This window comes from Botrimarina colliarenosi, from assembly GCF_007859955.1.
Lineage (GTDB): Bacteria > Planctomycetota > Planctomycetia > Pirellulales > Lacipirellulaceae > Botrimarina > Botrimarina colliarenosi.
Genome location: NZ_SJPR01000002.1, coordinates 48,353 through 895,395 on the forward strand (window position 1 = coordinate 48,353; position 847,043 = coordinate 895,395).

General features: G+C 65.1%; 623 protein-coding genes, 5 tRNA genes and 2 pseudogenes. 318 read left to right on the forward strand and 312 right to left on the reverse strand.

Annotated elements, in window-relative coordinates:
- Positions 1-513: 513 nt before the first annotated feature.
- Together Pla108_RS08400 and Pla108_RS08405 are read left to right on the forward strand one after the other, a co-directional pair.
- Entirely contained in the window at positions 514-945 is a 432-nt protein-coding gene (locus tag Pla108_RS08400; RefSeq protein WP_146444499.1) for a hypothetical protein, read from the forward strand.
- Between the two features lie 297 nt (positions 946-1,242).
- Entirely contained in the window at positions 1,243-2,355 is a 1,113-nt protein-coding gene (locus Pla108_RS08405; protein ID WP_146444500.1) for a GNAT family N-acetyltransferase, read from the forward strand.
- Between the two features lie 132 nt (positions 2,356-2,487).
- Here Pla108_RS08405 and Pla108_RS08410 read toward each other — a convergent pair whose 3' ends face one another.
- Positions 2,488-4,692 (reverse strand): ATP-binding protein, encoded by a 2,205-nt coding sequence (locus Pla108_RS08410; protein ID WP_146444501.1) that lies wholly within the window; start codon positions 4,690-4,692, stop codon positions 2,488-2,490.
- A gap of 9 nt (positions 4,693-4,701) precedes the next feature.
- Positions 4,702-6,171, reverse strand: coding sequence for a sigma-54-dependent transcriptional regulator (locus Pla108_RS08415; RefSeq protein WP_146444502.1), 1,470 nt, complete (start codon positions 6,169-6,171; stop codon positions 4,702-4,704).
- A gap of 569 nt (positions 6,172-6,740) precedes the next feature.
- On the opposite strand from Pla108_RS08415, the gene Pla108_RS08420 reads away from it, so the two are divergent.
- The 3 genes from Pla108_RS08420 (at position 6,741) to Pla108_RS08430 (ending at position 10,914) form a co-directional block, all read left to right on the forward strand.
- Positions 6,741-8,372, forward strand: a complete 1,632-nt coding sequence (locus tag Pla108_RS08420) for an alginate export family protein (protein ID WP_197526392.1) — start codon at positions 6,741-6,743, stop codon at positions 8,370-8,372.
- A gap of 346 nt (positions 8,373-8,718) precedes the next feature.
- A complete protein-coding gene (nrfH, locus tag Pla108_RS08425; RefSeq protein ID WP_231934381.1) occupies positions 8,719-9,174 on the forward strand; it encodes a cytochrome c nitrite reductase small subunit in 456 nt (151 codons plus the stop codon).
- Between the two features lie 3 nt (positions 9,175-9,177).
- Entirely contained in the window at positions 9,178-10,914 is a 1,737-nt protein-coding gene (locus Pla108_RS08430; RefSeq protein ID WP_231934383.1) for an ammonia-forming cytochrome c nitrite reductase subunit c552, read from the forward strand.
- Positions 10,915-11,122: 208 nt separating this feature from the next.
- Here Pla108_RS08430 and Pla108_RS08435 read toward each other — a convergent pair whose 3' ends face one another.
- The 9 genes and pseudogenes from Pla108_RS08435 to Pla108_RS08475 all read right to left on the reverse strand — a co-directional run.
- Positions 11,123-12,676, reverse strand: a complete 1,554-nt coding sequence (locus Pla108_RS08435) for a sulfite reductase subunit alpha (RefSeq protein ID WP_146444505.1) — start codon at positions 12,674-12,676, stop codon at positions 11,123-11,125.
- Positions 12,677-12,812: 136 nt separating this feature from the next.
- On the reverse strand, positions 12,813-14,663 hold the full coding sequence (locus Pla108_RS08440; protein ID WP_146444506.1) for a NirA family protein: 1,851 nt from the start codon (positions 14,661-14,663) through the stop codon (positions 12,813-12,815).
- Entirely contained in the window at positions 14,660-16,918 is a 2,259-nt protein-coding gene (locus Pla108_RS08445) for a molybdopterin oxidoreductase family protein (protein ID WP_146444507.1), read from the reverse strand. Before Pla108_RS08445 ends, Pla108_RS08440 begins: the two co-directional genes overlap by 4 nt.
- On the reverse strand, positions 16,915-18,603 hold the full coding sequence (locus Pla108_RS08450; protein ID WP_146444508.1) for a DmsC/YnfH family molybdoenzyme membrane anchor subunit: 1,689 nt from the start codon (positions 18,601-18,603) through the stop codon (positions 16,915-16,917). Before Pla108_RS08450 ends, Pla108_RS08445 begins: the two co-directional genes overlap by 4 nt.
- Positions 18,604-18,618: 15 nt before the next feature.
- Positions 18,619-19,461: a hypothetical protein gene (locus Pla108_RS08455; protein WP_146444509.1), complete on the reverse strand. Its 843-nt coding sequence runs from the start codon at positions 19,459-19,461 to the stop codon at positions 18,619-18,621.
- Positions 19,462-19,559: 98 nt separating this feature from the next.
- Positions 19,560-20,513, reverse strand: coding sequence for an ABC transporter ATP-binding protein (locus Pla108_RS08460; RefSeq protein WP_146444510.1), 954 nt, complete (start codon positions 20,511-20,513; stop codon positions 19,560-19,562).
- Positions 20,514-20,570: 57 nt separating this feature from the next.
- Positions 20,571-21,428 (reverse strand): ABC transporter ATP-binding protein, encoded by an 858-nt coding sequence (locus tag Pla108_RS08465; RefSeq protein ID WP_146444511.1) that lies wholly within the window; start codon positions 21,426-21,428, stop codon positions 20,571-20,573.
- Positions 21,429-21,517: 89 nt separating this feature from the next.
- The gene (locus Pla108_RS21270) at positions 21,518-23,179 is read right to left on the reverse strand and encodes an ABC transporter permease (RefSeq protein ID WP_231934385.1); all 1,662 of its coding nucleotides are present in this window, start codon (positions 23,177-23,179) and stop codon (positions 21,518-21,520) included.
- Positions 23,180-23,273: 94 nt separating this feature from the next.
- Positions 23,274-24,548, reverse strand: a pseudogene (locus Pla108_RS08475) (CmpA/NrtA family ABC transporter substrate-binding protein); the annotation flags it as partial.
- A gap of 925 nt (positions 24,549-25,473) precedes the next feature.
- Here Pla108_RS08475 and Pla108_RS08480 point away from each other — a divergent pair.
- Positions 25,474-31,047: an ELWxxDGT repeat protein gene (locus tag Pla108_RS08480; RefSeq protein ID WP_146444513.1), complete on the forward strand. Its 5,574-nt coding sequence runs from the start codon at positions 25,474-25,476 to the stop codon at positions 31,045-31,047.
- A gap of 32 nt (positions 31,048-31,079) precedes the next feature.
- On the opposite strand, the gene Pla108_RS08485 is transcribed toward Pla108_RS08480, so the two are convergent.
- Positions 31,080-32,294 (reverse strand): BBP7 family outer membrane beta-barrel protein, encoded by a 1,215-nt coding sequence (locus tag Pla108_RS08485; RefSeq protein WP_197526393.1) that lies wholly within the window; start codon positions 32,292-32,294, stop codon positions 31,080-31,082.
- Positions 32,295-32,633: 339 nt separating this feature from the next.
- A complete protein-coding gene (locus tag Pla108_RS08490; RefSeq protein ID WP_197526394.1) occupies positions 32,634-35,867 on the reverse strand; it encodes an autotransporter-associated beta strand repeat-containing protein in 3,234 nt (1,077 codons plus the stop codon).
- A 458-nt stretch (positions 35,868-36,325) separates the two neighbouring features.
- Here Pla108_RS08490 and Pla108_RS08495 point away from each other — a divergent pair, with 458 nt between their 5' ends.
- Positions 36,326-39,562 (forward strand): alpha-L-rhamnosidase, encoded by a 3,237-nt coding sequence (locus Pla108_RS08495; protein WP_146444516.1) that lies wholly within the window; start codon positions 36,326-36,328, stop codon positions 39,560-39,562.
- Between the two features lie 95 nt (positions 39,563-39,657).
- Here Pla108_RS08495 and Pla108_RS08500 read toward each other — a convergent pair whose 3' ends face one another.
- The 3 genes from Pla108_RS08500 to Pla108_RS08510 all read right to left on the reverse strand — a co-directional run bounded on the left by Pla108_RS08500 (position 39,658) and on the right by Pla108_RS08510 (position 46,372).
- On the reverse strand, positions 39,658-40,326 hold the full coding sequence (locus Pla108_RS08500) for a hypothetical protein (protein ID WP_146444517.1): 669 nt from the start codon (positions 40,324-40,326) through the stop codon (positions 39,658-39,660).
- A complete protein-coding gene (xrt, locus tag Pla108_RS08505; protein ID WP_197526395.1) occupies positions 40,323-45,539 on the reverse strand; it encodes an exosortase in 5,217 nt (1,738 codons plus the stop codon). The genes Pla108_RS08500 and xrt overlap by 4 nt, the downstream gene beginning before the upstream one ends.
- 263 nt (positions 45,540-45,802) lie before the next feature.
- The gene (locus tag Pla108_RS08510) at positions 45,803-46,372 is read right to left on the reverse strand and encodes a hypothetical protein (protein WP_146444519.1); all 570 of its coding nucleotides are present in this window, start codon (positions 46,370-46,372) and stop codon (positions 45,803-45,805) included.
- 767 nt (positions 46,373-47,139) lie between these two features.
- Between Pla108_RS08510 and Pla108_RS08515 the strand changes: the two genes are divergently transcribed.
- From Pla108_RS08515 to Pla108_RS08600, 18 genes are all read left to right on the forward strand, one after another.
- On the forward strand, positions 47,140-47,757 hold the full coding sequence (locus Pla108_RS08515; protein WP_146444520.1) for a helix-turn-helix domain-containing protein: 618 nt from the start codon (positions 47,140-47,142) through the stop codon (positions 47,755-47,757).
- A 65-nt stretch (positions 47,758-47,822) separates the two neighbouring features.
- A complete protein-coding gene (locus Pla108_RS08520; protein ID WP_146444521.1) occupies positions 47,823-49,262 on the forward strand; it encodes an oligosaccharide flippase family protein in 1,440 nt (479 codons plus the stop codon).
- 77 nt (positions 49,263-49,339) lie between these two features.
- The gene (locus tag Pla108_RS08525; RefSeq protein ID WP_231934389.1) at positions 49,340-50,260 is read left to right on the forward strand and encodes a sulfotransferase domain-containing protein; all 921 of its coding nucleotides are present in this window, start codon (positions 49,340-49,342) and stop codon (positions 50,258-50,260) included.
- Positions 50,257-51,219 carry a sulfotransferase domain-containing protein gene (locus Pla108_RS08530; RefSeq protein ID WP_146444523.1) on the forward strand — a complete coding sequence of 321 codons (963 nt, stop codon included), beginning with the start codon at positions 50,257-50,259 and terminating at the stop codon, positions 51,217-51,219. Before Pla108_RS08525 ends, Pla108_RS08530 begins: the two co-directional genes overlap by 4 nt.
- A 7-nt stretch (positions 51,220-51,226) precedes the next feature.
- Complete coding sequence (locus Pla108_RS08535; protein WP_146444524.1) at positions 51,227-52,675, forward strand: hypothetical protein; 1,449 nt, start codon at positions 51,227-51,229, stop codon at positions 52,673-52,675.
- 2 nt (positions 52,676-52,677) lie between these two features.
- Complete coding sequence (locus Pla108_RS08540) at positions 52,678-54,060, forward strand: polysaccharide pyruvyl transferase family protein (RefSeq protein ID WP_146444525.1); 1,383 nt, start codon at positions 52,678-52,680, stop codon at positions 54,058-54,060.
- A 60-nt stretch (positions 54,061-54,120) separates the two neighbouring features.
- The gene (locus tag Pla108_RS08545) at positions 54,121-55,122 is read left to right on the forward strand and encodes a sulfotransferase family protein (RefSeq protein ID WP_146444526.1); all 1,002 of its coding nucleotides are present in this window, start codon (positions 54,121-54,123) and stop codon (positions 55,120-55,122) included.
- Between the two features lie 25 nt (positions 55,123-55,147).
- The gene (locus Pla108_RS08550; protein WP_146444527.1) at positions 55,148-56,068 is read left to right on the forward strand and encodes a sulfotransferase family protein; all 921 of its coding nucleotides are present in this window, start codon (positions 55,148-55,150) and stop codon (positions 56,066-56,068) included.
- Between the two features lie 7 nt (positions 56,069-56,075).
- A complete protein-coding gene (locus Pla108_RS08555; protein ID WP_146444528.1) occupies positions 56,076-57,110 on the forward strand; it encodes a glycosyltransferase family 2 protein in 1,035 nt (344 codons plus the stop codon).
- A gap of 57 nt (positions 57,111-57,167) precedes the next feature.
- Complete coding sequence (rfbF, locus tag Pla108_RS08560) at positions 57,168-57,962, forward strand: glucose-1-phosphate cytidylyltransferase (protein WP_146444529.1); 795 nt, start codon at positions 57,168-57,170, stop codon at positions 57,960-57,962.
- Between the two features lie 95 nt (positions 57,963-58,057).
- Positions 58,058-59,062 (forward strand): NAD-dependent epimerase/dehydratase family protein, encoded by a 1,005-nt coding sequence (locus Pla108_RS08565; protein WP_146444530.1) that lies wholly within the window; start codon positions 58,058-58,060, stop codon positions 59,060-59,062.
- A gap of 52 nt (positions 59,063-59,114) precedes the next feature.
- Positions 59,115-59,672 carry a dTDP-4-dehydrorhamnose 3,5-epimerase gene (gene rfbC, locus Pla108_RS08570; protein ID WP_146444531.1) on the forward strand — a complete coding sequence of 186 codons (558 nt, stop codon included), beginning with the start codon at positions 59,115-59,117 and terminating at the stop codon, positions 59,670-59,672.
- 43 nt (positions 59,673-59,715) lie between these two features.
- Positions 59,716-60,657 carry an NAD-dependent epimerase/dehydratase family protein gene (locus Pla108_RS08575; protein WP_146444532.1) on the forward strand — a complete coding sequence of 314 codons (942 nt, stop codon included), beginning with the start codon at positions 59,716-59,718 and terminating at the stop codon, positions 60,655-60,657.
- Positions 60,658-60,694: 37 nt separating this feature from the next.
- Entirely contained in the window at positions 60,695-61,306 is a 612-nt protein-coding gene (locus Pla108_RS21520; protein ID WP_146444533.1) for a serine O-acetyltransferase, read from the forward strand.
- On the forward strand, positions 61,303-62,376 hold the full coding sequence (locus Pla108_RS08585) for a glycosyltransferase family 2 protein (RefSeq protein ID WP_146444534.1): 1,074 nt from the start codon (positions 61,303-61,305) through the stop codon (positions 62,374-62,376). Before Pla108_RS21520 ends, Pla108_RS08585 begins: the two co-directional genes overlap by 4 nt.
- Positions 62,358-63,449, forward strand: coding sequence for a Gfo/Idh/MocA family protein (locus Pla108_RS08590; protein ID WP_146444535.1), 1,092 nt, complete (start codon positions 62,358-62,360; stop codon positions 63,447-63,449). Before Pla108_RS08585 ends, Pla108_RS08590 begins: the two co-directional genes overlap by 19 nt.
- Complete coding sequence (locus Pla108_RS08595) at positions 63,446-64,477, forward strand: NAD-dependent epimerase/dehydratase family protein (RefSeq protein ID WP_146444536.1); 1,032 nt, start codon at positions 63,446-63,448, stop codon at positions 64,475-64,477. Before Pla108_RS08590 ends, Pla108_RS08595 begins: the two co-directional genes overlap by 4 nt.
- Positions 64,474-65,715 (forward strand): glycosyltransferase, encoded by a 1,242-nt coding sequence (locus Pla108_RS08600; protein ID WP_146444537.1) that lies wholly within the window; start codon positions 64,474-64,476, stop codon positions 65,713-65,715. Before Pla108_RS08595 ends, Pla108_RS08600 begins: the two co-directional genes overlap by 4 nt.
- A 3-nt stretch (positions 65,716-65,718) precedes the next feature.
- On the opposite strand, the gene Pla108_RS08605 is transcribed toward Pla108_RS08600, so the two are convergent.
- Positions 65,719-66,990, reverse strand: a complete 1,272-nt coding sequence (locus Pla108_RS08605; RefSeq protein ID WP_197526397.1) for a glycosyltransferase family 2 protein — start codon at positions 66,988-66,990, stop codon at positions 65,719-65,721.
- A 41-nt stretch (positions 66,991-67,031) separates the two neighbouring features.
- Complete coding sequence (locus Pla108_RS08610; protein ID WP_146444539.1) at positions 67,032-69,281, reverse strand: hypothetical protein; 2,250 nt, start codon at positions 69,279-69,281, stop codon at positions 67,032-67,034.
- 469 nt (positions 69,282-69,750) lie between these two features.
- Here Pla108_RS08610 and Pla108_RS08615 point away from each other — a divergent pair, with 469 nt between their 5' ends.
- The 8 genes from Pla108_RS08615 (at position 69,751) to Pla108_RS08650 (ending at position 83,245) form a co-directional block, all read left to right on the forward strand.
- On the forward strand, positions 69,751-70,725 hold the full coding sequence (locus tag Pla108_RS08615) for a sugar transferase (protein ID WP_146444540.1): 975 nt from the start codon (positions 69,751-69,753) through the stop codon (positions 70,723-70,725).
- The gene (locus Pla108_RS08620; protein WP_197526398.1) at positions 70,725-71,627 is read left to right on the forward strand and encodes a WecB/TagA/CpsF family glycosyltransferase; all 903 of its coding nucleotides are present in this window, start codon (positions 70,725-70,727) and stop codon (positions 71,625-71,627) included. The genes Pla108_RS08615 and Pla108_RS08620 overlap by 1 nt, the downstream gene beginning before the upstream one ends.
- Positions 71,628-72,104: 477 nt before the next feature.
- Complete coding sequence (locus Pla108_RS08625; protein ID WP_197526399.1) at positions 72,105-73,169, forward strand: glycosyltransferase family 4 protein; 1,065 nt, start codon at positions 72,105-72,107, stop codon at positions 73,167-73,169.
- A gap of 7 nt (positions 73,170-73,176) precedes the next feature.
- Positions 73,177-74,382, forward strand: coding sequence for a glycosyltransferase (locus Pla108_RS08630; protein WP_146444542.1), 1,206 nt, complete (start codon positions 73,177-73,179; stop codon positions 74,380-74,382).
- Positions 74,379-75,302: a sulfotransferase family protein gene (locus Pla108_RS08635; RefSeq protein WP_146444543.1), complete on the forward strand. Its 924-nt coding sequence runs from the start codon at positions 74,379-74,381 to the stop codon at positions 75,300-75,302. The genes Pla108_RS08630 and Pla108_RS08635 overlap by 4 nt, the downstream gene beginning before the upstream one ends.
- Positions 75,299-76,234 (forward strand): DUF6473 family protein, encoded by a 936-nt coding sequence (locus Pla108_RS08640; RefSeq protein WP_146444544.1) that lies wholly within the window; start codon positions 75,299-75,301, stop codon positions 76,232-76,234. The genes Pla108_RS08635 and Pla108_RS08640 overlap by 4 nt, the downstream gene beginning before the upstream one ends.
- A 166-nt stretch (positions 76,235-76,400) precedes the next feature.
- The gene (locus Pla108_RS08645) at positions 76,401-82,376 is read left to right on the forward strand and encodes an Ig-like domain-containing protein (protein ID WP_197526400.1); all 5,976 of its coding nucleotides are present in this window, start codon (positions 76,401-76,403) and stop codon (positions 82,374-82,376) included.
- A gap of 170 nt (positions 82,377-82,546) precedes the next feature.
- A complete protein-coding gene (locus Pla108_RS08650; RefSeq protein WP_146444546.1) occupies positions 82,547-83,245 on the forward strand; it encodes a hypothetical protein in 699 nt (232 codons plus the stop codon).
- Positions 83,246-83,333: 88 nt separating this feature from the next.
- On the opposite strand, the gene Pla108_RS08655 is transcribed toward Pla108_RS08650, so the two are convergent.
- Together Pla108_RS08655 and Pla108_RS08660 are read right to left on the reverse strand one after the other, a co-directional pair.
- Positions 83,334-84,737: a choice-of-anchor tandem repeat GloVer-containing protein gene (locus Pla108_RS08655; protein ID WP_146444547.1), complete on the reverse strand. Its 1,404-nt coding sequence runs from the start codon at positions 84,735-84,737 to the stop codon at positions 83,334-83,336.
- A gap of 280 nt (positions 84,738-85,017) precedes the next feature.
- Entirely contained in the window at positions 85,018-85,461 is a 444-nt protein-coding gene (locus tag Pla108_RS08660) for a hypothetical protein (RefSeq protein WP_146444548.1), read from the reverse strand.
- 424 nt (positions 85,462-85,885) lie between these two features.
- On the opposite strand from Pla108_RS08660, the gene Pla108_RS08665 reads away from it, so the two are divergent.
- The 15 genes from Pla108_RS08665 to Pla108_RS08735 all read left to right on the forward strand — a co-directional run bounded on the left by Pla108_RS08665 (position 85,886) and on the right by Pla108_RS08735 (position 109,709).
- Entirely contained in the window at positions 85,886-86,950 is a 1,065-nt protein-coding gene (locus Pla108_RS08665; RefSeq protein ID WP_197526402.1) for a polysaccharide biosynthesis/export family protein, read from the forward strand.
- Between the two features lie 96 nt (positions 86,951-87,046).
- Positions 87,047-87,670, forward strand: a complete 624-nt coding sequence (locus Pla108_RS08670) for a hypothetical protein (RefSeq protein ID WP_146444550.1) — start codon at positions 87,047-87,049, stop codon at positions 87,668-87,670.
- A gap of 458 nt (positions 87,671-88,128) precedes the next feature.
- A complete protein-coding gene (locus Pla108_RS08675) occupies positions 88,129-91,509 on the forward strand; it encodes a protein kinase domain-containing protein (protein WP_146444551.1) in 3,381 nt (1,126 codons plus the stop codon).
- Positions 91,510-91,513: 4 nt separating this feature from the next.
- Positions 91,514-92,617, forward strand: coding sequence for an EAL domain-containing protein (locus Pla108_RS08680; RefSeq protein ID WP_197526403.1), 1,104 nt, complete (start codon positions 91,514-91,516; stop codon positions 92,615-92,617).
- A gap of 307 nt (positions 92,618-92,924) precedes the next feature.
- On the forward strand, positions 92,925-94,289 hold the full coding sequence (locus tag Pla108_RS08685) for a DUF1593 domain-containing protein (RefSeq protein ID WP_231934393.1): 1,365 nt from the start codon (positions 92,925-92,927) through the stop codon (positions 94,287-94,289).
- 85 nt (positions 94,290-94,374) lie between these two features.
- Positions 94,375-95,811 carry a DUF1593 domain-containing protein gene (locus tag Pla108_RS08690; protein WP_197526404.1) on the forward strand — a complete coding sequence of 479 codons (1,437 nt, stop codon included), beginning with the start codon at positions 94,375-94,377 and terminating at the stop codon, positions 95,809-95,811.
- Between the two features lie 305 nt (positions 95,812-96,116).
- A complete protein-coding gene (locus Pla108_RS08695) occupies positions 96,117-99,494 on the forward strand; it encodes a glycosyl hydrolase (protein WP_146444554.1) in 3,378 nt (1,125 codons plus the stop codon).
- A 220-nt stretch (positions 99,495-99,714) separates the two neighbouring features.
- Positions 99,715-100,266, forward strand: a complete 552-nt coding sequence (locus tag Pla108_RS08700; protein ID WP_146444555.1) for a sigma-70 family RNA polymerase sigma factor — start codon at positions 99,715-99,717, stop codon at positions 100,264-100,266.
- Positions 100,263-101,801, forward strand: coding sequence for a FecR domain-containing protein (locus Pla108_RS08705; protein WP_146444556.1), 1,539 nt, complete (start codon positions 100,263-100,265; stop codon positions 101,799-101,801). Before Pla108_RS08700 ends, Pla108_RS08705 begins: the two co-directional genes overlap by 4 nt.
- A gap of 254 nt (positions 101,802-102,055) precedes the next feature.
- A complete protein-coding gene (locus Pla108_RS08710) occupies positions 102,056-103,048 on the forward strand; it encodes a PEP-CTERM sorting domain-containing protein (protein WP_146444557.1) in 993 nt (330 codons plus the stop codon).
- A gap of 76 nt (positions 103,049-103,124) precedes the next feature.
- Complete coding sequence (locus Pla108_RS08715; RefSeq protein WP_146444558.1) at positions 103,125-104,957, forward strand: PEP-CTERM sorting domain-containing protein; 1,833 nt, start codon at positions 103,125-103,127, stop codon at positions 104,955-104,957.
- A gap of 62 nt (positions 104,958-105,019) precedes the next feature.
- On the forward strand, positions 105,020-105,790 hold the full coding sequence (locus Pla108_RS08720) for a hypothetical protein (protein ID WP_146444559.1): 771 nt from the start codon (positions 105,020-105,022) through the stop codon (positions 105,788-105,790).
- A gap of 87 nt (positions 105,791-105,877) precedes the next feature.
- The gene (locus Pla108_RS08725) at positions 105,878-106,867 is read left to right on the forward strand and encodes a DUF1559 domain-containing protein (protein ID WP_146445080.1); all 990 of its coding nucleotides are present in this window, start codon (positions 105,878-105,880) and stop codon (positions 106,865-106,867) included.
- Between the two features lie 59 nt (positions 106,868-106,926).
- Entirely contained in the window at positions 106,927-107,343 is a 417-nt protein-coding gene (locus Pla108_RS08730; RefSeq protein WP_146444560.1) for a hypothetical protein, read from the forward strand.
- The gene (locus Pla108_RS08735) at positions 107,340-109,709 is read left to right on the forward strand and encodes a BNR repeat-containing protein (RefSeq protein ID WP_146444561.1); all 2,370 of its coding nucleotides are present in this window, start codon (positions 107,340-107,342) and stop codon (positions 109,707-109,709) included. Before Pla108_RS08730 ends, Pla108_RS08735 begins: the two co-directional genes overlap by 4 nt.
- Here Pla108_RS08735 and Pla108_RS08740 read toward each other — a convergent pair.
- From Pla108_RS08740 to Pla108_RS08760, 6 genes and pseudogenes are all read right to left on the reverse strand, one after another.
- A complete protein-coding gene (locus tag Pla108_RS08740) occupies positions 109,706-111,163 on the reverse strand; it encodes a glucoamylase family protein (protein ID WP_146444562.1) in 1,458 nt (485 codons plus the stop codon). The two genes, Pla108_RS08735 and Pla108_RS08740, sit on opposite strands and share 4 nt — an antisense overlap.
- Before the next feature lie 132 nt (positions 111,164-111,295).
- A complete protein-coding gene (locus Pla108_RS08745) occupies positions 111,296-112,522 on the reverse strand; it encodes a DUF1559 domain-containing protein (protein ID WP_261342518.1) in 1,227 nt (408 codons plus the stop codon).
- Between the two features lie 58 nt (positions 112,523-112,580).
- A complete protein-coding gene (locus Pla108_RS08750; protein ID WP_146444563.1) occupies positions 112,581-114,029 on the reverse strand; it encodes a hypothetical protein in 1,449 nt (482 codons plus the stop codon).
- Between the two features lie 431 nt (positions 114,030-114,460).
- Positions 114,461-115,303 (reverse strand): LacI family DNA-binding transcriptional regulator, encoded by an 843-nt coding sequence (locus Pla108_RS08755; protein ID WP_231934396.1) that lies wholly within the window; start codon positions 115,301-115,303, stop codon positions 114,461-114,463.
- A gap of 30 nt (positions 115,304-115,333) precedes the next feature.
- Positions 115,334-115,648 (reverse strand): annotated as a pseudogene (locus Pla108_RS21610) (LacI family DNA-binding transcriptional regulator); the annotation flags it as partial.
- Positions 115,578-117,959 carry a glycoside hydrolase family 3 N-terminal domain-containing protein gene (locus Pla108_RS08760; RefSeq protein ID WP_197526406.1) on the reverse strand — a complete coding sequence of 794 codons (2,382 nt, stop codon included), beginning with the start codon at positions 117,957-117,959 and terminating at the stop codon, positions 115,578-115,580. The gene Pla108_RS08760 and the pseudogene Pla108_RS21610, both read right to left, overlap by 71 nt.
- A gap of 230 nt (positions 117,960-118,189) precedes the next feature.
- Between Pla108_RS08760 and Pla108_RS08765 the strand changes: the two genes are divergently transcribed.
- Positions 118,190-119,686: a PEP-CTERM sorting domain-containing protein gene (locus tag Pla108_RS08765; protein WP_197526407.1), complete on the forward strand. Its 1,497-nt coding sequence runs from the start codon at positions 118,190-118,192 to the stop codon at positions 119,684-119,686.
- Here the strand turns inward: Pla108_RS08765 and Pla108_RS08770 are convergent.
- The 7 genes from Pla108_RS08770 to Pla108_RS08800 all read right to left on the reverse strand — a co-directional run bounded on the left by Pla108_RS08770 (position 119,683) and on the right by Pla108_RS08800 (position 128,986).
- Positions 119,683-120,981: a TRAP transporter large permease gene (locus Pla108_RS08770; RefSeq protein WP_146444566.1), complete on the reverse strand. Its 1,299-nt coding sequence runs from the start codon at positions 120,979-120,981 to the stop codon at positions 119,683-119,685. The genes Pla108_RS08765 and Pla108_RS08770 overlap by 4 nt on opposite strands.
- 5 nt (positions 120,982-120,986) lie before the next feature.
- Positions 120,987-121,508 (reverse strand): TRAP transporter small permease, encoded by a 522-nt coding sequence (locus tag Pla108_RS08775; protein ID WP_146444567.1) that lies wholly within the window; start codon positions 121,506-121,508, stop codon positions 120,987-120,989.
- Positions 121,505-122,467, reverse strand: a complete 963-nt coding sequence (locus Pla108_RS08780) for a TRAP transporter substrate-binding protein (protein ID WP_231934397.1) — start codon at positions 122,465-122,467, stop codon at positions 121,505-121,507. The genes Pla108_RS08775 and Pla108_RS08780 overlap by 4 nt, the downstream gene beginning before the upstream one ends.
- Positions 122,468-122,693: 226 nt before the next feature.
- Positions 122,694-124,178, reverse strand: coding sequence for a right-handed parallel beta-helix repeat-containing protein (locus tag Pla108_RS08785; protein ID WP_146444568.1), 1,485 nt, complete (start codon positions 124,176-124,178; stop codon positions 122,694-122,696).
- Between the two features lie 38 nt (positions 124,179-124,216).
- Positions 124,217-125,755 carry a hypothetical protein gene (locus Pla108_RS08790; protein ID WP_146444569.1) on the reverse strand — a complete coding sequence of 513 codons (1,539 nt, stop codon included), beginning with the start codon at positions 125,753-125,755 and terminating at the stop codon, positions 124,217-124,219.
- Between the two features lie 20 nt (positions 125,756-125,775).
- The gene (locus Pla108_RS08795) at positions 125,776-128,160 is read right to left on the reverse strand and encodes a pectate lyase family protein (protein WP_146444570.1); all 2,385 of its coding nucleotides are present in this window, start codon (positions 128,158-128,160) and stop codon (positions 125,776-125,778) included.
- A 154-nt stretch (positions 128,161-128,314) separates the two neighbouring features.
- The gene (locus Pla108_RS08800; protein ID WP_197526408.1) at positions 128,315-128,986 is read right to left on the reverse strand and encodes a DNRLRE domain-containing protein; all 672 of its coding nucleotides are present in this window, start codon (positions 128,984-128,986) and stop codon (positions 128,315-128,317) included.
- A 664-nt stretch (positions 128,987-129,650) separates the two neighbouring features.
- Here Pla108_RS08800 and Pla108_RS08805 point away from each other — a divergent pair.
- The 6 genes from Pla108_RS08805 (at position 129,651) to Pla108_RS08830 (ending at position 137,106) form a co-directional block, all read left to right on the forward strand.
- Entirely contained in the window at positions 129,651-131,039 is a 1,389-nt protein-coding gene (locus tag Pla108_RS08805) for a hypothetical protein (RefSeq protein ID WP_197526409.1), read from the forward strand.
- Complete coding sequence (locus Pla108_RS08810; RefSeq protein WP_197526410.1) at positions 131,036-132,337, forward strand: tagaturonate epimerase family protein; 1,302 nt, start codon at positions 131,036-131,038, stop codon at positions 132,335-132,337. Before Pla108_RS08805 ends, Pla108_RS08810 begins: the two co-directional genes overlap by 4 nt.
- A 97-nt stretch (positions 132,338-132,434) precedes the next feature.
- Positions 132,435-133,394, forward strand: a complete 960-nt coding sequence (locus tag Pla108_RS08815) for a DUF1559 family PulG-like putative transporter (protein WP_146445086.1) — start codon at positions 132,435-132,437, stop codon at positions 133,392-133,394.
- 12 nt (positions 133,395-133,406) lie between these two features.
- Entirely contained in the window at positions 133,407-133,838 is a 432-nt protein-coding gene (locus tag Pla108_RS21615; protein ID WP_146444572.1) for a carboxypeptidase-like regulatory domain-containing protein, read from the forward strand.
- A 39-nt stretch (positions 133,839-133,877) separates the two neighbouring features.
- Positions 133,878-135,626 (forward strand): PEP-CTERM sorting domain-containing protein, encoded by a 1,749-nt coding sequence (locus Pla108_RS08825; RefSeq protein WP_146444573.1) that lies wholly within the window; start codon positions 133,878-133,880, stop codon positions 135,624-135,626.
- Positions 135,627-135,735: 109 nt separating this feature from the next.
- Entirely contained in the window at positions 135,736-137,106 is a 1,371-nt protein-coding gene (locus Pla108_RS08830; protein ID WP_146444574.1) for a glycoside hydrolase family 28 protein, read from the forward strand.
- Positions 137,107-137,109: 3 nt separating this feature from the next.
- Here Pla108_RS08830 and Pla108_RS08835 read toward each other — a convergent pair whose 3' ends face one another.
- On the reverse strand, positions 137,110-139,026 hold the full coding sequence (locus tag Pla108_RS08835; RefSeq protein WP_197526412.1) for a pectinesterase family protein: 1,917 nt from the start codon (positions 139,024-139,026) through the stop codon (positions 137,110-137,112).
- A gap of 248 nt (positions 139,027-139,274) precedes the next feature.
- Here Pla108_RS08835 and Pla108_RS08840 point away from each other — a divergent pair, with 248 nt between their 5' ends.
- Positions 139,275-140,429 (forward strand): AraC family transcriptional regulator, encoded by a 1,155-nt coding sequence (locus Pla108_RS08840; RefSeq protein ID WP_146444576.1) that lies wholly within the window; start codon positions 139,275-139,277, stop codon positions 140,427-140,429.
- Positions 140,430-140,448: 19 nt separating this feature from the next.
- Here Pla108_RS08840 and Pla108_RS08845 read toward each other — a convergent pair whose 3' ends face one another.
- The 6 genes from Pla108_RS08845 to Pla108_RS08870 all read right to left on the reverse strand — a co-directional run bounded on the left by Pla108_RS08845 (position 140,449) and on the right by Pla108_RS08870 (position 150,664).
- Positions 140,449-141,894 carry a DUF1501 domain-containing protein gene (locus Pla108_RS08845; RefSeq protein ID WP_146444577.1) on the reverse strand — a complete coding sequence of 482 codons (1,446 nt, stop codon included), beginning with the start codon at positions 141,892-141,894 and terminating at the stop codon, positions 140,449-140,451.
- Positions 141,895-141,917: 23 nt separating this feature from the next.
- Positions 141,918-144,956 (reverse strand): PSD1 and planctomycete cytochrome C domain-containing protein, encoded by a 3,039-nt coding sequence (locus Pla108_RS08850; RefSeq protein WP_231934399.1) that lies wholly within the window; start codon positions 144,954-144,956, stop codon positions 141,918-141,920.
- A gap of 122 nt (positions 144,957-145,078) precedes the next feature.
- Complete coding sequence (gene fucP, locus Pla108_RS08855) at positions 145,079-146,434, reverse strand: L-fucose:H+ symporter permease (protein ID WP_146444579.1); 1,356 nt, start codon at positions 146,432-146,434, stop codon at positions 145,079-145,081.
- Positions 146,435-146,499: 65 nt separating this feature from the next.
- Positions 146,500-147,267: a class II aldolase/adducin family protein gene (locus Pla108_RS08860; RefSeq protein WP_197526413.1), complete on the reverse strand. Its 768-nt coding sequence runs from the start codon at positions 147,265-147,267 to the stop codon at positions 146,500-146,502.
- A 45-nt stretch (positions 147,268-147,312) separates the two neighbouring features.
- Positions 147,313-148,914 (reverse strand): fucose isomerase, encoded by a 1,602-nt coding sequence (locus tag Pla108_RS08865; protein WP_231934401.1) that lies wholly within the window; start codon positions 148,912-148,914, stop codon positions 147,313-147,315.
- 169 nt (positions 148,915-149,083) lie between these two features.
- Complete coding sequence (locus Pla108_RS08870) at positions 149,084-150,664, reverse strand: glycoside hydrolase family 28 protein (RefSeq protein WP_146444582.1); 1,581 nt, start codon at positions 150,662-150,664, stop codon at positions 149,084-149,086.
- A 26-nt stretch (positions 150,665-150,690) separates the two neighbouring features.
- On the opposite strand from Pla108_RS08870, the gene Pla108_RS08875 reads away from it, so the two are divergent.
- Positions 150,691-151,575 carry a sugar phosphate isomerase/epimerase family protein gene (locus Pla108_RS08875; protein WP_146444583.1) on the forward strand — a complete coding sequence of 295 codons (885 nt, stop codon included), beginning with the start codon at positions 150,691-150,693 and terminating at the stop codon, positions 151,573-151,575.
- 20 nt (positions 151,576-151,595) lie between these two features.
- Here Pla108_RS08875 and Pla108_RS08880 read toward each other — a convergent pair whose 3' ends face one another.
- Genes Pla108_RS08880 through Pla108_RS08895 form a run of 4 tightly spaced genes read right to left on the reverse strand, consistent with a single transcriptional unit; the run spans position 151,596 to position 161,528 of the window.
- Positions 151,596-154,910 (reverse strand): glycoside hydrolase family 2 TIM barrel-domain containing protein, encoded by a 3,315-nt coding sequence (locus Pla108_RS08880; RefSeq protein ID WP_197526414.1) that lies wholly within the window; start codon positions 154,908-154,910, stop codon positions 151,596-151,598.
- 11 nt (positions 154,911-154,921) lie between these two features.
- Positions 154,922-157,327, reverse strand: a complete 2,406-nt coding sequence (locus Pla108_RS08885; RefSeq protein WP_146444584.1) for a glycoside hydrolase family 95 protein — start codon at positions 157,325-157,327, stop codon at positions 154,922-154,924.
- A 2-nt stretch (positions 157,328-157,329) separates the two neighbouring features.
- Positions 157,330-158,388, reverse strand: a complete 1,059-nt coding sequence (locus tag Pla108_RS08890; RefSeq protein ID WP_146444585.1) for a glycosylase — start codon at positions 158,386-158,388, stop codon at positions 157,330-157,332.
- Positions 158,385-161,528: a glycosyl hydrolase gene (locus Pla108_RS08895; RefSeq protein WP_197526415.1), complete on the reverse strand. Its 3,144-nt coding sequence runs from the start codon at positions 161,526-161,528 to the stop codon at positions 158,385-158,387. The genes Pla108_RS08890 and Pla108_RS08895 overlap by 4 nt, the downstream gene beginning before the upstream one ends.
- Positions 161,529-161,716: 188 nt before the next feature.
- Here Pla108_RS08895 and Pla108_RS08900 point away from each other — a divergent pair, with 188 nt between their 5' ends.
- The 9 genes from Pla108_RS08900 (at position 161,717) to Pla108_RS08940 (ending at position 179,484) form a co-directional block, all read left to right on the forward strand.
- On the forward strand, positions 161,717-164,152 hold the full coding sequence (locus Pla108_RS08900) for a glycoside hydrolase family 2 TIM barrel-domain containing protein (RefSeq protein WP_197526416.1): 2,436 nt from the start codon (positions 161,717-161,719) through the stop codon (positions 164,150-164,152).
- 53 nt (positions 164,153-164,205) lie between these two features.
- Positions 164,206-166,392 (forward strand): pectate lyase family protein, encoded by a 2,187-nt coding sequence (locus Pla108_RS08905; RefSeq protein WP_146444588.1) that lies wholly within the window; start codon positions 164,206-164,208, stop codon positions 166,390-166,392.
- 465 nt (positions 166,393-166,857) lie between these two features.
- Entirely contained in the window at positions 166,858-167,769 is a 912-nt protein-coding gene (locus tag Pla108_RS08910) for a PEP-CTERM sorting domain-containing protein (RefSeq protein ID WP_146444589.1), read from the forward strand.
- A gap of 238 nt (positions 167,770-168,007) precedes the next feature.
- Positions 168,008-171,097 carry a beta strand repeat-containing protein gene (locus Pla108_RS08915; protein WP_197526417.1) on the forward strand — a complete coding sequence of 1,030 codons (3,090 nt, stop codon included), beginning with the start codon at positions 168,008-168,010 and terminating at the stop codon, positions 171,095-171,097.
- Positions 171,098-171,100: 3 nt separating this feature from the next.
- Complete coding sequence (locus tag Pla108_RS08920) at positions 171,101-171,742, forward strand: DUF3826 domain-containing protein (protein ID WP_146444591.1); 642 nt, start codon at positions 171,101-171,103, stop codon at positions 171,740-171,742.
- Between the two features lie 45 nt (positions 171,743-171,787).
- Positions 171,788-173,437 (forward strand): pectate lyase family protein, encoded by a 1,650-nt coding sequence (locus Pla108_RS08925; protein ID WP_197526418.1) that lies wholly within the window; start codon positions 171,788-171,790, stop codon positions 173,435-173,437.
- The gene (locus tag Pla108_RS08930; RefSeq protein ID WP_146444592.1) at positions 173,409-175,010 is read left to right on the forward strand and encodes an MGH1-like glycoside hydrolase domain-containing protein; all 1,602 of its coding nucleotides are present in this window, start codon (positions 173,409-173,411) and stop codon (positions 175,008-175,010) included. The genes Pla108_RS08925 and Pla108_RS08930 overlap by 29 nt, the downstream gene beginning before the upstream one ends.
- Positions 175,007-177,367, forward strand: a complete 2,361-nt coding sequence (locus Pla108_RS08935; protein WP_146444593.1) for a glycoside hydrolase family 95 protein — start codon at positions 175,007-175,009, stop codon at positions 177,365-177,367. The genes Pla108_RS08930 and Pla108_RS08935 overlap by 4 nt, the downstream gene beginning before the upstream one ends.
- Before the next feature lie 59 nt (positions 177,368-177,426).
- Complete coding sequence (locus tag Pla108_RS08940) at positions 177,427-179,484, forward strand: glycoside hydrolase family 127 protein (protein WP_146444594.1); 2,058 nt, start codon at positions 177,427-177,429, stop codon at positions 179,482-179,484.
- Between the two features lies 1 nt (position 179,485).
- Here Pla108_RS08940 and Pla108_RS08945 read toward each other — a convergent pair whose 3' ends face one another.
- The 17 genes from Pla108_RS08945 to Pla108_RS09025 form a co-directional block, all read right to left on the reverse strand.
- On the reverse strand, positions 179,486-182,569 hold the full coding sequence (locus Pla108_RS08945; protein WP_146444595.1) for a DUF6298 domain-containing protein: 3,084 nt from the start codon (positions 182,567-182,569) through the stop codon (positions 179,486-179,488).
- Between the two features lie 29 nt (positions 182,570-182,598).
- Entirely contained in the window at positions 182,599-183,909 is a 1,311-nt protein-coding gene (locus Pla108_RS08950) for a bile acid:sodium symporter family protein (RefSeq protein WP_146444596.1), read from the reverse strand.
- Positions 183,906-184,559, reverse strand: coding sequence for an aspartate/glutamate racemase family protein (locus Pla108_RS08955; protein WP_146444597.1), 654 nt, complete (start codon positions 184,557-184,559; stop codon positions 183,906-183,908). Before Pla108_RS08955 ends, Pla108_RS08950 begins: the two co-directional genes overlap by 4 nt.
- Complete coding sequence (locus Pla108_RS08960; RefSeq protein WP_197526419.1) at positions 184,556-185,911, reverse strand: four-carbon acid sugar kinase family protein; 1,356 nt, start codon at positions 185,909-185,911, stop codon at positions 184,556-184,558. Before Pla108_RS08960 ends, Pla108_RS08955 begins: the two co-directional genes overlap by 4 nt.
- Positions 185,908-187,194 (reverse strand): ribulose-bisphosphate carboxylase large subunit family protein, encoded by a 1,287-nt coding sequence (locus tag Pla108_RS08965; RefSeq protein WP_146444599.1) that lies wholly within the window; start codon positions 187,192-187,194, stop codon positions 185,908-185,910. Before Pla108_RS08965 ends, Pla108_RS08960 begins: the two co-directional genes overlap by 4 nt.
- A complete protein-coding gene (locus Pla108_RS08970) occupies positions 187,191-188,177 on the reverse strand; it encodes an ABC transporter permease (protein WP_146444600.1) in 987 nt (328 codons plus the stop codon). The genes Pla108_RS08965 and Pla108_RS08970 overlap by 4 nt, the downstream gene beginning before the upstream one ends.
- Entirely contained in the window at positions 188,174-189,745 is a 1,572-nt protein-coding gene (locus Pla108_RS08975) for a sugar ABC transporter ATP-binding protein (RefSeq protein WP_146444601.1), read from the reverse strand. The genes Pla108_RS08970 and Pla108_RS08975 overlap by 4 nt, the downstream gene beginning before the upstream one ends.
- Entirely contained in the window at positions 189,742-190,365 is a 624-nt protein-coding gene (locus Pla108_RS08980) for a DUF2291 family protein (RefSeq protein ID WP_146444602.1), read from the reverse strand. The genes Pla108_RS08975 and Pla108_RS08980 overlap by 4 nt, the downstream gene beginning before the upstream one ends.
- Before the next feature lie 3 nt (positions 190,366-190,368).
- On the reverse strand, positions 190,369-191,364 hold the full coding sequence (locus Pla108_RS08985; protein ID WP_146444603.1) for a D-ribose ABC transporter substrate-binding protein: 996 nt from the start codon (positions 191,362-191,364) through the stop codon (positions 190,369-190,371).
- A 27-nt stretch (positions 191,365-191,391) separates the two neighbouring features.
- The gene (locus Pla108_RS08990) at positions 191,392-192,867 is read right to left on the reverse strand and encodes an FGGY family carbohydrate kinase (RefSeq protein ID WP_146444604.1); all 1,476 of its coding nucleotides are present in this window, start codon (positions 192,865-192,867) and stop codon (positions 191,392-191,394) included.
- Positions 192,864-193,880, reverse strand: coding sequence for a transketolase family protein (locus Pla108_RS08995; RefSeq protein ID WP_146444605.1), 1,017 nt, complete (start codon positions 193,878-193,880; stop codon positions 192,864-192,866). The genes Pla108_RS08990 and Pla108_RS08995 overlap by 4 nt, the downstream gene beginning before the upstream one ends.
- On the reverse strand, positions 193,877-194,728 hold the full coding sequence (locus Pla108_RS09000) for a transketolase (RefSeq protein WP_146444606.1): 852 nt from the start codon (positions 194,726-194,728) through the stop codon (positions 193,877-193,879). The genes Pla108_RS08995 and Pla108_RS09000 overlap by 4 nt, the downstream gene beginning before the upstream one ends.
- A complete protein-coding gene (locus tag Pla108_RS09005) occupies positions 194,725-196,167 on the reverse strand; it encodes an L-fucose/L-arabinose isomerase family protein (protein ID WP_146444607.1) in 1,443 nt (480 codons plus the stop codon). Before Pla108_RS09005 ends, Pla108_RS09000 begins: the two co-directional genes overlap by 4 nt.
- Positions 196,168-196,206: 39 nt before the next feature.
- Entirely contained in the window at positions 196,207-198,642 is a 2,436-nt protein-coding gene (locus tag Pla108_RS09010) for an alpha-L-fucosidase (RefSeq protein WP_197526420.1), read from the reverse strand.
- Positions 198,643-198,740: 98 nt separating this feature from the next.
- The gene (locus Pla108_RS09015) at positions 198,741-199,982 is read right to left on the reverse strand and encodes a DUF1559 family PulG-like putative transporter (protein WP_146444608.1); all 1,242 of its coding nucleotides are present in this window, start codon (positions 199,980-199,982) and stop codon (positions 198,741-198,743) included.
- On the reverse strand, positions 199,969-201,054 hold the full coding sequence (locus Pla108_RS09020; protein WP_146444609.1) for an AraC family transcriptional regulator: 1,086 nt from the start codon (positions 201,052-201,054) through the stop codon (positions 199,969-199,971). Before Pla108_RS09020 ends, Pla108_RS09015 begins: the two co-directional genes overlap by 14 nt.
- An 84-nt stretch (positions 201,055-201,138) precedes the next feature.
- A complete protein-coding gene (locus Pla108_RS09025; RefSeq protein ID WP_146444610.1) occupies positions 201,139-201,918 on the reverse strand; it encodes a GntR family transcriptional regulator in 780 nt (259 codons plus the stop codon).
- A 618-nt stretch (positions 201,919-202,536) separates the two neighbouring features.
- On the opposite strand from Pla108_RS09025, the gene Pla108_RS09030 reads away from it, so the two are divergent.
- The 7 genes from Pla108_RS09030 (at position 202,537) to Pla108_RS09060 (ending at position 213,273) form a co-directional block, all read left to right on the forward strand.
- Entirely contained in the window at positions 202,537-203,589 is a 1,053-nt protein-coding gene (locus tag Pla108_RS09030) for a sialidase family protein (RefSeq protein WP_231934402.1), read from the forward strand.
- Positions 203,586-205,142: a sodium:solute symporter gene (locus Pla108_RS09035; RefSeq protein WP_146444611.1), complete on the forward strand. Its 1,557-nt coding sequence runs from the start codon at positions 203,586-203,588 to the stop codon at positions 205,140-205,142. Before Pla108_RS09030 ends, Pla108_RS09035 begins: the two co-directional genes overlap by 4 nt.
- Before the next feature lie 40 nt (positions 205,143-205,182).
- Entirely contained in the window at positions 205,183-206,148 is a 966-nt protein-coding gene (locus Pla108_RS09040; protein ID WP_146444612.1) for a dihydrodipicolinate synthase family protein, read from the forward strand.
- A gap of 18 nt (positions 206,149-206,166) precedes the next feature.
- The gene (locus Pla108_RS09045; protein WP_146444613.1) at positions 206,167-207,219 is read left to right on the forward strand and encodes a DUF1559 family PulG-like putative transporter; all 1,053 of its coding nucleotides are present in this window, start codon (positions 206,167-206,169) and stop codon (positions 207,217-207,219) included.
- 86 nt (positions 207,220-207,305) lie between these two features.
- Positions 207,306-208,328 (forward strand): substrate-binding domain-containing protein, encoded by a 1,023-nt coding sequence (locus tag Pla108_RS09050; protein ID WP_146444614.1) that lies wholly within the window; start codon positions 207,306-207,308, stop codon positions 208,326-208,328.
- Positions 208,329-208,330: 2 nt separating this feature from the next.
- Positions 208,331-210,496, forward strand: a complete 2,166-nt coding sequence (locus tag Pla108_RS09055) for an alpha/beta hydrolase family protein (protein ID WP_197526421.1) — start codon at positions 208,331-208,333, stop codon at positions 210,494-210,496.
- Positions 210,497-210,555: 59 nt separating this feature from the next.
- Positions 210,556-213,273: a glycoside hydrolase family 78 protein gene (locus tag Pla108_RS09060; RefSeq protein WP_146444616.1), complete on the forward strand. Its 2,718-nt coding sequence runs from the start codon at positions 210,556-210,558 to the stop codon at positions 213,271-213,273.
- A 39-nt stretch (positions 213,274-213,312) separates the two neighbouring features.
- Here Pla108_RS09060 and Pla108_RS09065 read toward each other — a convergent pair whose 3' ends face one another.
- The gene (locus Pla108_RS09065) at positions 213,313-214,632 is read right to left on the reverse strand and encodes a carboxypeptidase-like regulatory domain-containing protein (RefSeq protein ID WP_197526422.1); all 1,320 of its coding nucleotides are present in this window, start codon (positions 214,630-214,632) and stop codon (positions 213,313-213,315) included.
- Between the two features lie 232 nt (positions 214,633-214,864).
- On the opposite strand from Pla108_RS09065, the gene Pla108_RS09070 reads away from it, so the two are divergent.
- The 4 genes from Pla108_RS09070 (at position 214,865) to Pla108_RS09085 (ending at position 220,340) form a co-directional block, all read left to right on the forward strand.
- Complete coding sequence (locus Pla108_RS09070; protein ID WP_146444618.1) at positions 214,865-215,821, forward strand: beta-propeller domain-containing protein; 957 nt, start codon at positions 214,865-214,867, stop codon at positions 215,819-215,821.
- 184 nt (positions 215,822-216,005) lie between these two features.
- Positions 216,006-217,211, forward strand: coding sequence for a RimK family alpha-L-glutamate ligase (locus Pla108_RS09075; RefSeq protein ID WP_146444619.1), 1,206 nt, complete (start codon positions 216,006-216,008; stop codon positions 217,209-217,211).
- 182 nt (positions 217,212-217,393) lie between these two features.
- Entirely contained in the window at positions 217,394-217,600 is a 207-nt protein-coding gene (locus Pla108_RS21620) for a hypothetical protein (RefSeq protein ID WP_390615640.1), read from the forward strand.
- A gap of 253 nt (positions 217,601-217,853) precedes the next feature.
- Positions 217,854-220,340, forward strand: coding sequence for a hypothetical protein (locus Pla108_RS09085; RefSeq protein ID WP_146444620.1), 2,487 nt, complete (start codon positions 217,854-217,856; stop codon positions 220,338-220,340).
- 594 nt (positions 220,341-220,934) lie between these two features.
- Here the strand turns inward: Pla108_RS09085 and Pla108_RS09090 are convergent.
- From Pla108_RS09090 to Pla108_RS09110, 5 genes are read right to left on the reverse strand one after another with little or no spacing between them, the layout of a single operon-like run.
- Positions 220,935-224,168: a family 78 glycoside hydrolase catalytic domain gene (locus Pla108_RS09090; RefSeq protein WP_146444621.1), complete on the reverse strand. Its 3,234-nt coding sequence runs from the start codon at positions 224,166-224,168 to the stop codon at positions 220,935-220,937.
- Between the two features lie 23 nt (positions 224,169-224,191).
- On the reverse strand, positions 224,192-225,916 hold the full coding sequence (locus Pla108_RS09095) for a sodium:solute symporter family protein (protein ID WP_146444622.1): 1,725 nt from the start codon (positions 225,914-225,916) through the stop codon (positions 224,192-224,194).
- Positions 225,917-225,937: 21 nt separating this feature from the next.
- Entirely contained in the window at positions 225,938-226,897 is a 960-nt protein-coding gene (locus Pla108_RS09100) for a DUF6807 family protein (RefSeq protein WP_197526423.1), read from the reverse strand.
- Between the two features lie 8 nt (positions 226,898-226,905).
- A complete protein-coding gene (locus Pla108_RS09105) occupies positions 226,906-228,180 on the reverse strand; it encodes a Gfo/Idh/MocA family protein (protein ID WP_146444624.1) in 1,275 nt (424 codons plus the stop codon).
- Entirely contained in the window at positions 228,177-229,088 is a 912-nt protein-coding gene (locus Pla108_RS09110) for an NAD(P)-dependent oxidoreductase (RefSeq protein ID WP_197526424.1), read from the reverse strand. Before Pla108_RS09110 ends, Pla108_RS09105 begins: the two co-directional genes overlap by 4 nt.
- A gap of 216 nt (positions 229,089-229,304) precedes the next feature.
- Here Pla108_RS09110 and Pla108_RS09115 point away from each other — a divergent pair, with 216 nt between their 5' ends.
- The 8 genes from Pla108_RS09115 to Pla108_RS09150 all read left to right on the forward strand — a co-directional run bounded on the left by Pla108_RS09115 (position 229,305) and on the right by Pla108_RS09150 (position 239,707).
- Entirely contained in the window at positions 229,305-230,228 is a 924-nt protein-coding gene (locus Pla108_RS09115) for a ThuA domain-containing protein (protein ID WP_146444626.1), read from the forward strand.
- 238 nt (positions 230,229-230,466) lie between these two features.
- Complete coding sequence (locus tag Pla108_RS09120; RefSeq protein ID WP_146444627.1) at positions 230,467-231,732, forward strand: tagaturonate epimerase family protein; 1,266 nt, start codon at positions 230,467-230,469, stop codon at positions 231,730-231,732.
- On the forward strand, positions 231,729-232,784 hold the full coding sequence (locus Pla108_RS09125) for an aldo/keto reductase (RefSeq protein ID WP_231934404.1): 1,056 nt from the start codon (positions 231,729-231,731) through the stop codon (positions 232,782-232,784). The genes Pla108_RS09120 and Pla108_RS09125 overlap by 4 nt, the downstream gene beginning before the upstream one ends.
- A 25-nt stretch (positions 232,785-232,809) precedes the next feature.
- Entirely contained in the window at positions 232,810-233,199 is a 390-nt protein-coding gene (locus Pla108_RS09130) for an RbsD/FucU domain-containing protein (protein ID WP_146444629.1), read from the forward strand.
- Positions 233,196-234,038, forward strand: coding sequence for an amidohydrolase family protein (locus Pla108_RS09135; protein ID WP_146444630.1), 843 nt, complete (start codon positions 233,196-233,198; stop codon positions 234,036-234,038). Before Pla108_RS09130 ends, Pla108_RS09135 begins: the two co-directional genes overlap by 4 nt.
- Positions 234,035-235,072 (forward strand): zinc-binding alcohol dehydrogenase family protein, encoded by a 1,038-nt coding sequence (locus Pla108_RS09140; protein ID WP_146444631.1) that lies wholly within the window; start codon positions 234,035-234,037, stop codon positions 235,070-235,072. Before Pla108_RS09135 ends, Pla108_RS09140 begins: the two co-directional genes overlap by 4 nt.
- A complete protein-coding gene (locus tag Pla108_RS09145; RefSeq protein ID WP_146444632.1) occupies positions 235,059-238,241 on the forward strand; it encodes a DUF1553 domain-containing protein in 3,183 nt (1,060 codons plus the stop codon). Before Pla108_RS09140 ends, Pla108_RS09145 begins: the two co-directional genes overlap by 14 nt.
- Positions 238,238-239,707: a DUF1501 domain-containing protein gene (locus tag Pla108_RS09150; protein ID WP_146444633.1), complete on the forward strand. Its 1,470-nt coding sequence runs from the start codon at positions 238,238-238,240 to the stop codon at positions 239,705-239,707. Before Pla108_RS09145 ends, Pla108_RS09150 begins: the two co-directional genes overlap by 4 nt.
- A 79-nt stretch (positions 239,708-239,786) precedes the next feature.
- Here the strand turns inward: Pla108_RS09150 and Pla108_RS09155 are convergent, their stop codons facing one another.
- Genes Pla108_RS09155 through Pla108_RS09170 form a run of 4 tightly spaced genes read right to left on the reverse strand, consistent with a single transcriptional unit; the run spans position 239,787 to position 246,740 of the window.
- Positions 239,787-242,636, reverse strand: a complete 2,850-nt coding sequence (locus Pla108_RS09155; RefSeq protein WP_146444634.1) for a hypothetical protein — start codon at positions 242,634-242,636, stop codon at positions 239,787-239,789.
- Positions 242,637-242,639: 3 nt separating this feature from the next.
- Positions 242,640-244,217: a M14-type cytosolic carboxypeptidase gene (locus Pla108_RS09160; RefSeq protein WP_197526425.1), complete on the reverse strand. Its 1,578-nt coding sequence runs from the start codon at positions 244,215-244,217 to the stop codon at positions 242,640-242,642.
- Between the two features lie 49 nt (positions 244,218-244,266).
- Positions 244,267-245,958 (reverse strand): gamma-glutamyltransferase family protein, encoded by a 1,692-nt coding sequence (locus Pla108_RS09165; RefSeq protein ID WP_146444636.1) that lies wholly within the window; start codon positions 245,956-245,958, stop codon positions 244,267-244,269.
- An 8-nt stretch (positions 245,959-245,966) separates the two neighbouring features.
- On the reverse strand, positions 245,967-246,740 hold the full coding sequence (locus tag Pla108_RS09170) for a hypothetical protein (RefSeq protein ID WP_146444637.1): 774 nt from the start codon (positions 246,738-246,740) through the stop codon (positions 245,967-245,969).
- A 628-nt stretch (positions 246,741-247,368) separates the two neighbouring features.
- Between Pla108_RS09170 and Pla108_RS09175 the strand changes: the two genes are divergently transcribed.
- From Pla108_RS09175 to Pla108_RS09190, 3 genes are all read left to right on the forward strand, one after another.
- Entirely contained in the window at positions 247,369-248,436 is a 1,068-nt protein-coding gene (locus Pla108_RS09175) for a DUF1559 domain-containing protein (protein ID WP_197526426.1), read from the forward strand.
- A 329-nt stretch (positions 248,437-248,765) separates the two neighbouring features.
- Positions 248,766-250,232: a sensor histidine kinase gene (locus Pla108_RS20940; RefSeq protein WP_197526427.1), complete on the forward strand. Its 1,467-nt coding sequence runs from the start codon at positions 248,766-248,768 to the stop codon at positions 250,230-250,232.
- On the forward strand, positions 250,225-251,625 hold the full coding sequence (locus Pla108_RS09190) for a sigma-54-dependent transcriptional regulator (protein WP_146444640.1): 1,401 nt from the start codon (positions 250,225-250,227) through the stop codon (positions 251,623-251,625). The genes Pla108_RS20940 and Pla108_RS09190 overlap by 8 nt, the downstream gene beginning before the upstream one ends.
- Positions 251,626-251,655: 30 nt before the next feature.
- On the opposite strand, the gene Pla108_RS09195 is transcribed toward Pla108_RS09190, so the two are convergent.
- From Pla108_RS09195 to Pla108_RS09210, 4 genes are read right to left on the reverse strand one after another with little or no spacing between them, the layout of a single operon-like run.
- On the reverse strand, positions 251,656-253,278 hold the full coding sequence (locus tag Pla108_RS09195; protein WP_146444641.1) for a hypothetical protein: 1,623 nt from the start codon (positions 253,276-253,278) through the stop codon (positions 251,656-251,658).
- Between the two features lie 35 nt (positions 253,279-253,313).
- Positions 253,314-254,228 carry a DUF1559 domain-containing protein gene (locus Pla108_RS09200; RefSeq protein WP_146444642.1) on the reverse strand — a complete coding sequence of 305 codons (915 nt, stop codon included), beginning with the start codon at positions 254,226-254,228 and terminating at the stop codon, positions 253,314-253,316.
- Positions 254,225-255,448: a hypothetical protein gene (locus Pla108_RS09205; protein ID WP_197526428.1), complete on the reverse strand. Its 1,224-nt coding sequence runs from the start codon at positions 255,446-255,448 to the stop codon at positions 254,225-254,227. The genes Pla108_RS09200 and Pla108_RS09205 overlap by 4 nt, the downstream gene beginning before the upstream one ends.
- Entirely contained in the window at positions 255,441-256,142 is a 702-nt protein-coding gene (locus tag Pla108_RS09210; RefSeq protein ID WP_146444644.1) for a hypothetical protein, read from the reverse strand. The genes Pla108_RS09205 and Pla108_RS09210 overlap by 8 nt, the downstream gene beginning before the upstream one ends.
- Positions 256,143-256,610: 468 nt before the next feature.
- Between Pla108_RS09210 and hemP the strand changes: the two genes are divergently transcribed.
- Complete coding sequence (gene hemP / locus Pla108_RS09215) at positions 256,611-256,820, forward strand: hemin uptake protein HemP (protein WP_197526429.1); 210 nt, start codon at positions 256,611-256,613, stop codon at positions 256,818-256,820.
- Between the two features lie 55 nt (positions 256,821-256,875).
- On the opposite strand, the gene Pla108_RS09220 is transcribed toward hemP, so the two are convergent.
- A complete protein-coding gene (locus Pla108_RS09220) occupies positions 256,876-257,802 on the reverse strand; it encodes an SHD1 domain-containing protein (protein WP_146444645.1) in 927 nt (308 codons plus the stop codon).
- Between the two features lie 153 nt (positions 257,803-257,955).
- Complete coding sequence (locus Pla108_RS09225) at positions 257,956-259,182, reverse strand: carbohydrate porin (RefSeq protein ID WP_146444646.1); 1,227 nt, start codon at positions 259,180-259,182, stop codon at positions 257,956-257,958.
- Between the two features lie 351 nt (positions 259,183-259,533).
- Between Pla108_RS09225 and Pla108_RS09230 the strand changes: the two genes are divergently transcribed.
- From Pla108_RS09230 to Pla108_RS09265, 8 genes are all read left to right on the forward strand, one after another.
- On the forward strand, positions 259,534-260,442 hold the full coding sequence (locus Pla108_RS09230; RefSeq protein WP_146444647.1) for a YybH family protein: 909 nt from the start codon (positions 259,534-259,536) through the stop codon (positions 260,440-260,442).
- 698 nt (positions 260,443-261,140) lie between these two features.
- Positions 261,141-262,265, forward strand: a complete 1,125-nt coding sequence (locus Pla108_RS09235; RefSeq protein WP_197526430.1) for a hypothetical protein — start codon at positions 261,141-261,143, stop codon at positions 262,263-262,265.
- A 6-nt stretch (positions 262,266-262,271) separates the two neighbouring features.
- Positions 262,272-262,901: an HdeD family acid-resistance protein gene (locus Pla108_RS09240; RefSeq protein WP_146444649.1), complete on the forward strand. Its 630-nt coding sequence runs from the start codon at positions 262,272-262,274 to the stop codon at positions 262,899-262,901.
- Positions 262,902-262,942: 41 nt separating this feature from the next.
- Positions 262,943-264,529, forward strand: a complete 1,587-nt coding sequence (locus tag Pla108_RS09245; protein ID WP_146444650.1) for an arylsulfatase — start codon at positions 262,943-262,945, stop codon at positions 264,527-264,529.
- 350 nt (positions 264,530-264,879) lie between these two features.
- The gene (locus tag Pla108_RS09250) at positions 264,880-265,863 is read left to right on the forward strand and encodes an HAD family hydrolase (protein WP_146444651.1); all 984 of its coding nucleotides are present in this window, start codon (positions 264,880-264,882) and stop codon (positions 265,861-265,863) included.
- 102 nt (positions 265,864-265,965) lie between these two features.
- Positions 265,966-266,301, forward strand: coding sequence for a DUF3302 domain-containing protein (locus tag Pla108_RS09255; protein ID WP_146445093.1), 336 nt, complete (start codon positions 265,966-265,968; stop codon positions 266,299-266,301).
- A gap of 172 nt (positions 266,302-266,473) precedes the next feature.
- Positions 266,474-267,601 carry an HlyD family secretion protein gene (locus Pla108_RS09260; RefSeq protein WP_146444652.1) on the forward strand — a complete coding sequence of 376 codons (1,128 nt, stop codon included), beginning with the start codon at positions 266,474-266,476 and terminating at the stop codon, positions 267,599-267,601.
- Between the two features lie 190 nt (positions 267,602-267,791).
- Positions 267,792-268,280, forward strand: coding sequence for an RrF2 family transcriptional regulator (locus Pla108_RS09265; RefSeq protein WP_146444653.1), 489 nt, complete (start codon positions 267,792-267,794; stop codon positions 268,278-268,280).
- A 43-nt stretch (positions 268,281-268,323) separates the two neighbouring features.
- Here Pla108_RS09265 and Pla108_RS09270 read toward each other — a convergent pair whose 3' ends face one another.
- Complete coding sequence (locus Pla108_RS09270; RefSeq protein WP_146444654.1) at positions 268,324-269,355, reverse strand: LacI family DNA-binding transcriptional regulator; 1,032 nt, start codon at positions 269,353-269,355, stop codon at positions 268,324-268,326.
- Positions 269,356-269,761: 406 nt separating this feature from the next.
- Between Pla108_RS09270 and Pla108_RS09275 the strand changes: the two genes are divergently transcribed.
- The 20 genes from Pla108_RS09275 to tssK all read left to right on the forward strand — a co-directional run bounded on the left by Pla108_RS09275 (position 269,762) and on the right by tssK (position 300,176).
- Positions 269,762-270,472 (forward strand): PEP-CTERM sorting domain-containing protein, encoded by a 711-nt coding sequence (locus tag Pla108_RS09275; RefSeq protein WP_146444655.1) that lies wholly within the window; start codon positions 269,762-269,764, stop codon positions 270,470-270,472.
- A gap of 103 nt (positions 270,473-270,575) precedes the next feature.
- Positions 270,576-271,730 (forward strand): hypothetical protein, encoded by a 1,155-nt coding sequence (locus Pla108_RS09280; protein ID WP_146444656.1) that lies wholly within the window; start codon positions 270,576-270,578, stop codon positions 271,728-271,730.
- A gap of 80 nt (positions 271,731-271,810) precedes the next feature.
- Positions 271,811-272,905 carry a DUF1559 family PulG-like putative transporter gene (locus Pla108_RS09285; RefSeq protein WP_146444657.1) on the forward strand — a complete coding sequence of 365 codons (1,095 nt, stop codon included), beginning with the start codon at positions 271,811-271,813 and terminating at the stop codon, positions 272,903-272,905.
- Positions 272,906-272,933: 28 nt separating this feature from the next.
- On the forward strand, positions 272,934-273,422 hold the full coding sequence (locus Pla108_RS09290; RefSeq protein WP_146444658.1) for a hypothetical protein: 489 nt from the start codon (positions 272,934-272,936) through the stop codon (positions 273,420-273,422).
- Positions 273,423-273,460: 38 nt separating this feature from the next.
- Positions 273,461-275,062: a family 16 glycosylhydrolase gene (locus tag Pla108_RS09295; RefSeq protein WP_197526431.1), complete on the forward strand. Its 1,602-nt coding sequence runs from the start codon at positions 273,461-273,463 to the stop codon at positions 275,060-275,062.
- Between the two features lie 81 nt (positions 275,063-275,143).
- On the forward strand, positions 275,144-277,024 hold the full coding sequence (locus tag Pla108_RS09300; protein WP_146444660.1) for a glycoside hydrolase family 3 protein: 1,881 nt from the start codon (positions 275,144-275,146) through the stop codon (positions 277,022-277,024).
- Positions 277,025-277,511: 487 nt separating this feature from the next.
- On the forward strand, positions 277,512-278,030 hold the full coding sequence (locus Pla108_RS09305; protein ID WP_146444661.1) for a sigma-70 family RNA polymerase sigma factor: 519 nt from the start codon (positions 277,512-277,514) through the stop codon (positions 278,028-278,030).
- An 81-nt stretch (positions 278,031-278,111) separates the two neighbouring features.
- Positions 278,112-279,878: a FecR domain-containing protein gene (locus tag Pla108_RS09310; protein ID WP_146444662.1), complete on the forward strand. Its 1,767-nt coding sequence runs from the start codon at positions 278,112-278,114 to the stop codon at positions 279,876-279,878.
- 184 nt (positions 279,879-280,062) lie between these two features.
- A complete protein-coding gene (locus tag Pla108_RS09315) occupies positions 280,063-280,833 on the forward strand; it encodes a pullulanase X25 domain-containing protein (RefSeq protein ID WP_146444663.1) in 771 nt (256 codons plus the stop codon).
- A gap of 177 nt (positions 280,834-281,010) precedes the next feature.
- Positions 281,011-282,030 (forward strand): pullulanase X25 domain-containing protein, encoded by a 1,020-nt coding sequence (locus Pla108_RS09320; RefSeq protein WP_146444664.1) that lies wholly within the window; start codon positions 281,011-281,013, stop codon positions 282,028-282,030.
- A gap of 88 nt (positions 282,031-282,118) precedes the next feature.
- Entirely contained in the window at positions 282,119-284,023 is a 1,905-nt protein-coding gene (locus Pla108_RS09325) for a hypothetical protein (RefSeq protein WP_146444665.1), read from the forward strand.
- Positions 284,024-284,168: 145 nt separating this feature from the next.
- Positions 284,169-285,179 (forward strand): DUF1559 family PulG-like putative transporter, encoded by a 1,011-nt coding sequence (locus Pla108_RS09330; protein WP_146444666.1) that lies wholly within the window; start codon positions 284,169-284,171, stop codon positions 285,177-285,179.
- A gap of 85 nt (positions 285,180-285,264) precedes the next feature.
- Positions 285,265-287,331, forward strand: coding sequence for a glycoside hydrolase family 97 protein (locus Pla108_RS09335; RefSeq protein ID WP_197526432.1), 2,067 nt, complete (start codon positions 285,265-285,267; stop codon positions 287,329-287,331).
- 81 nt (positions 287,332-287,412) lie between these two features.
- Positions 287,413-290,610, forward strand: a complete 3,198-nt coding sequence (locus tag Pla108_RS09340) for a dockerin type I domain-containing protein (protein WP_146444667.1) — start codon at positions 287,413-287,415, stop codon at positions 290,608-290,610.
- Between the two features lie 280 nt (positions 290,611-290,890).
- On the forward strand, positions 290,891-291,970 hold the full coding sequence (locus Pla108_RS09345; RefSeq protein WP_146444668.1) for a sugar kinase: 1,080 nt from the start codon (positions 290,891-290,893) through the stop codon (positions 291,968-291,970).
- A gap of 272 nt (positions 291,971-292,242) precedes the next feature.
- Complete coding sequence (locus tag Pla108_RS09350) at positions 292,243-292,695, forward strand: MarR family winged helix-turn-helix transcriptional regulator (protein WP_146444669.1); 453 nt, start codon at positions 292,243-292,245, stop codon at positions 292,693-292,695.
- Positions 292,692-293,990, forward strand: a complete 1,299-nt coding sequence (locus Pla108_RS09355) for an efflux RND transporter periplasmic adaptor subunit (protein WP_146444670.1) — start codon at positions 292,692-292,694, stop codon at positions 293,988-293,990. Before Pla108_RS09350 ends, Pla108_RS09355 begins: the two co-directional genes overlap by 4 nt.
- A 60-nt stretch (positions 293,991-294,050) precedes the next feature.
- Positions 294,051-297,542 carry an efflux RND transporter permease subunit gene (locus tag Pla108_RS09360; protein ID WP_146444671.1) on the forward strand — a complete coding sequence of 1,164 codons (3,492 nt, stop codon included), beginning with the start codon at positions 294,051-294,053 and terminating at the stop codon, positions 297,540-297,542.
- Positions 297,543-297,712: 170 nt separating this feature from the next.
- Positions 297,713-298,591, forward strand: coding sequence for a GGDEF domain-containing protein (locus Pla108_RS09365; protein ID WP_197526433.1), 879 nt, complete (start codon positions 297,713-297,715; stop codon positions 298,589-298,591).
- Positions 298,592-298,712: 121 nt separating this feature from the next.
- Positions 298,713-300,176, forward strand: a complete 1,464-nt coding sequence (gene tssK / locus Pla108_RS09370) for a type VI secretion system baseplate subunit TssK (protein WP_146444673.1) — start codon at positions 298,713-298,715, stop codon at positions 300,174-300,176.
- A gap of 155 nt (positions 300,177-300,331) precedes the next feature.
- Here the strand turns inward: tssK and Pla108_RS09375 are convergent.
- The 10 genes from Pla108_RS09375 to tssA all read right to left on the reverse strand — a co-directional run bounded on the left by Pla108_RS09375 (position 300,332) and on the right by tssA (position 309,648).
- Positions 300,332-301,107 (reverse strand): IS5 family transposase gene (locus tag Pla108_RS09375; RefSeq protein ID WP_146445095.1). Its coding sequence is split into 2 segments (ribosomal slippage): positions 300,332-300,801 and positions 300,801-301,107, totalling 777 coding nucleotides; the frame shifts between segments, so codons are not numbered across the junction.
- A gap of 368 nt (positions 301,108-301,475) precedes the next feature.
- A complete protein-coding gene (locus Pla108_RS20945) occupies positions 301,476-301,718 on the reverse strand; it encodes a hypothetical protein (RefSeq protein WP_197526434.1) in 243 nt (80 codons plus the stop codon).
- 243 nt (positions 301,719-301,961) lie between these two features.
- Entirely contained in the window at positions 301,962-303,086 is a 1,125-nt protein-coding gene (gene tssG, locus Pla108_RS09385) for a type VI secretion system baseplate subunit TssG (protein WP_146444674.1), read from the reverse strand.
- Positions 303,083-304,930, reverse strand: coding sequence for a type VI secretion system baseplate subunit TssF (tssF, locus tag Pla108_RS09390; RefSeq protein WP_146444675.1), 1,848 nt, complete (start codon positions 304,928-304,930; stop codon positions 303,083-303,085). The genes tssG and tssF overlap by 4 nt, the downstream gene beginning before the upstream one ends.
- Complete coding sequence (gene tssE / locus Pla108_RS09395) at positions 304,927-305,382, reverse strand: type VI secretion system baseplate subunit TssE (RefSeq protein WP_146444676.1); 456 nt, start codon at positions 305,380-305,382, stop codon at positions 304,927-304,929. The genes tssF and tssE overlap by 4 nt, the downstream gene beginning before the upstream one ends.
- A gap of 81 nt (positions 305,383-305,463) precedes the next feature.
- Positions 305,464-305,967: an Hcp family type VI secretion system effector gene (locus Pla108_RS09400; RefSeq protein WP_146444677.1), complete on the reverse strand. Its 504-nt coding sequence runs from the start codon at positions 305,965-305,967 to the stop codon at positions 305,464-305,466.
- Positions 305,968-306,021: 54 nt separating this feature from the next.
- Positions 306,022-306,435, reverse strand: a complete 414-nt coding sequence (locus tag Pla108_RS09405) for an eCIS core domain-containing protein (protein WP_146444678.1) — start codon at positions 306,433-306,435, stop codon at positions 306,022-306,024.
- 81 nt (positions 306,436-306,516) lie between these two features.
- Positions 306,517-307,986 (reverse strand): type VI secretion system contractile sheath large subunit, encoded by a 1,470-nt coding sequence (gene tssC / locus Pla108_RS09410; protein ID WP_146444679.1) that lies wholly within the window; start codon positions 307,984-307,986, stop codon positions 306,517-306,519.
- Between the two features lie 54 nt (positions 307,987-308,040).
- Entirely contained in the window at positions 308,041-308,547 is a 507-nt protein-coding gene (tssB, locus tag Pla108_RS09415) for a type VI secretion system contractile sheath small subunit (protein ID WP_146444680.1), read from the reverse strand.
- A 69-nt stretch (positions 308,548-308,616) separates the two neighbouring features.
- Positions 308,617-309,648 (reverse strand): type VI secretion system protein TssA, encoded by a 1,032-nt coding sequence (gene tssA, locus Pla108_RS09420; protein ID WP_146444681.1) that lies wholly within the window; start codon positions 309,646-309,648, stop codon positions 308,617-308,619.
- Between the two features lie 241 nt (positions 309,649-309,889).
- On the opposite strand from tssA, the gene Pla108_RS09425 reads away from it, so the two are divergent.
- Together Pla108_RS09425 and Pla108_RS09430 are read left to right on the forward strand one after the other, a co-directional pair.
- Positions 309,890-310,504 carry a DotU family type IV/VI secretion system protein gene (locus tag Pla108_RS09425; protein WP_146444682.1) on the forward strand — a complete coding sequence of 205 codons (615 nt, stop codon included), beginning with the start codon at positions 309,890-309,892 and terminating at the stop codon, positions 310,502-310,504.
- 60 nt (positions 310,505-310,564) lie between these two features.
- Complete coding sequence (locus Pla108_RS09430) at positions 310,565-312,097, forward strand: type VI secretion protein IcmF/TssM N-terminal domain-containing protein (RefSeq protein WP_146444683.1); 1,533 nt, start codon at positions 310,565-310,567, stop codon at positions 312,095-312,097.
- 6 nt (positions 312,098-312,103) lie between these two features.
- Here Pla108_RS09430 and Pla108_RS09435 read toward each other — a convergent pair whose 3' ends face one another.
- Positions 312,104-312,790, reverse strand: a complete 687-nt coding sequence (locus Pla108_RS09435; protein ID WP_231934405.1) for a hypothetical protein — start codon at positions 312,788-312,790, stop codon at positions 312,104-312,106.
- A gap of 392 nt (positions 312,791-313,182) precedes the next feature.
- On the opposite strand from Pla108_RS09435, the gene Pla108_RS09440 reads away from it, so the two are divergent.
- Positions 313,183-314,412 carry a hypothetical protein gene (locus Pla108_RS09440; RefSeq protein WP_146444685.1) on the forward strand — a complete coding sequence of 410 codons (1,230 nt, stop codon included), beginning with the start codon at positions 313,183-313,185 and terminating at the stop codon, positions 314,410-314,412.
- Here the strand turns inward: Pla108_RS09440 and Pla108_RS09445 are convergent.
- The 5 genes from Pla108_RS09445 to Pla108_RS09465 are packed head-to-tail and all read right to left on the reverse strand — an operon-like array spanning position 314,409 to position 319,231.
- Entirely contained in the window at positions 314,409-314,867 is a 459-nt protein-coding gene (locus Pla108_RS09445; protein WP_146444686.1) for a hypothetical protein, read from the reverse strand. The genes Pla108_RS09440 and Pla108_RS09445 overlap by 4 nt on opposite strands.
- Entirely contained in the window at positions 314,864-315,508 is a 645-nt protein-coding gene (locus tag Pla108_RS09450; protein WP_146444687.1) for a DUF6931 family protein, read from the reverse strand. Before Pla108_RS09450 ends, Pla108_RS09445 begins: the two co-directional genes overlap by 4 nt.
- 28 nt (positions 315,509-315,536) lie before the next feature.
- Positions 315,537-315,836 carry a PAAR domain-containing protein gene (locus tag Pla108_RS09455; protein WP_146444688.1) on the reverse strand — a complete coding sequence of 100 codons (300 nt, stop codon included), beginning with the start codon at positions 315,834-315,836 and terminating at the stop codon, positions 315,537-315,539.
- 33 nt (positions 315,837-315,869) lie between these two features.
- Complete coding sequence (locus tag Pla108_RS09460; protein WP_146444689.1) at positions 315,870-317,375, reverse strand: hypothetical protein; 1,506 nt, start codon at positions 317,373-317,375, stop codon at positions 315,870-315,872.
- Between the two features lie 35 nt (positions 317,376-317,410).
- Positions 317,411-319,231: a type VI secretion system Vgr family protein gene (locus Pla108_RS09465; protein ID WP_146444690.1), complete on the reverse strand. Its 1,821-nt coding sequence runs from the start codon at positions 319,229-319,231 to the stop codon at positions 317,411-317,413.
- Between the two features lie 262 nt (positions 319,232-319,493).
- On the opposite strand from Pla108_RS09465, the gene Pla108_RS20950 reads away from it, so the two are divergent.
- The 3 genes from Pla108_RS20950 to Pla108_RS09480 all read left to right on the forward strand — a co-directional run bounded on the left by Pla108_RS20950 (position 319,494) and on the right by Pla108_RS09480 (position 330,163).
- Positions 319,494-324,353 (forward strand): vWA domain-containing protein, encoded by a 4,860-nt coding sequence (locus Pla108_RS20950; RefSeq protein ID WP_197526435.1) that lies wholly within the window; start codon positions 319,494-319,496, stop codon positions 324,351-324,353.
- A complete protein-coding gene (locus Pla108_RS09475; protein ID WP_146444691.1) occupies positions 324,350-328,822 on the forward strand; it encodes a carboxypeptidase-like regulatory domain-containing protein in 4,473 nt (1,490 codons plus the stop codon). Before Pla108_RS20950 ends, Pla108_RS09475 begins: the two co-directional genes overlap by 4 nt.
- Positions 328,823-329,116: 294 nt before the next feature.
- Positions 329,117-330,163 carry a formylglycine-generating enzyme family protein gene (locus Pla108_RS09480; protein WP_146444692.1) on the forward strand — a complete coding sequence of 349 codons (1,047 nt, stop codon included), beginning with the start codon at positions 329,117-329,119 and terminating at the stop codon, positions 330,161-330,163.
- A 31-nt stretch (positions 330,164-330,194) separates the two neighbouring features.
- Here Pla108_RS09480 and Pla108_RS09485 read toward each other — a convergent pair whose 3' ends face one another.
- From Pla108_RS09485 to Pla108_RS09525, 9 genes are all read right to left on the reverse strand, one after another.
- The gene (locus Pla108_RS09485; RefSeq protein ID WP_146444693.1) at positions 330,195-330,686 is read right to left on the reverse strand and encodes a GNAT family N-acetyltransferase; all 492 of its coding nucleotides are present in this window, start codon (positions 330,684-330,686) and stop codon (positions 330,195-330,197) included.
- A complete protein-coding gene (locus Pla108_RS09490) occupies positions 330,673-332,067 on the reverse strand; it encodes a M90 family metallopeptidase (protein ID WP_146444694.1) in 1,395 nt (464 codons plus the stop codon). The genes Pla108_RS09485 and Pla108_RS09490 overlap by 14 nt, the downstream gene beginning before the upstream one ends.
- Before the next feature lie 119 nt (positions 332,068-332,186).
- A complete protein-coding gene (locus Pla108_RS09495) occupies positions 332,187-332,624 on the reverse strand; it encodes a nucleoside deaminase (protein WP_146444695.1) in 438 nt (145 codons plus the stop codon).
- A 153-nt stretch (positions 332,625-332,777) separates the two neighbouring features.
- Positions 332,778-334,346, reverse strand: coding sequence for a glycoside hydrolase family 32 protein (locus Pla108_RS09500; protein WP_146444696.1), 1,569 nt, complete (start codon positions 334,344-334,346; stop codon positions 332,778-332,780).
- A gap of 45 nt (positions 334,347-334,391) precedes the next feature.
- Positions 334,392-335,372 (reverse strand): glycoside hydrolase family 43 protein, encoded by a 981-nt coding sequence (locus Pla108_RS09505; RefSeq protein ID WP_146444697.1) that lies wholly within the window; start codon positions 335,370-335,372, stop codon positions 334,392-334,394.
- Between the two features lie 245 nt (positions 335,373-335,617).
- A complete protein-coding gene (locus Pla108_RS09510) occupies positions 335,618-336,052 on the reverse strand; it encodes an SRPBCC family protein (RefSeq protein ID WP_146444698.1) in 435 nt (144 codons plus the stop codon).
- A gap of 819 nt (positions 336,053-336,871) precedes the next feature.
- Entirely contained in the window at positions 336,872-337,606 is a 735-nt protein-coding gene (locus tag Pla108_RS09515) for a hypothetical protein (protein ID WP_146444699.1), read from the reverse strand.
- Positions 337,607-337,939: 333 nt separating this feature from the next.
- Positions 337,940-340,708 carry an aconitate hydratase AcnA gene (gene acnA / locus Pla108_RS09520; protein WP_146444700.1) on the reverse strand — a complete coding sequence of 923 codons (2,769 nt, stop codon included), beginning with the start codon at positions 340,706-340,708 and terminating at the stop codon, positions 337,940-337,942.
- A gap of 221 nt (positions 340,709-340,929) precedes the next feature.
- On the reverse strand, positions 340,930-341,685 hold the full coding sequence (locus Pla108_RS09525) for a hypothetical protein (protein WP_146444701.1): 756 nt from the start codon (positions 341,683-341,685) through the stop codon (positions 340,930-340,932).
- Between the two features lie 647 nt (positions 341,686-342,332).
- Between Pla108_RS09525 and Pla108_RS20955 the strand changes: the two genes are divergently transcribed.
- Complete coding sequence (locus tag Pla108_RS20955) at positions 342,333-342,476, forward strand: hypothetical protein (protein ID WP_197526436.1); 144 nt, start codon at positions 342,333-342,335, stop codon at positions 342,474-342,476.
- An 857-nt stretch (positions 342,477-343,333) separates the two neighbouring features.
- Here Pla108_RS20955 and Pla108_RS09535 read toward each other — a convergent pair.
- From Pla108_RS09535 to Pla108_RS09550, 4 genes are all read right to left on the reverse strand, one after another.
- Positions 343,334-344,086 carry a hypothetical protein gene (locus tag Pla108_RS09535; RefSeq protein WP_146444703.1) on the reverse strand — a complete coding sequence of 251 codons (753 nt, stop codon included), beginning with the start codon at positions 344,084-344,086 and terminating at the stop codon, positions 343,334-343,336.
- Between the two features lie 517 nt (positions 344,087-344,603).
- A complete protein-coding gene (locus tag Pla108_RS09540) occupies positions 344,604-346,160 on the reverse strand; it encodes a glycoside hydrolase family 3 protein (protein ID WP_146444704.1) in 1,557 nt (518 codons plus the stop codon).
- Complete coding sequence (locus tag Pla108_RS09545) at positions 346,157-347,467, reverse strand: MFS transporter (protein ID WP_197526437.1); 1,311 nt, start codon at positions 347,465-347,467, stop codon at positions 346,157-346,159. Before Pla108_RS09545 ends, Pla108_RS09540 begins: the two co-directional genes overlap by 4 nt.
- 77 nt (positions 347,468-347,544) lie before the next feature.
- Positions 347,545-349,101: a glycoside hydrolase family 10 protein gene (locus Pla108_RS09550; protein ID WP_146444705.1), complete on the reverse strand. Its 1,557-nt coding sequence runs from the start codon at positions 349,099-349,101 to the stop codon at positions 347,545-347,547.
- 224 nt (positions 349,102-349,325) lie between these two features.
- On the opposite strand from Pla108_RS09550, the gene Pla108_RS09555 reads away from it, so the two are divergent.
- The 9 genes from Pla108_RS09555 (at position 349,326) to Pla108_RS09595 (ending at position 360,999) form a co-directional block, all read left to right on the forward strand.
- The gene (locus Pla108_RS09555) at positions 349,326-351,353 is read left to right on the forward strand and encodes a family 10 glycosylhydrolase (RefSeq protein ID WP_146444706.1); all 2,028 of its coding nucleotides are present in this window, start codon (positions 349,326-349,328) and stop codon (positions 351,351-351,353) included.
- Between the two features lie 369 nt (positions 351,354-351,722).
- A complete protein-coding gene (locus Pla108_RS09560) occupies positions 351,723-353,093 on the forward strand; it encodes an ammonium transporter (RefSeq protein WP_146445097.1) in 1,371 nt (456 codons plus the stop codon).
- An 822-nt stretch (positions 353,094-353,915) separates the two neighbouring features.
- On the forward strand, positions 353,916-354,263 hold the full coding sequence (locus Pla108_RS09565) for a P-II family nitrogen regulator (RefSeq protein WP_146444707.1): 348 nt from the start codon (positions 353,916-353,918) through the stop codon (positions 354,261-354,263).
- A gap of 106 nt (positions 354,264-354,369) precedes the next feature.
- Positions 354,370-355,278 (forward strand): 16S rRNA (adenine(1518)-N(6)/adenine(1519)-N(6))-dimethyltransferase RsmA, encoded by a 909-nt coding sequence (rsmA, locus tag Pla108_RS09570; protein ID WP_146444708.1) that lies wholly within the window; start codon positions 354,370-354,372, stop codon positions 355,276-355,278.
- Between the two features lie 96 nt (positions 355,279-355,374).
- Positions 355,375-355,602, forward strand: coding sequence for a hypothetical protein (locus Pla108_RS09575; RefSeq protein WP_146444709.1), 228 nt, complete (start codon positions 355,375-355,377; stop codon positions 355,600-355,602).
- 272 nt (positions 355,603-355,874) lie between these two features.
- Complete coding sequence (gene hisB / locus Pla108_RS09580) at positions 355,875-356,462, forward strand: imidazoleglycerol-phosphate dehydratase HisB (protein WP_197526438.1); 588 nt, start codon at positions 355,875-355,877, stop codon at positions 356,460-356,462.
- Positions 356,463-356,668: 206 nt separating this feature from the next.
- Entirely contained in the window at positions 356,669-357,826 is a 1,158-nt protein-coding gene (locus tag Pla108_RS09585) for a DUF6807 domain-containing protein (RefSeq protein WP_197526439.1), read from the forward strand.
- Positions 357,827-357,874: 48 nt separating this feature from the next.
- Positions 357,875-359,329: a Gfo/Idh/MocA family protein gene (locus Pla108_RS09590; RefSeq protein ID WP_146444712.1), complete on the forward strand. Its 1,455-nt coding sequence runs from the start codon at positions 357,875-357,877 to the stop codon at positions 359,327-359,329.
- A gap of 281 nt (positions 359,330-359,610) precedes the next feature.
- Positions 359,611-360,999: a cytochrome c peroxidase gene (locus tag Pla108_RS09595; protein ID WP_146444713.1), complete on the forward strand. Its 1,389-nt coding sequence runs from the start codon at positions 359,611-359,613 to the stop codon at positions 360,997-360,999.
- 241 nt (positions 361,000-361,240) lie between these two features.
- Here Pla108_RS09595 and Pla108_RS09600 read toward each other — a convergent pair whose 3' ends face one another.
- Entirely contained in the window at positions 361,241-362,599 is a 1,359-nt protein-coding gene (locus tag Pla108_RS09600; RefSeq protein ID WP_197526440.1) for a hypothetical protein, read from the reverse strand.
- Positions 362,600-362,850: 251 nt separating this feature from the next.
- Between Pla108_RS09600 and Pla108_RS09605 the strand changes: the two genes are divergently transcribed.
- Positions 362,851-363,258, forward strand: a complete 408-nt coding sequence (locus Pla108_RS09605; protein WP_197526441.1) for a hypothetical protein — start codon at positions 362,851-362,853, stop codon at positions 363,256-363,258.
- A gap of 155 nt (positions 363,259-363,413) precedes the next feature.
- Here the strand turns inward: Pla108_RS09605 and Pla108_RS09615 are convergent, their stop codons facing one another.
- From Pla108_RS09615 to Pla108_RS09640, 6 genes are all read right to left on the reverse strand, one after another.
- Complete coding sequence (locus tag Pla108_RS09615; protein ID WP_146444715.1) at positions 363,414-364,028, reverse strand: inorganic pyrophosphatase; 615 nt, start codon at positions 364,026-364,028, stop codon at positions 363,414-363,416.
- Positions 364,029-364,116: 88 nt separating this feature from the next.
- On the reverse strand, positions 364,117-365,448 hold the full coding sequence (locus tag Pla108_RS09620; protein ID WP_146444716.1) for a 6-phosphofructokinase: 1,332 nt from the start codon (positions 365,446-365,448) through the stop codon (positions 364,117-364,119).
- A 534-nt stretch (positions 365,449-365,982) separates the two neighbouring features.
- Positions 365,983-367,329 carry an acetyl-CoA carboxylase biotin carboxylase subunit gene (accC, locus tag Pla108_RS09625; protein ID WP_146444717.1) on the reverse strand — a complete coding sequence of 449 codons (1,347 nt, stop codon included), beginning with the start codon at positions 367,327-367,329 and terminating at the stop codon, positions 365,983-365,985.
- An 82-nt stretch (positions 367,330-367,411) separates the two neighbouring features.
- Positions 367,412-367,909, reverse strand: a complete 498-nt coding sequence (gene accB / locus Pla108_RS09630; RefSeq protein ID WP_231934407.1) for an acetyl-CoA carboxylase biotin carboxyl carrier protein — start codon at positions 367,907-367,909, stop codon at positions 367,412-367,414.
- A 194-nt stretch (positions 367,910-368,103) separates the two neighbouring features.
- Complete coding sequence (locus Pla108_RS09635; RefSeq protein WP_146444718.1) at positions 368,104-369,192, reverse strand: M24 family metallopeptidase; 1,089 nt, start codon at positions 369,190-369,192, stop codon at positions 368,104-368,106.
- Between the two features lie 124 nt (positions 369,193-369,316).
- On the reverse strand, positions 369,317-370,618 hold the full coding sequence (locus tag Pla108_RS09640) for a hypothetical protein (RefSeq protein WP_146444719.1): 1,302 nt from the start codon (positions 370,616-370,618) through the stop codon (positions 369,317-369,319).
- A 433-nt stretch (positions 370,619-371,051) separates the two neighbouring features.
- Between Pla108_RS09640 and Pla108_RS09645 the strand changes: the two genes are divergently transcribed.
- Genes Pla108_RS09645 through Pla108_RS09655 form a run of 3 tightly spaced genes read left to right on the forward strand, consistent with a single transcriptional unit; the run spans position 371,052 to position 375,665 of the window.
- Positions 371,052-372,710, forward strand: coding sequence for a MotA/TolQ/ExbB proton channel family protein (locus tag Pla108_RS09645; protein ID WP_146444720.1), 1,659 nt, complete (start codon positions 371,052-371,054; stop codon positions 372,708-372,710).
- Positions 372,707-374,662: a hypothetical protein gene (locus Pla108_RS09650; RefSeq protein ID WP_146444721.1), complete on the forward strand. Its 1,956-nt coding sequence runs from the start codon at positions 372,707-372,709 to the stop codon at positions 374,660-374,662. Before Pla108_RS09645 ends, Pla108_RS09650 begins: the two co-directional genes overlap by 4 nt.
- On the forward strand, positions 374,646-375,665 hold the full coding sequence (locus Pla108_RS09655) for a hypothetical protein (protein WP_146444722.1): 1,020 nt from the start codon (positions 374,646-374,648) through the stop codon (positions 375,663-375,665). The genes Pla108_RS09650 and Pla108_RS09655 overlap by 17 nt, the downstream gene beginning before the upstream one ends.
- Here Pla108_RS09655 and Pla108_RS09660 read toward each other — a convergent pair.
- Positions 375,655-376,263 (reverse strand): signal peptidase II, encoded by a 609-nt coding sequence (locus Pla108_RS09660; RefSeq protein WP_146444723.1) that lies wholly within the window; start codon positions 376,261-376,263, stop codon positions 375,655-375,657. The genes Pla108_RS09655 and Pla108_RS09660 overlap by 11 nt on opposite strands.
- A 71-nt stretch (positions 376,264-376,334) precedes the next feature.
- The gene (locus Pla108_RS09665) at positions 376,335-376,688 is read right to left on the reverse strand and encodes a TraR/DksA family transcriptional regulator (RefSeq protein ID WP_146444724.1); all 354 of its coding nucleotides are present in this window, start codon (positions 376,686-376,688) and stop codon (positions 376,335-376,337) included.
- A 343-nt stretch (positions 376,689-377,031) separates the two neighbouring features.
- Between Pla108_RS09665 and thrC the strand changes: the two genes are divergently transcribed.
- Genes thrC through Pla108_RS09680 form a run of 3 tightly spaced genes read left to right on the forward strand, consistent with a single transcriptional unit; the run spans position 377,032 to position 382,399 of the window.
- Positions 377,032-378,444 carry a threonine synthase gene (gene thrC / locus Pla108_RS09670; RefSeq protein ID WP_146444725.1) on the forward strand — a complete coding sequence of 471 codons (1,413 nt, stop codon included), beginning with the start codon at positions 377,032-377,034 and terminating at the stop codon, positions 378,442-378,444.
- A 56-nt stretch (positions 378,445-378,500) separates the two neighbouring features.
- Complete coding sequence (locus tag Pla108_RS09675; RefSeq protein ID WP_146444726.1) at positions 378,501-380,903, forward strand: PSD1 and planctomycete cytochrome C domain-containing protein; 2,403 nt, start codon at positions 378,501-378,503, stop codon at positions 380,901-380,903.
- A gap of 38 nt (positions 380,904-380,941) precedes the next feature.
- Positions 380,942-382,399, forward strand: coding sequence for a DUF1501 domain-containing protein (locus tag Pla108_RS09680; protein WP_146444727.1), 1,458 nt, complete (start codon positions 380,942-380,944; stop codon positions 382,397-382,399).
- 39 nt (positions 382,400-382,438) lie between these two features.
- Here the strand turns inward: Pla108_RS09680 and Pla108_RS09685 are convergent, their stop codons facing one another.
- The 17 genes from Pla108_RS09685 to Pla108_RS09765 all read right to left on the reverse strand — a co-directional run bounded on the left by Pla108_RS09685 (position 382,439) and on the right by Pla108_RS09765 (position 412,157).
- Positions 382,439-384,949: a glycoside hydrolase family 127 protein gene (locus Pla108_RS09685; RefSeq protein WP_197526442.1), complete on the reverse strand. Its 2,511-nt coding sequence runs from the start codon at positions 384,947-384,949 to the stop codon at positions 382,439-382,441.
- A gap of 49 nt (positions 384,950-384,998) precedes the next feature.
- A complete protein-coding gene (locus tag Pla108_RS09690) occupies positions 384,999-386,981 on the reverse strand; it encodes a cellulase family glycosylhydrolase (protein ID WP_146444729.1) in 1,983 nt (660 codons plus the stop codon).
- A gap of 203 nt (positions 386,982-387,184) precedes the next feature.
- Complete coding sequence (locus tag Pla108_RS09695) at positions 387,185-388,588, reverse strand: glycoside hydrolase family 125 protein (RefSeq protein ID WP_146444730.1); 1,404 nt, start codon at positions 388,586-388,588, stop codon at positions 387,185-387,187.
- A 48-nt stretch (positions 388,589-388,636) separates the two neighbouring features.
- Positions 388,637-389,728: an ROK family protein gene (locus tag Pla108_RS09700; RefSeq protein WP_146444731.1), complete on the reverse strand. Its 1,092-nt coding sequence runs from the start codon at positions 389,726-389,728 to the stop codon at positions 388,637-388,639.
- Positions 389,725-391,179: a sugar MFS transporter gene (locus Pla108_RS09705; RefSeq protein WP_231934408.1), complete on the reverse strand. Its 1,455-nt coding sequence runs from the start codon at positions 391,177-391,179 to the stop codon at positions 389,725-389,727. The genes Pla108_RS09700 and Pla108_RS09705 overlap by 4 nt, the downstream gene beginning before the upstream one ends.
- A gap of 56 nt (positions 391,180-391,235) precedes the next feature.
- Complete coding sequence (locus Pla108_RS09710; RefSeq protein WP_197526443.1) at positions 391,236-393,458, reverse strand: GH92 family glycosyl hydrolase; 2,223 nt, start codon at positions 393,456-393,458, stop codon at positions 391,236-391,238.
- Between the two features lie 5 nt (positions 393,459-393,463).
- Positions 393,464-395,827, reverse strand: a complete 2,364-nt coding sequence (locus tag Pla108_RS09715; RefSeq protein ID WP_146444733.1) for a GH92 family glycosyl hydrolase — start codon at positions 395,825-395,827, stop codon at positions 393,464-393,466.
- Entirely contained in the window at positions 395,824-397,479 is a 1,656-nt protein-coding gene (locus tag Pla108_RS09720) for a hypothetical protein (RefSeq protein WP_146444734.1), read from the reverse strand. The genes Pla108_RS09715 and Pla108_RS09720 overlap by 4 nt, the downstream gene beginning before the upstream one ends.
- Positions 397,480-397,551: 72 nt before the next feature.
- Complete coding sequence (locus tag Pla108_RS09725; protein ID WP_146444735.1) at positions 397,552-398,502, reverse strand: PEP-CTERM sorting domain-containing protein; 951 nt, start codon at positions 398,500-398,502, stop codon at positions 397,552-397,554.
- A gap of 88 nt (positions 398,503-398,590) precedes the next feature.
- Positions 398,591-400,153 carry an alpha-L-arabinofuranosidase C-terminal domain-containing protein gene (locus Pla108_RS09730; protein ID WP_146444736.1) on the reverse strand — a complete coding sequence of 521 codons (1,563 nt, stop codon included), beginning with the start codon at positions 400,151-400,153 and terminating at the stop codon, positions 398,591-398,593.
- 14 nt (positions 400,154-400,167) lie between these two features.
- On the reverse strand, positions 400,168-402,792 hold the full coding sequence (locus tag Pla108_RS09735) for a glutaminase family protein (RefSeq protein WP_146444737.1): 2,625 nt from the start codon (positions 402,790-402,792) through the stop codon (positions 400,168-400,170).
- 71 nt (positions 402,793-402,863) lie between these two features.
- Positions 402,864-404,837: a PQQ-dependent sugar dehydrogenase gene (locus Pla108_RS09740; RefSeq protein WP_146444738.1), complete on the reverse strand. Its 1,974-nt coding sequence runs from the start codon at positions 404,835-404,837 to the stop codon at positions 402,864-402,866.
- 154 nt (positions 404,838-404,991) lie between these two features.
- A complete protein-coding gene (locus tag Pla108_RS09745; RefSeq protein ID WP_146444739.1) occupies positions 404,992-405,378 on the reverse strand; it encodes a hypothetical protein in 387 nt (128 codons plus the stop codon).
- Positions 405,379-405,423: 45 nt separating this feature from the next.
- Entirely contained in the window at positions 405,424-406,548 is a 1,125-nt protein-coding gene (locus Pla108_RS09750; RefSeq protein ID WP_146444740.1) for a DUF1559 domain-containing protein, read from the reverse strand.
- Between the two features lie 50 nt (positions 406,549-406,598).
- Positions 406,599-408,098 carry a LamG domain-containing protein gene (locus Pla108_RS09755; protein ID WP_146444741.1) on the reverse strand — a complete coding sequence of 500 codons (1,500 nt, stop codon included), beginning with the start codon at positions 408,096-408,098 and terminating at the stop codon, positions 406,599-406,601.
- A gap of 54 nt (positions 408,099-408,152) precedes the next feature.
- Positions 408,153-409,682: a LamG domain-containing protein gene (locus Pla108_RS09760; RefSeq protein WP_146445101.1), complete on the reverse strand. Its 1,530-nt coding sequence runs from the start codon at positions 409,680-409,682 to the stop codon at positions 408,153-408,155.
- 108 nt (positions 409,683-409,790) lie between these two features.
- Positions 409,791-412,157, reverse strand: a complete 2,367-nt coding sequence (locus tag Pla108_RS09765; protein ID WP_146444742.1) for a glycoside hydrolase family 2 protein — start codon at positions 412,155-412,157, stop codon at positions 409,791-409,793.
- A gap of 493 nt (positions 412,158-412,650) precedes the next feature.
- Between Pla108_RS09765 and Pla108_RS09770 the strand changes: the two genes are divergently transcribed.
- The 11 genes from Pla108_RS09770 to Pla108_RS09820 all read left to right on the forward strand — a co-directional run bounded on the left by Pla108_RS09770 (position 412,651) and on the right by Pla108_RS09820 (position 425,716).
- Entirely contained in the window at positions 412,651-413,256 is a 606-nt protein-coding gene (locus tag Pla108_RS09770; RefSeq protein WP_146444743.1) for a sigma-70 family RNA polymerase sigma factor, read from the forward strand.
- Complete coding sequence (locus Pla108_RS09775) at positions 413,253-415,067, forward strand: FecR domain-containing protein (protein ID WP_146444744.1); 1,815 nt, start codon at positions 413,253-413,255, stop codon at positions 415,065-415,067. Before Pla108_RS09770 ends, Pla108_RS09775 begins: the two co-directional genes overlap by 4 nt.
- 395 nt (positions 415,068-415,462) lie before the next feature.
- Positions 415,463-416,191 (forward strand): hypothetical protein, encoded by a 729-nt coding sequence (locus Pla108_RS09780; RefSeq protein ID WP_146444745.1) that lies wholly within the window; start codon positions 415,463-415,465, stop codon positions 416,189-416,191.
- 208 nt (positions 416,192-416,399) lie between these two features.
- Positions 416,400-416,807 (forward strand): hypothetical protein, encoded by a 408-nt coding sequence (locus tag Pla108_RS09785; RefSeq protein WP_146444746.1) that lies wholly within the window; start codon positions 416,400-416,402, stop codon positions 416,805-416,807.
- Between the two features lie 121 nt (positions 416,808-416,928).
- A complete protein-coding gene (locus Pla108_RS09790) occupies positions 416,929-417,780 on the forward strand; it encodes a DUF1559 family PulG-like putative transporter (RefSeq protein ID WP_146444747.1) in 852 nt (283 codons plus the stop codon).
- 51 nt (positions 417,781-417,831) lie between these two features.
- Positions 417,832-418,644: a hypothetical protein gene (locus Pla108_RS09795; RefSeq protein ID WP_146444748.1), complete on the forward strand. Its 813-nt coding sequence runs from the start codon at positions 417,832-417,834 to the stop codon at positions 418,642-418,644.
- A gap of 141 nt (positions 418,645-418,785) precedes the next feature.
- Positions 418,786-419,673: a hypothetical protein gene (locus tag Pla108_RS09800; protein ID WP_197526444.1), complete on the forward strand. Its 888-nt coding sequence runs from the start codon at positions 418,786-418,788 to the stop codon at positions 419,671-419,673.
- A 46-nt stretch (positions 419,674-419,719) separates the two neighbouring features.
- A complete protein-coding gene (locus tag Pla108_RS21625; RefSeq protein WP_146444750.1) occupies positions 419,720-420,157 on the forward strand; it encodes a DUF2946 family protein in 438 nt (145 codons plus the stop codon).
- Positions 420,158-420,297: 140 nt separating this feature from the next.
- Positions 420,298-421,185 (forward strand): all3515 family Zur-repressed PEP-CTERM protein, encoded by an 888-nt coding sequence (locus Pla108_RS09810; RefSeq protein WP_146444751.1) that lies wholly within the window; start codon positions 420,298-420,300, stop codon positions 421,183-421,185.
- A gap of 384 nt (positions 421,186-421,569) precedes the next feature.
- The gene (locus Pla108_RS20960) at positions 421,570-423,972 is read left to right on the forward strand and encodes a family 43 glycosylhydrolase (RefSeq protein WP_197526445.1); all 2,403 of its coding nucleotides are present in this window, start codon (positions 421,570-421,572) and stop codon (positions 423,970-423,972) included.
- Between the two features lie 73 nt (positions 423,973-424,045).
- A complete protein-coding gene (locus Pla108_RS09820) occupies positions 424,046-425,716 on the forward strand; it encodes a hypothetical protein (RefSeq protein ID WP_146444752.1) in 1,671 nt (556 codons plus the stop codon).
- Positions 425,717-425,799: 83 nt separating this feature from the next.
- On the opposite strand, the gene Pla108_RS09825 is transcribed toward Pla108_RS09820, so the two are convergent.
- A tRNA-Ser gene (locus tag Pla108_RS09825) sits at positions 425,800-425,881 on the reverse strand.
- A 373-nt stretch (positions 425,882-426,254) separates the two neighbouring features.
- Between Pla108_RS09825 and Pla108_RS09830 the strand changes: the two genes are divergently transcribed.
- The 6 genes from Pla108_RS09830 (at position 426,255) to Pla108_RS09855 (ending at position 432,192) form a co-directional block, all read left to right on the forward strand.
- Positions 426,255-426,575: a hypothetical protein gene (locus Pla108_RS09830; RefSeq protein WP_146444753.1), complete on the forward strand. Its 321-nt coding sequence runs from the start codon at positions 426,255-426,257 to the stop codon at positions 426,573-426,575.
- A 115-nt stretch (positions 426,576-426,690) separates the two neighbouring features.
- A complete protein-coding gene (locus Pla108_RS09835) occupies positions 426,691-427,071 on the forward strand; it encodes a DUF7670 domain-containing protein (protein ID WP_146444754.1) in 381 nt (126 codons plus the stop codon).
- 10 nt (positions 427,072-427,081) lie between these two features.
- A complete protein-coding gene (locus Pla108_RS09840) occupies positions 427,082-427,300 on the forward strand; it encodes a hypothetical protein (RefSeq protein WP_146444755.1) in 219 nt (72 codons plus the stop codon).
- Positions 427,297-429,534, forward strand: coding sequence for a hypothetical protein (locus tag Pla108_RS09845; RefSeq protein WP_146444756.1), 2,238 nt, complete (start codon positions 427,297-427,299; stop codon positions 429,532-429,534). Before Pla108_RS09840 ends, Pla108_RS09845 begins: the two co-directional genes overlap by 4 nt.
- A gap of 1 nt (position 429,535) precedes the next feature.
- Positions 429,536-430,561, forward strand: coding sequence for an ABC transporter ATP-binding protein (locus tag Pla108_RS09850; protein ID WP_146444757.1), 1,026 nt, complete (start codon positions 429,536-429,538; stop codon positions 430,559-430,561).
- A complete protein-coding gene (locus tag Pla108_RS09855) occupies positions 430,558-432,192 on the forward strand; it encodes an ABC transporter permease (protein ID WP_146444758.1) in 1,635 nt (544 codons plus the stop codon). Before Pla108_RS09850 ends, Pla108_RS09855 begins: the two co-directional genes overlap by 4 nt.
- A gap of 34 nt (positions 432,193-432,226) precedes the next feature.
- On the opposite strand, the gene Pla108_RS09860 is transcribed toward Pla108_RS09855, so the two are convergent.
- From Pla108_RS09860 to Pla108_RS09925, 14 genes are all read right to left on the reverse strand, one after another.
- On the reverse strand, positions 432,227-432,748 hold the full coding sequence (locus tag Pla108_RS09860) for a hypothetical protein (RefSeq protein ID WP_146444759.1): 522 nt from the start codon (positions 432,746-432,748) through the stop codon (positions 432,227-432,229).
- Between the two features lie 113 nt (positions 432,749-432,861).
- Positions 432,862-434,937, reverse strand: a complete 2,076-nt coding sequence (locus Pla108_RS09865) for a type II secretion system protein GspD (protein WP_197526446.1) — start codon at positions 434,935-434,937, stop codon at positions 432,862-432,864.
- 35 nt (positions 434,938-434,972) lie between these two features.
- Positions 434,973-435,599 (reverse strand): type 4a pilus biogenesis protein PilO, encoded by a 627-nt coding sequence (gene pilO / locus Pla108_RS09870; RefSeq protein ID WP_146444761.1) that lies wholly within the window; start codon positions 435,597-435,599, stop codon positions 434,973-434,975.
- Positions 435,596-437,146: a PilN domain-containing protein gene (locus Pla108_RS09875; RefSeq protein WP_146444762.1), complete on the reverse strand. Its 1,551-nt coding sequence runs from the start codon at positions 437,144-437,146 to the stop codon at positions 435,596-435,598. Before Pla108_RS09875 ends, pilO (Pla108_RS09870) begins: the two co-directional genes overlap by 4 nt.
- Positions 437,147-437,171: 25 nt before the next feature.
- Positions 437,172-437,558 (reverse strand): hypothetical protein, encoded by a 387-nt coding sequence (locus Pla108_RS09880; protein ID WP_146444763.1) that lies wholly within the window; start codon positions 437,556-437,558, stop codon positions 437,172-437,174.
- Positions 437,552-438,070 (reverse strand): PulJ/GspJ family protein, encoded by a 519-nt coding sequence (locus Pla108_RS09885; protein ID WP_146444764.1) that lies wholly within the window; start codon positions 438,068-438,070, stop codon positions 437,552-437,554. Before Pla108_RS09885 ends, Pla108_RS09880 begins: the two co-directional genes overlap by 7 nt.
- On the reverse strand, positions 438,071-438,550 hold the full coding sequence (locus tag Pla108_RS09890) for a type IV pilus modification PilV family protein (RefSeq protein WP_146444765.1): 480 nt from the start codon (positions 438,548-438,550) through the stop codon (positions 438,071-438,073).
- Between the two features lie 45 nt (positions 438,551-438,595).
- On the reverse strand, positions 438,596-439,090 hold the full coding sequence (locus tag Pla108_RS09895) for a pilus assembly FimT family protein (protein ID WP_146444766.1): 495 nt from the start codon (positions 439,088-439,090) through the stop codon (positions 438,596-438,598).
- 34 nt (positions 439,091-439,124) lie between these two features.
- Positions 439,125-439,442 (reverse strand): competence type IV pilus major pilin ComGC, encoded by a 318-nt coding sequence (locus Pla108_RS20965; protein ID WP_197526447.1) that lies wholly within the window; start codon positions 439,440-439,442, stop codon positions 439,125-439,127.
- A 196-nt stretch (positions 439,443-439,638) separates the two neighbouring features.
- Positions 439,639-439,995 carry a type IV pilin protein gene (locus tag Pla108_RS09905; RefSeq protein ID WP_146444768.1) on the reverse strand — a complete coding sequence of 119 codons (357 nt, stop codon included), beginning with the start codon at positions 439,993-439,995 and terminating at the stop codon, positions 439,639-439,641.
- Positions 439,992-441,104, reverse strand: coding sequence for a type II secretion system F family protein (locus Pla108_RS09910; protein ID WP_197526448.1), 1,113 nt, complete (start codon positions 441,102-441,104; stop codon positions 439,992-439,994). Before Pla108_RS09910 ends, Pla108_RS09905 begins: the two co-directional genes overlap by 4 nt.
- Before the next feature lie 48 nt (positions 441,105-441,152).
- Entirely contained in the window at positions 441,153-442,841 is a 1,689-nt protein-coding gene (locus Pla108_RS09915) for a GspE/PulE family protein (RefSeq protein WP_146444770.1), read from the reverse strand.
- A 45-nt stretch (positions 442,842-442,886) separates the two neighbouring features.
- A complete protein-coding gene (locus Pla108_RS09920) occupies positions 442,887-443,276 on the reverse strand; it encodes a response regulator transcription factor (RefSeq protein WP_146444771.1) in 390 nt (129 codons plus the stop codon).
- Between the two features lie 199 nt (positions 443,277-443,475).
- Positions 443,476-443,871: a CBS domain-containing protein gene (locus tag Pla108_RS09925; RefSeq protein WP_197526449.1), complete on the reverse strand. Its 396-nt coding sequence runs from the start codon at positions 443,869-443,871 to the stop codon at positions 443,476-443,478.
- A gap of 237 nt (positions 443,872-444,108) precedes the next feature.
- Here Pla108_RS09925 and Pla108_RS09930 point away from each other — a divergent pair, with 237 nt between their 5' ends.
- Positions 444,109-445,272 carry an ACP S-malonyltransferase gene (locus tag Pla108_RS09930; protein WP_146444773.1) on the forward strand — a complete coding sequence of 388 codons (1,164 nt, stop codon included), beginning with the start codon at positions 444,109-444,111 and terminating at the stop codon, positions 445,270-445,272.
- A gap of 8 nt (positions 445,273-445,280) precedes the next feature.
- Here Pla108_RS09930 and Pla108_RS09935 read toward each other — a convergent pair whose 3' ends face one another.
- Complete coding sequence (locus Pla108_RS09935) at positions 445,281-446,951, reverse strand: outer membrane protein assembly factor BamB family protein (protein ID WP_146444774.1); 1,671 nt, start codon at positions 446,949-446,951, stop codon at positions 445,281-445,283.
- A 103-nt stretch (positions 446,952-447,054) separates the two neighbouring features.
- Here Pla108_RS09935 and Pla108_RS09940 point away from each other — a divergent pair, with 103 nt between their 5' ends.
- From Pla108_RS09940 to Pla108_RS09950, 3 genes are all read left to right on the forward strand, one after another.
- Positions 447,055-448,518: an anthranilate synthase component I family protein gene (locus tag Pla108_RS09940; protein WP_146444775.1), complete on the forward strand. Its 1,464-nt coding sequence runs from the start codon at positions 447,055-447,057 to the stop codon at positions 448,516-448,518.
- Complete coding sequence (locus Pla108_RS09945; RefSeq protein ID WP_146444776.1) at positions 448,515-449,102, forward strand: anthranilate synthase component II; 588 nt, start codon at positions 448,515-448,517, stop codon at positions 449,100-449,102. The genes Pla108_RS09940 and Pla108_RS09945 overlap by 4 nt, the downstream gene beginning before the upstream one ends.
- A 255-nt stretch (positions 449,103-449,357) precedes the next feature.
- Positions 449,358-450,548, forward strand: coding sequence for a hypothetical protein (locus tag Pla108_RS09950; RefSeq protein WP_146444777.1), 1,191 nt, complete (start codon positions 449,358-449,360; stop codon positions 450,546-450,548).
- Positions 450,549-450,642: 94 nt separating this feature from the next.
- Here Pla108_RS09950 and Pla108_RS09955 read toward each other — a convergent pair whose 3' ends face one another.
- The gene (locus Pla108_RS09955) at positions 450,643-454,188 is read right to left on the reverse strand and encodes a mechanosensitive ion channel domain-containing protein (RefSeq protein WP_146444778.1); all 3,546 of its coding nucleotides are present in this window, start codon (positions 454,186-454,188) and stop codon (positions 450,643-450,645) included.
- A 252-nt stretch (positions 454,189-454,440) separates the two neighbouring features.
- Here Pla108_RS09955 and Pla108_RS09960 point away from each other — a divergent pair, with 252 nt between their 5' ends.
- Positions 454,441-456,249: an ATP-binding cassette domain-containing protein gene (locus Pla108_RS09960; RefSeq protein WP_146444779.1), complete on the forward strand. Its 1,809-nt coding sequence runs from the start codon at positions 454,441-454,443 to the stop codon at positions 456,247-456,249.
- Positions 456,250-456,416: 167 nt separating this feature from the next.
- Here Pla108_RS09960 and Pla108_RS09965 read toward each other — a convergent pair whose 3' ends face one another.
- The 3 genes from Pla108_RS09965 to xdhC form a co-directional block, all read right to left on the reverse strand.
- Complete coding sequence (locus Pla108_RS09965) at positions 456,417-457,277, reverse strand: CHAD domain-containing protein (RefSeq protein WP_146444780.1); 861 nt, start codon at positions 457,275-457,277, stop codon at positions 456,417-456,419.
- Positions 457,278-457,303: 26 nt separating this feature from the next.
- Positions 457,304-457,663: a cupin domain-containing protein gene (locus Pla108_RS09970; RefSeq protein WP_146444781.1), complete on the reverse strand. Its 360-nt coding sequence runs from the start codon at positions 457,661-457,663 to the stop codon at positions 457,304-457,306.
- A 108-nt stretch (positions 457,664-457,771) separates the two neighbouring features.
- On the reverse strand, positions 457,772-458,539 hold the full coding sequence (xdhC, locus tag Pla108_RS09975) for a xanthine dehydrogenase accessory protein XdhC (protein WP_146444782.1): 768 nt from the start codon (positions 458,537-458,539) through the stop codon (positions 457,772-457,774).
- Between the two features lie 179 nt (positions 458,540-458,718).
- Between xdhC and Pla108_RS09980 the strand changes: the two genes are divergently transcribed.
- Positions 458,719-459,852 (forward strand): hypothetical protein, encoded by a 1,134-nt coding sequence (locus Pla108_RS09980; RefSeq protein ID WP_146444783.1) that lies wholly within the window; start codon positions 458,719-458,721, stop codon positions 459,850-459,852.
- Between the two features lie 179 nt (positions 459,853-460,031).
- Positions 460,032-460,640 carry a hypothetical protein gene (locus Pla108_RS09985; protein ID WP_146444784.1) on the forward strand — a complete coding sequence of 203 codons (609 nt, stop codon included), beginning with the start codon at positions 460,032-460,034 and terminating at the stop codon, positions 460,638-460,640.
- Positions 460,641-461,033: 393 nt separating this feature from the next.
- On the opposite strand, the gene Pla108_RS09990 is transcribed toward Pla108_RS09985, so the two are convergent.
- The 4 genes from Pla108_RS09990 to Pla108_RS10005 form a co-directional block, all read right to left on the reverse strand.
- Positions 461,034-462,050 (reverse strand): IS110 family transposase, encoded by a 1,017-nt coding sequence (locus tag Pla108_RS09990; protein ID WP_146444785.1) that lies wholly within the window; start codon positions 462,048-462,050, stop codon positions 461,034-461,036.
- 279 nt (positions 462,051-462,329) lie between these two features.
- On the reverse strand, positions 462,330-462,776 hold the full coding sequence (locus Pla108_RS09995) for an ankyrin repeat domain-containing protein (RefSeq protein ID WP_146444786.1): 447 nt from the start codon (positions 462,774-462,776) through the stop codon (positions 462,330-462,332).
- 3 nt (positions 462,777-462,779) lie between these two features.
- Positions 462,780-465,161, reverse strand: coding sequence for a xanthine dehydrogenase molybdopterin binding subunit (xdhB, locus tag Pla108_RS10000; protein ID WP_146444787.1), 2,382 nt, complete (start codon positions 465,159-465,161; stop codon positions 462,780-462,782).
- A gap of 117 nt (positions 465,162-465,278) precedes the next feature.
- Positions 465,279-466,793 carry a xanthine dehydrogenase small subunit gene (locus Pla108_RS10005; RefSeq protein WP_146444788.1) on the reverse strand — a complete coding sequence of 505 codons (1,515 nt, stop codon included), beginning with the start codon at positions 466,791-466,793 and terminating at the stop codon, positions 465,279-465,281.
- A 119-nt stretch (positions 466,794-466,912) separates the two neighbouring features.
- On the opposite strand from Pla108_RS10005, the gene Pla108_RS10010 reads away from it, so the two are divergent.
- The 4 genes from Pla108_RS10010 (at position 466,913) to Pla108_RS10025 (ending at position 472,711) form a co-directional block, all read left to right on the forward strand.
- A complete protein-coding gene (locus Pla108_RS10010; RefSeq protein WP_197526450.1) occupies positions 466,913-468,190 on the forward strand; it encodes an allantoate amidohydrolase in 1,278 nt (425 codons plus the stop codon).
- Positions 468,187-468,942 (forward strand): (S)-ureidoglycine aminohydrolase, encoded by a 756-nt coding sequence (gene allE / locus Pla108_RS10015; protein ID WP_146444789.1) that lies wholly within the window; start codon positions 468,187-468,189, stop codon positions 468,940-468,942. Before Pla108_RS10010 ends, allE begins: the two co-directional genes overlap by 4 nt.
- A gap of 163 nt (positions 468,943-469,105) precedes the next feature.
- Entirely contained in the window at positions 469,106-470,359 is a 1,254-nt protein-coding gene (locus Pla108_RS10020; RefSeq protein WP_197526451.1) for a M20 family metallo-hydrolase, read from the forward strand.
- 453 nt (positions 470,360-470,812) lie between these two features.
- On the forward strand, positions 470,813-472,711 hold the full coding sequence (locus tag Pla108_RS10025) for a HEAT repeat domain-containing protein (protein ID WP_146444790.1): 1,899 nt from the start codon (positions 470,813-470,815) through the stop codon (positions 472,709-472,711).
- A 143-nt stretch (positions 472,712-472,854) separates the two neighbouring features.
- Here the strand turns inward: Pla108_RS10025 and pucL are convergent, their stop codons facing one another.
- Positions 472,855-473,718 (reverse strand): factor-independent urate hydroxylase, encoded by an 864-nt coding sequence (pucL, locus tag Pla108_RS10030; RefSeq protein ID WP_146444791.1) that lies wholly within the window; start codon positions 473,716-473,718, stop codon positions 472,855-472,857.
- Between the two features lie 81 nt (positions 473,719-473,799).
- Here pucL and allB point away from each other — a divergent pair, with 81 nt between their 5' ends.
- From allB to Pla108_RS10065, 7 genes are all read left to right on the forward strand, one after another.
- Entirely contained in the window at positions 473,800-475,089 is a 1,290-nt protein-coding gene (gene allB, locus Pla108_RS10035) for an allantoinase AllB (protein WP_146444792.1), read from the forward strand.
- Positions 475,086-475,598 carry a 2-oxo-4-hydroxy-4-carboxy-5-ureidoimidazoline decarboxylase gene (gene uraD, locus Pla108_RS10040; protein WP_146444793.1) on the forward strand — a complete coding sequence of 171 codons (513 nt, stop codon included), beginning with the start codon at positions 475,086-475,088 and terminating at the stop codon, positions 475,596-475,598. The genes allB and uraD overlap by 4 nt, the downstream gene beginning before the upstream one ends.
- Positions 475,599-475,703: 105 nt before the next feature.
- Positions 475,704-476,045, forward strand: a complete 342-nt coding sequence (gene uraH, locus Pla108_RS10045) for a hydroxyisourate hydrolase (protein WP_146444794.1) — start codon at positions 475,704-475,706, stop codon at positions 476,043-476,045.
- 124 nt (positions 476,046-476,169) lie between these two features.
- Positions 476,170-477,267, forward strand: a complete 1,098-nt coding sequence (locus tag Pla108_RS10050; RefSeq protein WP_146444795.1) for a pyridoxal-phosphate-dependent aminotransferase family protein — start codon at positions 476,170-476,172, stop codon at positions 477,265-477,267.
- A 73-nt stretch (positions 477,268-477,340) separates the two neighbouring features.
- On the forward strand, positions 477,341-478,741 hold the full coding sequence (hydA, locus tag Pla108_RS10055; RefSeq protein ID WP_146444796.1) for a dihydropyrimidinase: 1,401 nt from the start codon (positions 477,341-477,343) through the stop codon (positions 478,739-478,741).
- A gap of 304 nt (positions 478,742-479,045) precedes the next feature.
- Positions 479,046-479,465 (forward strand): hypothetical protein, encoded by a 420-nt coding sequence (locus Pla108_RS10060; RefSeq protein WP_146444797.1) that lies wholly within the window; start codon positions 479,046-479,048, stop codon positions 479,463-479,465.
- Positions 479,466-479,602: 137 nt separating this feature from the next.
- Entirely contained in the window at positions 479,603-480,364 is a 762-nt protein-coding gene (locus Pla108_RS10065) for a hypothetical protein (RefSeq protein ID WP_146444798.1), read from the forward strand.
- Between the two features lie 250 nt (positions 480,365-480,614).
- On the opposite strand, the gene Pla108_RS10070 is transcribed toward Pla108_RS10065, so the two are convergent.
- Positions 480,615-482,873: a serine/threonine-protein kinase gene (locus Pla108_RS10070; protein ID WP_146444799.1), complete on the reverse strand. Its 2,259-nt coding sequence runs from the start codon at positions 482,871-482,873 to the stop codon at positions 480,615-480,617.
- A gap of 146 nt (positions 482,874-483,019) precedes the next feature.
- Between Pla108_RS10070 and Pla108_RS10075 the strand changes: the two genes are divergently transcribed.
- The gene (locus Pla108_RS10075; protein ID WP_146444800.1) at positions 483,020-483,607 is read left to right on the forward strand and encodes a Uma2 family endonuclease; all 588 of its coding nucleotides are present in this window, start codon (positions 483,020-483,022) and stop codon (positions 483,605-483,607) included.
- 164 nt (positions 483,608-483,771) lie between these two features.
- Here Pla108_RS10075 and coaD read toward each other — a convergent pair whose 3' ends face one another.
- Both coaD and Pla108_RS10085 read right to left on the reverse strand, forming a co-directional pair.
- A complete protein-coding gene (gene coaD, locus Pla108_RS10080; protein WP_146444801.1) occupies positions 483,772-484,266 on the reverse strand; it encodes a pantetheine-phosphate adenylyltransferase in 495 nt (164 codons plus the stop codon).
- Between the two features lie 100 nt (positions 484,267-484,366).
- Positions 484,367-485,530: an aminotransferase class V-fold PLP-dependent enzyme gene (locus tag Pla108_RS10085; RefSeq protein ID WP_231934411.1), complete on the reverse strand. Its 1,164-nt coding sequence runs from the start codon at positions 485,528-485,530 to the stop codon at positions 484,367-484,369.
- A gap of 116 nt (positions 485,531-485,646) precedes the next feature.
- Between Pla108_RS10085 and Pla108_RS10090 the strand changes: the two genes are divergently transcribed.
- The 6 genes from Pla108_RS10090 (at position 485,647) to truA (ending at position 492,282) form a co-directional block, all read left to right on the forward strand.
- Entirely contained in the window at positions 485,647-486,870 is a 1,224-nt protein-coding gene (locus Pla108_RS10090; RefSeq protein WP_197526452.1) for a protein-L-isoaspartate(D-aspartate) O-methyltransferase, read from the forward strand.
- 187 nt (positions 486,871-487,057) lie between these two features.
- Entirely contained in the window at positions 487,058-488,167 is a 1,110-nt protein-coding gene (locus Pla108_RS10095) for a TIGR03000 domain-containing protein (RefSeq protein WP_146444803.1), read from the forward strand.
- A gap of 287 nt (positions 488,168-488,454) precedes the next feature.
- Entirely contained in the window at positions 488,455-489,150 is a 696-nt protein-coding gene (locus Pla108_RS10100; RefSeq protein ID WP_146444804.1) for a hypothetical protein, read from the forward strand.
- Complete coding sequence (locus Pla108_RS10105) at positions 489,147-490,154, forward strand: HTTM domain-containing protein (RefSeq protein WP_146444805.1); 1,008 nt, start codon at positions 489,147-489,149, stop codon at positions 490,152-490,154. Before Pla108_RS10100 ends, Pla108_RS10105 begins: the two co-directional genes overlap by 4 nt.
- Before the next feature lie 324 nt (positions 490,155-490,478).
- Positions 490,479-491,492 carry an aspartate-semialdehyde dehydrogenase gene (locus Pla108_RS10110; RefSeq protein WP_146444806.1) on the forward strand — a complete coding sequence of 338 codons (1,014 nt, stop codon included), beginning with the start codon at positions 490,479-490,481 and terminating at the stop codon, positions 491,490-491,492.
- A 4-nt stretch (positions 491,493-491,496) separates the two neighbouring features.
- The gene (truA, locus tag Pla108_RS10115) at positions 491,497-492,282 is read left to right on the forward strand and encodes a tRNA pseudouridine(38-40) synthase TruA (RefSeq protein WP_197526453.1); all 786 of its coding nucleotides are present in this window, start codon (positions 491,497-491,499) and stop codon (positions 492,280-492,282) included.
- Between the two features lie 372 nt (positions 492,283-492,654).
- On the opposite strand, the gene Pla108_RS10120 is transcribed toward truA, so the two are convergent.
- Entirely contained in the window at positions 492,655-493,140 is a 486-nt protein-coding gene (locus tag Pla108_RS10120; RefSeq protein WP_146444808.1) for a transposase, read from the reverse strand.
- 320 nt (positions 493,141-493,460) lie between these two features.
- Here Pla108_RS10120 and Pla108_RS10125 point away from each other — a divergent pair, with 320 nt between their 5' ends.
- The 8 genes from Pla108_RS10125 to Pla108_RS10155 all read left to right on the forward strand — a co-directional run bounded on the left by Pla108_RS10125 (position 493,461) and on the right by Pla108_RS10155 (position 499,962).
- Positions 493,461-493,772: a hypothetical protein gene (locus tag Pla108_RS10125; protein WP_146444809.1), complete on the forward strand. Its 312-nt coding sequence runs from the start codon at positions 493,461-493,463 to the stop codon at positions 493,770-493,772.
- Positions 493,773-494,333: 561 nt separating this feature from the next.
- Positions 494,334-495,332: an SUMF1/EgtB/PvdO family nonheme iron enzyme gene (locus tag Pla108_RS10130; RefSeq protein WP_146444810.1), complete on the forward strand. Its 999-nt coding sequence runs from the start codon at positions 494,334-494,336 to the stop codon at positions 495,330-495,332.
- Between the two features lie 86 nt (positions 495,333-495,418).
- Positions 495,419-495,787 carry a four helix bundle protein gene (locus Pla108_RS10135; RefSeq protein ID WP_146444811.1) on the forward strand — a complete coding sequence of 123 codons (369 nt, stop codon included), beginning with the start codon at positions 495,419-495,421 and terminating at the stop codon, positions 495,785-495,787.
- Positions 495,788-495,802: 15 nt separating this feature from the next.
- A complete protein-coding gene (locus tag Pla108_RS20970) occupies positions 495,803-496,087 on the forward strand; it encodes a hypothetical protein (protein WP_197526454.1) in 285 nt (94 codons plus the stop codon).
- 104 nt (positions 496,088-496,191) lie between these two features.
- On the forward strand, positions 496,192-497,079 hold the full coding sequence (locus Pla108_RS10140; RefSeq protein ID WP_146444812.1) for a serine/threonine protein kinase: 888 nt from the start codon (positions 496,192-496,194) through the stop codon (positions 497,077-497,079).
- 137 nt (positions 497,080-497,216) lie between these two features.
- Complete coding sequence (locus tag Pla108_RS10145) at positions 497,217-498,185, forward strand: acetyl-CoA carboxylase carboxyltransferase subunit alpha (RefSeq protein WP_146444813.1); 969 nt, start codon at positions 497,217-497,219, stop codon at positions 498,183-498,185.
- A 581-nt stretch (positions 498,186-498,766) separates the two neighbouring features.
- Complete coding sequence (locus Pla108_RS10150; protein ID WP_146444814.1) at positions 498,767-499,354, forward strand: hypothetical protein; 588 nt, start codon at positions 498,767-498,769, stop codon at positions 499,352-499,354.
- A 116-nt stretch (positions 499,355-499,470) separates the two neighbouring features.
- Positions 499,471-499,962 carry a GNAT family N-acetyltransferase gene (locus Pla108_RS10155; RefSeq protein ID WP_146444815.1) on the forward strand — a complete coding sequence of 164 codons (492 nt, stop codon included), beginning with the start codon at positions 499,471-499,473 and terminating at the stop codon, positions 499,960-499,962.
- Between the two features lie 101 nt (positions 499,963-500,063).
- On the opposite strand, the gene Pla108_RS10160 is transcribed toward Pla108_RS10155, so the two are convergent.
- Positions 500,064-500,993, reverse strand: a complete 930-nt coding sequence (locus tag Pla108_RS10160) for a nucleoside hydrolase (RefSeq protein WP_146444816.1) — start codon at positions 500,991-500,993, stop codon at positions 500,064-500,066.
- A 133-nt stretch (positions 500,994-501,126) separates the two neighbouring features.
- Here Pla108_RS10160 and trpD point away from each other — a divergent pair, with 133 nt between their 5' ends.
- Entirely contained in the window at positions 501,127-502,152 is a 1,026-nt protein-coding gene (trpD, locus tag Pla108_RS10165; RefSeq protein WP_146444817.1) for an anthranilate phosphoribosyltransferase, read from the forward strand.
- 151 nt (positions 502,153-502,303) lie between these two features.
- On the forward strand, positions 502,304-502,525 hold the full coding sequence (locus tag Pla108_RS10170; protein WP_146444818.1) for a hypothetical protein: 222 nt from the start codon (positions 502,304-502,306) through the stop codon (positions 502,523-502,525).
- An 11-nt stretch (positions 502,526-502,536) separates the two neighbouring features.
- On the opposite strand, the gene Pla108_RS10175 is transcribed toward Pla108_RS10170, so the two are convergent.
- The 11 genes from Pla108_RS10175 to Pla108_RS10225 form a co-directional block, all read right to left on the reverse strand.
- The gene (locus tag Pla108_RS10175) at positions 502,537-504,207 is read right to left on the reverse strand and encodes a DUF1559 family PulG-like putative transporter (RefSeq protein WP_197526455.1); all 1,671 of its coding nucleotides are present in this window, start codon (positions 504,205-504,207) and stop codon (positions 502,537-502,539) included.
- 108 nt (positions 504,208-504,315) lie between these two features.
- On the reverse strand, positions 504,316-505,662 hold the full coding sequence (locus Pla108_RS10180) for a DUF1552 domain-containing protein (protein WP_146444820.1): 1,347 nt from the start codon (positions 505,660-505,662) through the stop codon (positions 504,316-504,318).
- A 25-nt stretch (positions 505,663-505,687) separates the two neighbouring features.
- Entirely contained in the window at positions 505,688-508,033 is a 2,346-nt protein-coding gene (locus Pla108_RS10185) for a DUF1592 domain-containing protein (protein WP_146444821.1), read from the reverse strand.
- Between the two features lie 143 nt (positions 508,034-508,176).
- Positions 508,177-508,797, reverse strand: a complete 621-nt coding sequence (locus Pla108_RS10190) for a nitroreductase family protein (protein WP_146444822.1) — start codon at positions 508,795-508,797, stop codon at positions 508,177-508,179.
- Positions 508,798-508,996: 199 nt separating this feature from the next.
- The gene (locus Pla108_RS10195; RefSeq protein WP_146444823.1) at positions 508,997-510,481 is read right to left on the reverse strand and encodes a magnesium chelatase; all 1,485 of its coding nucleotides are present in this window, start codon (positions 510,479-510,481) and stop codon (positions 508,997-508,999) included.
- Positions 510,482-510,630: 149 nt separating this feature from the next.
- Positions 510,631-512,094: a Gfo/Idh/MocA family protein gene (locus Pla108_RS10200; protein ID WP_146444824.1), complete on the reverse strand. Its 1,464-nt coding sequence runs from the start codon at positions 512,092-512,094 to the stop codon at positions 510,631-510,633.
- A 218-nt stretch (positions 512,095-512,312) separates the two neighbouring features.
- Positions 512,313-513,893 (reverse strand): TolC family protein, encoded by a 1,581-nt coding sequence (locus Pla108_RS10205; RefSeq protein ID WP_146444825.1) that lies wholly within the window; start codon positions 513,891-513,893, stop codon positions 512,313-512,315.
- A 242-nt stretch (positions 513,894-514,135) separates the two neighbouring features.
- Positions 514,136-515,560 (reverse strand): HlyD family secretion protein, encoded by a 1,425-nt coding sequence (locus tag Pla108_RS10210; protein ID WP_197526456.1) that lies wholly within the window; start codon positions 515,558-515,560, stop codon positions 514,136-514,138.
- Positions 515,561-515,619: 59 nt separating this feature from the next.
- On the reverse strand, positions 515,620-517,764 hold the full coding sequence (locus tag Pla108_RS10215; RefSeq protein WP_146444827.1) for a peptidase domain-containing ABC transporter: 2,145 nt from the start codon (positions 517,762-517,764) through the stop codon (positions 515,620-515,622).
- 463 nt (positions 517,765-518,227) lie between these two features.
- Positions 518,228-519,340, reverse strand: coding sequence for an aldose epimerase family protein (locus Pla108_RS10220; protein WP_146444828.1), 1,113 nt, complete (start codon positions 519,338-519,340; stop codon positions 518,228-518,230).
- Positions 519,341-519,444: 104 nt separating this feature from the next.
- The gene (locus tag Pla108_RS10225; RefSeq protein WP_231934413.1) at positions 519,445-519,882 is read right to left on the reverse strand and encodes a thiol-disulfide oxidoreductase DCC family protein; all 438 of its coding nucleotides are present in this window, start codon (positions 519,880-519,882) and stop codon (positions 519,445-519,447) included.
- Positions 519,883-520,019: 137 nt separating this feature from the next.
- On the opposite strand from Pla108_RS10225, the gene Pla108_RS10230 reads away from it, so the two are divergent.
- From Pla108_RS10230 to Pla108_RS10245, 4 genes are all read left to right on the forward strand, one after another.
- Positions 520,020-520,093: transfer RNA gene (locus Pla108_RS10230), tRNA-Arg, on the forward strand.
- A 244-nt stretch (positions 520,094-520,337) separates the two neighbouring features.
- Positions 520,338-521,723 (forward strand): phosphoglycerate kinase, encoded by a 1,386-nt coding sequence (gene pgk / locus Pla108_RS10235; RefSeq protein WP_146444829.1) that lies wholly within the window; start codon positions 520,338-520,340, stop codon positions 521,721-521,723.
- 386 nt (positions 521,724-522,109) lie between these two features.
- On the forward strand, positions 522,110-522,916 hold the full coding sequence (locus Pla108_RS10240) for a hypothetical protein (protein ID WP_146444830.1): 807 nt from the start codon (positions 522,110-522,112) through the stop codon (positions 522,914-522,916).
- Between the two features lie 201 nt (positions 522,917-523,117).
- Positions 523,118-523,831: a YqjF family protein gene (locus Pla108_RS10245; protein ID WP_146444831.1), complete on the forward strand. Its 714-nt coding sequence runs from the start codon at positions 523,118-523,120 to the stop codon at positions 523,829-523,831.
- Between the two features lie 293 nt (positions 523,832-524,124).
- Here the strand turns inward: Pla108_RS10245 and Pla108_RS10250 are convergent, their stop codons facing one another.
- Together Pla108_RS10250 and Pla108_RS10255 are read right to left on the reverse strand one after the other, a co-directional pair.
- Positions 524,125-524,346, reverse strand: coding sequence for an RNA-binding S4 domain-containing protein (locus Pla108_RS10250; protein ID WP_146444832.1), 222 nt, complete (start codon positions 524,344-524,346; stop codon positions 524,125-524,127).
- A 209-nt stretch (positions 524,347-524,555) separates the two neighbouring features.
- Complete coding sequence (locus Pla108_RS10255) at positions 524,556-525,338, reverse strand: CvpA family protein (protein WP_146444833.1); 783 nt, start codon at positions 525,336-525,338, stop codon at positions 524,556-524,558.
- A 232-nt stretch (positions 525,339-525,570) separates the two neighbouring features.
- Between Pla108_RS10255 and Pla108_RS10260 the strand changes: the two genes are divergently transcribed.
- A complete protein-coding gene (locus tag Pla108_RS10260; protein ID WP_146444834.1) occupies positions 525,571-526,572 on the forward strand; it encodes a metal-dependent hydrolase in 1,002 nt (333 codons plus the stop codon).
- Here Pla108_RS10260 and dtd read toward each other — a convergent pair.
- On the reverse strand, positions 526,562-527,017 hold the full coding sequence (gene dtd, locus Pla108_RS10265) for a D-aminoacyl-tRNA deacylase (RefSeq protein WP_146444835.1): 456 nt from the start codon (positions 527,015-527,017) through the stop codon (positions 526,562-526,564). The genes Pla108_RS10260 and dtd overlap by 11 nt on opposite strands.
- A 179-nt stretch (positions 527,018-527,196) precedes the next feature.
- On the opposite strand from dtd, the gene Pla108_RS10270 reads away from it, so the two are divergent.
- Positions 527,197-528,114: a ZIP family metal transporter gene (locus tag Pla108_RS10270; protein ID WP_197526457.1), complete on the forward strand. Its 918-nt coding sequence runs from the start codon at positions 527,197-527,199 to the stop codon at positions 528,112-528,114.
- Here Pla108_RS10270 and Pla108_RS10275 read toward each other — a convergent pair.
- Positions 528,111-528,293 (reverse strand): hypothetical protein, encoded by a 183-nt coding sequence (locus Pla108_RS10275; protein WP_146444837.1) that lies wholly within the window; start codon positions 528,291-528,293, stop codon positions 528,111-528,113. The two genes, Pla108_RS10270 and Pla108_RS10275, sit on opposite strands and share 4 nt — an antisense overlap.
- 191 nt (positions 528,294-528,484) lie before the next feature.
- Entirely contained in the window at positions 528,485-529,594 is a 1,110-nt protein-coding gene (locus Pla108_RS10280; protein WP_197526458.1) for a toxin-antitoxin system YwqK family antitoxin, read from the reverse strand.
- 187 nt (positions 529,595-529,781) lie between these two features.
- Here Pla108_RS10280 and pdxA point away from each other — a divergent pair, with 187 nt between their 5' ends.
- The 4 genes from pdxA (at position 529,782) to Pla108_RS10300 (ending at position 533,157) form a co-directional block, all read left to right on the forward strand.
- Positions 529,782-530,846 carry a 4-hydroxythreonine-4-phosphate dehydrogenase PdxA gene (pdxA, locus tag Pla108_RS10285; protein ID WP_146444839.1) on the forward strand — a complete coding sequence of 355 codons (1,065 nt, stop codon included), beginning with the start codon at positions 529,782-529,784 and terminating at the stop codon, positions 530,844-530,846.
- A 69-nt stretch (positions 530,847-530,915) separates the two neighbouring features.
- A complete protein-coding gene (locus Pla108_RS10290) occupies positions 530,916-531,557 on the forward strand; it encodes a histidine phosphatase family protein (RefSeq protein WP_197526459.1) in 642 nt (213 codons plus the stop codon).
- A complete protein-coding gene (locus Pla108_RS10295; RefSeq protein ID WP_146444841.1) occupies positions 531,554-532,384 on the forward strand; it encodes a substrate-binding domain-containing protein in 831 nt (276 codons plus the stop codon). Before Pla108_RS10290 ends, Pla108_RS10295 begins: the two co-directional genes overlap by 4 nt.
- Before the next feature lie 68 nt (positions 532,385-532,452).
- Positions 532,453-533,157: an ABC transporter ATP-binding protein gene (locus Pla108_RS10300; RefSeq protein WP_146444842.1), complete on the forward strand. Its 705-nt coding sequence runs from the start codon at positions 532,453-532,455 to the stop codon at positions 533,155-533,157.
- On the opposite strand, the gene Pla108_RS10305 is transcribed toward Pla108_RS10300, so the two are convergent.
- From Pla108_RS10305 to Pla108_RS10315, 3 genes are all read right to left on the reverse strand, one after another.
- Positions 533,119-533,961, reverse strand: coding sequence for an ABC transporter permease (locus Pla108_RS10305; RefSeq protein WP_197526460.1), 843 nt, complete (start codon positions 533,959-533,961; stop codon positions 533,119-533,121). The two genes, Pla108_RS10300 and Pla108_RS10305, sit on opposite strands and share 39 nt — an antisense overlap.
- Before the next feature lie 104 nt (positions 533,962-534,065).
- Positions 534,066-535,484: a sensor histidine kinase gene (locus tag Pla108_RS10310; RefSeq protein WP_146444843.1), complete on the reverse strand. Its 1,419-nt coding sequence runs from the start codon at positions 535,482-535,484 to the stop codon at positions 534,066-534,068.
- Positions 535,484-536,215, reverse strand: a complete 732-nt coding sequence (locus tag Pla108_RS10315; protein ID WP_146444844.1) for a winged helix-turn-helix domain-containing protein — start codon at positions 536,213-536,215, stop codon at positions 535,484-535,486. Before Pla108_RS10315 ends, Pla108_RS10310 begins: the two co-directional genes overlap by 1 nt.
- A 299-nt stretch (positions 536,216-536,514) precedes the next feature.
- Between Pla108_RS10315 and Pla108_RS10320 the strand changes: the two genes are divergently transcribed.
- The 4 genes from Pla108_RS10320 to Pla108_RS10335 are packed head-to-tail and all read left to right on the forward strand — an operon-like array spanning position 536,515 to position 544,397.
- A complete protein-coding gene (locus Pla108_RS10320; RefSeq protein WP_197526461.1) occupies positions 536,515-539,544 on the forward strand; it encodes a DUF2309 domain-containing protein in 3,030 nt (1,009 codons plus the stop codon).
- Positions 539,541-540,938: a proton-conducting transporter transmembrane domain-containing protein gene (locus Pla108_RS10325; RefSeq protein ID WP_146444846.1), complete on the forward strand. Its 1,398-nt coding sequence runs from the start codon at positions 539,541-539,543 to the stop codon at positions 540,936-540,938. Before Pla108_RS10320 ends, Pla108_RS10325 begins: the two co-directional genes overlap by 4 nt.
- Positions 540,935-542,407 carry a proton-conducting transporter transmembrane domain-containing protein gene (locus Pla108_RS10330; protein ID WP_146444847.1) on the forward strand — a complete coding sequence of 491 codons (1,473 nt, stop codon included), beginning with the start codon at positions 540,935-540,937 and terminating at the stop codon, positions 542,405-542,407. Before Pla108_RS10325 ends, Pla108_RS10330 begins: the two co-directional genes overlap by 4 nt.
- Positions 542,400-544,397 (forward strand): SulP family inorganic anion transporter, encoded by a 1,998-nt coding sequence (locus Pla108_RS10335; RefSeq protein WP_231934415.1) that lies wholly within the window; start codon positions 542,400-542,402, stop codon positions 544,395-544,397. Before Pla108_RS10330 ends, Pla108_RS10335 begins: the two co-directional genes overlap by 8 nt.
- On the opposite strand, the gene Pla108_RS10340 is transcribed toward Pla108_RS10335, so the two are convergent.
- The 18 genes from Pla108_RS10340 to Pla108_RS10425 all read right to left on the reverse strand — a co-directional run bounded on the left by Pla108_RS10340 (position 544,398) and on the right by Pla108_RS10425 (position 565,992).
- Entirely contained in the window at positions 544,398-545,603 is a 1,206-nt protein-coding gene (locus Pla108_RS10340; RefSeq protein ID WP_146444849.1) for a glycosyltransferase family 4 protein, read from the reverse strand.
- Positions 545,596-546,783, reverse strand: coding sequence for a glycosyltransferase family 4 protein (locus Pla108_RS10345; RefSeq protein WP_146444850.1), 1,188 nt, complete (start codon positions 546,781-546,783; stop codon positions 545,596-545,598). Before Pla108_RS10345 ends, Pla108_RS10340 begins: the two co-directional genes overlap by 8 nt.
- Positions 546,767-547,969, reverse strand: coding sequence for a glycosyltransferase family 4 protein (locus Pla108_RS10350; RefSeq protein WP_146444851.1), 1,203 nt, complete (start codon positions 547,967-547,969; stop codon positions 546,767-546,769). Before Pla108_RS10350 ends, Pla108_RS10345 begins: the two co-directional genes overlap by 17 nt.
- 98 nt (positions 547,970-548,067) lie before the next feature.
- Entirely contained in the window at positions 548,068-548,772 is a 705-nt protein-coding gene (locus Pla108_RS10355) for an FkbM family methyltransferase (protein WP_197526462.1), read from the reverse strand.
- Positions 548,769-550,271, reverse strand: coding sequence for a hypothetical protein (locus tag Pla108_RS10360; protein WP_146444853.1), 1,503 nt, complete (start codon positions 550,269-550,271; stop codon positions 548,769-548,771). The genes Pla108_RS10355 and Pla108_RS10360 overlap by 4 nt, the downstream gene beginning before the upstream one ends.
- On the reverse strand, positions 550,268-551,266 hold the full coding sequence (locus Pla108_RS10365; protein WP_197526463.1) for a glycosyltransferase family 2 protein: 999 nt from the start codon (positions 551,264-551,266) through the stop codon (positions 550,268-550,270). The genes Pla108_RS10360 and Pla108_RS10365 overlap by 4 nt, the downstream gene beginning before the upstream one ends.
- On the reverse strand, positions 551,263-552,162 hold the full coding sequence (locus Pla108_RS10370) for a glycosyltransferase family 2 protein (RefSeq protein ID WP_146444855.1): 900 nt from the start codon (positions 552,160-552,162) through the stop codon (positions 551,263-551,265). The genes Pla108_RS10365 and Pla108_RS10370 overlap by 4 nt, the downstream gene beginning before the upstream one ends.
- Positions 552,163-552,164: 2 nt before the next feature.
- Complete coding sequence (locus Pla108_RS10375) at positions 552,165-553,529, reverse strand: glycosyltransferase family 4 protein (RefSeq protein ID WP_146444856.1); 1,365 nt, start codon at positions 553,527-553,529, stop codon at positions 552,165-552,167.
- Positions 553,526-554,455 carry a glycosyltransferase family 2 protein gene (locus Pla108_RS10380; RefSeq protein ID WP_146444857.1) on the reverse strand — a complete coding sequence of 310 codons (930 nt, stop codon included), beginning with the start codon at positions 554,453-554,455 and terminating at the stop codon, positions 553,526-553,528. The genes Pla108_RS10375 and Pla108_RS10380 overlap by 4 nt, the downstream gene beginning before the upstream one ends.
- Positions 554,456-554,533: 78 nt before the next feature.
- Entirely contained in the window at positions 554,534-555,412 is an 879-nt protein-coding gene (locus Pla108_RS10385; protein WP_146444858.1) for a glycosyltransferase family 2 protein, read from the reverse strand.
- 31 nt (positions 555,413-555,443) lie between these two features.
- Positions 555,444-556,274, reverse strand: a complete 831-nt coding sequence (locus Pla108_RS10390) for a sulfotransferase domain-containing protein (RefSeq protein WP_197526464.1) — start codon at positions 556,272-556,274, stop codon at positions 555,444-555,446.
- Positions 556,275-556,287: 13 nt separating this feature from the next.
- Positions 556,288-557,532, reverse strand: coding sequence for an ABC transporter ATP-binding protein (locus tag Pla108_RS10395; protein WP_231934417.1), 1,245 nt, complete (start codon positions 557,530-557,532; stop codon positions 556,288-556,290).
- Positions 557,522-558,409 carry a sulfotransferase gene (locus Pla108_RS21305; protein WP_231934441.1) on the reverse strand — a complete coding sequence of 296 codons (888 nt, stop codon included), beginning with the start codon at positions 558,407-558,409 and terminating at the stop codon, positions 557,522-557,524. Before Pla108_RS21305 ends, Pla108_RS10395 begins: the two co-directional genes overlap by 11 nt.
- 376 nt (positions 558,410-558,785) lie before the next feature.
- Positions 558,786-559,703 carry an ABC transporter permease gene (locus Pla108_RS10405; RefSeq protein ID WP_146444862.1) on the reverse strand — a complete coding sequence of 306 codons (918 nt, stop codon included), beginning with the start codon at positions 559,701-559,703 and terminating at the stop codon, positions 558,786-558,788.
- A gap of 137 nt (positions 559,704-559,840) precedes the next feature.
- Entirely contained in the window at positions 559,841-562,636 is a 2,796-nt protein-coding gene (locus Pla108_RS10410) for a glycosyltransferase (RefSeq protein ID WP_146444863.1), read from the reverse strand.
- Between the two features lie 379 nt (positions 562,637-563,015).
- Positions 563,016-564,119, reverse strand: a complete 1,104-nt coding sequence (locus tag Pla108_RS10415) for a type III polyketide synthase (protein WP_146444864.1) — start codon at positions 564,117-564,119, stop codon at positions 563,016-563,018.
- A complete protein-coding gene (locus tag Pla108_RS10420; protein WP_197526465.1) occupies positions 564,116-565,300 on the reverse strand; it encodes an NAD(P)/FAD-dependent oxidoreductase in 1,185 nt (394 codons plus the stop codon). The genes Pla108_RS10415 and Pla108_RS10420 overlap by 4 nt, the downstream gene beginning before the upstream one ends.
- Complete coding sequence (locus Pla108_RS10425) at positions 565,297-565,992, reverse strand: methyltransferase domain-containing protein (protein ID WP_197526466.1); 696 nt, start codon at positions 565,990-565,992, stop codon at positions 565,297-565,299. Before Pla108_RS10425 ends, Pla108_RS10420 begins: the two co-directional genes overlap by 4 nt.
- Positions 565,993-566,335: 343 nt before the next feature.
- Between Pla108_RS10425 and Pla108_RS10430 the strand changes: the two genes are divergently transcribed.
- Positions 566,336-567,169 carry a class I SAM-dependent methyltransferase gene (locus Pla108_RS10430; protein ID WP_146444867.1) on the forward strand — a complete coding sequence of 278 codons (834 nt, stop codon included), beginning with the start codon at positions 566,336-566,338 and terminating at the stop codon, positions 567,167-567,169.
- A 467-nt stretch (positions 567,170-567,636) separates the two neighbouring features.
- Here the strand turns inward: Pla108_RS10430 and Pla108_RS10435 are convergent, their stop codons facing one another.
- On the reverse strand, positions 567,637-570,105 hold the full coding sequence (locus Pla108_RS10435; RefSeq protein WP_146444868.1) for a hypothetical protein: 2,469 nt from the start codon (positions 570,103-570,105) through the stop codon (positions 567,637-567,639).
- 256 nt (positions 570,106-570,361) lie between these two features.
- On the opposite strand from Pla108_RS10435, the gene Pla108_RS10440 reads away from it, so the two are divergent.
- Positions 570,362-571,894 (forward strand): sigma-54-dependent transcriptional regulator, encoded by a 1,533-nt coding sequence (locus Pla108_RS10440; RefSeq protein WP_146444869.1) that lies wholly within the window; start codon positions 570,362-570,364, stop codon positions 571,892-571,894.
- Between the two features lie 67 nt (positions 571,895-571,961).
- Here the strand turns inward: Pla108_RS10440 and Pla108_RS10445 are convergent, their stop codons facing one another.
- From Pla108_RS10445 to Pla108_RS10545, 21 genes are all read right to left on the reverse strand, one after another.
- The gene (locus tag Pla108_RS10445; protein ID WP_146444870.1) at positions 571,962-572,837 is read right to left on the reverse strand and encodes a DUF1559 domain-containing protein; all 876 of its coding nucleotides are present in this window, start codon (positions 572,835-572,837) and stop codon (positions 571,962-571,964) included.
- Between the two features lie 5 nt (positions 572,838-572,842).
- Complete coding sequence (locus Pla108_RS10450; protein WP_146444871.1) at positions 572,843-573,244, reverse strand: hypothetical protein; 402 nt, start codon at positions 573,242-573,244, stop codon at positions 572,843-572,845.
- The gene (locus tag Pla108_RS10455) at positions 573,241-573,765 is read right to left on the reverse strand and encodes a hypothetical protein (protein ID WP_146444872.1); all 525 of its coding nucleotides are present in this window, start codon (positions 573,763-573,765) and stop codon (positions 573,241-573,243) included. The genes Pla108_RS10450 and Pla108_RS10455 overlap by 4 nt, the downstream gene beginning before the upstream one ends.
- The gene (locus tag Pla108_RS10460; protein WP_197526467.1) at positions 573,762-574,169 is read right to left on the reverse strand and encodes a hypothetical protein; all 408 of its coding nucleotides are present in this window, start codon (positions 574,167-574,169) and stop codon (positions 573,762-573,764) included. The genes Pla108_RS10455 and Pla108_RS10460 overlap by 4 nt, the downstream gene beginning before the upstream one ends.
- Positions 574,170-574,177: 8 nt before the next feature.
- Positions 574,178-575,335 carry a type II secretion system F family protein gene (locus tag Pla108_RS10465; protein WP_146444874.1) on the reverse strand — a complete coding sequence of 386 codons (1,158 nt, stop codon included), beginning with the start codon at positions 575,333-575,335 and terminating at the stop codon, positions 574,178-574,180.
- Between the two features lie 3 nt (positions 575,336-575,338).
- Positions 575,339-576,490, reverse strand: coding sequence for a type II secretion system F family protein (locus Pla108_RS10470; protein WP_146444875.1), 1,152 nt, complete (start codon positions 576,488-576,490; stop codon positions 575,339-575,341).
- 10 nt (positions 576,491-576,500) lie between these two features.
- The gene (locus tag Pla108_RS10475; protein WP_197526468.1) at positions 576,501-577,307 is read right to left on the reverse strand and encodes a hypothetical protein; all 807 of its coding nucleotides are present in this window, start codon (positions 577,305-577,307) and stop codon (positions 576,501-576,503) included.
- 45 nt (positions 577,308-577,352) lie between these two features.
- Positions 577,353-577,808 carry a hypothetical protein gene (locus Pla108_RS10480; RefSeq protein WP_146444877.1) on the reverse strand — a complete coding sequence of 152 codons (456 nt, stop codon included), beginning with the start codon at positions 577,806-577,808 and terminating at the stop codon, positions 577,353-577,355.
- Positions 577,805-578,398 (reverse strand): RNA polymerase sigma factor, encoded by a 594-nt coding sequence (locus Pla108_RS10485; protein ID WP_146444878.1) that lies wholly within the window; start codon positions 578,396-578,398, stop codon positions 577,805-577,807. The genes Pla108_RS10480 and Pla108_RS10485 overlap by 4 nt, the downstream gene beginning before the upstream one ends.
- 254 nt (positions 578,399-578,652) lie before the next feature.
- Entirely contained in the window at positions 578,653-579,264 is a 612-nt protein-coding gene (locus Pla108_RS10490; RefSeq protein WP_146444879.1) for a riboflavin synthase, read from the reverse strand.
- Between the two features lie 86 nt (positions 579,265-579,350).
- Positions 579,351-580,823: a glucose-6-phosphate dehydrogenase gene (gene zwf / locus Pla108_RS10495; RefSeq protein WP_146444880.1), complete on the reverse strand. Its 1,473-nt coding sequence runs from the start codon at positions 580,821-580,823 to the stop codon at positions 579,351-579,353.
- Positions 580,824-580,866: 43 nt separating this feature from the next.
- Complete coding sequence (locus Pla108_RS10500) at positions 580,867-581,103, reverse strand: type II toxin-antitoxin system HicA family toxin (RefSeq protein ID WP_146444881.1); 237 nt, start codon at positions 581,101-581,103, stop codon at positions 580,867-580,869.
- On the reverse strand, positions 581,103-581,306 hold the full coding sequence (locus Pla108_RS10505) for a type II toxin-antitoxin system HicB family antitoxin (RefSeq protein ID WP_146444882.1): 204 nt from the start codon (positions 581,304-581,306) through the stop codon (positions 581,103-581,105). Before Pla108_RS10505 ends, Pla108_RS10500 begins: the two co-directional genes overlap by 1 nt.
- Positions 581,307-581,378: 72 nt before the next feature.
- Positions 581,379-582,275 carry a GIY-YIG nuclease family protein gene (locus Pla108_RS10510; RefSeq protein WP_146444883.1) on the reverse strand — a complete coding sequence of 299 codons (897 nt, stop codon included), beginning with the start codon at positions 582,273-582,275 and terminating at the stop codon, positions 581,379-581,381.
- An 84-nt stretch (positions 582,276-582,359) separates the two neighbouring features.
- Positions 582,360-583,805 carry a decarboxylating NADP(+)-dependent phosphogluconate dehydrogenase gene (gene gnd / locus Pla108_RS10515; protein WP_146444884.1) on the reverse strand — a complete coding sequence of 482 codons (1,446 nt, stop codon included), beginning with the start codon at positions 583,803-583,805 and terminating at the stop codon, positions 582,360-582,362.
- Positions 583,806-584,053: 248 nt separating this feature from the next.
- Positions 584,054-585,880 carry a matrixin family metalloprotease gene (locus Pla108_RS10520; RefSeq protein WP_146444885.1) on the reverse strand — a complete coding sequence of 609 codons (1,827 nt, stop codon included), beginning with the start codon at positions 585,878-585,880 and terminating at the stop codon, positions 584,054-584,056.
- Between the two features lie 97 nt (positions 585,881-585,977).
- Positions 585,978-587,144: a response regulator gene (locus Pla108_RS10525; protein ID WP_146444886.1), complete on the reverse strand. Its 1,167-nt coding sequence runs from the start codon at positions 587,142-587,144 to the stop codon at positions 585,978-585,980.
- A gap of 132 nt (positions 587,145-587,276) precedes the next feature.
- On the reverse strand, positions 587,277-589,553 hold the full coding sequence (locus Pla108_RS10530) for an ATP-binding protein (RefSeq protein ID WP_197526469.1): 2,277 nt from the start codon (positions 589,551-589,553) through the stop codon (positions 587,277-587,279).
- A 253-nt stretch (positions 589,554-589,806) separates the two neighbouring features.
- Positions 589,807-590,664: a glycosyltransferase family 2 protein gene (locus tag Pla108_RS10535; protein ID WP_146444888.1), complete on the reverse strand. Its 858-nt coding sequence runs from the start codon at positions 590,662-590,664 to the stop codon at positions 589,807-589,809.
- The gene (waaF, locus tag Pla108_RS10540; protein WP_146444889.1) at positions 590,661-591,716 is read right to left on the reverse strand and encodes a lipopolysaccharide heptosyltransferase II; all 1,056 of its coding nucleotides are present in this window, start codon (positions 591,714-591,716) and stop codon (positions 590,661-590,663) included. The genes Pla108_RS10535 and waaF overlap by 4 nt, the downstream gene beginning before the upstream one ends.
- Positions 591,717-591,938: 222 nt before the next feature.
- Positions 591,939-592,577, reverse strand: a complete 639-nt coding sequence (locus Pla108_RS10545) for an HAD family hydrolase (RefSeq protein WP_146444890.1) — start codon at positions 592,575-592,577, stop codon at positions 591,939-591,941.
- A gap of 249 nt (positions 592,578-592,826) precedes the next feature.
- Between Pla108_RS10545 and ilvD the strand changes: the two genes are divergently transcribed.
- Positions 592,827-594,527, forward strand: a complete 1,701-nt coding sequence (ilvD, locus tag Pla108_RS10550) for a dihydroxy-acid dehydratase (RefSeq protein WP_146444891.1) — start codon at positions 592,827-592,829, stop codon at positions 594,525-594,527.
- Between the two features lie 276 nt (positions 594,528-594,803).
- Here ilvD and Pla108_RS10555 read toward each other — a convergent pair whose 3' ends face one another.
- Positions 594,804-595,682: a hypothetical protein gene (locus Pla108_RS10555; protein ID WP_146444892.1), complete on the reverse strand. Its 879-nt coding sequence runs from the start codon at positions 595,680-595,682 to the stop codon at positions 594,804-594,806.
- Positions 595,683-596,443: 761 nt separating this feature from the next.
- Between Pla108_RS10555 and Pla108_RS10560 the strand changes: the two genes are divergently transcribed.
- Positions 596,444-597,835: a DNA cytosine methyltransferase gene (locus Pla108_RS10560; RefSeq protein WP_146444893.1), complete on the forward strand. Its 1,392-nt coding sequence runs from the start codon at positions 596,444-596,446 to the stop codon at positions 597,833-597,835.
- Between the two features lie 47 nt (positions 597,836-597,882).
- Here Pla108_RS10560 and Pla108_RS10565 read toward each other — a convergent pair whose 3' ends face one another.
- From Pla108_RS10565 to Pla108_RS10580, 4 genes are all read right to left on the reverse strand, one after another.
- A complete protein-coding gene (locus tag Pla108_RS10565; protein ID WP_146444894.1) occupies positions 597,883-598,206 on the reverse strand; it encodes a hypothetical protein in 324 nt (107 codons plus the stop codon).
- Positions 598,207-598,589: 383 nt separating this feature from the next.
- Positions 598,590-599,876, reverse strand: a complete 1,287-nt coding sequence (locus Pla108_RS10570) for a DegT/DnrJ/EryC1/StrS family aminotransferase (protein ID WP_146444895.1) — start codon at positions 599,874-599,876, stop codon at positions 598,590-598,592.
- 365 nt (positions 599,877-600,241) lie between these two features.
- The gene (locus Pla108_RS10575; protein WP_146444896.1) at positions 600,242-602,446 is read right to left on the reverse strand and encodes an FdhF/YdeP family oxidoreductase; all 2,205 of its coding nucleotides are present in this window, start codon (positions 602,444-602,446) and stop codon (positions 600,242-600,244) included.
- Positions 602,447-602,745: 299 nt separating this feature from the next.
- Positions 602,746-603,879, reverse strand: a complete 1,134-nt coding sequence (locus Pla108_RS10580) for an SAM-dependent methyltransferase (protein WP_146444897.1) — start codon at positions 603,877-603,879, stop codon at positions 602,746-602,748.
- Positions 603,880-604,012: 133 nt separating this feature from the next.
- On the opposite strand from Pla108_RS10580, the gene msrB reads away from it, so the two are divergent.
- Positions 604,013-604,399 carry a peptide-methionine (R)-S-oxide reductase MsrB gene (gene msrB, locus Pla108_RS10585; RefSeq protein WP_146444898.1) on the forward strand — a complete coding sequence of 129 codons (387 nt, stop codon included), beginning with the start codon at positions 604,013-604,015 and terminating at the stop codon, positions 604,397-604,399.
- 44 nt (positions 604,400-604,443) lie between these two features.
- Here msrB and Pla108_RS10590 read toward each other — a convergent pair whose 3' ends face one another.
- Together Pla108_RS10590 and Pla108_RS10595 are read right to left on the reverse strand one after the other, a co-directional pair.
- Positions 604,444-605,130 carry a PilZ domain-containing protein gene (locus Pla108_RS10590; RefSeq protein WP_146444899.1) on the reverse strand — a complete coding sequence of 229 codons (687 nt, stop codon included), beginning with the start codon at positions 605,128-605,130 and terminating at the stop codon, positions 604,444-604,446.
- Between the two features lie 278 nt (positions 605,131-605,408).
- A complete protein-coding gene (locus Pla108_RS10595; RefSeq protein ID WP_146444900.1) occupies positions 605,409-607,703 on the reverse strand; it encodes an ATP-dependent helicase in 2,295 nt (764 codons plus the stop codon).
- Between the two features lie 262 nt (positions 607,704-607,965).
- Here Pla108_RS10595 and Pla108_RS10600 point away from each other — a divergent pair, with 262 nt between their 5' ends.
- From Pla108_RS10600 to Pla108_RS10630, 7 genes are all read left to right on the forward strand, one after another.
- Positions 607,966-608,265 carry a DNA-directed RNA polymerase subunit alpha C-terminal domain-containing protein gene (locus Pla108_RS10600; RefSeq protein ID WP_146444901.1) on the forward strand — a complete coding sequence of 100 codons (300 nt, stop codon included), beginning with the start codon at positions 607,966-607,968 and terminating at the stop codon, positions 608,263-608,265.
- Between the two features lie 111 nt (positions 608,266-608,376).
- Entirely contained in the window at positions 608,377-609,729 is a 1,353-nt protein-coding gene (locus Pla108_RS10605) for a DUF3592 domain-containing protein (protein ID WP_146444902.1), read from the forward strand.
- Positions 609,726-610,163 carry a hypothetical protein gene (locus Pla108_RS10610; protein WP_146444903.1) on the forward strand — a complete coding sequence of 146 codons (438 nt, stop codon included), beginning with the start codon at positions 609,726-609,728 and terminating at the stop codon, positions 610,161-610,163. The genes Pla108_RS10605 and Pla108_RS10610 overlap by 4 nt, the downstream gene beginning before the upstream one ends.
- A complete protein-coding gene (locus Pla108_RS10615; RefSeq protein ID WP_146444904.1) occupies positions 610,160-610,894 on the forward strand; it encodes a hypothetical protein in 735 nt (244 codons plus the stop codon). The genes Pla108_RS10610 and Pla108_RS10615 overlap by 4 nt, the downstream gene beginning before the upstream one ends.
- A 181-nt stretch (positions 610,895-611,075) precedes the next feature.
- Positions 611,076-612,017 (forward strand): hypothetical protein, encoded by a 942-nt coding sequence (locus tag Pla108_RS10620; protein ID WP_197526470.1) that lies wholly within the window; start codon positions 611,076-611,078, stop codon positions 612,015-612,017.
- A 130-nt stretch (positions 612,018-612,147) separates the two neighbouring features.
- Positions 612,148-613,413, forward strand: coding sequence for a hypothetical protein (locus Pla108_RS10625; RefSeq protein ID WP_146444906.1), 1,266 nt, complete (start codon positions 612,148-612,150; stop codon positions 613,411-613,413).
- 41 nt (positions 613,414-613,454) lie between these two features.
- Positions 613,455-614,456, forward strand: a complete 1,002-nt coding sequence (locus tag Pla108_RS10630; protein ID WP_146444907.1) for a DUF6268 family outer membrane beta-barrel protein — start codon at positions 613,455-613,457, stop codon at positions 614,454-614,456.
- Positions 614,457-615,997: 1,541 nt separating this feature from the next.
- Here Pla108_RS10630 and Pla108_RS10635 read toward each other — a convergent pair.
- The 4 genes from Pla108_RS10635 to Pla108_RS10650 all read right to left on the reverse strand — a co-directional run bounded on the left by Pla108_RS10635 (position 615,998) and on the right by Pla108_RS10650 (position 619,872).
- Positions 615,998-617,230 carry a type III PLP-dependent enzyme gene (locus Pla108_RS10635; RefSeq protein WP_146444908.1) on the reverse strand — a complete coding sequence of 411 codons (1,233 nt, stop codon included), beginning with the start codon at positions 617,228-617,230 and terminating at the stop codon, positions 615,998-616,000.
- 373 nt (positions 617,231-617,603) lie between these two features.
- Positions 617,604-618,563, reverse strand: a complete 960-nt coding sequence (locus Pla108_RS10640) for a GNAT family N-acetyltransferase (RefSeq protein ID WP_146444909.1) — start codon at positions 618,561-618,563, stop codon at positions 617,604-617,606.
- Positions 618,564-618,610: 47 nt separating this feature from the next.
- Positions 618,611-618,934, reverse strand: a complete 324-nt coding sequence (locus Pla108_RS10645) for a Rieske (2Fe-2S) protein (protein WP_146444910.1) — start codon at positions 618,932-618,934, stop codon at positions 618,611-618,613.
- A 2-nt stretch (positions 618,935-618,936) separates the two neighbouring features.
- On the reverse strand, positions 618,937-619,872 hold the full coding sequence (locus Pla108_RS10650) for a lysophospholipid acyltransferase family protein (protein WP_146444911.1): 936 nt from the start codon (positions 619,870-619,872) through the stop codon (positions 618,937-618,939).
- 156 nt (positions 619,873-620,028) lie between these two features.
- On the opposite strand from Pla108_RS10650, the gene Pla108_RS10655 reads away from it, so the two are divergent.
- Positions 620,029-620,565, forward strand: coding sequence for a chemotaxis protein CheX (locus Pla108_RS10655; RefSeq protein ID WP_146444912.1), 537 nt, complete (start codon positions 620,029-620,031; stop codon positions 620,563-620,565).
- A 58-nt stretch (positions 620,566-620,623) separates the two neighbouring features.
- Here Pla108_RS10655 and ndk read toward each other — a convergent pair whose 3' ends face one another.
- Entirely contained in the window at positions 620,624-621,085 is a 462-nt protein-coding gene (ndk, locus tag Pla108_RS10660; RefSeq protein WP_146444913.1) for a nucleoside-diphosphate kinase, read from the reverse strand.
- 246 nt (positions 621,086-621,331) lie between these two features.
- Here ndk and Pla108_RS10665 point away from each other — a divergent pair, with 246 nt between their 5' ends.
- The 5 genes from Pla108_RS10665 (at position 621,332) to Pla108_RS10685 (ending at position 629,232) form a co-directional block, all read left to right on the forward strand.
- Positions 621,332-622,111, forward strand: a complete 780-nt coding sequence (locus tag Pla108_RS10665) for a hypothetical protein (RefSeq protein ID WP_146444914.1) — start codon at positions 621,332-621,334, stop codon at positions 622,109-622,111.
- A 60-nt stretch (positions 622,112-622,171) separates the two neighbouring features.
- The gene (locus tag Pla108_RS10670) at positions 622,172-624,145 is read left to right on the forward strand and encodes a preprotein translocase subunit SecA (RefSeq protein ID WP_146444915.1); all 1,974 of its coding nucleotides are present in this window, start codon (positions 622,172-622,174) and stop codon (positions 624,143-624,145) included.
- A 158-nt stretch (positions 624,146-624,303) separates the two neighbouring features.
- Positions 624,304-626,058, forward strand: coding sequence for a PTS sugar transporter subunit IIA (locus Pla108_RS10675; RefSeq protein ID WP_146444916.1), 1,755 nt, complete (start codon positions 624,304-624,306; stop codon positions 626,056-626,058).
- A gap of 48 nt (positions 626,059-626,106) precedes the next feature.
- A complete protein-coding gene (locus Pla108_RS10680) occupies positions 626,107-626,469 on the forward strand; it encodes a hypothetical protein (protein ID WP_146444917.1) in 363 nt (120 codons plus the stop codon).
- Between the two features lie 192 nt (positions 626,470-626,661).
- Positions 626,662-629,232, forward strand: coding sequence for a hypothetical protein (locus Pla108_RS10685; protein ID WP_146444918.1), 2,571 nt, complete (start codon positions 626,662-626,664; stop codon positions 629,230-629,232).
- A gap of 10 nt (positions 629,233-629,242) precedes the next feature.
- On the opposite strand, the gene Pla108_RS10690 is transcribed toward Pla108_RS10685, so the two are convergent.
- From Pla108_RS10690 to Pla108_RS10705, 4 genes are all read right to left on the reverse strand, one after another.
- On the reverse strand, positions 629,243-630,100 hold the full coding sequence (locus Pla108_RS10690; protein WP_146444919.1) for a hypothetical protein: 858 nt from the start codon (positions 630,098-630,100) through the stop codon (positions 629,243-629,245).
- Between the two features lie 107 nt (positions 630,101-630,207).
- Positions 630,208-631,359, reverse strand: coding sequence for a flavodoxin/ferredoxin-dependent (E)-4-hydroxy-3-methylbut-2-enyl-diphosphate synthase (locus Pla108_RS10695; RefSeq protein ID WP_146444920.1), 1,152 nt, complete (start codon positions 631,357-631,359; stop codon positions 630,208-630,210).
- Between the two features lie 104 nt (positions 631,360-631,463).
- Entirely contained in the window at positions 631,464-632,168 is a 705-nt protein-coding gene (locus Pla108_RS10700) for a YggS family pyridoxal phosphate-dependent enzyme (protein ID WP_146444921.1), read from the reverse strand.
- A gap of 16 nt (positions 632,169-632,184) precedes the next feature.
- Entirely contained in the window at positions 632,185-634,050 is a 1,866-nt protein-coding gene (locus tag Pla108_RS10705) for a hypothetical protein (protein WP_197526471.1), read from the reverse strand.
- A gap of 73 nt (positions 634,051-634,123) precedes the next feature.
- On the opposite strand from Pla108_RS10705, the gene Pla108_RS10710 reads away from it, so the two are divergent.
- From Pla108_RS10710 to aroA, 3 genes are read left to right on the forward strand one after another with little or no spacing between them, the layout of a single operon-like run.
- Positions 634,124-636,043 (forward strand): YdjY domain-containing protein, encoded by a 1,920-nt coding sequence (locus tag Pla108_RS10710; protein ID WP_146444923.1) that lies wholly within the window; start codon positions 634,124-634,126, stop codon positions 636,041-636,043.
- A 49-nt stretch (positions 636,044-636,092) separates the two neighbouring features.
- Positions 636,093-637,361 carry an outer membrane protein assembly factor BamB family protein gene (locus tag Pla108_RS10715; protein WP_146444924.1) on the forward strand — a complete coding sequence of 423 codons (1,269 nt, stop codon included), beginning with the start codon at positions 636,093-636,095 and terminating at the stop codon, positions 637,359-637,361.
- 30 nt (positions 637,362-637,391) lie between these two features.
- Positions 637,392-638,699: a 3-phosphoshikimate 1-carboxyvinyltransferase gene (aroA, locus tag Pla108_RS10720; protein ID WP_146444925.1), complete on the forward strand. Its 1,308-nt coding sequence runs from the start codon at positions 637,392-637,394 to the stop codon at positions 638,697-638,699.
- A 217-nt stretch (positions 638,700-638,916) separates the two neighbouring features.
- On the opposite strand, the gene Pla108_RS10725 is transcribed toward aroA, so the two are convergent.
- Positions 638,917-639,165, reverse strand: coding sequence for a response regulator (locus Pla108_RS10725; RefSeq protein WP_146444926.1), 249 nt, complete (start codon positions 639,163-639,165; stop codon positions 638,917-638,919).
- A gap of 311 nt (positions 639,166-639,476) precedes the next feature.
- On the opposite strand from Pla108_RS10725, the gene Pla108_RS10730 reads away from it, so the two are divergent.
- The 9 genes from Pla108_RS10730 to Pla108_RS10770 all read left to right on the forward strand — a co-directional run bounded on the left by Pla108_RS10730 (position 639,477) and on the right by Pla108_RS10770 (position 651,273).
- Positions 639,477-640,451 (forward strand): hypothetical protein, encoded by a 975-nt coding sequence (locus tag Pla108_RS10730; RefSeq protein WP_146444927.1) that lies wholly within the window; start codon positions 639,477-639,479, stop codon positions 640,449-640,451.
- Entirely contained in the window at positions 640,448-641,248 is an 801-nt protein-coding gene (locus Pla108_RS10735; RefSeq protein ID WP_146444928.1) for an ABC transporter ATP-binding protein, read from the forward strand. Before Pla108_RS10730 ends, Pla108_RS10735 begins: the two co-directional genes overlap by 4 nt.
- Complete coding sequence (locus Pla108_RS10740) at positions 641,245-643,059, forward strand: putative ABC transporter permease subunit (RefSeq protein WP_146444929.1); 1,815 nt, start codon at positions 641,245-641,247, stop codon at positions 643,057-643,059. The genes Pla108_RS10735 and Pla108_RS10740 overlap by 4 nt, the downstream gene beginning before the upstream one ends.
- Before the next feature lie 120 nt (positions 643,060-643,179).
- Positions 643,180-644,040, forward strand: a complete 861-nt coding sequence (locus tag Pla108_RS10745) for a menaquinone biosynthetic enzyme MqnA/MqnD family protein (protein WP_146444930.1) — start codon at positions 643,180-643,182, stop codon at positions 644,038-644,040.
- Entirely contained in the window at positions 644,037-645,194 is a 1,158-nt protein-coding gene (gene mqnC / locus Pla108_RS10750) for a cyclic dehypoxanthinyl futalosine synthase (RefSeq protein WP_146444931.1), read from the forward strand. The genes Pla108_RS10745 and mqnC overlap by 4 nt, the downstream gene beginning before the upstream one ends.
- A gap of 168 nt (positions 645,195-645,362) precedes the next feature.
- The gene (locus Pla108_RS10755; RefSeq protein ID WP_146445107.1) at positions 645,363-646,112 is read left to right on the forward strand and encodes an ATP-binding cassette domain-containing protein; all 750 of its coding nucleotides are present in this window, start codon (positions 645,363-645,365) and stop codon (positions 646,110-646,112) included.
- A 347-nt stretch (positions 646,113-646,459) separates the two neighbouring features.
- Positions 646,460-648,676, forward strand: a complete 2,217-nt coding sequence (locus Pla108_RS10760) for an ABC transporter permease subunit/CPBP intramembrane protease (RefSeq protein ID WP_146444932.1) — start codon at positions 646,460-646,462, stop codon at positions 648,674-648,676.
- A gap of 250 nt (positions 648,677-648,926) precedes the next feature.
- Positions 648,927-650,318, forward strand: coding sequence for an amidohydrolase family protein (locus Pla108_RS10765; RefSeq protein WP_146444933.1), 1,392 nt, complete (start codon positions 648,927-648,929; stop codon positions 650,316-650,318).
- 55 nt (positions 650,319-650,373) lie between these two features.
- The gene (locus Pla108_RS10770) at positions 650,374-651,273 is read left to right on the forward strand and encodes a glycoside hydrolase family 16 protein (protein WP_146444934.1); all 900 of its coding nucleotides are present in this window, start codon (positions 650,374-650,376) and stop codon (positions 651,271-651,273) included.
- 13 nt (positions 651,274-651,286) lie between these two features.
- Here the strand turns inward: Pla108_RS10770 and Pla108_RS10775 are convergent, their stop codons facing one another.
- Positions 651,287-652,159, reverse strand: a complete 873-nt coding sequence (locus Pla108_RS10775) for a ceramidase domain-containing protein (RefSeq protein WP_146444935.1) — start codon at positions 652,157-652,159, stop codon at positions 651,287-651,289.
- 179 nt (positions 652,160-652,338) lie between these two features.
- Between Pla108_RS10775 and tkt the strand changes: the two genes are divergently transcribed.
- Together tkt and Pla108_RS10785 are read left to right on the forward strand one after the other, a co-directional pair.
- Complete coding sequence (gene tkt / locus Pla108_RS10780; protein ID WP_146444936.1) at positions 652,339-654,375, forward strand: transketolase; 2,037 nt, start codon at positions 652,339-652,341, stop codon at positions 654,373-654,375.
- Positions 654,372-655,997, forward strand: coding sequence for a hypothetical protein (locus Pla108_RS10785; protein WP_146444937.1), 1,626 nt, complete (start codon positions 654,372-654,374; stop codon positions 655,995-655,997). The genes tkt and Pla108_RS10785 overlap by 4 nt, the downstream gene beginning before the upstream one ends.
- 240 nt (positions 655,998-656,237) lie before the next feature.
- Here Pla108_RS10785 and Pla108_RS10790 read toward each other — a convergent pair whose 3' ends face one another.
- From Pla108_RS10790 to Pla108_RS10805, 4 genes are all read right to left on the reverse strand, one after another.
- Positions 656,238-658,004 carry a serine/threonine-protein kinase gene (locus Pla108_RS10790; RefSeq protein ID WP_231934418.1) on the reverse strand — a complete coding sequence of 589 codons (1,767 nt, stop codon included), beginning with the start codon at positions 658,002-658,004 and terminating at the stop codon, positions 656,238-656,240.
- Positions 657,955-658,602: an ECF-type sigma factor gene (locus Pla108_RS10795; RefSeq protein ID WP_146444938.1), complete on the reverse strand. Its 648-nt coding sequence runs from the start codon at positions 658,600-658,602 to the stop codon at positions 657,955-657,957. The genes Pla108_RS10790 and Pla108_RS10795 overlap by 50 nt, the downstream gene beginning before the upstream one ends.
- A 279-nt stretch (positions 658,603-658,881) precedes the next feature.
- A complete protein-coding gene (locus Pla108_RS10800) occupies positions 658,882-659,952 on the reverse strand; it encodes a hypothetical protein (RefSeq protein ID WP_146444939.1) in 1,071 nt (356 codons plus the stop codon).
- Positions 659,953-660,604: 652 nt separating this feature from the next.
- Complete coding sequence (locus Pla108_RS10805) at positions 660,605-661,627, reverse strand: Gfo/Idh/MocA family protein (protein ID WP_146444940.1); 1,023 nt, start codon at positions 661,625-661,627, stop codon at positions 660,605-660,607.
- Positions 661,628-661,764: 137 nt separating this feature from the next.
- On the opposite strand from Pla108_RS10805, the gene Pla108_RS10810 reads away from it, so the two are divergent.
- On the forward strand, positions 661,765-662,466 hold the full coding sequence (locus tag Pla108_RS10810) for a TIGR04283 family arsenosugar biosynthesis glycosyltransferase (RefSeq protein ID WP_146444941.1): 702 nt from the start codon (positions 661,765-661,767) through the stop codon (positions 662,464-662,466).
- Between the two features lie 73 nt (positions 662,467-662,539).
- Here Pla108_RS10810 and Pla108_RS10815 read toward each other — a convergent pair whose 3' ends face one another.
- From Pla108_RS10815 to Pla108_RS10825, 3 genes are all read right to left on the reverse strand, one after another.
- Entirely contained in the window at positions 662,540-663,121 is a 582-nt protein-coding gene (locus Pla108_RS10815) for a hypothetical protein (protein ID WP_146444942.1), read from the reverse strand.
- A 63-nt stretch (positions 663,122-663,184) separates the two neighbouring features.
- The gene (locus Pla108_RS10820; protein ID WP_146444943.1) at positions 663,185-664,438 is read right to left on the reverse strand and encodes a formylglycine-generating enzyme family protein; all 1,254 of its coding nucleotides are present in this window, start codon (positions 664,436-664,438) and stop codon (positions 663,185-663,187) included.
- Between the two features lie 43 nt (positions 664,439-664,481).
- Complete coding sequence (locus Pla108_RS10825) at positions 664,482-665,105, reverse strand: Maf family protein (RefSeq protein WP_146444944.1); 624 nt, start codon at positions 665,103-665,105, stop codon at positions 664,482-664,484.
- A gap of 119 nt (positions 665,106-665,224) precedes the next feature.
- On the opposite strand from Pla108_RS10825, the gene Pla108_RS10830 reads away from it, so the two are divergent.
- The gene (locus tag Pla108_RS10830; RefSeq protein WP_231934419.1) at positions 665,225-665,929 is read left to right on the forward strand and encodes an RluA family pseudouridine synthase; all 705 of its coding nucleotides are present in this window, start codon (positions 665,225-665,227) and stop codon (positions 665,927-665,929) included.
- Positions 665,930-666,016: 87 nt separating this feature from the next.
- Positions 666,017-667,396: a serine/threonine-protein kinase gene (locus Pla108_RS10835; protein ID WP_146444945.1), complete on the forward strand. Its 1,380-nt coding sequence runs from the start codon at positions 666,017-666,019 to the stop codon at positions 667,394-667,396.
- On the opposite strand, the gene Pla108_RS10840 is transcribed toward Pla108_RS10835, so the two are convergent.
- The 8 genes from Pla108_RS10840 to Pla108_RS10875 all read right to left on the reverse strand — a co-directional run bounded on the left by Pla108_RS10840 (position 667,367) and on the right by Pla108_RS10875 (position 678,591).
- Positions 667,367-668,761 (reverse strand): hypothetical protein, encoded by a 1,395-nt coding sequence (locus Pla108_RS10840; RefSeq protein WP_146444946.1) that lies wholly within the window; start codon positions 668,759-668,761, stop codon positions 667,367-667,369. The two genes, Pla108_RS10835 and Pla108_RS10840, sit on opposite strands and share 30 nt — an antisense overlap.
- Entirely contained in the window at positions 668,758-671,040 is a 2,283-nt protein-coding gene (locus Pla108_RS10845) for an ABC transporter substrate-binding protein (RefSeq protein ID WP_197526472.1), read from the reverse strand. The genes Pla108_RS10840 and Pla108_RS10845 overlap by 4 nt, the downstream gene beginning before the upstream one ends.
- On the reverse strand, positions 671,037-674,276 hold the full coding sequence (locus Pla108_RS10850; protein WP_146444948.1) for an outer membrane protein assembly factor BamB family protein: 3,240 nt from the start codon (positions 674,274-674,276) through the stop codon (positions 671,037-671,039). Before Pla108_RS10850 ends, Pla108_RS10845 begins: the two co-directional genes overlap by 4 nt.
- A gap of 62 nt (positions 674,277-674,338) precedes the next feature.
- A complete protein-coding gene (locus Pla108_RS10855) occupies positions 674,339-674,869 on the reverse strand; it encodes an ExbD/TolR family protein (protein ID WP_146444949.1) in 531 nt (176 codons plus the stop codon).
- An 11-nt stretch (positions 674,870-674,880) separates the two neighbouring features.
- A complete protein-coding gene (locus Pla108_RS10860; RefSeq protein ID WP_146444950.1) occupies positions 674,881-675,360 on the reverse strand; it encodes an ExbD/TolR family protein in 480 nt (159 codons plus the stop codon).
- 60 nt (positions 675,361-675,420) lie between these two features.
- Positions 675,421-676,047 carry a MotA/TolQ/ExbB proton channel family protein gene (locus Pla108_RS10865; RefSeq protein ID WP_146444951.1) on the reverse strand — a complete coding sequence of 209 codons (627 nt, stop codon included), beginning with the start codon at positions 676,045-676,047 and terminating at the stop codon, positions 675,421-675,423.
- A gap of 56 nt (positions 676,048-676,103) precedes the next feature.
- Positions 676,104-676,973 (reverse strand): hypothetical protein, encoded by an 870-nt coding sequence (locus tag Pla108_RS10870; RefSeq protein WP_146444952.1) that lies wholly within the window; start codon positions 676,971-676,973, stop codon positions 676,104-676,106.
- Positions 676,963-678,591 (reverse strand): hypothetical protein, encoded by a 1,629-nt coding sequence (locus Pla108_RS10875; protein WP_146444953.1) that lies wholly within the window; start codon positions 678,589-678,591, stop codon positions 676,963-676,965. Before Pla108_RS10875 ends, Pla108_RS10870 begins: the two co-directional genes overlap by 11 nt.
- A 361-nt stretch (positions 678,592-678,952) precedes the next feature.
- Here Pla108_RS10875 and Pla108_RS10880 point away from each other — a divergent pair.
- A tRNA-Ile gene (locus Pla108_RS10880) sits at positions 678,953-679,026 on the forward strand.
- A 187-nt stretch (positions 679,027-679,213) separates the two neighbouring features.
- On the opposite strand, the gene Pla108_RS10885 is transcribed toward Pla108_RS10880, so the two are convergent.
- The 5 genes from Pla108_RS10885 to Pla108_RS10905 form a co-directional block, all read right to left on the reverse strand.
- On the reverse strand, positions 679,214-681,142 hold the full coding sequence (locus Pla108_RS10885; RefSeq protein ID WP_146444954.1) for a lamin tail domain-containing protein: 1,929 nt from the start codon (positions 681,140-681,142) through the stop codon (positions 679,214-679,216).
- A gap of 29 nt (positions 681,143-681,171) precedes the next feature.
- On the reverse strand, positions 681,172-681,504 hold the full coding sequence (locus Pla108_RS10890; RefSeq protein WP_146444955.1) for a hypothetical protein: 333 nt from the start codon (positions 681,502-681,504) through the stop codon (positions 681,172-681,174).
- A gap of 91 nt (positions 681,505-681,595) precedes the next feature.
- Positions 681,596-682,558 (reverse strand): DUF1559 family PulG-like putative transporter, encoded by a 963-nt coding sequence (locus Pla108_RS10895; protein WP_146444956.1) that lies wholly within the window; start codon positions 682,556-682,558, stop codon positions 681,596-681,598.
- A 76-nt stretch (positions 682,559-682,634) separates the two neighbouring features.
- On the reverse strand, positions 682,635-685,166 hold the full coding sequence (locus tag Pla108_RS10900; RefSeq protein ID WP_146444957.1) for a hypothetical protein: 2,532 nt from the start codon (positions 685,164-685,166) through the stop codon (positions 682,635-682,637).
- A 223-nt stretch (positions 685,167-685,389) separates the two neighbouring features.
- Positions 685,390-686,739, reverse strand: a complete 1,350-nt coding sequence (locus Pla108_RS10905) for a DUF5690 family protein (RefSeq protein WP_146444958.1) — start codon at positions 686,737-686,739, stop codon at positions 685,390-685,392.
- Positions 686,740-686,880: 141 nt separating this feature from the next.
- On the opposite strand from Pla108_RS10905, the gene Pla108_RS10910 reads away from it, so the two are divergent.
- Complete coding sequence (locus Pla108_RS10910) at positions 686,881-687,984, forward strand: zinc-binding dehydrogenase (protein WP_146444959.1); 1,104 nt, start codon at positions 686,881-686,883, stop codon at positions 687,982-687,984.
- Between the two features lie 62 nt (positions 687,985-688,046).
- Here Pla108_RS10910 and Pla108_RS10915 read toward each other — a convergent pair.
- Positions 688,047-688,119 (reverse strand) — tRNA-Ala (locus Pla108_RS10915).
- Positions 688,120-688,325: 206 nt separating this feature from the next.
- Here Pla108_RS10915 and Pla108_RS10920 point away from each other — a divergent pair.
- From Pla108_RS10920 to Pla108_RS10935, 4 genes are read left to right on the forward strand one after another with little or no spacing between them, the layout of a single operon-like run.
- Entirely contained in the window at positions 688,326-688,790 is a 465-nt protein-coding gene (locus Pla108_RS10920; protein WP_197526473.1) for a GspH/FimT family pseudopilin, read from the forward strand.
- A complete protein-coding gene (locus Pla108_RS10925; RefSeq protein WP_146444961.1) occupies positions 688,787-689,857 on the forward strand; it encodes a prepilin-type N-terminal cleavage/methylation domain-containing protein in 1,071 nt (356 codons plus the stop codon). The genes Pla108_RS10920 and Pla108_RS10925 overlap by 4 nt, the downstream gene beginning before the upstream one ends.
- Positions 689,854-690,486, forward strand: a complete 633-nt coding sequence (locus Pla108_RS10930; RefSeq protein ID WP_146444962.1) for a type II secretion system protein — start codon at positions 689,854-689,856, stop codon at positions 690,484-690,486. Before Pla108_RS10925 ends, Pla108_RS10930 begins: the two co-directional genes overlap by 4 nt.
- Positions 690,483-691,706: a hypothetical protein gene (locus tag Pla108_RS10935; protein ID WP_146444963.1), complete on the forward strand. Its 1,224-nt coding sequence runs from the start codon at positions 690,483-690,485 to the stop codon at positions 691,704-691,706. Before Pla108_RS10930 ends, Pla108_RS10935 begins: the two co-directional genes overlap by 4 nt.
- Positions 691,707-691,902: 196 nt before the next feature.
- Here Pla108_RS10935 and Pla108_RS10940 read toward each other — a convergent pair whose 3' ends face one another.
- Positions 691,903-693,516, reverse strand: coding sequence for an HD-GYP domain-containing protein (locus Pla108_RS10940; protein WP_146444964.1), 1,614 nt, complete (start codon positions 693,514-693,516; stop codon positions 691,903-691,905).
- Positions 693,517-693,809: 293 nt separating this feature from the next.
- Between Pla108_RS10940 and Pla108_RS21455 the strand changes: the two genes are divergently transcribed.
- The 14 genes from Pla108_RS21455 (at position 693,810) to Pla108_RS11010 (ending at position 707,084) form a co-directional block, all read left to right on the forward strand.
- Positions 693,810-694,229 carry a type II secretion system protein gene (locus Pla108_RS21455; RefSeq protein ID WP_197526474.1) on the forward strand — a complete coding sequence of 140 codons (420 nt, stop codon included), beginning with the start codon at positions 693,810-693,812 and terminating at the stop codon, positions 694,227-694,229.
- Between the two features lie 31 nt (positions 694,230-694,260).
- Positions 694,261-694,647 (forward strand): response regulator, encoded by a 387-nt coding sequence (locus Pla108_RS10950; RefSeq protein WP_146444966.1) that lies wholly within the window; start codon positions 694,261-694,263, stop codon positions 694,645-694,647.
- Positions 694,648-694,694: 47 nt separating this feature from the next.
- The gene (locus Pla108_RS10955) at positions 694,695-696,503 is read left to right on the forward strand and encodes a sensor histidine kinase (protein WP_146444967.1); all 1,809 of its coding nucleotides are present in this window, start codon (positions 694,695-694,697) and stop codon (positions 696,501-696,503) included.
- Positions 696,504-696,514: 11 nt separating this feature from the next.
- A complete protein-coding gene (locus Pla108_RS10960; protein WP_146444968.1) occupies positions 696,515-696,850 on the forward strand; it encodes an STAS domain-containing protein in 336 nt (111 codons plus the stop codon).
- Complete coding sequence (locus Pla108_RS10965) at positions 696,847-698,664, forward strand: GspE/PulE family protein (protein WP_146444969.1); 1,818 nt, start codon at positions 696,847-696,849, stop codon at positions 698,662-698,664. The genes Pla108_RS10960 and Pla108_RS10965 overlap by 4 nt, the downstream gene beginning before the upstream one ends.
- A gap of 30 nt (positions 698,665-698,694) precedes the next feature.
- Entirely contained in the window at positions 698,695-699,828 is a 1,134-nt protein-coding gene (locus tag Pla108_RS10970; RefSeq protein WP_146444970.1) for a type II secretion system F family protein, read from the forward strand.
- A 71-nt stretch (positions 699,829-699,899) separates the two neighbouring features.
- On the forward strand, positions 699,900-700,874 hold the full coding sequence (locus tag Pla108_RS10975) for a hypothetical protein (RefSeq protein WP_146444971.1): 975 nt from the start codon (positions 699,900-699,902) through the stop codon (positions 700,872-700,874).
- Positions 700,871-701,458 carry a hypothetical protein gene (locus Pla108_RS10980; RefSeq protein ID WP_146444972.1) on the forward strand — a complete coding sequence of 196 codons (588 nt, stop codon included), beginning with the start codon at positions 700,871-700,873 and terminating at the stop codon, positions 701,456-701,458. Before Pla108_RS10975 ends, Pla108_RS10980 begins: the two co-directional genes overlap by 4 nt.
- Before the next feature lie 150 nt (positions 701,459-701,608).
- A complete protein-coding gene (pilO, locus tag Pla108_RS10985) occupies positions 701,609-702,085 on the forward strand; it encodes a type 4a pilus biogenesis protein PilO (RefSeq protein ID WP_197526475.1) in 477 nt (158 codons plus the stop codon).
- 23 nt (positions 702,086-702,108) lie between these two features.
- Complete coding sequence (locus tag Pla108_RS10990) at positions 702,109-702,645, forward strand: hypothetical protein (protein WP_197526476.1); 537 nt, start codon at positions 702,109-702,111, stop codon at positions 702,643-702,645.
- On the forward strand, positions 702,638-704,449 hold the full coding sequence (locus Pla108_RS10995; protein ID WP_146444975.1) for a type II secretion system protein GspD: 1,812 nt from the start codon (positions 702,638-702,640) through the stop codon (positions 704,447-704,449). The genes Pla108_RS10990 and Pla108_RS10995 overlap by 8 nt, the downstream gene beginning before the upstream one ends.
- A 51-nt stretch (positions 704,450-704,500) precedes the next feature.
- Positions 704,501-704,680, forward strand: coding sequence for a hypothetical protein (locus Pla108_RS11000; protein ID WP_146444976.1), 180 nt, complete (start codon positions 704,501-704,503; stop codon positions 704,678-704,680).
- 33 nt (positions 704,681-704,713) lie between these two features.
- Entirely contained in the window at positions 704,714-705,577 is an 864-nt protein-coding gene (locus Pla108_RS11005) for a class I SAM-dependent methyltransferase (protein ID WP_146444977.1), read from the forward strand.
- Between the two features lie 7 nt (positions 705,578-705,584).
- Complete coding sequence (locus Pla108_RS11010; protein ID WP_146444978.1) at positions 705,585-707,084, forward strand: glycosyltransferase family 39 protein; 1,500 nt, start codon at positions 705,585-705,587, stop codon at positions 707,082-707,084.
- Positions 707,085-707,093: 9 nt separating this feature from the next.
- Here Pla108_RS11010 and Pla108_RS11015 read toward each other — a convergent pair whose 3' ends face one another.
- From Pla108_RS11015 to Pla108_RS11050, 8 genes are all read right to left on the reverse strand, one after another.
- On the reverse strand, positions 707,094-707,318 hold the full coding sequence (locus tag Pla108_RS11015) for a (Na+)-NQR maturation NqrM (protein WP_146444979.1): 225 nt from the start codon (positions 707,316-707,318) through the stop codon (positions 707,094-707,096).
- Positions 707,315-708,400, reverse strand: a complete 1,086-nt coding sequence (locus Pla108_RS11020) for an FAD:protein FMN transferase (RefSeq protein WP_231934420.1) — start codon at positions 708,398-708,400, stop codon at positions 707,315-707,317. The genes Pla108_RS11015 and Pla108_RS11020 overlap by 4 nt, the downstream gene beginning before the upstream one ends.
- A 27-nt stretch (positions 708,401-708,427) precedes the next feature.
- Positions 708,428-709,660 carry an NADH:ubiquinone reductase (Na(+)-transporting) subunit F gene (gene nqrF / locus Pla108_RS11025; protein ID WP_146444980.1) on the reverse strand — a complete coding sequence of 411 codons (1,233 nt, stop codon included), beginning with the start codon at positions 709,658-709,660 and terminating at the stop codon, positions 708,428-708,430.
- A gap of 119 nt (positions 709,661-709,779) precedes the next feature.
- The gene (gene nqrE / locus Pla108_RS11030) at positions 709,780-710,388 is read right to left on the reverse strand and encodes an NADH:ubiquinone reductase (Na(+)-transporting) subunit E (RefSeq protein WP_146444981.1); all 609 of its coding nucleotides are present in this window, start codon (positions 710,386-710,388) and stop codon (positions 709,780-709,782) included.
- A gap of 72 nt (positions 710,389-710,460) precedes the next feature.
- Positions 710,461-711,087, reverse strand: coding sequence for an NADH:ubiquinone reductase (Na(+)-transporting) subunit D (locus Pla108_RS11035; RefSeq protein ID WP_146444982.1), 627 nt, complete (start codon positions 711,085-711,087; stop codon positions 710,461-710,463).
- 71 nt (positions 711,088-711,158) lie between these two features.
- Positions 711,159-711,974: a Na(+)-translocating NADH-quinone reductase subunit C gene (locus Pla108_RS11040; protein ID WP_197526477.1), complete on the reverse strand. Its 816-nt coding sequence runs from the start codon at positions 711,972-711,974 to the stop codon at positions 711,159-711,161.
- Complete coding sequence (locus tag Pla108_RS11045) at positions 711,961-713,241, reverse strand: NADH:ubiquinone reductase (Na(+)-transporting) subunit B (RefSeq protein WP_146444983.1); 1,281 nt, start codon at positions 713,239-713,241, stop codon at positions 711,961-711,963. Before Pla108_RS11045 ends, Pla108_RS11040 begins: the two co-directional genes overlap by 14 nt.
- A 116-nt stretch (positions 713,242-713,357) precedes the next feature.
- On the reverse strand, positions 713,358-714,737 hold the full coding sequence (locus Pla108_RS11050) for a Na(+)-translocating NADH-quinone reductase subunit A (RefSeq protein ID WP_146444984.1): 1,380 nt from the start codon (positions 714,735-714,737) through the stop codon (positions 713,358-713,360).
- 406 nt (positions 714,738-715,143) lie between these two features.
- Here Pla108_RS11050 and sucC point away from each other — a divergent pair, with 406 nt between their 5' ends.
- From sucC to Pla108_RS11075, 5 genes are all read left to right on the forward strand, one after another.
- Positions 715,144-716,331, forward strand: a complete 1,188-nt coding sequence (gene sucC / locus Pla108_RS11055) for an ADP-forming succinate--CoA ligase subunit beta (RefSeq protein WP_146444985.1) — start codon at positions 715,144-715,146, stop codon at positions 716,329-716,331.
- Positions 716,332-716,443: 112 nt separating this feature from the next.
- Positions 716,444-717,331, forward strand: coding sequence for a succinate--CoA ligase subunit alpha (gene sucD / locus Pla108_RS11060; protein WP_146444986.1), 888 nt, complete (start codon positions 716,444-716,446; stop codon positions 717,329-717,331).
- Between the two features lie 120 nt (positions 717,332-717,451).
- Positions 717,452-718,279, forward strand: a complete 828-nt coding sequence (locus Pla108_RS11065; RefSeq protein WP_197526478.1) for a DUF4349 domain-containing protein — start codon at positions 717,452-717,454, stop codon at positions 718,277-718,279.
- A 105-nt stretch (positions 718,280-718,384) separates the two neighbouring features.
- A complete protein-coding gene (locus Pla108_RS11070; RefSeq protein WP_197526479.1) occupies positions 718,385-719,266 on the forward strand; it encodes a hypothetical protein in 882 nt (293 codons plus the stop codon).
- Between the two features lie 405 nt (positions 719,267-719,671).
- Entirely contained in the window at positions 719,672-720,376 is a 705-nt protein-coding gene (locus Pla108_RS11075) for a DM13 domain-containing protein (protein WP_146444989.1), read from the forward strand.
- A 44-nt stretch (positions 720,377-720,420) separates the two neighbouring features.
- Here the strand turns inward: Pla108_RS11075 and Pla108_RS11080 are convergent, their stop codons facing one another.
- Positions 720,421-721,080: a DUF4328 domain-containing protein gene (locus Pla108_RS11080; protein WP_146444990.1), complete on the reverse strand. Its 660-nt coding sequence runs from the start codon at positions 721,078-721,080 to the stop codon at positions 720,421-720,423.
- 310 nt (positions 721,081-721,390) lie between these two features.
- On the opposite strand from Pla108_RS11080, the gene Pla108_RS11085 reads away from it, so the two are divergent.
- Entirely contained in the window at positions 721,391-722,017 is a 627-nt protein-coding gene (locus Pla108_RS11085; protein WP_146444991.1) for a hypothetical protein, read from the forward strand.
- A gap of 25 nt (positions 722,018-722,042) precedes the next feature.
- Here the strand turns inward: Pla108_RS11085 and Pla108_RS11090 are convergent, their stop codons facing one another.
- From Pla108_RS11090 to Pla108_RS11115, 6 genes are all read right to left on the reverse strand, one after another.
- On the reverse strand, positions 722,043-723,461 hold the full coding sequence (locus tag Pla108_RS11090; RefSeq protein WP_146444992.1) for an OprO/OprP family phosphate-selective porin: 1,419 nt from the start codon (positions 723,459-723,461) through the stop codon (positions 722,043-722,045).
- Between the two features lie 186 nt (positions 723,462-723,647).
- Positions 723,648-725,096 carry a sodium:solute symporter family protein gene (locus tag Pla108_RS11095; protein WP_146444993.1) on the reverse strand — a complete coding sequence of 483 codons (1,449 nt, stop codon included), beginning with the start codon at positions 725,094-725,096 and terminating at the stop codon, positions 723,648-723,650.
- A 113-nt stretch (positions 725,097-725,209) separates the two neighbouring features.
- The gene (locus Pla108_RS11100; protein WP_146444994.1) at positions 725,210-726,922 is read right to left on the reverse strand and encodes a J domain-containing protein; all 1,713 of its coding nucleotides are present in this window, start codon (positions 726,920-726,922) and stop codon (positions 725,210-725,212) included.
- Positions 726,923-726,930: 8 nt separating this feature from the next.
- Positions 726,931-727,665 (reverse strand): hypothetical protein, encoded by a 735-nt coding sequence (locus Pla108_RS11105; RefSeq protein ID WP_146444995.1) that lies wholly within the window; start codon positions 727,663-727,665, stop codon positions 726,931-726,933.
- 10 nt (positions 727,666-727,675) lie between these two features.
- Positions 727,676-729,397, reverse strand: a complete 1,722-nt coding sequence (locus Pla108_RS11110) for an Hsp70 family protein (RefSeq protein WP_146444996.1) — start codon at positions 729,395-729,397, stop codon at positions 727,676-727,678.
- A gap of 87 nt (positions 729,398-729,484) precedes the next feature.
- Entirely contained in the window at positions 729,485-729,970 is a 486-nt protein-coding gene (locus Pla108_RS11115) for a DinB family protein (protein WP_146444997.1), read from the reverse strand.
- Positions 729,971-730,068: 98 nt separating this feature from the next.
- Between Pla108_RS11115 and Pla108_RS11120 the strand changes: the two genes are divergently transcribed.
- The 3 genes from Pla108_RS11120 (at position 730,069) to Pla108_RS11130 (ending at position 732,321) form a co-directional block, all read left to right on the forward strand.
- Positions 730,069-730,425 (forward strand): hypothetical protein, encoded by a 357-nt coding sequence (locus tag Pla108_RS11120; RefSeq protein ID WP_146444998.1) that lies wholly within the window; start codon positions 730,069-730,071, stop codon positions 730,423-730,425.
- 114 nt (positions 730,426-730,539) lie between these two features.
- Positions 730,540-731,658, forward strand: a complete 1,119-nt coding sequence (locus Pla108_RS11125; RefSeq protein ID WP_231934421.1) for a glycosyltransferase family 9 protein — start codon at positions 730,540-730,542, stop codon at positions 731,656-731,658.
- 30 nt (positions 731,659-731,688) lie between these two features.
- Positions 731,689-732,321 (forward strand): 2OG-Fe(II) oxygenase, encoded by a 633-nt coding sequence (locus tag Pla108_RS11130; protein ID WP_146444999.1) that lies wholly within the window; start codon positions 731,689-731,691, stop codon positions 732,319-732,321.
- 131 nt (positions 732,322-732,452) lie between these two features.
- Here the strand turns inward: Pla108_RS11130 and Pla108_RS11135 are convergent, their stop codons facing one another.
- The gene (locus Pla108_RS11135) at positions 732,453-733,763 is read right to left on the reverse strand and encodes a DUF1598 domain-containing protein (protein WP_197526480.1); all 1,311 of its coding nucleotides are present in this window, start codon (positions 733,761-733,763) and stop codon (positions 732,453-732,455) included.
- A gap of 418 nt (positions 733,764-734,181) precedes the next feature.
- On the opposite strand from Pla108_RS11135, the gene Pla108_RS11140 reads away from it, so the two are divergent.
- On the forward strand, positions 734,182-736,323 hold the full coding sequence (locus Pla108_RS11140; RefSeq protein ID WP_146445001.1) for a sigma 54-interacting transcriptional regulator: 2,142 nt from the start codon (positions 734,182-734,184) through the stop codon (positions 736,321-736,323).
- Positions 736,324-736,389: 66 nt separating this feature from the next.
- On the opposite strand, the gene Pla108_RS11145 is transcribed toward Pla108_RS11140, so the two are convergent.
- The 3 genes from Pla108_RS11145 to mntR all read right to left on the reverse strand — a co-directional run bounded on the left by Pla108_RS11145 (position 736,390) and on the right by mntR (position 739,789).
- A complete protein-coding gene (locus Pla108_RS11145; RefSeq protein ID WP_146445002.1) occupies positions 736,390-737,409 on the reverse strand; it encodes a class I SAM-dependent methyltransferase in 1,020 nt (339 codons plus the stop codon).
- Between the two features lie 16 nt (positions 737,410-737,425).
- Entirely contained in the window at positions 737,426-739,129 is a 1,704-nt protein-coding gene (locus Pla108_RS11150; protein ID WP_146445003.1) for a lamin tail domain-containing protein, read from the reverse strand.
- 207 nt (positions 739,130-739,336) lie between these two features.
- The gene (gene mntR, locus Pla108_RS11155; protein ID WP_146445004.1) at positions 739,337-739,789 is read right to left on the reverse strand and encodes a manganese-binding transcriptional regulator MntR; all 453 of its coding nucleotides are present in this window, start codon (positions 739,787-739,789) and stop codon (positions 739,337-739,339) included.
- Between the two features lie 146 nt (positions 739,790-739,935).
- Here mntR and Pla108_RS11160 point away from each other — a divergent pair, with 146 nt between their 5' ends.
- Genes Pla108_RS11160 through Pla108_RS11175 form a run of 4 tightly spaced genes read left to right on the forward strand, consistent with a single transcriptional unit; the run spans position 739,936 to position 744,495 of the window.
- Entirely contained in the window at positions 739,936-740,973 is a 1,038-nt protein-coding gene (locus Pla108_RS11160) for a metal ABC transporter solute-binding protein, Zn/Mn family (protein ID WP_146445005.1), read from the forward strand.
- Positions 740,970-741,779 (forward strand): metal ABC transporter ATP-binding protein, encoded by an 810-nt coding sequence (locus Pla108_RS11165; RefSeq protein ID WP_146445006.1) that lies wholly within the window; start codon positions 740,970-740,972, stop codon positions 741,777-741,779. The genes Pla108_RS11160 and Pla108_RS11165 overlap by 4 nt, the downstream gene beginning before the upstream one ends.
- The gene (locus tag Pla108_RS11170) at positions 741,776-743,155 is read left to right on the forward strand and encodes a metal ABC transporter permease (RefSeq protein ID WP_231934422.1); all 1,380 of its coding nucleotides are present in this window, start codon (positions 741,776-741,778) and stop codon (positions 743,153-743,155) included. Before Pla108_RS11165 ends, Pla108_RS11170 begins: the two co-directional genes overlap by 4 nt.
- Positions 743,152-744,495 (forward strand): metal ABC transporter permease, encoded by a 1,344-nt coding sequence (locus Pla108_RS11175; RefSeq protein WP_146445007.1) that lies wholly within the window; start codon positions 743,152-743,154, stop codon positions 744,493-744,495. Before Pla108_RS11170 ends, Pla108_RS11175 begins: the two co-directional genes overlap by 4 nt.
- A 269-nt stretch (positions 744,496-744,764) precedes the next feature.
- On the opposite strand, the gene Pla108_RS11180 is transcribed toward Pla108_RS11175, so the two are convergent.
- The 3 genes from Pla108_RS11180 to Pla108_RS11190 all read right to left on the reverse strand — a co-directional run bounded on the left by Pla108_RS11180 (position 744,765) and on the right by Pla108_RS11190 (position 746,914).
- Complete coding sequence (locus Pla108_RS11180) at positions 744,765-745,289, reverse strand: hypothetical protein (protein WP_146445008.1); 525 nt, start codon at positions 745,287-745,289, stop codon at positions 744,765-744,767.
- Between the two features lie 259 nt (positions 745,290-745,548).
- Positions 745,549-745,905 (reverse strand): baeRF12 domain-containing protein, encoded by a 357-nt coding sequence (locus tag Pla108_RS11185; protein WP_197526481.1) that lies wholly within the window; start codon positions 745,903-745,905, stop codon positions 745,549-745,551.
- A gap of 232 nt (positions 745,906-746,137) precedes the next feature.
- Complete coding sequence (locus Pla108_RS11190) at positions 746,138-746,914, reverse strand: FkbM family methyltransferase (RefSeq protein ID WP_146445009.1); 777 nt, start codon at positions 746,912-746,914, stop codon at positions 746,138-746,140.
- A 302-nt stretch (positions 746,915-747,216) separates the two neighbouring features.
- Here Pla108_RS11190 and Pla108_RS11195 point away from each other — a divergent pair, with 302 nt between their 5' ends.
- Together Pla108_RS11195 and Pla108_RS11200 are read left to right on the forward strand one after the other, a co-directional pair.
- Complete coding sequence (locus Pla108_RS11195; RefSeq protein ID WP_146445010.1) at positions 747,217-747,870, forward strand: hypothetical protein; 654 nt, start codon at positions 747,217-747,219, stop codon at positions 747,868-747,870.
- Between the two features lie 452 nt (positions 747,871-748,322).
- Positions 748,323-748,910, forward strand: a complete 588-nt coding sequence (locus Pla108_RS11200; RefSeq protein ID WP_146445011.1) for a GAF domain-containing protein — start codon at positions 748,323-748,325, stop codon at positions 748,908-748,910.
- Between the two features lie 305 nt (positions 748,911-749,215).
- Here Pla108_RS11200 and Pla108_RS11205 read toward each other — a convergent pair whose 3' ends face one another.
- From Pla108_RS11205 to Pla108_RS11220, 4 genes are all read right to left on the reverse strand, one after another.
- Entirely contained in the window at positions 749,216-750,601 is a 1,386-nt protein-coding gene (locus tag Pla108_RS11205) for a beta-ketoacyl-[acyl-carrier-protein] synthase family protein (protein WP_146445012.1), read from the reverse strand.
- 236 nt (positions 750,602-750,837) lie between these two features.
- Positions 750,838-752,376 carry a hypothetical protein gene (locus Pla108_RS11210; RefSeq protein ID WP_146445013.1) on the reverse strand — a complete coding sequence of 513 codons (1,539 nt, stop codon included), beginning with the start codon at positions 752,374-752,376 and terminating at the stop codon, positions 750,838-750,840.
- Entirely contained in the window at positions 752,373-753,404 is a 1,032-nt protein-coding gene (locus Pla108_RS11215) for a glycosyltransferase family 2 protein (protein ID WP_146445014.1), read from the reverse strand. Before Pla108_RS11215 ends, Pla108_RS11210 begins: the two co-directional genes overlap by 4 nt.
- Positions 753,401-754,369 (reverse strand): lysylphosphatidylglycerol synthase domain-containing protein, encoded by a 969-nt coding sequence (locus Pla108_RS11220; protein WP_197526482.1) that lies wholly within the window; start codon positions 754,367-754,369, stop codon positions 753,401-753,403. Before Pla108_RS11220 ends, Pla108_RS11215 begins: the two co-directional genes overlap by 4 nt.
- A 167-nt stretch (positions 754,370-754,536) precedes the next feature.
- Here Pla108_RS11220 and Pla108_RS11225 point away from each other — a divergent pair, with 167 nt between their 5' ends.
- Positions 754,537-755,910: an AI-2E family transporter gene (locus Pla108_RS11225; RefSeq protein WP_146445016.1), complete on the forward strand. Its 1,374-nt coding sequence runs from the start codon at positions 754,537-754,539 to the stop codon at positions 755,908-755,910.
- Positions 755,911-756,162: 252 nt separating this feature from the next.
- On the opposite strand, the gene Pla108_RS11230 is transcribed toward Pla108_RS11225, so the two are convergent.
- Positions 756,163-757,683, reverse strand: coding sequence for a multicopper oxidase family protein (locus Pla108_RS11230; protein ID WP_146445017.1), 1,521 nt, complete (start codon positions 757,681-757,683; stop codon positions 756,163-756,165).
- A 37-nt stretch (positions 757,684-757,720) separates the two neighbouring features.
- A complete protein-coding gene (locus tag Pla108_RS11235) occupies positions 757,721-759,148 on the reverse strand; it encodes a TolC family protein (RefSeq protein WP_146445018.1) in 1,428 nt (475 codons plus the stop codon).
- Between the two features lie 225 nt (positions 759,149-759,373).
- Here Pla108_RS11235 and Pla108_RS20975 point away from each other — a divergent pair, with 225 nt between their 5' ends.
- Positions 759,374-759,523 carry a hypothetical protein gene (locus tag Pla108_RS20975; RefSeq protein ID WP_197526483.1) on the forward strand — a complete coding sequence of 50 codons (150 nt, stop codon included), beginning with the start codon at positions 759,374-759,376 and terminating at the stop codon, positions 759,521-759,523.
- 462 nt (positions 759,524-759,985) lie between these two features.
- Here the strand turns inward: Pla108_RS20975 and Pla108_RS11240 are convergent, their stop codons facing one another.
- Entirely contained in the window at positions 759,986-760,840 is an 855-nt protein-coding gene (locus Pla108_RS11240; RefSeq protein WP_146445019.1) for a helix-turn-helix transcriptional regulator, read from the reverse strand.
- A gap of 280 nt (positions 760,841-761,120) precedes the next feature.
- On the opposite strand from Pla108_RS11240, the gene Pla108_RS11245 reads away from it, so the two are divergent.
- The 3 genes from Pla108_RS11245 to Pla108_RS11255 all read left to right on the forward strand — a co-directional run bounded on the left by Pla108_RS11245 (position 761,121) and on the right by Pla108_RS11255 (position 764,370).
- Positions 761,121-762,092 (forward strand): dihydrodipicolinate synthase family protein, encoded by a 972-nt coding sequence (locus tag Pla108_RS11245; RefSeq protein WP_146445020.1) that lies wholly within the window; start codon positions 761,121-761,123, stop codon positions 762,090-762,092.
- A gap of 116 nt (positions 762,093-762,208) precedes the next feature.
- Positions 762,209-763,630 carry an oxidoreductase gene (locus Pla108_RS11250; protein ID WP_146445021.1) on the forward strand — a complete coding sequence of 474 codons (1,422 nt, stop codon included), beginning with the start codon at positions 762,209-762,211 and terminating at the stop codon, positions 763,628-763,630.
- Positions 763,631-763,728: 98 nt separating this feature from the next.
- A complete protein-coding gene (locus tag Pla108_RS11255) occupies positions 763,729-764,370 on the forward strand; it encodes a hypothetical protein (protein ID WP_231934429.1) in 642 nt (213 codons plus the stop codon).
- Positions 764,371-764,385: 15 nt separating this feature from the next.
- Here the strand turns inward: Pla108_RS11255 and Pla108_RS11260 are convergent, their stop codons facing one another.
- Positions 764,386-766,425, reverse strand: a complete 2,040-nt coding sequence (locus Pla108_RS11260; RefSeq protein ID WP_146445022.1) for a sodium:solute symporter family transporter — start codon at positions 766,423-766,425, stop codon at positions 764,386-764,388.
- 227 nt (positions 766,426-766,652) lie between these two features.
- Here Pla108_RS11260 and Pla108_RS11265 point away from each other — a divergent pair, with 227 nt between their 5' ends.
- The 3 genes from Pla108_RS11265 (at position 766,653) to Pla108_RS11275 (ending at position 772,621) form a co-directional block, all read left to right on the forward strand.
- Positions 766,653-769,832 (forward strand): glycoside hydrolase family 2 TIM barrel-domain containing protein, encoded by a 3,180-nt coding sequence (locus tag Pla108_RS11265; protein WP_146445023.1) that lies wholly within the window; start codon positions 766,653-766,655, stop codon positions 769,830-769,832.
- Positions 769,833-769,974: 142 nt separating this feature from the next.
- Positions 769,975-771,162 carry a galactokinase gene (gene galK / locus Pla108_RS11270; RefSeq protein WP_146445024.1) on the forward strand — a complete coding sequence of 396 codons (1,188 nt, stop codon included), beginning with the start codon at positions 769,975-769,977 and terminating at the stop codon, positions 771,160-771,162.
- Between the two features lie 229 nt (positions 771,163-771,391).
- Positions 771,392-772,621, forward strand: coding sequence for an amidohydrolase family protein (locus Pla108_RS11275; RefSeq protein WP_146445025.1), 1,230 nt, complete (start codon positions 771,392-771,394; stop codon positions 772,619-772,621).
- Between the two features lie 167 nt (positions 772,622-772,788).
- On the opposite strand, the gene Pla108_RS11280 is transcribed toward Pla108_RS11275, so the two are convergent.
- Both Pla108_RS11280 and Pla108_RS11285 read right to left on the reverse strand, forming a co-directional pair.
- The gene (locus Pla108_RS11280; RefSeq protein ID WP_231934430.1) at positions 772,789-773,493 is read right to left on the reverse strand and encodes a hypothetical protein; all 705 of its coding nucleotides are present in this window, start codon (positions 773,491-773,493) and stop codon (positions 772,789-772,791) included.
- An 838-nt stretch (positions 773,494-774,331) separates the two neighbouring features.
- The gene (locus Pla108_RS11285) at positions 774,332-775,108 is read right to left on the reverse strand and encodes a DeoR/GlpR family DNA-binding transcription regulator (protein WP_146445027.1); all 777 of its coding nucleotides are present in this window, start codon (positions 775,106-775,108) and stop codon (positions 774,332-774,334) included.
- 138 nt (positions 775,109-775,246) lie between these two features.
- On the opposite strand from Pla108_RS11285, the gene Pla108_RS11290 reads away from it, so the two are divergent.
- The 5 genes from Pla108_RS11290 to Pla108_RS11310 all read left to right on the forward strand — a co-directional run bounded on the left by Pla108_RS11290 (position 775,247) and on the right by Pla108_RS11310 (position 782,200).
- A complete protein-coding gene (locus Pla108_RS11290; RefSeq protein WP_146445028.1) occupies positions 775,247-777,427 on the forward strand; it encodes a bifunctional rhamnulose-1-phosphate aldolase/short-chain dehydrogenase in 2,181 nt (726 codons plus the stop codon).
- A 57-nt stretch (positions 777,428-777,484) separates the two neighbouring features.
- On the forward strand, positions 777,485-778,999 hold the full coding sequence (locus Pla108_RS11295; protein WP_146445029.1) for a rhamnulokinase: 1,515 nt from the start codon (positions 777,485-777,487) through the stop codon (positions 778,997-778,999).
- A gap of 105 nt (positions 779,000-779,104) precedes the next feature.
- The gene (locus Pla108_RS11300; RefSeq protein ID WP_231934431.1) at positions 779,105-780,367 is read left to right on the forward strand and encodes an L-rhamnose isomerase; all 1,263 of its coding nucleotides are present in this window, start codon (positions 779,105-779,107) and stop codon (positions 780,365-780,367) included.
- A 207-nt stretch (positions 780,368-780,574) separates the two neighbouring features.
- Positions 780,575-781,996, forward strand: coding sequence for a purine-cytosine permease family protein (locus tag Pla108_RS11305; RefSeq protein ID WP_146445031.1), 1,422 nt, complete (start codon positions 780,575-780,577; stop codon positions 781,994-781,996).
- Between the two features lie 12 nt (positions 781,997-782,008).
- Positions 782,009-782,200, forward strand: coding sequence for a hypothetical protein (locus Pla108_RS11310; RefSeq protein WP_146445032.1), 192 nt, complete (start codon positions 782,009-782,011; stop codon positions 782,198-782,200).
- A gap of 108 nt (positions 782,201-782,308) precedes the next feature.
- On the opposite strand, the gene Pla108_RS11315 is transcribed toward Pla108_RS11310, so the two are convergent.
- Positions 782,309-783,547, reverse strand: coding sequence for a DUF2088 domain-containing protein (locus Pla108_RS11315; protein ID WP_146445033.1), 1,239 nt, complete (start codon positions 783,545-783,547; stop codon positions 782,309-782,311).
- 313 nt (positions 783,548-783,860) lie between these two features.
- Between Pla108_RS11315 and Pla108_RS11320 the strand changes: the two genes are divergently transcribed.
- From Pla108_RS11320 to Pla108_RS11340, 5 genes are all read left to right on the forward strand, one after another.
- On the forward strand, positions 783,861-784,763 hold the full coding sequence (locus tag Pla108_RS11320; RefSeq protein ID WP_231934432.1) for a DUF1559 family PulG-like putative transporter: 903 nt from the start codon (positions 783,861-783,863) through the stop codon (positions 784,761-784,763).
- 11 nt (positions 784,764-784,774) lie between these two features.
- A complete protein-coding gene (locus Pla108_RS11325) occupies positions 784,775-785,161 on the forward strand; it encodes a BlaI/MecI/CopY family transcriptional regulator (protein WP_197526485.1) in 387 nt (128 codons plus the stop codon).
- A complete protein-coding gene (locus tag Pla108_RS11330; RefSeq protein WP_146445034.1) occupies positions 785,158-786,255 on the forward strand; it encodes a M56 family metallopeptidase in 1,098 nt (365 codons plus the stop codon). Before Pla108_RS11325 ends, Pla108_RS11330 begins: the two co-directional genes overlap by 4 nt.
- A 124-nt stretch (positions 786,256-786,379) precedes the next feature.
- The gene (locus Pla108_RS11335; protein WP_146445035.1) at positions 786,380-788,815 is read left to right on the forward strand and encodes a glycosyltransferase; all 2,436 of its coding nucleotides are present in this window, start codon (positions 786,380-786,382) and stop codon (positions 788,813-788,815) included.
- A 56-nt stretch (positions 788,816-788,871) separates the two neighbouring features.
- The gene (locus tag Pla108_RS11340) at positions 788,872-791,385 is read left to right on the forward strand and encodes a DUF3656 domain-containing U32 family peptidase (RefSeq protein WP_146445036.1); all 2,514 of its coding nucleotides are present in this window, start codon (positions 788,872-788,874) and stop codon (positions 791,383-791,385) included.
- A 920-nt stretch (positions 791,386-792,305) separates the two neighbouring features.
- Here the strand turns inward: Pla108_RS11340 and Pla108_RS11345 are convergent.
- Positions 792,306-793,826 carry a CoA-acylating methylmalonate-semialdehyde dehydrogenase gene (locus Pla108_RS11345; protein ID WP_146445037.1) on the reverse strand — a complete coding sequence of 507 codons (1,521 nt, stop codon included), beginning with the start codon at positions 793,824-793,826 and terminating at the stop codon, positions 792,306-792,308.
- Between the two features lie 239 nt (positions 793,827-794,065).
- Between Pla108_RS11345 and Pla108_RS11350 the strand changes: the two genes are divergently transcribed.
- The 5 genes from Pla108_RS11350 to preA all read left to right on the forward strand — a co-directional run bounded on the left by Pla108_RS11350 (position 794,066) and on the right by preA (position 799,969).
- A complete protein-coding gene (locus Pla108_RS11350; RefSeq protein ID WP_146445038.1) occupies positions 794,066-794,938 on the forward strand; it encodes a nitrilase-related carbon-nitrogen hydrolase in 873 nt (290 codons plus the stop codon).
- A 124-nt stretch (positions 794,939-795,062) separates the two neighbouring features.
- Complete coding sequence (locus tag Pla108_RS11355) at positions 795,063-795,476, forward strand: HesB/IscA family protein (protein WP_197526487.1); 414 nt, start codon at positions 795,063-795,065, stop codon at positions 795,474-795,476.
- A 154-nt stretch (positions 795,477-795,630) separates the two neighbouring features.
- A complete protein-coding gene (locus tag Pla108_RS11360; RefSeq protein ID WP_146445040.1) occupies positions 795,631-797,097 on the forward strand; it encodes a uracil-xanthine permease family protein in 1,467 nt (488 codons plus the stop codon).
- Positions 797,098-797,332: 235 nt separating this feature from the next.
- Positions 797,333-798,673, forward strand: coding sequence for an aspartate aminotransferase family protein (locus Pla108_RS11365; protein WP_146445041.1), 1,341 nt, complete (start codon positions 797,333-797,335; stop codon positions 798,671-798,673).
- Positions 798,674-798,838: 165 nt separating this feature from the next.
- Positions 798,839-799,969: an NAD-dependent dihydropyrimidine dehydrogenase subunit PreA gene (preA, locus tag Pla108_RS11370; protein WP_146445042.1), complete on the forward strand. Its 1,131-nt coding sequence runs from the start codon at positions 798,839-798,841 to the stop codon at positions 799,967-799,969.
- Positions 799,970-800,271: 302 nt separating this feature from the next.
- On the opposite strand, the gene Pla108_RS11375 is transcribed toward preA, so the two are convergent.
- Entirely contained in the window at positions 800,272-801,804 is a 1,533-nt protein-coding gene (locus Pla108_RS11375) for a serine hydrolase domain-containing protein (protein ID WP_146445043.1), read from the reverse strand.
- Positions 801,805-802,002: 198 nt separating this feature from the next.
- Here Pla108_RS11375 and Pla108_RS11380 point away from each other — a divergent pair, with 198 nt between their 5' ends.
- From Pla108_RS11380 to Pla108_RS11400, 5 genes are all read left to right on the forward strand, one after another.
- Positions 802,003-802,869 (forward strand): hypothetical protein, encoded by an 867-nt coding sequence (locus Pla108_RS11380; RefSeq protein WP_146445044.1) that lies wholly within the window; start codon positions 802,003-802,005, stop codon positions 802,867-802,869.
- 199 nt (positions 802,870-803,068) lie between these two features.
- Positions 803,069-804,271, forward strand: coding sequence for a S1 family peptidase (locus Pla108_RS11385; RefSeq protein ID WP_146445045.1), 1,203 nt, complete (start codon positions 803,069-803,071; stop codon positions 804,269-804,271).
- A gap of 373 nt (positions 804,272-804,644) precedes the next feature.
- Complete coding sequence (locus Pla108_RS11390; protein ID WP_146445046.1) at positions 804,645-805,106, forward strand: hypothetical protein; 462 nt, start codon at positions 804,645-804,647, stop codon at positions 805,104-805,106.
- A 276-nt stretch (positions 805,107-805,382) separates the two neighbouring features.
- On the forward strand, positions 805,383-806,135 hold the full coding sequence (locus Pla108_RS11395) for a hypothetical protein (protein WP_146445047.1): 753 nt from the start codon (positions 805,383-805,385) through the stop codon (positions 806,133-806,135).
- A 371-nt stretch (positions 806,136-806,506) separates the two neighbouring features.
- Positions 806,507-808,282, forward strand: a complete 1,776-nt coding sequence (locus Pla108_RS11400; RefSeq protein ID WP_197526488.1) for a trypsin-like serine protease — start codon at positions 806,507-806,509, stop codon at positions 808,280-808,282.
- Positions 808,283-808,286: 4 nt separating this feature from the next.
- Here the strand turns inward: Pla108_RS11400 and Pla108_RS11405 are convergent, their stop codons facing one another.
- The 7 genes from Pla108_RS11405 to moaA form a co-directional block, all read right to left on the reverse strand.
- A complete protein-coding gene (locus tag Pla108_RS11405) occupies positions 808,287-808,898 on the reverse strand; it encodes an RNA polymerase sigma factor (RefSeq protein ID WP_146445049.1) in 612 nt (203 codons plus the stop codon).
- Positions 808,899-809,211: 313 nt separating this feature from the next.
- Positions 809,212-809,967, reverse strand: a complete 756-nt coding sequence (locus Pla108_RS11410) for an SDR family NAD(P)-dependent oxidoreductase (RefSeq protein ID WP_146445050.1) — start codon at positions 809,965-809,967, stop codon at positions 809,212-809,214.
- 238 nt (positions 809,968-810,205) lie between these two features.
- Positions 810,206-811,633, reverse strand: a complete 1,428-nt coding sequence (locus Pla108_RS11415; RefSeq protein ID WP_146445051.1) for a DUF1501 domain-containing protein — start codon at positions 811,631-811,633, stop codon at positions 810,206-810,208.
- 171 nt (positions 811,634-811,804) lie between these two features.
- Positions 811,805-814,231 (reverse strand): PSD1 and planctomycete cytochrome C domain-containing protein, encoded by a 2,427-nt coding sequence (locus Pla108_RS11420; protein WP_146445052.1) that lies wholly within the window; start codon positions 814,229-814,231, stop codon positions 811,805-811,807.
- Positions 814,232-814,296: 65 nt separating this feature from the next.
- Entirely contained in the window at positions 814,297-814,710 is a 414-nt protein-coding gene (locus tag Pla108_RS11425; RefSeq protein WP_197526489.1) for a molybdopterin synthase catalytic subunit, read from the reverse strand.
- Positions 814,711-814,714: 4 nt separating this feature from the next.
- Entirely contained in the window at positions 814,715-814,963 is a 249-nt protein-coding gene (locus tag Pla108_RS11430; protein ID WP_146445054.1) for a MoaD/ThiS family protein, read from the reverse strand.
- Positions 814,964-815,082: 119 nt separating this feature from the next.
- Positions 815,083-816,078 carry a GTP 3',8-cyclase MoaA gene (gene moaA, locus Pla108_RS11435; protein ID WP_146445055.1) on the reverse strand — a complete coding sequence of 332 codons (996 nt, stop codon included), beginning with the start codon at positions 816,076-816,078 and terminating at the stop codon, positions 815,083-815,085.
- Between the two features lie 90 nt (positions 816,079-816,168).
- Between moaA and mobA the strand changes: the two genes are divergently transcribed.
- Positions 816,169-816,756, forward strand: a complete 588-nt coding sequence (mobA, locus tag Pla108_RS11440) for a molybdenum cofactor guanylyltransferase (protein WP_146445056.1) — start codon at positions 816,169-816,171, stop codon at positions 816,754-816,756.
- A gap of 82 nt (positions 816,757-816,838) precedes the next feature.
- Here the strand turns inward: mobA and Pla108_RS11445 are convergent, their stop codons facing one another.
- The 4 genes from Pla108_RS11445 to Pla108_RS11460 all read right to left on the reverse strand — a co-directional run bounded on the left by Pla108_RS11445 (position 816,839) and on the right by Pla108_RS11460 (position 825,513).
- Positions 816,839-819,196: a c-type cytochrome domain-containing protein gene (locus Pla108_RS11445; protein WP_146445057.1), complete on the reverse strand. Its 2,358-nt coding sequence runs from the start codon at positions 819,194-819,196 to the stop codon at positions 816,839-816,841.
- Positions 819,197-819,375: 179 nt separating this feature from the next.
- On the reverse strand, positions 819,376-821,832 hold the full coding sequence (locus tag Pla108_RS11450; protein WP_231934435.1) for a DUF1549 domain-containing protein: 2,457 nt from the start codon (positions 821,830-821,832) through the stop codon (positions 819,376-819,378).
- A complete protein-coding gene (locus Pla108_RS11455; protein WP_146445058.1) occupies positions 821,829-824,159 on the reverse strand; it encodes a COG1470 family protein in 2,331 nt (776 codons plus the stop codon). The genes Pla108_RS11450 and Pla108_RS11455 overlap by 4 nt, the downstream gene beginning before the upstream one ends.
- Before the next feature lie 49 nt (positions 824,160-824,208).
- Positions 824,209-825,513: a DUF1501 domain-containing protein gene (locus Pla108_RS11460; protein WP_146445059.1), complete on the reverse strand. Its 1,305-nt coding sequence runs from the start codon at positions 825,511-825,513 to the stop codon at positions 824,209-824,211.
- Between the two features lie 405 nt (positions 825,514-825,918).
- On the opposite strand from Pla108_RS11460, the gene Pla108_RS11465 reads away from it, so the two are divergent.
- From Pla108_RS11465 to Pla108_RS11500, 8 genes are all read left to right on the forward strand, one after another.
- Positions 825,919-827,379, forward strand: coding sequence for a circularly permuted type 2 ATP-grasp protein (locus Pla108_RS11465; RefSeq protein ID WP_146445060.1), 1,461 nt, complete (start codon positions 825,919-825,921; stop codon positions 827,377-827,379).
- Positions 827,380-827,423: 44 nt separating this feature from the next.
- Positions 827,424-828,416, forward strand: a complete 993-nt coding sequence (locus Pla108_RS11470) for an alpha-E domain-containing protein (protein WP_146445061.1) — start codon at positions 827,424-827,426, stop codon at positions 828,414-828,416.
- A gap of 70 nt (positions 828,417-828,486) precedes the next feature.
- Positions 828,487-831,966: a transglutaminase family protein gene (locus tag Pla108_RS11475; RefSeq protein WP_146445062.1), complete on the forward strand. Its 3,480-nt coding sequence runs from the start codon at positions 828,487-828,489 to the stop codon at positions 831,964-831,966.
- Positions 831,966-834,533 carry a circularly permuted type 2 ATP-grasp protein gene (locus tag Pla108_RS11480; RefSeq protein WP_146445063.1) on the forward strand — a complete coding sequence of 856 codons (2,568 nt, stop codon included), beginning with the start codon at positions 831,966-831,968 and terminating at the stop codon, positions 834,531-834,533. The genes Pla108_RS11475 and Pla108_RS11480 overlap by 1 nt, the downstream gene beginning before the upstream one ends.
- Positions 834,534-834,563: 30 nt before the next feature.
- Positions 834,564-835,442, forward strand: coding sequence for a transglutaminase family protein (locus Pla108_RS11485; RefSeq protein WP_146445064.1), 879 nt, complete (start codon positions 834,564-834,566; stop codon positions 835,440-835,442).
- A gap of 80 nt (positions 835,443-835,522) precedes the next feature.
- The gene (locus Pla108_RS11490) at positions 835,523-836,383 is read left to right on the forward strand and encodes a carbon-nitrogen hydrolase (RefSeq protein WP_146445065.1); all 861 of its coding nucleotides are present in this window, start codon (positions 835,523-835,525) and stop codon (positions 836,381-836,383) included.
- A 43-nt stretch (positions 836,384-836,426) separates the two neighbouring features.
- Entirely contained in the window at positions 836,427-837,719 is a 1,293-nt protein-coding gene (locus tag Pla108_RS11495; RefSeq protein ID WP_146445066.1) for an aspartate aminotransferase family protein, read from the forward strand.
- Between the two features lie 85 nt (positions 837,720-837,804).
- On the forward strand, positions 837,805-839,136 hold the full coding sequence (locus Pla108_RS11500; protein WP_146445067.1) for an aspartate aminotransferase family protein: 1,332 nt from the start codon (positions 837,805-837,807) through the stop codon (positions 839,134-839,136).
- Positions 839,137-839,178: 42 nt separating this feature from the next.
- Here Pla108_RS11500 and Pla108_RS11505 read toward each other — a convergent pair whose 3' ends face one another.
- A complete protein-coding gene (locus Pla108_RS11505; RefSeq protein ID WP_197526491.1) occupies positions 839,179-840,036 on the reverse strand; it encodes a universal stress protein in 858 nt (285 codons plus the stop codon).
- Positions 840,037-840,388: 352 nt separating this feature from the next.
- Between Pla108_RS11505 and Pla108_RS11510 the strand changes: the two genes are divergently transcribed.
- The gene (locus Pla108_RS11510; RefSeq protein ID WP_146445069.1) at positions 840,389-841,474 is read left to right on the forward strand and encodes a beta-galactosidase; all 1,086 of its coding nucleotides are present in this window, start codon (positions 840,389-840,391) and stop codon (positions 841,472-841,474) included.
- Between the two features lie 4 nt (positions 841,475-841,478).
- Here Pla108_RS11510 and Pla108_RS11515 read toward each other — a convergent pair whose 3' ends face one another.
- Positions 841,479-843,062: a SpoIID/LytB domain-containing protein gene (locus Pla108_RS11515; RefSeq protein WP_197526492.1), complete on the reverse strand. Its 1,584-nt coding sequence runs from the start codon at positions 843,060-843,062 to the stop codon at positions 841,479-841,481.
- Between the two features lie 385 nt (positions 843,063-843,447).
- On the opposite strand from Pla108_RS11515, the gene Pla108_RS11520 reads away from it, so the two are divergent.
- Positions 843,448-843,533: transfer RNA gene (locus tag Pla108_RS11520), tRNA-Leu, on the forward strand.
- A 65-nt stretch (positions 843,534-843,598) separates the two neighbouring features.
- Here the strand turns inward: Pla108_RS11520 and Pla108_RS11525 are convergent.
- Together Pla108_RS11525 and Pla108_RS11530 are read right to left on the reverse strand one after the other, a co-directional pair.
- Positions 843,599-844,783: a tyrosine-type recombinase/integrase gene (locus Pla108_RS11525; RefSeq protein WP_197526493.1), complete on the reverse strand. Its 1,185-nt coding sequence runs from the start codon at positions 844,781-844,783 to the stop codon at positions 843,599-843,601.
- Positions 844,784-845,343: 560 nt separating this feature from the next.
- On the reverse strand, positions 845,344-845,565 hold the full coding sequence (locus tag Pla108_RS11530; RefSeq protein WP_146445072.1) for a helix-turn-helix domain-containing protein: 222 nt from the start codon (positions 845,563-845,565) through the stop codon (positions 845,344-845,346).
- Positions 845,566-845,765: 200 nt separating this feature from the next.
- Between Pla108_RS11530 and Pla108_RS11535 the strand changes: the two genes are divergently transcribed.
- On the forward strand, positions 845,766-846,014 hold the full coding sequence (locus tag Pla108_RS11535) for a hypothetical protein (protein ID WP_146445073.1): 249 nt from the start codon (positions 845,766-845,768) through the stop codon (positions 846,012-846,014).
- Between the two features lie 10 nt (positions 846,015-846,024).
- Positions 846,025-846,738: a S1/P1 nuclease gene (locus Pla108_RS11540; RefSeq protein ID WP_146445074.1), complete on the forward strand. Its 714-nt coding sequence runs from the start codon at positions 846,025-846,027 to the stop codon at positions 846,736-846,738.
- Positions 846,739-847,043: the final 305 nt, after the last annotated feature.

Here is an 847,043-nt window from a genome sequence, read left to right on the forward strand (position 1 = left end):
CATCTACGCCTCCTGCTACACTCGACATCGGTCGCCTCCTGGCCTTGGTAGGGGTTCGAATCTCACAACTCGATTCCTACCAAGCCGGGGCGGCCTCTCATATGTGCGCAACTATCCGGACGTTATCTGTGTCGTTGGCAAGAACCAGGAATGCTCGGTTGATGCGCTCACGCAGAGGCGACGGTCACGGACTCGCCTAATGATTTTGTGCGTTCTGGTTCTTAAACGCTCGAGGCCGCTTCAGGGCCATTTCTTGCGCCGCCTAGATCGCTACTGTGTACGACGGGTTCACTTCGGCACTGCCGATAGCGATCTTTGCCATTGCCGCAGAGCACCAGATCGAGGGCGTGAAGAGAGTGTCCGATGATGACGCTTGGAGCGATGCCGCGTAGCACCAACGGGCCACGGTAGAGAAATGTGGCGTCGAGCCCCCCTTTGTAAGCTAGCGTTGCGCATCCGGTCCGCTTAGGCAGACTAGCACGTGAAAGTCTCGTCACCGCCGCAGCGACTCTCATGCCCGCCGCCCATTTTCTGCGAGCGTTCACCGTCCCCCTCGGCTTCGGCGCGATATCGGCGTTGAATTGGTCGGTCGATCCTTACGATCAGTACGGCGAGCATGGCCGGCCGCCTCTAACCCTCACCGCCCGCGGCGATAAATCCCTGGGCGTCTCCCAGGCGAGTCCAGCTACTGACGGGCTTGTCATGGGGTCGTCGCGAGTCCTCCTGCTGTCGCGCGCGCAACTGGAGGCGGTAACGGGCGTCGGGTTCTACAATGCCGGCGTTTACTACGGCCGCACCGAAGACTTCTTGGCGCTGGCGCGACGTTTTGAGACGACGCGTGCACGAGCGCCTCGAGTGCTTGTTATCGGCCTCGACATCGACGCGTTTGCCGACCAGATTGGCCCCGACTCCGAGCTGATCCGCACGGCTGCTTTGCGGCGCTAGACACCCGAATGCATCACGCTCAACGACCGGTTGCAGCCAGCAAGGGAACTCTTGTCGTGGCATCAAACTACCGGCGCGCTCAAGCTTCTCTACGCAGCCGTGCTGTTGTCGATAGCTTGGGTTGCACCCAATGCGTGGCGATTCGACTTCAGGGGTGGATCGCTTAGCGGCGTCGCCGCTGCTCTGGTGTTCGTTGTTTGTGTGCTGCGTTGCGACTCGGCTAGCCCCTCCCTCTACTTCCGCTTTTGACTTGCCGACTCAGTGCCTGTCCGAATTCCGCGATTCTGACTATCCCCCATGAATCATCGCAACCTACGGATAGCGACGTACTCCTCGCTCAAGGCGAGTTTAAGGGAAGGGTGGAATCGGCTAGCCGGCCCCAACGTCTTCCGGAGGTTTGAGTGGGCGAAGTGCTGGCTCGACACTTTTGGCTCCGGCTGCGAACCGCACATCGCGGCCATCCATACCGAATCGGGCGAACTGGTTGGGCTGGCCGCGTTCTGCTTACGACCGATGAGTGCGTCGACCCGCGCGCTGGAGGTTATCGGAGGTGGCAAGGCCTGCGGTGACGACCTCTCGATCCTCGCGGCCGAGGGCTGGACGGAGGCGGTTGGCCAACTAATCGCCGATTGGTTGATCGACGACCGTGCTGCGGGACGCTGGGACGAGATGTGGCTTTCGGGCGTCACCGATGGCGATCAAAGCGTCGCCGTCCTCTTCGATCATCTGAAAAAGTCGTCACTCGGAATGCTGCGAGTAATCGATCAATCGCGATGGGTGTGCCGGCTGCCTTCAAGCCTTGACGGGTACTTCCTGGGCCTCGGCAAGAGCTCACGTCGCCTCGCTCGCCACGTCTTGAAACGGCTCGACGGCGACCCGCAAACGTATACGCTTGAGATTGCTTATGACGAGGCGACCCGAAAAGAGCGTCTTGCCGAAACCGAGCGGTTGCACGAGCTCCGCTGGGAATCGTTGGAAGGGGGCGGGTGCTTCTCGCACCGGCACTTTGCGCCGTTCATTGACAGCGTCACCGGTCAGTGGCTGAGCGAAGGGTTGCTGCGACTCGCCGTCTTGAAAATCGACGGGGAACCAGCGGCCGCGGCGATTGGCGTTCTTTGTAAGGGAGTGCTGTCGATCTATCTCACCGGGCGTGACCCGCGTTTCGACACCCTCCATGCCGGCTGGATGCTCAACTTCTCCTTGGTGCGGATGGCGATCGAGGCGGGCGCCCACACCCTCGACATGCTCCGTGGTGACGAGGACTACAAGCACCGTCTAGGAGGCCGCCCAATACCGCAGGCAAGCTACTTTATGCCAGGTCACGGATTGCGGAATCAAATTCGCGGTCTCTCCTACTCTAGTTGCGAGAAGCTCCGTCAGTGGCGTCGGCAGCTACGTTCACCGATCTAACGGAAGTCAGCGACGGCGGAAACACCGTAATCGCCGCCCTTGCGACCGTCCCGGTTCGAACCATAGCGACCCCGCAACATCCATCGACGTTGTCACTCGAAGCACCTGCTAAAAGCACTGCTCGGCGGGGCCTCAATTCTTCGATGGCATTGAGGCGCTCGCCCGTAATTTCGACAACAGATCGTCGAACTCGGACCAGATATCTGCCGGCAACACGCTTAATTCGGTATCGTGCCGCGACGCTGCGGACTCTAGCTTTTGCACAGAATTGAGCAGTTCGGCCGCGTCGAAGTACGGCAGTTGGCCGAGAAGTTTGTGCGACAGCACACCGGTCTTTCCACGGTCACCGGCGTCGACGGCAACCTTCAGTTCGTGAATGAGAGCTGGCGCCGTTGCGAGGAAGACTTCGGTGAGTTCGGCGAGTAAGTCGGGATCTATATCCTCGATCCGGCGGATACCTGCCGCTTGAAAGGTGAAGTCGTCGAGCGTCGCAAGCAGAACCTCTCGGCGTATCGGCTTCGTCAAATAAGCGTCGAACGTCAATGCGTGAGACGACGCGATGGTGGGTTCGGCGTAGGCCGTCAGGCAGACCATCGGGGGCGGACCTTCACCCGCCGCAAGCGAAATCTTCCGAAGATGATTGGCGGTCTCTGCGCCATCAATCCCGGGCAGTTGAAGGTCGATGATGACGGCGTCGAACCGGTCGAGCATGTAAGCCTCGCAGGCGGACTCGCCATCGTCGGTCAGTGTGACTCGATGCCCCGCCTTCTCCAAAGACTTCCGCAGCAGGACCTGGTTCACCTCTGTGTCTTCAACGACCAGAAGGTTGAGAGGTCGGGATGGCGAACTGGGGTTCTGACTAGGCGAACGGATGACTTTCGCGGGCGCAATTGGCAGGGTCACTGCGAAGGTCACACGGGTGCCGTGATTGAGCTCGCTCTTCAGTTGGATTTCGCCCCCCATGGCGTCGATGATGCGGCGACAGATGGCGAGCCCCAATCCCGCACCGCCACTCCGCGAACCGTCAGCGGTTTCGACCTGGGTAAATGTCTCGAAGATTCGTTCTCGATCCACTTCGGCAATCCCGATCCCCGAGTCAATGACTTCATACGTCAGTCGGAACGAATGCGTGTCGATGGGCGTCCCGCTGCAACGGATTTCAACTCCACCCCGGGCGGTCGCTTTGATCGCATTGCTGGTGAGGTTGAGCAGTACCTGGACGAGTCGCTCTTGGTCGCCGAGCAGAAGGGGTGGCGGGACTTCGGGTTCAATTGATTGGAGCGTGATCTGATTGTCTTCGGCAGCCCGGCTCATCAGTCGAATCGTTCGCGAGACCGGTGAGAGCGGGTCGAAGGTGTCGATCTTTAGCGTCAACCGATCGGCGTCAATTCTCGCGATATCGATGAGGTCGTTTAGTAGACCAAGCAAACACTCGCCGGCCTCCTCGACGATCGCTAGGTAGTTGTCTCGTTCCACGCTGTCGTCGGTTCCTCGGGCGAGCTCCGTCATGCCCAGGACAGCGGTCATCGGGGTGCGTAACTCGTGGCTCACATTCGCCAAGAATCGGGTCTTCGCCGTGCTCGCCCGCTCGGCCTGCTCCTTTGCGGCTTGCAGACGCTGCGACAGGGAAGCGAGCCGTTCGACGGTCCGCTCGATCCGGTTGACCGCCGGCCGGAAGACGATCAGGCCCTCTGCCAAGAGAACGAGAAGGGTCAACGCGAGGATCGCGTACTCGAGCCGGCGTAGTTGGGAGACTCGCCGCTCCGCCTCCGCGACAAACTGGGTGACGATGGCGTCCATCCCCGACAGGAACTCGCGTTCGTGCTCTTGGATCGTGGCGACCGCGGCTGACCTCGCCAAGGTGTCCGAGTCGCCGATCAGTTCTTCGGCGGCCTCCCGCATCAAGTTGTAGTGCGGTTCAATCTTGGCGAAGAGTCGCTCGATCTCGGCGCTCGAATTACCGGGGAGGCCAACCGACTTGTCGCCGTGCTGCAAGGCGAGATGACTGTCAGACCACTCTCCCAGCGTTTCGGATAACTCTTCTTGCGTGTGGGGGTCGTCCGCGAACGCGGACATCGTTAAGTCTCGTGAGTCGATGCGGAGGGCCGCCTTGGCGAGCCGCTGGCTGAGCATCCGTTGACGGCCGGCGACATTGATCACACGGGAGTCACTCTCTCCGGCGCCGAGTTGCCATTGGATGAGCCACTGGGCCCCCAGAGAAAGAAGGGCGACGGTGCTCAGCGCCAGAATGTAGAGCCGCGTTAGTCGACGGCCTGCATTCGTGACCACCGAATCGCTCTCGGACGCTGCGCCATCGCTGAAATTCGGCACGCTCACCTGGTGGGATCACTCTTCGCGGGGTTTAGCAGTCATGCCGTGGAGCCGGAGTTTCTTCCGCAGACTCGCCCGGGTGATCCCCAGAGAGCGGGCGGCCTGCGCCTGGTTGCCGCGCGTGTAGCGAAGGATACGCATAAAGAGATTGCGTTCGGTCTCGGCAATCGCATCCGCGTAAAGCGTGTCCGAGCCGGCTTCGACGCGCATATCGACGAACGACGCCCAATCGGTGACGTACCGCGACGCTCCAGGCCTCTCTGCGGTTGGCACCGCCGATTGGCCCGATACGGCTTGGAGTAGCTCGTTGGGCAGAAGGATGTTTCCCTTTTGCTCGATCAACGCGCGCTTCAACACACTTTCCAGCTCGTCAATATTCCCGGGCCAGAGGTGCGAAGCGAGGGCCTGCATCGCTTCGTCGGAAACATGCGGGTCTTTTACACCGAAGGCAGCGGCGATTGGCTGCAGCTTCTTCACGCTGCATTCAACCAACAGGCGCAGGTCACCGTGGCGTTGGCGCACCGGCGGTAACGCAATGACAAACGACGAGAGCGTGTAGTAGAAGTCGGAACGAAACTCGCCGGCGCGAGCCTTGATCTCGAGGTCTTCGGTAGTGATCGCGATCAACCGGCAGCTAAAGGGGCGGCGATGCCCGTCCCCGGACTCGTAGTAGCCGTCGCGGACCGCGCTGAGCAGTTTCGCTTGTAACCCGAGCGAGGCGGCGCCGATCTCTTGAAGGACGAGCGTACCAGAGGCCGCCTCCGCGGCCCGCCCGCCCCCCGAGTCGTCGGGCGTCTCCACCCTGCCGAACAATTCTTCGTCGAGCCGGCGTTCGCTCATTCCCCGGCAGTGAACCTTGACGAAGGGACCCATCGCGCGGTGGCTATGGGCGTGGATCTCGCGGGCGACCGACTCCTTGCCGGTCCCGTGCTCTCCGCTGATGAGCACGGCGATCTCTTGGCGGGCGACTTTGCCGATCGACTTGAAGACCGTTTGCATCGCGGAGCAGTCGCCGATGAGTCCCGCCGGTTGAGACGGAATCGCCGGGCCTGGAAGCGGCGGCCAGATCGCCTTCTCGACGCCGGCTGCGACTTTCGCCCGCTCCAAGGTGACGGTTCTCAACGCCAACGCCCGCTCGATCTGCAGCCGCAACTTGGGAGGGTCGAGTGGCTTGGGAAGATAGTCGAACGCACAGAGCTTCATCGCTTCGATCGCCGCCCCCCCGGTGCCGCGTGCGGTCACAAACAGGATCGGCACGTTGGGCGCCAGGAGGTGGATCTCTGACAGGGCCCCGAGCCCCAGGCCGTCGGGAAGGACGTTGTCGAGGATGACGACATCGGGCCGACGTTCGGTAACCGCGGCGATGCCAGTGGCCCCGTCCCCCGCCGTGAAGAGGCGGTGACGGAGTCCTTCTAGGGCTCGGCGAACAACTACCGAGACGAGAGGATCGTCGTCGATGACGAGGACGACGGGACCGTCCGGCATCGTTACTTGAGATGTAACATCAGCTACCACGGACGCTTCTTATTGTCGTTGGCTTGCGATTCGGGGGAGGTCGGTGAGCGTCTACGGCCCGTGCAGTCGATGCGTGCAACTCCCGCGCCTCCCCGACAAGTCGAGCACACTTTGGATGCCCGGATCCCTAAAACGGAGGGCTTTAGTAGCCTCCGTAAGAATATCCGATGGCGTGACGCCGCCGGCAAGTGAGTCCGCTGCTCGGTTTTTAGGCGGTTATCGCGAGGAAAACGCCTCGGAGGGTGCAATCGACGCTGGATGACCTGGTGGCTTCGTTTTTACCACACCATAACCCATTGTGCGGTAAATACTTATGGCGATGTGAAGCCATTCCGGCGGAAGTGCTTTTGGTAAGTACGTGTCCTCCTATACGTCGAAGAGGGGTAAGGCGGGCAAGAGGCGGGATTTGCGTGACGTCACACGCTAATGCCTCGTCGCAGCCAAGTATGTGGCCCCCATTTGGCGAGACAACCCGCGCGTGGCGCCAAGGACCCGGTGCCTTCCCTCCAGGCTCATGGACACGAAGAGCGAGAACAACGATGCGAGTAATCTTATGTACCGCTCTGGGAACGGCCCTCGCTTTTAGCTGGGGCGCCACCGGGGCGGATGCTCAAGAGAGCCTCTTCATGCCGAACGGCTATGGAGTCTCTTCTCCCGCCGTGATGACCCATTCCGAGAGTGACTCGGAATGGGTGTCGTTCTGCTGCGAAGCCGAAGAGCCTGCCTGTGATTGCCCCTCCTGTGACGCGAGCGCCGATGGGTGTGGTGACGAGATCGGTTGTGGCAGTGGAGTCGGTTGCGGTTGCCCCGCCTGTGTCGCCGCTAAAAAAGGGGCGGCGAAGGGCAACCGCTGCGCTCAGTCGCACGCCGGTGTCTTCTACGCCAACGACTTTAGCTACTTGAAGGACCCCAAGTACCAAGGCTGCTGCCTCGGCGACGGTCTAAAGCTAATGCCTGTCGGCAACTGCGGCCGCTTCGGGACGCTAGACATTGGTGGTCAGTACCGGCTGCGGTACCACCACGAGCGGGGCATGGGCCGGTCTTCGACGACCGCTCCTCCTAATCAGGGTTTCCTCGACACCGACAACGATTTTCTGTTGTCGCGACTTCGCTTGTACGGCAACTGGAAAGTAAATGACAACGTTCGCGTCTTTGTCGAAGGGATCGCCGCCGACGTGTCGGCGAATGACACCTACAACCCACGGGCGATCGACGAGAACTACGCCGATCTTCTCAACGCCTTCTTCGATGCCAAGCTGACCGACGAGTTCACGCTTCGAGTCGGACGGCAAGAGCTTCTCTTCGGCGCCCAACGGACCGTCTCACCGCTCGACTGGGCGAACACCCGTCGGACCTTCGAGGGTATCCGCGGCCTCTACAAGAGCGGTGACTGGACGATCGACGGCTTCTACACCAATTTCGTGCCCGTCGTGCCGGACAAGTTCGACGAGGCCGACTACGACCAGTCGTTCTACGGCGTTTACTCGACCTACGCAGGCTACGAGAAGGCGACGTTCGACTTCTACTACCTCGGCTACGACAACCAGACCGTCGGCGCTCCGGTGGCGACCGACTTCTCGCTGCACACGTTCGGTTCGCGAGTCTGGGGAACCGCAGGCGACGGGTGGCTCTACGAGGTTGAAGGCGCGTACCAGGGCGGGCGGCAGAGCGGTCTGGGCCTCGACCAGAGCGCCGGCTTCATCACCACCGGCCTTGGCCACAAGCTCGACAACATGGCTTGGGACCCGACGTTGTGGTTCTACTTCGATTACGCCTCCGGCGACCACGGTGACGGCTCGTACAACCGCTATAACCAACTGTTCCCGCTGGCCCACAAGTATCTTGGCTTTATCGACGCGGCGGCGCGTTCGAACATTATCTCGCCGAACGTGCTGCTGACCATGAAGCCGCAGGCGAAGTGGGACCTGCTCATGTGGTACTACTACCTCGGCACCGACTCGGCGACGGACGTTGTTCCTGGCGTCGGCTTCGCCGGAGCGCAGAACACGACCAGCACCGACTTTGGCAATGAACTTGACCTTATCGCCAAGTACAGCATGACGGCGCGTTCGAATATCCTGTTTGGCTGCAGCCATCTGTGGGCGGGTAGCAAGATTATCGGAACGACTGACCCCGACTTCTTCTACACGCAGTGGGAACTCAACTTCTGAGATTGCAGCCAGGCTTCTACGGGGATTGTTGGATCCCCCTTCGCTCTGCAAACGCGGGTCCGTTCTCTTCGAGGGCGGCCCGCGTTTTTTTGACGCGGCTCCCTCGTATTGCGAGGTGGGCAGCAAGCTTCCCGCAAAACGAGCGGAATGTGACCAAGGACGCTCGACATCGCCACCTGCCTTGCTACATTCGGAACGTCTAATCGAAGTTGGCTGAACCGATCGTACAAGCCGGTCTAACAAGACTGTCTTGTACGCCTTTTCTTGCTTTTTTGAAGGCGCTCAATTGGGTCTCTTCACGTCTGAACATCGTCGTGGTGACGCCCCTGCATGGTTGGGGCCGCTAGTGATAGCAGCGTCGTTCGGTGTGCTGGGGGGGCTGGGCGTCTTCACGTTCGGTTACGGCCAAGGGTACGCCTACCTCGGCAATAACCCGCAGACGTGCGCCAATTGCCACGTGATGCAGGACTCGTACGACTCCTGGCAAAAGTCGAGCCACCACGCCGTAGCGGTCTGCAACGATTGTCACGCGCCACACGACTTGGTGGGCAAGTACCTGACAAAGGCGGACAACGGCTTCTTCCACTCGCTCGCGTTTACGACGGGCGACTTCAAGGACCCGATCCAGATCAAGGCCCGGAACAGTCGGGTCGTTCAACACGCCTGCCTGGATTGCCACCAAGAGCTCGTCAACCACATGCTCCCCGTGGAATCGGGGGGTGAGATGCTTTCTTGCGTCCACTGCCACGCCAGCGTAGGCCATGCCCAATCGGTCGCGCCACGCCGTTACGAAGGATACTGATTGATGCTACGGACCCGAAGCACCGTGACGTCCCCGATGTGGGTACGACATCGCCAAAATGACCGTCTAGGCGGCGTCGCCTTGCTGGCGTTAGCCTTCGTAGTCGCCGCGATCGGCACGGCCCTTGTCGCCTGGGTCCTGGTGACGATCTATAGCCGCAAGCAGGAGGCCCGGCAGCCGTTTGTCCGGGTCGCCGAGATCAACGAGATCTCGGTCGATCCCGAACCTTGGGGGCTTAACTGGCCGAACCAGTACGATGGCTGGAAGTCGACCGCAGGGGATAAGTTTTACGGCGGTTCGAGCGCGATGCCCCAGTCGAAGCTTGAGAAGCAGCCGTGGCTCAAACGTCTGTACGCCGGCTACGCCTTCAGCATTGACTACCGCGAGGCCCGCGGTCATGCCTACATGCTTTATGATCAGGGGGTGACCGAAAGGGTCACAAAGAAGCCCCAGTCGGGAGCGTGCTTGCATTGCCATGGCTCGACGACGGTCATGTACCGCAAGGTTGGTCTTGAGGCGATGGGCAAAGAGGCGACCGACGAGGTGCTGGCGGCCCACTTCAACAAGGAAGCGGTTCAGCGTGGCTTCGAGGAAGTTAGCACCTTGAGCTACGCCGAAGTGCTCGGCCTCTTGAAGGCGACGCCCGACGGCACGCCGGGTGAAGAGACGCCCGTCTTTCCGCCCGCTCCGACTAAGGAGATGGCCGGCGCGCCTCTCCCCGAGGGACACCCTGCAACCGGAGGCGGCGAAGCTCACCCGGTCACCTGTATCGATTGCCACAACCCGCAAACGATGGCGATCCGCATCACCCGACCCGGGTTCATTAACGGCATCGCGGCGTTGGCCGATGGCGACGCGCCCGTCGCGCACCTGCCGAGCGTCGAGCGGTGGCGCCGCGGCGACCGCACGCAGCCCTACGACCCCAACACCGACGCCACGCGGCAAGAGCTGCGATCGTTTGTCTGCGGCCAGTGCCACGTCGAGTACTACTGCGCCAACAAGATGACGCTGACCTTCCCCTGGAAGAACGGCCTGAAGATGGAGGATCTTGAGCGCACCTGGGACGAGACGACATTTCCGGACGGTTCGGCCTTCTACGACTACACGCACGGCGAGACGGGAGCGAATGTCTATAAAGCGCAGCACCCCGAGTTTGAGCTCTGGAGCCAGGGAGTCCACGCCCGCAACGGCGTCAGCTGCGCCGACTGCCATATGCCGTACCAGCGTGTCGGCGCGGCCAAGGTGAGCAACCACCATGTCCGCTCACCGCTAGAGAACCTCAACGCCGCCTGCCAGAACTGCCATCACATCAGTGAGAGCCAGCTCAAGGAACGTGTTGAAACAATCCAATCAACGAACCTCGCTTTGCTTGAGCGCGCGGCCGGGGCGATGACGGACATGCTCGACGCGATCCTCGAAGCCAAGGCCGCTGGCGCAGACGCGGAATCGTTGCAGCCAGCGCTGGACCTACAACGCAAGGCGATGTGGCGTCTTGACTATATCAGTAGCGAGAACTCGCGAGGCTTCCACGCCCCGCAAGAGGCGGCCCGGATCCTTGGCGAATCGATCGATTACAGCCGACAGGCAGAAGCGACGGCCCTCCGAATCCGGGCCCCCGCAGCGCCCGACATCGAAGGGATCCCCATCGAGCCGATCCAGGGGGTGACGCCCGACAAGGTGATTGCCGAAGAACAACGCGCACCAGCGCCGTCGTCTCTCGGAGACGAGAACGCCGGCTGACTCTTCGGACGTAGGTCTCACCCCGAAACAACCCCACGCTGTCAGACCGATAAGTCGATGCAAGGCCCGCGTGTCGCTAGAGCGACTTTTTGTGGGCGTAGCGCTTTAAGTCGCCGGCGAGGCGAGCTTGACAAGACGCCGAAGCAGGCAGAACGCCGACATGCTGGGGTCGACGACAACGGCCCGCGGATTAGCGAGAAGAGCGTTGCTAGTACACGTCGCGAGCGTAACGGCCTGTCTCCTTCAGCTTATCAATGTACGCTTTCACCTCACTCGCGTTCTTGCCGCCGTGCCTTTCAATTACGTCGTGCAGCGCGCTATCGACGTCGGTGGCCATTCGTTTGGCGTCGCCGCAGACATAGAACGAGGCGCCCCCTTCGAGCCATTCCCAGAGCTCGGCGCCCGCCTCGCGCATGCGATCCTGGACATAGATCTTCTCTTCTTGGTCACGGCTGAAAGCGGTACTGAGATTGGTCAGGAGGCCGGACGATTGCATCGCGGACAACTCATCTTTGTAGATGAAATCACACGCCTCGTGCTGGTCGCCGAAGAAGAGCCAGTTCATCCCCGTCGCGCCGGTCGCCTGGCGTTCTTCGAGGAACGCCCGGAAGGGGGCGATCCCCGTGCCGGGGCCGACCATGATCATCGGAGACCCACCGTTCGCAGGTACGCTGAAGCCGTGCGAAGGCTGGACAAAGACCCGCACCTTGGAGCCCGCCGACATGCGGTCAGCAAACATCGTCGAGGCGACCCCTTTGTAGAGGCGGTCTCCAGCTCGCGTGGTCGCCTTGCCAACCGTGAGATGGACCTCCCCCGGGTGCGCCTTCAGCGAGCTGGCGATTGAGTAAAGCCGCGGCGCCATCTCCGTGAGGCAGGCGACAAAGTCATCGGCCGTGATCGTTGCCGAAGGGGCTCTCCGCAGGACGTCGAGCACGTCGAGCGTGTCTAACTCGTCGGCGTCGATTAACGACGCAGTCGCCAATTCCTCGTCCGGGTCCGTCGCCGACGCGGCGAGCAATTCAAGCAACTCGTCCGACGCGTCACGGAGATTGAACTCATCGATCAGCCGCTTGCCGAGCGCGGCGTCGCCAGCCAGCCCGAGTTGCCCGAGGATCTCCTCCACCAACTCGGGGCAGTTTGTCGGGTAGACGCCCAGCGAGTCGCCCGCCTCGTAAGTGAGCCCGCTCTCCCCAAGGTCGATGACGACATGCGAAGTGTGCTTGGACGATCCGTCGCCGTTGAGGTTGTAGCCCGCCTTAAGCACGGCCTCGTAGGGATTCGATCGGCCGTACCCTGTCGGCTTGGCGGCGATGGCGCCATTCACGCCCGACCCGTTTGCGGAAGGCTGCCCGGCAGGTTCTTCCTTGAGCAGCCGCTTGAGCGTCTTGGCGGTTTCTTTCCCGCCCGGCGAGCAGAGTGTAAGATTCTTCTCCTCTCCCGCGGCGATCGCCTCGGAGTAGGACTTGCAGACATAGCCGCAGGCGCCGCAATCGAGCTGCGCCATCGCGGCCATCAGTCGCCGCTTAACCGGCTTTCCGTCCGCCAGCGCGAGCCGATCGTCGATCGGCAGTCCGGGGTCGTGCCACGGAAAGTCTTCCTCCGCTTCGGCCGGCGCCGGCAACGTCGCCACGCCACCATCGCCGCTCGGCGCCGCTGCCGCGCCGCCGGGGTGAACCCCGGTCCATCCGGCTAGAAAACCGTTGAGCCAGGCGCGCTGTTCGGCGTTGAAGGGCGCCGATTCAGGGATGATTGATACACTCATGGTGGGAATTGGCTTTCACCACGACGGCCGCATCGCGATTCGGCGTCAAGCGGCGGAATGCCCTTCAGGCGTAGGCAGGGAATTGGGAAGACAAATCGGGGCTTGCTTCGTCGTGTGGCTGTGGTGAGTCGTTGAGCTAGGCGGTGACGGGCGTGCCGAGGCACATTGCCCGCAGCACATCGGTCTCGACGCGTCGCGTAAAATCGACGAACGCCTCGGCGGGCGACTCGCGGTTGTCGAGGTACGCCTGCAACAGCCCCGCGACACGGGCCGGTACGTCGCGGAACGCCACGCCGTTGTACAACTCTCGGCCGATGCCCTGCCGCTCGCCGTAGCCGCCGCCGACGAAGAGGTGGTAACCCTCGACCGTTTCGTCGGGGTTGTCGGGGTCCTCGACGTTGGCGGCGATCAGGCCGATATCGCCGATGTAGTGCTGGGCGCACGAATGGTGGCACCCCGTCAGGTGGATGTTGACCGGGACGTCGAGCTCGAGACGCTCTTCGACGTAGTCCGCGATCGCCATCGCGTTCGCCTTGGTCGGCGCGCCAGCGTACTTGCATCCCGCCGATCCTGTGCAAGCGATGAGCCCTGCGCGGACGCTAGTCGCCCGCCACTCGAGCCCGATCGCTTCGATTTCCGCAGTAACGGCGGCGACCGAATCGTCGGGTACGTTGGTGACCAGCAGGTTCTGCCAGACGGTCAGCCGGAGGTCGCCATCGCCGAACTTCTCCGAGATTGAAGCGAGGCTTCGCATCTGATCACTCGTGATCCGCCCCACGGGAAGGACAACGCCGACATAGTTGAGTCCCGGTTGCTTCTGCGGGTGGACACCAACGTGGCCTTGCCGGTTGTCGGACGAACGGGCCTCGACCGCGTCGAGCGGCGCTTTGGTCAGTTCACGCCCCAAGTCCTTCTCAACCTCGGCGACGAACTTGTCGAATCCCCAGCTGTCCAGGACGTATTTGAGTCGCGCCTTGTTGCGATTGGTCCGGTCGCCGTTACGGATGAACACCCTCACGACAGCGGCGGCGACCTCGACGGTCTCCTCTGGCTTCAGCAGGACGCCCGTGGGCTTGGCGAAGTCCTTGTGCCCCGTAATGCCACCGAGGGTGAACTGAAAGTAGACCCCCTCACGTAGCGACTCGGACACGAACTCGGATTTAAGACGGACGGCGGTGAACCCGACGTCGTTGGTGTCTTCGAGCGCCGCGATCGACCCGCCACCGTCAAAGGCGATGTTGAACTTCCGCGGCAAGCCGTAGAGCTCACGGTGGTTGATTAGGTAGTAGTGCATCTCCCTAGCGAGCGAGAGCGTGTCGATCAATTCCGTTGGATCGAGACCACTGAGGGGGCTCGCCGTCACGTTGCGGATGTTGTCCGACCCGGCGCCGAAGTTGATGATCGCTAGATCACGCAATCCGGTGAGGACGTTGAGGGACTCCCTGGCGGGGATCTCGCGCAGCTGGAGGTTGGCCCGCGTTGTGACGTCGGCGTAGCCTCCGGCCGAGCGGTCGGCGAGGTCCGCAAGCCCGCGAAGCTGCCACGAGCGGATCGCCCCGCCAGGGAACCGCAGCCGACACATGTACGAGTCCTGCGCGGGAGCAACATAGAACAGTCCGTGATACTTGGTGAGGAAGACATCGGTTCCCTTGGGGAACTCGTCGGCTGCGGCGCGAGCCCGCAACTCGTCCCACATGTCGCGGGGGTTTTTGTCACGCTTCGCCTTCTCCTCGGCGACAAGCTTTCCGCCGGCGGCGACTTGCTCGTCCTGCGCGGCGTGGTGCGCCGCCATCGGGTCGTAGGGCAGAAGGCCACCCGCCGGCTGCAGCGCGCCGACGACAACGGTGTCGTCCAACGCCCCGCCACTGTTCGACAGGACCGGGAGGCCGCGCACCTTACGAGAGACGTCGGCGCCGAGGGCAAAGCCTTGCAGATAGTTCTGCTGCTCGCGCGAGAAGCCGCCGTCGCCGTCATTCGATTCGCTCATAGTTCTGACTCCAACGCCTCAAGCTTTACGGCGCAGTCCTTGTAGCTCGGTTGGTGTGAGTAAGGGTCGAAATGCGCCAGCGTCAGCCGGTTGGTCGCTTCGTAATGCATCGGGATAAACACTTGGCCGGGCTGAACGGTGGGCGTCAGGAAAGCAGTCGCCGTAAGCTTGCCGCGGCGCGAAGCGACCGAGACTTGGCTGTGCTGTTGGATCCCCTCTCGACGGGCGTCGTCGGGGTGGACCTCGACGTAGATACTTTGCGGGTAGAGCTTCCGTAGAACCGCCGACTTGCCGGTGCGGGTCTGGGTGTGCCATTGCGACGCGGCGCCGCGGCCCGTCAGTAGCAGGTAGGGGTAGCTCTTGTCGGGCTCCTCGGGCATCGCCCGGGTCTCTTCCCAGATGAACTTGGCGCGGCCGTCTTCGTGGTAAAAACGGCCGTCTTCGAAGAGGCGGCGTTGTTGATCGACTTCGGCGGCCGGCTCGACGCAAGGCCACTGGGCGCCGCCGGCGTGGTCGATCGAGGCGTAGTCTCCCATCCCGGTGAGATCGCACGGCCGGCCCCGCGAAAGGTCTTGCATCACGCCGAAAGCCGCTTCGGGTGACGACCAACGCTGGAACATCTCGCCGCAGTCCCAGTAGTCGGCTACAAGACGGAAGATCGAGAAGTCCGGCAACGCTTCGCCCGGTGGTCGGCGGACTTTTTTGACGACACCAAAGCGTCTCTCGCTGTTGATAAAGGTCCCTTCCTTCTCGCCCCAGCCGGCCGCGGGAAGGACGAGGTCGGCTTGCTGAGCCGTTTCGGTCGTGTGGTACATGTCCTGTACGACTAGGAAGTCGAGCTTCGACAGCAACTCACGGGCGTCTTCCTGGTGGATCCACGAATGCGACGTGTTGGTGCAGATAACCCATAACCCCTTGATCGCCCCGGTGCGGATGCCTTCGATGATCTGGTGGTAGGGCCAGCTATCGACGGTCGGGATCGATTCGACGGGGATGTCGAGGACCTCGGCGACTTCTTGGCGATGTTCGGCGTTCTTGAAGTCGCGGCCCGCGTAGAGGCCTGTTGTGTTGCTGAAGATCCGTGAGCCCATCGCATTGCACTGGCCCGTGATGCTGTTGGCGCCGGCGCCAGGCCTGCCCAGGTTGCCGGTCATCAGCGCTAGGTTGATCAGGCTCTGGGCGATGCGGGTCCCCTCGTAATTTTGGTTAACCCCCATCGTCCACCAGAACGAGACCCGCTTGCCTTCGTGGATCGTGCGGGCAACCTGTTCGATGGTCTCGACGGGGACGCCCGACGCCTCCGCCGCTCGCTCCGGCGTGTAGGCGTGAACGAACTCGGCAAACTCTTCGTAGCGGTCGGTGCTCTCTTCGATGTACTCGCGGTCGATCCAGCCCTCGCGCACCAGGATGTGGGCTAACGCGTAGAAGAACGACAGGTCGCTCTTCGGCTTGATGGGCAGGTGGAGTGTGGCCGCCATCGCCGTTTCGGTCCGCCGCGGATCAACGACGATGATCGCGGGCGCATGCGGGTTGCGGCAGACGCGTTCCCACATGATTGGGTGAGCCACGCACAGGTTCGAGCCAACCAGGAAGATAACGTCCGACTCTTCAAAGTCTTGGTAAGTGAAGGGAGGAGCGTCGAAGCCGAACGACTCTTTATAGGCGGTCGCAGCGGTAGCCATGCACTGGCGGGTGTTGCCATCGCCGTGGACCATCCCCATGCCGAACTTCGTCAGCGCCCCGAGCAGGGCCATTTCTTCGGTGACGAGTTGGCCTGTGCTGAGGAACGCTACCGACTCCGGCCCGTGCTCGCGGCCGATCTTTTGGAACCGGTCCCGCATGGTGGTCATCGCCCGGTCCCAAGAAACGGGCGCCAGATCGCCCGTTGCGGTACGCAGAAGGGGTGTCGTCGCGCGGTCGTCGGCGTCGAGCACCGAAAGCGCCTCCCACCCTTTAGGGCAGGCCATGCCGAGGTTGACCGGGTACTCGGTGGTCGGCGTCAGGTTGATCGCCTCTCCGTCCTTGAGATGGATGCGTAGGCTGCAACCGGTCGAGCAGTAGCCGCAGACCATGTCGGTCGTCGCATCGGGCTTGAGCCTCGACGGCACCTGCCCCAGACCAAACCGGCCGGGCTCGCGTAAGAGCTCCCGCGTCAGGACTCCATTTTTCTGGTGGACGATGTTCAAGAGTTGCCCAAGTAGGCCCTGCTTCTCAGAGGGCGACTCCGCTCCCGGCTGCTTCGTTACAGTGCTCATCGTGTCGGCATCCCTCCCGGCATCCGCAGAGGGACGACCGTGCTGAAGTAGAGCCAACGTTCCACGAACTCGCCGGCCAAGAGGGCGGTGGCGCCAAGCGGCGCGAAGAGCGGCGGCAAAACTCCCAGTCCCGCGATTAGCAAGGACGCCACGCCGGCGGCTCCGACTGCGAAGCGAGCGACGGTAACCGGCTTCAGGGCGCCGAGTTGCAAGCGCGCCGTCAGGCGGAGATCGCCTTCGTGGTCAAGACGGTGCGCTAGCAGGCTGGCCTCGTAGGCAAGCTTGGCCCCTGCCACGATGACCGCCAACCACGCCAACGCGCTCGCCGAACCTCCGGCGATTCCAATGGTCGCGGAGGCCGCAGCCAGTCCAAGGACAAGGGCTGTCCCAGCGAATTTTAGTAGCGAGCGACTACCGAGCCAGAAGGTACGGCCGGTAAAGATATAAATCTTGGCCGAGCAGTAGACAGCCACCGCGCCGGCGACGATGGCCAAGGCTTCCACCGGCGTCCGCAGTGCGACGGGGACCAGCTTTTCGATGAGTTTCGAAACGAACTCGGGCATCCAGGGTTCGACATAGGGCAAGGTCGCAAACACCGCGGCGCCGATTGAAAACGCGGCGTAGACGCCGAACATGATCGCCTCGCGGCTAAGCCAAGAGTGCCGCCAACCAAGGACCGCCCGGAACGCCAAGTGGGGTCGGCCCAAGTGGAGCGGCGCCACGGCGAGGCCCGCCTGACCGGCGAGCATGCCCAGCACGATCGCCGCATCGGCCCCAACGCCCCCGCCCAGCCAACGGACAACTGACCCGACGGCGACCGCACCAACCGAGAACTGTGTCAAAGTGAGCATCGCCACGAGCGGGGCGTGGGCGTGTTGGGGCTCGGCGAAGCCGGCGTCGGCGCCCGCAACGTTCGTCGGAAGTCCGCGCTTGGTTCGGTAGACCGTCGTGGGGTTGGTGAGCTGGGACGGCGGCGAATCGGGCAGGAACAGCCCGCGATCGGTGCGTGCGACGGTCTCGGCGACATCAACCACGGTAATGCGGATTGCCCCGTTGGGGCACGCCTGGACACAAGCGGGCGCCTCGCCCGCGGCCAGTCGGCCGTGGCACATGTCGCACTTTCGGACAATGCCTTTCGATTTGCTGTACTGCGGAACCTCGTACGGGCACGCCATGGTGCAGTACTGGCAGCCGAAGCACTGGTCGTCGAGATGACGGACGATCCCCGTGACGGGGTCTTTTTCGTAGGCGTTGGTTGGGCAACCGGCGAGGCAACCGGGATCAACACAGTGGTGACACGCCGTGGTGACATGCTGGAGGACCGGGAGTCCTCCCGACGTCCCTCCCAACGAGGAACCCTCGCCGTAGAGCTGGCCAACGTTCCGCCAGGTTTCGGTGGGTTCGAGGCCGTTGAGGTGGTGGCACGCGCTGACACACGCTTTGCAGCCGCTGCAGGCGTCGAGATCGACATCGAAGGCGTACTGCTCGCCTTGATCAGGCAGTCCTGCAGGGATGAGGTCACGGTAATACTTGGACTGCGCGGGAGGGGCGCCCTCATCGTGCAACTTGGCGAAACGCTCGACCGCTGTCATCTCCCGCGAATCGTCTAGCAACGCGCGTAGCAGCCCTGCCGGGCCGTCGCCCTCGGGTCGTTGCAGTTCGGCTTTGGCGGCGATCGCCGTCATGCTGATTCGCGTCTGCTAAAGATAGAGATTGACGCTGGCGACCAGGTCGGCGCCGATAAACACGGGCAGCCCAACCCCCTGTTCAAAGCCGTACTCGGCGAAGCAGTCGCCGCGCGGGAACTCTTTGCCCAGCAGGTCGTGGGTCGCGTAGGGGGCGCTGTCGCGAAACACGCGGCCGGCAAGGCCTTCACCGTGGCGGAGGGAAAGACGCCGGCTCACCGACGCCAGCGCCGTGTAGGGGCCGTAGTCGGCCGAAACGATGCGGAGTTGATTCGTCGTCAGGTCACGGGCCCAGACTTCCATCGCCTTGGCGATGGGCGTCTGCTTTGTATTGAGGAGGAGCAAGACCGCATCGAGCTCGGGGGGACGCCCCATAAAAGGAATCCCCACCGCCGAGGTGAGCTGTTCCGTCCGGGCGGCCGCGACGCGGATAAAGTGCTTCGAGTCTTGCAACGCCCCCAGTACGCGCGGGAACCGATCGTCCCAGACACGGCCTGGCAGGCCTGCCCGGCGAGGAAACTTCACGTACTTTGTGATTTGCTCTAACCGATCGAGTCCCGCGTACAGGTTCTCGGCCAGACCGAGCTCGCCCCGTTCGTTGCGGCGCCAAACCTCGCAGGCGCCGCGGAAGTCGCCCCCCGTGTCGCAGCGGAATGTGGTCACGCCACGGCAGACTTCCCCCTGCATCGACGGGACCGCCACGGTGGCGATGTCTCCCTCGCGTTCGATTGTCGGCGTTCCCTCGGCCCCGGCACGCCCGACGGCCCCCTCGCCGAGGTGGAAAATCCCCTCGCCACAACAGTGCGCAACGAGCCGCTGTCCCGACTCATCCCGTCGGTAAACAGCTATCGATCGCACTAAACTGCGTCCGGCGACTTCCATACCTGCGACGGCTAAAGGCATATCTGCGACAGCAATAGAGAGATTGAAGGAAGGTTGTGGTGTGGGCGTCTCGCTCACGCGCCCGAGCCAATCAATTGGTTCTCGGCCTCGGTGGGTTCGGCGAGGGTGTACGCGGGGAACTCGTGGTGCGTGGCGCTCATCGCCTCGACCATGTGCATCGTGTCGTCCCAGTTCGACGTATCGGGGTCCTTCGGCTTGGCGCCGCCGTGGTCTTGTTCTTCGAGGAATGACACAAGCGCGCCACGGAGGTCGTAGTACATCGGGTGCTCAAGCACGGCCGCCCGGTTGCGGGGCCTCTCGAACGGGAGGTCGAGCACCTGCCCAACCCGGGCGTTGGGGCCGCTAGTCATCATGCAGACGCGGTCGGACATGTAGATCGCTTCATCGACGTCGTGCGTAATGATCATGGTGGTGATCCGCTCGCGGTCGAGGATCCGCAGGATCACGTCTTGCAGGTCCATCCGCGTCAGCGAATCGAGACGCCCGAAAGGCTCGTCCAGAAGTAGCACACGCGGCTTGAGGGCAATCGCTCGGGCGATGCCAACCCGCTGCTGCATTCCGCCCGACATCTCACGGGGGAACTTGTGAAACGAATCGGACAACCCAACCGCCGCAAGATAGTGCTCGGCGATCTCGCGACGCTGCCGCTTCGTGCCGTGCTGGTAGACGCGGTCCACGCCGAGAAGGACGTTCTCCAGCGACGTCATCCAAGGCAATAAACACGGCGACTGGAAGACGACGGCGCGGTCGGGCCCCGGTCCCGCGATCTCTCGGCCGGCGACGGCGATATTCCCGCCGGAGATCTCATTGAGGCCAGCGAGCATCGTCAGCACGGTGCTCTTGCCGCAACCGGAGTGGCCAATGACGCTGACGACCTCCCCCTTCTGCAGGACGAGGTTGAAACCATCGACGACGCGCACCGCCTCACCGTAGGGGTTGGGGTAAGCCTTGACGAGATTGTAGATCTCGACGTAACGCCGGTCGGTTGGTGAGAGGCTTTCGGCCATAAGGCTCTGATGTTGATCCGTATAATTCTTCCCTCCCCGGACAGGGTGGGAGTTTCGTTACGCCATCGCCATACGGGCTCCCGGAATGACCGGGTCCAGATCGGGCAGCGGCAACTCGCTCGTCGAAGAAAGCACTTTCGCCTTGGCGTTGAGCCGCAGCAGGTATTTGGTCACTTCGTTGCGGAGGTGTTTGAACTCCTCGTTAAAGTTCAACGTCGCCCGCTCACGCGGCCGATCGAGCGTCACGACGAACTCCTGGCCGAACGCCGCGGCGGGACCGGTCGTTAGCGGCACAATGCGGTCCGCCATGATGACCGCTTCGTCGACGTCGTTAGTGATCATCACCACGGTGCGGCGGTCTTCCTCCCAGATGCGGATGATCTCGTCCTGCAGTACCGACCGCGTCAGCGCGTCGAGCGCCGAGAGCGGCTCATCCAACAGCAGCACCTCAGGCTTCATCGCCAGCGTGCGGGCCAGGCTGAGCCGTTGCCGCATGCCACCGGACAATTCACCGGGGAGTTTCCACTCCGACCCGGCGAGGTTCACCATCGCGATGTAGTGCCGGCAGTAGTCGCGACGCTCCCCGGCGGCCATCTCGGGAAAGACCTGTTTGACCGCCAGTTCGATGTTGCCGTAGACGCTCAACCACGGCAGCAGCGAGTAGTTCTGGAACATGATCCCCTTGTCGGGGCCGGGCTCCCGGATCGGCTTTCCCGCCATCCGGACCTCCCCCGAGTCAGGCTTCTCCAGCCCGGCCAGGAGCGATATCAACGTGCTCTTGCCGCTGCCGGAGAATCCGATCACGGCGACAAACTCGTTGCGCGCGACCTGCAGCGAGGCGTTCTTCAACACCTCGTACCGATTCGATACGGGGCCGAAGCCAAACGAGACGTTGTCAAGTTCGAGGTAAGGCATGTAAGGGGTTGGTTGTCAGCGTCTAGTCGGTAACAGGAAGGCGTTGTGGCAGGTTCGCAGATTGTTGACCGTCAATGCTTACCGCTAGCTCAAATCGCAGTTGGAGCGCCGTCAAAGCTGACCAAGCGTTGGAAGACGATCATCAAGCGGTCAAGGAGCAACCCAATAGCGCCGACGACGAAGACCACGACCATCATCTTGGCGAACGAGTCACTGGCGCCGTTATTGAACTGATCCCAGACGAACTTCCCCAAACCCTCGCTTGAGCTGAGCAGCTCGGCGGCGATCAGCACCATCCAGCCCACGCCCAGCGAGATCCGCAGCCCCGCGAACACCAGCGGCAGCGAAGACGGCAGCACGATCTTGAACAGTCGGTCCCAGAACCCCAGACGCAGCACCCGAGCCACGTTGATATGGTCCTTATCGACCGACGCGACACCGAACGCGGTGTTGACCAAAGTCGCCCACAACGAGCAGAGCGCTACGGTGATCGCCGAAGCGATGAACGCGGGGTTGATCTTGTACTCGCCCAGCCACGGCAGATTCCACATCCACTGCGTCAACCAGTGCTTGTCGGGGTCGGGGATGAACCCGCCGACAACAATCAGCGCCACTGGCAGCCAAACGATGGGAGAAACCGGTTTGAAGATGGCGATGAACGGCGTCATCGCCGCCATAAAGGTTTTTGACAACCCACACAGCACCCCGAGCGGGATCGCAATCGCTGACCCGATGAAAAATCCGACAAAGACGCACAGCACGCTCCGCGCCACCTGGTACGGCAGCGTCGCCGGCTTGGCGTAACCCGACTCTTCAATCGTTGCGATTCGGTCTTCGTCGCGGACGACCTTGACGGCGGCCTTGTAGAGGCCGGCCGCATCGGCAGCGTAGAGGTTCTGCTTGTCCTCAGCGAGCGTCGCCTCGGACTCGGCGACTTTGGTGTAGCGATTGTCGTCGGTCAGTTGGTCACGCATCTTGCCAAGGTACTGACGCTCTTCGGCGATCGCGGTCTGCTGCGTTAGCGCCTGCATCAAGCCCGGGTCCTTCTGGCCACGGAGCGTAGAAATTTCCGACTTGAGGTCGCGTAGCCGCTCTCTTTCCATGTCCGTCAGCTTGCGATGCTCACGGACCATTGCGACATAGGCGTCCTTGGTCGCCTTGTCACCTGCCGCGGCTTTCGAGGCGGCGGTCTCGAGCTCCGCGGTGCGGTCGGCCTGCCGACTCTTGAGCTGGGCGGCGAGCGAGTCGTACTCCTTCTGAAGGGGAGCTACCCGCTCTTCGGTCCGCGATTTGGCCGCCAACTTCGCTTCGGCAACGGCGGTGTTCGCCTCTTGCTCGAGCGGCTTGATCTCATTGAGGCGGGCTTCGACGCGGGCCAACTCGGACTCACGCTTCGTCCCGTCGAGATTGAAGGCCTGCTGCTTGTCGCTTTCGCGGTTGTGGAACTGGAGGATGGACTGGGCCGATCGCCATGTCTCGGCCGGATTAGGAAGCTTCCCCGACTTGGTCTGCACCTGATCGGAGACGGCAAACCACAGGGCGATAAAGGCGGCAACCGCCAGCATCGGTGCGACGATGAACTGAGCGATCTGCTTGAGCTGCTTCTCCGGTTCCTCACCGTAACAGAGCCGGACCACCGGCGACAGAAAGTTCATGCCCGCTACGTCGATCGCCTTCACCGTGCGGTGCTTGCCGGCCGCCACCGCCGCGGCGATTAGCGCGCCGAGCACAACGAATCCGATCCAAAGCATAACTAGTCCTGTTATTCTCGTTTGGTAGCCGCCGATGGCCGCGGTTGAAGCACTTGGTGGGTCGCCCTATGCGCTGCGGCGGTCTCCCCAGCACTCAATCCTTATTGCCGATCTTGTGCGAGTTGAGGTACTCGATCGGCTTCTTGCCGTCGTAGCTGATCCCGTCGATGAACGCGTCGGTCGGCGGCTTGTAGCCGTCCGTGTCGAGAGGGACTTCGGACTCGTCGAGAAAGCCCTCGTCGATCAGCAATTGAGCCGCTTCGAGGTAAATCTCGGGCTTGTAGATCTCGCGGGCCGTCTCGTCGTACCATTCGGCAGGCTTCGCCTCGGGGATCTGGCCCCAGCGACGCATCTGCGTCAAGAACCAGACGCCGTCGGAGTACCACGGGTACGTGCAATCGTGCTTGAAGAAGACGTTGAAGTCCGGCATCTCGACCTTGTCGGTCTTCTGGAAGTAGAAGTAGCCCGTCATCGAGTTCTTGATCACGTCGTAGTCAGCGCCCACGTAGTCGGGCCGTGAGAGGATGCGGGCTGCTTCCTCACGATTGACGAGCTTGCCGCTGGCGTCCGTCTTGTCGAGCCATTTGCCCGCCTTGATCAGCGCCTTGACGACGGCGATGTGCGTCTGGGGGTTCTCGTCAGACCACGACTTGGTGACGCCAAAAACCTTCTCGGGGTTGTTCTTCCAAATCTCATAGTTGGTGACGACCGGCACGCCGATCCCTTTCGAGACCGCCTGCTGATTCCACGGCTCGCCGACGCAGTAGCCCTGGATGTTGCCCGACTCGAGCGTGGCGGGCATCATCGGCGGCGGCGTCACCGACAGCTCGACTTCGGCGTCGGTCCGGCCGCCGATATCGGCCTTGGTGTACATGCCGGGGTGGATTCCAGCCGCGGCGAGCCAGTATCGCAGCTCGTAATTGTGCGTGCTGACGGGGAAAACCATCCCCATCTGCAGTTTTTCGCCCTCGTCCAGTTTCTCCTCAACCACCGGCTTGAGAGCGTCGGCGGTAATGGGGTGCGGGGGCGTGGGGCTCTGCAGCGCCGAGTCGTTCTCCTGCATCTGCTCCCAGACGGCGTTCGAAACGGTGATCCCGTTGCCATTGAGGTCCATCGTGAACGCCGTGATCACGTGGGCCTTGGTGCCGAAGCCGATAGTCGCGGCGATTGGCTGACCGCTCAACATATGGGCGCCGTCAAGTTCGCCACTGATCACGTTATCGAGAAGCGTCTTCCAGTTGGGCTGAGCGATGACCTCAACCTGGAGCCCCTCATCCTCGAAGAAGCCTTTCTCCTTAGCGATCACGATTGGTGCGCAGTCAGTCAGCTTGATGAAGCCGAACTTCAGGGCGTCTTTCTCAACATCGAGAGGCTCGGTCTCTTGGGCTCTAGACGCGCCTGGAGCGGCCGCTACAGCCCCCAACAGGACCAAACGAAGACAAATCGTGCCTAACGAGAATCGAGGTGCAGATCGCATCAAATTGAGCGGGGCAGGGGGAGGTCTGTGGCGGGGCGGCGCATCGCGGGTCAATTCCCTCTCCCCGTTTGCAACCTTTGCACCAAAGCAACCGAGTGAGCAAAGAATCGCCACCTATGGATTCGGAAAGGCCAACTCCTCCTCGTCATGGATCGAAGAGAGGTCCGATGAGAGCGATGGGCGTCTGTGGGCTGCGTGACAGCTGGGCAGGTCTGCTTACATACAAAGCAGGGGTGCTCCTCGCCCGAGCTGCTGCTAGGTTTCTCGCCATCCGAGAAAAGGCGGAAGAGGCGAAGCCGTGTTCTCGCCCTGTTGGCGAGCGCCCTCGATGCGTTACGGAACGGCCGCCTCAGCGCCGGGAGGCGCCGGGGAGAGGTGGGGATCCGTTCGAGACGACAAGGCGCTCGGACTTTTCGGGCGTTCCCGAGCCGCCCGCGAACATGCCACGGGATTACCGGCGAGAGACCAAGGCTTCCGTCTAAAAACTGGAGTCCTTGGTGGGTTACGCGTTCATTTTGCTGAGAAAACCGGCCAAGTAAGAAGGGACTGCTGACGCGGCCTCGGAACGGCCTGGACCTTGGCAGCGGGGGCGATTCTTCGTCCGCCGACTGGAACAGTCGGCGTAATCCGGCGTAATCCCGAGGGGGGGTGGGATCGTTCCGACTATCTACTCCCCAAAAACAGTGGCCGATCAGCCGATCTCGGGCGTTAACCCGCGCCTCTGAATAGGCTGGAAGGTGGAAACCCGCGGTTGGCGACCGCCTAGCGGCTCGGCAAAGGCCACGGAACAGAGACACACAGGCAAGCGACACCACCGATGCGAAAAAGCAGAAAGCGACAAAAGCCGGCGCGCCGTCAGCGGAACCTGAGGGCAGGTTTCCAGCAGCTCGAATCACGCCAGGTCCTCTCGGCGACCGCGGTGGCGATCGACGTCAACCCGTACGGGGCGGCCGCCCCGGCGGAGCTGACCGTTGTCGGCGATCTGATGTACTTCTCCGCGACCGACGGTAGCAACGGCCGCGAGCTGTGGGTAACCGACGGGACGTCCCTCGGGACGCGCTTGGTGAAGGACATCGCGCCGGGCTCGGCGGCGTCGACTCCCACCGATCTGGTAGCGATCGGCACGTCGCTCTACTTCATCGCCACCGACGGAACGAACGGACGCGAGCTCTGGAAAACCGACGGGACCGAGGCCGGAACCGTCATGGTCCGGGACCTCACCCCCACCAACGCTACCGCATCGTCGGTTGATAACCTGATTGCGGTGGGCAATACGCTCTACTTCACGGCGAACGATGGGACCAACGGCGTCGAGCTCTGGAAGTCCGACGGCACCAGCAACGGCACCACGCAAGTCAAGAACATCGCCGCGGCGGCGGGCGCGTCGTCGACTCCGGGAAATCTCACCGAAGTGAACGGCGTCCTCTACTTCTCAGCGACGGATGGCGTCAACGGTCGCGAGTTGTGGAAGTCCGACGGGACCGCGAGCGGGACGGTCATGGTGAAGGACATCAATACGGGGACGACCACCACCACTAGTGGAACCACCACAACGGAGACGCCACGGTCCTCTTCGCCCGGCCTGATGACCGTCGTCGGGAATACGCTCTACTTTGTGGCGATCGACTCGGTTCACGGGGCCGAGCTCTGGAAGACCGACGGCACCGCCGGCGGAACGGTCCGTCTTACCGACCTCTACGCGGGCACGACGAACTCATTCGGGGCGGGTGACCAACTCACCGCCGTTGGCAATACGCTCTTCTTCAGCGCCAACGACGGCGTCCACGGCACCGAGCTTTGGAAGCTCGACACCGCGACATCGAGCACTCCGACGCTGGTCAAAGACATCGAGCCCGGCGCCGAAGGCAACCTGAACGACTTCTCGGGTTTCACCGCGTACAACGGCAAGCTCTACTTCTCGGCTAGCGACGACGTGAGCGGCAAGGAGCTTTGGGTCTCGGACGGGACGTCCGTGGGGACGATCCGCCTCGTCGACATCAATCCGGGCGTCCACAAGGACGACGACGACGCGGATGTCGCCAATGACTCTTACCCCTATTACTTCACGGAAGTGGGCGGGCTGCTCTATTTCTCAGCCTTCACCGACGCCACGGATCGTGAGCTGTGGCGCACCGACGGGACGGCTGCCGGGACGCAGCTGGTCACCGACGCCCACTTTGGGACGAAGGCTTCGAACCCCACGAATTTCGTGGAGTTCAATGGCGGGATCTACTACACCGCCCTCGACGCGTCGGGTCAGAGCGAGCTACACACCCTGGTGAATGCGGACAATTTCCGGCTCACCGTGTCAATCAACGGCGGCGCCATAGAGATTCCGGACCTGCTGGGCGTCGAGTCGGATGGCTCGAACGGGGCGTACTACACGCTGACGGACGACGGCTTGGTGTTCCTTGGGGGAACCGGCCAGACGCTTGGCGGCTTCTTCGATATGTGGCGCACCGACGCGGGCGAGGCGGGCGAGAACGCCGAAGCGTTCCTCACGTCGACCCGCCTGATGGGCTCCGTCGCTGACGGCACGCACACGGTGCAGATGTTCGTCAATGGCCACCTCGTCGACGAGTTCGGCGACTACGTTTTGCAGGATGGCGACGACGTGGTGCTGGCCTACACGTCCAACCCCATCGTGTCGATTGTCACCAACTATGGCGGCATCGTCATCGAGCTCTTTGAGAACGAGACGCCCGGCACGGTCGACAACTTCCTCACCTACATCAACGACGGCGATTACCTCAACTCGTTTTTCCACAGGTCCGTAGAAGACTTTGTGATTCAGGGTGGCGGCTTCACCACCAGCTCAACGGCGTTTACGAACACGAGTCAGTTCAGCCCGGTCACCTCCAACGGGCAGATCGATAACGAACCTGGCATTTCGAACCTCCGCGGCACCCTCGCGATGGCGAAGATTGCCGGCCAACCAGACAGCGCTACCAGCCAGTTCTTCGTCAACCTGAAAGACAACAGCAGTTTGCTCGACCCGGCAGACAAGAACGCCTTCACCGTCTTCGGCCGTGTTCTCTCAATGCAGACGGTCGACGACATCGCAGGATTGCAGATTAACGACGTTGATGGAGCCACCAACAGCGCGTTTGGCGAGGTGCCTCAAGGCGCGAATGGCGAGTTGGTGGTCGTCAGTGCGATCGAGGGCCTCGGCAGTCTGACCGGCGCCAAGTTCCTCGACCTCGATGGCGACGGCAGCTTTAACAACTCCGATGTCGCCCAGAGCGGCGTGGTCGTCTTCATCGACCAGAACAACAACGGCTCTTTCGACGCCGGCGAGCTTTCGACGACCACCGACGCCAACGGCCGCTATCACTTGCAGGTGACGCCCGGCGCCTACACGGTGCGGGCCGAGTTGTCGTCCGGCGTCGTGACGACGCAGGCGGGCTACTCCGTCAACGTCGAGATCGGCCGCGAGATCGCCAACCTCAACTTCGGCGAGCAGTTCCTCGGCGCGCCGACGGGGGTCGATCTCGTCGACGTTAGCGACACCGGCTCCAGCGATAGCGACGACCTGACGAGCTTCAACAACGCCACGGCGGGATCGAAGTTAACGTTCAGCGTGACCGGCGTCACCGCTGGCTCCGAGGTGCGCCTCTACGCCGGCAGCGTCTTGATCGGGACCGCGACTGCCTCGAGCAATCAGGTTCTCATCACGACCGATGGGGCGACCACGCTGAGCGACGGTCTGCACGCCATCACCGCGACGGTTTCTCTCTCGGGATTCGAGAGTGATCCCTCGGCAGCGCTCAATGTGACGATCGACTCGACGACGCCTGGCGGCGTCACGACAGCCCTTCCTGACGAAGCACGGGTCGGCCAAGAATTGTCCGTCGATCTCGACAGCCCCGACGAGGGCATGGCCGGCGTCCTCTATTCGCTGGTCGGCGCCCCGGCGGGCATGACAATCGACGCGGGCACCGGCGAACTGACTTGGACCGCCACTACCGAGCAAACGGGTCCGCTGCAGTTCGATGTCGTCGTCACGGACGCGGCGGGCAACGCGTCGACGAGGACCTTCGAGCTCACGACCCTCGGCGTGATCGCGGCCCGAGCCGACGACTACGAGGTTGACGAGGACGCCTCGCTGAGCGTTGACGCCGCGAATGGCGTGCTGCAGAACGATGGCGACGGCTCGATCGACGGCCTCACCGTGACAGTTGTCGATCAGCCGGCTCACGGTACGGTCACCCTCAACGCCGACGGCTCGTTCACCTACACGCCTGAGGCAAACTACTTCGGCGCCGACTCGTTTACCTACCGCTCGACCGACGGGACCGACGTCTCGAACGTCGCCAAGGTGACGATCGCCGTGAACGCGTTGCAGGACGCGCCGGAGCCGGTCGTCGACAGCTACACCCTCAACGAAGACGAACCGCTGGCGGTCACGCCGGCGAATGGCGTCTTGGCGAACGACGTCGACGTCGACGGCGACACGCTCACCGCGACCGTCGTCACGGGGCCGACGCATGGGACGCTCACCTTCAACGCGGACGGCTCCTTCGTCTACACGCCAGCCGCCAATTACTTCGGCCCCGACTCGTTCACCTACTCCGTTACCGACGGGGTGACCGTTTCCGACCCGGTAACCGTGTCGCTGACCGTCAATTCGGTCAACGACAACCCCACCGTCACCGACGACACCTACACCGTTAGCGAAGACGGCACGCTCACCGTCGCGGTCGGTGAAGGCGTGCTCGCCAACGATTCTGACATCGATAGCACGGTGCTCGGCGTCACGGTCGTCACCGGCCCCGCCAAGGGCACGCTGACGCTGAACGCGGACGGGTCGTTCACCTACACGCCGAACGCTGACTTCTTTGGCACAGACACGTTCACCTATCGGACGTCGGACGGGGCGGGGGGCATGAACGATGGCCAGGTGACAATCAATGTCACCGGCACGCCCGATTCGCCAGTGGCGGTCGACGACAGCTTCGACGCCCCTAACGATGGGACGCCGACGACGCTCAACGTACTTGCCAACGACACCGATCCCGACGGCACGTCGTCGCACAAGATCACCTCCGTGACGACCGGCTCGCTTGGCGGGACGATTGTGATCAGCGCCGACGGCCGTTCGCTGAAGTACACGGCGCCCCTCGAGGGGGTCGGCAACGACGTTTTCACCTACACGATGGAGGACGGAGACGGGCTCACCTCGACGGCGTCGGTGGTGGTCAATGTCTACGATGCGGGTAGCGTGACGATCAGCGGCTTTGTGTATGTCGACACCGACAACGACGGCGTCCGCGAAACCGGCGAGATCGGCATCCCCGGCGTGCTCGTGACGCTCACCGGCGTCGATGTCCGCGGCTACTCGGTCTCACGGTCGATGCTCACCGGCAACGACGGCAGCTACTCGTTCACCGAGCTTTCATCAGGCACGTACAAGATCGTCGAGAGCCAGCCTGCGGCCCACTCGGACGGCAAGGACGTGACGACTGTCGCCGGGGCTGCGCTCACCAACGACACGATCAGCAACCTCGTCGTCAGCGGCAATAGCGTGTTCACCGAGAACAACTTCGGCGAGACGCCGCTCTCCTCGAGCTATATCACGCTGGCTTGGTTCCTCGCCTCAGCGCCCTCGCCACAGGAGATGTTCCGCAAGGTCGTGGCCGACGCCGAGGAACAGGCCGGCCACACCGAACTGGCCGCAACCATCCGCTCAGGCGGTAGCGCCAGCCAAACAAACACGTCGCCAACCGCGGCCATCGACGCCTACATGGCGACCGAAGACACGACGCTCACGGTGACGGCCGCCAATGGCGTCCTCGCCAACGACTCGGACGCCGAGGACGACACGCTGACCGCTGCGGTGACCCAGTCACCCACCCACGGAACGCTGTCGCTGGCTTCCGATGGCTCGCTGACCTATACCCCGACGGCGAACTACACGGGGCAAGACACGTTCAGCTACAAAGCGAAGGATGACGAGTTCTCGTCGCCCGCGGTCGTGGTGACCATCACCGTGGCGAACACCAACGACGCTCCCGTCGCTGCCAACGACACCTACCCGGCGACCGCCGGCGCGCCGTTGGTGATCGCCGAAGGTGAAGGCGTCCTTGCCAACGACACGGACATCGATGGCGATACGCTGGCGGCGACGATCGTAACGCAGCCCACCAACGGCACCGTGTTGCTTGGCTCCAGCGGCCAGTTTACCTACGTCCCCAACGCGGGGTTCACCGGTCAGGACTCGTTCACCTACCGGGTCGCTGACCCGAGCGCCGCGACGGCCACAGCGACCGTGGCGATCCAGGTTGCAGCGAGCACTACTACTAGCGGCAGCCAGTCGGCGACGATGGCCTTCGTGCTCGACGCCTTCGATGCGGCGTTTGAGGAGAGCGAGGACTGGAGCCTGGCGTTGTAACTTAGCGCCGTCGTTTAGCCCGGCGCCTTCTTTTAGAAGGTCGCTTCGAGGCCGAGGCTAAGGCCCTGGGCCCAGTAGCCCGACGAGGCGCCGGGGAAGGTCGGCGTCGCCGATCCCGTCAGCGAGCCGCCGCTGAACTGGGTCGGATTCACGTTCGTGTCAATCTGGTCGGCGGCGCGGAAGACATTGCTCAACGCCATGTAGGTGTAGCCCACCGAGAGGACGGCCCGCTCGCTCAGCTTTCGCTTGAGCTTCACGCCGACTTCGTACGACGCGCCGAAGCGGCTGTCGCTGTAATCGCCGATGTTGGTCGGCTGCGCCAGCAAACCACCGGCGGTCGTGGTCGCCGCGTTGCCGGTGTCGGTGACGGTCGTCGATCCGTCGATGCTTGAGCGTCGCTGCACGCCACCCAGGGCGAAGCCGATCGAAGACTCGAGCGACCAGCAGGGGCTCATTTCATTGTTGAACCGAATGCCAAAGAGGCCACCGTTGAAGGTGTTCCTCGTGGCGAAGCGATCGTAGGAGTCGATCGTCGACCCGGCGCTCGCGCCGGCCAAGGAAAGCATGCTCTGCGACGCAAGCAACGTGTCGGACAGTTCCTGATAGCGGTAGCCCACGACAAAGTCGCAACGGCCCCCGCAGTGCTGGGAAATATTGAACAGGTACGTTACGTCGAGCGCCTGGAACTGGGTCTCGGCGTCGAGCTGCAGTGATCCACTGGTCGCGCCCGGAAAGACAACCGACAGCGCATCCTCGGCCGAGGTGCTCGAGTTGAAGATCGGTCGCGACAGCACGGCGTAGTCGGCGTCCGAGGCAGAGAAGCCTTCGCTCTCGTCCTCCAGGCGGAGATAGCTGACCTCGATACCCCGCGTCTGGCAGCTGTCGACCCACGTCCCCAGTCGGACCCGCCCGCCAAAGCGGGAGTCCTCCAAGAGCCGGTCGCCGCCACCGAAGAGGACCTCGGTGTCGGCGTCGCCCAAGACACCGCGGCCTGTGGTCGAGCCGGTCGTCACCAGAGGGGGCGTATCGACGCCTTTGGTCCACCAAATCAGCGAGTCAACCTCGACCCAGCAAGCCCGACCGCAGCAGTCGCAGGCGCCACCGCAGGACGAGACGATATCGCAGCAGCCAGCTCCCATCGTCTCGTCGCTGTAATCGTCGGACGGCTCCGACAGGTAATCATCCACATGGTGGGCGGCTGTCATCCCTGGAGACGGCTGCGCCGACGCGAGTCCGGTGAGGGACATCCAGGCTGCTGCTAGCAGCCTTGCCGCCGAGGTCGCGTGCTGAGATGGGTTCATAGTCGATAGCGGTGAGCGATTGAAACGGGTCGAGAGTCAAGGCCTGCTTTCGTCAATCGTCACATCCGCCTCGAATCCTCAAACCTATTACGACCGTTAATTCTTGCCCGTTTTCTCAATTGCTAGCGTTGCGCATCGCGGCTTTTTCGGCGCGGGGCGTCGGCTAGGCGAAGAGACCGCCGCCCCCATACGCACTGCCGGCGCCAGCAACAGTGGCTTCATTGCCAGCTAGCTTGATAACGCTACGCCCGCCAAGCGGAGGCGGGAGACTTTGAAGCCTGTCGCCTAGCGGCGGCGGGCGGTGAGAAGGAGGCCTAAAGCCCCTAGAAGCAAACCGCTCGGTTCCGGCGTAGCCGTCGCCGAGCTGGCGGAGACGGCTGTGGCGCCATAGTTTGCCTTCCACACGAGGTAGTCCTCTTGATCGACTCCGTTCAGGCCATCGCCAGCATTGCCGATCGAAGTCTCGTCGGCGGAGCCTAGGTTGTCGCGCCAGACGGTGTAGTCAGCGGCGTCCACGAATCCGTCGCCGTTGAAATCTCCAAGCACCCCTTCGGTGAAATTGGATAGCGAGACGAGGTCCGTTAGGCCTTCGTAGTTCACGATGAAGGACCCGCGGCCGTCTTCGGTGGCGATCCGCGCTCCAGACGCCACATTTCCAAATTGATTGGCCAAGGAGCCCGCCTCGAGGATTTCGAACACGTCACTCGCTTGCGGCGTGAAGCCTTCCGCTAGCGAGAGCGAGAGGTCGCCGCCCAGCGTCGCCGCGCCGGTGACCACGAGCTTGTTGAGCGCGTCGCCACCGGCGATCTCAACTTCAAGCAGAGCCCCTGCGGAGAGGTTAAAGTCGCCTTCGACGGTAAGCACCGAATCAACGCCGCCGGAAAGAACCGTCTCCAACTGTTCAGCGGTAAGATTGGAGTCGGACAAGACGAAGCCATCGATGATCGTGCCGACTTCGCGGCCGTAGATCGCGAAAGTCTGTAAGCCGCTATTCAGGAAGTAATCGATGCCGGCGTTGAGCGGCGATACGACCCCGTTGAGGGCAGCGAGGCTCGGCGAGACGCGGTTCCAAACCGCCTCGTCGCCCGGGTTGGCGTAGGTCTGCACCTCTTCGAAGTTGGACGTGGTTGCAACCAAAGTGCTAGCTGTGTCGGAGGTCCAAAAGCTGTTGTTGCCACCCGGGGCCGTTGACGGATCGCCCGCCAGTGGCGAATTACTCGGCTCGGAGGTCTTGGCGAACAAGTACCAAGTCTTCGATTCGGGGATGACGATCCCGGTCGAAGCGACACCGCTTGCGCTGGGGGCCGCTAGGCTCTCGGTCGAGACTAGCACAATGCCGCCGCCGTTGAGGTCGGCGCCATCGTAAGAGCCCCCCGCGCCGGCGCCGTGAATGGCGTTGTTGAAGAGGGCCCAGTCACTGCCCAAAGCAAGGTCTTCCGCTTGAATCCCGATGGCGCCCGTGTCGGTTTGGACCCCCGTCCTCCCCTGGGGACGCACCACCGAGCCCGCGCCTGCAGCGACGCTACCCATCACTTTCCCGCTCCCACCTAGCGACTTGCCTGTGGTGAGGATGAGACCGCCGGAGACCGCGGAGACGTCAAGCGTGGTCCCTTCGGCCAAGTCAACGCCGCTTGATTGGCCAAGACCGCTGCCTTGGACGATGAGCTTGCCTCCCTCAATCGCGGTGGCGCCCGTGTAGCTATTGGCGCCGGAGAGAGTGAGGCTGCCGTCTCCTTGCTTCATGAGGCCGCCGCTACCCGAGACGGGCCCGGTGATAGATCCGGAGTAGCCAGCGGTATCAATGGTTGCCCCGCCGGCGCCGAGCACGGTTGCGACCGTCACCTGGGGGGAATCGGCGGCGCGAAGCGCGCCTCCGTTCATGTAAAGCAAACCTGTGCCGCCGCCACTAGCGATGGTACCGGTCTGCAAGACGCCGCCGGCCTCCACTGAGACCACGCTTGATTGGCCAGGCGAACTCACGAGGACGCGGCCCGCTGTCGCGGCGCCGCCGCTGATCGTCAACGAACCGTTCGCGGTCACCGTGTCGAAGACGTCGAGCGTTCCGCCGCTGACGTTCAGCGTCCCGTTGACGGCCAGACGCCTCGCGAAGGCGTGGCCACTGACATGGCTGACAGCACCGGTGGTGACAGCGACGTCGCCCAGTGTCGGCGCCCCGCCGGTCCAGACGCCGCCCGACGTCCAAGTCCCACCCGATGAGGTTTTGGTAGAGCCATCGGCGCCCAGCTCATTGACGTACTCTTCGAGCCGCGTGTAGCCGGCCGCGTTGACCCCCTTCCAATCGGCCGCGTTCGCTGGATTGAGGCCGTGAGCAGACTCCCAGTTGTCTGCCATGCCATCGTTGTCAGTGTCGGCGAGTCGGGCGCGGGTGTTCAGGTAGCTGGGGTCCACTCCGTAACCGGGGAACAGATCGGTGTCGCGTAGGATCACGCCGCCCAGCGTGCCGTAGCTGGCGACTTCCTGCATCAGACGGGTATCGACGGCGTCACGGATGATGGAGGGCCCGGCATTCTCCATCACATAGGCCACCGCCTGCTGCGCCGTCATCGTTGCAGTGGTCGGGAAAGCGTGTCGTGTCGCGACGACATCCGCGCCCGGATAGTTGGTGTTGAGTGATCCGTCGAGCACCCCGTCGCGGTCCGAATCGACCCAGTTGTCGTTAGCGTAGATATGGAAGGAACTCGTGCCGCTAGAGAATGGCGAACCGCCATCTACGGGGCCTTCGATAAAGTAATTGCCTTCGACGTTCGCGTACGACGTGCCCGACGTGTCGCCCATGATGTACCCGGCCGACTCGTAGCCGTAGACGACGTTGTTGATAAACTCGTTCTCGTTACGCACCTTCGGGTTACGGGTCACGTTGTCGGCGTAAAGGCTCTTGATCACACTGACGCTGCCCCCGTCGCCGGGCGTCATCAGGCCGCCGGTGCTGTGACCGACCCGATCGAGCCCCTGGGCGATGATCGAATTCTGGATCGTGATGTTATCAATGACGTAACCGCTGTCGGGGTTGATGTCGAACGTGCCATCGACGCCCCAGGTGATCGACATGTGGTCGAAGATCATATTCGAGCCGCGGGCGATACTCGCGGCGTCGGTGCGGACGCCCGGGTCGCCCTTGCGAACAGCAAAGTGTCGGCTGATCAAGTTATGGGAGTTGGTGAAGCTGATCCGATCGTTGTAGATGGTGAACCCGCCGGGCGCGGTTTGGCCGGCGATGGTGATGTTGCTCGCAACGGTCACGACCGACTCGATATTGGCGATCCCGCCCACATCGAAGACGACGAATCGGTTCGACTGGCTGACCGCGTCGCGGAACGACCCGGGCCCCGCGTCGTTGAGGTTCGTGACGTGATAGACACTGGCGGCCGCGAGGTTCGTTCGCGCCCCCGTGGTGTACCGGCCAAAGCCCTCCGCCTCGGGGAAGGCCAGGAGCTGCGCGACAGCCCCCGATGGTATTACCAGGGTTGCCAGTGCGGCGCAGGCGAGTGCTCGATTCAATGCCCGATCCATTGGCGCTGAGCCGTTGAGATGAAGTGCGGGAGTCCGCAGGGGTCGTAAAGGCGGACGGCCAAGGGCGTATCCGTAGGGAGGAGAATCGCCGCGACAGAATCACAGCGACGCAGACCCTTTAGGATAGCCACTGGGCTGATTGGGCGTCAAAGCAACCGTTCGCAACGCGCCGTGAGGGCGTAAGGAAGGGAAGTTTTCGTTTTCGGATGGTTTCTGCGGATTCCGTCCGTGAGGGACCGAGACTGGCACGGGTGAATCGCCGAAGTGATTCCTGAAGATCGTTTCTGCCCTTCGCTCACTTTGCGGGCCTTCAAGGGGAACGATCTGAGCATTCCGCCGCGAGCGTACGAGGGGAACATCACCAACCAGGGGCCTGTTGGTATCATCTTGGTGTTCGCTACGGACTTCTCCCGATTGATTGACCCCCGCCGAGAGTTAAGAGCCCGATGCCTCGACTTGTTCTCAGAAACTGCACGACAGCGATTCTCGTCTTCTGCGCGGCGGGAGTTTCGGCTTCGGCTGCGATCGCTCAAGAGGGATTGCTCGAGGCCGACAGGCTGCGGTGCGAGTACCGCAACGAACCGCTAGGGGTCGACTCTGCGAGTCCTAAGTTGAGCTGGATTGTCGTGTCGGAGACGCCGGGCCAGTTCCAGACGGCCTACCAAGTGCAGGTCGCTTCGAGCCCGCAGAAGTTACGCAATAGCGAAGCGGATCTGTGGGACTCCGGTAAGACTCCCGGTGGGTCGACTTACGATGTGACCTACGAAGGGGCCACTTTGGCGTCGCACCAGCGGTGCTACTGGCGGGTGCGTACGTGGGATGTTGACGGCCTTCAAGGGCCTTGGAGCGATCCCGCCGAATGGTCGATGGGGGTCCTGGACCCGAGCGAATGGGAGGGGGAGTGGATTGGCTACGACGCGTTGCGCCACTTGAACTCCGACCCCCCGACGATCGACCTGGAAGACGCGCAATGGGTCGGTCTCCCCGAAGACGTCGATCATGGCGCCCCTGCCGGAGCGACGCGTCTCTTTGAGCGGACGTGGACTCTGCCCGCGACCGGCCGGATCGAGCGAGCCCAGCTAATGGTCTGCGCCGACGATCAGGCGACCGTCCTGCTGAACGGCTACGAGGTCGCCAGCGTTAGCTCGCTCGGCAATCCAACCGTTGAGAGTGTCGCCCCCTATCTGGAAGGAGGGCCGAACACGTTACGGGTATTGACTCGCAATGGCGATCAAGGGCCCACGGGTTTAGCAGTGAAGCTGCGCGTGACCACGGAAGAGGGCACAGAACATGTCCTCGTGACCGACGGCGAATGGCGGTGCGTAGCCGACGGAGACGAGCCGTGGAAGAACCGCTCGCTTGACAAGGCGCCCCAGGCCGCTGTGGTCACCGCGTACGGCAATCCCCCTTACGGTCGCCATGTCGTTCGACGCGACGTTTCGGCGCCACCGAGCTATCTGCGGGGAGAATTCAAGATCAACAAGCCAGTCCGCCGTGCGACGGTCTACCTCGCGGCGTTGGGCTTGGCCGACCTTACGCTCAACGGACAACGGGTCAACACGGATTACTTCTCATCGGGGTGGACCGACTACCGCAAGCGGGTCTACTACCGCGCCTACGACGTGACAGAAGCGGTCCTGCAAGGCGAGAACGCCTGGGGCGCCGTCTTGGCCGACGGCTGGTACTCGGGACACATCGCCTGGGGCGCCGCACGAGACATCTACGGCAAGAAGCCGCGCTTCCGCGCGATGCTCAGGGCCGAATACGACGACGGATCGACCGAGGTCTTTTCGACCGACCGCGATTGGATCGCCACCGACGGTCCCGTACAGGTGGCCGATTTCCTGGTTGGCGAGGAGTACGACGCCCGCAAAGAGGCGCCGGGTTGGGACCGCCCTGACGGCTCTCCGGTGAGACTGGCGTCGGCGGATGTCGGCGCGGAATACAAGCCAGTGATCGAATGGCACCCCGGCCCGCCCGTTGTTGAGGTTGCTGAATTCCCCGCGGAGTCGGTCGATGAGCCCGCCCCCGGTGTCTATGTCTACGACGTTGGCCAGAACATGGCGGGCGTCGCCCGGATCAAGGTCCAGGGCCGTAAGGGGCAGCGGATCCAGATCCGCTTCGCCGAGAGGACCAACCCCGACGGTTCGATCTACACCACCAACCTCCGGCTTGCCCGCGCGACGGACGTCTATACCTGTAAGGGTGACGGCGTCGAAGAGTGGCAACCGCGCCAGACCTTCCACGGATTCCAGTACGTCGAGCTGACCGGAATCGACGAGCCGCTGCCGCTCGATCAAGTGACGGCCGTTGCGTTGTCAAGCGACACGCCGGACGCCAGCGAATTCGAATGCTCGGACGAGAAACTGAATCGCTTGTACAAGAACATCCTCTGGACGCAGCGTTCCAACTTCATCGACGTGCCGACCGACTGTCCGCAGCGCGACGAGCGGCTCGGGTGGACCGGGGACGCCCAGGTCTATGTGATGACCGCTTGCCTGACCGCCGATACGCAGGCCTTCTTCCGGAAATGGCTGGTCGATCTCGCCGATGCTCAGCGAGATGACGGGCAATTCCCCAAGGTCGCGCCCGTTGTGCGCGGCCAAGACGATGGCGGCCCGGCCTGGGCCGACGCCGGCGTCATCTGCCCGTGGGAGGTCTACTGGGCCTATGGCGACATCGAACTCCTCCGGCGGCAGTACCCGTCGATGGTCCGCTTTGTCGAGTTCTGCCGCGAACGCTCGCGCGATGGAGTTCTGCCTCCTGACCAGTACCACGCCTTTGGCGACTGGCTCGATGTGAACGCCCCCACGCCCAAAGAGGTCATCTACACGGCCTACTACGCTCGCTCGGTCGACCTACTGCGTCGCAGCGCCGAAGTCCTTGGCGAAACAACCGACGCGGCGAAGTACGCCGATCTGTTCGACCGCATCCGGGCCGCTTTTGTTGAGGAGTACGTCTCGGACGAGGGCGAGGTGCGTGGCGACACCCAGACCGGGTACGTGCTTGCCATCTCTTACGGCCTGCTCGATGGCCCGTTGCGCGAGAAGGCCGCCAAGAAGCTGGTTCAAAACATCGAGGCACGCGGCTGGAAGCTATCCACGGGCTTTATCGGCACCAAAGACCTGATGCTGACGCTCAGCCAGATCGGTAGGCATGACGTAGCGCTGCGCCTCTTGCATCAAACAGAGTACCCCGGCTGGCTCTTTTCCATCGCTCACGGGGCCACGAGCATCTGGGAGCGGTGGGACGGTTGGACTCCTGAGCATGGCTTTCAGAACCCCGGCATGAACTCGTTCGCACATTATTCGTTTGGAGCCGTCTACGGGTGGATGGCCCAAAACCTCGGCGGCATCCATGCCGTGTCGCCAGGTTACGCCGACGTGCTTATCGAGCCGACCTTTGATCCGCAGCTCGATTGGTGTCGGGTCGAGTACGACAGCGTCCGCGGCCCGATCCGTACCGAATGGAACACGACCAAGGGTGAGCGGTCATACAGCATCACCATTCCCGCCAACACGCAGGCGACCCTTCGCCTACGAAACGTCGAAGGGTCGGCATTGCGGCAGAAGGGAGAACCTGTCGCCACGACGCGGGCGACAAGCACCGCCGCCGGCATCGACGCCACCGAGATCGACCTCTCGCCAGGGCGTCACAAGTTCACCATCATCGAAGGTGAATGAGAGGCCTTCAGGGGATCCGCTGCTGAGATCGCCGGTCGGTTTCTTCGGGGAGACTTCTGGCGTCCCAACTTCTCGCCGCCGGCGGCCCGGAGAGGCTACGGGGCTTGGTTGGCACCGATCGCGACATCCTCAGCGAAGCTCGCGACGAAGCCGCTAAGAAAGCTCCTAATGTCCTCGATAACAACTTGCTCCGTCTCGTCACCGAGCCGATTGGCGAGGACCTGAACTTTGTAGAGGGCAGGGGAAGACCCGTAGGCGATCCGGGGGAAGTCAGGGGCGCCCCATTCTCCGCCTACGCTGTGCCCGTAGGCCACGAAGAACCGTTCGGTGTCGTGGGCTCGGGACGGCTTGTAGCTGAGGAGCGCGAATTCATTGATGGCGTCTTTGTACGGTATGGCTAGCAACTTCGCCGGAGCGACTTGTTCGTGAGCGCGGTTCGCGTAACAGACCGTCGGCGGATGCCGCACGAGAGGGCCGGGTTGCCCGACCATCAACAAGAGTTGAAGCCGGCGGCCCGTCTCGGCGTTCTCGAACCAGCGATTGAGGTGATTGACGAGGCCGAGTTCGCGGCTAACAAACGAGGTGAGCGGTGTGCCATCTTCGAGGGCATGCCACGGGCCCAAGCTTTCGTCGAGACGATCGATCGACCCGCCCGCTGCGGACAGGTCGACGGGCGCCCCCCACCGGTGAAGATAGTTGCCATGCACCACAGCGGCGGCGACGGTCAGCCCGACGGCCACGACGATACTCAACAGGCCCTTCATCGGGAGTCTCCGGCAGCGAGTTTCTCTTCGGGCGTCTGGGTAGGTTGCGAGGCGGCGACTTGCCGCGTTGCTTGGGTCGAAGCTTTCCGTTTGAATGCCTCGACAAACCGACGCTCGCGGGGCAGGAGGGTGCGGCGTTCTACACCGGCGCCGAGGGCTCGCTCGAACGCAAGCAAGGCCTCGGCGTAGCGGCCGGCTCCGTCGAGGGCCATGGCGCGGTGCAGCTGAATCGTCGGGTCGCCGATAATTTCGGCCTGCGGAAGCGAGTCGATGATCTCAATCGCCTCAAGCGGTTTACCGGCCGTGAGACGTAACCACGCGCGGGTGTCTTCGCGCCCCGTCAGGCCGTAGCCCCGCTCGGCCGCGCGATCGAGCCATTTTTGTGATTCGCCGTTCCCTCGTGAGGTGGAAGCGGAGGCGACCGCCAGATTGTTGTAGACCTCGGCTCGGGCCGGATCGATGCGCACCGTCTGCTCGTAAGCTTGCTGCGACCGCGCATCAGCCCCCATAACCAGGTAGTAGTCGCCCGATGCCTGCAAGACATCGGCGATGTCGGGATTCAGCGACACGATCTGATCGATCAGTCGCTCGTTTTCCAGCAGTTGATTGTTGGCGTCGTGGACCAGGATGGCGTTGCACGCGGCGGTCGCGACACGATCGACTGAAATCCCCGAAGGGGGCGCTTTGACAATCTCCAAGACGGACTCCGGAGTCTGCTCTTGGATGGTTGTCAAAAGCAGTTCCGTGAAGCGGGCTAGCGTGACATCTTCCTTGGATTGAGTGATCAATTCTTCCAGCAACCCGACCGCAGGGTTGCCCTCCGCAGGGTCGGCGTCCTCTCGACGGAACTTCTGCTCACGTAGCTTCCATCGCAACCATTCAGCGGGAGAGCTAGAAGCCAGCGTGTTGTAGACGTTGTCGGCCCGTTCGGTGAAGGCGGTGTCACCTGTTGTTAAGCAATGCCGCTGCCAGAATTCAAGGAAGGCGACACACTCGCTCGGTGACGCGTCCGACCGGTCGGTTAGCGATTCGAGGAGCGTCAACGCCGAGGAAAAGTCGCCGCGCGATTCGAGCAGCTGTGACAGCAGTAGTTGGCTTGTCCGGGGAGGATTCAAGCCGGCTTCGAGTAGAGTGATCGCTTCGGCGATGTCGTCGGGTTTGCCCCGCTCTCGCAGCAGGCGGGCACGGGTTAGGCGGAGGGCTTCTTGGTCGATAGGGACGTCTCCCACCGAGTCCGAGTCGAGCAATCCCAGGCCCTCGACCGCCGAGCCGCCACTCGTCGCCAAGGCCTGGGCGAGCGCGAGCTTGGCGGCTGGGGAATCCTGGTCGTGCACGACCGCTTCCCTCGCGATTCTCTCAGCAAGGAAGGGGGAGACGCCTAAGAAAAACCGCGCGGCTTGCGTGTAGAACGTCGTAGCGATTGCCGGGGCATTGGCGGCGTTCCGCAGAGTATTGACGCCGTCGAGATACCTAACAGCCGCTGCGTTGGAATGGCCCTCTGCCTCAAGGGACTGCGCGAGCACGAAGCGGCGAGTTAGATCGTCGAGCGGCGCGTCGGTTTGCAGATCGTCGACCCAACGCACGACGTTTTCCTGAGAACGCTCGCCACCGACCCCGAGTAGGACGGCTGCCTTCCAAGTCGAGTACGACCGCGGGTCCAAGCGGACCGCATCACGGAGGGACGCTATCGCTTCTTCGCGGAGTTCGGCCCCATCATTGCTGTCCATCGAATCGGCGATGAGAAGGATCCGCGCCAGTCGGAGCTTCGCGTCAGCAGAATTCGGCGCCCGCTCAACAAACTCTCGGGCGACCTGGATCAAGCGGTCGGTCGACTCCGTCTCGATTGTCAGGGCGGCCGCACGATCGAACAATCGTGGCGAGGCGGCAAGCAGTTCTCTTAGTTCGCTCAGAAACGAGGTCGCCTCGTCAAAGCGTCCTTGTTTGACGAACGACTCTAGCAGTCGGTCTGCTACCAGCGGAGTCCGTTTGCCGTGGTCCCAGGCCGACAGGTACTGCTCGGCGGCGGCGGCCGTATTCTCGAGCCGTCGTTCGACTTCACCTTGCAGGAAATGGGCTTCCGACCAGTCGGGGCGCCGAGTCAAAAGCTGTTGGGCGACCCGCGCGGCGCTACGCAGCGCTTCGTCGTTACGTGCGTTGGCAGCGGCCAGATAACGTTGAGCGCCATAGAGACGCCAATAGACGCCGGCTTCTCCTTCGAGGGCCAGCAGCTGCCGCTCTAACTGAGCAACTTGAGGCCAGTCCTCCGCCGCCGCCGCGAGTTCGGCCATCGCCTGGATAGGACGCACCTGACGCGGCGCCAGCTCGGCGGCGGTCTTCAAAGCCTGCATGGCCGCTGCTCGGTCGTCTCTCCGCAATTCGATATCGGCCAGCGTGAGCCAGGACTCGGTGTCGTTACCTCCCTCTTGCGTCAGGCCGTTGAGGTCTCGCTGAATTTCTTCCGCGGCTTCGTCGAGTCGACCCGCTTTTGCTAAGAGACGGCAGAGGAAGCGGCGGGGCTCGCGATCCTCGGGATAGCGGAGGACATACTGCCGTGCCGCCTCGATCGCTTCGTCGTACTCTCCCGCCTGCAGCCGGAGCAACGCCAAGCCGCGCCATAGCACGCCGCTTTCCGGCGTCTCATTCAACGCTTGTTCAAGTGACGCCACCGCGGGAGCGGCGCCCTCTTTCGCCGCGACGATGTCCGCTAAGAGCAAGGCGCCGGTCGCTAAATCAAGGCCCGCCTGTTGCGCTTCTTGCAAACGAGACTCTAGGTCGCTCCACCTTGTACTAGGCGTCGCCGCGAGAGCGCGTTCGCGGATCGCGATGCTCAGTTCTTGTCCGATGCGGGTTGGGTTGGTCGGCGATGTCTTTCGCAGTTGGCTGTAGATCGATTGGGCGAGCCGCAAGTCGCCGACCAAAGCCGCCGAGTTGGCGAGAACTTCCGCCGTCTCGTCCGATAGGGCGTTCAGTTTTGACGCGCTGAGAAGCGTCTGAACCGCCGTATCATGCCAACCCGATGCGGCCGCTAAGCGGCCGAATCGCTCAAGGGCTTGGCCTAGCAGGGCCGTTGACGCCTGCCCGTCCGGATCGGACTGCGCCCGCGAGATGATGGCGCGAGCGTGAGCCAGTGCGTCTTCGACACCGTCTCGCCGTCCGATGATCTCGTTGTCGACGAGGTCGATCGCGAGGCGGACTTCGGTGCGGAATTCGACAGGGATCTGCTTCAAGACATCGTTCAGAGTCGCGATGGTGGCTTCCGCCGAATCGAATTGACCGAGTTTGGCGCGCAGCATAGCGAGACGCATCGCCAGCGTGATCTCAATCCCCGGCCGCGCCGCGAGCCCTTGCTCGAGTACCTCGCAGGCCTCTTCCAGTTGCTCTTCGGAGCGGGCTAGCAGGTTCGCGAGGGCCAAGTAACTGCGGAAGTCATTCGGCGAAGCGTCGATCGCCTGCCAATATAATCTGGCGGCCTCAACCTGGTCGCTGGCGGAGATCGCCTTCTCGGCTGCAATGAGGTAGACCTCGACGCCGCCGTCTTCCGGATGCTTCCCCGCCTCGGCGAGGGCCCTGCCGAGATCGGCCTCGGCCTGCTCGCGTAGAGAATCCCTGAGGTTCACGTCGGTCATTCGCTCGGCCCGTCGAAGGGCGTACTCGTACCGAGCCAGCCATGCCCGGGGGTCGTCCGGACGTTGTTGGGTGAGGTGCGTCAGCAACCGGTCCGCTTCTGCGGCGATCGGGTCCTCCGCCGACGGCGCCATTCTCGCCTCGAGGTGAGCGATGACAGCCTGGACGTGTCGCAAGGGCGGCTCGTCGAGTTCGGCGCTGACGAGGATTGCTGAATAGTCGTCGTGCCCGAGCGCTGGCCAGTCGTCACCGCGCCGCGCCGACTCCAAGGCAGCGTCCGCCCGAAGCCGTATCACTTCGTTCCTAGCTGTTGGGTCCGAAGTTCGCCTGAGGAGTTGAGCGCCGATCGCCAAAGTCTTATCGAATCGTTCGGCGTCATATGCCGCTTTTGCGGCCTTGATTCCTAGCGAGAGATTGTCGCCGTCTAAGCGGTAAGCCTGTTCGTACCAGGCGAAAGCGCGTCGTCTGCCTACGAGGGATTGAGAATACCGCTGTTCGGCTTCACCGATCTGCGTCAGAAGGGAAACATCGTCGGGGCGGAGTTGAAGGGCTCGCTTGAAGTAGTCGATCGCCTCAATCCATTCGGATTCCTCGGCAAAAGACGTGGCCGTGCGAGTTAGTTCACTGACGATGGCGTTCCGCTGTCGGCTTGCCCACGGGAAGAGGGCTAGGAGAAGAACGATTGCGGAGACGCCGACCGGCGCCCACCAAAGAAGTGAGAACGAGCCCTCGCCTGACGCGTAGGACTGGATTGACTGCAATCCCCACCGGACAAGCAGCAACGCCCCAAACGCGACCGGGATCACAAGAAGTCCCGCGTAATCGTGCCCGAGCTGCCCGGCGACCTTTCCCGTAAACTGGAGATGTAGCAGGGCGAGCGAAACGATTCGCAAGACGTTCGTCAGGACGGCAATGGGAAGCGTTGCGAGAAGCAAAATCGCCGCTTGCCACGCCGGCGGCCGGGAATAGGCCACCACGCAGACCGCCAGGGCGGCGATGCCATAAAACATTCTCAGCCCGCTGCAGGCCTGCTCGACATCAAGCTGATGTTCGTTCAGAAGAATTGTCGCCCCTTCAGCGACTGCCGGTTCGCCGAGCACTCGTAGCACGCCGCTACTAAGCGTCGCGCCCAGGGAGCGGAGCGGCGCCCCCATGACGTTCTCCATTGAGGCTGGGAGCGGCGCAGCGAAGCAAAGCAGCAGTAGCGCCGGCGCCGACCAGACGAGAGTCCGCCAGCCAAAGACGATCCACGTCGCTGCGGCGATCCAAACGGGGAATGACCACGCGTCGAGTTCGGGGAGGTAAACGCGACCCGCGAAGAGTCGCAAACCCGCGGCAACCGCGAACAGCCATAAGGCTGCTGGTGAGGTGCGCCAATTTTCGGCCGGAGGGCCGTCGGCGCGGGTCGTCCATAGCAGTAGGACGACCAGGGGGATTATTAAGAAGCCATGCGAATAATCCGCATTGGATGACCAAGCATCAACGACTCCGTGGAGTGTTGGCCAGTACGCCCAACAGCCTAACCCGATCAGAGCGGCGAAGAGAGCGGCACGTCGAGCGAGGGTTGCCTTGAACGTAGCGGGCGCCACTGAAATCGTCGGGAAAAAGGGCGTTCTCAACGCGGGACTCAACCCTCCAGCCTAACTAGCTTGGCGGGGAACACCAACGATTCGGAACGAGCCTGAATCGGTGTTCGACGATTCGGCCACGGAGCGGTAAGTCGAATGATCGGCAAAAAAAACGAGGCCGGCTTGCGCGAGCGCAGCCGACCTCGATATTCTCAGCAGTTATTCGACCTTGTGGAGAATAAGCGATCAGGTTGGATCGCCCTCTCGCCGAGTCTCGGATTGGTTTATCGACGGCGGCCGCGACCGAAGGTGACGACCCCACCGATCGACAGAACTGACCAAACCGCAGCGGAGGCAATCTCGGGGACCGCCGTGGCCTCAACGAAGACTCGGATCGGATCGACACCCTGGCCACCCACTTTGCCATTGACGGTGAGGCTTTGGCCGTTGAGGGTGACGGTATCGGAACTTTCGATTCCGCCAGCCGGGGCGCCGGCCTCGAAACCATTCCCGTTGAGTGTCTGACGACCCGATTGCAGCGAACTAACGTCGGTTTGTAGGCCGATAACGGGCCCATCAATATTGAAGTTCGCGTAGAAAGGCGACGGCGACAGGCTGCTGAAGTCGTCGATCTTGATCAGGTAGGAATCAAACCTGAGACCCGGCTGGATCGACGTTTGACCGGAGGGGCTCGAGTCGAGAGCGAGACTGCCGGAGGTCAGACGCCCGGTCCCTTCGTAGATGACCGTTACGTTGGCGTTTGACGAGCTGCACAGCAGATCGACACCTGCCCAGCAGCTCGACGAGCCAAACAAGCCGATGACGGTGGCTAGAAGTAGCGTTGAACGTGCCATGCCAGTCAATTCTGTGGTTCGCGTGATGCCTGAAAACAAAACTGGGCCTGAAGACAGACTGGGAAGGTCGAACGAACCCCCCTGACGGCTTGCGTTCGTTCCGCGCAGCCTACCGCTGCGGGCGAGAGTAACAGCATTGGGCGTGCCGTGGAAGCATATTTTTCTTCCTTATCGGCAAATTCTGCTTGCGCTTCGCAACGGGAACCTGTTTTTCAGCCCTTCTCAGCGACCGGACGGCCTTTCGACATCTTCTCACTTTGATAAAGTTGCGTGGAGTTGCCCGGTACGCGGGCAATCCTTGCCCGAGTCGCGAGCGGCGGCGACATCTTCTGGCGGCCGCTCTCGACGGTTTCAGTCCACTGGACCGTCATGGTGGGCCTCGATGCGTCATTTTTAATGACTTCTCATTTGGTCGCTTCGGATTCAGCGTCACGACTCGGCTCGATGCGCGATCGCGAATTGACGAATTCTTCGCTATTCGTACGCGATTCAATTACCATGTCGCTCGGCTCGGCCACGCTAGAGAGAGAAATGGAGCGTGGTTGGGCCGCCCTTCCCATCGACAGGCTCAACGTCGCTTCGCGGCGCCCCGCCCCCTGGTCGCGCCGAACAATCTCTAACTATTCGTCGCTCGCGCAATCGCAGGCGGCGCGTAAGGCATGACGACTACAGCAACCGACATGACCTCCATCACGCTCGTGATAATGGAGGATCCCGCAGGGCGTCAGGTGACGATTGCGCAGCTAACAGACCGAGGAAGCCACTGTGTGGCGATCACCACGGCGTCGGAACTCAATCGATGGCTGATGCAACCTTCGAAGCAGGCAAACGTGAAGGTCGTCGTGATGGATGTCTGCTTCGACGGGGTTGATGCCAAGGTGATCTACGACGGCGCCGGTCCAAGCCTCCACGGCGCCCCGGTCGTGCTCGCAACGAATGGAACCCCCGACCAACTCGCCCAGGCCGTCCGCGGTCTGCGGACTTTCGCCACCGACATCCTGATCGATCCGAATGACGACGGTGATATCGATGCAATCATGGCCGCTGCCGGCACGGCGCCACGGAGGTCGTTCTCGTGCCAGGCCTCGCTCGGTAAGGCCGTGCATCAGCTTTCGTCCGAGGGCGACAACGCGGTCCGACATGTCGACGGTCAATTGGATTGGGGGCCGGTTCAGCAGAACGAAAGACGTTTGATTATCGAGGCTCTCGAGCAGACCGGCGGTCACGTCTGTCGGGCCGCGAAGTTGCTACGGCTGGGACAGGCGACCGTCTACAGGAAGATTCAACGCTATAAGATAAGCCGTGCGTCGAGTCATCACGCGTTGCGAAACGGTCGTCACGCCCCAGTTGCTGCTTCTGAGAGCCGATCTCCCTCCGCCGGCTGAAGGTCGCTCTTGCCCGCTGCCGCACCGCCATTGAACGCGATATCGCTGCCCGCCTCACTGTCCGCATGAAGTCCACCCGTCGCGCCGCCAGAGCATCCGGCTTTCTCGCCAGTTCGCTCGCCATTGTCTCGGTGTGCCGCTTTTTGCGGAACGTCGTACTGGCGCGGATGCTACTTCCGGAGGACTTCGGCATCGGCGCGACATTCACGCTGAGCCTCACGTTCTTCGAGTTGCTGACCGAACTCGGACCAGCGAAGCAACTGATCCAGGCCCGGCATGGGGCCCGCGCGGCATGGATGGGGGTCGCCCACTTGGTGCTGGCGGCGCGTGGCGTGCTGATTGCGGCCATCCTGTTCCTAGCATCGGGAACGATCGCCGGTTGGTTCGGGGTCCCCGACGCCCGTAGCGCCTTTCAGTTTCTCGCGTTGGCCCCGCTGATGCGTGGATTCGAGCACTGCGATGTTTGCCGCTTCCAAAGGCATCTACGTTTCAGCCAGTTGGCTTGGGTGGAGGCGGCGCCGGCGGTGCTGAGCTTGTTGCTGGCGCCACTCGCGGCGACCGTGTATCCGGACTACCGGGCCTTCCTCGCAGTAACTCTCGTATGGGCCTTCGCGAGGCTAATCGTATCCCATGTGGTGGCGTCGCGTCCGTATCGCCTGCGTTATCAACCCGAGGTCTTGCGGCGATTCCTCAGCTTCGGCTGGCCGTTGCTAGGCAACAGCCTGCTTCTGTTCTTGATCCTTCATGGCGAGCGACTGCTGGTCGCCACGCGTTTTGACTTAGCGACACTCGGCGCATACTCCGTCGCGTTAGGGCTCGGCTTTGCACCGACGATGATGTTCGCCAAGCTCCATAGCTCGGTCGCTTTGCCGGTATTCTCACGGTCCCGTGTGGATCGGGCCGCCTTCCGCCGCGCCGTCGCGGGTTCGTCGCAGATCGTCTGCTTGGTTGCCGGGCTGGTGGCGATTGCCTTTGTCGTCGCCGGCAGTTGGTTGGTGGGCGCATGCTACGGCAAGGCCTACCTGGTTTCGCAGCAGGTCATCCCGTGGATTGGGCTGATGTGTGCGATGCGAGTAGTGCGGTGCACTCCCTCAATGATGTCCATCGCGTTGGGGGACACGCAGATTCCGTTGCTATCAAACATTGCTCGCGTGACGTTCTTTGGCGTCGGCGCCCTGTTTGTCTCGATGGGGAACGATGTTGCTTGGGTTCCCGCAAGCGGATTTCTCGGCGAGTTGATGGCTTATCTCGTGTCGCTGATGCTACTGCGGAAACGCCATCACGCCCCCGTGGGGGAAAGTCTCGGCTGCCTGCTACGGGTTGCTAGTGTGGTGGCGATCGTGGTGGGAGCCAAAGCGAGCGGCGTGGTGTCGAGCGTCCCCGACCCTGCGCTAGCCGCCATTGGGGGAGTCGCGCTGTTTGGCTTCGCGATGCTTCAATGGGAGACCCTCCGTACGGCAATTCAGTCCGTCCTATTCCAGCGGAAGGGGCTGCCGTCAACGTGATGTGTTCCTCGATCGACGCCCATGGAAAAGCCGGTACCGGCGTTGATTCGTCAACGCCGGACGACGCCTTCGCTCCCGTGCGTACAGCCAACGGCGGACGATTGCCCGATTTCGTCATCGTCGGCTCTCCCAAGTGCGGCACGACGACGCTCTATCAGCACCTGCAGCGGCATCCCGACGTTTTCATGTCGACGCCGAAAGAGCCCAGCTTCTTCAGCAGGGACGAAAGATATCGGAACGGCCTGGAATCGTACTGCGAGTTGTTCGCCGGAGCGGCCGATCACCAGCGTTGCGGGGAGGCGTCGACAACCTACACGCGGTGGCCAACCTTTCCCAATACGGTTGACCGTCTGGCCGATGCGGCTCCGCACGTGAAGCTCTTGTACCTCGTCCGCAACCCGGTTGACCGACTGTACTCGTTCTACGCCCATCGGATGCGTGAGCGGGCGACGATGGACATGGACACCTTTCTCGACGCGACTCCCGAGGCGTTGCATTCGGGAATGTACATGTCGCAAATTGAGCAATTACTGCGGCGATTCCCTCGAGAGCAACTTTGCGTCCTACTTCTGGAGGACCTGATTCGCGATACGCCGAAGACGCTAGAGCAAGTGGCGCGTTTCCTGGGACTTCCGCAATTCGATTTTGGACCCGCCGGCCGACTAGTCGCGAACCGAGGCGACGGGCATCACGCGGCGACGCAGAAAGTGACCGCAATCCTCCGAACAATCAAGCGAACGCCCCTGGTGGGTCACGCAGCACGCCTAGCGCCCGCTGCAGCGAAGAAGCGCGTCTTCCGGTGGTTGCAAGAAGGGCCCGTTGGACGCCACCTCAAGACGCGTCACAACCGTCAGCTAACCCCAATGAGTCCGGCGCTGCGCCGACGACTATTCTCACTTCTCGAAGAAGATTTGGCGGCTTTTGAGTCCTTCTTGGGACGCGACTTATCACACTGGAACGAGACGCAACGCCCCAAGGTAGAGGAGCAGCCAACGTGAACGCCGACATGATCGCCGCCCCCTCCGCCGCTAAGCCGGATCCTCGCAACGGTTCCTCTCACGACAGCGCAACGCAGCCGCGTGACCCCGACTTTATCATCATCGGGGCGATGAAGGCGGGGACGACGACGCTCTACGAGTGTTTCCGACGGCACCCGAGCTTGATGATGTCCGAGCCGAAAGAACCCAATTACTTCAGTATCGACGAGGTCTACAACCACGGGCGAGATTGGTACCGCAATCTGTTCAGCGGCGCCGCTGCGGGTCAGCTTTGCGGCGAGGCGTCGGCGTCCTATACGCGGTACCCGCGATTTCCGGAAACGGCGCAACGACTCGCGTTTGATCTGCCAAATGTAAAGCTGATCTACATCCTCCGCAATCCGGTTGAACGTTTCTACTCAAACTACGTTTTTGACACCGCGTTCGGCGGGCCTCGGACGCTTCACGAGACTTTCGAGCAACGCCCTTACGTGCTGGAAACGAGTCGGTATATCCACCAGATCCGCCACTACTTGCAGTACGTCCCCGCCGCCAATCTTCACTGCCTACTCCTGGAGGACCTGCAGAGCGACGCCGATGCGGCGTTGGGCCGGTTGACGTCGTTCTTAGGCGTTGCGCCGTTCGAGCCGGGCTTTAAGATTGAGCGCGCCTTCCATCGCGGTCAGCCACAGGCCGCGCGGATGGGCAATCGTCTCCTAGCCGTGGCGCGGAAGGCGCCTGGCGCCAAGTTGGCCGCACGTTTCTTGGCGCCGGAGACCCGTCAAGCGATCCGGCAGGCGTTTCGGAGCTCACTTCCGGAGAGTTCTCTGGGGAAGTGGGTCGTTAGACGTCAGCTAGCTCAGGCCGAACCGCTCAGCGACGCCATTCGCCGCCAACTCCATGACGAACTCGACGGATCGACGAGGGAACTCGAGTCGTTCTTAGGTCGCGACCTTTCGCACTGGTGTTGGAAGGCTTGAGAGTCCGATGAGCCCAACTGTCAACATCGCCCTCTTCGGGATTGTTCCGCTAGCCGTTGTGCTTTGCGGTTCACTATCGGCGCGTGCTGGGATTTTGTCGACGCTGCTTTGTGGATGGCTCTTCCTGCCGATCGCCAAGTTGTCAATCGTGGGAATCCCCGACTACGACAAGTTGGTGGCGACCAACCTGGCGATCCTGCTGGGCTGCGTCCTTTTCCACTCGGGGCCTTTGCTGGCGCTGCGTCCGAAGTGGTGCGACTTGCCTCTCGCCCTGTGGTGTTTGGCGCCGAGTCTCTCATCGCTGGCGAACGACCTCGGCGCGTACGACGCTCTTTCGGTTGGCGTCCGGCAAGTCCTGGTGTGGGCGATACCCTACGTCGTTGGACGCGCCTACTTCGGCAGCAACATCGGGATGCGCGACCTGGCGACAGCGCTCATTGTCGGCGGACTGGTTTACGTCCCGTTCTGCCTTGCCGAGGTGCGCCTCAGCCCGCAGTTGCACAATATGGTTTACGGTTATCAGCAGAACCAGTTTTGGCGCAACATCCGTTTCGATGGCTTCCGGCCCATCGTCTTTATGCAGAGTGGTTTGATGGTCGGCACCTGGATGGCGGCCTCCTCGGTGGTCGCCATCTGGTCGTGGGTCACCGGACGCACACGCGTGATGTCATTGTCGTGGCCGCTGGTTTGCGTGACGCTCGTGGTGACCACAGTCCTTTGCAAAGCGCTCTACGCGATCTTGCTGATGCTTGTCGCCGTGGGCCTGTTGGCGGTGCTTCGCAAGGTGCGAACGACCGTCCCGTTGGTGCTGTTGCTCTTGAGCGTGCCGACCTACATGATCTTGCGGACGACGCAGGCGGTGCGTGCGGATTCGGTTTCGACATTCGCCGTTCCGCTGTTTGGAGCTGATCGGGCGCAGTCACTCGAAGCCCGTCTGCTGCAAGAAGACGCTTTGCAGAAGCACGTCGAGGACCGCCTTGCCTTTGGCTGGGGTGGGTGGAGACGGTCGTGGCCGAAGGACCCCTACACGGGCGATTTTGAGCTGCGCGGTCTCGACGGGCTTTGGACCATCGTCCTCGGAGAGAATGGCTGCTACGGGCTCTTTACGCTCTTCCTCTTCCTGCTAACGCCGGTGGCGTTGATGCTGGCCCGCTTCGATGCGAATGAGCTGAACCGAGATGACTACGGCGCCGCGGCGGCCCTCTCCGTCTCGTTGCTGCTGTTCGCGTGCGACTGCCTTTTGAATGGGATGCTCAACCCGTTCTATCTGGTGATCGCCGGCGGTCTCGCCGCACTGCAGCCTCAGACGGAGCCGGCCGTTGCCTCTGCAGATGCCGCTACCATCGCGCCGCCGCGACAGCTCGTGCGTTCTCTTCGGTGGAGTCGCCCGACTCTGCCACACTTGGTTGATGCGTCGGATCGCCGCCGCAGTCCCGGCTCGGAGACCTCGGCGTAAGCATGTCATTTATCACGGACACCATCGCGGGAAGCCGCCGAACGCGGGCCCCACGTGTCGCCGTGCTCGGGGCGACTCTGGGCACGGGGAATATGGGCGTCGACGCCCTCGGGGCGGCGACGGTGCAGGAGCTCGTTGCGCTCGATCAAGGGGTCGAGATCCTGTACCAATCGTGGGTCAATGAGCCGATTGAGATCGGCTTCGGCGGGCAATCGCACCGTTGCGAACCGTTGGTGATCCGCCGACGACCCAACCTGTTGCGGCAAAACTCCGTTGAGCAGTTGCGACGGGTCGCTCGACTGCAAAAGCGGTTCGGCCCCGTCAGTTCGCAAATGGCTGCTTTCCTCCCTGCTTGGCGCCGATTGCGTAGCTGCGACTTGGTACTCGACATCTCGGCGGGGGATTCGTTCGCGGATACTTACGGAGAACGTATCTTCTGGTACCAATCCCAGATCAAGCTGATGTGCCTGGATGCGGGCGTACCGCTGGTGCTGCTGCCACAGACCATTGGTCCGTTCAATCTCGAATCGAGTCGCCGCACGGCGGCCGATATTCTCCGTCGCGCCTTGCTCGTCGCGACTCGCGAGGCCGCTGGGGTCGATGAGATCCTGCAGCTATGTGGGCCGCATTCTCCGCCACACGTGGTTGAGTCTCCCGACGTCGCTTTTGTCCTCGAGCCTTCGGCGACTCCCTTGCCGGCCAGAGCGGAGGCCCAGGTGGAAGGAAAAGTCGGCCCCCTGATCGCCGTGAATGTCAGCGGGCTACTCTTCGCGAAAGGTGACCAGTTCGACCTCGTGACGGACTACCCCGATCTCATGGTCCGGCTGCTGCGTTGGGCGCTGTCGCAACCTCAGAGCCGTGTTCTGTTGGTTCCCCATGTGGTGCCGACGGGTGGCGGCGCGAAGGGGTCACCGACCCAAGACACAACGGATAATAGCGCCTGCGAAGCGCTGCTGCGGCGACTCGAACCGCATGAAGTCGAGCGGATCGACATCCTGGCCGGCGCCGACGACCCCGCCAAAGCAAAGTACGCGATGGCAGAAAGCGACTTCTTCGTCGGCGCGAGGATGCATGCGTTCATTGGCGCAGTGTCGCTGGCGACGCCCGGGGCGTTACTCGCTTACAGCAAGAAGGCCGCCGGCACTGCGGGGATGGCGGGATTCGCCGACACGGTCGTCGACCTGCGAAGTCTCGCGGCTGACGGGGTGATCGCGGCTGTCGATCGACTGTACGTCAATCGCTCGTCTCTGCGGGAACGTTTGTTAAGAGATGTGGCCGGACTGAAGAGACGGGTGAGGCGATTCTTCCAGGAGGAACTGTCGCCATTGATCTCATCGACCGTATCCGAAAACGAGAGAAGCCCGCCCAAAAAGTCGGTTCTATAGTTTTTCCGTCGCTGTGGCCTCTTCGGTGGCGTCCAAACGACGCGTTATAAATCTACTGCAATGCACGCAACGACATTCGCCAATAATAAGAGATCCCTGCACGGGGCTTCGGACGCGTCCCAATCCGAGACGACGCCGACGTTTATCGTTGGCTCGGTCCGGTCCGGGACTACGCTCCTGCGGTTGATGCTTGATCACCATCCGGAGATCGCTTTCCATTTCGAGTTCGAGTTCGCCGTCGATTGTATCGGTCCCGAGGGGCATTTGCCGTCGATCAACGACTACCACAAATACCTCCGCCAAGACCGGGTCTTCCTTCTCAGCGGCGGACAGATCGACCCGGACCTCGACTACACCGACTTGGTGCAATCTTTCCTTGACCAACGCCGCGAACGGGCAGGGAAGCAGGTAGTCGGCGCCACTGTGCACCACGGCTTTGAGAAGCTGCCCTACGTCTGGCCGGAGGCCCGCTACATCCACCTCTCGCGCGACGGCCGTGACGTCGCGCGGTCGTGCATCGCCATGGGATGGGCGGGCAACATGTACTGCGCGGCGGACCGCTGGGTCGAAGCAGAGAAAGAGTGGCGACGTATGGCCGAGCGCCTTCCCGCCAATCGTAAGCTGGAAGTCCGCTACGAGGACCTTATCGAGCGGCCCGAAGAGACGCTGACCGCAATCTGTCGGTTCATGGGCGTCGAGTTCTCGCCGCTTATCTACCAGTACGCCGAACACAGCACCTACGACTTGCCCGACCCGAAGCTGCTCGGACAGTGGCGAAGAAAGATTAGCGAACGCGAATTGCAACTGGCCGAGGCGCGGATGGGCGACATGCTCGTCGAGCGCGGCTATCCGCTAAGTGGTTTGCCCCTAATCACCGTCGGACGGTCCGAAGAGCGGCGTTTGCGCTGGGAGGACTGGCGGGCTCGATCGCGGTTCCGGCGGAACCGCTACGGCGCCAGCTTGTTCGCTACCGACTTCCTGGCTCGCCGTCTTGGGATCCGTCCGTTGGCGGAGTGGTGCAAGCGCCGGACCGACGCCATCGACAATCGGCACCTGCGATGATCAGACCTAGCCCCTTGTATTTTCAATGAGCACCGCCGCCAGCGCCGTCTCGACACGGGCGATGCCGACAGCCGACCTTCGGCTGCCGGGAATGCTCGTCATTGGCGCTATGAAGGCGTCGACGACGGCTTTTTACGAGCTGTTGACACGGCACCCGGGCGTCTGGATGCCGAGCGTCAAGGAACCGCATTACTTCACTGCTAAGGACTACGGCGAGGACGGCGCTCTGCGTCGTTACGCCGCGTTGTTTCAGGACGCCCCGCAAGGCGTGCTCTTGGGCGAAGCATCGACCGGCTACTCAAAGTTGCCCGACCTTGGGCCGACGCCGCAACGTGTCCGCGAAACGCTCGGCGCCCCCCGCCTCATCTACCTAGTGCGTGATCCGGTTGACCGAATCGTCAGCAACTTTCGGCACTCGCATCTCGCTGGGCACTACCAAAACGGTCTGAGCCTTACTGAGGCGGTCCAATGCGATCCAATTCTGGTTACGGCAAGTCTCTACGCCCGCCAGATCCGGGCCTACCACGACGAATTCGGCGCTGAGGGGCTGCTGGTGCTCACGACGGACGAACTGCACGGCGATCCCCGTGCCGCGATGAGCCGTGTCGAGTCGTTCCTTGGTTTGCCGCCGTTGCGATCTCTCCAAGCGGACTGGCCCGAAGAAATGCCTCGCGCCAATTCGCAACGCGATCTCTCCCAGAGCGTTGCGGCGGGGCGTTTGGCCCCCGAGCCGTTGCGGCGATTGACGCGTCGCCTCTTGCCGAGCGCTGCCGTGCGAGCTCTGAAACGGTTGGTCCCCGTCTCGAAGTCGAGTCACCCTATTGCCCCGCACGAAATCCTTCTGCTGCAATCGTTGGTTCAGGACGACCTTGCCGACTTGCGTGGGTTGCTAGGAGAGCGGATCGACCGGTGGCCGAGCGTCGCTCGGATGGAGGCCGCCGGTTAGGCTCGCTATGCGTCTCTTGCTCGTGCTGGTGAACTACAACGGCAGCGGTCTCACGATCGACTGTCTGCGGTCGCTTGCCCCGGAACTGGCGAAGCTGCCCGGCGTGCGGGTCGCTGTGTGCGACAACGGCTCGGAGGCCGGCGAGGTCGAGCGATTGGCGGACGCCGTCGTTGAACTGGGTCTTTCGGACCGCGTCGACCTCCGCGCGGTGCGATGCAACCAAGGCTTCACTGGCGGCAACAACGTCTTGATCCGCGAGGCGCTCGCGTCGTCGACGCCGCCGGACGCTGTTATGCTGCTCAACAACGACACCCTGGTCTGCCCCGGTGCGATCGTCGAGTTAGTCCGATTTCTCGAATCCCATCCCGATGTAGGGCTTTGCGGCAGCCGGCTTGAACACCCCGACGGCGAGTCGCAGCGGGCCGCTCGGCGATTCATCACGGCGGCAAGCGAGTTCGAAGCCTACGCTCGGATCGGAGTCATTTCGCGGTTGCTTTCGAGTTGGCTGGTCGCGCCTCCCGAGTCGGGTTCGTCGATTCCGTCCCGGTGTGGATGGATTCCGGGCGCCGCACTGGTTGTTCGGACCGAGGTGCTCCGCACGGTGGGTCTGCTCGACGAGGGGCTCTACACGTACTTCGACGACGTCGATTACTGCTTTCGGGCGAGGCGGGCCGGCTGGCCGACTTGGTACGTGCCGACCAGCCGGATCGTGCACTTGGTGGGGAAAACGACCCACATCACCGAGGCCCAAACCCGGCCGCGGCGGCGCCCTGCCTACTGGTTTGCGGCCCGCCGCCGGTACTTTTTGACAAACTTCAGCGCCCCCTACGCGGCCATGGCCGACCTTGCCGCGATAGCCGGTCTCGTGCTGCACAAGACGCGGGTGTTCGTCCAAAGACGCCCCGACCCCGACCCGCCGATGCTGCTGCGTGACCTGGCCCGGCACAGCGTGCTGGTGACCGGTTTCCGCCGCCGGCCGGTCGATAACCCCCTCACTGGAGCCCCGGTCGTCTCTTCGGCCGAGCAAGTTACGGTCTGTTAGACTGATGAATCTTGACGCCTCCCTCACCGCCTCTGCCCCCCCGCCGTTCTGACCTCGATGCTTAACCCTAGCGAAGTCCCCGTCTTCTTGCTGTGCGGAGGTTTCGGTACGCGCTTTCGTGAGCAGACGGAGTTCCGTCCGAAGCCAATGATCGAGATCGGCAACCGGCCGATCGTCTGGCACATCATGCAGAGCTACGCGCGGCACGGCTTCAAGAAGTTCATTCTCTGCCTCGGCTACCGGGCCGAGGTTGTCAAAGACTATTTCCTTCACTATGCACAGCGCAACAGCGACTTCACCGTTGGGCTCTGTGACGGAGCGGTGACCACCCACTCGATCGATCACGCCGAGGACTGGACCGTTACGCTCGCCGACACGGGCGAAGGGACCATGACCGGGGGTCGTGTCGCCCGCGCCGCGGAGCGCTATCTGGGCGACGCCGAGCATTTCGCCGTCTCGTATGGTGACGGCGTCACCGACGCCGACCTGACGGCCGAACTTGAGTTCCACCGCGAACACGGACGGATTGGGACGGTGCTCGGCGTCAATCCGCCTTCGCGATTCGGGGAGATTCAACTCGCCGGTGACCGTGTTGAGCGGTTCGAAGAAAAGCCCGAGTTCACAGACACCTGGATCAACGGCGGCTACTTCTTCTTTCGACGCAACTTTCTCGAGTACTTGAAGCAAGACGAGGCATGCGTCCTGGAACGCGAGCCCCTTGTGCAACTCGCCGCCGACGATCAGATGAGCCTTTTCCGGCACCACGGCTTCTGGCAGTGCATGGACACCCAGCGAGACCATGACGGACTCAATAAGATGTGGATGGAAGGCAAGGCGCCATGGGCGAAGTAGCCCCCTCACGATGCGAGCGCACGCTGAGATAACGAACATTCACGAAGAGCCAAACCGAGTCATCAACTAGATTCTCTCCTAAAGACTTCCCTCGAATGAACCTCTTTGTCACCGGCCATCGCGGCTACATCGGCGCCCACCTCGTCGAGCTTCTCAAATCCGCCGGCCACCAGGTTACGGGTTGCGATCTGAATCTATTCGAGGGCTGCGAGTGGGGGCCCATCGTCACGCCGGACATCGAGCTCACTAAAGACGTTCGCGACCTGACCGAGTACGACCTTGAGGGGCACGATGCGGTCTGCCACCTCGCCGCGATCAGCAATGATCCGATGGGTGATCTCGACCCGGAGCTCACCCTCTCCGTGAACCGTGACGCGTCGATCGCGGTTGCGAAGCTCGCCAAGCGGGCAGGCGTTGGACGGTACCTCTTCTCGGGTTCGTGCAGTGTCTATGGCAAAGGCGAGAAGCTTGACCTGGAAGAGACCGACGGACTCAACCCTCTGACGGCTTACGCCCAGAGCAAGATCGAAACGGAGCGTGACGTATCGCCGCTCGCCGACGACGGGTTCAGCCCCGTCTATCTGCGCAACGCCACCGCCTATGGCCACTCGCCAATGCTTCGAATCGACTTGGTGGTCAATAACCTGTTGGGCTCCGCCTTGTCGTACAACGAAATCCGGATCAAGAGTGACGGCTCGCCTTGGCGGCCGCTGATCCACTGCCGGGACATCGCTCGGGCTTTCGTCGCCATGGCGGAGGCGCCTCGCGAGGTGGTCCACAACCAGGCGATCAACATCGGCGGCAATAGCGAGAACTATCAGGTTCGCGACGTTGGCGACATGGTGCAGCGATTGTTGCCCGACGCAACCGTCGCTTACACGGGCGAGGTGGGCGAGGACCCGCGTAATTATCGCGTCAAGTTTGACAAGCTCAATCGGCTTCTGCCCGACTTCCAGCTCGAGTACAACCTCGAGCGAGGGATGGAAGAGCTCCATCGCCAGATGGTCGATAAAGGGTTTAATCGGGCTGATTTTGAGGGTGATCGTTATGTCCGACTACGCACCCTTAGCGGCCGGCTGCAAAAACTTGCGGCCGCCTGAGACCCGACCTAAAGTAAGTGTTTTCCAGGCTTCTACGATTCCAAGCGACGCCATGATCTTCAACAAGACACCGCTCGAAGGGGCGTACCTGCTCGATCTCGAGAAGCGGGGTGACGACCGCGGTTTCTTCGCCCGCGTCTATTGCGAAGGCGAGTTTGCCGAGCACGGCCTGCCGACCCACTACGTGCAGGTCAACAACTCGCTGAGCGCCGACAAGGGGACGCTCCGTGGAATGCATTACCAGCTTGAACCGCACGCCGAAACGAAATTGGTCCGTTGCGTCCGCGGCGCGTTGTGGGATTGCCTGCTCGACCTGCGTCCCGAGTCAGCAACGTTCGGCAAGTGGTATGGCGCCGAGCTGTCGGCAGAGAACCGGCGGATGATGGTCGTCCCAAAGGGCTTCGCCCACGGCTTCATCACCCTGACGGACGACGCCGAAGCGTTCTACCTCGTCGACGAGGCGTACGCTCCGACGCACGAGCGGGGGATTCGTTGGAATGACCCGGCGTTCGGCATCGAATGGCCGATCGAGCCGGTCGTGCTCTCGGACAAGGACGCCAATCAGCGAGACTTTGACCACGAATATCACCTCCAACCCGCCGCCGTCTAGCGAGCCGAACCCGGAAGGACCTTCCGGCGATTTGGAGGACACTATGCGAGTTTTGCTAACCGGCGCCAGTTCCTTCACCGGCTACTGGTTCGCGCGCTCGCTCAGTGAGGCCGGCCACCAAGTGGTGGCGACCTTCACCGCGGACGGGCCAAAAGACTACCATGATCCGCTCCGTGCGCTGCGCGTTCAAGAGGCGATCGGTCACTGCGACCCGCTCTGGGGAGTACGATTTGGAGACGACCGTTACCTGACTGCCTTACGCCAGGATGAGTATGACGTAGTCGCCTGTCACGGCGCATACGTGGCGGACTACCGTAGCCCGGCGTTCGATTTCGCGGCGGCGCTGGCCAGCAACACGCACCGGCTCGCTGATGTCATGGATGCGATCGCCAGCCGCGAAGGAACACGCGTGTTGCTCACTGGCAGCGTGTTTGAAGGAGGCGAAGGCGCCGGCTCGGACGGATTGCCTCACTTCTCCCCCTACGGTCTATCCAAGGCGTTGACCTCGCAGGCGTTCGAGTTTTACTGTCAGAGTCGGAACGTCCCTCTCGGCAAGTTCGTGATCCCGAACCCCTTCGGGCCGTTTGAGGAGGCGCGTTTCACCGCTTACTTGGTCCGGACTTGGCTGGCTGGAGACACGCCGAGCGTCCGTACGCCCGACTACGTCCGCGACAACATCCACGCCGCTGCGCTGGCTCGCGCCTACGTCGGATTCGCCGAATCGTTCGGAGCGGCTTCGTTCGAACGGTACGCACCGAGCGGATACGTTGAGACCCAAGGGAAGTTCGCCCGTCGCTTTGCCGCTGCGATGGCGCCCCGTCTTGGGGTCGAGTGCGCCGTCGAGACCTGCCAGCAAACCGAATTCAGCGAACCTCTGGTGCGGACCAACACCGATGACGCGGCGCGTTTCGGCGCCATCGACGAGTCGCAGGCGTGGGACGAACTCGCGGCCTACTACCTCCGATCGCTTGCGGGCGTCGTTTAGTCCGCCGCGCTCCACTACTCGACGTACTGGCGATTTGATGCCCCCTCACCCCCCAAGCGACCGCGGCGGCGCCAACCAGAATCCCGCTGGCGTGGGCTTCTGGTCCTTGGTGCGTGAGGACCTGCGGACGCATGACGGCAAGTTGCTTGAGCAAGGTTTCTGGGCGCTGGCGGTCCATCGCTTCGGTAATTGGCGGATGGGGGTCCGCCCCAAGTTGTTGCGGGCTCCTTTCTCGATCGCTTACAAGCTCGCGTACCGCTTCGTCGAATGGACCTGCGGCGTGAGCCTGCCCTACACGGTCCGCGTGGGGCGGCGCGTACGCCTCTGGCACCACGGCGGCATGATCTTGCATGCGGACTCAGTCGGCGATGACGTCCAGATCCGTCAAAACACGACGTTTGGCGTCGTCCGGAGTGACCACAACTTCGAGTTACCCACCATCGCGGCTGGCGCCGACATCGGGGCCGGGGCCTGTGTGCTAGGGGCGATCCGCATCGGCGAGCGGGCCGTCATTGGCGCCAACGCGGTGGTGCTGGTTGACGTTCCCGACGACGGCGTCGCGGTGGGCGTTCCGGCAAAGGTCATCAAGGTCCGTCATCGAAATCCTGAATTGTCCGACGCCTCGGCCGTTGAAGAGGCGGGAGTATGACGACGGCCTCAATCGACACCGGCATGAAGCTCGGCGTCGTTGCGATCGGACGCAACGAGGGCGAGCGACTCCGTCGCTGCCTCGAATCGCTCCGGTCACTTAACGCGCCGGTCGTCTATGTCGATTCGGACTCGACAGATGGTAGCCAGGAGATGGCGGGCTCATCCGGCGTGACGGTTCTTACGCTCGATCCGGCGCGACCTTTCAACGCGGCCCGCGCTCGTGGCGAAGGGTTCGAACGGCTCCTAGCGGTCGCCCCGGAAACCGACTACGTGTTCTTTATTGACGGCGACTGCGAGACCGCACCGGGTTGGTGCGGGCAAGCAGTAGCGACACTAGAGAAAGATCCGCGTCTCGCAGCCGTTTGCGGCCGACGCCGGGAGCGATTCCCCCAAGCGTCGGCATTCAACCTTCTCTGTGACTACGAGTGGGACACGGCCGTAGGTGAGTGCGGCTCGGTAGGGGGCGATTCGGTTTGGCGGGTCTCTGCCTATCGAGACGCGGGCGGCTTTGATCCTACAGTGGCTGCCGGCGAGGAGCCTGAGCTCTGTCATCGGGCCCGCGCGGCCGGTTGGTCGCTCCGTCGGATCGACGCCGAGATGACGATTCACGACGCCGACTTGCATCATTTCAGGCCGTGGCTGAGACGCCAATTGCGCACCGGCTACAACGGCGCCGATGTCGAGTCGCGATTTGGCATTCGGGTCTTCGATCGCCTGTTACGGGGGGCCGTCTTCTGGGCGGTGGGCTACCCGGTCGGCGCGGTGGCGGCCGTCGCATTGGCTGCGTTTGCTGGTGGCATAAGCGCCGCCGTCGCCGTTGCTACCACAGCGTTATTAGGGATCGTCCTCCAAACAGGCCGAATCGCCAGCGGGATAACGGGGCGGCCGTGGCGAGACCGATGTCGTCTTGCGGGTCTGATGATGATCGCTAAGCCGCCGATCGCGGCGGGGTGGCTTTGGTGGGCGATCGACCAGTTACGAGGCAAGCGACCCCGACTCATCGAGTACAAGCCCGCCGTTAGGCCGACCGCCAGCCAAGAGGAGCCGCCATGTTACGCGCCGCGGTGATCGGAGCCGGCCACATCGCCAAGCAACACCTCGCCGCCATTGACGCCGCGCCAGGCGTCGAGGCGGTCGGCGTCTGCGATTTGTCGGCGGCGTTGGCCGAACTAACCGCCGAGCGGTTCGGCGTCACGGCTTGGGAAACCGACTTTCGGCGCCTGCTCGCTGACTGCCGTCCCGACGCGGTCCACATTACGACGCCCGCCGCAACGCATCTCGCCATCGCCAAGGAGTGTCTCGAAGCGGGCTCGCATGTCTTCGTTGAGAAGCCAATCGCGACCAGTCTGGAGGACCTCGAACGTCTCGCCGCGGTCGCCGAGTCGAGTGGTCGTTGGCTTGTCGAGGATCACAACTACTTATTCAACGACGACGTCCAGCAACTCCTGAGACTTCATCGAGAGGGCCGTTTCGGCGACGTGCTGCATGTCGAGGTGCAAGTCGACCTGCCCCTGTTCGCGCCCGGGAGCCGATTTGTTGACCGCCACGCCCCGCATCCAGCGATGCGAGAGCCCCTCGGCGCCGTTAGCGACTTCCTCACCCATCTCAGCTACCTCGCGAACGCCTTTGTCGGTCCGATCCGCTCGGCATCGTGCCAATGTCGGCGTGATAGTCCCGTTGCAACGGGGGCGATTTCCGAGTTCAAAGCCCTTGTCGACGCCGCCTTTGGCACCGCCCTGCTCGGCGTTTCGACGGGTGGAGAGATTGACCGTTTCCGAATTCGGGTCGATGGATCACGGCTCAGCGCCGAGGTTAACCTCTTCGAAGTCGGCGCCATCTTGACTCGGACCCGAGGGGGTCCGAAACCACTCATACCGATCCGCAACATGGTCGGCCGTGGCTTCAGCGAGCTACGGAACGCCCGGCGTAGCCTGAGCCGCAAGCTAAGCGGTGGGCCCGGGCCGTACGAGGGGCTCTGGCGTTTGGTCGCTGAGTTCTACGCCCGATGCGACCGTGGCGAAGCTCCTCCCGTTAGCCTCGACGCTATACGCGAGGTCGGCCGCTGGGTCGATGTAATCACGCATGCGGCTTGCGACAACGCCACCGTGAGTGAGCGTCAACCCGAGGCGGTCGGTCCATGAACGTCCTCATCACCGGCGCAAGCGGCTTCCTCGGACGCTCCGTCACCGCAGCTATTGTCGCACGGGGTCACTCCGTTATCGCTCTCGTTCGTGACCCTGAGCGGGCGTCAACGGTTCTGCCTTCGAGCGTTCGGCTCGTGGAGGGCGATCTCCGGGTGCCGCGATCGCTGGCCGGTGCGCTTGACGGGGTCGACGCGGTGATCCACCTCGCGGCTTGTGTCGTTGGAGACGACGACGAACAGCTGGCCAGCTCGGTCGTCGGCGCCGAAAATCTGCTGGCGGCTATGGACGCCGGCGGAGTCCGGCGGCTCATTTACTGCGGAACGCTCTCTGTCTATGACTGGCGACGCGCAAAGTCTCCGCTCGACGAGGAGTCGCCACTGGAATCAGATCTCTATACGCGGGACGGATACGCGATCTCGAAGACTTGGCAAGAGAGGATCGTACGGCGATGGGCCGACGCGAAGGGGACGCAACTAACGGTGCTGCGACCCGGCTTCGTATGGGGCGCCGGCAACGAAGAGACGTCGGGAGTCGGGCAGCCGATTGGGCCGCTCCGGATTGTCTTCGGAGGCGCGCGCCCCTTGCCGCTAACCTATGTCGAAAACTGTGCGGCGGCGTTCGCAGAAGTGCTCGATTCGACTATGACCATCGGACAGACCTACAACGTGATCGACGCCGCGAGGGTGACGGCATGGCGTCACGAAGGTCGGTACTTGCGTAACACCGCCGCGAAGGGATGGCGGATCTACGTCCCCTACCTGGCCGGCTTGACCACGGCGCGCGTCGCAACGTGGTTTAGTCGGGCTCTTTACCGTGGCCGCGGAAAACTACCGGGAATTCTCACGCCTTGCCGGTACCGGGCCCGCTTCCGTCCCCTCCGCTTCAACGCCGACAAACTTCGCGAAGCGATCGGGGCATTCGAAGCCTTCGATTACGACGAGGCGTGGCGGCACTGTCGGCTGGCGCCCGTTGGTGTCGCGACGCCGACTGCCGATACGGTTGTTGGCGAAGGGGTGACGGCGTGACCCGGCCGTTGCGAGTCGCCTACCTAACCGGCATGTTCGGACGCCCCAGCGACACGTTCATTCGCCAAGAGGTGAATGAATTGCGTGGTTTGGGCGTGGAGGTTCATACGTTCTCGGTCCGTCGTCCCGATGCGGGACCATCGCCCGACGCCGATGTTTTCACGCACCGAAGCGCGACGACCTATCTCGTCGAAGCGGGCCCGCTACGATTGCTCGGCTCGGCGATTAAGGCGTTACTCGCTAAGCCGCTCCCCATACTGCGAACCGGACGACTCGCTTTACGGACGCGTGCGCCGGGACTAGGGGGCGTTGCTCGGCAGCTCATTTGTACGGTCGAAGCGATCCGCCTTGCGGAGCAGATTGGAAAGCTTGACATCGACCTGCTGCACAACCATATCGGTGAGAACTCGGCGACCGTTGCAATGCTCGCCGCCGAACTGACGGGGAAGCCTTTCAGCCTGACGATCCACGGTCCGGGCGTTTTCTATTCCGCCGGCTCGTGGGCGCTTGGTGAAAAACTACGGCGGGCGGCGTTCACGGCGTGCATCAGTGACTTCTGCCGCAGCCAGTGCATGGTCTTCGCCCCTCCGGAAGCTTGGGACCGATTGCACGTCGTTCGGTGCGCTGTGGGGGGCGACTACTTGGCGGCCATTGAGGAGTCCCACTCCGACCCGTTGCCGCAAATCCCCACCTTTGTCTGCGTCGGGCGGCTGTGTGCTGAGAAAGCCCAGCGGTTGCTCGTCGAGGCGGCGGGCCGTCTGGTGAATGAGGGCCGATCGCTGCGTATCGTCTTGGTCGGCGACGGCCCCGAGCGCGAGGCGATTAGTGCCGCGATCGAGTCGGCGGGTCTGGAGAAGAGCGTCGAAGTCCGCGGCTGGATGCCCAGCAGGGAAATCGCTGCATTGGTCCGTCAGTCGCTCGCGGTCGTCTCATGCAGCTTTGCGGAGGGATTGCCCATTGTTCTCATGGAAGCTTTCGCAGCTCGTCGCGCCGTCGTCGCCACGCATGTCGGCGCGAACTACGAGCTCGTTGAGAACGAAAAATCCGGCTGGCTGATCCCCCCCGCGAATGTCGACGCCCTGGCGGACGCCCTGCGGGCGGTGCTCGACGCCTCGAGCGAGCAACTCGCTTCCTACGGCGAAGAAGGCGCTCGCCGCGTCACCGAGCGACACCACCCGCGGCGCCAGGCCGAACTTCTCCTAGCTCTCATGCAAGACGCCGCAAGTCGCGGCAGGTGACGATCAGCCCGAGGTCTTCCTCGAAGGGGCACCTTCTTTGGCGTTCACACGCTCGGTAGCGTAGTGGGGCGCGGGCGCCGTGGCGCCGGAATCGCGTGCGGTTCGCACCCACGCCTGTTCTCGCTTCTTGGCGAAGCTTGCGTAGAGCGGCGCCTTCCGCAAGGCATAACCTGGGACCGCGAGCAGCGTCTTACCGGGCAACACCTGGCGGCCGTAGCGCAGCCAACTCGCCCCCAGCCCGACCGTCGCGAAAAGAACGGCCGAGGCAAGAATTGCCAAGGGGACGACCGTGCCCCCAAGCGCGACCAGTGCCGAACTGGCCATTAGCGCCAACGCCATCACGCCAACCAACAGGCTTAGCGGTGGGACACTCAGCTCAAGCAACAAGGCCAGCACGCTGGGTCGTCCACTCCGCAGGAAAGCACTGGCCAGGCGGGGCGCCTCGGAAAGGATCACGGCGAGGTGACCATGCTCCCAACGCGTCCGCTGTGTCGTTACGGCGGCCTCTCTGGCGGGAAGCCGCGACACGACTTGGGCGTCCATCTGGGGCAGGGGAGGGCGCCCCGCGATAGTGAGATCAACCGCAAACCGCATGTCCTCGACGATGTGCCCCTCGGGATGCGGAACCGACTGCAGCACGTCCCAGGGGAACGCCATCCCCGAGCCAGTCAGTAGGCACGGCAACCCGAGCATGCCGAGCCCCCGTGGCCGGACAAAGTTCTTTACCAGGACGGCGAACTCGGAGACCCGCCCGGCGGCAGGGCGATCGGCTTCGCTGGGCGACTCCATTAGGTAGGCCGCCTGCACCGGCCGTTGCTTGGCTTTCGCCAGCCGTGCAATCACGCCGATTGCCCCGGGAGTCGCGACGCAGTCCGCATCAATACACACCACTACATCGGGCGGTGAAGATCGCAGACGCTCAAACGCGTGCCGGAGGGCGTAACCTTTGCCACGCTCGTTCGTGCTGTTCCGCACTAAGACTTCGGCGCCATGTGATTGGGCGACCTCAGCGGTTGCGTCGGAGCAGTTGTCGGCGACCACGATTACCCGGTCGCCTTCCCCGAGCTGGGGGCGAATCGATGCAAGTGTTTGCGGGATCTGGGGCGCCTCGTTGTGGGCTGGCACAACGACGGCGACGCACGGTCGATCGCCCGAAGGGCCTCCCGACTTCACCGATCGATACAGCGCCGCAAGCAAGCACTCAGCGCCGAGTACGTAAGCTGGAGTCGCCACCAGGGCAGCCGAGCCGGTCAGAATCGCGTCGATCGGCGTCATCACGCGGTGTTCGCTTTAGGGGAGGCATGGCGTGACGACCGTCAGCTAACCAGTCCAATGATGGGCGCCTGGGTGTCTCTTAAGTCGGCGACTGCTTCCCAAACGGCGCCGCCCTTGCGGACCCGCTTCGATGTGGTCAGCACCAGCGCGTCAGCCTGCGAGGCGAGCAGTTGAAGGTCGGTGGCGGACCCTATGCCGGGGCCGTTGACCAATACCATCGAGTATCGGTCACAGCATTCCTCGATCAACCTCATCAACGTGCTTGAGGCCATTGCCTCGCGGGGCAGAGCGCGGGAGCCGCAGAGAATGGCGTCGATCCCACGAATGCCGGTCGGTTGAATCAGCTCGGAGAGTTCTTGGCACTCGGCCGCGAGGTACTCTCCCAGCCCATTCATCTCTGACGCCTTTGCGAGGCGGGTCTTGCCAGAGGGCTTCTCGTCGGCGTCGATGGGGGCCCTCCAACTGGCCGCCCATTCTGACGGAACCGTATTGATTAGCAGGACGCGTTCTTCCCGCTCGGCGAGGCACTCGGCGATGCCGCCCATCAGCGGCATCGCCGAGACACGCGGGTCGAGCGAGCTAAAGACGATCGTTGCGCCCCGATTAGTCCGCCGGCAGCACTGCTGGATCCGCAGCGTAAAGTGGCGGAGCTCTTCGATCGTCGCCGGCCGCAAGTCGTTGAGGCCGGTGTGGCTGTTGCGAATGCGCTGCGAACCGGTGACCAAATGCTCGGAAACGAGCGGAAGGCCCACCGATTGGGCAAACTGCTCGTCGGCGGTGGGACACTGATTCAGCCACTCGGCGAAGACAATCGGCGCGCAGAGCCCCATCGTGCAGAGGGCGAACGCCAACGCCCCGATCTTCAGGTTGTTCGATGAAACGGCGGTCGTCTGGGGCCCCGCCGGAACCGAGATGGTCCACTCGTTGATCCGACACTTTTCGAGTTGGCGCATGTTGGCTTGCTGCAGCGCGACGGCCTGCTCGTGGGCTTCGGCGTCGTGGAGCGCCGCCTCGGATTCTTCGAGTCGGGACGCGTCGAAGTCGGCGAATGGCGCACCGCTGCCTTGCGACTCCTGTTGCAAAGCGCCCAGGCGATCCTCCAGCACGTCGATCTGGTTTGCGCTCGGATAGAGTCGCAGCTGTAGCGTCTCCTGCATCCGTTCGATGCTGCTTAGCTTCTCCTGGATGGCTTCGCCTTGCTCCCGGTAGGAGGCGAGTGTCACGTCGTGAGCGGCCGTCGTGCCGTCAACCGTACTCCGACCTAGGGTCGCGACGCTCTTGCTGAGGAGGGCCGTCAGCTCGGCGTGCCAGTCTTTCAGTCCCCCATCGCCGACCCGGCCCATGTTGTCGAGGTCGTTGATCGACTGGTCGATGTCACGGTAGGATTCGGAGCCTTCGGCGTACATATCGCGTGCGGACTCAAGGCTCTGATAGGTGTCGTCGAGGAGTTTCGCCGCCGTCTGTTGCTCGAGCGAGACAAGCGACTTGCGGACCTCTTCGCCTTTCTCGTCGAGGGCGGCCAACTGCTGCTCAATGCTAGATCGCTGCGCCTTCTCTTCATCGACTTCGTAGCGAGTCTTGGAGGCCGTCTCCATCAAGCCGACATAGAAGTCCTCCGTGTAGCCACCCGACTCGAATATCTTCTCGTGATGCTGACGGCGGAGAGACTCGAATCGCGTCCGGGCCAAATCGACATTGCTCTTCGCTTCGAGCAGCGCCAGTTCGACGTGTTGAAGGTGTTCCCGAAGCGTCGCCCGGCGTTCGGAGGCGATGTACTCAATAAACTCACTTAACAGGTCGTTCAGCATGCCGGAAGCAGCCTCCGGGTCCGACCACGACAGCTCGACATTGATGAGGCTCGAATTCCGCGTCAGCTCGACGAGAAGCAGTTCTGAGAACGTTGTCGCTGGCATCTCGATGCCGCGCTTGTCGAGGACCTTCTGAACAACGTTGACGGAGGTCAATAGCTCGGAGCAAGTCTTGGGAGCAAGCGGCTCAAAAATCGTCGGCCCCGGAACGCCTGGCAAACCACGATAGATGACCGACGCACGGGCCTTCGAACTGACCTCTCCGAATCGCTCGGAGGCTTGGTAGGCGACAAATCCACTAAGTGCGAGCACCGGTGCGAGAAGCCACCAGTACTTCCGACAGACGGCAGGCAGAAGTTGGCCGCCCCCCTTCTGCGATGTTTCCGGAGCCCGGTAAACCATCGGGTCGCTAGGCAGACTTGTGTAGCCATTCACCACAGCCGAATTCGCCGGCGATGGATCGACGTAACCAATTCGGCTCACGGAAGCATCCTCGACGGCGGATCGTCCTGGGCAGGACGGAGCCAGGGGGGCGGAGTGGCGGTCTCACACTAAGACGGGACGCTACGAGTCTAATTGCGCGAAGCGACGTCGGCAACGATCGCGAGTACCCCGCACCGGCTAGAATCTGCATCCGATGTCGAGCAATCCCTTATCAGATTGATAAAGAAGCCGTCGGCAGAGAAACGACGCAGCGTGGGAGCTGTCGCAACGGGCGATCCCACACGCCGCCGCTAGGCGCGACGGTTTCGACTGATTCAAGCCAGTCGAACAGCTAAACGCCGTTCTCATCATCTTCTAGGTGCGCCGTCGTTCGCGTCTGCGCAGCCAACTTCTGCGATTGCCTACGTAAATCACTTGCAATCGTTACGACTTGCGGGGAAACTCCTTGCGGAACTTGAGCAGCGCAAGGCAAAGCGTAAGAACGACACCATGACAGTTGAGGAACGTAATGCATCGCGAAAACCTGGGGAGTTCGCGTGACGTTTCGCCGGTTGACTTGGGCCTTCTGACTGCGACAAGGCGAGAAGCGGTGGGCTCAATCCGGCGTTTGGCGGCGGAAGACGCCCGGCTGGGTCTTGAGCGTGAGCGCCGCAGGGTCCTGTTCGTCTCGGCGCCGAGTCAATCGCCACGTCTGCGATACGCAAATTATTTCTACCACGCGACGTCGCCAACTCAGAACGCGTCGCCCGTCATCGGGGGACGTGAGTTTGGCGATTCATCGACCGTGCTCCGTTCGCTCTTGTTTCCGGGGATGCTGCCCGACGGCGACGCGATAGCGCTCGAGACGCCGGCTCAGAGAGTCGCTCTAGCAGACTCGGTTTGGTACGAGTTTGCTAAGCGTGCGATGGACTTCCTGCTCAGTCTCGCTTTGATCGTTCTGATATCGCCGGTCTTGTTGGCCGCTGCCTTGGCGATCAAGTTGACGAGCCGCGGTCCTGCTATCTACGCGCACAAACGCGTCGGAAAGGACGGTGAGCAGTTCACCTGTTTGAAGTTCCGCACCATGGTCGTCGATGCCGAAGACCGGAAGGCGGAGATCGCCCACTTGAACGTCCACAGCGACTCGAGGACTTTCAAGATTCCCAATGATCCCCGGGTAACGCGAATCGGGTTCTGGATGCGGCGGCTAAGCATCGATGAGTTGCCGCAACTGTTCAATGTCTTAGTAGGCGACATGAGCCTGGTGGGGCCGCGACCACCGTTACCGAGTGAGGTCCGGCTGTATTCGCGTCACGACTGGTTGCGTATGCAAGTGAAGCCTGGCATCACGTGCATCTGGCAGGTGTCTGGCCGTAGTCGGCTCGCGTTCCCTGAGCAGGTAGAGCTCGACATCGAGTACATTGAAACGCGTAGTCTCTTGCTTGATCTGAAGTTGCTGGTGAAGACCGTTCCCGCGGTGCTTGGATTGGACGGGGCGTACTAGTGATCGCAGTCGCCTCCACCAAGCCGATCCCCGTGCAGCGGACCGTCCTGTTCAACACCAGGATCGACTGCGTGACGCTCGACCAAGCGGTCGATCAGATCTTCGATTGGATCGGGGAGTACCGTCGAGCCGACGAAATGGAACTCCCGGCAAACCGCTACGTCTTGACGCCCAATGTGGATCATGTCGTCCGTCTACAGCCCAATCGCAAGCGGAATCGGTCCGAGTTCAGCCGAGCCTACGATGGCGCCTCGTTGGTCGTTGCCGATGGCTGGCCGATCGTTGCGGCGTCGAGACTGTTTGGACCCTCGCTGCCAGAACGTGTCGCCGGGTCGGACCTGACGCCGGCTCTGCTCAGCGAGGCGGCCGATCGAGGCGGTCTTCGTCTCTTTCTGCTTGGCGGAATGCCGGGGGTCCCCGAACTTGCCGCTCGGCGGATAGCCGAGCAATGGCCGCAGGTGGAGGTGGTGGGAATCGAAAGCCCGCGACATGGTTTTGAGCAAGACGAGCAAGAAAACGATCGGCTTTGCCGAGTGATTTCTGCTGCTCGACCAGACTTATTGATCGTCGGGCTGGGGTCGCCAAAGCAAGAGCTTTGGCTTCACCGATACTACGACCGACTCGATGCAGCGGTCGCCATCGGAGCCGGCGCCACGATTGACTTCCTCGCCGGCGCCCAGATTCGCGCCCCGAAATGGGTCCAGCGAATCGGAATGGAATGGGCGCACCGAGCGTTGAGTGATCCGAAGCGGCTCGGGGCGAGGTACGCCCGGGGGCTGTTTAAGTTTCCGCTATTGTGTGCCGCTGAACTATTGAACTGCCGGCGCAGATCGATTGTCCGAGTGGACGGTACGGACCAGGACGTCGGTGAAAGGCTTCGGCCTCTCCGGGGCAAGGCGTAGTTCCGAAGCGACTGGCCGTCGGACGCCGCGGAGAAAGGGTACGAGCAGCGCGCCTTTCTAGGCGAGGGCGAGACGCTGGGGAACAGTTCAACCCACGACCCGGCGGCGCGTCTCACCAATGCCATCGACCGGCAGCGACAAAGAAATTGCAAGGATTCAACTAGTGACTCGGGCCGACCCGGTCATCATACTCGCGTCAACGAAGTTGGCCTCTCTGCCCACCTCGCTGACGCAGACGACTTGATAGAGACACGGAAGGATCGATCCTCGGATTACTCTGGCATGAGCCCTCCCTCCTCTGCGAACAGTCGTGTCGTGCAACTTTTGTCCGACACGGAAGCGGCGCCCCCGATCGTCGGTCAGCGTTCCAGGCCGGTGGTTGGCGTACTTACGAATCGCGATCTCCAAAGTCCTTGGGCGAGTACGCACCACTATGCGGCCGCCGCACTTCGCCGAGGCGGCGCCGACGTTAGGCATGTGGCTGGCTCCTTCGTGCGGGGCGCCAATTCCAAGGGTCTGATAGGAGCGATCAACCGTCGCGTTTTCGGCGTCCGCCCGACGTTTGATGTCGAAGCCTACCGAGCCGAGATTGAGAGAGACCTGACTTCAACGAAGTTTGATGTCTTGATCGCGCTGCACTCGTCTTCCGTCGTTTCAGCCATTGAAAGCTCGCCGCTACCCATCATCTACGTTACGGATGCGACAGCCGACCTGCTGCAAAGCTATTATCCGAATCGAATCGATCTTTCGGAAGCTGAGCTGCGTGCTATCCACGAGAGCGAGCGGAGAATGATCGCACGGGCGGACCGCATCTGCGTGCCGACCGATTGGGTGGCTGAGTCGGTCCTAAATCGTTACCAGGCCGAAACGCAGAAGGTCTCAATTGCCGAGTGGGGAGCGAACCTCCCCGCTTTCCCCGAACCGAACCCAACCTCGCTGCCCAAGGAAGGCGAGCCGTTGGAACTGCTGCTCGTAGGGCTCGATTGGCGTCGCAAGGGCGCGGATATCGCGGTCCGCACAGCGGACGTCCTGAACGCGGCCGGCATCGAAACTCGACTAACGGTAGTCGGCGCCAAGCTGCCACCCGACCTGCAGCGCCCGTACGTTCGGGTGCTCGGTCAGTTAAGCCGAATGTCTCGCAGTGAAGCGAAGCAGCTCGACGGACTTTTGCGCCGGACCACGCTATTGATCCATCCCGCAAGAGCCGAATGCTACGGACACGTGCTGTGCGAGGCGATGGCGTTTGGGGCGCCCGTTGTGGCGACCGATACAGGGGGGATCTCTCAGTGCGTCAAGCATGGACAGACGGGTATGCTGCTCCCTCCCGGATCTACGCCAGAGGAATTCGCCGAGAGCATCCTTTCGATCGTTTCTGATGGGTCACGCTACGCTGCAATGCGGCATGCGGCGGCAGCCGATTTTAGGGCTCGACTCAACTGGGATCGGTGGGCCGATCGCCTCTTAGACCTCGTCGCGGAAGTCGTTGACGTTCCACGCCAGGTTGAAGGATGCGGCGCGGAATCGACGGCGGTCGAACGTTAGCAGCACGATGAGAGTTCTCGTCTTCGAACCAAAGTTTGTCGGGCACTTCATTGGCTTTGCTCTGGCGGCGTGTCGCGCTTTCGTTGAGGTGGGTTGCGAGGTCACGCTAGCGCTGTCTCGTGACGCCCGGGGCAGCGAAGCCGCGTCGGTCAAGCTGCGGGACGTCCCCAAGGGCGTTCAGATCGACTACACGCTGGAAGTCCCCAAGGTCTATCGAAAATGGACCAACGCGCGACTCGAGTCGTCAGCGCTAGAGCAAGAGTTGGCTATCAGAGACCCCGATTGGATCGTTGCGCCGAGCGCCGACTTTTTGGCGCCGGGGCTCTTGCTGAATCGGCGGCTCCGCCAGCGAGTCGCCCGGTTGAAGGGCGCCGACTTCATCTTGCACAACTGCCGTCAAACCTACCCGCGCCCCGCGTTCCGCGAGCGTCCCGAGTTGTGGCTCGATCGATTGACGCTGAATCTCTTAGCTGGAATTCGCCTGCACACCGTCGACGAGTACGCACTGTCGGGGGACGCGGCGGGGAGAATGGCCGTCCTCGGACAACCCGTTCGCTTCCTGCCGCACTTTTTTGATAGACGAGCCGACCGCGTCGAGAAGTCGGAAGCTCGGCATCGACTAGGCCTCAACCAGGATGCTTGGTGGATCGGCTCAGCGGGCGACTTGGGACGACGCAAGGGGACTGAGTTGCTGATTGAAAGCTTTGCCGCAGTCGCTCGATCAACCGACGCGAACCTTGCGCTGTTTGGCTGCCTTTCAGAGAGTTCGCGGGACGCGATCAGAAAGGTCCCCCACTTGGTCGAAGCGGGCCGGATCGTGTTCCACGACCGCTTCGTGTCCGACTCTGAGTTTAGCGACTTCTTTCCGGCGATGGACGCGGTCTGGGTTGGCTATCCACGCCAAGTCGGCATGTCGAGCACGCTGCTATTCGCTGCGGACGCGATGAAGCCGGTGATTGCGATCGACTATGGAGGGGTTGGGTGGACCGTCCGCAAGTACCATCTCGGCGTCGTTTGCCGCGCGGACCGAGAGTCGGTGGTCTCGCAAATCAGATCGCTATCGACGCAGAAGCCGACTCGTGTCAACGACGAGGGCGTCAAACAGTTCCTAGAGACCAATTCGACGCCAAACTTCAATTGGGCCATCACGGCGGGCGTTCGGGCGGCGGACGCATCCTTGGATTCATCCATCACGACGAGGGTGATTGAATGACGCCTGACTCGCTGCGTAGCCCCAACTTTTTCCTTGTCGGCGCCGCGAAGAGCGGTACCACGGCGCTCGCTAAACACCTTGCTGGACACCCTGACGTCTTCGTCTCCAAGCCGAAGGAACCAAATTACTACGCCTTCCATGAAGGGGAACGCCCCTCCTGCAAAGGTCCCATCGATGAGAAGCGTCTTTACGACGTCTTGCTGAAGTACTCCGTAACCGAAAAGAGGGCTTACCAGTCTCTCTTTGCCGACGCGGGAGAGGCGACCGCTGTTGGCGAGGCTTCGGTAAGGTACCTGTACGAACCGTTTACGGCGGCTCGGATCGCGTCCGACCATCCCGACGCACGGGTGCTTATCATCCTGCGCGATCCGGTGGAGAGGATGCACTCACACTACCATATGAATCTGCACAAGGGCGTCGAACCCTTGGCCTTTGAGCGGGCCTTGAAAGCGGAAGACGACCGCGTCGCGGCGGGATGGGGGTGGGACTGGCACTACCGCCGAGTGGGCATGTACGCAGAACAAGTACGTCGGTTTGTCAATCAATTTGGCGAGGACCAAGTGCTCACCGTCTTCCACCGAGACCTTGCTGGCGAGCCGCTGGCCGTGTGGCGATTGGTCTGCGAGCATCTGAGGGTTAGCGCCGAATTTACTCCCGAGTTCCAGCAGAAGGTGTTGGTGGGACGGACCCCCCGCTCTCGACTGCTAAAACGATTAGTCTGGGACGACGGATTCGTGAAGTCGATGGCGCGTGCGTTGGTCCCTTCCGCCCTCCGCGATTGCGTTGCCAAGAGAGTCAACGCGGCCAACGTTGGCCGCGTCACCCCGCTCACGGTAGACGCCAAGAATAGACTGAGTCGTTTGTTCTCGGAAGACAAGCGAGAGCTAGAAGAAGTTCTCGGCAGGAGGGCGCCGTGGTGAGCGAGCATCTCTCGAACTACTCGGCGCGGGACTACGAAGTCGTCGATTACCAGACTTACGAACTTCCCGGATCGAGTCTGACTTTCCGCGGCCCCCCCCAAGAGCTGATCGACGGAGAGTACATCACTTGTCTTGGGGCCGCGCAGACCTTCGGCTGTTTCTGTGAGGAACCGTATCCTGCGCTGCTTGCCGAGCAGCTTGCCACCCCCGTGTTGAACCTTGGCTACGGTGGAGCGGGGCCTCGATTTTTCGCTCGACAACCGGCACTCCTGGAGATTGTGAACCGTGGTCGTCTCACGATCGTCCAGGTGATGTCGGGAAGAAGCGAAGATAACTCTCTTTTCGAGAGCCGCGGTCTTGAGAAGCTGACGCGGCGTCGTGACGGGAGGGAGATGGCGGCGGATGACGCGTGGCGCTCGGTCCTTGAACTTGACTATTGGTGGAAACTCGCTCCCATGGCGCGAGAATCGGCCCGCCGTTGGTGCCGTCGGCTAGCACAACCCCGCGTTCGACGTCTCGCTGCCGAGAACCTCGCCAACTACGTTGCCAGCTTCGACCGGCTCCTCGACCAGATCGAGACCCCCGTCGTCTTGCTCTGGTTTTCGCGACGGGAGCCGGCGTACGACCCGGGTTGCGAGAGCGTCGAGGCGCTCTTCGGTGCGTTTCCACAGTTGGTTGATCGCCCGACGGTCGATCACCTTGCCGCCCGGGTGGACGCCTACGTCGAGTGTGTCACCGAGCGCGGCATGCCGCAAACTCTGCTGAGCCGCTTTGACGGCAGTCCGGTCGAAATCGATCTCACCGTCGACCGAGCCGATTTTCGGGGCCGCGTATGGCGACAGAACAACTACTACCCGTCGCCCGAGATGCAGCAGGACGCCGCGATGGCGCTGTCCACCGCCATTGGCGGACTCGGCTTATCAAAACGATAACCGGTCTGAATTCCTCGGCGTACGGCCGGCATCCACCCCACATGACAAACGTTTCACATGCCTTGAACGGCCATGTACGATCGTAGGGCCAGAGTCGGGTCACCCGGCTCCTCGAAGCGGCCCACCTGATTCTGCCCACCTCGATTTGCCTCTCGGATGCTTAATGGTGAAAGAGCGATCTCCGTCGAAGCGCCCCAGCTTCTATCCGAGCGTCTCCGAATGGTTCAAGTCACGATTGATCCCGAGCGGGTCCCTCGAAGCGGCGCCGCGACGTCGCGGACGAGACTCTGGCAGGCTGTCGTTCGAGCCACTAGAGCTGCGCGCAATGCTGGCGGGCGACGCGCCGTTCCTCCCCGTCTTCCAGCTTGAGACCGTAACGGGCGTCGTCTCCGACCCGACAAGCGGTCACGTCTCGCTCTGGCAGGATCTCTCGGGGAACAGCAACGATCTGATCGGCACGGGTGAGTCGCAACCGACGCTCGGCTCGGTTCTGACACCGACCGGCCAGCCGGCGGTTCAGTTCGACGGCTTGGATGATCGTCTCATCCGCGCTCTGGACGACGGGCCGATCACAGGTCTGCCGGAGAGCAACGACGCTCGGACTCTCTTCTTGGTGGCCCAGTTCCATGACGCGGACGCGGCAGGCGGCGCTAGTTACGGCCGCTTCGGCAACTACAAGGCCTTCGGCGCCGGCGTGGATGGTCCCGGCGCGACGGAAGGAGATATCAGCCTCCAAGTATGGGGCCAAGGCAACGACTTGGTCTCCGCCGAGTCGGCCTACGGAGCCGCTGGGACGAACGGTTGGGTCGTCATCTCGGTTGTGCACAACAACGACGGCGCTAACCCGGCCGACAACGGTTACTTGTACGTCGACGGTCAGTTGGTCGAATCGTGGGATCAGCAACTCGACACCAAGCTCAATGTGACGACGTTGCTCCACGGCAAGGCGAAGTCGCGGATCGTCCTGGGCGAAGAGATTCGCGAACTCGGACACATCCAGATGGACGTCGCCGCGTGGCTGGTCTACGACGACGCGCTCGATCCGACCCAACGTGGGCAGGTCGAAGACTATCTCACCAACGTTTATCTGCATCCACTCGATCAGCCGCCAGTCACCGCTGACGACTCTTACTCGATTGCGAACGGCGCGATGCTGTCGTTGAACGTGCTCGTGAACGACACCGACATCGAGGGTTCGATTGATCCCACCACGGTGCAGATCGTCGACGCACCGACTCATGCAACCGTCTCGATCAATCCTACGACGGGAGTGATCAGTTATTCTCACAATGGCGGAGGCCAGCCCGATAGCTTTACCTACACGGTGCGCGATGTAGCGGGCAATCTGTCCAACCCGGCGACCGTCGCGATCTCGATTAGTGGCATGGACCAACCGCCGGTCGCGATTGATGACCGTATCCGGCTCGACGACGGGGCGACCATCGCAATCAGCCCGCTCGTCAACGATGGCGACGCCGATGGAACGATCGATGTCTCGACCGTAACCGTCACCAAATCGCCGACGCACGCGGCTTTGTTCTCTTATGACGCTCAGACGGGTAGTTTTACTTACCAGCACGATGGGAGCGGATTGCCCGACAGTTTCGAGTATCAGGTCCGCGACAACAGCGGCGTGCTGTCGAACGTTGCGGCTGTCTCGGTCGCTGTGAACTCCCACCCGCTTTCATTAGCGGGGTTCGCGGAGAACACCGTCTTTACGGGCTCGCAGGGAGTCTTTCTGCCGGTCGCAATCGATTTCTTGCCGGACGGAAGGTTGCTCATCCTGCAGAAGGACGGCGTCATCTTGATCGCCGACCCAAATAGCCGAACCAAGTCGGTCTATGCGACGCTAACCAACATTAATATCGACGGCGAACGCGGCTTGCTGGAGATCGCGGTCGATCCCGACTTCGATCCCGACTCCCCCGGCGAGGACCACATCTACCTCTATTACACGCCGTCGTCGCCGCAGCGGGCCCGGATCGCACGGTTCACGCACCAAGAGAACGCCGGTGGTCTGACGAGCACACTCGATACCGCGAGCGAATTTGTCGTCTGGCAGGACACCGATGGATACATCGCGTGCTGTCACTACGGCGGTGGGCTCGACTTTGGGCCAGACGGCAAACTCTGGCTGACGTCGTCCGATAAGTTCACGGCGCCAAACCCGGGCGAGGGGGGGTCGAACACCAATTTGCCGCAGGACCTAACCAAGGCGGGGGGCAAGATTATCCGCGTGAATCCCGACGGCACAGCGCCGGACGGAACGGACGGGTGGCCCGCGAATCCCTTCGTTGATCCGGCCGACGACGACCCCGACTTGCCCGGCAATCAGCAATACCACGACTTCATCTGGGCGTATGGCCTCCGGAACCCGTTCCGCGCAAGCTGGGACCTCGAGACGGGCCGCTTCTTCATGGGCGAGGTTGGCGGCAACGTGCAGTCGTTCTCGTATGAGGATGTGCATGTTGCGACGCTGGACGACGCCGGCGCCAACTTCGGATGGCCCAACTACGAAGGGCCGGGGCTGCTTGCCTACGGCGAGCCGGCCGTCCACTCAACGCCCATCTATAGCTACGCCCACAACAACGCCGGCGCCTCGCTGACGGGCGGCGAGGTCTATCGCGGCAGCCAGTTTCCGGCCGAATGGCAGGGCGTCTACTTCTTCGGAGACTTCACCCGCGACACGATCCGGTACTTGACCTTCGACTCGGTCGGGAACGTTACGGGCGATTTCGACTTCAAGCCGACCACCCAAATCCCCGGCGACGCCGACCAGATTGTCTCGATCACGGTCGCGCCCGACGGCGCCCTCTATTACGCCCTGATCGACGGCCGAATCCGCCGGACGACGTACACAGGCGGGAACTCGGCGCCATCCATTGGCTCGGCGTCCGCCGACGTGTTGGCGGGGCCGTCGCCTTTGACCGTTACATTCTCGGCGTCGGTCAGCGACCCAAATGGCGACCCGCTGACTTACGTCTGGCAATTCGGCGACGGACAATCGGCTACCGGCGCGGTCGTCTCGGGGCGTGCCGATATCGTCCATACCTTCACATCGGACGCCATCTTTACCGCGTCGCTTGAAGTCACGGACGGACTATCGACGGTTTACTCGGCCCCCATAACTATCCGGGTTGGACAAGACAACGTTCCGCCGGTGATCGAAACGTTCACCGCGGCTCCGACTTTTGGAACGAGTCCTCTTGACGTGACGTTCGCGGCAAGTTTCTCGGACCTTGAGGGCGACGACCTCACCTACGAGATCCTCTACGGCGACGGCCAAACCAGTGGGGTGCTGCCGGTTCCGGAGAACGGCCAGGTGAGCCTGACTCGCACCTACAGCGAGGATGGGTCGTTCAACGCCCGTGTCCGAGTCAGCGATGGCGTTGAGACAGTGACTTCGGCCACGGCGCCAATCTCGGTGGGTCAAACGCAGTTGCCGCCAGTGACGCAAGGCCTTGTTGTCTTGCTCGAGTCCGACATCAAGCTCTCGGTGAGCCAAGGAGATATTGTCGCCGCCTGGCTCGATGGCTCAGGGAGCGGCAACAACCTCGACGCGTTCGGCGACCCACGCCTTGTTTTCAATGCGACCCCCGGCGGCCAGCCCGCCATCGTCTTTGACGGCGATGGCGACAAGCTCGAACGACTCGCGACGGAGCAATTGAACAACCTGCCGGGCGGGTCCTCGGACCGAACCATCTTCACGGTCGTTCAGTACGTCGATATGCAAGGGGTGACTGCCGGTGTCGTCTACGGCCGAGATGGCGCCAACCGGGCCTTCGGCTTGACCGCCAACGGCAGCGGAAACCTGACGGTTCAAGGCTATGGGCTGGCGAACGATTTTGTCTCGGGCACGGCGGGAGTCGGTGCGGGATGGCTCACGCAGTCGGTCGTTGTTTCGGGCGGCACGGCGTCGCAGTACAAAGACGGCGCCCTGCTCGGGACGTTCAACCACACCTACAACACCGTCCTCACCGCTAATGATTCGCGGATCGTAATCGGTGAAGAGATCGGCGGGCTCGGGTACAGCCAGATGGCGATCGGCGCGATGCTGGTCTATGACCGAGCGCTGACTCCGTCGGAGCGAGCCGCGGTCGAGGGGTACCTGAATGCCAAGTACTTCATCGGCAACTCGCCCCCCGTCGCCAGGAACGATAGTGGTCTGGTTGCCACCGGCGCCGCGGTCTCGATTGACCTGTTAGCGAACGACAGCGACTCCGATGGCGTTCTGAATCCATCGACCGTCCAGGTCGTCACGGCGCCGGCCCACGGAACGGTGACGGTCGATCCACTGACAGGTATCGCAACGTACCAGCACGATGGCGGTTCGGCGGTCAACGATACGTTTACGTACCGAGTCAACGACGAGGTCGGGATCCCCTCGGGGACGGCGACCGTATCGATCACGATCGTTCCGGGCACGCAGACCGCCGAGAACCAGGCAGTGGTCCGCTGGCACGGCGATTACTATCAGTATCTTTGGAACTCGGCCTACCCCGGGGGGGCGCCGAAAGAGATCCTGGAGAACCGTTGGTTGCGAGGCGGACCGGCGGCCGGGTCGCAACTCTCGCAGCAAGACTTGGATCTCGATAACGATGGTTCGTTCGACGACAGCGTTGTCTATTTCGACTTCAGTCTCAGCGAGCCACTCAACCCGCTCTCGACGACCAGCAAGCCGGGCGGCAACGTCTACCACGACGACATGCCGAGTGCGACGTTCTACGGGGGGCTTAGCGCGAGCTACTACAACTACGAGACCGACCGCGTCCAACAGGCGTTTATCGAGAACGACGGCGCCGGCGGCGCGCTGGACGACGTCGGCTACCCAAGCCCCTACACCGGGCCCGAGTATGCCGGCTTACAAGCCTACGTCGATCAGGTGCAGAACGACGACGGCCGCTACAAAAAAACGCACGTCGGCCCGCAAGAAGACTTCGCGATCAACCTCTATCGGCCCGACCTGCCGCACCCGTTGGACCCGAGCGACAATCCGTCTGACAACTTGGTGACCTTTGCCGCCGCGTTCCTCTGGAAGAAGGAAGACTTCCTTGCGGGCGGCGCCTCGCAGCGGGTGTCGCTCGATGGTGATTCGTCGTTCTCGTTCGAGTCGACGCGGTGGTGGGATAACGTTGGCGAGGCGCGCTGGATTCTCCAAGATCAGACGGGCCAGCTCTACATCAGCGAGTACTTCGTCTCGGGCCAACAGGACAACTGGGGGCACACCAACGAGTTCGTCAATCCGTTGGGCTCGCGCTGGGCGGAATACAACGTGGCCGGGTCGGACCTTGCTTTCGACTCGAACGCAGCAAGTTGGATTGACCCCGTTGCCGCGGGCTTGTTCAGCGATATCCAGGCGGTTGGCGTCTTCATCGCCCAGCCGACGCCATCGAACCAACTCACCAAGTTTTCCCTCGATGAGATCACCTTCAACGCCGTTGTCGGCGAGGCCGCTGAGACAACGGGCGAAGTCCCAGTCACCAGTGGTCTAGTGGTTGACCTGAACGCGGGCGCGGGGGTCGTCACGGGCAGCAGCGGCGGAGTAACCGGTTGGCTTGATTCATCGGGCAATGGCAACGACCTCCAATCGGCGGTTGGCGAGGGTGAACTGGTATCGGGGGCCACGCCGTCGGGTCTCGATGCGATCCACTTGGACGCCGGCGAGGGTCTCTTCCGGGATGGTTCGGTCGACGCCCTCAACGGCGCGCCGCTGGGGGCGGCCGACCGTACGTTGTTCTTTGTCGTTCAGTACACGGGGGCGACATCGTTCGGCGGCCTGAGCTACGGTTCGGCGACGGACGGATTTGGGCTTGGCGTGACGAGCGCCGGCTCGCAGGCTCTGCTGGCTGGGTCCAATGTCATCACAACGGGCGCCCCGGGCGTGACGGCCGGCTGGCTAATTCAGTCGGTCGTCGTAAGCCAAAATGGCTACAAGCTTTACAGCGATGGTGTCCTGATCGAGCAGGGGGTAGAGCTTCTTAATACCTCCGCAGAGCAGCTTGCCATTGGGGCTTCGCTTGACGGGGTCGGGGGAGCGGGGCTCGACGTCGCGTCGGCGCTCGTCTTCGATCGGGCCCTCAGCGAGATGGAACGCCAAGAGATGCAGGCCTATTTGCACAACCGGTTCCTGTCGCCCTCCTAGCCGTTAGGCGGACGGGCGCCAGCAATACAGGGTGAAATCACCCCATTACCCCCGATTCATTGACATTTGCCTGTCGGACCAAGAGAATACGCCAGTCGTACTGCGGTCAGGAACAGGCTGCGGTAGCGCCACATGCTCGTCGACTTGCTCATACACCTGGAGATGTTCTCATGGGACGGATGTCCATCGGCGGATCTTTTCTAGCGGCTTTGGTGGCACTCGGCTCGGCCGCGCAGGGCGAGATGATCGAGGCCCGAATCACGACCGGAATCGACCCCGGTCAGTTCTTTTCCGCGGCGTCGGGTTTCGTTAACGGCGCTTCGACACACACCAACACGATTTCGTTCTCCGATGGGTTGGTGCAAGCCGACTTCACATTGACGGCCGCGGCGTTCGGCCCCGGCGGCGTTCCGGCGAGCCTCAACGTTGCAAACGCGGCGGGCGTGAACACCCTCGGGGTTAGCGGCAACAGCCAGGTCGAAACGGGTGAATCAATCAAGTTTACTTACGACTCGGTGACCTACACCATCGTCGGCGTTCCGCCAGCGGGCTTAACGGTCGATCCATCGACGTTCACCGCGTCGGTCAGTTCGATCGCCTTGGCCGCCTTTGAAGTTGGGACCGACACGTTCACCTACATGGGCATCGGCTCAGGTGGAGCCACAGGGGACGACACCGGCGTGCTCACCCTGAGTCCCACGGTGATTACGCCTGGTGACATGTCGACGATCACCGGCGACAGCGGCTCCTTCCGAGTGCTCTACCTCAGCAACAGTGTCGGTTACGGCTTGCGTCCGGTTCCCGAACCGACGACCGCCGCCTTGGCGACGCTTGTCACGTTCGGGCTGATTGGTTGCCGCCGCCGCTAGAGCGACGCGACGCCGTCAAGAACACGATCGCGGCAGCAAGACAATCGTGCATGAGAGGGCCGGCCTTGAGAGGCCGGCCCTTCGTTTTTCACGCGCGGCGGCGTTCTAGGGCCCCGACGAGGCCCACCTGTAGCAAGACGATCGCCAGGGGTTCGGGCACGGCGATCGTCGTTCCGACCGACTGGCCGTAGTTGGCGGTCCAGACCGTGTAATCGCCTGCATCGACGGCCCCGCTGAAATCGCCGTCGGCCCTCAAGTCACGTGACGAGTTCAACGTGTCACGCCAGACGGTGTAGTCAGCGGCGTCCACGGCGCCGTCTCCGTTGTAGTCGCCACGCAGGGCGCCGGGGACGAGCGAGAAAACGACGCCGGCATTGGCGCCCCCTCCTGTCGATGTGACGCCGTAGAGCCGATCGCCGTCGTAGCTCAATCCCGCGCCGGGGGTGCTGCCATCGACGCCACTGAAAGCGTGTTCGATTCGGCGCTGCGATCCGTCCTCGTTGATCGAGAACACGACGCCGCTGTCAGACGGGCCGCCTGACTGGGCCACACCGTAGAGGCGGCCATCGACCACCGTGAGCGACCCCTGGGGCGTGGCTCCGTCCTCGGCGCCGCCAGAGAAATCGTAGATCCGCTCGTACCCCTCGCCGTCGAGGCCGAAACGGAAGACAGCGCCGAGCCCGTCGGCGCCCCCTTCTTGCGTCACGCCATAAAGCCAGCCGTTGTGATTCAGGAGGGACCCCACCGGGGTCTGGGCGTCGTCACTGAATCCAAAGCCATGCATGACTGAAAACGCCGGGGTCGCGCCGTTGAGCGTCAGGCGATAGAGAATTCCTCCCTCGAACGCGCCGCCGAAAGAGGCGACCCCCCAGAGGGCGTCATCAACCAGCGTCGGGGCGGCGGCGAGCTCTTCTCCCTCGGAGCCGTTGCCCGCCAAGGAGTGCAGGAGGGTGAAGCCAGAGCCGTCCGGCGCAATCGAATAGAGCGCGCCCTCGGTCTGGGTCGAACCAAAGAGTGCCGATCCGAATAGGGCGCCACCTGACGAGACGAGGCTGCCCACAGGGGCCACCGCCGGTGCGACATCCATGTCAAACTCGTGGACGAGCGAATAGCCGGCGCCGTTCAGACCAATCCGATATATCACCCCGTCGAACGCGGCGCCGCCGAACTGGGTGGTCCCATAGAGTTGTGAGCCAACCACGGTGGGCGATCCGGCGGGAAGGCTCCCTTGCCCAAGCGGGTCGCTAACCGCGTCAAAATCGTGGAGCTTCGTAAACAAGCCGCCGCTCAGATCAAGGCGAAAAAGGACCCCTGTCCCGGAGTTGCCCCCCTCGGACGTGACCCCATAGAGGACGCCGGAATCGAGCACGGGGACATCAAGGGGGGCGCGGCCGCCAAGCGTTCCGTCAAACTCATGGAACAGGGTCACCGCTCCAAACGCCGACGCCGAGACGGCGAGCCATGCCGCGATGAAGCAACGAAGTCGGATCATCGTCTAAGGAGTTTACCTTCGGCCGGCGCTGTACCGATCGAGTCGCTGTGACAAGCGACGTCACGACCCAAGAAACAGCCCCTTCGCATGGAGGACACAGCCTCTTCAGACTAGCCGGACCGTCGCTCGGGGGCAACGAAAAGTCGAGGACAACGCCCCCATGTTGCGCCTTATGCGGATCGGGTTTGAGCCCCGTTCTTACGACCCGCGTCGGGGCGTTGTAGCCAGAGGGGGTGAGACCCAAAGCAAACTGCCGGTGCGGTTGACCGCTCCGCCGGTGTTACCGCGGAGGCTGCCGCCGCGAATCCCAACGAAAGAAGTAGTGCGAGGTGTCGCGGTAGACGCTATTGGGCGCGGCTTGACGATACCACGCCGACTGTCCCGTGGGTCTCGGCTCGTCGTCGGCGCGAGCCGATCGGAGCGAATCGATCTCGCTCGCTTGTAGCGACAAGACCTCCGCCTGTCCCTGCGTGATCGCAGCCTGGCGTTGCTGGGGGCGGATGACGCCATAGTAGCTCGAGACCAAACCGGCCGAGTCGTTGGTCAGCGCCAAGTAGCGGCTCGTCGTCGGGGTGGCAGGGACGTAGCGGGGGACAGTAGTCCGGCGTGACGAGGCCGGCCGCTGGGCTTCCACGATCCCCGGGATGAAGAGCCCGATGGCGACTAGGGCCAAGGTGGGGGCGGCCAACGCCGGGGCGCCAACGCAGCGTCGAATGGCTTTCACGCGAGGCTCCCTGCTATCGAGTTACGGGGCAGACGACACGGTGTTAAAGGGCGCCGTTTGCACCGATTGGCCGGTCGAGGCGGCGCCGGCACCCTCTCCGATTATACCGTCCGGCGGGGCGCGCCGCGGGGCGGGTTCCACCGCCTGAACCGAATGATCGGCTGCGAAGCCTACCGGACTCGCCCCGGGTCGATCGATTCCCCCGCTTCACGCTTCCGGTTCTGCCGGCGGTGAGGGTTCTTCGGCTTGTGCCGCAGCGGACATTAGAAATTGCTCGTGCGGAGTGTAGTCCTTCTAAGAGCTGCCGGGTTGGCGCCGATACTCCGCTAAGAAGCGATTGTGCTCCCGCTACGATCAGCACATTCGAAGTACGCCTCTGCCTTGGGTGACGTCTATCACCATGACATCGATACGAACGAAAGCCTTGTGCCTCGCCTTGCTGTTGCCCCTTGGGTCAACAGGATGTCAGTACAAGAAACCTTTCTCGGCCGACCCGGGGCCGGCGATCGCCTATCGACTGCCGCCGCGCGAGCTGCGGAAGACTTCGCTTCCGCCGTACATCATCGAGCCACCCGATGTGCTGACGATCGATGCGGTCAGCCTCGTGCCCGTAAGTCCGTACTTGCTCCGTCCGCTCGACGTCGTGCAAGTCAGCGCCACCGGCTTGCCCGAGGAGTTGCCCCTCCCCGGCGACGGTCGGTTTCAGGTCGGCATGGACGGGACACTCGTTCTTGGCGGCGGGTACGACATGGTGACGCAGGGTGACGCCCGCGTTTACTCTCCGCTGCATGTTGCGGGGATGCCCCTTCCCGCGGTGCGTGACGCCGTGCAGAAGCGGCTTGAGCAGATCGCTCGCAAGCCGGACGTTTGGATGACGCTCGCTCAGATCGCGCCACAACAGGGCGTCGCTGGAGAGCACCTCGTCGCCCCGGACGGCACGATCAATCTTGGCGCCTACGGACAGGTCCGCGTCGTCGGGCTTACCCTCAGCGAGGCGAAGGCGGCGGTCGAGTCGCAATTATCGACACGCTTCGAGCGTCCCGAAGTCGCCATCGATGTCTACGGGTACAACAGTAAGGTTTATTACGTCGTGACCCAGGGCGCAGGACTCGGCGACCAGATCGTCCCGTTCCCGGTCACCGGCAACGAGACGGCGCTCGACGCGATCAGCCAAGTGCAGGGATTGACCGGTAGCTCGTCGACACGGATGTGGATTGCCCGCCCCGGCAAAAACTCGTGCGGCGGCGACCAGATCCTGCCCGTCGACTGGCTCAGTATTACGCAACGCGGCGACACCACGACAAACTACCAGTTGTTGCCCGGCGATCGCATGTTCATCGCGGAAGACAAACTGGTGGCTTTCGACACCGGTATTGCGAAGCTGATCTCGCCGGTTGAACGCGTCCTCGGTGTGACGCTGCTTGGCACCCAGACGGCCAAGCAGATCCGATTCTTCAACAACCCGAACGCTCGGTCGGGCGGATTCTAACCGCTCGGCAAAGCCCGGCGCCCGCGCCGCTGCATTGTGGCTCCGCTTTATTCTCCACCTAACCGCGATCTGGCACTTACAGGCATCGAGCGACGTATGAACCGCTTTCATTCCGTCACGACTACCGTGCTCGCCATTTCGCTGACGGCGGTCACCGGCTGCAAGATGTGCAAGTCCAACACGTGCTGCCCGACAGACGCACGACGAATGGTGCTCTCGTGCGCCGGTGAGGAAGCCGTGCGTCAGGGGCCTTGCGGACCGGACGCATCGTACTATGGCTACCAGTCCACCTGCTGGGAGTCGTGGCCCAGCAATTGGGAAGAGCACGAGCGTCAGCGTTGCTACGAATGCCAAACCTGTGAGACCGAAGCGCATCTCGCCACACCGACACCGGCTGCGAACTACGAAGAGAGCGTGTTTGGGCCGACGACGTCTCCGCTGATCTTGCCGAGGAAGTCGGAGGCGCCTGTTGAGGCGCCGTCAATCGAGATGGTCATGCCGGCCCCGCAGGCGGCAATCAAGCAGCCGGCTAAGCCGAAGCAGCTTCCTCCCGTCGAAACGCGGATCTGCCCGCTCTTCGAGTCCCCGACACCAAGCCCGGCAGCGATGGTCGCCAAGACGCCGGAAGCCGGGTCGCAGCCTTCGTCTTCGAAGGCGGTTGCGATGAGCGAGTACTCCCTCATTCTTGAGGCCTTTAACCCGCCGGCGCCCGCGCGCTAGCTTCCTGAGGCGAGTCGACGAGACTCTGTGCAGGAACCTCGCGGGTCACCACGGGCGATACGGTCGGAAATACCGCTGCAACCGGGCGGGCGGCTTGAATTCGCCCGGTCTCGATGGGGTCTGATATCAGGGGACCGTGGGCGGCGACATACGGTTGACGGGCGCCAAATTCCCCGTCCCGCCGGTCTCACGTGTCGACAAAAGCTCTCACTATCAGGACGCCGTGTCCCGAAAACACCGGGGGCCGGGATCATCTTGCCGTAGGTGAGCCAAGCTATCGGCTGCTCCGGCAACTCGGAGTCGGGTCGTATGGAACGGCGTACCTCGGCGTTGATACCGAGAAGGGGGAGCCGCTCGAGGTCCGCCGGTTGTTTCCGACGCTTTCGGACCGACAGCGACAATCCCTCGAAACGCGGACCCGCTTAATCGGCATTCTACGCCACGGGTCAATCCGACGCGTGCGTTTGTTTGACGCGAGGGGCGCTGAGCCCGCGTTGGTCCTCGACCACGGCGGCGACCAAACGTTCGCTGACAGGGCGGGTGGCGAGAAGTGCGTTGCGACTCCGACTGAGATCCTCGGTCTGTTATTGGAGGTCGCCGACGCCGTCGCCGAGGCGCACCACTTCGGGCTAACTCACGGCGCCCTACGCAGCGACACGATTGGCGTCGTTGACGGCGCGCCCCGGCTCGAATTCACCGGCTTCGCCGTCGCCACAGAGGCCGCCGATGCTGAGCTGGGAACGCACGAGTCCAAAGCGGCAGACGCGTGCGCGTTCGCCGAGCTGATTGCCTGGGCGCTTGAGCGAGCTGGTGTCGAAGAGTTCTGCCGTGACGCGTCGCACCGCGAGGCGGCCCGGTTGCGGCAGCTAATCGCTCGTCAGTTGGCGCCGACCGGCGATCAGCCACCGATCGCTCTTTACGCAGAATGCCTGCGTTCGATCGTCGCTCCCGAAGGGGTCACCGAGGCTCGCCAGGCAGCCGAAAATACAGCTGAGATCCCTCGCGTCCCTGTTGATGTGCTCGATAGCGACACGACGTCGGAGATGCCGCCGTCACTCGCTTCCTCCGACGGAACGCATGAAGTCGATCTCTCCAGGCCAGCGTCGCTGATAGTTGGCCGGAATCGTGAACCCGTCGTGGGAGATCGACTCGGTCGCTTCCAGATTGAGCGTAAGCTCGGCGAGGGGGGGATGGGCGCCGTCTTTAAAGCGATTGACCTCGGCTCGGGCGAGCCAGTGGCAGTCAAAGTGCTTAGCCAATCCGCAATGCTACGCGGTAACGCCGTCCGGCGCTTCGCGAAAGAGGCCCGGCTCCTCGCGTCACTAAACAACCCCCACATCACGAACCTAATCGAGGTCAGTGAGGAGGAGGGGCTGCATTTCATCGCCTTGGAGTACGTCGACGGCATCGATGTCGGACAGGTGCTGCGGAACCAGGGCCGACTCAAGGAGCGGGCCGCGCTCTCGATCGCTGCCGACGTGGCCCTTGCGCTGGTTGACGCCCATCGGCGGGAGATCGTTCATCGCGACATTAAGCCCGAGAACATCCTGCTGGTCGGATGCAAAGGCGGGGACAAGATTGGCGACCCGCCTCCCCGCGCCAAGCTAGCCGACTTTGGCATCGCCCGGCACATCGATCAGTCAGAGTCGCTCGCCGTCACGCAGGCGGGAGCTCTGCTCGGGACACCCAAGTACATGTCGCCGGAGCAGTGCCGGGGACGAGGAGACGTCGCGCCACAATCGGACGTTTATTCCTTGGGCGTCACGCTCTTCGAACTTCTGGCTGGCGAGGCGCCGTTTGTCGCCGATGACCCGATGGCGCTCGCCGGCAAGCACTGCTTCGACGCGCCCCCTGCGCTACGAAAGCTCGTCTCCGACCTGAGTGAGCCAACCGCCGAGCTGGTAGCCAAGTGCCTCGCGAAACGTCCGGAGGATCGTTTTGCCGACGCCGATGCTGTCTTAAAAGCGATCGATCGTTTGCTGCGTGGCGAGCCAACGCACGCGGCTCAACGGCCGCTTTTGCCGTCGCACGACGCGTCACGTGTGATCGGATCGACAATGACTTGGCGGATGGAATCGTCCGCCGACTCCCTCTGGCCTTACGTTTCGAACACCGAGCGACTGAATCGCGCGATTGGGCTGCCGCCCGTCGAGTACCGCACCGTCAACGACCCCCAGCTAGGAGTACGCCGCTTCGCTACGATCCGGATCGCGGGGTTCGCGATGTCTTGGGAAGAGCACCCGTTCGAGTGGGTCGAGGGGCGCCGCATGAGCGTCTTCCGCGAGTTCTCGGGAGGACCCTTTCAGTGGTTCATCAGCACCGTCGAACTCGTCCCCGACGCCGAAAGCGGCTGTGAGCTGCGCCACACCATCAACATCCTGCCACGCAACGCCATCGGGAGATTGATTGCGCGCGTCGAGACAGGATCGAAGTGCCGTCGCTCGCTCGACAAAGTCTATCGCCGGATCGATGAGACCCTGGCCGCCCAGAAGTGTGGTGTTCTCAGCGACGCCTTCGAGGCGACGCCACGGCTTAAGAGGCGCCAGCAAGAACGATTGGTGATCGGCGAGCAGGCCCTGGTCACCGAGGGGGTTCCTCGCAGTTTGGCTGAGACGCTCGTCCGCTTCCTGCGCGAGGCGCCGGACCAAGAGGTCGCCAAGATCCGTCCGGTCCGACTTGCACGTCAACTTGGCGTCAATGAGGACGAACTCCTCGACACCTGCTTACGGTCGGTGTCGCAGGGGCTGCTCACCCTGCAGTGGGACCTACTCTGTCCGACTTGCCGCGTCGCGGCGGACGCCCAATCCTCGTTACGAGAAATCAAGTCCCACACGCATTGTGAAGCGTGCGACCTTGACTTCAAGTCGGACGTCTCCGGAGCGATCGAATTGGTCTTCCGAGCCCATTCGGAAGTCCGCGACGTTTCCGTCGGCCTGTACTGTATCGGCGGGCCGTGGCACGCGCCGCACGTTGTGATGCAACTCCGCCTCGAGCCGGGCGAACGTGTCGAAACCGAGCTTGCTCTCACGCCGGGCGATTACGTGTTGCGGGGGCCGCGTCTGACGCAGGCCTATTCGATTCGGGTCGCATCCACGGGGGCGCCAAGCTGCCAAGAGTTTGTCCTCAAGGAGGGAGGCGAGCTTGACCGGACTTACGTCCTCCGTGCGGGGGGGCAGTCTCTCTCGTTTGAGAACACCCACCCTTCACAGCAATTGGTGCGGCTGGAACGTACGATTCCCCGTGACGATGTCTACACCGCCGCGCGGGCGTCGGCGACGCCGAGGTTCCGCGAGCTCTTTCCTGCCGAAGTGCTTGAGTCTGGCAGGCTGGTTGCAGCCGAGCAAGTGACCATGCTCACCGCCTCGATTCCTTCGATTGACGAACTCTACAACTCGCGAGGCGACGCCGAAGCGTATTCACTCGTTGAGCGGCACCTCTCCGAGTGTGGGGCTTCGATCCGTAGCCACGGTGGAGAGGTGGTGAAGGTGATTGGCGAGACCATCGTGGCGTCGTTCAACAACGCGCGTCGCGCTGTCGAGGCGGCTTTCGACCTCGCCACTCGCCGCGATGGCGAGCGGCTCACGCTAGCGGTTGGCGTCCATCGGGGACCCGCCCTGGTGACCACCGCCAACGATCGTCTCGACTACTTCGGGGCGACCGCTCGGCAAGCGACGGCACTTCCCTCCGTAGCGGGCGAAGGGATTGCGCTGACGGAAGCGGTTCTTGCCGAGCCCGAAGTCGCTGGTTGGTTGGCCGGCGAGGGCCGGGTGGGAAAGGTGCGGATAATCGACCTGCCTGGTAAATCGGGGCAAGTTATTCAGTTCTATGAGAGTGCGTAACGCGATGACAACGACAGCCCACAAGATTACTTGCATCGGCTACTGGACGTTAACCGAGTGTCGGGACGACGGCGCGGCGGGTCAGAGCCTGTCGATCCCTCCGGATCCAACCCTCATCGGCCGGACCGCCGAAACGCCGATCACACTCGGTTGCTCAAGCGTGTCGAAGCGACACGCGGTGATCGGCATGGAGTTCGGACGGCCTGTTCTGACCGACCTCGAAAGCACCAACGGGACGTACGTCAACGGCCGCCCGGCGAACCAGACGCCGCTAGCCGACGGGGATGTCGTCCAGTTTGCGTCAAAGGTGTTCCGGGTCGGCAAGCCGGGGACGGCCGAGATGGGGGCGACGGCGGAGGGAGGTTCGTTCTCGTTTGCGGCCGCGTTGTTGCAATTTGAGGAGCTGATGACAGGCGCGGGCGTGGCGCCGCACTTCCAACCGATCGTACGCCTGCCCGACGGTCAGATCGATGGCTACGAGCTGCTGGCCCGCAGCAACTTGGAGGAACTGCGGAGCCCGGCGTCGATGTTCTCGACAGCGGCCCGCCTTGGGCAAGAGTGCGCTCTCAGCGAGCTGATGCGTCGCGAGGGGGTCCGTGACGCCCTGCGACTCGCCGACTGCGGCAATCTGTTCGTGAACACGCATCCCAAGGAAATCATTCAAGACCGGTTCCTTGCGTCGCTGGTGGAACTGCGTGAACTCGCGCCACTGCTACCGATCACGATTGAGGTGCATGAGTCGGCGATCACTGATAGCGAAAGCATGCAACAGTTCCGGCAAGTCCTGAACGGTCTCTCGATGCAGCTCGCCTACGATGACTTCGGCGCCGGGCAGGCGCGGCTTGATGAGCTCAGCGACGCGCCCCCCGATTGTCTGAAATTCGACATCAAACTCATTCGCGAGCTCGACAAGGCGACCAGTGCGCGGCACGGGATGGTCACGACGCTTGTCTCGATGACCCGCGAACTGGGCGTGACGCCGCTGGCCGAAGGGGTTGAGACCCTGGAAGAGGCTCAGGCCTGCTATGAGGTCGGATTTGAACTGGCGCAAGGCTACTTCTTTGGACGTCCGAGCGCTGCGACCCTGCTCAGCAAACCGTCGCGATGAGGTCGCTCTCACATCGTGTCTCGGAGCCGGTATCCGTCTGGGTTCGAGCCGCCGCCCCGCGAGGCTTTCGCCGAGAAAAGGCTTGTCCCTTAAAAGTGGCCTCGGTTTGAGACGCCGCCACGTCGCCGCCATGGTCGAGAATCTGCGTGTTTAGCACCGTCAAGAAGATCGCTAGACCCCGTCAGCCGGGGCCCAACCCGAAGACGTAGAGAAGCGGAGGTGCGACCGCCGTGTTAACGTAGCAGTTGGCGGAAATATCAGCCGCCTGGAAGCTGCATGCCGGTTGCTACTCATCAGGGATCTCTCGATGCCGACTGCCCCTCACGCGGCTAGTCTATCGCCGTCTCGTCAACGTTTTCGCGTCGGTGCGCTGTGCGCCGTATTCGCTTCCGTCGTCGCAATGGCGACGGCCGACGACGGAGCTTTGAGCGGAGTTCGACATCGCCTCGTCGTGTCTTCTGATATCGGCGGCACCGACCCCGATGACATCCAGTCGATGGTCCACCTGCTGGTCTACGCCGACCTCTTCGATATCGAGGGGCTTGTGTCGTCGCCTTACGGTCCCGGACGCAAGCATCACATCGGATCGGTTATCGACGCCTACCAGCTCGACTACCCGAATCTTCGATCTTACGCCAAGAATTATCCCTGTCCTGAAGCTCTGCGAGACCTCTGCAAGCAAGGGGCAATCGAATCCGCCGGTCAGTCCGGGGTCGGCGCACCGACGGAAGGCTCGGAGTGGATCATTGAGTGCGCACGGCGCGACGATCCTCGTCCACTTCAGGTGCTTGTTTGGGGTGGGATGGAAGATTTGGCGCAAGCACTCCACGATGCGCCCGACATCCTGCCGAAGCTGAGGGTCTACTTTATCGGGGGGCCCAATAAGAAGTGGAGCGTCAACGCCTATAACTACGTCCAGAGCGATCACCCGACGCTCTGGATGATCGAGGCAAACGCCACTTATCGTGGCTGGTTTGTTGGTGGCGATCCGACGGGTGAGTGGAGCAATAGCGGCTTTGTACGCCAGAATGTCGCAGCGCATGGCGCGCTGGGGGAGACGTTTGTTCGGGCCAAGGCGGATCTGAAAATGGGGGACACCCCGTCGGTCGCACGACTGCTTCGGGGCGATTCGAACGACCCCACTGAGCCAAGCTGGGGCGGCGCGTACGCGCCAATCTGGGACGGTCGCAAGACTCTCTTCAATCGGCTCACGACCGAACGCGACGAAGCCGAGGTCTTTGGGGTGGTTGAGTTCGCATTGCCGACACCCGAGGGGTATTCCTCCAGCAACACCGCCGAGATGTTTTTCGATCGCGGGCAGCCGGCGTCGGTAGGGGTGAACGAGGGCGCCCACCTTCGTTTCCGCTTCTCGCCGCGCGACGCAAAGGTCTGGCCCTACTTGATCAAGAGCGACTTTACCGGACTCGATGGCCAGATAGGCAAGTTCGTTGCAACGCCTCCGCCTGTAGAGCGATCGAGCAAACCCTCCCGTACCCATCCCCACTGGTGGATCGACGACCCCAACCCTGAGCTAGCGGAGGGCGTGCATCCTGGCGCCAGGACCGTCAGTCGTTGGCGTAGAGATTTCCTCCGTGATTTCGCCGCGAGGATGGATCGCTGTCAAAGTCTCAAGGACGGTAAGGCAACGTCCAGTCGGCCATCCCTCCCTTGATAACGCTTCTCGACGTCACAACGCACGCAAGCGTTGTCAATCGTTGCCCGCACTCTCCAACTCTCCTCGCTAGGTTCTGACACCGATGAAATTGTCATCAACGGCTCGCCTACTCGCCGTCGCGTTCCTGGCACTAGCAGCGAGTGCTGAAGCCAACGAAACGAAACGCCGCGTCTTCGTTCTCACCGATATTGAGAACGAGCCCGACGACGCGCAGTCGCTTGTACGTTTTCTCACCTACGCCAATCAGTTCGACATCGAGGGCCTTGTTGCGACGACCTCGATCCATCAGCAATCAAAGACGGCCGCCTGGCGGATAAGAGAGATTGTCGAGGCCTACGGACAGGTGCAGAAGAATCTCTTGCGGCACGAGCCCGGGTTCCCGACCGAGGAACGACTCCTCTCGGTCGTTTGCGAAGGAAGCCCCGACTACGGGATGAACGCCGTGGGGGAAGGAAACGACTCGACCGGTTCGCGGTTGCTTATCAAAGCGGTCGATCGCGACGACCCGCGGCCCCTCTGGGTTCCGGTGTGGGGCGGTCCCAATGTCCTCGCTCAGGCGCTCTGGAAAGTGCAGGCAACCCGGTCTCCCGAAGCGTTGGCCAATTTCGTCTCGAAACTTCGCGTCTACACGATCTCTGATCAGGACGACAGCGGACCATGGATCCGTAAGACCTTCCCGGACCTGTTCTATATCGCCAGCCCCGGGAAGCACGCCGGGGGCGCCTACCACTACGCGACCTGGAGCGGCATCAGCGGCGACAAGTTCCACGGGAGATTCAGCGGCGCCGACTTCAGCCTTGTTAACAACGATTGGCTTGACCGAAATATCCGCAAGAACAAGGGGCCCCTCGGCGCCCAGCACCCGCATACCGAGTTCTTGATGGAAGGCGACACGCCGAGCTTCCTCGGCCTCGTCCAAAATGGCCTCAACCGTCCCGAGCATCCCAACTGGGGTGGCTGGGGAGGGCGGTACGAGCTCTACACGCCGCGGACGCAGAAATGGTTCCAAGAGCCTGAGACTCGGCCGCTTTGGACGGACGCGGTTGACGAGGTGCTCGGCGTCGACGGAAACTGGCACACCAGCAACCATGCGACTATTTGGCGGTGGCGGTCGGCCTATCAAAACGACTTTGCGGCCCGGATCGACTGGTCGACTAAGTCGTACGACGAGGCGAATCATCCGCCGGTCGCCCGACTCGCCCACGCCGACCGAATCGCGGCTAAGCAAGGCGACACGATCACGCTTAGCGCCGTCGGCACGAGCGACCCGGACGGCGACGACCTCGCCTACGAGTGGTTCTATTACGGCGAAGTCGGGGACTTCACGACCTCTAGCGGAGGAACCGGGCAACCGCTCGAGATCAAGAATCACGATAAGCCGGAGGCGTCGTTCACCGTGCCCGATGGACGCGTCATGCCTCCCGGCACGGGCGACATGCACGTCATCCTCGCCGTTACGGATGACGGCGCTCCGCCGTTGACCCGCTATCGACGCGTGATCGTCACGGTCGGCCAATAAGCCAGCCGTGGCCGTGCATTAGAACCCCTGACGCAGGACGGCAGCGGATTGGATAAGTCGGAGCCGTGGCGTCGACGGACGGGGGCGTTCTGGGGGGATTTTCGGCGATTTCTCCTAAGATCGCCGGCCGGCGGTACATTGACTTGGCAGAGGAACCTCCTCGAATGGCCATAGTCCCGCATGCTGGGCGATCAGCGGGCTCGATCCTCCCTGCTTTTCCAGGAGGTTCGTGGCCGGACCCGCTCCGCTGATTGTTCTTGGGCCGATCGATCCTGGCCTGCTTCTTGTTCCAACTCATCGTTTCGATGTCTCGTCTTCTTCGCCTTCGTCTCGTCCTGCTCGCAGCTGGATTTCTCGGCAGCGCGTCGCCGCGATTCGCCGGCGCCGAAGGGTTTGACTTTCAGCTGATCCGCCCCGAGTTGGCGATTTCGTCCGAGGCGTCGATGGACCTCGACGCCGGGTGGCGCGAGCCACCGGTGATGGCCCGTACCCGTTGTTGGTGGTGGTGGCTCAACGGCAACGTCACCAAGTCGAGCATCACCCGCGACCTGGAAGAAATGAAGCGGCAGGGGCTTGGCGGCGCCAACATCATTGATGCGGGTGGCGCCGAGCAACGGGGCAACCGGCCTGTTCCTCACGGGCCCGACTTCGGGTCGACGGCCTGGCGTGAACTGTTCGTCCACGCCTTGCAGGAGGCGGACCGTCTCGGGCTGGAAATCGGCTTCAATATCCAGAGCGGCTGGAACCTGGGCGGGCCTACCGTGACGCCCGAGCAGGCGTCCAAAAAGCTCACGTGGACCACCGCGACCGTGCGAGGGGGGCGGAGAGAGACCCTCAAAATGGAGGCCCCTGCCGCACTGGGAGGGTTCTACGAAGACATCGCCCTCCTAGCGATTCCGGTGTCCACAAGCCGTCCCGACGAGCAGGCGATTAGAGTCTCAGTCGATTCGGCTCAGCCGGAGTTTCCGCCCGATGCAGTCCTCGACGGCGACCCCGCAACCTACTGGGTCTCTGGCACCTACGATCGGGGCGAGGGACCTAGCCTGTCGCAGCCACACCGTATGGAGTTTGAATTTGCGACGCCGGTTAAGCTGTCGCGGATCACGATCCAGCCACGACCGGGCTACGGTCCGAAACGGGGGTGGGTGCAGGCCAGCGATCACCCCAACCGTTGGCGCGTCGTCGGCCGCTGGTCGGCTAGAGATCCCGACGAGAAGGTGGAAGTCCTCCTCGAACCGACGGCTGCGAACCGTTACCGGCTCGTTCTTGTGGACGCCTTTGACCCCCGTAGCCCCGCCGCCCCACGCAACGTGCAGGTCAGTGAGGTCCAGTTCTTCGACGGAGACGTCGCGTTGCACCGCACGTCGTCGGGGCTCGCGATGATCGACAATTTCCGCCAGAAGGCCTATCACGACTATCCCGGCGCCTTCACCGCGACAAAAGCCGATCATCTGCTCGCGGTAGGCGAGGCAGACGCGTCGGAACGGACGCTCGCGGTTGGCGAAGCGATCGACCTGACCGACCGATTGCGGCCGGATGGATCGCTCGATTGGAAGGCGCCCGACGGGGTGTGGACCCTTCTTCGGATCGGCTACACGCTCTCGGGATCCAAGGTGTCAACGCACAGTGACGGTTGGGATGGCTGGGCGATCGACTATCTCGACCGCGACGCCTTCGCGCCATATTGGAACGCGGTCGTTGGCCCGCTGCTAGAAGCGGCGGGGCCGAGCGTCGGACGCTCGCTCAAGTACCTGCACACCGACAGTTGGGAACTCGGCCCCATCAACTGGACGCCAAAGATGCTTACGGCGTTTCATGAACGGCGCGGCTACGACATGCGACCCTATCTTCCGGCTCTCGCGGGCTATGTCGTTGGTGGCCGGGAGCAATCCAATCGGTTCCTCAACGACTTCCGCCGCACGCTCGCCGACCTGATAGCCGACGGGAAATACGCCGCCTTCCGTGAATTTGCGCATGCGGAAGGTCTCGGGATCCATCCCGAGTCGGGCGGTCCGCACGCCGCCCCGATCGACGCTTTGCAATGCCTGGGCCGCAACGACATCCCGATGGGCGAGTTTTGGGCCCGGTCGCAAACCCACCGGGTGAACGACTACGAGCGACTCTTCGTCAAGCAGTCCGCTTCGGCGGCCCACACGTACGGCCGTCGCCTCGTGCTTGCCGAGGCGTTCACCTCGATTGGGCCGCAATGGGAGAAGGACCCTTCCATGCTCAAGCCGGTGTTCGATCGCGCCGCTTGCGAGGGGCTCAACTTGGTGATGCTTCACACGTTCGCGGCATCGCCGAAGGAGATGGGACTGCCTGGCCAAGCCTACTTCGCGGGCACGCACATCAATCCCAACACGACGTGGTGGGACCAAGCCGACGCGTTTTTTGCGTACATGAATCGTTCGCAGTTCCTGCTTCAGCAGGGGGTGCCGGTGGCCGACGTGCTGCACTTTTACGGCGAGAATGTGCCGGGCTTCGTCCGTCTTAAGAACGACAACCCGGCCGGCGACCTCACCGGCTACGACTACGACGTCATCAACGCCGAAGCGTTGCTCGCCCGCGTTACCGTGGAAGACGGGCGATTGCTGCTTCCCGAAGGAACACGCTACGAAGTCCTCTCGCTCCCGGGGGGCCCTGCCTACGGTCTCGCGGTGCTGCGACGCCTCAATGAACTCGTTGAGGCGGGCGCCACCATCGTTGGGCCGCGTCCGTCCGGTCCGATGGGGCTGCTTTCCGAGGCCGACCAGCAAGAGTTCGACCGCCTCGTCAGCAAGCTCTGGACCGCTGATGGCCCGATTCGAACCATCGCGCCACGCGACGCGCTCCTGGAGGCCGGCGTCGCCACCGATTTTGACGACTCGCCGCCGAGCGGAGCCAAAGCAGGCCCCATTCTCGACTACTTCCACCGCCGTACGGATGATTCCGACATCTACTTCGTCGTCAATCGAGCCGTGGAGCCGGTCACGGCTGAGTGCCGGTTCCGCGTGGCGGGGCGTGTCCCTGAGATTTGGGACCCTCTCACCGGTCAGACCACCTCGGCTCGGACCTTCAAGATTGACAAGTTGGCTACCCGTGTTCCGCTATCGCTGTCTCCTGAGCAGGCGGTTTTTGTTGTCTTCCGTGGCCCGCCGACGGAGAAGTCCAGCGGCGATGAGGGACCCAACTTACCTGCCCCCGAGGCGGTTGCGCCGGTGGAGGTTGCTTGGAGCGTTCATTTCGACCCGGCCCATGGCGGCCCGAATGAGGCGGTCGTGATGGCCGAGCTCCGCGACTGGACCCTATCTGACGACTCAACGGTTCGATTTTACAGCGGGTCGGCTCTCTACGAGGCGGATTGGGAACTGTCGGCCGCCGACTTGGCTGATTTGAACGGACGACGCTCGTGGCTCGACCTGGGATCGGTCAAGAATCTAGCGTCGGTGCGGCTGAATGGCCACGAGTGCGGCGTCGCCTGGACGCCCCCGTACCGGGTGGAGACAACCGGCCATCTCCAGACGCGGAACCGTCTCGAAATTGAGGTCGTTAACCTCTGGCCCAACCGTCTGATTGGCGACTCGGCGTTGCCCGAGTCGGAGCGGATCACCCGAACCAACATCACGAAGTTCGGCCCGGATTCGCCCCTGCTCCCGTCGGGTCTGCTCGGGCCCGTTAAGCTGCTCAGCGATCCCTCACGCTGAGATCGTGCGTGCGTAACCGCTTGTCTAAGAGGGAGTTAGCGAGGCGATGGCCAACTGGTCAGGCTTTTTCTCGCTTTCGGGCTGAGGTGGGCCGTCCGCCGGACATTTCCCTTACTGAAGCCTCCTCTACCGTTGACGAAGCCGTTCTTCACCTAGCGATTCAGCGAATTAGCAAGCGTTCCCGTTAGTCTGGGAAAGCTGACTCAGCCGACTTGTTTGCATGGGCACAGACAACAACGAGATCGGTGACGCCGAACGTCGCACCCGATTCGTCGAGCTACTGAACGAGAGCCAAAGCCGGCTCTTCGGATTCCTGTACGCCCACGTCCTGAACATGGCGGATGCCGAAGACCTCAATCAACAAGTGGCGATGGTGCTATGGACCAAGTTCGACCAGTTCGAGCCGGGGACCGATTTCGGCGCTTGGGCGATGCGGGTAGCCGACTTCACGATCAAGAATTTCCTGCGGGGTAAGCGTCGGAGCAAGGTTTGCTTCAGCGACGAAGTCATGCAAAGGATCGTTGACCATCACGTGACCACCCCGGCCGAACAGGTTGCCCGTCGGAACGTGGCGTTGCGAGGGTGCCTGCAAAAGATCAAGCCGGACGATCGCAGCCTTCTGGAAAAGTGCTACGGGACGAGCGCGTCGATAAAGGAAATCGCCCGCGGGGAAGGCCGCTCGGCGGGCGCTGTTTATACCGCACTCAACCGTATTCGCCGGGCCCTGCTCGCCTGCATCCAGCGTAGCACCGGCGCGGAGGCCACGGTATGAGCAATCACGCCAACAACGCACGCGTCAACGAATTGATCGACTCCGCTCTCGCCGATGCGATGAGCGAGGCGGGACGGAAGGAACTGGAGCAGTTGCTGCTTGACAGCGACGAAGCCCTAGCGATTTATGCCCAACGCTGCCAATTCGAGACGGCGTTGCACTTCGAGATCCGCTCGGCGGCCGCGATGAAACGGGTCGACGCCGCTATCGCCGGCTTAGCAACTCCTCACACGACGACCGCCCATGAGACGGCGTTGTCGCAGGATGGTCTGCCTGCATCCTCTGCCGACGAACTACGCCGACGGGAGGAACGCGATCAAGGCCGTCGATTTCGCCGAACGGCCTCCTACCTGATCGCCGCGACACTACTAACAGGGTTCGGCCTCTGGTTTGCCCAACACCGCACCGCGATCGCAGCCGAGCGGCAGCCTCAGCCGATTGCGAGGCTCGAGGCGTTGGACAATGCCGAATGGTTTGGCGAGCAGTTGGCGGTCGGGCATCGGTTTGTCGAGGGGGAGTCGGTCTATCTCGCAAGAGGTTCGGCCCGGATCAGTATGGCCAGCGGGGCGGAGGTGCAGCTCCGAGCGCCTTGCTTCGTCTCGCTCGAAGACGCCATGCTCGTATGCTTGGAGGAAGGCGATCTAACCGCCCAGGTTGCGGATTGGGCCCACGGTTTTACCGTCGATACCGCCGCCCTGCGGGTCGTGGATCTAGGAACCAAGTTCGCGGTTTCAACCAACAATCTTGGCGTCGCTGAAGCCCACGTACTCGACGGCCGGGTGCGGGTTCTTCCGACAGTAAGTAATCCTGATTCGCCAAGAAGCCTGCTGCTCTCCGGCGGTGAGGCGTTGCGTATCCAGAGCGACTCGCGTGTCTCGACAAAATTGGTGGCTGACCGGGATCGGTTCAATGTCGAACTGAGTGACTTGCCCCCGTACAAGCCGATCCCCCTCGCGAACACCGGCAAGGGCCTTGATCTCGGAGATGAAGACCCGCATTGGCGCGTCGTTGCTGGGCCCGGTCAATCGCCCAGCGATTTCCGCCCGCAGTACGCGGTCACGTGTAACGCCGACGATCGTTACCTGGGGAATGATCCCGAGCACTCCCAATGGATCTCGCTATCCAACCCAGTCCGTCCCGGCGTGCCCGCGAATTCAGAGTTCACCTTCCAAACCCGCTTTGACCTGACCGGTTACGACCTCCGTTCGATTGTCTTGTGCGCGCAGGTGATTGCCGACAACGGCGTCAAGGCGGTACGCATCAATGGGCAAGCCGTCCCGTTTGATAGCTGGTTCCTCAACGAAAAGGGTCAGGTGTTCAATCGATTCCACGTGATCAACATCGCTGAAGGCCTCAAGCAAGGCGACAACCTCGTTGAGTTCGACGTCAGAAACGGCGTCGATCACTACGAAAGCAACGACAACCCGCTGGCCTTGCGGGTCGAGTGGTGCGCCTATGGCCGGCCAAGCTCAAACCCTTATGGGGCGGGCCAGCCGCTAGCGGATTCTCCCGACTTCGCTTCACCGTCTAGTTAGGACTTCGGATCGCTCCCGCTCACTTCACCCTTGTTGAAAGTACAAAGCGGAGAGGAAAGGGCGACAATTTGTCGTCAGGCCTCCCCATAGGACTCATCAAATAACTTCACGTGCCCCGGCTTAAGGTTGCGTGCGGGTCCGACACGCTCCGTCGATTCGCGAACGTTAGCTGCCGGCGAAGCGACACTCCTCCAATCTCACTTCAAATCTGTCAGGCGAAATCCGCCGAACGTCACGCCAAGGAACGTCCCACTATGAAAAATTCTCGTCTGTTTCGCGTAATCCTCAGTCGAGTCGCGGCCGCCACCGTCGTCGGTGTTTTCTCGCTTGGCTCCGGGGCTGCCGCCCAGGAGACGCTGTACGCCGACTCATTCTCCGGCACCGGCCCGCTGAACGGCGTCCTCGTTGAATCGGGAGGGCTGCAGAATGGCTCGGTCGCCTGGGGTGCCAGTTCCGCGTTCAACGCCGATGGCACGATCAATGGAGCCGACGAAGGGGGCGCCTACCTGCCGTTTCAGCCGCTCGTCAACTCGGTCTACACGCTCTCGATGAACGTGACGAACACGACCGATCGGTGGATCGCGCTGGGCTTCACTCGGGACGCGATCGGCGCACCCGGGGCCAGCGACCTGAACGACCGGATGTCGAACGAGACCGAGGGCATCGCTTGGATGCTGTACCGCAACAATGGCGCCGCGAACGCCGTCGAGTCGTTTGCCGGTCTGCGCACCTTAGGGGGACTCGCGCTCGATACGACAGGCCTCGATTTTAATGCGAACAACGAGCTGGAGATTCAGATCGACACCACCGGTGACGGCTCGAGCTTCACCGCCGACTGGCGCATCAATGGGGCGTCGCTCCGCAACGAGGTTGTGAACATCCCGGTGACTGACATCAACTTCGTCGGGCTTTCTTTCGACAATGCGACCACAGGCGTGCCGACCTTCGATAACTTCTTGCTGACAGGCCCGCTGACGCTGTTCGGTGACGTCGATGGCGACGGGGATGTCGACGGCGTCGATTTCGGCTTTATCCGCGACAACCTGTTCCTCGCCGGCGCCCTCCGTACGCAGGGCGACCTTACCGGTGACGGAACCGTTGACTTCGCTGACTACCGGCAATGGAAGGACGCCGCCGGCCCCGCCCTGGCGAGCCAGTTCACGTTCTCCGTTCCTGAGCCCGCTTCGGTTTTGCTGATGGTTCTGGTTGGCCTTGGGTCCGTTGGAGGATCGCGTCGGCGTGCGTGAACGCTCGACGCAACGTGTGACGCACCCGCGGATAACCCGACTCAGCACACTCAGCAAAACCAAAGGGCGAATCGCCATGAAGTACCTACTACCCGCCGCCGCTCTGGCGTCGCTGCTGGCCGCAGGGCCCGCCGCGATCGCGCAGCCGGCCGGCTCCTTGCTTTCGATATGGAATCTCGGAGGCGACGGCTCCGGCGCCGGCGACTGGAACACCGCTTCCAACTGGAATCCCGCGTCGGTTCCGGACGTTATCAATGAAGATTCCGCCGTCATCAACGGCGGCGGCGTCGCAACCGTCGCGGGGGTTTCCCCGACCGCGGGCGGTCTTGTCCTCGGCCAGAACGCGGGCGAGTCCGGGACTTTGCGAGTGACGGGTGGGTCGATCGTCTTCGCAGAGGATGTGAATTTCCCGGCGGATGGCAGTCTCCGAGTCGGCCAAGGGGGAACCGGAACACTCGAAGTCACGGGCGGTTCGCTCACCGCACTGAGCCTGTCTTCGGCGGGTGAGGCCGGAAGTCTAATCAATCTGTCCGGGACAGCCACCGTGAACGCCGGCAGTGCGTCGCTCGCCCGCACCACGCGGGTAACCGGACCGGATGTGCAATTCGCGACCACTAACTCGCTGTCGTTGACCGGTACGCATAACCTGATCGCCGACATCACCGGCCCAAGTCATTCAACCATCGATGTAGGCGCGACGGCGACGCTCGGCGGCGCGCTCAGTGTTGAGTTCAATGGTTACATGCCGTCCATCAGCGACACGTGGAACCTGTTTTCGGCGTCGACGGTGAGCGGCGCTTTTAGCGCGATCAACGTCGCCGGCGCCACGTTTGGAGCGGGCCAGGCTTTGAATGTTCGCTCGGTTCCCAGTGGCGGCGACACCCTTGTGCAGTTGTTCCTCGAGCAGCAACTCGTCTTGCAAGTGGATCGGGCGACAGGCGTCGTTTCGATCACCAACCCGGGCAGCACCGGCGTGGTTCTCGACGGCTACTCGGTCCGGTCGCCCAACGGCTCTCTGTCGCAGGGTGGTTGGAATCCGCTCGCGAGCCAGATCGGTTCGGGTTGGACCGAGGCCAATCCCTCCGCCTCCGCGCTGAACGAGATCATCAACGGCTCGAACGCAACGACCATTGGCGGCGGGGTCTCGTTCAACCTCGGCGGCGTCTACAACCCGGCCGCTCCGACCGAGTTTGGCGCGCCGTCGGAAGACTTGACCTTCCAATACACGGCGCCCGGGAGTGGAAACATAACCGCCACGGTCAGCTACACCGGGGCGGGGGTGATCAACGATCTGGTCCTCTATGTCGATCCCTCCACGGGACAAGCGACCCTGCGGAATGCGTCGCCCTTCAACGTGGCGATTGAGGCCTACACCATCACCTCCGAGTCCAGCGCACTCGACACAGCGGCGTGGACAAGCCTCGATGATGCGGGCGTCGAAGGGGGAGCTTGGGTCGAGGCGAACCCGTCCGCCGCACGCGTTTCGGAACTCATGGACAGCGGGATAACCGAGCTCGGTGTGCACCGGTCGTTCGATCTGGGGGGGCTTGTCAACGGTGGAGCCGAGGACCTGGTGTTCCAGTACCTCTTGGCAGGCGAGGCGGCCGCCCGTACCGGTGTCGTCGTCTACGAAGCGGCCCCGGCGCAGGTGCTCCTTCCAGGTGACTACAACGATGACGGCACGGTCAACGCTGCCGACTACACCGTCTGGCGCGACGCGCTCGGCACGGCCACGACGCTACCCGGCGACACCTCCCCAGGCGGCGTGGCGGCGGTGGACTACACGGTGTGGGCTAGCAACTACGGCGCGACCGCGGCCTTGTCGGTCGCCGTTCCTGAGCCGGGCGCGCTGGCGGGAATCCTCGCGGGTCTGCTGCTGGCAAGTGGACGTCGTCGCTCAAGGGCGTAGAGGGGCTGAGGATCTTTTAAACGGTTCTGCGATTCTTTCTTTTCACTTCTGGAGTAGTTCTGATGAGACACCTTCGATTGGCAAGCCTCGTGGCGACGCTTGCCGCCGCCGCTTCTTCCGCTCCGGCCGCGACGCTGCTATCCGAGTCGTTCGCGGGCGCCGGCGGCGCGCTCAATGGCACGACGGACGACACCGCGGGTGTCGCGTGGCAGTCCGGCCCGGCTTTCCTCGACGACGGCACGATCAACCGTGTCGTTGCTGGTGGAGCGAACGGAGAAGCCGCTTTCCTCCCCTTCGTTCCCGCTCCCGGCAACATCTACTCCCTCTCGGCGACCGTCGCCAACTCGCAGGGCTCGTGGGTCGCTCTCGGCTTCATGCCGGCGCTCCCGTCGGGTGGCGACTGGACCGTCACGGACTTTAGCGTCCGTCACTCGAACAACGGGGCCCACGCTTGGATCCTCACTCGCGCCAGCGGCGGCAACGATCAGGAAGCATTCAATGGCCCCGGGACCGCGAACGGCGCCTTCGGTGGCGATATCGCCGACCCGAACTCGCCTGTTGATATCGGGATTGTGCTGAATACGGCCGATCCCACTTGGACGGCGGAATACTTCTTCAACGGCGCGTCGCAAGGCGTCTTCAACCTTGCCGCGACGGCAAACACCGGCATCGCCGGCATTGGACTGAGCCGCGACCGAAACGACGCGGCGGGCCCCGGCGCCTCGGTCAGCAACCTTGTCCTCACCGGAGTCACCGCCGTTCCCGAACCGGCTGCTGCGGGTCTGGCAGCCCTCGCATTGGCGGCCGTGGCGGCCGTTCGGCGTAAGGACTGACGACAGAAAAGCTTTGGCGCCCCGCCGGTGGTGCTTCTCTGCCGGCGGGGCGTTTCTTCTAATCTCTAGCGACGGAATAGCAATAGCATGTCACGCAAGCCCTCGGCCTTTACGCTCGTCGAGCTTCTGGTGGTCATTGCGATCATCGGGGTGCTGGTCGCCTTGCTGCTGCCAGCGGTCCAAGCGGCCCGCGAGTCGGCCCGCCGCATGCAGTGCGTGAACCAGATGAAGCAGTTTGGACTGGCGTTCCTCGGCTATGAGGACACCGCGGGTTCGTTCCCAGCGGGCCGTCAGGGTTGCGACAACAACCTCGTCGCTAAGGAATGCCAGAATCTTGGTAAGGGCCTCGGAGGCGGCGACATGGGCAAGAGTGGGGCCAGCGCCTTCCTGCCGACGCTTCCCTACTTGGAAGAACAGCAGCTGTTCGACCTCTGGCACATCGATGACGTCGCCATTTGGTACGTCGACCCCTCCAACAATTGGTACCGCAATCCCGATGTCGAGCGGGCGCTCGCACAGAGTGTGGAGCTTTTCAATTGCCCGAGTGACAACTCTGAGCCGTACGCGCTCTACAAGCATCACGTGCCGACCAGCGGCCGCGCCGACATCCCCGTGAGGGCGGGGAGCTACGGGCTCTCGATGGGGCCGATCGGTCCGACGACGCCCTTTCCCGGCAACGACGTGAAGTTCGACAACACCGGCATGTTCGTCTACGGCCGCCGCTTCCGCATCCCTGAGATCACCGACGGCCTTAGCAAGACGTTCTTCACCGGCGAGACGAAGAATGGCCACGACCCGAACAGCTCGAGCATTTACTCCAACGGCAACCGCTGCAATCTCATGCGATCAACCTATTTGCCGTTGAACTACCCGGTCGATGTCGGGGCGGTTGTCCAAAACGCCGCCGAAGCGGGTGGCCCCGGCGGTTTCACCAATTGTACGTTCTCAAGTCCGCATCCCGGTGGAGGGAACTTCCAGTTTGGGGATGGGCACGTGTCATTCCTCACCGACGCCATGTCGGATGAGCTGTATCAGGCGATCTCGACGCGCAGTCAGGGCGAGGTCATCGTCGAGTAGGCCGACCTCCGCGGGGCGTTCTCGCGGCGAGACAGCGAACTGTACCGAGAAGAGCAAGAATGCAACGGACACTCTACGCACCGGCGCTGCTACTGCTACTGGCCTGCGGCTGCGGAGACGGTCGCCCAACGCGGGCGCCGGTCGCTGGCCAAGTGCTCATCGATGGCCAGCCCGTCCCTTTCGGGATGGTCAAGTTTGTCCAGCCAGAGACGCGAGCGGCGAGCGGGCGCCTCGACTCTGAGGGCCGATTCACGTTGTCTTGCTTCGAGAAGAACGACGGCGCCATCCCCGGCGTTCACAAGGTGTCGATTACCGCCACCGAGGGCATCAACGAGCGGACCACCCGTTGGCACGCTCCCAAGAAGTACGCGAACGAAAACACCTCAGGGATCGAGATCACCATTGACGGCGCGACGGACGACCTCGTCATCGACCTAACCTGGGACGGCAAAGGGCCGTTTATCGAAAAGCAATGAATCGAAGCATCACCTTGGAACGCCGCCCACTTCTTGTTGATAGTTGCAAACGTCTCGGCCTCGTCTTCGTGTTGGGCCTCATAGCGATCCCTTCCGCCGCCGTTGATGTCTCGATCGTACCAATCGGTGGCGCGTTCGCTGCGAACAGCATGAACCATGTCGCGTTCCGTCAGAACTCGTTGAAGACGATCGGCGATCAGCAGTTCGCCGCTTACTACGACGACAACGGCTTGGTGACGGTCGCCCGTCGGACGCACGGCTCCGCGCAGTGGGACGAGTTCAGCACCATCTATACGGACAACAACTCGGGCCTCACCGATGACCACAACGTCATCGCCTTCGGCGTCGACGGCGACGGCTACATGCACCTGTCATGGGGCATGCACAACGACGATCTGCGCTACATCAAATCGACGCAGCCGGTGACTGGCGCCGCGCCGATCGCCTTTGGCGCGGAGATTGACATGGTCGCCCCGCTAGACGAGGGGCTCGTCACCTACCCTCAGTTCTACGACCTACCGGGCGGAGACTTGCTTTTCATGTACCGGACCGGCGGCTCGGGGAACGGTGACACGCAGGTCAACCGCTACGACAACGCCACGGCTTCGTGGAGCGCCCTGCACCGACCGCTTTTCGATGGCAGCATCGCCGGAGACGGGCTGCCTAGCGTGAACAACTACCCGAACACGCTCGCGTTCGACTCGCAGGGCGCCATCCACTTCTCGTGGACGGTGCGCGACACCCCCGACTTTCAAACCAACAAGAATCTCTACTACGCCAAGAGCACCGACAACGGCGCCACTTGGCAGCGGAGCGATGGGTCTTTTTACCCGCTCCCCTTCGGAGAGATTCATTCAGAAATTGCCGTTGCGATCCCCGAGCAGAGCTCGCTGATCAACCAGGCGTCGATGACGACCGACGCCAACGATCTTCCGGTGATGGCCACCTGGTGGGCGCCCGGTGCGCAGCAGGGAAACCACACACGCCAGTACATGCTTGTTTACAACGACGGGACCGATTGGCAGACCTCCCAGATCACCAACCGGGCGCCGGAGCCGAAGCAAGGGGCCTCGACCGTTCGCGACCTAGCCCGGCCGATCGTGGTCGTCGATGACGAAGACCGCGTGATTGTCGCCATGCGGTACGACGAGCGTGGCGACGTCATCACAATCGCCCACAGCGAGGACCGCGTGAACTGGGACTTCGTCGACCTTTCGACCGAGGGCCTCGGGACGTACGAGCCGAACTACGATGTCGATCTTTGGAAACGCGAAAACAAACTGCACCTGCTCTACCAACCGGTCGGACTCGGGCAAGCGAACTCGACGCTTTCCGTCCTCGAGTGGGACGCCCGGGCCTATTTCGCTGGCCTGAACGCACCCAAGCTCTCCCTCAGCGTGGATCGCTCTTCGGGGAGGGTGACGATCGTCAACGCTTCCGACGCAGCGGTCGAAGCGGATTCCTTCTTGGTGTCGTCCCCGTCAGGCCAGCTCGACCCTGCGGGGTGGATCGGGCTGTCGGACCAGGGCGTCACCGGTTGGCAAACGGAGACCGCGGGCCCGACACAATTGAGTGAGCAGGGGCCGACCGCCCTGTCGTTCCCCGCCGGCGCGTCGGTCGGCATCGGCTCTCCCTACGCGAACGGAGTTGCCTTCGGGGTCGACGGACCGGAGGACCTGACGTTCACCTACTCGGCCGGAGAGGGCGAACCCGTCACCGCCACGGTCAAGTACGTCGGTGAGTCGTCGAACAATCTCACCCTCTTCGTCAACGCAGCGACCGGAGCCGCGCGGCTAGAGAATACGTCGGCCTTCTCGGTCGCGATCGACGGATACCGGATTGTCTCCGACTCGGCGGGTCTGCGCCCCAGCCAATGGGTGAGTCTCGCCAACGCCGCCGGCGGTGATTGGGAGGAAGCGAATCCTTCCCCCAACTCGCTCGCCGAGTTGCTACCCAACGGCGAACTGTCTCTCGTCGGAGACGACGGGTTTGATTTGGGCGCTCCCTTCGATCCGACGGCCCAGCAAGACTTGATCTTCGAGTATCTCGTGGTGGGCGAGTCGACACCGAGACGGGGCGTCGTCCGATACCAGTCGCTCACCGCGACGCTGGAAGGCGACTACAACGCGGATGGCATCGTCGATGCGGCCGACTACACGGTTTGGCGTGATCAGTTGGATCAGTTCGCCACGCTGCCGGGCGACGTCACGCCAGGCCTGGTCAGTCTCGACGACTACGCACGGTGGCGCGACAACTTTGGCGCTACGCTAGCGCCGAACGTCGCCGGGGTTCCCGAGCCGGTCGGCATCGTGGGCCTTGTCGTCGCCGTATTGCTTCAGTCGATGCGGCGAGGCCACCCGCTCTAGTTTGCCCCGCGTTCTACCTTGGCAGCTCGGCCTGTCGTGGCGGCCCCTCTTGGCGGCTCGCCGTCGAGCCAGCCACCGCGGAATCCGGCCCGTTCAAGGCCTACCCGCAGGTAGGGGCTCCGCTTCATGAGGTCCCAAACAAAGCCGGTACGGCAGTTCTCCGCCATCAAGAGAAGGGGCCCCTGGTCGATGCCCAGATAATCCGTGTCGAACCAGCCCTTCTCGGGATCTACAACGCCACGCTGTAGCGCGACGTTGGCATAGCGAAAACTCGGGTTGAACGCGTCACGAAACCCATACTTGCCGTAGAGCCGGTCGCCGTAACGCTCCCGCATGGTCCGCATCGCGGCGAGGCACTCGTCCGGAGCGAAGGGAAGCGAACCACCGGCTGCGGTCGGAGCGATGGTGCCGTCGTCAATGACCCCGTCCGCGCTGGCGCCTCGCGCCAGGTAGGTGTGAAACCGACGCTTGTCGCCTCGATAAACCTGCTCGACATTGGCGGGACCGTCGCACGCCGTGAGGCCCCAGACATCTGCGTCGTAATCGCGCCAGCCGTTTGGGTTCGCGATCGCGTAGCGTCGTTGAGCGAGCGTCGCACGACGGGAGTTCTCGAAGTAGTCGAGGCCTCGCGCCCGCAGGTAATCGTCGCTGACGCCCCGCAAGTCCACCCAACACGCCGTGTACTGGTGGCCGAAGAGGGGGGAGAAATTGACGTGCTCGGAACCTAAGAACTCGGCCCACTCGTAGGTCGATGTGAACGCGTCCCAGGCGGCGGGCTTGATCGGGTGCGTCGGCGATCCCAGCGCCAGCGCGTAGAGGAACATCGCCTCGTTGTAGCCCCGGTAATCGGCGCCGCCGAAACCGCCCGCTTCGGGCTTCCACCCCATCGCCAGCAGCGGCGGGCGTGGCTGCATCCAATCCCATTCGACACGGCGATAGAGGTCGTCGGCCAGCTCACGGATAGCGGGCTCCGGAGCGGCGTCGCCGTCGTAGTACTCACGGGCCGCGAGCACGCCCAGCATCAATAGCGCCGTGTCGATGCTCGACAGCTCACACGTCCGCCACCTTCTGCCGGACTTCATGTCAAGGAAGTGGTAGTAGAAGCCACGCCACCCCGTCGAGTCGCTAGGGTCCTGGCTCTGAGCCGATTCACGGAAGAAGCGGAGCGTCGTCATGGTCCGCTCGGCCGCGTCTTCCCGACTCACCCAGCCGCGTTCGACGCCGACGGTGTAGGCGGTCAAACCGAAGCCAACGGCGGCGATGCTCGACGGCGAGGGGCTCGGCCAACGGTCCGGTGTCAGGCCGTTGTCCTGCGGGGTGGTCTCCCAAAAGAACTGGAAGGTGCGCCGCTCGAGGTCGTCGAGGAAGAGGTCCACGGCGCGGGCTGGAGTGGGTCCCACCAGGCAAGCAATCAGTACAAAGGCGGCGGGGAGGCCCCGGCGAAGGCTTCGCATACTTAACTACAGATGTCGATTTGAAGATTCGGAGGCGCTACCAAATGAGAGAGGGAGCGGACCAAACCCGCTCCCTCTCTCACCACCCCGCAGAAACGCATTTTCGCTTGGAATGAGGCAAAGATCCGATACTTACAAACCACTGATTGTCTCGCCATCGTGACGATGGCCCAATCGATTGAAGTTCTCGACATCAATATCGAACGATAAGAATTGGACCGACCCGTCAGCAAAAACGGCGTTGATTCCCCCCGAGTGCGCCGATCCCAGGAACCAGTCACCGGCATTGTCACAAGCGTTCGTTGGACCAAATAAGTTGGTTAGCTGAGCGTCCCGAGAGACACTGCTTTGATCCGACTTGCCAGGAGGCGACGAAATGTCGTTATCAGAGCGGGGAGCAAACAGAGTCGTCCGCATGTTATTGCAGTCCCAGCCGTCCGCCCATCCGCGGTCGTCGCCCGCGTTTATACTTTCTGACATGCCTTCAGGCTGGTAGCCTACACCGTCCCGCAACTCTTGCGGCACCCACTTTTCGGCGATCAGCATCGTCTTGCTCGATCCGTCAGTGATTTTGGCGAACGTCATTTTCATGCCGAATCCTGAGCGCTCTCCGCTCGGCGGGTTCGGCAAGTAGTCGGTCCTTTGGATGACGCCACGGAACTGAACGTGTTGTTCTTGAGGTCTCGCCTTCAAGCCGTTCACCTGAGGGGCCGAGGGCACGCCTCCGCCACAGGGAGCACATCCCTGGGTTGATTGCATCAATCGATTGAGCGGCGAGGGGTTTAGCGGGCTGGCGAGCATCGCATCCATATCGCTCGCGCTGGCCATTTCGGATCGTGCCGGCGCCGCCGAGACGCCGGCGTAGTCAATCAGGCTGATTCCCGAAGAAACGCCGACGGTCACGCCGCGTCTAGAAGGACAGTTGTACAACGAGATCGGATACTTCGAGAGCTGTGAAGATTGCACGATGCCCGATAACGAGTTTTCCTCGAGATAGGGGAGCAGCTGGTAGAACGCGCAAAGCCCTTGCTCCTGCGGTCCGTTCGGTGGGCCTTGGCGCAAGTTGGCGGTTGGTTGTGAGAATGTGTCCGCCAAAAAGTTTTCAATCAAGACCCCCGCGCTGGTGCCCCCCGTCGGGAACTGGTTGTAACTGTCGTAGAAGTTCTGGGCGGCCAGCCCGATGTTCTTCAGATTGTTCTTGCACTGCGTCCGCCGCGCCGCCTCTCGGGCGGCCTGTACGGCGGGTAGGAGTAGGGCGACCAAAATACCGATGATGGCGATTACCACCAACAACTCGACCAGGGTAAAGCCAAGACGTCTGGATAAGTTTTCGGATTGATTTTCCATAGTCATCGCCATTTCTCTTTGGAGTGCTCCTGCCCGGGTGGGCACCGAGTGACAAGTAACTCAATCACACTCAGTTCGTCCGCCGCGTTGAGGCGGCAAGCAGGGCCAGAACAACGAGCAGACCCGCCGCAGGCTCGGGGATGGTGGTCGCTAAGCCTGGCGCCGATGTGGCGCCGTAGTTGTTCGCCCACAGCGTGTACCCAGCCGGGCTGCTATCGGGAGATCCCCCGTCGCGCCACACGGTGTAGTCAGCGGCGTCCACCACGTTGTCGCCGTTGTAATCGCCCGGCAGACCGGTCGCCGCGACCATCAGCGAGAAGTCGTCCCAGAACGCCGACTGTTGACCAGATTCGGCCGCAGCGAAGTTGCTAATGATCCCCGAGACCCGGACATCCGTCGTGCCAGTTGGAGCGGTACCCGTGACCGAGTGCGTAGTCCAGCTATTGGCCGCGGCAGTTTTTCCGTCATCACGAAGGTCGAGAACGACCGAGTCGATCAACCCGCCTTCGGAATCTAGGAACGCCAACTCAATCACGGTCTTGTTCTCGTCGGTCAGGCTCTCATCACCGACAAATGCGGGCTCCCAACGAGCCCCAGCGCTGAAGGTGTACGCCGTGCCTGGCGTGCCTGCGACGGTTTGACTGACGGTCCCCGAGCCGCCCGCCGCAAGCGGCAAGTACGGGCTGATCCAGATGCCGTTAGAGCCACCTGTGTCAGGGTTGTTGGCGAAACCCGCCCCGCGAATGATGTCCGTCGAGGTGTCGGGATTCTCAACAAAGTCAAAGTACTCTGAGAGGATCTCTTCGGCGGTCGGTGGAACCGGCGGCAAGATATTGAGGTTCGGGTTCATCAGTAGCTCCATCGTCGGAGCGTCCGATGTCGTCAGCGAGAAATTGTCAACGAACGCCGACTGCTGTCCCGTATTCACGTTGTTTCTTGTCATGCTGAGGCCTTGCGCCCGGACTCGCACCGACGCGGCGCCGGCCGGCGCGACCCCGACGATGGGAGCCACTTCGGGGTTGCCGTTGGTGCCCGAGTAGCCCAGGCCGTTGATCAACTCAAGCGTCAAGTCGCGGATCATCGGTGAGCCAATCACGGCACCACCTGAATCGAGGAAGGCCATCTCGAATTCGGTCCGGAAGCCAGGTTCCTCCATGCCACCCAAGTAGTTCGCCTCGAACAGGGCGTCGCCGGTGAAGGTGTAGGTCTGGCCCGGTGCTGCGGCCACCGTCTGCGAAAGAATCGCGTCAACGGGTCCCACGGGGGTCGCCCCTTCGGTGGTGCCGACGAAGGGCCGGAACCAGAGGCCGCGATGGTTAGTATCGATATTGAGGGGATCGATCGGGTTGTCGGCGACGCCGCCCAGCAGCGCCGCCGAGTTGACCAGCATCGATGGATTAGCCGTCACATACTCAAGCAGTGTCCAGGACGGAACTTCGGGGCCTGCGGCGACCGGCGGCACTTCGAATCCACCCGAAGTCAGCAACTCAATCGCCGAAGCTCCCTGGGTAGATCCCAAGACCGCCAAGCCTAGGAGAGAACACGCAAAAATTCGCCATGGGATCGACATGAGAAGCTTTCCTTTAGAGGTGGCCAACCAGCAGAGAAGTCAATTCGAGGATAAGTGACTCCAATCGCAACAAGCTGCGCAACGGAAGTGCGTCTGTGCTATTGGAAGTCGAGCGAGAAACCGCTTCGCGGAGACTCACCGTGCAGTAACTTGCCCCGGTGGGCTTTACGCCTAACGGGGCGATGAAAAGTAGATGCTGATAAGTAGGGTGTCCGCGATGCTCCGGCCCCCGACATACGACGGGTCGCTGCACCAAGGACCGCTCACACGCAGTAAATCACGTCTTGCAGACCTTTGCAAGCGCTTTCAGTGTGGTTTTTCGACCCTGTTTTGGCAAACTCGCAGCGCCCGGGCAGCGTTCACGCAGGCCGCGAACGCGTCTACAGCGTGCCGCAAGACTCGCGCACCACGAGGCGGGTGGGCAGAGTTACCCGCGTCGAGGGACGATCTGGCTCGGCCAAACGCTGGCAAAGCAGCTCGATCGCCTTGGAGCCCATTTCGGCCATCGGCACGTGGACGGTCGTAAGCCGGGGGCGGGTCAGCTGGGCGATCCGGGTATCGTCGAACCCGACGACTCGGAGGTCGTCAGGAACGGCGAGGGTGGCGGCGATCGCCGCATCCACCACGCCGGCCGCCATTTCATCGTTGGCGGCGAAGACGGTCACGCCCGAGGCGGCCCAATCGCGGACCCGTTCGGAGGCGAAATCGAAGGCGGTCTCGTAGCTGTAGTCGAGGTGGGCGATGTCATCCGGATCGGGCCGAATTCCGACCTCAGCGAGCACCTTACGGTAGGCGTTCAACCGGTCGATCGTGTCGAGGTTGGTCTCGTGGCCGCCGAGAAAAACGATACGCCCGCGTGGGTTCGACGACACCAAATAGCGGACCAAGGCCTCGGCGCCGTTGTGGTGATCGATCGTGACCGTGTCGTGCTTCGCGCCCTGGATGTCCCCGTCAAGCACCACGAGTGGCGTCGACGAATTCGCCAGGGTCCGGCGGATCAAGGAACTCATCTCGGTGACCATGACGACAATGCCATCGACAAGGCCTTGGGCGCCAACGACCGACAACACGTCCTGCCCATCGTCGTCGGCGCTGACGGACGAAACGAGCAAATGAAAGCCCAACTCGCGTGTCTTGAGATTCGCCCCCCGGATGATTTCCGAATAGAACTCGCCGTGCAGGTCGGGCAGAACCAAGCCGAGGACGTTGCTCTTGCGGAGCATCAAACCCCGCGCGAAGACGTTGGGACGGTACCCAAGCTCCGCGATTGCGGCCTCAACTCTTTTGCAGGTCTCGGCGTTGACAATGTTCCGACGGTTGAGAACGCGCGAAACGGTACTAATCGAGACGTTAGCCTTTTTCGCAACGTCTTCGATCGACGCGGCCATCGGCGGGCGGGGCTGAAGGATCCCGCGTCTGGAAGGCGGGACGGGAGCGGGAGTTATCGGCGTCGCTAGCGTAGCCCGCGATTGGCCGTACAGCAACGCGGTTGTCGACTTAGCGACTCGAGGGCCGCCTCGTCGGAGCTTCGGCGGTCGACGCCGATTCGGTGAGTTGGAGCGTCGCATCGAGCGGGACCGAAGAGTTTCCCCCCACACCAAGGCGAAACTCGCCCGGCTCCAGAACGAGGGTCCCGTCGTTGTCGTAGTAGGCGAGATCGTCTGTCGAGAGGGCGAATTCGAGTGTCTCGCTCTCGCCCGGCTCCAGCCGGCCCCGGCGGAACGCCTTCAGCTCTCGTACCGGGCGGACGATGCTCGCGGTGACGTCCTGGACATAGAGCTGGGCGACCTCTTCCGCCACGACGCTTCCGGTGTTCGTTAGCGATACGCGGACTCCCACCGTCTGTCCCGGCCGGAGGGAAGGTGTACTCAGTTCAACGGCGCCGTAGGAAAAGGTCGTGTAGGACAGCCCAAATCCGAACGGGTAAAGGGGGAACGGGTCGACGTCCAGGTAATGCGAGCGGTACTTCTGCAGCTCGGGGAAATCATCGCGGCCCGACCCGAGCAAGGCTCGGGTTTCAGGCAACGCCGGGCGCCCCGTGCTGGGGTGGTTGTAGTAGAGCGGGCTCTGCCCGACCTGCTTGGGGAACGTCACCGGTAGCTTGCCGCTGGGCGATTCGACTCCCAGTAGGAGGTCCGCAATGGCGGGGCCACCCATCGTGCCGGGGTGCCACGCGTACAGCACCGCGTCCGCGACGGCAGTCTCGTCGCCAATCGTGAGGGGCCGGCCGGCAAGCACGACGAGGACCACCGGTGTCCCGGTTTGCTCAACGGCCCGGACCAGTTCACGTTGTGAACCGGGCAGTCGGAGGTTGGCGCGACTGCGGGCCTCACCGCTGAGATTCCACCCCTCGCCGACACAGACAACCGCGACATCGGCCTCCGCGGCGGCGTCGCGAGCGGCCTCGATGCCAGCATCCGACTCGTCAATGCTCGATGCCGCCCCGGCCGAATAGGCGACCTCTATTTCTGGGCCAAGCGCCTGCTTCAATGCGCTGAGCACGGTAACCGCCTCGTCGGGATTGCCGTCCAGCATCCAGCAGCCGAGCTGATCGCGAGCGGCGTCGGCGAGCGGGCCGATAACAGCGACTCGCTTGAGTTCACTCGGCGTGAGCGGGAGCGTCTGCGCCTCATTCTTGAGGAGGACACAGCTTTCTCTCGCGAGTTGGCGGGCCGTTTCGCGCGGGCTCGCCTGCGACCCCGCCGGGCGCGGTTGCTCATCACGCGGCATCGCGAAGCGGAGTTTGACACGCAGAACCCTAAGCACGGCGTCGTCGAGAGCCGCGGTGCTGACAGCTCCCGACTCAATGAGATCGACGAGATTCTCCCGATAGGTTGTCGTCGCCATCTCCATATCAAGACCGGCCGTGAACGCGAGCCGGGCCGCTTCGCGGTGGTCCGCGGCGTAACCGTGATCGATCATTTCGACGACAGAGCCCCAATCGCTTACGACCAGTCCATCGAAGCCCCAACCTTCCTTCAGCGTTTCGGTTATCAGTTGGTAGTGGCCGGTCGCGGGAACGCCGTTGACGGTGCTGAAACCGGTCATAAAGGTCGCGCAGCCCACGTCTACTGCCGTATGGAAGGGGGGCAAAATGACGTTGTTCAGCTCGCTGATCGAGACCTCGGCCCGGTTGTAATCACGCCCCCCTTCGGTCAGACCGTAGCCGGCAAAGTGCTTCGCGCAGGCCGCGATCCCCTCGTAAACGGTGGCGCCGTCCGACCCCTCGGCGGGTTGCTGGTAGCCTTCAATCATGGCTGCGGCGACGGCCGATCCGAGCACTGGGTCCTCGCCGGCCGACTCGGCGACCCGGCCCCAGCGGGCGTCGCGGCCGACGTCGATCATCGGCGCGAAAGTCCAATTGACCCCTTTCGCCGACGCCTCGTCGGCGGCGATGGAGGCGGCTGCTTTGATCAGATCGGGGTCCCAGCTGGCCGCTTGGCCGAGGGGGATCGGGAAGACCATTTCGAAGCCGTGGATCACGTCGCGGGGCGTCAGCAGCGGCAAGCCGAGACGCGACTCCTCAATAGCTATCCGCTTCGCTCGTCGGGTTTGCTCGGGGCTGCCGGTGTAGAACAGCGAGCCAATCCTGCCCGCCCGCAGGTCTTTTACCGTCTCTTCGGGGAGGTCGGCGCCGAAGACCGCGACTTGGCAAAGCTGTCCGATCTTCTCACGGAGGCTCATTTCGGCGAGCACCCGCTGTGCGATTTTGTCGACCGTGCCCGATGTCAGGTCCATGCTGACTGCGGGGAGTGCTTCTGGCTCGATCAGCGGGTCGGCGGTCTCCCCCTCGGTGGTTTCGACCTCCGGGTTGATCGCCGCGGCGTCTTCTCCGCTGGCGATCGCCGTGTACCAGCCCAAGGCGAGGACGATCCCCACGGACGCAAGGCATCGAGGCGCGAGGCGCGATCGCCGGGGGGCGTGGTGGCTCATGGTGGTGAAAAGCGGATTTGGAGAGAGATGAGGAGCTTCCATGGTTAGCATATGACCTCAACGCCACGTCGACTGCAAGCGTTTTCATGCCTTGCTATGATGGGGTTTCTCATCTTCTGCCTCGTCACAGCCTCGTCACAGCCTCTTCGAGCCCCGCTCGTCCCACCGGGACCATCATGCCGCAACACCATGGCGCCCTGCTCGGATTCCCTCTCGTCGTCGTGGCGATCTTAGGCGCCAAGGCTCCGGCTCAGGACTTGGCGGCTTTCCGTACTGACCAGATCGCACGGCTGCAAAACTACGTCCTCGACGCCATTCAGCCGTCGGGGCTGGTCCGCGACTCGCTCGTGCTCAACCCGGCAGCGAGCAGCTTCCACCCCGCCACCCCCGACGCGGCCGGCTTCGCACTGGTTTCGCTCGCCGCTTTCGACCAGCTGGGAACGCTCCCCAACGCCGGGCAGAAAGTGGTCGATATCCTCCGGGCTTATAACGGGCTGACCCCCGGCGTCACGCCGCTGCGGTCGCCCAACGGGCATTACCTGCATTTCCTCGACATCAACACGGGCGGCGATCCCCCCGGTTGGGACGACAGCTACAGCCCGATCGGTTCGGCTCTTGTGGTCGCCGGCGCCCAGTTCGCCCGAAATCATTTCGCCATGGCGGGGTCGCCGTTGGCGGGTGAGATTGATGCGCTAACGCAGACGCTAACCGAATCGATCGATTTCAACGCGGCGATCCACCCCAGCCGCGATGGCCGGGTGTGGCTCGACATGACCAGTTCGGGTGGCGGGGCAGGGGGCGCCGTCCGGCCTTGGAACGAGTACCAGCTTGTTGTCAGCCTGGCGCTCCGACAACAAGGCAACAACGACCGCGCCGTTGCGGTCCGCCGGCAATGGCTCAACGCCCAGCTCGCGCCGAAGCAGAGCTACCAAGGGATCGTGACCGCAACGGACAGTCCGAGCGGTTTCGCTCCCGCCTTCTGGACGCAGCAGGCGCAATTCTTCAACGGCGATTTTCGAAACGACCCCAAGTTCCAGACGCTGCTAACAAACCAACAGCGGGCCGACCGTCAGTACTCGGCGCAAGTGCTCGAGGAAGCCTATCGCTACGGACTGACCGCCGGCGTCAGTCCGGACGGCTACTACGCCGACCGGATTCTCGACCACCCGGGCGAAGTCTTCTCTCCCGAGGCGGTCGCCGCCTGGGGCGATATCGAGACGCTCCTCGACTTTGCCGCCGACCAGCCGCCGGCGTCCGACCCCCGCTATCGGTACGGCTTGGTGAGGGTCTCCGACGCGCAGCCTGGTTGGGTCCCCAACGACGCAGGGCTCGTTGATCACCTGTTCCTGTTGTTTGGGCTGGTCGAAAGCCTGGAACCCTCATTCTTCGCCGAACGCGTCTTTGCTCCTTTGGCCGCCGGCGACTTTAATTTCGACGGCTCGGTCGATGCGGCCGACTACACCGTGTGGCGAGATTCGGTCGGAACGACGAGCAACATGGCTGCCGACGCCGACCTGGATGGCGATGTCGATGTCGTCGACCGCCTTCTCTGGGCCACGAATTACGGCGCTGGATTCGGCGTGGCGACAACCCGCAGCGTCCCCGAACCGGGCGGCTTGATCTTGGTCACTATTGGCCTCGTATGGGCGTCAGCCGGTCGACGTAATCGCTAGTCAATCAGATGCAGCACGCGCGGTAGCCAGAGGGACAAGGCCGGGATAAATGTAACCGCGATCAGTGCGGCGAGCATCGCCGCAAAGAACGGCAGCATCGGACGTACGACCTGCGAGATCGGCACTTGCCCGACGCCGCAGCCGATAAAGAGGCACGTGCCCACCGGTGGGGTGCAGAGTCCGATGCAGAGGTTCACGATGATCATCACACCGAAGTGGACCGGGTGCATGCCCAACTCGGTCGCGACGGGCAAGAAGATCGGCGTAAAGATGAGCACCGCGGGCGTCATATCCATGAACGTGCCGACAACGAGCAACAGCGCGTTCATCGTCAGGAGGATGATGACGGGATTCTCCGATAGGCCGAGCATCGCGTCGCTTACGGACTGAGGGATCCCCTGAATCGTCATCACCCAACTCATGGCTTGACTGGCGCCGATCAGCAGAAAGATCACGGCGGTCGTCGAGGCCGAACGGACGCAGAGCCGCGGCAGATCGGTCAGCTTGATCTCGCGGTAAAAAACGACCGTGAGCACCAGGGCGTACAGCACAGCGATTGCCGAGGCCTCGGTGGGGGAGAAAACGCCTCCCAAGATGCCGCCCAGGACGATCATCACAAGGAACATCGTCGGCGCCGCTTGCAGCGCGGAGGCGGCGATGCTCGGACCGCGCTCGTCCCCCTCGGCCGCGATGGCGGAAGCCGGCGTCGTGAGGCGGCACGCGACCATGATCGCCAAACCAATCAACACGCCCGGCAGGACGCCCGCCAAGAAGATCGCTGCGACCGACACGCCCCCCGCCACCAGGGCGTAGACGATCATGATATTGCTGGGGGGGATCACCAGCCCCGTGGTGGCCGCCGTCGTGGTGACCGCCACGCTGTAGGGGCGGCCGTACCCCTTACGCACCATCTCTGGGATCAGCATGCCGCCGACGCTCGAGACCGCCGCCGTGGCGGACCCGGAGATCGCGCCGAAGAGCATGCAAGTGATCGTCGTCACATATGACAACGCGCCGCGGCGGGGCCCCACGACGGCGGACGCCAAGGCGACCAGCCGTCTCGCCATGCCCCCTTCGCCCATGAGCGCGCCGGCGAGCACGAAGAATGGGATCGCCAGCAGCGGAAAGCTCGCGATCCCGGTGCTCAGCCGTTGGGCCACGGTGTAGCACGCCGGCGTTTCCGCCAGCGAGGCGAGCGTCAGCAGCGCCGAGATCCCGAGTGCGACAGCGATCGGAGCGCCGAGCACCAAGAGCACGCCGAAAGCAACAACTAGAATCGCGGTTTGAGGGTCCACTACGTTTAGGCCACCGCTTCGGGATCGTTGGGATCGACATTCGCCAGGAGTCGGACAATCCGCTCGACCCCGAACAGGATCATCCCGAGTCCGCTGATCGGGACCGCCGCGTAGACCCACCCCATGCGAAGTCCGATTGCGGCGGTCGTTTGCCCCGAGCGGAGCGTCTCGACCATCAGGACCAAGCCGCCGTAGACGAGCACCGAGGCGGCGAAGGCGATCACGGTCATCTCGACCGTCAGGCCGATCAGGCGACGGGCGTCGGGGTGCATCCGACTAGCGAAATAATCGACCCCGAGGTTCTCGCCGCGCGCCGAGGCGGCCGCCGCGCCGAGCATCGTCAGCCACACCAGCAGCAGCCGCGCCGACTCCTCGGTCCACCAGCTCGCGGCGCCGAGGGCGAAACGTGTAAAGACTCCCCAGGCGACGATCAGCACCAGGATCGCCAAGATCGATCCGGCCGCGGCGTCGAGCATTCGCTCGACCACCCGCGCCAATCGGAATAGCGGCGTGGTTGGCTTGTTCATTCGGTCTCCCGGACGCGGGCCATGAGCGCGCCCACGGCGGTGCCGTCGTACGAGTCGTGCATCGGCGCCACGCGCTCGGCAAAGCTCTTCGTGTCGGGATAATGCAGGTGGACGCCCGCCTCTTCAACCGCCTTCAGTGATTCCTCGGTGCGGACGCGCCACGCCTCACGTTCCCATTCGGACGACTCTTTCGCCGCCTGCCGGAGCCACGCTTGCTGCTCGGGATCGAGACGCTCCCACCAAGAGCGGCTGATCAGCAGCAGGTCCGGCACCCGGGTGTGCTCGTCGAGCGAGTACTCTTTGCAGACCTCGAAGTGGCGGCTGGTCCAGAAGCTCGGCGGGTTGTTCTCCGCCCCATCGACGAGGCCTTGCTGCAAGCCGGTGTAGAGCTCTCCAAAGGTGAGCGGCGTCGGCGACCCACCGAGCGCCTCCACCATCCGCATGGCGGTTTGGCTGTTCTGCACCCGAAGCTTCAGGCCGCGAAGATCGTCTGGCTGCAGGATGGGGGTCGACTTGGTGTAGAAGCTGCGTGCGCCGGCGTCGTACCAACAAAGCCCCATCATGCCACTGTCGTCGCCCGAGACGAGCAGCTCATCGCCGATCGGTCCGTTCAAGACGTTCCAGAACTGCTCCTCGCTGCGGAACACGTAAGGCACGCCGAAGATCGCCATTTCCGGGATAAAGCTCTCGAGCGGGCCGGTCGACGTCTTCGTCATGGCCAAGGCGCCGCGTTGCAGTAACTCGATGCACTCCGTTTCACTCCCCAGCTGTCCGTTGGGGGCGATCCGCATGCGGACGGCGCCGTCGGAGAGCTCTTCCAGTCGCTCGGCCATTCGCTCCATCGCCAAGTGGACGGGATGGCCGGTGTCGAGGCTGTGCCCCAACTTCAGGACGACCGTGTCGCTCTTCCCGGAGGTATGCCGGCTCCGCTCAATCAGGGCGTAGGCGCAGGTCGTCAACAGGCAGCCAATCAGGACTCCGGCTGAAAGGATTGAGGACGTTTTGGACAGGCTCGAATCGGGCAACGGATGTCCTCGAAGAGCATTGAAGTTGTGCGGGTTCAAACCCGCGGGTGATTCTCGTAAACGCTAACCGCCACGCCGTCGGCTATCAATGGCTTTGCCGCGTCGCGACTTGGATGACCGAAAACTCTGTTCGACTCCACAACCTTGGCGCCGCCCGCGGCTAGCGCCGTCGGCTCACTAGCGGGGACGCAGCGCCGATGACGAGCAGCAGGCTAAGGGGCTCGGGGATCGCGACGCTCGACACGACGCCTTCTCCGTAGTGCGTCGCCCAAACGTCGTAGTCCGCCATCGTGAAGCCGGCGCCAAAGCCGTCGCGCCAGACGGTGTAGTCGCCCGCGTTGACGACCCCGTCGGAGTTGTAGTCGCCGAGGATGCCGGTCTCAAAAGCGCCGAGATCGGGCGCCAAACCCGAGAAGGGCAGACCGATGTTCTTGCCGGCGTCGATCAGGTTGCTGTCCGGCGCGAGCCGCAGGAAATCACTAACCGGTAGGCTGCCATCGGCCTGGCGTGGCCCGCGGGCGATCGTGTCGTCGAGCGACAGAAAGTCGGCCGCATTGACCGAAATGCCGTTCCACGTGTTCGATTCGCTGGTGACCCCCGACTGAAACGTGTCGGACTGACTCCCTTGCAGGGAGACGTTGTTGGTTAGCAAGTGCTTGTTAACGGTCTCGGACGCCGTCTCGTCGAATTGCCAGTTGCGGCCCGAGTCGTAGACCGTCGAGTGTTTGACGAACACCCCAAAACCGTTGCCGTTGACGTCGATACCCCGGACCTGGTTGTCCCAGGCCAGGACGCGATTGAGCGTGTGGGGCCCGGCGTCTTGGCCAAGCTTGTAACCGTTGCCGTCGCCATTGAAATTTCCGGCGGTGAGGTCGCCGTCTTCCAACGCGTCGGCGTCAAAGAACCGCGGGATCAGTTTGCCGTTGTCAAACGCCCATGAGTCTTCGACGGTGACGGCGCCAGCGATGCTCTCCCACATGTCCCAGCCGTCGTCGGCGTTGCCCCAGGCGCGGGCGCCACGAACCACATTCCCAGGCCCCAGGTCGGTGAACTTGATGGCGAAGCCGTCGGCGTTCTCGCCATTGTTGGAGGGGTCGTAGTTCTCGTAAGAGTCCGTATTCAGGATCAGGTTGTGGGAGGCGGAGCCACTCAGTTGCGTGCCCGAGTCGCCGTTCCAGCGGGTGACCATTCGCTCGTACGTGCCGTGGCTGGCGCCGCTCCAGATGCCGTTGTCGCGGGCGTTCTCGATGGTCAAGCCACGGAGGTGGACCCAGTCGGCGCCGTCATCTACCTGGATGCCCCGGCCGCTCGACTGGCCCCAGAGGCTGTTGGACATCGACGAGAAGTCGAGCACGGGCGTCTCGTCACCGTAGGCCCAGATGCGGAGGGGGGCGGTCTCCGTCCCCCCTTCATTGCCGCGGATCTGGATGCGGCTGCTTAGCGAGTAGGTCCCGCCGCGGACGTAGAGCGTGTCGCCCGGATCGATCTGGTCGATTGCGTAGTCAAACGTGGCCCACGCCGAGCCGATGCCGCCATTTCCGCCGTTGCTCCCTGTCGGTGAGATGTAGTATTCGGCGGCCCACGCCGAGCCCATCGAAGCGAGCACGATACTCGCTAGCGTCAAGCTAACTCTTCGAAGCGTCATCGGTTTGCCTTCTCGTTCCGTGTGTATCGCAAAGGACGCTAATACGCGTCGCGTTGGTGCGTGATCATGTCGAGGTAGACCTCAAGATTCGTCAGGCCAACGGCGCCGTCGTTCTCTCGCAGGGTCAGGCCGTTGCGGTCCTCGGGATCGTTGGGGTCGAGGCCGTGGGACCTCTCGAAGGCGTCCGCCATTCCGTCGCCATCGCAGTCGAAGCCGGCGGGGCGATGAACCTCAGGGAGGTCGTTAACGCCGGGGAGCACGCCGTCGCCGCCGCGATACACTTCTTGTGAGTCGATCACCTTGCCAGAGCGCGTTTCGAGCGAATCGATGACCCGCTGATCAATCGCGTCACGCCACAGCGAAGCGCCGACGGATGCGGCGACTACTGCGTAGGCAGCCGGCGCCTTGAGGATGGTGCTGTCGGGGACGGACGCTAGGAACCCGAGCGGTTCGCCTTCGCTGCGGACCACGTCGTCGTCGTCCAGCCCATCGAAGCCGACCGCGATTTGCTCGTCGGTCTCGTAGAGAACGCCATTATGGCCAGCGTCTTGGTCGCGGTCGTAGCAATTGCCGCGTTGGTAGATTTGAGTTGGCGACTGCGGACCGCCACCACCACGGAAGAAGTACTTAGACGCCTTCATCGGCCCCGCGACGTAGTAGTTGCCGACGAGGTTGACCCGCGCTCCGCCCAGGTTATTTCGGTGGGTCGCCTGTTCGCTCCAGTCGTAGACAACACAGTTGACGATGTTGACGTCGGTCTGCAGCCGGTCCGCCTCCGCAAGGCCGGGCCGGAGGAATTGCTGGCCGCCCATCGACGGGTTTCGCGCCCGGTTATGGGCCCAGAGATCGCCGTAGAGGGTGTAACCGCCGCGGTTTGCCTGCTGGTCCTGGGGGGTGACCATCCCGCGAACCAAGCTGCCGTAACCGTGCGCGCCCTTGGCATGGTAGGAACGATCAAGCGCCTCGGCGACGATCGAGTGCTGGACGGTCACGTCGCGGGCGTTGGTGATCGACAGCGTTTCGTCCATGCCCCACGACGTTGAGACGTGGTCGAGGATGACCCGCTCGGAGCCGCCGCCGATCTGGATCGCGTTGGCGCTGGAGGCGTCGAGGTCCCCGGCGCCGGCGGGGTTCTTGTCGGTCCGGTTGCGGGCGTTCAGATCGCCGCAACGGACCCGGAGATGCCGGATGACAACATCCTTCGCCCGCGACACCTCGAACGGGTAGCCGAAGAGCGTGACGCCTCCGGGGGAAGTCTGTCCTGCGATGGTGAGGTTGTTCTTCTTGACCTCGAGTGGCTGCTTTAGACGGATCACGCCGGCGACATCGAACACGACGGTCCGCGGGCCGGTGGCTGAGCGAATCGCGTGTCGCAGGCTGCCTTCGATCTTCGGTTCGTCCGATCTAGTCGAGTAATCGGCAAGCGACGTAACGTGGTAGACATCGCCACCCCGCCCACCGACCGACGCAGCGCCCTGGCCCACCGCGCCGGGGAAGGCGAGCGGCTGCTCGGCGGCGCTTGGCGTCCCTACCAAGAGGAGGGCGTATCCAAGCCAGCGGTTTGATAGAAACTTCACGGCGGTCCTTTGTTGCTGGCCTAGACGGGTTCGCGATAAGAACGCCGTAATGTGGACAGGAGGCCCATCAGCACGGCTCCCACGAGCGCTGCGGGCTCGGGGACCGACGTCCCCGGGTTAGCAGCGGCCGTGGCCCCGTAGTTGGCCGCCCAGAGGTAGTAGTCTTGCGCCGAGTAGACGGAACCGAGCCCGTCGCGCCAGACGGTGTAGTCGGCCGCATCGACGGCGCCGTCGCCGTTGAAGTCACCGGCGAGCCCAACGGCTACCCAGACGCTGTCGCCGACCGTGACGGCGCTAAAGCCGGCTGTGATCGATGAGAAGTCACCAACAACTTCGTCGGCCGTCAGCACCTTCCAGGCGCCCGCCGTCGGCGCGAAACCGTCCCGCAGCGTCACCTCGAGCGCGCCGCCGAGCGTCGCGGTTCCGGTGACAGTCACGGCGTCTTGCATCGCGGCTGCGAGTTCGATCTCCAGGGCTCCGGTGCTTAAAGACAGATCGCCATCGATGTCCAGGCCGCCGATCCCCAAGCCGGGCGACAGTTTGCCGCCGGCGACGGTCAAGTCGAACCCAACCGCCTCGGTGACGAGCTCTCCGCCGGTGAATGACAGCGTCCCGCCGATTCCCTTCGTCAGCGAGGGGGCGACGAGTAGTCCGCCGGTGATCGACAAATCGGCAACCGCGCCGTCGACGTCCCCGATGACGACCCCTTCGGCGGTGTCGAGCCAACCGTTGCTGATGGTGAGCGACGCGTCGTCACCGGGCGCCCCGCCGATCTTCAGCAGCCCCGCATGCTGCCCGACCGCGTCAACGACGACGTCGGCGTTGCGGATGATCGCCAAATCGTGCCGCGACGGTTGCCACAGGCTGCCCGCGGTCACCCCCCCGTCGTCCGTCCGCCAGTTCTCGATGCGGGCGAATCGGGTTCCGGCGTCCCCCGTGAAGACGATCGGCGCCGACGCCGGGAACTCCCCCCGCTCGTTGATGAACTCGATGAGGTTGATGTAGCCGTCGGTGTCGAAGTCTAAATTCCAGTCGGCCGCCGAATTGGGGTTGAGGCCGTGGGCGATCTCCCAGGCGTCGGGCATCGCGTCGCCGTCGGTGTCGTAACCGGCCGGGTGATACGAGGCCGTGGCGCCGTTCACCATCGCTAGTTCGGCAGGGAGCGGAGCGTCCGGCTGGGGGCCGTTCGCCGGCGCCGTGTTGTTCACGAGGTTACTGATAATCCGTTGGTCGATCGCGTCGCGGCCCCATGCCGAGTTGCCCGCATGAGCGACGATCGACCGATAGGCGTCGAGCGCCGACTGTGTCGTCACGGGAGCCGTCGCGACCGGCGTCGCCCGCTGCGTCAGCGTCGACTGCGGCGACGTGGTTTGCAGCTGGAACATGTTCCAGCCCGTGTCGGCGCCGTTGGGTTCGCCCGAGGGATTCAAGGCCCGATCGGAGTCGATGAAGTTGCCCGACTGGTACGCTTCGACATCGGTATTCTTGTCGATTATGAACGCCTTCGTGGCGTTGCTAGCTGACCAGGGGCCCGCAACCAGGTAATTGCCGACGTAGTTGACATCGACGTGCTCGGTCTCGCTCTCACTGCTGCCGCCTGCGTAGGTGGCGCGACCCCCCCAGTTGTAAACGACGTTGTTGCGGACATCGGCTGTCAGCAGCGACTCGTTGTAGGTGCCCAAACGGGGCTGACGGCTCTCATTGTTTGCGTAGAGGTTGTGGTGGATCGATACCGAGGCGTCGCTCCGCGTGCGAGCAAGCGTGCCATACGAGTGCGAGCCCCCCGTCGCATCGGCGATCAGCGAGTACTGCACCGTGATGTTGGTGTTATTGTTGGCGATCGAGAGGTTCTCGTCCTCGGCCCACGTGGCGGTGACGTGGTCAAGGATCATGTTGGTGCCGACATTCGTGGGCGTCGCTGAATTACCGCCGGCGAAAGTGATTGCGTCCGACCCGTTGCCGGTCCCTTTCCGGAACGTCATGTAGCGCAACACAATGTTCGAGTTGTCGTAATTGTTGCTGTGGGTGATCTGGACCGTGTCCCCGGTCAGCGTCACCTCGCCGGGGGCGGTCTGGCCGGCGATGTAGTAATTCGACAGGTTCTTAATGTCGAGGCTGTCGCTGGTGAGCTGGATCGTTCCGGCGACATCGAAGACGATGATCCGGTTCGAGGTTTTCTCCTTGAAGGCGTCGCGGAAAGAGCCAGCCCCGGAGTCGTTGAGGTTAGTGACGTGGTAGACGGTGGCGTCCGAGAACCAACCCGCGGCGGGCGCCGTTCCAGTGAAAGAGCCGCCAAAGCCCTCGGCCCCTGGGAAGAAGGGGACCTGCCCGATGACCGAGCTGGATGCGGTCGCTAGCAGGACGCCTAAGGCGAGGCGGACATGTTGCATCAGTTGGAATCGCATGGCGCCAAAACGGCTCGGAGACGAAGGGCCCAGGACGGCAAAGGGAGGAAAGCCCGGCCGCTCTGGGGAAAGTGCGGAATAGAAGAAGGGCCGACCGGCGTCCTCGGAAGACGCCAATCGGCCCAGGCTTACAGCGCTTTGGAAGCCGGATGTATCAGCGACGCCGACGCAGCAAAGCAGCGGCCCCAGCCAGAGCGATGACGGCGGCGGTGGGCTCAGGAACGGCTTCAAAGGTCAGCGTGGCGCCCGGGCCTGATTCCTTCGGCCAGAAACGCGCCTGGTTGCTGCTGGTCGCCTCATTGCTGCGGAGGATCAGGAACGTCACTTCGCCGTTCGTGTCGGCGTTCAGGAACGCGTCTAACGCGGCGCTCGAGAACGAGTAGGGGTCGTTGAGGACCTGCGGACCATACGGCTGATCAGCGACCAAGAGCGTCAGATTGGCGACGTCGAGGTCTTGCACCTCGTCAAACGAAGACATCGCAGCGGTTTCAGCCGTCGGGTCAATGCCATCGGGAAGAAGGCCGGGCGCGTTGTTGTAGGTTACCGTCGTTTCATCCCAGAGAGTCTCGTCAGGGTCGGTTTCATTGAGGCCGTAGAGCTTCAGGCCGTTGCCCGTACCGCCGTCGCTGCGCTGCCAGAACAAGTTCAACGAAACATTCGAGACGCCCGAAGGAAGGCCGGTCGTCGGGAAACGCAGCAGGATGATGTCGTTGTCGTCCGCGTCGATATCGGTGCGCGCGTTCATCTGATCGTTGCCGTTACGATTGCTGTCCGCACCGTCTTCACGGACCCAGGTGTCGTCGGCAACGTTGATCGTCGCCGCCATTGTCGATGCGCTCAGACCGCCAAGAGCGGCAATCACTGCGGCGTGAAGAAGAAGTTGGCGATTCGATGTTGTGGGCCACCACGGCTGCCATTTCATGAGATGCACTCCCCCGCTTTTAGGCGGTACTTTCGAGGACGACGACGGGTGAAAAGTGATGACCGTCCCAGTGGGCGTCGCGCCCCGCCCGGGAGGGACGGTTTCGAGAGGGGCTGCGTCTTTCCACCCAGGGTGGCGAGACGCGGCGTCTCGAGAGGAAAAGGAGCTAGAAATCCCGCTGAATCACGGGAGATCAGCTCTTACGCTAGCCCCCGGGAGACAGGGACTCAATGACCCTAGCTTGCAGAGCCAGGGGGGATTTACGCATGGCGACACTCCCAACGGGCAGGGTCAAAGCGCACTCTTCGGCCGCCGCTTCAGGTTGCAGTTCATTGCCGCCGGGTGCTGCGTTATTGCTGCCCCGCTTTGCAATCAGCGCGCGTGACCGGGGCCGCCGATGCCGGATATCATAGAGCCATCTTCACGGAGACTGTCTCCCCTCGTCTAATCCGGTTGTTCAATTCTTTACTAGGTGCAATCGCCAAGTTCATTCGCCACGCCGTCGTGGCGGGCTTTGAACCGGCGACCGGCCCTTGGCTTTTGTCAGCCTGGCCGATCTTTCTCCCGCTTGCTTTCGACTGCTATGGCGACCTTGGGTCAAAATCTCTCGTCTATTACGTCGAACGGCGCTGCGGCTAACGACGCCGTTGCTCGCACGGGAGCCGTCGCTGCGATCGTACGCGACGCGGTGCTCACCCAGCCTGTCTGGGACATGCACACCCACCTCTACCCGCCGACGTTCGGCACGCCAAGCCAATCGGCTGGCCAGCCCAGCGACCCGAACGGGTTGCTCCTCTGGGGCGTCGATGAGCTGCTGACCTACCACTATCTCGTCGCCGAGACGTTCCGGGTCGTCCCAAACGCGGAGCTCTCTTATGCGACCTTTTGGTCGATGAGCAAGCAGGACCAAGCCGACCACATCTGGCGGCAATTGTTCCTGGAGCGGAGCCCCGTCAGCGAGGCGTGCCGCGGTGTTTTGACAACGCTAGCTGCCCTCGGGCTTGACCCGGGCGAGCGCGACCTGGGCCGCTACCGCCGCTGGTTCGCCGAGCAAGAGCCGAGCAAGCACATCGATCGGGTGATGGAGCTGTCGGGCGTGTCGCGGATCACCATGACCAACGCCGTCTTCGACGATAACGAACGCCTGCGTTGGCTGGAGAATCCACAGGTCGCCGCCGACTCCCGCTTCGCCGGCGTGCTCCGCTTCGATCCGCTGGTGCGAGACTGGCCCGCCGCCGCCGCGATGCTGTCGCGTTGGGGGTACCCGGCGACCGAGAGCCTCGACGAGCCCAGCGTGCAGAACGCCCGCCGCTTCCTCAACGATTGGATCGACCGCGTCTCGGCCATCTACTGCGCCGTCAGCCTGCCGCCGACGTTCCGCTACGAGTCGCCCGAAGACGGCACTTATAGCAGCCGCGTGCTCAGCGAAGTCGTCCTCCCAGTTCTGGCAGAGCGTGGCCTGCCGTTCGCGATGATGATCGGCTCCCAGCTGCAGGTGAACCCCTCGCTGCGTGACGCGGGCGACATGGTCGGCATGTCCGACGTCAACAGCGTCACTCGACTAGCGAACGACTTCCCGGACAACCGCTTCTTCTGCACGATGCTAGCGCGGGAGAACCAACACGCCCTCGCCGTTGCGGCCCGCAAGTTCGGCAACCTGATGGTCTTCGGCTGCTGGTGGTTCCTTAACAACCCGTCGTTGGTGGACGAGATCACACGGATGCGGGTCGAATTGCTTGGGCTCAGCTTCATCCCGCAGCACTCCGACGCGCGGGTCCTCGAGCAGTTGGTCTACAAATGGAGTCATAGCCGGCAGATCATCGCCGACGTCTTGATCGACAAGTACGCCGACATCGAACGGACCGGCTGGCGTGTCAGCGAAAAAGAGATCCGCCGCGACGTCCGGCTCTTGTTCGAAGGCAACTTCTCCCGCTTTGTCGAGGCGCCCGCGCCGTGAGCATTTCCCTTCCCTCGACCGGCGTCGGGCCGGCTCTCGTCCAGCCGGGCCTCCTAGGAATCGAGCCGAGCTTCGGCTTCGGTGACCGTTTAGGCTTCGCGACGCCGGGTCACCTATTGGCGTTGCAAGAAGCGGGCGGAGCGATCCGGGGAATCTTCGCCCAGCAATCGATCCGCGAGATGACGCGGACGAATCGGACCGCCACCGAGGTCATGGCCGCCGCGTCCGACGCGCTCTCGGCGGCCGGTTTCTCCGATCCGTGGGGCGCCGACGCCGACCACCTCAAGACGCAAGACGACGTCCGCCAGACGATGGCGGCCGGCTTCGTCTTCTTCACGCTCGACCCGTCCGGGGATGTCGACCAGCAGGCCGACAACTACGCCCCCGCCGAACTCGCCACCCGCTTTGAGGCGTGCAAGCCCTTCACCCCCTGGCTCGACGCCTACCGCGGCAAGACGGTGCGGTTTGCCTCGGGAGAGATCGTCTTCGACGAGCCCACGCTCGCCCGCGCGGCCGTGAAGTACGGCAAGGCGATTCAGACGACCATCGCGTTGGGGCGTTTCGTCCAAGAGGAAGCGGCTCGGCTCAGCAAGCCGTGCGAGTTGGAGCTCAGTGTCGACGAGACCGAGCAACCGACGACCCCCGCCGAACACTACCTGATCGCCGACCAACTCCGCGCCGCGGGCGTGCGGCTCGTCAGCCTCGCTCCCCGGTTCGAAGGGGACTTTGAGAAAGGGGTCGACTACAAGGGCGACATCAAGTCGCTCGAGCGGTCGCTGCGTTTCCACGCCGAGATCGCCGCGGAGATGGGCCCCTACAAGCTGTCGCTGCATTCGGGTTCGGACAAGATCTCGATGTACCGGCTGCTGTCGCGGGCGACCGAGGGGCGCTTCCACGTCAAGACCGCCGGCACGAGCTACCTCGAGGCGTTGCGCGTCGTCGCCCGCTGCGACGACGAGCTCTTCCGGCGAATCATCGATTTCTCCCGCGGATGCTACGACCGCGACAAAGCCACCTACCACGTGAGCGCGACGCTCGCCGACGCGCCGCCGCAAGCGGAGGTCGCCGATCCGGTCGAGCTCGAGCGGCAGTACCTCGAGCGTTGGGAGGACGTTCCGGCGGGCGCCGGCTTCACCGCCCCCGGGCGGCAGATCTTGCATTGCACTTTTGGATCGGTCATGACCGATCCGGAGCTTGGCGCGGCCGTCAAGGACGTGCTGCTAGGCAACCACTCTTCTTATTCGGAGGTCCTTCGGGACCATTTCGTGCGACATCTCGACCCGCTCCGCGAGGGCTAGTCATCGACTTGATGAGCCGAGCCGGATTGCGCACGACGAACGCTGAATTCTTTTCGCTGACAACTTATCTCGACAGGCGAGTCAGGAGACGCAGATCATGCGGCTTACTTGCTGGAACTCCCGCACGCAGCGGACGAGCGGTTTCACTCTCGTGGAACTGCTGGTTGTGATTGCGATCATTGGGATCTTGGTGGCCCTCCTTCTACCGGCCGTGCAAGCGGCGCGAGAGGCGGCCCGACGCACGCAGTGTATTAATCAGATTAAGCAGATCTCGCTAGCGATCCACAATCACCACGATGTGCGACGCGAGTTGCCTCCATCACGGATTAACGATGGGCAAGCGACCTGGCTTTGGCTAATCCTTCCGCAGATGGAAGAGCAAGCGCTATTTGACATGTGGGATTTTTCGAAGGGCGACTTCTACGATCTCCCGGACTCGGTGCGATTTCAGGTGCTCCCTAGCATCGTCTGTCCGTCACAGATTCACGATTCACTAACCATTGAGGTAATGCCCGGCGACACGCACTCGCACTCCCAGTCTACCTACGCCGGTGTGATCACCGACTACAGCCCGTCGGCGATCTCAACCTGTGTGTCACTGACTTCGAGTTCGACGGAAAATGCCAAACGCGCGGATGGAGCGATCGTTCCTGGAGATTTCGACCGCTCGGGAGGGAATTTTCCCCGGACGATTCCCCGCTATTGGTCAAGGACTTCCTTCGCCAAGTTAACTGACGGCACGTCCCTGACGCTAATGGTTGGGCACGCGAGCAAGAAGGAGTCCGAGGCGAAGCATGCCTTCGGCGGAGACGTGGAGCCCGGCATACGCGCAGGTGAGTTGGCCCCGTTCTCGAAGGGGCCGGACGAAAGCGGATTCGGCGGACCCCATCCGGGTGTCGTGCTCATGGGAATGTGCGACGGCCAGGTCCGTCCCGTAAAGCTCGATATCGACCCTGCCGTTGTCGATCGGATGGTCACACGGTCTGGTGACGACTATTACGACGAAGATCAGCCGGCTTCGGGGTCGTGCGCCCCGGTCATCGTGAATCCTTTTTGACAAGCCCTCACAATGAAGTCACGGATAGATCATCGGTCCCCACTGTCTTTGCTCGTGTCGGCCAGTTGCCTCCTGCTGGTCGCTGGCTGCGACGGACCCGCGCGGGTAAAGGTGTCGGGCCGAGTTTCCCGCACTGACGGCGCCCCAGTCGCCAGCGCTCGCGTCCTATTTCGATCGCAGGAAACGGGTAGTTCCGCGAATGGTATAACCAACGCCGAAGGGCACTACGAGTTGGGGGGGCTAAAAAAGGGAGACGGGGTGCCCCCGGGGCGCTACCAAGTCGCCATCAACGAGAGTCGCGGCGGCTGGGACAACCCGAAGCCTCGGACAATCAACGCCGTCTACGAAAGCCCGACGACATCGGGACTTGAATGTGTCGTCGAAGCGTCCGCCCGGTCGCAGGTCTACGACCTTGAGCTAAAGCCTCCTAGCAAGACCAAGTGAAAGCTGTACTTATCTCACTGCAACCTCGGAGTTTCTGCGATGTCCTCTTCTGCTAGTCACTTCTTAAGGCTTTTAACCGCATCCGTCGCGATATCCGCAACCCACGGCGCTTTGGCCGCCGTCAACTTTGTCGGAACGCCGAGCCCCGCCGCCAACGGAGACTTTAACAATGATGGCGTCGTTGATTCGGCAGACTACACCGTCTGGCGAGACAACGATGGCGGCAGTACCGCTTTGCCGAACGACAACGGATTAGGGACGCCGATCGGGGGCGGCCACTACTCACTCTGGAGTGGTAATTACGGGGCGGTAGGCGGCACCGGCTCCACTCTTGCGTTTGAGAACCCGCTGAATTGGGACCCCTCCAATTTTGATCCGGTACCTGTGGCTGGTGTCGAATCAACCCCTCCCGGACGTGATTCCATCTGGTTTATCGACGGCAACTCTGAAGACATCACCGTCGTCCTTACCGATGAGCGAACAGGTGAGAACGGAACGGAGCAGATGGGGACTTTTGCGTTTGGCGGCGAGTCCGGCACTGACGACTTCAACGCAAAGACGACAGTAATCTTCAACAACAGCGTGACACTGACGGCGATCGAGCGCAATTCGAGTGGCGAGCCAACCGGTACGGTGAGCGGCACCCGTCCCATACGGCTCGGCCGAGAAAACATCAATCCAATCGGCACCCTTGCCGGAGGCACCACAGAGACTGCGCCGTGGGCGATTCTCAAGCAGACGCACGGAACCCTGCAGTACGTACCTGAAGTTCCGGCCAACAATGCGACAATTGATTTCTCTCGAGACAAACCCAACTCGGCAGGTGCTCTCTACGAGATTAGTGGCGACGCGGTTCTGAATTTACACGGCGCGATTCGTCTCGGTGATCGCGATAACGGTGGATCCCGCACCACACCTGGCGCTATCTTCCGCACCCGAGGCTCGGACGCCACGGTCAATGTCGAAGACTACTGGAATGAGAGCCGTCTCGGGCTTTGGGACCACGACAACGACATCACTTCTGATAATCCGTTGGGAGTTACCCGCATGAATCTGGGCAAATTCGTTACGGAGTTCGTCCTCGACGCGAACGGAGCTTCAACGGTTGTCGTGAACGACGAGCTACGCCTCGGCCGCTCAGAAGACCTCGAAGGGAACCGTGAGTTTGGTTATGCGTTCCTAAGAATCAAGCTTTCCGAGCCGACGACCGCCGGTTCCGGAGCCGTTGGTTCTGGTGACGAGATCGTCCTGTTCCAAGCCGATCGTATCACGTCGGCGATTGATGTCGACAACGACCCGCAAGTGGAGAGCGGTGAGATTGAGGCAGGGCGATTCTTTGATCCCGATCGGGCTGGATTCAATTCTGGCGGCACCGCGATGTTGCCGCACGCCGGTCTTTGGGAAGGTTCCAAAGTACGTGCCGACTACGCTGGTGCTGCCTACGAGTGGACGATCAATTACTTCGACTCAGACGACGATAGCATCGTTGTCGACGCGGTAACGTTAAGCGACTTGGTCGTAACGGGAACGCCAGGCGATTTGAGTGGCAACGGCGTCCTCGGGGCCGAAGATCGGTCGTTGCTAGTGAGCATGATTGCTTCCCCACCGAGTATTGCGATCGCCACGGCTCAAAACCTCTTCGACCTCAATGCAGACGATGCCGTTGACGCCATGGACTTGGCCGCGTTTGACGCGAACTTCGGGATGCCGGCTGTTGCTGTACCCGAGCCGGGCGCCTTGGCCCTCCTGCTGCTGGCCGGGGCCGCCATTGCGGCCTGTCGTCGCTAGTTGAACGACTGTCAGTCGCCTGACTAACGGTCCGGCGGCAGCCCTTGGGGTGGGGGCTGCCGCCGTTTTTTTGCTAACTTGATTACATTGCTCTGCTCAGGAACTTCCCATGTCGCTGTGTCGTCGCCTTGTCGCGATCTCCTTGCCGTCGTCCATCCCGATGTGGTTGCTAGGGCTCTGGCTCGTTTCGGCGCCTTGTTGCCTCGGCGCCCCGGGGTGGGACGACGTCCCGGCGATCTTGGCCTCGATTGTCGAGCCAACCTTCGCCGACCGCGACTTTGCGGTGACGGACTACGGCGCCAAGGAAGGGAGCAAGACCGACTGTCGCCAGGCGATCGCCGACGCCATCAAAGCGTGCCACGACGCGGGGGGGGGCCGGGTCGTCGTGCCATCAGGCGAATGGTTCTGCCGAGGGCCGGTTCACTTGCTGTCGAACGTGAACCTCCATCTCGCCGAGGGCGCTACGCTGCAGTTCAGCAACAAGGCCGAGGACTTTCTGCCGGCGGTCCTGACGCGGTTTGAGGGGACCGAGGTGATGACCTACTCGCCCCCGATCTATGCGCTCGACCAGCACGACATCGCCGTCACCGGGAAGGGCACGATCGACGGCGGCGCCGACGACGATCACTGGTGGGAGTGGAAGCAGAGCGGCTCGAAGGACATCAAGCGGCTCGGCGCGATGGCCGAGGCGGGCGTCCCGCCGGCAGAACGCCAGTTCGGCGGGACCCAGCTGCGCGTCAACTTCGTGCAGCCCTACCGCTGCGAGCGGGTGCTGATCGAAGGGATCACGGTCCACCGATCTCCCATGTGGTGTCTCAACCCGGTGCTCTGCAAGAGCGTCACGGTCCGCGGCGTGACGGTCGATAGCCACGGGCCGAACAACGATGGCTGCAATCCCGAGGCGTGCAGCGGTGTGCTGATCGAGAAGTGCTTCTTCGACACCGGCGACGACTGCATCGCGATCAAGTCGGGCCGCAACGCCGACGGCCGCCGCGTCGGCCGGCCGAGCGAGAACATCGTCGTCCGTGGTTGCACGATGCGTGACGGCCACGGCGGCGTCGTCCTCGGCAGCGAGATGTCTGGCGGCATTGAGAACGTCTTCGTCGAGGACTGCGACATGGACTCGCCCCACCTCGAGCGGGCGATCCGGCTGAAGAGCAACTCGATGCGTGGCGGCTACCTCCGCAACATGCAAGTCCGGAATATCAGAGTGGGCGAGGTGAGCGACGCCGTCTTCCGGGTCAACCTTGTTTACAGCGAGCCCGAGTCGGGCCCTTACCCGCCCGCAGTGAGCGACGTCGTCCTCGAGAACATCACCGCCGAGAAGTGCAAACGCCCGATGCACCTCGTCGGGCTCCCCGAGTCGCCGATCCGCGGCCTCACGGTTCGGAATTGTCGATTTGGCGGCGCGAAGCAGCCCAGCCTGATCGAGCACGTCGAATCGCTCACGCTCGAGAACTACACGCAGCCGGAAGACTGACCGTTAAGGCCGCTCACGCAGGGCGTCCGTCTCGACCATCGGGGCGAGCTCTGGGCAGACGTCCCGCAAGTCCTTGGCCACGATGGCCGCGACGCGGCGGGCGCCCGCCGGCGTGAAGTGCGTCCGGTCGCCGACGGGCTGCATCCAGTCGCTCGAGCTCTCTCCGAGCCGGTCGAACAGCTCGCGGGTCAAGCGGTTCAAGTCGATGGCCGGAACGCCGACTTCCGCGGCGACAGCGAGCGCCGCCTCGGCGTAGGGCCGGTTGCCACCGTCGGCCGTGACGACGCCCTGATCGGTGTAGAAGCGGCGTGTGGTCGGCGTCACCAAGATCGGCGTGGCGCCCGCCGCACGGGCGTCGGCGACGTAACGGCGGAGGTTCTCGCGGTAGTCACCACCGACGGCGGGGTCGGTTTCACGCTCGGGGCCTTTGCCCGGGTTGTCGTTGTGGCCGAACTGGATGAACACGTAGTCCGGCTTGGTCTGCAGCCCGGCGTCCCAGTGGCCTTCGGCTCGAAAGCTCTTTGAGCTCCGCCCACCGCGGGCGAAGTTCGCGACGACAACACGGTCGTCGAACATCCGCGGCAGCGCCCGACCCCAGCCCTGACTCGGGCTGGTGGCGGGATAGTCCGCCACCGTCGAGTCACCGACAAGCAAGATCGTAACGGTCTTGCGAGGACGAGACTTCGGCAGTTCTTGCGACCTGACGAAGCGGGGTTCGAGCGATGCAACAAGCCCATAGATCGCCTGCGGATCGCCAGGATCGAGGGTTTGGGGAGGTGATTCGATGGATCCGCCGCGATAGACGAGACGACGCGACCCGGCGCCACTTGCGTAAGCCGCAACGGTCGCGTCGGCGCGCTGGACAACCGACTCCGCCCCCCCAGCGACGGGCTCGCTGAAGTCGACATGGACCTCATCGTCGGCGGTCTCGACACCGACCACCGCGGGCGCCGCGGTGCTCTCCGGGTCCCAGTCGTTGGCAAAGGTCCACGCGGCGTCGATCGTGCCGGCGTCCGGCGCGCCGGCGGCGGTCGCCAGGTTGTCGCGGTGCCAGGCATAATCGCCGCCCTTCCGGTGGCAATTGTCGAAGTACTTCCGTTCGTAGGGCGCCCGGTCGACACCGGGCGGCAGGTCCTTGACCGTCAGGATCGGCTTGTCGGCCAAGTTCTCGCCGAACTCGCAGTCGAGCAGATAGAACTGCGCAGGGTAGTGGTTGCGGCCGAGCCAGAACTGCTCCACACCGTCGAACCGGCAGCCCCGCAGGACGAACTTCATGTCGGGGTCCATGTGGCCGTCGTGCCAGATCGCGGCGCTGGTGGTGGGGCACTCGAAGTAGCAATCGCGGGCGTAGCACCAACCCCGCGGGCAGACGAAATCGACCCCACCCCGGAAGCGGCAACTCCGGTGGTAATAGCGCCCGAACGGCGTGTTCCAGAGCGAGAGCGTATCGCCCCCTTCGCTGAGGACGTCGCAATCGCGGAGGATCATCCTGTCGGGCTGGCCATAGACGGCGAAGGCGTGTTCGCGGCTGGTCTGGGTGTTCTCGATGGTGAGGTTCTCGACGACGAGGTCTTTTCCAAAGACGTTGAGCACCGCGGGTCCCGCCGCGTCGTACCGGCGGTCGTACTCGGACCGGGGCGCGTTGTAGGCGAGACGCGTCCCCTGGCGACTCTCGCCCCGCAGCGTGACGCCGTCTTGGTCGATCCGAACCTTTTCGCCATAGAAGCCGTCGGCGATTTCGATGACGACCCGCTCGGTGGTGTCGGCGGGAAGGGTGTCGATCGCCGCCTGGATCGTGGGGAACACGCCGGGCTTGGTGGAACCGGCCTCCACTCGCAGGGTTCGCGGGGCCCCCGCCGCCGGCCCCTGGGCGATCCCAACAAGCGTCAGCGCCAAGGCAATTCTAAGTGATTTCGACATATTTCCCATTGAGAAGGGGGTGGCGCCGGCCCGCGATGGGGGCTCCACGCCAGCGGAAGAAGGGGGCTTCGCGACGAGTGGGGATTTGGGTCTTTGAGCGCCCGTAGATATCCTAGGAAACCGCTATTCTAGCCACGGCGGACGCAAAGGCCGGTTCCGATCTTGCAAACCTCAGCGCCAATGTCGCAAGAAGCCTTACGCTACGCGTCACTTACAGTCAGCGCGATCCTTTTCACTTACGGTCGCTCGTGAGCGGTAGACAACAGATTGCCCTGGCGTTCCCTCGGGGGGCGCATCAAGAAACGTTCATCCACGGCGTCTTCCGCTACGCGGCGGAGCAAGGCCTCAATTGGTCGTATACGATCGCGCCCGAGGCGCTCGCCCTCTCGGTCCTCGATCTCGTCGATTGGCCGGGGGACGGGATCCTGGCGGCCCTCAACACGCTGGAAGAGAGCGAGTACGCCGCCGCGATGTCGCCCCCGGTGGTGAACATCTCGAGCGCCCTGCCGGTCTCGTCGGTGCCGCGGTCGATGGTCGACAACGTCGCGGTCGGCCGGATCGCGGCGGACCACCTCGTGACGCGCGGCCTGCGGAACTTCGCCTTCTACGGCCTTAAGGACATCGAGTACTCCAAGCGACGCTGGGTAGGATTCACCGAGCGGCTCGCCGAGTCGGGGTTCACCGCGACGAAGCACCTGGCGACCGCGACCTTCGGTTTCCGAGGCAAGGTCTGGCTCCGGCAGAACCAGCAGCTGACCGCGTGGCTCAAGACGCTCGAAATGCCGTGCGGCGTTTTTGCGGTGTCCGACTACCGCGCCCGGCACATCCTCGACGCCTGCCACCAAGTCGGCCTCGAGACCCCCCAGCAGGTCGCCGTGCTCGGGGTCGATAACGAGCACGTGATCTGCGAGCACATCACTCCCACGCTCAGCAGCGTCGCCCGCAACGACACGCTCGAAGGGTACCGCGCGGCCGATCTCCTCAATCGTTGCATGCGTGGCGAGACGCCGCCCGAGGGCGACGAGCTGGTACAGCCGCTCGAGGTCGTCTCGCGCGAGTCGACCTCCGCCTTTGCCGTCGGCGATCCCCGGCTTCGCAAGGCGCTGGAGTACCTGCTCGACAACATGACCGACCCGGTCACCGTCGAAGAGCTCGCCGAGCATGTCGACGTGTCGCGGCGGTGGCTGGAGTACGCCTTCCGCGACGCGTTGGGCGAAACCCCCTACCAGTACCTCCAGCGGCAACGACTCATCCGCGCGAAGCACTTGCTGACCGAGGAACGCGACGCCAAGGTCTATCGGATCGCCCAACGGTCGGGCTTCTCGTCGGTGAAGCAGCTCTCGACCGCGTTCCAAAAGGCGTTCGGCCTGACGCCCGGTGAGTATCGCAAGCTGCACGACTGAGGGCGCTCGCCGCTGGCGCTTAAGCGAGCAGGTCGTGCATGACGTTGCCGTGGACGTCGGTGAGCCGGTAATCGCGCCCCTGGAACCGGTAAGTCAGCCGCTCGTGGTCGAAACCGAGCAGGTGCAGCAGGGTCGCGTGCAAGTCGTGCACGTGGACGGGGTTTTCGGCGACGTTGAATCCGAGGTCATCGGTCGAGCCGTAGACGAGGCCCGGCTTGACGCCGCCCCCCGCCATCCACATGGTGAAGGCGTTGGGGTGATGGTCGCGGCCGTCGTCGCCCCCTTCGACCATCGGCGTGCGGCCGAACTCACCGCACCAGATGACGAGGGTGTCGTCGAGCAAGCCGCGCTGCTTCAGATCGGCCACGAGCGCGGCGCATCCTTGGTCGGTATCGCGACAGTTCTGGACGAGGTCCTTCTTGAGGTCGCCGTGCTGGTCCCACGACTCATGGAAGAGTTGGACAAAACGGACGCCACGCTCGACAAGCCGCCTCGCCAGCAAGCAATTCTTGGCGAAGGACGCCTCGCCCGGCTTGACGCCGTAGAGATCGAGCACGTGCTGTGGTTCGGACTCGATCCCAACCGCCTCGGGCGCGCTCGACTGCATCCGGTACGCCATCTCGTAGGAGTTGATCCGGGTGGCGATCTCGGGGTCGCCCATCACGTCGAGATTCTGCTGGTTGAGCGTGTTCACGGCGTCGATCGACGCCCGCTGCAGGGCAGGCGTCACACCGTCAGGGTTCGAAAGATACAGCACCGGGTCGCCAACGGTCCGGAACTCGACGCCGGTGTGGACGGTGGGCAGAAAGCCGGAACCCCAGTTGGCGGCGCCGGCGCTGGGGCCCTTCTTGCCCGAGTTGAAGACCACGAACGCCGGCAGGTCGCACGACTCGCTCCCAAGTCCATAGGTCGTCCAGGCGCCGAACGACGGCCGACCGAACTGCTGCGAGCCGGTCTGCATCAGCAGCTGCGCGGGGGCGTGGTTGAAGGCGTCGGTGGTCGCGGATCGGACAAGGCAGAGGTCGTCGATGACCTTGGCGGTGTGCGGCAACAGCTCCGAAACCTCCAAGCCGTTCGCGCCGGCGGGGGCAAACTTGAACCGCGGCCCGAGCAGCTTCGAGCTCGGGTTGATGAACGCAGAGCGGTACCCCTTCAGCAACTCGGCCGGGGGGAGGGTGCCGTCGAGTCGCTGAAGCGTGGGCTTGTGATCCCACATCTCGAACTGACTCGGCCCGCCCCCCATGAAGAGCAGGATGACGTTCTTGGCCCGCGGCGTGTGATGCGGACGTTTCGGCGCTAGCGGATCGGCGGAAGAAGCGGCGAGGGCCTCGCCGCCGAGCAACGTCTGAAGCGCCGCCGCCCCGAGTCCCACCCCGCACTGCTGCAAGAACCAACGCCGATTAACCGCGGCGGGGTCGCCCGTCGCGGGGGTGTAGCGGCCACAGGGGTAGGGGTTTGTCGCCATGCTCTCGTTGGGCTTTGCCGACGTCATTGCCGGGTGATGGTCTCGTCAAGATTTAGCAGGCATCTCGCCACCAGCGTCCACGCCGCCAGCTCTTCGGAATGCTCTTCGGCGCCGGACACGGCCGCTGCATCGACCGTTCCTGCGGCGATCTCGCTGCGGACCGATCGCAAGTACTCGCCGAGCGTCGTCGCTTCGGCGGCGGTCGGCGGCCGGCTCACCGCCAGAACGAACGCGCGCTCGATCCTCGACTCGTCGGACTCGTCGGCCGCGATCAAGCGCGACGCCATTGCCTGGGCGCACTCGACGAACTGTTGCTCGTTGAGCAGCGTCAACGCCTGAACCGGTGTGTTCGATCGCGAGCGACGCACGCACGCCGCTGCGCCGGTCGGGGCGTCGAAGACCTGCAGGGTGGGGTAGGGGGTCGAACGGTACTTCTGCACATAAAGGCTGCGACGGTACCGTTGGGCGTCCTTGGAGAGGTTCCACGGCTTGGGGCCGTAGCTCGCCGGGGGCAGGAAGAGGAACCGCGGCGCCGGGGGATAAACAGCCGGTCCGCCGATGGCCGGGTCGAGCAGGCCGCTCGCCGCCAGGGCGATGTCGCGCACCGACTCGGCGTCGACCCGCAGCCGCGACGCCCGGGCCAGCAGCCGGTTGTTCGGGTCCCTCTCGCGGTGTTTCGGGGTCATCCGCGAGGCTTGGCGGTAGGTGGCCGAGGTGACGATCAAGCGGTGAAGATGCTTGGGCTTCCAGCCGGAGTCCATGAACTCGACCGCCAGCCAATCGAGCAACTGGGGGTGCGACGGCGGCGGCGACTGAGAGCCGAGGTCCTCGGGCGTCTCGACCAACCCCGTCCCGAAGTAAGCCTGCCACACCCGGTTGACCAGCGCGCGGGCGGTGGTTGGCGAGTCGCGCGACGCGAGCCAGCGGGCGAGCGTAAGCCGCGTCGCCGGAGCGCCCTCGGGAGTCGGGTGGAGGAAGGCGGGCGTGTGCGGTTCGATAACCTGACCGAGGGTGAGGAAGTTACCCCGCTCGAGCAGGTGCGTGACCCGCGCCTCATCACGCTCGAGTGTTACGCACTGGAGTGTCCCCTCCGGGAAGCCGTCGAGCCGCTCGGCGATTGCCCGATTGGCTTCAACCCATTCGCTGCGGGTGGTTCGCCAGTAGTCAAAGACGCGGCCCCACTCCGACTCGCTCCAGCTCTCGGGCGAGCGACCGATGATTTCCCGAACCTCGCGAGGTAGGGGGTCGGCCTCCGGCTCCGGAGTCTTCGTGAGAGAGAATCGGTAGCGGCCCGCAATATTGGTATGGTTGTCGTTGGGGTTCCAGCCGCCATGGTCCTGCTTGAGTCGGAAAGTGAGCGTCCCCCCCGGTTCGACCGCGATGGGTTCCGACAAGACGAACACCGCTTTGTGGTCCCGGTTGCGCGTCGCGGGGCTGCCGTTGGTGTGCCAGCCGGTGGTGAGGTCCTCGTCGATGGCGTACTCGATCGGCCCCAGACGCCGTTCGTCCTCTTCTTTGGTCGTGTCAATGAAGGGGAACTCCATCGGCTGGTCGGGCGGGTCGATGTCGCTCGAGGCCGACACTAGCTTTAGTTGGGTGCGTTGACCGTCCGGCGCCGTGTAGAAGCAGCGGAACTCAGTGAGGGCGTGTGTCCCGTAGATGGACCGCCCCGGCCCGCCGCGCGGCAGAGTGGGGTGGGTGAGGAACTCAACACGGACCGCCGAGTAGGAGCCGGCGGCGGGCTTGGTAGCCATGTCGGCTGTGAGTGGCGAGCCCGAGAACCCGCGGGACAGCACGGATAAGTCGTCGAGGTAGTCGAATTTTTCCCCCGTGAAGTTCTCACGTTCGACGCGGACCGGCGTCCAATCGACCTCGGTGGCGCGCACGCTCTGGGCCCACGCCACGAGCTCGTTGCGCCAATCGGACGCCGAGGACTTCAGGTCCGCTTTGATCGACGCGACGTCGCGTTCGATCTGCTCGATCTCACGTAGCTCTGCATCGGTGTAGACGGCGATCGTCGCTTCGTGGCAGTTGTTGAGGTAGGCGAACAGCCCGTAGTACTCGTCGTGCGAGATCGGGTCGTACTTGTGAGTGTGGCACTGCGCGCACTGCGTTGTGATGCCGAGCACCGCTTTGCCGATCGCGTCGACGCGGTCAAAGAGCCCCTCGATGCGGAACTGCTCGGGATCGGCGCCCCCCTCTTCATTGACCATCGAGTTGCGAAGGAACCCGGTCGCCACGAGCTCGTCCTGCCCGGCGCCGGGCAGCAGGTCGCCGGCCACCTGCTCGATGAGGAACTCGTCGTACGGCTTGTCCATGTTCAGGGCGTCGACTACCCAGTCGCGGTAGAACCAGTTCGTCCGCTGTTTGTCTTTCTCGTAGCCGTCGGAGTCGGCGTAGCGCGCCGCGTCGAGCCACTTCTGTCCCCAGCGTTCGCCGTAGTGGGGCGAGACGAGCAAGCGCTCGACCAGCCGCTCGTAGGCGTCGGGCCGCCGGTCGGCGAGGAAGGCGTCGCGCTCGGCGAGCGTCGGCGGCAGGCCGGTAAGGTCGAGCGTCACCCGGCGGAGCAGCGTCTGTCGGTCGGCGGACGGTGATGGCGACAAGCCGGTCTCATCGAGCCGACGCAGGACAAAGGCGTCGATCGGGTTATCGTCCCAGCCGGCGGGCGCCGATTCGGAAACCTCGGGAACAGCGGGTCGCTGCGGCGCTGTGAACGCCCAATGACCCGTCCACGGGGCGCCTTCGTCGACCCAGCGGCGGAGCCGCTCGATCTCCGCCGGCGACAGCGACTTGTTCGAGTCGGGCGGCGGCATCTGCTCGTACTCGTCGGTCGACAAGATCCGTCGGACAAGTTCGCTCTCGGCAGAATCGCCGGGCGTCACCGCGGCGTAACCCCCGAGGTCGGCGGTCGCGCTCTCACGGCTGTCGAGCCGCAGGTCGGTCGCCCGGCTCGACTCGTCGGGGCCGTGGCAGAGGAAGCAATTGTCCGAAAGGATTGGCCGGATATCGCGGTCGAAGACCAGCGGTTCGTCGGCGCGCAGCGTGAGCGGGAGCGAGGCCAAGAGCGTCGCTAGACCCAACCGTATCAGCAACCCACGTACCACGCCGTCACCAACCCTCAGGGATTTGGAGTCTCAAGCCGATACCTCCATTCTTGCACGGAGCGGGCTTGGCGACCAATCAATCAGGGCCCGGATTGGGACGCGTGCGAGAGGGCTTCGTCGCGGTTGGCCGAACTCCAGTAGCCATAAATCCCGATGACGACGAAGCAGATAAAAGGCAGCACAAAGGACGCTCGCGTCGCCGATAGCGTCATCGAGCCGATTGAGAACGCCGAGCCGTCCATGATGGCCGCCTGCAGGGGGGGCATCACGCAGCCGCCGCCGATCGCACAGATGAGGCCGGCCGAGCCGAGTTTGGCGTCGTCTCCCAGCCCTCGCAGAGCGATGCCGTAGATGGTTGGGAACATCAGCGACATACACGCTGACACGCCCATCAGGCTGTAAAGTCCCGCCATGCCTTGCAGGAAGATGGCGCCGAGCACCAGTACCCCGCCGCCGACAGCCAACCCGCCTAGCAAACTTCCGGGACGGAAGAACTTCAGGAGGTAAGTACAGACAAACCGGCTCGAAACAAAAATGACCATCGCGAAAATGTTGTAGCGTTGCGCCTCGCCTGCGGTCATGTCGAGTTCGTTCATCCCGTACTGGATGATGAAGGTCCAGCACATAATCTGGGCGCCGACGTAAAAGGCCTGAGCAACGACGCCTCCCAAATAGTGCGTGTTTCTAAAGAGGCGGCCGACTTGCGCCGCCAATCGACCGTCCCCGATTTCGTAAGTTTCGCCGGCCGGTAGCTTCGTGACCGCAAACGCAACGAGAGCGACCACCACCACCACGCCAAGCACGACGTAGGGGCCGACGATGACGCCGAGGTCGCTCTGTTGGATCGTTTGGAACGCCGCCGGGTCTGACTCGGCCAAGGCGCGGCGGGTCTCTTCCGTCGCCGGGTCGAGCTTCGCCAGGATGAGGTCCTTCGCGACAAACATCCCCATGAGGGAGCCCATCGGATTAAAGGCTTGTGCGAAGTTGAGCCGCCGCGGCGCGTTGTGCTCGGGCCCCATCGCCAGGATGTAAGGGTTGGCGGTCGTTTCTAGGAACGCCAACCCGCTCGTCATGATGAAGTAGGCCGCCAGGAACGCGGCGAACATCATCGAGTTCCCCGCCGGGACAAACAGCAGGCATCCGGTTGCGTAGAGGGCGAGCCCCATCAGCACGCCGCTCTTGTATCCGAACTGGCGGATAAACAGCGCGGCCGGGATCGCCATCACGCAGTAGCCACCATAGAACGCGGCTTGCACCAGCGAGCTTTCAAAATTGTTCAGCAGCAAGACGTTCTTGAACGCTGCGACCATCGGGTTGGTTATGTCGTTCGCAAAGCCCCACAGCGCGAACAACGACGTCACCAGCACGAACGGCAACAAATACTCGGGCGGGATGACCGGCGACTTGGTCGGCGGGGCGGAATCGGCTTCGGTCATCGAGATCGGCGTTGTTGAAAAAGAGGAGAAGATGAGGGCGGAGCGATCGGTGGCGGCTAGGCCGGTCAGCCGTTGTCCATGACGCGTTGTCGGTGGTGCTCGTCGGGACGCGTATGGATGCGGTCGATATCGATCGCGTCCATCCCGTGCGGCCCGCCGAAAGCCGCTGTGCCGGCCAGGATCCGGGCCGCTTTGACGGCCATCTGGGTGATCGCCTTCACCTGGCGGGCCGACGACCCGAGCGCTACGAAGCCGTGATTGCGGAGGTAGATCGTCTTGGGCGCCTCGCCCCACTTATTGAGGTACTCCGCCAGTGACCGCAGCAGCTTCTTGCCCAGTTCCACGCCCGGGTCGACGTAGGGGACCTGTAGCGACCGTGGCCCGCAGACGACCACCTGGTCCGGAAACAGGCGGTGGCTGAGGGCTTGTTCGAAATCGTTGGAGCAGACGATCGCGTTGATCGCCACGGGGTGCCCGTGGCCAATGAACGAGACGCCTGGCAGCCCGAGGCAAATGGCGTGCAGCGGCGTTTCGACCGACGGCACGCCGGGGTGATTCAGATCGACCTTCGCCGCGGTGAGGCGCTCGCGGACCTCGGCGTCGGGGATCGAATCGGCCTCGACCATCTTGAGGATCTCCTGGCTGCGGACCTCCACGAAGCCGCCGGCCTCGATGGCGCCGAGTTCGCCGCCACTCGCCTTCACCAAGAAGGTTTCGTCGCTGAGCTTCGCCGAGGTGTTCCCCTCGCCGAGGATCGTGCAGTCACGCTCCGGCGCGCCGAGCCAGCGCGAGAGTTCGACGAGCTCGTTGAGGGTCTGATTGCGGTCGATCACGGTCACTCCTGATATACCGCGGCGGCGCGGTGAGTCGTTCTAAAATCAATTCCAACTAGCGCCGTCTTTTCGCGTTCCGCAGAGGGCGACCTCCATCCCCATCGCGGCGGCCATCGCCGCCTTGGCGAGGGCCGCCTTGTCCGCGTCTTCGGCCGAGTTAGCGTAGACGATCTGGATGTGGTTCGCCTTGTGGCGGGCCATCATCTGGTCACGCGACACGCCGTAGGTGACGGCGTGTTGGATCGGCCATTGCGGGGTCGTCTCGCGCCAGCGGCGTTCCGTCTCCTCGATCGGCAGGCTGATCGCCTCGGCGCGGCCAATATCCATTTTGAGGCGGTCGTCTTCGACGAAAACCCGTGACCAGACGATCTCGCCCGGCTTGCTGATTCCCTTGATCGTGCCGCCGCCGTTGGGGAAGTACATCGCCGGCTGGCGGACGCTGGTGACGCCGCCCCAGCCGCCGATGAGGTGCTCCGGGGGGACGCTGCCGCTGATCTCGAAGACCCAGACGAACTCGTCGGTCGTACCCGATTGGTCACGATCGCCCCAGCGGAGGTCGTGGAGCGTGTTCTCGACCGGTTGGCCCATCGCCTTGTGAAGCCGGTACGTCATCAGCCCGTCGAGCCCGGCGCACTCATCGACCTCGTTGAAGTGCGGGATCGGTTCACCCGCGTAAAGGACGCGTGAGCCGTCCCGGCTGGTGACCGGCGGTCGTTTGGCGTTGTTGAGGGTTCCTTCAACCAGGTCGCTGGCGGGCATCAGGTCCTTGAGGCCCTGCTGGTACTGGATGCCGATGCAGTCGCAGCCGAAGTCGTCGGCGATCCGCACCGCGGCGACATACATCTTGCACTGCAGGTGGACTTGGGCGTCGGTGAGGTGCTCTTCGTGGACCGGGCCCGTGTCAAACTTGGCGCCGTGGTCTTCCATCCAGCGGCGGACCGCGGCCGCCTCTTCATCGCTAACCTGCGTCGCCTCGTAGTATAGGGCCGACTGACTAAGGCGCTCTTTGAACACGCCGGTCGGGTTCAGTAGGTGGTCGGGAAGAATGGCGTTGAACATCCCCATGCACCCTTCGTCGAAGACGCCCATGATCGCCTTGTCGCGACGGAACTCGGCGGCAAGCGCCTCGCCCAACTCGCGTTCGGCGGCGGGCGCCATTTCGGCGGTGAACGGCGTGACGTGATCGACGGCATGGCTCACCTTACCGGTGGTCAGCCACTCCTGCAGTTTCGCGCGGAACTCGTCCGAGCCAAAGTCGTCCGCCCAGAGCGTCGAGTACGCGACGCCCGCCTTAGTGAGCGAGCCGTTGAGGTTCAGCATGCCGACCAGGCCGGGCCACGTGCCGGACCAGTTCGCGAGGGTGAGAATCGGGCCGCGGTGCGTCAAAAGGCCGTGGAGCAAATGGTGCGAGTACTGCCACACCGCCTCGGCGACGATGAGCGGGGCCTCGGGGTCGAGCGTCCGGAAGACCTCAAGGCCTTCGCGTTGCGAACCGATAAAGCCGTGCTTCTCGGCTTCCTTGTAGGGGTGGGCGCGCTCAACCGTCCAGCCGAGGCCGGTGACCGCCGCGCCGATCGACTGTTCCATCGCGTGCTGCGCAGCCCAACAGTTCTGGTTGGCGGTCAGGCGGAGATCGCCGTTCGCCATCAAGTAGACGTGATTGGCCGCTAGGCTTTGGGGCTTTGTGGCGATTGGTAGGGAGTAAGCCGACATCAGAGACCAGAAGTAAGAAAGTAAACGGCTTGCGGCAAGGCGAAGGCAAAGAATGCCCATCGTAACGAGTTTCGACGCCGCGGCGAGGCGGCCTTGGCGCCTTCTATTCCGACACGCCTTGCGCCGAAGAACGCTCAATCGACACGCCATCAATTTGGGGCGGCTCGCACGCGTCGCCACTTCTCTCGACGGATAACGCCTCCCCACCGGGAGAGTCAATCGTCGACGCAGCGATGCGGACGCCCCGGGTGTCAAGCAACCTCAGCGTTGGGTCCTGGGGTTGAAAGCGAGAGTCGCGAACTATTAAGCCATCGACATCCGCCAGGCTCATAAACCCCTTGCTGGCGATGTCGAGACGCTCCAAGACGACCTCGGTCGCCGGGCTCTCGGGTATGCCTTTGATCCTCACCGCCTCACCCCCCGCTTCGCCGACAAGGTCACGGAGGGTGACGCCGCGGTAGTGGGGGGTCGCCGCGTTGACGGCGCGTTTCGGCAGCCGCTCGCCGAGTTCGCCGACGTACAACGGCGAGCCGATCATGTCGAAGAAGACCGCGTGGCTCTTCGACCGCAGGCGGACCCGCTCCACCAGCAGATTGTCGCCGCCGCCGCCGCGGGGGCGGCGCGTCTTGAAGTAGGCGGCGTAGCTGACGCCATCGAAAAGGCAATCGTGGACCCAGACATTGCGGACGCCGCCGGCCGTCTCGCTGCCGGTCGTGAAGCCGCCGTACCCCGCTTCGGCAAAGCAATTGCGGACGACGACGTTCTCGGCGGGTCGGCCGACCCGCATGCCGTCTTCGTTGCGACCCGATTTGACCGCGTAGCAGTCGTCGCCCGTGTTGGTCGAGCAGTACTCAATCAGGACGTTGCGGCTGGAGTCGACATTGACGCCGTCGCCGTTGACGACGCCGAGGCTATCGACCGTCACGCCACGGATCACAACACGGTCGCAGTAGATCGGCACGAGATTCCACATCGGCCCATTGCGGAGCGTGACTCCTTCAACCAACACGTCGCGGCACGAAACCGGGCAGATGAAGTAGGGCCGGAAGTAGTGGCGTCCCTCCTGGCCATCAAAGACGCGGCTCTCGATCGGTGAGTCGGGGTCAACGATATCGTCCGAGAGACCCTTCCGCGCCTCGCGTACCGGCCCCTCATCGGGCCCGACAAGTGTTCCTTTGCCGGTGAGGCCGATCCGTTCTTGGTCATAGGCGTACACAAGCCCGCCAAGCCCCATCATCTCGAGTCCCTCGCAGCGAGTGAAGACCGGCGGCAGATAAGCTTCGATTTGACCTGAGAAACGCACCACCGCGTCCTCTTCGAGGTGCAATTCGACGCCACTCCGCAGCTCGAGGCGTCCTGTTGTCCACTCGCCGGGGGGCACGACGACGCGGCCCCCGCCTGCCGCCGCGAGGCGGTCAATCGCCGGCTGGATGGCGCCGTCTCGCGGCGGCGATTCCAGTGTCAGAGTCTTGTCGGCGAACACCGGCCGTATTAGTTCCGGCATCGCGAACGGCGCGTTGATCGGCTCGATCTGGGCCGGCATCGCGGCGGGGCCGACGTCGCCGCGTTCGAGATTCCATGCCCTTGCCGGCGCCGCGGCGGCGAGGAGGGCAAGCAGGCCCCCTATCCGGACAACGAGCGCTGAGGCGGGGTTCGATTCGCTTATTCTCACTTGAGGACTCATTCGATCTCTTATCCAACGGGGCTTTGATGCGACGTCGCGACTTTCTCCAATCGACGGCAGCCGGCTTGGCGGCGTTGGCGGTCCGTCCAACGCTCGCGGCGGTCCCGGTTGCACCGCGTTATCAAGTTGGCGTCTGCGATTGGATGATTCTGAAGCGGCAGAAACTGGGCGCCTTCGGCCTGGCCGAGGAGATCGGCGCCGACGGGGTCGAGGTCGATATGGGTTCGCTCGGCGGGCGCGACACCTTCGAGAACGCGTTGGCCGACCCGGCGGTGCGCGAGCGGTTCTTGCAAGAGTCGGCCGACCGCGGCGTCGCCATCTGTTCGCTCGCCATGTCGGGGTTCTACGCCCAGTCGTTCGCCGAACGGCCGACCGTACCGCGGATGGTCGGCGATTGCCTGACCACCATGAAAGCGATGGGGGTGCGGGTGGCGTTCTTGCCGCTGGGCGTGCTCGGCGACTTGGTGAAGCGCCCCGAGTTGCGGCCGGCTATCGTTGATCGCCTGAAGCGTTTTGGGCCCGAGGCCGAAGCGGCCGGATTGGTGATCGGTATTGAGACCGCCCTCGACGCGGCGGCTGAGGTCGAATTGCTCGACGAGGTCGGCTCGGCAGGCGTCCGCAGCTACTTTAACTTCGCCAACGCCTTGCAGGCCGGGCGCGACCTCCACCAAGAGCTGCGAACGCTCGGCGCCGACCGCATCTGCCAGATCCACGCCTCGGACGAAGACCGGGTGTGGCTGGAGAATAACGACCGGATCGACCTGCCCGCCGTCAAGCAGACGCTCGACGCCATGGATTGGTCGGGCTGGTTGGTGGTCGAACGCTCGCGCGACGCCAGCGACGCCCGCAACGTCCGGGGCAACTTTGGCGCAAACGTCGCGTACTTGAAGCGGGTTTTTCAGACGGGCTGATTCCGTTGGCAGATGGACGTTCATGGGGCGGGTCGCTCCCGCGCAACGACTCCAGGATCGTCTCCTGTCGCGAGTGGGCTGATCGTGAACCGCAACGTGACCGGCTCGGGAAGCACCGCGTACTTCGTGAGGACGCCCGGGCCGCAGCTGCTGTTGCCGAGCCCGCATTGGGCGGCGTCGATCGACAGGTACGTTTCGGCGCGCGGTCGGAGGTCGACCCAGCGTCGGGCAGTGGCCAGGTCGTTCGCGGTATAGGGCAACGCGGAGAACGCAAAAGGCTCGCCCTCCGCGCGGAAGACGACGCCGGCGCCCTGCTCGCTTTTCAACGCGATCCAGCGGACGTCCTGCCGAGACCCGGTCTCTTGGGGACGGGGGTAGGGGGTGGCTTGCGTCGCTAGGGCGCCGTTCCAGCGCCCCAAGTCGGCGGCGTCTTTACGATCGGGGTAGTTCTCGAAGGGGCCACGACCGAACCACTCGACCTCGGTCATGCCCGGCGCTATCGCCGCAATCAGGCCCAGGCGGGGTATTGGCGGCAGCTCACCCGACGGTTCGATTCGGTGTGTCGTTTCGATCGAACCGTCACCGCGCACCGTCCACTCTGATTTGACCGCGATGCGGCCACGCTGGGTGATGGCTTCCGCCGTGGTTTCGATGCGGACGACTCCAACGCGAACCCGAGCGACCGTGACCTCGCCAGGATCGAACCGGAGAGCGTCGATTCCGGCGTTGCGCCACTCCTTCGCGAGCCAAGACCCGAACCCACGGTCGTTGTCGGTGGGGGCCCGAAAGACTTGCAATTGGAAGCCGTCAGATAGCACTTCGCGCTGATCGTAGCGCAACGACGTAAGCGTGGCGGTCTGGCGACTGAAGGTCGCTTCGAAACGCTCATTACCGAGGACAACTTGCCTTGTGCCCTCGCTAACTTGGATCGACGGAACGGTCTTCCCGATGGAAGCCGGGCTCTCAGATTCCCCGGGGAGAGGGAACTGTGCCCACGCGACCTCGTGGCCCTGGGGGGCCCAATCGCATTGCGTTCGTAGTTGTAGCGCGACGCGCAGCCAGCGTTCTCCAGGGGCTTCACTGGCGGGGAGCTCCACCACCAGTCGCTCCACACCGCCCGGAAGCGTTGAGATCGACGCCGCTTCGCCGGACGCGACCGTGACGCCATCGGCTTGCAAGGTCCAGACGACCTCAAGGTCGGAGAGATCGGTGTGGCTGCGTCGATTCTTTACTCGCAGGGCCGCTTGCCAACGGTCGGTAGCCGTCTGTGAAACGCCCGCTAGCTCAATCGCTACCGGCTGGTACGCCTTTTTGACGGCGTGGTACTTGGCAGTCAGCGACCGGTCGGCCATGACAACACCATTCAGGCAGAAGGCGCCATGGTTGGGCGTGTCTCCGAACGCACCGCCGTAACCAAAGTACGGCTTTCCTTCCGCGGTCCCCGCGACGAGCGCCTGGTCGGCCCAGTCCCAGATGAAGCCGCCGAGCAGCCGGTCACGGGACCGCATCTCCGCGACATACTCGGGCAGATTTCCCATCGAGTTCCCCATGGCGTGGGCGAACTCGCTCGCTAAGACGGGACGGTTGTCGCCGATCGCGTCGAGGCGGTCCGCGATGTCGAGCAGCCGCTCCCAGCGGGCGTTCTCGGGCCGTTCGGCGGCGGCGGGGTCCTCGGGCAAGTCGGGGTGGAGGTACTCTTCGCTGACACGTGGGTAGAAGCGGCTGACGAAATCGACCAGCGCGGGATCGGGGTCGCCTTGAGCGCCCTCGTAGTGAACCGGCCGAGTGGGGTCGGCCTCGTGGACCCATGCGGCGCAGGCGGCAAAGTTTGGCCCCCAGCCCGACTCGTTGCCGAGCGACCAGCCGATCACCGACGGGTGGTTCGTGTCACGCTCGACAAGCCGGACGACCCGGTCAAGAAACGCGGCCGCCCAGGACGGCTCATGGGCCAGCTTGCCGCGGAGGCCGTGTGTTTCGAGGTCGGCCTCGTCGAGGACGTAAAGGCCCAGCCGATCGCACAGCTCGTACCAGCGTGGATCGTTGGGGTAGTGCGCCGTGCGGACCGCATTGATGTTGGCCCGCTTCATCAGCTCAAGGTCCTGACGCATCGACGCAAGCGACACCGTATGCCCCGTCACGGGGTCGTGTTCGTGGCGGTTCACGCCCCAGAGTTTTACAGGGCGCCCGTTAACGAGGAGTCGGCCGCCCCGCACTTCGAACTCACGAAAGCCAACGTCGCAGCCGACCGACTCGACGGCGTCGCCGTGTGGATCGACGAGCGACAGCACCAAGCGGTAGAGGTTGGGCGTCTCGGCCGTCCATTTGGTGGGGTTAGCGATTGGGGTGGCCAGCCACCCAAACGGGCCCGTACCGCGTTGCGGCGTCCGCTCGACCAGCACGCCCGCGTCCTGACGGCGATTGAGAATCGGTTCGGCGTCGTGCTCCAGCGGCGCGGCGAGCGCGGGCTTTCCGTCCTGGTGGAACAATTCGGCCCGCACGGTCCAGCCTGCGAGGGTCGCGTCGCCGATCGCGTCGAGTTGGACGTCGATCGCAAGCTCCGCGTCGCGGTAGTCGGCGTCGAGATTCGTCCGCACGGCGAAGTCGGCGATCCGCGCCGGGGGCGTCGCGTACAGGACCACCTCGCGGTGGATGCCGCTGAGCCGCCACATGTCTTGGTCTTCGAGATAGCTGCCGTCGGAATAGCGGTAGACTCGAACCGCAAGGCGATTCGCGCCGGGGCGGAGGCGGTCGGTAACCTCGAACTCGGCCGGCGAGCGGCTCCCCTGGCTGTAGCCGACCGGTTCGCCATTGAGCCAGACTTCGAAGGCGCCTTCGACGCCGGCGAAGTGGAGGAACATACGGCGGCCGTCCCACTCGGTGGGGAGGTCGAACGTGCGGAGGTAACTGCCGACAGGGTTGCGCTCTTTGGACACGGTCCAGTCAGAGGGCGGCTCGCTTGTCACCTGCGGCGGATCGATACGGAACGGGTAGCCCGAGCTTTTGTAGATCGGAGTGCCGTAGCCGTGCGTCTGCCAGTTGGACGGAACGGGGAGCGTCTTCCAGGCGCCGGCGTCAAACCCCGTTTGCCAAAAGTCCTGCGGCGCCGCGCTGGGGGCCGGCGCCCAAGCGAACTGCCAATCGCCGTCGAGCGACTTCACCCAAGGCGAAGCGGACCGGTCGCCGACGCGCGCGGCGGCGACCGAGTCGAACGGCCAGAACGTCGCCCGCGCGGCTAGGCGGTTGCGCTGCAGCACCTGCTCGTTCTCCCAATCGGGCGAGTCGGCACACAACGGCGCGGCGAGCAGCAGAACAGCGGCGGTGAGGATGCGCAGCATGCGTCGTTTGATTAATCCATCGGGACAGTCGTCGGCACGCCTAGCGGAAGCGCAACGGTAACAAGGCGATCGCCAATGCGGACGTTGGCGGCGGGCGCCCAATGGCTGGTAAGCGTCGCGGACTTCAACCGGCCCTCGGTCCAAGCAAGGTCCACCTCAACGCCGCCCCGCGCGCGGAGGCCCTTCACCTCGCCCTCACGCCACGAGGTCGGCAGCGCCGGCAACAGCGTGAGGCTCGTGGCCGATTCTCCGTCCGGCAGGTCGTACTTACTTTGCACAAGCATTTCGGCGACGGCGGCCGTTGCGCCGAAATTGCCGTCGATCTGGAATGGCGGGTGCGCCACCAGCAGGTTCGGGTAGACGCCGCCGGCCCAGCGTTCGTACTCGATTCCCTTCGCGTTGGTCGGGCGTAGCAGCCGTTGGAGTAGCCGCAACGTGTGGTCGCCGTCTCCCAACCGGGCCCAGAGGCACGCCTTGTAGGCGATGGCCCACCCGGTTCCGCCGTCGCCGCGTCCTTCGAGCGAGCGGCGCGCTGCCTCGGCGAAGTCGGGCGTCTCATAGCGGTCGATCTCGAAGCCCGGATAGAGGCCCCAAAGATGCGAAACGTGCCGGTGCGTCGGATCGGCCTCTTGCCGCTCGCGGAGCCACTCCATCACCCGGCCATCCGCGCCGATCTGTGTCGGTGCGAGTCGGTCCCGCTTGTCGGCGAGTTCCGCAACGAGGGGGTCGTCGTTGCCAAGCAGTTCGGCCGAGACGATCACCGCATCGAACAAGTAGCGGAGCAGCTGCTGGTCCATCGCCGGCCCCATCGCGGTGTGGACCGATTTGCCCTGATCGTCAAGAAAGGCGTTTTCGGGCGAATTCGATGGTGCCGTGACGAGCCAGCCGTGCTCGGGCTCTTCGATCAACATGTCGGCGTAGAACGCCGCCGACCCGCGGAGCATCGGGTAGATGCGGGCCAGGTACTGTTTGTCGCCCGTGAAGAGGTAGTGGTCCCAGACGCCCTGGCACATCCAAGCAGAGCAGGTGGGGGTCGAACCCCAGCTCGCCGACTCGCCGGGTGACGTGAATCCCCAAGGGTTCAGCAACAAGTGGGCGACCCAGCCCCGCGAGTCGTAGTACGCCTTGGCGGTCCGATGGCCCGGTTCGACGAGCGACTCGACCAAGGCGACGAACGGTTCGAAGAGGTCGCCCAACGCGCACGGGTCGGCGGGCCAGTAGTTCATCTGGATGTTGACGTTCGCATGCCAGTCGGCGTTCCACGGGGTGTCCAACTTCTCAGCCCAGATGCCCTGCAAGTTGGCGGGGAAACCGTCGGGACGCGACGAACCGATCAGCAGGTAACGCCCATAATCGAACAGCGTGGCGACTAGGTCGGCGTTGGCCGGCGTGACCGGGTCGAGTCGCTGGGCGAGCGGGGCGTCGCCAGTGGGCGCCGATCCGTCATCGACGCGGAGCGTGACACGTCCAAAGCGGGCCCGGTGCGCCGCGAGATGGCGGTCGAGGAGCTCTTGGTGCGTGCGGCCACGCGCTTTGGCGAGCTCGTCAGCCGCGGCGGTCCGGGCGTCGGCAATCCGGCGACTGGCGAACGACTGGATGTCGGTAGCGGACGTCACCAAGAGGACGACTTCATCGGCGTCACGAACAGTGAGCTTGTCGGCGATGACAGCGACTCGACCGTCGGACGCCACGGCGGCGAGTCGGGCCGCGTAGCGGACCCCTTGGTCACCGCCGCGGCCATCTTCAAGCTGCCCGTGCATCTCGAGCATGTCGGCGCCGTGGGCGACGACCGTCGCGCGCTCCGGCCGCTTCAGTTCGGCTGCGAGCGAGACCTTCCCGGGCTGGTCCGCGGTAAACCGGACGACGATCGCTTCGTCGGGCGCCGAGACGAACGTCTCGCGGCGGAAGCGGATGCCACCGATCTCGTATTCAACCGTCGCGACCGCTTCGGCGAGTTTGAGTTCACGGCCGTAGCCGTCTATCGCTTCTTCATCGTGACGTACGTGAATTCTCAAATCGCCGAGCGTCTGGTAGCAGCCGTAAGGGACGCTCTTGCCGTGGCCGAGGCCCGAGCCGGCGCCGGCGCAGGTGAAGGTACGATTGACTAAGGCCTCGGCCGCCCGGTTCTCGCCCGCCAGCAGCAGGCGGCGGATCTCGGGGAGCGAGTCCGACGCGTTAGGTCGGTCGGCGTCCTGCGGCGAGCCGGACCACATGCCCGACTCGTTGAGGACAATCCGTTCGTCCGCAACGCCGCCGAAAACCATCGCCCCTAGGCGCCCGTTGCCGAGGACGCACGACTCGGTGAAGCGTTCTGCCGGGGCGTCGAAGCGCAGGACGCGTCCCTCCTCGGCCTCGGCCGGGAGGACTGCCGCAAAAAAAGCGATGGCGAGCGCGCCCGCCATTCGATTGCTCAACATTCTCACTTAGCACTCAGCTCCTCGGAGGTCGCCAGCGCGATGGCGCGTACGCCTTCTCCGACCGAACAGTAAAAGTGGTAGACGACGCCATTATGCTTGATCATCCACGGCTTGTGGGCGAACGTCTCGTCGAACGCTTCGGTCGGCTCGATCAGGTGGGGGCCTTCCCACTTCGTCCAGTGCATCAAGTCACGCGACACGGCAAACGTGTCAAACGCCCGGGGCTTCCAGCCGGCGCCGAAGTAAGGCATCACCCAGAGATCGTCCATGCGGATCAACTGAGGGTCGCCCGAGATTCCCTTGCCGTTGTCGATGACGGGCCCTTCGCCGTCGCGCCGCCAGTGAACTAGGTCGTCCGACACGGCGACGCCGATCCGCTCGACCCAGCCCCCCTTCTGCTTGCCGTTGTAGAACATCACGAAGGGCGCCCCGAGCGATTCGGCCGGGTCGCGGAAGATATGGCTCTTGTAGAGGGTCGCCCGCTCAAAGTCGCGGGCGTCGTCGTCGCCCGGCCGCATGACGGGGTTCTCGACAAGACGGTTCCACTCGCCGGCGTGGGTCGGGTCTTCTGACCACGCCATGCCGATCGACAGCGGGTCGGTCTCGTACCCCTGCTTGTCGCCGCCGAAGTACGACATCCAGTACTTGCCGTCGTGCTGGGAGAGCTCGTAAGAGCCCCCCCAAGCCGGGTCCATCAAGGCGATGCTGCCGTCCGCCTGCCAGCGATCCCATCCCTCCTCGCGAAAGCCGAGCGTCGTCCCGACCACCTCCCAGTGGAGCAAGTCGTCGCTCACCGCGAGACGCGTCTCGTAGCCGACGAGCTCCTTAATGCTCACAAACACCATCCACCAGCGGCCGTTGTGTCGGAAGACATTGGGGCAATCGTAGTACTCGCCCTCTCCCGGCGTCAGGACGCGACCCACTTTGTGCGGCGTCTGCAATTCGTCGTAGACGCGTTGCATCGTGGCGTCGTCAATCACCGCCTCTTCCGCCAGCAGGCCTTCCGCCAACACGGGAGTCACGATCAACAGCGAGCAGGCAATGAAGAGAGATCGGATCATGGCTCGGGGGTTTCGATAAGGAGTCGCACGGGCCCAAACAGGCCCAGCGGAGCAGGGGCGCTCTTCGATAGCCTGACGGGCGCCGAGGTCCAGGTGACGCGTTCCGCCTCCGGCTTAGCGAGGTCGGCGACCAAGGCGTTCTTCCAAACACTGGGGGTGGTGACCGATAGTTCGTTGTCGCCGACACGGAGGGCGTCGGTCACGTCAACACGCCACGGCGCGGTCCATGCGACGCCGCAATCGACCCCGTTCAGGCGGACTGCCGCCAAGGCGCTAGCCCGTCCCACGTCGAGCCAAGCACGGCTCCCCTCGGGGGGAAGATCGCCCAGCCGAAAGTCGGTCGCATAGATCGCTTCACCGACGAAATCCGCGAAGTCGGGCGTCTCAGCCAGGTCACGAAGCGAGTCAATCGTCCGTGCGTCCCGTTTCGGCCCGACGAGCGCGTTGAGCGATAGCGACCAGCTGCCGTTGATTGGCTTTAACTCCGTTAGCGGCCCCGTGCGGTCGGCATTGGACTGCTGGCGGATGACAAACAGCAAGGATTGTCCCGCCGCAAAGTCGGCTAAGCATTCGGTTCGAGCGCCTGCCGAGTAAGCGATCCGTCGCCGAAGCCCCGTGTTGGGGTCCCAAACTTCCATCGCCGAGCCCGTCGCTCGGAACGAGAGACGCACCCCGCGGGATTCGTCCCGCTGGTTGGAAACGAAGTAGGCATCCCATCCGTCGCCCGCGCGATGTGTCCAGGCGAAGCCCTCGGCAGGCCCGCCCTGGTCATCGCTGGCCCGGAAGTCACGCGCGACGCCTCGGCTGGCGAGGTCGGGCTCGGTCCAAGCAGGGGCGCCCGCGTCTAGTACGAGCGCATATCGCTTGGTGACCGCCGAGCCGGCGTGGTTAGCGATCGAGTCGTACTTGTAGCCACGCAGCGGGTCAGTCCACGCCTCGGAGTCCGGGAGGTTGGCCGAGGCCCGCACGCCGGCCGGCATCTCGCGCTGGGGTTGCCCCTCGTTGGCGAGCCGCTGACGCTGGCGGTCGACAGCCTCTTTCCCCATCAGTCCCGGCGCCCGATCGACGAGCTTGTCCGGCGTTAGCGCCCGGCGGGGATAATCGTCGCCCGTCGAGACGGCGATATCGACGACCGGCTCGCCCGCCTGCAGCACCGCCTGACAGCGGGCCAGGTACTCGACCCAGCCCCGCGCGCCGGCGATCCACGGCTGGTCTCGCTGGAAGTAGAGTCCGACGCCGCCGAGCGTCTGGCCCGGCTTCCGGTCGAGCCAAGGATTGTGGGTCCAGACATGAAACACGAGGCGGTTCACGCCTTCGGCAAGGACGCGGTCCCCGAGCGGCTTGAGCGAGGCGGGCGTTTCGTCCCAGCCGATCCGCAGCTGGGTGAACGCCTCGGCCTGCACGACCTGTTTGCCGTAGCGATGGGCGGCGCTGATCGCGTCGCGGAGGTCGGTGGGTTTGTCGTGCGTCGGGCTGTTCAGCCAAAACTCCCCCATCGGGGCGTCGAGATAAGCGAAGTGCCGCATCCCGTCGCCCGGCATCGTCGGCGCGGTGCATTCGCCGGTAAATCGCAACCCTTCTTCATCGGCGATCTGACGGAGCCCGCCATAGAATCGCTCGGCGACTAAGTCAGCAATCGTTGCCCTGACGTTCCACAGGAACCGCTCCGAGGCGCCGGCCGACTCGATTGGTAAGCCCGCCATTGCTGGCAGCCAACGCTTGAGATCCTCGCCATGACGTTGGGCAAACTCGGCCGCGAAGTCGGGGGTCCAGTTCTGGGCGCCGCACTCCCAGCTATCGAGGTGGAGCGTCCCGAGCACGCGCCGCATCGCGGTGTCGCCAATCTCGTCGGCAATCTGGCGGCGGGCTTCACCAAACCAATGGTCGTACTGGAGGCGGACAGCCCGATCCGAGAGCTTGTCGCATTCGAGTCCGATGCCGCCTCCCGCCGTGGCGTTGCGTTTGCCGGTCGACGTGTGACCGAACCGCATCACCAGCCATTCCCCGGGCGGCGCGTCCCAGTTCAAACGGCCCGCGGCGTCGACATGACGAGAAACGTCAATGACTTTCGCGACCGGCGTGCAGAGGCGCTCGGGCGCCTGGGACGCCGTCGTTGGCGGGCTCTTTCGCCAGACCGAACCATTCTTGCCCCGGTGTTGATGGAGGCATGCCTCGCTCGACAAGACAATCGACTGCACCTTCAAAACCGCGGCCCACTTGGCGGAGTCGAGGTCCTCGCCGCCCGGCTCGCTGCCGACTGGCGTCCACGAGAACCGGAACGACCGGGCCGTTGTTTCCGACAGGGCGTGCGTCACGGGGCGGCCCTCGTCCTGCCAGCCGTGCCGCGGCGCGTCGAGCTGGGCGACCATTCGCCAGTCGACGCCATCGTCACTCGCTTCAATAAGCAGCCGCTGGCACTGGTAGTTCGACCCGTCGGGCGTCACCGTCACCGAGCGGGCGGTGAAGGGCTCGTCGAAGTCGTAGCGAATCCAGCACGGCCGATCCGAGCGGTAGCGCTTCGCATTGTCGGCGCGAGCGAGGCGATCGGCGTCGGGCTCGTTATCGCTGGTCGCGACCTTTGGCTTGCTCGTTGAGGTGTCGATCCCGTAGCCAGCGGGGCAGGGGAGGGCGAGCGTGGCGATGTCTCGGTAGTAGTCTTCGTGCGTCTCGGGCTGCGGCAAGTCGAGGCGCCGCCCCGCGCCGCCAGTGACCCGCGTTTGGCTCCAAACCAGCTGCTGCATCGACAACTCGGGGGTGACCCAAGGACCCCCGGCGGTCGCGAAGCCGTCGCACAGGTGCATACCGAGACGCAAACCAAGGCGGTCCGCCTCACGGGCCGCATGCCGCACCATCCGCCAGAAACGTGGCGACAACTGCGTCGCGGGCGGCTCGAACGCGGGCGGGTCGTCGGGGCCCTGGATCGGCATCAAGTAGGCGCCGCCGAGGCCCGCCTCGCGCATCGCTTCGAGATCCGCGGTGATCCCTTCGGCGCTGACGCGACCCTTGAGCCAGTACCAAAAGACCCACGGGCGGGCGTCCTCAGGCGGAGAATCGAAGCGGCGTTCGAGCTCGCTGATCGATTGCGCAGGGGTCGCGATACCGATCGCACTGGGAACGCAGGCAGCGAGTAGCGAAAGCAATCGAAGGGCTCGTGATCGATGGTTTCGCAAGCGGATGCCTTCGTGAGAACGCACGGTAGTAAACATTCCATCGTAACCCCTGCCGCGGAGCCGTTCGGAGAGGCGCCGTCCTGATACGGGCCCTGTTTTGCGTCGCCTGCTGGTTGCCGATAGGGGGCGTTGCTGTGTTGAATCAAGGCATGCGCAGCATGAGAGGGACACTCTTCGCGATCTCGATGACTCTCGCCGCGGTAGCGGTCGCGGACGATCGGCGCTTGATCGATGCCGATTGGCGTTTCCACCACGGCGACGCGCCCGGCGCGGAAGCGGTTGACTTCGACGACACTTCGTGGCGGGAGGTCGATCTGCCCCACGACGCGGGGATCGCGAAGGAGCCGGCGGCCGACGCCCCCTCCGGGGGGGCGGGCGGGTATCACGATAGCGGCGTCGTCTGGTACCGACGGACACTCCGCCTCGAAGCATCCAAAACGCGTCCCCACCCGCCCGGCGCCGTCCTCCGGCTTGAGTTTGATGGCGCCTACCAAGACACCCAGGTCTGGCTCAACGGCGAGCCGCTCGGGAAACACGTTTACGGCTATACGCCCTTCGACTTCGACATCACCGATCGGTTCCGTTTCAATAAGCCGAACGTTGTCGCTGTACGAGTCGATAACTCGGCGCAGCCCAATTGCCGTTGGTACAGCGGGACGGGACTGTATCGCCATGTTTGGCTACGGGTTGGAAGCCAGGTCGCCGTTGCGCCAGGCAGCCTCTGGACCCACACCGAGCGGCTCGACGCCGATGCCGCCACGCTCAAGGTGGCGTTCGATGTCCAAAATGTCGCCGGCGAGCCGGTCGATGTCGTGGCCCGCGTCGCGCTCCACGATCCGGACGGCGGCGTTGTTGCCGAGACCGAGCAACCCCTAGTGGCGTCGGCCGACGGCCCAAACAACGTCGCCGTTACGCTCGACGCTGCGTCACCCCGTCCGTGGTCGATCGAGACGCCAACCCTCTACGACCTGCGGGTGGAGCTCTTCTCCGTCAACCCCTATGGCGAGCGGCGGCTGATCGACGAGCAATCGCAGCGCTGCGGACTGCGGACGCTTGAGACGGATTTGAGCCGCGGGCTGCTGCTCAATGGCGAGCCCGTCAAGCTGTTTGGCGGGAATGTCCACCACGACCATGGGCCTTTGGGCGCCGCGTCGTTTGACGACGCCGAACGCCGGCGCGTGCGGCTCTTGAAGGCGGCCGGCTTCAACGCGATCCGCACGTCGCACAACCCGCCCGCCGAAGCCTTCCTCGACGCCTGTGATGAACTCGGCATGCTCGTCCTCGACGAGGCTTTTGACGGCTGGCGCAAGCACAAAACGCCCCACGACTACGGCAGCCACTTCGACGCCGACTGGCGTGACGACCTCGCCGCCTTCGTCCGTCGCGACCGGCGTCACCCGTCGGTCTTCGCCTGGAGCATCGGCAACGAGATGTTCGAGCGGGGCGATCCGGAGACGCCGTCTCTTGCCAAAGAGATGGCCGCCTTGGTCCGTTCGCTCAATCCCACCCGGCCGGTCATGCTCGGCGTCAACGGACTCGGCGAACGCCCCTACAGCGATCTCGATCCCCTGTTCGAGGCGGTCGACATCGCGGGCTACAACTACGAACCGCCGACGATGGCGGCCGACCATGCCCGCAAGCCGAGCCGTCTAATGATCGCGACCGAGTCGTACCCCGCCGCGGCGGTAGAGAGCTGGCGCGTGGTCACGAAGCACCCCCGCGTGCTCGGCGACTTCGTCTGGTCGGCGATCGACTACCTGGGCGAAGGGGGGCTCGGCCGCCCCTTCCTGCCGGGCGAGACCCCTAAAAAGCCGTGGGAAGCGGACCAATTCCCCTACCGGGGCGCCGTCTGCGGCGACCTCGACCTGTTGGGCCATCGCAAGCCCGTCTCGCACCACCGCAACATCGTCTGGGAGCGGGGCGAAACGCTGAGCATGGCGGTCGTCGACCCGGCGGCGCCCGCCTGGGGGCTCACCCCCTGGTCGATGGAGCCGGCCGCGTCGCATTGGAACTGGAACGTCGAGCCTGGCGCGCCGGTGCGCGTGCAGATCACCAGCCGCTGGCCGCGGGTCCGCTGCGAGCTGAACGGTCGTCTGATCGGCGAAGCAGCCACGGGCCCCGCCAACGACTTTGCCGCGGAACTCCAAGTCCCGTACGAACCGGGCGATCTGGTCACCATCGGCCTCGACGCCGAGGGCGTCGAACAAGAGACGGTTCGGCTCCGAACGGCCGGACCCGCCGATCGGCTGACCATGGTGGCCGATCGCAAGACGACCGACGCCGACAAGCAACGGCTTGTCTTTCTCGACATCGAGATCGTCGATGAGGAGGGCAAGCTACAGCCGTCAGACGACCGCGTCGTCCATATCGCCGTCGATGGTCCGGCCGTTCTGCAAGGCGTCGGCAGCGCCGATCTGACCAGTGGTGAAGCCTACTCGGGCGACTCTTTCACCACCTCGGCGGGGCGGGTGCAGGCCGTGGTGCGTAGCCAAGGCAAGCCCGGCGACGTTCAGGTGACGGCGTCGGCGGACGGTTTGGAATCGGCCGTCGTCAAGCTGACTTTTGGCCGACCGTCTCCGGCCGCCCCTCGCTGAATTGTTGGAATGACCACGGCGCCTGTCGGCGTCTCTCATCTAAGAAAACCCCTATGAAAATCGCTTTCTTTGCCGCCGCTTCCCTCTCCCTGCTCGTGGCCGATGCCCAAGCCGCGACGCCGCCGCGCTTCGACCTCAGCGCCGCCACCGGTCGTCGCGACGCCGAAACCCGCGGGTGGCCCGAGTGGGAGATCGGCTCGGAGGCCGAGGCAACGCGTACGGTCGGCGACGTGACCGTCACGCTCCGCGGCGTCGGCGCCCCGCTCGAGGGTTTTCTCCATAAGCCGCGGCTCGCCGACGGCGCGACGCTCGCCAGCGACGGCGTTCATTGTGCTGGCGACGCGATCGAGATCGTGCTTAGCGGGCTTCCGCCCGGCCGGCACAGCCTGGCGACTTTCCACAACCAACAAAGTGGCGAACCGGCGACCCAGCGACTAGCCGGACCCGGCTCGGCCGCTGAAGCGTCGCCATCGATTGACGCCGACGATGACGCCAAGATGCCCGCTGCCTACGTCGAGTTCAGCAGCACGGCGGGCCAGCCCGTCACGCTCCGCCTGACCGCGCCGGAGAGGTCGATCGTGCTGAACGCTATTGAGATCGATCGTCCCGATCCGGCTCTGCGAGCAGCCAAGCCGCAGCCGGCCGACGGCGAGGGTCACGTCGACGGCGAGTCGGGGCAGGTGACGCTCGCCTGGAGGCCGGTGGATGGCGCCAAGGCGTACCGCGTCTACCTAGCGAAGAGCCGCAATGCCGCCGACGCGGTGAGCCAGGCCGAGTCGGCCTCGTTCCAGGGTGACGGATTTCATGGAGAGAGGTCCGAGCCCACCGCGACGGTGTCGGTCGCTGCGAAAGACAGCCTGCAGCACTACGCATGGCGGGTCGATGCGGTGCTAGCGGGCGACGAAGTCATTCAAGGCGACGTCTGGACGTTCCGCGTCCGTCATCTCGCCTTTCCCGGCGCCGAGGGGTACGGCCGCTTCGCCCGGGGCGGCCGCGGCGGGCGCGTGCTGCACGTCACTAATCTCGACGACTCGGGTCCGGGGAGCCTCCGCGCCGCGGTTGAGGCCGACGGGCCACGGACCGTGGTCTTCGATGTCGCGGGCCGGATCGTGCTGGAAAGCCGGCTGATCATCCGTAACGACGCGCTCACGATTGCCGGTCAGACCGCCCCCGGTGAGGGCGTCTGCGTCTCGAACTACAACCTCGGGGCGCTGGGCGCCAACGACCTCGTCCTGCGGTATCTCCGCGTCCGACCCGGCGACACGTCGGGCAAGACGCTCGACGGGATGGGGCTAGCGAGCTGCGACAACGCCATCGTCGATCACTGCTCAATCAGCTGGACCCAAGACGAGTCCTTCAGCTCGCGCGGCGCCAAGAATATCACGCTACAGCGGACGCTGATCTCCGAAGCGCTGAATATTGCCGGCCACAAGAAGTACGCGAAAGGGAAGTCGCACGGCTTCGCCGCGAGCATCGGCGGCGACATCGGCAGCTTCCACCACAACCTGCTGGCGCACTGTGCGGGCCGCAACTGGAGCCTCGCCGGCGGAACCAACCAGGCGAATCGCCACGCCGGGCGTCTCGACCTACGGAACAACGTGGTCTTCAACTGGGAGCACCGCACCACCGATGGCGGCGCCAAGCAGGTGCAGTTCGTCAACAACTACTACAAGCCCGGCCCCGCGACCCGGGTGTTCCATGTCCTGAAGCCAGAACGGGAGTGGACACACGTCTTTGGTCCGCAAGATTACTACGCCGAGGGGAACGTCATGGAAGGGCGGTACGGCCCCGCCGACGACCGCTACGCCGGGGTCGTTGAGCCGAAAGGCGAGCCGTTGTCGACGTTCTTTTCCGACGAGCCGTTTTTCCCGTCGCACGTCTCCACCGAGTCGGCCGACGTCGCGTATGAGGATGTCCTGGCCGACGTCGGCTGCAACGTTCCGTCGCTCGACGCCCATGACCAGCGGGTCCTCCAAGAGGTCCGCACCGGGAAGACAACCTACAAGGGGAGCGTCAGCGGGTTGCCCGGACTGCCCGACTCACAGGAGGACGTCGGCGGCTGGGACGACTACCCCGAAGTCCACCGCTCGGCCGACTGGGACGCCGACGGCGATGGCTTGCCGGGCGAGTGGGAGTCCGCCCACGGGTTGGACCCCGCCGATCCGGGCGACGCCGCCACCGACCCGGATGGAGACGGCTACACCAACCTTGAGGACTATTTGAACCATATTGCGAACTGACGGAAGAATCGCTGGGTGGTCGCCTCGGCACCCGCTCGGTCCACGCCATGGGTGGCGGACGTGAGCGAAGCACGGCTCGGAGGTTGGCTCTCAGCCGGTTTCCACCGGGTTGCTCACGCCAGCATCCGCCGGGAGTGCTAGCGGGCCTGATTCGAGACACCGCGGCGGGATTCCTCGTCCGAAGCGCGATCCAGCTCGTCGCATCTGCTTGCTGGCGAAGCATTTAGGGCGCGAGCACGCTGTCTTAAAATAGGGCTGTCAAACCGCGCAGAATCGAGACCGTGCCAGTTAGAGTGGGGGGTGTTCCGGTGAGTTTTCCGGATCAAGCAAGCGAGTGGCTCCTTCGAACTCGGAGCGGTCTGCACTAGACTGGCTCTGCCGGATCGTGCGAGTCGCTCCTCGCAGTACGGCGGTCTTGTCACCATAAAGTCCTGTTCACGTCTTTCTTTTTTGCGGAGTGACCTCATGAGTTGCACACGTTTGTTCTCCCTCCTCTTCGCGGGAGCGCTCTGCGCCACCGCCACGGCCGCCCCGGTTTGGGTGCCGACCAACTACGGCAACGGCGCCGACGCCGAAGTCCGTGAGTCAGCTTTCGATCAGAACCGCGGCAGTAGCACCGAGATCGCCTCGCGCATTAAGAATGCCGCCCCCGCCGGTGACGGCGCCGACGGTAGCGACCGCAACAGCCTGATCTACGTTAAGATCGATCTTACCGACCACATCATGCCGGACGACGGCAAGACAGCGTTCCGGATGACCTACCGGAACAGCAACCTCAACTCGTCGCGCGTCGCCGACTACATCACTCCGAACTCGAACTTCCGCACCGGGCTCGCTTTCTACGGCCTCGACACCACCCTGACGTGGGACGAGAGCACGATTACGTACGCCAACGCCCCCGGAATCGACTTCCCCGGCGACGCGAACATCGGAACCCGTGACCTCAACTCGAGCCTGACGTTCCTCGGGACCCAGACGTTCGAGCCGATGGGCACGCAGAACCACCTCCCGATCGGTGGCGCGTTGACCTTCGCTAGCGCCAACCTCGACACCTACGTCTCGAACGCGATCGCGGGTGGCGCGACCGAAGTCACGATCGTCGCCCACACGCTGCACGATGGCAGCCCGTTCTTCGCCCAGTTCAATAACTGGATCAACTTCAACTACCTGTTCAATCCGAAGGAACAGGTGACTCTCAACGGCGACAGCTACGACGCCGGCGACGGCAACGGCAACATCGGCAACCTCTTCGGCACCGACAACAGCACCGGGGCGTTCTCGCCGTCGCTGCTGTTGGTCCAGGTTCCTGAGCCGACGACCGCCGTTCTGAGCCTCGTTGCGTTGGCCGGTTTTGCCGGCGCCCGTCGCCGCAGCTAGTCCACCGGTATTTCGACGGACTCACGCTCTGATAATCGCCCGGGGCCCCCACTTTGCTGAAGTGGGGGCCCCGGTTTTTTTGCGCCCGACGACTTGTCTTGAAATGAGCCCGCCAAGACCCGTCGAGGAATCGCCGGCGTGGATAGAATTAATGGCATAGGGACGTTCTCTGCAAGACGTTCTCAGCGGAGTCCCCTTCTCACAAAGCTCTTCGAGCATGCAATCAGGCAAACCCCCCATGAATCAGCGCCGACTTCTGTTCGTCTTTGCGGTAATCGGTGGATGTCTGGCGACCGCGGCGGCGCCGGCACAGATCCTCGAGTCCGACTGGAACGCCGCGTTGACCGGCGCGCAGTCTTGGCAGGTCAACGCCAACTGGAGCACGCCGGCATTCCCGGATGATCCGGGGCGGGTCGATTCAAACATGGTGGTAATTTCCGACGTGGTTGGGGCCAACCTCTCGGTCGCCCTGGGCGGCAATCTCAACCTAGATGTCGGCGCTACCGACGTGACAGTCGCGGGCCTGCGCCTCGGCGGAACCGCCGGCGCCGTGACGACGACGGTTTCGGCGCAACCGGGTGGGCGGCTGGTCTTTGAGAATAATGAAAGTAACGACAACACCGACCCAGACAATGTCATCCCGGCCTACAACTTCGGCCGCCCGCTCATCGTTAGTGATGGCGTTCCCGGATCGACGAACATCATCTCGGCGCCCATCTACTTCACGGAGCCTGTCGATGTCGGCTCATACGGTGATCGAACCACCAAGAACGACTTGCTGATCAGCGGACCAATCACCTTTGGCGGCACGGAAGCTGGCGCTAGCCTCAACATGGAGGCGGCCGGCCGCACGCTGACGCTCACGAGCGATATGGTGGTCGATGACGTCTTCACCGCGGCAGAAAGCAATCCGATCGACTTCGCTTTCAACTCGAGCACTGAATCGAAGGGAACCCTATTACTCGAAGGCGTCATCTCGGGGACGGGCAGTCTCCAAATTGGCCCGCGTCCCGGTTCTTCGTCGAGCAGTTCGGCGGTTATCAGTCGAGCCAACACCTTTACTGGCGGCTTCCGTCAAGGAAAGGTGACCCTCACAGTCGCAAATGACGCTGCCTTCGGAACCGGGACGGTCAGGCAGATCACCGCAACGAATTCGCTTGGCACCAACCTCGTATCTGACAACGACAATCGCGTGATCGCCAACAACATGCAGTTGGCACAGTATGTGACGATTAAGGGCGAGCACAGCCTGACTTGGGCGGGCGATGTAGCCCAGACGAACGCACGGGGTTGGATCAACCTCTTGCCGGAGGGCAAAACGTTCTTCCTCACCGGCACCCAGTACGCCGACGATCAGACCCCGCCCGATACGGGCGCCATCCCCGGCAGCGACACGCAGTACTTCTTTGACGGCTCGGGCAAAACGGTTGTCACCGGTGCGCTCCGTGACCACGCCGACGGCGAAGCGGTGCAGCGTTCGTTCGGCAAGCGGGGCACCGGCGCCGTCTATCTTCAGGGGAGTGTCCAGGGGACGCCGAATCTCAGCTCGTACAGCGGCTTTACGTATATCCAGGGGGGGAATCTCCACCTCGCGGGCGTAGCCGAGCTTGGGCAGACGATCGCGCTGAAGTCGACCGGCGGAGCCATCGGCCTTGATAACGGCACGGTTACCGGTCCGGACAGCGCTTCCTTCCTGCAACGCTTCAACAGCCGAGCGCAAGCGCCGTTGACGCTGCAAGGCGACCTGAAGCGGACCGACGACTTCGCCTCCGGTGGCTTGATGCTTACGGCGTCGGAGTCGGCGACCAACCTCAACTTCACCACCGGCAACCTCGCCAACGCGGCCGACATGTCGGTCGCCGCTCCCGAGCAGGGCATGACTTACACCGGGACAATCACCCCCGCCAACGCGACGTATCGTCTCGGCGGCGGCGCCGGCGTGATCACCCTGCCGAACGCGAATCAGCTGACCGGGGCGAACTCTCTGGTCGTGATGAACGGCCACGACTTTGAAGATCGTCAAGGTCTCGGCGGCGTGCGGATCACGGCGACGAATAACTACACCGGCGGCACCCGCATCCAAGGCCGGTCGATGAACACCAACCAAGACGCCGCTGCGGTGGATGGCGGCGTGCCAGCGGGTGGGCAGTACAACGGCAGCACCTTGACCGTGACCTCGCTCGCGAATGGTGGCGTGGCGAGCGGCATCGGGTCATCTAGCAGTGCTGCGGCCAACCTGCACCTGCAGGGAGGCACGCTCCGGTACGAAGGCGCCGCGACGACGACCGACCGCCTCTTCACAATCGGCACCCGCGGCGCCACCCTCGACGCATCGGGATCGGGGGCGCTCGTCTTCAGCAACGCTGGGGCATTAACGATCGACACCGCCGAGGCGAGGTCGGGCGTGACAAGCGGCCCCGCCTTCGGCTTCGAAACGGGGACCACGCCTGCGAGTACATCCGTTGCCTACAACATTGCCGATACGAGCGATCTCGTCCCCGGTATGCAGATCGCTGGCAACTTTTTGACGGAGAGTGCGAGCGACGACGACATGACGATCACGATCACGGGGATCCAGAGTCCGACGCGTGTCCAGTTCAGCGATCCCCTCGGGCCGTTCGTCAACTTCGGCGCCACGCCCTCGACATTGACGTTTATCGACGTCGCACGGACGTTCACGCTGACCGGCAGCAACACCGGCAACAACGTGCTCAAGCCGATCATCGCCGACTCGCCGACCAACGTCGTTAACCTCGACAAGACCGGCGCCGGCAAGTGGATCCTCCAGGGGGCCAACACCTACACCGGTGATACAACGATCGAGAGCGGCGTGCTGAGCATCACCAACTCGTTCCTCGCCGACGCGGCCGACGTTTCGATCGACGCGGGCGCAATCTTCGACCTGAGCTTTGCTGGCACCGACACGATCGGGGCTCTGTTTCTCGACGGCGCGTCGAAGCCGATGGGGACCTACGGCGCCATCGGTTCGGGGGCTCAGTTCGAGACCTCGTTCCTCACCGGCACCGGCTTGCTCGGCGTGACCGCCGTTGTCGATAGCCTCGTTACGGGCGACTACAACAACGACGGGATCGTCAACGCGGCGGACTACACCGTCTGGCGTGACAATGAAGGCGCCGCCGCCGGCACGCTGCCGAACGACTTGACCGGCGGCACGATCGGCCCCGCGCAGTACACGCAGTGGAAGGACAACTACGGCTCGACGACCCCGGCCGCGGCCGCTCTCAGCGCTGCGGTTCCTGAGCCGACCGCCCTGCTACTGGCGACCCTCACGGCCTTGGCGGCGTCTTGCCGCCGTCGGGGGGCTTGATCGATGTGGTCTTCGACTTATCGAAGGGTCGGGTTGGTCGGTCTGATGGGCGCCGCGGCGTGGCTTTGCTGCGACTCGCGCCCGGCAGCGGCCGACACTCCGACGCCTGAGGACGCCTATCGACAGACCGTCGTTAGTCGAGCCAGTCGCATCGTCGAGGCGTTGGAACTGACTAACGACGCGCAGCGTGAGCGGGTCGTGACGCTAATCGCCGACCATTACGTCGCCCTGCATGACGCCCATGCGGAGCGTGACGCGGCGATCGAGTCGGGCGCCTCGGATAAGCAGGCGGCGCGGGACGCCTGCTCGCTAGTCATCGTCGAACGCCATCGACATTTTGTCGCGGCGTTGTCCGCCGAGTTGCCCGCCGAAGGCGTCGAACGCGTCAAGGACGGGATGACCTACGGCGTCGTGCCGATCACCTACGCGGCCTACCAGCGGCTTCTGCCGGGCCTTTCCCCCGAGTTGAAGCGGATGATCCTCGCGAACCTGCTCGAAGCGCGCGAGTACGCGATGGACGGCGGCTCGTCGAAGGAGAAGCACGGCTGGTTCGGCAAGTACAAGGGCCGTATCAACAATCGCCTGTCGGCGGCGGGTTACGACCTGAAGCAAGCCGAACACGATCTGGCGGCTCGGACGGAGTAGCCGCCCGAGCGGCTCGCGCCTCGCATAATCCTTTTGGAGATCGCTGTGTCAATCCGTTTGCTTTCGGCCGTCTTAGTCGCGTCGTTCCTTGCCGAGGCGTCCGGGCAGTACCCGACCGTTCCGAAAGACGTCGCGTCGGAGAGCCAACGCCGTTTGCAAGAAGTGTTCAAGCGATCGGACGCGGCGTGGGCCGAAGCGCAGCCGGCGATCGAGGCCGCCTCGAAGGAAGGGAAGCCCTTCCTACCCGGCGCCAAGCGACCTGAGGACTTGCCGCAGGCGGAGATCCCCGCGTTCCCCGGCGCCCAGGGGGGAGGCATGTACTCGTTCGGCGGCCGCGGCGGGAAGGTCTTCGTCGTCACGACGCTCGCCGACGACGGGCCGGGCAGCTTCCGCGAGGCCCTCGAGGCTGGCGGGCCGCGCATCGTTGTCTTCAACGTCGCGGGAATCATCGAGCTCAAAAGCCGGCTGATCGTCCGCGCGCCGTACCTCACCATTAATGGCGCGACCGCCCCCGGCGACGGCGTCTGTATCGCTGGCGACACGGTTGAACTGGAAACCCACGACGTGGTGATCCGCCACCTCCGCTTTCGCCGCGGAGCGACTTGGGTCGGCGACCGCAACGACGCGCTGGGCGGCAACCCGGTTGGCAATATCATGCTCGACCATGTGTCGGCGAGCTGGGGCCTCGACGAGAACCTCTCGATGTACCGGCACATGTACCAGCCGCCCGACGGAGGGCCCGATCAGAAGCTGCCGACGGTCAACATCACTATCCAAAACTCGATCTTCAGCGAAGGCCTCGATACCTACAACCACGCCTTCGGCAGCACACTCGGCGGCTATAACAGCACGTTCCACCACAACCTCTGGGCGTGCAACTCGGGCCGCAACCCGAGCGTCGGCATGATCTATGACTTCACTTTCGTGAACAACGTGCTCTACAACTGGCGTCACCGCACGGTCGATGGCGGCGACCATCGTAGCTTCTACACGCTGATCAACAACTACTACAAACCGGGCCCCGCCACCCCGAAGGGCGAGAGGATCAGCCACCGCCTGATCAAGCCGGAGCAGCGTCGGACGCCGTACTACGTCCTCGACTACGGCAAGGTCTACGTCGCCGGCAACGTGGTCGAAGGGAACGACCGCGTAACGGCCGACAATTGGGACGGTGGTGTCCAGGTCGACGTCCCCCAGCCGCGTGAGCCCTTGAAGAAAGGCTCGCGCGTCCCGAGCGAGGCGGAGGTGATCGCCGAAGTCCGTTCAGACACGCCTTACCCGCACTCTTACCTCGAGATTCAGATCGCGGAAGACGCCTACGAGACCGTTCTAGAGAACGCCGGCGCCACGCTGCCACGCCGCGACGCGGTCGACGAACGTCTGGTGGAAATGGTCCGCACCGGTACGGTCACCTACGAAGAAGGCAAAGGGATCATCACCGACATCGCGCAGGTGGGGGGGTATCCTGAGTATGATGGAGAGCCCTACGCCGACGCCGACTCGGATGGCATGCCCGACGATTGGGAGGCCTCCAACGGCCTGAACCCGAACGACGCCTCGGACGCCGCCGGCGACCTCAACGGCGACGGCTACACGAACGTCGAAGACTTCTTGAACGGCCTCGACCCGACCGCCCCCCGCAAGAATTGGGACGCCCCCCACACCTATGTCGACTTGTTCTGGCAAAGCTTCTGAGCTTGCGAAGGGCGTCGTCGGCGTAGCGTCGATCGTTCTGTTGGGGATGGCTTGCGGCGCGCCGTTGCTCGCTGCGCCACCGGCCTTGCCGCTTGACCACGGCGCGTGGTTCGCAGAGCGTTTCGCGGCGGCGGACGACGAGGCCGTCGTCAACCTCGTCCCGAACTCACAGGCGGCCGCTTGGCTGGCTGAGGAGGCGCCGCGGTTCGATTGCCCCTCGACCCGCCTGGTCGAGACGTACTACTTCCGCTGGTGGAGCTATCGGAAGCACATTAAGGCGACGCCCGACGGCCGCGTCCTGACCGAGTTTATCACGCCGGTCAGTCACGCCGGCGCTTTCAACACGATCGCCTGCGCGATTGGCCACCACGTCGCCGAGGGCCGTTGGCTACGCGACCGCGGCCTGCTCGACGAGTACCTCCGCTTCTGGTTCCGTAAGGGATCGGGCGAGGGGGGCGTTCAGCCGCACCTGCATAAGTTCAGCGGCTGGATCGCCGCGGCCATCGACCAGCGACGTCGCGTCAGCGGTGACGACACGTTGGCGTTTGAGTTGCTCGACGACTTGGTCGCGGACTACGAGCGTTGGGAAGTTGAACGCCAGCTGCCCAGCGGCCTCTTCTGGCAACGCGACGTCAGCGACGGCATGGAGGAATCGATCAGCGGCGGCCGCCGCGTGCAGAACATCCGGCCGACGATCAACTCGTACCAGGTCGGCAACGCCCGGGCGATCGCCGCGATCGCCCGCGACGCGGGGCGGTTCGACTTGGCGGACGAGTACGAACAGAAGGCGCTAGTCCTCGCCGAGGAGTCGGTCGCGGCGATGTGGGACGTCGAAGCCAAGTTCTTTAAGGTCCGTCTCGAATCAGGCGCGCTCACCGACGCCCGCGAGGCGATTGGCTATATCCCCTGGCTCTACGGCGTCGCCCGACCCGAGCATGCCGAGGCGTGGCGCCAGATCAAAGACCACGACGGATTCTGGGCGCCCGCCGGGCTCACGACCGCCGAGCGACGGCACCCGTCGTTCCGGACCCACGGCGTTGGCACGTGCGAGTGGGACGGCGCCGTCTGGCCGTTCGCCTCCTGCCAAACGCTCGGCGCGTTGGCCAACGTTCTCCGCGGACCCGCTCAACCGTGGGTGACGCGCCGCGACTACCTCGAGCAACTGCTCCGCTACGCCGAGTCGCATCAGCAGAGCGGCGTCCCCTACCTTGGCGAGTACCTCGACGAGGTGACCGGCGAATGGCTCATCACGGGGCCAAAAGAACGCCGGAGCCGCTACTACAACCACTCGACGTTTTGCGACCTCGTGATCTCGGGGCTCGCCGGTGTCGTCCCGCAGCCTGACGACACGGTCGTGATTGATCCTCTACTTCCCACCGACACGTGGGATTGGTTCTGCCTCGACGGCGTTCCCTATCATGGGCGGACGCTGACCGTTATTTGGGACCGCAACGGGACCCGCTACGGACTCGGCGCCGGTCTGTCGGTCATGGCAGACGGAAAGGTGCTGGCCTCCGCGCCGGGGCTAACCCGGCTCACGGCGTCACTCCCCAAGACCCAAGAACAACCATGAAGTGGTTCTCGCTCGCAATCGCCTTGGTCACCAGTGTCGGCTCGGCAGAGCCGGGGCGTTGGGCCCTCCAATACGACACGCCGGCCGAGAAGTGGGTCGAAGCCCTCCCGGTGGGCAACGGCCGGATGGGGGCGATGGTCTTCGGCGGCGTCGCCGAAGAGCGGTTGCAACTCAACGAGGACTCCGTCTGGACCGGCGGTCCGCACGACTACGCCCACCCTGGCGCGCACGAGCATCTCGCAGAGATCCGCCGGCTGCTCTTCGCCGGCCAGCAACGCGAGGCCGAGGACCTGGCGACGCGTGAGTTCATGTCGCTGCCGATGCGGCAGCAGTTCTACCAACCGATGGCGGACCTGCGCCTCAAGTTCGAGGGAACGCCGGTCGCTGACGTGACGGATTATAGCCGGTCGCTCGACTTGAGCGAGGCGGCGACGTCGACCTCCTTCTCCGTTGAGGGGCTACGGCATCGCCGAACGGTTTACGCGAGTTTCCCCGACCAAGTGATTGTCGTCGAACTCGAGGTCGATCAGCCGGGACAATTGGACTTTGTCGCAACCCTCTCAACGCCACACGATCGTCACGAGGTGGCGGAAATCGATGCGGCGACGCTTCAGTTGACGGGGCTCGTGAACGACGCCGAAATCGGATCCGGCGACGTCGCCGAAGGGCAGGTGCGGTTCGCAGTCGCTTTGCGTGGCGTCGCGACCGACGGGGAATGCCGCGTCGCCGAAGGGGCCTTGCGAGTTACAGGCGCCACGAAGGCGACTCTGCTGCTGTCGGCGGCGACGAATGTCGCGAGCTACAAAGACATCTCGGCCGACGCCAGCGCGCGGGCCATGGCGGATCTTGAAGCCGCCTCGCGCCGAACACCGACGGCGATCCGTCAGCGACACACCGAGGACTATCGCGACCTCTTTGATCGGGTGACGTTCTCGCTCGGCGAGCCCGACGCCGGCGTCGCCGACTTGGCGACCGACGACCGGCTGGTCGCCGCGAAGGAGCGGCCCGACCCCGATCTGGCCGCGTTGGTGTTCCACTACGGCCGCTACCTGATGATCGCGTCGAGCCGTCCCGGCGGACAACCGGCCAACCTGCAAGGGCTCTGGAACCAAGACCTCTCCCCCGCCTGGGGAAGCAAGTACACGACCAACATCAACGCGGAGATGAACTACTGGCTCACCGAGCCGTGCAATCTCGGCGAGAGCAACGAGCCGTTGTTCGACGCCATCCAAGAGGTTGCCGAAGCCGGCGCTGTGGTCGCCCGTGAGCACTACGCGGCGCCTGGTTGGGTGCTGCACCACAACACCGACCGCTGGCGCGGGGCCGCGCCGATCAACGCAGCGGACCATGGCATCTGGCCGTCGGGCGGGGCGTGGCTCTGTCAGCACCTCTGGCTTCACTATCTCACCGGCGGCGACGAAGAGTTCCTCCGTTCCACGGCCTATCCCCTCATGAAAGGCGCTGCGGAGTTCTTCGCCGCCTACCTCGTCGAAGACCCCCGCAACGAGAACGGCTGGCTCATCAGCGGGCCGAGCAATTCGCCCGAGCAGGGGGGCCTCGTGATGGGTCCGACCATGGATCACCAGATCGTCCGCGACCTGTTCGCCAACACTATCGAAGCGGCGGAGCGATTGGGAGTCGACGAGGACTTCCGCCGCCAATTGGCCGAACTGCGGGCCCGGATCGCCCCCAACCAGGTCGGTCAGCACGGCCAGTTGCAAGAATGGCTCGAGGATCGCGACGACCCTAATAACAAGCACCGGCACGTCTCGCACCTCTGGGGCCTCTACCCGGGCGACGAAATCACACCCGATACCCAAGACGTGTTCGCCGCCGCTCGCCGCTCGCTCGAGATGCGCGGCGACGGCGGAACCGGCTGGTCCCGCGCCTGGAAGGTCAACTTCTGGGCCCGCCTTCGCGATGGCGATCACGCCTACCGCGTTCTCGATGGCCTGATGACCCTCACTGGTTCCCCCAAGTCGTCTCACAACGGGGGCGGGCTCTACGCCAACCTCTTCGACGCCCACCCGCCGTTCCAGATCGACGGCAACTTCGGCGCGACGGCGGGCGTCTGCGAGATGCTGGTGCAATCGCATCGACGGACCGCCGACAGCGAGCGACTGATCGAGTTGCTGCCGGCGCTGCCGACCGCCTGGCCCGAGGGGAAGGTTGCAGGGCTGCAGACCCGCGACGGATTCGAAGTCGATCTCGAATGGCGTGATGGCGAACTGACGACCTGCCGAGTCGAGTCGCTACGGGGCAAACCAGCAACAATTGTCTTGGGAGATCGGCGCCAATCGCTCCGACTCGATGCGGGTGAGACCCTCTCCCTCGACCGCCAATTGAAGCCTCTCTGACCTGGCTTGCACGTCGAGGGAGCGTGGCGTCACCGATACCAAAGCTGAGGAAACTTGCGATGAGCGTCCGCCCGCTGCTTGTGATGGTGCTCGCGACGCTGCCGACGGCAGTCGCCACGGCCGAGCCGTTAGCCGTCGCCGACACGTCCGTGAGCCCCCACGCGGCGGTCCGTCCCGTCGGGGTGGACGAGGTGCATTGGACCGACGGCTTCTGGGCCGATCGGCTGCGGGTCTGCCGTGACGTCTCGATCCCCGCGATGGGGGAGTTGATGCGGGACTCGCGGTACAAGCCGTTCTACGAGCACTTCCTGATCGCGGCGGGCGAGGCCGAAGGCGATTATCACGGCGCCGCCTGGAACGATGGCGACTACTACAAATGGATTGAGGCGGCCTGCAGCTCGCTCGCCGTCGAGCCGAACGCCGAACTCCAGGCGACCGTCGACGAAGCGGTCCGGGCCGTCGTCGCCGCCCAACGGGCCGACGGCTACCTCCACACACCGGTACTGATCCGCCAACGGAACGGCGACAAGACAGCACAGCCGTTCTCTGACCGCCATGACTTTGAGGTCTACAACCTGGGCCACCTGATGACGGCCGGCTGTGTCCGCTATCGGGTCAGCGGCAAACGCGACCTGCTCGCCGCCGCGGAGCGGGCCGCCCAGTTTCTCGAAGCCGCCTTCGCCGAGCCGACTCCCGCGATGGCGCGGCAGGCGGTCTGCCCTTCGCACTACATGGGACTGATTGAGCTGTATCGCACGACGCGAAACGAGCGCTACCTGCGGCTCGCCCAGCACGTGATCGGCTTGCGGAACCTGGCCGCCGGTGTGGCTGGCGGCGGTGGCGACGACAATCAAGACCGGATCCCTTTCGTCGACCAGCGCGAGGCGGTCGGCCACGCCGTACGGGCCAACTACCTCTACGCCGGGGCGGCCGACCTCTACCTCGAGACGGGCGACCCCGCGCTCGTCGAGCCGCTCGAGGCGGTTTGGCGGAACGTCACCCAGAAGAAGCTCTACGTGACCGGCGCCTGCGGCGCGCTGTTCGACGGCGCTTCGCCCGACGGCGCGATCGACCAGAGCGAGATCACCCGGATCCACCAGGCGTATGGCCGCAATTACCAGCTCCCGAGCGAGGTCGCTCACAACGAGACCTGCGCCGCCCTCGGGGCCGTGTTCTGGAACTGGCGCCGCTTCCTCGCCACCGGCGAAGCCCGGCATCTCGACTGGATCGAACTGGCGATGCACAACGCGGTGCTGGCGGGCGTCAGTCTCGAAGGGGCCGATTACTTTTACACCAACCCGCTACGCGTCACCGACCCGGCGCCGACCGAACTGCGTTGGTCACGCACCCGCGAGCCGTTCATTGTCTCGTTCTGCTGCCCGCCGAACGTGGTCCGCACTGTCGCCCAGCTCGGCGGTTACGCCTACAGCAAATCGCCCGGCGCCCTGTGGGTGAATCTCTACGGGGCGAACACGCTCGAGACGGACATCGACGGCGAGACCCTCCGCCTGCGCCAAGAGACCGAGTACCCGTGGGAAGGGCAGATTCGCTTCGTCATTGAAGAGGCGCCGAAGAAGCCCGTCGCGTTGCGTTTCCGCGTCCCGAACTGGGCGGGGGGAAAGATCGACGTCCAAGGCCCGACGCATCGATACAAGCTCGGCGAGAAGCCAGCGCCGACCCGTGTTCACAACGAAAAGGGCTTTCATGAGATCAAGACGGCGTGGCGTTCCGGAGATGTCCTGACGGTCACGCTGCCGATGCCCGTCGTGCCACTTGAGTCACACCCGCTGGTGGAAGAGACGCGGAATCAAATCGCCGTGAAGCGTGGGCCGATCGTTTACTGCCTTGAGTCGATCGACCTTCCCGATGGCGTCCAGCTAGAGCAGGTGGGACTCGACGTCGACGCCGCATTCCGCGTCCTTCCCGCCGACGAGAGCTTGCACGGGGCGAGGGCGATCGAAGCCGATCTTTCGGTCAGCGCCGCCTCCCCATGGCGGACGCTCTATCGTCCCGCGACAGGAGGGGACGAGTTGTCGATCAAGGCGCGGCTTATCCCGTATTACGCCTGGGGCAACCGGGGCCCGTCGGAAATGACCGTCTGGCTGCCGCGCCGGTGAGTCACTCGCTCGGCGTGACCCAGGCGACGCGTTGGGCCATCGTCAGGGTGTTGCCGGCGGCGACCGTCACCTCGCCGGTGACTTGGCCCGAGGCGGGATCGATCCAGCGGACCCGGCTCGGCGTCCGGATCGGCAGCGTCGTCCCTTCCTCGATTGCGTAGCAGAGTTCAAGCCCTTCGCCGTCGGCAAGTCGCATCAGGGCGTCCCCCTCGGACCAAGTGGGGGCCATCGTTACCAACGAACGCTTCAGTTCAACGGATAGCTTCGGCACGTTGGCTAGTGAGCCGCCCCCCATCAGCACCGCCCACCCGTCCCGCGGCGTGCGGTAGGAGTGGTCGGCGTAGAAAGTGACCGGCTTGGTGGGGAAGGCCTCACGGTACTCGCGCACCGAGCGGGCGACCGACGCAAAGTCGCCCGAGCTAACGCTGCTAACCCGCTGGTGCTGTCGGGGCGCCATGTTGGCGCCGCCGGGCGGGGCGTAGAGCTTGCCGTTACGGGCGTAGGACCAGTAGCGGATGTCGATCACGTCGATCGCGTCACGCCGCACAGGATCGGCTAGCAAGGCGTCCTGGACATCCTTGGGTGCGCTGATCGCCACGAGAGCAGGGGCGTCGGTCGCATCGCGTCGCGAGTCGACCGTGTCGAGCCAGAACTGCGTAAACTCAAGCGGGCCGGTGTACTCGGCGCTGGTCATCTGCAAGACGTTAGAACGGTCGGCAAAGCTATCAACGCATTGATTCAGATAGCCACGGTGCAGTTCACGTAGCTTCGCGTTGGCGGGGTCGTAGAACTGATGGGCGATGAAGATTCGTTTGTCGCCGACGTACGGCGGAGGCTCCGAGAACGGCGTCGCGTTGACGTTGTTCACCGAACGCCAAGGGCAATCGGCCCAGTGGCCGCCCGCCTCGAGGATGTTGTGTTGAAAATAGCACTGGTGCATGAAGACGAGCCCGCGCTGGTCGCAGAGCTCGGTGAAATCGCGTAAACGGTCCCAGTACCAGGCGTTGAACTTGGTTAGGTCGTAGCGGCTGAGGCCGTCCCACGCCCGACCCTCGCCGCTGCGAGCGAAGGGCTGTTCGAAGAACGGCGGCGCCACCGCGCCCGTCGCGCGGCGCACCATCAGGTGGTCGTCGCGACGTCGGTCGTACCAGAGGCCGTAGTGGTGGTCGTAGGCGACCGTCCCAGCCCTGCCCATTCCGTCGGCGACATCGACAAGCTCGTCCGTAAGACCGGTTCCGTAACGCCCGGGAGCGTACCGAGAAATGGAAGGGCCGAACTCTGGGGCGTCGTTGGGGCGGATCACGCCACGCCACCATGTCGGATTCATTGTCCCGCCCGTGGCGACTTGCCCGTCGATGGTGATCCAGCCGTTGACGATTTTCATCGGGTGGCTTGCTGGCGTCGCTTCCTGAGAAGGGAGGGCGCCGACGACTCGGTCGAAGCCGAGCCCGGCCGGGGTAGAGGGGGTGGAGGGGCTCGTCGAGTCCTTGAGCCGCTCGTCGATCAAGTCGCGCAGCGTCTTGGCCGGGGCGTTTGACATCCCGACAAATCCCACCGCTTCGCGTACCGAGGGGCGTGTCGACGCGATCGGGTCGAGCAGGAAGGGACCGACTCGCTCCGCGGCGGCTTCGCCAAGGCGCTCGGCGACCTGGGCCTTGAACAGGCTGATCGGTTTGTAGAAATCGCTGAGCCCGTGGAATTCGCCATCGCCGACCGGCTGCGCCCAAAAGGCGAGGGCCCAGTTCTGCGCCGTCGGCGGCGAGAAGCAATGCAGCTGCGCCGCTTGGCACTGCCACGCGACACAGTTGGCTGCCGACCAGCCGGCGCCGGGCGGGTCGAGCCACCGATTGACCAGCGCCAGATTGCCGCCGTCGATCCGCACATTGTCGTAGAGCACGCCCGAGGCCCAACTCTCTAGCGGGCCGCTGTCGCCATGCGTGTTCGAGGCGTAGCAGTTCACAAACGCGTTGGGCCCGGCTGCGCAGTGGCCAACCGAGAAATCGTGCAACCCCTCTTCAGCCCAGCAGCGCAGGAAGAGCGTTTGCTGGCCTTGCGTGAAGAAGGAGTGTCGGCGGTAGCCGCCCAGCTCAGAGACCGGGGCCAGCGACAGGCAATCCTCGACGGTCGCCCCACGTACACCTTCACGGAGCAACACCGCGCCGCCTGCAAAACCCACGAACCGTGTCCGCAAGACCCACAAGTCTTGGGCGTCATTCGCGACCACGCCGTACCAGCTGTGCTCTTCGTCGAGCGGGTTCTCGCTGGTTGTCTTGCTGACCAGCGTGAGGTCCTGGACGCCGACTTCGCGGAGCCGCTTGTTGGCGGTCACCTTGGCGACCGCCCCGCCGCCAAACCGCTTGTCGAGCGATGTCGTCAGCGGCGCGTCGAGGGTGATCGTGCCGCCCTCCACCGCGACCACCCGCCGCTCCCAGCGGATATCGGTCCGGCCGGCGCGCCAGCCGACGCCGTCGGTTTTTGCCCCCAAGGCGGCGATCCACGCCTCGGTCGAAGGCCGCGTCACCACGACGGCGTCGCCGTCTTTCAGGCCGTGCTCGGCGTCGAGGACCAGATCAACGGCTCCGACCGGCACGTAGTCGTCGGTGACGGGGATTGGTTCGGCCGTCGCTAACCGCAAGGAGGTAGCCGGCTCGATACGAATCAGCGGCCGTCGGCCTTCTCCGGTCGCGACAAGCCTCGTGCGGTCAGCGCCGGCGCCCTGTAGGACGACGCCGCTGGCCGTGATCTGCAGCTGGCCAGCGACATCGTGCGTTCCTTCCGCTAGGAGCACAGCGCCCCGAAGCCCAGCCTCATCGACAGGCAGCGTGCTGACATAGTCGATCGCCGCCTGAATCCGCCGGCCGTTGTCGCCTTCGATCACATTGACTACCACCCGCACTGGCGTCACGGGGATCGCCCGGTCGGCGCCGGCGTAGCCGCAAGACGAGAAGTCTGGGACGCGATCGCCCCGTTCGTTCGGCTCGTAAACGAGCTTGCCGTGCGGCCCCGCATGGACAGGCGGCGACGCGCCGCGGGCGGCGCCGCTCAGGAGCAGGGCGATCAGCAGCGTGCGGGTAAGAAGAGGCATATCTCGATTCTAGCTAAGCGAGGTTGGGGCTAGGCGAGGGTGGGGTCGGGCGTCCGCACCGAGTCGGGGAGCGGTCGCCGCCGCCAGTAATTCGCCAGCAGCGAGCCCGACACGTTCATCCAGGCTATAAAGATCGCCGCCGGCAGGCCGAGGGTGCCGAGTTTGCCCATCTCGACGGCGAGACCGGTGGCCATGCCGCCGTTCTGCATGCCGACCTCGAACGCCACGGTCCGCGCCGACTGGGCGTCGAGGCCCAGGCCGCGACTCATCCAGTACCCCAGCAAGTACCCGAGCAAATTATGCAGCGCCGCCGCCACCACCAGGGCGACGCCGACGGCGATGAGGTTGTCACGCCCCTCGGCAGTTGTCATGCCGGTCACATAAATAATGCCCGCCATCGCCACGGCCGGCATGGCGTCGCCGAGCCGCGGTAGCAGGCTGACCGCAATATGGTAGAACGCTCCAAAAGTGACGCCGCCGAGGATCCACGCGGCCAACTCGGTTGCGAACGCTGTGTCGGCGTCTTCGACGACGAGCGCCCCGCTCAGAAGCACGCCTGACAGAATTGCCCCAACAGCGGCGACCATCCACGTCACCGCTTTGCCGCGTGGCCCCGCGTGCAGCAGGTAGTCGTGGACGAGGGCGGCCCCGGTCGGGACGATCACGATCTTGACGATGCCCGCCATCATCTTCAGGAAGCTGAGGTCGATCGTCGTCCCCTCTAGCAGCGACGACGCGAGCGTTTGCATCCAGAACGGCGTCACAATCGGCGCCAACAGTGTCGCGACGGCCGTCAGCGTGATCGACAACGCCAGGTTCGCGCGGCCGATGTAGGCCATCACGTTCGAAGCCAACCCGCTCGAACATGAGCCGATCAGCACCATCCCGGCGGCGATCTCGGGCGGCAACCGGAAGGCGATCGCCAACCCGTACCCAACCAACGGCATGATCGTGAATTGGCATAGCAAGCCGATCGCGACCGGCAGCGGGGTGCGGATGACGCCGGCGAAATCGCGCAGCCCCATTTGGGTCCCCATGCCGAACATGACCGCCTGAACCAGCAACAACAGCAAGGTCTTATAGGCGGCGGTCCCCGGCGCGAAAGGCTGGAAGACCTGCGGAGTGACCATCGCAGCGACGACCGCCGTGACGATCCAAGCGGTGAAGGTCAGACTCCGCAGCGCGGGAAGTGTGCTGAGGCCGCACGACAGCGCCGCGAGTCCAACGACCAACGCTACCCAGGCGGGTTCAGCGCCGGAGGCAAGCATCCCCGCTGCACACGCCGCCAGGGCGACGCCCACGGCGACGGCTCCGACTCTAGAAAACTGCGGATCGTTCACGCCAGCGTCGCGAGATGAGAGATAGCGAGCTCGGGGCTCGAAAGAATTGGTGTGGCGAGGACGCTCGCGTCGAGCTGCCCCACCACCCGCGCCATCGAGGCCTGGGCGAGGACGACCACGTCACACTCGGCGGCCAACTGGGTGAGCGCCTCGGCCACCATGGCGTCGTGCCGGGCGGCGTCGCCCGACATCAGCGCCTCGAACGCCCCCTCGCAGAGCCGGTCGATGAGCGTGATCGGCTTGCCCGCCTTCTCGGCGCGGCGGCGGATCAGGTCGGCGGTCGGGTCGAGTGTGGTGGACAGCGTCGCGGCGACGCCGATCGTCTTGCCAAGCCGCACCGCCTCGTCGGCCATCGGCTGATCGACCCGCAGCACGGGGACGTCGACCAGAGCGGCGGCGCGCTCGACCGCGACGCCAATCGAAGAGCACGTGACGAGGATCTGGTCGGCGCCCGCTGCGGCGGCCGACTCGACCTGCCCCGCCACCCTTCGCGTTACGCCAGGCGTCAACTCGCCGGTACGGATCACTTCTTGGATGAGGCTATCGTCGGCGATGTTGAAGGTGTCGACGCCGGGCAAGAGCCGGGCGCAGAGCTCCGCAAAGACCGGGACGAGCGTCGCCGAAGTGTGGATCAGTCCAAGACGTTTCATAGCGTGACGGGCAAGTTCGACCGCGAGGTCAGGGATACGAAGAGATCGGGACGGCCGACTTGGCCCCCCTTGAACACAAAAGCGGCGCCATCCACCAGCGGATCGGCGGAACGGACTTCGCAAAGCGGAGCCCCGGCGGTAAGCGGCGCCGTCATCGTCAGGGACTCGATGCCGAGCGCCCGCGCCGTGTAACTCGAGGTGTCGCCCCCCATGACGACGGTCAAGCCGATCGGCAGCTGTTGGCGGCACGCCCGATAGACACGCCCAAAAGCCTTCCCCAAGCGGGCTGCGTCGAGCCGTGACCCAGCGCTCGCAACGGACGTCTTGTGAGTCGTGACGACGAGCCCCGGCGTTCTCGCCGACGCCCGTATCGCGGCGGTGATCACCTCGTCGACGTACGACTCCCAAGTCGCCTCGGCGAGGCGATCCGGCTGGAGGGTCGCCACCGTCAGGCCCGCCTGCTCGGCGACGTGGATCTGCTCAAGCGAGACCGGCGAGCAACTCCCCGAGAGGACCAGCAGCCGGCCCTCCGACGGGGCGGCGGGCGAGGGACGCTTCCTGCGCTGAGGCCATACCGAGGTCAGCGCCGATTCGATCGCCGACGACCCCACCGAGAAGAGCGGCCGGGTTGGCGAACCGAGCGGATTGATCGCCGCACCGATCCGTTTGAGGTGCTCGGCGGTCAGGCAGTCGAACAGCAGCACTTCGGCGGTTTGCTTCGCGACGCCGTTGGCGAGTCGCTCGGCGGCGCCTTGTTCAGGCCCATCGAGCAGCCGGACGTCGATTAGGCCGATCGAACGGGAGGTCTGGCGACTCAATTGGACGCGCAGGTCGGCCTCGTCGGCCGGGGTGACCGGGTGTCGGCTCATCGAGGGGTGGCGGTCGAGCCGGTACGCCTCGGTCTCGGCGCCGATGCCAACGCCGGCGAAGAGGTTGCCGAAGACACACCAACGACCGAGATGCGGGGCGCCCACCACCAACGGGATGAAGGGGCCGTCGAAGAGACCCGCCGCCACGTCAATCACACGGCCGATGCTGCCAATCGCCGGCGAGGAGTCGAACGTCGAACAGACCTTGTAGTGGACATGCGGCGCGCCGAGGTCGCGCAACTTTTCTAGCGCGGGGCCGACTTCATCCGCAAGCTCCTCAGTTGGCAGACTGCGCGAACGGCCGGCGACGCCGATGGCCTCGGCGCCGGGGTAGTCGGCGAGCGCCCTTGCGGACGGCGCTTCTAAGAACAGCACGGTCGGCACGCCGGCCGACTCGAGTTGCTCCAACGCGTCGGTCGCCCCGGTGAAGTCGTCGGCGTAGTACGCCAATCGAAGCGGCGGCTTTTGGGCGGTCTGGATCACCGGGTCCCTCCCGCGACGAGCCGCTTGGACTCTTCGTCGCCGAATCGCTCGACCGACTGTCGAAACTCGGCGTTGGCGGCGGCGGTCTCGATCAGCGTCCCCCCGTCGGCCGCGGCGGCCCACGCTTGCTGCAGGGCGACGACGCCCGCAGCCGGTCCGCCCGGGTGCGCCATCACGCCCCCGCCCGCCATGTAGAGCAGGTCGACCGTCTTCGTGCGGCGGTAGGTTTCGAAGGCTTGGCCCCCCCACTGGCCCGACGAGACGACCGGTAGGACGGGGCGCGTCGCGCCGAGCGGCTCGAGGCACGACGCGATCGATCGGACCACCGAGTCGTCCGGTTCCCAGAACTTGTTCGCGATCCCGTTCACGTGGAGTTGATCGACCCCGGCCAGCCGCCAGAGTTTCTGGTAGGCGGGAAACTCAACGCCCAAGTAGGGGTGTCGCGTCAGCATGCCCCAACCGTTGCGGTGCCCGTGGATCGCCAGCTCGCCGTGCTCGCAAAGCCGTTTAACCGCCGTCAGGCCGACGCTGTTGAGGCTAACCATCGCGCACGTGCCGCCGGCGGCGGCGATTTTATCGTAGTGCCGCAGCATAACGTCGAGGTCGCCGCTCACGTTGAACGCCACCATCACTCGCTTGCCGGTCCGCTCGGCGTGGTCGTTCACGAGCCGCATCACCGCGTCGACGCGTTCGTTGAACGGCGAGTGCGGCGGGTCGGCCATCAGCTCATCGTCTTTGACGAAATCGATACCCGCAGCGATCAGCGGTGAGACCAACTCGGCGGTCTCGTCAGGCGAGAGGCCGACGCTCGGCTTGATGATCGTCCCGATCATCGGACGGTCGTGAACGCCGGTCAGCGCTCGGCAGCCTTCCACCCCGCGTCGTGGCCCGGTGAACGCTTCGAGGAGCGACGCGGGCGCCTCGAAGTCAAGGAGCTTCAGTCCCGTGAAGGCCTTCAGTTCGAACAGGTTGCCTTCGAGCGTTGAAACGATTGTCGGCAGGTTGGAGCCGAAGTTTTCGGTCGACCAAGAGACGGTGATCTCGCCGCGCTGAAAGCGTTCGCCCGCGACCCCCCCCGGCAGGCTGGGCGACTCGACGGTCTCGTGGGGCGTTACGTGTTCGACCCGGGCGGCGAAACGCCGCTTGAGCTCTTCGCTCTCGCCCGGGACGGCGACGAAGGTGCCCGACGATTGCTCCCCCGCGAGCGTGGCGGCGGCCTGCTCGAGCGACAGCGGGGTTTCGACCCGGTACGTGGCCTGGAGGCGTTCGGTGGTATGGGTCATTCGCTGGCCCCCCCGGTACGAGTCGCCCGGTCAATCGCGACGGCCGCCAGGATGACGGCGCCCTTGATCACCTGCTGCCAGAACGGTGACACCTCCATCAGCACTAACCCGTTGTTCAGAACGCCAATGATGAGACACCCCAGCACCGCCCCGAAAACCGAGCCCCGCCCGCCCGACAACGAGGCGCCCCCGATAACGACCGCCGCAATCGAGTCCAATTCGTAGGCGATCCCGGCGTTGGGGGTCGCCGAGTCCAGTCGGGCCGCCACCAACACGCCCGCCATCCCCGCCAATCCGCCACACAGAGTGTAAGCGAGAAACTTCACCCTGCCGACATCGACACCACTTAGTTTAGCAGCCCGCTCTGACCCGCCGACGGCATAAAGATGCAGACCGAACGGCGTCCGCCGCGTCACCACCGCGAAGACCAGCACCAGCCCGGCGACCACCCAGGCCGGCGTCGGCAACCCAAGGAACCGGCCCGATCCGAGGGCGCCGAACGTCTCCCCCAGACCGGTGATCGGATGCCCGCCCGTCCAGAGCATGGTCAGCCCGCGGGCGATGCTCAGCATGCCAAGCGTCGCGACAAACGGCGGCAGGCCGAATCGGGTGATCGCCGTCCCGTTGAACGCCCCGCAGAGCAGTCCCACAACGATCCCTACCGCCACGGCGCCGGCGGCGGTGAACTCAAGGTGGGAGCCAATCGCGGCGATGTCGACGCCGTTCTTCAACATCCCCGCGGCCACAGCGCCCGACAGGGCGAGGACCGAGCCGACCGACAGATCGATCCCGCCCGCGACGATGACCAGTGTCATCCCGATCGACAGGCAAAGATTCACCGAGATCTGCCGCAGGACATTGACGCCGTTGTCGGGGGTCCAGAACGAGTCGGTCGCCAACGACAAGCCGATGACAAGCACCACCAGGGCGGCGATCGCTTGCAGCTTGGCGGCGCGGGCGCCGAGGCTTGGACGGTCGGTCATGCGATCCTCCGCCGACTCGTGTCAGGAAACGCGGCGGTGAGAAGCTGCTGCTCGTCCGCAGCGCCACGGGCGAACTCCGCCGTCAAACGTCCTTCGCACATGACCAGGACCCGATCCGCCATCGCTAGCACCTCGGGCGCCTCGGACGAGACGACCAGCACCGCGAGACCGTCGTCGGCGAGCTCGCGGATCAGTTGGTACACCTCGTGCTTGGCGCCGACATCGATCCCGCGCGTCGGCTCGTCGAGCAGCAAGACCTTCGGTTGGGTCGCTAGCTGTTTGGCGAGCACCACCTTCTGCTGATTGCCGCCGCTTAGCAGACGGACCGGCTGTCGCAGCGATGGCGTGCGGAGGCGGAGACGATCCGCGAACGACTGGGTCAACCTCCGCCGGGCCGGTTCGTCGATAAGCCCGAATCGACAGAACCGGTCGAGGCACGCTAGCGTGACGTTCTCGGTGACGTCGCCGCCCAAAATGAGACCCGCCCCTTTACGATCCTCGGGCGTCAGCGCGAGGCCGGCTCGGTAGGCGTCCAGCGGCGAACGGATCGCGACCTCGACCCCGTCGATCGCGATCAGGCCGCTCGTGTGTTGGGGATGGACGCCGAAGATCGCTTCGAGCAGCTCGGTGCGACCCGCCCCCATCAAGCCGAACAGGCCGACAACCTCGCCACGGCCGACGACGAAGCTGCATCGATCGACCCGCCGGGCGGAGTCCTTCGACGCGCGGCGGAGCGTCAGGTTACGCACCGAGAGGACGGTCTCACGCCGCTGCGTCGCCGTCGCCGCCGGGCTGACCGGGGCGTCGCGGCCGATCATGTGGCGGATCAGCTCGGGCCGCGAGAGACCGGCGAAGGGCCGTTCGCAGACGAAGCTCCCGTCGCGGAACACCGTAACGTCGTCGGCGATCTCGTCGAGTTCATCGAATCGGTGGGTGATGTAGGCCAGAGCCACCCCCTCGGCTTTGAGCTGGCCGATGAGCCGGAAGAGCGTCTCGGTCTCTTGCGCGGTGAGGGCGGACGTCGGTTCGTCGAGGATCAACACGCGCGACCGCTGCGAGAGGGCCTTGCCGATCTCAATGACCTGTTGCGTCGCGACCGATAACTCGCCGACCTTCTGATTGGGTTCGATCCGCAGGCCGACACGCTCGAGGATCGCGCCGGCTTCACGCCGCATCCGGCCGCGATCGACCAGCCCTAGGGTTCCGCGTGGCTCGCGGCCGAGGAACAGGTTTTCCGCGACACTCAGGTTGTCGGCCAGGTTGAGCTCTTGGTGGATAATCGCGATCCCCGCCTGTTGCGACTCCAGCGGGGTGCGGAACTGAACCGCGGCGCCGTCGAGAAGCACCTCGCCCTCGTCGGGGGCGAACACCCCGGCGAGGATATTCATCAAGGTCGACTTGCCGGCGCCGTTCTCCCCCATCAAGGCGTTGAGACGCCCGGGGCGTAGCTGGATGCCGGCGCCGTCCAGCGCGCGGACGCCGGGGAACGTCTTCACGATCCCGCGCGCCTCGAGCAAAGGCGCCGAGGAAACGACGGCCGGCGGCGGCGTTGGCGATGCGTCCGTCACGGAACCTCCACCAGGACCGGTGAGAGCTCGAGCGGCCCCCGCCAGCGGGCCGGGCTCGAGACCTTCGCACACCCCGCGAAACGGAGCGTCTCGCCAACCTGGGCGTCAACGAGTAGCACCACGGCCCGCTCTTCGGCCAGCCGGTTGATCTCGTTAGCCAGGTCGTTGCCGTCGCGAGACGTGGGGGGCCGCGGCTCGGCGCCGGCGCCGACCGCGTCGCGGATGGTCGAACCGAAAACGGGGCCGGTCCGCAGCAAGACCACGCCCGCTGGCGTCAATCGAAGGAGCACCCCGGCGGTGGTCTTATCGACGACCTTGCCGCGTCCTTGGATGAAGAGATCAAAGCCCTTGCCGACCCCCTTGCGGATACCGAACCGCTCGCCCGCTTCGGCGGGGTCGTCGGCCATCGCCGTCGCGACGAGCGCCGCGTCATCCGCGCCGGCGATCGCTGCTCCAAGCCGATCGGTCCAGAACGCTGTCGCCGCGACGGCGGCGTCGTACCCTTCCGCCTGCGCCGGGTTGGACCCGCCCAAGGGGACGAGGCGTACGAGCGGGAAGAAATAGAGCGCTGTGCCGATCACCGCGAGGGCGACAAGCCGCGTGGCGAGGTGACCACTCATCGACTACTCCTTCGAACCGTAGGCGGCGTAGTCTTCGATGTTGTCACGGGTCACTAGCTCCACCGCCACCGGCGTCTTCTGGACGAAGTCGCGGCGACCCTTGATCCACTCATCAGCAAACTCGGCGGCTTGCCGCGCCATGGTCTTTGGGAATTGCATCGCCGTCGCGACAATTTTTCCGGCGCGGATTGAATCGATCACGTCGGCCGCCCCATCGAAACCGAAGACCTTGATCTGGTCGGCTAAGCCGGCGGTGTTCACGGCCTGGAACGCTCCCATCGCCATAGCGTCGTTGCCGCAGAAGATCGCGTCGATGTCGGGGTTCGATTGGAGGATCGACTCGGTCACCTCGAGCGCCTTGGAGCGATCAAAGTTAGCCGTCTGTTGCGCGACCATCTCGAGCCCGGGGAAGCGATCCACCACGTTATGGAACCCGTCGGAGCGATTGCCCGTGTTATTATCGCCGCTAAGGCCGAGCAGCTCGACGTATTTGCCCTCCTCGCCGACGGTCTCGACGAAGTACTGGCCGAGCTCGACGCAGCCGGCGTAATTGTCCGAAAGGATTTGCGCGACTGCGGCGTCATCGGCGTTGATCTCTCGATCGATACAGAAGACCGGCACGCCCCGCTCCTTAGCTTTACGGACCGCCGCGACCGATCCGTCCGCGTCGGTCGCGTTCAGCAGCACCGCGTCGTAGCCGGCGGCGAGCAGGTTGTCGAAGTGCGAAGCCTCCATCGCCGGGTCGTTCTGCGAATCGAAGATGACCGCTTCGTGGCCGAGCTCTTCGGCCCGCGCCTTTGCCGTTTCGGCCAGGACGACGAACCAAGGGTTGTTGAGCGTCGAAACCACGACCGCGACGCGGCCCTTGCCGTCGGAGGGCTTCTTTGCCGTGGAGGCGTCGGCGCTGTCTTCTTGGTTGCAGCCGGCCGAGAAGGCCGCGAACAGTCCGAGCAAGAGGGCAGGCACGCCGTGTGGCCAAGCGAGGGGGCGAGTGCTCATAGAAAGCGGATAGAGAGGAGGTAAGGACTAAAGGACCCGCGCGACGGCTCGACGCCATCCTGCGAGCAAATCGTGCGATTGGGACGCCGGAATCGCCGGCATGAATTGACGGCAGGGACGGGGCAGCTCACGGAGGTCGTCGAGCGAAGCGACCCAGCCGAGCCCGAGCTTGCCCGCCAGAGCGGCGCCGATCGCCGAGAGGTTTGATTCCTCGGTCGCATTCAACTCGCAGCCGGCGTAGTCGGCGACGAGTTGCATCAGCAGCCCGTTCCTGGTGGGACCGCCGTCGACTTGAAGCGCGCGTGGCTCGACGCCACTCGATGAGAGCGAGGCGAGCACGTCGGCGACTTGGTAAGCGATCGATTCGAGCGCCGCCCGGACGACGTGCGCGCGATTGGTGAAGCCCGACATGCCGATAAGGGCGGCGCGGGCGTCGGCGTTCCAGTAGGGGGCGCCCATGCCCGAGAAGGCCGGCACTAGATAAACGCCTTCGGAACTCTCAACGGACGACGCCAACGGCTCGACCTCGTCGAACGTCGCGATCAGGCCCAGCTGGTCCTTCAGCCAAGACAAGGTCGCCGCCGAGTAATTGATGAGCCCCTCCCACGCATAGGTCGACCTGCCATCAACTACCCAAGCGAGCGCCGTGATGGCGCCCTGCGGGGGCGAGCGGAACTCATGCCCGATGTTCAGCAAGACCGACGTGCCGCTGCCGAACGTCGCCTTGACGTCGCCGGGGGCGTAGCAACGCTGGGCAAAGAGCGACGCCTGCGAATCGCCCATGACGCCACAAATCGGAACGGCGCACGGCAACGCCCCGCCAAGGTCGGTTTCGCCGAAATTGGCCGAGCTCTCACGAATCTCCGGGAGGCACTCGATGGGCGTCTCGAAAAGCTCGCATAACGCCGGGTCCCAACGCCGCTGCGTGACGTCCATGAGCAGCGTGCGGCTGGCGTTGGTCGCATCCGTGGCGAACGTCCGCCCGCCGGTGAGCCGATGGACTAGATAGCAGTCAACCGTGCCGACGCAGGCAACGCCGCGGCGGATAGCGCCGGCAATGACGTCGCGTTGCCGTAACGTCCAGGTGATCTTTGGTCCGGAAAAGTACGAGTCGATACGAAGACCTGTCTTGGCGGCGACCAGACCCTCGCCCCCGGCGTCACGCAGCTCCTGGCAGATCGCGTCACCGCGGCGGCACTGCCACACGACCGCGTTGTCGAGCGGCTCTCCCGATTGCCGATCGAAGACAACAAAAGTCTCACGCTGGTTGGTGATCGCCACGCCACCGACCTCGGCGAGCTTGTCGCGGTTCCGTTCGCAAAGCGTCTTCGTCGTCTGGACGACGTTGTTCCAGATCTCGGCGGCGTCGTGTTCGACCCAACCGGGCTGCGGATAGTGCTGCCGATGGTCGGCGGAGCAAGCGTCGATAACCTGGCCATGGGCATCAACGAGCAGCGCTTTGGTCGCCGAGGTGCTCTGGTCGATGGCGATCTGATAGCTCACAACGCCACCCCGGCCGCGTCGAGAGCGCGGCTCGCCCGGTCGGCGAGCCCTTCCATCGAGAGCCCGTACCGGCGGAAGATGTCGGCTTGGCTCCCGGTGTAGGTGTCTTCGTCGGGAATCGCTGTCGCCCGGAAGACCGGCGTGACTCCCGACCCCAGCAGCAACGCGGCGACCGCGTCGCCGAGGCCGCCGTGGACAGAGTGCTCTTCCGCGGTGACGACCGCCCGACAGCCGCGGCAGGCGGCGAGGATCGCCGTTTCGTCGAGCGGCTTGACGCACGGGACGCTCAGCACGGTCGTTTCGACGCCTTGCTCGGCCAGCCGGTCGGCGGCGAGCAGGCAGTGGATGACCGTCTCGCCGGTCGCGATGAAGGCGACGTCGTCGCCCTGCCGGAGGAGGGAGGCGTCACGCGGGTCGTTCGGCGCCGGCGCACTCGCCAGGTCGTAGAGCGGCGCTTTGCCGAAACGCAGGTAGACCGGCCGGTCGTGGTGCGCCGCCCATCGGACGGCTGTCTGCGCCTCGCGGTTGTCGGCGGGGGCGACGACGGTCACGTTGTGGATCGCCCGCAGCGCCGCGAAGTCGTGCAGCGAGTGGTGCGTGCTCCCCAAGGCGCCGTAGCTGACGCCGGCGCTGATCCCGACGAGCGTGACCGGCATGTCGGAATAGCAGACGTCGTTTTTGATCTGTTCGAGCGAGCGGGTCGCCAAGAAGCAAGCGGGTGAGACGGCGAACACGGTCTTGCCGGCCGACGCGAGCCCCGCCGAGACGCCGATGAGGTTTTGTTCCGCGATGCCGACCTCGACGATCTGCCGCGGCAGCGCGTCGCCGAAAGGCTTGAGCTTGCCCGAGCCGCGAGAGTCGCTCGTGACGGCCAGGACGTTGTGGTCCGGCGTGGCGATCTCGAGCAGCGTGTCGGCGAACACCTCGAGGTTGGCCCGGCCGAGCCGCAGGCCCAGGCGCTTGGCCCGCGCGACGGCTTCTTCGGAGTAGAGGCTGGGAGCGGGGGCGCTCATGATCGGGCCTCCGTGAGTCCGGCCGTGGCGGCGTCAAGTTCGGCCAGGGCGGATTTGTACTCGGCCTCGCTGGGCACGCCGTGGTGCCATTTCACGACGCCTTCCATGAAGGAGACGCCCCGGCCCTTGGTGGTGTTGGCGATCACGCAAGTCGGCTTTCCCGTCACGGCAGGCCCCGAGAACGCCTCGGTAATCGCGGCCAGATCATGGCCGTCGATCGAGACGACGCCCCAGCCGAAGCTTGCGAACTTTTCATCGAGCGGGGCGTTGCTACAGACGTCGCGCGTGGCGCCGGTGATCTGCAGCGTGTTGTGGTCGATGATCGCCGTCAGGTTGTCGAGCGCGTAGTGCGATGCGCACATGGCGGCTTCCCAGTTGGACCCCTCCGCGAGTTCGCCGTCGCCCAGCAACGTGAAAACGCGGTACGACGCTTGGTCGAGCTTGCCGGCCATCGCCATTCCGACCGAAATCGACAAGCCATGACCCAGCCCGCCGGTGTTCATCTCGATGCCGGGGACTTTGCGGGTGGGGTGACCGACAAACGGCGACCCGCCGCAGCAGAGGGTGTCGAGCCCCTCGGGGGGGAAGAACCCCCGCTCGGCGAGCACCACGTAGAGCGCTTCGACCGAGTGGCCCTTGCTCTGAACGTAGCGGTCACGATCGGGATGCCGCGCGGTCTCTGGCGTGACGTTGAGGACGCGGTTGTAGAGAACGTTAAGAATGTCGATGCACGAAAGGCTGCCGCCGGTGTGGCCGGCGCCGGCGTGCTTGATGATCCGCAATAAATCGCGTCGGTACGCGACACTCTTACGCCGCAGATCGTCGTCGGAAAGGGCAGGGGAGGTCACTCGGCCGGCCCTCCGTGGTAGTAGGTTTCCCAACCGAGGTAGGTCTCGAAGGCCTCGGCCAAGATCGCCGCGGAGTGCGACATTGTCATCACGACGTGATGCTCAAAGCCTTGTCGACAGACGTGCTTCAGCAGCCCTTGCAGGTTCGGCACCTGGGCGACGGCGCGCGTGCCGAAGGTGTTGAGGGCGTCGTCGGTCAGCTGCCCCTCACCGACGTAGGCGCGGATGCGGCCGTCGCAGTCGGCGGTTGTGAGGCGGCCATACGTCAGCGGCCCGGCGGGCGTGCGTCCTTCGAGGGCGCCGTAGGTGTTCTGCTCGCCGAGCGTGCTGCCGAGAATCGGCGCGGTGGCGATCTTGATGTCGGGCAGGAAGCTCTTCGCCCAGTTACCGCAGTGGAAGAGGGCGCACTTGTCGTCGTCGTCGCCGTAGTTGTTGTTCCAGTCGACCAGGGCGGCGGGAGAGTCGGCGGCGAGCTGCATCGCGTACATCGCCAACGTGCCGGTGACGTCCACCTCGCAGGCGCTCGGCATGAACCGTTCGCTCATCATGCTCATCAGCGTGCAGACATTGCAGCCGAGGTTCTGCTGGACCGAGGTCCAACACTGGATGGCGGTGGCGTCGAGCGAGTTCTCGGCCATCCAGTCGGCGAGCACCACGCCCATCCGCGCCATCTGCACGACCTTGTCGTCCGGCACGCCGGGCGACGGGGCGTAGCCGCGGATCTCGTCCAGCTTGGCGACGACTCGCGGGTCGTCCGCGGCGAGCTTGTTCGCCGACGCGATGATCTCAGAGAGGTCGACCGTCGTGACGCCGATGCCGTTCCGCTCGAGGATCTTCTCGCTGTAGCGGACCGTGTTGAACGCTCCCGGCCGGGCGCCGACGGCCCCGAGGCGGACGCCCCGCAACCCGTTCACGACGCGGCACACGCCGAGGAACCGCTGGAGGTCCGATCGGAAGCTCTCCGAGGTGGGAAGGCTGACATGTCGCGTCGTCAGCGAGAACGGGATCCCCGCCTGGTTCAGGTTGTTGCAGACCGAGATCTTGCCGCAGAAGGCGTCGCGTCGCCGCGAGACGCCGAGCTGGTTGAGGTCGTCGGGATAGCCCTGCACCAACACGGGGACGTTGAGGCCCGCCATCTTGAGCGTGTCGGCGACTCCCTTCTCGTCGCCGAAGTTCGGGAGACAAACCAGCACGCCATCGATCCGGTCGCGGTTCGCCTTGAACAGGTCCGCGCAGCGACGCGCCTCGGCGTGAGTTTCGACGCCGCCGAGCTTGGAGTCGGCGTCGGAGAGCCAAAGCGGCGTGACGCCGGCGTCGCCCAAGACTTTGGCGAGATCGGCCCGCGCCTCGGTGACGAGTTGGTCCGGGAAGAAATCGCGGTTACCAACAATCACGCCGAGCGTGGGGCCTGCGCCCGACTTGTTTCCGTGTGCCGACATAAGGGAGCTAAGGGACCGGTTGGGGAGACGGGGTTGGGGCTAGTTCAGTCCGATGACTTCAATGGCGTGCGCAAAGTCGGTCGGCGGGACTTGGGGGAGTTCGACCGCCAGGCCGCTCTCGGTCTGGCGCCACGCCACCTCGTCATCGAAGCCGAGTAACCGGACCGAGGTGATCTCACCGGCGGCGGTCCCAAACGATTCGATCAGCAAGCGTCCGTCCTCCGGCCAAGCCAAGGCGACGCCGTAGACCTTACCGTCGCGCGCGGTGAACCGCAGGTCCTGCGAAGTGAATTCGGGCCGCTTGCCGTCGGTGAACGAGCCCGCCTTCTCGCGCGTCGGGCCTTCGCCGAAATGCTTCCAAGGCCGCGTGCCGTAAATAGCGTCGCCGTTCACAGCGAGCCAGCCGCCGATCTCTCGGAGCATCTGCTGCTCGGGCTCGGGGATCGTGCCGTCGGCCTTCGGTCCGATGTTCAGCAGCAGCACGCCGTTCTTGCTGACCACATCGATGAGGTCGTCAATAATCTCGCCGCTTTGCTTGTATTCGTGATCGGCGACGTAGCCCCAAGAGTTCTTCGACACCGACGTGCAAGTCTGCCAAAGCTGTGGCTGGGTCGCGCCGAACTTGCCGCGCTCGACGTCGAGAACGCCCGTCCCCCGCGGGAAGGAGTGGCCTTCCCACTCTTTGAAGTTGATCGCCGGCTCGTAGCCCGCTTCGGCGGCCGAGTTGTAGTAGTAGGCCGCAAACCGCTGGAGATACGGCTGGAATACCGGCTGACAGATCCACCAGTCGAAGTAGACGACGCGCGGCTGGAACTTGTCGACCATCTCACAAGAGCGCAGCAGCCAGTCGTCGAGGAACGCTTTGCTCGGCGGCTCGGACTGGTTCTCCGCGACTCGCTTGTCGTGCGCCGGTCCGTACAGCGTGGCGTTGCGGGAGTCCTGCACGTCGGACTCGAACTTCCGACCCGGCCCGAAGAACCACCAGTTCTCGGCCCGGTGAGACGAGGCGCCGACCACAATCCCCTCATCGCGGCACGCGGCCGCAAGGTCGCCCAGGACATCGCGGCGGGGACCCTTTTTGGCGGCGGTCCACTCGGTCAGCTCGCTGTCGAACATCGGGAAGCCGTCGTGGTGCTCCGCCACGGGGACGACGTAGCGCACCCCGGCCTCGCGGAACAGCGCCGCCCACGCCGAGGGATCGAACTTCTCGGCTTTGAATTGCGGGATGAAGTCCTTGTAGCCGAACTCGGCGGCGGGCCCGTAGTTCGCCAAGTGGTGCTCGTACTCTTTCGAGCCCTCGACATACATGTTCCGCGGGTACCACTCGCTGCCGAAGGCGGGCACCGAGTAAGCCCCCCAGTGGATGAAGAGGCCAAACTTTGCGTCGGCGTACCAAGCGGGGGTCGCAAACTGGCGGAGGGATTCCCAGTCGGGTTGGAACGGGCCGGCCGCGGCGACCCGGTCGATTTCCGCTAGACGGCCGGCAATCTCACCCTCCGACAGGGGAGAGACGAACGGCTGCCCGATCCCCGGCGCCTGTTCGCCCCCAACACGCAGGAGGTAGTCGAGCTCCTTTTGCGTGACCTTGAGAACAGTCCCGTGCTTGTGGCCCTTTGGGAAAGAGGCCTTGGCGGCGTGGAACTCCCGAAAGTCAGTTGTGGCGAGGGCGCCGTACTGCTTCTCGCCGTAGGCGTCGAAGTAGAGAAGCCACTCGTCACCGACCCGAGCGACCGTCGGCCCTTCGGTCTTGAAGCCGGTTAGCGGCTCCGAGAAGTTCCGCCACGGGCCGGTCGGCGAATCCCCCTCGGCTGTCCGCAGGGCGAGCACCTTGCGGGTGTTATCCTTCACGACGAGGCGATAGGCGGGCCCGCCCTCTTCCTCGGTGGGGACAATCACCGAGTCGATCACGCTAAAGCCCGGTTCGCAGAAGAGCTTTGCCGGCGTGAACTCGACGAAATCTCGCGTCGCGGTGTAGTACAGCCGCTGGTTGTTGTGGTGCGGCTCGAGATGATCTGGGAAACGGCCCGGGATGGTCGACGCCCAGACAATCAAGAAGCGGTCACGCGGGGCGTCGTAAGAAATCTCGGGCGCCCAAACATTGACCGTCGTTGGCTCGTGCTCCATGACCGGCACGAAGCGCTGCGGCGACCAGTGCACCAAGTCGTCCGAGTGGGCGTATCCAAAACCCTGGTCACCACGCCAAGCGGTGGTCCAAACGAGGTGGAACACCCCGTCGGGCCCCCGTGCGAGGCTCGGGTCGCGCATCAACTTGCCGGCGCCCGCCCACGGTTTCAAAAAGACGCCGGGGACGCGACTCCACTCAAGACCGTCACGACTCCACACGAATCGAAGCCCCGCGTCGGCGGGCTCTTCGAAGGACGTGAAGAGGAAGACCTCGTCGTCATCCCCGGCACAACACTGGCACGCGAGTACGCCAATGATAGCAAGAGCTGTAACGAGAACACTGCCTCTCATCGGGGTCGTTATTGAATGACACAATGATAGTGACACATTATGGCCGCCGTGATGTGACCAGCCAGTCTTGTGATATTCGCCGCTGCATGCCAGGACGACTACGGATTGACGTCGCCACCCTCACGACTGCCATAGCTATCCCAAACACTCTTGTCGATATCGAGCGAATAGGAATGGACCGAACCGTCGCAAAGCGACGCCTGCACAACCCCCGGGTGGGCCGAACCGGCGCAGGTCTTGCAGTCGCCCCACAACTGCTTGTTGTAGGGCTGAACAGCGGCTGTCTTGTCGTAATCCGAGTCTTGCTGCGGAGGCTGACCAAATCCACGGGCAACGTCGACATCGTAGCCGTGGAAGCAGGTGTTGTCGTCTCCGTCATGCTGGCCCGTTTCATAAAGAGGCTCGGGCAAAAACTTCTCAACGGCGAGTGCCGTCTTTGAAGTTCCGTCGGTTATCTGCGCCATTCGAGCGCCCCAGCGTTTGCCAACAATCCCTCCCTTGTCGACTGGTTCCAGTCCCCCGCAGACGGGATAATTCTGATAGCAGATCAGCTCGGGTCCCCGATCGGTGCCAACACTGCCACCGCCGTTAAAGCCGTAGTCCGACTTGGCGTAGAGATTGTTGTCGGTTCGTGAGGCGTTGTGGGTTGTATTCTTCGGATCGCCAGCAGGATCGCCAGTTACGGTGGAGGCTGGGTAGACGTCGACCCCGCGTCGGCTTGGGCAGATGAAAGACTTGATCGGACTGGCAATCAGAGTCCGCAAGGCGTCTTTCTTAGGCGTGTTCTCGGCGAAGATGAAATTGCCGAGCCCCGACCCGATCTGCTGAACGGCCGTCTCTTCAATGAACGGAGCAATCTGAAAGAGCGGGCCGCCGGGCTGCTTTTCGCCGACACCCCAATCAGGATCGCCTACCCAGAAGAAACCCCAACCGCCGTACGGCAACGTCCGATGAGAGCTCTCGTAGTTGAGAGCTGCCAAGGACATCTGCTTGATATTGTTCTTACACTGGTTGCGACGGGCCGCCTCGCGCGCCGCTTGCACGGCGGGTAGCAGCAGCGCCACGAGGATGCCGATGATGGCGATCACCACGAGAAGCTCGACAAGCGTAAAGCCGAAGCGCCGCTTGCGTCGCTGGAGTGGACAACGGAGATCCGTACTAGGCATCTTCAGCGTTCCCATGTTAGTGGCCTTCGAGAGTTCGTCGGCACAGAGATTTCTAAGTTCATAATAGCTTTCGGCACGCGATTCGCCCTCGAATCGCCCGCCCCGTTTCAAGACAACCGCCGCCCGAACGCTCGCTTCAACGGCGACCGATCGAACGACGTCAATCGATTTCACGTTCCACCAGATTGCGCTTGGCCGCTTCGCGGTACTCGCTCGGCGGCATTCCTTCGTTCTGCAGGAAGGCGAGCCGCAACCGTTCGCGACTCGGGAATCCCGCCAAGTACGCAACCGCCTTGACCGGCGAATCGGTCTCGGCGAGCAGCCGCTTGGCGCGGCTGAGCCGGCAGGCGTTGATTTCGTCGAGCACCGTCCGGCCAAGCGACTCGGAGAATTTCCGGTCGAGCGTCCGCCGGGTTACCGGCAGTTGCTTAGCGACGTCGCTCACGCCCAACGGTGGGCTGTGCTGGTGGTTCCAGATGATCTCGAGCGCTTGCTTAACGATGTCGTCCTCAATCGGCTGCTCATTCATCCCTGATGCGTTCATGACGATGAGGTCCTCCGTCGAGACGGGTACGTCGGCTGCCTGCCGAATCGATTCGTTAACCACTTGATTCACTAACGGGCCGACCCCGACGCCGCGCGCCGAAGCTCGCTTGAGAATCGCCTCGGAGAGGCCGTCGAAGGCGTTCACCAAGCGATCGGCTCCGGCGAGGCCGAACACCGGATTCGCCGGCGTGATCTCCGCGAGCGCGAGTCGCTTCCGTAGGGCGCCGCCCTGGAGCGAAACCCAGCGCTCGTCCCACCCGCCGCCCGCCAACGGTCGATACCGGTGCCAAACGCCCGGGAACAGAAACAAAAGCACGTCGCCAACCAGCCGAACGCGTCCGGTTTCTTCCGACTCGAACTCGCCGGCGGCGTTGGTCAGCAGGATGATTTGATGCTCCGGCAGGATGCGGCCTGCCCGCCAATCGAAGCTGTAGAGCTTCGGGTGGCCGCATCGCGGGCTTCCCTCCCCGGGTCCGAGCTTCGCACGCCCCACCCCGAGCAGCCGACTCGTGCGGGGGGGCAGCGCGGCGTCCTCCGGCAGGTACCGGAAAAAACTCTTGCCGAGGGGTAGCGGCTTCAATCGGGGCAGCGACGGTCGCGCCGGGCTGGCGACGCCAAAGACGCCGGTGCTGGCTGACCGCAGCAGCGGGCTAACGCCCTTACTGCGTCCGATCGATACCTCCGGGTAGGTCGTGAGCATGTTAGAAGCGATGAGAAGTCAAGGTGAAGAGAGAGAAGTTTCGCGCCACGGATGGGGCTTGCCATCCGCACCCGTTCAGGCGGCTTAAGGTGTGGCGGTCAGTCGATCTCGATCCAAGTCTTGTCGAACGAAATCGGGCAGATTGATCGTTCCCAGCGTGACGGGGTCACGTCGCTCGCGTTGCCTCAGCGACTGCTCCCGCCAGGAACGGATGTGTTCAACGATGAGGCGTTGCGCTTCGGCGCCGTCGCGGCGGACGAGGGCGTCGAGAATGCCTTTGTGACCCGCGTTGGCGGTCCGGATGCGTTGCACCGAGTAGAGGTTGCCGCATTTGGCGTTGAACGTCGACGCGATGCTGCGGGTGTTCTCGGTCATCTCCATCAGGCGGCGATTGCCCGTCGAGGCGATGATGAGCATATGGAACGCGATGTCGGCGGAGAGAAACTTGCTGAGCGACTCCCCTTCGACCAGCTCCACCGACGCCGACTCGGCCTTAGCCATCTCGTCTTCGATGGTCTGGTGCAGATGGGCCAGTTCGGCCAGCGCGTCGGTCGAGATCCGTTCGGCCGCTTTCATCGCGGCCATCCCTTCGAGCGCCTCGCGGATCTCGAACAGTTCGATCAACTCGGTGGTCGAAAACTGACGGACAATGGTCCCGTAACGGGGGACTTGCTCAACCAGCCCCTCATGGGCCAGGCGTCGCAGCGCCTCGCCGATCGGGGTGCGGCTGATGCCGAGTTCCTTGGCGAGCGAGGCCTCGGAAACGACCTGACCCGGCACGAGCATGCCGCTCGTGATCTTGTCGCGGAGGCTAAAATAGGCCTGGCTCGTGCGATTCGGACGCTTGTGCAGAGTTGACGACATGCCAGCACACAGTTGGAAGAGACTGAGCGGCCGAGCGGCGCCCTTACAGGCAGCGTCCCGGAGCCGTTTGAGAGCAGAAGACGAAAGTCGCGGATAAGTCGATCGGAAGAGAGTCGCAGCCAAGAAGAACTACTGGAATTCCAGTGGCCTCTCAGTAGATTGTGCGACCCCCCCTAGGTTGAGTCAACGCAAAGGCAGGGCGTTCGATCGCAAAGCGAGGTCGTTTCAACGCAACGCCCTCCCGCGGCGCCACCAACAGGAACCCTCGGCGCTGCCGCTCCCGGTCGATCCGGCGGCGCGGTGGCGATTGAGGCGTCCAAGGTCCGGGTCCAAGGTCCGGGTTAGAGAAGCCAAATCGACTCGCATAGGGCGACTGTCTCAAAGAGGGGCCGGCTGCCTTACGCGGAGCGGTTGAAGACCCGAATATGCTGAAGGGATCGCCCGTTTCCCTTTCACGACGCATTTGCCTTTCACGACTAGAAGTCCGCCTTGTTATCCGCCTTGTTGGAGTCGGTCCGCTTGCGAACGCCGCGGTTTGTCAGCGTCCGTTGTCGGCGACGTCGCGGTACGTCTTATCGACTGCAATGCGCTCTGATCGCTGCGGCTGGATCGATCTGCGTGGCCGGGCAAGGCGCCAGCGGGCCGGTGATTCGCAGCGAGTTCATCAATCCCGACGCGCCGTACCCTTCGTGCCACGCTTCGACCCTGGCGGAGACCGACGATGGCGTCGTCGCCGCGTGGTTTGGCGGAACGCACGAGAGGCATCCCGACGTCGGGATCTGGGTCGCTCGATGCGTCGAGGGCGTGTGGCAGGCGCCGGTCGAGGTCGCTAATGGGGTCGTCGAAGGGGAACGCGAGCCGACCTGGAATCCGGTGTTGTTTCAGCCGAGTTCCGGCCCGCTGTTGCTCTTCTACAAGGTCGGGCCGACGCCCCAGAGCTGGTGGGGCATGCTGACCACGTCGGCCGACGGCGGCCGCACTTGGTCGACGCCCCGTCGCTTACCCGACGGTGTGATCGGGCCGGTCAAGAACAAGCCGATTGAGCTTGCTAACGGCGATCTGCTCTGCCCCTCGAGCACCGAAGACCACGGCTGGCGCGTCCACTTCGAACGCACCAACGACCTCGGCAAGACCTGGCGAGTCGGCGATCCGGTCAACGACCCCGATGCGATCCGGGCGATCCAGCCGAGCCTCCTCCGCCACGGCGACCGGCGGCTCCAAGCGATCGGCCGCACTCAGAAGAGCGGCCTTTTCCAAGTGTGGTCGGAGGACCTCGGCAGAACCTGGGGCGAGATGACAACCACCGGGCTGCCCAACCCCAACTCGGGAACCGACGCGGTCACGCTCGCCGATGGCCGCCAGCTCCTGGTCTACAACCACAGCACGCGTGACCACGGCCCGCATCCGAAGACCAAGGGCCGCAGCCCGCTCAATGTCTCGGTCTCCGACGACGGCGTCGCCTGGGAGGCGGCCTTGGTGCTCGAGAACGACTACGAGCACCCGGCCGGGTACGCCTATCCCGCCGTGATTCAAACCAGCGACGGACTGGTCCACATCACCTACACGTGGCGCCGTGAGCAGATTAAGCACGTCGTGATTGACCCCGATCGGTTGACGACCCGGCCAATTGTCGATGCGCAGTGGCCCAGCGAGACGGGGAACGTCGAATGACACTCCGCACCGTCGACGCGGTTGTCATTGCGGCTTACTTGGTCGGCGTGGTCGGTCTGGGCTGCTGGTTCGTCCGTAGCAGCCGTACGACGCAAGGCTTCATGGTCGCCGCGGGCCGGCTGCCGGGATGGGTGGTCGGGCTCTCGATCCTCGGGACTTACTTATCGAGCACGACGTTTCTCTTCGTGCCCGGTAAGGCGTATGCGACGAACTGGAACGCCTTCGCGTTTAGCCTGTCGTTGCCCCTGGCGGCGTGGATCGCGACGCGTTGGTTCGTCCCCTTCCATCGCAACTGCGGTTCCGTATCCGCCTACGACCACCTCGAAGAGCGGTTCGGCCCCTGGGCACGCACCTACGGCGTGGCGTGCTATCTGCTGACGCAGCTCGCCCGCGTTGGGGCGGTCCTGTTTGGCGTCTCGCTGATCATGGCGACGCTGACCGGGTGGTCGCAGGCGACGATCATCATTACAGCGGGCGTCCTCGTGACGCTCTACACCGCGATGGGCGGCATCGAAGCGGTCATCTGGACCGACGTCGTCCAGTCGGTGGTGCTCTCGGTCGGCGCCGTGACGCTCCTCGTGCTGCTGGTGTTGGGCATGCCCGAGGGGCCAAGCCAAGCCTGGCGGATCGCGACCGCCGACGACAAGCTCTCGCTCGGCGGCTTCGCGTTCGATTTCACCCGCTCCACTTTCTGGGTGCCGTTGCTGTACGGGTTGTTCGAGAACCTGAAGAACTTTGGGATCGATCAGAGCTACGTCCAGCGCTACCACACGGCGGCCACTGAACGGCAGGCAGAGAATAGCGTCTGGATCGGGGCGCTCCTTTACTTGCCACTCTCGGCGGTGTTCTTCGCGATCGGCACCCTCTGCTACACCTACTACCAGGCCCACCCGTCGATGCTGCTCGAGGTGCAGGTGGCCGCGGCCGAACGGCTGGGAGAAGCGGCGTCTGCCGTCGCGCCGAGCGACCTGACCGCCGCCCAGGTGGGCGACAGCGTGCTGCCGCACTTCATCGTGCACGGGTTGCCGACGGGGGCGACCGGCCTGATCATCGCCGCGATCTTCGCGGCCGCGATGAGCAGCATCGACACGTCTCTCAACAGCGCGGCGACCGTCACGCTGCTCGACCTCTACAAGCGGCGCCTCCGCCCCGACGTGGGGGAACGTGAGTCGATGATCGTCCTCTACGCGACGACCGCGCTGATGGGCGCCGTGGGCGTCGGCGTGGCATTGGCGATGATCGGCGTTAACAGCGCGCTCGACACTTGGTGGAAGCTCTCAGGGATCTTCGCCGGCGGGCTCTTGGGGCTGTTTCTGCTGGGTGTCCTCGCCAAGCGAGCCAAACGGCCCGCCGCCCTGTGTGGGGTGATCATCGGCGTGCTGGTCATCCTGTGGATGTCGCTGCCCGACCTCATCCAGCAGTACACGGCGGCGCCGGCTTGGGTGCTGAGCCCCCTTCACGCCCATATGACGATTGTCGTCGGCACCCTAACAGTCTTCCTGGTCGGGGTCGCTGTTTCTCGTGTGAGTTCCTTCATCGCGGCAAAGCCGTAATTGAATCCGCCGCGAACCGCTTTCCTGTAGGCTTGCTTTTATGTCGCTACCGCAGAACATCCCGCTGCGTGGCATCGTCCCGCCACTCGTGACGCCGCTTACTCCCTCCGAGGAGCTCGATCGACCGGCCCTCGAGCGGTTGATCGAGAAAGTCCTCGGCGCGGGGGTCCACGGGCTTTTCGTGCTCGGCACCACCGGCGAGGGGCCTTCGCTCAGCTACGAGGTCCGTCTCGCGATGGTCGAGGCGGCTTGCCAGATCACCGCGGGCCGGGTTCCGGTCTTGGTCGGCGTCACCGACACCTCGTTGGCCGAGTCGATCAACCTGTCGCGGCGGGTCGCCGACGCCGGGGCGGACGCCGTCGTCTTTGCCCCGCCGTGCTATTTCCCGATCGACCAGGCCGACCTCGTCACCGCGGTCCGGCGGTTAGCGGCCGAGTCGCCGCTGCCGGTGATGCTTTACAACATGCCCGCGTTGACGAAGATCGCCATCAAGCCGGAAACGCTCCGCGCGCTGCTCGACGAGCCGACGCTGCTCGGCCTCAAGGACAGCTCGGGGGACCTCGCCTACTTCCGCCAGGCCCGCGGCGTGATCAACGAGCGACCCGATTGGACTCTGCTCGCGGGGCCCGAGCACCTGCTGGCCGAGACGATTTCGATCGGCGGCGACGGCGGCGTCTGCGGCGGCGCGAACGTTTTCCCCGAGCTCTTCGTCCAACTCTTCGACGCCGCTACGGGTGGCGTCACCGACGAGGTTCAACGTCTGCAGAAGCAGGTCGAGCGTTTGGGCGAACTGTACCGGCTGGGCTCCAATCCGGCCGTGGCGGTAATCCAGGGGGTCAAAGCGGCGCTCGCGGAACTCGGCGTCTGCGACGCGAGGCTCGTCTCGCCGGTCGCCGCGCTCGACGCAACGAACACCGAAGCGGTCGCACGGATCGTCCGCGGAGTCATCGACCTGCAGAAGGCTCCCGTCGCAACGTCGGTGTCGGGGTCGTCCTTTTCTTCCTAGCACGGTTCGGGGGAGCCCATGCCACCAGACGCCGCCACCCGCCGTTCGGCGCCCTACCGGCTGTCACGTTTCGCCGCGTTCACGCTGGTCGAGCTGCTGGTGGTGATCGCGATCATCGGCGTCCTCGTTGCGTTGCTCTTGCCCGCCGTGCAGGCGGCCCGCGAGGCGGGGCGGCGCACGCAGTGCGTCAATCACCTGAAGCAGATGGCCCTGGCGGCGATGAACCACGTCGCCGACCACGGGCACTATCCCACCGGGGGATGGGGGTACCGCTGGGTAGGGGATGCCGATTCGGGCTACGGGGGCAATCAACCAGGCAGCTGGGCCTACAACTTGCTGGCGTACACCGACAATCAGCCGCTACGTGACCTGGGACACGGCGTGGTGTCCAATTACGTCCTTGGCCTCGAGGCGTCGCTTGAGAGCCGCGCCGAGATGGTCCAGCTGGTGACAACCGCCTTGCCGCTATTCAATTGCCCTTCGAAGCGCCCCCTCACGACCCACCTGCTGGTTGATTCGACGTTCCCGGTGCTCGCGTTCAACGCTCAGGATTGTGAGGTGGGCAGCTGCTATGTCGCCCGCAGCGATTACCGCGCCTGTGCCGGCAACCGCAGCCGGGCCGACAATGTCGGACCCGCGCCGGGCACGATCAAGCCTTTCCTCGAAGGGCCCGTCCCCACGTCGTACAACGGCGTCATCTACCGCCGCAGCGAAGTCTCGGTCGCCCACGTGACCGACGGAACTTCCCACACCGTGCTCGCGGGCGAGAAAGCGCTGCACCCCAACAACTACCTGACGGGGACCGATTCATCCGACGACCAATCGCTCTACACCGGTCATGACCAAGACAACTCGGGCAACACCGGCGAAGGCGGTGCGATCACCATTGCGCAGCCTTACCCGCCGGTGAAAGATGGTTCGGCCGACAAGTCGGTCCATCGATTCCGATTCGGCGCGGCGCACCCCACCACTTTCCAGATGGCTTTCTGCGACGGTTCGGCGCACACTTACGGTTACGACGTTGATCCCGATGTGTTCGCCCTGCTTGGAGGCCGTAACGACGGCGACTGAGTGACCGCGTCTCGTCGGCGGATCGGCCAAGGACCGCCTTGCTCGCAGAGGCGGTCACCCTTTTCTCGACTAAACGGCGGTTCCAAATGTTTAGCAGCAAGGCGTTCTGGGCCCTGACCACGATCGCGATCGCGGCGGTGCTGCTCTATCGCTCGACGGTCGAATGGACCGATCCCAAGCGGCCTTCGCCCGAGAGCATCGCGTTCATAACGGGCGGTGAGGGTCCCTACTGGCAAGCAGCGATCGACGGCGCGACCGCCGCCGCCGACGAGCGTGGCATCCGCCTCGTCGTCCACCAGCCGAAGAACTCCGAGGATGTCGCCGAACAGATGCAGATCTTGTCGGTGGTCAGCAGCTCGGACGTCGGCGCCGTGGCGATCAGCCCCGTGGAGCCCGAGCGCCAGGCGCCGCTGATCACGCAGATTGGCGTCACCAAACCGATCGTCACGTTCGACTCCGACGCCGCAAAATCAGGCCGGCATGGCTACATCGGCACGAGCAACTTCAGCGCCGGGCTGGTCGCCGGCACCCTCGTCAAATCGGCCATCCCGGAGGGGGGCGAGATCGCCGTCCTAATGGCCAACAAGACCAAGGAGAACTTGATCGAACGCCAAGGGGGGATCCGCACCCGCATCGCCGAGTCTCCCAATCCCGAGGAGTCGCCCACCGACCGCCGTTACAAGATCCTCGGCTTCTTCACCGACGAGGGGGATGACGCGGCCTGCGAGAAACAGATTCGCGACCTCGTCGACGGACACCCGGACCTTGCGTGCGTCGTCACGCTCAACTCGCGGCAAGGCCCGGTCGTCATGCGAACGCTTGAGGACTTGGGAGCGACCGAGCGCGTCAAGCTGATCGCTTTCGACACGTCCGACGCGATCCTCGACGGCATCGAAGCCGGCACGGTTTACGCCGCGGTGGCCCAGGACCCGTACAAGTACGGCTACGAGGCGATCAGCATGCTCGACTCGCTATGTCGCGGCGACGAGCGGCAGCTGCCGATGGTGGGACGCGGCGCCGTCCACTTCAGTGTCGAACCGCTCCGCCAAGGCGACGTCGAGGCGTTCCGCAAACGCACCGAATCCCGCCATCCCGTCTCGAAGGGGTGAACGTGGCCTTCGTCTGGAATTGTCGCCAGCGGGCTTGGCGTTTGGTGCTCGGCGGCGTTGTCGTAGCCCTCATCGCCACCGGCGGGGCAGCCGCCATCGCCGACGCCGATCCGCGCCTTGAGGGGCTGATCAACTTGCGGACCGATCGGTTCCCCTTCGATCCCCCGGTGACGCCGGAGGCCTGGGCCGATCGGGCGAAAGAAGTCCGCCGGCAGGTCCAGGTCGCGGGCGGGCTCTGGCCGATGCCGCAACGCCCAGCGCCGCACGCCGTGATTGGACGGCCGGTGAAGCGGGACGGCTACACGATCGAGTCGGTTTCGCTTGAGAGCTACCCGGGTTTGGTTGTCACCGGAAGCCTGTACCGCCCTGCCGGCGACGCGACCGAGCTGCGGCCGGGCGTCCTCTGTCCCCACGGGCATTGGGGCGGCGGTCGTTTCCACGCCTGGGGCGACGACGAATTGGCGAGGCAACTCGCCAGCGGCGCCGAGCGATTCGAGCGGGGTGGCCGCCACCCGTTGCAAGCCCGCTGTGTACAGCTGGCGCGGATGGGCTGCGTTGTGTTCCTCTACGACATGCTCGGCTACGGCGACAGCCGGCAGTTTTCGCTTGAGGCGATACACGGACCCCGTGAGAGCACCATCCTCAAAGAAGCCAACGCCTGGGGTTTCTACAGCGCCCAGGCAGAACTCCGCATACAGGGGCCGCTCGGCGTGCAGACTTACAACTCGCTCTGCGCGCTCGACTGGCTCGAGTCGCTTCCCTACGTCGATCCCGAGCGCCTCGCCGTCACCGGCGGCAGCAGCGGCGCCACGCAGACGCTGATGCTGTGCGCCGTCGACGACCGCCCGGCCGTGGCGTTCCCCGTGGTGATGGTCTCAACCGCGATGCAGGGGGGCTGTGGCTGTGAGAACGCCTGCTGCCTGCGGATCGGTACCTCGAACGTCGAGTTCGCCGCCCTGATGGCGCCCAAGCCGCTCGGCATGGCGTCGGCCGACGACTGGACCCGCCACACCGCCGAGGACGGGTACCCGGAACTGCAACGTCTCTACACGATGCTCGGCGTCCCCGACCACGTGACGCACGCTTCGCTGATCCAGTTCCCTCACAACTACAACTACGCCAGCCGCGCGGCGATGTACCCGTGGCTCGACCGCTGGCTCGGACTCGACGCGGGTGACCGAGTCGTTGAGACCGACTACAAGCCGGTCACGCCCGACGAGGTCCGGACGACGCCGAGCATCGCCGACGCCGATGTCGATCGCGGGCACGAGATCGAATTGATGCGCGTGATGGCCGCCCAGTCGGAAGCCCTCCTGGAAGGCCTGACGCCGCACGACGCGACGTCGCTAGCCGAGTACCGCGACGTGGTTGGCGGCGCCTTCGAGGTCCTTCTCTGCGGCGCCGAGCAGGCGATGGCGGACGCGGAAGTCGTCGGCGAGCTAGCCGATTCCGACGGCGCGACGCCCCTGCGGATCGCCAATCGTCATGCCGGGGTCGAGTTGCCGGCGATCGCCCGTTTGCCGGTCGGTGCGACGACGGTGGTCGTCATCACGTCCGCAGCGGGCAAAGCGGCGGCCGATCCCTCCAGCGAACTGGCCGCATCGCTCCTCGCTCGCGGCGTCGGCGTGCTGGGCGTCGACCTCTTTGCCCAAGGCGACCTCGCGCCCGACGACGGACCGCTGACCCAGATGCCGGCCAACCCCGATCCGAAGCCGATCGCGTCGCTCACGTACGGCTATAACCCCACCGCGGTGGCGCACCGGGCGGGCGACTTGCTCGCAACGCTCGCCGTCGCCAAGCGGCTGCGTCCCGGTATCGAGAGGGTGGGGCTTGTCGCCGACGCGTCGTCGGCGCCTTACGCGATTGCCGCCCTCGCCTTGGCTGGCGACGCGGTCGACGCCGCGGCGGTCGACATCGGCGGCTTCCGCTTTACGGACGTCGCCGAGTGGCGTGACTCCCGCTTCCTGCCCGGCGCCGTAAAATATGGCGATGTTCCGGGCCTGCTGGCGCTCGGCGCCCCGCGGCCGACGGTGCTCGTCGATGGCGACGCCGATCACGCGCTCGCCGCCGAAGCTTACGAAGCCTCCGGCACGCCTGACCATCTCGGCGCCGCCGCTACGCTGCCTGCGGCGGTTGGCAAGCTCCTGAAATCGCTCGGCACGCCCTGACGCGAATCGACACCCCGCGACTTGGCCATCTCGCAACTCTTCCCCCTTGAATCGACCCTATGTTCGTGTTGCGTCTCTGTCTGTCCGCCCTCTGGTGCGGTCTTGCTCTGTGCCCGGCGATCGCCTTCGCTGAGGGCGGGCGGGTCGTCGACCTACGCTGCGAGTTCGCCGTCGGCCCGCTCGGGGTCGATACACCAACGCCGCGGCTCTCGTGGCGGCTCGAGTCCGACCGACGCGGCGCTAAGCAGACGGCTTACGAAGTCGAGGCCATGCAGAGCGCCAAGCCGGGATCCGACGCCGGCGACGTTTGGACCCAAGGGAAGGTCGATGGCGCGACCGCGTCGCTGATCATGCAGCCATTCGTCCCGCTTCGTTCCTCACAATCGGTTTGGTGGCGAGTACGGGCCTGGGACGAAGAGGGCGAGCCGACCGCTTGGAGCGAACCCGCCGAGTTCACGATGGGCGTGCTGGAGCCCGACGACTGGTCGGCGGAGTGGATCGTCGCCCCGTGGCAGACCGAGTCGGTCCTGATGCGGAAAGGGTTCGCGGTGAAGCCCGGCCTCAAGCGGGCGATCGCCCACGTCTGCGGGCTCGGGCAGTTCGAGATGAGCCTCAACGGGCGAAAGTCGGGCGACGGCCTCCTGGCCCCCGGGTGGACCAAGTACAACCGCACGTGTCTCTACGAAACGCACGACATCACGAGCCTGCTCAGCGATGGCGACAACGCTGTCGGCCTCATCCTCGGCGATGGCATGCACCACACCGAACGCCGCAACCGTTTTAGTAAGTTCCAGGGCACGTTTGGTCCACAGCGCGCGATCGTGCAGATTGAACTCGAGTACGAGGACGGGACCACCGAGCGGGTTGTCAGCGATCCGACGTGGCGCGTCGATCCGGGGCCGATCACGTTCAATGACATCTTCGGCGGCGAGGACTACGACGCTCGCAGATTACCGGCAGACTGGGACGAGGCGGGCTTTGACGACTCGGCGTGGGGCCACGCCGTTGAGCTAGTGCGTCCCGGCGGCAAGCTCCGCGGCATGACCGCCTCGGCGCCGTCGATCGCCGCCATCGAGACCCTCCCCGCTAAAGAGATTAGCCGTTCGAGTGACTCGCGCAGCGTCCTCGACTTCGGCCAGAACGCGTCGTTCATGCCGCGCGTCACCGTGCGCGGGCCGGCGGGCAGCACCGTGCGCCTCACCCACGCCGAGGTTCTTGACGACGAGGGGCAGATCGACCGCGGCACCTGCGGCGGCAACCGCGGCCCCGCTTACTGGCAGTACACAAAGGCGACCGACGGCGAAGAGACCTGGTTCCCCAAGTTCTTCTATGCGGGCTGCCGTTACTTGCAGGCGGATCTGATCCCGGCGGGGCAGGGGGGCGCGCTGCCGGAGCTCGTCTCGGTTGACGGCGTCGTGGTCCACACCACCGCTGCGCCGGCGGGCGACTTTGCTTGCTCCAACGACCTCCTGAACCGCATCCGCACGCTGGTCCGCTGGGCGCAACGCTCGAACCTCGTGTCGGTCCTCACCGACTGCCCCCACCGTGAGAAGCTCGGCTGGCTCGAGCAGTACCATCTCAACGGGCCGGGCGTCCGCTACGAGTTCGACGCGCACCGCTTGTTCATCAAGGGGATGTGTGACATGGCCGACTCGCAGATCGCGTCGGGCCTCGTGCCGAACATCGCGCCGGAGTACGTCGAGTTCCCCGGCACGTTCCGCGCGGCGTCCGAATGGGGATCGGCCGTCATCCTCGTCCCGTGGCAGCACTACCAAGCGACCGGCGACACGAGTCTGTTCGCGGACTATTACCCGACGATGCAGCGCTACCTCGAGTATCTCACGTCGCAGGCGACCGACTCGATCGTCGAAGAGGGCCTCGGCGATTGGTACGACCTGGGCCCCGCCGACCGTCCTGGCCACGCCCAGTTGACGCCGCCACCGGTCACCGCGACCGCGTTTTACTACGAGAGCGCGAAGACATTGGCGCAGATCGCCAAGCTGCTCGACAAGCCCGAGGACGCCGCCAAACACCAAGAGCTCGCCGAGACCATCCGCGACGCGTGGCGGGCCAAGTTCCGCAACGACGACGGCACGTACGCCACCGGCTCGCAATGCTCCAACGCCATCGCCCTGATGATGGGCCTTGCCGAAGAGCGCGACCGCGACGCGGCGCTCGCCGCCCTCGTGAAGGACGTCCGCGACCGGGGCGACGCGATGACCGCTGGCGACGTCGGCTTCCGCTACCTGCTGCAGGCGCTAGCCGACGGGGGCCACTCCGACGTGATCTACGACATGATCAACCAGTCCGAGCGGCCCGGTTACGGCTACCAACTCGCCCACGGCGCCACGGCCCTCACCGAGGCGTGGGACGCCAACCATCACGCCTCGCACAACCACTTCATGCTGGGGCACATCACGGAGTGGTTCTACAAGGACCTCGTCGGCATCGAGAGCGACCCGTCCGCCCCCGGCTACGAGAAGATCGTCATCCGCCCCAACCCCGTGGGCGACCTCGCCTGGGCCGAAGCAACCCACGACACGGTCCGAGGCCCGATCCACGTCCGCTGGGACCGCAAGGGAGACGCCTTCAAGCTAGCGGTAAAAATCCCTGCGAACACGACGGCAACGGTGCACGTGCCCGCCGCCAAGCACCAGACCATCACCGAATCAGCGCAGCCGGTGGCGGAAGCCACCGGAGTCGCGTTGTTAGAACGCGACGAAGAACGAGCCATCTACCGAATCGAGTCGGGGGCGTACGAATTCGCGGCCGAGTGACTCGCGGCAAGGCAAGCGGTTCATCGAGCTTCGTGTCGGTCACTCGCCCTCGACTGGCGCGAACTCCTCCTCGTTAAACTCGCCGGCCGCCATCGAGAGTTCTTCCACGAGGAACTTGACGCAGAAGGGCGAAATCCCCCGTCCGAACTGGGGGTGGTTGCCGCGGGCGACGATCACCGCGCCCTCGCTCAGTGGCGGGCAACGCTGGGCGCTCATCGGCAGTTCGCCGAGTTCTTTGATGTCGGCGAAGCGTACCTCGGGCTCCGCAAGCTGATAGAAGATCGGCGCATGGGAGTTGCCGATCGTGACGGCGCCGTCTTTCACACCGAGATAGAGGTGGGCCTCCTTCGCGAAGCGCTGGAACGACGCCGAGGAGTAGATCGTCTCGTCCAGCGGGATTCGGGACGAGTCAACAACGCGTTCGATCGTCCCGGTTTCGACGCCCGGCCCCTCGAATATATCCGACCCCTCGGCGCTAATGACATACGACAACTTTAGGCGGCGAGGCCGGAAGACAGAGAGATCGCAGGCGATCTCCTTTTTCTCGGTGTCACGGATCGAGACCCGCGACGACCCGCCGACGAAGCCCCGCTTGCGGACCGAGAGGTTGACGACTTCCAACCCAAACCCCTCCAACTGGTAGAAGCCGTCGGCGTCGCTGTGCGTACGCCGAGCGTCGGCCGACACCAGCGCGCCCTCGACCGGGACGCCGGCGCCGTCGCGGACGTAACCGGTGAGGGTCACCGTCCCGTCGGCCTTCACTTTTTGCAAGACGATCCGGCCCAGGTTGGCGATCTTGCCCGGCACAAGGGTCACGCTCCGGTTAATGACCGCATAGGGAGGTCCCGGGTCGATCTCGAGGCGACGCACGCCGTCTTCACGCTCCCTGACGCTCTCGAAGTGCAGCCACGGCGCGTCGGCGGTCGCCCTTTGGCCCCCTGAGTAGCCAAGCCCTCGGTAGCAGCGAATGTCAATGTTCTCAGGATGGGACGCCGGCTCCCCGAGACCGGTGTCGAGGTACAAGACAATCGCCGCCTCGCGCGTGTCCGCCCCTTTCTGCTTTAACCGTTCCTCCGTCTTCTCGATCAACGCCTGCAACACCTCTTCGTACGCGGGGGGCGGCGGGATGATCAACGTCTGGTCGTCGGGCGGGACGGCGGGGGCGAACTCGATCCGCGTTATGAGGTTCAACGCGACGACGCTGTCGTCGCCTCCCACGACATGCAACCGGATGACGCCATTCACGTACTCCGTGACCTCACCCCGGAGGGTGCGCCCGTCGGCCAAGTAGATCACGTCCGCCGTTGCGCCTGTCGCGAGCAGCAGGACCAAGAAACCATAGGCGAGCCGGAACGACATTGGGCGAGTCTCCATTTCGTGGCGAACCAATTTCCGCTCCCCATCCTACCAAGCGTCCGACCGCCGAGTCGGCGCCTGACGCCAGGTTCCTTACTGGGCCGTTCGACGCACCTTAGTCTCCAGTCTCGATCGCCCCGGGCCCCCGCCCCCGGCAGGTTCAACCGGGGAGGCGACGGATTCCGCCAAAGACACTCTGAGTCCACACCAAACTTTACTAACAAGCACGACCGCCATGCGAACGGATCTTTGTTTCTACGCCGTCGCCGCCGCCGCGGTGCTGACTCCAATCGCCCACGCCGCGTCGCCCGCCGCTCCCGGCCGCCCTCTCCTTGCGGCCGACGCGAGCGCGGGACGCATCGCCCTGCTTGCGGCCGACGGCGCAATTGAGTGGGAGCACCCGATTGGGGCGATCCACGACTTGCAGTTGCTCCCGAACGGGAACGTGCTGTTCCAGACGTCGTGGACGCGGATCGTTGAGATCGACCCGGCTACCGGCGACGTCGTCTGGGAATACGACTCGGCCTCGTCGAATGGCAATTCGGGCAAGCGGGTCGAGGTCCACTCGTTTCAGCGGCTGCCGAATGGCGACACGATGATCGCCGAGTCGGGGCCCGCCCGGCTGATCGAGGTCGGCCCCCGGGGCGAACTCCGGCGGCAGATCCCCCTAAAAGTCGATCACCCCGACCCCCACCACGACACCCGGCTGGCGCGGCGCCTCCCCAATGGCCACTACCTCGTCGCGCACGAAGGGGATGGCGCGGTGCGAGAGTACGACGCGCAAGGCGCCGTGGTATGGGAGTATGCGGTCCCCCTGTTCGGCAAGGCGCCGCGCGGTGGGCACGACGCCTCGGCATGGGGCGCCGCCGTCTTCGCCGCCGAGCGGCTCCCGAACGGCAACACGCTGATCGCCACCGGCAACGGTCACAGCGTTCTCGAAGTGACCCCCGAGAAGGAGATTGTCTGGCGGCTCAAACAGGACGACCTGCCCGGGATCACGCTCGCCTGGGTCACGACGCTCCAGCCACTGCCCAACGGCAACCTCATCCTGGGCAACTGCCACGCCGGCGCCGACAACCCGCAGATCATCGAGGTCACCCGCGACAAGCAAGTCGTCTGGCAGTTCAAGGACTTTGAGCGCTTCGGTGACGCGCTATCGAACTCGTACGCGCCAGCGGCGGAAGACGAATGAGCTTCGCGACGCGGCCATCCGCTCGCCCGCTTGCCGTCGCGGAGGTCTTCGCGAACGCTGGCGCGCCTTCGCAGCGGGGCGCGCCCCGCAAGCACGGAAGTCTCACTCAGCTAACGGCGAACCCCTATGATACAACGGTGTTTGATGATCGAAGAAAGAACCATCTACGTGAAGGAATCGACCGATGAAGTTAGGAATCCTTTCCACGGCGCCGAAGTGCTACAGCACCGCCCGGCTCCGCCAAGCGGCCGAAGAGCGCGGACACAACGTCAAGGTCCTCAACACGCTGCGTTTCGCCATTGACCTCGAAGCGGGCGAGCCGGACCTCTACTTCCGGTCGAAGGAACTCAGCGACTACGACGCCATCATCCCGCGCATCGGGGCGTCGATCACCTACTTCGGTACGGCCGTCGTCCGCCAATTCGAGCAGATGGACGTCTACACGCCCAATACGGCGAACGGCATTTCGAACTCCCGCGACAAGCTCCGCTCGATGCAAATCCTCAGCCGGCACGAGATCGGCATCCCCTACTCGACCTTTGTTCGCGACCGGGCCGACGTGATGCCAGCCATCATGCGGACCGGTGGCGCTCCGATCATCATCAAGATCCTCGAAGGCACCCAAGGCGTAGGCGTCATCCTCGCCGAGACGACGAAGGTGGCCGAGGCGATCATCGAGACCCTCCAAACCGCCAAGCAGAACGTCCTCATCCAGCGCTTCGTGAAGGAGAGCAAGGGGAAGGACATCCGGGCGTTTGTCGTCGGCGACCGCGTCATCGCGGCGATGCGGCGCGTCGCTCAGGGCGACGAGTACCGCAGCAACGTCCACCGAGGGGGTAACACCGAAGCGATCACCCTCGATCCGGCCTACGAGGAAACCGCCGTCCGCGCGGCCCAGATCATGGGCCTCCGCGTGGCGGGGGTCGACATGCTTGAAGGCGCCAACGGCCCGCAGATCATGGAGGTCAACTCGTCGCCCGGGCTTGAGGGGATCGAGGGGGCGACCGGCCTCGACATCGCCGGCGCCATCGTTGACTACTGCGCCAATCAAGTGAACTTCCCCGAGATCGACCTGCGACAACGGCTCACCGTCTCGAAGGGCTACGGGGTCGCCGACGTCGTGATCCCCGAGGGCTCCGAGTACGTCGGACAGACGATCATCGATTCCGGGCTACGCAGCAAAGACGTCGTGGTGCTCAATCTCCATCGCGGGACCAGTGTGATCTCGAATCCGAAGGACTCCCGGGTTCTTGAGCCGGGCGACAAGCTGCTCTGCTACGGCAAACTCGAATCGATGCGCGACTTGGTCCCCGCGAAGGAACAGAAGAAGCGGCGTCTCAAAGTGAAGAACCTCCGCCCCGCGGCGGTCGAGAACCGGGAGAAGCCGTGATGCCGCATTAGTAAGACCAAGACCAGCGGCTAGGGCGAGATGCAGCCGGGCTCGGCACTCTCGACTTCGATCGTCGTCTTGCAGAGCTTTCCGGTAGCGACTTTTCGATCCTGGCGCCTCTCTGGCGTGGCAAGCAACCAGGGCCAACCGTCTGCATCACCGCGGCGGTTCATGGCGATCAGATCAACAGCGCCGGCGCCATCCGCCGGCTGATCCGAGAGAAGCCCTTCGAATTGGTCGCGGGGACCCTCGTGCTGGTCCCGGTCGTCAATCTTCTCGGCTTTGAAAGGCACACCCGTTATCTGCCGGGGGGGAAGCCTCACGAGCCGGTTTGCCGTTCGTTCTTTGATCACATCAACAAGTACTTTGACTACGGGATCGCTTTGTAAGCAGCAGAATGACGGCGTCGCTGCGTTCGACCTTCGGTCTGAGGGGTTCGACCGCAGCGCGGCTGTCGTTCGCTTCCTCGACCGTCACGCCTCACACGGAGAGATTCCTTGCTCGACCGAGGCCGTCGCCGGCTGCCAGGCGGGGTGACCAACGAATTGGTTCGACAGGCTACAGACCCCCTGCCATAATCTCGGTCGGGACCATGCCGCATGCCGCGCTGAGATTGAACTCGGTCGCTCTTTTCAGGTACTCATGTTCCGCGTTTTCCTGACCGCTGCTGGGCTCGCGTTGCTCGCGGGTATTGCCGAGGCGCAAACCATTATCGATGTGCCGCCGGCTGTGGCGCCCACGTCGATCGGCGCCGACACGGTGCTGAATCTCTTCGACGGCGGCGAGTTGCCTGCCGACTTCCAGGCGAACGCCGGGAGCATCGTCAACATCGCGGGTGGCGTCGTCGGCCCGCGCTTCGACGCCAACGACATGAGCGTCGTGAACATTTCGGGCGGCAGGGTTGGACCCTTCGTTGCGAGAGATGGGAGCACTGTCAATATTTCGGGTGGCACTTTTGCCGACTTTGGTTTCTTTACCGAGAACCTCAGCAACGTCACCTTCGCTGGCGGCGACTTCCGGATCGACGACCAATTGATTGCCGGACTCGGCGGTCCGGGATCGACGACGCCGCTGACCATCCCGGGCGACGCCATCTCCGGCGTCACCTTCAGCGGCACGTTGGCGGATGGGACCCCGTTCGCGTTCTCTCGTCAGGAGTCGGGATCGCGGCTTGGGGGCATGCTCACGCTCCGGGCCGTAGGGCTCCCCGCCATCGGGCCCGCCGTCATCACCGCCTCGACCGACACGATCCCGCTGGGCATCCGGTCCGGGCAGACGATGGTCGTCGATGACGGCGGCGTCTTGCCGGCTGACTTCAACGCGGGGTGGGGCAGCACCGTCGAGATCCGCGAAGGGGGCGTTGTCGGCCGCAACCTCGAAGCGACGGGGGCGACCATCAACATGACGGGGGGCGAGAGCCTCGGCGACCTGGAGGTGTTCTACGGCGGCGTGTTGAACATGAGCGGCGGCGTGCTCAATCCCAGCAACGACATCTTCTCGGGAGGCGTCGCTAACATCTCAGGAGGAATGGTCCCGCAGATCTATGTGTGGCGCGACGCGGAACTCCACCTCTCGGGCGACACGCTGGTGAGCCAAGTCAATTTAGCGCCCGGTTCGACGCTGACCATCGATGGCGACGTGTTCCTTCCCACCCTGCGCTTCTTCCGATCGGCGCCTCCTGGCGTCACCACGACGTTGGAAGTCCACGGTGGGTATCTCAACATGCCTTCGAGTGGTCTTAACAGCGTCGACTTGCTGGTTACCGGCGGAAGGATCAATGACTTGGAAATGGGCTTCAATTCGCAGCTACGGATGACGGGCGGTGAAGCCTACAGCCTCACCGTCGCAGATGGCGGCGCCACGACCATCACCGGAGGCATGTTCGACCGCGGATTTGATGCGAAGTCCGGCAGCTATGTCGAAGTGTCTGGCGGCATGATTGGCGCCCGCGGCGGATTCCTGGGCGAATCGTACATCCGCAGCAACGCCGTCGCCAATATCTCCGACGGCGCCTTTGGCGGGCGTTTGATCGCATATAGCGGCGCTCAGGCGACCATCACCGGCGGGACATTTGCGGAGGGGCTCACCGTGCAGGCGGGCGCCACGGTCTCGATCGCCAACGCGACGATATGGTCGAGCTTGACCACCGCGGCGGGAACGAACGTATCGATCGTGAACACTTCGATGGGCGAACGCTCACTCCTCAACGACGCTAACATCGCGCTGGCGGGGCAAGATGTCGGGGTCGATCTAGAAGCCAACAACGTTGATTGGACGATGGTCGGAGGGGCGATCTTAGACAGCCCGTACTTTGGAGGCGGCTCAACCGTTTCGCTTAGAGGCGTTGCGATGGGCGCCGAAGCGGTGTTCGATAACTCCGACCTGACCATCGAAGGCGGGTCGATTGGTCGGGGCCTTACGGTCCGAGGGCCGACCAGTGGCTATGTCTACCAGACGCTCCTGAAGGACGCGACCGTGGATGATTTCGCGCTTATTAGCCGCGTCAAACTTTCGATCGACGACGGTTCGTACGGCTACGCTACGTCGTTAAGCGAGTTGCGAGCGGGCAGCACCATCCGCGACGCGTCCTTCGGCGACAACACGACGATCACCGGTCCGGTGGAGATCATTGGCGGCAGCTTCGGTGACAATTTCCAGCTCAACACGGGCGCCACTCACGACAGCGAAATCATCATCGACGGAGGTTCGATGGGCCTCAGTGCGCGGATCGAGGGTAAGCTGACGTTGGTCGACGGCTCGATCGGAAGCGGTCTCCGCGTCTCCCGAAGTTCAAGCGTAGTCACTGTCGCCGGCGGCGCCGATCGTTTCGACAGCGCTATCGTCACGCTCACGCTCTTCGACGGCCTGCTCGGCGACTACAACACCGACGGCGTCGTCGATGCGAGCGACTACACCGCCTGGCGAGACACCTTGGGCGATACCGTCGTGCCCGGCGCCGGAGCGGACCACGATTTCAGCGGCGTGATCGACCAGGGTGATTACTACGTATGGCGAAGCCACTACGGCAGCAGCCAGTCAGCGCCCGAATCTGTCCCGGAGTCGACCTCGATCGCCCTGACCGTCTTGATGTCACTCGCCACCGGCCTGCTCCACCACCGGCACGGATGAGCGACCGTCATCCGCGACGTCCTGAGATTTGACCCAATCTCGGCGGCAGTTGGCCTGTTTTGACCGCCCGGCCAAGAACTCGATACCTTTGGCTTCTGGGTCGATGAGCCGATCTGGGCGCCGCCGCTCGACGCGACCGAACGTCTCGCCGAGTCGATGGCGCGGCTCTCCAGGCCGTTCACCTCGATGGAGCGGCGTTGGGACGCGGTGGTCGACAAGCACCGCAACGAGTTCACGCAAGTGCGAGAGATCGAGCTCGGCCGGGCGTCGATCCGGCTGCCGCAGGGTCGGTTTTTCGTCGCCGTCACCGAGCAGAAGAATTTCGACAGGATCGCCGAAACCGTGCCCGACAGCGTGCTGACCCGGCGTTTGTCATCGAGTACGCGAACCAGCCCGGCGTCTTGCACAAGGCCGGCCACTTCAACGAGGTGGGCGGCGTCATGCCTATCGAGAATTGAGCGGCATGCCGCGGCGGGTCAACTCGAATTGGCCACATGCGTGAAACCGAATTGTTGGAACGACCTCGCCGACAGGTCGGGGCCGGCTGCTAACAAAAACCAAATCGGAATCGTGCCATTCACGGAGAAAACGCTTCTATTGGCCGGTGATCCGGAACTCGTAGGCGCCGCTCGCGACCTCAACGCCGACCCGGCCGCCAAGGATGCGAGCGGCGCCGATTCCGTCCGCCTTGCCGAGCGGCGCTCCACCTTCGGTAACGGCCGACGCGTCGGCGGTCGGTAGGTGAACGTCCGCCGTCGTTCCGGGCGGAACGACGATCCGCCAAGCGATCGCCCCGTTGTCGCGGCGCCATTCGCTCTTGATCTGGCCGTACGGCGAGCGGTACGACGCCCGCGCTCCATCAAGGCCTTCGACCATCTGCGGCCGCATCTCGATGCGGCGGAAGCCGGGTTGGGCGGGGGCGATTCCCGCGAGGTCCTCGTAGAGCCAGGTCACCAGGTCGCCGATCAGCATGACGTGGTTGCCGGAGTTCATCGCGGGGTCGGCCGTGTCGCCGTTCCAGAGCTCCCAGATCGTGGTCGCTCCTTGCGAAGCCATGTAACCCCAGCTTGGGTACGCCTCGCGCGACGCGATCGCAAAGGCCAAGTCGGGACGGCCGATGTCGGTGAGCGTCCTGCAGAGGAACTGTCCACCGACGAGGCCGGTGGCGATAGCGCCGCCGTCGCGCTCGGCGACGTGGCGGGCGAGAGTCGCCGCCAGCATCTCCCGCTGGCCCTGCGGCGGAAGACCGAACGCCAACGGCATCACCGAAGACGATTGTGTGCCGTTGGAGTATTGCGCGGCGTCGGCGTTGTAGTAGGTCGTATTGATCGCCTCTCGCAACCGGTCGGCCATCTCGGCAAAACGCGACTGGTCAGCGCTGTGGCCGAGCATCGAGGCGTATTGCTCCATCCGCTTCAGGTCGTAGTAGAAGAACATCGACGCCAGCAGCGTGGTGTCGGTGATCCGCTCTGGGTCGAGCGAGTGGATTAGCTCGGGCGACTCGGGCGGGACGCACCAGTCGCCATACGAATCCCGGTCGATCAGGCCGTCGTCTCGGAGATACCCCGCCATGTGATCGATCCACCGGGCGTTGCTCTCGTACTGTTTTTCGATCGGTCGGCGGTCGCCGTACTGGTCGTTGAGGATTTCGGGGAGCAAGATCGCCGTGCTTGGCCAGACGACGTTGTCGCTGAAACGCGGCCAGTGGATCGGCGCGATGTCGGGGAGGCTGCCGTTCTCCCTCTGCGAGTCGCGGATGTCGGTCAGCCACTTCTCGTAGAAGGCGGCCACGTTGTAGACGTAGCTTTCGCTGCGGGCCGTTTCGAGGCGGTCACCCAACCAGCCCTGTCGTTCGTCGCGCTGCGGGCAGTCGAGCGGCGTGGTGCGGTAGTTGCCGCGGAAACCCCAGACGGCGTTCCGGTAAACCTGGTTGACGACCTCATTAGAACACGCAAACTCGCCGACCGGCTCCATGTCGTCGTGGACGACGCGGCCCTCGATGGCGTCGAGAGTCGGCTCGCCGGGGTAACCGGTCACCTCGACGTAGCGGAAGCCGTGGAGCGTGAACTGTGGCTCCCAGACCTCTTCGCCGCCCCCTCGCAGGGTGTAACGGTCGGTCGCCTTGGCGCCACGCAGGTTCTCGAGATAGAGCTCGCCGTCGTCGGTCAGCCGCTCGGCGTGCCGCAGCCGGACAGTGGCGCCGGCCGGGCCGCTCACCTTGAGTCGGCACCAACCGACCATGTTTTGGCCCAGATCGTAGATGTAGACGCCCGGCGACGGCTCCGTAACGGTTTTTGCCGCGAGCGTCTGAGTGACACGCATCGGCGCGATCGGCTCGGCCTCGATCCGCTTCGAGGGCCGGTCGAGCTGTTCGACTTGCTCCCAACTGGCGTCGTCGTAGCCGGCGTCGGTCCAGCCGTCGAGCTCGCGGCGGGCGTCGTACTCCTCGCCGTCGTACTCGTTGTTGGCGACAATCGGTCCGTCGTCGGTCATCCGCCATGCGGTGTCGCTCGTGACGACCGACACCGAGCCGTCCTCGTGCTCGATAGTGAGCCTTAGCAGCAGCATCGGCGATCCGTACGTTGGCATACCGGCGTAGACTTCGCTGCGCATTGCGTAGAAGCGGCCGTTGCCGAGGGTGCAGCCGAGCACGTTGTCGCCCACTCGCAGCGAGTCGGTCACGTCGCGCGTGATGTAGTACGACCGCTCGGGGTACTGTGACATGGCGGGCGACAGCACCTGATCGCCGACCCGTTTGCCATTGGCGAAGAGCTCGGAGCAGCCCAAGCCGCACAACGAGACCGTCGCCCGGCGGACGGGCTTGTCGAGAGTGAACTGCTTCCGCAGGTAGCGCGCCGGCAAACGGCGTGACTCGGCGTGGCGGACCGGGCCCCAGGGATCGGCGCCAACTTCCGCGAGCTCGTCGGCAGCGACCCAGTCGGAGTCGACGAAGTCGGGTTCGATCCAGTCCGCCGTCTCTTCGTCACTAGCAAGCCAGCTGGCGTCGGACATCACGACAAGCGGCTCGGCGTCGACGAAATCGACCTTGAGCCACGCGACCATCGCGGCGGGAACGTTCGACGTGCTTCGCTTCGCCGGCGTCGCCGCGATCACGTTCTTGCCTTCTCGCAAGAGGTGCGTCAGGTCGAGTTCTTTCGCCGACGAGTGGCCGCTCCGGGAGCCGAGCTTGCGGCCATTCAGATAGATATCGACATGATCGACCGCCGCCATCCGCAGCACGGCGTGCTCGATCGCCTTGCCGGCTGGCAGGGTGAACGCTCGCCGCAGGTAGCACTGTGATTTTTTCGTGGCCCGATCGGTGGTGTTATCGGGGAACCAGATCCACTGGGCGTCGCTGAGGTTCTCAACCCGTTCGGGGACCGCCTTGCCGATCCATTTGGCCTCCCACTCGTTGCCGTCCAACACACCCATGATCCAGTCAGCCGGTTCGCTCCAGGCGGACGGCTTGCCCTGCCGATCCCAGACGCGCACGGTCCAGTAGAGTCGCTCATGGCTGTGTAGTTCGCGTCCTGCGTAGGGGACGAGGACGCTCTCGATCGACTCCCGCTTGCCGCTGTCCCAGGCGTCGGCTTTGCCTTCGGCGAGCTGCTCGGGAGTCGTTGCGACCAACACTTGGTAGGCCGTCTGGCGATCGCCCCGTTCGTCGGAGCCTAGCGTCCACGACAGGCGGGGCTGCAAGACGTCAACGCAGTGGGGCGACAGCAAGTGCTCACAGTGGAGCGACTCGACTTGGATCGCGTCTGCCGACGTGGCGAAGCCGAACGCGATCAGTAGGACCAGCGGACGAGACAGGCGTGAGAAAAGCATGCAAACTCCGTGAGAACCGCGGCTCAACCAATGATCGCCAAAAAACCGCCAACCAACGCCGCCACCATCACCCAACCGGCAAGGAACCCCGCGACCGAGACGGCCGAGGGGACCGGGACTTCGAGTCCGGCCCCCTGGATCAGCATCCGCCGCGACGGGGCGGCGACGCCGACCGGCATCGTGCAGGGCGCCTCGACGACCTCGCCCGCCTGGACGGGGGTCCGCGTCAGGTCGTAGAAGCGCTGGAGCTTCTCCGCCCGGGTGCGCGGCGTGACCAGACTCACCAAGACACAACCCAACACGCCGGCCGACAGATAGGCGACACTCGTCCATGCGTCCCCCACGGAGGCGGCGCCGTCCGATGCGACCGACACCACACCCATCGACCTGAGCAACGGGAATCCGGCGAGCCACGTCGCGACGGCCGGCAGTGTCGCCAGCAACCACACGGCCATCGCGGCCAGGGTGCCGGCCCAGGCGCCGGCCGGCGTCGCGCGGCGCCAGAAGAGGCCGATCCAGAAGGCGATACCAACCAGCGGGGCGATCTTCAGCCAGATGTTCAACGCGTCGATGACACTCGGCACCCAGAACGCGAACCAGACGCCGACCGCGACGATCGCCGCGGCGGTCAGGCGCCCGACGCCGACGTAGTGTGTGTCGGGGCGGTTGGGGCGGAGCGGGCGGTAGAGGTTCTCGGTGACGAGCGCGGCGCCGCTGATCATGATCGCGTCGCACGAGCTCATGATCGAAGCCAGCAGGCACGCCAGGAAGATCCCCAGCAGGCCTGGGAAGATGCCGGGCAAGAACGCCCGTGCGACTTCGCCATAGAGGTGGTCGGGTTCGACCGTCGCGAGGTCGATGTTCTGGTTGAGGTACCAGGCGACTGCCGCAAGCGAAGTAATGCTCCAGGCGATGGTGCAGATCCGCTTGACGATGTTGCCGACCATGAAGCCGACGCGGCCGTCCATCTCGGTCCGGCCGGCGCCGCAGACGCCCATGATAAACGGCTGAGCGACGATCCCGACGAGCAGCTGGATCGAGTACATGATGACGAAAAACGTGTTGATCTTCGTCGGCGCCAAGAGCGAGAGCATCTGCGGGTTGTGGGCGCCGACAGTCTCTCGGACTCCTTCGAGACCGCCCGTCGCCTGCAGCACGAACGGCAGCAGCAGGAACGAGAACAGGACCGTCATCAGCCCTTGCACAAAGTCGGTCACCACCGCGGCGCCGAGGCCGCCCGCCATGCCGTAAATCAGGAACAGCGCGGTCGTGATCAAGATCGCCACGTTCGCGTCGATCGCGCCGGCGGTGCACGAGTCGATCATCGCGCCGGCGCCCTTGAGCAGCAGGCCAATCTTCACCGCCATGCCGACCACGCCGACGACTGCGAACAGCACGCCGACGCTGCGGTCGTAGCGGAGCTCGTAGACATCGGCGGTGGTGGTCGCCCGCAGCCGGCGGAAGATCGGCGCCAGCAGCCAGTAGAACGGCGTCGCCGGCAGCCAGACCCACTGCCACCAGATCGCCGAGAGGCCGTCGGTCAGGGTCTTCGAGGCGACCGTCACCGCTTGGTCGGAGGAGGTTCCTGTCCCGAAGGCGAAGGTGATCATCATCGCCTTGCCGAAACGGCGCGGCATGAAGAAGTCGCTCGACGACTTCACACGGCGGGCCGTCCAGGCGCCGAGCAGCGTGATGCCGATCAGGTAGAGCGGCAGCACCGCCCAGTCGATCGGTTGCATTCCCTTCATACGTCGTGAGTCCTGCGATCCTTAGCGTTCGCTGCTGACGTACTCTTGGTAAGCCTGGTCGAGCTGCCCGTCGGTCGGCGTCGTTCCCGAATGCCCCACCACGGCGTAGCGGAGACGCAGGCTCTCGCCCGGCCGGACCGTGACCCGGCTCGCGGGCCTCGCCTTGAAGGCGGCGATCCCAAACGGGTTGGCGCAGACGAAGCCGTAATCGCGGGCGTGCATCCGCGAAGCCCGGAAGTTGCCCGAATGGCAGAAGATCGCCACCCCGGCGGGCTCACCCTCGAGGCGCCCCCTGTAGTCGAGCCATTGCGTCGGTGTGCCCCAGATCTGCGCCGAACCGCGGCGCCCCCCATCGGCGGCGATCTCGCCCGTGCCAGTCGGCGCCGGATTGGGGCCTCCCGCCTCGACACGCAGGGGCGTCGCGAGCCGGACCCCCAGGCCCATCTCTTCTTGATCGCCGAACGTGAAAGCCTTGTCTCCGAAGAACGTCGTGTCGTAGGTGACGACGATCCCCAGCGGAGTACGCCGCAACGTGTGTCGGGTGAGGCTCTGGCAGACGAGGGCGCCGTCCGCGTCGAGGTAGCGTTCTTCGGTCGCGAAGGACAGCACGCCCTCCTCCGACTCGGCCGGCTGGATGAAGCGATCGTGCTTCACCGTGGCGTCGAGCCGCCAGAAGTCGGCCCCGTTGATGTCGCCAAACGCCATCCAGACCCCGGGGTGGAAGTCGGGGTGGTCCATGCGGTCTTCGCCGGCAACGGGCGGATGACTCCGCGTCACCTGAACGCCGGCGGGCGAACGGAGCCGGGTGAAGTAGGGACGCGAGATCGTCTCGTCGGCGTAGACGTACTCGACGACCGCAACGCCGCCCAAGGAGAACGCCAAGGTCCCCGGGGACTCCGCTACCGACCAATCGTCGGCGCGGGCGCCCGACGCAAGAGTCAGCAGAACGACCGCTAAACCAGCGACGTGAGTTGGAAACAAGAACGTGCTCACAGACCGTCAGGGACCGCCCAGTGCCCCCCCTCGTGGTAGCGACGGGTCAAGAGCTTCGCCGCGCCGTCGTTGCTGATAACCGACTCGGATTCCGGATCGAAGCTGAACGAAGAACCAGAGCGGATCGCCGCGTTAGCGAGGTGGATCGGCCCCACGCTGAGGTGCGCCTCGTGCAGCGGGGCGTTGAGTGGCGTCCCCTTACGGATGGCGTCGACAAAGTTATCCAAATGGGCGAACCCCGTCTCACGGCCGAAACGACTCTCCTCGATCGGCTCGTTGCGGGGGCCGACGATCCGCAGCTTGCCCCGCTTACTGAGGAACATCTGCCCTTCGGTCCCGTAGAACTCGACCCCCGAGTCACAGTTCACCGGGTAATTGGTCGACCAGAGCCGCATCTCGAAGATGAGCTGCTTCGGCTTCGCGGCGTCGGCCGCGTACTCGAAGACGCAGGTCGCCGTGTCGGGGCACTGCTGGTCGTCGTTGGCGTGGTACTTGCCGCCCACGGCGACAACTTTTGTCGGCAGCGTGTCGACGCCGAGCCCCCAGCGGGCGTAGTCGATTTCATGGGCGCCGTCGTTGCCGATGTCGCCGGTGCCGAAGTTCCACCACCAGTGCCAGTCCGAGTGGAGGCGGTTCGACTGGTACGGGAGCCACTCGGCCGGCCCGACCCACAGGTCGTAGTCGAGACCCGGGGGGGGCGCCGACGGCGTTTTGTGACCGATGGTCCCCCGGTCCTGGATGTTCCACGCTTTCGCCACCAGCACATCGCCAATGACGCCGTCGTGCAGCCTAGCGATCGCGTCGCGGATCGCCGGCCGTGACCGCGACTGGGTGCCGTGCTGGACGACAACGCCGCTTCGCTCCGCTGCTTGCAGCAGCAACTGGCTCTCACGGAAGTTGTGCGAGCAAGGCTTCTCGACGTAAACATGCTTGCCCGCTTGGCAGGCAAGGATCGCGGCGGGGGCGTGCCAGTGGTCGGGCGTGGCGACGACCACCGCGTCGATCGTGGGATCATCCAGCAAGCGGCGGAAATCGCTCACCGCGTTCGCCGGCGTGACGCCGCACGCCTCGGCGGTCTCGGCGAGCCGCTGCGCGTCGGGATCGCAGACCGCCGCGACACGGCCGTGGTAGGCGCGGCCGCGGACGCCACAGCCGATCAGCCCGATCCGGACGCTCTCAGCCGGCGCGTTCGCACGAGCGCGTCCCGCGACGCCGGCGGCGATCGCCGCGCCGCTGCCGATCAAGAATATCCGACGGGTTGGCTTGCTCATGCTTCCTCAACAGGGGTTCCAGCCTCAACGGGGGTTCCGGCTTCGTTCAGCACGCGGTAGATGGCGCTGTTGTCGAGGTCGCCCCACCCGAGGGCCTCGCCGCGCTCGAGCATTTCGAGGTGCACCTTCGAAAAGGGGAGCGTCAGACCGTTGCGGTCGGCTTCCTCAAGGATGATTCGGACATCCTTGGCGTGCTGCCCTAGCTTGGCTTGGGTCGTGTAGTCACCGGCGACCATCTTCGCCCCTTTGGTGTCCATGACGCCCGAGTAGGCGTTGCACTGCCGGAGGACGTCGAGCGTCTTCGCCGGGCCGAGGCCGATCCGCGATGCGAAGGCGAGCCCTTCGGCGAGGGCCGCCCGGTTGAGCCCGAGGATCAAGTTGTTAACCAGCTTGAAGCGGGCGGCGGCGCCCCAGGCCCCGACGTGGTGCGACGCCGCCACCATCGCATCGAGCACCGGTTGAGCGCGCCGCAGCACGTCGGCCTCGCCGCCGATGAAGGCAATCGCTTTCCCTTGGCGGGTCTGGTCGCTTGAAGCGGCGATCGGCGCCTCGAGGTAGCTCACGCCGAACGAGCCAAGCCACGCGCCGAGTTCGACCGCGTCGGCCGGGCCCGCCGTCGTCGCATCGATCACACACTGCCCCGGCCGGAAAGACCCCGACAGCTGCTGCAAGGTCTCGCGAACGATCGCGGCGTTGTACAGACAGACCACGACCGTCTCGCACTCGGCGAATGGGTTGTCCGACCAGACGGCGCCCCGGCCGATCAACTCGTCGGCCTTTTCACGTGTCCGATTGAAGCAACGGACCGTCTTGCCCGCTTCCAGCAAGCGTTCGCAAAGGGCCGATCCGAGCAGCCCAAGTCCCACGATCCCGACGGTTCCGGCGACGCCTTCTACGGAGTTCGACAAGGCGTTTTGGGAGGGGCGGGAGGGGACGAGTTGGCGTGTGGCGCAGAGGATCGCCAGAATGATTATCCCCTCCGAGGGACGCCTGCGGTACCGCCGCTGTCGCAAAACGAGGCTCGCAAAGAAGGTTTATCCGGCCGGCTCGCTAAGTGGGTACATTGGGGTGGTGACGGCCCATCGATTTCTTTTCTCTGAACGGCTCTGCAAGGACCCCCCGTGATGACGACGCGATTACGCCTCGCACGAAAGACCGCACTCCTGTTCGCGTCGCTCCTCCCCGCGATCCCGCTGGGTGCGGAGGAAGCCTCGTTCCGGATGCCGGAGTACGGAGAAGCGTCCCCTCCCGCGGCGGTCGCGGCGGGTGTCGTGGAGGCCCTTCACGCCGGCGCCGACAGCGAAGCCTTGGCGGCGGACCTGGCCGGCGACACCCTCAAGGTGCTGTTGGTGTCGGGCGAAAAAGACCACGGTCCGGGCGAGCACGATTACCCCGCGTGGCGCGAGGTCTGGGCCCGCTTGCTCGACGAGGCGCCCGGCACGGAAGTCGACGTCGCTTACACGTTCCCGACCGGCGAGCAACTCGCGTGGGCCGACGTGGCGGTCTTTTACCAACGGGGTCGTTGGGACGACGAACGCGCCGAGGCGATCGACCAGTTCCTCGCCCGCGGCGGCGGACTGGTCTACCTCCACTGGGCGGTCGACGGTCGCGGCGGCGAGGCGGCGATGGCCCAGCGAATCGGTCTCGCTGCGAAAGGGGGCGGCGGCATCCGCTACCGCCACGGGGCGATGGATGTCGATTTCGCGCCGGGCGGCGGACACCCCATCACCCGCAACCTGCAGCGCGCCCTGTGGTACGACGAGGCGTACTGGCGCCTGACCGGCGATCCGGCGAGGCTCAATCTGCTAGGCGTCTCGGTCGAAGACGACGCGCCGCAGCCGCAATTCTGGACCATGGACTCGGGTTCGGGACGGGTCTTTGTCTCGATTCCCGGGCACTTCGCCTGGACCTTTGACGACCCCGTCTTTCGGACGGTGATCCTCCGGGGCATCGCCTGGGCGGGGGGCCGCTGCGTTGATCGCTTCAATAACTTGGCGACGCTTGACGCCCGCATCGCCGAACCTCAGCCGCACGATGTGTCCCACTGACATTGAGGCCGACGAGGATGAGCGGAAATCGAACGGGGCCGAAAAGAGGGCCCGAGATCGGTTGGCCAATAACGCTTTAGGCGTCGATGATGTCCAGCGGGCCGGTCGCGCTCGGTGGCGCCGCAAGGATCGCGACGGATTTTTCTCACACTCACGCATCGTCCAAATCGCGCATGCATCGTACGGCCAAGGGCCGCTTGGCGGTGCGGCGTTGATTGATGAGTAGGATGGACTGACTATGAGCACACCTCGACCGACCACGCTTGGCGTCGGAGCCTCCTTCGGATTCGGTGACCGGATCGGTCTCGCGACGCCCGGCCATCTCGCCGCCTTACGACAGGCGGGGAAGGGGATCGCCCCAATCTTCGCGCAGCAGTCGATCCGCGAGATGACCCGCACCAGCCGCACGCCCGAGGGCGTGATGGGGGACGCCATGGACGCGTTAGCCGACGCCCACTGGACCCAGCCGCACGGCGCCGACGCCGACCATCTCAAGACCGAGGCGGATATCGACGCGACGGCAGACGCTGGTTTCACGTTCTTTACGCTCGACCCGTCGGGCGACGTCGATCAAAAGGCGGACGACTACGACGCCGCGACCGTCGCGGCGAAAGCCGGCAAGCTGGGCGAGGCGGGGCGCTGGATCGGGGACTATGTCGGACGCCGCGTCGCCCTGCCGACCGGGATGGAGCTCGTCTTCGGCGAACTCGACGTGCAACGGGCCGCCGTCAAGTACGGGAAGGCGATCGACACCGCCGTGCGGCTTGGGCTGTACGCCGCCAAGGTGCAGACCGCTGCGGAGCGGCCCTTCGAGATCGAGTTGAGCGTTGACGAAACCGATCAGCCGACCACCCTCGTCGAGCACTACATCGTCGCCGACCAGTGTCTCGCCGGCGGGATCAAGCTGGTGTCGTTGGCGCCGCGCTTCATTGGCGAAATGGAGAAGGGCGTCGACTATATCGGCGATGTCTCACAGCTCGAGAAGTCGCTGGCCGACCACGCCGCGATCGCCAACGCGTTGGGGCCTTACAAGCTGAGCCTCCACTCCGGATCGGACAAGCTCTCGATGTATCCGGCGCTCGCGAGGGCGACCGACGGGCGCTTCCACGTGAAGACCGCGGGGACCTCGTACCTGGAAGCCGTCCGCGTCGCCGCCCTCGAAGAGCCCGAGCTGTTCCGAGACCTGATCCGCTTCTCGCGCGAACGCTACGAGACCGATCGCGCCACCTATCACGTGCACGCCACGCTGGCGTCGGCGCCCGAGCCCAGCCCGCAGGTTGCCGACCAGACGCTGCAAGACGAGTACCTCGAGCGTTGGGAGACCGTCGACACGGGCAGGGGCTTCACCAAGGCGGGTCGCCAGATCCTCCACTGCACGTTTGGTTCGGTCCTGACCGACCCCGCCCTCGGCGCTTCGCTCCGCCAATGCTTGGAAGCGAACCAGGCAACCTATACGGCCGTTCTGGCGGAGCATTTCTCACGCCACCTCGAGGCCCTGCGGTGACGCTTCCTCCGGCACAACCCGATTCGACCGAGGCGTCCGCCGAGAGGGCGCCACTCAGTCTGCCGCGGGTCGTGTTCGGCTCGAGCGCCCTGGGTAATCTCTACGAGGTGGTCCCTGACGAGCGCAAACTCGCGATTGTCAGGGCTTGGCTCGACGAGGGGGGCGACTCGGTCGTTATCGACTCGGCGGGCAAGTACGGCGCCGGCATGGCGCTCGAGAAGCTAGGCGAGTGCTTGCGGGAACTGGGGGCGTCTCCCGAGCGTGTGACAATCGGCAACAAGCTCGGCTGGTGCCGTATTCCGATCCGCGGCAGTGAGCCGACGTTCGAGCCGGGCGCCTGGGCCGGGCTCACCCACGACGCCGAACAGCGGATCAGCCGCGAAGGGATCCTCGACTGCTGGCGGCAGGGGGTCGAACTGCTGGGCGAACCCTACGTGCCCCGCCTGCTGTCGGTCCACGACCCCGACGAGTTTCTTGCCGCGGGTGACCCCACCGAGCGCTGGCAAGACTTGCTCGGCGCCTACGAGTCGCTGAGCGATCTCCGCGACCGTCTGCCAGACAGCACGCTTGGCGTCGGCTCAAAGGACTGGCGCGTCGCGAAGCGGATCGCCGAAGCGGTGCGACTCGATTGGGTGATGCTCGCTAATTGCGTGACCCTCTACTCCCACCCTACCGGCGTCCTGGAGTTCATTGGGCAGCTCGCGGCGCAGGGGATCGCGGTGGTCAACTCGGGAGTCTTCAACGCCGGTTTTCTGGTGGGGGGCCGGTACTTCGACTACCGCGTGCCGTCGCCGACCGCCAACGCCGAGCTGTTCCGCTGGCGCGAGACGTTCAACCAACTCTGCACTGAGCACCAGGTGCGTCCCGCCCACGTGTGTGTCCAGTTCGGGCTCTCGCCCGCGGGCGTCGAGTCGGTCGCCTTGAACACCGCTCATCCGGGCCGCGTCGCCGAGAACCTCGAGATCGCCGCGCAGCCGTTGCCGTTGTCTTTTTGGTCTGCCGCTAAGGAAAATGGTTTGATCGACCCGGCCTACCCTCATCTTGGCGTCTGATCCCACCGCTAATACGCCCCCCTTCATGCTCAAAACCGGCCTCCTCAATCCGCAGCTCGCCTCGCTGCTACGCCGCGTGCGGCACACCAATACCGTTGTCGTGGCGGACCGTGGTTTCCCGTCGTGGCCCGGCCTCGAGACGATTGACCTGAGCCTCGTCGATGGCGTGCCGACCATCCTGCAAGTCGTCGCGGCGTTGACGGCCGAGTTCCAGTTCGGCGTGGGCTGGATGGCGGCGGAGTTTCTTGAGCACAACGACGCCCCCACGCGAGACGCCTTCGCAGCGGCGCTAGGCGGCATCCCGATCCACCACGAGCCTCACGTCGACTTTAAGAAGCGGGTTCCCAACGCGGTCGGCTTGATCCGCACCGGCGACACGACCCAGTACGCCAACCTGATCTTGGAGTCGGCATGATCCTCGACGCCCACCATCACGTGTGGCGCTATCGGCCGGAGGATTACGGCTGGATCGGGCCCGGTATGGAGTCGCTCGCTAGAGATTTCGAGGTGAAGGACCTCGCCGCCATCGCCGGCCCGCTCGGGGTGAGCGGTTCGGTCGTCGTCCAGGCGCGGCAGTCGATCGAAGAGACCGAGTGGCTGATCGAACTCGCGGGCCAGAGCGACTTCGTCCGCGGCGTCGTCGGCTGGGCGCCGTTGGCCAACCCATCGGTGGGAGAGTTGCTCGACAAGTGGTCCGATGATTCAAAGCTGTGCGGCGTGCGCCACGTCGTGCAGGACGAGCCCGACGAGGGTTTTTTGGCGCGCGACGACTTTAATCGGGGCGTCGCCGAGGTGGTCCGGCGCGGCCTCACCTACGACGTGCTGATCTTCGCCCAACAGTTGCCAGCGGCCATCCAGTTCGTCGATAGCCACCCCGAGGGAAGGCTGGTCCTCGACCACCTCGGCAAGCCGCCTGTCAAAGCGGGACAGATCGAACCGTGGCGTTACCAGCTTGAGGAGTTAGCGGAGCGGCCGAACGTCGCGTGCAAGCTCTCGGGCCTCGTCACCGAAGCGGACTGGAAGGCGTGGACGCCCGACTCGATCCGGCCTTACCTGGACGCGGCGCTCGAAGCCTTCGGACCCGACCGGCTGATGTTCGGATCGGACTGGCCCGTCTGCCTCTTGGCCACGTCGTACGAACGCTGGGTCGAGGTGATCCAGGACTGGGCCGGGCGTCTCTCGCCGAACGAGCAGGCGTCGTTCTTCCACAGCGCAGCGACCCGATCGTATCAATTGCCAGGAGCGTCCGCATGAAAGCTCTGCAGATCACCGAGCCGGGCCAGGTTCGACTCACCGGCGTTCCCGAGATCACGCCCGCTAGTGGCGAGGTCCTGCTGCAGATCCGAACGGTGGGCTACTGCGGCACCGACCTCAGCACGTTTCGCGGCCGCAACCCCCTGGTCACCTATCCGCGGATACCGGGGCACGAGGTCGCGGCGGTGGTGGCGGCGCTCGGCGAGGGCGTCGACGGTTGGGCGATCGGCGACGAGGTTTTGGTCTTCCCCTACACCGAATGCGGCGTTTGCTCGTCTTGTTTGGCGGGCCGGCCCAACTGCTGCAAGCACAATCAAACCCTCGGCGTCCAGCGCGAAGGGCTGCTGACCGAGTACGCCGCCGTCCCCGCGGGCAAACTGCTGCGTGGCGACGGCCTCTCGTCGCGGGAACTGGCGCTGGTGGAACCGCTAACGGTCGGCGCGCACGCCGTCGCCCGCGGGCAGGTCGCCGCCGGCGAGACCGTGGCGGTCTTTGGCTGCGGCGCGATTGGGCTCGGCGCGGTCGCCGCCGCCGCATTCGCCGGCGCCAGGGTGATTGCGATCGATATCGACGACCGCAAGCTTGCGATCGCCCGGGCGTGTGGCGCCGCCGAGTGTGTCAACTCGCAAAACACAGACGTCGCCAACGCCCTGGCGGAACTAACCGAAGGACACGGCCCCGCCGTCGTGATTGAAGCGGTCGGCCTCCCCGCCACGTTCCGCGCAGCGGTCGACCTGGTGGCCTTCGCCGGACGCGTCGTCTACATCGGATACGCCAGCCAGCCGGTCGAGTACGAGACGAAGTGGTTCGTCATGAAGGAGATCGACATCCGCGGATCTCGGAACGCGTTGAAGGCGGACTTCGAACGGGTGATCGCCATGCTGCAGCAAGGACGCGTCCCGACCGATCAGATCGTCACCCAAGAGGTGTCGCTCGAGGAGGCCCCCGATGCCCTGCGGCAATGGAGCGATCGCCCCGGCGACGTCACCAAGGTGCATGTCCGGCTCAGCGGAGGTCGCGATGCCGCCATCTGACGTCACTCCGCCAGCAGGCGCGAAGCCGCGGAAACCGTCCGTCGGCGTCCTCCGGGGCTTGGTCTTTGGACTCGCCCTCTGCGGGGCGTCTCTCGTTACGGCGGCCGAGACGGGCGACCTGCCGGGCGACGCGCGGCTGATCCTCTCCGACCGCTGCTTCAAGTGCCACGGCCCCGACGCCGGAAGCCGCGAGGCGGATCTGCGGCTCGACACGGCCGAGGGCGCCGCCGACGCGGTCGCTTCGGGCGAGTTGCTGCGGCGCGTGATGAGCGACGACGAGTACGAGGTGATGCCGCCGCCGGATTCTAAGATCGAACTCTCGCCGGCCGAGAAAGCGACGCTTGTGAAATGGGTCGCCTCCGGTGCGACCTACCGCCAGCACTGGGCCTTCGAGGACTTGCCGTCGCGCGTCGAGGCGCCCGACAGCGGTCCCTCCGAGTGGCCACGGGGTGAGATCGACCGATTTGTGCTCGCGCGGCTTCACGCCGCCGGCTTCGAGCCGTCGCCCGAAGCCAAGCCGGCGGCTTGGTTTCGACGCGTTTGCTTCGACCTGACTGGGCTCCCTCCAACAGCCGCCCAACTCGACGAGTTCCGTGCGTCATTGACCCGACTGGGCGAGAAGGCTTACGGAGAGACGGTCGACCGCCTGCTCGCGAAGCCAGCCTACGGTGAGCAGATGGCGGTCGCGTGGCTCGACGCGGCGCGTTACGCCGACTCCTACGGTTACCAATCGGACAAGCTCAATACGCAATGGCCCTACCGCGACTGGGTCGTGCGGGCCTTCAACGAGAATCTCCCCTACGACGACTTCCTCATCTGGCAGTTGGCAGGCGATCTGCTCCCCAACGCCACGCGCGACCAGCGCCTGGCGACCGCGTTCAATCGGCTGCACCGGCTGAACAACGAGGGGGGCGCCGTCTTCGAGGAGTGGCGGATCGAGAATGTCTCGGACCGCGTCCACACCTACGGAACGGCCGTGCTCGGCCTGACGATGGAGTGCTGCCGCTGCCACGACCACAAGTACGACCCGATCTCGCAACGCGACTACTTTGCGCTGTCGGCGTTTTTCAACTCGATTGACGAGAGCGGGCTCTACGACCGCACCGAAAAAGTCCCCGCCCCTTCGATGCTGCTCCCGACTGCAAGCCAAGAGCAAGAACTCAACGACGCCGAAGCCGCAATGGTGGACGCCGAGGTCGCCCAATCCGCAGCCATCGAGAGCGCTCGCGAGCGCTACCGCACTTGGCGAATCCAGGCGGCCGACGACTTGTCGCTCCCGAATCGGACGATGGCGATGCGGTTCGATGGTGATTTTGCCGTTGAGGGAGAGCAGCCCGATGAATTGAAAGCGGCTGTTTCGACAAACAACCGCGAGCCGACCGACGGGCTCTCATTCGTCGATAGCGCCGGTCGACAAGCGGTCGCCTTCGACGGCGAACGCGGCGTCAACATCACCGGCGTTCCGGACCTCGACCGGTGGACGCCGTTCACGTTCGCGATGACGCTACGCGACAAGCTCCGCACGAACCACCAAGCCGTCCTCGCCCACCAAACCCAGGGGACCGACGCCGGCTACAACGGCTGGGACCTGACGATCGAAGCGGGCCATGTCGCTTCGCGGATGTACCGAGTCTGGCCGGGCAACGCCATCGGCGTTCGTTCGGTCGAGCCGATCCCCCAGAGTGAATGGGTCCACGTGACGGCGACCTACGACGGTTCGTCGCAGGCTGCCGGGCTACGGCTGTTCCTGAATGGTCGCGAGCTAGCCGTCACCGTCGTCCGCGATGGCCTAAAGAAGAAGACCAACGGCGTCGTCGGCCATCGGCGTTCATTGGTCGTGGGACAGCGTTTCCGCGACCGTGGCTTCGAAGGGGGACTCGTCGATGACGTGGCATTGTTCCAGCGCGCCCTGAGCGAGACCGAAGTGCGATCGCTAGCGACGGACGCCCCGCTGGAGCCGAGTTTCGAGTACTTCTGCTCCGCGATCGACCCGGCCTGTCGCCGTGCGTCTGCCGAGTTGACGGAGGCTCGCCAGCGATTCGTTCTCGGTGAAGAGACGGTCCAAGAAGTCCCGGTGATGGAGGAAATGGACGAGCCGCGGCCGGCTTACGTTCTCGCTCGGGGGCAGTACGACTCACCCAAGAACGATGAGACGCTGGTCGAGCGAGGCGCCTTCGCCTCGATCCTGCCTCCCTTCCCCGAGTCCGAGCCGCTGGACCGCCTTGGGCTCGCTCGCTGGACCGTAAGCGACGATCACCCGCTCACGGCTCGGGTCGCGGTCAATCGGCTCTGGGCCAATTTCTTTGGCGCCGGGTTGGTGACGACCCCCGAGAACTTCGGCTCGCAAGGGGCGTTACCGACGGACCAGTCGCTGCTCGATTGGCTGGCCCGCGACTTCGTCGATCACGGCTGGGACATGAAGCGTCTCTGTCGAAAGATCGTCCTCTCAGCCGCCTACCGCCAATCGTCCTACAGCACGCCCGAGCTGATCGCCGCCGACCCGAAGAACGCGCTGCTCACCCGGGGCCCCGCCTTCCGGCTCAGCGCCGAGCAGATCCGTGACGCCGCGTTGAGCGCTTCGGGCCTCTTGAACACGGCGCGCGGCGGTCCGCCGATCTCCCCGTACCAACCGGGCGGCGATCTGTGGAAAGAGTCGAACGCGATGTCGCCCCCCTACGAGCAGTCGGTCGGCAAGGCGCTCTACCGCCGCTCGCTCTACTCGGTCTGGAAGCGGACGGCCCCCCTCCCCAACATGCTGGCCTTCGACGCCGGGTCGCGCGAGACGTGCGTCGTCGCGCGGTCGCGTACGAACACGCCCTTGCAAGCGCTCGTTCTCTTGAACGACGTTCAGTTCATCGAAGCGTGCCGGGCGCTCGCCACGCGAGCGTTCCAAGACCACCCCAGCGACAGCCTCGGCGAGCGGGGACGGATCGCCTCGTGCTTCACGGCGTTCACCGGAAGGGCGCCGACCGACGACGAAGCGGCGCTGCTCGCGCGGCTCCAGGAGCAGGAGTTGGCGTACTACCGGTCGCACCCGGGCGAGGCGGCGAAGCTGCTGCGACTCGGCGACCTGCCGGTTCGCGAAGGCGAAGACCCCGCCGAACTCGCGGCCATGACGATTGTCTGCCAAGCGATTCTGAACCTCGACGCCACGGTCTGGAGACGATGAAGCATCACCAACACCGGACCGACCCCCGCGACGCGGTCGAGCACCATCTCGCGATCAATCGGCGTCATTTCCTTGGACGCGCGGCAGCAGGGCTCGGCGCGCTGGCGCTCGCGGCGATGGAGGGCCGGGCGGGCGCAGCCGCGTCGCCCCCGACTCTCGCGGGATTGAGCGGTTTGCACCACGCGCCCAAGGCGCGGCGCGTCATCTACTTGTTTCAGTCCGGCGGCCCTTCGCAGCACGACTTGTTCGATTACAAGCCGCGTCTCAACGCGATGCACGGTCAAGAGTTGCCCGCCTCGGTGCGGGGTGAGCAACGCCTTACCGGTATGTCGGCCAACCAGTCGTCGCTTCCGCTGGCGGGTTCGCCGTTCAAGTTCTCGCGGCACGGCGAGTCGGGGGCGTGGCTCAGCGACCTGCTCCCCTACCACCGTGACATCGTCGACGACGTCTGCTTCATCAAGTCGATGCACACCGAGGCGATCAACCACGACCCGGCGATCACGATGTTCCAGACCGGATCACAGATCGCGGGCAGGCCGTCGCTGGGCGCTTGGCTGTCGTACGGGATCGGCTCGGAGAACGAGGACCTGCCGGCGTTCATCGTGCTGGCTTCGGCGGGGCAGGGGGGGCAGCCCCTCTACGCCCGGCTGTGGGGGTCGGGCTTTCTCGATTCGAAACACCAGGGCGTCCGTTTCCGATCGGGCAAGGACCCCGTGCTCTACCTGTCGAACCCCGACGGCGTTTGCGGTTCGCGGCGGCGTGAGCAACTCGACGTCATCAACGACCTCAACCGGCTGCAGCGCGAGGCCGAGGGCGACCCGGAGATCGACTCTCGCATCGCCCAGTACGAGATGGCGTTCCGCATGCAAACCAGCGTGCCGGGCGTCACCGACCTGTCCGACGAGCCCGAATCGACCTTCGAACTCTACGGCGAAGACGCCCGCCAGCCCGGGACGTTCGCCGCCAACTGCCTGCTGGCGCGGCGACTGGCCGAACGCGATGTCCGCTTCGTGCAGCTGTACCACCAAGGTTGGGACCAGCACGACAACTTGCCCAAGGACATCCGCGGCCAGGCAAAGGAGACCGACCAGGCGTCGGCCGCCCTGGTGAAGGACCTCAAGCAACGCGGCCTGCTCGACGACACCCTCGTCATCTGGGGGGGTGAGTTCGGCCGCACGGCGTACTCACAGGGGCTGCTCACCGCCGACAACTACGGCCGCGACCACCACCCGCGCTGCTTCACGACCTGGATGGCCGGCGGCGGCGTCCAAGCGGGCGTCACCCACGGCGAGACCGACGACTTCGGCTACAACCTCGTCCGCGACGGCGTCCATGTGCACGACCTCAACGCGACGACGCTCCACCTCCTGGGCATCGACCACGAGCGGTTGACGTACTTCTACCAAGGCCGCCACTTCCGACTCACCGATGTCCACGGTGAGGTGGTGAAGTCGATCCTGACGTAAGCGGGGCTTGGTTCGGCGGCGTCGCGTCCTTGGTCGTTGAACTACCCGGTTGTTGAACGTAGCGGGGCGCCACCCGAGGCTAGCGCCTGCGGCTCAGGGTGTGAGACGCGGCGACGCCCCAGGCTACGGCGATCGTCAGCAGCGTGGTCGGTTCGGGGATGGCGGCGGCGTTCGACGCCGACGTCGCCCCGTAGTTGGCGCTCCAGACGAAGTAGTCGGCTGTGTTGACGGCCCCGTCGAGGTTGCCGTCGGCCGCCCCGCCGCCGTCACGCCAGAGGGTGTAGTCGGCGGCGTCCACCTTGCCGTCGCTGTTGTAGTCGCCACGCAGCGGGGTGGTGACGTAGGTCGCCGCTACGGTGACGACCGCCCCAGTGGCCACGTCGCGGTACTGGAGCGTAAGGTCCTCCGCACCGCCAGCGTAGACCTGACCAAGAGCCATCAACTCGCCGGCGACCAACTCGGAGTCGCCGAGCAAGAACGACTCGGCGAGAACGGTGGGGCCTGAGCCCCCCGCTTCGGTCCACGTTTGGCCGGCGCCGGCGCCGACGGCGTCCGCCTTCTGGTCGGTGAGGCTCACCCACGGGGCCGTGCTCAACCGGCCCGAGTCGCTGGCGATCCGGTACGAATCGAAGCGGACCGCGCTGTCGGTCGGGTTAATAATCGAAACGCCGCCGGTCAATGAATTGACCTCGAGAATCAGGGTGGTCGGCGCCACCTCTCCGAGCGGGTTGGTGTCGGTAAGATAGATGCGATCGATATCAAAGAACTCCCCGTCGCCTGCGAAGCTGTCGCTCACCGCAAAGCGAATCGAGTTGGCGTCACGCCCGGGGGCGATGCTACCTGTGCCGAGCGGCGTGAACCCCGAAGCGCCGTCTCGGTAGTAAACGGAGTAGCTATCGACGCCATCGGTCACGTCGACTTCCAACGCGACTGTAAACGGCGTTGCGCGGCTGGTTGTAAGCGCATAGGCGCCGGCGATGTTGCTGCTACCGCTTCCCGCCGTGCTGCCAATCAATTGGATATCACCAGTGCTCGTCCGTTCGATCTGGAACTGGCCGGAAAGGGTGCTCCCCGACGGAGGGTCGTTGTCGTTATTCAAGAATCCGAAACGGATCTGCTCAAGATTGGCAGGGTCGAAGTTCGCCGGGTTCACGGTGTCGGTGTTGAACGACCAGCCGGCGATGTCAACGACCAGCCACGCCTTGCCCGTCGTGATATTCGTGATGTCGAGGTAGTTTGACTCGAGCGAGGTGGTTGAGTTGCCAACCCGAAGTTGGCCGACGCCGGTGGTCGCCGTGTCGGTGAGGTCGGGATCGACCACCCACGAGTTGCCGGACCCGGCCGAGTTGGTCGTTCCGTCAAGCGTTGTTCCCAGTGATTCATTGAACAAGAAGTCCTCGAGAATCGCCGCCGAGGAAGGGGCCGAGACCGACGCCAACGCGACGCCAACGAACAAAGCAGCGAGTGTCAGGGGGCGCATCGGAGTCGGTCCAGCAGAAGGTGAGGCGGGCACGGAAGAACGTCGGCGGCGTGTGAGCGTGAACAGGACGCCAGCCACGGCGAGGCCGAGCGAGGTCGGCTCAGGAATCGAGGCGACCATCAGCGCGAACGATCCCACGCCGTTCGCGTTCTCATAGAGGCTCTTGAATTGCCCGAAGTCGAGCAGGCTGTTCTGACCGTCGCCGTCGAGGTCGCCGGCTAGCACCTGGGCGGCGGCCGTTAAGCCGGCGAGGCTCGTCTCGGCGTTGGCGGCTAACAAGACATAGTCGGAGACATTGATGACGCCGTCGGTGTTGAGGTCGCCGAACTCATAACGACCGGCGCCGCCAACGAACGTGACGTCGACCGAGCGGGTCGCGCCGCCGGTGAGCAGCAGCTCCATTGAGAGGTCCTCGAACGGGCTCGCTAGCCAGGCGCCCGTGGGGGTACTCAGCGAGACGGTCCCGCCGCTTGTGAGCGATTGCGAGGCGAAGGTCTCGCCCAACTCCGAGGCGGTGCTCGTCGTCACCGAGGCGCCGATCGGGTCCCAACCGGCCGGGTTGAGGCTGCCGCCGTTGGACTGGATCGTGTACCCCTCCCAGCCCGTGACCGTGGCGCCAGACGTGTTCCGTAGCGTCATCCCGCCGGTCGTCCGGTCGACTTCGAGCGTCAGCAGATCGCTGAACGGAGACGTATCGCTTACCGCGAGGCGGTCGATTGAGAACACCTCGTCGGTGAAGTCGGGGTAGTCAAAGCTGCCGTCGCCGAAGTTGTTGTTGGCGACCATGCGGATCGAGTTGGCGTCGCGACCCGGGCTGGAGAGCCCCCGGCCTAGCACGCGCGTCGCATTCGAGCCGTCTTTGTAGTAGACGGCGTAGGTGTCGGAGTCTTTGTCGAACTTCAGCGACAGCGTGAACGGCCCCGACTGGATCGTCGACACGACATCGGAAGCGGGCAGGTTCGTCGAGCCAGAACCGATGGCGAGCCCCGACACGACGATCTCGCCCGTCGTGGTGTCGCGTTCGATCCGGGCCTCGGCCGTGACGGTCGAGCCGAAGTCCGCGTCGTCGTCGTTCAGGAAGCTGATCCGGAACTGCTCGGGGTCGGCGGCGATGAAGTTGACGAAGTTCCACTCTGACATGCGCACGGTGTACCAGACCGAGCCGGAGGTGACGTTGGCGATCTGCAGGTAGTTCGTGTCGACGTCGCCCGAAGGCTTGACGATGTTGTAGGAACCGCCGCGGACGTCCGAGGGCGCCATGCCGGCGTCTTCCACCCAGAGGTTACCGGGGTTGGCCGCGTTCGTGGCCTCGCCGAGCAAGGTCTCGCTCGCGTCGTTGAACTCGAAAGACTCGAGATCGATGGCGCGCGCCGTCGTGGTCGCCAGCACGAGCAGGGCCACGGACGCGGTCAACCGCCCCCAATCAAGAATCCGGTGGTGGCAGAGCATGGGTTATTCTCCGGGTGGACTATTTGAAAGGGCCGAAACGGCGGGCGCCGCGCCGCGAGGAGGGATCGCAGTCAACACAGCAATCATGACTGCTGCGCCCGAAAATGTAACCGGTTCTGGGACGCCGGCGGCGAGGGCCGCGAAGGCCGCTGCGCCGTGCAGGGCGACGTAGCGTGACTTGAACCGGACGAAGTCGAGGATCGAGTTGAGGCCGTCGCCGTCGAGGTCGCCCGCGGCGTAAGCGTCGATCGGGGCGAGCCCCGAGAGGTCGGTTTCAGCGTTCGCCAGCAAGATCTGGAAGTCGGCCGCGTCGAGGTCGCCGTCGAAATCGAGGTCGCCGTCCGAGACCAGCGTGTCCCACCACGACAGGCCGAAGTTCTCGCCGAGGGCGAGGAAGCGGTCGGAGTTCTCGCCCGGCAGGAACTGCGTCTCGAACGTGAACGAGACGTCGGCGCCGAGCTCGTCACGGCCGAACTTCGCCGCGGTGAAATCGACCAGCGACGCCCCTTGCGTGACGAGCTGCGGCTCTCGATCCAGGACCGCCTGCCAGAAGGGGTCGCTCGACATCGAGCCGAAGAGATAGCCGAAGTGGTACGGCGCCTCCGACTTGTTGACGGTCGAGTGGAAGTCGACGAGGTAGTCGACGTTGCCGCCCGTGTCGAACCGCATCGACTGGCCGATCGTGCGGATGTCGGTCTGGCCGTTGTAGATCGAGGCCGAGTCCCAGACGCGGTTCGGGTCGACCCCTTGCTCTTGCACCGTCGTGCGGTTCATTCCCGCGTAGCGGCCGTCGGGATTCGCCAGGGGGTAGACGTAGAAGTCAGCCCGTTGGCGGAGCTGCGCCGCCCGCAGGTCGTCGCTTACGAGGAAGTCGACGAGCCCCTCAAGGGTCCAATTGCCGAGCGTCTCGTTGGCATGGGTGCCGCCCAACAAGACAATCTTTTCCTTCGGTGCGGCCGAGGTCGCGTCGGTGACCCGGAAGCCATAGAGGTTTTGTCTCGGGATCGTCCGGCCGATGTCATCGACGCCGCCGGGGGACCGGCCGATAACCAGGCTGCCGGCGCCGCTCGCGAGCGGCGTCACAAACGGCGAGGCGCCCCACGAGTCGACTTTGGCCTCGACCCGCGATGTCGGGTAGGGGACTCCGTAAGCGACGTAGACCTGGTCTTGCGTAAACGGCGTGTTGTTCGAGAACGTGTAGCGGTCGAGCGATGACTGCAGTTGGTTGTTATCGAAGAACGACCAGTTCTCTTGGTCGTAGCTGTAGACCATCGAATGGCCGACCAGGTTGTTCGACCCGGTTGTGAAGTCGTCGCCGATCCGGAACTGGACCGTCTGGCCCGCAACGCCCGAAGCGCGGAAGTTGATCCACTTCCAGTTGCCCGCATTGAAATTGTCGCGGCCGACGAGCGTCACGACCGAGCCGCTGACCGAGCTGGGGACCCCATTATCGTCGCAGGCGTTGGAGGCGAACAGGCAGAGCGAGCCGCTGTCGAAATCGGCGTCGAGGGTGATCGCCGCGTACGCCTCCCCAGCGAGCAAGGCGCCGACGAACATCGTCGCTAGAGTGAGGCGTCGCATCGGCGGGGGAGGCCAGGGGGGAGAGAGTGGAGTCGCGATAGCGGTTTGATCAGTCGCCATCGGCGTCGTTGGTGCGGCGGGTGTCGGCGACCGCTTCGAGGCCGGTAGGCGTCCAACGGACCGCGCTGCCGCCGCCGAAGTAGTGCCCGTCGGCGGCGTGGCGAGCCACACGGTAGCCGAGGGATTCGAGCTGGGGCCCGAGTTCTGCCGCCGAACCCGCTTCGAGATCGATCAGGTTGGGCGGCTCGTTGCTGGAGACTGCCCGCACGACATGGAACCGGGAGCGATCGAAGGTGGTGCGGAGCGGCGTCCCCAGTTGGAGATGGTCGATCAACAGTTGGATCATCGTGGTAGGGATGCGCTGCCCCCCCGGGATGCCCATCGCGAGGACCGGCTGTCCGTCGCGGGTGGCGATCACGGGGGCGATGGTGCTCCGCTCCCGTTTGCCCGGCGCGACGTAGTTGACCCCCTCGGGGCTGCGTGTCGAAAAATTGCTCATGCTGTTGTTGAAGAGCACGCCAACGCCGGGCGCCACGACGCCGGCGCCCATGTGGTAGCTGAGCGATTGCGTCAGGCAGACGACGTTCCCGGCCCGGTCGGCGACGATCAGGTGCGTCGTGCTCGCCTGCGGGGTGTCGTCGGCCGTGACGCCACCGGGAGAGATATCGGGGACGGCGGGCGACGCCGGGTTCAGCTGATCCGCCGCGGCCCGTGCGGCGTCGGCGCCCTCGGTCGAGACGAGCCACGCGGCGTCGTCATCGGCGGCTTCGGAGTCGGCAATGGTCCGACTGATCGCCGGGTAAAGGACCAACAACGCCCTACCCACTAGATCAATGTAGGACGCATTACGTTCGGCGCAGGCCTGGAGCCCCGCGACCCCTTCCAGCGCTCGGAGGGTCGCCAAGACGGTGGTTCCTCCCGTGAGGGGCGGCGGCGAGGTCGCCAGGCGATAGCCTTCCCAGTCGGCCACGAGCGGCGACCCCTGACGGACCTCGTAGTTCTTAAGGTCCCCGAGCGTCATCGGCGATCCGCCCGCTTGGCAGGCGTCGACCATCTGCTCGGCGATTGGCCCTTCGTAGAACGCCCTTGGCCCCCCCTGCGCGATCTCACGGAGGGTGGCCGCCAGCGCCGGGTAGCGCATCAAGGCCCCGACCGGCGGGGTCTCGCCGTCGGCCAAGAACATCGCCGCCGCCTCGGAGTCGCGACGCAAGAGGTTCCGTTTAGGCCGCATCAACGAGTACATCGGGGGCGAGACGACGACCCCGTCGCCGGCCAGCTCTGCAGCAGGGAGGACCAACTCGCCCCAGGGGCGTGAGCCCCATTGGCGGTGGGCCTCGCCAAGACAGGCGACGAGCCCCGGGATCGCCACCGCCCGGTAGCCGTAATAGCGGTCTTGGCGCCGGAGCTTGGCGAACGCGTCGGCGTCGAGGCCGGCGGGCGCTTGGCACATCGCCTCGAGCGAGTAGACCTTGCCCGTCGCCGCTTCGCGATAGAGCAGCATCGCCTTGCCGCCGATCCCCGAGCCGTAAGGCTCGGCAACGCCCAAGGCGAGCGAAGTCGCGACCGCCGCATCGACAACGTTGCCGCCGGCGCGGAGCACCGCGACGCCGATTCTCGTCGAGTCGGGATGGCCGCTGGTGACCGCGTAGTCACGGCAAACGGCGGTCAACTCGGCCGTGGCGGCGGAGACGCAGATCCCCACCGCCACCGCGACCGAGAAGCCTATTAGAACGAACCGCATAGCGATATTTACCGATCCGACGTACGGCGAGCGACGCCAGCCATCGCTACGGCGATCGTCAAGAGAGCGGCCGCGGCCGGCTCCGGAACAAGCGCGTAAGCGATGCGATCCACCAGGAGCGAGTCGTTCGAGAAGTCCTCGTTCAGCACGAAGCGGAGTGATTGGACCCCTCGAGACGGGTCGAGACTACCGGTTCCCAGCGACGTGAAACTTGAGCCGTCATCGGTCGAATAGAATAACTCCATTGATTGAGCGTCGAGGTCAGCGACGAGAATCGTCAGCATGTCGCCGCTGCTGCCCAGCGAGATACTCGGCGTGTCGGAGGAGCCTGTGCCGACGGCATTACCGAACAGGGAAACCGTTGTTGCACTGTCACGCCTGAAATTGTTCTCAGCGGTGACGAAGGTTGAAGCGGTTGACGCGTTGTCCCTCATCAGGGACACACGGAATTCCTCGTCCTGGCTCGGGTCGTAGATCGACTCATCGAAGGCCCAAGCGACGTCGAAAAGGAGGTATAGCTTACCGGACGTGATATTCCCTACATCGAGATAGGACGCCCCTTGCTCGGTGTTCGCTTTCCCCGACCCGTCGTATTTGCCAGCGCCGTCCGTCACAGCGTCGTTGAAGTCTGCATCGACGCCGAGCTTGTTCAGGGGATCTACCGCATTGGCGGCGTCTTCGAGCTTGGTGCCGGCCGTGTCATCGAACCGGAAGTCGGCGATCAAGGTCGCCGCATTGAAGTCGTCGAGAATGCTTGCCGAAGCGGGCGCGACGGTCGCCATCACGATCGCAAGGCCGCCGAAGACGCGGCCCCAAGAGGCCCGAGCGCAAGTGGCCCTAGCGCTAGTGGCCAGAGAGGATTGGGAATCAGCATCTGCACGCATGAGACGGCTCCAAGGTGAAACTCGTGAGGCGGGGAGCACCCGGCGCTAAGCATTGAGAACGCTAAGCACCAAGTCGTTTTTGCACGAAAAAGCCACAAAAAAAGCACGCGAAGCCACAAAAAAAGCGGAGTCTCCCCAGGCGGGCTACTTCAGCCCGTTTACTGTAGGGAACGACTCCGCCTGCTTCTCTCTTCTTTTCCAACCACCGCTTTGCCACGCCTGCCGGTAACCCTCGCGGGCCCGCATTCCGTCGGGGTGACCCGCCGACTATAGCCAGCGCCGGCGGTTAGAAGGAAGCGCTTTTGCGTGATTTTATCCACCCCGCTGGCGCCTCTTCACAACGTGAGAACGACGGACGAGGCTCTTGCTCTCCTGAGGTTCCGGCAAAATTCTCTTGTCGATCGAGACGCCCCTTCACTAGAATCGGCACCCGAGAGAAGCAGGCGAATCCCGCTCCCACGACCGAAGCCACTGGCTTGGGGCGTTGAGGGTGCGGCCAGTGTACCTCCCTCTGGAGTGTCTTTCGGTGCTCGTACCCGCCTCGCCCGGCTCGTCGCGTCGCTCCCGCCGGGCCGCTTTCACGCTCGTAGAACTGCTGGTGGTGATCGCCATCATCGGCATCCTGGTCGCCCTGCTGCTGCCAGCGGTCCAGGCCGCCCGCGAGGCGGCGCGGCGCACCGAGTGCACCAACAACATTCGGCAATCGGGTTTGGCGCTGCTCAATTACGAGTCGTCACAGCGGAAGCTCCCCTTTGGCGCGACCCAGCGCTACGGGATCAATCCTCAGACGAACCAGCTCTACACGGGCGACCCAACGATGTTCAGTTGGATCTCGACGCTGATGCCTTACGTCGAAGAGGCGTCGCTCTACGCAAATGTCGATTGGTCAGTCCCACTCGGAGCGCGGAACGATAGTGGCGACACGTCCCACCACCTCAAGTTCGAAACTTACCTCTGCCCATCGAGCGATGAGGTCGGCATCGTCAATAACTGGTACGGCGCGCGGGGTAACTACGCGGCTAACGCCGGAATCGGCTTCGTCTGGATGAACGACCCGTCACCAGAGCAGAACTGCGGCTTCGGATCGCAGTTTGGGTGCACCCCGCACCCTTTCTCTTCGCAAGACGGCAATGACGTCAACTGGCCCCGGCGCAACCCCGAGCACCCCGACTCGTCGTTGATGAGGTACGGCACATTCCAGGTCAACCGGGGCCGGAGGATGGGCGAGTTCATCGACGGCACCTCGAAGACAGCCGCCGTTTGCGAAGTGCGGACCGTCGAGGGAACCGATACGCGGGGAACCCTCCATTTCGGCGCCGCTGCGATGTACATGCATGACTACGTCCCGAATGACGACGCTTCCGATTGGACCCGATACTGCATCGAGAACGATTTTGCTCCCTGCCGATCCACCGAAGTGACCGGAGGCCAGTGGCGTGGCCAGTGGCGCCAGTTCGCCCGCAGCGCTCACCCGGGGGGCGTCAACCTCCTCGCCGTCGATGGCAGCGTGCGGTTTGTCCCCGACGATGTCGACGAGAACATCTGGAAGGCGTACGCCACCCCCAACGGCACGGAAGTCTTCGGCAACCTCTAGCGCCTCGTCAAATCTGAATGCGAGGATGAGCCGTTCGGGCGCTAGCCCCGGTTGCACAACCAAGAACCGTGGCAATCGCCAAAACGGCTGATAGCGCCCCCCAATTAACTTAGACAAGTGACCCAAGAGGGGCAGCTTGGCTCGTTCGGGCGTGGTCGATCGCTGTTGCTAGGCTCGTGCAACGGCGGGTGTCACCCGCGGACGATTCTTGATCGCTTCGACCGCCAGGTCGGAACTGCGGCGGATTTTCGGTAGAATGACGCGACGGACCGCTGCTTAGCCGGTCCGATTGCCGACGTCTCGGCGCCGATCATTCTGCGGAGCGACTGTTGCGAGTACCGATCCGGTTGCAGCTGATGGGGCCGCTGTTAGTCGTCGCGGCGGCGAGCCTCGGCGTCGTCGCATTGGTTTATGCCCGGATCGCCACGACCGAGACGCGGGCGCGGATGGAGCGGCAGGCGCGGGGCGTCGCGGAGGTGCTCAGCCGGAGCAGTTTTCCGCTGACCGACGCCGTCCTCTCGCAGATGGCGGGCCTCGCCGGCGCCGAGTTCCTGCTGGCCGACAGGGCAGGGGACCGCGTCGCCAGCAGCGGGCCGCGCGCCGACGCGGTGCTCGGGTCGGTCCGCCAGACCCCGATCGTCACGGCGCCGGCCGACGTCGACCTGCGGCGTAGCGTGCGGTCTCCTGCGGAGGTCTTTTTTCATTCCGCCTTGAGGGTGAGTCGTCCGACCGCCGACGGCGACTGGCGGACCTTGCACCTGCTCGTTCCCAAGGCCGACTACGACGCGGCGTGGCGGGACGCCTTCGTCCCGCCGCTTGTAGTAGGCGTCGCCGCCGCGGGGGCGATCGCCGCCGTCACCCTCGTGGCGACCGGCAGGATTAGCCGCCTCATGGCCCAGATCGGCGCGGAGGTCAACCGGCTGGCGGACGGCGACTTCCGACCGGTGCATGTCCCGCAGCTCGACGACGAGTCGCGTGACTTGGCCCTGGCGGTGAATCGCGCGGCGAGCCGACTCACCGACTACGAAGCGAAGGTGCGACAGACCGAACGGCTCCGCACGCTCGCGACGCTCGGCGCCGGGATGGCCCACGAAGTCCGCAACGCGGCGACCGGCTGCCGGATGGCGATCGACCTGCACGCCGGCGAATGCCCCGCGTCGCCCGCCGGTGTGGCCGGCGGCGTGGCCGGCGGCGTGGCCAGCGGCCTGGAAAGCCTCGACATCGCCAGGAAACAGCTGCGTCTCATCGAGGGACGGCTGAAGCAGTTCCTCAGCGTCGGCAAGACGACCTCGCCCGAACCGCCCCGGATCGTCGATCTGAATCAGGTCGTCCGCGAAGCGCTCGAGCTCACCGGCGCGACGACCGAGCATGCGGGGGTCGCTGTCCCGACCGACCTGCCGACCACGCCTTGCCCCGTCCTCGGGGTCGCCGAAGAACTGACCCACTCGGTGGTCAACCTGCTGCTGAACGCGAGCGAAGCGGCGTCGCGGCGCCGGGCTCTGGAGGGCACGCCGTCGCGGGTCTGTGTAAGATTGGTGCGGCTCGCTGATACGGTCGAGTTGACGGTCACCGATTCGGGCAGCGGACCCGACCGGGCTGTCGCCGACCGGATTTTTGACCCCTTCGTCTCGGAAAAGCCCGAGGGGGTCGGCCTAGGCCTTGCCGTCGTTCAGTCGGCGGTCGAGGCTAGTGGGGGGAACGTCGCTTGGGACCGGATCGGCGACGAGACCCGCTTTGTGGTGCGACTACCCGCTGCAACCGACCCGGCCGCCATCGAGGAATCTCTGCGTGGCTAACGTCTTAATCATTGACGACGAGCAGGCAATCTGCTGGGGGATTTCGCGTCTCTGCCAAACGCTCGGCCACGAGGCGAGAACCGCCGCCTCGGCCGAAGCGGGCCTGCAGGTCGCGGCCGATTGGCGCCCCGACCTGGTTCTGCTCGATGTCCGCCTGCCGGGGATCGACGGCATCACCGCCATCGCTTCGTTCCGCGACCGGATTGGCGCCGTGCCGATCGTGATCGTCACCGCCTTTGGCGACATGACGACCGCCGCCCGGGCGGTCCAGAGCGACGCGTTTGACTACCTGCTGAAGCCCTTCGGCACGGCCGAGGTGCAGGCCGTCATCGAGAGGGCGCTGAAGCCAGAACTGGAGCCCCCGCAAGAGTTGGTCGAAGCCCGCGTCCCCGAACGCCAAGAACTGCTTGGCGATTCGGCGGCGATGCAGGCGCTCTTCAAACGGGTGGCGCTCGCCGCCGCGTCGGACGCCAGCATCTTGCTGCAGGGCGAGAGCGGTTGCGGCAAGGAGCTCGTCGCCCGCGCGATCCACCGTCACAGCGCCCGACGCGAAGGCCGCTACGTGGCGGTCAACGTCGCTGCGTTGAGCGACTCGCTCGCGGAGTCCGAGCTGTTTGGGCATCGCGATGGCGCGTTCACCGGCGCGACGCGGACCCGCCCGGGCCTGCTCATGCAAGCGGACGGCGGGACCCTCTTCCTCGACGAGGTCGCCGAGATCCCGCTCGCGCTGCAGGTCAAACTACTCCGCGTGCTCGAAGAGGGCGAAGTCTTGCCGGTCGGTGGCGACGCGCCGGTGGCGACCCGTTTCCGGGTCGTGGCCGCGACGCATCAGGACCTGCCCCAGTGCGTCGCCGAGGGCCGCTTCCGACACGATCTGTACTATCGGCTCTGCGCTTTTGAGATCAACGTCCCGCCACTGCGCGAGCGGACGGGCGACCTCCCGATCTTAGCGGCTCACTTTATGGCCCTCGCCGGCAAGGCGACCCCGCGACTCTCGGCGGCGGCGCTCGCCGAGTTGCAGTCTCGGCACTGGCCAGGGAACGTCCGTGAGCTCCGTAACGCGATTGAGCACGCCTGCGTGCTGGCCCGGTCGGGAGTGATCGAACCGGAGCACCTCCCCGCTCCACAGCGACTGACGCCCGGAGGCGAGACCCAGGCGGCTTCGTCCGCAACGCGCTTGGCGACCGCCGCGGCGCAGCGGGCCGACGAACTGCTCAACGACCCGACGAACATCGCCGCTGTCTACGATCGCATGGTGTCCGAAGTCGAGCGACCGCTCCTTGAGCGGGCGATGTCTCGATTCGACAACGAGTGCGCGCCGGCCGCGAAGGTGCTCGGCATGCATCGCACAACGCTTAAACGCAAACTCGATGAGCATCACCTGTCGGGCTGAAGGGGAGCCACGACGGTTCTCGTATTGCGGCTAAGGCGTCTTTGCGGCTTGGGGAGTGATCCGCTCGGTCGTTGCGAGGTGGCCCTGATCGGGTGAGACCCCCGCAACCAGCAGCAACGCCCCTTGCGAGTCGGGCACGAGTTGATGGAAGAAACGTTTGGTGACGCTCTCACCAGCTTTTTCCCACGCCGTGCGGTCTTCGTTGAGTCGGTAGACGAAACCGTCCATGCCGCTGGCGTAGAGGTCGCCGTCGAGGTTCCACGCCGACAGGCCGAACCCGTGGAACGGCTTGCCGGGGTACTCGGGGCCATCGGACCAGGACTCGGCGTCCGGGTCGTAGAAGTAGACTTTCTTCGAGAGGTCTTGGTCATCGGTCATGCCACAGAGGGCGGCGATTTGCCCCCCGATATGGCTGACGGCCAGCGCGCGGCGTTTGAACGGCGGCTCGGGCAGTTCTCGCCACGCGGCGCCGGGCACATCGAGGTCGAAAGCCAACGCGCCGGCTTGCCATTCTCCCTGGTTGTCGCCGGTCAGTCGCCAGCCCCCCACGACGTAGAGCGTGCCATCGACGACAACCGCGTTGTGGGAAGACCGCCCCGCGGGGAGCGGCGGCATGTCGGTCCAGGTCTCGCTGGCGGGATCGTAAGCCGCGAAGTCGGCGACCGAGTGGAGGTCTTCCTCTTCGCCCGACGCGTTCCGCGCGTCGAGCCCGCCCACCCGGTAGAGCTTGCCGCCATGCGTCACCAGGGGCAGCCCCTGCAACGGCCGGCCCATCGGCAGCTCTTCCCAATCGCCTGTCCCGTCGAGCCGCGCCCGGCGGAAGTGCGACGAGAGGTTCTCGCGCGAGTGATCGTGGGCCTGACCGACGTGGCCGCTGTAAACATAAACCCAGCCATCGCAAGCTGCGGCGCCAAAGCTCGAGACCGCCTCGGGCAGGGCGGGCAGCGCCGAGACCTTCGCCGCCGCCTCTTGGTGATAATTGAAAGTGGCGGTCAAGTAGTGAGTCGCCGACGTGTAGGGCTCGCCATCGACTTCGCCACGGTCGTTCTTGTCGACGTGCATCAGGGACAAACCGTTGAGTCCCTCCGCGACCTCGTCGAGCGGGAACCTAGCCACGCCCGCCTTGTCGGTCTTGCTCGTTAGCTTGTCCTTCGCGTCGCCCCTTTCGTGAGTCAGCGTGATCGTCGCGCCGGCAAGCGGCGCCGACTCCCAAACGGCCGAGACGACTAACTCGTCGCCCTCCGAGTCGAGTTGCAGCTGTAGCGCCCCGTCGGCGGGCTCGTCGGGCCAGGCCGAAGGGTTATCCGCCGGCAGGTGCTGCACGTAGTACAGCAACTTCGTGCCGTGGTAGCAGCCGTACTCAATCGTCGTCTGCAAGCGCCCCCGGGGCTCGATCGGGTCCTCGCTTTCGAGGCCGACAAAGCCGTCCTCTTCGATCGTCGCCATCTCTAGGCGCTTCTTGGGGGCGTCGATGCCGGTCTGCCACACCTCGGCGGCGGAGACCGCTTCGGGCAGGTGGTACTCGCGGTCCGAGAGGCTCTCGCCGAAGAACAGCCGCGGGTGGGAGTCCTCGGTGACATAAAGCCAGGGGCAATGGGCGCTGGCGACCGACGCCATCGCAGCCAGAATCGGCAGAGGTAGGGAACGAATCATCCGAATCAAAACCTGTGAGGGAGAGTTGGAGCGTTTTAGAGGGAGGCCGGCGTGTCGGCGGCGGCGCGGGTCACCAGCGCGCGGCGGACCTCACGGTCGGTCGCGGTTTCGAGGAAGCGGACCGAGCCGTCGAGCAGCACGAAGTTGACCCCGCCGGGGTGATCGCTGCGGAACGTGCGGGGCGAGGTCGGCGCGACAAGCCGCTCGCTGTTGTTGTAAAGATCGATCTCGGTGTCGAGGCCCATGTGGCCCCAGCCCTGGATCCAATACCCCTGGGCCCACGCGAAAGCGCCGACGCCCAACGATCCCCCCCCGACCGTGGCGACGGGCAGCTGGCTCTCGAAGGCGTAGTTGATCTCACCCGCTAGCAACGTTTTGGAGGTTCCGTCACTGATGTGCTGCAGGCCGAGACGATAATTGTCACCCAAGTTGAGCGATGTGAACGCGCCATCGGGAAGCTTATCGGCGGCGTTCTCGTCGTCGGAGTGCTTCTGGTACTCCGAGCGGGTCGAGATCAGGTAGCTGCCGTAACCGTACGGTGCGCCGCCCTGCGTCTCGGTGAGGGTCGGCGGCGCCATCGACGGGCAAAGGTACGCCTCGATCGTCCCGGTCGTCGTCGGCAGATTGACCGGATCGTGAATCGGTCGGTCGAGGTCGTACGTGGCGTAGAGCGAGCCCTCCTCGAGGAACGGAAGCAGCAACACCAGGGCGCTGCCCCGATGCTCGTACTTCGTGCCCACCTTCGGCGGCGGGAGGTGACCCGTTGTGTCGTGGTAGTTGAGCGTCGCGACGCCGACTTGTCGGAGGTTGCTGCGGCACATACACCGCCGGGCCGTTTCGCGAGCGGCCTGCACCGCGGGCAGGAGCAACGCGACCAGGATCCCGATGATCGCGATGACGACTAGCAGCTCGACGAGGGTGAAACCGCGTCGGACGGAAGGTGAATTCATTCCATTGACTCCCACTTCGAGGAAACTCGTATTGCCGGCGCGTAAAACCCCAGGAGCGTGAAGCCGATGAACCCGAGCGCCAGGTTGCTCGGCTCAGGGACCGCCGTGGCGAGCGGCGCCGCGGGAAGAGCGTCACGCCAGACCGTATAGTCGGCGGCGTCGATGACGCCGTCCGCGTTGCCATCCGACCCGGTCCCCGCGACATCGACTGTGAGCCCATAGCTCGCGGACCAGGCGTCGTAGTCCGCCGGCTCGACGACACCGTTGCCGTCGTAGTCACCGGCGATCGGCAAGATCGCGTAGTCGATCGTCAGCGTCGGCGCCTCCGCCCCGGTGAAGACGCCGGCGGCTTCCTTCGTGTACCAAACGGGGTAGGCGCTGCCGCCCGCCCCCTGCTGGCCGGCGGCGTGAGCCGACGAAAGGAAGAAGCCCAGGGACCCTGCCGCCAGCGATTGCTGGAGGTAATCCAGGGCGCCAGGCTGCGTGAGATCGACGTCAAACGTGACGACCGTGTTGTCAGCGATCGCCTCGCCCTCGGCGACGCCGGGGTCGCCGATCGACCACGGCGTCGCGGCAAACGGATCGGTCTCGTTCCCCGGGGCAGTAGCGCTGAAGCCCCCGGTCAGGTTGTTGGAGACGTCAACGAGATGGCTCTCGTCGTCGCCAATCGCCGGGTAGACGACATAGCCGACGCCCGAGGCGTAGGCGTTTGTCGACTCGCTGAAACGGACGCCCGACTGGTCGGGCCCCAACGCAAAGCCGTCAAAACCGCCGCGGAAGCCGACGCCAAAGAGCTCGAACGGCTTCTGCGAAGTCACGCCGCCACCGACCGCCTCGGCGACCAGCGCCTCGGGCGTGATCGGCTGGCTGCCGTAGGGCAGGGCCGAGCCGCTCGACGCCTTGAGCTGCACCGTCACCGTGACGGACTGGATTGCGTAGCGTCTCGCATCGAGCAGGGGCGTAATCGAGTCGTCGGTCTCGAACGCGAGCAGCATTGAGCCGAGACGCGTCGGCCCCGTTTGCGAGCCCCGGCCGAACTCGGCGGTCTCGCTATCAAAGCCCAGCCCGCCAAAGGTCGGTGCCTCGGCCCTGAAACCGCCGCCGAAACCGTTGGTGTAGGACCAACTATCGATGGCGGGTTCGGACCACGTCGCCGTCTCGGCGACGCCGACGCCGGTCCAAAGCAGCAAGGACGTTAGACCGATTGATTGCCTAAACATCATGTCCCCCTTGGCGACGGCCGAAACCGCAAGCCATCGCGTAGCAGAGAACCATGGCGAAGCTCGAGGGCTCGGGCGTCGCGATCGCGGTGTCGGGAGCAAAGCCGGTCGGCGACCAGAGCGTGTCGATGACGAAGAGTCCCAGGGAGGTCGGATTGCCGCCGACGGCGGTTGCTATCGAGAAGGTCTCTGTGGCGCTGTTGCCGGGCAATTCGTAACGAACGAATAACTGCCCCGATCCGATGGCGTTGGTCGTCTGCAAGACCTGCGTCGGCGCGACACCGTCGATCGGGCCGAACTCGATGTCAGCCCCCCAGCCGCCGAAAAGCGTGGTCGCCTGAACGAGGACCGTGGTGAAGCCGGAGCCGGGGACGCCATCCGTTGCGAAAGTCACGTCCTCAGCGACCGAGCCGCCGCCCGAGTAATAGTTCAGCGAACCGGACTGGTGGTCCTCGCCGTTGGTGGTGACGAATGAACCCGCTCCCGTACCGACGTCAGGAGTGGTGTCATTGAGAACCGTATCGCCGGGCGAGCCGAAGACGTCCCAGCCGAGGTAAGTCGTGTTTCCCTCGCCGCGGAACGAAGGAGTAAAAACGTCGCTGGCAGCCGCCAGGTCGAAGGTCGCTCCAGAGGCCGTGGTGGCGACGGCGACGCAGAAAGTGGTAGTCAGGAAGCTGATGATGTGTTGTTTCATTATTCTTTCCATCAAGCGTCACTTGTGTGACGCGGTTGCGAATTGTGTGGACAGCCGGGAGACGCTTCTCCGGCTGGCATAAAGGCGGGACGCGCCGAGGGGCGCGGGACGGTCCCCACGGGGACCCGAGTCAATTTCGATGCGGCGTAAGGCTCCTATGTGGGTCGAGCGAGCTAGGACAGGGTCGCCAACAGCCCGATCAAGGGCAGAGGACGACGACTTCCGTTAGCTGGCTTGGACCCTCTCCGGAAAGAAACCGGAGCGGCCTTGGCTGGCAGGGAGAGCGATTTGCCTTCGTTAAAAGCAAATCAACCTGTTGCGACTGAGTCGCAGGAGCGTTACTTTAGCGGACCTGCCGATTAACGCAAGGGGCGGTTGCGAAAAAAACGCCTCACCCCCGGCCTCACTCGCTATTACGCGGGCGGCCGTGAATTGCGAGCCTTCTAATTGAGGCCTGCTGCCGAGCTGATGTCAGAAAAACCAACCCCCGTCGATCCAAACGCCCGCCACGAGGCAATCCTCGTCCGCATGGGGGGCTGCCCGACTTCTGCGGCGATAACCCGCACGGTGAGTTCGGCCGACCTCTTCGGCAGCGCAAAGACCGTGCTGATCCAGCACGCGGGCGAGCAGTACCGGCTAATCGTCACAAAGAACGACAAGCTGCTGCTGCAGAAGTGAAAGCGGAGCACGGCGGGTTGGTCCGAGCCGCCGTGAACTGGGCTCAGCAACTGGCTCAGCGGCTTACGCGACGCACCGGCCCGGCGACGTATCCGGGGTTCCTGGAAATCGCCGCGGCGGTCGCCTGACGACTATCGCGGCCTGGGACGACGACCCACAGTGGCGATCCCGCGACCCCACGGCCCGGGTAGAGCGTCACTTCCCATAGCGACGTGACGCCCGTGTCGACCGCTTGCATCGCGAGCTGCAGACGCGCCACCTGTTGGGTCACCTGCCGGTCTTGTTGCTGGGCCGCCGCAAGAGCGCGGAGATCTTCGGACAGGCTCGCCCGTCCCTCGTAGTCGTCTTGGGCGGCGACCCAACGCTCCCAGCCGGGCTGCAGCACTTGCAGGTCCTCGTCACGGAGCAGAAAGAACGGGATGGCGTACTCGTCGCCGCTGGGCAGTTCGAGGATGACCCCTTCGCAGCGATAGGTCGAAGGCCGGCCCTTAGTGTGCGTCAGCCACGATTCAAGCGACGCCTTGTCGTCGAGCGGCTTCTCCTCGAAGTGGCCGACGACCCGTGGCACGATCTTCTGATAGACGTCGGGCAGATTGTCGAAGACGCGGTCATTGACATAGACCTTGCCCCGCCGCCGCTGCACCGTGACATCTTTGATCACGTAGTCGACGACGTTGCCGAGAATGGTCAGACCGCCGCGCGTGGTCCAGGTTTGCTGCTGGTCGGCGATCCCTTGCGCGGCCCGCTTGGCCTCTTCCGACGCCAAGTACTGCTGGTCGGCTGCGGAGAGCTGCTCGACATCGATTGAGACGAGGTGATGATCGGCGCGCTGGAGCACGACGGCGCCGTCGCCTAACGCCACAAGTTCGGCGTCGACCGTGTAACGGCCAGAGCTGTCGGACCAGGTGCGGGCCTCGCTCCGATCGACGCCTAGCAGGGCGACAAGAGCGACCGAGAGGACGATTTGAAGGCGTGCCGTCATTGCGTGTCGGAAACGGGGAGGGGGGGACGAGTTCGTCACGCCTTTGGTCAAGGGCGCGACCTCCAGACGACTCGTATCCTACTCGCCGGAATGGGCCATTGCGACAACGCCATGGCGATAAAGCCGTCGGCCCACGCCGCGGTTGGGCTGCGATCAGAGCCGCATCACGGCCCGCAAACCGAGCACCAACGCCGTATCGACATTCTCACGAGCCGGGACGACAACCTGCAGGTCGGGCGTCACATTGAGCCACGGCGTCGCCTGCCAGTTGTAGAAGAGCTCAACTCCGTGACCGTCGCCGATCGGGCCGAGTAGCGTTTCGAGAACCGGCCCGATCTCGTCGCTCGACCCGGCCACATACCATCCCGCCCCGAAGGTGTCGGCCTCGTGACCCTTCGTGGGGTTGTGACCGCCTAAACCGAAGCTCAGGAACCAAGACAGCGGGTTGGCGTCTTGGTCCGCGATTCCCGCACGCCCGAAGAAGCCCCAACCGCGCGTCGCATCGCAAGGATCGACGTACAGATACTGGTCCATATTCCAGTAGAGCGACCACGAACCGCTCGTCTCGTTGATTGGCACGTTCGGCAGCACGACACGGGGGTCTTGCCCCAGAGAGACATAGTCTCGGTTGTTCCAGGTGCCGGCGAAGAGCTGATGCCCCGGCATATCGTAGAACTCAGTCGGCAGCCGCAACTCGGCCGACATCGCAACGCCCTCTGCGAACAGCTCGTCAAAGCCCGCGGTGGACGCGGTGTCGGTCGGGTTGAGGACGGTGTAGGTGAAAACCGGCTCTCCGCCCTCTCCGAGCACCGCGAAGCCGCAGCCGAGCGTCGAGTAGGGGATCGTCCGTAGCGCGATCGGGTTAGCGACGAAGCCGACATTCGAAAACTGGGTCTTTCCGCGGCCGTGAGCGAAGTCGTTCACGTCACCGTCGAGCGTGTCGAGCTTGCCGAAGAACACGGCGAAGCGTTCCGAAAAGGCCTGGGTGAACAAGAAATTGGTGATCAGCAGATCATCATTGTCACGGGCTGGCAGGTCGGCCAGGACGGCGACTGGCAGGAAGGCGCCCGTGTCGCCGTTGACGTTCTCACCATAGCGGTGCTCGGCACGCACCTTCAAGAAGAGGCCTTCCTGGACGCCGAGCTTGCCGAAATCGACATTGGTGACGTAGTCCCCATGCCCGCCGTACTTGAATTGCTGCTCTAAACCGCCGGAAGCGACCCCTTGGTAGAAGTGAGCCACGTCGAGGTCGAAGGTTACGCCGTGCTCGGCCAGACAGGAGCGATTCCCCCACCAATCGCCGGTGAGCTGATCCGTCGCCCCCGCCGCGGTGCAGACGAACCCAGCGAACGCCGCGGCAATTCGTGTTAGAAACCGCATCCGTCCGGCTCCCTGCGCAAAAAAGTAAGTTACCCTTTCGATGGTCAATCGGCCTCTTCAACCCGCCGAATCCCGGATGGCGCCCCGAAACGTTAGAGACGGAACCCTCGTCAAACTCGACGATCCGTTTCGACACGCCTTCGAACGTTAAAATGCGAAGCAATAAGCGGTATTTTGTTGACAGCTGGATCGCGGCGCCCAAAAACTACAGGTCGACCAGCCTGATCCATCCTGCCGCGCAGTGACGATCCCGCTGTGACTCCAGTTGGCGCCCGGTAGGTTTCGGAGTGCCATCACCTGCTCTTCACAATTCAACCCGGTCGTGCGGCAGAAGCCGCTGAGGGGAACTAGATGCGACTCTCGATTCTTGGGCTGCTGGTTGTGGGGGTGGCGGCGCCATGCCTCGCGGCTGACAGCGATCCCGCTGACGAGGTTAAGGGACGCTTTGCGGCCTACTTGGACGCCTTCAACGCGGGCGAAGCCGACCAAGTCGCCAAGTTTTGGTCCTCTGACGCCGTCTGCGTCGACGAAGGGACCGGCGAGCGGACCGAAGGCCAAGCCGCGATCACCGAAGGGTTCAAAACCTTCTTCGCCGGCGCAGCAGACGCCCGCCTGACCGGTGGGGTGAGCGAGGTGCGGTTGGTTCGGCCCGATGTGGCGATCGCCGAGGGCGTCGTCACGCTCTTCGTCCCGGGCGCCGAACCGACGCCGTCGTCCTTCACCGCGGTGCTGGTGAAGGAGTCGGGCGACTGGCTCATCGAGAGTTCACGAGAACGCGACCTGCCCAGCGCGGCGACGCCAGCCGATGCGCTCGAAGAGTTGGCCTGGCTGGTGGGCGATTGGCGGGACGACACCGAAGGGGTCGACGTCCAGACCACCGTCCGTTGGTCGGCGAACCAAGCCTTCTTGCTCCGCTCCTTTCAGGCCGACTACGGCGAAGGTGAATCGTTCGGAGGGACCCAGGTGATCGGCTGGGACCCCCGCTCTAAGCAATACCGCACTTGGACGTTCAACTCGGACGGCTCGTTCGGCGAGGGGGCGGTCTCGCGCAACGGCGACGCTTGGCTCATCAAGATGACGCACGTCGGCAGCGACGGCAGCGTCTCGGCAGGGACGCAGGTCCTGACACAAGTCGGCGCCGACACGATGCGGGTCGAGAAGATCGGCCAGACCGTCGATGGCGTCCCGGTCCCGAACGGCGACCCGGTGACGGTGGTGCGTATCGCTCCCGACGCTTCGGCCGAAGGAGCGGGGCAATGAACTGTCTTCGTTTTGCGGTCCTGCTGACGGCGGTCTTCGCCTGGACATCTAGCGCCGACGCGGTCGGTATGCGTGGTGGTGGGGGCGGGGGACGCATGGGGGGAGGCGGCGGGGCGCGGATGGGGGGCGGCGGAGCGCGCCCAAACATCAGCGCTCCCCGGCCGGCCCCGCGTCCCAACATCAGCGCGCCGCGACCGGCGCCGCGGCCGAATATCAGCCGGCCCGCTCCGACGCCGAACTTCAACCGTCCGACGCAGCGGCCGAACGTGAACATGCCGTCGGCCCGGCCCGGTGGCGGGCTGAAGCCCAACCTTCCGTCAACGGCAGGCCGTGTGCCGCCGAACTTGGGTTCGCGACCCGGAGGAACGCCTTCACTCGCTGGCCGACCGACAACGCGGCCGAGCGTCAGCTTGCCGACGGGTCCGTCGCGGCCTGGAACCAACCGCCCGAACCTCGGAGGCGGTAAGCTGCCCGGTGGCGCGAGACCTCCCGTCGCTGGCCTTCCCAATCGCCCAACCGTTCCCGGGGCTCGCCCTGGAACGGGCCCCGGCGTCGGCAATCGGCCCGGCGCCAACCGACCCGGGGGCGGCCCCGCACTAGCCGGTCGCCCCGGCGGCTCAGCGGGCGGATCACGGCCCACGCCCGGCAACGTGAAGGATTTTCTTGGTCTTGATAAGCCCCTCCGACCTGATGGGGGAGTGGCGACGACCCTCCCAGCACGGCCCGGCCAAACTCAGCGACCCGGCGGCGCAGGTCGCCCGGGGCTCGGTGATCGTCCGGGGCGTCCTGTCACCCTCCCTGGCGATCTGAATCGGCCCGGCGCACGCCCGGGAGGGGATCGACCGGGCCTAGCCGGCCGACCGGGTCGGCCCGATGGACGGCCTGGCGGGAGACCTGACGCCCGACCCGACTTCGGCAATCGTTGGGAGGGCAACAACGTCATCAATCGCCGGCCAAGCTGGGTCAACCTCAACAACAGCACCAACGTCAACCTGCATAACCGCTGGGACAACGCCTTCAGCCGACCCGGCTGGCAGACCCCCAGCCGCGGGCGCCTCGGGTACTGGAACGGCTGGGCCGACGGCGTGCGGCACAATTGGGGCCACTACCACCATCACCACGGTTGGTTCAACGCCGGCTGGTGGGGCGGCCACCCCTCTGGTGTGTGCGGCTGGCACTACGGCTACGCCCGCCGCAACTACGGCTGGAACTACTGGTGGACCGTCCCCGTCTGGGGAGCCGTGAGCAACTGGTTCACCTGGTCGGCGCCGCAGAACGCGTGGTCCGAGCCGGTCTATTACGACTACGGAACCGACGGCAACGTCGTCTACGAAGACAACCGCGTCTACATCGGCGGGACCGAGGTGGCGACTGCCGACGAGTTTGCGATGAGCGCGATGGACCTCGCCACCGTCGAGCCTCCGGCGAGTGAAGAGGAGGCCGCCGATGCGGAATGGATGCCCCTTGGCACGTTCGCCGTCTCGACCGACCAACGCGACACCGAACCGAGCCTCACGGTTCAACTCGCTGTCAATCGAGAAGGGGTCGTCGCCGGGACGCTCTACAACATCGAGACCGATGAGGCCCAGTCGCTCCAGGGGGCGGTCGATCGCGAGACACAGCGCGTGGCGATCCGCATCGGCGAGAGCGAAACCCTCGTCGCCGAAACGGGTCTCTACAACCTGACCCAAAACGAGGCGCCAGTGCTGGTTCACTTCGGCGCCGACAAGACGGAGAACTACCTGCTGGTCCGTCTCGACGCCCCCGACGACGATTCGGAAGCGACCGCCGATGGGGACGATCCCCCCGCCCCCACGAACTGAGTCTGTATGGCTGACGCTCTCTCAACCGCTGCGACGCCCCCCACCGGGGGTCTGACGCCCAACGAACGTGACGCCGTCATCGCGATCGCGGAGCTCTGGTGGATCCCGTTGGTGCGGGGCATGATGCTGGTCGCGCTGGGCGGCTATGCGTTGCTCACGCCGGGCGTCACCGTGATGGCTTACGCCTTTGTGATCGGCGCCTTCGTCCTCGCGGATGGCGTGCTAGCCGTTCTGGCAGGCGTTCTTGGATGGGTCGCGTCGCGCTGGTGGGCCCTCCTGCGTGGCGTGATCTGTATCGTCGCGGGTCTTTTCGTGTTAGCCCATCCCGCCTTCGTCGGCGTGATCGCCGTGACGACGCTCGTCATCTTGCTCGCGATCCAGTCGATCGTCGGCGGCGTGCTCGAGATCATCGCCGCGGTCCAAGAGCGAAAGCAGATTGAGGGCGAGTGGTGGCTGATCCTCGGCGGGCTGCTGTCGATCGTCTTCGGCGCGATCCTGCTCTCGGCGCCGCTCCTATCGGGTGGTCTCTTGGTGCAGGTCCTCGGCGTCTTCGCGATGATTGCCGGGTCGGTTCTCATCGTCGCGTCGTTCCGCCTGCGGTCGTTCGGCAAACGACAAGAAGCTCTTAGCGCGTAATTTTGTAACGAGAAACCCTTTTGAACCCGGAGAACTACTCCATGGCATCGCAACTCTCAACGCGACGGCTAGCCCTACAGTTGGGCTTGCTGTCGACCGCCCTCTACACGGCTGCGGCCGTCGCCGCCGACAAGCCGAACGTCCTGGTCATCTGGGGCGACGACATCGGCACGTGGAATATCAGCCACAACAGCCGCGGGATGATGGGCTACATGACGCCCAACATCGACCGCATCGCTAAGGAAGGCGTGTCGTTCACCGACTACTACGGCCAGCAGAGCTGCACAGCGGGCCGCGCGGCGTTCATCGCCGGCAACGTGCCGGTCCGCACCGGCATGACGAAGGTCGGCATGCCCGGCGCCGAGGAGGGCTGGCAAGAGACCGACGCCACCATGGCGGCCGTCATGAAGAGCCAGGGCTACGCGACCGGCCAGTTCGGCAAGAACCACCAGGGCGATCGTGACGAGCACCTCCCGACCAACCACGGCTTCGACGAGTTCTTCGGCAACCTCTACCACCTCAACGCCGAAGAAGAGCCGGAGAACGAGGACTACCCGGGCGACATGAAGCTCGCCAACGGGAAGACCTTCGAGGAGCAGTACGGCCCCCGTGGCGTGATCCACTCTTGGGCTCAAGAGGATGGCACGCAGAAGATCGAGGACACCGGCGCGCTCACCAAGAAGCGGATGGAAACGATCGACGACGAGACCATCAAGGAAGCCAAGCGGTTCATCAAAGAGCAGCACGAAGCCGGCAAGCCCTTCTTCTGCTGGTGGAACGGCACCCGGATGCACTTCCGGACGCACGTGAAAGAAGAACACCGCGGTATTTCGGGCGAGTCGGGCGACGAGTACCACGACGGCATGGTCGAGCACGATATGCACGTCGGTGAGTTGCTCGACCTACTCGACGAGCTCGGCATCGCCGACGACACGATTGTCCAGTACTCGACCGACAACGGCCCGCACTACAACACGTGGCCCGACGCCGGCACGACTCCCTTCCGCGGCGAGAAGAACTCCAACTGGGAGGGCGCCTATCGCGTTCCGGCGTTCATCCGCTGGCCCGGCAAGTTCCAAGAGGGCGTGACGCTCAATGGCATCGTCGCCCACGAGGATTGGCTGCCGACGTTCGCCGCCGCAGCAGGCGCGCCGGACATCAAGGAGAAGCTCGCCGAAGGGACCGAGCTGATCGGCCGCAAGTACCGCAACATGATCGATGGCTACAACCAATTGGCGTACCTGAAGGGCGAGACCGACGAGTCGCCCCGTAAGGAGTTCATGTACGTGAACGACGAAGGGCAGATCGTCGCCATCCGATACGACGCCTGGAAGGCGGTCTTCTTAGCCAACCGTGGCGTTCAGCTCGGCGTGTGGCAAGAGCCGTTTATCCCGCTGCGGATCCCCTATCTCTTCAACCTGCGTCGCGACCCCTTCGAGAAGGCGCAAGTCAACTCCAACACCTACTGGGATTGGTACCTCAGTCGCGCCTATGTCTTGCTGCCGATGCAGGACATCGCCGCCAAGTTCCTCAAGTCGATGGTCGAGTACCCGCCGAGCCAGACCCCCGGCTCGTTCAACCTCGACAAAGTGATCGAGCAGATCAAGAGCGGGGTCGGCTCGAAGTAAATTGGCTAATAACCCGGGCCGCCGACTCGCACGAGTCGGCGGCCCTTTTTTATGCACCTGAATAAGCGGTTCGGTCATGAGTTGGCGCGCCTTCGCCGTGATGTTTATGGCGGCTCTGACGACAAGCGAATCGGACGGGGGCGACGGTCCGGCGTCCCCGCCGCCTTTACGGCGAGCGAGACCCTCGACATCGGCCGCGATCTTGGGTCGTGCGTGTCGCCGGCTTGTTCGGAGCGGTCGCCCTTCCCCTTTAGTGGCGCCATTCAAGAGGTTCGCGTCGAGCTAACAGGCCTCAACCAATGAGCCGACGGCCCCGTCAGTAAGCCGATCCCCCCCAACCAACCCGACTTATGCGAATCCTACTTATCGCCGCCCTATTCAGCTGCTCGACCACGGCCCTTGCGGCGGACCCCCTGCCTAGTTGGAACGACGGTGACACCAAAGCGGCGATTCTCGACTTCGTTGAGGCCGTAACAACGGAGGGCGGCCCCGGCTTCGTGCCGATCGCCGAGCGGATCGCCACCTTCGACAACGATGGCTGCCTTTGGGCCGAGCAGCCGGCGTACTTCCAACTCGCCTTCTCGATCGATCGCGTTAAGGCGTTGGCGGACGACCATCCCGAGTGGAAGACGACCGAGCCGTTCAAGAGTGTGCTCGCCGACGACCTGAAAGCCGTGGCGGGCCAGGGCATGAAGGCGGTCGCCCAGATCGCCATGGTCGCCCACGCCGACATGACCGCCGACGAGTTCGAAGCCTCCGCGCGCGATTGGCTGAATACGGCGGTTCACCCGAAGCTCGGCCGCCGGTACGTCGACTGCGTCTACCAGCCCCAGCTCGAACTCCTCAGCTACCTTCGCGCCAACGGATTCAAGACCTTCATCGTCTCGGGAGGCGGCATCGATTTCCTGCGGGTCTTCGCCGAGGAGGCGTACGGCATCCCGCCCGAGCAGGTGGTCGGCACCAGTATCAAGGCGACCTACGAGCTGCGTGACGGCGTGCCCGTTATCATCAAGCAACCCGAACTCGACTTTGTTGACGACAAGGCGGGCAAGCCCGTTGGCATCTATCAGCATATTGGTCGTCGACCGCTCCTGGCCTGCGGCAACTCGGACGGCGACCTGCAGATGCTACAGTACACGACGATTCCGAGGAACGAGGAGGACGACACGCCCCGGCTGGGCATCCTCCTTCATCACACGGACGCCGACCGCGAGTTCGCCTACGACCGCGAATCGTCTGTCGGCCGCCTTGACGTCGCCCTGGATGAGGCCTCATCGCGCGGCTGGATCGTCATTGACATGGCGCAAGATTGGGCGACCATCTTCCCCGAATAGTGGTTATAGAACGGTAGAGCGCCGGAGTCGATTCATCAGTTCTTGGTGTCGGACTGACGGTTTCTCTCGTCGCTATTCTCAAGCGAAAAAGTAAAAGTGACCATGGTCATCGCTTCCGGCTACGCGTTCGCGTCGCTCGGCCCGTTCATCAGCGGGATCGCATTGGTGGCGATGCTCGTCTTCGCGTTGGCAGGTCTTGCCGTTTTGCTGTATTTGGCCGACTTGCCCGGGCGCATCGCTGCCGGCCGAGGGCATCCGCAGGCGGCGGCGGTGCGGGTGGCCGGCTGGCTTGGCTTACCGACCGGAGTCCTGTGGGTGCTGGCGATGGTTTGGGCCTACGCCGGATCGACGGCCAGAGGAGACTCGAACCGGCAACTCAACGAGCTCGAGGCCGCAGTAACCCGCCTCGAGAACTCTCACGCAGGAGGCCGCGCATGATCCCGGCAATCTTGACCTGTGTGTTCGTCGCTTGGCTCTACCGGTCCCTCAATCCAACAGAATCCTCGGCGGTGAACCCGGCAACGGCGGACTCCTGCAACCAACGACTCGCCCAGCTGACCGAGCGCGTCAACGCGATCGCCTCGTCGGAACAAAGAAGGGGGCGATCGTCATGATGTGGATCCTTGCGGGACTTTACTGTCTCGCTATCTGGCTCGTCTTTGCAAAGTGGCGACTGCTCCGGCTGTCGCTGCCGCTCGCGATTGTCCTTGGCTCGGTCGGTCCGGCCTTGATTGTCGCGCTGCTGTTCTGCGCCCAGTACTACCACCCCTTTACGTCCCAGGCGATTGTCCTGCAGAAGACGGTTCCCATCGTGCCGCAGGTGCAGCAACGGGTCCGCGTCACCAAGATCGTCGCCGCTCCCAACGAACCCCTGAAGGCGGGCGACACGCTCTTCGAGCTCGATCGCGCTCCGCTCGAGAACGCGGTCGAGCGGCTCTCGGCCGCCGTGGCCGAGGCCGAGCAGGCGGTGAAGGTCGCCGAGTCGTCGATCGACACGGCCGACGCGGCGGTCACCCGCGCCAAAGCGGACCTCGCCTTTATGGTGAAAGAGCGCGACCGAGACTCCAAGCTGGTGGAGTCTCAGACCATCACTCAGGAGGAGTACGACCTCACCCTGACACGCTATCAACAGGCGTCGACAGCTCTCGACCAAGCGAACGCCGCACAACGTCAGGCGGTGCTGGGCGTGGAGCTCTCAAAAGCGAAGCTAGCCCAAAGCCGGTCGGCATTGAAGGACGCCGATTACGACCTGAAACAAGCTGTTGTCGTCGCTCCCGCTGACGGATTCGTCACCAATGTCCAGCTGCTGCCAGGGACCATGGTGGGGGGCGTCGGCGGGGGGTCCGTCATGACCTTTATTAAGCACTCGGAAGACGACGAGGCAGGGATCGTCGTCGCGATGCTCGATCAAAAGAACTTCTTACTCGTCGAGCCGGGCCAGTACGCCGAGGTTGCTCTCAAGCTCTATCCGGGCCGAATCCTGACCGGCAGGGTGATCGGCGTCATCGACGTCTCCGGGTCGGGACAGTTGCTTGCAACCGGCCAACTTCCCGACGACATCGCCACGGGCCCGCCGACGCGCTTCGCCGCGAAAATCCAGCTCGACGAGGCCGCCTCGCTGCGGCTCCCCGGGGGTGCGAGGGGCTGCGCCGCCGTCTATACGCAGCATGTCCAGGTGGCCGGGATCCCCGTGATGTTCGTCACTCGAGCGCAGAGCTGGTTGAATTACCTGTGGTGACCATATGGCGGCGCGATGCTCGCTACCGGCGGACTTTCGGATCGATAATGGGTAGGCGCCCTCCTGCACAAGAAGATAGGCTTGTCTGCTTGCCTCTCGGGAGGTGGTCGAACAGGGCAAGGGCCCAGGGCTCGCTTGCCTTCGTTCGTATCGACTCCATAGAACCGTTATTAGCAAGCTAGTTCCAGCGATGCTCGTTTCTCAGACCGCCGAGTACGCCCTCCGAGCCGTCGTTTGGCTGGCTCAGAATCCGGGAGCGCCTCAGACTTCGCAACAACTCACCGACGGCACACGCGTGTCGGCGAGCTATTTGCCGAAGGTGCTGCAACCTCTGGGGCGGGCCGGTATTATCGATAGCCAACGCGGCATCAACGGCGGTTACTCGCTCGCCCGCGATCCCGAAGGGCTTTCGGTCCTCGAGATCATCAACTGCGTCGACCCCATCCAGCGCATCACAAGCTGTCCGCTGAACCTGCAGACCCATGCGGCCGGTTTGTGCCCGTTGCACCGACTCCTCGACGACGCGATGGCCGACGTCGAACAGCGATACGGCGCCATGATGATCGGCGAACTCCTGCGCCGGGATACCGGTCTCAAACCGTTGTGCGAATCGACGCCTGCCGTCCTCTCGATCGCACCGCTCGCGTCGAATTCGAGCGAAGCAAAGCAACCGAGATGACCGGTCGGACTCGGATGCGGTAAGAGGTCGCGTCCGCCTCGCGTTAGTTCTTGTGGCGAGGGCCACGAATCACGGGTTTGATTTCACTCGGCGCCGGCCCCGTGGTGTCACCAACATCGAGCCACGCCTCGTAAGTGCGGTCGTCACGGTTGCGGGGGTCTTTCGCCGCCGCCACTGCGAGTTGGAAAGCGGTCCGTCCTAGCGACCGGGAATCTTGCCGGACCGCCGTCATCCGTGGCCAGACCGTCGAAGTCTGGTCGTCGTCATCGAATCCGACCAGCGACAGGTCGCTTCCGAGGCGGAGCCCGAGGTCGTGGCACTCGATCATGGCGCCGACCGCAACGAGCGGGTCCGCAATGAAGACCGCGGTAGGTCGATCGGACGCGCTAACCAAATTGCGGAGCAGTTGCCGGCCGTCGGCGCGGTGCGGCGGCAACCGCTTGACGAGTCGGTCGTCGAGGAGGCCGTGGGTGCTGAGCACCTCGCGGTAAGCGCGGAGGCGGTCGAGGTGATCGCCGTCATCTCGTTCGCAAGAGGCGAAGGCGATCCTCGTGTGACCGAGCGCGATGAGGTGCTCCATCGCCTCGCGACTCGCGGGGGTCGAATCGGCGTAGACGAAGCGTAGGGCGGGGCATTCGAAGTGATCGCCGAGGACCACCACGGGCACGCCTTCCTCGGCCATGCGGAGCAACTCGGGGCGCTGTTCGGCGGTGTTCCTTGCGATCAACGCGGCGACCCCCTTGCGGTCGCAGAATTGCTGCAACGACTCGCCGCCCGCGCGGTCGCGTCCGAGGTCGAGCAAGCAGAGGTCGAACTCGGTCTCGCTCATGGCCTCGGCCATGCCATCGAGGCACGCCGCGTCGTACGGGCCGGCGAGGCTCCAGCGACCGGTGTAGACCAAACCGATGGTCTGGTTCCGAGTACGCCGCACCGCCGGTCGGTACGCGCAATCGTCAACCGCCTTGAGGACATTGCGGCGAAGCGTCGGGTCGACGTTGTCGGCGCCGTTCATAACCCGCGAGACGGTAGCAATCGAAACGCCGGCGGTTTTCGCCACTTCGCGGATAGAAGCCATTGAGAGATCCTGCGCCGTGTAACTGTTTCTCTTATCATGCCCCGGCGGCGGGGGATGTCAAGTAAGATCGGCCAAGTAGATTGCGGCGATTTCTCCATCAACCGCGCGTTCAAGCAGCAAGCAAATCCCGCAAATCAATACAATCGGCTTGACAGGCGGTCGGCTCCGATTAACATCGAGTAACAGTTATCGGTGCGTTCACGGGCTCGCCCGCCGACCGCTTCGGAGCTCGCCGGCTGTCGTGGCGGCCCTACTGTCTATTCAGCTGCTCTCATCACACGGCTTTTTCTCGACGATTCTCTCGACGATTTATCTATTCCTGGCGGTTCCTGGCGGCGACGGGCTGAATTGGCGACGGGCTGAATCCTCGCCCCCTGCGCTCGCTCTCTTCGACGGAGGTGATCTTGTGATTCGCACCCTGGTAGCTCTGACCTTGTTTGCCGCTGCGCCGTGGGCGCAGGGCGCGACCGTCACGGTCGCCGACTCAACCGGCCCCTGGCAGGGCTACATGAACGTCTCCGAGCTGCCCGAGAACGGCGGTGGATTCGTGTTCGGAAACTCGTGGGGCGTCCCTGACCTCGTGGCGAACTTCGACGACGGCGCCGGCACGCTGGCTCTCTCGCCCAACACGATCGGCGACGTTAACGAGTTCTGGTACCAGAACACCACCGGCACGGCGGCCGATCCGACCAATCCCGGCGGCCCGGGCCAACGCGGGAACAAGGTCATGGAAGCGAACCTGTACATTGAGGTCGGCGACGACTCGCTGGCTGGACAGACCGTAACGTTCGAGGGGACCGTCCTCTCCAACACCTACACCGCTGCCCACAGCGCGTCGATCTTCATCCGTGACTTCGCCCCGGACTACAGCAGTTCGAACGACATCTTCGTGCCGGTGTCTCCCGGGCCGTTCAGCGTTAGCCTCGTGACCGATCCCGGCCTCGGGCGGCACGTGCAGTATGGCTTCCAGAGCAAAGGCGAGAATGTCTGGGTTACCGACACCGCGCCGTTCGGCAGCGTCGTCATCGGCACCGTCGGCGTCGTTCCCGAGCCAACGACAGCCGCGATTGTCGGCATGCTGGGCCTCGCTGGCTTTGCCACGAAGCGGCGTCGCTGATTGATACTCGGGGTTTCGCCGGGCCGGGTGGGGCCCGGCGAGACCTCCCTATTCTCATCCCCTTGTCACAACGTCTCCACTTGAGCAACTAGGAACGATCGCAATGGCCATTAAACGCACCTTGCAACGGCTACTTACGTTGGCGTGCGCCGTTTCCCCCGGCCTGGCTCTTGGGGCCGAGGCGTACCCCGTCTTCACCGACCCCAACTCCGATGGGCTGGGATTCGGCGTAACCGACGCCTTCGTCTACGGCGGCTACGGCATCGACGTGGGAGGACCGTTTGCGGTCTACAACCAAAACTTTAGCGGCCCTTGCTGCCACGGCGGTGGGATCTCGGTGCCCGTCTCGAACGGCGAGAACGAAATCAATATGTCATTGGACGGACCGACCAACGGCGACCTAAACGAAGACATCCCCAACACAACGCCGGCCAACAGCATCTTCTCGACGATCGGCAACCCCAGCGGCAAACTCGAGAACGGCAACGTCCTCCGCTTCTCCGCCTGGTTTAAGTCGGACCCTTTGAACCCCATCGTCGTCGACCCGCAGATCCAGCCGGTCCTCAAGTTTGAGATCTGGAAGGAAGCCCTCAGCACCAACGCCGATACGAATGGCGGGCAGATCCAACCCACCTACGGCGACAAGATCTTCGACCAAGAACAGCACGGCGGCGCTCTGCAGATCCCCGTGGTCGATCGAGCCCAGTGGATTGATTTCAACGGGGATGGACAGGTGATCGACGGCGCCGCCGCTGGCGATGGCCGGGTCTCGCAGCTCAGCACCGAGGAGTGGACCCTCGTCGAGACGACCTACACGATCAACGACTTCGACTGGATCGGTATCGGCGATGATATCTACACCGTCGAGGACGTCGAAGAGGTCCGCGCGGTGATGTTCCTAGGCGACTTTGCCGGAAATGACCTGACGGGCGATGGCGACGGCGGAAACCTTCTGGTCGACAACCTCTTGGTTGAAGTCTTCCGCAACGCGGCGTCGGTAACAGCGAACCTGAACCCCGTGCCGGATAACGAGACTCTTGTGGGGGACTACAATTCCGACGGCTTCGTCAACGCAGCCGACTACACCACATGGCGCGATGGCGACTCGCCCGACAGCAGCCAAGCGGGCTATGACGCGTGGGCTGCTAACTATGGCGCCAGCGCCGCGACGTCGCTCGCGGTGCCCGAACCGGTGGCCGCTTCGATGGCGGCCCTGGGGCTGGCGGTTGTCGCCGGTCGGCGTCGGTCGAATCGGTAGCGGGGTGGGAGCGGGCGGCGCCCCCCGTCTTGGCGCCGCCCGCTTGCTTTTTTCATTTCCTCTTCTCCCAGCGCAATCCCATGCCTTTACCGCGAAGCAATCGCCGAACTGGCTTCACCTTGGTCGAGCTCTTGGTGGTGATCGCCATTATTGGCATCTTGGTCGCGTTGCTCCTGCCCGCGGTTCAGGCCGCCCGCGAAGCGGCTCGCCGCGCTGCTTGCACCAACGGGATGAAGAACCTCGCGCTAGCGGTGCTCAATCACCACGACGTGAACGGGCACTTCCCGATCAGCGGTGGTTATTTCGACCCCGGCGCCGAGGAGCCTAACGTCACCGCCGCAGTGGCGGCAGGAAATCCGATGAACGGCGCCGGCTGGATTGTGCGTTTACTCCCGCAGATCGAAGAGCAATCGCTCTATGATCGGTTCCAAGCGGGCGGCGCATTCGAGGGCCAGTTCCGCAGCGCCATCTGTCGATCGCCTCGGCCCAATTTCGGTATGGGCTCGATGGTAAATGGTATTTCGGTTCCTGAACTCGCTCAGACGCGGCTGGCGATCCTGTCCTGCCCCAGCGATGATTACACGAAGCAACTGAGCAGCACTCAATGGCAGTGGCAGGGGTGTGATGTCGCCACCACCAACTACAAGGGCGTTCTCGGGGACACTTGGGCTAACCAAAGCGCCGGGAGCGTCTTCAATAACGACGGATCTCAATTCCCTAGCGGGATGCACACTCGCAACCGCCTTGGCGTTTCGGTCAGTCCGGCCGCGCTGACGCCGGACGATCGCGACTGCCATCGTGGCACGCGCTGCAACGGCATTTTTTACCGGGACACCTGGGTCAAACCGGTGACTCTAGCAAAGGTCACCGACGGCACGTCGAAGACCGTCTTAATTGGCGAAGACCTGCCCGAATACAACGACCACTCGGCTGCGTACTATTCCAATGGCGATTGGTCGTCATGCAACACGCCGCTCAACTACGGGTTGACCCGCGCGGATGTCGAGACCTTCCGGGCCGACTTTTGGGACGCCCAGGGATTCCGCAGCCGCCACCCAGGCGGCGCTCAGTTTGCTCGTGTCGATGGGTCCGTCGCGTTCGTGTCCGACTCCGTTGACAACGATTACTACCGGACGAGTTGCACACGCGACGGCGGCGAAGCGGTTTCTCCGTAGGCAACATAGGTCAGCTAGGATCATAAAAATGAAGCGTCTCTCAGTTGCCGATGGAGTCATTCTTTCGGTTCGAGGGTTTCACACCACTTGGCGACTGCTCACGCTCGGGGTGACGATCGTCGCCGCGACCGGGTGTGGAGGCTCCGCCGCCAAGTTAAGTGGAACGGTGTCGCTAGACGGTGAGACGATCCAAGCGCAAGACGGCTTCCGTGGCACCGTCATGTTTGAACCGACCTCGGACGGCGGCGCCCCTGCCACTGGGGTTGTCGACGAGAGCGGCCACTACGAGGCGATGACAGGAGCTGAACGGGGGCTTATGCCCGGCGATTACGCGGTGGCGGTGAGCATCGTCAAAGTCACCCCTCCCCGTAGCGAAGGAGAGATGCCATCAGCGCAGCGCATCTCGCCGATGTCTTACAGCAGCTCACGCACTTCGGGCCTTTCGGTGTCGGTGCGAGCTGGTTCGAACAATTACGACATCGCAATTGATACCGAACAAGGGAAGAACGAAGGGTGAAATACTCAACTTCAGAGTCCGCGGCAGCGAGTCAGATGGTGATTCGTTCGGCTTTTCTGCTGGCGCTCATTGGTCTGTCGCCAGTCCAATCGATCGCCGCCGATTCGCCTGGCTGGGATCTGGTCTGGAGCGATGACTTCGACACGATTGACACCCAGCGGTGGGAGCGGGTGTTCAGCACCCAGCCCACCAATAACTCGTTGCAAGCTTACCTGCCGAACCAGCTAGCCGCCGTGGACGGCAACCTCGTCATCACGGCGACCGACACCCCTTACCAAAACCTTCCCTACCGCTCGGGGCAGGTCATTAGCAAGGCGGAGCAACGCTACGGCCGCTGGGAGGTCCGCGCGGACTTGCCGACCTCGCAGGGCAACTGGCCGGCGATCTGGCTGCTGCCCGACGTGTCGAAGGTCAATTGGCCCAGCGGCGGCGAGATCGACATCATGGAGAACCGCGGCAATCAGCCGACGCTCACCAGCAGCGCATTCCACTACGGAACCAACCCGCCCTATCAACACAACTTCGTCTACGACGAACAGCGGACGTCGAACGTCGGACAGATTGTCGACTTCCACAGCGGCTTTCACACCTACGCGGTCGACTGGACCCCGGACTACCTGCGTTTTTATGTCGACGGCGTGAATTACTACACCGTGCACGACGCGGACGTCGGCGGGTTCCTCTCGCAGAACACCCAGCCGATGCAGCTGGTGATTAATAACGCGATCGGCGGCGATTTTCTTCCCAACCCCGATGCGACGTCCGTTTGGCCGCAGCAAATGCTCATTGACTGGGTCCGCGTCTACGAAGCCTCGGAGGGGCCGGCCCAGTACGAGTTCGTGAACGGTGGCTTCGAGGACAATGGCGGCACGCTCGCCGGGTGGTCGGTCTTCGGCAACGACTTGCTCGATAACCCGAACGTTTCGACAAGCGGCGTCGAGACGCTCGGCGGCGCCGCGGCGCTCAAGGTCTTCGGTCCCTACAACGGGACCAGCTACGCGGGTGTCACGCAGGGGATCACCGTTGAGGGGGGGGCTTCGGTCACGGCGTCGCTCTCGGCGATGGTCCGCTCGGCCGACCCTCTGCTCGGTGGCAATGAGGCGTTTCTCAAGATCGAGTTTTACGACGCGTTTGGCGCCAAGTACGGCACTCAACAACTGCTCGACGAGCAGCAAGTGGTCATCGCCAACAACCAGACCGCTACCGACGCTTGGCAGACGCAGCAGCTCGAGGCCGTCGCACCCGAGGGGGCGGTCGAGGCGAGACTGGCGATCGTCTTCCACCAACCCGCCCGCGACGCCGGCTCGGTCTACCTCGACGGGGTGGCGTTCGGCGTGACCCCCACCGTCGCCCAAGGCGACTTCAATGGCGACGGGGTCGTCGATGCGGCCGACTACACCGTCTGGCGAGACACCAACAACGCGACCGGTCCCGCGCTCGCTGCCGACGCCAATGGGGACGGCCGCGTCGACGCGTTGGACCTCGAACGTTGGCGTGAAGGCTACGGCGCCAAGGCGCCAGGGGCGGCGTCGTCGGCCTCGGTCCCCGAGCCATCGTCGGCGGTTGCGGTTATGATCTCTGGGCTGACGCTTGCGGGGTCGCGAGGAATCGCCCCGGCCCGAACGCCGGCCGCCCGCTGAGGGATCGCAAACGGCCTTCCCCAATCGCAGCGATGAATCCAACCCGTGATGAGCTCAAACGACTCTGTGAATAGCCCAAGCATGCGACACACCGACCGACGCCGCCGCTGGATCTCCCTTGTCGCCATCGTGGCGGCGTTCGCCGCTTGCGCCGCACACGGTGTCGCCAAGCCGAACGCGTCGCCGAGTTCGATCGACTATCGGTCGTTCGACGAGGTCGTGACGCCAATCCTCGGGCGAATGACGCTCGCCGAGAAGGTCGGCCAGATGACGCAAGTCGACCTGGCTGGCCTGTCGGATGTCGATGAAGTCCGCACGCTGGCGCTCGGCTCGGTCCTCAGTGGCGGAAACTCCGATCCCGAGAAAGGCAACTCCCGCGAAGCCTGGGCGGCGACTTACGAGTCCTGCCAGCAGAAGGCGGTCGCCAGCCGGCTTGGCGTGCCAATCCTCTACGGCGTCGACGCGGTCCACGGACACAACAACGTGCTTGGTGCTGTCATCTTCCCGCACAACATCGGCCTTGGCTGCGCGAACGACGCCGACTTGGTGGAACGGATTGGACGCGTCACCGCGTTAGAAGTTCGGGCGACTGGCACCCAGTGGGATTTCGCCCCCTGCATCGCCGCCGCGCGAGACGACCGGTGGGGACGCACTTACGAGAGCTACTCCGAAGACCCCGCCCGCATTGCCCCGCTCGGCGCGGCAATGGTCCGCGGCCTGCAAGGGGACGATCTCCGCTTGCCGACGAGCGTGCTGGCGTGCGCCAAACACTTTGTCGGTGACGGCGGGACATCGGCCGAAATCAAGAAGTCCCGTTTCACCGGCCAGGTCGGGCTGACGCTCGACCAGGGCGACACCCGCTGCGACGAAGCGACCCTCCGCCGGCTGCATGTGGCGCAGTACCCGGCGTCGATCGCTGCGGGGGTGGGGACCATCATGCCGTCTTACAGCAGCTGGAACGGCGAGAAATGCACGAGCCACACATGGCTTCTCACGGACCTGCTGAAGAACGAACTCGGATTCGATGGCTTCTTGATTTCCGATTACGACGCCATCGATCAGTGCCACGACGACTACAAGACCGCGATTGGGCTCGCCATTAACGCCGGCATCGATATGGCGATGGTGTCGAAGCGGCACCACGAGTACCTCGAGTTGTTGACCGAACTTGTCGAGGAGGGCGAGGTGCCGATGGCCCGTATCGACGACGCCGTACGACGCATCCTCCGGGTGAAAGCCGCAATGGGTCTACTCGACTCGGACTACCAACCGGGCGTTGACGCCCAGGCCGGGGCGGAGTTTGGCTCTTCCAACCGACGCGACCTGGCGCGCGAAGCGGTCCAGAAGTCGCTGGTCTTACTCAAGAACACCGGGATCGCCCCCCTGCGGCCCGACGCCGGCCGCGTCCACGTCGCTGGCGCCAAGGCGGACGACCTCGGCGTTCAGTGCGGCGGCTGGACGATCGATTGGCAGGGCCAGCCTGGTGACGTGACGACCGGAGGAACGACGCTGCTGCAGGGCGTCCGAGACGTGGCGTCCGAGGCGGAGGTCACCTTCGACGCCGACGGCGCCAACGCCGCGGGGGCCGACTATGCCATCGTCGTCGTTGGGGAACCTCCCTACGCCGAGGGGTTTGGTGACGACGCCGATCTCGAACTCCCGGCGGAAGACCTGGCGGTGATCCGGCGGGTGCGTGAAGCGGGCGTGCCAATGGTCCTGGTGGTGCTTTCCGGCCGGCCGGTGGTCCTGGATGAAGCGACCGTCGATGGCGCCGACGCGATCGTCGCCGCTTGGCTACCCGGCACCGAAGGGGCCGGCGTCGCCGATGTTCTGTTCGGGCAGACCAAGCCGACCGGCACGCTCTCGTTCACCTGGCCGCGATCGGCCGCCCAGCACCCGATCAACGAGGGCGACGAGAGCTATGACCCGTTCTTCCCGTACGGCCACGGCCTGACCTACTGATGGTCCTTGAAGCGGATGGTCCTTGAAGCGGATGGTGCTTGAAGCGGATGGTCCTTGAAGCGGATGGTCCTTGAAGCGGATGGTCCTTGAAGGCCTTCGGCGGACCGTCGCTGCCGATCGCTGGATCGGGTCCCCTAGCGATCTCGCACACGCCGCCTAAGACGAGCCCCTGAGACGACGAGTCGGGGCCCGATGTCTCTCTGATGGGCCAAAGGCGACCACGACGACATCTTACGGCGGCCTATGGCCATCTTGCTGCTGGTTTTGCTCTCGGCGCGAGTGGCGGCCGCTCGCGGCAGCCGTAAGCCCTTACCCTGCAGGCACTTGCGGCTCGACAGGCCCCGCAGTCGACAATCGCCGCCGCGTCTTTGCCTCTCCAATCCGGCATTTTGGTGGGGATTGTCGTACCAATTCGGCCCTTTCGCGTGCTGATATAGGTGGCGACGCGATTTCTAGTCAGTTCCGATTGCTTCTCCTCTCTTCGCTTATGGAAAGTCGTCGAAACGATTTCGCCCGCACGTTCGCCAAGAATCAGAGTTGGCTCTACGCCTACCTGGTGACCCTACTGGGGAACGTAGCGGACGCCGACGAGGTGTTTCAGGAAGTCTGTGTGGTGCTGTGGAGCGATTACGAGACCTTCGACCCCGAAACCAACTTCAAACGCTGGGCAAGCGTCATTGCCCGCAACCGCGTGCTCGGGTTCCGGACGAAGCAACAACGAGAAGCAAGACGGCTATCCGATGTCGCGATTGAACTGCTTGCTGAAGAGGCGGTCGAGAGAGCCGAGTTGCTCGAAGAACGCCGCGTGGCGTTGCACGGGTGTCTCGACAAGCTGTCGACGACCGATCGACAGCTCGTTGCGAAGTGCTACGGGGACGCGAATCGTTCGTTCCTCAACGTCGCCGAGCAACTTGGGCGACCTGTGAACACGGTTTACAAGGCTCTGCAACGGGTGCGGAGGTCCTTGCGAGAGTGCGTGGATCGACAGGTCAACGCGCAGCTCTGAGGCGTCGCGGACGCATCATTTTTTTGGAAGGGTAGGGCGGGATCGCCCCCCACGCCGCAAGACGCGGACGGATCGTTACAAATGCCACAAGACCAGCCACTCCACGATCTCGTCGACGCGCTCAGCGATCGCTCGATCAATGACGAGCAGATCACGGAGCTAAATCGACGCCTCGAGACCGATCCCGATTGCCGGCGTGGCTACTTGAACTTGATGCGGATCGAGGCGGAACTCGGCGCGCTGCACCAGCCGCTCGCATCGTTGTCATTCGATGACGGAACCGCCCTGGTCGATCAAGCCAGGCGACCGCCCGCGCCGAAGTCGGCCTTCAGCCACACGAATCGGTCGACCCGCTTCCTACAGATGATGGGAGCGTTGGCCGCTTCGGTCGCGATTACCGCCGTTTGCTCGTCGTGGATCACGTACGAAGGAGTGAAGGGTAAGGGGCCGCTGGCGTCGCTACTGACTGACCCCCACTCTGATAGTTCGGCGCCGACGACCGTCGCCCGCGTGGCGGCGACTCGCAACTGTCGCTGGAGTGGCGACTCGTCGGAGTTGGGCTTCGGCGCGGACGTGACGGGGGGTCAGCTCCTCGAATTAGAAACCGGGTTTGCAGAACTCACGTTCGCCGGAGGGGCACGCGTCGTACTTGAAGGTCCCGCCGCCTTCCGTATCGCCGACGCCGACACCATACAACTCTACAGCGGCCGCATCGCCGCGGCGATCCCGACCGAAACGGTTGGCTTTTCGGTCCGCACTCCCCGGCTGGTTATCGCCGAATCGGGGGCCCAGTACGGAGTGGTCGCCGGACTGCATGGCGCTGACGAGGTCCACGTCTTTGAAGGCGCCGTCGAGGCCAAGGCGGTCGACGGACAGGGCCATGTCATGGGGGTCGTCAATCTAGCCTCGCTCGAAGCGGCCCGGTTCCGGACGACCAACCACCGGTTCGCCCGCCTCGCCGCCGATGACGAAGGGTTCGTCCGAAGCCTCGAGACCCGCACGGGCCCCGGCGAAGGGCTGTTGGCGTTCGACAACTTCGCCTACCCGACCGGCCCGGTCGCGTGGCAGAACGGCGGCTTCGGATGGGTAGGCCCCTGGGCCGACCTCGAAGCCTCGCCCAGCGAGATGAGCGGCGCCGCCCCCAGCAACGGCGTCGTTCGCGGCAGCATCACCGCCGGCGACTTGGTCGCGCTCGGCAATCGCTTCGTTCAGAGCGGCAACGCCAATCGTGTCCGCCGTGTCCTGAGCACGAGCCTCGGCGGCGTCTTCGACGCGGCGGGCCTCGTCGAGAACATCGATGGCCTCCGGCTTATCGGCCGCAATAGCTCAACCGTTTACATCAGCTTCCTGCAGCGTGTGTCGAAGACCGACGACGTCTATTACGGATTCGAACTGCACCGCGGCGACGGCAACTTCAACCGCGTGCTCTGCATCGGCAACGGCGCCGATGGAAACGGCTACGGCGTTTCGACCAGCTTCAAGATCGGAGCGGAAAAGCACTTCGAGTCGCTCGGCGACGAGAACGAGGCGGTGAACTTTTTTGTCGTCAGAATCGACTTCGGCCAGGACGATCACGACACGGCGACGGTCTACCGCAATCCGATCTCTCTCCAAGACGAATCGAGTTGCGTAGCAACCGCAAAGTTGCAGGGGATGTTCGCCTTCGACCGGGTCAGTCTGGGGAACTTCGAGGGTTCAAAGCTGCACGAGGTTGATGAAGTCCGCATCGGCACCGACTTCCGCGCTGTAACCGCGCGGAACGTTGCTAGTTGGAGCGATTCGGAAGACGGCGGGCTTGCCGACGCAGGGCCAAATTATTGGCCGCTCCCGCTGTTGAGTTTAAGATGAAATATTCCCCACCTCGTTGAGATCGACCTGAGCGAAATCTCGACGCGGCGCCATCAACCGGTCCTTAACGGGACGGACGGCTCTTCAATCTGACTTTTCACTACGGCGATTTAGCGTTCCCCACGGCTGGGTGTTGTTAACTGTGGGAGCGGTTCGCGCCATTCACCTTTGGAGTTTGAGACTCATGAAGTGCTTCTCGTTTACCTGCCGAGCGCTCGTGGCGACGGTCACGCTCGTCGCGTCGAAGTCGGCGATGGCGGCTCTCGTTGTTGTCGGCGCCCTACAAACCGAACAAGGCGATTCCGCCGACTGGGACCCGCCCAACAGTTCCCTAGTGATGACCGATAACGGGGGTGGCTTGCACTCCGTTACAGCAAATAACCTAGGCGACGGAACCCTCTACGAGTTCAAGGTTCTCGACGATGAGGGCTCGGCGCCGGCGAACTGGGGCGACCCCGAAGTCGTCAATGTAAACACGATGGCGTACGGCGACGCCGACGGATCGGTTGACATCAGTGTCAACACGAGCCTGACCAACGGCAACGGCGGCGCCGTCACCTGGGTCAACTCGGACGGCATCCCGCTGCAGGTCGTGGGCAACTTCATGGTGGCTGCTGGCGGCGCCGGCGACTGGAACCCTTCCGATCCCTCCTTCGCGATGACGAGTCAAGGGAGCGGGTACTACACCTTCGATGCGATCATCTCGACCCCCGGCAGCTATGAGTTCAAAGCGACCGACGGGACCGGTTGGGATCGACAGGTCGGCACGGACGGGTTCGGCACCAACGCCTCCTCGTTCTTGTTCGCGACAACGATGGCCGACGAAGCGATCACAATGTTCATCGACGTGGCGGCTGGCCAGGTCGGCGTCGTCTCGGTCCCCGAGCCGACAAGCGTCGCTATCTTCAGCCTGATTTTTTCTGGCTTGGCGATTGCACGTCCGACGCGGGTTTGATCGCAGCGAGTTGATAGAAGGACGCCGGCGCCCCAGTCGGGGCGCCGGCATCTTTCAAACGAGACACAGTTGGGCAGCCGCTGGGCCTGAGGCTAACGCAGCTTTTCTGCGGGGTGGATGAGTCAGTGCGGTGGTTGGAGCAGATTAGCGTTCACCAATTCAGACGGAGTACTTTTCATGTTGACCCGATCATTCTTTACGACAGCCGCCCTCGCAGCCGGTGTTCTCTTCACGGCGGTTGACGAGACGCAGGCTCTGGACCTATATGCCCCCGGTGGCTACACGCTCACAGCAGGGCTCGGCGCCGACTGGACTCCGGCGACCGCACCGATGCTGACGGAGTCGTCGCCCGGCTCTGGCATCTATGAACTCGACTTCGATCTTGATTACGCCACCAACGGCAACCTGTCGGGGACGAGCTATGGATTCAAGATTCTGAGTAACGTCAACGGCGGCGCCGTCGAGTGGAGCGATGTCCAACTCACACCGAATGACGCCTGGTTCGTCGCCGACGCGGACGGGCAAATGACGATCCGTATCAACACCAATGCCGCGATCGATGACGGCTACTTCCCCAACACCAACCGGGTCGCCATCCTCGACGACGTCTCGACTTGGACCGCTATCGGCAACTTCCAGACGCAACTCGGAAGCGCCACCGACTACAACAACGCGTTTGCCGGCACGGAGATGTTGCTAACTTCGCCGGGCGTCTACTCGTTGACGACGACGATCCCGACAGCCGGGGCCTACAACTGGCGGGCCGTCAACACCGGCACCTTCGACGGCGTCGGTACGGACGGGCGTTGGAACAACGCGGCCAATCTATCGTTCAACACCTTCGAGAACGATCAAGAGATCACGCTAGAGATCAACACGAACATCGGCGGCATTCGTTACCTCACCGAGGCGGTCCTCGCCGGTGACACCGACAACAACGGCGTCGTCGAGTTCGCCGACTTCGAGCCGATCCGCGACAACTTCTTGACCGCGACGAGCCTCCGCTCGATGGGAGACCTCGACTTCAGCGGCTTTGTCGACATCCGTGACTTCCGTGAATGGAAGAACGCGATTAACAGCCCCGCACTCGTCGCCCAGGCCCTTGCGCAGTTGCAGGCCGTCCCCGAGCCGACCGCCATCCTCATGGCGGGTGTCGCCGTGGCCCTCGTCGGCGGCACGCGCCGCCGCGTTGGCTGAGGCCTTGTCCGGTCCTGTTATTCGAGCCGCGGCCGACCGAACCGTTGGCCGCCTCGACAACCGCTCATCCTAGAAGGCGACCTCTCCTATGAATCGATATCTCTATCCGGCGGCAGCCACAGCCCTGGTGGCTGTGCTAGCCGCCACACCACCGGCCAACGCCCAGAATCGCTGGTCAGCGACGGCGGTAAATAACAACTGGAACGATGACGACAACTGGGACACCGAGTTCTTCCCGGATCCCACGTTTGATACTTCGGCGATTGTCGGATCGACCGTCTCTGGCGCCGCTCTGTCGGCAAACGTCACGGTGAACGGCAGCTTCACTTCTCCAACCGTGCTGATCGCCAACGGCGCCGGCACGTCCGCGACGATCACGATTGGCGCAGGGAATGGCTTAACGACGGTTTCCGACCCTGGTTTCACCGAAGGCGACTTCCTGATTGGCCAGGGCGGCGGGCTTGGCGTTGTCAATGTCGCCGGCACGCTGAACGTGGCCCGTTCACTCGAAACGCAAACCGGTGGCGCTTTCGACAGCACCTTGTCGCTATCGGGCTCAGCGAACGTGGCGGCGGGGTACGCCTTCTTTGATCGTCAGCTGCGAGTGGTCGGTCCTAATGTCTCGTTCACGACAAACAGCGATAACCCAGCCACGAATAGCAGTGTGATCCTCGGGGCCGGTGGCGTTCACACATGGGAGTTCGGCGTAGCCGGCCCCTCAAAATTGAACGTCAACGGCAATCTCGATCTCGGCGGGACGCTCGCGATCGTGACGCCTGGCTACACGCCAACCGTGGGGGCGAAGTGGACGATCGCGGATTCAATTGCGATCGATTCGCAGGACGGAACGCCGTCCGGCTTTAGCTTTGTCGACGTCTCGGGCGTTCCCAACTTGTCGCCTGGAACCTCGTTCAAAGTCCGCACCGGTGCGACCGGCTCGATCGGCGTTCTCACCGAGGTCGAAGTGATCCAAGAGCCTGTGCTGACCGTCAATCGCCAGACGGGTGAGGTGACGTTGAAGAACTTCAGCAGCGCCGCTTCGACCGTTGCGTTCGACGCCTACACGGTCCGCTCGAACCTCGGCGCCCTGGCGCCCGCGGCCCTCAATGGGTTGGACGCCAAAGCGACGTCGGGAAACACCTGGGTTGCCGCGAATCCCAATGTGAATGGGATCGGCGAACTCAACCCGACGACCTCGCTGTCGCTTAGCGCCAGTCAATCGATCGCGCTTGGAAATATCTTTGCCCCGTCGGCGCCCGCCGCCTTTGGTGAGGAGAACGAGGACGTCTCGTTTGACTACGGCACTCCCGACGGCCAGCTGGTCAATGTGCCCGTCGTCTACGAAGGGATGCCGAACAACACGCTCGTCTTGAACGTAAATCCATCGACTGGTGCGTCGCAGTTGCTCAACCCCTCTGGCTTTGACGTCGGCATCGACTCCTACGTGATTTCGTCGGCTTCGGGCTCGTTGAGCACGGCGAATTGGTCCAGCTTCGACGATCAGAATCTGGAGGGCGCGAACCAGTGGTTTGAGGCGAACTCCGGCTCGACACAGCTGGCCGAATTGCTCGTCGAAGGGGCCACCGCGATGACCGCCAATCAGAGCGTCGTTTACGGCATTGGCTCGCCGTGGCTCGTGGGCGGAGAGCGGGACCTGGTTTTCCAGTTCGCGCTGGCGGGAGAGGAGACGCTCCGCACCGGCAAGGTGGTTTACGGCTCGCTGGTCTCGGCGGTCGCTCTGCCGGGTGACTACAACGGCGACAACATCGTCGACGCCGCCGACTACACCGTCTGGCGCGACGCCAACGGCACGTCGGCGACGCTGCCCAACGACCCCACGCCGGGCACGGTCGGCGCAAGCGATTACACCGTCTGGGCGTCGAACTACGGCGCAGCGCTCGCGCCAGCAAACGCATCGGCCGTTCCCGAGCCGACGGCTGTCGCGCTCGTCGCGGCTCTTATCCTTGGCTCGGCGGCGCGCCGTCGCGGCTGAGGCAGCGGACCGATCTCCCGGCGGCCGGCGACGGCGGCAGGCCGTCGGGAGTTCCCCGCTGACGACAACGATCCATTGGTCTCACTGGCGGCGCCGGGGCGGCGTTACGCTCTCGCGTCTCATCAGGTTAAAGGAGGAACTCCCTGTGTCCCGTCGAAACGGCTTTACGCTGGTCGAACTGCTGGTCGTGATCGCCATCATCGGCATCTTGGTGGCGCTGCTGCTGCCGGCGGTCCAGGCTGCCCGCGAGGCGGCCCGTCGAACGCAGTGCAAAAGCCAGATGCGGCAGATGGCGATCGCGAGCCTGAATCACCACGACGTGGTAGGCCACATGCCGACTTCCGGATGGGGTTGGCGTTGGCAACCCGACGCCAGCGCCGGCTACGGGCCCGATCAGCCGGGCGGTTGGACCTTCAATATCCTCCCGTTTATTGAGGAACAGAGCCTCCGCGATGCGGCCACTCCCACCGGCGACCGGACCGAAGACGAGGCCCGAATGCTCCGCCTCGTCCAGTCAACAGTCCCGGTCTACAACTGCCCGAGCCGTCGGGAGCCCACCCTGTATGAGTTCTCCAACGGGGTGAAGCCGACCTTGGCCGAGAATCTCACCACGTGCCGATCGGGATCGTGCAGTGTCGCGCGAACCGACTACGCCGGCAACGGCGGCAACGCCCGCGTCGCGGGGGCGAGCATTAATGACCAGGGACCGCAATCAAAAAGCGCCGCCGCGACTTTCAGCAGCTGGATCCCAAAAGAGCAGTTGAACGGCGTGATGTACCAGCGGAGCGTCGTCCGGATCGCACAGATCACCGACGGGACCAGCAAGACGGCGCTCCTCGGCGAGAAGTACGTCAGCCCTGATAACTACGCCAACGGCGGCAGCGATGGCGACGACCAGAACATCTTTGTCGGCCACGACTGGGACAACCTCCGCTTCACCGGATTCCCAACCGGGACGAACCGGGTCATCAAGCCGCAGAGCGACAAAGCCGGGCTTTACCTCGTGAACGACGGCAAGCCGGCGTTCGGCGCCGCTCATCCCGGGTCCATGAACATGGCGTTCTGCGACGGCTCGGTCCAAACGATCACCTTCGATATCGACGACGCGGTCTTCTACTTCTACGGCGGCCGCGGAGACGACGGCACGCCCTACTGAGACGTCTAAACAATGGCGCCCCTCTAAAAAGGATGCGTTGTCGTCGAGCTCGTTCACCTTTCTCTTTCTTGCGGCTGTGCCCCTGATGTATCGCTTCACCCTCCTCGGCTGCGGACTCTCTCTGCTGCTCTCGTCGATGACGGCGAGCGGACGTGAGGCCGTTGCGACGGCCCTAACGGTCGCCTCGCCAAGCGGCGCGAACATCGTCCACTTTGCGGTCGAAGAGGGTCGACCGACCTACTCGGTTACGCGAAACGGGGCCGACCTGATCGGCGCCTCGCGGATGGGGATGGAGTTGGCCGACGGCGTTTCGCTGGCGGAGCGGTTCGAACTGATCGACTCGCAAGCCGCTTCGGCCGATGCGACGTGGTCCCAGCCGTGGGGCGAGGTCCACAAGGTTCGCGACCACCACAACGAGTTGCGAGTCGAGCTGAAGCAGCCGGGCGATGGCGGCCTGCGGCTCGTGATCGTCTTCCGGGCGTTCGACGACGGGGTCGCCTTCCGCTATGAGATCCCTGAGCAGCCGGGCCTCAAGAAGGTGGTCATCACCAACGAAGTCACCGAGTTCGCCCTCGCCGGCGACTGGCCCGCTTGGTGGATCCCCGCCTACGACGAAAACCGCTACGAGTACGTCTACTCGCACACCCCGGTGAGCGAATTCCGCGTCGTTCACACGCCGGTCACGATGCAGGCGGGCGAGCGGACCTTCGTCAGCTTCCACGAGGCCGCGCTCGTCGATTACAGCAGCATGGCGCTCCGGCACGTGGGCGACCACAAGTTGAAGGCGGACCTGTTCCCCTGGTCGGACGGCGTCCTGGTCCGCGGCGAGGCGCCGATGAAGTCGCCTTGGCGGACGATTCAGATCGCCGACACGCCGTCGGGGCTGGTGGATTCGACAATGATCCTCAATCTCAACGAGCCGTCGAAAATCGCCGACACGTCGTGGATCGAACCCGGCAAGTATGTCGGCGTCTGGTGGGAGATGCACGTCAATCGCGCGACCTGGGGCTCTGGCGAGCGTCACGGCGCCACGACCGAGAATGTCAAACGCTACATCGACTTCGCCGCCAAGTACGGCTTCAAGGGCGTGCTCGTCGAAGGCTGGAACCAGGGTTGGGACGGCGATTGGATCCAGAACGGCAAGCTGTTCAGCTTCACCAAGTCCTACCCCGACTTCGATATCGCAGAGCTTTCGCGCTACGGCGCCGAACGCGGCGTGTCGCTAATCGGTCACCACGAGACGGCTGGCGCCATCCCGAACTACGAGAGCCAGATGGAAGACGCGTTCGCTCTCTACGAGCGGCTCGGCGTCAAAACGGTGAAGACCGGCTACGTGATGTTCGGAGAGGGCGAAGAGCGGATCGACGAGAACGGCGAGGAGGTCTACGAGTGGAGCCACGGCCAGTACATGGTCCAGCACCACCAACGCGTCATCGAGACCGCCGCGAAGCACCACGTGATGATCGTCGCCCACGAAGCGATCAAAGACACCGGCTTACGCCGCACGTGGCCCAACTTCATGAGTCGCGAGTGCGCCCGCGGCCAAGAGTACAACGCCTGGAGCGGCGACAGCCGCAACCCGCCCGAGCACGAAGCGATCCTCACGTACACCCGGATGCTCTCCGGCCCGATGGACTACACGCCCGGCGTGTTTGATATCGGGCTCGAGTCGGGCGTCGATCGCGACAACGACCGGATCCCCAGCACGCTGGCGAAACAGCTCGCTTTGTACGTCGTGCTTTACGCCCCCATGCAGATGGCCTGCGACCTTCCCGCCGCCTACGAGTCGCAGTTGGACGCCTTCCAGTTCATCCGCGACGTCCCGACCGACTGGGAGAAGACCGTGGCGATCGACGGCGTCATCGGTGACTACGTCGTGACCGCACGGAAGCAGCGGGGCGCCGAGGATTGGTTCCTCGGGGCTATCAGCGACGAGGAGGCACGCACTCTCGAAGTCCCGCTGGCGTTCCTTGACCCCGGCCGCAAGTACGAAGCGCAGATCTATCGCGACGCCGACGACGCCGACTGGCTAAGAAATCCAACCGCGTACGAAGTGGTCCGAGAAGAAGTCGATTCGGACGCCGTTTTCACGATCAAGCTCGCCCCGGGCGGCGGCCAAGCGGTGCGGTTCAAGCCGCTTGATGAACACTGAGACAGCCGCGTTCGACGTAGAGAGACCCTTCCGCCGTGCGACGTTGAGCTTTCCCCCTTCGATTCGCTGACCTTGAGATTGATGACTTTTCTCCTTCACATGCCGTCGTGGCCCCGCCATGCCGCCTTACTCGCCGCCTTGGCGGGGGTGTTGTCGGCGGGACCCCTTGCGCGGGCCCAGAGCGTTTCGTCACCCGCCATCTTGCAGGTTTTCGAGGCCCGCTGGGACCTCGTCGAAGAGCGGATGGCCGACATCCACGCCGTAGGCTATGGCCGCCTGTGGGTGCCACCCCCATCGAAAGCGGGCGGCGGGACGTCGTCCGTCGGCTACGACATGTTCGACCGCTTCGACTTGGGCTCAGCGCGTGACGAAACCCGTTACGGAACCGACAGTTCCTTCCGCGCAATGATCGACGCCTCGCACAAGGCGGGCGTCGGCGTGAACCCCGACCTGATCTGGAATCACAACTCATTCGAAGACCGCAACAACGCCAGCTTCGTCGCTCAGGGCGGTTACCCCGGCTTCGCGGTGACCCTGCCTAGCGACATCAACGGCGACTTTCATGACCCGTCCGCTTCGGGCGACATCCAGGGGCGTATCAGCGGCCTCAACGATATCGCCCAGGAAAAGGACTACCTCTTCATCCGGCACCCGACGCAGGCCGGCAACCCCGCCAATCTTCCAGCAGGGACGGTCTACAACAAGCCCGATCCCAACAACGCGCGGTACTATCCCGACCAGGGCCTGGGCGGGACGAACGTCATCGACGGTCGCGGCAACCCAACCACCCTCTACAACTTCAACGCCGACAACCCCCTCGCGGGAGACCCCGTCCTTGAGAACTCGGTCGATCTGCTAATGCGGAACGTCCGCTGGATGATCCAGGAGTACGACATCGATGGCTTCCGTATGGATGCGATCAAGCACTTCGAGAGTCAGTACCTGCAGGACTTCGACACGGCTTCCTACCTGGCGAAACGAGAGCCGCTGCTCGACGGCAGCCCGAACCACGTCTACTCGTTTGGCGAAGCGTTCGATGGCAACAAGGGATTCTTGCAGTCGTTCGTCCGCCGCAACATCAACGACAGCAATCCCGGGACGGTCAGCGGCAACCGCGACGCCCTCGATTTCTCGCTCTTCTTCGCGCTACGGGACAACCTGACGAGCAACGGCTTCGCCAACAACTGGCATACGATCCGCAACGCGCCGCTCGACACGAATGACGACGGCCTGATGAACGGCAGCCAGGGAGTTGCGTTCGTCCAAAGCCACGATAGCGGCGGCCCCGCCTTGGGGAACGTCGCCTACGCCTACACGCTGATGCTGCCGGGCGAGTCGATTGTCTATATGAACGCCGACGCCATCCCCGGCGACGCCTTCCCTCAGCCGGGCCGTAACGACGCCCTCGGCGGGTTCTTCGGGGACGCAATCACCAAGCTCGTCGACATCCGCAGCACGCACGGCCGTGGCGACTTCCAAGAACGCTGGCTCGACGACGCCTTCAACCCGAGTGGGTTCTCGAACGTTTACGTCTACGAACGCCTGAACTCCGCCATCGTCGGCCTCAACAGCCGCAACGACAGCGCCACCCTGACGCGGAACGGCGTGCAAACCAGCTTCGCCCCGGGCACGGTGCTCGTCGAACTCACCGGCAACGCCGCCAGCGCTGTCGTCGACCCGGGCGGGACGATTCCCGACACGGTGCTGGTCAACGGCAGCGGACAGATCGATATCAGCATCCCCGGCAACCAAGGCCACGGCCGCGGCTATGTTGTCTACGGTGTCGCCGGCCCGCAAGGGTCGCTCAGCGTCGGCGGTTCTGGCGTCCTTGAAGGGACCACTCCCACCAGCGCGAATTACGGATCGGTCCGCACCACCGACATCGAGGTCGTCAACACACCGACGTTCAACGTGCGTCTCGACACCATGCCGGTGTCGCTCAAGAACCCAACGGGCGTCGGCATGGTGCGTGATTTCCACGCCGACGGCGACACCGCGATCTTGATGATCGACGGCGGCATCGATCTCAACGGCAATGGTTCGGTCGACAACGTGACGCCCGGGAGCGTTGCGTACGGCTTCGAGGAGTTCGCAACCACCCGCACGCCTGGGTACGTCTGGGATGGATCGCAGAACGTTGGCGCCGGCGCCGGCGTCTACGAACAAACGATCGACGCGACCCAACTGAGCGAAGGACGTCACTACGTGACCGCCCGCGCCTTCCGGCACCGCGACGCCGCCACCGGCGGCGATGGCGGGCCGGCCGTCTACACCGACTTCCGCAAAACGATCTATGTCGACTTGCTCCCCCCCGACTCAACCGTCGAGAGCTTCGCCCCCTACGGCGCCAGCCCCAACGACCGCGACCTCGTCATCCGCTCGGTCGATCAGACGGCCGACAAGGTGCACGTCTACCTCGATCTGCCGGCGACGACCTCCGACGAAGATATTCTGGCGATGGTGGACGCCAACCAAAACCAAACCGGCTACTACGACCGTGACGAGTTTGTCTACGGCGTCACGGGAGTCACCAACGGTAACCACACGGTCACAATCGTCACCATCGAAGAGACGGGGACGCTCAACATCCAGCGCGAGGTTGGCCTGTTCACCGACACGACCATTGGCCGGGGTTTCGGCGACCTCAATTTTGACGGCACGATCAACGCGGCTGACCTGACCGGTCCGGTTGGTTTTGAACAGCTGCTTTATTCGCAGAACACCTCGTTCAATGCGGCCGCCGACATCAACGGCGACGGCCTGGTCGACAACGTCGACCTGCTGATGCTTCCTTCCTTCGTTCTGTCGGGCGCCACCGACACACGGGTGCCCGACCGGCTCGAGCAGATGCTGCTGCGCCGCGGCGACGTCAACGAAGACGACGCCACCACCACCGCCGACCTGCTGGCGATCGGCGATGGCCTTGGCGGATCGGATTGGCTGCTCGATCTGGACGGCAATGGAGTTGTCGAATTGGCGGACGCCGAGGTGCTGGTGACGCAACTCGCGCTAACTTCAGCCGGCGACTTTAATCTTGATGGCGTCGTCGATGCGGCGGACTACACCGTCTGGCGAGACAACCAGGGCCCCGGACTGCTGGGAGACGCCGACTTCGACGGCGACGCGGATGAAGCCGACCTCGCCCTCTGGCATAACGCCTACGGGGACGTCCGGACGCAGCTCGCCCTGAGCCCGGCAAGCTTGGCGGTTCCGGAACCCGGCGGGCTGCTGCTGGCCTGCCTCGCCGCCGGATTGATCGCGGGTCGCCGGCGCCCTTGATTGGTGCGGGAGATCCCGACTCATCCGGCTGGTCTCTCGGGGGCGAGTTCCGCAATTTGGCGACCAAACCCGCAATCGGACCCTCGAATGGGGGCCGCCATCTCGACGGGGGGGCCGTCTTGGCTTATCACGGGCATCTAACGCCATTCGGTTAGGCAGCAGCTTGACCGTTACCCCGGCCGTACTCCTCGTCGCCGTTGTGATCATCGCTACTAGCGAGGGCGGAGTCGGCGGGTCACTCCCGTAATTTCCTCAACTCAGCAGCTGGCTCAGAACCTCTATGTTGCCGATCCGCACCGACGCCTGTGACCTCGATTTCCTCGCTCTGGGGGCGTTGGTCCACCGCTTGGACCCGGGGCAAACGCCGTTTCGCGCCGCGCGGTCGTTCGACATCCACGTCTCGGGCGGCGAGTACAACTGCGCCGCCAACCTGGCGAGCTGCTTCGGCCAGCGGACCGGCATCGCCGCGGCGATGGTCGACAACCCGGTCGGTGAATTGATCGAACGACAAGTCCGCGAACGGGGCGTCAAGTCGTTCTACAAAAACTTCGAACACGACGGCGTCCGCGGGCCCAATATGGCGACCGTCTACAGCGACCGCGGCTGTGGCGTCCGGGCGCCGGTCGTCTTCTACAACCGCTCGAACGAGGCCGGCGCGCTGCTCAAGCCGGGCGACTTCGATTGGGCGTCGATCTTCGGCGCCGGTTGCAAGTGGTTCCACTCGGGTGGCATCTTCGCGGCGATCGGCTCGCAAACGGCCGACTTGATCGTCGAAGGGATGCAGGCCGCCAAGGCGTCTGGCACGATCACGTCGTTCGACCTCAACTACCGGGCCAAGCTCTGGAAGACGCTCGAAGGGGGCGAAGCGAAAGGCCTAGAGATGATGCGGAAGATCGCCGCGAACGTCGACGTGCTGATCGGCAACGAAGAAGACCTGCAAAAGGGCTTGGGCCTCGAGGGCCAAGACGTCGAGCATAAATCGACGCTCGACCCCCACGCGTTCTTCGGCATGATCGAACAGGTCAAGTCGGCCTACCCCAACGTGAAAGCGGTCGCGACGACCCTGCGGGAGGTCAAGACAACCAACCGCCACAACTGGGGCGCCGTGCTCTGGATTGAGGGAGAGCGCTATGTGAGCCCGACCATGGAACTCGACGTGCTCTGTCGCATCGGCGGCGGAGACGGCTTCGCGTCGGGGCTCATCTATGGGCTGCTCAACGGTCTCGACCCCGAGCAAGCGCTGCGGCTCGGCTGGGCGCACGGCGCGCTGCTGACGACCTTCGCCGGCGACGTCTCGCAGGCGTCGCTCGCTGAGGTGGAAGCCCTCGCTTCGGGCGGCTCGGCCCGCGTGCAGCGGTAGGGGGAGGGCGGTCCCGCCCGTACTCGCGACCCTGGACAGCCCGCCGACCGCGCCGTGGCCCAGTCGTCACGCCTTCTTTCTCGAAGGCTGTGTCGGAAGGCGTTTGCCAACTACCGCGTCGTGGCGGGGCACGTCGGCGACCTCACGATCCTGGCCTGGGGGCGGCTTGCGACATCCTTGGAGTGAAAAGAATCCGCGTAGCCGTTGTTGGTAGATAGTTACTACAATAACTATGTTGCTGGCAATTATCCCACGAGCGGGGAGCGTACCGCGTGCTGCACTACGACTTCGAGGCGAGCGTCGGCTACTGGCTCGTCAACGCCCATCAGGCCTACATGCGGGCGTTTCAACAAGCGTTGGCGCCCCACGGGATCACGTTCCGTCAGGCCCAGGTGCTCGGCTGTCTCGCCGCCCGGGGACCTCAGTCGCAGCGGGACCTTGCCGATAACCTGCTGATCGAGCCCCCCAATTTGGTGGGAGTGATCGATCGCATGGAGTCGGCCGGTCTGGTGGAGCGGCGTCCCTGTGACGATGACCGGCGCAAGAAGCTCATTCACCCCCTCCCGGCCGCGATCGAGCAGTGGCGGAAGATTGCGGATTGTGGTCGGGCGATTCGCGAGCGCGCCGTTGAAGGCCTCACGGTCCAACAGCGGGAGCAACTCCACGAGATGCTCGCCCATATCCAAGAGAACCTTACGGTTCCCACCCTGGTCGGTTCACCATGAAGCTTGTTCAAGCCCCCCTCCAATCGTTGCGACGGAGTCTCTTTACGATCTCCTCGGTCGCCTTGCTGACTTCGCTCTCGGTGGCCCAGCCCCCCGGGGCGCCGCCGCCAGCCGTGATCGTCGCCGAGGTGACCGAGCAGACGGTCGCCGCTTCACAGCAATTTGTTGGTACGGTTGAGCCCCTCCGGCGGGCGACCATCGGCAGCGCCGTGGATGGGCGGGTGGTCCAATTTCCGGTCAACGAGGGCGACCGCGTCGAGGCGGGTCAGACGCTCGCCCAGCTACTCACCGACACGATCACGCTTGAGCTGCTTGCCGCGAAGGGTGAGCTAGAGCTCCGCCGCCAACGCCTGGCGCTGTTGAAGAATGGGTCGCTGCCTGCCGAGGTCGCCCAGTCGCGAGCCCGAATGGCGGCGACCGACGCCCGCCGCGAGTTCGCCCGCGCCCGACGCGACCGCACCGAACGCGTCTATCGCGATCAAGGCGTCATCAGTGACGACGAGCGCGAGGAGATGATCGCCACCGCGGCCGAAGCAGAGCAGGCCTTTCTCGAGGCCGAGGCAGCGCACCAGCTGGCGATCGACGGGCCGCGTATCGAGCTGATCGCCCAGGCGCAGGCGGAGGTCGCCATCCAAGAGGCCGTCGTCGAGCGGCTCAGCGATCAGATCGCCAAACACACCATCATCTCGCGCTTCGCCGGCTACGTCGTCGCCGAGCACACTGAGGAAGGCCAGTGGGTCAACCGTGGCGACGCCGTAGCCGACGTCGTGGCGGTCGACCAGGTCTATATCGTCGCGCAGGTCGTCGAGCAGAGCATCCCGTTCATCACGCCGGGGACCGAAGTGACGGTGGAGATTCCTTCGGTACGCGATCGACTCTTCGAAGGCCGGGTCTCTGAAATCATCCCGCAGGGGGACGCCCGCTCGCGGACCTTCCCGGTCAAGATTGTCGTCAACAACGAGATCTCCGCGGCCGGACCTCTCCTCAAGCCAGGGATGTACGCCCGGGTGTCGCTGCCGGTCGGCGCCGAACAGCGGGCGACCCTCGCCCCTAAGGACGCCGTCGTGCTCGGCGGCAATCGCCCCGTTGTTTTCGTCGTCGATGGCGCCGCCGCAGCCGGGTCACAGGGGACGGTCCGACCGGTGCCCGTCGAACTCGGCGTCGCAGTGGGCACGCTCATCCAACTGAAGGGCGACCTCAAGCCGGGTCAAATCGTGGTCGTTGAGGGCAACGAGCGTCTACGCCCTGGCCAGCCGGTCCGCGTCGGGCGAGTGGCCGAGCCAAGTGCGGGGTGATCGCACTGCGATCGCCGAACTGATTCTCTATTTCTTCTTTAACTCAAGCCGAAGCTGGCGATGAATCTCGTCGACTCGTTCATCCGCAACCCGGTCAAGGTGGCCGTTGGCGTCCTCCTCGTGTCGCTGTTCGGCGCCGTGGCGCTTCTGCGGATGCCGATGCAGCTCACGCCCGAGGTGCAAACCCCCACGATAACGATCACAACGGCTTGGCCCGGCGCGAGCCCGCAAGAAGTGGAGCGCGAGATCACGGTCGAGCAAGAAGAGCAACTCAAAGGCGTGGAGGGGGCGCGGAAACTCACGAGCGAGAGCGCCGACTCGCAAAGCACGATCACAATCGAGTTCAATGTCGGCGAGGACATGGACCAGGCGTTGCTCAAGGTCAACAGCCGCCTCCAGCAGGTCCGCGAGTACCCGGCGGACGCCGACCAGCCTGTCATCGTGACGGCCAACTCGTCCAGCCGCCCGATCGCTTGGTTCATCCTCGGCCCGGCGCCCCCCTCGACGGCGGTGCTCGACGAGTTCGCTGCGCAACACCCGGCGCTCCGCGAAGAAGTGCAGCGTATCGCGGCGACCGAGAACGTCGGCCTGCGACTCCTGCGGATCCGTCGACTCGCCCAGGCGCACCCCGAAGCGGCTGTGCTGAAGCCCGCCCGCGATGGCGAGATTCCCAAGATGATGCGATTCGCCGAGGACGAGATCGAGGCCCGCTACGAGCGTGTCTCGGGCGTTTCGCAGTCCAACGTCCTGGGTGGCCTTGAGGACGAGCTGCAGGTGCTGGTTGACCCTGAAAAGCTCGCGGCGCGTCAGCTGACGCTGACCCAGGTGCGGGACGTCCTTCGGGGCCAAAACAAAGACACGTCGGCTGGCGATTTTTCCGAGGCCAAGCGGCGCTGGGTCGTCCGCACGCTCAATGAGTTCCGCTCGCCCGACCAGGTCGAGAACCAACTGCTGGCGGTCCGCGATGGCGCGCCGGTCTACGTGCGAGACGTCGCCAAGGTGCGCCTTGGATACAAGAAGCCGGCCGGATTGGTCCGTCGGTTCGGCGAGTCCTGTATTGCCGTGAACTGCATCCGGGAGACCGGCGCCAATGTTCTCGACGTCATGGAAGGGCTGAAGGAGCAAACCGACCAGATCAACGAGCAGATTCTCGCCCCGCGTGGCTTGCTACTAACCCAAGTCTACGACGAGACCGATTACATCAACTCGTCGGTGACGCTCGTCCAGAACAACATCTTCATCGGCGGCGCCCTGACGATGCTGGTGTTGATGGGCTTTCTGCACTTTGGCTACCGCACCTTGGTGCTCGGGCCGGCGATCCTCGTGACAGCGATCGCGGCGGCCTACCTGTCGCCTTGGTGGTTCGCGCTGAGTCTGGCGCTGATTCTCTTCTCGGGATTCTGGTTCGCACGCGGCGCCCTGGTTGTCGGCCTGGCCATCCCAACGAGCATCATTGGGACCTTCCTCGTGCTCGGGATCCTGGGCCGGTCGCTCAACGTGATCAGTCTCGCCGGCCTCGCGTTTGCGGTCGGCATGCTCGTCGACAACGCCGTCGTCGTTCTCGAAAACATCTATCGACGCCGAGCGCTCGGCGAGTCGCCCCTCGTCGCGTCGACACGGGGCGCTCAAGAGGTTTGGGGCGCCGTCGTTTCATCGACACTGACGACCATCGCGGTCTTCCTCCCCGTGGTCTTCGTCGAGGAGCAGGCGGGCCAGCTGTTCCGTGATATCGCGTTGGCGATCAGCGCCGCGGTGGGTCTCTCGTTGTTGGTTTCGGTCATCGTTATCCCCACCGCGTCCGCGAGGCTGCTCAAGCAGGACCCGCACGAGGGCGACGCCCCCAAAGAATCGAGCCTCGCGGGCGTCAACCGCGCAGGCGCCACCTTCACCAACGGAATTGTTGGCCTCAACGCCTGGATCCAGCGCGGCGTCATCCGTCGCTTAGCGACTGTAGCCGTGCTGGTAGGCGTCGCGGCGGGCGGATGCTATCTGCTGTGGCCGCGCGTCGAGTACCTCCCTACCGGCAACCGGAATTTGGTCTTCGGCATCGTCCTGCCGCCGCCCGGCTACAACATCGACCAGCTGATGTCGCTCGGCCAGACCGTCGAGAACGAGCTCAAGCCGTACTGGGACGTCGACGCGTCGACCGACCTCGCAGCGATGGACGGACCGGCGATCGAGGATTTCTTCTTCGTCGTCCGAGGCCGGAGCGTCTTTATGGGCGTCCGCGCGAAAGACCCGCTCCGTTCTGGCGAGCTCGTGCCGATCGTTTCGCGAGTCGGAGCGAAGCTTCCCGGCGCCTTTGCGGTCGCTAAGCAATCGAGCCTCTTCGAGGATGGCCTGACGGCGGGTCGTACCGTTGATATCGAGATCACCGGTCCCGATATCGAACGCCTGGTAGAGCTTGGACGGGTCGCCATGGGCGCCGTCGCCCAGAGCATCCCGGGCGCCCAGGCCCGCCCGGCGCCAAGCCTTGACCTCTCGAGCCCGGAGGTTCACGTCCGGCCCAAGCTGCTGCAAGCGGCCGAGACCCAGATGAACGCCACCGACATCGGTTTTGCCGTCGATGCGCTCGTCGATGGCGCCTACGTCGGTGACTATTTTCTGGAGGGCAAGAAGATCGACCTCACCGTGATCGGCGAGAACCGCTTCGCCGACCGCACCCAGAAGATCGGCGCGGCTCCCGTCGCCACACCGCTGGGACAGTTAGTGCCGCTTACCGCACTGGCCGACATCACCCTCGCGAGCGGGCCCGAGCAGATCAACCACCGTGAACGGGTGCGGGCGATCACCATTGAAGTCTCGCCACCGCCCGAAGTGGCGCTCGAGGACGCGATGGCGATCATCCAGCAGAACGTCGTGCCCGCGATGACGGCGACGGGACTGCTTGAAGGGCCTTACGCCATCGGTCTGGCGGGAACCGCCGACAAGCTGCGTGAGACCTGGGACTCGCTCCGCTTCAACGTGATGCTGGCCCTCCTGATTACGTACCTGCTCATGGCGGCCCTCTTCGAGTCGTGGCTCTATCCGCTGGTGATCATCCTTACGGTGCCGTTGGGTGCGGTCGGTGGTGTCCTCGGCCTCTGGCTGTTGAACCAGTTTGTCATCCAGCCGCTCGATGTGCTGACGATGCTCGGCTTTGTCGTGCTGATCGGCACCGTGGTGAATAATCCGATTCTCATCGTCCACCAATCGCTGAACCTGATCCGCGACGAGGGTTATGCTCCGCGCGAAGCCGTCCTCGAGAGCGTGCGGACCCGCGTACGACCGATCTTCATGACGACAACAACAACGCTGCTTGGCTTGGCGCCTCTGGTGCTTTTTCCGGGCGCCGGCAGCGAGCTCTACCGCGGGCTCGGCAGTGTGGTGTTGGGGGGGCTCTTGGTCTCGACGGCGTTCACGCTTGTTTTGGCTCCGACGCTCTTCACGCTCATGCTCGACGCCAAGGCCGCCATCTTTGGCCGCGAGACCCTCTTCGGCCAGGAGCAGGCAGCCACCGACGGGTCGGCCCCCGAGGCCGATGAACCGGCGGCGGCGCGCTTAGCCGTCTGACAATGGAGGCTGTCCGTCAGGTCACGGTCACTACGCCGGGATCGAGCCCCGCGGCGCGGAGGACTCGTCGGCATTTGCGGATCGATCCAGCCGCGTCGCTGGGGAGTGCTACGCTTGCGCCGCCCCCCCTGCGCGCCACGCGGCAGGGGCTCCCAAGCAGGACAACCGGCATGACCGCAACCCCGACCACTTTTCGACCCAATGCCCTCCGGTCACTCGGGGAGCGTCTGCAAAAGACCCCCCGGCTGTCGATCGCCGTGGCGATGGCCCTCTCTACCCTCATTGCCTGGGCCGATTACGCGACCGGCGATGAGTTCCCGCTACTGATGTGCTACCTGCCGCCGGTCATGCTTGTCGGCTGGGTGTCCCACCTCGGCGTCGGCGCGGCCCTGGCGACCATGTGCTGCACCGGCTGGCTGGCGGACGACCTGCTCGGGCTTGGCGAGGAAAAGCTAACCGGCGCCGAAGTCTATACCGCCATCAGTCACGTTATGTGTTTCGCGATTGTCATCGGAACCCTGCATCGGCTTAAGCAGGCGTTCGAGACGGAACGCCGGATGGCGCGGACCGATGGGCTGACGGGCCTTCTCAACGCCAAGGCGTTCCGTGATCGAGCCGAGGAAGAAGTCTCGCGTTCCGATCGTACCGGCCGCGCCGTTTCGGTGGCTTTCATCGATTGCGACAACTTCAAGACCGTCAACGACACACTCGGCCATCTCGAAGGAGACCGGCTCCTGAAGGCGATCGCCCAGCAGATCAGTAAGTGTGTCCGCGACATCGACACGCCTGCCCGGATGGGGGGTGACGAGTTCGCTATCCTGCTTCCCGAGACGTCCGAAGCGGAAGCCAGCGTCGTTGTCGAACGACTCCGCCAGGCCCTCTCCGAGAGGATGCAACAGGATGACTGGCCCGTCACGTTCAGCATCGGAGTCGCCGTCTATGCGTCGACCCCCGACTCGGTCGACGAGCTGCTGCGCGCGGCCGACACCTTGATGTACGAGGTGAAGCGGTCGCAGAAAGACGCCGTCCTGTTGCGCCTCGTGGCTTGAAAAGTCGGCCCGATCACTACAGGCCGGACAATCGGCTGTCTCAACTTAGATTCGCCCATTTGGCTAGCCGGCATCGATAACAGAGCCTGGACCCTTCCCCGTCTTTCGGCGTTGACGCGATATGAGCGACCTTCCCATTCACTGGCACGAGGGGATGTTTCTTACCCCCCAGCATTTCCAGGCCGCCGACCGGTGGCAGGACCGGGCCCGCGCGCTCGGCGCCCGCTGGGACCATCACTACAACTGGGGCGTCCGCTCGATCGAGATCGACGCCGACGCCCTCGCCAATCATCGCTTGGTGATCCGGTCACTCGAAGCGCGCTTGCCCGATGGGTCGTCGCTCGCATTCCCGGAAGACGGCGTGTTGCCGGTGCTCGATCTCCGAGAAGGCCTGCGTCGGGACGCCACGGTGCGGGTCGAGTTAGCGCTGCCGCTCGAGAATCCGGTCCGCCCCAGCGTGACCGACACGCCCACCGACGTCGCGGCACGCCACCTGGTTGAGATCCGTGAGTCAGCCGACCACAACACGGGGAACAACCCCCAGTCGATCCAGGTCCTTCGCCCGAACGCCCGCCTGCTGACCTCCGATCAAGAGGCGGCGGGATACCAGACCCTTCCGTTGCTGCAGGTGCGTCGTTCGGACTCCGCCAGCGGCTGCCCCGAGATCGACGCGGAGTACATTCCCCCGCTGCTGGCTTGCGACGCTTGGGCGCCGCTCCAGGTCGGCGTCGTCTTGCGACTGCTCGAGCGACTCGAGAAGAAGGCCACCGTGCTCGCCAACCAAGCGGCCTCGCGTGGCCTCGACTTCGACAGCGCCGGTCAGGGAGAGCGGCTGCTTCTCGAGCAACTCCGCACGCTCAACGAAGGGATCGCCGTCCTTTCGATCGACGCGGCCGCCCAGGGCGTGGCGCCGCTGGTGGTGTACCGGGAGTTGGCGCGGATCACCGGTCGCCTTTCGGCGTTCACCCGTGAGATGAAGTATCGGGCGCTGCCCGCCTACGATCACGACGACCTGGCAGGCTGCTTCCTCGCGGCGCGGCGGGAGATCGAGTCGCTGCTTTCGGCGGTCATCGAGCCCAGCTACCAGGAACGCCCGTTCGTGCCGGAAAAATCGCTGCTACGGGTGGAGCTCGATCCGTCATGGATCGAAGCCGGCCAGCGACTGTATGTCGGCGTGCAGACCTCTCTCAGCGAGGACGAGACCGAGCACCTGCTAGCGAGCGGCAATCACGTCAAGTTCGGCAGCGCCCTGCGCGCCGAAGACCTCTTCCTGCTGGGAGAGACCGGCCTCGCCCCCCGCAAGGTCATCCACCCGCCCCGCGCGCTCCCGCTGCGTCGCGGCATGGCTTACTACGAGCTGGCCACCGACTCGTCGCCGACAGAATGGCGCGAAGTAGAGCGGACACTCTCGCTAGCGGCGAGGCTAGGCGAGCATATGCTGGTCGACTCGCTTGGCGACCGCAACGAAGTCGTCGTTCGCTACGAGGGCAAGACCACCACGCTGCGGATGTCGCTGTTCGCTGTCCGCCAGGCCGCCAGTACAGCCGACACGCCGGTCACCGCGAACGCGTTAGCGACGGTCTGAACAAGCCGCCGCGAACGTGTGGACTCTCAGTTCAACGACGACCGCAACACAGGGCACACGCGAATCCTTCGACCATCTCAGGAGAGAAGCCTCTGCCCCGGTGGAGGCCGTGTGTCCAATGTGGATAGGGTCTAAGTAACTATCCCAGAAGTGCCTTATCCGGTCAGTTGTCGTAACCTTCGGTACCAGAGCAGGAGGCAGCCGAGTTGGAAGAGGGCGAGGTAGTTCTCGGCGTGCTTCTCGTTGCGGACCAAGAGGCCGCGGCACTTGCTGAGCCAGGCGAAGGTTCGCTCGACGACCCAGCGTCGGTTCTTGCGCCTTCGTGGCTTGGGGTTGCCTGGCCGCTGGATCGGTTCGATGCGAGGTTCGTATCCGAACTCCTCCGCGACTCGGCGAGCGGCCGGCGTGTCGTAGCCTTTGTCGAGGCAGAGCCGCTCGGTCGAATCGGGACGCTCGACGACCACCATGTGGAGCAGGTCCTCCAGACACTTCGAGTCGTGCCAGTTGGCCGGCGAGGTCATCGCGGCGAGCGGGCCCCCTTGGCCGTCAACGAGCAGGCTCTTCTTCGTGCCGTTCTTCGCCCGATCCGTCGGGTTCGGACCGACATCGCCCCCCCAAAGCGGGCTTTGCCCAGCATCGCGTCGGCCGCCTGCCAGTCCCACTCGACGCCCCCCAGCTCGTCGCAACGCTCCACCAGTGTCGCCCACACCTTCTCCCAAACGCCGTCTTCTCGCCACCGCTGGAACCAGCGGTGGTTGCTCGAATCGCTCCCCAGCTCCGGCGGCATGCGGTTCCATTGGCAGCCGCTCCGCATGCGGAACACGACCGCGTTGAAGACCTGCCGGAAATCGACCCGCGGCCGACCGGTAAGCTTGGCAGGATACGCTTCAATCAAGATCGGCTCGACAATCGCCCACAACGTATCGTCCACTTCCCAGATCGTCTCCAGCGACGCCGCTACGGCCATCTCGCACCTCCATGGTTCGGGTTGCGAGAACCTCTACGAACTTCGCTCTACCCCGCCAAGACCAGTTCTGGGATAGTTACTAAGTCAGCGCCGTAGAGCACTGCTGGATTGCGTAAGGGGGCGGGCAACGAATGCACGCCATAAGAGAGTAGGAGAGACCATTAGTCCGCTCCCACCAGCCTGCTCTAATAGCGCCGAATCCTCATGCCGATCGATCGATTCATACCGAGCCGTTCGTAAAAGGGTTGCACCTCGGGATCGCACTGAAGATAAATCATATAGAGTCCCTCTAGTTGCTGAAGAATCTGCATCATCAGCTGTGTGCCGATGCCTCACCCTTGGTAAGAAGGCAGCACCTCCAGTAACGGGATGCAAGCCGAGATGACTCCGTCACTCGTCGCTGTCACGAAACCGATGGCGCGGTCGGACTCAGAATCGACCGCGACGACCACGTTAGAGCTTCCGTGAAGCAGCGCGAGGAGCGTCTCGGGCGTGGGAGGCGTGGGCCAGCCAACGAGGAAGCCTTCAAGCTGTTCGCGCCGAAGCGATTTCGGCGACTCAAGATACTTGATCAAGCATGCCTCGACTTAACAGGTGAACGAAGGACCAAATCCGCATTCTAGCGAATACTCGAAACGGCTTCTAAGACGATGAAACGACCGCGAGTTGGCGTAATGCATCTCATCCGCTTTGCGGATCGAAGAAAACGCAGGACCCCGCGCGGCGCCCTTGAGATCGGTCGCCGTTCGACCCGTCGCCTGCCCGCCGGAGGCACGGGTTGAGACACGGCCACGAGGGAAAGCCGGCGCCATCTCTCGTTAGGAGAGCGTAGTCGCTTCGATCGGCTCAAAAATCGGTTCGTCGCCGTCGCGGTCGCTCGCGCGGCTGCCGAGCCAAGCGTCCCAACCGAGGCGGGCGGGGCCGCTCGTCGTGGCTTGTAGCCGGGGGACCTCGGGGCGCTTCAAGATGAGTTGCACGTCGTAGTCGAGCTCGGGTCCGAGCAGCAGACGCGTCAGCTGACACAGCAGCTGGAAGCGTCGTCGCTGCTTGCCGGGCGTTGGGTCGGGGAGGAACTGCTCGAAACGATGGCGGTCGAGTGGCCCGACGACAACGCGGACTCGGCTCTGCCGATCCCAGACCTGCGAGCCCAATACAGCATCGACGCCAAGTTGATTCGCTTGCCCCGCGCCGCCGAGGCGGGTCTGGTCGGCGGGCTCCAGCTTCAGCCATTGGCCGCGGAACGATTCGATCCGGACGGGGGCCTGGAAGTAGTCCGAGAGCGTCGCCGCGATCTGGGACGCCGGCCGTTGACGCCTCGCAAGGACGCCGGCGTGGCGGGCCAACGCCGCATCGGGGATGCGGTCTAGCAGCCACTCGTCGCTAGCGTCGCGCACCAGCAGACGGCCTCCGAGGGCGGGCATCCCCGTCCCGCCAAGGCTTTGCAGCGCCGTGGTGAAGCGATCGGGCTCGGCGTCGGACGACTCGCCCGTGGCGACGCCGCGGTCGATCCGGCGGCCGGCCTTGGCTCGGAAGAGTTGTCCGATGTACCGGTTGCTGAAGAGGTCGTACCACGCGTGCAACGTCCGCCTGGCGGCGCCGCGGAGGCGACGCTCCATCTGGACGAGCTGTTCAGTGTAGTGGCGAGGAAGTACGCCACTGGGGCCGGTGAGCCCCATGAACCCCACGACCATCTCGGCCGGTCGGCCCGGCGCCGCGGGCTCGATCGACTCAATCTCACTGGTCGAGAAGGCGGTCGAGGCCGGCGTCCTGAAGCGGACCGCACGCCCCTTGGCGCCGCTGTCCGGCGATTGCTGGTCGGCGATCTTCTCCAGCAGCCCCACGGCCTGGTAGAAGTCGAACTTCCCCGGCTCGGTGAAGAGCTTCTCAGCGACCGACGCCTTGACCGCGTGAGGGGTGGCCGGTTTAGAGAGCTTGGTGGTCATAGCAGCTGCACGCTCCCGCTACGCGGCGGCCAGGTCTTGACGACACCGGACTGCTTCGTTGTGAGGGTCAATCGCGTGAAGGAGTTGACCGTCGCGTACTCGGCGAAGAACCGTTCCGCCACCGCGCCAAACAGGTAGGCGCCGACGCCGCGAAAACCCGCCTCGTCGAGGGTGAGCTCCATCGCGACGCCACGGCAAAAGCCGCCGTCGCGCGGGCCCCCGATCCGACAAGTCGTCCGCCGCGAGGCAAGCGACACGACGCCGTCGATCATCTCGCTGTTGAGAATCGCTCGGCGACGATCGGCATTCCGGTCGGCGAAGTCATAGAGACGCAAGATTTCTTGAAAAGCATCCGCCGCGAAGCGCTCATCCGAGAGCGACAGGTGGTTGAGCGAGAGGTGTGACACCAATCGCCAGTAGGCGTCCTTCCCAAGCGGTGGCCGCATCGGCGCCGTTGGCTGTCGTAGGCAGTGCACCGAGCGGATCGGCAGGGCGGCGTCGCTCTTAAGCAAGAGCCCCTCGGGCCCGCCGGCGAGTCGCGTCGGCAACTCGCGGTTGGTGCAGGTGGCGTAGACCGTGAGCGTCTCGTCCGCGGGGGCATGCGGGTCGAAGTCGTTATCGGCGACGCGGAGCCACAGATCGCTGCCGGGATCGTCGTAGCGGTCTGACGGCCGGCGCCTTGTATGCCAGAACGCCCGCGCCGCGTCATCGTTGGACCACGAGTTTTCATGATTCAGACCGTAGAGCGGCGTGAGCGCCCGCGTCTTTTGCGTCGTGACGCCGACGACGCGATCAACCGAATAGACCTCTGCCGACTCTCGATTCTGTGCGTCGGCGAGGATCGGGTACTCGGTGCGCGTGTGCGTCAGTCGGATCGGCTCGCAGACCTTGTCAAAGAGGTTGACGATCGGCGTGCATCCCAAGCGGAACGTCTCGCGATCGACCTCGTTGGCGAGTCGTTCGTCCGCCTCACGCAGTGAGACCACCAACTCGATCTCACGGCCCGCCTCGGGCAAGGCGTCAGCGAGTCCCGTCACATCGACGAACGCGAATTTCTGCGGGAAGGCGAACAGCTCCGTCAGCAGCCGGTAGCCGACGTTGGAAGTAGCCGGGTAGGGCAGGATCCCTTCGTCTTCCTCGAATCCAACCGGGAGAATCGAATTTGCAGGCAACGTCGCGAGCAACCGGCCGGGCGCCGCGTCGGCGTCAACAACGTCGATGCGCAAGGCGTTTTCCAGCAGGTGCTGGTAGAGCGACGCCATCAGGGCGTCGTCGCCGTGGAGGTGCAGCCGCAACCGGTCGAGCGACAGGTCACTGAGCATCATGTCGGCGTGCGCCCGCAGCCGCAGGTGCACCCGCGCTACGGTGGCCGGGGGCGCGGTGGTTTTGGAATCGAAGGGGGGCAGTTCAACCCGAGCGTCGGTCACCGTGATCGGCCACAGCGTCGTCTCGTAGCTCGTGCGATAGCGACACGCCACGCCGTCGACGGTTGGCGTCCTCAGGCCGCTACCGCGGGGCACCACCGATCCGCCCGGCTCGGGGCTTGCCGGGTCGGGCTTGAACTGGGCGATTGCCATCGAAGGAACCGGCGCCAGGTAGTGCGGATACAGCGTCGCCAGCAGGCCGTCGGTGATCTCGGGGAACTCATCGTCGAGCTTCTTCTCAACGCGAGCGCCTAGCAAAGCGCAGGCCTCGATCATCCGCTCGACGTGCGGGTCCCGACTACGACCGCCATCCAACAGCAGTTGATCCGCCGCGGCGGGATACTGACGCGCGAACTCCTCCGCTTCGTGGCGGAGGAAGTGCAGTTCGCGTTCGTAGTAGGGGTAGAGCGTCTTGCTCATGATCGCTCCGCGGTGACCTGGGTTCGTCCGCTTGAGGTGCGCACCCGCAACGCCAGTGAGAGCGGGCCGGCGCCGCCGAGACTGGCGTCGATCCGCAGCAAGCCGTCCGACCCCGGGGCCTGCGGGTTCAGCACCCGAACGCGGACGTCGGTGAGACGCGGCTCGTGGGTCCGGATGACGTGTTCAATCTGCTTGGCGGTCGCCAATCGCTTTTCGTACGACGAGATCGCCATCGACTGTGGCGCCGGGGCGCCGTAAGTCAACACCGACGTAGCGAGTTCGGCGTGCTGAGCAAGTTCGTCGTCGGGTGCGACCGCGCACGTGTTCAGCAACGCCTCCAGATCGTCGACGAGCCGCTCGACCCGCATCGGTTGCGGACGATCCACGCCGTGGCAGGCGTCGACCAATCGATCGAGCAGCGACGGCGAGGCGGCGAGGGGGCGAGGGCTCATAGGGGGCGCTGTTCATAAAACGAGACGGGCCGAGGCCGCGCCAAGGCGGCCGCGGCCCGTCGATTGGCTTCAAGACCCGGTTCAGATGGTCTTGTTCTCTTCCAGGTTCCAGCCGGCCTTGACCGGCGTGTCGAGGGCGCCCTTGTCTTTCTGGGGGCGGTACTCGTAGCTGATCTTGGCGAAGGCCAGCGTGACGGTGTCCATCGGCAACGACGTGCCCGAACCGCCGCCCGTGTTGTAGGACGAGACCAGGACTTCCTCGAGCTTGATCGAGTAGAAGTCCTCTTGCTCGCCACCCGCCTTACGGGCCACGAGGGTCGCTTCCTTGATGTGCTCGCCCTTGGCGCACGAGAGGAACAGCTTCGGCGACGCCTTACAGGCGTACATCGTGAAGGTCAGGTCCTGCATGTTGACCTTGCCGCTGCCGCCGCCCGACGTGAACGGGATGCTCACGGGCTGCGACTCACCCCAGTTAAAGCCGAGGATCTGGATCTCTTTGCCGTGCTTGGAGTCCTTCGACTCTCCCTCGATTCCATCGATCTTCAGGAAGTAGTCGATCGATCCGTGTTGGCTTTTGCCGGCCATATTATGTCTCCGTAGTTAATTAAAGGTTGTTTCTTATGCGATCGGGCCAGCTGGCTAACCCTGCGCTAGTTCTTCTTCTTCTTCTGCAACCATCTGCAGCGGCTCTTCTTCCGCCATGAGCTGCATCGTCAGCAGACGCCCCATCATGTCGGCCTCGCGTTCGAGACCGTTGTCGTCGTTGATAGGGACGTACGCCTTCATTTGCATCGTCGCACTGACACGGCCTTGAGCCTGCTGAACAACGTGCCAAGCCTCGTGCGGCAGGTGCTTCTCTTGCCCGGGGGCGATGTGGATATCGTTCCCCTGGGCGAACGCGTGGGCTTGGAGCTGCGCAGGTTTATCGCTGTTGCGATGAACCCTCACATTGTCCAAGCTCATGCCCGACATGTTCTCAATCCCGGACTTCAGCTTGTCTGGCAGTCCGGTCGTAATTGGCAAGCGGCTTCCAGGATTCACGGTCGCGGACATCGCGTTCCCCCGTGGTTAGAGATGAAGGGAAGTCACCCGTCGCGGCGAATTAGCCGCCGCGACGGGCTCTCTTCCAAGCGGTTAGCCCTTCTTGGGAACCTCGGCGACCAATCGCATCGAAGCGCTGAGCGTCTCGAGCTGGAAGTGCGGACGCAACCAGGCGACCGCCTCGTACCAGCCCGGCTTGCCGGCGACTTCGCGGACCTCGACGGTGGCGTCCGAGAGCGGGCACTTGGCCTTGGTCTCGTCGCCGGCCATCGACGGGTCGCAGATGTAGTTGGCGATCCAGTCGTTCAGCCACTTCTCGCACTGGTTGGCCTCGAGCATCGAGCCGACCTTGTCGCGGGCCATCACCTTCAGGTAGTGGGCGAAGCGCGAGACGCAGAGCAGGAAGTTGATCTTCGTCGACAGGTCGGCGTTAGCCGTCGCGGAGTCGTCGAAGTACGTCTTCTGCTTCTGAGCCGACTGCGCGCCCATGAACACCGCAAAGTCGGTGTTCTTCGCGTGCAGCAGCGGTAGGAAGCCGAGCGTCGACAGCTCGAATTCACGCCGGTCCGAGATCGCGATCTCGGTCGGGCACTTCATCGCGACGTCGCCGTCGTCGGTATTGAACGTGTGGACCGGCAGGTTCTCGACCTTACCGCCACCCTCGACACCACGGACCTTGGCGAACCAGCCGTACTTGCTGAACGCGTCGGTAACGCGGACCGCGTACGCCCAGGCGGCGTTCATCCACAAGTACTTGCTGTGGTCACGGCCGTCGACGAACTCCTCAAAGTCAAACTCCTCGACGCTCTTGAAGTCCTTGCCGTAAGGCAGGCGACCCAAGACGCGGGGCAGACAGAGCGAAACGTAACGCGAATCTTCCGAGTCGCGGAACGAACGCCACGAGGTGTGCGCCGCCGACTCGAAGATCTTCGCCAAGTCACGCGGGTTGGGCAGCTCGGTGAAGCTGGTCAAGTTCAAAAGCGCCGGCGAAGCGGCCGTAATGAACGGCGCGTGGGCGCCGGCCGCCACGTTCGAGATCATCTTCAGGAGGTTGATGTCCTCCGGGTGACGGCTGAACTCGAAGTCGCCAACCAGCAGGCCGTAAGGCTCGCCGCCAAGTTGGCCGTACTCTTCCTCATAGACCTTCTTGAACAGCGCGCTCTGGTCGAACTCGACCGCGGACTCGAGGTCCTTCAGCAGCTCGCGCTTGGTGACGTTCAAGACGCGGATCTTGAGGGTCGTTCCGGTCTCTGACTCGTGAACAAGGTAGTGCAGACCGCGCCAGCTCCCCTCGAGCTTCTGGAACTTCGGGTCGTGCATCACCTCGTTCAGCTGGGCCGAGATCTTCTCGTCGATCTTGCCGATCCAGTGGTTGATCTCGGCGGCGGCGTCCTTGCTGGTCACCTGGTCGTCGGTGACGATGTGGCTGAGGAACTCCTGAAGGTAGTCCTTCTGGTGCTCCAGTTCGGTGTCGTCGAGCGCGCGGGAGTTCTCCAGCAGTTGCTCGAGCACGCTGAGCTCTTCGAGCTCAGTGGTTTCTTTAGTGGCTTCGGCGGTCGCCATTTTGACGGTCTCCGTTTGAATGGAAAGGTGTTCGGATGGAGGAAAGGCGGGGCGTCACTCGGACTTGCCGCCGCCCAACTCGTCGGCGAGCGACTTGGCGGACTCGGGATTGGTAAGCACCTCGTGCAGCAGGTCGGCGTACTTGTCGTTGCCTTCCATCGTGCTGAGGAGCTGACGCAGCTTGTGGCGGGCCTCCAACAGGCTGTTGAGGGCCGGGACCTGCTTCGCGACGTTCTGGGGCTCGAAGTCGGTGATGTCCTCGAACTTCAGCTCGACCGACAGGTTGGTGTCTTCGTCCGTCAGGCGGTTCGGGACGCTCATCACCAGACGGGGCTCCGTCTTCGACAGCACTTCATTGAAGTTGTCGCGGTCGATCGGAACGAGCTTGCGCTCCTTGAGCGGCAGGGGCGTCTCTTCCTGGTCGCCGCCCAGGTCCGAGAGCACGCCGACAACCATCGGCAGCTCTTTCTGCTCGAGGGCGCCGTTGGTCTCGACGTCGTAAGTGATTTGCACGCGCGGGCGACGGACCCGGTCCAGCGTGTGTTGAAGGCTTTCGCTCATCGTTCGACTTCCTCAGTAGTAGGTTCGTTAGAAGGGCCCGATACGGACGGGGCTTTAGTCAATGGCCACTTAGGCCAACACGGCGGTTCCGTCCGGTTCGGCTATCCCAAACTCACGGTTCATCTCCGAGAGCGCCGACGGCTCACGGATCACTTGCTCCATCAGACGCGGGAACGGCAGGCGGCCGAGCCGGACCGCCCGCTTGATCAAGTAGGGCACGGGGCTGTGAGGCTCCATGGCCCGCAGCTGGTTCGCGGTGCTGTCTAGCAACGCGTAGAGCCGGTCTCGGGCCGGATCGCCCGGCTCCGCAACGCCCTCCGACATCGCAGCACCAGCAATCTCATTGGCCACAACTGGCGCGACGCCGATTCGATCGAGTTCGGCGCCGAGCAGACCGACGAGATCGACGATCGCACTGCGCAACGTCAGCAGAGCCGGCGCCGCTTCGCCAATCCGTTCCTCAAGCGCCGCCCGCAGCCGGTCAAGACACGCCAGCGCGTTCGACGCGTTGGCGTGCTGGGTGCGGAAGCGATCGGTAGCGGTGTTCTCGCGGACTTTATCGATAAAATCCGCGTCATCATCGGAGCGGGCCGAGCGGAGCTTGGTCCATTCGGTGTAGCTCAACGCCACGTCCCCTTCGCCAAGCAATGGGAGCGTGCGGAGTAAGTTGGGGAAGCAGACGCCCCGGTCGGGGTCGTCCAGCAGGTTGGCTAGCGGCGTGCCGCGGGTCTCGGCGACGTCGTCCCCCTCAAGCGGAGTGACGCGATCCCAGCAGGACTCGGCGAGCTCGGCCAGCAGTTCGAAGCCCCTCGCCAACCCCGCCAGCCCTTCAACGCGGGTCCAAGCCTCGGCGAGATGGCAGCCCGTCCGGAGGTCCTTCGCGGTCTTCGTTAGCGACTCCTCGCAGAGCCGCACGACTCCGGGCCAGTCCGCCTTCTTCAGAACGGCCGGCCGAGTGGCGTCGTCGAACGAGTCGGCCGACTCTTCGCGCCGCAGCTCACGCAGAGCCGGAGCCAAGGTCATTGCGAAGTGCGTAGCGTCTCCCGCGGGGGAATCCCCTGGAATTGGCTCGAGCAGCACGTCGCAGTTGGTCGGGGCCATTGCAATCGGTGAAACGGAGTTTGAGCTGCGAGCTTTCGCAGCGGTCGCCCTAGCGAGGGCGTGTTCGAATGTAGGTTGCTCCGGATGGCCGTCTCGACGTGATGGGAAATTCCTGGTGGTTCTGTGCACGAACGCCGGCGCGCTCCGTGTGGCCTAGTCTTAGAGGCGACGCCCCGAGACCGGCGCCAACGCGGTTGCGAGGGCGCAACCCGCACAACCCGCGTCACCAGACCTTCCAGCTATGCCCATCTCGAACACTGACCCGCTCTACCGGGGGATCGATTACGCCCTCCGCTTGCGCGAGGCCATCGAGCGGGGAGAGACGCGTGACCTGCAGCGCGAACAAGCGGCGCTAACGAACTTCGCTCTAGGAGTCCCCGCCGGCGACGCCGCTGGTCCTTGCCGTGGAGCGCGGTACGCCTTTGTCTGCTGGGTCGATGAGCTGTTCACCTGCCAATCCCGTTGGTCGGACGCATGGAACCGGCAGAAACTCGAGTCGAACCTGTACGGCGCAAACGACCGGGCGAGCGAATTCTGGCGCCAGGCGAAGCTCGCCGACGCCCTGCCGACCGACGAGACCTTGGCGGCGTACTTCTTGTGCGTCGCCCTCGGCTTTCGCGGAGAACTCCGTCACGAGCCGCAGGCGTTGTTGGCGTGGGTTGAAAAGACACGGAGCCGGGTGGCGCGTGGCGAAGCGGCGCCCGGAGCGTCGAGCCGTTCGACCCGGCGACCGCAGCGTGCTCGCCGACTGCCGGGGTCGGTCCGGGCGCAGCGATTTGTGACCGTCGCCACCGTGGCGACAACCTGTCTTCTGCCGCTGGCCGCCTTCGCAGTGGTCCGACGCTTCCTCGGATAAGTATTCACACGTGGCCGCGAAGGGCATCCTTCCGCCGGCGCGTCCTGAGCTGAGCCGCCCATGATTGCTCTCCTGAAGAAAGCGAGCCTCCAGGTCTTCAAAGCCTCGGTGAAGCCGCAGGCGGCGGGCCCCCTGGGAAAGGTCTTGCACCTTGGCCTGATCGCGGCGGTGCTGTTTGGACTCTGGCGTCTCAATCTGGCGTTGGGACTCGACCGGGTCGTTCACGCGCCGTCTCCGTACTTGCGCGAGTTCTGGCTGCCGCTGCTTTTCGTTCTCGCCTACCTGCTCACGGTGGTCTTGCTGGCGACATGGAAGGCGTTCAACGAACCAACCGCTGGGTCGCCCTTCCCTGATCTCGACGCCGCTTGGCGCAACGCCTCGGGGGCGATGCTTCGTTGGGGCGTCGGACTGGCTGACAAGCCGCTCGTCCTCGTGATTGGCCAACCCGCTAGCTACGAGAACGACCTCTTAGCCACCCTGAGCATCACGCCGACGTTCGGACCGACTCCGGCGACGTCCGACGCGCCGTTGCGTGTCCTTGCTGACGACCGCGCCGTCTACCTGGTTTGCCACGAGGCCTCCCTGCTGTCAACGTGCACCGAACGACTGATTCAACGACGGGCGGCCCGCCGAGGCCGTCGCAGCACGGCAGCACCGGTCGAAGCGACAATCCCCGCGGCATTGCGTGTTCTCCCAAACGGCGAATCTGGCGGCGCCTCCGTGTTAGTCGAAGACCGCCGAACCGCGGAACATGGATCGCCTTCGGATAGGGCCGAGTCCTTCGCCCCCTTCGATGACATCGCGGGGTCCCCGCTTGCCGGACGTCCTCTGCTTTCTGACGACGACATGGCGCGCGACGCCGGGCGCCTGGGTCATCTGTTGCAACTCATCGCTCGCGACCGCGAATCGGCCTTGCCGATCGACGCCGTCGCCGCGGTCTTCCCTTGCGACGCCTTGGGTGACATCGCTCACGACGACGCCATCGCCGACGCCTTGCGACAGGACCTCGCGATCCTCGGCGACGCAGGCGTCCGCTGCCCCGTCGCCGCGATTGGCTTCGACTTGCAGCACGTCGATGGCGCGGGTCGGTTGCTTCATGCGCTGCCGGCGGATCGCAAGTCGCGATGCTATGGCGCGACGCTGCCCGTTGATCGCCTCGATTCGGAGACGGCTCTGCAAGATGCGATCGCCTGGGTCACCGAGTCGATGACCCCGACCCTCTGCCGCCGGCTCTTCGAGTTCGAGGAGGGCGACGCCGAGGAGCAAGCCGACAACGCCGCGCTGCATCGCTTTCAGAGCGAGGTCAGCCGGCGGGGAGCTTCCTTGACCAAAGTGCTATCGCGCGGTCTCGAGGGCGAAGACGATCAGCCATGGCCTTGTGTCGGCGCGTACTTGTTGGCGACCGGCGATCCCCAGGGCGGGAGTCAGGCGTTTGGCGGCGGCGTGGTCGACACGTTGATCGACGAGTCGCCGCGGGCTCGCTGGACCCCTAGCGCCATCGCCGCCGATCTGCGGCTGCAACGTCTGGTGACGGCCGGCTACGCCACGGTCGCCGCCGCGGCGGGAATCGTGGTGATCGCCCTGGTTTGGTGACCCGCGTCAGCGGTCAGCGGATCGCCACAGGTCAAGCAAACCCACCGACTCCGGCGGCGAATCGACTTGTGGCGTGAGTTGTCTTGTTGCGACGTCGTCAGCGGAAGCGGGCGAGTTGTAACCGACTTGCACCGCAGCGTTGTCGTCGCCTACGGAACCAAGCGGCGCCTCGGGGGGCGTCGTCGGGGCCGAGGTCGCCCCGCACTGCTCGCACCTCTGTAGCGCAATCAGGGCCGCTTGCCGGACCGCCGAACACCGCTCGGCCGGATTGCCGTCTTCGTCCGAGCTGGTGACGCAGATCGTCAACGCCTTCACCGTGGCCGGCGAACAGCAGCAGCCAGTCGCCAAGGCGCGGGCCGCTTCGAGCCGGACACACTGATCGCGGTCGGCGCGGAGTGACGCAATCAGCGCCGCCTCGGCCTCGGGATAGTACCGACAATCGAGGCCCGCCAAGAAGGCGACCGCTTCGCGGCGGATCTTGGCTTGCGCCTTTTCCGCTTTGATCTGCGCCGCCGCGGCGACACCGGGTGGCGGTGGCGGCGGCGGTTTGGGCGTCGCCCCGGGCGCCATCCCGGCCGGTTTGGTCGCGTGCAGCTCGACCGCCGCGGCGAAGTGATTGTCGTTGGGCGACGGGATAATCCCGCCGGTCAGCTTACTGATCGGCTTCACCGCGTTCGCCAGAAACCTACCCACGTTGGAAGTGCGGCAATACAGATGGGTCCGACGCCCGAGCCAAGCCACGTTGGCGCAAAACCCCCTCGGCTCTTCGGCGGCAATCACCGGGCCACCTGGAATCTCAGCCCTAGCCACCTGCTGGCCTGCTGGCGCCAGCAACGCCACCAAAGCGACGGCGCATGCCCCCTTCCACCGCGGTAAGGGGCGGCAGAGCAAGTTTCGCGGCCGAATTGCTGGGTCTGGCATGCAGAGACCACAGTCAGGGCTCAGGTCGTGACGATCAGAAAAACAGAATTGGTCGTTCACCCTTCTGTAGTTCGGCCAATGAAGCCCCCTCTCCCGACCAAAACAACCGTCACGACGACGAGAGCGACATGAAGCCGCCCCGCCGCCGCACGACCTTTTGGTTGATGGCACTGCCCGCCGCGACAGCAATGCTTGCGTGGAATAGCAGTGAGAGGGCGGGCGCACAGCCGACGCCCCTGCGGCTACCGAGCCTCATTCAGACGACGCCCGCCGACGCGCCGGCACGCTCCGAACCGTTGCCGCTCCCTCGACCGATGCGGCTGCCGCTGCCCGTCGAGATGCAGCCGATCGGGGCGCCCCCCCTCGAAGTCACCGAGCCACTCCTGCCCGAACCTGTCGAGCCGCTGGCGCCTTTCCCGAACGAGACGCTCAGCGTGACGAGCGTCGGCTTCTGTGAGTTTTGCGGAGAGACCTGCGGAGCCGGCGCCTGCTGCGGCGATTGCGATTCGGCTGGACGCTGGGGGCGCTTTGGGAGGGCGGTGTACCGGGGGCTCTGCTGCCCCGACCCGTGCTACGATCCGCAGTGGCGGCCGCTCGCCGACGCGGCGTTCGTCACCGCTGCGGTCCGTCCGCAGAACCAGCAGCGGTTCCGTTGGGACTTCGCCGAGGACCTTCAGCGGCCCGACCGGGCCGAGTACTTCTGGGCCCGAAACGACGGCTCGGGCAAAGGGCCGAACGTGCAACCTCGGTCAGTCGACTATGACGAGCTACGGCACTACACGGAGGTCGCCCATGGCTCCTTCGGGGCGTGGTTCGAGTACAGCTACCGGTCGCTCGACTTTGGTGGCCTGCACGAGGCCGGCTTTGGCGACATGACGGTCGGCACGAAGACGCTGTTGTTCGACACGCAACTTGTCCAAGTAGCGTTCCAATTCCAGACCCACATCCCCCAAGGCAGCCCCGGCAAAGGCCTTGGCGTGGGGCATACGTCCCTTGAGCCCGGGCTGATCTTCGGCTTGAACCTGTCGAATGATTCGTATGTCCAGGCCGAGTTCAACGAGTGGATCCCGTTGGGGGGCGACTCGATCTATCAGGGGGCGATTTTCCGTTACAACGTCGCCTACAACCGGGTGCTCGCCCGTCCGCACCCCTGCGTGCCGCTCTTGGGTGTTATCGAGATGAACGGCTGGCGGTTTCAAGACGGCGCCTATACCGACCCACTGACCACGCCCAACTTCAACCAAGCAAGCGGTGAATCGTACCTGCACGGCGCCGCCGGTCTGCGGCTGTTCTTTTGCGACCGGGCCGATTTTGGCGTCAGCTACTCGACGCCGATCACGAGCGATGGCTGGGCCGAAACCCAGGTTCGCTCGGAACTGCGTTTCCGCTATTAGACGGAAGCTTCAACAGGAGCCGCCTCGGACGGCGTCCAGTTCCAATCGTCCAAGAGCCCTACGTTCTGATTGACTGAGGCAGTGGCTTCGCCCTGGCATTGGCGTGCAAGAAGCTCCTTAGCCAAAAGAGAGCCGAGGAGGGGGTCCACCGGCGGCTCGGGCGCCGCTGCGGCGGGCTTGTCCGCTTTTCTGGTCGCCGCCTCTTTCTTCTGCTGAATCGCCGCCTTGTTGGCGGCCGCCATCTGAGCAGCGAGAGTCTTCTTTGCCGCGAGTTGCTCGGCGGCAGACTGATGCCCCAACGCCAGATTGGCGACGCAGGTCTCGTTCGCTACGGTGAGGCGCGCCAGTTCCGAGCGGAGACGCGGGTCCATCGGGCCGTGCTGGGCCGCCTTCAACTCTTGTCGAAGGCCATTCAACGATTCGAGCACCGTTGCAATCACGTTGGGTGCGGTCATTGGGAGGCCTCTTGAGGGGGCGAGGTTTTTCTAAACGGGGCGTATGGCCAAAGGTTGGCGCCGCCAAGGATTTCCGCCGCCATTCTCAGCGACTGCCGCAGCGTCCTGTGGCGGACCGGCGCCGAGGGGTTAGCGGCGGCCATCAGCACGGCGTTCGCCGCCGCTTTTGCCGAGACACCCGCGGGCGGCGGCACTTCCGGCTGACCCGGCAGCGAGATGCTCCCTTCCGACCAAAAGGCGGCCGTCGCGCTGGCGCCCGCCGCGGTTGCGTATCCCGCGGCCTCGGCCGCGACGCCCGCTGCGCGGCGATTCTCTTCGTTGGGAGCGATTACCCAAGCTACCGCGGCGTCGATGGCGGCGTTGTGCGCGACGACGGCGTCGTCGTTGGAGCGGAGCGAACGCCACACGCAAAGCGAACCCCACCAAACGGCGCGGCGTGGCCCCAACCAAGCGGCGACAAACCGGATCGCTTCTTCTTGGCGGTCGTCATCGACCAGCCGCGCGAAATAGGCCTGCGCCGACTCGCTGGCGTCGGGCGGTGTAGGCCAGGGCCCCGCGTGCTGCGCCGCGCAGCAGACATCGCTGGCGTCGGGACCGGGGTCCTGACTCGACGTGGCGGCGGGCATTCTTGCGGTGAGCATAGGGGTTGGGTTCCGAGACGTCGTCTCTCTATCCGATCAAGACGGTTGGGGCGCCAAGCACAATGCTCCCGCCGTGGGCGGTTGTGTCGCCCATCCGGGCCGCGGGCTTACCGCCAACCAGCACGGTGGTGCTCCCCATCGCCACGCTGTCGGGCGGGCCGACGCAGACCGCCATGTCACCGACGACCGACGCCGGCATCATGGCGATCAAGACCGTTGGCGCCCCCGGGCCCGTGATCGGACCACCGACGTGCGGGATCGGCGGCACGCCGGGCGTCACCATCGGGCAGACGTGGAGGTCGGTCAGTCTTGCAGCGGGCGCGCCCATTGGATTGTCGCTCCTTACTTCGATTGAATCGCGTTAGTTGATCATCGTGACGGCGCCCTTGACCGTCGTTTGGCCCGATCCCTGGACCGAGACCATCGTCCCCTTGGCCTCGAAGTTCATGTCGGCTTGATGCGAGACGTTCATCCCCTTCGTGGTTTGGCCCGACTGGTCGACCGCCACGCTGTTCGATCCGCAACTCATCGTGACGCCCGAGGTCGTCAGTTCTAGGCACGGCCCGCCACCGGCGCCGACCGAGAGCTTGATCCCGGTGCTGGTCATCGTGATCACCGTACCCGACCCTTCCGCGCCGACGCTCAGCGTGATCCCGTCGGGATTCATAACCGCTTTGCTCCCCGATTCGCCGCCGGTGGTGAGCGTGATCGCGCCTTGGTCGCCGGTGGTGATATCGACTTGGCCGGTGTCGCCCGATCGCCGGATCTGCACCGCGGCCGGGCCGCAGACAACGGTCGCCTGACCGGTCGAGTTGATCGCGACGACGCCGTTGTCGCTGCCCTCGGCGCCCTGCGCGTCGAGGTGGATCAGCGACGCGTCCGTGTCCGACTCATCGGTCGCCCGCGCGCGGAGTGAGATGTGTCGGGCGCCGGTCGCCACCAGCCCGTCATAGCATTGGTAGACGTCGGCCGAGTCGGTTCCGAACTCTAAGTCGTCGGTGTTGGCGTCAGGTTCGGAGTCCGGGTCTCCGGCGTCGTCCGATGAGCCGGCGTCGTCGTCGCCGCCCTCCGCCTCGCCGGCATTCTCCGCGTCGTCGACCGACGTGTCTTCTGAACCCGCGTCCGACTGCTCGGCGGCTTGATCGGTCTGGCCCGCCGTGGCGAGCGCGGTCCCTTGCTCGGTTACCTTCGAGGCGACACCGAGGACGAGGGACGCGTAATCGGCGCCCAACGCGTCGACCTGTGTGTTGAGGCTGCTCGCTTCGGATTGCTTCTCAACGCCCGCGTCGCACTCGCCGGTCGCCTTCTCGAACTCGATCAGCAGATTCAGCAGCATGCCGCTGACGCCCCGGGGACCGAGCGTCCGGACCAGGTTCTCCCACGCGACAGGATCGTCCTTATGCTTACGCCAACCAAGCATCGTCAGCGCCGTCGCCGCGGTGACGATGCCGCCGACGAAATGGGTCCGGGGATTGGCGGCGTCGAAAGTCTGCGAGGCGCGGCGGTTGATCTCGGCGCCGTGATGGATCGATAACGCCGGGCCGTAATGGAGCGAACGACCCGATCCGAATAGGCCCGACCAATCCCCCATCGGGGCGAGGAGGTCCTGCGCCTGCTGCAACGTCCCGTTGTCGATCCACCCGGACGGGTCGAGCGTCAGCGACATGGAGCCGCCGGTGACGACCTCGCTGGTCGATCCCATCGGGAACCCGCTGACGATCGACGCGCTGTGCCCCAACGTCACGTCGATCGACGCTTCGTAGCGCTTCGCGAGCCAAGACTTGGCCCAATTCTTTGTGACCGACGCCTGCTGCGCGAACAAGTTCGCCAGCTTGGGCAGGTCGGCGTCGGCGGGGTCTTCGGCCATGGAAAGTTGGATCGCGTTGCGCTACGGGAGGGACTCTACTTTGGGGAGCCGAACAGCGAGCCACACATGCTCACCGAGCTGCCGTAGACGTAGCTGTGCTCGCTCTGCTCGTTGATGTCGAGGCGGTGCGCTTCGGAATGGAGGCTAAGGTGCTCGTTGTTGATGTCGTCGTGGAAGGTGACGCCGTTGAACTCGTTCTTGGGGTTCCCTTGGATGCTGCACGAGGTGACCCCCGTGATGGCTTGCTGCACAGGCATCTTCATTGGCGGAAGATTCTTCGCGTTGTAGACGCTGCCGACGATCACCGGCCGGTCGGGATCGCCGTACTCGAAGGCGACGAGCACCTCGTGGCCGTGCCGCGGCCAGAAGAAGGCGCCCCAGCCGGCGCCCGCCCAGAACTGCGACACCCGCACCCAGCACGACCGCCCGGTTGGTCCGACCGATCCCGCCGGCGGCTCGCCCTCAGCCGGGGCCTCCGGACGACGGTCCCAGGGGAACCAAACCTTGACCCGGCCATACTTGTCGTAGAGCTGTGACTTGAGCTTCGTCGGGTCCGCCTCATTCGCGGTTACGTCGGCGACGACCATCGCGGATTGAACGCCGTTCACAACCGGCTTGCCGGAACGCCTCGGCGACCGGTAGGGCAAGCCGCTCGGCTGACAGTTGAACTCGTTGCTGTAGTCGAGGGAGGCTTGTTCACGCGAGAAGGCGCCTCCGCCGACCAACGCTTGGTGGGCCACCCGGGTGACCAAGAAGTCGGCATCGGCGTTGAAGTGCTCCCCCAGCGTGAAGACGCCACCCGGTGACAGCGCGAGCGCGTTGCTCTGGGCGTCGATCCGGAGGGCCGCCATCGCCAGCAAATCGCTCTGAAGCGAAGCCTCCGACTTTCCGTCGGGGACGACATTCTTGATCGGGCTCTGTTCAAACTCTGCCGGATCGGGGTCTTGCTCCTTCGTCCCGACACTGTCGTAACGAGCCGCGTAGCCGCCCGGGAACTGAAAGATCGGCAGCGCCTTCTTATCGGGCGGGAAGGCGTGCGTGACTTTCCCAACTTGAATCGTGGCCGGAATGTCGCTCGCCATCGCCGACGCGTCTCGATTGGCGTCGTAAGGCGCTCGCGGGAGTTGGAAGTGCGGGTCGAGACACTCAACGTGCGACGTCGTGAGCCGTTGCGTCTTGATCCAGCTTTTCACCGCGGGGGTGTTGCAGACTCCCCCTTCCAGCGTCCGGTACTCGAGCGGCGAAATGTCCGGAATCGCGGGGAGCTTTGTCGAATCGTCGCAGAGAACCAGGGTGTGGCTCCCTTCGGCATGCTTGAAGTAATAGAAGAGGCCGGCCTCTTCCATCAAGCGACTGACAAAGTTGAGGTCGGACTCGCCGTACTGCACCCGAAAATTGTGCGGCTGCCTGCTGTCCGCATGGAGATACGACTTCTCCGGCTTCAGATCGGTCAGCATCGCATCGACGATGTCGTCGATCTTCTTGTCTTGAAAGATCCGGAAGTCATTCCTCATTCTCAGCCGCACCAAAGCCGGTTCGAGCACGGCTTCGTAGTACGTGAAATTGTCGTCCTGTCCGGTCTGGCTGAGCGATGTGACGATGCCGTTCCAGACGCGGGTCGATTGACCTGGCAAGTCGACGGTAACGGTGACTGACCCGCCGAGCAGCTTGGCGAAGTCGACGTTGTCCGACTCGGCCATGAGCGAGAGCTCGAAGCGAAACGGCTCCGAAAGGCCCTCGGTTCCCTTGAACGACTTGACCGCCAGCGGCGTCGATAGCGGCGTCGTAACCCGGACGGGCCGACTCTTGGCGCCGACGGCGAAGTCGTCCGAATCGCTGGCTTCGCTGTCGGCCATGGTGCTTGTGACTGGGGTTTACAGGGGTGGACTCCCTGTTCGTGTCGGCAGTCGCTTGGCGGCAGCTGTCGCCGAACGGCCCATCCGGAAAGGAAAGCTACGAAAGCCGCGCCGAACAGGCGGACCCTGCGGCGTGGACCGACGGTAGCGATTGCCGGGGCGGGGCCGCGTGTCGCTTTTTCGCGACACCGCTGAGAGGAAGCTAGGTTTTGGCGGCGCATCGGCGCCCAACCGCGTGCTCTCACTCCCCGAAAGCCCTCGCATGTCGCGACAGAACGAACCGGTTCCGACGGCGCCGCATCGCGCGGCAGGAGGCCGCTGCGCCGCTATTGAACGGGCGATCCGACGGCGTCGCATCCGGACTCTCTTGGGGGGACTGGGGGCCGCTGTCCTGCTGCTTGCCGTCGTTTGGATGGCGGCCCTTTTGCGCCCCGCCCGAGGCGTGGCGTTGGTCACCGTCGGCGCCGACTACGCGACGAACCTCACGGTTCGGCACAATGCGTCGGGCTGGGGCTCGTTGCAGCGGCTCTGCCAATTACTGAGCGAGACACCCTCATCGACCCTGACTCGTCCTGTCGAATCGCCCCTCGCTGCCGAGCACGCCTTCTCCTGGAAGGACGCGGTCTCCGAACTCAACGGCACGGCGGCGATCCTGGTCGTTTCCCTCCACGGCGGCGCGGACTCCGAGGGACCTTTCCTCCTCCGAACCGACTGCACGCCTGCGGCTGGCAAATCGGCCCGCCTCGACGTCGCGACGCTCCTTGAAGAGCTCCGCAAGTTGCCCGAGACGCAATCCAAGATCGTCTTTTTTGAGGCGACGGCCACGACCGGCGAATGGCGCTATGGCGAGTCTGAGAATCGTTTCGTCGAAGGACTCCGGAAGCTAGAGAACGAGATCGCCGCGATTCCCGGGCTGGTTGTCGTCTCGGCATCCGACTCGGGTCAGATCGCTTACAACGCCGTGGACGGGCGCCGGACAATCTTCCTCGAAGCCCTCGCCAGCGGCCTGGGTGGCGCCGCCACGGACACCAACAACGATGGCCGAATCGACGGAGCTGAACTCGCGAGCCACCTCAGCCAAGAGGTGTCCCAACAAGCCGCCCGGGTATGGGGCGCCGAGCAGACGCCGGTGATCTTGCCCCAAGGCGAAAGAGGGCTCGAGCGAGCGGCGCAGATCGAGGTCGCCTACGCCACGCCGGCGACGGCCGCCAGTCCGGACCAACCTCGGCCTCTACCGCGTGATGAAATCGGAGCGATGTGGAAGGAAGCCTCGGCGCTCGCCTCGGCGCTCTCCCACCCCGAATCCGAAGCGACCCTCCTCTGGTGTTGCTTCCGTCGCCTGCTGATCCGGCACGAACAACTCCTCGCCGCCGGCGCCGAGACGCGGGCGACCGCCTCCCTGTTGCAAGACCTGCAGTCACAGCTACGCCGCCAAGCCCTCGCGACCCAAGTCGCCGACGACCCGATTGAACCGTCCCGCGTCGCGCCCGACACCGCTGCGGCCGACCTCGAGGACGCGGCGTTCGCAGCGCTCTGGTCGGCGCATCCCGACTCGCTTCCCACGGCCATCACCAAAGCGATGGCGACGGTCCCAGAAAACCAACGACCTCGCTGGCGTCGTCGCTTCTTCGACCGCGCGATCGCCCGAGTGCTCGACGACTCCAGCGGCCAGATCGCCAAGGGGAGTGAGCTGATCACGGCCCTGCGAGACCCCCTGCGACCCCTACCGAGCGACGCCCACCTCGTCACGATTCTCGCGTCGCGCTGGGCTGGCGATGCCGGACTGGCGCCGATGAGCGACGCGATTCGACTCGCCATCACGACCCGTCGTTTATCGGAGTCGACCCTCCTGGGCGACGAAGCCTACGACTCGTCGCTCACACCGCAGGCCCTCGCTTGGCTCGGCGACCGGCTGCTCACCGCCGACGCCGAGCGGCTCCGAGGAGAGGACCTGCTGTTGATCGGACAGGATCACCGGAGCGACGCGGTCGCTCACTTAACCGAAGCCAAGCGGCAGTACACCCGACTCCAAGACGAGGCGGCCGCCTTGCGACGCGGTTTGACGGCGCGTGACACCGCTCTTGATCTTGCCCCCTTTTACGCCGATGTGATCGCCTCGATCGGGCCGGTCTCTGCGAAGTCGGACAAGGCTCTCGACTCGCTGACCGAATCGGTAGAAGCGGTCCTCAATACGGCGCATCGACTCTCCGATCTGCTGCTCCCTGCTCTCGAAGTTCAGCAAGCTCCTGGGGAGCTTCCGCAGACGATTGACCGGGCTGCACAGAAGGTTGAACAAGCCGTCGCGATGATGCAGGCTCGGTTCGGCCAATGGCGTGCCCGGCTAATGGACTTGTCCGACCCCGACGCCCGGCGACAGCGTTCGTTCGCCCTGTTAACGCCCGACTTGCCGGTTGGCGAGCGTTTGCGGCTGCTGTCGGCCCCCGCAGCGGTCTTGTCGTCGGCCCGCGAGATGGCGTCGGCTAATCGGCAAGAAAGCGCCCTCGACGCCAACCGACGACGCGGGCGGCTTGCCGTCGCCCTAGTTGGTAAGCGGCTGCTCGAGAAGTACACCGCCGAACCGGCCGCCTATGAGCGCGCGGTCGCCACGGTACGGTCGACCGACGCCGACGGGGTGGTTGCGGACTGCGCCTTGGCCTATTGGAAATGCTTGGACGCGTCGAAACAAGTTCTGCGTAAGGCCGCCGCAAGCGGCTTTCCTGACGAGCCGAGGTCACCTCTTATCGAGGCAGCCGACGCCCTCCGTCGGCTTGCGACGGGCGACTCGACAACGACGTTTCCGACGCCACTCGACCGGGTCCAAGACTGCCTGCGTTATGACCTCTGCCGCTGGCGGGCGAAGCGATCTATCCGGAGTTACTGGTCCGACTGCCAGCCGGGAGCGCAACCCCGCTTCCAAGAGGTGGCCAATGCTTACCTCGACGAAGCGGAACGGCTCGTGCCAGGACGTGACGCGGTCCGTCGTCTGCGTTCTCTCGCTTCGTCGCCAAGCACCCTCAAGCTTTTGGCGCCCGCGATGGTCCCGATCGTATCGGGCGTGTCACCCGAGACCTCGGTTGCATTCACTGGCCAACCGACGGCCTTGGGAATCGCGGGTGGTGGCGTCGCAGCGGTGTCCGTCGCATCGCTTAGCGACCTGACGACCGTGGGACTCGCCGCCGGCGATCGGCTTGCCGCGACACTCTCGACAAAGCCCAACCCAACGGGCCCGGCCATCGCGTTCCTCGCCGGCCGAGACGCCCCCGCGGGGGATCGTGCGCTCCAAATGGAAGCTTGGTTCCGGGGGGGCCGTTTCCCGGCAGCCGTCACGCTGCAGAACTACAAGACGCCGAGCGTCGCCGCCGAAGAAGCGCCACGCCCCTGGGGAGCGGGCGTCGCGATCATCGATCAGCGAGACGACAGCCAACCGTTCTCACCGGGCGCCATCGCACTGGTCGTCGATGCGTCTGGCAGTATGGGCCCGGGGGACGACCGCAACTCTAAGTACCGCCAGGCAATCTCGACGGTCCAAACCTTACTCAGCGACGCGCCGGCCGGCCTGCAGGTGAGCGTCTGGGTCTTCGGCCAAGCGGTCGGCGCCCAGAAGACGACCGATCAACCCGAAGCGACGATCCAACAGGTGCTGGCGCCGGTGCGTTGGAACCCCGCTGACCCGAACCAGCTCAGTCGCCTCATCGATCGGCTCAGTCCCCCGCAGGTCGAACCCTGGAACGAGTCGCCGCTTACCCGTGCCGTGCTGCTCGCCAGCCGTGACGTCCGAGGCGCAGCGGGTTACAAGGCGGTGATTGCGATCACCGATGGCGTTGACAATCGCTTTGAACGCGACGCCTTCGCCAATCCGGGCGGCAAGCCGATCGGCGACGTTGTCGGGGCCGAGTTGTCCGGGTCGGGAGTCGCCCTTCATTTGATCGGCTACCGCGTCGCCGGCGCCGAGCAAGCCGTGGTTAAGCGGCAGTTCGCGTTCCTTAGTCGGCTGACGCCGGTCGGGCATTGGTGGCAGGCCGACGAGACGGCAAGCCTAGAACGCGCGTTGCGATCGGCCCTCCGTTCTAACCTCGTTGCGTCAAACGAAGGGGGCTCGGCCCCGCTCGTCACCGTGACGCCCGCGGGCCGTCCACTCGCCTGGTCGGGGACACCGCTCCCCAACGGTTTGTACGACCTGCCGACAACGACACCCGCCGCAGCGGGTCAGCAAGCCTTACTCGACGGGGGCGATCTGCTCTTGCTGCGGGCTCGTGAGACCGCGCTAGGGGTCCAGTTCTCGCCGGTTTGCTACTCGAAAACCAACCATCCGACGCGGCCCGCGATTGAAACCGCCGGCTGGCGAACGGCCCTACTGAGCGACCGGCAGTTGCCAAACGGCGATCGCTGCTCGCTCATAACCGTCGAAAGACAGATGTCTTCCGACGAGGATCTCCCCACGCCGCTCCGCGTCGCGCGTCCCGCCGAACTTTGGATCGAACGTGCCAACCGCGCCGCACCGTCGATCACGTGGCGTCGCGTCGACGGGTATCCGGCTCCGTGCTGGGAGGTGATCGGCCGTGGAGAACAAGAGTCGAACGGCGACCTTGTCGTGTGGTGGAATGACACGCCCTCCCCCTCGACAGGCGTACTAAGACCCAATGGAGCTCTCAACGGGCTCGCCGCGTTGATCGGGCAGGAAGTCAACGTTGACGGCACGACGGCGACGATCCGCCAGATCGCTCTGCAACCTCGTCGCGTTCCCAATGCGAAGGGGGCGATTACCGAGCAGAATTGCCTCGTTATTGAAATGGAAAGTCCTGAACGGGTCACGATTGGCCTGCGGGGTTACACCCCCGCTGGGGAGCGCCAAGAGTGGTACGACGAAGTCGGCGTCTCGGTCGCCACTTTCTGGCCGTTGACCGCCGAGGCCTTGTCGGGCGCAGTAACCGGGCTCAACGTCACATCGATAGCCTCGGCGAAGCTCCGCGCCGAAGCGGCAGGGCGGATCGCCCGCTTCGACCGGCTCCCCCCTCCGTCGTCGAGTGACCAGCGTCCGACGCCCGCCGTCGGCTGGTTTGATCCTGTTGAAGCCAGCTTGCCGCAACACGACGCCCGGCGCACCACTCGGAGTTCGCGATGAATCGGTCGGTTGACTGGCGAACCGTCTCGCGCCGCGCGATCGCCCCGGCGATCGCCGCGCTGAGCCTCGTCGGCGTTATCGCTGCGGTCGCCTCTTGGGTCCGACCGGTCCCCACGAGGGCCTTCGTCTCTTGCTGGACTGAGCATGGCGCCTCGCCCTTGTTGATTGGCCACCTCGCGGCGGCCAACGACCGCGCCGCCTTCCGTAGTATGACGGGATTCGCGTTCGAAGATGTCTCTCTGCGGTCCGCGACGGCCTCGACCTTGGAGCAAGCACAGCCATTCCAAGCCGCGAGGCCTCGTATCGTCTACATCCAAGCCGCCGTGACCCGGGGCCCCGACGGCGCGGCTGTCCTCATCACCGACCAGTTTGACCACCTCACCGGCGCGGGAGGCGCGTCGCTCGATCAGTTGCTGGATCGCCTCGACGCCGAAGCAATCCCCACCCTACTCGTCCTCGATCTATCCTGGCGGCTCCAGGATGGCCAAGCGGGGCTGATTCCCTGTGGCGTTGACGGGCTCGTCCACGATCGACTCCGTAAGCGGCCGCTAGCGAACGTCCTGACACTCGTCAGTTGTTCAACGGGCGAGACACCGACGAACCTCTCCTGCGTTGGTCGCAGCACTTTCGGTTACTTCTTTCAGAACGGGCTCGCGGGCGCCGCCGACGGGTTTGGCGGCGGCGTCAACGACGGCCGAATCACCGCCCGCGAGGTCAGCGAGTACGCCGCCCACCGGGTGGCCTCCTGGACGCGCACGCGTGAAGCCACGCAGCAGACTCCGGTCCTCTACGGCGGGGCGGACGATTTCCTGCTCGCCGGGCATCAATGCCCCACACTCGAAGTCTTAGAGACGCCAACACCGCCAGAGATCCCCGAATGGTTGCTCGAAGCTTGGAGACAGCGACAGCGTTGGGCGGAAGGCCCGGAGCAAGTTAACGTCCCGCGTCTGGTCAAACGCTATGAAGCGGCCCTACTCCTCGCCGAGCAGCGTTGGCGAGAAGGTGTCGAGGGGGATCAGATACTCGAGCAGTTCACGGCCGACACCCGGCCAATCGTCGGAGAGATCCGCAGCGCTCAAGAATCGCTGCCGAAGGCGCCAAGCCTCTTCCTGGCGACGGTAGCGCCGGCCGAGGCGCCTCTCGAACTGGCGTGGCAGACGCGTTTCGCGTCGACTGACCCCGCCGCTTCTGCGGCGTTTGCCAAAGCGGTTGGCGACGCGGCCTACGAAGCCCTTGCGCAGTCGGGCGTCGCCGCGGTCGCCGACGCGGGAGCTTCAATGCCAGCGGCCCTGACGGCAGTCGCAGACGAACTAGCACGCCGCTCGGCAACGCCCCGCTATGTCGAAGACGCCGCGGTTAGGAAACTGGCCAAGGTCAGCAAAGAACGCTCGGACGCGTCCCCCGCGGTGCTCGGGGCCTTTTTCAGGACCATGCGACTCCGTGTCGAGACGCTTGCCAACTCCGAGGCGGTAGATCAGCTCTCACCGTGGACCGTCGCGGGTGACAACGCTTATCGCACAGCCTGGGCCGCATTGCTGTCCCCCGGCTACGCCACGGTCGACGACGCCATGCGTTACAACGCCGAGGCCGACACCGCCTACCGCCGCGCGCTGACGCATCAGCAAGTCAGGCGCCGGGCCGAAGCCGCCGTTCGGCACGCCCAGTCGACGCTTCCTTTGCTGGGCCCCATGATCCGGCTCTCGACCGACAAGCTGGCGCTATGGCGGCGAGGTGTCGCCACGACCGTTGAACTCGCCGCCGCCATCAACCCCGTTGCATCAGCGGAGTTGTCACTTGGTAACGGGGGCGTCTCGATCGACCGATCGTCGGTGGAAATGCTAACGATTCGGCTCGAAGAACTTCTCAGAAACTTAACAACTCCCTTCACGGGCGGCGCCGTCGCCGAGACCGCAAAACAGGTGCAATCGGGCGACCACAAGTCAAGAGCGTTGGCTGAAGCAATGCTGCTGACACCCCTTCTTTCGGCCGAAGACCGCGCTTGCCTGCTTGGAGCGATCCCCTCCCGCTCGGCAACCGATACCGCCGAATTGCTAGCCTTCGATCGGGAAAGCCGGGGAACGACTGCGGTTTCGGGTATGCCGCTACCGAGTATCGACACCACGCTGCAAGAAGAGGCCGTTACCGAAGTCGCCCTGACGCAAGGGGTCCTCCGACTACTCGGCTGTGGATGGACAACGGTCAATTCGAAAGGCGAAGAGCCCGGCTTTATTCGCCTGGCAAGTCTGCGGGCGTCCCTGACCGCCGCCTATAACCAAGACTTCCGGGCGCGCCCGCTCGTCGAGAAGACGTCGGCGTGCCGGGTGCTCCGTTGCCACCCGTTCCGGAGCCTTCTGGACAAGCCAGGCGCCTCGCCAACGCTGCTATTAGCCGGTCAACGAGAGCAGAATTGGGCGAGCCTCAGCGCGAAGCGACTCGCCGACGAGGCCGCGGACCTTGGCGGCGACGGATTCCTCGCTGACGCGGCGCGCCGGCTCGATCCGGAGGCGACTCCTCCGCCCGCCAGGATCACCGTCACCGACGCGGGCGACTCCGAATCGCTGACGCTCGACAGCCTGTCTCGTCAGCAACCCGAAGCGCTGTTCCAGTTGGGCGTCAAGCATGCTAACGCGAACGCGGTCGAGGTTGCGGTTCTGCAGCCCGCGGCGTGCCTAGCGATTGAAACCGAGCAGGCCGCGACCGATGGAGGAAGTGAGGTGACGCTGCGGCTTCGCCTCCATCCTTCCTGCACGGTGTCGCAGCAGCTCGCCACCCAGGGAGTGTTGCTGAGCGTCCGCTGCGGCGACTCGGTCATGCTCAAGCGGATCGCAACGCCGGCGATCGCGGACGTTCCTCCGGTCGAGCTCTTTGTTGAGATCGGCGGCCAACGGCTCCCATGGGCGACGCGGATCGATCTCCCCGCCTTGCCGAAGCCGTCGACGATGCGATTGCTGGCGATCAATCACACAACGCAGGCAGTTGATCTCGACGCCCAGATTGAACTCGGCGGAGCCTTGAATGGGGCCTGCCGGCTCGAGCCGCAAGTCGAAACCGTGATTCCCTTGAAGGGCGTTGCCCCTCCTGCGCCGGCTCCCTCGTGGACGGCTGTGCCCGAGCTCGAAGTGACGCTCAAGCAAGGCGACGACGAACTGTTCCATTCGGTCGCGACGCTCGGCGTTGCTGACCCGGCTTCATTCGTCCGGGTGCGCGACGCCAGGGTCGCCGTGGACGCCGACGCCTCGTCGCGGCTAAAGATCGTGATGGAGCGGTTGGATGGCGCGCCCGACGCGCTCGAAGTTGCTTGGTCGATTGAGGACCTCGGCGGCGGAGCAAGTCACGCGCCGCGAGCCGGAGAGCTCGCTTCCACCTTGACGGCAAAAAATCCGGCAGCTGCTTTCGGAGCCCTCCTGCCCACCGACCCAACGGCCCCCGAGCCGCTGCGGATGGTGGCCGCGATCAACGGGGTGACCGGTGCTCTCGACTGGCGTAGCGGAGGCCCGCTGACAGCCGGCGACACTCTGTTATCCCCGGCGGATCGTCCGGTGATCCGCCTCTCGGCTCCCGCGCTCGTCCGATCGGGGGAACCGCTCGTCGCTACGGTCGATGTCGTTGGGGCGCCGGAGGGCGCGACGCTCGAAGTCGCCGTGGCGCCACTCGGGGCTTCGGTCGCCGGGACGGTAAGCCAACGCCACGAGACAACCCGTCGCCACTCGGTCGAAACGACTGGTCAACCCGTCGCCGGCGCCATCGTCTTGCAGACATCGATCGGCGCCTGGACTGATTCGTTCGCGACAACTGGTCAAGCGGGGCGACGGCGGGTCGTCGCGACTGTTATCGATCGCCAAGGTAATATCCTTGGCTACGAAACCACCGATGTCACGATTGACGCGACGCCCCCCTCGCGTATCGATCTGCGAGCCGTACAAGACGTCGTCGCCGGGACCGTCGGTGAATATCACATCGAAGCCGAAGACGATCTCTCCGGTGTGCAAGCGGTCCGTCTCTATGTCGGCGAGCCGGGACCCGATGGCGCGCCGCCAGCCGGTGTCAAAGCGGTGGCGGCCTCGCCCAGCGCCGACGACGCGGGCGTTTGGATTGCGAAGCTACCGGCTCCCGCCACTCCTACCTTCTTTCTGTCGGCCGAGGCGACCAACGGTGTCGGTCTCAGCCGCACCACGACCGAGCGCTTAGTAACGACGAGCGCCGACCAAGCCGCCGTTGGCAAGGTAACCGGCGCCGTTCTCGAAGGCCAATTGCCTCAGCCCGGCCTCGTCGTCGAGCTACGAGACCTGAAGCAACAGCCGGTCGCGAGCACCAAAACAGAGCAGGGGGGGGTCTTTCACTTCGAGAGCGTCAAACCTGGCAAGTACCTCGTCTGGGCGGTCAAGACCGCGTCGCAGCGTGTCGGCGTCGCAACGGTCGACGTGCCAGCCGGCGGCGAGACCCGCGCCGACTTGAGTTTGAGCCTCTAGAGTCGGCCGCCATTGGCAGGCCGCAATCCTGCCGCCATGGCCAAGCCGTCTCGCAGCGCTTCGGCCCGTCGCCCACTGACGCCAGGGTGACGATCGTGTACTGCAGCGGGGAAGGTGGTTGAGCATGCGCCGTTTCTCCCACCGTATGCGGCAACGCAGGGCCATTGCGTGGGGCGACAGCAAGAAAGTGTGTGGTAAAGTAGGTGAGGCAGACTCGCCCCCGCTGTGGCGTGACGGACGCCACGACGTTCGCCCTCAGCGCAGTCCGATTCCCTCTCTCCTCCCGTCTCGCTGATGTCCCGTTTCCTGCTTGCCATCATTGCAATCGCCTCGCCGCTAGCCGCCCTTTGCCGGGCTGCTGACGACGCTCCCGAGGGCCCTGCCCCCGAGGGAATGGTTTGGATCCCCGGCGGCGAGTTCTCCATGGGGAGCGACTTCCGCCTCGCGCGCCCCGATGAGCAGCCGATTCACCGGGTGCGGGTCGATGGATTCTGGATGGATCGGACCGAGGTCACCAACGCCCAGTTCCGTGAGTTCGTCGAGGCGACCGGCTATGTCACCGTCGCCGAGAAGGCGCCAGACGTCGAAGAGATCATGGCGCAGCTGCCTCCCGGAACGCCACCGCCGAAGGAAGAAGACCTTGTCGCGGCGTCGCTGGTCTTTACGCCAACCCGCGGGCCGGTGCCACTTAACAACGTTGGCGCCTGGTGGCGATGGGAGCCCGGCGCGAACTGGAAACATCCCGAAGGACCCGACAGCACGCTCGAAGGCCGGGACGACTACCCGGTTGTGCAGGTCGCTTGGTACGACGCGGTTGCGTATTGCAAATGGGCCGGCAAACGCCTGCCGACCGAGGCGGAGTGGGAGCGCGCCGCCCGCGGCGGCATTGAAGGCGCGCCCTTCGTTTGGGGGGACGCCCCCCTCTCGGACGACGAGCCCCAGGTCAACATCTGGCAAGGGTCCTTCCCCTACAAGAACACCAAACGGGATGGTTACATGACGGCGGCCCCGGTCGGGACCTACCCGCCCAACGGCTTCGGTTTGGTCGATATGGGGGGCAATGTATGGGAGTGGACCGCCGACTGGTTCCACCGCGACGCCTACTCACTGCTCGAAAGGCAACTCGGCGAGGGCGTTGTCGCCGTCAACCCGCAGGGACCCGCGAAGAGTTTCGATCCCAGTCAGCCCTACACGCCGCAGCGATCGACGCGCGGCGGTTCGTTTCTCTGTAGCGATTCGTACTGCAGCAGCTACCGCCCGTCGGCACGGATGGGCTGCAGTCCTGACACGGGGCTATCACACACCGGCTTCCGCTGCGTGAAGTCCGCCAAGTCCAACTGACGCCGCCTTCGCGCTCGTCCAGAGGATCGGTTCAGAGAATCTTCTGATAGCTGCACATATTGAGCCAGCGTCCAAACTTCCAACCGACCTCTTTGAGCGTCCCCGCCAGTTCATAGCCGGCCGACTCGTGCAGTCGACGGCTGGCGACGTTCTCCGCGTCGATGAGGCCGACCATCGTATGGACGCCGGCGCCGCGGGCGCGCGACTCGATCGCTTCGAGCAGGACCCGCCCGAGCCCCTTGCCGCGATGGTCAGCCGCCACATGTAGTGAGTGCTCGACCGTGAAGCGGTAACCCGGCTTCTTGTTGAAATCGCCGTACGACGCGAAGCCCATGACGCTGACGCTTTCGTCGATGGCGACGATCACGGGAAAGCCCTTCGCGCGTTTCACCTCGAACCAATCGGCCGTCTCCCGATCGGTGGCGGGCGCCTCGTCGTAGATGGCGGTCGTGGTCGCCACCACGTCGTTGACGATCGCTTGGATCGCCGCCAGGTGCGAGGCGTCGGCGTCAATCAGCTGCATCGGTCGCCTCCTCCTCGGGTTCGGCGGCCAGCCAATCGGCCAAGGCGAAGTGTCGCTGAGCGGATTTGCTGTCGCCCATCTGTTCGTAAACACACGCCAGCCAGTAGTGGGCTTCGCCCCATTGCCGGTCGAGTAGCACGAGCCGCCGCAGGGACTTCTTTGCCTCGCGGAGTCGCCCCGCTTGGAACGCCAGCGTGCCACAGAAGAACAAGGCGTCGAGGCTGTCGCGATCGAGCCGGAGCGCCGTCTGGGCGTGACGTTCGGCGGCGTCCCGGTCGTCCAACTCGATGAGAGCCTCGGCCGCGGCGGCGTGCGCTAGCGCGTGCTCTGGGTCGGCGGCGATCGCCTGGCGGGCGTCTTCTAACGCACTCTCCCAGTCGTGCAATTCAATCTTGGCGGCGGCCCGTAGGGTCAACGTTTCGGCGTCATGGGGCTCTAACTCGAGGGCGCGGCTGAACGCCTCGACCGCGGCGTGAGCCTCGCCGGCCGCCAAGAGCTGCTGCCCCTCCGCAAATTCCACGTCGGCGCCCTCTAGGCCGAGGCCGCTCAGATCAACTTGCAACGGCGCCTCACTCGGCGGGGCCGCGCGACGACGCGGCGCCAGACGCGGCAACCATTCCGAGGGGTCCTGCCGGTAAAAGTCCGCCATGAGTCCGAACAGCTCCGCGTGGCGCCCCTGCATCTCATGGGGCCGCTCGAAGAAGCACTCGGTGGCGACCGCGAAAAACTCCGCCTTGCTCGTCGCGCCGTATTGGTCGAGCAGCGTCAGTTCACCGCGTCGGGACTGGGCTACCAGCCGGTCGTACTCTCGGCCGACGACGCCTGGCCAGTGCCGCGCCGCCTCACCGGTGACCATCGGCACGCCGTCGGTTTCGCCGTCGAGACCGTCCACATAATGGGCAAACTCGTGCAGCACGAGGTTGTGCCCGCGGCCCGGCCGACGGGCGCTCCGCAGCACGTCGGGCCATGATAGTACGATCGGCCCCCGCCGCCACGCCTCGCCGAGCCGGCCCGATCCTTGGCTGTCGGCGTGCTCGCCGCCCAACAGGTCGAGCCACCCGCTCCCTTCAGATCGCTGCGCTTGGTACGCGCCCGGGTAGAGGACAATCGACGGCAGATCGGGGTACGTGTAGCGGTCGTCGTAGCCGAGTGTCAGCAGTGCCGCGACGCCCGCCACGGTGACACGCATCTCGTCGGTCACCGCGAGTCCGCCAGCGCCCTCCCAGTTACGCTCGCCGACCATCCGCGAAACGACTTCGGTGTGCCGCTCCCGCCACTCGACTGGCAAGAAGCCGGTCTGCCAGACGTTGCGTGCGAGCACGGCCGCTTGGTCGGCGACCACAATTGGCGGGGCAGAGCGGCGGCGGAACCAAGAGAGCATCGGATCACTACCCGGGAGGACGCAAAGGCAACGGGAAAGGAAATAAGCCGCGTAGCCCCCCTCAATTCCGGAACGGGGGTGGGGCCAACGGAGGGGAGGAACCCGGCAAGCCTCCCCCGTCACACGCCAATATCCTCGTTCCACAACTCGGGCCGCGCCGCGATGAACTCTTCCATCAGCCGCACACACTCCGGGTCGTCGACGATTTGTAGATCGACGCCACGGCTACGGACATACGCCTCGGGGCCTTGGAAGGTGCGGTTCTCGCCCACGATGATCCGGGGGATTTTGTAGAGCAGCGACGCCCCGCTGCACATGTCGCACGGCGAAAGGGTGCTGTAGAGCGTGGCCCGCTGGTAATCGGCCCCCGTCAGCCGGCCGGCGTTCTCGAGGGCGTCCATCTCGGCGTGCAAGACGGCGCTCCCCTGTTGGACGCGGCGGTTGTGCCCTCGGCCGACGATCTTGCCGTCGATCACCACGACCGATCCGATCGGGATCCCCCCTTCGGCGAGCCCGAGCTTGGCTTCCTCAATCGCGGCGGCGAGAAACGGGTCCATGGGATCACCAGCAAGGGGAGGAAGGAAGGGCTCAGCGGCGTGTGCGGCGACGCCGACACGAATCATCGCGAATCGCAGCCGCACCACCAAGGGCGGAACACCGCCTCCCCGCGAAAGCGGCTCTCGTCTCAAACGCCGCGGAAGAGCGTCGCCCTATCGTTCGGTCAGCGCCGAGCGTAGCGGCCAAGCGGTGAAGCGGTGGACCTCGGCGCCGGGCGCGTCGAGACGGACGCCGTCGCTCTCGGGGCCGGGAAAGACAAGCGTCGTTAGCACCGCGACGCCATCCTGAGCGAAGACCTCCACCGACGATCGATCGACAACCACTCGCAAGCGCAAACGCCCCTCGTCGAGGGCGATCGGCGCCGGGTAGACGCCGGCGAAGGCATCGTGAAACTCGTCGAAACCCGCGTCGCGGCGGTCGACCGACAGCGTCTCGTCGACCGGGTCGTAGACGAGCCGGGTCGTCTCGTCGGGGCCTTCCAAGACATGGAGCACCAGCGGCCTGCCCGCATCGGGCGTCACCTCAAGCACGATATCGAGTTGCTTGCCTCGGACGGCGGCGTTGGTGCCATCTACCGCGTCCTCCCGCAACGACTCCAGTTCGCGGACGGGCGCCTGGGCGAGACGCAATCCGCTCCCCGTTTCGCGGAGGGTCAGCGACCGGGGGATCGTCATCGCGCTACGCCAGGGAGAGGTCGGCGTGCCGTTGGTCTGGAGGTTGGTCATCCACCCGATCCACACCCGACGGCCGTCTTCCGCCGGGAGGTCCGACCAAGTGACCGGGGCGTAGAAGTCGCGGCCGTAGTCGACCTGCTGCGATCGCCGCTGGGGGTCGTCACAGGTGAATTGATTGCCGTCGAACCGCCCCACGAAGTACTCGTTGCCCGATCCGCCGCCGACGCCGCCACCGCCGAAGTCCGCCTCGAGCACCCACCGCGTCTCGTCGGTCGCCTCGCCGCGGCTGTCGACGATCGGCAGCTCGAACAGGTCGGGACACTCCCAGTTCGATTTCCCTTCGACACCGGCCGGGCCGAACTCGCTCAGCAGCCGCCACTCGTTGAGATCGGGCGAGCCGTACAACTGCACCCGCTTCGCCGCCGACAGCGCGACGACCATCACCCACTTCTCCGTCGGGGCGTGCCAGAAGACCTTCGGGTCACGGAACTCGGCGATATCGAGGTCGATCACGGGGTTGCCAGCGTGCTTCGTCCAGGTCCGCCCCGCGTCGGTCGAGTAGGCGAGCGACTGCGACTGGTTCCCCGGCCGGTGCGACGTGTAGACCGCCACCAGCGGCGGATTCTCGGCCGTCCCGAAGCCCGACGTGTTGCGGTGATCGACGACACAACTGCCGGAGAAGATCATCTCGTCCCCCTCTTCCCAGAGGGCGATCGGCAACGGCTCCCAATGCATCAGGTCGCGGCTCACCGCGTGGCCCCAGCTCATGTGGCCCCAGTCGATGCCCAAAGGGTTGTGCTGGTAGAAGAGGTGGTACTCGCCGCGGTAGAAGACGAGCCCGTTGGGGTCGTTCATCCAGTTCCGCTCGGGCGTGAAGTGCACGCGCGGACGCCAAGGCTCGCGCAGGTACTCGTCCGACGAGCGATACGCCTGCAGCTTCGCCAACTCCCCCTGCGCGAGTTCTTGCGTCGTCTGGGCTGGCGACGCGGCGGCCGTCACCACCCCGACGAGGACCAACAGCCATCGCCGACCACCGAAGGGCTTCATGTTGCGTCTCAACGAGGGTTGCGGAGGGAGGGCGAGCGGCGCTGGCTACTTCTTCAGTTCCCAGCCGACGTGCTCGTCGTCCGTCACGAAGACCGTCCCATGACGCGGATGCTTGGCCGGGTGGACGATCGACGCCGTCTCGTCCCGCCACTCGGTGAGGTCCCGCGACGACGCCATCGAGTAGTGTCGGGCGCCGTAGCTGTCCCAGTACAGCAGCCACTCGCCGTTCCAGCGCACCAGCGAAGGCCCCTCCGCCGCGTCGCGGCCGCTGATCGCTGTCCCCGGGCCAACCAGCGGCTCGGTCGAATCGCCAAAGCTCTCCGGGCCAATCTCGGCGGGGCTGAACGCCAGGCGGATGTTCTTGCCACCCCGTTCGGGGCTGACTTCTTTCTTGAGCGCCATCACCCAGCGGTCGCCCTCGTCGTCCCACGCCACGTGGGCGTCGATGACGCTCCAGCCCGGGTCTTGGTAAATCGGCTGCGGGTCGGTGAACGTCTCGAAGTCGGTCGTCGCCGTGTAGAACATCCGGTGGTCGCCGCCATGCTTGTCGTCGCTGCCGTCGCCGTCCTCGAACTCCGACGGCAAGGTCGACGACCAGACGATCTTGAAATCGCCCGCCACGTGGTCGCGAAAAATCTCGGGCGCCCAAACGTTGTTGGGCTGCTCGGCGCCGTCGGCGAACGGCTGGATCCGCTGCGGGTCGGACCACGTCTTTAGGTCAGGCGAGTTGGCGTAGCCGTACCAACGGCCGACCCAATTCGAAGTCCAGACCATGTGGTAAAGGCCGTCGTGCCAGACGATCGACGGGTCGCGGGTCAGGTGCTGGCCGTCGCTCCACTGGGGGGGCGTGAAGATCGGCTTGCCGTCGTTGACGGGAGAGAACGTGCGGCCGTCGTCGCTCCAAGCGAGGAAGACGCCGTTCTCGCCGTTGCTGTCGAAGTACGGAAACAACAGCACCGGCTCGGCCTCGGCAGCGACCGTGGCCAGGGCGAGGGACAAAGCCAACAGCAGTCGAGTCGGACGCATCCGTTAGTCTCCGGAGTCGGGGAACGAAGCCCCCATAATAATCACCCGGGCGGGCGCCTGCCGATGGCCCGGCAAGACGGAGGAACCACGAAGGCGCGAAGGCCACAAAGAGAAAAAAACTTGTGGGAGGGGTCTCCGACCCCGATGACGGCCGGCTGGCCTTTTGATCTCTCGCTACGAAAGCTCTTCCAGGGGCTCGCCCCCCTGGCTACGCGCCGCCGCCCCTCCGGGGCTGTTGCCCACGACTACCCGTCCAGCGACCGGCGGAGCGCGGCGCAGCCGGCCCGCATCAGCGGGGCGACGACCTCCGCGCGGCTGTCGGGGAGGAGGTCGCTGTACCAGACGAACTTGCACGCGTCGTCGCTGACGGCGACGACCTGCATCGAGGCGGCGTGGTAGTCGAACATGTCGCCGAGCACGGTGTAGGCGATCCGCTGGCGCTGGTCGTCGATCGCGACGATCCGCTCCCTGACGACCATGCCGTTGGCGAAGGTGACCGTCCGCAAATCGCCCTCGCCGCCGTTCCCCTCGACGCCGTCGCCCTCGCTGCCTTGCCTCTCGATATGGCAGTCGGTCAACACGCCGGCGAACAGCTCATGCGTCTTCGAGATGTCCCGCAGCGCGTGCCACACCTTCGAGGCGGGCTGGTTGAGGAGGGTCTCTTGGTAGAGGGACGCCATGGCATTGGTCGAGTGGAAAGTGAGAAGTTATCCAACCAACCTTATAGCCCCGGAGGGGCGAAAGCGCGTAGCCAGGGGCGCCAGCCCCTGGACGCTCGTTGGCTCAAGCCACCAAGCCCCGGCGGGGCGACAGCAACTCATTCTGCCGACCTGCTGTCGCCCCTCCGGGGCTCCCTCTTGCTTGCCACGCTAGTCCAGGGGCTGGCGCCCCTGGCTACGCGCTGCCGCCCCTCCGGGGCTTTTGCCAACCAAGAGGGGCAGCCGGGGTCGCAGCGTAGCGGCGCCCCAGCAAATCACGGCAAGACGCTTTATCCCACTTCGCTGGGGGCTGAGGCTATCGCCTTCGACGCTGGGGCCGCTCCGACAAACACGCGACAACAGCTTAAAGTTGTGTGCCACTGCTGGCTTGCCCAGCAGTAGGCGCCGGGTACCCGCTTCGCACTGCTGGACGACCCAGCAGTGCCACCCGCCGGATAAGAAGAGGGGAACCACGACGGGCACGAAGGACACGAAGGACACGACGAAGAAAAGCCCCGGAGGGGCGACAGCGCCTAGCCAGGGGCGCGAGCCCCTGGAACACGGTGGCAAGCAAACGCAGAAGCCCCGGAGGGGGCGACAGCGGCGCGGCGTCGGCGCGTGCTGTCGCCCCTCCGGGGCTTACATCTCCTGCGCGGACAAGGTCCAGGGGCTCGCGCCCCTGGCTACGCGCTTTCGCCCCTGCCGGGGCTTCTTGACTGCCGGCTGGGGTGGCTGGGGACGACGCGAAGCGGCGCCCCCATTGAATCACCTAGACGGCGTCAACTTGCTAATCGCTGGGGGCTACGGCTGACGCTTTCGAACGCAGGCCACGAGCACGGCATTTCCAAGCCTACTTCTAGACAAGCACGATAGTGCAATTAGGCAGATGGCTCCTGAAATAGCTGCCGGTTCTGGTATCAAGGGCGTGTACTCGAATTGCACATTGTCAAAGCGTACTGCAGCAGAAAAGCTATTATTCGCAAATCCAAACCACAAGCCGTTAGTCAACGTCATGCCCGGAAGCGGGAAGCCTTGACTGATTCCACCAAGGCTGGCTGGCACGTTGTCGATATTTGCGGAGACCGCTCCATCGATGCACTGGAGTTGCCAATGCTTCCACCCACTGTCACCTACAGTCGATCCTAATATTTGGTAGCCAGCAGGGCCGCTTGGAACGACATTTCCATACTTGGCCATAGAAACGCCAACCGTCGCCTGTGCATCCAGCTGCAACAACTGAACGTCTGCTTCAAACAACCAGTTGATTGAGCCGATGGCGTCATCGGGTAATGCGAAGAACCAACCAAACGCGTTGTTGCCTTGGCTGAGGAGATACTTTCCGTCGGTCCCGGCAGTAGAGAGAATCTGATGTGAGACATTGCCCGGCTGCCTGGGGTCTTCGATCCAGCCGTCCGAAACTGGCAAGGATCCGCTCTCGAAGTCCAGCTCAATCGGCGCCGCTTGGCCGACGCTGCACGCAAATAGTGCCAGCAGCATCGAATTTAGGATGTAAGGGCTAGCTACTGTTCCAGACATGGGCAACTCCATTTTCAGATCGTGAGAACTGCAACCTAACACTGTGCCTGAGGACTGAAGAGCTACAACCGTTCTACCGCACACTGCTTCAATGTGTTGGTTATTCTCTGAAATATTAATATGCAGATGCTCGTGGGCCTTTCCCACTAATTGACTATCACCCCTTCAACAGCTTACGCCGGGCGCCACTGGCGTTCCGCCTGTGAGATGTGCCGTTTGAGCGCGTACCCACGTCGCACTGGCGGCACGCCAGTGGCACACAACTCGATCCACCTTCGCGGCGATTCGCGAAGATTCGCGGTTCCCTCCCCGCGTCCTCCGCGGACTCCGCGGTTACCCCTTCAACAGCTTCCGCAACACAAACGCCAAAATCCCGCCGTGGCGGTAGTAGTCCAGCTCGACCGGCGTGTCGATCCGCACCTTCATGTTGAAGGTCTTGTCGCCGGCTTTGACGGCAATCGTCTGCAGCGGCTTGAGGTCGTCCGACAGGTCGGGAATATCAAAGATCTCTTCGCCGGTGAGGCCGAGCGACTGGTAGGTGACGCCCGGCTCGAACTCCAGCGGCAAGACGCCCATCATCACGAGGTTGCTGCGGTGGATCCGCTCAAAGCTCGTCGCCAGGACGGCCCGCACGCCCAGCAGGAACGTCCCCTTGGCGGCCCAGTCGCGGCTGCTGCCCGTGCCGTACTCGGCGCCGGCTAAGACGACCAGCGGCGTGCCGTCGGCCTGGTACTTCATGGCCGCGTCGTAGATCGGCATGACTTCCCCCGTGGGGAGGTACTTCGTGACGCCCCCCTCGGTGCCCGGCGCCAGGTGGTTGCGGATCCGGATATTCGCAAAGGTGCCGCGGGTCATGATACGGTCGTTGCCGCGGCGGGCGCCGTAGCTGTTGAAGTCGCGTGGCTCGACGCCGGCGTCCATGAGGAAGCGGCCGGCCGGCGAGTCCTTGGCGATCGCCCCGGCGGGGCTGATGTGGTCGGTCGTCGTCGAGTCGCCGAGCACCGCCATGCAGCGGGCGCCGGTGATCGGCTCGATCGGCTTCACCTCGGGCGTAATCGACTGGAGGAACGGCGGCTCCTGCACGTAGGTGCTCGACGCGTTCCATTCGAACAACTCGCCCTCGCTGGTGGCGATGGCGTTCCACATCGGGTTCTTGTTCCAGACGTCGTCGTACTGCTCCTGGAACATCTCGGGCAGGACGCACGCCTTGACGACGGCCTGGACCTCTTCGTTGGTCGGCCAGATGTCCTCGAGGAAGACCTGATTGCCGTGGTCGGCCCCGCCGGCGATGGGGGTGGTGTGGAAGTCGATGTCGACGGTGCCGGCCAGGGCGTAGGCGACCACCAGCGGCGGGCTGGCTAGGTAGTTGGCCTTCACGTCGGGGTTGATGCGGCCCTCGAAGTTCCGGTTGCCCGACAGCACGCCGGCGACGACCAGGTCGTGCTCGCGGATCGCCTCGGAGATGGGAGTCGGCAGGGGGCCGCTGTTGCCGATGCAGGTCGTGCAGCCGTAGCCGACGGTGTAGAAGCCGACCTTGGCGAGCTCGTCGTCGAGGCCGCTCTTGGCGTAGTAGTCGGTGACGACGCGGCTGCCGGGGGCGATTGAGGTCTTGACCCACGGCTTGGCGGTGAGGCCGGCCTCGGCCGCCTTCTTGGCCAGCAGGCCCGCGGCGATCATCACGCTGGGGTTCGACGTGTTGGTGCAGCTGGTGATCGCGGCAATGACGACCGAGCCGTGCTCGACCGTGAAGTTCTGGCCGGCGTTGGTGACGTGGACGCCTTCGAAGCCGGGGTCAGAAATCGCCGGCGAGGCGACGGCCGCGCCGGACGGGTCGGCGACGCCGCCCCCCTCGCCCTCCCAGCGGCCGGCGGGGGCGCCCTGCGACTTCTCGTAGACGTGCGACAGGTCGGTCTCCCACTGCGGCTTCATCGACGTCAGCGGGATGCGGTCCTGCGGACGCTTCGGTCCGGCGAGCGACGGCACAACGTCGCCGAGGTCGAGCTCGACCACCTTCGTAAAGCTCGGCTCGGGCGCGCGGTCGCTGTGGAACAGGAGGTTCTCTTTGCAGTACCGCTCGACGAGGGAGACCTCGTCAGCGGTGCGGCCGGTCTGGCGGAGGTAATCGAGCGTGACGTCGTCGACGGGGAAGAAGCCCATCGTGGCGCCGTACTCGGGGCTCATGTTGGCGATGGTGGCCCGGTCCGCCAGCGACATATGCGACACGCCGGAGCCGAAGAACTCGACGAACTTGCCGACGACCTTCTGCTTGCGGAGGATCTCGGTGACCATCAGCACCAGGTCGGTGGCGGTCGCTCCGGCGGGGAGCTTGCCGGTGAGCTTCATGCCGACCACCTCGGGGGTGAGCATGTAGATCGGCTGACCGAGCATGACGCCTTCGGCCTCAATGCCGCCGACGCCCCAGCCGACGACGCCGAGCCCGTCGATCATCGTGGTGTGGCTGTCGGTCCCCACCAGCGAGTCGGGCAGCGCGACGGGGCCCTTCTGGTCCTCACGGATGAAGACGCACTTGGCGAGGTACTCGAGGTTCACCTGGTGGACGATGCCGGTGCCGGGCGGCACGACGCGGAAGTTGTCGAAGGCCTTCTGGCCCCAGCGGAGGAACTCGTAACGCTCGCCGTTGCGCTCGAACTCGCGCTCGATGTTGTGCAACAAGGCCATGTCGCCCAGGTACTCGTCGACCTGCACCGAGTGGTCGATCACCAAGTCGACGGGGACCAGCGGGTTGATCTTGCCCGGGTCGCCGCCGAGGCGTTGCATGGCGGAGCGCATCGCGGCAAGGTCGACGACGCACGGCACCCCCGTGAAGTCCTGCAAAACGACGCGCGCCGGGGTGAACGGAACCTCGACCGGCGCCGTCCCTTTGGTGTCGGCCCAGGAGGCGAGGTTTTTGACGTCGTCCTCACTGACGACGTAGCCGTCGCAATTCCGCAGGACCGATTCGAGCAGCACCCGGATCGAGTAGGGGAGGGCGCCGACGTTCGTGAGGCCGGCGTCCTCGAGCTTCGAGAGCCGATAGATCCCGAGCTCGCCCTGCGGAGCCGAAAAAGTGTCACGGGCGGAGAACGGATCGAACGTGGCCATGGCAGAATTCAGCTAGCGGGTGACGGAGAGACGGTAAGGCCTGTGATCGTAGCAAATTGCGCCGAGCGAAGGGAGCGTGTGCCGGCCAAGCCCGCCTGCGCCGTCGATCCCAATAGCGAGCCGGGAAGCGTCAGCTGATTAGCGGCCCGAAAACAACAAACCGCCCCGCCGAGGATTCTCGGCGGGGCGGTTTGTTGTTTTCGTACGACTCGAGGAATCGATCAGGCGATCGCTTCGGCGTCGCGGCGACGGCGGGCGACCGTCATGCCCAGGGCCGAAGCGAGCAGCGTGCCGAAAAGGACGGCTGATGGCTCCGGAATTGCCGACAACTGGTGAAACACACCGACGTAGGAGATGTCGGGGTCGTACTCGCCCAGCGGGAAAAGCCCGTCCTTCGAAGCGCCGTAGCCTATTGGAAGTTGGTAACCGGCCGTTTGCGTGTTCGCCGGGACCGACTCGACGAATCCCTCGCCACCGCCAAACGTGTAGTCGGTCACACCGACCGTCTGCACAAGGTTTGCGATCATGATCGCATCAATGCCCTGGCCGGAGCTGAGTCCAAAGCTCGTGAGGTCAAACGCAGTGGCGAGTTGAAAACCTTCCTGAGCGTCCCAGATCTCGTAACGGAAATCGGTGAACGTGGCGGAACCGGTCTGACGAACCGCAACGGCGTACGCCTCGGGTTGGTTGGCGTCACCCTGTTCGTACACGACGATGTCGTTTCCCGCCTCGTTCTTCAGTTGCAGGCCCGCGCCGAACGTGAGCGTGATAACGTCGCGGTTGTCGAACGACCCGACGGTCGCCCGCCTGGCACCAGACCCTCCCGCGACAAGACGGCCAAACGTGACCGCTTGCTCCGCAGGGGTCGTGAACGTGCCGCTCGGAAAACTGGCGCTGTTAGTGCCGACAAACGAGCCAGTTGCCGAAGTGAAAGCGTTGTCCGTGTCGGTCGTGTATCCCGCGACGGTAACAAGCACCGCCGACGCGGGATTTCCAATTAGACACGCAATTACAAGCAGGACGGCACGTGTCACCATGGTGATCTGCTTTGGAGAGTAGTTTGCGCCACTAAAGACAGAATAATACGGTCAGACAGCCATTTCGCCCCGGCCGTCTCTTGGCGTATTTGACGTGGCGAACCCACCCGTCGTCAAGGAAAAAACGGCCCGTTACCCCAAAAAGCGCTCGAGGTGTTTATTGACTAAAGCCTAGCGCCTGTTTGAATTCGGCAGGAGTGAGCCGTATTACTGAAGCTCTGGAAAAAAGAACTTTCGCGAGCGGCGAATGGATCGCACGTGGCCATGTCACAAAAGGGCGGAGGGCGGACAAGTGAGACGGCTTGAGATCGTTGCAAGTTGCGCCAAGCGACGGGGACGCGTGCCGCCCTAGACCGCTACGGGCGTCGATTCCAGCAACGTGCCGGGTAGCGTCGAGTCGCGGAGCGCAATGGGCGCCTCGATTTCTCCGGGAGTTGACGCTCTGCGGCTCGCTGCCCCCCCCCCCGCTAAAAATGAGGATGACGCGAGGCACAATACCTTAAGAAATCCGCCACGGCAATCGCGAGACCGCCTCTGCTAGCCTACAGCACAATTACCCACTAACCATGCCCGCCAGGAAAACGCCGGTGCTACGTTCCTCCTATGTGGTTGTGTCGATTCTGCTCGTCTCTACGGCGTACAGCGCGCCCTATCTGGTCGACTTCAGTGGGGCGGTGACGGCCGTCGATCAAGCGGCGCCGCCTTCGTACTGGATCGGTGAAAGGGTCTAGGGGCGTTTCGTCTACGATCCTGACGCGCCAACAGCGCTCTATCGCTCGGTTCGTTCTCAGGTCCGAGACAGCGAATTGCCGGCTAACGGTGACCCATCGCAGTACACCGGCTTCGGGCCCTCATCGGATCACTCGACCGTGATCTCGCAAGTTTTCCGCGGTGGATCCGTTGTTGTCGGTAGCGAAAGTGGCTCCATCGTGGCCGACGAAGCTATCGATCTCCTCTGGATAGGGAGCGTCGAATCCACGGTAGCGTACGCCAATGGGAATCCATCCCTGATGATTGGCAACAACGGCCGGTTGGCGAACCTGTGGGCAGGTGAAACGATCGCCCCCACGACCCTGCAAACCATCTCGGGTCCGCCGGTTCCGGGCCTCCAAATCGACTTCGGAAAAGCCGAACCGGAGATTGTCTGGGAAGATGGTTCGCCCTCAGCCACCTTAAGAAGCCTGGCTCCTGTGACGGACCTCCCCATTGTGAGCGGGGCATTTCTATTCGGCGATCTGGCTGATATTGGATGGTCCAGACCAGCGCAGGCGGCGTTCTCAGTCGATAGCGTCCGAGTGGTAGCGATTCCCGAACCTCGAACGGTTGCTGGCCTTGCAGCATCCCTACTCGCACTTGGACGGCGACGGCAACACTCACCTCCTAGGGACGGAAGCATCGAGTGACCCCGTCTCATCGGAACGTCTTGAAAGGCGACTAACGCTCAAGCGTGAGCCGATTCCTGCTGAACCCATGTGCGGCTACCGTTAACGTAGCCTCCTCACGACGGGTGCGTCCAATACAAAAACCCCGCAGCGTCGAGGACGCCGCGGGGTTTCGAGAGTTCTTAGCGAAGCCGCAATAAAGCGGTTCAGCCTTCGGTCGATTCCGACCGACGGCGGTAGACCAAGCCGAAGCCGGCAGTCATGAGCGAGCCGATCAAAACCGGCGACGCTTCGGGGACCGTGGCGACGATGATGCTGGTCTGGCCGACGATTTCGCCGATCGACGTGAAAGCCGTCAGCGAGAGCTCGTAGGTGCCGTTAACGGTCGGATCGAAGCTTGAAACGTTGTTCCAAAACTCGTAGCTCTGCGAGTTTTGGGTCACGTTGTTAGCGGCGGCGAGCGCCGGCGTCGTGGCGAAGTCGCCGACGGTGTCGGTAGCCGACGTCGTTGAATTGTCGCCGTAGCTGTTGTCAACGGTGAAGCCGTCGAGCGGGTGGCTGAGGGGACGAATCGGGTCGAACTTCGGACCCGCAATGGCGCCACCGGCAGGGTTGAAGTCCAGCTGCAAGACGTAGAAATAGTCGTCGAGCTTCGCCCCGCCCGACCCGGTCAGATCGGTGTTGATCGAGTACTCAAAGTTCCAGTTCGGAGTCTCCGAAGTGATCCACGAGCTCGAACCGCTCGCGGCGCCTGACTGAAACGTATAGACGTTGTTCGAGCTCAGGTTGAACTGGTTTTGCGGCGTCGGGAACCGCACCTTCGCACGCAAGGCGAGCTCGAGGCCGATGCTTGAATTGGTATCAATCGTCCAGCCGCCATTGGCATTCCCGCTACCGAAAATCACGCCAGGAGTGACATCGTCGTTGTACGACAGCGTCGCCTGACTCGTGCAAGTCATCGACAGAAGACCACCAAGACAGGCCAACCGTACGAAATTCATTTTCATGGCGATTCTGGAAGCATGTTGGGGCAAAGTTGGCGATTTGCGTCGCCTAGCAGCACGCTCGTGTGAGCACGCTGGCAGCAAGTTAATCCCCTGGCGGGCCGTCTGTCTACGGAAAACCACTTGAATCTTCATTTTTAGCCCGAAAGTCGCCAAAATGGGTGCTCTTTACCCAAACCTCCTAGAGGTATCGGCCCAATACCGACCCCTCCTTTCCGAGTTGGCGGCGCCTCGGGAGGCGTCCTTTGGCTCCGAGATGCCCTTAGAACGGTGCATCACCGGGCCGCGGTGGGGGAATCGTTTGACCCTGAACGGGGTTGTACCGCCGTTTGGAAACAAATCGACGACGCGCGTCGTTTCGCCTCGACGTGCATCTGGTCGCCGTAGAGCGATCAGGCTTGCCAACTCGTGACGCCGATCGACTTGCGATGGCTCGGGAGCGACGCCGGCCAGCGATAGGCGGCGCTGATGCCTATGCCTTGACAAGAGCCGCCGCGAGCGCCCGCTGACTGGACGGAACATCGCTGTGGGTGACCAGACGGACGGCCGCATTTGGGTAGCCTTCCAAGGCATTTTCAACGCCTAAACAGGCGACCACCACCGGGCGCGCTTCCAACAATTGCCGGATCAGTCGGTCCTGCTCGGGCGCCAAACCGAAGGCATGCCAGGCCGCCGGCTTGACGATCATCGCCACCAGGAGGGGGGCGTCGGCGGGAACGCCAGACAGGATGTCGGCGGCCAGAGTCGTGTCGACCTCGGGGCCTGTCTCGAAGTAGCGGATCGCCGCAAAACGGCCCCGCAGCGCGGCGGCAAGGGGCTGTTCGGACGGATCGGTCGGGCGGTGGTGTGGTTTGAGAACCAAGCAGGTGAGATTCTTGGTCGGATCGAGGGGCAAGGCGCCGGGCGCTGCCGAGACGACGCGGGTCGCCGCAGAGGCAATCTTCTCCGAGACGGCCTCGGTGGCGGCGAGGTCGTCGGCCGTCGGCTCAACGACTTCGGGTCGCGACGCGGCCCGGCCCTTGAGCCCCCAGACACGGTCAAACGCCTCGTCAACGCGTTCGATCGTCAGCCGCCCGTCATCGATTGCCGCCATCAGCGCCACGACGACACCAGCCGGGTCGGCCACATCGAGCAGAAAATCGACGCCGGCGTTCAGGGCCGCCAGGCAGAGTGCTCCCTCGCTGTCGAAACGGTCACGAACGCCCGCCATCAGCAGGCTGTCGCTGCAGACGACGCCTTTGAAGCCCATCTCGCCCCGAAGTAAATCGACAAGGATGGGCCGCGACAGCGTCGCGGGCGTCCCGCTGGCGTCGAGGGCGGGGTACTCGACGTGGGCGGTCATCAAGAGCGAGACTCCCGCGTCGATGGCGGCCTGGAAGGGGACCAATTCGCGACGGTGCAGCGTTTCGAGGCTCGCCTCGACACGTGGCATCGCGTCGTGCGAGTCCTGGTGGGTGTCGCCGTGGCCGGGGAAATGCTTGGCGGTCGCCATCAGGCCGGCGGCTTCGCATGACTGGACGTACGCGGCAACCAGCTCCGCGGCTCGGACGGTGTCGTCACCGAAAGCGCGGGTTGCGATGATCGGGTTTCGCGGGTCGCTGTTCACGTCGGCGACCGGGCCGAAAATGATGTCGATCCCTGCGGCGTGCGCCTCGGTGGCGGTGGTGCGGCAGAACTCGGCGACGGCCGCCTCGGCGTCGGGCAGATCGACGAACGCCCGCTGATGCGGGAAGACCGTCAGCCCCGCCACCTGCTGGCCGGCGCCCCGCTCGATGTCGCTCGCGACCAGCAGCCGCTGGGGGCTAATCGCCTGCAGCCGCTGGAGCGTCGCCCGCGTCTCGGGCCAGACGCCGTTAAACAACAAGAGCCCGCCGACGGGGCACTCCTTGAGCAGTTCGGCGACGCGCTGCTCGTCCTCATGCACCCGCCGAATCGGTGGCAGGTTGGAGCCAATCCGCACCATCAAGAGTTGGGCGAGGCGCTCACGGAGGTCGGTCGGCGGAAGCAGGGACGTTTCGGCGACGCTCATTCGGTCTCTTCTACGTTGGGCAGCGGCAGCAGCGACGTGACGATCAGGCTGGGGATCATTGACAGCGTGACCCACACGAAGAACCAGTCGTAACCGAGCAGCTCTTGGACCCGTCCGCAGAACATGCCCGGGATCATCATGCCCAAGGCCATGAAACCGGTACAGATCGCGTAGTGGGCGGTTTGATGCTCTCCGCGCGAGAAGTAGAGCATGTAAAGCATGTAAGCCGAGAACCCGAGGCCGTAGCCGAGTTGCTCCACAGCGATCACCGCCCCGACCGCCCAGGGGCTGGCCGGCTGGGCGAAGGCGAGCCAGGCGTACAAGGCGTTGGGCAGATTAATCGCCAGGGCCATCGGGAAGATCCAACGCTCCAGGCCGTCGCGCGCCAGGATCAAGCCGCCAAGGATGCCTCCCAGCGTCAGGAGCGAGACGCCGATCGTCCCGTCGAGCCAACCGAGCTGCATCGTCGCGAGCCCAATACCCCCTTCCTCCCGGGCGTCGATGAGGAAAGGCGCTTTGAGCTTGGCGAGCTGCGCCTCGGAAAAGCGGTACAGCAGCATGTAGGCCACCGCCCAAACGATGTGCGGCTTCCTAAAGAACGAGACGAACACCTCGACGAAGCCATCAAGGGCCTGGCCGAACGACCCGACCGTCGGGCGAGGCGACGCCTTCGGCCGCGGCAAGAAAAAGAAGTGGTAGACGGCGAAGCCGGCGTACAGCAACGCGGCGGCCGTAAACGCCCACGACCAGGCGTCGGCGCGGGAGTAGAGGGACTCGCCTTCGGCATTGGGGTCGCCCAAGTAGCCGGCCAGCATCACCAGGAGGCCCGACCCGGCGATCGTCGCCAGCCGATAGAAGGAACTCCTGATCCCCACAAACCACGCTTGGTCACGCGCCGACATGGTGCTCATGTAGAAGCCATCGGCCGCGATGTCATGAGTCGCGGAGCCGATCGCCATCACCCAGAAGCAGGCCAACGTCGCGACGAAGAAGCTCTGGCTCGGTGCGTAGTAGGCGACCCCCGCCATCGCGGCGGCGATCACCCCCTGCATCATCACGACCCATCCACGCTGCGTGCCAAACAGATCAACGAGTGGGCTCCACAGTGGTTTGATCGTCCACGGCAGATAGAGAAGGCTCGTGTAGAGGGCGATCTGTGTGTTGGAGATCCCCAGTTCCTTGTACATGACCGTCGCGACCATCATGACGACGATCAGCGGCAGCCCCTCGGCAAAATACAGCGTAGGGATCCACGACCACGCCGCCAGGCGGGTGGATGACGCAGGCTTTTCGACGGGGTCATTCAAGGGTCGCACCGCGGAGCACACGGAAGGAGCGGAGGTGGCAAGACGGGCTCGGCGTCAACGACTCTCCCCACCGTGAATTATTCGACGACCACAACGGTCGGTTCGCTGAGCCGGCCGAACCGGTCCACTGCCGAGACGGCGATCGCGTCGGTTGGCTTACCCCCGGCGCCCGGACGGACACGGACCGACTCGATCTGGCCGCCAAAAACGCCCGTCGTCCAGTGACCTCCACTGCGTTTCTGCAACACCCACCGCGTTGGCGGGCCGGATTCCAGCGACAACGCGAATTGCGGCGGCCCCTCGCCTTCGAGCCGTGTCACGGTCGGCGCCGACAGAACAGGCTCGTCACCGGCAAGCCAAGCGCTGTCGGGGGGGATCGCCCCGTCGGTGTAGACGGTCTTTTTCAGCTGGTCAGAGACGTCCGCCCAGTTCTTTTGGAGGGCCTTGATACTGAAGTGGATATGGCCCGTTGCGCCCGGCTGGTCCCGAGTCGCGATGATCTGATCGATCACCTCTTTCGGCAGATACTTGGGGGGGTCGCCCGCGACCCGCGACGTGTAGAGTCCGGGCCAGAGGTTGCGGCCGGTGGGGTTTTGCTCGGCCCACCAAGCGAGCAAGGTCGTGAAGCTCTGCGCCTTTTGATCGATGGCCCAGTAGAGCTGCGGCGAGAGGTAATCGACCCAGCCCTCGCGGAACCACAGCCGGGCGTCGGCGTACAGCTTGTCGTACTGGTCAAAGCCCTGGATTCCCTCCGGAACTCCGGGCCGCCAGATGCCGAAGGGGCTGACCCCCAACCGCACGTGCGACTTGGTTTCGTGGATTTTTCCGGCGAGGTCACGGATGAACCGGTTGACGTTGTCGCGGCGCCAGTCGTTGCGGCTGAGCCGCTCCGTCTCGGGCGTCGCGTCACAGTAAACCTTCCAGCTGGCGTCGTCCGGGAAGGGGATCTCGACCTGTTTCTTCTCCCCGTCGCCGTCTTCGAGCGCGTCGCTGATCGGGTAGGGATAGAAGTAGTCGTCGAAATGGATCGCATCAACGTCGTAGCGGCGCACGACATCGAGCATCACGTCCTGCGAATGTTCCGACGCCTCGGCCGACCCCGGATCGAGCCAGCGATAGGCGCCGTACTGCGGGGCGATTTCGGGCCGCCGCACCGCGATGTGGGTCGTGTCGAGCGGGCCTTTCGCCGAGGGGTGGGTCGCCCGATAAGGGTTGAACCACGCGTGCAATTCGAGGCCGCGGGCGTGGGCCTGCTCGCAGGCCCAGGTGAGCGGATCGAAACCGTCGGCGGGCGGCTGGCCCTGCTTGCCGGTGAGGAACTCGCTCCAGGGCTCGAGCTCCGAAGCATAAAGGGCGTCGCAAGCCGGGCGGACCTGGAGCACGATGGCGTTGAGCTTCAGGTCGACGCACAAGTCGAGAAGGTCCGCCAGCTCGGACTTCAATTCGGCGTTCGAGAGGCCGGGACGGCTCGGCCAGTCGATGTTGGCGACCGTCGCGATCCAGGCGGCGCGGAACTCACGCTGAACGGCCGGCGGCTCGACTTTCGGCGCCTCGTCGGCGTGGCTCACGGCTGGAAACGCCGCAACGGCGCCGACAATCAGTAACGCCAAACGGCTGGCTGGGCGGAGCTTCATCTTCGGCTGTGTTCCGGGGGATTCGAGTCCGGCGGTTCCGACGCGCGGAAGTCAGCAGCGTAGCCGATCACCGGTTCGCCGGGGAGGATTCGGCGCAATTGCGTCTCGCCAACGCGCAAGCGGGGATCGGTTCCTCTTCATCGGCCGTTATAAGGGGGGTGGGACGCTCTGTCTCTTCGGGAACTAAAGCTGAACCAGGAGGCGCCCCGCGCCACCCTATATTTATGCGATCCTTCTCTCTCACCGCGGTCGTCCCGGCTACGGCCTTGCTGCTAGTGGCGACGGCCGCCGCGATTTCTCCCGCCCACGCCGACGAATCGTTCGGCGATTGGCGGGGGCTGTGGATCAACCGCTTCGAGTACAACCCGAACAGCGTCGCGTCGATCCAGTCGCGGATCGAGAATGCGGCGGCGATGGGCATTACGGACGTCCTGTGGCAGGTCCGTGGGCAAGCCGACGCCCTCTACGACAGCGGCTTCGAGACCCCTGCGCAGAGCTGGAACCAAACGATCGACCCCCTCCAGGTGGCGATCGACACCGCTCACGCCAACGGGGTGCGGCTACACGCCTGGCTCAACACGATGCCGGTTTGGAACGGCACGACGGCGCCCCAGGACCCCAACCACGTCTTCTACAACACCGACCCCAGCTTCCGTGTGACGGATATCAACGGCAATCTCGAGCCGATCGACGGCGGCTACGTCAAAATCAACCACGTGCTCCCCGAGGTGCAGCAGCACCTCAACAATGTCGTTAGCGACTTAGCGACCAACTACGACCTCGACGGCGTCCACCTCGACTACATCCGCTGGCTCGGCCCCGGCGCGGGGTCGTCGGAGGGTTTCAGGCCCGACTGGAACTACCTGCCGCACGACGACGACGCCCACGCCCTCTACCTGCAACAGACCGGTCTCGACGCCACCGACGGATCGACTTTCGCCAAGCGCGAGGCGTACCGCACTTGGGTGGAGGGGCGCATCACCGACCTGGTCACGACGGTCGGTCAGACGGTGAACGCGATCGAGTCGGACTCGGGCCGCACGATCAAGCTCTCCGCCGCTGTCTGGAACAACCCCACGACCGCCAGCAACCAGTACCTGCAGGACTACCGGACGTGGCTCGAGCAGGACCTGCTCGACGTCGCCATCCCGATGGTCTACCTCAGCGAGAACAACCGGTACTTGATGGACGGCTTCCTCGACGACATCTTCGCCACGCCAACCAACACAGACGTCTCGATCGGCCTGGGGACCTACCTCCACACCAACTCGGGAGGGGGCGTCGACGAAACGATCACGCAGATGCAGCAGGTCTACGATGACGGGCGCGCGGCGAGTCTCACCTATTACGGCTACGGCTCGCTGCTCGACGGGAGCACGCTCAGCTCGCAGCGACGCGACGCGGTGGTCGATTGGTACGCCGGTCTCCCCAGCCCTGTCGAGCCGCCCCGGGCGGCCCTTGCCGCGGGATCGGTCGTGATCGACGGCTTCGACACCGCCGGTGACAACGGTTACTTCGACAGCAACATCGACACCGCATTCCAAACGACCGGACTGAATCCCGGTTCTTCGGCGGCGCAGACATCCGACGTGGGGCACTACAGCGAGGGGTCACAGCGGCTGAGCATCGACGCCGATGGCGCCTGGACGATTCGGCATCTGTCGGGCGGGGCGGACCCGGCCGGCAACGCTCCGATTGTCACCGAGGGCTTCGTTGGCTTCTGGCTCAAGACCGAGACGCCCGGCATCTCGGTCCAGATCGCCCTGGACGACCCCGTCTCGGCCGACCGTGGCGTCCCGCAGCAGCTGATCGCCGACGGGCAGTGGCGGCTGTACGAATGGGACCTTGAGGACGACAGCCAATGGCTCGGTTGGGTCAACGGCGACGGCGCGATCACGGGTCCGACGGCGACGATCGACTCGATCTTCTTCACCGGCGAGGGCGACGCCGAGGTTTACCTCGACACGGTCGCCTACAACAGCGAGGGGTCGCTCTTCGCCCCCGTGGTCGCCGGGGACTACGACGGCGACGGCGTCGTCAGCCCGAGCGACTACCTCGTCTGGCGCAATAGCTATGGCCGCGCCGGCAGCGGTCACGCCGCCGACGGCAACGAGGATGGCGTCGTCGACGCCGCCGACTACTCGACCTGGCGCGACGCCTTGGCCGGCCCTGCCAACGCGGTTCCGGAGCCTTGCACGGCGCTGATCGGTGTCATCGCGATCGGGATGGTCATCGCAATTCGGCGTGCGTAGTCCGGGCAGTCTGGGTCGTTTCGCGGTGCTGCCTCCCTAGGCGGCGTCTGCGTGCGGTTGGGGCAGCCCCCCAGGCAGGTGGCGTCGCTATCACCGCCGCCGTCATTTTTTCGATTGCCCTAAAGTTCTTGCGCACAAGCGTTTGCGCAGTTGCGAGGTTCCGCAACGCAGGCAATCTGGCACGCCGCATGCACTGCCGCGTCGTGCAGCTGCGTGGGTAGCTGCTCGCCGCCCCCGGCGTAGGTGGAACGGGAACGTTGGGGAAGGCGGCCTTCGAAAGTCCTTCTGTGTGACCTATTGAGGATCCAAATGACGCTTGCTCTCCAGCGGCGGAGCTGGGCGGTGATGTTGCTCGCCCTTTTCGCCACCATGGCCGGCCCGGCCGGTCTTGCGTACGCCCAAGAAGAAGCTGAAGCACCCGCCGCCGTGGCGGAAGAGACGGCCGAGGCGCCGGCCGAAGAGCCCGCTGCCGAGGAAGAGGCAGCCGCAGAAGAGCCCGCCGAAGACCTGGGCGTCGGTTACGCCTTCGACAACGCGGTGCTCTTCCTGTGTGCGGTGCTCGTGTTCTTTATGCAGGCCGGATTCGCGATGGTCGAAGCGGGCTTCAACTCGTCGAAGAACGCCGTGAACATCATCTTCAAGAACGCCATGGACATCTGCGTCGGTGTGCTGCTGTTCTTCGTTCTCGGCTTCGGGCTGATGTATCCCGACTTGTACACGGGCGCGACCTTCGCCAAAGAAGGCGTTCTCGGCTTCGGCGGCTTCGGGCTGGACAATTACGAATCCGCTTCTGACCGCACGTTCTCTCCAGAGACCGATTGGCTGTTCCAGGCCGTTTTCGCCGCGACTGCCGCGACGATCGTCTCGGGCGCCGTTGCGGGCCGTATGAAGGTGTCGGGTTACCTAATCTACAGCGCGATCCTAACTGGGTTGGTGTACCCGATTAGCGGTTACTGGAAATGGGGTGGTGGTTTCCTCGCCGAATGGGGCTTCCAAGACTTCGCCGGTTCGGCGGTGGTCCACGGTGTGGGTGGCTTCGCCGGGTTGGCGGGGGCACTGGTGCTTGGACCGCGGATCGGCCGCTACGTCGATGGCAAGAGCATCCCGATGCCAGGCCACAACATCCCGCTGGCGGGACTTGGCGTATTCATCCTGTGGTTCGGCTGGTACGGCTTCAACCCGGGCAGCATGCTCGCCTTCCAGGGCACTGGCGATATGGATGGCACGATGCACTGTGCGATCACGACTACACTGGCGGCTGGCGCTGGCGGCTTGGTGGCGACGATCCTCAGCTGGATCATGTTCGGCAAGCCCGACCTGTCGATGGGCCTCAACGGCATCCTGGCCGGTTTGGTGAGTATCACCGCCTGCTGCGATTGCATGGGGACCTGGCAAGCGATTCTGGTCGGCGCCATCGGCGGCGCTCTTGTGATCGCCGGCATCATGCTGCTGGACAAGCTCAAGATCGACGACCCCGTCGGGGCATGGCCAGTCCATGGGCTCTGTGGACTCTGGGGCTGTATTGCTATCGGCGTCCTGCCGAACGATTACTTGACCAATGGTGACACTACGTTCGCTGTTCAAGCGGGCGCCGCGTTGATCATCTGTGCCTGGGCGTTCGTCACGATGCTGGTGCTGTTCACGATTCTTAAGGGCGCCGGTCTGCTCCGGGTCTCGCCTGAGGAAGAGCAGCAGGGTCTCGACATCAGCGAGCACGGCATGGCGGCTTACACGCACTGATCGTCGCGATTGGAAGATTATCGACCGCCCGCTTGCGGGTGGTGTGAAGAGCTAAGGGATTACGTCTCGGCCCGGGGTGGTTACCGCCTGGCCGCCTCGGGCTGAGACGTCCCATTGCGGAGAAGTTGACAGTAATCAGGAGTCCGTAGTCAGCAGTAGAAACGGCCATGCCGCAACGACTGACTACTGATCGCTGATTACTGCTGACTGACGAAACCAACCAATGTCTCCGGCCCGGCGGGGTTACCGCCTGGCTCTGCCGGGTCCGGAGGCATTTTTTAATCGAGGCTGGCAACGATGTTTGCTTGGCTGAGGGGCTCTTTTTCCTGCTTTGCTGAGGGCTCCTTTTACTGCCTTGCTGAGGGCTCCTTTTACTGCCTTGCTGAGGGCTCCACTTTTACTGCCTTGCTGAGGGCTCCACTTTTTGTTGCTTTGCTGAGGGCTCCATTCGCCGCGGCCTACTACCGACCAACCAGCGCCCGACGGGGCGGGTGCGAGTTACCGCCTGGCTCGCGTCCGCCCCGGGCGTTTTTACTGCGACCGCTTATGCCGCCGCCCCCACGCCCGTAACCGGCGTCGGGGCCGCCGTCCAGAAGGACGCCCCATATGGCTTGGGCGGGCTGTCCGCCTAGTCCGTCCAAGCCGGGGTGTCTTTTTCGGGTGGCTCGGGCGCCTGCCTGGGTCGTGGGTGGGGATACGACGGTCGGCGAGGGGCTGACTTGGCCCCCGTTCTGGGGTAGGCCTTCACCGAGTACGATGGCAGTTTCCGTTTCCTGCCGGCAGCGATTCGCTGCGCCACGTCGTCCTCCCCTGCCTCTCTGAATGAAACTCATCATCGCGATCGTCCAGCCCAGCAAGCTGGAAGACGTCAAAGCCGCTCTGGCGGAGGTCGAGGTCGTCCGCCTGACGATCCTCGACGTACAAGGTTTCGGCCGCCAGAAGGGCCACACCGAGCAGTACCGTGGCACCGAGATCACGGTCAACCTGCTCCGCAAGGTGCAGCTGCAGATCGCCGTGAATGAGGAGTTCGTTGAGCCAACGATCAACGCCATCATTGCCGGGGGCCGCACAGGCGACGCAGGCGAGATCGGCGACGGCAAGATCTTTGTCCTCCCGATGGACGACTGCATCCGCATCCGCACCGGCGAGCGTGGCTCCGAAGCGATCTGAGCGAGCGATAGCTTTCGACGGTCCGCTGTTCGCCGAGGGGCCGATGGCGCCGCCGCTGAGATCGCCTCGCCAATGACCCCTACAGCTAACTGCGAAGAGCCCTTCGATGGCGGAACGTCAAACCAAGTCCTACCTGATGCACAAGCTGCGGGAGATCGGCGTCGAGCCGAACTCCCGACATGGGCAGAACTTCCTCATCGACCTCAACCTGGTCGAACTGATCGCCAGGTCGGCCGACCTGGGGCCGCGTGACGTGGTGCTCGAGATCGGCACCGGCACCGGCTCGCTGACCGAGCTGATGGCGCCCCAGGCGAGTCATGTCATCACCGTCGAGATCGACGCCAACCTCTACGAGTTGGCGAGCGAGCGACTCTTGCGGTTCGACAACGTGACGCAATTGCAGGTCGACGCGCTCCGCAACAAGGGGAGCTTCGCCCCAGAAGTGCTGGAGGCGGTGGGTGACGCGTTACGCGGCACGCCCGACTCGCGGCTGAAGCTCGTGGCGAATCTGCCTTACAACGTGGCGACTCCCATCCTCTCTAACCTGTTGCTGTGCGATTACACGCCCCATTCGATGGTGGCGACGATCCAGAAGGAGCTCGCCGACCGGATCGTCGCTGAGCCGTGGAGCAAGGACTACGGCGCGCTCTCGATCTGGATGCAGAGCCAAGCGACCACCGAGATCGTCCGCGTCATGTCACCGAAGGTCTTTTGGCCGGCGCCGAAAGTCGAGTCGGCGATCGTGAAGATCGTGGTCGACCCCGAGCGGCGGGCGGCGATCCCCGACCTGAAGTACTTCCAGCAGATCGTCCGGGCCTTGTTCCTCCACCGCCGCAAGTTCTTGCGAGCAAATGTCACCTCGGCGATGAAACGCCACCTGACAAAGGAGCAAGTCGACGCCGTGCTGGACGAAATGGAGTTCGCCGACGACGCTCGGACCGAGCAGATCGACATCGCCACCATGCAGACCTTCACCGAGAAGCTCCGGCAATTGGCGCCCGATTGGACCCTCTGAGCCGGCGGCGCCTCGATCTGCCCTGGCAGTGTCTTGGCGAGCCTCGTTTTTAGCCGTAGGCTGTCACCACCTTCTGACTGCACGGAGACCGGCGCCATGGCGTTCATCGAAATGACGGGCAAAACGCTCGACAAGCTGCTTGTTGAAGACGAACTGCACCACGACGACCTCGTCGCCGCGGGCGTCACGGAATCGACGATCGTCCGCGTCAACCGTGAGGGAGACATCGAGGTTCGCCGCCCGCATGGGTGGGAAGTCGTCGGCGGGCTGATCGGTGAGTTCAGCGACCGGATCCATGCCGAAACCGGCCTCGATTGGGCCTAGGGCGCGGCGGGGACGTCGGCCGCACAGGGCCGCCGCTTACGCACTTACGGCAGCGCCACCCTCCTGACCGGTCAAACCGCAACCGGAAGCCGACCCGGTTTGCGGCGGGAATGGGTCCTGGAAGGCGAAACGCCCCTCAACAGCGGGTATCCTTAACCGGCCCTCTCGCACGGGTACCACGCTAAATGGGCCCCACGCTAAATGGGCCCCACGCTAGATGGGCCCCTCGCCATGCAGGCCGCCCAGCCCCGCCGTCCCGGAAGCCAGCCAACGTGCCGCGTACCGCCCAGATCGTCCGAACGACCCGTGAGACCGACATCCGCCTCGAGCTCGAGCTCGATGGCGAGGGACGCTCCGACTTGGCCTCGGGCGTTGGTTTTCTCGATCATATGCTCGAGCTGCTGGCGAAGCACGCTTGTCTCGATCTCAAGGTCGTGGCGACGGGCGACCTGCAAGTCGACCAGCATCACACCGTCGAGGACATCGGCATTTGCCTCGGGCTAGCGGTCCGCGACGCTCTGGGGGACAAGTCGGGCATCCGCCGCTACGGGTCGATGACCCTGCCGATGGACGAAACGCTCGTCACGGCCGCCATCGACCTGGGAGGCCGCTACGCCTTTGAGTGGCGATTGGCGATCCCCACTGAGAAGATCGGCGAGTTTGACAGCGAGCTTGTCGAGCACTTCTGGCAATCGTTCGCCGCCAACGCGGCCGCCAACCTGCACGTGGTGCTTCACCATGGCCGGAACAGCCACCACATCGCCGAGGCGGTCTTTAAGGCGTGCGGGCGGGCAATCCGCGAGGCTTCTGAGATCGACCCCCGGATGAAAGGGGCGCCGAGCACGAAGGGCTCGTTGTAACGGCCCCAAAAAGCGTTGTGCTCCCGGTCAGTGGGGACTCAAAACGTAGCCTTTTTGCGTCCGTAGGAGCCCGCTTTTCGCTGCACCGCCATGTGTTTTCGGTAATAATGGCGACTGTCCGAGTTTCCACTATGGGAGCGGGAAGACCGACTGCGACGGTCTCAAACTCTCTTCTCATCACAGCTTCTCACTCCTGCCCGGTAGTTATGGCATATTTGCGGCTTGCCGCGGGATTGATCGGTTTTTTCCCGGCGGTTGCGCTGGTCGCCGCTGAAGGGAACGTTTCGCTGCCGCTTGGGCAGATCGAGTCGACGGCCGGAATCCAGGACACGGACGCGCCGCCAGCGGCCTGCTGCACGCTGCCGGGTCGGTTTGCGGTTGCCGCCGCCGCTGCGAATTCGACTCGGGTCACCATCGAACCGACCGAAACGGGCCAGCGCGTGCTGATCGCGGGCCATCTGTTTGCGGAGTACGTCGCTGATACGGGTCGGCTGCCGGCGGTCTGGCCGATCATCGGTCCGAGTGGCCACGAGATGACGCGTAGTTGGCCCCTGGGGCCGCGGAAGGCCGACGAGATGGTCGACCACCCGCACCACGAGTCGCTCTGGTTCTCGCACGGCGGCGTCAATGGCCACGACTTCTGGCAGGGGGGCAAGCTCGAGCCGCCCCAGCGCCCCCATATCGTTCATACCGGATACCTCCGGAGCGAGGCGACCGACGCCGGAGTGGCGGTGATCGAGACCACCAACGACTGGCGCGCCGATGGCAAGACGGTGCTGACCGACGTCCGATCGCTCGCTTTCGGTCTGCTGGAAGACGCCCCGGACTCGCCCCGCTACATCGACTTCACCATCCGCTTGCAGGCGTCCGAGGGCCCGGCGACGTTCGCCGACACGAAAGAGGGGACCTTCGGCGTCCGGGTTCCTGGCGCGATGAAAGTCGACGCCCAACTCGACGGCGAGATCCTCAGCAGCAGCGGACTCCGGGACGCCGACGCCTGGGGACAACCGGCCGACTGGGTCGATTACCACGGCCCCCTGGCTCGCGCGGAAGACGAGGCAACGGAACCGCCGATGGGAGGCATTACGATCCTGAGCCACCCCGAGTCGTTCCGTCCCACGTGCCGTTGGCATGTCCGGACCTATGGCCTCTTTGCGGCCAACCCTTTCGGCGCCGCCCATTTTCCGCCGGGCGAGCCGCAACAGGGAGCGGTGACGCTCGCCGCCGGAGATTCGCTCACGCTCCGCTATCGCGTTATCTTTTACGCGCAGAGCGCGAGCGCCGACACCATCCGTGGCTGGCGCCAAGACTTCGCCGCCACGCCCCTCGACCAGAACACGGCCCCCAAGGCCGCCTCCCGCTGATCTGATTCTTTATCCGCACAACATCCGCTCATCGAGCCGAGGCCAAGAATGCCAATCCTCCGTCGTGACTTCCTCTCCGGCGCCGCCGCTGTGGCTGGATTCACCCTGTCGGGCGTGCACGCCTTCGGCGCCGCCGGCAAGCGTGCGTCCGATATCCGCGTCGGTGTGGTCGGGGTCCGCAGCCGCGGGCGCGAGCATTTGAACTCACTCGGCAAGAACGCCGTCGTCATCTGCGATGTCGACCGTGACATCCTCGACAAGACGACCCGTGAGCACGCCGAACGCACCGGCGTCGAGGCGGCCAAGTACGTCGACTACCGCGAGATGCTCGAACGGGCTGATATCGACGCGGTATCGATCGCCACGCCCAACCACACGCACTGCCTGATTGCGATCGCCGCCATCGAGGCGGGCAAGGACGTCTATTGTGAGAAGCCGATCTCGCACGACGTCTGGGAGGGCCGTCAACTCGTCGCCGCCACCCGCAAGCACAACCGCATCGTGCAGTGCGGCACGCAGTCACGCTCCAGCAAGAGCCTGATGGACGCCGTCGCCTGGGTTCAGGGGGGCGCCCTCGGCAAGATCGAGTACGCCCTGGGCACGTGCTACAAGCCGCGGCCCTCGATTGGCAAGCTCGACACGCCGCTTGAGATCCCTTCGCAGCTCGACTACGACCTGTGGTGCGGGCCGCGTGAAAAGCTTGAGCTCTACCGGCCGCAGGTTCACTACGACTGGCACTGGGATTTCAACACCGGCAACGGTGATATGGGAAACCAAGGCATCCATCAGATGGACATCGCCCGCTGGTTCCTCGGCGAAGACCGCCTCGCTCCGCGCGTCCTCAGCATCGGCGGACGTCTCGGTTACGACGACGCCGGCGACACGCCCAACACGCAGGTCGCCTACTTCGACTACGAAGCGGCGCCGTTGATCTTTGAGACGCGCGGCCTGCCACGGTCGAAGGCCGGTCAGTCGAGCTGGGGACGTTCGATGGATCGCTACCGCGATGCGGGCGTCGCCGTGATCATCCAGTGCGAGGGCGGGCATGTGCTCGTCCCGAGCTACACCGAAGCGATCGCCTACGACAACACGGGCGCCGAAGTGAAGCACTGGCGTGGCGGGGCGAACCATCACACCAACTGGCTAAAGGCCATTGAGGCGGGCGACCGCTCGCTGCTCAATGCCGAAATTCAAGAGGGGCATCTCTCGAGCTCGCTCTGCCACGTCGGCGGCGCATCGCACCAGTTGGGCGAACGCGTTGTCGCCAACGACATTGCGGCCAAGATCGCCAGCATGCCGCTCCTGAGCGCGTCGTTTGACCGGATGGCCTCGCACCTGCGGGCGAACGACGTCGATATCGACCACGACGAGGAATCGTTGACGCTGGGCAAGTGGCTCGAGATCGACGGCGAGACCGAACGGTTCGTTGGTTCCGACGAGGCCGACAAGCTCTTCCGCTGCCCGAGCCGTGAAGAGTTCAAGGTCCCCGACCTGGGCGCCTGAGCGTTCGATTAGGTCCGTCAATCCTCTGTCAATCAAACCGCCCCGGCCCAATCAGGCCGGGGCGGTTTTTCTTGCGCCCCTTGGTCAGAAATCGCTCGCCGAAGCAGCGCGAAGCCTTGCAATAAAGTTCGTGGCGTCCACGCCCCTCGGGCGATCAGCACGCGGCGAGCTTTCTTAGTATTCCGGGCGGCGCCGCGGTCCGTCTCGAGGGTTTGGCAGTGTAAAGACGGGGGATTGCGACTCCGCCACGGACACCGCTTGCGTCGGCTACAGGAGCATTCATGAACGTCGCCCACCGACAGCGTGTGGGGCTTTGCGCCTTGGTCCTGGCGGTCTGCTGCGGCACGGCGCCCGCCGCTCAGGCAGCGGGAATCGGCTCACCAGCGCTTTCTGCGATCCCGGCCGACTACGTCAGCTACGCGGTCGATGAGTTGCCGAGACACTTCACGACGCCCCCACTCAACAACCTCTTTGACAACACGCCCGCCAGCAATCCGATCAGCAACGCCGGCGCCGAGCTAGGGCGCGTTCTTTTCTATGACGCGCGACTAAGCCACAACAACAGCACGGCCTGTGCAAGTTGCCACACCCAAGAAACCGGATTCAGCGACCCGGAGGAACTCAGCACTGGCTTCGAAGGGGGCCAGACCGGCCGGCACTCGATGAGTCTTACCAACGCCCGCTGGTACGCCAGCGGCAGGTTCTTCTGGGACGAGAGGGCAGCCACCCTGGAGGAACAAGTGCTCGCCCCTATCCAAGACGCCGTCGAGATGGGATCGGACCTGGCCGACCTGGTTAATGAGCTCGCCGCGACCGACTTCTACCCCGTCCTCTTCGAACGGGCCTTCGGCGACACGGACGTGACGAGAGAGCGGATGAGCCAGGCGCTCGCGCAGTTCGTCCGCTCGATGGCGAGCTACCAGGCGCCGTACGACCGAGCGGTCGAGGCCGGCACGGCGGGGACGCCCGACTTCGCGGCGGTCGAGGGGATCGACAACCCCACCCGGGCGGCCCAGGGGCACGCCCTGTTCCAAAGAACCTGTGCCGGCTGTCATCGGACCGACGCCCAGGTCGCCAACAACACCTTCAACATCGGCCTCGACGCCGAGACCGTCGACGAGGGCGCCGGGGACGGTGAGTTCAAAGTCCCCTCGCTGCGGAACATCGCGGTGCGTGGCCGCTACATGCACGACGGGCGGTTCCAATCACTCGAAGAGGTGATCGAGCACTACTCGAGCGGGATCCAAGCCAACCCCGATCTCGACCCGGGCCTCCCCGCGGGCGGCTTCCGCTTCAACGCCGGCGAGAAGGCGGCGCTACTGGTGTTCTTGCAAACGCTCACCGACACCGAGTTCCTGATGTCGCAGCTCTTCTCGAACCCCCTGGTGGCGCTCGCCGGGGACTACGACGGCAGCGGTGTCGTGGACGACAAGGATTACACCGCCTGGCGCGCCGCTTACGGACTAACAGCCGACGGTGTCAGCGGCCCGCTTGCCGCGGACGGCAATGGCGATGGCGTCGTCGATGCGGCCGACTACGGGGTCTGGCGAGACAACTTTGGCGCGAGCTGGGAAGACCTCACCACGGCGCTTTCCCAGGCCGTGCCGGAGCCAGCGGCTGTAACGTTGCTGGGGCTGGCTCTGGCGTGGCCGACCCGGCGACGCCGTTAACATCGAGCGTTCGGCTACGCGGCGTGGATTGACCGAATGACTAGCGCCTTGTCGAAGCTAGAAAATAGGGGTTTGCTCCACTTGCCGTTTTGGCGCTAGCCACGGCTCTTGGTGATTCAACCGGGGCTAGCGCCCAATCGGCTCATCCTAGGATTCAGCTTTGACAAGGCGCTAGTCTTGTGACCACTTCATTTGGAGACTCTCCGGGAATCCAAGTCGGAGGCCGTCGCCCGGTCGTCGGTTACTCGGCTTTCATCGCCGGATCATCCAGGTCGAGGCGGTAGAGAACCTGGTTGTAGTTGTAACGCGGGGTCGGCTCGGCGTGGTCTACGAACTGCGTGGTGTAGGTCCCCTCGAACAGCACAACGGGTGAGTCGGCGGGCGTCAGTTCGGGGTGCAACCGTGGGTTGTAGAACGTTTGGTTGTTGTGGGTGACGACCTTAACCGCGGCGCCCCACGGGCCGAGGGGCGAGTCGCTCTGGGCGTACCAGATCTCTCCCAACGGCGAAGACCCACCGAACTGCGTAAACACAGCGATCCACTTTTTCCGAAAGGCGTTCCAGGCGATCGACCCGCGATGGGGCGTGACCGGCTCTCCGCCGCCGGCCGGTGCGACAGTCGGCTGCGGTTCGAGAGTTCGCCAAGCAGCCGGGTCCTCCCACGCCTCGAAGGTCGGCGCGCATTGGAGTCGCGGGAAGGGGTCGCCAAAGAGCAGCCACTCGCTTCCCTCGTCGTCGATCCAACGGGTGGCGTGCCCTTCCGGCAGCGCGGGCGCCTGGGGATCTTCCTCCGAATGCTTCCAGAGAACGCAGTGGCGGATGAAGTGCTGCTGCTCGTCGTCCCAAACGCACAGACCGGTCTCGTACGCGGCCAGCGGGGGGCGAATCTTTGTGTAAACGGCCACCAGTCTCTGCTCGCCCGACTTGTCGGGGAGGCTGACGAGGCCGCTCAGCCAAGTCGGTCCCGATCCCGGCATCTCCGCGACCACCCGCGGCTTGCCAGAGCGGTCACGGAAATAGTCGTACCACAGACGGATCGGGGGCTCCAACGAGCGGAGTGGATGCGCGCCGGTCGTTGCGCCGAGCATGTGGAACAGGCCGAGCGGGTAGCCAGCAAGGGTGGTGTCTCCCCATAGCCAGTAGAGCCGCCCCCGGTGCTCGGCGAGTTGCACACTGTCGCACCCGAGGACGCCTTGGTCGTTCCATTCCGGGTGGTCGCCGAACCGTTGGCTCTCCCCGAAGAGACCGCCGCCCGTCAGCCGGCCGATCCGTTTGCCGGGCAGCTTCCGCTTGACGGTCACCCGCGCGTGGCCGCCCGCTTCGGGGGTGAGACGGACGCCCTCGTAGCCAAAGCCATCGGCGGCGACACCGTAGCCGTGCCCCTCGATAGCGAACCACGTCGGGACGCCCATCAGCTCGGGCAGGTCGAAAGCAATGACGCCTGCGTTGTCCGTGACGAACCGCACGTTGTGCGTGGTGCGGAGCTCCACCAGCGGCACGGGCCAGCCGGTCCCTTCTTCGACGACGTCGATGCGGAATGGCTCGTCGGCAGCGGCGACCATCGCCACGAGTAGGTACAGCAGGCAAACAGAGCGGATCATCGGCACGGCTCAGCGGCAAGGTGACCCGTTGAGCTTAGGCAGAACCGACGGCCGGCAACAAGCAAAACCGGTGCGTGACGAGCTCGATTCACCGAGTGAGAACCGACACTTGGGGGACCATCGCCCGGCGGTATACTGCCCGAATGACTCTCCACGACCTCGTGCCAATCCAGCAGTGTGTTAGCGCTTCCGAAACAGCGTTGGAACGATTGCCATCGCACCGGGCGCGGCGTCTGCGATCCACCGGGATAATGACTCTCGTCTGCCCCGCCATGATCGCTCTGTATATCGACGAGCCCGTTGAATACCGCTTGGCGGCGGCGGGCGTCTTCGCTTTTGCGATTGGAGTTCTATATCCCCGATATTTCCGCAGTGCCGTCCGGCGTGGGATACAGAAGCGCATCGTCGAAGCGAATGGATCGGAAGGCCCCTACGAACTTCGTTACGTGATCGATGGGGAGGGAATCGAGGTGGAGCAAGAGGCCTTTGTCTTGCGTTTCCCCTGGGCCAAACTGGTCGAGACTCTCCAGGAAGAAAGATCGATCGACCTCGCCTTCGAAAAAGGGGGCTTCGTGCGGATTGCGAACCGAGCTTTCGTGTCGGACGCGCAGCGACAAGAGTTCTTGGCCTTAGTGACCGACTCGTCGAAGACCGTCTAGCGCCGGCCTGCAACCCGACTATCTTCTATCGGGACACGTACCCTTGTATCGGGACAAGAGCCCCGTCGCCCTCGGATTACCACACAGCGTTACGGTGGCGCCCACTGGCGCCGCCGCTTGCCCGGTCGGTCGAAACAACCCTTGAGTACGGGCTCTTATTCGCCGAACTCCTCGATGTAGTCCGCCATCGCCGCTTCGACGACCGTTAAGGCGTGGTCGCGGCCGTACGGGGCGTCGATCTTGACGTTGACCGCCTCTTCGGGGGTCAGCGCCTTGTAGATGCTGAAGTAGTGCCGCAAGCGGTCCACCAGCACCTTGGGGAGCTCCGCGATGTCGTTGACGCCGGAGTACATGGCGTCGTTCTCCAGCACGGCGATGATCTTGTCGTCGGCCTCGTCGCGGTCGAGCATCGGCAAGCCGCCCACGACCCGGGCGTTGACGATCGTCTCGGGGTTCGTGATCGGCCGCTCGCTGATGACACAGATATCGAGCGGGTCGCCGTCGCCAGCGACCGCGTCGGTCATCAGCGCCTTCACCCGTTTGCCGCAGAACGTCCGCGGGATGAACCCGTACAGCGTGGGGGCGAACGCCGAGGTGCGGTTAGGACGATCGACGCGGAGGTAGCCGGTCTTCTTGTCCAGCTCGTACTTGACGCGGTCGAACGGTGTCAACTCGATGTAGGCGTGAACGATCGAGGGGGGCGCGGGACCGATCTCCAGACCGTGCCACGGGTGGGGGCGCCAACGGAAGAACGGCTGCGGGAAGCTCATAGGGGGCGTTTAGCGGTTAGCCGTTAATAATCGGGGGCGCATAGACGGTATCCGAACCGGCAGCGCCCGGCCTAAGTGGGCAATCGGGTCAACCGACGAGGTCTTCTTCGTTGACGTACGTCTCGAGGAACCGCGTCAGCTTGTGGAAATCGCTTTCTTGGTCAATGTAGCGAACGACGGTGACGAGCGTCTCGGGATCGACCAGTTCCTCGAAAGGAACATAGACCAACTGGAGTTGCCCCTCACAGCTGACCATCACGCCATTGGCCTTCTGCTCGACCAGCGCCCGGTAGGCGCCGACGCCGAGCTGGCTGCCGAGCATGACGTCGAAGGCGTGCGGCACGGTGCAGCGGGCCTCGTAGCCGAGTTGCACCGGCTTCACCTGTCGCTTCTTGCCGGCCTGCTTCTTGTACTCGGCCTCGATAAGTGACGCGAAGAGCGTGTAGAGGCTGACGTCCGAAACCTTGATGTGGCCGTGATCGTCTCGGGTGGCGCCTTCCAGGTGCGCGAAGGGGAGCAGCTCCGCCAACCCCTCGGCGATGACAATGACGCCGTACTCTTTGCCTTCCCGCTCGCGGGTGGTCATCGTCAGGACGATGCGGCGGATGACCTCGTCGAGGTTCATGATCTCACGGGAGTGCGTCTCGCCCGTGGCGGGGTCGGTGTACTCCTCGGTCGTGCGGTACTTGCCGGCGATGTCCTCGACGCTGATGACGAGGCTCGCCTCGCCGGCGATCGCCACGCCGTAAGCCAACCAGCCGGCCGACCGGCCCATCGACTCGACCAAGAAGTAGTTTCGGTTCGCCTCGGCGTCGGCCAGCAGGTTGCGCACCTCGCGGGCGAGGAAATCAACCGCGGTGAAGTAGCCGAACGTAAAGTCGATGCCGCGATAGTCGTTGTCGATCGTCTTGGGGAGATGGACGACGGGGATCTTCTTCGACCCCTCGGGGAGGTGGTCCTGGTACAGCTTGAACTTGTTGGCGGTCTTGAGCGTGTCGTCGCCGCCGATCGAGATCAGCGCGTCGACGCCAATCGAAGAGAGCGCCTCGTAGACGTTCTTCAGCGGCGCCGACCGCTCCGGGTCTTCCAGGTGCGACGGGTGCGAGATCATCTTGCCGGGATTGGCGCGGGCGGTGCCAATCATGATGCCGCGACGGCTCCGCGTGCGGCTCAGCATCTTGTGGTCGATCATCACGTAGTCCGACCCCTCAACGAGCGGCTGGTCGGCCGAGAAATCGATGAGGCTCGAGTAGCCATGCTTCACGCCAACAACCTCGACCCCATTGCGAAGGAACGAGACGGCGGCCGCCGAGATCACCGCGTTGGCGGCTGGCGCCGGCCCACCCGCGAACAGAATGGCGACCCGCTTGAACTGGTGCTCGTGTTTTGTGGGACGGGCGAGGCTGCTGCTTTTGGCCATAGCGCTGCGGAGTGGTCAGGGGTGGGCAATGGGGTGGGAAGCTGTCTCAGCCGGAGAGTTTAACCGCCTGCGGCCGGGCCGTTAATGGGCCGTACGGAATCGGTTCGGATGGGACTCGCTGTGTCATTCTGCCGGTAGTGCTCGACCAAGAGCCGAATTACCCGAGGCTCTCATAATGCGAGATAAAGACTATGAATCAGCCCGACCATCGTGATTCCCAAGCCAATCCCAATCGGTATGCCGAGCAGATAACCTGCGACGATTGGTCGACCCTGCTTGTTAGCCACGTCTGCTAAATCGCTCAGGATCGTCAAGATGTGGACGCTGATCCAGATGTGGCCTGCAAGGCAAGCTACTAGGACCAACGCCAAATACGGCCGTAGAGTGCGATGCCGCAGAAGTGACTTACAGACCTTCTGGACATATTCGTCGTCGCTTAGACGTTGCGGAAAGACTCGCATCAGACCTAACTCCTGGCGCCACACCCCGCGAGTCTTTCGCCTCAGCGTGGGGGATCTTGGCCTGATTCCAGGTTCAGCCGCCCGTAAACGTCCGCTCGACAAACGTCGTGTCGATCCGCGCCTCGGAGAAGGCCGTGTGGCTGAGGATCTCTTTGTGGAGCGGGATCGTGGTCTTGATGCCGTCGACCTTCAGTTCAGCGAGGCATCGCAGCATGCAGGCGATCGCCTCCTCGCGCGTCGGCTGGCGGACGAGCAGCTTGCCGATCATTGAGTCGTAGTAAGGGGGCACGACATAGCCGGAGTGGGCGTGCGAGTCGAACCGCACGCCGAACCCGCCCGGGATCACCAAACGCTCGATCTTGCCCGGGGAGGGCTGGAAGTTCTTGGCCGGGTCCTCGGCGTTGATCCGGCACTCGATGGCGTGCCCGAGCCGGGGGATGTCTTCTTGCTTGAGCCACAGCTCTTCGCCCGCGGAAATCCGCAGCTGGGCCTTGATCAGGTCAACGCCGGTGACGAGCTCCGTCACCGGGTGCTCGACCTGGATGCGGGCGTTGACCTCAATAAAGTAGAAGTCGCCCTTTCCATCAACGATAAATTCGACGGTCGCGGCGTTGCTGTAGTTAGCCGCCTTGATCATCCGCACCGCCGCCTCGCACATCTTGAGGCGGGTTTCCTCCGTGATGTTGGGGCTGGGCGACTCTTCGATCAGCTTCTGATGGCGTCGCTGGGTCGAGCAGTCACGTTCCCAGAGATGGATCGCGTTGCCGTGCTTGTCGGCCAGGACCTGGACCTCGACGTGACGCGGGTGCTCGATGTACTTCTCGAGGTAGACGTCGCCGTTGCCGAACGCGGCCTCGGCCTCGGCCCGGGCCTGCTGGAGAGCGGACTTCAGGGCGAGGTCGTTCGAGGCGACCCGCATGCCGCGACCGCCGCCGCCGGCGGTCGCCTTGATCAGGACGGGGAAGCCCACGGCGTGGGCGAAACGGACCGCTTCGGATTCTTCGGCGATGCAGCCGTCGCTGCCCGGGACAACCGGCACGCCCGCTTGGCGAGCCAGCTCGCGGGCGGTGTTTTTGTCACCGAGGCTCGCCATCGCCTCGGGCGAAGGCCCAATGAAGTCGATCTGACAGTTGCGGCAAATCTCGTTGAAGTGAGCGTTCTCGCTCAAAAAGCCGAAACCGGGGTGGATCGCTTCGACGTTGCCGACCTCGGCCGCGGCGATCACGTTGGCGATCTTGAGGTAGCTCTCCGACGCTTTGGCGGGGCCGATGCAGTAAGCCTCGTCGGCGAGACTCAGGTAGTTGGCGCCTCGGTCTCCCTCGCTGAAGACAGCGACCGACTCGATGCCCATCTCTTTGCAGGCGCGAATCACCCGGAGGGCGATTTCACCGCGGTTGGCGATCAGGACTCGTCGGTACATCGAAGCGGCTGGAACGGAGTTGGCGAGCGGCCCGGCGCTGAAGCGCCGTTGGGCAAGGGCAGGGCGGAGCGGGAGAAAACGCTTACTCGATCCGGAACATCGGCTGCCCAAACTCGACCGGGGCGCCATTCTCAACCAGGATCGCTGTGATCTTTCCGCTCGTCTCGGCGGGGATCTCGTTGAAGACCTTCATCGCCTCGATGATGCAGACCGTCGTGTCGGCGCCGACTTGGTCGCCGATCTTAACGAAGGGCGCCGAATCGGGGCTCGAGGAGAGATAAAACGTCCCCACCATCGGACAGTTAATCGTCTTGCCTGCCGGCGCGGCGGGTGCGCTGGCGGCCGCGGGGGCTGCCGGGGCCGCTGCCTGCACTGGAGCCGGGGCGGGGGCGGCCATCGCGGGCGTAGCGGCAAAGACCGGCTGGTCGCCGCCCCGACGCAGGCGGACCCTCTGCTCACCCTGACGGAGATCAATCTCCGACAGATCGTGTTCGTTCATCAGAGCCACCAGACGCCGCACGCGGCGGACATCGAACACGTCGGGGGCGTCGTTGGACTCTTGCTTGCTATCGTCGGCCACGGTCGGGTCTCGTCTCTCTCGGCTCGGGGCGTAGGCGGTCCGCCGCAGCGGCCCTGGGCCCCGCAGTTTAACCACCGGTGCGGCCCGTCACTAGGCCGCCTACGGGTCGACAGGCGGGGGAAGAATTAGGGGCGAAGGCGAGAGGCCCCTGTCGCCGCTGCCCTGGGGCGACACGTCGATCCTGCCATCGGTCGCTAGAGCAGGCATGACTCGAGGGACTTTGGCACGTCCGAAAGCAGTTCGTAACCGGTTTTGGTGACCAGCACGTCGTCCTCGATCCTCACGCCCCCCCAGCCCGGCAAGTAGATGCCCGGCTCGACGGTAACCACCATTCCGGGGACAAGCTCCGCCTCGGTGTTGCGGCCCATCCGTGGACCTTCGTGGATTTCTAAGCCAACGCCGTGGCCAAGACCGTGGCCAAACTCCTTGCCATAGCCCGCCTTGGTGATCACGTCACGGGCGGCGGCGTCGACCACCTCTCCCTTGGCGCCGGGTCGAATCGCCTCGATCGCCGCCAATTGGGCCTCGAGGACGATGCCGTAGATCTTCGCCATCTTCTTCGATGGCGGGGTGTGGAACACCATCCGGGTCAGGTCGCTGGCGTAGAGCGGCGCGAAGACGCCCCAATCGATCAGCGTAAAGTCGTGGTCGCCAACCCGCGTAGCGGTCGGCGAGGCGTGCGGCAACGCGGCGCGGGGGCCGGCGGCGACAATCGGGGGGAAGCTCAGGCACTTCCCGCCAAAACGGCGGGCTTGATACTCCAACTCGCGGGCGATGTCCGCCTCGGTTGCTTCAGACGTCCAGCTCGCCCGGACCACTTCGAAGGCCCGTTTTGCGATATGAGCCGCGCTGCGGATCGATTCGACTTCGCCTTTATCTTTCACCGCCCGCAGCGACTCCACCAAGCCGGCTTGGCCTGCGAACTCGGTCTTCTTCGCTGCTTCGCTCAGTTGTCGCAGGGCGCCGACGGTCAGCGAGTCTTCTTCGAAACCAAGCCGGCCGATGCCCAACTTGCGGGCGAGCTTGGCCGTCGTTGGCAGAATCCTCTCGCCGGGCTCGCGGACCAGGAGCCTCAACCCGGGGCACTCGTCCTCGAGCTGCGTCGTGTATCGAGGATCGGTGACGAGCACCGCGTCATCGGCCGTCACGACCAGATAGCTGTCGTCTCCCGTGAAGCCCGTTAGATAAGTGACGTTCTGGAAGCTCGTCACCAGGAGCCCGTCGATCTTCTGCCGGCGAAGCAACTGACGGAGTTTGGAACGGCGCTTTTCGTGGGTCGACATCGATCTTCATACTCGGGGACTTGGCTCGCTGTTCGCATGCGGCGAGGGCCGACGCGAAAAGCCCGAGTATCGAGACGGTCGCCCGTTGCGGCAAGCCAGCCGCGCGGCGGGGGACTCCCCGTTCTTAGCGACGGCGGCCCGGCATCGCGGCGCCGAGAGCCAACGCGGCGAGCAAGACCGCCCCCGGTTCGGGGACCGATTGCGCGGCGATCAATTGGGCGAAACTTGACGACGAAATCGACCCACCAAGCGCCTCACGCATCAATACAAAGTCGAGCAAGTCGGTCTGCCCGTCCTGATTGAGATCGCCCCGCATCCAGGAATGGACGTCCGCTTCGCCCGATTGGTAAAGCCAATTGTCAACCAAAATGCCGAGGTCGCCAGTCGCGACGCCATTGACGATCGAGCCCGTAATGCTCCCGTCTAGGTCGAGGTCACCCATCTTAGAATAGACGCCGCGGGCCCCCACGATTTGGTCGCGGTAGTGGGTTTGCGACACATCCGAGATCAACGTGTAACTGCCGAAGGCGCCGAGGAGCTTGTTGTTGCCGTTGAGTGCAATCACGGCGTGCGTCAAGCCGGCGAGAACCCACTCATCACCCTCTTTGCGGAAGACTGGACCGCCCGAATCGCCGCCGGCCCCTTGGGCTTCGTCGGGCAACCCGTTTTGGTCGAACCGCACCATGAAGCCAACGGTGTCCTTCAGTCCACCGGCTTCGACAAGAACGTTTCCTCCCGACCGCACAATATTCGATGGAATGCTGGAAACACGCGTATTGGTGCCCCAGTGCCAAGGACGGGGACCGACCGAAGCAGGTCCGCCGTAACCGAACCCTCGGTAGGTCGCCGACGGCCAACTTGAGCTATTGTAGAGAACATTGCCGGCCGAGTCGAAATAGTGCTGCCCCGTGGAGGGCTCAGCCGCGTTCACTTCACGCACCACGCCGGTGCCGAACATTGTGATCGCTTCGCTAGTCCCGACGAGACTGCTCGCGATGTCGATTCGACGAATCGAGGGATCGAGTTCCTCGGGCGTTAGCCCGGTCAACGGATCGACACCGATCCGGTAGAGCCGCAGGTCGGCGTTGGCGTCCAGCGTCCGTCCAGCAAACGTGGTCGGATTGGTCAGCGTGATCTGTGACCCGGGAATCACGGGGAAGTCCCGCCCGGCAATATTCCACGACCCCGATCCGTTGTAGGCGGTGCCGTCGTTGTGGACCGCGGTAAGGAACAAGTTGTCGCCCAGGTAGACCCCGGTGCCGTTCGCCGGAAGATTGGCGTAGCCGGGATCGTCCGGAGGAGCCGTCGTGTTGATCAGGGAGGGCGTGCCGGCGCCGTTCCAGGTCTTTACGATGAGGGCGTGGCACGGCGCCGCGGCAACGACTGACGCCAGCAGCGACAGCGAGGCCGGAGTGAGTTTCGTCACCCGGAGGGTCCGATACAGGAGCGTGGAGATCAATGGGGTTACCTCGGTCGCGTGTTCCGTAGCGACGTCTCGGGAGAAGTGGCGGCGAAGAAAGCTCTGCTAAGAAACCCTTCGCCGGGCCGTGTTTCCTCGGTCCCCTGATTCTACGCGAACTTTGGGCTCGGGAGGAAACGTTTTGCTCGCTAGATTCCTCCCCGAAGCGGTCCGCTGGGCGTGGAGGACGGCAATAACTCGGCTGCCGGTTACGCTCCTGCGGCCTGAAAGGCCCTCCGCGGGGGTGGCGGCGAGGAGTTCGACGGCAATTTCCGTCTGGAAAACCTAAGCTGACTCTGCCGGTGGCGCCGAAAAAGCGGGTGAGGAACACCTGCTCGGGGCGCTAGCAGCGCTGGCGTTGTCGGGCGGAAGGCGAGACCAAACAAGGGATTCTGGCACGATGCCTCCGATCACCACACTGGCCAACTGGCTGCTTCGGCTCCCACTGCTTTGGGGCGGGCTCGCGACGCTTGCCTTCTACGCGTCGCTGCAGGCGGGATGGATCCAGTCCGAAACCGTCACTCGCTACTGCGCGTCGCACCCGATTGAGGTCGCCGCGACGCTGATGTTCTTCGTCGGCGTTGCGTCGCTCGTTCTCCGACTCGCGGCGATCGCCACCCACATGGGCGCGACCCGCCTCGAGCCGCTCGGCCCCGTCACGGCCAACGGCCAGAGCGTCCAGGCGGCGCCCGAGCTCCTCGCCAAGCTCGACAGCCTCTCGACGCCGCTGAAGCGAACGCCCCTCGTGCGACGCCTCCGTGCGGCGCTCGAGTACGTCAAGGAAACCGGCTCCGCCGACACGCTCGAGCCTTACCTCGAGCGGCTTGAAGGGGTCGACCGAGACCGCGCCGCCGCCGGCTACGCGTTGCCGAAGCTGGTCCGCGCGACGCTGCCGATTATCGGCATGCTGGGCACCGTGATCGGCATCACGATGGCGATCGGCCAGCTCTCTCCCGAGCAGCTGGAAGAATCGCTCACCCAGGTGATGGCCGCCCTCTCGATCGCGTTCGACACCACGGCCCAGGCCATGGTGCTGATGCTGGTGCTCTGGTTCATCAACTTCAGCGTCGAACGGGTCGAAGAGCGGATGCTCGACGAGGTCGATCGCGCAACCGCCCGCCAGCTCATCGGACGCTTCCAGCAGTACGGCACCCAAAAGGACCCCAACGTCGCCGCGATCCGACGGATGGGCGAGCAGGTGATTCTCGCCGTCGAGCAGGTCGCCGATCGGCAGGCGACCACCTGGCAAGCCGCGATTGACGAAACCCACGAACGCTGGCGGGACGCGACCGCCTCCGCCGGAGAAGTGCTGACGACGACGCTTGCCAATGGCTTGCGTCAGGGGCTCCGCGACCATGCGACGGGGCTCACCAACGGCGTTGAGAAGCAGCTTGCCGGTCTTGGCCAGGCGCTCAACAAGCAGCAGGCCCTGGTCGCCGACGCGGTCCGCGATCAACTCACGGCTCTGCAGCTCGCCCAGAAGGAACACTCCAAACGCCTCCAAGAGTCGGGCGAAGCCCAGACCAGCCGCCTCGTCAACAACACGGACGGTCTGCTGGGGAACCTGCGTGACGGCCTCGAGCGGATGGCCGAGTTGCTTGTCGAATCGCTCCAGAAGCATGGCGAAGCGTTGACGAACGCCGAGCAAGAACTCGCCACCGAGAATCGCCGTCACCTCTCCGAGGTCGAGGCCGCGATGGGCGAGGCGATGGTGATCGCCGCCGACCGCCAGGAGAAGCTCGTCCGCCAGAGCGAGTCCGTGATGCGAGAGATGCAACAGGCGCTCGTCTCCGCCGCCGGAGCGACGATCGATCACCAGGGCGAGTTGGTCAAGCAGGGAGACATCCTGCTCAAGGTCGTCGAGTCAACCGCGCAGGTGCAGCGGCTGGAGGACACGCTCAACCGCAACCTCTCGTCGTTGGGTCGCGCCCACAACTTTGAAGAGACGCTGATGAATCTGTCGGCGGCGATTCAACTGCTCAGCGCCCGCATGGGCCGCGACAGCGGCGCCGTGAAGGCGGCCTCGCCAACGACAGTCCAGCCGAACAAGGCCGCATGAGACGCTCCCCCCGCGGAGAGCCATCGTCGTTCTCGCTCTTCCCGTTCCTGGCCGTGCTCCTCTGCACAATGGGATCGCTGGTGGTGCTGCTGGTCGCAATGGCCCATGTGTCACGCGACAAGGCCAAAGAAGAAGCCGCCGCCGCTGAGGTCGCCGCCGCCGCGGCCCGGCTCGCCGCCGACTCGCCGGCCCGCCGGGCGCTCGAAGCTCAGCTAGCCGAGGCGGATGCGGCGCTCGAGCAAATGCGTCGGGTCAAGGCGGAGGGCGAAGAGCGTCTGCAGAACGAGCAGAAGCGGCTCTCCGATATCGAGGACCACCTCCGCCGCCTCCGCGATGAGACCGAAACGCTCACCGCCGAGACCGCCGAGCTGATGGCGGTCGAAGGAGAGCACTACGACGACGAGAAGATCGCGCAGCAAGAAATCGAGCGGCTCAATGCGCTGATTGGCGAAATCCAAGACGAGATCGAGGAGCTGAAACACGCCGCCGCTGGGCGTGAACGCAAGTTCGCCATTGTGCCGCTACGCGACGGCCGGAGCGGCACGCTGCGGCCGCCGGTCTATTTCGAATGCAAAGCGTCGGGCGTCATCATGCAGCCCGAAGGGGTTGAGCTGACCTGGACCGATCTCGTCGCCGCCGACTTCAGCAGCCCGCTTGCCGCGGCCTCGCGCGCCGTGACGCGGTACTACGAAGAGCACCCCGAGACACGGGCCGCCAACGAGTCGGGCCGTCCCTACCCGCTGCTGGTCGTCCGGCCAGACGGCGTCCACTCTTACTACCAAGCCCGTACGGCGCTCGAAGAAGTCGGCGCGGACTACGGCTACCAACCGATCGCCGAGGACTGGCCGATCGAGTACGGGGAGATCAATCCGGTGCTCGCGTCGCAGGTCGAGGAGGCTGTCCGGACAGCCCGTGCCGAGCGCGTCGGGCTCGCCAAGGTGATCCCCCAGCTAAACGCCGCGCTTTCGAGCGCGGAGCGCGACGCCAACTTGGCGATGACTTATCCAGCAGGAACGTCGAACGGCGCGGCGAACACTGGCTTTGGCTCGACGCAAAACCCCGGCAAGGGTGGCGGCGCCGGGGGCGGCGGACTTCGGATCCGACCCGCCAACCCCGACTCGAACAACCCTTTCGAAGGGCTTAGGATCGACGGCAGTCTGGCGGGCGAAGTTGGAGATCCCAGTAATCAGCCTTCCGCTCCGGTCGAGGAGACTACCGGATCGGAAGGGGGCCCGAGGTTGCTCGGGGCCACGCCTCCACCGGCTGCCGAGGGAGGGCAGGGGGGTAACGCGCCGCCTACCGAGCTCGCCGGGGTAGCCGCGACGGAAGCCGGCGCCAAGCCCTCCGAGTCCACCGCCGATGGCGTCTCGTCAGCCGGCCAGCGGTACGGCGCGGCGGTTGCCGTCAACGATCCCTCCGAAGACTCGACCGAGGCTCCGGAAGGTCAGACCGTGCAGACGACAACCGGCGCGAAAGCGGAGGCCCAACCGCAGGGGCAGGCGAGCGTCGCCGCCTCGACGCAGTCGCCGGGCGCCGGCTCGACGTCGCTGAACGCCGCCAAGTCGGCGCCTGTCCGGGACGGCGTCCCGATGATCCGCCCGATCCGCCTCTACGTGGCGGAGGATCGTGTGGTCGTGCTGCCCGACACGGCCCAATCGCCCGCCGAGGCGATGCAGGCGTCGTCGATTTCGCAAACGATCGAGTTCGAAGGCCCCACCACCGGCCGGATCAATGACCTTATCGGGCTACTGAAGCGACACGCCGATTCATGGGGCATCGCCGGCGCCGGCATGTACTGGGACCCCCGCCTCGTGCTCAACGTCGCGTCGGACGGCTCGCACCGCGCCGACGACGTGCGTCGCCTTCTGGAGGCCGCGGGCATCAAAGTCCAGGCGTACCCCGTCACCACCGCCGCCAAACCAGCAGGGGCAGCCGATGCGCCGCGTCGATGAGTCCGACGAAGAGATGCCCGGGGGCGATTCGTTCCTCGACATCACCGCCAATATTGTCGGCATCCTCGTGCTGCTGGTGGTGGTGGTCGGCGTCCGAGCCGGACGGCACGTGTTCTTTCCCGACGCGCCCGTCGCCGACGCCGAGCCGCTCGACTCGCTGCAAGCGCGGCTGAACGACCAGGTCCGGCAAGTCCGGGCCGAGCAGAGCGACATCCTGGCGCTACGCGACAAGGTGCTCGCCGCCGAGGACGAGGCCCTCCGGCGTGACGCCATGCGGCAATCGGGCGTGCTCTACGTCACGAAGCTGCGGGCCGAACTCGACGAGGCCCGCGAATCGCTCGACAAAGGCGACCAACGGAGCCTCACGACGCACAACGAGATCGCCCAAGCCAAGCTGACGCTCGATCGTTTGACCCGTGAACAGATCGCGCTCGCGTCGGTCGAGCCGGCTCCCGACGCCGAACCGGTCGAGGTGGCGCCAACACCGATTGTCGACGGCAAGGCCGACCAAACCATCTCGTTCCGGCTGCAGAAAGGCCGGCTCGTCTACGTACCGGTCAATGAGATCGAACTTGAGCTCGCGAAGAAGATCGAGATCCCGGCGATCACCGACCCGACCCGCTCCGTGGTGACTCACGAGACGCTCGGTCCGGTCGAAGGATTCGTCGGCGAGGCGGAGATCGGCTGGTCCGTCCGCGCCGCGGGGTCACGGATTGGGATCCGTCCGCAGTTGGGGAAGTTGTTGCTCCGGGAAGTGACGCCGCTACGGGGTGAGTCGCCCGACGAGGCGTTCGGCCCCGGCGGCTACGTTGGATCACGGCTCGAACTGCTCGAAGCGGAGAAGGTCGTGGTCCGCCTGATTGTCTACGCGGACAGCTTCGACAAGGCGCCCGAGGTCGGCAAGCGGTTCCGTGAACGCGGCTTCCGTGTCGCTCAATCGCTCAAGGCGAATGGCGCCTTGATCGGCTTTAGCTCTGACGGGCATCAAGCCGTCACTCAGTGAGCGTCGCCTGAGACGAGGTCCCCTCGGCTTGTGCGTTCGGCTCGAACATCGCTCGCAAGAAAAGCACGCCCGCGCCGACCACGAGAAAGGCGTCGGCGAGGTTAAAATTGGGCCAACGCCACTGGTCGTTTAACTGCCAGAGGATCCAGTCGCGGACGGCGTAGACCGTCTCGCCGGCGCGGGGATCGTAGGCGGGCCACGTCTCGCCCGACAGGCCGAGGCGGTCGTAGAGGTTCCCCAGCACGCCGGCCATGACCCCCCCCAGCGCGATCGTCAGCCACCAATCGTGCGCCGCACGACCGGCGAAGAGCCAAGCGGGGATGGCGATGGCGGCAAGAACGCTGACAGCCGCAAAGAGTCCTACTTGCCCGTACCCGACGCCAAACAGCGCGCCCTCGTTCAGACTCGTCTGAATCCCGGCATGCCCTTGCCATAACCAATCGACGTGGCCGGTCAGCTTGCCGGGCCACGAAAAGACGATTTCCTTCGAGACCAGATCGGCCGCCAAGCCGGCGGCCGCGATCACCGCGAAAGCGATGTAACGGCTCGGCGGGACGGGGCCTGACGAAGTGACGTGGTTGTCCGTTCCGTCGGACATCGTTTCTTCCAATTGTTTGAGGGGTCTCGCTGCGCTGGCGGGGCTGCTCTAGCGCGACGGGGCAGGCAGGGTTAGGCCCCCTCTTTCTGCTCCGCACACCGGACGCACATCGAAGCGTAGGGGATCGCGTTGAGCCGCGTCTTCGGAATGACTCCGTCGCACTCGACGCACTTGCCGAAGGCGCCCCCTTCGATCCGGGCCAGGGCCTCGTCGATCGCCGTAAGGGTGTCTTCCTCGGACTCCATCAGGCTGAGCGCGAATTCCTGCTCGTAGTTTTCACTACCCAGCTCGGCCATGTGGATCGGCATCGACGAGTTATTCGACTCATGGAGGGCGATGTCCGCCAGCGCCTTCACATCCCCCCGTAAGCGGGCCCTCAGAGTGAGTAAATTGAGCTTGAATAGGTCCGTATCAGCCTTCTTCATCACGTTCTCCGTTCCTCAGCATCGCCAGGTTGTGAGTCGTGGGGCCACCCCCCAATCGCAGGCGGCCCGGTATAGACTTCTCAGTCTAGGCAGAGGGCGGGCGGCCCGTCTATCGGAACGTCCAGAACGGGACCCGGCGTCTTGGGGCGTTTCCACCCTTTCCAGCCGGCGGCGCCGCGTTGCGGCCTCTGGCGGATCAAACTAGACTCTATGTAAGTCGTTTGACGAAAACGTGTTAAGCCGCCCCGCCCGCTGCCAGTGTGTCGGTAGGGGAGAGGCCGCCAATCACGCGAAGTCGACGAACTGCCCGACCCCGACGCCTCACCGCCAACTGCTCTCCGCTATGCCTGCCGTGCAGACCAAGACCGATCTGGCCTTCCAGCAGTGTGTGATGCCCGCTTGCGGCGCCACTTACGACGTCAGCGAAGAGCGGACCAGTTGCGAAACGTGCGGTTCGCTCCTGGACATTGTCTACGACTGGGACCGTCTGCCCGTCCCGTCGTCGCTCAAGGACTTCGAAGCCAAGTGGTCGCGTCGGAACGAGCCGCTCGAACGCTCCGGCGTGTGGCGTTTCCGCGAGCTACTGCCGTTCGCACCCGACGACCAGATCGTCACGATCGGCGAAGGGCAGACGCCCTTGCACCCGTCGGTCGGCGTCGCCGACTTCATCGGCATGAAGCCGGGTCGGCTGCTATTGCAGTACGAGGGGATGAACCCGTCGGGCAGCTTCAAAGACAACGGCATGACGGCGGCCTTCACGCATGCGCGGATGATCGGCGCCAAGCGCGCCGCGTGCGCTTCCACCGGCAACACCTCCGCGTCACTCGCGCTCTACTGCGGCATGAGCCAGTTGATGCAGGCGGTGATTTTTATCGGCTCGGGGAAGATCAGCTACGGCAAGCTGTCGCAGGCGCTCGACTACGGCGCGCTGACCGTTCAGATCGCCGGCGACTTCGACGACGCGATGCACCGCGTCCGTCAGGTCTCGAAGCGGCTGGGCATCTACCTCGTGAACAGCGTCAATCCGTTTCGGCTCGAGGGCCAGAAGACGATCATGCTCCGCGTGCTGGAGTCGCTCAATTGGGAAATCCCCGATTGGATCGTCGTCCCCGGCGGCAACCTCGGCAACTCGAGTTCGTTCGGCAAGGCGTTCCACGAGCTGAAGAAGCTCGGCCTGATCGACCGGGTTCCTCGACTGGCGATCATCAACGCCGCCGGCGCCAACACGCTCAACGCCCTCTACAACGAGCGCGGCGTCCGCTGGAACGGCGGAGCCCCGGACACCAAGTCGATTGATAGCTACTACGCCGAACTCGACGCCGGCGCCCTGCGGGCCGACACCATCGCCAGCGCGATTGAGATCAATCGGCCCGTTAACCTGATGAAATGCCTGCGGGCACTTGAGTGCTGCGACGGTGTGGTGCGTGACGTCACCGACCAGCAAATCCTTGACGCCAAAGCGCGGGTCGCCGCCAACGGACTCGGCTGCGAGCCCGCGTCGGCAGCGAGCGTAGCGGGCGCAAAACTCCTGCGGGAGCAAGGCGTCATCGACCCCGACGAACGCGTCGTCTGCATCCTCACCGGTCACCAACTGAAGGACCCGACCGCGACGGTTGCTTATCACAGCAGCGATCAAAACGAGTTCAACCGCGTGCTCGGAAGCCGGGGCGTCACCACCGCCGCGTTCGCCAACCGCGCGGTACAGGTCGAGAACGACCTCGACGCGATCGTGCGAACGATCCAGCTGAACAGCTAAGCTGGGCTCAGTGTCCTCTCGACACCCGGCCCGGCAGCCCCTGATCTGCCCTTATCATGCCTTTCTTCTCTTCCAACAACTCCGCGATCCGACTCGGCGTGCTCTTGGTGGGGCTGCAGGCCGCTTCGGGCGTTCGCGCCGACAACGGGCCGGCGGCGCCGCAGTTCAACCGCGACATCCGGCCGATCTTGTCGGACAGCTGCTTCTCTTGCCACGGGCCCGGCACACAGGAAGCGGGATTGCGGCTGGACAGCTTCGAGGGCGCCACCGATTGGGCCGTCATTCCGGGAGACCCTGACGCCAGTGAATTGATGGCGCGCGTGACGTCGGCGGACCCCGACACACGGATGCCTCCGCCCGAGTCGAATCGCCCCGCCGTCGACGCCGACGCGGCCGCCAAACTTCATAGCTGGATTGCGGGGGGCGCCGCGTACCAACCCCACTGGTCCTATCTGCCTTTACAGCAAGTGCCCCCCCCGACGGCCACCGACACCGCATGGCCGCGCGGGCCCATTGACCAATTCATCCTTGCCGGCCTGGAAGAACGCCAAATCCGTCCGTCGCCCGAAGCGGATCGCGAGACGCTCGCTCGGCGCGTTTACCTCGATGTGATCGGACTGCCCCCCAGCACGGCGGAGCTCGACGCCTTCCTGACCGACAACCGTCCCGACGCCTATGAGCGCCTGGTTGATCAATTGTTGGCGTCGCCGCGTTACGCCGAGCGGATGGCCACCTGGTGGTTCGACTTGGTCCGATTCTCCGACACTGTCGGCTACCACGGAGACCAAGACCAACGGATCGCCCCGTACCGGGACTATGTGCTGAAGTCGTACAACGAGAACCTCCCGTTCGATCAGTTCACGATCGAACAGCTCGCGGGTGACTTGCTGCCCGATCCCAATCTCTGGCAACGGGTCGCCACCGGCTACAATCGTATTCTGCAGACATCGCACGAAGGGGGCATCCAGGACGCCGAGTACCGGGCCAAGATGCTCGCCGACCGGGTGCGGAATGTCTCGGAGGTCTGGCTCGCGGCCAGCCTCGGCTGCGCCGAATGCCACGACCACAAGTTCGACCCATTCACTCAGCGCGACTTCTATCGGATGGCCGCGTTCTTCGCGGATGTCGACTCCTACAATTCATTTGAGCCGGTGTCGTCGAATACGACGCCGACGTCGCGACCTCCAGAGATCCTCGCCTGGACGCTGCCCGTTTATGAACAACTCCAAGCGATCGACGCCGAAATCAACGAGGTCTTGGGCCAGCTGACGGGAGAGATCCCCGGCCCCAGGGCGACCGCCGAGCTCCGCGCCAAACTCAAGAAGCTGCGGCACCGCCGGGTAGAAATCGAAGACCACTTTGAGCCGACGATGGTGACCGCTGCAGTCGAACCGAAAGACGTCCGCGTCCTTTCTCGGGGCGACTGGATGGACGAGACCGGCGAGGTCGTCACGCCGGGGGGACCGACTTCCCTCAAAGCGCCACTGAGCGCCGGAGACGAGCGGCTGACGCGGCTCGATCTGGCGCGCTGGCTTGTCGCGGGTGAGTCGAACCCGGTGACGCCGCGTGTTGTGGTCAATCGCCTCTGGAAGATCTACTTCGGCGCCGGTCTCACCAAGTCGCTCATCGACATGGGGTCCCAGGGCGACCCGCCCGTGTATCCCGAGTTGCTCGATTGGCTAGCCCGAGACTTCGTCGCCAGCGGCTGGGACCTGAAGCACGTGGTACGGCAGATGGTCACTTCTAGCGTCTACCGACAGGGATCAGCGCCACGCGACGAGCTGCGAGACCTCGATCCGCAGAATCGATGGTTGGCGCGTCAGTCGCGATCGCGGCTCGAAGCCGAGCAGCTCCGTGACACCGCCCTGCAAGCGGCGGGGCTCCTGCATCACCAGCTCGGCGGCGGTTTCGCTAAACCGTACCAGCCACCGGGCTACTACGCGCAGCTGTCGTTCCCGGAACGGCGGTACCAGGCGTCGCAGGGTACCGAACAGTATCGCCGCGGCGTCTACACGCATTGGCAGCGGCAGTACCTGCATCCGTGGCTGATGGCCTTCGACGCCCCGACGCGCGACGAGTGCACCGCGCAACGGCCGGTCTCGAACACCCCGAGCGCCGCCCTGGTGCTGCTGAACGACCCTTGCTTTGTCGAGGCGTCTCGATCGTTGGCGGCCCGGGCGCTGAGTGAGCTGGCCGATGACGCGTCGGACGGCGCCCGTCTGCGATGGGCGTGGCGTGAAGCGACCGGCCGCCGCGCGCACGAGGATGAGATCGACGCTCTTACCAACCTGCTGGCGCGCCACCGCGATCACTACGCCGCCGAGCCCGAGGCGGCTGAACAGCTCGTCGCCGTCGGGCAGACGCCCCGCCCCGACGGGGTCGACGCCGCCGAGCTCGCGGCCTGGACCTCGGTCGGGCGCACGCTGCTGAACCTCAGCGAAACCATCACCCGCGATTGACGCCCGCCCCAAGGTCGTCGAACCAATCCATCCCCGTCATGAACCACTCCGAACTCTCCCTTCAACGACGGACGTTCCTCGGGCAATCAGCGCTCGGGTTGGGCTCGGTTGCGCTGGCGAGCTTGCTGGGGAAGTCGGCGCCGGCCTTCGCATCGTCGTCGTCCTCGCCGGTCGACCCGCGGCTCGCGTCGCCGGGGCTGCTGAACCCGCTGCATCACCTGCCGCGCGCTAAGCGTGTGATCTTCCTCTGCATGGCGGGGGGGCCGAGCCACCTCGAGTTGTTCGACGAGAAGCCGGCGCTCGCGAAGCTCGACGGCGCTCCGATGCCGACCAGTTACACCGAGGGGCAGCCGATCGCCCAGCTGCAAGGTAAGGAGCTCCTCTGCTGGGGACCCCGGGCAAAGTTCGCCTCGCACGGCCAATCGGGGCAACGCATCAGCTCGCTCTTGCCGGCTATGTCGCAGCACGCCGACGAGCTGTGCATCCTCCGCTCGATGAAGACCGAGCAGATCAACCACGACCCGGCCCACACCTTCATGAACACCGGCACCGCCATCAGCGGCCGGCCGAGCATGGGCGCCTGGGTCACTTACGGATTGGGCTCGGAGGCGGACAATCTGCCGGGGTTCGTCGTCATGACGAGCCGCAGCGGCCGGCCGCCGCAGCCCGTCTCGTCGCGGCAGTGGCACAGCGGCTTCTTGCCCAGCCGGTTCCAAGGCGTGCCCTTCCACTCAACCGGTGAGCCGGTTCACTACGCCGCCAACCCGCCCGGAGTCGATTTCGAGCGGCAGCAGGACGTCGTCGATACACTCGGCAAACTGAATCGCCTGCACAACGCCGAAGCGAACGACCCAGAGATCGCGACCCGCATCGCTCAGTACGAGCTGGCTTTCCGGATGCAGTCGAGCGTCCCGACGCTGACCGATATCTCCGATGAGCCGCAGCACGTCCTCGACGCCTACGGCGTCTCCGGCGCGGACGGCACGTTCGCTTACAACTGCCTGCTCGCACGGCGACTGGCGGAACGGGGCGTCCGATTCGTCCAGCTCTATCACCGGGGTTGGGACCACCACGACAACCTCGAAAGCTACATCAAGACCTCGTGCGACTCCGTTGACAAGGCGACAGGGGCGTTGCTTGGCGACTTGAAACAACGTGGCCTGCTCGAAGACACCCTCGTCGTCTGGGGCGGCGAGTTCGGACGCACCCCGATGGCGCAGAAAAAGGATGGCGCCGCGAAACTTGGCCGCGACCATCACATCAAGGGCTTCTCAATGGTCCTCGCGGGCGGTGGCGTGAAAGGGGGCGTCACCCACGGCGCCACCGACGAGTTGGGCTACAACGCCGTCGAAAGTGTCGTCCACGTCCACGACCTGCACGCCACGATGCTCCACCTGCTCGGCGTCGATCACAAGCGGCTCACCTACCGCTATCAGGGCCGCGACTTCCGGTTGACCGACGTTCACGGCGAGGTCGTGAAGCCAATCCTAGCCTAGTGCATGCCGCCTCCGGTTGCGTCACTTTTCGCGGTCGCTTCATTCTTCGTTCGAACGAACCATGACCTCGAGGATTCCCGCCGCAGCGTCGGGGCGTGGCCACACCTCGAGACGCAACCGATCGACGGTCATCGGCTCGCCCGGATGCACCACATTGAATTGGTCGGGCGCGACGCCGAACTCGTCGGTGGTGTAGAGCGGGAAGGGTCGCCAAGCGTCTCCCTCCCTCACTTGCAGTTCCCAGCGGAGGGGGGTTTGGACGCCGCCGTGGTCGTCGTACCAGTAAACCCCGACACTCTGCAGGTCGGTCGGTTGGGCCAGTTCCAATTCGATGGTTTGAGACTCGCCGCGATGGGGCCAACTCGTCCATCGCGGGATCGACGTGTCGTACGAATCGCGCGGCAGGAGGCCGTCAACGAGCGCTCCGGTCGAATCGCCTTCGTAGGTGTGCGACGCCGTCGCCGACGTAAACCGTCGAGCGTTGTCATCCACCACGAGGGCGCTGTCGCGGAGCGTCTCGAGGTTGTCGGGCAGCCAAACCGCCATCGAGCCGACGCCGCGATTGTTCCAGGCGTAGTAGGGGACCATACCTAACGAGGCCGGCTCGACGTCCCCGCCGTCAATGATCCGCTCGGCCGCGACGGTGACCGCTCGGGTCGCGTGGCCGGCGATCGACATCGGGCCCACTTCGGCGGTCGCTTCGATCGACTCGGGCGGGACCATGTAGGTCGACGTGTGGCCGGTGTTGTCGACGCCCTCGGCGCAGTAAACGAGCGGGCCGCGAGTGATGGCGACCCTGCCGCGGTTGGCCTCGACCTCGGAACGGCACGTGCTGAACCGGACCGGCATCGGCAATTCGAGCCGCACGTGGTCGCCGGCAGTCCAGGTCCGATCGACGGAGACAAATCCCCTCTCTATCGAAACCTCGACTGGTGAATCGTTCACGAGCAGCCGCACCGGGGCGGACTCCGCGGCGCCGGTGTAATGATACAGGTCGCCGGGGACGAAGCGATCGGTCGCCCAGGTCGGCACGCGGAGCCGGACCGCAAAACGGGCGGGCTTCTCCGGCTGGATCGTCAGATTGACCGCCCCGTCGAAGGGGTAGCCGGTCTGCTCGACGACCTCGGTATCAACGCCGCCGAGCGTGAGCCGTGTCTTCGCGGCGGCGTACAAGCAGAGCATGAGACCATCGTTGTCCTGGGCGAACAGCATGCCCGGGACCTGGGGGATCAGACGGGCCAGATTCGTTGGGCAGCAAGCCGTGCCAAACCAAGGCGCCCGCCCCGCGTGGCCGTGGTTGAACGCTCGGAAGCCGTCGGCCGCGAGCGGGTTGACGTAGAAGAAGCGGTCCCCCGCCAAGTTCGTGCCGGCGAGCACGTTGTTGTAGAGGGCCACTTCCGCAACATCGATGAACTTGGCGTCATGGCGCCGCAAGAAGAGCCGCCAGTTGAACAGCACCGCCCCGACGCCGGCGCAGGTCTCGTCGAACGCGTCGGCGTTGGGGAGTTGGTGCTCGTCGCCGAACCCCTCAATGCCGTGCACTGCGCCCAGGCCGCCGGTGAGGTGCATCCGGGTGTCGACGATGTTTTTCCAGATCGCGTCGAGGGCCGCGTCGTAATCGCTGACGCCGAGCTTCGCGCCAACGTCCGCCATCCCGGCGTAGAGATAGGTCGCCCGCACCGCATGGCCGGCGGGCTCTTTCTGCTCGGCGACGGGTAGGTGCTGCTGGGCGTAGGCCGGCGAGTCCACGCCCTGACCCGTGGGGCGGTAGGTCACCCCGCGGATGTCGAGGAACCGCTTCGCGGTGTCGAGGTGAATGGGGTCGCCGGTCGCCTCGGCGAGACGCACCAGCGCGAGCTCGATCTCCTCGTGCCCCGGCGCCTGATTGATCGGACGTCCGCCGTTGTACTTCGCGTCGCCTTCGAAAAAGACGTGGCGGACATGCAAGGCGTTCTTGTGGGCGATCTCAAGTAGCGTTTTGTCGCCGGTCGCGTGGTAATAGGCCACCGCCGCTTCATACAAATGACCAACGATATAAAGCTCGTGGCTGTGGTCGACGTAGGTGTAGGCCCCGTCGCCCATCATGTCGATCGCGACGTGGGGGTAGAGCGTCCGCGTTGCGTTGAGAAAGCCGTTGGGTTCCTGGGCGGCGCCAATGGCCTCGACAACCCGGTCGAGCTGGGCTTTGAGGACCGGGTCCCGCTCGATCGCGAGCAGGTAGGCGGCGCCCTCGACCACTTTGAAGAGATCGCTGGTGCGGTAGCGGTGGGGCGCCGGCAACGGGTCGGGCCGTCGGCCGGCGAGGAGTTCCCCCGCCGCCCGGAGGTCGGCGAGCGCTTCGGACGTCTGCTCCAACGCGTAGGGGACGAGGACCTGCCGCTGGGTCCGTAGCCGTGGGAGCCAGAAGTCATCCTCCAGCATGACCTGATCGAACGAAGCCGGCCGCACGCCATAGCCTTCTGCGAGGCAGTCCCCCGTCGTAGCGGCGACGAGCAAGAATGCGACGGCGGCTGTCGTGGCGACATATCGCGTGACACTTGAGATCGACATACCAGAACTCCAGGGGCGGGGGTTAGCGCCGAACATCGACGTCGATGCTTTAACGTCGATCGTGACGGGTCCGCACAGTCAGGAAGGCAAACGCGATCAACGCGACTGACGACGGCTCCGGGACCCGGAGCATCAACCCGAACGCCTCGACCCCGTGGGCGGCGACAAAGTCCGACTTGAAGATGAGGAAGTCCCGGTAATCGTTGTCGCCGTCACCGTCGAGGTCGCCGGCGAGGAACCGACCGGCGGGCGTCATCCCGCTGAGGTCGGCGTAAGTATGGGCGGCGAAGATCAGCCAGTCGGCGCGGGTGATTTCGCCATCCATGTCCAGGTCGCTGGTGACGCCGATCGGCTGTAACGACTCGACCGCGATGAGCCGCACGTCGTCGAAGAATGTCTCGGCGCCGGCCGAACTGAGGCGGATTTCCAGCGGCAGCCCGACGAGCACGTCGCCGGCCTCAACCCGGTAGATCCGGCTAGCGTCGGTCCAGGCGCCCTCGATCGGGTTGGAGAACGCCTCGGTGAGCGGCGTAAGCTCGACGCCCCCCGCCAACAGTGAAAAGTCGTAGTCGGGCAGAACACGATCCACGCGGTGACCGATCGCCACTTCCAGTACGTAGAACGTCTCTGCGGCGAGCGTCTCGGCCAACTGCTGGCCCACCTCGATGTCGAGGGCGAACATCGCCTGGTCCCCCTCGGGCACCTGCTCGTTGAAGTGCCAGGTGTCGGGGACGATCGTCCCGCCGACCCAGCCGCCGGGGTCGCGGGTGACGGTCCAGCCGTCGAAGACGCGGTCGGTGTGGGCGTCGGGGACGCCGCCGAGGTCGTTGTCTTCGAAGCCGGGGTTCTGGACCTCGACCATCCGGCTATCCACCGACCGCAGCACGTCGTCCCGCAGCCGGTAGTGCTGGTACATCTCGATCTCACTCGACAGGTACGCCGTGCCGTCGCGGCGGTAGAGGTCGTGGAACCACAGCGATGGTTCGGTGGTGTCGGTCTGCGGCGGCGATCCCCATGGCCACTGCGTCTGCTGGTCGCCGTTGACGAGGCCCCAGTTGTAGGCGGCGACTCCCCGGTCCATCAGCTCGGGGAGGATGTCGGGGAGGGTGCTGCCGTAGGTCCGCGCCATCCACTCGGTAAGAAAGACGGGGCGTTTTGTTCGATCGGCGACGGCGGCGACTTCGCGTATCGTCGCCTCGGGACCGGCGTAGATGTGGAACGAGACGACATCCGACTCGGCCAGGGAGGCGGTGTCGGCGGCGGTCCCCCACATGTCGAACGAGATCGGCTGGACCGGGTTCACTTCACGGGCCCATTCGGCGGTCGCGTGGATGAGCTGGTTCGTGCTGTCGAGCGACTGCCCGCCGTTGACGGGTTCGTTGTACGCGTTCCACATCAGGACGCGATCGTCCGTGGCGTAGGCGCCGACGATGTCCTGGACGTAGTCACGTGATCCCGAGCCGGGCGACGGATCGGTCGGCGGAAGCGTCCAGTTGCCGGGGTTCTCGTGGACCGCCAGACCGCCGGTGCCCGTCCACTGGGAGTTGTGCATCCCCGGGACGGGGTCGGCCTGCTCGCCCAGGTAGGGCTGCCGCGTCGGCACGTCGGGGTTCGTCGTGAAGTTCACGTCGTCCCAGAAGATGAACGACGGGCGGATTCCCCGCGCGTCGGCTGCCGTGACGAATTGATCGAGACGGTCCATGAACCCGGCCCGGTCGTCGCGCCAGACCTCGTAGCTCAGCGTCACCCGCAGGGTGTTGAAACCGGTCTGCTGGGCGATGTCGAGTTCGTTCTCGATCGCCGCCATGTCGAAGGTGTTGGCGCCGGGCGTGCCGGCGTCCGCCTGCCACATCTCGGTCGGGGTAGCGGCATAGGTCATCACGTAGTTGGCGCCGAACAAGCGGGGCTGATCGCTGTACCACGACCACGCCTCGGCCTCGGTCCAGCGGTCGCGTGCCGGGCAGGTCGTCACCGACGCAAAAAAAAGCACGCCGAGGGCCAGCTGCCCCACCAATCGCATCGCCTGCCGCATAGAACGGTTGCCTCAGGAAGCCGAAACGCTTCCGCCGAGAAGAGAACGATAAAAAGGCGCGGAATCCCCGCTATCTTTAGATGGCGGATTGTGCCGACTTCCTTAATCGCAAACTGGGCCTTAATCGTAAACTGGGCAAGCCGTCGATTTTTTGCCGGGGGTTGCCACAACCCGCCGCCTGGCGCCCGCCCCCAGCTCCCCGCCTACTCGAACTTCGTCTTCAGTAGATGGGGCCGCTCGTCGGCCACCAGCACCACCAGTTCGCCGAACAGGGTGTTGGCCCAGGCGAACCAGTCACGCGTGTAGTCCGAGGGATCGTCCTTATTAAACGCCTCATGCATGAGTCCCGTACCGGCGTGGGTCGCCCGGAGCATCCGTAGGCACTGAAGGATTTCGTCGTCGGACGTGCTGGTCATCGCCCGGAGGATGATGCCCATCGGCCAGATGCGTGCGGGGCCCGAATGCGGGCTCGCCTGCCCTTCGGCGGCAGTCCCGCGGAAGTAGTACGGATTGTTCTCGCTCAAGAGGAACTTCCGCGTCCGCAGGTAGAGCGGGTCGCCCTTCCGGTGCACCCCCAAGTAAGCCAGCGACATTAGGCTCGGCACGTTGGCGTCGTCCCAGTGGGCGCGGTTGCCAAAGCCGTCGACCTCGTAGGCGTAGATCTTGCCGAAGTCGAGGTGCTCGACCACCGCGTACTCGTCGATCGCCGCCTGCACCTCGTCGGCGAAGGCGGCGCACTCGGCGGCGAACGCCTCGTCGCCAACTACGTCGCGGAAGATGGTCTCGAGCTGCCGGAGCGACCGCACGGCGAATAGGTTCGACGGGACCAGGAACGGGTAGAGCGTGCTGTCGTCGCTGGGTCGGAACGCCGACGCGATCAGCCCGACCGGCTTCACCGGACGCCCAATGCCGTTGAACAGCGGGGCGTCGATCATTTGGTTGGTCTTCCGCGTGAAGCGGTAGGGAGTGCCGTCCTTGCGCTGCTCGGTTCGGAACGTTTGCACGATCGAACGCGCCGCCTTGGTCCAGTCGGAGTCGAAGATCGACTTTTCACCGGTGAGCCGGTAGTACTCGTTCGCAAGCCGCACCGTGTAGCAAAGGGAATCGATCTCCCACTTCCGTTCGTGCACGCCGTCGATAGGGGCCGGGCGGTCGCTGGCCCACTCCGACTCCTTGGTGAGGTCTTTGTAGAACGCGTTGGCGTACGGGTCGAGCAGCACGCACTTGGTCTGCCGCCGCACGAGGCCCTCGACCAGCTTGCGGAGCGCCTCATCCTCGTTCACATAACGCAGGTAAGGCCAGACCTGTGCGGTCGAGTCCCGCAGCCACATCGCGTCGATGTCGCCGGTGATGACGAACGTGTCCGGCTTTCCGTACAGCACCTCGTAGTCGACCGTCGTGTCGAGCGTGTTCGGGTAGCAGTTCTCGAACATCCACGCCAACTCTGGGTCGGCGATGATAGGCTTCACGGTAGCGATCGTCTGCTCGACCGACTCGCTCGTGAAACACCGCTCATCGACCGGGGGCCGCTTCGACTGAAAATCGGCGGCCATGGCGGAGATCGACGTCAGGGTAGCGAGCGCGCCGGCGAGAATTCTATTCGTCATGTTGTTATTCTAGGGAAGCGTAGCGAGAAATCGTGAAGCCCAAGGAATCTAGGCTTCGCCGAGCGTTTGCAAGGCGAGTGCATAGGCGCCGAGCGCGACCGCCTCGTTGGCGCCGAGATGCGAGAGGGCGATGGCCGATCGCGGCTGGCGCGGCGCTCGTTTGGTGTCGGGACTGGAGGGATCGGGCGAATAGAAGGCGGCCGACTCGACCTCTGACTCAAGGTTGTAGACGCACTGCACCAGTCGACGCTGCGAACCGGGTCGGTCTGAGAACGACCCGCCGAGGACCTTCAAGATCGCCGGCATAAAGAGTGAATGGGCTTGAGAGAGCCCGCCGCCGATAACGACGACGCCGTCGAGGACCGTGATCAAGGTGGCGATCGCATCGCCCAGGGCGCGGCCGAGCTGGACATAAGCTTCGCGAGCTGCGGCGGCGTCTCCCTCGAGCTCTCCTTTCGCTATCCGGGCGATGTCGTGTGGCGTGCGACTTCCGGCGAGGAGATCGCTCGTGGCCGTCGTGGCGTAGGCGGCCGTAATGGCGCGGATGCTGATCCCCTCTTCGGCGTTAACCTCGGGTCGAAAACCATGCCGTAGCAGCCAGACCTCGCCCGACAGGCCGTTGTCGCCCCGCAGCAGTTGCCCGTCGACGACAATGCCGCCGCCGAATCCGGTGCCGAGTGTGAGCCCAATCAGATTCCGATAGCGGCGGTCGCTGCCGCACTCTTCCAGTCGGCGGTTGATGTCCGGGAGGCGGCCGAACGCCGCCTCGCCGAGGGCAAAGAGATCACCGTCGTTGTTGATCAGCACCGGGACGCCAAAGCGTTCGCTTAGCAAGTCGCCCAGCGGGACGCCATCGGCGTAGGCGGGGAGGTTCCCCATATTGTAGATGACGCCGCCCGCGTAGTCGGCCGGCCCGGGAAAGGCGAAGCTGATTGCCGCCACCTGGCCACCCGCCCCGGCCGCGACGCGCTCGAATCCCGTGTACAGATTCGCGAGGCTCTTCTTGAGGTTGTTCGCCTCCGATGGCAGCACATACGGACCCGACACCCGTTTGCCTCCGCGTAGCGCGGCGAACGAGAAATTGGTGCCGCCCGCGTCGAGTGTCAGCACGAGCGGCTTGTCGGCAGCGGCGCTGCTCATGCGACCGCTCCCTTGGCGGCGATCCGCCGCTGGCTCCACCAGCCGTACCAAGCGATGTAGACGTAGCTGACAATCGGCACGAAGAACGCGGCGCGGATGCCATAGTCGTCGGCCACCTTCCCCATCAGCAGCGGGAAGAGGGCGCCGCCGACGATCATCATCACCAGCAGCGAGGAGCCCTGCGACGTGTGTTCGCCGAGGTCATCGATCGCCAGCGTGAAGATGTTCGACCACATGATCGAGTTGAACAGTCCGGCGCCGAGCGCCGCCCAGAGAGCGACGCTGCCCGTCGCGACGCCGGAAACCACCAGCAGGGCGACGATCGCCACACCGAAGATCGCCAGGATGGTTCCGGGCTTTCCTCTCCCCAGAGCGAACGCGCCGAGGCACGCCACGATGAGAACCGAAAACGGGATCAGCTCCACGGGCTTCAAGAACTCCATCTGCAGCTGGCCGTCCTCAAATCGCACCGCGGTGGCGACGTAGATCAGCCCCAAGAGCGCCGCGGCGGTCAAGGCCATGTAGACCGGCTTCTTCTGCGGGGCGATCGTCGTCGACATCGCGGTAGCGCCGCACAGGCGTCCGATCATCGCCCCGCCCCAGTAGTAGGCGAGGTAAAGACTCGCGACCCCCTCGGGCCACCCCATCACGCTTTCGTGCGCCATGAAGCTCACGAGATAGCTGCCGATGGCCACCTCGGCGCCGACGTAGAGGAAGATCGCCGCCATGCCGAAACGGAGCTGTGGGAACGCCAACGCGTTGCCAGACTCGGCGACCGCTCCGCCGCCGATCGCCGGCAGCTTGCTGAAAGCGATTACAATGGCGAGCGCCAAGAACATGCCGGCGTAGATCAGGTAAGGCGCCTTGATCGCGTCGAGCGTGACCTCGCCGCCCGTCGCGAAGATCTTATAGAGGAGCAGCCCCCCGGCGACCGGCGCTAGGGTAGTACCCAACGAGTTGAAGCCCTGCGCCAGGTTGAGCCGCGCCGACGCGTTCGCCGGGGGGCCGAGCACCGCGGCATAAGGGTTGGCGGCAATCTGCAGGATCGTCACCCCCGTCGCCAGCAGAAACAGGGCGCCGAGGAAGAAGGGGTACGACACCGCTCCGGCGGCGGGGGCGAACAGGGCGCAGCCAGCCGCACAGACGACGAGCGAGAAGACGATGGTGCGCTGGTAGCCCACCCGGTTGATCGGGTCGCCGCTAGACACCGAGATAAAGAAGTAGATCAACGAGACAACGAAAAACGCCCCGAAGAAAGCGAACTGCACCAGCCCCGACTGAAAGTAGGTGAGATCGAAGCTCTGCTTCAAGAAGGGAATCAGCACGTCGTTCATGCACGTGATGAATCCCCAGAAGAAGAACAGCAGCGTCACGGTCGCGAACGCCCCGGCGTTCGACCCGGTGGGAGTCGAGGACGTGGCGGCGGGACGGGTTTCGATGGCTCCTGCCATGGAGTTTCCTAAAGACGAGTTAGCTTTGCGGGTACGGTCGGGGGCAGCAGCCTACATCACGGCGTCCAATCGCCGAACGGGCGGTCATCTGGAGCGACGGCCCACTCGCGGTTGGGCTCGTCTTGCATCTTGAGCGTCATCACGCCGCCGCCGGCGATCTCGCTGTGTTGGATCCACGAACGGCTGATGGCCGCGCCGTCCACCGCGACCGAACCGACGTGCATTGCCGTGTCCGAGACGCCGTCGGCCTCGATGACGAAGTCTTCGCCATTCTGGAGGCGGATGGTCGCCTTGGCGAACCGCGGGCTGCCGATCGCGTAGCCCGGCTTGCCGGGACAGACGGGATAGAAGCCGAGCGTGCTAAACAGGTACCACGCCGACATCTGGCCGTTGTCCTCGTCGCCACAGTAGCCATCGGGGCCGGGGCCGTAGAGCGTGTCGACGACCTGGCGGACCGGAGCGGCCGTCTTCCACGGCGCGCCGGCGAAGTTGTACAGGTACAGCACGTGGTGCACCGGCTGGTTGCCGTGGGCGTACTGGCCCATGTGACAGGCGACCATCTCCGTCATCTCGTGGATCACGCCGCCGTAATGGCCGACGCCATAGGTCGGCTCGGCGGCGAGCATCGCGTCGAGCTTCGCGATAAAAGCGTCGTCGCCCCCCATCAGGTCGATCAGTCCGGGCAGGTCGTGCAAGACGCTCCAGCTGTAATGCCAGGAACTCCCCTCGGTGAAGGGGCCGCCCCACTCGTCGGGCTTAAAGTCGGGCCGCCACGACCCGTCCGCCTGCCGACCCCGCATGAAGTCGACCTCGGGATCGAAGACGTTACGGTAGTTCTGGGCCCGCTTGAGAAGTTGCGGGATCGCGTCGACTCGGCCGGCGTGCTCGCACACCTGCGCGACGCACCAGTCGTCGTAAGCGAACTCGAGAGTTCGCGCGGTCGCTTCACCGGTCTTGTCCGAGGCTGCGTAACCCAGCTTCAGGTACTCGGCCAGGCCCTTGCGGCCATACGCCCCGTTGTCGGATAGCGCCGTGGCGTCCTTTAGCGACGCCTCGGCGGCGAGTTCGACGTCGAAGTCGTCGATTCCCTTACAAAGCGCGTCGGCAATGACGCTCTCAACGTGGGTGCCGATCATGCAGTCGCGGTAGCCGGGGCTCGCCCACTTGGGGAACCAACCCCCTTCGCGGTAGGCGTTGAGCCAGCCACGGACCATCGACGCGTTGATCTCCGGATCAATGATCGACAGCAACGGGTAGACGGCCCGGAACGTGTCCCAGAAGCCGTTGTCGGCGTACATCTCGCCCGGCTCGACCCGGCCCGAGTAGGGGCTGTAATGGACCAGCTCGCCGGCGGCGTTCTCCTCGTGGAAGATGCGGGGGAACAGCAGCGCGCGGTAGAGGTTGGAGTAGAACGTCACGCGCTGGTCGTCCGTGGCGCCCTCGATCTCAATGACGCCGAGCCGCTCGTTCCAGACGGCCTTGTTCGCTGCGACAACCTCATCGAACGGCTTGTCGCCGATCTCGCGGTCCACGTTCAGCCCGGCCTGTTCGTGATCGATGAACGACGTGCCGATCCGCGCCTCGACTACGCCCGACGCGGGCGGCGCGAACTCGATTGCCACCCAGTGCTTGTCGGGCGACCGGTTCACCGACTTGATCGGGGCGTTGAATCCCGCAACGAACCGGCACCCGAAGTCGGCGGCGACCCCGCCGTTGTTGGCGCGGGCGGTCCCTTCTAGCGCTTTCTTTGACTCATCGATTTCAAAGTCGCCGGGGCCGTAGGCGTCGAAATGAAGCCAGGCCCGTTCGCCTTTGGGGAACGTGAACCGCATCACCGACGACCGAGTGGTCGCCGTCATTTCGGCGCGGACGCCCGAGTCTTGCAGCGAGACGGCGTAGTAGTGCGGCTTCGATTCTTCGTCGTCATGCGAGAAGGCCGACGACGGGAGTTCACTTGTCGACTCGCCGACAAACGGCATGACGCCGAAGTTGCCATAGTCGCCCATCCAAGGGCTCGGCTGGTGGGTCGCCTGCAGGCCCCGTAACCGGCGCGCGCCGTACTGGTAGATCCAGCCCGACGCCTCACCGGTGCGGGGCGTCCAGAAGGTCATGCCGAACGGCGCGGCGACCGCCGGGTAGATGTTTCCGTGCGAGAAGCCGCGCGTCGAGTCGGTCCCGATCAGCGGGCTCACCAAGTCGGCGTAGTCGGCCGACGGCTTGGCGATGAGCGGGCTGGCGGCGAGAAGCAGCAGAAAGAGCGGGGCGAGTCGATTCGTCATGCAGGTCATTCTTCCGACTTGTCGGCTTGGTAGTTCTTGAACTCGGCGGAGCGGGAAAGCGAGAAGGGCCGGTCTTCGTCGGCCACGCCACGCTTGCGGTTGGGCTCGGGACCCATGTTGAGTACTAGGTATCCGCCACTCGTTATCTCGAGGTGTCGCAGGAAATTGCGAGAAAGTGGCTCGCCGTTCAGATCGGCCGACTGGATGTAGCGATTCTCGGACGACACGCCCGGGGCCTCGATGACGAACGGCTCGCCACCCTCGTTGGCGATCGTCGCCTTCGGGAAAAGCGGCGTCCCGAGGACGTACTCGTCCGTCCCGGGGCAAACGCTGTAGAAGCCCAGGGCGCTGAGGACGTACCAGGCGGAAGTCTGCCCTTGGTCCTCGTCGCCCGGGTAGCCGTTCTCGGTAGCGTTGTAGAGACGGTCCATGATCTCTCGCACCCAGAACTGTGTTTTCCAGGGCTGGCCCGCGTAGCAGTAGAGATACGGCATGTGCTGGATCGGTTGATTGCCGTGGGCGTACTGTCCCATCTCGGCGATCTTCATTTCCGTCATCTCGTGGATCGGGGCGCCGTAAGAGCCGACATGGAATTCGTTCGTCGCGGTAAAGACCGCGTCGAGCTTTTCCACAAACGCCTCGTCGCCGCCGAAAAGGTCGATAAGCCCGGCAATGTCGTGCATCACCGACCACGCCCAATGCCACGCGCAACCCTCGGTGTAGGGTCCACCCCATTCGATCGGGTCAAAGCCGGGAGTCCAATCACCACTGCGTTGTCGGCCTCGCATGAAGCCGGTTTCGGGATCGTAGACATTCCGATAGTTAAATACCGTTTGCAGGTAAAAGCGTTTCTCTTTTTCCTGAGAATTTTCCCGAGCCAACGTGTAGCCGCAGAAATCGTCGTACGCGTACTCCAGCGTTTTGGCGGTCGCCTCGCGTACGTCGGGCGACGGGACATACCCGAGCTCGTAGTAAGCCTCGTGGCCATCCCGGCCGTTGGCGGGCCCCCACGGCCCCTTGTTGGTCGCCTCGTGGCGGTAGGCCTCTAGCGCCTTCGCCGGGTCGAAGGTCCGGATTCCCTTGAACCAGCCATCCGCGAGCAGCGAGATCGCGTGGTTGCCGATCATGCTCCCCTGTTCGCCCGGGAACGACCAAGAGGGTAGCCAGCCGCACTGGTCGTAGGCGTCGAGAAGCGACGCCAGGTAGCGCCCATGCTGGGTCGGGATCAACAGGGTATGCAGCGGCATTTGGCCGCGGAACGTGTCCCAAAAGCCAGTATCCGTGAACAGATAGCCGTCATGCAAACCACCGTCGTAGGGACTGCGGTAGCGAGGCGCCCCGTTCTCGCCGATCTCGTAGAAACGATGCGGGAACAGGCTCGCGCGGTACAGGCAGGAGTAAAACGTGGCGGTTTGATCGTCACTTCCCCCCTCGACGGCCGCCTTGCTGAGCAGGGCGTCCCACGTCTGCTTGGCGAGGTCGGCGACCTGCTCGAGTTCTTCAACACCGCCCAGCTCACGCTGGAGTGTCGCCACGGCCTGCGCGGCGTCGATGTACGAAGACGCAACCTTCGCTTGCACGACCGACCCCGGCGCGAATCGCAAAACAGCGCCGCCGCCACGCCCCTCGTGGTGCGACTTGGCCCACGCGACCGTCTCTGAATCGCGGTCCCAAACGCCGTCCGCCGTGAACGGTTGGTCAAACTCGATCACGTAGTCGTTACGAAGGCCGTGCGGCAGGCGGCCGTTACGGACCCAGCCCACCACACGCCGCCCTGCCGCATCGACTTCCACCCCGCAACGCCCTGTGTACCCGTCGAGTACGAGGTGCGCCTCCCCTTCGGCCGGAAAGGTGAACCGCAGCATCGCCCCACGCTCGGTCGGCGCCATCTCGACAATCACGCCGCTCGCCAGTTTGACCCGATAGTAGTGCGGGCGCGCGACCTCATCCTCGTGCCGGAACTTCGTCGCCCTTGCCCCTTCGTTGACAACCGCTTTACCGACGACCGGCATCAGTGAAAAAACGCAGTAGTCGTTCGACCAGGAGCTGCACTGGTGCGACTGCTGAAAGCCGCGGATTGTGTCTTTGAAGTACTGGTACTTCCAACCATCGCCGTTGGCGCCGGTCTGCGGCGTCCACATGTGCATCCCGAACGGCATCGCCGTCGCCGGGAAGGTGTTGCCGCGTGTCAACTCGAAGCGAGAGTTCGTCCCCTGCAACGTGTTGACGTATTCGGCCGGAGATTGATGCGATTCCCCGCGCAGCTCAGCGTGCCCGACGCCAAGAAAGGCCACCACGGCGAGGGCCACCGCAACGGAGCGGCCAACCTTCCGAGGAAAGCAAGCAATCGTGACTTTGTGGTCTCTCATAGCGATAGCAATGGGGCGGCCGCCTTGGCGTGCTTTCGTGGAAAGAACAAAACCGTTAGCCAACCCAATAGCGTCAGCGACGTCGGTTCAGGGACCCGAAGGATCTGGGCGAAGGCGGCGGCGCCATGAGCTTCGATGAACGTCTCTTTGAAGTAGAGGAAGTCGTCGTAGTCGTTCGCGCCATCGTCGTTAAAATCGCCGTGCAAATAACGCCCGGTCTTGGTGAATCCCGTCAAGTCCGAGTGTGTAAGCGACGCGAACAGCAACCAGTCGGCACGGTCGAGCATCCCGTCGCGATTCAAGTCGGCCGCGACCCCCGACTCGATCGCGTAGTCCTCACGAGAAACCAAGACGTCAACGTAACTCCCCGTGCTGTCGGATCCCAGTCCCAGAACGCTGAACTCAAACCACTCGGGCAGCACTTCCCAAGGACGAGCGGGGGCGGGCGGATTGTGACTGAGGAAGTCGTCGCCATCGCCGGTGGAGGCGTAGAAGCTAACGCCGAAGTCGATTTCGCGGATCGAATCGCCCACTTCGAGCTCGCGCTCCAGATTATTGCGGTCGGCGCCCCCCTCGGGGTCTAAATCGATCAACGAGTCGCCAAGGTAGAGCTGAATGCCGTCGCGGCCGGCACGGTACTCGAGGGTGACTTCTTGCGTCGTTGACGTGAACTGCCCGCTCTGAAGGTCGAACCGCTCCGCTTCTCTCGTATAGGTCAGCCCATAGAGCGAACTGGCGTCGTACGTGTCGGTGACGCCGTAGATGTCGAGTCGAGAGTTGTAGACGGTCTGAAGTTCATCGTGGGCGTAGATGCGGTAGGTCCCTTCGCCGACCTGGTTGAGATCGGGCGCTTGTGCCGGGGTGAGCCACTGGAGGTTGGTCAACTTCTCATGGACATTGAAATGGCCATGGCTAATGTTCCCCATCACATCAAAGGGGTTGCCATACTCGTCGTTGTGGACGCCGAAGGGGACGCCGTGCTCGGCGCCAGCAGCGGCCGAGTACTCCTCGTAACGGCCGGTGTCGAAATCGTAGTAATACGGCGTGTAGTTGCTGTCGTTAACCGCCCTCAACGCCCCCGCGTGCGGGACGCCAATGCGGTGGCCAAGCTCGTGGTCCATAACAATCTGCCCCCAGTCGGAGCTGATATCCGCCTGAACCGCAAAGTTGTTACTGGGGATCCACGCCAATCCTGACCAGCCCTGATCCGGGTCGGGTTTTGTCCCAGAGACATCAAAGATGTTGGCGTGGAAGTCTTCGGGTTCGATGCCGTAAGTCGACCGGACATAGTTCTCCGCGTCGGCGATCCAATCGCCAATCCGCGTCCCATCGGCATTCAGGGCGAGCGGCACATCGACGATCTGCGTGTACCGCAGGTCGTAGAAGCCCCCCGAATTCGCGGCGTAAAACTGTCGGGTGACTTCGGAACTCGCCTGGATCTGAGCGATCTGGCCGGCGCTGAGAGGCGCTGCGTTAATGTCGCGGATGACGAAGTAGACGCCCTCGTAGAGCCCCTTGCTCGTCGACAGGTCTTGTCGGGGGAACGTCGCCGCTCCCGCCGCCAACATCGCCGACACAGCGACGATAGCAACGGGCGAGAGGCGCCTTGCCGTCTGAGAGGCCGATGTGATGAAAGCGGAGAATCGGATCACGGTACTCAGTTAAAAGAAGAGCCGCTCCCTCCACCGCAGGTACGTTGCGGTGGAGGGAGTCGGCCCAGACACCTAGCGTCGCCGGACCGCGGTGGCTGCCGCCGCGGCCGTCGCCATGAGAACGAAGGACGTGGGCTCAGGGACCCAAAGGAGTTCCGAAACCGACAGCGCGGAATCGCTGATTCGGACCTCGTCGAGGTAGCCCCAGGCGCGATCGCCGTGGCCGCCGTTGTACATGCCGCGGCCGACGGTCCAGTTGCCTGCGGTCCAGTCGCCGCCGGCGCCGTTCGGGGTCGCCATCGCCGTGTTCGTGCTGCCGCTTGCGGTCAGGTCGGTCTGCGCGATGAGCTGGTACCCCGTCCCCTGCGTGGCGTTGGCCAGGTAGAGCGACAGGGTATTGCCGTCGCTCACGCCGGCGGCGTGGTACCAGTCCCCTTCCGCTGTGTTCGGGAACGCGAACGTGTTGATAATCCCGTCCTGAGAGACCGCTTCGTGGAAGAACCCCTCCTGGTCGGCGAACTTGACGGCCAGGTTGTTGCCGGGTTGCGCGATCAGGTAGAAGGCGGCGAGCTCTCGGTTGGTCGTGGCGACGTCCGTCGAGTCACGGCCGATGATCGTGCGGTAGCCGCCGTTCTCTAGTCGAAAGGAGACCTCAACCGTGAACTGGGCCGGTGTGATCGAGCCGATGCCGGTCGGGCCCGTGAACATGCCGGGGGCGCCGTCCGTGTTCTGCACGCTCAGGTTGTTCGCCGCCCCGGTCGCCGCGACCGTGCCGGCCGCAACGTCGGACCGGTAGGCGTAACCGCAACAGCCGCCCGTGACCCACGCCGAGAGATCGTTGCCGTTGCCCGACACGTCGGGGATGTCCGCTGAGTAAGTGTTGCCGTCAATCGCGATGTGCTGGACATCGGTGTCGGCGGGGCCGTCCTCAAACCGCCAGTAAGCGACCGTGCTTGCGTGGCCTGCCGTCGCGCATAGGATCGCGGCGGCACCCAAAACTTGGGCGAAAACGAGGCGTCTCATGAGCAATCTCCAAGGTGCAGAAAAGAAGGGAAAAGAGAGGAGAGAAAACACAGCCAACCGGAACCCTGCTCCGGACGAAGGGGTCGGTCTACGCGTCGACTGTGACCGTCACCGCGGTCACCGAGGCGGGCGGGAACTGCCATTCGCCGTTCGTCGCCAACGTCTTGGCCGTCGCTTGCATCACTTGATCGCTGTTGAGCTGGGAGACCTCGACCATCGGGTCGTCAACGATGACTTGGGCGCTGGCTGACGTTATCGTCGCGCCACCGATGATCGCGCGCGCCGACAGCGTGTGGTCGCGGTCGGTGTTAACGACGTTGACGAAAACGCGGTTGCCGGTGCGGCTGGCGACGACGTCGAGTCCGGCGGGTGTGTCCTGTACCTCGACGGCATGGCGACCCAGGTGGCGCCGGTAGAGCCGCATGACACGGGCGACCGGCATCAAGTAAGCGCGGCCTTCGCCGCGGGGAGTCGGTATCATGACCGCGTTGACCTGCCAACGGTTCCCACAGAAGTCCGCCGCCGTGGCGATCCGAAGCACGTCAGAGTGACGTTGATGGTTGTTGAGGATCCGTGCATACGAGACACCCGCGGCCCAGGTCGACAACACGTCGCAGCGGTCGCGTCCCGGCAAGGCGAAGTGATGCTCGGTCATCGCCAACGCGATGTCGCGGCCGCCGAGGCTGTCGCGGACCTCGCGGATTTTCCGGTCGTTGCTCTCCCACGCCGACATCAGTTGGCGCCACGTTGCGTCGGGGTCGCGGCGGTAGCGTTCTCCCTCCAGGACCGGGTTCTCGGACGAGTCGGGATTGAACATCTGGTGGAAGGCGAGCATCTGCAGGTGCTCGCCGGCGGCGTCCGCCATACGTGGCGCCCAACCGCTGTCGCCCCATCCGATCAGCGAGATCGACGGGTCGCGTTCACGCATCGCCTTCGCAAACTCAACGGTCTTCCTCGCGGCGGTGTCGAAGTCGAAGCCTTGGTTGTCGTACGAGGTCTCATTGCCAATCTGCCAATAGCGGATCGGCAGGGAGGACCGCATTCCCAAGGCGTGGCGTTCTGCGTTGTCGGGATCGTTGCAGAACGAGACCCAATCGGCGGCTTCGCGGGCGTCGCCGACGCGCGACTTACCGCCCGCGGTCATAAAGCGTCGACGCCCGTCGGACTCGAAATTGACGCACATCAGCGGGTCGGCGCCGACCCGTGTGCAGAAGTCATAGAACTCGACCGTACCGATTTGATTCGACTCGATCCCGCCCCACTGCAGATTCTGCATTGGAGGCCGCGATTCACGGGGCCCGACCCCCTCGCGCCAACGGTAGAAATCAGTGTAGATGCCACCCCAACGGAGCATCGTGGGACCCAAGTCACGGGTCGCCTCGACGACATCCTCACGCCAGTCGTTCCTGGAATGATCCCAAGCCGCCTCGACGGAGCTGTCCGTGACGCCTAACGGCTCCATAAACTGCATGTAGAGATGCGGTGAGATCGCGTGCCGTGGCGTCGGATCGATCGACAGCAGCGGCGCCGTCCCCCGCTTCGCCGAAGCGGCGGCCGCATGCGTCGCCGCCACGCCGGCACACGCCGCGCCGGCGATCCCCCGGAGGGCATCGCGTCGTGAGATCGTGCTTGTCGCGTTGGTGTGCGTCATTAAGAGTAACCGTCTTACTTCGTTGCGCTGCTGGTGGTGGCGAAGCGCGCCCTCTCTGCGCGGGGGAACTCGACCTCCGCCAATCCAACATCAATGAATTGCCCGCCGGTCGAGTTGCGACAATGGACGGCCAACGTGTTTCCGGTGGGACGAAGCGCCGCGAGCGCCTCGTCGCGGATCGTCACCGCCTCGTAACGGGTCGTGTAGCCGGTGAGCGTCGCCGCCAGGACGCCGTTGAGATAGATCTCCGCCTGCTCATCGTGATGAACGACGAGCCTGAGCGGCCGTTCACTGCGTCCGGGCAGATCAAAGTGGCGACGGACCCAGATGTCGCGGGACTCCCAATTGACGCCAATCTTAGCGCCGGGGGTCCCCTTTGCGCCGAATCCTGACTTCCCTTCCTTCCACGACTTGTCATCGAAGCTCGACGACTGCCATCCGTCCATCGGTTTGGTGGTCGTGTACCGGCATGTTGACGGTTTGGAATCCGCTGTAGCGACTAGCTCGTGAAGGACCGGGGCAGGGGGGAGGGTTGCGTAGTCCTCGGCCTGCGTCTGATCACGCTTCGACCACTTCGACCAGACATCGCTATCGCACAGCATCCGCATAAAGACACCGCCGACGACCGGACGCGCTGTGAAACCAACCTTGGTCGCATTCTCGGTGCGGTACCAATCGGTCATCGGCGACCGATCGGGGGTTTCGCGTAGGAAGTCGACCACCGGCGCCAAGAGGGCGCGGAAGTCTTCGTCGTCACCGGTTAGGCAAGCCGTCCACAGAACCCAGTCGAGCTTCGTATACGCGTGGCGACTATCGAGTGGCAGCCCATATCGATTTTGCAGCGACCGGTAGTGACGCATCTCCTTCTCGAAGACCTCTTCGGAGAAGAGGTCGAGATTCAGCACCCGGTCCCAGACCAAGTTGTACTTTTGGCTCCAGGTGCCAGGGCGATCAAACGTCAGCCGATAGTGGTCGCCGTCGTCGGCTTCCTTGATCCAACGGGCGGCGAACTCCTTCGCGACCGTGCGGTACTCCCGGGCTTGGGCGTCGTCGCCACGCATCTCGCAGAGCTTGGCGTACGCGCCGAGTCCGCAGATTGCTTTGGCCGAGAGATTGACGTTGTGAGCAAGATGTCCGCCAAAGTCGTCGGTGCAGAGTTGGTTGTCGGGGTCGAAGCCTTCTTCGCGAAGGTACTCGGCCCACTGCTGCAGCTTGGGCCAGTACTTCTCGGAGAACCCGACGTCCCCTTCGATCTGCGCCACAGCCGCCATCAGCAGCAGCATGTTGCCGCTCTCTTCGACCGGCATCTGGTTTTCCTCGCTGCGCTCACCGCCGCCGTACACCTGGCCGTTCGCCTTGGGGTAAGTCCCCAGGTCGTGCGGAGCGAACGGGAACTTCCAGCGGTTGCTCGACGCGTACTCCATGAACGGGACGAGGAACGACTTCGCCATCGACGGCCCGAACAGGAAAAACTGCGGCGCCATCGGATAGAACACGTCGGACGTCCCGATGCATCCGTTGGAGTGGTTCTCTTTGCAGAACTGGAGCGGCTGCCCGTTCTCGTCGGCGACAAACTTACCCGCGGCGAGGCATTGGCGATAAGCGAGCGAGCCGAGGATCGCGTAGTCCTCGCCGCCCGCCTCGCGGAGGTCGCCGGTCAGTTCGCGATCAAACGCGTCGCATCGCTTCAGTAAAGCGGCGTAGTCGCGGCTTGCTTCGCGAAGGAGGCCCTCCGCGTCGAGGCCGTTGCGGCGCCAGTAGGGTCGCAGTTGCTTCTGCATGAACTCGATCGAGTACTCGTCGTCGTAAGCCAAGACGACATAGCGGCTGACCGCGGTCTTGCCGACCGAACCGAGTTCAAAGGTAATCGCGGCGCCTAAATCACCCGCGGCGTCGGGCCCCGCTTGCTCAACGGCCGTTGCCCGCGAAGCGTCGGATGCTTCCCGCATCGCTCCGAAGCCGCCGACCTCCGCCCGCGGCTTGGCGTCGCGGGGCGCCGCGATGTAGAAGTAGCCCCAGTCGATCCGCAAGTCGTCTCCCTGCTTCTGCAGGACGGCTTGATCGACCGAGCCAATCTTGACAACGGCGAGTCCGTCCAACGATTCGACCGAAGCGGTCGCCTGCTGCTCGGGCCGATCGACACAGATCTCGGCAGACGCGTCGATGCGGAGCGTCACGTCGTGCGATTCGCCGTCGCTAGAGGCCACGTCACACGTCACATAAGTGATCGGCCTCGACAGCAAGTCAATGTCCTCCGGCAACGCGGGCGTGGTGAAGCGCAACGTGACCTGCACGCCGGCGCCTGCGAAGTGATAGATCGACTGGGTCGGCGTCACCTCTTGGTCGGTTTGCGACAGAGCCGGCAACGCCTCGGGAGTCGCTCCCATCAAGCGGTAGGTCTCACCATCGATACGCAACTGGGCGCCGAGGCGGTGTTGCTTGCCGGTCCAGTGCGTCGTCTCGGCGTCCGTTAGCGCGCGGCCCGTCGACCAGATGCTGAAGTACGGATCACACGCCACCAGCGGCGTCGCAGGCGGAGTGAAGCGACTCGTGTCGGCGTTGCAATCGATAACGGCCGAGAGAACGCCGGCAGCGGCGAGAACGGCGATCGAGACGCATTTCATCTGAGAACGAAGCATAGACCTAGGTAGGATTATCTAACGGAAACAAAAGCCGGCCGCAGCCGGTCAAGAGACGGTTACTTCTGGAATTACAATGACCGGCGTAGGCGGCCTTTGGTGGTCAGCGCCACAGCGCCGCCGATCGCCAGCAACAACCCCGAGCCCGGCTCGGGCACACCGATCAACATGGCGAACGCCTCCACACCGTGGAGGGCGACGTACGTGGCCTTAAACGCTTGAAAGTCGAAGTAATCGCTGACGCCGTCGCCGTTGAGGTCTCCGCCCGCATAGGCCTGAGCGCCGCTCATGCCGCTCAGGTCGGAGTGCAGATGACCGGCGAGGAGGACGAAGTCGGCCCGATCGATATCGCCATCGAAATCGAGGTCGCCATTCTCGAAGGCAACGCCGCCGTTCCCGACGTACGAGATCTGAGCGTCAACGAGCGTCCCGTCGCCGAGAACGACCGTGGCCGTGAGGTCCTCGACCGGCGAGCGTAACCAGCCCCCCGCGGACGAGTAAGCCAGTTCACTCACCGCCGCTAGCTGTCCCGCGTCTCCGCTGGTGCTCTCCGACAGGAGAAAGCTCGTCGACGACGAGAGCGTCCAAGCGTCGTTGTCATCGACGGATTGGTCGCCATTGAAGTCGTACGTCCCGGCAATGGGCGTGATTTCGGATGGCGACAACGATCCGAACGCCGACGAGATAGCGACCGACTGAATCGCTGTCGCCGAGGCGCTGCTGTTGAGCAACGTGATCGCACCGGTGTCGCGATCAACGATGAGTTCGAGGGCGTCCTCAGGGGTTACTGAAATCCGGAAGATCTCCCCCTCCCCACCAGCAGGAAAGAACGAGTTGCCGAATTTGACGATGTAAAGATTGCCGGCGTTGTCTTCGCCGAATGACGTAATGTTCTGCAGCGCGGCGCCCCCTTCGACAAGATTCTCGAAGTCGATGTCGTGACGTTGGAGATCCGTGAAGTTGTCGCCGTCGTAGTCGCCAACCGACGTCGACGTGTCGAACACACCGGAATAGATCACCTGGGACGTGAAGTCGGCGAAGAAGTAGCGTCCTTGCAGCTCGGTGACCGGGCCACGATAGACGTAGCCGCCGGTGATGGAGCCGCCATTGAGGGCGCTGGCGTGGTCGAGCTCGATGCCGCTGTTATGGGCGTATTCGAAGACCGGATTGATATCGCCCGGCGATCCCGGCCCGCCCGCGTTGTTGGCGATCGTGGCGATCGTGCCTTCCCGGTCTGTCCAGCCGAAATTGAGCACCGAGGCGGAAGGGTTATCGAAGTGACTGCCGGGGATGAAGTCGACTTCTTCGACGGCGTTGAATCCGACGTCGCCGATGTAGAAGTCGCCGGTCTGCCGGTCGAAGCTCGTACGGTAAGGATTCCTCAGCCCCATCGCGACAAGATCGACATCGGGGTGCGACGCGCCACCGGCAGGCGTCGAGAAATCGCCCGTCAGGTCGAACTTGAGGAGTTTGCCAAAGGGCGAATTGGGGTCTTCGATCAACGACGGATTGAAGGCGCCGGAGTTGGCCTGCGTGCCGCCATCGCCACCGGTCACAAACAACTCGTCGTTATCGCCGCCGGGGCGGAACTGGGCTTGGTTGAGCGTGTGGAAGACGTTCTGTAAGTTCTGGTACTCGTAGAGCCGGCGCTGTAGTTGGGGCGTCCCCCCCGTGACCTGCCATTCATCAAGGCCGTTCGTACCGTTCACGTTCGATACGGTGTAGAAGAGCCCATTCGTCTGGTAGTCGGGATGAAAGGTCATCGACAAGAGACCCCCGTCCGAGACGACGGTCCCCGACAGATCGAGAAAAGTCGACCGCGTCTTGGTCAGTTGGTCGTACGAACTGATACGACCGAGCGTGTTGCCATTGTCGGTCCGTTCGACAATGAAGAGGTGGTTGTAGTCGCCGGGCGCCTGCGTCATAAACGTCGGCTGGTTGAGGCCGGTGACGACGCGCTCGACCGTGTAGTCGGCGTGCACCACCCCGGCTCCCAGCATCGCTGCGAGGCCTAGCGCCGACCGGATCGCTTGAAAGGCTGTCATCGGAATAATTCGCCTGTTCAGTGGTGTCACTTCAATTGGTTGCTCGATGCGCAGACCGCCAGCCCGTGTCGCGCGGGCACAGAGTCCCGCGACGACCGACCGGACGATGTCGCCACCGCCGTGCCGTCGACGCGTCGGCACGTCTGCCGCTGGGCTACCGGGGTGGCTTGAGGTCGAAATTCATGGTCTGGGCGCCGGCGACAATCTCGACTTCCTGCCCGTTGCCAACCGCGTCGGGTGGGATCGTCTCGACGGCCCGGACCGACTTGTTTGACGTTGGTTGTTCAGCGGGAAGTGATTTCGCCGAGAAACTGACCAAGTGCTTCCCAAGCGACACCTTTTCAATCTGGTAAGAGCCGTCGCGGATGACGCCCCCCGCCGGCGAGCCGCCGCCACCTACCGGAACAACAGAGATCGTTCCTTTCTCGACCGGGTTACCGTCGTAGGTCACCTGGCCGCTGACGGACGGCGTTCCCTCGCCACAGCCCAGCAGAACAGTGACAAGGGCGAGGATTCCCACTTGGCTTTGATTCCGCGTCATGTCGAGGTGTCGTTGTGATTGGAAAAAAATGAGGCATCCGCATCGCTAATTGCTTGATAGCGATGCGGACGCCTCTTCTAGGCCCCTCGTTCCCGCGGAGCGCCAGACAATCCAGTCCACCCCATCCTGGACAAAGCTCGTTGAGCCGTCGGCCATCGTCACATTCACGCCGCCCGGGTGACGGCTGCGGGCCGCTGCGTAGGTGCGATTGTTGCCGGCCGCCAAGGCGCCGGGAGCGGTCGTACCAGCTTGTTCGCAGATGTTCGGCGGATACGCCGGGTCGTTGAACTGATAGGGACAGTGGCTGTCGATCTGATCGGGCATGGACGAGTTGGGGGTCGTCGCCGTCGAGAACAGCGCGCCTCCCATGTTGCCGTACACCGTTTCGCCGAGCGAACCTCCCCAGGTTTCTTGGTCGTTCGTGACCGGGACAATTCCCTCGGAGACAAGCACTGTCCGGGAAGTTCCGTCGGAGATCTGAGCGATCCGAGTTTGGACGGTTCTCTCAGAGAACGTTATGTCGCCGCTGGAGCTATCGACGCCCTGGTTGTGCTTCACATAGCAAATGCCCGGGCCGAAAGGGCTGAGATCAACGCCGGCCGAAGGCCTAAATACCCGGAAGACGACGTCGGTCAGCCTTTCGCCGTAGAGGTCACCGTTGCCGGTGCAAGCGCGGTAATTACCGCGGTAGAAGCCGAACGCGTCCGAGTTCAGTTCGTTCGGTTCCGGAGACGAATCGCTTGGGCAGTAGTACGCCTGAACAAGGCTCTCGCGCGCCATTCGGATCCGTGGATCGTTCGACAAAGCCGTGTAGTTGCTGACCCCGCCGGTGCGGATGGGCGTCTCCAGGAGCGTCCAGTAGTTGTCGTAGACCGCCTGCTCCTCCAACTGGGGCAGAATCAGCTGCGTCCAGGTGTAGGCGTCCCAGAGGTCGTACTTGCGGGCGTAGGGAAAGTGTCCATGCGACGACTCGTAGTTGAGGCACGCGAGCCCCAACTGCCGCAAGTTATTGACGCATCCGTTCCGCCGCGCCGCCTCTCTCGCCGCCTGGACGGCGGGCAAGAGTAGCGCCACGAGGATCCCGATGATGGCGATCACGACCAGGAGCTCCACGAGCGTAAAGCCCCTATCGTTCGCCGAACGACGTATCCGTGTTGGTTCGATTGTCATCAGGATTTCCTAGCAACCGGAGTAAGAAACAATTCTTTCACCACGTCATCTCAAGCAACGCGACGGCGGAGAAGGACCAAAGCGCCGCAGGCGAGCGCCGCGAGGGACGCCGGCTCGGGAACCGTGGTCGCCGCCCCGACATAGTTCACGCCCCCAACGAAGAGGCCCGACCCGGGGCGTCCGTAGCTGAACGAAAGGTCTTGGGCGCCGACGCCCGTATTGAAGCCCGCGCCAAGCGAGATCGAGGCGCCCGGGGCCAGCGTCGTGCCGGCGGCGTCGAGCAGCAATTCCGAGAGAATGCTGGCGTCCGAACCACCCGCCTCGGTCCAGCCGTAACCGGCGCCGGCGTCGGCGCCGTAGTTCTCGGCCCACACGTCGTAGTCAGCCGGCGCGAACGTTGTGCCGAGCCCGTCGCGGTAGACCGTGTAGTCGGCCGCGTCGACCTGTCCGTCGGCGTTGTAGTCGCCAGGCGGATGAACCTCGACCCCCTGGTCGGCGAGGCTGCTCCAGCCCGACTTCGAGAGTGAACCCGAGTCGCTGGTGATCTCGTAATAGTCGAGCGTAACGGAGTTGGTGGACGTGTTCCTTAGCGTGACCTGACCCGTCGCGGCATTGACGTCAATGGAAAGGTTCTGACCCGACCCGAAGTGCAACAGGTCGTTGACTCCCAAGGCGGAATCGCTGATTCGGACCTCGTCGAGGTAGCCCCAGGCGCGATCGCCGTGGCCGCCGTTGTACATGCCGCGGCCGACGGTCCAGTTGCCCGCGGTCCAGTCGCCGCCGGAGCCGTTCGGGGTCGCCATCGCCGTGTTCGTGCTGCCGCTAGCGGTCAGGTCGGTCTGCGCGATGAGCTGGTACCCCGTCCCCTGCGTGGCGTTGGCCAGGTAGAGCGACAGGGTGGCGCCATCGCTCACGCCGGCGGCGTGGTACCAATCACCTTCCGCTGTGTTCGGGAACGCGAACGTGTTGATAATCCCGTCCTGAGAGACCGCTTCATGGAAGAACCCTTCCTGGTCGGCGAACTTGACGGCCAGGTTGTTGCCCGGCTGCGCGATCAGGTAGAAGGCGGCGAGCTCTCGGTTGGTCGTGGCGACGTCCGTCGAGTCACGGCCGATGATCGTGCGGTAGCCGCCGTTCTCAAGCCGGAACGACGTCTCGACCGTGAACTGGGCCGGTGTGATCGAACCGATGCCGGTCGGGCCCGTGAACATGCCGGGGGCGCCGTCCGTGTTCTGCACGCTCAGGTTGTTCACGGCCCCGGTCGCCGCAATCGTGCCGGTCGCGACGTCGTCGCGGTACCCGTAGCCGCAACAACCGCCGGTGACCCAAGTCGAGAGGTGATTGCCGTTGCCCGACACGTCGAGGATGTCGGCCGAGTAGGTGTTGGCGTCGACCGCGATGTGGTTCACGTCTTCACCAGCGACGCCGTCCTCGAAGCGCCAGTAGGCGACCGTATTACCCAGCGTGGGAACAGCGCTGGCCGCGACAACCATGGCGACGCCAGCCAAGGCGTAGCGTGTCGCCGCCGATCGAGTTCGTTGCAAGTTCATCGGTAGTATCTCCGCGATGCGAGAAAGTATTAGGTTCCGAGAAAAGACAGGGGATCAGCGACGCCGGGCGGCCAATCCCAACAGACCGCTGACAAGCAGCAGCGCGGAGGTGGGCTCAGGGACACTGGCCGAGACGAGGGAGGCGAAAGCCGCCGCGCCATTGGCGGCGATGAAGTCCGCCTTAAAGAGGCGGAAGTCGGTGTAGTCGTTGTCGCCATCGCCATCGATGTCGCCGCTCTTGTAACGCTCGTAGGCCGTCATGCCGGTGAGGTCTGACTGCGAAGCAGCGGCGAAGGCGGAGAAATCGTCCGCGTCGATGTCGCCGTCGGCGTCGAGGTCGCTGTTAGCGAACCCTTCGTCGTTATTGCCGACATAAATCACCTCGCCGGTGAGGTTGGCGCCACCGCCGACGACGGTGAAGTTGAAGACGAGGTCTTCGAAGGGCGAAGCGTTCCAGGCGTCGCCGATCGACTGGCTGCTGGCGGCCGAGATGGGGCCGCCGTCGCCCGTCGTCCCCTCGGCGATCAACTCTTCCGTTGTGGAGGTGGCGGTCCAGGTCCCGTTCGTGTCGAAGTTGCCTGTGTCGATCGATTGCCACGCGATGGGGTCGAGCGATCCCGACGGCGAGGAAACCGAGTAGTTAAGCAGGCTTAGTTGCTGCGAGTTGTCGTTCATCACCGTAATCTCACCGGTGTCGCGGTTGACGATGAGCTGGGGAACGGAAAGCTCCCCCGCAACCGGGCCTGCGGCGAAGTTCGCGGCGACTTCAGTGGCGTCGAGCGCGTGGCTGTAGACGCTGAACTCGTTGTAACTTCCGTCGAAGAGAGGATCGCCCCATTGGGCGCGGCCGAGCCAGTTGTTGACGTCTTCGAAGAAAGTCAGGTCGATCTGGCCTTCGTCTTCCACCGGTCCACTGGAAATAAGCGAACCATTGAGAAAGAGCGAGAGCGTGCCATTGGTGCCGGCGGTCGTATCGAACTGATCGACCGAAACGACGATGTGGTGCTCGACGCCAATCGACAAGTCTCCCGCTGGGTTCACGACGAAGTCTTCTTGCCCGGTACTGGAGTGGGTGGAAACGGCAAACTTGTTGGTCTCTTCCGGAGTCGGTCGCCCGCCGGTCCTAGGCACGACGATGAGGTAGTCCGTCATCGACCCCGACCCCGAGACATCTTCCCCGCCATTGCTGACGCCGAAATCCGCCATCCGAGCCCAATCGCGGTTCTCTTGTACGGTCGCCCAGAGTTCGATGCTGAACTGGTAGTACTCGCCGTTATTGGCGGCAGAGCTGATCAGCCCGTTCGGGAGATCGACATACGCTCCAACCGTCGTCGGCAGCGAGAAGTTTTGATTCGAACCGGCGCCGTTATTGTTGGTCAGACGAATCTGCCCGCCCGAGTAGAAGGCGATTCCCGACGGGTCGACGAGCGTACCGTTTTGGCCACTGACGATGTCGGTAGCCGACCCGTCATTGAAGGTGTAGCGGTTCGTCAGCTCCGCCTGGGAGGCGGGCGCCATACACAGGGCGGCCACAACCAACGAGGCGAACAACGAGCCGTGTCTGACGTAGGAATAGCGTTGCATTCGGGCCCTCCTTACGGGCGGAGCATCTTGGCTAGGAGATTCATTGATGAGGAAGGAGCCCCATCGGGAACGACGCGGCGATGGCGTCTTCCCCGATTGGCGCCGAGACTATCTTTTTCGCACGCCATCGGCGTCCGCGTTCGAGACAACGGGATGGGGTTGCTCTTCGTCGCCGTCGCCCTCTTGAACTGCGAGGAATCCAAGATCGACATACTGACCGCCACGCGTCTGGTGGCAATGAACGGCGACAACGTGCTCGCCCGGCTTAAGCAGCCGCTTCGCTTCTTGAGGAATCGCGACAACGCTGTAGGCGACGGTGAATCCCGGCAGCGTGGATACCAGCTGACCGTCTAAGTAGATTTCCGCGTCTTCGTCGTGATGGACTTGAAGGTAGAGGTCTTTCAGGAGGCGTGGGTCATCGATACGCACTTTCCGGCGAAGCCAGATATCGGCGGTCTCCCACTCGGTTCGCACCGCGGCGCCGGGTGTATTCGGTGTGCCAAATCCCGCACGCCCCGTCTTCCAGCCGCTGTCGTCGAAGTCGTTGGACGTCCAGTCTCCTCCCACCGGTTCCTCGGTCGTGTATTGCCAAACTTGCCCCATCGCCGACGGGTCCTCGGAGGTCGCCAGCACCGTCGTCATGTTTGGCGAGGGCTTGTACAGCTGTCGGTTCCAGACAGACGCCAGCGCGGGGTCGATCTTTACGACCTTGCGGTCGTAGGTGACTAGGCCGTTGACTTCGCCCTCGACGTCCGTCGTTTGGGTGTAGATCGCGGCGGCGAGTCCGCTGCGTTTAAGAAGCCAAAGGTTGCTGATCAAAGACTGGTAATTGCTGGAGAGCTCGGCCATCGAATCGTAGTTCCGGTATCCCCAGACCCCAGATTCCATCCAGGTGTGCGTTGGAATCTCCAGTCCAAGCCCACCGAACTCTCCCAAGACCGACGCTCTGTTAGCTTGCGGAGCAGGCATCGCGGGACCGGGATAGTTGTGCTCGTCGAGGAGGTCGCCCTCGCCGCGGTCGGCCCATCCGCTCGGCCCATCGACGAGTCGCGTCGGATCGTAAGTCTGGATCCAGCGGATGATCTCGTTGGTCTTGAACTGCCCCCACCCTTCGTTGAATGGCGCCCAGACGATAATCGAGGGGTGATTCGCCAGACCATCGATCATCGCCTTCAACTCGTGGCGGTAAGTCGCCTCTGACGACTCGGAGCGGACCATGTCCTCTTCGCTCGGTCCGATCCCCCGCTCACCGCCGTTTGGCATGTCTTGCCACACGAGGAGACCGAGTTTGTCGCACCAGTAGTACCAGCGGGCCGACTCGACCTTGACATGCTTTCGACAGGTGTTGAATCCGTATCGCTTGGTCAACTCGATGTCCCAACGCAGCGCCTCATCGCTTGGCGCCGTGTAGAGACCGTCCGGCCACCACCCCTGATCGAGGGGACCAAAGCTGAAGACTTCTTTGCCATTGAGAAGAATCCGCTCATGGCCGTCGGCGGCTTTGCCAACCTTTACGCCGCGCATGCCGAAGTAGCTTTCGACACGATCGACGACCACCCGGCTGTCAGCGGGTCCGACGGCGACGTCGATAGACAGGTCGTAAAGGTAGGGGTCGTCGGGCGTCCAGAGGTGGGCGTCCGGGATGCGAAGCCGCAAGGTTTCGCCGGCCCGCCCAGTGACGCGGAGCGGCTGGCCGCCCTCGGAGTTCGTCGCGACGCGGACAATCGATTTCGCGGAGTCGGGCCCAACCACGTTGACCCGGACGACGAGCTCATTGCCTTCCACATTGGGCGACAGCTCGAGCGAAGCGACACGCGTCGGCGGCGCCACCTCGAGCCAGACCGTTTGCCAGATCCCCGAAACCGCGGTGTAGACAATTCCGCCGGGCTCGAGCGACTGCTTTCCCCAAGGCTGCGTGCCACGGTTGGTCGGGTCGGTAACCCGAACAAGGAGCTCTTGAGGGCCTTCGCCCGTCAGGGCGTCGGTGATGTCGAACGAAAACGCATCGAACCCGCCACGGTGATCGCCCACCTCCACACCGTTGACCCAGACCTTCGCTTCCCAGTCCACAGCGCCGAAGTGCAGCAACACACGGCTATTTTCCTTGCGGCCAGTCTCATAGACAGACGCGTCAAACTCTCGCCGGTACCAAACCGCGTTCTCCGGCGTAACGGGACGTGTCACTCCCGACAGGACCGACTCTACAGGGAACGGAACCAGGATCTTCTCAACGTAGGATTCGGGTTGCCCCGCATCGGCCGAGGTGAGCGCGAAATCCCACTCGCCGTTGAGATTGGCCCAACTCTCTCGAACCAATTGGGGGCGAGGGTACTCGGGAAGAACCGCGTTGCGATCGAGTTCTTCGCCCCACTTCGTCAGGAGAGGTCGATCCGCCCCCTCCCCGAAGGACGCGTCCGCACACAGCACGCCTAGAACGGCGGTGGCGACGAACGCGATGAGACGGGGAGTAAACAACGGAGTTATCCAGAGAAGACGGGACGCTAGCGGCTGACGCCCGCATGGCTGCGAGACGCGAACGGCTCGACGCAGCGTCCATTCAGCCTTGATGAAAGCGAAGATCAGAGATCGTGAAGACGGAGACGAGGTAGCTGGGAGGTTGGCGTAGCAGTTAGTTGCCCGCTATCTCTCAGCCAGGGGCGACGGTTCCCCGCGTGCCCTACCTCTGTATGGGCCGAGTGGTGGCGAACCTAAATCAATCTTTCGGAAAAAAGATTGATTCCCCGTCAAATACGCACGCCACCGTGCTATCGGCCGCCTTCGGCAGCGACTGGCGGCGGAAAATCCCGCCGGCTACGCTGCAGTCGGTAGCCGCAGCGGACAGCCAGTCTGCGGAGGTCCGCAGGCCAGCGGCCATCGTCGGATCACTGCGCCATTTCGCGATGCCGCGTTGCCGGCTTGAGTGGCGAGCAAGAAGTCCCGCTGGCGTCACGAGAGAAAGCTCGACCGAATGTCTGACTTTGGCGTTAAGAAACCCGCTTCAACGGCCCATCCAGTTGTTATGGCGGAGCGAGAGTGGTCAGGAGAGTCAGAACGTCGGTGCGACTTTGCCACTCTCTGGGCCGAGTCGTACGACAAGCTGCGGACTTACGTGCGCATCTTTGTGCCCCTGCTGCACGACGCCGACGACGTTCTCCAAGACACCGCTGTCGCGATCGCTAAGGACTTTGACAAGTACGACCCGAGCCGGCCGTTCCTAGAGTGGGCGATTGGAATCGCCAGAAACCGCGTACTTCAGTACTACCGCAAGCGGGGACGCGACCGGCGGATGATTTTTGATGTCGACACCATCTCGAAGATCGAGGGGAGTCTCATGGAGCTCGAGCCCCACATTGACAGTTATGAGGAGTCGCTCGAGTTCTGCCTTCAGAAGCTTCCCGATCGGGCGCGCCGCCTGCTGGAATTACGCTATACCTGTTGCCTGAATGCGACCGAGATTGCTGAACAACTCAAAATGACCGTCCAATCCGTCTACACCCGATTGTCACAGGTTCGTGTCACGCTGCGTGACTGCGTCCGCCGGCAGACGCGCGAGTCGGGAGGGACCGCCCTTTGAAGTCGCCGATCGAGCTTCTGAACGCCCACTTCGACGGGAGGGTCCTCACCGCCGAGGAAGCGCGGGTCTTGTCGCAATGGGCCGCGACGGATCCGGCGAACGCCCGGACCGTTGTCGAACTGGGCATTATCCACTCTCAAGTCGATTACCGTCTCTCCGTGGCTCGCTTCATCGACGAGATCGGCGACAGCGAAGATCCTGCGATTCAACGTTCAATCGAATCGGCGATGGAGTCGATCGAGATCGGCTCTTACCGTGACAAAAGCCTCCCGCTGGCGACCGTGGTGTCGAAGCCGAAGCGGCAGAGCGAGCGTCTGCGTGGTTGGGTGACCGCAGCGGTGGCGGCGTCGTTGCTCTTCGCCTTCGTCTCGGTTTTGCGGTCGAGTACTACCGACCAAGACGCCAGCCCCGAAGTCGCCGCAGCGACCCCTGAGGGCCAAAGCTCGCCCCAAGAGGCCCCGCTTGCCGCCGTCGTCGCCACCGTGACCGAGGCGATTGGCGTTGAGTCGACAGGCGTCGCTCCATTCCGTCGTGGCAAGTACGTGCGGGGCGGTGAAGCCCTCGAGTTGAAGGAGGGAGTCCTCGCGCTGACGACGGCCGACGGCAGCGAAGTCGTCGTCGAAGGACCTGCCTCGCTCGTCTTTGAGGACGGGCAACGCATCGCCTTGAAAGCGGGACGGCTTTCGGCCCGCGTCGACGAAGAGGCCACGGGCCTCGTCGTGACCACACCGACGGCGACCGTCGTTGATCTCGGAACCGAGTTCGGGGTTGGGATTGGACCTCACCTAGAAACGAGCGTCGCGGTCTATGACGGAGTCGTCGAACTCTACGGGGCCTCGTCCGACGGATTGGCTAATTCGCCGTCCAAGAGAATCACCGCGGGCCGGGCCGGGCAAGTCAACGCCGACGGAACGCTGAATTGGGCGGTACAGACGCTCCCCAACGACCGAGAGTTTATCCGGCCGGACGAGATAGCTTCGCTCCGCAAGGCTCGGGCTGGATCGGCGGAAGCCCGCCAGCAGACCTCGTTCTACGCCCTCCAGCGGACTCGCGGCCTCGTCGCGTTCCAGTCATTTGACTTGCCTTCCGACGGATCGGCGTATTCCGTTTCGTTCCGAGGCAGTCCGCCGCGAACGACCGCCTCACCAACGTTGGTCGATGACCTCCAAGCCAAGCACCTCTATTCCTCCGGGGCGCTGCGGGTGGGCGAAGCAGAGAACGCCTTCCTCGACATCGATAACTCAAGCGACGCGCCGTTCGCGAGGGCGAAGCTACTGACCGACCGGGGCCTTGTCGGCCGGTCCGGCGCCGAGCTTTGGCTCGCTTGGAAGACGAGAGTGATCGATCCTGAACGAATCGGTGATCACGCCGGGCTCTCGCTGATGTTCGGCGATCAGAGTCGAACCCAAGAGCCACTTTTTATCGGCTATTCGGGTGGCCGCGGATTGCTGGGGATCGTCTCGAATGTCGGAAGCCGCGCCGTCGAGCTTGAGCTCGACGCCAATCCCGAGACGTTTGCCGTCGACCCCGTCGGACTCGACGATCGAACCCACCAGTGGGTCCTGCAGCTGATCTTCGGGGAACGTGGCGACAAGATTGCCGTCTGGTGCGACGTCCCTCTCGACGCGATCCGCGAGACGCGTCCGCAAGCCGAAACGGTCAATGCCAACGTGATGTTCGATCGCCTGCGGATGGGCGTCAGTGCGGGCGCCTCGGACTGGGTTTTTGACGATTTCGTTATGGCGACATCGATCGACGCGATCAGCGACGTCGATCGACTGCAATCCGACGACGCCGCCGGGGCCCGTTAAGCCTTGAGGCTTCCCATCGAGACCCCCCTCGCCCTCGTGCCGACCGAAAAATCAAGCCGCGTAGCCGTCTAGTAGTTGCCGGGGCGGTTGCGCCCGATTAGCCTAATTGCGTGGCACGCATCTCTTTTCCACTGCGGCCCCGGTTCTGACCCACTTGTCGCTACTGCTTAGCGCGTCGCTCTGATATCGCCGTAAACGCTGCCGCCGACTTGGCGGCATGGCGAAACAGACCCGAGCGATCGGTCATTCCAGCGATTCTCGCTCCCCACGCCCCGAGCGTGAGGGATCGATGGACTCTCGGGCGAGCCACCCATTCTGTGGCCGCCTCCGACCGGCGTCCCCTCCGACGGGCTAAGCCTCCACCCGCTGATCCTCTGCCCTCTCAGGACGTCACCATGACCCGCAGCCCCTCCCCAACACGCGTGCTCTTCGTTCTAGCGGTTCTCTGCCTTCCGCTCGTCGCGCCGACGGGGGCCCTGGCCCTCACCGTCGGCCAGATCGACGCCTTTACTACCGGCAACGACGGCTGGATGAACAACGGTGGGACGGCTACCCACCAAGCCACCGACGGCGCTGACGGCCCCGCTGACGGCTACGTTGAAATGACCACCACCGGCAACGGCCAGGGGAGCGGGAGTCGGCTCGTTGTCAACGGCTCCGACGACTGGCTCGGCAACTACCTCTCGACCGGCGTAACGCAGATCGCAATGGACGCGAATAACTTTTCTGCCGGCGACGTCTATCTCCGCTTGGCGTTCCGGTCCGCCGGCGATAACACGGTCTTCGTTACCAATGAAGTCGTGCTCGCCCCCGCTTCCGATTGGACCGGGGTCGTGTTTGATCTGAGTGAATCGAACATGGCGGTTTCGGGCGTCAGCTACGCCGATACCTTCTCCGCCGTCCAACAACTCCGCGTCATCCACCGGTACGACCCGAGCGTCGCGAACGGCGGCCCCCCCGACGCCGGCGACGCGGTCCTCGGCGATCTCGGCAGCCCCATCGTGGCGCGGGTCGGGATCGACAATGTTCGCGCCCTCGGTGTCCCTGAACCGAGCACGGCCGCGTTGGTCCTGCTCGCCTGCTGCTCTTGCTCGCGCCCGGGCAGGTCACGGCCGCGGTTCTGAACGAGCCGTTCGGTCCCACTTGGGAGCGGCGACTAACCGTCACCGCCTTGGAGCGTTGGCCTCCTCTCTCGCCGACGGAGCGGCGAGAGGTTGTGTCGCGACGATGACACGACCCCGCGAGAGTTGGCAACAGTTGGTAGTACACCCTTGCGCTAATTTTCGGGACGTGGAATTGACGGCGCTGTAAGGAGCGCCTAGCGTAAGGCTTATGCGGCGCAACTTAGCCAACACGACTTCCTCGCTCCTCGCGGCGGCTTATCTCGCCCTCGCGATGTTCGGGCACGCCTGGCACGACCACGGGTCGTGCAGCGACGCGTCGTGTGGCTCGGAGTCGATCGCCGCGTGTGAATGCGACTTGCACCGTCTGTTGGCGGAACGCGGCGCCTCTGCAGCGGATGCTGTTGAGGGATTTGCCTCTCGGCAGTCGACCGGCTGCGAACACGACTGCTTGGCGTGTATTGCCCTGGGTCACCTCAGCGTTGGCTACGCGTCGGTAGAGCCGCTAATTGCTGAGGAAGCCACTTCGGTATTGGTGCGGATCGCTGTCGAGGCGGTCGCCTTGTCTGCCCGGCCCCTGGTCTATGGGCCCCGAGGTCCACCCGCAAGCGGGTGCTGATACCTCGTACCTCGGCAAGACAGCTCCCGATGTGTGGGCGCTGCGCTGAGGCTTTCTGGCCGATCTAGCCCTCTCTTGTGCGTCGTGACGCGGCTCGCTGCGCCACCGTCGTTTCTCCCCTATGCGCTTCATTCGTCGCTCAGCCTTCACCTTAGTGGAGCTGCTGGTGGTGGTCGCCATCATCGGCGTGCTCGTTGCCCTCCTGCTGCCGGCGGTGCAGTCCGCGCGCGCCGCCGCTCGACGGTCGCAGTGCGCGAACAACCTCAAGCAGATCGGGCTGGGGGTGATGCAATTCGTCGATGTCTACGGCGGTCATTGGCCCCACCTGGCCGGCCATGCGACGCATTTAGCGGAAGGGGTCAACCAAGAAGACGTGTCATGGATCGAGACACTCGCCCCGTACATGGAAGACGCCGACTCGGTCCGGCTCTGCCCGGAGCACCAAGACCTGCTGGAGGGCCGCTTCCGGTTCGACGTCCGCAAGACCGACGACTCGGGGGCGGTGATCGACGACGGCGACGACCGCGAAGTGGTCGCCACCAGCTACGCGATGAACGGCTACCTACGGGACGTCGACCCCCGCCCCGTCGGGGCCCCGCCACCGGTGCTCGCCGCTTGGGAGGCTCAGAACGAGGGTCGCGTTAACAGCTTCAACAAGCTGCGATCGACGCACAACACGCTGGTGGTGCTCGAAGCGACGTCGCAAGTGATCTTCAATAACTACGACCATATCGAGACCTACAACTGGTTTAGCGCCGCGAATCTCGCAAACAACGCTCGGCCTCAGCGGGCCGTCTGGACCAAGGTGGCCGGCGACCCTTCGCGAGCCATTCCGGGCGAGCTGGCGGTCGATCGCCATCAGGGGGGCGTGGCCAACTACCTCTACGCCGACGGCGGCGTCCGCGTCATCGCGGCCGATCAGATCGCCGAGTGGTGCGACGAGGGATTCAATTTTGTCATCCCGCCGCAATGACGCGGCGGAACATTCTTTTGCCAGGGACCGGCAATCACCAGGAGAGACCCAATGAAACTTTCTGCCCAACTTTTTTTGACCGTGTTGACGATGCTCACTGCGACGAGCGTCCACGCGCAGCATGCTGACATCCTCCTCCGGAGCGACGGCGTCAAAGCGCTCGTCGGCGGCGCTGTCGATCTCGGCGCTGAGGAAGGAGGTCCGTTCTTCAACCTTGACGCCCGTGTGTTTGAAGGGGTGTTTATCAACCCCGCCGCGCCAACGCCGCCGTTCGGCTACGACTTCGAGCGCGACGAGCCGGGCTTCTATTCCGATACGACGGTCCCGGTAGGCCAGAATCTGCCGGCGGGAGCGGGAGTCAGCCTGATGCTCGATCCGTTCTCGCTTGGAGCCGGTACGGACACAACCTTTTATTGGGACGGCAGCGGTGCTGTCGACTTTCAGCCGCTCACCACCACACAGTCCGGCGTCGCGTTCACGTTCGCCCCGATGGCCCCCGCGCCGTTCGCGACGGTCGATGGAACGTCGTTCCTCGACGACCACCCCCTGTTCGGGCTTAGCGGAGGCGCCGCGGATGGCGTCTATTTGGCGCGGATGCGGCTCGTTGTCGATGGCCTTGAACCGAGCGATCCCTTCTACATCGCGTGGCTCGCTAGTTCGGTGCTGGTAGACGAAGAGACCGCTGAACAACTCGAAGGCGCCCTAGAGGCCTACGAGCAGGGAGGACCCGAACCGATCGTCGGCGGAGTCAACTTCGCGTTCTTCGAAGAGGCGGTCGACTTCGCCAACGGCATTCCCGAGCCATCCACGGCGCTGTTGGCGACTTCGGCGTGCGGCGCCCTGCTCGCCCGACGGAAGCGGTAACGCTCGCCGAGAGCCCGCCCCCTCCCCGGCCAGCCTGGCCGTGGGAGGGGGGACGGGCCGTTTACTACCCCTCCCAGGACCTAACTAGGCCGAGAGATGAGTAACAATCCGAGAGCCCTTGCGGGATTCTTAATCGTTTGCGTGACGTCGCCGGGACTGGCCCAACACAGCGACCTCCTGGCCTTCGACTCGGGGGGCAAGGTCGGCGTCGGGGAGTTCAACTTTGACACCCTGACCGCCAGCGAAAAACGTGTCTTCCCGGGCCGGCTCGATTCGTTCTATTCGGTGAACAGCCCCGGCTTCACGTCGCGCAGTGGGCCGACAGCGCTGCCGGGCGACACGGACCTCGACTGGGACTTCCTGCCAATGACCGTCGATTCGGGGCTGCACGACGGCTACGCCTCGACACTGCTTTACTGGGATGGCGTCGGAGCCGATCCGCTCTTCGGACCGACGCCCACGGACGACTACCGATTCAGCCTGTTCGGCAAGGACGGCGCGGCGGCCGCCGGTGGCGCGGATCAACTCGTCCCCGGCTACACCGTCGAGACAACGGGCCCCAACGGCTCGATGCACGAGCATCGCTTCTTCTTTCTCGACGACAATGGCGATGGCATGAACACGACGCTGCCGCAAGCCGGGATCTATCTCTTCGCTATGCAGCTCCGCGTGGCGGGTTTGGAGACTTCGGACCCGTTCTTCTACGTCTGGGCGACGCCGGAAACGTCGGTTCTCTCGGCGATTCAGCCCGCGGTGGCTTGGGTCAACGCCCGCGTCGACACACTCGCCGCGATCGACGAGCCGCTGCCGGGCGACTTCAACCTGGATGGCGTCGTCAACGCCGCCGACTACACGGTCTGGCGTGACGACACAGGGACGACCTACTCAACAAACGACTACGACGTCTGGGTCGAGAACTACGGCGCGACCAAGTCGCTTCTCGCCTCACTCGCCATCCCCGAACCGAGCTCGGGCGCACTGATCGTCGGCACGATCGTCGCTGGTCTCATGCGTCGGCGCCTCGCCTAGATCAACCAGACCGAGCAGCAACACAAGGATCACCCAGCACACGTCGATGCGTCGTCACGTCCTCAAAGAAGCGATCCGCCTGTTGCTCGTCACGATCGTGACGTTGGTCGGCGTTATCGGCTATGGACTCCATGCGTGGCTCATCGCCACGGAGGGTTCGTGGAGCGGAGGATGCGGCGGTTGGTGTTCGGCAGCCGTGCTGGCGAAGGTCGCCGCGGCGCCACCCCTTGGGACTACCGATGGCGTCTCGCCGGGTAGCGACAAGTCGGGCGCCGACCAATGCCCTCTCTGTGACTTGCTGGCCGGTTACCACGTTCCGACGTTGGATCGGTCTCCAAGCGGTTTCGCAGAGACGCCCGGCCAGGGCACATCTGCGGCGCCACTAGAAGCGCCCAGCAAGCCCGCTTGGCGCTTGCCTCCATCACGTGGACCTCCGGCCAAGAGGCCGTTGAGACAAGACCCGTCACACGCCGCCGTTGCGTGACAACTTGCGGGTTCTGAACCACTGAATCGAAGGCGATCGCTGGTGCTGAAGCACCGTATCGCCCCGCCGCTCGGGCTACGCGCCTCGAGGGACGTTTCTATTACCAATCTACTTCCGTACTTACACCAAGAGACGATTTGATGAGACACGACATAGCTTTCATTGCCTTGCTAACCGCAGGCGTACTGGCTGCGACGCCTGCCGCGCAGGCCGGCCCTGAACCCGGGATCACCACTTACCATGTCGGCTACGACAACGCTGAATTCGTTGGCTACGGGACCTACACCGGGCTTGCCAACCCCAACTTTCAGCGGCTGACATTCCTGCTGTCGCACACGTTCAGCGAAAACGCGTTGAACAACCACTTCCATTCGATCGGCGCGTACTCCTACTCCGGCGACCCTCTCAACCCGTCACCTGGTTTTAGCGGCAACAACCGTGTTCCTGAGCCTTACCAAGCCGACGACGGCCTGGCTTTACTGCCGGGCTCGGGTCCGTTCGCGGGCAAGCTCGTGTCGGGTCTCGGCCCGGTTGCCTTGCCGGAGGACGTCGTCGAGGAAGAATACGGCAACCTCACCATCGCTCCGATTGATGAGCTCTTCCAATACGATGGTCGGCCGGATCCCGATGGAGAGTTCGCCCAGCATCCGGGGCACTACCTGCTCAACGCCAGCAACGGCGCCTACAAGCAGTCGGTCGCTGATGTCACGGTTGGGATGAAGCTGGTGGCGATCAGCCCCGGACTTCTGATCGAGGACGAATCGGGCACGCAGCTGTTTAGCGGCGTTAACGATGTGCTCACGATCGGCTCCGGCGCCGACTGGACGTTTAACCCGGTCTTCGCGGTGGACGCCACGGTCGCATCGGGTTCCAAGTACGAAGCCACCTTCGTCCTGCAGGACCTGAGCCTCACCCCGAGGTTCGGAGATTCGGCGGAGTTCACTTTTAGCTTTATCGCCGTCCCTGAGCCGGGAGCGGCGTTGCTCGGATTGGTCGCGCTGGCGAGCTTTGGCGTTTGGCGTCGCTAACTTTGTGTGACTCGTCTGCGGCGTACCGGCGGCTGACTGGCCGCCGGTACGCCGCCCCTTTTTTGGTTCCGCGCCCGGATTGCCTTGCGTTCGCAAATTGGCGGCCGGGGACCGATAATCGTGCCCGGGAAGGAGCCGCCGCTCTGCAAGGACGACGTGTGCCGTCTCTCCCGTCCGACCTGTCTCGACCCGCTAACCGTGGCGCGGGCTGTTGAGTCTTTCATTCATCCCCGCAGAGCAGGCCGACGTTGACAGGACGACGGCGTCATTGGTGCGAGAACTTATGGCGAAAACTAAACCCGAAGTCGATTTCCAACGGAACTCTCACTATGATCGAGAGTCGCTCGACTCATCGGCTCTTCAATACTTGTCATCGCCGATCACATGCTTTCTCAAGTCCAATTGGGTGTCGCCGCCCTACTGGTCGCGGCCGCCCTCCCGGCGGCGGGCCAGGAACGCCCCCTCGCGCCGACGCCGCCGATGGGGTGGAATAGCTGGGATTGCTACGGCTCGTCGGTGACTGAAGAGGAAGTCCGTCGCAACGCCGAGTTCATGGCGGAGCACCTCGCGGACAAGGGGTGGGAGTACGTCGTTGTCGATATCCGCTGGACGGTGCAAAACCCTTCGACCCGGCCGTACAACCAGACCGACCCCCAGTTCACGCTCGACGATCACGGGCGGCTCGTCCCGGCCCCGAATCGCTTCCCGTCGTCGGAAGGCGGCGCGGGCTTCGAGCCGTTGGCCGACGACGTTCATTCGCTCGGCCTAAAGTTCGGCATCCATCTGATGCGGGGCATGCCTCGCGCAGCGGTCGAACCCCGTTGGGGGGCTCCCGAGGCCGGCTACCCGATCGAAACCAGCGCGTTCACCACGCTCGACGTGCCGCTCACCGATGAAGGCGCGGTTTGGCTGCGAGACATGCGGGGCGTCCGCAAGTCCGAAGCGAGCCAGGCTTACTTCGACTCGATGTTCCGGCTCTATGCGTCATGGGGCGTCGACTTCGTCAAGGTCGATGACCTGAACAACCCCTACGCGAGTCCCGGCGAACCGAACTACTACCGCGACGAAATCGAGATGCTGCAAACGGCGATCGAACGCTGCGGGCGGCCGATCGTCCTGAGCACCTCGCCCGGTCCGACGCCCCTTGCGCATGCCGACCATATCGCTTCGCACGCCGACCTGTGGCGAGTCTCGAACGACTTCTGGGACGAATGGGGCGCTCTCGAACGCCAGTTCCGGCAGCTCCATCTTTGGACGCCGTATCGCAGCCCCGGTCATTGGCCCGACGGCGACATGCTGCCCCTCGGCCGGCTCGCGATCCGCGGCGAGAGGGGAGGGGAGCGTAGCACCCGTTTCTCGTCCGATGAGCAGCGGACGCTGATGACCGCGTGGTGTATCGCCCAGTCTCCGCTGATGTTTGGTGGCGACCTCCCAACGAGCGATCCCGCGACGATTGCGTTGATTTCCAACAGCGATGTCCTCAAGGTGAATCAGCGCGGAAGCAACGCCCGGCAGTTGCTCCGGACCGCGAACCGAATCGTTTGGTCCTCCGACGCCCCCGACAATGTCGCCCCTGGCGGCAAGTACGTGGCGGTCTTCAATCTGAACGACACGGCGGACGAATCGTTCCCGCAGCGTCTCGATCCAGCACTGTTCGATCTGTCGGCTCCGCTGGAGGTCCGTGATCTCTGGACCGGCGAGGAGTTCCACGTCGCCAAGGGCGATCTCGCATCGCCGGCTCCGCCGCACGGGTCTCGTCTTTTCCTGGTGACGGGCGATCGGGCCGCCAGCGCCGAGCTCGGGACAATCGCCGCGAAGCCGCTCTACACCGATCCGGTTTTCGACGGCGCCGCCGACCCGGTTGTTGTCTGGAACCCGCACCGCGAGCGGTGGTGGATGTACTTCACCAACCGCCGCGCCAACCAGCCCGACCTGCCGGGCGTCTCCTGGGTCCATGGCACACCGATCGGGATCGCCGAGTCGGACGATGGCGGGGCGACTTGGACACGTGTCGGCGACCTCCGCGCCGAGGGGCCTGGCGTCAATGGCGAAGCGACCTTCTGGGCGCCAGAAGTCGTGACCTTCGGCGGCAAGCATCACCTCTTCCTCACCGTCGTGCCCGGTGTCTTCAACGACTGGGGGCACCCGCGCCGAATCGTCCATCTGACGAGCGACGACCTCCAGAACTGGCGGTCGCAGGGCCCTCTCGATTTGGCGTCGGACAGGGTTATCGACGCCTGCGTCTATCCGCTCCCCGACGGCGGCTATCGGCTTTGGTACAACAACGAACGGGACCGGAAATCGATCTACTACGCCGACAGCGAGGACCTCTTCAACTGGACCGATCACGGCGAAGCGGTTGGCGACCAGTCGGGAGAGGGCCCGAAGGTTTTTCGCTGGCGAGACGCCTACTGGATGGTCACGGATGTTTGGGACGGTCTGGCGGTCTATCGATCGGACGACCTCCAGTCGTGGCGTCGGCAGCCCGAGAACCTCCTGCGTGATCCGGGGCGGGGCGACGGAGACCGGGTCAAAGGGGGCCACCCCGATGTCGTTGTCGAAAACGACCGCGCTTACCTTTTCTACTTCACCCACCCCGGCCGACGGGGAAGCCAAGCGTCCGACGACGGCCCCGAGCAGCGTCGCAGCTTAATCCAGGTGGTCGAGTTAACAGAGCGGGGGGGGACAATCTCGTGCGACCGCGATAAGCCGACGCGAATTCGATTGACCCCTCCTGACAGCAGACTTTCTGACGCAAAGACGACCCGTTCGGGCGTCGCTGACTAGACTAGGGTCACGACACGTCCCCTCCGTGAGGACGTGTTGGAAGAGGCAACCTTCAAGCAAATCTCTTATCAGCATGACTTTTCGAAATACAGCCGCCATCGGCGCCTGTCTGCTGCTGGCGCTGGGCGCCACGGCGCGCGGGCAGCACCAAACCGCCGATCTGTCGCCAATCACAATCGGCGCCACCTTGCCGTACCAATTGGAGCTGCGCGAGACGAGTTTCGGCGCCGCGTCGCTCCCGACGCTGCATTCCTACGCCGCCGCGGAGTACGACGGCAAATGGGTGCTGATGTCGGGCCGCACGAATGGGTTGCACGGATTCGAGAACAGCGGCTCGACGAACTTCCCGGTCGAGTACCAGAATCGCGACATCTGGGTCATCGACCCGGTCAACGGCGCCTCGTGGAGCCGGTCGCTCGACGACCCATCGGCCGGCCTAACCGCCGCGCAGATCGACTCGTTGAGCAACGCCAATAACCAATTCACCCAGATCGGTGATCGGCTCTACCTGACTGGCGGCTACGGCGCCCGCAACACCGGCGGCTTCACGACGTTCGATACCCTTTCGGCGCTCGACCTCGACGGGCTCGTCGATTGGGTCGTCACCGGGTCGGGACAAGCGGTGGATCATCTCCGCCAAGTGAGTGACCCTCTTTTCAAGGTCACCGGCGGCGCCATGTACGAGATGGAAGGTCGGATGCACCTCGTCTTCGGCCAGAGCTTTGAAGGCGGTTACAATCCCGGCAAGACGGGCACCTACACCAAGCAGATTCGGAGTTTCGACATCGTTGACGATGGATCGACGCTCTCGTTCGCAAACCCCTCTTCCACGACGCCCGAGGACGCCTACCGGCGGCGTGACCTGAACATCATCCCGGTGCTCCGCCCCGATGGCGTCGGTGGCGTCGAAGAAGGGCTCACCGTCCTCTCGGGCGTTTTCACCGAGTCGTTCGGCGCCTGGACCGTGCCGGTCGAGATCGACGCGAGCGGCGTCCCGTCGATGGCTGATCCGACTAGCCCCACGACTTTCAAGCAGGCGGCAGGCAACTACCACGCCGCAAAGCTCGGCCTTTACTCGTCGTCACGCGGCGAGATGAACGAACTCCTGCTCGGCGGAATCACGCTCCAGTACTACGACGCCGATACCGATTCCTTTCTCCAAGACGACAACTTCCCGTTCGCGAACGACTTGACCGCTGTGCGGATCGACTCGTCGGGCGACTACACGCAGCACTACTTGGGCAGCTACCCGCTGATCACCGACACCGAGGGGAATGAGGTCCGCTTCGGCGCCAACGCCGAGTTTTTCCTGGCGCCCGGCATCGCAACCTTCGAAAACGGCGTCATCGACTTCGACGCCCTGCCGTTCGGCGACACGGTGGTCGGTTACGTCTTCGGCGGCATCGCCGCAAACGCCCCGCACGTCCGTAGCGACCCCGCGGCCCTGTCGGCCGCGACAAACCGCGTCTTCGAGGTCCTCCTCACCGTTCAAGAAGGGGACTACAACCGCGACGGGTTGGTCGACTCCGCCGACTACGACCTCTGGCGTGACGCCTATGGATCGACAACCAACCTCTTGGCGGATGGCAACGGCGACAGCGTCGTGAACGCCGCCGACTACACCGTCTGGCGTGACGTGATGTCATCGCAAGCGGCTGCAATCAACGTTCCCGAGCCGATGTCGGTCTTTCTGCTGCTCACCGCGGGGCTCCACCGCGGCTTTCGCCCCCGACGGCGCGGATGAGCCCTTGCCGATAAACCGGCGCCGACAAGTCCGCCTCTCGGTAGACAATCGGCAATCCGTTGCGAAGCAACGATTTACAAAAGCGGAGGGCAAGGGACTCGAACCCTCAACCGGTTACCCGGCAACTGATTTCGAATCAGTCTGCTAGCCATTCGCTTACCCTCCGGGGGAGCGGTTTGCCGGGCTGGCCGGCGGTCGCTCACGCAGATCCGTAAATTAACTGTCGGACGCTTGGCTGACAAGCGACGGCCCGGGCCTTCGAGCCCGCGCCATCCCTCTAACCGGCGCAAGCGGGCCTCGGAAGTGGTTCCGCGACGGCCCGGTTCTGACGACTCTGCCCGCCGCACGGGGATCCCCCGCCCGATTCACGCGGTGCTGGCGCCGACGCCGATGCTGGAATCGAGAGGAGGTGAGCCAGTTGGGCGGCCGAAGGACGGCCCCCGGCGCACCTCCACGCTGCTGCGACGGACCAGGCCAGGATGGAGGGCTCCGCAGCCAATCGAGCCACCAATCCACCCCGACCCCGGGAGAGGCCCCCATGCCGACGCCCACCATCCGCATCGTTACCCGCGGCGCTGGCGGAGAGATCCGTAGCAAGGATTACCCCCACACCGAAGCGATCCTCAAGATGCACTCGCAGATCGGGATCGACGACTGCTCGACCGACCTGTCCCTGCGAGGTCTCCCCGTCTTCCGCGGCCTGATCGGCCCCATGCCCGACGGCAAAGGGATCGTCCGCTACGAATCGCCCGAGGTGTTCGAGACGCTCACCAAGGAGTGGAGCGCACCGCCCCCGAAGCGGAAGCGGATTCGCAAGAAGACCCAGGCGCCAACCGACGTGACGCCTGTCGATGGTTGACTGATCGCGACCGGGTGCCGTGTTTCGCCTGGCTGCCGCGAGGCCTAGAATGGGGTGAGAGGAGCGTGCGGCTGATTGGCAAGCCGCACGCTTGCCCCTCTGAAGGGCCTAACTCATGGTCACAGAATCACGTGGCGTGCTGCGCTGGGCGGCCCGGCTGCTCGGCCTGCCACCGCTGTTGTTCGTTGCCGCCGAGGTTCTCAGCAACGGGCCGCCCGATCTGTCGGCCGCCTCGCCCCACGAGATGGGGCTGTTGGTCTGCTTGGCTACCGCCTTCGTCGGCCTGGCGGCGATCTGGCGATGGGAGCTGGCGGGAGGCCTCTTGACCCTCACTGGCATGGCAGCGTTTTACGCCCTCCACTTCGCCGCGGTGGGCGATTTTCCCCATGGCGTTTCGCTGCCGATGCTCTTCGGACCGGGTTTCTTGGCGGTGACATCCTGGAGCCTCGCCCGGGTCGATCCGACCCTTCGCTTGCTGTCTGGGCAAGAGCGGTAACAATCGGGGGATGCTTCTACCCCGCTTCACCCTCCGTACCGGCCTCCTTGGATTGACCGTCGGGTCGGTCGTGGCGATCGTCATCCGTGAGGCGGTGCTTGGCGCACCCTGGGCGATTGGCGTGACCGTCGCGTTGGGGTCGGTTGCCTTGTCCTTCACGCTACAGGCGATCGCGTTTGCCCTGTCGCTCGCCTTGAGCCGCTCCGGCGGCCGGGAGCCGCGTCGATGACAGGACTTGGCCGCGTCGGCTTGCTCTTCGCCTTTACGCAACTAATCATCACGGCCCCGGCCGCGGCGACCTCGGGCGGCGTCGTCGAGTTGCCGCCCGCCCGGAATGGGTCGCCGGCTTTCTCTCCGCGTCACGGACTCAATATTGAGCTCGACAGCCGCTGGCTCGACGCCGGCGGGTACCGGCCCGTGCGGGTGCGGTTCGACACCGCCACGCCCGCGGCGGTTGATCGGCTGCTGGCCGTCGAGCTGAAGTTTTCCGATTCGGGCCGCCCGGGCGACACGGACCTGACGGTACAGGACGAAGTGCTGTTGCCCGGCGGCGCCGACTCGGTCGAGATGGTGGTGCGGTGCCCTTCGATCAGCGATTGGGCGCTGCATTGGTGGACCGTGCGGGTCGACGGCGAAGTCGATCCAGCGCTGTCGACCGACATGAAGACCGCCATGCCACTGCCCACCACCGCCCGCGAGTCGATGTTCCGGCTGTTGCGGCCGACGCGTTCGGCGGGGAAGTCCACGACCGGCCTGGCGTCCGAACGCTCGACCGAACAGATCACGGTCGGACAGCGCGGCCGGTTTCTGATGGAACGGCTCACCTCGGAGTCGCTCGACTCTTGGATCGACTACGCGTCAGCGGAAGTCATCACGGTCGATCTGCCGACACTCCGCCGTTTTGCCGAGCGCCCCGAGTCGCAGGTGACGGCCCTGCGACGGTGGCTTCTCGCCGGAGGGATGGTCTGGGTAGAGAACACCGGAGGAACCGCTCAGAACTACCGCGAGATCAACGAACTGCTGCGCTTAGAGCGTTGGCGGTTCACGACCACCGATGAAGCGCCTTCCGAGAAGGAGACGCCACCGCCCACGACACAAGCCGAGGAGACGGCGGAAGTCGCGTCGCAGGGTGAAACGCAGACGCCCAATGTCCGCGAACGCCGCGGGGGAACCACCCCGATCGAGGAGGCGCCGGGGTGGGGGTATTCGCAAGTGACCTTCGATGACCAGATCGAGGGGTTCGGTCCTCCGATCGACCGCATCCGGTCGCTCATCAACCAACAACGCCCCACCGATACGCGCGGGTGGTGCGCCCAACGCGAAGCCGGCTTCGGCCGTATCGTCGCGTTCGATCAGTTACCGTTCGACGTGCCCGATGCGCTAAGACGGGGCCCGTCGCGGCAAGTCATGGCGAGCTGGGAATCGTACCGCTGGAGCGCGCGACACGGTGTCGAGCCGGATGGCGCAAGCGCAGATTTCGGCAACTTGCTGATACCGGGCGTCGGCGTGGCGCCGGTCAACGAATTTCAGATTCTGATAACGTTGTTCGTTCTCGCCATTGGCCCGCTGAACTACTGGCTTCTGTGGCGGCGGCAACAGCTGCACCTGCTGGTTTTGACGACGCCGCTCTACGCGTGCGTTGCGACGCTCGGCTTGGTCGCCTACGCGGCGGTAGCCGACGGATTCGGAGTCAAAGCGCGGGTCCGGAGCATTACGCTCCTCGATCAAACGACGGGGGAGGCGGCCAGTTGGAGCCGGGTGTCGCACTACGCCGCGACCCTGCCCGACGAACCAATGACCCTCCCCGCCGACACGGCGATCTACCCGCTGGAACCGATTTGGGAGTCGGCCTTTGCCGAGCGAGAGGCGGCGCGGACCCTCCGGTGGGTGGGAGATCAGCAGGTGCTCGGCAGTGGTTGGGCGCCCCCCCGGACGACCGTCCAGCATCTGTTGGTGCGGTGTCGCACGTCGCCGGCGAGAGTCGAGCTGACGGGGCAGGGGAGTAACGTTCGAATCGCGAACCGGCTCGGAGCGCCGATTGATCTGATCGTCGTCCGCGACAGCGAGGGGGGCTGGCTACGCGCCGTCGCGGTCACGGAGGGAGCCACCGCCAATCTTGAACCGGTTGAGCGGCTCGACGCCATGCAGTCGTTTCGCACACTGGCGATTTCGAATATTCCGACGTCGCCGGCCGGCGCCGGCAAAGCGGTCGAGGACACCCTCGAGCGGCTCGGCGCGTCGCGCGACATCCGGCGCATGCAACGGACGTTGCCCGCATCCGCCGTTGGCGACAACCTGGCGAACCGTGTGATCGACGCCCTGACAGGCATCGACGGCGGGCGCAGCCTCGATGTGCCGCCGCAGAGCTATGTCGCGGTCACCACCCGGGCGGTCGAGACGCCCCTTGGATGGGACTCGGTCGATGAGCTAGGCAGTTTCCATATCGTCGTGGGGAGGTGGTGAGATGACGACCAACGCCACCGTCACCGCGGCCTCGGGCCGCCCGCTGCGGACGCCCAAGGCGTCGTCGGGGCCCCCGATCGAGCTCCGCCACGTCCATCGCTGGTTCGGTTCGACGCACGCCGTCAACGACGTGTCGTTTATCGTCGAGAAGGGCGAGGTGTTCGGCTACATCGGCCCGAACGGCGCCGGCAAGACCACCAGCATGCGAATCCTCTCGACCCTCGATGAGCCGTCATCCGGCGACGCCTCGGTCGATGGCTTTAGCGTGATTGACGATCCCGACCGCGTCCGCTCGCGACTCGGCTTCATGCCGGACTATTTCGGCGCGTACCAGAACGTCAACGTCTGGGAGTACCTCGATTTCTTCGCCCGCGCGTACGGGCTACGGGGGACCGAGCGTCGCCGTGCGATCGAGTCGACGATGGACTTCACCGGGCTCGACGAACTCGCGCGAAAGCCGATCGATGGGCTCTCGAAAGGAATGAAGCAACGGCTCTGCCTGGGCCGGACGATGATTCACGACCCCTCGGTGATGGTCCTGGATGAGCCCGCTGCCGGACTCGATCCCCGCGCGCGTATTGAGTTGCGCGAAATGATCTCACGCCTCGCCGAAGCGGGGAAAGCGATCCTGATCAGCTCGCACATCCTCACGGAACTCGCGGAGATATGCGACCGCGTCGCGATCATTGAGCGCGGGCAGCTGATCGCCGTCGGCACCGTCGATGAGATCAGCGGCTGCGTGGAAGAAGAGATCACCGTCCGACTCCGCGTCACCAACGATCGGGCGTCGCATGATCAAACGGCAGTGATTCCCTGGCTATCGCGGCACGCCCACGTCAAGACCGTCGTCGCAACTAAGGAAGGGGTCACGTTCCACCTCGTCACGGAACAACCCCAGCGTGACGCAACGCTGGCCGGACTGCTGGCCGAGCTGATCGGCGCCGGCTTCGGCGTGACCGAGTTCACTTCGCGCGGCAAGTCGCTTGAGGATGTCTTCCTCCACGTGACGAAGGGGCGTGTGCAATGACGACCTTGCCCCCGCAGAACGAGATGGCGGACGCCGCCCAGCCGGGCCGGCTGAATCGCTGGCTCGAGTCGGCCGGCGACCGTCTCAACCCGATCCTCGTCAAAGAGACGCGTCAGTCGCTGAAGAGTCGGCAGTTCACGCTGTGGTTCGTTCTACTGCTGATTGGCTGCTGGGTCACCACGATCGGCGCCATCGCGATGGTCGGGCCCAGCATCTACTACGTCTCGGCGGGCGGCTATTTGCTCTATGTTTATTACGTGATCTTGGCGTTGCCGCTGGTCGTCGTGACGCCGTTCTCAGCCTACCGGTCGCTATCGAGTGAGCACGAGGACAACACCCGCGATCTGCTCGAAGTCTCGAGCCTGTCGCCCCGCCAGGTGATCAATGGCAAACTCGGCAGCGCTCTGCTGCAGATCGTCATCTATCTTTCGGCCCTCGCGCCATGCATCGCTTTCACTTACTTGTTGCGCGGCGTTGACCTGACGACGATTGGCCTGTTGCTGGCGTATGCGGTGCTCGCTTCGATCGGCCTCTCTGCGGTCGGGCTCGTTATCGCCGCCGCGACACGGCAGAAGTACGCCCAGGTGGTGATGTCAGTCGGCTTCGCCGGATTGCTCTTCCTCGCCTACTCAGGCCTCCTCGCGGCGGCCGCCGCGGTCCGCGGGTGGGAGAGCCGCTGGCTGCATAGCGAAGAGAACTGGTGGCTCCACCTCGCGCTGCTCTGTCTCTATGCGACGTCGTTCGGCGTGGTCTACACCGCCGCGATCTCGTTGACCACCTTTACCGCCGCCAACCGCTCGACGGGGCTTCGTAAGGCCGCCTTTATTCAGCAGGCGTTTTTTGTCGCCTGGATCGGGGGCGCCGTCGCCGCAGGGGCGCCCTACGATGGCGTCTTCGTCGCGCTGGTCGTCGCGGCGGTCTATTGGTTTGCGGCCGGCGCTTTGATGTCGGGCGAAGCGCCCCTGCTGAGTCTGCGCGTCCGCCGCTCGCTGCCGACGAGTCTCCTCGGACGGGCCGTGAGGAGTTGGTTCAGTCCGGGGAGCGGATCGGGCTATGTCTTTGCCGTCTGTAACGTCGCGACCCTCGCCTTGATGGTGGTCATCGCCGTTTACTCCACCGCGATCCCCGGCAACTTTGCTCCCGCGCAAACCGCCAAGGCGACGTTCCTCTTGGTGAGCTACTTCGCCGCCTACCTGGGACTGGGACGCCTTGCGGTCGATGGCTTGCGCCGCGTAACAGATATGTCGACGCTCGGGGGCTTTCTGATCCAAGTGCTCTTCGCGCTATTCGGATCGGGGCTGCCGTTTGTAATTCGGACATTGAGCGAGCGGGTCCGTGTCGCCGATTGGTTGGCTATCACCGCCTCAAGCCCGTCGTGGAATGTGCCCCGCGTGCTCAATGGTGAATTGCCATCCGACGTCGAGATCACGCTGCTCATTGCCGTCGGCGCGGTGGCCATGGCGGTCTTCTTGGTGAACCTCGCCATGGCGGGCTACGAGGCCCGACAGATGCGGGTCGCCATCCCGAAACGAGTTTTGGAAGACGACCGCGAGCTGCAGCCTGAACCGGAGTCGCGTGTCACCAACCCGTGGGGCGACCGACCCGAGCCCGCAACCGAAGCGAGCCGGTAGAGTTTACTACTCGATCGACACTACTCGATCGACACTACTCGATCGACGCGGTCCAGCGACTCCGCCCCCGTTGCAGCACGGCGCGCGGGGGGTCGATCGAGATGACGGTGACACCGGCCGATTCCTCGCCGCTTGAGAGCGGCTTAATGACGCCATTGATCGTCAATAGGGCCCGTGGCTCATCGAGGTTCGCGAAACCCATCAAGACGACGCTGTCGGCCGACTCGTCGCCCGAATTGCGAGCGGCGCGCGGCGCCAGCTTGCGGGGCTCGAAGAGGTTGGTCCGTTCCGGGAACGGCGGCGTATAGGCAACCGCAACGGGCGGCGGCGTTGGCGACTTCTTGGCCGTGTCGGCCGGTTGCTTGGCGGCGTCTTCAGCTGCCTCGGTCACCGCTTCGGCGTTCGCGGCGGCCGCCTCGATCGGGTTCAACGGCGCCGGTGAGTTCCCAACCGTATCGACACCCTCCCCGCAGCCGCTCGCCAGCAGGGCGAGCAGCGTGACGCTGAGGGCGGCGGGTCGGACGAAAGTCACGTTGCAGCTGCGTTGGGAGAACATCGAAAATCCGGAAGGGTCCGCCCCAAACTCTAGCTTGCCGTCGCCGGCCGCTAGGCAGCAACAGGTAGCCCGCCGAGGCCGATCGCACCCGCCTAATCCGCGCAACCCGACCCCTATCGCCAGAACTGCCAGAAGCTTTTCTTCGCCTCTTGACGCTCCGCGGCCGGCTCCGGTGAGGGGCTCGAGGTCAATCGCTGTCGATCCGGATAGACGCTCCCCGTCGCCCGGAACCGCGAGTCGTAATCCATCCGCATCGGCTCGGTCTTGTCAACTTGCCCCGTTGCGTTCCCGGCAAGAGCTGCTTGGTTGACACCGCTAGCCGGGGGTAAACGGTAGACGTCTCGCCTTGTCTGCGACGGGAGCGGGGTGATGTCGCTCGACGCCGAGTCGAGCGGCTCGGGCGAGGGGATCGGCTCAAGGACGTCCGAGGGCGCCGTCTCGTAAGGTGGTTGCCGACCTTCTAGAGACGGCGGCGCGATTTCTGGCGCCATCTGGAAGGCCGGCCCTTCGACGTCAACCGGCAAGCAGTCGCAGCCGTTATTTTGACCGCAGGTCGGACATCCCTCCGCCGGTGGGATCCGCTCCAAGCGGCAATTGACGGTGTCGGAGGTGAGACGGTCGCGTTCGTCCAGCCCGTCGCTGTAGCCGACGATCTCTGGCGTAATAAACACAACCAACTCGCTCTCGACGATCCGCGTCTCCCGCGAACGGAAGAGCCGGCCGATGTAGCGAACGTCCTTCAGTAGCGGCACGCCATTGAAGTTGCCGACGTCGGTCCGCTGGCGGAGACCGGCGATCATGATCGTCTGGCCATTGAGCACGCGGACCCGTGTCGTGGCCCGCCGCGTCTCGACGATCGGCTGGTTGTCACCGGGGGTGTACCCCGCCAGACGGCTGAACTCGGGGGCGACCGTCAGATCGATTGTCGTGTCGCGGGAAATCTTCGGCGTGACATCAAGCTTGATGCCGACTTCCTTGAAGGCGGTCGTTCCGATGTTGCCGCCGCCGGTCGTCTGCGTCAGTTGTTGGAACGGGATCTCAGAGATGCTCTCGATATTAGCCGCCTCGTTGTCCATCACCGTGACGTTCGGGTCGGCTAGTAGGCGAGAGTCTTCCGCCTCCTGCAGCGCGACAACCAGGGCGCTGAGATTGAGGTCCCCCTCGATGCTGTAGAAATTGAAGGCGCCACCGGACCCCGTCGCGGTCAGCGGCGCCGCGGTCTGTGTTAAGAAGCGGAGGCCGGAGCTCTTGCCGGTCGCGACACCGGCTGCGTCGATCGAGCCGTTCGATATCCCATTCCAATTGATGCCGATTTTCTCCATGTCGGAGAGGCTGATGTCGTAGATCAAGGCCTTGATGTTGACCTGCGGTCGCGGTCGATCGAGCTTCGACAGCACCGACTCGACCATCCGGATGTTGTCGGAATAGTCGACCACCAGCAGACGATCGTCCCCCTCGACGGCCGAGGTCCGTCCGTCGGCGCTGAGGATCACGTCAATCGCCGTACTGGCTTGGACCGCGGAGATATAATGGGTCCGGAAGTAGGCGACCTCCAATTGCTTCGGCCCGCCCCCCGCGACGCCCACTCCCCGCGACGCGGCGTCGAGCTGCTGAACCAGTTCGCGGATCATCTCGACCCGATCGGCGAAGTCGACGACGAGCAACGCGCCGGCGGTCGGAAGCGCTTGGACCTGCCCCTGCGGCGTGCTCATCAAGCGGGCGGCCTCGACCAGCTCGTTGATGTCCGTCATGCCGACGGGGATCGTCTCGGAGACGAAGAACGGGTTGATCTGCCCGAGGTCCTGCAGACGGCTGACAATCAGGCTGCCGCCGACCGGGCGGTAGGCGTAGCCGTTCGACAGCAAGATCGTGTCGAGGATGTCGCGGAGCGGCGCGTCTTTGAAGACGCCGTTGACGGAGCCTTCGACCTTCGCCGCAACGATGTTGACGCCCCAAAGCTCGCTGATGGTGAACAGGGCGGTCTCGAGGGTCGCGTCTCGCAGTGTCAAGTCGCCCCGGCGACGGAGCGACTCGACCACCTTGGCCGAGGCGGCGGATCGGCTCGCGCCCGAGCCGGCCGGCGGCGGCCCCTGGGCGTGGCTCGCGAGGGCGCTAGCCAGAATGATAACGGCGCAGCCGACCACGCCAGCCATGCGAGCGGCAATCGCGGTCCGTTGCGTTCGTTTCACCATAGGTCATCCTTGACCACGCCCTGCGTCGGGCGCTAAGCCACGTCGCTCGTGCGTACTAGCGCGAAGTACCAGAGCGTCAACTCAAGCTGAAGCTCTTGGGCGTTCCGCGCCATCGGTTTTAACTCAATATTGCTAGCGTGCTTGAGTCGTCGATCAACATCGATCGCCTTTAGCAACGCTACTAGTTCGTTCGACGACCCCGTCACGCTGAACGTCACCGCCCTGGTCTGCAGCTGAAACGGGGTTGCTTTACTCTTGTTGGTGGGTCCCGTCGGTGAGATCGGGTTCTCGTCGTCTGACCAAGGCCGGAGCGACGGGTTTGCAAGGTCAATCCTTCTCACTTGACAACCCGACTGGCGAGCCGCATCCACCAGCCATGTCCGCAGGCTGGCCAACTGTGACTCGTCGACGACTCGCTGCCGGAGCCGCTCCAGCTTTTGTTCTTTCGCGCTGTACTCCCGCTCGTAGACCGGCAATTGCGCGGCGGAAGCCTCCGCCTGCGTTAGCTCGGCCTGCAGTTCGGATCGTTCCGATCGCTCCGCAATTAGTAGATCGACTTGCGGCAGCGCGCTCGCGAGGGCGAGCACGCATGTGACGGCTGTAACGATTAGCCAGCGGTGCGGGCTGGCCGCCAAGCGTTCTGCGATGGTCTGGATCATGGCTTCACCTCACCCGATGCTGTCGTTGCTGTCGCCACCCCGAGGTCGACGCCGAAACTCGTCGCGGGCCCCTGGGGAGTCTGCTCGACGCCGGTCCCACGGAGCGCCACCTCTTGAAAAGTGGGCGCGTCCTCAAGGTTGTGGACAAAGTCGTAGAGGCTCCCCTCGGTGTAGCTGGCCCCTTCTAAGGTGACGCTCCCCAGGTCGCTAAATCTCAACGCCTTGAGCCAGACGTCGTCGGGGAGGCAGAACCCCACCCCTTGGATAAGGGGCGTCATCTGGCGTTCGGGGATCTTTTTCTCCAGCCTGGAGAGGTGCTCAATCTCGAGCGTCGCGTCGGCAAGCTGCTTGCTCAGCCGCTGCCCTTGGAGGTAGACCGGCTTCGCCGCTTCGACCTCGCTGCGGAGCGCCATCAGCTCGGACCGTTGCTCGAGGTTAAATAGCCAGAGGCCGGCCGCTAGCAGCAGGGCGGCGACGAGAGGAGTCGCGGCCCGCATAAGGAACGGGCGAATGGGCTGCTTCGCCCCGGCATGGATCGCGTCCATAAGGTTCGGGCTAACGCTGCTAGCATCGTCCCGCCCCCGCAGCGCCAGCCCCAAGGCCGCGCCCATTTCTGCCGACATGGGCTCGGCGTCCTGGACGGTCCAGAGGTCCGTCAGGGCGTCGAGCGGTAAGACGCTTGTCGCGATCTTGCGGCGGGTAATGGCGTCCGTCGCCGCGACCTCGCCGGGCTCGCCAACCAGCCACATCCTTTCAATGTCACCGGCGCCGACGCCGTACTGCCGCTGGCAGAACCTTTTGAGTCGATCGTGATGGTCATCGACAACCTTACCCAACCGGTCCGTGGTCGAGTCGCTTGATGGCCGGTACTCGACCAGCAACTGACCGCGCTGGCTGACGCCGACCTCGAAGCGGTCTTCGTCGAGCTGGACCATGAGCACCGACGACGGCTCTTCCGGTTCGAGCCGTCCTTGCAAGCGGCTGAGCGCGACCAACGCCGATTCGACGACCGCGACCGTCAGCCCCGCCGACTCAGCGGCTTCCACCAGCAGGGCGAGCGTCCTTTCGTTGGTGACCGTCACCAGGGCGTGCTCATGACGCGCGTCGATATTCTTCCGGGCAATCGCCGCCGTCTTCGCGCCCGGCCCCAGCGACAGGTACATCTGGCTCCGTTCGCGGAGTTCCCCAAGCTCTTGCTCGACCTTCGCCGTAGCGCCCGACGTGGCCCGGTTGACGCACAGCGTGCTGCTGATCGCGAACGCGACCTGACAGCCCGCGAGGCGTTCCTGGTTCACCAGCGACCGCAGTGCGGCCGCTAGTTCGACGCGTCCTTCGGGGCAGAGGAGGTCTTTCGCCTTCTTACGCCAAGGGATCGAGAGTGTCCGCAGGACCGGTAGATTGGAGTTCTCACTGTCGATAACCAGCGCGACGCGCAGCACCGAGTGGCAGAGCTCGATTGAGATACGACGTGATTCGGCGTGGCGGCGACGGCTCGACACGTTGCGCCGGTCGGACGCCTGGCGTCGGTCTTCGTTTGATTTCTTCATAGGGCTTTTCCGTTGCGTCTCAACGTCACAGTTCGATGGTTGCGCTGACCGTCCGCTTTCCGTTTCCTGCAAATCCGGTCGAGGTCACCACAACGTTGCCGAGGGCGTCGTCCGCCGCCGAGGTCGAGTACCCGGCGGCCGGGGAGCTCGGCGGCAGGACGCCGTCGGTTACGACGCCCCGCCACGTGGCGTCCGCGGCCAACTGGCTGCAGGCGTGGTGGACGCCCGCGTTGGCCAGGTAGAGGGCTTGTTCGTACTCGATCGAGTTCCTCGTTGCGGCGAGCTGGAGGGTCTCGGTTTGGACGACATTCAGCACCAGGGTGCTCACCATGAACACCAGGAACAGGCACATCAGCAGCGCTGCGCCGCGGCGGGGGCGACGGCGTAAGAGGGCAGGGCGGCGCGCTACCATGATCGCACCCAGGTGTAGGAGGAGACGGTCCGCGCGCCGCCGGCGGGCAATTGGGTCGTGACGCTGGCGTGCACGGCCTGCACGTCGTTGGGCTCGGTCGTGGGCGTGAGGCCGTCCGCCTCGTAGCCGGTGAAGGTCAATTGTTGGATGTCCTCCGCTAGCGGCTGAGACGCTCCGCCGTTGATGCTGAGGGTGATCGAGGTCCCGGAATGATCCCACCTCCAAGTTGCGCCATCGGCGAGAACCACCGTCAGCGACCCGCTGTCGTCGGAGGGGGCCGTGATGGCGACGACCCCGGCACATTGCCGGACGTTCTGCACAAGGTGCCGCAGCACCGCCGTCGCATTGCCGGCCCGGTCGAGGTCGGCCTCGTGCGCGGTCCACGCGGCGTAGCTCGAGCGCAGCACAACGAACGATGCGGTCATCATCGTGGCGGCCAGCGTCGCGGCGGTCATCACTTCTAGCAGAGTGACGCCGCGACGGGCTTCGGGTTGGAGACGACGGCGTCGCATCTAGGTGGACTTGGCCTCGTAGGTGGCGAACTTGGCGACCTTGGTGCGATAGACACACTTCGGCTCACCCGTGGTCAAGGCGTCGTCGCCGTTCTCGTCGTCGTACACGGTCGAGCGGATATCCATTAGCACCCCGACCACGCCGCCATCGAGGGGGTCGTCTGAGCAGGTCGTTGTGTAGCGGATGTTGGGGTGGCCTTCGCCGCTGTAGTCGCCAGAACTCGAGCCCTCCGCCCAGCTATCGGCGACAAGCACCAGTTGTTCCTCGACGCGCGACACCGCATACAGCGCCAGCAATTGGCGGCGGTCGTCTTCCATGCTCCGCTCCATGCCGTAGCGGATCAGCTGCACGGCGGGCACGAGGGTAGCCGCCATGAGCGCGATGGCCGCAACGACCTCGACGAGCGAGAACGCCCCCCGGCAGCCCCCTCGGGGAACTGCCGCTGCGGCAAAGTTTCGGCGGAACGGATTGCGAGCCATGGAGAAACGTAGCTCACGCCAAGCGGGGCGCCACGCCACGGCCTGCTAGGGCGTCTTGGCGATGGCGACGCGTCCGGTGACGGGGTTAACCGTCAAGGTCCAATCCCACTTGCCATCGCTGAGCGCGATCACGCCCCCCGACGCCGGGGTCGTAAGGGCGCCTCGGTAGTCGTACTCCCAGCGGTCGTAGGCCGTGGTGGTGGTGACGCCAGTCGGCGCGACGAGATTCGCGTCGGTCGGTACGTCGCCGCCCGCATCGGCCCGCACCAATGACAGCGAGTCGACCTCACCCGCAGTGCGGTGAAAAAGCACCGCCGCCGGGAGGCCTTCGGCGATCGCCTGCCGTCGAGCAAGCTGCAACGACAGAGCGACGCTCCGCACGAAGCCTTGAGCCGACGCCGTTCGGACCGTCGCCTCACCCCAACGGGTGACCGCCATGGCGCCAATCACGCCGACAATGGCGATCACGGCGACCAGTTCGAGAAGCGAAAACGCACGCCGTCCGAAGGGAAGGCGTGCGTTGCGAGTGGTTGAGTCCATGACTTGCCGCGGTCGGCGTTGCGCGATCGTCAGCTCAGTCGATTCGATGGGTTGTCGCGTTCATCGCGTACGCCGAGTTGTCGACCGGATTCGTGGGGATGCCATCCGGGAAGTAGGTGACGACGTCCAGCTCATTGAGGTCGGCCGAGGGCCACGAGCCGTTCTCGATGTAGTATCGCTCGATCGCGGAGTTGATGGTCCCACGGTTGTGGGCGTGGACCTTCGCCTTGGCGGTGTCGCTCGATGTCGTGACGCGGGGCACGATGATCGCGGCGATGATGCCGAGAATCGTAACAACGGCCAGAAGCTCCATTAGCGAGAATGCCTGGCGACGGTAACGGTGATTCTTCATAGTACAGCTCTCGCTTCGCATGGACCGGGAGTTAGGGGAGCGCCCGTCGATGGGGCAACGCTTGCCTTTCGATTTCAGCTGTGCAGATGTCGATGTTGAGAAAGCGTAGGTCGCAATAATTGGCGTTGTCGTGACGCCACAAAAAATTGCCGGTGATTGCCGTAATCCGCAGCCGGATATAACCCGTGCCGCGTTTTCAGTGGCTGTGTCCGACGACCTCCCCCGAGGCGTCGAGTACATAGACCGAACCGTCCACCGGACAGACCGGCACACCTTCGGGAAAATAAGCCGCGTCGGCGCCCACGTCGGCAAGGCTTGCGACAGGCCACACTCCTGTGGCTCGCCGCCAGAGCATCGCCTGGAGTTCGATCTCGGACCGGTTGACGTGGCAAGCCGCGCGGTTGCCGTTCACCCGGACCGACCCCGTGCGGGGCAGCGCAATCGCCGCTAGAAGCCCGAGAATCGCGACGACCGCCATCAACTCGGTGAGCGAGAAGCCACACGGTCTGGCCCGCTTATCCCGGCGAATTCCTTCGACTTGTGTCACCGTCATCCCACCGTGTTGATCATGTCGAACATGGGCAAGTAGATCGCCAACAGGATGCCTCCGACAGCCGCCGCCATCGAGATCGTCAGGGTCGGCTCGATCACGCCAATCGCGAGGTCGGTTTTTCGCTGGATCTCCTCTTCCAGGAGGAGGCGGATTTGTCGGGTTGATTTGGTCAACCGACCGGTCTGCTCGCCGACGATGACGAGTTGGCTGACCATCGGTGGAAACAGGTCGGCGTGGCGTTCGACCTCACGGCTGAATCGCTCCCCCTGTTGAACGGCGCGGCGGAGGGCGGCGACGCCCTCTTTCATCGCCCGGTTCCGGACCGAGTCGCCGGCTTCCTCAAGCGACTCTGCAAGCGTGAAGCCGGCTTCCATCAGGCAGCCAAGCACTTCCATCAGCTGCAGCAAGGCGATGTCACGTAGCATCGGGCCGACAATCGGTGCTTTCAGAAGAGCGGCGTCGATCCTCTGACCCAGGGCCTCCTTCTGACGCAACTGATGGAGCAGCAGCGGCGTCGCCGCCCCTGTCAGCGCGAAAGCCCACCAGTAGCTCTGCGCGACATCGCCGACAGCAATCATCAGGCGCGTAATGCCGGGCAGCGGCACGTGGGCCGATTCGTAGGTCTTCTCGAAGACCGGCACAACGTAGCAGAGCAGGAACGCCACGACCGCGGCGCCAACCGCGGCGAGCACGACGGGATAGGCAAGCTTTTTGACGACGTCTTCCTTGATGCGCCCGGCCTTCTCGCGTTGTTCGGCGACCTGTAGGAGCGTGTCGGGCAGGGTTCCTGCCCGTTCGCCCACACGGATCTGACTGACCGTGACCCGGTCGAACGCCCCGTCCATCCGGCTCAGAACGTGGCTGAAAGAGTCGCCGCTCTCGATGCGGGACCTCAGCGATTTGAGCGTGTCGCGTCGCTTCTCCAGCGTCTTCTCTTCGGCCAAGGCGCCGATCGCTTTGGGGAGTGAAACGCCGTTGCTAGTGAGGGTCGCCAGGTTGCGGAGGAAGACCGTGACTTCCGTGTGCGAAAGCCGAGACTTGTGCCGTGTACCCCACGTCCATGCAACCCCCCGCTTGCTTGCGGCGGTCGCCGAATCGGCGGACGGCAAGACTGGGGAGAACTTCTTGTTGACTAATGACCGCATCCCGCAACCCGGCTAGCTCGACAGCTTGTAGTAAACTTCTTCGAGAGTTGTTCGACCGGCGAAGACCTGCTCGATCCCCGCATCGGCCAACGTCAAGAGACCTTGCTTGATCGCGATCTCACGCAGCTTCGAAGCCGGGGCGCCGCGCTCGATCGCGTCGCCCAACTCCGGCGTCATCACGAGAATCTCGTAGATGGGAATCCGACCCGAGTAGCCTGTGCCGAGGCACTTTTTGCAGCCGCGTCCGCGGTAGAACTTTGCCCGGTTGGGGGGAGCGACGTCGCCAACCAGCTTCGCCCAGAGCTGTTCGTTCGGCTGGGCAATCTCTTTGCACTCGGTGCAGATCGATCGCAGCAGCCGCTGGGCGACCGATCCCAACAGGGCGCCGGCGATCTTGAAATTGTCGATGCCCAAGTCGTTGAGTCGCTGGACGGCGCCGACCGAGTCGTTGGTGTGCAAAGTGCTGATCAGCAAGTGGCCGGTCAGGGCCGCCTGGACCGAGGTGCTCGCCGTCTCGTTGTCACGGATTTCGCCGACCATGATGACATCGGGGTCCTGCCGCATGATGTACTTCAGGGCATTGGCGAATCCCAAGCCGTGCTCGCTGTCGCTCGCGATTTGGTTGATCCCCGTCAGTCGGTACTCGACGGGGTCCTCAACGGTCACGATATTGCGGCTCACGGCGTTGAGCCGCGCCAGCACGGAGTACATCGTCGTGCTCTTTCCCGATCCGGTCGGGCCGGTGACGACGATCATCCCGTGCGGCTTGTCGATGAGGTCCAGCACCTTCTTGAGGTCGCGATCCCCGAGGCCCAGGCTCTTGAGGTCGAAGTTCTTTCCCCCCTCATCGAGGAGTCGCATGACGACCTTCTCGCCGCCGACGGTGGGGATCGTGCTGACGCGGAAGTTCACGCGCCCGCCCGCCTCGACCAGCGTCAGACGCCCGTCTTGTGGTCGGCGATTCTCGGTCGTGTCCATATCGGCCATGACCTTGATACGGGCGACAACCGCTTCTTCGGTGTGGTTTGGGATGGTCATCACCGATTGCAGCTCGCCGTCGACGCGGTAGCGGACCCGCATCTCGGGGACGTGCGGCTCGAGATGGATATCGCTGCAGCCGGCGTTGATGGCGCCGGTAAGGATCGAGGTCACCAGCCGGACCACTGGCGCCTGTTCTTCGTCGGCACCCACGGTCGCGAGGAGGCTCTCATCAACAACGAGCTCCGCGGCGGCGAGGTCGGCGAGCTTCATGTCGACGATCGTCTGACGGGCGGTCAGACGATCGTCGAAGCCGCGATCGAGTGCGGCCTGGATCGCGTGCTCCAGCGCGACGAGTGGCTCGACACGGTAGCCGGTGATCAGCTCGGTTTCGCTGATGGTGTCGATGTCGTCGGGGGAAGCCATCGCAAGCCGCAGCGCGCCGCTGCCGACGCCAACGGGCACACAGCTGCGATGCCTGGCGAGGTTCTCGGGAACCAATCGCGCAATCTGGGGATTGACCGATTGCGGCACCAGATCGAGGTACGGGACGCCGTACTGCTCCGACAGGGCGTCGCCTAGTTGCTGACCCGAGATGAGGTTCCGGCGCAGCAGGAGCTGGCCCAGGACGCCCCGCTCGGCCCCTTGGGCCGCGAGCGCTGCGTCGAGCTGAGCGGGCGTGATATAGCCACGCCGCACCAGGATATCGCCGAGCCGTGCCATGAAGGGGAGAGTCTTGAAAGTCAGTTAAAGGGGCGAATGTCGCGATCACGTGCCGGCGGGAGCCAGCAATCGCTTGAGCTTCCGCTCGAGCATCATCGGGTCGAATGGCGTCACCAGATAATCGTCTGCGCCCGCATTGAAAGCCCGCTGAACGTCGGCCAACTCCGCATTCGGAGAGAGCAGCATCACCGGCATCTTCGCTGTGCGGACGTCGTTGCTGAGGCGATCAACGAGGTCCATCCCGTCCATGTCGGGCAGGAAGTGACCGATCATCAGCGCGTCGGGCAGTCGCTCGGTGAGCCACAGGACGCCCTCATTGCCCGACGCCACCGAGAACACGTCGTGCCCGAGTAGTTCGAGCCGGAACTGCGTGATCTCTCGAAGCGTGGCGTCTTCCTCGATTAAGAGGATCGTCTTGCGGGTCGTGTCGGCCATACGCAGCGACGGAGGCTTCGGGGGAAGAACGGACGCGGGGAGGCGTTTTGCCTAGCCTTATTTACGTCGCCCGGCGCGGCCGTCAACAACGACCCCGCGATTCCCCGTACCCCGCTGGTCCCCGTCGAAACGGCGCAATGGCGCCGAACCCGCCGTGCGAGTCGGCGCCATTGCGTTGGAATCTCGGACGGGGCCGCCCTTAGCAGACCGCGTAAGGAGCAGAGCTCTCGTGCAGGGCTTTGAGGACATCGCGGCGAGCGACGAGCCCCGCTAGTCGCCCATTCTCGACGACAGGGACACGACGCACCCGATGCACGATAAACAGATCAGCGACCTTGTTGATGGGGTCATTGACGTCAACCGACATAACATCGCACGTCATATGATCGGCGACCGTGTCGTTATTGATGGTCTGATCGTAAGCGGTCGCTAGCAAGGCGAACTCGGTGAGGATGCCGACGATCACCCCCTTATGATCCACAACCGGCAAACCACTGACGCTTCGATTGAGCAGCGTCTCGGTCGCGTCATGAATCGTCGCCTGCGGCGAGATGGTGACGACTTCATGGGTCATGATGTCTTTGGCAGTGATCATGGACTTCCTTGGCGACTCGTTCGGCGACACTGACGAAAAGAACTTTTGAACCAGCGTAAGAAGCATAGTCCGCGGAATCGCCGGCGTTGCCAGGAACAACGCCCTGCGGCAAACCACCTTTGCTGCCGGTCAAGCGGGATGTTGCGGTTACAGCGATCGTGCGAGCCGGCGAACCCGCGCCGCGGCGGCGACGTATGATGGCTAAGGTCTCTTCCTCGCGTCCCTCCAGGCGCCGCCATGGCTTCTTCGGACACCTCGCGCCTGATGATAGCGACGCGAATGCCAACAACGGCGCTGGCGTTCCGCGGCTACAACCAAACCAATCTCGGCCGCACCCCCGAGCTTTTGGCGGCGCCGGCGTACCGGCCCACGCTCGAGCGGCGCCTCGCCGAGGCGAGCCAGATGTGCGAGGCCGCGATCGGTCGTCGGGTCGATCTTGCCGCCCGCGTAGCGGACCGGGTCGAGGCGGACGTTGACGCCTACGCCGAGGCGATCGCCCTCGTTTTCGCCGCCGAATTGGCCCAACTCGACCTGCTACGCGACGTCCATGGCGTCGATCCGCAGCGGGCCGGCCGGGCGTTCGGTTACAGCCTCGGCGAGCTGACCGCGGTGGCGGCGGCAGGGCTCTATCCAATCGAAGCGGTGATGAGGATCCCGCTCACGCTCGCCGAGGACTGCGCCGCGATGGCGCACCGCGTCACGATGGCGGTCGTCTTCTCCCGCAAGACCACGCTCAGCGAGGCCGCCCTCCAGCGTGTCTGCGAGGAAGTCACCGCCGAAGGGAAGGGGGCGATCGCCATCTCCGCGATTATCGCCCCCAACACGATGCTGGTGATCGGCGAGGGCGCGACGCTCGATCGGGTCCGCCAACGTTGTGAAAATTGGGATGGGCCCTCCGTATTGCTCCGCAGCAATGACGGGGTCTGGCCCCCGCTCCATACGCCGCTTGTCAGCGAACGACACATCCCCGATCGGGCGACCCTGCTGATCCGAGAGGTGCCACGACTCACCGAAACCCCGACGCCGCCGATCTGGTCCCTCGTGACCGGCCGACGCGAGTACGAGGCCGATAGCGGCCGGGCCGTGCTGCGCCGGTGGGTCGACTCGCCGCAACGGCTCTGGGACGTGGTGCACGCCACGCTCTCGAGCGATGTGAAGACGGTGCTCCACGTCGGCCCGGCGCCGAATGTCATCCCGGCAACCTTCCAACGGCTCGCCGAGAACGTGGTGAAGCAAACAACGCAGTGGTCCCTCAGCGCCGTCGGCAAACGGACGGTGCAGCGGATGGCGGGGTCGGCCTGGATGGCGCCGCTCTTGCCGCGTAACGGCTTCTTGTTGCGAGCCCCGCTGATCAAGCAGGTGATTCTCGAAGACTGGCTGCTCGAAAACGCCCCGCGATAACCTGATCGCTACTCACTTGCCAATGGAAGTCGGTAGGCCGCCGCCTCGACGGCGTTCCGGACCAATAGCAAGTCGCCGACAACGACGGGGTTGTTCCAGCACGTCTCCCGCACCGCCAGCACCCGCAGCGACGCCGCCTCGCGATACCGCTCGGGCGTCGCCTCGACGAGGACCACTTCGCCGGTCTCTTCCGTCATCACCAAGATGTAGTCGCCGACCAAGAGCACCTGGCCGAATCCGAACTTCGGCCGGCGTCGGCTCGACCACAGCGATTCGCCCGTGGCGATCTCGACGCACTGCAGGTCGTCGCCGTCCATGGCGTAGGCGTAGTCGCCGCGGACCACCGTGTTGCTGAACTTGGTTTGCAGCACCCGCTTGATGGGCGGTTCCCAGAGCGCATCGATCGACCAAGCGTCGCTATCGTGACCAACCTTCAACAGCGACGCGCCGTGACCATAGCCCTTGGTCAGCAGCAGGCGATCGCCCGATAGCTCGACCGGCTGGCTGCACGCCGGCATGTTGTCACTCTGACCGTACCACGGGTGCTCAAAAACCTGCTCGCCCGTGGCGACGCGGTGTGCGGTCAGCACATCGTCACTCGTCTGCAGGACCAAGCGCTCGCCGTCGAGCGTGACGAGGTCGGGCGACGCGTACGAGGTCTGCCGCGAGCCGACGCTCCAGACCTCGTCGCCAGTCGCGGCGTCGAAGGCGACGATCGACGCGTCGAAGCCGCTTGGCGGGTCAGCGGGGGCGCCAACATTAACGATGACCAATTCCTTCTCGACGCCCTCCACGTCGGCCGCAACAACGAGAGGCGAGCCACTCTTGCCCCACACGGGGACGGTCACGCCGTAGCGATCCACCGTATCCACCTGCCAGACCGGCTCGCCAGTGCGGGCGTCGAGACACGTAACGAGCCCCTGGGCGCCTTGGGTATAGACCCGGTCGCCGGCGATTGTCGGCGTGGCGCGTGGCCCTTGGCGTCCCATGTTGCCTTGGAAGTCGCCGGGGTCGAAGCGGGACTTGTCGCTGTGCGACCAGACTGGCTCTCCCGTCCGCGCCCGGTAGCAGACAGTGAGTTCACTGTCGCCGCGCTGCTCCTGGGTGACGGCGTAGTCGCCTAAAACCGCGAACGCCGACCAGCCGGCGCCCACTTCGCGTCGCCAGAGTTCTTCGGGCGGGTTTTCCTCCCAATCGGCGGAGATCGGCGGCCCTACCGACTCGGCCCAAGGCCCTTCGCCAAGGAACCGGGGGTAGTCGTACTGGCCCGGTCCCCAGTCGGGGATCCCCTCGGCGACAGCGGGGGCGTCGATGTCTCCCAACCTTTGATCGGCCTTGTCGGCCCCGCGCCGGTGAAGGCCGACCACCGCGCCGGCGCCATTAAATCGCATCTCGTACAAGCCGTTGAGCACGCCGATCGCCACGAACGGCGCCACCCCGACCGCTAGCCGTAGTGGCCACGGCCCACGGCCGCGAATCAGGTACCACAAAGCAAGGCCAAGAAGCCCCAAGACGACGGCGAGCAAGGTGGCGATGGTCTTGAAATCGACGGTGATGCCACTCACCTCAACCGCCAGCCGCGCCCCGGCAAGTAGCCCAATCCAGATCCAGGGGAAGAGGATCCGACGGCGTGGACGATCAGCGGCTGCCTGCTGAGGGGAGTCTTCGGAAGGGGGCATGTTCGGCTCCGCCGGGGGGGACTAACGTAGAGCGGTATGAGCGTGCATCGTAGCGCCGCCCCGCGAAACCGGCAACGCACGCCACTCCCCTCCGTTCCGATCGATGGCGACCGTCGAACCCACAGCAACCCGCGATATCGCGACGCCGTTGGCCGTGGAACTCGACCGGTCGCTCCGCCCGGAAGACGCCTTTGTCGCGCTGGCTGGCGAGCCGCACGTCGTCTTTTTCGACAGCGCCATGCGTCACGAGACGCTGGGGCGGTTCTCGTATGTGGCAGCCGACCCGTGGGAATGGATCAGCGCGCCTGCGGACGGCTCGCCCGCTTTGGAGCCGGGCTTGCGGCCACTCGCGTCTTGGCGAGCGGCCCCTCTGGCCGACCTGCCGCCGTGGCAGGGGGGGGCCGCCGGCGTCATCGGCTATGAAGTCGGCCGCAGCCTCGAGCGCTTGCCCCGGCCGCGCTGGGACGAGTTCGAGCACCCGGCCCTCGCCATGGGCTACTACGACGTGGTCGTCGCCTTCGACCACCAGCAGGGGCGATCGTGGGCGATCTCCAGCGGGTTCCCCGCGACCGGGCAGGACCAACCGCGCCGAGCCGAGACGCGCCTCGCTTGGGTCCAAGAACGGCTCCGCCGTGGCGTCGCACGCGGCGCCTCAACGCCCGGTGTGCGGCTTGATTCATCGGCGATGGCGCCCGCCTTCGCAACTCCCTACGGCCGTGGTGTGACGAGCAACTTCACTCGCGAAGGCTACCTTCGGGCCGTGGATCGCGTCCTTGAGCACCTCCGCGCCGGCGACGCCTTTCAAGTGAACCTCTCGCAGCGACTCTTGGTCGAGGACCCGGGCGACCCGGTTGCGATGTACCTGCGTCTGCGTAATCGCAATCCGGCGCCCTTCGGCGGCTACCTCGACGGGGGAGGGTGGCTCGACGGGGGAGGGTGGCTCGACGGGGGAGGGTGGCAGGTCGCAAGCGCGTCTCCCGAGCGCTTCATCCGTGTCCTCGACCGATCGGTCGAGACGCGGCCGATCAAGGGGACGCGTCCCTTGGGCGTGGCGGAAGCCAGCGAGTTGCTTGCAAGCGAGAAGGACCGCGCCGAAAATGTGATGATCGTCGACCTGCTTCGCAACGACTTGTCGCGGGTCTGCTCCGACGAGTCGGTCGCGGCGCCAGTGCTCTTCGGGCTTGAGCGCTACGCCCATGTCCAGCACCTCGTTTCGGTGGTGACCGGCCGCTTGCGGGACGAGTGCGGCGTCGTCGAGTTGCTGGCGACGACGCTCCCGGGGGGATCGGTGACCGGCGCGCCGAAGGTCCGCGCGCAGCAGATCATCGCCACCCTCGAACCCACCGCCCGCGGCGCCTACTGCGGCGCCATGGCGTGGATCGGCTTCCCCGACGCCGCCGGGCGTCAAGCCATGGACAGCAGTGTGCTGATCCGCACGCTGACCCGCGCTCGTGGCTGGGTCCAGGCGCCCGTTGGGGGCGGGGTGGTCGTCCAATCGGACCCGGCCGCGGAATACGACGAAACCTGGCACAAGGCGGCGGGCCTCATCGACGCGGTGTCGCCATGATCCTGGTGCTCGATAACTACGACAGCTTCGTTCATAACCTCGCGCGATTGGTGAGGCTGACCGGTCACAAGACCCACGTCGTGCGGAGCGACAAGATCGACGCCGCGGGCGTCGCCGCCTTACAGCCCGAGGCGATCGTGCTGTCGCCCGGCCCCGGCCCGCCGGCCGAAGCGGGGTGCTGTGTCGATGTCGTCCGGCGGCTCTCCGCCGCCTTGCCCCTGCTCGGCGTCTGCCTGGGGCACCAAGCCATCGTTGAAGCGTTCGGGGGCCGGGTAACCCTCGCTCCCGAGCCGCTACACGGCCGCACCTCGACGATCCGGCACTCGGGCGCCGGTCTGTTTGCCGGGGCGCCGACGCCGATGACGGTTTGCCGCTACCACTCCCTCGCGGCTGAAGCCGCCTCGCTGCCGCCTGTGCTGACGCCGGCCGCCTGGAGCGAGGATGGCGTCGTCATGGCGGTTGAGCACGCCCATCGGCCAACCTTCGGGGTGCAATTCCACCCCGAAGCCGTCCTGACGGAGGCCGGTCAGCAGGTCATCGACAACTTCGCCCGCCTCGCCGCCGACTTCCATCGGTCGCGCTGAGCCCTCCTTAGTTTGCCGTTCCGGCATTTCAGCTCATCTCTCGCGTCGCGTGACGCGAATCTGGCAGACGCCCACCGGCGATACCCGCCAATTCTGCCGCCATTACAAATGGGTCCTTCTTAGCGGGATTTACTCATGTCGATTGAAGCTACTTTGCTGGTCGATCGGCATCCACCACCACAGAGGTATTCGCAACACTCCCGCTAGCACGTTCGCCGAAAGGGTGGGATAGCGGCGGCATGGCGGCCGGGGCAAATGCAGCGATGGCGTCTCTCTGACGACCTCGCCGAGGACACGGAGGTGACAGAGATGACCACGCTTAAGATCGATTGGGCCTTCTTGGCGATCGTTGCGATCGCGGCGCCAACCTGGGCGGCTGACTCGGGTCGGACGGCTGGCGAGTGCTTCGAGGGGGTTCTCGAAACCGACCCTCAGATTACCGACACCGAAGTCGGCCAGGCGTCGTGGAGCACCGCCTGCGGCGATTGCCCGTCGTGCTGCGATAGCGCGTCGTGCGGCGATTGCTGCTCCGACATCCACAGCGGTTGCGGCTGCTGCCTCGAAAACTGCGGCCTCTTCGGCCAAGGCATCCTCACCTACGACGCCTGCTCGGCGGGCTGCCCCTTGCCCGAGCTGTTGCTGGGCTCGATCGCTTGCCCGACCGAACGCTGCTTCGAAGACTTCATCAGCCCGATGACCAACCCGGTCTACTTCGAAGACCCGCGGAGCGTCACCGAAATCCGGACCATCTTTATTCAGCACAAGGTCCCCGCGGCGGCGTTGGGCGGCGACGTTCAGCTGTATGCAGTGCAGATCCGGGCGCGGCTGACCGACCGGCTCTCGCTCATCGCGACGAAGGACGGCTACGTCGTCTCAGACAATCCGCTCATCGACGACGGCTGGGCCGACATCGATATCGGTCTGAAGTACGCACTGCTGCGTGATCCGTCCGAGCAAAAGCTGCTGTCGGCGGGCTTCACCTACAACGCCCCGGTCGGCACACCGCGGACCCGCATGGCCCGCGGCGACGGGATCTTCAACTTGTTCTTGACCGGCGGCGCCGAAGTCTTCGACTGCGGTCACTGGGTTAGCGCTGTGGGGGGTCTGCTGCCGGTCGATGGCGACGCCAACAGCTCGTTCGTCTACTGGTCGAACCACCTCGACTACCAATTCCGCAAGGGCTGGTACGGCCTGCTCGAGTGCAACTGGTACCACTGGGCCGCCGACGGCGATAACCGTCTCGGCCTCACGGGCCTCGACGGCGGCGATCTGTTCAACCTCGGCTCAGGTGGGGTCGACGGGAACGACATCGTCACCGGCGCGTTTGGCGCCAAGTACAAGCCGAACCGGACGACCGAGATCGGCGTCGCCTACGAGGTTCCGCTGACCGACCGGCGTGACGTCCTTGAGAATCGGCTGACCTGCGACTTGATCCTGCGTTACTGATCGCACCGCTGCCCGAGCGGCTCCTTCTGGTTGGTTCGCCTACGGTCGGCCGCTGTCGAACAATCGACAGCGGCCGACTTTTCTTCTTGGCGAATCAAGCGGCGCCGCGCTGCGGCTCTTCGGCGGCGGACTCGCGATTGAGGGCGACCGCCAACACCTCCGGCGCGCTGCGGATGTGCAGGTCGCGTTGCGGGAAGGCGATCTCAATCCCTTCCGCGTTGAACGCGTTGTTGATCGCCGTGTGGAGCTCGTGGATCACCTGGAGACGGTAATCGAGCGAACCGAGGTACGCGCGGAGCACCAAGTTCAGCGAGTTGTCCCCGAAGCCTTCGAAGGTCGCCACCGCGGCGGGGTCTTTGAGCACGTGCTGATGGTCATTCGCGACGCCAACAAGCAGTTCGCGGGCCCGCTCGGTGTCGGTGCCGTAGGCGACGCCGATGTTCACCACGACTCGGTTAACCTTGTCCGACAGGGTCCAGTTCAGCAGCCGACCGGTTATGAACTCCTTGTTCGGAACGACATACTCCTTGCGGTCCCAGTTCGTAATTGAGGTCGCCCGAATGCGAATCCGCGACACGACGCCGGAGATCTCATCGACGGTGACAACATCGCCGACACGGATCGGCCGCTCGAGCAGAATAATCAAGCCGGCGACAAAGTTGGCGAACATCTCCTGCAGGCCGAACGCCAAGCCGAACGTCAACGCGGTCGCCAGCCATTGAATTTGTGACCAACGCAGCCCGATCGTCGAGCAGGCGAGGATCGCCCCAATCATCACGATGGCGTAGCTCGCCAGCGTGGTGATGGCGTATCGGACCGAGGCGTCGAGCGGTAGCTTTTGCAGCAACGACATCTCCAACAGACCCGGCCCATTGCGGAACAACACAAAGGTGATAAAAGTCACCAGCAGCGAGAGTCCCAAATCGGAAAGGGTCACCGAGTTCGACTCGGAGGCGACAGAGGGCGCTGGCTCGCTGCCACCGGCGCCGGACGTCGCAGGCATTCCGGGCGTCGGCATGGGCCCCGACCCAGGCCCGGCCGCGGGCGCCGTCGCAACCACTCCCGGGCCGGTGCTCCAGAGCGGGTACTTATCGAGCATGCTCAACGCCGGCAGCACCTGCACCCAGATCAACCAGAGCCCCACCACCGACGCGGCGAAGAACGACGTGCTCACGAGCCGCTGCGTTTGCTCATTGTGCGACGACAAGTCGGACACCTGGTTGCTGGCGACGATCCCGGCGACCGAGGCTCCGCCTCCTGCCGCGGTGTCGGCGGCAGCGGCCGCCGCAGCGGCGCGTTGGCGCGACTGCTGCATACTCAGGTTGCGCCGCCGCAACAGGAGCATCCGGAAGAGCAAATCGCGGAGCACCAGCAGCGACACCAGCAAGCAGCCGGTTGCAAAAAGCCGCCAAGCCAACACCTGCGCCGTGTAGTAGTAGCCGGCAAACGCCAATCCCAGCAGCGAGGCCGGCGCCAACGCGGCCAACCAAGGCCAGACATGTCCAAGCCGGTCGATCCAGCCACCGGCGTGGTGAGAGACATACTCCCGCAGCGGACCCCGCGGACTTAGTAAGCGGAACAAAAAGACCACCAAGACCGCGACGCCACTGATAAAGAAGCAGCGTTCCAGCGAGTCGTGTCCGAGCGTGGCGTTGCTGGAGAACAGCGTCGCGGTCAAGAACGCGAACGGCAGACCGATCAACGTGAACCAACGCAGCCGCCTCCGCAACGACTGGGTCACGGTCGCCGGCCAAGCGAAGTGCGCCTCGCCCAGGCCCCGCGGCCGACAGATCTGGCGGATCAACTCCAGCGGCATCCAGAGCAGGCAGACGCAGTAGAGCCCATGCCCCACCGCCTGAGGGAAGACCTCGTCATCCGAGGCGTACGTCAGCCGCCAAGCGAGCAGGGCGACCACGGCGGGCCAGGCGAACGAAATCAATGCCGTCACGGCCGCCGACATCAGCGTCGGCTCGACGCTCCGGCAATTCGCGCGGGCGGCGATGTCTCCCAACTCGTTAAGCTTGCGACGCAACACGCCGCCCCGCCCCAGCACGAAGCCGATGATGCAGACGAACGCGCCGTACATCCACGGATTATCACGTAAGTCCGTCAGCAAGGTGGCTCCGACTTCGGCCCACTTCGCCGGGCTCAGGAGCCAGACATCGGTCGCGTCGAACTGAAAGCCTTGCGTCAGCATCCGACCGCTACGGATCCACAACACCCGCTCGTCGATAAAGTTTCCGTACCGTTCGGTCAACGAGATCACTTGCTGGTCGGTCGTGTCGAGGTCGACCAGCGTGTTGAAATAAGAGTTGTACGTCTTGTACAAGGCGCCCAGATACTCGCGCTTACGGTCTAGCAACTCGCGGGCCGCCTCGTCGAGCAGCTTCTCGCTCGCGGCGCTCGCGGGGAGTGACTCGGCGATGATCGCCGCGATCACGGCGTCGGCGTCGCCGAGCTCGTTCCGCTCGTCTTCGTACTCGATCAACTGATACTGCACGTCGTCGATCGTCGCCCGCCGCGTGGCGACGGCCGCGCGGCGCGTGCTCACGTCCGGGAGCGTCGCCCGTTGTCGGCGCAGCAGCGCCCCCACCGAGCTGGTTAGCCCCACCGAGTCGATCTTCTTTTGCGCCAGCCTAAACTGGGCGTTGAGTTGGTCCTGCGCTTCATTCGCCGCTTTCAGGTCGAGCTCGACTTGCGCCAGTTCCTTGGCGACCGTCTGGGCGGTCTCGGCGAGCTTCTGATTCCGCTCGGCCAAATGCCGCAACGCAGGCACCGCCGAGATCGACTCCGACCGCGCCTTACGGACCGACTCGGCGGCGGCCGCTTCGCGGGCCGATTTGATCTCTTCCCGCAGCCGCTGCACGCGTCGTTCGGTGTACGCGGTCTGTTTGGCCGCTAGGTCGCTCTGCATGCGAACAAGGTCGGCGGCGTCTTCCGCGTCGTACTTGGCGAGCTCGCTCTCTAGGGCGGGCGCCTCGTTCTCGAGGGCGGTGCGACGCGTTTGCAACTCGACCGCACGGGCGGCCGCGACGCCCCCCGCCACGGCGGGCATCCCCTGAGTCGCCAACGCCGCGAGCTTTTCGGGGATCGCCGCGAGGCGAGCCCGAACCTCCTTCCGCCGGTTGGCGCGGGCCTGCGGCTCCGCCTCGGCGGCGACTTGCGCCGTCTTACGCGTCGCCAGCGTCAACTCGGCCTTCGCGAGCGCCTGCTCTAAATCCGCCAAAGTCGAATCGGGGGCGATCTCGGGCTCCTTCGCTTTCACCTCTTCCAGCTGCTGCTTGACTTGATCGACGCGTTGGTTGACGCCCACCGCATCGCGGCCGAAGGCTTCGGCGCGAGCCGCGAACTCAGCGACGAGTTGCAGATTGGCGGCGGCCGCTCGGTAGGCCTCGGCGGCCTGCTTGCGGGACTCCTCGTCGAGGTCGGGGCTCTGCTCCGCCAGGCGGGCGAGGTGCTCGACGCTCTCCATCGTCGGCGGGCCTTCGGGCGCCAGCACGCCAGCCACCAGCTCAATCGGCGATGGCTCAATCGGCGCCGGCTCGGTGGGCGTGTCGGTGATCTGCTCGGCCGTCGCGGGCGCAACGAGTCCCCAGGACAGGGTGATCACCACCGCAAATGCGGCGCAACTTCGAAACATGTCGGGATCCTTCCCTTTCGCGCCCGAGGGCCGGGCCACGCAGAGGCGCGGCTTGGCGGGAGCGACCCCCCAGGCGATTGAGCGTTAAAGTAACCCGTACCGCAGCCGTTTCGCAATGCGAATCACGGCGTTCGTAAGGGTTCGACCTCCGCCGCCATCGCCAAATCGGCCGTCCCGCCGCGGTCGAGTCCTCCCTAGTTGGCGTCGCAGCGCGTAAGCTGGGGGGCTTTCCCGCCCTCGGCCCGCCCCGACATGCCCCTCGTTACGCTCGACAACCTGACGATCGCCTTCCGAGGTCCCGCCCTGCTCGACAGCGTCAACGCCGTCATCGAGCCCGGGCAGCGGATCGGCCTGCTCGGCCGCAACGGCGCCGGCAAGAGCACGCTGATGCGGATCATCGCCGGCGAGCAGGCCCCCGACTCGGGCCGCTGCGTCGTCGCCGAAGGGGCCCACGTCGCCCGGCTCGAACAAGAGATCCCCGCCGAGGTCGCCGGCGTTGACGCCGCCACCGCTACCGTTGACGAAGTCATCCGGGCCGGCTGGCGACCGACCGGCGAGCACGACGAGTGGCGCATCGACATGGAGTCCGAGCGTCTGCTCCGCGAGCTGCGGCTCGACCCCACGGCTCGCTTCGCCGACCTCTCCGTCGGCCTCAAGCGGCGGACCCTCCTGGGGAACGCGGTGATCGGGCAACCCGACCTGCTGCTGCTCGACGAGCCGACCAACCACCTCGACCTGGCGGCGATCGATCACCTCGAGTCCTTGCTGGTTTCGTGGCCGACGGCGCTCGTCTTCGTGACCCACGACCGCGCGTTCCTCCGCCGCGTCGCGACGCGCATTATCGAGATCGACCGTGGCCGGCTCTTCGACTGGTCGTGCGATTACACCGCGTTCCTCGAGCGCAAGGAGCAAGCCCTCGCCGCCGAAGAGAAGCAAAACGCCCTGTTCGACAAGCGGCTCGCCGAAGAGGAACGCTGGATCCGGCAGGGGATCAAGGCCCGCCGCACTCGAAATGAGGGCCGCGTCCGCGCGCTGAAGGCGCTGCGGGTCGAACGGACCCACCGCCGCGACCGCGAAGGGAAGGCCAATCTGGTCATCCAAGAGGCCGACCGTAGCGGCGCCCTAGTCGCCAAAGCCGAGGAGATCACCTTCCGTTACGATGGGGCCGAGAAGCCGGTCTTCGACGGCCTGACGACGACCCTGATGCGCGGCGACAAGGTCGGCGTCGTCGGCCCCAACGGCGCCGGCAAGACGACCTTGCTGCGGGTGCTGCTTGGCGAGATGCCACCCACCTCCGGGTCGGTGCGGCTCGGCACCAACCTGCAGGTCGCCTACTTCGACCAGCTCCGCGGCCAGCTCGACGACGAGCAGACAGCCGAAACAGCGGTCGCCGACGGTTACGACACGATCAAGATCGCCGGCGGCTCGCGCCACGTCATCGGTTACCTTCGCGACTTCCTCTTCACGCCCGACCGGGCGCGGACGCCCATCAAGTCGCTCTCCGGCGGCGAGCGCAACCGGCTGCTCTTGGCCAAACTGTTCGCCAAGCCGGCCAACGTCATCGTCCTCGACGAGCCGACCAACGACCTCGACGCCGAGACGCTCGAGCTGCTCGAAGAACGGCTCATCGACTACGACGGCACGCTGTTGATCGTGAGCCACGACCGGGAATTCCTCAACAACGTGGTCACCAGCACGCTGGTATTCGAGACCACCGGCGTGAAGGAGTACGACGGCGGCTACGACGACTGGCTCCGCCAACGCGGCGCGGCGGAAGTCGCCTCGGAAGAGGCAGCCGCCGCCAGCTCGGCCCCAAAAAAGGAAGCCCCCAAACCGCCCGCCAAGAAGCTCGGCTTCAAAGAGAAACGCGAACTCGAGTCGCTGCCGGGGACGATTGAAACGCTCGAGAAAAAACTCGGCGAGCTTCACGCCAAGATGGCGGAGCCGTCGTTCTATAAGTCGGCGCCCTCCGTCCTCGCCGCGGCCCAAGCCGAGACGGCGGAGTTCCAGCAGCAGCTCGACGCGGCTTACCAGCGATGGGAAGCGTTGGAAGGGGAGTGATACGCACTGCAACTTGAAGCAGCGCTAGGCTGGAAATCCCCCACCCCCTTCAGGGGGAGGGGGATTAAGCCAGATCAGCTCTATTTCGAATTGCGATCGGTGTATTCCTGTTCCTATCGCCAACCAAGGCTTCTTGGCTCAAGCGCTAACCGCCCCCACCGGCGCCGTCACTTCGAGAGCAGCCCTCGGGCGACATTCCCGATGACCTTGGGCGGCAACCGATAGAGGTCCGCGCCAAGCTTGCGAGCCTCCTCTCGCAGCGCCGCGCGCTGCTCGATAGCGGCTTGCTTGACGTGGTCGGCGACCTCCGGCGACACGCCTACTCCCCCGAGCCGGTCGCACAACACCGAAAAGTCATGCTCTTCGCCGAGCAACTTGCCGAGGCGGTCCCACGGCTCGAGATACGCCGGGCCCGCGACGTGGAGCGCCGCCAAGAGCCGCGCCTGATAGCCGTGCTGTTTGACGGCCTTCCGCCACGCGTGCCAAGGCTCGGCGTCGCCGTTGAGACGGCAACGACGGCGTTGCTTGCGCCCGTCGCGGTACGTGTGACGGAATCGCTTGACGATAACCGCTTTGGGGTGGGGAGCCCGCCACGAATCGACCCGTTCGCGGACGTCCGCCAGGCGTTCGGATGTCGCCGTGAGCAACTCGGTGCTGTCGTTTGTGGGTGATTCCAACTCATTCAAGCCGGCCCCGACCGCGCGGATAGCGGCGACTAGCTGCGTCTCGCGCTGCGACTCGGCCAACCGCTCGCACGTCTGCAGCAAAACGTGTTGATCGCGGGCCGACGACAACGCCTTGGCGGCCTTTCGGACCGCGTCTTCCTCGCGACGAAAGACGTCACCTAGCGCGGGCTTGTAGAGCCGCAGCAAGGCCCGCAGCCGCTTGCACGCCTTGCGGGTCTCGTGGACCGCGGTCTCGGGGGGGGTCCCGTCGTTGAGACGGCCGATCGCCTCGTCGAGTGTCGCCGCCGCGATACGGCGCAGCGCCGGCTCGAGCGGTTCGCCGCGTTTGAATGCGTACGCCATCGCTGCTGCCTCACGGGTCGGCCGGGTTAGTCGAACCACTCGTCGTCGGGATCGAACGCCGGCACTGGCATGTTAATCAGCCGCAGCGGCGCCGTCGCGTCCGCGGCGGGGATCGCGCGGTGACGCACGCCCGGCTTGATGAGGACCGACGTGCCGACCCGTAGCGGGAACCGCTCGCCATCAAGCTCGATCTCACCCGCACCCTCGACGACGTAATAAATCTCCGTCAACCGCTTGTGGTAGTGCGCCCGCGAATCAGAGCTGACCTCGACCAAGTGGAGCGAAGCGGTCTGATCGGGGTCGTCGACAAACGCGCGCCGGGTCTGGCCGCAAGGGCAGGGGACCGGGTCGATCGCGTCGAGCTGGGTCACGGCGTAGCGGCTCATCCAATCCTCCAACGTGGCGTCATGAAGGCAACGCCTCCCGACATTCTACCCCGACAGCACAGAAGGCGGGGACAAAGCCGTTTCTCACGATCGATGAGGCGCTCTCCGCTATCCAACGCCGCGCACTTCCAGAAGTTGGGCGGCGATGCTGACCGCGATCTCGGCCGGGTGGTTCGAGCCGATCGGCAGCCCCACCGGGCAGTGGAACACGGCCCGCTCGGCCGGCACGCCCGCCTCGGCAATTTCTTTGCGCAAGACGGCCCCCTTCGCCTTGCTGCCGATCACGCCGACGTAAGGGAAATCCCGCCCGCTCTGGAACACCCGCACCAACACCGGCAGGTCCGACTTGTGCCCCTGCGTCATGCAGAGGACAAACGCCCCGTCCGGCAGCCGATCGACCTCCGCAGATGGGTCGGGCGTTTCTACCGCGCGGACCCCTTTCGGGAGCCGCGCCAGCCATTCGGTCCGCGGGTCGATGCAGGTCAGCTGGCAAGGGAGCCGGACCAGCAGCGCCGCGAGGGCCTGGGTCACATGCCCGGCGCCGAACACAACGATCGGCCAGGTCGCGACGCCGACCGGCTCAAAGAACAGCTTCACGCGCCCGCCGCACGTCATGCCGACGTCGGCCTTGAGGCTCCAGTCGACAAGCCGACACGCGCCGCTTTCAGCAAGCAAAGACTGCGCTTCAGAAATCGCCTTCGCCTCGATCCGGCCGCCGCCAACCGTGCCGACATCGAGCCCCTCGGCGGTGACGAGCATCTTGGCGCCCGCATCCGCCGGCGTGGAGCCGGTCGCCTCGATCAGCGTGACGACAACAAACGGAGTCGCCGCGTCGGCAAGTTCGGCAGAGCGGCGGAGTCGATCAGCGGCGGCCATGCCCCCAGATTAGTCAACGACGATAGCAATCAGTAGGCCGGAACGAGCCAAGCGAAGGTCCGGCACGCGCCGCCGAGTCAGCCGACCACGAGAAGGCACTCGATTACGCGAGTCGCCTGCGCAGCCACCACCCGCCGGTTATGGTGACAAACTGGCGTCGGCCAACCAAAATGGACGACATGACGATTCGATCTTCCCGGCGAACTAGGCGACGCCTAGCCCTCTGCCTGGCTTTGGTGTGGCTGGTCCAACTCGCCGGGGCGGCCGACGCGCAGCTCCCCACCGCTGCCGGCACGCAGGTGGCGATGAGCCAGTCGGCGTGGCGGATGTTCATCCCCAGCGGTTACACGCCGGCGGCGGATGGCAAGGTCAACCTGCTGGTCCATTTCCACGGCGACTCGCAGACTGTCTGGAACAACGCCGCTTACGCCGACCTCGACGCGGTGATCGTCACCGTCAACTACAGCGGGCTCTCGAGCGCCTACAGCAACCCCTTTAGCAATACGAGCCTGTTCCAGACGCTTCTGAACGACGCCCGGTCGCGGCTCGCCAGCCGGCCCGGTTTCGGCGCTTCGACCACGCTCGGTCACCTGTCGGTCTCGTCGTTCAGCGCTGGGTACGGCGCCGTGCGTGAAATCCTGAAGGCGCCCGCTTACCGCAACGAGATCGACAGCCTGCTGGCGGCCGACTCCCTCTACGCGACCACCGCGTCGGACGGCACCGCCCTCGACTCGCAGATGACCGGCTACAAGGCGTTCGCCGACGCGGCCGCCGCCGGACTCAAGCGGTTCATCTTCACGCACTCCGAGATCCCGATTTACACCTACGAGAGCACCGCCGAGACCGGCGACGAGCTGCTCGCGCACCTCGGCCTAACCGCCCAACCGATCAACCAATCCGGTCTCGGCACGCTCGACTTCTACCGCACCGCCGAACTCGGCGGCTTCACCCTCTGGGGCGCCCGCGGCATGACCGGCGACGACCACCTCGCCCACCTGCGTTACCTGGGCGAGTGGCTCGGCGACCTGCAAGAGACAACGCCCGACCTGCCGGGCGACTACAACGGCGACGGCGTCGCCGATGCGGCCGACTACACCGTCTGGCGTGACACCGAGGGGAGCACCACCAACCTCGCCGCCGACGGCAACCCCGACCGCAAGATCGACGCCGGCGACTACACGGTCTGGCAGTTCGCTTACGGCAACACCCTCGCAGAACAGGCGGCAGCCGTCCCCGAGCCGACAGCAGCCGGTGTGACGCTGCTCGCCCTCGCCACGGTCCTGCCCAACAGCTGGCGGGGACGCTCTCGCTAGGCGAGAAATGATTTGCCGGGCCTGCGCTGCCGCTTGTCCCGGCCACGGCGTTCTTCTTGAATACCGTGGGTTCTTGAAACAACGGGTGGCGATGGAGGCGTCGGCTAGACAGAACCTTTGTCGTTCGAGATGGTCTCCTAAGAGAACCACTTCTTCGCCTCAGTCTCTCGAAACCTGTCATGCGATTTCTCTGCCTTCTCCTGATTGCTTCGGTAGCGATGTTCGCCCTGGCGGCGCCCACTCCTCCCACGCCGGCCGAATCTTCCGAAGGCCTTCCGACAGACGACGCCATCCTTGCGGGGCTTCGTGACTTCCGCACGGCCTACGACTACGACGCCGGCTACCTCGAGAAGCTCCTCAAAGCTTCTCCGGGCGCGTACCGGGCCTTCGATGGCGGCCAGTCGATGTCGATCTATCGCAAGGCGTTGCCGTTGGACGCCCACTATGTCGCCAGGGTGGCGACGATGCAGGTCGAGGACTGCGGGCCGTGCACCCAAGTCAATTTGCGGATGGCGATCGAGGCGGGCGTCGAACGATCCCTGCTCGAAACCCTGCTCAAGAACCCCGACGAGTTGCCGAAAGAACTGCGCGGCGTGCGCGACCACGCGCGAGCGGTGGTTGGCGCCGAGCAGCTCGACCCGGACCGGGCGGAAAGGCTGCGCGCCGCCTACGGCGACGAAGGCCTTGCCGAACTAGCGATCGTCATTACCGGCTGCCGGATCTATCCCACGCTCAAGCGGGCCCTGCTGGAAAACGAGAGCTGTATTATTGGGGACCTTGAGTATTGAGGCCTCGAGTGGAGTCATTCGTAAGATGCGGTTAAGCGATACGGAATAACACCCTATCAGCCGGTTCTTATCAGGTGGCAACTAGGCTCCTCCGCTGGCTGGCCGAGCAGGGATGCCGAGTACCCGCTTCACACTGCTGGGCAAGCCAGCAGTGGCATCTATGGAAAGTTAGCCGTCAACCCATTTTTGGGTTGTTCTTCGGATCGATGGCGGACGAGGTGCGCTCAGGCATCTATTCGGAGGTCGCCCTCGGTGGAACGCCTCCAGGAACGGTATTCGAGGGACGCCGCCATTCACCCGGTCGGCGATCGCGCCGGAGTGCGTCGCCATGCCATGCTGCGGGGTCGTCCCGTGTCGTCGCCTGCGTCCGTCGCCGGTCGCTTGGTAACGCCGTCAGACTGCTGGGTTGGTTTGGTAAGGCTCGCCGCTGTGGAGGATCGCCACCATCACCGTTAGGAGACGGCGAGCGATCGCGGTGATCGCCTTCTTCTTGCCCGTCCGCTTCGCCAGCTGCTCGAAGCGGCTCCGCCAATGGGCGTCGTAACGCACCACCTGCCACGCCGACTCGACCAGCACCCACCGCAGCAGGCGCGACCCCTTCTTCTCGATCGAGAGCTCTTTGCGTTTGCCCGCGCTCTCTCGGTAGCCCGGCGCCAGGCCCGCGTAGGCGACGGCCTTCTTGGTCGAGCCGAAGCGAGACGCATCGCCCAGTTCGGCCAGCACCACCTCGCTGGTCACCTCTCCGACGCCGGGGATTGTGCGGAGCAACTCGCGGGCGCGTCGCTCCCAGTCAGCCCCCTCCTGGGCGAACGAGCGGAGTTGTTCGTTCGCGTCCTTGAGCCTTGCTTGGAGGAACTCCAGCTGCTCTCGCAGCTGGTCGATGCGGAAGCGATCGGCGGGGGACAGCTCGAACTCGTCGAGGAACTCACGGCCGAGTCGCGTGAACAGGTCCGCGCGGTCGGCGTTGTAATCCCACAGCACACGGCGAATCTTCGACTTGGTCGCCGTGATCCGCTGCTGGACGAACTGCCGATGACGGACTAGCGACCGATGGTCACGGACGCGTGGCGTCGGGCGGTGCGCCTCGGGGATCATCCCCAGGGCGAGGAACTCGGCGAGCACCCGCGCGTCGAGCTTGTCGCTCTTGCGCGTGCTCTGGGCGATCACGCGGAGCTTGCCCGGGTGGGCGAGCACGGCCCGCTGGGCGTGGGGCTCGACCAGCCGCAAGAACCACTCGTAGCCGACGGTCGCCTCGACGACGACCTCGTGGGGCCCCAATTCGCCGAAGAAGGCCTCGATTCGATCGGGCTCGACGCACCAGAACCGCCGCGACTGGAGCACCTCGCGCGATTGACTCACGACACAAACACTGATCGACTTCTTGTGGAGGTCCACGCCGACGTAATTCATGACGGTCTCCTGCGGGGGAAACGGGGAGGGTGACAACCCTCGTTTACCACCAATCCGAAGAACCGCCTACTCGGCGCGGCCTCCTCTCATAGGTTCACCCGGCGTACCCCCAACCGTAGGCCGGAACGAGCAAAGCGAAGGTCCGGCGCGCGGCGCGTTACGGTACGCCATGCCGTACCTGCGCTGACGCTTGTTACGGCCTACATACTCAAATGTCTGGTCGATATTTGTCATGGGGCCACCCGTGGAAGGTCCGGCACCCGTCGGGTCACTAAGCAGCTAGTCTTTGGTCAACGCGGACTCCAAGAGGTTGATTAACTGAAGGCATCTCCTTTCTTTCGCCCAGTCGAGAGCGGTCATCCCATCGTTCTCACGAGCAGATACGTCTACACCTGCCGCGATCAGAACGCGGGCGATTGCTAGATAAACGCGTTCTTGATGAGGCCATCCAAGTAAAGCATGGAGGGGAGTAGCGCGATCGCGGTGAGTGATCACATGGACGTCGGCGCCGCGTTCAAGAAGCATTTTAACGATCCGAGAATTACCTCCAGATGCCGCCAGTATGAGAGGGGTTACGCCGTCTTCGCCGCACGAATCGACGGGAACGCCACGGTCCAAAAGGTCCTGGAGAATCTCGATCTCCCCCCAGCGAGCTGCTTCGCGGATAGCTGTCACATCGTCGCCCGCATCGACCCACATTCCCACGATTGATGCGAACCGGCCCATGAGTTATCGCCGTCCTGAGATTTGACTCGTGCCCACCGCGTCAGGCACAGCCTGACCTACGAGCGCCGTCATCCGCGTCAGCAGCTCTTCCCCCGTCGCGGGGATCGCAAGCTCCACCCGCTTGTCACCGGCGAGCGACTGCAGCGCGTTCTTCGCCGCCATCCAAGCGCAAATGCCGAGCATCAGCGGTGGTTCGCCGACCGCTTTGCTTTGGCGGACGTTTTTTTGGTGCTTCGGGTTGTCGATGAAGTCGACGTTCAGCACCCGTGGCAGGTCGGTGACGTTCGGGATCTTGTAGGTGGTGGGGCCGGTGCTGAGTAGGTGGCCGGCGTCGTTGTAACGCAGCTCTTCGTTGGTGACCCAGCCGACCCCCTGGATAAAGCCGCCGATCACCTGGCCGCGGTCGACGCCCGGGTTGATCGAACGGCCGATGTCCATCAGCACGTCGGCCCGGTCGAAGGTGAGCTCGCCCGTGAAGCGGTCGATCGTCACCTCGGCGATCGCGGCGCCGGTCGTGTAGTAGAAGAATGGGTTTCCGCAGCCGGTCTCACGGTTGTAGTCGACGCCCGGCGTGGCGTAGAAACCGCGGGCCCCGAGGTCGACGCGCTCGCGACGGGCCATCGCGCAGAACTCGCCGAACTCGATCCGATGCGACGGGTCGCGGTCGTCCCAGACGGCGCCGTCGTCGATGACGACATGCTCGGGCGCCGCGACGAGGCCGCGCTCGGTGCTGGCGAAGAGACCGGCCGCGTAGTCACGCATCCGCTCGATAATCTGCCCACACGCCACGAGGGCGGCGGCGCCGTTGAGGTCGGTCCCGGCGCTGGCGGCGGTCGGCGACGTGTTGTTGCTCTTCTCGGTCGAGGTCGCCATCATCCGCACCCGCGACGGCGGCAGGCCAAACTCGTCGGCGACCAGCTGCTGGATCTTCGTGTAGAGCCCCTGGCCCATCTCCGTGCCGCCGGTAGAGACCTGCACCGTGCCGTCGGTGTAGACGTTCACCAGGGCGTTCGCCTGGTTCAGGAACTTGGTGGTGAACGAGATGCCGAACTTGATCGCCGTGAGGGCGATCCCTCTCACGTGCGTTATGCTCGTGGTGTTGAACTCGGTGACCGCGTTGACGCGGTGGCGGTAGTTGGACGACGCGGCGAGGCGATCGAAAGTCTCGTCGAGGACATGATCGCGGACGATCTGGCCGTAGTGCGTGACGCTGCGTGCCGGGTCGCCGTCGCGGTAGAGGTTGAGCCGCCGGACGTCGAACGGGTCACGCCCGACGACCTGGGCGATGTCCTCCAGCAGGCTCTCGATCACCGCGACGCCTTGCGGTCCGCCAAAGCCACGGAACGCCGTGTTGGGCGGTAAGTTGGTGCGGCAGACCTGCCCCGTGACGCGGAGCATTGGCACGTGGTAGGCGTTGTCGGCGTGGAGCATCGTGCGTTCCATGACCGACGTCGAGAGATCGGCGAAGGCGCCGCCGTTGGAGTAGTACGCCATCTGGGCGGCGATCAGCCGGCCATCGGCGGCGAACGCGACGCGGTAATCGGTCTGGTAGGGATGCCGCTTGCCGGTGATCCGCATGTCGTCGCCGCGACGCAGCACGAGCCGTGCCGGACGGCCGGTCTGCTTCACAACGAGAGCCGTCATGACAGCGGGGATCGCCGACTGGGTCTCCTTGCCGCCGAAGCCGCCCCCCATGCGTTGGCATTCGCAGACGACCTGGTGCATGCCGAGGCCGAGCGCCTCGGCGACGACGGCCTGCGTTTCGGTGGTGTTCTGGGTCGAGGAAATGACACGGACGTCGCCCCCCTCGCCCGGGATCGAAAGGGCGGCCTGGGTCTCGAAGTAGAACTGCTCCTGCCCCCCCGAGACGAAACGGCCCGCGAGCGTGTGGGGCGCCGATCGGAATGCGGCCTCGAAGTCGGCGTCGCTCTCGGCGCCGGGGGTCATCATCCGGCGCTCGGGCCCGATAAACGACTTGGCCGCGAGCGCGTCGTCGATCGAGAGGACCGGTTTGCGCTCTTCAATGTCGACCACGATCAGCTGGCGGGCCCGCAGTGCGGCGGCGGGCGTCTCGGCGGCGATCACAACGATAGGCTGGCCGACGTAGACGACCTCTTCCTCGGCGAGGAACGCCTCGTCGGGAATGATGGGGCCGAAGTGGTTCGGCCCGCCGAGATGGTCGTAGGTCAGAAGACAGACAACGCCGGGAACCGCCCGCGCCGCGGTGAGATCGATCGAGCGGATCCGCCCCGCTGCGACCGGCGAGCCGGCAAAGTCGACATACAGCTCGCGGTCGAGCCGCGGGAGGTCGTCGATGTAGCGCGCGGCGCCGGTGACGTGGCCCGTGGCGGAGTCGTGCGGGAGAGATTGGCCGACGGAAGCCATTCGATTTTAGACAGGATTTACAGGATCGACGGGATGGTGGTGAACGGGCTTCGCTCCGTTGCGCGCGCTATGAAAGGGTTAGCCGAGGGCTATGTCCGGAACGGCAGATTATCCTGTTCATCCCGACGATCCTGTCAAAATTCCATTGCCTCTCACCTCGTGCCAGCATTTGGCGAAGAGGTTCTCGACCAGCTGTAATCGGTAGTCGGCGCCGCCACGGACGTCGGAGATTGGCGTGATCTCTTCGCGCGCGATCCGCCCAGCGACGCGCATCGCTTCGAGCGTCAACGGCCGGCCGATGAGCGCCTCCTCGGCGCGCGGCAGGCGGACCACCGTCGGACCGACACCGCCCGCGGCGAGGCGGGCGCCGGCGCAGAGGTCGCCTTCGAGCTCAAGCCAGAAGGCGGTTGTCACGGTGCTGATGTCCATGTCGCGGCGCTTCGAGACTTTGTAGAGCCGTAGCTGGACGTTCTCTGCCGGCAGCGGCGTCCGCACGGCAATAATCACTTCGTCGGGCCTGAGGTCAAGCTGTTTGTAGCCCAGATAAAAATCCTCGATCGGCACGTCGCGACGACCGCCGACGCTGGCCAATTCGAGCGTCGAGCCGGCGACGTAATGGAACGGGATCGAGTCGGCGATCGGCGAGGCGTTCGCCAAGTTACCGACTAGCGTGCCGGCGTGCCGCACCTGGGGGCTGCCGAAGCGGGTGAGGATGGCGTGGTACGCGGGGAGTTCGTGCTTGGCGAACGCCTCGACGCGTGACCAAGGGACAGCGGCGCCAATGACGAGCTCTTCATCGACAACCTCAAGGTGCTGTAACTCGGCGACGCCCGTCGTGCTGATCACGGCCACCGGGGCGAGCTTGCCATGATTGAACTGCACGCCGACGTCGGTCGCGCCGCTGACGAGCTTGGCGTCCGGGTTGTCGGCTCGGAATTCGACCAGCTCTGGCAACGTCGAGGGAAGGAAGACCTCGACCGGCGGCGCCGCCGTGGCGTGGCCGTTCAGCTGGTGCGTGTCGCGCGGATTGACGCGGACCGGACCGTCGCCGAGCGCCGCAAAGTCGGCCAGCATCGGGGCGGGGTCGTACTGCTTCGCCACCGAATCGACCCGCGCCGGGTCGAGCCGCTTACCGGCGTCGAGGATCTGCGAGTAGCCCGTGCAGCGGCACAGGTTGCCCGAGAGGCCGAGCCGCAGCGTTTCGTCGGCGAGAGGGCCCCTGTCGTCGGACTCCTCAACGAGCCCCTGCAGCGCCATGACGAAGCCGGGCGTGCAAAAACCGCATTGGCTGCCGTGGCAGTCGACCATCGCCTGCTGAGCGGGGGCTAGCCGAGAGTCCTCCTGGAGCCCTTCAACCGTCACGACGTGGCGGCGATCGAGCTGATAAATGAACGCGATACAGGCGTCGATCGTCTGGTAGTCGAGCCGATCGCCCGACGGGGCGGTCTTGCCTACCAGGACCGTACAGGCCCCGCAGTCCCCCTCGGCGCAGGCAATCTTCGTGCCGACGAGCCGCTCGGCCGTTGGCGAGCCGCAGCCGCCGCGGAGATAATCGCTGAGGGTCCGCCCCGCCGCCTCGCCCCGCACTTCGTGCCGGTCGCCGTTGACGTAGAAAACGAGGCTATTACGCATGGCGGTTGCACTCTGCAATCAGAGCGCCGCTGTGTAGAGTAAGGAATCCACCGCCTTGCCGCACGATAGGCCCCACCCCGGCAAGGGTCAATTCCTTCCTCCCGTCCCCCAGCTACGCCGTGCCCGTCACCGCAACCAATTCGCCGCCCCGGCTCGCCGACTTGGTGATGACGCGGTGCGATGAACTGGCGGCCTGTTCCGAAACGCCCGACTGCCTGACCCGGCGGTTCTTGACCACCCCGATGTGCGACGTGCACGCCCACCTACGGGGGTGGATGGAAGCCGCGGGCCTCGCGACGCGCGTCGATGACGCCGGCAACCTCGTTGGCCGCCGCGAGTCGCCCGGCGCCAGCCAAACCTTGCTGATCGGCTCGCATCTCGACACCGTCCCCGGCGGCGGACGCTACGACGGCGTGCTCGGCGTCTTGATTGGGCTCGCCGTCGCCGAGTCGCTCGGAGACGGCGAACTTCCGTTCCACCTCGACGTGGTCGGATTCAGCGAGGAAGAAGGGGTGCGCTACAGCAAGCCGTACCTCGGCAGCGCCGCGGTCGCCGGGGTGTTCCAACCCGAGTGGCTCGATCGCTGCGACGAGACGGGCGTCCCGCTCCGCGAGGCGATCAGTGTCTTTGGTCTCGACCCCGCCAAGATCGCCGCGGCCGCGTACGCTAGCGACGAGGTGATCGGCTACGTCGAACCGCACCTCGAGCAAGGGCCGGTCCTCGAACGGGCCGATGTGCCGGTCGGGATTGTCTCGGGCATCGTGGGGCAGAGCCGCTTACGGCTGCGGTTTGTCGGCGAGGCGGGCCACGCCGGCACGACGCCGATGGCCGGCCGACGCGATGCGTTGGTCGCCGCGGCCGCCTTCGTTACCGGAGTGCGGAATGCCACCGTCTCGACCGAAGGCCTGCGCGCCACGGTGGGACAACTCGCCGTCACGCCGGGGGCTCCGAACGTCATCGCCGAACGCGTCGATCTATCGCTCGACGTGCGTCACGCCAACGACGCGGTGCGCGAGCGCGCCGTCGACCAAATCATCACCTCCGGCCGGCGGATCGCCGAGGCGGAGCGGTGCCGCTTTGAAATCGTTGAAAAGACCGCTCAAGGCGCGGTGGTCGTCGACGAGTCGTTGACGCGGAGCCTGACCGAGGCCGTTGCCGACGCCGGTCACGAGCCGATCCGCCTCCCCAGCGGCGCCGGGCACGACGCCGTGATCATGGCGCAGCGGTTCCCGGTGGCGATGCTCTTTGTCCGGCATCCCGGGGGCGTCAGCCACCACCCCGACGAGCGCGTCGATCGCGACGACGTCGGCGTCGCCATTGAAGTGCTCACCCAATTCGTCCGCCGCGTGGCGGGACGGGTTGCGAGCGACTCCGCCCCTGTGAGCAGCGCCCGATGAGCGGCCCCTTCGGAGAGACCCGCACGCGGGTCGAATGGAACCACGCCCTGATCGCCGCCGACGGCCATGTGCCGGGGCTGCCGCCCGGCTGGGGGACGGCGCGCGGCGTCGTGCTGATCAGCCCCGCGATGCGCGGCGGCGCCGGCGGGCCCCGCTTCTGCCAGTACCTGGTCGAAGGGGGCGACGGCTGCGTCTGCCACGGGCCGGCCGAAGATGTCCAGCGGCTGGTTTACGTGCTCGCCGGGACCGCCGAGCTGGAGGGCGACACGCTCGCTGCCGACGACTTCGTCTACTTCCCGCCGGGGGACGAGCACACGCTCTCGGCGCCCGACGGCGCGCGCCTGCTGGTGTTCGATAAACCCTACGAGCCCGTCGAAGGACTCGATCCCCCCGCCCGGCGGACCGGCTCCCTGGCCGACGCCCCGACGGAACCCTTCCTCGGCGACTCTGACGCGATGCTCGCGACGCTGCTGCCGATCGAGCCCGCCTTCGACATGGCGGTGAACGTCTTCACCTACCAATCCGGCGCGGCGTTGCCGTTCGTCGAGACGCACGTCATGGAGCACGGGCTCTACATGCGGTCGGGGCAGGGGGTCTATCGGCTCGGCGAAAAGTGGTACCCGGTCCAAGAAGGGGACACGATCTGGATGGCGTCGTACTGCCCGCAGTGGTTCGTGGCGATGGGCAAGTCGCCCGCCTCCTACATCTACTACAAAGACATCCACCGCGATCCGCTCGATCTTTCCGTTTAGAAAAAGATTCTCAACCACGAAGGCACGAAGGACACAAAGAACGAGAAGCTAGAAACGTGCTGTTCTGATCGTTGTACGCAACCGTTACGCACGCTAGACCGTGAAGAACTTTCCCTTTGTGTCCTTCGTTCCTTCGTGGTTCTCACTCCAAATTGAAAGTTAGTTGATAAACGACGCGCCGCAAGTTGACGTCGAACGCCTCGTCGGTGAGCTGCAAGCGCTCGCGGCGATCAGCGACTGCCCCGAGCCGCCGCCGGCGGTGACCCGGGTCGTCTTTACCGAGACCGACCTGCGGGCGCGGGACTACCTCCGTTCCCTCTACGAAGCGGCGGGGCTGACGGTCCGCGTCGATCCGATCGGCAACACCTTTGCTCGCTGGCACGGGAGCGACCCCAAGGCTTCGGCGGTCGGGACCGGCTCGCACTGCGACGCCATCCCGCACGCCGGCATGTACGACGGCACGGTCGGCGTCCTCAGCGGGCTCGAGGCGATTCGTGCTTTGCAAGCCTCCGGTTACCAGCCCCGGCGGTCGATCGAGGTGGTGATGTTCACCAGCGAAGAGCCGACCCGCTTCGGCGTCGGCTGCACCGGCAGTCGCCTGATGAGTGGCGCCATGTCGCCCGCCGACCTCGCCAAACTCACCGACGAGGCGGACGACGACTACGACACGGTGCGCCGGCGCGCCGGATTCACGGGAGAGTTGTCGGAGGTCCGCTTACCGGGCGACTACTACGACGCCTTCGTTGAGCTCCACATCGAGCAAGGCCCCGAGCTCGAAGCGGGCGACTTGGCGATCGGCGCCGTCACGGCGATCGCGGCCCCGGCTCAAGCCAATTTCACCGTCACAGGCGAAGGGGGGCACGCCGGCGCCGTGTTGATGCCGCGACGCCGCGACGCCTTGGTCGCCGCCGCGGAGATGATCGCTGCGATCGACTCCATCGCCCGCGCCAGCCGCAGCCCCGACCTCGTCGCGACCGTCGGCAAGCTGGAGGTCCACCCTGGTGCGGTGAACTCGATCCCGAGCAAGGTAACGTTCTCCCTCGACCTCCGCGACATTGACGGCGCCAACCGCGACGCCGTTCTGAAGCAGATTGAGGTGGAGACGGAGCAGATCGCGACGCGACGCGAAGTCCAACTCGAGCACCGCACGCTGAACGCCGACCCGCCGGCGACGTCCGACCCGCGGATTGTCGACGCGGTGGTCCAGTCGGCCACGTCCCTGGGGCAGGCGCATCAGAAGATGATCAGCCGCGCCTACCACGACTCGCTCTTCATGGCCCGCGTGGCGCCGATGGGGATGATTTTTATCCCGTGCCGCGGCGGCGTCTCGCACCGCCCCGACGAGTACTCATCACCCGAGGCCCTCGCGGCCGGCGTGCAAACGCTGGCGCTCACCCTGGCGGAGCTGGCTCGCTAACCCATCCCAATCCTCACGGGGCGGGCGAGCACGGCGGCTTACGCCAACGGTTTCCTTCCGCAGGCGTGCACTTTAGCGCGTCAACGCTGGTTCCCGAATCGGACTTGTCTGCTGAGTGTTCAGCCGGCGCGTCTTTAGATTTCCGGGATCGGATATTGGCGCATGTCTCGAGCCGTCAATCACTTGGCAAACAGCTGGCTCTAGATAGTCCTGAATGAGGCGTTTCAGGGACTCTCAAACTAGCGTAGAACGATGAAGCGGACGCACTTTCTGGACTTCCGGTTCTGTCCCACGAGTGTCACTCCCTTGCACCTATGGTAAGATGGCAGAATGCTTCCGGCGGTCCGTCACTGGTCGACGGTTCGAGGTTTCACAAACTTGACGTGAGGGGCTAAAATTCCGATCTGTAGTTATTGTGTACTCAAGTGGCAACACTTCTGACGAATCCTACGAATGCCCATTTCACATCGCATCGCCTCGGTAATCGTTGCCGCACTTGGTGGGGCTGCATACGTCTGGGCCGAGCCAGTGGCGGACTACAGTACATCGATCCCAAAAGGAGTGCCGGCGGGGGCGGAGATTCACCTCGCGGCCGACCAGCCGACTTTCTATCTCGGAGAAAACATATTACTGCACTACGAGGTGAAGAATTCAGGCAATGAGCCGATCGTGGTGGACTGGGGAGGTGACTATCGGGGCTCACCTCGGCTAACGCGCGTTCGTGTGATCGCCACCGACGAGGCGGGTCAGATGGTGAAGGATCCGACACCCGATCCACGGAATCTCGGTGGCTTTTGCGGCAGGGAATCGATCAAGCCGGGCGGAATCTTCTATTCATCAGTGCCAGTGATGCGGTATTGCCTGTTCGACAAGCCGGGCAAGTACACAATCCGAGTGGCCCACGATCTGGGCTGGGGCGGAGGTGACCGCGGATACGGCAAGATCCCTAACGATGATACCCGATGGGCGAGCGCGGAAATCGAGCTGGTGATGCCCGGCCCGGACGAAGCTGAGCAGATTGTCGAAACCATGTTGCGGTTGCCAGACCAGGCTGGCTCAATGGGGGAAAAACAAACACCCTATGTCGATTTCACCTGCCTGCGATATCCCGTATTTTTGCCCCTCCTGCAGCGGCTGATTGACAAGGGTGACATGCGCGCCTTCGGAGGCGTGGCGTTGATCCCCACGGTCGAAGCGACGCGCGCGATTGTGGCCTGCCTCGCCGATAACGATGAGAAAGTCGTTGATGCAGCCGTCTCCGCACTGGGTCGACGACTACCGCATCCGTCGCTGACTGATCCGCCGGCGAGGCAACAGGGGTGGAGTGAAGGCCAGCGCCAACGCCAACTCGAAATGGCCAATCAAACCTGGCGAGACGAATTTGCCGAGCCGATTATGGTTTATGCGCGCAAGGCCTTGGATGCAACGCCCCGCAACGGAATGCGCGACAACCGAATGGAGGCAGCGGCAGATCTGGCTGAATCGGTGGCCCAGCCGGAGGATATGCCAACGGTAGTCAAGGCCCTTGATCGCATGCTACGGCGTTCACAGGAAGTGACGGTGGAAACGCCGCTGATTCACGGGATCATTCCAAATCTGCAATGGGCCGCCGCGGGGATTCTCTCACGTGGCGGGAAAGCGCCGCAGAAGCCTCTATCGCCGGGTGAGATTGCGGTCTATCTGGAAGCCCTAAGAAACAGCGTGCACATCAAGGGACAAAGCGATAAGGAAGACAAGGAGCACGGTCCTGCCCTGTCGCCGGAGTTTGACGCCTATGCGCGGCGATGGATGGAGCACCCAATCGCCTACGTACAACGTTTAGCGATCGAAAACCTGTCGACACCCTGTCCCGAGTGGGCGATCGAGCCCCTGCGCCACCGGCTCTTTGCTCGCGACGTCGGTGTGCAATACGCCGCCGTAAACACCGTGGGCAAAACTGGGGACGCGTCGTTCGGCCCGACACTTCTAGAACTGGTGCGTAAGTCGGATGACCAATGGGTTGTCCCTAGCGCTAGCGATGCCGCGACCGACGTGGGCGTAACGCGCGATCAAGTGCTGCTCGCCTGGGCTGAACGGCTCGACCGTCCGGATTTTGAGAATAACTTCCGTACGATGAATCAACTTGTCTCGTTAATCGAACATCAGGGGAGTGGGGGCAATGGCAATGGACCACAGCCGACCAGTGACGAACGGGCCGGGTTGAAGGCCCGTTGGATCGCTTTCATCGGACGACATAGCGAGGCGATCCGCGCCGGGAGAGTATTCAAGGTGGACGATCCGGAAATCGCCTGCGATCTTATCCCGTCCTATTTCGACATCGGCGTTGGAGGCAAGCGGTGGCCGCCACCATAAGACGAAGGAAACGCATCCGGCGGAAAAAACACTCCATCGACGGCAGTATAACGCGAAAAGCGTTCACTAATCAAAAACGTCTGGGCGGTTAACATCTCCACCCTCCCCAAACCTCTCCCTCTGAGAGGGAGGGGGATTACGGCTTATCGTTTCACCGTGGCCGTGATGTAACCGAACGGTTCGTCGGTGACGACGAAGACCTCGTTGTCGTTTGGCGTCCCCTCCGGCACGACCTTCGCCAACAGGTGGTGCTTGTTCGGCATCGCCAGCGTGATCTCGTCGGCCTCGGGGCAGGCGTCGAGCGCCGCTTCCGCCATGCGGTAGAGCGTCTCTTGCACACTACGGCTGTAGTGATCGACGAAGGTTGTGAGCAGGGCGCTGGTCACGGCCCGGCGGTTGCCGATAAAGTCGCCCCCTGAGCCGGCCCCGGCGCCGCGGTAGACCCATGTCGCTGTCAGCTCGGTGGCGAGGATCCGGTCGTCGGTGTCGGCGAGCGTGCGGAACTCGTCGCGGTGGAAGTCGGTGAAGCCGCTCTCGGTCGTCTTGGCGATCAACAACTTGGCGACGCCGGCGATCACCTCGGGCTCGGCGTCGCGCTCGAGCGTCACCACGGCGGTCGGGGTCGCCCGGTCGCGGGCGACGAAGCCGTGCGGCGAATCGCCCAGCCGGTCCCAGACGGTCTGCGTCAGCGAGACGCGGCAGAGCGTGACGTGCGTGTAACGCTCGAGAAAATGCTCCGCCACCGCGAGGCCAAACGACTCGATCGTTTCGAGGTCGTGGTCCTTGGCCAACGCGTAGACGGTGTTCTTGCAGGTGTCGGTGGCGACCACGAGGCGGTTGTCCCCCTCGGTGAACGCGGCGTCGAAATCGCCCTCGAGCTCGACATCGACCGCTGCCTCGACAAACTCGTGCCGCTCCTGGTTCGAAGGCGCCTGGCGGGGCCGCCGCACCTTGCTGACGCGGACGCGGTGCTTGCCGTAGCAGTTGTGGGCGAGGCGGACGGACATGGCGGCGGTCTCCGGTCGTGATACGCTAGTCTGCCGTCAAGATACCCCAGCCCGTCGCCGACGCCATCCGCCGTGAGTCAATTGGACGCCCGATCGTTTACGCTCCGCAGCCGACGCGTCGTCACGCCCACGGGCGTCGTTGCGGCGTCGGTGCGGGTCTCGGAGGGGGTGATTGTCGAGATCGGCCCGTACGACAGTGAGCAGGGGGACGACCTTGGCGATTGGGCCCTGGCGCCCGGGCTGGTTGACCCGCACGTCCATCTGAACGAGCCAGGCCGCACCGACTGGGAAGGGTTCGCGACCGGCACGGCGGCGGCTGCGGCGGGGGGCGTCACGACGCTGGTCGATATGCCGCTCAACAGCTCACCGGTAACCACGTCGGTCGCGGCGTTAGCGGCCAAACGACATGCGGCGAAGAGCAATCTCTCGGTGGACGTGGCGTTCCATGCGGGGCTCGTCCCCGGCGCCGAGGCCGAGATCGCCGGCCTGCTCGACGCCGGCGTCCGCGGCGTGAAGGCGTTCCTCTGCCACAGCGGCATCGACGACTTCCCGGCGGCTACCGAGCGCGAACTGCGGGCCGTCATGCCCCTGCTGGCCGAGCGCGGCGTGCCGTTGCTCGCCCACGCCGAGATCGCCCACGATACGCCGCCGATGCCGGACCCGCGTTGCTACGCCGACTATGTCGCGACACGGCCAGCCAGCTTTGAGCGCGACGCGATCGCCCTGCTGCTCGACCTCTGTCGCGAAACCGGCTGCCCGACGCACATCGTCCACCTCGCCGACGCCGGGAGCCTGCCGACGCTACGCGACGCCAAAGCCGAAGGGCTGCCGTTGACGGTCGAAACCTGCCCGCACTACCTCACCTTCGCCGCCGAGGAAATCGCCGACGGCGCGACCGAGTTCAAGTGCGCGCCGCCGATCCGCGACCGCGCCAACCGCGAAGGTCTGTGGGAAGGGCTCGCCGACGGAACGATCGACTTCATCGCGACCGACCACTCGCCCTGTCCGCCGGAGATGAAGCAGCTCCACGAAGGGCGATTCGACTTGGCTTGGGGGGGCGTCAGTTCCCTGCAGCTGGCGTTGCCGGCGGTCTGGACCGAGGCGTCGCGGCGTAGGCACTCGCTACTGGACGTCGCCAACTGGCTGAGCCATCGCCCCGCCCAGCTCGTCGGCTTCGACGCCGGCGTCGTTGTCGGGGCGGCGGCGAACCTGGTGGTCTTCGATCCCGAAGCGGGGTTCACGGTCGTCGGCGCCGACTTGCTTCACCGGCACAAGCTGACGCCCTACGAGGGGCGGACGCTGCGTGGCGTCATCAAAAAAGTCTTCCTGCATGGCGAAACCCCGGCCCCCGGCATAGGACGCCTCCGATGACGGACCGAACCCGTTGGCTAAACGGCCTAACACCAGACGCAGCGCGCGAGCAGTTCTGCCGCTGCTGCGGCGCCACGTGGTGGTGCGACCAGATGGCGGCGTCGCGTCCGTTCGCCGATGAGCGAGCCCTCGCCACCGCCGCCGACGCCGCCTTCGACGCGATGCCGCGTGACGCCTGGCTGGAGGCGTTCACCAGCCACCCCAAGATCGGCGATGTCGATTCGCTGCGGATGAAGTTCGCCGGCAACAAGGAATGGTCCGGCGGCGAGCAAGCGGGCGTCAGCACGGCCGACGAGGCGACTATCCAACGGCTCGCCGATGGCAACGACGCGTACGCGGCGCGTTTCGGCTACCTGTTCATCGTCTGCGCGACGGGCAAGTCGGCCACCGAGATGCTGGCGATCCTCGAAGGCCGCCTCGGCAATGATGACGCGACCGAGTTTTCCATCGCGGCGGGAGAGCAACGCAAGATCACGCACCTGCGGCTTGCTAAACTAGAGCCCCAGTAGGTCTTGAACCACCAAGGAACGAAAGAACCAAGATCGAGTTGGGGGACACTCTACATTGGTTCCTTCGTTCCTTGGTGGTTAATCATAAGAAGCGAGGAGGAAAGCTTGAGCCCCATCACAACGCATGTTCTCGATACGAGCCTCGGCGAGCCCGCCGATGGGGTCGTCGTCACGCTCGCGCTGCTTGACGAGCACGACGCGCCGACGGCCGTCGGCCACGGCGTCACCAACGAAGATGGCCGAGTGACGACGCTGCTGCCCCCGGGCGAAGCGACGCCGGGCGTCTACCGGCTCACCTTCGAGACGACCGCCTATTTCGCCCGGACGCACCGCGAGTCGTTCTATCCGAGGATTGAGATCACGTTCCACCTCACCGATGGCGGCTCGCATTACCATGTGCCGGTGCTGCTCTCCCCGTATGGTTACACCACCTATCGCGGCAGCTAAGTCGCGCGGCGGCGTACAAAAAGTCCCCTAGCGACCGGCGCCGTAACCGACACACTAGAACCTCACCGGGGCGGGCCTCGGCGTTGTTGGCGGCGTCCCACCTATCGAACCGAGAGATCAACCGATGCTTACCGTTCCGCACCGCCTGCTCCACGGCCCCGGCCCGTCGCCCGTCGCCCCCTCGGTCCTCGAGGCGCTGGCGCTGCCCTGCATCGGGCACATGGACCCCGCTTTCATGGGGATCATGAACGAGGTCCGCGCCATGATGCAGCAGGTCTTTAAGACCGAGAACGAGATGACGCTCGCCTGCAGCGGCACCGGCTCGGCGGGCGCTGAGATGTTGATGGACAACCTCGTCGAGCCGGGCGACACGTGCCTGATCGGCATCAACGGCGTCTTCGGCGGTCGTCTGACCGACAAGGCGAAGCGCGCCGGCGGCGTCGTCCACAACATGAACGCCGAGTGGGGCCAGGTCTTCGACACCGACGAGATCCTCGCCAAGATCGAAGAACTCAAGCCGAAGCTCGTCTGCTTCGTCCACGCCGAGACCTCGACCGGCGCCTGTCAGCCGTTCGACAAGCTGGCCGAGGCGACACACAAGCATGGCGGTCTGTTGGTGATGGACTGCGTAACGTCGTTCAGCGGCATGCCGCTGGAGATCGACGGCTGGGGTGTCGACGCCGCCTATAGCGGCACCCAAAAGTGCCTGTCGTGCCCTCCCGGCCTGTCGCCCGTGACGCTCTCCGAGCGGGCCATGCACAAGGCAAACAACCGCAAAACACCGTGCAACTCGTGGTACCTCGACCTCGCGCTGGTGGGCAACTACTGGAGCGGCAGCCGCGCGTACCACCACACCGCGCCGGTCAATATGAACTACGCCCTGCACGAGGCGCTGAGTCTGGCGCTAGAAGAGGGACTCGAGAACCGCTTCGCCCGCCACCAGGCGGTCCACGAGAAGCTCAAGGCGGGTCTCATCGAGCGCGGCTTCGAGTACGCGTCCGACCCCGACCACTCGCTGCCGATGCTCAACCTCGTGAAGATCCCCGCCGGGGTCGACGACGAGGCGGCCGTTCGCAAGCAGTTGCTCAACGAGCACCACCTAGAGATCGGCGGCGGACTCGGCAAGCTGGCCGGCGTCTGCTGGCGGATCGGCATCATGGGCCACGGCGCCCGCGATGAGAACGTCGACGCCATCCTCACCGCCCTCGACGCCGTGATGTAACAATGAGAATCCCCCTCCTCCACAGGGGGAGGGGGAATCCAATCATCGATCGCCTCCCCAACTTGAGCGCCCCATGTCCCTGCTCATCAAGAACGGCCGCGTCGTCACCGCCACCGAGGACTTTGTCGGCGACGTGCTCTGCGAGGGCGAGACAATCACGGCGGTAGGGCAGGGGCTCACCGCGCCGGATGGCGCCGAGGTGATTGACGCCACGGGCAAGTTCGTCTTCCCGGGGTTCATCGACCCGCACGTTCACATCTATCTCCCCTTCATGGGGACCTATGCGAAAGACACCTACGACTCGGCCAGCCGGGCGGCGCTCGTGGGCGGGACCACATCGCTGATCGAGATGGTCTGCCCGGGGCGTGACGAGGACCCCGTTGAGGCATATCGGTTCTGGAAGTCGAAGGCGGAGGGGCTCTCGGCGTGCGACTTTGCCTTCCACATGGGCGTCACTCGTTTCGACGAGACCACGCCCGCCGCCCTCAAGCAGATCGCCGAAGACGGCACGGCCAGCTTTAAGGTTTTTCTTGCCTACAAGGGCGCCCTGGGGGTCGATGACGACGAGCTCTTCCAGACGCTCAAACTGGCGAAGGAGCTCGGCGTCATCGTCACGGCGCACTGCGAGAACGAGTCGCTCGTCGCCCAGCTGCAGGCGCAGTTCCTCGCCGAAGGCAAAACGGGCCCCGAGTGGCACGAGCCCTCACGCCCGGTCCAGGTCGAGACCGAAGGGGTCCGCCACCTGATGACCTTTGCCGAGCTGACCGGCGCGCATGTCTACTGCGTCCATACCAGCTGCAAGGGCGCCGTCCATGCGGCGACCGAGGCGCGGCTGCGTGGCGTGAATGTTTGGGTCGAGACGGTGATCCCTTACTTGGTGCTCGACGACACGGCCGCCCAACGATCATCTGAAAATGGGTGGCCGGACTTCGAAGGCGCGAAGTATGTCATGTCGCCGCCGATCCGCGCCGTGCGGCACCAGCCCTTCCTGTGGGACGCGCTCCGCAGCCGGACGATCAGCACCGTGGCGACTGACCACGCTCCGTTCGACTTCGTTGGCCAAAAGGAGATGGGCCGCGGCGACTTCACAAAGATTCCCAACGGCATCCCCAGCGTCGAGCACCGCATTCGGCTGCTCTACACGCACGGCGTCGCAGCAGGCCGGATCGACCTGAACACGTTCGTCGACGCCGCCAGCACCCAGGCCGCCAAGCTATTCGGGCTCTACCCACGCAAGGGGACGATCGCCCCCGGCGCGGACGCCGACCTTGTCATCTACGACCCGGCCATCAAGGAAGCGCTCTCCGTGGAGACGCACCTGATGGACACCGACTACGACGGCTTCGAGGGCTGGCAGGTCGACGGACGCTGCGACCTCGTCACGGTCCGCGGCGCCAAGATGGTCGAAGCCGGTAAGTTTGTCGGCCAGCTCGGCCACGGCAAGTTCCTCAAACGGCAGCCGACCCATTTCTAACTGCTAGCTGCCCGCGAATGACGCGAATCCGCGCGAATCGATAATCCGCAGCCAATTCGCGGCTATTCGCGTCATTCGCGGGCCTTTCTCGGCTCAATCGCAGACCCTCGGCGCCGCTGAATCACCTCGTTTCTCTGCGTCTCCGCGACTCTGCGCGAGACTTTCCCGGGCCCACGGAAAGAAATCCGTAACACCCCCCACCAGCCGCCGCTTGGCCTTGCAGAGACGAGACCAACCGGCTGCGGCGAGACACGGCAGACTCGACCCCGGCCTTCCCCAACCACCTGCCGCTGGAGACTTTCCGATGTCGCTCAAGACCCTCACGCTCGCTTTCGCTTCGGTCCTCGTGCTGTCCGGTTCGGCCTTCGCCGGCGACCTGATGGACGACCTCTCGGCCGGGATGGACGTCGCTTCGATCAGCGACGCCGGCGCCGAGCTCGAAGAACTCGATCTGGGTGGCCTCGACGTCGACCAGATGGCCCAAGAGGCCGGCGAAGAGACCGACGCCATCGAGACCTGCTTCCGCCGCTTCGGCGGGCACCACAGCCGCGGCTGGAACCACTGGGGCGGCTACCGCTCTTACAACTACGGCCACTGCTACAACAACTACAGCTACAACAACTACAGCTACGCCTGCTACCGCCCGCTGTACTGCTACCGCCCCGTGGTGAGCTGCTACACCCACTGCCTGCCGGTCGTCACCAGCTACTGGGGCTGCTACTGAGGGGGTTGCTACTGAGCCGCAGCGGCTTAGATGACGCGGATTGATCTTCCCTTGCGAGGCCCGGCGACTCACGACGACGTGATCGCCGGGCCTTCTTCGTAAATCCAATCACCAACCTTTCCGATAGGAACCTTCCCATGAACACTCTGCTCTCACTCCGTCTGGCGACCATCGCGACACTCGCCGCAGCGGCGCCAACCCTGGCTGGAGTCCCTACGTTCCAACCGCTCGAAACCGCATTCGCCGGCGCCCCTGGCTGTCACCACGTGCTCGACCTGCTGATGCGGTACAGCCCGCTCGAGGGGCTGCCGACGCTTCAGGGCGGCGCGGTGGTTCCTTCGCCCGACGGGTCGTTTATTCTTCCGGCCAATGAGATGGGCGACCTCTCGATCGCCAGTCTCACCGAGTCGGCAGCGAGCGACCCGGCGTGCGCCCCCACGTTCCTTGTCGCCGTGACGAACAGCAGCTGCCGTTCGGTTTGCGACGTGCAGATCTCGCTGGTGGCGTTGCTCGGCCCGATCCATTCGTGTGACCCGACCGCCAATGCGTGTATCCAGGAGATCCCGGCCGGCGCGACGGTCGAGATTGCGATCACCCTCCCGATTGAATCGCTGGCGATGGGCTCCAACGGCGGCGCGCCGGTCGGCTTCCAAAAGCTGCTCGTCGCGATCGATGCTGACGACCGCTTCGCCGAGGTCGATGAGGTGAACAACTTGCGGTTGGTCTGCCGTACCGATATACCGCGGCAGGTGATCGAGGTCGCCCCCGCGGTGATCGAGTCTCTGCCCGAAGCCGCGGTCCCCGAAACCCAAGCGGGGACGCCCCCGTCGTCACTCGACTCGGCGCTGGAGGAGTTCGGCCTCGACGTGCAGGGCGAAGCCGCCGCCGAGCGGCTGTAGCGGGCGGCAGGATTCAAGTGAAAACGACGACGGGCCGCCAACGAGGTGGCCCGTCGTTTTTTTCGTTCATCCCCCTCCCCTTTCAGGGGAGGGGCTAGGGGAGGGGTAAAACGCCTCCAGCGCCCTCAGGTCCCCGTCCCTACCAAACCAACGCCGAACGCTCCGTTGCTGAATAGCAAAGCAATACGGTCTCCGCTCCACACGGCTTACCCTCCCCTAACCCCTCCCTAAAAGGGAGGGGGACTTCTGATTACGAATCGAGGCCCGGCGCCGCGCTCGACCTCTGCTGCGAAAGCACCGGCGCCATCGTTCCCCACACCTGCAGCACGTAACGGTACGCCGAGAACGCCGCGTAAAGTCCGACGAAGGTCGCCATCACGCCGTAAACGACCATGTCCTTCTGTCTCTGCACGTCGTCGCGCGACACCAGAAGCACGATCGCCAGCAGGGGAATGATGGCGGCCGCAAACAGATAGAGCTCGCCGTGACGGCGGAGGTACTCGCCTCGTTTGTCGAACTTCGCGTCGGTCATCGACCGCCGCACCAGCCTTGGGTAGTAAACCGCCGAAGCGAGCGTCACCAACAGGAAGTAGGGATAGACCGACGCGACGCCGCCACAAATCAGCAGCGAGAGACAGAAGTGCGCCGCCTCTTCGAGCGGGAAGTCCGTCGGAAAACGGAGCGACAGCGCGATCGGGAAGACCAGGCTCGCGATCCCCCACAGGACGCCTCCCAGCAGCGCGCCGCGATGGCAGAGCCGAAAGAGATTGTCGATCTCGGCGGGCGTCGCTTCGCCCCCTTGTTTGGCTCGCCCGATCGACCGCGCCACCGGCAAGCCGTAATAGGCCGCCAACACGCCGCCAACCGGGAAGGCAATGCAGTTCACCGTCGTTGAGAGCGCGACAAAGAACCCCTTCATCGCTGAGAAGTTCTCGACGATGTTGCGGTCGTTGTAGAAGTAATTGAAGAGACCCGCCGCGATGTTGGGGAGCAGGACCGCCGAGGCGATCACCAAGACAGACGGCGCGGCGAGCGCTTTGCGGCGCCAACTGCACGGCGGCGGATCGAACAGCGCGGCCGCCTCCGGATGGAGCGCCAGCTGCAACCGGCCCGCCAACTCGGCGCCCGACTCGGGCCGCTCATTCGGCGAATTGTTGAGCGTTTCGCGAAGCGTCTGCTCAAGCACCCCTTCGCTGCTGTGGCCAACACACGTTGGCTCGACTAAGTCGGACTCGCGCGACACGATCTGCAGCGCGAGCGCGTCGGTCCACGAGTCGGCCGTCCCTGTCACGTCGAACGGCCGGCGACCTTGCCACAGCTCCCAGAGGAGGACCGCCAGCGAGTAGAGGTCGGCCCGCTCGGCGACGTCCGACGGGTCGGTCCCCGGCAAGCCCCCGATCGCGGCGAGGTGCTCGGGCGCCATGTAGCCGATCGAGCCGCCGAGCGTCGCCGCCGCGCCGGCCCGGCCCGCCGCGCCCGCGAAGCTGACGTTAAAATCGGCCAGTTTGGGGATCCCCTCGGCCGAAATCAGCACATTGGCCGGCTTCACGTCGCGGTGAAAAACGCCGCGGCGGTGGGAGTCATCCAGCGCCCGAGCGAGTTGCACGCCGATCCAAGCGACCGTCACCGGCCACGACGCCTCGGCGAGCCACGTCCGCAGGGTGGATGATTCGGGCGGCTGCTGGGCCGCGTCGAGCAGGTTGTCATCGACCGCGTCGAGCAACACGCCGCCGTTGCATGCCGCGGCGCCCGCCCATTGCACGCGTTTGACGACATCGGCCAGCGTGCCGCCCGGCAGGTACTGCATGTAGAGCAGGTGCGTCGTTCCGTCGTTGAGCGCCCGTTGGTCGTAGACTCGCACGATGTTCGGGTGGTCGAACTGGGCCAGCGCCCGCGGCTCGTCCCCCTTGCCGGCCGACACCTTGAGGGCCACCAGCCGCTGCATCGAGACCTGCCTCGCCAGGTAGACCCGGGCAAAGGCGCCGCTGCCCAACTCCTGAACAATGACGAAGTCGTCGATCTCGTCGCCGGCAACCAACTCGTCGGGCGCCGCCGGCTTTTTGGCGGTGGGAGCCACGGTCTCGGCATTGCATGAGAAGCGGCCGAGCAAGCCGGCGTGCTGAGGGAATCGCTCGGCGTACTCCGACTGTTTCGGGTCGTGTCCATTCTCGCGACGGAGTTGGTACTCCTCGATGACGAGGTCGAACGGCAGCCGGTCGGCCGACAGCAGGTCGGGCAGCGCCCCGAGGTACCAGTCGAGGCACGGGTCGCGTCCCATCTCGGCCGCGGCGGCCATATCGAGCTTCACCAGCTCGGCGAGCAAGAACGGCGTGTGCTGGGGCTGCGACGGCGGCAAGAACTCCCGCAACCGCCGGGCGTCATCGAGCGGCGCCACTTCGGCGAGCCGTTCGAGGCACGCCTCGAGCAGGTCATCGAGCCGCAACGTCGGCTCGACTTGGCAAAATGGCGAATCGGCAGACGGCGCTTCGTGCGACGGGGCGGGGTCCATAGCGGTCCGTCGGGGCAGGGCAGGGCGGTCCTCCAACGGGGTGCATGGTAATCCGTCCTCCCCTTCGAAGGCACCCGTGGCCTGCCGGCATCGCGCGTTATACTTGGGGCGAGTCGACCGCCGATCCCACGATCCGTACACCAACAATGACCGCCGCCGAACGCCTGCCCCTGGTCTCCGTCGAGGATTACCTCGCCGCGGAACTCGCGTCCGAGGTTCGCCACGAGTATGTCGGCGGTTACGTCCACGCCATGGCGGGGGGCAAGACCGCTCATAATCGCGTCAAGGGAAACGTCTTCGCCTCCCTCCACAAGCGGCTCCAAGGCAAACCTTGTGAACCGTTTGATTCGGATATGAAGGTGCGGTTCTATTCCGCCGGTCTGCCGCGTTTCTATTATCCCGATGCGATGGTGGTCTGCGAGCCCAACGACCCCGACTCGGTATACCAAGACCGTCCTGCCGTCGCCGTCGAGGTTCTCTCGGAGAGCACGCGCCGTTTAGACGAGCTCGAGAAGCGGGACGGCTACCTAACCATTCCCTCGCTGCAAGCCTACCTGCTCGTGGAGCCCGACGCGGCGAAGATCACCGTCTATCGCCGCCGAACGGAGGGGTTGGGTGTCGAGGCGTTCGACGCCGAGCTCTATACCGGCCTGGACGCGGTCGTGCCGCTATCGGAGATCGAGGTCGAGCTACCGCTGGCGGAGGTTTACGAACGGGTCGAACTGCCGGCGTAGCCGACCATCTCATCGGCGCCGGGCCCATCGGCGCCTGGCCCATCGGCGCAGGGCAAGGCCTGACTTGGCCACCGAAATGTTGGAACGACCTCGCTGACCGTACGGGGCTACGTTCCAAAAATACAAGGCGAAGGCGCCGTCGTCCGGCGGACGTGCTTCCCAAATCACTCGGCCAACCGCGCACGCAGCTCGGGGATGATCTCGCGCGGGACGAACTTGGCGACCTCGTCGTCGCTCGCCAGCGGCGTGATCTGCTTGATGAGCGTGCTGCTGACGTGGCTGAACTCGTCGCCCGCCATGAAGAAGACGGTCTCGATCTCGGGGTCGAGCTTGCGGTTGGCGAGGATCATCGTGAACTCGGCCTCCATGTCGGTCACCGAGCGGACGCCGCGGACGATTAGCCGGGCGTCCATCCGGCGGACGAACCGCACGGCGAGGCCTTCGAACGTCTCGATCCGCACGTGGTCGAGTCCCGCCGCCTTGACCGCTCGCTCTAGCAGCGTGGCCCGCTCTGCTACGCCGAAGAGGGCTGTCTTGTGGGCGTTCTCACCCACGCCGACGATCAACTCGTCCGCCACCAGCCGGGCGCGCTGCATCACGTTGAGGTGCCCCAAGGTGACGGGGTCGAACGAACCGGTGTAGACGGCGCGGCGAGACATGAAGGATTGCGGAATTCGGATTGCTGATTGCGGAATAAGAAGCGAAGCCAACCGAGACAACCTGAGCCGGGCGCGCAAGCCCCCGGAGCGGCGCCCCGGTTCAACTCCTCCCAAGCACGTCGATCAGGCGATCGACGTCCTCATAGCTAGTGTAACCATGGGGACTCATCCGCAGGCGACCCCCGCGGACACTCGTGACGCACCCCGCCTCCAAAAGCCGGCTGCGGGCCGTGTCGGGGTTGGACACGTCCGCCACGACGATGCCCGACCGGGGGTCATGCCCCGTCGGCTCGGCCGCTCGGTGCGACCCTACGGCGACGCCGATCGACGCGAGACGTTCGCACAGATAGTCGGTGATGTCGAGCACCGCGGCGCTCACGTCGGCCGTCGGCTGGGCGGTCAAGAGTTCGAGGCTCGCGCCGAAGGCGATCATGCCGGGCATGTTCGACGATCCCCCTTCATAACGGGCGGCCGTCGGGCGAAGATTCAGCTCGACGTGCCCAAAGTTGCCCGACGCCACCACGCTGTGCCAGCCGACGCCAAACGGACGCAGCTTCTCGAGGTGCTCCTGGCGGATGTAGGCGACCCCGGCGCCCTCGGGGCCGAGCATCCACTTGTGGCCGTCGGCAGCGATGAAGTCGACGGGCGTCTGCCGGACATCGAGCGGATAGACGCCCAGCCCCTGGATCGCGTCGAGAAAGAAGAGGGCGCCGGCGCTGTGGGCGATGTCGGCAATGGTGTCCAACGGCTGGCGGTAGCCACTGGCGTATCCGACCCAGCTCACCGAAACCACCCGGGTGCGGGAGTCGCACGCGGCGCGGAGCTCGTCGAGGTCGATGCGGCCGCGGTCGGCTGGGACGGTGCGGGTCTCGACGCCCCGCGACGCCTGCTGCATCCAGGGGTAGAGGTTCGAGGGGAACTCGTCGGCGAGGACGACCACGTTGTCCCCCTCACGCCAATCGAGCCCCTCGGCAACGAGGTTGATGCCCGCCGTGGTGCTCGGCATGAGGGCGATCTCGTCCGGCGAGGCGTTGATGAGCGTGGCCGCGCGGCGGCGGGTCGCCTCGACGCAGCGGTCCCATTCGGGCCACTTGGTATCGCCCTCGGCGGCCGCTTCGGCGGCCCAATCGGTGAGGGCTTGTTGGGCCGGTCCGCTGAGGGGGGCGACCGCGGCATGGTCGAAATAGGCCCATTTGGCGGTCACCGGCATCGCGGCCCGCAGTCGCTGGCGGGTGGCGGCGGGGTCGGTTGTTGAGGATGGCATCGGTCGCACGGGGGCCAAAGCGGGGCAGGGCAGGGGGGCGCCAGCCGGCGCGGGCGGCGGGGCCAACGCGGGGCGTATAGTGGAACATGCCCGCTCACCCCGCCGGAACGCAACCCATGCCGCTCGGCCGCTTGCTGCTGATCACCGTCTCCCTTGTCGCCTCGACCGGCCTCGCCAGCGCGCAACACGACCGCGCCGACTGGGACCGCCAACGCGCACGGATGGTCGAAGCGGCGATCATCGAGGCGGGCGTCACCAACCAGCGGGTCGTCTCGGCGATGCGCGCGACGCGACGCCACGAGTTCGTGCCGCTCGCCCAGCGCCGTCTGGCATACCAAGACATGGCGTTGCCGATCGGCGCGAGCCAGACGATCTCGCCGCCGTTCGTCGTCGCCTACATGACCGAACAGCTCGACCCTCAGCCGACCGACAAGGTGCTCGAGATCGGCACCGGCTCGGGCTACCAAGCCGCGGTCCTCTCGCCGCTGGTGGCCGACGTCTACACGATCGAGATTGTCCCGTCGCTCGGCAAACGGGCGGCGAAGACGCTCAGCCGCCTCGATTACGACAACGTCCACGCCCGGGTCGGCGACGGCTATCAAGGCTGGCCCGAGGCGGCGCCGTTCGACAAGATCATCGTGACCTGTTCGCCAGAGAACCCGCCGCCGAAGCTCGTCGAGCAGCTGGCCGAAGGGGGGCGGATGGTGATCCCGCTCGGCGAGCGGTTCCAGCAGAACCTTTGCCTCATGCGGAAGGTCAATGGCGAGCTTGAGCGGGAACCACTGCGGGCGACGCTGTTTGTGCCGATGACCGGCGCCGCCGAGGAACGCCGCGAGGTGCTGCCCGACCCCGAGCGGCCCGCGATCGTCAACGGCTCGTTCGACGAGATCGCCGACGATGAGATGGAAGAACCCCTCCCCGCCGGCTGGCACTACTTGCGGCAGGCGGAGATTGACGCGAAGGCCCGCCCCGACGACCCAGCGATCGCCTTCAAGAACGACGAGCCGGGGCTCCCGAGCCAGGCCCTGCAGGGTTTCCCGATCGATGGCCGGCGGGTGAAACGGCTGCGGGTCGGCTTCGCCGCCAAGGGGGAGGGGATCCGCTTCGGCCAGCAGGCGTCGCAGTGGCCCTACGTGGTCGTCAGCTACTACGACGAACGCCGTGTCTGGCTCGGCGATGAGGTGATCGGCCCGCTGCGGGGCAGTTTCGACTGGATCGAGCGGAGCGAGGAGCTGCCGGTCCCGGCGTCGGCTCGCGAAGCAGGGCTGCGGATCGGGCTGCTAGGGGCGGTTGGCAAGCTCTGGCTCGACGACGTGCGGATCGCTCCGGCGGGTGGTTGATCGAGCCCCCTCTTGGGAGCGGTTACGCGGGTCAAGCCGGCCTAAAGGGTCAAGAGCCCCCAGTCGCTAAAAACCCCGCAAACGCTTGAAATCCCCACCGAGACGGCTATCCTGGCCAACTGCCGAGCAGCCCTCGGCCCCGGCGCCAGCTTAGCGCCGAGACCGTTCACCGGAGGAGATTTCCAACATGAGCCGCACCCGCATGCTTCGTCGCTCGCTTCTGACGCTCGCGTCAGCCACCGCTGTTTCCTTCCTCGGTGCCAGCGCCGACGCCTTCTGGGCCAGCCACGGCGGGCTCGGCTCGTATGGCAGCGCAGGCTCATACGGCAGCGCGGGCTCGTACGGCTCAACAGGTTCCTACGGCGGCAGCTACTCGGTCAGCTACGCCTCGAGCGGCTCCTACGGCAGCACGGGCTCGTACGGCTCGACAGGTTCCTATGGCTCGACGGGTTCCTATGGCTCGACGGGTTCCTACGGCAGCACCGGTTCTCACGGCTCGCATGGCGTAGGTCCGATCCGCCGCCTCGCTCAGCACATCCGGGCGAAGCACGCGGCCCGCGGCTCGTACGGCAGCACGGGCTCGTACGGCAGCACGGGCTCGTACGGCAGCACGGGCGGTTACAGCTACGGTTCGACGGGCAGCCACGGGTCGACCGGCAGCTATGGCTCGACGGGTGGCTACGGTTCGACTGGCAGCACGGGCGGCCATGTTATCTACGACGGCGGCTACTCGACGACAACGACCACCAGCGAAACGGTGATCGCCAAGTCGGAGACGCCCGCCAGCGGCTCGCTCCGGGTCCGCGTCCCGGCCGACGCCGTTGTGTTCGTCAACGACCACAAGACGAGCAGCACCGGCTCGATGCGTAACTACGTGTCGCACGGCTTGGCGAAGGGCGAGTCTTACCAGTACCGCGTCCGCGTCGAGTACGAGATGGACGGCAAGCAGGTCGTCGACTCGAAGGTCGCCACGCTGACCGGTGGCGGCACGGCCGAGCTGACCTTCGGCGACAGCGACCCCGTCGTCACCGCCCCGGCCGAGGCGAAGACCAAGCTCACCCTGTCGGTGCCCGAGGGCGCCGAGGTCAAGCTCGCCGGCGTGACGACCGACCAGTCGGGCGCCAAGCGGGAGTACCTGACCTCGCGTCTGCCGCTCGGCGAGACCTGGGACGCCTACACCATCGAGGTCTCTCTCGACGGCCAGACCCTGGAGCGGACGATCACCCTGGTCGGCGGCGAGAGCCAGCACGTCGTCTTCGACTTTGCTAGCGACGTCGCCCAGGTTGCCGCTCGCTGAGCCGCGACGGCTTCTCAAGTCTTGATAGCAACACGCCCCCGCACCGGCTTAGTCCGGTGCGGGGGTTTTTCGTTGACCAATCGCTTCGGGCGGAAAGCGAGCCGGAGGGCGTCAGCCCCCGGAGCAACCCGGGTACCCTTCGCCCTCCGGGGGCTGACGCCCTTCGGCTCGCTGGTTGTACTGGCTCGTCCTCGCGGGCTTGCTTACCTACCGGCGTTGCCATCGCTAGCGGATTCGCCTATTCGTTAGCAGGTCTCATCGGCTCCAACCCCCCTCCGTTTCGGCTCATGGCCAAATCCGGCAAGAAGCGCGACCACCAACTAGCCGAAGGGCAGGGGGGGCAGACTGCGTCGAAAGGGCGTCCTGCGGTGTGGGTCCGCATCCTGATCAGCATCGCGGTTCTTTGGCACGTCTTCGTGGTGTTCATCTCACCGCTAGCGGTGCAGCCCGCTTCGATCCTCGTGGCGGGGATCGCCACGTCGCCTTACGTCCGCTGGTACACCGACTCGCTCTACCTGAATCAGGGCTACCACTTCTTTGGGCCCGACCCACCGCGGAACCATCTGGTCCGCTATAGCGTGACCGACCAGCAGGGCGCCGTGGTGGCCGAAGGGTCGTTCCCCGACAAAGCGGCCCAGCGGCCGCGGCTGTTCTACCACCGTCATATGATGCTCGCCGACCAAGCGGGCAACGGACCGCCCGACATCCCGGCCGACGATTGGCTGCGGTTCTCGCTCCGCGCGTACGCCCGGCAACTGCTGCGTACTTACGACGGCGAGCGCGCGGCGATCGAGTGCGTCGTGCACAACCCGCTCACGCCGCGGATGTCACTTCAGGGGGTCGATCCCAACACTCCCGAAACGTTTGAGACAGTGATGGTCGTCGAAGAGTCGGCCGCCGCGCTCGCGGAGCCGCTGCCGATCCCCGCGCCGCCGGCCCCCGAAACGACCGCCGAATCGCTGCCCGCGGGGAACGATCTATGAAATCGGCCTTCACCGCCATCCGTGGCTACTTCGCCGAGCTCGCCGGCGCGTGGGACGACTTCTGGTTCAATCCGGTCGACCCGGCTGTGTTGTGCGCGATCCGCGTCGTGACGGGGATGCTGCTGTTCTGGACCCACCTCGTCTGGTCGTTCGACCTGATGGCGTTCTTTGGGCCCGAAGGCTGGATCCCGCCCGAGATGCGCGAGCGCCTCGACGGCCCGCGGATGGCCCTCGGGTTCTTCGATCTAACGCAGGCGCCTTGGGCGGTCTGGACCTTCCACGTGCTGAGCCTGATCGCGTTCTTCTTGCTGACGATCGGCCTCTTCAGCCGGACCGCGGCGGTCTGGTCGTTCTTGGCGGCGCTCAGTTACGTGCTGCACGTCACGCCGGGCGCGTTTTTCGGGCTCGATAAGATCAACTGCTTCCTGGCGATGTACGTGATGCTCGGCCCGTGCGGCGCACGGTACAGCGTCGACCGGTTGCTGCGGGTTCGGCGTGGCCGCGTCGACGCCGACCCCGACTACGTCGACGAGTCGTGGTCCGCCAACCTGGCGCTGCGGCTCTTGCAGCTGCACGTCTGCATCATCTATCTGTTCGGCGGCCTCGGTAAACTGCTCGGCCGTGCGTGGTGGACGGGCGAGTCGACGTGGCTCTCGGTCGCGAACCCGGAGTACCGGTCGCTCGACATGACGTGGATGGCGGACTGGCTGCGGCTGGCCGAATTGATCGCCCACGCCACCGTCTTTTTCGAGCTCTTCTACTGCTGCCTGATCTGGAACCGCTGGGCCCGCCCCTGGGTGCTGCTGATGGCGGTCAATGTGCACGCCTTTATCGGCTTGGCGATGGGCATGCCGGAGTTCGCCCTGGCAATGCTGGCGATGAACGCGGCGTTCTTGCCGACCGGACTGGTGCGGGGCGTGCTCGATCCCGTGAGCAAACGAACCGGCGGGATGCTGGCCAGTAAGCCGAAGCCCAAAGAGCCGAAAGAGAAGACGAAGGAGTAACCGCCAAGACGCCAAGGAACGCCAGGAAAAGGCTTTTTGGACAGGATTCACAGGATCGACTGGATAAGCGATTCGGCATTCATCCTGTAAATCCTGTAAATCCTGTTAATCCTGTTAATCCCGTCCGACTTTACCTTCCCTGGCGCTCTTGGCCTTGGCGATCCCTGGCGCTCTTGGCGTCTTGGCGGTTCCCCACCGCTAGTTCCGCGCGAACCGGCCGCCTAAAATGGCGGTCTTACCCCGATAACGGCCGCCCCAATCGTAGGGGGCGCCAACCCGCCAATTGGCCCCAGCGCCAATACCACCCAGCAGAGACTCTTCCCCGTGTTCGAGACCATCGCGATCGTGGGCGCTACCGGCGCCGTCGGCGGCATCATCCGTAAGCTGCTCGCCGAACGGAAGTTCCCGCACAAGCAGATCCGCTTCCTGGCGTCCAAACGCTCGGCCGGCACGACGATCGAATTCGCGGGCAAGACTTACACTGTCGAGGAGATGACCCCCGAGGCGTTCCGCGGCATCGACCTGGCGATCGGCAGCACGCCCGACCCGGTCGCCAAAGAATTCGTCCCCTGGGCCAAGGAGGCGGGCTGCGTCGTCGTCGACGAGAGCGGCTTCTGGCGGATGGACCCGACCGTCCCGTTGGTGATCCCCGAGGTGAACCCCGAGGCGGCGTTCACCCACCAGGGCGTCATCGCCAGCCCCAACTGCAGCACCACCCAGATGGTGCAGTCGCTCAAGCCGCTGCACGACGCGGGCCGCGTCCGCCGCGTCATCGTGAGCACCTACCAAGCGACCAGCGGCGCCGGGGTCGAGGGGCAGCGCGAGCTGATCGAGGCGTCACGGGCCGCGCTCGACGACCAGGCGCACCAAGCGAAGACCTTCGCCCACTCGATCGCCTTCAACCTCATCCCCCAGATCGGCTCGCACAAGCAAGACGGCTACACGTCCGAAGAGATCAAGATGGTCCTCGAGACCCGCAAGATCCTCGGCGACGAGTCGATCCAGGTCTGCCCGACCTGTGTCCGCGTGCCGGTGAGCAACTGCCACAGCGAGAGCATCCTGGTCGAGACCGAGCGCAAGATCACCGCCGAGGAGGCGCGCGAGCTGTTCGCCGCCACGCCGGGGCTGAAGGTGGTCGATGATCTGGCGAACGGCCAGTACCCGATGCCCAACAACTGCGACGGCGACGACACCACCTTCATTGGTCGCATCCGCGAAGACCTTTCGTGCGAGAACGGCTTGGCCTTCTGGTGCGTGAGCGACAACCTTCGTAAGGGGGCCGCGACCAACGCCGTGCAGATTGCCGAGTTACTGACACGCAATGCGGCGGCGGTCTAACCGCGTGGCCGTCGAAAGCAGTTCCGTCGTCGCCGCGACCCGCTGGCTCAAGCTCACCGTCGCCTACGACGGCGCGGCCTACGCCGGCTGGCAGTGGCAACCGACCGAGCCGACGGTGCAGGGCGTGCTCCAAGACGCCTGGCGGACGATCACCCAAGAAGAACCGCGTCTCACCGCCAGCGGCCGCACCGACGCGGGCGTCCACGCCGAGGGACAGGTGGTTGGCGTCGAGACGGCCTCCACGATCGAGCCGCGGCGGCTGCTGCGGGGCCTCAACGCGCTGCTGCCCGACGATGTCGTCATCCGGGCCGTCGACCCGGCGCCGGCCGGGTTCCACGCCACGCACGACTCGCTCCGCAAGACGTACCGCTACCAGCTGCACACCGGCCCGACGCCGCCGCTGTTCGACCGCCGCCACGTCTGGCACTGGCGAGCCGGGCCGCTCGACGCGGAGCGGATGGGGCAGGGGGGGGCGTGCTTCGTTGGCCGGCACGACTTTGTGTCGCTCGAATCGGTTGGCTCGGAGCGATCGAGCACCGTCCGCACGATCACCGACCTGACGGTCACCACCCGGCCGGTCGACGGCGGCGAGCGGATCGACATCACGGTCACGGGCGACGGCTTTCTCTACAACATGGTCCGCACGATCGCCGGCACACTGGTCGAAGTCGGCCGCGGCTCGAAGCCGCCCGAATGGGTCGCCGAAGTCCTCGCCGCCCGCAACCGAGCCAAGGCAGGCCAAACCGCCCCGCCACAGGGGCTTTTTTTGGTGCGGGTGGAGTACTCGTAGGAACTCCGCATTGAAAGCAATCGTTGGTTAATGGCTGGAACCGTACACAAGGTACAAAATCCGTCATAGGATTCTGAGCGTCGATTCGACGAAAACGTGCTCAATCGATTTATCGGATAAGCACTCTTGTTGCTTAGTCCGTGCCTTCCTTCGACGGATTCTTATCGTCAAAACGTTCGTTTTCGCGATAAGAAGGCAGGTCGCTAATTGACCAAGGACGACGCCTCCTGTGCACTATTGTTACGCGGCAGGTTCGCCCGGAGGTCGCCCACGAACGAGTCAGCAGACCTGCTCAGAAGTCGCCGAGGTGAGCTGCACCGACGCGAGTTAGCCGGGAGCCGATCTGCGGACGGATGGTCCAACGAATGGCACTTAGTTCTTGCTAACCCGTTTGAGGATATCGAGTTTGGTTTCGGCTCGTGACTTCATCAGGAGGTCGTACGGGGCCTTCCGCTTCTTCTTCCGGCGTGGCTCGAAGCGATCGGGTCGGTTGGCGACCCGGTGGGTGGCGATGGCGTCGAGCAGCTCTTGGTAGAAGTGACTGCGGCGAGAACGGTTGCGTGGCCCGATCTGCGCGATCAAGGGTTGGAAGGCTTCGAGCGTTTGCATCGCTCCCTTGAAGCTGAGCGTCCGAGGCAGCACGCCGTGCTTCGCGGCGGCCTGCGCCATGACCGTGCGGATCAGGTTGTAAGCCAGCAGGTGGGTCCAAGCTTCCTTGCGGACCGATTCGGGCGTCTTGCAACGCAGCACGTCCATCTGCATCGTCGTCTTGATAGACCGCAGGTCGAGCTCTTGGTTCCAGCGAGCCCGGTACAACTCGGCCAGTTCTTGCTTGGGGTATCGCTGCGGGTCGAGCAACGTCGTGACGACTGGTACGGAAGCCGGGCGTTGTGATGCGAACCCGCGCCTCGCGGACCGTCAGCCAGTCGGGCAGTGCGTGATAAGTCGGCCAGTCGATGGTTCGGATCGAGCTGGGCTTCGACCATTGGACGATGTGATCCTCCTTCCCGAACCTCTGCCCAAGTCGGAAGTCCGCGCTGCGGTGGGCTCGGTTCATGCGGCTCACGAAGTCGATCCCCCGCCGCTTCAGCGTGAGGATCTCCTTCCACGTCCCCAGCTTGCAGTCGGTCAATAAGACGTCGCCCTCGACGAGCACGCCCCACAGACGTTGAAGCAAGGTGACCTCCCCGGTCCCTTTGCCGGCGTACGGGCAGAATCCCAGGTTCAGCACGGCGCCCGTGCACAACGACGAGATTACGCCCAGCCGAGCGATCGGGAAGCCGGCGCCCGGCTTCGACTGGCTCGTCTGCGGGTACTCGGCCTGGTTGGCCGCCGTGTCGGACATGGTGACGGTCGAGCCGTCGAACATCCGAACCCGGCGTCCCTTCCAGAGCCACTCTTTCTTGACCTGGGCGTCGAGCGAACGCCCTGTCTCGCGGACCGCTTCGGCGAAGAACGCCTCCGGCAATCGCTTGCGAGCTTGGCAGTAGCCGCCGGTCTCGGCGGAGCACCGGCTCTCACCACCAGCGACCCGGTGAGCGATCAGCCTCGCTACAGCCGCTCGGCACGAGTGATCGGCGCTGAGCACCTGGCCCAGGAAGACCCACAGCGTCGTCAGCGGTGTGTAGATCCGATCGACCCAACCGCCCTCGATCGTCGCGAGCGATCGCGATAAGGTCTTCTCGCTGAGCACGTCGCCAAACGGAAAGCCCTCGTCCTGCAAGAACTGCCGGCGCAGAAAGCTGATCTGGCTACGACAGCGTCCGTCGGTAATGCTTCGCATCGCGGGGCCTCCTTGCCTTGGATGGGTTGTCTGACAACTCCCATCTAGGCGAGCGAGGCCCTTCTTCGTAGGTCAATTCCACGCAACGACTTGCGGCGAACTAAGTGCCATTCGTTGGACCAACCGACGCGCCTTACGCCCCCCTTCACGCATTTTTCACGCCATTTTTCTCACGGGCGCTACCCACGGGGGGGGGGGGGCGCTTGGTTATACTCTCGGGTTCTGCCTTCCGGCCTGAACCACCATCCCGAGCACGAGCATCGTTCCAATGATCCGCACCTTGATCCTCCCCCTGCTGCTGGCCGCCGTGGCGGGCGTGCCGGCTGCGGCCGGCACGGTTTCTTTTGACTTCGCCACGGTCGGCAACGCCGGCAACGCGGCCGACCCCCAGACCGGCTTCGGCGCAGTCTCTTACAACTACGCGATCAGCAAGCACGAAGTCACCAACGCCCAGTACACGGAGTTCCTCAACGCGGTCGACCCGACCGGCGCCAACTCGCTGGCGCTCTACAACCCGAGCATGTCGGGCAACTTCGGCGGCATCGAGAATACCGGCGCGACCGACGGCGCCCGCTACATCGCCCAAGCGGGCCGCGAGCAGAACCCGGTGACGTTCGTCTCGTTCTTCGACGCGATGCGGTTCACCAACTGGCTGCACAACGGCCAAGGCAGCGGGGGCACGGAGACGGGCGCTTACGCGATCGGTAGCGGCGTGGATGAAGTCCGCTCAGCGGACGCCAAGTTCTGGGTCCCGAGCGAGGACGAGTGGTACAAGGCGGCCTACCACGACGCGTCGGCAGGCACGGCGGGCGTTTACTTCGACTACGCCACCGGCAGCGACAGCGTCCCCGTGAGCGACCAGCCGGGCGATGATCCCGGTGCGGTGAACTACTTCAACAACGACGGCGCCGCCAACGGCTTCAACGACGGCTACGCCGTGAGCGGCTCGACGAGCTTCCCCAGCAGCACGAACCGGTTTACCGACGTCGGCGCCTACACGGGTGCGGCGAGCCCCTACGGCACGTTCGACCAAAACGGCAACGTGTGGGAGTGGAACGAAGCGGTCATTAGTTCTTCTTTCCGCGGCTTGCGGGGTGGTTCGTGGTACAACAGCTCGAGCGGCCTGCGGGCCGCCGACCGGGTCAGCGGCAACCCCACGCTCGAGTTCGGCATCGTAGGTTTTCGCGTGGCAACCGTCCCTGAGCCAAGTTCGTTGCTGATCGGGGCTTTGGCAGCCGTAGGATTATTGTTGCGGAGAAGAGTGTAGGATCACCCTTGGTTCTTTAACCCTATAACCCTTTGCCTTTACGCCGCGCAGCGGCGTGCGAATTTTTTCGAGAACGGAGTCTCACGATGAGACGCAAGGACTTGGCAGGACCGGGGCGTGAACCCCCGGTCCTGCTTGTCAAATGGTATGACCTGACGCGCTGGATCCTGGAGAAGGTCGACAGCATCCCCAAGAGCCAGCGGTTCGTCTTCGGAACGCGGCTGGCCGACCACGCGATCGGCGTGCTGGAGACCCTTGTCGAGGCGTCGTACAGCAGCACGAAGGCGGCCCTGTTGGCCGACGCCAACCGCAAGGTCGAGACGCTCCGCTGGCTGGTGCGACTAGGGCCTCGCCGAATGCGGCGGATGCTGGGGGGTTGGCTCAAGCAAGCGCAGAGCAAAGAAGGAACGGCATCGCACGGAGGCCGCTTTGAAGTGTCACAAGCGGCTGTTTGACCGGGTTGTCTCTACATGCTGGCGATCTGGCTGCTGTTGATGATCGTCTGTCGGCAATTGGGGCACATCGCCGACGCTTCGCCCGCAACTTGGCTCGCTGGGCCGTTCTATCTGATGAGTTGGGGGCCGTTTATTGTGCTGGGAGCCATCGGGATCATTTTGACGACTTGCGCCGGAACGCTGGCGGTCCACGATCCCCAGTGGTGGGACTGGGGCACCAATTGGCTGAGTTGGCTGGCAAGTCGGCTGGGCTGGCTCTGGCCATGGCGGAGCAGGGCGGCCAGCAAATCCCCGGCATGACGCCCTCCGCAGGCCCCCAACGTCGGTCTTTCGACGACCGTGACGGTCAGATAGACTCTAAGGTCTGGCTGGGTCAGGACTTCGGAACCCCGTAGGGGCGGCGAGTGGCGCGGAATAACGAGATCGTCGGCGACTACCGCCTTTTCCACATGATTCGCGCTGGCTCGGTCTACGAGATCTGGGCCGTTCGGCCCGTCTCGGGGAACGAGTCGTTCGCCATGAAGTGGATCCCCAAGGACAGCGCCAAGTACGACGGTACCGCCGTCCGCGAGCTCAAGCACGAGTACAACGTCGGCAAATCGCTCGAGCACCCGTCCGTCATCAAAACCTACGACTATGGCTCGGGGAAGAACGGCGCGTGGCTCCTCATGGAGTTCTTCAAGACGCCCAACCTAAAACAGCAGATCATCGCCAACGTCAAAGCGCTGCAGTGGCGGGTGAAGGACGTCCTCACCAACGCCGCCGCCGGCCTCGCCCACATGCACGACCAGGGCTGGGTCCACCGCGACGTGAAGCCCGACAACTACCTGATCAACGACGCCAACGAGGTGCGGCTGATCGACTTCACCATCGCCGCCAAACAGACCGGGGCGATTGGCAAGCTGTTCGGCGCCAAGTCCAAGATCCAGGGCACCCACAGCTACATGAGCCCCGAGCAGATCCGAGGGCAGGGGGTCGACCCGCGGGACGACATCTACAGCTTCGGCTGCCAGGTGTTCGAGGTGCTCGCCGGCAAGCTGCCGTTCACCGCCAACACGCCGCAAGAACTGCTGCAGCGGCACCTGAAGTCGCGCCCGCCGCAACTCAACGTGCTCGATACGAACATCCACCCCGACTTCGCGGCCTTCGTCAACAAGATGCTCGCCAAGAAACGCGAAGATCGGCCGCAGTCCATGAAAGAAGTCATGGTGAAGATCAAGACCGAACCGATCTTCTACATCCCGCCAGAGAAGCCGAAGGCGGACGAGCCGGTTGAAGAAAAGAACGATTAACCACGCAGAAAAGATTCACCACAGAGAACACGGAGAAGCCGTGAGGCGATGGAAGGCGGCATGACCGGCTTTCCGAACAAAAAGCCTCTCGGCGTTCTCGGTGCTCTCGGTGGTGATTAAAGAACAAGGTACAAGCGATGTCAGCCGGTCCTGGACTTGAATTCGAACAGCCGCTCCAAACGCTGGAGGCTGAGGTGCGCCGTCTCGAGACGGACGCCGAGAAGACGCCGCAACAGCACGAGGAGCTCCGCGCCACCAAGCGCCGCCTCGCCGACAAAACGCGCGAGGTGTACGCCGGGCTCGACGCCTGGGACACCGTCCGCGTCGCCCGACTGCAGGACCGGCCCAAGTTCACCGACTACGTCGAGCTGGTCTTTGACGAGTTCGTCGAGCTGCACGGCGACAAGTTCTACGGCGACGACCGCGCGCTGCGCACCGGCTTCGCCAAGCTCGACGGCATGAAGGTCATGCTCGTCGGCCACCACAAAGGCAAGACGTTCAAAGAACGGACCGAGTGCTACTTCGGCTGCGCCCATCCCGAGGGCTATCGCAAGTCGATGAGCAAAATGAAGATGGCAGCCAAGTATGGCATGCCGATCGTCTGCCTGATCGACACGCCGGGCGCCTACCCAGGCATCGGCGCCGAAGAACGCGGCCAAGCTCAGGTGATCGCTGAGAGCATGCTGCTGATGTCGAAGTTGCCAACGCCCATCATCTGCGTCGTCATCGGCGAAGGTGGTTCGGGCGGCGCGCTGGGCATCGGCGTCGGCGACCGCGTCGCGGTGCTGGAGCACGCCTACTACTCGGTCATCAGCCCCGAGGGTTGCGCCGGCATCCTCTGGAAGAGCCACGACTTCGCCGACAAAGCGGCCCGCGCGTTGCAGCTCACATCGAAGCGACTGCAGGAACTCGGCGCCATCGACGACGTGATCGAAGAGCCGCTCGGCGGCGCCCACCGCGACCACTACCAAATGGCGGCGCGGCTCAAGCAGTACCTGGTCAAGCAACTGCGCGAGTTGTCTGAGAAGCCCAAGGATCAGCTCGTGGCCGACCGCTATGAGAAGTTCCGAAAGATCGGACAGTTCCTGGACGGCGGCGCGGCGTAATTGCTTTACTCAACCGCAACGGAGGCGAAGTGATGAGGACTCGATACTCTTTGGGGGTGCTCTTCGTCCTGGTCACAACAATCGCATGCGGTCTTGCAGGCTATGGCGAGGGTTTTCGTCGCGGTGATAACGCTTGGCGGTACTCATCGATCTATTTGCAGCAGTACCCGGTTGCCGATCTTGTAGAACAAGAGGTAGGGCCTGCTTATGAGGGATCCGGATGGTTCGTCGCCCGAACGAATGCTAATCGGCTGATGGCTTCGCTGAGCAAGTTGGCTGCCGAGTACGATGCGACCGTCACATATCTTCCTACGAGGATGGCTGTAGCCGTGACGGGCCCTGGCGCCGCGCATCGCGCGATATATGAGTGCATCGAAGAATTTCAAAGTGAGCCTCACCGCAACTGGCAAGTTTTCGAACAACCCGATTCGCTCGACAACGCTGTTCGCTGGTTAGAAGCACGTCAACCGAGCGGTCGGATCCGTTCGATGGTTCTTATGGAGTACGAGTCGGCCGTACCATCGCACGCAAGAGGAACGCTTTCGGATCCGCCGATAGTGGGCGGCAAAGGCTGATAGGTCATGCGGCGCCCGCATCATTTGGCTGACGGAATTGCATTCGTCGCCGTGGCGATCTGGATATGGCTGGCGATGATGTTGGTCCACGAACTCGGCCACGTCATCGCCGCCCACGCAACGGGCGGCGTGATTACGTCCGTCGAACTCCGCCCGGGTTATTTGTCGCACACCTTGGTGAACCCCAACCCACAGCCTGCCACGGTGATCTGGGACGGATTCTTGGTCGGCTGGCTGGCGCCGCAACTGACCGCGCCGGCGTGGCGGATCGACGCCGGGCTGATCGGTACGACGCTGCGAGCCTGGGCCGCTTTCTGCCTGCTCGCCGGCGGCTGCTATCTGGCGGTCGGCGGCGGCGAGCGTCTCACCGATACCGGCCAACTGATAGCGAACGGCTGGCCTCACTGGCTGTTGATCGTCATCGGCGGCGGCGTCGCCACGCTCGGCTACGCACGGTCGCGAACCGCTTGGATCGCGATCGCCCGCCGCCTCGAATCGAAGCCAATCAACTGGCGCATCGCGACAGCGTGGTGGTCATGGCTCACCACCTGGATCGTGGGGCAGAGCCTAACGCACTACGCCCTCGAAACCTGAGCATAACGTCCGATAATCTCTGTTATGTTCGTTTTGGGCCCCGGAAACGGGCGAACAAACGCCCTTCCGCCTGACGCCGCTTCGCCTGCCTCAACGCTCTTTGCGATCCAACTTCAATGCCGAACGCCATGCTGATCCGTCGTGCTGACCTCTCCTCCACCGCCGATGCGACGGCTTTCGTGGCGATGCTCGACGCGTACTCGCGCGACCCCATGGGTGACGGACAGCCGCTCGCTAATGATGTGCGTGAGCGTCTCGTGCCGGCGCTGCGAGAGCATCCAACGACGCTCATTTGGTTGGCGTTCGACGGCGATCGTCCGGTCGGTTTGCTGACGGCGTTCGTTGGCTTCTCGACGTTCAAGGCGAAGCCATTGATCAACGTCCATGACGTCGCCGTGCTGCCAGAGACGCGAGGCCGAGGCGTTGGCCGGGCGTTGCTATCCGCCGTCGAAGAGCACGCCCGCGCGACCGGCTGCTGCAAGCTGACCCTCGAGGTGCTAGAGAACAACACACGAGCCAAGGGGCTCTACGAGGCGGTTGGCTATCAACAAGCAACGTACGCACCCGAGGCGGGCGGGGCGTTGTTCTATGCGAAGCCGTTGCTGTAGATCGGCGTTGTCGCTTGCGGATTTTGTCGCTTGCGGATTTTCGGTCGCCAGTTGACCTCGCCCGAGGCTAGCGCCTGCGGCTCAAGAAAGACGACAGCGTCTCAGACGGCCAGTTCGAGCGCCCGAAACACTGCGTCGCGCGCCGCGTTGGCGTCCATCGACATCACGACTTCGACGTTGGGTTCGCCACCCGGTACGACACGGCGATCGAAGACCGTGGCGCCGTGCGTGATTTCGCCCGAGGTCTCGACGTCGGCGTACATCGACTCAGCAGTTGTGATGCCAGCGTGCGCGGCTGCGAGGACCGCCGACAAAGAGTTCAGCCGAACGCCTTCGACGCCGAACCGTTGGCGGTAGGCGTGGTAGAACCCTGGCAACAACTCCGCGAGTAGTCGGCAGGTGCGCGAGTCCCGGCTGCGGACAAACTCAAGCAGGTCGTAACCAAACTGGAGTTGGCTTGAGACATCGAGCGGCACCACGGTTGGCTTGACTTGACTGCGGAAGACTTCGCGAGCCGATCCGGCGTCGCAGTAGACGTTGAACTCGGCAGCGGCGGTCGCATCACCGCCAACGGCGACGGAGCCGCCTTGGACAATTAGGTCGAGCAGGGTCTCGGCGGCGTCGCGTTCGCGCGTCAGCACGGCGGCGATATTGCTCATCGGACCGCCGCCCACCAGGAGCACTTCGCCCGGGTTCGCCCGGATCTCTTCGGCGATCACTTTTGGCGAGAGATGCCGGTTCGCCTTTTCAGCGACAGGCAACTCGCAGCCGGCGAGGCCGCCAACGCCATGCAGGTCGCGGGCGTCGGACCGCAACGGCTGCAGCGTGTCGGCGACGCCGATCCGCGGCCGCTTCGGCGGGTCGATCCGCTCGATGATCGCCTGCAGGTTGCGTGAGGCGACATCGGGGGGCACCACGCCGCCGGTCGCGGTGACGGCGATCACATCAAGGTTGGGGTCCGCCAACGCCACGCAGAGCGCCACCGCGTCGTCGACACCGGGGTCGAGATCAAGGATTACTTTGCGGGGCATGCGGCGGCTATCGGTTGGGGGAGAGGGCGGGGTATTCTATGCGGGTTATCCCCCACAGGCGGGCTCGCCGCAATGCGGTTTCCTCGCGTCGCCCGCCCCCTTTTTATCGCCCCGACACCACAGAGACCCGACGATGGCGTCGCCCCTCGCCCCGACACTCGGCCGCTTGTCGGCTGGCGAAAATCTGTCGGTCGACGAGATGCGGGCCGCCATCAACACGGTCATGGCGGGGGAAGCGGCGGACCATGAGATCGCCCAGCTGCTAGTCGCGCTCGCCAGCAAGGGAGAGACGGTCGACGAAATCGCCGGGGCCGCGATGGCGTTGCGAGAGCACATGACGCCGATCCGGACGTCACGTGCCGATCTCGTCGATACTTGCGGGACAGGCGGAGGGGGCTCGAAGACCTTCAATGTGAGCACCACCGCGGCGGTCGTCGCCGCGGCGGCGGGGGCGAACGTCGCCAAGCACGGCAACCGGAGCGTCACCAGCCGCACCGGCTCGGCCGACGTGCTGGCGGAGCTGGGCGTGAATATCGAGGCGAGCGTCGCCCAGGTCGAGGCGTGCCTCGACGAGCTTGGGCTCTGCTTCTGCTTCGCCCCGCTGATGCACCCGTCGATGCGGCATGTCGGCGCGGTGCGGAAGCAACTCGGGATCCGCACGATCTTCAACATCTTGGGACCCTTGGCGAATCCGGCCGGGGCGTCGCGACAGGTCCTCGGCGCCGGATTGCCCGAGCTCCGCCCCCTGCTTGCCGGCGTGATGCAGCGGCTCGGCACGGAGCGGACACTGGTCGTCAGCGGCGAGGACGGCCTCGGCGACGTCACGGTGTCGGGCGCCACGAACGTGTCGGAGGTCGTCGGTGACCAGGTGCGGGAGTACCGCTGGACACCCGAAAACTTCGGTTTGGAGCGGAGCGCGACCACGGGGCTGGAGGTCGAGAGCCCCGCCCACAGCGCCATGCTGATCCGCAAGATTCTTAAAGGACAGCCGGGAGCGGCCCGCGACATCGTCGTGCTCAATGCGGCGGCGGCCCTGATCGCCGCCGGCGTCGTCGATTCTCCGCGGGACGGGGCGCTCCGGGCGGCCGAGGTGATCGACAACGGTGCCGCTGGGGGCCTGCTAGCTCGGCTCGCCGAGCGGTCGCACGCCCCGGCCTAATCTCCGTAGGAGCCAAGGGGCGACGCCCCCCCTGCCCTGGCGAACTGGCCCCTTTCGCCTTCGGGCCGAGAACTCTTGGGCCGCCAACGGCGTATCAGCCCTAGACACAGCGGCAATCTGGCCGCGACACGCGTTCAAGGAGCGGAACCCGATGCCCCTGGCCCTCACCAAGAAAGCCCTCGCCGTCGCCGAGCGACGTCTCCGCCGCGCCTGCCGAGAGGTTCGCCACGAGTGGACCCCCCGGGAGCAGCGTCACCGACGCCTCGAGGCGTTCGAGCTGCAGATGCGGCTAGCGGCAGTCATGGGGCTGCGGCCCGTTCCGGTTGCGGCGCCGACTCGGGCCCACGACGCCCGTCGTCCGACGGGCCGCTGAATCAGAGGCTTCTAGGGCCAATCGACGTTCTCGCCGCCGGCGATTGAGACGCCCGCCGCGAACGCTTCGGCCGAGATATCGAGCGGGGTCGACTCGACGTGACCGTCGCCGAACACGGTCAAGAAAACGCCGGGGTGGAGCGACCCGATTGCCGCGACAGGGTCCGCTGCGTTCGCCGCCACGTCGTAGTCGCTCGGCTTGGTCCATTCGACGGCGTTTGCGTCATCAACCTGCACGAGCACAACCGACTTGGCGGTTCCATCGGTGAAGTCCTGAAACTGAGTCCCCTTGGCGTCGCCGGTGAACGCCGCGCCGGGACCCACCACCGCTAAGTAGTGCGTTTTGCCATCGGTCTCCGCAAGCGTCGGCGTCGAGGGGTCGAGAAACACCTCGGGCATCTCATCCAATAGCGGCAAGTTGTTAGGGCTGTCCCATGGCTCGTCGAGGTGGAATCGCTCGTACAACGCCTGCTCTTCGAGGTACGGCAGCACCGCCACCCGCCAGCTGAGGAGCGGTTTGCCGTCGGGGTCGCAGATTGCCTGCGCCGGGAAGGCGCCAGTTGCTGATTCGTAGTTGAGCAGCGAGAGAACCAGCTCCTTCATATGGTTCGTCGACGCAGTCCGACGGGCCGCCTCGCGCGCCGCTTGCACCGCGGGGAGCAGCAGCGCGATGAAGATCCCGCTAACCATCACAGACCCTAGCAGCATCTGAGAGTCGCCCGGGGCGACGCGTCCGAGGACGAAGGCGTCCTCCCCCTCACGCATCTCGCCGACCGCCAGGGCCTGCTGGTCCATCATCCGCAGGCAGTAGTCGCCCCAGGCGCGGGCGGCCGCCTCGGGATGATTGCGTAGCTTGCCGAAGTCGTCGTCTTTCAGCAGATTCTCCCGCATCATCCCGTAGCCATCGGCTAGCAGCAGTTCGATCTGATCGGCCGCTTCGCGGCTTGTCGCGTAAGCGACCAGCGAGGACCCGCGCTCTCCCGTCAAGTCGGCGGTGCCAACGACCCGGTCGAAGAGCAGCAAACCATCGAGGAACCGATGCGCCTCGGGCTCCGCCTGCTGCTTGGCGGCGACTAGGCCGACCTCGATTAGCGGCTTGAGGGGCTCGGCAATGAACACCGCGTGCAGGTGGTTCAGCCGTGCATTGTCCGTCCGCATCTCGGCGAGCAGTCGGCTCTCGCCGCTCTTCACGCCGCGGACCAGTCGCTTGAGGAAGAGCCGCGGCCCGACCGCCAGCGTGTTGTCATCGAGCAGGCAGAAGCTCGGCAGCAGGTCCTGCTGGCTCTCGAGCATCGGGCGACCGAGCAAGTCGCCGGGGACCGTGTGCTCGGTCAGCTCGATGCGGAAGTCGGCGAACGCGATCGGCTGGCTCGATTCAACCACGACCGCGTACTGAGGGCTGATCCCCATCGGCGGCTCCACCATCGCCGTCACACGATCGATCGCCCCGAGCGGGAGTCCTAGAAAGTCTTTGGTTGCCGCCGCTAGCACTTCGACGGGGTAGTTTCGCGCTAGAGGGGTCCTGGCGGCGTCGGCCAGCCGCACCGTCGCGGCGGCAAACGACTGCGGCGTGATATACCGAATGGCGGCCGGCTCGGCGGCTTGGGCCGAAGCGACTGGCGCGAGGGTGGTCGCCACAGCGACAAGGCGCCGCAGCCAATGTGAAGAGAAGAGCCGGGGCATGGGCGTCATCCTAGAGGAACGTTGGGGCGTCGTCGGATGCTACCGTGACGTCACTCCCCCGTCAAAGAATCCCCGAGCAGGAGACTTTACCTCGGCGAGCCGGTCGACCTAGTTCAGGCCCGTCAGCGGTCCCGCGTCGCAGAAGTCGGGCCGGCCGAACGACGGGACCTCCTTCCCAAAGGCGTGGGCCAGCCACATCAACAGCCGGTTGTGCGGCGTCCCTCCGAGCGACAGGGCGCGCTCGCCCCGCAGGCCCCACGTCTGCCCCCCTGCCCCGCCGATCAACACAAACGGGATGTTATCGAGCGAGTGGCTGTTCCCCTTCCCGAGCTCATTGGTCCAGACGATCAGCGTATTGTCGAGCAGTGAACCGTCGCCTCCCGGCTCGGGCGTGTCGGCCAGCCGCTGCGCGAGGTGGGCGATCTCACCCGCGTACCAGCGGTTGATCTTCGTCAGGCTCTCTTGCGCTGCTTGGTCATCATCTGGCTTGTGCGACAGCTCGTGGTGCGACTCCTCGATGCCGAGCCACGACATCCGGGCGTTGCCAACCGAGTTGGTGAATTGCAAGGTCGCTACCCTCGTGAAGTCGGCTTCGAGGGCGTGCGTCAGTAGTTCGATCTGCATCCGGCTGATGCGCGGCATGTCCTCGTTGGCGTCGCGGACCCCCGGTTCGAGCTCGGGTGCCGCATGGCCTAGCCGCTTCGCCTGGGCGTCGGCCGCGAGCTGCCGCTCCATCGAACGGACGAACGTCGCGTGCTCGTCGAGCAGCCGCCGGTCTTCCTCACCCACTAGCGACGCCACTCGGGCGAAGTCTTCGTGGATCGTGTCGAGCACACTCGCCAGCGCCTTGCGGTTCCGCCGGTCTCCATAGAGCTTGGCGAACATCTGGTACGGGTCGTCGATCGGGGCGATCGGCTTGTTGGGTCCGGCGTAGACCATTCGGGTCCAGGTGTCAGCGCGGTCCGGAACCACGACGCCGAACTCAAGCGTGCCGAAGCGCGTCCGCGTCGCGGCGTCGGCTTGCAGGTGGGCGCCGATCGCTTGATCGATGGACTGCCCACTCGACCAGCCGGCGGGCGTGTGGCTCCCGCCTTGCAGATTGCCCGGGAACAACTCGATGCCCGTCAGTAGGCAGCCGATCCCGCGCATGTGGTTGTCGCCATCGCCACGCACCTTATCCCCCAAGCCATGGAGCGTGATCAGCTGCTTGCGGAACGGCTCGAAGGGCTCGAGGATCGGCGGCAACGCCAGCGCGCCGGAGACCTCGGTTGGGTCGGGCCAGAAGTTGGTCGGCACCACCCCGTTCGGGCTGAACACGATCACCAGCCGCTGCTTGGCCAGCGGCGGTTCGGCGACGCTGGCGAACGCCGGCAAGTTCCCCAGAAACGGCGCCAGCGCGGGGCTTAGACCGGCGAGACGCAGAAAATCGCGGCGAGAGAGAGGCGACCGGCTCATGGCGTATTCCGTGGAGAGAGCGTGGCTATTCGGCGACCGCCGCGGTCACCGCGATGTCGACCAGCAAGTCGCGGATGTTGAAGCCGTTCGCTTGAAAGTCGCGCAGCAGGCGTTCGCGTGTCTCGACCCCGTAGGCGAGGGCGGGCTGCTTCGTGACGTGCTCGAACAGCTGCGTGACGAAAGAGCGGTGGACGTCCTCGGACGTCGCAAGAAAGTTCGCGAGGTCGCGGGCGCCGCTCAGCCGCACCGTTCCGCCGTCGGTGGCGATGTAGCCTCCCGACGCGTCGATCGGCCGGCCGATCTCTTCACGGCGGTAACGCCCCACCGCATCGAAATGCTCAAGCGTAAACCCGAGGTCGTTGATCAAGACGTGGCACGCCTGGCAAGCGCCGGGGCTGGTCTGCGTCGTCACCCGCTCGCGCGTCGTCATATCGGGCGCGAGCTCCGGGGCGAGCGGCGCCACCGCCTCGGGCGGCGGTCGGAGCGAACGGCCCAGAACGTGCCGCGCTAGGAACACGCCACGGTGGATCGGGGAGGTGTCGCGGTAGTACGAGAACGCCGTCACGATGTAAGGATGCGAGACGACGCCCGCGCGTTCGCGGGTGTCGACCGGCGCCCTGACGAACGCTTCCGGGTCGTCCGACGCGTGGGCGACCCCGAGGAAGTCGGCGAGCCTGCGGTTGGCGTAAAGCTCCTCCGAGAGGAACAGTGTCCGCAAGTCGCCGTCGGCCGACCAAACCACGTCATCCAGCAGCATCTCCAACGACGCCCGCATATCGGCCGCGATCCGCGAATTGAAGTCCGGGAAGAGAGTGGGGTCACGCGATAACTGCGCCGCGTTCTGGAGTCGCAGCCAGTGCTCAAAAAACTCGGCGAGCTTCGAGCGGGTCCGGGGATCGCCGAGCATCCGTTCAGCCTGCGCTCGGGCGGCGGCGGGCTCGGCGAGCCCCCCCTGCCCCGCCCTTTTGCGGAGCTGCCGGTCGGGCGCCGAGTCCCACAGCCCTAGCGCAAGCCGTGTCGACACGCCGTAGTCGCGACGTGGCTCGAGCGGCAGGCTCAGCAGTGCGGCCTCGGGATAGAGGAAAAGTGGGCTCTTCAAGATCGACAGCAGCGAAAGTTCGACCCCCTCCACCACGACGGGCGCTACCCCGGTTGCGAGGGGCTCAAAGAATCGACCGACGTAGCGCCCTACTTCGTCATCGTCGAGCGGACGCCGGAACGCCGCCTCGGCGAAACGCTTGCAGAAGCCGATCGCCGCATCGCGTGGGATGGCGTCGATCGAGGGCCTCGGCTCCTCGCCCGGCGCCTTCGCCAGAGCGGGCAGGTCGGCGATGACGGCTTGCGCCGCTTCGAGCGCGGCGTTGGTTGTCGCCTCGTCCCATGCGGCCGAGACGTTGGCGCCCCGGACGTAGCCAACGCTGCGGTCGTCCGGCGGAAACTTGGCGGTCGTCGCATGGCTCACCGGGAACCACCCCGGCGTCAAGAACCGACGAGCCAGCACCTCGAGGACGCCGTCAGGACGTTTCCACAGCAAGGCGATCTGCAGGTCGTCTTCGCGCGTGCGCGCGGTCCGCAGTTCGAGTCGATACGCCCTTCCGCCGATGAGCCGCAGCTTGCCACGCACCTCGTCGTCGCTGTCCGAACGAACCCGGGCGTCAATCACGGCGACGCCGTTAATACTGAGCTGCACCGAGTTACGAGACCGGATCAGGAACTCGTAGTCGCCCGTTGTCGGGGCGATCACACCGCCATGGACATGGAGATGGACGTCGATCCGCTCCTTGCCGGAAGACTTCAACACCGCCGGGTCGAGGTAACGGTCGGGGAAGTCGTCCCGATCGGAGAGTTTCAGATCGATCTGGGGGGCGACCAACTCGATCGGGTCGGCGACAGGCGTCACATTGAATTTGGCTTCGAAGACGCAGCGTAGGCCGCTGTCGTCCCCCCATGCGGGGCGTGAGCGGAACTCGGCGAAGAGGTCGGCGAGCGACTGCTCGTACTGCCGCACGGTCAGACGTGAGAGCTCGCGGCGTGGCGGCCTGACCCGCGCCTGCGCCAGCGGCGAGTAGAAGGTCGCGTGGGCGTAGGCGGCGACCGCTTCCGCCTCCGCCGCGATGCACGCCTCGGGGTCGCCCTCCGGCATCGTCGAGGCGATGACCCGCGTGAGCTCGCTCACCGGCAAGTCGCCGGCCAACGGCTTGCTGTAGTCGTCACCCCCCTGCCCCGTCGGCCCATGACAATCGGCGCATTTCTGTGAGTACACAGCGGCGCCGTCAACCGCCCAAAGCGGCGTCGCCAGAGTGGCCTGCGCGACGAGCAGCGCAATGAGCCACTTAGCAGATCGGGACGCTTGAAAAAGGCTCGCGGGCATACGCCGGTTCGCAAAGGCCGGGACGATCCTACGACCTTAACGAACCGCGTGGACGGCGGTCAAATCACCGGGTTGACCGGGGGGGATTGCTGCGCCCCCGCGCGGCGGTGTTGTGCACATGGTCAACTGGCCACGCGGACGCCCTAAGAGGCGTCTTCGGGGTAGCGATCCACAAAAACAACTTCTGATTTCGGCAACTGGCCGCTTCGCGGGTAGGCGGGTTTGACCGCCTTGCCGACGGCGATCATGAACGCGATCACGTGGCCCTCGGGAAGCCCGATCAGGTCAGCGACCTGCTCGGGGTCGAAACCGATCATCGGGCACGAGTCATAACCCATCGCCTTGGCGGCGAGCATAATGGTCTGCCCCGCGATGCCGGCCGACCGCATCACCTCGTCGTGCTGCACCTGCTCGCCCGAGGTGGTGTAGAACTGCTCGATCATCGGCACGAGCATGTCGCGTGTCGCTTCGGGAGCGTTCTTGTAGTAGCGCTCCGGCGACTTGGCCCACGCCATGGTGTCGCCACATAGGACAATCGCCAAATTGGCGTCGGTCACCTGGGCCTGGTCCCACGCCGCGGCGCGGAGCTTCTTCTTTTGCTCGGCGTCGCGGACGACGACGAACCGCCAGTTCTGGATGTTGAACGAGGTCGGCGACAGCAGCGCGAGGTCCATCAGCCGTTCGTAGTCGGCCTCGGGCATCTCGAAGTTGGGGTCGTAATGTTTGACGGCGCGGCGCTCTTGGATCGCGGTGAAAGTGTCCATCGAATCTCTCAGTCAGGAAATGTGACCCACGTATTGAACGAATCTTATCGAATCGGTCTCAAGATTCGAGTTTGATTTAAATTGTGGGAGGCGTCTCTGACGCCGATTACGGTATCCATGCCGTTGTGCGGTGGTGCGAGTAATCGGCGTCAGAGACGCCTCCCACAGCTGATGATTCTCAAGCCTCAGGCCTCACACCTCAAAACTCGTAAACGATCCGCCCATGCTGTTGGCTGCGGCTGATGCGGTCGGTCGCGTAGAGGCCCGCCAGCACGAACTCGACGCAGCAGGCCCGCACCGCGGGTTGCTCCGAGGCGTTCACCTCGAAGGCCTTGTCCCACGCCGGCGGCACGCGCTTCAGCAGTTCGGCATAGTGCGACGAAGGGAGCATGTCGCCCACCTCGATCCGGACGCCTTGCGAAAACACCTCGGCAATCTCCGCCAAGCCATACTCTTCGACGTACTCGCCGAAGACCGTCGCGATCGCCTGGGCGATCACCGCGTCGAGCACCTGCCGCTCGGTCATCTGGTGCGAGCCCATCAGGTCGAGCTCCAACTTCCCAAGCGAACTGGCGTAGAGGTGCCCCAGGTCGCTGATCCGCGGGACGGCGACCTCCTCGTCGAGCACCGCGGCGCGGTGCCGCGCCGAGGCGATCATGGTCCGGTAGTTGGCGAGCGAGAGCCGGGCCGAGACGCCCGAGTCGTGATCGACATACTTCGACTGCCGCGCCGCGCGGCTGATCTCCTCGATCAGCTCCTTCATGAAGTAGGGAACGACCACGGAATGCGGAATGCGGATTGCGGATTGCGGAATGTCAGAGGTCTCTTCCGCCGATTCCGCACGTCGCATTCCGACTTCCGCATTCGCATCTACCTCTTGCTCAAGGATCTCAACCCCCAGCGAGCGTTCTAGCGGGTAGTGCGTGTGGATCACCGAGCCGATACGGTCCTTCAGCTGCGGGATCACCTTGCCCGAACGGTTGTACGTGGCGGGGTTCGCACTGAAGAGGATCATCACGTCGATGTCGAACTTCACGGGGAAGCCGCGGATCTGCACGTCACGCTCTTCGAGGATGTTGAACAAGCCGACCTGCACGAGCTCATCGAGTTCGGGCAGTTCGTTCATCGCGAACAGGCCGCGGTGCATGCGGGGGATCAGGCCGAAGTGCAGCGCCTCCTCGGCGCCCATGCTGACGCCCGCGGCGAGCATCGCCGGGTCGATCTCGCCGATCAGGTCGGCGAACTTCGTGCCGGGGGCCAGCCGTTCGGCGTAGCGGTCTTCGCGGCGCCACCAAGCGATCGGCACCTCGTCGGCGGGCGTGCCGTTGACGAGCATCCGGCCCCGCGACGTGATCGGATGATACGGGTCGTCGTGCAGCGGGATCTTGCGGTCGTCGAGGTAGGGAATTCCCTCGTCGAGGAAGTCGACCAGCCGCCGCATCAGCCGGCTCTTCGCCTGGCCCTTCTCGCCGAGGAAAAGCAGGTCGTGCTGCGCGAGCAGCGCGATGTTCAGCTCGGGGATGACGGTCTCGTCGTAGCCGACGATACCGGGGAACAGCTCGTCCCCCGCAGCAAGCTTGCGGAGGAAGTTATCGTGCAACTCCTGCTTGACGGTCTTCGATCGCCATCCCGAGTTCCGGAGTTCGGCGAGCGTGTGGGGGCGGTCCGACAGAGAGAGCGACATTGGCGGGAACGAACCTTGGCGGGGCGTGTTGGCGTGAGTCCGATTGTAGGCGGTTTGGCCGCCCCGCCCAGTTCTCACGCTTCAACAAAAAAGCGACCCGCCTGCGGTTGGCAGGCGGGTCGCTTTGGTTGAACTTCCCTCGAATCGACTCAGGCCTTGGCCGGATCGACGCCGTCCTTCCAGGGGCCGGCCAGCTTTTGGTAGTCCTCGGGGACCATCTTGCTCCCCTTCTCGCCGGCGTGCCAGCCAGGGACATGCGGAGCCTTGTCGCCACGGGCGGACATTTCTTCCCAGTGATTGGCCCACGACGCGTCGGCGTCGCCGTACGTCATCGAATCGCGGTTGAAGTGGTACGCCTTCCCTTCGCGGTAGCTCATGGCGCCGAGCTTGACGACGACCATGGCGGCCGCGCCGAGTTCGGGCGAGCAATTCACCTGCTCCGGCTTGTCGTCCTTGATGGCGCCGACGAAGTTCTCGAAGTGGGCAAACGACGTGTCGCCCACCTTGCCGACCTCGACGCGCTCGCTCTTGATGCTCGAGTCGAGCGTCACCTGCGGGCGCTCGGCGACGAAGTCATAGCCGGAGAAGTCTTCGCCCGTCCCGAGGACCGCCGAGCCGTTGTGGCCACGGATCGCCTGCTGGATGGGGACGTTCGACGAGCACATCGTCGCGGTGACGAGGCCCTGGACCCCTTCGGGGAAGTCGGCGATGACGGTCGCCACGTCGGGGGCCTCGCGGCCATCGAGCTCGAGGAAGATGCCGCCGCCGCCGACCACGCGGCCCGGCCAACGCAGGCCGGTCGCCTTCAGCATCGACGTGGTGCGGTGGACGAACAGGTCGGTGTACATGCCGGACCCGAAGTCCCAGTAACAACGCCACTGGGCGAAGCGGGCGCGGTCAAACGGCTGCTTGGGCGCCAGGCCTTGCTCGTGGCCAACAAAAGTGTCCCAGTCGACGTTCGACGGGTTCATGTCCTTCGTCAGTTGGTAGTAACGCCACTGCCCCATCGACGAGTTGCGGAACATCTCGGTCTGGTACTGCATGACCTTGCCGAGCTTGCCAGCGCAGATGTCGTCGTTGAGCTTGTTCCAGACGGGCAGCGAGGTGCTTTGCACGCCAACCTGCATCACCTTGCCGGACTCTTTCCAGGCTTGGTACACGTCCAGGGCTTCCTGGACGGTGTGGGTCATCGGCTTCTCGCAATAGACGTGCTTGCCCGCCTTGAGGGCGGCGATCGTCTGGGTGGCGTGCCAGTGGTCCGGCGTGGCGATCACCACGGCGTCGATCGTCGGGTCGCTGATGATGTCGCGGTAGTCGCCGGTGCGGGTCGGCGCCTTGCCGGTCTTCGACTCGATCTTGCCGCCCGTCTCGTCGAGGTAGCGGCCGAAGACGTCGCAGATCGCCACGCACTCGACCGTGCCGGGGCCGGTCTGGAGCTTGATCGCCGAATCGACGTGGGTCTGGCAGCGACCGCCAACCCCAATGAAGCCAACCCGCAAGCGGCCGTTCGTGTTGGCGCTGCTGGCCGCGCCCAGCGCGCTGGTCGATGCGATCGCTGCGCTGGCGCCGGTCGTGGCCAGGAAACCGCGACGGGAAAGGTCACGAGGAGTCATGTCGTGAAAGCTCCGGGAAAGGGATGGCAATCGGTGCGAAGCGTTTTCGAAGCCGGTTTGGCGAGGTACACGCCGCGGCGTCCCATAGCATACACGCTAGGGAAGCCCTCCGTCTTAACGCAATTTGCCCCCAGCTGCCAGCTTGGGGGCCCCGCCGATGACGCGACCGCGGTCGAATCCGCGCGAAAAGACGCCAAAAAACGGCGTCGGACGGGCTGTCAGGGCAAGTCGGGGGCCGCCGCAGGCACGCGGTTGGGCTGCCCCAGCGATGGCTGGGCGAGTCCCATCGCGGCGGCTAAGTCGGCCTCGGCTAGAAAATAATCGCGCTGCGCGTCGACAAGCTCCGCCGCGGATTCGGCTGCTTGTTGCTCACGGATGTTGAGGTTGAAGAGCGTGCTCTGGCCCTCCTCGTAGAGCCGCCGTTCGGCCGACTTCATCCGATCGGCGAGCTCGACCCCCTCGGCGGTTTGCTCGACACGCAAGACGGCGGCTTCGAGAGCGGCGCGGGCGGACTGGATCTCGATCGCGATCTTGTCGCCTGTGAAACGCTGCTTGGCCCGCACCTGGGCGACCTTGCCACGCAGCTGGCGTAGCTTTCCGTACGCCTTACGTCGCTCCAGCGGCACCGACAGGGTCAGCGACGCCTCGAGCTCGAACTCCGACTTGTCGCGTTTAGAACTGGTCGGTTCTCCGACGTCCTGCGCGACGAGCAGTCCCGCATCGACATCGGGCCAGGTCTCGTTGGACGCCTGGGCCATCGCGACGCGGAGTTGCTGGTTGACTAACTGCAACTCACGCAGCTCGGGGCGATTGGACAGCGCCAACTCGACGTCGTCCGCCTCGGTCGTGAGGTCCCGCGACAACGGGTCGCCGAAGGGAACCTCTCCGCCCGGCTCCTGAAGCACCCACGGGCGGCCCGTGTCGGTGCGCAGGTAGAGCGAAAGCTTGGCCGCCGATTGCTGCAACTTGCGTCGGGCGTCGGTGACCTTCGCCTCGCGCGAGACGATGATCCGCCGGTTATCCACCAGATCGATCGCCGCCTTCTCGCCGAGGTCAACCTGCCTCTCAAGAAACGCCTTGCGATCGAGGCCCAGACTCAGCACCTCCTCGGCGATCCGCAGCTTCTGGGCGGCGGCGACCCACTCCCAGTAGGCGCCGGCGCCGGCGCGGACCGAGCTGATGACCTGGGCGTCGATCTCGGCCTCGATCCGGGTGCGCTCAATTTCGGCTTGCCAGAGCTCCGAGCGGTTGGCGTCGATGCTACGGTCGCGGATCAGGGGCGCTGTGAACCCGGCTTTGAACTCGCCCCCCTTGTTAGTTTCGCGTTCGAGGTACCACGGCTCGAAGACGCCGCGTCCGATGCGGTAACCAGCGAACGTGCGGCCGCCCCAGTAGGTGTCGCGTTTGACGCCGACGCCTGAGCGGTAGTTCTCGTAGAAGTCCAACGGCTGGGCGTCGGAGGTCGCTTCGAGCTTATGGTCGAACGCGCCCCAAGCCTCAAGGACTTGGCCCGAGGCGATCGTGCGTCCCGCCGCGGCTTGCTCGATTAGGGGAAAGAACTCGACGACCGAGCGGACCACCTCATTGACCGTTGGTGGCGTCAACGGCTGCGGCTGCGTCGCCAACGGCTGAGCGAGCGCGGGTTGGGCGCGTGGCGTCGGTACACCTTCGGCTTCGCCAAGCGGTAGGGGGAGCGGCTTGACCGGAGACTCCTCCGCCGGCCGCTCAAAATCGGCGAGTCGCACCTCGGCGGTCGCGGGCGGCGCCGCTTGTGCCTCGATCACCGTTGGCGGAGCCATCGGCGCGAACGGCGGTGACGCGGATCGGCAGCCGCCTATCGCCAGCACGGCGATAAACAGGCGTGTCGGCCGCGTTGTCCCCGCCTTACTAAGCACCGTCGCCCCCCTGCCAAACGCAGGGGCTCCCGCTGGAATTGACCTAGTCCGATCTTGTGGAAAGATCGGCAAGGTCGTCCGGCGAGGCGAGCAGACCCCGAACCACCGTCAAGGTCGACCCATCTTCGGCAGGTTAGGCAAGATGGCTAAATCTTGATCTTTGGCGCCTTCGTCTTATTGGAGCTGTCGTTCGCATCGAGCGACTGCGGGAACCCATTCATACGGCGCCAGATTTCATAGCCGAGCGGCACCTGTTGGAGGAGCACCCAGGCGTTGGCGCGAACCCCCTGGCGAAGGTAGGGGTGCTCGGGCCAGGGGTCGCTCTCCTCGTCCGGCACCACCACGACGCGGAACTTCCCTTTGCCGTTGTCGGTCGGATCGACCAGCGACACGACGCCGCCGAAAGTGCCTACCGCCACCGAGGGCCAGCCGGAAAACTGCACCGCGGGCCACCCCTCAAACTGCAGCCGTGTGTGGTCGCCGGCGTGGATCAGCGGCGCGTCGTTGCCCGAGACCCAGACCTGCACAGCAGGCGCGTCGGTCCGCGGCACGATGCGGCAAAGCTGGTCCCCCTGCTTCACTGGCATCCCGTCAACCACGGCGAGCTCCATGATGTACCCGCTCAGCGGCGCCTTCACCTCTTGGGTCTGCTGCACCGAGAATTTGCGTTCTTGGTCGAGCAGCTTGTTTTGCTTCTGGTTGATTTCCTCGGCGGTTTTCTGGATGTCGATCTCCGCTTTGGCGACTTCGGCGTGGGCCTTCTCAAGCTCCGACTGCAACTTGTTGATCTTGGCGCCCCACTCTTGCCGCTTCGACTCACGCTCGCGGCGTTTGGCCTCGACCCCGTTGCGGGCGCTCTCGACCTCTTGCTCGGCGACGCGGACGTAGGCCGCGCTATCGCGGAACTTCTGTTCGGTCTCTTGCATCTTGAGCTCGGACTCGATGCCTTCGTCGAAGAGGGCTTTCTTCCGCTGGTAGTCCGCCTCGGCCTGCCAGCGTTTCGCCTCGGCGGCGACCAGCTTGCTCTCTTGGGCGGCGAGCTTATTGACGGCTTGCTCGATCTGCTGGTTGTTGGCCTCCATGAGCTCGTCGCGGGCCGCCCGCAGTGCTTCGAGTTCCTCGGTAGCGAACTCGACGATTCGTAGATTATTGTCCCGCAGCCCCCGGGCCCGCTCGATGCGTCCCTCGGCGACCAGCAACTCGTTGCGGGCGTTGGCGACCTGCTGCTCGAGCCGATAAAGATACTGCGGGTCCTGGTCCTCGATGCGGAAGAGGAGCTGCCCCTCTTCGACGTAGGCGTTCTCGTAGACCCCCTCACCCCGTTCGGCGACGCGTCCTTTCACCTGGGCCTGAATCGGCTGGGGACGTTCAAAAGGGTCGAAGGCGACGACGGAGCCTTCGCCGCGGATCGACTGCTGCCAAGGCACAAAAAAGGCCGCCAATACCGACACCGCCAACAGCACGAACAACAACCGTCCGAGCCGCCTGGCGAAGCGCGACGATTGCGCCAAGTAGAGCGCAGGGAACTGCTGCTGGATCTCGTCGGCCCCCAGGGCGACGATCGGTTCCATCCGGGGCGGCGTCTCAGGCCTGGGCGGCGTCTCAGGCCTGCGTGTCTTGGGCGATGCGATCATGGCGTGTCTCCCGCGGTTGCCGAGCCAGTCTCAATGCCGTCATCCAACCGGATCACCCGTTCAAACCTCTCCGCGACGGCGGCGCGCCCCGTGGCGACGATCATGGTGAACGTCTGTTTGGGGTCGTCGAGGGTCTTGGCGACAAGCCGTAAGTCACTGTCAGCGATGCAATCGAGCATCCCGTCGATCAGCAGGAGCCGCGGCCGGCTCGCCAACGCACGGGCGAGCATCAGCAGCCGCTGTTGGGTCATCGAAAGCGGTCCGCCCGTGGCGTTGACCTCGGTGTCCAACCCGTCAGGCAATCGCAGCACCGTGTCCAGCAACCCCACCGAGTCGAGGGCGGCGCGTACCTCGCTGGCCGCGATCGACGGACGGTGGAGGTGGACGTTCTCGCCGATCGATCCCTCGAACAGCTCTGGCTCGCTAACCAGCGCCACTTGTTCACGTAGGACATCGGGGCGGACGTCACGGGGATCGGTGCCTTCAATCTCCACGTGTCCGGCGTTTGGTCGTTCCAACCCATAGAGCATCCGCATCAGGGTTGACTTGCCGCTGCCGCTGCCGCCAAGCAACGCCACGCGCTGGCCGGCAATGATCTTGTCGTTCAACCCGCTAGCGAGCTTGCCATTGGCGTTGGCGTGCCGCAGGTCGGTGAATACCACGCCGGCCCCCTCCCCTGCCGGCAAGGCGAGGACGCCGTCGAGCCGTTCCACCGGCAAGTCGAACAGGTGGCCGAGCTTATCGACCGCGGCGACCACGTCGTAGAACCCCTCCAAATGCTTGCCGAGCTTCGCCAGTGAGCCGAGGATCGTGGCCACGATCAACTCCGCGGCGACCAACTGGCCCAGCGAGAGTTGACCCTGGATCACCAGCCAGCCGCCAAAGCCGAGCAGCACGGTCCCGGCGATCGCCTGGAGCCCCAGCAGGAAGATCAATTGCCGAAAAAGTACGCCGAAGTGTTTGCGGCGGTACTTGAGGTAGCGGGTTGTCAGGGCGCTGGCCCGGTCGTTGGCGAAGTCCGCGCCGCCGTGCGTCTTGAAGCTGTTCTCACAGCGAACGACATCCTCAAACCAAGCCGTCAGCTTGTACTTGAGCTTCGACTCTTCGATGCCGCTGACAATGGCGCCGCGCCCCGCCACAACGAGTCCTGTGATAACCACCGCCAAGAGCAGCAGGTCGAATCCCAGAAGCCAGGGGTGGTAGAACGCCAGCACCGTCATGCCGACGACCGTCGCGAGGACGATGCTCACGCCATCGGTGAGCAGCTGAGCGGAGACTTTCTGCAGCGTGACGACGTCGAGAAAGCGGTTCACCAGTTCCGGGCCATACTCGCCATGGTTGCGGGTCGGCTCGATGCGTGGCAATCGAAAAGCCAGGTCGGCCGAGACGCGAGCGAAGAGCCGCCGCTGGATGATCTCGACGACGTAGGTCTGCAGCGCCTGCATCATCCCCGCAAACGCCAAGAAGCCGAACAGCATCGCCGCCAGCACCACCACTGGTTGCAGCAGCCGGCCGAACGCGACGGTATTGACGAGCGACTCAACGGCGATCGGCGTCGCCAAGTTCAAGACCCCGGCGAAGAACGCAAAGATCAAGATCAGCCAGATGTCGGGCCACTCCGGCCGCAGCAATTGGTAGAACCGCCTGACCGGCCGGCGTTGCAGCCGGTGGGCGTCCGCTTCGTCGCCGAGGTGGAGGAAATCGACAATCATCCAGCGGTGGACCTCGTCGGCCGACGCCTGGCCGGCGAGTTCGCCCTCCCGGGCCTGGCGGAGTCCGCCCTGTTCATCGGTCGCCAGCCCGACCGAGTTGTTTGTGACGCCAACCAACAGCGTGACCCCCGCGGCGTCGGAGACGGGGCCCAGCCGCCCCACGACGAGGGCGCCATTCCGGGCTAGTTCAATCGCCGCGTCGATCGGCAAGTCGGCGACCCGCGACGGCAGCGACACACAGATCGCCGCTTCGCGGAGCCATTCGTCCCAGCGATCGGCCGCTTCGCCGGGCCAAGCGGCTTGGGCGTCGCGGATCAATTGCTCAGCCCGCAGCCGTTCGATCGTGACGCCCCGCTCCCGGCCAATCCGCACCAAGGCGGACGCCAAATTGAGAATCTGGCCCGTGGGGGGAGCAACGGTCGAGGTCATGGTGTCGTCGCTGGCCAATGGCGGCGGCTACCGGCGGGTCGGCGGGGAGGGGGGTCAGTCAATGCAGCTACGCACAACCCTAGAACGTTGATCGGAAAACAACCATTGCAATCAGCCGTGAACGCCCCTTCTGCCCACTTTACGCCTGGACTTTCCGGCGGCTCGGGTTCTGGCTGTAGGGGAGAACGCGATCGCGCGACTTCCGCCGCCGCGAGCCGGTTCTGAAAGGCGGATAACCAAGTCGACTCGGCCACTTCTCCCGCAGGCCGTTGGCCGACCCGCTTCGCCCCAGGGGGCGGGAAGACGGGCGTTAGGCCGACCGCAGCCAGCCGGAGCCGCCGCATCGACTGACGTTCCTCCTGCTCGACGCCGTCGCGAGTAACGCGCCCTGCGAGACGACGACGGCCCCGGGCTTGCCGCCCGGGGCCGTCGTGTCCGATACCGAAAGCGGGGACCGACCGCTTCACTCCGCCGAGAAGGCGTACACACAAACGTGCTTGTACGTTTCACCCGGATTCAGGACCACGCTCGGAAACTGCGGCTGGTTCGGTGAGTCGGGGTAGTGCTGCGTCTCAAGGCAAAAGCCGCTGCGGTACGCGTAAGTCTTGCCGTCCTTTCCGGTCTGCCCCTTGAGGAAGTTGCCGCCGTAGAACTGCACGCCCGGCTGGTCGGTGAGGACCGTCAGCGTGCGGCCCGAGTCCTGGTCGGTCACCTTCGCCGCCTTGTGGAGGCCGGGACGGTCGGACGCGGTCTTGTTGAGCACAAAGTTGTGGTCGTAGCCGGCGCCCTCCCCTTCGCCCATGAGATCGACCCGTTCGCCAATCTGGTGCGGCGTCCGGAAGTCGAGCGGGGTCCCCGCAACCTCGGCGAGTTCACCCGTTGGGATCAGCGTCTCGTCAACCGGCGTGTAGCGGTCGGCGAAGATGGTGATCTCGTGGTCGTTGATCGTCTCATCGCCGGCGCCCGCCAGGTTGAAGTAGGCGTGGTTCGTCAGGTTGAGGACGGTCTTCTTGTCGGTTGTCGCGGCGTACTCGATCCGCACCGCGTTGTCGTCGGTGAGCGTGTAGGTCACCTCGGCGTCGAGTTTGCCGGGGTAGCCCTCTTCGCCATCGGGGCTGCTATGGCTGAAAGTGACCGAACGGCCGTCGTCGCTCGCCTTGGCTTCCCAAACGACTTTCGAGAACGCCTTGTCACCGCCACCGTGCAAGTGGTTGGGGTCGTTGTTGCACTCGAGCGTGTACTGTTTGCCGTCGAGCGTGAACTTTCCCTTCGCGATCCGGTTGCCGTACCGGCCGACGACGACGCCAAAGTACTGGTTGTCGTCGCTCAGATACTTGGCCGCCTCGTCGAACCCGAAGAGCACGTCGGCCTTCTCACCATCGCGGTCGGGGACCTCGGCCGCCATCAGCGTGGCGCCCAGGTCGAGCAGCTTGATCTTCATGCCGTTGTCGTTCGACAACGTATAGACGTGGGTCATCTCTCCCTCTGGGGTCTTTCCGAACTCCGCAACCTCACCGGCCGGCAAGGCGGTGGTGAGTGCGAGGCAAGCGGCCAGGGCGGCGGTGCGCAGGATCATGGCGGGGGCTCTTCGATAAGGAACAGGCGGCGCAAAACGGGCTCTGCCGCCCCGAACGGACAAGCAATCGTGACCCCGAGGATCGTCAGCGGCGACCCGCTACGTCAAGTAGCCGGCCCGCGGTCGGGCGCCTCGCAGGCTCCCGCGTCGCAACGGCCCGTCAGCCGCAGCCGCTGCTTGGCGAACAGCCGATACGCCAGATCGAGCCCCTGCCGGACCCCCGGCCACCGCGTCACCGCCACCAGCGGCCCGAATCCCACGGCCCCATAGAGCCGCCGGAAGACCTCGACCCCCACCAACCAGACGCCTTCTTGGTCGCGGCCGTGGATCTCGGCCATCAGCTCGGCCATCGATTTGCCATAAACAGCGGGGTCGAACCCGTCGGCGGCGATGTCGGTAAACCGAATCCTCTCGTGCCGATCCATCCGCCGGATCATGCCGATCTCCTTGCGACAGAGCGGGCAATCGCCGTCGTAGAAGACCTCGACCCTTTGAGGGGCGACAGGCGGCGGGCTGGCAGCGGCGGAGGCTTCGGGCGTCACAGGCCGTCATGTTCGAGGGGTGAAATCGCCAGTTCTGCCACAACTCTAGGCCGCTGATGGCCGATCGACGACCAGCCGCCAGCCGACGGAGGGCGTTGCGTCGCGAGCGGCGGAGCGATAGGCTACGCGGCTCGCCCGGCCCCGTGGCGCAACTGGATAGCGCGTCGGCCTCCGAAGCCGAAGGTTGCTGGTTCGAATCCAGCCGGGGTCACTTTGTTTGTTCTTGGGTCCTTCTGACCCTGCCGCGGCCGCCGTAACAACGTCGGCCCTCTGCGTTGCCGCGTGAGCCCCCCCTGCCCTGCTCCGAGCTTGGTGCGTCTCGGAGTCGCTATTGCCTGGACCGCTGGCTCGCTACCGCCGAGGGGGGGCGCCTCAACCACCGCGGCGGGCTGTGCTAATTTGCTGCCTAGCTCGACGACCGACGCCCCCAACTCAATGACATAAGAGGAGTCCCGATGCCCGTCACGCCCGAACAGATGCAGGCGTTCTGCGAGACCATTGTCCGCGGCCGCGAGGCGAACCCCGAACTCTCCCTGAACGACTACCTGGCCGACGTGCCGCGGATGGAGTCTCTCTCCGACGTCCCGTCGGGGACGGTCGTGCTGGTCCGTGGCGACACCGACGCCAAGCCGGGCAAGAGCGTCGGCGAGGGGGATATCCGCCTCCGCTCGATGGTCGAGACCCTCAAGTTCGGCCAGGAGCGGGGCTGGATCCAGGTCATTTTTGGCCACATCGGACGCGAGCCCGAAAAGTCGCTCGACAAGGTCGCGGCGCGGCTCGGCGAGCTGCTCGGCTGCGACGTGCCGCTCGTTGAGGACTGGCTCGACGAGTCGAGCATGACCGTCACCGCCGCGGTGACCGAGGCGATTCACGCCGCCAAGCCGGGCGGCGTCATCGTCTTGCAGAACACCCGTAAATACGACATCGAGCGCGCCCTCTGGAAGGTGAAGCCCGAGGACGTCGCCGGCCTAGCGCCGAAGCTGGCCAAGTTCGCCAATGAGCTGGCTGAGAAGGTCGGCACGGTCTACGTCAACGAGGCCTTTAGCGCCGGTTCGCTCGACGCGTCGAGCGTCGCGGTCCCTGCGGCCATGGAGCGGGTCGCCCTCGGCAAGTACGCGGCCGGCGAGTTCGACGGCCCGATGCAGCAGTGCCTAAAGTCGGCCCTGGCTGTGTTCAGCGGCATCAAGATCGACAAGCTCGACGACATGGAGGCGATGATCTCGCGCGGCACGATCAAGCAGATCTTCGCGTCGGGCTCGCTCGCCATGGCGATCCGCAAGGCGATCGGCAAGCTCGACGACGACCCGGTCTGCCTCGGCGCCGCCGAGGACCCGGCCAACTCGAAGGCGCCGTGGTACATCCCGCCGGCGCGGGTCGAGCAGGCCAAGGCGATCGTCGCCGACGGCCGCGAAAAGGGAATCACGTTCACCGTGCCGTGCGACTCGATCGTCGAGGACGGTACGGCCAAGGACGAGCTCTCGCCGAGCGACCAGCAGTTCGACATCGGCCCCAAGTCGATCGCCCACTTCCACGACGCGGTCAGCGAGTTCCTCGAGCAAGACACCAAGGGCCTTGTGGCGTTCCACAACGGCGTCTTCGGCATGTTCGAGGACCCGCGTTTCGAAGGGGGCACCAAGGCTTGGTACCCCGAGCTGAAGCGGATGAAGGAGGCGGGCGTCGAGGTCTACGTCGGCGGCGGCGAGGGGGGCAAGGCCCTCGAGAAATACGGCGAAGAGAGCTGGGTGACCCACAACTTCACCGCCGGCGGCACGGTGCTCAACGCGCTGGGCTCGGAGCCGGTGCCGTACCTGGCGGCGCTCCGCGAAGCGGCTAAGGGCTGAGACGCTGGTGCTGCTGAGGATTAAGCAGAACAGGTCGTCGTCGCGCGAGTGCGACGACGGCCTGTTTTCATTGATCGAGCGCAGCGAGCCCGTGTTCCCTCCCTTTCAGTGAGGTCGCTTCATAGGAGCACGGGGGAGGGTCAACCGTACCCAAAGAGATCGGCGTGTATCGGCTATCTAGCAAAATTGTGGGAGGGGTCTCCCGACCCCGATTACGGTTTCTTGGCCGAATACGGCATGGTGCACGAAATCGGGGTCGGGAGACCCCTCCCACAAAGATAGCGCCGCGGCAATTCGGGGCAGCTCCTGATGGAGACCGCTGCGATAATGAGCGAGCCCTGACCCTCCCCTAACCCCTCCCTGAAAGGCGGGGGGACCATGACGGCATGCCCCACTCTGACGCTAGCGCCAACGCCGCCGAGCCGCTCGTCGTCTCGTACCTCGCCGTCCGCCGCGCGGTCGGCGTCACGGGCCTTGCGCTCCCCCTGCTCCTCTGGCCTGGTGCTTGGCTCGTGTTTGGCGTCCCGTTGCAGGACAACATGAGCGCCTACTACCACACAGCCGCGCGGGACGTGTTCGTCGGCGCTCTGTTTACGATGGGCGTCTTCCTCTATTGCTACCGCGGCCACGACTGGGTCGAGAACTGGTCGGCGAATTTTGGTAGCGTCTCGGCCCTGGGACTCGCCCTGTTCCCGCTCGACGCCGGCAAGGACCCGCTCGAACAGCAGTCGTGGGTCGGCTACCTGCACATGGCGTTCGGCGCGGCGCTGTTTATGACACTGGCGTTCTACTCGCTGGTCCACTTCCCAAACTATCACTGGCCCAACTGGCGCTGGCTCACTCGGCTCGCGCCAAATTGGCTGAGAGAGCGATCGCAACAAGCGTCCGTCGAAGAGCAAGAGCCGCACGAGCTCGAGCGCAACCTCATCTACTGGGCGAGCGGGCTGGTGATCCTCGCCGGCATGGCGGCGATGGGCGTCTATCTGGTGCTGCCCGGCTGGCTGAAGGCGTACTTCAACGCCTACCACTTCATGTTCTGGATGGAGTGGGTCGCGTTGTGGGCGTTCGCGGCGGCATGGCTCACGAAAGGCCGGGCGATCGTCGCCGACCTGGCGGTGGCGGCGCTGTCTCTGCCGACGGAGTTTGTTAAGCGGCACGCTGTGCGGGAGCGGAGAACTGGCGACGGGAAATAACGCCGCCTCGATAGCGTCGTGTCGCGTCGCAAGCCTGACCGTCGTTTGAATGCGGTTGGAACGGCAGTCGGACGATGCCGCTCACGACGGCCCGGGCCACCTGCGTTCAAGCAGCTCTGTTGTGCTGAGGTAGACGATACGGTTAAGGATGCAGCCGACTCCAAACAGTCGCACTCTTCTCCGCCTTGTGGACCCCCCGACATGAGTCGCCCGCGTTCGTTCCTCGCCGCCGAGTGGCGGGACCTGCTTATGCTCAACTACGAGATCGATCCCGCGGCGCTCGCCAGCCGAGTTCCGGCGGGGTGCGAGTTGGACGCCTGGCAAGGGCGCCATTTTGTCAGCGTGGTCGGCTTTCGCTTCCTGGAGACACGAGTACTTGGGATTGGCGTACCGCTCCATCGGAACTTCGACGAGGTCAACCTGCGGTTCTACGTGCGTTGTCAGGTCGGGGGCGAGTGGCGGCGGGGCGTTGTCTTCGTACGTGAAATCGTACCGCGTTTGGCGATCGCCCTCGTCGCCAACCGACTGTACTCGGAGAACTACATCGCGTTGCCAATGCGTAGTGAGGTAGTTGCCGCGGGACGTCTAGAGTACGCATGGAAACGCCGAGGCGATTGGGAGCGAGTCTCAGCAATGGTGGTCGGTCCGTTCTCGCCGCCGTCGGAGAGCTCCGAAGAGGCCTTCATCACCGAACATTATTGGGGCTACTCACGCCAACGTCACGGTGGAACGATCGAGTACGAAGTTGAGCATCCACCATGGAAGGTTGCGCGGGCCGCTGAGTCAAAGCTCGAAGCCGACATCGCCACGCTCTATGGACACGAGTTCAGAGAGGCATTGTCCGGCCCACCGAGCACTACCTTTGTCTCCGATGGTTCACAGGTGGTCGTTCGTCGCGGGAGGCGACTCGCATAGTCTGTAGGGTGCTTAGTCCGTAGGGTGCGAACCTGCAATCGCACGCCAAATTGCTTGGAGCCCCGAAGGGGCGGCGGACGATAGCCCAGGGCGCCGCGCTGGGATGAAGATCGCCCCCTTTCAATGAGCCCTGTAAGGGCGACGTAACGCGGTGGGTCGATCCGTCGCCCTTTCAGGGCTTGGGGAATGCGTTACCCCCAGCCACCCAGGGCGTTGCCCTGGGCTGTCGTCCGGCGCCCCGTTGGGGCTTTTTTGGTGCGAGGTTGATCGGGCGCGGTCCACCGGACGGCCGCTCAATCGTCGTCATCGTCATCGAACTCAACGACCATCTCCTCGCCATCGAACTCGACGACGTCGCCCCGTTGCAGCTGGCGGCGGCGGCGGGTTTCGACCTTGCCGTTGACGTGCACCTCGCCCCCCTGGATGACCTGCTTCGCCTGGCCGCCCGTTGAGACGAGGGCCTGCGCCTTAAGGAACTGGTCGAGGTGGATCGAGGTCTGGTGGTCGTGAGTCATCGGACGCGGGACGGGTAAGCCGGGGTGGGAGGGGCCCCTTCGCCAGGGGCGTTGGACCAGAAACTCGGCGGGGTGGGAGCCACGCCACGCCCACAAAAGATACGCTGAAAAAAGACCGCCGTGCGAACGCCGCGTCAAGATCGCGCCGCCCCCGCGTTCCATCGTCCCTGCGGATCGCCGCCGGGGCCCTCACCGATTGAGCCGCAGCGTTACTGCTCCCATTGGGGCCAGCTAGCCGATTGGGCGGGGGTCGTCGCTTGCGGCGGCGGGTTGCTGGCGGCGGGCCAGCCGTAGTCGCTCGCCGAGGGGGGCCTGTTGGCGGCGGGCTGGTTCGTCGCCGGCTGAGTGGCGGCGGGCCAACCAGTGGGCTGCGCGGGTTGGCCCCACGCAGGGGCCGGCTGAGGCGTCGTGGCGCCTGCGGTCGGCCAGCCGAAGGGGTTGGATTGCGGCGCGGCGGATGGAGCGGCGGCCTGGCCGTTGTGCAGCTCGCTGTTGAGGCGATCGAGGTACGGGCCGACCACCTGGTGCACCTCGGGCGGGAAGAGCGAGTTGGTCTCGTCCAGCAGCCGGGCGATGTAGTAGCCCGACCGCGAGTTGACGATCTGCTGCTTCTGGGTCGCGGGTAGGAGCGTCACCGCGAAGAAGGTCACGCCGACACACCACAAGACGCCGCGGGCGAAGCCGATGATGGCACCCATCTGGTGGTCGAAGCCTTCCATCTTGACGCTGTCGATCCCGTTGCGGATCACCCGGAAGATCGTCCAGACGGCGAACGAGCAGCCGGCGTAGATCAGCAGCATGGCGACAAATTTGTTCGCCGGCGGGTTGACGAAGGTGATATTTGGGGCGACCTGGTCGGCGAACCGCACGGCGACGAAGTAACTGGCGACGAACGACGCGACGTAGGCGATCTGCCACGCCATCCCCTTGAAGTAGCCGTACAAGGTGAGCCCGACCAGGATCGCGAGCATCAAGAGGTCGTACGTGGCCATCGGGGCGGGTGGCTGGAGGCTTCGGGGCGGTCAGGGGCGAGAGTCTACGGTTTCTCGGCCGAGCGACGAAGAGCGACTTGCAGAGCCGGCGATGCTGGCGCCGCCGGCGACTCGTGTTCCCTCCGGGTGGCCGTTTCCCTAAGCTCCGCTCGCCTCTAGCTGCCCCCCTACCCTGCCCGGGCAAACTGCCCTGCTCCGGCATTTCGCACGCCTCTAGCCACCCCCGACCCCCTTGGCCGGCTTCCGCACGCACGTCACGGTCTCGAGCGCCATCGGCGCCGGGTACGCCGTCGTCGCGTCCGGGATGGGATACAGCCTCTCGACGTCGCTCGTCGCGGGCGGGCTTTGCGGCGTCTCGGGGATGCTTCCCGACGTCGATAGCGACTCGGGCGTACCGCGCCGCGAGTCGCTCGGCTTCGCCGCGGCGATCGTCCCGATGCTGATGATCGACCGCTTCAAGCAGCTCGACTTGGGGCACGACCAGATGGTGCTCATCGGGGCGTCGCTCTACTTCGGGATCCGCTTCCTTGCCGCGAAGCTGATCGGTAAGTGGAGCGTCCACCGCGGCATGTGGCATAGCATCCCGGCGGTGCTGATCTTTGCGGGGCTGGCGTTCTTGATCAGCGGCTCGACCGAAATCATGGACCGCTACCTAAAGGCGGTCGCGGTCGGCCTCGGCGCGATGAGCCACCTCGTCCTCGACGAGATCTACAGCATCGACACACGCGGCGTGGTGCCGCGGTTCAAGAAATCGTTCGGCACCGCAATCAAGTTCTTCGGCAAGGATCGGTGGGCCAACTTCTCGGTCTACGCGAAGCTTGCCGTGGTGGCGGGGCTGATCTCGATCGAGCCGATGGTGATCAGCCGGCTGTCGGTGCGCAACCCCGAGCTGGCGGCCAAGCTGCAGAAGGCGGCCGACCGGGTCGACTCCCTGGAGGGACGGCTCGCCCAACGCACCGACGCCATCACGGGCCGCACGGCGTCGGGCGACGCCGAGCCGCAGCCGATTGCAGCGGCTCAACAGCAACCGGCCCAACAGCAACCGGCCCAACAGCGACCGACTCAACAGCAACCGGCCCAGCAGCAGTACGCTCCGCAGCAATACGCTCCGCCGATGTACTCACAGCAGCCGACGACGCCGCCGTCATGGTTCGCCCCGCCGGGGACCGGCGGAGGAGGCTTTGCCCCGAACCGGAGCGACGCGTCGCAGGAAGGCGGGCCGTTCACCCGCTGACGCTCACCGGCGATTCGACGACGATCGTCACCGGGCCCTCGTTGACCAGGGCGACCTGCATCTCGGTCCGGAAACGGCCCGTCGCGGTCGGCACGCCCGCCTCGCCCACCATCGCGACAAAGCGCTCGTAGAGGGCGTTAGCGGCCTCCGGCGCCGCGGCCCCGACGAAGCTGGGGCGCTTCCCCTTCCGGCAGTCGCCCAACAGCGTGAACTGGCTGACGACGAGCATCGCGCCGCCCGTGTCGAGCAGCGAGTGGTTCATCTTGCCGTCGTCGTCCTCGAAGATCCGCAGGCCCGTCAGCTTGTCGGCCATCCAGCGGGCCTCCCGCTCGGAATCCCCCGCGGCGACGCCGAGCAGGACCATCAGCCCGGGGCCGATCTGGCCGACAATCTCGCCGGCGACCGTGACGCTCGCCTCGCTGACGCGTTGGACAACGGCTTTCATGGGGTACGGCGGTGACGGGGGCGCCGGCTTTCAAGGAGGATGTCGGGGGTGGGGCTGGTTGCCGACCGCTTTGGCTACGATCCTTAGGGGGCTAGGGACAAACTTCAACCCTGGCGTGTCGCAGCCCTGTCGGCGCTGCGGTGGAATTGTCTCCCCCCTGCCCTGCTCTGGATCGCGCGTTGCACACCGTCTTGCTCGCCTATTACTGCGCCGCGATCGTGGCCGCCTCGGTCGCCGGGGGGCTGCTGCCCCGTTGGTTGCGGCTGTCGCACCGGCGGACCGAGATGATTGTCAGCTTCGTGGCCGGGACGATGCTGGGCGTCGCCCTGCTGCACCTGCTGCCGCACGCGCTGGCGTCGTCCGAGCCAAGCCCAGCGGCGACACTCGGCGTCTTTCGGTGGACGATCGGCGGCTTCCTGGCGATGTTCTTCATCGAGCGGTTCTTCTGCTTCCACCACCACGAGGCGGACGAGGACCCCGAGGCCCACACCGCGTGTGGCCACGACCATAGCCACAGCGAACACCTCCCGAAGCTCTCCTGGAGCGGCGCCACGATGGGGCTGACGCTTCATACGCTGCTGGCGGGCGTCGCGCTCGCGGCAAGCGTCCGGCACTCGCCCGACGGGGTCTGGCTGCCGGGGCTGGGGACCTTCGTCGCGATCGTGCTGCACAAGCCGCTCGACGCGATGACGATCGCCGTCTTGATGGGCCAGGGACGCTGGAGCACCGCGTGGCAGGCGCTGGTGAACGGTTTGTTCGCCCTGGCGGTGCCGGCGGGGGTGCTGCTGTACCTCGTCGGCTTCGCGCCGATGGGTGAAGCGGGCCCATCGGCGGGCGTCGCGGCGGGGGTCGCCTTCTCGGCCGGCGTGTTTCTCTGCGTCGCGATGAGCGACCTGCTGCCGGAGCTGCAGTTCCACGACCACGACCGGCTGGCCCTCTCCGGGGCGTTGCTCGCCGGTCTGGTGGTCGCCGAGGTCGCGCGACAGCTGGAAACGCATACCCACGCGGCGCCACCCAACGGGGCGATGACACAGCCAGCGGATCCGCAGGAGTCGGCCGATCCGGTCCCTGCCGGAATCGCCGTCCCGACGGGTTAGCCCGCCGAGCGGAACGCGTCGTACGACATGTAGCCGAGTATCGCCGCGCAGATGGCGAAGGCGATATCCATGACCTTATTCGCGCCACCGAACGGGATCCCTAACAACGGGTCCACGCCGAAGGCGAGCAGCAGAATCGCCGCTACGACCATGCCGAAGATCGACATTGCTTTGGCCATGTAGCAGCGGGGTCCGAGGGAGCGGTCGTTCGAGAAGCCCTCACGGGCGCCAAAAAGCCCAAGCGGGCAGTGGTCACTATAATTAACCGAGATTGCCCGTCACGGCCATCCTCCCCAGACCATCAGGTTTAGGGCATTTTCACCCCCGATCGGGGCGTCCGACACCGATTATTCGTGTTTTGACGGCCTCATCAACGAATTAGCGAAGTGTCGGGACGCCGCGTGAGCCTCTCCGGCGACTCGGACCGCATCCGCCGCCCATCGGCGGCCCATTGCGAGAGCTCGCCCACGGGAACACCCTGCTGGTACTGGCACGCCGCGGCCCGGACGCCGTTCTCGCGCCACCAGCTCCACGAGCCGGCAGCCAAGCCCTCCTCGTAGTCGCCTTGCAGGGCGAGCTGGCCATTCTCGTGCCACCAGCGGGCTTGGCCAATCGCCTGGCCAAGCCGGTACTCGGCCCGCAGCTTCGGCTGGCCGTTGGGCCACCACGCCTCGCGGAGGCCGTCGCGGAGCTCTTCACCGGTCGGTTCGTAGCGGGCTAGCTGCAACTTCCAGGGGTCGTCGGGCGCGGCCTGGCGTTGGAGGGCGCCGAGCCACTCCTCGCGGCACTTCAGCTGGCCCGACTCGTAGTGCTCGACGTGCTCTCGACGGGGGCGCCCCTCGACGAACTCTTGGACGATCTCGAGACCGCCTGTCGCGTCGCGCTCTTCGAGCGTCCCGGCTGGCAGGCCTTCGCTGTAGCGGGCCCGGCGGCGGATCGCGCCGTCGCTCCCCCAGAGGACCGCTTCGCCATGGCGCTGGCCGTGGTGAAACGCAACCTCGCTGACGAGCTTGCCGTCGGCGTCGAAGATCGACCAGACGCGTTCGAGGCGGCCGTCGCGGTAGGTCGCCTGCGACAGGAACGGTCCGGTGAAGCCCTGGAACACGTCCTCGCCGAGCGGCGCCACGTCGGCGGCGTCGGCCCAGCGCGTCCAGGCGCCGGTCGGCTTCCCCCAGGCGTAGCGGCCCTGGCCGACCAGCTCGCCCGCCGGGCCCCAGGCGCGCCAAACGCCGTGGTTGACGTAGTCCCCCTGCTCGTTCAGGCGGACCTCCCGCTGCACGCGGACGCGGCCCGTGTCGTCCCGTTCGTAGATCGTCTCGGCACGCGTCGAGTCAGCGGACAGTCCGGTCGGCCCAGCGATCTCCTCCGCCGGCGCGAGCGCCGCGGCAAAGAGGGCGAGCAGAGACCAGGCGACCAACTTCACGGCGGACATCAACGGTTGGCAGTAACGCGGGGGACCTCCCAACAAAGGGAACGTCATTCGGTTCATCGGCAGCCTTGCCCACCGGGGTTGTGGGCGACCGGTTCCACCGCGACGACCGACGCGACGGGGTCCCCTTCCCCAAGCGTCACAGACCGAACCCCCACAGGGCTCTCGGTGTTCCGACGCGGCGGGAGGGCGTAGAATGCGGGCCTCCCGCCTCACGCCCCCCTCCGCTTGGCCTCGTATGCCCTCGCCGCCTGTCGTTGGCGCCCCACTCCCCCGGCTTGCCCTCACGATGGGCGACCCCGCTGGGGTCGGTCCCGAGGTGATCGCGGCCGTCTGGGCCGACGAGCGCGTCTGGCACGCCTGCCGTCCCGTTGTGTATGGCGACCGCACCGTCCTTTCGAGGGCGGCGGCGCTACGCGGCCTGACGGCCGACACGGTGGCGGTCGCCAGCGCCGAGGAGGGTTTTGATACCGCCACCCCGCAGCATCTGGCTTGCGTCGAGGGGCCACCGCTCGACCAAGCGGCCCTCGAGCCGGGCGTCGTCACCGCCCAGACCGGCGAAGCGGCTTATCAGGCGATCGTTGCGGCGACCCGCCTCACCCTTGCCGGCGGCGCCGAGGGGATCGTCACCGCCCCGATCAGCAAGGCCGCCCTCCACGCCGCGGGACACGACTACCCGGGCCACACCGAGCTGCTCGCCGAACTGTGCGGCGTCAGCGAGTTCGCGATGATGCTCTACCTGCCGCCCGCGCTGGCGCCGCGGACGCGGGCCGGGCTGGGAGTGATCCATACAACGCTCCACACCTCGCTCCGCAACGCGATCGATTCGCTCTCGATCGAGGGAATCGTCGAGAAGTGCCTGCTCGCCCACGACGCCGCGACCGCCTACGGCGCCGACGAGCCGCGGATCGGCGTCGCCGCGCTCAATCCGCACGCCGGCGAGGGAGGCCTCTTCGGCGACGAAGAGATCCGGCTGATCGCCCCCGCCGTCGACGCCGCGCGGGCGCGGGGCGTTAGCGCCACCGGTCCGCATCCGGTCGATACGCTGATGGGCCGCGCCGTCGCAGGCGAGTTCGACGCGGTTGTCGCCATGTACCACGACCAGGGCCATATCGCCCTCAAGCTGCTCGGCATGCACGGCGCGGTGAACATCACGCTCGGCCTGCCGATCGTCCGCACGAGCGTCGCCCACGGCACCGCCCCCGACAAAGCATGGAAAGGCGTTGCCGAGACAGGCGGCATGATCGCCGCGATCGAGGCGGCCGCTTCGCTGGCCGCCCGCCGGCAATCCTCCGACGACTGACGTCGCCGGCTCGCAAAGCGTCTCAATCCGCAATCCGAAGTCCTCAATCCGCATTCGAAGCCAGTGTCCTTGCTCCTTGATTCACTGCAAGAATCCGACGGCGTGATGTACCTGCTCCGCCACGGAGCGACGCCCCCCAACTTGGTCGAGCCGCCCGTCATGCAGGGGGACGGCGTCGACGAGCCCCTGGCGCCGATCGGCCGCGACCAAGCGACCCGCGTCGCCGCGGCGCTCGCCGACCGGCCGATCCGGGCGATCTACGCCAGCCCGATGCTCCGTGCGATGGAGACCGCCAGCCTTGTCGCCGAGCGGCACGGCCTGCCCGTCGAGCCGATCGACTCGATCCGCGAGGTGAAGGTCGGCATCTGGGAAGGTAGCAACTGGCCCGAGGTCGAACGCAACTACCCGGCCGAGTACCGGGCCTTCCGCGACGACCCGGGAAAGAACGGCTATCCGGGCGGCGAGACGCTGCAGCAACTTCTCGACCGCGTCACGGCGGCCTTCGGCGAGCTGATGGGGCGGCACGCCGGCGAAGAAATCGTTGTCGCCGCCCACAGCGTGGTGAACCGGGTTTACGTCGGCTCGCTGCTCGACATCTCGCTGGCGAAGGGCTACTTCATTCCACAGGCCAACTGCTGTGTGAACATCGTCCGCTGGCGCGACGGCAAGGCGAAGCTCTTGACGTTCAACGCGATCGGGCACCTGCAATGACGCCCCGCCACGCCGCGAGGCGTACCGGCAGGACGACGCCGCTGCTCGTCGGCGGGCTTGTGATCGGCGCGGCCGCGATGCTCGGTTGGCTCGCGATGCAGCGGCCTAACGATCCCGCCGAACTCGTCGTCTATTGCGCGGCGGGCGCCCGACCGGCGGTCGAAGCGATTGCCCAGAGCTACCATGGCGAGACCGGCGTCCACGTCACTTTGCAGTTCGGGCCGAGTGGCGGGCTCGAGACGCAAATCCGCCTCAGCGATCGTGGCGATCTCTTTCTACCGGCTGCCGAGTCTCCCTACCTCGATCGGACTCGGGCCGACGGGACGGTTAGCACGGTCACGCCGCTCGCCCAGCAGCGTCTCGTCATCGGCTTGGCGCCGCGGTCGGCCGCGAAAATCGGGAGCCTCGCCGAGTTGATCGACTCGGGCCTGGCCTACGGCCTTTGTAACGAGCAGGCTGCCGCCGGCTACTACGCCCGGCGGTCGCTGGAGCCGCTCGGGCTCTGGAAGGCGACCGCCGAGGCGTCGACCGCGACGCTGCCGACCGTGACCGAACTCGCCGAGGCGGTCCGCTATGGCGGGCGGCTCGAGGCGGCGATCGTTTGGGACGCCACGGCCATTGAGTTCGGCTTACGCTCGATCGACGTTCCCGAGCTCAGCGGCGCCATCGCTAAGATCTCGGTCGGGGTGCTCCGCTCGGCCCGGGATCGCGTCGCCGCAGAAAGATTTGTCGCTTACCTGGCGGCGATCGACCGGGGGCAAGCAACCTTCATCGCGCACCACTACGCCGGCGTCGGCGGCTTGGCGTGGCGTGACCCCGCCGAGTGACATCCTTCCAACGACTTGCGGCTCAAATGTCTTGCGGCGTGGGCCGCCGGCAGCGACGATCGGACCCTATGATCGAGGTGCGTCAACTCAACGTCGTCAGCGGCGCCTTTCGGCTCGTCGATGTCTCGCTTCAACTCGAGCCGCGGGAGTCGGTCGTGTTGATGGGGCCCAACGGCGCCGGCAAGACGACGCTGCTGGAGGCGATATGCGGTCTTCGTCGGATCACCGCCGGCTCGATCCACCTGAACGACCGCGACGTCACCCTCGAGCCCCCGGCGGCGCGGGCGATTGGCTACGTGCCACAGGACGTCGCCCTGTTCACCACGATGAGCGTCCGCGACAACCTGGCGTACGGCCTCAAGGTGCGGCGGGTCGCCGAAGACACGCTGAACGAGCGGGTGCGCGAGGTGGCTCAGGCGCTGCGGATCGTCGGGCTGCTTGAGCGATCGCCGTCGCGTCTCAGCGGCGGCGAAGCGCGGCGGGTGGCGATCGGCCGGGCGATCGCCTTTGAGCCGGAGGTGGTCCTCCTCGACGAGCCGCTGGCCGGCCTCGACGAAGCGACGCGCGACGAAGTCTGCATCGCCCTCGAAGCCATGCGGCAAGCGACCGGCGCAGCCGTCTTGCACGTCACCCACGAGCCCCGCGACGCCGAGCGGCTCGCCGACCGCGTCCTCCGACTCGAGTCGGGACAGGTCCGCCACGACGAGCGATTCGTCGCGTCCGGTGCTGCGGGCTCAGACCGCCAGCCGCGACTGGCCAAGCACCCGCGTTAGCACCAGCACCGCCGCCGCCAGGGCGATCATCAGCACGCTAACCGCCAGCGCGCCCTCCAGATTGCCCGCTTGCAATTCGAGATAGACCGACGTCGGCAGCACCTCGGTGCGCATCCGCGTCGCACTGGCGAAGACCAGCACGGGGCCGAACTCGCCGATCGAGCGCGCCCAACTCACGGTCGCCGCCGCCACCAAGCCGGGACGCGCCTGTGGCAGCATGACGGTCCAGAACGCCGTTGCGCGGCTGGCGCCGAGTGTTAGAGCCACCTGCTCCTGCCGGACGCCGATCTGCTCGAAGGTCGCCCGCAAGGTCCGCACCGCCAGCGCGCATGCCACGACGAACTGGGCGAGCACCACCGCCGGGATCTCGTAGACCACGTGCTCGCTGATCCACGAGAACGGGGCGTGACGGAACAGCACGAGTAAGCTGACGCCGACCACGAGTGGCGGCAGCACGATCGGCACGTCGAGCAAGGCGTCGACCGCGGCGTAGGCGGCGGCGCGGGCTCGCGGGCGCGTCGATTCCCTGCCTTCCTGCCCGCGCGAGAGAAGGTAGGCGATCGGCGTCGCGACAACCACGCTCAACGCCGCCGAGGCGGTCGCCGACGCGAGGCTAAGGGCCGTGGCGTAGCGGATCTCCGGCGACCGGATTGCGGCCGACAAGCTCGCCACGTTCGTCGACGCAAGATCGGCTACCACCATCAGTGCGATCAGCACGACATACGCACCGCCAAGGATCGCCATCGCCAAGAGGAAACTCCGATCGCGCGATCGATGCGGCGGAGCGGGGGCGTCGACGGGCATCGGCGGCGATTTCCCGCAGTAAGGCGTCTGGCGAAACGCCCACAGTGACCGCCCGGCAAGACGGCTGCAAGGGCCATCGCAAGGGACGCCCTGTCCGACCCGCGTCAACCGTTCGCGGCGTCATCGACGGTCGGAATCGTCAGTGGCAGCACTACCGTAAAGTCCGAGCCATGCCCCAGCCGGCTCTGGCAGCCGATCTCGCCGCCGTGCGCCGCGACAATCGACTGACAGATGCTGAGGCCCAGCCCCGTCCCCCGGGTGTCGTCTCGTTGGCGGGCCCGGTCGGCCCGGAAGAAGCGTTCGAAGACGCGCCGCTGATCCTCGGGGGAAATCCCCACGCCGTTGTCGGTGACCTTCAGCCGCGCCGACGTGTTGGAACTCGTCAGCGACAACGTGACGCGTCCCCCCTCGGGCGTGTACTTGATCGCATTGTCGAGCAGGTTGGTGATCACTTGGCTCAGGTGGCGACGGATCCCGAGGACCACGATGCCAGGTCCAATCGATGAATCAAGGCGGATGTGCCGCGACTCGGCGACCCCGGCGAACATCTCCACCGACCGGGTCGCGGCCGCACTCAGGGCGACCCGTTCGAGGGGCGATTTCTCGAGCGAGACCGGCGCCTCCGACAGCAGCAGCAATTGATTGACGAGCACCTCAAGCGACTCCGACTCGTCAAGGACCTGCTCCAGCAGATCGCGGTACCCCTGCTCCGACCGATCCTTATCGAGGGCGACCTCGACCGAGCTGCGTATCGCCGCGATGGGGGTGCGGAGCTCGTGAGCGGCGTCGGCGAGGAACGAACGGCGTTCTTCGATGAACTCCGCAATCCGATCGAGCAAGCGGTTGATCGTGTCGGCGAGGCGGTCGAACTCGTCGTCCACGCCCCGGTAAGGCAGCCGCTCGTCGAGCTTCGCCGGACGCAACAGCGACGCCTTGGCGGTCATCGCCTCGAGGTCGCGCGTGGCGATGCCGGCGAGCCAGTACCCACACAGCGGTGAGATGATCAGCATCAGCAGCACCGCCACGGCGACGAGGCGGTCGATCTGCTCAAGGTCGCTGTTGAGAAACGCGAGCGACGATCCCAACTGCACCGAGGCGATCCCTAGCGGGTTGGACGGGGCCGGGGCGCGGAGCGTCCTTTCGTCGCCGATCGAGCGGGGCTGGGCGTCGCTAGTGTCCGGCGCCGGCGGCGTCGACCCGGCCGCCTGACTGCTCCAGACCTCGCCGCCTTGCCCATCCAACAGCCGGGCGAACCACTTGTGCTGGCGGTGCCCGGACGCTTTGCGGGCCAACTCGTCGGCGATCGCGTCGAGCCCCTCGGGCGAAAGCTCGGTGACCACCAGGGTCACTTCCGCGACGTCCTCTTGCAGGACGCGATCAACCTCGTGCAGCAACGTCCAATGCAGCGCCTGCCGCAGCCCCAACAGCGCCGCGGTCGCCGCGATCGCCACCACGAGGGTATTGAGCGCGGCGATGCGAAACCGCACCGAGCGGAACAGCGAAATGGGACGTTTTCGTGGCACTAGCCTGCTGTTTCTCCGGCGTCGTCCATGGCGTCACTTTCCGCCTTATCCACTCGTTCGTCGGCGGCCCGCAGAACGTAACCCCGCCCTCGGACGGTGTGCAACAGCGGCGGGGTGAAGCCGCGATCGATTTTCCCCCGCAGCCGCGAGACGTGCACGTCGACGACGTTGGTGACGCCCTCCCAGTCGGCGTCCCAGAGGTGTTCGCACAGCATCTTGCGCGTGATGACCTGGCCGGCGTGACGCATCAGAAACTCGAGCAGACTGAACTCCGTGGGGGTCAGGTCGATCTCTTTCCCTTCACGGGTGACGCGTCGCACCGCGAGATCGAGTGACAACGCCCCGACGCGGTAGTCCTTCGACGGCGATTCGGCGGTGCGGCGCGCGAGGGCCTGCAGCCGCGCTAGCAGCTCGGCAAAAGCGAACGGCTTGACGAGGTAATCGTCGGCCCCTTGCTGCAGACCGCCGACGCGGTCATCGACCGATCCGAGCGCCGACAAGATCAGCACGGGGGTCCGCACCCCCTGCCGGCGCATCGCGGTGAGGACCTGCATCCCCGGCAGGTCGGGCAAGAGGAGGTCGAGGATAACGACGTCGGCCTGCTGCGAGAGCGCCGCTTCGAGCCCGTCGGCGCCGTTGCGGCGCCAGTCGCACTCGTTGCCGGCTTCGACAAGGCCCTGCTGGATGGCGCTTCCGAGCGTCGCGTCGTCTTCGATTAGGAGCAGTCGCATAGCGTTAAGCCCGCAGACGACGAGGTGGTCTCCGGGAAGTCTCCACGACAAACCGAGGCGATGGAGGTTCCGTCAGAGCGGTGTATTTACCGAAGTTACCACCCTGACGCGGCGTCGTTGAGGCCGTTCGCTTGCCTTACCGAATTGTAATCCCATTGCCGGTCCGCACCTGTCGATAACGACGTAGAATCGCCGCGTCAGGGCGGAGCGGACTCCCTTTGAACCACTGCAGCAGTCGAAACAGACCTCTTGTCGTCCGCCGACGAGGTCGCCCCGCACGCTGCCCCACGAAGTTCGTTGTGAAGACCGCCCCTCTCGGTAACTCCCCTGCCTCGGTTGGTATGGCCGCAACTCGCGACTCGATCGAGGCGACGATCGAGCATCTGGCGCACCTGCTGCCGTCGCAGGGCCCGATCACCGTCTTCGTGCACCACAACACGCTGCACGCCTTAGAGAATCTCCCTTTCAGCGAGGCGGTGTTCGTCGGCGCCGACCTCTACGACTGTCACCCGTTCTTGCCCGAGGACGCTTACCGCCGCGAGTTCGAGCGCGGCCGGATCACCGCCGACGACCTCGAACGCGAGCTTCATGCGTCGTTCGACCAGGAGGGCGACACCTTGATCGCTTGTCTCGGCACGCGGCACGATCTGTGGATGAGCATGCTGGCGCATCCCCTGCGTGAGGGCCGGCCGGCTGAAGTCCGCTGGTTCATCGAAGAGACCGAGGCGCTGTACCGCTTCCGCGCCGAGGCCGCCGTGAGCGACCGGGGGCACTGCATCGCCGACGCCCGGCGTTGGCTGGTGCGAGATTTCGTCAATGGCGACGCCGCCAACCACCCGATGTCCGCCGCGATCCAGTCGGCGATCGAGGGGATCGGTTCCGGAAAGTTCGAGACCTGGACCGCCGAAGACTGGGAGGCCTTTACGCTCCACCTGTTATGGGCCACCTGCCGGCACGGCGCTGAGCTGTCCGAGCTGCCTGCCGAGGGTGCGGACGGTCGGCGTCGCGATCCGTCCGCAGCGGCCGCCGACGAACTCGTTGATTCGGTCCTCATCCGCTTCTGCTCCGCCTTCCTCGATCAGGGATACGCCAACTGGGACTTGCCGCAACGCGTCGCGGGGCTCTTCGAATCGTTCCGGACGTCGTTTCTCTACGCCCGCCCGGTCGAACGCTGGCTCCATCCGCTGCCGGGCCTCGTCGCCGAAGAGGCGTCGCCGACCGGATCGATTCGCCGATCGCTCGCGGCGCTCGGGGTCCCGGCTGCGGAGCAAGAGGCCTTCCTCCAGGCGGAGTTGCTCAAACTACGCGGCTGGGCGGGGATGATCTGGCAGATGGAGACCAACGCCGAGTGGACCGCCCGGCCCGCGCCGCGGGGGTCGCTAGTCGAATACGTTGCGGTCCGGCTGCTATTGCTCCGGCTCGCCCGAGAAGCGACCGAGTCCGAGCGAGCGCCCGCCCTACAGCCGATGGCTCGGGACGACTCGCCACGGACGAACCTGGCGTTCCAAGCGTTCCAAATCGCTCAGATACGCGGCTGGTCGCCCGTCGAACTGCTGCGGCTCACGCCGGTCGAGTGGCGTCTGCTGATGAGCGAAATCGCGGCCTTCCCAAGCCGGCGGCGTCGGCAGTTCTATCACGAGGCGTACGAACGCCACTACCGCGAGGCCGCCCTCAAGGCGCTGCGACGGTCATGCCTCGCGTCCGAACGGGCCGGCATGCAGAAGCCGCCCGCGTACCAGACGGTCTTTTGTATCGACGACCGTGAGGAGTCGTTCCGACGCCACCTCGAAGAGGTCGACCCCGAGGGCGAGACGCTCGGTTCGGCTGGCTTTTTTGGCGTCGCCATGTACTACCGCGGGCTGGGTGAGTCGCAGTTCCGGCCGCTCTGCCCCGTGAACGTCAAGCCACAGCACGACGTCATCGAGGCCCCCGCCTACTCGGCCGCTGCCTCGAACCGGCGCCGGGCGACCGCCCGCAAGGCGATGGGACAGACCGCCTATAGGGTCACCCAGGGCTCGCGCTCGTTCCTCGGTGGGATGCTGACCGCGGTGGCGGGTGCCGTCGCGGCAGCGCCGCTGGTCTTCTGCGTGCTCTTCCCCCGCATGGCCGCCCGGCTGCGCCACCGTGTCGGCCAGATCGTCACGATCAAGCAGACCGAAATCTGCATCGAGGCGGGCGAAGCCGGCTCGGGGCTGCGGGGCTACACGATTCCGCAAATGGCCGACATCGTCAACGGCTTGCTCGTCTCCTCGGGGCTGGGGGGCCGGCTGTCCGACCTCGTGGTGATTTTTGGTCACGGCTCGTCGAGCCTCAACAACCCCCACGCCGCGGCGTACGACTGCGGGGCGTGCGGCGGCGGTCGCGGCGGTCCAAACGCCCGGGCGTTTGCCCAGATGGCGAACGACGCCCGCGTCCGGGCCGAACTCGCCCAGCGAGGGGTCCAAATCCCGCCCACGTGCTCGTTTGTCGGCGCCTACCACAACACCTGCAACGACAGCGTCGAGTACTACGACCTCGACAACCTACCTGCTGTTAAGAGGCCCCTGCTAGAGCGGCTCATGGCCTCCGTCGAGGTTGCTCGCCGACGCGACGCCCACGAGCGCTGCCGGCGTTTCGAATCGGCCGACCTCTCGCTGACGGCAGACGCCGCTCTGAAGCATGTCGAAGGACGTTCCGAAGACCTTTCGCAGGTGCGGTCGGAGTGTGGCCACGCCACCAACGCCATGTGCCTCGTCGGACGCCGCAACTGGAGCCGCGGGCTGTACCTCGACCGTCGCGCGTTCCTCACCTCGTACGACCCACGTCTCGACGATGAGAACCACTCCGTGCTAGCCCGCATTCTCGGGGCGGTGATCCCCGTCTGCGGCGGCATCAACCTCGAGTACTACTTTTCGCGGGTCGACAACAAGGGCTACGGCTGCGGCACCAAGCTGCCGCACAACGTGACGTCGCTGCTCGGGGTGATGGACGGCGCCGGCAGCGACCTGCGGACCGGCCTGCCGTGGCAGATGGTCGAGATCCACGAGCCCATCCGACTGCTCTTCGTCATCGAGACGATGCCTCAAGCGATGCTGAAGATCATGGACGACTCGCCAGCCATCCACCAACTGGTCACCGGCAACTGGGTGCAGGTGGCGACCATCGAACCCGCGACCGGCCAGATCCAGGTCTTCCGTAACGGCCGCTTCGAGCCCTTCGACGGCGCCCCCGCTGACCTGCCGGTTGTGGCGGACTCGACCTCCTGGTGGCGCGGTCAACGCGACCATCTCGGTTTCGCCCTGGTGGAAACCGACCGTCGGCCGCGTGTCGTGGCGGGAGCCGTCCGATGACCTCCGACCAACTCGCCTCTTGGCTAGCGTCAATCTCGATCGCCGCCCCCGCGCTGCTCGCCACTGTCTTCTGTGTCTCGTCCCTCGTTTCGACTCGATTGAGCGAACGGACCACCGCACGCCTGACCGAACTCTGTGTCGTCACAGGCCTTGTCACGGCGTTCGGCGTGCTTGTGATCATGCTGTGGACCGGCAGTCGCCACGTCGTGGTCGAACTCGGCAACTGGGCCGCTGTCCACGACGCGATCGAGCACGACGACTACCACTTCCATTTCAAGTTCGTTTTCGATCGGCTCTCGGTGCCGTTTGTCTTGCTGACCTACGTGCTGGTCGGAACGGTCGGCGCCTTCGGCAGCCGCTACCTGCACCGGGAACGGGGGTTCCACCGTTTCTTCGCCCAGTACGGTCTGTTCTTGCTCGGCATGGTGATGGCGGCGCTCGCCGGCACCGTGGAGACGCTGTTCTTCGGCTGGGAGTTGGTGGGCCTCTCGTCGGCGCTGTTGGTGGGCTACTTCCACGACCGCCCCGCCCCGGTCCGGAACGCCCAACGGGTTTGGTCGGTCTACCGGTTCGCCGATGCGGCGTTCCTAGTCGCGGCCGTGGCGATGCACCAATGCGCCGGCGGCGGCGACTTTTCCGCGATGATGGGCGAAGGGGCGTGGCCCTACGGCCACGCGTCGATCGAGCCGGGCGCCGCCCTGGCGATTGGCCTGCTGCTACTGACCGCTGCGGCGGGCAAGTCGGGCCTGCTACCCTTCTCCGAATGGGTCCCCCGCGCCATGGAGGGGCCAACCCCCTCCAGCGCCATTTTCTACGGCGCGCTGTCGGTCCACTTGGGGGCTTACCTCCTGTTGCGGGTCAGCCCGTTGCTTGAGTCGTCGCATCTGCTGCAAGTCGCCGTCGTGACGCTCGGGCTCGCCTCGGCGGTGTACGGCGCGGTTGTCGCCCGTGCCCAAACCGATATCAAGACCGCGATCGCCTTCGCCTCGGTGACGCAAGTCGGGCTCATCACCGCAGAGATCGGCCTCGGGCTCCGCTACCTGGCGCTCGTCCACCTGGTGGGACACGCCTGCCTGCGGACCCTGCAATTGCTGCGGGCGCCAAGTCTGCTAGACGACCGTCGCACGATCGAGGACGCGCTCGGCGGCCGGCTCGTCAACCAGGTCGACGCCACCGAGCTCTCTCCATTCCGCCGCTGGCTCTACCGCTTCTCGCTCAACCGCGGCAGCCTCGACGCCTGGATCGATCGCTTGGTGGTCAATCCTTTTATATCGCTCTTCGCCACCGCCCGTGACGCGGAAGAGCGCTGGCTCGACTGCTTGCGCCGCGACACCCCTCCGAAGCCAGCCGCCCCCGTTCCCACGACGCCGGTAGCGGAGGCCGAAGTCGCATGAACGAGCTCCATCTTCCCCTGATCGAGATTGCGGTCTTCGCGCCCCTCCTCGGTGCGCTGCTGGCCCGCCAAGCGGGCCCTGATACGGCGCGGCGGTGCGCCCTGATCGCTTCGGGCGCCGCTCTGGGCTGTTCGGTAGCCGTCTGGATCGATCTCGCCCTGGTGCACGCCTTCGAGGCGCACGACCGCTGGGCGCTACTCAGTTGGCTGCCGGGAGGCGACCCCTTCGTGATTGACGAGGTCAGCGCGCCCTTGCTGCCGCTGGCGGCGCTGCAGTTCTTGCTCACGTTCGTCGCGACGTTGCGGGCGAGTGCGGCGCGCTTCTCGTTTGCCCTGTCGCTTATTGGCGAGTCACTTGTGCTCGCGACGCTCGCGACGAAGTCGCCCTGGTTGATCACCGCGCTGATGGCCGCCGCGGCCGTTCCGGTGGCTATCCAGCTCAAACGGCGTGGGGCGTCGACCCGCGTCTTCACTCTCCACATGACGTTGTTCATCGCTCTGCTGACGGCTGGCGTCGCCTTGAAAGAGTGGGGGGGGGCCGAAGGGACCGCCGCCGTTGCCGGGACGGTGGCGATCGCCCTGGCGGTGCTGATCCGCTGCGCCGCGACGCCGTTCCACCTCTGGCTGGTCGACCTGTTCGACCGGGTTAGCTTCGGCGCCGCGATCCTGTTCGTTACACCGATGACCGGCGCCTATGTCGCGCTGCGGTTGCTTCTTCCCGACGCCCCCGAGGCGGTGCTGCGGGGCGTCGCGGTCGTGTCGCTCGTCACTGCCGTCTACGCCGCGGCGATGGCCCTCGTACAGCGCGACGCCCGCCGGGTCTTTGCTTACCTCCTGCTGAGTCACGCGTCGCTCGTGCTGGTGGGGCTAGAGATCGCGACGCTCCTGGGACTAACCGGCGCACTATGTGTCTGGCTGTCGGTCGGCTTGGCGATGACCGGCTTTGGCCTCACACTCCGCTGCGTTGAAACCCGCGTCGGCCGCATCGACGTCGATCGCTTCAATGGGTTGCACGACGCGTCGCCGACCCTGGCGGGCCTCTTCCTGCTCACGGGCCTGGCGAGCATCGGCTTCCCCGGCACGGTCGGCTTCATCGCGGTCGAGCTCCTCGTTGAGGGCGCGGTGCAATCGGCGCCCGTCATCGGCGTCGTCGTGCTGATCGCGACCGCCCTGAACGGCGTCGCCGTGCTGCGGGCCTACTTCCGTATCTTCACCGGCTGCGAGCACGCCAGCACAATCGATCTGGGGATCCGGCCCTCCGAGCGTATCGCTGTGCTCGTGCTCTCTGTCTTAATTCTCGGCGGCGGGCTCTGGCCCCAGCCCGGGGTCGCATCGCGCCGTCACGCGGCGGCAGAGCTCCTCCGTCAGCGCGCCGCTGTCTCGGCGGCGCCCCTCGCCAACTCGCCACCCTCCCCCTCCCCCCTCGACCCAACGCTTAGGTCCGCCTTCGCAGCCAACGATCATGAGTAACCCGGCGGCGCCCCGCACCACGACCAACGAACCCGCCCCCGTCGGCAACGCCGAGGGGTTCACACGCTATCTCCGCCACGACTTGCTCTCCGGCTTCCTGGTCTTCTTGATCGCGTTGCCACTCTGCCTAGGCATCTCGTTGGCGTCGGGTTATCCGGCGTTGGCGGGCATCTTTACGGCGATCATCGGCGCGCTAGTGACGACGTTCATCAGCAACTCGGAATTGACGATCAAAGGGCCGGCCGCCGGCCTGATCGTGATCGCGATCGGGTGTATCAACGACTTCGGCGGCGACGGCGTCATTGGCGGATTCACCGACATCGACCACTCCGCTTACCAGGCCGCCCTGGCGGTCGGCGTCGCGGCCGCGGTGCTGCAGATCTGCTTCGCGATCTTCCGGGCGGGCATCCTCGGCGAATTCTTCCCCACCGCCGCCGTGCACGGCATGCTAGCCGCGATCGGCGTGATCATCATGATCAAGCAGATCCCGACCGCCCTGGGCGTCACCGCCAAGGGGGAGCCGCTCGAAATGCTCAAACAGATCCCGCACTACGTCGCCGAGGCAAACCCCGCGATCGCGGCCATCGGCCTGGTGAGTATTGGGATCATGTTCCTCTGGCCGGTGCTGAAGAAGCGTGTCCCCGCGCTCAATGCGATCCCGGCGCCGATCGTCGTGCTGCTGGTGTCGGTCGCCATGGGCATGGGGTTCGACCTGCTCCACGAGCATTCCTACACGCTCAGCAACCACAAGTACCAGCTCGGTGAGCAGTACCTCGTCAATATGCCGGACAAGGTGTTCGGAATGTTTGACCAGATCACTTACCCCGACTTCGGCGCCCTGACGTATCCCAAGGCGTGGAAGTGGATCTTCATGTTCTTTGCAATCGGGAGCCTCGAGTCGCTGCTCAGTTCCAAAGCAGTCGACTTGCTCGACCCCTGGAAGCGCAAGACCGATATGAACCGTGACATGCTCGCCGTGGGCGTCGCGAACCTGGCGGCCGCCGGCGTCGGCGGCCTGCCGATGATCTCCGAGATCGTCCGCAGCAAGGCGAACATCGACAACGGCGCCCGCACCCGCTTCGCCGACCTCTGGCACGGCGTCTTTCTCTTGCTGTGCGTCGCGTTGATCCCGACGATCCTCCACCGGATCCCGCTCGCGGCGCTCGCGGCGATGCTGGTCTATACCGGCTTCCGATTGGCGCACCCCAACGAGTTCGTCAACGCCTACCGCATCGGCAAAGAACAGCTCGTCATCTTCGTCACGACGATCGTCGCCGTGCTGGCGACCGACCTGCTGATGGGCATCGGCATCGGCATCCTGACCAAGATGGTGATCCACCTCGCCAACGGCGTTCCCCTCTCGACGATGTTCAAACCCTTCATCGAAGTCGAGGAAGTCGACGCCAACGCCAGCATGATCATCGCGCGCGGCTCGGCCGTGTTCAGCAACTGGATCCCCTTCCGCCGCCAGATCGAGCAGATCGGCCTCATCCAACGCCGCAACATCATCATCGACGTCTCTCACGCTAAGCTGGTGGACCACAGCGTGATGGAGAAGCTTGAGCAAATGCAGGCCGACTTTGTGCAAGAAGGCCTCGGCTTCGAGGTTCGTGGTCTCGACACGCTGCAGCCCTACACCAGCGACCCGTACGCGGCCCGCAAACGAGCGTGGTACAACGCGTCGAAGCTCTGTGTGCTTGCCGACACCGAAGTAGCCGAGCGACTGCGGGACGACATCGTCAGCCTCGTCGCCACGAGCAGCGGCGACGCCACCACGTTCTTCACGCCCAGTTGGGACCAGTCGCACAGCGGCGTCCGGATCGAGGTGATCGGGCCGCGGGCGCTATGCGACGCAGTCGCCGAGTTAATCCGCTCCGAGGCGTCGCTCGACATGGCGCCGGTGGCCTGGGTCGAGCCCGTCGAATCGATGCGACTCACCCCCTCCCGGAGCGGTCACCGCGAGGCCGACCTCTCCCTGACCAAGCACTAATCAACGGCTCGGTGAACTTCTGCGTCCGGCGGCGGCTTCTTCGATCACGCCATCGACCGTTTTCGCATAGGCGTCGAGGCTGAAGCGTTCGAGGGCGTCGTCCCGTCCCGCTGCGGCGAGACGTCCACCGAGCCCGGGCTCTTCAAGCACCCGCCGCACCGCGCAGGCGAGCGCGTCGGCGTCGCCCGGGGTCGTCAACAGGGCGTTCGCGCCATCGCGGACGATCTCCAGAGCCCCCCCTGCCGCGGCGGCGATCACCGGTCTGCCGGCCAGCATCCCTTCGACGATTACGCGACCGAACGGCTCGGGCTGGGTCGAGCAGTGGACGATCACGTCGCAGGCTCGCATGAGCCGTGCGATGTCGCTGCGGTGGCCGAGCCAATGGACCCGCCCCCGGAGCGAGCTTCGCAACGACATCTCCCGCAACTCGGCCGCGTAACGCCGGTCCTCGTCGGTAAACAGCGCGTCGCCTACGACGATCAGATGCGCCCGGTCGACACCGGGCCGCTGCAGAGCTTCGAGGAGGACCCGCTGCCCCTTCCACTCGGCGAGGCGACCGAAGACGCCAATCAGGGGCGCGTCGGCCGGCGTCGATAAGTCGCAACGCACCGCAGCGACTCCGCCGTCATCGACCGCCAAGAAAGGAGCGGGGTCGATGCCATTGTGGGCGATGATCGTTGGCCGCTTGCCGCCGGCGCGCCGGTACGCGTCGGCGGTCGCTTGTGAGTTGGCGATCACAGTGTTGGCGAAGGCGTTCATCGCCGCCACGACGACCCGGCGGTTACTTGGGCTGAAGTGGCTTGAATCGACGATATCGTGAAGATGCGCCACCATCGGCCTGCCCGCCCGCCACGCGGCGGCGCCGCCGAGGACCAAGGCCTTGAGAGTGTTGGCGTAAACGACGTCGTACGGCCGGGCCACACGGGCGATCCGATGAATGACCCCCAGCGACCGCGGCAGCGCGAGCAGCTTGCGAGCCATTCCGGCTTGTTTGGTGACTCCCGCCCCGAACGGGACGACCTTCACGTCGATTCCTAATTCGCGCAAGGCGTCGCCGAAGGCGCCGTCCTGCAGCAGCAGCACCCCCTCCTCGGTCCACCCCGCAATGACGCGGCAGCGGACAAGGTCGAGCAACGAGAGCTCCGCGCCACCGAGCTCGCCGGTCTGGTCGATGAACAGCACACGTGGTGGGGCGGCTTTAGCCATGTGAGGCAATGGCCTCCTCGTAGACGGCGAGCACCCGCTCCGCAACCTGCGGCCAGTCGAATCGCCGGCGGGCGTAAGCCGCGCACTCCTGCGAGGTGGGGACCCGCAGCTGGCCGTCGAGCGCCGCCGTAAGGCCCGCCGCGATTTCCTCGCCACCCGAACCGGCGAGGACGAGATCGGGGCTCAGCTCATGGACCACCTCGGGCATGCCGCCGACCGGCGTCACCAGCGCCGGCGTCCCAGCGGCGAGGGACTCGGCGATGATCAGACCGAACCCTTCGAGCGACTGCGACGGCACGATCGAGAGATCGGCGGCGCGGTACGCCAGCGGGAGTTGCTCGTCGGGAACGAAGCCCAACAGCTCGACAGCCGGGCCGAGCCGCTTCGCACGGATCGTCTCTTGAAGTTCCGGAGTAAGCGGCCCCTTCCCCGCAATCACTAAGCGAACCTCGGGATGGGCCACACGGACGGTCTCCATCGCCTCGACCAACCGCTCCAACCCCATGCGGTGCACCAACCGGCGGACGCACAGCACTGTCGGGCGGTCTTGTGGCCAGCCGAGCGCCGACCGTGCTTCACGCCGCGTGAGCGCCAGATCGAAGCGATCGACATCGACCCCACCAGGAATCACCCGAGTCCGCTGCGCATCGACGCGGTAATCCTTTACCAGCACGTCGGCGAACGCTTGCGAGAGCGTGATGAAGCGGTTGGCGCTGGCGTAGACGCTCTTCTCCAGGCGACGTTTCAGGGCGACGACCATCCGACCGGCCCCCTCGGCACGCGACTCGGCCGCCCATGGGCCGTGGAAGTGGACGACATGCGGCATCCGATGCAGTCGCCGGAGGAGAGGATAGGCATAGAGGGCGAAATGCGAAGTGGCGCAGTCCGGCGCGGGGCAGATCGCGTCCCAGCCTTGTTGTAGGGCTCGGTATCGCCGCCACAACGGTGCGTCGGGCGACGACACCCGTCGCACGCCAAGACTGAGCGCCGGGGCCTCACCCTCGTCCCCCATCACTAGCCAGTGTTGGTCGATGCCCCTCGCCGACAGGGCCCGCGCTAAGCCCTCGGCGTATCGATTGGCGCCCCCCATCCGGGCAGGCGACAGCCACTCGGCGCCGATCTGCACGAGTCGAAGCGGACGCGTTAGTTGGTGCGGCGTTGCCTCAGGAGGGGGCGCCATCGCGCCTCCCGACGGTAGTTGTTCCACGTTGCTCTTCGAGCACGCTGTTGAAGACCCGCAGGTAGCGCGGCTTGATCCGTTCCCAGGAAAGCTCTCGCGCCGCGGACAGCGCGCTATGGCTCATCTGGCGGAGCGCTTCGGGTTCGTCAAGTAGCCGATTCATCGCGGACGCAAGCGCCGCCTCGTCATGCGGATCGTCGATAACGACGCCGGCCTCTCCCGCCGCAACCGCCGAAGCGGCGCCGACCGTCAAAGCGGTCACCACCGGAACTCCCGCCGCCATCGCCTCCGTCACGACGAGTCCGAAGGGCTCGTAGTGGGAGAGCAGAGCAAAAACGTCCGCCCCGGCATACAGCCGACGCAAGTCGTCACGCATCCCGAGCAGCCGCACGCGGCCCCCGAGGCCGGCCGACTCGATCGCCCGGGGGTAAGGCCCCCCCTCGTAGCCGCCGGCGGCGACGAGGACGACCCGTTCTGGCAGCCGCGGCAAGGCGCGGAGCAGCACGTCGAGGTTCTTGCGAGGGGTGCGCAAGTCGCCTGCGAACAAGATGATGAAATCGTCCTCGGCGACGCCAAGAAGCCGCCGCGCCGCCTGCCGATCTCCGGAGGTCGGGTTCGATTCCGGCAGATCGACCCCGTTCTCAACCACATCGATTCGCGTCGCTGTCAGGCCAACGGCTTCCTGTAGCTGCCGTTTGACCAGTTCCGAGACGGCGACTACGCGTCCGGCCCGCCGGTAGGCGTCGCGTTCCCACCGCCTCGACTGTTGTGAGTACACGTACTGATACCACCGCCACCACGGTCCGCTCTTCGTTGCCGACCGCAACGGGTGCTCAGGCGAGTCGATCCACGCCGCGTGGACGAAGTGACAGAGATTCACGTCCGCCGAGCAGAAAAGCATCCCGCCGTTGGCGACGACGAGATCGACCTCCTTGAGCGAACGCCGGACCACGCCGGTGGCGCGCCGTCCGAACGAGAGGTCCTTGAGCAACCGCGTCGGCGAGGATTGGCTCGGCGTTACCGGGCGGCACTCGACTCCCGGTCGGCCGGCGAGCTCCGTCGGGAAGTCATCGCCAATCAGAGTCACCGCGCCGCCGGCGTCGAGGACGGCGTCCGCGACGTGCCGGTTGACGCATCCCTGTCCATTGGTGGGGGCGAACGTGTGGTTGACCAACGCGATACGCATCAAGCAGAACTCATTGGCCGGCAGCGAGCAGGTATGCCAACGGTATTGCCGTCGGCAGTGAGAACGAACCCTTCGTCCCTAAGAAGCCATCTCATCCGCTAAGCCACGCCCCGGAACTCGCCGAATACGGAGGGGTTGTCACCGATTGGGCGGTGCTCGTGCTTAGGCGGCTCCTCCACCCGGGTAGCGTAGCCAAGCGACGCGAGCCTTGCGACGACGGCTTGCGTCAGTTCGCGAGAATGGGTTTCGACGCAAATCGCGGGGTGATGCCGCTCAAGCGCTTGCATGGCGCCGTCGAGCACCTCAAGCTCCGGGCCATCGACGTCGATCTTGATCACGTCCAATCGGTCGAGCGCATTCTCGGCGATGTAGGCGTCGATCGATCGGGTGGGGATCGACGTCGAACCGTGGCAATTCTCACGCCCCACGTAGCAGCGCTCGACTTGAACCTCAGCCAACGGCCGGTCGCGATTCAGGTCGAGATTTGGCCGGATGTCGTTACCGCGGTCCGAAGGCTCGAAGGCGAAGACGCGTCCCCCGGTGGCTAGCAACGCCATCTGCAGGGTCGCCCACCCCTCGGCGGCGCCGACGTCGAAACACACGGCGTCCTTCGTAACGTTAGCAGTGAGCCATTCTTGCAGCGACTGTTCGTAAACGCCCCGCCACACCTGAGTGTCGTGGCGCAGGTCGAGCAACATCCGCCGGCCACGCAACGAACCGCCCCGGATTCGGGCCGGGTGCGGGCCCTGCCGGAAGACCGCACACTTCACGAGTTGCTTGATCGGCGTCAGCAGACGGCTCATTGGTTGGTCCGCAGGTACGGGGGGTGGGTCGCTGGCGCCGCGGCGCCGATGGGTAGCGGCGCGAACGCAAGGCCGATCGTCAGCCATAGCACGACACTCATATCGCCCCCCATGAAGAAGGCGGAAGCCAAGGAGGCGACGGAGATCGCAAGTTGAACGGAGCCCGTGATCGCATATGGTTTCACGCCCGTTAGGTCGTTCTTCGCCGCGTCGTACAGGAGTTTCCCCAACATCGCGACGCCGGTAAACCACAGCAACCCGCCGGGCAAACCAAGCGAGTAGAGCACCGCGCCGAAACCGTTATCGAACGCCGCCAACGAGCTCGACGCCCCGCTGACCTTCGCCGCCGAGCCGTAGCCGATCCCCCGCCCGAAGGGCGTCTCGGTGACCAAATCGACGAGTTCGAATGCGAAGTTTTTTCGGGTTCGGAAGCTATGGTCATCGCTGAGGCTCGTAAACGAGTCGAGTCGGTCCGACACCAAATCGCCCCCTGGGAGCAGTGTCGAGACGGCCACCCCGATCACGGCGACAACGGCGAAGCCGATCGCCTCAGAAGAGCCGCGGCTCCCCTTCAGAAACACGAACGAGACGAGTCCAACCAACGTCGACACCCAGCAGATTCTCACACGCGACAGTAAGAGGGCGCTGCCGATCAGCAGCCCATGCAGGGCGCCGCACACCGGCTTCGGCCGGACGCCGGCGATCATCAGCCCTATCGACGAGGCCCAGAAGGCGGCCGCCGGGCCGGTCGAACTGAGTGTTCCCCAGACTCGTACGCTGTTGACTTTGGCCTCACCCATGCTGCTGGTCATTCCCGACTCGCGGAGCCACATCGCGTCCCACGGAGGCAGGTAGAGGAACTGATACCAACCGTACGCCGCGACAACGGCGGCAAGGGTGACCACGAAGCGCAGCACCGATTTCCGCTCCGCCAGTGATGTCGGCCGGACGGCGTAGTACGGCACGAACAGCAAAGGGAGCAGCCATCCCGAGGCGTCGATAACGGCCGCCTTGCCGTAGGCGGCGAGGCCGATCGCCGTGGCGACTGCGATCGGCGCGCCCATCAGCAGCAGGCACTGTCGCAATTGGTGCGGCGCCTGGCGCCACCGAGGAGCCGTGCAGATCACCGTGGTCAGCATCGCCATCATCGGCAGCAGGCTCAACGCGGTGAGTGACTCGAAGCCCCCCTCCTGCCAATCGATCAGACGGCGCACGAAGCGGCCCAGAACCCAGACCGAGATCAAGAACGGAGCGAGATGACGGCTGTCGCGGATCGCCATCTGATAGCAGACCACCAGCACGGCGATCGTGACGACGAGGTCAGGCACCCGCAGAGCGTCGATCTGGGCGCAAGCGAAGAGCGTTAAGGTATGGAGCCCCAAGCAGAGCGCGACGTACTGGCCGCGTGAGGCGACCTCGGCTGCGCTGGCTTGGCGGGCGCCGGCGAGCGGCGTCCGGGCGGCTTGCGGCGGCGGATACGGGGGCGGGGATGGCGTCATGCTCGCTTCGCCTCGGGCAAGGCGGGCCGTTGCGGGTCGAGCGGCTGATCCTCGGCGTCACGCCACCAAGTCCGCAGCCCGTTGACCCGGCCGAGTTGGGTCGCGCGCCAGCGCCGTAGCGCCTGCGACGACGTTTCGCGACCGGTCAAGACCGCGCGAAGAGACTGAGCGACGCCCGGCGTGATCCCGACGCCCATGAGCGTGCCCCACGCCAGGTACGCCGCTCGCTGAACGGGGCCAAGCTGGTCGAACAGCACCAGCGTTTCGTTGTGGACCATGTCCCGCAAGGCGTCGGCGTTGAAACCGCCGCGGTGGTTGTCGTCGCCGTCTTGGCGTGGCGCGGCGTGATGGACCAGCGTGATCGCGGGGTCGTAGATCAGCCGCCACCCGGCCCGCTTGAGGGGCAAGCAAATAGCGAGTTCCCAATGGACGACGTTGCCGGCGCCAACGAGCCGCGTGTCGACGCCCAGGTCGCGCAGCACGTCTCCCCGGAAGCAGCAGTTGACCCCTTTCAGAAAATCGACCTCGCGAGGATCGCCCTGTCCCGCATGGTGATTGCCGATCATCCTGCCGAACCACTGCAGCCTGCCGACCGTCAAAGCCGGTCGCGAGGGCTCGTCGATCAGGTCGCGGCCCCCCACGCCCCCTACCCGTGGATCATCAAACCGCGCCGCGAGGCGCTCGAGCCAATCGGCCGGGGCCTCGGCGTCGTCATCGGTCAGGGCCACCAACTGACCCCGGCTCGCGGCGACGCCGTTCCGCAAGCCACAGGCGAGGTTGTCTCCCGGCCGCAGCAGCACCGCTCGGACAAGCCGCCGCTCGCTGTCAGGCAACGACGCGATCGCCGTCGCCGTCGCCGTGTCGTCGCTCCGATAAGAGACCAGCACCTCAAGCGGTTCATGCGACTGCGCATGCAACGCACGCAGGCACCCAACCAGCACGTCGGGCCGGCGATACGTGGGGACAATGACGGAGATGTCGATCGTGGCGTTCAAACTTTCGATACGTCGGTGGTTCGTAGCAACGGCTGGAGGGGCTCGGATTTGTGCATGAGGAAATCAAGAAAAAGTGAATAGCCTTGGATCGCACCGCGCGCCGACGCCGTCGCGCCGGCGACGCCACGGGCGCGGAGCCGGTGCAGCAGCAGCCGACCGACGCCAACCGTGGCGAACAGCAACGTCCCCCCGAGCGATCGATTGTAGCTGAACTGCCGCTTCAGCCCGGCGTAGACCGCCGACGCGTCGATTAACTTCGCGTAGAGATCTCGATTCGAGGGCGACGGATAATGATCAACAACCAGGGTGGGGGCGACCTCGACTCGCTTGCCGAGCGCGATCGCGTGCTGCGTGATGTCGGCCTCCTCCCAGCCGTACCGAAAGCGTTCGTCGAAGAGCGCCGCCTCGAAGAGCCCACGCGGAAAGAGAGCGGCGTTGATAACGACGCAATTCGCCTTCCCATCTTCCGCGGGGCTCATGTGCGCCCAAAGACCGCAGTAAGCCGGCTTTGTCAGCCAGGGCGTTTCGGCCTCTGGTTGGAAGTCGTACTGATAACCCGTCACGACGCAATCGGTATCAAGACCCGCAACGACGCGTTCCGCCTCCGCATAAAAGCCGGGCGGCACTTGGACGTCGTCGTCAATAAAATGGACCCAGTCGCCCCGGCACCGCCGCACCACCGCGTTGCGATTCGCCGACAGCCCCCGGCGGGGGCCCGGCGCGTAATGGACGCCCGCGAAAGACCGACAGACCTCCTCGGATCGGCGGTCATCGGCGGGTGAATCGTCGCTCACCAGCACTTCCAACGGCGGCGCGCCCGATTGAGACAGCGCCTCGAGCGCCCGGCGCAAATCGTCGGGCCGCGTCATGGTGCAGATGCAAACCGAGATCGCCATGACTAGTCCCTCCCGCGGGGCGGTTCGATGGCTCGCCCGCCGGGGCAGAGTGCGGCCCGGAAGGTTCCGCTGTCATGTCGACGCCGAAGGATCGACAGCCGCAAGAAAAAACTCGCCACGAATCCGACAGCAAACATCGCAATGGCCTGCGACGGATGGTCGCCGAGACGGGTGGCGGCGCGGACACGGTCGCTATCTTTCAGAGCCGGGTCGCGAGTCGGTTGGGGCGTAAGGCTCTGGTAAACCGCCAGTAGGGCGGGCAGAACGACTTGCGGAGAATACTCCGCAGCAACCCGCGCCGCCTCTAGTCCGCGACGCCTTCGTTCTTCGTCGTTCGCCAAGGCGCCGTGGACCGTCTCGGTAAGCTTCTTGATGTCACCGACCGGCGCCAGCCAACCGGCTTCGCCCGGCGTCACCACCTCTCGGACGGTCGGTAGGTCGTACGCAACGGACGGCGTCTGCTGCACGCCCGCTTCGGCGAACACCAGACCGAATCCCTCTTCGTACGACGGGAGTAGGAAAAGGTCGGCGGCGGCCAGCAAGGCGTCCGCGTCCTCAACGCGTCCGACGTACCGCAGCCGCTCCGCCGCGGCGGCCCGCTGGGCGATCGCTTCAGCCGCCGGGCCACTCCCGGCGATCAGAAAGACCGTCTCGGGCGACTCGGCGGGCCAGCCTTCCGCGACATCAGCGACGTCAAAAACACCCTTCTCACGCACCGTCCGCCCCAGCGTCACAACGAGTCGCTGCGACGCTGTGAGCCCTAAGGCGTCGCGCGCCGCTTGGATTTGTTCCTCCGAAGCCTTTCCGCCAGGCACACAACAGGGGACGCGCCACACGCGCTCGGGCCCGAGCGCCGCGCCCGCCAAGCCGAGGGCGTGGTGGGTCGTGACGGTGAAGGCGTCGATCGCCCGCCGGGCCAGCCACTGCTTGATGCGATTGGCGCCGGTGATCTTCGGCCAAACGATCGTGTGGTGCAGCGTCGCCACGACACGTTTGCCGGCGAGTTTCGCCGCCCACAACTCGTTCCAGATCAAGCCGTGTGGCAAGGCGTAGTGGAAGTGGACGATCGCTTCCTCTCGGGCGCGGAATCGTCGCCACAACGAGACCAGCCGGCCGATCCCAAAGCACGCGCCGCGGCGGTCGTCGATCACGCGGACGGGAATCCGCCGTTCGTGCCACGCCACGACCGAGGCGTCGACCGGGTCGATACTAAGAATCCAAAGTTCCTGCGCAGCGCCCAAGCGGGCCAGCTCGGCGGAAAACTCTTGCGCCTGCCGCTCGATGCCGCCGATCGCGCCCGAACGGATCACGTGCAGGCTAGACGCAGCAAGTTCGCTGTGCGTCGTTTCCGAGACGACGTTACTCATGGCGACTCTCCGAGACGAGCGCCACGCGAAAAACCGCCGCGGAAGAAGGCCGCCACCGCACTGACTGTTGCGCGGGCGCCGTACGAACTCATCGGCCGATAGCGCGAAGCGGCTAAGCCGAAACGGACCGCCTGCGAGTATCTCTTCTCGTCGCGTGCGAGCCAACTGGCCCGATACGCAAGCTGGGCAAGCTCTTGATTCATCTTGGCGCCGCGTCGCTTTGCCGTCGCCTGCAACGCCCGAAAGACCGACGCCGCCTGTTCTGCCTGCCGGCTGCCGCAGATAGAATTGCCGTGGCGCCGGTAAAGAAGCAACGCTTCCGGCAAGTTCTCGACCACGGTGACTTCGGAAAGTCTTAGGAAGAGGTCGTAATCTTCCGCCGAAGGGTAACGGTCGTCGTACGGGTGCTGGTGCAGCAGCGAAGCCCGGACCATCACGGTCGGGTGCAGCACGCCGCACCAACCGGTCTGGGTGGCGCAACGATCGATGTCGGCGTGGCTGAGGGGGCGTCGCAATTCGTCACAGGGCACACCCTGCTCGTCGACCACAACCGCCGCCGTCCCCACGACCCCGACTTCGGGGCGGGCGTCTAGCAATTGCTTCGAAAGCGCCAGCCGCTCAGGCAGCGCGATGTCGTCGCCGTCCATCCGCGCGATGAGGGCGCCCCGGCACTGGGCGACGCCGGCGTTCAGGGCCGCGACGATCCCGCCGTTCGGCCGGTCGATGACGACGATCCGCGGGTCTTCGGCCGCGTGGCGGCGGAGGGTCGCCAGCGAGCCGTCGGTCGAGCCGTCGTTGACGATGACGAACTCAAAGTCGCTGAACGTCTGGCCGCGGATGCTCCGGACCGCCTCGTCGAGGTACGGCTCGCAGTTGTACACCGGCATCAGGACCGAGACCGGCGGCGGATTAGAGAGGGGCGACATCACGCGACGAGCAACACGGCGGTTTCGGGGAGGCGCTCGGCCGATCCAGGGTGGCCGACGTGACTTGCGGAGGGACTGCTACTTGCGGAAGGATTGCTCAAGCATGACGCGTCCGCAGTGGGCGACCGAATCGTACGGACGACCGACCAGGGCTCGCATGCTGCCGTTGACCAGCTTGTCGACGCCGGTGGCCGCCAAGCGGACGACGCGGGGGTGGGTCGCCTTCCGCCACCGCTGCAAGGGGAGGTGGACCCGGTCCACGACTGTCGTGGCTACGCGCGACGTCCATCCACCATACTCGCGATTGAGCGCTTTGCGCTCGCTCCAAGCCGCCAAACCGCCCACGGAAGTCTTATTTTCGCCGGTCATCCGGTACAGGCTGAGCACGTCGTCGATAACCCGCCATTGGCAGCCGATCGCCGAGAAGTGGCACCAGAGCTCGAGGTCCATCGTGTAGTGCAGGTCTTCCCGGACCGCCTCGTTCCGCAGCCGGCTCCGCCGGTAGAAGCAGCTCGGCTGCTGGACCGGGTTGTCCTGCGGCATCTGCCGGAGACTCGCCAGGTCGGGGCCACGGTCGACCGAAACGCCGGACTGCACGTCGAGCAGGCGGGTCCGTCCGGCGACCAGGTCGCAGTCGGGATGCTCGCGGAAGACCGCGGCGACGGTCTCGAGGGCGCCGGGGAGCAACTCGTCGTCGGAGCAGAGCCAGTTGACGATCTCGCCGTTGGCGCGGGCGAGGCCCTTGTTGATGGCGTGCGACTGGCCGCGGTCGGGCTGGCTCTCCCAGTAGGCGAGCCGCGGCTCGTAGTGGCGGAGAATGTCGACGCTGCCGTCGGTGCTCCCCCCGTCGAAGACGAGGCACTCGACCTCGGGGCCGGTCTGCGCGAGGACCGACTCGATCGTCCGCCCGAGGTACTCGGCGCCGTTGTAGTTCGGGATGACGACAGAGATCTTCAAGGAAGGCCGCGGGGTGGGGGCGTCGGGGAACTCAGTTGTATCCGAACCTCTGCATCAACTCGCCAGACTGCTGCTCAATCAGCGTCACTTCCTCGTCGGTGAGCGTCGACTCCCACTGCCGCGACTTCCCTTCGCGGAAGAAGGTGGCGTCCTTCTCGTTCTGCTCTCCGCCGTGTCGCTGTTCGACCTGCTTGAGGTTTTCGAAGCGACACGCCTCGATCGCGGCGTCGATCTGCTCAGCAGTGCACTCCAGCGAAAGCAGTTCCGCGGTCTGAGAGACCACGGCCGCGCAATCGGTCAGCATGTCCTCGTAACGAAATATCTTGAAACGAGGGTTGAGACGCGATGCCGCGACCGCCCCCTCAACGTGACCTCTCCAGCTCCCGAAGGTATGGTCGGCCGTAGCGATGAAATCACGCCGACTCCCCTGCCAGCGGCCGCGGTCTGCTTCGTAGTGGTAGTACGAAATCGCGACGTCGCGCGGGTCCCTCACAAGGTAAATGCAAGTGGGATAGAGATCAAAAAACGGGAAATGGGTCTTGAAGACACGGTTCGCCCCGATCGGACGCGGCAGTTCCCCCGGCTTATGAAGGTCACGCACCAGGGTATCGAGGTTGCGGAAGGAGACCGTGCCGGATGAGGAGGCGAGGTGGGCGAGCAGGAAACGCATCCAGGTGTTTCCACTCTTGGGGTACGACGCAACGAAGGCGTAATCGGCAGCTAACGGCCCGATGCCAAGCGCCGGAAGCCGGTAGTCGTAGCAGCCGATCCGCTGCATGACGTGACGCAGCGAAGCCTTAACGCCGGGCGGCATCGGCATCCTGGCGGCTGCGCACTGCAGACTCGAGAGCAGGCGGGGCATGGCGGGTCGCCTCCTAACCAAGCTCGAGTTGAAGCGGAGTACAAACGAAACCATCCGTGCCGTGGAGCGGAACAACGCCCGTTGCGTGTACGTCCGACGACGGCGCGTCGAACCGGGCCAAGCGCTCTACTTCCGCCAGCATCTCGACACCCGTCTCAGCGAACCAAACGCCACAGGTGTACGACCCCTTCGGGAGCACTCGCAGGAGGCCCGGGGCGGTGAATCGCAGACGCTGCACACCTGCAAATGTCGGGAGCGACAAGCGGGTCGTGAAAGGACGCCACTTGGCGATCGTCACCCCGTCGGGGCCGGCGACACTCACCCCCACCCCGAGGCGCGGGACCCGATTGAAGCCTTTGAACTGCAACTCGAGCGTCCAGTCGTCGCCGTCCTGCCCGATCGCTTCGACAGAGAGTTCGCCCTCCAACCGGTCGGGAGAGTTGATCGCGATTGGCTTCCCCAACTCGTCGACGTCGGTCATCGCCATGTAGTGCGAGAGCGCGGGCTCGGTCGCCGCGTGCGTCGCAACCGACCCAGAACTGAGCACCACGCAGCTATGACACAGCTTGCTGACGGCCGCCATGTTGTGGCTCACAAACAAAACCGTCCGGCCGCCGCCGGCCACTTGCTGCATCTTCCCCAGGCACTTGCGCTGGAACTCCGCGTCGCCGACCGCCAGCACCTCGTCGACCACCAAAATCTCAGGGTCGAGGTGCGCCGCCACCGCGAACGCCAGCCGCGTGTACATCCCCGAGCTGTACTGCTTGACCGGCGTGTCGAGGAACCGCTCAACCTCGCTGAACGCCACGATCTCGTCGAACTTCGACCGCACCTCACGCTGGGTCATCCCCATGATCGAGCCATTGAGGAAGACGTTCTCCCGGCCGGTCAGCTCGGGGTGGAACCCGGTCCCCACCTCCAGGAGCGACCCGACCCGACCGTAGACAGCGATCTGACCGGTCGTCGGCCGGGTGATCTGCGAGAGGATCTTGAGCAGCGTGCTTTTGCCGGCGCCGTTGCGGCCGATCACGCCGACCACCTCGCCGCGTTGCACGTCGAACGACACGTCGCGGAGCGCCCAGAACGTCTCGCTCGGCGGGCGTCGCACGAACCCGCGCGCTGTCCGTAGGGGGTGGCGGACCGCCCCCGCCAGGCGCTCGGCGGCCGACTGGTACGACGAAGAGCCGCCCGACTGGGCGGCGCCGACGTGGTACTCCTTCCCCACGCCCTCGAAGCGGATGGCGAGATCAGACGACACTATCCGGCCTCCTGCTTTTCCCGGCTGCGGCCAATGCCCGCCAAGCCTCTTGCACTGGCTTACCGTCGTGGTCGTAGGCTCGGCCAAAACCGAAGGCCTGAAGGATCCGCTCGGCGGCGAGATGCTGATCGGGCGTTGCGCCGCCGTCAAGCGTTCGCGAAGCATCGCCTGGTTGCGATCGCCATGTCGTCTTAGATTGACGACTCAGATGCGGTCTTGCTCGTTCCACGTCGTCTCTTCCAAGAAATCGGAACAATTCGTCGAGAACCCCCGTGTCGGTTAGCAGCTCTTCGTAGTGAACGACATGGCATCGCGGGTTCGTGAGCACTCCGCTGTCTACCAGAACACGGTACGCGATCGCCCACGACAAGACGGCGCGGTCAAACGAGGGTGCGGCGTCGATCTCCGCAATCAACGGCATGAAGGGATGCAGGTGGTCAGCGACAAGTTCGTGATCATCTTGGTAATCTGCGCTCGAGGCATAACGCCATTGATATTTTGCTTGCGAAGCGGCCGTCGCAAGCGGGTTCCGCACAAGGAGAACCCACTTGTGCTCAGGAAACCATCGGAGAAGCCAGGGCAGATAGAGGAGGCAACTGATGTCCTTGATGATCCGGCGGTTGTAGAGCAGTCCTCGGTTGTAAGCGTCCGGCACCGAGTCTTTCGACCGGCCCCCCAGTATAGCTGACGCCACGTCATATCTGTCGGCGTCGCTAGATTCAGGGCGGGTGTAGCCCCGGTTATCGCCAAAGCCCCGGCAGAGCGGGGTCTCTGAGAATCGACGCGAGTGGGTGAAGGGTTCGAACAAGTACCGATGATCTCGTCGATAGTTGATAATCTCCGATAGCCAGGTGGTTCCACTCCGCCCCTTCCCCATCACCACAACGACATCGGATGGGGGCGTCGTGTCTCTTACAACGTGCGGGTAGACGCGTCGGAATAAACCTCTCGCGTGCCGATAAAGTCGGCTGTTTCTTACTCCGGAGTTGACGTTGAAGCGATTCGTTAAGACGCCTTCGGAGTAGCGATGCGAGTTGGGGCACTCCGTGGAATGTTCTTGGGAGTCGTCGCCGATCACCAACTTAGTCAGGCGGCAAGCCTGTGCCGTATCGCTGCGGAGCGCCACTAGCAACGGGCCAACGCGGTTGCAGGTCGGGACGACGACGGATAGGAGTGGCTGAGTCACAGAGCGTTAGCAGGCATTTCACGAAGCGTCTTGGAGCTTTCGGCGGCGCCTCCGAGCGGCCTCTTCTTCAGACGATATCGGCGAACCGGTCCTCCATACGAGCGAAGTAGGCAAGCCCCACCGCCATGCAAACCGCGGTGCTAATCGCGCCGACGGCCCACATGGCCGGATGGGCGGGTGTGTCGAGCAGGCACCAGCGGAAGAACTCGATCGGACCCGCCACCGGCAGCAAGCCGTAGAGCGGCCGCCAAGCATCGGGCAGGCGACTGGCCGGCCAGAAAACCGGCGCGGCAAAGATGGCGAATTGGGTGATGAAGGGGACCACATACCGCACATCGCGGTACTCGACGTTCAACGCGGCGAGCGGCAGTCCCACCGACAGAGCGGCGACGAACGTCCAGAGCACGGCGACCGGCAGCAGAAGCACCTGCAGAGGCGGAACAAACGTCGAGGTCCCTGGCAGAAACGGCAACAACGCCAGGACAACCAGAACGAGCCCGAATTGGACCATCAGATCGATGAGCGTCACCATCACGGCGCTGACCGGGATGATGAGCCGCGGAAAGAAGACCTTCTTAAGCATGTTCTGGGCGCCAACCAATGACACGCTGCTGGTCTGCAGTCCCGTATTGAACAGCATCCAGGGGAGTTGGCTGACCAGGTAGAACAGGAAGGCGGGCTCGACGCCGTCGGTCCCGACGCCGGCGGCGCGGCCGAAGACCATGACGCCGACCACCGTAAATGCGATCGGTTGAATCAGCGCCCAGGCGGCGCCAATCACGGTCTGCTTGTAGCGGACCTTGATGTCGCGCATCGCAAAGATGACGAACAACTCCCGATACCGCCAGAGCTCGGCCACATTGATGGCGCGCCACCCGGTTGAGGGCCGCAGGTAGCGGGCCTCGGGCTGCGTCGACGCGGGAGCGGGCGGGTCGCCGCGACGGATCGCGTCGACGGGGCGGTTAAGGCTCGTGGTGGCTGGCATAGCAGTAACAATTTACGATCTCGAACCGCCAACCATGGCCATCCTTCCGACGAAAGCGGCAAACCTGGCCGACCTCGATGAACTCTTCTGTTGAATTAGCCGCACTACCGGCGCCACGGGGGGGCGGCGTTTGCGGGCTAACTATCCGCGCGGAGGGGCAGGCCATTCGATGGTTCCCCCGGGTTGGAATGGTCTTCTTCCGGCGCTTCGATGCGGGCCTCCGCGGCGACCTCGAGATTGTCGAAGCGCTGGGCGGTGACTTTGTTTTGTGAGACGCCGCTGAGGGGGACGCCCCCGCCGGTTACTTCCTTGAGCAACATAGTCAATCGCTCGGTGAACACCTCTGGAGAGAACCGTTCGGCCGAGCGTCGCAAGGCTAAGCGGTCTTCGTCCTCAATCGGCTCACCTTGTTCGAACCGATCAACCGCCTCAAGCAAGGATTCAGGCGTTTGCGCATTGAAGAAGACGCCGGTTTTCCCCTCGCTGACGGACTCGGTCACGCCCCCCTTCCGATAGGCGATCACCGGCGTGCCGCAGGCCATCGCCTCGACGGGGACAATGCCGAAGTCCTCCTCGGCCGCAAAGACGAACGCGTTGGCGCGTTGCATACTACGTACGAGCGCTTGGTGCGATTGCCAGCCAAGAAACTCGATGTTGGGCCCGGCGATTCTTTCCAGACGCCGCTTCTCGGGCCCCTCGCCAATGATAACCAGTCGGCGCTCGGGGGTCCGGGTGAACGCCTCGACGATGAGGTCCATCCGCTTGTAACCGACCAGTCGGCTGGCGGCGAGGTAATATCCGTCACGCCGCTCGTCGCCCGCCGGGACGAATGCGTCGGTATCCACTGGCGGATAGATCACCTCGGCTTCTCGCCGGTAGAACTTGGCGATCCGTCGCGCCACGAATTGGCTGTTCGCGATGAAGTGATCGACTCCGAGCGAGGACCGGGCGTCCCACGTCCTCAGGTACTGTAGGATCACGCGGGCGAAGAGCCCCCGGGGACCATATCCCAGGCCGGCCTCGTCGAGGTACTGGTGCTGGAGGTCCCAGCCGTAGCGGACCGGGCTGTGGCAGTAACAGACGTGCACTTGGTCGGGGCCGGTGATGACGCCCTTCGCCGCGAGGTACGAACTCGAAACGACGAGGTCGTACCCCGAGACGTCGAGCTGCTCGATCGCCAGCGGCATCAAGGGCAGGTAGGCGCGGTGCTTCGACCGGGCGAAAGGCAGGTGCTGGAGGAAGGTGGTCCGCACCGGTTTGCCGTGCAGGAATCCTCGGTCCTCTTCCGGCAAGAAGTCGAAAAGGCCGAAGACGTCGCACTGGGGCAAGACGCGGATAATCTGCTCGACGACACGTTCGGCGCCGGCGTAGGTGTAGAAAAAGTCGTGGACGACCGCGACACGCAGTCCCCCGAACTCGCCGACGGGCAGAGTCGGTGACACCGGCTTAACCGAAGCGTCTTGGCGGGTGACCCGTCGCAAGGCGTAGCGACCGTTGTCCGCCATCAGACGAGAAAACAAAGCCAGCCGTTCGCCAGCCGACTCGAGCGACTCGGCGATTGGTATCCGCACCTCAGCGATCGTTGAACGTCCGCCGGCGATTTCGATCGGCAGATTGGCGTCGAGGTGCAGCCCTTCTCCCCCGAGGTCGATGTCCGCGTTCACCCAGGTAAAGGTGCGCTCGTCCGTCCCCTCGGCGGGAGCGATCGGCAGCACGAGCCGAGCGAAGTGCAGCCGCTCAGCGGCGTTGCAGACGGTCTCCCACCATTCACGGAAGGTCGAGGCGCTGTCGAACTCAAGCTGCAGCGCCTCGAACGAGCTGCGATGCCGCCGCGACGTGCGGTCGATCGCGCGCTTCTTGCGGATCGCCGAGACCATCTCGGTTGTCCGCATCGAACCAGCCGCGTGGAAGAGCGCCCAGATGAGCGGCGCCACCAGGGCGAGGCCGCCAAGGGTGTGCCATCCATCAAAGCCCAGCGAGAAACAGCCCACCGCGACCGCCGCGGCGGAGAACGCATGGATCAGCAGCGTGACGTGATGAGGCTGAATGCCACGATCGAGCAGTCGGTGATGAATGTGCCCCCGCTCGGCGGTGAACATCGATCGCCTCTGTTGGTAACGACGGCGGAACATCGTCAAAGCGGAGTCTACGATCGCGACGCTCATCGCGAGCGAAGGGATCACCATCGCCCGCATCGTGCCCAGTTGCGGCTCGTCGTTGGCGGCGATCGTCATGGCCCCGATCAGGTAGCCGAGCGTGAGGCTTCCGCCATCGCCCATGAACGTCCGTGCCGGCGAGTGGTTGTAGTAGAGGAAGCCTGCGATGGCGCCGACCATCACCATCGGCGCGACGGCGGGCGCGTAGTTGTGGGCGTCGAGCTGGAAGTAGGCCAGCACGCCGAAGGCCATCAACGCGAGCCCCCCCGCAAGTCCATCGAGCCCGTCGATGAAATTGAACGCCACCGCCATCCCGGTGATCCAACACGCCGTGAGGATCCACGAGAGCCAGGGGAAGCTGATGAACGCCTCGAAGTCGTAGACCAACTCATGGAGGCCAGCCCCCGAAGCGGAGAACACGAAGGACGCGGCCAGCAGGGTCAGGAGCTTTAGCTTTGACGACACCTGCCAGAGGTCATCCAGGACCCCCATGCCGAAAACGAAGATCGCCCCGACCGTGAGGGCCGCGTAGTGTTTGACTTGGATCCAACCGGCGTCGGTGTGGGTGTTCGCGAGATAGGCGAACGCGGGGATCCCTACCAGCAGCGCCGCGCCGATGATGCCGACGCCACCCAGACGTGGCGTTGACTTCTGATGCACCTTGCGCGGGTCGGGATGATCCAGCAAGCGCCAACGGTGCGACAGCGTGATCGAGTAGCGGGTCAGCAGGAGCGACACGACTCCCGCAGCAATCGCGGCAAGGAAGACGCTGGTCATCGGCAAGCCTCCTGGAAGGCCGCCGCCTCAACGTCGATCGAAGTCCTTACAACCAACGAGACCATTGCTGAACTTGAGGCGAGACCGAAGGAACGACGTGTCGGGGTATCAATCCCACACGGCCGACCCCCTGGTGCGAGGCGGGAGTTGAGGCGGGAGCATCCCGGCGCCGAGGCGTTCGGAATGCCAGTGACCAGCATAGACGGCAGACCGCATTCAGCAACCGAAACCGCATTTCCGCCCGAAAAAAACTGGCGGTTTCGGTTAGGTAGTCTGGTCAATCTTTGCGTTCTGGCGGCGTGGACAAGCCTTCACTCGCCGGTACTCCCCCGCCGATCCCCGGCGGTTTCGACGGGGATACTCGCCGTTCCGGCGCGAATTACCGCAGCAGGGCTGCTTCGATCGCCAATCCGGGGCCAAAGCCCAAGAGGACGCACGGGCCCCTGTCTCCGCCCCGGCGGAGGGCGTCAAGCACGAAAAAGACGGTCGGGGACGACATGTTCCCAAACGCTGCCAGCACCTGACGCGACGCCTGGACGGCGTCGGGATCGAGCCCCAGCGCCCCGGCTGCCGCATCGAGGATACGGGGCCCCCCGGGGTGGATCGCCCAGGACGCGATGTCCGCGATCGCCAAGCCCCGGCCGGCCAGCCATCGCTCGAGGGGCCCACGGGTCTGCTCCCGGACCAACCCCGGCACTTCGGCCGAGAGGGTCATTTCGAATCCATGGTCGCCGATCCGCCAAGACATCGCGTCCCGCGTCGCGGGGAGGATCTCCGAGAAACTGCTATCAACCGTGACGCCTCTCTCGGCGGAGCCCCCCTGATCCGATCCACCCGAAATGACGACGCTAGCGGCGCCGTCGGCAAACAACGAGTTGGCGATGATCCGCTCGGGCGTCCAGTCGTATTGATAGTGGAGGCTACACAGTTCGACCGCGACGAGCAGCACCCTAGCGTGCTTGTCCGCCTCGCAGAACGCTTTGGCGACCCGCAGTCCGTTGATCGCGCCGTGACACCCCATGAAACCGATGCTCGTCCTGGCGACGGTCGGCGGCAACGGCAGCCGTTCGATCAAAGACACATCGACTCCCGGCGCTTCAAAGCCGCTGCAGGTAACCAGCACCAGGTGGGTGACGTCGCTGGCGTCGAGTTCCGCGTCGGCGAGTGCCCCTCGCGCCGCTCGCTCGGCGAGGTCACTAGCGGAGGCATGGTAAGCCGCCATCCGCTCACTGGTTGGCGGACCGAGCGGTTGCTCCGGCGCTGAGGGCTTGTAGAAGTTTTGCTGCGCGGGCTCACCATTAGTCGAGGAGCGCAGCAGCACGCTGTGCCGCTTGGTGACCCCCGAGTGTGCGTAGAAGCTGGGCGCGAGACGCCGGTTCTGCGCCGTCGCGACGCACACGCCGAGCGCGTGGTCGGCGGCGTCGGTCTGCAGGATCGAGTGCTCGGGGGTCGCCAGACCTAGGCCGGTCAAGATCGCCGTCACGCTACGCCTCGTTGGTTGCGATGTCTTGGTGCACTGACGCGCTGCGCGACCGCCTTGCCGAGGGTCGGCCAGGCCGCCGCGAGTTGTAGGCCGATCCGCGTCGCCCAAGGGCGCCGCAGCAGCCACGCGATCCTCCGGCAATCGGCTTGGCGCCGGCGTCGCCGAGCGGTCTGCTCGGCCTGCCAGGCGTCGGCAAGCGAATCGGTCCATTGCTCGGAAGCGCGGATGGCAAGCGGGATGACGGCCAGCGCGTCTTCAATCGCCGCCGCCATCCCTTCGCCGGTAAATGGTTCGACGTAGCCGGCGGCGTCCCCGAGGAGAAAGAGTCGCGACGCCGCGAAGCGGCTGGCGGTTTGGGTTAGATGGCGGGTGCCTCGCCACGGGACGTCTTGCAATGGGGCGCGGATTGAGAGTCCGGCTTCGGCAAGCGTCCGCTGCACGACCCCGGCGATCGCGCCCCGCCCTTCGATCGCCGAGGGGTCGAAGGCTCCGGCCAGGTTGAGCCGCCCCCGCTCGCAGCGAACGAGCCCGACGTACCCTTCGCCGCCAATCGCCATGTGGATTCGGCCCGGCGCCAGCGCGGAGGTCGGAACACCTTCGAGCACCCCACCTATACCAATCAGTGAACTCGTTTCGACTTGGGACTCGATCTCCGGGAGCCGGGCGAGCGACGGCGCGCCGAGCCCATCGGCGACAATGACGACCGCGGCTTCGACTTCTGAAGTCGCGCCGGAATCGGTGACCAATTGAACGCGCCGGCCCCCCCCCGCGGTCGCATCCATTACCGTGGCGCGGACGCCTTGCCGCGTTTCGACGCCGGCCGCGCCGAGCGAATCGATCAGGCGCATGTCGAGCTCGCGTCGCGTCACCGCCAACCCAGGTGGGGTGGGGACGTAGAGCGTCCGACCTCGCTGGTGGAGTTCGATTCCTGCGGTCGCGAGCCCTCCAGCGGCGTCGAGCGCTTCGCCAAATCCCGCGGCGCGAAGCCCCGCCACGGCGCGCTGGTTGAGGCAGCCGCCACATACCTTGTCGCGGGGGAAGCGTTTGGCTTCGACCAACAGAGTCCGCAATCCCGCCTCGGCGAGTCGGCGCGCCGCCACGACTCCGCCGAGTCCGCCGCCGATCACCAACGCCTGCCAATTCTTGATAGCCGGGTCGTTCTGCTCAGCTCGTCTGATCAAAGAGTCCGCTCCCATTCCATCAAATACCGGCAAGGCCAGTGGCGCGTCCAACGAGTGGAAGCGAGCCCCGCCGTTTCCGCCAGCGTCTGCGCTTCCTCCACAGTGTAGGCGCCCCGGACCGAGGCGGGTCCGTCGTAATGCACGATTGGTGACCGCGACAGCAGCCGGCAGCCTGCCCACGCTAGCAGCCAGCCGGTGCGGCTCCGCTCCAGATCATCCAGCAACACCGCCTGCTGGGCCGCCTCGCTCAGATGCCCCAGCAGGCGGAGCGACGCGGGTTGATCGAGGTGATGGAGGAAGAGCGTCGAGGTGACAAAATCGTATCGCCCCGGCAGAGGTTCGCTGATTGCGTCGGCGACGAAGAAGCTGAGCTTAGCGCCTTCACCCGCGTTTCGATTCGAGTGGGCGACGGCGGTGGGGCTGACATCGCACCCGTAGCAATCGACATCAAGGCCCGAGCCACGCGCCCGTCGCGACAGCGAGGTGATCAAGTCGCCCCCGCCGCAAGCGACATCGAGGACACTGAAGTGCGTTAACCGACGGCGTGCGGCGATCCGCTTGATGGCGCCCCAAATCATGGCGGAGACGCCGCTAATCGCGTTGACCCGCCGCAACCCACGGAGCGCCGCAAGGTGGGACGCTTCGTCCAGCTGCGGATCGTCCATCAGCTCGGGAACTAAGCGTCTCTCCATTCCGCCCATCTCGTGTGGCGTCCGTTGCCGGATCGTGTTAAACCGATCTACTAAGACCTTAAGAGTACGGCCTAACCCGGCCCCAAGGCCAGCCCAGGGGGCCCCCAAGCACCCCGCACGGCGTGCCCGCTATGACAAGGACGTCATCGATTTCTCACCGCTCTCCTGCTCACGCACGCCGGCGCCGCGGCGTCTCAGCCGAGCTACACCGCGGGCGACCTCTAACTGCTGACTAGCCGTGTCTAGGCACTGGTTGGCAAGACCGGCTTTGCGCACCGGCAAGGCGGCGTCACCACACGCTGAACCTTTTCGCCGCAACGCACTCCATCGCGAGTTTCCTCCCATGATCGCCTGCCCCGATATCCGCAAAGACGTTATCCGTCGGCACTACGACGTCTCGACGCTGTTCTACCGGCTGCTGTGGGGACGCCACATCCACCACGGCTACTGGGAGGCGAACGAGTCGCCGGCGGTCGCGCAAGATCAATTGACGGATCGCCTCGCCGCGGCCGCGGGCGTTGAGCACGGCGCCCGCGTTGTCGACATCGGTTGCGGCATGGGCGGGTCGTCGCGCCGGCTTTCTAAGCGACTCGGATGCGACGTGACCGGCGTCACCATCAGCCCGTTCCAGCGACACTGGGCGACGACGGCGGCGTGGCGAGAAGGGATGCGCCAGAACGTCCGTTTCCTTTGCGCTGACGCCGAGAATGTCGAGTTGCCGGCCGCGAGCTTCGACCTGCTCTGGAGCGTCGAGTGCACCGAGCATCTGTTCGACAAGCCCGAGTTCTTCCGCCGCGCCGCCGACTGGGTCCGTCCGGGCGGCACGGTGGCGATCTGCGCCTGGCTCGCCGGGCCTGACTTGAATCCCGAGCAAGAGCAGCAAGTCTACGACGTCTGCGAGGGGTTCTTCTGCCCGTCGCTAGGATCAATGGAAGACTACCGCTCTTGGCTGACCGACGCGGGCCTCGAGATGGTCGCCGCCGACGACTGGACCCAAAACGTGGACCGTACCTGGGAGATCTGTCGCGACCGGGTCAAGCGTTTCGGGATCCACCGCGCGGCGAAGTGGATCGACCGAGGACAGATAATCTTCCTCGACCGTTTCCAAACAATTCTCGACGCCTACCGCAGTGGCGCGATGCAGTACGGATGCTTCGTCGCCCGCAAGCCCAGCTGAGCTCACCCTTTCAATCGACGCGGCTCTTCTGGCTTCTCAAGGAGGGCGCCCCCGCAGCGCACGACTCTGATCTTCGTTCTGCCTCCGCAGGGTACAGGTGCTGCCCATTGCGGGCGGGCTTCATGTGACCAATAACGACTGCGATTCTTACGACTACGATCTGGGGCGCCCCGCGTGCCGTCGTCCGCCACCACGGCGCCCACGCCCCGGCGGGCGTCCTGCTTCCCGCCCTGTACACGTGGGTCCCACCCAGCCGACGGCGCCCCCCTGCCCTGTTAGCTATCAAGCCCACCGCAATCGGCGCTGCAGACGCCAGTTCCGGCATCTATCGCACGGATACGGGACGTGCCTTCAGACGCCTCGATTCGTTCGCTCTGCTAACAAGAACCGCCCGCACGGCAAAGCCGTGCGGGCGGCGTTCGGGTCGCGGGTCCCGACGACCTAGCGACCCCCAACCTCCGTCAAACTCAACGCCATTTCAGCACCGCGAAAACGCCCTCCCCTTCGCGGATCCGATCCGGCAGGGCCAGCAAACGATCGCGGTAGACGCTGAGCAAGATCGCCACGGCGAACACGGCGCCGCCGCCTGCCATCAGGTAAACCGCCACGTTCTGTAGTTGGTCGGGCATCTGGAGCAGCGTCGCCAGGCTGAACAGGTAGACCGCTAGCGAGCCGACGCCGGCGAGCGTCGTCGCCCGTAGCCGGCAGAGGGCGCCGACGCCGACCAGCACCAGGCCGATCGCCAGCACGCCAACCTCGTGCAGCGCGATCCAACCCGGGTCGCCGCCGAAGAGCCGGGTCGCGACGAGGCCGATCGTCAGCGGAGCCGTCGCCAACAGACTTCCTGCCCACAGGTTGAAATCGGTCAGCGAGTCGGCTGCTTCCCCTTCCTCCGCCTCGCGGCGCCAGCCGATCAGCCCCGCGACGACCAATCCGACGCCTACGGCAGCGGCGAAGACTTCGATCCGCTGCCCGAAGGTCAGCACCGACAACGTATTTAGCAGCAACCCGGCGACCGCCACCTGGCCGACCCCGAGCGCAGCCAGCGCACGGCGGCCTTGCTGCGGCCGCGACAGCGTCACGGCGAGGCCACTCATCACCGCCTGGGCGGCGACCATGCCGAGGAGTGGCCAGGCGACCTCACCAGCGAGCAGGCGATTGCCGGCCAGCAGCACGCCAGCGGTCGCCGACAACACCAACCCGATCCGGGCAGCAACCCCGACCGCGGGGCCCTTGCCGATTCGCTCCAGCGCGATCAAGACGAGGCTTACTCCACTCAGCACGACGAGCGGCGTGCACGCGCCGATTTGGTAGACAACCACGGCCTGCCAGCCGGTCGCTACAGCGGCAAGCACGGCAGCGACCGCCAATCGTTCGCGACGCGGGCCAACGGCGGCCATGGCGAACGCTGCCGTCAACAACCCGCTGGTCGCCATCGTGGCCAGGTTTGGCGCGTCCACGACCATCGGCGTGACAAGGGCGCCGACCAGCCAGGCCGAGGTCTCGGCGCCACCGGCGAGGGCTATCGCTTCGTCTCGACCGCTCCGCAGGCGGGCCGCCGCGCCCCAACCGGCAGCGGCGAACGCTCCGGCCGGCACGAGCCACGCTCCCGCGGAGAATTGCGGCAGACAAGCGGCGACTCCGATCGCTAGAGCGACACTCGCCAGGGCGGGCGCCACGAATCGGCTCTGCGAAACCGAGCGCCGCGCGCCGAGCCACGTCGCTGCCGTCGCTAATCCCGCTGCAGCGATGTAACCCAAGCCGAAGTCGAAGCCAAGCGGTCCGGCCGATCCCACGAGCAATGCTCGAAAGAGTTGGACGAGGACGAGGGTCAACGCTGCGGTGGCGGCAACCCCGGCGACGCGATCGGTCGCTCGGCTATCCGCCCCGCTTTCTTCATCCTCATTTTGAGTCGTCAACCAACGACCCGCGACGCGGCAAGCGATCGCCACTGCGCCCAACAGGCTGGCGGCCAGCGTCTCGGTCAGTTCAATGCCTGCCAGGTCGACGCCGATCAACGCACACCAAGCGAGACATAGCGCCGCCATGACGACGAAACGATGGCCGCGGGCGACGAAGCGATGGCTGTAGGCATAAGCATAAGCGCCCGCCAGCGTGAGCCCGCACGCGGCGAGTTTCACCTGCCCGACAAGCGAGACGTCGGGCTGGGTAAACCACTCGAGGTGCGCAAACAACGTCTCGTAGAACCGACCGGCGAAGCGGCCCGCCAACAGCACGACGAGGCCGCTTGCCAGCAGCGTGTGACCGGCACGGAAGAATGCGAGCCCGAAGTTTTGCCGCGTAAAGGGGTCGTCCGGTGCGTCGGCTTGTGCCGTCGGAAAGAGCCGCTCGGCGTGGATCGCCGCGACGCCGAGCGTCACGAGCAGCGTGCTCGGCGCCAGGACTTCCCAGAAGTGCCCAACGTCACCGTCCGCCAAGAAAACGAGCCCCGTCATCGCCACCCCAGCGGCGAACGCATAGACGAACAGCGAGTCGCGCAGCCACCGCGCGACCCCGGCGTAGACAACGCAGCCGATAAGGGCGGGGATCCAGAGGTTGCCGCCGCCGGCGAGCGTCACGAGCCCCTGGGCGTCGTAGAACCAGAGGTTCAGTGGCAACAGCAGGCAGGCGAGCATCGCCGTCGCCCGGCCGGCGAGCCGATAACGAGTCCGAAGACAAACCGCGACGCCGAGGCCCAGCAGGGCGAAGTTGGCGACGCCCAAACCGACCGCCGCAGGGAGCGGCTCGTCGAAGACGCCGATGACGAACAGCCAGAGGACAAGCCCCAAAGAAAGGAGCCCGCCGCCAGCGAGCATGAGGGCCTGCAGCCCCCGCGGGTCGACGAGCATGGCGACGAGTCGGTTCGGGCCGGGGCCCTGCAGGGAGTCTTGGTCGGTTGGCGGCGTGTCAGTGGGTGGCAGGTCAGTCGCACTCATCTCAAGGCTCTCGGATTGGGGGGGAGTGCGAACGCGGTCGTCGGGACCGTCGATAGTCCCTTAAGCACCCCTTGCGCCAATCCGCGCCATCAAGCCGCAAGTCCTTACATGGCAACTACTTGCGTTTTTTTGACGACGTGACACCTGCTAAAGAAAAGTCATAGAGGGGCTGGTTCTGTACATCCTGCGCCGACTGCCTGGCGCCTGATGTACACTTCGGGTAGCCCATTCCAAACGCCTCCCGCCCCGCTCCGCCATGGCTCGCCTCGCCGACGACGAAGACCACCTGCTCCGGTCGCTCTCCGAGTTGTCCTATTGCAACCCGTTCGAGCCGGTCCGGATCGACGCCGAACGGGCCGTCCTCCGCGACGCCCACCAGCCCGAGGCGCTCGATTCGTGGAGCCGTACCGCGGATGGCGCGCGGACCGAGCGGCCCAACATCGTCGCGATCAATGAACTCGCGGCGGGCCTCGTCGAGCGGCTCTATGAGCGGCAACAGGTCGAGGGTTCGCTCGAGGGCGACGAGGCGACACTCTACGACGACCTCGTGACCTACACGCTCTACTACCGCCACGTCGCGACGCTTGAGGCCGAGCTGGTTTATCCGGCCGCGGGCGACGCACGGATCAAGCGGGTCTGGCGCGAGTACCGCAAAGAGCGTGAACGGCTCCTGGCGCCCCTGGCCGACAACGAGCGGAGCCGGCTGAGCACGAGCGAGCACCTCTTCGCCTGCCTTCACCAGGTGCGGCGGGCGTTCGACGGCATCTACCACTGCCTGATCGGCGAGTCGGCGCCCGCGACGCGGCTGCGCGCGGCGGTGTGGCAGTCGATCTTCACGCACGACTTGCGGCGCTACCGAAGGAGCCTCTTCGGCCGGATGCGTGAGCTCGCAACGCTCGTCACCGGTCCCTCGGGCGCCGGTAAGGAGCTCGTCGCCCAGGCGATCGGCCGTTCGCAGTACCGTCCCTTCGATCCCGAGGCGGAATCGTTTGTCGGTGAGGGCGACGCATTCATTGCGCTGAACCTGTCGGCATTATCGCCTACGCTTGTCGAGTCAGAACTCTTCGGGCACCGCAAAGGCGCTTTCACCGGGGCGACGAGCGACCGTGTCGGTTGGCTTGAGCGTTGCCCGCCACACGGCGCGGTCTTTCTTGACGAGATCGGCGATGTCGACCCTTCCATCCAAGTGAAGCTTCTCCGCGTCGCCCAGTCACGCGACTATAGCCGGCTCGGCGAGTCCGAGTCGCGGTCGTTCGCCGCTAAGCTGGTCGCCGCCACCAACCGCGACTTGGCGGCCGAGATGCGCGCCGGGCGATTCCGTGAGGACCTCTACTACCGGCTCTGCAGCGACCAGGTTGTTGTGCCGTCGCTCGGCGAGCAGTTGGCCGATCAGCCCGCAGCGATTGCGGGGCTGGTGCGATTCCTCGTCGGCCGCGTCTTACGAGACTCTGAACCGGCGGAGGCCGAAGCGCTCGCCGAGGAGGTTGGGGACTGGATCACCGGTCGGATGCCGCCGTCGTACGAGTGGCCCGGCAATATCCGCGAGCTCGAACAATGCGTCCGCAGCGTTCTGGTGCGGCGTGAGTACCACCCGACGGAGGTTGGTGCGGCCCGTACAAAGCGTCCCACTTGGCTCGACGACGCCGAGCGGGGCCAGCTGTCGGCCGACGAGCTCTTGAACGCTTACTGCCGACAGGTTTACGGCCAACAAGGGGGCTACGAGCCAGCCGCCCGCGTGCTCGGGCTCGACCGCCGCACGGTGAAGAGCCGCGTGGATAGTAGCGATTAACGGAAACGCGTAGCTGGCGCCCCGGATCGCCCCCTCACCCCGTCGGGGAGGGGGACCATGGCTGCAACTAGAACGGCTTGGGTAATTCACCATCGGCGCGGGCGCCGAGTTGGCGGAGCACCTCGGGAGCAATGTCTTCACGCAAGGTGCGCGTCGAGCCATCGGCGAACGCCGCTAAGACGACGCCCGGATGCAGGCTCGAGAGACCGCCGACAAAGACCGGGAGCGGCTTCTCCTCTGCGGGGGGCGCCGGGGCGTAGTTGTAGCGGCGGTTGTTCCCCTCGTTCACGCTGCTGGTGTTTCGCAGCGTCGCCCGTGTCCCCGAAGGCCAGCCGAGTGCTTCCTCCGGGTCGGTGCGGGCCTCCGAAAGCAAGATCGTGCGGCTCGATCCGTCGAGGATGTCGATGTACCGCACCGCGCTGTTGAGGAAGAGCAGTCCGTTGTTGTCCTCGTCGATGGGCGTTTCGGCGTTGTGATGAATGCCGACGTAGCTCGACCGGGCGGCGATCTCGTCCGAGTCGACAAACTCGCGGCCTTGCGAGGGGCACTCAAGCAACTCCAGCGGGAGCTTACGGATCTCAGCGTTCACGGACGCGTAGGCGCCAGCCTCCTGATCGAAGAGGTTGTAGACCGTCGTCTCCTCGAAGTACGGCAGGACCTGGACGATCCAGCCGACGTGCCGCCCGAGCGGCTCGCTGCGGATCGGGCCGTCGGGGTTGAGCACGCCGGCGGGGAGCGCCTCGTTGGCGAACTCGTAGTTGTGCAGCGCGAGGCCGAGCTGGGTGAGGTTGTTCTGGCAACTACAACGCCGGGCCGCCTCACGCGCCGCCTGCACCGCCGGGAGCAGCAGCGCGACCAGGATGCCGATGATGGCGATCACCACCAGCAGCTCGACGAGCGTAAAGCCTCGCGGCTGGCGAGGACCTTGGTTCAAAAGAAGCATGGCGTTTATTCCTGGGGATCGGGTTTCGATGCGGGGATCGTGAAGATTTGCGAGCGACGCACCACGCGGGGCCCGTCAGCGGGAAACGTAGCGGTAACGGCGACGGTGGCGGCGCCGTCCGTTCGGCGAGCGACGCGGACCTCAACGGTGGCCTCGAGCTTCGCGATGGTGGGACGCCAGCTCTCGCCGTCGTACTCGCTATCGTCGACCAGTCGAGCGATCGCCCGGTCTCGACCGGCGACCACCAGCAGAGCCACCTGGCGGGCGTTCTTCTCGCTAGCGAGCTGCTGTCGCTGCGTGAGAGAGCCGGCGACCATCGTCGAGAGGATCGACATCGCCACCACCAGGCAAACAATCGCCGCTATCAGGACAGCGCCGCGACGGGGGGAATGACGGGAGCGTCTCATAGCGAACCCTCCCGCGAGCGTGAGCCGGCACGGACAACGAGGTGGACCGGCGTCGGCGCCAGCGAGCGGGTCGGACCTGTCACTGCGATGGCTGTGAGGTCGAGAGTGCTCTCGCTGGTGTCGCCCTCCGCGGACCAACCCGCGACACTCTCGAGCGTGAACCAGTCGCGGGCGACTTGGTTCTCGCCGAGCGATTGCGACCGTTCGACTTGGCCACCGGCGAAGTGGTAACGGATCGGCTCGGCTTCGGAAATCTCGAGCACCACATCGACAACGTCGTCCGCGTCGTCTGTCGTTCGGACTCGGACCCGGGTCGCCAGTGTGGCGTCGGCCCGGAGCTGCGACGACAGCCGCCAAGCGGCCGACTCTTCGGCATGAAACGCCCGGACGCGGGACGCGGCGTGCATCGTCCGATGGATCATCACGGCCGAAAGCGACAGCACGACTGACGCGGCCGACATGACCATCACTACCTCAATCAGCGAGGCGCCGCGGCGTTTTGTTGGCGAGTATCGACTCATAGCTGGCCCTCCCCTTCGGCGGCGCCGCCGTACGCCCAACCGGAAAGTGACACGCTCGGTCGCTGCCGGTCGCCGTTGGGCCAGTGCAGCGTCAGGGTGAGCCGACGCCCGACCTCTTCGCGTTCAACCACTCCCGCCAATGTCGCGCCCTGGAGCGGGCCGGCGAACGACAACCCGTCGAGAGCCGCCAATTCGCGATCCGCCGCCTCGGGTCTTAGCGGGACGAGCACCGCCAAACGGTTGGAAAGCTCATCGACCGCGACGCGGTACGCCCGCTCGTCGGCGAGCAGACGGTTGTGCCGCACCATCAGCGACGCCGAGACCGATAGCACCGTGACGAGCAGCCCGAAAGCGACGACCGTCTCGATAACGGTGACGCCCCTGCGTTTTGGTGATCGAAGCAACAAGGCGTTCATAGCGGCCTGGCGAGAGAGAAAACGAGATCGGTCAGGAACGTAAACACGCCCAGCACCTGCACCAGCACAAACCCGCCGAACAGGAAGATCACGATCGGGACAAGCAGCGACGACTGCCACACCATCCACCGCAAAGCATGGCGACGGCGGACCTCGGCGAGCGTCGTCAGGACCCAGCCGCTGACCCCCAGGGGCTCGCTCGCGGCGAGCGCGGAAGACTCTTGCTCGCTGAGCAATCCCGTCGAAGCGAGTGTTGGCCACATCGGGGCGCCGAGGGCCAGTTCGTTCCGAGCGACAAGCAGTTTGTGACGTAACGACGGGTCGAAGTGATGGCGGGCAAGCGTCGAGACGGCGCCGGCGAGTGGCCGGCCCGCCGTGGCGCTCTCGCCGAGTCGCTGCATCACCCCGGCCATTCGGCGGCTCTTGATCGAGCCGGACAATAGCGGTGCGATCCGACGCCGGATGAATTGCCCAGGCCAACGAAAAAAGCGATTCAGCACCAGGAGGACGGCGCCGACTAACAGAAGCGGCCCAAAGAAGCCCATCGCGACGCTAATAGAATCGCCAATCTGCATCGCGGCTGGAACCGTTACGCCAAAGTCATCGACGATCTGGTGGAAGGCCGGATGCACGAATGCAAGGACCCAGAGCGCGATGGGGATGGCGACTATTAGCAGGATGGTCAGATAGTTCAGGACGCGCCGAAGGTTCTCCTCAAGGAGCCGGGTCGACTCGTTCGCTCCGTGGAGAGACGATCGGATCGTTGTCGCAAGCGTTCCCGACTCGCTGGCGAAACGGACCATCAAGGTCTCTTCGTCGCTCAATGCGCCGGGGACCCGCTCCAAGGCGTCGGGCAGCGCGACCCCCCTACGGAGCGCCGCGGCGAGTCGCTCTAACCTCCGCGTCTGTCCGCCCCGTTCGTCTCCCGCCCACGCTGCGAGCAGTGACGCGAGCGGCAGTCGCTCTTCGCTGGCTGTCGCAATAAGCCGCAGTAGCGCAGAGCGTTGCACCGGCGTGGCGCGGCGGGGACCGAACAACGGGCGGAACGTCGGCATCCGCCACCAAGCCTGGCGTCCCAGCCCGCGGAAGGTCGGTAGGCCTTCCCAAAAGGCGTTGGCGAGGGCGCCGATCGTTGATTTGAGCGTTTGGGACATGCCTTAGGTCAGTCCTTCAATCAGCTTGACGAGCGGCAGGAACAACGCCAGCACGACGCCGCCGACGATGATTCCCAGCACCACGATCGTCACGGGGCCGGCGACCCCCTCCGCCCATGACGAAGCGGCGGCGGAACGCTCGTTGTGGCACGCCGACAATTCACGCAGTAGACGGACACGGGCCGTGTCGTTCATCTCGGCGGCGACGGCGAAGTCGAGCGAACACGTCGGCGACACGGCCAAGTGCTGGCGTGACGGCTCACGCGCCAACCAAGCGGCCCGTTTGGCGCCGGGGTTCTTGTCGGCCGCGTAGACGTGGCGGCCCGCGATGCGAACCGCGTCGGCGACCGGCGCGCCAGCCTCCAAGAGGTCCGCCATCTGCGCCGTGAGGCGGGCGGCGCCGAGCGCGCCGCCACGCCAGAAGCAGACAATGCGGTCGGTTACGGGAGAGAACCAGCGGGAGAGGCTCCCACGAAACACCCACCCCACATAAGCAACCAGGGTCAGCCACGTGAGGAGAGTCACGGCGCGTCCGCTCGTTAGGAAACGTCCGGTTGCGAGCACAAGCTCGGTCACAACCGGGAGATCGAGCCCGAAGTCGTTGAAGATCTCTTGGAACGCCGGCAACACAAACAGTGATAGTGGCCAGAGGATCGCGAGGCAAAGCGCCGCGACCGCCACCGGGTAGAGCGACGCCAGCCGGCGCCGACGGCGGAGCGTGATGCTCGGCTGTTCGCGTTCGATGAACCTTGCAAAGAGACTCTCGTCGTCGCCAGGCTCCGCGGACACCGACGCCAGCAACGATCCCCACGCGGTTGGCTCGGCGAGCGCCGCGGCGACGGCAGGCTTCTCCTCACCTGTAGCGATCAGCTCGGCGATCCGCTTCAACTCAGTGCGTCGTTTGCTGGGGGGCGACTCCTTTAAGTAGGCGTGAAGCGGTTCGACCAACTGGTCGTTCGACGCCAAGAGACGCTTCACCGCCTCAGTTAGAGGGCCTTCTGCCTCGCCCAAGGGGTCGGCCGCTATGGCGATTGAGCGGACGACGAGGCCGCGTGACTCGAGTTGCGTCACGGCCTCGGCGACGCCAGCCGCGTCGATGACGCCCCGCTGGGGGGCGCCGGCGTCGTTCGTTGCTTGGTAATCAAAGCGGGGCATGAGCGTCTGCCTACGAGGCCAGCCTCCCGAGCAATTCAACAAGCGGCAAGAAGAGCGTCAGGCAGTAGAGCAGCGTGGCGCCGCCGCCGATAAAGACGACCGCCAGCAACGGGCCGTAGGTGGTCCACCGATTCGAACGACGTCGGTCGAGGCCGTCATAGAAGTCGTCAACGGCTTGCAGGTCACCGGCCGAGCCGGAGGTCGTGGCCCACGCCAGCAGCGGCGGATTGCTTTTCTCGCGGGCCGGGACGACCCGCCAACCTGCAAATCCGTGACGGGCCCACAGCACGCCGCCGACCAACGCGACGAGCGCGAGCACCAGCCAGAGCGGGGCCGACGCCCGGACCCATTGCAACCGGCTGACCGCGGCGCTGACCGGCTCGTTCAGCTGGGCGTAGGTCGATTCAAAGATCGGCAGCAAGTAGCGGCACATCGTCGCGACCCCGACGCAGGCGAGCACCGCCACCAACACCGGGTAGAACAGCCCCAGCGACATCCGGCTGCGGTGCGCCTCGCGACTCGCGCAGACGACGCGGCGGCTCTCTAACGCGGAAGATAAATCGGCGCCCGACAGCCACGCCCCAAGTAACTGGCGATAGCCCGCGGGCGCTTGGAGAGCGGGGTCGGCGAACACGTCGGTGAGTGATTCGGTCCCGCCGATGCGACGGGAAAGCTGGTCGGCTAGCACGTCCAACTGAGGCCGGAGCGGTCCCGGCGCGAACCCGAGGTCGAGGGCTACGCCCGCCTCGTCGAGGGCGGCGAGCTGTTCGCCCAAGGCGAGCACGTCGGCTAGCCGATCGTCCGGCATGGCGGCCATGGCGTTGGAGACACCGAAGCGGCGATCCCAACGACCGCCTTCTGACTAGAACGAGCCGCCGGCGTCCGCCGTTTGTGCAGCAAAAGCGTCAGAAGATGGATCGGCGCTGTCGGTCGCCGTTTTGGTCGGCCGGAGCGCTTCGGCTTGTTCGCTGCGCACCCGGAGGAACGCATCGACGAGCGTCCAGCAGAGCCCCTCGACGCCGGCCCGTTTGGCGGTCGCGTGATCCGCGGCGACGATGCGGGCGACGCGCTGCGACGGCGACGCCTGAGTCAGGACCTCGTTCAACGACGCCGCCGGGATCGCCACCAACGCCACGAGGGCGAGCGCCGAGCCGGCCGCCATCGTCATCCGCTGTCGCCGGCGCCCTTGCCCGCGGAGCCGACGCGCCTCTTCGAGCACGCGGGGGCGGAGGTCCTCCGACGGCCCGATATAGCCGCCGGCGCCTTGCAGCATCGCCTCAACGCTCGCGGCGTCAAAACCTTCGCGGGGGGACTTCATCGGCGGCCCCCCTGCACTTCTGCCCGATGGCCCAAGGCCTCGTCGGCGGTCTTCTGCAGCCGCGTGGCGAGCTTCTGGAGCCCGTACTGATAGCGGCTGGCGACGGTGTTGGGCGATTCGTCGAGGACCTCGGCGATCTCGGCGAACGTCATCTGCTCCCAGGTCTTGAGCACCACGACCTCGGCCTGGGCGGCCGGAAGCGACCGCAGCGCGGCCCAGACGGCGCGGTGCGTGTCTTCGAGCTCCAGCTCATCGACTCGCCGACTGGTCACCAAGTCGGTGATGCTGTGCGTTGTCGTGATCCAACGCCTTTTCTTGCGGGCGACCAGCAACGCCTCGTTCCGGACCATCCGCAGCAGGTAGGCCCAGGGGGTTTGCGCGTCGCGGAGCGGGTCGGGTCGCACCGCGATCCGCGTCATCACGGCTTGGACGGCGTCTTCGCCGTCGTACTGGTTGCGGGTGATCGCCACGGCAAGCCGCACCAGCCGCTGGGCCGTCAGGTCAAAGAGCCCGCCGAGCACGTCGATCCCGGCCATCCCGAGCTGGTCGGTCAGCGCGCGGACGCGGAGGTGGAAGGGCAATTCGGCCATGACGCTGTACACGATGCGCGATCGTTGGCCCTTTGTGCAACTATTCTGGAGAAACCGCCAAGACGCCAAGTGCGCCAAGTGCGCCAAGGCTCGCCGAGAGGAAAGGAAGATTGTGGGAGAAGATTGTGGGAGGGGTCTCCGACCCCGATTACGGCATCCAGACCGTAGCGGCAGGTTGCGCGTAATCGGGGTCGGAGACCCCTCCCACAGTTTCTCTTTTCCGAATTTCTTGGCGAGCCTTGGCGTCTTGGCGGTTACTTCCCTTGCCCACCGAGTTGCCGCTCCACGTACTTGGCTAGCACGTCGGTCTCGATATTCACCCGGTCGCCGACCTGGCGGGCGCCGAGCGTCGTGACGCCCAGCGTGTGGGGGATCAGCGCGACGCTGAACCGCCCTGCCCCGTCGCTGGTGTCCTCGACATCGACCAGCGTTAGGCTGACGCCATCGACGGCGACCGAGCCCTTGCTCGCCATCTGACGGGCCTGGGCCGCCGGGACGCGGAACCAGTACTTCGACCAATCGCCCTCGGGCTCGATCGCATCGACCGTGCCCAGGCAATCGACGTGACCCGTGACGTAGTGCCCGCCGAGCTGGTCGCCCGCCTTCAGAGAGGGCTCGAGGTTCACCTTCGACCCGGCGGCGAGTTCACCCAAATTGGTGCGCGAGAGCGTTTCGCTGCCGGCTTGGAAGGCGATCGCGGAGCCGTCGATGGCGACGACGGTCAGGCAACAGCCGTTCACACAGATGCTGTCGCCGAGCGTCGCGCCGGCGGCGAGCGACGCGTCGCGAACGATAAGCCGCACACCAGGGCCTTCTTCGACAAGGTCGACGACGGCGGCGAGGGATTGGACGAGGCCGGTGAACATCAGGAAAGGGATTAGGGGTTAGGGACGGGGGACGAGGGCTGTGGACGCAGAACCCCTCGTCCCCCGTCCCTCAGCCCCCTCGTCCCTCACTGTAGCACCGGGCAGGCGTCGAACCACTCACGCCGCTGCGCGATCATCCACTCGGTGCTCTCGGTCGGGCCCCAGTAGCCCGGCTCGTAGCTGAGCAGCTTCGGGGCGTCGCTCGCCGCTTTGTCGCTTTCGGCCCAGGCCGCGAGGATCGGGTCGCAGATGCCCCAAGCCGCCTCGACCTCGTCGGCGCGGGCGAAAAGGCTGGCGTCCCCCTCGATCGCGTCGAGCAGCAGCCGCTCGTACGCCTCGGGGATGTTGCCGCCGAAGTTCTTCTGGTAGTTGAAATCGAGGTTGGTCTGCCGCATCGTCATGCCGGCGTCGGGCACCTTCGTCTGAAAGTGCATCTGGATCCCTTCGGCCGGCTGCACCTGGATGATCAGCCGGTTGGCGTCGCGGATCGTCCGCGGGCCTTCCTTAAACAGCATGTGCGGCGGCTGGCGGAACTGGATCACGATCTGCGTCGTCCGGCACGACAGCGACTTGCCGCTCCGCAGATAGAACGGCACCCCCTGCCAGCGCCAGTTGTCGATCCCCAGCTTGATCGCCGCGAAGGTGGCGGTCGTACTGTCGTCCGGCACGCCGTCGGCTTGGAGGTAGCCCCGGTACTGGGCGCGGACCGTGTCGCGGGCGATGTCTTTGGGCGACTTCGGGCGCACGGCGAGCAGCACCTTCACCTTCTCGTCGCGCACCGGGTCAGCCGCGTAGCTCGCCGGCGGCTCCATCGCGGTGACCATCAACAGCTGCAGCAGGTGGTTCTGGATCATGTCCCGCACCACGCCTGCCGTGTCGTAGTAGCCGGCCCGGCTGCCGACATTCACCTCTTCGGCCACGGTGATCTGCACGTGGTCGATGAAGTTGCGGTTCCAGACCGGCTCAAAAATCGTGTTGGCAAACCGCAGCACGAACAGGTTCTGGACCGTCTCTTTGCCGAGGTAGTGGTCGATGCGGTAGACCTGCTTCTCTTTGAAGTGGGCGTGGACCGTCTTGTTCAGCGCCTTGGCCGACTCAAGATCGACGCCAAACGGCTTCTCGATGATGACGCGGCGTTGGCAATCGCCCTCCTCACAGGCGAGGCCCGCCTTGCCGAGCTGCTCAATCGCCGGCCCGTAGAACCGGGGAGCCGTCGAGAGGTAGTAGAGCCGCGACGCGTCCTCACCCCCCTCCAGCTCAGTGAGGAACTTGCCGAGCTTCTCAAAGTCCTCCGCCTTGCCGATGTCGCCGTCGCAGTAAAAAACCTGGTCGGCGAAGTCGTCCCAGACGTCGGCCTTGAACTTGTCGCCGGCGAACTCCTGCGTCGTCGCCCGCAGGTCCTTGCGCCACGCCTCGTGCGAGAAGTCGGTGCGGCTGAAGCCGACGATCTTCGCATCCTCCGGCAGCCGGCCCTTCCTCTTGAGGTTGTAGAGGGCGGGGATCAGCTTGCGGCTGGTGAGGTCGCCGGAGGCGCCGAAGATAACGATGGTGTGCGGCATGGGTTTTTATTCACCGCGGAGACGCGGAGGACGCGGAGTTGATTCAATCGTTGTACGCGTCGAGAAACTCGTCGCGTGGGATGCCTGACTGAGTGCAGATGGATCGGAGTGTCGAGCCTTTGATCGTACGATGGTTGGGAATCGTCATCGGAGTGATCGAACCGTCGGGATTCTCTCTACGAAGGGCGATGTGCTCGGCTTCACGTAGGACCTCGAAGCCAAGCTTCTTCATTGCCTGCAAGACTCGCTGCTTCGGAGTATCGACAGGAAAGCGAGGCATCAGGCGTCGACGACCTCCGCGTCAATGAGCGGCGAATCATCGCTCACGGCGTCTGGGCCGAAGGTCTCGATGTGGAACTTCGCCGCCGATTGGGCGTCGGCGAGGGCGTCCTCACGCGTTTCCCCCTGCCCCACCACGACGCCGCGCAGGCCCAGGGGATAAGCGACGAAGCCGTCGCTGTGCTGTTCGATGACGAATTTCATAGTTTTCGTAGGTCAGGCTGTGCCTGACATCCTTTTACGCTGGCGGGGGAGTCAGGCACAGCCTGACCTACTTCACTTAGCGAATTCAGTTAGAGGACCGACGCCATCGCACTCAGCCTCTTGTCGATACACTGCGTCTAAGGTCTCGCCACGTTCATCTTTCCACTCTGTCCAGCCGTTTGCTTTCCTTGCCAGTACGATTAGAGCGGCCTGGCTTGGAGAACTGCAAAGGTAGTCTTCCGTAAGCCTTAGTCGCTCAGCGTCGATTGGTGCGAGTAGCCCCGCTTCAATCATCTCGTCAGTTGTCGATACAAGAGTCGCCGCCGACGGCACCGGTTGACGCCGACAAATCGACCCCTCAATTAGTGCGAAGCCGTCATTCACGAGAATCCCACGACCATCTGCATTGGGACCACGGCAGGAAAAAACTCGCTTCGTTGCCCCTGTTGCAACAGCCGAAACAACTGGCTCAAAAATCGGTAGTCCGAGCGTAGAGAGCAAGGTCGCGGCCGTCTCGAAAGCATCTAGTACATCAGCTTCAAGTGGTTCCGGAATGTGAGGCTTGCCGCCTCCATTCGCATTCACCAATTCGTACCGCTTCGCCTCAGCAGCCTTTTGTATGCAGTACCACTCAAGGTACCGAACGTGAACTTGGGTAAAGCTATCAGTCCGCGAGGTGATTGCGACAACGGAATTCCAAAAGTCTTTCCCCGAATTGTGACTACGAAGCCGCCCCCGCAAGTCCTCGGTTTGACCTATGTACAAGGCCGGCTTTGGCGTTCCATCAGCAGTGCCGACAAGGAAATAGAGCGCTACACGAGACGCTTCCGAACGATCCAGAAACGCAGCAAGATTGGTCCTGGGCGCTTGAATCACCTGGACAATACGGGTCGTGATGCTCGCAAGACGTACTCCTCTTGGCTCCCCGTCGGGCAAGAAGATCTCAATCGTCTGACTGCGTCCACTCATCAAATCTGCTGCTCTGGAAGGATGTCAGGCACAGCGTGACCTGTGTGTCCACGTCCTCCGCGTCTCCGCGGTGAAACTGAACCTTCACTTCGGATCCTTCCGCAAATCAATCCACTCCGTATGAAAAAACTCCCCGCGCGGTTTGTCGGTCCGCTCGTACGTGTGGGCGCCGAAGTAGTCGCGTTGCGATTGCAGCAGGTTGGCCGGCAGGCGCTCGCGGCGGTAGCCGTCGTAGTAGGCCAGCGCGGTGGCGAACGCGGGGACGGGGACGCCGAGTAGGGCCGCTTGCGAGACGACGTGGCGCCACGCCGACTGCGACTCATCGACCGCCTTGGCGAAGTAGGGGGCGAGCAGCAGGTTTTCGAGCTTCGGGTTGGCGTCGAACGCTTCCTTGATGCGGTCGAGGAAGACCGCCCGGATGATGCAGCCGCCACGCCACAGCATCGCGCAGTCGCCGTAGTTGAGCGGCCAGTCGTGCTCGGCGGCTGCCGCTTGTAGCTGCACAAAGCCTTGGGCGTAGCTGACGATCTTCGAGGCGTAAAGCGCGTGGCGGATCGACTCGATGAACTCCTTCTTATCGCCGCTGTACTTTGGCGCGGGGCCCTTGAGGGTCTTGCTCGCCTGGACGCGCTCGTCCTTGCGGGCCGACAGGCCGCGGGCGTAGACCGCCTCGGTGACGAGCGTGCTGGGGACGCCGAGGTCGAGGGCCAGTTGGCTCATCCACTTGCCGGTCCCCTTGGCGCCCGCCGTGTCGAGCACCAGATCGACCATGTACTTGCCGGTCGCCTCGTCCTTGACGCTGAAGATGTCGCGGGTGATCTCGATCAGGTAGCTGTCGAGCTCGCCGGTGTTCCACTCGGCGAAGACGTCGTAGAGCTCGTCGTTGGTGAGGCCAAGGCACTCCTTCATCATCGAGTAGGCCTCGCAGATGAGCTGCATATCGCCGTACTCGATGCCGTTGTGCACCATCTTGACGTAGTGCCCGGCGCCGCGGGGGCCGACCCACTCGCAGCACGGGATGTCGTCGTTCGGGCCGACCTTGGCGGCGATCGCCTGGAAGATCGGCTTCAGAGCGGGCCAGCTATCGGGCGAGCCGCCAGGCATCAGACTGGGGCCGAGCAGCGCGCCTTCTTCGCCGCCAGAGACGCCGGTGCCCGAGTAGAGGAAGCCGGCCGCCTCGACCTCTTTGGTCCGCCGTTCGGTGTCGGCGTAGTAGGTGTTGCCGCCGTCGATGATGATGTCGCCCGGATCGAGGTGCGGCTTGAGCGACTCGATAACGGCGTCCACAGCCGGGCCGGCCTTGACCATGATCATGATCTTGCGCGGCTTGGCGCAGGCGTCGACGAGGTCTTTGAGCTCTTTGCAGCCAACGAAGGCCTTCCCCTTCGCCCGGCCGGCAATGAACTCTTCCATCACGCTGGTGGTGCGGTTGTAGACGGCGACTTTGTAGCCGCGGCTTTCTACGTTGAGGGCCAGGTTCTCGCCCATAACGGCCAGGCCAATCAGGCCAAAGTCACACAACTCGCTCACGGCAGCCTCGCACAGGAGAGGAAAGTCGACGCCCAAAGCCCAAACGGTAGGGCGCGACCGCCGCGTCGGTCAATCCTGCAAAAGGGGAACCGCCAAGACGCCAGGAGCGCCAAGGTACGCAGGGAAGAAAAAGCTAGACGGGATTTTCAGGATCGACAGGATAAGAGTTCCGTCAATTCATCCCGTCTATCTTGTAGATCCTGTCTCAAAAACTCTTGGAGATCCCCGGCGCTCTTGGCGGTGAGATTTCATGGAAGGCCGAGCCGCAACAGCGAATAAGCTGGAAGGGCGTCGATGCGGCGATCGATTTCGGCGATCTGGGCGTCGAAGCGGGGGTCGCCCTTGCCGCCGAAACGCTTGATCACGTCGGCTAGCGGGAGGCCCTCTTCGAGGCCCTCGATTGGCGGCAGATAGTTGTCGAGGCGGAAGCTGGTGGCGATTCCGGCGACCGGGGGGCTGCCCGACAACACGGCCCGGGCGAAGCGGACCCCCGCCCGATCGGCCGCGAGGTCGGCGAAGCTGAAACCGCTTCCCCCTTCGCGGGTCGCGTCGGCTAGTTCCTTGCCGACCCCCCACAGATTCGCTTCCTTCTCACCGACCAGCGCCGCCAGCGCCGCCGAGACGACAAAGTGCTTGAGCAAGTCGTGCCGGCCGCGGGCGGTTGGCCGGCCAAGCACGTTGAGGCGTTGGCGGCGGTCGCGGTCGGACTCGATCCGCTCGGCGGCCGCGGTCGTGCGGGGATTGATCTTCAGGCCGCCGACGTCGTCCAGCGCGACGCCGAGGCCAAGGAGCAGGCCGCGCGGGTCGCTCGTAGCTCCGGCGCCGGCGCGCACCAAGGCGTCGGCGAGCGCGTCGCCCGTGAGCCGGTCGCCGAGGTCGCGTTTGCGGCTGCTCGCCGCGGCCTGGGTGATCGCCGCGACGACCGCCGAAGCGGCAGCCTCGCTGCGGTCTTCGTCGGAGACGGCGCCGCCCTGATCCTCGTCAATACCGGCCGCAGCGATCGGCCCGCCGCCAACGGCAGCGAGCCGCCGCAAGAGGGCGACGCCGGCGGGCTCTCCCGGCGTCAACGCCGAGAGGGTCGTGTAGACGTGCTGCAGCCGCTCGCGCCTCGCCAGCGTGATGTTGCCAAGGTCACGGACGCCACGGCGGCGGACCTCCTCGCCGATCATCGCGATCGCCAGCGTGTTGACCGGGTCGAAGCGGATCACCTCGCCGCGGAGCCGCACCGGCCGGTCGCCAAGCACGGGCCGCATGACGCTGGTCGGCTCGGGGCTATGGCCGGCGCCGAGGTAGTGCCCTAGTTCGTGAACGAGCAGCTCAACCCGTTCCGCCTCGCTGACGCGGGGCGACCACTCTCGCAACAAGATGTGGCCGCGGAGCGGGCCACGGGTCCCCCCCATGTGCTGACGCCCGAGCTGAACCTGGTACTGGCTGGTGAAGCCGATGGCGAGCGTCCCCGGCGGCGGCGAAACGGCGTGCTCAAACTCCCCCAGCGACTGCGTGAACTGGGTCACGCTGTTATCCGACTTCCAGAACTGGAAGCCTGCCGGCTCGAAGCGGACGCCCGAATGGCGCTGCATGATCGCCGAAGCGGCCTTCAGGCGGGCCGTCAGCCGGGCCTGCCAGAGGCGGTCGATCGTCGGCTCTTCCTCGTCAACGCAGAGCAAGACGCGGACCGGCGCGTCGGCTCGTCCCGCGCCATTTTGCCAGGCGGCCGCGTTGGGGGGGGCCATCGCCTCGCCCATCAAGGCGATGCGGCGGAGTTCGACCCCGCTGTGATCGCCGACACGGACGGTCGCCAATCGGTAGACGGCGTCGGCGGCGAGTGACTCAACACGGCGGTTGAGACCACTCCCCAACGCGACGCTGAGCGGCGAAGCGGAAAAGAACGGCGTCGATTCGCCCGGGGCGATCCTCCGCGTTTCGGCGCCCCCCGCAGCCGACAACACCTCGACCGTCGTCGCGGTCGCGGTGTGATTGGCGAGGACTACCGTCGCCGCCTGCCCGGCGGGCGCCGTCAACGCAAGCGCCGAGAGAATCGACAGACCGGTTTGAACGGGGCCGCGGAGGGACATGCCGCCATTGTACGGCGCCTCGCCGCGGGAGGCTTTCTTTTCAACCCGAGCCGCTAGCTTTTTGACCTGCGAGACACGGGGCGACCAGGACGTGCCGCTAGGCCGTGGCCGTTGGCGTGCCGTTCGGGAAGACCTGGAGGTACGAGGCCCGCGTGACGAGGACCGGCGCCACCGAGCCGCGGTCCGCTTTCTCGTCGCGAAGTTTGTCGATGTGCGTCTGGCTGAGCTTGCGGCCCGATCGTAGCAAGGTCGCTCCGTCGGCGCCCGTGAGGTCGTCGAACAGGATCAGGCCGGGCTTGAGGTCGTCGGGGTCGAACGGGATGCCTTCAGCCTCGACCTCTTTCGGGTACAAGTTGCGAGCGGCTTCGGCCAGCATCGGGCTGATGTCGGGCGCGGCCTGGACGATCCAAGTCATCGCTTCGTCGCACTCCACGCCCGAGTCGGACAGCGCCTCGACCATGTGCGCGACCCGCAAGAGAGCGGCGCCGTTCATGACCATATCGAGCGGGTCGGAACTGGATGGGTCGGCCAGCACGCCATCGGTTGTGGGGACACATCGGATAATCTCGGCGACGGAGTCGAGCCGCGGGATCCGCTGAACGATACGGGCCGCCGTCGTGCAGGCGCGGTTGAGTTCGATGGTCGCCTGCGTCGCTGAGACATTCATCCCCGATCGGCGATCAAACTGCATCGCGAAGCCGAGCAGCATCACTTTAGCCGCGACCTTGTACTCCCATCGGCTTGGCAACCCGCACGCCAGCCGGAGTTCGTCGAGCACTTGCTCGGTCTTCCCGCAGCGTCCCACCAGATGGGGCTGCAGCGTTTCGATAACGTCCGAGAAGACGCCCAGCGCGTCGACGAAGGTCTTGTTGAGAAGCTCGCGCTCGGACGCCTCGAGGTTGAACTGTCGTTGCGCCTGGGTGACAGCGGCCTCGATTTCGTCGGGCCGACACGGCTTGTTGAGAAAGCGGTAGACCTGCCCCTCGTTGACGGCGCGCATGGCTGTCTGCAAGTCCTGATTGCCCGTCAACATCATGAACACCGATTGCCTCGAGAGCACGCGGGCTTTCTCGATGAACTGGACGCCGTCCATGATCGGCATCCGCATGTCGCTGACGACCACCGAGTAGGCGTTGGTCTTCATCAGTTCCAGCGCGTCGAGACCGGAGATCGCCGTGTCGAGCTCAAACTTCAGACCAAGGCACCGCTCCATACTCGACAGGAGCATCTGATCGTCGTCGACAAAAAGAACACGTTGGGTCATTTCGCTTGTCTCGCTAGTCCGCGGAACATCCGCCACGTCGTTGTGCAGTTATTAACCCTATGCCGCTGTCGCAGACGACATAGATTTCGAGGCGACAAATGTGGCAGACCGAATTACCTCTGCGCAGAATGGTCAGCCCACGATTGCCGGGAACAAGTCCGACGTCTTGTTCGACGCCCCCGCCACTGGCAGCTTGACCCGCACCACAGTCCCCACTCCTGGCGTGCTGTCGATCTGAATCGCTCCGCCATGATTTTGCGACACAATCGCGTGGCTGAGCGCTAGCCCCTGGCCGGATCCCTTCCCGACCTCCTTCGTCGAAAAGAAGGGGTCGAACGCACGCCGCTGAACTTCGGCGGACATGCCCGAGCCGTTGTCCTCGATTTCGAACACCGCCCACTCGCCATCGCTGTGAGTCCGCGCCGAAATCTTCCCCGACGGCCCGTTGGGGTCATTCTGGAGTCGCTCGACAATCGCGTCGGCAGCATTGACGATCAGATTGACGAATACCTGATTGATCGCCCCCTCTTGACAAACGACCTGCCGCAACGTGGGGTCGAGTTCGAGGTCCAGTTCGCCGGCCATGCTCCAACGGTTACGGGTCACGATGGCTGCATTCCGCAGAGCATGGTTAAGGTCGGCGGGGGCAAGGTCGATGCTCTCCGGGCGCGAAAAGTCCTTCATCGCCCGCACGACTTGCAGAACACGCTCGACGCCTTCGCGGCATTCGGCGATGGCGTGAGGCGCCTCGCGTCGGATGCGTTCGAAGCCGGTCTTCTTGATCAGCTGGCGGACCTCTTCACGACGCACCGACCACTGCTTGGACGGCGTCGCCGGGTCGAGCGACTTCAGAAACGCATCGACGATCTCAAAGATCACCGCCGAACACTCACTGAGATACTGGATGTTGTTGCCGACGTACTGCAAAGGGGTGTTCATCTCGTGAGCCACCCCCGCAGCCAGCTCTCCAATCGACTCCAGGCGCCGCGCCTGGGCGAGTTGCGTCTCGAGGCGCCGACGCTCGGTGACGTCCATCCCGGTCGCAACGTAGACGTCGCGATCAAGCAGTTGGGTCTTCTGCAGCGTCATCAGACAGGGGTACGTCGTCCCGTCCCTACGGACGTGCAACGACTCAAAGTCCAATCGCGGCGCCAGCCCTTCAGCGATCGACGCCATCCGTTCGCTGATCATCGACCGTTCGCCCTCCTGCTTGAGATCGAAGGGGGTCATCGATTGCAGTTCTGTCAGTGAGTAGCCCAGGTTCTCCCGCGCACAGCAATTGACCTCAACAAACCGCAGGGTCTGGCTATCGACGACATAGACCTCGTTCATCGACTCCTCGATGATCTTCGCCATGCCGGCGTGGCGGAGTTCGGTCGACTTCCGCGCGTCGATATCAATCAGGATTCCCGACAGGCACTCGGGGGCGCCCGTCGCGTCGTACGAGATGGCGCGGCCCAGCACCTGGAACCAACGGTACTCGCCCCCTATGCTTCGCAGCCGGAACTGGCGATCGAATGGCTCATCGCCCGCGAGGCCTGCCGCGGCGCGCGCCGTCCAGATCTTGCGATCGTCCGGGTGCAACCAAGAGCGGAGGGCTCCGAGGTCGGGGGTGAAGTCGATTGGATCGACGCCTAACTTACGGATCCAATCGTCACTAAGCTCGAAATACCCCGTCGGTATGTCCCACTGCCAGAGGCCCAGGTCGGCTGCCTGCAGAGCAAGATCGAGCGACGACTGGCTCGCCTCGAGCGCATCGGCGAGCGTGATTGCCCGTTGCTTCTCATGGAGCGTCTTCTGAGCAGCGATTTGCTCGGCGGTCCGATCTCGCTGGGTGACAATCACCGAGCCGCCGTATCCGGCCGGCAGGGGCGCGACCGTCACCTCGATCGTTCGTGCTTCATCGGACATGAGGACCGTGTAGTCCGCTCGGAAGCGTCCCCCCTGGCCAGCGGCGGCCTGCCTGATTGCCCCGGCGATCCGCGTCGGGCTCTCGCCTTCGTAGACGCCACCCTCTCGGCAAACGTTGTAGAAGCTGGCTCCGACCGTCGACTCGTCGGCGATTCGCATCGAGCCGGCGAAGTCGTCCCAAGCCTGATTGGTCTCGATGAGGCGGCCCGATTCGTCCAGGACGCCAATCTGCAAGTCGACGCCGTCGAGCACCGCGTGCAAGAACCGGGAGTGGCCGCTCTTGTCGTCGGCGTCGCCCACCGATACGGGGCCCAACGATACGGGGCCGCCCTGCTTGACAACCGCATTCTCAACACCATCCCCCGGACGGGTCACAGCCGCGACGAGCAACCGGGTCGCCAGGACCACCGCCACGGCGAGCGTCGCGGCGCCAACGGCATGAACACCCAGCCCCATCAGCCCAGCGGTTAACCCGGCGGCGAGAACGTAGAATACCACCCGAGTAGCTTCCGCTACACGACTGCGCGTCGGCAACCGGATGTAATCCATCAAGACAGGTTTCATCGAGAGGCGCACGGGGGCAGATGCCTGCGGCCTTTCGAAGAAGGCCCGCCCAAAAACGTAGGACTGCTCTGCCGTGTTGCGGCGCCGAGATCGGCGACTATTGAGGAGTTCTCGCTTCAGATATGCCGGCTGTAGCGGCCATTTACGGGCGCCCGCACGAAAAAGGCCGCTTCAAGAGGCCCAACGATCAAGATGCCCAGCGATAGAGCGTGGCGAAGTTCTTCCGGAGGAAACCGTCCCAGTAGGCGCCGTTCCGCCACCGCGGGACAAACCGGTACGACGCCGTCCAGTCCTGGGCGGCGACCCGCTCGGCCATCACGGCCGGGTGCGTGCCGGCGAACGGCTCGCAGCGCGACACATCGTAGGCATAGTCCTCCGCGACTTGCTGTTCGGCCTGCCGGAGTCCGACGCCTTCATCGCCGCTGTAGTAGCGGAGGAACTCGCTGTGCTTCTGGTTCATCACCCGCGGCGGGCGCACCCAACCGTAGTGATAAATCCACGCGCCGGTCGTCGCGGTCCGCAGCTTTCGAACACCGCTGGCGGTCGCCACGCCAAATCCACATGCGTCACCGACCGAGACGACGCCAACGCCGTTCCGCACAATCCGCACCTGCTTGCGGTACGGAAGCGGGTCGCGGAGGTCGAAGCTTCCCTTGAAGTGGTGGTAACGGAACGACAATCCCTCGACGCGGGGCTGTCTCAAGTGACGTTGCATAGCGCCGCGCAAGCGGCCGTAGTCCTGCTCGTGGATGATTTCGTCGCCCTGCAGATAAAAGCACCAGTCGCCGGTACAGGCGGCGAGCGCCTTGTTCGTTTCGACCGCCAGGACGCGCCCTCCCTTCTGCAGCGTCGGGTCCCACACCGTATCGAACGTTCGTAGCTTGGGCGAGTCGATCGCGCGGAGCAGGTCGGGCGTCTCGTCGGTGCAATCGCCCACGGCGATCACCATCTCATCCACCAGTGGCAAGAGCGACCGGATGCTCTCGACGAACGGGTACCCGAGCCGGGCGCCGTCGCGCAGGATCGTGAAGCCACTGACTTTCATGCCGCCTGCTCCGCCGTGCTGTTCAGATGGAGCGCCGCCGCCCGGTAGACGCGGTCGACTGAGAGTTCTTTCATGCAGCGGTGATGCTTCAGCGGGCACGACCGCTCCCAACAGAACTGGCAGTCGAGCGCCAGCGACAGCGGCGTCTCGGCCGCGTAGTGCGTGCGCGTCACGTTCGGATCGGTCGGGCCGAAGAGGCTCACCACCGGCTTGCCGAACGCGATGCCGAAGAACCGCGGCCCGCTGTCGGTCGAAACCAACAGCCGCGAGCGCCGGATGATCGCCTTGGAGAGGCCGATCGGCAGGTCGTCCATCTCGCCCAGGCTCCGGACGCGCGGCGTCGCGGCGAGCTCGGCGATGCGGCCGGCCGTCTCTCGTTCGCCCGGGCCACAGTTCACTAGCACCGAATAGTCGCTCGACGTGGTGATCTTCTCAGCGAGGGCGGCGAACTGCTCGGTGGGCCATCCCTTGGCGTCGCCGTATGCGCCGCCCGTGTTGAAGACGACGACCTGTTCACCCGGCGGCAAGCCGAGGCGCCGCCAGGCTTCGTCGGCGGCGGCTTCGTCGGCAGCGGTTGTCGCGAGCCCCAGCGTCGGCGCGCGCCATTCACCGCCGGCCGCGTAGGCGAGGTTCAGGTACGAGTCGATCGCCGGCAGCGGCGCCCGCTTGCCGCGCTTGACCGGTTCGCGGAGCCGTGTTGTGAGCAGCCACGAGCGGTTGTCGCGTTCGTAGCCGATCCGTTCCTTGGCGCCACTCCGCCAGGCGAGCCAGGCCGTGCGCAATGAGTTGGTGAGCAACACCACCGCGTCGAGTCGTTCCTCTCGCAACGCGGCCACGACCGCCCTGCCCTGCAGCTCGGGCTGCTTCGCCTTCGGCTTGTAGAAGACGTTGCGATCGAACAGGCCGAGGCCATCCACCACTTCGGCGACGTAGGGCCGCATCACGCCCACCATGTGACCGGTCGGGCCCACCAGCTCGCGGAGCGAGTCGAGCGCGGGCGTCGCCATGACGGCGTCGCCGATCCAGTTCGGTAGAAAGACGCCGAGTCGCATCCGTGCGTTCTCGTCGAGGAGCGTGTTAGTGAGGCGGCAAGTTACACGAAAACGCCCGGCGCCAGCAACGCGGATCGCCAGCGGCTTACCGACAGACTCACAATCGACTGGGAGCCCTAAGCGTCAGCGCCGGGAGTGAACTTGGTACCCGCTGCAACTCCCGGCGCTGACGCTTAGGGCTCCCGATCTAGCTGCGTCGCGTCCAAACCCGCGACGCCAGTGCTAGCAGTCGATCCCGCGGGCGCGGAGGTCGTACTCCAGCTTCGCGGTGTCGGTGAACAGCACCGCGTCGATGCCGCAGGCGATCGCCCCATCGACGTTCTCTTGGCGGTCGTCGGCAAAGAAAATCTGATCGGCCGGGACGCCCGCCTTCGCGATCGCCGCCTCGTAGATCGGCGCCGCCGGCTTCATCGAGCCGACCTGGAAACTCCCAATCTGCACCTCGAACACGCTGTTAAGCGTCGGGAACCGCCCGTCGAGGAACCACCGCCAGTGGGTCGCGCAGGTGTTCGACAACAGGCCGAGCCGATAGCCCGCCTCTTTGAGCCGCTCCAGCAGGTCGAGCGACGAGCCAATCGGGCCGAAGATGTCGCTCGAAGCCATCTCCAGTTTGTCCCGCTGCGGCCGGCGGCCGATCCGCTCGCAGAGCTCGTCGTAGTAGGCGTCCTCGGTGAGCTCGCCCGCCTCGAGCCGCCACTGGGCGTCCCCTTCGGTGGGAGAGCCGGTCGGCATGATCGCTTCACGCAGGACGTGGATCTCGACCCCCGCGACCTCCGCCATCTGTCGCAGCATGCGCGGGTGATCGAACTTCAGCAGGACCCGGCCGAGGTCGAAATACAAGAACTCGGGGGTTTTGGGCATGCGAGAAAGAACGCGATGGATTCGGGGGGAGTGGGGTTTTCGGCCCCGATGACGGCATCCGTGCCGCCGTGATACAAGGCTGGTTATCGGCGTCAGCGACTCCCCCCACAACCCTCCGCCCCCGGCGCGGAGCCCCTGCGGCGCGAACCCGGGGGCGGTAAACTGCGTCGCCTGTTGCAAGGGCCGGGGCCGGGGACGGCCCGGCTCACGACCCCTTATTTCGCTGAAAACCGATAACCCTTTGCTCTCATGCTCAACAAGTACTCGTCGCAGATCACCCAGCCCAAGTCGCAGGGCGCCAGCCAAGCCATGCTCTACGGCACCGGCATGACCGACGAGCAGATGGGCCAGCCGCAAGTCGGCATCGCCAGCGTCTGGTACGAGGGGAACACCTGCAACATGCACCTGCTCGACCTCGCCGCGAAGGTCAAAGAAGGCATGGCGCCCGCCGGGCTGGTCGGCATGCGGTTCAACACCATCGGCGTCTCGGACGGCATCTCGATGGGCACCAGCGGCATGTCGTACTCGCTCCAGTCGCGCGACATCATCGCCGACTCGATCGAGACCGTCATGCAGGCCCAGTGGTACGACGGCCTCGTGGCTCTACCCGGCTGCGACAAGAACATGCCAGGCTGCCTCATGGCGATGGGCCGGCTCAACCGCCCGGCGATCATGATCTACGGCGGCACGATCAAACCCGGCTTTACCAAGAAGAAAGGCGAGCCGGGAGCGTCAGCGACCGGAGAAAAACGCGACATCGTTTCCGCCTTCCAGTGCTACGGCGAGTTCCTCGCCGGCACGATCAGCGAGGACGAGCGTCAAGAGATCGTCAAGAAGAGCTGCCCCGGCGCCGGCGCCTGTGGCGGCATGTACACGGCCAACACCATGGCGTCGGCCATTGAGGCGATGGGCATGACGCTGCCCTACAGCAGCAGCATCCCGGCCGAGGACCCCGCCAAGCTCGAAGAGTGCCGCAGCGCCGGCAAGGCGATCCGCCTACTGCTCGAAAAGGACATCAAGCCGCGCGACATCATGACGCGTCAAGCGTTCGAGAACGCGATGGCCCTCATCATGGCGGTCGGCGGCTCGACCAACGCGGTGCTCCACCTGCTGGCGATGGCCCGGGCGGTCGATGTCGAGCTAACAATCGACGACTTCCAAAAAACCAGCGACCGCGTCCCCTACCTGGCCGACCTCAAGCCGTCCGGCAAGTACGTCCAAGAGGATCTGCACAAGGTGGGTGGCACGCCGGCCGTTATGAAGATGCTGCTCGAAGAGGGCCTCATCGAGGGGGACTGCCTCACCGTTACCGGCAAAACGCTCGCCGAGAACCTCGCCGAGCTGCCCGGCCTCTCCGCGGGCCAGGACATCGTCCACCCGGTCAGCAAGCCGCTCAAGGCGACCGGCCACCTTCGCATCATGCGTGGCAATTTCTGCCCCGACGGCGCCGTCGCGAAGATCACCGGCAAAGAGGGCCTCGTCTTCAGCGGCACGGCCAACTGCTTCGACAGCGAAGAGGACATGCTGCACGCCCTCGAAGAGAAGAAAATCAAAAAGGGTGACGTCGTCATCATCCGCTACGAAGGCCCGCAGGGGGGCCCCGGCATGCCGGAGATGCTCACCCCGACCAGCGCGATCATGGGCGCCGGCCTCGGCAAGGACGTGGCCCTGATCACCGACGGCCGCTTCAGCGGCGGCTCGCACGGTTTCATCGTCGGCCACGTCTGCCCCGAAGCCCAGGTCGGCGGTCCGATCGCCCTGGTCCAAAACGGCGACAAGATCACGCTCGACGCCGAAGCGAACCTCATCACGGTCGACGTGACCGACGAAGAGTTCGCCAAACGCAAGAAGGCCTGGACCGCCCCCGCGTACAAGGCGACGCGCGGGACGCTCTACAAGTACATCAAGAATGTGAAGAGCGCGTCGGAAGGGTGCGTGACGGATGAATGACGAAAAAAACCACGCTAAGAGGCATGCGTGGCAAGGAAGAAATAGCCACTCATTCTCCCGAATTGAGCGAATGGTCGCGAATCAATTTCGTATGCGACGCCGCTGACTCTTAGCGAGAACGCCACAGCGAGGTTTACAACGTCCGGACGATTGTCGTGGTGAGTACTTAGGCATCGTAGCGTCGAACGCCGCTTGATGACAGCGACCAGATTGCCGTGGGAAACTGCAACTCCGCGCCGCGCTCAAAAAATCAGCACGGTCGATTCCCTACTGCCACTACGACAACTCTCGACCCCACGCGAGACCTAACGAAAATACGACGAGCCCCACCAGGACCGCAGATGACGGCTCTGGGACCCCTAACAGAAGTCGCCCGCCGATTACGCTTTTCGGCAACGTCGCCACCAGGTTTCCGTCTCCTCGCCCCACGACGAAACTCTGCGCCCTCGAATTGGGTGCAACCTGCAATTCCGCCAATCCTCCGCCATAGAACACTAATATATTGGCGACGATGGTTCGTCCATCGACTCCGAATCGATTCCCGTACTGTTGAATCGTGTCATCATCGATGACTAGTTCCGTACCGAGGATTGTATCCGTGTCACCGGGCACGACATATCCGGGCTGCCAGAGAGAGATTCCGCTATCAGTAAAAATGAGCGGGTACCGCACCCTCGCTTTCGGATGCAGCCAAGTGTTGGGGTCTGTTGTTATATTTCCAAAGTTGTCCGCTACAATAAGGGGCGGCCAATTGTTGTAGACGTCGAAACGTATATCGCCAAGCGATTCCAGATCAAATCTAGCGCTATGCAAGCCTCCGCTGTAGTCAGATCCTCCGTACTCAAACGTGTTGTTTAGTACTTCTACAAACACCTGTAAATTGTAAGTTCCGCGGCTGAGAGTCTGGTAGCTGCTCGGATCCACCCCCTCAAGTGCTATCGAGTACTCCAACTCCGCCATCGACTGAACTGAAGTCACCGGCGGTTCTGACACGACCTCGGAGAGACCGATAGAATCAGCAGCTAATTCATTTTTCCCTATTTCGCTCTGGGAAACTGACGCAGACCTGCTCACATCGCCTCGGCAGTAAGCGGGTAATGCGACCAAAGCTACAATCGAGATTAGGGACAGCAGGCCCCAGTTTTTTTCGTTCATAGATTCTTACGTCGACGCGTATGGAGGGATGAGAGTTGCTGAGATGGAAGCCTAGGAAACTCGTAAACGAGAATAAATCGTCGGTGACTGAGAGGCTCAACTCACGCAGTTTAGATCGTCTTCCATCGGGCAGTCTACTGGGTAGCCCGAGCCTCCACGCCAACCCGCCGGTGTCCCCGTGAGTCGTGAGCGAGACGGCCACCCAGGCGTTGGGCCTCTTCGAACGATTGTCGGGGGGCGTAGCACAGGTGGCATCGACGCGTTGATCGCCTCTTGCCGCTTCGCGACCCCGACGATCGTTCGTGCCGGCTTTTCAACAAGGCGACATCCCCCCTCACGACAGTCGGGGCCACCCGTATCAAGCCCCGGAGGGGCGGCAGCGCGTAGCCAGGGGCGCCAAGCCCCTGGAACGGATTGCCCTTCAACGAAAAGCCCCGGAGGGGCGACAGCAAACCCGCCAACACGGGCCGCTGTCGCCCCTCCGGGGCTTCGTTCTTGGCTTGTTCCTATCCCAGGGGCTCGCGCCCCTGGCTACGCGCCGCCGCCCCTAGCGGGGCTTTTTCGTTCCGGGTGGCTCAGCCGCTAACGACAACCGCTATCCGCGATCATCCGCGTCCTGTTCTTCGCCCCGCCGATTCGTTCGTGGACAACGTGGCGGCCTCGTGAGCCGCTCGGTCGCTCCCTGACGGTCGCGGTTCGGTTAGGCGGGCGCGCGGTTCGGCTGCTTTTCTCGGCGGGCCCGGCGGGTATCCTTTACGGGGATGGACCCGCAACACCCCCTGTTTGACGCCTCGCCCGCTCCGCCCGCAGTTGCGGGGCGGACCGCCGCGGAGTTTTTTGCCGGGGTGGGGCTCGCGCGGATGGGGCTCGAGCGGGCTGGCTGGGAGGTTGTCTTCGCCAACGACATCGAGCCCGCCAAGCAGCGGATGCACGACGGCCACTTCGGGCCCTCGCCCCACTACCACGTCGGCGACATCCACGACCTGGCCCGCGACCCGGCGCAGGTCCCCCCTGCCCTGCTGGCGCACGCCTCGTTCCCCTGCACCGACCTGTCGCTCGCCGGGTCGCGGAAGGGGCTCAACGAGGGGCAGTCGTCCGCGTTCTGGGGTTGGATCGAACTCATCAAAGCGATGGCCGCCCCGCAGCGGCCCAAGCTGCTCTTGATCGAGAACGTCACCGGCCTGCTCTCATCGAACAACGGCGCCGACTTCCGGGCCCTGGTGGCCGCGATCAACGACCTCGGCTACGCGGCCGACGTGATGATGGTCGACGCCGCCCACTTCACCCCGCAGAGCCGCCCACGGCTGTTCGTGGTCGGCGTGGCGGAAGCGTTGCAGTGCGTCACCAAGAACGCCGCTTTCCTTAAAAACTCCCCTCCCCCTGGTGGGGAGGGGCTGGGGGAGGGGGGCGCAGCGGGTACACGCTTAAATGCGAATAAAGCCGGCGCACGCTCAATAGAAAAAGAAAGCCTCTACCCGGGTTCCTCACCCCTCCCCGACCCTCCCCATCGAGGGGAGGGGGACTCGACGTCATCCGTCTTGGGGCGGCTAGGCGTTGACGAGCTTCAGGCGTCTACCGTCCGCCCCGCGAAACTCGTCGAGGCGATCCGGGCGAACAGCGACCTTCACTGGGACCTCTGGGACCTCCCCGAGCCGCCGCCGTACGGCGTGGTGCAGCTCGAAGAGGTCGTTGACCGCCTGCCGGGCGACTCGCCCCAGTGGTGGAGCACCGAGCGGGCCGACTACCTGCTGAACCAGATGAGCGACCGCCACCGCCAGACGGCCGACCAGATGATCGCCGGCAAGCGGCTGTCGTACGGCGCCGTCTTCCGCCGGGTGCGGAAGGGGCGTTCGATGGCCGAGCTCCGCACCGACGGCCTCGCCGGTTGCCTGCGGACGCCCAAGGGGGGCAGCGGCCGGCAGATCCTCTTCGAGGCGGGCCGCGGCGCGTACCGTGTCCGGCTGATGAACCCCGACGAGTGCGCCCGCCTGATGGGCGCCGACGGCTACCGGGTTAACGCATCGCTCAACCAAGCGCTGTTCGGCTTCGGCGACGCGGTTTGTGTCGATGCGGTGGCGTGGGTCGCCCAGCACCGGCTGAACCCCGTGGCGGCGTGGCTGGCGCAAGACGCCGCCGCGCCGAGCTTGCCGTAGCGCGGTCTAATCGCCCCGCCCCCCTATCGGCCCGACCGCCTAGCGTCCTACCCACACATCCGCCGGTAGCCGGAATCGAGCTCGATCCGCCCGTCGCCGTGGCAGTAAAGGATCTGTAGGCTGCCGAGTTCTTCGAGCCGCCGCTCCACCAGCCCAAGCGCCTCATCGAGTTCCTCGGCGAGCTGCCCCACCGTCAGATCGACGCCGAGCCGGTCACAGGCGCGGACGTGGGCGAGGATGTCGTCGTAAAGCGACCGCCAGCGCTGCCACACCCGCACGCCGGGCGCGCCGTACTGGAGGTCGCAGCCGCTCACCGGGGGGATGGGGCGGGCATAGGGAAGCGATTGACCGGAATCGGATAGGCCTGGCACGGCACGGCTCCTGTTACGTCGTTCTCGGCACTGGAAAACCCACAACGGGTCGGCCCGGCTACCGTCTGCCGCGTCTCGCTGGGGTCGCTTCCGGTCAAAAGGCGAATCCACGAGACGGGAGGAAGTGTACAGGTGGCCACTTGCCATTGCAAGTAAGAAAACGCTCGGCCCGAAACCGCCGCCGACGACGAAGGCCCTCCAACCCGCAAACGCGCACGTGTCGGGGAGCCCTAAGCGTCAGCCAAGAGGTGGGCTACTGCCTTGTCAAAGCTAGAAACGAGGGGTTGGCGCTATGAGCCGTTTTGGCGCTAGCCACGGTTCTTAGTGATTCAACCGGGGCTAGCGCCCAATCGGCTCATCCTAGAATTCAGCTTGACAAGTCACTAGGTCGCTGCGGCTGTCGTTTCGAGGGTCCCTGCCCTGTCCGCCACGGTACAAGAATCGTTGAGTACGCCACGGTCGTTGGTGCACTCCGGGTCGAACGACCGGATCGCTTCCCCAAGCCGAACGAGGTCTTCCTTGCGGGCCCGGAAGTGCACCGGCAGGTAGAGAGAACGGGGGAGCGTTCCGGTGGCGGTGGTCGCCTCGAACTCGAGTCGGTCGGCGGGCGGCGGGATGACGACAAACGCCTTGTGCCCGAGGGTCGAATCGAATCCCTGCCGGTGCAGATGCCGGCGCAGACCGACCGGGTCGTCGCAGTAAATCGGGAACTGCCAGTAACCGTGATCGGCGATGGCTCTCCCGGGACGGCACACCTCGGGAATCTCGCCGAGCAAGGCCTCGGCGGCGTCTAAACGCTGCTTCACGAGGCTGGGGTCATAGGTCTTGAGTCGGTGCAGGAGCAACGACAACAACGTCCGGCTCGGCTGCTTCCGGAGCTTCTTGAACTGATAGGCCTTGCTCCCTCGGAAGTTCCTTAACGGCGCGTTGACGAACTCTTCCAGCCCCAACCTCCGGGCGGCGCCGACGATGATCGAGTACGGCAGTTCTTGGGTAACAAAGATCAACTCCGAGAACAGCAACAAGCGTTGGATGATTTCGAAGCGGCTCTGCACCGGGAGCTGCGACTGCAGCGACCGCGCCTTCTCGAGCATGTCCTTGTCGCGGTAGCGGACGATCCCGCCCATCGTCGCCGAGCACGTCTTGAGGGGGCCGAAGCTGAACATCGTGACGTCGCACCGGGGGTCGCCCCGCCAGTCGTCGGCCCGGTAGGCCTGAGCGCAGTCTTCAAACAACACGAGCCCGTGCTTGTCCGCCAGCCGGCGCAGCTCGTCGAGCGGCTGTCGCGTTCCCAACAGGTGGGCGTGGACGATCGCTTTGGTGTTCGGCGTGATGGCCCGTTCGAGCAGGTCGGGGCGCATCGTGAGCTTGTCAAGGTCCAGGTCGATCGGCAGAGGCGTCAGCCCGTGCGATTCGACGATATCGGCCATCGGGCCGATATTCATGCAAGACATCAGCACCTCGCTCCCGGCCGGGAACGAGTAAGCCTCCAGAGCGGTGTCAAAACCGCTCCGCAGGGACAGGCAGGCCAGGCTGTCGTCCTCGGACGACCAGAGCTGCTCGACTTTCAGTTGAGCGGTTAGGCGGTCATCGCCCCGGAACGAATACGCCGTCCTAAACCCGTAGAGCAGGTCGCGCCAGCCGATATCGAAACGTATGCGTGGGATCATTCCCCGAACTCCCGCGGATGGATAGTGAAATCCCTTGGATGCCTGCCTCCTCGCCCGTCACAGTGGACCGGATAATAACTTGCCGGACCCCCATGTCCAGCAAATCGGGAGAAACATCCGGAGAGAGTAGCCGGGCGGCGTCTAACGGGGACGCGTCGGCCCTCTGAAATGGTTCGAATTGGCGGGATGAACTCGGCAAGAACCTGGCGCCCGCGACGAACGAAGCCGACTGCGACCCGCAAACTTCACGACGAGGGTCGAGGAAGCAAGGGTCCGGGAGCCCACAGCGTCAACGCCGGGAGTGAGCCCTGGTACCCGCTTCGACTCCCGGCGCTGACGCTTAGGGCTCCCGGACGTACGAATGGCTAGCGTTCTTTCTTGAGCGTCACCACCAGCCCCTTAAACGCCGGCGTTTTGCTCTTCGGATCGACGCCGCGGCCCACCAGGACGTTCGCCTCGGGATAGTACATCGCCGCGTTGCCGGCGCGGATCGCCGGGTGGGCGACGGCGCGGACGTGGTGCATCTGGCCCGCCGGACCGGTAACGCGGACCGGGTCGTTGGCAGTGAGATGGAAACGGACAAGGTCATCCGGGTGCATGAGGATGACGTAACGCCCTTCGACGCCGCGGTAGAGGTCGTCGTCTTCGTAGACCACGGTGTTGAACTGCCCCTCGCTGCGGATTGTCATGACACGCAGTTCTGCGTCCCCGCTCCCTTTCAACGCTGGTGGCTCATGGGTGTGCAGCTGGGCGCGGCCATCGACCGTGGCGAAGCGGGGCGCGTGGAAAGTCCGGCCGGCGATTTGGAACTCTTCCTTGGTGCGGTCGATGTCGCCGACCTTCTCCCAACCAGGGACGACCCGGGCGATCGCCTCGCGGATGCGGCCGGTGTCGCGCATCACGGGCCAGTCGAGGGCATTGAGGCTCGGCTGACTGGCCAGACGCTTGGCGACGCGCTCGGCCAGGTCGGCGATCACCTCGACCTCGCTCCGTGGACCTTCGAGACGACGCGGGCCGCCGTCCGACAGCCGTACGTAGTTGAACATCGACTCCTGGGTCGTCGCGCTCGGCTCCTCATCGCGGGCGAGCACCGGCAGGATGATCGTCTCGTCGGCCGTGCCGTGGGCGTGGCCCGTGTTGAGCGTCGTGCTGAGGTAAGTGATCTGCCTCAGCGTCTGCAAAGCCTTCGCGGCGTACGTCGAGTCGGGGTTCGAGCCGTACAGATTGCCACCGAGGCAGAGGGCCGTCGACAGCCCGCCGGAGAAGGCGCCCTCCATGCATTCCATGGTGTCACGGCCGGCGGTGGTCGGCAGCTTGACGGCGAATCGCGATTCGAGACCGTCGAAGATCGCCTGCTTCAGCTTCGGCGTCACGCCGACCGAACCGATGCCCTGCACGTTCGAGTGACCGCGGATCGGCATCAGTCCCGCGCCCGGCTTGCCGACCATGCCACGCAGCAAGGCGAGGTTGCCAATCGCCTGGACGTTCTCGACGCCGTGGGCGTGGTGCGTGACGCCCATCGTCCAGGCGAAGACGGTGTTCTTAGAGAGCGCGAACATCTCCACCATCTCTTCGACATCGTCATGGCGAACGCCTGACTTCATCATCAGTTCGTCAGCGGAGGCCGCGTCAAGCGCCGCCTTCAGCTCGGACCAGCCAGTGGTGTGGTTCTCCAAGAACGCTTGGTCGTGAAAGCCGCGTTCGACAACTCGTTTGGCGATCTGGGTCAGCAGTGCGAGGTCGCCGCCGATATGCGGCTGGACGTAGAGGCTGGCGATCTTTGAGCCGAAGAGCAGGCTGAGCGGTCGGCTCGGGATGCTAAAGTTGACGAGGCCTGTTTCGACCAATGGGTTGATGACAATCACCTTTCCGCCGCGGCGGCGCAGCTCGTGGAGCGTCGTCATCAGTCGTGGGTGGTTCGACGCCGGGTTGCCGCCGATCAAGAAGACGAGGTCGGCCTTATCGAGGTCCTCCAGTTCGATCGTCGCGGTGCCGCTGCCCGTGACACTGGTGAGCCCGACGCCGCTCGCTTGGTGGCAGTAGTAGCTGCAGTTGTTGACGTTGTTGGTGCCGTAGAGCCGGGCGAACAGCTGCAGCAGGAAGCCCGCCTCGTTGCTGCTCCGGCCGCTGAAGTACCAGAATGTTTCGTCGGGCGCGGTCGCGGCGAGTTGGTCCGCAACGCGGTCGAGCGCCTCGTCCCACGAGACGGGCCGGTAGCGTCCTTCAGCGGCCGAGTAACGGGCCGGCTCGACGAGGCGGCCGCAGTGCTCGAGCTGTTTCGGCGACATGGCGCGCAGCTCGCGGACGCCGTAACGCTCCCAAAAGTCGGCCGGGATGGCGGGCTGCATGTCGGCGGCCATCGCCTGCATCGACTTCTTGCAGACCTCGGGGAAGTGGCCCGCCTCGTTGACCATGCCTCCCTTCTGGCCCCCCATGCCGAGCGCGCAGGTCTTGCAGGCGTTGCGGCTGCGCATGGCGCGCCAGAACTTGAGGAGCCCGCCCGCCTCGCGCGCTTTGCGGAACGTGTAGAACACCGCGGGCCAGCCGCCGCCGGTTCTGACCTTACGCATGGAGGTGGTTGGGTTACGAAAGGAGATGGGGGGAAGAGTTGGAAATAAGGGGATCGCAAGCGGACGTGGAGTTCAATCACGCCGCCGTATCTATCGTCACAGGCCCTACCTATCGTCACAGGCCCTATCTATCGCCACAGAGAGTCGAATGGGGTGCTAATGAATTGATTAGAGCCGTCGCAGAGCGACTGCTTGATTGAAACCAATCATCGCAACCAGATGCAAACCACGTCATTTGAGATCGCAGCTCATGCAATCGCATCCGACCGCTAGCGATCCCCTCATCTCCAGTCCTCCCCCTATCTCCCCTTCTTAACCACACCACTCCGTTTGACGCGGCGCTGGCCGCGGGTCCGCAGGGCGGCGAGGCAGTACTCGCGGCGGTTGTGGGCGAGCTGACGCGTTCGGACGTCGGTGTAGCCCCACGACCGGACGCGCGCGATCGTCTCGGCAATCACCTCGGGCTTCGCCAGATTGAGGCTCAAGAGCTTCAGCGTCAACAGCAGCCCCCGGACATGCATCGAGGGGTGCGTCACCAAACGCTCGACGCCGTCGAGGGTGTACTGCGGCGCGCAGTTGATATCGGCGGTGATCCACGCGGCGTCGGTCACCTCGTCGACGCCAATCTCGCTCGCCCGGGCGTTGAGGTGCTCGAAGTCGGGGTGCGCCAGGACGACCGGGTCGACCTCGGCCGGGTCAACGCCGACGACACGCATGCCGACATCGAGCAGCGCCTGGCTGGCGCCGCCTGGCGCGCAGCCGAGCTCGATCCAGTAGTCTCCCTTCTGGGCCGGGATGCCCGACCAGCGGAGGCCCTCCTGCATCTTCAGGTAGGCGCGCGACACGGCGTGCTGGGGCGCCTCGAGCCGCGGCACGCCACCGGGCCAGCGATCGACCCGGCTCCGCAGCGCGTGGGCGCCGATCCACCACTGGTTCGGTTCGACCATGGCGACATCGAAGGCGACCTTCGACGCGGTCTTCTTCTCGTCTTCGTTCGAGCGATCCACCAATGCGCCGGCTGGCGCCGCTTCACGCAGCGCCGCCACCGCGGCGAAGGTCTCGGCGTTGGGGCCGGGCTCGACGTTGTTCTCGCCGGGCAGGTCGGTGTCGCGCGCCCAGACGTGCAACGCCAAGGGGCCCGTCTCGGCCAGCTGACGGGCGGCGCCGTGCTCCCAGATCAGCTTCGCCAAGGCCGCCGGGTCGGCCGATTCCGCTTCCACCCGGCCGAACGACAGGCCGCTCGTGCGCGCGAAGGTGAGCCGCATCGGCTCGAACCGGTTGGCCGACACGGGAGCCGGCAGCTTGAACGTGACAAAACCGGGCCGAGAGAAGGCGAACTTCCATTCCGGCACTCGGGCGGCGACCTCGCCCTTAAGGGCGGGCTCGGCGCCGGGCTGGCAGGTGCAGTAAACGAACTCGGTCTCAACAGCCATCAAACAACCAGGAAAAACGGGGGGGACAAAGGTCCGGAGCGAAGTAACCCCTTCGCTGCTTGGCCCCTTTGTGGTCCCCTATCGTACTCTAGCCACGCTGGTTGCCCCATCGCCCCCATACGGAGCCCTCTCGATGTCCCAACCCGACGACCTCCGGGCCCGCCTCTCCGACGAGCAGTACCAGGTCACCCAGCAGTGTGGGACCGAGCCCCCGTTCACGGGCGCGTACTGGGACCACAAGGAGCCAGGCGCCTATCACTGTGTCTGCTGCACCGCGGAGTTGTTCGATTCGACGACCAAATTCGATTCGGGCACCGGCTGGCCCAGCTACTTCGACGCGGCCGGCGGGGCCATCGCTACCCGCGAGGACGCCAGCCACGGCCGGGTCCGCACCGAGATCCTCTGCGCGAAGTGCGGCGCCCACCTGGGACACGTCTTCCCCGACGGCCCCCCGCCCACAGGGCTGCGGTATTGCGTGAACTCGGCGTCGCTGGCGTTCTTGCCTGCGGACGAAGGCTGAGCACGCCGCCTCTCGTGCGAGTCGTCGCCGATGGACCGTGGCCGTCATTCGGGCGACGGGCCCGAGTCCTTGCGCAGGGTCCACGGCCGGAGGAACTCACACCCGAACTTGGTGACGCCGTGCAACGGCTGGCGCCAACGTACGACCCCGATCGCCTGAACGCCGGGAAATCCGGCCGGTGAGAAATCGATCGCTAGCAACTCGCCGTCGTACTCATGGGTGCTCATCAATCCGACGCCGCCGGCGGAAACGTTGAGCACAGTCAGCGCTATCGCCTCATCGATCGGACGGCCTTTGCGATCGAGAGGAACGCCAACAACCGGCGCCGACATGGCGTAACGAGCGAGTTGGCGCCGCTCATCGATGACGCAATCCGCGCCGAACAACTTGGCTAAGACATCGCCACCGATTGGTTTCGCGTCCCCTTTCGCGTTCACTCCATCGGCCTTCGGCGCCGCCGGGATCGCCGTCCAGAACGGATTGGCCGATTCGATCGTCACCACGCTATCGACTTCGGTGAAATAGCACCGACCGCATTGCGGGCACGGGGCCGGCGCCGCCAACCGCCCCGCGCGCGGCGTCGGCCAATGCAGGTCGCGGTCACACCCATCGCAGACGCTTATTAAGTCGCTACGGTCAACCGCCGAGGGGGACCGGGGCACCCGGCCGATCTGACAAAGGAAGTCGAGTTCGTCCAGACTCGCTTCCAGCATGGCTAGTTCGTTGATCATCGCGGGTCTCGTGGATCAGTGGCTGGATCGTTCCCGAGGGACCGCATTGGTGAATTGGCGGAATCGTTGTTGGAACGATTAAGCGTTGGCTAGTGATCGGTGCGCACGAGGCGGTCGGCCTCATTTAAGCGCTGGATTTCCCATTGTTTCGTCGAGATCTTCCGTGTTTGTCGGTCGGAGCTTGCGCACCCCGGTGGACTCTTCATCTATGCGAACGAAACAGGGAACGCAGAAAACACCGGCGATGTTATCGGCTCGCCATCGTAGTTAGCCACAACTCACGGGCGTCCGGCGGGACGCAGCGGGCTGAAGGCGAGCACAAATCGCTTCTCGCCATGCTCCGGGAAGACAACCGCTGCGCGGCGGCCTTTGCCGTTGCCGCTGAGGGTCAGCACTTTGCCGACCCCCAGTTCGGGGTGCTCTACCGCCATGCCGACTTTGAAGGCGTCCGGCGAAACCCGCGGCGCTGCTAAGCCGCCGCTGCCGAGCAGCGCCGCAGCCGTGCCGACCGTGGGCGTCGCCGTCGGCGTGGGAGCGGCAACCGGTTCGGCCGGTTCGTGGCGATAAACTTCTTCGCTGGGGGCGTCGCCCCAGTCGCCGATCAGTTCGTCCGGCGCCAAACCGAGTTCATCGGTCGGTGCGGTTTGGGCCACCTCCATGACACCGGTCGGGAGCTCCATCAAGAAGCTGCTCGGAATCGCGATGCGGCGCTGGCCGCGGTAGTCGCGCCGCAGGGCGTGGCTGAGCTGCAGTTCTTGTTCGGCGCGGGTGATCCCGACGAACGCCAGGCGACGTTCCTCTTCGAGCTGCGTCGGGTCAGCGGCCGAACGTTCGTGCGGCAAGATGCCGTCCTCGACGGCGAGCAAGAAGACAACCGGGAACTCGAGCCCCTTCGCGGCGTGGAGCGTCATGAGCGTCACCTTGTCGGTGTCGTCGTCCCAGCCGTCGGTCTCATTCACCAGCCAGGTCCGTTCGAGGTAGGCCTCGAGGTTCGCCTCGGCGTCCTCTTCCTCCGCCATCGCTTCGTCGAACTGGCGGGCGTCGGTCAGCAATTCTTCGATGTTCGCCAAGCGGTTGAGGTCCTCCTCGCTGTCGCTATCGCCGTAGTGTTTGCGGTAGCCCGAATGCTCGAGTACGGCGCCGACCGCCTCCTCGGCGGGCCCGGCGGCGTAGGCGTCGAGCGTGTCGACCAACGCGACGAACTTGCCAACGAGCATCGCCGTCCGCTTGGTGACGCCCTCCACCTGTGGCGCGTCGCGGGCCGCGTCGAGGAGCGAGACGCCGTGCCGGTAGGCGTAGTCGGCGAGCCGCCCGACCGTTTTGGAGCCGATGCCCCGCGGCGGCGAGTTGACGGTCCGCTCGAATGCGAGGTCGTCTTTCGGGTTGTTCATCAGCTGACAGTAGGCGAGCACGTCCTTGATCTCCCGCCGCTGATAGAACTCTTGCCCGCGAACCATCTGGAACGGGATCTGCCGCTTGCGGAACACCCGCTCGACCGTGCGTGACAAGGCATTCACCCGGTAGAACACTGCAAAGTCGCTCCATCGACGTCGGCCGGACTTCACCGCCTCTTCCATCGCCATCGCGACGCTCCGCGCCTCGTCGTCGCCATCGGCGTAGGTGACCAGCCGCACCGGGAGGCCATCGGGGTTCTCGGTAAACAGCGACTTCGGCTTCCGCCGCTTGTTGTGGGCGATGAGCGTGTCGGCGACCGACAAGATCGCCGGCGTGCTGCGGTAGTTCTGCTCCAGCCGCACGACCTTGACGCCGGGGTAGTCTTGCTCGAACTCGAGGATGTTGTTCAGGTCGGCGCCCCGCCAGCCGTAGATCGATTGATCGGGGTCCCCCGTGGCGGCGAGGTTCGGGTAGTCGACCGACAACGCCCGCAGCAGCACGTACTGCGCCCGGTTGGTGTCCTGATACTCGTCGACCATGACGTAGCGGAACCGCTCGTCGAGCTGCTTGCGGAGCTCGGTGTCGTCGTGCAGCAACCGAGCGATATGCAGGAGCAGGTCGTCGAAATCGACCGCCGACGAGGCGAGCAGCCGCTGCTGGTACGCCGGGTAGACGGCGGCGACGATCTCCGACAACGGGTTGCCGCTGCGGGGCTTATATTCCTCGGGGCCGATGAGGCGGTTCTTCGCCTTGCTGATCGCCGCCGCGATGCGGTCGGGCGTGTAGCCCATGACCGGGATCTTGAGCGACTCGACCACCCGTTTGAGGGTCTGCCGAGCGTCGCCGGCGTCGTAGATCGTGTAGTTGGGGTCGAGGCCGACGCGGTCGGCGTACTGGCGGAGCATCTTGGCGCCGAAGCGGTGGAACGTGCTGACCCAGACGCGTTGGCCGGGGGCGAGCCGCTCGACGCGCTGCCGCATCTCGGCGGCGGCCTTGTTGGTGAAGGTCAAGGCGAGGATCTGCCACGCCGGCACGCCGAGCGATAGCAGGTGCGCAATCCGATGCGTAACGACGCGGGTCTTTCCGCTACCGGGGCCGGCGAGAATCAGCAGCGGCCCGTCGACGTGCTCGACCGCCTCGCGTTGGGCCGGGTTGAGCCCCTCCAGAAGTTGCGTCACAGCGGGTCCGTCCTCGGTCGTTGGTCATCGGCGGCGGCCGCAGCGAGGGCGGGCGTCTGACCCCAAGTCTATGAACCGCCCCCCTTGGGGGGCCACCCGCTGGCGAGGCACGGCGACCCACCAAATGTGGAAAATGTGGCGAAAACTCTCCCTGCAGGGGGAACCTAATCGCTAAACTCCGCGACAGATTCTGCGGCTCGGAGGGAGCTAGCCGCCGCGCCGCACGACCACCATTCACACGTTACAGGGAGGGAACCCCACGATGTCGACGCGTATTCCAGTCGATCGGGCCCAGGCCGCCAGCGACGATCTTCAACGTCGCCTTGAGATGAGCACCGCCGAGATCGGGCTCGCCGTCCGTACGACCAACTGCCTCGAGGAAAAGGGCGTCTTCACGGTCAACGACCTGCTGCACTGCTCGCCCGAGGACCTGCTGAGCATCTCGAACTTCGGCGAGAAGACCCTCGAAGAGGTCTATAAGGCGCTCGAAGGCGTCGGCTTCTACCGCCCGGGTCGCAACCAGCGAGCCGCTGAGGCGCCGCTGGCCCGCCGAGCCAAATGACCGATTCGTCGGCGCTTCCCCTCGGGTCGCCCCGTGCTGGCGATTAGACTACGGGAGTGGGGCGGCCGGCCGCCCCGGTCGCCCCCCTCCCCGCGGTCCCGCTAGGACTTCATGCGTCGCCGCTTCCCGCTGCTGCTGAAGAAACGGGGCCGCCGTCGCACCGGATCGCCCTTCTGGGCGGCCGTCAGCGAATCGCTGTACTACGCGATGTTCGTGATTGCCGGGGCGATCGGCCTCTGGTGGAGCCTCTCCGATGTCCTCCTTCCCGAGTGGCGTCTCGCCGCCAGGTCGCGCGGGTTTCAAGAGACGAGTTGTCTCGTACGGGGCCAACGCGTCAGCGCCCGGCCCGGCCTAGCCGAGAAAGAATTCTGCCCCGAGCTCGAGGTCGAGTTCGAGCCGCAAGACGCCGACCCGGTGCGGGTCTGGACCCGCTACGGCGTCGGCCGCGACACGCCGAGTCACGAAGAGGCCCAGGCCGCACTGCGGCTCTACAAGGTCGGCCAAAAGCTCCCCTGCTGGTACGACCCCGAGGACCCGCAGGAGGTCCTGCTCAGCGTCCGCCGCAGATGGTGGCCCTGGCTGGTGCTCTCGATCCCGGTCTCGCTCATGATGATCGGCGCGACGGGCATCGTGCGGATGCTGGTGTTCTCACAGACGTCGCCCGAACGACGCTCGGCGCGGATCGCCAGCGGGATGGGACTCTCGGAAGAAGACGTCGCGGCGCCACGGCCGATGCTCGCGTCGGGTCTCCCGCCGTTTGGTTCGCTGAACGACAGCCCAGGCGTCGAGCGCGCGCATCGTCTGCCCGCCGACGGCGCCGGCGGTTGGCGAGTTGTGGGCATGGCGACGCTCTGCCTCGTCTGGAACGCGCTGGTTGCGCTGTTTGCCTACCAGATCGGCGTCGGTTATCTGTCGGTCGGCGTCCGGTCGGCGGTGGCGGTGCTGATCGCGGCGCCGCTAGCGGTGATCGGCTGGCGGATGACCCTGTCCGCGTGGCGCGACGCCCGGGGGTCGGGAGGCGGCGGGGCGACGCGGATCGAAGTCGATCACTGCCCGCTCATCGCCGGCGAGCCAGGCGTCGGCGCCCTGCTGCAATACGGTCCGGCCCGCCTGCGGGAGTTAACCGTCTCGCTGGTTTGCGACGAGATCGCCACCTATCGCCAAGGGACCGACACCCGCACCGCCACGGCCGAGGTCGCCCGCCGCGTGCTGCACTCGGAGAAGCGGATCGAGGCGCCGGCCGGAGAACTCATCCGCCGCGACTTCGAGATGCGGACCCCCACCGCTGGCCCGCACTCCTTCGTGTCGGCGAACAATGAAATCCGCTGGTCGATTGAGGTGACGATCGTCCCGGTCGGCAGGCCCGAGGTGCGGCGCCGCTTCCCGCTCTGCGTGTACCCGCCGGCAATCGACCGGTCCGACGCCTTCGTTGCCGCCACCGCAACGCTGGGGGCGCCCGGATGAGCGAGACCACCGAACTCCAAGCCGCCGAGCTGTGGGTTGACCGCGGCGCGCGACGCTACGCCCCGGGCGAACTGCTCACGGGCGGCTATCGACTCGCCGGCTGGCGTGACATCGAGCTCACCGCGATCGAATTGTCGGTGCTGTGGTACACGGCCGGTCAAGGCGAGGAAGACTTCTTCGTTCACCACTTCGAGCGCCGGCGCGAGGCGACGCTGCCGGTCCGGCGCCATGAAACGCCCCACCAGTTCGAGACGTTCCTCCCCGCCAGCCCGTTGAGCCACGACGGCCAAATCGTGAAGGTCTGCTGGGCGGTCCGCCTGCGAGGCTTCTTCCGTGGCGGGCGGCAACGCGTCATCGAGGCGCCGTTCTGGCTCGCGCTGCCGACCGACAAGCCGCTCCCCGAGGCGGCCGGCGCCGAAGGGGCCTCGCCATGAACGACGCAGCCGGAGAGTTCCATGAAGCGCGACCGCCCTCGCGCGAGAGTAATCCGTTCAGCACCTGCTGGACCCGCCCCGGCGCGCTCGATTGGGCGCCGTCACCGTCGGAAGACGTCGCGCTGATCGTCGATCGCCTGCGGCAAGCCGATTGGCGTGGCCAAATCGTCGGGCCGCATGGATCGGGCAAGTCGACGTTGCTGCACGCCCTCGTCGAGCCGCTACGCCAACTCGGCCGCCATCCCCGACGCTACGACGTGACCGACGCCACGGAAGTCCGCCCGGGCGAGCTGCTGCTCGTCGAGGCCTTCGAGCGCGCTCCACTCGCCACACAGCGGCGGCTCGTCCGCTCGTGGCGATCGGCGGGGGTCGGATTCGTTGTGACAACCCATTCACGCTGGCGCAACGGGTGGCGACCGCTGCGTGTGATCGCCAGCCCTCGGCCAACCGCGAGCTTGGTGGCGACGCTCTTTGCGCAGCTAACGACGAGGGTGGCGACTCCCGTCACGCTCGAAGACGCTTTGGACAGCTTTGCTAGCCGTGGGACCGATCTCCGGCGGGTCTGGTTCGACCTCTACAACCTGCACGAACAGCGGACACGCGACGATCGAACTTCTGAGGTCGTCGCAACGTACTGGGAGCGGCCGGTTGGCCTGCAAGGAAGCGACTCGTCTTGTTCCTCTATTCGGCGGCTCCCGATGCGAGGGGACGCCGTGGCGGGTGTCCAGTGATGGCGCCAAACCTCCAAACTGCCGTCCCCGCGTCACCCTCACGGTCGCCGCAATCGGAATTTACGGCCAAATAGCGAGGAATCTCAAGCTGCAAGTTGCCTCTCGGGGTGTCCGCAAGGTAGATAAACATAACGGCCTCCTAGGGCCTCCTAGCTCGCCACTCACTCGAACGGTTTTTCCGATGATGCGTCCCGTTGCCCTCGCTATGTCACTCGCCCTCGTCACTGGCTTCGCCGGTGATGCGTTCGCCCAGTGTTGTGGGACGCCAACGGTCGCCTACTCGCCGGTCGTCGCCGCGCCGGCGCCCGTCGTTGCCCAGACAACGACGGTCTCCAATGGCTGGTACCCCGGCAAGTACTTAGGGGACTTCACTCGCAACCTGTTCGGTGGAGGCGCCACCACGACGACCTACACCGCTGGCTACGCGCCCTATACGGCCGGCTACGCCCCGTACACGGCTGGCTACGCTCCTTACGCGGTCGGCTACAACGCATCGCCTTACACGGCCAGCTACGCCCCGACCTATCAGACCGCTTACCGACCGACCTACCCGGCGACGTGGGGAGCGGTTGGCTACACCCAGACCGTGAGCCGTCCGGTCGTGCTGTCGCCGGTCGTTGCGGCGCCCGCTTGCGACTCGTGCGGCGGCTGCGGCGCGTGTAGCGCTTGCAGCGGCGGTGTCGAGATGGCTTCCTACGGCGCCCCGGCTTCCAGTTGCAGCTCGTGCAACTCGGGGTCGAGCAGCTATGTCACCCCCGCGGGCGGCGCCTACGACTCGTACGAGCCGGCGCCGGCCTTGGCGCCGAGCGAGAACCCCGCCGCTGAGCGGAGCATTCAGTCGCAACGCCCCGAGATCGACTCCAACGACGCGATCGACGACCTCGAAGACACCCGCACCCCGTCCGACCCGGCCGCCGCTAGCGACTACTGGCGGGCGCCGCCGCTGTTCGCCCCCCCCGCGAACCGCGTGACCCAGAACTTGCACCCGGCCCCCGTCCAGATGGCGGTCTACCGGCGGCCGGCTGAGAGCCGCCCCGCGTCGTTCGAGCCTTCGCAGCCCCGGGCCGCGGCGGCTGGCAAGACGCACCACCTGAGCGCCGACGGTTGGTCCTCGGCTAAGTGACCGACGCCTCACAGGGCTGACGGTAGCTGAGCGGACCCGCCTGGGCCTCTTCGCCCAACGGTTCGCCTTGACCCGGTCGTTCCGCCGCTGCTAGTTAACCCTTTTGGTTAACAGGCTCGGAGGCGGTCGAGTGGACGCGGCTTGGCAAACCTGCTGCGGCTCACGACGTGGGCTCTGGCGCGCGCTGCCGGCACTACTGTCGCTTGTTGCGTTACTCTCGTCGCTCGGCTGCCCGACGGTCTCGTGGGCCCAGCGGGTGCAGATCCCCACGAGCACGGCGCCCGATTGGGGTGCTCCCGCCTTGGCGCCACCCCCTTCGACGGGGATCCCGGCGCCCAATTTCAACCCCTACGCACCGGGCGCTGCGACGCCGGTCTACGGCGCGCCGTTGGGCCCGCCGCCGACAGGTTCGCTTCCTTACAGCTACGCCCCACCCGCCGTGCAATCGGCGCCGGCGTGGGGCGCTCCTTCGGCGCCGGCGTACGATTACGCCGCCCCGCCTCCCCCCGCAGGGCTGTCGGGCGAGGGAACCCCGCTCGGTTGGCAGCCGGGCTCCTACGGGTACCAGCAGGCCGACGGCTCGACGGTAACTTGGCGCCAGTTCCTGGCCCGGCTGCGTTTCGAGCACACGCTCCTGCTCGGCGACAACACGTCGAACGCGTTCGGCATGAACCGGACCGAGGTCGCCTCGACCTTTGCCGTCCCGATCGGCTCATCGGTCGAAACGCCGCTGCTGATCACGCCCGGCTTCGCGTTCAACTGGTTCGACGGCCCCGAGAGCGACCCGGCCGCCGTCCCGCGGGGCCCCGACATACCGCCACGGGCGTACGACGCCTACGTCGATTTCGCAATGAACCCCCGCTTCACTCCCGAACTGGGCGCTGAGCTCGGCTTCCGGACCGGCGTCTGGACCGACTTCAGTGAGGTCAACACCGACTCGATCCGGCTGCTCGGACGGGGGCTCGGGGTGGTGAGCGTGACGCCGCAGTTCGAGGTCCTCGCCGGAGTCGTCTATCTCGACCGCTTACGGGTGAAGCTACTGCCGGCGGGCGGTGTCCGCTGGCGCCCTTCGCCCGACTGGGACCTCTACCTCGTCTTCCCCAACCCGAAGATCCGCCGAACCTGGTTCTCAACCGGTTCGGCCGACTGGTGGTGGTACGTCGCCGGCGAGTACGGCGGCGGCTCTTGGACGGTCGATCGTGCCGGGCTCGGCGACCGCATCGACTACAATGACCTCCGCGCCGTGTTCGGCGTCGAGTGGCAGACCCCACGGCAAGCGACGGGCCACTTCGAGATCGGCTATGCGTTCGACCGTGAGCTTGTCTTCGAGAGCGGCGAGCCCTCGCGCACCGGTGTCGATGACGCCGTCATGTTCCGGGCCGGGATCGGATTCTGACCGCCGGCTGGAGGGCCGCCATCATTTCACCGCGTCGTCTCTTGCCCGCTTCGATCGCCCTCACGATGGCCTGCGCCGCGGCCGCCGTGGCGCAGCCTCTGCCGGCGAGCCGATTGCCGCCGGTTGGCGATGAGCAACCCGTTTGGGTCGGCGCCGACGCGCCGCCCACGGTCCGGTTGGCGCAGAGCACCGAGGCGATCAGCCGTCCCGCCGCCATCGAGCCGCCACCGCTAGCGCCGCCCCCCTCCCCCGCCGAACGGGGTTTGTTCCAGGGCTTCGAGTTGTCCGCCGACTGGCTGCCTCGACTGGACGACGACAGCCTCGGGCACTCGAAGCTATCGGCGTCGGCGAGCTTCGGGGTGCCGCCCTTCGTGCTCGGCGTCCCGCTGCTAGTGACGCCGAGGGCCGCCCTCCACCAGCTTGATGGCCCGAACACGATCGATGTCCCGTCGCGGGTAAACGACTTGGACTTGTCGATCGGCTCCTTCAAAAAACTCGGCGAGCGTTGGAGCGCCCGCGGCAGTGTGAACGTCGGCGTCTACGGCGACGAAGACAGCCTCGGCGCAAGCGACGCCCTGCGAGTCAGCGGCTTCGGCGTTGCGATTTACGAAGCCTCGCCCGAGTGGCAGTGGGTGATTGGCGCCGCCTACCTCAACCGCGATGACTTGGCGGTGGTCCCCGCGTTCGGCGTCATCCACGACCGGGGCGACGTCCGCTTTGAGCTAACCATGCCGCGGCCCCGAATCCTCTGGCGGCTGCCGCAAGACGCGGCCGGCACGGAGCGGGCCATCTATGTCGCCGGCGATCTGGGCGGCGGGGCCTGGGCCGTGCGGCGCACCGACGGCACGACCGACACGCTCAACCTCGGCAGCTGGGGCGTCGGCCTCGGCTACGAAACCAAAGCCGGCCCCGGCGCTTGGTTCAGTGGTAAACGCCGCTACGAGCTCGGCTACGTCTTCGGCCGGACGCTCGAGTACGCCAAGTCGGGCGAGGAGATCTCGCTCGACGACTCGCTGGTGATGCGGGTTGGGTGGAATTATTGAAGCGTGGCGCCCACCCCCGACTGACGTCGAGGGCTCGCCTTCACGCCAGTAGCACACCGCGGCTGTGCTTCACACCGGTGCGTCGTAGCACTCGGCCGTTTCTTACTGAGGTAATGTCCAGCGACCGCTGTTTGGAGACGCAGTATCGCCGCACAGGAGGGTCACACCTTTGCACTTACGGGCTTCTGCTAGAATCCATCGAACGATGAAGCCGATGCGGATTCGACCTTACCGCTAGAGGCCTCTATTCCACTTCGCCGTTGTCGGGTGCCAAGTTGGCTGATGCGACATCCGGCTAAACATGCCAACATCAACCGGTATGATCAGCGATTCCACGACACGCCCCGGTTCAATCTACGGAGGCGTCACTGGCGTTCGGCTTGCGGTTGAGTCGTTCACGCTCGGCGAAGGCGTAGAGCTTCGCCAGACTTACTGCCATCTGTTCTCTACAAACATGACGGCATTCGAGCGTCCGGGTCCTGACGGGCATCACCCGGCACCATGGAAAGCGGCAAGAGGCGGCTGGGGACACGACATTGAGGTTGAAATCTGCGCCCCAGCGGAATCACCGCTAGGAAGCTCATTCGATGCGACGGAGACCATTTGGTGGATCGTCGCGCTCCTGCGATTGGCACGATTTCCTTTCTTGTCCGTGCCTGTGCTTTCGGACCAGCCTTTCCGAAAGATACCCCAGTCCTCTGTTGAGCCAGTGCTTACGCCCTTTGAGACCGAGGGGCGATTATTCGGTGTTCCAGGGAGTGAGGACCCTACGCTTGACACGGCCACTCTGACATGGGTAGCCGATAACTGGCTGAAAGCTGGCCAATTACTGAACAGCGATCCGAAGTTCTACAGCGCGTTCAGAGCTTTCGATTCCGCGACCGTACGGGGCCGTGCCTCAGCGTCAATGCTTGCGCTGTGGGGTGGATTAGAGCAACTATTCGCACCGTCAGCTGGCGAGCTTCGGTTCCGCGTGTCAGCCCTGCTCGCCTCTTTTCTGGAAGCACCGGGTGCTTCCCGGCTAGCACTCTACAAGCGTGTGCTGAAGCTCTACAACGAGCGATCGGTTGCAGCACACACAGCAAAGGATGTTGAGATGGGCCCGCTCATGGAAACATATGTCTTGATGCGTAATGCACTCGTACGAATGATCGATGAAGGGCAAGTTCCCCAGCAGTCCGAGCTAGAGTCATTGCTATTCTGTGCTTCTCCTAATTCGGATAGTTCAACGACGCCCTGACGGCGGGTGGTCGGGTGATGAAAATGTGCGATTTCACTGCCAACCCGAAGAACTCACGGCTCTCAGTTAATCAGCGTCGGTGTGAAACTTCTCAGCACCGTAAGACGGGACCAAACTTGCGTCGGTTCACCCAACCTGGTCTTAACCCATCCGCGGTCACTACGAGTACCGCTCGACGGCGAGCCCTCGACGCCAGTCGGGGGAGAACGCAACCAGCCAAGGAACTACCAACAAAAAAACGCGGCCCGGGACTCAATGCCCCGGGCCGCGTCGTTGATTCAGAACACCATCGCCGCGTCGATCAGATGTAGTAATCCGCCAGCGGGGCAAAGCCGTTGAAGCCGACGCTCGAGTAGGTCGTCGTGTAGGCGCCCGTCGAGAGGAAGTCGACCTGGTCGCCTTCCGCCAGGGCGATCGGCATCCGGTAGTCGGTCTTCTCGTAGAGCACGTCGGCCGAGTCACACGACGGCCCGGCGATGATCACCGCGCCGACCGGGGCGCCGTTCTCGACCGCTTCGTCGTGCGGGGTGCGGATCTTGTAGCGGATCGCCTCTTCCATCGTCTCGGCGAGGCCGCCGAACTTGCCGCAGTCGATGTAGACCCAGCGCTTCTCGTCGAGCTCGTGCTTGCGCGAGACCAGGATCACCTCGGTGCGGAGCACGCCGGCGTCGGCGACCAGGTAGCGGCCCGGTTCGGCGATGATCCGGGGGAGGTAGTCGCCGTACAGCGGAGTGAAGTGCCGGGCCAGCGACGCGGCGATCGCCTCGCCGTACAGATCGATCGAAGGCATTTCACGCTGGTAGATGCCGGGGAACCCGCCACCGACGTTCACAACGTCGAGACGGACCGGCTCCGTACGGCCCATGAGCGAGCGAGCCAGGCGGGCGGCCGTCTCGATGGCGGCGTCCCAGGCGTCGACGTTGCCCTGCTGGCTGCCGACGTGGAACGAGACGCCCACCCTCAGGCCGCGGTCGGCGGCCAAGTGGAGCAGACGCTCGGCTTCGTCGGGGTCGCAGCCGAACTTACGGCTCAGCGGCCACTCGGCGCCCTTGCCGTCGCACAGCACGCGGCAGAAGACGGTCGCGTCGGGAGCGGTCTGCGAGAGCTTGTCGAGCTCGGGCTCGGCGTCGAAGGCGAAGAGCCGGACCCCGAGGTTGTACGCCCGCTCGACGTGCGCCCGCTTCTTAATCGTGTTGCCGAAGCTGAGGCGGTCTGACGTGACGCCGGCGGCCAGGCAGTGCTCGATCTCGCCCAACGAGGCGACATCGAAGAACGAACCCCGGCCAATGAGCGTGTCGAGGATCGGCCGGGCCGGGTTGGCCTTCACCGCATAGAACAGGTCCGCCATCGGCAGGGCGTCCTGGAGAGCGTCGTACCGCTGGGCGACGACTTCGGTGTCGACCACAACGAACGGCGTGGGGAGCTGGCAATCGGCCAAGAAGGCTTCGAGCTTCGCACTGGGAAGCGTCGACGCGCCTTGCGCCGGAGAAGTTTCGAGCACTGCAGACGCAGGCGCCGCGTGTTTGGCGGGCATAGTTAGCCTTCCTGGCTTAGCGTTGGCGTACGAAGTCACACTCCGGCGACGGTTCTTGGACAATGCAGGGCACCCCCTAGGTAGGTGTGGGAGAACGAGGTCGTTAATTAAGCGGACGGAGAACTATCGACACGTGGGGGCTGCAGTGGAAGAGCATTAATGGAAAGAAATGACGATTAGCCCTTCGCGGGGTAGCGAATCCCCAAATGGGGGTCCTCCCGCGGGTCGCTAGGCGACCAGGTTGCTTCCCAACTCGCCTCCGCCAAGCTCCTTGCCGGTTCGCGGCCATCCAATCCAAATAGTACGTCGCGAACGGCGGCATTGATTGCATGGGGGGCGACAAAAGCGGAAGAAAACGCCCTCCCGCGTCTGGTCAGCCGCGCGGGTCGCGGCGGAGCACGAGGCCGTTGTCGATCGCGGTGAACCCGATCGATTGATAAAGCGCCAGGCCGGCGGCGTTTTCGGCCATGGTTTGGGCCTCGACCATCGCGGCGCCGCGGCGCTGGACGATCCGCAAAGCCTCGTTGAGCAGGTGCGTCGCCGCCTTCCGCCGCCGGTGCGAGGGGTCGACCCAGAGGTCGGTCATGCCAACGGTCGGGATCCCCCAGCTGGTCGCCAGCGGCTCGATGTCCCAGAACACGACGTGGGCGATCTCCGCGCCGGTCGAACGGTCGCGGAGGGCGAACCGCATCCGGTCCTGCCCGCAAGTGACGCAGGCCTCCCACCAGTGCCTGGGGGGGGGCATGAAGGTCTGCTCAACCGAAGTGTCGCGTTTGATCTGGCGGGTCTCCCGGGGGCCGCCAAACCGGAAGCGGACCAAGTCACGTTGCAGCACGACGACCCGGCTCGTCTCGCGGTAGTGATTCCGCAAGAAGTGGGTCAGCTGCCGCTGGTCGGACTCCAACACGCCGGGCAGCTCGCTGCCGCCGTAAAGCCCCAGGTAGAAGGCGTCGAGCGGGCGGATCCCCCCGGCGTAGTGGACCGTGGCGCCACGCGACCGCTGGTACTCCTCGCTGCGGACGATTAGCTCATCGGCGAGAGCGTCGTCTTCCTCGCCCTTCTGCAGCATCAGCAGGTGGGTGGTCCCCAACATCGTGTCGGGCCCCTCGCCACGATCGTCGGGCCCAAAGCCGGCGTGGACGAAACCGATCGGCCGGCCGTCGCGTGTCGCCACGAGCAGGCCCGATGGGTCGAACATCTGCTTCGAGTAGACGCAGAGTTCGAGCACCGCCGAGTTCACCGGCTGCGCAAGCCCCCGCTGCGGCGGCTGGCTCTGCCAGATTTCCGCCAGGGCGGGAGGGTCCGAGTTGCGGAAAGGCCGGATCTCGAACACGTCGGCGGGGCTCAGGGGCGAACGCCAGTGGTGGCGGCGGCGGCGGGCTAAACGTCACTCAACCGTACCAAGATCGTATCGCGTTCGATACGCAGCTGGTAGCGGCTCTGGCGGATCGTGTCGCTGAGCATCTGCCGGCCGGTCGTGACATCATATTGCCAGCCGTGCCAGGGGCACGTGAGCGTACACCCCACCAGCTTGCCCTTGCCGAGCGGTCCCCCTTGGTGAGCGCAGATCCCGTCTAGGGCGTAGATTTCGCCATCGACGTTGGCCAGCGCGACGATGGCGTCGCCGGCCACCACCTCAAGCGTGGCGCCGGGGGCGACATCGTCCACCGCGGCCACGGCGATCCAGGCGGGCTCCTCCGACATGGCTAGGCCACCTGCGGTTTCGGTTTGCGACGGACGGGGGGCTCCCCTTTCCAGCGGCGGTGGACCCACCAGTACTGAGTTGGCTCGCGGCGGATGACCTCCTCGAGCCGGCGGGTGAACCACTCTGTCAAGAGCGGCGTCGTCCCCAGCGCGAAGCCTTCGGCCCTCGGATCGATCGAGTCGATGCCAGTGATGCGGTATCGCAATGCCGCGTCGCCCCTGCGCTGGACGCCAACAACCACCGTCGGGGCTTCATACGACAACGTAAACAGCGACACCGCCTTGTGGGTCGACGCCGGCTTGCCGAAAAAGTCGACCCAACACCCCTTGGGCCCCGCGTGCTGGTCTCCCAGCAGCGTCAAGACGCCGCCGCTCGAAAGGACGCGTTCGACGTCCTCACGGCTGCCGGTCTTCGGCAGGATGAACTGCCCGGTGCGGCCACGGAACTCGTTGACGTAGCGGTCGACGTAGGCGTTGTCGAGCGTGCGGGCGATCGTGTGAGTTGGCAACCCAAAGACCCCCAGCACGTAACCCCCCAGCTCGAAGTTGCCGTAGTGGGCCGAGATCACCACCTTTGGCCCCTCGGAGAGCATCGTTTGGAGGATGAGGTCGTCGCGTTCGAGTTCGATCCAGTCACGCCAGGTGGTGCGGTGGACCTTCCGCGGCGTGTGGGCGATCTCGGCGACCATCAGAAAGAGGTGCCGCCACATCTTGCGGTTTGCCTGTTCTCGCTGGGCCGCCGACCAATCGGGGAAGGCGATCTGGAGATTCTCCTCCACCACGCCCCGCCGCATCCGGAGCACGTCGTGCATCAGCCATGCGAGCCCTTCGACGCCCCGTTCGCAGACCCGCAGGGGCAACGCTTGCACCAGGGCGATCGACCCCCGCAGCGCCAAGTAGGCGGCGTAGTCGACGGCGGATTTCAGGATCGGCGGCATAGAACGATTCTGACGGCGCCGGGTCCCCGGCGTGAAGGCCGATTGGCGCGGTTAAGTCAGCCCGGCTTGGCGAATCGACCGGTCGATTCGCCGCGGCGGCCTCCGAAACACGACCGATACTTCGGGGTCTCTTGTCCTTCCCTTGGATCCGACCTCATGTCTGTCGCCACGCTCGATCAACCCGCCGCCGAAGTTCTGCCGATCGATTTCAATCGCGAGCTTTTTAACGCCGTCGTTGATTCGGTTCCGAAGGCGCTGGCGATGTGCGGCGGAAAAGCGAAGTGCGTCGGCATCTCGCGGATGCCCACCAAACAGCACGGCGAGGTGACCGGCCTGATCGGCGCCCACGGCAAGGTGTCGGGCTTTCTCGCCGTGAATATGTCGAGGAAGCTGGGCCTGCACCTCGTGGGGGGCCTGCTCGGAGAAACCTACCCCGACCTCACGCCGCAAGTCGTCGACGGCGCCGGTGAGGTGACCAACATCATCGCCGGCGGCGTCAAGTCGGCCCTCTCCCGAGGCGAGTGGGCCTTCAGCCACATCACGGTCCCCAGCGTGATCGTCGGCGACGGTTACCAGGTCGCCTTCGCCAGCGGCATCGAACTGCTCGACGTCTGCTTCGAGGTCGAGAACCCCGACGCCATCGTGACCAGCGACCGCCTGCTGCATGTGACCCTGTCGATTCTCAAGCTGTGACCGACGGGGTTGCGCAGCGGCCTGGCATGGCGCGCCACGCAACCCTCTTGGTCGTAGCTCAAGCCTCGTCCGCCGCGCGGATCCACGGCGTGATCGTCGGCGTATTCGCCACGAGTTCTTCGGGCTTGAAGTAGAGCCCGATCTCACGGGCGGCGGCTTCTTCGCCGTCGGAGCCGTGCACGAGGTTCATCTGACGGCTGCTGCTGAAGTCGCCGCGGATGGTCCCCGGGGCCGCCTTGAGGCCGCTGGTGGCGCCGAGCATGTCGCGGACGACCTGCACCGCCTCAAGGCCCTCCAGCACGCCCGCTAGCACGGGGCCCCCGGTGATGAACTCCTCGAGCGTCGGGTACCAACCCTTCTCGACGTGCTCGGCGTAATGCTGCTTGGCCAGTTCCGGCGTGATCTGCAGCAGCTTCATCGCGACGAAATTGAGTCCCTTCGCCTCGAAGCGAGAGATGATCTGGCCCATCAGGCGGCGCTGGACACAATCGGGCTTCAGCAGGATCAACGTGCGTTGCATAGCGGTCGGCAGGGGTAAAGGGTTTCCACAGAAGGGCCCGGATTCTAGGCAGGCGCCGCCGGCGGCTCAACCTCCGGGGGCGACGGGACCCGCTTCACTCCGGGGGCTGACGCCACCCGGCTCGCCGCTAAGCCGCCAGCATTGCTGGGGGGTGAGGGCGCTCGGGTCTCATTGGTCTGGACGAGTTCGCCGCGTCTGCTAGCCTCCGCGGCGTTACCAGCTGGGCGCCAGAGGAGACCCAAACGGATGAATCGCTACGCAAGCCTGACCCTCGCGCTCGGGGCCGTCACCGTTGCGGCTGCCGGCTGCACCAGCCAATCAACGCCCGTTCCGAACCCCTTCAGCACAGCCGATCGGGTCCCGCCTCCGGCCATGCGCTCGGTGGAAGGCGTCGCGCCGGCTTACTACCCGGGCGCTGCCGCACCGGCCTACCCTGCCCCCCCGGCGGTCGGCGCTGCGCCGGCCTACGGGAACGCGCCCGCCTACGGCGCCGCGCCGGCTTACAATGCGGCCCCGCCCGTCACGGCGCCGGCCTATGGCGCGCCGCCCGCCACTTCAAGCTACGCGCCGAGCGCCCCGGGCCCCGCGCCGGGAACGGCAACCCCTTACTACGGCGCGTCGACCAGCCGCAGCGCCGTGACGCCCGGCGACACCATCTCGGTCCCCACCGACGCCGGCTCGCTCCGTTACGCGACGCCCGAGGAGTCCTACCTCGCCCGCCAGGAGAGCCAGCCCGTTCCGCGAGCGGGCGCCACGCAACTCGCACAGGCGCCCGATCGTCCCACCGCTACCGCCAACGGATGGATCGCCGGTTCGGCGCCAGTCCGCTCGTCCGCCATCGCCAGCAGCCCCCGGGTCCGCCTCCCGGGCGAAGGATGGAGCAGCGAGCCAATCAGCCTGGCGGCCATCGACCGCACCCAAGGGGTTCCGATCGCGCCGCTTGAGCCGGCGCCGACCGGCGCGCGGCCCGGCGAACCCGCTCCGCTGCGGGTTGCGACCCCCTCAGGCGGCACCGGTTGGCGCTAGTCGTGTACGATAGGGGGCTACTCCCCCTGCCCTTCCTGCGCCCGTTAGCTCGGTCTCCCGTTGAAGACGATCCCGCAAGGCGTCGCCCGCAAAATCCAGGCGCTCACCGGGGGCCCGGTGAAGCGACGGTTGGCGCAATGGGCCGCTTGCATCGACCCGATTAACCGGCGCGGTCCCGAGCTCGAGAAGCTCAGCGACTACGATCTCCGCAAAGAGAGCCTGTCGCTCCGCTACCGGGCCCGCAGCGGCGAGCCGCTCGACCGCCTGGTCGTTGAGGCGTTCGCCATCGTCCGCGAGGCGGGACGACGCACCAAGAACATGCGGCACTTCGAGGTGCAGCTGCTCGGCGGCGCCGCGGCCCACTACGGCTCGATCATCGAGATGCAAACCGGCGAGGGGAAAACCCTCACCGCGACGCTGCCGATGTACCTCGCGGCCTTGGAAGGTAAAGGCGCCCATCTGGCGACGGTCAACGATTACTTGGCCGCGCGCGACGCCGAGCTGATGGAGCCGGTCTACAAGGCGCTCGGCATGACGGTCGGGGTCATCCAGGGTCAGATGCCCCAGGCAGAGCGGCAAAAGTCGTACGGTTGCGACGTGACCTACGGCACGGCCAACGAGATGGGCTTCGACTTCCTCCGCGACCGGCTGCTCAAGCGACGGATCAGCGAGGGCGCCCGTGACCTGTTCGGCGAGATGCTGACCGGCGCGGCGTCGGGCGGCGGGGGCGAGAAGCCCGTTCAACGTGACCTACACTTCATGCTGGTCGACGAGGCGGACAGCATCCTCATCGACGAGGCGCGGACGCCACTGATCATCAGCGCGCTGCCCGGCGAAGAAGAAGAGATCGCCGCGGAGGCTTATAGCTGGGCCGCCCAACAGGCGGCGTCGGAGCCGTCGCTATTCGTCGAGGACGAGCACTACGAGTACGCGCACAAAGAGAAACGCGTCGATCTGACGCTCGCCGGCCGTAGGGTGGTTCGCGAACTCACCAAGCCCGCGGCGCTCGACCACGTCTCGCTCGCGGAGATATACGAGTACATCGAGCGGGCCATCAAGGTGCGGCGTGAGATGTTCCTCAACCGGCACTACATCGTCCGCGACGGCGAGATCGTCATCGTCGACGAGTTCACCGGCCGACTCGCCGAAGGACGGAAGTGGCGCGCCGGCATCCACCAAGCGATCGAGGCGCAAGAAGGGGTCGAGATCACCTTCGCCACCAACCAAGCCGCCCAGATCACGATCCAGGACCTCTTTCTCCGCTACCAGCGACTGGCCGGCATGACGGGCACCGCCAGCACCAGCGCGCCGGAGCTGCGGAAGATTTACAAGGTCCACTGCCTGCCGATCCCCACCAACCGCCCCCCGATCCGACAGCAATTGCCAACGCTCGTCTACGGCACGGCCGACGCGAAGTGGCGCGCGATCGTCGACGAAATCACCCAGATGCACGCCACGGGGCGGCCCGTGTTGGTCGGAACGCGGTCGATCGACAAGAGCGAGCTGCTCGCCGGCTTGCTGACCGAGGCGGGGATCGAGCACACCGTTCTCAACGCCCGCCACGTGGCGAAGGAAGCCGAGATCGTCGCCGCCGCCGGCGGGCAGGGCCGCGTCACGGTCGCCACGAACATGGCGGGCCGCGGCACCGACATCAAGCTTGGCGAAGGGGTTCACGACCTGGGCGGCCTGCACGTCATCTGTTCCGAACTCCACGAGTCACGCCGCATCGACCGCCAACTCATCGGCCGCTGCGGCCGTCAGGGCGACCCCGGCAGTTACCGACAGTTCCTCTCGCTCGACGACGAGATCTTGGTGCAGGGCTTCGGGCCGCGGCGTTACAAGCGACTGATCGAACGGGGCAAGAAGTCGAAAGACGCGTCCCTCTCGGGGCTCGAGAGCCTCTTCATGCGGGCTCAGGCGCGGGTCGAGCGGCGGCAGTTCCGCGAACGCAAGGTCCTGCTCTACCAAGACAAAGAGCGGCAGAAGATGCAACGCGCCATGAGCCAGGACCCTTATCTCGATTCGCCGGGGTGAGGCTCCCCTTACTGCGTGCGGGGCTCAAGGCTGCGTGCGGGGCTCAAGAAGCGGTCCGGAGTGAATGCGACCTTTTCGAGCCCCGCACGCAGTAAGGGGAGCGAACCGATCAACGCCGTCTGCAGATTCGCTGCCAAGCTGTTACGCTGGGCGACGTCATGAACTACCCTTTCGTCCCCGACGACCCGCTGCTGCAACTGGCCCTGGTGCTCGTGGCGGGCATCCTGGGCGGTGAGCTGTTTAGCTTCCTGCGGATGCCTCGCGTCACCGGCTGGATCGCCACGGGCATCTTGCTGCGCACCACGGCGCCGTGGCACGGCGGCTTCTCGGGACTCTCGGCGGACACGGCGGGCGAACTGCGGCCCTTCATGAACTTCGTGCTCGGCTATATCGCCTTCACGGTCGGCGCCGCCCTGCACATCGCCAGTTTGCGGAACGCGGAGAAACGGCTCGGCTTGCTGCTGCTCGGCGAAGCGATCGTCACGCCATCGGTGGTGCTGGCGATCATGGCGGTGGTCGGGCCGTTGGTCGCCCCCGAGGTGATGACGCTCAAAGCGGCGGTCCTCCTCGCCGCGATCGCGATCGCCGGCGCGCCGGGCACCACCGTCCTCGTGATCCAGGAGGCGCGGGCCCGCGGCATCCTGACGCGGACGTTGCTCGGAGCGATCGCCCTGATCGACATGGTGGCGGTCGGGACGTTTGTCTTCGCGGCCGATTTCCTCGCCGAGGGCGCAGGCGAGGGCGTGTCGTGGCTCGAAGCGTCGCCCGCCGCTCTGGTGACCGTCGCCCGCGAGTTTGCCATCGCCGTCGGAGTTGGCGCCGTGAGCGCCTTTGCCGCGATGGGGCTCACGAGGACCGTGATCAGCCCCGCGTTCTTGGGACCCACGATGGTCGCCGTCATTCTTGGCGCCTGGGGCGGCGCGTCGGGCTTCGGCGGGTCCGGCATCCTCGCCTGCACCTTTGCCGGAATCATCGTGTCGAACGTCCGACACGACACCGTCAGTTCGACACAGGCTTACCTGCACTCGATCGGCGCGGTGCTGTTCGCCGCGTTCTACACGCTCGCCGGGATGAACCTCGACGTGTCGATCGTCACGCGGGTCGCCGGCTTGGTGGGCTTGTACTTCGTCGCGCGGTTCGCCGGCAAGTACGCCGGCGCCTACACAGCGATGTCGATCGCCCAAGCTCCCGACCGCATCCGAAACTACCTCGGCATGGCCCTCATCCCCCACGGCGGCGTCGCGGTTGGCCTGCTGCTGATGGTCCAGTCCGACCCGCGGCTGGCGGACGTGGCCGAGACGGTCACCACCGTCGGCCTCGCGGCGCTGGTGATCAACCAGCTGCTCGGCCCCAGCGGGCTGCGGCTGGCCCTGTCGCATGTCGGCGAGGTCGGTATGGCGGCGCCGCGGCTGCTCGACTTCTTGGACGAGAACCACATCACGGTCGGTATCTCTGGCTCGACCAAAGAGGAGGTGGTCCGCACGTTGGCGGCCCAGCTTTACACCAGCAACGACCATCCTTCGATCCCTTTGGAAGAATTCATCGAGAAGGTCCTCGAACGAGAATCGCTCTCGAGCACGGTGCTAGGCGAGGGACTGATGATCCCCCACGCCATCATCGACGAGGGGGATGAAATCACCGGCGTGCTGGGCGTCAGCACCAAGGGGATCGACCTCGGCGCCCCCGACGGCCGGCCGGTTCACGCCATCCTGTTGCTGGCGACCCCAACCGCCGACCGCAAACGGCACCTCGAGGTGCTCGCCGCCTTCGCCCGGGCGATTACGCGCGACGTGAACCTCCGCGAACAGCTCTACCACGCCCGCAGCGCGGCGCACGCCTACGACATCCTCCACGCCGAGGACGCCGAGGACATCAACTACTTCCTCGAAGACGCCATCACGCGCTCGAAGTAGGCGCCAAGGCGCGAACCTCTCTCCCGGCGCCGCGGTCACGAATTGACCGTGAAGACCAAGTCCCCCACCACCGACAACGCCACGCTCGCCAAGCCGCTAGCGCCGGAGGACGTGCGCCGTGGCGACTACGTCGCGGTGCTGAGCGAGGAGTACGAGTACCCGGCGTTCGCGTGGCTCTGCGACCACTCGCTCACGAGCCGCGACGAGTTGATCCGCATCCGGCTGAGGCCGCGCGAGACCGAGGCGCCGCTGCGGGTCGTCGCCGCCTGCCTGCCGTTTGTCTACGTCAAGCCGCCGAAGGGCGACGGCCGCACGCTCGACCTCCGCTCGGTGCGGCTGGTGCGGCTTGACCGAGGCTACGCCCAGCGGGTCTGTCGAGCCGTCGGAACCGGCAAGAAGAAGCGGCGATGAAGGCGACGGCCGCGCGCGGCTTGCGGGTCTTCAGCGACGCCGAAAAACCGCAATCGATCGCCGATTCTTCGCAAACCGGGCCTTGTCGCCACTAGCTCGTCGACACCTTGGGGCGGAGCGTCCAAGATGGATGCCGGAACGAAACGCGCGGCACGGGTCGCGTAGGAGGCTTCTCTGACGGAAACGCCCTTAATGCGATCTCTTCTCCCGATGACCCGCGCCGCGGCGCTCGCGGCCGCGGCTTTCTCGTTGTTGAGCGTCGCGACGACGTCGGCGCAGCCGCTGCCGGCCTTCCCCGGCGCCGACGGCGCGGCGGCCGGCGCCACCGGGGGGCGCGGCGGCTTGGTCTACCACGTCACGAAGCTCGACCAGAACTACAGCGACGCCGTTGAGGGGACCCTCCGTTACGGACTAACCGACGGCAACTTCGGCGGCCAGCCGCGGACGATCGTCTTCGACGTGGCGGGCACGTTCTGGCTCGGCCGCTACGGCGCCGACCGCGGCCACGACAACGGCTGGGACACCCAGTCGCGACTCAATCTCGGCAGCAACGTCACCATCGCGGGTCAATCGGCCCCGGGCCCTGTTTACATCATGGGGGGCGTCGTCAAGGCGAACGGCTCTAACACCGTGCTCCGCAACGTGACGATCGCGCCGGGCTACGGCCTGCGGAACTTCGCCAAGCCCGATGAAGGAATCGAGCCAACCCCCGGTAACTTCCCCGATTCTTACACGTACGACGCGCTCGACATCTCGGGGACGAACCAAATGATCGATCACGTAACGACGCTCTACGCAACCGACGAAACGATCTCCGCCAATGAGTTAGCCGACAACATCACGATCCAGTACACAACCATCGCCCAAGGCCAGAACTACCCACAGGCCGACGCCGAGGCGTCTGGCTTAAGGTACACGGGCCACGCGCTCGGCTCATTGCTGCAAGCGGGTTCGGGCGCGGAGATCAGCGTGCTAAATAATCTCTACGCCCACCAGAAGGGCCGCATGCCGCGGATCGGCAGCGAGGTCGGCACCGGCCCTTACAACGACTTCCGCAACAACGTCTTCTACAATTGGCTGGGCAGCGCGACGCAATCCGCCTCAGGGCAGCGGAGCTTTAACAACTTCATCGGTAACTTCTATTTGGCTGGGCCGGGTGGTGAGGACCCCGTCGGTGGGACCAGCACCGCCATCACCAACCGCTCGGGCGGAACCGGCATCGGCGGCGGCAACTCGACCAACCGCATCTTCGCCACCGGCAATCTCAAGGACACCAATAAAGACGGCGACGCCCTCGACACCAGCACGGCCAGCTACTCTAGCGCCGTGGAATCACAGGCGTATGACGTCAACCTCGGCGTGACCCTCACGGCGACCCAAGCGTACAACAACACGCTCGACTACGTCGGATCGAACTGGTGGAACCGCGACGCGGTCGACGAGCGGCTGATCAACGAGGTCCGCACCGGCACGGGCAAGATCATCGCCTGGGCCGACGACCCGTTCAATAACGACCCGAACGAAGGGGTCGAGTGGCGCCAGATGCTCTCGTACCGCGCCGACACTTCGACCGGCGCCGCGCCGTTCAACCGTGCAGCCGACTGGGACACCGAGGACAACGGCCCCGGCGCCGCTCCGGGTGACGGCATGCCGACCTACTGGGAGCTTGAGCACGGTCTCGACCCGAACGCCGCCGACAACAACGGTGACTTCGACCAGGACGGCTACACAAACCTGGAAGAGTACCTGAACGAAGTCGCCGCCTGGCCGGCGCCCGCGCCGGTGGTGTTCGACGGGGCCTCGAACAACCGTTACGCCCAAATCCAGAACTGGCGCGTCAGCGGCATCGATCTGGCGATCCAAGGCAAGGGGACACAGACGACCTACTCGAACTGGCAGCCCTCCCGCTACGACGACACCTACCTCCAAGGCAGTGCCGTCGTCGACGCCGTCGGCCAGCACGCCGGCTATCTGACGATCGCGGCGGAAGCCGGCAGCACCGCGGGCCTGACCGTCAGCGACGGATGGCTCAGGGCCCATGAGGCGGTCCTCATCGGCGGCGCCGGCGCCGCGTCGGCCACGCTCGCGCTGGAAGGCGGAACCCTCTACACGCCGATGCTGATGAAGTCGGCGCAGGGCGCCTTCGCATTCACAGGGGGCGAGCTGCACGCCGACGGGGTGAGCTTCGATCTCCTCGTCGAGGGCGGTACGGTGGCGCCGGGCGACTTGACCAATCAACTGATTGTTGACGGCGACCTCACGCTGCAAAGCGGCGCGCTGGCGATCTCGATCTCGCCGACCGAAGGCGCCGACGCCGTGGCCGTCACGGGGCAGGCGACGCTCGGTGGTGACCTGCTAGTCGCGCTCGACGGCTTCACGCCCGCCGCCGCCGAGTCATTCGTCGTCCTCGTCGCCGACACGATCACGGGCGTGTTCGACAACCTGTCGGGTGGGCGGGTCGGCGTCGCGGGAGGCGGCACGTTCTTCGCGACGATCACCGACACGATGGTGACTCTCAGCGACTACGCCGCCGCGCTCGCCGCCGACTTCAACAGCGACGGCCTCGTCGACGCCGCCGACTACACCGTCTGGCGAGACGGCGTGGGGACGACCTACACAGAGGCCGACTACACCGCCTGGGCCGTCAACTACGGCGCCGTGGCCACGGGCGTTTCGACGGGCGTTCCCGAACCGTGCGGTGTGTTGCTCGCCGCGACGGCGATGGTGTTTGGCGGCGCCTGGCGCGTTCGCCGGAAATCGTAGTCGGGTCGCGTCAGCGGCGACGCAGGCCCGCCAGCAAGAGCGGAAGCGCGGTGACGAGAGCGGCCGGCTCCGGAACCGAGGCGGTGTTTGGCGCCTCGGCAAGCGCGTCACGCCACACGGTGTAGTCGGCGGCGTTCACCAAGCCATCGGCGTTTCCATCGGCGCCGGCGGCGGGCGCCGAGGCCTCTCCGTAGCGTGACCGCCAGACCACGTAGTCGGCTGAATCGACGTCGCCATCGCTGTCGTAGTCGCCCGAAAGAGCTGGCGCTGGGACGAACTCCAAAGCTCCACGCGCCGCCGTGTCAAAGAAGTAAAAGGCGTAATCGCCCGCCAACCGAGCGACACGAAGCTGGACCGATTGGAACGGCTGCATCGGGTCGGCCACCCCAATCCAACCCGACTTGAACGGGCGGTCCCCTTCGCCAAACGTGTCGAGGAAGACGATCGAACCGCCGTCTTGAAACCCTAGCAGTCCTGGGCTCATCGTGAGGTCGGCGCCGGGGATCCAGTTGTACGAGAACCCGGCCGCGACCACCGGCCGAGCAAACTCGATCTCAAGCACACCAAGCGTTGGGTTGGCTGCGTCAGCTCGCCAGACAAACCCAACGTCCGAATCGAGCAGGCTCGGCGCGACAGGATCAACCTGCGTTAGCGTCGCGTCCGGAGCGGCGATCTGAACGACCGGATCCTCGCTGTCGTTCGACCAGAGAGCCGCCTGCCGGTTGGCGAAGAGAGCGTCGAACGCCGCCTGATCGGTTGGGTCGTAGTAAGTCGGCTCGGCGGACGAAATCGCCGCGCAAAACATCGCCGCACAAAACGCCGCCGCACAGGACCAAGTCGCTACGAGAAGCGGGGCAAGTCGTCGCATGGCATGCTGAGAGAAAAGGGAAAAGCGTGAACTTTCGCCCCAATCCTACTCGCCAGCGCCGACCGGCGGAGTTATTGGCTGAAAACGAGGCGGCCCACCTGGCCCCCTTAGAGAGGCGTCGCGATTAGCGCGTCGAGCTCGCTCTTCAGCCGCGGCAGAATCTCGTCGTAGCCGAATCGGCCGAGTTCCTCCTCGCCCTTCTTCAGGTTCACGAAGCTCGGGCCGCACCAGAGGCCGAGGTCGGCGTCGTCGGTCTCGCCCGGGCCGTTCACCCGACACCCCATCACGGCGATTGTGATGGCGTGATCCTTGGCGTAACGGGTCATCTCCTTGACCTTTTCCGCTAGGTCGACGAACGCCTCGTTCTCGACCCGGCTACAGCTCGGGCAGCTGATGATGTTCATCGTCGGCAGGCCGTAATCGACAACGCTGCGGACGCGGCCCGCCTGGATGTCGGCGACGATCGATCGGCCCGCTTCGATCTCCTCGAACTTCCGCGAGTTCGGGACCGTTAGCGAAACGCGGAGCGTGTCGCCAATGCCCTTGGAGATCAGCTGTTCGAAAGCGATGCGGGTCTTGATCACCCCCTCGGGCGGGATGCCCGCCTCGGTGACGCCCAAGTGAAGCGGCACGTCGGGACGCTCGGCGGCGAAGCGCGTGTTGACCTCGATCACTAGCTTCGGATCGGAGTCCTTCAGCGACACGCAGTAGCGTGTGAAGCCGATCTCGTCGAGGTACGCGCAGTGATCGAGCGCCGATTCGAGCATCGGGCCAATGCTGTCGGACGCGTCGTACTTCGCCTTCTTGGCCGGGTCGACGCTGCCGCAGTTGACGCCAACCCGCATCGCGCAGTCGTTGTCACGCGCTACGCCGACCAAGTAGGCGACCTTCTCTTGCCACGGCTTGTCGCGCTCGTGGTGGTAGAGGTGCCCCGGGTTGTAGCGGAGCTTATCGACATGCGGCGCCACGAGTTCCGCCAGGCGGTAGTTCTCTTGCAAGTCGACCGATAGGTTCGCGGTGGTCTGCTGACGGATCTCGGCGAGCGCAGCGGCGTCGGCCTTGCTATCGACCGCGATCCGCACCACATCGGCGCCAACGCCCGGGCCTCCGGCGGCCATCAGATTCACCAGCGCCACCGTGGCGTCGATGTCTTGGGTGCTGGTTGCCGTCATGCTCTGCACCGCGATCGGGGCGCCGTCACCGATGGTGACCGAACCGATGCGGACGGGGCGGGTCGGGTTGCGTTTGATTTCGACCATGGTTGAAGAGTTAACCACAAAGGAACGAAGGAACAAAGGTCGTGCAGGACAGCGGAAACTTCAGAACGGCCGGGTCTTTCTTCGCTACTTGGTTCCTTAGTGGTTCACAAAAATCCCTCCCAGAGGGCCGAACCGACGCGAACCATCGTCGAGCCTTCGAGGATCGCCTCCTCAAAGTCCCCCGACATACCCATTGAAAGCTCGGTGAGCGGCAGGTCGGGCGTGGCGACGCGGTCGCGGAGCTCACGCAGGGCGGCGAAGTTGCGGCGGGCCGTGTCTTCGTCGCCCGAGCGGGCGGCCATCGTCATCAGGCCCGTGACTTGGACGTGCGGGTAGCCCGAGAGTTCCGCCAGCACTGCAGGGAGGTCCGTTGGAGCGAAGCCGTGCTTCTCGGCGTCGCCCGACTCGTTGACTTCCAGGAGCACCGCCTGCGTCTTGCCGCACGCGGCGGCCGCTTTGTCGATCGACGCCAGCAGCCGCAGTGAATCGACGCTGTCGATGGACGCAACCGTCGCCACGGTGCGCTCGACTTTGTTGCGTTGGAGATGCCCGATCAGCCGCCAAGCGATTGGCAGGTCCGCCAACTCGGGCGCCTCGGCCTTGGCCCACAGCTGTTGCGGCCGCGCTTCGCCGAGGGTCGCGCAGCCCGCTGCGACGAGGGCCGCTGTTTCGGCGGCGGCGACGTACTTGCTGACGCCCACCAGGGTGACTTCGTCCGCCGGCCGCCCCGCCGCCGCGCAGGCCGTGGCGATCCGCTCCTGGACGCGCGCAAGGTTGGATCGGACGACAGCGTCGATATCGCCGGTCATGTTTGCATCAAAGCGGCTACGCTTCCGGCCCCTCGATTTCGAAGTACTCGTCGACCGTCCCGTCGGGGGCGTTGTACTTGCCGACGAACATCTCCGACGACAGGTTTTGGCCCATGAGCGTCCGGTTGCCGAGCTGCTCGAGCGACCGGTAGATGAACCACTGCTGTTTGGCGGCTTGGACCCGGTAGCCAATCGCGACGTCGGGCGACACCGTCTTAAGAGACTCGGCGACGGTGAGTTGCCGCCAGGTCCGCTGTTTCTCAAACCGCGAAGCCGAGAAGTCGAACCACAGGTAGGACGCAATATTCCGCCCCTGCCGTTGGCGGGTGTGCAGCAGCCCCCCCTCGACGGCGGATAACTCGCCCCCCCGCGGGTCGTCACGCCACTCGGCCAGCGCCAGGGGCACGACGCCGGCCACCGTGTCATCCCCGGCGGTGAGGATCGCTTCGCGGGTCTCTTTCTCCGGGCAGAGGGCGATTCCCGCCCCCAGCGGCAGCCGGGTCGTTAGTTCGAGCCGCGCGCCGTCGGGCTTCGCCGAGAAGAGCGTCTCGGCCAGAAAACCGACGCCGTCCTTCCGCGACAGGAAGAATTGCCGCTCGAGCCGGGCGCCGCCGGCCAGCGGCAGGGCGAGCTCCAGATAGTCGCCGTCCTCGTCACTGTGCCAGCACTGGCAGTCCCAGTCGTCGGTCGATCGGACCAGGGTCCCGTTAATCGACGCCTCGACGGGCCAGTCGCCCGAGAGCAGCGTTTGCTTCCCGGCGTGCACCTCGACGCGCATTGAGTCGGAGGGGTGGGCGACCACGATCCGCGGCGCCTTGTCACGCCACCCGGTCGCAAGGACCCCCATTTCGGACCATTCCGAGTGGTTCGACGTCTCCGGCGCCTCGAACGAGTCGTCGGCCCGGTAGCCCTTGAGCCTTGCGCCTGCGGCGGCCTCGTCGCAGGCGTCGCCACCGATACGGAGTGCTTCGCGGATCATCGGGTCGGCGCCCGCGAGGCCGGCGGGGGCGAAGGCGAGGCGGCCGTGGCGGTCGGCGAGCCGCAGCGTCTGCCGCACAAGCCATTCGTAATGCCCCTGGGCGTCGCTGTTCCACGGCTTGCTGTCGCCCAAACCGCGGCAGCGGGTCCAACAGGCGGTCAGCAGCGAGGCGGCGTGCAGCGAGGCATCGATCCACAGCGACGAGGTCAACAGCCCCTCGCCGTCGGTCAGGCGCTCCAAGCCGCCACTGAGCGCCGTCTTCGCCGGGGCCGCCAGTTCGTGCAGCGGCCGCAACTCCGGGAGGAGTCGGCTGAGCAAGAGCGGCAGTTCGCCGGCAAGGAGCTGGTCGACGACTACCGCTTCGGCGTCGTTCGGATCGGCGTCGGCATCGGGCGCGGCGGCCGAGGCCGCTTCCTGGGCGACGCGGAACAGCGTCTCGACGAGCGACCACCAGGCGTCGGCGCCGAGCTTCGTCGCGAGGTCGGCCGCGGCGGTCGCCCAGGCGACGCACTCGAGGGCGAACACCAAGTCGGGCTCGCGCTGGACGGCGTCGGTGAGCCAGCGGTGCGAGGCGGCGACGGCGGCTTGCCCCTTGGCGAGGGGGGCTTCGGCGAGCCAATCCGCGAACGCCTCGGCCGACCCGGCGGTCAGCCCCCACGCCAGGGCGGGGGCCTTCTTGCCCGCCGCCAGCGGATACGGCGTCGCATGGCTCTTGCGCTTGGCGAGGTGCTCAGACCACGCCTTCCACGCCGCGGCATGGTCGTTTCGTTTCCACGCCTCGCGGACCGAGGCGGGCGCCTCGGAACGCCACAGCTGCCGGGCGTCGAGCTGGGTTAGGGCGCCGATGGCGTTCAAAGCAGGCGCCTTCGTGGCGGAAGTTCGGGAGGGAGGGGCCGTCGACACCGTAGCGATCCTTCAAGGAGTGGCGTTAGGATGCGGGTCGGTCGGAGGCGACGAACCCACGCGGAGCGAATTCATGAGCGGCATCGCAGTCAGCTACACCGGCGCCAACACCGGCGCTGGAGTTTATCCCGCTAAGCGCCAGGCTCCTAGTCTTCAATCGGCGGGTCTTCAATCGGCGGGTCTTCAATCGGCGGGTCGTCTCGTGGTGACGGCGCTCGGTCTGGCGATGGGACTCGGCGCCGGGTCGCTGCGGGCGGAGAACGCTGTCGAACTCCTGCCGCCGCCCGAGGGGGCCCGCCAGCTCGACCCGCAGCAACCAGTCTGGGTCGATCCGGCCAAGAGCCGGGTCTACGTCGATGGCCACGTCGTCCTCCGCGAGGGGGTCCTCGAGATGTTCGCTTGCCCGAAAGGAACGAAGGAACACGAATCGGTCGTGGCGGTCGACGCGCCGGCGTACCTGGTGCACACGGCTTTGCTGGCCGTCGGCGCCGAGGAAGGGAGTCCCGTGCGTTTCGACCCCAAGTACCAGCCCCCCACCGGCACGGTCATTGAGGTCCAGGTCCAGTGGACCAAGGACGGCAAGCAGCAAACCGCCAAGGCGCAGGACTGGGTCCGCGACGCCAACACGGGCCGGGCGATGGACCTGCCATGGGTCTTCGCCGGCAGCGGTTTCTGGACCGATCCCGACTCGGGGAAGCAGGTCTACTTGGCCGACGCGGGGGACTTTATCTGCGTCTCGAACTTCGGCGCCGCGATGCTCGACGTCCCCGCCCCCAGCTCGGCCGCCAATGGCGAGCTCTGGTTCGAGCCCTTTACCGAACGGATCCCACCGCGCGGAACGCCCGTGCGATTGATACTGACCCCGCAGCCCGACGCCAAAGCGGCCGCCGACGCGGCGCCGGCCGAGACTTCCGACGACAATCTGGAGAAGGCGATTGCGGCCCTCCATGCGGCCCGCGTTGGCGAGGGTTCGACCGCCGCGCGTCGGGCAGCCTGGGAGACGGTCGCCGCCACGCCGCCAGCTCAGTTGCCAACGGTCTTGCGAGCAATGAAGGACGCCTCGCCGCTCGCCGAGAACTGGCTCCGCACGGCGGTTGACGCCATCGCCGACCGGGCCGGGCCGACGGCTCTGCCGATGGGGGCGCTGCGAGAATTCGTCGCCGAGACCTCCAACGCCCCGCGAGCGCGCCGGGTCGCTTACGAATTGATCCGCCGCGCCGACCCCGCGCTGGCCGACTCCATGCTCGACGCGCTGCGTGACGATCCGAGCAGCGAGATCCGCTACGACGCGGTGGCCAAGACCCTCGCCCAGGCCGACGCGGCCCCCGAGGCGGACCGCGCGCCGCTCTACCGCACCGCCCTCCAGTCGGCCCGCACGCTCGACCAGATCGAGGCGGCCGAGCGGGGGCTCGAGTCGCTCGGCGAGAAGGTGAAGCTCGTCGACGAACTCGGCTTCGTCACGGATTGGAGCGTGGCCGGACCGTTTGATAACCGGGGCGGCGCCGGGTTCGACCAGCCGTATCCCCCCGAGGCGTCGCTCGACGCGGCCGCGGAGTACAGCGGCCACTCGGCCGATGGCCCCGCCGGCCCCTTTGGTTGGAAGACAGCCGAGTCGGCCGATCGACTGGGCGAAGTCGATCTCAACGACGCGCTCGGCCGTCACAAAGGCGCCGTTGGCTACCTGTGGGCGACGGTCGAATCGGACACTGAACGTGACGTTGAGATCCGTTATTCGTCGATCGTCGCAACGAAGGTCTGGGTCAACGGCGACTTGGTCGCCGAGCACGAGACCTACCACTCGGGCGCCCCGTTCGATCAGTACGTCGCTCAGGCGAAGCTCCGCCGGGGCGTGAACCAGCTGCTGGTGAAGGCGTGCCAGAACGAACAGACCGATTCGTGGGCCGAGGCCTGGCCGATCCAGCTCCGCCTCACCGGCCCGGACGCCGAGCCGCTCGAGGGCGTCACCAGTCACCCGGGCGCCAATTCGAACTAGCCGGCGTTGCTAACGCCACTGCGGTGCTCATTCTCATGGAACGATCGCTATGCAAGCCATGAAGCCCATGCTGCTGCTCCTCGCCGGCGCGAGCTGCGCTGCGTCCGAGTGGAAGTCTTTCCGCGGCGATGGGTCGTCGTACGCGCCCGACGCGGCGCCTCCTACGCAGTGGTCTGTCCAGCAGGGCGAGAACGTCGCCTGGACCGCCGACCTCCCCGGGAGGGGCGTTTCCGGGCCGATCGTCGTTGACGGCCGCGTCGTCATCACGGCGTCGGACGGCCCGCGGCGTGAACGGTTGCACGTGGTCGCCTTTGACGATGCGACGGGGCGGCGTCTCTGGTCCCGCCAGGCGTGGGCCACCGGGCGCTCGCAGTGCCACGAAACCAGCGCCGTCGCCGCCCCCACACCGGCGAGCGACGGCGAGCGCGTTTTCGCGTTCTACAGCTCTAACGACCTGCTGGCCATCGGACTCGACGGCGCGGTGCAATGGGTCCGGGGGCTGACGCTCGACCACCCGGGGGTCGGCAACGACACGGGGATGGCCTCGTCGCCGGCCGTGTCGGGCGACGCCGTGATCGTGCAGTGCGAATGCCAGAACGAATCGTTCGCCATCGCGATGGACCGCACTACCGGGGCGACACTCTGGCAAGTCGATCGGCCGCGGGAGGCGAACTGGTCCTCCCCCCTGCCCTGGACGACCGCCGACGGTGAGCCCGCCGTCTGGCTCCAAGACAGCAAGGGGGCGTCGCTCCACCACGCCAACTCGGGCAAACAACTCGCCCGCATCGACGCGGAGTGCCGAGGGTTCCAATCCCCGTCCCCCGGCTCGGACGATCGCTTGCTGCTGGCGGCGGGGGGTTTGAGCGTCTACGCCGCGCCGTTCGAGCAACCGCAGCTGGTCGCCGGCAACCTGCAGCCGGGCTCGCCCAGTCCGGTGGTGATTGGCGACCGCGTTTTGGTGATCAACCGCGGCGGCGTGCTCGCTTGCGGCGACCTCGAGTCGGGCGACCTCGTCTGGCGCCGACGGCTCGGCGGGCAATTCTGGGCAACGCCGGTCGTCGCGGGCGACATGATCTACTGCGTCAATAGTAAAGGAGACGCGACCGTGGTCGCGCTGGGCAACGGCGACCAAGTCTCGAAAGCCGACTTCGAAGAAGACATCCTCGGCTCGCCCGCGGTGTCGGAGGCCGCCGTCTACTTCCGTAGTCACGCCCATCTGTGGAAGATTGGCGCCGCCGGCCGAGTCGCCGACAGCCCGCTGCACCCAGCCGCTGCCGGCCCTTCGCAACAAGCCGCTGGCGACTCGTTACAGAAGTAATCGCGTTCCTATCGTCCCCCCGCTGCATCGATGAGCCCGTCCGACTTTATTGAGATCCAGCCCGTCGGCGGTCCCCTGGCGGCGCGCGTGCGGCCGCCCGGATCGAAGAGCCTCACTAACCGGGCGCTCGTTTGCGCCGCGCTCGCCGACGGCGAATCGACGCTGACCGGGGCGCTGGTGAGCGACGACACCCACGTGATGATCGAGGGGCTGAGCCGACTCGGGATCCCGATCGACGTTCTGGACAACGGGACAACGCTCCGTGTCGCCGGCGCCGGCGGTCAGGTGCCCGCCATTGAGGCCGAGCTGTTCATCGGCAATAGCGGCACGACGGTGCGGTTTCTCACCGCGCTGGCGACGCTCGGGCACGGCGCGTTCCGGCTCGATGGCGTCGCGCGGATGCGCGAGCGGCCGCTGCAAGACCTCGCCGACGCCCTCAACTCGTTGGGGGCGACCGTCCGCTGCGAGTCCCCCGGCGGCTGCCCCCCCGTGTCGGTGCACGCCAACGGCCTGCCGGGCGGCGAGGCGTCGGTGCGCGGCGATATCTCAAGCCAGTTCCTCAGCGCGCTGCTGATGGCGTGCCCCTGCGCCGCGTCGCCGGTGACGCTCCGTGTCGATGGCGAGCTCGTCAGCCAGCCCTACGTGCGGATGACGCTCGAGGTGATGCGGGCGTTCGGCGTCGAGGTCACTGCGCCGGCGGACCTTTCCCGATTCGAGTTGGCTCCGGCCGGCTGCTATCAGCCGCTCGACTACGCCATCGAGCCCGACGCCTCAGCGGCGAGCTATTTCTGGGCAGCTGCGGCGATCTGCGGCGGCGAAGTCACTGTCGAAGGTCTCACTCGCAATGCGCTGCAAGGCGACGTGGCGTTCGTCGATTGCCTCGAGAAGATGGGCTGCCGCGTCGAGCACCTCACCGACGGCATAAAGGTCGTTGGCCCCGCGCCGGGCGAGAAGCTCCGCGGCGCGAAGCTCGACATGAACGCCATCAGCGACACGGTGCAGACCCTCGCCGCGGTCGCCCTGTTCGCCGACGGGCCGACCGAAGTCTCGGGCGTCGCCCACAATCGCCATAAAGAGACCGACCGGATCGCCGACCTAGCGACCGAACTACGCCGCCTCGGGGCGAGCGTCGAAGAGAAGCCCGACGGGCTGGTGATCACGCCCGGCGAATTACGCCCGGCGTTGGTCGAAACCTACGACGACCATCGCATGGCGATGAGTCTCGCGCTCGTCGGTCTGCGGCAACCGGGGGTCCGCATCGCGAATCCCGGTTGCACCGCGAAGACCTATCCCAACTACTTCGAAGACCTGTCGGCGACCGTCTCGAAGAACGACTAGTGCCTTGTCAAAGCTAGAAAAGAGGGGTTGGCGCCATGAGCCGTTTTGGCGCTAGCCACGGTTCTTGGTGATTCAACCGGTCTTGGTGATTCAACCGGGGCTAGCGCCCAATCGGCTCATCCTAGAATCCAGTTTTGACAAGGCACTACGTCGCCAACCGCCACGGTGAGCCGACGGAGTCACCGCGTTTAAGAGAAAGAAAGAGACCTTCGCCCAGCTAAGTCGTCACCTGCGATGCGGCGGCCTTTTCCAGGCGGCGTTTCTCCAGCGCGCGGAGTAGTTCGTCGGCCCGGTCGAGCAACGCCAGACCCGACTCCGAGGGTAACGGCTGGCGGGTCGCCTGCTGGGCGACAAAACTCGCGTTGCAATGCTGACACGCGATCCCCTTGCCTAGGTAATCGACACGCACCTGCAGATTCCGACCGCAAGCGGGGCAAGGCTGTACGTAGAACACCGAGCTTGGCATTGTGGGCGCCTCCATGAACTCGGGAAAATCGGGACAAGCCTGAGGCCGCTAGGATACTCGACCACGGCTGGATCGTCCAACCGAAGCCCCCCCACTGGGCGGGGTAGTTCCCGCAACCCGTTGCAAAAATCCCCTGTCAGGGGGGGTTGGGTTCGCAACACGGCGGGACTAGCGGTAGGATTGAGGAAGTCGTCCCAAGGTTCCCTCAATTCTTGCGACTTCGCAGCCAGTCAGCGGAACCCGCCTCCCCTGAACCGTCTATAAGGGGGGCTGGTGGACGCGGTCCCTCTCGGCACAGGGCGGCGGGGTGCGTGCGTCCGACTTTTAGCGAGGTCATAGCGCTGGTGATGGGCAATCGGCTCTACACGGGAGCGGTATTCGTCGGCTGGCTCGCGGCGATGACTTGGCTCGTTACCGACAGGATTCTCCCCCCCTTCTTTGGCGGGGACGCCCCAGCGACACGCCGTTCGAATCAGGTCGAACCGGTCGCTTGGCGTATCGAGATGGGGAATAAGCCCTGCGGGGTCGCTGTGCTCCAGGCCGTCGCTGGAGACGGGGGCGCGAAAGAAGTCCATAGCTATCTGCAGCTGGACCGTATCGAAGCCCCGAAGGGTGCCCCGGTCTGGCTCACCCCGGCTCTGCAATCGCTGCACAGCATGACGGTGTCGATGCGGACCACCACCGTCTACGACGCGATGGACACCCTCTCCTCCTTCCACTCGCGTCTACAGCTCAACAAATCGGACTTCCCGATCGACTTGCGAGGCAGGGTCCAAGCAGGCCAGCTCCGCCTGTCGATTCGCGTCGGCGACCACACCCACCGCATCGACCACCAGTGGCCCGGAAACGGCGTCATGGGGGGCGACATCACACCGAGCGGCCGCCTGCTTCCACTCTACCAAGGGCGCCGTTGGACCCAGGAGGTCTACAGCCCCTTCGGCTCTCCCGGCGCGCCCATGGAATTGATCGTCGCGGAAGTGACCGAGCCGCTGCGTCTCACGCAGAACGGCGTGACGGTCGATGCTTGGTGCGTCGAGTACCGTTCGTCCGAGATGACGGGCAGCACCGACGAGGGCCGCTTGCGGGCGGTCTTGTATGTCGCCGCCGATGGCCGCATCCTTAAGCAAGAGGCGTACTTCCTCGGCAGCAGCATCACCTTCTTACGCGAGTCGGACGAACGATCGCACGAACTGGCGTCGCTGCTCGAACTAGAGAAATACGCCACGGTCAACGAAGCGACGCTCCGCGCCGCGTCCCCCACTGACAGCGGCCCGGCCCAGCGATGATTCAGTTCGAAGGGGTTTCTCGCAGCTACGGCGACACGCTCGCGGTGCGCCACCTCGACCTGCAGATCGAATCGGGCGAGCTCTTCGCCTTGCTGGGCCACAACGGCGCCGGGAAGACCACCACCATCAAGATGATGGTTGGTCTGCTCCGCCCCGAGGCCGGCCGGGTGCTCATTGACGGTCGCGACGTGGTCACCCAGGTCCGCGAGGCGACCAGCCGGATCGGCTACGTCCCCGACGAGCCCTACCTCTACGACAAACTCTCGGGGCGGGAATTCCTCTACTTTGTCGCCGAGATGCACGGCTTGTCCCGCAAGGACGCGACGGTCGCCATCGACCGAGAGATCGAACGCTTCGGACTCGGGCGGTTCGCCGACGAACTTTCCGAAAGCTACTCGCACGGCATGAAGCAACGGACGGTCTTCGCCGCGGCGCTGTTGCACGACCCCCCGGTGCTGGTGGTCGATGAGCCGCTCGTGGGGCTCGACCCGCACAGCATCCGACTGGTGAAGGACCTGCTCCACGAACGGGCCCAATCGGGCACGAGCATCTTCATGTCGACGCACACGCTGACCGCGGCCGAAGAAATCGCCGACCGCATCGGCGTCATGCAGCGCGGCGAGCTGATCTTCCTCGGAACGATCGACGAGCTACGGCACGAGTACCACGCCGAAGGCAAGTCGCTGGAATCGGTCTACTTGTCGATTTCCGGCGGCGCCGTTGGCGGCGCGACCGTCGACGAGGTCGCCCAGGAAGAGGCCGTCGCGCACCCGACCGCGTCCGACGAGAGCCCATGACCGAGAGCACCGCGACACCGGCGGAGGCCACGAGGGTTGTAGGCGACTCTCGCTACGAGGCCGCGTTGTTCCGCCGTCTGCGGACGACCGAAACAGCCGCGCATCTGCGGCAACTGATGGCGACCGCGCGGTTGCGGACGCTGCTGGTGATCGGGCTGAGCCTCTTCTTCTGGTGCGGCCTCTTTGCGTTGTTCTTCGTTGGGTTCAACTTCCTCAAAGAACACGTCGCCCAACCGGGTGAGCTCTACCACGCGAAGACCGTCGAGTTTGTGTTCCACCTCTTCTTCGCATCGCTGAACGTGATGCTGATCTTTTCGTCGGGCATCATCCTGTACGGCGGGTTGTTCAGCTCAGCCGAGACGCGTTATTTGCTGACGACGCCCGCGCGAGAGGAACGCGTCGTCCTGCACAAGTTCCAGGAGGCGACGCTCTTCAGCAGCTGGGGGTTCTTCCTGCTCGCCAGCCCGCTGACGCTCGCCTACGGGATCTCGGTCGACGCGCCGTGGCACTACTACGTCTTGATCGCTCCGCTGATTATTTCGTTCGTTTACATCCCGTGCGTGATCGGAGCGCTCTGCTGCTTGCTCCTCATCTACAAGCTGGCGCACGTGCGGATGACGGTGGTCGTTATCGTCGCGGGCCTCTCGATGTTCGCGGCCGGCGCGGCGATTTGGGACACGGTCGGCATCGAACGCGAAGAGATCTTCGAGCAGAAGTTCTTCTCCGACACGATCCGCAAGTTCAGCTTCACGCGTGAGGAGTGGCTCCCGAGCTCGTGGCTCAGCGACGGGCTGATCGACGCCGCCCAGCCGCGGCCCCGGCTGCCGGGGCCGCTGCGCCATACGCCGGTCATCCGGGCGCTGCTGTCGTTGGGCCTGCTGGTCTCCAACGCGCTGATGGGGCGGCTGGTGCTGACGGCAGTCGCCAAGCGGTGCTTCCGTACGGCCTTCAGCCAGCTGGAGTGCCGCCCGCGTCGGCCCCGCCGCGCGGGGGCGGTTTGGGTCGACCGGGTGGCGGCGGCGCTGCTGACCCCCTTCCCGCCGCAGGTGCGGCTGCTGCTGCTCAAGGACTGGCGACTGCTCCGTCGGGACCCCGTGCAGTGGTCGCAATTCCTCATCTTCTTCGGCCTGCTGGGGCTCTACTTCCTCAACGTAGACCAGTTCACCGTCACGGCCGGCGACATCAATCACGCCACCTGGGTGAATCTCGTCAGCTTCCTCAATCTGGCGGTGGTGGGGCTGATCCTCTCGACCTTCACGACGCGGTTCATCTACCCGATGCTGAGCCTCGAGGGACGCCGCTTTTGGGTGCTCGGGCTGATGCCTGTCAGCCGCGAGACCATCGTCTGGAGCAAGTTCGTCTTCGCCGCCTTGGGGTCTTGGATGCCGTGCGCGGTTTTGATCCTTGTGAGCGACCTGATGCTCCGCGTGCCTGCCCTGGTGGTCGGCATCCATCAGCTGACCACGGTGCTGCTATGCGTCGGTTTGGCGGCGCTCGCGGTGGGGCTCGGGGCGACGATGCCCAACTTCCGCGAGACGAGCCCCTCGAAGATCGCGGCCGGTTTTGGCGGCACGCTGAATCTGGTGCTTAGCGCGGTCTACATCATCGTGGTCGTGTCGCTCACGGCGCTGCCGTGCCACTTCAAGCTGATCGCCGGGTCGAGTTCTCTGACGACCGAGTTTCTCAACCCGGACTATCTCGACTTCTGGCTCATTGTCGGCGCCGGGCTTGCGGTCGCGGTGGGGGTGGTGGCGACGGTCGTGCCGCTCTACCGCGGCGTCAAGGCGTTCAACCGCCTCGAGTTTTGCTAGCCAGCCACCGCGTCAATGCGACGCCCCCCCGCCGTTCTGTCGCCAAGCCGGCGGCGTTAAGATGGGGCCGTCGCAAGCGGTTAGACAAACAGACGCCGTTCCCTCCCCCCTTCCCCGCCCATGAGCCAATCGAACGTTATGCGAGTCGGGGCGGTAAACTATCTCAACTCGAAACCGCTCATCCATCGGTTTGAGGAGCACGCCGATCGGCTCGCCGCCACCGAGCCGGCGCTCGCTGAGGTGCGGCTGCTGAAAGACCTCCCGAGTCGGCTCGCCGACTCGTTGGCCGAGGGCCGTCTCGATGCAGCGCTCGTGCCGGCATTCGAGGCGCTGGCGGAGCCGACGTGGCGGATCGTCTCCGACGCGTGTGTGGCGGCCGATGGCCCGGTGAGCAGCGTGAAGGTTTACTTCCGCAAGCGGCCCGCCGAGGTCCGTTCGCTCGCCCTCGACGAAGGGTCGCGTACGAGCGCGGCCCTCTGCCGGCTGTTGCTGACGCGGCGTGTTGGAGTCGCCCCCCAGCGGACCCGCTTGGCGATCGGCCGCGGGCTCGCCGACACCGACGCCGACGCCGTGCTCCTGATTGGCGACCGGGCGATGCACGAGCCGCCCGCCGCGCTGCGGAGCCAGTTCGTCGCCGAATGGGACCTGGCCGAGGAATGGCGCCGCGACACGGGGTTGCCGTTCGTCTTCGCGGTGTGGGCCGCCCGGCCGGGGATCGACGCCGCCGCGTTGGCGTCGCTGCTCGAAGCTTCACGCGACGACGGCTTGGTCGCCTTCGCCGAAATCGCCCGGCGCGAGGGTCCGCCGCTCGGGCTTACGGTCGAGCACGCCGAGCGTTACCTTCGCCAGAACCTGCGGTTCACCCTGGGGCCCCGCGAACGGCGTGGCCTCGAGTTGTTCCGCGAGCAGTGCCGCGACGCGGGGCTCCTGCCCGACGCGCCAACAACCAACTCTCCTGAGAACCCGCTTCCCGTCCGATGATTGCCGCGATTAGCGTCCAGGAAATCCTCGCCAAGACCGTGGGGGGCGAGCGCCTCACCGCCGACGAAGGCTTGCGCCTGCTGAAGGAGGCGAGCCTCGCTTCGCTCGGTCGCGCCGCGGACGAGGTGACGCGCCGGCTCCATCCCGAGCCCTACCGCACCTACAACATCGACCGGAACATCAACTACACGAACGTCTGCACCGCGGTGTGCGACTTCTGCGCGTTCTATCGCGGTCCCAAGTCGTCGGAGGGCTACGTCCTGCCGATCGACGAGATCCTCGCCAAGGTGCAAGAGACCGTTGCGCTGGGGGGCGAGCAGATCCTGCTGCAGGGCGGCCTGCACCCCGAGTACAAGCTCGAGTGGTACGAGGAGATGCTCGGCGAGATCAAGCGGGCGTTTCCGCAGGTGAACCTGCACGCGTTCAGCCCGCCCGAGATCCACCACTTCACGAAAGTCAATAAGCTGCCGCTCCGCGACGTGCTGCAGCGCTTGCAGGCGGCCGGCATGGGGAGCCTCCCCGGCGGCGGCGCCGAGATCCTTGTCGACCGGGTCCGCAAGGAGATCACCCGTGGCAAGGTGCTGACCGACGACTGGCTCGACGTGATGCGAGTCTGGCACCAACTCGGCGGCCGCAGCTCGGCGACGATGATGTTCGGCCATGTCGAAACGCTCGAAGAGCGGATCGAGCACCTCGAGCGGCTCCGTCAATTGCAAGACGAGTCGCTCGCCGGGGGCCACGCCGGCTTCACGGCGTTCATCTGCTGGACGTTCCAACGAGAGAACACCCAGCTCGAACACCTGCACCCTGCCGGCGCCCACGAGTATCTAAAGACCAACGCCGTGGCGCGGCTCTACCTCGACAACATCGCGAACATCCAATCGAGCTGGGTCACCCAGGGACTCAAGGTGGGCCAGATGGCCCTGCTGTATGGCGCGAACGACATGGGGAGCTTGATGATCGAGGAGAACGTCGTCGCCGAGGCGGGGACGGTCCACTTCCTGACGCTGGAGGATATCCGCAACGCGATCAGCGAACTCGGCTACGAGCCGCGTCAGCGGGACGTTCATTACGAGTTGGTGGATCGTGAGCACGAGATGCGGGCGGTCAAAGCCGCGGGGTCGGGGCTGCCGAAGCTCCCTGTGGTGAGCTAGGTTTCGAGAGCAGTCACACGGCGCCGCGGCGCCGGTCGATGCGTGACTGTCGCAACCGGCACGACCCGCACCACCGTCCTCTCGCCAAGCCTCCCGTCGCCTATGCCACCCGTGACGGGCCCCGCCGAAGCCGCCGATCCGGCAACGCCCCCGGCACTCGGCCGGCCGATGGTCGAGGTCATCAACCTCACCAAGGCGTATGACGATCTCGCCCGTGGCGAGGTGCTTGCCGTTGATCGGCTGTCGTTCACCGCCCACTCGGGGGAGGTCTTCGGACTGCTCGGCCCCAACGGCGCCGGCAAGACGACGGCACTGCGGATCCTCACAACGCTACTCAAGCCGACATCGGGCGCCGCTCTGGTCAACGGCTTCGACTGCGTCGAGCAGGCCGAACTGGTCCGCAACCAGATCGGCTTTATCTCCGCCAATACGGCCGTTTACGACCGGATGACGGCCTGGGAATTTGTCGAGTACTTCGGCCGGCTGCACGGCCTCGCGCCGGCGCAGCTCCGTGACCGGATGGAGTGGCTCTTCACCAAGCTGCGGATGGACGACCTCCGCGACACGCTCGGCGCGAAGATGTCGACCGGTATGAAGCAAAAGACCTCGATCGCCCGGGCGCTGGTGCACGACCCGCCGGTGATTGTCTTCGACGAAGCGACCAACGGCCTCGACGCGTTCGCGGCGCGGGCGTCGCTCGACGCGGTGGCCGAACTCCGTGACGAGGGCAAGTGCATTGTTTTCTCCACCCACATCATGAGCGAGGTCCAGCGTATCTGCGACCGCATCGCCGTGATGTACCGAGGCCGTATCATTGATACCGGCCCGATGGACGAGCTCCGCCAGCGGCACGGCGAGGACGACCTCGAAGAGCTGTTCTTCCATCTCGTATCGAACGCTGAACAGGATGCGCGCTGAGCAGGATGCGTGCGAAAGGAAGGGTGTTGATGGGGAGGTGGGGGGATAAGGGAAAAGATTTACTGAGGGGCCGAACGAGTCGGTGTACTAAACAGATTGATATTAAGTAGAGGCAATCGATTGTTGTGGGAGGGGTCTCCAGACCCCGATTACGGTCTCTTGGCCGGTGTGGCATGGTGCGCGTTATCGGCGTCGGGAGACGCCTCCCACAGAACTAGGCGCCATCTATCGAAGAGACCCTTCGTTACGAAACGCCATCACCCCATCCTCCAAATCGACTACCCATCAATCGGCAGCCAGAACCCACCCCGCGATCACCAACAAGTTCGACATCCCCCCATCCCCGCATGAATTGGCGAAACGTCTTACTGATCTGGCGGCGTGAGATCCGCGACCAGCTCCGCGATCGGCGGACGCTGTTCATGGTCGCTGTGCTGCCGGTCCTGATGTACCCACTGCTGGGGACCAGCCTGTTCCAGCTGGCGCAGTTCATGCGGCAGACGACGGGCCGCGTCGCCATCTACGGCGCCGAGGAACTGAGCGATGTCGAGGGCTTGCCTCCCCTGATCGACGGCGACCACTTCGCCCCGGAACTGTTTTACGACCCGGCGGAGCGCGACCGCTTGGTGATCGAGGAACGGGACGCCTTGCCAGAAGAACGCCTCGCGTCGGCCGAACAGGCGGTCGCCAACGGCGCCATCGACGCGGCGATCTGTTTCCCGGCGGACTTCGCCGAGGCGGTCGAGCAGGCGCGTGACGCCGAAGGGGGCGATCCCCTTTCGGCGACGCCGCCGCAGCCGGCCGTACGCTTCAACTCCAGCCGCGAGGCGTCGCAGGTCGCCGGACTGCGGGTGGCCAGCCTGCTGCGCCGCTGGAGCGACCAAGTCGTCGCCGGCAACCTCCGTGCGCGGAACGTGCCGATCGCGGCGACCCAGCCCTTCGCGCTCGATCAAGTCGACGTCGCGCCGAAAGAATCGCGCGACGCGATGCTGTGGTCGAAGCTCTTGCCGTTCATCGTGTTCCTGTGGGCGCTGACCGGCGCGTTCTACCCGGCGATCGACCTCTGCGCGGGCGAGAAGGAACGGGGCACCCTCGAAACGCTGCTGGCGAGCCCGGCCCGGCGCAGCGAGATCGTCGGCGGCAAGCTGCTGACGGTGATGACGTTCAGCGTTTTCACCGCGCTGCTGAACTTGGCGAGCCTCGCGCTGACGGCCAACGTGCTGATGGGTCAGTTGGCGGGCGTCGCGGGGATGGGTTTGGCGATCGCCCCGCCGCCCGCTTCGGCGATGGCTTGGCTCGTGGTGGCGGTGCTGCCGATGTCGGCGCTCTTTAGCGCCCTGTCCCTCGCCTGTGCGGCCTACGCCCGCAGCACGAAGGAGGGGCAGTACTACTTCATGCCCCTGTTCCTCGCCGCGACGCCGCTGATGCTGATGCCAACGGCTCCGGGGGTACAGCTCAACCTGGGCAACAGCCTAGTGCCCGTGATGGGGCTCGTGCTGTTGCTGCGGTCGCTCATTGAGGGGCAACTCGCCCAGGCGGCGCTGTATATCGGACCCGTGATCGCGGTCACGGCGATCTGCTGCTGGCTGGCGATGCGGTGGGCCGTCTCGCAGTTCAATCAAGAGTCGGTGCTGTTCCGCGAAAGCGAACGGTTCAGCCCCAAGGCGCAAGTCGCCGCGATGGTCCGCCGCCGCGGCGCGACGCCGACGGCCGGCGCCGCGATGGCGTGCGTGGCGGGCATCTTCCTGATGCAGACGCTGATGCGGTCGGTGATGCCGGCGCCAATCGCGGGGCAATCGGGCTTCGGTTACTTTGCCGGTGTCGTCGTTGTGGGGCAATTGACGACGATCCTGGCGCCCGCCCTGGCGGTTGCGTGGCTGTTGACCCGCGACTGGCGACAAACGCTCCTGCTCCGACAGGCGCCGCGGGTCGGCGATGTGCTGCTGGCCGCCGCGGCCGCCCTCTGCCTCCACCCGCTTGGCCAGCGGATGGCGATGTGGATCAAGGATCTGTATCCGCTCTCCGACGCCGTTGAGGCCCAACTGAGCGGTTTCTCGCAGCTGATTGGCGAAGCCCCCCCAATCGGAGTCGTGCTGCTTCTCCTCGCCGTGCTGCCGGCGGTTTGTGAGGAGATCGCTTTCCGCGGAGTAATTCTCGCGGGTTTGCGCAAGTCGTTAGGCGACGCCGGCGGCGTCCTGATGACCGCCGTTTTCTTCGGGGCGACGCATACGGTGCTCCAGCAATCGCTGGCGGCGGCGCCCGTTGGGGCCCTCTTGGGCGTCATTGCCCTGCGTACGGGGTCCCTCCTCCCCTGTGTGGTTTTCCACGCGGCGTACAACTCGCTGCAGCTGCTAACGGCCCTTAACGCGGAGTCAATCCGCAACGTCGCGGGCGAATGGGGGCTCGACCGGGTGCTTTTCGTCGAAATGCCGGCCGGACAGCTAGGCTACGCGACGCCAATTGCTATTCTGGGAGGTGTCGTGGCGGTCGCCCTCGTTTGGGCCCTCGGCCGCCGCGGCCGCGGTGAACCGCAGGTCGCGACACGGCTCGGAACGGCCTCCTGAGGCCATCTCTTGGGCGGAAACGCTCCCCGAGCCGTTGTCGGCGCCGGCGTAGGTGTCGAGACGGAACCTCCGACGCCTAGGATCCGTCCGTCTTAAGGAGCGCGCGTTGCGTTCGGCAAGACTCGGCCCGCTGCGACGAACCACCAGCCGGTGGGGATAGAACCACCAGCCGGTGGGGACAGGCGACACACAGCGGCGCGTTGGGTAGGCAAGCAAGGGCCCCCACGAGCCGTCGATCTTTAGGAATGCGATGACACGACAGGCTTTTCGAGCTCGACTCGTCTGCCCGGTGGCGGCCCCGCCAATCGAGGACGCTATTGTCGTCCTGGAGGGGGACCGTATCCAACGTATTGGTCGGCAGGCGCCCGCCGACATTGAAGTCGAGGACCTTGGCGACGTCGCCTTGATGCCTGGCTTCGTCAACGCCCACTGCCACCTCGAGTTTAGCGGCCAACGCCGCCCCATCGGTCGGACCGGGATCGCCCTCCCCGACTGGATCCGCCAGGTCATCGAGAAGCGGCCCAACGCCAAGAAGATCGGCAAGGCGATCGCCGACGGCATGGACGAGAGCCTCCGGTACGGCGTCACCACGATCGCCGAGATCTGCCGCACCGAGACCGAGGCCTACCGCACGACGGGCTACAGCCCGCGGCTGGTGCTCCTGCAGGAGTCGATTGGCTTCTCGCAGGCCCGCGCCCAGTCGGCGCTCAACGCCGCCGAGAACCGGCTCGAGGAGCTCTCTACCCTCACGCGTCCGAGCGACGCCGCCGGCAACGGCCACGCCGCCGCGCTGAACGGCCATGGCGCCAACGGGCACGCCAACGGCTACGCGGCCAATGGGCACGCGTCGAACGGGCACGCCAACGGCGTCGCCACCATCAATGGTTACGCCACGAAGCCGAACCCTCGGATCCGCATCGGCGTCAGCCCTCACGCCCCTTACACGGCCTCGCCGCAGCTGATTCGCGAGTTGGTGTCGGTCGCCGCGACGCGGCAGATGCCTGTCGCGATGCACCTCGCCGAGTCGCCGGAAGAACTCCAGCTACTCGCCGAAGGCCGCGGGCCGTTCCAGAAGATCCTCGAAGAGCGCGGCATGTGGGACCCCTGGGTCATCGGCCGCGGGTCGGCGCCGTTGGATTACTTGCGGATGCTCACGCGGGCGCCCAAGTCGCTGGTGGTGCACGGCAACTACCTCGACTACTCGGAGCTGGCGATGATGGCCCGGCAGGCCGGCGCGATGTCGCTGTGCTACTGCCCTCGGTCGCACGCCCACTTCAAGCACAGCCCCTACCCGCTGACGCAGGCCCTCGAGCTGGGCGTCCCCGTCTGCTTAGGGACCGACAGCCGGGCCTCGAGCCCCGACCTGTCGCTGTTGAGCGAGATGCGCGAGGTGGCGGCCCGGCACCCGGGCGTCCCCGCCGAGACGATCCTGCGGATGGGCACCCTGGCCGGCGCCGAGGCGCTCGGCCTCGAGGATGTCGGCGCGATCCGTCCCGGGGCGATGGCCGACCTCGTCTGTGTCCCGCTGCCCAAAAAGGCGAAGGGACGGCCCGACGAGTTGCTCGCCGCGATGCTCAACTCCGACGAGGACGTCGAGTACGTCTGGCTCGGCGGCGAGGCGCTCGAGGTGGTCGCCGCTTAGAGCGTGCTTCCAGGCGCGCTGCCGCTCGCCCTCCGCGACTTGTTTCGAGGCGCCCATGCTGCCGGAAAAGCCGACCTATCGACTCGGACTGCCGCTGTTGGTGTTCGCCATGTTGGCGACGGTGACTCACGCAGCCCCGCCCGAGGGGTACAAGCTCTCCTGGGCCGACGAGTTCAACGCCGACGGCGCCCCCGATCCGGCGAAGTGGCGTTTCGAGCACGGATTCTCACGAAACGAAGAGGCGCAGTGGTACCAGCCCGAGAACGCGGTGTGCCGCGACGGGCTCCTTGTCATCGCGGCGCGGCGTGAGCGGGTGGCGAACCCCCGTTATGAGTCGGGAAGCCGCGACTGGAAGAAGTCCCGCCCGTTCGCCGAGTACACGTCGAGTTGCCTCAAGTCGAACGGTCTCTACTCGTGGCTCCGCGGCGTGATGGAAGTGCGGGCGCGGATCGACGCCCGACCCGGCCTCTGGCCGGCCATCTGGACTCTCGGCGACCACGGCCCCTGGCCGGCGTGCGGAGAAGTCGACCTGATGGAGTTCTACCAAGGCGATCTCCTGGCGAACGCCTGTTGGTTAGCTCCATCCAAGGCGATCGACCGCCGCGGGCTCCATCGGCAAGGGCGCGTCATGTGGGACGCCGTCCGTCGCCCGCTTGCCGACTTCGGCGACGCGACGTGGCCCTCCGAGTTCCATGTCTGGCGGATGGACTGGACCGCCGAGAGGATCCGCCTCTCCGTCGACGAGACGCTCGTCAATGAGATCGACCTGTCGAAGACCGACAAGCCGGCCGAGGGCCCCGACCCGTTCGGCCAGCCGCACTACGTCTTGCTGAACCTCGCGATCGGCGGCACGCAGGGGGGCGATCCTAGCGAAACGGAGTTCCCTGCGTCGTTCGAAGTTGACTACGTGCGGGTCTATCAGCCTGCCGCGGAGCGTGAATCGCCCGCAGAGTAGGCGGCTCGCTCCGCTAGGCGATGGCGTCGCTGACGAGGCGCCGTTCCGACCGGACGTAGAGGTAGGTGAACGCGGTCGAGCCCGCGCACAAGAGGTGCCAGACGGCGTGCCCCTGCCAGATCGAGTCGGGATCGCACCATGGGCCCTTGCTGGTGCTCGTTAAGAAGCAGGCATAGGCGGCCAGGAAGACCACAACGGCCCAGACGAGGTAGCGGGTGTCGAGTTGCTGGCGATATCGGTTCCGCCAGCGGCCGGCCACTTCAATGACGACCGCCGCCGCGACAATGGCGCCGAACAGTGTGCTCCCTTGGATGAGATACGGCTCACCGAAAGCCAGTCGCGTCCCGATGGCCAGGGCCTGCGTCCCCCATAGGCTGAAAAACTCGCGATCCCCGAGCCGCAGCAGCCGGACCGTTGCGAACGCGATCATCCAGGCGCCCCAGAGGTGCATCGAGAACAAGTCCAACTCGGCGCCCCAGTTGGTCGTCGAGGCGTGCAGCGCCGTGCTGCCGATCCCGATCAGGATGGAACAGACCGCCATGGTCGCCGGGTAGGCGACGGTGGTGACGAGCTTGTTCGACCAGGTCGTGGCCTTGCGGGCGGCGACGTCGCGCGACGCCTGCCAGCCGACGCCGAGGCCTACCAAGAGAAACCCGACGTTCGACCACGTGTTGGCGGGCTGGGCGATCGGCCCGGGGTGCGTCGCCTCGCAGAACCGGTCGGTGCTGTCCTGGGTCTCGCCCGGCCACCCCGCGGCGCCGAGCGCCATCAGCGTCGCGACGCAGATTACCGCCGCGGCGAGCGGGATCAGGAAACAGTAGCGGGCGTTTGGCGTCACGGCGTCGGAGTTGGCGGTCGGCGGTTCGTAGGCGTCAAGTCGTACCACATCGGGCGGGTCCTGGCTGCGGTCGGCCGGTGGGGGTGGCAAACCGCCGCCGCTGACTTTTTCGTATTTGTGACGTCACGTTGCGGCTGCGCATCGTTGACCGGTCGCCTGCGCATTCCTTACACTGCGGCGACCTTAAAGCGTTTCGCCGCCGTCCTTTAACGCCCGTTCCGCCACCGATGCCAACCGCCACCGCTGCTGACGCCACGCAAGCCGCCATCACCGCGATCCGGACGCTGAGCATGGACGCCGTACAGGCTGCCAACTCGGGGCACCCCGGTACGCCGATGGCGCTGGCGCCGATCGCCTACAAGCTGTGGGCGGACGTGATGGATTACGACCCGGCCGCTCCCGATTGGGCCAACCGCGACCGCTACGTCCTGTCGTGTGGCCACGCGTCGATGCTGATCTACTCGGTCATCCATTTGGCCGGCGTGAAGAATCCGGACGGCACTCCGTCGCTCACGCTCGAGGACCTGAAGCTGTTCCGCCAACTCGACAGCAAGACGCCAGGCCACCCCGAGGTGCACCACACCGCCGGCGTCGAGACGACGACCGGCCCCCTCGGCCAAGGCTGTGGCAACTCGGTCGGCATGGCGATCGCCAGCAACTGGCTCGGGGCCCGCTACAACAAGCCCGGCAAGACGCTGTTCGACTTCAACGTCTACAACCAGTGCAGCGACGGCGACCTGATGGAGGGCGTCGCCAACGAGGCCGCTTCGATCGCCGGCCACCTCAGGCTCTCGAACCTCTGCTGGCTGTACGACGACAACAACATCACGATCGAGGGCGAGACCGACCTCTCGTTCAGCGAGGACGTCGGCAAGCGGTTCGAGGGACTCGGCTGGGCCATCCAACGCGTCGACGACGCCAACGACCTGGCCGCCCTCGGCCGGGCGATCGACGCCTTCCAGGCCGAGCAAGAGCGGCCGACGATGATCATCGTCAAGAGCGTCATCGGCTACGGCTCGCCCAACAAGGCGAACACCCACAACGCCCACGGCGCCCCCCTCGGCGACGACGAGATCAAGCTCACCAAAGAAGCGTACGGCGTCCCGCCGGAGAAGAAGTTCTACGTCCCCGACGGCGTCCGGCAGCACTTCGACGAGACCCTCGGCGTCCGCGGCGCCGACGCCCACTCCAAGTGGAAGGCGACCTTCGCCGCCTACAAGAAAGAGTTCCCCGAACTAGCGGCCGAGGTCGAGAAGATCCTAGCCGGCGAAGCGCCCGACGGGTGGGAGGACTCGGTCCCCACGTTCCCGGCCGACGCCAAGGGGATGGCCACCCGCGCCTCGGGCGGCAAGTCGCTCAACGCGATCGCGCCGCACTACCCGTGGCTGCTCGGTGGCTCGGCCGACTTGGCGCCGTCGACCAACACGCTGCTCGCCGGAGAGAAGAGCTTCCAAGCGGACGAGCACTCCGGCCGCAACTTCCACTGGGGCATCCGCGAACACGGCATGGCGGCCGCCGCCAACGGCATGGCCCTCTGCGGCTTGCGGCCCTTCATCGCGACCTTCTTTGTGTTCAGCGACTACTGCCGGCCGTCGATCCGGCTGGCGTCGATCATGAACCAGCCGGTGATCTACGTCTTCACGCACGACTCGATCGGCGTCGGCGAAGACGGCCCGACGCACCAGCCGGTCGAGCAGCTCGCCGCCGCGCGGGCGATCCCGGGCGTCGTCGTCCTGCGTCCCGGTGACGCCAACGAAACGGCTCAGGCGTGGAAGGCGGCCGTCGCCGAGCAGCACCGCCCGACCCTGCTCGTCCTCACCCGCCAGAACCTGCCGACGCTCGACCGCACGAAGTTCGCTTCGGCCGAGGGGGTCGCCAAGGGGGGTTACATCCTCGCCGACGCCCCCAGCGGCAAGCCAACGGTCGTCGTCATGGCTTCGGGTAGCGAGTTGCAACTCGCCGTCGCCGCCCACGAGAAGCTGGTCGCCGCGGGGATCGAAGCCCGCGTCGTGAGCATGCCGTCGCTCGAGCTCTTCGAGGACCAAGACGCCGCCTACAAGGAGTCGGTCTTGCCGAAGGGCGTAACCGCCCGCGTCGCGGTCGAGGCGGCGATCCGCCAACCTTGGGACCGTTATCTCGGCCTGTCGGGTGAGTTCGTCGGCCTCCACACGTTCGGCGCCTCCGGCCCGCAAGAAGAGGTCTACGCCCAGCGCGGCGTGACCGTCGACGGCGTCGTCGCCGCTGCGAAGCGAGTCCTCGCATGATCCGCCGCTCGGTCGCGTTGCTGCTCGCCGTCGTTTCGGGCGGCGCCGCGGCGGAGGCGGACGGATGGCGGGACAGCCTGCCGGCCGACTGGGCCGTTGCGGTCGAGGTCCGCGACCTAGCGGCGCTCGAGCGTAACGCCGAGCGGCTCCTTGCGCCTTGGGGACGCCACGCCCCCGCGGTCACCAAGACGCTCGAGCGACTCTGCCCGGGCGTCGAATTGGCGCCGCGGCCGTGGGGCGCCGCCTTGGTCGTCGATAAACGCGGCGTGCTGAGCCCTGTCGTCTACGTGCCCACGGAGGACTACGCGACGTTGTGCGACACGCTCAACGCCGACCGCGCCGATGATCTGGCCGTGGCGAACGTCGCCGGGTTCGACCTCGCGCTGGCCGACCGCGGGGACTGGGTGCAGATCAGCCTCCTCGACGCCGCGCCCAGAGTGAGCGACGCGCCCAACGCCGACCCACCACGCTCGTTAGAAGAAGACGCCGCCGCCATTACCCTCGTCGTCTCGCCCCTCGGCCTCGAGCGGATCGCCGACACGCTGACCGAGCGGCGCCGGGGCCAACTCGACGCGGGACGGGGCTTGATCGGTCCTTGGCGATGGCCGGCGGGGTTCGACGGCTTCGTCGATCGCGCCGCGCCGTACGGGCCGCTCGCCGCGGAGCTCGCCGCTTGGGGGCGCCCGCTGACGGTCCGACTCGACGCCGACGGCGAATCGCTACGCCTTGTCGCGCAGATCGACGAACCCCTGCCGTCGCCAGAGGGCGAAGCCGCCGGCTATGCAACCTCGGACAACTCCGTTGCCCACGTCGCCTTCAGCCGTCCCCTGCCGCCGAAGCTGATTGACCTGGCGATCGCCTGGATGCAGTGTCGGCCCGACGAGATCGACGCCCCCGAGTACCCACAGCCGCAGTGGGACGACCTGGCCGAGGCGTACCGCGCGCTGCTGTCCGGCTATCGGTCGGGAGCGACGGTGCTGACGCTCCCCGCCGCAGGCGAGCCGGTCGCGACCAACCAAGCCGCCGCGTTCGCTTGGGACGGCGACGCGACCCAATTCGGCGACGCGGTCCGCCTCGTCGTGACGCGCTGGAACCAGCTCATCGACGCCGCCGACGCCCGGACGCCGCTGCGGATCGCGATGGCGCCGCTCGACGGCGCCGAGGGTTGGCGGCTCTCAACCAACCTGTTCGAGGGTTTCAACCTCGAGCGGAGCCCCGAGGTCGCAACGATCTTCGACCAGTACTACGGCGGGGAGGAGCTGGCGATCGACCTCACGCGCCGTGGCGCCGACGGCTGGCTGGTCAGCTTCGGCCCGCCGCCGGCCGATTTGTTGGAGCCGGGGCCGCCCCGGGGCGAAGAGGGAGCGTCGAACCAATCGGCGCCGCTGATCACCGGCGAGCTGCGGCTCGACCGCTGGTTCGCCTGGAAACGACTCGTCGAAGACGTCGATATGGCCGGCGTCGTTGGTCGGCGGCGCCGCAAGCCAATGGCCGAGGCGCCCGCCGCGACGCTACGCGTCGACGCTGGCGATCGCCTGCGCATCGAGGCGACACTGCCGATGGCGGCCTACGAGCGGGCAACCACACACTGGCGTTCCGACACGAAAGCCGACAGCCCTTAGAACACCTGTAGTTGCGTCGGCCTCGTGCGGTTCGGCGGGCCGTTCTTCGATCGGGCATCGCAGCTGTCGTCACTTGGCCATCGATTGAATCGGCAAAGTTCGAAGCCGAGCTGCCGATGCTGGCGCGCCTCCGATTTTGACGGTCGATTCGTCGTATCTGTCAATGGTCTGCGCCCGCCCCAATCGCGTGTCGACGCAGGCCTTCACCACGGGAGTTCATCGCCTTGTACGACTGCCGCGTCAACGGATCTGGGCGCTCTTGATTTCGTCGAGAGCGAGATACGCGGTGGCAATGCTCCCCCCCGATAGCTTCCTTCTCCACGATTCCGCGGAGGGGTTCCCCGATCGCAGGGCGCGCCAGTAAAGCCCTAGCGAGACGCCGAAACCGATGATCCCGATGATCAGCGAGGGATAGAGCGAGTTTGGGTGCAGCACGACGTCAAAACCTAGGGCGACAGCCACCGGGATCCACATCAGCCACCAGATGAACCCGATGATGACGCCGGCGCGTAGGTAGCCAGAGCGAAGGCTGTCGAGCTTGTCGCTGATGTCGACGACGGATTTCGAGTAGTCGATTCGGCGGATTCTTGTACAGACAAGCAACGCTTGTGAGATCACGATGACGCCATAGACGTGCAAAATGACGCCGCTCACGACGCGGTGCGCGACTTGCGTGTTTCGCGCCCAGCACTGTACCCCGACTGCGATCAGCGCAACGCCAAACAGCACCTGCAGCACTTGCCACCAGAAGAGTGGTTGCAGCGATCGTTCGACACGCTCCATCAGCTGACGACGGGTCAGCAGCATCCGGCCGGCAAGCTCCTGCTGCGCCAGGCCCGCGGTTGAGGCTTCTTGGCCGCCCGGGGGCGGCGTCTCGTAGGCGATGGTGCGCTCCAGCGCCGGATCGATGGTCGACGTAATCGATTGCACGTCCGTCTTAACCTGGCTGGCGTGCTGATAGCGGCGCTGTGGCTCTTTCTCTAGCGTGCGTAGCACGACTTCATCGAGCCGCACGTCGATTTTGACTTTCTTCGAAGGCGCCGAGAAACGACCGATAGGGAGTTCCCCGGTCAGCATTTCGTAGAAGACGACGCCAAGCGAATAGATATCCGCGCGGTGATCGACGCCGTGCGATCCCTCCAGCTGTTCGGGCGCCATGTACCGCGGCGTCCCCATGATCTGATGGGTTCCCGTCAGCGTGTCATCCTGACTCTCGCTTCCCAGTATCCGCGATAGGCCGAAGTCGGCGATCTTCACGGTTCCGTCAACAGCGATCAAAATGTTCTCGGGCTTGATGTCGCGGTGGACGACACCCTTGTCGTGGGCGTACTGCAGCGCGTCGCAGAGGTGCGGCACGATCGCTAGCGCGTGCTCAGGCGCGAGTTGTCCGGCCCGTACCACATCGCGGAGCGTTGAGCCATCAACGAACTCCATGAGAAAATAATAGTTGTCGTCGACGTTCCCGAACTCAAAGACGGAGACGATGTTGGGGTGACTCATTCTCGCCAACGTCCGCGCCTCCCGCGTGAAACGCAGCGCGAACTTGACGTCGTGATCAAACTCTAGGGGGAGAATCTTCAGCGCGACGAGGCGGTCGAGACCCGGTTGTCGCGCCTTGTACACGGCCCCCATGCCGCCGACGCCGATCAGCTCGATGATCTGCAGCGAGGGGAACAGCTCTGCCAACCGACCGACGGTCGGCGGTTCGAAACCGCCTGCCCGTCCCGGAGCTTCGGCGAGCCCGTCGTTGATGGCTTCGGAACAATCCGGGAAGCGATCGAGATACCCTTGCTTTGACGGCGATTCCCCGCGACGTCGCCGGTAGTCGAAGTCCAGAACGATAAGTTCCGCCAGCAGCACGTCGCGCTCGAGGGGGGAGATCTCTCCGGGGAGAACCGATTCGATCGTCGGTGGCTCGTTCGACTGCCACTTCCGCTCGAACTCGGCGCAGAGGTCATCAATGCGTTCCAGTGCCGCGATCGGCAGTCTCTTTTGGCGGATGCTCATCGATTTCAATCAATTCCTGCTGGTATTTCTCGCGGATTAGGTGCAGACGACGCTCGATCGTCCGTTCGGAGCAGCCGAAACGCCGGGCGATTTCGGCGTTCGTATGCCCCTCTAACTTGGCGCCCGCTATTTCCGCGAGCTTGCCGACACCCAAATGAGAAAAAAGCTGCTGCAGAGATTCTTGCATCATCAGCACCATTTCCGGCGAGGGCTCGTCGCCGATGGCCTCGATAACCTGCTCGTCGTCACCGGCGTCGCCGAAGGAGTGGATTTTGACTTGCCCGCCACGGCGCTGCCGCTGGTCGCGCCTCCGCTTGTCGATGACCTTCCTCGCCGCCATCCGCATCAACAGCCGCCACAGATCGTCCCGGTCCGACAAGTCCGGGAAACGGCCTTTCTCGGCGGCGTCGTAGAAGCTGTCGAAGACACTCAGCACGATGTCTTCTTCGTCCGAAACGCCCGCGTTCTGCCCGCGCATCCGGGCGCGCACCGCCCGCACGAGGCGGGCAAAATAATGCTGCCAGAGGCGATTCGCGGCGGCCGAATCACCAGCCTTCACCCGATCAATCCAGTGGCTGACATTCGTGCTGTCGGGCATACGGGGGCGACCGAGGCAAAAAAACCGACAGGGAATCGGAAACGCGCGCTGTCAAAGATACCACATGTCACATCGACATCCTGAAGCCTGAACGCATCGCCGGCGATGCCGATTGCGGCCTATGAGCAAGCGACCGCGTACTGGCCGTCCGAAACGGAGACTGACGGCCCCTAATCTCGACGGTCTTGGCGCATTGCGACAAGAAATATCCGCTCGACTTCTCTAAGCGAGACAGGACGGCTGCGGGACAGGCGACGCCTTCAATGACCGCGCCTCACCTCAACTTGGCGACGTCGTTCGGCGAGGAGCGGTAAGAAAGCCGCCGATAGCGAGTAGGCTAACTAACATGCTCGCACAAGGTTCAGGAACGAGCGTGAGAGTCAACACGGCATCTGGAGAGAAGTATTCGTCAATCACACTTCCACCAACCGGTGGGGTGAACGTTGACACGAGATTGAATTCGAACGGGCTACCGTCGGCTAAGATTCCACTCAAGAGGACGTCGCGTTCGGCAATCGTCGTCGGCAACCAAGACGTCAAATCAAGGGGAACTCCGTCGAGGAAGAACTCGGTTCCGAAAATATTCACATTGGAGTCGGAAACTCCCGAGGAGCCATGGACGGAGAGGCCTTCGGTGAATTCACCGCCTCGGATATTCATCGTGTTGCCGGTGGCGATGAATCGTTCGCCGAAGACGCCGCCGCTGATGTCGACCGAGCCTAGAAATGCATAGACAATTCCTTCAAAAACCCCGCCACTGATATTGTAATCGACGATTTCTGTATCAATCGCGCCGGAAAAAACTCCGCCGCTGATATTCAGCGTGCTGTAGGCGGAGGAAGGTATCTCACCGATGATTCCGCCGCTGATGTTAGCCACGCTACCTTGACCAAACGTCGCCCGGCCGATGGAAGCTCCGTCGCCAATGTTGATCGTACTAAAGTTGGAACCCAAGCCGCTGACAGTTCCTCCGCTGACGCTCGCTGAGCAGCCATTCCAGCATGTTAAGCCCCCCACGGACCCTCCGCTGACATTGACGACCCCGCCGTAGACGGTGAACCCCTCCATGGTCCCTCCGCTAACATTAACTTCCACGTCCGTGCTCAATCCGCTGAAGTGCCCTGCGACAAAACTGCTTCCGACGTAGCCTCCATCAAATACGTTTAGCGTCGTGTTCGACCCAATCGACTCGTTAGCTCCAATCAGCGTTGGTGGCGAGTTGATGACGCCCGCTGGTAGGGTTGGCGGCGGGAGCAATTCTTGGTCTGCGTAGATTGTCGGAAAGGCGACGACCGTCGCCAGGACATTGAAAACGCACCAGAACGCGAGCTGTGATTCTTTTATTTGCACTGGTCTTCCCCTGAAAAGTATCCGTGACTCGATTGCGGCTGCGGCTTCCCGCTACTGTATCCGATCATTCTGTCGAATGCGAACTCTCGCGTCGGCTAAAACGGCCTGCTCCCCGCAACAGCTATGATCCGAAGACCAATCGATCCTGACTCGCCAGTAGGGCATCTCCCTGTGTCTCCAACGACGCCAGGACGTGGCTTTGACCCAACATGCCTCAGCCGACAGGAGAATGCGGTGCGGCAATTGACGGCGAGAGTCAGCCGGGGTCGCCTATCTGGCTGCAGCAACATTCTATGTCTGAGCAAGTAGCCGCTTCGTCGCCCGATAGCAGCCGCTACTCGCTGTCGCTAGGACCGCAAGCAACGCGGCGGCCGTCGGTGGCTCGGCGCTGGGCGGCGGCTCCGCGAGCCGATGGCCGAGGCGCCGGGTGCCACTGCTGGCTCGCCAGCCGTGTGAAGCGGGTACCCAGTCCCCACTGCCGGACAAGCCGGACAGTGGCACCCAGAAGTCGTCGCTCCAAGTCCCCGAAGCTGGACCCCCCTCGGCGGCTCAGCGATCGGGCTACCTGACTGAGTTGCACCACACCGACGCACTTTCAGCGCGACGATAGTACGCGTCGGCGTGCGTTGCCTTAACCGGTAGAGAGCGGCCGCTACTCGCTGTCGTCAGGACCGCACACAACGCGGCGGCCGTCGGTGGCGCTGCGTTGGGCGGCGAGCACGACTTGGAGCGCACAGTAAGCGTCCTCGAGGCTCGTTGAGCGGAGGACGAGGCTCGACACCGAGCGGTGGAACGCCATCAGCAAGCGCTCGCCCAAGGGGCGTTCGTCTTGCACGTGCTCGGTGTGCTGACCCGCTTCGTCGAACCAGGTGACGGTGCCGGGGAGGTCGACGAAGGCGATGCCGCGCTCGCAGGCGACCTGCAAGTCGGCCGGGCGGCGGAATGCGGCCGCCTCGCTCCAGCCGGTCGGAACATAGCTGCCGCAGGCGATCTGGGCGAGCACCGGCGGCGCCGCCGGGTTGCTGGTCTCGAACTCGACCGTCACCAGCGAGTAGTCGTGCGGCTCGATCCCGCCCGGCGTGCTGTGGGTGGCGCACTGGACGGTGGTTGGTTCGCCGTCAGCGATGTAGCGGCACCAATCGACCATCTCGATCAGGCGGCGGCTGTGGCTAGCAGGCGCCTCGTCGAGGCCGCCGCCGTGCGTCGGGGCGGCGTGCCGTTCGTTGCAGAACAGCATCCGCGGCGCGCCGAGGCGTGTGGCGATCAGCTCCTTGAGGCGGATCGTCGCCGGCGCCAGACGGAAGGGGAACTCGGCCATGAAGGCGATCCCCGAACGCCGAACCCGTTCGCGGAGGGAGCAGGCCTCGCGTTCGGCCAGCTCGACCGAGGCGCCGCAGTAGATCGCCTTGCCGAATTCGCAGGCGGCGTGGATCGGCAGGGCGCCGAACCAGCGGCCCGACAGCATGAGGATCGCCTCGATGTCTTCGGCGGCGGCCAGGGCCCGGAAACCGTCGATTGGCCGGGCGCCGAGCTCGGCGGCGACCTGGTCGGCCCGGTGGGCGACGGGGTCGCAGACGGCCCGCACGCTGTAGCGGTTCGACAGGGCCGCCAAGGCGGGCCGGTGACGTGACTGCCAGGTGGGGCCGAGCCCGATGAGGCCGACTTTGAGCTTCAAGGCGTTTTGCGGGGGTGGACGGCGGTTCGCGGACGTTCCGCTGGGGCCAGTCGGTTTCGCCCCGGGATAGTATAAAGAATCGGCGCCGATCGCCCAAAGCCTTTCCTATTTTGAGTTTACGTCCTGAACGCCCCGATATGAAGCTCTCGGTGGCGATCCCCGCCCTCAATGAAGAAGCCGACATCGACGCCTGCGTCGCCTCGGCCTTGGGGCTCGGCGCGGGTTGGGGAGGGCCGGTCGAGGTCGTTGTCGCCGACGGCGGCAGCCGCGACGCCACCCCCCAGCGCGCCCGCGAGGCGGGCGCCACAGTGGTCCCCTGCCAACGCGGCCGGGGTCGCCAACTGCGGGCCGCGATTGGGGCGTCCGCCGGCGATGTCGTCCTGATGCTCCATGCCGACGCGACCCTGCCCCCCCACGCCGGGCGCCAGCTCGCCGACGCCCTGGCCGACCCGGCGGTCGGTTGCGGCGCCTTCCGCCAGCACATCGACGCCGGCGGGCGGCTCTACCGCTGGCTCGAAGCGGGCAACGCCTTCCGCGCCAGCCACCTCGGCACGCCCTACGGCGACCAAGCGATCTTCGTCCGCCGCGACCTGCTGGAGGCGATCGGCGGCGTCCCCGACCAGCCGCTGATGGAAGACGTCGAACTGATGTGGCGTTTACGCCGGCATGGTGTGCGGCCGGTGCTGCTCGACGGCCCGGTCGAAGTCTCGCCACGCCGTTGGCGGCGGCACGGCGTGGTGCGTCAGACGGCCCGCAACTGGGGACTGCTAACGGCGTACGCCCTGGGGGTGTCGGCCGAGCGGATCGCTAGCTGGTACGCGCCGCATCGAAAGGGCTGACGAACCGCGGCCGTCTTCGTCGTTGGGCGACACATTGATCGATAGTCGCGGCTCACTGTCGAAGGGTATCTATCTACAACCCCTTCAGACTCCACAGCGAGTCGTCCGGCGTTACTCCCTTAAGCGCTCGTGCGATCTGGGCCGTCCGCTCCAGCGCGTCGCGTAGCACCGCTCCCCACGGCCCATCCTGCGCGCGGTCCCATGCGGCCTGGGCCATCGCGATCGCGGGGTCATCATCTGCGGCCAGCGGATCGTTCGCAGCGAGGGGCTGGGCGGGAAGCTGGTCGTAGTACGCCCGGAACACCGTCGTCGCGGCGAAGAAGTCCCGCATGCCGACCTGGTCCGCCAACGCCGCTTGGAGCCGTAGGCAGGCGTGTTCGTGGACCTTCTTGGACGGGTTGTTTTGGAGTCCCCAATCGAGCTGACGCCAACTCGCGGGGCCTTCGCAGAGGGCGTGACACGCTTCGTGCAGGACCATCTGCGCGAGGCAGTCGTCTGGGTCCAACGTCTCAGGCGTCCCGATGGTGAGAACGCCGGCGCCGTCCCACGAGGCGTTCACCTCGGCGCTCCGCTCGATCCGCATCCCCATCTGGGCGGCAGCGTGGGTCCAGATCAGCGTCAGGGGGTCGGCGTACGTTCGTTCGATCTTTCGCACGGGCGGACGAGGCCGGAGGTTCGAGGCCGGAAGTTCGAGGCCGGAAGTTCGAGGAAGAGACGCTTACTTCAGCAGCTTGCGAACCGCGGGGCTTCGCAGTTCCTCGAGCACCGCCGGCAGGTCCTCGCCGATCGGGCCGAGTTTGCCGCGGCCTTCGCGGAGGCGCTCGGTCACGGCGCGGACGACCGTTGGGTCGACGGCGTCCCAGACCTTGGTGTGGAGCGCGGCGGGGATCGGGTCGAGCGGCCGGACCACCCGGAAGCCGACGCCGGTCGCCGGGTAGTCGGCGTACCACCACGGGCTGCGGGGCAGGTTCGGGTCGGACGACTTCCAATCGCTGTCCTCGGTCGGCATCCGCCCGGCGAGCGTCACTTGGTCCGCTTCGGCGTCGTACCAGCCTCCTTTGGCGATGCGGGCGTCTCCCTCACGCGGCCACGCGACAGCGTCCGCCCACCCGACCTTCTTGCCTGTCAAATCGGGGCGGCCGTCGGGGTAGACCGCGTCGAGCAATAGCTCCGCCGCATTGCCGAGCGTGTCGTAGAGGCCCCAGGCGTTGGGCGTCTTTTGACCAACCTCGTGGGCGACGAACTCGGAGTTGTCGGTCGTCCAGGCGACCGCGTCGAGGTCGTCGGGCGTGGCGTCTTCGACCGGCTGGCCCGCCGCGGCGGCGTGGAGCCACTCGGCCTCGCTCGGCAGGCGGTAGTCACGTCCCAGCACAGCGCTGAGCCACTTGGTGTACTGCTGCGCGCTGAACGGCGTCATCGTGACGGCGGGCAGCGCGGGGTCTTCGCCCGATTCGTAGGTGGTCGAGGGGTCGTAGAGCGGCGTCGGGGCGGTGACGGCGTCGACTCCCAGCGCGGCCGCGTCGATCGCCCGCTTGGCGGAAAGTTTCGAAGCGAGTTGCGGGTTCTGTTGGAAGACGTCGGCCGCCTCGCCCTGGCCGTGGAGCGTCGCCAGCTGCTGTAGGAGCGCGAACGCCTTGTCGAGCGCCATGTAGCGGCGGTACTCGGCCCAGGTGACTTCGGTCTTGCCAACCCAGTAAGGAGGGAGCTCGACCTCGACGAAGGCGGCGTCGCCGTCGTCAGGGCCGACCGGCAGCCGCACAACGCCGCCGGGGATGGGGAGCATCTCGAACTCGACCTCCGTGCCGGGGATCGTTTCGGTGTAGGCGACCATCCAGCCACGGTCGGTCGGGACGGCGCGAACGTCATCGGCCGGGCGTTCGGCGACCAAACCGGCGTCCCCCCTGCCCTGCCCCGCAGCAGCCAGGACCAGGGCGAGCGACGCGACGAGTCGATAGCAGAAGCGGTTCGTCATCCGGCAGCGGGGGCTGGGGGAAAGCGTGGGGGCGAAGCTCCGATTATGCTTGCCCGTTCGCCGTGGGGAAACAGCCCGCGGACGCCAGCAGCTCGGCGACCCGTTCCATCGGCAGGCCAACAACGTTCGATTCGCTCCCCGCTTCGACGTGGACGAAACCGAGCCCGTCCTGGTAGCCGAAGCCGCCCGCCTTGCCCTCCCAGGCGCCCGAATCGACATAGTCTTCGATCCAGGCGGCCGAGAGCTCGCTCATCCGCAGCGTGGTCATGACCGCCTCGGAGGCGAGACGCGTGGCCACCCCGCCGGACAGCAGCTCCAACGCGACGCCCGTGTAGACCCGGTGCCGGCGGCCACTGAGGGCGGCCATCATGGCGGCGGCGTGCGCGTCGTCACGCGGTTTGCCGAGGATCTGGCCGTCGCACTCGGCGACCGTGTCGGCGGCAAGCACTAGCAGCGGCACCGGCGGATCGGCGAGCTGGGCGACGACGTCGCCGAGCTTGCGAATCGCCAGATCGACCACCAACTCGGCCGGTCCACACCCGGAACAAAGCCCGGCCTCCTCGACGCCGTCACGGGCCGCCACGACCCGAAACTGGTAGCCCGCCTCGGCGAGCAGCTCGCGGCGGCGGGGCGATCCACTGGCAAGCACCAGCTCGGGCTGCGACATTGAGCAATCCTGGTAGACATCCGCCACGCCTCCGTCGACGCGGAGCGGAGGAGCCGATCCGCCGCCCCGATTCGATCGATTCGCGGGCTTCTCTATTATTGAACCATTAAGAAAACGCTGTGGACTCCGAGACGCTCCGCGTTCTGCACGAGGATAACCACCTGCTGGCTGTGGCCAAGCCGGTGGGGGTCCCGACCATGGGGGCGAAGCCGGGCGTCACCTCGGTGCTCGACCTAGCGAAGGCGTACCTCGCCGCCAAGTACGACAAGCCGGGCAAGGTCTACCTGGGGGTCGTCAGCCGGCTCGACGCCCCGGTGACGGGCGTGCTACTCTTCGCTCGGACCTCGAAAGCGGCCGGTCGGTTGACCGAGGCGTTCCGCACCCGCGAAGTCGACAAACGCTATCTGGCGGTCGTCGAGGGCGAGCCGCCCGAGCGCGAGGGGGTCCTGACGCATCACCTGATCAAGGACGAACGCAACCGGCGGATGGTCGCCACCCACCCGGGGGCCCACGGCGCCCAGCAGGCCGAACTGTCGTACGAGACCCTCCTGTCGCACGGCGGCTGTAGCTTGCTCGCCGTCCGACTGATGACCGGCCGTAAGCACCAGATCCGCGTGCAACTGGCGAAGATCGGCTGCCCGATCCTCGGCGACCGCAAGTACGGGGCGGCGACGGCTTACGAGCCGGGGATCGCCCTGCACGCCTGGCGGCTCTCCCTCGAGCACCCGGTGCAGCGCGAACCGTTGGCGCTAGAATGCGAACCGGCGCCCCGTTGGGGGCGTCTGCCCGCGGCCGAGTTGGCCCGGGTGTTGGCGGACGCTTGATTGCCGATCCGTCAATTTGACGCATACTCAATAAGTCGCCCGGCTGGCTGCGAACCCCTGTCGTCCTCCCCCTGCGAGCGCCACCGTTTGTCTTCGCTCTCCGACCTCACGACACCGACCGCCGTCACACCCCTGACGGCCACCATCGCCGCCAGCGGGCTGGTGGAAGGTTTGGCGTTGCACCGGGCGGTGAGCCACGTGGTGACGCAGCGACCGACATCCCCCGAGGACCACGACCGCCGGCTCGGCGAGAGGCTTGTCGAGACAGGGGTGCTGAACGCCTGGCAGGTCGACCAGCTCCGCCGCGGCCGGACGAAGTTCACGCTCGGCCCCTACCAGATTACCGACTCGATCGCCCGCGGCGGGATGGGCCACGTCTTCAAGGCGAAGCACGAGTTGCTTGGCCGCGTCGAGGCGGTGAAGGTGCTCCCCCGTGGCAAGAGCACGCCCGACGCGATCGCCAGCTTCCGGCACGAGATCCGCGCCCAGGCGGCGCTCGACCACCCGAACCTTGTCCGCGTCTCCTACGCCGACCGGGAGGGGGATCTCTATTACCTCGTTACCGAGTTTGTGCCGGGGATCGACCTGCGTCGCCTGATCCGCCGCCGCGGGCCGTTGAGCGAGTCGGTCGCGGCTTGGGTCGTCTCGCAAGCGGCGGCGGCGATCGACCACGCCCACCGCCGTGGCTTGGTGCACCGTGACGTAAAGCCGGGCAACGTCTTGCTGACTCCCACCGGCGGCGTGAAGGTCACCGACCTCGGGCTCGCCTGGTCGCTTGAGGGCGTGACCGCCAACGACGAGGTCTACGCCGAGGGGAAGATCGCCGGCACCAGCGATTACCTCGCCCCCGAAGCGATCCGCTACCCCAACAAAGTACGGCCCGAGAGCGACCTCTACGGCCTGGGATGCACGCTCTACTACGCGGTGACCGGCAAGGTCCCTTTCCCCGGCGGGACACACGCCGACAAGCTTCGCCGCCGACTGCGGGATGAGCCGATCGAGCCGCAGGTGATCAATCCCGACCTGTCGCCGGCGATCGTTGCGATCATCCGGCGGGCGATGTCGCGTCAGCCCGAGCACCGCGCCGCCTCGGCCGCCGAGATGGCCCGGTCGCTGGCGGCTCTGACCGACGCCGCCGACCGAGAGCGTCTCGCTGTCGTCGTGACCGAGGCGGTCGCCAAGCGGAGCGTCGCCGACGAGTCGGCCGTCCGCTGGGCGAGCGGTGAAGCCGAGGACCTGCCAGAAACTGTCGGGTTGCCGCTGCACGAGATCGGCCCCGCGTTCTTTCCCGAGCCACTGCCCGAAATTGACCTCGATCAGCGCCCCGTCCCATCGGAGCCGGCCCCCGTGGCTGAGGCCTCGGCATTGGGGCGCGCCAGCAACCTGCCGCAGCGAATCACCTGGGTGTCGCTCGGCCTGACGGCGGCGATCCTGTTGCTATCCGCCCTGCGCGGCCTGTGGAGTTGAGTCCTCCCCGTCGCGGGCCGCCGCGTCTTGTCGCGCTTTGTCGATCGACACGGCCAACTCACGTGACTCGCGGGCGTCGAGCGCTGAATTGACCACGACGAACGTCTTCTCAAACAGCCGATCGAGCCGCGCCTTGGCGAGCGGGTGGTCCGCCTTGGCCGACCGCTGCGCCGAATCGAGGCGCCGTTTGAAATCGGACTGACCGGGCAGGCTCTCGAACTCGTCGAGCAACCGCTTGGCGGCGTCGAACTGCTGGTCGTCGGCAAGCCGGCGGATCCGCTCGGCGAGGATCTTGCGGCGGGCGACCGTGTCCACCAGCTCCTCGCGGAGGCTCGTCACCTCGAGCTCCGCCCGCAGCCGCGAGCGCTCGTCCACCAGCGGCACGTCGATCAGCGGCGTGACGCCCGGCGCCACGGGGATGCTCGCCACGGCGATCGTCCCGCACCGCACGTTCGCCATCCAGACGCCCGACTCCGCGGGGAGGCGGACACGGCCGTCGTCGTCGGTGTAGCCGATCGGTTGCAGCGTCTCTTCGCCGAGGCGACCGAGCAGCACCTCGTAGCCGGGCAGCCCAACCGACTCGTCGTCGAAGGCGTGCAGCCGCAGCCAGGTCCTCTGCGCGGGATCAACCGGCGCCGCGATCGCAAACAACTCGACCCGCCCGCCCGACCGGCCGCTGAACGGCCGTCGCGTGTGGCTGAAGACGGTCGCCGACGGGGCGCTGTCGGCTTCTTCAGGATCGGCGACAAGGTAGGTCCAGGGATTGGGACCGACCTCGGACACCTGGCCCTCACGGTCGAGGCGCCGGCGATACGGCAGCAGCACCGACCCCGGCTTGGCGGTGGCGATCGTCGTGCCGGGCGCCGCTGCGGCGGCCCGGTACGCCAGGGTCACACGACGTGGCGACGCCGGGTCGCGCACCAGCGTCGCAACCGGTCGGAAGCCCGCCTGAATCGCGTCGAAAAGTCGTTCGGGAAGGTCGGCCGCGCTCGCGGCTCGTGCGACCTTCACCGACCCGACGTCGCTCAGCAGGACATCGGTTTCGGTGACCTTAATCTCGTAGCCGGCCCCCGTGGCGGTGACCATCACTGCAAATTGCTTATCGACCGGCTCGCCGTCGGCCGCGAGATCGGCGGCTTCCCTCGAACGGATCCGCCAAAACCCGGGCAACCGCGTGTGGACGCGTTCAACAACTTCGCCCAGCAGGCGTTCCCGCTGCCGTGCCGGGAGCGTCGTCCGGGACGCGTCGAGTTCAATCATCACCTCGTAGGGGCGGCTATCCCACAGCGCGTCGGCCGCGGCCGAGCCAACAGCGACGAGCGATAGCAACGTCGCTAAGATGAGACGTCGGAGCAAGGAAGTCATCGCGATCCTCCCGCCGTCACGCGCCAGCCGTCGACCGTTTGGTAGAGATCAACCGGCTCTCGACCGATGCCGCTGAGGTTCGCTTGATGCGCGATTGACTCGACCGTCTGCCACAGCGGGATCAGCGGCAGGTCGGCGTAGGCGATGCGGTGCAGGTCGCGGAGCGCCTCGACGGCGGCCTTGCCGGTGCGGGCGGTGACGACCTTCTCCAGGCCGTCGCGCATCGGCGGCGAGCATTCCCCGGCCAACCCTCCCGGGCCGAAGAGCCGCCACACGTCGACCAGCGGCTCAGCGACCGTGATCTCGGCGTAGCGGAGGTCATAATCGACGCGCCCCGCGGCAAGCTCGCCTTCACTCGCCTCGGTGAGCGTGACCTCCAGGCCAACGGCGCCGAGTTGGTCGCGGATCGCCTCGCAAGCGGCGCGGGCGATGGGGGTCGGCGGGTGGGCGAGCGTGATCGCGGTCGGGACCGGCGCCATCGACGCATCTTCGGCCGCCGCGTCCGCCGCGCGGGCGGCGGTCAGCAGCAGCGCCGCCAGCCGAGGCTCGTAGGGGCGGGGCTCGATGCTCTCGTTGTAAGCATAACGGAGGGGATCGCCGAGCGACTTGCCACGTGGCGCCGCGGTCGAGAGGACCGCGAACCCCTCCAACTCTTCGCCGCCAAGCACCACCTTCTTGAGCGTCACCTCCCGGGCGATGCCGTAGACGACGGCCCGCCGCACTTCGCGTCGCTCGCGGAGCGGCGTCGTGGGGTGCAGCAGCAGGCAGTGGAGGGTCGGCAGCCGCAACTCGGCGAGCCGGACCCCCGGCGTCGCCTTCGCCTCCGAGAGTTTCCACGGCGGCACGCCGGTCAGCACGTGGATCTGTTGCGCCCGCAGCGCGGCCATCGCCTCGTCCAGGTCGCTGTAAACAAACTCCTCGATCGCGCGGAAACCGCCGCCGCCAGAGAGCCGTTCGTAACGGACCGACGCCTCGGAGCCCTCCGGCAAGCGGACACGCCGCCAGGCGCCGGGCGCGATGTTCGCTGCATGGGGCGGCAGCGACGCGGCGGCCAGCGCCAGCGGCTGTGGGTACGGCGTCTTGAGGTCGATTTGTAATTGGTCCGTCCCGACGACCGACACACTCGCCGCCCGCTCGCGCAGCAGGCTCAGCGGGTCGCTGGCGCTGTGGGACGGCTCGAGCAACAGGCGGGCGAGTTCGTAGGCGCCGCCGCTCGACGGATTGGTGAAGCGGATCGACAGTTGCTTGCGGCCGTCGTCGACGTCGAGCTGCCCGGCGGTGGTGGCGTACTCGCCGCCGGCCGGCAAGTAAGCCTCGAGCGTCGCCAACCGGCCCCCCACCAGACGGCTCGCCCGCCGCGCAGCGGGCGTGTCGAGGCCGGGCGTGCTGTCGGGCGCCGCGGTCTCCCACACCCCCACCCAGAGGGTCCCCTCGGCCGAGCTGAGCCGCTGCAGCAGCTTGCTCGTTTCGGGCGAATTGGGGTCGAGCGCCACGGCGCCGCTCGCGACGCGCAGCGCCTCGCGAATCTTGCCAGCGGCGGCGAGCTTCTCGGCCTTCTCCCGCTGCCGTTGGGCGCCCTCGGCAATCCGCCCCAACCAGCGCTCGCCGAGCGTGAGCCGCATTCCGACAAATTGGGTCTCGATGGCGTCGGCCGTCCGCCGGACGCCAAGATAGTCTTCCGCGTCCCAGCGGGCGTTGAGGATCGCGTCGCCGATGACCTCGACCGCCTTCACGAGCCCCTCGGCGCGGGGCGAGAACTCTTTGAGGCTCTGCAGCAACGCCAGGGCGTGGTCGTACTCGCCGGCGGCGAAGCGGGCGCGGGCCTCGTCATAGAGCGCCTTCGAGAAGGCCTCTTTGAAACCGGTGTAGTCGCGGTAGTCGCGGTCGAGCCGCGCGAAGTAGTCGTACGCCGCGTTGAAGTCCCCCTTCGCCGCGTTGGCCTTGGCCGCCGACAGGAGACGCTCTTCGAACAACTCAACCCGTTCGATCGAAGAAGCGGGGATCGCGATCTCTTCGCCGGGGGCGTCGATCAGCCGCGCGATCAATTCGCCCGACCGGGGCGCCGCGGCGCCGGGCGTGCGGTTGGGAAGCGGCAGCACTTCGAGCCGGGCCGAATCGCTGGCGGCGTTGAGGACCACCAGATCGGACGGCTGCCGCTCGTAGAGGGGCGTCTCGGCGGCATGCGCCACCGCGGCGAGGACCCCGAGGGCCAACGCCACAAGCCGCGTTCGATAAAAGCAGGTCGCGAGCAAATCGCTAAACACAGGTGAAAGGATCACGGCCGATTGATGACGAGCACCGTGCCATCGGCGGCGGCGACGAGCCAACGCGGTCCGTAGACGGTGGGACCCGAACCGATCGGCTCGCCCAGGTCGAGACGCGCTGTCGCGTCGCCCGACGCCAGGCCGTAGCGGGTCAGCACCCCGTCTCGCGTCGCGACGACCACGCTGTCGCCGTCGATCAGCGGTTCGCCGAGGGGCTGAAATTCCGACAGCGGGGCCCGCCAGGCGATTTGCGGACCGTCCGCTAGCTGGACCGCGACGACTTCCTCGCTCGTCGCGACCAGCACGACGTCGCCGGCCGCATAGGGGCCCCAGACGATCTCGCCGCCGACCGGCGTCGACTGCGGGTTATCGAGTCTTGGCAGGTCGAACACCGCCAGGGATCCGCCGGCTAGGCCAATCGCTGCACGGCTCTTCCCGATTGCGGCGATCGTCACCGGCTTCGCATCGGTCAGCGCAGCGCTTCCTCGTTCGGTGAGCGCGTCGGCGGTGATCCCCAGGCAGTAAACCGTCTTGGCGCCATCCGACAACACGGCGAGCAGGTCGTCGCCGGCTTTCGCGGCCGCTGGCGCGGTCCAGGCAATGTCGGCGCCGACGGCGACCGTCGGCTGGAACGGCGTCGCCACGGGCTGGCCGGCGGTGTCTAGCAAGTGAACTTGGCCCATTTCCAGCGGCGTCAGAACGCCGCTGCCCATCACCGTGGGCTGGCAAGCCAAACGGCCCGGCAGGCCGACCGAACGGGCCGCTGCGCGGGGCGTCACCCGGACCGCCAGCCACTGGCTGGCGCCGACTTGGGCGAACACCGCGTCGCTGCTGGCGAGGCGGACCGAGGCGTCGTAGACGACGGGCCGTGTCGGCGTCGCGGCGGGCTTAGCGGACTGGCGAGACCGCACCTCCTGCGGGCCAATGAGATGGGTCTCTCCCCCGGTGGTCGTTGCGACGACACCCCGTGCCGTTTCAGAGAAGACGGGGGGACCGAGCGGCGGGGCGGCGAGGTCGGTCTCCCAAATCAATTCGCCGCTGCGGGTATCGCTCGCGGCGAATGTGACCCCGGGCTGCCCCTTACGGACCCGCGTGTGGAAAAGGGCGTCGCCTTTCTTCTCCAGCGGCCCAACAAAAAGGTCCCCTTCGCACGGGTCGGTGAGCTCGCGCGCCACGAGTTGGCTGTCGGCGAGTGAAGCGGCGGTGCGACGCAAGCCCTCGCCGGCAATCCAGACATCGCCGCGGGTCTCGATGACGCTACGCCGCCGCGCCGGTCCGGTCTGGACGCCTTGCGAGGCGACGAGCGTCAGCGGCGGGCCGTCTTGTGACGAGGTGACTTCGAACAGATAAACCGCCCCCGCCTCGGTGGTGACCAAGAACCGCCGACCCGAGACGACTGCCGGCGTGGTGACGACGCCTTCGAGGCGCCACTCTCGCAGTTGATTGCCAACGACTCCCGACTCGTCGGTCGCGAAGACGTTCAGCCGGCTTGTTTCGAGGCCCGTGTTCTCAATGACGAGCACCCGCCCGCCAATCGACAGCGGCGGCGCGACGATCGAGCCGGCCGCGTGGCCGGTGTAGCGGACGCCCACACAAGCGAGCGAAGCGGCGTCGAGCGTGTAGAGGCTCGACTGCTGGCCAACGACATACGCCTTCTTCGACTCGCTATCGAACGCCGGCGCGGCGCGGAGCGGTTGGGCGAACTGCGCGTAACCGGCGCGGCCTCCCGACTCGCTGTCGTAGGCGTAGAGCCTTCCGGTCTCGGTAGCGACCAAGACGCGATCGCCGGCCAAGACCGGCGTGTGCAGCGGCGCGGTGTCTCCGGCGACCTCGGCACGCCAGTTCAGAGCGCCCGTCGTGGTGTCGAGGCGGACGATTTCGCCGCGACGGTGATCGATGACGAACAAGCCGTCGCCCGCGTCAACGGCGGGCGTTTCGGCGAGCCGTTCTCCGACCGGACGGCGCCAGGCGAGGGTCCCGTCCGTGGCGTTGAGTCCGTAGAGCACGCCGCCGAACTGCCCCGTTACGACGCCGGTCGCGTCGGCCTGCCCGGTGCGGCGGGGGTTCGCCAGCGGCAACGCAATCGCTACCGGCGATGCCGGCTCATCGGTCGCGGCCTCGGCTCGGTCTTCAACGAAACGGACCTGTTCTTGCTCTGCCGCGACGGCGGCGGCGAGCTGCTCGGCGAGGCGCGGGTCGTCCCGCAGCTCGGGCCGTCGGACCACAAAGGCGGCCTGCGCCGCGTAGGCAGCCGGCAAGTCGTCGCCGGCGATCGCGGTGCGGATGGTTTCGAGCGTCGTATCGAGGTCGGCGATGGCTTCGCGACGCCGCGCGACGCGGTCGAGCAGCTCGTTGATCTCGGTGAGGTCACGCTCGTCGCGGAGCGACTTGGGGACGTACTTGGTGTTGCCGACAAGCGTCAGCGCCGACTTGGCGTCGGTGACGAGTTGATCGATCCGTTCGCTAGCCGCGTCGCCCGCGCCGGACGCCCGGTCGGCCGCCTCGGCAAGGCCGCGAGCGATCCGCGGCAAGATGGAGGCGAACTCGCCCCGGCTGTCGACGAAGGCCGGTTCGTCTTCGATCTGGGGGATCTCTTCCTCCGCGACGCGGAGGGCGCCGTCCCAGTCGGTCGACGTCTCGGTGAGTTGGCGGAGCTTGGTCACGGCGAGCTTGACGCGCGCCTCGCTCCAACGGGCGTTCCCCTCGAAGTCCTCGACAAACTGCTGGTACTCGTCGCGGGCCTGAGCGTAGGAGCCGCTGGCGTAGGCCTTCTGCGCCGAGTCGAGGAGTTGGTCGCCCGACTGCAAACTCATGACCACCAACAGACCGACGCCGCCCAGCAAGAGCAGCGCCAGGGCGCCCCCTCCCAAGAGCAACAGCGGGGAGTCGAAATCGTTCTTGTGCGACTTCTGGACGTGCTTGCGGCGGCCGGCGGCGTCGCGCTTCTCGCCCGCCTTGGCGCGCTTCGCCTGGAGCTCTTCTTCGAAGGGATCGTCGCTCGACGACGGATCGGGCCGAGATGGGTTGAGGATGCCCGAACCGACCTGGATAAAACTCTCGCTCGGCGCCTGGACGAGGGCCGCCGCCTTGGCGTCGGACAGGAGCCCGCGCGACTGCAGCTGCTTGGCCAGCGCCTCGGCCGTCACGGCGCCGCCGCTGGCGCGGTACTCCTCGTATAGCTCGTCGAGCACGTCGTTGGAGACGAGCTTTTGGAGTTCGATCGCTTCGAGGAATTGCTTCGCGGTCGCCATCGGAAGGGGTCGCTCGCTCGGTAGGTCGCTGGGTACTAAACGCGGAGGTCTGGGTGCTGCTCTCAGAAGTCGTCTTCGACGCTCACCAGTCGGATCTCTTCGACGCCGGCGCCGCTGCCCGCGTCGAGGGCGGCGACGACAAACTCGTGCGTCGCATCGCCGCTCGCTTGGACGAGCATCTTGCTGTAGCCGCTGCCGCTCGTTTGGCCGCCTTCGGGCGCCTCGCCCTTGCGGGCGGCCCGGACTAGGTTCCGCATGTCTTGCTTGCTGGGGGCCTTCACCTCCTCGGTCCAGGAAGGACAGAAAACCCAGAAGACGTTGTCGCCGTCGACCCGCACGACGATCGAGTCCTCTTCGAGCTCGTCCATCGACTGGGCGGGCGCCTTCTCCGAATCATCGACTGGCGGCACTGCGATCGCCTTCTGCAGCGCGAACGCCGCGGTGATCATGAAGAAGATCAGCAGCAGGAACGTGACGTCGACCATCGGCGTCATGTCCATGTCGCCCTCTTCCTCCGGCTCACGGCGCGTGCGGGTCCACGGGCTGGGCTTTCCAGCGGAGGACGGAGCGGCGGGTGGCGGGGGAGTCGGCATCTTGGGCGGGATCAGTCGGTGTCGAGCACCGCGAGGTGGAGGCTCGCGCCCGGGACGCGCGAGATGCTCGCCACGACCGTGGCGACGTGGCGGTAGGCGACCCCTTTGTCGGCTTTGACGATCACGTTCGGCTTGTTGTCAGTCAGCCCGGTCTCGACCGCCTTCTGGATCGCCGCGTCGCGCGCCGCCGCATCGCCGGGGAGCAGGAACTCGGCCAGCTTGCCGTCGGCCGCGTAGACCGAAGCGACGTCGCCCGCCTCCTGGGAGACGGTGAAAACCGTCGACTCGAGCTGGCTGACCGCCTCGCCGTGCAGGGCCTCCGGCAGGTGGACGGCGCTCTCCTGGTCGGGGGTCGAGGTGACCAGGAAGAAGATCAGCAGCAAGAACGTGATGTCGATCATCGGCGTGATATCGACATCGTCCTCGCCCGACGCGGCGCGCTTGCGTCGTAGCGACGGCGAGAGCGAGGCGGCGGCGGGATTGAACGGCACGGGCGGGACGGTTTCGGCGGGGGGAACTTGGTGGTGGGAAACGGCGGGCGGCGCCGGCGGCTAGCGGAGACGCAGCACCTCGAGCACCTGCGACACCCCGGCGGTCACGAGGTCCTCCATCTTACGGATGCGGACGTTGATCCCCTCTCGCGCCAGCAGCAGCGGGACGGCGATCGCCAGCCCACACGCCGTGGTGATCAGGGCGAACATGATGTCCTCGGCCATCTTGCCGGTGTCGACCTTCGTGCCGGTGCTGAGGTTGGCGAACGCCCCCATCATGCCGATCACGGTGCCGAGCAGGCCGATCATCGGCGCGCTCTTGATGACGGTCGAGACCCAGCTGAGGCGGTAGTCGATGTCCGACATGACGTCGAGCTGGAACCGCTCGGCCAGTTGGCGCTCGACGCGATCGACGCCCTGCTCGCGGTTCATGATGGCGTACAGCGCCAACTGCGGCATCGCGCGGCGGTCTTCGCCGCACAGCGAGATCGCCTCGTCGTACTTCTTGGCGGAGATCGGCTCGTCGATCGCTTCGACGAAGGCGTCGAGCTCTTCCTCGTCGCGGAAGCGAGTCGTCACGACCCGGCGCCACACCAGGATCAGATTGAACGCGCCCCAAATGGCGATCGCCGCGAGGCCGACGTAGATCGCGTAGCCGACGATCTCAAAGAGAAAGGTGAATCGCATGCGCGAGCCGAGGGAGCTATGGGAGGGTGGGGAGGGAGTCGCTTTGTGGTCGGTTATCAGTAGAAGCGTTGCACAGCGACTTCGAAGTCGAACCCGGAGCCGTTCTTGACCACCTTAAAAACGGTCAACGCGATTCCGGAGGTCGCCTTGCCGCTGGCGGCCTGCTTCTCGAGCTGCAACAGCTTGTTCTGCAGTTCGGGGGAGCAAAATTGCAGGACAAGCTCGCCGCGATCGAGAATGCCCGCTTTTTCCGCCAGCTTGCGGTCCAACGGGTAAAGCGGTCCGCCGGAAGAATTAAAGTATAACCGCCGGTCGGCCGCCGGGTCGCCGGTCCGGACCGTTGGCTTCGGGGTGCTCAACTTGCTGGCGTAATAGACCTGATTGTCGCTGCCCAGCACCGCGATTTCGAGGCCGACCGCGTCGAACCACTGGGCGTACTGATCGACCGACTCGGGCTCGAAGCGGATCTCGCGGCGTGGCTCCCGGGCCCCGCCCGTGCCGTTGCCCGCGATGCCGGTCCCACGGGGGTCGCCGCGCGACGCGCCGGCGTTGTCCGCCGACTCGGCCGTCATATCTTCGGCCATCAGGACCGCGTCGCTGGTCGCCGCGATCGATAGCTGGTCGAGCAGCGACTCGAGATTCCGCTCGAGCACCTCGGGGGCGTTCTCGACCCCCGGCATCATGTCGTTGGTGTCGCCCGTGTCGCCCGCCATGTTGTCGCCCGGGGGCGCGACCGGCGTGAAGGGGATCGCCGGCGGCGTCCGCTCCAAGCGGCTCGAGAAGTAAATGATGACAATCGCGAACGTCGCCATCCCGACCAGCAACAACAGCGCGATCAGCAGACTCGTCGTCCGGTCGTACGCGCTGACGCGGAGACCCGACGCGGCCCGTTCAGGACGCAGCGATTCAAGAGAGTTAGCGGCCAAGGTCGATCACCGCCTCCGGCCGCAGGGTCAGGTACCAGCGTTTCCACTGCTCGAGTTCGGCGTACCGCTGGTCGTCGTTGAAATCGTCGGGCATGCCAAAGCCTCGCGGCCGCCGGGCGATGGCGCGGAGACCGTCGCGGGCCGCGAGGGCCACACGCGGGTCGGGGTCGGTAAGGCCGTAGAGCAACGCGGGGAACAGATCGAGGTCGCCCAAGTGGCCCAGGGCCCGCGCCGCAACGAGTCGCTGGCCCGGTTCGCCCGTGTGCAGCACCTGGGTGAGTCGCTCGGTGTCGGCCGCACTGAGGTCGCCGACGACCAGCGAAGCCGGATCGGAAGCCAAGGCGTCGAGCCGGTCCGATTCGCCCTTCTCCATCATCGAGAGAAACTCGCCGACACCGACCGGGTCCATCTCAACGACGACTTGGCCCCGTTTGAGCTTCGCCGCCGCGAGGTTCTTCGGCAGCCCCCGGCCGCTCACCAGGGCGCCCTCACCGATGCCGGCCCGCAGGCTTTTTTGCGTCGCCCGCATGAGGAAGAGCACCGCAAACGCCGTGTCGGCCGGGGTCCCGCAGCCCTGTTGCCAAACGCCGGGCGATTGCTGTGATTTCTCGATGTAGTCGACCCCCTGCTCGTACCACTTCGGCTCGAGATTGGTGTCTCCCGTCCGGGCTTCACGGAACGAGTGGTAACGCTCGAGCGCGTAGAGGTAGTAGTAAGGATAGCGGCCCGTGGCTTCGATATCGGCCTCGTCCATCCACTCTTCGCCCTCTTTGATCGCCGCCTGGACCCGGTCCCAGTCGACGCCACGCGGGCTGAGATTCTTCGCCGCGCTGGTCCGATCGCTCGCCAGTTGCACCGAGGGGGGGAGTTCGACGCCGCCGGGGCCCTGCCCGCCGGCCGCGGCCATCGAGCCGATGTTGAGAACGCCGTGCAGGTCGGCGCCGATCATCAGGCTCGCCAGCGCCGCCGCGGTCAGTGTCGGCGTGACCCCGGCCTGCTGGATCAGCTGCGAGCCGTTGGCGACGTTCCCTTTATAGCCCCAGCCCCCTTCGGGCGATTGCGTCCGGCTGAGCCAGTCGATCAGCCCCTTCGCCTCGGTTGACTCGATCGACAGGCCCACCTTGTGGGCCTGCCACATCGCCAGCGCGACGTACTGGGTCTGCGACGTGTCGCCCAAGTTTTCCCCGGTGTAACCCCACCCGCCGTGCGGCATTTGCCGGCGGGTCAGCATCCCGAGGTACTGCTGGATGAGCGCCCGTTCACGCTGCGGGGCCACTTCCGTCAGGAAGATCACCGCCAGCCCTTGGCTGTAGGTGGTGTCGTCGCGGGCGACGTCACCCGCTTCGCTGCGGCACGCCTCGATCGCTTCGCGGATACGAGGGCTCTTGGTGTGGCCCGCCTTGTACAGGGCGAGACCCACCAGGCACTTCGCCCCCAGACGCCGCTCGTAATCGCCCCCCTCGTACGCCATCTTCTCGAGCGACGCCACACCGGCGTCGACGAGTTCCCGCACCCGAGCGCTCGTCGGCAGCAGCGCGTGCGATTCGCCCCCTGCGAGGCAGCAGGCGAGAACCGCCAGCAACGCGAGCCGCCATGGCGTCGCTTTACTAGGGCGCAAGGGGCGGGTGGGGCGGAGAGGTGGCACAGCGAAGTCAGTAGGATCGATCGAGAGACGCCCCGAATCTTACGCGGCAGTGCGGACGGGGGCACGCGGCAGTGCTGACGGGGGATCGACGCGGATGGGGATCGACGTAAATCGTTTACTCGATGCTACTTCCGGACAGACCATCCCGTCAACCAGTTGGGCCCGGCCCGTCAACCAGCTGGCCCGGTTAACCCCGAGGGCCCCCCGTTTGACAGCGGGCCACCGCGCCCTAGAATGCGGAGCTTCGCTGAAGAACTCACGTCCTGGGCGTCTCGCGCCGAAGAGAGTTCTCTACCAGCGGGGTCTCCGTCACGCCTCCGGGCCACGGGGAACCGGGTGCATAGCTCAGTTGGTTAGAGCGCAGCCCTGATAAGGCTGAGGTCCCAAGTTCGAGTCTTGGTGCACCCACTTTGTACTTCTTCGGAGCGGACGCCCCGCCAAGAAGGGCCCTCGGCGGGATCAAATCCACCGCCATCCGCGTCTCTGATCATCGCGTCGGGGCGGCTCCGCCCGGGCAGCGCGTAGGGCCGGACAGCGCGTAGGACAGCGTGTAGGCAAGCCCCTCGGGGCCCTAAAACAGGATGCCGCCGCCGAGTTACTTCGCCAACCGGCTCGTCATCGGCTGGACTTCCGCTCGCGAGCGGCGGCGACGCATTAGCAGGCTCGCACCGACCGCGACGATCGCCGTGCCGCTCGGCTCGGGCGTGGCCGACACCGATCCATTGCGAACGGCGCCGTAGTGGTCACGCCAGACGGCAAGGTCGTCGTCATCGATGAATCCGTCGCCGTTGCCGTCGGCGCGCGACCACGCCTCGACCGGCTCGCCGCGCAATTCTCGCCAGACGGTGTAGTCGGCCGCGTCGACGGCGCCATCGTCGTTGTAATCGCCCGGCAGTAGCGGCGAGATCGTGAACTCGAACGCGTTGGCCGCGTCGGTCTTCTGCAGGTCATGGAAGGGCGAGTACGTCCGTATCCGTACCGTGCGGCCGTCGTCCAGAAACTCGAGGACCCGCAGCCAGCCGTTGCCGCCGTAGGTCTCGAACTGCGTGTTGAAGAGCATCTGATGAACCGTCTGACCCTGCTCTCCGGTGCTCGCCAGATAGCCGGTCCCGTCGCCCCCGATGTGGCCGCTGAGAACCATCTCGAAAGGTTGGTTCGGACTAACGAGTTCTTGCCACAACTCCTCGCCGTCGTTGGTGTCCCCGGCGGTGGGATAGCTGTGGGGATTCCCCCCCTGGTTGTTGGTGGGATCGGCGTCTTGGTTGCGCCGCCAATCGAGACGCGTCTCGTCGTGGTCCATGTAGGCGTGTGTCATCAAGATCGCCGTGTGGTCGGCGTACTTGGCCGTACGCAGCGCACGGCCCGCCCAATCGACGACTTGCTGACGCGGCCCCCACTCGGTGGTGACCAGCAACATCTCTCGGCCGTCGGGCGCCGCGAACTCGTAGATCGCGTTGTCGAGTTCACCCGGCGTCATCACCGACCGCAGCGCCCCGCCTTGAGCGGGGTCCACCAGCGGATTGTCTGTTTGCTTGAAGTAGTCATTGAACTGCGTCGAGCGGTCTTGGGCGTTTGTCGAACCGTAGTCGTGGTTGCCGGGGGCCATCGCGTAAGGCACGACGCCATCGAGCAGGATCATCGCCTCCTTGGCGTTGCGCCACTGCTCGTCGCCCGATTGGTCGCCACTGGTGGGGTTCACCTGCGAGTTCTGGTTGACGATGTCTCCCTCTTGGAGGACGAACTGGATGTTGAAGTCGCTCTTGTGATCGACCACCCATTGCGCCATCTGCGAAAAGATCGGCCGGTCGCCCGAGCTCTTCGAGTAGTTCTGGGTGTCCGGAAACACGACCATCGACCAGGCCGCGTCTGGAGAGGGCGTGAACGCCGCTTGCGCCTCGACGGCGACATATCCCGGCGAGGCCCGATCCAACGAACCATCGGCGCCGTAACGGTACTGCGCGCCATAGACGCCGGCCATCGACGGCTTCCAGCTCAACCCCGAGTCATTGGCCAACGCGGAAAGCTCGTTTGGCAGGAGCATGACGCTGCTCCCATCGGGGCTGTCGGTGGGCCACGGCGGGTCGTCGTCGAAATTCACCAAATCAACCAGCCGACCGGCGCTGTTTCTTAAACCGAGGGTCTCATTGGTGGGCGACGGCGAGTTGGCGAGCGACGGGAAACCGGTCACCTCATAGCGACGAACGTTGGCGCCGGACCGGTTCCATTGCGCATCGAACGTCGCCGCGTCTGGGGTGAGAATGATCGCCTCCCCCGGGGCCAACCGGACGCCGGCAGGCAAAGGAGCCGCCGCCTGGGCGTCTTGCACGTCCTCGATCCGCCAACCGGAGAGATCGACTTCGTCGAGGCCCGCGTTGTAAAGCTCCACCCACTCCTTAAGGGCGCCGACCGTGTCGTCGCTCCCGTCGGGGTTGTACATGATCTCCGAAAAAACCACTTCGGCGGGCGCCACGGCCGACACGGCCGCGATCGCGCAAGCCGCCGCGTAGCGCATCCATCCTCGCATCGAAGTTCGTTCCTTTAGAAGGGGACAGCCTACCGATTCAACTCGATATCGGGCAGTTCGTTCGTGCGTGGTTCGATCTGAACGCGCAATCCCGACTTGTCGGGCTCCGAGTACTTGCCTTTGAGTTCGTCTACCGAGTTGAACGCCTCGGGATCGACCCCTTCGGGCAGCTTGCTCATGCGGATCGCGATGACGGAATAGCCGTCCGCTGGAGCGCCGTCCCCTCCCGTGTAGGTCGAGACCTCGAAGCGTCCCTCCGCATCGGACACCGCGCGAGGTGTCGGCACGAGCAGGTCGGACTCCGGCGGGTTATCGGGGACAAAGATCAACTCCACTCCCGACGCGGGGCGTCCGTTCAGCAAGACTTTTCCCGAGGCGGGATAGGCGGTTGGCTGCTTCGCACCGCACCCAAGCGTGGAGGCCAACGAGAGCAGAAACAGAACGGGGTAAAAACTAGAGTTCCGTAGCAAGGTCTTCCTCAGCGTAGGTAAAGAGCGACGCAAAGATTTCTGGCGACAGCGAGTCTTGGAGCTCTCGGACCGAACCATCCCCGAAGGAGTAGTTCGCGGCGTTGATGTGAAAGCTAAAGATCTCATTGTTGTTGAAACAATTCTGAATCAAGTTAGGACACGATCCGTACTGAGTCACCCAGGCGGCATTCGGCGCGTGACCGACATCAAACCACGCCGCGGGGTCTGGCCAACTCGCTCCGGTGGCGTCGTCTCCGACCTCGACGCCGCTCTTGTAGTACTGCAGCGGGCGGCCGGCGTCCTCGACCCACATGATGGTGTTGCTCAGTCCATCGACGACCTCACGGAGCCGACGCTTCTTGAGCCGGCCGCCTTGGTACACACTGCCGAGCAGGGAGTACCAGTTTTCCCGAGCGCGCAGTCGCCGAGTCCGCATCAGAACCTGCATGGCGCTCACGCTGTTCGTCTGCCATTTCTGGGCTACCGAGTAGTCGCTCGGGTTCTCGATGGTGTGCGTCGGCGTCATCGGACAAACGAGCGTCTCGATCCGCGTCTGACCGATATCGAAGTTGTAGACCCCGCCCTCGGCGCCACCGGAGCCGGTCCGGTCGCGGGGATCAAATCGGTCGTTCCAGTCCTTGCTAAAGTCGTAGGCGTCCGCCAACGCGTTCTCTTCAATGAAGGGAAGAAGAAACGCCATGATGCTGTGGCTTTTTTCGTCCCCGGTTGTGTAGGCGGGGGGCAGTTCGCCGTGAGTCGCTTCGTAGTTGAGCGTCGCCAACGCAACTTGCTTCATCTGCGAAGCACATTGCGTGCGCCGCGCCGCTGCACGGGCGGCCTGGACCGCCGGCAACAAGAGGGCCACCAAGATCCCGATAATTGCAATGACGACGAGCAATTCCACCAGCGTGAAACCGGCTCTGACGATCCGCTGTCTGGTCATCATCGACTCTCCTATTCTCAAGTAATAAAACCAGCCCGGGCGGCCGTCGCCCGGGCTGGAGAGACCCACCCCGCAGGTCTTACGAACGCCGCGTGACCGTCAACGAAGCGATCGTTAGGCCGACAAGCAGCACGGCCGCCGGCTCAGGAACCGGAACCCCCGCGTTGGCGGGCGCCGCCGTGCCGTAGTTGTTGACCCAGACGGTGTAGTCGTCGGTGTCAACGTCGCCATCGCCGTCCGCGTCGCCGCTGAGCGCGTTGGCGCCGGCCGTGGTCCCGGCGTTGTCACGCCACACCGTGTAGTCGGCGGCGTTGACGAGCCCGTCGCCATTGAAGTCGCCCGGTGCGAGCAACACCTCCGGGGCGATCGGACCGTTCTCATAGTCGATGTAGGCGAACATGAACCCCGCCTCTTGGAAATCGACAAAGCCGGTGTCCGCGTTCGTGATGTGGTCAAGGCCGCGGATCAGAAAATCGCTGCCGTCGGTCTCGTAGATAATCGAATTGTCGAAGTTCTCCGCCGAGGCGAAGCGCCCGGTGCTGGTCAGCAACAGCATGCCGTCGTCCGGCGTCTTGCCATTGATCGACAGCCGATACTGAGCGAACCCAAAGCCATCGGTCTCCTTGCTCAGCGACCAGTCGACGCCAACGCCAGCGCTGGACGAGATCAGCGTGCCGTCCTCGGCGACGAGTCCCGCGATGAGGTTCTCCGACTCGTAAGGCAAGTAGACGTAGCTGAAGTTGTCCGGCTCGGTGCTGTTGGACTCGACGCTGACGCCGTTATCGAACTCCAGCACTCGCCATCCCGACCCGTCCTCTTGCGGCTCGGCCACCAGGTAGTTGTCGTCGTTGCCGTAGGGGGTCGCGATCAGCACGCCGTCGGTCAGGGCGTTGGCGCCGATCGGCGAGACGATGACGCTCTCCTGGTCGTAGTCGACGCCCGCCACGTTGGGGATATCGACGCCCGCCGCCATCTGGAAGCCCGAATCGGCGCCGAAGAACGCGACGGCGTGGTTGACGTTGTGCTCGCCCTGCGGCGAGCCGTCGGCCGTCGCGGTGATCACGGCCCAGTAGCCGCTGAAGAGGTTGGTGCCGACCTCGCCGTATTCCTGGAAGCCGTTGACCGCAGAGTTGTCGCGTAGCCCTTCGCTAATGGTCGCGAACATGATGCCGTCGTTCTCACTGAGCGGCTGGCCGTAGGCGGCGTACGAGTTGTCGCCCTTCTGGTTGCCCATGCCGCGGATGTCGGCGCCGGGCGTCTGTCCCGTCACGTTGAGATAGACATCGCCAGGGGTGTTGTTGTTATTGGCCGCTTGGACTTCGGTGTTCCAGGCGATCACACCCGCCCGATCGAAACGTGAGAACGTGTCGGCCGCGGGAATTGGGGCGGCGGCGGTAGCGGCGCCCTCGTTGGGCACATAAAGGAAACTGAAGTAGGGGATCGCCAGGTCGTGGGTCTGCCCGATCCCGTCGAGCTCATCGAGCGTCACGGTGTCGCCCGTCAGCAGGTTCGACTCGATATCTTCCGAAGTGATCAACCAACCGTCGCCGTCGGACTGGTAGGTCAACGAGTTGTCGCCGGCGATACCGAGGACGGCGTTGTTCAGCAACAGCGTGCCCTGGGTCGGCGATCCACCCTGTATGGTCAGCCGGAACTGGCCCGGAGCATTGGCGGGGTCCACCGTGGTCAGCTGGAAGTCGGAACCCGTCGAGAAGTAGGGGAAGTCCTCGACGACGCCGAGGCTGCTGGTGTAGCTCGGGTTCAACAGGCCGGCGGTCAGGCCGGTCTGGCCAGCGGGGACAAAGAGGAACGAGAACGGCGTCGTGACGCCGTCATCTTCGTTGACAAGGTCCGGGTCGCTGGACGGGTCGAACTCGAAGTAGCCGTCGTTGTCGGGCGTGTTGACAAGGTAGCCATTGCCATCCGGCGACGGCTGGACGGTCGCGTACCGGCCGACGTTGGAGGCGCTGTTGACGTAGAGCATTCCCTGGCGGAACGGATCGCTCACTCCCGCGACGTTGACCCGGTGCCGGCCGGGGCCGAAGGCGTTCTCTTCGAGCGTCACACCGGCGGCGCCGTTGTAGGTGTCGAGGGCGCCGAAAGTGCCATTGGCGTTGACGGTCGAGCTCGAAAACGTCCCGGCGGTCCAGCCTTCGCTGAACGGGAAGTAGGCGGCGCCGAAGTCGGCGCCGAACGGCTCGCCGCCGTTAGGAGCGGCCGTGGCGGGCTCGCCCGGGACGCCCGCGGCGCCGATGCGGGTGGTCGTCACCGCCAACGCGCCGCTGAGGGCCCGGGTGTTGATGGAGTTGAGATCGGCGTCGGCGACGGTCCCGCCAACGGCGAATTGCAGTTGGGTGCCGCCGATCCGCCCCGCGTCAATTCGGCCGCGCTCGGCGATGGACGAGAAGAGCACGCCGCCCGCGGCGTCGTCGGCGGCGCTGGCGCCGATCTGGATCGCGTACTCACCGGCGACACTCCCCGTCCCGAGCGAGAAACCAGCGGTCCCCTGTGTCTTGGTCGCAACGCCGGCGGCGTCGACCGAGAACGTAGCGTGCTCAACCGCCAACGTCGCCTGCGCGAACAGTAGCCATAATGGCAAGGCCAATCTCATCGAGAAAACTCCCAAGGTGAAGTGCTGCGACGGCGATAACGACCGTCTTCCGAAGCGAATTTGCTTCGCCGACTGACAGTGCGGTGGTTGTATCGCTGCGGCCGTTCCGGCAGGTTAGGGCCGTGCGAATACACCGAGAAGAATCCGCGAATCGCCTCCCAATCGCGCAACCGAACCTACGTATTGAGTCTGTCAAGGCCCGCTGAACGAACGAACGTTCGCTCTAGCAGGTCGCCTCGACGACACGCGTGTCTGGCGCCAACTCTTGTTGCGTCACGCGCGCGTAGTGAGCCAACAGCGCTGCGGCTAGCGCGATCGCTACGACCGATATCCCCGCCGCCAGGTAGAAGAACAGATCGAAGAAGCCGGATCGGCTAGCCAGACACGGCTTCGTGATCAGCACAGCGACATAGCCGAGATAGCCCGAGGCGTCCGCTAGATACATCAGGTAACCCAGGTTGGCCCGCTCGCCATAGAGCGCGATCAATCGCTCGAAGACCGTGGTGTGAAACGCGACGTACGGCACGTAGGCGCCGACGCCGACCATGACCATGAAGAAAAAAGGGCTCAGCAGCCCCGCCGCTTGCCACGCAAGGGTCGTCAGCACCAGGGCGAAACCTCCGATCGTGAGGACCAGTGAGAAAACGAACGCCGTGCGATTCGGTTTGATCCAAGCGGCCGAGCCATTGATCAGGATCACTCCGAACATGACCCACGTTTCGGAGAGGGCGAACACCGCCGGCGCGGCGTCTTCGCCCAAGTCACGCCAGATCTCAACCGCAAAGTCGTCTCTCAGGCTTCGCAGGATGGTCAACGACACGAAGATCGCGACGAGGCCCGTCAGTCCGACAGCGTGCCGGCGGAAGAAGGCGTGGCGGCTTGCCCGATCCATCGGAACCCGCTCGACCCGTTGGGCGACATCGGCCTCATTCGGAGGGGGGATCCGGCTCAAGAGCCACACGGCGATGGTCAGCGGGATGATGAACAACAGGCCCGTCGTGAAAGGCATCCAGTACTCCCCCACGCCCACGCCGACGAGGAGCCAGCGTCCAACCGACTTCGCGGCGCCAGAAGCGACGATGAAGCTAGCGCAGAGGCCCGCCGACAACGCTTCGGTGAGACGCCGCCCCTCGAGGAATGAGAGCACCAATCCAAACACCATGCCGAGCGGCAGGCCATTGACGAAGAGAAGCGGAAAATTGAACGGCGCGGGCACAACGGCGAAGCCGAGCAACGCCAACTCGGCCAGTCCAATCAAAGACAGGATCGCGACGGCGCGCCGCGTTGGCGGCATCTCCGCGATGACTTTGATCCCGATAAACTTTGAGAGGGTGTACCCGGCAACCTGCGAGGCGATCAGCACCGACTTGTAGCCCGCTCCCCACAGGGTGACGTCGCTGAACTCCGCCGCCGTGAAAGGCTTGCGGAACGCGTACATGCAGAAGTACGTCGTGAAGGCGGCGCCTATACAGAAGGCGGAGAACGACACCGGCCCGGCGCATGCGAGCCAACGCGTCAGTCGGTCGCCCCGGCGCGACGATCGAGCGGCGTGCGTAGCAAGGTCTGCGTTCATCGGCGCCAGCGCGTCCTACGAGTAGCGCTATCCGGAAGGGTTACCGTGTGCAGACGATATCGGGGCGACATCAAGATATGGTGAAGGCGTAAGTCAAGTCGTTTGCGCTGAGAGTCCGATCGTGTGTGCGATACTCGCCGTATGCCGACCACTGCCCGCGCCGCCGTGATGACCGCCCCGAATCGCCCGCTTGCGCTGCGCGACTTCCCTGTACCTGAGGCGCGGCCCGGTGAGGTGCTCGCGCGGATCACGCTCGCCACGATCTGCGGCTCCGACTTGCACACGTGGCGCGGCCGGCGCCACGCCGCGACGCCAATTATTCTCGGTCACGAGGCCGTTGGGGTCGTCGAGCAGATCGGCTCCGACGGACTTCTCGACAGAGCAGGCCGACCCTTGTCGGTAGGGGATCGCATCACATGGACGCTACACAGCTCGTGCGGCGTGTGTGATTACTGCGTCCGCTACGGTTTGCCGATGAAGTGCAGAAGCGTCCGCAAGTTTGGACACGAATCGTGTGAGCGGCCGCCCCATCTGCGAGGCGCTCTGGCGGAAAAGTGCCTCCTGAGCGCGGGGACCGGTCTGCTGAGAGTCCCCGATTCCTTGAGTGATCTCGCGTCTGCGCCCGCCAACTGCGCGGCCGCCACAGCGATCGCCGTCTGCGACGCGGCGGGGATCGAGTCGGCTGACAGCGTGCTGGTCCAGGGCGCCGGGGCCCTGGGCGTCTACGCCGCCGGCTACGCGGCGACGGCGGGCTGCAAGCGAGTGATTGTCACTGACTTATCTCCCCGTCGACTCGAATTGGCCCGAGATCTGGGGGCAACGCACGTCGTGCGGATCGATGGGCAAACCGACGCCGAGCTCGCGGCTCAGACGCGGGAACTGGCCGGCGGGGACGGCGTCGACGCCGTTCTCGGCTTTTCGGGTTCGCCCGCCGCCTGCTCGAGCGGCCTCGACGCCCTGCGAGTTGGCGGGGTCTTCGTCGAAGCCGGCTGTGTCTTTCCGGGGGCGGTTTCACCGATCGACCTTTCGGCCCTGGTTAGTCGCCGACTCACGCTCCGCGGGGTCCACAATTACGCCCTCGACCATCTCCGGCGGGCGGTCGATTTTCTCACCGAATCGGACCACCGATACGATTGCGGACGCGTCGTCGGCGAGACCTTCCCTCTCGAAGACGTCAACGCCGCCTTCGCAGCGGCCGAGAAGCAGCAATCGCTGCGGATCGCCGTCGCCATGGGCGCCGGCTAGCCGCTGCGAAGCGGTCCAGGAACAAGACGCCAACTCCGATACGCCGGAGTGCTTAGAGCGAGTGGAGCTGACAGGGATCGAACCTGCGACATTCGCGTTGCAAACGCGACGCTCTCCCAACTGAGCTACAGCCCCATTTCCGCCAATCTTACGATGATTTTTGTGGCTCGCCAAGGTGTTGCGGCGCCCGGCGGGTGGGCGGAGTTCCGGTCGTAACGGTTGTGTGGCTCGTGACTGCGAGGGTCCCAGGGGGCGGGACCCCCTGCCCCGCCCCTCTCGGGCTAGGTTTGAGAATGAGTTCTCCCAGCTCCAAACGGCTCGCGCCACGCCGCGTGAAGCGAATGCGACGCCCCGCTCGCCCGGCCGGCTTCACGCTGGTCGAACTAGTGCTTGTTGTGATGATTCTCGGCGTGCTGGCGGGGGTGGCGGCGCCCCAGTACCGCCACGCGCTCGCGGCGACCCACCTCGAGGCGGCCGCGCGGAGCTTGGCGGCCAACCTCCGGTACGCCCAGGCGACCGCGATCAGCACCGCCACGACCGTCACGGTGACGATCGATCCGGCGGCGGAAACGTACGCCTCGAGCAGCCTCGGCGACCGCGACCGGTTGGACGCTCGGCTCAACGTCAACCTCGCGGCGCACGGGCATGGGGTGGCGATCGCCGCTTCGTCGTTCGGCGTCGGGACGAATGTTTCGTTCAACTTCCGCGGCGAGCCCTCGGCGGCCGGTGCGGTGACGCTCACCTCCAACGCCGGCGACGCGGTCATCTCGGTCAACGAAGTCGGGCTGGTTGAGGTGGCGTTATGAGCAATCGACGCGGCTTTACACTGATCGAACTGCTGGTGGCGATGGCGTCGGCGACGGTGCTGATGGCGGGCTTGTCATCCGCCCTCTACATCGCGGCCCGGGGGATGGACCTCGACGACGGCGGATCGGCCCGTCGGGCGCGGGCCGACGCGGCGGTCGGACGACTGCTGGCCGACGCCCGCACCGCGACGCGGATGCGGACGCTCAGTTCCGGTGTGATTGAGTTCGACGTGCCCGACCGGACGGGGGACAACGTGGCGGATCGCCTGCGCTACGCCTGGGACGGGATGCCGGGGAGTCTGTTGACGCGCGAACTCAACGGCGGGTCACCGATCACGGTCCTTCAAGACGTTCGTTCGCTTTCCTTTGATTCGGCGACCCGGACGTCAACCGTCGATACAACGGCCGGTTCGACACTCACGACTTGGCCCCGATTAGGAGGTGTCCTCCAGCCCGCCGCGTCGACGACGATGTCGATTGCTGTCTCTCGACCCACGACCATGGTCCCGGGAGACCTGATGGTGGCGGTTCTTTGTGTCGAGGAAACGTCGACGGGGGACATCGACACCCCCTCGGGATGGACGCAGGTTCTGCTCCGAGAAAACTCAGGAGAGGTGACGCTCGGCGTCTGGACGCGGACCTTGATGGCAAGCGACCCCAGCTCGTTTACCTGGAGTTGGAACAGCAACAAGGACGCCATCGGCTGGATCCTCGTGCTCTCGAACCACCATCGAACCGAGCCGATCGCCGCGACGGAAGTCGCTTACTCCACCGGTAAGTCGTCGCACCCGACCACGCCGAGCGTCACCGCCGCAACCGGCGATTCTTTGGTCCTGAGAGTCGGGGCCTTCGACAAGGACATCGTCAAGACGGTCGATGTGACCGGTCTGCCCGGCCACACCGACGTTTGGGTCCGATCGGTCGATAATAAAATCGCCGGGGCTTGCGGGTACGCCGTGCCGGTTGGTCCTGGCGCGGTCGGAACGGCCGCCTTCGACAACAAGAACAATTCCGACTACGTCGTCGCCACGATCGTCATCACCCCCCGCCCCGCGGTGGCGCCATGACGCTTCTCAACGCACAACGAAGCGGAGCCACCCTGATCGAGGTGGCGATCTCCACCGTGCTGGTGGGCGTCCTGATGGTGGCGGCCCTCAACACGGTCGGCAGCGCCGCCCGCACGCACCTCGCCGCCTCGACGTCGGCCGAGGCGTGGGCGCTGGCCGAACTGCTGGCGGCCGAGGTGCTGGCGATGCCGTACGAGGACCCCAACGGCGCGGCGGTCTTCGGCACCGAGCCCGGCGAAACGGGCGTCACCCGGGCCACGCTCGACGACGTCGATGACTATCACAACTGGACCGAATCGCCCCCCAAGGCGCGGGACGGCACGCCGCTAGCGGGCTACACCGGGTGGACGACCAAAGTGATCGTCACGCTCGCCGAGACGTCGGCCTCCGACGGCGTCATCGACGATGTCGGCGCCGACGAAGGCCTCAAGCGGGTCCGGTTCCAGGTCACCAACCCGGCCGGCAAGGTGATTACTGTCGACACGGTCCGCACACGGAACGGGGCGGGGAGTACGCTGCCGGAATCGGACTTGCCCCAGGTGTCGAGGCTGTCGATCGATTCCGCCGTCGGCGATGGCGACCAGCAACGACACGGCGAACAACTGCTGAATGGGGCCCTCTCACCATGAGTTACGTCAAGAAGCAGCGACGTCGCGGCTCCGTTTACCTCGCGGTAATGGGGGCGACGATGATCGTGGCGACGATCGCCCTGGCGACCGCCGGCATCGGTCGGTTGACGCTCCGCAACGCCGCCGACCAGCAGAACCGCCGGCAGGCGCAGCTCGCAGCTCGTTCGGGGATCGAGTACGCGTTGCAGTGGCTGAACTCGCACGCCGACTGGCGGTCGACGCTCACGAGCGGCGTCGACAGCGCGGAACTGTCGGCCGGCAACCTGCGTTTCACTTGGCGCGTGACCGACGTCGACGACGGCGCCCTTGCCGACAACGCTCGCGACAACGCGGTGGTGCGGGCGGTCGGCATCGCGGGTTCCACACGTTCGGTCCTCGAGGTCGAGGTCGAGCCGGCGGGCCACGGGCTGAGTTGCTTGGCGTCGGCGATGCACGCCGCCAACTACGTGGCAGTCGGATCGCCAGCGACGATCTCGCGCAATGGCGAGATCACGGCTGACGACATCGGCTCGCCCTATGGGGCGGCGCAGGTTCGAGAAAACCCCGCCAGCGACTATGTCTTCGACTACTACCTCCAACGAGGAACGCCGATCGCTATCGATTCACTCCCTACTTATTACGGGAAGCGCTATTTCTCGTATCGCGTGCTGAGCCGGAGCGTCAACCCTTTCGGCGAAACCAACCCTTGGGGGATCTACTGGATCGACTGCCAAGGACAGACGATTGACCTCTATTCGAGCCGGGTCGTCGGCACTCTGGTGCTAATTAATCCGGGGTGGAACTCCGTGATAAGCAACGTGATGGTGATGCAGCCACAGGCGCCGAACCAACCGAGCTTGATGGTGCGCGGCGACCTGCAGATCGACCTCTACTCGAACGGACTCCCCTGGTTGGGAATTCCTTCAAGCTCGCAGCTGAAGGAGTCCGGCTCCGTTAACTACAACCCGGCGGGCGCACCCTACAACGGGGTAAGCGACAACGACGTGTGGGACGAGTACCCGGCTACGCTCGACGGGTTGGTCTACATCTCGGGGACCGCGACCATCTCGGACGACACGGTGATCCGCGGCAACCTCGTGGCGGGCAACGTCGTAGTGAATAGCAACAAGAACTTGCACCTTGAGCACCGCCCGTATGCGCTCAACTACCCACCGCCCGGCTTCTCCGCGGGCGACGGCGTGCGGGTGCTGCCGGGGACCTGGCGTCACGTGGGGATGTGAAGCGGAACGTCCCTTGAGAGCTGAGCCCCCCGTTCCTAGGGAGGACAAGGTTCCTAGGACGGGCAAGGCGCGGCGACTCGCTGTCAAGTTGGGTCGCTGTCAAGCTTGGGGTCGGCTTAGGCGACCACCCCCCGATCGGTCCTGTCGGGACGCCCGACTAGAGACGATCCCCGCACCGCGAGCCCCTCACCGCGTCTCACTCGCTGAGGCCGGCGACCTCGTGCAGCAACTTCGTGGCGGCATCGCGTTGCGGCGCCCGCGACTTTCTTTCACGGTTGCGGTAGTCGTCCTTGATGCGGTGCAGGTCGTCGAGACAGGCGAAGAAGGCGTCGATACAGGCCGGGTCCCACTGAACGCCCGCCCCTTCGCGGAGGATTGACTCGGCTTTTTCCGACGGCATTCCCTTGCGGTAGGGGCGGTCGGACGTCATCGCGTCGTAGGCGTCGGCCACCGACATGACGCGGCCGTCGATCGGGATCGCCTCGCCCGCCAGTCCGTCGGGATACCCGCGACCGTCCCACCGCTCGTGGTGGTGCAGGACGCCCGGCAGGATCGTACTGAGCTGCTGGATGCCGCAGAGGATGGCCCAGCCTTCATCGGGGTGCCGGCTGATCTCTTTGTACTCCTCGTCAGTGAGCTTGCCCTCTTTCTTGAGGACCGAATCAGCGACACCGATCTTGCCCACGTCGTGCAGCAAGGCGGCGAGGTAGATGTTCTCGGCCGCGGGCGTGTCGTATCCGACCTGCTCGGCGATCCGGCGTGTGTAAAGCGCCACCCGCTCCGAGTGGCCGCAGGTGTAGGCGTCCTTGGACTCGATCGCCGAGACCAGCGTGCGGACCATGCCGATCATGATCTGCTCTTTTTCGTGGAGCAGATCGAGGTTCGCGGCGTGGGTCGCGAGGATCGAGGCGGTGGTCGCCATCAGGGTCGCCTCGCCGCTGCCGAACTGGTCGCTGACGAGTTGCCAGGACGAATCGTGCCCCACGCCGGTCGACATCTCGCGGTTGACCGCGACGAGCCAGCCAAGCATCCGTGTCCCCGACGACAGCGGTACGACCACCAGGGACCGGACCCCCGGGATGTAGTTGGTGTCGTCCCAGAGGATGGCCGAATTGGGCAGGTCGCTGGCTTCCCAGTTTTTGACCAGCGGCGACCGCGTCGCCGAAGGTCCGAAGCGACGGATCGTCGTCGCAAGCGTCGCGTGGTCGAGCGGCTCGCTGCCGACAACGGCCGTCGGCTCCGCGGTGTAGGGGTCGTTGTCGTCGGGGAGCGACAAGAAGGCGAGGCAACGGGCCCGGACCGAGGCGTTGAGCACGGGGAGGGTGTTCCGCGCCATCCCCGACAAGTTATTGGCCGCTTGATTCGATGAAAGCCGCTCGACCATCGACCGCAAGAACGTCAGCTCTTCGAGGTCGGAGGAAAGCTGCAAGGCGAACGATTCGTTCTCTTCGGTCAGATCGGCCGCTAACAGCGTGGCGCGGTGCAACGCCGCCGTGTTTTCGAGCAGCTTCTCGAGCCACGGGCCCGCTCCCGATTCGCCTCGCGCGACGGCAAAGCAGTGGCTCTGGGCGCCGAGCCGCATCGCGGCCCTGTCGCCGTTGTCGCGGGACTCCACGACCACACGGTCGGCCTGCGCCGCCCGCTCAAGCAGCGCCACCGGCGCATCCGGCGCATCCGTAGGTAACGGCAGGGCGGTCGAGTCGACGAACCGCCAATCCGCGCCGTGCGAAGCGCCGTAGGCTTCTACGGGACTGCCGATGGCGTCCGCCAGTGCCTGCAAAAGCCGGCGTTCGCGGTCATTCAGTTCCATATCGATAGCGGATGGCGTCGACGGCAAAACCCACCCAACGCCCTCAAGGAAGGGCGGCCTGGGACCTATAGCTACCCACAGACTAGCTCACTCTGGCCGACATCACGCGCCACGGCAGGTAATGAGTGCGGGATTGGGACCCGAAAGCGGCGGTTTACCGTATTTTCATTTTTAGGAGCCCGCGCCCCTGTCGCGACCTAACTTTGGTGCAGGAACGACGCCCGCCTCTGGGCTTCCCATCGGCTGGCGTCTCTCAAAATCAGGCAAGAACACACATGTGCAGAGCGATCAACATGCATAAGCAACCCCGCGGATTTACCCTCGTCGAGCTGGTCGTTGTGATCATGATCCTTGGGATCCTGGCCGGCGTCGCAGCGCCCAAGTTGCTGGGCACCTCGTCCACGGCGACCGAGAACGGTCTGAAGCAGACCCTCTCGGTGGTGCGTGACGCGATCGAGCTCTACGCCGCACAGAACGCGGGCGCCCTGCCGCCGGCGACCGACGACGCCACCTTCAAGGCGAGCCTCGCGAATTTCTTGCGGGGCGATTTCCCGAAGTGCCCCGTCGGGAAGAAGGACAGCACCGTCACGATAATCGCAACTGCCGCCGTGGCGGACAACGCGACGGGTTGGATGTACAGCACGCTCGACGGCACGTTCATCTGCAACGCGACAGGCAACGACAGCAAGAGCGTCGCCTACAGCACTTACTGACTCGCCTAGTCAGAGAACCCGTTACGCCATCATGCTAACCGCCCCAAAAACCGTCCTCATCGCCGAAGACAACGCCGCGCTCCGCCGTGTGATTGGCTTTGCGCTGAAGGGCTGCGGCTTCGAAGTGACCGCCGCCCCCGACGGCGCCGAGGCATGGCGGATCGCCGAGGGACAAACGTTCGACCTCGTCGTGACCGACCAACAGATGCCGCACCTCACCGGCGTCGAACTGGTCGAACAGCTCCGGCAATCGACCACCAACGCCAAAACGCCTGTCATACTCTTAACGGCCAAGGGGATGGAGCTCGAAGCCGACACGTTACGCGAGCAGTACGGTGTGTCGGCGATGCTGCACAAACCCTTCAGCCCGTCGCAACTCGGCGCGTTGGCGGAAGAAATGATCGGCCAACTAGTCTGATCGACGACGCCGCGGTCCCCGCGGTGGCGACCCCCCGTGGCGGCCCCATGCTTACTTCGACGAATCAACTTGGATTCCCCCGGCGGGTCGTCGCACTCTACCTGCTGTTCTGCCTCAGCGCCGTCTTATTGCTGTCGACCGGCGCCGTCATGGCCGTCGATTCGCTCTTGAAGGCGCAAGCGGCGGGCGACGCCCTGTCGCAAGTCGGCCGGCTCGCCGCGGCGATCGAGATCGACCTCGTCACGACCGGCGGCGAGAAGACCCAGGCTCTCGTCGAGAACGCCCGCAAAGAAGGACGGCTCACTTGGTGCGCCGTGGTGGCGCCCGATGGGCGCTACCTGGCGCATAGCGACCCGACGCTCCTCGGCGCGATCGAGATTGAGCCGATCGGATCCCAACTCCGCTGGGGCGCCATCGACGGCGTCCGCTACAGCGACGAGAACGGCCTGATAGTCAACGCCTATCGGGCGCCTCTGTCCACCAACAACGAGCCCGTCGGCTCGCTCGTGATGGCGGTCGCCGTTCCGGGGTGGAAGGGGGTCGTCAAGAACCTCGCCGAGCACGCGCCACTGGCGATCGTCGGTCCGCTGGGCGTCATTCTGCTCGGCGGGTGGTGGCTGCGGCGCACGACTCGGCCGCTGGCGGACATCGAGCGGGGACTCTCCGCAATCGCCCGGCAGCCGTACGACGACTCGCCCCGCTGCGAGGCGATCGCCCCGAGCAGCCTCGCGGCGATCGGCTGGAACCGGATCGCCCAGGCGATGCCGAGCAATCTCGTCGACCAATCCGACGAAGCGACCCAGGCCAAGCTGCGTGTGTTGGCCGGGAACGCCGGCGGCAAGCAACGCGCCGCCATCGAGAGCCTGAGCGAAGGGATCGCCATCACCGACGCCGAGGGACGGATCGACTTCGCGAACCGCGCCGTCGCGGCTTTGCTAGGCTCCGATGACGAAATCGAGGGGGTCTCCATCGACGAGTTGCTCGCCGGCCTCGCGTCGACAAAAGAGAATCCCCTGGCGGGCTCGTCCCGCGACGCGGAAGTCGTCTCGGAGTTGCAAGTCGCGACCGGCTCGGGCGACCGGATGCTGCGGCTCGCACGGGCCCCGCTCGGCGGCGACGCCTCGACCGGGCACGTCTGGTCGCTCCGCGACATCACCCAGCAGAAGCTGACCGACGCCTCGCGAGACCAATTCATCGACACCGCCACCCACGAGTTGCGGACCCCCCTCGCGAATATCAAGGCGTACGCCGAAACACTCGCTATGGGGGACATGATCGACATCGAGGAGCAGAAGGAGTTCTGCAACACGATCAACGCCGAGGCGACGCGGCTCGCCCGCTTCGTCGATGACCTGTTGTCGATCAGCAGCCTCGAGGTCGGCTCCCTGGGGATCCAACGGACCACCGTCGATGTCCGTCGCCTGCTCGACGAGGCGGCCGACAAGATCCGCCCGACCATCAAGCAACGGGGGATGACGTTCGAGGTCAAGCTCTCCGAGAAGCTTGGCGAGGCGCGGCTCGACAAGGACAAAGTGTCCGGCATGGTCGTGAACCTGCTCGGCAATGCCGCCAAGTACACCCCCGAGGGGGGAACCGTCACCCTCACCGCGGTTCGAGAAGACGAGCAGCTGAAGATTGAAGTCCGCGACACCGGGGTCGGGATCGCCGCGGACGAGGCCGAGAAGGTCTTTGAGAAGTTCTTCCGCAGCGCCAACCCCGCGGTCCAGGATCAGGTCGGCACCGGGCTGGGCCTGCCGCTCGCGCGGGAGATCGCCCGGCTGCACCGGGGCGAATTGACGCTCGCCAGCAAGCTCGGCGAAGGCTGCACCTTCACCGCCCTCTTACCCCTGCAGTAGGGAGGCATCCCATGATCAAGTGTTCGACACAAGGCGCCGTCCAGGTCTTCGCCATCGAAGGACCGTTGCTAACAGAGACGGCCGAACGCCTCCTTTCGGCGGTGGAGGAGTGCCCGCGTGTCGGCCGGCCGCAGTGGGTGGTCGACCTGGCGGAGGTCCCGCTGATCGACAGCACCGGCTGCGAGGCGTTACTCGACACGCGCGACGCCGCCACCAAGGTCGGCGGCGCCGTGCACCTGGCAGGACTGAACCCGCTCTGCAACGACATCCTGTCGGCCACCGGGGTGGGCCGCTACTTCCCGAAGTTTGAGGCCGTCAAACAAGCCGTAGGGCATTTCTCGCGATGACTCTCGATCCGCTGACCACGTCCAGGCAGGAGAACGCCGTCGAGACTAGGCTCGACGCCGCGCTCGATGCGCTGGCCGCAGCGGTCGAAGCGGACACCGAAGGCGCCACGCCGCCCCCGGCGCCGAAGACGCCGATGCGGCTGGGGCAGCGTCTGCTAGGGGAGAACCTGGTTTCGCCAGAAGACCTCTCCAAGGCGCTCGAGCTGCAAGCCAAGCGGGGCTTGAAGCTTGGCGAGACGCTCCTCGAGATGGGCGTCGCCACGGAAGAAGACCTGCTGCCGCACATCGAGTCGCAGCTCAGCGTGCCGGCGCTCCGTCTCCGCGAAGGTCTGATCGATCCGACCGTGGTGCGGACACTCGACCGCGCCTTCTGCGAGCGTCACGGCGTGCTCGCTCTGTTCAAAGTGCGGGGGGTGCTGACAGTCGCTTTGGACGACCCCAACGACCTCGATCGTCTCGACTTGGTGGAACGGACCACCGGTCTGCGGGTGACGCCGATCTTCGCCTTCCGGGCGTCGATCGATCGGATGATCGCCCGCGCCTACGAAGACGACTTCCAGGTCGACTCGGTCACGGCCGACATGGACGAGTCGGCCGTCGAGCTGCAGGCCGACATCACCGATGTCGACCTGACGGCGGTCCAGGACATGGTGGGCGGCAGCCCCGTCGTCAACCTGGTCAACTACCTGATCCTGCAGGCGATCCGCCGCAGCGCGAGTGACATCCATATCGAGCCAAGCCGCAAGCACGGCATCGTCCGCTTCCGCATCGACGGCCAATTGGTCGAGATGATCCGCCCGCGGCGCGACATCTACCCGGCGGTCGTCTCGCGTATCAAGGTGATGGCGAAGCTCGACATCGCCGAACAGCGCAAGCCCCAGGACGGCCGTTGCCAAGTGATCGTCGACGGCAAGGAGGTCGACCTACGCGTCTCGACGCTGCCGACGGTGATCGGCGAGAAGGTGGTGCTCCGCGTTCTCGACAAGCAGCGCTTGACGTTCAACCTCGACGAGCTCGGCATCCCGCCGCTTCAACTCGGTGAGTTGAAGCAAATGATGGCGCGGCCGTACGGGCTGGTCCTCGTCACCGGGCCGACTGGTAGCGGCAAGACGACGACCCTCTACTCGGCTATCGAGCTGATCAAGTCGGTCCACACCAACATCGTGACCGTCGAAGACCCCGTCGAGTACCAGATGGAGCTGGTGAATCAGGTCCAGGTTGACGGCATCCGCGACCTGACCTTCGCCTCGGCCCTGCGGTCGATTCTCCGCCAGGACCCTGACGTCATCATGATCGGCGAGATCCGCGACGCAGAGACCGCCAAGGTCGCGGTCCAGGCGGCGCTAACCGGCCACCTCGTGCTGAGCACGCTGCACACCAACGACTCCGCCGGCGCCGTCACCCGGATGGTCGACATGGGGATCGAGCCCTACAAGCTCGCCGCCGCGCTAGTCGGCGTGGTCGCCCAGCGGTTGGTGCGGATGGTTTGCCCCCACTGCCGGACGCAGCACTACGCGACGGCCGAGATGCTCCAGACGCTGCACTACGAAGGGGACTTCAACCAAAAATTCTCTCGCGGTGAAGGTTGTCGGGCTTGCTACGACACCGGCTACCGGGGCCGGATCGGCGTGTACGAAGTGCTGCCGACCGACGCCGAGCTGCGGCGTATGGTGGCCCGCGATGCGTCGAGCGACGCGCTCCGCGACTGGATCCGTACCTCGGGTCTGCCGACCCTGCTGCACGGCGGACTCGACCTGGCGACCCGCGAGGTCACGAGCCTCGAAGAAGTCGCCCGCGTCACGCTGTTCGACTAAGAATCACCCCCTTCACGCTCACGCTGCGAAATGGACGCCCTTGCCGCCAATCCGAACGCCCCGACCTTGCTCGACACCGCCAACCGCGTGGTCAAGTGGAGTGGCTTCGCATCGCGCGGCAAGAGCGTGCCGATGCAGGAACGCGTTAACCTGACGTCGCAGATGGCGATGATGGTTGGCGCCGGGGTGTCGCTCTCGTCGGCGTTGAAGTCGATCACCCGGCAGTGCCAACGCCCCGCGTTGCGGGAGGCGCTGGAGCAGATTCAAGAGGACGTGCTCGGCGGATCGAGCCTCTCGGCGTCGATGCGCAATCACCCGCGCCTGTTCGACCCGGCCTACGTCGCCACGATCGCGGCGGGCGAGGCGTCGGGACGCATGCAGGAAGTCCTGACCCAGCTTGCCGAGCTGCAACGCTCCGACCTGCGTCTCTACCGGACGATCCGCGGCATGCTGGTCTATCCGGTGCTGCTGACGACGGTCTCGATGCTGGTGATCTCGACGCTCGTCGTCTTCGTGCTGCCGCGCTTCGCGACGATCTTCGAGCAGTACGAACTGGCGCTGCCGATGATCACCCGGCTGTTGATCGGGGCCGCCGACGAGGCGCGGTCGCGTTGGTGGTTGTGGGCGCCGGTGTTGGGCGCGGCGGTCGCTGGCGTCGTCGCCGCCCGGACCACGACCAAAGGACGCGAGCTGGTTGACACCACGCTACTGCGTGTCCCCACCCTGCGGCAGGTGACGCAGACCTTGATCGGCGCCCGCGCGTGCCGCCTGCTCGGCTTGCTGATCAGCAGCGGCGTCCCGCTTCTCGAAGCGCTGCGGCTCCTCCGGCTGGCGATCTCCAACACCGTCTTCCACCGGCTGGTGGACGACCTCGAGGAAGCGGTGAGCAACGGGCGTAGTTTGAGCGAAGCGCTCGAAGGCAACGTCGCGCTGCCCCCTTCCGCTAGCGAACTCATCGCCACCGCCGAGAAGACGGGGCGACTGGGCGAAGTGAGTCAGATGATGGGCGCCCACTACGAGGAAGAAGGCCAAGCGCTAGCACGGCAATTGGTCTCAGTGATTGAACCGATTGTGACGATGGTGATGGGGGCGGTTGTCGCCGCCGTGGTGCTAGCGGTGATGCTGCCGGTGTTCGACATCGCGACACTCGCCCAACGGGGCTGACGACCTAACGGGGCTGGACCCAACAAGGTTGACGACAAAGCGAAGAGCGGCGCCCGAGGGGGACGCGCTTGATGATAGGGAATGCCAAGAGAGGCTGGATCGGCGTCGACATCGGGCAGCGCGCCATTAAGGTGGCTCAGCTGACCCGCGAGCGGGGTCGACTGCGACTCGTGGCCGCGGCGGTCTGCGATTGGCCGGCGGGCGCCGACGCCACCCAGACCGACCGCCTCGCCGAGCAGTTCCTGGCGGCCCGCTCCCTCGCCGAACGGCTGCGAGGCGATCGCGTCGCCGCCGCGTTCTCGATGTCCGCCTGCCAGGTCGAGCCCACCGATTCCGAGGCCGCCGATCCCGTCGGGCGGTGCTCGTCTCGCTGGACGGCTGGGCCGGCGTCCGCCTACACCCTCAGCACCGACGCGGCGCGGGTCGAAGCCGCGGTCGATGGAATGGCCAAGGCCGGCTGGCTGTGCGAGGCGATCGACGGCCAGCCGTTGGCGATCGCCCGCGCGACGCAGCTGACCGAAAACTACGACGCCAAAGAGCTGGTCGGCGCGCTCGACCTGGGCGAGACGAGTGCGACGTTTGTCGCCGCAGCGGGTGGCGCCGCTCGGTACGTCCGCCGGCTCGCCTTCGACGGGATGGACGAGGTGCTCCGCGCGGCGGGCGACGCGTTGTGCATGGCGCCCGATGAGGCCGGTCGCCTGCTGCGACGGCAAGGGACAGCGGGCCCCCCTTTCGCTGCCGGTGAGCAGCGCGTCGTTCACGAAGCGGTGCGGGGCGCGCTCCGCCCGCTGGCCCAAGAGATCCAGCGCACCCTGGAACATCTCGGCGGCAAACTCAAGACGCGTCCGCCGGAACGGCTTGTTGTGTTCGGCGCCGGGGGCGTCGCGCCCGGCCTTGCCGAGGTGCTCGGTTCGCTGGCGGGGCTCTCGTCCGAGCCGTGGCGCGCCGCTGGGCTCGAACGATCCGACGGACTCGCCAACGCGCCCGACTGCCTGCTTGCTCAGGCGATCATGCTGTCGGCCCTCGCTTGGGAGGCCAGGGCATGAGTCCCACCGAAACCCGCAGCATCAACCTGCTGCCGTTCGCAACCAAACGCGCCCAGGCGGCCCGCCGCGTCACCCGAGTCTGGATGCGCGCGGTGCTCGCGTCGAGTTGCTGCGCGGCGGCCCTGTTGGGGGTCGAATGGCTCCGTGGCGTCGCGGCCCTCCAGGAACTGCAGGAACTGAACGCCCGCAATGCGCCGTTCGAGCTCATCGCCCAAGAGAAAGCGTCGGTGTCGTCCCAGCTCCATCGGCTCCGACAACGGGAACAGATCACGCTTCGGCTGGCTCGCGACGAGCAGGGGCTGGCGGTGCTGGGCGTGCTAGCCAAGGCGGCGGCGCAGTCCTCGGGCGCCGTCTACCTCGACGAATTCTTCTACCAGAACCCGATCGACTCCCTCAATCAATCGGCGATGGCGACCACCTCGGTGCGACTTCAAGGCGCCAGCATCGATGGATTGTCGGTTGCCGCCTTCGCCACGGCGCTGCGCGATTCGGGGCTCTTCGCCGAAGTGGGAGTTGAGAATACCGAGCCCCTCGCCGGCGGCAGCGCCAGCATGCGACGGTTCACCCTCGCCGGCTCGTTCTAGCGAATGTCGTCAAAGCTCTCCTCGTGAGACCTTTTTATGCAACCGAAACAAACCGGACTACCGAGATTACCCCTAGGGGTTCTCTACATTGTCGCTATCGCCTGCGCAGCGGGCCTAGCGTCGGTAGCGTACGCCACCCTGAACCAACCGTTGATCAGCTGGAGGAACGACATCGCCCACCGGGCGGACCTGGTTCGCGAGAAGCTAGCGGGGGGCCCCGCCCTTCGCCGCGACCACGCCGAGATGCAGAGGGAACTTGAGGGACTGCTGGCTCGGGTCGAGGAGGTCAATAACCGGATCCCCGACGACCCGAACGAAGGCGATTTTCTCTCCGACCTCACCCGGTTGGCTCGGGAGGGCGACGTTGCGATCGAGGACTTCCGCCGCGGCGCCACCAGCGTTTCACCAACCCATTCGGCGGTGACGGTCACCGTCAATCTTCGAGGAAGCTACCGCGGCGTGTGCGGGTTGATCGATGGCGTCGCAAAACTGCCGAGGCTTGCCGAGCTGACCCAACTCACGCTGCGCCGGGGTCTCGACGGGACCGAATACGCCGTGAGCATGACCTACGCCCTTTACTACGGATTGGTAACGGCTGCGGACGAGAACGCCGTCGCCACTCGATGATTCAACGCCTCCGAAAGTTTGGTTTGACGCCCGGCCGAGCGGTGCTCATGGCCGGGCTCGGCGTTGCGCTCGGCTGGGTGTGGGGCCCGCAGCTAGCGGCCCACTTCGCAACTCCCGGGGACAGCGACACGGTTGCGCTCCGCGTCCCTTCGGGTGCGACGACCCCGCCGCCGAACCCTCGCGTCGGCGCGCCCGGCGGATCGGCGGCGCCCTTGGCCGCTTCGAACGAGCGAGAGACGCCACGCTTTAGCGTCGAGGAGGCGGCTGGCTACGACCCGTTCGCCCTGCCCGACTGGTCGCCGGTGGCGGCGCAGCAAATGCCGGATGGCTCCGTCGCGCCGACGACTGCCGACACCACGGGGAGCCGCTTCGAGAACCTGCGTCGCCAGGGCGTCGCTATGATCCTGGTCTCTGGCGGCGGCCACGCGGCGCAGGTCGGCGACCGCACGCTGCACGTCGGTGACGTGATCGACGGCTTTGAGGTCGTCGGCATCGGTCCCACCGGCGTCGACTTCCGCCCCGCCCCGGCCCCATCGACAGAGGGTTCCCGTGGTGCGTGACCGCCATCCCCGCCGTCTGTGGTTCGGCATCGCCCTGGCGGGCGTGCTGGCCGCTGCGCCGCTGGCGCTGGGGCAGTCCACCGCCATGCCGTCGCTGGATAACGTCATCAGCGGCATGCAGCGGGTGCTGGCGGGTCCGACGCTGGAGGGCGCCGGGACGCCACCGGCCGAGGAGGTTGAGAGCCCGTTTCACTTGCCCTTTACGCCGCCGTCGGGGCAGCAGGTCGAGGTGATCGAGAGCGAGGGACTCATCTCCCTGTCGGTGCGGGAAGCGACCCTGCGGCAGGTGCTCGCAGCGCTGGCGGAGACGCAGGGCTTCAACCTCGTCATCGCCGCCCCGGCGGACCAGCAGGTCACCGCAGAGTTCAAGAAGATGCCGCTGCAGGAAGTCTTTGATTCGTTGTTGCGATCGACCGGGCACAGCTGGACCGAGCACAACAACGTGATCGTCGTCTCGAGCGTCGCCAACGGCGGCGACCTCGCGCCGGAAGTGCAAGGGCGCCGCGTCGCGGTGATCGAGCTCGACTTCGCCTCGGCGGCGGACCTTCAGCCAGCCGTCGAAGGGCTGCTGTCGCCAGTGGGGCAGTCCTACTATGTCGAGACCAACTCGACCGACAACCGTCGAACGAAAGAGATGTTGATCGTTGAGGACCTCGATCCCTACCTCCGGCGCATCGAATTCTACGTTTCGCAAGCGGACCAAGCGCCACGTCAGGTGCTGATTGAAGTGAACCTGCTGCAGGTAACGCTCGATGACTCGCAACGCTGCGGCATCAACTTCGAGTCGCTAGGCCGGATTGCCGGAACTCCACTGACACTCAGCACCCAAGGTCTCGCCGGCGCGCTGCCGGGGGCGGCTGGAGCGTCGGGAGCGGCGGGCGGCTTGTCGGGGTCGTCGTCTCTCTCAGGTTCGGCGTGGAACAGTGGGTCACCGGGGTTCTTCATCCAGTCGAGCGGCGGTGACCTCGACGCGGTGATCGAAGCGCTCATTACGACCACCGACGCCAAGAGCCTCGCCAACCCCCGCTTGCTTGCCGTCAACGGGCAAGAGTCGAGCATCCAGGTGGGTCAGCAGATTGGCTATACGACAACGACCACGGTCGTGAACGGCACCACTTCGAGCGGCGCCGAGTTTCTGGAAGTGGGCACGATTCTCAAGATCACGCCGCGGATCACGCGCGACGGACGCATCCTGCTCAATATCGCCCCGGAGGTCTCGACCGGAGCGATCAATCCAGTGACCAACGCGCCGGACAAAGACACCACCAATCTGAACACCAGCGTGCTGCTCAGCAGCGGCCAAGGAATGATCATTGGTGGTTTGATCCAGGAGTCGGATGTCACCAACATCAGCCGCGTCCCGTTCCTTGGTTCGCTGCCCTATATCAACCCGCTCTTCCAGAGTCGCCAAGTCAAGAAACGGCGGAGTGAGCTGATCGTCGCTCTGACGCCGTATGTGACGCCGCTTTCGCCTGAGTTGGAATGTCGGAATCAAGAGGAGTTGATGCGCGCCCGCGAGCCGTTGGTGACCGGCCCGTTGTGCCGCAACCCACGGCCCTACGAGGCGAAGTTGTTTGATCCGTACAGCGACGTGAAGCGGCTGCACGTGTTCGACCGGCCCGACCCTTTCTGTCCGGCGCCCGTCGAGGCGACGGTTTGCGAGGCGCCCGAGGCGGAATGGGGCCCGCACTATCTCCACATGATTGACGAGTCGGCCCAGACCGAGCCCTCGTATCTCGAGCCGGCGTTTGTCGAGCCCGAGATGGTCGATTACGGGCTCCGGCAGCCTGAAATCGGCAATTGAACCGCCGGATCGCTACTTCGCAGACGTTTGTCCTAGCCCGAGACTATCGCCATGGCCGACCGACTTGAGTTGCCCGACGACCTGACTAGTCTGGTAGAGAAGCGTGAGCTCGAAGACCGCCGGAAGGAGGCCGCGCCCGCGACGAGTGGCGCCGACCGCCGCACCGGTTCCGACCGACGCGGCCAGGACCCGGACGCCGATCCTGCGACGACACCAAAGAGCGGGGCTTGAGGCCTACGCCTCCCTACCCCCCTTGGCGGCGACATGAGCACGGCCCCCCCTCCCCCCTGCTTCGTCTGCGACGGCGATGACCAGCGTCGCTTGTTCGACAAGAAGGGGCGCCAGTTCTGGGCGTGCCGTCGGTGTGGTCTGCAGAAGCAGCACCCGCTCCCCAGCCCCGCCGAACTGAACGACTACTACGAGAAGTCGTACGGTTCGGGCATGTACCAAGAGTTCGCCGCCGCGGGACGGCTCAAGGACCTAACCGCCGAACGGCGGCTGCACGAACTGCGTGGCGAGGTTCCGCTCGCGGGTCGGTGGCTCGACGTTGGCGCCTCGACGGGCAATTTCTCGAAGGCCGCCGCCGCCCTGGGCATTCAGGCCGAGGGGGTCGAGCTGAGCGACACCGCCGTCGAGACGGCGCGCTCGCAAGGCGTCGTCATGCACGCGGGTGACCTTGCCGAGATGCCCGCCGAAGCCTGTTACGATTGCATCACGGCCTTCGATCTGATCGAGCACGTCCTCGACCCGCCCGCGTTGGTCGACGAAGCCCGGCGGCGACTTGTCGACGGCGGGCATCTGGTGATGACGCTCCCCGACCTCGGCGCCCCGCAGCGTCGGCTTATGGGGTCACGCTGGTACTTTTACATCCCGGAAGAGCATTTGCATTATTTCACGCGGGGCGTCATGCGGCGTTTCCTCGAGGGCCGTGGCTTCGAGGTCCTCAAGACGCGGGCGACCTACAAGCCGATGACGTTCGACTACGCACAGACGCAGTTCAAGGAGTACAACCCGGCGATCCACGCGATCCTCCGCGTGGCGGGCGCCGTCGCTCCGCGCCGGCTGAAGCAATCACCAATCCCGCTGCCGATTGGCGAGATGGCCGTTGTCGCCCGCAAGCGTGGCTGATAACGACATGAAACCTTCGTCGCTTGACTGCCGCTTCTGGGGCGTGCTGCTGGCCATCACGCTGCTGGCCGCCGGCTGGCGGGCGTGGCGGATCGAGGCCCCGTCGCTCGACAACGACGAGGTCTGGCAAGTCCTCAACTGCGAAACCGACCTCGCCAAGCAGGTCACTCGCCACGACAATTTCCCGCCCCTCTACAACTGGCTCATCAGCTTCGTCTTTGAAGCGTTCGGGACCGACCAAGCGGCGCGCTGGTTCTCGCTCGCCGCGGGCGTCGTCACGATCCCGGTCATCGGGGTGATCGGCCGACGGATTGCCGGGCCGGCCGCCGGACTTGCCGCCGCGGGGCTGCTCGCCGTGTCGGCCAACCACGTGCTCCTCAGCCAGCACGGCCGGGCCTACACGTTCTTCATCCTGCTCGTGTCGGTGATGATGCTGCTGGCGTGGCGCCTCCGCACGAGCGATCGTTGGAGCGATTGGGCCGCCTTCCTCGCCGCCGGTTGGCTGACGGTCGCAACGCATTACTTCGGCGGCGTGCCGCTCCTGCTGTTCGGCGGCATGCTCTTGGCCGAGAAGCGGGGCCGCGGGCTCAAGCGGGCGTTGATCGCCGCCTCGGTGCTGGCGTTGGCTGGTCTTCCCCTGGTCGCGTGCCTGCGGGCCGACCTCGCGGACACCGGCGAGTTCCACCACCGTGTCGAGTTCGACGCCGAGGCGTACGCGTTTGGCTACCTCTGGCTCATCACCGGCAACACGCTCGGCCCGTCGGTGAGCCGCCTCCGCGAGCTGGTCTCGCTCGGCGAGAAACGCGAGGCGATCCTCGCCATGGCGCCGTGGGCCCTCGCCTCCGTGGCGCCGGTAATAGTCCTCCTCGCCGCGGCGTGGAGGAGGCTCCGCGTTGGTGACCGGCTATGGCTGGCCGTGCTCCTCGTCGCCCCCCCCTTGGTAGTCCTCGCCGCGACGTCGGTCGTCAGCACCGGATACACCTACCGCTACGTGGTGTGGATGGTCGTGCCATTGACCGTGGCGATGGGGGTCGGCGCCGCAACGCTACGCGGCCGACCTGTGGTCGCGATGGCGGCCATGCTGCTGGTGGCGCTGGGGATCGGCGCGACGCTCAATCGCCACCTCGATCCGTCCTACTACGAGAACGACTTCCACGCCGTCGCCGCACTGATCGCAAGCCGCGACGCCTCGGACCTGCCGCCCGCGGTCCTGGCGGCCCCGCTGCATTACGGTCAGGGGGCGCTCTACGGCCTGCCGGACGACTGGCTCAAGCTCGCCGTCACCGCGCACCCCGGCGCCGACCAGGACTGGGACGACACCCTTGCCGCGTTCGCCCACGACGCCGCCCCGCGCAGTCAGGTCTGGCTCGTCACGCAATGGTTCCCCGGTGGGCACCCGCAGCGCGCGCTGTGCGATGAACTCGCAGAACGGATCGACGCGGAACTGATCAAACGCGTCTCGTCGACCGTGATGGTCTATCGGGTGACAATCGAGAACGTCCGCTAGGACGAGGCGTTAAGCCTTGCCGGCCGGGGCCGAGGCGTCGCGGGCGTCGCCGACGCCGCGACAGTCGGGCGAGGGGTTCGTGCACGCTTCGCAGACCGAGTTGCCCTTCTCGTCTTTGAAATTCGCCAGACCGCCGCACGAGCCCTTGATCCGCCGCCCCGAGAGCATCACGCCGACCGACATTAGGCCCAGCGCCACCAGGAATACCGCGAGCGTGATCAGAAACGTCGTCATGGCTTAGTTCCAGGGTGATCGGCGGGGCGTTCCCAGGCGGGCGTCGTCCGCTCGATCAGTTCGTCGTCGGTCCGCGAGACGAAAAGGGCGGCGACGCCCCTCCCGACGGCCCAATCGTACCCCGCCGTGGGTCCGAGGACCAACAACGTCGTCGCCAGCCCGTCGGCGTCGCGGCACGTCGTGGCCTGCACCGTGACGGTCGCCAGGTTGTGCGTCACCGGGCGGCCGGTCGCGGCGTCGATCGTGTGCGAGTAGCGCCGCCCGTCGACCTCAAAAAAATTACGGTAGTCGCCCGAGGTTGCGAGCGACCGATCGGACAGCTCGATCACCTCTTGCAACGAATGCGTCAGTCCCGACTCGGGCTTTTCGAGTCCGATCCGCCATGGTTTGCCGCCCGGTTTGGCGCCGAACGCCCGGACTTCGCCGCCGATCTCGACCATCGCCGCGGCGTACCCTGCTTCGGCGATCAGCTCGGCGACGGCATCGACGCCATGCCCCTTCGCGATCGCCGACAGGTCGAGATAGACACCGGGCGTCGCTTTACGCAGCGCCGGCGGATCGAGCCTCGCCTCGACGGCCGCGAAGCCGACCCGTGCTTTCGCCGCGGCGATGTCTCCGTCGGAAGGGGCTTCGTCGCGCCGTTTGTCGGGCCCGAAGCCCCACAGGTTGACTAGCGGGCCGACGGTCGGATCGAACGCCCCTTCCGACGCGGAAGCGAGCTCCAGCGCGGACTGGACCACCGACGCGGTTTCCGCCGACACGTCGAACCAGTCGGTCGAATCACCGGCGTTGAACCGGGAAAGCTCCGACTGCGGGTCGTATGTCGACATCCGCCGGTTGACCTCGGCGAGCCGCTCGTCGAGCCGCTGCTGCAGCGCTTTGGCGTCGGCCTCATCGCCGCCGACCACCGAGACGTTGTAACGCGTCCCCATCGTCGCTCCGGAGAGCGACCAGATCGGCTCCGACTTCTCCGCGGCGCAACCGGCAACCGACGCCAGCAGAGCGAGCCGCAGAGAGACGCCGACAAAGGTCGATCCCAAACGCCGAGCGGCTCGAACCTGCGACATGACAACCGTACTCATCGGCGCTTATCTGCGGCTGTTGACGGATCAGCCGCCGAAGTCGTCGTAGGCGATGTTGTCCTTCTCGACGCCAAGGTCGTCGAGGAGCTTGAACACCGCGGCGTTCATCATCGGGGGCCCGCAGATGTAGTACTCCACGTCCTCGGGCGCCGGGTGGCTCTTAAGGTAGTGGTCGAACAGCACCTGATGGATGAAGCCGACGTAGCCGTCCCAGTTGTCCTCAGGCAGCGGCTCGGAGAGGGCGATGTTGAACTTGAAGTTCGGGAACGCCTTCTCGATCTCGCGGAAGTGATCGACGTAAAACAGCTCCCGCTTGCTACGGCCGCCGTACCAGTAGCTGACCTTGCGGCCGGTCTTGAGGTTCTTAAAGAGCTCGAAGATGTGGCTGCGGAGCGGGGCCATGCCGGCGCCGCCGCCGATGTAGATCATCTCGTTGTCGGTCTCTTTGATGAAGAACTCACCGTAGGGACCGCTGATCGTGACCTTGTCGCCCGGCTTGAGGTTGAAGATGTACGACGACATCTTGCCCGGCGGGGTCCCTTCGGGCGCGCGGGGGGGCGGGCTCGCGACGCGGACGTTGAGCATGATGATGCCCTTCTCGCCCGGGTAGTTGGCCATCGAGTAGGCGCGGATGGTCTCTTCGTCGACCTTCGACACGTAACGCCAGATGTCGTACTTGTCCCAGTCCTCGTGGAACCGCTCTTCGACCTCGAAGTCCTTGTAGTGGACGACGTGCGGCGGGGCCTCGATCTGGATGTAGCCGCCCGCCTTGAAGTTGACGTCCTCGCCTTCGGGGAGCTGGAGCACCAGTTCCTTGATGAAGGTGGCGACGTTGTTGTTCGAGCGGACCGTGCACTCCCACTTCTTGGTCTCGAGGGCCTCGTGGGGCACCTCGATCTTCATGTCTTGCTTGACCGCCACCTGGCACGAGAGGCGGCAGCCTTCCTTTGCCTCTTTCTTGGTGATGTGCGTCCGCTCGGTCGGGAGGATATCGCCGCCGCCCGAGAGGACCTTCACCTCGCACTGGGCGCAGGTGCCGCCGCCACCACACGCGCTAGAGACAAAGATCCCTTCGTCGGCCAGAGCGTTGAGCAGCTTGCCGCCGGCGGGGATCCGGATCGTCTGCGTCTCGTTGATCGTGATCTCGACCGGCCCGGACGCGACCAGCTGGCTTCGCGCCACCATGATGAGCGCCACCAGGGCGAGCACCACCGCGGTGAAGAAAACGACGCCGAGAACGACAGTTAGGAGGGGGGACATGGCGTAAGCCTTCGGCTTTGGCGATCAGCTGCAGCGATCCGCTGTCAGCACTTGGACTCTTTTGAACCGATTTTCGACCGGCGGCTGAAAGCTGACAGCTGATCGCTGACAGCGTTCTCTCACATTCCGCCGAATGACATGAACGCCAAGGCCATGAGGCCGACGGTCATGAAGGTGATCCCCAGGCCACGGAGGCCGTGGGGGATGTCGCTGTACTTGAGCTTCTCGCGGATGCCAGCCAACGCCGCGATCGCCAACGCCCAGCCGAAGCCGGCCCCGACGCCGAAGACACAGCTCTCCACGAAGTTGTAGTCGCGCTCGACCATGAAGAGCGAACCGCCGAGGATCGCACAGTTCACGGTGATCAGCGGCAGGAAAATGCCGAGCGTCTGATAGAGCGACGGGAAAAACTTGTCGAGCGTCATCTCGAGAATCTGCACCATCGCCGCAATGGTCCCGATGTACGAGATCAAGCCCAAGAAGCTCAGGTCGTAGGCCGCGTACTCCGACCCCAGCCAGCTGAGCGCACCGGGCTTCACCAGGTACTGGAAGATCAAGTTATTCGCCGGGATGGTCAGCGCCATGATCACGACCACGGCGACGCCCAGGCTGACAGCGGTCTTCACGTTCTTCGAGATCGCGATAAACGTGCACATGCCGAGGAAGTAGGCCAAGGCCATGTTCTCGACAAAGACCGACTTCAGAAACAGTTGAATGTAGTGGTCCATGGCGGCCCTTTCGGGGGCGGTTAGCGGACAGATTAGCGTGCGGTGATTCGCTTCAAACGGGCGGCAATCCGATCAATCGTGCTCGATCTGCTCAGGCTTCCAGGTCCGCAGCAGCCAGATCAACGCGCCGATCAGGAAGAACGCACTCGGGGGGAGCAATAGCAAGCCGTTGGGGACGTACCAGCCGCCGTCGGTCGTCAGCGGCAACACGGGGAAACCGAGCAGCTTGCCCGAGCCGAACAGCTCGCGGACGAAGCCAAGCAGGATCAGGATCACCGAGTAACCCATCGCGTTGCCGACGCCGTCGAAGAACGAGATCAGCGGCGGGTTCTTCATCGCGAACGCCTCGGCGCGGCCCATCACGATGCAGTTGGTGATGATCAGACCGACGAACACGCTGATGCTCTTGGTCTGCTCGTAGGCGACCGCCTGGAGGACTTGGTCGACCACGATCACCAGCGACGCGATGATCGTCATCTGGACGATGATGCGGATGCTGCTGGGGATGAACTTGCGGACGAGGCTCACCGCCGCGTTTGAGCAGCCGGTGACGGCGATCACCGCGACACTCATGATGATCGACGTCTCGAGCTTCGTCGTCACCGCCAGCGCGGAGCAGATGCCGAGCACCTGCAGCGCGATCGGGTTGTTGTTGAAGACCGGCTCGATCAGGACGTCTTTGATCTTCGGTTCGGCCATGGCGTTTGCTGTTGGCTGCGTGAGGCCGCGCGGGGCGGCGATGCTTGTGTTTTACGGTGGGCGGACGCCTGTCAGGCGCCGGGCGAGGTCGCCCGATGCTTCTCGATGTACTTTCCGAAGCCTTCGGGGCCGAGCCAGTACTTCACCATGTTGTCGACGCCGCGGCTGGTGATCGTCGCGCCGGAGAGACCGTCGACGCTGTACTCGTCCGATCCCTGGCCTTTGACGACGCCGAGTTCGACCTTGCCGTCCTCGCCGTAGACCTTCTTGTCATCCCAGAGCGCCTTCCAACCGGGGTTGTCGACTTCCCCACCCAGGCCAGGGGTCTCGGCGTGCTCATAGAAGGTGATCCCGCGGACGGTCTGGCCGTCGGCCTCGATCGCCAAATAGCCTCGCAGGGTCGACCAGAGGCCCTTGCCGTAGATCGGGAAGATGAAGCCGTCGGGCTTGCCGTCCTTGGTGATCTCGTAGACGAAGGTGTAGGGCTCGCGTTTCTGGATTCCGGGCAGCGCCGCAGGGGGCGAGACCGGCTCGCCCAACTTCGGGTCCTTGGCGGCTTGGCTCGGGTCGTAGTCGTCGATCTTGAACTTCACGTCGTCGGCCGTGACGACCTCGCCGGTCGAGATATCGACCAGTTGCTTCTCGACCGAATCGGCGAAGACCTTCTTAACGGCGTCGGGGCTTGCGTCGCCCTCCACCAGGCCGGCCGCCATCAACGCGTTCTTCTGCTTGAAGACGAGCTTGTTGGCTTCTTGCGCCGGCTTGAGGATGACCGCCGCGCCGGCGACCAGCACCGAACAGACGATGCAGAGCACCGCGGCGACGAGGAACGCCCCCGGGGCGGTCTCGCGGAGAAACATGTACCAGCTGCGTTCAGGTTGCGGCATAGCGTGCGGCCCTCCGTTTAACGTTCGCCTGGATCGCGTAGAAATCGATTAGCGGAGCCATCACATTACCGAACAGAATCGCGAGCATGATCCCCTCGCCAAACGCGGGGTTGATCACACGGATCAGCACCGTCATCAGGCCGATCAGGCCGCCGTACCACCACTTGCCGGTCTCGGTCATCGCGGCGGAGACCGGGTCGGTCGCCATGAACACCGTTCCGAAGGCGAAGCCGCCCACCACGAGGTGCCAGATCGGGTTCATGTAAGCAAGCGGGTAGTCGATGTCCGCCCGGAAGGCGAACAGCATCATGCTGGTCACCAGGGCGCCGAGCGTTACGCCTGCCATCACCCGCCACGAGCCGATGCCCGTCGCGATCAGGATGGCGGCGCCGATCAGGCAGGCGAGCGTCGAGGTCTCGCCCATCGAGCCCGGGATCCAGCCGATGAAGCAGTCCCAGAACGAGAGCCCCATCGTCGAGGCGGCGTCGGGCGACGTCCCCACGGGGGCGGCCGACATGCCGGTCAGGATCGTGGCGTTGGTGTAGCCGTCGACGCCGTCGCCGGCGGCGACCCCCGCTGCGGTCCAGACCTTGTCGCCCGACATCTCGGCGGCGTAAGCGAAGTAGAGGAAGGCCCGGGCCGTGAGGGCCGGGTTCAAGAAGTTCTTGCCGGTGCCGCCGAAGATCTCCTTGCCGATCACGACGCCGAAGGCGATGCCGAGGGCGACCTGCCAGAGCGGCACTGTCGGCGGCAACGTAAGCGGGAAAAGCATGCCGCTGACGAGGAAGCCTTCGTTGATCTCGTGGCCGCGGATGATCGAGAAGATCAGCTCGCAGACGCCGCCGACCGCCATCGTCACCAGATAGACCGGCAGGAACCATAGGGCCCCGTGCACGAGGTTCGAGACCTGGTTGGCGGGGTCGTACGGCAGGCCGACGGCCTGCATGATGGCGTCACGGCTGATGAAGCCGAGGCCCGTGATCGAATCCTGCAGCGGCACGGCGCCCTGGGTCGCGATCGCGTAGTTCGCCTGGTAGCCCGTGTTCCAGAGCGCCATGAAAATGCACGGGAGGAGGGCGACGATCACCGTCGACATCATCCGTTTCATATCGATGGCGTCACGGACATGCGAAGTGCCCTTGGTCACTTGGCCCGGCGTGTACAGGAACGTGTCCTGCGCTTCGTAGATGGGGTAGAGCTTCTCGAGCTTGCCGCCCTTCTTGAAGAGCGGCTCGACCGCATCGAGTTGGTCGCGGATGAATTTCATAGATCGCGTTTTGGGGTGTTGGCCTTCCAACCAAGACTGACCGACATGGTCAGCGCGTTGCGAGTCGAGAGTTGCGAGACGTCTGTCTCCCCCCCCGGCTCGCGACTGCAAACTCCTTATCCCTCTCGTTCAATCGTCGCTAGCGCCGATCGCAGCATCGGGCCGTAATCGTTCTTGCTCGCACAGACGTAGCTGCAGAGTCCCAAGTCCTCTTCGTCGAGTTCCAAGCCGCCGAGGGTCTGCAGCGACTCGGTGTCGCCGACCACCAGCGCCTTGAGGATCGCTGTCGGCTCGACGTCGAGCGGCATCACTTTCTCGTAGCTACCGATCGGCACGATCGCGCGGTGGCTCCCTTCGGTGCTGGTCGTGAAGCGGAAGCCTCCCTCGGGCGCGCCGAGCCATTTCTGGGCGAAGACGTTCGTCACCGACCACTTGCCGAAGCCCGGACCCATCCAGCCGAGGAACTCACGCTGGTTGCCCTCGGGGAGCTGGACCACCTGCACGTGACGACGCCCCAGGTGGGCGGCCATGTCACGCCGCGTGCGGCCGCTAAAAACCGAACCGCTGATCGTGCGGACCCCTTCACTCGGGGCGCCCGAATCGGCCGTTAAGTCGGCGAGGCTGGCGCCGAGACGCGTTCGGTACAGGCCGGGGCGGGCGACGCTCGGCCCGGCCACCGATACGACGCGGTCGACCGACAGCTCGCCTGTGAGGAATAGGTGGCCGATCGCGATGACGTCTTGGTAGCCAATGTCCCAGCACTGCCGCTCGACGCTCACCGGCGCAAGGAAGTGCATGTGCGTGCCTGGCAGACCGGCCGGGTGGGGCCCGTCGAACTCGGCAACGGTGACACACGACAGGTCGTCGCCCGGCAACGAGACGCCGGCCTTCTTGCAGAGCCAGAGGTTCCCGTCGGTCAGCGTGCTCAACACCTCAAGACCCGCGATGAACTCGGCGGGCTTGTCCTCGACGATAACCTTCGGGTCGGCCGCCAGAGGGTTGGTGTCAATCGCGGTGACAAACAGGGCGTAAGGCGCCGTCCCGGGAACGGGAACCTTGCTGAACGGACGCGTCCGCAACGCGGTCCACAGGCCCGACTCGAGCAGGTTTTGCTGCACCAAATCGCGGCTAAGCTGCGTCAGGTTGGCGTCGCGGTACGAGTTGAACGTGTACTGCTCGTCGCCGTCGATCTCGATCACGACCGACTCGAACTTGCGCTTGGCGCCGCGATTGACTGCAATCACTCGGCCGGCGGCCGGCGAGGTGTATTTGACGCCCGGATTCTTCTTGTCTTCGAACAGCCACTGGCCGCGCCGCACCACATCGCCTTCCGCCACTTGCATGGTGGGCTTCATGCCGTGGTAGTCGTCGCCGACGATGGCGACCGTACGGATCACCGGGCCGCTGAGGATCGCCTGGGGCGGCTCGCCGGCGATGGGCAGGTTCAGGCCCTTACGGACCGAGATGGACTTGGCGATAGCTGCGGTCGTCGCCATAGGAAGCGCTATCCTGCCGCGTGAGTCGGAGCGAATACGGCGAAGTCTCGTCGCAGACGCTCTGGATGGGAAGGCGGGGCGTCGGCGGCTTTGTCGTCTCGCGCGCCGTGCTGGGGGCGCGACGAGCGGCTGCGACAAAGCGTCGCCGGCGGGGGTTTGTGAAATCTTTCACGATATCGGTCCGCCGTCAAGGCCAGCTTGCAGTCATCCCGAGAAGTTGCGAACAACCCCCACGTCGGGCTCGCTCGCAAAGACCTCCTTCCCACTGCGCATCGGCCCCCCGCTGCTGCATCGGCCCGTTGTTCGGCCCCCGGGATTGGCGCTATACTCCGGCCCGCGGCGGGCGGCCCCTGCCCGGACCTGCTCAAACGAGCTGTAAACCTCTACGAGGCATTGCTTTACGCCCATGAAGATCCACGAATACCAAGCCAAGCAGCTGTTCCGCGACGCGGGCATCCCAGTTCCTGAGGGGATTCTCGCCAAGACGCCCGAGGAAGCTGCCGCCGCCTACAAGCAACTCGGCGGCGCCATCGCCGTCGTGAAAGCCCAGGTCCACGCCGGCGGCCGCGGTAAAGGAACCATTAAGGGCGCCGAGCAACGGGGTGTCGAACTGGTCAAGTCCGCGGAAGACGCCGCCCGCGTTGCTGGCGCCCTGCTCGGCGGCGACTTGGTGACGATCCAGACCGGCCCCGAAGGCCAGACCGTCAAGCAGGTCCTCGTCGAGGCAGGCTGCGACATCGCCCGCGAGCTGTACCTCGGCATCGTGGTCGACCGCGGCTACGGCAAACCGGTGCTGATGGTCAGCACTGAAGGGGGCATGGACATCGAGAAGGTCGCGCACGAGACGCCGCACCTGATCCACACCGCGCCGTTCGACCCCAACTTCGGCCTGCAGTCTTACCAGTCGCGGAAGCTCGCCTGGAAGCTCGGTCTCGAGGGCGCCGCCGCCAAGGCGGCCGACAAGTTCTTCCGCGCGATCTGCAAGCTCTTTGTCGATTGCGACTGCTCGCTCGCCGAGATCAATCCGCTGGTCGTCACCGGCGCCGGGGAGCTGATGGCGCTCGACGGCAAAATCAATTTCGACGACAACGCTTTGTTCCGCCATCCGAAGCTCGTCGAGCTGCGCGACACGGCCGAGGAAGACGCCAACGAGCTCCGCGCCGGCGAGGCGGGCCTCAGCTATGTGCAGCTCGAAGGCAACATCGGCTGCCTCGTGAACGGCGCCGGCCTCGCGATGAGCACGATGGACATCGTCAAGCTCCACGGCGGCGAGCCGGCCAACTTCCTCGACGTCGGCGGCGGCGCCAACAAGGATCAGGTCACCGAGGCCTTCCGGATCCTGCTCGGCGACCCGAACTGTAAGGCCGTGCTGGTCAATATCTTCGGCGGCATCATGCAGTGCACGACGATCGCCAACGCGGTGCTCGCCGCCTACAAGGAAGTCGGCTTCAACGTGCCACTGGTCGTCCGTCTTGAGGGGACCGAAGTCGAAGAGGGCCGCAAGATCCTCGCCGAGAGCGGCGTCGACATCATCAACGCCGAAGGCCTGACCGACGCGGCGAAGAAGGTCGTGGAAGCCGCGAACGCGGCCTGAAAAAAGTACTAACCACAAAGGGCACTAAGGACACGAAGGGGAAACTCTTGCAACAGTCCTTCTTCGTGTTCTTTGTGTCCTTCGTGGTTCAAAAATAGAACAAGAAGAGATCATGGCTATCCTCGTTAACAAAGACACCCGCCTCATCTGCCAGGGCATCACTGGCAAGGCCGGTGAGTTTCACTCGAAGAACTGCCTCGAGTACGGCACCAAGCTTGTCGGTGGCGTCACGCCCGGCAAGGGCGGCCAGACCGTGCTCGGCAAGCCGGTGTTCGACACCGTCGCCGAGGCGGTCGAGAAGGAAGGCGCCACGGCGACGATGATCTTCGTCCCGCCCCCCTTCACCGCCGACGCCATCCTCGAAGCGGCCGACGCCGGCATCGAGGTGATCTGCGCGATCACCGAGGGCGTCCCTGTCCTCGACATGGTGAAGGTGAAGCGTGAGCTCGACGCCCGCGTCGCCGCCGGTCAGAAGGTGCGCCTTATCGGACCCAACTGCCCGGGTGTCATCACGCCGGACGAGTGCAAGATCGGCATCATGCCGGGCTACATCCACAAGAAGGGCCCCGTGGGCCTCATCAGCCGTTCCGGCACGCTCACCTACGAGGGCGTCTGGCAGCTGTCGAGCCTCGGCCTCGGCCAGTCGACCTGCGTCGGCATCGGCGGCGACCCGGTGAACGGCACGAACTTCATCGACTGTCTTGAGATGTTCCAGGCGGACGGCGCCACCGAGGCGATCCTGATGATGGGCGAGATCGGCGGCACCGCCGAAGAAGAGGCCGCCGCTTACATCAAGGCCAACGTCACCAAGCCGGTCGCCGCGTTCATCGCCGGCCGCACCGCCCCTCCCGGAAAGCGGATGGGCCACGCCGGCGCGATCATCAGCGGCGGCAAGGGAACCGCGGACGACAAGATCGCCGCGTTGCGTGACGCCAACATCGAAGTCGCCGAGAGCCCGGCCGATATGGGCGCGGCCTTGAAGCGAGCAATGGGGAAGTGATTTGAAGCGATCGAGCTGCGTGCCGTCAGTATTGCCACGTGTTAGAGCCCCAAGATGACGAGCAAAACCAGCGACCAAGCCCCGCCCCCCAGGCTACGCAAGCTTATTGCGTTCCTGTTCTTGGCGTTCTGCGTCCTGGTGCTGATTCGATTCGTATTGGGCTATTGGCTGAACCCTGGCGACCCTTTAGTTGGAGAACGTACGCAGGCGATCCCTAGGTCTCTCGACTTCCTCGCGAGCAGTTATCGCAAGGACTACTCGAACAACCTTCAGTCAATCGACTTCGCCGCCGGCGCCCCTCTACCAGCCGATCAGCTCGGCAACCTTGAGGTCTACACGCGCGAAGCACGCGTCGGTGTGACTTCAAGCCGGTTCGATCAACACGTCAAAGACACTTTGTCCGTTGTTGATTCGCACGGCGCCGACATCCGACTGGAAGAAGCTGAAGGGGTCACGCCACACAGGAGCTTTCGTGTCATCATCCGTGTGCCAGTCGATCGCTTTGCAAGTTGTGTCGATGACTTGAAAGAGATCGGCGAATTGCAGTCTTGCTCGGTTACCAAAGAAGACAAATCGGAAGAAGTGCGACAGCGTTTTGCCGAAAGGGACTCCCTCAAGGCGTACGCTGAATCTCTTGGCAAGCTACGCGAGTCGGAAGGCAAGGTGGCCGAACTACTCCAACTCGAAGCGAAAATCCAAGAAATCGAGAAGCAGATTCAGGCGTTGAACGTCTCTCTTGGCGAGTTCGTCAAAGACGAGTCCTTCAACAACGTCAACTACTCGCTTCTAGAGCAAGTGCCCTTCGACGTCGATGTGAAAACGTACCCGCTGTTCGTACGCTGGATCTCCGCTATCCAATGGACCATCAAGTGGTACGTAGGCGGGTTGCTTCTCATGGGGCTCGCTTGGTTGATCCTCCTGTCAGTCCGGACCTTGAAAGAAGGCTGACTCGGCCGATCGGATGTTCGCACTTTGGTTGCAACCCGGCACGTTCGTTAAGAATTCGCGAAGCAAGTAGACGGATCGCGGTGACGCGGTGAGACTCGGACGGTGTTGTCCCGCCCCGCCGATCCACTCCCCTCCCCTGCGATGTTCTTGCGAACCGTTGGCTTCGTCGCATTCCTTGTTTCAGCGTTAGTCGCTTACGCTCGCGACGCCGAGGTGCTCCGCCGCTTCGACGCCCCCGAAGCGGTGCAGGGCGTGGCTGTTGATGGTCACGCGGGCGAAGGCGCCGCGTTCTACGCGATCGCCAACGGGGCCATCGGCAAGTACGACAAGAGGACGGGCAAGCGCCTTGGCGGCTGGCGCGCCAACGACGACCTGCCGCTGCGGCACCTCAACGCGGGCGTCGTCCGCGACGGCCGGCTCTACTGCGCCCACTCGAACTTCCCGCAGTGGCCCGAGACCAGCTCGGTGGAGGTGTTCGACACCGCGACGCTCCGACATATCGACTCGCATAGCTTTGGCATCGACGAGGGGTCGCTCACCTGGATCGATTGGCGTGACGACGCTAGCGAGCCCGACGGCGGGGCGTGGTGGGCCGGCTTCGCCCACTACTCGCAACACGTCAACGACAACCCCCGGGCGTTGCCGACCCCCTACACATCGCTCGTGAAGTTGGATTCCCGCTGGCGGCGCCTGGCCGGTTGGGTCTTCCCACCCGAAGTGCTCAACCGCTTCGCGCCGCACAGCTCGTCGGGCGGCGGCTGGGGGCCCGGCGGTCTGCTATCAGCCACCGGCCATGACCGGCCCGAGCTCTATCTGTTGGCGCTGCCGCGGTGCGGCTCGACCCTACGGCTGGTTGAAACGGTCGCCCTGCCAATCCAGGGACAGGCGATCGCCTGGGACCGCAGCGACGAAGGAGTCGTCTACGGGATCGACCGCTCGAAGCGGCAAGTCATCGCCTGCCGAGTCACGACGCCGACCGGCCGCTAAGCGGGCGCGCCGCGACACGGGCCGCATTGAATTGCCGTCGCCGCTCTGGTAGAGAAAGGGCAGCGGAACCTTTCCCTACCCGTTCGATAAGGCGCATCCATCGTGGGCGAAAAAGGCAGCAAAGACAAAGGCAAGCGCGAGGGCAAGAAAGAGGCCCAGCACACCGCCAAAGAGAAGCGACAGCTAAAGCGAGAGAAGAAGACGCGGAGCGAGTAGGCTCCCCCCTTCGGCTCCAGAATCCAAAGAACCGCCGTGTGGCGCGCCACACGGCGGTTCTTTTTTTGCCGACGCCGAGAAAATTGGCGAGACGCACGTCACTCGGCGGCTGCGATTCGACGCGCACGGACCTCCAGGCTTTAATGGAAGGGCCTCCCCTCGTCCCCCCCCCCACCGGGAGACCGCCCCGTGCGTCGCCTACTCCCTCTCTTCGCCCCCTTCGTTCGGGGCGTGCTGGTCTTGGTGCTTTACGCGATCGCCCCCGCGGTCGCCCAACCGCGTGTCGGCTGGCAAGCGGACCTTGCGACGCACTACCACGGCGTCTCGGGTCTCGTCACGGTCGTCGATGCCCACACGCTGCGCGTCGACAACCTCTACTTCGACGGCGCGGGCATCGACGTCTACTTCTATCTCGGCGCCGAAAACACCACGGCGGCGTTCACGGCGGGGCTAGAGATCGGCCCGCAGTTGCTGGGGATCGCGTTTGACGGCGGCAGCCTCACGCTCGACTTGCCTTCTGGCGAGACCATTGAGGGCTGGAACGCGATCTCGGTCTGGTGCACCGAAGTGCCGGTCAGCTTCGGCGACGCGGTCTTCGCCGCCCCCCCTGCCCCGCCGGGCGACTACAACGGCGACGGCGCCATCGACGCCGCCGACTACACCGTCTGGCGCGACACGGAGAACCAATCGGGCGCAGGCCTCGCGGCAGACGGCGATAACAACGGCGTCGTCAACACGCTCGACTACACCGTCTGGGCTAATCACTACAGCGGGCCCGCGGCGACAGCGGTCCCCGAGCCGACGGGGCTGGCCATTCTCATCGGTTCGCTGGTGGCGTACCGCTTCGCCCCCAGGCGAAGGATTAAGGGTCCGTGGGCAGTGATCAAGCAGTGAAAAAACCCGGGGAAGTATCGTCACAGCCGAAACCCGCCCGCGACTCAACCAAGGCTCGCCATTTCCTGGCGCTCAATCTGTCGCACAGTCACGAAGCGAACAACTTTCACTAGGAGGATTGCCGAGGCAATCATTACCACACCGCCTGCGAGTCCAACGCCTAAGCCCACTTGAACCGAGCTAACCGTAACGGCCCCTCGCAAGAAGCCATTAGACGCACGGTGCAAGACATTTCCGAGAAGCCACGCTGCCCACCACCAAGACACCAAGGGGGCATTCCGAGGCAGTGGCTGGTTGAGTGTTCCATTCCAAATGTCGTTCATCGCTCGGAAAGGACGCACCAGATTCAGGATCGGCACAAAGTACGAGCCGACCGCCCAAGCCGGCGTGTATCGAAGATCCGACACTCCCAGGGCTTCTAGATTCCGATACGAACGGTACTTCCACTTGGAATATACCGTCGCGGTGAAGATGAAAGAGGCAATCCCTGCTATCAGGCCGAACGACTCGACGCCTTCGAGCTTTTCCAAGAGATCATGGCTGGCATCTACCGCATCGGATGAGACGGCAACGAGCACCGTTGTCGCAATCCCTATCATCGTGAGTTGCAATAATGAGAACGTTAGCAGCCCAATCACAACGACCCGCGATAAGACTTCCGCCGATCTGAAAATCGGTTGGCTGTTTGGGTCGTCTATTGCCATGGCGTTTTGTTTTCCGAAGGGAGAGTAAAGACGCGGCCCGATTCTGACGTCGATGCCGTGACTCGGCTAGGTTTCAGGCTTCTCTTGTGATCGGATCGTCCGCAACGCGGAGCTTCCACGACGAAGTTCACCGACAAACCACGCCGCTACTGCGTCGAAGAGAAGCAATACAAACCACCATTTGGCCCCGTCCAAACCCGAACCGTTGGGAGGACGCCGCTACGCATCGCGGTCTGGCGACCAAGAAAAGCCGCGGAGAATTGACCGTTGGTCGCTAGAATCGGCCCCCAGTCCCCCCGAGAGCCACGCCGTGTCCGCCTACCGCTATGTCGTCTTCCATCCCGGCGCCCCGCCGACAGCGGAGGAGCTCGGCGCGTTGCGGCGTTACGCGGAGTTGCTGAACAACCACATCGCCTGGGGGACCCACCGCCACAACGGCGCTCTAGCGATCGCCTGCGAGGCGGAACCCTTCGATCGGCTCCGCGGGATCGACCCGGCGTTTGAAGAGCTCCTTCTCCAATGGCAGGCGCGCGGCGGTCACGTCGCGGAGAAGCTGCCGTTCGTCAAGGACTCCAAGGCGTGGCGGACGATGGAGAAGCCGGCCGATACGAAAGCGCCCCCCAGGGCGCCGGCGAGCGACGCCGCGCCGTCCGCCAGCAACCGGCAGAACGAGCTCAAGCCGCCTGACGCCCGCGAAGCGGTCGGCCGAGTCCGCATCAAAGCGGCGAAGATTACGGCCCAAGCCGAGCGAATCGAACGCGCCGCCGGCTGGACGCCCTACGTCCTGTGGGGCCTCGGGGCCGCTCTGGTGCTGGGGGCGGGCTTCTATCTTGGGTCGCGACTGCTCGCCGCAGGCGGCGAGCGCCGGTCGGCGACGGTCGAACGGATCGCCGACGACCCGATCGGCCAGAGCCTAGCGCCCGAGCCGCCGGAGTGAGCGCTAACGCCGCCGGCGCGTACGGTTAGAAGTCGAGCTGGGCGCGCATCGCAAAGACATCGGCGTCGCTGCTGACCGCCGTGGGACGGTCGAGGTTGGCGTGGATGTAGTTGAACTGGAACTTCGTGTAACGGTTGAGGTACCAGTTGAGGCCGAGCGTGTAGTCGGTGATCGTGCCGCCGTTGACCGCTCCGTCGTCGAGGTCGAGGTAGCTCCAGCGGCCGGCGACCTCGAAGGCCCCCAGGCCGCAGTCGCCGTAGTTCTTGTGCGGCACGATCCGCGTATAGACGCCCTGCGCCTTGCTGTAGGCGTGGTTCTCGCCGGTGAGGGCGTACGCGACTTGGGCGTAGGCGCCGTCGAAGTTGACGCCGCCGCCGGCGATCGGATCGACCTTCGCGCCGAAGTACTCACTCTGAAATAGCCACGCCCCGCGCGAGCCGGCGAGCTCGAGGTTGTAGACCTGGTAGCTGTCGGCGGCGATGGCGCCCGAGTCGACGAAGAACGGCACGGGGAAGTTCGTCGCGTTGCTGAAGTCGAGCTGCGTCGCGCCGACCTCGGGCCCCGTGCGGATCCGAGCCGCGTTGGTCGAGGGCTCATTGTAGGTATAGCCGGCGCCGACATGCACCGTACGGCCGCAGCCGCCGTCGTACAGCAGCACGGTCTCGCGGGTCGACATGCCGTAGCCACTGTCGCCCGACGCGTTGCCGAACACGTCAGTCGGGAAGCGGTAGCCGGCGATCGCCCAGGTCATCCGCTCGTCGTAGGCCGTGTCGTAGAGGCTGGCGCCGATCTGCCGGAACGGCACGAGGGCGAACGGCAGGGAACGCTCAAGAAACATCATTTCCCTGACGCTCGTCAGGGCGTCCATGCCGAAGGGCTGGCGGAACTGCCCGACCCGCAGGTTGCCGACGTCGGCGAGGTCGGCGAAGTCGACCCACACATCCATAAAGCTCGGCCGACCGGGGAACGCAAAGTCGTACTCCATCAGGTACGTGACGTTCTCGGCCGCCGCGCCCTTGGCGGCGAGCCGCGCCCGGCGGAAGTCAGCGAGGTCTTGGGCGTCGCCGACGACCGCCCGGTTGGTGGCGTCCTGGGCGAACCAGATCGCGTCGGCCTGAAAGAACCCGGTCACCGCGACGGTCGGGAATCCCTTCCCGGCAGGGTCGGCGCCCGGCGTGCACGGCACGCAGCGCCAGCAGCCGGCCTCAAGCAGGCTCGCGTCGAAGACGACGCCGTCCAGCGCGCCCGCTGCAACCTCGGGGGGCTCGGACAGAGTGAGGTCGTCGACGGGCGGGTTGAGCTCGCTAATCGGCTGAGCGGCGAGGTCCGCGTAGGCCGAATGCCCCTGCAGGAGGGCTGGGTCCTGCGCGAACGCGGTCGTCAGCAGCAGGCCCGTCGCCGCGGCGGCCGAGGCGAGCCGTCGCGCGAAATTGTTGATCGTCATGAGCTCCCTCAAACCACCCGAACTGTGTCCCTGACGTCTATCGCCAGCCCGAGGGTTGATCGGCGCCGCCACGGCGCCATCACCAGCGCGAGGTGCTTCCCGTGCGATTTGTAATCTTGCACGTCAAAAGCGGCAGCCTGCGCTAGCAGCAGCCCGCATTGGCGACAGCGGTCGGAAGGGAGCGGCTCAAGACGTCGCTTCGGCGTTTACCGTTAAGGGCGACTTGTCGGCGAGCGAACCGACGATCATGCCGAGGATCGCGGCGACGAGGCCCGCTAGCACGCCGGGGAACTCTTCGGCGAGCGGCCGCTCCATGAAGTACGGCGTCGCCAGGAAGAACATCCAGACGGCGAGCCCAAGGATCGCCGACCACAACCCGCCGCGCGGCGTGGCCCGCTTCCAATAGACGCCCCAGACGAGCGGCACAAACGCCGCCACGATGGTCGCCTCGTAGGCGCTTTCGACGAGCTCGTAGATTGGCGTCCCCTCTTTCCAGAGGGCAAACACCAGCACGCAGACCGCCACGGCAAAGACCGTCAGCCGCATCAGCCGCAGCTCTTGGCGGTCGGTCATACCGGGCCACAACTCCTTGAAGATGTTTTGGACCAGGATGGTCGAAGGCGCGAGGATCGTCGCCGACGCGGTCGACATGATGGCCGAGAGCAGCGCGCCGAAGAACAACACCTTGAGGGCGTCGTTCATGTGCTCGATCACGAAGGTCGGCAGCACGAGTTGCGAGTCTTGCTGCAGCAGTTCCTCGGAGCGCTCAGGCATCACCATCAGGCTCGCCACGACGATAAACATCGGCAGCGTCGAGAACGCCAGGTAGGACAGCCCGCCGATGATCGGCCCCCACGAGGCGACCTGTTCGTTCTTCGCACACATAACGCGTTGAAACACGTCCTGCTGTGGGATCGACCCGAGCATCAGCGTCAGCACCGCCGACAGCAGGAACAGCTGGTCCTTGCCGCTCTCGGGCAGCTTCCACTCGAGGAGCCCCATCTCCGAGGCGTGGCTGACGACGGCGCCGGCGCCCCCCGCCATGTCGCCGGCGATCCACGCGATCGCGGCGAGGCCGATGATGATCAGCCCCATCTGGATGAAGTCGGTGAGGGCGACCGACCACATGCCGCCCAGCACGGTGTAGACGAGCACCACCGCGGTGCCGAGGATCATCCCCTGCTGGTGGTCGATCCAATCCCCCATCAGCAGCGAGAAGACGAGGCCCATCGCGGTCACCTGAGCGGCGACCCAGCCGATATACGAGATCGCGATCGAGACCGAGGCGATCGTCTCGACCGCCCGGCCGTAGCGGACCCGGTAGAAGTCGCCGATCGTCAGCAGCGTCATCCGATAGAGCGGTCGCGCTAGAAACATGCCGACCAGGATCAGCGCCATCGACGTGCCCCACGGGTCGGGCAGCGTCTCGTCGACGCCCCCCTCGACGAATTTTGAGGGGACCCCCAGGACCGTCTCGCTGCCGAACCACGTGGCGAACGTGGTGGCGATCACGACCGCCAGCGGCAGCGACCGGCCGGCCAGCGCGAAGTCGGTGGTGTTGTTCACCCGACGGGCGGCGATAGCGCCGATGCCGATCGAGATAAGCAGATAGGCGGCGACAAACGCGGGCAGCATGCTCGGCGAGGGTCGGAGGGAGCCGGACGACCGGCCGGGGTGAGGGGGAGATTGGGCGCCGAGATTCTAGCGTGGGGAGGTCCGTGGCGCCGCGCTGTTTTTTTAGGCCGCGATCACTCCTGGAACCGCTGGGCGAGCGAGTAAACCGCCAAACCAAAGTCCTGCTGGATGAACCGGCTCATCCAGGTCCGTTCATCCGGGGGCGACTCTGCCGCCACCATCTCTACCAAGTATCGGGAGGTAAAGAAGTCGAGTGCGGAGCGTCGCATGAAGTCGAAAACGCTCGGTCTCCACACTCGCCCGTAACTACGCTCCGCCATACGTTGGCAAAAGGGCGCCCAGGCGTGTTTGTCGATCAGCGGCGGAATCCATTTCCATGACAGAACCGCCACCAGCGCAGCGACGATCAGCGCAATTAACACGCCAACTCCCAAGTCGTCCCCGGACTCTACCTCTCCCCAAATTCGCGGGAGCGATAAGTAGCACGTTAGCGCGATAACAAACGCCAGCGTGGCGGAGCTTACAATTGAAACGATCTGCGCGAAGATTTGAACGACATGTCCCAGGGCCCATTGGGTCGATTGCCAGGACTTTTTCGCCTTCAAGTCTGACATCAAGGAGATGACACGGCCCTTCCAAAGGTTGAGGTCGGCGGTCTCCTCCTGCGGTGGCGCCAACCGGGCGGCGATATCGTCGGTCAGCCAAGCCCATAGCGGATAAAACGCCGAGAAGGCCTCGGACTCGACCACCGGGAAGGCGGCCGCGACCTCGTTGGGCGACGCGAAGATGCGCCGCTGCACCGCGAGCATCCGTCGATCGACCTCGAGTTGGTCCGTCGTGTAGGCCGCTTCGAGCACGCCATCGAGCTCCGCCAACAACGGCGGGCCCGCCAGGAATTCTCCGCGTTTGGCGAGATACTCCCGGAGGATCATCAGGCCGTCGAAGTCGTTGACGAGATGCTCGGGCAACTGATCGTAGTGCTCTTCGATGAAGTCCCAAGCCCGCTCTTTCCAATCGCTCGTGTCCCGCCACAAGGCGAACCGCAAGGCGTGGAGGTAGAACGCGACGCGGCCGGCGACCGACGGGTCGCCCGTCGAGGCGGCCGCCAAGTTCTCTTCGCATTTCGCAAGCGTCTGGACGAAGGTGGCGAACGACCCGCCGCGGAGCAGCCGGTCCCAGCCTCCTTCGGTCAGCCGATAGAAACCGTCGCCGGCGACGGTCTTGCTGATCGTCAGCAAGAGGCCACGGACCTCGGACGGGTCGGCCTGCGTGCGGACATAGCCGGCAATGAGTTGCGACAGGGCCGGGTCGCCGGGCCAGGTCTTGAGCCCTTTGAGCAGCCAGCGCAGGAAGAATCGCTCTTCGGGCGGTCCGACAGCGTCACCGATCAGGGCGAGCGCGTAGAAGTCGGGCGGCGTCTTTTTCGGGCGATTGCTTAGCTCTTGGTAGCTGTCGGCGAGCGTCGCGGCGCCCGACTCGATCGCGGCTGCGAGCGACTCGAGGTCGATCGGTTCGTCCGCCGCTGGCGCCCCCGCTGGTTGCGCGGTCGATTGTTGCGCAGTCGGCGACGGGGCCGCCGTCCAATCGTCGCGATCGACCTCCCTCGCCGCGGAGCCGTAGCGCAACTCGCGCTCGAGGTCTTCGTAGGCGGCGCGGATCCGCTGGAACTCTTCGGGGTGCTTCTCCGGCTTGAAACGCCGCAGCAGCCGGTTGTAGCTCCGCTTCAGGTCCTTGCGATCAAACCCTGCGGGCAGCGCGAAGAAGCCAGCCGGGTCGCGTGGCAGGCATCCCCAGTCGGGATCGGACGAATCCGGCGGCAGATTCATCTCCATCCTCAGCTAGCCCCTCGCCAGTACCTGGATAGTCGAACGATCGAGGAAACAATCCAGACAAGAAAGCCCAGCGGGGGCGCGACGAATAACAGCCAGACAATCCACCAACTTGGCCACCACCAAGACTCATTCAGCGAGTCGCGATTGCCGGCACGCTCATGGGCCACCGATCGATGCTTTTGCCGGTTGAGGAGTGTGAACCAGTCCGATTCAAGCGAGGTGAGTTCTGGCGCCTCGCGACGCAGCAGCTTGGTCATCTTCTTGGTCCGCTTCCGGAGGACGGGGTCCTCGCAAGACGCGGCGACCCGTTCGCGCATCGCGGCGCTCTGCTTAACGCCGCCGGTGAGCACCTGCTTGAAGCACTCGAAGAAATCGCCGTCGAAATCACGGTGCTGCGTCAGTTGCGGCAGCGAGTTCCGGGCTTCAACGATGACGCGGAGCCGGCGGGCGATCTCGGCGAGCTCGGGGTCGGCGAACTGCGGCAGCCGGTCGAGTCGGCGGCGGAGCTCCTCGAGCGGCGCCTTCCAAACCTTCTCCCGCAGCTGATTGAGTTTCTCGCGCTGGGCCGACTTGCGGGCCGCCTCGTCGAGGGCGGCTTGGTAAGAGTTGGCTTGGTCGGGCGCGACGTGGTGCAGCGCCGCCCAAGACGCGAGCACCTCGTCCGACTGCCACATCGGGTTCAGCCGCAGACAGCGGACGACGTGCGTGGCCGCCTGCTCGGCCGTGGGAGTGCTCATCGACATTGCCTCACGATTCGAAGCCGAGGGCCGAGAGCACGTGCTCGAGCATCAAACGGGACGACTCGACGAGCTCTCGGTCCGATTCGGCGAGGGCGGCCTCGAAGGCGTCGATCGCCATCTCAAGCTGTTCGCGTTGTAGCGGGCTGATCTCGGCGACAAAGCGCTCGGCGGCCCGCAGCAGGCGCTGCGATTCTTGGTCCTCGCGCGGGTAGTACTTGAGCCGGCCAAGACGCTCGACCGCTTCGGCGAGCTCGTCGGCGTCCATCGACGCGGCGTGCTGGGTGAGGACCACCCGCGCCTTCTTTTCCTCGGCGCCAGCGGCGTAAGCCTCGACCTCGAGGATGCCGTTGAGGTCGTAGGTGAAGCGGATGAAGATGTCCTGACCGGCCGGGCCGGGCGGCACGCCGGTGACGGTCAGTTCGCCCAGCTTGAGGTTCTTCTCAACGCGGCGGTTCTCCCCCTGGTAGACGTCGATCTGCACCATCCGTTGGTTCGGCTGGGTGGTGCTGAAGACGTGCTCTCTTGAAACGGGGATCGTGGTGTTGCGATCGATAATCGGCGTGTAATAACCCGACCGGACCTGCGCGCCAAACGTCTTGGCCGTATCGACCCCGAGCGTGAAGGGGCAGACGTCGGTCATCACCATGTCCTCGACCGCCCGATCGTCGGCGATGAGGGCCGCCTGCACCGCGGCGCCGAGCGCCACCACCTGATCGGGGTCGAACTGGACCAGCGGCGGCCGCCCGAAGCGCTCTTCCACCAGCCGCTGCAGCACCGGCATCCGCGTGGCGCCGCCGACGAGGATCACACTGTCGACATCGTCGGCCGTCGACCCGCCGTCACGCAAAACGCGATCGATCGGCCCGGCGATCCGCTCCAGCAGCGGCGCGGTCGCCTTGGCGAACGCCGCCTCGCCGACCCGCACCCGTTTGGCGCTGTCGCTGATCGTGCCGTCTTCTTCGGGGAGGCGGATTGAGGCCTCGTCCTCTTCGCCGAGGGCCTTTTTGGCCCGTTCGCACTCGACCTTCAGCCTAGCCGCATAGAGGGGCGCCTGGAGTTCCACGAGCTCAAGCTGCTTGCCCTGCGTCTTGAGGACCTCCGACACCAAGCGGGACGTGAAGTCCTCGCCCCCCAGCTGGCTGGCGCCGGCGGTGGCGATGATCTCAAGCGTCCCCTCGAAGACCTCCATCAGCGTGACGTCAAACGTACCGCCCCCCAGGTCGACGACCAACAGACGCTTTTCGGCGTCGCGGTCGTGGAAGCCGTAGGCGAGCGCCGCGGCGGTCGGTTCGTTGAGGATCCGGCGGACGCGCAAGCCCGCCATCTCGCCCGCCGCCTTGGTCGCCTTGCGCTGTAGGTCGTTGAAGTAAGCCGGCACGGTGATGACCGCTTCTTCGATCTCGACGCCCAGGTGCTGCGCCGCGTCGTCGCGCAGCGATTTCAGCACGAGGCTCGAGAGCTCGACCGGCGTGAACTTGTGGCCGGCGAGGGTCGTCTCTTGGACGCCCCCCATCCAGCGCTTGAAGCAGGCGACCGCCCGGTCGGGATAGCGGACCGCCAGTTCTTTCGCCGCCGAGCCGACGATCACCTCCCCGCTGGGGAGGACGCCGACCACCGACGGGGTGAGCACGTCGCCGTGGGCGTTGGGCGCCAGCTGCGGCTTGCCATCGCGGAAAAACCCGCACAGCGAGTTGGTCGTCCCGAGATCGATCCCGACAATCAGCGACATGGCGGCGGTTGCTCGCTACTCTTCGGCGGGGACGACGGCGTGATGAAAGCCGCGTCGTGGGAGGCGCGTCGTGGGAGACGCTAGTCGTCAGATCCGCGGCAGCCCCATGGCGCGGCGCCAACCACTCAGCTGACCAAGGTGGAGCCCCTGGTGGGTGGTGGCTAGGAAGACCACGGCCGGCGCGACCGTGGCGAATTGCTTGCCCCAGGTCGGGTGCTCGAGCGGACGCGACCAAGCGTCGGGCGTCGAGGCGGCGATCGCCTCGACAGCGGCGGCGACGCCGGCTTCGTGGCGGGCGAGGATCGCTTCCTTCGACGGGTAGGCCGACCGGTCAGCCCCGGGAAACGAGTTCTTGCCGCACGGCGAGTCCCAAGGGTTGTCGAAGGCCTCGCCGCGGAGCAGCTGGCCGATGACGTCGTGGTACGTGGCGATATGGCCGAAGAGCCACGCCGGGTGATTGATCCCCTCGACCGGCTGGGCCGCGAAATCGGCGTCGGCGACGTCGCTTACCAGCTTGGCGAAGGTGTCGGCGCCCCAGCGATAGGAGAACAGCAAGTCGTCAGGTGTGATCATCGCGGCTTAAGATGCGGTTGAACGTAGGGGGCCAGCGGGCCCGCGATTATGACCCCTCCGCCGCCGCCCCGCCACCGAGCCGTTTCCCCCGAGGTTTCATGCTGAAACGCCTCCTCAAGCGCTGGGCCGACTGGACCGGCGACAAACGCCTCACCGACACCATCCGGGCCGAGCTTCGCCGGCTCGGGTACGCCGTCAACGCCGCCCAAGTCCGGCGGGTCCACCTAGCGGCGGTCGAGCGGCCCGGCTGGGTGCAGATCTACTGTTTCACCGTCGAGACCCGGACCAACGAAGAAAACCCACACACCCGCCGCGACGTCGTGCTGCACGGCGTGTCGCGGGACGACGGCCGCAAATCGCGGACTGAGATGCTCCTGACAGAGGACGAGGCGTGCTGGCGCCAGCAGCTTGATAGTTGGTCGGACGGCCTGATCCTGCGCCCACAGCGGCGCTGACGCCTGCTTGCTGGCCCGCGATAATCGTGGTTGTCTCGTAGAGCGGTTCGGCGGTAGCATGCGCGCCAACGGTCGGAAGGATCCGCCCGCAGCTAGCCCCCCGGAGCGTCACGGATGACGCGGAACCCAGCCACACGCACGTCGGCGACCTCCCACCACGCGGCGTGGGCGCGCGACCCGGCCCGGCCCCGGGTGCTGATCGCCCGTATGAGTGCGATTGGCGACACGATCCTCACGACGCCCGTCGCCTGCCGGCTGCGCGAGCGTTTCCCCGGCGCCTACCTGGCCTGGGTTGTCGAGCAGAAGTCAGCTCGTTTCGTGGAGGGCCATCCCGCCATCGACGAGACGATCGTCCTACCGCGCGGCTGGTTCGTTTCGCCCAAGTCGGTGCTCGCCCTCAGGCGGCGGCTAAGTCCGATGCGTTTCGACGCGACGATCGATTGCCAGAGCATCACAAAGTCGGCCCTCGCCTGTTGGGCGACGGGCGCGCCGCTGCGGATCGGCTGCCGCGGACGCTACGGCTCGGAGTTGAGCCCCTGGCTGAACAACCGGCTGGTCGAGCCCCGGCGGCCGCATCTCACCGATCGTTCTCTCGAGCTCCTCGGCCCGCTGGGGATCGAAGCCGCTGCGGAACCTTACGAAAGCGTCAGGTGGGACCTGCCCCGTTCGCCGGGCGCCGAACAGAACGTCGCCCGCTGGGCGCCCGACGACGCCTTCGCCGTGATCAATCCGGGCGCCACGTGGGACTCGAAGCTCTGGGAGATGGAGCGTTTCGGCGAAGTCGCCAAGCGACTCGGTGAGCGCCGCGGGCTGGCGAGCGTCGTCGTCTGGGGCGGCGACCGCGAACAAGCCTGGGCCAAGACCATTGCGGCCAGCAGCGGCGGCTGGGCGAAGCTTGCGCCGCCCACGTCGCTTCCGGAACTCGCCGCCCTGTTACGCCAAGCGCGCCTGCTGCTGAGCAGTGACACCGGGCCGATGCACCTGGCGGTCGCCGTCGGCGCGCCGACGGTCGGCCTCTTTGGCTCGACCCACCCGGACGACTGCGGCCCCTACGGCGCGCCGCACGAAGCCGTTCTCAAGCGATTCCAAGCCGGCGGCCGCCGCGCCCGTCGCAAGGCCGACAATGCCGCGATGCGGCAGATCTCGGTCGACGACGCCTGGGGCGCGTGCCTCCGGGTGCTCGACCGCACCGCTTGCCAATTCCCCCACGCGCCCGCCGCAATGGCGTCTTAGGCCCCCGAGACTTTCAACCCCCTTCGCAGCATGTCGCTCCTGAATCTCGACGCGTTACGCAACGCCCCCCTCGTCGCCGAGCCGTTCCAGCACTTCATCGCCGCGGACGTCGTGGACCCCGCGAAGATCGATACGGTGCTGGGCGATTACCCTCGACTAGCGAAGGGGGGCAGCTTCCCGCTCAGCTCGACGACGGGCGGCCCGCTATTCGACCAACTCTGCGCCGAGCTTCAGGGCGAAGCGGCCCGCACAGTCTTCGCCGAACGCTTCGGGATGGACCTCACCGACCGGCCGACGACGCTCACCGTCCGCGGCCGCTGCCGCCTCAAGGACGGCCAGATCCACACCGACAGCAAGACCAAGCTGATCACGGTCCTGCTCTACCTGAACGAGCCGTGGAACGCCGACGGCGGCCGCCTGAAGCTGCTGCGTTCGGGCGCGTCGCTCGACGACGCCTTCGACGAGGTGTCGCCGCAATTCGGCACGCTCGTGGCGTTCAAGAATGGCCCGACCGCTTGGCACGGCCACGCACCGTTCGAGGGCGTCCGCCGCGCGCTGCAGCTCAACTACGTCGTTGACGAGGCCGCGGTGCGGCGCTCGGAGCGTCGCCACGGCCTTTCGGCGCTGGTGAAGCGGCTCAATCCTTTCGCCAAGGCGGCGTAAGGCTGGCAAGGCGGATCGGTTGAGCACCGGGGGCTAGCGCCCGACCGCTCACAGCGTTCGCCACATCGTGGCGCGTGAGCGGCACGGCGCTAGCCGCCGGTAGCGCCAAAACGACGCTCGCCAGCGTCTGCTTACTGCCACCACCAGGCGTCGGCCTTCTCGGCGGCGTTCTTCGTCCGCAGGTCGGCGAGCGAGGCGACCTCTTCCTGCTCGTCGGCGATCTGCCACGGGAAGACCTGCACGCCGCCCGATGCGGTGACGACCCACTTGCCGCCCCGCTTCAGGAAGGTCGCCTGCGTGGCGACGTACTTCGGCACGTTGTAGCCCTCGGGCGAGAACTCGGCCGACAGCTGCGGCGTCTCGAGATCGGCAACTTCCCACAGCTCGTGCATCGCGATCACCGCCGCGGCGACCGACAGGTCGAACGCGTTGCGGACGTGACCGAAGGCCGAGTCGTGGCTGGCGAGCTCGTCGAACCGCTCGGTCATGGTCGCGGCCCACTTGGCGGCGTCGGTCTCGTTGCGGCCGGCGCCCCGCTTCACTTCGCCGGCGTCGTTGACGAAGTCCTCCTCGGCCTGGCACTTCACGCCCTGGCCGCGGATCTCCCAGGCGAGGCCTTCGGCGTCGCGGGCGAGCGGCTCGTAGTCGGCGGCGAGCCACCAACGCGGCAGCAGGTTCGCCTTCACGGCGCGGGTGTTGAGCGTTTCGAGGTAGCTCGGCAGGCCATCGACCGGCGCCGGCTCGAAGCCCATCGCGAGGCGCTTCATCCGGAAGTCGGCCGCCACCAGCGAGCGAGCGAAGTGGCTCGACGCCGGGACGCCTGTCACCGTCACCAACTGCCGACCAAAGGCCTGCTCGAGGCGGCGGGCGGCGGTCATCGGGCCGTCTTGGGCGGTCAGCGTCCGGCTCACCTTCTGGGCGCGGGCGAGTCCTTCGGACGTTGGGTCGATCGAGCAGCTCACCCCGGGGCCGTTGGTCGTCTCGGCGGCGCGGAGGGCGACCACCAAGTCATCGAGCATCAGCACCGGACGGTTGGTGGTGACACCGACCGTGTTGCCAAGCGAGTCGACCTTCCAGCCCTCGGCGGGACCGGCCAGCACGATGTCGCCGGGGCGGCCGTCGGCGGGCGGGTAAACCAGCACGTGCTTCACCCGCAACAAACCGGCCAGGTAGCGCACTTCGTCGGGAATCGGCTCACCGGCTGACTTCGCGGCGGCGATCGCAGCGTCGAGCTTGCGGAGCGAGACGAACCGCAGATCGACCAGCGGCTCCATGGCGGCGGGCGTCTCGTCGAGCCCCTGCTGCCAGGTGTTGCGCAGCGCCTCGGCGCCATCGGCGGGGGGGGCGTTCACCACCCCCTCGGCGTCGATGTAGACGCCACCAACGGCCGGCGCGCGGATCAAGCCACCCGCCTCGGCGTGGGGGGCTGTCCAAGCGGACATGGCGAGCACGGCGAATGTCGCCGTCAAAACGGCTAGGCGATCAGCAAACCGAAGTCGCATCGTGGTCTCTACTCCGCGGGTCATCGCCCCGCGCCGCAAACGGCGGGGGCGGCAAGGCAGCCTCTGTGGTCCTGCGGCCAGACACGACCGCTACGCGGTTTGAGAATAGTTGGTAAGTCGTTCCGTATCAAACGGTTTCGTCCGATCGGGCCGGCATTTCGGGCGCCAATGCGCAGAACCGGACCTAGGCCCGCGGCGTTCGGGGCGATTTCGCCATCCACTTCCGCCGGACCAGCCGTAAACCCTTTAGTCACCTAACCTTCGGCAGATCGACAACCTTGCCCCGGGAGGGGGCGGCGAATTACTCTTAGTATTCAAGCGATCCACTGTTCAATTCTGCTGCACGCCGCAGCACGCCATGACCTCTGAAAGCGAAACCACCGACTACCTGGTGATCCGCGAGGGGGCGAAGTGGACCGACGTCTTCCGCCTGCTGCCGGGCGAGACCGTCACGATCGGCCGGGCGCCGACCAACCGCGTCGTCGTGAAGGACGAGCGCTGTAGCCGCTGCCACGCCGAGGTTTTCCCCTCCGGCGGGCGGTGGGTCCTCCGCGACCTCGAGAGCCGCAACGGCACGACCGTCAACGGCGCCCGCGTCGCGGCGGACCACACGCTCGAGCCGGGCGACATCGTCCGCGTCGGCAGCGCGTGCCTCGCGTTTGTCGATAATCTCTCCGAGGCGTTCCCCGATTCGAAGAGCGTGCTCCGCGCCTCGCAGGCGATGGGGGGCTCGACCGACCTGGGCGCCAACGGCCTCGGGCAGATCGCCGCCGAGATCGAGGAAGCGGCCCGCGCGGGAGACGTTCTCGACGACGATTCTGAAAGCGTCTTCGAGCCGCTCCCCAACGAGCCGACCCACATCACCCACCGGCGTCAACAGAGCCGCTACCTCGAGCCCGATTTCGACCCCGGGGCGAGCGACCCAACGCTCGAGCCGGCCGGCTCGACCCCCAAGGTGGGCCGGGCGGCGACCATGCTCTGCCGGCTCGCTTTTGAGTTGGCGAAAGAACCCGACGTCGAGTCGCTGGCGAAGCGCGCGCTCGAGGGATTGCTCGCCGGCACCCAGGCCGACTCCGGCGCCATCCTCCTGCTCGAGGCCCTCAAAAACGGGACCCCCGTCGCGGCCGACTTGCGGCAGTTCTCGGCGCGCAGCAACTCGGCGCACCGCTACCACCGCGTCTCGGACTTCCTGGCGAACACGGTGCTCCGTGAGGGCCAGGGCGTGCTCGCCCGCAACATCATGGACGACAGCCAGCTGGGGGCGCGCGATTCGAGCGGCGACATCCTGGCCACCAGCGTCCTCTGTGCGCCGATCCGTCACGAGTCGGCCCTGCTCGGGCTGGTCCATCTCTACTCGACCGACGCGGGTCAGATGCTCGACCCCGACGACCTCGAGTTCACGATCGCCGTCGCCGACACCGTCGCGGTGGCGCTGCAAAACCTGGCGCGGCGAGACGCCCTCGCCGAGAATCTTGACAAGATCAAGTACGAGAACACGCAGCTGCGCGAGCGGCTCGGCGTGGAAAGCGAGATCGTCGGCCGCAGCGAGGCGCTCGAGCGCGTCACCCAAGAGATCGCCCGCGCCGCCCCGAGCCGGGCGACCGTCCTCATCCGGGGCGAGAGCGGCGTCGGCAAAGAGCTCGTCGCCCGGGCCGTGCACTTCAGCAGCCCCCGGCGGAAGGGGCCGTTCGTCTGCCTCAACTGCGCGGCCCTCAGCGAGTCGTTGCTTGAGAGCGAGCTCTTCGGCCACGAGAAGGGCGCGTTCACCGGCGCCACCGATCGCAAGGTCGGCAAGTTCGAAGCCGCCCACGGCGGCACGCTGATGCTCGACGAGATCGGTGAGATGAGCCCCTCGATCCAAGCGAAGTTCCTCCGCGTGCTGGAGGGGCACCCCTTCGAGCGCGTCGGCGGCAACAAGGCGATCACGGTCGACGTCCGCGTCATCGCCGCCACCAACCGCGACCTCGAGCAACAGGTCGCCGAGGGCGCGTTCCGCCGCGACCTCTACTTCCGCCTGCACGTGCTCGAAATCGTCGTCCCGCCGCTCCGCAAACGGACCGAGGACATCCCGGTGCTCGCCGAGTTTTTCCTCGAGCGCTACAACACCGAGACCGGCCGCCGGCTGACGGGCTACACGACGCGCGCCATGGAGGCGATGCTCAGCTACCGCTGGCCCGGCAATGTCCGTGAGATGAAGAACGTCGTCGAACGCGCCGTCGTCCTGACGCGCGGCGACATCATTGACGTCGATGACCTCGTCCTCTCGACCCTCAAGACCAGCGGCGACACCGAGGCGGAGATGCCCCAAGGCAAGGCGGGCGCCTACGAGCCGATCCCGCTCGAAGAAGTCGAACGCCGCCACATCTTGGCGACCCTCAAAAGCACCGGTTGGAACAAGAGTCGCTCGGCCAACATCCTCGGCATCGAGCGCTCGACCCTCGACCGTAAGATCCGCCGCTATGAGCTGAAGCGTACGAAGCCGGCGGCGTCGGGCGGGTAAGGTGGGCGGGCGGGTTGGTGATTTCTCCGGGAGCTGACGCTTCCCGGCTCGCTACGCTTCGCAGTACTAAGGACGCGTCGCCGCCACGATCCAGTACCGCTTACTCTCCGTGAAGCGGACGCCGCGCCAGGCGATCGTCGCTAGTTGCGTCTCGTACCAGGCGGGCGTTTTGGTCACCGCCAACAACTGGCCGCCCGGACGCAGGCTCTCGTGGGCGGCGTCGAGCATCCGGGCCGCGATCTGATTGTCGGCGTAGTACGGCGGATTCGTCACGGCGAGATCGTACACCCCCGCGTCGCGGTAGTCGCCGAAGGCGTTGAGCTCGACCGTCACGTTCGCGAGCCCATTGAGCGCGACGCCGCGCTCGGTGCACTCTACGGCGCGGGCGTCGCTGTCGACGGCGTGGACGTGGGCCGTCGGCTCGCGCGCCGCCAGGGCGAGGGCGACCGTGCCGGCGCCGCAGCCGATCTCGAGGACCCGTTCGCCGGCGCCGACCACCGCGGCGGCTAGCAACTGGCGGGCGCCCGGATCGACCCGTCGATGGGCAAAAACCCCCGGTCGGGTCACCGCTTTGAGCAGCCGGTCGCCGTCGCGGTAAGGGAACTCGCACGAGAAGTCCCGCCGCTTGCGGAGCGGCTGCTTCTTCGTCGCGGAGTAGACCACGGCGTCCGCAAAGCGGTGCAGACGCACGCCTGGCAGCAACGCGTCCATCTGCTGGCGTAGCCACGCGTCGCGCGGGTTGTCGGACGCGGCGACGAGCACACCCCCGATTCGCAGGCGGTGCAGCGCCTCTTGCAGCGTCTCGCGCGTCAGCTCCGCCTCGCCTCGCATCGAAGAGGGCAAGACCGCCAAATCAATCTGATCGTCGGGCGGATCGGCGGCGCAGACGATCTGTAGGTTGTCGGGGCCGTCGCTCACCAACGACGCTCGGTATTGATCACGCAGCCAGCCGACGACTCGGGCGCTCGGTCGCGCCGTCGCTAACTCCGCCAAGGCGGCGGCTCGGGCGATCGTCACGCCGAGGATGCGGTCGCCGGCGAAATCGGCCGCTATTTCGAGGACCCGTTCTTCGGCCGGATGCGGCATCGGTTCAACAAGCGGGCTAGCGTGAGTCTCGGGGGCGTCCGGCGAACTCAGAGTCTAACCCGCGGCGGTGTCCGCGGCAGGCGACCCCGACCATCGGGACGAGCAGCGCGGCGGCCGGCTCGGGGACCGACACCGCCCTCCCCTGCCCCGCTCCGCTGTAGTTCGACTGCCAGACGACATAGTCCGCCTCGTCCGTGACGCCGGCGCTGGCGGTCTCGGTCGGAAGCGGCAGGCCGTCGCGCCACACGGTGTAGTCCGCCGCGTCAACGGCGCCGTCGTTGTTGTAGTCGCCCGGCAGCGGCGGATAGTAGTCGGGCCAGTGATAACCGGGGCTCGCTTGGTCGCCGCCCGCGTTGTCGATGACGCCCCCCGGGGCGAAGACCTCGGCCGAGCCGTAGGCGTTAGGATCGGCGTACGCGCCGCGGGCGCGGGCCCAGGCGGCGGGGTCGGCCGGGTCGCTGCCGAGGTTCGCTAGCCGGATGGCGTCGCCATCGACGCCGCTCGGCCACGGCGCCGAGTCGTCATAGGCGACGCCGGCGACGGCCCGCGCGATCGATCCCGCCTCGACCGCTTGATCGGTGGCGTAGTCGATGGCGTTGTTCCATAGCCCAATGAGGTCGCCGCCGTTAGCGAGCGCCGGCCACTCTTCGACGGCGATCCAGTTGATGGGCGCCGCGCCGGGCCGATCCCACGCCGTGCGGAGGTCGGCGAGCGAGACGGCCGACTCGTTGAACAACACGCCGACGCCCCCCGAGCCGATTTTGCCCGCGGTGAGGTTGGGCTCCGCAAGCGAGACGCCATCGTCATCGTCGAGCCAGTGGCGCGAAGCGGCGAAGTCGATGGCCGGGCCCGTGTTGTAGACCTCGATCCACTCCCACTCGTTCGAGGCGCCCGTCGACGCCGCCGAGTTGTACATCACTTCGGTCACCAACAGCCCCGCCGCTATGGGCGTCCCCGGCGCGACTATGCCGGGGCTGCCGTAGTCGGGCGCGTTGACCGGCTCGGGGACGTACGTCTTGATGCTCTCGCTCGCGCCGCCGTACGGGGCATTGCTGCGGCCCCAGCTGGAAGGCTCGAAGACCGGCCCGCTGATGTAGTGGATCGCCGAGCGTCCCAACGCGTCGCGCCATGGCGCGTCATCGTCGTAGCCGAAGGCGGCCGCCGAGTGGTCGGTGCGGTGCACCCGCCGGTTGGGCGCGCCGGGTGAACCGAAGTCCGCCACATCGAGCCGGTACGACGCCTCATTGGCCCACAGGCCGACCGTCATCGCCGGCAGCGACGGCGCGTACTCCGACGGCTTCGGACTATTGGTGAGCTGGTTCGAAGACCATCCCTCGACGCCGATCAAGGTCGCCCCCGGCGTGGTCTGCGGCCAGGCGGCGCGGAACCGCGCCGGGTTGTAGCCGAGCCCCTGTCCGTTATAGAGCACCGCGATCCCGCCGGCGGGAATCACCGTCGCGTTGGCGACGACCTCGCCCCCCAGCAGCGGGCTGCGGGTGATGTTCGGCAGCACGGTCACCCGTTCGAGGTCGCCGACGCGGTCGATGACGTAGCCATCCAGGTCGATCGCCACGGCGCCGGTGTTGCGGACTTCGATCCACTCCCAGCGGCTCTCGTCCGCGGCCGGGTCGTAGAGCACCTCGGTCACCTGCAGCTGCGCAGCGGAGAGCGCCGGCAAGGCCAGCATCACAGCCAATGCGGAGACATAATCGCGAGACATCGTGGGCTCCGACTCGGGACGAAAAATCGACCAACGAGTCGGATGCTAATCACCGGCGCAGCAGCTTCCAGCCGTTTCGCGGACAGCCCTGCGACAAGGGTCTGTCACCGACCCAAAAGTAAAAAAGCCTCACGCCAAGGCGCGAAGCCGCAAAGGAAATGAACACGACCCCCTTAGCGCCTTGGCGTGAGACTCGTCCCCCTTTTCTCACCTAACGGGACGATCGGTCTGCGAGTCGATGTGTCGGCGGAAGGCTCGCAGGGTCTCGTCGCTCACGTGGTGTTCGATCCCTTCGGAATCGACCTCGGCGACGCTCTTGCTGATGCCGAGCGTGAGGAGGAACTCGAGCACGATCTCGTGCCGACGCCGCGCCTCGGCGGCGAGCTTCTCGCCCGCGGCCGTCAGGGCGACGGGGCCGTAAGGCTCGGTCTCGACCAGGCCTTCTTTCTGGAGCCGGCCGATCGTCTTGTTGACGGTCACATGGCTGACAGCGAACAGCCGCGCCAGGTCGGCGTTGCGGCACGAGCCGTTCTTGGTGATCGTTTCGGCGATCGCCTCGACGTAGTCCTCGGCCGTCTCGTTGGCGTGGTCGCTACGAGTCCGGCGGAACGGCTTGGAGGCCTGCTGAGCAGCGGCGCGAGGCGTGGCGGACGAGGGCACGAACTCTTCTCGGGGTTCTAACCTAGGGGTGTCGGGGCGGGTCTTCCCCGCCCCACTTCCAGCATGGGCAAACGCTGCGGAAGACGCCAGCTTTCGGACCGCCGTCCGCTTCCGGCCAGAGGACTTTTAGCCTAGGATACACGGTGATGACTACGAATGCACGAATTCTAACAGCCGCGTCCCTGCCGGCCACGCTGGCGTTGGCGGCGTTGACTTTCTTCTTAGCCGGCTGCAGCGGCGACATCGCTCCGGGCGACGGGCCTCAAGGCGACGGGCCTCCTGGCTACGGGGCCGCGAGAAAGCTGCGGGTCGTCGCCACCACCGGGATGGTCGCCGACCTCGTCCGCAACGTGGCCGGCGACGCCGTCGAGGTGACGCAGATGATGGGCGCCGGCGTCGACCCGCACCTCTACAAGGCGACGCGCGACGACGTCCAGACGATTCTCGACGCCGATGTCGTCTTCTATTCGGGCCTGTTGCTCGAGGGGAAGATGGCGGACACCTTCGTGAAGGTGGGCCGTTCGCGGCCGGTCTACGCCGTTACCGAGTTGATCGACGAGTCGAAGCTCCTCACGCCCGATGGCGCGGAGGGACACCCCGACCCGCACGTCTGGATGGACGTCGCCACTTGGGCCGGCGGGATCGAAGTCATCCGCATCGCCCTAGCCGAGCAACTACCCGATCAATCCGAGGCCTTCACGAAGAACGCGACAGCCTACCAAGCCAAGCTTAGGGAACTGGACGCCTACGCCCGCACGGCGATCGCCACGATCCCCGCGTCGGCCCGGGTCCTGGTCACCTCGCACGACGCGTTCAACTACTTCGGCCGCGCCTACGGGCTCGAGGTGCTCGGCGTCCAAGGCCTTTCGACCGAGTCGGAGGCGGGGCTGCAGCGTGTCAACGAGCTCGTGGCGTTGCTGACCGAACGCAACGTCGCCGCGGTGTTTGTGGAGAGCAGCGTCTCGCCCAAGAACATCCAGGCGCTGGTCGACGGCGCCGCCTCGCGCGGCCATGCGGTCCGGATCGGTGGCGAGCTCTTCTCCGACGCCATGGGCCCCGGCGGCACGACCGAGGGAACCTACGTCGGCATGATCGACCACAACGTGACGACCGTCGTCCGCGCCCTCGGCGGCGAGGCCGACGCGTGCGGCTTCACAGGGACACTGACTGGGTGCGCCGAATGAACGCCCAAGCCCGACACGCCGCCAACCTCAACGGGGACGACCCGAAGGTCCCCCTCTCGGTCCACGACCTGACGGTCGCCTACCACCGCAAGCCGGTGATCTGGGACGTCGGCTTCGACGCGGCGCCGGGGCAGCTGATCGGCGTCGTCGGCCCCAACGGCGCCGGCAAGAGCACCCTGCTGCGGGCGATCCTCGGGCTCACCCCCAAGGCGTCGGGCCGGGTCCGCGTCTTTGGCAAGCCTTACCGAGAGAACCGCGGCCGCGTCGGCTACGTGCCGCAGCGTGAGAGCGTCGACTGGGATTTCCCGATCGACGCGCTCGACGTGGTGACGATGGGGCTCTACCGCCAGATCGGCTGGCTCCGTCGGGTCCGGGCCGAGCACCGCGAGCGGGCGATGGCCGCCCTCGAGCGGGTCGGGATGGCCGACCTCGCAAAGCGGCAGATCAGTCAGCTCTCCGGCGGCCAACAACAGCGGACGTTCCTGGCCCGCGCGTTGGTGCAGGACGCCGACCTCTACTTTATGGACGAGCCGTTCGCCGCCGTTGACGCCGCCACCGAGGCGGCGATCGTCGAACTGCTCCGCGACATGCGGGCCCAGGGCAAGACGGCGCTCGTCGTCCATCACGACCTACAGACGGTTCCCGACTACTTCGACAGCGTCCTGCTGCTGAATATGCGGGTCGTCGCCCACGGCCCGGTCGAAGAGGTCTTCACCCCCGAAAATCTGCAGAAGACGTACGGCGGCAGGCTGACGCTGCTCGACGAGGCGACCGAGGCGATGCGCCGCCGGGAGCGCGCCCTGTGAACGCGGCCGTCGCGATCGCTGTGGGGTCCCTGTTCGGCTGGGCCGACGTGCTACTGCTCCGGGACTACAACACGCGCGTCGTCGTGCTCGGCGCGACGCTGCTCGGCATGGGCGCGGGCGTCGTCGGCAGTTTCACGCTGCTCCGCAAGCGGGCGCTCATCGGCGACGCCCTCAGCCACGCGACCCTGCCGGGCATCGCCACGGCGTTTCTGGTCGGCTCGGCGCTGTGGGGCGACGGCAAGTCGCTGCCGCTGCTGCTGGCCGGCGGGGCGGTCAGCGGCGTGATGGGGGTCGGCGCCATTCTGCTCATCCGTCGTTACACGCGGCTCAGCGAGGACGCGGCGCTCGGGATCGTGCTCAGCGTCTTCTTCGGCGCCGGCGTCGCGCTGCTGGGGATCGTGCAACAGATGCCCACCGGCCACGCCGCCGGGCTCGAGTCGTTCATCTACGGCAAGACCGCGGCGATGCTGTCGCGCGACGCTTGGTTGATCGCCGGAGTCGCGGCGGTCTGTGTGGCGGCGAGCCTCGCGCTGTTCAAGGAACTGTCGCTGCTCTGCTTCGACCCCGGGTTCGCCGCGTCGCGGGGCTACAGCGTCGGCTGGCTCGACACGGTGCTGATGGCGATGGTCGTCATCACCACGATCGTCGGCCTGCAGGCGGTCGGCCTGATCTTGATGATCGCGTTGTTGGTGATCCCGCCCGCGGCGGCCCGATTCTGGACCGAGGACCTGCGGACGATGACCCGGATCGCCGCCATCCTCGGGGGCGCCAGCGCCTTCGTCGGCGCGACGCTCAGCGCGACGTACCCGAAGCTCCCCTCCGGCGCGACCATCGTGCTGACCGCCGCGACCGCCTTCCTCCTCAGCGCGCTCTTCGGCTCGAAGCGGGGCGTCGTGCTCCGCTGGTTCCGCCGCCAAGCGTTTCTGCGGGGCGTCGCGATGGACCACCTGCTACGGAGCGTCTACGAGACGCTCGAGCAGCAGCGGGCGGAGCAGGCCGACGCCGACGGGGCGTCGATCGCCCGGCTGATGGCCCTGCGGAGCTGGACACCGGCCGAGTTGCGACGCGTGGTCCACCGCGCCGAACGGCGCGAGCTGGTCCGGCGCGACTCCCAGGGCGCGATCCGCCTCACCGCCCGCGGCGCGGTCGAAGCCGAACGGCTCACCCGCCAGCACCGGCTGTGGGAGATGTACCTGATCACCCACGCGGAGGTCGCCCCGGCGCGCGTTGACCGGGGCGCCGACGCGATCGAGCACGTGCTCGACCCCGAGACGATCCGCCACCTCGAGAGCCTGCTCGACGAGGCCGCGATCTTGGTCCCGCCGGCGAGCCCGCATGTGATCGAGCCCGGCGCGCTCGGGGAGGCCTCCTCATGAACGCCCCCCTGCCGCTTGCCTGGAGCTGGGCGCTCGACGGCTGGATCGTCGCCGCCGGCGTGCTTTGCGCCGTCGCGTCGGCCCTCTTGGGCAACTTCTTGGTGCTGCGGCGGATGAGCCTGCTCGGCGACGCCATCAGCCACGCCGTCCTGCCCGGCTTGGCGGCCGCGTTCTTCCTCACCGGCCAGCGCTCGAGCCTGCCGATGTTCGTCGGCGCCGTCGCCGTCGGCCTCGCGACGGCGTTCCTCACCGAGTGGGTCCACCGCTACGGCGAAGTCGATGAGGGGGCGTCGCTCGGCGTGGTGTTCACGTCGCTCTTCGCCATCGGACTGGTGATGATCGTCCAGGCTGCCGACCATGTCGACCTCGACCCCGGCTGCGTCCTCTACGGCGCCATCGAACTCACGCCGCTCGACACCTGGGAAGTGCTGGGCCGGCCGATCCCGCGTGTCGTCGTTGTCTTAGCGGCGGTGGTTCTCGTCAACCTGCTGTACGTGACGCTCTTCTTCAAAGAGCTGAAGATCACCGCCTTCGACCCCGGTCTGGCGACCACGTCGGGCTTCCGCGCCGGCTGGATGCACTACTCGCTGATGACGCTGGTTGCGGTCACCGCGGTGGCGAGCTTCGAGAGCGTCGGCAACATCCTCGTCGTGGCGATGTTCGTGACGCCCCCCGCAACGGCGCGGCTGCTCACCGATCGGCTCAGCACGATGGTCTGGCTCGGCGCGGCGATCGCCGCCGCCGCGGCCGCCCTGGGGCACCTCTCGGCCGTCGCCGTGCCGGCGTGGTTCGGACTGCGGAGCACGACGACAGCGGGCATGATGGCGGTCTCGGTCGGGCTGTTCTTTACGCTCGCCCTGTTTTTTGCGCCGCATCAGGGGGTGGTCCCGAAAGCGTGGCGCCGCCTTCGGCTGTCGCTGCGGATCCTCGGCGAGGACGTGCTGGGCGTCCTCTTCCGAGCCGACGAGCAGACCGTCGCCGCGTCGTCGATCTCGCTGCCAGCCGGCCAGCTCCGCGCACGGCTGCACTGCGGGCGGTTACCGCTGCGGCTGGTGCTGTGGGAGCTCTACCGGCGGGGGCTCGTCTATCGCGACCTCGAAGGGGTCCGTCTCACTGCCAAGGGCGCCGGCCAAGCGCGCGAGCTTGTCCGCTCGCACCGCCTCTGGGAACACTACTTGGTCGAGCGAGCCGGCCTCGCCGCCGACCGCATCCACCTCCAGGCCGAGCGGTTCGAGCATGTCACCGACCGGGCGATGCGTGACCAGCTCGACCAAGAGACCTCGCTCACCGAGACCGACCCGCACGGCCAGGCGATCCCCGCCGAACCCGACGACGCTTAGAACCTTCTTCAGCTGGGCAATCCGGTTTAGCCGGCCAATTTGGTCAGCATTTTCTAGTTTGTTGGCGCCGAGCCCCTACCGGGTCGCTAGGTCCTTCCAACAATTCGGGTTCGCGCAAGTGGCCAAATTGGCTTGCTCTGCCCAACGATGGCGCGCCGTAACAAGCCCATCGCAACAAGAGAGCCCACCGCAACGAAACAGACCGCCGCGACCCGGGGGTCGCGGCGGTCTGTCGTGAACTCATCGTTACAACGCGCCGATGGAACCGATCACGGCACGATAATGCCGCCGCCACCGCCGCCGGGGAAGGAGGGCGGGATCTGCCATTGCGAGCCGAGGTCGGCGAACTCGTTGCGGACCACGGTGGTGCCGCTACGGATAATGCGGATCTCGGTGCGGCCGTAGTGCCGCTCCATCTGGGGGAGCACCCAGACCTGGTTGTTGCCGTCCCACCACTTGCCGGTGTTGATGCGGGTGCCGTCGAGCCGCGTCACGACGTCGCCAAGCTGGAGGCCGATCTGGTGCAGCGGCGAGTCGGGATCCATCCCCACGATCCGGGCGCCCCAGAACGTGAAGTTGGGGATCTGCATCTGTTGTAGGACGAACTTCGCCTTGAGCCGCTGCGAGTAGTGCGACGCCATGTTGGCGACCGGCTGCTGACCCGCAGGGATCTGCATCTGTTGCCGCATCGGGGCGCCCTGCTGCATCGGGGCGCTCTGCTGGGCTTCCGCCCCCTGCATCGACGCCGCCACGGCCACGGCGCCTACCAATGCCGCTGAGAGAACGAATCGCATGCTTGACTCGGGATGAGAGAACGAAGATCAGAAAACGCTGTCCCCGGAAACTAACCCATGGCCGAGTTACCGCAAGCGGAATCTCTTCCTGCCCTCACTTCGAGCTAATTACCGGACAATTCGGGCAATATAGCCATGCAGTCGGAACAACCGGCTCACGGTGTACAGGTCTCGGATCGAGATGATTTATCCGTTCCTGCCTGTGCTTCACGTCGTGAGGCGGCTCGCGAGTTGGTCGGCTGACTCGTCAACGACCCGCTTATCGAGTTCGGCGACAACCCCGGCGTTTGGTCTCGGCCGACATCACCTCGCGGAGCTGACCGAGGGTCGGGGAGTCGGCGCAGACGACGAGCTGGTCGAAATCGCCGGCCGTCGCCATCGCGTTGAGGGCGTTCCCCAGCTGCTTCGCAAAGGTCGCTTCGTCGGTCTGGCTATCGGTCTGCTCGGGGGGCCGGCTGCCCGACGGCCCCTGCGAGAGTAGGTCCTTGGGCTCCATGACCGCGAGGGCCCGCAGCGCAACCAGCTGATCGCGGACCCACACCTCGTAGCACTTGGCGTGGCTCCCATCAGCGGCGACGAGATAGGTTCCGTCGGTGACTTGGATGGGCTCGGACATATAGGAAGGGCTCTCTAGCGATTGAAGACGCGTTGCGCGGCGGACGTTCCGCCGGCTCAGTAGAGTTGGCTGCAAAGCGCATGCCGCTAGGCTGGATGCCGAGCGTGGAGCAAAATCGCGGGGCGGTCGCCTTTCTACGAGAGATTGCTATCCAACGTGGCGCTACCCGCGGCTAGCGCCGACGGCTGACGAGGGGCTGGCGCCAATTGTGGCGTCGCTTCGGTCGCCGGGTTCACGTCGTCGCGTTGGCCGGTTGATTGACGCCGCCGTAGAGAATGCCGTCCGGTTGGTTCTCGGTGTGCGGTTCGTCGATTCGCAGTTGGAAGCCGTGACGGTGGAACATATCTCGGCAGGCGTCGTGGATGGCCGCGCCGTGCGTCCCGACCATGATCGACTTGATCGCCCCCGACGCCGTTCTGTTCTTGGCGAAGTAGGCGTTCAACACCGGCTCCTCGTGGCCTTGGATGTCCATTTGAAGGAAGTCGATGTCGCCCCCGCCGATCGCCTGACCGATCTCGTCGAGACCGATCGACTTGACGGTCAGCGTCGGCGTGGCGTCGCCCTTGCCGATCAAACGCTTGACGAAGTCTTTAGCGCGACGCCCGAGCGTAGGCGATCCCGGCGCCACGGCGCTGCCGTAGGACTCGTCCCGCAAGACGACCCGGCCCGGCGCGGTCGATACGGCCGTTTCATAAATCGCAAAGTCGGCTTCGCTGAACCCGTTGAGGGCGATGTTCTCCCGGAAGAACTGCCGATGCCGTGGCAGCGGCTCGAAGCAATGGATGCGGAGGTCGCTCCGCAGGCGGCGGGCCAGCAACGGGTAGTAACCGATCGCGGCGCCGACGTTGACGTAGCAGGCGTTGTGGGGAAGCCCGTGGATGATCGCCAGGAAAGCGTCCTCCTCGTCTTCCTCGTGGACGTTCCGTTTCTGGTACCGCTCGCGTTGCGTGTCGAGGAGGTGGTGGTCGTAGACCCGCACGCCGTTGTCGAACTCGTGGACGTCGCTCATGGCAAAGACCGCTCGATTGAAGTCGGGGCGTCGACCCGGCCGCCGCGCCGAACTTGACGGCTTTACGGGCGGAGCGGGGCGGATCGGTAACCAAAGCCTGTCGGCGTCTCTCAACAGTCGACGCGTCGTGCGTCATTCGGCGTGTCGCTATCGGAGATGTACCACAAAAAGGGGCGTGAGGGACAGCGCCGGCTGGTCGGGGCGGGGTTCGACTCCGAGGCGAACGTCGGACGGGTCGCCGGTCGCTCCGTTTCGCTGAGTACCATGGAGAGCGACCCGCGGGCCCCCCTGAGAAAGTCCCGATGCCGATCCCGTTCAAGTGCGACAACTGCAGCCGTGTCTACGAGCTGCCCGACGCCGCCGCCGGCAAACAAGCGAAGTGCGAGTGTGGCGAGATGCTGACGGTTCCCACGCCGCCAACGCAACCGCCCGAGACGGCGCCCCCGAAGAGGGACAAGCCGCCAGAGAAGCCGCCGCGCACGCTCGCCAAAGCGGTCGAGCAGTCGCAGAAGAAGAAGGCGCCCGACTTCGACGGGGCGGCGTTCTCCGCGCTGGCGGACGAGCGACGACGCCAGCGCGATGAGCCGGTACCGACGGAGGTCCCACCACTCCCCCCGCCGCCGCTTCCGCCGCGGATGGCTCCGCCGCCCGCCGACCCGACTCCGGCAATCGCAAAACGCTACCTCAACCTGCGGGCCTACTGCACGTTCCTCTCGTTCTCGGCAGTGCTCTTCGCGATCGTTGCGGCCCTGCTGGTAGTTGGCGAAATTTCCGTGCTGCTGACCCTCCTGCAGGGACTGCCTCACGATCCGGCGACGATGCTGCGAGTGGGGTTGGCGCCGACGTGTGCGATCGTGGTGACCTTCGGCGTGGGCGTTCTCGGCTATGTCTTCCAGAGGGCGTTAGCAGAGTTCTTCAAGGTCCTTATGGATATCGAAGAGAATACGCGGCGTTAGGAGAGTGGACTTCGGCTTGGTGAGTCGCTGGGGCTTTACTAGGTTGCGTCCCCAACTGCCGGGGCGTCGAGTCTTGCGTGGCCCTGCGACATACAATCGCGCTAGCCGTAGCTTACCTCCCCGCACGGATTTGGGCTTTGCTCCTGGCTCGTCGGTGATTGTGGAGAGGGATTGGTTGCGGAGTCGAGGGGATATCGCTGACGCTGAAATTGTTGTAGCCGAAGGGATCGATTTATTCGCTTGCTGTAACTATCCTGCGGCCGATGCCTTATGAAATTCAACAGCGACCGGCTTTAAAGCGTGTTGAGCGCCCGGTGAGGCGCGTAAGTCTTCAGACGATGTGGGGGCTCTTCATACAGGCTCCCAGCCTGATGGGAACGGCTATCGGGGGTGCATGGACCGCTACTAAGGTCGCAGACAAATTCGGATGGGCGGCTGGCAGCGGAGTAGTGTTGGTCGCTCTATGGGCTTTGTTTGCGCAAATTGCGACACTCCTTGGTGGATGGTGGAAGAGAACCGCTTCGCGTGATCATGAACCGCTTGATGGCGTTCTCGAAATGCTGTTGGAGGCCTTGCATGGACGTAATGAGGAAGCCACCAAAGGTGATCTTCGCGTGGCCATTTTCGTGCCAGAGAACCGGGACCGTTCAGGCGTCCTGACCAGTGTCAGGCAACTAACCGATTACGCGTCTCGGGGGGATGCCGATGGAAAGGGCGCCCGGCGCACTATGCCGGTGTTTCAGGGGGTCGTCGGTAACGCTTTTCAGACCGGCGCCGCGGTCTACGATCGGCTGCCCGCCGGCATGACCGTGACCGACTATTTGGTCCGAGCCCACCGTTTCGACAGACAGCAGGCGTCGCAGATGCGACAGGATCGGAGGTCCTGGGCTGCGATGCCAGTGGGATCCCCCGGAGAGGTGGTTGCCGTCATTTTTCTTGACAGCAAAGTCCCTGATTTCTTCGGCAAAAAGAACGGTCCGGTACGCAAAATCGTAGAAAGCGCAGCTATACCTGTCGCGAACTTTCTGGACGTACGATAGTCTCAATTTACAGGCAAAATCGTCATATTTCTTCCGAGGTGTCTCATCATGGCAAAGCCAAGCAAGCCGTCGAACGGAGCGGGTGCGTCTGCTGCCGCCGCAACGGCGGTCCGTGGCAACATGGAAGTCGTGCCGGTTCGGAAGCAGGTGGTGGACGAGGTTGCGCGAATTCTTAGGTCGCGGGGGTTTAGCGGCTACTCTGGCACGCAGGGTCGTACCTCCAAGTAGCCGCCTAGTGGGGCTGACGCGATTCCTTGTGTGGTTGTAGTGGCCGGGGCCAATCGCCCCCACTCTTTCCGCAACCATCACCCGCGGCGCACGCACACCGCCGCGGCTTGGCCCTGCGGGGTTGTGTTCACCGACACAAACACGTCGCCCGCCGGCGTCCCCGGTTGGGCGGCGACTTGGATCGGGCACTCCGGGTCGGTCTCGGTGTGGTTGAGCGTCGCGGGGAGCTTGCCGGCGAGGGGGCCGGACTCGTCGAGGGCGAGCAGGCTGCCGATCAGTTCCACCACGCCGCTGCCGGCGCCGAGCGAGCCGAAGTAGCTTTTGAGGGCGACCACCGGGACCGTGTCGGCCGCGTCGCCGAGGGCGGCGCGGATCGCGACCGCTTCGGCGTGGTCGGGGGCCGGGGCGCCGACGCCGTCGGCGTTGACGTGGCCGAGTTCGCTCGGCTCGACGCCCGCGTCGCTCATGGCGCCGCGGAGCGCGTTGGCGATGGCGATCTCATTACGGCCCTGCAGCGGCTTGCCGGCGGTCGGGCGCTCGGTGACGACGCTCGAGCCGAAGCCGACCACCTCGCCATAGATGCGGGCGCCACGGGCTTCGGCCGACGCGAGCGACTCGAGGACGACCATGCCGGCGCCCTCGCCGCAGACCATCCCCCGCCGCGCGCGGTCGAACGGCTTGGAGAGGGTCGCCGGGTCGGCGCCGTCGGCTTGTTGGCCGACGAGCGGGGTCTCGACCTCTTGGAGGGCGTGGATCGCCTGCATCGGCAAGACGCGCGTGCCGGTGGCGCCGGCGATCATCCGGTCGGCGTCGCCGCGGGCGATGATGCGGAACGCCTCGCCGAGGGCCATCAGGCCGCTCGCCTCGCGCATGGTGAGCGAGTTGTTCGGGCCGCGGAGGTCGTTGTAAATGGCGATGTGGCTCGCCGGCATGTTGGGGAGGTACTTGAGCATCCAGAGCGGCTGCATCTGGTCGAGGCCGTCGTCGCCCCAGCGCTCGTATTGGAAGGCGCCGTTGTCGACGCCCCCTTCGCCGCAGCACTTCGCGATCGCGTCGGCGTAGTCGTCGGGGAGGGTCAGCATGTAGTCGCTGCCGAGCACGACGCCGCAGCGCTCGGGGTCGACGCCCCCCTGCCCTGTGTCGCCGTCGGTAAGGGCGTCGGTGAGGGCATGCTGGGCCGCGGCGACCGCCATCTGGGTCTCGCGGCACATAAGCTTGAGGCCCTTGCGGATCGCCTTCTTGGCGTCCCCCTCGAGGTCGCCGAAGTCGCCAATGGCGCCGGTGAAGGCGCCTGCGAACCCGGCGAATTGCGGGGCGGCGTCGGAGCCGTCGCGACGGCTGACGCCACTGCGGCCCGCGGCGAGCGCGCCAGCGAACTCGGCCGGCGACAAGCCGAGGGGCGAAACGAGGCCGACGCCTGTAATGACGACGCGGCGCTCGGCCGCGGATTGGGGACTGCTCATAGTCTCGCCAGTTTACCCTCCAAAGGTCAGGAAGGGAGATGGGGGGAGGGTTGGGGATCGGGGGATGGACTTTCGTAGCGGCAACCTGTCCGGAAATGGCTGCCCGACTTTGCAAAAATTGGATAGGGGTAGGGCGTGCCGCGCCGTCAAGATTCAGCGGCCTGTTGGACATCCCCGGCCGCTTGCGATCCCCCTAATCTCCATGCATCCCCCATCTCCCTTCCTTCGGCTGCAAGCTACAGGACGGAGAAGCCGAGGTGCTCCATCCAGCGGTAGATCCAGGGGTGGGTCCAGGGGTTCCAGGTCGGGTAGCTCGCCGACATGGCCGACCAAGCCAGCAGCGACGCCGCCAGGGCCATGCCGACGCGGCTTTGGCGGAGCGACGCGACCGCCCGCGGAAGCATGGCGATCCACAGCGGCGCCAGCCAGAAGAGCCAGCGGAAGCCGTTGGTGGCCCCGCCGTAGTTCCGGTCGTCCTGCGGCCGCAACAGAATGAAAAAGACGAGGCACGCCGCGGTGATCAACACCGTGACGACGGCGAGCTGCCGGGTCGCCCCGTCGCGGGAGCTGAGCAATAACCCCATGCCGACGAAGCTCAGCAGCCAGACCGGCGTCATCGAGAAAACGCCGTGGTGGCCGACGAGCGTGTGGAGGGCGTAAACCGCCTTCGATTCTTCGCCGATGTCGATCCCCTGGCGGTGGCGCCAGTAGCTGTCGCGGGTCTTCCCGCCGACGGTGTACTCGTAGTCGTACCAGTTGTCGGCGGGGTCGGTCTCGCTGCGGTGGCCGTACGGCGGCCGCAGGCTGTCGTGGGCCCAGTAGTTGGTGGCGAAGAACGCAACCGCGACGAGGCCGGCGCCGACGGCAAACGCCCGCAGCGTCTCGCCCGGTCGGCGCCACAGCAGCGAAAGGCCGACCAGCACCGCCAGCGCCAGGGCGGGCAGCTCGCATGTCACGGCGAAGCCGGCCGCCAACCCGGCGCCCAGCGACACGCCGCCGAGCGGCTTGTCAGAGCGCAGCAGGCGCTGCCAGAGGTCGCACGTCACCGCCGCGGCCGCCGCGCCGAACAGGTGGTTGTTGAGCACCGGCATGAAGGCGGCGAGCTGGGTGGCGAACGTCGCGACCGTCATCGCAAAGAGCCGGTCGATGTCGCCGACGCCGGTCCGCTCGATGATCCGTCCGATCGCGACCAGCATCACGGCCAGCGACCCGCAATTGAGCAAGAGCAACAGCGCGCGGCCCAGGTCGTAGGGCGATTCGCCGAGCGTGGTCCCCGTCAGCTGCATCAAAAGCCAGTACGGCCCGGCGATCAGCACCATCAGCAGCGGCGGCTTGCTCGAGTACTGGTGCCGCTCGCCGTCGCGGCCGAGGTGCTGCACCATGTCGATGCTGTCCCAGGTCGGTTCTTCGAGGAATGGGTCGATATCGTGGTTGCCGTTCTCGGCGATCGCGCGGATCGCCATCCAACGGCTGCGGTCGTTGGCGCTGAGGAAGGGCCGCTGCAGCCGCATGTCATGCTCGAGCGTCTCGCGCCGTTCGGCAACGGCCGCGGCGAGCTCGTCGCCGGCAAGGCCTTGGCGCTCGAGCTTGGCGGTCTCGCGGGCGAGGGTTTCACCGATGCGGTACGACTCGAGCCGCGACAGATCGACCGAGTTCACCGCCAAGATCTTGCCCGCCGCCTGGCCGAGCGCCACGGCGATCAGCAGCGAGTAAATCAGCCAGCGCTGCTGGGCGCCGAGACCGTTGGACGGGTCACGCTGGTCTGAAAAACTCATCTTTCTTTGGTCGTCGAAGGGGACGCAACAATCGTTTCAGCGATGGAGTAGCTCGGCCGATCGCGGGAAAGCGACGCGGTGATCATCGCTCCCAACAGACCGACCGCCAGGAACTGGGCGCCCACCAGGCACATCGCCAAACAGTAATAGAGGGCGGCCGTCTCGTGCAGGTGGATCGGCTCGAGGCCTTCCACCGCGCGCGTGACGATCCAGCGGATCGCCAGGTAGAACAGCCCCAGGCTGCCGGCGGCGAAGCTGACGAGCCCCAATCCGCCGAGTACGTGCTGCGGCCGATCGCCGTAGCCGGTGAGGAACTTGACGGTGATCAGGTCCATCAGCCCCTTCACGATCCGCGACGCGCCGTACTTCGAGACGCCATGCTCGCGCGGGTGGTGCTTGACGGGGACTTCGGTGACGCGGTAGCCGCGCGCGGCGGCGAGCACCGGCACGAACCGGTGGAGTTCGCCGTAGAGCGTCACGTCGGCCAGCGCCTCGCGGCGGTACGCCTTTAGGCCGCAGTTGTGGTCGTGCAGCCGCACGAAGGTGAGCCGGCTCGCCAGCGAGTTGAACACCAACGACGGCCAGCGCTTGTGCCACGGGTCCTTGCGGTCGACCTTCCAGCCGCTGACGACGTCGTAGCCCTCGGCGAGCTTGGCTAGCAGCGTGGGGATCTCGTCCGGGTCGTCTTGCAGGTCGGCGTCCATCGTGACGACGATCGGCGCCGTGGCCGCCGCGAAGCCGGCGTCGAGGGCGTCGGCCTTGCCAAAGTTGCGGCGGAAGCGGACGCCCACGACGCCCGGCTCGGCGTTGGCGAGGCCGCCTATGACCTTCCACGAGTCGTCGGTCGAGCCGTCGTCGACGAAGACGACTTGCAGGGCGTAGCCTTCTCGCGCCGCAACCGCTTTGAGCCGGCGGTGTAGCTCGGCGATGGTCGGCGCCTCGTTCAATAGCGGGACAACCACCGAGACGGCTTGGCCGTTGGCGGGGGGGGCGTTGGCGGTGCGGTTGGCGCCGGTGGAATCGCTCAAGACGGGTCGCCGTTGGGGTCTCTGCGGGGGCGGTTCCGGGCGAATCCACCTGCTATCAGGCTAGCACAGACAACGACCTCCGTTGCAACCCCGATCAAGCGGCTGGCGACCGTCACCGCCACGGCGTCGCCATCGCCCAGGACCGGCGCCAGCAGCAGCAGGGCGAGCCCCTCGCGCACCAACAGGCCAGCCGGCAGCAGCGAGACAAACCCCGCGACGCTCGGCAGCGTCGCCGCCAGGGTCCAGAACGGCAGATTACCGATCCCGAGCCCGCCCGCGGCGCCAACCGCCTCGGCCGAAAGCCAGACACAAACGCCCATCAAAATCCACGCAACGGTCGAAGCGAACGCCGCCGTCGCCGCCAAACCGTAGCCGAGCCGCCCGCGGAGTTGCTCGCGCAACTCGGCCCGCCCCGAGGCGACGGTGAACCGGCCCAGCACCCAGCCAAACACCGGCGGCAACGTCGGCGTCAGGCAAACCGCTGCTAGACCAAGCGCGAGGAGAATGACCCAGCCGTTCTGCCCGGCGTCGGCCGAGACGAAAGGAATCAACGCCGCGGCGAGGAGCGAGCCGACCGCCATGTAAGAAAGGGTCTCGTAGAAGGCGGACGCGCCGACCTTCACAATCGAAGCCTGCCATTCGCCCCGGTACGGACGCCGCTTGAGCGAGGCGAGCAGCCTTTCGGTGCGGATCAGGACGACCGACGCCTTGCCCGGCACGTACTTCCCAAGCTGGCTGATGCAGAACGCGGCGATCGACGCGCCCGGGGGGGCTGGCTGGCCGAGCGCCACCAGCACCCGCCGCCAGAACCACGCCATCACCAATTGCGCCGAGAAGTAAGCGACCCCAGCGGCGAGGGCCGGGCCGATGGCGAACTGAAAATCACGCTGCGACAGCTCCCGGACGCCGTCTTGCACGGCTTGGCTGACAAAGACCAAGACCGCGGCCACGATGGCGAACTTCAAGACGCCGGGCGCCCACCGGCGCCAGCCCGCTGGCGGCGTTGAGGGCCGGTCCGATATTGGTTCGATGGTTCGCAATCCGCCCTCGCGCCGCTCGAGGCGTCGCACTCCGCGACGCCGGGGGGGCCGGTTATACTCCCCGACACCCGCCCGCCCCAAGGATCCCCGCTGTGCCCAAAGCGAAGCCCTCCGCCCCGACGACCAAGGAGAAGCCCACGCCGAGTGCGGACGAGCCGAGCGTCGCGCCAACCGAATCGTCGATGCTGCGCGGCTTGCCGCGCGTGATTTCGCTCTTGGTGCTGATGGCGGTCGTCCTGCTGATCGGCGTGATGTTCTTCCGGGTGATGGCGTCGTTCCTGGTGCCGCTGTTCCTCGCGGCGGTGCTGGCGGTGATCTTCAAGCCGCTCCATAGCTGGCTGCTCGCCAAGCTGAACGGCCGCAACCAGCTCGCCGCCCTGGCGACGACCACCCTCATCGCGCTGGGGGTCGTCGCGCCGACGGCGTTGCTCGGCTGGATGGCGTATGTCGAGACGGCCCGAATCGTCCGCGTCACGCTGGCGGCCGCCACGCCCGATGAAACCACTGCCGAAGAGTCCACTGACGAGGGAGAGGGGGCTGAAGACGCCGCTGCGCAACCAAAACTAATCCTCCCCGAGGGCGCCGAAAACGAACCCGGGGCGAGCGACGAGGACGCCCCCGCGGCGGGCTGGACGGCCGCCTTGATGGCCCGACTCGAACCGCTCACCGAGTGGTACCACGAGAACGTCAACGCCGAGTTCGACCCGTCCAAACTCGCGCAGACCGCCGCCCAGTACGCGGTGAAGATCGGCCTGGTCGGCGTCCAGTCGTTACTGGGGTTCGTCATCGGGACCGGCATCATGATCTTCGCCCTCTACTACTTCTTCGCGGATGGACCGACGATCGTCGAGACCTTGATGCACCTCTCGCCGCTCGACGACGACTATGAGCGCGAACTGCTCGACCAGTTCGCCAGGGTGAGTCGCGCCGTGGTCCTCGCCACCCTGCTCGCCGCGTTCGTGCAGGGCATCCTGGGGGGGATCGGCTACTTCTTCGTCGTCTCGGAGTGGACCCCCGCCACCGTGCTCGCCGAGTATGGCGGCATCCTCAAGAACGTCCCCGACGAGATGCGGATCCACCCGCCCGTCTTCCTGCTGACGGTGCTGACCATGACGCTGGCGATCGTGCCGTTCGTCGGCGCGACCGCCGTCTGGCTGCCGGTGGCGCTGTGGGTCTACTTCGTCCAGGGCGACTTCTGGCCGGCGATCGGCTTGGCGATCTACGGCTTCGCCGTGGTGTCGTCGATCGACAACCTCATCAAGCCGCTCGTGCTCCACGGGCAGTCGAACCTGCACCCGCTGCTCGCCCTGCTAAGCGTGCTCGGCGGGCTGCAACTGCTCGGCCCGATCGGCATCCTCGTCGGCCCGATGCTCGTGGCGTTCCTACAGGCCCTGCTGCTGATGCTCCGCAAGGAACTCGACGTGCTGGCGAAGGAGAACGGCGAAACGCAAACGGCGCCGGCGTAACCCGCCCGCCCCGATGCGGGCGATTTGGCGGCGTGAGCGTCAGCCGCGTTGTCGATTCGCGGCGACACGCCGACGAACCTTTGAGCCCCGAACCTCCTGCCGAGGCGATGTCCCGCGACGTAATGTGATCTAGATGGATCCCTACTCAGTGAAGTGGGCGCGCCCCCTGTAGCCAATGAATCGCCTGGACTGCTGTCGGTCGGTCGGACCCGATGTAATTGCTCATCCGTCACAAAATGTTGTAGCGACGCCCTAGCCGTGCGACATTTTCGTCGCCGGTGTGTAATTGGAAGGATCGCCGAAGCGACGGACGATCTCCGCGAAGACCGATCCCGGTTCAACGCGCTCGTCGGTCTCCATCACGAGTTGGTACAGGTCCTCCGGCAGCACCCGCACGGCGAGCATCAGCCCCATCAGCGCCATCGGCCAGCCCTTACGCATGCCGAGCGTCTCACGGCGGCCGACGATCGCGTCGCTCGTCATCATGTCCATGTTCATCCCCTGCATGTCTTGGGGGTAACCGGGCACAGCGAAGCCGGGGTCGGCGTTCCGTAGCGACACGCCGGGCAGGTTGTCGAGGTCCGTCAGATAGGCGTCGACCGATTGCCCGGGGCGGACGCGAGGACCGACCTGCTTGGTCATATGGTTCATCATGTGATGCACCATGTGGCAGTGCATCATCCAGTCTCCCGGGTTGTTGGCGATGAACTCCAGCTCGGCCGCTTGGGCGACCGCGATCAGCTCGGTGTTCCGCGGTATCCAGGCGGATTTAGGCGCCCGCGCCCCTTCGCGGCCGGTGACCCAGAACGTGTGCCCGTGGAGGTGGATCGGATGGTGCTGCATCGGCGAGAAGTTGAGGATGCGGATCCGCACCCGCTCGCCGTGCTTGACCACCAGCGGCGAGTGGTAAGGACCGCTGCGGCCGTTGATGGTGTGCCAGTTCCAGTCCATCCTCCAGGAGTCGGCGACCGTCTGGGTCGGCTCGACGAAGAAGTTCTGGAAGATCAGGCCGAAGTCGCGGTCGACCGGCGGGTCCCAGTCGTTCTTCGGGTGGACGATGAACCAGCCCACCATGCCGAACGCTTCCTGCATCGCGACATGCGAGTGGTAGAAGAACGTCCCTTCTTCATGGAAGGTGAATTCGTAACGGAAGCTTTCGCCCGGCTTGATGGGATTCTGGACCAGGGTGGCGGCGCCGTCGTATTGGATGCGGCACTCGAAGCCGTGCCAGTGCATGAAGGTCTCTTCGGGCAGGTCGTTGGTGACGACGACCCGCACCCGATCCCCCTGCGTGACCTCGATGGTGGGCCCCGGCAGGCTGCCGTTGTAGCCGTAGACGTTCATCTTGTAGCCGGGCAAGAACTCGGCCTCGACAGGGGTCGCGCGGAGGTGGAACTCCTTGACGCCGTCCTTGATTTCGTAGGGGAGCGACGGCACGTCGGGCGCTACAAACGGCGCGCGGCCCGTCGCGGGATCGCGGAGTCCCGGAACGAGCTTGCCGAGATAGAAATCGCTGTCCGGACTGTCGCCGCGGCTGGGCGCGAAGCGATGGAACCCCTCGTACTCGTCTCGTGCGCCGGCGGGACGGCCCGCCGAGGGGTCGCCGATGGGCTTCGGCAACTCGTGCTGCATCTCGTCATCGCTGGGCGTCCCATGTCGGTTGGGTTGCGCCATCGCTACCGAGGAGGCGGCCAAGGCGCCGCCCGCGGCCAGCGCCGACGTACGGAGGAACTCACGACGCGGCGGACGGTTCGAATTCTGAGGCGTGCTCATTGTCGACAGTCGGGCGTTCGGGTTGGCAGTAGGTGGATCAGCGCGGTCGGGGCGTCGCGTCGATGTGGCCGGGCGGCGTGGCGTCTTCGGCCGCCATCAGGCCGTCGTGGAGCAAGTAACCAGCGATCAAAACCTCATAGGTACGGGCTTCGAGCAGGTTTTCCACTTGTGTCAGCTTAGCGTCGAGGTAGTCGTGCTGAGCCATCAGCACATCGGGCCAATCGACCCGGTCTCGCTTGTAGCTCTCGAGTAACTCGGCGTAGGCCGCTTTTGACTCGGGCAGGATCACCCGCTCGTACTCATGGGCGTGCTGCAGAGCGGTCAGGGACAGCTGGTAGGCTGTCGCCAACCGATTCTGCAGCTGGAATTCGACGCGTCGGACTTCTTGCTGTTGACGGGCGTAGTCGGACTGCGCCTGGCGGATCGTTCCTTGGTTGCGGTTGTAGATGGGTACTTCCAACGCGATGCCGGCAACGGCGACTGTTTCCCCGCTTTCAAAATTGTACCCGGCGCCGCCGCGCGCGACGATATCGGGGGTCCACTCCACCCGCTCGCGCTGGACCGTCATCCGGTCGACGGCGAGCTTGGCGCGGGCGGCGGCGACTTCGGGGCTGTTGGCGAGCAGGCGCCCCAACTCGGCTGCGAACGACGCTGGCTTACGCTCGGGCATGAGGCTTCCCTCGACACGACCCTCCGCCAGGGTGACGCCGATCAGCGAGGCAAGCGTGCGGAAGCGTTCACGCTGGGCGTTCTCGGCGCTCAACAAGTCGAGGCGGGCGCGCTGCAGCGTGACGTTCGCACGGCGGACCTCGGGTCGGCGCGCCTGGCCCATGTTGTACGCCTCTTGCGACGTCACCGCGGCGTCCTCGGCGCTCTTGAGCAACTCTCGGCGAATCGCCAAGGTCTCGCCGGCAGCCAAGGCTCGATAGAAGTGCAGCCGCACGTCGTTGCAGACGCGGAACTGCTGCGCGGTGGCGAGGTGTTCGGAGACATGTGCCCGTCGCAGGTACTTTTCACGGCTAAGCCGCAACTTGCCTGCCGTTACGAACCGCTGTTCGAGGACGCCCCCGTGGAACTCTCCTGGTGTGTCGGTGTCGGTCTCGGAATCGACGCCGATCTGCTCGGCCTGGTACGTGAAGACGGGGTTCGGGTAGAGCCCGGCCTGCTGTGCCTTGGCCAGGCCGGCCGAGATGTGCAGCTGCGCCTGCCGGAGCGTTGGGTTGTTCTGCGCGGCGAGGGTAAGCAGCTCGTCTAGCGTATAGACCGGCCCGACAGCGTTCTCTTCTTGAGACACGTCGATCTTAAGCTCCTCGACGGGGGCAGGCGGAATGGCCGGAGGCGGCGTAAACGACTTTCCTGCCGTCGAAGGGCGTACGGCGGCGAGCGGCGCGCGCTGCTCCTGCGCCGCGGCGCCAGCAGCGATGGCAAAAAGGGCGAGCGTCGCGACCAAGAGAAAGCGAGACATTCCGTGTCCTACCCGCAGAGAGAGTGATTTTGTCGACTCTCGTTTCCGCATCGGCGGCATGGCGTCCGGCAATGCGGCGAAACTCTTCCGCAGGGGAACGCCAACCCTCACTAACCGCTAAAGTTTGCGGCTCAGGCAGACTTCATTCCGATTGATCGCGTGCCGGGCAATCAAGTCGGGAGATAGGGGGTCCTACCGGCCGCCCGTCGCGTCGCCCTGCTGAGCGTGCTCGGCGGGCTGCAACTGCTCGGCCCGATCGGCATCCTCGTCGGCCCGATGTTGGTGGCGTTCCTGCAGGCCCTGCTGCTGATGCTCCGCAAGGAGCTCGACGTGCTGGCGAAGGAGAACGGCGAAACGCAAACGACGCCGGCGTAACCCGCCCGCCCTGATGCGGGCGATTTGGCTCCCTTAGCACCACCGCTTTGCGGAATCCCGTGCATCTTTAAGAGATGCGTGCAGCCGACGAGGATAGGCTTTCTCCAAGATCACAGCAGACGTTGTACAACCGCTGTCGAACAGACGGTAACGTGAGGGAGGCTTGCCCGGCAGTGGACGCGGGGTACCCGCTTCAGCACTGCTGGTGAGCCAGCAGTGCGAAGCGGGTACTGGTCCACCACCCTTCTCCGCGTGACTCAACCCGAGAAGTCTCCCCGTCCCGGCCAGCAATCGGCCGGTAGCGGCGTCAGCCGTGGCAAGTCAAGTTCCTCGGCCCGAGCGTCCGAAGCCTACCACCTGATGCTCGACCACTTCCAATCCGTCGCCGACGCCACCAGTCCGCGTCGCGCCGGATTGTTGCGTAGGTAGTCGATCGCGGAGGCGAGCGTCCGCTTCATCCCTTCACCTTGCCCCTACCTCCTTGGGGGAGAGGGGTTTTGTTTGGCGGCGCCACTCGCCGGGGCTGACGCCCCGCAGTGATTTGAAGCGGCGGTAGAACGTCGATAGGTCGCCGAAGCCACACTCGAACGCGATCGACGTGATCGACGCCTCGGTCTCGGCCAGCAGCCGGGCCGCGTGCTCGATGGCGCGCTCATGGACATAAGCGAGCCACGCCTGCCCCGTCACCTCTTTGAAGAGCTGCGTGAAGCGGCGCCGTGAGAGGCCCAGCCGGCGGGCCGCTTCGTCGATGGTGGTCGCCTCGAAGAAGTGGGTGTCGAGTCGGCCGACATAACGGCGGACTTCTTGCCGCGCCGCGCCGGCGTCGTCGGCGGGTTCTTGGGGGGGCTCCAGCAGCAGGGCGAGCAGCTCGAGAGCCGAGGCGACCATCGCAATGCCGGCGCCGGCGCCCCCGTGTGACTGCTGAAACAAGAGCCGGCGGAAGAGCGCTTCTGCCCGATTCGCCAGATAGCCGGAACGCTCAGCTCTGCCAGCGGTAAGTCGGCGGAGGACGCCCCGGTCGAAGTCAAGGAGCGTCGGCGTAACGCAGAGCACATACAGCGACGATGGCTCCTCTGGGGCGTCGACGATCCGGTTGCGACGCTCCGGCGGGACGATGATCAGGTCGCCCGCCAGGAAGGGGAAGCGTTTGCCCGCCACCTCCATGTCGCCCTGCCCCGCCAAGGCGAAGACCACTTTCAGAAACGGGTGGCGGCGCCACTCCATCGTCCAGTCGGGCGCGTGGTGGCTTTCCAGCACGGCGACGCCCCACGAAGGGAGCTTCTCGGGCAGGGCGTGGCGGGTGCGTCGGAGGGACATAGGGGCAATTGCCCGATTTGCGAATCGATTCCCCTCAATTCTCAATGACCCTCCCTGCCGATGCAAGTACTTTGGGGAGGAACACACCTCATCAAGTTTCCGCCCGCATCATATTCTGCAGAGACGCCAAGCTTCGCTAGCGAGCAACCTTTTGACAGGATTTACAGGATCAACGGGATGCTTAGAAATCCTGTCCCTCCTGTTGATCCTGTCAAAGAGCTCTTGGTGAACCCCAGAGCTCTCGGCGTCTTGGCGATATCAACCCCCGACATTTCGAGTCATGCCCGATACGCCCGTTGATCCGCTTCAGCTGATCCGCCCCCGCCGCAAGATCGAGGGGATCACCGCCGTTTTGCTGCCGTTTACCGACGAACTGGCGGTCGATTGGCCTTCGTTCCGATCGCTGGTGGAATGGACCGCCGAATCGGGGCTGACGCCCGCGGTCAACATGGACACCGGTTACGGCAACCTGCTCGACGACGCCACGCGGCAAGAGGTCCTGCGGGTCACCGCCGACGTGCTCGGCAGCGGCAAGCGGTTCGTCGCGGGAACGTTCGTGATCGACCGGCCCGGCGACGCGTTCGCCCTCGACGCCTACGCCTCGCGGATCGACGAAGTGCAATCGTTCGGCGGCACGCCGGTGATCTGCCAGTCGTACGGCCTCGCCCACCAAGCGGACGACGTCGTCGCCGCCAACTACCGCCAGATCGCCGAGCGCTGTGACCGGTTCATCGCCTTCGAGCTGGGAGACTGCTTCGCCCCGTTCGGCAAGATCTACACGCTGGACCTGTACCGCGAGCTGATGGCGATCCCGCAGTGCGTCGGCGCCAAGCACTCGTCGCTCCACCGCGAACCCGAGTGGCGGCGGCTGGTGCTGCGCAACGAGGTGCGGCCCGACTTCAAGGTCTACACCGGCAACGACTTGGCGATCGACATGGTCGTCTACGGCAGCGACTACCTGCTGGGCCTCAGTTGCTTCGCCCCCGACGCGTTCGCGCTGCGTGACAAGCTGTGGGCGGCGGGCGACAACCGTTGGCACGAGCTGAACGACGTGCTCCAGCACCTCGGCTTCCTCGCCTTCCGCAACCCGGTGCCGGCCTACAAGCACTCGGCCGCGATGTTCCTTCAGGCGCGGGGCAGGCTCAATTCGTCGGAGACCCACCCGAAGAGCGCCCGCCGCACCGAGGCCGATCGTGAACTGCTGTTGCAAATCGCAACGACACTCGACAAGGCGTTGGAGTTGGCGAGCTGACCAAGTCGGCGTCGTTTTCTTTGCACCTTCGCGGCTTGGCGTGAGTTAATCCGGTTCAAGAAGGTCTCAAGCCAAGGCGCGAAGGCGCGAAGCATTTATTGCAAAAGGAGCTAGTTTTGAACTTTCCGAAGATCGCCAGCCTGAAGACCCCGGACGCCTTTCTTGACCGGCTGAAAGAGCTCGGCGTCACGCTGCCGTTCGACGAGACGGTCGAGGCCGGGGCCGCTTCGCCATTGGGGCAGCCGATTGACTCTGACGCGGGCGTCATCGGCAACCGCTTCGCCATCCTGCCGATGGAGGGCTGGGACGGCGAGACCAACGGGCTGCCGACCGACCTGACGCGGCGGCGCTGGCGCAACTTCGGCCTCAGCGGCGCCGGGCTGATCTGGGGCGGCGAGGCGGTCGCCGTCCGGCACGATGGCCGGGCGAACCCCAACCAACTAATGCTGAACGACGAGACCGCCGCGGCGATCGAGTCGCTCCGCGCCGAACTCGTCGATGAGCACCGCAAGGCGTTCGGCTCGGACGACGGGCTCTGTGTCGGACTGCAGCTCACCCACTCGGGCCGCTATGCCCGGCCGAACGATAAGAAACGGCTCGAGCCGCGTGTCGCCTACCGGCACCCGGTGCTCGACCCGCGGGCGGGCGTCACCGATGACGCCGCGATCCTGACCGACGACGAGCTCGACCAACTGGTCGATGACTTTATCGCCGCGGCGGTGCTCGCGCAGAAGATCGGCTTTGCGTTCGTCGATGTGAAGCACTGCCACGGTTATCTGGGCCACGAGCTGCTGTCGGGCTTCGACCGCCCCGGCAAGTACGGCGGCGATTTTGAGGGCCGCACCCGCTTCCTCCGCAACATCGTCGCCGGGATCCGCGCGGCGGCGCCGGGGCTGGCGATGGGCGTTCGGCTGAGCATCTTTGATTTTTCGCCGTACAAGCCGGGTCCCGATGGCGACGGCGTCCCGGACGTGCCCGGGGCGTACCGCTACGCCTTCGGCGGTGACGGCCAAGGTGGGATCGACCTGACCGAGCCGAGCAAGTTTTTGTCGCTGCTGAAGGAGCTCGGCATCCGCCTCGTCTGCACCACCGCGGGGAGCCCCTACTACAACCCCCACATCCAGCGGCCGGCGACGTTCCCCCCTTCGGACGGCTACCAGCCGCCCGAGGACCCGCTGGTGGGCGTCGCCCGCCAGATCGACGCCACGGCGCGGCTCAAGAGCGAACACCCCGACCTCGTGCTGGTCGGCTCGGGCTACACCTACCTGCAAGATTGGCTGCCCAACGTCGGCCAGGCGGCGGTCCGCAGCGGCATGGTCGACTCGATCGGGCTGGGCCGCATGGTGCTGTCGTACCCCGACTTGCCCGCCGACGTGCTCGCCGGCACGACGCTGACCCGCAAGAAGGTCTGCCGGACGTTCAGCGAGTGCACCACGGCGCCGCGCAACGGCATGGTGTCGGGCTGTTACCCGCTCGACCCGTTCTACAAAGCGCGGCCCGAGCGGGAGAAGATGCTAGCGCTGACGAAGGGTAAATAAGAGTTTTTGACAGGATCGACGGGATGAACAGGATTGGGTTTTCTTATCTCGTCAATCCTGTTGATCCTGTCCTCTCACACTTCGTTAGGTCATCCGGCATGCTTCGTCACGTGTTTATCGCATGGACGGTCCTCTCGGCCGTTACCGGAGCGATCGCAGCTGAGTCGGTCGTCTTTGAAGACGACTTCTCCGACGGCGTCGAACGCTGGGAAGTGCTCGACCCGGCCACGTGGCGGCTGAACGACGACGGCACGTTCGAGATCACCGCCCGTGAGTCGGCCTACAAGCCGCCGCACCGCAGCCCGTTGCACGTGGCGCTGGTGAAGGACGTGACAGTCGGCGATATGGCGATCGAGTTCCGAGTGAAGAGCACGCTCGACACGGGATCGCACCGCGATTGCTGTGTCTTCTTTGGATGGCAAGACCCTGCCCACTTCTACTACGTCCATCTGGGCGCCCTGCCCGATGCGGCGAGCGGGCAGATCCAGCTCGTCGACGGCGCCGACCGCCGGCCGCTGACCGCCAACAAGCGGCCCGTTCCGTGGACCGATGGCTGGCACACGGTGCGGCTCGAACGCCACCCCGCCACCGGCCGCATCGCGGTCTACTTCGACGACCTGACGACGCCCCTCATGGAGACGACCGACACGACGCTCGGCGCCGGCCGCGTCGGCATTGGCTCGTTCGACGATTGCGACGCTTTCGACGACGTGCGGGTCCTCGACGGGTCCACCAAGTAGCCTGGTGACCGCCGCCTACTTAGCGATCCCCAGCGGGCTGAAGACGGCGTAAAGCACGAGCGTGAGGCCGATGCCGATCAAGCCGGCGACCCAGGCGCCCTTCGAGCCCTTGAGGTCGAGGTCGGTCTTGGCCTCGAAGGTGATCGGCTCTTTGAGCGGAGCCATCACGGTGGCCGCCGCCATGACCGCCACACAGATGCCGAAAACAATCGCCATGCGGTTGAGGAACTGGATCTCGGGGGCCATGACCTTGAGTCCCGAGTAGCAGACAATGCTGGTCAACAAGCCAATCGTGCCGGCCCAACGGGGGCAGCGACGCGCCAGCAGGCCGACAACGAACACCGCCAGGATGCCCGGCGAGATCAGGCCCTGCGACTCCTGGATGATCGTGAAGATCGAGTTGGAGATGTTGGGGTCGCCGAGCGCCGGCGAGAGCGCGCAGGCGATTATGGCGAAGACCACCACCGCGATGCGTCCGGTCAGTACGATTGTTGACTGCGGCGCGGTCGGGGCGAGGTACTTCTGGAAGAGATCGAGCGTAAAGATCGACGAGGCCGCGTTGAGCATAGCCGCCAGCGAGCTGATCACCGCCCCCAGCAAGGCCGCCATCACGAAGCCGAAGAGGCCCGTATTGGTTGGGATCATCCCCAGCAGCAGCCCGAGCGCGGTGTCGTATTTGTAGGCGACGAGCGCCTGCGAAGCGGTCGGCTTACCGGCGGCGGAAGCGGCGTCGGCCACCCGCTTGTTGTAAGCCTCGACCTCGACGGCGAGCTCGGGGTTGATGAACTTCCAGGCGTGGTCCTCGGTGTCGCTGAAGGTCTGAAACTCGGCGGGCTCCGCCCCGTCGTAGTCCTCCTGGGTCATCCGCAGCACATGGGGATTGTCGGTCTTGGCGGCTTCTCGGGCGGCCTTGTCGGGGAAGACCGCAACCAGGAACGTGGGGCCCTCATGGGCGTCGAGCATCGCCGCATCGGGCGTCTGGTCGACCGTCACGTACTGGGTTTCGGGGTTCGCCTTCTCGTACTTGGCGATGGCGGCGGCCGCGTCTCCGCGGGACCCGAGCCGCATCTCCTCGTGGAACAGGTTGAACGCAATGATGCCGGGGATCACGACGACGAAGGGGATCACCAGCTTGAGGTAGGCGGCGAAGACGATGCCCTTCTGCCCTTCGGCCAGACTCGACGAGCCGAGCGTCCGCTGCGTGATATACTGGTTCAGGCCCCAGTAATAGAAGTTGGGGATCCACATCCCGAGCAGCAGCGCCGTCCACGGCAACACGTTGTCGGTCGCCGGAAGAAACATGTTCATCCGGTTGGCGTTGAGCTCCATGAACCGTTCGAGCGGTCCCTGGTCCGGGTCGAGCTGCTGGATCGCCACTTCGCCGGTGGCGACGTTGACGACGGTCGCGGCCGACTCCGCCTCGCCGAGCCGGTTGAAGGCGAGCCACATGATGATGGCGCCGCCGACGATCAGGGCGGTCCCCTGCAACAAGTCGGCCCACACCGAGGCCTTGAGGCCGCCGGCGACGACGTAAATCATCGCGATCAAAGCGATAAACAACGATGGCTGCCATAGCGGGATGTCGTACCCGTAGCCCAGCCCGAGCGTCTTGACCGTGAGGGCGCCCGAGTAGGTGACGGCGCCGAGCAGCAACAGGTAAATCAGCACAGTGGCCGCCGCCATAATCAGCCGGGCGGCGCTGTTGTACCGGTACTCAAGAAACTCGGGCATCGTGTAGATTCCGGCCCGCAAGAAGTAGGGCAGGAATCCGAAGGCGACCACCACCAGCGTGACGGCGGCCATCCACTCGTAACTAGCGATCGCTAGGCCGACGTGGCTGGCGGCGTTGCCGCTCATGCCGACGAACTGCTCGGTGCTGATGTTGGCCGCGATCAGCGAGAAACCGACCAACCACCAAGTCAGGCCGCGGCCCGCCAGGAAGTAGTCCTGCGAGCTCTTCTCGCCATCCCCCGCCTTGGTTCGGCTCTTCCACAGTCCAACGAAGACCACCGCGGCGATGAACAGGGCGAAGACAGCGATATCGAGAAAACCCACAACCAGCTCCCGGGAACGTATAGAGGTTCGCAGAGAAGAAGATGAGCGGCCTGCCAACCGGATTAGTTGGCGAATCAGGCCCTGTTTGAAGGCGGCATTATTGACAGCCGGGGGCCTCCGACGCCAGCCGCTATTCCGGCCCCGCGTGGACGACGGGCCCAGCGGGGCGTTAGTCTGTCCGGTCTGGCGAAGTCTTTTCCACCGGAAACCTACGACCCCTTAACCGTATGCACCGCCCGCAACTGTTTCTCGCCTTGATTGTGACCGCGCTAGCCGCCCCCGTCCTGGCGGCCAACGACTGGGAGAACCCCGCGGTTTTCCGCGTCAACAAGCTCCCTCCGCGGGCGACCTTCTACCGGTTCGACACCGCCGAGGCGGCCCGCGACGCCACCCGTGTGAATGGCGGCCGGGCTGATTCGCCCTACGTGCAGAGCCTCAATGGCGACTGGAAGTTCAACTACGTCGGCACGCCCGAAGAGCGGCCGATGGACTTCTACCAGACCGACTTCGACGACAGCGGCTGGGACACGATCCCCGTCCCCTCGAACTGGGAGCTGCAAGGCCACGGCCAGCCGATCTACACCAACATGGTGTACCCGTTCGACAAGAACCCGCCGATGATCGCGGGCCGCAACGGCAACCCGGTCGGCTCGTACCGGACGACCTTCACGGTCCCCGAGAAGTGGGCCGGCCGGTCGGTCGAGGTCTGCTTCGACGCCGTCGAGAGCGCCTTCTACCTGTGGTGCAACGGCCAGAAGGTCGGGTACTCGCAAGACAGCCGCACGCCGGCCCGCTTCGACCTGACGCCCTACCTCAACAAGGAGGGCGGCGAGAACGTCCTCGCGGTGCAGGTCTTCCGCTGGAGCGACGGCTCGTACCTCGAGGACCAAGACTTCTGGCGCCTCAGCGGGATCTTCCGCGATGTCTACCTCGAAGGGGTCCCCGAGACGCACCTCGCCGATTTCGAAGTCAAGACCGACCTCGACGACGCCTACACCGACGCGACGCTGTCGGTCGACGTGACGGCGCCCGGCGCGGCGGGCGTGCGGTTCGAGCTGTTCGACGCCGCGGGGGCCAGCGTGGCGACCGCCAAGAGCGCCCGCGAGGCGGCTGCGATGGACGCTCGGCAGGGGCTCATCTTCAAGAAGAAGGACGAGCCGGCGTCCGCAACGACCAAACTCAGCGCGAAGGTAAAAGCGCCCAAGCTCTGGAGCGCCGAGACCCCGAACCTTTACCGCCTGGTGATCGCTATCGACGACGCCGACGGCAAGACGGTCGAGGCGACCGCCCTCAACGTCGGCTTCCGTGAGGTCGAGATCAAGGACGGCGTGCTGCTGGTTAATGGCAAGTACATCTACCTCTGCGGCGCTAACCGCCACGAGCACCACCCGACCACCGGGCACTCCATCAGCCGCGAGTCGATGATCGAGGACATCCTGCTCATGAAGCGGAACAACCTCAACGCGGTGCGGACGTGCCACTACCCCGACTGCCCCGAGTGGTACGACCTGTGCGACGAGTACGGCCTCTTCCTCGTTGACGAGACCAACATCGAATCGCACGGCATCGGCTACGGCCCCGAGTCGCTCGCCAAGCAGAAGGAGTGGGGCCCGGCGCACCTCGACCGCGCGATCAACATGGTCGAGCGCGACAAGAACCACCCGTCGATCATCATCTGGTCACTCGGCAACGAGGCGGGCAACGGCGTCAACTTCATGGCCAACTACGACTGGATCAAAGGGCGCGACGCGTCGCGACCGGTTCAGTACGAACAGGCCTACTACCGCGACCGCAACACCGACATCCGCTGCCCGATGTACGACGGCATCGACCGGATGGTCGAGTACGCGACCGGCAAGATGGAAGGCGTGAAGGCCGACCGGCCGCTGATCCAGTGCGAGTACGCCCACGCGATGGGCAACTCGGTCGGCAACCTCAAGGAGTACTGGGACGCCATCCGCAGCCACCGGCTGCTGCAAGGCGGCTTTATCTGGGACTGGGTCGATCAGGGGCTCATCAAGCAGGCGGACGACCCGGCGACCGGAGAAACGGTCGAGTTCTTCGCCTACGGCGGCGACTTCGGCGACAAGCCCAACGACCGCAACTTCTGCTGCAACGGCCTCATCCAGCCCGACCGCCAACCGAACCCGCACCTCTTCGAGGTGAAGAAGGTCTACCAGCGGATTGAGACAACCCGCCAGGACGGCGTGGTGACGGTTAAGAACGGCTACGACCACCAATCGCTCGACGCGATCGAGGCGGCGTGGTCGATCGAGGTCGATGGCGAAGTCGTCAAACGCGGCGTCACCGACCTGCCCGAATTGGCCGCGGGCGAGTCGGGCGAGTTGCGGTTGCCGGTGGTCGCCCCCCCTGCCCTGCCGGGCCAGGAAGGGATGCTCACCGTCCGCTACCGTCTGAAGGAAGACGCCCCCTGGGCCGAGGCCGGTCATGTCGTTGCGTGGGAACAGTTCCCACTCGAAACGAAGGCCGCCGAGGTCGCCGATTCGGAAGCAACCGACGAGGCCACTCGGGAGGAGTCGGACGAGTCGTTCACCCTCTCGGCAGGCGACACCCGGGTCCGTGTGAACCGCGAGACGGGTCTGGTCGAGCACGTCGAGTTCGATGGCGACGCGTTGATCGCTTCGCCGATCTCCCCCTGCTACTGGCGGGCGCCGATCGACAACGACAACGGCAACCAGATGCCCAAGCGGCTCGGGTTCTGGAGGTCGTTCGGCGACAGTCGCCAGCTGCTCGACTGTGAAGCGACCGACGACGACGGCGTCGCGGTGGTGACCTCGACCTTCCAGGGCCAGGACGACGCCGTCCAAGAGACGCTGACTTATCGCCTCTCCCCGAGCGGCGAGCTAGCGATCACGCACCAACTGAAGGCCGCCGACCGCCTGCCCGACCTGCCGCGGGTGGGGCTCGCCGTCGACGTTCCGATGTCGCTCTCGACGGCCACCTGGTACGGCCGCGGCCCGCACGAGAACTACTGGGACCGCAAGACCGGCGCCGCGGTGGGCCGTTACTCGGCGCCGTCGGACGAGTTGACGTTCGACTATGTGAAGCCGCAAGAGAACGGCCAGCGCTGCGACGTCCGCTGGCTGGCCCTCACGAGCGACACCGATCGAGGGTTCATCGTCACGGGCGACCCCGTCTTCGAGTTCGCCGTCCGGCCCTACGCCGACGCCGAGCTTGAAAACTCCCCGCACCCTTACCAGATCGAGCGCGGCGAGAACTTGACGCTCCACCTCGACCACCACCAGATGGGGGTCGGCGGCGACAACTCGTGGGGCGCTTGGACGCACCGCGAGTACCGCCTCCCGGCGGGCGAGTACGAGTACACGCTGACGCTGCGGCCCTACCGCTCGGGCGATGGTCCGATCGGCGTCGTCGCCCGCCGGTAAGCGGGCAACATCGAATAACTGAAACCTCTGTAGGAGGGGTCTCCGACCCCGATGACGGCTTCCAGCCCTTAGCGGTTTATCGCGCGAAATCGGGGTCGGAGACCCCTCCCACAGGCGCCACTTGGATCCCGACCCACCGTCCATGTCGATCGAAACCGCCAAGCCGCTCGCCGACGTCGTCGAAGGCGTGAAAGCGCTGTTTGCCGAGAAGTTTGGCGCCGCGCCGCAGTGCGTCACCGCGGCGCCGGGACGCGTCAACTTGATCGGTGAGCACACCGACTACAACGACGGCTTCGTGCTGCCGATGGCGATCGACCGGCAGACCGTCGTCGCCGCGTCGAAGCGCGACGACGATCGCCCCGTCGTGCGGCTCTACAGCGCCACGATGAAAGGCGCGGCCGAACTGACGATTGAGCCCGACGGCGCCGAGCTGCCCGGCTGGGCCAAGTACGTACGTGGCGTCATCGACGCCTATCGCGAGGCGGGCGTCGACGTTCCGGCGTTCGACGCGGTGATCGACTCGACGGTGCCGCTCGGCGGCGGGCTCTCGAGTTCGGCGGCGCTCGAGGTGTCGCTCGCCCTGGTGATCGAAACGCTCAACGGCAAATCGCTCCCCGGCCCGCAGCGGGCCCTGCTCTGCCAGCAAGCCGAGCACCAAGGCGCCGGCGTGCCGTGCGGCATCATGGACCAGTTCAGCTCGGCCCTCTGCCACGCCGACCACGTGATGCTGCTCGATTGCCGTTCGCAGCAGCCGAAAATGGTCCCGTTCACCGACCCGACCGTCAGCGTGCTGATCACCAACAGCAACGTGAAGCACGAGCTCACCGGCGGCGAGTACGCCGAACGTCGTCAGCAGTGCGAGGCGGCCGCGGCGGGGCTCGGCGTCAAGGCGCTCCGCGACGTCACGCCCGAACAGCTCGCCGCCAACGAGGCGAAGCTCGACCCGCTCCCCTTCAAACGGGCCCGCCACATCACCGGCGAGAACCTCCGCACCGAGCGCGCCGCCGAGGCGCTGGCCGCCTCGGACTGGGAGACCGCCGGCGAATTGATGTACGCCAGCCACGCCGCGATGCGGGACGACTTTGAGATCACCGTCCCGGAGATCGACAAGCTGGTCGAGATCGCCCGCGAGATCGGCCCGGAGGAGGGCGTGATCGGCTCGCGGATGACGGGCGGCGGCTTCGGCGGCTGCACCGTAACGCTCGTCCGCACCGACAAGGCCGAGGAGGTCGCCCGCACGATCGCCGAACGGTATAAAGCAGCGACGGGCATCGAGGCGACCTGCTTCACCACCCGTCCCGCGGAAGGCGGCCGCGTGCTGGAGAGCTAAGGGCTTCGCGCCGAGACGCGGACAGAACAAAACTCCCCTCCCCTTGATGGGGAGGGGTCGGGGGAGGGGTGATGAACGGGGTACCCGGTTTCACAAGGGTACACGCCCTTTAGTCACCACTCCGCTTGCAATCGTGTAACGCCGCCCGGGTACCCGCTGCCCCCCCTCCCCTAGCCCCTCCCCACCAGGGGGAGGGGGATTCGAACTCGCTGCGCGAGGCTTACTTCGCATGATCGTCGCTGGGCAACTCCTGCTAGAAGACGAAACGACGCCCGGCTTAGCTCGCCTGGCGCCCGGGTTGGTCCGCGTCGAGGACGGCGTGATCAGCGAGCTTGTCGAAGGGGAAATCCCCCAGGCGTTTGACCTCGGCGGGCCCGGTTGCTTGGTGTCGCCTGGCTTTGTCGACACGCACCTCCACCTGCCGCAGTTCGACATGATCGGCGCCCACGGGCTGCCGCTCCTCGAGTGGCTCTCGGGCGTCACCTTCCCCTCCGAAGCCAAATGGGCCGACGCCGACTACGCCGCGGCGATGACCGGGCGGGTCGCGGAGCAACTCTTGTCGGTGGGGACGACCAGCCTTTGCGCCTACAGCAGCGTCCATCACGCGGCGACCGCCGCGGCGATCGAGACCCTCACGAAGGCGGGGCTCCGCGGCGTGGTCGGCCAGGCGATGAGCGACCGCTTCGCTCCCGACGGACTCGTTGGCGCGACCGCCGAGCTGCTCGACCAGACGGCCGATCTGCTCCACCGATTCCCGGCCGGCGGGCGCGTCGCGGCGGCGGTCACGCCACGGTTCGCCGTGTCGTGCACGGCCGAGCTGCTGGCGGGCGCCGGACGGCTGGCGGCGGAACACCCGCGCGCATTGGTGCAGACGCACCTCAGCGAGACGGTTCCCGAGTGCGAGCTGATCGGCGAGTTGTACAACGGCGCCAGCTACGTCGACGTCTACGACGCGGCCGGCTTGGTGACCGACCGGACGCTGCTGGGTCACGGCATCCACTTGAGCCCGGCGGAGCGTGCGACGCTCCAGCAAGCGGGCGCCGTCATCGCCCATTGCCCGACGGCGAATTCTTTTCTCCGCTCCGGAGCGATGGACCGGCACACGACGATTACCGCCGGTGTGCGGACATCGCTAGGGACCGACATCGGCGCCGGCTACGAGCGATCGATGGTCCGCGTCGGCCGGGCGATGATCGAGACCGCGGCGGCGCTCGGCGCCGACTACCCGGCGGCGGCCCACGCATGGTGGCAGATCACCGCCGGCAACGCCGACGCCGCCGGCTTCACCGACGCCGGGCGCCTCAGCGTCGGGGCGCCGGCCGACCTCGTCGTGATCGAGCCCAACCAGCCGTGGCTCACTTCGCCCGTCGACCCGCTGGCGATGCTGATGTTCGCGTGGGACGACCGCTGGGTGCGGCAGACGCTGGTGCGGGGGGAGATCGCTTACCGGGCGGCGTAAGACGGGCGTGCGAACTCGTAGGTCAGGTGGCCGGGCGCCATGCTCCCACGCGAAGCGGATGAGCATGCGAAGCGGAGTAGACGATCCACTCTGGTTCGCATGCTCATCTCCCAGCGAAGGTGAGCATGGCAATCGCCTGAGAACGTTGAGGCTGACGCAAAGCTTTGTTATGCGAGCAAAAGCTCGCCACTGCGAAACAACGCTGAACTGATAACGGCAAAACACAGGGTGCAAACACTTGTCGGCTCTGGGATTGCCACGGCTCGCTGTAGTCGGATTTGGACGTGACCAACTGTATCACCATCCGAAGCCCGCAGTGAGAGATACAGAATACTGTTGGGAAATCGATTCCAAGTAGCCGCATCGCCGACGCTCGTACCGGACATGAGCACATCACTTAGCGGTTCGGAGTCGCTCACCCGCGAGATCAATCCGCCGGTCGTAGTGAAGTCGAACCCTTCACCAAACGCCGACGCGTCGCCAAAACCCAAAATGGAAATTTCGTCGTCTAACCAACCACTACACGAAAAACCAGCGCAGGCCCCACCGGCTTTATTGTCTGTCACCAGCAGGTTTCCGCCCGTCAAGCGGAGAGATTCGCTGCCAAGCCGGACCATCCCGTTTAAAAGTACAATTCGTTCTGTAGGGGCTCGTTCAGGCCCGACGTAGAAATCACTCGTGATCACCGAGTCCGATGAGGCTTGTTCCACTCGCGTACCCAGGATCAGGCCTTCAAATGCAAACGAGACGACCACTGGCGCCTTCACAGCGACAGACGGCGGAAACTGAAAGCCGCTGCTGGTCTGAACCGAAGCAACCTCACCCCGCAGCTCCAAACGCACAGGAACTGCCGTTGCAGTGGTCGTAGCCAAGCAAATTAGAAACGTGCTACAAATCGCTAGTACTCGCATTCTTGCAGCCATCATTTGGGAAAAAACGCGTCGAATAAAACTGCCAGGCGTACTCTAGGCAGATGCACCGGCGGAATGTCACGATCGGCGTACTTATTTTTTCGGAGGGTGGCTGGGGACGCAGCGAAGCGTAGCCCCCAGCGCATTGCCAGGAGAGTCTCCACTTGCAAGGCTCTGGGGGGCTCGGCTGACGCGGGTGGCCCCGACTGTTGTGAGCGAGCGACTCACTTCTCCGAACTACTTCGATCGAACAACTGTCGGGGTGCGCGGCCCAGGAGGCGAGCGATCTTCCAAGACCTCTTGCCGCTTCGCGACCCCGACAATCGTTCGGCTGCACCAAGCGGGAAAGCGAATCTCTTGCTCACGACAGTCGGGGCCACCCGGCGCCTGCTATTGATGGTCGCCCGCCTTGTGATCAACTGCGTTTGCCGAATCTGCACTTGCTTGCCCAGACGACCAGCCTCGATAAATCAGCCAGCCAAACACCGGAACCAGTACAAGAACACCAATTAAGACTATCGGAAAATACCTTACGAATCTAAACGCAGCGGACATGTTGTAGACATCGCAAATCGGCGCACCCTCCGATAATCGTAATAAGTGCAGAATTCGCACGGTTTACTCACTTTGTCACTACAGGGAACCAATAAACCACCCGCCACTTGGCGCCGGCGGGTGGCACTGCTGCCGGGCGCCACTGTTCGGCTTGTCCGGCAGTGCGAAGCGGGCACCCGGGGTCCACTGCTGAACGAGTCAGCAGTGGCACACGGCCAACCTTCGGCTGAGTCTAACCGATCGATCAGACTGCCACACAAACCAACTCCGCCCCCGCCGCTACGAGCGCCTCGCGCGTCGCGTCCGGCAGAGCGTCGTCGCTGAACACGCGCGTAAACTTCCGCGGCTCGGCGTAGTAGCACATCGCGCGCTCGGCCGCCTTGCTGCTGTCGGCGAGTAGGTAAGCCTCGTCGGCGGCGGCGAGCATCGCCCGTTTCACCGCCGCGTGGGAGGGGCACGACTCGCCGGCGCCGCGTGACGCGTCGACCGCCTTGCACGAGACGAACGCCCGGTGGAACGCGAACTGCCGCAGCGCCGCCTCGGCGATCGAGCCGACGAAGCACTGCCCCGACGCGTCGAACTCGCCGCCGGTTGAGATCACGTTGACGCCGGGCCGCTCGGCGAGCCAGTGCACGACGTCGAGTCCGTTGGAGACGACGGTGATCGGCCGGTCGGGCTCGCCGTGGGGGAGGAGCTTGGCCAGCTCGAGGCCGGTCGACGAGGCGTCGATCGCGATCACCTCGCCCGGCTCGACCAGGGCGGCCGCGTGACGGGCGATCGCCTGCTTGGCCTCGGTGTTCACGGCGACACGCACCGCGAAGGGCGCCTCGCCCGCGTCCTCGTCGGCCAGCACGGCCCCGCCGTGGGTGCGGACCACCCGCCCCGACCGCGCCAGCTTCGTCAGGTCGCGGCGGATCGTCTCGTCGGTGACCGCGAACCGTTCGGCGAGGGCGGCCACAGAGACGGCGCCCTGCTGCTGCAGGTCGCGGACGATCTCACGTTGTCGTTGGCCGGCGAGCATCTCAAAACCACATAAAACCACATTTCGACGGTTGACTTCTGCCCAGCTTACCGCCCATAATCCCGCCGTCTAGCAGGAAACAGCCCGATTCGTCGCACTCGGGCCGATAGCACCCCTCTTTTTCAGGCGCCCGATTCCGTGGAATTCAAGCACGTCAATTACTTGTGGGACGACTCGGTAGCGGCCGGCATGTCGCCGATTGATCGCCTCGTCTACCGGTCGAACTGCCTCGGCGCCGACCAACGGATCACCAACACCGGCGGCGGCAACACCTCGTCGAAGTCGCTCGAGCGCGACCCGCTGACCGGCGAAGAGACCGACGTGCTGTGGGTGAAGGGCTCGGGCGGTGACCTGCGGACGAGCAAGGCGGAGAACTTCGCCTCGCTCCACATGGACAAGCTGATCGGCCTGCAGAAGGTGTACGACGCGGCGCCCGAGAAGGGACCGAAGACACCCGCCGAAGACGGCATGGTCGGGCTGTTCCCGCACTGCACCTACAACCTCAACCCGCGCGCCTCGTCGATCGACACGCCGCTGCACGGCTTTCTGCCGGCCCGGTATGTCGACCACATGCACCCCAACAGCGTGATCGCCGTCGCGGCGAGTAAGCGTAGCAAGGAGCTGACCCAAGAAATCTTCGGCGGCGAGATCGGCTGGGTGCCGTGGCTACGGCCGGGCTTCGAGCTGGGCCTGATGATGCAGCGCGAGGCGGAGGCCAACCCGGCCCTCAAGGGCCTCGTGATGAGCCAGCACGGCCTCATCAACTGGGCCGACGACGACAAGGCGTGCTACGACCTGACGCTGGCGCTGATCGAGAAGGCGGCCCAGTTCATCGAAGAACGCGACAAGGGGGAGCAAACCTTCGGCGGCCAGAAATTCACGCCGCTCGCCGACAACGACCGCGACGCGCTGCTGGCGGAGCTGCTGCCGTGGCTACGGGGCCGCGTCACGTTCGAGGGACAGCGCCTGATCGGCACGGTGCAGACCGACGCGACGATCCAGCGGTTCGTCAACTCGCACGACGCGCCGCGGCTGGCGGAGCTCGGCACCAGCTGCCCCGACCACTTCTTGCGGACCAAGATCAAGCCGCTCTACATCGAGTGGGACGCCGCGAACGAGGACCTGGCGGCTCTCAAGCAGAAACTCGACGCGGGGCTCGCCAAGTACCGCGACGACTACGCCGCTTACTACGAGGCTTGCAAGCACGACAACTCGCCGGCGATGCGGAACCCGAACCCGTCGGTGGTGCTGATCCCCGGCGTCGGGATGATCGCCTGGGGCAAGAACAAGAGCGAGTCGCGCGTCACCGCCGAGTTCTACAACTGTGCGGTCGAGGTGATGCGGGGCGCCGAGGCGATGGACGAGTACATCGCCCTGCCCCAGCAAGAGGCGTTCGACATCGAGTACTGGTTGCTCGAAGAGGCGAAGCTGCAGCGGATGCCGCCCGAGAAGGAGATGGCCCGCCGTGTGGTGCTGGTCGTCGGCGCCGGCAACGGCATCGGCAAGGAGGCGGCCCACCGCCTCGCCGCCGAGGGCGCCCACGTCGTCTGCGCCGACCTGTCGGCCGAAGCGGCCCAGGCGACCGCCGACGAGCTGGCCGCCAAGTACGGCCAGGGGATCGGCGTCGCTGGTTCGGGCGTCTCGGGCTGTGGCCCGGCAATCGGCGTCGGCGTGAACATCACCGACCGCGAGTCGATCCGCCAGCTGCTCGCCACGAGCGTCCTCGCCTACGGCGGCGTTGATCACCTGCTGGTGACCGCCGGCGTGTTCCTGCCGCCCGACCGCGAAGGCAACCTGTCGGACGACGCTTGGCGGCTGACGTTCGAGGTCAACGTCCACGGCGCCTACAACGTCGCCGACGAGGCCAAGAAGCTCTTCGCCGACCAAGGCCTCAACGGCTCGGTCGTGCTCACCACGAGCGTCAACGCGGTGGTCTCGAAGAAGGGCTCGGTCGCCTACGACACGTCGAAGGCGGCCGCCAACCACCTCGTCCGCGAGCTAGCGGTCGAGATGGCGCCGCTCGTGCGAGTGAACGGAGTCGCCCCGGCGACGGTGGTGCAGGGCTCGACGATGTTCCCCCGCGACCGGGTGATCGCTTCGCTGACGAAGTACGAGATCCCGTTCGAGGAGAACGACACCGACGACGGGCTCCGCACCAAACTGGCGATGTTCTACGCCCAGCGGACGCTCACCAAGCAACCGATCACCCCTGCGGACCAGGCCGAGGCGGCGTACTTTATGTTGTCAGACCGATCGAGCAAGACAACCGGTCAGGTGTTTAGCGTTGATGGTGGATTGCACGAAGCGTTCTTGCGATAGGGAGAAACGCCATCGGCGATTCCTCGTCATCTTTTCAGTACATTTGCTTTCAACCGCATGGCGACGGCCCATATCGCGATTGATCTCGGCGCCTCAGGCGGCCGCGCTATGCTTGCCGTGCTTGACGGCAAGCCGGCGACGGTTCGGCTGGAGGAGGCGCACCGTTTCGCGCATGAGCCGCTCGATACACCGGCGGGTCCGGTCTGGGACCTGACGACGCTGTGGCGGGAGATCCTCATCGGCATCCGCGCCGCGGCGGCGATGGCCGCCGAGGCGGGCGTCCCGGTGAGGAGCATCGGCTGCGACACTTGGGGCGTCGACTGGGCGCTCGTTGAGCCGGGCGGCGAGCTCGTCGGACTGCCGCACGCTTATCGCGATCCCGACCACGCCCGCGCCCGCGACCGCCTGCTCGCGCGGATCGACGGCGGCGCCGAGGCGGTCTACCAGCGGACCGGCATCCCGCCGCAACCGTTCAACACGCTCTTCCAGGTCGAGGCCCGCCACGCGGCGAGCCCCGGGCTCTTTACGGTGGAAGGGACTTCGCTCTTGCTCCTGCCCGACCTGCTGCACTTCTGGCTCAGCGGCGTGCGGGCGAACGAGCGCACCAACGCCTCGACGACAAGTTTCCTGTCGGCCAAAACGCTCGACTGGGACCACGGGCTGATGGAGGCGGCAAAGCTTCCTAGCGCGTCGCTCGGCAAGCTCGTCAAGCCAGGGACCAAGCTCGGACCGCTCCGGCCGGAACTCGCCGCGGCGCTCGGTCTGCCCGACTCGGTCGAGGTCGTCGCTCCTGGGACGCACGACACGGCGTCGGCCGTCGCAGCGGTGCCGGCGGTCGACGAGGCGCCCGGCTCGTGGGCGTATCTGTCGAGCGGGACTTGGTCGCTGCTTGGCGTCGAACTCGACCGTCCAAAGACCACGCTCGACGCGTTCGAAGCGGGGTTCACTAACGAACAAGGCGTCGGCGGCCGCACGCGTTTTTTGCGGAACATCGCCGGGCTCTGGCTCGTGCAGGAATTGCGTCGCGACCTCGAACAGAGCGGGCAATCGTTCGACTACGCGCAGCTCGCCAACGCGGCGGCGTTGGCCGAACCGCTACGGACGCTCGTCGATCCCAACGCCGAGGACCTCGCGGCCCCCGGCGACAGCATCGCAAAGCTGCAGGGCCACGCCCGACGTACCGGCCAGCCGGTCCCCGAGTCGCCCGGCCAACTCGCGCGGTGCTGCTTCGACAGCCTCGCCCTCTGCTACGCCGACACGATCGAGCGGATCGAGCAACTCACCGACCATCGGATCGCGACGCTCTACCTCGTCGGTGGCGGCGTCAACAACCAATTGCTGAACCAGTTGACGGCCGACGCCACGGGCCGCACGCTACGGCTGGGGCCGAGCGAAGCAACCGCGCTCGGCAACGCTTTGGTGCAGGCGATGGGTCTGGGCCTCGTTGAAAGCGTCGAGGACCTCCGCGCCATCGTCGCCCGCTCGCAGGATGTCGAAATCGTCTCGTCAAATCCATCGTCAGCCGACTGGGCGGCGGCAAAGCAGCGATTCGCTACCCTTCTCATTTCCTAAGAAAATGAACCACGAAGGCACGAAGAACACGAAGAAAGTCGAACGCCAACGCTGCTTCGTGCTCTTTGTGACTCCGTGGTTCCTTCACTGAATTAGATTACGACTGTGTCAAACGCCTACGAAATCGCCCGCGAGCGCTACGCCGAACATGGCGTCGATGTCGACGCCGCTATCGCCGCGATGGACGCCTACCCGGTGTCGATCCATTGCTGGCAGGGGGACGACGTCGCCGGCTTCGAAGCCCCTCCCGGCGAACAGGGGGGCGAGCTAGGCGGCGGCCTCGCCGTCACTGGCAACTACCCCGGCAAGGCCCGCACCGCCGACGAGCTGCGGGCCGACGCCGACCAGGCGCTGTCGCTCATCCCGGGCCAGCACCGCTTCAACCTACACGCCATCTATGCCGAGACGGGCGGCGTCGCCGTCGAGCGCGACCAGCTCGGGCCCGAGCACTTCGCGCGTTGGATCGGCTGGGCGCAAGACGCGGGGATCGGTCTCGATTTCAACCCGAGCTACTTCGGCCACCCCCTCGCCGCCAGCGGCGTGACGCTGTCGCACCACGACGCGGCCGTTCGCCAGTTTTGGATCGAGCACGGCAAGGCGTGCCGGCGGATTGGGGCCGCGATGGGTGAAGCGACCGGGTCTCCGTGCGTGACCAACGTTTGGGTTCCGGACGGCTCGAAGGACACCCCGGCCGACCGCAAGGCGCCGCGCGAACGGCTCGCCGAGGCGCTCGACGAGGTCTTCGCCGAACCGCTCGACGCGGTGCACAACCTCGACGCGGTCGAATCCAAACTCTTCGGCATCGGCGCCGAGAGCTATACGGTTGGCTCGCACGAGTTTTACATGGGCTACGCGATCAAGCACGGCAAGCTGCTCTGCCTCGACACGGGGCACTTCCACCCGACCGAGGTCGTCTCTGACAAACTCTCGGCGGTCCTCCAGTGGGTCCCCGAGGTGCTGCTCCACGTCAGCCGTGGCGTCCGCTGGGATAGCGACCACGTCGTGGTGCTTTCGGACGAGCTGCGGGCGATCGCCGGCGAGTTGGTCCGTGGCGGCTACGGCAGCCGGGTGCATATCGGGCTCGACTTCTTCGACGCGACGATCAACCGTGTGGCGGCGTGGGTCATCGGCGTCCGGGCGACCCAGAAGGCGCTGCTCGGCGCGTTGCTCGAGCCGTGGGCCGAGGTCGCCGACGCGGAGCGGGCCGGCGACCTGACCGGGCGACTGGCCCTGATGGAAGAGCACAAGACGCTCCCGTTCGCCGCGGTCTGGGACCGTTACTGCGAACAGAAGGGCGTCCCGGCGGGCGCCGGGTGGCTCGACGAAGTGCGGCGTTACGAGGAAAACATCCTTTCCAAGCGGGTTTAGAAAAGAGAACCACAAAGGAACGAAGGAACGAAGGAACCAAGGCACTTTGGCCCGCGAATTACGCGAATGAGCGCGAATGAGCGCGAATCGCCTTTGACCATTCGCATAATTCGCGGGCCAATCAACTCTTCTCCTTTGTTCCTTCGCTCCTTTGTGGTTCAATCCCTCCCTGACTAGCGGCCTCCTCTCTTCTTTTCGGCGTACTCTATGGCAGAAGCAGAATCGACCGGCGGTGAGTTCGAGCGCGAGCCGGTCCCCAACTCGGCCTTGATGGGGCCAAGCAAGTTCTGGGGCATGTACGCGGGCGAGCACTGCGCCGGCACCGAGTTCATGATCGGGCCGCTGTTCCTGGCGGCCGGAGCGAGCCTTCAGGACGTGCTGGTTGGCCTTCTCTTGGGCAACATCTTGGCCGTGCTGACGTGGCGGTACCTCGTGGTGCCGATCGCGATGGCGAAGCGGATGACGCTCTACTATCAGCTCGAGCGCATCGGCGGGTCGCAGATGGTGAAGCTGTACAACGTCGTCAACGGCGTCTTGTTCTGCTTCCTCGCCGGGGCGATGGTCACCGTGTCGTCGAGCGCCGTCGGCGTTCCGTTCAATGTGATGTACGAGCCGCCGGAGACGACCTTCGAGCTGGGCACGCCGTCGTTCACGGCTATCGTGCTGGTTGTGGGCCTCGTGATGAGCGTCATCGCGGCGGCCGGTTACACGACGGTCGCACGGGTCGCCAACTACGCGGCGCCCTGGATGATTGCGGTGTTCGCCGCGGCGGGCATCGTCTCGCTCGGGCAGATGGGCGTCGACAGCTTCGCCAAGCTCTCCGAAGGCGCCTTCTGGAGCGACGCCATCGCCTTCATCCAGTCGCAGCCGGGGGGCAAGCAGGCGTTCCCCTTCTGGCAACTGGTGACGTTCGCGTGGCTCTGCAACGGGGCGATGCACTTCGGCATGGCCGACCTGACGATCTTCCGCTTCGCCCGCCACGCGTCGAGCGGCTGGGCGCCGGCGATCGGCATGTTCCTCGGCCACTACATGGCGTGGATCGCCGCGGGACTGCTACTAGCCGCGCAGATCAAACTCAACCAGATCGCCAACCCGAACCCCGGGATCCTGGCTTACAGCGCTCTGGGCTGGACCGGCATCCTCTGTGTCGTGGTCGCCGGGTGGACCACCGCCAACCCGACGATCTACCGCGCCGGACTGGCCTTCCAGGGGGTGCTTCCCAAGTGCAGCCGCGTGCAGATGACCCTGCTCGCCGGCGCCGTCGCGACGGTCGCCGGAGCGTTCCCCGCCCTGGCCTACAAGCTCCTCGATTTCGTCGGCACCTACGGCACGGTGCTCGGCGCGATGGGGGCGGTGATCTTTGTTGACTACTGGTTCGTCAAACGGCTTGGTTTGACGGAGGAGTACGCCGCCCGCACCGGAATGACGTTCAACTGGGCGGTGCTTCTCGCTTGGGCGCTGCCGGTCGGGGTGAGCTTGTACTTGATGTACGGGCTCGACGAAGCGAATCGTGTCTTCCCGGCCTACTGCGTGATCCCCGCCTGGATCGCGTGCGGCGTCATTTACGTCGTTCTCAGCAAGCTGATGCAGAAGCCTCAACCCGAACTTTCGCAACTCGCCGACGCCTAGAAGGAGCCGATCATGAAGCAAATCGCCTGGATCCTTGGCGCGCTGGCGGTCGCCACGATCGCGCTGGCGCCATTCGCCTACGTCACCGGCTCGTTGAGCCTCGACACCTACAAGTGGTTGGCGCTGGCGCTAACCGTCGTCTGGTTCGTGACGGCGCTGTGGCCCGGTGTTGAAGAGTCGGTCGAACACGCCGTCGACGATTGAGTGGAGGCGACTCCCGGCGCTGGCGCTTAGGGCTCCCTTCGATGGGGCGATAGCATCCCGCGCCGGGAGCCCTAAGCGCCAGCGCCGGGAGTTGCGCCGCGCACCAACTTACTCCGCGGGTTCGAACGGCAAGTTGTGCCGCCCCCCCTCGAACGCGAGTTCGACAGGCGCCCCCGTCACCTCGCATAGCGGGTGGGCGGCGACCTCGTCGGCGAGGTCCTCGCTCACCCAGAACTGATCGAGGTGCAGCGTGTTGGGGACCACCACCCAGCGGCTTTCGCCGTAGCGGGCCTGCATCTTCTCGAAGACCTCTTCGTCGTCGGCCAGCGTGGCGGGGATCTTGCCGCGCTGCATGTCGCCGGTCGTGTAGACGTTGACGAAGGTCTTGTACTCGTCGATCGCGTCGCGGAGGCGGCGCGTGATGAAGTCGGCCAACCCGACGCCGATGGCGTTCCCCTTCGACGCGGCGACCAGCTCCAGACAAGCGATTATCTTTACGAGCGGTCGCTCGACGTCCTCGACGCTCGTGCCTCGTCGGCCGATGACGTTGGGGTCCATGCCGGTGCCGCTGTAGGTCTTGCCGATTTTGTCGACGACCAACACGTCGATCGCATCGAGCGGCAGCGAAGGGAAGTACTCGCGGTGCTTCGAGAGGAGCTGTGGCTCACGCTGCAGGATGTCGGCGGCGGCGATGGCGTGAAGCTCGGCGGTGCGGTCGTAGCCGTCCTCAAGGATCGCCAACCCTGCCCAGACCTTGCCGCTGTCGACGAGCAGCTTGCCCATCTCAAGGAGCATGTCCTTCATTTGCGGCGTCGGCGTCGAGTGGAACGTCTGGGCCGATTGGATCTTGCCCATGCCGACGACCATCATCTTCGTCAGGCCGCTCTGCACGGGGCCGCTGAAGCAGGTGTGCAGTTTCACGCGGTTGAGGACCAGCACGCCGGCCGACTCGAAGCAGTGGCGGTCCATCCAGACGTCGCCGGTGGGCCCGTTTTTCCAGATAGGAACAGCGCCGACCTTGACGCACTCCATGCTGGAGCGGATCGGCATGCCCGTCACGGCCTCGGTGATGCCGAGCGACTCGACCATCTCCCGCTGTCCCTCGGCCGTGGCGCCGTTGTGCGAGCCCATGGCCGGGACGATGAAGGGCGTGGCGCCGTGATCGCGGAGCCAATCCCCCGCCGCCTTGGTGATCTCGACCAGGTTGTTGATGCCCCGCGAGCCGGCGGTGATGGCGACCTCGCCCTGCGGCGGCGGGCCGAGGGCGTCGAGCTGTCGGCGGACCTCGGCCGTGACATCGGCGATCGGCGAGGAGACGAGCTTTTGGCGGACTTTGACGAACTTCATCGGGGCGGATCCGAATAGTGGGAGACGGCGTCTCTCTAGATTAACCGCCCCGACGCCCCGAGCGCCAGGGTTCTCATGCCGCGCTGCGCGATCTAGCGGGTTCTTTGCGGGACTCGACTGCGGCGAGTAGTCACGGCAATCGGCGGAACCCTCCTGCTCAGCCCCGCCATGCCGACTTCAAGAACGCCAGCGGATTGGTCTTGCCCCAAATACTAAGAGGTTAGTACAAACCCGCCTCACAACGACCCGGAGCCCCCTCGTGACCCGCGACCGCCAGCCGCCCCGCCCTCTGCCCGCCTTGCGCCGGCGCCACTTGCTCCGGCCCCCCCTGCTCCGGCCCCCCCTGCTCCGGGCCCCCCTGCTCCGGGAAGGGGTAGCGGGGTTTACCGTGCTGGAACTGCTGGTTTCGATCAGTGTGATCGGGGTGCTGGTCGCCCTGCTGTTGCCGGCCGTGCTGCGGGTCCGCGAATCGGCCCGGACCGTGACCTGCGTCAACCACCTGCGACAGGTCGGTTTGGCGATGCACCAGCACCACAATTGGCGCGAGCAGTTGCCGCCGGCGTGGCGCGTCGCGAAGCGCGCCCCGACCTTCGCCTACAGCTGGGCCTCGATGCTGCTGCCCGGGCTCGAAGAAGACACGTTGCTTGCCCAATTAAACCTCGACGACGCGCCGACCGGCGTCGATCCCAGCGACGCGGTGGTCGAGTTTTTGGTCTGCCCGTCGGACCAGATCGAAGCGACCTTCGCGCTCTACGCCTCGGCCGACACCGAATACGGTCCCCCTGGCGACGTGCTGCTTTCGCTGCCGACGTCCAGCTACATCGGCGTCTACGGCACGGTCGAAGCGGACGAGTACTACCAGAAGCTGCGTGCCAACACCCCGGAACTCGGCGACGGAGCGATCGTCTTCAACCGCCGGGTGCGGCTGAGCAACCTGAACCGCGGCCTCAGCCAGACGCTCTTGGTGGGCGAGCGGACGATGTCGCTCGTCCCCTCGACGTGGCTCGGGGTCGACTTGCGGGGCGAAGACGCCGAATGCCGGATCACCGGCGCCGCGATGACCCAACCCAATTGCGACACCTGCGACGAGTGCGAGTTCTCGAGCCGTCACCCGGGAGGGGCCTACTTCTTGTGGGCGGACGGCCACGTCGAACTTGTCGCGGACGACATCGACCCGACCCTCTATCGCCAACTCGCCCAGCGCGACCCTCAATAGCAGCCCCGACCATGAGTCAACTCAAAGAATCCACGATGCTGACGGCCGCCGAGGCGGAGGTGATGAACATCGTCTGGGACGTTGGCGACGTCACCATCTCTGACATCGTCGAAAGACTGCCCCGGTCACTCGCCTACACGACGGTGATGACGACGACCCGCATCCTTGAAGAGAAGGGCTACGTCAAGAAGTCGGGCAAGCGGGGCCGTGCGTTCGTCTACGAGCCCCGGGTGGGCCGCGACGCGGCGCGGGGATCGATGTCGCACGAGGTCGCCCGTCGCCTCTTCGGCGGCTCGATGAAGTCGCTGGTGTTGAACCTTGTGCATGACGACGCGATCGGCGCCGACGACTTGGCCGAGCTCAAACAGATGATCGAATCACTCGAGGCCTCCAAATGACCACCCCGCAGTGGACTCAGTGGCTCCTCTCGTACGCCCTCCAGGCGTCGCTGGTGATCGGCGTCGCCGCGGCGCTCGACCGCTGGACCCACGCCGCCACGGCGAAGTCGCGGCTCTGGACCGGCTGTTTCGTGAGTCTGCTCGGGCTGCTGGCGGTGGGGCTCCTCGCCCCGCACGTCCAGTGGGCCTCCCCTTGGTCGGCCGCTCCGCCAAACGTCGTCGTCTCGGCCCTCGAGGTCGAGCAGACCCTCGGGTCGGTGCTGCTGACCGTGTGGGCGTTCGGGATCGCCGTCATGGTGTCCCGCGGGGTCATCGACTTCATTCGCGTCCAGCGGTTCATCACCCGCCAGCCCCGCGTCACGTCCAAGCAAGACTTGAGGATACGCTCCCTGATCAAGCCGCCGAGCCTCTTGATCGACGGCAGGCAGGTTGACCTCCGTGTCGCCCCCGAAGAGCTCGGTCCGTTCTGCTACCAGTTCCATCGTCCGCTTGTTTTCGTGCCGGAGTCGCTCCTCAATGGCGAAGCCGACGACGACCTGCGAAACGTCCTGATCCACGAGATGACGCATCTGTGCACCGAGCACCCGATGCAGGTCTTCTTGCAGAAGACCACGCAGTGTGTGCTGTGGTTCCATCCGCTGGTTTGGATGGCGAGCGGGCGGGCCGGGATTGTCCGGGAGTTTGTTTGCGACGACGCCGCCTCCGACCAAGGCGCCTCGACAGCCGCCTACCTGCGGACGCTCCTGAAAGTGGTCGAGAACCGTCAACGCCGGTTTGGCGCCGGCCTCACCATCGGACGGTCGGTCAGCGAGGTCCGCCTGCGGGCCGCCCGGCTCGTGGCGAACTTGTCCGAGCCGTCAGGTTCAGGCGGCAGGCGGGCGGTGGCGGGCGTCGTCGTTGCGGCGGTCGTCGCGACGCTCGTCTGGCTGCCGGTCGATCCGCTCGCCTCGCCCCGCAGCCGGATGTCGCCCTGGCCGGCTTGGTCGGCGTCGGTGCTCCACGGGTTGGGTGTGCCGGCCCGCGATTTCAGCGACTTCAATGGGTCAACCCATGTCTACGAGCTCCTGCACGATGCCGGAGAAGTTCGGGATTAACGCGGCCCGGCTCCAATTTTTTTGCCGACAACTATTAAATCTATCGTAGTGGAGCGGCGATCGGGGCAGGTACGCCTCGGCGACGCCAATCGATTCGATAAACGACTATCGCAAGGACGCGAGAATGCCGTTGCTGGATAGCTGTAACGTAGCGAGCGGGTCCCCGGCTGGGACGCGACGTTCGATTTCCCTGATCCTGCCAGCCTGGAACGAAGCGGGAGCGTTGCCGCGGGCCTTGGCCGAAGCCGACGCCGCCCTCCGCTCCGTGGCGGACGACTACGAGATCCTCGTCGTCGATGACGGCAGCACCGACGCCACCGCCCAGGTCGTCGCCGAAGCGGCCCAGCGGATGCCCGCCGTGCGGCTGATCCAGCACCCCACGAACCTCGGCTACGGCGCCGCCCTCCGCAGCGGGTTCGCCGCGGCCCGGTGCGAGCTCGTCGGGTTCACCGACGCCGACAACCAATTCGATCTCAGCGAGCTCGACCGCCTCGTGCTGCTCGCCGAACGCCATGAAGTGGTTTGCGGCTACCGCATCGACCGCAAAGACTCGCCGCTGCGTTGCTTCTACTCCCGTTGCTACAACGTGCTGGTGCGGGGCCTACTCGGCGTCGGGGTGCGTGACGTCGACTGCGCGCTGAAGCTGTTCCACCGCGACGCGCTGGGGCAACTCCCGATCACCACCAATGGCTTCCTGGTCAACTCCGAACTGCTGACGCAGGCTCGGCGACTAGGCTTCTCGATTGTCGAGGTCGGTGTCTCGCACCGGCCGCGGGTTGAGGGTGATAGCACCGTCTCGGCAAGGCACATCCCCAAGGTGCTCGGCGAGCTGGGCCGCTTCTGGTGGAACCGCGTCGCGTTCCCCGGCGACGCCGCTCCGGACCGTCCCACCGAGTCGCGTCGGGCGTTGATCAACGGCCTCTCGGCGGCGTTGCTCGTCGTGACGGCGATTCTGTTCTTCACGAACCTAAGCTACCCGTTGCTTGACCGCGACGAGACGCGGTACGCCGAGATCCCGCGTGAGATGGTGGTCACCGGCAACTGGGTCTTGCCGCAGCTGAACTTCAAGCCGTACTACGACAAGCCGCCGCTGATGTACTGGCTCTGCTCGGCCAGCTACGAGCTGTTCGGCGTCAACGAGTACGCCGCCCGGCTGCCGCAGGTGCTGGCCGCGTTCGGCACGCTCGCCCTGACGCTGCTCTTCGCGCGGCGTTGGCTCGGCCCCGGGCCGGGCTTGGCGGCGGCGCTGGTGCTGCTGGTGTCGGTTGGCTTCTTTGGCTCGTCGCGGATCCTTTTAATTGATGGGCTGCTGACCGCCCTGGTGACGCTCACCGCGGCGTGCGCCTTTGAAGCGGTCCGAGGGCCATCGTTCCGCTACGGCTGGTGGCTCGCTGCGGCGATGACGTGCGGCGCCGGCTTCCTAACGAAGGGCCCGATTGCCTTCGTCTTGGTCGCGCCGCCGATCGCCGCTTACAGCTTCTTGAGCCGCGGTGCTTCGCAGCCTCGTCTCCGCGACTGGGCCGTCATGCTCGGTGTGGTCGCCGCGATGGCGACGCCGTGGTTGATCGCCGTGTCGAGGGTCCAGCCCTCGTTCGCTTACGAGTTCTTCTACCTCCACAACGTCGCCCGCTTCGCCGGCGCCTTCCACGCCCAGCCGATCTGGTACTTCGTGCCGATCTTGCTGGTGGCGGGGCACCCGTGGTCGTACCTAACGATCCCGTGCGTCCGGTACTTCGGCAGCCAATCCGCCGCTGATCGCGAATCGCGGTCCCCCGTGCTCGGCTTCTTCGCCTTGTGGGCCGGCTGGTGCGTGCTGTTCTTTTCGATGTCGAGTTGCAAGCTCCCCTCCTACGTCATGCCCGCCCTGCCGCCGCTAGCGATGCTGATGGGCTACTACGTCTACAACCGGCTCGTCCTGCTCAAGGGGGGCAAGGCGTCGCTCTTGGAGCGGGTCGCCCCGTGGAACGCGGCCCTCGCTTCGGGCCTCGGCGGTTTCGGATTCGCCACGTTCGTTGGCGTCGCCGGCGTCGAACGAGCGGGCGTCGCCATCGCCTTCGCGGTCGCCTGGCTTGCCCTGACGGTCGCGACTCAACTGCTCCGCACACGGATCGAGAACCCGATCGCCGCCTGGGGGGTGAGCCTCGCGATGGTCGTCCCCATGGGGGTCCTCGTGATGCACCGGCAGCTCCCCCGCTTCGCCGAATTCCGCACGCTGCTCGGCCCGGGGTCGGCTCTGACCGCCCAGCTGGCGGCCGACTCGACGGCGCCGATCGCGACCTTCTCGCACGAGTGGGCCGAGGCGCCCTACTACCTGCATCGCGAAGACATCCAGAACCTTTCGTTCCATGACACTGACGACCTGAGCTCGATCGCCGGCTCCGACGGACGGCTCTATGTCGTCATGCGGAAGAAAGACAACCGCCAGGACCTCCTCGACGACCTGCCGACCGAGGCGTCCGTCCGCGTCGTTGGCGAGCGTGGCTCGGGGGTGGTCCTTGAGGTGGACACCGACGGGACGTCGCTCGCGAATCGCCCCGCCGACTTGGCGACACACCGCTGAGCTTCTGCAGCGATCCCTCCTAGAGCCGGAGGGGGCCGACAGGCCATACTCGGTGGATGGAAGCCCGCCCCGTCGCCACTCGCCGCCCCCCCGAACTGCTCGCCCCCGCCGGCGATCGGGAGTGCGTCCGCGCGGCGGTCGAGAACGGGGCCGACGCCGTCTATTTCGGCCTGCAGCACGGCTTCAACGCCCGCGCCCGGGCCGCCAACCACGGCGTCGGCGATCTCCCCGAGCTCATGACCGAGCTGCGCCGTCGGGGCGTGAAGGGCTACGTCACCCTCAACACGCTGATCTTCTGCGACGAGCTGCCGGCGATCGAAGAGGCGGTGATCGCCATCACCGAAGCAGGCGTCGATGCGGTTCTCGTCCAAGACCTCGGCCTCGTGCGGCTAATCCGGGCGATCAGCCCTGACCTGCCGGTCCACGCCTCCACCCAGATGACGCTCACCAGCGCCGAAAGCGTCCGCGCCGCCGAACGGCTCGGCGTCGAACGGGTCGTGCTCGCCCGCGAGCTCTCGCTCGCCGAGATCCGCAAGATCCACGAGCAGACGACCGTCGAGATCGAGACCTTCGTCCACGGCGCCCTCTGCGTCGCTTACTCGGGCCAATGCCTGACGAGCGAATCGCTCGGCGGTCGAAGCGCCAACCGTGGCCAATGCGCCCAGGCGTGCCGGCTGCCGTACGACCTTGTCTGCGACGGCGTCGATCAAGACCTCGACCAAGTAAAATACCTGCTGAGCCCCCAGGACCTGGCCGCGTACCACCTGGTGCCGGAGCTGATCGACGCGGGGGTGAGCTGCCTGAAGATCGAGGGCCGCCTCAAGACGCCCGAGTACGTCGCCAACATCACTCGCCACTACCGCCGCGCCATCGACGCCGCCGTGGCCGACCGACCGCTCGAGTTCTCGCGGCAAGACGTGACCGAGATGGAGCTCTCCTTCTCGCGCGGCTTCTCGCCCGGTTGGCTCAACGGCTGCGACCACAAGATGCTGGTGCCGGGCAAGAGCTCGGCGAAACGCGGCGTGCTGCTCGGCGAGGTGCTTTCCATCAACGGCGACCGTGTCCGCGTCCGCCTCCGAGGCCCCGTCGCGCCGGGCGATGGCGTCGTCTTCGAAGGCGATCGGCTCGAAGCTGCCGAGCAAGGGGGCCGCGTCTACGACCTCTACCGCAACGGCCAGCCGCTCAAGTCGGGCGCCGATTCGGGTGACATCGAGATCACCTTCGGCCGCGACGCGATCGATCTCGACGAGCTCTATCCGGGCCAGACGCTCTGGAAGACCGACGACCCCAAGCTCAACGCCCGGCTACGCAAGAGTTTCTCGGCCGCCGATCCCCAACGGCGTGTGGCGCTCGACCTGCTAGTCAACGCAACGGTCGGCGAGCCGCTCATCGTCACCGCGGAGGCCGTCAACGGGGCGAGCTGCACGCTGCGGTCGGAAGAGCCCCTCGAAGCGGCGCGGAAACACCCGCTTACGGAAGAATCACTCACCGAACAACTGGGGCGACTAGGCGGCACGCCGTACGAGTTGCGGCAAGTCACGGCGACGATCGTTGGCGAGCCGATGGTTCCCCTCAGCGTGCTCGGCAAACTGCGGCGCGAACTGGCCACGAGCCTCGACGCCTCGATCCAAGCGCCGCCGGCGCGGCGCCTCGATCGCGAAGCGTCCGGCGCCGTTCGGCCCGCCGCCGTCGCCACGCCGACGACCGACCCCGCCACGCTACGCCTGCTCTGCCGCACGCTCGGCCAGCTCGAGCAACTGCTCGAACTGGGCGAGCGACAATTGCTGGCCGACTTCGCCGACATCCGCGAGTACCGCGACGCGGTCCGCCTCGCTCACGCACAGGGCGCCGAGATTTACTTGGCGACGCCGCGCATCCAAAAGCCGGGCGAGGCGGGCGTCTTTCGGGCGATGCACAAGCACCGCGCCGACGGCCTGCTTGTCCGCAACCTGGCGGGGATCGATTTTTGTAACGAGCACGGCGTGCCGTTCGTCGCCGACTTCTCGCTCAACGCCTCGAACCCGCTGACGGCGAGCTACCTGCGTGAGCTCGGCGCGCAGCGTGTCACGGCGTCGTACGACCTCAACCGCGATCAGCTGCTTAGCCTCGCGGCCGAGACACCCGGCGGCTGGCTCGAGGTGGTCGTCCACCAGCACATGCCGATGTTCCACATGGAGCACTGCGTGTTCTGCTCGCTGCTCTCGCCGGGGACGAACAAGACCAATTGCGGCCGGCCGTGCGACCGGCACGAGGTAAAACTCCGCGACCGGACCGGCGCCGAGCACCGCCTCACCGCCGACGTCGGTTGCCGCAACACGCTCTTCAACGCGACGCCGCAGTCGGCCGCCGAAGCGGTCCCCGACCTACAAGCCGCCGGCATCCGCCACTTCCGTCTGGAGTTCCTCGACGAAGAGGGGGACCAACTCCGCCGCACCGTGCAACTCTACCGCGACCTGCTCGCCGGCCGCATCGCGGGCAAAGAAGTCTGGCGCAAGCTGCAGGCGTCCAACCGCGTCGGAGTCACCCGCGGCACGCTCGAAGAACGCCGCAACCCGCTGGCGATTTTATGAAAGATGGGGGCGTCGCCTTCTTGCCTTCTCTCATAGGTTCACCCGGCTCACGACTGTCGGGGGCTACCCGGTTCGAGAATCTCCGCGGGTGGCCCCGGCAGTCGTAAGCGAGTGACAATGCGTACCGCTACGCTCAACCGAACGATTGTCGGGGTGCGTAGCACAGGAGGCAAGCTGGCCTGCTCGGCCTCTTGTTGCCTTGCAACCCCGACAGTCGCTCGGGCTCGGTAGCATTCGATGGCAAACTGGCTCGCTCGCGACAGTCGGGGCCACCCGCGACTCCTGAAAGCCCATTTCCGCTGGGCCAGCCTCGAACTCCGGTAAGTCCAGTTGCTCACGCATGGGTCAATAGTGGGAAGCACACCAACAAATACTCGGCGCCGTGGTCACGCTAAGGTGGGCATAAAAAGTGCGGTCTTCTCGCTGTAGCTCACATGCCCACGCGAGCGTGGGCATGGCACCTAGCTACATCAAATACACCGAACGGACTTCTTTCGTCGAAGTATTTACCTTTAGCATGATCGACGGGGGGTCTGCCGTTTCGCTCCGTTCTGTTTTTCCTTTATACGCAAACTCGACTTCCCAAAAAAGTGTGCCTGTCGGTCCAATCGGACGGCAACCTATGCAAGGTCCGTGCTTGTACCCACTATCTCGCATATAGTTTTCAGCGACCGCAATCGCTTCTGTTCTGCCTACTACCGCACTCATAGATGGAAGTCCTAAGTGAAGGAGATTGCTACCACACCTGACCGCGGGTGGCCCCGGTTCTTGAACCGGGGTGGCGTCGCCACAAGAGGTTCTTCGTTGAGATACCGCCTGGGGAAACGTTGGCCGGGTACGCAACCTCTTGTCGCCTGCGGCGACCCAGGTTCGAGAACCTGGGCTACCCGATGACGCCGCTCCGGGGCGGAGGCTTTGGTTTAGCGGCCGCTGCGCCACACGGGGTCGTCGTGCGAGTCGCTCGGCTTCGGCCAGCGCGTTAGGGTCACCTTCTGCCGGGTGTAGAACTGGACTCCTTCGGTTCCCTGGATGTGCAGGTCGCCGAAGAACGAGCGGTTCCAACCGGTGAAGGGGAACCACGCCATTGGGGCCGGGACGCCGACGTTCACGCCGATCATGCCGGCGTTGAAGCGGCGTTTGAATTCGCGGGCGGCGTGGCCGCTCTGGGTGAAGATCACCGCCCCGTTGCCGTACTCGCAGTCGTCGCCCTGGGCGAGCGCCTCCTCGAGCGTGCCGACGCGCGAGACGCTCAGCACCGGGCCGAAGATCTCTTCTTTGACTACCCGCATCGTCGGCGCGACGTGATCGACGACGCTCGGCCCGAGCAAAAACCCGTCGCCCGTGGCGGACTGGCGGCCATCGAGCGCCACCGTGGCGCCGTCGTCGATGGCGATGTCGAGGTACGACGCGACCCGCTTGCGGTGGTCGTCCCGGATGAGCGGGCCCATGCCGATCGACTCGGCGTCGCTCGAGGCGGCCGGGTCGCTGGGGCCGACCTTCATCGCTTTGCCGAAATCGACGAGCCCTTCCACCAACGGGTCGCCTGCGGCGCCAACCGCCACCGCGACACTGCCCGCCATACAGCGCTGCCCGGCGCAGCCGTAGGCGCTGGCGGCGAGCTGCTTGACGGTCTGATCGATGTCGGCGTCCGGCATGATAATCAGGTGATTTTTGGCGCCGCCGGCCGCCTGCACCCGCTTGCCGTGGGAGGTGCCGGTCTCGTAGACGATTTTTGCGACGGGCGTGGAGCCGACGAACGAGATCGCCGCCACCTTGGGGTGCGTGCAGAGCGCTTCGACACAGTCCCGCGCACCGTGGACGATGTTGAAGACGCCGTCGGGCAGGCCCGCTTCGGTGAGCAGCTCGCCGAGCCGCACCGCCGACAGCGGCGTCTTCTCGGACGGCTTCAGCACGAAGGTGTTGCCGCAGGTGATCGCTACCGGGAACATCCAGAGCGGCACCATGTTGGGGAAGTTGTACGGCGTGATGCCGACGCAGACGCCCACCGGGTGCTTGACACACTCGGCGTCGACGCCCGAGGCGATGTCGGGGAGGATCTGCCCCATGAGCATCGCGGGCATCCCGGCCGAGAACTCGACCATCTCGACGCCGCGGTTGAGCTCGGCCCGCGCCTCGGCGAGCGTCTTGCCATGCTCGCGGGTGACAAGCGTCGCCAGCTCTTCGAAGTGCTCCTCCATCAGCGCGCGGAAGCGGAACATCACCCGGGCGCGCTCGACGACCGGCGTGTCGGCCCAGTCGGGGAGCGCCTTGGCGGCCGCGGCGACCGCGTTGTCGACCGCTTCTTTGCCGGCGAGCGGCGTGCGGGCGATCACCTGCCCCGTCGAGGGGTTGTAGACGTCTTCCCAAGCGTCGGCAGTGGCTTCGACCCAACGGCCGCCAACGAGCATCGGGACAACGGCAGGAGCGGCGGTCGCGGACATCGCGAAGGTTCCTCGGGAAAGACGTAGGCGTTCTGTGAAGATTTGATTAAGGTAACTGGCGACAGGCGTCCCCGACAACCAAGCCAAGCCGATAGCAGCCTCAAGAACGAACCACAAAGGAACCAAGGAACGAAGGGAAAGGGGCCCGCGCCCGCTGCCCTTGGTTCCTTCGTTCCTTTGTGGTTCGATTTTGTATCGTACTGCTTTGAGCCCGCCTCTGCCCGCCCTGGAGTTGACGAATGGCCCGACCTGTCCGTGGCGCCCTGATCCAAGCGACTACCTGCGAACCGACCACCTCACCGGTCGAGAAGATCAAGCAGGCGATGATCGACAAGCACGTCGCGATGATCGAGGAGGCGGCCAGCCAAGGCGCCCAGGTCGTCTGCCTGCAGGAGCTGTTCTACGGCCCCTACTTCTGCGCCGAGCAAGACGCCAAGTGGTACTCGCTCACCGAGCGGATCCCCGAGGGGCCGACCACCCAGCTGATGATGGAGCTCGCCAAGAAGCACCACATCGTGATGGTCGTTCCGATGTACGAGGAAGAGATCACCGGCGTCTACTACAACACGGCCGCCGTGATCGACGCCGACGGCTCTTACCTCGGCAAGTTCCGCAAGATCCACATCCCGCAGTGCAACCCCGGCTTCTGGGAGAAGTTTTACTTCCGCCCCGGCAACCTCGGTTACCCGGTGTTCGACACGGCCGTTGGCAAGGTCGGCGTCTACATCTGCTACGACCGCCACTTCCCTGATGGGGCGCGCTGCCTGGGGCTCGGCGGCGCGGAGATCGTCTTCAATCCGTCGGCGACCGTTGCGGGGCTCAGCGAGTACCTCTGGACGATCGAGCAGCCAGCCCACGCCGTGGCGAACCAGTACTTCGTCGGCGCGATCAACCGACCGGGCTGGGAAGAGCCGTGGCGGATCGGTGAGTTCTACGGCCAGAGCTACTTCTGCGACCCGCGCGGGCAGTATGTCAAGAAGAGCGAGAAGCGAACCGAGGACGACATCGTCATCGCCGACATGGACCTCGACCTGATCCGCGAGGTGCGCAACACGTGGCAGTTCTTCCGCGACCGCCGGCCGGAGACTTACGGGGCAATCACCGAGGCGTGATTCGAGAAGAATAGGACACGGATTTTCGCGGATTGGGCGGATTCACGCGGATCCAGCGATAGACACACAAGTGCCAGGAGGTTACCGGATGCGATTTCGAACCTCCCAGAATGGAGATTTCCTAATGCGATTCATCTCGGCATTAGCGGCATTGGTTTCCGGAGGCTGTGGTTCGGCAAGCGATAAGCTGCCACCAGAGATGCGAAGAGAAGCGAGCAAATCTTCGGTGGTTCTTACCATCGCTGCTGCTAGTCGAATAAAAGAGATACTCAAGAGTAGCAAGCTTCCTCTTACTACATCCGTTCGCTTCTCCGTCACCGGAGATAGCGATGTAGGTTACGAATACGGCATGGACTTCAGTGATGACTTCGATCACATCAAGGATGTTCGCTCATCTTCGAAGGGAGTAACGATCGTTATTGACAAGACTAGCCGTGCCTATCTCGAAGGGACCGTAGTTGACTTCGGCGTCAACGATGAAGGTCGCACTGGTTTTATGTTCAACAACCCAAACGCGATTACTGAAGAGATTGAGTAAGCCATCGACCTAAACCTCCGCATCAAAGAGAAAGAAGTGGGACGCAGATAAACGCGGATCGAGCGCATTATCGCGGATTAGCTCCAAGGTCATCTGCGTTCATCCATTCAATCCGCGTTTATCCGCGTTCCATTATTAGAAGAATCGGTAAGGCATGCCTGCAGCTACCGTGATCTACGGCCTCGACGATAAACCGCCCTTGGCTCGGGCGGTCGTGCTCGCCGTGCAGCACGTGCTGACGATGTTCGGCTCGACGGTCGCCGTGCCGCTGCTGCTCGCGCCGGCCATGGGGATGGACGCGACGCAGACGGCGCTGCTGATCTCTTCGGTCATGCTCTGCAGCGGCGTGGCGACGCTCTTGCAGGTGACCTTCGGGTCGCGGCTGCCGATTATTCAGGGGGTGAGCTTCTCGTTCCTCGCCGCTTTTAGTGGCGTGATCATTCCGACGGTGCTGCGACCCACGATTGAGGATGGACTCGGCGGTGATCCGGGCGACTGCATGCGCTATATTGCCGGCGCCGTGATCGTTGGGGCGGTTGGCGAAATGGTGCTTGGCTTCTCTGGGCTGATCGGACAGATCCGCCAGTTCCTCTCGCCCGTCGTGGTCGGCCCGGTGATCATGCTGATCGGCTTGGCGCTGTATGGCGCCGGCGCGCCTGTAGCGGCTTCTGACTGGCCGATTAGCCTGCTGACGATGGCGCTAATCATTATGTTCTCGCTCGTGCTATCGCGACGGCTGCTGGTGTTCAGGTTGTTTCCCATGTTGTTGGCGATCCTCACGGCGGTCGGCGTTTGCCACCTCGGCACGGTGCTCGGCTGGTACGGCGCGGGCCACCCGGCGCGGGTGTCGTTCGACGCGATGGAGAAGGCCGAGTGGTTCCGTACGACGAGTGTCTTCTTCCCGTGGGGGGCGCCCAAGTTCTCTACGGCGTTCATCGTTGCGGTGCTGGCGGGTTACTTGGCGTCGATGATCGAGTCGTTCGGCGACTACCACGCCTGCAGCCACATGGCCGGCGGCGGCGATCCGACCGCCAAGCAGATTACCAGAGGCATCGGCTTCGAAGGCGTCGGCTGTGCGTTGACGGGCGTCTTCGGCGGCTTCAGTTCAACCAGTTACTCCGAGAACGTCGGCCTCGTCGGCCTCACCAAAGTCGGCAGCCGTTATGTCGTGCAGATCGCGGGCGGGCTGCTGGTGCTGCTCGGCTTGTTCGGCAAGTTCGGCGCGATCGCCGCGGCGATCCCCCAACCGGTGGTTGGCGGGCTCTACTGCGTGATGTTCGGCCTGATCAGTGCGGTCGGCGTGCGGCAGTTCGCCAAGGCGGACCTCGACAGCGACCGCAACCTGCTAATCGGCGGCTTCGCCCTGTTCATGGGCCTCAGCGTGCCGGCCTATTTCAATAGCGAAGCCGGTGGCGCCGCGCTGGCGGCGATTCCTTACGGACTGGGCGACGTGCTCGGCGCGCTCGGCAAGACCGGCATGGCGGTCGCCGCGGTGCTCGGCATCGTGCTCGACAACTTGATACCTGGCACGCCCGCCGAGCGTGGCCTGCACGACGGGCCCGGTGTGCTGGTGCCCGAAGCGGCGGACATTGACGAAGTTGAAGTTGGGGTCAAACCTTGAGAAGGGGGATGATGGAGATGAGGGGAGATAAGGTGATGGCGGCTTCGCGGGGCGATATCGCTTCAGATAGTTGCCTTCGCCTACAAAGAGTGCGACTACGCGATGCGACCGGCGTGGCCTCTTTTACACTCTTATTCTGAAGGGAGCATTGCCGTGCAGTTCGGCAACTCTCACATAAGACCATCCCCTTATCTCCCCCCATCCCCACATCTCCCTTCCTAACCACACCACCAGCATGAAGCTCCAACTCCCGATCTGCGACCACACGCCGACGCCGTACGACGGGCCGTCGCGTGACGAGGTGATCGCCCTGCGGACCCAGTACGTCTCGCCCGGCGTCATCACCTACTACAAAGACCCCTTGATGATCGTTGAGGGGAACATGCAGTACGTGTGGGACGAAAAAGGCGCCCGCTACCTCGACGCCTTCGCGGGGATCGTCACGGTTAGCGTCGGCCACTGCCATCCCAAGGTGATCGACAAGGTCCGCGCGCAGACCGGCACGCTGCAGCACACGACGACGATCTACCTGCACCCGACCATTGGTAAGTTCGCCGAGAAGCTCGCCTCGAAGATGCCCGAGGGGTTGTCGCGGACGTACTTCACCAACTCGGGCAGCGAGGCGAACGAGGTCGCCATCCTCTCGGCCCGCGAGCACACCGGCAACACCGAGGTGATCGCGCTGCGGAACTGCTATCACGGCGGCACCGCCACGACGATGGGCCTCACCGCCCACGGCAGTTGGAAGTTCAAGTCGAACCAGGCGCAAGCGATCCACCACACCCACGCCGGCTACTGTTACCGGTGCCCCTACGGGCTAACCTATCCGTCGTGCGACCTGAAGTGCGCGCACGACATCAAGGAAGTGATTGAGTACCAAACGCCCGGTGAGATCGCCTGCTTTATCGGCGAACCGATCCAGGGAGTCGGCGGCACGGTCGTTCCGCCCAAGGAGTACTTCAAGATCGTCTACGACATCGTTCGCCAGCATGGCGGCCTTTGCATTGCCGACGAGGTCCAGGGCGGCTTCGGACGCACGGGTGAGCACTACTGGGCCCACCAGAACTGGGACGTCGTCCCTGACGGCGTCACGATGGCCAAGGGAATCGGCAACGGCATCCCGCTCGGCGCCTTCACCACCACCGAGGAGATCTCGAAGGTGATGAAGAACCGCATCCACTTCAACACCTACGGCGGCAACCCGATCAGCATGACCCAGGGGCTGGCGACCATGGAAGTGATCGAAGAGGACGGCATCCAAGAGAACGCCCGCGTCGTCGGCGGCCACCTCAAGAGCCGGCTGCTCGAGCTGCAAGAGAGGCGCCCGCTCATCGGCGACGTGCGCGGCATGGGCCTGATGCTCGGCGTCGAGCTCGTCCGTGACCGCAAAAGTAAAGAGCCAGCCAACACCGAGGCCGCCGCCGTGATGGAGCGGATGAAGGAGCACGGCGTCCTGATCGGCAAGGGGGGCCTCTACGGCAACACCCTCCGCATCAAGCCGCCGATGTGCATCACCAAGGACGACGCCGACTACCTCATCGACGCCCTCGATCTGACGCTTAGTGAATTGAATTAACCACGAAGGAACAAAGGAACCAAGGGGGAGATTGGTTTAACCGGGGCTAGCGCCCTGCGGCTGAGACTGCCACAACCGCCATCAGCCGCAGGGCGCTAGCCCCGGTTCGACCAACTCTCCCCTTAGTTCCTTTGTGGTTCCTCGTACTAGAACCCGGAGTAAGCGATGCCCACGCTCGCGACCACCGTTGACGGCCTTAAGCTGCCCAATCCGTTTGTCATCGGCTCGGGCCCTCCCGGAACGAACGGCAAGGTCATCGGCCGCGCGTTTGACGAGGGTTGGGGCGCCGTGATCTGTAAGACGGTCAGCCTCGATGCGTCGAAGGTTATCAACGTCCAACCGCGCTATGGCCGACTGCGTTCACGTGAAACGGGCGAGATCTACGGCTGGGAGAACATCGAGCTGATCAGCGACCGCTCGTTCGACACGTGGCTCGACGAGTTCAAGGCGCTCAAGGACTCGCACCCCGACGGGGTGCTGATCGCCTCGATCATGGAGGAGTACAACAAGAACGCCTGGCAAGAGATCGTCGGCCGCTGCGAAGAAGCGGGCGTCGATAGCTTCGAGCTCAACATGAGCTGCCCCCACGGCATGCCCGAGCGCCGGATGGGCGCCGCGGTCGGCGAGGACCCCGTCGCCCTCGAAGAGGTCTGCCGCTGGGTGATGGAGGTCGCCACCAAGCCGGTATGGGCGAAGATGACGCCGAACGTCACCCACATCGAGGACCCGGCGCGGGCCGCGTTCCGCGCAGGTTGCCAAGGGGTGGCCGCGATCAACACGATCCGCAGCGTGATCGGCGTCGATCTCGATACGCTCCGCCCCGAGCCGAACGTCGAGGGCTACACCACCCCCGGCGGCTACAGCTGCCAGGCGGTCCGGCCGATCGCCCTGCGGATGTGCATGGAGATCTCCAAAGTGATCGAGACCGAGTACCCTGGCCGCACGCTCAGCGGCCTCGGCGGCGTCGAGACCGGCGAGGACGCGGCCCAGTTCATCCTGCTCGGCTCGAGCACCGTGCAGGTCTGCACTGGCGTGATGAAAATGGGTTACGGCTGCGTCGGCCCGATGAAGGACCAGCTGCTGGCGTTCATGGAGAAGCACAAGTTCGAAACGATCGACGACTTCCGGGGCAAGAGCCTGCCGTACTTCACGACCCACTCCGACTTGGTGCGCCGTCAAGCCGAGGCCCGCGCCGCGAAGAAGGCCGAGGCCGACAAAAAGAAGATGATCAAAGGCGACGCCGAATGGACAGGAGATGACTTTGTGGATCAGTCGGATGCGCTGGCGCGGGGGTAAGGAAGGTTGCCCACGAATTACGCGAATCGACGCGAATACAGAGGCAAGGTTGGATGATTGCCCCAACGGGGCAATGGAGGAAAGCCCAGGGCAACGCCCTGGGAAAAAGACGCCCAACGCCAATCGAGCCCTGACAGGGCGTGGGAAACGCCATCGCAAAGCCTTCCGTCGCCCCTACAGGGCTCTTCGCATTCTTGCGGCCTGATTACCCAGGGCGGCGCCCTGGGCTGTCGTCCTTCGCCCCTTCAGGGCGATTTCTATTCGGGCCGATTCGTGTAATTCGTGGGCCTTTCTAGACGCCGCTATCGTGTCCCCACGCGTTTCGGCTGCTCCCGCTCACCGCTCAGCACCGCGTTGTGCTTGGCGTCGATCGTCACCCCGTCTTCAGCGAAGTGGAGCGTGACGTCGACGTAGTACGGGGTTTCGGTTAGGCAGACCCGCGCTTGGTACGTGTCGTCCGACTCCCACGCGCCGGCGGCGGCGACCGGGTACGCTCCGCTCGGCGGGGCGACGACGCTGTTGAGCATTGCCGAGAGTCCCTTCACGGAAGTCACCGACCCGCGCTTCCACTCGCCATGGCCGAGGGCGATCCGCTGGCGGCCATCATCGTTGGCGTAGACGAGCGTCGCGCCGTCGGCATGGCCTTCGCCGTCGAATCGCAACGCCAGGGCGCGCAAGCCGAGCGGGTCGTCGGCGATGCGATAGACGGACCCTGATGCGTCTTCGACCATCGGCGAAGTCGCGGCGCCCTGGGGCGTCGGGATTTGCAACTTGGCGAGCGTCTGCTTGAGCTTCCGCTGCTCCGCCGCGTTCTCGGGCAGGGCGTCCTGCTGCATGGCGTCTTGCAGGTGCGTCCACGCCAATTTCATGACGCGGCCCATGTCGGCCGTGCCGCTGGTGACAGCGATCACGGCGTCCTCTTCTGGCAGCACCAGGCAAAACTGCCCGCACGCGCCGTCCGCGCGGTAGCCGCCGGTGGAGCAGCGCCAGAACTGATAGCCGTAGCCCTGCTCCCACTCGCTGTTGGGGTCACTTCCGTTGGAGGTTTGTAGCGCGGTCGCTTCATCGATCCAGGCGGCGGAGACCAGCTGCTTACCGTTCCACTGGCCCCGCTGCAGCAACAGCTGGCCGAACTTGGCGATGTCCTCGGTGCGGAGGTTGAGGCCAAAGCCCCCCATCGAAACGCCATCGACGGACGTTTCCCACCACGAGCCCTCGATCCCAAGTGGTTTGAAGAGCCGCGGTCCGAGGTACTCGTGGACCGTCTGGCCCGTCGCGCGCTGGACCATGGCCGACGCCATGTAGGTCGCCGGCGTGTTGTACATGAAGTGCGTGCCGGGCTTCAGCTCGACCGGCAGCGACAGGAACCGCTTGGCTGGCGAGCCGGCGTCCCACGGGTAGTTACGCACCTGTTCGGCGAAGTGCCCCGTCGCCATCCGCAGCAGGTCGCGGACGCGCATCGCCCGCAGGTTGGCGGCGGGCTCGGCCGGCGCCAGGTCAGGGAACCAGTCGAGGACGCGGTCGTCGAGTGACAGCTTCTCCTCGGCGATCGCCATTCCGACGGCCGTCGAAGTGAAACTCTTGCTGAGCGAGTAGAGCATGTGGGTGTCTTCGGCCCGATAAGGCGCCCACCATCCTTCGGCGATGACCTTGCCGTGCCGCACCAGCATGAAGCTGTTCAATGTGTCGATTTCGGTGCTGGCGTGCTCGACAAAGTCGATGATCGCCCCGGACGGAACGCCCTGCGACTCGGGGGTCGCCCGCGGCAGGTCGGCGCCAAACGCGGCGCTGAGGAACGTGAATGCGAGGAACAACAGAGAAGCAGCTCGGGGCATAGTCGAGTTCCGAGAAGAGACAGAGCGGCGTCGAACGACTGACATTTCGAATGTACCACCTCCGCACAGCGGCGTGGGGCCTGCGAAAGGTCTGCAACGGCCCGGTTTTTGGAGATTGCGGCGGGGTCGAGTAACATCGGACTCTCGTCCACGCTGGGCTGGTTAGGTCCCGCCCTGCCCCCAACCAATGATCCGATCATGCGACGATTCGCCCCCCTGGCCCTGATTGCCCTCGCCATCGCGGCGCCGGTCCGTGGCGACGACCTGTTCTCGGAGATCGCGGTTGAGAGCGTCTTCGACGGTTCGACCAAGGCCGAAGCGACCGGCTCGACCGCAGCGGCGCCCGCCAAGCGGGTGACCGGCGCCGGGCAGCTCAGCGAGTTGCTCCGCGAGGCGGGAATGGAGCCCGAGCGGGTCGACGCCAAGACTGTCGAAGTGAAGGTCGCCCACGGCCAGTGGACCATCCCCACGACGCTGTTCGCGGCGGTGGATCGCGGCGAGGTCGATATCACGATGGGCTTGGCGACCCCCGAGAAGGGCGCCAAGTGGGACGCCAACAAGCTGTTGCGGCTGCTCGCCGACCCGGAGACAGGCGGCGTCTATTTCGCGTTCGACAGCTCAAAAGGCCAGGTCCAGGTCCGCAAGTCACTGTCGGCCCGCGAGGTCTCGGCCACGCGACTCAGCCGGCTGCTGACCGAGATGGCCGAGTTCGCCGTCGCCCGTGAGACCGCCTGGTACGAGGAGTCGTCCGACCTGAAGGCCAAGACCGCCGAGGGGAAGGGGGCCGCCCCGACGTCGCTGGTCGGCTCGTGGATCGCCAGCCTCGGCGAGGGCGAGGCCTTCGCCATCAAGCTCACCGCCGACGGCAAGTTCAACCTGGCCCACGTCAAAGCAGGCAAGACGACCACCTCCGCCGGCAAGATGGAGCGGACGGGCGACCAACTCAAACTCATCGGCGACAAGGGCGTCACGATCGCCGGCGCCGTCGCCAACGCCTCGGCCGAGGGCTTCGATCTGACGCTCACCGGCGGCAAGGTGCTCTCCTTCAAGAAGGCGGCGAAGTAGCCGGCTAAGCTTGAGAGCCCACGAATCACACGAATCGACGCGAATGCAGGTCATTCGCGTCGATTCGTGTGATTCGTGGGCCCATTTCTTCTCCGAGAATGGCGGTAACACCCGCTGGCGCCTGCCGCTGAGCCTTACAGAAGCCAACCACGCCGCCCCCACCCCGGCGGCCCAACCCAAACTTGTGAGGATCAGTCCCATGTCCACGCTCAATCGCTCGCTCCGCCCGCTCTTGCTCCGCCCCCAGTTGCTCGCCGCCGCGGGCCTTGCCTGCCTGTCGCTCACCGGCACGGCTCGGGCCGACGCGGACAACTACCGCAAGGCCCTCGACTCGACCACCTGGGTCCTCTCAAAGAACTCCGAAGGCACCTCCAGCGGCACCGGCGTGCTGGTCGACGCCGAGAAGCGGCTGATGATCACCAATGCCCACGTGGTCGGCGACAGCCGGAGCGCGGTGATCTTTTTCCGTGATTTGAAGGGCGATAAGCCTGTCGTCGAGAAGAAGCACTACCTCGAAAACGTCAAAAAGCTGGGCGTCCGCGGCCGCGTCGTGGCGGTCGACCGCAAAAGGGATTTGGCCCTGGTGGAGCTCGAGAAGGTCCCCGCCTACGCCAAGGCGATCGAGTTGGCGGCCGACAGCACCGGGCCGGGCGAGTCGATCGACTCGATCGGCAACCCGGGCGCCAGCGACGCCCTCTGGGTCTACACCTCGGGCAAGGTCCGCAGCGTCTACACCAAGCAGTTCCGCACCGGGGCCGGCGAGCATGAGTTCCGCGTCGTCGAAACCCAGTCGCCGCTCAACACAGGCGACTCGGGCGGCCCCGTGGTCGGCCAGGATGGCAAGCTGGTCGGCATCGTCCAGGCGATCAGCAAGAAAGGCTCGCTCATCAGCTACTGCGTCGACATCACCGAGGTGAAGGAGTTCCTCGCCAGCGACTGGAAGCCGGCCCCGCTGCCGATCGCCGACGTCCTGTCAAAGACCGACCTGAAGCACGAAAAGCACACTTCGGGCCACTACAAGGTCGCCATCAGCACCGAAAAGGACGGCGATCAGGACGTTTTCGTGACTAAGGACACCGAGTACTACGGCCGGGCCGACGTCCGGAAGGTCTGGTCGCTGGCTGCGACAGTCGAGTCGAAGGACCTCACCGCCGAGTCGATGCAGAAGCTGCTGGAGCAGTCGGCCCGCACCAAGCTGGGCGCCTGGTCGATCGAATCGGACGGTCAGGGCAAGTTCCTGCTGATCTACGTCACGAAGGTGGATGCGACCTCGACCCCCGCCTCGCTGGCGAGCGTCCTGGAGTACACCGGCAAGATCACCGCCGCGATGAAGAAGGAGCTGGAGCCCAAAAAGACGGCCCAAGCGGCGAGCGACACGCTCGAGAGCTGGTTGGCTGACTGAGCGCCAAAAGTCCCCTGGAAGAGAAACCCCTTCCCCTCTGGGGGAGGGCTAGGGTGGGGGAGAAGCGGGTACCCGGATGGGCGCGAGTTGCGAGTTGCGAGTTGCGAGTTGCGAGGTGGGAGGTGGGAGGTGGGAGGTGGGAGGTGGGAGTCACTGGGGCTTGGGTGAGCGGGTACCCAGGTCACCCCCACCCCGGCCCTCCCCCAAAGGGGGAGGGAGTCTTCGATTCGCGTCTCTTCGCGTTATTTGCGGGCCCAAAAAGAATTTGAAGAAGTTCGTAACACTCCGCCAGGGACGCCGCTTAGCTTTTCAGACGGGGACAACAACGCTCCCCAAGCCAACCCCCAAACGCTTCACTGATAAGGATTTCGCCATGTCCCGCACCGCCAAGAACGTCGCTTTCGCCCTGGCCGCTGTCGCTTTCGTCGCTGTTTCCGCCGCTGAGTCGGCCGCCTGTGGCCACGGTGGCGGCGGCAACCGCGGACGCAGCTCGAGCCGCTTGTCGATCGCCTACAACCGCACCGCCCCGCACATGCAGTCGCAAGCCCCGCGCTCGAACTACAACTACCACAAGCCGGCTCCGAAGTACGTCCACGCCGCCCCGGTCCATGTCGCCCCCGTCTACGCGGCTCCGGCCACCCAGCCGCAGCCCGTCGTTCAGCAGCCGGTGATTCAGCAGCCGGCCCCGCAGCAAGCCCTGGTTGCCCCCCCGGCGCCGCAGCCGGTGGTCGCCCAGCAGCCCGTCGCCGTGCAGCCCGCCCCGGTCACCGCGACCCCCGCGGCGATGACCGCCGAAGAGTCCGCCCTGGCGGCCCTCGCCGCCTTCGGCGAGTGAATCGAATCCCAAAGAGTTGGGTTGGCCCGAGAGGGCGCTTCGGCCACCAGGCCGGGGCGCCCTCTCTCTTTTTTTATGGGCCCACGAATCACGCGAATCTCCGCGAATCCAGGTCTTCTCAATTCGCTGAGATTCGCGTGATTCGTGGGCAGAAAGAAGAAGTACCAAAAAGGCCGTAACAACCCTCTCGCCCCGCCGCTTGGCCTTTCAGACGGGGACGACAACACGGCCCCGACCAAGCCAACCCAGCCAACTCGAATACAAGGAACCCCCGCCATGTCCACGACCTTCACCAAGTCGACCCTCGCTCTGGCCGCCCTCACGATCACGGCCGTCTCGGCCTCGCAGTCTGCCGCGTGCGGTGGCGGCGGTGGCTACCGGGGCGGCTACGGCGGCGGCTACTCAACCCCCAGCTACGGCTATAGCCAGCCCGTTTACCAGCAGCCGACCTACCAGCAGCCTGTCTACAGCCAGCCGACCTACTCGCAGCCGGCCGTCTCGCAGCCCACCTTCCAGCAGCCTGTCCAGCAACAGCCCATTCAGCAGCAGCCCGTTCAGCAGCAGTTCGCCCCGCAGCAGACGATTCAACAGCAGCCGACCCAGCCGTTCGCTCAGCAGCCGGCGGCTCAACCGATCGCTCAACAGCCCGCCGCCCCGCAGCAGCCCGCCGCGGCGAGCCAGTCGGCCCTCGACGCCCTGATGGCGATGTCGGGTGGAGCGGCGCCCGCCGCGTCGGCTCCTCAAGGGCAGCAGCAAGGCTTCGTCGGCGCCTGGACCGCGACCGTGAACAACACCAACCAGGTCCGCCTACAGCTTGAAGCGAACGGCGCCTTCAGCTGGACCGCCAACTCCAACGGCAAGGTCAGCAGCTTCCAAGGGACCTACTCGATCACCGACGGGCAGCTGACGCTGAACCGCTCGACTGACAACCAGCAGCTGGCCGGCGCCATGTCCGCCGACGCTACGGGCGGCTTCCGCTTCAAGCTGGGCAACGGCCAGGACAACGGCCTCCTGTTCGTCCGCGGCTGAATCAGCCTGCTGCAGGGGGGTCGGCATCCGCCGGCCCCCCTTTTTCTTGCGCCCTGCCGCAGCCGTTGGCGATTTCGCTCGGCCGCGGCTCTCGGCGTTTGTGGCCCCCGTAAAGAGTGGCGACGCCGAGCTGACGACGCCCCGTCAGTACCCTCCGCGCCTACAAATGACCAGAAAGAACGCGTCAACGTGTTGCCGAATCCAGGTGGTCTTAATTCTAATAGGTGCAGGAACTCTACCTCGATTTTAGAAAACATCCGGCTGGTGACGACAGGGCTTCGTCGCTCAACCGCTCGAGTGTTTTAGAGAACAGGCAAGGCAACGCAATGCGGCACAGGTGGAAGGGACTAGCCCCTAGGCGATCAGCCGGGATGAGGGCCGTCGTCGGCGTTGCGATGTCACTCGCCGCATCGCCTGCCTTGGCGATCTTCTGGAACAATGACCCCGACTTCGGCGTCGCCTCGAGCACGGGGCTGACCGATCGGGCTGGCTGGTTCCAAAACGTCTACCAGATCAGCAATCAGTCGAACGGATCATTCGGCACCGCCACTCTGCTCAACAACGAGTGGGCGATCACGGTGCGTCACGTGGTGCAGAATGACGGCAACTACGGTCAGATCGCACCGGCTGGCTCGATCTACCTCAATATCGATGGCAAGCGTTACTACGCCGACGAGATCTACACGCCTGACGGTGGTTCGGAGATGGCCCTTGTCCGTCTCCGGGGTGGGGTCGCCGGCGCACTCACCGTCACCGACAACATCAACTACGACCAAAATGAAACGGGACGGATCGTCCAGATCGGCGGCTACGGCTACCGCGGCTATATCAACACCACCAATGCCGGAGGCACGCAGGCGGGTTCGGTCCAGGGGTTGGGTTCCTTCCGCCGCGCCTACAACGTCAACTATGTCCCAGGCCAGATCCGCATCATCGCCGATGGCGAAGACGAGCTCGAATCGCGTGGGCTGCTCGAGGGGACGGTTGGATCGGGCGACAGTGGCGGCCCCATGTTCGCCTACTACGGATCGAGCCGCGGTAACTTTGATGACCCAACCAACTGGCGACTGATCGGTCTCACTGCCACCGGTAGCGGCGGCTCGGCGGGTGAGTCGTGGGGGGGACAATCGAACTACACCCGCATTTCGAGCTACGGCGGATTTATTCAGAGCACGCTAACCGCAGCGAATAGCGCCGGGCCTGCTGTTACGGGGGCGTGGACGAGCGACTCCGGAAATGGCTTCTGGGACTCGGGCGGCGACCGTATCAGCTTCACCGGTTCGACCGCGGCGCCGGTCGCTCACGCCTCGTTCGGCGACGGCGGCGCCGGCTACAACCTGGACTCCCTAGGCGACTCCATCAAGCTGACGGCGGCCATCGATACCGATCAAGCCATGAGCTCGATCCAGTTCCGCTACGGAATGTTCGGCGACGAAGGAGGTTCAATCGACGGGACCATCGCCGGCGGCGAAGCCTGGAACGGGTACTACGTCGCCAATGCCGTCGGCCGCGCAAGAGTCGGCGTTCTAGAGAAAGGCGAGAACGGCGGGGGCGTCGGCGCCTGGTGGTCGGGGGTTGGACCGAACTCCTCCGTTGAGGTTCCCGAATCGGCAGCGGCTGCGTCGGGCGACTATCTGGTGACAAGCCGCACCGCAACGCCAGCTGGCCATTACGAACTAGAGCTCAGCTACACTCGCGTTGGCGATGGTCTGAAAATCGATTGGGGGATGATCAGCGTCGACGAAAACGGCGACCCCAACGGCGTTTACGAGCACATCGGCTCGGTCATCGACGAGACGCCTGCCAGCTCCTCGTGGAACTACAACCAAGTCGGCCTCATGCTGCTTGGCAACGGTTTTACGGGCTCGATCATCGCCGACGACATCAACGTCGCCTTCACTGCGGGACCGCTCACGGGCGACTTCAATGGCGACGGGCTGGTCGATGCCGCCGACTACACGATTTGGCGTGACGGCGATGAGGCCGCCGACGCCAACTTCGATGGCGTAGTCGATGCGGACGACTACAACCTATGGGCCAGCCACTATGGCGCCACTAGCACGTCGATAGCCGTGACCATCCCTGAACCAACGGCGTGGCTGCTGACGGCCCTTACCAGCCTCGTCGCGATCAAGCGCCGCGGCTGAAGGCTCACCGTTCGGTCGGCCGCACGTCTTCGAGCTGTTGCTCCAGCACTCTGACGCTCCGCGACAGCAGGACCCGGATCGCCACATCGGTCTTACCGAGCTTGGCGGCGATCTCCTTGGTCGGCAGCCCCTCCGCGTAGCGCATATGGATCGCGGTGCGGGCCTCGTCGGAGAGGTCGCCGACCGCCTCGTGCATCCGCTGCACCCGCACGTCGCGGCTGAAGACGGCGCTGGGCGAGGTGATGCTGGCGGCGAGAAACGCCTCGAACCCCCCTGCCCCGTCGTCGGCGGCGCCGTGCATCGACTGCTGCCGGCCGGCGTCGCGGCGGGCGGCGCCGAAGTGAAAGCGGTGGGCGTCGACCACGCGTCGGCGGCAGAGCTCTTGCAGCCACTGGATCGGCTCATAGCGGTCGAGCGGCGCCGTCTCGAATCCCGCCAGCGCCGCGGCCGCCACTTCTTGGATGAGGTCGTCCGGCTCGACCATCGACAGGAGCTTCTCGCTCATAATCGACTTCGTGAAGCCGATCAGGCGGTTGCGCTCGGCGTCGATCAACCCGGCAAGCGCCTCGGTGTCACGGGCCTTGACGCGGGCGACAAGGTCGTCGTTGGCTTCCATAACAACCGCTGGGATAGAGGGATCTGACGCGACGGGCACGACGAGTAAATCTACCACCCTGCCCTTTCATCCATGCGGGCAATTTAGCAAGAAGACAACGCCCCGCCGAGCCAGCGCACAAAATGTGGGGGCGTCTCCCGACGCCGATTACGGCAACCATCCGTTATCGGCATGGTGCGCGTCGTCGGCGTCTGGAGATCCCTCCCACAGCAACGAATGGAGAGACCCTGCCCACAGATGCTGGTGTCGCCCCGCCGAGCCGGCCATCGTGTCCTTCGTGCCCGTCGTGGTTCAAAAAGAGCCCGGGACCGACTCAGTGAATCGTCCGCCCGCCATTCACGCTGAGCGACACGCCGGTCACAAACTTGGCGTCGTCCGAAGCGAGGTACGCCACCGCGGCGGCGACGTCCTCCGGTTTGCCGAAGCGTCCCATCGGCGCCAGGGCGAGGTACGCGTCCTTCGCCTCTTGCGGGGCGTCGTCGTGCCGTTCAACGGGAATCCAGCCGGGCGCCACCATGTTGACGGTGATTCCAAACGGGGCGAGCTCCGCGGCGTTCGACTTCGCCAAGCCGATCTGGCCCCCCTTCGCGGCCACGTAGGGGCAGAACTCGGGCCACGCGCCGTCGAACACCTCGCTGGTGATGTGGACGATGCGGCCCCACTTCTGCTGCTTCATATGCGGCAGGCACGCCTTGGTGAGCAGGAAGGGGCTCTTGATGAAGAAGTCGACCATCCGCTGCGCGAACGCCCAGTCGTACTGTTCGATCGGGACCATCGGCTGGTCGCACGTCGCGTTGGGGACGAGGATATCGACCGGCCCAATCTTGGCGGCGATCTCCGTCATCAGATCGGCAACGCCCGCCTCCTCGGTGACGTCCGCGCGCACGAGGCAGTGCTCGCCGCCAATCGCCTGCAACTCAGCAAACGCCTTCTCGGCGACTTCTTGATTGCCGTAGTAGTTCATCGCCACCCGCGCGCCGCGGCGGGCGAGTTCAAGGGCAATGCGTTTTCCGAGGCCACGGGTGGAGCCGGTAACGAGAGCGCTGCGGTCTTGGAGGGAGTAGTTCATGAAGGGGGATAGGGGGATGGTTGGAGAGGTGGGGATGGCCGACTGAGCGGCCAACTTCCCGATGCTTACGAACCTGTACTAAGAGTCGTTGATTCACGACGACGACTAACTTTGCCGACTCGTCTTTATCTTCACAGACTTCAGCGTTTCAACTACCCGTGTTCGCGTCGCCCCGCCATTTGGTCATCACCCTCTCCCCACTTCATCCCCCCATCTCCCTTCTTAACGCCACCAACCGTTAAGCGATCACCTCGCGGATAGGCTCCGCCCCCTCAACCCCAACGAGCTTCTGGTCGAGGCCGTTATAAAAATAACTGAGGTGGTTGGGGTCGAGGCCCAGTTGCGTCAGCACCGTGGCGTGCATCTCTTTGACGGTCAAGGGGCGATCGACCGCGCGGCTGCCGATCTCGTCGGTCGTGCCGACGCTCACGCCCCCTTTGATGCCGCCGCCCGCCATCCACATCGTGAAGCCGTAGGCGTTGTGGTCGCGGCCGGTCCCCTCGGCGTACTCGGCGGTCGGCTGGCGGCCAAACTCGCCGCCCCAGACGACGAGCGTCTCGTCCAGCAGACCCCGCTGCTTGAGGTCCTTCAGCAACGCGGCGATCGGCTGGTCGGTCTCGGCGGCGTGCTTGGTGTGGTTCTTGACGAGATCGCCGTGAGCGTCCCAGTTGGCGTCGTTGTGGGCGCCGCCCGAATAGACCTGGATGAACCGCACGTCGCGCTCGACCAGCCGCCGCGCCAACAGACACTGGGTGCCAAAATGGTGCGTCGGCTTCTGACCCACGCCGTACGCGTCGAGCGTCGCTTGCGATTCCTGGGCGAGTTCCACCGCTTCGGGCGCCGACATCTGCATCTTGAAGGCGAGCTCGTAGCTGGCGATCCGAGCGGCGAGCGTGTCGTCGCCGCCGTGGGCGGTGAGGTGGCGGCCGTTGATCTTCGCCAGCGTGTCGAGCGTGTCGCGCTGCATCTCGCGCGAAACCCCCTCGGGCCGCGCCAGGTCGAGGATCGGCGCCCCCTCGTGGCGGAAGACACAGCCCTGGTGCTCGGCCGGCATGTAGCCGCTCGACCAGTTCTTGGCGCCACTAATCGGCCCGCCGGAGGGGTCGAGCATCACCACGAACGCCGGCAGGTCCTTGTTGCCCGTTCCCAAACCATAGTGGACCCACGACCCCATCGCGGGGCTCCCCGACAGCAGCTTGCCGGAGTTCATCATCAGCATGGCCGACCCGTGGATTGGGCTCTCAGCCGTCATGCTGTGCAGAAACGCGATGTCGTCGACACAGCCGCCGACATGCGGGAAGAGGTCACTCACCCACTTTCCGCACTCGCCGTACTGTTTGAACTTCCAGCGTGGCTCAACGATGCGGCCCTCGTTCTTCTTTCCGCCGCGGCCGAACGTGTCGACAGCGATCGTCTTGTTGTCCATCCCGACCATGCCCGGCTTGTAATCGAACGTGTCGATATGGCTCGGGCCGCCGTACATGAACAAGAAGATGACCGATTTCGCCTTCGGCGCAATCGCCGGAACGGGTGAGCTCGAGGCGCTCGCCGTCTTCGGGAAGAAGCCGTCCGCGCCGAGCATCCCCGCCAGCGCGGCGGCGCCGAAGCCGCCGCCGGTCTGCCAGAGGAATTCGCGCCGCGTACGGCCGCAGAAGTTGCGTTGCATTCAATTGTGGGCTTGAAGTCAGTCTTAAATGGTCGACGCCAAAACTCCCCTCCCCTTGATGGGGAGGGGTTGGGGGGAGGGGTGATGACGCCTGGTACCCGCTTCGCCCCCCTCCCCTAGCCCCTCCCCACAAGGGGGAGGGGGATACTCGGCTTTAACTTGACTAGTTGCTCAATCCAAATAAACAAACTCACTCAAATTCATCGCCATCAAGCAAAACTGGTCGAACGCCGCGTCCGCCGACAGGCCATGCCCCGTCTGGTAGCGGTCGATCAACTGCAAACTGTCGGAGACCATTTCCGCGTCGGGCTCGCGCTGCAGCACCAGCCGTAAGGCGTACTTGACTCGGCCTTGCCGGTCGGCGGGGCCCTCGGCGACGGCCCGGGTGGCGAGCGCCTGGGCCTGCTCTTGCAAGAAGCCGCCATGCATCAGGCTTAGCGCCTGGGCCGCTTGCACCGTGTTGAACCGCGCCTCGCAGCTGTTGTCGGTCTCGGGGAAATCGAAGTTCGCCAGTTCGGGCGGGATCAGGCTCCGCTTGATGTGGATGTAGACGCTGCGCCGCTTGGCGGCCTCGGCCGCGGTGGGTGTCGTGTCCCAGCCCAGGCCGGGGACGCTCTGCGTGTGGAGCACCTCGTCCGAAAGCTTCGGGTAGACGCTCGGGCCGCCGACCAGCAACTTCAGTTCGCCGCTCACGGCGAGGGCCGAGTCGCGGACTTCCTCGGCCGTTAGCCGGCGGAGGTCGAAACGCCAGAACAGGTCGTTTGCCGGGTCGATCGCCGCGGCGGCCGCGTTCGGCGCCGAGCTCATCCGGTAGGCGCTGCTGGTGACAATCAACCGGTGCAACGGCTTGAGCCGCCATTCATGCTCCACCAGCCAGCCCGCGAGCCAGTCGAGCAGCTCGGGGTGCGTCGGCGGCGTGCCGAGCTGGCCGAAGTTGTTCGCGCTGCGGACGATGCCGCGGCCGAAGTGGTGCTGCCAGACCCGGTTGGCGATCACCCGGCCGGTGAGGCGGTTCTCCGGCGACGCGATCCAATCGGCCAGCACCCGCCGCCGGCCGGCCGAGCGGGCGTGGTCGGGGGCGTGCCCGATCGTCGGCTCGGCCTCTTCAAAGATCTCGGGGAAGCGGGGCGTTACCTCGTCGCCGGGGACGTGCGGGTTGCCGCGCAACATGACGTGCGTCGTCTCCGGGTGCGGCTCGCAAGAGGCGAGCGCGAGGGCGAGGTCGGCGGCGGGCAGCGCGTCGAGCTGGCGATTCAGGTCGGCGATCTGGTTCTGCAGGTCGAGGTAGCGAGACCGCTCGGCCTCGGTCTGATGCTCGGCCAGCTTCTCTTTCAGGACCTGCTCGCGTTTGCTGGTTTCGGTGCGGCGTTGGTCGCGGCCCGACATACGGGCGATCGCCTGCTGCTCGAGCGTCTCGGTCTCTTCGAGCATCGCGCGGCGTTGGCCGAGCAGCCCGTCACGGCGTTGCTTGAGATCGGGGGGCGAGAGGTCCCACTGGCTGTTGGTCTCTTCGTCGCCACGGACGCCATACGGCTTGACGTCGGCGAAGAGCGCCACCATCCCGTAGTAGTCGGTCTGCGGGATCGGGTCGATCTTGTGGTCGTGGCACCGCGCGCAGCCGACCGTCAGGCCCAAGAAGCCTTGGCTGGTGGTGCTGACCAGGTTGTCGATCTCGTCGTACTTCGCCTGCAGTTTGTCGGCAGGCTCGTCGTCCCAGATGCCGAGGCGGTAGTAACCCGTGGCGATGATCGAGTCCTTCGTCGGCGACTCGAGCTCGTCGCCTGCGAGTTGCTCGCGGATGAACTGGTCGTACGGCTTGTCGTCGTTGAGGCTCTGGATGACGTAGTCGCGGTACTTCCAGGCGTTCGGCTTGGCGCCGTCGCGTTCGAAGCTGTTGGTCTCGCCGTAGCGGACGACGTCGAGCCAGTGGCGGGCCCACTTTTCGCCGTGGTGGGGCGACGCGAGCAACGCGTCGACCAACCGTTCGTAAGCGTCCGGCCGGTCGTCCCGGACAAAGGCCTCGACCTCGGCGGGCGTCGGCGGCAGGCCGATCAGGTCGTAGTACAGCCGGCGGGCGAGCGTCCGCCGATCGGCTTCAGGCGCAGGCGCGAGCCCTTTCGCTTCAAGCTTCGCCAGCACAAAGCGATCGATGTCGTTCCGCGCCCAAGCGGCGTCCTCGACCGCGGGGGGTTCGACGTCTTGGAGCGGCTCAAACGCCCAGTGCTTTTCGTACTTGGCGCCGGAGTCGATCCATTTCCTCAGGATGGCGATTTCGTCGGCCGTGAGGGGTTCTCCTTCGGGCGGCATCCGCTCCCATTCTTCGTCGGAGGCGATGCGGCGGATGAGCTCGCTGCCATCGGCGTCGCCGGGGAGGATCGCCGGCTCGCCCGAATCGGTCTCGGCCGTCGCGTTGGCGAACGAATCGAGCGCCAGGCTGCTCTCCGCTTGATCGGGCCCGTGGCAGGCGTAGCAACGCTTGGTCAGGATCGGCGCGACTTCGCGCTGGTAGCTAACCGCGTCGTCCGCCTGCGCCGCAACGCAAAGGCTCGCGCTCAAGAGCAAGAACGCGGGCGACAAGCGAATAGAGGCCACTTTCATACCAAACAGCATAGGCGCCGAGATAAGACGAGTCACCCTTCAGATGGACTTTCGGAGGACCGTTCTTAACCGTTTTCTCGCTGGTAGACGGGAGTTTTCCAAAGTGGAACCGTTTTCTTCATGCGGTCGATGAACGTCTCCGCCGCCCGAATCCCCTCGGCCCGGTGTTTCGACCCAATCGCGAGCCGGAACGAGACCTCGCCCGCCGCGACGCGACCGACGCTGTGCTCGACCACGATCGACAACAGGCCGTGCTCAACGCGGGTCGCCTCGGCGAGCCGGCGCAGTTCGCGCGACGTCATCGGCTCGTAAGCCTCATAATCCAAGGCGGCGAGCGGGCGCCCCTCTTCGGAGGGCCGGACAATCCCCTCGAAAACGAGCCACGCCCCGGCGCCGACCGGCGGCGGAGTGGCCTTGGGGGCGAGCGCCCCATCGACCAGATGGACTTCGACCAGCTGACTGCGTACCCGCTCGGTCATTGTCTTATCCGCCCGAGACCATGCCGATGAGCGCCACCTCGTCACCGGGACCGATCGGCCGGTCGGGCGCGGCGAACTCATGGTTCACCGCCAACCGGCTCATCGCTAGCGAACCCGTGAGGGCGGGCGATGCTTCGCGCAAGGCGGCAAGGATGTCGTTTGCGGTCGGTGATTCGGCAGCGACATCAACGTCAACGCTCCGTGCGCCGGCGAGCGTTGCTTGGGGGCCGAAAAGGAGGACCGACACACGCATTCAAGAAAACCTTTGGAGGGGGCGTCTCTGACGCCGATTACGCGCACCACACCCTTTCGGCTAGAAATCCGTAAACGGCGTCGGAGACGCCTCCTGCAGATCTCGAACCCGCCTCGAAGTCACCCTCCAATCGCCGACATCGTCCGCGCCGGCTGCACGAATTGATCGGTGTTGATTTGATGACCCGGCCCCTTCGCCGCAATCGCTTGCTGCATCAACGCGGCGATCGCGGCGTCGTCGGCGCCCTCACGCAGGGGCCCGCGGAGATCGACCTCGTCGTGACTAAACAGACAGTTGCGGAGCTTGCCGTCCGCGGTGAGCCGGAAGCGGTCGCACGTGGCGCAGAACGGTTGACTCACGGTGGGGATGAACCCGATCCGGCCGACGCCATCCGCAAACTCGTACTCGGTCGCGGGGCTGCCGGTCGGCTCGCTGATCGGCGCCAGCGGCTGGATCGCCTCCTCGAGCGCGCGGCGGATGTCGGCGGCGAACAAGACGCGGCCCCGCTCCCATTCGCTCGACGCGTCGAGCGGCATGTACTCGATGAACCGTACTTCAAGGCCGGTGTCGCGCGCGAAGTTACCGAACGGGACGACTTGGTCCTCGGTCACGCCGCGTAGCGAAACGACGTTGACCTTGATCGAATCAAAACCGACGCCCCGAGCCGCCTCAATGCCGGCGACGACACGGTCGTAGTCGTCGCGCCGCGTGATCGCTTTGAAAGCCGCCGGGTCGAGGACATCAAGGCTGATGTTCACTCTCTGGAGGCCGGCCGCACGGAGGGCGTCGGCCTGCTCGGCTAGCAGCACCGCGTTGGTCGAGAGCGCGAGGTCCCTCACCCCGGGGAGCGCGGCGAGCTTCGCCACGAGGACGTCGAGGTTCTTCCGGACCAGCGGCTCGCCACCGGTGAGCCGCACCTGCGTGACGCCCAACTCGGTGGCGATGCGGACGACGCGTTCGAGCTCTTCAAAAGTCAGCAGTTCGTCACGCGGCGCGACCGGCACGCCTTCGGCAGGCATGCAGTAGCGGCACCGCAGGTTGCAGCGATCAGTGACACTCACCCGCAGCTTGGTGTGCCGGCGTCCAAAACGGTCGGTGAGGGCGCCAAATCGCAAGACAGGGCCTGAGGGCGAGCGGGGGGAAGCGACATCGTGAGTCGACGGCGGTAAACTAAAAATAACACGCCCCCCGCCCCGGAGCGAGACTTGTCGCCAATTCCGGTCTACGTGCTCGTCGGCGGCGCCAGCCGGCGCTTTGGCGTCGATAAGGCGACCACCCTCGTTGATGGCGAGCCCTGGGCGCTGCACGTCGGGCGAAGGCTCGCTGCGTCCGACACGCCGATCGTGCTCGTCGGCGCCCCGCTGGCGGAACCGATCGCCGATCTACGGACTGTCCCTGACGCTGCGGGCGCCGCCGGACCGCTGGCCGGTGTGCTGGCGGCGCTCGACGACCGGCGGCAAGCCTTCGGCGAGGGGCGGCTTGTCCTGGCGTCGTGCGACTTGGTGCGACCCGAGAGCGAGTGGTTAGCCCCTCTCCATGCGTTGCACGACAACGACGAGGGGTTGAGCGTCGCCGCCTACCACGACGCGCGCGGATGGCAGCCCTTCCCCTGCGTCGCGCACACCCGTTGGCGCGACGAACTCTGGCGACAAATCACCGCCGGCGCCCGCTCGTTCCAGACCGTGCTCGGCGGCCCGGGTGTCGCACGAGCCGTGTGGCGCGGTGTCGCAGGGGGACCTCCGCAAGCCAACACGCCCGACGAGTTGGGCGATTTGCTTGCGAGGCGCCATTAAAAGCGAGCCGGGAGACGTCAGTCCCCGGAGTTGAAGCGGGTACCCGGCGCCCTCCGGGGACTGACGTCTCCCGGCTCGCTACTCACTGGGTCGCAGTCTGCTCGCTCGCTGCGCGTTCGGCGCGCCACGCGTTGGTCGCCTTTAAATCGCTAAGGAGCGCCTCGGCGATTTGCGCTTGCCGTTGGGCCGCCTGGAGTTGCTCTTGTTGGGCGTCGGCTTCCGCCTGCAACTCCGCGAGCACGGCGGCGGTTTGTGACTGCGTTTGTCGATGAGCCTTCAACTGGTCTCGCAGCCGCTCGAGTTGCTCTTTCAGGTCACTTGTCTTCTCGGCGGCTTGGCGGGCGGCTTCGTCCGCTTCTGACAACTTGGCGGCAAGCTCGTTGGCGCGCCCTTCGGTCTGCTTCGCCCCCGCGACCGTTGTCTCGGCATGCCTTGCCAATTCATCGACCGCGGCCGCGTAGCGATCCCGCTCGGCGGTCGCCGCTTTCAGCTCGAGGCCGATCTGCTCAAGGCGTCGATCGGCTTGCTTAACGGTCTTCGCGGCCGTTTTGCGGTTGGCTTCGAGCTCGGCCAGGTCCGGCAGGCCCGCCCGTTGCGACTCCACCTGGGCGACGACCTTTTCGGCTTCGGAAGTTCGCTGGCCGGCCTGCCCCGCGATGCCGTCCGCTTCGACCCGGAGTGTCTGCGTCTCGCCGAGCGCGGCGGCGGCGGCGTGCATCGCACTGTCGGCGTCGGCTTGCGCCGCGACCAGCGCGTCGATGTTGTCGGCTTTGGCCGCGCGGGCCGTGTTGAGCTCGGCCGTCAGTTTGGTGAGTTGCGCCTCGGCGCTGGCGAGCGACGCCTTCGCCTTCTGCTCGGCGTCGCTGCGTCCCCTGACCATAGCGGCGGCCTCGTCGGCGGCGTGCTGGGCGTTTGACTGGGCCCGCTGCGCATCGGCGAGCCGGCTCTCAAACGCCGCGTGCGCCGCTTGGCCCGCCTTGAGCGCCGCACGAGCCGCTTCTGCGAGCGGCGCGGCGGCGGCTTGCTTGCCACGCCATTCGTTGAGCCGGGACTCCGCGTCGGCGACGCGTTGGTCGAGCGTCGGCGGGTTGGGGGCGAGCGTCGTGAGCGACTTCTTGGCTTCGATGTCGAGGACCTCGACCTGCCCCGACCAATCGCTAGCGAGCACGCGCTTACCCCCGTGGAGGAACGCGGCGGCAAGAGCGATGTCATCGAGCGTGGCCAAGTCGGCCTCGTGGGCGCCGTCGGCCTTCCAGAGCTTGACGCGCCGATCACGGCCCGCCGTGACGAGGCGTCCGTCCTGGGCAAAGGCGACCGACAAGGCCCCGCCGCCGTGGGCGTTCTGCGTTTTGACCTGCACCCCCTCGGGGTTCCAGAGCCGCAGCGTGCCGTCCTCGCTGGTTGAAGCGAGCAGCCCCGGCCGCCACGCCAGCGACGTCACCGCGCCGGAGTGGCCGCGTAGCTCGGCCCGTTCGTGACCGGCCGCCGCCTGCCAGAGCCGGAGGCCCGCCGACCGGTCGCCGGTCGCCAACAGCTCGCCGTCGGCGCTGAACGCCACCGCCGTGATCCAGTCGGTGTGTTTCTCGCAGGTGTAGGCAAGCGAGCCATCGCCGGTGCGGTAGACACGGACCTTCTTCTTCGGCCCGCCGATCGCCACGAGCTGGTTGTCGGGGCTGATGTCGGCCGCCAAAACGGCGTCGAGTTCGTCTCCAACCGTGGCGATCCGCGCGCCGCTGACGACGTCATAGATAGCGGCGGCGCCGAGCGCGCCTTCCTGGCCGCCGGCGACGAGGAGCAGGCTACCGTCGCGGCTGAATCGGACAACGTGCGGCGCCCCGTCGAGATAGGGGACGATCCCCAGCAGTTGGTGCGACTCGGCGTGGTAAAGCGCGACCTGCCGCTGCCACGGCACGGCCGCCAGGGGCGCCCAGGGGCTCGTAGCGAGTGATTCAATCGGCCCGGTGGTGTCGGCGGTGACGACCGGCTCGAGGTACAAGCCGGCAGGCATCGCGGGCTCACCCGTCGGCTTGCCGAGCGAGCCGGGTTCAACGGCAGCGATGGCGGGCTTCTTCGACGTCATCGGCTTCGACGAAGCGTTCTTCAAGAGCCCCCCTTCGATCCACGCCTTGATCACCGCCAGTTGCTCGTCGGGCAGCTTGTCGCCACCGGGCGGCATCGCCGGCTCCTCGGCGTGCGTCACCAGCCGCCACAGCCGCGACCCGTCGGGGTCCCCCGCCGAGACGACCTCCCCCCCTGCCCCGCCGGCGACAACCGCGTCGAAACCATCCGCGGCAAAGTCGCTAGCGGCGTCGTCCTGGTTGTGGCAACCGGCGCAGTGCTCGCGAAAGATCGGCTTCACGTTCTCTTCGAACGTCACCTTCCCGTCGGCCACCGAGGCGGCGGACAGCATGCCGATCAAGATTGCTCGGAGTGGAGTCATGGCTTCTGAAAAACGGTTTTGAACCACGAAGGCACAAAGGACACGAAGGAACAGAAAAAGCTTGCCCGCGAATGACGCGAATAAGCGCGAATACTTTGATCTCCATATTCGCGCTTATTCGCGTCATTCGTGGGCAACTTTCTTTCCTAGTCTTCGTGTCCTTCGTGGTTCCTATCTAATCAGTGGTTGAAAGCAAACTCGCGCGAGTTGAGCACCGCCCAAAAGACGTCACGCAACTGCTCGACCGGCCGCTCGGCGTCGCCGATCATGGCGAGCAGGTCGGCCCGCTCTTGCTCGTTAGCGGGCCGGCTGAGCGCGGTCGAGTAGATGGCGTCGACGACCTCGGCCGGCGTCTTGCCGTCGTCGAGCCAGCGCTCGATCTGCTTGCCGCTGTCGATCTTGCCGGCCACGGTGGCGCCGTTGAGCAGGTGCAACGCTTGCGAGAGCGTCGGGTCGCTCTTCGCCTCGCAGGCGCAAACGGTCTCTCGTTTCGAGCGGCCGAAGGTCGTCAGGAAGTAATTGCCCGCGTTGCCATCGGCGATTTGGGTGGCCCGAGCGCCGAGCGGCAGGTTGGGCAGCTTCTCCGGGGCGCCGGTCACCTGGCTGAGGCAGTCGAGCAGCGTCTCGGCCGGCAAACGGCGGGCGTGGGCACGGGCAAAATTGTGAAGGTCCCCTTGGTTCGATGTGTTCGGTTCGCAAGACCGCTGGTAGGCGTTCGACAGCGTCACGTCACGCACCAAACGGCGCAGGTCGTAGTCGTATTCGACAAGCCGTTCACCAAGCGCCTTGAACAACGCGGGGTTGCTTGGCGGGTTGCTGACGCGGAGGTCATCGACCGGCTCCACGACGCCGACGCCGAAGAAGTGCGCCCAAACACGGTTGGCGACGCTCGGCGCGAAGTAAGGGTTCTCCGGCGCGGTGACCCACTCGGCGAGCGCCTCGCGGCGGTCACGGCCTTTGACGTCCGCCTCGGCGCCGCCGAGGTACTTGGGCTTCATATTGCGGTTGTCGACCGGGTGCTTCGCCTCGCCCGAGCCGCGGTTGAAGAGGAACACCTCGCGGTAATCCTCGCCGGCCTTCCGCTGGATCTGGGCGAAGAACGCGGTGAACGCGTAGTAATCGTCCATCGTCCAGCGGTCGAACGGATGGTTGTGGCACTGTGCGCACTGCAGCCGGATGCCGCAGAACGTCTGGGCGACGTTCTCGGCGATCTTCTTCGGGTCAGGCTCGATCTGGTAGAAGTTCACCTGCGGCGTGTCGAACGAGCTGCCGCTGGCGGCCAACAAGTCGCGGACCATCTCGTCGAGCGGCCGGCCCGAGTCGATCTGCTCCGTCAGCCAGCGTGAGTACAAAAACATCGGCTTGTACTCGACCCGGTTCGGGAGCGTCCGCACGAGCAGCAACTCGGCCCACTTCAGCCCCCAGACCTGGGCGAACCCGGGGTCTTTTAGCAACGCGTCGATCCTGGTCTCGCGCTTCGCGGCGCTGTCGTCTGCGGCGAAGGCGGCGGCCTCTTCGGGGGTCGGCAACCGACCGGCGATGTCGATCGTCGCCCGACGGAGAAACTCGTTGTCTGCGCAGAGCTCGCTGGGATGGATACGCAGCGTCCTCAGCTTGGCGTTCACGAACTCATCGACGTAGTTGACGGGCGCCTCGGGCCGCGGCTCGAACGGCTCGTCGGTCGGTAGCACCAGCACCTGGCTGCCAACGGTGTGGGTGTCGAACCGCGCGGTGACGAAGGTCTCGCCGCGGCGGTCGGAAGTCACCTTGCCGGTCTGATCAATCGCGGCGGACGACTCGTTGCTCGACTGGAAGATCGCGAGGCTCGTCACGTCGCGCGACGTGCCATCGGAGTAGTCCGCCACCGCAATGAAGCGCTGCGACTGGCCTCCGGCGCCGATCGCCGCGCGGGGCGGGTAGAGGGCGACCGCGGTGACGGTCGGCGCCCCGTCGAGATCGTTCGGCGCGCCGGCGGCGATCCAGTCGGCGAGCTTCGCGTAGTACTCGCTCTGGTCGTCGAACCGCTTGCCGCCGGTGTGCGTGACGCTCGCAACCGCCTTGGTCAGCAGCAGGCTCTCTTCGGGAAGGGCCAGGTTCAGGCGGCGGTTCACCTGTTCGCGCGTCAGCCGGTGGTGGTCGCCGGCCGGGTCGAAGCCGAACAGCGACAGCCGAAAACCGTCCTTGCCACGCGACGAGCCGTGGCAGCCGCCCGAATTGCAGCCCGCCCGCGTCAGCACGGGGATCACGTCGTGGCGGAAGCTGATCGGCCGCTCCTTGGCGATCCCCTCGGCGTGGACATCGGCCTCGGCGTGGAGGCCGGCAAACTCGACGGCGACGCGGGCGACGCCGTCGCTTTCGGCGCTGAGTAACCCGTCCTCGAGTCGGACCGCTTCGGCGTCGCCGTGTTCGACGCCGACACGCCAGCTCGCTAAGTCGGTGACGTCGATCGTCACACCGTCGGCCTGGGTCGCCACCGCGACGACTCTTTGGAAATCATCGGCGTGGTTGAGCGTCACCTGCGGCGGGTAGACGGTCAAGTCGACGAACTCGGTCGGCGACGCCTCGTCAGCGCTGCCAACCGCAGAGCAGAGCGAAAGCGAGAGGGCAAGCAGGCATGGGTAGGCCAGAGGCTTCACGACGGGCGCCCTCCTTCGGCCGCGGGTCGCGCGGCGGTTTTGGTTTCGGCGGGATCGATCCGCAGCTCGGAGTAGCCCTGGCGGTACTCGACCCGCTCGCCCTCGACGGGGAGCCGGACCCGGACGCCGACGCCGTGGTGGCGGCCCGGTTTGGCGTCGGCGGGGACGGCGATGCGGAAGGTCGCCGACTCGGCGCCGGCCAGCGCTTCGACCGGTTCGGCCGTTACACCGGGCGGCAAGCCGACGAGCTCCAAGGTTGCGGGTCCTTCAAACGGGGTGCTGTGCGACAAAGGCACGACCATCTCGACGCCCTCGCCTTGCCGCGTCGTGAGCGTTGGCACAGCGAGGTCGAAGTAAGGCTCGGCGACCGTGAGCGTGATGAAGGGCGACGACGCATAGACGCGGCCCGCAAGGTTCGCTTCGGCGACAACGACCATCGGCCAACTGCCGGTCTTGGCGTTGCCGTTGGCGGTGACGGGGATCGCGGCCTCGGCTTCGCCCTTGGGGATCGAGAGCGACCGGTTCGACGACACGCCCGGTGTGTGGTGCAGCGTGTAGACGCGGATCGGTTGGTCGAACCCTTCGTCGCGCTCGGCGCGGACCTTGAAGTTGGTCGAGCCGTTGCGGCAGAGGGGCGCCTTGGGTTGATCGACGGTGATCGAAAAAGGCAAACGCTGCGTCACCGCGACCGGCGCCCGATCGGTGTAATGGCTCCAGACCGAAACGTTGTTGCGACCACGGACGAGCCAGTTCTGCTGCTGGAACTTGGTCTCAATCGTTTGTGGCGACTCGGTCGCCGTCCGTCGTACCGTGATTGGCGAAAGCGATGCGGCGAGGGGCGCCTCGGCTTCGGCCGTGAGGACAACCGGGACGAGGTTGTAGTCACCCGCCAGCGGCGTGCATTCGGCCTGAACCCCCGGCGGCAGTCTGTTCATCAAGAGTTCAACCTCGCCTCCAAAATCCCGGCGGGTGACCGTCATGAGCACCGCGGAGCGTCCCCCCTGGGGGACTTCGATAGTGGTGGCCTCGTAGCGGCGGCGTTCCTCGAGCTTGACCTCGGCCGCCGCCGCGGGGGCCTTCGCTTCCACAACGTAGGTGTACGAGGGGTCGCCCCGACCGAGGCGGTCCTCAACCTGCAACCGGTACTCGCCGTCGGCGTGTGGCTTGAAACGGATGTAGCTGTCGGGCCAGCGGCCGTCGTCGTCGTTCCCTTCGATCCGTTTGCCCGACGCGTCGAAAACACGCAGCACCGGATCGAGTCCCGAGCGGAGCGTGCGGGCGTGGACCCGCAGGTCGAGCGTTTGGTCTTTCTTCGCCGTGATTAGGAAGTGGTCGCGGTCGTCTGCCGTCTGAATCACGCCGGCGGCGGCGCCCGGCGCGAGCATCGGCGTCGGCTCTTTCAGGCTGTCGTTGGGCTCGACTTCCAAGGCCGGCGGCGTCGCTAACACCTGGAGCGGCAGGGACGATGGGGCGATGCCCGCCGCGTCGGTCGCAAACAACTCATACGGCGAGGCCCCATCGGCCGCGACCGTCAAAGACTGCTTGGCGCCGTCCGTCGGGCCGCCCACCAGCGTGACCTCGGACGCTTCGCCCGCGACAGCGGCGGGCGGGTAGACGGCCGTCGGTCGCGGGAAACGGCCGACGTGCAGCAGGTAGGTCGATTGATTGTTCCCTTGAAACGCCGCGTCGCGGAGTCGGACGACGTACTTGCCGGCCGACTTGGCGACGAGCGACACGAAGGCGTCTTGGTAGGCGGCGGGCTGATCGTCGTTGGCGACGATCAATTGGCCCGAGGCGTCGAGCACCTCGACGCGCGGGTCGAAGAACGTCCGGCCGAGCCGGATCGCCTCGACCTCGACCGACAGGCGTTCGCCTTCCGCCAGCTCGACAGCGAAAAGGTCCTCGTCCTCGGCCTGGATGACGCCGTGGACGGTCCGGTCGGTCGGAATCGCCTGCGCTTGGTCCAGCGTGTTGTTCGGCTCGGCTTCGTCCACGCTCTCGAGCGCGCCGACATGGAGCGTCACGAGGTTGCTCAGCCCGGTTGCGGTGCGGAGTCGCACCGCGTGGCGCCCGAGCGGGCAGTCGTCGGCGACGCCGAGCGTCGCCGCGACGGTGTTGGCGTCGATCGCTTCGAGCTTCGTGACCGAAACGCCCGGCTCGTGGAAGACGATCGCTTGCGGGTCGGCGCCCAGGCGCGGACCAACGAGCTTGATCGCGGTTTCCGCCCCACGGCGGACGCCCTGGGGGACGAGCTGATCAAGCCGCGGCTCGGCAGCCGGCGCTGCGATCCCGGCAAGCACGAAGGAGAAACAGACAATCAGCCGCACGGGGCCCTTCCTTTCGGCGCAAGGCAATCGGTGAGGATGGGGGCGGCCGTTAGGCCAAGAGTTCGGGGCGGACGCGGCCCCCCTTAACGATCTCGATCGGGCGGTCGCCCGGGGCGATCAGCTCTTTCTCGGCGGCGATGCCGAGTTGGTGGAACACCGTCGTCGCGAGGTCTTCCGGCGTGACGGGGGTCTCTTCGGGCTCGGTGGCGGTCGCCCCCGACGAGCCGATCACGGCGCCGCGTTTCATCCCTCCACCGGCGACCACGACGCTAAAGACCTTCGACCAGTGGTCGCGGCCCGCTTCCGCGTTGATCTTCGGCGTGCGACCGAACTCGCTCGAGACCATCACCAGGGTGTCGTCGAGCAAGCCACGCTCGTCGAGGTCGGCGATCAACGTGGCAAACCCCTGGTCGAACGCCGGCAGCAGACGTCGCACGCTGCCGGTGATGTTCTGGTGGTGGTCCCACCCGCCGTACGAGAGGGTCACGAACCGGGCCCCCGCCTCGACCAGCCGCCGCGCCAGCAGCATCCGCTGCCCCGCTTGGTTGCGGCCATAACGGTCGCGCGTCTTGTCGTCTTCCTTCTTGAGGTTGAACGCCTCACGGGCGTCGACCGAGCCAATCAACTCGAAGGCGCGCTGGTAGAACTCGTCCATCGCCGACACCGCGTCCGACGCCGCGCGCTCGGAGAACTCGCGGTTGACGGTCTCCAGCGCCGCGAGCCGGCGGTGGTAGCGCTCGTCACTGACCCCCTTGGGGAGGCTCAGGTCGCGGACCGAGAAGTTCGGATTGGCCGGGTCATCGCCGACGCTGAACGGCGCGTAAGCGGTGCTGAGATAGCCCGATCCGCCGTAGTCAGTCACCTGGCCGGGGATGCTGATGTAGGCCGGCAGGTCGCGGCGTGGGCCATACTCGTGGCTCACCACGCTGCCGTAACTGGGGTACTGCAGCGCGGGGCTCGGGCGGTAGCCCGTCATCATGTTGTGTTGGCCGCGCTCGTGGGCCGCCTCGCCGTGCGTCATCGAACGGATGACCGTCAGCTTGTCGGCGACATTGGCCGTGCGGCCGAGTAGCTCGCTGAACCGGACGCCGGGGAGTTTGGTCGCGATTGAGCCGAGCTCGCCGCGGTACTCGATCGGGGCTTCGGGCTTGGGGTCCCAGGTCTCTTGGGCGGCGACGCCCCCCTCGAGATAGATGTGGATGACGCTCTTGGCCCGGACCGTCGGCGCCGCAAAGGTGTTCGATGCCGCCTGAGCCGACTGCAAGGCGAAGAAGTCACCGAGGCTCAAACCAAGGCCGGTCACAGCGCCGGCGGCGAGAAAACCGCGGCGGGTGGTCATCGACTTGTAGGCCATGGGGGAAGGCCTCCGGGGTCACGGGGCCCGATCGGTAGGGCGGTCCTGCGGAGGACCGCTTGCCCGGGCTTGCCATTCATGGATACCCCAGTCGCGCGGTGAATAACAGGAACAATCCCGCGGCGTCGCCGTTTTCGCGCTAAGGAGACAAGCCCCCTGCGCAAGTGGCACATTCCTTGCTCCCTATTTTGTCTAGCTGCCGCACTATCCGGCGATCCTCTCGTGACCTTCATTGCCCCGCCTCTTGATGAGGGGGAGGTCTCTGATAGGTGCGCTGGCGCCTGCCGGCCCAACGAGCGACGGGCGCCCAGTGTCTAGGCGCCGTACCACGGTGCGTTGGACCGACGGGGGCGGCATACGCTACGCTGTCCTCCGGCCTTAACAACCCTGGAGCCCGATCGGGCTATGTATAACTCTGAGACGTTCGACGAGATGTTCGCGACCGAGGAGACCCCTCGGGAGCCTTGCCGGGCCTTCGTCGAGCGACTGGGCGGCGTGTCGATCGACGAGCTCCGCAATCGACAGGTCGCGGCCGAGCTGCACCTCAACAACATGGGGATCACCTTCAACGTCTACGGCCACGAGGCCGGCGTCGAGAAGGTCTGGCCGTTCGACGTGCTGCCCCGGATCTTGGGATACGACGAGTGGGCCGAGGTCGAGGCGGGGCTCAAGCAGCGGGTGACCGCGCTGAACCTCTTCATCGACGACATCTACAACGAGCAGCGGGTGATCAAGGACGGAATCGTCCCCGAGCACCTGATCCAGACCGCCTCGTCGTACCGGCCCGAACTGCGTGGCTTCAGCCCAACCAACAAGGCGTGGTGCCATATCAGCGGCGTCGATCTGGTCCGCGACCGCGACGGCAAGTTCTATGTGCTCGAGGACAACCTCCGCTGCCCCTCCGGCGTGTCGTATGTGCTGGAGAACCGCGAGATCATGAAGCGGACGTTCTCGACCATCTTCCAAGGGATGGCCGTCACTCCCGTCGATCAGTACCCGGAACAACTCCTTCGGACCCTGCTCGACTGCGCCCCCGCCGGGGTCGATTCACCGCTCGCGGTCGTGCTCACGCCGGGCGTCTACAACTCGGCTTACTTTGAGCACACGTTCTTGGCTCAGCAGATGGGCGTCGAGCTCGTGCAGGGCGTCGACCTGACCGTTGTCGACGACTACGTCTACATGCGGACGACGCGCGGGCTGCAGCGAGTCGACGTCATTTACCGACGGATCGACGATGATTTCCTCGACCCCGAGTGCTTCCGCGAGGACTCGGTGCTCGGCGTCCGGGGCCTGATGCGGGCCTGCCGGGCTGGGAATGTCACGCTCGCCAACGCCCCCGGGACCGGGGTCGCCGACGATAAGGCCGTTTACGCCTATGTGCCGGACATCATCCGCTACTACCTGAGCGAGGAGCCGATCCTCGCGAATGTCCCGACATTTGTCTGTTCGGACGAGAAGCAACGTGAGCACGTCCTGGCCAACCTGAAGGACCTCGTCGTCAAGCCGACGAACGAATCGGGCGGCTACGGCATCGTGCTCGGGCCACGGGCCACCGACCAAGAACTCGCCGCCTGCGCCGATCGCATCCGCGCCAACCCGCGCGAGCATATCGCTCAGCCGATGCTCGACCTCTCCACGGCGCCGACACTGACCGCCGACGGGCTCGAGCCGCGGCACGTCGACTTGCGTCCGTTCGTCCTCGCCGGCAAGGAGGTCTACGTCATGCCGGGCGGCCTCACCCGGGTCGCCCTTGTGCGGGGCTCAATGATCGTCAACTCGTCACAGGGTGGCGGCAGCAAAGACACTTGGGTGCTCCGGGACCCCTCCGGCACCGACACCTGGAAAGCCATGGCGCCCTCGGCTTGAATGCCGAGCCCCTCTCCTACGCGCCCTCCGACCAATGACACCGAATGCTTAGCCGCGTTGCCGAATCAGTCTTCTGGATGAGTCGCTACGTCGAGCGCGCCGAGAATGTCGCGCGTTTTATCGACGTGAATGACAATTTAACGCTCGGCGAGGGGGTCGACCTCAGCGAGCAGTGGGCGCCGTTGGTCTACACCACCGGCGACCAAGAGCTCTTCACCAAGCTCTACGGAGAGCCGCAACGCGAGTCGGTCCTCCGGTTCCTCGCGTTCGACCCACGCAACCCGAACTCGATCTTCTCCTGCATCGCGGCCGCTCGGGAGAACGCCCGTAGCGTCCGGGAGTCGATCACGGTCCCGATGTGGGAACAGATCAACAAGTACTACCTCTTGGTGCAGTCGTCGCTGCAGAACGCCCGGTTTGTGGCGGAGCCCAGCCCGTTCTGCGACCTCGTGAAGCACGCCAGCCACACGCTGGTCGGGACGACCGACGCCACGATGTCTCATAACGAGGCGTGGCATTTCTCGCGGATCGGCCGGCTCCTCGAGCGGGCCGACAAGACGTCACGCATCTTGGACGTGCAGTACTTCCACCTGCTTCCCAACGTGCAAGACGTCGGGTCGACGCTCGACGTCGTCCGCTGGTCCGCCCTGCTAAAGTCGGCCAGCGCCCTGACGATGTACCGCCGCGTGCATGGCCGGATCACGCCCGATCGGGTGGCCGAGTTCCTGCTGCTCGACCGTGACTTCCCCCGGTCGATGCGGTTCTGTGTGATGCGGGCCCAAGACTCGATCAACGAGATCACGGGGAGCCGCCCCGGGACGTTCAGTTGCCGGTCGGAACAACAGGCCGGGCGGCTGCGGTCGGAGATGGATTACACGGCCGTCGATGACGTGGTCCAGCAGGGTATGCACGAATATATCGATGGATTCCAGGACCGGCTCAACGAGATCGGAGCCGCCTTACAAAAGGACTTTTTTACGCTCGACACGGACGCCGAAACTCAGCATCAGACGCAGAGTCAACGTATGCTACGCTGACCTCCCAAACGTCCTGCCCCCCTGCCCGGCGCCCCTTGCCGGGCGCCGTCGCCTGCGCCGTCGTCAAAATATGAGTATTCGCGTTGCGCTGCACCATCGTACTGCCTACAAGTACGACCGCCCGATCACGCTCGGAGCCCAGGTAATCCGCCTGCGCCCGGCGCCCCACTCGCGGACGCCGATCGAGAGCTATTCGATGTCGATCGGCCCGGCCGATCACTTCGTCAACTGGCAGCAAGACCCGTTCGGCAACTACCTGGCTCGCTGCGTCTTCAACGAGAAGGCGACCGAGCTCAGCATCTCGGTCGACCTGACGGCGTCGCTGTCGGCGATCAACCCGTTCGATTTCTTCCTCGAGCCCGACGCCGAGCAGTTCCCGTTCGGCTACGACGAAGAGACCCTCGCCAACCTGAAGCCGTACTTCGCCATCAGCGAGTCGGGCCCCGAGTTGATGCGGCTGGTCGAGTCGATCGACCGCACGCCACGCAAGACGATCGACTTCATGGTCGATATCAACCAGCGGCTCGAGCGCGACATCGACTACACGGTCCGGCTCGAGCCGGGCGTGCAGACCTGCGAAGAGACGCTCACCAAGCGGAGCGGCTCGTGCCGCGACTCGGCGTGGCTGTTCTGCCAGGTGCTGCGTCACCTGGGTTACGCCTCGCGGTTTGTCTCCGGCTATCTCATCCAACTGACGGCGGACCAAAAGTCACTCGATGGCCCGTCGGGTCCCGAGGCGGACTTCACCGACCTGCACGCCTGGACCGAGGTCTTCCTGCCGGGCGCCGGATGGGTCGGCCTCGACCCGACTTCGGGCCTCTTCGCCAGCGAAGGGCACATCCCGCTCGCCTGCACGCCGCAGCCGACGTCGGCGGCGCCGATCAGCGGCGGCCACGAGCCGTGCGAGGTGACGTTCGACTTCGCGATGTCGGTCGAGCGCGTCCATGAGGATCCCCGCGTCACGAAGCCCTACACCGAAGAAGAGTGGTCGCGGATCGAGGCCCTCGGCCATGAAGTCGATCGCCACCTGGAGGCGGGCGACGTCCGCCTCACGATGGGGGGCGAGCCGACCTTCGTCTCGATTGACGACATGGACGGCGAAGAGTGGCAGACCGCGGCCGTCGGCCCCAACAAGCGGAAGCTCGCCGACAACCTGCTCCTGCGGCTGAAGCAACGCTTTGGGCCGGGCGGACTGCTCCACTACGGCCAAGGCAAGTGGTACCCCGGCGAGCAGCTCCCCCGCTGGGCGTTGACCTGCTACTGGCGGGCGGACGGCGTCCCCGTCTGGGAGAACGACGAGCTCTTCGCCGAGGATGGCGTCTCTTACAACCACACGATCGAAGACGCCCGCCGGTTTGGGCGAGTGCTCGCCGAGCGGCTGGCGGTCAATCCGGACCACGTCCTCGACGGCTACGAAGACGCCCTCTACTACGCGTGGCGTGAACGCCGCCTGCCGGCGAACGTCGACATCCGCGACACGAAGCTGGAAGACAAAGAAGAGCGGACCCGCCTGGCGCGCGTCTTCGAGCAAGGGATCACCAGCTCGGTCGGCGTGGTGCTGCCGCTCCAGTTCGCTTGGTGGGAGTTCCGGCCGCGTTGGCGGAGCGGCAAATGGGTCGTCCGCTCGGAGGAGATGTTCCTGATCCCCGGCGACTCGCCGATGGGTTACCGCTTGCCGCTCAGCGCCCTGATGTACGACGCGCGGCCCGCGCACGCGACGGCGTTCCTCGAGGCCGACCCGTTCGAGACGCCGCGGCCGCTGCCGATGCGCGAGGCGATGCGTCACAAGATGCAGACGCCCTCGACGATCCCCGTCGGGGCCGGCGGCCCGTCGGGCTACGACTCGGCCGGCGATTATCCCGGTCCCGGATCGCAGCAGGGCGGCGGGCAAGGCTCTTACGGCCCACATAGCGCCGGTCCAAACGGCGCCGGCTCGAACGGCAATGGGGAGGGCTACGGCGCCCGCCAAGACCACGGGAACGGCGGCTCGTCGGGGAACGACCCGTACCTAGCGGACGTCAATTACAACGACCCGACGAACGTCATCCGCACCGCGATGTGCATCGAGCCGCGTAACGGCACGTTGCATGTCTTCATGCCGCCGGTCGAGCGGCTCGACGTCTATCTCGACCTGGTCGCGGCGATCGAAGAGACCGCCGAAGAGCTGGGAACCCCCATCGTGCTGGAAGGCTACCTGCCCCCGCACGACAGCCGGCTGAAGCACATCAAGGTGACTCCCGACCCGGGCGTCATCGAAGTCAACGTCCACCCGGCCGAGCGTTGGGAAGAGTTGGTCGACATCACGACCGGCGTCTACGACGACGCGCGGCAGTGCCGGCTGGGAACCGAGAAGTTCGACCTCGACGGCTCGCACACCGGCACCGGCGGTGGCAACCACGTCGTTCTTGGCGGCTCGACCCCCGCGGACAGCCCCTGGCTCCGTCGCCCCGACCTGCTGAAGAGCTTCCTCGGCTACTGGAACAACCACCCGTCGCTGTCGTACCTGTTCAGCGGCAAGTTTGTCGGCCCCACGAGCCAGGCGCCGCGCGTCGAAGAGGCCCGGGCCGACGCGCTCTACGAGCTGAAGATCGCCTTCGAGCAGGTCCGCAACGACCGGCCGACGCCGCCGTGGCTGGTCGACCGGATCTTCCGCCACCTGTTGGTCGATGGCACCGGCAACACGCACCGCGCCGAGTTCTGCATCGACAAGCTCTTTTCGCCCGACAGCTCGTCGGGACGGCTTGGCCTGGTTGAGTTCCGTGCGTTCGAGATGCCGCCGCACGCCCGGATGAGCCTCACGCAGCAGCTCCTGTTGCGGGCGCTGGTGGCGAGGTTCTGGGAGAAGCCGTACGAGAAGCCGATGGTTTCTTGGGGCACGTCGCTGCACGACAAGTGGATGCTGCCGCATTTTATCTGGGAAGACTTCGGCGATGTGATCGAGGCGACCCAACTGGCGGGCTTCCCGATGGAGCGCGACTGGTTTGCGCCGCACTACGAGTTCCGCTATCCGTTCATCGGTCAGATCACGCAGCGTGGGGTGAACGTCGAGCTCCGCCGAGCGATCGAGCCTTGGTACGTGCTCGGCGAAGAAGGCGCGCAGGGCGGCACGGCCCGCTACGTCGACTCCTCCGTCGAACGCATGCAGGTGAAAGTGAGCGGGATGACCGACCCCCGGTACGTGCTGACGTGCAACGGGCGCCGCGTGCCGCTGCACCCCACCGGCGTGGAAGGGGAGTTTGTCGCCGGCATCCGTTACCGGGCCTGGCAGCCGCCGAGTTGCCTGCACCCGACGATTACGGTTGATGGGCCGCTCGTCTTCGACCTCGTCGATGACTGGATGGACCGCGCCGCGGGGGGCTGTCAGTACCATGTGGGCCATCCCGGCGGTCTGAACCCCGCGACATTCCCTGTCAATGCCCTCGAGGCGGAGACCCGACGGGCGACGCGATTCCTCGCTTTCGGTCACACCGGTGGTAGCGTTACAATCACGGAACCCAATCCCAATCCCGAGTTTCCGCTGACGCTCGATCTCCGCCGCGGCAAGCCTTAATGCAGAGTCAGGCGCAGACACTCGGCGGTCCACCCAACACCGACCCCGGGTCTCTGTTCGCGGGCTACACGCCAATCGCCGGCGTCTACGACGAGATGCTCGACGCGAGCGGCCGCCCGCGGCCGGCGTGGAATGGGCTTCGCCCGCAACTCGAGCAAATCGGCGCCGAAGAACTGAGCCGCAGGTGGGCCCAGTCGCAGCGGCTGATCAACGAGAACGGGATCGTTTACAGCGCCTACGGCGACCCAGAAGGCCGTCAGCGTCCCTGGGCGCTCGACCCGGCGCCGCTACTGCTTCATGAGAGCGAATGGGACGTCATCTCGGCCGGTTTGGCGCAACGCGCCGGCTTGCTGGAAATCGTCCTCGACGACCTCTACGGCGAGCAGAAGCTGATCGCCTCGGGCCTCTTGCCACCCGAGTTGGTTTATGGCCACCCCGGCTACCGCGTCGCGTTGCAGCGGACGGCCCCGCCGAGCGATAATCGGCCCCCCAACCTACTGATGTACGCGGCCGACCTGGGCCGCTCGCCCGACGGCAAGTGGTGGGTGCTCGCCGATCGCACCGAGGCGCCATCGGGCGTCGGTTTCGCGCTCGAGAACCGCCTCGTCACGTCGCGGATGCTGGCCGAGCCGTTCCGCGAACGCAAGGTCCGCCGGCTGGCGCCGTTCTTTCTGCAATTGCAGCAGGCGCTCCGCCGCTGGGCGCCGACCGGACGCACCAACCCGAGCATCGCGATCCTCAGCCAGGGGGCGTCGCACCCGAACTACTTCGAAGACGCCTACCTGACCCGCTACTTGGGCCATTTCCTGGTGGAGGGAGAGGACCTCACGGTCCGCAACCGGCGGCTGTGGATGAAGACGCTCGACGGGCTCACACCGATCGACGTGCTGATTCGGCGTCCCAACACGGACGATTGCGATCCGCTTGAATTGCGGGGGACGAATCCGGCCGGCGTGGCGGGTCTGGTGCAGGCCGAACGCGACGGCGCCTTGTTATTGGCGAACGCCGCCGGCAGCGGCCTCGTCGAGTCGCCCGTCTTCATGGCGTTCATGCCGCGGCTCTGCCAGGAACTGCTGGGCGAGCCGCTGTCGCTACCGGGCGTCGCGACGTGGTGGTGCGGCGAACCGGCGTCACTCGAATTCGTCTTGGCGAACCTTGATCGGATGGTCCTCAAGAGGGCGTTCCGTCGCCGCGGCGAGGAGTCGCTGCTCACCGCCAAGTTCCGGCAGACGTCGCGCGACGCGTTGGTGAAGATGATCCGCGACGACCCTCACAGCTTCGTGGCGCAGGAACAGCTGAGCCGCTCGGCCTCGCCCAGTTACCGCAAGAAGCAGCTCCAGCCGGTGCGGGTGGCGCTGCGGGCGTTTGTCGTTGCGGGAGAAGACACGCATTACGTGATGCCCGGCGCGCTGGCGCGGACCTCGACCGACTCGGGGCCGCTTGAGACTTCGGTCCTCTCCGGCGAAGGCAGCAAAGACGTCTGGATCATCGGCGACAAGCCGGTCGAAGTCATCACGCTCTTACCGGGTGAGCAAGAGCCCATTGAGCTGGTGCGGATCGGAGACGAACTCCCGAGCCGTGTCGCCGACAACAGCTACTGGCTCGGGCGCCATCTAGAGCGGGCCGACGCCGCCGCACGGCTGGTGCGGATCGTCGCGACGCGGCTCACGAGTGAAGGCGACTCGACCGACTTCCCCGAATTGCCGGCGCTCGTCCGAGCACTGGCGGAGAAGGGGCAGATCGAGCCGGGCTACGCCGTCGCCGAGATGCGCGACCGGCTCCCGGCTGTCGAAGCCGCCATCCCACGTGAGGTGCTGAGCCGCACCCAGACAAGCTCGTTGGCCTCGACCGTCGATCGGATGTTCGGCTCCGCCGCCAAGGTGCGTGACCGCCTGTCGCGCGACACCTGGCGGATCATGCTGCGGGTGAACGACGACTTCCGACATCAGCGGCCCGTGGCGGCGAACCTCACCGACCTGTTGAATCTGACCAACGAGCTCATCCTCGACCTGGCGGCGCTCGGCGGCATGGTCGTCGAGAGCATGACGCGGACGCAGTTCTACCGATTCCTCGACATCGGCCGCCGTCTGGAACGCGCCATGCAGGCCGTCGACCTGCTGCGGACCTGCTTGGTCGAGTCACGCGACACGTCGCCCGCTCTGCTAGAGGCGTTGCTCGAGTCGGCCGATAGCCTGATGACCTACCGGGCCCGGTACCGCGCGAGCGTCAAGCTGGCGCCGGTGCTCGACCTGTTGGTGACGGACGAGACGAATCCGCGTAGCATCGCCTACCAACTCAACACGCTCGAACGCCACGTCGGTAAGCTGCCCCGGGCCGACGACGGCGGCCCCGGCGCCCCGCCCGAGCAGCGGATCGCCCTGGCGTTGTCGCACGCGGTGCGGATGGCCGACATCCGCGACCTCTGCGAGGCTTACGAGCTCAACAACCCCAAGCCGTTGACGCGGCTGCTCTCCGACCTGGAACGCGACCTGCCGGCGCTGTCGCACGCCATCGCGCTGAAGTACCTCACCCATTCCGGGCCGCCGCGTCAATTGGCGCCGACCTAGCCCCCTTTCCCATTCTTACGCCCCTCCGCCGTGCGCTACCGTATCCGCCATACAACGAAGTACGCCTACAGCGACACCGTCGCGGTGTGCCACAACTTGGTGCGGTTGGCGCCCCGGGCTTTCGGGGGGCAGTCACTCGACTCGTACCGGCTGATCGTGTCGCCCGACCCGGCCGACCTCGCCAAACGGATCGACGCGTTCGGCAACCGCGTCGAGTTCTTCTCGATTCAGCGGGCCCATCAGACCCTGACGATGACGGCGATCAGCGACGTCGAGGTTTTCGAGAAGCCGCTGACGCCCGTCGACTCGCCCCCCTGGGAAACGGTCCGCGACGCCATGTCGTGCCGCATCGACCAAGAGGCGTTGCGGGCGTACCGCTATGTGTTCCCCTCCATCCACGCGCCGCGGCACGCCTCGCTGCGGGACTACGCGGCGGCGTCGTTCACGCCGGGCCGGCCAATCGTCGAGGCGTCGACCGAGTTCACTAGCCGGTTGCACGCCGACTTCAAGTACGACCCGCGCGCGACGACGGTCAGCACGCCGGTCCTCGAAGCCTTCGAGGCGCGGGCCGGCGTCTGCCAGGACTTCGCTCACGTCCAGATCGCTTGCTTGCGGTCAATCGGGTTGGCGGCGCGCTACGTCAGCGGCTACCTGCGTACAATTCCACCGCCCGGGAAGAAGCGGCTGGTCGGCGCCGACGCGTCGCACGCCTGGATCGGCGTCTACTGCGGGGCGGACGGCTGGATTGATTTCGACCCCACCAACGACTGCATCCCGGCGACCGACCACATCACGATCGCGATCGGCCGCGACTACGCCGACATCAGCCCGATCCAGGGCGTCTTCGTCGGCGGCGGGTCGCACACCATGTCGGTGTCGGTCGACGTGGCGCCGCGCGACGAACGCTGAGCCCCGCCAGGCTCGGTCGGAGTTTGACGTTGTCGCGGGGGCCGTGTCGGGAACGACTCCTTTGTTCGGATGAGGAATCCATGCCGCCAATCACTAGTGTCCGCGTCGCCCTGGTGCAGATGAACTGCAGCGGCGCCCGCGAAACGGTCCGCGACCGGGCCGAGGCCCACGTCCGCCAGGCGGTGTCCGACGGCGCGCAGATCGTCTGCCTCCAAGAAGTGTTCGACGCGACCTACTTTCCGCAGCAAGTCGCCACCGAGCGTTACGCCCTCGCCGAACCGCTGCCGTCGCCGACAACCGAGCGTTTCGGTCGCCTCGCGGGCGAGTTGGGCGTCGTGCTGATCGTGCCGGTCTACGAGGAGGCGCAGCCGGGCGTCTACTTCAACTCGGTCGTGGTCTTTGACGCCGACGGCCGTGATTTGGGCAAGTACCGCAAGACCCATATCCCCGACGGACCGCAGTACCACGAGAAGTTCTACTTCACCCCCGGCGATCTCGGCTACAAGACGTTCGCGACGCGTTTCGGCCCGATCGGCGTCGCGATCTGTTGGGACGAGTGGTTCCCCGAGGTGGCGCGGATCATGGCCCTGCAGGGCGCCCAGATCCTGTTCTACCCGTCCGCGATCGGCAGCGAGCCCGACCGGCCCGGCTACAGTTCGGCCGAGGCGTGGCGCACCGTGATCCGCTCGCACGGCATCGCCAACGGCGTCTTCGTCGCGGCGGTCAACCGTGTCGGGACCGAGGAGGCCATGACCTTTTATGGCGAGAGCTTTGTCAGCGACCCACTGGGCGAGGTGCTGGCTCAAGCGGACAGCGCCGAGCAGGTGCTGCTTGCCGACCTGCCGCTCGGGCGGGTCCGCGAGGCCCGCGAACTGCTGCACTTCCTGCGCGACCGGCGGATCGATACCTACGAACCGCTGTTGAAGCGAACGATCGAGTAAGCGTAAGAAAGCTCATTCTATTTCTCCTCTCACTTTGCCCCTGATGACCGCGCTCTCCGCCACCGACCCGCTCGCATCGCTCTCGCCCGCCTGGGCGCGGGTCGTCAATGACGTCATCGTCCGCGGCGAAGGGGTCTACCTCTACGCCAAGAGCGGCAAGCGGTATCTCGACTTCACCAGCGGCATCGGCGTCGCCAACACCGGCCACTGCCACCCGGCCGTCGTCGAGGCCATCAAACGCCAGGCCGAGCGGCTGCTCTTCGGCCAGATGAACTGCGTGGTGCCCGAGACGGCCCTCGAACTCTCCGACGCGTTGCGGCCGAAGCTGCCGACGGGGATCGACTCGTTCTTCTTCGCCAACTCGGGCGCCGAGGCGGTCGAGGGCGCCGTCAAACTGGCCCGCATCGCGACCGGTAAGCCAAACGTCATCGCGCTGGAGGGGGGCTTCCACGGCCGCACGGCCATGACGATGGCGCTAACCAGCAGCAAGACCGTCTACCGGGCCGGTTATCAGCCGCTGCCGGCGGGCGTTTTCTTCGCGCCGTTTCCCTACGCGTTGAACCTGGCCGACTCGGGCGTTCATTTCGACGACGAAGAGCGGCTCGTCGCCTACTGCCTGGCGCGGCTTGAGCACGTCCTGGCGTCGCAGTCGGCGCCGAGCGAGACCGCCGCGGTGCTGCTCGAGCCGGTCCTCGGCGAGGGGGGCTACGTCCCGGCGTCGACGCCCTACCTGCGAGGCTTGCGTGAGTTGTGCGACCGCCACGGCCTGCTGCTAGTCGTCGATGAGATCCAGAGCGGCTTCGGCCGCACCGGCGACTGGTGGTACCACACCCGCGCCGGCGTGACGCCCGACATTCTGACGGTGGCGAAAGGGATCGCGTCGGGCCTGCCGATGTCGGCGATCGCCGCGCCGCGCGACCTGATGGCGAAGATGGGCCCCGGCATGCACGGCGGCACCTACGGCGGCGGGTCGGCGATCGCCCAGGCGGCCGCCGTCGCGACGATCGACGTCATCGAGCGCGAAGAGCTGGCCAAGAACGCCACGGAGCTCGGCGCCTACCTCACCGGCAAGTTGCAGGCGATCGCCGCCAAGCACCCGGCGCTCCGCGAGGTCCGCGGGCCCGGCCTGATGGTCGGCTGCGAGTTCGCCGCTGGCGCCGAGGGCAAGGCCCAGGCCGGCGGCGTCGCCAAGCGGTGCGCCGCAGCGGGCCTCTTGCTGCTCACCTGCGGCACGCACGGCAACGTCGTCCGCTGGATCCCGCCGCTCGTCGTCGCCACGGCGCAGCTCGACGAGGGGCTTGGCCTCTTCGAACAAGCGATTACCCAGGTTCTCTAACGAACTGCAAAGGCGCCGACGACACTAGGTACCGACCTCCGGCCCCCTGAGGTGTCGACGCTCTTGTCGTCCTCGTGAAATTGATATGAACACAACCATCCATCTCGTCACCCCGATCCCCGGCCCAAAAAGCCTGGCGCTCGTCGCCCGACGGCACGCCGCCACCCCCGCGGGGCTCGCCCACTCGACCGGCGTCGCGATCGCCCAAGCCCATGGCGCGCTCGTCACGGACGTCGATGGCAACACGCTCATCGACATGGCGGGCGGCATCGGCATGCTGAACGTCGGCCACACGCCGAAGGCCGTCGTCGCGGCGATCCGCGATCAGGCCGCCAAACTCATCCATAGCTGCGCGCTGGTGACCACCTACGAGCCGTACGTCGAGCTCTGCGAGATGCTCAACGTCGCGGCGCCGGGTGAGTTCGCCAAAAAGACCTTGCTGGCCAATTCCGGCAGCGAGGCGGTCGAAAACGCCGTCAACCTGGCCCGCTACGCCACGGCGCGGCAGGCCGTGCTCTGCTTCGACGGCGCCTACCACGGCCGGTCGCAGTTGGCGCTGTCGCTCACCAGCAAGTACGGCCTCTTCAAGAAAGGCTTCGGGCCCTTTAGCAGCGAGGTCTATCGCGTCGCGACGCCCAATCTCTACCGACGCCCCGCGGACCTCAGCGAAGAGGCGTTCCTCGATTGGACCATCGCCGAGTTCGACAACGCCTTGATCGCCCGGGTCGATCCGTCGGCGGTCGCCGCGGTGATCATCGAGCCGGTTCAAGGCGAGGCGGGCTTCGTGCCGATCCCGCAGCGCTTCCTCGAGCACCTCCGCAAACGTTGTGATGAGCATGGCATGGTCTTTATCGCCGACGAGGTGCAGGCCGGCATGGGCCGCACTGGCAAGCTCTACTCGATCGAGCACTCGGGCGTCGTCCCCGACCTGATCGTCACGGCCAAGTCGCTCGGCGCCGGCATGCCGATCGCGGCGGTCACCGGCCGAGCCGAAATCATGGACTCGGCCCACAAGGGGGGCGTCGGTGGCACTTACGGCGGCTGCCCCGTGGCCTGCCGGGCGGCGATCGAAGCGCTCAAGCAGATCCAGAGCCCCGAATTCCAGCAGCGGGCCAATGAGGTCGGCGAGCGGATGCGGACGCGGCTCGAGAGCTGGAAAGAACGCTTCCCGCTTGTCGGCGACGTCCGTGGCGTCGGCCCGATGCGGCTGGTCGAGTTTGTCCGCGACCGCGGAGCGAAGACGCCGGCCCCCGACGAGACGCTAGCCATCATCCAACGCGCCGTCGCTAGCGGACTTATCCTCATCCGCGCCGGGCTCTACAGCAATTGCATCCGCCTGCTGCCGCCGATCGTCATCACCGATCCCCAACTCGACGAGGCGCTCGACGTGCTGGAAGCCTCGATCGCGGCGCAATGACGTTCACGCCTCGGGCAGCGCTACGTTCGATAGCGGTTCTCCTTACTGCGCCAAGAACAACGGCACGTCCGAGTGTCGAATCGTCTCGAGGAGCGTATCGCCCAGCACCTTGCGCGCCAGGAGCGTGCGGTGGCTGTTGCCCATCACGATGAGGTCGGCGCCCCATTCGTGGGCCGCCTCGAGGACGCCACGTCGCGGGTCGGTCGGGCGGTAGTCCCGCTCGGCCTCGACGCCGTGGGCCTCGAAGTACGCCGCCGCGTGCACGAGGTGGCGTTGCCGCCGCTCGTGATCGTCGCCGAACGCGACCACCCGCACCGCCGCTCTGGGCCAGAGCTGCATCTGCACGAAGCGCCGCATCGTCTTCGCCGACTGGGGCGACCCGCTGTAGGCGACCATTACGCGGGTGACCGGCCGCGCCTCGGGCCCCGACGCGATAATCGGCCGTACGCCCCCCGAGACGAGCCGCACCAGCGTGTCGGCCGGGTCGTAGTGCGCCTCGCCGTTCACGCCGTACTCGAACAGTCCGCGGAGCCCGATCACCGTGAGGTCGTGGTACCGCGCCTGGGAGATTAAGTAGTCGAACGGCTCCTGTCGTTCCTCGCGGAGCACCTTGTGGGGGAGCTGCACCGATCCGCAGGCGCGCTCGAACTCGACGATCGCCGCGGCGACATGGTCCCGCATCTCAGCGACCCGTTGGTCTCGCCAATCGGCGGCGAGAGCCCCGGCGCCAATGGGCACGGGACCGATTCGCGCGAGCTGCGTCAGATTAGCGACCGTAACGCCGGTAAGCGACGCCTTATGCCGTTGCGCCAGATCGACCGCCATCGCGGTAGCGGACTCGGTGTAGCAGGATCCGGGGACGCCGCGTCCCCCCAGCCCAACAAGAATTGAACGGACCATGGCCGGTGCTCCTTCGCCGAGCCTGCCGCGACGCCCACCGTGAGTCACCTCCGGAGGGATCGGCGCGAGCCGCCCAGCCGCGTGTGAGAAGAGAAGCTTCGGAGCTTTTCTGCGTCGGACTTCCGTGCCGCCGCGCCGCCAGCCCCGTTCAGCGGAGCAGCCTTTTCCTACCACCATTGTACGCCGAAGGGGCCTGCGGGGCGCGTCAAATCGGTGCGACCGTTTGTCTCGACGGCGTTTGCCACGAGGTTGGCTTCTGCGGCGCGCCCGCCGTTTTGTCCGACACTCCGCCGGGCGTGCGGGGTTCAAGGGGTGTCGATTCGCCCCACTGCACCACAACGAAGACGATTGCATGTGTTCGAATATTTTCGCTCTCTTGATCGCTAGCGCCCTGGCGTTGTCGTCCTCCGGCGCAGTCGCCGGCGGACCCACCGGGATTTATGTCAGCGCCGGCCCCACCACCGCGACGCGTGACTCGGTCGACTCGTCGTATGGCGCCCTCGACTTTGTTGAAGGCGTGCTGGTCCGGATCGGCTGGAACGAGATCGAGACCGCGCCGGGCGTCTACGACTGGTCGGCGCTCGACCGACAATTCCAACTGGCGGGCGACCTCGGTTTGAAGGTCTCGCTGGGGGTCATCAACGGGAAGGAATCGCCGAGTTGGCTGGCCGACCAGGGGACCGCCTTCTTCGAGTACGAACTCCCTCCCCAACTTGGCGGGACCACCGAGCAGTTGCCCCTCCCCTGGGACGCCAACTACCTCGATCGCTGGGAAGGCTTCGTGGCGAAGCTGGGCGAGCGGTACAGCGGCAACGACTTGCTGTCGCTTGTGCACATCACCCATAGCTCGGCGAACGGGTTTGAGATGCCGCTCCCGTCGACGCCCGCCTCGGTCGCGGCTTGGGATCAGGTCGGTTACACGGTCGACTTACACGCCGGCGCCATCGAGCGCGTGATCGACGCCTTCGACGCGGCCTTCCCGGAAACCCCGCTTGATCTTGAGGTGCACCCGGTGCTCGGCGACGACGCGGTCGCCCAACGCGTCGTCGCCTACGCCAATGGAACGAACCGAGCGAGCGGGCCGATCGGCGAGCGGTTCGGCGTCTTATCGGCTTGGTGGTCGGAGCACAACGCGGACGACGTCTATCCGGGCGCTTACGAGTTGCTGCAGAACCAAGCCGACGCGACTTTCTCGACGGTCCAACTCGTCGCCAGCGCGACGAGCCGCCCCGAGGCCTATGGTGAAGGCGGGCTATCTGGCTCACTCGATCGGGCTTTCGACGATGGCGTCCGTTACTTCGAGGTCTGGCACAACGACGTGCTGAACCCGACGTTCCAACCGACCCTCCGTGAGCTGCAGACCCGTCTGGTTCCGGAGCCGTCCGCCGCGGTCATTGCCCTCACCGCCTTGCCGCTCGCCGTAGGGCGACGTCAATAAAGACTTACCGGCGACGTCGAAACGAAGCCGCGATCGCCAGGGCCGCCATGACGGCCGCCGCGGGCTCGGGAACTGCGAGCGACGTCACCCCCGTCGTTGTGCCGTAGTTCGCCGCCCAGATGTCGTAGTCGGCTTCGGTGACGATGGTGTCGCCGTTCGCGTTCGCTGCGTTGTCCGTTCCAAAAGCGAGAAAATTATCTCGCCACACCGTGTAGTCGGCCGCGTCGACCATGCCGTCGCTATTGAAATCGCCGACCGAACGCTGGTCGAACGTGTCGGTCGGGTCCCAGAAGACGGTGTCGAGGTAGACCGTCGCGTCCGACGAACCGAACAGCTGGATCGAATCGAGCGACACGTTGACGCCATCGATCTGGCCGTTGCCGCCACCGGCCCACGCCTCCCACTGCGTATCGATATCGAGCTGCCACTTGTACTCGTGCCACTCGCCATCCGCGATCACCGAGCGGCGGACGCCACGATCGCCGGTCGTGGGGTCGTCCAGTGCGATCGACACCTCAAGCCCCGGGTCGACGGTCTTGAGCCAGAAGCCGACCGAGCCAATCGACTCGAACTGCACGTTGGCGACCTGCGAGGCCACGTTGCTGCTGCCGTCGTAGTCGCTGTAGCGGGCGCCGGCGACGTGCCGCAACAAGAAGTCCTCGCCCGACGCCTCGTCGTAGACGATGTCGATCCGCTGTGACGACGAGCCGCTCTGTGACGTGGTGCTGTCGCGGACGGCGTCCGAGCCGGCGAGGTTCGCGGTGGTGCTCGACGAGAACGTCGGCGAGCGATTGAAGACGCCTTCGTGGCCCGTGATGGTGCCGTCCGACGGCCGGCCGCTGCCGTAGTCGTCGAACGACGTCAGCACCTTGCGGCCGAAGGTGACGCCGGTCCCCGCGGTGGTGGCGGTGCGGACCTGGATGTCGGCGCCGTAGTAGTACTTGAGGATGTCGAGGTAGTTGAGCGAGTTGTCTGACAGATAGTCGCCGCCGTTCTGCGACATCGCTCCGCGGTTGGGCCAGTTCGGATTGCTCGGAGTGCCGATGAAACCTAACGGCGTCCCCGGATTGTTCCCGCCGAACTGCCCGTTGGCGTAAGGAAACGTAACCCACTTCTGGGTGTTGGTTGGGTCGGAGTCACCTGGCTCGGAGATGAAGCCAGGGTTCTCAAAATCGAACGGCCCGGTGGGGATCGAGCCAGCGACGTAGAACGAAGCAAGGAGCACGTCGGACTGGGCGCCGATGTTGTCGCGGACCCAAAGGATCTCCCCCTCGGTCGCGGCGGCCGCGTCCAAATGGATCTGCCGCGGCGGCTGGCCGTTGCCGGTATAGACCTGGTCCGAAGTCCCGTCGGCGATCGTGCCGGCAGTCTGCATCTTGTAGTAAGCGAAGGTCCGCGCCGCGACCGCCTGGGCCTTCAGCGCCTCGAACGACGCCAACCCGTTCTCGCTCTTCACGACATTGGGGACATAATCGCTTTCGGTCGCCTTGGCGCCTAGGCCGGTGACCGTAATCGTCGGCCGGGCCGCAAACTGCGCCGAGGCGGCGTCCCCAAACAACACGAACACCACAAGCGCGACAATTCGCATCGAACCATTTCCCCCTGCACTCACCATGCCGCCTGCCTTGCCACGTCGTTGAAGGGTCCAAAACCCAAATTCGAGGAGTCGGGCCCGCAAGAAGACGGGTTCCCAACCCTTCCAGACTACAGGCAGGCTGCGAGAACCGCTATCGATTTTGCGCAGGGCGATGTGGGCCTTCTTGGAACCATCGGGCCGGAGCGAACCGCGGAATTGGCCGATTTCTTGGGCGGTTCGCGAAGCCCTGCGGGTGGATCGGTTCCGACCATTGCGACCCCAGAGCGTGGCCGCGGGCAACAAGCCGGCGGAAGCGGACGATCCGGGAACCGTCGGCCGAATGTTTTGCCGACCCAACCCTGCCCGGGACAACGCAAGTCGTTACGCTGTAGGCCCTGGCCGAGTGGCGGAATTGGCAGACGCCCCAGACTTAAAATCTGGTGTCCCGTAAGGGGCGTGCGGGTTCGAGTCCCGCCTCGGCCACTTGCTATCAAAGGACTTACGTCGAATTGACCATCGACGGGTCGTCCCGAGTGCTACATCAAGTGCTACATGTTTTTCTCGGAGGCCTGCTCAGAGACCTCGGCAGCGGGGGCGACTTTGCCCCCCTGCCCCGCCGCTGACTCTGCCCCTGGGGTAAGTCGGATTGGGCGGATGTCGGCGACTGCCCGGCGGGCGGGTTCCGTATTCAGGTAGTAGTTCTCGGTCGTCACTACCGTGGCGTGGCCAAGGATGTCCTTGACGACGGCTGTCGCCACTTGCTTGGCGATCAGCTCTGAGGCGCAGGTCGATCGTAGGTTCTTGAGGACGTATCGCTGGTCTTTCGGAATACCGGCCGCGTCCTGAATTACGGCCCAGTCGTGGTAAAGACCCCGGATGCTGTCGTATGGCCAAGCGAGCACCGGGTCAGCCTTCTTCGCCCCTTCGCATCGAGACTTCCAATCGCGAAGCAGGTTGGCCAGCGACGCAGACAGGGGTAGCACCCGTTCCTTCCGCCCCTTTGAACTCGGCGCCATCACCCTTAACTCAGGTCGCTCGAAATCGATGTCCCGCCATGACAGCGCTAACAATTCGCCGCGGCGGAGTCCAAGGTAATACGCGATGTAGAGAAACGTTCGCCACCAGCCGCCGCTACGTTTTTCGAGCTTGGTTAGCGAACTCTCGGTGGCCGACACCATGGCGAGGAAGTCGGACTCCGGGATGACCACCGGGGACTTCTTCGGCACGCGTACAAAAAGACCATGGAAGTCGGGCGCCTTCTCGATCAGACCTCGCCGCTCTCCCCATCGCAGGGCCGCCTTCAAGTGCCGTAAGTCGCGATTGACGGTGGCAGGAGCGACCCCCTCTTTCAGCCTGGCGTCCGCAAAGTCTTCGATGACCGGTGGGGTGATTGCCTGAATCGTGGTTGGCTTCGCCACCCGCTCGAAAACCCGTAAGCAGTTCGTGTAGAAGGCGATGGTCGTCGCCGGCTTACGAACTCCCTGCTTCTCGAAGAACTCTCGCTTGAAATCAGCCCATTTGGTGGAGGACGAAGAGGCATCCTCCCTGCTGAGCTCGTGCTCCAGGTCCCGCCGAAGGGCGTCCGCTCTTTTACGAACGGTGGTCCGGGTCGATTTCCACCGCTCCCTCTGCTTGCCCGTAATCGGGTCGAACTCGAAGTACCTCAGATACCAGTTGGGGGACTTGTTGCCTGGTCGCTTTATGACCTGGACACTACGAATGATCTTAGACATCGGGGACTCGCGAGGACCGAGGGTGATAGAACCTCGGACGAGCATGCCATGGCGTAGCTGCCATAGAGCTGCTGTAAAGCTGCCGCCAGACTGCCCTTAGTCGCCACTAGATCAAACAGGGATTGGAAGCTCATCCGAGATCGATCCAGACAACCCACTGTCCTGTCCAACGTGGGTCAGGCCCCCGAGACAGGGGAGAGTATTCTGAGGGCTTAGAAGCTCCGGAAGCGTTCCGACTCCCACCCTAACAGGCTTCGAAAGAACGGAGGTGGGCGATGCGGGCCGCCAAGAAGACCAAAATATGAGCCCCCGGCTTGGCGCGAGTCAAAACCGCTTCCACCGACAACACGAAACGGTGCTATCGGGATTTCAAGCCTGCCTGCTTAAAAGCCGAAGTCGAGCACTGGAGTTCAAAATCGGCTCCGCCATACCGCGGCGTCCTGTATCTCGCTAGCAACTGCGATGTCGACGCGACCCAGGCGACGAAGGGGTAGGTTTAGAAAAGGGCGATCTACATGGTCGGCGAAGTCGGGGACCTGCGGATTGGCGGGTCGGCGACGCTAGACCCCGTCGAACAGCTCTGCGACGCTGATCTTGAGCCCTTTGGCGATCTTCTCGACGTTTCGCAGAGCGATGTTTCGTTGCCCCCGCTCGACGCCACCTTGGTAGGTGCGATCAAGCCCGGCATGGGCGGCGAAGCCCTCTTGGGAATAACCGGCGTCGGAGCGGAGCTCGCGGACCCGCTTCCCGAAACGCTCAAGGATGTCGGCTCGTTTTGCCATTCCCACTAAGATCGTCCGTCGTCGCCTAAGGAGCCACGGACTATGAGTAGCGAAGAGACGTGCCTCCGCTGGTTCAGTACTTGGCTCGGTTCAATCCGGGTAGTACGGATGGGTCACCGGTTGAGTGAGGCTGATTACCCCGTGGTCCTACCGTCGCCGAGCAAGGTGGCGTCGCTGAGCGAGTAGGACATAATGGGGCCATGACCCACCGCCTATTCGCCGTTGGCTTTTTGCTCACCGCTTCGATCGCCCAAGCCTGGAGCGAAGGGGGTCATCACCTCATTAGCCCGCTCGCGTATGACCTGCTTGAAGAAGCCGATCAGGTGAAGCTCGTCAAACTGCTCGCCGAGCACCCGCGCTACGCGGAGGACTTCACTCCGCCGCCCAAAAATCCGCGACGTGACCCGCTGGCGGGTGGGCTGAGCCGGCTACTGGCCCGACGTCGCTAGGAGTCAGCCGGTGTACGACCGCCCCACTTGGCATTACCAACTGGCGGCAACGCTGACTTACGGGGACGACATCAATGTTCCCCCGCAGCCGGGCCCGCTCCCCGCCGAAGCCAATCTCCAGACACAAGAACTGCACATCGCACAAGCGATAGCTCTTTGCCGACGGGTGATGAGCGACTCCCGCCAGCCAGCTGCCGATCGGGCGATCGCCGCTTGTTGGTTAGCCCACCTCACTGGCGATGCTCACCAGCCGTGTCATGCCGGTAGCCTCTACGCCAGCGTAGCGTTCCCCGATGGTGATCGTGGCGGCAATGAGATCAAACTCCTCAATGGACGGAACCTGCACGCCCTCTGGGATGGATTGCTGGGCCCTCGATTTGATGAGGGAGATACGGATAGACGATTGACGGAGATCATAACCGACGAAGATCTCATCGAATTGGGTGATATCTCGTTCGAGGAGGTGGACCCGCTCCTCTGGCTAGCGGAGAGCCGGGAGGTGGTCAGAATGGTTGTCTACACCGCTGAGGTTGTAGCACCGGTAAGAGCGGTCTCAGGTGGAAAGGCTTCCCAGCTACCTCCGATCAGGTTGTCGCAGGAGTACCTGAAAGCGGCGGGCGTTGTGGCGACGTTACGAGCTGACGAAGCCGGGTATCGTTTAGCAGCGGTGTGGCGGAAGTGCCTGCGAACCGCGGATGAATCACCGGCCGCTGAAGGGCGGTGAACTAGACGTAGCGCGATACAACTGAAGTCAATTAGCGAGTCGCTGATCGGCTTTGATGGTTGCCCGACGGGTCCTAGTCTTCCCCCCTTCGGTTCGTGCGAGACGCCTCGTTCGATTGCTGACGTTCGGGTCGAAAAATGGCCGAGAAGTGTCGGACCGACGCAGCTTCGATAGCTGGCCTAGCAGTCCGTTGATTTCTGTTGGCTGATCGTTCGGATGAGCCAGTCGAGGGCGGCGGTGAGTAGTTGGGCGAGTTGATCGAGGAGGCCCGCCAGGGCCTTGGGCTTGCCGGCCCCCAGGAGGCT

Coding starts and splice junctions, on each gene's coding strand:
- Pla108_RS10200 (WP_146444824.1), bottom strand. CDS start 512,094: ATGACTCCTCGTGACCTTTCCCGTCGCGGTTTCCTGGCCACGACCGGC.
- Pla108_RS10065 (WP_146444798.1), top strand. CDS start 479,603: ATGAACACTCTGCTCTCACTCCGTCTGGCGACCATCGCGACACTCGCC.
- Pla108_RS08955 (WP_146444597.1), bottom strand. CDS start 184,559: ATGAAACGTCTTGGACTGATCCACACTTCGGCGACGCTCGTCCCGGTC.
- Pla108_RS08605 (WP_197526397.1), bottom strand. CDS start 66,990: ATGACGCCGATCGACGCGATTCTGACCGGCTCGGCTGCCCTGGTGGCG.
- uraD (WP_146444793.1), top strand. CDS start 475,086: ATGACGGACCGAACCCGTTGGCTAAACGGCCTAACACCAGACGCAGCG.
- Pla108_RS08495 (WP_146444516.1), top strand. CDS start 36,326: ATGCCTCGACTTGTTCTCAGAAACTGCACGACAGCGATTCTCGTCTTC.
- Pla108_RS10350 (WP_146444851.1), bottom strand. CDS start 547,969: ATGCGTATCGCGTTGGTCAACCACACGTTCGCCCCCACCAATGGACAG.
- Pla108_RS09310 (WP_146444662.1), top strand. CDS start 278,112: ATGCCACAAGACCAGCCACTCCACGATCTCGTCGACGCGCTCAGCGAT.
- Pla108_RS10950 (WP_146444966.1), top strand. CDS start 694,261: ATGCTAACCGCCCCAAAAACCGTCCTCATCGCCGAAGACAACGCCGCG.
- Pla108_RS09065 (WP_197526422.1), bottom strand. CDS start 214,632: ATGTCGTTCCGGCTCGCCTATGGTTTCTTGGTCCTGCTGCTCGCGACA.
- Pla108_RS09075 (WP_146444619.1), top strand. CDS start 216,006: ATGAAGTTAGGAATCCTTTCCACGGCGCCGAAGTGCTACAGCACCGCC.
- Pla108_RS08995 (WP_146444605.1), bottom strand. CDS start 193,880: ATGAGCGCCCCCGCTCCCAGCCTCTACTCCGAAGAAGCCGTCGCGCGG.
- mqnC (WP_146444931.1), top strand. CDS start 644,037: ATGATTGCCGCGATTAGCGTCCAGGAAATCCTCGCCAAGACCGTGGGG.
- Pla108_RS11375 (WP_146445043.1), bottom strand. CDS start 801,804: ATGCCCCGAGCTGCTTCTCTGTTGTTCCTCGCATTCACGTTCCTCAGC.
- Pla108_RS09245 (WP_146444650.1), top strand. CDS start 262,943: ATGGCATCGCAACTCTCAACGCGACGGCTAGCCCTACAGTTGGGCTTG.
- Pla108_RS09880 (WP_146444763.1), bottom strand. CDS start 437,558: ATGGTAGCGCGCCGCCCTGCCCTCTTACGCCGTCGCCCCCGCCGCGGC.
- Pla108_RS09465 (WP_146444690.1), bottom strand. CDS start 319,231: ATGGCCGACAGCGAAGCCAGCGATTCGGACGACTTCGCCGTCGGCGCC.
- Pla108_RS10360 (WP_146444853.1), bottom strand. CDS start 550,271: ATGACGCCATCCCCGCCCCCGTATCCGCCGCCGCAAGCCGCCCGGACG.
- Pla108_RS10700 (WP_146444921.1), bottom strand. CDS start 632,168: ATGACCGGCGATATCGACGCTGTCGTCCGATCCAACCTTGCGCGCGTC.
- Pla108_RS11470 (WP_146445061.1), top strand. CDS start 827,424: ATGCTTAGCCGCGTTGCCGAATCAGTCTTCTGGATGAGTCGCTACGTC.
- tkt (WP_146444936.1), top strand. CDS start 652,339: ATGCCAACCGCCACCGCTGCTGACGCCACGCAAGCCGCCATCACCGCG.
- Pla108_RS11010 (WP_146444978.1), top strand. CDS start 705,585: ATGAAACCTTCGTCGCTTGACTGCCGCTTCTGGGGCGTGCTGCTGGCC.
- Pla108_RS10740 (WP_146444929.1), top strand. CDS start 641,245: ATGACCGAGAGCACCGCGACACCGGCGGAGGCCACGAGGGTTGTAGGC.
- Pla108_RS10335 (WP_231934415.1), top strand. CDS start 542,400: ATGAGTAACCCGGCGGCGCCCCGCACCACGACCAACGAACCCGCCCCC.
- Pla108_RS10455 (WP_146444872.1), bottom strand. CDS start 573,765: ATGAGTCGATACTCGCCAACAAAACGCCGCGGCGCCTCGCTGATTGAG.
- Pla108_RS10440 (WP_146444869.1), top strand. CDS start 570,362: ATGGCTCGCCTCGCCGACGACGAAGACCACCTGCTCCGGTCGCTCTCC.
- Pla108_RS11445 (WP_146445057.1), bottom strand. CDS start 819,196: ATGACTCCACTCCGAGCAATCTTGATCGGCATGCTGTCCGCCGCCTCG.
- Pla108_RS09955 (WP_146444778.1), bottom strand. CDS start 454,188: ATGTTTCGAAGTTGCGCCGCATTTGCGGTGGTGATCACCCTGTCCTGG.
- Pla108_RS08785 (WP_146444568.1), bottom strand. CDS start 124,178: ATGACGCTTCGAAGAGTTAGCTTGACGCTAGCGAGTATCGTGCTCGCT.
- Pla108_RS10910 (WP_146444959.1), top strand. CDS start 686,881: ATGCCGACCACTGCCCGCGCCGCCGTGATGACCGCCCCGAATCGCCCG.
- Pla108_RS08905 (WP_146444588.1), top strand. CDS start 164,206: ATGAAAATCGCTTTCTTTGCCGCCGCTTCCCTCTCCCTGCTCGTGGCC.
- Pla108_RS09890 (WP_146444765.1), bottom strand. CDS start 438,550: ATGGCTCGCAATCCGTTCCGCCGAAACTTTGCCGCAGCGGCAGTTCCC.
- Pla108_RS09270 (WP_146444654.1), bottom strand. CDS start 269,355: ATGGCTTCTATCCGCGAAGTGGCGAAAACCGCCGGCGTTTCGATTGCT.
- Pla108_RS09895 (WP_146444766.1), bottom strand. CDS start 439,090: ATGGACTCAACCACTCGCAACGCACGCCTTCCCTTCGGACGGCGTGCG.
- Pla108_RS09195 (WP_146444641.1), bottom strand. CDS start 253,278: ATGATTCGTTCCCTACCTCTGCCGATTCTGGCTGCGATGGCGTCGGTC.
- Pla108_RS11000 (WP_146444976.1), top strand. CDS start 704,501: ATGGCCGACCGACTTGAGTTGCCCGACGACCTGACTAGTCTGGTAGAG.
- Pla108_RS08435 (WP_146444505.1), bottom strand. CDS start 12,676: ATGAGTGTATCAATCATCCCTGAATCGGCGCCCTTCAACGCCGAACAG.
- Pla108_RS11475 (WP_146445062.1), top strand. CDS start 828,487: ATGAGTATTCGCGTTGCGCTGCACCATCGTACTGCCTACAAGTACGAC.
- Pla108_RS21615 (WP_146444572.1), top strand. CDS start 133,407: ATGAAGTCACGGATAGATCATCGGTCCCCACTGTCTTTGCTCGTGTCG.
- Pla108_RS10145 (WP_146444813.1), top strand. CDS start 497,217: ATGTCAGCCGGTCCTGGACTTGAATTCGAACAGCCGCTCCAAACGCTG.
- Pla108_RS10520 (WP_146444885.1), bottom strand. CDS start 585,880: ATGTCCCTCCGCGGCCCCGTTCAAACCGGTCTGTCGATTCTCTCGGCG.
- Pla108_RS09715 (WP_146444733.1), bottom strand. CDS start 395,827: ATGAGAGACCACAAAGTCACGATTGCTTGCTTTCCTCGGAAGGTTGGC.
- Pla108_RS08555 (WP_146444528.1), top strand. CDS start 56,076: ATGCGTCTCTTGCTCGTGCTGGTGAACTACAACGGCAGCGGTCTCACG.
- Pla108_RS08725 (WP_146445080.1), top strand. CDS start 105,878: ATGTCACGCAAGCCCTCGGCCTTTACGCTCGTCGAGCTTCTGGTGGTC.
- thrC (WP_146444725.1), top strand. CDS start 377,032: ATGCCTGCCGTGCAGACCAAGACCGATCTGGCCTTCCAGCAGTGTGTG.
- Pla108_RS11335 (WP_146445035.1), top strand. CDS start 786,380: ATGCCGTTGCTGGATAGCTGTAACGTAGCGAGCGGGTCCCCGGCTGGG.
- Pla108_RS10390 (WP_197526464.1), bottom strand. CDS start 556,274: ATGCCCCGCCTGCTCTCGAGTCTGCAGTGCGCAGCCGCCAGGATGCCG.
- Pla108_RS10465 (WP_146444874.1), bottom strand. CDS start 575,335: ATGTCCCAAACGCTCAAATCAACGATCGGCGCCCTCGCCAACGCCTTT.
- Pla108_RS09985 (WP_146444784.1), top strand. CDS start 460,032: ATGCGATTTCTCTGCCTTCTCCTGATTGCTTCGGTAGCGATGTTCGCC.
- Pla108_RS08695 (WP_146444554.1), top strand. CDS start 96,117: ATGTCTCGTCTTCTTCGCCTTCGTCTCGTCCTGCTCGCAGCTGGATTT.
- Pla108_RS09400 (WP_146444677.1), bottom strand. CDS start 305,967: ATGGCCGGCAAAAGCCAACACGGATCGATCGACTACTTCCTGAAGATC.
- Pla108_RS09660 (WP_146444723.1), bottom strand. CDS start 376,263: ATGTCCGACGGAACGGACAACCACGTCACTTCGTCAGGCCCCGTCCCG.
- Pla108_RS09365 (WP_197526433.1), top strand. CDS start 297,713: ATGACCGCAACCCCGACCACTTTTCGACCCAATGCCCTCCGGTCACTC.
- pgk (WP_146444829.1), top strand. CDS start 520,338: ATGCCCGTCACGCCCGAACAGATGCAGGCGTTCTGCGAGACCATTGTC.
- Pla108_RS11165 (WP_146445006.1), top strand. CDS start 740,970: ATGAACGCCCAAGCCCGACACGCCGCCAACCTCAACGGGGACGACCCG.
- Pla108_RS10790 (WP_231934418.1), bottom strand. CDS start 658,004: ATGAGCATCCGCCAAAAGAGACTGCCGATCGCGGCACTGGAACGCATT.
- Pla108_RS10675 (WP_146444916.1), top strand. CDS start 624,304: ATGAACTACCCTTTCGTCCCCGACGACCCGCTGCTGCAACTGGCCCTG.
- Pla108_RS09595 (WP_146444713.1), top strand. CDS start 359,611: ATGAACGTCGCCCACCGACAGCGTGTGGGGCTTTGCGCCTTGGTCCTG.
- Pla108_RS09685 (WP_197526442.1), bottom strand. CDS start 384,949: ATGTCGATCTCAAGTGTCACGCGATATGTCGCCACGACAGCCGCCGTC.
- Pla108_RS09875 (WP_146444762.1), bottom strand. CDS start 437,146: ATGAAGAAATCAAACGAAGACCGACGCCAGGCGTCCGACCGGCGCAAC.
- Pla108_RS10370 (WP_146444855.1), bottom strand. CDS start 552,162: ATGGCGATCTCGGTTTGCATCTGCACCATGACGCGGCCCGACGATTTG.
- Pla108_RS10095 (WP_146444803.1), top strand. CDS start 487,058: ATGAGCCGCACCCGCATGCTTCGTCGCTCGCTTCTGACGCTCGCGTCA.
- Pla108_RS10855 (WP_146444949.1), bottom strand. CDS start 674,869: ATGCCGACTCCCCCGCCACCCGCCGCTCCGTCCTCCGCTGGAAAGCCC.
- Pla108_RS10090 (WP_197526452.1), top strand. CDS start 485,647: ATGCCGCTCGGCCGCTTGCTGCTGATCACCGTCTCCCTTGTCGCCTCG.
- Pla108_RS08970 (WP_146444600.1), bottom strand. CDS start 188,177: ATGACCGACCGTCCAAGCCTCGGCGCCCGCGCCGCCAAGCTGCAAGCG.
- Pla108_RS09990 (WP_146444785.1), bottom strand. CDS start 462,050: ATGAATTACGTCGGCGTGGACCTCCACAAGAAGTCGATCAGTGTTTGT.
- Pla108_RS11500 (WP_146445067.1), top strand. CDS start 837,805: ATGAACACAACCATCCATCTCGTCACCCCGATCCCCGGCCCAAAAAGC.
- Pla108_RS09425 (WP_146444682.1), top strand. CDS start 309,890: ATGCCCATCTCGAACACTGACCCGCTCTACCGGGGGATCGATTACGCC.
- Pla108_RS09770 (WP_146444743.1), top strand. CDS start 412,651: ATGTCTGACTTTGGCGTTAAGAAACCCGCTTCAACGGCCCATCCAGTT.
- Pla108_RS08655 (WP_146444547.1), bottom strand. CDS start 84,737: ATGATCCGACTTCGTTGCTTCATCGCGGCATGGCTCGCCGTCTCGGCG.
- Pla108_RS10970 (WP_146444970.1), top strand. CDS start 698,695: ATGGACGCCCTTGCCGCCAATCCGAACGCCCCGACCTTGCTCGACACC.
- Pla108_RS11380 (WP_146445044.1), top strand. CDS start 802,003: ATGCGACGATTCGCCCCCCTGGCCCTGATTGCCCTCGCCATCGCGGCG.
- Pla108_RS09535 (WP_146444703.1), bottom strand. CDS start 344,086: ATGACTTGCACGAGTCAGGCGACGCTGTCGTACAACGACGATGTCACT.
- Pla108_RS09745 (WP_146444739.1), bottom strand. CDS start 405,378: ATGACGCGGAATCAAAGCCAAGTGGGAATCCTCGCCCTTGTCACTGTT.
- Pla108_RS10710 (WP_146444923.1), top strand. CDS start 634,124: ATGAGCGGCATCGCAGTCAGCTACACCGGCGCCAACACCGGCGCTGGA.
- Pla108_RS10535 (WP_146444888.1), bottom strand. CDS start 590,664: ATGAAAGTCAGTGGCTTCACGATCCTGCGCGACGGCGCCCGGCTCGGG.
- Pla108_RS09695 (WP_146444730.1), bottom strand. CDS start 388,588: ATGACGAATAGAATTCTCGCCGGCGCGCTCGCTACCCTGACGTCGATC.
- Pla108_RS08920 (WP_146444591.1), top strand. CDS start 171,101: ATGTGGTCTTCGACTTATCGAAGGGTCGGGTTGGTCGGTCTGATGGGC.
- Pla108_RS09060 (WP_146444616.1), top strand. CDS start 210,556: ATGTTCGTGTTGCGTCTCTGTCTGTCCGCCCTCTGGTGCGGTCTTGCT.
- Pla108_RS10600 (WP_146444901.1), top strand. CDS start 607,966: ATGTCGACGCGTATTCCAGTCGATCGGGCCCAGGCCGCCAGCGACGAT.
- Pla108_RS11535 (WP_146445073.1), top strand. CDS start 845,766: ATGACCCACCGCCTATTCGCCGTTGGCTTTTTGCTCACCGCTTCGATC.
- Pla108_RS11285 (WP_146445027.1), bottom strand. CDS start 775,108: ATGCTCGCCGGCCAACGACAACGTGAGATCGTCCGCGACCTGCAGCAG.
- Pla108_RS09725 (WP_146444735.1), bottom strand. CDS start 398,502: ATGAGACGCCTCGTTTTCGCCCAAGTTTTGGGTGCCGCCGCGATCCTA.
- tssB (WP_146444680.1), bottom strand. CDS start 308,547: ATGAGCGAAAGCCTTCAACACACGCTGGACCGGGTCCGTCGCCCGCGC.
- Pla108_RS20960 (WP_197526445.1), top strand. CDS start 421,570: ATGCTTTCTCAAGTCCAATTGGGTGTCGCCGCCCTACTGGTCGCGGCC.
- Pla108_RS10240 (WP_146444830.1), top strand. CDS start 522,110: ATGCCCCACTCTGACGCTAGCGCCAACGCCGCCGAGCCGCTCGTCGTC.
- Pla108_RS21520 (WP_146444533.1), top strand. CDS start 60,695: ATGCCCCCTCACCCCCCAAGCGACCGCGGCGGCGCCAACCAGAATCCC.
- Pla108_RS10765 (WP_146444933.1), top strand. CDS start 648,927: ATGACACGACAGGCTTTTCGAGCTCGACTCGTCTGCCCGGTGGCGGCC.
- Pla108_RS11095 (WP_146444993.1), bottom strand. CDS start 725,096: ATGCTGCCCGCGTTTGTCGCCGCCTATCTGCTTATCTCGATCGGCATC.
- Pla108_RS10305 (WP_197526460.1), bottom strand. CDS start 533,961: ATGCCCGTCGACGCCCCCGCTCCGCCGCATCGATCGCGCGATCGGAGT.
- Pla108_RS09450 (WP_146444687.1), bottom strand. CDS start 315,508: ATGCTCACCGCAAGAATGCCCGCCGCCACGTCGAGTCAGGACCCCGGT.
- Pla108_RS10510 (WP_146444883.1), bottom strand. CDS start 582,275: ATGAGTGGACGCAGTCAGACGATTGAGATCTTCTTGCCCGACGGGGAG.
- Pla108_RS09130 (WP_146444629.1), top strand. CDS start 232,810: ATGCTCAAAACCGGCCTCCTCAATCCGCAGCTCGCCTCGCTGCTACGC.
- Pla108_RS09845 (WP_146444756.1), top strand. CDS start 427,297: ATGACAGGACTTGGCCGCGTCGGCTTGCTCTTCGCCTTTACGCAACTA.
- Pla108_RS08985 (WP_146444603.1), bottom strand. CDS start 191,364: ATGAGCACTCGCCCCCTCGCTTGGCCACACGGCGTGCCTGCCCTCTTG.
- Pla108_RS09655 (WP_146444722.1), top strand. CDS start 374,646: ATGCGCCGCGTCGATGAGTCCGACGAAGAGATGCCCGGGGGCGATTCG.
- allE (WP_146444789.1), top strand. CDS start 468,187: ATGAGCGGCCCCTTCGGAGAGACCCGCACGCGGGTCGAATGGAACCAC.
- Pla108_RS08940 (WP_146444594.1), top strand. CDS start 177,427: ATGAGCGTCCGCCCGCTGCTTGTGATGGTGCTCGCGACGCTGCCGACG.
- preA (WP_146445042.1), top strand. CDS start 798,839: ATGCCCACGCTCGCGACCACCGTTGACGGCCTTAAGCTGCCCAATCCG.
- Pla108_RS08700 (WP_146444555.1), top strand. CDS start 99,715: ATGGGCACAGACAACAACGAGATCGGTGACGCCGAACGTCGCACCCGA.
- Pla108_RS20970 (WP_197526454.1), top strand. CDS start 495,803: ATGCTGGCGATCTGGCTGCTGTTGATGATCGTCTGTCGGCAATTGGGG.
- Pla108_RS09810 (WP_146444751.1), top strand. CDS start 420,298: ATGAGACACGACATAGCTTTCATTGCCTTGCTAACCGCAGGCGTACTG.
- Pla108_RS10865 (WP_146444951.1), bottom strand. CDS start 676,047: ATGCGATTCACCTTTCTCTTTGAGATCGTCGGCTACGCGATCTACGTC.
- Pla108_RS10905 (WP_146444958.1), bottom strand. CDS start 686,739: ATGAACGCAGACCTTGCTACGCACGCCGCTCGATCGTCGCGCCGGGGC.
- Pla108_RS09995 (WP_146444786.1), bottom strand. CDS start 462,776: ATGGGCCGGTTCGCATCAATCGTGGGAATGTGGGTCGATGCGGGCGAC.
- Pla108_RS11525 (WP_197526493.1), bottom strand. CDS start 844,783: ATGTCTAAGATCATTCGTAGTGTCCAGGTCATAAAGCGACCAGGCAAC.
- acnA (WP_146444700.1), bottom strand. CDS start 340,708: ATGGCCACGTTCGATCCGTTCTCCGCCCGTGACACTTTTTCGGCTCCG.
- Pla108_RS08430 (WP_231934383.1), top strand. CDS start 9,178: ATGCTACGGACCCGAAGCACCGTGACGTCCCCGATGTGGGTACGACAT.
- Pla108_RS11395 (WP_146445047.1), top strand. CDS start 805,383: ATGTCCACGACCTTCACCAAGTCGACCCTCGCTCTGGCCGCCCTCACG.
- Pla108_RS08510 (WP_146444519.1), bottom strand. CDS start 46,372: ATGGCACGTTCAACGCTACTTCTAGCCACCGTCATCGGCTTGTTTGGC.
- Pla108_RS10450 (WP_146444871.1), bottom strand. CDS start 573,244: ATGAGACGCTCCCGTCATTCCCCCCGTCGCGGCGCTGTCCTGATAGCG.
- Pla108_RS08755 (WP_231934396.1), bottom strand. CDS start 115,303: ATGCTCCGCAAGAGCAACGTCCTCGGCTTGGTTCTGCCCGACCTGCAC.
- Pla108_RS11360 (WP_146445040.1), top strand. CDS start 795,631: ATGCCTGCAGCTACCGTGATCTACGGCCTCGACGATAAACCGCCCTTG.
- Pla108_RS10655 (WP_146444912.1), top strand. CDS start 620,029: ATGTCTGTCGCCACGCTCGATCAACCCGCCGCCGAAGTTCTGCCGATC.
- Pla108_RS11265 (WP_146445023.1), top strand. CDS start 766,653: ATGCACCGCCCGCAACTGTTTCTCGCCTTGATTGTGACCGCGCTAGCC.
- Pla108_RS11135 (WP_197526480.1), bottom strand. CDS start 733,763: ATGTCCGCTTGGACAGCCCCCCACGCCGAGGCGGGTGGCTTGATCCGC.
- Pla108_RS10435 (WP_146444868.1), bottom strand. CDS start 570,105: ATGAGTGCGACTGACCTGCCACCCACTGACACGCCGCCAACCGACCAA.
- Pla108_RS09230 (WP_146444647.1), top strand. CDS start 259,534: ATGCGACTCTCGATTCTTGGGCTGCTGGTTGTGGGGGTGGCGGCGCCA.
- Pla108_RS08980 (WP_146444602.1), bottom strand. CDS start 190,365: ATGAGTGGTCACCTCGCCACGCGGCTTGTCGCCCTCGCGGTGATCGGC.
- Pla108_RS09500 (WP_146444696.1), bottom strand. CDS start 334,346: ATGAAGCCCTTCGGTGGTCGGCGATGGCTGTTGGTCCTCGTCGGGGTG.
- Pla108_RS08745 (WP_261342518.1), bottom strand. CDS start 112,522: ATGGCGATGACTATGGAAAATCAATCCGAAAACTTATCCAGACGTCTT.
- Pla108_RS08690 (WP_197526404.1), top strand. CDS start 94,375: ATGAAATTGTCATCAACGGCTCGCCTACTCGCCGTCGCGTTCCTGGCA.
- Pla108_RS09220 (WP_146444645.1), bottom strand. CDS start 257,802: ATGACGGCACGCCTTCAAATCGTCCTCTCGGTCGCTCTTGTCGCCCTG.
- Pla108_RS10690 (WP_146444919.1), bottom strand. CDS start 630,100: ATGCGACGACTTGCCCCGCTTCTCGTAGCGACTTGGTCCTGTGCGGCG.
- Pla108_RS10275 (WP_146444837.1), bottom strand. CDS start 528,293: ATGGCCAAAGCAATGTCGATCTTCGGCATGGTCGTAGCGGCGATTCTG.
- Pla108_RS08460 (WP_146444510.1), bottom strand. CDS start 20,513: ATGGCCGAAAGCCTCTCACCAACCGACCGGCGTTACGTCGAGATCTAC.
- Pla108_RS10050 (WP_146444795.1), top strand. CDS start 476,170: ATGCTTACCGTTCCGCACCGCCTGCTCCACGGCCCCGGCCCGTCGCCC.
- Pla108_RS10475 (WP_197526468.1), bottom strand. CDS start 577,307: ATGGCCGCCATGCCGGACGATCGGCTAGCCGACGTGCTCGCCTTGGGC.
- sucD (WP_146444986.1), top strand. CDS start 716,444: ATGGCTATCCTCGTTAACAAAGACACCCGCCTCATCTGCCAGGGCATC.
- Pla108_RS08585 (WP_146444534.1), top strand. CDS start 61,303: ATGACGACGGCCTCAATCGACACCGGCATGAAGCTCGGCGTCGTTGCG.
- Pla108_RS09265 (WP_146444653.1), top strand. CDS start 267,792: ATGCTCGTTTCTCAGACCGCCGAGTACGCCCTCCGAGCCGTCGTTTGG.
- Pla108_RS10825 (WP_146444944.1), bottom strand. CDS start 665,105: ATGTCGCAGCCCGAGCTGGTGCTTGCCAGTGGATCGCCCCGCCGCCGC.
- tssF (WP_146444675.1), bottom strand. CDS start 304,930: ATGAGCAAGACGCTCTACCCCTACTACGAACGCGAACTGCACTTCCTC.
- Pla108_RS10555 (WP_146444892.1), bottom strand. CDS start 595,682: ATGAACGAAAAAAACTGGGGCCTGCTGTCCCTAATCTCGATTGTAGCT.
- Pla108_RS11120 (WP_146444998.1), top strand. CDS start 730,069: ATGCTGAAACGCCTCCTCAAGCGCTGGGCCGACTGGACCGGCGACAAA.
- Pla108_RS09140 (WP_146444631.1), top strand. CDS start 234,035: ATGAAAGCTCTGCAGATCACCGAGCCGGGCCAGGTTCGACTCACCGGC.
- Pla108_RS09120 (WP_146444627.1), top strand. CDS start 230,467: ATGAGCACACCTCGACCGACCACGCTTGGCGTCGGAGCCTCCTTCGGA.
- Pla108_RS08945 (WP_146444595.1), bottom strand. CDS start 182,569: ATGCCTCTTCTTACCCGCACGCTGCTGATCGCCCTGCTCCTGAGCGGC.
- Pla108_RS08540 (WP_146444525.1), top strand. CDS start 52,678: ATGTCATTTATCACGGACACCATCGCGGGAAGCCGCCGAACGCGGGCC.
- Pla108_RS09740 (WP_146444738.1), bottom strand. CDS start 404,837: ATGACAGCCTTTCAAGCGATCCGGTCGGCGCTAGGCCTCGCAGCGATG.
- tssA (WP_146444681.1), bottom strand. CDS start 309,648: ATGGCCCCGACCAACTGCGACGTGCTGCTCGAGCCAATTCCAGGGGAT.
- Pla108_RS10150 (WP_146444814.1), top strand. CDS start 498,767: ATGCGGCGCCCGCATCATTTGGCTGACGGAATTGCATTCGTCGCCGTG.
- Pla108_RS11350 (WP_146445038.1), top strand. CDS start 794,066: ATGGCCCGACCTGTCCGTGGCGCCCTGATCCAAGCGACTACCTGCGAA.
- Pla108_RS08830 (WP_146444574.1), top strand. CDS start 135,736: ATGTCGCTGTGTCGTCGCCTTGTCGCGATCTCCTTGCCGTCGTCCATC.
- Pla108_RS10425 (WP_197526466.1), bottom strand. CDS start 565,992: ATGGAGAGACGCTTAGTTCCCGAGCTGATGGACGATCCGCAGCTGGAC.
- Pla108_RS10615 (WP_146444904.1), top strand. CDS start 610,160: ATGAACGACGCAGCCGGAGAGTTCCATGAAGCGCGACCGCCCTCGCGC.
- Pla108_RS09430 (WP_146444683.1), top strand. CDS start 310,565: ATGATTGCTCTCCTGAAGAAAGCGAGCCTCCAGGTCTTCAAAGCCTCG.
- Pla108_RS10490 (WP_146444879.1), bottom strand. CDS start 579,264: ATGTTCACCGGCCTCGTCCAATCCCTCGCCGCCGTCGTCGACCTTGTC.
- Pla108_RS10560 (WP_146444893.1), top strand. CDS start 596,444: ATGGACCCGCAACACCCCCTGTTTGACGCCTCGCCCGCTCCGCCCGCA.
- Pla108_RS10935 (WP_146444963.1), top strand. CDS start 690,483: ATGAGTTACGTCAAGAAGCAGCGACGTCGCGGCTCCGTTTACCTCGCG.
- Pla108_RS11400 (WP_197526488.1), top strand. CDS start 806,507: ATGAGGGCCGTCGTCGGCGTTGCGATGTCACTCGCCGCATCGCCTGCC.
- Pla108_RS09735 (WP_146444737.1), bottom strand. CDS start 402,792: ATGCTTCGTTCTCAGATGAAATGCGTCTCGATCGCCGTTCTCGCCGCT.
- Pla108_RS10380 (WP_146444857.1), bottom strand. CDS start 554,455: ATGTCGCCCCTCTCTAATCCGCCGCCGGTCTCGGTCCTGATGCCGGTG.
- coaD (WP_146444801.1), bottom strand. CDS start 484,266: ATGTCTCGCCGCGCCGTCTACACCGGTTCGTTCGACCCCGTCACCTTG.
- Pla108_RS11515 (WP_197526492.1), bottom strand. CDS start 843,062: ATGCGAATTGTCGCGCTTGTGGTGTTCGTGTTGTTTGGGGACGCCGCC.
- Pla108_RS08445 (WP_146444507.1), bottom strand. CDS start 16,918: ATGAGCACTGTAACGAAGCAGCCGGGAGCGGAGTCGCCCTCTGAGAAG.
- Pla108_RS11150 (WP_146445003.1), bottom strand. CDS start 739,129: ATGTCTCGCGATTATGTCTCCGCATTGGCTGTGATGCTGGCCTTGCCG.
- Pla108_RS08440 (WP_146444506.1), bottom strand. CDS start 14,663: ATGAGCGAATCGAATGACGGCGACGGCGGCTTCTCGCGCGAGCAGCAG.
- Pla108_RS09635 (WP_146444718.1), bottom strand. CDS start 369,192: ATGTCGACCCACGAAAAGCGCCGTTCCAAACTCCGTCAGTTGCTTCGC.
- Pla108_RS09240 (WP_146444649.1), top strand. CDS start 262,272: ATGGCTGACGCTCTCTCAACCGCTGCGACGCCCCCCACCGGGGGTCTG.
- ilvD (WP_146444891.1), top strand. CDS start 592,827: ATGCTCAACAAGTACTCGTCGCAGATCACCCAGCCCAAGTCGCAGGGC.
- Pla108_RS10795 (WP_146444938.1), bottom strand. CDS start 658,602: ATGCCCGACAGCACGAATGTCAGCCACTGGATTGATCGGGTGAAGGCT.
- Pla108_RS10570 (WP_146444895.1), bottom strand. CDS start 599,876: ATGATCCCACGCATACGTTTCGATATCGGCTGGCGCGACCTGCTCTAC.
- Pla108_RS09705 (WP_231934408.1), bottom strand. CDS start 391,179: ATGGCAGGAGCCATCGAAACCCGTCCCGCCGCCACGTCCTCGACTCCC.
- Pla108_RS10075 (WP_146444800.1), top strand. CDS start 483,020: ATGACCGCCGCCGAACGCCTGCCCCTGGTCTCCGTCGAGGATTACCTC.
- Pla108_RS09475 (WP_146444691.1), top strand. CDS start 324,350: ATGAATCGGTCGGTTGACTGGCGAACCGTCTCGCGCCGCGCGATCGCC.
- Pla108_RS09005 (WP_146444607.1), bottom strand. CDS start 196,167: ATGTCGGCACACGGAAACAAGTCGGGCGCAGGCCCCACGCTCGGCGTG.
- Pla108_RS10485 (WP_146444878.1), bottom strand. CDS start 578,398: ATGGCCGAATTGCCCTTCCACCTCCGCGTCCGCGCGCTGACCGACCAG.
- Pla108_RS10250 (WP_146444832.1), bottom strand. CDS start 524,346: ATGACTCACGACCACCAGACCTCGATCCACCTCGACCAGTTCCTTAAG.
- Pla108_RS08405 (WP_146444500.1), top strand. CDS start 1,243: ATGAATCATCGCAACCTACGGATAGCGACGTACTCCTCGCTCAAGGCG.
- Pla108_RS09020 (WP_146444609.1), bottom strand. CDS start 201,054: ATGCTCACGACCTACCCGGAGGTATCGATCGGACGCAGTAAGGGCGTT.
- Pla108_RS10085 (WP_231934411.1), bottom strand. CDS start 485,530: ATGCCATCCTCAACAACCGACCCCGCCGCCACCCGCCAGCGACTGCGG.
- Pla108_RS10340 (WP_146444849.1), bottom strand. CDS start 545,603: ATGGCTAAAGCCGCCCCACCACGTGTGCTGTTCATCGACCAGACCGGC.
- Pla108_RS11110 (WP_146444996.1), bottom strand. CDS start 729,397: ATGTCGCTGATTGTCGGGATCGATCTCGGGACGACCAACTCGCTGTGC.
- Pla108_RS11015 (WP_146444979.1), bottom strand. CDS start 707,318: ATGACGACGTTTCTGATCACGCTCGCGGTATTCCTGGTGGCGCTGGGC.
- Pla108_RS10375 (WP_146444856.1), bottom strand. CDS start 553,529: ATGAGTAACGTCGTCTCGGAAACGACGCACAGCGAACTTGCTGCGTCT.
- Pla108_RS10940 (WP_146444964.1), bottom strand. CDS start 693,516: ATGGAACTGAATGACCGCGAACGCCGGCTTTTGCAGGCACTGGCGGAC.
- Pla108_RS08590 (WP_146444535.1), top strand. CDS start 62,358: ATGTTACGCGCCGCGGTGATCGGAGCCGGCCACATCGCCAAGCAACAC.
- Pla108_RS09560 (WP_146445097.1), top strand. CDS start 351,723: ATGGCCGGCCCGGCCGGTCTTGCGTACGCCCAAGAAGAAGCTGAAGCA.
- Pla108_RS09355 (WP_146444670.1), top strand. CDS start 292,692: ATGAAGCTTGTTCAAGCCCCCCTCCAATCGTTGCGACGGAGTCTCTTT.
- Pla108_RS10605 (WP_146444902.1), top strand. CDS start 608,377: ATGCGTCGCCGCTTCCCGCTGCTGCTGAAGAAACGGGGCCGCCGTCGC.
- Pla108_RS08835 (WP_197526412.1), bottom strand. CDS start 139,026: ATGTCGAAATCACTTAGAATTGCCTTGGCGCTGACGCTTGTTGGGATC.
- Pla108_RS10580 (WP_146444897.1), bottom strand. CDS start 603,879: ATGGCTGTTGAGACCGAGTTCGTTTACTGCACCTGCCAGCCCGGCGCC.
- Pla108_RS11345 (WP_146445037.1), bottom strand. CDS start 793,826: ATGTCCGCGACCGCCGCTCCTGCCGTTGTCCCGATGCTCGTTGGCGGC.
- Pla108_RS08635 (WP_146444543.1), top strand. CDS start 74,379: ATGACGCCTGACTCGCTGCGTAGCCCCAACTTTTTCCTTGTCGGCGCC.
- zwf (WP_146444880.1), bottom strand. CDS start 580,823: ATGCCGCACACCATCGTTATCTTCGGCGCCTCCGGCGACCTCACCAGC.
- Pla108_RS11145 (WP_146445002.1), bottom strand. CDS start 737,409: ATGCCGCATCCGGCCGAAGAACGGGTCCTCGAAATAGCGGCCGATTTC.
- Pla108_RS10210 (WP_197526456.1), bottom strand. CDS start 515,560: ATGGAACCGATCGTCGCCCTGGGGGCCGACGAGATCCAGCAGCAGTTC.
- Pla108_RS10500 (WP_146444881.1), bottom strand. CDS start 581,103: ATGCCTCGCTTTCCTGTCGATACTCCGAAGCAGCGAGTCTTGCAGGCA.
- Pla108_RS08715 (WP_146444558.1), top strand. CDS start 103,125: ATGAAGTACCTACTACCCGCCGCCGCTCTGGCGTCGCTGCTGGCCGCA.
- fucP (WP_146444579.1), bottom strand. CDS start 146,434: ATGACCGAAGCCGATTCCGCCCCGCCGACCAAGTCGCCGGTCATCCCG.
- Pla108_RS09070 (WP_146444618.1), top strand. CDS start 214,865: ATGCGAACGGATCTTTGTTTCTACGCCGTCGCCGCCGCCGCGGTGCTG.
- Pla108_RS09850 (WP_146444757.1), top strand. CDS start 429,536: ATGACGACCAACGCCACCGTCACCGCGGCCTCGGGCCGCCCGCTGCGG.
- Pla108_RS10480 (WP_146444877.1), bottom strand. CDS start 577,808: ATGAAGTCCCCCCGCGAAGGTTTTGACGCCGCGAGCGTTGAGGCGATG.
- Pla108_RS11230 (WP_146445017.1), bottom strand. CDS start 757,683: ATGAGCACGCCTCAGAATTCGAACCGTCCGCCGCGTCGTGAGTTCCTC.
- Pla108_RS09480 (WP_146444692.1), top strand. CDS start 329,117: ATGTCCCGTTTCCTGCTTGCCATCATTGCAATCGCCTCGCCGCTAGCC.
- Pla108_RS08765 (WP_197526407.1), top strand. CDS start 118,190: ATGCCGCAACACCATGGCGCCCTGCTCGGATTCCCTCTCGTCGTCGTG.
- Pla108_RS10070 (WP_146444799.1), bottom strand. CDS start 482,873: ATGGACCCCGCCCCGTCGCACGAAGCGCCGTCTGCCGATTCGCCATTT.
- Pla108_RS10325 (WP_146444846.1), top strand. CDS start 539,541: ATGACCTCCGACCAACTCGCCTCTTGGCTAGCGTCAATCTCGATCGCC.
- Pla108_RS11305 (WP_146445031.1), top strand. CDS start 780,575: ATGGCAGAAGCAGAATCGACCGGCGGTGAGTTCGAGCGCGAGCCGGTC.
- Pla108_RS09750 (WP_146444740.1), bottom strand. CDS start 406,548: ATGACAATCGAACCAACACGGATACGTCGTTCGGCGAACGATAGGGGC.
- Pla108_RS08575 (WP_146444532.1), top strand. CDS start 59,716: ATGCGAGTTTTGCTAACCGGCGCCAGTTCCTTCACCGGCTACTGGTTC.
- hydA (WP_146444796.1), top strand. CDS start 477,341: ATGTCCCTGCTCATCAAGAACGGCCGCGTCGTCACCGCCACCGAGGAC.
- Pla108_RS08910 (WP_146444589.1), top strand. CDS start 166,858: ATGAGTTGCACACGTTTGTTCTCCCTCCTCTTCGCGGGAGCGCTCTGC.
- Pla108_RS08680 (WP_197526403.1), top strand. CDS start 91,514: ATGACAACGACAGCCCACAAGATTACTTGCATCGGCTACTGGACGTTA.
- Pla108_RS10975 (WP_146444971.1), top strand. CDS start 699,900: ATGATAGGGAATGCCAAGAGAGGCTGGATCGGCGTCGACATCGGGCAG.
- Pla108_RS08935 (WP_146444593.1), top strand. CDS start 175,007: ATGAAGTGGTTCTCGCTCGCAATCGCCTTGGTCACCAGTGTCGGCTCG.
- Pla108_RS09150 (WP_146444633.1), top strand. CDS start 238,238: ATGAAGCATCACCAACACCGGACCGACCCCCGCGACGCGGTCGAGCAC.
- Pla108_RS09860 (WP_146444759.1), bottom strand. CDS start 432,748: ATGTTCTCCCAACGCAGCTGCAACGTGACTTTCGTCCGACCCGCCGCC.
- Pla108_RS09950 (WP_146444777.1), top strand. CDS start 449,358: ATGCAGCGATGGCGTCTCTCTGACGACCTCGCCGAGGACACGGAGGTG.
- Pla108_RS10025 (WP_146444790.1), top strand. CDS start 470,813: ATGCCCATTTCACATCGCATCGCCTCGGTAATCGTTGCCGCACTTGGT.
- Pla108_RS11040 (WP_197526477.1), bottom strand. CDS start 711,974: ATGCCGCAACCTGAACGCAGCTGGTACATGTTTCTCCGCGAGACCGCC.
- tssE (WP_146444676.1), bottom strand. CDS start 305,382: ATGAGCCCTCGCCCCCTCGCCGCCTCGCCGTCGCTGCTCGATCGATTG.
- Pla108_RS10575 (WP_146444896.1), bottom strand. CDS start 602,446: ATGCGTAAGGTCAGAACCGGCGGCGGCTGGCCCGCGGTGTTCTACACG.
- Pla108_RS10650 (WP_146444911.1), bottom strand. CDS start 619,872: ATGCCGCCGATCCTGAAATCCGCCGTCGACTACGCCGCCTACTTGGCG.
- Pla108_RS09540 (WP_146444704.1), bottom strand. CDS start 346,160: ATGAGCGTCGCCGAAACGTCCCTGCTTCCGCCGACCGACCTCCGTGAG.
- Pla108_RS09620 (WP_146444716.1), bottom strand. CDS start 365,448: ATGGCCAAAAGCAGCAGCCTCGCCCGTCCCACAAAACACGAGCACCAG.
- Pla108_RS08485 (WP_197526393.1), bottom strand. CDS start 32,294: ATGTCCCTCACCGGACTCGCGTCGGCGCAGCCGTCTCCAGGGATGACA.
- Pla108_RS10955 (WP_146444967.1), top strand. CDS start 694,695: ATGCTTACTTCGACGAATCAACTTGGATTCCCCCGGCGGGTCGTCGCA.
- Pla108_RS11130 (WP_146444999.1), top strand. CDS start 731,689: ATGTCGCTCCTGAATCTCGACGCGTTACGCAACGCCCCCCTCGTCGCC.
- Pla108_RS09280 (WP_146444656.1), top strand. CDS start 270,576: ATGGCCATTAAACGCACCTTGCAACGGCTACTTACGTTGGCGTGCGCC.
- Pla108_RS09710 (WP_197526443.1), bottom strand. CDS start 393,458: ATGACGAATCGACTCGCCCCGCTCTTTCTGCTGCTTCTCGCCGCCAGC.
- Pla108_RS08595 (WP_146444536.1), top strand. CDS start 63,446: ATGAACGTCCTCATCACCGGCGCAAGCGGCTTCCTCGGACGCTCCGTC.
- Pla108_RS09325 (WP_146444665.1), top strand. CDS start 282,119: ATGAATCGATATCTCTATCCGGCGGCAGCCACAGCCCTGGTGGCTGTG.
- Pla108_RS09115 (WP_146444626.1), top strand. CDS start 229,305: ATGACGACGCGATTACGCCTCGCACGAAAGACCGCACTCCTGTTCGCG.
- Pla108_RS09035 (WP_146444611.1), top strand. CDS start 203,586: ATGACACTCCGCACCGTCGACGCGGTTGTCATTGCGGCTTACTTGGTC.
- Pla108_RS09940 (WP_146444775.1), top strand. CDS start 447,055: ATGGCGACCGTCGAACCCACAGCAACCCGCGATATCGCGACGCCGTTG.
- Pla108_RS08865 (WP_231934401.1), bottom strand. CDS start 148,914: ATGGCGAACGGCGATCTCCGCCTGACCGCCAACCAGAACTGTTGGGCT.
- galK (WP_146445024.1), top strand. CDS start 769,975: ATGTCGATCGAAACCGCCAAGCCGCTCGCCGACGTCGTCGAAGGCGTG.
- Pla108_RS10255 (WP_146444833.1), bottom strand. CDS start 525,338: ATGGCCACGTACGACCTCTTGATGCTCGCGATCCTGGTCGGGCTCACC.
- Pla108_RS09250 (WP_146444651.1), top strand. CDS start 264,880: ATGCGAATCCTACTTATCGCCGCCCTATTCAGCTGCTCGACCACGGCC.
- Pla108_RS11245 (WP_146445020.1), top strand. CDS start 761,121: ATGCCCGATACGCCCGTTGATCCGCTTCAGCTGATCCGCCCCCGCCGC.
- Pla108_RS20950 (WP_197526435.1), top strand. CDS start 319,494: ATGTCGCGACAGAACGAACCGGTTCCGACGGCGCCGCATCGCGCGGCA.
- Pla108_RS10525 (WP_146444886.1), bottom strand. CDS start 587,144: ATGACCCAACGTGTTCTTTTTGTCGACGACGATCAGATGCTCCTGTCG.
- Pla108_RS09885 (WP_146444764.1), bottom strand. CDS start 438,070: ATGCGACGCCGTCGTCTCCAACCCGAAGCCCGTCGCGGCGTCACTCTG.
- Pla108_RS11480 (WP_146445063.1), top strand. CDS start 831,966: ATGCAGAGTCAGGCGCAGACACTCGGCGGTCCACCCAACACCGACCCC.
- tssG (WP_146444674.1), bottom strand. CDS start 303,086: ATGACCACCAAGCTCTCTAAACCGGCCACCCCTCACGCGGTCAAGGCG.
- Pla108_RS10635 (WP_146444908.1), bottom strand. CDS start 617,230: ATGCCCGCCAAACACGCGGCGCCTGCGTCTGCAGTGCTCGAAACTTCT.
- Pla108_RS09305 (WP_146444661.1), top strand. CDS start 277,512: ATGGAAAGTCGTCGAAACGATTTCGCCCGCACGTTCGCCAAGAATCAG.
- Pla108_RS10685 (WP_146444918.1), top strand. CDS start 626,662: ATGCGATCTCTTCTCCCGATGACCCGCGCCGCGGCGCTCGCGGCCGCG.
- Pla108_RS10410 (WP_146444863.1), bottom strand. CDS start 562,636: ATGACCAGCGTCTTCCTTGCCGCGATTGCTGCGGGAGTCGTGTCGCTC.
- Pla108_RS11205 (WP_146445012.1), bottom strand. CDS start 750,601: ATGAGCAGTCCCCAATCCGCGGCCGAGCGCCGCGTCGTCATTACAGGC.
- Pla108_RS10725 (WP_146444926.1), bottom strand. CDS start 639,165: ATGCCAAGCTCGGTGTTCTACGTACAGCCTTGCCCCGCTTGCGGTCGG.
- Pla108_RS09010 (WP_197526420.1), bottom strand. CDS start 198,642: ATGAGAGGCAGTGTTCTCGTTACAGCTCTTGCTATCATTGGCGTACTC.
- Pla108_RS09785 (WP_146444746.1), top strand. CDS start 416,400: ATGCGGCGCAACTTAGCCAACACGACTTCCTCGCTCCTCGCGGCGGCT.
- Pla108_RS09025 (WP_146444610.1), bottom strand. CDS start 201,918: ATGTCGTCAACTCTGCACAAGCGTCCGAATCGCACGAGCCAGGCCTAT.
- Pla108_RS10100 (WP_146444804.1), top strand. CDS start 488,455: ATGGCCAAATCCGGCAAGAAGCGCGACCACCAACTAGCCGAAGGGCAG.
- Pla108_RS10005 (WP_146444788.1), bottom strand. CDS start 466,793: ATGCGTAATAGCCTCGTTTTCTACGTCAACGGCGACCGGCACGAAGTG.
- Pla108_RS21305 (WP_231934441.1), bottom strand. CDS start 558,409: ATGGGGAAGGGGCGGAGTGGAACCACCTGGCTATCGGAGATTATCAAC.
- Pla108_RS08565 (WP_146444530.1), top strand. CDS start 58,058: ATGAACCTCTTTGTCACCGGCCATCGCGGCTACATCGGCGCCCACCTC.
- Pla108_RS08415 (WP_146444502.1), bottom strand. CDS start 6,171: ATGCCGGACGGTCCCGTCGTCCTCGTCATCGACGACGATCCTCTCGTC.
- Pla108_RS10960 (WP_146444968.1), top strand. CDS start 696,515: ATGATCAAGTGTTCGACACAAGGCGCCGTCCAGGTCTTCGCCATCGAA.
- Pla108_RS09700 (WP_146444731.1), bottom strand. CDS start 389,728: ATGAGCAGCGCCGCTGCCGACAAGCCGCTCGTGCTGACACTCGACGCG.
- Pla108_RS09645 (WP_146444720.1), top strand. CDS start 371,052: ATGCCTCCGATCACCACACTGGCCAACTGGCTGCTTCGGCTCCCACTG.
- Pla108_RS09490 (WP_146444694.1), bottom strand. CDS start 332,067: ATGCTCTCTTGGTTCCGCCGCCGCTCTGCCCCGCCAATTGTGGTCGCC.
- tssK (WP_146444673.1), top strand. CDS start 298,713: ATGAGCGACCTTCCCATTCACTGGCACGAGGGGATGTTTCTTACCCCC.
- Pla108_RS08740 (WP_146444562.1), bottom strand. CDS start 111,163: ATGCGAAGCCTTCGCCGGGGCCTCCCCGCCGCCTTTGTACTGATTGCT.
- Pla108_RS08735 (WP_146444561.1), top strand. CDS start 107,340: ATGAATCGAAGCATCACCTTGGAACGCCGCCCACTTCTTGTTGATAGT.
- sucC (WP_146444985.1), top strand. CDS start 715,144: ATGAAGATCCACGAATACCAAGCCAAGCAGCTGTTCCGCGACGCGGGC.
- Pla108_RS09945 (WP_146444776.1), top strand. CDS start 448,515: ATGATCCTGGTGCTCGATAACTACGACAGCTTCGTTCATAACCTCGCG.
- Pla108_RS08450 (WP_146444508.1), bottom strand. CDS start 18,603: ATGACGGCGATCGCCGCCAAAGCCGAACTGCAACGACCCGAGGGCGAC.
- Pla108_RS11275 (WP_146445025.1), top strand. CDS start 771,392: ATGATCGTCGCTGGGCAACTCCTGCTAGAAGACGAAACGACGCCCGGC.
- pilO (WP_146444761.1), bottom strand. CDS start 435,599: ATGATCCAGACCATCGCAGAACGCTTGGCGGCCAGCCCGCACCGCTGG.
- Pla108_RS08465 (WP_146444511.1), bottom strand. CDS start 21,428: ATGCCTTACCTCGAACTTGACAACGTCTCGTTTGGCTTCGGCCCCGTA.
- Pla108_RS11255 (WP_231934429.1), top strand. CDS start 763,729: ATGCTTCGTCACGTGTTTATCGCATGGACGGTCCTCTCGGCCGTTACC.
- Pla108_RS11240 (WP_146445019.1), bottom strand. CDS start 760,840: ATGTCCCTCCGACGCACCCGCCACGCCCTGCCCGAGAAGCTCCCTTCG.
- Pla108_RS10785 (WP_146444937.1), top strand. CDS start 654,372: ATGATCCGCCGCTCGGTCGCGTTGCTGCTCGCCGTCGTTTCGGGCGGC.
- Pla108_RS09930 (WP_146444773.1), top strand. CDS start 444,109: ATGGCTTCTTCGGACACCTCGCGCCTGATGATAGCGACGCGAATGCCA.
- Pla108_RS11425 (WP_197526489.1), bottom strand. CDS start 814,710: ATGACCGAGCGGGTACGCAGTCAGCTGGTCGAAGTCCATCTGGTCGAT.
- Pla108_RS09665 (WP_146444724.1), bottom strand. CDS start 376,688: ATGAAGAAGGCTGATACGGACCTATTCAAGCTCAATTTACTCACTCTG.
- Pla108_RS09675 (WP_146444726.1), top strand. CDS start 378,501: ATGCCTTTCTTCTCTTCCAACAACTCCGCGATCCGACTCGGCGTGCTC.
- Pla108_RS09290 (WP_146444658.1), top strand. CDS start 272,934: ATGAAGCGTCTCTCAGTTGCCGATGGAGTCATTCTTTCGGTTCGAGGG.
- Pla108_RS10620 (WP_197526470.1), top strand. CDS start 611,076: ATGATGCGTCCCGTTGCCCTCGCTATGTCACTCGCCCTCGTCACTGGC.
- Pla108_RS09300 (WP_146444660.1), top strand. CDS start 275,144: ATGCGACACACCGACCGACGCCGCCGCTGGATCTCCCTTGTCGCCATC.
- Pla108_RS11090 (WP_146444992.1), bottom strand. CDS start 723,461: ATGACGATCAACAATTTCGCGCGACGGCTCGCCTCGGCCGCCGCGGCG.
- Pla108_RS08870 (WP_146444582.1), bottom strand. CDS start 150,664: ATGAGTCCTCAAGTGAGAATAAGCGAATCGAACCCCGCCTCAGCGCTC.
- Pla108_RS11210 (WP_146445013.1), bottom strand. CDS start 752,376: ATGAGTTTTTCAGACCAGCGTGACCCGTCCAACGGTCTCGGCGCCCAG.
- rsmA (WP_146444708.1), top strand. CDS start 354,370: ATGGCGGAACGTCAAACCAAGTCCTACCTGATGCACAAGCTGCGGGAG.
- Pla108_RS10695 (WP_146444920.1), bottom strand. CDS start 631,359: ATGGTCGAAATCAAACGCAACCCGACCCGCCCCGTCCGCATCGGTTCG.
- Pla108_RS11510 (WP_146445069.1), top strand. CDS start 840,389: ATGTGTTCGAATATTTTCGCTCTCTTGATCGCTAGCGCCCTGGCGTTG.
- Pla108_RS09165 (WP_146444636.1), bottom strand. CDS start 245,958: ATGCGGTTCGTTCTAATAGGCTTCTCGGTCGCGGTGGCGGTGGGGATC.
- Pla108_RS11195 (WP_146445010.1), top strand. CDS start 747,217: ATGCCGATCCCGTTCAAGTGCGACAACTGCAGCCGTGTCTACGAGCTG.
- Pla108_RS10445 (WP_146444870.1), bottom strand. CDS start 572,837: ATGCTTCTTTTGAACCAAGGTCCTCGCCAGCCGCGAGGCTTTACGCTC.
- Pla108_RS09405 (WP_146444678.1), bottom strand. CDS start 306,435: ATGTCCGCGACCGTGAATCCTGGAAGCCGCTTGCCAATTACGACCGGA.
- Pla108_RS09605 (WP_197526441.1), top strand. CDS start 362,851: ATGACTCTCGTCTGCCCCGCCATGATCGCTCTGTATATCGACGAGCCC.
- Pla108_RS09795 (WP_146444748.1), top strand. CDS start 417,832: ATGAAACTTTCTGCCCAACTTTTTTTGACCGTGTTGACGATGCTCACT.
- Pla108_RS10295 (WP_146444841.1), top strand. CDS start 531,554: ATGACGCCCCGCCACGCCGCGAGGCGTACCGGCAGGACGACGCCGCTG.
- Pla108_RS11355 (WP_197526487.1), top strand. CDS start 795,063: ATGCGATTCATCTCGGCATTAGCGGCATTGGTTTCCGGAGGCTGTGGT.
- Pla108_RS08650 (WP_146444546.1), top strand. CDS start 82,547: ATGGGACGGATGTCCATCGGCGGATCTTTTCTAGCGGCTTTGGTGGCA.
- Pla108_RS09205 (WP_197526428.1), bottom strand. CDS start 255,448: ATGTTTAGGCAATCAATCGGTCTAACGTCCTTGCTGCTTTGGACCGGC.
- Pla108_RS11365 (WP_146445041.1), top strand. CDS start 797,333: ATGAAGCTCCAACTCCCGATCTGCGACCACACGCCGACGCCGTACGAC.
- Pla108_RS09600 (WP_197526440.1), bottom strand. CDS start 362,599: ATGATCCGCTCTGTTTGCCTGCTGTACCTACTCGTGGCGATGGTCGCC.
- Pla108_RS09455 (WP_146444688.1), bottom strand. CDS start 315,836: ATGGGCGCGCCCGCTGCAAGACTGACCGACCTCCACGTCTGCCCGATG.
- Pla108_RS09210 (WP_146444644.1), bottom strand. CDS start 256,142: ATGAAACAACACATCATCAGCTTCCTGACTACCACTTTCTGCGTCGCC.
- Pla108_RS11490 (WP_146445065.1), top strand. CDS start 835,523: ATGCCGCCAATCACTAGTGTCCGCGTCGCCCTGGTGCAGATGAACTGC.
- Pla108_RS21625 (WP_146444750.1), top strand. CDS start 419,720: ATGCGTCGTCACGTCCTCAAAGAAGCGATCCGCCTGTTGCTCGTCACG.
- Pla108_RS11140 (WP_146445001.1), top strand. CDS start 734,182: ATGACCTCTGAAAGCGAAACCACCGACTACCTGGTGATCCGCGAGGGG.
- Pla108_RS11115 (WP_146444997.1), bottom strand. CDS start 729,970: ATGATCACACCTGACGACTTGCTGTTCTCCTATCGCTGGGGCGCCGAC.
- nqrE (WP_146444981.1), bottom strand. CDS start 710,388: ATGGACCACTACATTCAACTGTTTCTGAAGTCGGTCTTTGTCGAGAAC.
- Pla108_RS10885 (WP_146444954.1), bottom strand. CDS start 681,142: ATGCGAGGATGGATGCGCTACGCGGCGGCTTGCGCGATCGCGGCCGTG.
- Pla108_RS09170 (WP_146444637.1), bottom strand. CDS start 246,740: ATGGCGACCGTCGCGCCCGCTTCGGCAAGCATTCTCGACGACTTCAAT.
- Pla108_RS09095 (WP_146444622.1), bottom strand. CDS start 225,916: ATGAAGGGAATGCAACCGATCGACTGGGCGGTGCTGCCGCTCTACCTG.
- Pla108_RS09730 (WP_146444736.1), bottom strand. CDS start 400,153: ATGACGCACACCAACGCGACAAGCACGATCTCACGACGCGATGCCCTC.
- Pla108_RS09840 (WP_146444755.1), top strand. CDS start 427,082: ATGCTTCTACCCCGCTTCACCCTCCGTACCGGCCTCCTTGGATTGACC.
- Pla108_RS09085 (WP_146444620.1), top strand. CDS start 217,854: ATGTTCCGCGTTTTCCTGACCGCTGCTGGGCTCGCGTTGCTCGCGGGT.
- tssC (WP_146444679.1), bottom strand. CDS start 307,986: ATGGCGACCGCCGAAGCCACTAAAGAAACCACTGAGCTCGAAGAGCTC.
- Pla108_RS10505 (WP_146444882.1), bottom strand. CDS start 581,306: ATGAAATTCGTCATCGAACAGCACAGCGACGGCTTCGTCGCTTATCCC.
- Pla108_RS11050 (WP_146444984.1), bottom strand. CDS start 714,737: ATGGCGACGACCGCAGCTATCGCCAAGTCCATCTCGGTCCGTAAGGGC.
- Pla108_RS09855 (WP_146444758.1), top strand. CDS start 430,558: ATGACGACCTTGCCCCCGCAGAACGAGATGGCGGACGCCGCCCAGCCG.
- Pla108_RS09440 (WP_146444685.1), top strand. CDS start 313,183: ATGGCACTGCCCGCCGCGACAGCAATGCTTGCGTGGAATAGCAGTGAG.
- xdhC (WP_146444782.1), bottom strand. CDS start 458,539: ATGGCCGCCGCTGATCGACTCCGCCGCTCTGCCGAACTTGCCGACGCG.
- Pla108_RS08815 (WP_146445086.1), top strand. CDS start 132,435: ATGCGGCTTACTTGCTGGAACTCCCGCACGCAGCGGACGAGCGGTTTC.
- Pla108_RS09160 (WP_197526425.1), bottom strand. CDS start 244,217: ATGCGACGCCTCACTCTAGCGACGATGTTCGTCGGCGCCTTGCTCGCT.
- Pla108_RS10205 (WP_146444825.1), bottom strand. CDS start 513,893: ATGGCTCCGCCAACGGTGATCGAGGCACAAGCGGCGCCGCCCGCGACC.
- Pla108_RS08720 (WP_146444559.1), top strand. CDS start 105,020: ATGAGACACCTTCGATTGGCAAGCCTCGTGGCGACGCTTGCCGCCGCC.
- Pla108_RS08520 (WP_146444521.1), top strand. CDS start 47,823: ATGAAGTCCACCCGTCGCGCCGCCAGAGCATCCGGCTTTCTCGCCAGT.
- Pla108_RS08930 (WP_146444592.1), top strand. CDS start 173,409: ATGTCGACTTGTTCTGGCAAAGCTTCTGAGCTTGCGAAGGGCGTCGTC.
- Pla108_RS11185 (WP_197526481.1), bottom strand. CDS start 745,905: ATGTCCGAGCCCATCCAAGTCACCGACGGAACCTATCTCGTCGCCGCT.
- Pla108_RS08915 (WP_197526417.1), top strand. CDS start 168,008: ATGAATCAGCGCCGACTTCTGTTCGTCTTTGCGGTAATCGGTGGATGT.
- accC (WP_146444717.1), bottom strand. CDS start 367,329: ATGTACCGACGAGTCCTGATCGCCAACCGCGGTGAAATCGCCCTCCGG.
- Pla108_RS11530 (WP_146445072.1), bottom strand. CDS start 845,565: ATGGCAAAACGAGCCGACATCCTTGAGCGTTTCGGGAAGCGGGTCCGC.
- Pla108_RS09155 (WP_146444634.1), bottom strand. CDS start 242,636: ATGCTCTGCCACCACCGGATTCTTGATTGGGGGCGGTTGACCGCGTCC.
- Pla108_RS09050 (WP_146444614.1), top strand. CDS start 207,306: ATGTTTAGCAGCAAGGCGTTCTGGGCCCTGACCACGATCGCGATCGCG.
- Pla108_RS09315 (WP_146444663.1), top strand. CDS start 280,063: ATGAAGTGCTTCTCGTTTACCTGCCGAGCGCTCGTGGCGACGGTCACG.
- Pla108_RS11005 (WP_146444977.1), top strand. CDS start 704,714: ATGAGCACGGCCCCCCCTCCCCCCTGCTTCGTCTGCGACGGCGATGAC.
- Pla108_RS08420 (WP_197526392.1), top strand. CDS start 6,741: ATGCGAGTAATCTTATGTACCGCTCTGGGAACGGCCCTCGCTTTTAGC.
- Pla108_RS11190 (WP_146445009.1), bottom strand. CDS start 746,914: ATGAGCGACGTCCACGAGTTCGACAACGGCGTGCGGGTCTACGACCAC.
- Pla108_RS11420 (WP_146445052.1), bottom strand. CDS start 814,231: ATGAAAGTGGCCTCTATTCGCTTGTCGCCCGCGTTCTTGCTCTTGAGC.
- Pla108_RS09135 (WP_146444630.1), top strand. CDS start 233,196: ATGATCCTCGACGCCCACCATCACGTGTGGCGCTATCGGCCGGAGGAT.
- Pla108_RS21270 (WP_231934385.1), bottom strand. CDS start 23,179: ATGCTTTGGATCGGATTCGTTGTGCTCGGCGCGCTAATCGCCGCGGCG.
- Pla108_RS20965 (WP_197526447.1), bottom strand. CDS start 439,442: ATGAAGAATCACCGTTACCGTCGCCAGGCATTCTCGCTAATGGAGCTT.
- Pla108_RS08900 (WP_197526416.1), top strand. CDS start 161,717: ATGAGAGGGACACTCTTCGCGATCTCGATGACTCTCGCCGCGGTAGCG.
- Pla108_RS10060 (WP_146444797.1), top strand. CDS start 479,046: ATGTCGCTCAAGACCCTCACGCTCGCTTTCGCTTCGGTCCTCGTGCTG.
- Pla108_RS10195 (WP_146444823.1), bottom strand. CDS start 510,481: ATGTCGCTCTCTCTGTCGGACCGCCCCCACACGCTCGCCGAACTCCGG.
- Pla108_RS11100 (WP_146444994.1), bottom strand. CDS start 726,922: ATGAATCTGCCGCCGGATTCGTCCGATCCCGACTGGGGATGCCTGCCA.
- Pla108_RS09040 (WP_146444612.1), top strand. CDS start 205,183: ATGTCGCTACCGCAGAACATCCCGCTGCGTGGCATCGTCCCGCCACTC.
- Pla108_RS10850 (WP_146444948.1), bottom strand. CDS start 674,276: ATGGCGACCGCGAAGCAATTCCTCGAAGCGATCGAACTCCAAAAGCTC.
- Pla108_RS09320 (WP_146444664.1), top strand. CDS start 281,011: ATGTTGACCCGATCATTCTTTACGACAGCCGCCCTCGCAGCCGGTGTT.
- Pla108_RS08550 (WP_146444527.1), top strand. CDS start 55,148: ATGAGCACCGCCGCCAGCGCCGTCTCGACACGGGCGATGCCGACAGCC.
- Pla108_RS11415 (WP_146445051.1), bottom strand. CDS start 811,633: ATGCAACGCAACTTCTGCGGCCGTACGCGGCGCGAATTCCTCTGGCAG.
- Pla108_RS08480 (WP_146444513.1), top strand. CDS start 25,474: ATGCGAAAAAGCAGAAAGCGACAAAAGCCGGCGCGCCGTCAGCGGAAC.
- Pla108_RS11405 (WP_146445049.1), bottom strand. CDS start 808,898: ATGGAAGCCAACGACGACCTTGTCGCCCGCGTCAAGGCCCGTGACACC.
- Pla108_RS11160 (WP_146445005.1), top strand. CDS start 739,936: ATGACTACGAATGCACGAATTCTAACAGCCGCGTCCCTGCCGGCCACG.
- Pla108_RS10330 (WP_146444847.1), top strand. CDS start 540,935: ATGAACGAGCTCCATCTTCCCCTGATCGAGATTGCGGTCTTCGCGCCC.
- Pla108_RS08885 (WP_146444584.1), bottom strand. CDS start 157,327: ATGTTGAGCAATCGAATGGCGGGCGCGCTCGCCATCGCTTTTTTTGCG.
- Pla108_RS08545 (WP_146444526.1), top strand. CDS start 54,121: ATGCACGCAACGACATTCGCCAATAATAAGAGATCCCTGCACGGGGCT.
- Pla108_RS10645 (WP_146444910.1), bottom strand. CDS start 618,934: ATGTCGGAGGAGCCCGCCTGGATCGCCGTGGCCGCGGTGGACGATGTC.
- Pla108_RS10900 (WP_146444957.1), bottom strand. CDS start 685,166: ATGAGATTGGCCTTGCCATTATGGCTACTGTTCGCGCAGGCGACGTTG.
- Pla108_RS11465 (WP_146445060.1), top strand. CDS start 825,919: ATGTATAACTCTGAGACGTTCGACGAGATGTTCGCGACCGAGGAGACC.
- Pla108_RS10130 (WP_146444810.1), top strand. CDS start 494,334: ATGATCCGCACCTTGATCCTCCCCCTGCTGCTGGCCGCCGTGGCGGGC.
- Pla108_RS08795 (WP_146444570.1), bottom strand. CDS start 128,160: ATGCGATTCCAACTGATGCAACATGTCCGCCTCGCCTTAGGCGTCCTG.
- Pla108_RS09820 (WP_146444752.1), top strand. CDS start 424,046: ATGACTTTTCGAAATACAGCCGCCATCGGCGCCTGTCTGCTGCTGGCG.
- Pla108_RS10590 (WP_146444899.1), bottom strand. CDS start 605,130: ATGATCAACGAACTAGCCATGCTGGAAGCGAGTCTGGACGAACTCGAC.
- Pla108_RS10170 (WP_146444818.1), top strand. CDS start 502,304: ATGCCCCTGGCCCTCACCAAGAAAGCCCTCGCCGTCGCCGAGCGACGT.
- Pla108_RS09335 (WP_197526432.1), top strand. CDS start 285,265: ATGTATCGCTTCACCCTCCTCGGCTGCGGACTCTCTCTGCTGCTCTCG.
- Pla108_RS11390 (WP_146445046.1), top strand. CDS start 804,645: ATGTCCCGCACCGCCAAGAACGTCGCTTTCGCCCTGGCCGCTGTCGCT.
- Pla108_RS09960 (WP_146444779.1), top strand. CDS start 454,441: ATGCCCCTCGTTACGCTCGACAACCTGACGATCGCCTTCCGAGGTCCC.
- Pla108_RS10405 (WP_146444862.1), bottom strand. CDS start 559,703: ATGCCAGCCACCACGAGCCTTAACCGCCCCGTCGACGCGATCCGTCGC.
- Pla108_RS09830 (WP_146444753.1), top strand. CDS start 426,255: ATGCCGACGCCCACCATCCGCATCGTTACCCGCGGCGCTGGCGGAGAG.
- Pla108_RS11315 (WP_146445033.1), bottom strand. CDS start 783,547: ATGAAGTTCGTCAAAGTCCGCCAAAAGCTCGTCTCCTCGCCGATCGCC.
- Pla108_RS10925 (WP_146444961.1), top strand. CDS start 688,787: ATGAGCAATCGACGCGGCTTTACACTGATCGAACTGCTGGTGGCGATG.
- Pla108_RS10930 (WP_146444962.1), top strand. CDS start 689,854: ATGACGCTTCTCAACGCACAACGAAGCGGAGCCACCCTGATCGAGGTG.
- Pla108_RS09835 (WP_146444754.1), top strand. CDS start 426,691: ATGGTCACAGAATCACGTGGCGTGCTGCGCTGGGCGGCCCGGCTGCTC.
- Pla108_RS11035 (WP_146444982.1), bottom strand. CDS start 711,087: ATGGCCGAACCGAAGATCAAAGACGTCCTGATCGAGCCGGTCTTCAAC.
- Pla108_RS11235 (WP_146445018.1), bottom strand. CDS start 759,148: ATGTCTCGCTTTCTCTTGGTCGCGACGCTCGCCCTTTTTGCCATCGCT.
- Pla108_RS08535 (WP_146444524.1), top strand. CDS start 51,227: ATGAGCCCAACTGTCAACATCGCCCTCTTCGGGATTGTTCCGCTAGCC.
- Pla108_RS09515 (WP_146444699.1), bottom strand. CDS start 337,606: ATGTCTGGAACAGTAGCTAGCCCTTACATCCTAAATTCGATGCTGCTG.
- Pla108_RS10980 (WP_146444972.1), top strand. CDS start 700,871: ATGAGTCCCACCGAAACCCGCAGCATCAACCTGCTGCCGTTCGCAACC.
- Pla108_RS08705 (WP_146444556.1), top strand. CDS start 100,263: ATGAGCAATCACGCCAACAACGCACGCGTCAACGAATTGATCGACTCC.
- Pla108_RS10760 (WP_146444932.1), top strand. CDS start 646,460: ATGAATTGGCGAAACGTCTTACTGATCTGGCGGCGTGAGATCCGCGAC.
- Pla108_RS09935 (WP_146444774.1), bottom strand. CDS start 446,951: ATGCCCCCTTCCGAAGACTCCCCTCAGCAGGCAGCCGCTGATCGTCCA.
- Pla108_RS09485 (WP_146444693.1), bottom strand. CDS start 330,686: ATGCAGCTGATTGACGCCGACGCCTCGCACCTGGCGGCGATCCAAGCG.
- rfbF (WP_146444529.1), top strand. CDS start 57,168: ATGCTTAACCCTAGCGAAGTCCCCGTCTTCTTGCTGTGCGGAGGTTTC.
- Pla108_RS09575 (WP_146444709.1), top strand. CDS start 355,375: ATGGCGTTCATCGAAATGACGGGCAAAACGCTCGACAAGCTGCTTGTT.
- Pla108_RS09555 (WP_146444706.1), top strand. CDS start 349,326: ATGCGATCCTTCTCTCTCACCGCGGTCGTCCCGGCTACGGCCTTGCTG.
- Pla108_RS09760 (WP_146445101.1), bottom strand. CDS start 409,682: ATGCAACGCTATTCCTACGTCAGACACGGCTCGTTGTTCGCCTCGTTG.
- Pla108_RS10355 (WP_197526462.1), bottom strand. CDS start 548,772: ATGAGCCGTCTGCTGACGCCGATCAAGCAACTCGTGAAGTGTGCGGTC.
- Pla108_RS10105 (WP_146444805.1), top strand. CDS start 489,147: ATGAAATCGGCCTTCACCGCCATCCGTGGCTACTTCGCCGAGCTCGCC.
- Pla108_RS08685 (WP_231934393.1), top strand. CDS start 92,925: ATGCCGACTGCCCCTCACGCGGCTAGTCTATCGCCGTCTCGTCAACGT.
- Pla108_RS09915 (WP_146444770.1), bottom strand. CDS start 442,841: ATGGCACGGCTCGGCGATATCCTGGTGCGGCGTGGCTATATCACGCCC.
- Pla108_RS11045 (WP_146444983.1), bottom strand. CDS start 713,241: ATGAAATTCATCCGCGACCAACTCGATGCGGTCGAGCCGCTCTTCAAG.
- Pla108_RS09585 (WP_197526439.1), top strand. CDS start 356,669: ATGGCATATTTGCGGCTTGCCGCGGGATTGATCGGTTTTTTCCCGGCG.
- Pla108_RS09285 (WP_146444657.1), top strand. CDS start 271,811: ATGCCTTTACCGCGAAGCAATCGCCGAACTGGCTTCACCTTGGTCGAG.
- Pla108_RS09755 (WP_146444741.1), bottom strand. CDS start 408,098: ATGAACTTGCAACGAACTCGATCGGCGGCGACACGCTACGCCTTGGCT.
- Pla108_RS09925 (WP_197526449.1), bottom strand. CDS start 443,871: ATGATCACTGCCAAAGACATCATGACCCATGAAGTCGTCACCATCTCG.
- Pla108_RS08890 (WP_146444585.1), bottom strand. CDS start 158,388: ATGATCCGATCTCTCTTCATTGCCTGCTCGCTGTTGATCGTGACTCCC.
- Pla108_RS08775 (WP_146444567.1), bottom strand. CDS start 121,508: ATGAACAAGCCAACCACGCCGCTATTCCGATTGGCGCGGGTGGTCGAG.
- Pla108_RS09460 (WP_146444689.1), bottom strand. CDS start 317,375: ATGGCCGAAGACCCCGCCGACGCCGACCTGCCCAAGCTGGCGAACTTG.
- Pla108_RS09615 (WP_146444715.1), bottom strand. CDS start 364,028: ATGAGCTTCCCGCAGCCGTTCTTCCGTTGGCGCCCCCACCCGTGGCAC.
- Pla108_RS09980 (WP_146444783.1), top strand. CDS start 458,719: ATGACGATTCGATCTTCCCGGCGAACTAGGCGACGCCTAGCCCTCTGC.
- Pla108_RS11410 (WP_146445050.1), bottom strand. CDS start 809,967: ATGAACTACTCCCTCCAAGACCGCAGCGCTCTCGTTACCGGCTCCACC.
- Pla108_RS10300 (WP_146444842.1), top strand. CDS start 532,453: ATGATCGAGGTGCGTCAACTCAACGTCGTCAGCGGCGCCTTTCGGCTC.
- Pla108_RS08500 (WP_146444517.1), bottom strand. CDS start 40,326: ATGAAGGGCCTGTTGAGTATCGTCGTGGCCGTCGGGCTGACCGTCGCC.
- Pla108_RS10470 (WP_146444875.1), bottom strand. CDS start 576,490: ATGCCCCGCTTTGATTACCAAGCAACGAACGACGCCGGCGCCCCCCAG.
- Pla108_RS08845 (WP_146444577.1), bottom strand. CDS start 141,894: ATGGCGACAAACCCCTACCCCTGTGGCCGCTACACCCCCGCGACGGGC.
- Pla108_RS10895 (WP_146444956.1), bottom strand. CDS start 682,558: ATGATGACCAGACAGCGGATCGTCAGAGCCGGTTTCACGCTGGTGGAA.
- Pla108_RS11105 (WP_146444995.1), bottom strand. CDS start 727,665: ATGAGCACTCCCACGGCCGAGCAGGCGGCCACGCACGTCGTCCGCTGT.
- Pla108_RS08800 (WP_197526408.1), bottom strand. CDS start 128,986: ATGGCGGCGACGATCAACGTTGCCGACGACACCTGGGTCCGTGAAGAC.
- Pla108_RS11330 (WP_146445034.1), top strand. CDS start 785,158: ATGACCACCCCGCAGTGGACTCAGTGGCTCCTCTCGTACGCCCTCCAG.
- Pla108_RS10185 (WP_146444821.1), bottom strand. CDS start 508,033: ATGCCCGCGAGCCTTTTTCAAGCGTCCCGATCTGCTAAGTGGCTCATT.
- Pla108_RS10665 (WP_146444914.1), top strand. CDS start 621,332: ATGAATCGCTACGCAAGCCTGACCCTCGCGCTCGGGGCCGTCACCGTT.
- Pla108_RS21455 (WP_197526474.1), top strand. CDS start 693,810: ATGCATAAGCAACCCCGCGGATTTACCCTCGTCGAGCTGGTCGTTGTG.
- Pla108_RS09965 (WP_146444780.1), bottom strand. CDS start 457,277: ATGGCGTACGCATTCAAACGCGGCGAACCGCTCGAGCCGGCGCTGCGC.
- Pla108_RS10245 (WP_146444831.1), top strand. CDS start 523,118: ATGAGTCGCCCGCGTTCGTTCCTCGCCGCCGAGTGGCGGGACCTGCTT.
- Pla108_RS09790 (WP_146444747.1), top strand. CDS start 416,929: ATGCGCTTCATTCGTCGCTCAGCCTTCACCTTAGTGGAGCTGCTGGTG.
- xdhB (WP_146444787.1), bottom strand. CDS start 465,161: ATGGCTTCCGTCGGCCAATCTCTCCCGCACGACTCCGCCACGGGCCAC.
- Pla108_RS10220 (WP_146444828.1), bottom strand. CDS start 519,340: ATGATCCTGCGCACCGCCGCCCTGGCCGCTTGCCTCGCACTCACCACC.
- Pla108_RS08615 (WP_146444540.1), top strand. CDS start 69,751: ATGCATCGCGAAAACCTGGGGAGTTCGCGTGACGTTTCGCCGGTTGAC.
- Pla108_RS09650 (WP_146444721.1), top strand. CDS start 372,707: ATGAGACGCTCCCCCCGCGGAGAGCCATCGTCGTTCTCGCTCTTCCCG.
- Pla108_RS11175 (WP_146445007.1), top strand. CDS start 743,152: ATGAACGCCCCCCTGCCGCTTGCCTGGAGCTGGGCGCTCGACGGCTGG.
- Pla108_RS11180 (WP_146445008.1), bottom strand. CDS start 745,289: ATGCGATTCGTTCTCTCAGCGGCATTGGTAGGCGCCGTGGCCGTGGCG.
- msrB (WP_146444898.1), top strand. CDS start 604,013: ATGTCCCAACCCGACGACCTCCGGGCCCGCCTCTCCGACGAGCAGTAC.
- Pla108_RS09045 (WP_146444613.1), top strand. CDS start 206,167: ATGCCACCAGACGCCGCCACCCGCCGTTCGGCGCCCTACCGGCTGTCA.
- Pla108_RS09340 (WP_146444667.1), top strand. CDS start 287,413: ATGACTTTTCTCCTTCACATGCCGTCGTGGCCCCGCCATGCCGCCTTA.
- dtd (WP_146444835.1), bottom strand. CDS start 527,017: ATGAAAGCCGTTGTCCAACGCGTCAGCGAGGCGAGCGTCACGGTCGCC.
- Pla108_RS08965 (WP_146444599.1), bottom strand. CDS start 187,194: ATGACCCATACCACCGAACGCCTCCAGGCCACGTACCGGGTCGAAACC.
- Pla108_RS11325 (WP_197526485.1), top strand. CDS start 784,775: ATGAGTCAACTCAAAGAATCCACGATGCTGACGGCCGCCGAGGCGGAG.
- Pla108_RS09105 (WP_146444624.1), bottom strand. CDS start 228,180: ATGAGCAAGCCAACCCGTCGGATATTCTTGATCGGCAGCGGCGCGGCG.
- Pla108_RS10735 (WP_146444928.1), top strand. CDS start 640,448: ATGATTCAGTTCGAAGGGGTTTCTCGCAGCTACGGCGACACGCTCGCG.
- Pla108_RS10345 (WP_146444850.1), bottom strand. CDS start 546,783: ATGGCGCCCCCTCCTGAGGCAACGCCGCACCAACTAACGCGTCCGCTT.
- Pla108_RS10745 (WP_146444930.1), top strand. CDS start 643,180: ATGAGCCAATCGAACGTTATGCGAGTCGGGGCGGTAAACTATCTCAAC.
- Pla108_RS09445 (WP_146444686.1), bottom strand. CDS start 314,867: ATGACCGCACCCAACGTGATTGCAACGGTGCTCGAATCGTTGAATGGC.
- Pla108_RS11310 (WP_146445032.1), top strand. CDS start 782,009: ATGAAGCAAATCGCCTGGATCCTTGGCGCGCTGGCGGTCGCCACGATC.
- Pla108_RS09690 (WP_146444729.1), bottom strand. CDS start 386,981: ATGCGGCAGGCGATGCGATTGGTGGGGCAGCTGGCCCTCGGCGTGCTT.
- Pla108_RS09565 (WP_146444707.1), top strand. CDS start 353,916: ATGAAACTCATCATCGCGATCGTCCAGCCCAGCAAGCTGGAAGACGTC.
- Pla108_RS09590 (WP_146444712.1), top strand. CDS start 357,875: ATGCCAATCCTCCGTCGTGACTTCCTCTCCGGCGCCGCCGCTGTGGCT.
- rfbC (WP_146444531.1), top strand. CDS start 59,115: ATGATCTTCAACAAGACACCGCTCGAAGGGGCGTACCTGCTCGATCTC.
- Pla108_RS10610 (WP_146444903.1), top strand. CDS start 609,726: ATGAGCGAGACCACCGAACTCCAAGCCGCCGAGCTGTGGGTTGACCGC.
- Pla108_RS10175 (WP_197526455.1), bottom strand. CDS start 504,207: ATGCCCCGGCTCTTCTCTTCACATTGGCTGCGGCGCCTTGTCGCTGTG.
- Pla108_RS10215 (WP_146444827.1), bottom strand. CDS start 517,764: ATGACCTCGACCGTTGCTCCCCCCACGGGCCAGATTCTCAATTTGGCG.
- Pla108_RS10160 (WP_146444816.1), bottom strand. CDS start 500,993: ATGCCCCGCAAAGTAATCCTTGATCTCGACCCCGGTGTCGACGACGCG.
- Pla108_RS10820 (WP_146444943.1), bottom strand. CDS start 664,438: ATGACGAACCGCTTCTGCTATCGACTCGTCGCGTCGCTCGCCCTGGTC.
- Pla108_RS11495 (WP_146445066.1), top strand. CDS start 836,427: ATGACCGCGCTCTCCGCCACCGACCCGCTCGCATCGCTCTCGCCCGCC.
- Pla108_RS08825 (WP_146444573.1), top strand. CDS start 133,878: ATGTCCTCTTCTGCTAGTCACTTCTTAAGGCTTTTAACCGCATCCGTC.
- Pla108_RS09905 (WP_146444768.1), bottom strand. CDS start 439,995: ATGACGGTGACACAAGTCGAAGGAATTCGCCGGGATAAGCGGGCCAGA.
- Pla108_RS10545 (WP_146444890.1), bottom strand. CDS start 592,577: ATGCCCAAAACCCCCGAGTTCTTGTATTTCGACCTCGGCCGGGTCCTG.
- Pla108_RS10280 (WP_197526458.1), bottom strand. CDS start 529,594: ATGACGTTCCCTTTGTTGGGAGGTCCCCCGCGTTACTGCCAACCGTTG.
- Pla108_RS10770 (WP_146444934.1), top strand. CDS start 650,374: ATGCTGCCGGAAAAGCCGACCTATCGACTCGGACTGCCGCTGTTGGTG.
- Pla108_RS09345 (WP_146444668.1), top strand. CDS start 290,891: ATGTTGCCGATCCGCACCGACGCCTGTGACCTCGATTTCCTCGCTCTG.
- Pla108_RS11385 (WP_146445045.1), top strand. CDS start 803,069: ATGTCCACGCTCAATCGCTCGCTCCGCCCGCTCTTGCTCCGCCCCCAG.
- Pla108_RS09255 (WP_146445093.1), top strand. CDS start 265,966: ATGGTCATCGCTTCCGGCTACGCGTTCGCGTCGCTCGGCCCGTTCATC.
- Pla108_RS08630 (WP_146444542.1), top strand. CDS start 73,177: ATGAGAGTTCTCGTCTTCGAACCAAAGTTTGTCGGGCACTTCATTGGC.
- Pla108_RS10180 (WP_146444820.1), bottom strand. CDS start 505,662: ATGAGCCGGTCGCCTCTCTCTCGCCGCGATTTTCTGCGTCTCGCCGGT.
- Pla108_RS08875 (WP_146444583.1), top strand. CDS start 150,691: ATGCGACGTCGCGACTTTCTCCAATCGACGGCAGCCGGCTTGGCGGCG.
- Pla108_RS09090 (WP_146444621.1), bottom strand. CDS start 224,168: ATGCTTTTCTCACGCCTGTCTCGTCCGCTGGTCCTACTGATCGCGTTC.
- Pla108_RS10715 (WP_146444924.1), top strand. CDS start 636,093: ATGCAAGCCATGAAGCCCATGCTGCTGCTCCTCGCCGGCGCGAGCTGC.
- Pla108_RS09505 (WP_146444697.1), bottom strand. CDS start 335,372: ATGCGTCCGACTCGACTGCTGTTGGCTTTGTCCCTCGCCCTGGCCACG.
- Pla108_RS09200 (WP_146444642.1), bottom strand. CDS start 254,228: ATGAATTCACCTTCCGTCCGACGCGGTTTCACCCTCGTCGAGCTGCTA.
- waaF (WP_146444889.1), bottom strand. CDS start 591,716: ATGCGACTCGGCGTCTTTCTACCGAACTGGATCGGCGACGCCGTCATG.
- Pla108_RS10430 (WP_146444867.1), top strand. CDS start 566,336: ATGATCGCCTGCCCCGATATCCGCAAAGACGTTATCCGTCGGCACTAC.
- Pla108_RS10155 (WP_146444815.1), top strand. CDS start 499,471: ATGCCGAACGCCATGCTGATCCGTCGTGCTGACCTCTCCTCCACCGCC.
- Pla108_RS10190 (WP_146444822.1), bottom strand. CDS start 508,797: ATGGACACTTTCACCGCGATCCAAGAGCGCCGCGCCGTCAAACATTAC.
- Pla108_RS09360 (WP_146444671.1), top strand. CDS start 294,051: ATGAATCTCGTCGACTCGTTCATCCGCAACCCGGTCAAGGTGGCCGTT.
- nqrF (WP_146444980.1), bottom strand. CDS start 709,660: ATGTCCCCCCTCCTAACTGTCGTTCTCGGCGTCGTTTTCTTCACCGCG.
- Pla108_RS09550 (WP_146444705.1), bottom strand. CDS start 349,101: ATGAAGCTCCGCCCAGCCAGCCGTTTGGCGTTACTGATTGTCGGCGCC.
- Pla108_RS09145 (WP_146444632.1), top strand. CDS start 235,059: ATGCCGCCATCTGACGTCACTCCGCCAGCAGGCGCGAAGCCGCGGAAA.
- Pla108_RS09970 (WP_146444781.1), bottom strand. CDS start 457,663: ATGAGCCGCTACGCCGTGACCCAGCTCGACGCGATCGACCCGGTCCCC.
- Pla108_RS11430 (WP_146445054.1), bottom strand. CDS start 814,963: ATGCGTGTGTCGGTCCTCCTTTTCGGCCCCCAAGCAACGCTCGCCGGC.
- Pla108_RS10315 (WP_146444844.1), bottom strand. CDS start 536,215: ATGCGACTGCTCCTAATCGAAGACGACGCGACGCTCGGAAGCGCCATC.
- trpD (WP_146444817.1), top strand. CDS start 501,127: ATGGCGTCGCCCCTCGCCCCGACACTCGGCCGCTTGTCGGCTGGCGAA.
- Pla108_RS11020 (WP_231934420.1), bottom strand. CDS start 708,400: ATGAGTACGGTTGTCATGTCGCAGGTTCGAGCCGCTCGGCGTTTGGGA.
- Pla108_RS08670 (WP_146444550.1), top strand. CDS start 87,047: ATGAACCGCTTTCATTCCGTCACGACTACCGTGCTCGCCATTTCGCTG.
- pdxA (WP_146444839.1), top strand. CDS start 529,782: ATGCCCTCGCCGCCTGTCGTTGGCGCCCCACTCCCCCGGCTTGCCCTC.
- Pla108_RS08400 (WP_146444499.1), top strand. CDS start 514: ATGCCCGCCGCCCATTTTCTGCGAGCGTTCACCGTCCCCCTCGGCTTC.
- Pla108_RS11125 (WP_231934421.1), top strand. CDS start 730,540: ATGACGCGGAACCCAGCCACACGCACGTCGGCGACCTCCCACCACGCG.
- Pla108_RS10810 (WP_146444941.1), top strand. CDS start 661,765: ATGAAGCTCTCGGTGGCGATCCCCGCCCTCAATGAAGAAGCCGACATC.
- Pla108_RS09260 (WP_146444652.1), top strand. CDS start 266,474: ATGATGTGGATCCTTGCGGGACTTTACTGTCTCGCTATCTGGCTCGTC.
- Pla108_RS09225 (WP_146444646.1), bottom strand. CDS start 259,182: ATGCGGTTTCTAACACGAATTGCCGCGGCGTTCGCTGGGTTCGTCTGC.
- Pla108_RS11295 (WP_146445029.1), top strand. CDS start 777,485: ATGGCGACGGCCCATATCGCGATTGATCTCGGCGCCTCAGGCGGCCGC.
- Pla108_RS09680 (WP_146444727.1), top strand. CDS start 380,942: ATGAACCACTCCGAACTCTCCCTTCAACGACGGACGTTCCTCGGGCAA.
- Pla108_RS08880 (WP_197526414.1), bottom strand. CDS start 154,910: ATGCTGCGCATCCTCACCGCCGCTGTTCTGCTGCTCGCCGCGCCGTTG.
- Pla108_RS09495 (WP_146444695.1), bottom strand. CDS start 332,624: ATGGACCCGTTTCTCGCCGCCGCGATTGAGGAAGCCAAGCTCGGGCTC.
- Pla108_RS08710 (WP_146444557.1), top strand. CDS start 102,056: ATGAAAAATTCTCGTCTGTTTCGCGTAATCCTCAGTCGAGTCGCGGCC.
- Pla108_RS09920 (WP_146444771.1), bottom strand. CDS start 443,276: ATGGCCGACACGACCCGCAAGACGATCCTCTTAATCGAGGAAGACGCC.
- ndk (WP_146444913.1), bottom strand. CDS start 621,085: ATGCAACGCACGTTGATCCTGCTGAAGCCCGATTGTGTCCAGCGCCGC.
- hemP (WP_197526429.1), top strand. CDS start 256,611: ATGTCAGAAAAACCAACCCCCGTCGATCCAAACGCCCGCCACGAGGCA.
- Pla108_RS10920 (WP_197526473.1), top strand. CDS start 688,326: ATGCGACGCCCCGCTCGCCCGGCCGGCTTCACGCTGGTCGAACTAGTG.
- Pla108_RS10135 (WP_146444811.1), top strand. CDS start 495,419: ATGAGACGCAAGGACTTGGCAGGACCGGGGCGTGAACCCCCGGTCCTG.
- Pla108_RS10965 (WP_146444969.1), top strand. CDS start 696,847: ATGACTCTCGATCCGCTGACCACGTCCAGGCAGGAGAACGCCGTCGAG.
- Pla108_RS11505 (WP_197526491.1), bottom strand. CDS start 840,036: ATGGTCCGTTCAATTCTTGTTGGGCTGGGGGGACGCGGCGTCCCCGGA.
- Pla108_RS11080 (WP_146444990.1), bottom strand. CDS start 721,080: ATGGCAATAGACGACCCAAACAGCCAACCGATTTTCAGATCGGCGGAA.
- Pla108_RS11460 (WP_146445059.1), bottom strand. CDS start 825,513: ATGGCCTACAAGTCGATGACCACCCGCCGCGGTTTTCTCGCCGCCGGC.
- aroA (WP_146444925.1), top strand. CDS start 637,392: ATGAGCCCGTCCGACTTTATTGAGATCCAGCCCGTCGGCGGTCCCCTG.
- Pla108_RS11340 (WP_146445036.1), top strand. CDS start 788,872: ATGGAAGCCCGCCCCGTCGCCACTCGCCGCCCCCCCGAACTGCTCGCC.
- Pla108_RS08730 (WP_146444560.1), top strand. CDS start 106,927: ATGCAACGGACACTCTACGCACCGGCGCTGCTACTGCTACTGGCCTGC.
- Pla108_RS10840 (WP_146444946.1), bottom strand. CDS start 668,761: ATGACTTCCTTGCTCCGACGTCTCATCTTAGCGACGTTGCTATCGCTC.
- Pla108_RS09510 (WP_146444698.1), bottom strand. CDS start 336,052: ATGGCGTCCCTCTACCAAGAGACCCTCCTCAACCAGCCCGCCTCGAAG.
- Pla108_RS09780 (WP_146444745.1), top strand. CDS start 415,463: ATGACCCGCAGCCCCTCCCCAACACGCGTGCTCTTCGTTCTAGCGGTT.
- pucL (WP_146444791.1), bottom strand. CDS start 473,718: ATGTCCGTCCGCCTCGCCCACAACTGCTACGGCAAGCACCGCGTCCGC.
- Pla108_RS10755 (WP_146445107.1), top strand. CDS start 645,363: ATGGTCGAGGTCATCAACCTCACCAAGGCGTATGACGATCTCGCCCGT.